General features: G+C 64.3%; 875 protein-coding genes, 15 tRNA genes, 11 pseudogenes and 3 riboswitches (2 of these 904 running past the window's edge). Of the genes and pseudogenes, 544 read left to right on the top strand and 357 right to left on the bottom strand.

Annotated elements, in window-relative coordinates:
* Window positions 1-85, bottom strand: partial view of an NYN domain-containing protein gene (locus ABG82_RS25325; RefSeq protein WP_407661894.1) — the 5' portion only. 593 nt of this gene lie to the left of the window's left edge; only the first 85 of its 678 coding nucleotides appear in the window; the start codon lies at window positions 83-85; its stop codon lies beyond the left edge, outside the window.
* 2 nt (window positions 86-87) lie between these two features.
* On the bottom strand, window positions 88-894 hold the full coding sequence (gene trmB, locus ABG82_RS28005; RefSeq protein WP_162269212.1) for a tRNA (guanosine(46)-N7)-methyltransferase TrmB: 807 nt from the start codon (window positions 892-894) through the stop codon (window positions 88-90).
* Window positions 895-1026: 132 nt separating this feature from the next.
* On the opposite strand from trmB, the gene ABG82_RS25315 reads away from it, so the two are divergent.
* The 6 genes from ABG82_RS25315 to ABG82_RS25290 all read left to right on the top strand — a co-directional run bounded on the left by ABG82_RS25315 (window position 1027) and on the right by ABG82_RS25290 (window position 6937).
* Complete coding sequence (locus ABG82_RS25315) at window positions 1027-2100, top strand: hypothetical protein (RefSeq protein WP_043076257.1); 1074 nt, start codon at window positions 1027-1029, stop codon at window positions 2098-2100.
* The gene (locus ABG82_RS25310) at window positions 2097-3542 is read left to right on the top strand and encodes a hypothetical protein (RefSeq protein ID WP_043076394.1); all 1446 of its coding nucleotides are present in this window, start codon (window positions 2097-2099) and stop codon (window positions 3540-3542) included. The genes ABG82_RS25315 and ABG82_RS25310 overlap by 4 nt, the downstream gene beginning before the upstream one ends.
* Window positions 3539-3889, top strand: coding sequence for a DUF6802 family protein (locus tag ABG82_RS25305; RefSeq protein WP_043076258.1), 351 nt, complete (start codon window positions 3539-3541; stop codon window positions 3887-3889). Before ABG82_RS25310 ends, ABG82_RS25305 begins: the two co-directional genes overlap by 4 nt.
* Before the next feature lie 3 nt (window positions 3890-3892).
* On the top strand, window positions 3893-4438 hold the full coding sequence (locus tag ABG82_RS25300; protein WP_043076259.1) for a DUF6199 family natural product biosynthesis protein: 546 nt from the start codon (window positions 3893-3895) through the stop codon (window positions 4436-4438).
* Window positions 4439-4559: 121 nt separating this feature from the next.
* Window positions 4560-6383, top strand: a complete 1824-nt coding sequence (locus tag ABG82_RS25295; RefSeq protein WP_043076395.1) for a phosphoenolpyruvate carboxykinase (GTP) — start codon at window positions 4560-4562, stop codon at window positions 6381-6383.
* 221 nt (window positions 6384-6604) lie between these two features.
* Window positions 6605-6937, top strand: coding sequence for a hypothetical protein (locus ABG82_RS25290; RefSeq protein ID WP_276049356.1), 333 nt, complete (start codon window positions 6605-6607; stop codon window positions 6935-6937).
* Here ABG82_RS25290 and ABG82_RS25285 read toward each other — a convergent pair.
* The gene (locus tag ABG82_RS25285; protein ID WP_043076260.1) at window positions 6934-8409 is read right to left on the bottom strand and encodes an MFS transporter; all 1476 of its coding nucleotides are present in this window, start codon (window positions 8407-8409) and stop codon (window positions 6934-6936) included. The two genes, ABG82_RS25290 and ABG82_RS25285, sit on opposite strands and share 4 nt — an antisense overlap.
* Window positions 8410-8838: 429 nt before the next feature.
* Here ABG82_RS25285 and ABG82_RS25280 point away from each other — a divergent pair, with 429 nt between their 5' ends.
* Window positions 8839-9177: a WhiB family transcriptional regulator gene (locus tag ABG82_RS25280; RefSeq protein WP_234707971.1), complete on the top strand. Its 339-nt coding sequence runs from the start codon at window positions 8839-8841 to the stop codon at window positions 9175-9177.
* A gap of 21 nt (window positions 9178-9198) precedes the next feature.
* On the opposite strand, the gene ABG82_RS25275 is transcribed toward ABG82_RS25280, so the two are convergent.
* Window positions 9199-10692 (bottom strand): ATP-binding protein, encoded by a 1494-nt coding sequence (locus tag ABG82_RS25275; protein ID WP_043076261.1) that lies wholly within the window; start codon window positions 10690-10692, stop codon window positions 9199-9201.
* A 157-nt stretch (window positions 10693-10849) separates the two neighbouring features.
* Between ABG82_RS25275 and ABG82_RS25270 the strand changes: the two genes are divergently transcribed.
* The gene (locus ABG82_RS25270) at window positions 10850-11503 is read left to right on the top strand and encodes a response regulator transcription factor (RefSeq protein ID WP_043076262.1); all 654 of its coding nucleotides are present in this window, start codon (window positions 10850-10852) and stop codon (window positions 11501-11503) included.
* Window positions 11504-11533: 30 nt separating this feature from the next.
* On the opposite strand, the gene ABG82_RS28000 is transcribed toward ABG82_RS25270, so the two are convergent.
* Complete coding sequence (locus ABG82_RS28000) at window positions 11534-11893, bottom strand: hypothetical protein (RefSeq protein WP_043076263.1); 360 nt, start codon at window positions 11891-11893, stop codon at window positions 11534-11536.
* A 78-nt stretch (window positions 11894-11971) separates the two neighbouring features.
* Here ABG82_RS28000 and ABG82_RS25265 point away from each other — a divergent pair, with 78 nt between their 5' ends.
* Window positions 11972-12805 (top strand): LLM class F420-dependent oxidoreductase, encoded by an 834-nt coding sequence (locus ABG82_RS25265; protein ID WP_043076264.1) that lies wholly within the window; start codon window positions 11972-11974, stop codon window positions 12803-12805.
* A 40-nt stretch (window positions 12806-12845) separates the two neighbouring features.
* On the opposite strand, the gene ABG82_RS25260 is transcribed toward ABG82_RS25265, so the two are convergent.
* Window positions 12846-13070, bottom strand: coding sequence for a hypothetical protein (locus tag ABG82_RS25260; protein ID WP_043076265.1), 225 nt, complete (start codon window positions 13068-13070; stop codon window positions 12846-12848).
* A gap of 154 nt (window positions 13071-13224) precedes the next feature.
* Here ABG82_RS25260 and ABG82_RS25255 point away from each other — a divergent pair, with 154 nt between their 5' ends.
* Window positions 13225-14193, top strand: coding sequence for a cytochrome c oxidase assembly protein (locus ABG82_RS25255; RefSeq protein ID WP_043076266.1), 969 nt, complete (start codon window positions 13225-13227; stop codon window positions 14191-14193).
* A 146-nt stretch (window positions 14194-14339) separates the two neighbouring features.
* Here the strand turns inward: ABG82_RS25255 and mmsB are convergent, their stop codons facing one another.
* From mmsB to ABG82_RS25225, 6 genes are all read right to left on the bottom strand, one after another.
* Window positions 14340-15251 (bottom strand): 3-hydroxyisobutyrate dehydrogenase, encoded by a 912-nt coding sequence (gene mmsB, locus ABG82_RS25250; protein ID WP_043076267.1) that lies wholly within the window; start codon window positions 15249-15251, stop codon window positions 14340-14342.
* A 77-nt stretch (window positions 15252-15328) separates the two neighbouring features.
* A complete protein-coding gene (locus ABG82_RS25245; protein ID WP_043076268.1) occupies window positions 15329-16648 on the bottom strand; it encodes an MFS transporter in 1320 nt (439 codons plus the stop codon).
* Window positions 16649-16724: 76 nt separating this feature from the next.
* Window positions 16725-18182: an aldehyde dehydrogenase gene (locus ABG82_RS25240; RefSeq protein WP_043076269.1), complete on the bottom strand. Its 1458-nt coding sequence runs from the start codon at window positions 18180-18182 to the stop codon at window positions 16725-16727.
* Window positions 18182-19297 carry a hypothetical protein gene (locus ABG82_RS25235; RefSeq protein ID WP_043076270.1) on the bottom strand — a complete coding sequence of 372 codons (1116 nt, stop codon included), beginning with the start codon at window positions 19295-19297 and terminating at the stop codon, window positions 18182-18184. The genes ABG82_RS25240 and ABG82_RS25235 overlap by 1 nt, the downstream gene beginning before the upstream one ends.
* Window positions 19294-20442, bottom strand: coding sequence for a phosphotransferase family protein (locus ABG82_RS25230; protein ID WP_043076271.1), 1149 nt, complete (start codon window positions 20440-20442; stop codon window positions 19294-19296). Before ABG82_RS25230 ends, ABG82_RS25235 begins: the two co-directional genes overlap by 4 nt.
* A gap of 95 nt (window positions 20443-20537) precedes the next feature.
* A complete protein-coding gene (locus ABG82_RS25225) occupies window positions 20538-21317 on the bottom strand; it encodes a class I SAM-dependent methyltransferase (protein WP_043076272.1) in 780 nt (259 codons plus the stop codon).
* Between the two features lie 81 nt (window positions 21318-21398).
* On the opposite strand from ABG82_RS25225, the gene ABG82_RS25220 reads away from it, so the two are divergent.
* Window positions 21399-22628: a glycosyltransferase family 4 protein gene (locus ABG82_RS25220; RefSeq protein WP_078343631.1), complete on the top strand. Its 1230-nt coding sequence runs from the start codon at window positions 21399-21401 to the stop codon at window positions 22626-22628.
* 6 nt (window positions 22629-22634) lie between these two features.
* Here ABG82_RS25220 and ABG82_RS25215 read toward each other — a convergent pair whose 3' ends face one another.
* Window positions 22635-23267: a TetR/AcrR family transcriptional regulator gene (locus tag ABG82_RS25215; RefSeq protein ID WP_043076274.1), complete on the bottom strand. Its 633-nt coding sequence runs from the start codon at window positions 23265-23267 to the stop codon at window positions 22635-22637.
* Window positions 23268-23365: 98 nt separating this feature from the next.
* On the opposite strand from ABG82_RS25215, the gene ABG82_RS25210 reads away from it, so the two are divergent.
* The 3 genes from ABG82_RS25210 to ABG82_RS25200 are packed head-to-tail and all read left to right on the top strand — an operon-like array spanning window position 23366 to window position 26611.
* Window positions 23366-24205: an SDR family NAD(P)-dependent oxidoreductase gene (locus ABG82_RS25210; RefSeq protein WP_043076398.1), complete on the top strand. Its 840-nt coding sequence runs from the start codon at window positions 23366-23368 to the stop codon at window positions 24203-24205.
* Between the two features lie 16 nt (window positions 24206-24221).
* Window positions 24222-25145, top strand: a complete 924-nt coding sequence (locus ABG82_RS25205) for a ferritin family protein (RefSeq protein WP_043076275.1) — start codon at window positions 24222-24224, stop codon at window positions 25143-25145.
* Window positions 25142-26611 (top strand): flavin-containing monooxygenase, encoded by a 1470-nt coding sequence (locus ABG82_RS25200; protein WP_043076276.1) that lies wholly within the window; start codon window positions 25142-25144, stop codon window positions 26609-26611. Before ABG82_RS25205 ends, ABG82_RS25200 begins: the two co-directional genes overlap by 4 nt.
* Window positions 26612-26633: 22 nt before the next feature.
* On the opposite strand, the gene ABG82_RS25195 is transcribed toward ABG82_RS25200, so the two are convergent.
* Together ABG82_RS25195 and ABG82_RS25190 are read right to left on the bottom strand one after the other, a co-directional pair.
* A complete protein-coding gene (locus tag ABG82_RS25195) occupies window positions 26634-28283 on the bottom strand; it encodes a hypothetical protein (RefSeq protein ID WP_043076399.1) in 1650 nt (549 codons plus the stop codon).
* A gap of 52 nt (window positions 28284-28335) precedes the next feature.
* Complete coding sequence (locus tag ABG82_RS25190) at window positions 28336-29517, bottom strand: DUF3068 domain-containing protein (RefSeq protein ID WP_043076277.1); 1182 nt, start codon at window positions 29515-29517, stop codon at window positions 28336-28338.
* Between the two features lie 191 nt (window positions 29518-29708).
* Here ABG82_RS25190 and ABG82_RS27995 point away from each other — a divergent pair, with 191 nt between their 5' ends.
* Complete coding sequence (locus ABG82_RS27995) at window positions 29709-30887, top strand: acyltransferase family protein (RefSeq protein WP_131676229.1); 1179 nt, start codon at window positions 29709-29711, stop codon at window positions 30885-30887.
* On the opposite strand, the gene ABG82_RS25180 is transcribed toward ABG82_RS27995, so the two are convergent.
* Entirely contained in the window at window positions 30770-35002 is a 4233-nt protein-coding gene (locus ABG82_RS25180) for a DUF3367 domain-containing protein (protein ID WP_043076278.1), read from the bottom strand. The genes ABG82_RS27995 and ABG82_RS25180 overlap by 118 nt on opposite strands.
* A gap of 43 nt (window positions 35003-35045) precedes the next feature.
* A complete protein-coding gene (locus ABG82_RS25175; RefSeq protein ID WP_005063958.1) occupies window positions 35046-35219 on the bottom strand; it encodes a DUF2613 domain-containing protein in 174 nt (57 codons plus the stop codon).
* A 241-nt stretch (window positions 35220-35460) separates the two neighbouring features.
* On the opposite strand from ABG82_RS25175, the gene ABG82_RS25170 reads away from it, so the two are divergent.
* Both ABG82_RS25170 and ABG82_RS25165 read left to right on the top strand, forming a co-directional pair.
* Window positions 35461-36528 carry an NADase-type glycan-binding domain-containing protein gene (locus ABG82_RS25170; protein ID WP_043076279.1) on the top strand — a complete coding sequence of 356 codons (1068 nt, stop codon included), beginning with the start codon at window positions 35461-35463 and terminating at the stop codon, window positions 36526-36528.
* A gap of 69 nt (window positions 36529-36597) precedes the next feature.
* Complete coding sequence (locus ABG82_RS25165; protein ID WP_043076280.1) at window positions 36598-38274, top strand: sulfatase-like hydrolase/transferase; 1677 nt, start codon at window positions 36598-36600, stop codon at window positions 38272-38274.
* A gap of 79 nt (window positions 38275-38353) precedes the next feature.
* Here the strand turns inward: ABG82_RS25165 and ABG82_RS25160 are convergent, their stop codons facing one another.
* Entirely contained in the window at window positions 38354-38686 is a 333-nt protein-coding gene (locus ABG82_RS25160; protein WP_043076281.1) for a TfoX/Sxy family protein, read from the bottom strand.
* Window positions 38687-38773: 87 nt separating this feature from the next.
* Between ABG82_RS25160 and ABG82_RS25155 the strand changes: the two genes are divergently transcribed.
* Together ABG82_RS25155 and ABG82_RS25150 are read left to right on the top strand one after the other, a co-directional pair.
* Window positions 38774-40000, top strand: a complete 1227-nt coding sequence (locus tag ABG82_RS25155) for an RNA polymerase sigma factor (RefSeq protein WP_043076282.1) — start codon at window positions 38774-38776, stop codon at window positions 39998-40000.
* A gap of 18 nt (window positions 40001-40018) precedes the next feature.
* Window positions 40019-41146: a glycoside hydrolase family 3 N-terminal domain-containing protein gene (locus ABG82_RS25150; protein WP_043076283.1), complete on the top strand. Its 1128-nt coding sequence runs from the start codon at window positions 40019-40021 to the stop codon at window positions 41144-41146.
* On the opposite strand, the gene ABG82_RS25145 is transcribed toward ABG82_RS25150, so the two are convergent.
* Window positions 41143-42429, bottom strand: coding sequence for a cytochrome P450 (locus ABG82_RS25145; protein WP_043076284.1), 1287 nt, complete (start codon window positions 42427-42429; stop codon window positions 41143-41145). The genes ABG82_RS25150 and ABG82_RS25145 overlap by 4 nt on opposite strands.
* 58 nt (window positions 42430-42487) lie before the next feature.
* A complete protein-coding gene (locus ABG82_RS25140) occupies window positions 42488-43828 on the bottom strand; it encodes a cytochrome P450 (protein ID WP_043076285.1) in 1341 nt (446 codons plus the stop codon).
* Window positions 43829-44180: 352 nt separating this feature from the next.
* Here ABG82_RS25140 and ABG82_RS25135 point away from each other — a divergent pair, with 352 nt between their 5' ends.
* From ABG82_RS25135 to ABG82_RS25125, 3 genes are all read left to right on the top strand, one after another.
* Window positions 44181-46016, top strand: a complete 1836-nt coding sequence (locus ABG82_RS25135) for a fatty acyl-AMP ligase (protein WP_043076286.1) — start codon at window positions 44181-44183, stop codon at window positions 46014-46016.
* A gap of 125 nt (window positions 46017-46141) precedes the next feature.
* Window positions 46142-46498 (top strand): YciI family protein, encoded by a 357-nt coding sequence (locus ABG82_RS25130; RefSeq protein ID WP_043076287.1) that lies wholly within the window; start codon window positions 46142-46144, stop codon window positions 46496-46498.
* Between the two features lies 1 nt (window position 46499).
* Window positions 46500-46862: a YciI family protein gene (locus ABG82_RS25125; RefSeq protein WP_043076288.1), complete on the top strand. Its 363-nt coding sequence runs from the start codon at window positions 46500-46502 to the stop codon at window positions 46860-46862.
* 1 nt (window position 46863) lies between these two features.
* On the opposite strand, the gene ABG82_RS25120 is transcribed toward ABG82_RS25125, so the two are convergent.
* Window positions 46864-47604, bottom strand: a complete 741-nt coding sequence (locus tag ABG82_RS25120) for a MerR family transcriptional regulator (protein ID WP_043076289.1) — start codon at window positions 47602-47604, stop codon at window positions 46864-46866.
* A gap of 79 nt (window positions 47605-47683) precedes the next feature.
* Between ABG82_RS25120 and ABG82_RS25115 the strand changes: the two genes are divergently transcribed.
* Together ABG82_RS25115 and ABG82_RS25110 are read left to right on the top strand one after the other, a co-directional pair.
* Window positions 47684-48574 carry a metal-dependent hydrolase gene (locus ABG82_RS25115; RefSeq protein WP_043076290.1) on the top strand — a complete coding sequence of 297 codons (891 nt, stop codon included), beginning with the start codon at window positions 47684-47686 and terminating at the stop codon, window positions 48572-48574.
* A complete protein-coding gene (locus tag ABG82_RS25110) occupies window positions 48571-49866 on the top strand; it encodes a cytochrome P450 (RefSeq protein WP_043076291.1) in 1296 nt (431 codons plus the stop codon). The genes ABG82_RS25115 and ABG82_RS25110 overlap by 4 nt, the downstream gene beginning before the upstream one ends.
* Here ABG82_RS25110 and ABG82_RS25105 read toward each other — a convergent pair.
* A complete protein-coding gene (locus tag ABG82_RS25105; protein WP_043076292.1) occupies window positions 49863-50756 on the bottom strand; it encodes a TerC family protein in 894 nt (297 codons plus the stop codon). The genes ABG82_RS25110 and ABG82_RS25105 overlap by 4 nt on opposite strands.
* A gap of 184 nt (window positions 50757-50940) precedes the next feature.
* On the opposite strand from ABG82_RS25105, the gene ABG82_RS25100 reads away from it, so the two are divergent.
* Window positions 50941-51558 (top strand): TetR/AcrR family transcriptional regulator, encoded by a 618-nt coding sequence (locus ABG82_RS25100; protein ID WP_043076293.1) that lies wholly within the window; start codon window positions 50941-50943, stop codon window positions 51556-51558.
* A gap of 4 nt (window positions 51559-51562) precedes the next feature.
* On the opposite strand, the gene ABG82_RS25095 is transcribed toward ABG82_RS25100, so the two are convergent.
* The 5 genes from ABG82_RS25095 to ABG82_RS25075 all read right to left on the bottom strand — a co-directional run bounded on the left by ABG82_RS25095 (window position 51563) and on the right by ABG82_RS25075 (window position 57469).
* On the bottom strand, window positions 51563-53335 hold the full coding sequence (locus ABG82_RS25095; RefSeq protein ID WP_043076294.1) for a SulP family inorganic anion transporter: 1773 nt from the start codon (window positions 53333-53335) through the stop codon (window positions 51563-51565).
* Window positions 53336-54454 carry a sulfate ABC transporter substrate-binding protein gene (locus tag ABG82_RS25090; protein ID WP_043076295.1) on the bottom strand — a complete coding sequence of 373 codons (1119 nt, stop codon included), beginning with the start codon at window positions 54452-54454 and terminating at the stop codon, window positions 53336-53338.
* A gap of 97 nt (window positions 54455-54551) precedes the next feature.
* Window positions 54552-55118 carry a TIGR03086 family metal-binding protein gene (locus ABG82_RS25085; protein WP_043076296.1) on the bottom strand — a complete coding sequence of 189 codons (567 nt, stop codon included), beginning with the start codon at window positions 55116-55118 and terminating at the stop codon, window positions 54552-54554.
* A gap of 148 nt (window positions 55119-55266) precedes the next feature.
* Window positions 55267-56109 (bottom strand): MaoC/PaaZ C-terminal domain-containing protein, encoded by an 843-nt coding sequence (locus ABG82_RS25080; protein ID WP_043076297.1) that lies wholly within the window; start codon window positions 56107-56109, stop codon window positions 55267-55269.
* Window position 56110: 1 nt separating this feature from the next.
* Window positions 56111-57469, bottom strand: coding sequence for a 3-oxoacyl-ACP reductase (locus ABG82_RS25075; RefSeq protein WP_043076298.1), 1359 nt, complete (start codon window positions 57467-57469; stop codon window positions 56111-56113).
* Between the two features lie 60 nt (window positions 57470-57529).
* Between ABG82_RS25075 and ABG82_RS25070 the strand changes: the two genes are divergently transcribed.
* Window positions 57530-58900 (top strand): acetyl-CoA C-acetyltransferase, encoded by a 1371-nt coding sequence (locus ABG82_RS25070; protein WP_174544345.1) that lies wholly within the window; start codon window positions 57530-57532, stop codon window positions 58898-58900.
* A 204-nt stretch (window positions 58901-59104) separates the two neighbouring features.
* On the opposite strand, the gene ABG82_RS25065 is transcribed toward ABG82_RS25070, so the two are convergent.
* A complete protein-coding gene (locus tag ABG82_RS25065; protein ID WP_043076300.1) occupies window positions 59105-60598 on the bottom strand; it encodes a molybdopterin-dependent oxidoreductase in 1494 nt (497 codons plus the stop codon).
* Window positions 60599-60664: 66 nt separating this feature from the next.
* On the opposite strand from ABG82_RS25065, the gene ABG82_RS25060 reads away from it, so the two are divergent.
* Entirely contained in the window at window positions 60665-61108 is a 444-nt protein-coding gene (locus tag ABG82_RS25060) for an AAA family ATPase (RefSeq protein WP_043076301.1), read from the top strand.
* Window positions 61109-61115: 7 nt separating this feature from the next.
* On the opposite strand, the gene ABG82_RS25055 is transcribed toward ABG82_RS25060, so the two are convergent.
* From ABG82_RS25055 to ABG82_RS25040, 4 genes and pseudogenes are all read right to left on the bottom strand, one after another.
* Window positions 61116-62006 carry an alpha/beta fold hydrolase gene (locus ABG82_RS25055; protein WP_109559289.1) on the bottom strand — a complete coding sequence of 297 codons (891 nt, stop codon included), beginning with the start codon at window positions 62004-62006 and terminating at the stop codon, window positions 61116-61118.
* Window positions 62003-63241, bottom strand: a complete 1239-nt coding sequence (locus ABG82_RS27990; protein WP_043080596.1) for an ISL3 family transposase — start codon at window positions 63239-63241, stop codon at window positions 62003-62005. Before ABG82_RS27990 ends, ABG82_RS25055 begins: the two co-directional genes overlap by 4 nt.
* A 121-nt stretch (window positions 63242-63362) precedes the next feature.
* Window positions 63363-63467, bottom strand: a pseudogene (locus tag ABG82_RS28380) (alpha/beta hydrolase); the annotation flags it as partial.
* A 95-nt stretch (window positions 63468-63562) separates the two neighbouring features.
* Entirely contained in the window at window positions 63563-65398 is a 1836-nt protein-coding gene (locus ABG82_RS25040) for an acyl-CoA dehydrogenase (protein WP_043076400.1), read from the bottom strand.
* Between the two features lie 249 nt (window positions 65399-65647).
* Here ABG82_RS25040 and ABG82_RS25035 point away from each other — a divergent pair, with 249 nt between their 5' ends.
* On the top strand, window positions 65648-66217 hold the full coding sequence (locus ABG82_RS25035; protein WP_043076303.1) for a DinB family protein: 570 nt from the start codon (window positions 65648-65650) through the stop codon (window positions 66215-66217).
* Here the strand turns inward: ABG82_RS25035 and ABG82_RS25030 are convergent.
* Window positions 66214-67992 (bottom strand): serine/threonine-protein kinase, encoded by a 1779-nt coding sequence (locus ABG82_RS25030; RefSeq protein WP_043076304.1) that lies wholly within the window; start codon window positions 67990-67992, stop codon window positions 66214-66216. The two genes, ABG82_RS25035 and ABG82_RS25030, sit on opposite strands and share 4 nt — an antisense overlap.
* A 108-nt stretch (window positions 67993-68100) precedes the next feature.
* Here ABG82_RS25030 and ABG82_RS25025 point away from each other — a divergent pair, with 108 nt between their 5' ends.
* Both ABG82_RS25025 and ABG82_RS25020 read left to right on the top strand, forming a co-directional pair.
* Window positions 68101-69069 (top strand): isopenicillin N synthase family dioxygenase, encoded by a 969-nt coding sequence (locus ABG82_RS25025; protein ID WP_043076305.1) that lies wholly within the window; start codon window positions 68101-68103, stop codon window positions 69067-69069.
* A gap of 88 nt (window positions 69070-69157) precedes the next feature.
* On the top strand, window positions 69158-69469 hold the full coding sequence (locus ABG82_RS25020; RefSeq protein WP_043076306.1) for a hypothetical protein: 312 nt from the start codon (window positions 69158-69160) through the stop codon (window positions 69467-69469).
* A 74-nt stretch (window positions 69470-69543) separates the two neighbouring features.
* Here the strand turns inward: ABG82_RS25020 and ABG82_RS25015 are convergent, their stop codons facing one another.
* The gene (locus tag ABG82_RS25015) at window positions 69544-70341 is read right to left on the bottom strand and encodes a crotonase/enoyl-CoA hydratase family protein (protein ID WP_043076307.1); all 798 of its coding nucleotides are present in this window, start codon (window positions 70339-70341) and stop codon (window positions 69544-69546) included.
* 28 nt (window positions 70342-70369) lie between these two features.
* On the opposite strand from ABG82_RS25015, the gene ABG82_RS25010 reads away from it, so the two are divergent.
* On the top strand, window positions 70370-70858 hold the full coding sequence (locus tag ABG82_RS25010) for a flavin reductase family protein (protein ID WP_043076308.1): 489 nt from the start codon (window positions 70370-70372) through the stop codon (window positions 70856-70858).
* Here ABG82_RS25010 and ABG82_RS25005 read toward each other — a convergent pair.
* Window positions 70855-71289: a tautomerase family protein gene (locus ABG82_RS25005; RefSeq protein WP_043076309.1), complete on the bottom strand. Its 435-nt coding sequence runs from the start codon at window positions 71287-71289 to the stop codon at window positions 70855-70857. The genes ABG82_RS25010 and ABG82_RS25005 overlap by 4 nt on opposite strands.
* A gap of 35 nt (window positions 71290-71324) precedes the next feature.
* Window positions 71325-72020 (bottom strand): SDR family oxidoreductase, encoded by a 696-nt coding sequence (locus ABG82_RS25000; protein WP_043076310.1) that lies wholly within the window; start codon window positions 72018-72020, stop codon window positions 71325-71327.
* A gap of 89 nt (window positions 72021-72109) precedes the next feature.
* On the opposite strand from ABG82_RS25000, the gene ABG82_RS24995 reads away from it, so the two are divergent.
* Window positions 72110-72577: a winged helix-turn-helix transcriptional regulator gene (locus ABG82_RS24995; protein ID WP_043076311.1), complete on the top strand. Its 468-nt coding sequence runs from the start codon at window positions 72110-72112 to the stop codon at window positions 72575-72577.
* 26 nt (window positions 72578-72603) lie between these two features.
* Here the strand turns inward: ABG82_RS24995 and ABG82_RS24990 are convergent, their stop codons facing one another.
* The 9 genes from ABG82_RS24990 to ABG82_RS24950 form a co-directional block, all read right to left on the bottom strand.
* Complete coding sequence (locus ABG82_RS24990) at window positions 72604-72870, bottom strand: ArsR/SmtB family transcription factor (protein WP_043076312.1); 267 nt, start codon at window positions 72868-72870, stop codon at window positions 72604-72606.
* A 79-nt stretch (window positions 72871-72949) separates the two neighbouring features.
* Window positions 72950-73105, bottom strand: a complete 156-nt coding sequence (locus ABG82_RS28700; protein WP_052510915.1) for a hypothetical protein — start codon at window positions 73103-73105, stop codon at window positions 72950-72952.
* Window positions 73106-73179: 74 nt separating this feature from the next.
* Window positions 73180-73788 (bottom strand): SRPBCC family protein, encoded by a 609-nt coding sequence (locus ABG82_RS24980; RefSeq protein WP_043076313.1) that lies wholly within the window; start codon window positions 73786-73788, stop codon window positions 73180-73182.
* A 24-nt stretch (window positions 73789-73812) separates the two neighbouring features.
* Window positions 73813-74559, bottom strand: coding sequence for a succinate dehydrogenase/fumarate reductase iron-sulfur subunit (locus ABG82_RS24975; RefSeq protein ID WP_043076314.1), 747 nt, complete (start codon window positions 74557-74559; stop codon window positions 73813-73815).
* Between the two features lies 1 nt (window position 74560).
* Complete coding sequence (locus tag ABG82_RS24970) at window positions 74561-76486, bottom strand: fumarate reductase/succinate dehydrogenase flavoprotein subunit (RefSeq protein ID WP_043076315.1); 1926 nt, start codon at window positions 76484-76486, stop codon at window positions 74561-74563.
* A 45-nt stretch (window positions 76487-76531) separates the two neighbouring features.
* Window positions 76532-77341: a hypothetical protein gene (locus ABG82_RS24965; protein WP_043076316.1), complete on the bottom strand. Its 810-nt coding sequence runs from the start codon at window positions 77339-77341 to the stop codon at window positions 76532-76534.
* 28 nt (window positions 77342-77369) lie between these two features.
* Window positions 77370-77642: a hypothetical protein gene (locus ABG82_RS24960; RefSeq protein WP_043076317.1), complete on the bottom strand. Its 273-nt coding sequence runs from the start codon at window positions 77640-77642 to the stop codon at window positions 77370-77372.
* A gap of 110 nt (window positions 77643-77752) precedes the next feature.
* On the bottom strand, window positions 77753-78805 hold the full coding sequence (locus ABG82_RS24955; RefSeq protein WP_043076318.1) for an isocitrate/isopropylmalate dehydrogenase family protein: 1053 nt from the start codon (window positions 78803-78805) through the stop codon (window positions 77753-77755).
* Window positions 78802-80217, bottom strand: a complete 1416-nt coding sequence (locus tag ABG82_RS24950) for an NAD-dependent succinate-semialdehyde dehydrogenase (RefSeq protein WP_043076401.1) — start codon at window positions 80215-80217, stop codon at window positions 78802-78804. Before ABG82_RS24950 ends, ABG82_RS24955 begins: the two co-directional genes overlap by 4 nt.
* A 110-nt stretch (window positions 80218-80327) precedes the next feature.
* Here ABG82_RS24950 and ABG82_RS24945 point away from each other — a divergent pair, with 110 nt between their 5' ends.
* Both ABG82_RS24945 and ABG82_RS24940 read left to right on the top strand, forming a co-directional pair.
* Window positions 80328-81605: an aspartate aminotransferase family protein gene (locus ABG82_RS24945; protein WP_043076319.1), complete on the top strand. Its 1278-nt coding sequence runs from the start codon at window positions 80328-80330 to the stop codon at window positions 81603-81605.
* Complete coding sequence (locus ABG82_RS24940; RefSeq protein ID WP_043076320.1) at window positions 81605-82099, top strand: DUF3830 family protein; 495 nt, start codon at window positions 81605-81607, stop codon at window positions 82097-82099. The genes ABG82_RS24945 and ABG82_RS24940 overlap by 1 nt, the downstream gene beginning before the upstream one ends.
* A 69-nt stretch (window positions 82100-82168) precedes the next feature.
* Here ABG82_RS24940 and ABG82_RS24935 read toward each other — a convergent pair whose 3' ends face one another.
* On the bottom strand, window positions 82169-83560 hold the full coding sequence (locus tag ABG82_RS24935; RefSeq protein ID WP_043076321.1) for an amidase: 1392 nt from the start codon (window positions 83558-83560) through the stop codon (window positions 82169-82171).
* Window positions 83553-84497: a D-2-hydroxyacid dehydrogenase gene (locus ABG82_RS24930; protein ID WP_043076322.1), complete on the bottom strand. Its 945-nt coding sequence runs from the start codon at window positions 84495-84497 to the stop codon at window positions 83553-83555. Before ABG82_RS24930 ends, ABG82_RS24935 begins: the two co-directional genes overlap by 8 nt.
* A 132-nt stretch (window positions 84498-84629) precedes the next feature.
* On the opposite strand from ABG82_RS24930, the gene ABG82_RS24925 reads away from it, so the two are divergent.
* From ABG82_RS24925 to ABG82_RS24910, 4 genes are read left to right on the top strand one after another with little or no spacing between them, the layout of a single operon-like run.
* Entirely contained in the window at window positions 84630-85385 is a 756-nt protein-coding gene (locus ABG82_RS24925; RefSeq protein WP_043076323.1) for a maleate cis-trans isomerase family protein, read from the top strand.
* Entirely contained in the window at window positions 85385-86119 is a 735-nt protein-coding gene (locus ABG82_RS24920) for a maleate cis-trans isomerase family protein (RefSeq protein WP_043076324.1), read from the top strand. Before ABG82_RS24925 ends, ABG82_RS24920 begins: the two co-directional genes overlap by 1 nt.
* A 28-nt stretch (window positions 86120-86147) precedes the next feature.
* Window positions 86148-86840, top strand: coding sequence for a GntR family transcriptional regulator (locus ABG82_RS24915; RefSeq protein WP_043076325.1), 693 nt, complete (start codon window positions 86148-86150; stop codon window positions 86838-86840).
* A 29-nt stretch (window positions 86841-86869) separates the two neighbouring features.
* Window positions 86870-87625: an isocitrate lyase/PEP mutase family protein gene (locus tag ABG82_RS24910; protein ID WP_043076326.1), complete on the top strand. Its 756-nt coding sequence runs from the start codon at window positions 86870-86872 to the stop codon at window positions 87623-87625.
* On the opposite strand, the gene ABG82_RS24905 is transcribed toward ABG82_RS24910, so the two are convergent.
* Window positions 87574-88560: a hydrogen peroxide-inducible genes activator gene (locus ABG82_RS24905; protein WP_043076327.1), complete on the bottom strand. Its 987-nt coding sequence runs from the start codon at window positions 88558-88560 to the stop codon at window positions 87574-87576. The genes ABG82_RS24910 and ABG82_RS24905 overlap by 52 nt on opposite strands.
* Window positions 88561-88656: 96 nt before the next feature.
* Between ABG82_RS24905 and ABG82_RS24900 the strand changes: the two genes are divergently transcribed.
* The gene (locus ABG82_RS24900) at window positions 88657-89244 is read left to right on the top strand and encodes a peroxiredoxin (RefSeq protein ID WP_043076328.1); all 588 of its coding nucleotides are present in this window, start codon (window positions 88657-88659) and stop codon (window positions 89242-89244) included.
* Between the two features lies 1 nt (window position 89245).
* Window positions 89246-89773, top strand: coding sequence for an alkyl hydroperoxide reductase (locus ABG82_RS24895; RefSeq protein ID WP_043076329.1), 528 nt, complete (start codon window positions 89246-89248; stop codon window positions 89771-89773).
* Between the two features lie 62 nt (window positions 89774-89835).
* Here ABG82_RS24895 and ABG82_RS24890 read toward each other — a convergent pair whose 3' ends face one another.
* The 3 genes from ABG82_RS24890 to ABG82_RS24880 all read right to left on the bottom strand — a co-directional run bounded on the left by ABG82_RS24890 (window position 89836) and on the right by ABG82_RS24880 (window position 94773).
* Window positions 89836-90567: an isochorismatase family protein gene (locus ABG82_RS24890; RefSeq protein WP_043076330.1), complete on the bottom strand. Its 732-nt coding sequence runs from the start codon at window positions 90565-90567 to the stop codon at window positions 89836-89838.
* Window positions 90568-90655: 88 nt separating this feature from the next.
* Entirely contained in the window at window positions 90656-93838 is a 3183-nt protein-coding gene (locus ABG82_RS24885; RefSeq protein ID WP_043076331.1) for a bifunctional cytochrome P450/NADPH--P450 reductase, read from the bottom strand.
* A gap of 194 nt (window positions 93839-94032) precedes the next feature.
* A complete protein-coding gene (locus ABG82_RS24880) occupies window positions 94033-94773 on the bottom strand; it encodes a cutinase family protein (protein ID WP_043076402.1) in 741 nt (246 codons plus the stop codon).
* A 364-nt stretch (window positions 94774-95137) separates the two neighbouring features.
* Between ABG82_RS24880 and ABG82_RS24875 the strand changes: the two genes are divergently transcribed.
* Window positions 95138-96106 (top strand): acyl-ACP desaturase, encoded by a 969-nt coding sequence (locus ABG82_RS24875; RefSeq protein WP_043076332.1) that lies wholly within the window; start codon window positions 95138-95140, stop codon window positions 96104-96106.
* A gap of 33 nt (window positions 96107-96139) precedes the next feature.
* Here ABG82_RS24875 and ABG82_RS24870 read toward each other — a convergent pair whose 3' ends face one another.
* Both ABG82_RS24870 and ABG82_RS24865 read right to left on the bottom strand, forming a co-directional pair.
* Window positions 96140-96568 carry an Hsp20/alpha crystallin family protein gene (locus tag ABG82_RS24870; protein ID WP_043076333.1) on the bottom strand — a complete coding sequence of 143 codons (429 nt, stop codon included), beginning with the start codon at window positions 96566-96568 and terminating at the stop codon, window positions 96140-96142.
* Window positions 96569-96677: 109 nt separating this feature from the next.
* Window positions 96678-97736: a YncE family protein gene (locus ABG82_RS24865; RefSeq protein WP_043076334.1), complete on the bottom strand. Its 1059-nt coding sequence runs from the start codon at window positions 97734-97736 to the stop codon at window positions 96678-96680.
* Window positions 97737-97849: 113 nt separating this feature from the next.
* Between ABG82_RS24865 and ABG82_RS24860 the strand changes: the two genes are divergently transcribed.
* The 4 genes and pseudogenes from ABG82_RS24860 to ABG82_RS29280 all read left to right on the top strand — a co-directional run.
* Window positions 97850-98737: a LysR family transcriptional regulator gene (locus tag ABG82_RS24860; protein WP_043076335.1), complete on the top strand. Its 888-nt coding sequence runs from the start codon at window positions 97850-97852 to the stop codon at window positions 98735-98737.
* A 67-nt stretch (window positions 98738-98804) separates the two neighbouring features.
* Window positions 98805-99464: a VC0807 family protein gene (locus tag ABG82_RS24855; protein WP_043076336.1), complete on the top strand. Its 660-nt coding sequence runs from the start codon at window positions 98805-98807 to the stop codon at window positions 99462-99464.
* 20 nt (window positions 99465-99484) lie between these two features.
* Window positions 99485-100153, top strand: a complete 669-nt coding sequence (locus ABG82_RS24850) for a VC0807 family protein (RefSeq protein WP_043076337.1) — start codon at window positions 99485-99487, stop codon at window positions 100151-100153.
* Between the two features lie 45 nt (window positions 100154-100198).
* A pseudogene (locus ABG82_RS29280) lies at window positions 100199-100762 on the top strand (VC0807 family protein); the annotation flags it as partial.
* 56 nt (window positions 100763-100818) lie between these two features.
* Here the strand turns inward: ABG82_RS29280 and ABG82_RS27985 are convergent.
* From ABG82_RS27985 to ABG82_RS24795, 10 genes are all read right to left on the bottom strand, one after another.
* Window positions 100819-101370, bottom strand: a complete 552-nt coding sequence (locus tag ABG82_RS27985) for a GNAT family N-acetyltransferase (RefSeq protein ID WP_065212799.1) — start codon at window positions 101368-101370, stop codon at window positions 100819-100821.
* 21 nt (window positions 101371-101391) lie between these two features.
* Window positions 101392-102267, bottom strand: a complete 876-nt coding sequence (locus tag ABG82_RS24835; protein ID WP_043076338.1) for a 5-oxoprolinase subunit C family protein — start codon at window positions 102265-102267, stop codon at window positions 101392-101394.
* Window positions 102264-102899, bottom strand: coding sequence for a 5-oxoprolinase subunit B family protein (locus ABG82_RS24830; RefSeq protein WP_043076339.1), 636 nt, complete (start codon window positions 102897-102899; stop codon window positions 102264-102266). The genes ABG82_RS24835 and ABG82_RS24830 overlap by 4 nt, the downstream gene beginning before the upstream one ends.
* 39 nt (window positions 102900-102938) lie before the next feature.
* Window positions 102939-103652 (bottom strand): queuosine precursor transporter, encoded by a 714-nt coding sequence (locus tag ABG82_RS24825; protein WP_043076340.1) that lies wholly within the window; start codon window positions 103650-103652, stop codon window positions 102939-102941.
* Window positions 103653-103662: 10 nt separating this feature from the next.
* On the bottom strand, window positions 103663-103998 hold the full coding sequence (locus ABG82_RS24820; protein WP_043076404.1) for a hypothetical protein: 336 nt from the start codon (window positions 103996-103998) through the stop codon (window positions 103663-103665).
* A gap of 56 nt (window positions 103999-104054) precedes the next feature.
* Window positions 104055-105035, bottom strand: a complete 981-nt coding sequence (locus tag ABG82_RS24815) for an ABC transporter substrate-binding protein (RefSeq protein ID WP_043076341.1) — start codon at window positions 105033-105035, stop codon at window positions 104055-104057.
* A 70-nt stretch (window positions 105036-105105) separates the two neighbouring features.
* A complete protein-coding gene (locus ABG82_RS24810) occupies window positions 105106-105651 on the bottom strand; it encodes a TetR family transcriptional regulator (protein ID WP_174544382.1) in 546 nt (181 codons plus the stop codon).
* A gap of 41 nt (window positions 105652-105692) precedes the next feature.
* Complete coding sequence (locus tag ABG82_RS24805) at window positions 105693-106760, bottom strand: NAD(P)-dependent alcohol dehydrogenase (protein ID WP_043076342.1); 1068 nt, start codon at window positions 106758-106760, stop codon at window positions 105693-105695.
* On the bottom strand, window positions 106757-107224 hold the full coding sequence (locus ABG82_RS24800) for a DUF4334 domain-containing protein (RefSeq protein WP_043076343.1): 468 nt from the start codon (window positions 107222-107224) through the stop codon (window positions 106757-106759). The genes ABG82_RS24805 and ABG82_RS24800 overlap by 4 nt, the downstream gene beginning before the upstream one ends.
* 74 nt (window positions 107225-107298) lie before the next feature.
* Window positions 107299-107895, bottom strand: coding sequence for a LysE/ArgO family amino acid transporter (locus ABG82_RS24795; protein WP_078343985.1), 597 nt, complete (start codon window positions 107893-107895; stop codon window positions 107299-107301).
* Window positions 107896-107972: 77 nt separating this feature from the next.
* On the opposite strand from ABG82_RS24795, the gene ABG82_RS24790 reads away from it, so the two are divergent.
* Entirely contained in the window at window positions 107973-108872 is a 900-nt protein-coding gene (locus ABG82_RS24790; protein WP_276049475.1) for a LysR family transcriptional regulator ArgP, read from the top strand.
* Between the two features lie 18 nt (window positions 108873-108890).
* Here the strand turns inward: ABG82_RS24790 and ABG82_RS24785 are convergent, their stop codons facing one another.
* The 7 genes from ABG82_RS24785 to ABG82_RS24750 form a co-directional block, all read right to left on the bottom strand.
* Entirely contained in the window at window positions 108891-109862 is a 972-nt protein-coding gene (locus ABG82_RS24785) for a Dyp-type peroxidase (protein WP_043076345.1), read from the bottom strand.
* A gap of 158 nt (window positions 109863-110020) precedes the next feature.
* Window positions 110021-111757, bottom strand: a complete 1737-nt coding sequence (locus tag ABG82_RS24780) for a GMC family oxidoreductase (protein WP_043076346.1) — start codon at window positions 111755-111757, stop codon at window positions 110021-110023.
* A gap of 264 nt (window positions 111758-112021) precedes the next feature.
* A complete protein-coding gene (locus ABG82_RS24775) occupies window positions 112022-113476 on the bottom strand; it encodes a catalase (protein WP_043076347.1) in 1455 nt (484 codons plus the stop codon).
* 74 nt (window positions 113477-113550) lie between these two features.
* Window positions 113551-114705: an NAD-dependent formate dehydrogenase gene (locus ABG82_RS24770; protein ID WP_043076348.1), complete on the bottom strand. Its 1155-nt coding sequence runs from the start codon at window positions 114703-114705 to the stop codon at window positions 113551-113553.
* Between the two features lie 186 nt (window positions 114706-114891).
* The gene (locus tag ABG82_RS24765; RefSeq protein WP_234714670.1) at window positions 114892-115356 is read right to left on the bottom strand and encodes a hypothetical protein; all 465 of its coding nucleotides are present in this window, start codon (window positions 115354-115356) and stop codon (window positions 114892-114894) included.
* A gap of 154 nt (window positions 115357-115510) precedes the next feature.
* The gene (locus tag ABG82_RS24755; protein WP_234707979.1) at window positions 115511-115711 is read right to left on the bottom strand and encodes a hypothetical protein; all 201 of its coding nucleotides are present in this window, start codon (window positions 115709-115711) and stop codon (window positions 115511-115513) included.
* A 302-nt stretch (window positions 115712-116013) separates the two neighbouring features.
* Window positions 116014-116952, bottom strand: coding sequence for a LysR family transcriptional regulator (locus ABG82_RS24750; RefSeq protein WP_043076408.1), 939 nt, complete (start codon window positions 116950-116952; stop codon window positions 116014-116016).
* Between the two features lie 424 nt (window positions 116953-117376).
* Between ABG82_RS24750 and ABG82_RS24740 the strand changes: the two genes are divergently transcribed.
* Window positions 117377-118606, top strand: a complete 1230-nt coding sequence (locus ABG82_RS24740; protein ID WP_234707974.1) for a PucR family transcriptional regulator — start codon at window positions 117377-117379, stop codon at window positions 118604-118606.
* Between the two features lie 715 nt (window positions 118607-119321).
* Here ABG82_RS24740 and ABG82_RS28375 read toward each other — a convergent pair.
* The 3 genes from ABG82_RS28375 to ABG82_RS24725 form a co-directional block, all read right to left on the bottom strand.
* On the bottom strand, window positions 119322-119573 hold the full coding sequence (locus ABG82_RS28375; RefSeq protein ID WP_043076350.1) for a hypothetical protein: 252 nt from the start codon (window positions 119571-119573) through the stop codon (window positions 119322-119324).
* A 50-nt stretch (window positions 119574-119623) separates the two neighbouring features.
* Window positions 119624-119890 carry a hypothetical protein gene (locus ABG82_RS28370; protein WP_155772778.1) on the bottom strand — a complete coding sequence of 89 codons (267 nt, stop codon included), beginning with the start codon at window positions 119888-119890 and terminating at the stop codon, window positions 119624-119626.
* Between the two features lie 190 nt (window positions 119891-120080).
* Window positions 120081-120839 carry an IclR family transcriptional regulator gene (locus tag ABG82_RS24725; RefSeq protein WP_043076352.1) on the bottom strand — a complete coding sequence of 253 codons (759 nt, stop codon included), beginning with the start codon at window positions 120837-120839 and terminating at the stop codon, window positions 120081-120083.
* 153 nt (window positions 120840-120992) lie between these two features.
* Between ABG82_RS24725 and ABG82_RS24720 the strand changes: the two genes are divergently transcribed.
* The 5 genes from ABG82_RS24720 to ABG82_RS24700 all read left to right on the top strand — a co-directional run bounded on the left by ABG82_RS24720 (window position 120993) and on the right by ABG82_RS24700 (window position 126469).
* The gene (locus ABG82_RS24720) at window positions 120993-121484 is read left to right on the top strand and encodes a MaoC family dehydratase (protein ID WP_043076410.1); all 492 of its coding nucleotides are present in this window, start codon (window positions 120993-120995) and stop codon (window positions 121482-121484) included.
* Window positions 121481-122308, top strand: a complete 828-nt coding sequence (locus ABG82_RS24715) for an HpcH/HpaI aldolase/citrate lyase family protein (RefSeq protein WP_043076353.1) — start codon at window positions 121481-121483, stop codon at window positions 122306-122308. The genes ABG82_RS24720 and ABG82_RS24715 overlap by 4 nt, the downstream gene beginning before the upstream one ends.
* A 124-nt stretch (window positions 122309-122432) precedes the next feature.
* Window positions 122433-124073 carry an AMP-binding protein gene (locus ABG82_RS24710; protein WP_043076354.1) on the top strand — a complete coding sequence of 547 codons (1641 nt, stop codon included), beginning with the start codon at window positions 122433-122435 and terminating at the stop codon, window positions 124071-124073.
* Window positions 124063-125946, top strand: coding sequence for an AMP-binding protein (locus ABG82_RS24705; RefSeq protein WP_043076355.1), 1884 nt, complete (start codon window positions 124063-124065; stop codon window positions 125944-125946). Before ABG82_RS24710 ends, ABG82_RS24705 begins: the two co-directional genes overlap by 11 nt.
* Window positions 125947-126073: 127 nt before the next feature.
* Entirely contained in the window at window positions 126074-126469 is a 396-nt protein-coding gene (locus ABG82_RS24700; RefSeq protein WP_043076356.1) for a hypothetical protein, read from the top strand.
* Here the strand turns inward: ABG82_RS24700 and ABG82_RS24695 are convergent.
* Window positions 126466-127662: a DNA polymerase domain-containing protein gene (locus tag ABG82_RS24695; protein WP_043076411.1), complete on the bottom strand. Its 1197-nt coding sequence runs from the start codon at window positions 127660-127662 to the stop codon at window positions 126466-126468. The two genes, ABG82_RS24700 and ABG82_RS24695, sit on opposite strands and share 4 nt — an antisense overlap.
* A gap of 121 nt (window positions 127663-127783) precedes the next feature.
* On the opposite strand from ABG82_RS24695, the gene fadD2 reads away from it, so the two are divergent.
* The 3 genes from fadD2 to ABG82_RS24680 are packed head-to-tail and all read left to right on the top strand — an operon-like array spanning window position 127784 to window position 131200.
* Window positions 127784-129454: a long-chain-fatty-acid--CoA ligase FadD2 gene (gene fadD2 / locus ABG82_RS24690; RefSeq protein WP_043076357.1), complete on the top strand. Its 1671-nt coding sequence runs from the start codon at window positions 127784-127786 to the stop codon at window positions 129452-129454.
* A gap of 3 nt (window positions 129455-129457) precedes the next feature.
* Window positions 129458-130705 carry a saccharopine dehydrogenase family protein gene (locus ABG82_RS24685; protein WP_043076358.1) on the top strand — a complete coding sequence of 416 codons (1248 nt, stop codon included), beginning with the start codon at window positions 129458-129460 and terminating at the stop codon, window positions 130703-130705.
* A 30-nt stretch (window positions 130706-130735) separates the two neighbouring features.
* Window positions 130736-131200: an SRPBCC family protein gene (locus ABG82_RS24680; RefSeq protein ID WP_043076359.1), complete on the top strand. Its 465-nt coding sequence runs from the start codon at window positions 130736-130738 to the stop codon at window positions 131198-131200.
* Here ABG82_RS24680 and ABG82_RS24675 read toward each other — a convergent pair.
* The 6 genes from ABG82_RS24675 to ABG82_RS24650 form a co-directional block, all read right to left on the bottom strand.
* Window positions 131197-132138: an alpha/beta fold hydrolase gene (locus ABG82_RS24675; RefSeq protein WP_043076360.1), complete on the bottom strand. Its 942-nt coding sequence runs from the start codon at window positions 132136-132138 to the stop codon at window positions 131197-131199. The two genes, ABG82_RS24680 and ABG82_RS24675, sit on opposite strands and share 4 nt — an antisense overlap.
* Window positions 132128-134311, bottom strand: coding sequence for an acyl-CoA dehydrogenase (locus ABG82_RS24670; RefSeq protein WP_043076361.1), 2184 nt, complete (start codon window positions 134309-134311; stop codon window positions 132128-132130). The genes ABG82_RS24675 and ABG82_RS24670 overlap by 11 nt, the downstream gene beginning before the upstream one ends.
* A 15-nt stretch (window positions 134312-134326) precedes the next feature.
* Window positions 134327-135178 carry an SDR family oxidoreductase gene (locus ABG82_RS24665; RefSeq protein WP_043076362.1) on the bottom strand — a complete coding sequence of 284 codons (852 nt, stop codon included), beginning with the start codon at window positions 135176-135178 and terminating at the stop codon, window positions 134327-134329.
* Between the two features lie 78 nt (window positions 135179-135256).
* A complete protein-coding gene (locus tag ABG82_RS24660) occupies window positions 135257-136219 on the bottom strand; it encodes a 2-hydroxyacid dehydrogenase (protein ID WP_043076363.1) in 963 nt (320 codons plus the stop codon).
* A 1-nt stretch (window position 136220) separates the two neighbouring features.
* A complete protein-coding gene (locus ABG82_RS24655; protein ID WP_043076364.1) occupies window positions 136221-137342 on the bottom strand; it encodes an alpha/beta hydrolase in 1122 nt (373 codons plus the stop codon).
* Window positions 137343-137954: a TetR/AcrR family transcriptional regulator gene (locus ABG82_RS24650; protein WP_078343987.1), complete on the bottom strand. Its 612-nt coding sequence runs from the start codon at window positions 137952-137954 to the stop codon at window positions 137343-137345.
* Between the two features lie 130 nt (window positions 137955-138084).
* Here ABG82_RS24650 and ABG82_RS24645 point away from each other — a divergent pair, with 130 nt between their 5' ends.
* Window positions 138085-138666 carry a VOC family protein gene (locus ABG82_RS24645; protein ID WP_043076412.1) on the top strand — a complete coding sequence of 194 codons (582 nt, stop codon included), beginning with the start codon at window positions 138085-138087 and terminating at the stop codon, window positions 138664-138666.
* Here ABG82_RS24645 and ABG82_RS24640 read toward each other — a convergent pair.
* Complete coding sequence (locus ABG82_RS24640) at window positions 138656-139258, bottom strand: TetR/AcrR family transcriptional regulator (RefSeq protein ID WP_043076366.1); 603 nt, start codon at window positions 139256-139258, stop codon at window positions 138656-138658. The genes ABG82_RS24645 and ABG82_RS24640 overlap by 11 nt on opposite strands.
* Before the next feature lie 68 nt (window positions 139259-139326).
* On the opposite strand from ABG82_RS24640, the gene ABG82_RS24635 reads away from it, so the two are divergent.
* From ABG82_RS24635 to ABG82_RS24625, 3 genes are all read left to right on the top strand, one after another.
* On the top strand, window positions 139327-140265 hold the full coding sequence (locus ABG82_RS24635; RefSeq protein ID WP_043076367.1) for an oxygenase MpaB family protein: 939 nt from the start codon (window positions 139327-139329) through the stop codon (window positions 140263-140265).
* A gap of 743 nt (window positions 140266-141008) precedes the next feature.
* Window positions 141009-142427, top strand: a complete 1419-nt coding sequence (locus tag ABG82_RS24630; RefSeq protein ID WP_234707975.1) for a sugar transferase — start codon at window positions 141009-141011, stop codon at window positions 142425-142427.
* Window positions 142428-142492: 65 nt separating this feature from the next.
* Entirely contained in the window at window positions 142493-143395 is a 903-nt protein-coding gene (locus ABG82_RS24625; protein WP_043076368.1) for a class I SAM-dependent methyltransferase, read from the top strand.
* Here the strand turns inward: ABG82_RS24625 and ABG82_RS24620 are convergent.
* Complete coding sequence (locus tag ABG82_RS24620) at window positions 143392-144576, bottom strand: alpha/beta hydrolase family protein (RefSeq protein WP_043076369.1); 1185 nt, start codon at window positions 144574-144576, stop codon at window positions 143392-143394. The two genes, ABG82_RS24625 and ABG82_RS24620, sit on opposite strands and share 4 nt — an antisense overlap.
* A 159-nt stretch (window positions 144577-144735) precedes the next feature.
* On the opposite strand from ABG82_RS24620, the gene ABG82_RS24615 reads away from it, so the two are divergent.
* From ABG82_RS24615 to ABG82_RS24605, 3 genes are all read left to right on the top strand, one after another.
* The gene (locus ABG82_RS24615; protein WP_043076370.1) at window positions 144736-147576 is read left to right on the top strand and encodes an aminotransferase class I/II-fold pyridoxal phosphate-dependent enzyme; all 2841 of its coding nucleotides are present in this window, start codon (window positions 144736-144738) and stop codon (window positions 147574-147576) included.
* Window positions 147577-147695: 119 nt separating this feature from the next.
* Window positions 147696-148106, top strand: a complete 411-nt coding sequence (locus ABG82_RS24610) for a DUF6188 family protein (RefSeq protein WP_043076371.1) — start codon at window positions 147696-147698, stop codon at window positions 148104-148106.
* 123 nt (window positions 148107-148229) lie between these two features.
* Complete coding sequence (locus ABG82_RS24605; RefSeq protein ID WP_078343980.1) at window positions 148230-149219, top strand: hypothetical protein; 990 nt, start codon at window positions 148230-148232, stop codon at window positions 149217-149219.
* Here ABG82_RS24605 and ABG82_RS24600 read toward each other — a convergent pair.
* The gene (locus ABG82_RS24600) at window positions 149216-149545 is read right to left on the bottom strand and encodes a hypothetical protein (RefSeq protein WP_043076372.1); all 330 of its coding nucleotides are present in this window, start codon (window positions 149543-149545) and stop codon (window positions 149216-149218) included. The two genes, ABG82_RS24605 and ABG82_RS24600, sit on opposite strands and share 4 nt — an antisense overlap.
* A gap of 77 nt (window positions 149546-149622) precedes the next feature.
* Here ABG82_RS24600 and ABG82_RS24595 point away from each other — a divergent pair, with 77 nt between their 5' ends.
* Window positions 149623-150681 (top strand): GNAT family N-acetyltransferase, encoded by a 1059-nt coding sequence (locus ABG82_RS24595; protein WP_043076373.1) that lies wholly within the window; start codon window positions 149623-149625, stop codon window positions 150679-150681.
* Here ABG82_RS24595 and ABG82_RS24590 read toward each other — a convergent pair.
* The 3 genes from ABG82_RS24590 to ABG82_RS24580 form a co-directional block, all read right to left on the bottom strand.
* Window positions 150668-152236 carry an APC family permease gene (locus ABG82_RS24590; protein WP_043076374.1) on the bottom strand — a complete coding sequence of 523 codons (1569 nt, stop codon included), beginning with the start codon at window positions 152234-152236 and terminating at the stop codon, window positions 150668-150670. The two genes, ABG82_RS24595 and ABG82_RS24590, sit on opposite strands and share 14 nt — an antisense overlap.
* Window positions 152233-153576 (bottom strand): NAD-dependent succinate-semialdehyde dehydrogenase, encoded by a 1344-nt coding sequence (locus ABG82_RS24585; protein WP_043076375.1) that lies wholly within the window; start codon window positions 153574-153576, stop codon window positions 152233-152235. The genes ABG82_RS24590 and ABG82_RS24585 overlap by 4 nt, the downstream gene beginning before the upstream one ends.
* A 70-nt stretch (window positions 153577-153646) precedes the next feature.
* Window positions 153647-155071 (bottom strand): flavin monoamine oxidase family protein, encoded by a 1425-nt coding sequence (locus ABG82_RS24580; RefSeq protein ID WP_043076376.1) that lies wholly within the window; start codon window positions 155069-155071, stop codon window positions 153647-153649.
* Window positions 155072-155360: 289 nt separating this feature from the next.
* Here ABG82_RS24580 and ABG82_RS24575 point away from each other — a divergent pair, with 289 nt between their 5' ends.
* Genes ABG82_RS24575 through ABG82_RS29105 form a run of 3 tightly spaced genes read left to right on the top strand, consistent with a single transcriptional unit; the run spans window position 155361 to window position 156812 of the window.
* Window positions 155361-156017, top strand: coding sequence for a TetR/AcrR family transcriptional regulator (locus ABG82_RS24575; protein WP_062826726.1), 657 nt, complete (start codon window positions 155361-155363; stop codon window positions 156015-156017).
* A 53-nt stretch (window positions 156018-156070) separates the two neighbouring features.
* Window positions 156071-156541, top strand: coding sequence for an HD domain-containing protein (locus ABG82_RS24570; RefSeq protein WP_043076377.1), 471 nt, complete (start codon window positions 156071-156073; stop codon window positions 156539-156541).
* A 46-nt stretch (window positions 156542-156587) separates the two neighbouring features.
* A complete protein-coding gene (locus ABG82_RS29105; RefSeq protein ID WP_078343982.1) occupies window positions 156588-156812 on the top strand; it encodes a hypothetical protein in 225 nt (74 codons plus the stop codon).
* Window positions 156813-156987: 175 nt separating this feature from the next.
* Here the strand turns inward: ABG82_RS29105 and ABG82_RS24565 are convergent, their stop codons facing one another.
* Window positions 156988-158226 carry an ISL3 family transposase gene (locus ABG82_RS24565; RefSeq protein ID WP_043080596.1) on the bottom strand — a complete coding sequence of 413 codons (1239 nt, stop codon included), beginning with the start codon at window positions 158224-158226 and terminating at the stop codon, window positions 156988-156990.
* A 146-nt stretch (window positions 158227-158372) separates the two neighbouring features.
* Here ABG82_RS24565 and ABG82_RS24560 point away from each other — a divergent pair, with 146 nt between their 5' ends.
* Window positions 158373-158591: a hypothetical protein gene (locus ABG82_RS24560; RefSeq protein WP_043080390.1), complete on the top strand. Its 219-nt coding sequence runs from the start codon at window positions 158373-158375 to the stop codon at window positions 158589-158591.
* Here ABG82_RS24560 and ABG82_RS24555 read toward each other — a convergent pair whose 3' ends face one another.
* A complete protein-coding gene (locus ABG82_RS24555; protein WP_043080391.1) occupies window positions 158592-159080 on the bottom strand; it encodes a hypothetical protein in 489 nt (162 codons plus the stop codon).
* Complete coding sequence (locus ABG82_RS24550) at window positions 159070-159453, bottom strand: hypothetical protein (RefSeq protein ID WP_043080392.1); 384 nt, start codon at window positions 159451-159453, stop codon at window positions 159070-159072. The genes ABG82_RS24555 and ABG82_RS24550 overlap by 11 nt, the downstream gene beginning before the upstream one ends.
* A 239-nt stretch (window positions 159454-159692) precedes the next feature.
* On the opposite strand from ABG82_RS24550, the gene ABG82_RS28365 reads away from it, so the two are divergent.
* Window positions 159693-160178 carry a hypothetical protein gene (locus ABG82_RS28365; RefSeq protein ID WP_054173213.1) on the top strand — a complete coding sequence of 162 codons (486 nt, stop codon included), beginning with the start codon at window positions 159693-159695 and terminating at the stop codon, window positions 160176-160178.
* Window positions 160179-160210: 32 nt separating this feature from the next.
* On the opposite strand, the gene ABG82_RS24540 is transcribed toward ABG82_RS28365, so the two are convergent.
* The 4 genes from ABG82_RS24540 to ABG82_RS24525 form a co-directional block, all read right to left on the bottom strand.
* The gene (locus tag ABG82_RS24540) at window positions 160211-160519 is read right to left on the bottom strand and encodes a WXG100 family type VII secretion target (protein ID WP_043080412.1); all 309 of its coding nucleotides are present in this window, start codon (window positions 160517-160519) and stop codon (window positions 160211-160213) included.
* 67 nt (window positions 160520-160586) lie between these two features.
* Window positions 160587-160847: a hypothetical protein gene (locus ABG82_RS24535; protein ID WP_043080394.1), complete on the bottom strand. Its 261-nt coding sequence runs from the start codon at window positions 160845-160847 to the stop codon at window positions 160587-160589.
* A gap of 167 nt (window positions 160848-161014) precedes the next feature.
* A tRNA-Gly gene (locus ABG82_RS24530) sits at window positions 161015-161088 on the bottom strand.
* Window positions 161089-161203: 115 nt separating this feature from the next.
* Window positions 161204-161872 (bottom strand): TetR family transcriptional regulator, encoded by a 669-nt coding sequence (locus ABG82_RS24525; protein ID WP_043080395.1) that lies wholly within the window; start codon window positions 161870-161872, stop codon window positions 161204-161206.
* Window positions 161873-162040: 168 nt separating this feature from the next.
* Here ABG82_RS24525 and ABG82_RS24520 point away from each other — a divergent pair, with 168 nt between their 5' ends.
* The 4 genes from ABG82_RS24520 to ABG82_RS24505 all read left to right on the top strand — a co-directional run bounded on the left by ABG82_RS24520 (window position 162041) and on the right by ABG82_RS24505 (window position 167325).
* The gene (locus ABG82_RS24520) at window positions 162041-162472 is read left to right on the top strand and encodes an MmpS family transport accessory protein (RefSeq protein WP_043080396.1); all 432 of its coding nucleotides are present in this window, start codon (window positions 162041-162043) and stop codon (window positions 162470-162472) included.
* A complete protein-coding gene (locus tag ABG82_RS24515) occupies window positions 162469-165372 on the top strand; it encodes an MMPL/RND family transporter (protein ID WP_078343689.1) in 2904 nt (967 codons plus the stop codon). The genes ABG82_RS24520 and ABG82_RS24515 overlap by 4 nt, the downstream gene beginning before the upstream one ends.
* Window positions 165373-165463: 91 nt before the next feature.
* Complete coding sequence (locus tag ABG82_RS24510; RefSeq protein WP_407661844.1) at window positions 165464-166960, top strand: S1C family serine protease; 1497 nt, start codon at window positions 165464-165466, stop codon at window positions 166958-166960.
* Between the two features lie 92 nt (window positions 166961-167052).
* On the top strand, window positions 167053-167325 hold the full coding sequence (locus ABG82_RS24505) for a DUF2218 domain-containing protein (RefSeq protein WP_043080397.1): 273 nt from the start codon (window positions 167053-167055) through the stop codon (window positions 167323-167325).
* Here ABG82_RS24505 and ABG82_RS24500 read toward each other — a convergent pair.
* The 6 genes from ABG82_RS24500 to ABG82_RS24475 all read right to left on the bottom strand — a co-directional run bounded on the left by ABG82_RS24500 (window position 167322) and on the right by ABG82_RS24475 (window position 175649).
* Window positions 167322-169829 (bottom strand): arylsulfatase, encoded by a 2508-nt coding sequence (locus ABG82_RS24500; protein ID WP_043080398.1) that lies wholly within the window; start codon window positions 169827-169829, stop codon window positions 167322-167324. The two genes, ABG82_RS24505 and ABG82_RS24500, sit on opposite strands and share 4 nt — an antisense overlap.
* A gap of 164 nt (window positions 169830-169993) precedes the next feature.
* Window positions 169994-170797 (bottom strand): transglutaminase-like domain-containing protein, encoded by an 804-nt coding sequence (locus ABG82_RS24495; protein ID WP_043080399.1) that lies wholly within the window; start codon window positions 170795-170797, stop codon window positions 169994-169996.
* Window positions 170798-170885: 88 nt separating this feature from the next.
* On the bottom strand, window positions 170886-171815 hold the full coding sequence (locus ABG82_RS24490; protein ID WP_043080400.1) for a formylglycine-generating enzyme family protein: 930 nt from the start codon (window positions 171813-171815) through the stop codon (window positions 170886-170888).
* 16 nt (window positions 171816-171831) lie between these two features.
* Window positions 171832-172875 carry an amidohydrolase family protein gene (locus tag ABG82_RS24485; protein WP_043080401.1) on the bottom strand — a complete coding sequence of 348 codons (1044 nt, stop codon included), beginning with the start codon at window positions 172873-172875 and terminating at the stop codon, window positions 171832-171834.
* A gap of 53 nt (window positions 172876-172928) precedes the next feature.
* Window positions 172929-174227 carry a glycoside hydrolase family 27 protein gene (locus tag ABG82_RS24480; RefSeq protein WP_043080402.1) on the bottom strand — a complete coding sequence of 433 codons (1299 nt, stop codon included), beginning with the start codon at window positions 174225-174227 and terminating at the stop codon, window positions 172929-172931.
* Window positions 174228-174287: 60 nt separating this feature from the next.
* Entirely contained in the window at window positions 174288-175649 is a 1362-nt protein-coding gene (locus tag ABG82_RS24475; protein ID WP_276049415.1) for a DoxX family protein, read from the bottom strand.
* 141 nt (window positions 175650-175790) lie between these two features.
* On the opposite strand from ABG82_RS24475, the gene ABG82_RS24470 reads away from it, so the two are divergent.
* Entirely contained in the window at window positions 175791-176204 is a 414-nt protein-coding gene (locus ABG82_RS24470) for an MmpS family transport accessory protein (protein WP_043080404.1), read from the top strand.
* Here the strand turns inward: ABG82_RS24470 and ABG82_RS24465 are convergent.
* Window positions 176194-177093, bottom strand: a complete 900-nt coding sequence (locus ABG82_RS24465; RefSeq protein ID WP_043080405.1) for an alpha/beta fold hydrolase — start codon at window positions 177091-177093, stop codon at window positions 176194-176196. The two genes, ABG82_RS24470 and ABG82_RS24465, sit on opposite strands and share 11 nt — an antisense overlap.
* A gap of 32 nt (window positions 177094-177125) precedes the next feature.
* Between ABG82_RS24465 and ABG82_RS24460 the strand changes: the two genes are divergently transcribed.
* From ABG82_RS24460 to ABG82_RS24440, 5 genes are all read left to right on the top strand, one after another.
* Complete coding sequence (locus ABG82_RS24460; RefSeq protein WP_162269278.1) at window positions 177126-177833, top strand: L,D-transpeptidase family protein; 708 nt, start codon at window positions 177126-177128, stop codon at window positions 177831-177833.
* Between the two features lie 43 nt (window positions 177834-177876).
* Complete coding sequence (locus tag ABG82_RS24455; protein WP_078343692.1) at window positions 177877-178557, top strand: L,D-transpeptidase family protein; 681 nt, start codon at window positions 177877-177879, stop codon at window positions 178555-178557.
* 52 nt (window positions 178558-178609) lie between these two features.
* Entirely contained in the window at window positions 178610-179179 is a 570-nt protein-coding gene (gene dcd / locus ABG82_RS24450) for a dCTP deaminase (protein WP_043080407.1), read from the top strand.
* 116 nt (window positions 179180-179295) lie between these two features.
* Window positions 179296-180999, top strand: a complete 1704-nt coding sequence (locus ABG82_RS24445; RefSeq protein ID WP_043080408.1) for a DUF7159 family protein — start codon at window positions 179296-179298, stop codon at window positions 180997-180999.
* 97 nt (window positions 181000-181096) lie between these two features.
* The gene (locus tag ABG82_RS24440; RefSeq protein ID WP_043080409.1) at window positions 181097-182437 is read left to right on the top strand and encodes a UDP-glucose dehydrogenase family protein; all 1341 of its coding nucleotides are present in this window, start codon (window positions 181097-181099) and stop codon (window positions 182435-182437) included.
* Between the two features lie 85 nt (window positions 182438-182522).
* Here ABG82_RS24440 and ABG82_RS24435 read toward each other — a convergent pair whose 3' ends face one another.
* From ABG82_RS24435 to ABG82_RS24420, 4 genes are all read right to left on the bottom strand, one after another.
* Window positions 182523-183833, bottom strand: coding sequence for a pyridoxal phosphate-dependent aminotransferase (locus tag ABG82_RS24435; RefSeq protein WP_043080410.1), 1311 nt, complete (start codon window positions 183831-183833; stop codon window positions 182523-182525).
* Between the two features lie 7 nt (window positions 183834-183840).
* Window positions 183841-186795 carry a (Fe-S)-binding protein gene (locus ABG82_RS24430; RefSeq protein ID WP_062826709.1) on the bottom strand — a complete coding sequence of 985 codons (2955 nt, stop codon included), beginning with the start codon at window positions 186793-186795 and terminating at the stop codon, window positions 183841-183843.
* A 161-nt stretch (window positions 186796-186956) separates the two neighbouring features.
* Window positions 186957-189344: an isoniazid response ATPase/transcriptional regulator IniR gene (gene iniR, locus ABG82_RS24425; RefSeq protein WP_264029960.1), complete on the bottom strand. Its 2388-nt coding sequence runs from the start codon at window positions 189342-189344 to the stop codon at window positions 186957-186959.
* 74 nt (window positions 189345-189418) lie between these two features.
* Window positions 189419-191242, bottom strand: a complete 1824-nt coding sequence (locus ABG82_RS24420; protein WP_062826708.1) for an Hsp70 family protein — start codon at window positions 191240-191242, stop codon at window positions 189419-189421.
* 181 nt (window positions 191243-191423) lie between these two features.
* Between ABG82_RS24420 and ABG82_RS24415 the strand changes: the two genes are divergently transcribed.
* The gene (locus tag ABG82_RS24415; protein WP_043080575.1) at window positions 191424-192059 is read left to right on the top strand and encodes an Rv0340 family IniB-related protein; all 636 of its coding nucleotides are present in this window, start codon (window positions 191424-191426) and stop codon (window positions 192057-192059) included.
* Window positions 192060-192075: 16 nt separating this feature from the next.
* On the opposite strand, the gene ABG82_RS24410 is transcribed toward ABG82_RS24415, so the two are convergent.
* Complete coding sequence (locus ABG82_RS24410) at window positions 192076-192465, bottom strand: DoxX family protein (protein WP_052511159.1); 390 nt, start codon at window positions 192463-192465, stop codon at window positions 192076-192078.
* A 367-nt stretch (window positions 192466-192832) separates the two neighbouring features.
* On the opposite strand from ABG82_RS24410, the pseudogene ABG82_RS24405 reads away from it, so the two are divergent.
* The 6 genes and pseudogenes from ABG82_RS24405 (at window position 192833) to ABG82_RS24380 (ending at window position 200120) form a co-directional block, all read left to right on the top strand.
* A pseudogene (locus ABG82_RS24405) lies at window positions 192833-194810 on the top strand (IniB N-terminal domain-containing protein).
* Between the two features lie 125 nt (window positions 194811-194935).
* Window positions 194936-196819: a dynamin family protein gene (locus ABG82_RS24400; RefSeq protein WP_043076850.1), complete on the top strand. Its 1884-nt coding sequence runs from the start codon at window positions 194936-194938 to the stop codon at window positions 196817-196819.
* Window positions 196816-198309 carry a dynamin family protein gene (locus ABG82_RS24395; RefSeq protein ID WP_043076849.1) on the top strand — a complete coding sequence of 498 codons (1494 nt, stop codon included), beginning with the start codon at window positions 196816-196818 and terminating at the stop codon, window positions 198307-198309. The genes ABG82_RS24400 and ABG82_RS24395 overlap by 4 nt, the downstream gene beginning before the upstream one ends.
* A gap of 4 nt (window positions 198310-198313) precedes the next feature.
* Window positions 198314-198982 (top strand): hypothetical protein, encoded by a 669-nt coding sequence (locus ABG82_RS24390; protein ID WP_043076848.1) that lies wholly within the window; start codon window positions 198314-198316, stop codon window positions 198980-198982.
* A 19-nt stretch (window positions 198983-199001) separates the two neighbouring features.
* A complete protein-coding gene (locus tag ABG82_RS24385; protein ID WP_043076847.1) occupies window positions 199002-199655 on the top strand; it encodes a hypothetical protein in 654 nt (217 codons plus the stop codon).
* A gap of 78 nt (window positions 199656-199733) precedes the next feature.
* Window positions 199734-200120, top strand: coding sequence for a hypothetical protein (locus tag ABG82_RS24380; protein WP_043076846.1), 387 nt, complete (start codon window positions 199734-199736; stop codon window positions 200118-200120).
* On the opposite strand, the gene ABG82_RS24375 is transcribed toward ABG82_RS24380, so the two are convergent.
* From ABG82_RS24375 to ABG82_RS24365, 3 genes are read right to left on the bottom strand one after another with little or no spacing between them, the layout of a single operon-like run.
* Window positions 200114-200596: a hypothetical protein gene (locus tag ABG82_RS24375; protein WP_043076845.1), complete on the bottom strand. Its 483-nt coding sequence runs from the start codon at window positions 200594-200596 to the stop codon at window positions 200114-200116. The genes ABG82_RS24380 and ABG82_RS24375 overlap by 7 nt on opposite strands.
* A gap of 57 nt (window positions 200597-200653) precedes the next feature.
* A complete protein-coding gene (locus ABG82_RS24370; RefSeq protein ID WP_052510941.1) occupies window positions 200654-201115 on the bottom strand; it encodes a hypothetical protein in 462 nt (153 codons plus the stop codon).
* Between the two features lie 26 nt (window positions 201116-201141).
* Window positions 201142-202077 carry an LLM class F420-dependent oxidoreductase gene (locus ABG82_RS24365; RefSeq protein ID WP_043076843.1) on the bottom strand — a complete coding sequence of 312 codons (936 nt, stop codon included), beginning with the start codon at window positions 202075-202077 and terminating at the stop codon, window positions 201142-201144.
* 140 nt (window positions 202078-202217) lie between these two features.
* Here ABG82_RS24365 and ABG82_RS24360 point away from each other — a divergent pair, with 140 nt between their 5' ends.
* From ABG82_RS24360 to ABG82_RS24330, 7 genes are all read left to right on the top strand, one after another.
* Window positions 202218-202697, top strand: coding sequence for a TlpA family protein disulfide reductase (locus ABG82_RS24360; RefSeq protein WP_043076842.1), 480 nt, complete (start codon window positions 202218-202220; stop codon window positions 202695-202697).
* Between the two features lie 15 nt (window positions 202698-202712).
* The gene (locus tag ABG82_RS24355) at window positions 202713-203561 is read left to right on the top strand and encodes a cytochrome c biogenesis CcdA family protein (RefSeq protein ID WP_043076841.1); all 849 of its coding nucleotides are present in this window, start codon (window positions 202713-202715) and stop codon (window positions 203559-203561) included.
* A gap of 62 nt (window positions 203562-203623) precedes the next feature.
* Window positions 203624-204313: a hypothetical protein gene (locus ABG82_RS24350; RefSeq protein WP_043076883.1), complete on the top strand. Its 690-nt coding sequence runs from the start codon at window positions 203624-203626 to the stop codon at window positions 204311-204313.
* 182 nt (window positions 204314-204495) lie between these two features.
* Window positions 204496-206364, top strand: coding sequence for a molecular chaperone DnaK (gene dnaK, locus ABG82_RS24345; protein ID WP_043076840.1), 1869 nt, complete (start codon window positions 204496-204498; stop codon window positions 206362-206364).
* Entirely contained in the window at window positions 206361-207020 is a 660-nt protein-coding gene (grpE, locus tag ABG82_RS24340) for a nucleotide exchange factor GrpE (RefSeq protein ID WP_043076839.1), read from the top strand. The genes dnaK and grpE overlap by 4 nt, the downstream gene beginning before the upstream one ends.
* A 45-nt stretch (window positions 207021-207065) precedes the next feature.
* A complete protein-coding gene (gene dnaJ / locus ABG82_RS24335; RefSeq protein ID WP_043076838.1) occupies window positions 207066-208250 on the top strand; it encodes a molecular chaperone DnaJ in 1185 nt (394 codons plus the stop codon).
* Window positions 208247-208666: a heat shock protein transcriptional repressor HspR gene (locus tag ABG82_RS24330; RefSeq protein WP_043076837.1), complete on the top strand. Its 420-nt coding sequence runs from the start codon at window positions 208247-208249 to the stop codon at window positions 208664-208666. Before dnaJ ends, ABG82_RS24330 begins: the two co-directional genes overlap by 4 nt.
* On the opposite strand, the gene ABG82_RS24325 is transcribed toward ABG82_RS24330, so the two are convergent.
* The gene (locus tag ABG82_RS24325) at window positions 208663-209817 is read right to left on the bottom strand and encodes an FAD-binding oxidoreductase (protein ID WP_043076836.1); all 1155 of its coding nucleotides are present in this window, start codon (window positions 209815-209817) and stop codon (window positions 208663-208665) included. The genes ABG82_RS24330 and ABG82_RS24325 overlap by 4 nt on opposite strands.
* 368 nt (window positions 209818-210185) lie before the next feature.
* On the opposite strand from ABG82_RS24325, the gene ABG82_RS24320 reads away from it, so the two are divergent.
* The 5 genes from ABG82_RS24320 to ttfA all read left to right on the top strand — a co-directional run bounded on the left by ABG82_RS24320 (window position 210186) and on the right by ttfA (window position 215816).
* Window positions 210186-210671, top strand: a complete 486-nt coding sequence (locus tag ABG82_RS24320; RefSeq protein ID WP_078343683.1) for an SRPBCC family protein — start codon at window positions 210186-210188, stop codon at window positions 210669-210671.
* Between the two features lie 51 nt (window positions 210672-210722).
* The gene (locus ABG82_RS24315) at window positions 210723-211259 is read left to right on the top strand and encodes an SRPBCC family protein (RefSeq protein ID WP_043076835.1); all 537 of its coding nucleotides are present in this window, start codon (window positions 210723-210725) and stop codon (window positions 211257-211259) included.
* A 39-nt stretch (window positions 211260-211298) separates the two neighbouring features.
* On the top strand, window positions 211299-212216 hold the full coding sequence (locus ABG82_RS24310; RefSeq protein WP_043076834.1) for an SRPBCC family protein: 918 nt from the start codon (window positions 211299-211301) through the stop codon (window positions 212214-212216).
* Window positions 212217-212378: 162 nt separating this feature from the next.
* Window positions 212379-214925 (top strand): ATP-dependent chaperone ClpB, encoded by a 2547-nt coding sequence (gene clpB / locus ABG82_RS24305; protein WP_043076833.1) that lies wholly within the window; start codon window positions 212379-212381, stop codon window positions 214923-214925.
* Between the two features lie 159 nt (window positions 214926-215084).
* Window positions 215085-215816: a trehalose monomycolate transport factor TtfA gene (gene ttfA / locus ABG82_RS24300; protein WP_043076832.1), complete on the top strand. Its 732-nt coding sequence runs from the start codon at window positions 215085-215087 to the stop codon at window positions 215814-215816.
* Here the strand turns inward: ttfA and ABG82_RS24295 are convergent.
* Both ABG82_RS24295 and ABG82_RS24290 read right to left on the bottom strand, forming a co-directional pair.
* Window positions 215813-218611 carry an MMPL/RND family transporter gene (locus ABG82_RS24295; RefSeq protein ID WP_043076831.1) on the bottom strand — a complete coding sequence of 933 codons (2799 nt, stop codon included), beginning with the start codon at window positions 218609-218611 and terminating at the stop codon, window positions 215813-215815. The two genes, ttfA and ABG82_RS24295, sit on opposite strands and share 4 nt — an antisense overlap.
* Window positions 218611-219078, bottom strand: coding sequence for an MmpS family transport accessory protein (locus tag ABG82_RS24290; protein WP_043076830.1), 468 nt, complete (start codon window positions 219076-219078; stop codon window positions 218611-218613). The genes ABG82_RS24295 and ABG82_RS24290 overlap by 1 nt, the downstream gene beginning before the upstream one ends.
* A 122-nt stretch (window positions 219079-219200) precedes the next feature.
* Here ABG82_RS24290 and ABG82_RS24285 point away from each other — a divergent pair, with 122 nt between their 5' ends.
* The 6 genes from ABG82_RS24285 to ABG82_RS24260 are packed head-to-tail and all read left to right on the top strand — an operon-like array spanning window position 219201 to window position 223666.
* The gene (locus ABG82_RS24285) at window positions 219201-219992 is read left to right on the top strand and encodes an SDR family NAD(P)-dependent oxidoreductase (RefSeq protein ID WP_043076829.1); all 792 of its coding nucleotides are present in this window, start codon (window positions 219201-219203) and stop codon (window positions 219990-219992) included.
* Window positions 219979-220551, top strand: a complete 573-nt coding sequence (pyrE, locus tag ABG82_RS24280) for an orotate phosphoribosyltransferase (protein WP_043076828.1) — start codon at window positions 219979-219981, stop codon at window positions 220549-220551. The genes ABG82_RS24285 and pyrE overlap by 14 nt, the downstream gene beginning before the upstream one ends.
* On the top strand, window positions 220548-221450 hold the full coding sequence (locus tag ABG82_RS24275; protein ID WP_043076827.1) for a hypothetical protein: 903 nt from the start codon (window positions 220548-220550) through the stop codon (window positions 221448-221450). Before pyrE ends, ABG82_RS24275 begins: the two co-directional genes overlap by 4 nt.
* Complete coding sequence (locus tag ABG82_RS24270; RefSeq protein ID WP_043076826.1) at window positions 221443-222117, top strand: TrmH family RNA methyltransferase; 675 nt, start codon at window positions 221443-221445, stop codon at window positions 222115-222117. Before ABG82_RS24275 ends, ABG82_RS24270 begins: the two co-directional genes overlap by 8 nt.
* Before the next feature lie 21 nt (window positions 222118-222138).
* Entirely contained in the window at window positions 222139-223236 is a 1098-nt protein-coding gene (locus tag ABG82_RS24265) for a glycoside hydrolase family 76 protein (protein WP_043076825.1), read from the top strand.
* A gap of 1 nt (window position 223237) precedes the next feature.
* A complete protein-coding gene (locus ABG82_RS24260) occupies window positions 223238-223666 on the top strand; it encodes an acyl-CoA thioesterase (RefSeq protein WP_043076824.1) in 429 nt (142 codons plus the stop codon).
* 82 nt (window positions 223667-223748) lie between these two features.
* Here the strand turns inward: ABG82_RS24260 and ABG82_RS24255 are convergent, their stop codons facing one another.
* Window positions 223749-224456: a DedA family protein gene (locus ABG82_RS24255; protein ID WP_078343667.1), complete on the bottom strand. Its 708-nt coding sequence runs from the start codon at window positions 224454-224456 to the stop codon at window positions 223749-223751.
* 110 nt (window positions 224457-224566) lie between these two features.
* Here ABG82_RS24255 and fbaA point away from each other — a divergent pair, with 110 nt between their 5' ends.
* The gene (fbaA, locus tag ABG82_RS24250; protein ID WP_043076880.1) at window positions 224567-225610 is read left to right on the top strand and encodes a class II fructose-bisphosphate aldolase; all 1044 of its coding nucleotides are present in this window, start codon (window positions 224567-224569) and stop codon (window positions 225608-225610) included.
* Window positions 225611-225659: 49 nt separating this feature from the next.
* Here the strand turns inward: fbaA and ABG82_RS24245 are convergent, their stop codons facing one another.
* The gene (locus tag ABG82_RS24245; RefSeq protein WP_043076823.1) at window positions 225660-226445 is read right to left on the bottom strand and encodes an Rv0361 family membrane protein; all 786 of its coding nucleotides are present in this window, start codon (window positions 226443-226445) and stop codon (window positions 225660-225662) included.
* 104 nt (window positions 226446-226549) lie between these two features.
* Here ABG82_RS24245 and ABG82_RS24240 point away from each other — a divergent pair, with 104 nt between their 5' ends.
* On the top strand, window positions 226550-226975 hold the full coding sequence (locus tag ABG82_RS24240) for a DUF3151 domain-containing protein (RefSeq protein WP_043076822.1): 426 nt from the start codon (window positions 226550-226552) through the stop codon (window positions 226973-226975).
* A gap of 46 nt (window positions 226976-227021) precedes the next feature.
* Here the strand turns inward: ABG82_RS24240 and ABG82_RS24235 are convergent, their stop codons facing one another.
* Window positions 227022-227786 carry a site-2 protease family protein gene (locus ABG82_RS24235; RefSeq protein WP_043076821.1) on the bottom strand — a complete coding sequence of 255 codons (765 nt, stop codon included), beginning with the start codon at window positions 227784-227786 and terminating at the stop codon, window positions 227022-227024.
* A gap of 9 nt (window positions 227787-227795) precedes the next feature.
* On the bottom strand, window positions 227796-228467 hold the full coding sequence (locus ABG82_RS24230) for a hypothetical protein (RefSeq protein WP_043076820.1): 672 nt from the start codon (window positions 228465-228467) through the stop codon (window positions 227796-227798).
* A 149-nt stretch (window positions 228468-228616) separates the two neighbouring features.
* On the opposite strand from ABG82_RS24230, the gene ABG82_RS24225 reads away from it, so the two are divergent.
* Together ABG82_RS24225 and ABG82_RS24220 are read left to right on the top strand one after the other, a co-directional pair.
* Entirely contained in the window at window positions 228617-229912 is a 1296-nt protein-coding gene (locus tag ABG82_RS24225; protein WP_043076819.1) for an adenylosuccinate synthase, read from the top strand.
* Window positions 229909-230571 (top strand): PaaI family thioesterase, encoded by a 663-nt coding sequence (locus tag ABG82_RS24220; RefSeq protein ID WP_043076818.1) that lies wholly within the window; start codon window positions 229909-229911, stop codon window positions 230569-230571. The genes ABG82_RS24225 and ABG82_RS24220 overlap by 4 nt, the downstream gene beginning before the upstream one ends.
* Before the next feature lie 17 nt (window positions 230572-230588).
* On the opposite strand, the gene ABG82_RS24215 is transcribed toward ABG82_RS24220, so the two are convergent.
* Genes ABG82_RS24215 through ABG82_RS24190 form a run of 6 tightly spaced genes read right to left on the bottom strand, consistent with a single transcriptional unit; the run spans window position 230589 to window position 235974 of the window.
* Entirely contained in the window at window positions 230589-231296 is a 708-nt protein-coding gene (locus ABG82_RS24215) for an anti-sigma factor (protein WP_043076817.1), read from the bottom strand.
* Window positions 231293-231838: a sigma-70 family RNA polymerase sigma factor gene (locus ABG82_RS24210; protein ID WP_043076816.1), complete on the bottom strand. Its 546-nt coding sequence runs from the start codon at window positions 231836-231838 to the stop codon at window positions 231293-231295. Before ABG82_RS24210 ends, ABG82_RS24215 begins: the two co-directional genes overlap by 4 nt.
* Before the next feature lie 32 nt (window positions 231839-231870).
* Entirely contained in the window at window positions 231871-232644 is a 774-nt protein-coding gene (locus ABG82_RS24205; RefSeq protein WP_078343680.1) for a DUF1295 domain-containing protein, read from the bottom strand.
* Window positions 232645-232652: 8 nt separating this feature from the next.
* Window positions 232653-233927 (bottom strand): class I SAM-dependent methyltransferase, encoded by a 1275-nt coding sequence (locus tag ABG82_RS24200; RefSeq protein ID WP_052510940.1) that lies wholly within the window; start codon window positions 233925-233927, stop codon window positions 232653-232655.
* Window positions 233924-234661, bottom strand: a complete 738-nt coding sequence (locus tag ABG82_RS24195) for a DUF1365 domain-containing protein (RefSeq protein ID WP_043076814.1) — start codon at window positions 234659-234661, stop codon at window positions 233924-233926. The genes ABG82_RS24200 and ABG82_RS24195 overlap by 4 nt, the downstream gene beginning before the upstream one ends.
* Window positions 234658-235974 (bottom strand): NAD(P)/FAD-dependent oxidoreductase, encoded by a 1317-nt coding sequence (locus tag ABG82_RS24190; protein ID WP_043076813.1) that lies wholly within the window; start codon window positions 235972-235974, stop codon window positions 234658-234660. Before ABG82_RS24190 ends, ABG82_RS24195 begins: the two co-directional genes overlap by 4 nt.
* Before the next feature lie 220 nt (window positions 235975-236194).
* Between ABG82_RS24190 and ABG82_RS24185 the strand changes: the two genes are divergently transcribed.
* The 4 genes and pseudogenes from ABG82_RS24185 to ABG82_RS24170 all read left to right on the top strand — a co-directional run bounded on the left by ABG82_RS24185 (window position 236195) and on the right by ABG82_RS24170 (window position 240527).
* Window positions 236195-237088, top strand: a complete 894-nt coding sequence (locus ABG82_RS24185) for a cyclopropane mycolic acid synthase family methyltransferase (RefSeq protein ID WP_043076812.1) — start codon at window positions 236195-236197, stop codon at window positions 237086-237088.
* A gap of 22 nt (window positions 237089-237110) precedes the next feature.
* Window positions 237111-237774, top strand: a pseudogene (locus tag ABG82_RS24180) (SOUL family heme-binding protein); the annotation flags it as partial.
* Between the two features lie 30 nt (window positions 237775-237804).
* On the top strand, window positions 237805-239163 hold the full coding sequence (locus ABG82_RS24175; protein WP_043076810.1) for a TIGR01777 family oxidoreductase: 1359 nt from the start codon (window positions 237805-237807) through the stop codon (window positions 239161-239163).
* Complete coding sequence (locus ABG82_RS24170; RefSeq protein ID WP_043076809.1) at window positions 239160-240527, top strand: cryptochrome/photolyase family protein; 1368 nt, start codon at window positions 239160-239162, stop codon at window positions 240525-240527. Before ABG82_RS24175 ends, ABG82_RS24170 begins: the two co-directional genes overlap by 4 nt.
* Here ABG82_RS24170 and ABG82_RS24165 read toward each other — a convergent pair.
* The 3 genes from ABG82_RS24165 to ABG82_RS24155 all read right to left on the bottom strand — a co-directional run bounded on the left by ABG82_RS24165 (window position 240524) and on the right by ABG82_RS24155 (window position 244066).
* Window positions 240524-241018, bottom strand: coding sequence for a TspO/MBR family protein (locus ABG82_RS24165; protein WP_043076878.1), 495 nt, complete (start codon window positions 241016-241018; stop codon window positions 240524-240526). The two genes, ABG82_RS24170 and ABG82_RS24165, sit on opposite strands and share 4 nt — an antisense overlap.
* A gap of 97 nt (window positions 241019-241115) precedes the next feature.
* Complete coding sequence (locus ABG82_RS24160; protein WP_043076808.1) at window positions 241116-242375, bottom strand: SLC13 family permease; 1260 nt, start codon at window positions 242373-242375, stop codon at window positions 241116-241118.
* Window positions 242376-242485: 110 nt separating this feature from the next.
* Complete coding sequence (locus ABG82_RS24155) at window positions 242486-244066, bottom strand: Na+/H+ antiporter (RefSeq protein ID WP_043076877.1); 1581 nt, start codon at window positions 244064-244066, stop codon at window positions 242486-242488.
* 59 nt (window positions 244067-244125) lie between these two features.
* Between ABG82_RS24155 and ABG82_RS27965 the strand changes: the two genes are divergently transcribed.
* The 7 genes from ABG82_RS27965 (at window position 244126) to ABG82_RS24125 (ending at window position 251651) form a co-directional block, all read left to right on the top strand.
* A complete protein-coding gene (locus ABG82_RS27965; protein ID WP_078343679.1) occupies window positions 244126-244443 on the top strand; it encodes a UBP-type zinc finger domain-containing protein in 318 nt (105 codons plus the stop codon).
* Between the two features lie 63 nt (window positions 244444-244506).
* Complete coding sequence (gene purT / locus ABG82_RS24150) at window positions 244507-245955, top strand: formate-dependent phosphoribosylglycinamide formyltransferase (protein ID WP_043076807.1); 1449 nt, start codon at window positions 244507-244509, stop codon at window positions 245953-245955.
* The gene (locus ABG82_RS24145) at window positions 245952-246410 is read left to right on the top strand and encodes an Rv0361 family membrane protein (protein ID WP_043076806.1); all 459 of its coding nucleotides are present in this window, start codon (window positions 245952-245954) and stop codon (window positions 246408-246410) included. Before purT ends, ABG82_RS24145 begins: the two co-directional genes overlap by 4 nt.
* A gap of 46 nt (window positions 246411-246456) precedes the next feature.
* The gene (locus tag ABG82_RS24140) at window positions 246457-246882 is read left to right on the top strand and encodes a rhodanese-like domain-containing protein (protein WP_043076805.1); all 426 of its coding nucleotides are present in this window, start codon (window positions 246457-246459) and stop codon (window positions 246880-246882) included.
* Window positions 246879-248111, top strand: coding sequence for an O-succinylhomoserine sulfhydrylase (locus tag ABG82_RS24135; RefSeq protein WP_043076804.1), 1233 nt, complete (start codon window positions 246879-246881; stop codon window positions 248109-248111). The genes ABG82_RS24140 and ABG82_RS24135 overlap by 4 nt, the downstream gene beginning before the upstream one ends.
* Before the next feature lie 62 nt (window positions 248112-248173).
* The gene (locus ABG82_RS24130; protein WP_043076803.1) at window positions 248174-248647 is read left to right on the top strand and encodes a hypothetical protein; all 474 of its coding nucleotides are present in this window, start codon (window positions 248174-248176) and stop codon (window positions 248645-248647) included.
* A gap of 10 nt (window positions 248648-248657) precedes the next feature.
* On the top strand, window positions 248658-251651 hold the full coding sequence (locus ABG82_RS24125; RefSeq protein ID WP_043076802.1) for an MMPL/RND family transporter: 2994 nt from the start codon (window positions 248658-248660) through the stop codon (window positions 251649-251651).
* On the opposite strand, the gene ABG82_RS24120 is transcribed toward ABG82_RS24125, so the two are convergent.
* A complete protein-coding gene (locus ABG82_RS24120) occupies window positions 251652-252047 on the bottom strand; it encodes a PPOX class F420-dependent oxidoreductase (RefSeq protein ID WP_043076801.1) in 396 nt (131 codons plus the stop codon). It abuts the gene before it with no gap.
* Between the two features lie 90 nt (window positions 252048-252137).
* Between ABG82_RS24120 and ABG82_RS24115 the strand changes: the two genes are divergently transcribed.
* From ABG82_RS24115 to ABG82_RS24075, 9 genes are all read left to right on the top strand, one after another.
* Window positions 252138-253019, top strand: coding sequence for an amino acid ABC transporter permease (locus ABG82_RS24115; RefSeq protein ID WP_043076800.1), 882 nt, complete (start codon window positions 252138-252140; stop codon window positions 253017-253019).
* On the top strand, window positions 253016-253777 hold the full coding sequence (locus tag ABG82_RS24110; protein ID WP_043076799.1) for an amino acid ABC transporter ATP-binding protein: 762 nt from the start codon (window positions 253016-253018) through the stop codon (window positions 253775-253777). The genes ABG82_RS24115 and ABG82_RS24110 overlap by 4 nt, the downstream gene beginning before the upstream one ends.
* Before the next feature lie 32 nt (window positions 253778-253809).
* On the top strand, window positions 253810-254706 hold the full coding sequence (locus tag ABG82_RS24105) for an ABC transporter substrate-binding protein (protein WP_276049435.1): 897 nt from the start codon (window positions 253810-253812) through the stop codon (window positions 254704-254706).
* Between the two features lies 1 nt (window position 254707).
* Complete coding sequence (locus ABG82_RS24100; protein ID WP_043076797.1) at window positions 254708-255196, top strand: GNAT family N-acetyltransferase; 489 nt, start codon at window positions 254708-254710, stop codon at window positions 255194-255196.
* A gap of 58 nt (window positions 255197-255254) precedes the next feature.
* The gene (locus ABG82_RS24095) at window positions 255255-256019 is read left to right on the top strand and encodes a DNA polymerase beta superfamily protein (protein ID WP_043076796.1); all 765 of its coding nucleotides are present in this window, start codon (window positions 255255-255257) and stop codon (window positions 256017-256019) included.
* A gap of 11 nt (window positions 256020-256030) precedes the next feature.
* Complete coding sequence (locus tag ABG82_RS24090) at window positions 256031-256225, top strand: hypothetical protein (RefSeq protein WP_043076876.1); 195 nt, start codon at window positions 256031-256033, stop codon at window positions 256223-256225.
* Between the two features lie 96 nt (window positions 256226-256321).
* Window positions 256322-257386 carry an LLM class flavin-dependent oxidoreductase gene (locus tag ABG82_RS24085; RefSeq protein ID WP_043076875.1) on the top strand — a complete coding sequence of 355 codons (1065 nt, stop codon included), beginning with the start codon at window positions 256322-256324 and terminating at the stop codon, window positions 257384-257386.
* Window positions 257383-258495 carry an LLM class flavin-dependent oxidoreductase gene (locus ABG82_RS24080; protein WP_043076795.1) on the top strand — a complete coding sequence of 371 codons (1113 nt, stop codon included), beginning with the start codon at window positions 257383-257385 and terminating at the stop codon, window positions 258493-258495. The genes ABG82_RS24085 and ABG82_RS24080 overlap by 4 nt, the downstream gene beginning before the upstream one ends.
* Window positions 258480-259856 (top strand): NtaA/DmoA family FMN-dependent monooxygenase, encoded by a 1377-nt coding sequence (locus tag ABG82_RS24075; RefSeq protein WP_407661843.1) that lies wholly within the window; start codon window positions 258480-258482, stop codon window positions 259854-259856. Before ABG82_RS24080 ends, ABG82_RS24075 begins: the two co-directional genes overlap by 16 nt.
* Here ABG82_RS24075 and ABG82_RS24070 read toward each other — a convergent pair.
* Window positions 259818-260549 (bottom strand): MBL fold metallo-hydrolase, encoded by a 732-nt coding sequence (locus tag ABG82_RS24070; RefSeq protein ID WP_043076794.1) that lies wholly within the window; start codon window positions 260547-260549, stop codon window positions 259818-259820. The two genes, ABG82_RS24075 and ABG82_RS24070, sit on opposite strands and share 39 nt — an antisense overlap.
* 86 nt (window positions 260550-260635) lie before the next feature.
* On the opposite strand from ABG82_RS24070, the gene fgd reads away from it, so the two are divergent.
* From fgd to ABG82_RS24040, 6 genes are read left to right on the top strand one after another with little or no spacing between them, the layout of a single operon-like run.
* Window positions 260636-261649, top strand: a complete 1014-nt coding sequence (fgd, locus tag ABG82_RS24065) for a glucose-6-phosphate dehydrogenase (coenzyme-F420) (protein ID WP_043076793.1) — start codon at window positions 260636-260638, stop codon at window positions 261647-261649.
* Window positions 261650-261677: 28 nt separating this feature from the next.
* Window positions 261678-262028 (top strand): PNPOx family protein, encoded by a 351-nt coding sequence (locus ABG82_RS24060; protein WP_043076792.1) that lies wholly within the window; start codon window positions 261678-261680, stop codon window positions 262026-262028.
* A 30-nt stretch (window positions 262029-262058) separates the two neighbouring features.
* Window positions 262059-263240: a serpin family protein gene (locus ABG82_RS28745; RefSeq protein ID WP_043076791.1), complete on the top strand. Its 1182-nt coding sequence runs from the start codon at window positions 262059-262061 to the stop codon at window positions 263238-263240.
* The gene (locus ABG82_RS24050) at window positions 263233-266226 is read left to right on the top strand and encodes an alpha-mannosidase (protein WP_043076790.1); all 2994 of its coding nucleotides are present in this window, start codon (window positions 263233-263235) and stop codon (window positions 266224-266226) included. Before ABG82_RS28745 ends, ABG82_RS24050 begins: the two co-directional genes overlap by 8 nt.
* Window positions 266223-268304, top strand: a complete 2082-nt coding sequence (pta, locus tag ABG82_RS24045) for a phosphate acetyltransferase (protein WP_043076789.1) — start codon at window positions 266223-266225, stop codon at window positions 268302-268304. The genes ABG82_RS24050 and pta overlap by 4 nt, the downstream gene beginning before the upstream one ends.
* Window positions 268301-269419 carry an acetate kinase gene (locus ABG82_RS24040; RefSeq protein WP_043076788.1) on the top strand — a complete coding sequence of 373 codons (1119 nt, stop codon included), beginning with the start codon at window positions 268301-268303 and terminating at the stop codon, window positions 269417-269419. Before pta ends, ABG82_RS24040 begins: the two co-directional genes overlap by 4 nt.
* Before the next feature lie 16 nt (window positions 269420-269435).
* Here ABG82_RS24040 and ABG82_RS24035 read toward each other — a convergent pair whose 3' ends face one another.
* From ABG82_RS24035 to ABG82_RS24025, 3 genes are read right to left on the bottom strand one after another with little or no spacing between them, the layout of a single operon-like run.
* Entirely contained in the window at window positions 269436-271721 is a 2286-nt protein-coding gene (locus ABG82_RS24035; protein ID WP_043076787.1) for a serine/threonine-protein kinase PknG, read from the bottom strand.
* On the bottom strand, window positions 271721-272701 hold the full coding sequence (locus ABG82_RS24030) for a glutamate ABC transporter substrate-binding protein (RefSeq protein WP_162269277.1): 981 nt from the start codon (window positions 272699-272701) through the stop codon (window positions 271721-271723). The genes ABG82_RS24035 and ABG82_RS24030 overlap by 1 nt, the downstream gene beginning before the upstream one ends.
* Window positions 272701-274029, bottom strand: a complete 1329-nt coding sequence (locus ABG82_RS24025; protein WP_043076785.1) for a hypothetical protein — start codon at window positions 274027-274029, stop codon at window positions 272701-272703. The genes ABG82_RS24030 and ABG82_RS24025 overlap by 1 nt, the downstream gene beginning before the upstream one ends.
* 78 nt (window positions 274030-274107) lie before the next feature.
* Between ABG82_RS24025 and ABG82_RS24020 the strand changes: the two genes are divergently transcribed.
* Both ABG82_RS24020 and ABG82_RS24015 read left to right on the top strand, forming a co-directional pair.
* Entirely contained in the window at window positions 274108-274656 is a 549-nt protein-coding gene (locus ABG82_RS24020) for an NUDIX domain-containing protein (protein WP_043076873.1), read from the top strand.
* A gap of 10 nt (window positions 274657-274666) precedes the next feature.
* On the top strand, window positions 274667-275098 hold the full coding sequence (locus ABG82_RS24015; protein WP_043076784.1) for a hypothetical protein: 432 nt from the start codon (window positions 274667-274669) through the stop codon (window positions 275096-275098).
* Between the two features lie 42 nt (window positions 275099-275140).
* Here ABG82_RS24015 and thiE read toward each other — a convergent pair whose 3' ends face one another.
* Window positions 275141-275827 (bottom strand): thiamine phosphate synthase, encoded by a 687-nt coding sequence (gene thiE / locus ABG82_RS24010; RefSeq protein ID WP_043076783.1) that lies wholly within the window; start codon window positions 275825-275827, stop codon window positions 275141-275143.
* Window positions 275828-275851: 24 nt separating this feature from the next.
* Window positions 275852-275967, top strand: a riboswitch (TPP riboswitch).
* Between thiE and thiO the strand changes: the two genes are divergently transcribed.
* The 8 genes from thiO (at window position 275967) to ABG82_RS23970 (ending at window position 283385) form a co-directional block, all read left to right on the top strand.
* Window positions 275967-277040, top strand: coding sequence for a glycine oxidase ThiO (thiO, locus tag ABG82_RS24005; protein ID WP_043076782.1), 1074 nt, complete (start codon window positions 275967-275969; stop codon window positions 277038-277040). It overlaps the preceding riboswitch by 1 nt.
* Window positions 277037-277234: a sulfur carrier protein ThiS gene (gene thiS, locus ABG82_RS24000; RefSeq protein WP_043076781.1), complete on the top strand. Its 198-nt coding sequence runs from the start codon at window positions 277037-277039 to the stop codon at window positions 277232-277234. Before thiO ends, thiS begins: the two co-directional genes overlap by 4 nt.
* A 62-nt stretch (window positions 277235-277296) precedes the next feature.
* Window positions 277297-278019, top strand: coding sequence for a thiazole synthase (gene thiG / locus ABG82_RS23995; protein WP_043076872.1), 723 nt, complete (start codon window positions 277297-277299; stop codon window positions 278017-278019).
* Between the two features lie 17 nt (window positions 278020-278036).
* Window positions 278037-279011: an ABC transporter ATP-binding protein gene (locus tag ABG82_RS23990; protein ID WP_043076780.1), complete on the top strand. Its 975-nt coding sequence runs from the start codon at window positions 278037-278039 to the stop codon at window positions 279009-279011.
* Window positions 279011-279763, top strand: a complete 753-nt coding sequence (locus ABG82_RS23985) for an ABC transporter permease (RefSeq protein ID WP_043076779.1) — start codon at window positions 279011-279013, stop codon at window positions 279761-279763. Before ABG82_RS23990 ends, ABG82_RS23985 begins: the two co-directional genes overlap by 1 nt.
* A gap of 20 nt (window positions 279764-279783) precedes the next feature.
* Window positions 279784-281283, top strand: a complete 1500-nt coding sequence (locus ABG82_RS23980; protein ID WP_043076778.1) for a M28 family metallopeptidase — start codon at window positions 279784-279786, stop codon at window positions 281281-281283.
* 165 nt (window positions 281284-281448) lie between these two features.
* On the top strand, window positions 281449-282951 hold the full coding sequence (locus tag ABG82_RS23975) for a M28 family metallopeptidase (RefSeq protein ID WP_043076777.1): 1503 nt from the start codon (window positions 281449-281451) through the stop codon (window positions 282949-282951).
* 38 nt (window positions 282952-282989) lie between these two features.
* Complete coding sequence (locus ABG82_RS23970) at window positions 282990-283385, top strand: hypothetical protein (protein WP_043076871.1); 396 nt, start codon at window positions 282990-282992, stop codon at window positions 283383-283385.
* A gap of 3 nt (window positions 283386-283388) precedes the next feature.
* Here ABG82_RS23970 and ABG82_RS23965 read toward each other — a convergent pair whose 3' ends face one another.
* Window positions 283389-284105: an NUDIX hydrolase gene (locus ABG82_RS23965; protein WP_043076776.1), complete on the bottom strand. Its 717-nt coding sequence runs from the start codon at window positions 284103-284105 to the stop codon at window positions 283389-283391.
* Between the two features lie 94 nt (window positions 284106-284199).
* On the opposite strand from ABG82_RS23965, the gene ABG82_RS23960 reads away from it, so the two are divergent.
* Window positions 284200-285150, top strand: a complete 951-nt coding sequence (locus ABG82_RS23960; RefSeq protein WP_043076775.1) for a TauD/TfdA dioxygenase family protein — start codon at window positions 284200-284202, stop codon at window positions 285148-285150.
* 2 nt (window positions 285151-285152) lie between these two features.
* On the opposite strand, the gene speB is transcribed toward ABG82_RS23960, so the two are convergent.
* From speB to ABG82_RS23940, 4 genes are all read right to left on the bottom strand, one after another.
* On the bottom strand, window positions 285153-286151 hold the full coding sequence (speB, locus tag ABG82_RS23955) for an agmatinase (protein WP_043076774.1): 999 nt from the start codon (window positions 286149-286151) through the stop codon (window positions 285153-285155).
* Window positions 286152-286229: 78 nt separating this feature from the next.
* Window positions 286230-287684: an NAD-dependent succinate-semialdehyde dehydrogenase gene (locus ABG82_RS23950; RefSeq protein ID WP_043076773.1), complete on the bottom strand. Its 1455-nt coding sequence runs from the start codon at window positions 287682-287684 to the stop codon at window positions 286230-286232.
* Window positions 287681-289030 (bottom strand): 4-aminobutyrate--2-oxoglutarate transaminase, encoded by a 1350-nt coding sequence (gene gabT, locus ABG82_RS23945; protein WP_043076772.1) that lies wholly within the window; start codon window positions 289028-289030, stop codon window positions 287681-287683. The genes ABG82_RS23950 and gabT overlap by 4 nt, the downstream gene beginning before the upstream one ends.
* Window positions 289031-289243: 213 nt before the next feature.
* A complete protein-coding gene (locus ABG82_RS23940) occupies window positions 289244-290182 on the bottom strand; it encodes an amidohydrolase family protein (protein WP_043076771.1) in 939 nt (312 codons plus the stop codon).
* A 142-nt stretch (window positions 290183-290324) separates the two neighbouring features.
* Here ABG82_RS23940 and ABG82_RS23935 point away from each other — a divergent pair, with 142 nt between their 5' ends.
* On the top strand, window positions 290325-291113 hold the full coding sequence (locus ABG82_RS23935; RefSeq protein ID WP_052510939.1) for a helix-turn-helix domain-containing protein: 789 nt from the start codon (window positions 290325-290327) through the stop codon (window positions 291111-291113).
* Window positions 291114-291118: 5 nt separating this feature from the next.
* On the opposite strand, the gene ABG82_RS23930 is transcribed toward ABG82_RS23935, so the two are convergent.
* The 4 genes from ABG82_RS23930 to ABG82_RS23915 are packed head-to-tail and all read right to left on the bottom strand — an operon-like array spanning window position 291119 to window position 296925.
* A complete protein-coding gene (locus ABG82_RS23930) occupies window positions 291119-292660 on the bottom strand; it encodes an APC family permease (RefSeq protein ID WP_043076770.1) in 1542 nt (513 codons plus the stop codon).
* Window positions 292653-293543, bottom strand: a complete 891-nt coding sequence (locus tag ABG82_RS23925; protein WP_043076769.1) for a universal stress protein — start codon at window positions 293541-293543, stop codon at window positions 292653-292655. The genes ABG82_RS23930 and ABG82_RS23925 overlap by 8 nt, the downstream gene beginning before the upstream one ends.
* Window positions 293544-293545: 2 nt before the next feature.
* The gene (locus ABG82_RS23920) at window positions 293546-295486 is read right to left on the bottom strand and encodes a primary-amine oxidase (RefSeq protein ID WP_043076768.1); all 1941 of its coding nucleotides are present in this window, start codon (window positions 295484-295486) and stop codon (window positions 293546-293548) included.
* Entirely contained in the window at window positions 295486-296925 is a 1440-nt protein-coding gene (locus ABG82_RS23915; RefSeq protein WP_043076767.1) for a gamma-aminobutyraldehyde dehydrogenase, read from the bottom strand. The genes ABG82_RS23920 and ABG82_RS23915 overlap by 1 nt, the downstream gene beginning before the upstream one ends.
* A gap of 146 nt (window positions 296926-297071) precedes the next feature.
* On the opposite strand from ABG82_RS23915, the gene ABG82_RS23910 reads away from it, so the two are divergent.
* Both ABG82_RS23910 and ABG82_RS23905 read left to right on the top strand, forming a co-directional pair.
* The gene (locus ABG82_RS23910) at window positions 297072-298589 is read left to right on the top strand and encodes a PucR family transcriptional regulator (RefSeq protein ID WP_078343674.1); all 1518 of its coding nucleotides are present in this window, start codon (window positions 297072-297074) and stop codon (window positions 298587-298589) included.
* 104 nt (window positions 298590-298693) lie between these two features.
* A complete protein-coding gene (locus ABG82_RS23905; RefSeq protein ID WP_043076765.1) occupies window positions 298694-299302 on the top strand; it encodes a TetR family transcriptional regulator in 609 nt (202 codons plus the stop codon).
* Window positions 299303-299313: 11 nt separating this feature from the next.
* Here ABG82_RS23905 and ABG82_RS23900 read toward each other — a convergent pair whose 3' ends face one another.
* Window positions 299314-299916: an alpha/beta hydrolase family protein gene (locus tag ABG82_RS23900; RefSeq protein ID WP_234707989.1), complete on the bottom strand. Its 603-nt coding sequence runs from the start codon at window positions 299914-299916 to the stop codon at window positions 299314-299316.
* On the opposite strand from ABG82_RS23900, the gene ABG82_RS29090 reads away from it, so the two are divergent.
* Window positions 299845-299994, top strand: coding sequence for a hypothetical protein (locus ABG82_RS29090; RefSeq protein WP_234707987.1), 150 nt, complete (start codon window positions 299845-299847; stop codon window positions 299992-299994). The genes ABG82_RS23900 and ABG82_RS29090 overlap by 72 nt on opposite strands.
* Here ABG82_RS29090 and thiD read toward each other — a convergent pair.
* Both thiD and thiC read right to left on the bottom strand, forming a co-directional pair.
* Window positions 299981-300811: a bifunctional hydroxymethylpyrimidine kinase/phosphomethylpyrimidine kinase gene (gene thiD / locus ABG82_RS23895; RefSeq protein ID WP_078343659.1), complete on the bottom strand. Its 831-nt coding sequence runs from the start codon at window positions 300809-300811 to the stop codon at window positions 299981-299983. The two genes, ABG82_RS29090 and thiD, sit on opposite strands and share 14 nt — an antisense overlap.
* Window positions 300808-302439, bottom strand: a complete 1632-nt coding sequence (thiC, locus tag ABG82_RS23890) for a phosphomethylpyrimidine synthase ThiC (RefSeq protein ID WP_043076763.1) — start codon at window positions 302437-302439, stop codon at window positions 300808-300810. Before thiC ends, thiD begins: the two co-directional genes overlap by 4 nt.
* Window positions 302433-302541: riboswitch (TPP riboswitch) on the bottom strand. Its footprint overlaps the gene before it by 7 nt.
* Window positions 302542-302814: 273 nt before the next feature.
* Between thiC and ABG82_RS23885 the strand changes: the two genes are divergently transcribed.
* Window positions 302815-304551, top strand: coding sequence for an MFS transporter (locus ABG82_RS23885; RefSeq protein WP_043076868.1), 1737 nt, complete (start codon window positions 302815-302817; stop codon window positions 304549-304551).
* Between the two features lie 32 nt (window positions 304552-304583).
* On the opposite strand, the gene ABG82_RS23880 is transcribed toward ABG82_RS23885, so the two are convergent.
* The 3 genes from ABG82_RS23880 to ABG82_RS23870 are packed head-to-tail and all read right to left on the bottom strand — an operon-like array spanning window position 304584 to window position 306897.
* Window positions 304584-305384, bottom strand: a complete 801-nt coding sequence (locus ABG82_RS23880) for an exodeoxyribonuclease III (RefSeq protein ID WP_043076762.1) — start codon at window positions 305382-305384, stop codon at window positions 304584-304586.
* Between the two features lie 9 nt (window positions 305385-305393).
* Window positions 305394-306293, bottom strand: a complete 900-nt coding sequence (locus tag ABG82_RS23875; RefSeq protein WP_043076761.1) for an N-acetylglutamate synthase, CG3035 family — start codon at window positions 306291-306293, stop codon at window positions 305394-305396.
* A gap of 10 nt (window positions 306294-306303) precedes the next feature.
* Window positions 306304-306897 (bottom strand): peptide deformylase, encoded by a 594-nt coding sequence (locus ABG82_RS23870; protein ID WP_043076760.1) that lies wholly within the window; start codon window positions 306895-306897, stop codon window positions 306304-306306.
* 163 nt (window positions 306898-307060) lie between these two features.
* On the opposite strand from ABG82_RS23870, the gene ABG82_RS23865 reads away from it, so the two are divergent.
* From ABG82_RS23865 to ABG82_RS23850, 4 genes are all read left to right on the top strand, one after another.
* Window positions 307061-307408: a DUF3263 domain-containing protein gene (locus tag ABG82_RS23865; RefSeq protein WP_043076759.1), complete on the top strand. Its 348-nt coding sequence runs from the start codon at window positions 307061-307063 to the stop codon at window positions 307406-307408.
* Window positions 307409-307481: 73 nt separating this feature from the next.
* The gene (locus ABG82_RS23860) at window positions 307482-307946 is read left to right on the top strand and encodes a LytR C-terminal domain-containing protein (RefSeq protein ID WP_043076758.1); all 465 of its coding nucleotides are present in this window, start codon (window positions 307482-307484) and stop codon (window positions 307944-307946) included.
* Window positions 307947-308009: 63 nt separating this feature from the next.
* Window positions 308010-308729 (top strand): superoxide dismutase[Cu-Zn], encoded by a 720-nt coding sequence (sodC, locus tag ABG82_RS23855; RefSeq protein WP_043076757.1) that lies wholly within the window; start codon window positions 308010-308012, stop codon window positions 308727-308729.
* Window positions 308730-308737: 8 nt separating this feature from the next.
* A complete protein-coding gene (locus ABG82_RS23850; RefSeq protein ID WP_043076756.1) occupies window positions 308738-309859 on the top strand; it encodes a glutamate--cysteine ligase in 1122 nt (373 codons plus the stop codon).
* Here the strand turns inward: ABG82_RS23850 and cysC are convergent.
* From cysC to ABG82_RS23835, 3 genes are all read right to left on the bottom strand, one after another.
* Entirely contained in the window at window positions 309856-311754 is a 1899-nt protein-coding gene (gene cysC, locus ABG82_RS23845; RefSeq protein WP_043076755.1) for an adenylyl-sulfate kinase, read from the bottom strand. The genes ABG82_RS23850 and cysC overlap by 4 nt on opposite strands.
* A complete protein-coding gene (gene cysD, locus ABG82_RS23840) occupies window positions 311754-312707 on the bottom strand; it encodes a sulfate adenylyltransferase subunit CysD (protein ID WP_043076754.1) in 954 nt (317 codons plus the stop codon). Before cysD ends, cysC begins: the two co-directional genes overlap by 1 nt.
* Before the next feature lie 177 nt (window positions 312708-312884).
* A complete protein-coding gene (locus ABG82_RS23835) occupies window positions 312885-313808 on the bottom strand; it encodes an IclR family transcriptional regulator (RefSeq protein ID WP_043076753.1) in 924 nt (307 codons plus the stop codon).
* 119 nt (window positions 313809-313927) lie between these two features.
* Here ABG82_RS23835 and ABG82_RS23830 point away from each other — a divergent pair, with 119 nt between their 5' ends.
* The 5 genes from ABG82_RS23830 to dtd are packed head-to-tail and all read left to right on the top strand — an operon-like array spanning window position 313928 to window position 318805.
* Window positions 313928-315100, top strand: coding sequence for a DUF1214 domain-containing protein (locus tag ABG82_RS23830; protein ID WP_043076752.1), 1173 nt, complete (start codon window positions 313928-313930; stop codon window positions 315098-315100).
* Window positions 315100-315885 carry an SDR family oxidoreductase gene (locus tag ABG82_RS23825; protein ID WP_043076751.1) on the top strand — a complete coding sequence of 262 codons (786 nt, stop codon included), beginning with the start codon at window positions 315100-315102 and terminating at the stop codon, window positions 315883-315885. Before ABG82_RS23830 ends, ABG82_RS23825 begins: the two co-directional genes overlap by 1 nt.
* A 16-nt stretch (window positions 315886-315901) precedes the next feature.
* Window positions 315902-317077, top strand: coding sequence for a sulfotransferase family protein (locus ABG82_RS23820; protein WP_043076750.1), 1176 nt, complete (start codon window positions 315902-315904; stop codon window positions 317075-317077).
* Complete coding sequence (locus tag ABG82_RS23815) at window positions 317074-318372, top strand: FAD/NAD(P)-binding protein (protein WP_043076749.1); 1299 nt, start codon at window positions 317074-317076, stop codon at window positions 318370-318372. Before ABG82_RS23820 ends, ABG82_RS23815 begins: the two co-directional genes overlap by 4 nt.
* A 1-nt stretch (window position 318373) precedes the next feature.
* Entirely contained in the window at window positions 318374-318805 is a 432-nt protein-coding gene (gene dtd, locus ABG82_RS23810) for a D-aminoacyl-tRNA deacylase (RefSeq protein WP_043076748.1), read from the top strand.
* A 1-nt stretch (window position 318806) separates the two neighbouring features.
* On the opposite strand, the gene ABG82_RS23805 is transcribed toward dtd, so the two are convergent.
* Both ABG82_RS23805 and ABG82_RS23800 read right to left on the bottom strand, forming a co-directional pair.
* Window positions 318807-319247: a hypothetical protein gene (locus ABG82_RS23805; RefSeq protein WP_043076747.1), complete on the bottom strand. Its 441-nt coding sequence runs from the start codon at window positions 319245-319247 to the stop codon at window positions 318807-318809.
* A gap of 52 nt (window positions 319248-319299) precedes the next feature.
* Entirely contained in the window at window positions 319300-320499 is a 1200-nt protein-coding gene (locus tag ABG82_RS23800; RefSeq protein WP_043076746.1) for a Rieske 2Fe-2S domain-containing protein, read from the bottom strand.
* A 150-nt stretch (window positions 320500-320649) separates the two neighbouring features.
* Between ABG82_RS23800 and ABG82_RS23795 the strand changes: the two genes are divergently transcribed.
* Window positions 320650-321171: a gamma carbonic anhydrase family protein gene (locus tag ABG82_RS23795; RefSeq protein ID WP_043076745.1), complete on the top strand. Its 522-nt coding sequence runs from the start codon at window positions 320650-320652 to the stop codon at window positions 321169-321171.
* Between the two features lie 5 nt (window positions 321172-321176).
* Here ABG82_RS23795 and ABG82_RS23790 read toward each other — a convergent pair whose 3' ends face one another.
* Entirely contained in the window at window positions 321177-321665 is a 489-nt protein-coding gene (locus tag ABG82_RS23790) for a nitroreductase family deazaflavin-dependent oxidoreductase (RefSeq protein WP_043076744.1), read from the bottom strand.
* Window positions 321666-321787: 122 nt separating this feature from the next.
* Here ABG82_RS23790 and ABG82_RS23785 point away from each other — a divergent pair, with 122 nt between their 5' ends.
* The 3 genes from ABG82_RS23785 to ABG82_RS23775 all read left to right on the top strand — a co-directional run bounded on the left by ABG82_RS23785 (window position 321788) and on the right by ABG82_RS23775 (window position 325413).
* Window positions 321788-323134 (top strand): FAD-dependent oxidoreductase, encoded by a 1347-nt coding sequence (locus ABG82_RS23785; protein WP_043076743.1) that lies wholly within the window; start codon window positions 321788-321790, stop codon window positions 323132-323134.
* Window positions 323135-323417: 283 nt separating this feature from the next.
* Window positions 323418-324788 carry a cytochrome P450 gene (locus tag ABG82_RS23780; protein ID WP_052510938.1) on the top strand — a complete coding sequence of 457 codons (1371 nt, stop codon included), beginning with the start codon at window positions 323418-323420 and terminating at the stop codon, window positions 324786-324788.
* A gap of 1 nt (window position 324789) precedes the next feature.
* Window positions 324790-325413, top strand: a complete 624-nt coding sequence (locus ABG82_RS23775; protein WP_043076742.1) for a class I SAM-dependent methyltransferase — start codon at window positions 324790-324792, stop codon at window positions 325411-325413.
* Here the strand turns inward: ABG82_RS23775 and ABG82_RS23770 are convergent.
* Genes ABG82_RS23770 through ABG82_RS23730 form a run of 9 tightly spaced genes read right to left on the bottom strand, consistent with a single transcriptional unit; the run spans window position 325393 to window position 334004 of the window.
* On the bottom strand, window positions 325393-327516 hold the full coding sequence (locus tag ABG82_RS23770) for an aminotransferase class III-fold pyridoxal phosphate-dependent enzyme (RefSeq protein ID WP_043076741.1): 2124 nt from the start codon (window positions 327514-327516) through the stop codon (window positions 325393-325395). The two genes, ABG82_RS23775 and ABG82_RS23770, sit on opposite strands and share 21 nt — an antisense overlap.
* 7 nt (window positions 327517-327523) lie before the next feature.
* Window positions 327524-327745, bottom strand: coding sequence for an acyl carrier protein (locus tag ABG82_RS23765; protein ID WP_043076740.1), 222 nt, complete (start codon window positions 327743-327745; stop codon window positions 327524-327526).
* Entirely contained in the window at window positions 327742-328593 is an 852-nt protein-coding gene (locus ABG82_RS23760) for a class-II aminoacyl-tRNA synthetase family protein (protein ID WP_052510937.1), read from the bottom strand. Before ABG82_RS23760 ends, ABG82_RS23765 begins: the two co-directional genes overlap by 4 nt.
* Window positions 328590-328829, bottom strand: a complete 240-nt coding sequence (locus tag ABG82_RS23755) for a phosphopantetheine-binding protein (RefSeq protein ID WP_043076739.1) — start codon at window positions 328827-328829, stop codon at window positions 328590-328592. The genes ABG82_RS23760 and ABG82_RS23755 overlap by 4 nt, the downstream gene beginning before the upstream one ends.
* Window positions 328826-329716, bottom strand: coding sequence for a diiron oxygenase (locus tag ABG82_RS23750; RefSeq protein WP_043076738.1), 891 nt, complete (start codon window positions 329714-329716; stop codon window positions 328826-328828). The genes ABG82_RS23755 and ABG82_RS23750 overlap by 4 nt, the downstream gene beginning before the upstream one ends.
* A complete protein-coding gene (locus tag ABG82_RS23745; protein WP_043076737.1) occupies window positions 329713-330759 on the bottom strand; it encodes a hypothetical protein in 1047 nt (348 codons plus the stop codon). Before ABG82_RS23745 ends, ABG82_RS23750 begins: the two co-directional genes overlap by 4 nt.
* A complete protein-coding gene (locus ABG82_RS23740; protein WP_043076736.1) occupies window positions 330756-331388 on the bottom strand; it encodes a hypothetical protein in 633 nt (210 codons plus the stop codon). The genes ABG82_RS23745 and ABG82_RS23740 overlap by 4 nt, the downstream gene beginning before the upstream one ends.
* On the bottom strand, window positions 331385-332647 hold the full coding sequence (locus ABG82_RS23735) for an FAD-dependent oxidoreductase (protein WP_264029918.1): 1263 nt from the start codon (window positions 332645-332647) through the stop codon (window positions 331385-331387). Before ABG82_RS23735 ends, ABG82_RS23740 begins: the two co-directional genes overlap by 4 nt.
* Complete coding sequence (locus ABG82_RS23730) at window positions 332634-334004, bottom strand: cytochrome P450 (protein WP_054429850.1); 1371 nt, start codon at window positions 334002-334004, stop codon at window positions 332634-332636. The genes ABG82_RS23735 and ABG82_RS23730 overlap by 14 nt, the downstream gene beginning before the upstream one ends.
* Before the next feature lie 152 nt (window positions 334005-334156).
* Here ABG82_RS23730 and ABG82_RS23725 point away from each other — a divergent pair, with 152 nt between their 5' ends.
* A complete protein-coding gene (locus ABG82_RS23725) occupies window positions 334157-335242 on the top strand; it encodes a DUF1214 domain-containing protein (protein ID WP_043076734.1) in 1086 nt (361 codons plus the stop codon).
* Window positions 335239-336417 carry a sulfotransferase family protein gene (locus tag ABG82_RS23720; protein ID WP_043076733.1) on the top strand — a complete coding sequence of 393 codons (1179 nt, stop codon included), beginning with the start codon at window positions 335239-335241 and terminating at the stop codon, window positions 336415-336417. The genes ABG82_RS23725 and ABG82_RS23720 overlap by 4 nt, the downstream gene beginning before the upstream one ends.
* A 19-nt stretch (window positions 336418-336436) precedes the next feature.
* Here the strand turns inward: ABG82_RS23720 and ABG82_RS23715 are convergent, their stop codons facing one another.
* The 4 genes from ABG82_RS23715 to ABG82_RS23700 are packed head-to-tail and all read right to left on the bottom strand — an operon-like array spanning window position 336437 to window position 340078.
* Complete coding sequence (locus ABG82_RS23715) at window positions 336437-336838, bottom strand: nuclear transport factor 2 family protein (RefSeq protein WP_043076732.1); 402 nt, start codon at window positions 336836-336838, stop codon at window positions 336437-336439.
* A complete protein-coding gene (locus ABG82_RS23710) occupies window positions 336835-338025 on the bottom strand; it encodes a thiolase domain-containing protein (RefSeq protein WP_043076731.1) in 1191 nt (396 codons plus the stop codon). The genes ABG82_RS23715 and ABG82_RS23710 overlap by 4 nt, the downstream gene beginning before the upstream one ends.
* A gap of 2 nt (window positions 338026-338027) precedes the next feature.
* Window positions 338028-339095 (bottom strand): thiolase domain-containing protein, encoded by a 1068-nt coding sequence (locus tag ABG82_RS23705; RefSeq protein ID WP_043076730.1) that lies wholly within the window; start codon window positions 339093-339095, stop codon window positions 338028-338030.
* Window positions 339095-340078 carry a Zn-ribbon domain-containing OB-fold protein gene (locus ABG82_RS23700; RefSeq protein WP_043076729.1) on the bottom strand — a complete coding sequence of 328 codons (984 nt, stop codon included), beginning with the start codon at window positions 340076-340078 and terminating at the stop codon, window positions 339095-339097. The genes ABG82_RS23705 and ABG82_RS23700 overlap by 1 nt, the downstream gene beginning before the upstream one ends.
* Window positions 340079-340155: 77 nt before the next feature.
* Between ABG82_RS23700 and ABG82_RS23695 the strand changes: the two genes are divergently transcribed.
* Window positions 340156-341187 carry an LLM class F420-dependent oxidoreductase gene (locus ABG82_RS23695; protein ID WP_043076728.1) on the top strand — a complete coding sequence of 344 codons (1032 nt, stop codon included), beginning with the start codon at window positions 340156-340158 and terminating at the stop codon, window positions 341185-341187.
* Here ABG82_RS23695 and ABG82_RS23690 read toward each other — a convergent pair.
* Window positions 341184-341810 (bottom strand): LON peptidase substrate-binding domain-containing protein, encoded by a 627-nt coding sequence (locus ABG82_RS23690; protein WP_043076727.1) that lies wholly within the window; start codon window positions 341808-341810, stop codon window positions 341184-341186. The two genes, ABG82_RS23695 and ABG82_RS23690, sit on opposite strands and share 4 nt — an antisense overlap.
* Window positions 341811-341889: 79 nt before the next feature.
* On the opposite strand from ABG82_RS23690, the gene ABG82_RS29275 reads away from it, so the two are divergent.
* Complete coding sequence (locus ABG82_RS29275; RefSeq protein ID WP_078343671.1) at window positions 341890-343968, top strand: serine/threonine-protein kinase; 2079 nt, start codon at window positions 341890-341892, stop codon at window positions 343966-343968.
* 10 nt (window positions 343969-343978) lie between these two features.
* Here the strand turns inward: ABG82_RS29275 and ABG82_RS23680 are convergent, their stop codons facing one another.
* Window positions 343979-344788 carry a crotonase/enoyl-CoA hydratase family protein gene (locus ABG82_RS23680; protein ID WP_043076726.1) on the bottom strand — a complete coding sequence of 270 codons (810 nt, stop codon included), beginning with the start codon at window positions 344786-344788 and terminating at the stop codon, window positions 343979-343981.
* A gap of 53 nt (window positions 344789-344841) precedes the next feature.
* On the opposite strand from ABG82_RS23680, the gene ABG82_RS23675 reads away from it, so the two are divergent.
* Together ABG82_RS23675 and ABG82_RS23670 are read left to right on the top strand one after the other, a co-directional pair.
* The gene (locus ABG82_RS23675) at window positions 344842-346494 is read left to right on the top strand and encodes an acyl-CoA synthetase (protein WP_162269209.1); all 1653 of its coding nucleotides are present in this window, start codon (window positions 344842-344844) and stop codon (window positions 346492-346494) included.
* 2 nt (window positions 346495-346496) lie between these two features.
* Window positions 346497-347612: an NAD(P)H-dependent flavin oxidoreductase gene (locus ABG82_RS23670; protein ID WP_043076725.1), complete on the top strand. Its 1116-nt coding sequence runs from the start codon at window positions 346497-346499 to the stop codon at window positions 347610-347612.
* Window positions 347613-347680: 68 nt separating this feature from the next.
* On the opposite strand, the gene ABG82_RS23665 is transcribed toward ABG82_RS23670, so the two are convergent.
* The 4 genes from ABG82_RS23665 to ABG82_RS23650 all read right to left on the bottom strand — a co-directional run bounded on the left by ABG82_RS23665 (window position 347681) and on the right by ABG82_RS23650 (window position 352438).
* Window positions 347681-348538: a DUF559 domain-containing protein gene (locus tag ABG82_RS23665; RefSeq protein ID WP_043076724.1), complete on the bottom strand. Its 858-nt coding sequence runs from the start codon at window positions 348536-348538 to the stop codon at window positions 347681-347683.
* 92 nt (window positions 348539-348630) lie between these two features.
* Window positions 348631-350136, bottom strand: coding sequence for a long-chain-fatty-acid--CoA ligase (locus tag ABG82_RS23660; RefSeq protein WP_043076723.1), 1506 nt, complete (start codon window positions 350134-350136; stop codon window positions 348631-348633).
* Window positions 350137-350145: 9 nt separating this feature from the next.
* Entirely contained in the window at window positions 350146-351243 is a 1098-nt protein-coding gene (locus ABG82_RS23655; protein ID WP_043076722.1) for an acyl-CoA dehydrogenase family protein, read from the bottom strand.
* 16 nt (window positions 351244-351259) lie between these two features.
* Complete coding sequence (locus tag ABG82_RS23650) at window positions 351260-352438, bottom strand: acyl-CoA dehydrogenase family protein (protein ID WP_043076721.1); 1179 nt, start codon at window positions 352436-352438, stop codon at window positions 351260-351262.
* A 228-nt stretch (window positions 352439-352666) separates the two neighbouring features.
* Between ABG82_RS23650 and ABG82_RS23645 the strand changes: the two genes are divergently transcribed.
* The 12 genes from ABG82_RS23645 (at window position 352667) to ABG82_RS23590 (ending at window position 364274) form a co-directional block, all read left to right on the top strand.
* Window positions 352667-352858, top strand: a complete 192-nt coding sequence (locus ABG82_RS23645) for a ferredoxin (protein ID WP_030096329.1) — start codon at window positions 352667-352669, stop codon at window positions 352856-352858.
* Window positions 352859-352952: 94 nt separating this feature from the next.
* A complete protein-coding gene (locus ABG82_RS23640; protein WP_043076720.1) occupies window positions 352953-353858 on the top strand; it encodes a 3-oxoacyl-ACP reductase in 906 nt (301 codons plus the stop codon).
* 237 nt (window positions 353859-354095) lie between these two features.
* A complete protein-coding gene (locus ABG82_RS23635) occupies window positions 354096-354863 on the top strand; it encodes an MlaE family ABC transporter permease (protein ID WP_005071300.1) in 768 nt (255 codons plus the stop codon).
* 53 nt (window positions 354864-354916) lie between these two features.
* Window positions 354917-355723 (top strand): MlaE family ABC transporter permease, encoded by an 807-nt coding sequence (locus ABG82_RS23630; protein WP_043076719.1) that lies wholly within the window; start codon window positions 354917-354919, stop codon window positions 355721-355723.
* 15 nt (window positions 355724-355738) lie between these two features.
* Entirely contained in the window at window positions 355739-356938 is a 1200-nt protein-coding gene (locus ABG82_RS23625; RefSeq protein WP_043076718.1) for an MCE family protein, read from the top strand.
* Entirely contained in the window at window positions 356938-357972 is a 1035-nt protein-coding gene (locus ABG82_RS23620; protein WP_043076717.1) for an MCE family protein, read from the top strand. The genes ABG82_RS23625 and ABG82_RS23620 overlap by 1 nt, the downstream gene beginning before the upstream one ends.
* Window positions 357965-359023 (top strand): MCE family protein, encoded by a 1059-nt coding sequence (locus tag ABG82_RS23615; RefSeq protein WP_043076716.1) that lies wholly within the window; start codon window positions 357965-357967, stop codon window positions 359021-359023. The genes ABG82_RS23620 and ABG82_RS23615 overlap by 8 nt, the downstream gene beginning before the upstream one ends.
* A gap of 5 nt (window positions 359024-359028) precedes the next feature.
* Window positions 359029-360417, top strand: a complete 1389-nt coding sequence (locus ABG82_RS23610; RefSeq protein ID WP_052510943.1) for an MCE family protein — start codon at window positions 359029-359031, stop codon at window positions 360415-360417.
* A complete protein-coding gene (locus ABG82_RS23605; protein ID WP_043076714.1) occupies window positions 360414-361589 on the top strand; it encodes an MCE family protein in 1176 nt (391 codons plus the stop codon). The genes ABG82_RS23610 and ABG82_RS23605 overlap by 4 nt, the downstream gene beginning before the upstream one ends.
* Window positions 361589-363118, top strand: a complete 1530-nt coding sequence (locus tag ABG82_RS23600; RefSeq protein WP_052510935.1) for an MCE family protein — start codon at window positions 361589-361591, stop codon at window positions 363116-363118. Before ABG82_RS23605 ends, ABG82_RS23600 begins: the two co-directional genes overlap by 1 nt.
* Complete coding sequence (locus ABG82_RS23595; protein ID WP_043076712.1) at window positions 363115-363792, top strand: hypothetical protein; 678 nt, start codon at window positions 363115-363117, stop codon at window positions 363790-363792. Before ABG82_RS23600 ends, ABG82_RS23595 begins: the two co-directional genes overlap by 4 nt.
* Window positions 363771-364274: a mammalian cell entry protein gene (locus ABG82_RS23590; RefSeq protein WP_162269208.1), complete on the top strand. Its 504-nt coding sequence runs from the start codon at window positions 363771-363773 to the stop codon at window positions 364272-364274. The genes ABG82_RS23595 and ABG82_RS23590 overlap by 22 nt, the downstream gene beginning before the upstream one ends.
* Here ABG82_RS23590 and ABG82_RS23585 read toward each other — a convergent pair.
* Together ABG82_RS23585 and ABG82_RS28685 are read right to left on the bottom strand one after the other, a co-directional pair.
* On the bottom strand, window positions 364271-365782 hold the full coding sequence (locus ABG82_RS23585) for an alpha,alpha-trehalose-phosphate synthase (UDP-forming) (RefSeq protein WP_043076710.1): 1512 nt from the start codon (window positions 365780-365782) through the stop codon (window positions 364271-364273). The genes ABG82_RS23590 and ABG82_RS23585 overlap by 4 nt on opposite strands.
* Before the next feature lie 30 nt (window positions 365783-365812).
* Entirely contained in the window at window positions 365813-365977 is a 165-nt protein-coding gene (locus tag ABG82_RS28685; protein WP_005062233.1) for a hypothetical protein, read from the bottom strand.
* Between the two features lie 76 nt (window positions 365978-366053).
* Here ABG82_RS28685 and ABG82_RS23575 point away from each other — a divergent pair, with 76 nt between their 5' ends.
* Window positions 366054-366410, top strand: coding sequence for a cupin domain-containing protein (locus tag ABG82_RS23575; protein ID WP_043076862.1), 357 nt, complete (start codon window positions 366054-366056; stop codon window positions 366408-366410).
* A 16-nt stretch (window positions 366411-366426) separates the two neighbouring features.
* A complete protein-coding gene (locus ABG82_RS23570) occupies window positions 366427-367374 on the top strand; it encodes a YHYH protein (protein ID WP_043076709.1) in 948 nt (315 codons plus the stop codon).
* Between the two features lie 81 nt (window positions 367375-367455).
* Here ABG82_RS23570 and ABG82_RS23565 read toward each other — a convergent pair whose 3' ends face one another.
* The 3 genes from ABG82_RS23565 to ABG82_RS23555 form a co-directional block, all read right to left on the bottom strand.
* Window positions 367456-369207 carry a PE-PPE domain-containing protein gene (locus tag ABG82_RS23565; RefSeq protein WP_052510934.1) on the bottom strand — a complete coding sequence of 584 codons (1752 nt, stop codon included), beginning with the start codon at window positions 369205-369207 and terminating at the stop codon, window positions 367456-367458.
* Between the two features lie 212 nt (window positions 369208-369419).
* Window positions 369420-369869: an SRPBCC family protein gene (locus ABG82_RS23560; RefSeq protein ID WP_043076860.1), complete on the bottom strand. Its 450-nt coding sequence runs from the start codon at window positions 369867-369869 to the stop codon at window positions 369420-369422.
* Window positions 369870-369927: 58 nt separating this feature from the next.
* Window positions 369928-370266, bottom strand: a complete 339-nt coding sequence (locus ABG82_RS23555; protein ID WP_043076708.1) for an ArsR/SmtB family transcription factor — start codon at window positions 370264-370266, stop codon at window positions 369928-369930.
* 197 nt (window positions 370267-370463) lie between these two features.
* Between ABG82_RS23555 and ABG82_RS23550 the strand changes: the two genes are divergently transcribed.
* From ABG82_RS23550 to ppk2, 4 genes are read left to right on the top strand one after another with little or no spacing between them, the layout of a single operon-like run.
* Complete coding sequence (locus ABG82_RS23550) at window positions 370464-371657, top strand: MFS transporter (protein ID WP_052510933.1); 1194 nt, start codon at window positions 370464-370466, stop codon at window positions 371655-371657.
* Complete coding sequence (locus ABG82_RS23545; protein WP_272937555.1) at window positions 371657-372181, top strand: mycothiol transferase; 525 nt, start codon at window positions 371657-371659, stop codon at window positions 372179-372181. Before ABG82_RS23550 ends, ABG82_RS23545 begins: the two co-directional genes overlap by 1 nt.
* Before the next feature lie 42 nt (window positions 372182-372223).
* On the top strand, window positions 372224-373744 hold the full coding sequence (locus tag ABG82_RS23540; RefSeq protein WP_043076705.1) for an aldehyde dehydrogenase family protein: 1521 nt from the start codon (window positions 372224-372226) through the stop codon (window positions 373742-373744).
* A gap of 58 nt (window positions 373745-373802) precedes the next feature.
* Complete coding sequence (ppk2, locus tag ABG82_RS23535) at window positions 373803-374669, top strand: polyphosphate kinase 2 (RefSeq protein WP_043076704.1); 867 nt, start codon at window positions 373803-373805, stop codon at window positions 374667-374669.
* On the opposite strand, the gene ABG82_RS23530 is transcribed toward ppk2, so the two are convergent.
* The gene (locus ABG82_RS23530; protein ID WP_234707988.1) at window positions 374659-375768 is read right to left on the bottom strand and encodes a lipase family protein; all 1110 of its coding nucleotides are present in this window, start codon (window positions 375766-375768) and stop codon (window positions 374659-374661) included. The genes ppk2 and ABG82_RS23530 overlap by 11 nt on opposite strands.
* Before the next feature lie 436 nt (window positions 375769-376204).
* Here ABG82_RS23530 and ABG82_RS23525 point away from each other — a divergent pair, with 436 nt between their 5' ends.
* On the top strand, window positions 376205-377041 hold the full coding sequence (locus tag ABG82_RS23525) for a hypothetical protein (RefSeq protein WP_043076703.1): 837 nt from the start codon (window positions 376205-376207) through the stop codon (window positions 377039-377041).
* Here ABG82_RS23525 and ABG82_RS23520 read toward each other — a convergent pair.
* From ABG82_RS23520 to ABG82_RS23510, 3 genes are all read right to left on the bottom strand, one after another.
* A complete protein-coding gene (locus ABG82_RS23520; RefSeq protein ID WP_043076702.1) occupies window positions 377038-377229 on the bottom strand; it encodes a hypothetical protein in 192 nt (63 codons plus the stop codon). The two genes, ABG82_RS23525 and ABG82_RS23520, sit on opposite strands and share 4 nt — an antisense overlap.
* Window positions 377230-377677: 448 nt before the next feature.
* Window positions 377678-378115 (bottom strand): PNPOx family protein, encoded by a 438-nt coding sequence (locus tag ABG82_RS23515; protein WP_043076701.1) that lies wholly within the window; start codon window positions 378113-378115, stop codon window positions 377678-377680.
* Window positions 378116-378174: 59 nt separating this feature from the next.
* Complete coding sequence (locus tag ABG82_RS23510; protein ID WP_043076700.1) at window positions 378175-380202, bottom strand: prolyl oligopeptidase family serine peptidase; 2028 nt, start codon at window positions 380200-380202, stop codon at window positions 378175-378177.
* Between the two features lie 79 nt (window positions 380203-380281).
* On the opposite strand from ABG82_RS23510, the gene ABG82_RS23505 reads away from it, so the two are divergent.
* The 4 genes from ABG82_RS23505 (at window position 380282) to ABG82_RS23490 (ending at window position 383448) form a co-directional block, all read left to right on the top strand.
* Window positions 380282-380560 (top strand): putative holin, encoded by a 279-nt coding sequence (locus tag ABG82_RS23505; protein ID WP_078343653.1) that lies wholly within the window; start codon window positions 380282-380284, stop codon window positions 380558-380560.
* Window positions 380553-381341, top strand: a complete 789-nt coding sequence (locus ABG82_RS23500; protein ID WP_043076698.1) for a hypothetical protein — start codon at window positions 380553-380555, stop codon at window positions 381339-381341. Before ABG82_RS23505 ends, ABG82_RS23500 begins: the two co-directional genes overlap by 8 nt.
* An 84-nt stretch (window positions 381342-381425) precedes the next feature.
* Window positions 381426-382823 carry a dihydrolipoyl dehydrogenase gene (gene lpdA / locus ABG82_RS23495; protein WP_043076858.1) on the top strand — a complete coding sequence of 466 codons (1398 nt, stop codon included), beginning with the start codon at window positions 381426-381428 and terminating at the stop codon, window positions 382821-382823.
* A 124-nt stretch (window positions 382824-382947) separates the two neighbouring features.
* On the top strand, window positions 382948-383448 hold the full coding sequence (locus ABG82_RS23490) for a beta-class carbonic anhydrase (RefSeq protein ID WP_043076697.1): 501 nt from the start codon (window positions 382948-382950) through the stop codon (window positions 383446-383448).
* Window positions 383449-383451: 3 nt separating this feature from the next.
* Here the strand turns inward: ABG82_RS23490 and ABG82_RS23485 are convergent, their stop codons facing one another.
* Genes ABG82_RS23485 through ABG82_RS23470 form a run of 4 tightly spaced genes read right to left on the bottom strand, consistent with a single transcriptional unit; the run spans window position 383452 to window position 388774 of the window.
* Complete coding sequence (locus tag ABG82_RS23485) at window positions 383452-384783, bottom strand: NtaA/DmoA family FMN-dependent monooxygenase (protein WP_043076696.1); 1332 nt, start codon at window positions 384781-384783, stop codon at window positions 383452-383454.
* Window positions 384784-384792: 9 nt separating this feature from the next.
* Window positions 384793-385974: a GNAT family N-acetyltransferase gene (locus tag ABG82_RS23480; RefSeq protein ID WP_043076695.1), complete on the bottom strand. Its 1182-nt coding sequence runs from the start codon at window positions 385972-385974 to the stop codon at window positions 384793-384795.
* Entirely contained in the window at window positions 385971-387239 is a 1269-nt protein-coding gene (locus tag ABG82_RS23475) for an acyl-CoA dehydrogenase family protein (RefSeq protein ID WP_043076694.1), read from the bottom strand. Before ABG82_RS23475 ends, ABG82_RS23480 begins: the two co-directional genes overlap by 4 nt.
* Window positions 387236-388774, bottom strand: coding sequence for an APC family permease (locus tag ABG82_RS23470; RefSeq protein WP_043076693.1), 1539 nt, complete (start codon window positions 388772-388774; stop codon window positions 387236-387238). Before ABG82_RS23470 ends, ABG82_RS23475 begins: the two co-directional genes overlap by 4 nt.
* 16 nt (window positions 388775-388790) lie before the next feature.
* On the opposite strand from ABG82_RS23470, the pseudogene ABG82_RS29270 reads away from it, so the two are divergent.
* The 3 genes and pseudogenes from ABG82_RS29270 (at window position 388791) to ABG82_RS23460 (ending at window position 390411) form a co-directional block, all read left to right on the top strand.
* Window positions 388791-388970: pseudogene (locus ABG82_RS29270) on the top strand (hypothetical protein).
* A 33-nt stretch (window positions 388971-389003) separates the two neighbouring features.
* Window positions 389004-389423 carry a MerR family transcriptional regulator gene (locus tag ABG82_RS23465; RefSeq protein WP_043076692.1) on the top strand — a complete coding sequence of 140 codons (420 nt, stop codon included), beginning with the start codon at window positions 389004-389006 and terminating at the stop codon, window positions 389421-389423.
* Between the two features lies 1 nt (window position 389424).
* A complete protein-coding gene (locus ABG82_RS23460; protein WP_043076691.1) occupies window positions 389425-390411 on the top strand; it encodes an aldo/keto reductase in 987 nt (328 codons plus the stop codon).
* A gap of 23 nt (window positions 390412-390434) precedes the next feature.
* Here ABG82_RS23460 and ABG82_RS23455 read toward each other — a convergent pair whose 3' ends face one another.
* Together ABG82_RS23455 and ramB are read right to left on the bottom strand one after the other, a co-directional pair.
* Window positions 390435-390968, bottom strand: coding sequence for a carboxymuconolactone decarboxylase family protein (locus tag ABG82_RS23455; RefSeq protein ID WP_043076690.1), 534 nt, complete (start codon window positions 390966-390968; stop codon window positions 390435-390437).
* A complete protein-coding gene (ramB, locus tag ABG82_RS23450; protein ID WP_043076689.1) occupies window positions 390965-392395 on the bottom strand; it encodes an acetate metabolism transcriptional regulator RamB in 1431 nt (476 codons plus the stop codon). Before ramB ends, ABG82_RS23455 begins: the two co-directional genes overlap by 4 nt.
* Before the next feature lie 534 nt (window positions 392396-392929).
* Between ramB and ABG82_RS23445 the strand changes: the two genes are divergently transcribed.
* Genes ABG82_RS23445 through ABG82_RS23435 form a run of 3 tightly spaced genes read left to right on the top strand, consistent with a single transcriptional unit; the run spans window position 392930 to window position 399194 of the window.
* A complete protein-coding gene (locus ABG82_RS23445; RefSeq protein WP_078343651.1) occupies window positions 392930-393346 on the top strand; it encodes an MmpS family protein in 417 nt (138 codons plus the stop codon).
* Complete coding sequence (locus tag ABG82_RS23440; RefSeq protein WP_043076687.1) at window positions 393343-396222, top strand: MMPL/RND family transporter; 2880 nt, start codon at window positions 393343-393345, stop codon at window positions 396220-396222. Before ABG82_RS23445 ends, ABG82_RS23440 begins: the two co-directional genes overlap by 4 nt.
* A gap of 11 nt (window positions 396223-396233) precedes the next feature.
* Window positions 396234-399194, top strand: coding sequence for an MMPL/RND family transporter (locus ABG82_RS23435; protein ID WP_174544343.1), 2961 nt, complete (start codon window positions 396234-396236; stop codon window positions 399192-399194).
* Window positions 399195-399314: 120 nt separating this feature from the next.
* Here the strand turns inward: ABG82_RS23435 and ABG82_RS23430 are convergent, their stop codons facing one another.
* Both ABG82_RS23430 and rfbA read right to left on the bottom strand, forming a co-directional pair.
* Window positions 399315-399662, bottom strand: a complete 348-nt coding sequence (locus ABG82_RS23430) for a hemophore-related protein (RefSeq protein WP_043076685.1) — start codon at window positions 399660-399662, stop codon at window positions 399315-399317.
* 134 nt (window positions 399663-399796) lie between these two features.
* Window positions 399797-400663, bottom strand: a complete 867-nt coding sequence (gene rfbA / locus ABG82_RS23425; protein WP_043076684.1) for a glucose-1-phosphate thymidylyltransferase RfbA — start codon at window positions 400661-400663, stop codon at window positions 399797-399799.
* Window positions 400664-401096: 433 nt separating this feature from the next.
* On the opposite strand from rfbA, the gene ABG82_RS23420 reads away from it, so the two are divergent.
* From ABG82_RS23420 to ABG82_RS23395, 6 genes are all read left to right on the top strand, one after another.
* Window positions 401097-402386 carry a glycosyltransferase gene (locus tag ABG82_RS23420; RefSeq protein WP_043076683.1) on the top strand — a complete coding sequence of 430 codons (1290 nt, stop codon included), beginning with the start codon at window positions 401097-401099 and terminating at the stop codon, window positions 402384-402386.
* Window positions 402387-402419: 33 nt separating this feature from the next.
* Entirely contained in the window at window positions 402420-403496 is a 1077-nt protein-coding gene (locus ABG82_RS23415; protein WP_043076682.1) for an NAD-dependent epimerase/dehydratase family protein, read from the top strand.
* A 98-nt stretch (window positions 403497-403594) separates the two neighbouring features.
* The gene (locus ABG82_RS23410) at window positions 403595-404722 is read left to right on the top strand and encodes an acyltransferase family protein (protein WP_043076681.1); all 1128 of its coding nucleotides are present in this window, start codon (window positions 403595-403597) and stop codon (window positions 404720-404722) included.
* Entirely contained in the window at window positions 404719-405987 is a 1269-nt protein-coding gene (locus ABG82_RS23405; protein ID WP_043076680.1) for a glycosyltransferase, read from the top strand. Before ABG82_RS23410 ends, ABG82_RS23405 begins: the two co-directional genes overlap by 4 nt.
* 44 nt (window positions 405988-406031) lie before the next feature.
* Window positions 406032-407177: an acyltransferase family protein gene (locus ABG82_RS23400; RefSeq protein WP_078343670.1), complete on the top strand. Its 1146-nt coding sequence runs from the start codon at window positions 406032-406034 to the stop codon at window positions 407175-407177.
* 107 nt (window positions 407178-407284) lie between these two features.
* The gene (locus ABG82_RS23395) at window positions 407285-408073 is read left to right on the top strand and encodes a TylF/MycF/NovP-related O-methyltransferase (protein WP_043076679.1); all 789 of its coding nucleotides are present in this window, start codon (window positions 407285-407287) and stop codon (window positions 408071-408073) included.
* Here the strand turns inward: ABG82_RS23395 and ABG82_RS23390 are convergent, their stop codons facing one another.
* Both ABG82_RS23390 and ABG82_RS23385 read right to left on the bottom strand, forming a co-directional pair.
* A complete protein-coding gene (locus ABG82_RS23390) occupies window positions 408074-409303 on the bottom strand; it encodes a class I SAM-dependent methyltransferase (protein WP_043076678.1) in 1230 nt (409 codons plus the stop codon).
* A gap of 179 nt (window positions 409304-409482) precedes the next feature.
* On the bottom strand, window positions 409483-410733 hold the full coding sequence (locus ABG82_RS23385) for a glycosyltransferase (RefSeq protein ID WP_043076677.1): 1251 nt from the start codon (window positions 410731-410733) through the stop codon (window positions 409483-409485).
* Window positions 410734-410985: 252 nt separating this feature from the next.
* Between ABG82_RS23385 and ABG82_RS23380 the strand changes: the two genes are divergently transcribed.
* The 5 genes from ABG82_RS23380 to ABG82_RS23360 all read left to right on the top strand — a co-directional run bounded on the left by ABG82_RS23380 (window position 410986) and on the right by ABG82_RS23360 (window position 431363).
* Window positions 410986-411231: a hypothetical protein gene (locus ABG82_RS23380; RefSeq protein ID WP_043076676.1), complete on the top strand. Its 246-nt coding sequence runs from the start codon at window positions 410986-410988 to the stop codon at window positions 411229-411231.
* A gap of 939 nt (window positions 411232-412170) precedes the next feature.
* Window positions 412171-412401: an MbtH family protein gene (locus tag ABG82_RS23375; RefSeq protein WP_005062145.1), complete on the top strand. Its 231-nt coding sequence runs from the start codon at window positions 412171-412173 to the stop codon at window positions 412399-412401.
* Between the two features lie 26 nt (window positions 412402-412427).
* On the top strand, window positions 412428-422777 hold the full coding sequence (locus tag ABG82_RS23370) for an amino acid adenylation domain-containing protein (protein ID WP_407661893.1): 10350 nt from the start codon (window positions 412428-412430) through the stop codon (window positions 422775-422777).
* The gene (locus tag ABG82_RS23365) at window positions 422774-430516 is read left to right on the top strand and encodes a non-ribosomal peptide synthetase (RefSeq protein WP_043076675.1); all 7743 of its coding nucleotides are present in this window, start codon (window positions 422774-422776) and stop codon (window positions 430514-430516) included. Before ABG82_RS23370 ends, ABG82_RS23365 begins: the two co-directional genes overlap by 4 nt.
* A 43-nt stretch (window positions 430517-430559) precedes the next feature.
* Window positions 430560-431363: a GAP family protein gene (locus ABG82_RS23360; protein WP_043076674.1), complete on the top strand. Its 804-nt coding sequence runs from the start codon at window positions 430560-430562 to the stop codon at window positions 431361-431363.
* Between the two features lie 9 nt (window positions 431364-431372).
* Here the strand turns inward: ABG82_RS23360 and ABG82_RS23355 are convergent, their stop codons facing one another.
* Window positions 431373-432320: a GlxA family transcriptional regulator gene (locus ABG82_RS23355; protein ID WP_109475861.1), complete on the bottom strand. Its 948-nt coding sequence runs from the start codon at window positions 432318-432320 to the stop codon at window positions 431373-431375.
* A 28-nt stretch (window positions 432321-432348) separates the two neighbouring features.
* On the opposite strand from ABG82_RS23355, the gene ABG82_RS23350 reads away from it, so the two are divergent.
* The gene (locus ABG82_RS23350) at window positions 432349-433758 is read left to right on the top strand and encodes an MFS transporter (RefSeq protein WP_078343649.1); all 1410 of its coding nucleotides are present in this window, start codon (window positions 432349-432351) and stop codon (window positions 433756-433758) included.
* Window positions 433759-433997: 239 nt separating this feature from the next.
* Here ABG82_RS23350 and ABG82_RS23345 read toward each other — a convergent pair whose 3' ends face one another.
* Window positions 433998-434450 carry a TROVE domain-containing protein gene (locus ABG82_RS23345; RefSeq protein ID WP_062826706.1) on the bottom strand — a complete coding sequence of 151 codons (453 nt, stop codon included), beginning with the start codon at window positions 434448-434450 and terminating at the stop codon, window positions 433998-434000.
* 644 nt (window positions 434451-435094) lie between these two features.
* Between ABG82_RS23345 and ABG82_RS23340 the strand changes: the two genes are divergently transcribed.
* The 5 genes from ABG82_RS23340 (at window position 435095) to ABG82_RS23320 (ending at window position 441220) form a co-directional block, all read left to right on the top strand.
* The gene (locus tag ABG82_RS23340; RefSeq protein WP_043076853.1) at window positions 435095-436690 is read left to right on the top strand and encodes a TROVE domain-containing protein; all 1596 of its coding nucleotides are present in this window, start codon (window positions 435095-435097) and stop codon (window positions 436688-436690) included.
* Between the two features lie 198 nt (window positions 436691-436888).
* The gene (locus ABG82_RS23335; RefSeq protein WP_043076852.1) at window positions 436889-437653 is read left to right on the top strand and encodes an acyl-[acyl-carrier-protein] thioesterase; all 765 of its coding nucleotides are present in this window, start codon (window positions 436889-436891) and stop codon (window positions 437651-437653) included.
* 283 nt (window positions 437654-437936) lie between these two features.
* Complete coding sequence (gene aceA / locus ABG82_RS23330) at window positions 437937-439229, top strand: isocitrate lyase (RefSeq protein ID WP_043076673.1); 1293 nt, start codon at window positions 437937-437939, stop codon at window positions 439227-439229.
* A gap of 238 nt (window positions 439230-439467) precedes the next feature.
* The gene (locus tag ABG82_RS23325; RefSeq protein WP_043076672.1) at window positions 439468-440337 is read left to right on the top strand and encodes a 3-hydroxybutyryl-CoA dehydrogenase; all 870 of its coding nucleotides are present in this window, start codon (window positions 439468-439470) and stop codon (window positions 440335-440337) included.
* Window positions 440338-440425: 88 nt separating this feature from the next.
* Window positions 440426-441220: an alpha/beta fold hydrolase gene (locus ABG82_RS23320; protein ID WP_043076671.1), complete on the top strand. Its 795-nt coding sequence runs from the start codon at window positions 440426-440428 to the stop codon at window positions 441218-441220.
* Here the strand turns inward: ABG82_RS23320 and ABG82_RS23315 are convergent.
* The 5 genes from ABG82_RS23315 to ABG82_RS23295 all read right to left on the bottom strand — a co-directional run bounded on the left by ABG82_RS23315 (window position 441195) and on the right by ABG82_RS23295 (window position 447019).
* Window positions 441195-441905, bottom strand: coding sequence for a helix-turn-helix domain-containing protein (locus ABG82_RS23315; RefSeq protein WP_165589746.1), 711 nt, complete (start codon window positions 441903-441905; stop codon window positions 441195-441197). The genes ABG82_RS23320 and ABG82_RS23315 overlap by 26 nt on opposite strands.
* Before the next feature lie 134 nt (window positions 441906-442039).
* Window positions 442040-444022: a 5-oxoprolinase/urea amidolyase family protein gene (locus ABG82_RS23310; protein ID WP_043076851.1), complete on the bottom strand. Its 1983-nt coding sequence runs from the start codon at window positions 444020-444022 to the stop codon at window positions 442040-442042.
* 8 nt (window positions 444023-444030) lie between these two features.
* Window positions 444031-444639, bottom strand: a complete 609-nt coding sequence (locus tag ABG82_RS23305) for an urea amidolyase associated protein UAAP2 (RefSeq protein ID WP_162269206.1) — start codon at window positions 444637-444639, stop codon at window positions 444031-444033.
* On the bottom strand, window positions 444636-445469 hold the full coding sequence (locus tag ABG82_RS23300) for an urea amidolyase associated protein UAAP1 (RefSeq protein WP_043076668.1): 834 nt from the start codon (window positions 445467-445469) through the stop codon (window positions 444636-444638). Before ABG82_RS23300 ends, ABG82_RS23305 begins: the two co-directional genes overlap by 4 nt.
* The gene (locus ABG82_RS23295; RefSeq protein ID WP_043076667.1) at window positions 445469-447019 is read right to left on the bottom strand and encodes an amino acid permease; all 1551 of its coding nucleotides are present in this window, start codon (window positions 447017-447019) and stop codon (window positions 445469-445471) included. Before ABG82_RS23295 ends, ABG82_RS23300 begins: the two co-directional genes overlap by 1 nt.
* A gap of 260 nt (window positions 447020-447279) precedes the next feature.
* Here ABG82_RS23295 and ABG82_RS23290 point away from each other — a divergent pair, with 260 nt between their 5' ends.
* Window positions 447280-447951, top strand: coding sequence for a helix-turn-helix domain-containing protein (locus tag ABG82_RS23290; protein ID WP_043076666.1), 672 nt, complete (start codon window positions 447280-447282; stop codon window positions 447949-447951).
* A 74-nt stretch (window positions 447952-448025) separates the two neighbouring features.
* Entirely contained in the window at window positions 448026-448895 is an 870-nt protein-coding gene (locus ABG82_RS23285; protein ID WP_043076665.1) for a cyclopropane mycolic acid synthase family methyltransferase, read from the top strand.
* A 25-nt stretch (window positions 448896-448920) separates the two neighbouring features.
* Here ABG82_RS23285 and ABG82_RS23280 read toward each other — a convergent pair.
* Window positions 448921-449289: pseudogene (locus tag ABG82_RS23280) on the bottom strand (polyphosphate kinase 2 family protein); the annotation flags it as partial.
* Window positions 449290-449514: 225 nt separating this feature from the next.
* Here ABG82_RS23280 and ABG82_RS29350 point away from each other — a divergent pair.
* A pseudogene (locus ABG82_RS29350) lies at window positions 449515-449760 on the top strand (transposase family protein); the annotation flags it as partial.
* Here the strand turns inward: ABG82_RS29350 and ABG82_RS29080 are convergent.
* Window positions 449671-450360 carry a helix-turn-helix domain-containing protein gene (locus tag ABG82_RS29080; RefSeq protein ID WP_062826705.1) on the bottom strand — a complete coding sequence of 230 codons (690 nt, stop codon included), beginning with the start codon at window positions 450358-450360 and terminating at the stop codon, window positions 449671-449673. The pseudogene ABG82_RS29350 and the gene ABG82_RS29080 sit on opposite strands and share 90 nt — an antisense overlap.
* On the opposite strand from ABG82_RS29080, the gene ABG82_RS27930 reads away from it, so the two are divergent.
* On the top strand, window positions 450329-450550 hold the full coding sequence (locus ABG82_RS27930) for a transposase (protein ID WP_081215221.1): 222 nt from the start codon (window positions 450329-450331) through the stop codon (window positions 450548-450550). The two genes, ABG82_RS29080 and ABG82_RS27930, sit on opposite strands and share 32 nt — an antisense overlap.
* A gap of 27 nt (window positions 450551-450577) precedes the next feature.
* Here ABG82_RS27930 and ABG82_RS23270 read toward each other — a convergent pair.
* Window positions 450578-451066 (bottom strand): annotated as a pseudogene (locus ABG82_RS23270) (polyphosphate kinase 2 family protein); the annotation flags it as partial.
* 25 nt (window positions 451067-451091) lie between these two features.
* Window positions 451092-451811 (bottom strand): TetR/AcrR family transcriptional regulator, encoded by a 720-nt coding sequence (locus ABG82_RS23265; RefSeq protein ID WP_043076885.1) that lies wholly within the window; start codon window positions 451809-451811, stop codon window positions 451092-451094.
* 76 nt (window positions 451812-451887) lie between these two features.
* Here ABG82_RS23265 and ABG82_RS23260 point away from each other — a divergent pair, with 76 nt between their 5' ends.
* The 6 genes from ABG82_RS23260 (at window position 451888) to ABG82_RS23235 (ending at window position 455934) form a co-directional block, all read left to right on the top strand.
* A complete protein-coding gene (locus ABG82_RS23260) occupies window positions 451888-453222 on the top strand; it encodes a DUF445 domain-containing protein (RefSeq protein ID WP_043076886.1) in 1335 nt (444 codons plus the stop codon).
* A 99-nt stretch (window positions 453223-453321) separates the two neighbouring features.
* On the top strand, window positions 453322-453738 hold the full coding sequence (locus ABG82_RS23255) for a helix-turn-helix domain-containing protein (RefSeq protein WP_043076887.1): 417 nt from the start codon (window positions 453322-453324) through the stop codon (window positions 453736-453738).
* A gap of 31 nt (window positions 453739-453769) precedes the next feature.
* The gene (locus ABG82_RS23250; RefSeq protein WP_043076888.1) at window positions 453770-454420 is read left to right on the top strand and encodes a hypothetical protein; all 651 of its coding nucleotides are present in this window, start codon (window positions 453770-453772) and stop codon (window positions 454418-454420) included.
* A gap of 47 nt (window positions 454421-454467) precedes the next feature.
* Window positions 454468-454746 carry a DUF2516 family protein gene (locus ABG82_RS23245; protein WP_043076889.1) on the top strand — a complete coding sequence of 93 codons (279 nt, stop codon included), beginning with the start codon at window positions 454468-454470 and terminating at the stop codon, window positions 454744-454746.
* Window positions 454747-454763: 17 nt separating this feature from the next.
* Window positions 454764-455129, top strand: coding sequence for a DUF2599 domain-containing protein (locus tag ABG82_RS23240; protein WP_174544381.1), 366 nt, complete (start codon window positions 454764-454766; stop codon window positions 455127-455129).
* A gap of 355 nt (window positions 455130-455484) precedes the next feature.
* On the top strand, window positions 455485-455934 hold the full coding sequence (locus ABG82_RS23235; protein ID WP_043076890.1) for a transglycosylase family protein: 450 nt from the start codon (window positions 455485-455487) through the stop codon (window positions 455932-455934).
* On the opposite strand, the gene ABG82_RS23230 is transcribed toward ABG82_RS23235, so the two are convergent.
* Window positions 455931-456755 (bottom strand): isocitrate lyase/PEP mutase family protein, encoded by an 825-nt coding sequence (locus tag ABG82_RS23230; protein ID WP_043076891.1) that lies wholly within the window; start codon window positions 456753-456755, stop codon window positions 455931-455933. The genes ABG82_RS23235 and ABG82_RS23230 overlap by 4 nt on opposite strands.
* Window positions 456756-456773: 18 nt before the next feature.
* Here ABG82_RS23230 and deoC point away from each other — a divergent pair, with 18 nt between their 5' ends.
* Window positions 456774-457490, top strand: coding sequence for a deoxyribose-phosphate aldolase (gene deoC, locus ABG82_RS23225; RefSeq protein WP_043076892.1), 717 nt, complete (start codon window positions 456774-456776; stop codon window positions 457488-457490).
* Between the two features lie 44 nt (window positions 457491-457534).
* Here the strand turns inward: deoC and ABG82_RS23220 are convergent, their stop codons facing one another.
* From ABG82_RS23220 to ABG82_RS23210, 3 genes are read right to left on the bottom strand one after another with little or no spacing between them, the layout of a single operon-like run.
* Window positions 457535-458473: an LmeA family phospholipid-binding protein gene (locus ABG82_RS23220; protein WP_043076893.1), complete on the bottom strand. Its 939-nt coding sequence runs from the start codon at window positions 458471-458473 to the stop codon at window positions 457535-457537.
* A 15-nt stretch (window positions 458474-458488) separates the two neighbouring features.
* A complete protein-coding gene (locus ABG82_RS23215; RefSeq protein ID WP_043076894.1) occupies window positions 458489-459277 on the bottom strand; it encodes a carbon-nitrogen hydrolase family protein in 789 nt (262 codons plus the stop codon).
* Between the two features lie 9 nt (window positions 459278-459286).
* The gene (locus tag ABG82_RS23210) at window positions 459287-460090 is read right to left on the bottom strand and encodes a hypothetical protein (RefSeq protein WP_043076895.1); all 804 of its coding nucleotides are present in this window, start codon (window positions 460088-460090) and stop codon (window positions 459287-459289) included.
* A 120-nt stretch (window positions 460091-460210) separates the two neighbouring features.
* Here ABG82_RS23210 and ABG82_RS23205 point away from each other — a divergent pair, with 120 nt between their 5' ends.
* Genes ABG82_RS23205 through ABG82_RS23195 form a run of 3 tightly spaced genes read left to right on the top strand, consistent with a single transcriptional unit; the run spans window position 460211 to window position 463604 of the window.
* Entirely contained in the window at window positions 460211-460672 is a 462-nt protein-coding gene (locus ABG82_RS23205) for a lipoprotein LpqH (RefSeq protein WP_043077080.1), read from the top strand.
* A gap of 56 nt (window positions 460673-460728) precedes the next feature.
* Window positions 460729-462414 carry a hypothetical protein gene (locus tag ABG82_RS23200; protein ID WP_043077081.1) on the top strand — a complete coding sequence of 562 codons (1686 nt, stop codon included), beginning with the start codon at window positions 460729-460731 and terminating at the stop codon, window positions 462412-462414.
* A complete protein-coding gene (locus ABG82_RS23195) occupies window positions 462411-463604 on the top strand; it encodes a CHAT domain-containing protein (RefSeq protein WP_078343832.1) in 1194 nt (397 codons plus the stop codon). The genes ABG82_RS23200 and ABG82_RS23195 overlap by 4 nt, the downstream gene beginning before the upstream one ends.
* 1 nt (window position 463605) lies before the next feature.
* On the opposite strand, the gene ABG82_RS23190 is transcribed toward ABG82_RS23195, so the two are convergent.
* Window positions 463606-464037 (bottom strand): hypothetical protein, encoded by a 432-nt coding sequence (locus ABG82_RS23190; RefSeq protein WP_043076897.1) that lies wholly within the window; start codon window positions 464035-464037, stop codon window positions 463606-463608.
* Window positions 464038-464111: 74 nt separating this feature from the next.
* Between ABG82_RS23190 and ABG82_RS23185 the strand changes: the two genes are divergently transcribed.
* Together ABG82_RS23185 and ABG82_RS23180 are read left to right on the top strand one after the other, a co-directional pair.
* Window positions 464112-465440, top strand: a complete 1329-nt coding sequence (locus tag ABG82_RS23185) for a hypothetical protein (RefSeq protein ID WP_043076898.1) — start codon at window positions 464112-464114, stop codon at window positions 465438-465440.
* The gene (locus ABG82_RS23180; protein ID WP_043076899.1) at window positions 465437-466516 is read left to right on the top strand and encodes a hypothetical protein; all 1080 of its coding nucleotides are present in this window, start codon (window positions 465437-465439) and stop codon (window positions 466514-466516) included. Before ABG82_RS23185 ends, ABG82_RS23180 begins: the two co-directional genes overlap by 4 nt.
* A 40-nt stretch (window positions 466517-466556) precedes the next feature.
* On the opposite strand, the gene ABG82_RS23175 is transcribed toward ABG82_RS23180, so the two are convergent.
* Both ABG82_RS23175 and ABG82_RS23170 read right to left on the bottom strand, forming a co-directional pair.
* On the bottom strand, window positions 466557-467072 hold the full coding sequence (locus tag ABG82_RS23175) for a DUF2505 domain-containing protein (protein ID WP_043076900.1): 516 nt from the start codon (window positions 467070-467072) through the stop codon (window positions 466557-466559).
* Window positions 467073-467081: 9 nt separating this feature from the next.
* Window positions 467082-467585 (bottom strand): DUF2505 domain-containing protein, encoded by a 504-nt coding sequence (locus ABG82_RS23170; RefSeq protein ID WP_043076901.1) that lies wholly within the window; start codon window positions 467583-467585, stop codon window positions 467082-467084.
* 65 nt (window positions 467586-467650) lie between these two features.
* Between ABG82_RS23170 and ABG82_RS23165 the strand changes: the two genes are divergently transcribed.
* Window positions 467651-468736: a UDP-N-acetylmuramate dehydrogenase gene (locus tag ABG82_RS23165; protein ID WP_043076902.1), complete on the top strand. Its 1086-nt coding sequence runs from the start codon at window positions 467651-467653 to the stop codon at window positions 468734-468736.
* On the opposite strand, the gene ABG82_RS23160 is transcribed toward ABG82_RS23165, so the two are convergent.
* Window positions 468641-469876, bottom strand: coding sequence for an MFS transporter (locus ABG82_RS23160; protein WP_043077082.1), 1236 nt, complete (start codon window positions 469874-469876; stop codon window positions 468641-468643). The two genes, ABG82_RS23165 and ABG82_RS23160, sit on opposite strands and share 96 nt — an antisense overlap.
* An 87-nt stretch (window positions 469877-469963) precedes the next feature.
* Here ABG82_RS23160 and ABG82_RS23155 point away from each other — a divergent pair, with 87 nt between their 5' ends.
* Window positions 469964-470398 carry a winged helix-turn-helix transcriptional regulator gene (locus ABG82_RS23155; RefSeq protein WP_043076903.1) on the top strand — a complete coding sequence of 145 codons (435 nt, stop codon included), beginning with the start codon at window positions 469964-469966 and terminating at the stop codon, window positions 470396-470398.
* Here ABG82_RS23155 and ABG82_RS23150 read toward each other — a convergent pair.
* Complete coding sequence (locus tag ABG82_RS23150) at window positions 470385-471617, bottom strand: serine hydrolase domain-containing protein (protein WP_043077083.1); 1233 nt, start codon at window positions 471615-471617, stop codon at window positions 470385-470387. The genes ABG82_RS23155 and ABG82_RS23150 overlap by 14 nt on opposite strands.
* A 101-nt stretch (window positions 471618-471718) precedes the next feature.
* Here ABG82_RS23150 and ABG82_RS23145 point away from each other — a divergent pair, with 101 nt between their 5' ends.
* The 13 genes from ABG82_RS23145 to ABG82_RS23085 all read left to right on the top strand — a co-directional run bounded on the left by ABG82_RS23145 (window position 471719) and on the right by ABG82_RS23085 (window position 475524).
* On the top strand, window positions 471719-472162 hold the full coding sequence (locus ABG82_RS23145) for a hypothetical protein (RefSeq protein ID WP_043077084.1): 444 nt from the start codon (window positions 471719-471721) through the stop codon (window positions 472160-472162).
* Window positions 472163-472261: 99 nt separating this feature from the next.
* Window positions 472262-473623: a L,D-transpeptidase gene (locus ABG82_RS23140; RefSeq protein ID WP_043076904.1), complete on the top strand. Its 1362-nt coding sequence runs from the start codon at window positions 472262-472264 to the stop codon at window positions 473621-473623.
* Between the two features lie 436 nt (window positions 473624-474059).
* Window positions 474060-474143 (top strand) — tRNA-Leu (locus ABG82_RS23135).
* A gap of 46 nt (window positions 474144-474189) precedes the next feature.
* Window positions 474190-474266, top strand: a tRNA-Trp gene (locus ABG82_RS23130).
* 61 nt (window positions 474267-474327) lie between these two features.
* Complete coding sequence (locus ABG82_RS23125) at window positions 474328-474810, top strand: HNH endonuclease (protein WP_043076905.1); 483 nt, start codon at window positions 474328-474330, stop codon at window positions 474808-474810.
* Window positions 474811-474826: 16 nt separating this feature from the next.
* A tRNA-Asn gene (locus tag ABG82_RS23120) sits at window positions 474827-474898 on the top strand.
* Window positions 474899-474911: 13 nt separating this feature from the next.
* Window positions 474912-475000, top strand: a tRNA-Tyr gene (locus ABG82_RS23115).
* Window positions 475001-475004: 4 nt separating this feature from the next.
* Window positions 475005-475076: transfer RNA gene (locus ABG82_RS23110), tRNA-Gln, on the top strand.
* Between the two features lie 13 nt (window positions 475077-475089).
* Window positions 475090-475177, top strand: a tRNA-Ser gene (locus tag ABG82_RS23105).
* A 2-nt stretch (window positions 475178-475179) separates the two neighbouring features.
* Window positions 475180-475253: transfer RNA gene (locus ABG82_RS23100), tRNA-His, on the top strand.
* A gap of 2 nt (window positions 475254-475255) precedes the next feature.
* Window positions 475256-475328 (top strand) — tRNA-Arg (locus tag ABG82_RS23095).
* A gap of 14 nt (window positions 475329-475342) precedes the next feature.
* Window positions 475343-475417 (top strand) — tRNA-Arg (locus ABG82_RS23090).
* Window positions 475418-475448: 31 nt separating this feature from the next.
* Window positions 475449-475524 (top strand) — tRNA-Arg (locus tag ABG82_RS23085).
* Window positions 475525-475559: 35 nt separating this feature from the next.
* Here ABG82_RS23085 and ABG82_RS23080 read toward each other — a convergent pair.
* Window positions 475560-476309, bottom strand: coding sequence for an SDR family oxidoreductase (locus ABG82_RS23080; protein WP_043076906.1), 750 nt, complete (start codon window positions 476307-476309; stop codon window positions 475560-475562).
* A 301-nt stretch (window positions 476310-476610) separates the two neighbouring features.
* Here ABG82_RS23080 and ABG82_RS23075 point away from each other — a divergent pair, with 301 nt between their 5' ends.
* From ABG82_RS23075 to ABG82_RS23045, 7 genes are all read left to right on the top strand, one after another.
* A complete protein-coding gene (locus ABG82_RS23075; protein WP_043076907.1) occupies window positions 476611-477849 on the top strand; it encodes an ROK family transcriptional regulator in 1239 nt (412 codons plus the stop codon).
* Window positions 477850-477943: 94 nt separating this feature from the next.
* A complete protein-coding gene (locus ABG82_RS23070) occupies window positions 477944-478405 on the top strand; it encodes an SRPBCC family protein (protein WP_043076908.1) in 462 nt (153 codons plus the stop codon).
* A gap of 64 nt (window positions 478406-478469) precedes the next feature.
* Window positions 478470-479801, top strand: a complete 1332-nt coding sequence (gene mshA / locus ABG82_RS23065) for a D-inositol-3-phosphate glycosyltransferase (protein ID WP_043076909.1) — start codon at window positions 478470-478472, stop codon at window positions 479799-479801.
* Window positions 479798-480301, top strand: a complete 504-nt coding sequence (locus tag ABG82_RS23060; RefSeq protein ID WP_043076910.1) for a type III secretion system chaperone family protein — start codon at window positions 479798-479800, stop codon at window positions 480299-480301. The genes mshA and ABG82_RS23060 overlap by 4 nt, the downstream gene beginning before the upstream one ends.
* 67 nt (window positions 480302-480368) lie before the next feature.
* Window positions 480369-481940 (top strand): AMP-binding protein, encoded by a 1572-nt coding sequence (locus ABG82_RS23055; protein WP_043076911.1) that lies wholly within the window; start codon window positions 480369-480371, stop codon window positions 481938-481940.
* A gap of 121 nt (window positions 481941-482061) precedes the next feature.
* The gene (locus ABG82_RS23050; RefSeq protein WP_043076912.1) at window positions 482062-482673 is read left to right on the top strand and encodes a TetR/AcrR family transcriptional regulator; all 612 of its coding nucleotides are present in this window, start codon (window positions 482062-482064) and stop codon (window positions 482671-482673) included.
* Window positions 482670-483278 carry a TetR/AcrR family transcriptional regulator gene (locus ABG82_RS23045; protein ID WP_043076913.1) on the top strand — a complete coding sequence of 203 codons (609 nt, stop codon included), beginning with the start codon at window positions 482670-482672 and terminating at the stop codon, window positions 483276-483278. The genes ABG82_RS23050 and ABG82_RS23045 overlap by 4 nt, the downstream gene beginning before the upstream one ends.
* Window positions 483279-483287: 9 nt before the next feature.
* Here the strand turns inward: ABG82_RS23045 and ABG82_RS23040 are convergent, their stop codons facing one another.
* The 3 genes from ABG82_RS23040 to ABG82_RS23030 are packed head-to-tail and all read right to left on the bottom strand — an operon-like array spanning window position 483288 to window position 484747.
* Window positions 483288-483569: a cytochrome C oxidase subunit IV family protein gene (locus tag ABG82_RS23040; protein WP_043076914.1), complete on the bottom strand. Its 282-nt coding sequence runs from the start codon at window positions 483567-483569 to the stop codon at window positions 483288-483290.
* A 15-nt stretch (window positions 483570-483584) separates the two neighbouring features.
* Window positions 483585-484124 carry a cytochrome c oxidase subunit 3 gene (locus ABG82_RS23035; RefSeq protein ID WP_052510957.1) on the bottom strand — a complete coding sequence of 180 codons (540 nt, stop codon included), beginning with the start codon at window positions 484122-484124 and terminating at the stop codon, window positions 483585-483587.
* A 53-nt stretch (window positions 484125-484177) separates the two neighbouring features.
* Window positions 484178-484747 (bottom strand): hypothetical protein, encoded by a 570-nt coding sequence (locus tag ABG82_RS23030; RefSeq protein WP_043077085.1) that lies wholly within the window; start codon window positions 484745-484747, stop codon window positions 484178-484180.
* A 420-nt stretch (window positions 484748-485167) separates the two neighbouring features.
* Between ABG82_RS23030 and ABG82_RS23025 the strand changes: the two genes are divergently transcribed.
* The 15 genes from ABG82_RS23025 (at window position 485168) to ABG82_RS22955 (ending at window position 502690) form a co-directional block, all read left to right on the top strand.
* Window positions 485168-485722: a pyridoxamine 5'-phosphate oxidase family protein gene (locus tag ABG82_RS23025; protein WP_043077086.1), complete on the top strand. Its 555-nt coding sequence runs from the start codon at window positions 485168-485170 to the stop codon at window positions 485720-485722.
* A gap of 123 nt (window positions 485723-485845) precedes the next feature.
* Complete coding sequence (locus ABG82_RS23020; protein ID WP_043076916.1) at window positions 485846-486730, top strand: SDR family NAD(P)-dependent oxidoreductase; 885 nt, start codon at window positions 485846-485848, stop codon at window positions 486728-486730.
* Window positions 486730-488754: an alpha/beta hydrolase fold domain-containing protein gene (locus ABG82_RS23015; RefSeq protein ID WP_043076917.1), complete on the top strand. Its 2025-nt coding sequence runs from the start codon at window positions 486730-486732 to the stop codon at window positions 488752-488754. The genes ABG82_RS23020 and ABG82_RS23015 overlap by 1 nt, the downstream gene beginning before the upstream one ends.
* Before the next feature lie 12 nt (window positions 488755-488766).
* The gene (locus tag ABG82_RS23010; protein ID WP_043077087.1) at window positions 488767-489696 is read left to right on the top strand and encodes a ferritin family protein; all 930 of its coding nucleotides are present in this window, start codon (window positions 488767-488769) and stop codon (window positions 489694-489696) included.
* On the top strand, window positions 489693-491267 hold the full coding sequence (locus ABG82_RS23005) for a flavin-containing monooxygenase (RefSeq protein WP_043076918.1): 1575 nt from the start codon (window positions 489693-489695) through the stop codon (window positions 491265-491267). The genes ABG82_RS23010 and ABG82_RS23005 overlap by 4 nt, the downstream gene beginning before the upstream one ends.
* A gap of 5 nt (window positions 491268-491272) precedes the next feature.
* Window positions 491273-492043 (top strand): phosphoglyceromutase, encoded by a 771-nt coding sequence (locus ABG82_RS23000; RefSeq protein WP_043076919.1) that lies wholly within the window; start codon window positions 491273-491275, stop codon window positions 492041-492043.
* Between the two features lie 150 nt (window positions 492044-492193).
* On the top strand, window positions 492194-493510 hold the full coding sequence (locus ABG82_RS22995) for a sensor histidine kinase (protein ID WP_043076920.1): 1317 nt from the start codon (window positions 492194-492196) through the stop codon (window positions 493508-493510).
* The gene (locus tag ABG82_RS22990) at window positions 493507-494193 is read left to right on the top strand and encodes a response regulator transcription factor (RefSeq protein ID WP_005062021.1); all 687 of its coding nucleotides are present in this window, start codon (window positions 493507-493509) and stop codon (window positions 494191-494193) included. The genes ABG82_RS22995 and ABG82_RS22990 overlap by 4 nt, the downstream gene beginning before the upstream one ends.
* 136 nt (window positions 494194-494329) lie before the next feature.
* Window positions 494330-495610 carry a TetR/AcrR family transcriptional regulator gene (locus ABG82_RS22985; protein ID WP_043076921.1) on the top strand — a complete coding sequence of 427 codons (1281 nt, stop codon included), beginning with the start codon at window positions 494330-494332 and terminating at the stop codon, window positions 495608-495610.
* Between the two features lie 73 nt (window positions 495611-495683).
* The gene (locus ABG82_RS22980) at window positions 495684-497033 is read left to right on the top strand and encodes an ABC1 kinase family protein (RefSeq protein ID WP_043076922.1); all 1350 of its coding nucleotides are present in this window, start codon (window positions 495684-495686) and stop codon (window positions 497031-497033) included.
* Between the two features lie 103 nt (window positions 497034-497136).
* Window positions 497137-498138, top strand: coding sequence for an alpha/beta hydrolase (locus tag ABG82_RS22975; RefSeq protein WP_043076923.1), 1002 nt, complete (start codon window positions 497137-497139; stop codon window positions 498136-498138).
* On the top strand, window positions 498135-498992 hold the full coding sequence (locus tag ABG82_RS22970; protein ID WP_043076924.1) for an SDR family NAD(P)-dependent oxidoreductase: 858 nt from the start codon (window positions 498135-498137) through the stop codon (window positions 498990-498992). The genes ABG82_RS22975 and ABG82_RS22970 overlap by 4 nt, the downstream gene beginning before the upstream one ends.
* Complete coding sequence (locus tag ABG82_RS22965; protein ID WP_043076925.1) at window positions 498989-500536, top strand: flavin-containing monooxygenase; 1548 nt, start codon at window positions 498989-498991, stop codon at window positions 500534-500536. The genes ABG82_RS22970 and ABG82_RS22965 overlap by 4 nt, the downstream gene beginning before the upstream one ends.
* A gap of 31 nt (window positions 500537-500567) precedes the next feature.
* A complete protein-coding gene (locus ABG82_RS22960) occupies window positions 500568-502139 on the top strand; it encodes a flavin-containing monooxygenase (RefSeq protein ID WP_043076926.1) in 1572 nt (523 codons plus the stop codon).
* Window positions 502140-502153: 14 nt separating this feature from the next.
* A complete protein-coding gene (locus ABG82_RS22955) occupies window positions 502154-502690 on the top strand; it encodes an SRPBCC family protein (RefSeq protein ID WP_043077088.1) in 537 nt (178 codons plus the stop codon).
* On the opposite strand, the gene ABG82_RS22950 is transcribed toward ABG82_RS22955, so the two are convergent.
* The 11 genes from ABG82_RS22950 to ABG82_RS22900 form a co-directional block, all read right to left on the bottom strand.
* On the bottom strand, window positions 502687-503496 hold the full coding sequence (locus ABG82_RS22950; RefSeq protein WP_043076927.1) for a hypothetical protein: 810 nt from the start codon (window positions 503494-503496) through the stop codon (window positions 502687-502689). The two genes, ABG82_RS22955 and ABG82_RS22950, sit on opposite strands and share 4 nt — an antisense overlap.
* 3 nt (window positions 503497-503499) lie before the next feature.
* A complete protein-coding gene (locus ABG82_RS22945) occupies window positions 503500-504318 on the bottom strand; it encodes a hypothetical protein (protein WP_043076928.1) in 819 nt (272 codons plus the stop codon).
* Window positions 504315-505379, bottom strand: a complete 1065-nt coding sequence (locus tag ABG82_RS22940) for an MlaD family protein (RefSeq protein ID WP_043076929.1) — start codon at window positions 505377-505379, stop codon at window positions 504315-504317. The genes ABG82_RS22945 and ABG82_RS22940 overlap by 4 nt, the downstream gene beginning before the upstream one ends.
* On the bottom strand, window positions 505376-506410 hold the full coding sequence (locus tag ABG82_RS22935) for an MlaD family protein (RefSeq protein WP_043076930.1): 1035 nt from the start codon (window positions 506408-506410) through the stop codon (window positions 505376-505378). Before ABG82_RS22935 ends, ABG82_RS22940 begins: the two co-directional genes overlap by 4 nt.
* Window positions 506407-507654 carry an MlaD family protein gene (locus tag ABG82_RS22930; RefSeq protein ID WP_043076931.1) on the bottom strand — a complete coding sequence of 416 codons (1248 nt, stop codon included), beginning with the start codon at window positions 507652-507654 and terminating at the stop codon, window positions 506407-506409. The genes ABG82_RS22935 and ABG82_RS22930 overlap by 4 nt, the downstream gene beginning before the upstream one ends.
* An 8-nt stretch (window positions 507655-507662) precedes the next feature.
* A complete protein-coding gene (locus ABG82_RS22925) occupies window positions 507663-508667 on the bottom strand; it encodes an MlaD family protein (RefSeq protein ID WP_078343835.1) in 1005 nt (334 codons plus the stop codon).
* Window positions 508668-508681: 14 nt separating this feature from the next.
* Window positions 508682-509695 carry an MlaD family protein gene (locus tag ABG82_RS22920; protein ID WP_043076933.1) on the bottom strand — a complete coding sequence of 338 codons (1014 nt, stop codon included), beginning with the start codon at window positions 509693-509695 and terminating at the stop codon, window positions 508682-508684.
* On the bottom strand, window positions 509692-510738 hold the full coding sequence (locus ABG82_RS22915) for an MlaD family protein (RefSeq protein ID WP_043076934.1): 1047 nt from the start codon (window positions 510736-510738) through the stop codon (window positions 509692-509694). Before ABG82_RS22915 ends, ABG82_RS22920 begins: the two co-directional genes overlap by 4 nt.
* Before the next feature lie 3 nt (window positions 510739-510741).
* Complete coding sequence (locus ABG82_RS22910; protein WP_043076935.1) at window positions 510742-511620, bottom strand: ABC transporter permease; 879 nt, start codon at window positions 511618-511620, stop codon at window positions 510742-510744.
* A 2-nt stretch (window positions 511621-511622) separates the two neighbouring features.
* Window positions 511623-512585 carry an MlaE family ABC transporter permease gene (locus tag ABG82_RS22905; protein ID WP_043076936.1) on the bottom strand — a complete coding sequence of 321 codons (963 nt, stop codon included), beginning with the start codon at window positions 512583-512585 and terminating at the stop codon, window positions 511623-511625.
* Window positions 512586-512933: 348 nt separating this feature from the next.
* Complete coding sequence (locus ABG82_RS22900; protein WP_043076937.1) at window positions 512934-513593, bottom strand: TetR/AcrR family transcriptional regulator; 660 nt, start codon at window positions 513591-513593, stop codon at window positions 512934-512936.
* A gap of 293 nt (window positions 513594-513886) precedes the next feature.
* Between ABG82_RS22900 and ABG82_RS22895 the strand changes: the two genes are divergently transcribed.
* The 5 genes from ABG82_RS22895 to ABG82_RS22875 all read left to right on the top strand — a co-directional run bounded on the left by ABG82_RS22895 (window position 513887) and on the right by ABG82_RS22875 (window position 520037).
* The gene (locus tag ABG82_RS22895) at window positions 513887-514582 is read left to right on the top strand and encodes a TetR/AcrR family transcriptional regulator (protein ID WP_043076938.1); all 696 of its coding nucleotides are present in this window, start codon (window positions 513887-513889) and stop codon (window positions 514580-514582) included.
* Between the two features lie 198 nt (window positions 514583-514780).
* A complete protein-coding gene (locus ABG82_RS22890; RefSeq protein WP_043076939.1) occupies window positions 514781-515635 on the top strand; it encodes a metal-dependent hydrolase in 855 nt (284 codons plus the stop codon).
* Between the two features lie 29 nt (window positions 515636-515664).
* A complete protein-coding gene (locus ABG82_RS22885; RefSeq protein ID WP_043076940.1) occupies window positions 515665-517236 on the top strand; it encodes a flavin-containing monooxygenase in 1572 nt (523 codons plus the stop codon).
* On the top strand, window positions 517233-518183 hold the full coding sequence (locus tag ABG82_RS22880) for an SDR family NAD(P)-dependent oxidoreductase (protein ID WP_043076941.1): 951 nt from the start codon (window positions 517233-517235) through the stop codon (window positions 518181-518183). The genes ABG82_RS22885 and ABG82_RS22880 overlap by 4 nt, the downstream gene beginning before the upstream one ends.
* A gap of 30 nt (window positions 518184-518213) precedes the next feature.
* Window positions 518214-520037, top strand: coding sequence for an SDR family oxidoreductase (locus tag ABG82_RS22875; protein ID WP_043076942.1), 1824 nt, complete (start codon window positions 518214-518216; stop codon window positions 520035-520037).
* 15 nt (window positions 520038-520052) lie between these two features.
* On the opposite strand, the gene ABG82_RS22870 is transcribed toward ABG82_RS22875, so the two are convergent.
* A complete protein-coding gene (locus tag ABG82_RS22870) occupies window positions 520053-520832 on the bottom strand; it encodes a class I SAM-dependent methyltransferase (RefSeq protein WP_043077089.1) in 780 nt (259 codons plus the stop codon).
* A gap of 259 nt (window positions 520833-521091) precedes the next feature.
* Here ABG82_RS22870 and ABG82_RS22865 point away from each other — a divergent pair, with 259 nt between their 5' ends.
* From ABG82_RS22865 to mca, 3 genes are read left to right on the top strand one after another with little or no spacing between them, the layout of a single operon-like run.
* On the top strand, window positions 521092-522660 hold the full coding sequence (locus ABG82_RS22865; protein ID WP_174544380.1) for a flavin-containing monooxygenase: 1569 nt from the start codon (window positions 521092-521094) through the stop codon (window positions 522658-522660).
* Window positions 522650-523195: an SRPBCC family protein gene (locus ABG82_RS22860; protein WP_043076943.1), complete on the top strand. Its 546-nt coding sequence runs from the start codon at window positions 522650-522652 to the stop codon at window positions 523193-523195. The genes ABG82_RS22865 and ABG82_RS22860 overlap by 11 nt, the downstream gene beginning before the upstream one ends.
* Window positions 523196-523246: 51 nt before the next feature.
* Window positions 523247-524119 (top strand): mycothiol conjugate amidase Mca, encoded by an 873-nt coding sequence (mca, locus tag ABG82_RS22855; RefSeq protein WP_043076944.1) that lies wholly within the window; start codon window positions 523247-523249, stop codon window positions 524117-524119.
* 38 nt (window positions 524120-524157) lie between these two features.
* On the opposite strand, the gene ABG82_RS22850 is transcribed toward mca, so the two are convergent.
* Entirely contained in the window at window positions 524158-524973 is an 816-nt protein-coding gene (locus ABG82_RS22850) for a hypothetical protein (protein WP_005077870.1), read from the bottom strand.
* Between the two features lie 34 nt (window positions 524974-525007).
* Here ABG82_RS22850 and ABG82_RS22845 point away from each other — a divergent pair, with 34 nt between their 5' ends.
* The 9 genes from ABG82_RS22845 to ABG82_RS22805 all read left to right on the top strand — a co-directional run bounded on the left by ABG82_RS22845 (window position 525008) and on the right by ABG82_RS22805 (window position 532235).
* Complete coding sequence (locus ABG82_RS22845) at window positions 525008-525955, top strand: Ppx/GppA phosphatase family protein (RefSeq protein WP_043076945.1); 948 nt, start codon at window positions 525008-525010, stop codon at window positions 525953-525955.
* Between the two features lie 57 nt (window positions 525956-526012).
* The gene (locus tag ABG82_RS22840) at window positions 526013-527293 is read left to right on the top strand and encodes a membrane protein (RefSeq protein WP_043076946.1); all 1281 of its coding nucleotides are present in this window, start codon (window positions 526013-526015) and stop codon (window positions 527291-527293) included.
* A gap of 16 nt (window positions 527294-527309) precedes the next feature.
* A complete protein-coding gene (locus ABG82_RS22835; protein ID WP_043076947.1) occupies window positions 527310-528155 on the top strand; it encodes a sugar phosphate isomerase/epimerase family protein in 846 nt (281 codons plus the stop codon).
* Window positions 528156-528160: 5 nt separating this feature from the next.
* On the top strand, window positions 528161-529000 hold the full coding sequence (locus tag ABG82_RS22830) for a thioesterase family protein (protein WP_078343802.1): 840 nt from the start codon (window positions 528161-528163) through the stop codon (window positions 528998-529000).
* A gap of 27 nt (window positions 529001-529027) precedes the next feature.
* Window positions 529028-529483 (top strand): nitroreductase/quinone reductase family protein, encoded by a 456-nt coding sequence (locus ABG82_RS22825; protein WP_043076949.1) that lies wholly within the window; start codon window positions 529028-529030, stop codon window positions 529481-529483.
* A 9-nt stretch (window positions 529484-529492) separates the two neighbouring features.
* Window positions 529493-529936, top strand: coding sequence for a nitroreductase/quinone reductase family protein (locus ABG82_RS22820; RefSeq protein WP_043076950.1), 444 nt, complete (start codon window positions 529493-529495; stop codon window positions 529934-529936).
* Between the two features lie 45 nt (window positions 529937-529981).
* Window positions 529982-530605, top strand: a complete 624-nt coding sequence (locus tag ABG82_RS22815) for a DJ-1/PfpI family protein (RefSeq protein ID WP_043076951.1) — start codon at window positions 529982-529984, stop codon at window positions 530603-530605.
* Window positions 530602-531111 carry a MarR family winged helix-turn-helix transcriptional regulator gene (locus tag ABG82_RS22810; RefSeq protein ID WP_308213258.1) on the top strand — a complete coding sequence of 170 codons (510 nt, stop codon included), beginning with the start codon at window positions 530602-530604 and terminating at the stop codon, window positions 531109-531111. Before ABG82_RS22815 ends, ABG82_RS22810 begins: the two co-directional genes overlap by 4 nt.
* 182 nt (window positions 531112-531293) lie before the next feature.
* On the top strand, window positions 531294-532235 hold the full coding sequence (locus ABG82_RS22805; RefSeq protein WP_043076952.1) for a R2-like ligand-binding oxidase: 942 nt from the start codon (window positions 531294-531296) through the stop codon (window positions 532233-532235).
* Here ABG82_RS22805 and ABG82_RS22800 read toward each other — a convergent pair.
* Window positions 532232-533476, bottom strand: a complete 1245-nt coding sequence (locus tag ABG82_RS22800) for a serine hydrolase domain-containing protein (RefSeq protein WP_043076953.1) — start codon at window positions 533474-533476, stop codon at window positions 532232-532234. The two genes, ABG82_RS22805 and ABG82_RS22800, sit on opposite strands and share 4 nt — an antisense overlap.
* 174 nt (window positions 533477-533650) lie before the next feature.
* Here ABG82_RS22800 and proC point away from each other — a divergent pair, with 174 nt between their 5' ends.
* From proC to ABG82_RS22780, 5 genes are all read left to right on the top strand, one after another.
* On the top strand, window positions 533651-534538 hold the full coding sequence (proC, locus tag ABG82_RS22795; RefSeq protein WP_174544341.1) for a pyrroline-5-carboxylate reductase: 888 nt from the start codon (window positions 533651-533653) through the stop codon (window positions 534536-534538).
* A 141-nt stretch (window positions 534539-534679) separates the two neighbouring features.
* Complete coding sequence (locus ABG82_RS22790; RefSeq protein ID WP_043076955.1) at window positions 534680-534940, top strand: helix-turn-helix domain-containing protein; 261 nt, start codon at window positions 534680-534682, stop codon at window positions 534938-534940.
* A 195-nt stretch (window positions 534941-535135) separates the two neighbouring features.
* Complete coding sequence (locus ABG82_RS27925; RefSeq protein ID WP_003402602.1) at window positions 535136-535237, top strand: 30S ribosomal protein bS22; 102 nt, start codon at window positions 535136-535138, stop codon at window positions 535235-535237.
* 63 nt (window positions 535238-535300) lie between these two features.
* The gene (locus ABG82_RS22785) at window positions 535301-536365 is read left to right on the top strand and encodes an SDR family oxidoreductase (RefSeq protein WP_043076956.1); all 1065 of its coding nucleotides are present in this window, start codon (window positions 535301-535303) and stop codon (window positions 536363-536365) included.
* Window positions 536366-536387: 22 nt separating this feature from the next.
* Window positions 536388-537461: a lysophospholipid acyltransferase family protein gene (locus ABG82_RS22780; RefSeq protein WP_043077092.1), complete on the top strand. Its 1074-nt coding sequence runs from the start codon at window positions 536388-536390 to the stop codon at window positions 537459-537461.
* Window positions 537462-537544: 83 nt separating this feature from the next.
* On the opposite strand, the gene ABG82_RS22775 is transcribed toward ABG82_RS22780, so the two are convergent.
* Both ABG82_RS22775 and ABG82_RS22770 read right to left on the bottom strand, forming a co-directional pair.
* Window positions 537545-538726 (bottom strand): acyl-CoA dehydrogenase family protein, encoded by a 1182-nt coding sequence (locus ABG82_RS22775; protein ID WP_043076957.1) that lies wholly within the window; start codon window positions 538724-538726, stop codon window positions 537545-537547.
* Window positions 538719-539882, bottom strand: coding sequence for an acyl-CoA dehydrogenase family protein (locus ABG82_RS22770; protein ID WP_078343804.1), 1164 nt, complete (start codon window positions 539880-539882; stop codon window positions 538719-538721). The genes ABG82_RS22775 and ABG82_RS22770 overlap by 8 nt, the downstream gene beginning before the upstream one ends.
* A gap of 419 nt (window positions 539883-540301) precedes the next feature.
* On the opposite strand from ABG82_RS22770, the gene ABG82_RS22765 reads away from it, so the two are divergent.
* Window positions 540302-540634, top strand: coding sequence for a putative quinol monooxygenase (locus ABG82_RS22765; protein ID WP_043076958.1), 333 nt, complete (start codon window positions 540302-540304; stop codon window positions 540632-540634).
* 202 nt (window positions 540635-540836) lie between these two features.
* Here ABG82_RS22765 and ABG82_RS22760 read toward each other — a convergent pair whose 3' ends face one another.
* Both ABG82_RS22760 and ABG82_RS22755 read right to left on the bottom strand, forming a co-directional pair.
* A complete protein-coding gene (locus tag ABG82_RS22760; protein ID WP_043076959.1) occupies window positions 540837-541604 on the bottom strand; it encodes an SDR family NAD(P)-dependent oxidoreductase in 768 nt (255 codons plus the stop codon).
* A 122-nt stretch (window positions 541605-541726) separates the two neighbouring features.
* Entirely contained in the window at window positions 541727-542062 is a 336-nt protein-coding gene (locus ABG82_RS22755; protein ID WP_052510945.1) for an NIPSNAP family protein, read from the bottom strand.
* Between the two features lie 129 nt (window positions 542063-542191).
* On the opposite strand from ABG82_RS22755, the gene ABG82_RS22750 reads away from it, so the two are divergent.
* Complete coding sequence (locus tag ABG82_RS22750; protein WP_043076960.1) at window positions 542192-542833, top strand: TetR/AcrR family transcriptional regulator; 642 nt, start codon at window positions 542192-542194, stop codon at window positions 542831-542833.
* Here ABG82_RS22750 and ABG82_RS22745 read toward each other — a convergent pair whose 3' ends face one another.
* Complete coding sequence (locus ABG82_RS22745; protein WP_109475872.1) at window positions 542834-543223, bottom strand: PPOX class F420-dependent oxidoreductase; 390 nt, start codon at window positions 543221-543223, stop codon at window positions 542834-542836.
* Between the two features lie 268 nt (window positions 543224-543491).
* Here ABG82_RS22745 and ABG82_RS28360 point away from each other — a divergent pair, with 268 nt between their 5' ends.
* The 7 genes from ABG82_RS28360 (at window position 543492) to ABG82_RS22710 (ending at window position 553152) form a co-directional block, all read left to right on the top strand.
* On the top strand, window positions 543492-544688 hold the full coding sequence (locus tag ABG82_RS28360) for an amidohydrolase family protein (RefSeq protein ID WP_052510946.1): 1197 nt from the start codon (window positions 543492-543494) through the stop codon (window positions 544686-544688).
* On the top strand, window positions 544673-545620 hold the full coding sequence (locus ABG82_RS22735) for a TIGR03620 family F420-dependent LLM class oxidoreductase (RefSeq protein WP_043076961.1): 948 nt from the start codon (window positions 544673-544675) through the stop codon (window positions 545618-545620). The genes ABG82_RS28360 and ABG82_RS22735 overlap by 16 nt, the downstream gene beginning before the upstream one ends.
* Window positions 545621-545653: 33 nt before the next feature.
* Window positions 545654-547348 (top strand): thiamine pyrophosphate-requiring protein, encoded by a 1695-nt coding sequence (locus tag ABG82_RS22730; RefSeq protein ID WP_043076962.1) that lies wholly within the window; start codon window positions 545654-545656, stop codon window positions 547346-547348.
* A gap of 84 nt (window positions 547349-547432) precedes the next feature.
* Window positions 547433-549103, top strand: coding sequence for an AMP-binding protein (locus ABG82_RS22725; protein ID WP_043076963.1), 1671 nt, complete (start codon window positions 547433-547435; stop codon window positions 549101-549103).
* The gene (locus ABG82_RS22720; RefSeq protein WP_043076964.1) at window positions 549100-550608 is read left to right on the top strand and encodes an aldehyde dehydrogenase family protein; all 1509 of its coding nucleotides are present in this window, start codon (window positions 549100-549102) and stop codon (window positions 550606-550608) included. Before ABG82_RS22725 ends, ABG82_RS22720 begins: the two co-directional genes overlap by 4 nt.
* A gap of 2 nt (window positions 550609-550610) precedes the next feature.
* A complete protein-coding gene (locus ABG82_RS22715) occupies window positions 550611-551483 on the top strand; it encodes an enoyl-CoA hydratase (protein ID WP_043077097.1) in 873 nt (290 codons plus the stop codon).
* Window positions 551484-551655: 172 nt separating this feature from the next.
* On the top strand, window positions 551656-553152 hold the full coding sequence (locus ABG82_RS22710) for an amidohydrolase family protein (protein WP_043076965.1): 1497 nt from the start codon (window positions 551656-551658) through the stop codon (window positions 553150-553152).
* A 60-nt stretch (window positions 553153-553212) separates the two neighbouring features.
* Here the strand turns inward: ABG82_RS22710 and ABG82_RS22705 are convergent, their stop codons facing one another.
* Window positions 553213-554040, bottom strand: coding sequence for a mycofactocin-coupled SDR family oxidoreductase (locus tag ABG82_RS22705; protein ID WP_043076966.1), 828 nt, complete (start codon window positions 554038-554040; stop codon window positions 553213-553215).
* 173 nt (window positions 554041-554213) lie between these two features.
* Here ABG82_RS22705 and ABG82_RS22700 point away from each other — a divergent pair, with 173 nt between their 5' ends.
* The 22 genes from ABG82_RS22700 to ABG82_RS22595 all read left to right on the top strand — a co-directional run bounded on the left by ABG82_RS22700 (window position 554214) and on the right by ABG82_RS22595 (window position 572358).
* A complete protein-coding gene (locus ABG82_RS22700; RefSeq protein WP_043077098.1) occupies window positions 554214-554573 on the top strand; it encodes a DoxX family protein in 360 nt (119 codons plus the stop codon).
* A gap of 57 nt (window positions 554574-554630) precedes the next feature.
* Window positions 554631-555257: a TetR/AcrR family transcriptional regulator gene (locus tag ABG82_RS22695; RefSeq protein ID WP_078343810.1), complete on the top strand. Its 627-nt coding sequence runs from the start codon at window positions 554631-554633 to the stop codon at window positions 555255-555257.
* Window positions 555258-555506: 249 nt separating this feature from the next.
* Window positions 555507-556046, top strand: a complete 540-nt coding sequence (locus ABG82_RS22690) for a VOC family protein (protein ID WP_052510949.1) — start codon at window positions 555507-555509, stop codon at window positions 556044-556046.
* A 120-nt stretch (window positions 556047-556166) separates the two neighbouring features.
* Window positions 556167-557048: an SDR family NAD(P)-dependent oxidoreductase gene (locus ABG82_RS22685; RefSeq protein ID WP_043076968.1), complete on the top strand. Its 882-nt coding sequence runs from the start codon at window positions 556167-556169 to the stop codon at window positions 557046-557048.
* Window positions 557049-557327: 279 nt separating this feature from the next.
* Complete coding sequence (locus ABG82_RS22680; protein ID WP_054491369.1) at window positions 557328-557672, top strand: hypothetical protein; 345 nt, start codon at window positions 557328-557330, stop codon at window positions 557670-557672.
* Window positions 557673-557686: 14 nt separating this feature from the next.
* Window positions 557687-558268, top strand: coding sequence for a hypothetical protein (locus ABG82_RS22675; protein ID WP_052510959.1), 582 nt, complete (start codon window positions 557687-557689; stop codon window positions 558266-558268).
* 31 nt (window positions 558269-558299) lie between these two features.
* Window positions 558300-558797, top strand: coding sequence for a hypothetical protein (locus tag ABG82_RS22670; protein ID WP_054173178.1), 498 nt, complete (start codon window positions 558300-558302; stop codon window positions 558795-558797).
* Window positions 558798-558842: 45 nt separating this feature from the next.
* Window positions 558843-559307, top strand: a complete 465-nt coding sequence (locus ABG82_RS22665) for a hypothetical protein (RefSeq protein ID WP_043076971.1) — start codon at window positions 558843-558845, stop codon at window positions 559305-559307.
* A gap of 402 nt (window positions 559308-559709) precedes the next feature.
* The gene (locus ABG82_RS22660; protein WP_078343812.1) at window positions 559710-560675 is read left to right on the top strand and encodes an MlaE family ABC transporter permease; all 966 of its coding nucleotides are present in this window, start codon (window positions 559710-559712) and stop codon (window positions 560673-560675) included.
* Between the two features lie 77 nt (window positions 560676-560752).
* Window positions 560753-561544, top strand: coding sequence for an ABC transporter permease (locus ABG82_RS22655; protein WP_043077102.1), 792 nt, complete (start codon window positions 560753-560755; stop codon window positions 561542-561544).
* A gap of 9 nt (window positions 561545-561553) precedes the next feature.
* On the top strand, window positions 561554-562696 hold the full coding sequence (locus ABG82_RS22650; protein ID WP_052510950.1) for an MlaD family protein: 1143 nt from the start codon (window positions 561554-561556) through the stop codon (window positions 562694-562696).
* Window positions 562693-563724, top strand: a complete 1032-nt coding sequence (locus ABG82_RS22645; RefSeq protein ID WP_043076972.1) for an MlaD family protein — start codon at window positions 562693-562695, stop codon at window positions 563722-563724. The genes ABG82_RS22650 and ABG82_RS22645 overlap by 4 nt, the downstream gene beginning before the upstream one ends.
* Window positions 563725-563756: 32 nt before the next feature.
* Complete coding sequence (locus ABG82_RS22640) at window positions 563757-564689, top strand: MlaD family protein (protein ID WP_078343813.1); 933 nt, start codon at window positions 563757-563759, stop codon at window positions 564687-564689.
* Window positions 564689-565828: an MlaD family protein gene (locus tag ABG82_RS22635; protein ID WP_043076974.1), complete on the top strand. Its 1140-nt coding sequence runs from the start codon at window positions 564689-564691 to the stop codon at window positions 565826-565828. Before ABG82_RS22640 ends, ABG82_RS22635 begins: the two co-directional genes overlap by 1 nt.
* Window positions 565825-566820 (top strand): MlaD family protein, encoded by a 996-nt coding sequence (locus tag ABG82_RS22630; protein ID WP_043076975.1) that lies wholly within the window; start codon window positions 565825-565827, stop codon window positions 566818-566820. The genes ABG82_RS22635 and ABG82_RS22630 overlap by 4 nt, the downstream gene beginning before the upstream one ends.
* Window positions 566817-567800 (top strand): MlaD family protein, encoded by a 984-nt coding sequence (locus tag ABG82_RS22625; RefSeq protein ID WP_234707991.1) that lies wholly within the window; start codon window positions 566817-566819, stop codon window positions 567798-567800. The genes ABG82_RS22630 and ABG82_RS22625 overlap by 4 nt, the downstream gene beginning before the upstream one ends.
* Before the next feature lie 55 nt (window positions 567801-567855).
* Entirely contained in the window at window positions 567856-568524 is a 669-nt protein-coding gene (locus tag ABG82_RS22620; RefSeq protein WP_043076977.1) for a hypothetical protein, read from the top strand.
* A 35-nt stretch (window positions 568525-568559) separates the two neighbouring features.
* On the top strand, window positions 568560-568895 hold the full coding sequence (locus tag ABG82_RS22615; protein WP_131676238.1) for a DUF732 domain-containing protein: 336 nt from the start codon (window positions 568560-568562) through the stop codon (window positions 568893-568895).
* A 47-nt stretch (window positions 568896-568942) separates the two neighbouring features.
* Window positions 568943-569911 (top strand): alpha/beta hydrolase fold domain-containing protein, encoded by a 969-nt coding sequence (locus ABG82_RS22610; RefSeq protein ID WP_043076979.1) that lies wholly within the window; start codon window positions 568943-568945, stop codon window positions 569909-569911.
* Window positions 569912-570177: 266 nt separating this feature from the next.
* A complete protein-coding gene (locus ABG82_RS22605; protein WP_043076980.1) occupies window positions 570178-570696 on the top strand; it encodes a hypothetical protein in 519 nt (172 codons plus the stop codon).
* A 132-nt stretch (window positions 570697-570828) separates the two neighbouring features.
* On the top strand, window positions 570829-571770 hold the full coding sequence (locus ABG82_RS22600) for an SDR family NAD(P)-dependent oxidoreductase (RefSeq protein WP_043076981.1): 942 nt from the start codon (window positions 570829-570831) through the stop codon (window positions 571768-571770).
* A gap of 51 nt (window positions 571771-571821) precedes the next feature.
* The gene (locus ABG82_RS22595; protein WP_043076982.1) at window positions 571822-572358 is read left to right on the top strand and encodes a flavin reductase family protein; all 537 of its coding nucleotides are present in this window, start codon (window positions 571822-571824) and stop codon (window positions 572356-572358) included.
* A gap of 106 nt (window positions 572359-572464) precedes the next feature.
* Here ABG82_RS22595 and ABG82_RS22590 read toward each other — a convergent pair whose 3' ends face one another.
* The 4 genes from ABG82_RS22590 to ABG82_RS22575 form a co-directional block, all read right to left on the bottom strand.
* A complete protein-coding gene (locus ABG82_RS22590; protein ID WP_043076983.1) occupies window positions 572465-572983 on the bottom strand; it encodes a VOC family protein in 519 nt (172 codons plus the stop codon).
* A 223-nt stretch (window positions 572984-573206) separates the two neighbouring features.
* Window positions 573207-573500 carry a putative quinol monooxygenase gene (locus ABG82_RS22585; protein WP_054173179.1) on the bottom strand — a complete coding sequence of 98 codons (294 nt, stop codon included), beginning with the start codon at window positions 573498-573500 and terminating at the stop codon, window positions 573207-573209.
* Between the two features lie 60 nt (window positions 573501-573560).
* Window positions 573561-573758 (bottom strand): hypothetical protein, encoded by a 198-nt coding sequence (locus ABG82_RS22580; RefSeq protein ID WP_054416772.1) that lies wholly within the window; start codon window positions 573756-573758, stop codon window positions 573561-573563.
* 131 nt (window positions 573759-573889) lie between these two features.
* Entirely contained in the window at window positions 573890-574882 is a 993-nt protein-coding gene (locus ABG82_RS22575; RefSeq protein WP_043076985.1) for an acrylyl-CoA reductase family protein, read from the bottom strand.
* A gap of 248 nt (window positions 574883-575130) precedes the next feature.
* Here ABG82_RS22575 and ABG82_RS22570 point away from each other — a divergent pair, with 248 nt between their 5' ends.
* From ABG82_RS22570 to ABG82_RS22560, 3 genes are all read left to right on the top strand, one after another.
* Window positions 575131-575886 carry an enoyl-CoA hydratase gene (locus tag ABG82_RS22570; protein ID WP_043077104.1) on the top strand — a complete coding sequence of 252 codons (756 nt, stop codon included), beginning with the start codon at window positions 575131-575133 and terminating at the stop codon, window positions 575884-575886.
* A 103-nt stretch (window positions 575887-575989) separates the two neighbouring features.
* Entirely contained in the window at window positions 575990-576745 is a 756-nt protein-coding gene (locus tag ABG82_RS22565) for a 3-hydroxyacyl-CoA dehydrogenase (RefSeq protein ID WP_043076986.1), read from the top strand.
* A 20-nt stretch (window positions 576746-576765) separates the two neighbouring features.
* Window positions 576766-577695: an NAD(P)H-dependent flavin oxidoreductase gene (locus ABG82_RS22560; protein WP_043076987.1), complete on the top strand. Its 930-nt coding sequence runs from the start codon at window positions 576766-576768 to the stop codon at window positions 577693-577695.
* Here the strand turns inward: ABG82_RS22560 and ABG82_RS22555 are convergent.
* The 3 genes from ABG82_RS22555 to ABG82_RS22545 are packed head-to-tail and all read right to left on the bottom strand — an operon-like array spanning window position 577692 to window position 579758.
* On the bottom strand, window positions 577692-577973 hold the full coding sequence (locus tag ABG82_RS22555) for a hypothetical protein (RefSeq protein ID WP_052510951.1): 282 nt from the start codon (window positions 577971-577973) through the stop codon (window positions 577692-577694). The two genes, ABG82_RS22560 and ABG82_RS22555, sit on opposite strands and share 4 nt — an antisense overlap.
* Window positions 577970-578314: a heme-binding protein gene (locus ABG82_RS22550; RefSeq protein ID WP_043077105.1), complete on the bottom strand. Its 345-nt coding sequence runs from the start codon at window positions 578312-578314 to the stop codon at window positions 577970-577972. Before ABG82_RS22550 ends, ABG82_RS22555 begins: the two co-directional genes overlap by 4 nt.
* 10 nt (window positions 578315-578324) lie before the next feature.
* Entirely contained in the window at window positions 578325-579758 is a 1434-nt protein-coding gene (locus ABG82_RS22545) for a DUF1254 domain-containing protein (RefSeq protein ID WP_043076988.1), read from the bottom strand.
* Between the two features lie 108 nt (window positions 579759-579866).
* Here ABG82_RS22545 and ABG82_RS22540 point away from each other — a divergent pair, with 108 nt between their 5' ends.
* Entirely contained in the window at window positions 579867-580871 is a 1005-nt protein-coding gene (locus ABG82_RS22540) for an AraC family transcriptional regulator (RefSeq protein WP_078343814.1), read from the top strand.
* Here the strand turns inward: ABG82_RS22540 and ABG82_RS22535 are convergent.
* Together ABG82_RS22535 and ABG82_RS22530 are read right to left on the bottom strand one after the other, a co-directional pair.
* Window positions 580868-581335: an FAS1-like dehydratase domain-containing protein gene (locus tag ABG82_RS22535; RefSeq protein ID WP_043076990.1), complete on the bottom strand. Its 468-nt coding sequence runs from the start codon at window positions 581333-581335 to the stop codon at window positions 580868-580870. The genes ABG82_RS22540 and ABG82_RS22535 overlap by 4 nt on opposite strands.
* Before the next feature lie 86 nt (window positions 581336-581421).
* The gene (locus ABG82_RS22530) at window positions 581422-582339 is read right to left on the bottom strand and encodes an HAD family hydrolase (RefSeq protein WP_043076991.1); all 918 of its coding nucleotides are present in this window, start codon (window positions 582337-582339) and stop codon (window positions 581422-581424) included.
* A gap of 97 nt (window positions 582340-582436) precedes the next feature.
* Here ABG82_RS22530 and ABG82_RS22525 point away from each other — a divergent pair, with 97 nt between their 5' ends.
* The 11 genes from ABG82_RS22525 to ABG82_RS22475 all read left to right on the top strand — a co-directional run bounded on the left by ABG82_RS22525 (window position 582437) and on the right by ABG82_RS22475 (window position 592480).
* A complete protein-coding gene (locus tag ABG82_RS22525) occupies window positions 582437-582691 on the top strand; it encodes a glutaredoxin family protein (protein ID WP_043076992.1) in 255 nt (84 codons plus the stop codon).
* Between the two features lie 144 nt (window positions 582692-582835).
* Window positions 582836-584167, top strand: a complete 1332-nt coding sequence (locus ABG82_RS22520; protein WP_043076993.1) for a glutamyl-tRNA reductase — start codon at window positions 582836-582838, stop codon at window positions 584165-584167.
* 71 nt (window positions 584168-584238) lie between these two features.
* Window positions 584239-585162: a hydroxymethylbilane synthase gene (hemC, locus tag ABG82_RS22515; protein ID WP_043076994.1), complete on the top strand. Its 924-nt coding sequence runs from the start codon at window positions 584239-584241 to the stop codon at window positions 585160-585162.
* A gap of 31 nt (window positions 585163-585193) precedes the next feature.
* Complete coding sequence (locus ABG82_RS22510) at window positions 585194-586843, top strand: bifunctional uroporphyrinogen-III C-methyltransferase/uroporphyrinogen-III synthase (protein WP_043076995.1); 1650 nt, start codon at window positions 585194-585196, stop codon at window positions 586841-586843.
* 26 nt (window positions 586844-586869) lie between these two features.
* A complete protein-coding gene (gene hemB / locus ABG82_RS22505; RefSeq protein ID WP_054416773.1) occupies window positions 586870-587853 on the top strand; it encodes a porphobilinogen synthase in 984 nt (327 codons plus the stop codon).
* 100 nt (window positions 587854-587953) lie between these two features.
* On the top strand, window positions 587954-588430 hold the full coding sequence (locus tag ABG82_RS22500) for a hypothetical protein (protein WP_043076996.1): 477 nt from the start codon (window positions 587954-587956) through the stop codon (window positions 588428-588430).
* Between the two features lie 37 nt (window positions 588431-588467).
* On the top strand, window positions 588468-588905 hold the full coding sequence (locus ABG82_RS22495; RefSeq protein ID WP_043076997.1) for a hypothetical protein: 438 nt from the start codon (window positions 588468-588470) through the stop codon (window positions 588903-588905).
* Window positions 588898-589416: a hypothetical protein gene (locus tag ABG82_RS22490; RefSeq protein ID WP_043076998.1), complete on the top strand. Its 519-nt coding sequence runs from the start codon at window positions 588898-588900 to the stop codon at window positions 589414-589416. Before ABG82_RS22495 ends, ABG82_RS22490 begins: the two co-directional genes overlap by 8 nt.
* A complete protein-coding gene (locus tag ABG82_RS22485; RefSeq protein ID WP_234707992.1) occupies window positions 589410-589709 on the top strand; it encodes a hypothetical protein in 300 nt (99 codons plus the stop codon). Before ABG82_RS22490 ends, ABG82_RS22485 begins: the two co-directional genes overlap by 7 nt.
* The gene (locus ABG82_RS22480; RefSeq protein WP_043076999.1) at window positions 589696-591852 is read left to right on the top strand and encodes a heavy metal translocating P-type ATPase; all 2157 of its coding nucleotides are present in this window, start codon (window positions 589696-589698) and stop codon (window positions 591850-591852) included. The genes ABG82_RS22485 and ABG82_RS22480 overlap by 14 nt, the downstream gene beginning before the upstream one ends.
* A 43-nt stretch (window positions 591853-591895) precedes the next feature.
* Entirely contained in the window at window positions 591896-592480 is a 585-nt protein-coding gene (locus ABG82_RS22475) for a hypothetical protein (protein ID WP_043077000.1), read from the top strand.
* 81 nt (window positions 592481-592561) lie between these two features.
* Here ABG82_RS22475 and ABG82_RS22470 read toward each other — a convergent pair whose 3' ends face one another.
* Window positions 592562-593341 carry a sulfite exporter TauE/SafE family protein gene (locus ABG82_RS22470; RefSeq protein WP_078343817.1) on the bottom strand — a complete coding sequence of 260 codons (780 nt, stop codon included), beginning with the start codon at window positions 593339-593341 and terminating at the stop codon, window positions 592562-592564.
* Between the two features lie 98 nt (window positions 593342-593439).
* On the opposite strand from ABG82_RS22470, the gene ABG82_RS22465 reads away from it, so the two are divergent.
* Window positions 593440-595524, top strand: a complete 2085-nt coding sequence (locus tag ABG82_RS22465; protein WP_043077109.1) for a M13 family metallopeptidase — start codon at window positions 593440-593442, stop codon at window positions 595522-595524.
* Between the two features lie 20 nt (window positions 595525-595544).
* Here ABG82_RS22465 and ABG82_RS22460 read toward each other — a convergent pair whose 3' ends face one another.
* On the bottom strand, window positions 595545-595916 hold the full coding sequence (locus ABG82_RS22460) for a nitroreductase family deazaflavin-dependent oxidoreductase (RefSeq protein WP_043077001.1): 372 nt from the start codon (window positions 595914-595916) through the stop codon (window positions 595545-595547).
* 21 nt (window positions 595917-595937) lie between these two features.
* Between ABG82_RS22460 and ABG82_RS22455 the strand changes: the two genes are divergently transcribed.
* The 8 genes from ABG82_RS22455 (at window position 595938) to ABG82_RS22420 (ending at window position 603893) form a co-directional block, all read left to right on the top strand.
* Entirely contained in the window at window positions 595938-596327 is a 390-nt protein-coding gene (locus tag ABG82_RS22455) for a nitroreductase/quinone reductase family protein (protein ID WP_043077002.1), read from the top strand.
* A gap of 52 nt (window positions 596328-596379) precedes the next feature.
* Window positions 596380-597684 carry a glutamate-1-semialdehyde 2,1-aminomutase gene (gene hemL, locus ABG82_RS22450; protein ID WP_043077110.1) on the top strand — a complete coding sequence of 435 codons (1305 nt, stop codon included), beginning with the start codon at window positions 596380-596382 and terminating at the stop codon, window positions 597682-597684.
* A 29-nt stretch (window positions 597685-597713) separates the two neighbouring features.
* Entirely contained in the window at window positions 597714-598292 is a 579-nt protein-coding gene (locus ABG82_RS22445) for a histidine phosphatase family protein (RefSeq protein WP_043077111.1), read from the top strand.
* Window positions 598293-598295: 3 nt separating this feature from the next.
* Window positions 598296-598895 (top strand): TlpA disulfide reductase family protein, encoded by a 600-nt coding sequence (locus ABG82_RS22440; RefSeq protein ID WP_043077003.1) that lies wholly within the window; start codon window positions 598296-598298, stop codon window positions 598893-598895.
* Window positions 598892-599683 carry a cytochrome c biogenesis CcdA family protein gene (locus ABG82_RS22435; RefSeq protein WP_043077004.1) on the top strand — a complete coding sequence of 264 codons (792 nt, stop codon included), beginning with the start codon at window positions 598892-598894 and terminating at the stop codon, window positions 599681-599683. The genes ABG82_RS22440 and ABG82_RS22435 overlap by 4 nt, the downstream gene beginning before the upstream one ends.
* Window positions 599683-601290: a cytochrome c biogenesis protein ResB gene (gene resB / locus ABG82_RS22430; RefSeq protein WP_043077005.1), complete on the top strand. Its 1608-nt coding sequence runs from the start codon at window positions 599683-599685 to the stop codon at window positions 601288-601290. Before ABG82_RS22435 ends, resB begins: the two co-directional genes overlap by 1 nt.
* Entirely contained in the window at window positions 601287-602258 is a 972-nt protein-coding gene (gene ccsB, locus ABG82_RS22425) for a c-type cytochrome biogenesis protein CcsB (RefSeq protein ID WP_043077006.1), read from the top strand. The genes resB and ccsB overlap by 4 nt, the downstream gene beginning before the upstream one ends.
* A 240-nt stretch (window positions 602259-602498) precedes the next feature.
* Window positions 602499-603893, top strand: a complete 1395-nt coding sequence (locus tag ABG82_RS22420) for a MinD/ParA family ATP-binding protein (protein WP_043077112.1) — start codon at window positions 602499-602501, stop codon at window positions 603891-603893.
* 30 nt (window positions 603894-603923) lie between these two features.
* Here the strand turns inward: ABG82_RS22420 and ABG82_RS28665 are convergent, their stop codons facing one another.
* On the bottom strand, window positions 603924-604085 hold the full coding sequence (locus ABG82_RS28665; RefSeq protein WP_052510952.1) for a hypothetical protein: 162 nt from the start codon (window positions 604083-604085) through the stop codon (window positions 603924-603926).
* Between the two features lie 78 nt (window positions 604086-604163).
* On the opposite strand from ABG82_RS28665, the gene ABG82_RS22410 reads away from it, so the two are divergent.
* The gene (locus ABG82_RS22410) at window positions 604164-604472 is read left to right on the top strand and encodes a DUF4229 domain-containing protein (protein ID WP_043077007.1); all 309 of its coding nucleotides are present in this window, start codon (window positions 604164-604166) and stop codon (window positions 604470-604472) included.
* Window positions 604473-604548: 76 nt separating this feature from the next.
* A pseudogene (locus ABG82_RS22405) lies at window positions 604549-604749 on the top strand (Clp protease N-terminal domain-containing protein); the annotation flags it as partial.
* Here the strand turns inward: ABG82_RS22405 and ABG82_RS22400 are convergent.
* Together ABG82_RS22400 and ABG82_RS22395 are read right to left on the bottom strand one after the other, a co-directional pair.
* Complete coding sequence (locus ABG82_RS22400; RefSeq protein ID WP_043077008.1) at window positions 604746-605618, bottom strand: 1,4-dihydroxy-2-naphthoate polyprenyltransferase; 873 nt, start codon at window positions 605616-605618, stop codon at window positions 604746-604748. The pseudogene ABG82_RS22405 and the gene ABG82_RS22400 overlap by 4 nt on opposite strands.
* Before the next feature lie 40 nt (window positions 605619-605658).
* On the bottom strand, window positions 605659-606276 hold the full coding sequence (locus ABG82_RS22395) for a superoxide dismutase (protein WP_043077114.1): 618 nt from the start codon (window positions 606274-606276) through the stop codon (window positions 605659-605661).
* A 321-nt stretch (window positions 606277-606597) separates the two neighbouring features.
* On the opposite strand from ABG82_RS22395, the gene ABG82_RS22390 reads away from it, so the two are divergent.
* Window positions 606598-607371 (top strand): S-methyl-5'-thioadenosine phosphorylase, encoded by a 774-nt coding sequence (locus tag ABG82_RS22390; protein WP_043077009.1) that lies wholly within the window; start codon window positions 606598-606600, stop codon window positions 607369-607371.
* Here the strand turns inward: ABG82_RS22390 and ABG82_RS22385 are convergent.
* Window positions 607368-607865 (bottom strand): pyridoxamine 5'-phosphate oxidase family protein, encoded by a 498-nt coding sequence (locus ABG82_RS22385; RefSeq protein ID WP_043077010.1) that lies wholly within the window; start codon window positions 607863-607865, stop codon window positions 607368-607370. The two genes, ABG82_RS22390 and ABG82_RS22385, sit on opposite strands and share 4 nt — an antisense overlap.
* A gap of 52 nt (window positions 607866-607917) precedes the next feature.
* On the opposite strand from ABG82_RS22385, the gene ABG82_RS22380 reads away from it, so the two are divergent.
* Complete coding sequence (locus tag ABG82_RS22380; RefSeq protein ID WP_043077115.1) at window positions 607918-608376, top strand: SRPBCC family protein; 459 nt, start codon at window positions 607918-607920, stop codon at window positions 608374-608376.
* On the opposite strand, the gene ABG82_RS22375 is transcribed toward ABG82_RS22380, so the two are convergent.
* Genes ABG82_RS22375 through ABG82_RS22365 form a run of 3 tightly spaced genes read right to left on the bottom strand, consistent with a single transcriptional unit; the run spans window position 608377 to window position 610416 of the window.
* Window positions 608377-608895, bottom strand: a complete 519-nt coding sequence (locus tag ABG82_RS22375; RefSeq protein WP_043077011.1) for a cupin domain-containing protein — start codon at window positions 608893-608895, stop codon at window positions 608377-608379. It lies immediately after the preceding gene.
* Between the two features lie 34 nt (window positions 608896-608929).
* Window positions 608930-610078 carry an o-succinylbenzoate--CoA ligase gene (gene menE, locus ABG82_RS22370; protein WP_078343821.1) on the bottom strand — a complete coding sequence of 383 codons (1149 nt, stop codon included), beginning with the start codon at window positions 610076-610078 and terminating at the stop codon, window positions 608930-608932.
* The gene (locus ABG82_RS22365) at window positions 610075-610416 is read right to left on the bottom strand and encodes a DUF3349 domain-containing protein (RefSeq protein ID WP_043077012.1); all 342 of its coding nucleotides are present in this window, start codon (window positions 610414-610416) and stop codon (window positions 610075-610077) included. The genes menE and ABG82_RS22365 overlap by 4 nt, the downstream gene beginning before the upstream one ends.
* Before the next feature lie 63 nt (window positions 610417-610479).
* On the opposite strand from ABG82_RS22365, the gene ABG82_RS27920 reads away from it, so the two are divergent.
* The 3 genes from ABG82_RS27920 to ABG82_RS22355 are packed head-to-tail and all read left to right on the top strand — an operon-like array spanning window position 610480 to window position 612279.
* Window positions 610480-610695: a hypothetical protein gene (locus ABG82_RS27920; protein WP_078343843.1), complete on the top strand. Its 216-nt coding sequence runs from the start codon at window positions 610480-610482 to the stop codon at window positions 610693-610695.
* A complete protein-coding gene (locus tag ABG82_RS22360) occupies window positions 610680-611969 on the top strand; it encodes an inorganic phosphate transporter (protein WP_043077013.1) in 1290 nt (429 codons plus the stop codon). The genes ABG82_RS27920 and ABG82_RS22360 overlap by 16 nt, the downstream gene beginning before the upstream one ends.
* Before the next feature lie 28 nt (window positions 611970-611997).
* On the top strand, window positions 611998-612279 hold the full coding sequence (locus ABG82_RS22355; RefSeq protein WP_043077014.1) for a hypothetical protein: 282 nt from the start codon (window positions 611998-612000) through the stop codon (window positions 612277-612279).
* A 30-nt stretch (window positions 612280-612309) separates the two neighbouring features.
* On the opposite strand, the gene ABG82_RS22350 is transcribed toward ABG82_RS22355, so the two are convergent.
* Window positions 612310-612696: a VOC family protein gene (locus tag ABG82_RS22350; protein WP_043077015.1), complete on the bottom strand. Its 387-nt coding sequence runs from the start codon at window positions 612694-612696 to the stop codon at window positions 612310-612312.
* Between the two features lie 27 nt (window positions 612697-612723).
* Complete coding sequence (locus tag ABG82_RS22345; protein ID WP_043077016.1) at window positions 612724-613611, bottom strand: SDR family oxidoreductase; 888 nt, start codon at window positions 613609-613611, stop codon at window positions 612724-612726.
* 132 nt (window positions 613612-613743) lie between these two features.
* Here ABG82_RS22345 and ABG82_RS22340 point away from each other — a divergent pair, with 132 nt between their 5' ends.
* The gene (locus ABG82_RS22340) at window positions 613744-614574 is read left to right on the top strand and encodes an SDR family oxidoreductase (RefSeq protein WP_043077017.1); all 831 of its coding nucleotides are present in this window, start codon (window positions 613744-613746) and stop codon (window positions 614572-614574) included.
* A 79-nt stretch (window positions 614575-614653) separates the two neighbouring features.
* Here the strand turns inward: ABG82_RS22340 and ABG82_RS22335 are convergent, their stop codons facing one another.
* The 4 genes and pseudogenes from ABG82_RS22335 to ABG82_RS22320 form a co-directional block, all read right to left on the bottom strand.
* Entirely contained in the window at window positions 614654-615586 is a 933-nt protein-coding gene (locus tag ABG82_RS22335) for a 1,4-dihydroxy-2-naphthoyl-CoA synthase (RefSeq protein WP_043077018.1), read from the bottom strand.
* Window positions 615587-615642: 56 nt separating this feature from the next.
* A complete protein-coding gene (locus ABG82_RS22330) occupies window positions 615643-616338 on the bottom strand; it encodes a hypothetical protein (protein ID WP_078343823.1) in 696 nt (231 codons plus the stop codon).
* Window positions 616339-616444: 106 nt separating this feature from the next.
* Window positions 616445-616902 (bottom strand): annotated as a pseudogene (locus ABG82_RS22325) (carboxymuconolactone decarboxylase family protein).
* Window positions 616899-617243 carry a GNAT family N-acetyltransferase gene (locus ABG82_RS22320; protein WP_043077019.1) on the bottom strand — a complete coding sequence of 115 codons (345 nt, stop codon included), beginning with the start codon at window positions 617241-617243 and terminating at the stop codon, window positions 616899-616901. The pseudogene ABG82_RS22325 and the gene ABG82_RS22320 overlap by 4 nt, the downstream one beginning before the upstream one ends.
* A 49-nt stretch (window positions 617244-617292) precedes the next feature.
* Between ABG82_RS22320 and ABG82_RS22315 the strand changes: the two genes are divergently transcribed.
* Both ABG82_RS22315 and ABG82_RS22310 read left to right on the top strand, forming a co-directional pair.
* Entirely contained in the window at window positions 617293-618309 is a 1017-nt protein-coding gene (locus ABG82_RS22315) for a pirin family protein (RefSeq protein ID WP_043077118.1), read from the top strand.
* Window positions 618306-619487, top strand: coding sequence for a GGDEF domain-containing protein (locus ABG82_RS22310; RefSeq protein WP_043077020.1), 1182 nt, complete (start codon window positions 618306-618308; stop codon window positions 619485-619487). The genes ABG82_RS22315 and ABG82_RS22310 overlap by 4 nt, the downstream gene beginning before the upstream one ends.
* Here the strand turns inward: ABG82_RS22310 and ABG82_RS22305 are convergent.
* The 4 genes and pseudogenes from ABG82_RS22305 to ABG82_RS22295 all read right to left on the bottom strand — a co-directional run bounded on the left by ABG82_RS22305 (window position 619484) and on the right by ABG82_RS22295 (window position 621454).
* Window positions 619484-619933, bottom strand: coding sequence for a nitroreductase/quinone reductase family protein (locus ABG82_RS22305; RefSeq protein ID WP_043077021.1), 450 nt, complete (start codon window positions 619931-619933; stop codon window positions 619484-619486). The two genes, ABG82_RS22310 and ABG82_RS22305, sit on opposite strands and share 4 nt — an antisense overlap.
* 78 nt (window positions 619934-620011) lie before the next feature.
* Complete coding sequence (locus ABG82_RS22300; protein WP_052510953.1) at window positions 620012-620809, bottom strand: DoxX family protein; 798 nt, start codon at window positions 620807-620809, stop codon at window positions 620012-620014.
* 201 nt (window positions 620810-621010) lie between these two features.
* Window positions 621011-621115: pseudogene (locus tag ABG82_RS28355) on the bottom strand (Clp protease N-terminal domain-containing protein); the annotation flags it as partial.
* Window positions 621116-621121: 6 nt separating this feature from the next.
* Window positions 621122-621454 carry a hypothetical protein gene (locus ABG82_RS22295; RefSeq protein WP_043077022.1) on the bottom strand — a complete coding sequence of 111 codons (333 nt, stop codon included), beginning with the start codon at window positions 621452-621454 and terminating at the stop codon, window positions 621122-621124.
* Between the two features lie 134 nt (window positions 621455-621588).
* Between ABG82_RS22295 and ABG82_RS22290 the strand changes: the two genes are divergently transcribed.
* The 7 genes from ABG82_RS22290 to ABG82_RS22260 all read left to right on the top strand — a co-directional run bounded on the left by ABG82_RS22290 (window position 621589) and on the right by ABG82_RS22260 (window position 629005).
* Window positions 621589-622557 carry an o-succinylbenzoate synthase gene (locus tag ABG82_RS22290; protein ID WP_043077023.1) on the top strand — a complete coding sequence of 323 codons (969 nt, stop codon included), beginning with the start codon at window positions 621589-621591 and terminating at the stop codon, window positions 622555-622557.
* Window positions 622558-622568: 11 nt separating this feature from the next.
* A complete protein-coding gene (locus tag ABG82_RS22285) occupies window positions 622569-623405 on the top strand; it encodes an alpha/beta fold hydrolase (protein WP_043077120.1) in 837 nt (278 codons plus the stop codon).
* Between the two features lie 12 nt (window positions 623406-623417).
* Window positions 623418-625040 (top strand): 2-succinyl-5-enolpyruvyl-6-hydroxy-3-cyclohexene-1-carboxylic-acid synthase, encoded by a 1623-nt coding sequence (menD, locus tag ABG82_RS22280; protein WP_043077024.1) that lies wholly within the window; start codon window positions 623418-623420, stop codon window positions 625038-625040.
* The gene (locus ABG82_RS22275; RefSeq protein ID WP_078343824.1) at window positions 625037-625477 is read left to right on the top strand and encodes a DUF3592 domain-containing protein; all 441 of its coding nucleotides are present in this window, start codon (window positions 625037-625039) and stop codon (window positions 625475-625477) included. The genes menD and ABG82_RS22275 overlap by 4 nt, the downstream gene beginning before the upstream one ends.
* A gap of 61 nt (window positions 625478-625538) precedes the next feature.
* Window positions 625539-626681 (top strand): glycosyltransferase family 4 protein, encoded by a 1143-nt coding sequence (locus ABG82_RS22270; protein ID WP_043077025.1) that lies wholly within the window; start codon window positions 625539-625541, stop codon window positions 626679-626681.
* Between the two features lie 426 nt (window positions 626682-627107).
* Window positions 627108-628226, top strand: coding sequence for a GGDEF domain-containing protein (locus tag ABG82_RS22265; protein WP_043077122.1), 1119 nt, complete (start codon window positions 627108-627110; stop codon window positions 628224-628226).
* 95 nt (window positions 628227-628321) lie between these two features.
* On the top strand, window positions 628322-629005 hold the full coding sequence (locus ABG82_RS22260) for a demethylmenaquinone methyltransferase (protein ID WP_043077026.1): 684 nt from the start codon (window positions 628322-628324) through the stop codon (window positions 629003-629005).
* Window positions 629006-629016: 11 nt separating this feature from the next.
* On the opposite strand, the gene menJ is transcribed toward ABG82_RS22260, so the two are convergent.
* The gene (gene menJ, locus ABG82_RS22255; RefSeq protein ID WP_043077027.1) at window positions 629017-630246 is read right to left on the bottom strand and encodes a menaquinone reductase; all 1230 of its coding nucleotides are present in this window, start codon (window positions 630244-630246) and stop codon (window positions 629017-629019) included.
* 38 nt (window positions 630247-630284) lie between these two features.
* On the opposite strand from menJ, the gene ABG82_RS22250 reads away from it, so the two are divergent.
* Both ABG82_RS22250 and htpX read left to right on the top strand, forming a co-directional pair.
* Window positions 630285-631271: a polyprenyl synthetase family protein gene (locus ABG82_RS22250; RefSeq protein WP_043077123.1), complete on the top strand. Its 987-nt coding sequence runs from the start codon at window positions 630285-630287 to the stop codon at window positions 631269-631271.
* A gap of 77 nt (window positions 631272-631348) precedes the next feature.
* A complete protein-coding gene (gene htpX / locus ABG82_RS22245; RefSeq protein WP_165589751.1) occupies window positions 631349-632215 on the top strand; it encodes a zinc metalloprotease HtpX in 867 nt (288 codons plus the stop codon).
* Between the two features lie 19 nt (window positions 632216-632234).
* Here the strand turns inward: htpX and ABG82_RS22240 are convergent, their stop codons facing one another.
* Both ABG82_RS22240 and ABG82_RS22235 read right to left on the bottom strand, forming a co-directional pair.
* Entirely contained in the window at window positions 632235-632795 is a 561-nt protein-coding gene (locus ABG82_RS22240) for a TIGR03086 family metal-binding protein (RefSeq protein WP_043077029.1), read from the bottom strand.
* Window positions 632795-633235, bottom strand: a complete 441-nt coding sequence (locus tag ABG82_RS22235; RefSeq protein WP_043077030.1) for a PaaI family thioesterase — start codon at window positions 633233-633235, stop codon at window positions 632795-632797. Before ABG82_RS22235 ends, ABG82_RS22240 begins: the two co-directional genes overlap by 1 nt.
* Window positions 633236-633284: 49 nt before the next feature.
* On the opposite strand from ABG82_RS22235, the gene ABG82_RS22230 reads away from it, so the two are divergent.
* Window positions 633285-633884 (top strand): TetR/AcrR family transcriptional regulator, encoded by a 600-nt coding sequence (locus ABG82_RS22230; RefSeq protein ID WP_043077031.1) that lies wholly within the window; start codon window positions 633285-633287, stop codon window positions 633882-633884.
* A gap of 12 nt (window positions 633885-633896) precedes the next feature.
* On the opposite strand, the gene ABG82_RS22225 is transcribed toward ABG82_RS22230, so the two are convergent.
* Window positions 633897-634262 carry a DUF4873 domain-containing protein gene (locus tag ABG82_RS22225; protein WP_043077032.1) on the bottom strand — a complete coding sequence of 122 codons (366 nt, stop codon included), beginning with the start codon at window positions 634260-634262 and terminating at the stop codon, window positions 633897-633899.
* A 135-nt stretch (window positions 634263-634397) separates the two neighbouring features.
* On the opposite strand from ABG82_RS22225, the gene ABG82_RS22220 reads away from it, so the two are divergent.
* The 7 genes from ABG82_RS22220 (at window position 634398) to ABG82_RS22190 (ending at window position 641482) form a co-directional block, all read left to right on the top strand.
* Window positions 634398-635381, top strand: a complete 984-nt coding sequence (locus ABG82_RS22220) for a diiron oxygenase (RefSeq protein ID WP_043077033.1) — start codon at window positions 634398-634400, stop codon at window positions 635379-635381.
* Window positions 635382-635477: 96 nt separating this feature from the next.
* On the top strand, window positions 635478-636461 hold the full coding sequence (locus ABG82_RS22215) for an AurF N-oxygenase family protein (protein WP_043077034.1): 984 nt from the start codon (window positions 635478-635480) through the stop codon (window positions 636459-636461).
* Between the two features lie 89 nt (window positions 636462-636550).
* On the top strand, window positions 636551-638155 hold the full coding sequence (locus ABG82_RS22210; RefSeq protein ID WP_043077035.1) for a flavin-containing monooxygenase: 1605 nt from the start codon (window positions 636551-636553) through the stop codon (window positions 638153-638155).
* 24 nt (window positions 638156-638179) lie between these two features.
* A complete protein-coding gene (locus ABG82_RS22205; protein WP_043077036.1) occupies window positions 638180-639043 on the top strand; it encodes an SDR family NAD(P)-dependent oxidoreductase in 864 nt (287 codons plus the stop codon).
* Between the two features lie 11 nt (window positions 639044-639054).
* Window positions 639055-640122 (top strand): ferredoxin--NADP reductase, encoded by a 1068-nt coding sequence (locus ABG82_RS22200; protein ID WP_043077037.1) that lies wholly within the window; start codon window positions 639055-639057, stop codon window positions 640120-640122.
* 37 nt (window positions 640123-640159) lie between these two features.
* Window positions 640160-640651, top strand: a complete 492-nt coding sequence (locus tag ABG82_RS22195) for a hypothetical protein (RefSeq protein ID WP_043077038.1) — start codon at window positions 640160-640162, stop codon at window positions 640649-640651.
* Between the two features lie 21 nt (window positions 640652-640672).
* Window positions 640673-641482 (top strand): RsiV family protein, encoded by an 810-nt coding sequence (locus tag ABG82_RS22190; protein ID WP_043077039.1) that lies wholly within the window; start codon window positions 640673-640675, stop codon window positions 641480-641482.
* Here ABG82_RS22190 and ABG82_RS22185 read toward each other — a convergent pair whose 3' ends face one another.
* The gene (locus tag ABG82_RS22185) at window positions 641483-642505 is read right to left on the bottom strand and encodes an NAD(P)H-dependent glycerol-3-phosphate dehydrogenase (RefSeq protein WP_043077040.1); all 1023 of its coding nucleotides are present in this window, start codon (window positions 642503-642505) and stop codon (window positions 641483-641485) included.
* Between the two features lie 34 nt (window positions 642506-642539).
* Between ABG82_RS22185 and ABG82_RS22180 the strand changes: the two genes are divergently transcribed.
* Entirely contained in the window at window positions 642540-643583 is a 1044-nt protein-coding gene (locus ABG82_RS22180) for a TIGR03617 family F420-dependent LLM class oxidoreductase (RefSeq protein ID WP_043077041.1), read from the top strand.
* A gap of 25 nt (window positions 643584-643608) precedes the next feature.
* Here the strand turns inward: ABG82_RS22180 and ABG82_RS22175 are convergent, their stop codons facing one another.
* Together ABG82_RS22175 and ABG82_RS22170 are read right to left on the bottom strand one after the other, a co-directional pair.
* Window positions 643609-644253 (bottom strand): LysE family translocator, encoded by a 645-nt coding sequence (locus ABG82_RS22175; protein WP_043077042.1) that lies wholly within the window; start codon window positions 644251-644253, stop codon window positions 643609-643611.
* A 12-nt stretch (window positions 644254-644265) separates the two neighbouring features.
* Complete coding sequence (locus ABG82_RS22170) at window positions 644266-644757, bottom strand: YajQ family cyclic di-GMP-binding protein (protein WP_043077043.1); 492 nt, start codon at window positions 644755-644757, stop codon at window positions 644266-644268.
* Window positions 644758-644849: 92 nt separating this feature from the next.
* On the opposite strand from ABG82_RS22170, the gene ABG82_RS22165 reads away from it, so the two are divergent.
* A tRNA-Tyr gene (locus ABG82_RS22165) sits at window positions 644850-644932 on the top strand.
* A 73-nt stretch (window positions 644933-645005) separates the two neighbouring features.
* Here ABG82_RS22165 and ABG82_RS22160 read toward each other — a convergent pair.
* From ABG82_RS22160 to ABG82_RS22135, 6 genes are all read right to left on the bottom strand, one after another.
* Complete coding sequence (locus ABG82_RS22160; RefSeq protein WP_043077124.1) at window positions 645006-645314, bottom strand: hypothetical protein; 309 nt, start codon at window positions 645312-645314, stop codon at window positions 645006-645008.
* Window positions 645315-645487: 173 nt separating this feature from the next.
* Complete coding sequence (locus ABG82_RS22155) at window positions 645488-645730, bottom strand: hypothetical protein (protein ID WP_054173181.1); 243 nt, start codon at window positions 645728-645730, stop codon at window positions 645488-645490.
* A 44-nt stretch (window positions 645731-645774) separates the two neighbouring features.
* Window positions 645775-646719: a trypsin-like serine peptidase gene (locus ABG82_RS22150; protein WP_043077045.1), complete on the bottom strand. Its 945-nt coding sequence runs from the start codon at window positions 646717-646719 to the stop codon at window positions 645775-645777.
* Window positions 646720-646835: 116 nt separating this feature from the next.
* Window positions 646836-648107, bottom strand: coding sequence for an alpha/beta hydrolase family protein (locus ABG82_RS22145; protein ID WP_043077046.1), 1272 nt, complete (start codon window positions 648105-648107; stop codon window positions 646836-646838).
* Window positions 648108-648124: 17 nt separating this feature from the next.
* A complete protein-coding gene (locus ABG82_RS22140) occupies window positions 648125-649651 on the bottom strand; it encodes a S8 family peptidase (RefSeq protein WP_043077047.1) in 1527 nt (508 codons plus the stop codon).
* Window positions 649652-649731: 80 nt separating this feature from the next.
* The gene (locus ABG82_RS22135; RefSeq protein ID WP_043077048.1) at window positions 649732-651540 is read right to left on the bottom strand and encodes a peroxidase family protein; all 1809 of its coding nucleotides are present in this window, start codon (window positions 651538-651540) and stop codon (window positions 649732-649734) included.
* Between the two features lie 216 nt (window positions 651541-651756).
* Here ABG82_RS22135 and ABG82_RS22130 point away from each other — a divergent pair, with 216 nt between their 5' ends.
* Window positions 651757-652881, top strand: a complete 1125-nt coding sequence (locus tag ABG82_RS22130; RefSeq protein ID WP_043077049.1) for a catalase family protein — start codon at window positions 651757-651759, stop codon at window positions 652879-652881.
* 103 nt (window positions 652882-652984) lie between these two features.
* A complete protein-coding gene (locus ABG82_RS22125; protein ID WP_043077125.1) occupies window positions 652985-655609 on the top strand; it encodes a LuxR C-terminal-related transcriptional regulator in 2625 nt (874 codons plus the stop codon).
* Window positions 655610-655627: 18 nt separating this feature from the next.
* On the opposite strand, the gene ABG82_RS22120 is transcribed toward ABG82_RS22125, so the two are convergent.
* The 6 genes from ABG82_RS22120 to ABG82_RS22095 all read right to left on the bottom strand — a co-directional run bounded on the left by ABG82_RS22120 (window position 655628) and on the right by ABG82_RS22095 (window position 660739).
* Window positions 655628-655873, bottom strand: coding sequence for a hypothetical protein (locus ABG82_RS22120; protein WP_054416775.1), 246 nt, complete (start codon window positions 655871-655873; stop codon window positions 655628-655630).
* Between the two features lie 108 nt (window positions 655874-655981).
* Entirely contained in the window at window positions 655982-656386 is a 405-nt protein-coding gene (locus ABG82_RS22115; RefSeq protein WP_043077127.1) for a MerR family transcriptional regulator, read from the bottom strand.
* 84 nt (window positions 656387-656470) lie between these two features.
* Entirely contained in the window at window positions 656471-657991 is a 1521-nt protein-coding gene (locus ABG82_RS22110; RefSeq protein WP_234707993.1) for a SulP family inorganic anion transporter, read from the bottom strand.
* Window positions 657992-658303: 312 nt separating this feature from the next.
* Window positions 658304-658735 carry a hypothetical protein gene (locus tag ABG82_RS22105; RefSeq protein ID WP_065212778.1) on the bottom strand — a complete coding sequence of 144 codons (432 nt, stop codon included), beginning with the start codon at window positions 658733-658735 and terminating at the stop codon, window positions 658304-658306.
* A gap of 144 nt (window positions 658736-658879) precedes the next feature.
* Window positions 658880-659737, bottom strand: a complete 858-nt coding sequence (locus ABG82_RS22100) for a universal stress protein (RefSeq protein WP_043077051.1) — start codon at window positions 659735-659737, stop codon at window positions 658880-658882.
* Between the two features lie 9 nt (window positions 659738-659746).
* On the bottom strand, window positions 659747-660739 hold the full coding sequence (locus ABG82_RS22095) for an Acg family FMN-binding oxidoreductase (RefSeq protein ID WP_043077052.1): 993 nt from the start codon (window positions 660737-660739) through the stop codon (window positions 659747-659749).
* Between the two features lie 174 nt (window positions 660740-660913).
* Between ABG82_RS22095 and ABG82_RS22090 the strand changes: the two genes are divergently transcribed.
* The 12 genes from ABG82_RS22090 to rplA all read left to right on the top strand — a co-directional run bounded on the left by ABG82_RS22090 (window position 660914) and on the right by rplA (window position 667217).
* Window positions 660914-662473, top strand: a complete 1560-nt coding sequence (locus tag ABG82_RS22090) for a bifunctional aminoglycoside phosphotransferase/ATP-binding protein (RefSeq protein ID WP_078343826.1) — start codon at window positions 660914-660916, stop codon at window positions 662471-662473.
* A gap of 50 nt (window positions 662474-662523) precedes the next feature.
* Window positions 662524-662596, top strand: a tRNA-Thr gene (locus ABG82_RS22085).
* A 38-nt stretch (window positions 662597-662634) separates the two neighbouring features.
* Window positions 662635-662711, top strand: a tRNA-Met gene (locus ABG82_RS22080).
* Between the two features lie 39 nt (window positions 662712-662750).
* Entirely contained in the window at window positions 662751-662918 is a 168-nt protein-coding gene (rpmG, locus tag ABG82_RS22075; RefSeq protein ID WP_043077053.1) for a 50S ribosomal protein L33, read from the top strand.
* 86 nt (window positions 662919-663004) lie between these two features.
* Window positions 663005-663475 carry a (3R)-hydroxyacyl-ACP dehydratase subunit HadA gene (hadA, locus tag ABG82_RS22070; RefSeq protein WP_043077054.1) on the top strand — a complete coding sequence of 157 codons (471 nt, stop codon included), beginning with the start codon at window positions 663005-663007 and terminating at the stop codon, window positions 663473-663475.
* Window positions 663475-663906, top strand: a complete 432-nt coding sequence (gene hadB / locus ABG82_RS22065; protein WP_043077055.1) for a (3R)-hydroxyacyl-ACP dehydratase subunit HadB — start codon at window positions 663475-663477, stop codon at window positions 663904-663906. The genes hadA and hadB overlap by 1 nt, the downstream gene beginning before the upstream one ends.
* Before the next feature lie 2 nt (window positions 663907-663908).
* Window positions 663909-664379 carry an FAS1-like dehydratase domain-containing protein gene (locus tag ABG82_RS22060; RefSeq protein WP_043077056.1) on the top strand — a complete coding sequence of 157 codons (471 nt, stop codon included), beginning with the start codon at window positions 663909-663911 and terminating at the stop codon, window positions 664377-664379.
* Window positions 664380-664549: 170 nt separating this feature from the next.
* Window positions 664550-664622: transfer RNA gene (locus ABG82_RS22055), tRNA-Trp, on the top strand.
* A 47-nt stretch (window positions 664623-664669) separates the two neighbouring features.
* Window positions 664670-665089, top strand: a complete 420-nt coding sequence (gene secE / locus ABG82_RS22050) for a preprotein translocase subunit SecE (RefSeq protein ID WP_043077057.1) — start codon at window positions 664670-664672, stop codon at window positions 665087-665089.
* Between the two features lie 38 nt (window positions 665090-665127).
* On the top strand, window positions 665128-665928 hold the full coding sequence (gene nusG, locus ABG82_RS22045; protein ID WP_043077058.1) for a transcription termination/antitermination protein NusG: 801 nt from the start codon (window positions 665128-665130) through the stop codon (window positions 665926-665928).
* Between the two features lie 82 nt (window positions 665929-666010).
* Window positions 666011-666442: a 50S ribosomal protein L11 gene (rplK, locus tag ABG82_RS22040; protein ID WP_043077059.1), complete on the top strand. Its 432-nt coding sequence runs from the start codon at window positions 666011-666013 to the stop codon at window positions 666440-666442.
* A gap of 67 nt (window positions 666443-666509) precedes the next feature.
* Window positions 666510-667217: a 50S ribosomal protein L1 gene (gene rplA / locus ABG82_RS22035; protein WP_043077060.1), complete on the top strand. Its 708-nt coding sequence runs from the start codon at window positions 666510-666512 to the stop codon at window positions 667215-667217.
* Between the two features lie 71 nt (window positions 667218-667288).
* Here rplA and ABG82_RS28350 read toward each other — a convergent pair whose 3' ends face one another.
* On the bottom strand, window positions 667289-667426 hold the full coding sequence (locus tag ABG82_RS28350; RefSeq protein WP_155772776.1) for a hypothetical protein: 138 nt from the start codon (window positions 667424-667426) through the stop codon (window positions 667289-667291).
* Here ABG82_RS28350 and ABG82_RS22030 point away from each other — a divergent pair.
* A complete protein-coding gene (locus ABG82_RS22030) occupies window positions 667425-668075 on the top strand; it encodes a response regulator transcription factor (protein ID WP_043077061.1) in 651 nt (216 codons plus the stop codon). The two genes, ABG82_RS28350 and ABG82_RS22030, sit on opposite strands and share 2 nt — an antisense overlap.
* A gap of 44 nt (window positions 668076-668119) precedes the next feature.
* Complete coding sequence (locus ABG82_RS22025; protein ID WP_043077062.1) at window positions 668120-669823, top strand: sensor histidine kinase; 1704 nt, start codon at window positions 668120-668122, stop codon at window positions 669821-669823.
* A gap of 21 nt (window positions 669824-669844) precedes the next feature.
* Here the strand turns inward: ABG82_RS22025 and ABG82_RS22020 are convergent, their stop codons facing one another.
* Window positions 669845-670840, bottom strand: coding sequence for a LysR family transcriptional regulator (locus ABG82_RS22020; protein WP_078343827.1), 996 nt, complete (start codon window positions 670838-670840; stop codon window positions 669845-669847).
* A 323-nt stretch (window positions 670841-671163) separates the two neighbouring features.
* Between ABG82_RS22020 and ABG82_RS22015 the strand changes: the two genes are divergently transcribed.
* Both ABG82_RS22015 and ABG82_RS22010 read left to right on the top strand, forming a co-directional pair.
* Window positions 671164-671565, top strand: coding sequence for a hypothetical protein (locus ABG82_RS22015; protein ID WP_052510955.1), 402 nt, complete (start codon window positions 671164-671166; stop codon window positions 671563-671565).
* A gap of 11 nt (window positions 671566-671576) precedes the next feature.
* Window positions 671577-672566 carry an alpha/beta fold hydrolase gene (locus ABG82_RS22010; RefSeq protein ID WP_157847524.1) on the top strand — a complete coding sequence of 330 codons (990 nt, stop codon included), beginning with the start codon at window positions 671577-671579 and terminating at the stop codon, window positions 672564-672566.
* A gap of 4 nt (window positions 672567-672570) precedes the next feature.
* Here the strand turns inward: ABG82_RS22010 and ABG82_RS22005 are convergent, their stop codons facing one another.
* From ABG82_RS22005 to ABG82_RS21995, 3 genes are all read right to left on the bottom strand, one after another.
* On the bottom strand, window positions 672571-673794 hold the full coding sequence (locus ABG82_RS22005; protein WP_043077064.1) for an RNA polymerase sigma factor: 1224 nt from the start codon (window positions 673792-673794) through the stop codon (window positions 672571-672573).
* A 6-nt stretch (window positions 673795-673800) separates the two neighbouring features.
* Complete coding sequence (locus tag ABG82_RS22000) at window positions 673801-674499, bottom strand: YciI family protein (RefSeq protein ID WP_043077065.1); 699 nt, start codon at window positions 674497-674499, stop codon at window positions 673801-673803.
* A gap of 98 nt (window positions 674500-674597) precedes the next feature.
* Window positions 674598-675260, bottom strand: coding sequence for a TetR/AcrR family transcriptional regulator (locus ABG82_RS21995; protein ID WP_043077066.1), 663 nt, complete (start codon window positions 675258-675260; stop codon window positions 674598-674600).
* Window positions 675261-675460: 200 nt separating this feature from the next.
* Here ABG82_RS21995 and ABG82_RS21990 point away from each other — a divergent pair, with 200 nt between their 5' ends.
* Window positions 675461-676405 (top strand): class I SAM-dependent methyltransferase, encoded by a 945-nt coding sequence (locus ABG82_RS21990; protein ID WP_043077067.1) that lies wholly within the window; start codon window positions 675461-675463, stop codon window positions 676403-676405.
* On the opposite strand, the gene ABG82_RS21985 is transcribed toward ABG82_RS21990, so the two are convergent.
* On the bottom strand, window positions 676402-677280 hold the full coding sequence (locus ABG82_RS21985; protein WP_078343845.1) for a diacylglycerol kinase: 879 nt from the start codon (window positions 677278-677280) through the stop codon (window positions 676402-676404). The two genes, ABG82_RS21990 and ABG82_RS21985, sit on opposite strands and share 4 nt — an antisense overlap.
* A 2-nt stretch (window positions 677281-677282) precedes the next feature.
* Complete coding sequence (locus tag ABG82_RS21980; RefSeq protein ID WP_043077069.1) at window positions 677283-678875, bottom strand: FAD-binding oxidoreductase; 1593 nt, start codon at window positions 678873-678875, stop codon at window positions 677283-677285.
* A gap of 70 nt (window positions 678876-678945) precedes the next feature.
* Here ABG82_RS21980 and ABG82_RS21975 point away from each other — a divergent pair, with 70 nt between their 5' ends.
* Both ABG82_RS21975 and ABG82_RS21970 read left to right on the top strand, forming a co-directional pair.
* Entirely contained in the window at window positions 678946-679545 is a 600-nt protein-coding gene (locus ABG82_RS21975) for a TetR/AcrR family transcriptional regulator (protein WP_043077070.1), read from the top strand.
* Between the two features lie 21 nt (window positions 679546-679566).
* Entirely contained in the window at window positions 679567-681012 is a 1446-nt protein-coding gene (locus ABG82_RS21970) for a glycerol-3-phosphate dehydrogenase/oxidase (RefSeq protein WP_043077071.1), read from the top strand.
* On the opposite strand, the gene ABG82_RS21965 is transcribed toward ABG82_RS21970, so the two are convergent.
* The 4 genes from ABG82_RS21965 to ABG82_RS21950 all read right to left on the bottom strand — a co-directional run bounded on the left by ABG82_RS21965 (window position 680991) and on the right by ABG82_RS21950 (window position 685326).
* The gene (locus ABG82_RS21965; protein WP_043077072.1) at window positions 680991-681851 is read right to left on the bottom strand and encodes a cyclopropane mycolic acid synthase family methyltransferase; all 861 of its coding nucleotides are present in this window, start codon (window positions 681849-681851) and stop codon (window positions 680991-680993) included. The genes ABG82_RS21970 and ABG82_RS21965 overlap by 22 nt on opposite strands.
* Before the next feature lie 180 nt (window positions 681852-682031).
* A complete protein-coding gene (locus tag ABG82_RS21960) occupies window positions 682032-682976 on the bottom strand; it encodes an alpha/beta fold hydrolase (protein WP_043077073.1) in 945 nt (314 codons plus the stop codon).
* Window position 682977: 1 nt separating this feature from the next.
* Window positions 682978-684282, bottom strand: a complete 1305-nt coding sequence (locus ABG82_RS21955; protein WP_234707994.1) for an ABC1 kinase family protein — start codon at window positions 684280-684282, stop codon at window positions 682978-682980.
* A 111-nt stretch (window positions 684283-684393) separates the two neighbouring features.
* Window positions 684394-685326 carry an alpha/beta fold hydrolase gene (locus ABG82_RS21950; protein WP_043077075.1) on the bottom strand — a complete coding sequence of 311 codons (933 nt, stop codon included), beginning with the start codon at window positions 685324-685326 and terminating at the stop codon, window positions 684394-684396.
* Between the two features lie 288 nt (window positions 685327-685614).
* Between ABG82_RS21950 and rplJ the strand changes: the two genes are divergently transcribed.
* Window positions 685615-686145, top strand: coding sequence for a 50S ribosomal protein L10 (rplJ, locus tag ABG82_RS21945; RefSeq protein WP_043077076.1), 531 nt, complete (start codon window positions 685615-685617; stop codon window positions 686143-686145).
* A 55-nt stretch (window positions 686146-686200) separates the two neighbouring features.
* Complete coding sequence (gene rplL, locus ABG82_RS21940; RefSeq protein WP_043077077.1) at window positions 686201-686587, top strand: 50S ribosomal protein L7/L12; 387 nt, start codon at window positions 686201-686203, stop codon at window positions 686585-686587.
* 92 nt (window positions 686588-686679) lie between these two features.
* On the opposite strand, the gene ABG82_RS21935 is transcribed toward rplL, so the two are convergent.
* Both ABG82_RS21935 and ABG82_RS21930 read right to left on the bottom strand, forming a co-directional pair.
* On the bottom strand, window positions 686680-687918 hold the full coding sequence (locus ABG82_RS21935) for an ISL3 family transposase (RefSeq protein WP_043080596.1): 1239 nt from the start codon (window positions 687916-687918) through the stop codon (window positions 686680-686682).
* A 210-nt stretch (window positions 687919-688128) separates the two neighbouring features.
* Entirely contained in the window at window positions 688129-688884 is a 756-nt protein-coding gene (locus ABG82_RS21930) for a TetR/AcrR family transcriptional regulator (RefSeq protein WP_162269203.1), read from the bottom strand.
* A gap of 47 nt (window positions 688885-688931) precedes the next feature.
* Here ABG82_RS21930 and ABG82_RS21925 point away from each other — a divergent pair, with 47 nt between their 5' ends.
* From ABG82_RS21925 to ABG82_RS21890, 8 genes are all read left to right on the top strand, one after another.
* Window positions 688932-690425 carry a carotenoid oxygenase family protein gene (locus ABG82_RS21925; protein WP_043076416.1) on the top strand — a complete coding sequence of 498 codons (1494 nt, stop codon included), beginning with the start codon at window positions 688932-688934 and terminating at the stop codon, window positions 690423-690425.
* A gap of 37 nt (window positions 690426-690462) precedes the next feature.
* Window positions 690463-691014, top strand: a complete 552-nt coding sequence (locus ABG82_RS21920) for a nitroreductase family deazaflavin-dependent oxidoreductase (protein ID WP_052510919.1) — start codon at window positions 690463-690465, stop codon at window positions 691012-691014.
* Window positions 691015-691061: 47 nt separating this feature from the next.
* On the top strand, window positions 691062-691658 hold the full coding sequence (locus ABG82_RS21915) for a DUF4126 domain-containing protein (RefSeq protein ID WP_043076417.1): 597 nt from the start codon (window positions 691062-691064) through the stop codon (window positions 691656-691658).
* An 80-nt stretch (window positions 691659-691738) separates the two neighbouring features.
* Window positions 691739-693118 carry an MFS transporter gene (locus tag ABG82_RS21910; protein ID WP_043076418.1) on the top strand — a complete coding sequence of 460 codons (1380 nt, stop codon included), beginning with the start codon at window positions 691739-691741 and terminating at the stop codon, window positions 693116-693118.
* A 163-nt stretch (window positions 693119-693281) separates the two neighbouring features.
* Window positions 693282-694409 carry an ABC transporter ATP-binding protein gene (locus ABG82_RS21905; RefSeq protein ID WP_043076619.1) on the top strand — a complete coding sequence of 376 codons (1128 nt, stop codon included), beginning with the start codon at window positions 693282-693284 and terminating at the stop codon, window positions 694407-694409.
* Window positions 694410-694868: 459 nt separating this feature from the next.
* Window positions 694869-698384 (top strand): DNA-directed RNA polymerase subunit beta, encoded by a 3516-nt coding sequence (gene rpoB / locus ABG82_RS21900; RefSeq protein ID WP_078343695.1) that lies wholly within the window; start codon window positions 694869-694871, stop codon window positions 698382-698384.
* Between the two features lie 35 nt (window positions 698385-698419).
* Window positions 698420-702367, top strand: a complete 3948-nt coding sequence (locus ABG82_RS21895; protein WP_043076419.1) for a DNA-directed RNA polymerase subunit beta' — start codon at window positions 698420-698422, stop codon at window positions 702365-702367.
* Between the two features lie 271 nt (window positions 702368-702638).
* Window positions 702639-704048 (top strand): amino acid permease, encoded by a 1410-nt coding sequence (locus tag ABG82_RS21890; RefSeq protein WP_043076420.1) that lies wholly within the window; start codon window positions 702639-702641, stop codon window positions 704046-704048.
* On the opposite strand, the gene ABG82_RS21885 is transcribed toward ABG82_RS21890, so the two are convergent.
* Together ABG82_RS21885 and ABG82_RS21880 are read right to left on the bottom strand one after the other, a co-directional pair.
* On the bottom strand, window positions 704045-704335 hold the full coding sequence (locus tag ABG82_RS21885; protein ID WP_043076421.1) for a DUF1905 domain-containing protein: 291 nt from the start codon (window positions 704333-704335) through the stop codon (window positions 704045-704047). The genes ABG82_RS21890 and ABG82_RS21885 overlap by 4 nt on opposite strands.
* Before the next feature lie 56 nt (window positions 704336-704391).
* Window positions 704392-705093 carry a hypothetical protein gene (locus ABG82_RS21880; protein ID WP_043076422.1) on the bottom strand — a complete coding sequence of 234 codons (702 nt, stop codon included), beginning with the start codon at window positions 705091-705093 and terminating at the stop codon, window positions 704392-704394.
* An 85-nt stretch (window positions 705094-705178) separates the two neighbouring features.
* Between ABG82_RS21880 and ABG82_RS21875 the strand changes: the two genes are divergently transcribed.
* From ABG82_RS21875 to ABG82_RS21850, 6 genes are all read left to right on the top strand, one after another.
* Window positions 705179-706813 carry an acyl-CoA dehydrogenase family protein gene (locus tag ABG82_RS21875; RefSeq protein ID WP_043076423.1) on the top strand — a complete coding sequence of 545 codons (1635 nt, stop codon included), beginning with the start codon at window positions 705179-705181 and terminating at the stop codon, window positions 706811-706813.
* 2 nt (window positions 706814-706815) lie between these two features.
* Window positions 706816-707721, top strand: coding sequence for a crotonase/enoyl-CoA hydratase family protein (locus ABG82_RS21870; protein ID WP_078343697.1), 906 nt, complete (start codon window positions 706816-706818; stop codon window positions 707719-707721).
* 2 nt (window positions 707722-707723) lie between these two features.
* On the top strand, window positions 707724-708467 hold the full coding sequence (locus ABG82_RS21865; RefSeq protein ID WP_043076424.1) for a PaaX family transcriptional regulator C-terminal domain-containing protein: 744 nt from the start codon (window positions 707724-707726) through the stop codon (window positions 708465-708467).
* Entirely contained in the window at window positions 708464-709240 is a 777-nt protein-coding gene (locus ABG82_RS21860) for a crotonase/enoyl-CoA hydratase family protein (RefSeq protein WP_043076425.1), read from the top strand. The genes ABG82_RS21865 and ABG82_RS21860 overlap by 4 nt, the downstream gene beginning before the upstream one ends.
* A 64-nt stretch (window positions 709241-709304) precedes the next feature.
* Window positions 709305-709871: a DUF3558 domain-containing protein gene (locus tag ABG82_RS21855; RefSeq protein ID WP_043076426.1), complete on the top strand. Its 567-nt coding sequence runs from the start codon at window positions 709305-709307 to the stop codon at window positions 709869-709871.
* On the top strand, window positions 709868-710410 hold the full coding sequence (locus ABG82_RS21850; RefSeq protein WP_043076427.1) for a DUF3558 domain-containing protein: 543 nt from the start codon (window positions 709868-709870) through the stop codon (window positions 710408-710410). The genes ABG82_RS21855 and ABG82_RS21850 overlap by 4 nt, the downstream gene beginning before the upstream one ends.
* A 21-nt stretch (window positions 710411-710431) precedes the next feature.
* Here ABG82_RS21850 and ABG82_RS21845 read toward each other — a convergent pair whose 3' ends face one another.
* Together ABG82_RS21845 and ABG82_RS21840 are read right to left on the bottom strand one after the other, a co-directional pair.
* Window positions 710432-710878 carry a DUF3060 domain-containing protein gene (locus ABG82_RS21845; protein ID WP_043076428.1) on the bottom strand — a complete coding sequence of 149 codons (447 nt, stop codon included), beginning with the start codon at window positions 710876-710878 and terminating at the stop codon, window positions 710432-710434.
* Between the two features lie 59 nt (window positions 710879-710937).
* Window positions 710938-711318, bottom strand: coding sequence for a DUF3060 domain-containing protein (locus ABG82_RS21840; protein ID WP_043076622.1), 381 nt, complete (start codon window positions 711316-711318; stop codon window positions 710938-710940).
* A gap of 207 nt (window positions 711319-711525) precedes the next feature.
* Between ABG82_RS21840 and ABG82_RS21835 the strand changes: the two genes are divergently transcribed.
* The 5 genes from ABG82_RS21835 to tuf all read left to right on the top strand — a co-directional run bounded on the left by ABG82_RS21835 (window position 711526) and on the right by tuf (window position 716755).
* A complete protein-coding gene (locus tag ABG82_RS21835) occupies window positions 711526-712134 on the top strand; it encodes a TetR/AcrR family transcriptional regulator (RefSeq protein ID WP_043076429.1) in 609 nt (202 codons plus the stop codon).
* A gap of 322 nt (window positions 712135-712456) precedes the next feature.
* A complete protein-coding gene (rpsL, locus tag ABG82_RS21830; RefSeq protein WP_003929602.1) occupies window positions 712457-712831 on the top strand; it encodes a 30S ribosomal protein S12 in 375 nt (124 codons plus the stop codon).
* Window positions 712831-713301, top strand: a complete 471-nt coding sequence (gene rpsG / locus ABG82_RS21825) for a 30S ribosomal protein S7 (RefSeq protein WP_043076430.1) — start codon at window positions 712831-712833, stop codon at window positions 713299-713301. The genes rpsL and rpsG overlap by 1 nt, the downstream gene beginning before the upstream one ends.
* Window positions 713302-713387: 86 nt before the next feature.
* Entirely contained in the window at window positions 713388-715493 is a 2106-nt protein-coding gene (gene fusA, locus ABG82_RS21820; RefSeq protein WP_043076431.1) for an elongation factor G, read from the top strand.
* Between the two features lie 68 nt (window positions 715494-715561).
* Window positions 715562-716755, top strand: coding sequence for an elongation factor Tu (gene tuf / locus ABG82_RS21815; protein WP_043076432.1), 1194 nt, complete (start codon window positions 715562-715564; stop codon window positions 716753-716755).
* Window positions 716756-716884: 129 nt separating this feature from the next.
* Here the strand turns inward: tuf and ABG82_RS21810 are convergent, their stop codons facing one another.
* Window positions 716885-718234, bottom strand: a complete 1350-nt coding sequence (locus ABG82_RS21810; protein ID WP_043076433.1) for an oxygenase MpaB family protein — start codon at window positions 718232-718234, stop codon at window positions 716885-716887.
* 111 nt (window positions 718235-718345) lie between these two features.
* The gene (locus ABG82_RS21805; RefSeq protein ID WP_052510920.1) at window positions 718346-720325 is read right to left on the bottom strand and encodes a PE-PPE domain-containing protein; all 1980 of its coding nucleotides are present in this window, start codon (window positions 720323-720325) and stop codon (window positions 718346-718348) included.
* A 159-nt stretch (window positions 720326-720484) separates the two neighbouring features.
* Here ABG82_RS21805 and ABG82_RS21800 point away from each other — a divergent pair, with 159 nt between their 5' ends.
* A complete protein-coding gene (locus tag ABG82_RS21800) occupies window positions 720485-721282 on the top strand; it encodes a membrane protein (protein WP_043076624.1) in 798 nt (265 codons plus the stop codon).
* A gap of 103 nt (window positions 721283-721385) precedes the next feature.
* Window positions 721386-722219, top strand: coding sequence for a mycofactocin-coupled SDR family oxidoreductase (locus ABG82_RS21795; protein WP_043076434.1), 834 nt, complete (start codon window positions 721386-721388; stop codon window positions 722217-722219).
* Window positions 722220-722230: 11 nt separating this feature from the next.
* Here the strand turns inward: ABG82_RS21795 and ABG82_RS21790 are convergent, their stop codons facing one another.
* Genes ABG82_RS21790 through ddaH form a run of 4 tightly spaced genes read right to left on the bottom strand, consistent with a single transcriptional unit; the run spans window position 722231 to window position 726708 of the window.
* On the bottom strand, window positions 722231-723112 hold the full coding sequence (locus ABG82_RS21790; RefSeq protein WP_043076435.1) for a universal stress protein: 882 nt from the start codon (window positions 723110-723112) through the stop codon (window positions 722231-722233).
* Window positions 723109-724584, bottom strand: coding sequence for an APC family permease (locus tag ABG82_RS21785; protein ID WP_043076436.1), 1476 nt, complete (start codon window positions 724582-724584; stop codon window positions 723109-723111). Before ABG82_RS21785 ends, ABG82_RS21790 begins: the two co-directional genes overlap by 4 nt.
* A gap of 25 nt (window positions 724585-724609) precedes the next feature.
* Entirely contained in the window at window positions 724610-725830 is a 1221-nt protein-coding gene (gene rocD / locus ABG82_RS21780) for an ornithine--oxo-acid transaminase (protein ID WP_043076625.1), read from the bottom strand.
* Window positions 725831-725850: 20 nt separating this feature from the next.
* Window positions 725851-726708, bottom strand: a complete 858-nt coding sequence (ddaH, locus tag ABG82_RS21775) for a dimethylargininase (RefSeq protein ID WP_078343700.1) — start codon at window positions 726706-726708, stop codon at window positions 725851-725853.
* 134 nt (window positions 726709-726842) lie between these two features.
* Here ddaH and ABG82_RS21770 point away from each other — a divergent pair, with 134 nt between their 5' ends.
* The gene (locus ABG82_RS21770; protein WP_043076437.1) at window positions 726843-727295 is read left to right on the top strand and encodes an Lrp/AsnC family transcriptional regulator; all 453 of its coding nucleotides are present in this window, start codon (window positions 726843-726845) and stop codon (window positions 727293-727295) included.
* Between the two features lie 78 nt (window positions 727296-727373).
* Window positions 727374-728543: an NAD(P)/FAD-dependent oxidoreductase gene (locus ABG82_RS21765; RefSeq protein WP_174544379.1), complete on the top strand. Its 1170-nt coding sequence runs from the start codon at window positions 727374-727376 to the stop codon at window positions 728541-728543.
* Window positions 728544-728554: 11 nt separating this feature from the next.
* Here ABG82_RS21765 and mftR read toward each other — a convergent pair whose 3' ends face one another.
* Window positions 728555-729151 (bottom strand): mycofactocin system transcriptional regulator, encoded by a 597-nt coding sequence (mftR, locus tag ABG82_RS21760; RefSeq protein ID WP_043076438.1) that lies wholly within the window; start codon window positions 729149-729151, stop codon window positions 728555-728557.
* Window positions 729152-729255: 104 nt separating this feature from the next.
* Here mftR and mftA point away from each other — a divergent pair, with 104 nt between their 5' ends.
* From mftA to ABG82_RS21710, 10 genes are all read left to right on the top strand, one after another.
* Window positions 729256-729360 (top strand): mycofactocin precursor MftA, encoded by a 105-nt coding sequence (gene mftA, locus ABG82_RS21755; RefSeq protein ID WP_109475893.1) that lies wholly within the window; start codon window positions 729256-729258, stop codon window positions 729358-729360.
* A gap of 14 nt (window positions 729361-729374) precedes the next feature.
* Window positions 729375-729680: a mycofactocin biosynthesis chaperone MftB gene (mftB, locus tag ABG82_RS21750; RefSeq protein ID WP_043076439.1), complete on the top strand. Its 306-nt coding sequence runs from the start codon at window positions 729375-729377 to the stop codon at window positions 729678-729680.
* Window positions 729677-730909: a mycofactocin radical SAM maturase gene (gene mftC / locus ABG82_RS21745; protein ID WP_043076440.1), complete on the top strand. Its 1233-nt coding sequence runs from the start codon at window positions 729677-729679 to the stop codon at window positions 730907-730909. The genes mftB and mftC overlap by 4 nt, the downstream gene beginning before the upstream one ends.
* Window positions 730910-732088 (top strand): pre-mycofactocin synthase MftD, encoded by a 1179-nt coding sequence (mftD, locus tag ABG82_RS21740; RefSeq protein WP_043076441.1) that lies wholly within the window; start codon window positions 730910-730912, stop codon window positions 732086-732088.
* Between the two features lie 158 nt (window positions 732089-732246).
* A complete protein-coding gene (gene mftE, locus ABG82_RS21735; protein ID WP_043076442.1) occupies window positions 732247-732993 on the top strand; it encodes a mycofactocin biosynthesis peptidyl-dipeptidase MftE in 747 nt (248 codons plus the stop codon).
* Complete coding sequence (mftF, locus tag ABG82_RS21730; RefSeq protein ID WP_043076443.1) at window positions 732990-734438, top strand: mycofactocin biosynthesis glycosyltransferase MftF; 1449 nt, start codon at window positions 732990-732992, stop codon at window positions 734436-734438. The genes mftE and mftF overlap by 4 nt, the downstream gene beginning before the upstream one ends.
* An 8-nt stretch (window positions 734439-734446) precedes the next feature.
* Window positions 734447-735862 (top strand): mycofactocin dehydrogenase MftG, encoded by a 1416-nt coding sequence (gene mftG / locus ABG82_RS21725; protein WP_043076444.1) that lies wholly within the window; start codon window positions 734447-734449, stop codon window positions 735860-735862.
* A gap of 166 nt (window positions 735863-736028) precedes the next feature.
* Window positions 736029-737432, top strand: a complete 1404-nt coding sequence (locus tag ABG82_RS21720) for an ethanolamine ammonia-lyase subunit EutB (protein WP_043076445.1) — start codon at window positions 736029-736031, stop codon at window positions 737430-737432.
* Window positions 737429-738214, top strand: a complete 786-nt coding sequence (gene eutC / locus ABG82_RS21715; RefSeq protein ID WP_043076446.1) for an ethanolamine ammonia-lyase subunit EutC — start codon at window positions 737429-737431, stop codon at window positions 738212-738214. The genes ABG82_RS21720 and eutC overlap by 4 nt, the downstream gene beginning before the upstream one ends.
* 47 nt (window positions 738215-738261) lie before the next feature.
* The gene (locus ABG82_RS21710) at window positions 738262-739764 is read left to right on the top strand and encodes an acetyl-CoA acetyltransferase (protein WP_043076447.1); all 1503 of its coding nucleotides are present in this window, start codon (window positions 738262-738264) and stop codon (window positions 739762-739764) included.
* Window positions 739765-739773: 9 nt separating this feature from the next.
* Here ABG82_RS21710 and ABG82_RS21705 read toward each other — a convergent pair whose 3' ends face one another.
* The 3 genes from ABG82_RS21705 to ABG82_RS21695 form a co-directional block, all read right to left on the bottom strand.
* The gene (locus tag ABG82_RS21705) at window positions 739774-741030 is read right to left on the bottom strand and encodes a cytochrome P450 (protein WP_043076448.1); all 1257 of its coding nucleotides are present in this window, start codon (window positions 741028-741030) and stop codon (window positions 739774-739776) included.
* Between the two features lie 66 nt (window positions 741031-741096).
* Complete coding sequence (locus ABG82_RS21700; RefSeq protein WP_043076629.1) at window positions 741097-741567, bottom strand: hotdog fold domain-containing protein; 471 nt, start codon at window positions 741565-741567, stop codon at window positions 741097-741099.
* Between the two features lie 56 nt (window positions 741568-741623).
* Window positions 741624-742292, bottom strand: a complete 669-nt coding sequence (locus ABG82_RS21695; RefSeq protein ID WP_043076449.1) for a pyridoxine/pyridoxamine 5'-phosphate oxidase — start codon at window positions 742290-742292, stop codon at window positions 741624-741626.
* 376 nt (window positions 742293-742668) lie between these two features.
* Between ABG82_RS21695 and rpsJ the strand changes: the two genes are divergently transcribed.
* From rpsJ to rpsQ, 11 genes are read left to right on the top strand one after another with little or no spacing between them, the layout of a single operon-like run.
* Window positions 742669-742974, top strand: a complete 306-nt coding sequence (gene rpsJ, locus ABG82_RS21690) for a 30S ribosomal protein S10 (RefSeq protein WP_003883485.1) — start codon at window positions 742669-742671, stop codon at window positions 742972-742974.
* 14 nt (window positions 742975-742988) lie between these two features.
* Window positions 742989-743642, top strand: coding sequence for a 50S ribosomal protein L3 (rplC, locus tag ABG82_RS21685; protein WP_043076450.1), 654 nt, complete (start codon window positions 742989-742991; stop codon window positions 743640-743642).
* A 5-nt stretch (window positions 743643-743647) separates the two neighbouring features.
* Window positions 743648-744289 carry a 50S ribosomal protein L4 gene (gene rplD / locus ABG82_RS21680; RefSeq protein WP_043076630.1) on the top strand — a complete coding sequence of 214 codons (642 nt, stop codon included), beginning with the start codon at window positions 743648-743650 and terminating at the stop codon, window positions 744287-744289.
* Complete coding sequence (rplW, locus tag ABG82_RS21675) at window positions 744289-744591, top strand: 50S ribosomal protein L23 (protein ID WP_005055645.1); 303 nt, start codon at window positions 744289-744291, stop codon at window positions 744589-744591. Before rplD ends, rplW begins: the two co-directional genes overlap by 1 nt.
* A 26-nt stretch (window positions 744592-744617) precedes the next feature.
* Window positions 744618-745454, top strand: coding sequence for a 50S ribosomal protein L2 (rplB, locus tag ABG82_RS21670; protein WP_005055646.1), 837 nt, complete (start codon window positions 744618-744620; stop codon window positions 745452-745454).
* Between the two features lie 9 nt (window positions 745455-745463).
* Window positions 745464-745745 (top strand): 30S ribosomal protein S19, encoded by a 282-nt coding sequence (gene rpsS, locus ABG82_RS21665; RefSeq protein ID WP_005055647.1) that lies wholly within the window; start codon window positions 745464-745466, stop codon window positions 745743-745745.
* Entirely contained in the window at window positions 745742-746209 is a 468-nt protein-coding gene (gene rplV, locus ABG82_RS21660) for a 50S ribosomal protein L22 (protein WP_043076451.1), read from the top strand. Before rpsS ends, rplV begins: the two co-directional genes overlap by 4 nt.
* Complete coding sequence (gene rpsC / locus ABG82_RS21655; RefSeq protein WP_043076452.1) at window positions 746209-747030, top strand: 30S ribosomal protein S3; 822 nt, start codon at window positions 746209-746211, stop codon at window positions 747028-747030. Before rplV ends, rpsC begins: the two co-directional genes overlap by 1 nt.
* A gap of 2 nt (window positions 747031-747032) precedes the next feature.
* A complete protein-coding gene (gene rplP / locus ABG82_RS21650) occupies window positions 747033-747449 on the top strand; it encodes a 50S ribosomal protein L16 (protein ID WP_005055656.1) in 417 nt (138 codons plus the stop codon).
* Complete coding sequence (gene rpmC, locus ABG82_RS21645; RefSeq protein WP_043076453.1) at window positions 747449-747685, top strand: 50S ribosomal protein L29; 237 nt, start codon at window positions 747449-747451, stop codon at window positions 747683-747685. The genes rplP and rpmC overlap by 1 nt, the downstream gene beginning before the upstream one ends.
* Window positions 747682-747987 (top strand): 30S ribosomal protein S17, encoded by a 306-nt coding sequence (gene rpsQ, locus ABG82_RS21640; RefSeq protein WP_005077598.1) that lies wholly within the window; start codon window positions 747682-747684, stop codon window positions 747985-747987. The genes rpmC and rpsQ overlap by 4 nt, the downstream gene beginning before the upstream one ends.
* A 135-nt stretch (window positions 747988-748122) precedes the next feature.
* Here rpsQ and ABG82_RS21635 read toward each other — a convergent pair whose 3' ends face one another.
* A complete protein-coding gene (locus ABG82_RS21635) occupies window positions 748123-748974 on the bottom strand; it encodes an alpha/beta fold hydrolase (protein ID WP_043076454.1) in 852 nt (283 codons plus the stop codon).
* A gap of 173 nt (window positions 748975-749147) precedes the next feature.
* Between ABG82_RS21635 and ABG82_RS21630 the strand changes: the two genes are divergently transcribed.
* The 17 genes from ABG82_RS21630 (at window position 749148) to rplO (ending at window position 762756) form a co-directional block, all read left to right on the top strand.
* A complete protein-coding gene (locus tag ABG82_RS21630) occupies window positions 749148-750164 on the top strand; it encodes a cutinase family protein (RefSeq protein WP_043076455.1) in 1017 nt (338 codons plus the stop codon).
* Window positions 750165-750170: 6 nt separating this feature from the next.
* Window positions 750171-751517: an MFS transporter gene (locus ABG82_RS21625; RefSeq protein WP_043076456.1), complete on the top strand. Its 1347-nt coding sequence runs from the start codon at window positions 750171-750173 to the stop codon at window positions 751515-751517.
* A gap of 217 nt (window positions 751518-751734) precedes the next feature.
* Window positions 751735-752103: a 50S ribosomal protein L14 gene (gene rplN / locus ABG82_RS21620; RefSeq protein WP_043076457.1), complete on the top strand. Its 369-nt coding sequence runs from the start codon at window positions 751735-751737 to the stop codon at window positions 752101-752103.
* Window positions 752104-752421, top strand: a complete 318-nt coding sequence (gene rplX, locus ABG82_RS21615; RefSeq protein ID WP_043076458.1) for a 50S ribosomal protein L24 — start codon at window positions 752104-752106, stop codon at window positions 752419-752421.
* Window positions 752421-753011 carry a 50S ribosomal protein L5 gene (rplE, locus tag ABG82_RS21610; protein ID WP_043076459.1) on the top strand — a complete coding sequence of 197 codons (591 nt, stop codon included), beginning with the start codon at window positions 752421-752423 and terminating at the stop codon, window positions 753009-753011. Before rplX ends, rplE begins: the two co-directional genes overlap by 1 nt.
* Complete coding sequence (locus ABG82_RS21605; RefSeq protein ID WP_043076460.1) at window positions 753012-753197, top strand: type Z 30S ribosomal protein S14; 186 nt, start codon at window positions 753012-753014, stop codon at window positions 753195-753197.
* A gap of 118 nt (window positions 753198-753315) precedes the next feature.
* A complete protein-coding gene (locus ABG82_RS21600) occupies window positions 753316-754836 on the top strand; it encodes a carboxylesterase/lipase family protein (protein WP_043076631.1) in 1521 nt (506 codons plus the stop codon).
* 45 nt (window positions 754837-754881) lie between these two features.
* The gene (locus tag ABG82_RS21595; protein WP_078343703.1) at window positions 754882-756906 is read left to right on the top strand and encodes an acyltransferase family protein; all 2025 of its coding nucleotides are present in this window, start codon (window positions 754882-754884) and stop codon (window positions 756904-756906) included.
* Between the two features lie 411 nt (window positions 756907-757317).
* Entirely contained in the window at window positions 757318-757845 is a 528-nt protein-coding gene (locus ABG82_RS21590) for a hypothetical protein (protein WP_043076633.1), read from the top strand.
* 56 nt (window positions 757846-757901) lie between these two features.
* Window positions 757902-759254 carry an NADP-specific glutamate dehydrogenase gene (gene gdhA / locus ABG82_RS21585; RefSeq protein WP_043076461.1) on the top strand — a complete coding sequence of 451 codons (1353 nt, stop codon included), beginning with the start codon at window positions 757902-757904 and terminating at the stop codon, window positions 759252-759254.
* Between the two features lie 71 nt (window positions 759255-759325).
* Entirely contained in the window at window positions 759326-759817 is a 492-nt protein-coding gene (locus tag ABG82_RS21580) for an MBOE_33420 family protein (protein WP_043076462.1), read from the top strand.
* A 267-nt stretch (window positions 759818-760084) separates the two neighbouring features.
* A complete protein-coding gene (gene rpsH, locus ABG82_RS21575; RefSeq protein WP_005055710.1) occupies window positions 760085-760483 on the top strand; it encodes a 30S ribosomal protein S8 in 399 nt (132 codons plus the stop codon).
* A gap of 14 nt (window positions 760484-760497) precedes the next feature.
* Complete coding sequence (gene rplF, locus ABG82_RS21570) at window positions 760498-761037, top strand: 50S ribosomal protein L6 (protein ID WP_043076463.1); 540 nt, start codon at window positions 760498-760500, stop codon at window positions 761035-761037.
* A gap of 2 nt (window positions 761038-761039) precedes the next feature.
* Window positions 761040-761447 carry a 50S ribosomal protein L18 gene (rplR, locus tag ABG82_RS21565; protein ID WP_043076464.1) on the top strand — a complete coding sequence of 136 codons (408 nt, stop codon included), beginning with the start codon at window positions 761040-761042 and terminating at the stop codon, window positions 761445-761447.
* Between the two features lie 28 nt (window positions 761448-761475).
* Window positions 761476-762141: a 30S ribosomal protein S5 gene (rpsE, locus tag ABG82_RS21560; RefSeq protein WP_043076465.1), complete on the top strand. Its 666-nt coding sequence runs from the start codon at window positions 761476-761478 to the stop codon at window positions 762139-762141.
* Complete coding sequence (gene rpmD / locus ABG82_RS21555; protein ID WP_005055719.1) at window positions 762134-762316, top strand: 50S ribosomal protein L30; 183 nt, start codon at window positions 762134-762136, stop codon at window positions 762314-762316. The genes rpsE and rpmD overlap by 8 nt, the downstream gene beginning before the upstream one ends.
* A complete protein-coding gene (gene rplO / locus ABG82_RS21550) occupies window positions 762316-762756 on the top strand; it encodes a 50S ribosomal protein L15 (protein ID WP_043076466.1) in 441 nt (146 codons plus the stop codon). Before rpmD ends, rplO begins: the two co-directional genes overlap by 1 nt.
* Window positions 762757-762871: 115 nt before the next feature.
* On the opposite strand, the gene ABG82_RS21545 is transcribed toward rplO, so the two are convergent.
* The 3 genes from ABG82_RS21545 to ABG82_RS21535 are packed head-to-tail and all read right to left on the bottom strand — an operon-like array spanning window position 762872 to window position 766212.
* Window positions 762872-763798 carry an LLM class flavin-dependent oxidoreductase gene (locus ABG82_RS21545; RefSeq protein WP_043076467.1) on the bottom strand — a complete coding sequence of 309 codons (927 nt, stop codon included), beginning with the start codon at window positions 763796-763798 and terminating at the stop codon, window positions 762872-762874.
* A gap of 19 nt (window positions 763799-763817) precedes the next feature.
* Entirely contained in the window at window positions 763818-764621 is an 804-nt protein-coding gene (locus ABG82_RS21540) for a hypothetical protein (protein WP_043076634.1), read from the bottom strand.
* Window positions 764622-764628: 7 nt separating this feature from the next.
* Entirely contained in the window at window positions 764629-766212 is a 1584-nt protein-coding gene (locus ABG82_RS21535; RefSeq protein WP_043076468.1) for a hypothetical protein, read from the bottom strand.
* A gap of 104 nt (window positions 766213-766316) precedes the next feature.
* Between ABG82_RS21535 and sppA the strand changes: the two genes are divergently transcribed.
* Both sppA and ABG82_RS21525 read left to right on the top strand, forming a co-directional pair.
* On the top strand, window positions 766317-768068 hold the full coding sequence (gene sppA, locus ABG82_RS21530; RefSeq protein WP_043076469.1) for a signal peptide peptidase SppA: 1752 nt from the start codon (window positions 766317-766319) through the stop codon (window positions 768066-768068).
* An 83-nt stretch (window positions 768069-768151) separates the two neighbouring features.
* Window positions 768152-769285: an AI-2E family transporter gene (locus ABG82_RS21525; protein WP_043076470.1), complete on the top strand. Its 1134-nt coding sequence runs from the start codon at window positions 768152-768154 to the stop codon at window positions 769283-769285.
* Window positions 769286-769289: 4 nt separating this feature from the next.
* Here the strand turns inward: ABG82_RS21525 and ABG82_RS21520 are convergent, their stop codons facing one another.
* Window positions 769290-770207, bottom strand: coding sequence for a class I SAM-dependent methyltransferase (locus ABG82_RS21520; protein WP_043076471.1), 918 nt, complete (start codon window positions 770205-770207; stop codon window positions 769290-769292).
* 220 nt (window positions 770208-770427) lie between these two features.
* Between ABG82_RS21520 and ABG82_RS21515 the strand changes: the two genes are divergently transcribed.
* The 5 genes from ABG82_RS21515 (at window position 770428) to map (ending at window position 775316) form a co-directional block, all read left to right on the top strand.
* Window positions 770428-771243, top strand: a complete 816-nt coding sequence (locus tag ABG82_RS21515; protein WP_276049621.1) for a hypothetical protein — start codon at window positions 770428-770430, stop codon at window positions 771241-771243.
* A complete protein-coding gene (locus ABG82_RS21510; protein WP_043076472.1) occupies window positions 771240-772508 on the top strand; it encodes an HAD family hydrolase in 1269 nt (422 codons plus the stop codon). Before ABG82_RS21515 ends, ABG82_RS21510 begins: the two co-directional genes overlap by 4 nt.
* Window positions 772509-772636: 128 nt before the next feature.
* A complete protein-coding gene (gene secY / locus ABG82_RS21505) occupies window positions 772637-773965 on the top strand; it encodes a preprotein translocase subunit SecY (protein WP_043076473.1) in 1329 nt (442 codons plus the stop codon).
* Complete coding sequence (locus tag ABG82_RS21500) at window positions 773962-774507, top strand: adenylate kinase (protein WP_043076474.1); 546 nt, start codon at window positions 773962-773964, stop codon at window positions 774505-774507. The genes secY and ABG82_RS21500 overlap by 4 nt, the downstream gene beginning before the upstream one ends.
* A gap of 14 nt (window positions 774508-774521) precedes the next feature.
* Entirely contained in the window at window positions 774522-775316 is a 795-nt protein-coding gene (gene map, locus ABG82_RS21495) for a type I methionyl aminopeptidase (RefSeq protein WP_043076475.1), read from the top strand.
* Here map and ABG82_RS21490 read toward each other — a convergent pair whose 3' ends face one another.
* Genes ABG82_RS21490 through ABG82_RS21465 form a run of 6 tightly spaced genes read right to left on the bottom strand, consistent with a single transcriptional unit; the run spans window position 775317 to window position 780852 of the window.
* On the bottom strand, window positions 775317-776195 hold the full coding sequence (locus tag ABG82_RS21490) for a DUF4190 domain-containing protein (protein WP_043076476.1): 879 nt from the start codon (window positions 776193-776195) through the stop codon (window positions 775317-775319).
* Window positions 776196-776240: 45 nt separating this feature from the next.
* Complete coding sequence (locus tag ABG82_RS21485; protein ID WP_043076477.1) at window positions 776241-776858, bottom strand: dTDP-4-dehydrorhamnose 3,5-epimerase family protein; 618 nt, start codon at window positions 776856-776858, stop codon at window positions 776241-776243.
* A 33-nt stretch (window positions 776859-776891) separates the two neighbouring features.
* A complete protein-coding gene (rfbB, locus tag ABG82_RS21480) occupies window positions 776892-777887 on the bottom strand; it encodes a dTDP-glucose 4,6-dehydratase (RefSeq protein WP_043076478.1) in 996 nt (331 codons plus the stop codon).
* 20 nt (window positions 777888-777907) lie between these two features.
* On the bottom strand, window positions 777908-778732 hold the full coding sequence (locus ABG82_RS21475) for an LLM class F420-dependent oxidoreductase (RefSeq protein ID WP_043076479.1): 825 nt from the start codon (window positions 778730-778732) through the stop codon (window positions 777908-777910).
* 29 nt (window positions 778733-778761) lie between these two features.
* Window positions 778762-780306: a flotillin family protein gene (locus ABG82_RS21470; RefSeq protein ID WP_043076480.1), complete on the bottom strand. Its 1545-nt coding sequence runs from the start codon at window positions 780304-780306 to the stop codon at window positions 778762-778764.
* A gap of 9 nt (window positions 780307-780315) precedes the next feature.
* On the bottom strand, window positions 780316-780852 hold the full coding sequence (locus ABG82_RS21465) for an NfeD family protein (protein ID WP_043076481.1): 537 nt from the start codon (window positions 780850-780852) through the stop codon (window positions 780316-780318).
* A 313-nt stretch (window positions 780853-781165) separates the two neighbouring features.
* Between ABG82_RS21465 and ABG82_RS21460 the strand changes: the two genes are divergently transcribed.
* From ABG82_RS21460 to ABG82_RS21425, 8 genes are all read left to right on the top strand, one after another.
* Window positions 781166-783988, top strand: a complete 2823-nt coding sequence (locus tag ABG82_RS21460) for an FAD-binding and (Fe-S)-binding domain-containing protein (RefSeq protein ID WP_043076482.1) — start codon at window positions 781166-781168, stop codon at window positions 783986-783988.
* 182 nt (window positions 783989-784170) lie between these two features.
* Window positions 784171-785646, top strand: coding sequence for a 2-oxoadipate dioxygenase/decarboxylase (gene hglS, locus ABG82_RS21455; RefSeq protein ID WP_043076636.1), 1476 nt, complete (start codon window positions 784171-784173; stop codon window positions 785644-785646).
* Window positions 785619-787166 (top strand): L-piperidine-6-carboxylate dehydrogenase, encoded by a 1548-nt coding sequence (gene amaB / locus ABG82_RS21450; protein ID WP_043076483.1) that lies wholly within the window; start codon window positions 785619-785621, stop codon window positions 787164-787166. The genes hglS and amaB overlap by 28 nt, the downstream gene beginning before the upstream one ends.
* 27 nt (window positions 787167-787193) lie before the next feature.
* Entirely contained in the window at window positions 787194-788330 is a 1137-nt protein-coding gene (locus tag ABG82_RS21445; RefSeq protein ID WP_043076484.1) for a Glu/Leu/Phe/Val family dehydrogenase, read from the top strand.
* Window positions 788331-788381: 51 nt separating this feature from the next.
* The gene (locus tag ABG82_RS21440; protein WP_043076485.1) at window positions 788382-789557 is read left to right on the top strand and encodes an acyl-CoA dehydrogenase family protein; all 1176 of its coding nucleotides are present in this window, start codon (window positions 788382-788384) and stop codon (window positions 789555-789557) included.
* A 29-nt stretch (window positions 789558-789586) separates the two neighbouring features.
* Entirely contained in the window at window positions 789587-791782 is a 2196-nt protein-coding gene (locus ABG82_RS21435; RefSeq protein ID WP_043076486.1) for a thiamine pyrophosphate-dependent enzyme, read from the top strand.
* A gap of 52 nt (window positions 791783-791834) precedes the next feature.
* On the top strand, window positions 791835-792761 hold the full coding sequence (locus tag ABG82_RS21430) for a LysR family transcriptional regulator (protein ID WP_234707981.1): 927 nt from the start codon (window positions 791835-791837) through the stop codon (window positions 792759-792761).
* A gap of 198 nt (window positions 792762-792959) precedes the next feature.
* Window positions 792960-796313 (top strand): serine hydrolase, encoded by a 3354-nt coding sequence (locus ABG82_RS21425; protein ID WP_043076488.1) that lies wholly within the window; start codon window positions 792960-792962, stop codon window positions 796311-796313.
* A 21-nt stretch (window positions 796314-796334) separates the two neighbouring features.
* Here the strand turns inward: ABG82_RS21425 and ABG82_RS21420 are convergent, their stop codons facing one another.
* Both ABG82_RS21420 and ABG82_RS21415 read right to left on the bottom strand, forming a co-directional pair.
* Entirely contained in the window at window positions 796335-797573 is a 1239-nt protein-coding gene (locus ABG82_RS21420) for an NAD(P)/FAD-dependent oxidoreductase (protein WP_043076489.1), read from the bottom strand.
* Window positions 797574-797714: 141 nt separating this feature from the next.
* A complete protein-coding gene (locus tag ABG82_RS21415) occupies window positions 797715-798950 on the bottom strand; it encodes a PucR family transcriptional regulator (protein WP_052510924.1) in 1236 nt (411 codons plus the stop codon).
* Window positions 798951-799183: 233 nt separating this feature from the next.
* On the opposite strand from ABG82_RS21415, the gene ABG82_RS28345 reads away from it, so the two are divergent.
* Complete coding sequence (locus ABG82_RS28345) at window positions 799184-799606, top strand: RidA family protein (RefSeq protein ID WP_054492962.1); 423 nt, start codon at window positions 799184-799186, stop codon at window positions 799604-799606.
* A gap of 58 nt (window positions 799607-799664) precedes the next feature.
* On the opposite strand, the gene ABG82_RS21405 is transcribed toward ABG82_RS28345, so the two are convergent.
* The 4 genes from ABG82_RS21405 to ABG82_RS28340 form a co-directional block, all read right to left on the bottom strand.
* Window positions 799665-800822 carry a serine hydrolase domain-containing protein gene (locus tag ABG82_RS21405; RefSeq protein WP_052510926.1) on the bottom strand — a complete coding sequence of 386 codons (1158 nt, stop codon included), beginning with the start codon at window positions 800820-800822 and terminating at the stop codon, window positions 799665-799667.
* 178 nt (window positions 800823-801000) lie between these two features.
* Window positions 801001-802086, bottom strand: coding sequence for a saccharopine dehydrogenase family protein (locus ABG82_RS21400; protein ID WP_043076490.1), 1086 nt, complete (start codon window positions 802084-802086; stop codon window positions 801001-801003).
* A 41-nt stretch (window positions 802087-802127) separates the two neighbouring features.
* Entirely contained in the window at window positions 802128-803249 is a 1122-nt protein-coding gene (gene menC / locus ABG82_RS21395; protein WP_043076491.1) for an o-succinylbenzoate synthase, read from the bottom strand.
* Window positions 803246-804151, bottom strand: coding sequence for a hypothetical protein (locus ABG82_RS28340; RefSeq protein WP_054416760.1), 906 nt, complete (start codon window positions 804149-804151; stop codon window positions 803246-803248). The genes menC and ABG82_RS28340 overlap by 4 nt, the downstream gene beginning before the upstream one ends.
* 105 nt (window positions 804152-804256) lie before the next feature.
* Here ABG82_RS28340 and ABG82_RS21385 point away from each other — a divergent pair, with 105 nt between their 5' ends.
* On the top strand, window positions 804257-805885 hold the full coding sequence (locus ABG82_RS21385) for a PucR family transcriptional regulator (RefSeq protein ID WP_043076492.1): 1629 nt from the start codon (window positions 804257-804259) through the stop codon (window positions 805883-805885).
* A gap of 2 nt (window positions 805886-805887) precedes the next feature.
* Here the strand turns inward: ABG82_RS21385 and dapE are convergent, their stop codons facing one another.
* Window positions 805888-807015 carry a succinyl-diaminopimelate desuccinylase gene (gene dapE / locus ABG82_RS21380; RefSeq protein ID WP_078343724.1) on the bottom strand — a complete coding sequence of 376 codons (1128 nt, stop codon included), beginning with the start codon at window positions 807013-807015 and terminating at the stop codon, window positions 805888-805890.
* Between the two features lie 343 nt (window positions 807016-807358).
* Between dapE and ABG82_RS21375 the strand changes: the two genes are divergently transcribed.
* From ABG82_RS21375 to ABG82_RS21290, 18 genes are all read left to right on the top strand, one after another.
* A complete protein-coding gene (locus tag ABG82_RS21375; protein WP_043076493.1) occupies window positions 807359-809266 on the top strand; it encodes an ABC transporter substrate-binding protein in 1908 nt (635 codons plus the stop codon).
* Window positions 809263-810330, top strand: a complete 1068-nt coding sequence (locus tag ABG82_RS21370) for an ABC transporter permease (protein WP_052510928.1) — start codon at window positions 809263-809265, stop codon at window positions 810328-810330. Before ABG82_RS21375 ends, ABG82_RS21370 begins: the two co-directional genes overlap by 4 nt.
* Complete coding sequence (locus ABG82_RS21365; protein WP_043076495.1) at window positions 810327-811241, top strand: ABC transporter permease; 915 nt, start codon at window positions 810327-810329, stop codon at window positions 811239-811241. The genes ABG82_RS21370 and ABG82_RS21365 overlap by 4 nt, the downstream gene beginning before the upstream one ends.
* Window positions 811238-812242, top strand: coding sequence for an ABC transporter ATP-binding protein (locus ABG82_RS21360; RefSeq protein WP_043076496.1), 1005 nt, complete (start codon window positions 811238-811240; stop codon window positions 812240-812242). The genes ABG82_RS21365 and ABG82_RS21360 overlap by 4 nt, the downstream gene beginning before the upstream one ends.
* A complete protein-coding gene (locus tag ABG82_RS21355; protein ID WP_052510929.1) occupies window positions 812239-813075 on the top strand; it encodes an ABC transporter ATP-binding protein in 837 nt (278 codons plus the stop codon). The genes ABG82_RS21360 and ABG82_RS21355 overlap by 4 nt, the downstream gene beginning before the upstream one ends.
* Before the next feature lie 48 nt (window positions 813076-813123).
* Window positions 813124-814659 (top strand): serine hydrolase domain-containing protein, encoded by a 1536-nt coding sequence (locus ABG82_RS21350; RefSeq protein WP_043076497.1) that lies wholly within the window; start codon window positions 813124-813126, stop codon window positions 814657-814659.
* Between the two features lie 54 nt (window positions 814660-814713).
* Complete coding sequence (gene pepN, locus ABG82_RS21345) at window positions 814714-817302, top strand: aminopeptidase N (protein ID WP_043076498.1); 2589 nt, start codon at window positions 814714-814716, stop codon at window positions 817300-817302.
* Window positions 817295-818863, top strand: a complete 1569-nt coding sequence (locus tag ABG82_RS21340) for an N-acyl-D-amino-acid deacylase family protein (protein WP_043076499.1) — start codon at window positions 817295-817297, stop codon at window positions 818861-818863. The genes pepN and ABG82_RS21340 overlap by 8 nt, the downstream gene beginning before the upstream one ends.
* 48 nt (window positions 818864-818911) lie before the next feature.
* Window positions 818912-820195 carry an FAD-dependent oxidoreductase gene (locus tag ABG82_RS21335; RefSeq protein WP_043076643.1) on the top strand — a complete coding sequence of 428 codons (1284 nt, stop codon included), beginning with the start codon at window positions 818912-818914 and terminating at the stop codon, window positions 820193-820195.
* 207 nt (window positions 820196-820402) lie between these two features.
* The gene (infA, locus tag ABG82_RS21330) at window positions 820403-820624 is read left to right on the top strand and encodes a translation initiation factor IF-1 (protein WP_003418601.1); all 222 of its coding nucleotides are present in this window, start codon (window positions 820403-820405) and stop codon (window positions 820622-820624) included.
* 21 nt (window positions 820625-820645) lie between these two features.
* Window positions 820646-820759, top strand: a complete 114-nt coding sequence (gene rpmJ, locus ABG82_RS21325; RefSeq protein ID WP_003886927.1) for a 50S ribosomal protein L36 — start codon at window positions 820646-820648, stop codon at window positions 820757-820759.
* 172 nt (window positions 820760-820931) lie between these two features.
* Window positions 820932-821306 carry a 30S ribosomal protein S13 gene (gene rpsM, locus ABG82_RS21320; RefSeq protein WP_030096736.1) on the top strand — a complete coding sequence of 125 codons (375 nt, stop codon included), beginning with the start codon at window positions 820932-820934 and terminating at the stop codon, window positions 821304-821306.
* Between the two features lie 6 nt (window positions 821307-821312).
* The gene (gene rpsK / locus ABG82_RS21315) at window positions 821313-821729 is read left to right on the top strand and encodes a 30S ribosomal protein S11 (protein ID WP_005055956.1); all 417 of its coding nucleotides are present in this window, start codon (window positions 821313-821315) and stop codon (window positions 821727-821729) included.
* Window positions 821730-821743: 14 nt separating this feature from the next.
* Window positions 821744-822349 (top strand): 30S ribosomal protein S4, encoded by a 606-nt coding sequence (gene rpsD, locus ABG82_RS21310; protein WP_005080548.1) that lies wholly within the window; start codon window positions 821744-821746, stop codon window positions 822347-822349.
* Window positions 822350-822424: 75 nt separating this feature from the next.
* Entirely contained in the window at window positions 822425-823477 is a 1053-nt protein-coding gene (locus tag ABG82_RS21305; protein ID WP_043076500.1) for a DNA-directed RNA polymerase subunit alpha, read from the top strand.
* Between the two features lie 59 nt (window positions 823478-823536).
* Window positions 823537-824100: a 50S ribosomal protein L17 gene (rplQ, locus tag ABG82_RS21300; protein ID WP_005077555.1), complete on the top strand. Its 564-nt coding sequence runs from the start codon at window positions 823537-823539 to the stop codon at window positions 824098-824100.
* Window positions 824101-824103: 3 nt separating this feature from the next.
* A complete protein-coding gene (gene truA, locus ABG82_RS21295; protein WP_043076501.1) occupies window positions 824104-824988 on the top strand; it encodes a tRNA pseudouridine(38-40) synthase TruA in 885 nt (294 codons plus the stop codon).
* A gap of 9 nt (window positions 824989-824997) precedes the next feature.
* The gene (locus ABG82_RS21290; protein WP_043076502.1) at window positions 824998-825702 is read left to right on the top strand and encodes a hypothetical protein; all 705 of its coding nucleotides are present in this window, start codon (window positions 824998-825000) and stop codon (window positions 825700-825702) included.
* 14 nt (window positions 825703-825716) lie between these two features.
* Here ABG82_RS21290 and ABG82_RS21285 read toward each other — a convergent pair whose 3' ends face one another.
* From ABG82_RS21285 to ABG82_RS21265, 5 genes are all read right to left on the bottom strand, one after another.
* Window positions 825717-826430: a cutinase family protein gene (locus ABG82_RS21285; protein ID WP_043076503.1), complete on the bottom strand. Its 714-nt coding sequence runs from the start codon at window positions 826428-826430 to the stop codon at window positions 825717-825719.
* Between the two features lie 41 nt (window positions 826431-826471).
* The gene (locus ABG82_RS21280) at window positions 826472-827023 is read right to left on the bottom strand and encodes a cutinase family protein (RefSeq protein ID WP_043076504.1); all 552 of its coding nucleotides are present in this window, start codon (window positions 827021-827023) and stop codon (window positions 826472-826474) included.
* A gap of 132 nt (window positions 827024-827155) precedes the next feature.
* Complete coding sequence (locus ABG82_RS21275) at window positions 827156-828145, bottom strand: alpha/beta fold hydrolase (RefSeq protein ID WP_043076505.1); 990 nt, start codon at window positions 828143-828145, stop codon at window positions 827156-827158.
* A 10-nt stretch (window positions 828146-828155) separates the two neighbouring features.
* Window positions 828156-828806, bottom strand: coding sequence for a cutinase family protein (locus ABG82_RS21270; protein ID WP_043076506.1), 651 nt, complete (start codon window positions 828804-828806; stop codon window positions 828156-828158).
* Between the two features lies 1 nt (window position 828807).
* Window positions 828808-829860: an EamA family transporter gene (locus ABG82_RS21265; protein WP_043076507.1), complete on the bottom strand. Its 1053-nt coding sequence runs from the start codon at window positions 829858-829860 to the stop codon at window positions 828808-828810.
* Window positions 829861-829932: 72 nt separating this feature from the next.
* On the opposite strand from ABG82_RS21265, the gene ABG82_RS21260 reads away from it, so the two are divergent.
* The gene (locus ABG82_RS21260; protein WP_043076508.1) at window positions 829933-830487 is read left to right on the top strand and encodes a CGNR zinc finger domain-containing protein; all 555 of its coding nucleotides are present in this window, start codon (window positions 829933-829935) and stop codon (window positions 830485-830487) included.
* Window positions 830488-830497: 10 nt separating this feature from the next.
* Here ABG82_RS21260 and eccE read toward each other — a convergent pair whose 3' ends face one another.
* The gene (gene eccE / locus ABG82_RS21255) at window positions 830498-832132 is read right to left on the bottom strand and encodes a type VII secretion protein EccE (RefSeq protein WP_043076509.1); all 1635 of its coding nucleotides are present in this window, start codon (window positions 832130-832132) and stop codon (window positions 830498-830500) included.
* 219 nt (window positions 832133-832351) lie between these two features.
* Between eccE and eccB the strand changes: the two genes are divergently transcribed.
* Window positions 832352-833833: a type VII secretion protein EccB gene (gene eccB, locus ABG82_RS21250; protein WP_043076510.1), complete on the top strand. Its 1482-nt coding sequence runs from the start codon at window positions 832352-832354 to the stop codon at window positions 833831-833833.
* 14 nt (window positions 833834-833847) lie between these two features.
* Here the strand turns inward: eccB and mycP are convergent, their stop codons facing one another.
* Window positions 833848-835287 (bottom strand): type VII secretion-associated serine protease mycosin, encoded by a 1440-nt coding sequence (gene mycP, locus ABG82_RS21245; protein WP_043076511.1) that lies wholly within the window; start codon window positions 835285-835287, stop codon window positions 833848-833850.
* A complete protein-coding gene (eccD, locus tag ABG82_RS21240) occupies window positions 835284-836819 on the bottom strand; it encodes a type VII secretion integral membrane protein EccD (protein WP_043076512.1) in 1536 nt (511 codons plus the stop codon). The genes mycP and eccD overlap by 4 nt, the downstream gene beginning before the upstream one ends.
* Before the next feature lie 268 nt (window positions 836820-837087).
* Here eccD and ABG82_RS21235 point away from each other — a divergent pair, with 268 nt between their 5' ends.
* The 7 genes from ABG82_RS21235 (at window position 837088) to glmM (ending at window position 845884) form a co-directional block, all read left to right on the top strand.
* Entirely contained in the window at window positions 837088-841074 is a 3987-nt protein-coding gene (locus ABG82_RS21235) for a type VII secretion protein EccC (protein ID WP_043076513.1), read from the top strand.
* Window positions 841071-842450: a type VII secretion-associated protein gene (locus tag ABG82_RS21230; RefSeq protein WP_043076514.1), complete on the top strand. Its 1380-nt coding sequence runs from the start codon at window positions 841071-841073 to the stop codon at window positions 842448-842450. Before ABG82_RS21235 ends, ABG82_RS21230 begins: the two co-directional genes overlap by 4 nt.
* Before the next feature lie 144 nt (window positions 842451-842594).
* Complete coding sequence (locus tag ABG82_RS21225) at window positions 842595-842894, top strand: WXG100 family type VII secretion target (protein ID WP_078343715.1); 300 nt, start codon at window positions 842595-842597, stop codon at window positions 842892-842894.
* A gap of 39 nt (window positions 842895-842933) precedes the next feature.
* Entirely contained in the window at window positions 842934-843224 is a 291-nt protein-coding gene (locus tag ABG82_RS21220; RefSeq protein WP_043076516.1) for a WXG100 family type VII secretion target, read from the top strand.
* 288 nt (window positions 843225-843512) lie between these two features.
* Window positions 843513-843956, top strand: coding sequence for a 50S ribosomal protein L13 (gene rplM / locus ABG82_RS21215; protein WP_043076517.1), 444 nt, complete (start codon window positions 843513-843515; stop codon window positions 843954-843956).
* Window positions 843953-844474, top strand: coding sequence for a 30S ribosomal protein S9 (gene rpsI / locus ABG82_RS21210; protein ID WP_052510930.1), 522 nt, complete (start codon window positions 843953-843955; stop codon window positions 844472-844474). The genes rplM and rpsI overlap by 4 nt, the downstream gene beginning before the upstream one ends.
* Window positions 844475-844567: 93 nt before the next feature.
* A complete protein-coding gene (gene glmM, locus ABG82_RS21205; RefSeq protein ID WP_043076518.1) occupies window positions 844568-845884 on the top strand; it encodes a phosphoglucosamine mutase in 1317 nt (438 codons plus the stop codon).
* Here the strand turns inward: glmM and ABG82_RS21200 are convergent.
* Both ABG82_RS21200 and ABG82_RS21195 read right to left on the bottom strand, forming a co-directional pair.
* Entirely contained in the window at window positions 845881-847395 is a 1515-nt protein-coding gene (locus ABG82_RS21200; protein WP_043076519.1) for an alkaline phosphatase D family protein, read from the bottom strand. The genes glmM and ABG82_RS21200 overlap by 4 nt on opposite strands.
* A 60-nt stretch (window positions 847396-847455) precedes the next feature.
* Window positions 847456-848493 (bottom strand): LLM class F420-dependent oxidoreductase, encoded by a 1038-nt coding sequence (locus tag ABG82_RS21195; protein ID WP_043076520.1) that lies wholly within the window; start codon window positions 848491-848493, stop codon window positions 847456-847458.
* Window positions 848494-848597: 104 nt separating this feature from the next.
* Between ABG82_RS21195 and ABG82_RS21190 the strand changes: the two genes are divergently transcribed.
* Genes ABG82_RS21190 through ABG82_RS21180 form a run of 3 tightly spaced genes read left to right on the top strand, consistent with a single transcriptional unit; the run spans window position 848598 to window position 850748 of the window.
* Window positions 848598-848903 (top strand): WXG100 family type VII secretion target, encoded by a 306-nt coding sequence (locus ABG82_RS21190; RefSeq protein ID WP_043076521.1) that lies wholly within the window; start codon window positions 848598-848600, stop codon window positions 848901-848903.
* Window positions 848896-850521 carry a hypothetical protein gene (locus ABG82_RS21185; RefSeq protein ID WP_043076522.1) on the top strand — a complete coding sequence of 542 codons (1626 nt, stop codon included), beginning with the start codon at window positions 848896-848898 and terminating at the stop codon, window positions 850519-850521. The genes ABG82_RS21190 and ABG82_RS21185 overlap by 8 nt, the downstream gene beginning before the upstream one ends.
* Entirely contained in the window at window positions 850518-850748 is a 231-nt protein-coding gene (locus tag ABG82_RS21180) for a hypothetical protein (RefSeq protein WP_043076523.1), read from the top strand. The genes ABG82_RS21185 and ABG82_RS21180 overlap by 4 nt, the downstream gene beginning before the upstream one ends.
* On the opposite strand, the gene ABG82_RS21175 is transcribed toward ABG82_RS21180, so the two are convergent.
* Complete coding sequence (locus ABG82_RS21175) at window positions 850749-851615, bottom strand: dienelactone hydrolase family protein (protein ID WP_043076524.1); 867 nt, start codon at window positions 851613-851615, stop codon at window positions 850749-850751. It abuts the gene before it with no gap.
* Window positions 851616-851714: 99 nt separating this feature from the next.
* Here ABG82_RS21175 and glmS point away from each other — a divergent pair, with 99 nt between their 5' ends.
* The 13 genes from glmS to ABG82_RS21110 all read left to right on the top strand — a co-directional run bounded on the left by glmS (window position 851715) and on the right by ABG82_RS21110 (window position 864515).
* Window positions 851715-853580 carry a glutamine--fructose-6-phosphate transaminase (isomerizing) gene (gene glmS, locus ABG82_RS21170; RefSeq protein ID WP_043076525.1) on the top strand — a complete coding sequence of 622 codons (1866 nt, stop codon included), beginning with the start codon at window positions 851715-851717 and terminating at the stop codon, window positions 853578-853580.
* 79 nt (window positions 853581-853659) lie between these two features.
* Window positions 853660-855093 carry a bifunctional ADP-dependent NAD(P)H-hydrate dehydratase/NAD(P)H-hydrate epimerase gene (locus tag ABG82_RS21165; protein WP_043076645.1) on the top strand — a complete coding sequence of 478 codons (1434 nt, stop codon included), beginning with the start codon at window positions 853660-853662 and terminating at the stop codon, window positions 855091-855093.
* A 10-nt stretch (window positions 855094-855103) separates the two neighbouring features.
* Window positions 855104-856522, top strand: a complete 1419-nt coding sequence (locus ABG82_RS21160; RefSeq protein ID WP_043076526.1) for a glutamate decarboxylase — start codon at window positions 855104-855106, stop codon at window positions 856520-856522.
* 15 nt (window positions 856523-856537) lie between these two features.
* Complete coding sequence (alr, locus tag ABG82_RS21155; protein WP_043076527.1) at window positions 856538-857755, top strand: alanine racemase; 1218 nt, start codon at window positions 856538-856540, stop codon at window positions 857753-857755.
* The gene (locus ABG82_RS21150; RefSeq protein ID WP_078343730.1) at window positions 857748-858839 is read left to right on the top strand and encodes an alpha/beta fold hydrolase; all 1092 of its coding nucleotides are present in this window, start codon (window positions 857748-857750) and stop codon (window positions 858837-858839) included. Before alr ends, ABG82_RS21150 begins: the two co-directional genes overlap by 8 nt.
* Window positions 858836-859303 carry a tRNA (adenosine(37)-N6)-threonylcarbamoyltransferase complex ATPase subunit type 1 TsaE gene (tsaE, locus tag ABG82_RS21145; protein ID WP_043076529.1) on the top strand — a complete coding sequence of 156 codons (468 nt, stop codon included), beginning with the start codon at window positions 858836-858838 and terminating at the stop codon, window positions 859301-859303. The genes ABG82_RS21150 and tsaE overlap by 4 nt, the downstream gene beginning before the upstream one ends.
* A complete protein-coding gene (tsaB, locus tag ABG82_RS21140) occupies window positions 859300-859923 on the top strand; it encodes a tRNA (adenosine(37)-N6)-threonylcarbamoyltransferase complex dimerization subunit type 1 TsaB (RefSeq protein WP_043076530.1) in 624 nt (207 codons plus the stop codon). Before tsaE ends, tsaB begins: the two co-directional genes overlap by 4 nt.
* A complete protein-coding gene (gene rimI / locus ABG82_RS21135) occupies window positions 859920-860387 on the top strand; it encodes a ribosomal protein S18-alanine N-acetyltransferase (RefSeq protein ID WP_043076531.1) in 468 nt (155 codons plus the stop codon). The genes tsaB and rimI overlap by 4 nt, the downstream gene beginning before the upstream one ends.
* 12 nt (window positions 860388-860399) lie before the next feature.
* On the top strand, window positions 860400-861434 hold the full coding sequence (gene tsaD / locus ABG82_RS21130; RefSeq protein WP_043076532.1) for a tRNA (adenosine(37)-N6)-threonylcarbamoyltransferase complex transferase subunit TsaD: 1035 nt from the start codon (window positions 860400-860402) through the stop codon (window positions 861432-861434).
* A complete protein-coding gene (locus ABG82_RS21125) occupies window positions 861431-861889 on the top strand; it encodes a nuclear transport factor 2 family protein (protein ID WP_165589749.1) in 459 nt (152 codons plus the stop codon). The genes tsaD and ABG82_RS21125 overlap by 4 nt, the downstream gene beginning before the upstream one ends.
* A gap of 183 nt (window positions 861890-862072) precedes the next feature.
* Window positions 862073-862372: a co-chaperone GroES gene (groES, locus tag ABG82_RS21120; RefSeq protein ID WP_005056050.1), complete on the top strand. Its 300-nt coding sequence runs from the start codon at window positions 862073-862075 to the stop codon at window positions 862370-862372.
* A 107-nt stretch (window positions 862373-862479) separates the two neighbouring features.
* Entirely contained in the window at window positions 862480-864099 is a 1620-nt protein-coding gene (gene groL, locus ABG82_RS21115) for a chaperonin GroEL (protein WP_043076533.1), read from the top strand.
* Between the two features lie 86 nt (window positions 864100-864185).
* Complete coding sequence (locus tag ABG82_RS21110) at window positions 864186-864515, top strand: DUF4333 domain-containing protein (RefSeq protein WP_043076647.1); 330 nt, start codon at window positions 864186-864188, stop codon at window positions 864513-864515.
* A 65-nt stretch (window positions 864516-864580) separates the two neighbouring features.
* Here ABG82_RS21110 and ABG82_RS21105 read toward each other — a convergent pair whose 3' ends face one another.
* On the bottom strand, window positions 864581-864871 hold the full coding sequence (locus tag ABG82_RS21105; protein WP_005056056.1) for a WhiB family transcriptional regulator: 291 nt from the start codon (window positions 864869-864871) through the stop codon (window positions 864581-864583).
* A gap of 361 nt (window positions 864872-865232) precedes the next feature.
* Between ABG82_RS21105 and ABG82_RS21100 the strand changes: the two genes are divergently transcribed.
* The 3 genes from ABG82_RS21100 (at window position 865233) to ABG82_RS21090 (ending at window position 868097) form a co-directional block, all read left to right on the top strand.
* Window positions 865233-866060, top strand: a complete 828-nt coding sequence (locus ABG82_RS21100; protein WP_043076534.1) for a hypothetical protein — start codon at window positions 865233-865235, stop codon at window positions 866058-866060.
* Window positions 866061-866149: 89 nt separating this feature from the next.
* Window positions 866150-866728 (top strand): sigma-70 family RNA polymerase sigma factor, encoded by a 579-nt coding sequence (locus ABG82_RS21095; protein WP_043076535.1) that lies wholly within the window; start codon window positions 866150-866152, stop codon window positions 866726-866728.
* A complete protein-coding gene (locus ABG82_RS21090; RefSeq protein ID WP_043076648.1) occupies window positions 866721-868097 on the top strand; it encodes an anti-sigma-D factor RsdA in 1377 nt (458 codons plus the stop codon). The genes ABG82_RS21095 and ABG82_RS21090 overlap by 8 nt, the downstream gene beginning before the upstream one ends.
* A 28-nt stretch (window positions 868098-868125) precedes the next feature.
* On the opposite strand, the gene ABG82_RS21085 is transcribed toward ABG82_RS21090, so the two are convergent.
* Window positions 868126-868530: a DUF5319 domain-containing protein gene (locus ABG82_RS21085; RefSeq protein ID WP_005056069.1), complete on the bottom strand. Its 405-nt coding sequence runs from the start codon at window positions 868528-868530 to the stop codon at window positions 868126-868128.
* A 175-nt stretch (window positions 868531-868705) separates the two neighbouring features.
* Here ABG82_RS21085 and guaB point away from each other — a divergent pair, with 175 nt between their 5' ends.
* The 4 genes from guaB to guaA all read left to right on the top strand — a co-directional run bounded on the left by guaB (window position 868706) and on the right by guaA (window position 874873).
* Complete coding sequence (gene guaB, locus ABG82_RS21080; protein WP_043076536.1) at window positions 868706-870229, top strand: IMP dehydrogenase; 1524 nt, start codon at window positions 868706-868708, stop codon at window positions 870227-870229.
* A 27-nt stretch (window positions 870230-870256) separates the two neighbouring features.
* Window positions 870257-871393: a GuaB3 family IMP dehydrogenase-related protein gene (locus ABG82_RS21075; RefSeq protein WP_043076537.1), complete on the top strand. Its 1137-nt coding sequence runs from the start codon at window positions 870257-870259 to the stop codon at window positions 871391-871393.
* Between the two features lie 93 nt (window positions 871394-871486).
* Window positions 871487-873259, top strand: a complete 1773-nt coding sequence (locus ABG82_RS21070; protein ID WP_043076538.1) for an FAD-dependent oxidoreductase — start codon at window positions 871487-871489, stop codon at window positions 873257-873259.
* Between the two features lie 45 nt (window positions 873260-873304).
* Window positions 873305-874873 (top strand): glutamine-hydrolyzing GMP synthase, encoded by a 1569-nt coding sequence (gene guaA / locus ABG82_RS21065; RefSeq protein ID WP_043076539.1) that lies wholly within the window; start codon window positions 873305-873307, stop codon window positions 874871-874873.
* A gap of 4 nt (window positions 874874-874877) precedes the next feature.
* Here guaA and ABG82_RS21060 read toward each other — a convergent pair whose 3' ends face one another.
* Window positions 874878-875171, bottom strand: coding sequence for a hypothetical protein (locus tag ABG82_RS21060; RefSeq protein WP_043076540.1), 294 nt, complete (start codon window positions 875169-875171; stop codon window positions 874878-874880).
* Complete coding sequence (locus ABG82_RS21055; RefSeq protein WP_043076541.1) at window positions 875164-876333, bottom strand: PspC domain-containing protein; 1170 nt, start codon at window positions 876331-876333, stop codon at window positions 875164-875166. The genes ABG82_RS21060 and ABG82_RS21055 overlap by 8 nt, the downstream gene beginning before the upstream one ends.
* Window positions 876334-876416: 83 nt before the next feature.
* Between ABG82_RS21055 and ABG82_RS21050 the strand changes: the two genes are divergently transcribed.
* From ABG82_RS21050 to ABG82_RS21035, 4 genes are all read left to right on the top strand, one after another.
* Window positions 876417-877694 carry an ATP-binding protein gene (locus ABG82_RS21050; protein WP_162269201.1) on the top strand — a complete coding sequence of 426 codons (1278 nt, stop codon included), beginning with the start codon at window positions 876417-876419 and terminating at the stop codon, window positions 877692-877694.
* On the top strand, window positions 877691-878338 hold the full coding sequence (locus ABG82_RS21045; protein WP_043076542.1) for a LuxR C-terminal-related transcriptional regulator: 648 nt from the start codon (window positions 877691-877693) through the stop codon (window positions 878336-878338). Before ABG82_RS21050 ends, ABG82_RS21045 begins: the two co-directional genes overlap by 4 nt.
* A 114-nt stretch (window positions 878339-878452) precedes the next feature.
* Window positions 878453-879145 (top strand): hypothetical protein, encoded by a 693-nt coding sequence (locus ABG82_RS21040; RefSeq protein ID WP_043076650.1) that lies wholly within the window; start codon window positions 878453-878455, stop codon window positions 879143-879145.
* Complete coding sequence (locus tag ABG82_RS21035; RefSeq protein WP_196770497.1) at window positions 879123-880733, top strand: DNA polymerase Y family protein; 1611 nt, start codon at window positions 879123-879125, stop codon at window positions 880731-880733. Before ABG82_RS21040 ends, ABG82_RS21035 begins: the two co-directional genes overlap by 23 nt.
* A gap of 10 nt (window positions 880734-880743) precedes the next feature.
* Here the strand turns inward: ABG82_RS21035 and ABG82_RS21030 are convergent, their stop codons facing one another.
* Complete coding sequence (locus ABG82_RS21030; protein ID WP_043076544.1) at window positions 880744-881775, bottom strand: nucleoside hydrolase; 1032 nt, start codon at window positions 881773-881775, stop codon at window positions 880744-880746.
* 139 nt (window positions 881776-881914) lie between these two features.
* Between ABG82_RS21030 and ABG82_RS21025 the strand changes: the two genes are divergently transcribed.
* Window positions 881915-883222: a flavin monoamine oxidase family protein gene (locus tag ABG82_RS21025; protein WP_043076545.1), complete on the top strand. Its 1308-nt coding sequence runs from the start codon at window positions 881915-881917 to the stop codon at window positions 883220-883222.
* Here the strand turns inward: ABG82_RS21025 and ABG82_RS21020 are convergent.
* Window positions 883200-885212 (bottom strand): SDR family oxidoreductase, encoded by a 2013-nt coding sequence (locus ABG82_RS21020; RefSeq protein WP_043076546.1) that lies wholly within the window; start codon window positions 885210-885212, stop codon window positions 883200-883202. The genes ABG82_RS21025 and ABG82_RS21020 overlap by 23 nt on opposite strands.
* Window positions 885213-885341: 129 nt before the next feature.
* Here ABG82_RS21020 and ABG82_RS21015 point away from each other — a divergent pair, with 129 nt between their 5' ends.
* Entirely contained in the window at window positions 885342-885800 is a 459-nt protein-coding gene (locus ABG82_RS21015) for a hypothetical protein (protein WP_043076547.1), read from the top strand.
* Window positions 885800-886327 carry a PH domain-containing protein gene (locus ABG82_RS21010; protein WP_407661891.1) on the top strand — a complete coding sequence of 176 codons (528 nt, stop codon included), beginning with the start codon at window positions 885800-885802 and terminating at the stop codon, window positions 886325-886327. Before ABG82_RS21015 ends, ABG82_RS21010 begins: the two co-directional genes overlap by 1 nt.
* 327 nt (window positions 886328-886654) lie before the next feature.
* Here ABG82_RS21010 and ABG82_RS21005 read toward each other — a convergent pair whose 3' ends face one another.
* The 3 genes from ABG82_RS21005 to ABG82_RS20995 all read right to left on the bottom strand — a co-directional run bounded on the left by ABG82_RS21005 (window position 886655) and on the right by ABG82_RS20995 (window position 889560).
* Window positions 886655-887632: an alpha/beta hydrolase gene (locus ABG82_RS21005; RefSeq protein ID WP_109475898.1), complete on the bottom strand. Its 978-nt coding sequence runs from the start codon at window positions 887630-887632 to the stop codon at window positions 886655-886657.
* Window positions 887633-887857: 225 nt separating this feature from the next.
* Window positions 887858-888430, bottom strand: a complete 573-nt coding sequence (locus ABG82_RS21000; protein WP_043076548.1) for a TetR family transcriptional regulator — start codon at window positions 888428-888430, stop codon at window positions 887858-887860.
* 104 nt (window positions 888431-888534) lie between these two features.
* Window positions 888535-889560, bottom strand: coding sequence for an alcohol dehydrogenase catalytic domain-containing protein (locus ABG82_RS20995; protein ID WP_043076549.1), 1026 nt, complete (start codon window positions 889558-889560; stop codon window positions 888535-888537).
* Between the two features lie 170 nt (window positions 889561-889730).
* On the opposite strand from ABG82_RS20995, the gene ABG82_RS20990 reads away from it, so the two are divergent.
* Complete coding sequence (locus ABG82_RS20990) at window positions 889731-893012, top strand: error-prone DNA polymerase (protein WP_043076550.1); 3282 nt, start codon at window positions 889731-889733, stop codon at window positions 893010-893012.
* On the opposite strand, the gene ABG82_RS20985 is transcribed toward ABG82_RS20990, so the two are convergent.
* Window positions 893009-893470, bottom strand: coding sequence for a tRNA (cytidine(34)-2'-O)-methyltransferase (locus ABG82_RS20985; RefSeq protein WP_043076551.1), 462 nt, complete (start codon window positions 893468-893470; stop codon window positions 893009-893011). The two genes, ABG82_RS20990 and ABG82_RS20985, sit on opposite strands and share 4 nt — an antisense overlap.
* 59 nt (window positions 893471-893529) lie before the next feature.
* Between ABG82_RS20985 and ABG82_RS20980 the strand changes: the two genes are divergently transcribed.
* Window positions 893530-893994: a GNAT family N-acetyltransferase gene (locus ABG82_RS20980; protein ID WP_043076552.1), complete on the top strand. Its 465-nt coding sequence runs from the start codon at window positions 893530-893532 to the stop codon at window positions 893992-893994.
* A 92-nt stretch (window positions 893995-894086) separates the two neighbouring features.
* Here ABG82_RS20980 and ABG82_RS20975 read toward each other — a convergent pair whose 3' ends face one another.
* Window positions 894087-894473 (bottom strand): hypothetical protein, encoded by a 387-nt coding sequence (locus ABG82_RS20975; RefSeq protein ID WP_131676234.1) that lies wholly within the window; start codon window positions 894471-894473, stop codon window positions 894087-894089.
* 107 nt (window positions 894474-894580) lie between these two features.
* Here ABG82_RS20975 and ABG82_RS20970 point away from each other — a divergent pair, with 107 nt between their 5' ends.
* From ABG82_RS20970 to ABG82_RS20960, 3 genes are read left to right on the top strand one after another with little or no spacing between them, the layout of a single operon-like run.
* Complete coding sequence (locus ABG82_RS20970; protein ID WP_234707982.1) at window positions 894581-895486, top strand: AraC family transcriptional regulator; 906 nt, start codon at window positions 894581-894583, stop codon at window positions 895484-895486.
* 40 nt (window positions 895487-895526) lie between these two features.
* A complete protein-coding gene (locus tag ABG82_RS20965) occupies window positions 895527-895877 on the top strand; it encodes a VOC family protein (protein WP_043076554.1) in 351 nt (116 codons plus the stop codon).
* 33 nt (window positions 895878-895910) lie between these two features.
* Window positions 895911-896465, top strand: a complete 555-nt coding sequence (locus ABG82_RS20960; RefSeq protein ID WP_043076654.1) for a pentapeptide repeat-containing protein — start codon at window positions 895911-895913, stop codon at window positions 896463-896465.
* Between the two features lie 85 nt (window positions 896466-896550).
* Here ABG82_RS20960 and ABG82_RS20955 read toward each other — a convergent pair whose 3' ends face one another.
* Both ABG82_RS20955 and ABG82_RS20950 read right to left on the bottom strand, forming a co-directional pair.
* Window positions 896551-899145: an ATP-binding cassette domain-containing protein gene (locus tag ABG82_RS20955; RefSeq protein WP_043076555.1), complete on the bottom strand. Its 2595-nt coding sequence runs from the start codon at window positions 899143-899145 to the stop codon at window positions 896551-896553.
* Between the two features lie 92 nt (window positions 899146-899237).
* Window positions 899238-899831: an NAD(P)-dependent oxidoreductase gene (locus ABG82_RS20950; protein ID WP_054173147.1), complete on the bottom strand. Its 594-nt coding sequence runs from the start codon at window positions 899829-899831 to the stop codon at window positions 899238-899240.
* Between the two features lie 87 nt (window positions 899832-899918).
* Here ABG82_RS20950 and ABG82_RS20945 point away from each other — a divergent pair, with 87 nt between their 5' ends.
* A complete protein-coding gene (locus ABG82_RS20945; protein ID WP_043076655.1) occupies window positions 899919-900329 on the top strand; it encodes a winged helix-turn-helix transcriptional regulator in 411 nt (136 codons plus the stop codon).
* Window positions 900330-900352: 23 nt separating this feature from the next.
* On the opposite strand, the gene ABG82_RS20940 is transcribed toward ABG82_RS20945, so the two are convergent.
* Both ABG82_RS20940 and ABG82_RS20935 read right to left on the bottom strand, forming a co-directional pair.
* Window positions 900353-900670, bottom strand: coding sequence for a hypothetical protein (locus ABG82_RS20940; protein WP_043076557.1), 318 nt, complete (start codon window positions 900668-900670; stop codon window positions 900353-900355).
* Between the two features lie 10 nt (window positions 900671-900680).
* Entirely contained in the window at window positions 900681-901859 is a 1179-nt protein-coding gene (locus ABG82_RS20935) for an NADH:flavin oxidoreductase (RefSeq protein ID WP_043076558.1), read from the bottom strand.
* Window positions 901860-901948: 89 nt separating this feature from the next.
* Here ABG82_RS20935 and ABG82_RS20930 point away from each other — a divergent pair, with 89 nt between their 5' ends.
* Genes ABG82_RS20930 through ABG82_RS20920 form a run of 3 tightly spaced genes read left to right on the top strand, consistent with a single transcriptional unit; the run spans window position 901949 to window position 903811 of the window.
* Window positions 901949-902599 (top strand): nitroreductase family protein, encoded by a 651-nt coding sequence (locus ABG82_RS20930; RefSeq protein ID WP_043076559.1) that lies wholly within the window; start codon window positions 901949-901951, stop codon window positions 902597-902599.
* Window positions 902600-902651: 52 nt separating this feature from the next.
* On the top strand, window positions 902652-903497 hold the full coding sequence (locus tag ABG82_RS20925; protein ID WP_043076560.1) for a bifunctional methylenetetrahydrofolate dehydrogenase/methenyltetrahydrofolate cyclohydrolase: 846 nt from the start codon (window positions 902652-902654) through the stop codon (window positions 903495-903497).
* A complete protein-coding gene (locus ABG82_RS20920) occupies window positions 903494-903811 on the top strand; it encodes a DUF3017 domain-containing protein (protein ID WP_078343716.1) in 318 nt (105 codons plus the stop codon). The genes ABG82_RS20925 and ABG82_RS20920 overlap by 4 nt, the downstream gene beginning before the upstream one ends.
* A 4-nt stretch (window positions 903812-903815) precedes the next feature.
* Here the strand turns inward: ABG82_RS20920 and ABG82_RS20915 are convergent, their stop codons facing one another.
* From ABG82_RS20915 to ABG82_RS20900, 4 genes are all read right to left on the bottom strand, one after another.
* On the bottom strand, window positions 903816-904484 hold the full coding sequence (locus ABG82_RS20915) for a hypothetical protein (RefSeq protein ID WP_043076561.1): 669 nt from the start codon (window positions 904482-904484) through the stop codon (window positions 903816-903818).
* Window positions 904485-904550: 66 nt separating this feature from the next.
* Complete coding sequence (locus ABG82_RS20910; RefSeq protein ID WP_043076562.1) at window positions 904551-905288, bottom strand: class I SAM-dependent methyltransferase; 738 nt, start codon at window positions 905286-905288, stop codon at window positions 904551-904553.
* 23 nt (window positions 905289-905311) lie between these two features.
* The gene (gene metX / locus ABG82_RS20905; protein WP_043076657.1) at window positions 905312-906448 is read right to left on the bottom strand and encodes a homoserine O-acetyltransferase MetX; all 1137 of its coding nucleotides are present in this window, start codon (window positions 906446-906448) and stop codon (window positions 905312-905314) included.
* 47 nt (window positions 906449-906495) lie between these two features.
* Window positions 906496-907824: a bifunctional o-acetylhomoserine/o-acetylserine sulfhydrylase gene (locus ABG82_RS20900; RefSeq protein ID WP_043076563.1), complete on the bottom strand. Its 1329-nt coding sequence runs from the start codon at window positions 907822-907824 to the stop codon at window positions 906496-906498.
* Between the two features lie 173 nt (window positions 907825-907997).
* A riboswitch (SAM riboswitch) is annotated at window positions 907998-908144 on the bottom strand.
* A 192-nt stretch (window positions 908145-908336) separates the two neighbouring features.
* Here ABG82_RS20900 and ABG82_RS20895 point away from each other — a divergent pair.
* Window positions 908337-910577 (top strand): NADP-dependent isocitrate dehydrogenase, encoded by a 2241-nt coding sequence (locus ABG82_RS20895; protein ID WP_043076658.1) that lies wholly within the window; start codon window positions 908337-908339, stop codon window positions 910575-910577.
* Between the two features lie 85 nt (window positions 910578-910662).
* Here the strand turns inward: ABG82_RS20895 and ABG82_RS20890 are convergent, their stop codons facing one another.
* Window positions 910663-911541 carry an alpha/beta fold hydrolase gene (locus tag ABG82_RS20890; RefSeq protein ID WP_043076564.1) on the bottom strand — a complete coding sequence of 293 codons (879 nt, stop codon included), beginning with the start codon at window positions 911539-911541 and terminating at the stop codon, window positions 910663-910665.
* Between the two features lie 129 nt (window positions 911542-911670).
* Between ABG82_RS20890 and ABG82_RS20885 the strand changes: the two genes are divergently transcribed.
* The 3 genes from ABG82_RS20885 (at window position 911671) to yhjD (ending at window position 914626) form a co-directional block, all read left to right on the top strand.
* Window positions 911671-912492 (top strand): exodeoxyribonuclease III, encoded by an 822-nt coding sequence (locus tag ABG82_RS20885; RefSeq protein ID WP_043076565.1) that lies wholly within the window; start codon window positions 911671-911673, stop codon window positions 912490-912492.
* A 63-nt stretch (window positions 912493-912555) separates the two neighbouring features.
* A complete protein-coding gene (trpS, locus tag ABG82_RS20880) occupies window positions 912556-913578 on the top strand; it encodes a tryptophan--tRNA ligase (protein ID WP_043076566.1) in 1023 nt (340 codons plus the stop codon).
* A gap of 19 nt (window positions 913579-913597) precedes the next feature.
* Complete coding sequence (gene yhjD, locus ABG82_RS20875; RefSeq protein WP_078343717.1) at window positions 913598-914626, top strand: inner membrane protein YhjD; 1029 nt, start codon at window positions 913598-913600, stop codon at window positions 914624-914626.
* Here yhjD and ABG82_RS20870 read toward each other — a convergent pair.
* Window positions 914623-914895: the final stretch of a D-alanyl-D-alanine carboxypeptidase family protein gene (locus ABG82_RS20870; RefSeq protein ID WP_043076567.1), read on the bottom strand. It continues 1014 nt past the right edge of the window; 273 of the gene's 1287 nt are visible here — the last part of the coding sequence; its start codon lies beyond the right edge, outside the window — the gene reads right to left on this strand; its stop codon occupies window positions 914623-914625. The genes yhjD and ABG82_RS20870 overlap by 4 nt on opposite strands.

The following is a 914895-nucleotide window of genomic DNA, read 5'->3' as shown; positions in this document are numbered from 1 at the left end:
CGTCCCAGACCAACAAAACCCGCAGCACCCGGCGCCGGCGGTTGGATTCATCCACCCTGTCCAGCTGCTGCAGATCCTCGGCCAGGCTCACAATCGCTCCCAGACGAAGTCGTTGATGGTGCTGCCGACGGTGTGCGCCTTACCTTCGAACTTGGTGGTGGGCCGATTCACCGAGACCGGGATACGCGGATCGTCCAGCTCGAGGCGGCGCAGCGTGGGTTCGTTGTCGCCGACCTCGGCGATGTGTTCGGCGTAGTTCGCGTGGTCGGTGGCCACGTGCAGGGTGCCACCGGGACGCAGGCGGTCGGAGAGCAGCGCCACGGTGCCGGCTTGCAGCAGCCGCCGCTTGTGGTGGCGGGATTTGGGCCAGGGGTCCGGGAAGAACACCCGGGCGGCGGTCAGCGAGCCCGACGGCAGCAGGTATTCGAGTACGTCCAGCGCGTCGCCGCGGATCAGCCGGATGTTCTCGATGCCCTCGCGATCGATCGCTGACAACAGCTGGGCCAGGCCCTTGCGGTAGACCTCGACCGCCAGTACGTCGAAATCGGGCTCCTGCAGTGCCATGGCAGCAGTGGATGTCCCTGTGCCACAACCAATTTCGAGAATCAGGGGGGCGCTGCGCCCGAACCAGGCGGTGGGGTCCAGCGCTGGGCGGGCGCCGTCGGCTTCGCGGGCGAGGCGGCCGTAGGTAGGCCATGACTTGTCCCAGGCCCGCTGCTGGCGCTCGGTCAGTGAGGAGCCGCGCGATCGGAAGCTGGAAACCCGGCGTGGATGGAGGTTCTGATCCTCTGCCGGGGTGGGGGAGTCGGCGCCGACGGTGCCCGGGAGCTGGTCGGTGGCTGGGCCGACGCTCCGCTCGTGGCCGTCACAACGCATATTCCCATGGTCACCCATAGGCGGCAGATCCCATAATCCCGGTGGGTATTGATACGCAACAGTTGCCTATCGGGGTGCAACCCTCCACCTGCTCAGGTGAGAATGTGAGCATTTGGCGCACGAGTCTCGAGATTGGGTCTGGAAACAACTATGACGCGGGGGTTTGAGGTCTTCCGGGCGACGCTCGACCGGTTCGCGACGCGTCCCGAGATTCGCCAGGTCCATGGTGGCCAGCGCATTCACGATGTGGTGGTGCGGGCCGGGGACCCGCTACGGGTCACCGTCCGGGGCCGTGCGGGGGTGGGAGTCACCACTGTGATCGGCGCGTTGGGGCGGACCTTGCCTGCCGAAGACGGGCCGGGGCACGCACTCATCGAAGTGCCGATCGTGGGCACGGACCCAGAACCAGTGGCAGCGGACGTGGACGTCGTGGTGTTCGCGGAGGCGCTCAAGCCCGAGGACCGCGCCGTGCTGGTGGCGTCTGCCGCACCCAAGGTGCTGATTCTCAATAAGGCGGACCTGACCGATCCGGGTGCTGCGCGGGGGCCCTGGACTGCGGCCGTGTCGCGCTGCGCCGAGTACCGTGCCGAGACCCGGGTCCCGACGCTGCCGTTGTCCGCGCATGTCCCGTTGGTGAGCCTCGATGACGGCATGGTCGAGGCACTCAAGCTGATGGTGGAGAGCCCGGCCGACACCAGTTCGGTCGATGCCTTCGTCACCTGCACCCACGAAGTGCCGGTCGCGATGCGGCAGCGCATTCTGCATGAACTGGACCTGTATCCGATGGGATGCGCGATCGGGGCACTGCGGCAGGTTCCCACCCTGGCGGCCCCGGGACTCAGCGCGCTGTTGCGTGATCTGTCCGGGATCGACGCGGTGGTCACCGCCATTCGTGCGGCCATCGCGCAGGGCTGGTATCGCCGGATGCGCACGGTGCTGTCCGAACTGCGCAAGATCGGCGTGACCGGTGTGCTGCCGGTACAGATCGATTCCTTCCTGAACAGCGACGACGTGGTGGTGGCGGCGATGCAGTGCGCGGTGGAGGCCGCCACGGCCGCGGGCATCCCGGTGGAGATCAGCGATCACCCGGAAGATCACCGGTATCGCGCCGAGCGTTGGCAGCGCTTCGCCGCCGGACCGGTCAACGCCACCTACGCCGCGATCGGCACCGACATCGTGCGTGGATCGCTGCGACTGTGGCGCCGGGCCGGAGGCCGCGCATGAACACCCCGGACGACAGACGGGTCGATGAGCTGGTGCTTGCGGTGGATCCGGCGCTCGGCCCGCTGGGTGTGGAACCGCAAGATGCCGTCATGGTGACCGGCAGCTGGTTGGCCGGTGCGAGCACCCTGGCCACCGAGCTGAAGTCGCGGATATCGGGGATGCGCATCGTCGAACCCGAGGATCTGCGCCATGGGCAGGCGCCGGCGGTGGTGGTTTTCGTGTGTAGCGGGACGGCGCCGCTGACACCCTCGGACTGCGGACTGATCCAGTTGGCCGCCGCCAATACCGACGCGCTGATCGCGGTGGTCTCCAAGATCGACGTGCACCAGTCCTGGCGTGAGGTGATGGAACGGAACCGGGAGATCTTGGCCCGGCACGATTCCCGCTTTCGGGGCATCACCTGGCTGGGTGTGTCGACGCGCGGTGCCGGGCCGGGGCTCGACGACCTCGCGCGGGAGGTGCGCGAGATACGCCGGGAGTCCAGCCTGGACGAGCGTAATCGGTTGCGCGCCTGGGCAACTCGCCTGCAGGGCATGCTCAACGTGCCTCCCGAGGCGGGTGAAGGGGCGCGTGCGGACGAGCTGCGTAATCAGCGGCAGGCGGCAGTGCGGCGCACGCGGTCGAGTAAGTCGGAACGAACCCTGGCGTTGCGTAATCGCATCGCCCAGGCCCGGATGACGCTGCTGTACTTCGCGCGTAAGCGAGTCGGCTCCGTCGGCGGTGAGCTCCGCGAGGACATCGCCGAACTGAAACGGCGAGACGTCGCGGGTTTCGGCGACCGGGTACGGCAGCGCGTGGCCGAGGTGGTCGCGGAGGTGGAGCAGGGCACCGAGGAGCATCTCGCCGAGATTTCCGCGGAGGTGACCGAGCGTTGGGTTGCGCCGCGGCCCAGCACCAACCGCCCGACACCACCGGAGGCCGGTGATCCTCCGGTGCGCTCGCGTCGTCTGGAGACCCGGATGATGGCGCTGTTCGGGATCTTTTTCGGCTTGGGTGCGGCGCTGACGGTGTCGCGGCTGGTGGCCTATGCGCGGCCGGGCCTGGCGCCGGTGGGTTTGGCGGTCGGATTGGTGGCCGGCGCCGTCATCGCGGTGTGGTTGGTGGCGGTGCGGGGTCTTTTGCACGACCGCGCGGTGCTGGAGCGCTGGTTGGCCGACACCATGGGGGAGTTGCGCGCCTACCTGGAGCAATGGGTGGGGGCGCGAGTGCTCGAGGTGGAGACCAGACTCAATGCCGATTTGGTGGAGATCGACGAACGTGAGAACGACAAGCTGGCCGCCAGGGTCGGGCAAATCGATTCCGAGCTGCGCGAAGCAGCCATGAATACCGCGCGGGCAACGGCGCTGCGTAACCGTGACCTGCCGTCCGTACACCAGGCGCTAACCAAAATCACCAACCGGCTGGACGTTCTGGCCGGAAGCGGCGAGAATATGACGTCATGATCGACGGTTTTGACCAGGGCCTACCTGGCGGCCTGGGGGAGGGTGTGCCCGAACCGGGACATGCCCTCAGCCCCGACGTGCACCTCGATCACCACATGTATCTGCCCACCGACGGCGGGCTGGTGGACCTGGGTACGAATCTCATCGACACCGACCACGACGGTATCGGTGACACCGTCGTCGTGCATCAGCCCGACGGGGGACTTGAGATCGTCTCCAGTAGCCACGAGGACGGTGTCGCCGACAAGGTGACCACGTTCGGTGCGGACGGCACCTACGAAACCTGGGTGCGGGGATCGGGTGCGCACTGGGAGCTCATCGAACACGGCCGCGTCGGCGGTAAGTAATACGTGATCCTTCTTGGGATTCTGTGCTTTCTGGGCGCGGCGATTTCCCTCTACTTCGCGTTCAAGCCGAAAGAGGCCTTCTACCTCGACGAGGGCTGGAAGTTCAAGGACAAGGTCGAACCCTCGGACGCGTACACCGGGATCAACGGGATCGGCAGGATCGTCGGCGCGGTGCTGTTGGTCGGTGTGGGCATCGGGGCCATCAGCATGCATGTGGACGAGAAAAGGACTGACGACGAGACGGCGGCCACCGCCACCTCCAAGGAGAAGTGCGAGAACGAGGTGCTGCCGCGCTTCAAGCAGACCGTCCGGTGGAACGGCACGGTAGTGGCCAACCCGGACGAGGTCAGGGCGCTGGGCAGAGAGCTGAATGTCGAGGTGCAGATCAACCGCGGCAAGGGTTGGTCGGTGCGGCAAGACGCATCTATCGAGTACGACGACATCCGGGTCTCGGATCCCAAGAAACCGGGAAACTCGCAGGTGATCTTTTCGCTATCCGGGCAGTATCTGCCCGACTCGCGGGGTTGGGGTTTGGACCGCTGCTACTAGGGCTATGACGGACTGTCCATGACCCCGTTTCACGCTGAACGACACCAGCGCTAACCTCATATATCTAGGTGCCGACCAGTGCCCGTGTGGCCCTGTGTACCCCACAGAGGAGATGCTCTCGATGACAGCAGCGACCATTCCCGGTCTTGACAACGCTCCGACGAAACACGCGGGCTTGCTCGCCTGGGTTCGCGAGGTCGCTGAGCTGACCCAACCTGACCGAGTCGTGTTTGCTGACGGTTCGGATGAGGAGTTCGCGCGAGTTTCTCAGCAGCTCGTGGAAGCGGGTACCTTCCAGCGCCTGAACCCCGAGCGGCACCCCAACTCGTTCCTGGCGCTGTCGGACCCGTCGGATGTCGCGCGCGTCGAATCGCGGACCTACATCTGCTCGGAGCGCGAAGAGGACGCCGGTCCCACCAACAACTGGGTGGACCCCGCCGAGATGCGCGCCACCATGACCGAGCTGTACCGCGGCAGCATGCGCGGACGCACCATGTGGGTGGTGCCGTTCTGCATGGGCCCGCTCGGTGCCGAGGACCCCAAGCTGGGTGTGGAGATCACCGACTCGGAGTACGTGGTTGCCTCCATGCGTGTGATGACCCGCATGGGTGCCGCCGCACTGGAGAAGCTGGGTGACGACGGATTCTTCGTCAAGGCCCTGCACTCGATCGGTGCACCGCTGGAGCCCGGCCAGGAAGATGTGCCGTGGCCCTGCAACGACACCAAGTACATCACCCACTTCCCGGAGACCCGTGAGATCTGGTCCTACGGTTCGGGTTACGGCGGTAATGCGCTGCTGGGCAAGAAGTGCTACTCGCTGCGTATCGCCTCGGCGATGGCCCATGACGAGGGCTGGCTCGCCGAGCACATGCTGATCCTCAAGCTCATCTCGCCGGAGAACAAGGCGTACTACGTGGCCGCGGCGTTCCCGTCGGCCTGCGGTAAGACGAACCTCGCCATGATCCAGCCGACCATTCCGGGTTGGCGGGCGGAGACCCTGGGCGACGACATCGCCTGGATGCGCTTCGGTAAGGACGGCCGTCTGTACGCCGTGAACCCGGAGTTCGGCTTCTTCGGCGTGGCGCCGGGCACCAACTGGAGCTCGAACCCGAACGCCATGAAGACGATCGAGGCCGGAAACACCGTCTTCACCAACGTCGCGCGTACCGACGACAACGATGTGTGGTGGGAAGGCCTGGAGGGTGAGCCGGAGCACCTGATCGACTGGAAGGGTCAGGACTGGATCCTGCGGGAGACCGAGACCAAAGCGGCACACCCGAATTCGCGTTACTGCACCCCGATGTCGCAGTGCCCCATCCTGGCTCCCGAGTGGGATGACCCGCAGGGTGTGCCGATCTCCGCGATCCTGTTCGGTGGTCGTCGCAAGACGACGGTGCCGCTGGTGACCGAGGCCCGGGACTGGCAGCACGGCGTGTTCATCGGAGGCACCCTGGGGTCGGAGCAGACCGCGGCCGCCGAGGGCAAGGTTGGCACCGTGCGCCGCGACCCGATGGCGATGTTGCCGTTCATGGGCTACCACGTCGGTGACTACCTGAACCACTGGATCAACGTGGGCAAGCAGGCCGACGAGTCCAAGCTGCCCAAGGTGTTCTTCGTCAACTGGTTCCGTCGCGGTGATGACGGCCGGTTCCTGTGGCCAGGATTCGGCGAGAACAGCCGCGTGCTGAAGTGGATCGTCGACCGGATCGAGCACCGTGGCAATGGTGTTTCCACCGCCATTGGCACCGTCCCGGGTGTCGAGGATCTGGACCTTTCGGGTCTGGACGTCGAGGCAGCGGACGTGGCCGAGGCGCTCGCGGTGAACACCGAAGAGTGGCAGGCGGAACTTCCGCTCATCGAAGAGTGGTTCGAGTTCATCGGCGACAAGCTGCCGACCGGTGTCAAGGACGAGTTCGAAGCTCTTAAGCAGCGTCTCAGCTCCTAAGCCAAAACTTCTCATCCACGTGGCCATGGTGGTTTTCCACCATGGCCACGTGGATGTTTGCATCGATGTTTCTGCCTCGAGCAGGCCGCACCATGGTGATGGCGCGTCAAGCGCCCGGCTTCGATGGGAGCCCGTGGTGCGATGAGAGGCAGTCAAAAGTGTTGCGAGCACACTCAATCCGTAGAGCGGTTGTTATCGGAGCTGTCGGTGCGACATTGGTGATGTTGCCGCCCGCGGCCGCGAACGCCGCACCCGTCGCGCCTACGCCCGGACCGGGAGACCATGTGGGTCAGTTGCTCGGAGGAGGCAACGCACCGTCCGAGGCGCAACAGCCCCGGGATGATGCCGGGGGCTGGGTGGAGCATCGGGGCGCTACCGGCGCGCAATGCATGGACCGGGGGGTCGTGTGCGATACCGGCATTTGGTACCCCGACAATCTGCAGCGGCAAGGCAGCCAGGACGAGGGCGGCCGCTCCGAATGGGTTCAGATGCCCGATCAGACAGGTGCCGAATGCGAGAACCCCGGTGTGATCTGTGGTAGCACCGCTTCCTAGTGGATTGTTGCGCAATAGCTTTCGGATAGATCCGGCTCCGTGGTCTTTGGCCGGGTGGGACTCACGATGAGCGCGATCGCCGCGGCGGCGAGGCAGCTTGCCGCGGACACCCAGAACGCCGCCGAGTAGCCGGCCGCGGCCGCTTGATCGCTTGACGCATGACGGGCGAGGAAGAACGTGGCCGTCGACGCGACGACGCTGCTCAGCAGGGCAGCTCCCATGGAACCGCCCACGTGATGCATCACGTTGACTGTGGCGGAGGCAATCCCGGACTCCTCGGGATGAATGCCGGAGGCCGCGCCATGGGTGGACGCACCGAAGATGAGGCCCTTGCCGAGTCCGCCGATGACTAGTCCCGGCAGTATTGCCGTGTAATAGTCTGCGTGCGAGTCGATATGGCTCAGTATCAGTAGTCCGAATGCGGCCGTGACTCCGCCGACGATGAGTACGGTGCGGGCGTTGAGGCGCGGCAGCATGAAGCTGTTGCCGAAGGTTGAGGCGACGACAACGGTCGCGGAGAAGGGCAGAAATGCCACCCCCGCCCACAACGGAGCCAGATGTAGGCACCGTTGCAGGTAGTACAGAAGTGACAGCACTACTCCGAAAAGTCCTGCGCTGGCGAAGAACATGGCCAGAAAGGCCGCTCCGCGAGTGCGATCGAAAACGACGTGCAAGGGCAGTAGCGGATTCTTGCTGTGGCGCTGATGGCGGACGAAGACGCCGATCAATATCAGCCCGATGGCGAAGGACGTCATCGTGATGCCCGCAGTCCATCCTCGAATCTCCGCGCGGGAGAAGCCGAACACGATGGCGAAGAGTCCCACGGTGACGGTGAGCGAGCCCAGGAGATCGAGTTGGCGACGTTGCCCGGCGGGGTACCTTCTGACGAATATCAGCGTTCCGGCCAGGGCGAGCATTGTCATGAGCACGCTGACATACATGACCCATCGCCAGGTGAGCAGTTGGGTGAGGACGCCACCCACCAATAGGCCGGCGGTGCTGGCCGCGCCGATCACCGCCCCGAAGATGCCGAACGCGTGCCGCTCTTCCGTGGTCTCACGGAAGCTGTTGACCACCAAAGACATGGCTGCGGGCGCGAGCAGGGCACCGAAGACACCCTGCGCGATTCGCGATGCCACCAGCTCGCCGAAGTTGGTGGCCGAGCCGCCGACGAAGGACGCGATGGCGAAGCCGGCGAGTCCGATGACAAGCGCGCGCCGCAACCCCACCATGTCGGCGACCCGACCGCCCAACAGCAGTAGGCCGCCCAGGGTCAGCACGTATGCCGTGATCAGCCATTGTCGATCGCTGTTGCTGAACCGTAGCGCGGCCTGAGTGGCGGGAAGCGCCGCCGCGACGATGCTGCTGTTGATCACCAGCAGCATCTCGACGAGGCAGGCAACGCTGAGCGCCAGCCAGCGATCCCGCTCGACACGAGATGGCAATGGCATGGTGTGCGGGCGAGGGAGCACGTCGTATGGCCTATCTGTCCTGCGCACGGGATCGCGCGATGATGTCTTGTGGTGCCGCGGAATTCGCCGGCGCAGCCAGAGCTCTACGTTGGATTGTTCTCGTACAAGGGTCGCGGAGCGCGGCGTTGTTGTCGTCGGGGTTGGTGCCCATCGCCGTTGGCGGTAAACCGCTACCGGCGGGACCGTTAAGGGCGGGCGGATAGCTGCCGGCGGCGTGGCGACGGGCAGCTGGAGGCTAGCCCCCATCTGCCCATGGCGGATTTCCGTGAGTGAGAATTGAAGGTAGCCGCAGTCTTTTATCACGTTGTCGGACAATGTAATTGGGTTTATCAATCGTTAACCATCGACAGGGTTGCCGTTAACCGTCGCCTGGATATCGTCCGCATCGGTTCCGGAGGAACCGATGCAATGTGATCGGAGGGCGACGTGATGATGGGTCGAGAATTTGTGCCGATCGCGGGACGCGAGATCGCAACGGCAGACGCCGGTGCGGTCGGCGACGTGGGCGAGTGGTGGAGCCAGGCTCGCTGCCGCGGTCTGCCGACGGAGATGTTCTTTGTCCCTGACGGCGATCGGGGGCGTTCACGACTGGTCCGTGAGACGCGCGCCAAACGGGTCTGCCAGTCCTGCCCAGTGCTGCGGCAGTGCGGCACCTACGCGGTGAGTGCGGGTGAGCGCCATGGGGTATGGGGCGCCTTGACGCCGATGGAGCGTGCTGAGCGCCGTGTTCTGCTCGGAATTGAGGAAGCGCTAGCGGCAGGTGCGTGACGAGGACCGCCGCAGCGCGAGCTATTCAGTCTGAAGCAGCGGAATGGTCACCGTCATTGACGTGCCACGGCCCGCGGCGCTATGGATGTCCAGACGACCCCCGAGGGCCGCGACCCGGTCGGTCAGCCCGATGAGTCCGGTGCCCTTGCGGGGTTTTGCCCCGCCGACGCCGTCGTCGCTGATGGTTATCTGGATCTGCTCGGAGGTCTCGTGCGCGTGGATCAGAATCTCGCTGGCCTGCGAGTGTTTGGCGGTATTGGCGAGAGCCTCGGCGACCACGTAGTACGCGGCGATCTCGATGGATTCGTGGTACTTGTGATCGAGTTCCAGCTCGGTTTGCACGGGGATGAGCGAACGCCGGGCCAGTGTGCGCAAGGCGGGAGCCAGACCCTTCGACAGGATGGCGGGATGCAGACCCCGTGAGAACTCTTGGAGCTCGCGCGTCACCGCCGTGAGATCTGCATCGAGGTTGTTGAGTTCCCGCGCGAGTTCGACATCCTCCAGTGGTACAGCGGATCTGACGATGCCTAGTTTCAGCCGTAGGTACGCCAGCCGCTGTTGGGCTCCGTCATGGAGGTCGCGTTCGAGCCTGCGGCGGGCCGTGTCCGCGGCGGATACGATGCGGGCGCGGGAGGCTGCGAGCTCCTGTCGGGTGGCGGCGTTGGCGATGGAGGTCGCCACCAAATCAGCGAAATCGCGCACCCCAGCGCGGATATCCGTGCCGGGCACCGTCGATGAGTCGGTACCGACGATGAGCGTTCCCCAGGGCTTTGCGTCGACAAGTATGGGAGCGGAGACGGCGGGGGTCAAGCGTAGTTCCCGTGCGACGTTGTTGGCATCGAGCAAGGGAAAACGCTTGCCGGGTATCGGTGTTCGGGGTCCTGTCCGGCCGTGACTCGCCACCACGATCCCCTCGTCACCGGGCATCAGTTGAATCAGCACCGCGGTTGGTGAGGTGAAACACAGTGCGGCTTCCTGGACTACCTTCGCGTAGAGCTCGGTGGGCGGGACATTGCTCGCAACCAAAGTGGCGGTATGTCGTAGTGCGGCCTGCTGTTGCGCGATGGCGGCGGTTTCGCGCCGGCGGCGGTCGGCCTCGATGGTGCCGGCGCGCGCGAGCGCAGAGAGCCCGCTAGCCGTCAGCGTCACTGCCAGGAAGCTCAGATGTGTGACGATGTTGTGGCTCTCCGTGGACAGCGGATGGGCCATGGGCCAGTTGCGGATGCAGTCGAAGACGACGGCACTGGCGATGGACATCGCGAGCGCCAGCCGGAGCCGCCAGATCACCGAGATGACAAGGATGCCCATCAGATAGATGGCTGCGAGGTGCTCGGCCGGTGCGATCGTGCGCAGGAAGATCGTGAGTACCGATTCGGCGACCAGGAGCACCACGCATGCCGCGATACCGGCATAGACCGAGGGTGGTGTAGATCCGAATAGTTGTGTGCGCCATCCGGAAACGTAGCGCCACCAGCCGGTATGAGAAGCCTCGTCCGGCTGCCATCTGCTCGGCATCAATTGACCCGCCCGCGGCAACGATGCCTGTGGTGCTTGTTGCATATGTATCTACGTCTACTCGCTGCCTGCGAACCGCCGTGCGGCTCGTTCACAAATCCATAGTATCGGCGGTGAGGACGATTACATGGCCGCGTGGCGGCGGTAGCCTGGCGAGATGTCCGCGATACGGGTTCTGGTGGCCGATGACGACACGTTGCTGCGGGAGGGCGTAGCGAGCGTCCTGGAGAAGGCGGGCTTTGAGGTAGTAGGTCGCGCGGGTGATGCCGCGGCGCTCTTGGAGCTGGTTCGAGCCGAGAATCCCGATCTCGTCGTCGTCGATATCCGGATGCCACCGACACACACCACCGAAGGGCTGGAGGCGGCGCAGAAGATCAGGGGCGAGTATCCGGGGATCGGCGTGCTGGTGCTCTCGGCGCACGTCGAGGTCGAGTACGCGGCTGAGTTGATCACCTCGGGCGACGGGGTGGGTTATCTGCTGAAGAGCCGGGTGGGGGATGTCAGAGAGTTCGCCGACGCCTGCACCCGCGTCGCAGGCGGTGGTTCCATCGTCGATCCGGAGTTGGTGCGAGAGTTGTTGTCCGCGCGACGCAAGGACGATCCGCTGTCAGCTCTGTCGCAGCGCGAGCTGGAGGTGCTGGAGCTGATGGCCCAGGGCTTGTCGAATTCGGGTATCGCGGGAAAGCTGTGGATCACCGAGAGCACGGTGGAGAAGCATGTCCACAGTGTCATGCGCAGATTGGACCTGGGGCACGCCGACGAATACCACCGCAGGGTCCTCGCGGTGTTGGCGTTCCTCACCCATCGATGATTCGAGCGTGAATAGCGCTAGCGCGCAGTGCTATTCACTGCTGTGTCCATGCGTACCCAGGTATCCACCGACTCCGAAGGGGTAGTACGGCGGATAGATCGAGGGCTGTGGTCCATCGTATATCGGTGTGGCACTGGTTATTTGGACATTGCCCGGTGATGAGCAGACGGTGTTGGCGTTGGGTACGGTGACACAGCTCTGCCCGCCGCCATTCGCGAAGGCGGGCGATGCGGTGGCCAATGCGCCCACCGCTCCGCTGATCAGCAGTCCGGAAACGAGGTAGCGCCTTTGCATGTTCGTCCTTCCTGTCCACGCCGGAATCGGCACAGCATTCCTCACCGTCAAGGGTCGCCTTCGGGAGCCGGGGTTGTCATCCATGCTGGCCGCCATTGCCATCGGGGGCGACCCCCATGGCCGGACCGAACTTCCTGGTCGACGCTCCAGGTGTGTGGCGCATAGGGTGAAGTAATGCGCTTCGCATTCAAGACATCCCCGCAGAACACCACCTGGGACGACATGCTGGCCATCTGGAAGGTGGCCGACGATATTGAGATCTTCGAGTCCGGCTGGACCTTCGACCACTTCTACCCGATCTTCTCGGATTCCACCGGGCCGTGCCTGGAGGGCTGGGTAACCCTGACAGCGCTGGCACAGGCCACCCAGCGGCTACGTGTCGGGGTGTTGGTGACCGGTATCCACTACCGGCATCCAGCGGTGCTGGCGAATATGGCCTCGGCACTGGACATCGTCTCCGGCGGGCGTCTGGAGCTCGGTATCGGTGCCGGCTGGAACGAGGAGGAATCGGGCGCCTACGGCATCGAGCTGGGCAGCATCAAGGAACGTTTTGATCGTTTCGAAGAGGCCTGCGAGGTGCTTACCGGGCTGCTGAGCCAGGAAACGACCAGCTTCGATGGAAAGTTTTACCAGCTCAAAGACGCCCGCAACGAGCCGAAGGGCCCGCAGCAGCCGCACCCGCCGATCTGCATCGGTGGCAGTGGTGAGAAGCGCACACTGCGGATCACCGCCAAGTACGCCCAGCACTGGAACTTCGTCGGCGGACCGCCCGAGGAATTCGCCCGCAAGCGTGATGTGCTCGCGGCGCACTGTGCGGACATCGGGCGCGATCCCCAGGAGATCACCCTCTCTGCCCACATTCGTCTCGGTGCGGATCGCGACTACGCCAAGGTGGTCGATGAAGCTGCCGCACTGGGAGCCGAGGGTCTCGATCTCGCGATCATCTACCTGCCGCCGCCGTACGCCCCGGCAGTACTGGAGCCACTGGCAGAGGCGCTGCGCGGCTGACGGCGGGAAGGCACCTGCGTAGATGCCTTCCCGGTCGGCGTTAACCCGTCTTGGACTCCAGCGCCGCGAGCGCCGCGGCGACCGCGATGTACTTGTTGGTGCCCAGTTCGCGGATGGTCGAGATGTTCAGGGCTTCCTTGAGGGCGGCATCGTGCTTCTCGGTCAGACCGGCGAGGGCCGAGGGCGGTGCGTCGAGGACGTCCTTGAGGTCTTTGTTTTCGTAGGCCTTGTCGAGGGCCTTCTCCAGATTCACTGATACGGCCATGGTTCCTCCTCCGGTTTGCCCCGCCCGTGCCGCACGCTAGTTGCTGAAACGGCAATGCAGAGCCCTTTGGCTAGCGGCGATCCAAATAGCGGGTGAACGCCTGGTTGGTGACCCCGGATGGCCCGTTCATTCAAATATGCGCATAATGCAATTAATGAACGAAGAGTTTCTCCAACGGTTAACCAGCATCCCGGCTGAGCCGCCGTCCGTGTGGTCACTGCTGGGGTGGGATCCGCCGACCATCCCGGTGCTGCCGGTTGTCGCGGTACTGCTCGCCGGGTGGTACCTGCTGGGAGTTGTGCGGCTGCGCCGGATGGGGCGCAGCTGGCCATGGTGGTCGACGGCATGTTTTCTGTCCGGATGTCTGATCTTGGGCGCGGTCATGGGGCTCTCGATCGAGCGTTACGGATTCCGATTGTTCAGCGCGTTCATGTTTCAGCAATTGACGCTATCGATCCTGGTGCCGCCGCTGTTGGTGCTGGGCTCGCCGGGGCGCTTGCTGTTGCGGTCCACCCCACATCGCGGTCTGGGTCGGTGGGTACTGGCCGGCGCATTGGCCGGGCTGCGCGGTAGGGCGGGCGCGCTCCTGTTACATCCGGCCGTCACCATTCCGTTGTTTTTGTTCAGTTACTACGGCCTCTATCTTTCGCAACTGTTCGACACCATTGCCGCGACATGGTTGGGCCACAACGCGTTAGAGGTGTTCTTTCTCATCACGGGCCTGCTGTTCGTGATTCCGATCTTGTCGACCGATCCCTTGCCGATACGGCAGACCAACCTGGGCCGGATGTTCGACATCTTTGTGGAGATGCCGCTACACGTGTTCATCGGCGTGGTCTTGATGATGGCGCCCAGGCCGCTGATCGGTATCTTCGCCAATCCACCCGCGCAGTGGGCTGTCGACCCGGTGAAGGACCAGGCGGTGGCGGGCGCGCTGGCGTGGTCGTACGGTGAGCCGATAGCGCTCGCCATCACGTTGATCTTCGCCGTCAGGTGGCGACGTGAGGAGCAAGCGGAGACGGCAGAACGCGAGGCCGACGATGCCCGTCAGGAAGACGAATTAGCCTCGTACAACCGGTTTTTGCGGCAACTCCACGGAGATGGGCCGGATCTGAACCCATAGAACCTGGGCGCTGCGGTTGAGCGGCGCTCGCGCTATTGGATTGGTGCTGCTGCCGAATCGTCACAGGATCCGGTACCGGGAGTACCGGCGCTCACCACGGTGCCCGGGTGCAGTGGGGAACGGCAGGCGTACGAACAGCTCCCCCGTCAGGGCGTGTAGCCGCGGGCGGATCCGTCGGGTGTCGCATATTTGACGATCAACGAGCAATCCTTGCCGCCGAGTCCTTCGTCGATGAGCTGCTGGAACTGTTCGGTGACCATGGTGGCAGCCGGCAGTTTCACGCCCGTGGCTTCTCCCGCGGCCAATGCCAGGCGGGCATCCTTATGTGCCAGGTCGACGGTGAAGGTGGCGTCGAAGTTGCGGTTGGCGGCAGCGGATTCGATGATGTCCGGCACCGGGTACCAGGTCTGCTGGGCCCAGGACCGGGCCGACGACACCGAGCAGATCTCCCAGAATACCTTGGGGTCCAGGCCGAGCTTTTCGGCCAGCTGCGAGCCTTCCGAATTGGCCATCATGTCGATGAAGAGCATCATGTTGTTGCAGATCTTGGCCGCGACCCCGGCCCCGCCGTCACCCGCGTGGATCACCCGACCGGCCATTGGCTTGATGTAATCGGTTGCCGCACCGACGCTTTCCAGGCCACCGCCGAGCATGAAGCACAGCGTGGCGGCATGCGCGCCGCTGATCCCGCCGGAGACCGGGGCGTCGACGAACTGGAATCCGCGGCGTGTCGATTCGGCGTGACAGTATCGCGAAGTCTCGATGTCGACGGTGGAGCTGTCGATCAGAAGTGTTGACGGGGAGGCGTTTTCCCATATTCCGTACGGGCCTTCAAACACGGAACGGACGTGCTCGCCCTTGGGCAGCATGGTGAAGACGACTTCGGCCCCGGCCAGCACTTCGGCGATCTCCTCCACCGCGGTCACGCCCTTGGCTTCCGCGGCCGCTAGCGCGTCGCCTGAGAGGTCGAAACCGCGCACCGTGTGCCCGGCCGCCACCAGATTGGCGGCCATCGGGCCGCCCATGTTCCCCAAACCGATCCAGCCATAGGTCGCCATCAGACCAACCTAGTGCGATTTGGGTGCAAAATCGTGCGCTGAGCGCACGAAAATGCACCGAAATCGCAGAAGGGCGGTCAAGCGCGCGCCCTGTCGGCGGCATCGAGCGCGTGCAGCGAGCTGCCCCTGGTCTCTGGCAGTGACCACACGGCGAACAGCGTGATAGGGGCGACGGCCGCCAGATAGATCGCCACCGGCACCCAGCTGTGGTATCTGCTGAGCAGCGCGGTGCCAATGACCGGTGCCAGTGATCCGGCGACGATCGAGGTCACCTGGTAGCCCAACGACACCCCGGAGTAACGCATGCGGGTGGGAAACATCTCGGCCATGATCGCGGGCTGCCCGGCGAACATCAGCGAGTGCACCAGCAGACCGATGACGATGGCGGCCAGGATCACCCACTGGTCGCGGGTATCGAACATCGGAAAGGCGATGAACCCCCAGCCCGCCGCGAGCAGTGCCCCCAGCGCGTAGGGCACCCGGCGCCCCACGATGTCGGTGTACCGGCCCACGATCGGTAGCGCGACCGCCTGAACAGCGTGAGCAATCAAGAGCAGCAACAAGATTCGTCGAGTATCCATGTGCAGCTGGGTCTTGAGGTAGGTGATGGAGAAGGTGACCACCATGTAATAGAGGATGTTCTCGGCCACCCGCAGGCCCATGGCGGTGAAGACCCCGCGCGGATACCGGCGGAACACCTCGACCACCCCGTAGGAACTGGCCCTGTTCTGCTCGATTTCCTTGCGCGCTTCGGTGAAGATCGGGGCATCCGATATCCGGGTGCGAATGTAGTACCCGATGGCGACGATGATGACTGAGAGCCAGAAGCCGACCCGCCAGCCCCAGGCGAGGAACGCCGCGTCGGACAGCGTGGATGACAATGTGAGTAGCACCAGGGTGGCCAGCAGATTGCCCAGTGGCACCGCTGCCTGCGGCCAGCTCGTCCAGAATCCGCGTTGCGCGTCGGGGGAGTGTTCGGCGACCAACAGCACGGCGCCGCCCCATTCACCGCCCACCGCGAAACCCTGCAGGAAACGCAGGATTACCAGCAGGATCGGTGCGGCATAGCCCACCTGGGTGAAGGTCGGTAGGCAGCCCATCAGAAAGGTGGCGATGCCGACCAGCACGATCGCGATCTGCAGGAGGTGCTTGCGTCCGTAGCGATCCCCGAAGTGCCCGAACACGATTCCACCGATGGGACGGGCGACAAACCCCACGGCGTAGGTGAGGAATGCCTTGATGATGTTGTCGAGGTCGTTGCCGGTGGCGGGGAAGAAGACCTTGTTGAAGACAAGTGTCGCGGCGGTGGCGTACAGAAAGAACTCGTACCACTCCACGACAGTGCCCGCCATCGACGCGGCCACCACCTTGCGCAGACCGGTCGTGGGGGAAGGCACTGCGCCAACTTAACGTCGAGTGGGAACCTCACGCGGCTTTCGGGCGAGATTTCCGCGTGAGGTTCCCACTCGACGGCTAGATGCTCTCGAGGGTGTAACCCATGGGCAGCAGTACGCTCTTGAGCTCGCAGTACTCCTCGATGCCCTCGGGCCCGTTCTCACGTCCGATGCCCGACTGCTTGTAACCGCCGAACGGGCAACTGGGGTCAAAGGCGTACCAGTTGATGCCGTAGGTGCCGGTGCGGATCTGTGCCGCTACCTCCAGGCCCTTCTGTACATCGGTGGTCCACACGCTGCCGGCCAGGCCGTAGTGGGAGTCGTTGGCGATCTTGACGGCCTCGTCCACCGAGTCGTAGGCGATGATCGAGAGGACCGGGCCGAAGATCTCCTCCTGCGCGATAGTCATCGAGTTGTCGACGTCGGCGAAAATCGTTGGCTGCACGAAGTATCCGCCCTCGAGGCCCTCGGGGCGCTTGCCGCCGAAGGCCAGTCGGGCGCCCTCCTCGATGCCCTTGGCGATGTAGCCCTCGACCCGGGTGCGCTGCTTTTCGGTGATCAGCGGACCGACCTGGGTGGCCGGATCGTCGGGCAGCCCGACGCCCATCAGCGAGACCATGCCGACGATGCCGTCGACCACCTCGTCGTACCGTGACCGCGGCGCCAGTACCCGGGTCTGGTTGACGCAGCCCTGCCCGGCGTTCATCAGTCCCGAGAACACCAGCATTGGCAGCGCCGCAGCCAAATCCGCGTCTTCCAGCACGATGGCCGCGGACTTACCGCCCAGCTCCAAGGTGACCTTTTTCAGGTTCTTGGCTGCTATCCCGGCGATCTCTTTACCGACGGCGGTGCTGCCGGTGAAGCTGAACACGTCGACGCCGGGGTTGTTGGTCAGTGCCCGGCCGGTTTCAGCGCCACCGGGCACCACCGACAGCACGCCCTCGGGCACGCCGGCCTCGGCGAACACGTCGGCCAGGATGAAACTCGACAGTGGGGTCTCGGCGGCGGGTTTGAGCACGACGGTGCAGCCGGCCAGGAACGCGGGGCCGATCTTGTTGAGTGCCAAGAACAACGGCACATTCCAGGCCGCGATCGCCGCCACCACACCGGCAGGCTCGCGGGTCACCAGTGTCTGGCCGTACGCGCCGTTGCGTAGCTCCTTCCACTGCACCGCATCCGCGGCGTTGGCGTAGTACTGAATGGCGCCGAAGCCACCCATCCACTGCAGCGTCTCGATAACCATGGGAGGAGCGCCGGTTTCGTCAGCAATGGCCTGGCATATCTCGTCCTTGCGGGCTTCTAGGCCGGCGACGGCCTTCTGCAGCACCGCCTGCCGCTCATGCGGGGTCAGCTTGGGCCACGGTCCGTCGTCGAAGGCCAGGCGGGCCGCGCTCACTGCCGCCTCGACGTCAGCCGGAGAGGCCAGCGGACATTGGCCCACCTTCTGTCCGGTGGCCGGCGAGATGACCTCGATCACCTGGTCGGTGGCCGGTTCGGTCCAGACGCCACCGATGAATAGCTTGTCGTAGTCGGTCATTACGCTCCTTGGTACGTATCAACGAGTCCGGTGAAGCCGGAGGGTTTGTGGGGGCCGATGGGGCCGAATTCGAACAGTCCACTGCCGTGTGTCTGTTCGCCGTTCTCGATCGCCGTGAAGGTGGCGACGTTGTCGACGGGGCACAGCAGCTTGAGTGTGGCGTCCAGTTCGGCGGTCTTGTACCGCTTGCCCTGCACGACGAGGTCGCCCTGCCACATGCCGTGGCGCCAGTCCGGATCCAGGCCGTACCCGGTGCCGAAGCCGAAGTAGTGCGGCAGCACGATATCGGCCTTGATGGTGATGTCGCCCAACGTGATTACCGCCGACTGCGCCTCGCGGGTGCCCGGCACCAGCGTGATGTCGTGTGTGATGGGACCGAGCTCCTCGATACCCTTCGCCGGATCGCGCCACACCCGGCGCGCACCGCTGACCACTTTGTTGCCGTGTTCGTCCTCTTGATTGATGAACACGATCGAATACTCCGGGAACGAGATCACGTTGTAGAGCCAGAAGAAGCCACCCGCCAGGGTGGCACGCCGTCCGGCGGGTTCGCCCTCGCCGACCGGGCGGATACCCCAGGAGCGGTCCCGGTTGCCCGACCAGTTGACACCGTCCAACTCGTGGGTGGTGCCGTCGACCGTCAATTGACCTGTCCAGGTGCCGGTTTGAGCGAATCGGGAGGTGTCGAACATGACCCGACCCAACTGGCGCTGGTAGTGGCCCGGCTCGAGTGACGCCGGTATCTCTCCGGTGTAGGTGATATCGAACGCGAGATCGTATTCGGAGCTGGGCTCTAAGATGACGCGCACCTTCTTGAGGCCCTCGATGACCTCGATGCGATACGGCCCGACATTGAGATCGGCGCGGTCGTCGCCCAGCGCGCGCGAGGCGCGGAACACCACGATGTCGTCGCCGTTGCGCACGGAAGCGAACGCGTCGGTGACGCCCAGATTCGGGTAAACGCCCAGTCCGGTGATCAGATAGGGCAGGTCGGCGCGCCCACCGTGGCAGCCAAAGTAATACCGGTCATAGAAGTTTCGGTCTGAGGTACCGACATGGCGGACCACATCGGCAATCTGATGGATCGGGTAGTCGTCGAAGGGGGAGAGGCTCATGCCGTGACTCCCGACCAGTAGGTCCCGTTCAGCATCTTCTCCAGCGTATGTCGGTGCAGGATCAGGTCGTCTGGGTCCGCCGGCATCTGTGCCTGACCGAATGCCATGGCGCGCATCTGGATTCGTACCATGATGACCGCATGTTGCAGGGCCGCATACGCGGTATAGAAATCCAGGTCGGCGGCGTGGTGTCCGGTAAGGGCGGCGTACTCGGCGGAGATGTCCTCGCGTTTACAGAAGTCGGGCAAGCCGGGCAGGGTGGCCACCTCCGCCAAATCCTGGAAGAACCTGTGCAGAAATATGATCCAGCCCAGATCCAGCTCGCGCGGCCCGATGGTTGCCATCTCCCAGTCCAGTAGCGCCACCGGTTCGAAATCGCGGTAGATGACATTGCCGGGACGCGAGTCACCCCAGCTGACAACGTCCTTGGCGCGAAGCGATTCCTTGGGCCAGTTCTGCTGTAGCCAGGCGAAGCCGCGATCGATCAGCGGGATCGTGGGTCCGTCGCCGCGCACCCATCCGTAGAACTCGTGGGTGCGGCGTACGTGGGCGTCCAGACCTGTCTCGCCATCACGGGTGTCGTCGAGAAACGCGAAGTTTTCCACCGGTGCGGCATGGATACGCGCCAGCTGATCGACGGTGAGCCGCTGCATCTTGCGGCGGTCGGCCTCGGAGGCCTCGGTGACCCAGGAGCCGAAGGTGTACGGCATTCGGTCCGGGGGCACTTCGCCGTCTACCCGGTCCATCACGAAGAACTCGCCGCCCAGCACCGCGGTGTCGTCGCAGTACCAGCGGACCGGCGGAACCACGGCCGAGGAGTGCCGGCCGAGGGTGTCCATGACGTCGAATTGGCGGCGCATGTCATAGGTCGGGAACACCGGACTGGAGTCGGGCTGTGGCGCGGTCCTGATGACCAGGCGGTGGGCCTCACGTCTGCCGTTCTCGGTCCATTGCGCGTCGGCCAGGATCGTCTCGCTGGACATGCCGTTGGCGCTCGGCAGCTCGGCATGGTCCACGCTGAGAGCGGCGTCGGCCGGTAACTGGCCGGATATCCAGTCGGCGAGCGCACCACGCAGGGTCTCTGGGTCCCGTTGAGATTCCGCGGGACGTGCAACGTCCTCGTGCGTCGCTGTCTGCTCGGTCAAGGTGTCGTGACTTCCGTTTCATGTCCGCCTCGTTGCGTGACGCACGCAACACTACCGGGCAGTCAGGGGAAGTGGAACCTGTTGCAATTCTGGATTCAGTGGGGGCGCAGGACAAGCACCAAATTGCTCACCAGAACCTCCCGTACAGCGGGAACTTTTGTGATCCGCCATGCCCATTTAGGGTGGTAGCGGGGAAATGCGGCCACCAGGGTGCCCGTGTCGCGGGCCCACTGCAGCCCGTCGCGCACTGATACCGGGAAAAGTGACGACCCGTAGTTGTTTTTCGGCGGGTGGCCGTGCTTGCGGGTGTACCAGCGGGCGGCGCGGGCACCACCGAAGTAATGGGTCAGGCCCATCTCATGGCCGCCGAACGGGCCGAGCCAGACGGTGTACGACAAGACCGCCAGCCCGCCGGGACGGGTGACCCGCAGCATCTCTTCGCCGAGGCGCCAGGGCTGTGGCACGTGCTCGGCGACGTTCGAGGACAGGCAGATGTCCACACTGTCGTCGGCCAGGGGCAGTGCCATCCCGGACGCGCGCAGGTACGCCGCACGAGGGTCCTGAATACCGTTGTGACCGTCAGGGGCGGCGTGCATTTCGCGGGGATCGGGCTCTACGCCGATGTACCGCGCCCCGGCATCGGCGAAGGCAGACGCGAAGTAGCCCGGTCCGCCGCCGACATCCAGCACCGTGCGGTTCTGCAATCCGGATCCAGTTGTCTGGCGCCACAAGTCTGTGATCAGGTGAACAGTGTCCTGGGCGAGCGTGCCGTAGAACCTCTCTGGCGCACTCTGCTCAAAGCGGAAAGATGCCAACAATCTCGTCGAACGTCGAAGTGTGGCACGTTGGGCAAACAGATCGGTGATTTCCGGCACGCGTTTTCGTCCTGGTCGGTTTCCTTGTGGTGGCGACAGAAATTTCTGGAGGCCCACCCTAACGGCCTAGGGTGCTTAACGATGTTTAGCGAACTGTCAGATCAGCCGGACCTCCCACGGGAGGTCCTCATGCTGTGCTGGCGCGATACCGCCCATCCGCAGGGTGGTGGCAGCGAGACATACCTGCAGCGTATTGGCGCCGAGCTGGCGGCATCCGGGGTGAAGGTGACCTTGCGATGTGCCGCTTACCCGGGAGCGCCCCGTCGCGAGGTGGTCGACGGGGTGCGTATCTCGCGTGCCGGTGGCCGCTTCACGGTGTACCCGCGCGCACTGTTGTCGTTGTTGGCCGGGCGTCTGGGCCTGGGTGCGCTGCGCGACGTACGCCCGGACGTTGTCATTGACACCCAGAACGGCATCCCTTTCTTCGCGACCACCGTTGCGTCCGCGCCGGTGGTGGTGCTGGTGCATCACTGTCATCGGGAACAGTGGCCGGTGGCCGGACCGCTCATCGGCAAGCTGGGGTGGTGGCTGGAATCGCGGTTGTCGCCACGGATGCACCGGCGCAACCAGTATCTGACCGTCTCGCAACCGTCCGCGTCGGATCTGATGGCCCTGGGTGTGGATTCCGGCCGGATAGCGGTGGTGCGTAACGGTGTCGACCAAGTCGGCATCCACCTCTGCGGCGGCGCGGTGGACCTGCGCAGCGAGACGCCACGCGCGGTGGTGCTCTCACGCTTGGTGCCGCACAAGCAGATCGAGCACGCGCTGACGACCTTGGCGCTGCTGCGTGACCATGTGCCCGACGTGCATCTCGATGTCGTCGGCGATGGTTGGTGGATGCAGCCCTTGGTGGAACATGCTGCCCGACTTGGCATTTCCGACGCGGTGACCTTTCACGGTTACCTTGACGAGGAAGCCAAGCATCGCGTGTTACAGCGTGCCTGGGTGCACTTGATGCCGTCCCGCAAGGAGGGTTGGGGGCTGGCAGTCACCGAGGCGGCGCAACACGGTGTGCCCACCATCGGCTACCGGTCTTCCGGCGGGCTCACGGATTCAGTCACGGACGGTATCACCGGCCTACTCGCCCACGACCAAGATCAGTTTGTGCGGCATACCGCGACTCTTTTGGCGGACAACAAGCTTCGTTATCGCATGGGAGAGGCGGCGCGGGCTCGCTGTGCCGATCTGTCGTGGCAGCGCAGCGCGGCCGGAGTCTCGGCTGTGCTCAAGGCGGCGGTCATGGGGGTGCCGGTCTCGGGCATCATTGGTGCCGAGCCCGTGGTGGCCCCGCAGGTTGAGATTCCCGCCTGAGATCGCTCAGGCGGCCGTGAGATACCGTGCCGCCAGCGTGGCCCCGATGCGGGCGCTGTGGTCAATAAGCTCCGTCGCGCTGACGTCGATAAGTCCGGAGCGCCACGCGTTGACCAATTCACTGAATCCGCCGATGCCCACCAGGGTGTCCATCCGGAATCCGGTGCGGTCGACGTCCTTCACCAGATAGGGCTCGGCGGCCGCCATCAGCACCGCGGTGGCTTGATGCAGTAGGTCGGTCCGTCGCTGCTCCAGTATCGCGCTGCCGACATGCCGGACGAAGATGATCTCCGCCCAGCCGGGATCGGCCGAAACCCGCTCGACGACAAGGGCGATCGTCTTACGCAGGGTCTCCAGCGCGGGACGGTCCGGGTCTTCGCCGGCGATATCTGAGATCCGTCCGATGATCTCGTCACGCATGCCGTCCCAGACCGCGGCCAGTAGATCGTCACGATCGGCGAAATCCTCGTAGAAGTATCTGTCGTTCAGCGAGGTTCGTGCGCAGACGCCGCGCATGGTGACCGCTGCCCAGCCCTGTTCGGCCCAAATCTCCTGAGCGGCGGTGACCAGCCGTTCCCGGCGCTCGGCGCGGCGCTCTGCCGCGGTACGTCCGCCCCATAAACCCGCTGATGCCGCCATCGCCCCATGTTGACAGCCGCGCACGCCGTAGGTCAAAGTGGTGGCATGTGCAGTCAGTTATGGCGGGTGCCACCAAAGTGTGCTGAGGGGAACTCGTGGTGAGCTTTCTGGGCTTCGGCAGCGGCGGGCGCCGCACGCGCGAGGTTGATGCCGTGGTCACGGGCGCGGCCAGCGGCATCGGCAGGGCATTCGCTCTGGAACTGGCTCGTCGGGGCGGACGAGTGGTGTGTGCCGACGTGGACCTGCCCGGCGCCAAGGAGACCGCGGCGCTGATCGGGGAACGTGCCGTCGAGGCGGCCTGCGATGTGTCGGTGTTCGACGAGGTCGAGACGCTGGCCGGCACCGCCGAGGAATGGTTCGGAAAGCCGGCAGATCTGGTGATCAACAACGCCGGTATCGGCGCCGGCGGACAGGTGGTGGGAGACGCCCCGCTCACCGATTGGCACAAGACGCTCGGGGTGAACCTGTGGGGCGTCATCCATGGCAGTCACGTGTTCGCACCGCGCCTGCGTGCGCTGGGACGCGGCGGCATCATCAACGTGGCCTCGGCGGCGAGCTTCGCGGCCGCGCCCCGCATGGGTGCCTACAACGTGAGCAAGGCAGGGGTGCTGGCGCTTTCGGAAACGCTGGCCGCCGAACTCAGTGGCACCGGGGTTGCCGTGACCGTGCTGTGCCCGACATTCGTCAAAACCAACATCGTCGATCGCGGCATCATCGAAGAATCCGCCGCACGGCTGGCCGCCACCGCCATGAAATGGACCGGTGTTTCCCCGGATTCGGTGGCGCGGCGCTGCCTTGACGCCCACGACCGCGGACAGCTCTACGTACTCCCACAGCTCGATGCCCGATTCATGTGGCAAGCCAAGCGTCTTACCCCCGACACCTACACGAAGGCGCTGGGCATCGCCGAACGATTCTCCCGCCAGCGCGGAAACTGACCAGGAAGGAAACACGATGGCAATCGCACTCGACAGCATCCTTGCGACCATCAAGGACAAGCAGTGGGCACTGGCCGATATCGATTGGGACGCACCAGGTGCCGACCAAGTCACCGATGAGCAGCGGCCCGCGCTCAAGGAATTCATGTCCGATCTGGTGTGGATCGAGAATGTGGGCGCACGGGGATTCGCCGCGCTGGCCAAAAAGGCGCCCGACGAGGACCTCAAGCAGATCTACACGTACTTCCATGCCGAGGAGCAGCGGCATGCCAACGCCGAACTGGCTCTGATGCACCGCTGGGGGATGATCGAAGAGGGCGAAATGCCGGTGCCCAACAAGAACATCCGGCTGGTCATCGAATGGCTCGATCGCTACAGCGACAGCCTATCGCTGGCCTCGCTGGGTACGGTGATCCCGTCGCTGGAGACCGCGCTGGACGGTGCCCTGGTCAAGTTCCTGCTCGACGAGGTCGACGATCCTGTGTGTCATGAGGTGTTCCGTCACATCAACAGCGATGAATCTCGCCATCTCGCTGTGGGTTTCCAGGTCCTGGACATGCTGGGTGCCAGCTCCATGCGCCAGCTCATCGTCGAAACCGTGGGTACCTTCGTCAAACCATCGGTGATGCTGGGACTGCTGGTCTACTCGCCCCTGCTCACCCGAATGGTCACCAACATCTCGGCGATGGGACTCTCCGAGGAGAAGCTGTACAACGCGATCAAGAGGTACGAGAACGTGGGCGAGCGTAGCGAGAACACCCGCCGATTGCCCGCGTATCACCTCATCAAATACCACGCTCGTATCGCCATCAACCAGACCCAGCCGTTCCAATTCGTCTCCGAATCCATGGGCAAGGCAATAGATCTGTTCCCGATCAAGGTGCTGGGCAAGACACCGACCTGGTCGCAGGAACTCACCTATGAGCCGGTGTCGCGATGACCGAGGTACTGATCGTCGGTGCGGGCTTCGCTGGTCTCGGTATCGCCATCCGCCTGCTGGAAAAGGGAATCGAGGATTTTGTCATCCTTGAGCGCGGTGACGATGTCGGCGGGACATGGCGCGACAACTCCTATCCCGGAGCCGCCTGCGATATCCCGTCGCTGCTGTACTCGTATTCCTTTGAGCAGAATCCGGAATGGTCCAGGGCATATTCAGGTGGTCCGGAGATTCTGGGTTACATCCAGCGCATGGTTGACAAGCACCAACTGCGGCGCTTCATCAAGTTCGGTGTCGACGTCACCGGGCTGACATTCGACGACAGCACCGGGACGTGGACCGCTGACACCGGCACTGGGGAAATCTTCACCGGCCGGTGCGCCGTGATGGCGGCCGGGCCGTTGGCCAACGCCAGCTGGCCCGATATCCGGGGGATCGACAGCTATGCCGGACACAAGATCCACAGCGCGCGGTGGGACCACGACTACGACATGGCTGGCAAGCATGTCGCGGTGATCGGCACCGGAGCCAGTGCCGTGCAGATCATTCCGGAGTTGGTCAAGACCGCGGCCCGGGTGAAGGTCTTTCAGCGGACGCCGGGGTGGGTGCTGCCGCGCCTGGACTTTCAGCATCCAGCTTGGGCGCAAAGGATCTTCGGCAACAACCCGGCGGTTCAGGACCTTGCCCGGCAGGCCTGGTATTGGACACACGAGGCCGCCGCGGTGGGCATGGTGTGGGATACCCCGGTGACCACGCTCATCCAGTGGATCGCCAAGGCGAACCTACGCCGGCAGATCAGCGATCCCTGGGTGCGCCGGCAGTTGACTCCCGATTTCCGTGCGGGATGCAAGCGGATGCTGATGACCAGTGACTACTACGCCGCGCTGGAGAAGGAGAACTGCAAGCTGATCACGTGGCCGATTGCCACGTTGTCGCCCAAGGGGATTCGTACTGCCGACGGTATCGAGCACGACGTGGATTGCATTGTCTTCGCCACTGGGTTCGACGTATGCAAGGCTGGCACGCCCTTCCCGATCGCGGGGCGTGACGGCAGGAAGCTCGCCGACGAGTGGTCCGAGGGTGCCTACGCGTACAAGAGTGTGAGCGTCTCGGGATATCCGAACTTGTTCTTCACATTCGGGCCCAACTCTGGGCCGGGCCACAACTCCGCGCTGGTCTACATGGAGGCGCAGATCGACTACATCGTGCAGGCGATCGACATCGTGCGCAGCAAGGACCTGTTGACGCTCGATGTACGCCAGGACCGCCAGGACCGGTTCAACGACGACATCCAGCAGCGGCTGGGCAAGACCACGTGGAATTCGGGCTGCCAGAGCTGGTATCTGACCGAGGACGGCAAGAACACCACGATGTTCCCGGGGTTCGCCACGCAATTCGCGAGGCAATTACGGACAGTTGAGCTGGATGATTACAGCTTCACCGCGGCGTCGGCGCGCACCCCTGTGTAGTCGCGGGTGAATGGGCTGTGGCTCAGCTGTCCGGCTCCGCCAGCCGTGTCCGGTAGCGGCGGGCGGCTGCGGCCACCGCACCCGCCGCGAGGAGTGCGACCCAGACCAGGTGTGCGGCAATGACTATGGCGCGACGGCCGGAGGATGCGCCGATGGAGAGCCAGGGCTCGGGCACTCGGTAGAGGGTGATATCGCCGTCGCGGTAGACGGTGTCGAGCCGGGCCAGCATCTTTGTTGGAACCTCTTGCTGGCCAGGGGTATTCGCCTGTACGACAACCCAGCCGATGCCCTGTGCCGCGAGCTCGCGAGGTGCCGCACCGGCGCGCAGTAGCTCCTCGACACGCCGGCCGCGGGTGCCGTCGCCACGCACATCTTGCCCGTCTACCCGGAGATCGCCGCTGCTCACAGTCTCTGCGCGGACCCATCGTGGAAATGGATCCAGCACCGGGGTGGCGGGCGGACCCCACGGGTATTGGCGCATGGTCTCCGGCGGCAGCACCGCCACCGGATGCGGATCGGCATTGATGTGGGCGGCGACGGCGGTCCATCCGGCCGGATAGTTCACCGGGGTGACCCGGCCACCTACCCCCCATGCCAGGTCGGGCAGAGTGAATATCAATGCCGCGCAAGCCAGCCCAGCCGCCAGATATCGCACGGAGCGTTCGCGTACCGCGGTGATGGCGGCCGCACCCGCCACCGCATACGCGGGCATCGCCAACGCAACCAACTTCTGGCCGTCACGCAGAATGCCCAGCCCGGGCACCTCGGTGATGAGCCAAGTGGTCAGGGTCAGCCCAGGACCCGTCGCCAGCAGCGCAGGAATGACCACGGACGCGACGGCGATACCGAGCAACCCGAGCGCCTTCCGGGCGCGCCACAGCGCCACAGTGCCCACGGCCACCACGGCGAGCAGCACTGCCGAGAAAACCAGCGCGAACAGCGTGGTGCGCGAGGCGGGCACCGCGGAGGCATTCCACATGCCGCCCAATGAGGCCAGACTGCCGAGCGTGCCCAAACCAGGCTCGGCCCGGGCGGCGAAGGCATGCACCCCCGCCTCGTCCCCGGCAGGAACCGCCGTTCCCAACCCCGAAGCCACCAGCCACGGCATCGCGGCGAGTACCGCAAGCGTCAGCACACCCAGCCTGGATCGCCGATCCGAGGCGGCCGCAAGGCCGACGATCGCGGCCAGCACCGTCCCGGTGGGCGTCAATCCGGCCACCGCGACCCAGAAGGCCAGCGGGCACCAGGCGGCGCTACCCGTGGTCGTGCGCAGCCGGATGACCGTCGACGCGACCCACGGCAGGCAGCCGTAGCCCACCAGCAGGCTCCAATGTCCCTGCAAGAGCCGCTCGGCCACATAGGGATTCCAGATGGCAACGGTGGCCGCTACCAGCTGTCCTGGAACGCCAGCCGCGGGAACCCATTGCGCGGCAAGGCGCGCCGCACCCCACCCGGCAAGCCATAGACCTGCCGCGAGAAGTGCCTTGACCAGAATCCCGCCGTCGACAACCGTCGTCATGACCGCGATGAAAAAGTCCTGTGGGACGGCCCGCGGGGCCGCCTCGCCGACCCCCAGCGCCGCATCGGTCAGGTACGACCGGGGCGTCGAGACGGCATCACGAATCAGTAGATAACCGGGGGCGGCCAGCGGCGCCGTGATGGCCGCCGCCAAGGCCAGCGCATAGAGCGGGGAGATTAGGCCTGTGCGGCGCAAGACGTCCCGGCTAGAGGTGGTTTCGAGGCGACGGGAACTTGTCGGTGTCGGCCTCGCTGGCGGGTGGTTTCTCCGGACCCCGGCGACCGAAGAAGCCATGATCGACGGTGTCCAGGCCGGGATCGATCAATGCCGACTCGGCGCGCAGGCTGAACGAACCCAGCAGGCCACCGCCGACCAGCGCCACGACGCCCAGGGCGGCGAAGGTGATCGGCAGGATGTTCGACCAGATGGACAGGCTGTCGCGGGTATCGCGCGCGGCCTTCACCTGCTTCTCGACGGTCTCATCGTTGGACTGCACGGTGTAGTCCACCATCGGGACCTCGGGCTTGAGCGCGTCACGCGAGTAGTAGTGCAGTGCATGCTCTTTGCTCTTCACGATGATGCCGCTGACCGGGTCGACCCAGAACTCCCGCTGCGCCGCGTAGTAGCGCGTCATGGTGATCTCTTCGTCCTCGCGCTCGGCCTCCACACCCCACTGCTGGGCGCGGGCCGTCACCTTGGAATCCTCGTCCTTGTCGTACAGCGAGGGGTATGCCACGGGTTCGACCAGCTTGCCGTTGGCGTCGTAGCCGACGTTCTGGGTGAAGTGATAGGCGGTAAGCCCGTTGACGTCCTCTTCGCCGGTGTAGTTGGCATCGAAGGCGCGCTGCGCGACGACATCGAAGTACTGGTAGGTCTTCTTCTCGGTGTCAAAGGGGAACCGGTAGGTCAACCCCTCGTGCTTGAGCGCGATCGTGGTCGGCGGCGTCTCGTCCTCGATGGCGCGCGGCTTCTGCACGCTGCCGCCCGGGTTGTCGTCGCTGGAGATGGCCTCGGCGGAATGCCGGTCCACGGTGACGGTGTCCACGGTGGCTAGGACGAGCCCGGCGTCACCCTGCTTGTCGGTCCGTCGCACCGTGATGCCCGCTTGCAGACCCACCTTGTTGGCGTCGGCAGGGCTGACGGTGGTGATCTGCTGCTGCAATGACACCGGCTTGTCCGGGTCCGCGATGAACTTCTGGCCGGACAGCGACGCTGAGTCCAGCGCGCGGCCCTTGCCCTCGCTCACCAAAGTGGCGTCCCAGTCGAGCGGAATCTTCGCAAGCCGGTTGCTGGTGTACGTGCTGAGCAACAGTGCAGCGATGATCAGCGCCGAACCGAGCCCCAGCAGCCCGCACGCTGCGATACGCATCATGACCCCGCGGTTCACTGTGGACGAACCCTCCTTAACGTGCGGTAGCCCTGGTTCCGGCGGTAGCCGGATGACACAGCATGCCCAGGGCAAATCTGTCTGACCCTAACAGTCGGTGCGGTTAGGTGGTCATTCGCGATCGTACGGATTCGCAGGTCCTGGTCCGGTCGAATGTCGTGGGATCGGCTTAGAACCGTACCCTCGGCGGGGTGACCACAGCTCCAGCATCGGCTCCGGCCGTCCATGCGCGGGGCTTTGTGCCGGCGCTGGAGGGCATGCGGGCCTGCGCCGCGATGGGGGTCGTGGTCACGCACACCGCCTTCCAGACGGGCCATAACGGTGGTGTCGACGGTCGCATCCTTGGCCGCTTCGACCTGGCGGTGGCGGTCTTCTTCGCGCTATCGGGATTTCTGTTGTGGCGGCCGCACGCACTGGCCGCACACGGCGGGCCCGCCCCGGCCCCGGCCGGGCGCTACTTCGCGTCGCGGTTCGTGCGCATCGTCCCGGCCTACCTGGCCGCCGTCTTCGTCGTGCTGTTGCTGCTTCCGGATGCCACGGGGGCCCGGGGGATCGTCTGGCTGGCCAACCTGACGCTCACACAGCTGTACATTCCGCTAACTCTCACCGCGGGTCTGACACAGATGTGGAGCCTGGCGGTGGAGGTGGCGTTCTACATCGCGCTGCCTGCCATCGCGCTTCTGATGCGCCGGGCGCCGGTCAGGTGGCGGGCCCCGCTGCTGCTGGCTGCCGGGGTGGCCAGCCTGGGCTGGTCATTCATCCCCTTCAACCCGCCCGTCGGCATCAACCCGCTCACGTGGCCGCCTGCCTTCTTCTCCTGGTTCGTCGCCGGGATGCTGTTGGCCGAATGGAGCGCCGAGCCACCCGCCTGGACGCTGCGGCTGGCCCGCCGTCGGGTGCTGCTGGCGGTGCTGGCCCTTATCGCGTTCGCCGTGGCGGCCTCACCACTTGCGGGCCCGGAGGGGCTGATCCAGGCACCGCCGCACCAGTACGCGGTCAAGATCGCGATGGGTGCGACGCTGGCCTGGGCCTTACTCATGCCGTTGACCCTGGACGCCCCAGGCACCCGGCATCGAGTGTTGGGCAGTTCACTCATGGTGACCTTGGGCCGCTGGTCATACGGCCTGTTCATCTGGCACTTGGCCGCGCTGAACATGGTCTTCACGGTCATCGGGCGGTTTCCGTTCAGCGGGCACTTTCCGTCGGTGCTGATCCTCACGCTGATCTTCGGCTTCGCCATGGCCGCGGTGAGCTATGCGCTGGTCGAATTCCCATCACGCGAGGCGTTGCGCCGTTTCCAGGCGCGCCGCGACGGCAGGCGTACTGAGGCCAAGGCCACCGTGGCCACCGAAATCAGCGCCAGCAGCTGAATCCACCACGCATGGCCGGTATAGCCGCCCACAGATCGCCACGGATGCCGGGAGAGAGCCGCACCGGCCAACAGCAGTGAGCTGCCCGCAAGGTATGCGCCGGTGGCGGTGACCACGCGCAGCGGCCAGCGGGTCCACACCTTGAACGCCAGTGCTGCCAGGCCCACGGCCGCTCCGGTGATACCGCTGATCGCGGTGAGTGCGGCCACGACGACGACACCTGTGACGGGCCCGGAACGCCAGGGAATCACGTGAGGCAGCGTGGACCTGCGTCGCGCCGGCAGCAGCGCCAGCAGCGCCAGCACCGGCAGCAGTGCTAGCCCGCCGAAGAGCGCCGCCCGGTACCAGGTGTTGAGGCCGAAGGTCAGCGTGATCTGTCCGCCGTCGCCGGCCGGAAGCAGCCAGCCCTGCTGCCAGCCGTTGACGCGTATTGGGGTGAGCAGGTGCCCCTGCGCGTCGTGTGCCACCCAGCCGGGGTTGATGCTCTCGGGCACCACGAGTGTCCGACCGCGCGTCGAAGGCTCGGCGGTGACCTCGCGCCGATCCGGACCCCAGCTGCCCTTGCGCGCGGCCGTGATGGCGGCGGAGGTGGGTGTCGCGTTGGGCGCGGTCAGTTGCACTCCGTCGACGATGAACTGCTGGCTCGGATTGACCGTTACGTCCTGCACGCCGGCCCCGGTGGCGATGGGGCTGCTGTCGCAGGGTGTCGCCTGAATAACATTGCCGTCCAACAGGTCACGCACCGTAGCGGTGACGGACATGGGCACGAAGCGCCCGGCCAGAGCGAGTATGGGCCCGCGATCGCACCCGATGGTGATCGAGCGCTTGCTGTTCGCCGCATCGTCGGCCGGGGCGATCGGCTGATGTCTTGCGTCCATCGCGACCACCTCGGCGATACCGGGCGGTTTGAGCTGATCGAATCCCAGGGCGGTGCGGTCGATGATGTCGGTCCAGTCGGTCACCGTGACGGTGATGGTGTCGGTGACGAACGGATGCAGAGTCAGCTCCGTGCTGTCGGCCTTGGGGTCGATGGTGCGTACCTGTGGGCCGTCTCCGAGATTGATAGCTACCTGCCGGGGATGCGCGGGTACCTCGGTGCGGCTGGGGCGCAACCGAATTCCGCCGACAGCCGTGGGTCTGGGCAGTTTGATGACGAGGGACGGCAGATGCTGGCGTTGCACGGAGTCCTGCGGCGCCGTCCAGACCGTGCCCGGATCTCCATCGGTAGCCGCGTACGACGAGCCCTGAGGATCGATCACGTCGGAGTCGCCGCTGGCGTAGGTGGCGCCGGGCTGTTGGATCAAATCGCGCAACTGCGGCCCCGGACGGGCGCGCACCCACAGTTTCGGAGTCAGTGAAACCGGTTGGGGCACCGTCAACGTCCGGATAAAGGTGCCGGGCTCTTCAGGAGCCAGGGACAGCGTGGCCGCACATCGCAGTCGCTGGGGGGACGGGGCGCAGCCCGACCGGCCTTCCAGCGGTGAGCCCAGGTCCCAGCCGAGCGGATTGTCACCCGGTGGGGGTGCGGGGACGACCGCGCTGTGGCGCAAATCGACGGAGTGGGCGAAGCCCGCGGCATCGTATTGGGTGAGGGACAGTTCGGTGACGCCGAACTGCACTCCGGCGGTGCCGTCCTCCGTGCCGGTGGCGGTCACCTTGATCCAGTTGGTTTCCCCTGGCCGCAGTGCGATGTCCAGGGGTTTACCCGGTTCGTCGAATCGCACCGACGTGGTGCCGTTGTCGGTCTCGACTTCCAGTCGGCGGACCTGCGCGCCGAGGGCGGTGGCGCTGGGTGTGACGGTAAGGATCGCGTTGGTGATGGGCCGGGTCAGGTCAATCCGAATCCATTGTCCAAGAGCGGCTTCCAGGGAGCTACTGACCCAACTTGTCGCGTTGTCACGATCGATGGCGGCCGCTGTACTGGTGCCAGGTGCCACGTTGGGTAGTGCGGTGGAATCCGATGCGGAGCTGGACGCGGTGATGGTTCCGCCCGTCCAACTTCCGTTGACGAGGGGTACTCCGGTGGCCGGGTAATCGGGGACCCGGTTGAAGGTGCGGCGTTTGTCGCCGGGCGCACGGATGGCCGAGGAATGGTCGTCGACGCGCCCGTAATCGGTCTCGCGGGCCAGCGGAGTGTCGGTGACCATGGCGGGCCCGGGCCGCAGATGGGCTTGCGCGGCATCGGTGGCCAGCAGGGTGGGACCCAGCGGTGGCTCGTTCAGCTGGCGTCGTCGCTCGCCCAGCCGCAGCAGTGCTTCGGGCCCGCCCGCCACTCGGGGCATCGTGTCGGTATCCGTGAAATACGGGTCGCCGTCATGCTCGTGCATGTTCACCGCATAGATCTCGACCGCCGGGTAGCGCGGTCGCAGATCGCTGTCCGCGACAAAGCCTTCCACCGCACCGGCGCCGACGGGATCGCCGAACTGGGCCACCTTGGTCAGGCCCGGAGAGCTTTCGATGGTGTGGTGCACCAGGATCGGGCGTGCGGACCGCGAGGTGTCGGGGTCCAGATCGTTACGCACCACCAGATACGAAATGCCCTGCTGCGCCAGGGTATCGGCCAAACCGTCCGAGGGCCTGCCCGCGGCGAACAATTGCTGCACCGAATCGATGGCCCGGATGGTTTCCGGAGGTGTCAGCGGTATGGAATCACGTACTCCCCAAGGGGTTTGGCCCAATGCCTGTAGCGGTTCGTCGCGGGTGAGTCCCCAGGTCTGGATGGCGAACGGGGCGCCCGGCACCACGAGTGCGCGCCCGCCGTTGTCATGATCGGCCAACCAGTGCGCCGTGTCGCTCCAATACCCGGGAATCGCGTCGAAGCCACCGCGCGGCACCAGCCGGCCCGTCCATGCCAGTGAGGTGCTGGCCGCAAGCCCCACCGACAGCGCGATCGCGAACGCAACCGCCCGATTGCGTTCGGGTCGCGACAATGCCGAGAGCCACTGTCGCACCGGCACGCTGGCGGGCAGAGGTACCCGCGATAACGCGTGTGCCAGGCCAAGAATCAAGGGCAGCCGGATCAACGGTTCTAGCTTGTGCACATTGCGCAGCGGTGTGCCGCCGTCGTCCAGGAAGAATTGAATCTGTTGGGCCACAGGCGATCCAAGGGCACCGGTGTATCCGGCGGTCAGCAACACCAGGCCAACCAGGAGTATGGCGACCAGTCGCCCGCGTGCCGGCATGCCGCGCATGGCGAGCCCCGCCATACCCGCGGCGGCGATCATCGTGGTGGCGATGACCATGGCCGATTGGGTGACCAGTGATGAGCCTGCGGTCGCGGTCGGCGCCACGAACGGGGTCCAACTATCGGTTCCGCGCAGCACCTCGGTCAGCGAGGTCCATTGCGTCGTGACGCCGGAGGACTCGATGAAGTCGAGGAACTTGGGACTGATCTTGCCGAAGATGAGCAGCGCGGCCATCCACCACGTGGTGGCCAGTGCCAGGCAGGGAATCCACCATGCGGTGAAACGCCACCACGTGCGGTTCGGCCGGTGCGCCAACCACCAGATGACGGCCACCCCACAGGCCAGCGCGGTGGCCACCGCATTGACCGCGCCCATCAGCGCAACCGACACGGCCGACAGCGCCGCGGCCCGGCGCGGCGAGACGCGGCCCTGGAACACCAGGATGATCGGCAGCAGCACCCACGGGGCCAGCATCATCGGCAGGGTTTCGGAGGAGATGGCGCCCAGCGTGGTCAGCACCCGGGGAGATAGGGCGAACGCGATGGCCGCGAAGATCCGCGCGCCGCGGGTGCCGATACCCAATGCCTCCGCGACGCGGATGATGCCCCAGAACCCGGCCACGATGAGCAGCGCCCACCACAGGCGCTGCGTCACCCAGGCCGGAACCCCCAGCAGGTGGCCCAGGGAAAAGAAGGTGCCGTGCGGGAAGAGGTATCCGTATGCCTGATTCTGGGCCTGCCCGAACGGCAGATCACTACTCCACAGGTTCAGTGCGCGCGCCGCGAACCGCAGCGGATTGATCGCCAGGTCCAACTTGGTATCGGGGGAGATCTGCCCGGGCGACTGCGCGAAGGTCAGCAGCAGGGCGAGCGCTGAGGCAACCGCAAGCCACCGCCGGGATAGCGGCGAAGAGTCAAGGCGGTACGTCACGGCTCAGGAAATGCGGCGCGGCGCGGTCGGGAGCCGCGAGATGTCAGCTCCGGTTGCCGTAGTCGGGCCGGTTCAGGATCGCCGTCGACGGATCGATCCCGGTGACCACCGGCTTCTTGTCCTGCTCGACCGACAGCGTCAGGCCGAAGACCGCGGCAGCGCCCAGCAGCAGCCCGATCAGCACGCTCGCGGCGGCCGGCACCACAAATCTGGTCATCGGAGCTCCTCTAGGTCATGCAGATACAGCGGCCAAACTAGCACGTCCGTAATCAGCAACAATTCTCCGGCGGACAAGCCGCCACGTTCCTGAGACCATCAGCGAGGCCCCCGGGCGAGGTTGGGGGTGGGCAGACGGCCAGTTCGAGTGACCGAGGAACATGGTGAACCGTGAATAGACCGGCATGGCGAGCGGCCACGGGTGGCTACTTGCTACCACCGGTGCGGAATAATGGCCGCCCATGACCGGTCCATACAACTACGGACCGGCGCCGGACTACGACGCGGAGTTCGCCGCCGCGCACAATCCGGCGCTACCGCAGGATCAGCTGCTGCGTCTGTGGCACACGCGTCCCGATCTGCGCCAGGCGCTGGCGCAGCTGCCCGCGTGCCCGCCCAGCCTGGCCGCCCAGGTGCAGTTCTCCGATCCATGGCGTGATCCCAATGCCCGTTCGCATCGCGGGATCATCATGGCTTTCGCGATGCTGGCCGGTGTACTGGTGATCGTCGGGCTCGGATATGTCGGGTACATGGCGGTACACGGCGACGGCACCACCCCGCAGACGCACGGCATGCTTCCCCCGAATGATCCGAAGGTAACCAGCAGCAGCGCCGCGGCGACCACGACCGCGCCCCCACCGGTGCCGTCGAGCCCCATCAAGCCGGTGGATGTGTCCACCAACTGCGTTCAGGCCGAGGACGGCACTGACAGCAACGGCATGAAGTACGTCTACGACCCCGCCAAGGCGTTCGACAACGACCCCCTCACCGCATGGCGCTGCCAGTGGAAGGAGCAGGACGGCCAGTCGATCACGGCGAAGTTCGATCATCCGATGCTCGTCACCTCGGTTGGCCTGATCCCCGGGTACGCCAAGACCGATATCGACGGCTCGGACCGTTTTGCGCAGAACCGCAAGATCACCCGGGTGCGTTGGGAATTCAGTGACGGCAGCTCGGTCAAGCAGCAGGTACCGGTGAGCCGTGCGCTGGCAAGTATCAAGGTGAACGTGGTGACTGATTCGGTGACCATGGTCATCGAGGCCACCGAGCCCGGCGTGTCGATCGTGAACAAGAGCGGGCAGCGTCAGGACGCCTTCAACGGCTTGGTGTCGGTCAGCGAGATCGAGATCATGGGCACCCAGCCCACCGCCTCCGAGGGTCCGGCGCCGGCAGCTGTCCCGTCACCCGCACCGCCGGTGGGCGCTCCGCCCCCGATGCCCGCACCGGGACAAACACCCCTTGCCCCGCCTCCCGGGGCGTCGCCCGTCCCTGCGGTGCCGCCGGCTCGCCCGGCACCGGCCGGGCCGTAGCGGCTCGTCTCTAAAACCTTTCAGGCTCTTCTCAGTTCATTCTCGCCGAATTGCGGTTACGTTGGATCCATGGCCGAGCTGAACCGCAGGACCGTGCTTACCACCGGGGCGATAGCGGCCGGTGCCGCCGCCGTCGGCTTCGGGGGATACGAATTCCTCCGCGGGCCGAGCGGCAACAATTCGTCGGCGCCGGATGGCAGTAAGCCGAACATCTTGGTGATCGTCGTGGATCAGATGAGGGCTCCGCAATGGTTCCCCGACATCCAGAAGCTCACCAGCATTCTGCCGAACCTCAGCCGCCTGCAAAGAGATAGCGTCACCTTCACGTCGCATTACACAGCGTCGAACATGTGCACCCCATCGCGGGGAGCCATGACGACCGGGCTGTACTCGCATCAGACCGGATGCCTATACACGGGGGAGGGGCCGAGCGAATCCAGCCTGGCTCCGCAGTTCCCCACCTGGGGCACCATGCTGCGTCAGCAGGGATACCGCACCTGGTGGTGGGGCAAGTGGCATCTGGGCGACTGGAGCGACACCAATCCCGAAGGTCTTGATGCCCACGGCTTCTCGGGCGGAACCTTCCCCTCGCCGAATGGCATGCCGAATCAGGGGCTGAAGAAAGACCCGGGCATCGTCGACCAATTCGCGGGATGGTTCGATACGGAGGCCGGTAAGGGGCCGTGGTGCACCACTGTCTCCCTGGTGAATCCGCACGACATCTGTTGGTGGCCGAAAAATCCTCTCCCGGAGGATGTTCCGCATTGGTTCGATGGGCTGCCCGTCAACTTCCAAACCCCCGATGAGCTGCGCCAGCATCGCAAGCCGCAACTGCAGATCGACTATGCCAATTTCATGTCGCCGATCATGACGGGCGCGGTCACCTACTCGGGTCCGGAGATGGCCCGCCAATGGGCCCGCTGCCTGGACATGTATCTGTGGCTTCAGCAGCAGGTGGACGCCCAGATCGGCCGGGTGCTCGACAAGCTGGCCTCTCGTCCCGAGATCGACGACAACACGGTCGTCATCTTCACCTCCGATCACGGTGAGTACGCGGGATCTCATGGGTTGCGCGGCAAGGGGGCGACGGCCTATGAGGAAGCCATCCGGGTTCCGCTCTTCATCCGCGATCCGCACGGTGTGTTGACCCCGAAGCCAGGTGACACGCGGAACCAGCTCACATCCAGCGTTGACCTCGCGCCGCTGCTGCTGACCATTGGATCGGGCGGTAACGGGTGGCGTTCAGATCCGCGCTTCTCCTATCTGGCGGCGCGCGCCGACATCGCTGGGATAGCGAAAAACAATGCGGCAGGGCGTAAATGGATCGCCCACGTCACCGATGACATGTCGGTGGAGGAGATGGCGACCTTGCTCAAGGATCCTCGTATTCGGGCGGTGATGGGAGAGAACACGCCCACCGAGATCCCCACCTCGGCGCCGAGCCACATCGTCGCGGTACGCACGGCCGAGGCCAAGCTGGCCAATTACTCGTACTGGAAACCCGGTGGCATGCAGATCGACACCTCGCGGCCCTCGGATCGTGAGTTCTACGACTATTCAACGCCTTCCGGGCAACAGGAATCTCAGAATCAGGCCGGCGACAGCGCCAAGCAGGCCGCACTGCAGGCGCTCATCGACAACGAGGTGCTGCCCGAGGTGCAGGCGCCACTGCCCACGTTCCTGGGGCAGGCCCAGGAGCAAGGGCTGGCTGATATGCAGAAGTTGATGGTGCTGCGCGGCGGCTAGCCGCCTGTCCCTTCGCCGAGCGTGAAGCTATTGCGCGGATTTGGCCCGTCTCCCGCAGTAACTTCACACTCGGCGTGCGTCACTTGGGTGGCAGCGCTCCGGCATAGGCCAGCGCGCGTTTGACCCACAGTTCCAGCTGTCGCTTGGTGCGCACGCCCTCGGCGTCGATGCTCAGCCAGCCATTCATCTCACGACCGCCCATCACCATCCGGCTGACATGGGCCTTGGCGATCAGGGCCTCGGTGTCATGGGGATCGCAGCGGGTCAGCAGCCCGTCACCACGTTTCGCGGCGACGGTCATGTGACCGTTGACCAGAAACGCCAGCCCGCCGAACATCCGTTTCTCGGTCACGCCCCTGGTCGTGGCGATCACCTCGCGGATGCGCTCAACCAGGTCCTCGTCATAGGCCATGGCTCAATTGTGGCGCGTTGTCGATTTCGGCATGGTCTGTTCGTGGTGTCCATAGAACCCACGACACCAGAGAGGCACCATTGACCTGTGGCGCACGACGAGATCGGCCGCATCTTCCGCGAGGAGCACGGCCGTACCGTGGCGACGTTGATTCGCTACTTCGGCAGCATCGACATCGCCGAAGAGGCGGTGCAGGAGGCGTTCGAGGTGGCCCTGGCCACATGGCCGCCGGACGGCATTCCGCCCAACCCGGGTGCGTGGATCACCACAACGGCGCGCAACCGCGGTATCGACAAGTTGCGTCGCGATCGGCGGCGCGACGAGTTATCGCGCGAAGCAAGCGCTTTCGCGGAACCGCAGCAGGAGCCGGAGGACGTGGGCCCGGTGCGCGATGATCGCCTGCGGCTCATCTTCACGTGCTGCCACCCGGCGCTGGCGCAGGAGGCGCAGGTGGCGCTCACGTTGCGCCTGCTCGGCGGCCTCACCACCGTCGAGATCGCCAACGCGTATCTGGTGTCCGAATCGACAATGGCCGCGCGCATCACCCGGGCCAAGAAGAAGATCACTTCGGCGGGCATTCCGTACCGGGTACCCGCGGACCACGATCTGCCGGACCGGCTCACTTCGGTGCTGGCCGCGCTCTACCTCATTTACAACGAGGGATATGCGGCGTCCTCGGGCACGGAGCTCACCCGCACCGATCTCGCCGCGGAGGCGATCAGGCTTGCGCGAGTGCTGGTGGATCTGATGCCCGATGAACCCGAAGTCTTGGGTCTGCTGGCGCTGGTGCTGCTGACCGAGGCGCGCCGTCCCGCCCGCACCGATGACGGCGGAGCGCTTGTCCTGCTCGCCGACCAGGACCGCACCCGGTGGAATCGGCCGATGATCGCCGAGGGACATGAGCTGGTGCGCCGTTGCCTGCGGCGCAACGCCCCGGGGCCTTATCAGATCCAGGCGGCTATCAACGCGGTTCATGACGACGCCCCGTCGGCGGCCGGCACCGATTGGGGCCAGATCGTCACCCTGTACGACCAGCTGATGCGGCACACGCCCACGACCGTGGTCGCCCTCAACCGTGCGGTGGCCGTCGCGGAACGCGACGGTGCCCAGGCCGGACTTGACGCCATCGAATCGCTGCGCGATGAGCTGGACGGTTATTACCCATTGCACGCGGCGCGGGCCGATCTGCTCAGCCGGCTTCATCGAGACTCCGACGCGGCCGACGCCTATCGAAAAGCCTTGGAACTCACCGATAACGAGGTGTTCCGCGGCTACCTCGGTGACCGGCTGGCCCGGGTCGAACCCGGCGCATGACACGATGGCCTCATGAGAATGCGTGCAGGCACAGTACTGACCGGTCTCGTCGTCGCGGCGCTTACCGCCTGCGGTGGCAACACCTCGGAGCCGTCCAAGGAATCGTCGCCGTCGTCTTCGGGGAAGGCCCCGGTCACGGCGGCGCCCGCCGCTGACCTGGCATGCCTGAGCACCCGCGACAGGCTGGCACAGCTGCTCATGGTGGGTGTCAAGGACGCCGACGACGCCCGTGTACTGGTGCGTGATCACCACGTCGGTGGCATTTTCGTGGGCAGCTGGACCAAAAAAGAGATGCTGACCGACGGCTCCCTGCATGAGGTCGTCACCGCAGGCCCCATTCCCGCCGCGGTGAGTATCGACGAGGAGGGCGGCCGGGTATCGCGCCTGAAGGACCTCATCGGCCCGGCGCCGTCAGCCCGTGAATTGGCGGCAACGCAGACCCCCGAGCAGGTGCAGGCGCTGAGCCAGGAACGCGCGCAGAAGATGAAGGATCTCGGCATCACCGTCGACTTCGCGCCGGACGCGGATGTGACCGATGGTGATCCCGACGGCGCCATCGGTGACCGTTCGTTCAGTGGCGATCCGCAGAAGGTCGCCGAGTACGCCGAGGCGGCGGTGCGCGGATACCAGGCCGGCGGTGTGCGCGCCGTGGTCAAGCACTTCCCCGGACATGGCCACGCCTCGGGTGATTCGCATACCAATGGTGTGGTGACTCCGCCGTTGGAGCAGCTGAAGGACAACGATTTGGTGCCGTATCGCTCGCTGGTCACCAGCGGGGCCGCGGTGATGATCGGCCACATGCAGGTGCCCGGACTCACCGGTGACGACCCTGCCAGCCTGAGTGCCGCCGCTGTTGACTTGCTGCGCAAGGGAACTGGATATGGTGCCCCGGCCTACGACGGCGTCATCTTCACCGACGACTTGTCTTCGATGGCAGCCATCACCGACCGGTTTCCGATCGAAGAGGCGGTGCTCAAGTCGATCAAGGCGGGAGTCGACTGGGCGCTCTGGGTGAGCACCGAGAAGGTGGGCTCGGTGCTGGATCGTCTGGAGTCGGCTTACAACGCAGGCGAATTGAACGCAGACGCCATCAACGCATCCGTGCGCCGGGTGCTGGCCTACAAGGGCGTCGCCGCCTGCGGCTAGCCCAGCGTGACGGGCAGGCGGCGCAGTCCGTGGATGCCCATCCCGTTCAGGTACTCGGGCTTACCGGCCCGCGCTAACCGGGGGAAACGCTCGAAGAGCGATTGCAGCGCCGTGTGCAGCTCGGCGCGTGCCAGCACCTGGCCCAGGCACACGTGAATCCCCGTGCCCAGCGTGATGTTTTCGCGCGCGTTGGGCCGGGTGATGTCGAAGACATCGGGATTCTCGAATGCCTCGGGGTCGCGGTTGGCGCCGCCGAGAAGCAGCAGCGCCGACTGGCCGGCCTCGATGGTGTGCCCCTCGATTTCTACCGTTTCGGTGGCGACGCGGGCCGACCACTGATTGGAGGTGTCGTAGCGCATGAGTTCTTCGACCGCGTTGGGCCACAAATTGGGATCGGCTTGTAGCGCCGCTAGCTGCTCGGGGTGCCGGAGCAGCGTGACGATTGCCTTGCCCATCAGGTGTGTGGTGGTGACGAATCCCGCGCCCAGGAATACCGCGAAGAACATCTTGAGTTCAAAGTGGCTCAGGTCACTTCCCAGAAGCGCTGTGGCCAGCTCGCTTTCAGTGCCTTCACGGCGCAGCCGGGCGACATGCTCCTCAAGATATTCGTCAATCTCACGTAAAGCCGCTGTGCCATCTTGGTACTCGCCCCATGATGGCGCGGTGGTTGCGATCAGCTGGATGGCGCGGTTCATCGCCGTGTACAACCGCGAGTAGTCCTGCGGTGGAACCGCAATCATCTCCCCGATCACAGCGATGGGGATCTTTGCGGTGAAATCGGTAATCAGATCTGGGCTTTGGCACTGCTGCAACACATCCAGGTGTCCGTCAGTCACCTCTTGAATGCGACCACGCAGGCTTTCGATCGCCCTCGGGGTGAACGGTGCGGCCACCAGTCGGCGCAGGCGGCCGTGGTCCGGCGGGTCGGTGATCAGGATCGACGGCGGTTCGGCGGGGTTGAGCAGCTGCGGATCGCTCCACGCCGCCAGCCGCTGAATGATCGGTGAACCGGAGCGGTGCTCGGGCTTGAAGGTGACGAACCGATTGTCACGGAAGATGGTTCGGACAATCTGCGCATCCGCGGTGATCCACCCGTTCCCGGCCCGGGACAGCCGTCCGCGCTCACGGATCCTGTCGATGATGCGGTAGATGTCCGGGGCCTGGGTGACGTCGATTCCCAGTTGTGCGATGGGTTCACCCCGGCGCGCAAGCACTTTCAGATAGGCGCGGCCGAGCCCATGCGTGACAGCCCAATGGGTGCGTTGTTTGATCCGGTCCTGCATCCGTCCGATCCCCGTGTCGGCTCACTCGATGCCAAGCGGACACCGAGCACCTTCGAGATTATCTGCTGGCCTGAACCCGGGCGCGGCCGAGGTTCACCGGCAGGCTTCCGAAGCCGTGCAGATTCACGTGCTTACCGGGGGTGGGGCTATCAGCCAGCGCGAGCTCCGGGAATCGCTCGAAGAGCGACTGCAAGGCCACCACCCCTTCCATCCGGGCCAGGCTGGCGCCGAGGCATACGTGGATACCGCTGCCGAACGCCACATGCTCACGTGCGTTGGCGCGGCACACATCGAAGACATCGGGCTGATCGAAAACCGCCGGATCGCGGTTGGCTCCGCCAAGAAGCAGGATGGCCATGGAGCCGGCCGGCAGTGTGTGGCCCCCGAATTCGCAGGTCTGGGTGGCAACTCGCCCGGTGATTTGCACGGGGGAGTCGTAGCGCAAGATCTCTTCGACGGCGTTGGGCCATCCTTCTGGGTTTTCGCGCAGGTAGCCGAGTTGTCCGGGGTGACGCAGCAGCGCCACGATCCCATTCCCGATCAGGTTGACCGTTGTCTCGAATCCGGCGCCCAGCAGCAGCGCCATGGTGGCCTTGAGCTCGCGGTCGTTCAGGTCGCCGTCGCGCACAATGCTCGCCAGGATGCCGTCGACGGTGGGATCCGCGGCGAGTTCGCGACGCAACCGCACCAGGTGATCGTCGAAGTAGCGATCTATCTCGACGAGGGCCTGCGTGGCGTCGCGATACGCCGACCAGGTCATGCCGATATCCAGCAGCGCGGCACCGTGATTGCCCCACTCCAGGAGGAACGGGGCATCGGCACGCGGCACGCCCAGCATCTCGGCGATGATCGCGACCGGCAATTGTGACGCGTAGTCGTCCAGCAGATCCGCGCGTTCCTTGCGTTCGAGATTGTCGAGCAGTTCGGCGGTCACCTCTCGAACCCGGTCTTCCAGCTTGCCCACCGCGCGCGGTGTAAACGCCTTGGACACCAGCTTGCGAAACCGGGTGTGCTCCGGCGGATCGACGGCGAGCATCGCCGGTGGCTCGACGGGGTTGGGCAGGCCGGGTTCGGTCTTCGCGTACACCCAGCGGCTGAAGGCCAGCGGCAGAATCGGTGACGGGATGTTGGTGGGCGCCATGGTGATGAAGCGGTTGTCCCGCAGGACTTCGCGCGTCAGTGCCAGGTCGGTGAATATCAGGCCGCCGGCCCGAGAAGGAGTGACAGGTCCCGACGCGCGAATTTGTTCGATGTATTGGTAGTGGTTCTGAGCGCGGTCGGGGCCGAGGAACAGGGCGGCCAGGGGCAGCTTGCGCACTTGCGTCAACAAGGCGGCGCGGCTGATGCCGTGCATGGTTGCCCATCGTGACCAGTACTTAAGCTGATCCCTGGTCCGCATATTCGCCTCCGACGCTGGATGCTATTTGTCACGAGTCTAATAGCGGCTCCCTGGGAAGGGAATGCCGAAAATGTCCGGCAGCTCGCGACCGGCCCGGTCCGCGGCGCCGGCGCACACGGGATGGGAAGCCGTCGTGCCGGTCACATCATTCCTATGGGGTGTTTAAGGGCACAGTGCATAATTTGCTCAAAAGCGCTTCTCGACAAGGCTTCCTAGTGGGACTTCGAGTACCGTTTGCAGCTGGTACGTCACGTACCATCTACGTTCGGTCGGGACCGTAGCAAAAGCGTGATGGCTTATTTATTGCTGCTTGTCAACCGACTGTCGTAGTTACGGCTATGCGGAGGTTGCAATGAGTTCGCTTGTGTCAGGTTTGCGCGTCGAGGAATACCTGGATGAGACAGGCGCCATCTCGCTGCCCGATGGCTATACCGTCAATCATTACCTGGAATGCGCTGTCGATGGACCGCAAGACACATTTGCCTACCGCTATGTCGATTTCAACAGCGACCCCAATGGCGTCCCGGACGACCTGAACTGGCCGCAACTTCGTGCGCGCACCCGCGCGGTGGCGGCCAGGCTCCAGCAGGTGACCGCACCGGGGGAGCGGGTCGCGATTCTGGCCCCGCAGAGCCTGGATTACGTCGTTGGTTTCTTCGCCGCCATCGAGGCCGGAAACATCGCGGTGCCCCTGTTCGCCCCGGAACTTCCCGGGCACACCGAGCGGCTCGATGCCGTCCTCGCCGATGCGCGCCCGACTGTCGTGTTGACCAATCAGGCTGCCGCGGAATCCGTCAACAACTTCATCCGCCGGCTCCCGCGTGATCGTCGTCCGCGGGTACTGGCCGTCGACAGCGTGCCGGATTCGGTGGGTGCCACGTATGCGCGGGTGACTCCCGATACCGATGACATCGCCTACCTGCAATACACATCGGGTTCCACGCGAGCGCCCGCCGGTGTCGAGATCACCCATCGCGCGGTGATGACCAACGTGCTGCAGATGATCATTTCGGTGGGCCTGGACGTGGATGTACGGGGAGCGAGTTGGTTGCCGCTGTACCACGACATGGGTCTGCTGATGCTGATGTTCCCGCTGTGCGGCGGCCGGATGACATTGATGTCCCCGCTGTCGTTCGTGCGCAGGCCCGGCCGCTGGATCAAGGAACTGGCCGCGGCGTCGCACGCGGGCCGGACCTTCGGCGCCGCACCGAATTTCGCGTTCGAGCTGGCCGCCGAGCGTGGACTTCCCAAGGAGGGCGAATCGCTCGATCTGAGCAATGTTGCCGGACTGATCAATGGATCCGAGCCGGTCAACATCACGTCGATCCGCAAATTCAACGCGGCTTTTGGTCCATATGGATTGCCGGACAACGCAATCAAGCCGTCCTACGGTATGGCGGAGGCGACGCTGTTTGTGTCCTCTATCGCCCCGGAGGCGGAACCATCGGTCATTTACGTGGATCGCGAACGGTTGGGCGCCGGGTACGCGACCCGCGTCGACGCCACTCACGAGAACGCGATGCCGCAGGTGTCCTGCGGCCAGGTCGCACGCAGCCAGTGGGCGGTCATCGTGAACCCCAACGCGGAGGCGGAACTGCCCGATGGGCAGATTGGCGAGATCTGGCTGCACGGCAACAACATCGGTCGCGGGTACTGGGGCCGCTCCGGGGAGACCGAGGTGTCGTTCCGGAACAAGCTGCAAGCCCGACTGGATGCGGACAGCCATGCCACGGGTACCGAGCCGGGCGCCCTCTGGTTCCGCACGGGAGACCTCGGCGTCTATCTTGACGGCGAGCTGTACATCACCGGCCGGGTCAAGGACCTGGTGATCGTGGACGGCCGTAATCACTACCCCCACGACATCGAGGCCACAGTCGAAGATGCCTCGCCCGTGGTGCGGCGCGGATTTGTGGCGGCCTTCTCGGTACCGGCTGACGAACTGCCCGCGGGTGTCGATGCCGGTGACGGCACCGGCGAGAGGTTGGTCATTGTCGCGGAACGGGCCGCGGGAGCTGGACGCGCGGAATCCGGCCCCATCGTCGATGCGCTCCGGGCCGCCGTCTCCCGCCGGCACGCGCTGTCCGTCGCAGATGTCCGGCTGGTGCAGGCCGGGGCGATACCCCGAACCACCAGTGGAAAGATCGCGCGCCGGGCTTGTCGTCAGCAGTACCTGAACAACGGATGGTGAGATCCCGCGCGATCTTGTGAAAACTTTTCGATGAGCTGTCGATTCTGGGCAGGTCTATTCGTGGTGAGGTTGAAGGGAAGCCGCTAGGGCGCCCGATCGCCAGATACGGATAGAAAAGGACGACCATGAAGCAGTACCTACTTTCGGTCCACAGTTATGCGGAGAACGCCGTCCAGTGGAGCGACGAGGATATGCAGCGGCTCTACGCCCAAACCGGGGCACTCAACGAGAAGATGAAACAAGCCGGCGTGTGGGTGTTCGCGAACGGTTTGACCGAGCCGTCGGATGCGACGGTGGTGCGCAGCGTGAACGGCAAGATCACCACCACCGACGGCCCCTACCTGGAGACCAAGGAACACCTCGGTGGTTTCTGGATCATCAACGCCCCCGACCTCGACGCGGCCTTGCGGTGGGCCGCCGAAGGATCGGCAGCCTGCGAAGAGCCTGTAGAAGTGCGCCCCTTCCAGGACCAGGAGGCGTGACATGAGCCGCTACATGTTGTCGATCGTCTACGCGCCCGGAGCGGTACAGCCCGACGAGGCCGCCCTGGAGACCATCGGGGCAGATGTGCAGGCTGTCACCCGCAACATGCAGGAGGCCGGGGTGTGGTTGTTCGCGGCCGGTCTGCAGCCTGCCGACACCGCCACCATGGTCACTGCCGGCGCGTCCGGCCACACGATTACCGATGGTCCCTACACCGAAACCAAGGAACAGCTGGGCGGGTTCAGCATCATCGATGTGCCGTCGCTGGCCGAGGCTCAGCGGTGGGCGGCCGAAGTGTCCCGCGCGGTGTGGTGCCCCATCGAGGTGCGCGGCCTGGATCGCGGCTGCGGCGAGATCGACTGATTCAGGCTGATGAGGCCGGGCGGTCGCGTTCCAACACCGCTTCGGCCTCGTTGGCCTGCTGCAACAGGATCGGGTCGACGGTGTCATCGAGGGCCCTCGCCAGCAGGCGTGAGGCCAGCGTGACGGTCAATTGCTTTGCCTGCGAGGCATTCTCGGCAATCTTGGCCCAATCCTCGGAGACGTAGCCGGACTCGACGAACGGTTGCCACACGTCGGCCACATACGCGCCCAGCAGCAGCTGCGCGATCTGCTGTTGCAACCGATACACCTCACGCAGTGTCTCGGTGATCCGGGTCAAGCTCATTCCGGAGCCCACCAGTAGTTCGATCGCGTCGAGTGTTTCGGAATCGCGGATTGAGACGGTCAGGGGGTCCACGTCGGAGACCAGAGCCACATCCGCGAGCGCGGAATCGGCTCCCGTTCCGATACGTTCGATCAGCTCGGCACGGCGCATCACAACCGGTTCACCGGTCGCGAAGGGGCTGAGGGCCTGGGTCACCATCTTACGGACGCTGTCCTCGGAGCCGCCACCGGAATCGATCACCCGGCGGATGACATCCAGCGGAAAACCCTGGGATTTCAGATTTTTGACGTGATTGATGATCGCGACGTGCTCATCGGAATAGATGCCGACGCGGCCTCGCTTCTCGGGCGGGGGTACCAGCCCGAGCGTCTGCCACTCGCGGATGTTGCGCGCCGTCATCGCCACCCGCTGCGCCAACTGATCGATTGTCAGCTCCATCAGGGAAAAGATTACCCCATTGTCCGTTACGGAAATTTCCGTTACGTTTATGTCTGGAACGTCAACGGAGAGGATTCTCATGACCGTCGCTGCCCAGGCGAGCTACCCGAAGACCCGGCGGATCGCCTTCCGCTTCGATGAGTCGGAGTCCGGTGACCGGTATTTCGCGAACAACGACATCGCGTTCAGCCACACGGTCGCGTTCTTGTCGGCCGTTTTCCCGCCCGGGGAGGACATCTTCGTCCGGTCGGTGCGCAGGTATCGCGACAAGATCGCCGATCCCGACCTCAAGAAGCGGGTAGCCGGTTTTATCGGTCAGGAGATGACCCACGGGTTGCATCACCGCGATCTGAACAAGCAACTTGCCGAGATGGGTTATCCGACAGCGTGGTTCGAGTACATCCTGAACAGCACCGAGCGCATGGAGAAGTTTCTTGATGAGCAGTTTCCAGACCCGGACCGCTGCCGGCGATTCCGGCACCTGCTGCTGGCTTTCACCGTCGGTGCCGAACACTTCACCGCGGTGCTGGCCGAGAACGTGCTGAGCCGCCCGGAGCTGCAGCACATGATGACGGACCCCGAGATCAAGAACCTGCTCAACTGGCACGCCATCGAGGAACTGGAGCACAAATCCGTTGCCTTCGATGTCTACCGAGCAATCGGAGGATCGGAAACGTTGCGTATCAACATGATGCGAGTGCTGGCCAACATCGTCATACCGGTTGGTGTGCTCTCGTCCTGGGTTTCGATCCTGACCACCGACCCCGTCGGCCGGAAGCAGCCGTGGCGGGTGTTGCGCGAAACCGTGGGCGTTGTGCGCGGTCCCTTGCTCCGCGGTTTCTACCGCGAGATGAAGCCATTCATGCGTAAGGGCTTCCATCCCGACGACATCGACACCAACGCGCTGCTCAACGAGTGGCAGGACAGGTTGTTCGGTGCCGAAGGGGAACTGGTCGGCCACTTGAAATGACGCTCAAACACGACGCCAGGCTGGTGCGCACCACCACCAAACCGGTGGTGCGGTCCCTGATCTCCAATGCCTCGGACGAGCTGCGGGCTAAGGTACGCCGCCGCACGTTCGCCGGTGTGCAGGAGACCGCGTTTGATCCCATGGACCCGCAGACGGCGGCCAATCCGCACGCGGGTTACCGGGAGCTGCTGGCCGGCGGCCGTGTGCATTACAACCGCAAACGCAACATTTTCATCTTGTGCCGGTATGAGGATGTGCGGGCGGCGGCACGCAACGACGCGCTGCTGTCCAACCGAGATGGTGTGGTGCGGGCCAGGTTCGAGGTTCCGGTCCTGCTGAACATGGACCGGCCCCGACATACCGAGCTGCGCCGCAAGGCGTTGCCCGGCTTTACGCGCGGTGCGCTGGACGGCTGGGCGCCCACGGTGGACCGTTTGGCGGCGGCACTGGTGACCGGGCTGCTGGACACCCCAGAGGCAGATGTCGTTGAACACCTGGCGGTTCCGTTGCCCATGCAGATGATCGCGCATATCCTCGGCATACCGCCGGAGGATGAGGCGTTCTTCCGGCACTGGTCCAACGAGTCGGTGCGCGTCGCCAACGTCGAATTCAGCGCCAAGGGCCTCATGCAGGTTCCGGGCACACTCAACGGGGTGCGGCATCTGCACGACTACTTCATGACTCAGCTCGGCAGGGGAAATCTGCTGGGGTCGGACACGATGCTGGGCAGACTGGTCGCCGACGCCGGAGAGGGGCAGATCAGCCACGACGAGCTGTTCTACTTCGCGTTGCTGCTCCTGCTGGCAGGCAATGAGACCACCACAAATCTGTTGAGCACCATGTTCTTGACCCTGTCGGAGAACCCGGAACAGTTCGAACTCATTCGGGCAGACCCCGCTCTTATCGCCGGAGCCGTCGAAGAGCAGCTGCGGTACTCCTCACCGATACAAAACTTCTATCGCACGGCCACAAAAGATTACGTAGTCGGCGGCGCGGTGATTCCGGCCGGATCACGCGTCGCGCTGCTATGGGGTGCGGCCAACCGGGACCCACGCGAGTTCGATGATCCGGATCGCTTTCTTGCCGCCCGACCGGTCAGCCAGCATGTGGCGTTCGGATCGGGTGTTCATCTCTGCTTGGGGGCTGGCCTGGCCCGCATGGAGGGGCAGGCGGTATTGCGCGAACTCGTAAACCGAGTGCAACGCATCGAGATCGCCGACACCCCTCGCTGGACCACCAACAGCTCATTGCGGGGGTTGGAGCGGCTCCGGGTGCGGCTGGTGGCTCGCTAACCAAGTCCTGCGCGCTCGTCACCGCCGGCACCGGCACCGGCAACGGGCTTGCGGGACAATCCGACCGACCCCGAATCGGGCCCCGCGGAGGTGGCTGCCGCAATCGCGACGGACTCGTCGATACCCGGATAGCTGGGCCGCAGCGCAATGGGCTGACGGACCATGTTGTCCTGCCGGGCTTTTCGCGCCGCTGCCAGCAGATTGAGTGCCTCGACGAGAATCGCGAACGCCATTGGGCCATAGATCATGGCCTTGTCGATCTTGATCCCGAAGCCGTCGGCGATCAGGAATACCCCGATAAGCAGCAGGAAAGACAGCGCAAGCATCTTGACGGTGGGGTGGCGGTTGACGAAGGCGAAGACGAAGCGGGAGGCGAACAGCATGATCCCGAAGGAGAGCACCACGACGGTGACAATGACGATCATGTTGCTGGTCATACCCACCGCGGTGATCACCGAATCCAGCGAGAACACCAGGTCCAGCAGCAGTATCTGCACCAGCACAGCCCTGAATGTGGTTTCTCCGCTGGATGATTCGCTGTCCTCGGGAGCGCCTTCGAGCTTCAAATGTATTTCGTGGACGGCCTTGTAGACCAGGAACAGCCCGCCCGCGATCAGGATGAAGTCCTTGATCGAGAAGCCGTGGCCGAATACCTCCAACACGTCTTCTTTGAGGGTGATGATCCACCCGGCCAGGAAGACCAGACCGACCCGCATGACCATTGCCAGTGTGAGCCCCAGATTGCGGGCGCGGGCCTGCTTTCCGTCGGGCAGCTTGCTGGCCAGTATCGAGATGAAGATGACGTTGTCGATTCCCAGCACCACCTCCAGCACGAACAGGGTGAGGAAGACGGCCACCAGATCAGGGGTTAGCGCCAGGGTGAAGTCCACGCGCGCATAGTACGGGGTGGGGGTATCCGGACAGTGACGTTTGCGCGCTACCCTAGAGAAGGAGTGAAAAACACTTCATTCGGGCCGACTCGGCCCGCATAAATGGGGCGTATGTCATAGTCGAACTTCCCAGTAGCTTACTCTGGAGTAAGTTCGCGTTCACGTCCGAAGCTCGGAGGCAGGCATGGCGGGTGGTACCAAGCGGCTGCCCCGTGCCGTTCGGGAGCAGCAGATGCTCGATGCCGCGGTGCAGGAGTTCGCGCTCAATGGCTTCCGGGATACCTCGATGGATGCCATCGCGGCGGCAGCCAAGATTTCCAAGCCGATGCTGTACCTGTACTACGGCTCCAAGGAAGATCTGTTTGTCGCCTGCCTGCGCCGTGAACTCGGCCGGTTTGTCGAGGCGGTGCGCGGCGATATCGATCTGACTCAATCGCCCCGAGATGTGTTGAGCACCACCGTCGTATCATTTCTCAACTACGTCGATACCCACCGGGCGTCGTGGATCGTGATCTATGGACAGGCCACCAGCACGCAGCTGTTCGCCAAGCAGGTGCGTGAGGGCCGCGACAGGATCATCGAATTGGTGGCGCGGCTGATCAAGGCCGCATCGCCGGAGATCGACCCGGACACCGATTACGACGCCATGGCCGTAGCGCTTGTCGGTGGCGGGGAGGCCGTCGCGTCGCGAGTGGCCACCGGCGATATCAAGGTCGAGAGTGCCAAGGACACATTGCTCAACCTGGGCTGGCGCGGTCTGCGCGGTCGTCCGCGCGATGAACCCGTGGCCAAGCGCGCCTAGGTCCTCACACCAGGTAGTACAGCTTCTCTTGGTTGGCTACCGGGCCGGAGGGCGTTTCCTCCAACCGGGTCTGCGCATACCGAACAGCGCGCAGCGTCGCGGAGAACTCCTTGTCCTCCTCCGGGAAGACCTGCTCGGCGGGTAACCAATCGGCAAAGCCGACATTCTCCAGCAGCGCAAGGGAATCCGGGCGCACCCCGGCCAGCAGGACGGTCACGCCGAGCTGCTGTTGTTCCCGGATGAAGTGTTCGAGACGTTCGATGCAGACCACGTCGGGGTGGCGTACCCGCTTGAGTCGCAGGATCACTACCTTCAGATTGTCGTCACGGATCCTGACTTGCAAGGCGTCGAGATAGCGGTCGAGTTCCGGTGCGGCACCGAAGAACAGCTCGCCCTCAAGGTCATAGATGACGGGCGCGCCGGCGCCGGTCGGTCTGTCCTGAGAGGTGCGTTCACGGATGACGCCCTCGTCCGTGACGACGAGTTCGGCCGCTTTGAGCTTGGCCGCGCGGGGCACGAACAGCAGGATCGAGAGCACCACGCCCACCAGCACGGCGGTGTCCAGGTTCACGGCCACGCCCACCAGCGCCGTGATGATGACCAGACCGGCGTCATAGCGTGACGCCTTCACCGCATAGGCGAGCCGCCGGAAGTCGACCAACCGCACCGCGGTCACCAACAGCAGGCCCGCCAGCGCCGCCTGGGGAATGAAACGCAATAACGGGGCGAAGAGCAGCAGTGCGATGGTTACCGTTGCGGCGCTGATTATTCCGGAGAACCTTGTCGCCGCACCTGACTGATAGTTGATCGCCGAACGTGACAGCGAGCCCGAACCGGGCAGGCTCTGGAAGAAGCCACCGGTGAGGTTGGCCAGGCCCTCGGCGAGGATCTGCCGGTTGTAGTCGATCTGCTGCCCGGTGTGGTGTGCGATGGCCTTGGCGATGGACAACGCCTCGATCAGGCCGATGAACGCGATGGCCAGCGCGCCATGTGACAACTCGCCGAGTGTGCTCACCTGTACGTCGGGAATGTGGAATTCCGGGAGGCTGGCCGGGATTTTGCCGGAGATCTTCACATCGGTGTGTCCCGTGCCGTCGGGCACCGACCAGCCGTACACGTAAGCGATTACGGCGGTGACGATCAGCACCAGCAGCATGTCGATCTGCGGCAGACCATAGCGCTGGACCACCCGGCGCAGGAGCACCGCCAGCACCACCGCGGAGACGCTCAGGAACAGCGCGCGGTAATTCACCGCATCGCCGTGGAACAGGGTGAGCCAGGCGCGCTGCAGCACCTGCATGTGGCCATCTCCCTTGTCCCGCACACCGATTGCGTTCGCCAGCTGGCCGATGGCGAGCAGCAGGGCGGCACTCGCCATGAATCCGATGACGACAGACTCCGAGATGTACCGGGTGAGGTCGCCGAGTTTGAAGACCGCGATGAGAATCTGGATAGCCCCGACCAGCACACCCAGCAGGAACAGCGCCTCGAACAGTCCGGTGCGGTTCTCGGGGTCCAGGAAGGCCAGCGAGCTGAAGACCAGCAGCGAGATCGCGCTGGTGGGCCCGTTGATGAGGTGCGATGACGAACCGAATATGGACGCGATGGTGGTGACCACGATCGCGGAGTAGACGCCGTATTTGGGATCGACCCCGGCGATCAGCGCGTAGGCCATGGCCTGGGGCAGCGATATCGCCGCCACCGTCAAACCGGCGATGATGTCGCGACGGGCCTTGGTCGCGTCGTAGTTCTGGAATGGTCCCAGTGCCGAAGACATCTAGCGTCCTTGTCTGTCGGAGGCGAAGGTGGTGGTGCCACGGTCGGTATTGCGCGGGATGGTTTCGTAAATCCCGTTGTCGGAGAAGAACTTCTGACGTGCGTCATCCCAGCTGGTCGCGATCGCGGTGATGGGGAACAGGGTGATCGTGGGCAGCGTATTGCTGTGCCGGGCAAGGATTTCGGGCTTGAACGGACGATAGCCGCGCTGGGCGGCGACCTCCTGCGCCTCATCGGTGAAGAGGTACTCCAGGTAGGCCTTGGCTATCGCGGCCCGCTTGGCATCACCCAGATTGGCATCCACCCAGGCGACCGCCGGTTCGGCGCGAATACTCACCGGCGGATAGACGATCTCGAGTTCGTTCTTGTTGGCGTCGACCTCGTTGATGGCCTCGTTCTCCCAGGTCAGGTGCACATCGCCGAGTCGCTGAACTGAGAACGTGTTGGTGGCGCCGCGCGCACCGCTGTCGAGGGCCGCGACGTTCCGGAAGAGAGCGGTGAGGTAGGCGCGCGCGTCGGCTTCGGTTCCGCCTCGTGTCACCACCGAGCCCCAGGCCGCGAGCACCGAAAGCTGTCCATTGCCGGAGGTACGCGGATTCGGCGTGATAACGGAGACGTTTTCCTTGACGAGATCCGGCCAGTCATGGATACCGCGCGGGTTGCCCTTGCGGACGACGAAGACGATGGTCGAGGTGTACGGGACCGAGTTGTTGGGTAACCGTTGGCGCCAGTTCGGCGCGATCAGGCCGCGCAGGCTGAGCGTGTCCACGTCGCTGACCGATGCCAGCGACACCACGTCCGCGCGCTGACTGCCGTCCAGCACGCTGCGGGCCTGCCGGGCCGAGCCACCGTTGGTGCGCTTGATCTCGATCGTCTTGCCGGTCTTGTCCTTGTACCGCTTGGTGAAGGTGCCGTCGAGAACGTTGTAGAGCTCACGCGTCGGGTCGTAGGAGACGTTGAGCAGCTGGTCGGTGCCGTGGTCGGGCAGGTTCTTAACCACCACCAGCGTCGCCGCCACCAGGACGGCGACCACGCCGAGGATGTTGAGCAGCGGCAGCTGGCGCAGCACTGCCCGCCAGTCGACGGGTGGCGCTTCTTGGTGATCCTCGTCCGCTGGCACGACGCACTCCTCGAATTTGCTGCATGAAATGACGAGCGATCGTAACGATCGGTTCGCCGAAGTACAGCCGTCGTGATCAGCGTGAGTATTACTCCGGTCAGCTTGCCGGTGACCATCCCGGGTTGCGGCCGGTGAAGGCGATGAGTTTCACCAAGCTCGGGGAGTCCTCGGGCACCGGTACCTCGTCGGCGAAGAAGTCCCCGTCGCGGCGCTCCGGCTGGATGATCATGCGCACCGATTCCAGGACACCGGTAGTGAGTTCATCCATCGGATCGAACTCCTGACCGGTGGCCACGGCGTAATCCCAGGCATGGACCAGGAACTCCGAACTCAGGATGCGGACGGCGACTTCGGCGGGGTACTCGCCGATCGGAAGGCGGACCGTCCCGTCGATGCCGCGGCGCTGCCAGCCGTCGACAACCGCCTGCGACTGGGGCAGCAGACGGTCGGCCACGGAACCTTCGGTGGTGAGGTCGATGTCGACACCCGCCGCTCCGCCAAGCAGTTTGATGGAGTTCTGCAGATGATCGGTGAGCTGAGCGACGGTGAACTTGGCGTTGGGTGTCGGCTTGTCGTTGTCTGCCTCGGTGAGTCTGCTGACGACCTCGTACAGTGCGGCGCGGGCGTTGGCGACGGTCTCCAGGGGGCTGAGTGCGGTGGTCATGATGGCTCCTGTCCAGAGGGGGTCTCTATCTCTATGACGAAGAGACCGCCACGGATCCGACAACTCATCGCGCAAAGGCGGCCGCGCTCTGGAACGCAGAAGGCCCGCGACCGGATTAACCTGTCGCGGGCCTTCGGAAGGTGCTTGATCAGAGCGGGGTGACGCTCCCGGTCACGTGCGGATCACCATTGCGCGGATTGCGCACGGCGATATCCCAGCCGTTCCCATCCTTCTCGATCCACACGCCCACCGCGGCGGGCAGCAGAACCGGCTTGCCGAACTTCACGTCGTAACGCACGGCATCAGGAATTTCTCCCTGGATGTTGCCGAGAACTGCTGCGGCCGTGAACATTCCGTGAGCGATTGCCTTCGGGAAGCCCAGTGCCTTGGCGCCGATCGAGGAGGTGTGGATCGGGTTATGGTCACCACCCACCGACGCATACCGGCGGATCTGCCCACCGCTGATCCGCAGCGTCGAGTTGGGCGGCGGCAGCTTGACGGCCTTGGGTGGCTCGGGCTTGGGGCCGCCCGAGAGGCTGGTGCGCTGCTGACGCAGGAACGTCATGGTCTGCTGCCACACCGTGTCGGTTCCGATGGTGATGTCGGTGAGGACGTCCACCAGCAGTCCCTTGCGGTGTTCGCGCAGGTTCTCCGCGCGCACCTCGATGTCGACGGTGTCGGTCGCGGTGATGGCGCGGTGCTGGGTGATGTGGTTCTCCAGGTGCACCGTGCCGATTGCCGGGAACGGGAAGTCCAGGCTCGCGACCAACGACATCACCGATGGGAACTGCAGGGTGAACGGATAGGTCACCGGCACCTTGTCGGAGAAGGTCAGCCCGGTCACCTGCGCGTAGGCGGCCACATTCGCGGGGTCGATCTTCACGCCGTGGGTGCGCACCACACGGGTGGGCAGCGTGGAGGGGCGCGGGATGAACGGCAGTGCACCCACTGCCGCCATCACCATGTTCTGAAGCCCGGACGGCTGAGCCATGTCAGGCCCCCAGCCACGACTGGCCGCAGACGCGAACCACGTTGCCGGTCACCGCGTTCGAAGCGGGGCTGGCGAAGTAGGCGATGGTCTCGGCCACATCCACGGGCTCGCCACCCTGGTTCAGCGAGTTGATGCGGCGACCCACCTCGCGGTTGGCCAGCGGGATGGCGGCAGTCATCTTGGTCTCGATGAAGCCCGGCGCGACGGCGTTGATGGTGATGCCCTTCTCGGCCAGCGACGGAGCGAGCGCCTGGGTGATGCCGATCATGCCGGCCTTGGTGGCGCCGTAGTTGGTCTGGCCGCGGTTACCGGCGATGCCTGCGATAGAGGCCAGGCCGATGACCCGCCCGCCCGTTCCGATGGTGCCGTTTTCGATGAGCCCCTCGGTAAGGCGCTGCGGGGCAAGCAGATTGACGGCGATCACCGAGTCCCAGCGGGCGTCGTCCATGTTCTTGAGCAGCTTGTCGCGGGTGATGCCGGCGTTGTTGACCAGGATGTCGGCCTTGCCGCCGTGGTGCTCCTTGAGGTGCGCGGTGATCTGGTCGATCGCGTCAGCCGCGGTGACGTCCAATGCCAGGGCGGTGCCGCCGACCTTCTGGGCGACGGCGGTCAGATCGTCCGACGGCATGTCGATCGCGACGACGGCCGCGCCGTCACGGGCGAACACCTCGGCGATGGTCTCACCGATACCGCGGGCGGCGCCGGTGACGATGGCGACCTTGCCGGCCAGCGGCTTGTCCCAGTCGGCGGGCGGGGTGGAATCGTCGGCACCAACGTAGAACACCTGGCCGTCCACATAGGTGGACTTGGCCGACAGGATGAAGCGGACGGTCGACTCCAGGCCGGTGGCACCGGTCTTGGCGTCGGGGTGCAGGTACACCAGCTGCACGGTGGCGCCGTTGCCGAACTCCTTGGCCAGCGAGCGGGTGAAGCCCTCCAGTGCGCGCTGGGCGATGCGCTCGTCGGTGGTGGCGGCCTTGTCCGGGGTGGTGCCGATGACGAGCAGGCGACCCGACGCGCCGACATTGCGCAGCAGCGGGGTGAAGAACTCGTGCAGGGCCTTGAGCTCTGCCGGGGTGGTGATACCGGTGGCATCGAAGACCAGGGCGCCGAACTTGTCGGCCCAACGGCCGCCGAGGTTGTTGGAAACCACCTCGTAGTCGTCGGCCAGGGCAGCGCGCAGCGGCTCGGCGAGGCGGCCCTCGCCACCGATCAGCACGGGCCCGGCCAGCGCGGGCTGACCCTTCTTGTAGCGGCGCAGCTTCTCGGGCTGCGGGATACCCAGGCGGCCGGCGAGCAGGTTTCCGGGCCCGGAGTTGACCAGCAGCGCGTAGAGGTCGTCAGTGAGCTTGGGGGACATGTGCCGTCCTTCGTAATTGGTCTAGGGTGAATTCGACAAAGAACTTACTCCAGAGTAAGAATGCTCGGTAATCCTGCCCCCTCAACAGTGGAGAGACAAGTGGCAACTAGCCCGGCTCGCAAGTCAGACGCTTCGCAAGGTCGCCGCCGCGTCGCGGTTCTCGGTGGTAACCGCATCCCCTTCGCACGCTCGGACGGCGCCTACGCGAATGCCTCCAACCAGGACATGTTGACCGCCGCCATCACCGGGGCGTCTGATCGTTTCAACCTCAAGGGCGAGCGCCTGGGCGCCGTCATCGCTGGCGCTGTGCTCAAGCTGAGCCGTGATTTCAATCTCACCCGCGAATCGGTGCTGGGCAGCCCGCTCTCGCCGTACACCCAGGCCTTTGATCTGCAGCAGGCCTGCGGCACGGGTCTGCAGGCGGCCATCGTGGGCGCCGACGGCATTGCACTGGGCCGGTACGAGTCGGTGCTGGCCGGTGGTGTGGACACCACCTCCGACGCGCCCATCAACTTCGGTGATGATCTTCGCCACACCTTGCTGGCGATCCGGCGCGCCAAGGACAACGTGACCCGCCTCAAGCTGCTCGGCAAGCTCCCTGCCGCCCTGGGTGTGGACATCCCGCAGAACGGTGAGCCCCGCACCGGGCTGTCCATGGGCGAGCACGCCGCCATCACCGCCAAGCAAATGGGCGTCAAGCGCACCGACCAGGACGCCCTGGCCGCCGCCAGCCACCAGAAGATGGCCGCCGCCTACGACCGCGGCTTCTTCGACGACCTGATCAGCCCGTTCCTGGGCCTGTACCGCGATGACAACCTGCGCCCGAATTCGAGCGTCGAGAAGCTGGCCACGTTGAAGCCGGTGTTCGGCGTGAAGCATGGCGACGCCACTATGACCGCGGGTAACTCCACCCCGCTGACCGATGGTGCCTCGGTGGCGCTGCTGTCCAGCGAGGAGTGGGCCGCCGAGCGCGGTCTGCCGGTGCTGGCCTACTTCGTCGACGGTGAGACCGCGGCCGTGGACTACATCAACGGCCCCGACGGTCTGCTGATGGCCCCGACCTACGCGGTGCCGCGTCTGCTGGCCCGTAACGGCTTGACCCTGCAGGACTTCGACTTCTACGAAATCCACGAGGCCTTCGCCTCGGTGGTGCTCGCGACGCTGCAGGCGTGGGAGTCGGCGGACTACTGCAAGGAGCGCCTCGGCCTGGACAAGCCGTTGGGTGCGATCGACCGCTCCAAACTCAACGTCAATGGTTCCTCACTGGCCGCCGGCCACCCATTCGCGGCCACCGGTGGGCGCATCGTGGCGCAGCTGGCCAAGCAACTCGCGGAGAAGAAGAAGGAAAACGGCGGGACCGGTACGTACCGCGGGCTCATCTCGGTGTGCGCCGCGGGCGGCCAGGGCGTGACCGCCATCCTGGAAGCCTGAGTCGTTTAGATCGCTAATCCAGGCCCCCGGTCGTCGGCATCAAGCCGATGACCGGGGGTTTTGGCATTCTCGGGGCGGCCCCAAAAAAAGTTTCAAGTTTTTTCCGGGGAGCTGTAACGCTCCTGGAGTGGGTGTCGATACATGGGTAGCCTCGCGCCACCGTCCGACCCCCCGACCCGACGGCGGCGCGGGGCTACCTAATTTTTAGGCCGCCACCGTCACAAGCCGTTTCGGATAGCCCGTTGCCCCGTCGGGAACCGGCGAGGCGATCTGATCGGTCTGCACCGCTCCGGTGCCATCGGTAGCCCGCGCGGTGATGATGTGCTCGCCCGGTGTCGCGTGCCAGCCGAACCACCACTGCCGCCAGGTGTCGACCGAATACTCCGGGGCCAGCCGGGCCGGCTGCCACGGGCCGTCGTCAATCCGCACTTCCACCCGGGTGATACCGCGGTGTTGTGCCCAGGCCGTTCCCGCCACGACCTGCGTGCCGGTGCCCAGGCGCTCGCCGGTCCGGGGCGTGTCGATGCGGCAGCCCGTCTTGATGGGCCCGCGCGCCGACCAGCCGCGGACGGTCCAGTACGCATCGGCCTTGTCGAAGCGTGTGATCTCCCAGTCGACAACCCATTTGGTCGCCGACACATACCCATACAATCCGGGCACCACCTGCCGGACGGGGTAGCCGTGCTCGACGGGCAACGGTGTGCCATTCATCGCGGTGGCGAGAATGGCGTCGCGGCCGTCGGTCAGCACCTGCAGCGGGGTACCGGCCGTCCAGCCGTCGGCGCTCTTCGACAACAGCATGTCCGCATCCGGGTGCACCCCAACCGATTCCAAAATCGGTTTGATGGGAAAGCCGGTCCAGATCGCGTTGCCGATGAGATCTCCGCCGATTTCGTTGGAGACACATGTGAGAGTGACGGCTCGTTGGGTCGCGGCCATGGCGTTCAGGTCGGCCCACGTCAGGGTGCGCGGACGGTCGACCATGCCGTGAATGTTGAGCTGCCACTCGGACGTGGTCACCTGAGGCACCCGCAACGCGGTGTCGATGCGGTAGAAGTCCGCATTGCTCGTGATGAACGGGGCCGCGCCCTTGACGTTGATGCCGTCGGGCAGGGGAGGGGCCGGCGCGACAGGTGCGGGCAATGCGGCGTCCCGGCGTTCCTCGGCGATGACGGCACCCTTGCTCCAGCGGCTGCCGAGCCAATAGACACCTGCTGATCCGATCGCGAAAACCGCTGCCGTTCCGAAGAATCTGCGGCGGTCCGGCGCTTCCTGGCCCTGCGTGCGGTTGACCAGTGCGCGCAGCACCAGCACTCCCGCCACGGCGGCGATCACCGAGGGCCAGATCCAGGTGAATCCCCCCGCCGGGCGAGTCGCCGCGGCGACGGCCCCGGCCGCTCCGAGCATGCCGATGAGAACGGAGCCGTAACGTCGTTCACCCTCGGCCAGGCCTGCGGCCGCGGCGAGCAGAGCGATGATCGCGGATAGACAGACAAACAGCACCGCCTTGTCGGAGGTGCCGAAGACGCCGATGACCCATTCGCGAACAGCCGCCGGGGTGTGATCCACGACCGTGTTCCCGACCGCGTAGAACGGTGCGGAATCGGGCGCGACGGCGGTGGCGGTCAGTTGTCCGGCAGCGAGCGCGGCCGCCGCGGCGACCAGTCCCGCGATGACCCGTCGTGCTGCTTGCTCCATCGTCGCCTCCCGTTGGCTCCACTCTTCTCCTGCTGTCAACGAGCCGCCACCGCATATGGTTCAGATGTGGCGCGGGTATTGGTGACGGGCATGTCGGGGACGGGCAAGACCACGCTGTTACAGGAGCTGGCACGGCGCGGTATGCGCACGGTGGACACCGACTACGACGGCTGGACTTTGGCCGACGGTAGGTGGGATGCGGGCCGGATGTCGGAGCTGCTGGATCAGCATGCCGAGGTTGTTGTTTCCGGCACCGTCGACAACCAGGTGGACTTTTATGACAGATTCGCCCACGTGGTGCTGCTCAGTGTGCCGTTGTCGGTGGCGATCGCGCGGGTCAGCTCACGCTCCGGTAATCCGTACGGGCGAACCAGGGCCGAGCAGGACGAGATAGCGCAGAACACCGAGGCGATAGAACCGCTGTTACGCGAGAGCGCCTCGATGGAATTGGATGGCCGGCTGCCCGTACCCGAACTGGCCGACCATGTTGCGGCGCTGGTGTATTCGTGACGTCGGCTCAGCCGGCCACCGCACGGATGAACCCGACGGCGGCATCTTCCAGTTGCTTGAGTCCCGGATCTTCCAGCGGATAGTGCCCGGCCCGTTCCAGGGGAACTACCGTCACCGGCACCTGGGTGATGGGCTCGAGCACCGGCTTACTGAACTCGTAGGGAGTCCACTGGTCCTCGTCGGGTTGCGTGAGCATGACCGGACACACGTCGAAGTCGGCCGGTTCGACGGCGGGGGCATAGCTCATGTACTCCGCCAGGAACTTCACACTGACCCAGTTGGCGGCCGATGTGCGGTCCTTCATGAAGACCTTCATCGCCGCGCGGTTGTTGGCAAGCGTGCTCATCTTCGCGGCCAGCCACATGGGGTAGCGCACCCGACGGGCCGGCGTCTTGGCCGCGAGCCGTAGGAACGGGACGCCCACACGCGCCGTCAACAGATCATGCGCGGTCCCGTCGGCCACCTCGCGCACCCGCTGATCCAGGAACGTCATGCCGATGATCCCGCGTACTGTGTCGCGTGGCGCCTTGGCGGCCACGTGGTAGGCGAGCATGCCGCCGGCACTGAGGCCGTACAGCACGATGGGGCGCACATCGCGGCGCCGCTCGTAGTCCAGGAAGTCGACCACCAGGTCCACCCAATCGCCGTATCCCGGCACCGTGCCGGGCGCCACATCGGTCAGGCCGTAGCCCAGGTTGTCGATCGCGACCGTCTCGTAGCCTCTGCGCGCCAACGGCGCACCAAGAATCAGTGACATCTGGCGGCCGTTGGTGCCTACCCCGTGCAGCAACACCACCTTGACCGGTGCCGCGGCATTGGTATACCGGTCGAGGTGCACCTGATTGCCGTGCCAATCCCAGAATTCCGGCTCTATTGCCATGAATGTGGATGACCTCATGTGTGGTATGGGAGTTCGAGGGTCACCGGTCCGCAGACGAGCATGATCATGGCGAGCGCGTTCTCGGCGTTGTGGAAGCCGTAGGCCCTGCGGATGATCAACCGGACCTTGTTGTTGAGCCCTTCGTGGCGGCCGTTGGCCAGTCCGCGCTCCACCGCGGCTTGGATGCCATCGAGGTGTTTGTTGATGGTTCGGCCGACCTTGACGAACTGCGGGATCCGGCACCGCTGCGCCCATGAGCACCATTTCCCGAGCATGTCGGTGACGGTGTCGGCGTCAAGATCCCCGGCGAACACCGCCCGCAGCGATTCCTTCAGTTCGTAGGCGCGGACCAGTGCGCCGCCCTCGCGTTTGAGCTGGGCGAGGGTGGCTTTCTGTGTGTCGGTGAGGGATTCGGGGTTCTTCAGCAGCGCCCAGCGGGCTCCCTTGTAGGTTTTGGCGATCTGCTTGTCCGACAGTTTGCGCGCGGACTGCCATACCTGACGGCGAACGTCGTCGAGGGCGTCGGTGGCTAGTTTGACGACATGGAACGGATCGAAGCAGATCACCGCCTGCGGGGCATGTGCGCGAACGGATTTCGCGAATGCCGGCCCGAGGTCCATCGACACGGCCTCGATCTTCTTCGCGCCATCGGCGGGTAGGGCCGCGGTGAAGAACGCGTCGAGAGTGGCTGCCTTCTTGCCCGGCGCACCCCACACGATTGTGCCGGTGTCGTGGTCGGACACCAAAGTCAAATACTTGTGGTGCTTGCGCCAGGAGATCTCATCGACGCCGATGTCGACCAGCCCGGCCAGCCGGTCGGGGTCCAGTTTCTCGGCCACGACGCGCGAACACATCGCCCCGACGGTGCGCCACGTGACGCGGCAGAACGTCGACACCGTCTTCTTGTCACACTTGGCGGCCAGCCAGACCGCAAGGTCCTCGAAGTCGCGGGTGAACCCCGATCCCGGCCGCGCGAACGGCACTGACTCGGCCAGGACACCGTGCTCGGGGCAGCGCAACCGACGTCGCCGCAGTTTGAGCACACATACCCGCCCACTGAGGTCCAGGTGCCGCCACGCCGAATCCACCATCCGTGTGTCGTAGCGGTGCCGGGTACGGAAATCGCAATGCGGACAGGACATCACCCGCTGTTGCGGGCGCACCCACACCGTCACCTTGTCGCCGCACTCGACGTCGCGGACCGTGGTCTTCGGCAGGTCGAGGACACGGTTGAGTAAAGTGGTCGCGCGCACGGGCAAGCTCCTTGGTACGAGGTGTAGGAGCTTTCGAACCTATGAGCTACCCGTGCGCCCAGACCACTCCGCCACGCGAGACATAGCACACCCCACCCGACCCACATTCATGGCAATAGAGCCAGAATTCCTCCTGCGGCGCCGTCGATTCGTCCAGGCGCAGCCGCTCGGGGAGGAACATCTGGAGGTCTTTCCACGCCTGCTGGTCGCGGTAGTAACGAGGCATACGGCAACCCTATGCGCGGTCTGACAACGGCGATACACCGGAATGCACGAAGCCCCCGTCTCCAGTGGAAACGGGGGCTTTCGCGACTGAATCGATCAGAAAGCGGCTTCGTCGAGCTCCATGATGTCGTTGTCGACGTTGTCCAGGATGGCGCGAGTCGAGGTCAGCACGGGCAGCATGTTCTTGGCGAAGAACGAGGCGGCCGCGATCTTGCCCTCGTAGAAGGCCTTGTCGGCACCGGTGGCGCCGGCGTCCAGCGCCTCGATGGCGACGGCAGCCTGACGCTGCAGCAGCCAGCCGATCAGCAGATCGCCGACGCTCATCAGGAAGCGCACAGAGGCCGTACCGACCTTGTAGACCTGGGTGATCTCCTGCTGTGCGGCCATCAGGTTGCCGGTCATGCCCGCCGCCATGGCCTGCACGTCCTCCAGCGCCGTAGCGAGCAGCGCACGCTCGGCCTTGAGGCGACCGTTGCCGGTCTCGCTCTTGACGAACTCCTCGATCTGGCCGGAAACGAAGGCCAGCGACTTGCCCTGGTCCTTGACGATCTTCCGGAAGAAGAAGTCCTGGGCCTGGATCGCGGTGGTGCCCTCATACAGCGAGTCGATCTTGGCGTCGCGGATGTACTGCTCAATCGGGTAGTCCTGCAGGAAGCCGGAGCCACCGAAGGTCTGCAGGCTCTCGGTGAGCTTCTCGTAGGCGCGCTCGGAGCCCACACCCTTGATGATCGGCAGCAGCAGGTCGTTGAGCTTGACCGCATCCGCAGCCTCGACGCCGTTGATGGCCTTGGCGGCCACGGCGTCCTGGAAGGTGGTGGCGTACAGGTACAGCGCACGCAGACCCTCGGCGTAAACCTTCTGGGTCATCAGCGAGCGGCGCACGTCCGGGTGGTGCGTGATGGTGACACGGGGAGCGGTCTTGTCGGTCAGCTGTGTCATGTCCGCACCCTGCACGCGGGTCTTGGCGTACTCCAGCGCGTTCAGGTAGCCGGTCGACAGGGTGGCAATGGCCTTGGTGCCCACCATCATGCGGGCCTGCTCGATGACATCGAACATCTGCGCGATGCCGTTGTGCACCTCGCCGACCAGCCAGCCCTTGGCGGGTACGCCGTGCTGACCGAAGCTCAGCTCACAGGTGGCCGAAACCTTCAGGCCCATCTTGTGTTCGACATTGGTGACAAAGGCACCGTTGCGCTCGCCCGGCTCGCCGGTCTCGAAGTTCGGGATGAACTTCGGCACGAAGAACAGCGACAGGCCCTTGGTGCCGGGGCCGGCGCCCTCGGGGCGGGCCAGCACCAGGTGCATGATGTTCTCGAACATGTCGTCCGAATCGGCCGAGGTGATGAAGCGCTTCACACCCTCGATGTGCCAGGAGCCGTCCTCCTGCTTGATGGCCTTGGTGCGTCCGGCGCCCACGTCCGAACCGGCGTCGGGCTCGGTGAGCACCATGGTGGCGCCCCAGCCGCGCTCGGCGGCGAATTCGGCCCACTTCTTCTGCTCATCGGTGGCGACGTTGTAGAAGATCTGCGCGAAACCGGCACCGCCGCTGTACATCCAGACGGCGGGGTTGGCGCCCAGGATCATCTCCTGAACGGCCCACATCAGCGAGCGGGGAACCGGGCTGCCGCCGAGCTCTTCGATCAGGCCGAGGCGATCCCAGCCGGCTTCGGTGATGGCCTTGACGGACTTCTTGAAGGGCTCGGGGATGGCGACCGAGTGGGTCTCCGGATCGAAGACCGGTGGGTTGCGGTCGCCCTCGGCGAACGAATCGGCCAGCGGTCCTTCGGCGAGGGTGCGCATTTCGGCAAGGAAGGTGCGAGCGGTGTCTTCGTCCAGCTCGGGGAATTCTTCGCCCCCGAATACCTGCTGGATCTTGAAGAGCTCGAAGAGGTTGAACTCCAGGTCGCGGACGTTCGACTTGTAGTGGCCCATGTGCGTCATTGCCTTTTCTCGTGGGGCTGTTCTGAGTATTCGGTTGGGTTCTTACTTCCGATTAAGTTACCCACCGGTAACAACTGAACTATACCGCCGCTCAGCGGATGACAAAAGTCCTGACCTTGTGTCTGTCATCACAATTCGATATCGCAGGTCAGGGGCTGTTTTTTGGCGCTTCGAAGAGTGATGTCGGACCCGTGGTGTTCGCTTATGCATGCCAGCTCACCGCCCATGAGAGGACCTTGTATGCCTGCCATGCCCCCACCCGTTCTGACCGAGTTGGACGGCCTGATCGAGTACATCGCGCAGCAGCAAGACGCTTTCCGGATCGTGGCTTTCGGCTTGACTGACGAGCAGGCTCGCCTGACTCCGACGGCGGGCACGCTATCCATTGGCGGGTTGATCAAGCATGTCACCCACATGCAGGCCGGCTGGACGGACCGGATCGTGTCGGCTCCCGGTCCCGGAACCGACCATCAGCGTGCCGATGACGAGTTCGCCTTGGGCGAGGACGAGACGCTCGCCGGGGCGTTGGCGGCATTCGGTGCGCAGAGCGCGGCGACGCTCGCCGCGGTCAAAGACAAGGGCCTGGACACTCCGGTACCGATCCCGTCCGCACCCTGGTTCCCCAAGGACATCGACGCCTGGAATGTGCGTTGGGTGGCGCTGCATATCGTTGAGGAACTGGCGCGCCATGCCGGCCATGCCGACATCATTCGCGAAACAATCGACGGCGCAACGATGTACGAGCTACTTGCCGCGGCCGAGGGCTGGGAGCCCACCGACTGGCTCAAGCCCTGGACGCCTAAGGCTTAGCGGCCGTAACGCAGGATCTTCATGGTGGTCGCGAAGCTCAGCGTGGTGGCGTTGAGGGACCCTGCCGCGTCGTTCCGGTTGGAGGCGCCGCTGGCCAGGATGTACACAAGTAGTCCGCGCACGATGTTGAAAGACACGTGTTGCCGAATGCCGTTGGCTCCCGAGGGGAACATAAAGCATGATTCCGTTGTGGTGAGCTCTTTTTGGCTGTTCTGAACAGGATTTGGCTCGTCGAATTCGAAGGAGCATCGCCAGGTGGTGGTGCCGCCGGGAATGATGTACGCGATCGCATCGCATCTCTTCAGCGTGTCTGAGCCGCCGTCGGCCGACAACGCGTCTGCCGCCGGAACCACCCGGATCAGGATTTCGCGCTCGGGGTTCTTCCGATCCCGTAGGTACAGCGTGGATGTCTCGCGACCCTTCGGGCGGAGTGCCCAGATGGGATCAATAGTGTTGCAGCCCACCGGGGTTCCCCCGATGTTGGTGGCCGATCCGGGCGGAACGGCAGGATTGAACTCGCCCGATTTGAAGGTCGGTGACGGATTCTTCTCCCACCCCTCGGGATAGTCGAACTGTCCGGGTAGCAAGCTGTCGAGGACGGCATTGGGTTGCCCGGCCAACGATTCACCGGGCCTTACGTTGGCCGCGCTGGGCGCGGATTCCGGCCGAGTATGAGTGCCATTGTGCTGGCGCGGCCAGATCAGGACCGCCACGACAGAGGATGCGACAACCAGCACAATGGCGCCGACGATGGCAACAATTCGCTTGTGTCTGACCATGGTTCGCTCAGTGTCGGCTGTGACTGGGGATGTGGTGGTCTGCACAAGATGTGGTGCCGGGGCTGGCGGAGGTGCCGGGGCGGGTACGGGCTGTGCCACCGTCTGGCGGTGCTGCGCCGGATCTGCCAGGATCTGCTGAGCGGCCGACGCGAACTCGCCGGCGCTCTGGTAACGGTCAGCGGGATTCTTGGCCATTGCCTTGGCAATCAGCCCGTCCATTGACTCGGGTACCGGCGCGAACTGGGAGATCCGGGGCGGGGGCGTCGAAAGGTGCGCATTGATGAGGGCGGGCAGGGAGTTGCCGGATCCGAATGGCGGTTGACCGGTGACCATGCGAAAGAGCGTGCAGCCCAAGGCATACACGTCGGCTCGGCCATCGACGGCCGCGCCGGACAGGACCTCCGGTGCGGCATACGCGATAGTGGCCGTCACATTACCTGCCGAGGTGACGCTGCTGCTGTCATCAAGTGCGCGGGCAACGCCGAAGTCGCCCAGCATGATTCGTCGGTCACCCTCGGATAGCAGGATGTTGGCCGGCTTCACGTCGCGGTGCACCAGACCGCGGGCGTGCAGATAGTCGAGCGCCTTGGCGACTTCGCTAACGATGTGAACGGCCCGGGTCAACGACACACGCCCGTTCACCGATTCCGAATGCGCATCGCTGCCCTGCACGTACTGCATCGCGATCCAGAGATCACCCTGTGGAGTCTCGCCGCGGTTGTGCACTGTGACGATGTTCGGGTGGTCCAGGGATGCGGCGAGCGATGCTTCCCGCATGAACCGCGCCCGGAAGGCGGGGTCGCGCGAGGCTTGGGCGCTGAGGATCTTCAGGGCCTCGGAACGTTGCAGATTCGGATTCGCGGCCAGATAGACGGTACCCATGCCGCCGCGGCCGAGGACGCGTTCAATCTGGTATCCGGATACGGTCGTCCCCGGTGCTAGGTCCCCGGCCTGCTGGCTACCCGCATCTGGTGGGGGTCTCTCCGATGACGTCATTCCCCTGTGCGTCCCTCTCGCCCGGCGGTTTGGCCATCGTACTTGTGATATTTCCTCACGGCGTTCAAGACGGTGGTCCCTTCCAGGTTTGCGGAGGAGCATGGACGCGTGGGTGAGCTTCCCGTAGTCGACCTGTCCGGCGATCCGAACCAGCTACGTGCGGCCCTGCGCGAGGTCACACACGACGTCGGTTTCTTTTACCTCACTGGGCACGGTGTTTCGCCGGGGCTGGTGGACCAGGTGCTGTCGGCCGCCGGCCGGCTTTTCGCTCTCCCAGAGCAGGATAAGGACGCCATCGCGATGGTCCGAAGCCCACATTTCCGCGGCTTCACCCGGCTGGGTGGCGAGCTGACCGGTGGGCGTACCGACTGGCGTGAGCAGATCGATGTGGGACCCGAGCGCGCCGCCAGTGAGACGGTACGAGACCGCGACTACATGTGGTTACAAGGACCCAATCAGTGGCCGGAGGCAGTCCCTGAGTTGAGAGCGGCGCTCGAGAGCTGGGATGTGGCGCTGGCGGAGGTGGGGCGAAAACTACTGAAGGAGTGGGCCATTGCCTTAGGGGCCGATGGTGACTTCTTCGACGAGGCATTTGGGGCCGAACCGGCGACGCTGATCAAGGTCATCCGGTATCCGGCGGTTGGGTCCAGCGACCAGGGCGTGGGTGCGCACCGGGATTCCGGTGTGCTGACCCTGCTGTTGGCCGAGCCCGATGTCGCAGGCCTGCAGGTTGAGGTGGACGGGACGTGGCTGGATGCCCCGGGGCGCTCGGGTGCGTTCATCGTCAACATCGGAGAGTTGCTTGAGCGCGCCAGTGGTGGATATCTGCGCGCTACTCGGCACCGGGTGATTCTCACCGGGGCGCCGCGCACGTCTGTCGCCTACTTCTTCAATCCGAGGCTGGATGCGCATATTCCGGCGCTGGAGCTGCCACGGGAGTTGCGGGACCGGGCGCGCGGTGTACGTGCTGATCCGGGCGATCCGATTCACGCCACCTATGGCGAGAACGCCTGGAAGAGCCGGCTGCGGGCCCATCCCGATGTGGCCGCCGCGCACGGGCACCTCAGCAGCAGGTAGCGACCCCGTAGATCTGGTCCGCGAACCGGTAGTGCGCGTATTACTCACCCTGTGGCAAACTACTGGCACAGAGTGAGGGAGGAGATCCATGCGAACGATCTGTTCGATGGCGGCGGGGTTCGGTTTGGCGTTGTCCATGTTCGCTGCGCCGATTGTGTCGGCAGCGCCAGGGAACGGCCCAGTCGCGGTCCAATGCCAGGTGTATGCCGATAACAACTTCGGCCCGCCTGGTTTTGGCCCGGGTGGCATGCCCGGAATGGGGTTTGGGATGAAGCAATGGGCGGGCACGGTGATCGGCCGCGGAAGTAACGAGGGCGAGGCGCGCCAAGACGCCGAGCGGCAGATGTGGGGCCCCTACGGGATGGCGCCCGAGCTGCGCGACTGCGTACCCGCGGCCTAGCGAGCGAAGCAAGATCCTTCAAGAGCTGGACGCACAAGCAATTCTACGGAGTGGGGCGTCGTGTTGCTCACGCGCTAGATGCTGCGGGCCTTGAACTGCGGCTCGGTCTTGTCGATCCCGGCCTTGCGTGCGATGGCGAAGTTGGGTCCGCGCATCAGCCGCAGCTGCAGGCGGCGTTCCAAGCCGAATGCCCGCCGCGGAACCATCGACCACGCCTTGTCGAACAGTGTCTTGGTGGCGGCCACCGAATCGGGGGAGCGTGACAGGATCTGATCGATGAGTTCGGAGGCGTCGGCCTCCGGGTCGGCGCTCACCTGAGTAACCAGCCCGATTTCCTTGGCATAGAAGCCGTCGAACATCTCACCGGTCATGGTGAGGCGCTTGGCGGTGTCGATTCCGATCAATTGACTCAGCGTGACGCTTCCGGACATATCGGGGATCAGACCCCATTTGGCTTCCAGGATCGAGAACTCGGCGTCGGGTGTGGTGAACCGGAAGTCGGCGGCCAGCGCCAGCTGCAGCCCCCCGCCGTAGCAACGCCCTTGGATGACCGCGATCACCGGCACGCGAAGCCGGCGCCACGCCCAGCATGCCTCCTGAAAACCGTTGGTACCCAGCCAGGGGAGCGGAATGAAGTTCGCGACGACGCGCGCCGGATCTTTCCCGGCGGCCGCGAAATCCAGGCCGGTAGAAAATGTGTCCCCCTCACCGGACAGCACTACCACCCGGATCGAGTTGTCCGAGGCAATATGACGGGCTGCGGCGGTCAACCCGTTCAGCATGTCGATAGTGAGTCCGTTGAGCTTCTCGGGCCGGGACAAGGTGACGCGAGCTACCTGTCCGTCGACGCGTAGGGTCACATGTGACGTCATGAAGCAAGACTAGAGGTGACATCCAGTTATGACGAGCGACACCACTTTGGACGCGGCGACGCTGCGGGAGGCGTTCGGGCACTTCCCGACCGGCGTAGTTGCGATTGCTGCCGAGATCGGCGGAACGCGAACCGGATTGGCAGCCAGCACGTTTGTGCCGGTGTCGCTGGATCCCCCGCTTGTGGCGTTTTGCGTGCAGAATTCCTCGAGCACATGGCCCAATCTGCGGGCGGCCCCACGGCTGGGTATCAGTGTGCTGGGCGAGTCGCACGACGATGCCGCGCGCACTCTGGCGGCCAAGACCGGTGATCGGTTCGCCGGCCTGGATACCTCGACCACCGAAACCGGTGCGGTGTTCATCGGCGGCACCACGGCCTGGATCGAGACTTCCATCCAGTCCGAGGTGCCCGCCGGTGATCACGCGATTGTCATCTTGAATATTCACGGGCTGACGGTGCATGCGTCGGTCGCACCGATCGTGTTCCACCGCAGCAAGTTCCGCAAGCTACTGGGCTAGGCCGGTGCGGCGTAGGGACTGGACTGATTGGTCCGGGCCCATTCACGTTCAGCCTCCGAGTTCATCGGCGGCGGTACCAGCCCGTTGATCATCCAGAGTTCCTCGCTGGTCTCGTCAACGTGGAACTCCCAGTGCAGGCCCGGCCGTTCCAGATACGGCCTGAGCACGCCGCCCAGCCGCAGGGCGCTGCGCTCGCGTGCGGCCTTGTCGGGCAGGGTGCGCGCAATGTGATCGACAACGATCCGCACGGCGGTGCCGGCCCGTTCACCGCCGACATACAAGTCGTCCGGTTCGATCTGTTTGAACACTGTGACGACGTAAAACCGGGGGAGGCCCACGGTGACGTACACGTCGGTGATGCTGTTTGCGAGATCGGATTTTTCCTTGTCGGAAAAGACGTTTGGCGTGTGATAGATCGTCCACAGCGGCATGTAAGACTCCTTGGGCTCAATGTATCGAGTAGGGGTCAGCGTCCGCTGCGGTAGGCGAGGTTCTCGACAGGCCCGGCCAGCTGGGACTTGATCTGCACGGTGAGGTCATCGGTGAGTACCTCGCTGTCGCCCTTTTCCAGCGCGTCGATGATGCGTGCCGCGATCACCGCGGGCGGTGTTTTAGGGACGGGCATTGCCGACACCATGTCGGTGTCGATGAAGCCGGCATGGACGCCGAGTACCTGCGTGCTCTGCGCTTCGAGCTCCAGGCGCAGCGAATTGGATAGCGACCAGATGGCCGCCTTCGATGCCCCGTAGGCGCCGGCACCGCCCAGCCACGAGAGCACCGAGTGGACATTCACGATCGCCCCGCCGCCGTTGGCCTTGAGGATCGGCGCGAATGCCCTGACGATCCGCAGCGGTCCGAAGACATTGGTCTGGAATGTCGCGTCGATGCTCTCGAAGTCTCCGGTGAGCAGCGAATCAGGATGTAGCACACCGGCGTTGTTGACCACGATCTCCACGTCCGTGAGGTCGCGGGCCAGTGCCGCCACCGAGGCCTCGGAGGTGACTTCGAGTTGTTTGGTGATGACCTGCGCACGCGGATCCTCGAATGGCTCGCGGGCGGTGCTGTACACCGTGCGCGCACCGCGGCTCAGTACCTCGTCGACGATGGCAGCGCCCAATCCGCGGCGGCCACCGGTGACCAGTACGACCTTGTTTTCGATCATTCCCATCTCCTAACTAACGAATACGTTAGTCAGAACGCTAGCCGCACTAGCTGGATAACGCAAGCGTTAGTTACAATGGGTCGATGACCATGGAGCTCGAGCGGCTGTTGCGGGATCGCTCTCGATGGAACACCGATGCGTGCTCGATTGGGAAGGCCCTGGATCTGCTCGGCACCAAGACGGCGTTCTTAATCGTGCGCGAATGCTTCTATGGCTCAACACGGTTCGACGAGTTCGCCGAGCGAATCGGCGTATCGGCACCCGCCGTGTCGCGTGCGCTCAGGCAGCTGGAGACGGCGGGTGTCGTGGAGAAGTCGCCGTACCGCGAACCGGGCCAGCGGGAGCGGGATGGGTATGTGCTGACCCGCATGGGCGAGGACCTGCTCCCGGTGCTGCTGTCCCTGCTCAAGTGGGGCGACGAGTATCTACAGGACGGGCACAAGCCGTTGGCGTTGATCGACAAGCAAACAGGCAGGGAAGTTGGGGTCGAAGTAACGTCGAGCCCGGGTCGGGCAGTGTCTGCCGATGGCATCGAGGTCCGTGCCGCGCGACGCTAGATGGCTATCGCCCGTGGCTCGCCCGCTTACCCATTCCAGAAATGCCGGTATGGCTCGATCCATTGGTCGATCTGGAGCAGGCCGTGGGGGCGCAGCGCGTAAACCCGGCGTTGTGCGTCTGGCCTAACGTCCACCAGTCCCACTTCGCGGAGCACCCTTAAGTGGCGCGAAACCGTGGGTTGTGTCAGGTCGGGCAGTGTCGCGACGAGGTCACCGGCGGCCCATTCGCCGCCCGCCAGCGCATCGAGCAGAATCCGCCGGCTTGGCTCGGCCACCGCCTCGAAGACGTCCATGAATAGAGTATTGCATTGCTTCTATATAGAAGCAATCAAATATATGAAGGCGTCACAAATTCTCCCAGGTCGGAGCGGTCTACGGACGCTTCGACAGCTCTTCTTGATAACCGCGCATGCGGTCGCGGAGTTCGCGTGCGTCGTCCTCGCGGCCTTCGCGCTCGGCGAGATCGGCACGTATAGAGAGTTCCTTGATCGCGGTACGGATGTCCGCGACGCTCACTGTGTCACCCATATTCCGATGTTGCCCGCATTGCCGGTGATGGGCATTGGCGACGAGTGACAAAGTCCTGGCTCGCTGGTTGGAGTTCAGCGGCGCCCGACAATAGGACGGAGCTTGCCCAGGTGCCATTTGATGAAGGGGCGGACGATGGGGGCGAAGGCCCGCAGCGGTAGCCAGCCCACCCAGCGGGGTGTTCCGCCGAGGTGCCAGATGAGCCGCGTCCCGCCCGATCCGTTATCCAGTACCTCAAAGACTTCGGCCGCCGAATCAAGAACTAGCGGAACAGAACACGCGGTGGCGGTGACGCCAAGCGCCCGGGCCGGTTCGCTGACAACGATCTGCTCGGCCAGCACGATGAAGGTGTTGATCAGCGCACGCTTGGTCCCGACCTCGCGCAGTGCGGTCCCCGCGTAGTCCACACCTTTGGTGAACGGGGTCCAGCTCAAGAATCGTTCGTCGAGTAACGCTTTGAACACCTGGTCGGGTGGGTTGAAGAAATCGCGTTGCACGGTGACGGCGAAGGACGCCTCGGAGTCCAGGTACTCGCGTAGCTGATCGGCGGCCACGGGGGTGAGGTTGAAACGGGCCGCGGAGATTCCGCCCGCGGCCAGGATCGCCAACAGAATCAAGCCGACAACAGCTGCGGCGGCCGCCAGGCACGCAACCGTGATGACGATGATCAGCCAGGTTTCCAAACGCTTCTCCTGTGCACAACCTGGCTAACGGCGAAATAGCTTGTTACCCAACCAGACGATTGGGTCGTACTTGCGATCGGCGACGCGTTCCTTCATGGGGATCAGGGCGTTGTCGGTGATGTGGATGCCCTCCGGGCACACCTCGGTGCAGCATTTGGTGATGTTGCAGTAGCCCAGGCCGAGCTCCTCCTGCGCCACCTCACGCCGGTCGGCGACATCGAGCGGGTGCATCTCAAGCTCGGCCACGCGCATCAGGTAGCGCGGGCCGGCGAAGGCCTTCTTGTTCTCTTCGTGGTCGCGCACCGCGTGGCATGTGTTTTGGCACAGGAAACATTCGATGCACTTGCGGAATTCTTGCGAGCGCTCCACGTCCTCCTGCTGCATCCGGTACTCGCCGGGCTTGAGGCCCTTGGGTGGGGTGAATGACTGGACTTCCCTGGCTTTTTGATAGTTGAACGACACATCGGTGACCAGGTCGCGGATCACCGGGAAGGCGCGCAACGGGGTCACGGTGACGGTCTCGGACTCGTCGAACGTCGACATCCGGGTCATGCACATCAGCCGGGGACGGCCGTTGATCTCGGCCGAGCACGATCCGCACTTGCCTGCCTTGCAGTTCCAGCGCACCGCCAGGTCTGAGGCCTGGGTGGCCTGGATGCGGTGGATGATGTCGAGCACCACCTCGCCCTCGCTGACCGGAACGGTGAAGTCGATGAGCTCTCCGCCGTCGTCGTCGCCTCGCCAGACCCGGAGGTGCGCGTCATAGCTCACGTCAGGACTTCCTTCCTGGGTGCTCTGCCAGTTCTTCGGGTGTGAAGTACTTCTCCAGCTCGCCGATCTCGAACAGTTCCAAGAGATCTGGGCGCATCGGGACCTGTGGTTCGGGTGTGACGAGCACATCGGGAACCGCCGGATCGCCACCGGTGGTGCTGCAGACCAGCAGCGTTTTGCGCCAGGTGGCATCCATGTTGGGGTGATCATCGCGGGTGTGCCCGCCACGGCTCTCGGTGCGCAGCAGTGCTGCCTTGGCCACGCATTCGCTGACGAGCAGCATGTTGCGCATGTCGATCGCCAGATGCCAGCCCGGGTTGAACTGCCGGTGCCCTTCCACCGCAACGTGTTTGAAACGCTCCTTGAGCTCGTTGAGCTTCACGAGGGCCTGCTCGACTTCTTCCTCCTTGCGGATGATTCCGACCAGGTCATTCATCGCCTGCTGCAAATCGGTGTGCAGGGTGTAGGGGTTTTCGGCACCTGCGGCTGCGGGGTCACCGAAGGGCGCCAGTGCCAGAGCAGCCGCCTTGTCGACGTCAGCCTCGGTGATCTGCGGGCGAGACGTCAGGCCCTTCACGTAGTCGGCGGCGCCCAGGCCCGCCCGCCGCCCGAATACCAGCAGATCGGAAAGTGAATTGCCGCCCAACCGGTTTGAACCGTGCATGCCGCCGGAGCACTCGCCCGCGGCGAACAGGCCCGGCACGGTGGCGGCACCACTGTCGGGGTCGACCTCGATGCCGCCCATCACGTAGTGACAGGTGGGTCCGACTTCCATGTCGTCCTTGGTGATGTCGACCTCGGCCAGCTCCTTGAACTGGTGGTACATCGACGGCAGCCGCTTCTTGATCTCCTCGGTGGGGATACGCGAGGCGATATCCAGGTACACGCCGCCGTGCGGAGTACCACGTCCTGCCTTGACTTCGGAGTTGATGGCACGGGCCACCTCGTCACGGGGCAGCAGGTCGGGGGTGCGCCGTGCCGAGTCGTTGTCCTTGAGCCACTGATCGGCTTCTTCCTCGGTCTCGGCGTATTGGCCCTTGAACACCGCAGGGATGTAGTCGAACATGAAGCGCTTGCCTTCGGAGTTCTTCAGCACGCCACCATCACCGCGCACGCCCTCGGTGACCAGGATGCCTTTGACCGAGGGCGGCCAGACCATGCCGGTGGGGTGGAACTGGATGAACTCCATGTTGATCAGCGTTCCGCCGGCACGCAGCGCCAGGGCATGCCCGTCGCCGGTGTACTCCCAGGAGTTCGACGAGACCTTGAACGACTTGCCGATTCCGCCCGTCGCCAAAACCACTGCGGGAGCTTCGAACAGAATGAAACGGCCACTTTCGCGCCAATACCCGAAGGCGCCGGAGATTCTGGAGACGCCGTCGGTGCTGTCCAGCAGCAGGTCGGTGATGGTGCATTCGGCGAAGATCTTGATACGCGCCTCGTAGTCGCCGGTCTCGGCGAAGTCCTCCTGTTGCAGCGACACGATCTTCTGCTGCATGGTGCGGATGATCTCCAGGCCGGTGCGGTCACCCACGTGCGCCAGCCGTGGGTAGGTGTGGCCGCCGAAGTTGCGCTGGCTGATCCGGCCGTCCTTGGTTCGGTCGAACAGCGCGCCGTACGTTTCCAGTTCCCAGACGCGGTCCGGTGCTTCTCGTGCGTGCAGCTCGGCCATACGCCAGTTGTTCAGGAACTTTCCGCCACGCATGGTGTCACCGAAATGAATCTGCCAGCTGTCCTTGTCGTTGGCATTTCCCATCGACGCCGCGCACCCGCCCTCGGCCATCACGGTGTGTGCCTTGCCGAACAGGGACTTGCACACCACCGCGACCTTGAAACCCTGTTCACGTGCCTCGATGACGGCGCGCAGGCCGGCGCCGCCGGCACCGATCACGACCACGTCGTATTGGTGCCGTTCGAGTTCAGCCATTAATTAACCCCAGTTTGTTTACGAGTATGGATGTGAGTTTGGCTGCTAACCAACGAATCTCGGGTCGGAGACGGTGCCGCTGGCCACCAGCATGATGTACAGGTCGGTGAGGATCAGCGTGCCCAGTGTGATCCAGGCGAAGAGCATGTGCCTGGTGTTGAGCTTGCTGACCTGTGTCCAAATCCAATATCGGACAGGGTGTTTGGAGAAGTGTTTGAGTCGCCCGCCGGTGACGTGCCGGCAGGAGTGGCAGGACAGCGTGTACACCCAGAGCAGCACCACGTTGGTCACCAGGATCACGTTGCCCAACCCGAATCCGAAGCCGCCGGTTTTTTCGGAATGGAAGGCGACGACGGCGTCATAGGTGTTGACGATCGAGATGAGCGCGGCGGCGTAGAAGAAGTACCGGTGCACGTTCTGCATGATCAACGGCAGTTTCGTCTCGCCGGAGTATTTCGCGTGAGGTTCGGCGACCGCGCATGCCGTCGGCGATTGCCAGACCGACCGGTAGTACGCCTTGCGGTAGTAGTAGCAGGTCAGCCGGAAGGCCAGCAGGAACGGCAGTGAGATGAAGGCCATGGGGATGAACCACGGCAGCTCGCCCACCCAATGACCGAAGTGGCTGGCTCCGGGCGCACAGGAGGTGCTGACGCACGGCGAATAGAACGGCGTCAGATAGTGGTACTGCGGCACCCAGTACGCGCTGCCCCAAAAGGCCCGCACGGTGGCGTAGATGACGAATGTCGCCAGGCCGAGGTTGGTGAGTAGCGGTGCGAGCCACCATTTGTCGGTGCGCAGGGTGCGCTCCGGAATTTGGGCACGCGAAGGCGAGAAGACCCCGGTGGCTTGACTCATCTGATTCCTTGCTCTTCGCGCAAGCGGCTCATCGATAGCCCCCCACGCCTTCGTCGTCGATATCGCCCCAGAACTCCCGGTCGTACTCGGTGTCGGGGATCTGGATCTTCTCGTTGCTGGCAAGGCGATGCTCGTGCGGCGCGAGGTCCAGGTCAGCGGCGTCGATATCCAGCCGCTCTACGTCGTTGACGATCCGGCGCACGGCCGGCAGGTCGCCATAACGCGACTGCAGAGAGTGGACGCAGCGGCGCAGGCTGCCAAGTGCTTGGTTGAGCTCGGTGAGCTCCGTCTTCGTCGACATCGGACTCCTTGGGCTGAAGGTGTCGTGGATCACAGGCTACGACAACCATCTTGCCAGTACAGCCGAACGGAAAGTGACACAAGTCACTGATGTCGTCAGTTAATTCAAGATCACCGAGCGGCTTCGGCGATTGCCGTACCGAGTTGTTCGGTGGTGGCGGTGCCGCCCAGATCGGGGGTCCGGACGCGACCTTCGCCCAACACCCGGTCGACGGCGAGCCGGATCTTGTTGGCCGTTTCGGGTTCGTTGAGGTGATCGAGAAGCATGGCCCCGGCAAGTATCTGCGCCACGGGATTGGCGATGCCCTGCCCGGCGATATCGGGAGCCGAGCCGTGTACCGACTCGAACATGGAGATGGCGGTGCGTTCCGGGTTGATGTTTCCCGACGCTGCCAGGCCGAGTCCGCCGGTGATGGCTGCCGCCAGGTCGGAAAGGATGTCGCCAAAGAGGTTGGAGGCCACGATGACGTCCAGGCTGGCCGGGTCGCTCACCATTCGCGCTGCCAGGGCGTCCACATGCATCGATACGGATGGGATCTGTGGATACTCGGCCGCGATCTGATGGAAGATGCTGTCCCAGTAAGGCATTGAATGAATAATGCCGTTCGACTTGGTGGCCGAGCAGACCCGGAAACCCGCCGAGGCGGCTAGCTCGAACGCGTACCGGATGATCCGCTCGCACCCGATTCGGGTGAAAACCGACTCCTGTAGCGCGAATTCGTTGTGGCTACCGTGATTGTGGACACCGCCGATCGGTGAATACTCACCCTCGGTGTTCTCGCGGACGATCACCATGGACAGGGCATCGGCCGGCACTCCGGCCAGGGGCGAGGAGATTCCGGGCAGTAGCCGTACCGGCCGCAGGTTCACATACTGGTTGAACGCGCGCCGCAGCGGGATCAGTAGGCCCCACAGTGATACGTCGTCGGGAACTCCGGGGTATCCCACGGCGCCGAGCAGAATCGCGTCGAACCCGGCGAGCGTCGCGGGCGCCTCGGGAGGCATCATCGCCCCGGTCTTGGCGTATCTCTCGCAGGAGTAATCGAATTCGGTCCATTCGATCCGGTCGCCGGTGGCGGCGTCCATCACCTTGACGGCTTCCCGGGTGACGTCGACACCGATGCCGTCGCCCGGGATGGTGGCTACCCGCATCCGGTCGCTCATACCGCCGCGCCGATGTACTTGGTCTCCATGAACTCCTCTATTCCCGCGAAACCGCCTTCGCGTCCGATGCCGGACTGTTTGACGCCACCGAATGGCGCGGCAGGTGTGGAGACGACGGGCCGGTTCAGGCCCACCATGCCCGTCTCCAGCTGTTCGGAAACGCGCCACCCCCGTCGGGTGTCATTGGTGTAAAGATATGCCACCAAACCGAATTCCGAATCGTTGGCACGCGCGACCACCTCTTCCTCGGACTCGAAGCTGGCGATCGCGGCAACCGGCGCGAAGATCTCGGTACGCATCATGTCGCTGTCGTCGGGCACGTCGGTCAGCACCGACGGTGGATAGAAGTAGCCGATACCCTCGGGCAGCTCTCCGCCCAGTCGCACTGTGGCGCCGCGCTTCCGGGCGTCCGCGACCAGCCGATCGGCCTTGGCCACGGCATCGGGGTCGATCAGCGGACCCACATCGACGCCAGGCTCGATGCCCGGCCCCATGCGCAGTGTGGCGAGTTTGTCGGTGAGCGCCTCGGTGAACGCCGCGGCGATACCGCGCTGCACGTAGATTCTGTTGGCGGCGGTGCAGGCCTGGCCGATGTTGCGCATCTTGGCAATCAGCGCACCGGCGGCGGCCTCGTCGGGGTCGGCATCGTCAAAGACGATGAACGGCGCGTTGCCGCCCAGTTCCATGGAGGTGCGTTTGACGGTGGGCGCGCACTGCGCGAGTAGGGAGCGTCCCACCTCGGTGGACCCGGTGAAGGAAAGCTTGCGGACACGGGGATCGGCGAGCAGTGGCGCCATGGTCGCGGCGGGATCGGCGGTGGTGATGACCGAGACCACGCCGTCGGGCACTCCCGCCTCGCGCAGGATGCCCAGCAGGGCAAGCATCGATAGTGGTGTCTGCTCGGCGGGTTTGACCAAGCACGTGCAGCCCGCGGCCAGCGCGGGGCCGATCTTGCGGGTTCCCATGGCCAGCGGGAAGTTCCAGGGGGTGATCAGTAGGCATGGTCCGACCGGACGGTGTGTCACGATCAACCGCGACTGGCCGTCCGGTGCCAGCATCACGCCGCCGTCCAGGCGGACAGCCTCGCCCGCGAACCAGCGGAAAAACTCTGCCGCATAGGCGACTTCACCCCGTGACTCGGCCAGGGGCTTGCCCATCTCCAGGGTCATGAGCAGGGCCAGGTCCTCGGTGCGCTGGATCATCAGGGTGTAGGCGCGCATCAGTACGTCGGAACGCTGCTGCGGTGTCGTTGCCGCCCAGGATCTTTGGGCGGCAACGGCATTGTCCAATGCCGTAAGTGCCGCGGTGCCGTTCACATCGGCAACCCCGGCCAGCACTTCCTCGGTGGCGGGGTTCACGACGGGAAAGGTGGGGCCGTGGCGGTCCTGGTGGATGAGGGCATTGGCGACCACCGAGGAGCTGGCGGACACGGGGGTAGACACTGTGCCGGGGTGCATGCCACCATGCTAGGGAGATTGTCAACAATCGACAATAGCTCTGCTGGATCAAGGGAAGGGATGCCGTGCCTGTCGGTCTTCGCGCAAGCGGCTCATCCGCAACCGCGCTATCGCCCGTCCTCAAGCAGGCCACCCCGGTGGTGGCGGTGCGAGGCCAGGGTTGCTATCTGTACGACGAAAGTAACCGCGAATACCTCGATTTCACCGCGGGAATCGGCGTAGTGAGCACCGGTCATTGCCATCCGCGTGTGGTCGAGGCCGCCCAACGGCAGGTGGCCACCCTCATCCATGGTCAATACACGACGGTCATGCACCGTCCGCTGCAAAATCTGGTGCGGCGCCTCGGCGAGGTATTGCCATCCAGCCTCGATTCTCTGTTCTTCGCCAATTCCGGCAGCGAGGCCATCGAGGCCGCCGTACGGCTGGCACGTCAGGCCACCGGACGCCCCAACATTGTTGTGTTCCAGGGCGGATTTCACGGCCGGACGCTGGCCGCCGCCACCATGACGACTTCGGGGCCGCGGTTCTCGTCGGGAATCGGTCCGCTGATGGCCGGGGTGTACAGCACCCCGTTCCCGACGGCCTATCGGTACGGCTGGAGTGAGGCCGAGGCGACCCGGTTCGCGCTGCAAGAGCTCGACTACCTGTTCGCGACAGCCACCGCCCCCAATCAGGTGGCGGCGATGGTCATCGAGCCGGTGCTCGGAGAGGGCGGATACATTCCCGCCAACACCGAGTTCCTCGCCGGTATCGCCGAGCGTGCGCGTCAGCACGGCATCCTGTTGGTGCTCGACGAGGTGCAGACCGGGTTCGGGCGCACCGGCGAGTATTTCGGGCACCAGCATTTCGGTGTCACCCCAGACATTCTGGTGATGGCCAAGGGAATCGCGAGTGGTTTCCCCATCTCGGGCATCGCCGCCCCGGCCGAGCTGATGGGCCGTGCCTGGCCCGGGTCTCAGGGCGGCACTTACGGCGCCAATGCCGTCGCATGTGCGGCCGCCCTGGCGACCCTGGATGTCATCGAGGAGGAACGGCTCGTCGAGAACGCCCGGGTGCGTGGCCACGAACTTCTCGATGGCGCGCGAAAGATTGCCGCCGACAGGGGAATCGACGGTGATGTGCGCGGGCTCGGACTGATGGTCGGTGTGGAGTTCAGCCAGGAGGGCCGGCCCGCGCCGCAACTGGCGGCACGGGCGCAGGCGGCGGCTGCCGAGAACGGTCTGCTGCTACTCATGTGCGGACCACACATGAATGTGGTGCGGATGATTCCGCCGCTGGTGGTGACGGCCGATCAGATATCCGATGCTCTCGGCATCTGGAGCAATGTGGTGGCGGGGCTGTGATGGACCGCTACATCTCCATCACCCTGACCAAGCGCGACGTCACCTGCCGTGCCCGGCTGCTGGACGCCGAAGCGCCGAGAACCTGTGACACGGTGTGGAATTCACTGCCGGTGCTAGGGCAGGCCTATCACGCGAAGTACGCGCGTAACGAGGTGTACACCCTGCTGCCGCCGCTACTGCCGGCACCCGGCCGCGAGAACCCGACCATCACCCCGATCCCCGGCGACGTGTGCTTCTTCGGTTTCGAACCGTGGGAAATCGGCAACCCCGCGTATGGATACGAGCCCGGCTCAGAGGCTCATTCGGCTCAGGGTGCCACCGATCTGGCGATCTTCTATGGCCGGAACAATCTGTTGATCAACGGTGATGCCGGCTGGGTGCCCGGAAACGTCTTTGCCACCATCGAAGAGGGTTTGGGCGACATCGCCGCGGCCTGCCAGGACCTGTGGCTCACCGGGGTTCAGGGCGAGCAGCTGGCCTTCGCACGGGCCTAGACACTGCGATTTCGGTGCAGAAAAGGGCGCTAAGCGCACCTTTCTGCACCGAAATCGCAAGTGGGCGTCCTAGCCCGCGAGTACCCGTTCGGCGAAGTGGCCCACGGCCAGCACCAAGTCGTCGCTGTGCCGTGGACCCACGATTTGCATGCCCACCGGCAGTCCCTGCGAGGTGTTGCCCACCGGGATGGACAGCGCAGGTTGTTGAGTCATGTTGAACGGATAGGTGAACGGGGTCCATTGCGCCCACCAGCGCATCCCGGAATCGGGTGGGACGTCGGCGCCCAGCGGGAACGCGGGGATCGGGACGGTCGGGGTGATGAGGACATTGTGCATCTCGTGGAACGCGCCCATGGTGACGCCCAGCTGCACACACGTATTGCGCGCCGCCAGATACTCGGTGGCCGAGGCTCCGGCGCCGGTGTCCCACATCTGCGCCAGCCCGGAGTCGATGTCCGCGCCCACGTCGGCTCGCGAACCGTAGTTGTTCAGACTGGCCGCTGCTCCTGCGGCCCAGAGGGTTTCGAATGAGTCGATCGGATCGCTGAAACCGGGGTCGGCATGGGTGACCGGTAACCCGGCATCGTTGAGCGCGTTCACGGCGTTTTCCACCAAGTCGTTGACCTCGGGGTCGACGTCGACATAGCCCAGCGTGGGGGAGTAGGCGATGTCCAACCCGGTCATATCGCGGTACACCTGTGAGCGGTAGGTGGTGAGGGTGGGCGATAGGGAGGTGGGATCGCGATGGTCCGGCAGGCTGATGATGTCCATAAGCAGCGCAGCGTCTTCCACCGTTCGGGTGATCGGGCCGCCATGCGCCAGCGGGCCGAATGGGCTGATCGGGTACATCGGGATGCGGCCGTGGGTTGGCTTGAATCCGACGACCCCGCAGAAACTGGCGGGTATGCGGACACTGCCCCCGCCGTCGGTACCGATGGACATCGGCGCCATGCCCGCGGCTACAGCTGCCGCACTGCCTCCCGAGGAGCCGCCCGCCGTGCGTCGCGGATCTGCCGGGTTGTGAGTGAACCCGCGCTGGCGGCTATCGGTCACTCCCTTCCACGCGAATTCGGGTGTGGTGGTCTTGCCGACCATGACCATGCCATCGGCGCGTATGCGTTGCACCGCAGGGCTGTCCACATCCCAGGGTCCGGCCGGGTCAATCAGTCCGGAGCCGCGCAGGGTGGGCCAATTCCGGGTGAGGAAGACATCCTTGATGGAGATCGGTACGCCGTCGAGCAGGCCACGGGTGTAGTGGCCGCGCCAGCGCTGCTCGGATTCGGTGGCTGCCGCCAGGGCCGCTTCCTCGTCCACAAGGCAGTACGCATTGATGGCGCTGTCGGTTTGGGCGATCCGGGATAGCACCGCCGCCGTTGCCTCCACCGGCGACAGCTCTCCCGAGGTGTATGCGGCCACCAGCTCCAGGGCCGTCATCTCGGTGGGATCGGTCGGCTTATGCATTGCGGTGCATCCTGTCCTTGTCGACGATGTTCAGAAGTTCTTCACCCCGGAGATAGCGCTCGAAATTGGCGGCGAACTGGTCCTGAAGCCGGTCGGACCAACCGTGCACATCACCGCTGTTGTGCGGGGTGATGTGCGTGTTCGGAGTGCGCCACAACGGATGTCCCACCGGCAGTGGCTCGGGGTCCGTGACGTCCAGTGCGGCGCCCGCGATGCGGCCACTGTTCAGGGCCGACACCAGATCCCAGGTGCCGACCAGCTCGCCCCGGCCCACGTTGATCAGCCGTGCTGTCGGCCGCATAGCCGAGAGCACGCGAGCGTTGACGATGCCATGTGTCTGCGCGGTGAGCGGCGCGGCCAGCACCAGGTACTCGAATTCGCCTACGCGCGCGGGTAGATCGGTGGATTCGGCACGGCCCAGTACCGTCACCCGCATGCCGGCGGCGATCAGTAACGCGGCGATGGCCTGCCCGATCGGTCCGGTGCCGAGCACACCCACGGGGACATCTTCGATGGACTCGGATTCGAAGTGACGCCAGCTCAGGGCCGCTTGTGCCCTGCTGGAACGGCGAATATCCTTGGCGAAGGCCAAGATTTGTGCGAGTACGTACTCGGCGATGGGGCGTTCGAATAGGCCACGGGAATTGGTGAGTACTACGTCACTGTGGACAAGCTCATCGAACAGCACCGGATCGACGCCGGTCGATGCGATGTGAACCCAGCGTAGCGAGTCTGCGGCAGACCATGTTTCGCGCAGCGCGGTAGAACGGAAGTCATACGCGAAGAGAATCTCGGCGCCCGGCAGGGCCGTCGCCAACCGCTCCGATTCCACCAGGCGCACGTCGGCGGCGGCGATCACCGGGGCAAGACGTTCGGGGATCGAGCCAGGGGCGTGCTGCACGGCTATCACTGGCCTTCGCGCAAGCTGCTCGCTCACGTTGACACCGTATGGAGATATCGTATGATTGTCAACAATCTGAGTTGCGATGAGCTGCGTGCGCGAAGAGCGCAGAAAATGACCAGGTCTGGCTCAGGCGTAGAGCGATGCTGCGAGTGTTAGGTCCTGCCGGTGGATTTCTCGTCTCTCCCCGACTTCGCCGAGTCGGCTGATCAGCGCGGTATCGGCATCATCGCGCCCTTCGATCTCGCATTGGAGCGCGAGTTGTGGCGCTGGATTCCCGCGGAGGTGTCATTGCATCTTGCCCGCACCCCCTACGAGCCGGTGCCGGTGAGCCGGGCGATGGCCGAGCTGGTGTCCAATACGTCCCACCTGCAGGCTGCCACTCGCGATGTGCTGCATGTGGAGCCGGAAGTCGTTGCCTACCTGTGTACTTCGGGGAGTTTCATCCGCGGTGTCGAGCACGAGCGGGAACTGGTCGAGGCCATCATGGCGGCGGGTGCCAAGTCCGCGGTCACCACCTCGGGGGCGCTGGCTGAGGCGGTGACGGCCCTGAACATCAACCGGATCAGCGTCATCACTCCATACGACGCCGAGCTGACCGAGCTGCTCGCCAAGTTTTTGGGCGAGTTGGGGGTCACGGTGGTGCGCACGGACCACCTGGGACTGGGCGGCGGCATCTGGAAGGTCAACTACCGCACCGTTGCCGAACGCATCCTGGCCGCCGATACCGCCGATGCCGAGGCAATCTTCGTCAGCTGTACCAATCTGCGCACATACGACGTGATCGACCCGCTGGAGCGGCTGCTGGGCAAGCCGGTATTGACCGCCAACCAACTGACCATCTGGGCCTGTCTGGACCGGATGAGTCTTCCCATGATGGGGCCCGGACGGTGGCTCCGCGACGTATTCGGAGGAGGTACCTGATGGTGTCCGAGGGACGGCGATTCGCGCCGACGGTGGGGTTCATTTATCCGGACCATGCCGCCGAGTCGGATTACCCGCTGGTGGCGCGGCAGTTGGACATGAACTTCCCCGTAGTACACATCTACGGCACCGATTTGCATGCGGTGCCCGAGCTACTCGATCTCGGCAGCCCCGAGAAACTGGCCGAGGGCGCTCGACTGTTGCGCCCGCACGCGCCAGGGGCCGTCGTGTGGGCCTGCACCTCGGGCAGTTTTGTCTATGGCCCGCGGGGAGCGGCAGAGCAGGTGGCGGGGCTGTCGGAGTGCAGCGGCACCCCGGCATCCAGCACGTCCTTTGCCTTCGTGAATGCCGCTGCCGCGCTCGGGGTCTCGAAAGTGGCGGTGGCCGCGAGCTACCCCCGGGATATCGCGGAGCTGTTCGTGGCATTTCTGGCCGCGCACGGTATCGAGGTTGTCTCGATGGGCGAAGCGGGCATTGATACCGCCGCCGAGGTGGGCCGGCTCACCGCCGACCAGGTCGACGAACTCGCCGGCGCCAACGACCATCCGGATGCGGAGGCGCTGCTGATCCCCGATACCGCCATGCACACCATCGCGCACGTGGAGCGGCTCGAATCACGGCTGGGCAAGGTGGTATTGACCGCGAACCAGGTGACAGTGTGGGAAGGTTTGCGATTAATCGACGAGGTGCCCGATGTTTCGGGTTTGGGGCGGCTTTTCAGGAGGCAGCAATGATGGTCTTCGCCCGAGTGGCTCACCTGCGATGACGACGCTGGTGCCTGAGGAGTTCGCTCCCCTGGAGAGGCAGTCGACGGCGGAGCTGATCGCCGAGCGGCTGCGGATCGCGATCATGCGGGGTGTGCTGGCGCCCGGTGCCCAACTGGGCGAGGCCTCGCTGGCGGCACAGTTCGCGGTGTCTCGCGGCCCCCTGCGCGAAGCGATGCAGCGCTTGGTATCCGAGGGACTGCTGCGCAGTGAACGCAATCGCGGGATCTTCGTCATCGAGCTGACCGACGACGACGTTCTGGACGTCTACCGATCGCGGGCCGCCATCGAGCGAGCCGCTTTGGAATGCATCATGTCCGGCGACACCGTCACCGCGTACCGGCGGCTGCTGGTGCCGGTGGCAGTGATGACCGAGGCCGCCGCACGCGGCGACATCGTTGCCGTCACCGACGCCGATCAGGATTTCCATGAGGTCTTGGTGGACTGCTCCGGGAGCCCGCGTCTGCGCCGTGCCATGCGCACGTTGTTGCTTGAGACGCGGATGCTGCTGGGTGAGCTGCAGGGCACGTACCCGGATCTCACTGAGCAGGTTCGTGAGCACGAGGTGCTCTGCGCGGCCGTCGGTGCCGGTGACGCGCCCGCCGCCTATCGACTCATTGACGAGCACATGCACGATGCGGTCGCACGCCTGATGGCTCGTCGTGGTTCGGCCGCCACATCGGTGGAGTAAATCCGCGCCGGACGCGGTTGGATGTAGGCATGTCGACCGACCTCGCCGCCAAGGCCTCGCTGCTCAAGTCATTGCATGTACCGGGCGATCCGGTGTTCCTGCCCACGGTGTGGGACGCGTGGTCGGCCACGCTGGCCGCGAATGCCGGATTCGCGGCATTGACGGTGGGCTCACATCCGCTTGCCGATTCCGTGGGCAAGCCCGATGCCGAGGGCATGTCGTTCGAGGATGTGGTGGCGCGCGTCGCGCAGATCACCGCAGCGGTGGATCTGCCGATTTCAGTGGATATCGAGTCCGGATACGCGCAGACGCCGCAACGGCTCATCGAAGGACTTATCGAAGCAGGTGCCGTCGGATTGAACATCGAAGACACCGTGCACAGTGAGGGCGGACGCCTCCGCGAGCCCCAGGAACACGCCGATCTTGTTGGTGCACTGCGTGCTGCGGCCGACCAGGCCGGTGTGCCGGTGGTGATCAACGCACGCACCGATGTGCTCTTGCGGCAGATCGGGGACGAGTCGGATCGGGTGGATCGGGCCATTGCTCGGCTGAAGCTGGCGGCCGAGGCGGGTGCCGACTCGCTCTACCCGGTGGGCCGCCACGAGCCGGATATCCAGCGCCGCTTGACATCTGAGCTTCCGCTTCCGGTAAACGCCATCGCGCTGCCCGACGTTGACGATCCGGCGTCGTTCGGCCCGTTGGGGGTTGGACGTATCAGCTTCGGCCCGTTCTTTCAGCGGGCGCTGTCGGCGCGGGCCGAGGAGATTCTCGGGCGCTGGCGGTAAGCGATGTCGGCAGTCACCGGATGCACGGCCGAGACCAATTGGGTGAGCAGTTCGGCCAATCGGCGGTAGGCGTCTTCGCGGGCGCTGATCGCGCGGTATACCAATCCGATTCGGCGTCCCGGCACCGGCTCGGCGAAGGTGGCAGTGGCCAAACCGCCGCTCGCGGTCTCGGCGGTGACGGCGGTGCCGGGAATGAGTGTGACACCGAGGCCGCCCTCAACGCACTGCACGGCGGTGGCCAGGGAGGCGGCCCGGGTGTGTCCCAGATCAGGGCGAACTCCGGCGAGCTGGCACACTTCCAGGGCCTGATCGCGTAGGCAATGACCCTCGTCCAGCAACAACAGCGGCATATCGGCCAGGTCGGCGGGCTCGATGTTGGTACTGCCGGCCAGCGGGTGCCCGGACGGCAGCGCGAGGACGAAGTCCTCCCGATACATGGGTATTTCTGCCATGCCTTGGGTTTGCACGGGTAATGCCATCACCGCTACGTCCAAGGTGCCCTCGGCGAGTGACCGGAGCAGCCGGTTGGTCTGGTCTTCGGTGACTCGCAGCGACATCTCCGGGAACTCGCGGGACAGGCCGCTGAGCACCATGGGCAGTACGTATGGGGCCACGGTGGGTATCAGGCCCAGCCGCAGTGTCTGGGCAAACGGATCGCGTACACCGCTTGCCGCGGAGGTGAATTCATCAACTGAGTTGAGCGCCGCGATGGCTTTTTCCAGCAGCGCCTCGCCCTCGGGGGTGAGCAGCACCTTGCGGGTGTTGCGTTCGACGAGCTTCACGCTCAGGCCTTCTTCCAGCATGGAGAGTGCCTGCGAAAGCGAGGGCTGGCTCACGCCAAGCTCGGCGGCCGCGCTGCCGAAATGGCGTTTACGTGCGATTGCCACAAATGCGCGCAGGCCGACAACTGTCGGCTGATAACTACGATCGGACATACCTATCAATATAGTGCGAACAATCACGTTTTGTTTTGGAAGATTTTCCGGCACGATGGTCTCAGTAAGCATTCAGCGAATACGTGAAGGAGAATCGTGACTCTGCGCACCATCGGCGATGAATTCCCGGCATACAACCTCACTGCGGTCATCGGCGGCGACCTGTCGAAGGTGAACGCACAGCAGCCGGACGACTACTTCACCACCGTCACCAGCGACGACCACCCCGGCAAGTGGCGCGTAATCTTCTTCTGGCCCAAGGACTTCACCTTCGTGTGCCCGACGGAGATCGCCGCGTTCGGCCGTCTGAACGACGAGTTCGCCGATCGCGACACCCAGGTGCTGGGCGCTTCGGTCGACAACGAGTTCGTGCACTTCCAGTGGCGCGCACAGCACGAGGATCTCAAGACCCTGCCGTTCCCGATGCTCAGCGACCTCAAGCGCGAGCTGGCCGAGGCCGCGGGCGTGCTGAACTCCGATGGTGTGGCGGATCGGGCGACCTTCATCGTGGACCCCGACAACATCATCCAGTTCGTTTCCGTCACCGCCGGTTCGGTGGGCCGCAATGTCGACGAGGTGCTGCGCGTACTCGACGCGCTGCAGTCCGACGAGCTGTGCGCCTGCAACTGGCGCAAGGGTGACCCGACCATCGACGCGGGCGAGCTGATGAGCGCGGGCGTCTGACATGAGCATCGACAACCTGAAGGAAGCACTGCCCGAGTACGCCAAGGATCTCAAGCTCAACCTGGGCTCGGTGGCGCGGGGCACCGTGCTGTCTCCGAGCCAGCTCTGGGGCACTTTGGTCGCCACGGCGGCTGCCACCCGTAACGAGCAGGTGTTCAAGGAGATTCGCGAGGAAGCTGCGGGCGTGCTATCGCCCGAGGCGCTGGATGCCGCGCTGGGCGCCGCGTCCATCATGGCGATGACCAACGTGTTCTACCGAGGTCGCGGCTTCCTGGATGGAGCCTATGACGATCTGCGCCCCGGACTGCGGATGAACATCATGGCCAACCCGGGCGTTGACAAGGCCGAGTTCGAACTGTGGTCCTTCGCGGTGTCCACCATCAACGGCTGCCACTTCTGTGTGGGGTCGCACGAGAAGGTGCTGCGTGAGGCCGGGCTGACCCGTGAGCAGATCTTGGAAGGTCTCAAGATTGCCGCGATCGTTGCCGGTGTCGCACAGGCGCTGGCCACGGTTCCCGCGCTGGTCTAAGTAACGTCACAAAGGCCGCCTGCATGAATGATGCAGGCGGCCTTTGTTGTATCGGCAGGTGATCAGGAATTGGCCAGTGCGCTCAGCGCAGACCGCGTGGTCAAGATTCTGGCTGTCCGTTCCGCGCACCAGGTCAGCGCCTGATTGTGGCCAGTGGCGGTGTAATCCGCCACTGCATCGGAGACGATGAAGGCCTGGATGTCGTTCTGAATCGCGTCGGTGGACGTAGCGGTGATCCCGGAGAAGGCGTAGACACCCACGATGATCAGCTGATCCCGGTTGGCGTTGCGCAGGATGTCCAGGAGATCGGAGCGGAAGAACTCGCTGTACTTCCATTTGGTGAGAACGGTATCTGCGGCCGTCGGCCCGAGCGGATCGACGATGGCCCGCTCGGCGTCGTCGTCGGGCATGCCGGGTCCGTAGAGCTGGCCGAAGAGCCCGCGTTGCGCTGTCGTCATGCCTCCGGGTTGTGCCGAGTAGTACACCGGTACCTGGTGCGCGTGCGCGGTATCGAGCAGGCTCTTGATGTTCTTGAGCACTGTCGCGATGGGATCAGACTGCGGCGCATAGGCCTTCACAAAGTAATGCTGCATATCGTGGACCAGCAGCACCGCGCGATCCGGTTCGAGCGTCCAGGGTGCGCTGGTGGCCGGCACGTGGATTGCGCTGAACGGGTATGTGATTGACCCGGTGGGCCGGACGTCGGCATGAGCCTCCGCGGGCATTGAGGTGAGACCCAGTGCCGCAGCAGGAACGGCTAGAGAGCTGGAACGAAGAAATGTGCGTCTACGCATCGGGCTACTCTCCCACTTGAACGCGGCTAGTGGGAATGGCGAGGAGGGCACGCCGGGGCGGGGCGGGGCTAGGAGACCGGCGTACGCCCTACTCTGTCCAGACATCCTCGACATAGCGATCGGCTTCGACGAGTTCGATGAGCCAGTCCCTGGCCTGGGGCTCGTCGGCGCCGGTGTGTTCCCGGTAGATGTGCAGGAACGCATCTCGGACAGCGGGGGCCATCTTGCCGCCATCTCCACAGACATATACATGTGTCTGCTTGGCCGGATCGCCCAGCAGATCCCAGATGTGGTCCGCGTCGGCGGCAATCCGGTCTTGCACGTACTTGACGCCGTTTTTGGATGCGCGGGAGAATGCCGGGCGCATCTGGACCACGCCGGACCGTTCCGCGGCCTCGAATTCCTCGCGGAAGAGGTAGTCCACCTCGGGGTGTCGAATGCCGAAGAAACAGAGAGCCGGCGCGAACGGCTCACCGGCGTCCAGCGCGGCCATCCGGTCACCGACAAAGCCACGGAATGGCGCGACTCCGGTGCCGGCGCTGACGAGGATGACATTCCGGGAAGGATCGGCCCCTGCCCGGAACGCCTGCCGGGCTTGGTCAACCCGGGCCCGGATCTGTTGCCCCGGTGTGACATTGGCCAGATAGTTAGAGGCCACCCCCTGGAAATCGCCGAATCCAGACCTGGCTGGGGCGTCGAGCACGCTGACGACCAGCTCGACGACTCTCGGGCTTTGCCGGTTTGAGGAAGCTATCGAATAGTGCCGTGGGCTCATCGGTTCGAACAGTTCAAGCAGTTCGGCCCGTGACAACTTGGTGGCGGGGAACTCCAGCAGACACCCTGCGATACCGAGCGAGCGAGTTTCCGGATGATCGGCGAGCGCCTCCAGCGCGGCCCGTTCCGGTGGGCAAGGGTTCGCCGCCGCCAGCCGAAGCAGTTGAGATCTCGTGGCCGGTTTGCGTAGCTCCAGGAAGTGGGTCAGTAGTTCCCGCACGCTCACCTCACGGTCCAGGGCGATCGCCCGGCGGGTGCTGCGCCGGGCATTGACCGATATGCGCCGGTCGAGTACGAGACCGAGCAGTTCCGCTGCCTTGTCCACTAACTCGGGCTGGTTGTCCGCGAGGACGGTGAGATGATCGCCTGTGCGGTAATCGATGTCGGCGGGCAGTTCGATACGTACCAGCCGCTTTGCCTGCCCCAGAGAATTGTCGGCGCTGACCAATTCGCGGTTGTCCAGGACGGTCATTGGCACCACCTCGAACCGGGCATCGATTGCCGCCGTCACGGGCCCGTCGATGGCGCGCAGTTCGTAGAGGGGCGCCTCGAGCGGGACGGTGGAGGCATCCGCACCGGTGACACCGCCCAACGAAATCCAGAGTGCTTGCGAAAATGCCTCGACGGTGCCCGCGAAATCGCCAGAGGTGTCTGCTTCACCTCGGGGGAGGATCGGGATGGCCCCGTAGGCGGCGAGACCTTCGTCGATTCTCCTGGGTATTGCTTGGTAGGTCTCGGCCCAGTTCCGGTCGCCGACTCCGAGCACCGCGTAGCGCAATCCGCTGTCCGGGTGAGGTTTTGCGCTATCGAGCCAGGTGAGAAACTGTCGGGCGTCGTCGGTCGGTTGACCGTTGTAGGACGCGGCGACCACGACCATCGCACCCTCGGTGGGTAGGGTTTCTACCGCGTTATCCAGGGGGGCGACGGTCGTCCGGTATCCAAGATCGGTGGCTTCCTCAGCCAGTTGGTGTGCCAGTGCCCGGCAGGTACCGAGATTTGAGCCATGGAAGACGGTCAGTGCCGATCCTGGCGCGGCCGTGGCCGTCGGTTGTCGCGTCTCGTGCGGTCCGGCGGTAGCGGCGGCTGGCTCATGTCGGCGGTCCTGGGAAGTGCGTCGCACCAAGCCAACTCGGAAGCCGACGGGTTTGCGAAGGAGATCGCTGTGGGTACGCAATTGATAGTGCTCGGAGTCGATGAAGCGGTATCGGTGTACCAGTGTGGCGATCGCCATGGTCGCCTCGTGCAGTGCGAACTGCCGTCCGATACAGGACCGGGCTCCGGTGCCAAAGGGCTTGAACAGGTTTACCGGCCGCCCCGCTGATCTTTCCGGTGAGAACCGGTCGGGATCGAACGTTTCCACGTTGTCACCCCATTGCGGCTGCCGGTGCAACGAGGTAGTGAGGACGGTGACAACCTCGCCCTGTCGCACCGGATAACGCCCCGCGAGCACGGTGTCTTCCGTGGCCATGCGGTCGAATTCGCGGACGGGTGGTGAGAGACGCAATGTCTCGTCCACGATTTGGCGGATGTAGCGAAGCTTGCCGATCTCGTCGAACGTGGGCGGGTGTTCGTCCTCTGGCCCGAACAGCGCGTCCACCTCTGCCTGCGCCCGGTGAAGCACGGCAGGGTTTTTGACCAGACTGTAGAGCGCGGTGGGCATCACCGTGGACGTGGTGTCCTGTCCGGCGATCAAGAACGTGAGGACCTGCGAGTGGACGCTGCTCAGTTCCAGTGCCGGTCCTGTCCCAGAACCGGGTGCGAGCATGAGCCCCAGCAGATTTTCATGCTCGGCAGCATCGTTGCCGTGCTGAGCGATGAGTGCGTCGATGAAGGTATGTAGTTTCTGCTGTTCCGCCGTGAACAGATCCTGGTCGCCGCCTCCCGGGGCCAGCATCTGTTGCAGCGCAAGGGCAAAGCTCAGCGGGACGGGCGCGAGCCCCTCTCGCTGATAGGAATCGAACCGTGTCCCGAACCCGGCCAGGCCGACGGTGTCCATGGCCAGTTTTGCCAGATCCTCGGCGACATCCACAAGCGGGCCGTCGGTGCTCGCGTCCCAGCGGGCAAGGAGCTGGCGGTTGATATCGAGCATGGCGGGGTGAGAGTTGCGCAGACCGCTGTAGCTGAAGCCGGGGAGCAGGACATCGTGGGCCTTTTGCCAATTCGGCTCGCCCGGGTAGGCGGTGAACAACCCGTCGCCCGCAAGGGGACGGAACCGATCCAATCGGTCGGTGATGCCCTTGATGAATCGGGTCTCGTCGCAGAGCTCCTCGACCAGATCTAGCGAACAGGCGTAGAGCCGCCGTGAAACCCCGAAGTCCGCGTAGAAGAGTGGTCCGAGCTCTTCGACAAGCAGATCTGCGGGCAGTGCGTACGGTCGGCCAGGCAGCGGGCCGGATGGCAGTGTTCGTCCGTCGGCGCAGGGAATCCCGTCGATTTCTGGAGGGAGCGCGGGTGATGTGTATTCGCCTGGTTTCACCACTCGAACATCGCGGCTCATGTGTGTCGACCCTTCGTTTCCGGCGGTGTAGTCAAATGTCTACATCATGCTTCGGCCATCACTGTACACATACGACTACAGCCCCGATGTGACGGGGAATTAGGGTGGTTCGATTGTCCTGCGCCTGGGCGTTCGCGCATGTGATACCGGTGAAATCTCCGGGCGGGAGTTACCGGGTTTCGTGAAACTGCCGGTTACGTGCTGGGGGAGCAGGGGACGGTGTTGTCGGCTGCTGAGGTGTCCGCACTCCCGCAGCGGTGTCCCAGTAGTGCGACCAGCCTTTGCACCACGGTATCGGCCGCGCCATCGGTGAGCTTGTCCTTGGCGTATGTGATGTGGGAGATGATGTCGCCACCCTGCGGGTCGCAGAAGAAGTCGCCCGGGTTACACACATCAACCACTTTGTGTAGCAGTTCATCTCGAATTGCCAGGTTGGCTTCCACGCCCGGCGGACGGATGTTCTTGGGATCCCCGAAGAGCACTATGGCGACGATGCGGTCCTCCAGCCCGGCGGGTAGCGGGTTGGTAAATGTGTAGGTGCCCGGCGGGGTATTGCCCAGCAGCACGTCTACCACCGCCGCCCCTTGGGCGTATCCGCCGACGACGAATTTCATCTTCGGGCAGTCGGCGGCCGTCTTCTGGATGTGCTTGCTCAGGTCATCGGATCCCTTACCGGCCTGGATGAAGTCGATGCTTGCCGGATAGTCCACTCCGTACGTGGAAATGCTCATGCCCTTGGCGCCCTTGAGCTGCTTCTGGACCGCATCGGTGAACGACTTGCCGACGTCGCCGAGTCCCGCCGGTTCGTTGGTGCCGCGGGCGAAGGACAGATCGATGTCGGCGCAGCTCGCTGCGCGCGCGGACGGTGGAGATTGCATGCCGTAGCCGCCGAGCAGCGCGAGGAATGCGGCGACAGCGGAGGCCGCGTAACACAGGGGTCGTCGCACTCCCTACACCTTTCGTGATGGTGGTCCGTGGGTAATCACCGACCGCTCACTCAACGTACCGAGCGTCCGAATGGGCCGCCCAGCGGATCAAATGTGTGACAGTCGCGACATGGCCGGATTAGTGATGTTGCTCTCATGCGGCTAGGGTGCTGCGAAGCCGGTTCGCATATCGGGTCTGTGTCGGGCTGTTGCCCAGTTGTGGGGGCCTAAACAGTCATGGTGGCCCGTCCGGCGGTGGGGTCGGGGTGGAAGTTGCCTGCTGGCGCATGTGGCGAATGTGCGCCTCGAAGGATTGCTCAGATAAGTTACCCTGTCCGAGGGCTCGGGGTTCCAACGCGAAAGACAAGGTGAAATGCCGAGAGAGCTGACCGATATCGAGATGCTCAGCGAGCTGGAGCCCATTGCTGAAGCCAACTTGAATCGGCATTTGGCGGTGGCCACGGAGTGGCATCCGCATGACTATGTTCCCTGGGACCGGGGCCGCAATTTCGCGAAGATGGGCGGCGATGATTGGGACCCGGAGCAGTCGCAGCTGAGTGAGGTCGCCAGAGCGGCGATGATCACGAATCTGCTCACCGAGGACAACCTGCCGTCCTATCACCGGCAGGCCGCCAAGTACTTCGGGCTCGACGGCGCCTGGGGCACGTGGGTGGGCCGGTGGACCGCCGAAGAGAACCGGCACGGCATCGTGATCCGCGATTACCTCGTGGTCACCCGCGGTGTCGATCCTGTCGCGCTGGAACGCGCCCGCATGGAGCACATGACCGCCGGCTTTGATGCGACCGACGAAGAAGAGTCGGTGCACAAGACCGATTTCTTGTTGTCGGTGGCGTACACCACGCTGCAGGAACTGGCGACCCGGGTGAGCCATCGCAATACCGGCAAGGTCTGTGACGACCCCGTCGCCGACCGCATGCTGCAGCGCATCGCCGCCGACGAGAACTTGCACATGATCTTCTATCGCAACATGTGCAGTGCCGCCCTGGATCTTGTGCCGGATCAGGCGCTCGAGGCGATCGGCGCGGTGATCGAGAACTTCCGGATGCCCGGGCAGGGCATGCCCAATTTCCGTCGCAACGGGGTGTTGATGGCCAAGCACGGCATCTACGATCCGCGCCAGCACCTCGAGGAGGTGGTGACGCCGAATCTGCGCAAGTGGCGGATATTCGATCGGAACGATTTCAGCGCGAAGGGCGAGGCTCGCCGTGACCAGCTGGCCGCGTATGTCGAAGATCTGAAGGGCCAGGTGGTCAAGTTCGAGGAGCAGCGCGACCGCATGCTGGCTCGCGAAGCCCAGAAGCGAGAAGCCCGCGCCGGATAGCGCGGGCCTCTCGTCGGTCGTGCACCTACTTACTTACTTGGTGATCTCGATCTTCTGCGCCTCGGCGTTGGCGTAGGCACCGGCGACCTTGACGGTCAGGATGCCTGCGTCGTAGCTCGCCGAAATCGCGTCACCTGTCACGTGGCTGGGCAAGGTGAAGCTGCGGCGGAACTTGCCGTAGCGGACCTCTCGTAGCGTGCGTCCCTCGGTCTGCTCGGCGCGCTCGTCACGACGTTCGCCCGACACCACCAACTTGCCGCGTTCCACCTCGACGGTGACGTCCTTGTCGACGTCGACGCCCGGTAGATCGATACGTACCAGGGCGTCGTCGCCGTCCTTGGTCACCTCGGCGGACGGGACGAATCCGGGGGTCGGCCAGTTGGCGGCCGGGCCGAAGGACTGGCGTACCAGGGCGTCGAACTCGGCGAACGGGCTGCGACGTGTCCAAACCAGATTGCTCATAGCTCTCTCCTCACTTGCGGGGCCGGATTCTGGGGCCGGCCGTCACTTCTACAAACTTGAGTGGGATGCGCTTAAGTTCCGTTTCGGGTACGCCCAGGGCGAACAGGCCCTACGTGGCCCGTGGAATGTAGGCCAGCCCGTGGGCTCCCGCTTCGCCCCGCTTGGCGATGTTGAGTGTGTTGAGCACGGTCCAGGTGTCGAGGTCGACGATGTCAACTTCTGACGAGGTGATTCCTGAGACGTAACCCAGCCGTCCATCGGGTGATGCGGTGATGGTGAGCGGGAACTTGCCCTTGAGTTCAACGGCGGCGACGAGTTCGCGGGTGGCGGTGGAGAACGCCCGCAGCACGCCGGGCTCGTGCCGGCCGAGGGTGGACGACGGATCCGGTGCCATCCGCAGTTCGCCGGCGAGCAGGATGCCGGTACTGGTCAAACACACGGGGAACACCACGTTCTCGGTATTCAGCACCTCAACCACCTTGGCGGCCTGGGTGTCGATGACCCGAATGCCGGTCTGCAACGAGGGGTCGGTCTCACCGGCCTTGAATGAGCCGTAGGGGGCGGCGACATACAGTTCGGACCCGTCGGCGGAGACGGCAAGCCCTTCGCTGCCGGGCACCTCGACGGTGGTGAAGGTGCCGGAGTCCAGATCCACGAACGAGACGAACGGCGCCTCCTTGTTGGTGGCGTAGCCCCTCTTGCCGGACGGATCGATGACGAACCAGTGTGGTCCGGGCGCTCCGGTATCGATGCGTCCCAGCGACTTTCGCGTCGCGGTATCGATCACGACGACACCGCCATCGCGTTCTTCGGATCCCTCGACACTGACGTACAGCAGGCCCCGCTCGGAATCGAGGGCCAGGCCGTGGGGGGCGTGTTCGGGGGCGAGGTCGACCACGTCGACGACGCGCCGGGTATCGGGATCAATGACCGTCAGCTGGGTGCGTCTGCCGGCGTTCGCGTGGTAGTAGCCGGTGTGATAGGTGTTCGTGCACCACAGCAGCCGCTGTGTGGGATCGAAGCACAGCTCATGGGGCTCGGCCAGCACATCGATCACGCCGAGCATCTCGTCGGTGGCGGCGTCGAAAAATGCGACAGTGGGGCCGGTCTGGCTGACGACGGCGAGCGCATCGCCCTCGCGACCCTCCCGTGCGGATGATGAAGTCATGGTTCCTCCTGGGTCTGTAGGACTTGTGCCTTCAGCCTGCACGCTGCATGATTGCGAAGGAATGCAAGTATTGATAAGCAATACTTACCTTCGAAGTTAAGAGTGCGGCTGCGATGGACTTGAATCTGCTGCGCGTTCTGGACGCGCTGTTGCAAGAGAGCAGTGTTACTGCGGCGGCCGAGCGATTGGCTACCTCGCCGCCCGCCGTGAGCCGCTCTTTGGGCAGACTGCGGCGTATCACCGGTGACGCGCTACTGGTGCGCGCCGGTCAAGGGCTGGTGCCCACTCCGCGCGCTGTCCAGATCCGTGATGAACTCAGCGGGCTCTTGCGTCAGGCCGACCAAATCCTGCGTCCTGGAGAGGAATTCGCTCCTGGAGAACTGCAGCAGACCTTTACCGTGCAGGCTGCCGAGCTTTTCCTGACGGCGCTTGCGGTGCCGCTTCTGCAGCGACTGCGGCGTGAGGCTCCGGGTGTCAACATCGTCTTCGCGCCGGAGGCGCGGGACGACACCGGGGCGCTGCGACGGGGAGATATCGACCTCGAAATCGGTTCGCTGGATCACCTCGATCCCGAAACACGCCACACCCCGGTCGCCACGTTGCCGATGGTGGGTGTGGCCGCGGCAGACCATCCGCTGTTCGACGGACCAATCCTCGCCAGGACATTCGCCGCATACGGGCACATCAGTGTTTCGCGGCGCGGCAAGCTGCGTGGGCCGATCGATGAGGCGCTTGCCCGGCTGGGTCTGCGCCGCCGAGTCCCGGTGGTGGTGCCCAGCCATACCAGCGCCATGCTGCTGGCGCGCTCGTCCGATTTGATCGCGCTGACTGTCGCCGGTTCGGTGGACACCGCGGGCTTGGGCATCCGGACATTCGACATCCCGCTCGAGTTACCCGCCGTCACGGTCGGCGTGGCCTGGCATCCCCGTAACGACGATGACGGGGCGCATAAGTGGTTGCGCGGCCTGATCATCGAATCATTTCGGGGACTACCGGCATAGTGGGTGATGCGCCGTCGGCACTGCGCGCCAGCCCGTGATTCCCAGTTTCGCCGGGTAACCTCGCCGCGTGCCCGAGCAGACCGCAGAGAATCAGAAGGCGTCAGCGCGCGTCGTGCTCCGGCACGCGCTCATCAGTGCCGGACCATCGCTGGGCACGTACTACCTATTGCGTGCGTTTGGGCAACCCGAGATCCACGCATTGATCGCTGCCACTGTGGTTTCCGGCCTTCAGGTGCTGGCGAAGGTGGTCAAGAACCGCAAGTTCGACGTGCTGTCGGGCTTCTTGATGTTCAACTTCGGGCTCAGTCTGGTCATCGCGCTTGTCACTTCCGACGCGCGCATGGCTCAGGTGTCCAACACCGTTCCCGGGATTCTGCTCTCGCTGTTCCTGATCGGCAGCGCACTGATCGGTAGGCCGCTCACCGAGTTGATGATCGCCAAGGCGCGGCCCGGGAGGATCGATGAGATCGCGGCCGAACATCATTGGACCGAGGACGACTTCACGTCCTATCACCGGATGCACGTACAGGTGACGTTCTGGTGCGGTGCGATCAGCCTGGTGTTGTCGGCCATCTCGATTGTCATCATCTATAGCTTCTCCGTCGATATCGCCCAGGCCGTCAATCAAGTCTTCTCCCTGGTGACCACGATTGGCCTGATCATCGGCATGATTGTGTTTATCCGGCGCTACCTGCAGCGGGTGACGTACGACTCGCCTGCGGCCTGACGAACGGATACAGTCGCGCGGTGTCCCTGACCACCGAGCGGCCCGATACCGAGGACGGGATCTCGCCCCGCCAGCTGTTGATCGAGGGGCTGCTCAATGTGGGACCCGCGTTGTGCGCCTACTTCGGGCTGCGCCTTATCGGGTTTTCCGAGCTGCACGCGCTCATGGCCGCGACCGCGGTATCGGCCACTCAGGGCGTGGTCAAAATGGCGTGGAAGCGTGCCCTCGACCCGGTTTCGCTCTTGGTGGTGCCCATCTTCGGGGTCAGCCTGATCATCGCGTGGCTCACCCGTGATCCGCGGCTGTCGCAGGTCACCAACGAGGTACCCGGCATGCTGCTGGGCACGTACTTTCTGGTCAGCGCGCTCATCGGCAAACCGCTGACCGAATTGCTGGTCGCCAAACTGTGGGCCGGCGGCGTCGAGAAGCTGGCGGGGGAGCAGGGCTGGACCGATGCCGACCACGGCTCGTACCACCGGCTGCACGTGCACGTCAGCTTCTGGTGCGGCATCTTCAGCCTGTTGTTCTCGGGTCTGATGGTGGTGATCATCTACAGCTTCTCCGTCGACGTGGTGCAGGCCGTCAACCCCGTGGTCTCCATGTTCACCACCGGCGGCCTCATCGTGGGTGTGGTCGTCGCGATCCGGATGTATCTGCGCCGCAAGGAACGTGCGCTCTCCGGCCAGTAGGCCGATTTTTCTCAGGCTCTCTCAGATTGCCTGGGTACCGTCACTGTGGTGAGTGGGTTGGGTAAGGGTGCAGGGAAATTCACACTTGGCCATGCGTTGGTCAGCGCGGCACTCGGCTTGGGAACGTATTACGGCATGCGGCTGCTGGGTGCGTCGGAGCTGCATGCGCTGATGGCCGCGGCAGTGGTGTCGGCATTGCGTGTGGTGTACACCGGGTTGCGGGACAAGCGTTTCGACATTGTTGCGGGATTCATCATGCTGATGCACGCCGCGACGCTTGTGGTCGCGTTGCTGACCAGCTCAGCGCAGCTGGCTCAGCTCACTCATGTGGTGCCGGTGGTGCTGTTCGGTTTGTTCTATGTCGGCAGCTGCCTGACCAAACGGCCGCTCACCGAACTGATCGTCGATGTGATTCGCCCGGGCTGGGTGGCTCGTCATCACTGGAGCGATGCGGACCTGCGCGCCTACCACCGGATGCACGTGCGGCTGTGCGTGATCGTCGGCTCGCTGGAACTGGTGCAGGCTGCCGCGATGGCGGGGATCATCCTGCGCTACCCGGTGGACATCGCGCAGGTGGTCAATGGGCTACTGGCGACGGTGGGCAGTGCCGCACGGCTGGCGTTCGTGATCGCGGTGATCTGGATCTTCCTGCGCCGCCGCGGCCATCACCAGCCATCGCCACCGCGCCAGTCACAGGTCAGCGAGCCGGAGAGATCTACCCCGGAACTCATCGGCAGCACGTGCACGCCCTCGTCCGTGGCGGGCACGATGCCGTCGGATGTCAGCACAGGGGTGGCACCCAGCCAGGGCACCCATCCGCGGGACCGATAGAACGGCGCGACGTCGTCACCGGCGCTCAACGCGCCCAGCTCATAGGCGCCACGCAGCACTTGCTCGGCCGCGTCCATGATCGCGGCGCCCAGTCCGTTGCCGCGCCAGTCGCTATCTACCGCAACACCTTCCACATATCCGGTGCGTAATGCACGACCCTGGTGCAGCAGCCGCCGCTGAACCACCGCGGCATGAGCGATGAGTACGCCGTGATACCAGATGAGCGCGTGCATCCCACCCAGGCAGTGTTCCCAGTCCTCCTCGGTAAAGTCCCCCTCGAATGCCTCGACGAGTAATTCGCGCGCCGCGCAGCGCGTTTCGCTATCCAGATCGGCAGTGTGAATCAGTCGCGCGGTGTGGGTCCGGATAACGGGGACGGTTGGCATAGTGGACACAGCCGACATCTCCTAATTTATGCGCGGTCTCGACCAAGAGAATCGAACGGTTTGTCCCGGCCGCACCTGAGCAACCAGATCGACGTCATGATCCGTGATCACCCCGATCACCGGGTAGCCTCCGGTCACCGGATGGTCAGGACCCAGAATAACGGGCTGGCCGCCCGCGGGCACCTGAATAGCGCCGCGCACCACCCCCTCGCTGGGCAGCTGTCGCGCCGGGTCCCGCAGCTCCAATGGCCTTCCGATCAATCGAGTGCCGACCCGATCGCTGCGGTCGGAGACGATCCAGTCGCCGTGAATGAGGGCATCGGGATCGGCGAACCAGTCATCCCGGGGGCCGGGGACCACCTTGAGTTCGACGATGTTGTCGGAGATGGTGGCCACGGGCGCCTGCTCGATCTCGGGGAAGGACGGGGAACGCGGTCCGATCGGCAGTCTGTCCCCGGCTTGCAACGGCTTGGGTCCGATGCCGGACATGATGTCGAAGCTGCGTGAACCCATCACCGGCGCCACGCTTACTCCGCCACGTACCGCCACATAGCTGCGCAGGCCGCTGCGCGGCGCGCCCAGAGATACCACATCCCCGTCCTGAACCTGAGCGATGCTGTTGGTGCCGAAGGGAATTCCATTGACGGATGGGTCGGTATCGGCGCCCGTGACGGCCACCACCACATCGCCGCCGGTCACCCGAAACGACATGCCACCCAGTGTCACCTCGATGGTGGCCAGGTTGTCGGGGTTGGCCACCAGGCGGTTGGCCAAGGAATGAGAACTGCGGTCCGCGGCTCCCGAGCGCCCGACGCCCATGGCCGCCTTGCCAACCCGCCCGAGGTCTTGCACCAGGGCCAAGGGGCCGGTGCGCATCACTTCCAGAGTGGGCCTCATGCCGTTACCTCCCGGAATTGGACCCGAGTGCCGGGGATGAGCAGAGCCGGCGGGTTGCGATCCAGATCCCAGATGACGGCGTCGGTGGTACCGATCAATTGCCAGCCGCCGGGTGATTCGCGGGGGTAGATGCCGCTGAACTCGCCGGCGAGTGCCACCGAACCGGCGGGCACCTTGGTGCGCGGATCGGCACGACGGGGGATGGCGAGGCGCGGATCTCCTCCGACGAGATACGCGAATCCCGGTGAGAATCCACAGAATCCGACAGTCCAGACAGTTCCGGTATGCGCCGCGATGACGCCATCAACGCCCAGCCCGGTGTGCTCGGCAACCTCTTCGAGATCGAGCCCGTCGTACCGGACCGAAATGGTCACCGGTGGTGAGGCGGTGCCGTCCACGATGCTCTCGGGCGCCGTGCGATGGGTCAGGCGGTGCCGCACCATGGCCTGGTCGGCTGGGCTGCGGAGCTTGAGCAGGACGGTGCGGGAGGCGGGGACAATATCGGTGACACCCTCGATAGGGTCGGCATTCAGGGCCGACGTCCATGCCAGCACCTCCTGCACGGACGTACATTCGAGCAACAGCGCCCGATCCCCGTGATCCCGCACCTTCAAATCCGTTGCGGTACTCATATTTCGACGGTACTCCCGTGGCCGCGCCTACGGGTGCAATTATCCCGCCTGTGTATAAGTGGGTTCGTTCTTCTTGATATAGGCGATCACTCGATAGGTAACGGGAAGCATCACGATCTCCACCACCGATTTGAAGACCCAGCCCAGGGCCGTATATGTGGCCAGCTGCCCGAAGGTGGTGATGCCGAGTGCGGTGGCGGCGATTGAGCAGAACACCAGCGAATCTGCGAACTCGCCCACGACGGTCGAACCCACGAGACGCGCCCACAGATGGCGCTCCTTGGACCGTTTCTTCATCCGCACTACAACCAGTGCGTTAAGTGTTTGTCCAACAAGGTATCCGGCGAGCCCCGCCACCATGAGGGTGGTGATGCTCTCGACGATGGTGGCGAATGCCTCCTGGTTGGGATAAAACTCGGCCGGCGGCAGTATCTTGGCCGTCCACAGCACCAGACAGGCCAGCGCCTCCATGACAAACCCGAGCAGGATCACTCGATTGGTGGCGCGATATCCGTAGACCTCGCTCAACACGTCCCCGATCACATAGCTAAGGGGGAACAGCACAAACGCGCCGTCGGTGATCAGCGACCAACTGCCGACGACGGGTCCGAAACCAATTGCCTTGGTGGCAGCCACGTTCGAGATAAGGACGACTCCCACGAAGACGGCGGACAGCAGCGGATAGTAGCTACGGCCCACCTGGGCGAAGACCACCGCATCCTGAGGACTTTCTTCGATCTCGCTTGTCGCCATTCCGCGAAGTCTAAGGTGCGTGCTTGCATTGGGGCGCGGGTGGATTTGTGGCACAGGGCGGCAGCCGGGTGGGCATGGTGGCGGCACAGTAGACCAGCAGTGCCACCGCGACGAAGTACACAAGGAAACCGATGGTCAGGGCGCGGAGTCGATGTCCCCGCGGAAACACCAGGGGTAGGGTGCCCGCTGCCAGCAGCCCAAAGGGGACGGAGAGCACCATCCCGAAGATCAGGCCGTAGCTGTGCGGATCGGCCAACGGATTCGACGAGAACCGCGACGACAACACCGCGAACGACGCGAGCCCGAAGACGCCGAGTCCGAGTGCGCCGGCGAGCCCACCGACCACCCGAATCACAATGTCGCCCCAATACGGCTCCCGCGGCCGGGCAGGGGGGTAGGGATTCACCCCAATATCCGGGCAAGCTGGGGAACCAGGTTGTCCACCACATAGGTCAGGCTCAGGGGCGAGCTGAAGTTGATCGCCCCGGCCAGCTCTTTGCTGGTAAAGATGCTGCGGTCCAGTAGCGAGGGCCCCAATTTGGTGAGCGCGGGGTCGGCCTTGAGTGCGGCGGTCTGCTCGTCGGATTCGGTGCCCCACAGCAGCACATCGGCCTGGGCGAGCACGGTGGCGAGTTGGTCGGACGGCAGCTGCGCGAGTTGGTCGCCCTTGGCGTAGGTCTCCAATTCGGTGGGGGTGAGGAGCCCGAGGCCGGAGAGGAACCCGGTGCGCGGTCCGGAGCGGTAGGCGATGGCCTGCCCGTCGAGCAGCTCACCCTGTAGATAGATGACCTTCTTGTCCTTGAATCCGGTGTGCGCGGAGGCGGCCGCGCTGAACTTATTGTCGACGGCTTGTACGACTGCGGCCATTTCCGTGGGTTTGAACACTGCCTGGCCGATGGCCTTGGCCTGGTCCTTCCAGGGCTCGAAGAACGCGTACCTGCCCGATTGCGCGATGGTCGGTGCGATCCCGGCCAGCTTGGAGTAGGTGTCCTGGTCCAGTCCGGCGTCGGCGGCCACGATGAGGTCGGGTTTCAGGGATGTGATTTTGTCGATCATCAGCCCGTCGGTGAGAGTGAGCACCTCGGGTGTGCCGCCACCGAGACGGTCGGTGGCCCAGGGCCAGGTCGCGAACGGGAAGCCGCCGTACCATTCGGTGACTGCCACCGGGACGATGCCCAGCGCCAGTAGGTAGTCCTGCCCGGTGTATCCGGCGCTGACGACGCGCTTCGGCGCAGCCTTGACCTCAGTGGTACCGAATGCGTGCTTGATGATGGCGGTACCGTCGCGCTCCGATGTGGGAGCAGACTCCCTTGAGCAGGCGGCCAGCGCAGTGCTCGCGGCGAGGCCGGCGCCCGCGGCAAGAAGTCCGCGGCGAGTGATCATCCCAGGTGGCACACATCGAGAGTAGCTGGCGCACGCAAACCAGGGGCGTGTGTGATGGGCGGCGGCGGCACTACGAGCAGCCCACCAGCCGCCGTGCGGCCTCGGCGGCGGCAGCCCTGCGATCGGCGAGAGTGTGGTCGCCGAGGGGCGCATCGACAATCCGGTCGATGCCGAATCCGCTCGCGGCCATCGAGTAGGCGATATCGATCAGCATCATGAGCAGACTCATGGGGTCCCATGCCGGGTCGATGAGTCCACACTGTTGCCCCCGGCGTACCTCGTCGAGTTTGGCCTGGAAGATGCGGCGCAGCAGATGGTTGTCGAACATCCCGTCGGGCGCCTCCAACTCGATCCAGCGCTGTAACCGTGCTCCCTGCGGATCGGCGACGATGTTGTCGAACAGGCCCGCGACATAGCCCGGTACGTCCTCGGCGCGCAGTGGCACCTTGTACGGCGCGTCGTTGATCCATTGCGTCACAACGGCTTCAAACAGTTGTTCCTTGCTGGCGAAGTAGCTGTACAGCCGTTCCTTGCTCGCGTTGGCGTTGGTGGCGATGCGGTTCAAACGTGCGCCGGCAAAGCCGTACTGGGTGAACTCGGCCTTGGCGGCGGCCATGATTCTGTCGTGTGTGGCCTGGCCCGCGGCCCTCATCGCGCTCACCAGAGCAGCACCGGTTTGATCGCGACGCCCGATCGCGCGTCGGTGACTGCCTGCTCGATCTCGGCGGCCGGATAGGTTCTGATCAGCGATTCGATGGGAAAGCGGCCCTGCGCGTGCATTCGCAGCAGTTCCGGGATGAACTCCTGCGGGTTCGCGTCTCCCTCGATGCACCCCCGGATCACCTTGCCGCCCAGCATTACATCGTTCAGGTCGATGGGGCCGGGCGATGCGCCCAGTCCCACCAGAACCAGGATTCCGCGCGGGCGCAGCAGCCCGAGTGCGGATGCGATGACCCCGGCGTTCGCGGTGGTGTCCAGGGCATGGGTGGCCCCGCGCGCCGCCGCGCTCACGTCCTCGGTCTTCGGGTCAACCGTCTGCGTTGCCCCCAGTTCGGTGGCCTTCTCGCGACGTGAGGCGACCGGGTCCACGGCGATGATGGTCTGGACGCCCAGCGCGCGAGCGGCCATGACGGCAGCCAGGCCGACTCCGCCCGCACCGAAGACGACCAGTCGCGAATCAGGCTCCGGTAAGAGGACATTGAGCACCGCGCCGGCGCCCGTCTGGAACCCACAGCCCAGCGGTGCGGCCACGGTGAGGTCAACGGAGGAGTCGACGACGACGGTGTTGTCCGCGCTGGTCAGCGCGTACTGGGCGAAGCTGGATTGCCCGAAGAAGGACCCGTAGACGGGAGTCCCATTGGCGGATAACGTCGGTGAGCCGTCGGCGCGTACGCCCGCGGAATTGAGCCGCAGCGAGCGTGAACAGTAGGCCCGCTGGCCCGCGGCACACGACCGGCAGCTGCCGCAGCTGCGATAACTGAGCACCACATGATCGCCGGGCGTGATGCCGTTCACCGCGCTACCGACCGCCTCGACGATCCCGGCACCCTCGTGACCGAGCACGGCAGGAATCGGGATCTGCGACTTGAAGGTCAGATCGGTATGGCACAGCCCGGTGGCGTGGATCTTGACCAGCACCTCGTCTGGTCTGGGGGCATCGAGCTCGAGTTCCTGCAGGGTGAAGGGATCTTTGGGTGAAGGGCTCAGCGCCGCAGTGATTTTCACCGATCTCGCTCGAGTAGGAAGTACAGGTAGCTGTCGCTTTCGCGTTGGCGCTTGCCGTTCATGATGCCCATCAGGGTGTCGGCGTCCACCCACTTGAAATGGTCGAAGATGGGCTGCCCGTTGTACACCATGGTCGCGGTGACCTCGCCGCGGAATTCGATCTGCCACAGGGTTGCGCCGCCGAGGCTCAGTTCGTTGTTGGAGAACAGCTTTCCGTCATCGTCGTAGCAGACGATGGGCTCGACATCGTTGACCGACGTGAAGATCTTGCCGTACCAGCGCGCGGCGGCCAGTTGGCCGTTCATCTTGTGTCCGGTGTGGAACTCGTCGCCTCTCCAGTTGCCCAGCATGTCCTCACTGTGGACGGTGTCCAGGGCTGCCCAGACTTCGTCGAGGTCGGCCGGGCTGACATCCCGCTGACCGCGAAGTTCTGCGAATCGAGTGCGTGCTTTCTCGGCGTCCATGATTCCTCCCAAGTCAGTTGGTTCGGAAAGGACGCTAACACCGGACCAAATGGTTCGGCAAGGGTGAACTTGGGCTAGCTGACCAGTAACGAGACGCCGAGCGCGAGCATGATCACCGCTATTCCGGCATCGAGCACCCGCCAGGTTCCCGGGCGCTGAAACACCCCGGCCAGGTATCGCGCGCCGTAGCCGAGACAGACAAACCAGGTGACGCTGGCGGCCAGGGCGCCCGCCCCGAATAGCCAGCGGGCGTCGCGATGGGCGTTGGCCAGCGAGCCCAACAGCACCACGGTGTCGAGGTAGACGTGCGGGTTCAGAAAGGTAATGGCCAACGCGGTCAACAACACTGCGCCGAGCCGTGCCGGATTGGATTCCGCCGGTATCAGCGTGCCGGGACGCAGAGCGCGGCGGGCGGCCATCAACCCGTAGCCGATCAGAAAGGCCGCACCGCCCAGCTTGGTCACCGTGAGCAGGCTCGGCGTGGCGGCGATCAGCCCACCGAGTCCGCCGATTCCCGCCGCGATGAGCAGGAAGTCGCCGGTGATGCACACGGCGATCACCGGCAGCACGTGCTCACTGCGGATGCCTTGGCGCAGTACGAACGCATTTTGGGCGCCGATGGCGGCAATCAGGGACATTCCGGTGAGAAAGCCGAGGAAGAGGACGGTCACCACGACGACGTTAGGGTGACACAAGGGTTCAGTACAGCTAATGATCCTTAGTCTGCATTAGAATTTCTAATGTGAGTCTGGACTCGCAGCGACTCGCTGCCTTGAGAACACGACTGGATAGCGGCCAACTGGCGGCCCTGGCCGCCGTCATCGAGTTCGGCAGTTTCGATACTGCTGCCAGCGAGCTCAAGTTGACGCCGTCTGCGGTGAGTCAGCGAATCAAGGCGCTTGAGCAACACGTAGGTCAGATCTTGGTTGTTCGTGAAAAGCCTTGTAAAGCAACAGCTGCTGGTATTCCACTGGTGCGTTTGGCGGCGCAGACGGCGATGCTGGAGTCCGAGGCATTATCCGAAGCGGGGGTCGAAATCTCGACAGAAAGGCGAGTGGCAATTGCCGTGAACGCAGATTCCATGGCGACGTGGTTTCCCACGGTGCTCAGTGCTGGGCTCGATGTCTTGTTCGACATTCGCATTGAGGACCAGGATCTTTCGTCGCGGTTGCTGCGTGAGGGTGTGGTGATGGGAGCGGTGACGACCGAGCGAGTGGCGGTGCCGGGGTGCCGAGTGCGCCGCCTCGGCGCAATGCGCTACATACCGGTGGCGTCCCCCGCATATTTTGCGCGCTACCTGGCAGGTGGGTTCACCGCAGCTGCCGTGGCGGCAGCGCCGTCACTCGCCTGGAGTCGTGACGATGGGCTCCAGGACCAACTCGTGCACAAGGCCTTTCGCCGTACCGTCGCCAGAAGAATTCACTACGTACCTTCGACCGAGGGATTCGCGACTGCGGTGAGTTCTGGGCTGGGCTGGGGTATGTATCCGGACCTGCTCGCTGAGCACGCTTTGGCCACGGGTGAGTTCGTCCGTGCAGCCGATATGTACCTCGACGTACCGTTGTTCTGGCAGTCCTGGAAGCTGGACAGCACAGTGGCCCGCAGCGTTTCGGATGCTGTAGTGGCAGCGGCTCAGGCGCTGGTGTAGCGATCGTTGATTCTCGTCCTACCGCGCGGCCTGGGCCGTTGGGGTAGATACCGCTGCCGGTAGCGGCGGTGGGTTGTCGATGAATTCTGCTGTAGGGCAAAAGAACATAGATCCCGTGACGGGCCTTGAAAAGTCAAGGATGCGGTCTGTGTTACCTGGTGGGTCACCCAGAAACATGTTCCGAAGCATCCGCTCGGTGATGGCGGGAGTGCGTGAGTACCCGATGAAGTAGGTGCCGTATTCACTCGTACCGACGGCTCCGAAGGGCATGTTGTGTCGAATGATTTTGAGTTCGTTGCCGTTGTCGTCGGTGATCGCGTTCAGCGCGATGTGGGCGTTGGGGGGTTTTGCGTCGTCGTCCATCTCGATGTTGTCCAGCTTGCTGCGCCCGATCGCACATTCTTGTTCTGCCACTGGCAGGGAGTTCCAGGAACTCATGTCGTGAACGTACTTTTGAACATGGACATAGCACGAACCGGCGAAGTCGGGATCTTCGTCGCCAATGGAGGTAGCGCTTAATGCCACTGCTCCGCTGGGGTTCTCGGTTCCGTCAACAAATCCAATCAGGTCCCGGTTGTCGAAGAACCGGAAGCCATGCACCTCATCAACAATGGTCACGGCGCCGCTCATTGACTGGACGATGCGATCCGCCAACTCGAAACATACGTCCAGCGACTCCGCACGGATATGGAACAAAAGGTCTCCCGGAGTCGATGGCGCGGTGTGGCGGGGGCCTTCCAGTGCGATGAACGGGTGTAGTTCGGCGGGGCGTGGGCCCGAGAACAGTCGGTCCCACGCGTCCGAACCGATCGCGGTGATCACGGAAAGATGTTTACTTGGGTCGCGAAATCCGACGGAACGCGTCAGACCGGAGAATTCCGAAAGTGCCTTGTGCACTGCGGCTTCGCCGCCATGACGGACTGTGGCCACCAGGAAGATCGCGGCGGGAGTAAGTGGGGCGACAATGGATTGCGGCGCAGCGATGGCCATGGTTATCGGACTCTCTCTTGACGTTGGATTTGTGTCGCGGCCCCGGCATACGGCGGAGCTGGGCCACACGTCATCTGCGTGAGATAGCGTGGCCCAGCTCCGGAGTACCTCAAGCGCCGTGCACCTAGACGGCTATGAATGCGCTGCTGGGCTGGTCACTACTTGTAGAGATCTGCGTGATCAGCCTTGATCAGGTCGGCGCCCTTCTCTCCGACCATGTAGACGGTGTTTTGGATACGGCAGTCAGGAATGATCGGGAAGACGGACGCATCGATGACGCGAAGCTTGTTCACCCCATGGACTTTCAGCTTGGGATCCACGACGCCCTGGTCGATGTTCTTGGACAACCGGTTGGTGCCGCACGGGTGGTACGAGGTCTGGACACGGTCCTGAATAGACGCTTGCATCAGCTCGTCGGATTCAAGAGGCATTTCCCAGGGGTACTGGTCGATGACGATGTCTTTGAAGCCGTCGCCCTTGGTCAAGATGTCGTAGGCGAACCTGACGCCTTCGCGCAGACCAATGATGTCGAGCTCGTTGGACAGGTAGTTCAGCTTGATGTTGGGTTGTTCAAGCGGATCAACGCTGTTGAGCGTCACGTTCCCGCCCTCGTAGGTCGGGCGGACGATATCGACCATCACGGTGACGTGGTCGCCCTCCGGTGGGGTCGGGTACTGCCACTGGAACGCACTTCCGAATGCGGGGACGAAATCGAGTTCGAAGTGCGGCTGTCCCTCGGGCGAGAAGGGGTCGACCCCACCATTGGCGGCCTTGGCCTCCCGATAAATCGGGTCCTTCTCCAGGTAGGAGTCGATGCGGGGGAAGCCAATCATCTCGAGGAAGCCCGAACCGAGCGGTCCCGAATGATCCTTCTGATAGGCGGCGATGGCTGCGTCCTTCTTGGGTCCATCGCGGAGCAGAGTGCTGTCCAGGGCGTATCCCTCCTTGATGCGGAGCACGAACGGGACGCCGGGGTGGTCGAGCAGGTGCTGGCCGACGTGCCGAGAATCGACGATCACCGGGATTCCATGTTTGGCCAGCTCTTTGGCCGGGCCAATGCCGCTGAGCATCAACAGCTTGGGGCTTTCGAAAACGCCCTGGGAGAGAATGACTTCCCGGGTGGCGTAAAAGTCATGCTCGTTGCCGAGTCCGTCGATGATTGTCACGCCCTTGGCCGTACGGGTGGCGTAGTCGATGATGAGGCGTTTGGAGCGCACCTCCGAGAGGATCGTGATGTTCGGCTTGCCCTTTACGAAGAGGTAACTGCCCGAGCGCACACCTTTGTAGATGCTGTTGACCGCGTGGGTAAGGCCGTTCATCTCGCCGTCGAAGATGTTGTCGGTAAGCGGCAAGCCCCGGGACGTCCAGGCCTGCGTGACCACGTCGCGGAAAGCCTTCAGTTCGGGAATCAGGTTGTGAGAAATGGGGAGAGGACCGTCAACGCCGATCTTGTGCAGGTCGGAAGGGAACGTTCCGTCGTCGTCGTGATATGTGGCGCTTTTGCGTAGGTAAGGAAGGAGAGGCTCCCAGGTCCATTCCTGGCCGCCATACTCGGCCCACCGATCGTAGGTCGGTTTGCAACCGGGGATCCAGCTGAAGTAGTTACCGGCGGAGCTACCACCGAGAGCCCTACCGCGAGTGCAGTTCTTGTCGGTGCGCCGCCAGACGCCGCGGTCCACGAACGTGGCGCTGTAGTCCCAGTCATTCTCGGTGTGGCGGATGTCCATCGCCAGCCCCGGGGTGCTGACCAACTCAACATCCCAGGGATTTCCGACGCCGGCTTCGACAATGAGGACTCTGACATTGGGGTTTTCGGCGAGTCGACTGGCGACGACATTGCCTGCCGTTCCACCGCCAACAACAATGAAGTCAAAGTGAGATCGATCGTAGGCCATGAGTTCCTCCTCTAAAGGTTGCGTGTAGCAGGGCCCGGGTCGTTCAACACCACCGGCCTCACGCGTGCGGCATCCCGACCCTCAAATTAGTTTTGTGCCAACAAAATTCGATGTCTATGGAGCACGCTCTGAGATAGTTGGAACCGTCTTGGCGTCCCGTACAACGGAATTCGGATAGGTCTGATAGCAGCCCATTTCGACGCTGAGCCGAATGCTAGGCGCATCCAGCTCAGCGTCGATCTACTGCCTGGGTTGGGGATGTTCCTACGTATTTGTCGCGGCGCGGACGCCGCGCTCGATCTTGTCGCCGGTGGCAGTATCGATGTTTCTCCAGTACTCGAAAACTCGGGAAAGGACCGGCTCTTTCACGCCATCGCTCACGTGTAAAACCACGTTGTGCACCAGGCGTTCCCGCTCTTCATCATTCATCACGTTCAGGAGTAGGTCTCGAGCCTGGCCCCAGTCGTCATCGTCGGGGCGCAGTGTCTGCGCAGCGCGCACCATGTGGCCATCGGCGGCCCAACGAACTTCGGCGGCCCGAGCGGGATCCGCCTGTGGTCCGCCGACGGAGTTGGGTACGTACACCGGATCGGTGCGGTTGTAGAAACGCATAGCGCCGTCCTTGGTGTAACTGCGAACCTCGACCTTTGGGGCATTGACCGGGATTTGATTGTGGTTGACTCCAACACGGTGCCGATGAGCGTCGGCATAGGCAAAGCTGCGCCCTAGCAGGAGCCTGTCCGGGCTCAGGCCGATTCCCGGCACCAGGCTGGCCGGCGTGAACGTTGCTTGCTCCACCTCGGTGTGGTGATCGGTGATGTTGCGGTCCAACGTCAGCGTGCCGACGTCGATCAGCGGGTAGTCGGCATGCGGCCACACCTTGGTTACATCAAATGGGTTGATACGGTAGGTCTTTGCGTCTTCGAACGGCATGATCTGGACCTTTAGCGACCAGCTCGGGTGTTCGCCCCGCGCGATGGCTTCGTGAAGGTCTCGCATGTTGCAGTCGGGGTCGGTGCCGGCCAGGCGATCGGCTTCCTCCTGCGTCAGGCTTTCCACGCCTTGGTCGGACTTGAAGTGGTACTTGACCCAAACTATCTCTCCGGCATCATTGACCCAGCTGAATGTGTGTAAGCCATAGCCATTCATGTGGCGAAATGTCTTGGGAATTCCTCGATCTCCCATTACCAATGTCACCAGGTGGGCGGATTCGGGGGACAACGTCCAAAAATCCCAGACCATGTTGTGATCATGGCAGTCGTTGTCGGCGCGACGCTTGGAAGCGCGGATCAGGTTGGGAAATTTGATCGCATCTCTGATGAAGAACATGGGAACGTTGTTGCCGACGATGTCGTAGTTGCCTTCGGAGGTATAGAACTTGACCGAAAATCCGCGGGTGTCGCGCAGCGTATCGGCGCTGCCGCGCTCGCTGGCATTGCCGGCTACCCGGACGAATGCCTCGGTGGTAGTGCCGGGCTGAAACACTGCCGCTCGGGTGTAGGCGCTGACATCATTGGTCACTTCGAAGCGGCCAAAGGCGCCGGCACCCTTGGCATGCGGCTGACGTTCGGCAACCCGTTCCCGGTTGAAGTCGGCGAGCGCCTCGATGAGGTAGAAGTCCTGCATCAACACCGGTCCGTCGGGTCCCAATGTCAAGGACAACTCATCGCTGGGAATCGGCCGACCGGCTCCAGTGGTGGTGAAGTTGTTGCTTGTCATATCGATATCTCCTCAGTATTTAAGTGCTTCTGGGCAATTGGGCTGACGTACATTTGCGGATAGGGCTTGTGCAGCTATTGCTGGTAGGACACCGCACCGGTCCCGGCGAACCTCCCGCCCTCCACGATCAAGTACTCCGAGCGGATGGGTCTACCGGCAAACCAGTCTTCGAGGATCTCCCTGGTTCCTGCGGCGTACCGCGCCTGCGCCGAGAGAGAGGTGCCCGAAACATGCGGAGTCATAGCGTTGTTGGGCATCGTCCGCCACGGATGATCCGGTGACGGGGGCTGTGGGTACCACACATCTCCGGCGTAGCCCGCAAGATGGCCGCTCTCGAGCGCCGCGACAATGGCTTTCTGGTCGGTTTCCTGAGCGCGGGCGGTATTGACGATGTATGAGCCCCTACGCATCGACTTGAGCAGCTTGTCGTTGAACATGTGGTGGGTCTGGGCGATCAGGGGCGAATGGATGGAAGCCACGTCCACTGAGGCTGCCAATGACTCCACGTCGGGGTGGTAGGTCACACCCAGGTCGCTTTCTACCTCCGCGGGCAGGCGATGAACATCGAAATAGTGCAGGCGGACACCGAATGGCCTCAACCGTTCCAGCACCGCGCGACCGATACGCCCAGCGGCGATCACCCCGACGTCCATGCCTTCGATGTCATATGCGCGCGCAACGCAATCGGCGATGTTCCACCCGCCCGTTGCGGCCCACCGGTGGGCAGGTACAAAGTTCCTTACCAACGCCAGAATCTGCATGACCGTGTGTTCGGCGACGCTGATGCTGTTGCTGTATGTTTCCTCGGCCACGGTGACACCGCGCGCTCGAGCTTCGTCCAGATCAACATGGTCCGATCCGATACCGGCAGTCAAAGCCAGCTTGAGCTTGGGTGCCCTGGCAAAACGATCTTTGGTGAGATACGCGGGCCAAAATGGTTGTGAAATAACGATATCCGCATCGGATAGATGATGTTCGAACTCCGAGTGAGGCCCTTCTTTGTCGGCTGTCACTACCAACTCATGCCCGCCGTCCGCAAAGAACTTTCGAAGTCCAAGTGCCCCGGAGACGCACCCCAGTAGCTCGCCAGGTCTGAAGTCGATCACGCTCGGGCTCGGGAGAGAGCTGCCGTCTGGGTAGCATTCGATCACCGGAATACTCTCGCGAGCATATTTCGGCGGATACCCATCGAGTGGATCCGGATACAGCACCATCACACATTTGGCCATAGGGGAATTCCTCCAGCGTCCACAATGAGCAGAGCAAGCGCCGCCTGGCTTGTGAAGCAAAGGCAGGTGGCCCGCTCTACTGAATCAGCCTTCTATGCAATAGGTTTCGGTGTCTATGGAGCAGCTTCCGAGATTGAGTGGACTGTGTTTGGTGAGCAATACAACGGTGCGACGTTGTGCCCTCGGCTAGAGCGGAAAGTACGGCGCAAAGATGTCGGCGTAGTAGTTGGCCGCAGACAAGCAGTCACCGTGCGGTCTGAAGCTCTCCCCATGCGGGCTTACGCGGGCAACCATCTGAACGCCGAACCGGCCGGTGGTCGCCGCGACATCAATTTCGCATGACTCCACGTCAGTCGCGCCGCTGTCAAGGATGGTGAACGCGATCGCTCGTCTGCCGCGCACCGTGAGGCCATTTGCGTCACTGATGCTGATTTCGGGGTGCCCGAACTTTTCATTGGAAACAACGATCCCGATGACGTGTCGTCGATCGACAGACCGGTGGAAGCAGATCCTTATCTCGTCCCCAGCAGCGGCCGAATGCGCAGCATTTCCCGCAACCATGGGATTGATGTCTTGCTTCGCAAACACGTCTGCTGGTATGGACTCGCAGGGATCTATGACGAGAAAAGGCCTGCCTGACGAGTTCGTCACGACCGGAGACATTTTGGGCCGGCCTTCGATCGGAGCCGTGCAGCCTGATATCGACACTGCGGTCACCAGGCCGGCGGTCGCGGCAATTATGTTGCGAGCACTTAACATCCCGTCTCCATGAGATCTGCAGAAGGTTGACGATGCGCGCTCGACGTCATCTGCCAGGAATGCCGATGACCTGCCACGGTGCTTCCGGCTCCTGTTCTTGCGGCATCATCGCCGGATCCGGTTGTGATTTGAGCTCGGCGTCATCTTCCACGGAGGCTGTACCAGGCTCGGGTGCCTGGCACATCGCAGGATCCGCACAGGGCGCCGCGCTCACAAAAGGTGCCGGCAAGATAGGAGCCAAGCCCATTGCGATCCAGGCCAATGCAGTAATTGTCGCGCGTTCAGTCAAATCTGCCATGATGGTGAAACTCCTTTAGCGCCGCATGTGGCAAGCAGTGGAAGTAGTATCTCAACGCCTTGCTGATACATCGTTGGGACAGCAATGGTTCGGTATACCTGGCGTGATTTCGGCAGTTAATTCTGCTTCCCGATCATGATAACGATCCAGAAAGTGGATGGCGATAGCAATTCAATCGTTTGTATTTATCGACATGATCGGAAAAAACGATAGATAAACGTATGGGCAGACGCGGCCACGGAAGCCCCCCGTCACGGATTGAAGACGTTTCCAAGCCGTTTCGCGAAGAAATCGTCAAGGGCAAGGTGTTTCGCGCTTTCGGCGAAAGCCTGGGCGATCGCCGGCACGTGTCCGCTTGATTTGGTGGCGACCGCAATCGGTGTTTTCACAACGGGATCGACCAACTCCAGGGCGCGAAGTTCCGCGTTGATGAGGGTGGTCCATAGCCAGTTGTGTGGCACGATGCAGGCTCTATCGCCGCTGGCTGCCTGGGCCAACAACGTGCTCACGGAGTCTGTTTCGACCTTCGGGCTCACGGTGATTCCGACGCCGGCGAATGCGGCGTCGATAATCTGGCGGACTCGCATGTCGTTCGTGAGTAGCGCTAAGGGGAGCCGCGCGGCGTCGGCCCACCGCAAGGTCGAGGCGGTTGCACTGGTTGTCGGCAACAGCGCAGCCGGAGAAATTATCGCGTAGCGCTCCTCATACAGCGGGGTGAAGTCCAAACCCTGTGTCTTGTCCTGCATTACGGGCAGGATCGCGGCATCGAGCTCGAAATCGTTGAGAGACTGGTACAACTCGGACGTTGCCAGCTGGGACCGTACTCGTACCTTCGCCATCGGGTGCTGCGAGCAGAACGCGGACAGTACCAGCGATGATGTGGTCGACGCCGTCGGAATCGTGCCCAGACGAAGAGTTCCCGCTATCCCGGATCGCATCGCGGAAAATTCTGCTTTCAGCGCCGCGTGTTCGCGAAGCATCTGCTTGGCCCACGTGAGCAACCGCTCTCCCTCTGGCGTGAGGCCAACAAAGCTATGGCCGCGCTCGATGAGCTTGACATCCAGTTCACGTTCCAGCTTGGCGATCGAGGCAGAGAGCGTCGGTTGAGAGACGTGACACTTCTGTGCTGCGCGACCGAAGTGCCGTTCTTCGGCGACTGAGATGAAGTATTCCAGCTGCCGGAACAGCACTGGCCCCTCCTTACGCATCATGCCCTTCCGGTCTGCTGTGCAAACAGGCCGAGATAGCGGATAAGTCTTGCACATTCATCAGGTCGAGAAGCACCCGTCTGGCTGCCTGAAATTGGCTCAGCCGATTGCCAAATTTGGGAACGCGACCGTTGCGGCGCGGATGCGCGGGATCGATCGTTGGACAGCGTATCTGACCGCGGGCACGCCCTTATCGACGATAGGTTTTTTCGATTGTGTTGATTGAAAACACGAATACTCTTCTCCAGGTGCGCCTTTCATGGGGAAATCGTGTATCAAAAGAGGGTGGTGTGTACAAAACAAGCCGGTGGCTCGCCAATGGCATTCACCAAGTCGGATCTCGTCAAAGCCAATTCGCGCGCTCAGAGAGTGCTGGCCGCCGCGGATTTTCTGCCGAACGAGTCAGATGAATTTCCCAGGGACTAACACCTGGTACAGCACGGACGAGGCCGTTGGCCGGCTTCGCCCGAGGAGCGGCGTTGGTGCGTTGCAGGTATCGCGCCGCGCTACCGCGGACGAAGTTGTATCGCTGTTGCTCAGCGATCAAGTTGCGCTTGCTCAACGGGTCCGCACCGCAGTGCAGGCTGAGATCCCGGTGTATCGGGAGATGGCATCGGAGACCCTGGATCTCGAGATCACTCGTGAGCTGGAGCCAGTGTTGCGATGTGACGGAGATACGCGGGCACTGACTGTCGACGAGCAGGCGACCCTCGGCGCGGTGGGGGAAGCGCGCGCGAGGCAGGGTGTGCCTGTTGGTGACCTGCTTCGCGCGTGGCGTCTCGGCATTGAAACATTGGTCGCGCATGCCCGCTGCTTAGGTAAAGATCGGGGTATCGCCGAGGGACAGGTGCTGGAGTTCGTCCAGTCAGTTCTGGCGCGGTCCGATCTGGTCATAACGACGATCACGGATGCTCACCGGCGAGCCGATCGCCTCGAGGCCCGAAGGGAAGACGACGGCCACGCGGACTTTGTTCGGGGTGCGTTGTTGGGCACGATCTCTCGTGCCGAATTACGAATTCAAGCCGAGATCTATGGGCTTGATCCGGCTGCCGACTATGTCGCGGTGCGCGCCCGTCGTCTCGGGGCAAACCTGACTCAGCGCGAGCTCGAGCGGACGCTGGGATTGGGCGAGTTGACTTCGGGTCGCTGCGGGCTGTGTGCGCTGGTCAATGGCAATGCCGCGGGCTTCCTGAGTCAGTTGCCCCCGAGGGATATCGAGGGAATCGTTGGGTATGGTCCGCCCAGACCGCTGGATCATCTTGCGGAATCATATCGATCAGCCGCACGTGCTTTGGTGACAGCCGAGGCTTGTGGACTGCAGGGGGCCTATGACATCGCGGCGCTGGGCCTGCGCTCCACCGTCGCGTTGGACCTCGAAGTAGGCGAGTTGCTCCGGCGACGTTACCTTGACCCGCTTTCGTTGGCGAGCTCTGCCGGTGAACTCATTGCGACGCTGCGCGCCTACTTGGCGTGTGGGCTCCATGTGGAGCGCACGGCGACAAGGCTCTTCGTGCACCAGAACACTGTGCGCTATCGGATCGCCCGTTTTGAAGAACTGACTGGGACGAGCCTGGGTGATACCGAGGTGCTACTTGAAGTGTGGTGGGCTCTTGAGTTGTCAGCGATGCACTTGTAGCGGACAGGCCGGACCGCGACCGAAGTACGGCCTGTCTGCATGTGGGTGGTGTTACACGGGTACGCGCTACCGCGCCATGGTGTGTGGAGGGTTCTCTAATTGGTCCTGATTGACGCATGCGCCAAGCGCGTTGATAGCCACACACGTATTTGTATTGCCGTCTTCGGAGGTTTTCGGTACGCAATTTCCGACGGTGTTTACCTTTTCGCAGGAGGCGTGTAAATTCGCACTGACCTCGGTGTTTCCGCTGGAAGTGTGAACAGAAAGCCCAATTACCACGGCCAGCGGTACCGATAGAGTGGTCAATGCAATACGTGCTACACGTCGAATGATCGACATTTCGATTCGCCTCTTCTCATGTTTCTAATAAGAAGCGTAGTCCGAAATCTGTGGCACGACACCCATGTCTCAATCGAATTAATTGATTGGCTAATATGCGCTGATTATCGTTGAAATGAATAACTCGGCGAATCTGCCAACTCGGCGGTGTCCTCGTGCTCTACGAGGCCCTCGGTGGCGAGCGACTTCAGCAGGCGACACACTCGTAGCAGACGGGCCGGATCCGCCACCGAAGTACGGCATGCCAACCAAACATGCGTGGCCCCAGCTCAGATGACTGAACTGGGGCCACGCATGTCTGCATGTGGGTGGAGCTACGACGTGATCATCGGTAGGCCGGAAACTGCTGTGCCGGTTGCCGTCTACCGGACTGTTTCTAAACCTCGTCGTTGTCGGACGTTAGAACTGTGTCTCCCTGCGGTGAGGCCGGCGCAGGACCGTTGTCTGAATCGGTGTCTTCGGGGCCGCTGATATCGGCATCAGGGCCTGGATCAGTGCCGGGATCGGCCGCCGCATGCGCCAGGTACGTCGATGCGCCGCCGGTTGGCGTGGTCTCGTTCAGAAAGATCCCCGAGCAGATTGCACCGGCAACAACGGCGCAACCAACAACAGTGCCGATACGGTACATATGTAATACCTTTCTTCGTTGTCTCATCAATGTCGTTGAACGGGTACGCGCTACCGCGCCATGGTGTGTGGGGGATCCTCTACTTGTTCCTGATTCTCGCAGGAGCCCAGCGCATTGATCTCCGCACAGCCACTTCTATTGTTATCTTCATCGGGTGTTTTGGATACGCAATCGCCCACGGCGCTGACCTCTTGGCAGGTGATGCGAATATCGGCGCTGACCTGGGCGATTCCGTGGGAAGTTTGACTGGTCAGCCCTAACACCGCAAGCATCGACGCTGCATATACGAATCGCCCCTTATGTTGAGGATTCGGCATAGTATCGGCCTCCTTTCATGACTAATTGCGAGTGTAGTCTGAAATTGCGGATATCACACTCGGTGTTCCAATCGAATTAATCTACTAACTCAATTTGTTTTGTCTATCAATGGCATGCGAAATTCGCCACTGATAGACGATGTGTTTCATGGCGGCGGACGATCCAAGGCGCGCCCCCGCGCCGCGCCGGTTAACGCCGGACGGTGCGGCTGAGTCGGTGTGCGTGCCGTAGTAGCAGTTGTCCGAGCACCGGCCGGCGTTCTGCGTTGAACCGGGCTTCGATTCCGGTCAAAGTCAGTGCGCCGATCGGGTTTTGGTTCGTGTCGAATACCGCGGCAGCCATGCCCCAGGAGCCTTCCACTACCTGGCCGGGATTGACGGCCCAACCGGTCTCTCGGGTCAGGGCGATGCGCTTCCAGACTTCATCGGTACGAAAGCCATTGCCCCACTGCGACGGAAGGTCTGCTCGCTCCAGGTACGCATGTATCGCCTCGTCAGGTAGATAGGCCAGCACCGCCATGCCCGACGAGACCACCCCGAGTGGAAAACGCGCGCCCTCGTACAGCACGTGCGATCGGATCGGGAAGTCGCCATCCTCGCCGAGTAGGACGACGGTGTGATCGCCCCGGCGCATAGAGAAGAACGCGCTCTCGCTGGTTTCCCGGGCCAGCGACGCCACGTCGGCGGCCGCCTTCTCGGTGATGTTGTATCGGGGCGCTGATGCGGCCCCCAATACGTAGATCTCTGGCCCCAGGAACCACTGGCCCGAGCGTGCGTCGCGCTCAACCAGTCCCTCGGTGGCGAGCGACTCCAGCAGGCGATGCGCGGTGGCTCGCGGAATATCGGTGCGGCGGGCGAGTTCTGTGGTGCTCACTCCTGTTCCGGTGTCCGCGGAAACCGCGCGCAAGAGCGCCGCGGTGCGGTGTACCACGCCGGGAGCCTCAGTCACCGGCCCTACGATACGCGTCCACTGAATGGACGTTTGCCTCGCAGAGTGCTCACCCGGCGGGAGTTTTGTGCATCATCCTTGCCCTGTATTGGGCTTTCATCCAAGGTAGCGATGCACCGTTAAGTGGACGCCCGAGTGGGCATGGAGGTGGTTGTGGGCGAGAGACGAACCGTCGAGCAGCGTGGCCTATGGTTCGAGGAGTTCGAGACCGATGTGCTGTATCTGCACCGGCCCGGACGCACCATTACCGAGGCCGACAACGTGCTGTTCACCACGTTGACCATGAATACCCAGGCATTACATCTCGACGCCGCGTTCTCGGACGCGCTACCGCCGTTCAATCAGCGTCTGGTCAATTCGATGTTCACCCTCTCGACCTTGGTGGGGCTGTCGGTCGCACAGCTGACGCAGGGCACCATCGTCGGCAATCTGGGATTCGGCGAGATCGCCTTCCCCAAGCCGCTGTTCCACGGAGACACCCTGTATGCGGAGTCCGAGGTGATTGACAAGCGCGAGTCCAAGAGCAGGCCGGGCGAGGGCATCGTCAGCTTTGCGCACACCGGGAGGAACCAGCACGGTGATGTGGTGGTCACCGCGTCGCGTAAGACCATGGTGCGCAAGCGTCCCTCGGAGGAGTCGGCATGACCGTCGCCGATGCGGGCCCTGGCTGGCTATTTTGCCCGGCTGATCGTCCAGAGCGATTCGAAAAGGCCGCTGCGGCAGCCGATGTGGTCATACTAGATCTTGAAGACGGGGTCGCTGCGGCGGATCGGGCGGCGGCGCGCGATGCGTTGATCAATACGCCGCTGGATCCCGGCCGGACGGTGGTTCGGCTCAACCCGGCATCCACCGCGGATCACTCGCTCGACCTGGCGGCCGTCGCGAAGACCGGATACACCACGGTGATGCTGGCGAAGAGCGAGCACGCCGACCAGGTAGCCAAGCTGGCCCCGCTGGACGTAGTGGTGCTGGTGGAGACCCCGATGGGCGCGCTCAATATCGTCGAACTGGCGCGTCCCGAGAACGTCGTCGCGGCGATGTGGGGAGCGGAAGACCTGTTCGCCGCCACATGGGGCACCAATAACCGGTGGCCCGACGGCAGCTACCGCGATGTGGCGCAGCATGTTCGCTCGCAAACTCTGTTAGCGGCCAAGGCATTCGGGCGACTTGCACTGGATTCGGTATACCTCGATATCAAGGGCCTCGACGGTCTGCGTGCCGAGGCGGATGACGCCGTGGCCGTAGGGTTTGACGCCAAGGTGGCCATCCACCCCACCCAGGTGAACGTCATCCGCGCGGCATACAAGCCGGCCGAGAAACAGGTGTGCTGGGCGCGTGGGGTGCTCGAGCTGGCGAGCCGGGAGCGGGGTGTCTTTCAGTTCGAGGGTGCGATGGTGGATGCTCCCGTGCTACGCCGCGCGGAACGAATCATCCAGCTGAACGCCTTGACCAGCGGGCGCCCCGGGTGAGAAATGTTCGGTTACCGCGCAGTGGAATTCACGGTACGTGCGCTGCCGAATCACTAGAGTTTTCCGTGATCCGTCCCGCTCATCGGTGTCCGGGACGCAGTAATGCAGGTGGTGAAACGAGACGATGAAGTCCTATGACTCCGGGTCGACGGTGCCCCCGATCATCGAGGAGACGATCGGGGAAAATTTCGAGCGGATAGCCCGGACCCACCCCGATGTCGACGCCCTGATCGATGTCTCGGGTGAGCGCCGATGGACATACCGCGAGCTCGACGCCGAGATCAATCGCGTTGCGCGCGGCCTCATGTCGTTGGGTGTTGTGGCGGGCGACCGGGTGGGAATCTGGGCGCCGAACTGCGCCGAATGGGTACTGGTGCAGTACGCCACGGCGAAGATCGGTGCGATACTTGTCAACATCAATCCGGCGTACCGGACCCATGAGCTGGCCTATGCGCTAAACCAGTCGGGTGTTCGCACGCTGATTTGTGCCACCGTATACAAGTCGTCCGATTACGTGACAATGGTGAGCCAGGTGCGTGCGGATGCTCCTGGCTTGCGGGATGTTGTGTTCATCGGCACCTCCGACTGGGCGCGCTTACTGGAATCAGCCGAAGAGGTTTCCGGCGCCGCGCTGCGCGCGAGGATGTCGCAGCTGTCCAACACCGATCCCATCAACATCCAATACACCTCGGGAACAACGGGTTATCCGAAGGGTGCGACGCTCTCGCACCGCAACGTGCTCAACAACGGCTACTTTGTGGCGGAGTCCCTGCACCTCGAAGCGGGCGATCGGTTATGCATCCCGGTGCCCTTCTACCACTGCTTCGGGATGGTCATGGGCAATCTCGGATGCACCACACACGGTGCCACCATCGTGATGCCGGCGCCGGGATTCGATCCCGCGCGCACCCTCGAGGCCATTGAACGTGAGCGGTGCGTCGGGGTGTACGGGGTGCCGACCATGTTCATCGCTATGCTCGCGGACCCCGATTTCGCGGGGCGCGACCTATCCTCGCTGCGGACGGGCATCATGGCGGGTTCGGTGTGCCCCGTGGAAGTGATGAGACGGTGCATCGACGAGATGCACATGGCGGGAGTCTCCATCGCGTACGGCATGACGGAGACCTCGCCGGTCTCCTGCCAGACGCTTTTCGACGACGATCTGGATCGGCGCACCGCGACTGTGGGACGTGTGCATCCACATATCGAAATCAAGATCGTCGACCCCGATACCGGAGAGACGGTGCCGCGCGGTCAATCCGGTGAGCTGTGTACGCGTGGCTACTCGGTGATGCTCGGCTACTGGAACGATGAGGAGCACACCCGCGAAGTACTCGGCACCGACGGCTGGATGCATACCGGCGACCTGGCGGTGATGCGAGAAGACGGCTACTGCACCATCGTTGGGCGCATCAAGGACTTGGTGATACGCGGTGGCGAGAACATCTATCCGCGGGAGATCGAGGAGTTCCTGCTCACCCATCCGGACATCGAGGACGTCCATGTTGTTGGGGTGCCCGACGAGAAGTACGGCGAGGAGTTGTGTGCCTGGGTGCGGATGAGGTCGGGCCGCGTGGTGCTCGACGCTGTTGCCGTTCGCACTTTCGCCTCGGGGCGGCTCGCCCACTACAAGATTCCACGTTATGTGCATGTCGTCGACAGCTTCCCGATGACTGTGACAGGAAAGGTGCGCAAGATCGACATGCGGGTGCAGGCCATGGAACTTCTGGGATTACGAGAGCCGGACCGGACGCATGGGCGGTAGCACCTACGAACGATTCGTCGAGCATGTGTCGCACCGGCATGCGGTGCCACGCGACCGCTACGACGATGTGTGGCGTTGGTCGGTTGAGTCTGTTCCTCAGTTTTGGCGTGCACTGTGGGAGTTCTTCGAGGTGCCCGGCCGGGGGTTGCGCAACGGTGATGAGGGCGTGCTGGCCAATGCGGTGATGCCTGGGGCGCAATGGTTTCCCGGCGTTGAGCTCAACTACGTGGCTCAGATACTGCGCCATGTGGACCGCGATGGCGTCGCGATCGTCGGCGTGGACGAGGCGGGGGAGCGCACCGAGATCGGCTGGCGGGAACTGGCCGGCCGGATCGGCGCCGTGGCTGGGGAGTTGCGCCGTCTCGGGGTGGGGCGTGGCGACTGTGTGGCCGCCTACCTACCGGATGTGCCCGACGCGATGGTGGCCTTCCTGGCCACCGCAGCTGTCGGCGCGGTGTGGGCGGGATGTGGCCAGGACTACGCCCCCGAGGGTGCCGCCGCGCGGCTGGCGCAGCTCAAGCCCAAGGTGCTCGTTTCCGGCCCCGGATACCAATACAACGGCCGCTGGGTCGACAAGAGCGCGGACACCGCTGAACTGCACCGCCTGCTGCCCGGAGATCCTGCGCTTATCGTTGAGTTACCCACGGGTAGTGCGGATCCCGTCGTGGAAATGGTGCCGTTCGATCATCCGATCTGGGTCCTGTTCAGCTCCGGCACCACGGGGAAGCCCAAGGGGATCGTGCACGGTCACGGTGGCATGCTGCTGGAGCATCTTAAGGGCGCGGGGCTGCACTGTGATCTGGGGCCGGGCGACGTGTTCTTCTGGCAGACGGCGCTGTCGTGGATGATGTGGAATTTTCGTCTGGCCGGGCTTCTCGTGGGGTCGACGGTGGTCTGTTACAGCGGACATCCGCTGTACCCCAATGCGGATCGACTGTGGGAGCTACTGGCAGCCGAGCGGGTCACCTACTTTGGTACCAGTCCCGGGCACCTGCAGGCGAGTAAGAAGGCAGGTTTGGAGCCGTCGTCCGGGCATGACCTGCGCGCGCTGAAAACCTTGGGCAGCAGCGGGTCTCCGCTGTCTTCCGACCTGTTCGAGTGGGCAGGAAGGTATGTCGGAGTCGCGGTATCGTCCCTGTCGGGAGGCACCGACGTCTGCACGGCCTTCGCCGGCGGTACTCCGGGAGTACCCGCACGCCCCGGTGAACTGCCTGCTCGCTACCTGGGGGTGGACCTGCGCAGCTGGTCGCCCGATCGCCGGTCGCTCATCGGGGAGGTGGGCGAAATGGTGATCCTGCAGCCGATGCCGTGCATGCCTGTCCGATTCTGGGACGATTCCGACGGATCGCGTTATCGGGCCGCCTATTTCGAGCACGAATGGTCCGATGGCCGCGCACCAGGAGTCTGGCGGCACGGCGACTGGGTGACCGTCACCGAACGGGGATCGCTGGTGATCCACGGGCGCAGCGATGCCACGTTGAATCGCAACGGAATCCGGATGGGCTCGGCGGACATCTACGAGGTCGTCGAATCGATGGAGCAGATCGCCGAGGGATTCGTGCTCGGTGTCGATGGCCCAGACGGTGCGTACTGGATGCCGCTGTTCGTCACCATGGCGCCGGGGCACACTTTCGATGAGGATCTGGGGGCCCGCATCGCGCGGGAGATCCGCGCCCGTCTATCGCCCCGTCATGTTCCCGATGAGGTGATCGAGGCGCCCGGGATTCCGCACACCCGGACTGGTAAGAAGCTTGAGGTCCCCATCTGTGGGGTGTTGGCCGGGCGTGCCGACGTGTCACTGGATCCGCGGTCGATCGACAATCCGGACCTTATTGACTGGTACCGCGAGCGGGGCCGGGAACACCGCTGGTAGCGATACCCGACAGATCTTGCGGGGCTGCTAACTTCGACCTAGTATACCAATCGGTATACTTCTGCTTGATGGGTTGATTGTCTTGTACGGCAGCGTCTTATCGGCAGGACTCAATGAGGAGGATTCGATGACGCTACGATTCGCGGAGTACCCGCTGCCCTTGAAACTCTTGATCGCGGGGCGCTCGCTTATTGCCTCGGGCAGTCTCCTCACGCCAAACGTATTCGCCCGTGTCTTTCGGATGGAGGCGGCTGGGACGCCGGCCATTCCGATGGGCCGTATGTTCGGCATCCGCAACGCGCTGCTGGCTCTGGGTTTGTCACGCCTGGGTGTATTCACCTCCCCAGGAACCTTCTTGAAACTGAACGTACTCACCGATGCGGTTGATGCCGCGGTGCTGGTTGCGGCCGGGCGCAGGGGAGAGCTCAGCAGGACCACTTCGGCCCTCGGTGCCGCCGTGGCATTGTCAGCGGTGGTAATGGGGGCGGCCTCGGTGGCTGCCCTGCCCGCGCGCGAGGCCTAGCCCCAGGGGGAATAGTCCGCGATCAACTCTTCCTGCGCGGGCCGCTGCGCCTCGGGGACATGCACCAGGTTGATACGCACCCGATACCAAACGGAGCTCGGCCCACGCATGCCGTCGATCAGAATATCCTGTGGCTCAAGGAGTTCAGCCACGCTCGAGTGGCTTTCTCGCCAGACGTCAAGTGCGGCTTGGGCTTCTGGCTTGGTCTTCGTCCTGGCGATTTCGATGAGGGGCATCGTTGACTGGCGGCGTCCGTCTCGAGAGGCGCCCTTGGGCGCCTTCTCCGCGGGCCCTAGCTCGGCGGCCAACTCCAGTAGTTGATCCAGTGCCCCGGTGGCATCGTCCATGCCCCGCCATGGATCACCGACGTCCGCGAAGCGTTCCCGCACCGTATGCAGGGTGAATGACTCGGGGCGGCACCCGGCGACCTCATCCCAGTGCAACGGCGTCGACACCCGGGCATCCGGCGTCGCCCGCACGGAGTAGGCCGACGCCACCGTGCGGTCCTTCGCGTTCTGGTTGAAGTCGACGAACACGCCGTGGCGTTCCTCCTTCCACCAGCGGCTGGTCGCGAGGTCCGGGGCGCGGCGCTCCACCTCGCGGGCCACCGTCTCGGCGGCCAACCGAAGCTCCCGGAAGGTCCACCGCGGGGCGACCGGCGCATAGATGTGGAAGCCGCGCGAACCGGAGGTCTTCGGCCAGGCGGTCAGCCCGTGATCCTCCAGCACTCCGCGAACAACAAACGCGACGTCCAGGATCTGGCCCCACGGCACCCCGGGGACCGGATCAAGATCGATGCGCAGTTCGTCGGGATGGTCTAGGTCATGTGCGCGCACGGGATGGGGATTGAGGTCAACACAGCCCAGGTTGACCACCCAGGCCAGCGATGCCGCGTCGGTGACAACAGCTTCCCGGGCGGAGGTGCCGCGCGCATAGTGCAGTTCGGCGGATGCGACCCAGTCTGGTCGCTTCTCAGGCACTCGCTTCTGGAACACCGCCTCGTTGGAGATGCCCTTGACGAACCGTTTGAGGATCATCGGCCGATCACGGACCCCGCGCAGCGCCCCATCGGCGACATCGAGGTAGTAGCGGACCAGATCGCCCTTGGTAATGCCCACTGTGTCGTCACCCGGGGGAAAGACCACTTTGCTGGGGTGCGTGATGGTGACCTCGCGCCCCGCGACCTGCAGCACAAGGTCTGCCATGGCGTCATCGTAGGGCTGTAGACCGACTTTCCTGGGCGTACTTGGTGACAGGCCCCCGACCGACCGGTTGGATGTGCCGCTGAGAGGGAGGTCACATAGGCTGTCGATCATGTCGATCACCGCCGAACGGCCGCTCTTCTCGAAGCTCCAGACTCTTGCGAAGCGCGGTGGCGCTGAGCTGCATTATCTCCGCAAGGTCATTGAGGCGGGGATGCTGAAATTGGACCCGCCGAACGTGCTGGCGGGCATCGTCAGGGACTTCTATCGGTTCGGAGAGATCGGCGCGGTACCCGCGTTCGGTGCGCACCGCAGCCCGTCGCGCACCGCCATCATCGACGATGAGGGCTCGCTGACCTACGCCGAACTGAACGACGCGGTGAACGCACTGGCGCACGGTCTGAATCGGCTCGGCATCAAGGGCGGCGACGGAGTCGCGATCCTGGCGCGCAACCACCGCTGGTTCATCATCGCCAACTACGCCGCCCACCGCGCCGGCGCCCGCGTGATCCTGCTCAACACCGACTTCTCGGGTCCGCAGACCAAGGAGGTCGCCGAGCGCGAAGGCGCCCGTGTCCTGATCTACGACGCCGAGTACGCCGAATTCCTGGACGGCTACAGCCCCGAGCTGGGCCGGATCATGGCCTTGCCGACCAACCCGGAGAATCCGGATCAACCGGCCTCCGACGACGAATCCATCGCCTCGGTGATCAAGCGCAACAGCACCTCGCCGGCGCCGCGCCCGTCGAAGTACTCGTCGTTGGTGATCCTCACCAGCGGCACGACGGGTACCCCGAAGGGGGCTCCGAGGAAGTTGGCGCTGACCCTGGCGCCGGTCGGCGGCATGTTCTCGCATGTGCCGTTCCGCTCGGGGGAGGTGACGTCGGTACCTGCCCCGATGTTCCACGCGCTGGGCTATCTGCACCAGAGCCTGGCGCTGACGCTGGGCTGCACGCTGATTCTGCACCGCAAGTTCAAGCCCGAGAACGTTCTGGCCGATGTCGAGAAGTTCAAGGTGACGGCCATCGTGGTGGTACCGGTGATGCTCAACCGCCTTCTCAATGCCCTTGATGAGGCACAGCACAAGCCCGACTTGTCCTCGCTGCGTATCGTTTTCGTGTCCGGATCGCAGCTGGGTGGCGAACTTGCCTCCCGGGCACTGGACGCGCTGGGGCCGGTGATCTACAACCTGTACGGATCCACCGAGGTCGCCTTCGCCACCATCGCGCGGCCGCAGGACCTGGCCATCAACCCGTCCACCGTAGGCCCCGTGGTCAAGGGTGCGACCGTGAAAATCCTTGATGACGAAGGAAAGCCGGTCTCACAGGGCACGGTCGGGCGCATCTTCGTCAGCAATGCCATCCCGTTCGACGGATACACCGGCGGTGGGCACAAGCAGATCATCGACGGCCTCATGTCCAGCGGCGACGTCGGCTACTTCGACGAGCACGGGTTGCTCTACGTCTCCGGCCGCGACGACGAGATGATCGTCTCGGGCGGCGAGAATGTATTCCCCGCCGAGGTTGAAGACTTGATCAGCGGACATCCCGAGGTCATCGAGGCCACCGCGCTGGGCGTTGACGACCCCGAGTGGGGAGCGCGGCTGCGGGCATTCGTGGTCCGTCACCCCGAGTCGACGGTGGACGCCGACGGTATCCGCGCCTATGTGCGCGAGAACTTGGCCAGGTACAAGGTGCCGCGCGATGTGATCTTCCTGGATATCTTGCCGCGCAATCCATCTGGAAAGATTCTCAAGCGTCAGCTACGTGAGCTGGAGGTGTAGGACGTGTCCCGTGAACACGACATCGTGCTGTACGGGGCGACGGGTTACGTCGGGAAGCTGACGGCGCAATACCTGGCCGGGCGGGTGGCGGACACCGGTGCGCGGATCGCGCTGGCCGGCCGCAATACCGAAAAGCTTGCCGCTGTGCGTGATGCCTGTGGCCCGGCGGCACGTGACTGGCCTTTGATCGAAGCCGACACCACACGGCCTGCCACGCTGGCGGCCATGGCGGCGTCCACGCAGGTGGTGCTGACCACGGTGGGGCCCTACACGAAATACGGATTGCCACTGGTGGCCGCCTGCGCCGAGGCAGGCACCGACTACGCGGACCTGACCGGCGAGGTCAACTTCGTCAGGGAGAGCATCGACGTCTATGGCAAGCAGGCCGCCGACACCGGAGCCCGCATCGTCCACTGTTGCGGATTCGATTCCATCCCATCAGATCTGAGTGTGTACGCGCTGTACCGACAGGCGCAGCAGGACGGCACCGGCGAGCTGCTCGATACGACCTATGTGTTGAGCAAGTTCCGTGGCGGGGTCAGCGGCGGCACCGCCGCTTCTATGGTCGAGGTGATGGAGGCCAGTGCTGAAGACCCTGAGGTGCGCCGCAACTCTCAGGACCCCTACTCCCTGAGCCCGGATCGCCCGGCCGAACCGGAGGTAGGGCGGCAGCGTGAATTCCAAACGCTACGCGGCGAATCCGTGGCGCCTGAGCTGGCAGGCACCTGGCTGGGAGCGTTCTTCATGGGTCCCGTCAACACCCGAATCGTGCGGCGTAGCAACGCGTTACTCGATTGGGCCTACGGTTCCCGGATGCGGTATCGCGAAGCGATGAGCTTGGGTAGCTCGGTGGTGGCGCCTGTCGCCGCGGCCGCGGTGACCGGTGCACTGGCGGTCGGCTTCGGACTGGGTACCCGCATCCCGATGCCGAAATTCATTGCCCAGCGCCTACTCCCGAAGCCCGGGACCGGGCCCAGCGAGCGTACTCGCGAACGTGGTCACTACCGGGTCGAGACGTATACCACCACAACACAGGGTGTGCGGTATCGCGCGATCATCGCCCAGGAAGGCGACCCCGGCTACAAGGCCACTGCGGTGCTGCTCGGGGAGAGCGGTTTGACACTGGCCCTCGACCGCGGTGAATTACCGGACCGGCTGGGGGTTTTGACGCCCGCGGCCGCGATGGGCGACCCGCTGCTGAGCCGGCTCCGCGCGGCCCGGGGCGTGATCGTCAAGGTGGAACGACTGTAAGACTCTTCGCCAAACGATGGGAGTGGATGTATGTCGGTATCAGCAGTAGACGCAGGGCCCCAGCAGGTCAGCCGCGCAGTCGAAGTGTCTGCCCCGGCAACGGAACTGTTCGCCATTGTCGCGGACCCGCGGCGTCACCATGAGCTGGACGGTTCGGGCACGGTTGGCCAGAACATCCGTACGCCTGAACATCTCGCGGTGGGCTCACGTTTCTCCACCGGGATGCGGATGTTCGGGCTCCCGTACCGCATCACCAGCACAGTCACCGAGTTCGACCCCGACAAAGTCATCGAGTGGCGCCATCCAATGGGTCACCGGTGGCGCTGGGAGTTCGTGGCGCTGTCGCCGACCAGTACCCGGGTCACCGAAACATTCGACTTCCGCAATGCCGGACCGGTCCAACTCCTGCTGAACTACAAGTTGCCGGGCTTCATCAAGGCCAATGCCGAGGGCGTTGAGGCCACCCTGCGGCGACTGCAGAACCGGTACAGCTAGCCCGTCGATTCCCGGGCCGCCGGGGTGGCGGGCTGTTGGGCCAGCGCGTCCAGCACCGTCACGATCTCGTTGATGACCTCGCCGGCGCGCTCGTTGGGCAGCATGTGGCCCGAGCCTGGGTACGTGCGCAGTTCATTGGTCTGCAGCGCCGCGGCGATGATGCGGGAATCGCCTGCCGGGGTGAGGAAGTCGCGTGCTCCCGCCAGTACCGCGGAGGGCATACCGCGATAGGCGCTCAAGCCCTCGGTCAGATCCTCATGGAGCACCATGCTCTCGGCGGCGTCCTTGTAGCTGCGCGGAGTGCCCGAGCGAATCTGGTCCCACACTCGGCTCACGTCGTACGGCCGGGGATCACGCCCAAACACCAGCGTGGAGATGATGGGCCGCATGAGGTAGCCCTGCTGGAGGAACCAACCCTGCGCCACGACACCCAGGACCACCGCCTTGACAACGGAGAACACCGGCGGCACCACGCGTAGCCGGTGCAGCAGCCGCCCGGCGGAGGTGGCCACGAAGACCGCGCCAGAAATCCGCTGAGCCACCAGGTCCTGGTGGTACTCGCCGAGGCCCATCATGGTCATGCCGCCCATCGAGTGACCGACGATCACGATCTGCCCGGTGGGGATCTCGGCGTTGATGAAGTCGGCAGCGTCCGTGGCCAGTTGACGAACATTCACCGAGCCGCCCGGCGCCGGATCTGACTTGCCGTGCCCGCGGTGATCGAGTGCGACGATGCGCAGCTCGGGATTGTGTTTGTGGAGCGGACCGGCCACGTCGTCCCAGGCCTCACGGTTCTGCGTCCAGCCGTGCAGGAACAGCACCGTGGTGGGTGCCGCGCGGTTCCGGGTGTCGGAGAATCCGATACGGGTGCCGTCCCCGGCGGTGAAGAAATCCTCGTGCTGGCGCCACGCAGTCTCGGTAGCGGTATTACGGGTCACGCGGCAGTCCTAACAGTCGCTCGGCAATGATGTTCAGCTGCACTTCGGAGGTGCCGCCGTAAATGGTGGTGGCGCGGCTAGCTAAAAGATAGTCCGCCCAGCGGCCCTGCTCCTGTTCGGAATCGCCGATGGCGCCATCTTGCCCGAAATGATTCACCACGAACTCGGCGTAGCCCTGTCCGGTGCGCATGCCCAAAAGCTTGGACACCGCGGCGGACGGCATCGGGTCACCACCGGCCAGAGTCAGCAGGGTCGAGCGTAGATTCAGCAGCTTCACCCCGTGCCCCTCGGCGATGAGCTGACCGGCCTGATCGCGGGCGACTTCGCCGAGCTCGTTGTTGCCGACGAATGCCACCAAGTCGTCCAGGCTGGCCAGGAACGGAAGATCGGAGCTGCCGATCGAAACACGTTCCGCCGTCAACGTATTGCGGCTCACCTCCCAGCCGCGATTGACCTCGCCGACCACCAGCTCGTCGGGTACGAATACGTCGTCGATGAAGACCTCGTTGAACAGCGCGCCGCCGGTCATCTCGCGCAACGGGCGCACCGTGACGCCCTCACTCTTCATATCGACGAGGAAATAGGTGATGCCATTGTGTTTCGGCGCGCTGGGATCCGTCCTGGCCAGGCAGGCACCCCAATCGGCGAACTGTGCCACCGAGGTCCAGATCTTCTGGCCGGTGAGGCGCCAGCCGCCGTCCACCTTGACCGCCTTGGTGGACAGTCCCGCCAGGTCCGACCCCGCACCGGGTTCGGAAAACAGCTGGCACCACATCATTTCGCCACGGAATGTGGGTGGCAGGAACCGCTGCTTCTGCTCCTCGGTGCCGTACGCGACGATGGACGGCACCAGCCAGGTCGCGATGCCGAGCTGGGGCCGGCGAACCCTGCCGGTGAGGAATTCCTGGGAGATGATCACCTGCTCGATGGGGGACGCGGCGCGGCCCCACGGCGTGGGCAGGTAGGGCAGCACCCATCCGCCCTCGGCGATGGCGGCGTTGCGTTTTCCGGACGGGATCTCTTTGAGAGCGGTCACCTCGGCGCGGATCTCGGCGCGCAGGGCCTCGGTTTCCGGTGCCAGATCGATATCCACCTTGCGCAGACCGTGTTCGACGGCGGTACGCACCACGGTGGCCGGTGCGCTGCCGTAACGGCCCAGGGCGGCGATGAGACCCAATGCCCGCCGGTAGTAGATATGTGCATCGTGTTCCCAGGTGTAGCCGATACCGCCGTGTACCTGGATGCAATCCTGTGTGCACTGCTGAGCCGCGGCAGGGGCCAATGTCGCGGCCACGGAGGCCGCGAACTCCACAACGCCCGCATGCTCATCGGCTTCGTCGAGTGCGCGCGCGGCGTCCCACACGGCTGCGGTGGCACGCTCGGTGACCGCGGCCATGGTTGCGCACTTGTGCTTGATGGCCTGGAACTGCCCGATGGGACGGCCGAATTGCTCACGCACCTTGGCATATTCGGATGCCGCGTCGGTGGCCCAGCGTGCGACGCCGACGGCCTCGGCGGATACGACCGTAGAGATGATGGCCGCCGCGCGGGCGTCAGCGAGGTTGCTCAACACACGATCGGCAGGAACCTGCGCGGCAGCCGCCGTGACATGGGCGACCGGGCGCAGCCGGTCCACACTCTGTTGTGGGTCCAGGGTGACGTCATCGGCGCTCAGCACCACCCATACCCGGTCTGAACCGACGGAGACCGGCGCCACCACGTAGCTCGCCGATGCTGCCGACAGCACCGAACGCGCTTGACCATCCACGGTCAGCCCGTCACCGGAAAGCGTTGCGGTGAAGGACGAAGAAGACGAGAAGGTGGCGATGGACGCACCGGAGGCAAGGTCGTTCAGCAGTGGATGATCGGGGTCGTGTGCGCTGATGAGCGCGCTCGCGATCACCGAGGGGACAAACGGGCCGGGCACGGCCCCACGCCCGAACTCGGCCACCACAATGGCAAGCTCCAATGCGCCAAAACCTTGTCCACCCACGGATTCAGCGAGGTGCACGGAGGTCAGGCCCTGATCTGCGGCACCCTTCCAGAACGGTGGCGGCCAGGGCAGCGGAGTCTCGAGGGTTTCGTGAAGCAGCTCGCTGGGCACAACGCGCTCGACGAACGCATGCGCCGAATCCGCAAGTGCTACATGCTCACTGTTGATGGCGATCGGCATCTTGTCGCTTCCTTACTATTCGGCGCTGGGCTCGCTGTGGCTGGCGCGGTCTTCGTAGGCCTTGCGGGCATCGGATCCGTGCGCGTTGAGCATGAAGTCCTGGATGCCGAGCTTGCGGGTCAAGAACTTGCCGGTACTGCGGGGCAGCACCGACATGGTCCGATACATTCCGCCGAACATCTTGGGAACGAAGACCGGGAAGGTGCCCTTGCGTACCGCGTTGACGACCGCATTGGCAATATCTTCTGGTTCAACGGTTTTCAGCAGCCAGTGGGTATCAAGGCCGGAGATCAGTTCGGTGTTGACCATGCCCGGCATCACGCACACCACCGAGATTCCGGAGGTTTCGTATTCCAGGCTCAAGCTCTCGCTGAGGCCCACCACGGCATGCTTGGTGGCGCAGTAGGTGGCAAGTCCCGGGAAACCCGCCTTACCCGCCGCCGAGGCGATGTTGACGATGGCGCCGCCGCCGCGGGGTTTCATCCGTTTGATGGCCAGCTGACTGCCCCACATGACGCCGCGCACATTGATATCGAGCTGGCGCTGGATGGATTCCAGGGACTCGTCGCCGAACGGGGTGATCGGCATGATGCCCGCGTTGTTGACGATCACGTCTACCGGGCCGAGGGTGGCCGCGATGGTGTCGAAAAAGGCCTCGAAGCTGCCGTGATCGGTGACATCGAGCGGAAGGCCGATGGTGCTGTTCCCGATCTCGGCGGCGGTGTTCTCACACAGCTTCTTGTCGATATCGCCGATCGCGACGCTGGCGCCTTCGGCGGCGAACGCCGTGGCGATGGCGCGACCGATTCCACGTGCTCCACCGGTTACGGCGACGACCTTGCCCGCGAGCTGTACGGCTGTTCTCATTCGTCCTCCCACGCCATTGTGGTATTCGTTGTGCGAATATTTACGAATTCTGCCTAGTGTAAATCTTCGGGCGCTAGCTTAGCGCACGCGGTCAGCTAGCGGTGACCCCTCATGTATACGCCGGCAGTTGTCGATCGCGTGGTCCAGATAGCGCGTCATGGTGTCCGCGGTGAACCAGGTGACATGCGGTGTGAGCACCACGTTTGGCAATGTCAGCAGTGGATTGTCCGATGAAACCGGCTCGTGGGCAAAGACATCAAGACCGGCGGCAGCCAGCGGGCCGTGCCGCAGCGCCTGGACCAGTGCCGGCTCGTCGATCACCGCCCCGCGTGAGGTGTTGATCAGGACCGATCCGGGCTTCATCCGCGCCAATGCCGAGGCGTCGAGCATGCCGGTGCTGGCCTCGGTGAGCGGTAGATGCAGCGAGACGATATCGCTGCATGTCAGCAGTTCATCCAGGCTGCGCCAGCCGTCGGTGCCGTCGTCGCGGGTGCTGGTGTGCAACACGGTGGCACCCATCGCCAGCAGGATGCGTTCGAGCGTCTTCGCGATGTTGCCGTATCCCACCAATCCGACTGTGCACGAGCCGATATCGCGAACCGTATCGCCGAGAGACTGATCGGTGGGCCAGCCGGTGCCGGCACGAGTTTCCCGATCCAGCCGCGGCAGCTGTCGCAGCGCCGCGAGCATCAGCAGCAGCGCGCCCTCGGCGACAGACGGGGCATTGGCGCCTGGCATGTTGGCGACAGCGATCCCCCGCCCGGCGGCCGCGTCCAGTGCGATGGTGTTCACCCCGGCGCCGAACTTGTGGATCAACCGCAGCCGTTCACCCCTGGCGATGTCGTCGGCCGAGAGCGGGCGCAGCACATGCCAGAGCACCTCGGCATGAGGAAGCTCGGAGTAGAAGGTGGCGTCGTCATCCTCGGCGCAGAAGTGAACATCGATCCAATCGGCGTGCGGTGCAATCTGTTCGAGGGTTCGCGGACCGGCCGGGAAGTGTGCGAGGACCCTGAGTCGATGATCGCCGGGCTGGCCGCTCATCTCACCACCGTGTGCTTGCCCACTCGGCAATGGTATCGGCCTGCTCCTGTCGGGCCCCAGGGTTCTGGAAGTAGTGGTCGGCGTCGATGGATGCCTGTTGCTTGTCCGTCGTGCCCAGCGCGTCGTAGATGCGCCGCGCATCCGACGGGAAGACTCCCGTGTCGCCGTCGGCGTTGATGACCAGTGCTGGGACCGTGACATCGGCCAGATGTGGCTCGGCGCGCGTCTGTGCGTGCGACAGGCTCCACATGCCGATCCAGTTCTTCAGCGTGGTGGCACAACCGATTCCGAAGGTAGAGCGGTTGGCCTTCACCGGCACTCCCGCATAGCACATGTTGGCGGGACGCTTGGTGGGCTCCAAGGTGGGATCGACCATCCGGGGGTCGGCCCAGGTGCGGTGCACGGTGAAGGCGCGGTCGCTGAACCCGGCCGCGCGCACGCGCGCGAGCTCCTCGAGCGCCCAGGCGGTGATCCGGTGATTGCGCGCGGCCTGGCCCTCTCGGTATGCGGCGACGAACTCGGGGGAGTAAGCCGGGCCGTTGGCCTCATTGAACAGATCGAGGGCGGGGTCGGTAGAGGCGGGATCGCTTTCCTCGAGCACCGAGGCGTCCATCCAGTCAGTGAGCACGTCGGGACGGCCCAGATGCGCGGCGGTCGCGACATAGCCCGCGGCGGTGGGCAGGCTGTCCAATCCCTGCGCCGGCCGCATACCCTCCAGTGGCGTCACCTTGGGGGCGGCCGCCTGAGACTGATAGGCCGCCATGAGTGAACCCCCACCGGAATTGCCCAGCAGCAGCACGGTTTCCACTCCTGCCTGTTCCTGCAGCCACCGCACGCCCACGCCGATGTCGACGAGGGCATGATCCAGCAGAAACTGGTTTTCGAACCCCCGGAAGCGGGTATTCCAGCCCAAGAATCCGTACCCGTGCCGGGCCAGATACTCGGCGATGTAATGCTCGGAGAAGTCGATCTGATAGTGGGTGGCGATAAAGGCGATCTTGGGTTGGGTGCCTGCCGCCCGGTGATAGAGGCCCTGGCATGGATGCCCGCCGGCGCCGCCTCGTCCCGCGGTGGGCGAGGGGAGTCCGATGAACTCGCGTTCGACGGTCACTTCGGTGGGCATTCAGCATACCTCCTTGGAATAGATTGCGCGGTAACAGATTCCGGCCAAGGTATCTATGCAGGCGGCGTCATCGACGTTGGCGGCGTTGCCCTGGCTGAGCTGGTTGTAGGCGAATTGATTCATCATCGACACAATCGCGGTGGCCATGAGGTGTGGATCGTTGCCCGGGCTGAACCCGTCGCGCTGCGCACGTTTGATAGTGGTGGTAAGGAAATCGATTGGTTCGGAACATATCTGGTTCCAGAACTCGGCGAACTCCGCGTTGATCATGGCCATTTGAGAGACGCTGATCATCTCGGCCAGCTGGTGGCGCCAGGTGAGCCAATGTGCCGTCGCGATATCGCGTGCACGCTGTTTGTTCTTCGGCGGCGGCGATTCTGCCATCAGGGAGGAAACGCGCTCTTGCGCCTCGGTGCGAAACCGCATGGCCCACTGGGCGACCATCGCTTCTTTGGAGTCGTAGTAGTTGTAGAAGGAGGCCGTCGAACGGCCGGCCTCGGTCGCGATATCGGCGACAGTGGTGGCCAGGATTCCCTTGCGCGCGATCACAGTTCGGGCGGCCTCGTCGATGGCGGCCTGTGTTTGCCGGCCTCGCACGGTGGGTTGGACCACGGTCGCCTCCCGCATGCTCGTGCTCATGTTGTCGAACGGTATTGACCCGTTTCTGAATCTGATGTTAGATTCAGATTAGCGTACAGCGCAAGGTAGTCATGCGGTCGGATCAAGGAGGCTCCCCATGACGATGATCAAACCGAACAACCCCAACTCCGAGTTCGAGTTCGGCGGTTTCAACCATGTGGCGCTTGTGTGTTCGGATATGGCCCGCACCGTGGACTTCTACTCCAACGTGCTGGGTATGCCGCTCATCAAGTCGCTCGATCTGCCGATGGGGCAGGGGCAGCACTTCTTTTTCGACGCCGGCGGCGGCGACAGCTTGGCGTTCTTCTGGTTCAAGGACGCGCCGGACGGTGTTCCGGGGATATCGGCTCCTGCCGCGATTCCGGGAATCGGGGACATCGTCAGCGCCGTCAGCTCCATGAATCACATCTCGCTGCACGTGCCCGCCGAGAAGTTCGACGAGTATCGCGTCAAGCTCAAGGCCAAGGGCGTTCGGGTGGGGCCCATCCTGAACCACGACGAGAGTGAGTTCCAGGTCTCCAAGGAGCTGCACCCGGGCGTGTACGTGCGCTCGTTCTATTTCCTGGACCCCGACGGCATCACTCTTGAATTTGCCTGTTGGACCAAGGAATTCACGGCTGCGGATGTGAGTGTGGCGCCGAAGACGGCGGCAGAGCGCACTCCTCGCGAAGTCGCTACCGCCTGACCGGTTCCAGCAGTTCGGTGAGTACCCGGACCAGTTCGGTGTTGGTGAGCTTGAGCTGGCCGGAGACCCAGGCGGCCAGCGTGTGTCCGACGCCGCCAACGGTGAAATAAGAAGCTGCCCGCAGGGTTTCGTCATTGGTGGCCTGGTAGGTCTTGTTCATGTGCTGCCCGGACAGGGCCGCGAATAGATCCCATGCGGCGTAGCGGCGCTCGGCGATCACCGAGTTGGCGGGATTGTTGCCGAACATCAGTGTTCCGATTCGCGGGTCTGCTTCGATGATGTGCACGAGGTTGGCGATGCCGGCAGCGGTCTTCTCGGGTAGCGGTGCGGCGTCCACGATCTGCTGGGTTGTCGAGGCGATGTGGCCGATGGCCCTGTCGAACACCTCCGCGCTGAGTTGGTCGAGGTCGGCGAAGTTCTCATAGAAGTACCGGGCGACCACGCCCGCCTGCTTGCACACCCCGCGGACCGTCAGCGTCGGTGCGGGACCGGAGGTGATCAGGTCCAGGCCCGCGTCCAGCAACCGGTTGCGGCGCTCGGCCTGGCGGTCGGGAGCCTCAACGCCCCCATATACCCGCGATGACGACACCACCCCATCTTGACAGGTGAGGCGGCGAGGACGATATTTGAGAACAAGCGTTCGCAGATATTGAGGGGTCAATGGTGACTATCGAACAGGTATCGGCAGCCGAAGTGCGGCTCGCAGGCGATGGGGGGCCGGGCACGCGAAGCCGCCGGAACGAGCCGGTGCCGCCCGCGGCACAGCTCTCGCCGTGGTGGTCCTGGCGGCGCCAGCCCACCGTGGCGGACAACTTCATGGGCCTGGCGCTGCTGGGCGGGCCGGCCAACATCATCATGCAGCTGGCGCGGCCCGGGGTGGGGTACGGCGTCGTCGACAGCAAGGTCGAGAGCGGGCGTGCCGATCTGCACCCCATCAAGCGTGCGCGGACAACTTTCACGTTTCTGTCGGTCGCGACACTGGGTACCCCCGAACAAAAGGCGGCCTTCCGCAAGGCGACCAATCGTGCGCACGCCCAGGTGCATTCGAAGCCGGGCGACAAGGTGCAGTACAACGCCTTTGATCCGGAGCTGCAGAAGTGGGTGGCGATCTGCCTCTACAAGGGTTTTGTCGATGTGTACGAGGCATTCGTCGGGCCGCTGACCGGTGAGATGGCTGAGCGGTGCCTACAGGAAGGCGCCGTCATGGGGACAACCTTGCAGATGCCGCTGGCGATGTGGCCCAAGTCCTGCGCGGAGTTCGAGGAGTACTGGGCGCAGTCCATGGAGCTGGTGCACATCGATGATCACGTACGCCCGTATCTGTATCGCATCGCGTCGGCGTCCATCGCGGTCCCCAAGTTCATTCGCCCTCCCGTGGGCGCGTTCTCGCGTTTCATCACCACCGGGTTCTTGCCGCAGCGGTTCCGGGACGAGATGGGCTTCCCGTGGAGCCCGGCCCGCGAGCGAATGTTCAGACGGCTTCTTGCCGCGCTGGGTCTGATGACCCGGATGCTGCCCAATGGGCTGCGGCGCTTCCCCTTCAACGCGTTGATGTTCGACCTCGACTGGCGCATCCGCACCGGACGCCCGCTCGTATGAACGCTATTTGGCTAACAATCGTATCCAGTTAGCGGTGTGGCGTGGGCCACAGTGCGTCGTTGACCATGCGGAACGCGATTGTGGGCAGATTTGTTGAAATCATCTTTCAGTTGTGAGCAAAAGCCGGCGGGCGACGATGGGGCCGCGTGATGGCCTGGCGACCGTTTGTAGTGCGATGCCACCGGGTTGTCCGGATGTTGCGCGCATGCCGCCGTGGGCTGCCGTCCGCATTGCTGATACGTCGAGTTACGACACATGTAGTGAGCTAACTTTGTACTCGATGAACTTTCTGTGACATGACAAAGTTTATTCTTTGCCCAGCTCAAAGCCGATCTACTGTATCCCTGTCGGCGCCGAGTTAAGAACAATCTGTACATTTTGAGCGCGCCTTCGTGAGGCCGGTCACAATTGCGGGCGACTTGAGTCCTCGTGTTGCCGGATGGCAATTCTCTCGATAGATTCCGTTTCGAACGAAACTGGGTAACGAGCGTTACATCTTTGGTCTCGCGACCGTGCCGAGGCGTTCACGCGATGGTTGTCATAGCCGGGTTGCGCGGAGTCTTCCGCATCCCGTCACTCCGTGACACGAGCTGTTCTGCATGTTTGCTGATGCTGTTGGTGATGGAGGACGTGTCGTGGTCGCGGTGGATGAGGGCTCCTCAACACCTACTCGGCTCAGGGGCCGCGTCGGCAGTATTCGTCGATCACGCCGAGCGCAGGCGGCGGCGAAACAGGCTTCGGCCATGCGCCGCGCCACGCACTGGGGCGATGTTTACGGTCGTTGGCTCCTGATCACCGATAGCGCCGTCGTGGCCGCCGCCGGTTGGGCCTGGATCGAACTGCGCAATGCCACCAACCCGATGACGCCGGCCGAGCTGTGGATCAGAGTCGGGTTCTTCGGCTATTGGGCGCTGCTACTGGGTGTCTATCGCAGCCGTGACCCGCACCTGATGGGCAGCGGCGGCGAGGAATACCAGCGGGTGCTGCGTGCGACATTCCACATGTTCGGCCTCTTCGCGATCGTGAGCGTGCTGTTCAAGTTCAACGTTTCGCGCTTCGCGCTGGGAATGTCGCTCATCCTCGGCATCGTGTTTCTGTTGCTCAACAGGAGGTTCAGCCGGCTATGGCTCAACAGGCAGCGCGCCCGCGGCAAGCAGATCTTCACGGTGGTGGTGCTCGGTGGTGACACCGCGGCGCTGAATCTGGCCGAGGCATTTGGGCGCGACACGGCGCTGGGGTATCGGGTTGTCGGTGTCTGTGTTCCCGGATATGTGGGCGAGCCCGGCCGAAACATCGAGGTGGTTGACCGTGTCATTCCGATCCTGGGCTCCGAGGACCGGATCGTCGCCGCAGTACTGGAGGCGGGCGCAGACACCGTGGCGGTCACCGCCACCGAACAACTCGGCCCCGAGAAGATGCGGGAACTGGCGTGGCATCTCAGTGAGATCGGGGTCGACCTGCTGGTCTCGCCCGGGGTGTTCGATGTCGACCAGCCGCGAGTTCGGGTGCGTCCCGCCGGGTCGATGCCGCTTATCCACCTGGCAGAACCTCAGTACGAGGGTGCGTCCCGGCTGCACAAGGTGCTGTTCGACCGGATCGGCGCCCTGCTGCTCATCCTCGGATTCAGCCCCGTCCTGTTGGCGTGCGCCCTGGCGGTGAAGCTGGAGACGCGCGGGCCGGTGTTCTACTCGGCCGAACGTATCGGCGTGCGATCCCGGCCCTTCCGCATGATCAAGTTCCGCTCCATGGTGGTGGGCGCAGATCAGATGGTGTCCACGCTGATGGACCAAAATGACGGGGCGGGACCGCTTTTCAAGATACGCCAGGATCCGCGCGTCACCGTGGTGGGCAGATTCCTGCGTCGTACCAGCCTGGATGAACTGCCTCAGCTGTTCAATGTGCTGCGCGGCGAGATGAGCTTGGTGGGCCCCCGGCCACCGCTGCGTCGCGAGGTGGATGAATACACCGATGTGATCAAGCGCCGGCTTTTGGTCAAGCCCGGGATGACCGGTCTGTGGCAGGTCAGCGGGCGGTCCGATCTGCCGTGGGATGAGGCAGTGCGCCTCGATCTGTCCTACGTCGAGAACTGGTCCATGGTGTCCGATGTGTCGATCCTGTGGCGCACCTTCCGCGCGGTGGCGCGCAGCGACGGCGCGTATTAGGCGCGCCATCCGGGCGCCAGTGCATGTCAACCTACTTGTCACAGTCGCGGAGTATTGTCGCGACCATGCGCACCGAACGGGACAACTGGGACATCAAGACAAGCGTCGGCTCCACCGCATTGTTCGTGGCGGCCAGCAGGGCGCTTGAGGCCACGAAACCCACACCCCTGGCGCAAGATCAGTACGCGGAGGTCTTCTGTCGCGCTGCGGGTGGGGAGTGGGCCGAGTTGGTGGCCGGCGGTGTGCCCGAGCATCCGTTGCGCTCGGAGGAGTTCGGGCAATATTTCGTGAGTTTCCAGGGCGCCCGCACCCGTTACTTCGATACGTACTTCGGCAGGGCGATCGAGGCTGGGGTGAAGCAGGTGGTCATCCTGGCCTCCGGGCTGGACTCGCGGGCGTACCGGCTGGACTGGGCCGCCGATACCACTGTTTTTGAGTTGGATCAGCCGCTGGTGCACCAGTTCAAGCGTGAGGTGCTGGACGAGCACGGGGCCGCGCCCAAGGCGGCCCGCGAGGAGATCTCTGTGGACCTGCGTGAAGATTGGGGGAAAGCATTACGGGACAAGGGATTCGATCCGTCACAGCCGTCGGCCTGGATTGTTGAGGGGCTGTTGATCTATCTGCCGGCGGATGCGCAGGAGCGCCTCTTCGAATCGATCGATCAGCTGGCGGCGCCGGGTAGTTTCGTGGGTATCGAGCAGATGACGACATATGCCGACGTGGTGTTCGCCATGCTGGTGGCAGGTGCCAACGAGAGCGGCGATCAGGCGAATTCGGACTTCTTCTCGCTGATCTACAACGAGCAGCGCAGCGAATCTGCCACCTGGTTCCGTTGTCACGGTTGGGATTCGGAACGTACCGAGCTGTTGGACTACCTGAATTTTTCGGGCCGTACCTTGCCTGAACCGAGCCAGCCGGCGTGGTACATGTTCAACTCGATCAGCCTGGTCTCGGCGGTCAAAGGTTAGTCGCGCAGGTACCGGTCCAAGAAGTCGGTCATGTGGTGCAGGTAGTCGCCCTGATTCACGTGCAAGATGTGATTTCCGGGGAACCAGTGCAATGCACAGCGGTCCCAGTGTTCCCACAGCATCTCGGCTTGCTCAGGCGGCGCCAGCCGATCGCCCAGTCCAGTGATGATCAGTCGGCGCTCCTTGGGCACCACTGGCTGATAGGTCAGCGGTGACGAGTAGGACAATGCGCCGTCCAGCTGAGATTGATCGAGATGCCCGAGCCGGGCGGCCAGCTTGATGGTGGATTCGGCCGGAACCCAGCTGTGTAGTAGCGATTTCACATCCACGACGGGAACATTAGGAATGGTGACATCGATCCGGTGCTCCACGGTGGAGATCAGTCCGGTGGTGTAACCGCCTAACGACAGACCCGTCAGGCCGATCCTCTCCACTCCGGTGCCGCGCAGATAGTTCACGAAGATCCGGAAGTCGTGCACGGCCTGGCACATTGCCTCGGAGAAGCCGGTGAATCCGTGGCTGAAGTATCCGGCCCCGCTGAACGGCGAGTACTTCTCGGCCCGCCGACCATGAAAAGGCAAGGTATACAACAAGATGTCGTAGCCATTGCGGAAGAACCAGGGCAGGGCGAAGAACACCCCATTCAACAGATACTGCGATCCGAAGAACCCGTGGATGACGCAGAGCGTGGGGCGAGGGCCGTCGTCGTGACGCCAGTGCTGGGCCCGTGCCACGCTGTTGTGCGGGAAGCTCGTCCAGTAGTCTTTGAAGGCGGGATTGCGTGCCTGATAAGGACTTTCGAAGTCCAGGTTCTCGACGGTGCCCTTGGCCAGTGCCTGCGCCAGAGAACTCGCGGGGCGTGAGAACACCACTGGGGTGGTTTCCGGTGCCGGGAAGGAAAGATCCGCGTCGCCCATCGCGGCCAGCTCGCCGTAGAAGGCCAGGTTGTCGCGTTCGCGAGCCACAAATTCCCGGTCCGCGATAAGGCTTGGCGCCACGACGCCCATGACCGACAAGGCGCCGACGGTGCGCAGCGCGATATCGGTGAGAGCGGAGGTCTCGACCATCGCGCGTTCCCGCAGGGTCAGGTCGCCGGGGCGCGGCAGCTGTGGACTTGCTGTGGGGGCGGGGCGCGGAGTGATCCGCGGCTGCTCGACGTCGTCCGATAGCTCCGCTGTCATGGGGTCCCTTTCGCCCGCGGTGCTAGCCACGCTGCTAGCTCCCAGCTAATGCTAGGGCAACAAGGCGGACGTCACCAGATGGACGCTCAGCATTCGTCCGCTGATCACCAGAGGGTTCGCCGTGCGCTGCAAGGCTTGTGCCCTACGAAAGGGGCGGCGATGAATGACAATTCACGCGCGTACAACAGCGTATGGCAGCTCCGTGGAGACTCCTGGTGCCGTCTTGAGGAAGCCGCCGACCGGCTGACCCGGACCACCACCACCGGTGCGCTCAAGGAGCAATACGCGGCCATCTGCAAAGACCTGCTGGATAAGCTGACACCCCTGGAACCGTATTGGGCATATCCGGGATCACTGCAATTCGCGAAGGTGCACCGGCTGTTCAGTAATGGCGCCTATGACAAGTTTGCGCAGGCTGTTTCCCGGATCAACCGGGCGCTGACCGCCGAGTCATATCGGACCGGGGATGTCGACCACGCCGGACTGGACGACACCGACATGTTCCCCGTGGATCCCCGCACGCTGGAGCAGCAGCCCGTCGGCAAGCGGGACCAGCTGTACTTCGAGGTTCTCGTGGTCGCCTCACTCACCGAGGCGCAGGAACGCGCGCTGCGTAATGAGGTACGCAGCTGGCGCCGTCCGGACGACGAGTTCGTGTACGAGCTGGTGGTGGTCTCCAGCGGGGATGAGGCGCTGATCGCTGCCCGGCTCAACGTCAACCTGCAGGCTGCCGTGGTACGACGCCGGTTCTCGCACCGCTCAGCCCGCGACCTGTCGTCCCTGTCGGAGTTCGTCGACACCCACATCTCCGGTGAGCTGGCCGATCACCAGTCACCCGACGAGCGTGCCCAGATTCTGGCCACCTCACTGGCCGATCTACGGCCCGAGATGGACCTCTACCTGATGACCGAGATCGAGGTCGAGGACATTGCAGGCCGCGTGGGCCTGTACTTCCGCCGGGTGTTCCATGCCCGTGAGGGTGTACTGGAACTGCACCTGTCGATCCTGCACGGCGTGGCCGCGCGCTATCGCACACCGTTCTTCAGCGCGCTCAAGCAGTACAGCCACCGGCCCACCGGTGTCTTCCATGCCCTACCCATCTCGCAGGGCAAGTCAATCGTCAACTCGCACTGGATCAAAGACATGGTCAGCTTTTACGGGCTGGATGTCTTCATGGCCGAGACGTCGGCGACCTGCGGTGGACTGGATTCGCTGCTGGAACCGACCGGTCCGCTGCGCGAGGCGCAGCAGCTGGCGGCGGAGGCCTATGGCTCCCGGCACAGCTTCTTCGTCACCAACGGCACTTCGACCGCCAACAAGATTGTCACGCAATCCTTGGTGGCACCCGGGGATATCGTGCTGCTGGACCGCAACTGCCACCAGTCGCATCACTACGGGATGATGATGGCCGGCGCTAATGTGATCTATCTTGAGGCCTATCCGCTCGTCGACTACTCGATGTATGGCGCGGTGCCGCTGCGCGAGATCAAGTCAAAATTGTTGGCGCTCAAGCGGGCCGGCAAGCTTGAGCGGGTCAAGATGATCTCCCTGACGAACTGCACCTTCGACGGCATCGTCTACGACGTACAGCGGGTGATGGAGGAATGCCTGGCCATCAAGCCGGATCTGGTGTTCCTATGGGACGAGGCGTGGTTCGCATTCGCCCGATTCCACCCCGTATACCGGAACCGCACCGCGATGGCATCGGCACGCAAACTTCGAGAGCACTTGCAGGACAAGGACTACGGCAAGCGATACGAGGAATACCTCAAGGCCGAGATCGCCACGCCGCCCACCGATGAGGATCTGCTGAACCGGCGGCTCATGGCGGACCCGGCCAAGGCCAGGGTGCGGGTGTACGCGACTCAGTCCACTCACAAGACGCTGACCTCGCTGCGGCAAGGGTCGATGATCCATGTGTACGACCAGGACTTCGATCAGAAAGTCTCCGAGGCATTCCACGAGGCGTACATGGCGCACACCTCGACGTCGCCGAACTATCAGATTCTGGCCTCGTTGGACCTGGGGCGGCGCCAGGTGGCGCTGGAGGGAGTCGAGTTGGTGCAGAGGCAGATTGAGAACGCCATGCAGCTGCGCGACGCCATCGACAACCACCCGCTGCTGAGCAAGTACATGTCCTGTCTGCGCACCTCCGACCTGATTCCCGGCGACTACCGGCCGTCGCACATTGAACAACCACTGCGTTCAGGCCTCAAGAACATGGAATCAGCCTGGGCTGCCGACGAATTCGTGTTGGACCCGTCGCGCATCACGCTGGCGATCGGGCATACCGGTTACGACGGCGACGAATTCAAGCGCGACCAACTGATGGACCGGCACGGGGTGCAGATCAACAAGACCTCGCGAAACACCGTGCTGTTCATGACGAACATCGGCACCACCCGCAGTTCGGTGGCCTTCCTGGTGGAGGTGCTGGTCAAGATCGCGCGCGAACTTGACGAGCGGATCGGGGAGATGGGGATCGAGGAGCGGGCCCGGTTCGAGCAACGGGTCCACCGGTTGACCGCCAAGAGTGCCGCCATGCCCAACTTCAGCGGATTCCACCCGGCGTTTCTGGATCACGGCGGTTCGGTACAGACCCCCGAAGGCGACGTGCGCAAGGCCTTTTACCTCTCGTACACCGACACCAATTGCGAGTATCTGAGCGATGCGGAGATCATGGAAAAGCTCGATGCCGGCGGCGATGTGGTGTCGGCGACCTTCGTCACGCCGTATCCGCCCGGATTCCCTGTACTGGTGCCTGGGCAGGTATTCAGCCGGGAGATCTTGAGCTTCATCAGAACGTTGGATACCCCGGAAATCCATGGCTACCAACCGGACTTCGGCTATCGCGTGTACACCGATAAGGCCATCGAGATGATCTCGCACCCGATTGTGGCCCCGAAAGCGGTAGCGGTACAGGCCGTCCCGCAAAAGTCGCCCAAGGCCGAAAAGGCGGCGGCAGAGCCTGGAAACGGTGTGAAAGCCAAGCAACACTGAGGGCTGCCCGCAGGAGTGTGGGCAGCACAAATAACGTTTACGTTTCGACTAGTTTTGACAATAAAACTTGTGCCGTCAACCCCTTGTGCTAGCTGAGGGGGCGGGTTCAGAGTGAAGATATGTCCGAAGCATGGATTGAGGGCTGTCCAGTCCAGCGGATCATGTTCCGTGACGGATTGGTAATCAGCCTGGGTGACTACAACGAGGTGGTTATCGCCGTGCCGATGTGGCTCACGCTTCCCCCCGCGGGGAGGTGGCCACGGGAAATCGTCTGCGTCGATCCGAAGGCCATTCTGGATGAGGAGCGTCCGCTCTTCAGCATCTCGGGTTCCACATGTACCGAGGCCAGGTGGAACGACAAAGGCGATCTGCACATGGAGTTCTCCGACGACCACGTGATCGACGTGCCGCATCACGACTTCGACACGGCGTGGGAGATCTATGGCAAGTACCACGGATACGTGGCCAGCCTGCCGCGCGGCAAGGTCCGCGTGGTGCGCCACGACGTGCCGGAGGAAGCCGGGGCCTAACCTGTCTTCGCCGCGATCGAACCCGATGGCGGGCTGGTTCGTGGTAAGTGCGTGAGACTTCTCGCGGCGGCATGTGCGACAGCAGTACTCGCGACTTCTGCTGGTGTGAATGCTCCGCCCGGCATGCCCGAGCGCAGTGCGGCGTTCGACGTGGGCTTGGCGGCGGCGGTGCAGCCCGCTCCGGGTGCGCTGATCACGCAGTTCCTGGCCAACCAGGTGCAGAACTGTTCGTTGATCTGTCCGTTCGTGGCGCAGGGCGCCGTGCAGATACCGGCTGCGGTGCTGTCGGTACCGGGAACATTCTTGACGCAACTGCAAGCGGGGCAGCCCCTGGTGCAGGCGCTGGGTTTGAGTGGCGCCACCGTGAGCGGCGCGGCCAACGATGTATGGACCGGGCTGATCGGCACCGACCTGGGCCAGGTGGTGCCCCGTACCGAATTCGGTACCGAGGTGATCGCGGTGGGGCTGGTGCAGATTGGCGAGGCGGCGCTCACTCAACCGGGCAGTTTGCCCGGAGTACTGGGGCAGGCGCGCACCGATCTGTTCGCGGCGTTGACCAACCCGCCGGGCCCCGAGCCCTTTCCGGCGGTGCATACGCCGTTGGAGGCGGCAGCGGTGCGGGTGACCGCGGTCTTCTGGGCAGTGGCTTTCCATGCGACAGAACAGCTCACGCTTATTGTGACCCGCGTGCCGAATGCCTTCCTGACGACGCTGGGCGCCACCGGGAATGTCGGCAAGGCGGTACAGGCGGCGGGGCAGGCGGTGTCTACCACGGTTTCGGAGTCGATCGCGCCGATCCGTGATGCACTGACCAAGCCGATTCCTATCACGCCGGCGGTCGTGGCCGATCCTGCTCCGAAGTCGGCCGTCAAGCCGGTGAAGGAACCAGCAGCACAGCCGAATACGACTTTGAAGCCAAAGCAGCAGACTTCCCGGATCTCCCCGCCGACGCTACCGGCCGTGCCGTCCGCACCCGTTCCGAGCGCGTCCCCCAGTCCTAAGCCGCCGAACCTGGTGAGCGGGCTGGGCGGGACCATCAAAAAGGTGCTCGGTGATATCGGGGTAAAGAAGCCGAGTACGCCCGACAAGCCGGTGAAGGCCGGACGGCATTAGCTGGATTGGGGCAGCGCTTCGACGACAACGCCGCCGAAGCGCGCTTCGTTGATGCCGCATGGGTGCCCGTCGATCCAGCAGCGATTGCTGCGGGTGACTTCGTCACACTCCTGTTGGGTGTCGGTGAACACCGCCTGGAACCCACCGCCCAAGGACGTGTTGTAACCGGTGATCGTGCGGCCTGTGCTGTCGGTGGCCCGTGCCGCGCAATCGGCGCAGACCGAACGCGGATAGCGATCCGTGTGGACTGTGGGGCTCTGGCATAGCGGGCAGGGATGAGTCCGTCGCCGCACCTCGTCGAACGTGAGGTCGCGGTGGTCGTCCATGCGGTAACTGTGGCATATACGGAAGAAGGCGGTTAATCCGTTGCGGCGAATTCGGCGGCGCAAATAGGGTTGAATTCATGACGTCCCACGAGGTGCTGAAGGCCCAGGCCCCGCTGAGCGAACGGGTTGATGCCCCGGATGTTGTGGAAATACCTTCGGCTGGAGCCGGTTTGACGTGGCGCGCGGCAACTAAGCAGGACATACCCGCCCTCTTCGAACTCTGGCGCGCCGCAGGTGCGGTCGATCACCCCACCAGCCTGGTGATGCTGGATGAGCTGGAGGAGGAGTTCGACGACGATGATTTCGATCCGGCGCTGGACTCGGTCATCGCCGTCGACTCATCGGGCCGAGTGGTGGCCTTCGGATCGGCGACCGTGAAATCCGGCCACGAAACAGTCGTGTGGGTGACGTTGGATGGCACCGTGCATCCCGAGCGGCGCGGCGAAGGAATTGGGTCCAGTGTGCTGCGGTGGCAGGAACAGCGGGGACTGCAGCACCTTGCGGAATCGGATGAATGCTTGCCCGGCTGGCTGGCTGGTAGCGCCGAGGAGCACGCTGTGTGGACAATTGAATTGTTCCACCGCAACGGCTATGAGTCGGTGAGGTGGTGGCATGAGCTGGAACGCGACCTGGCTCAACCTATCCCGGAAGTGACTGTGCCTGAAGGCGTACGGATCGAGACCTACGGTCCCGAATGGTCCGAGCCGACCCGTGACGCCCATAACGAGGCGTTCCGTGATCATTGGGGCAGCCAGCCAGAATCCCGCGAGGATTGGGAAGCGGCCCATAGGCTCAGTGCTTTTCGCGCTGATCTGTCGTTCGTGGCCGTGGCGCGCGATGCTGCGGGGCAGGACGTCGTCATCGCCTACCTGCTCAGCGATGTCAATGACGAGGAGTGGGAGGCGAACGGCTACTCGTTCGGGTTCATCGATCTGTTGGGTGTGCGGCGCGATTGGCGCGGGCGCAAACTCGCGCAAGCATTGTTGACGCATGCGATGCGCGCCTACCGGAGCGAAGGGCTGCAGCGGGCTGTTCTCGACGTGGACGCGGACAGTCCTACCGGTGCTGTGGCGCTGTACGCGGGTCTTGGATTTTCGGTGGTAAACCGCTCGATCAGCCTGATCAAGCAGTACTGAGGTCCTTGGTGGGCTCGGGGCATTCGGGTACCAGCGTTTCGGCGACTACCTTCTCCGATCCGGCGTGCCAGGTGTTCTCGGTGAAGAAACGGGGCGCGACGGCTCGTTGGATGAGCATCAGCACAGCTCCCAGCGCGAGAAATCCAAAACCCAGAAAGAAGACCAGGCCGATACCGCAGATTGACGACCCGCTGCCGTTGACGGGATCCATCGACTCGCGTATCGAGATGGCGAAAATGCCGATGAGCATCGCACCGCCGCATAGCGGGCACAGGAACCTGAACACGACGTTGCGCAGACTGTCGAAGAGCGTGCGGCGGAACTCCCAGATGCAGGCAAACGCCGTGATGCCGTAGTACCAGCAGATCATGATGCCTAGCGCGGCGATTGTGTCGGTGAGGGTGTGCTCCGACAGCACCGTCACCACGGTGTAGAACACCGCCGTCACCGCGCTGGACATGATGGTGGAAAAGCGGGGCACCAAAGACCGGGGGCTGATCTCCGCGAACTTGCCGGGGACCGCCCCGTAGGCGCCCATCGCGAGCATCACCCGCGCAAGAGGCAGGAAGGTGGTTTGCAGGCCCGCGACGGCGGAGGTGAGTACCGCGAGGGAAAGGAAAGGCCCGAAGTAGGTCCCCAGCACGGGATCGGCGAGAGCACCAAAGATGTTCTCTTCGTTGGCCGGATTACCCAGACCAAGACCGTCGGTGCCGACCCCGGCATACATGGTGAGTGCCACCGCAACAAGAAGATACGTCAGCAGGATGGAGGTCACCGACAGCAACCCCGCGCGCCCGGGCACCCGGTCGGGGTCTTTGCTTTCCTCGCCGAGGGTGAGGCACGTGTCCCAGCCCCAGAACGCGAACACCGAACCGGTAACGCCGACCACGAAGGCGCCGATGGTCAACCCGCTGAACGGGTTGAACCAGTCGATATCGAAGGACAGGTGCCCGGGCGCGGCACCGGTCCCGACCTTCCACAGTGCGGCCCCCGCGAAACCGAACAGCATCAGCATCTGGAAGCCCACGAGTGCGTACTGCACGCGCTCGCCGGTGGAGATACCGCGACACGCGACGTACGTCGCGACGAGCATGATCGCGAGCGTGGTGGCGATGTTCACGGGTTTGTTCGAGGCCAGCTCCGCGATCGCCGGGTGGCGTGAGATCTGCGCGAGGAACAGGTAGAAGAACTGCACTGCCACCGCCGCCAAATTCGACAGCACAATGATGCAGGCGACTACCTGCCCCCAGCCGGCCATCCACCCGACGTACGGCCCGAACGCGCGGCTGGACCACGTGAAAGACGCACCGGCATCGGGGTTTTTCGAGTTGAGTTCCCGGTAGGCGTATGCGGTGAGGAACATCGGGACAAATCCTGCGATCAGGATGGCAGGCATCTTCAAGCCCACGGCGGCCACGAGCAGCCCCACACTGGCCGACAAGGTATAGCCGGGGGCGACAGACGATATCCCCAGCACCGCACCGGAGAATGTGCCGATCTGGCCGCCCGCCAGGCCCTTGCCGCCGACACTCAAGGTGTCGCTTCGCTGGCTCACAGGGTGCGGATGAGTTTCTTGTTGACGAATTCCTCCATGCCGAACCGGCCCAGCTCACGGCCGAAGCCGGAGCGCTTGATACCGCCGAATGGCAGCTCGGCACCGTCGGCACCGACTCCGTTCACAAAAACCATCCCGGCTTCGATGCGGTTGGCCACCCGCTGCGCTTGTTCGGGGTCGGTAGTGAAGACGTAGGAGCCCAGACCAAAGGGGGTGTCGTTGGCGATGGCGACGGCCTGGTCCTCGCCGCTCGCCCGGTATACCGCCGCGACCGGACCGAACAGCTCCTGGTGGTAGGCCGGGTTGTCGGCGGTTAGCCCGGTGATCACCGCCGGTGGGTGGAAAGCCCCGCGGCGCTCACCGGCAGAGATGATTGTTGCCCCACCGGCTTTGGCGGCAGCGACCTGTGACTCCAGGGTTTGCGCGGCGCGCACCGAGCTGAGCGGAGCGATACCGTCGGCGGCGGCGAGCAGCGTGGCCGTGAACTTCTCCACGAACGCGTCATACAGTTCGTCCACGACGATGAATCGCTTGGCGGCGTTGCATGCCTGTCCGGTGTTGTCCAACCGGGCCGCGGCTGCCGCCGCCACGGTGGCGTCCAGATCGTTGGACGAGAGCACCACAAATGGATCAGAGCCGCCGAGTTCCAGGACGCACTTCTTCAGGTTCCGGCCTGCTATCTCGGCGACTGCGGCGCCGGCACGCTCGGAGCCCGTGAAGGAGACGCCGGCGACGCGAGGGTCTGCGATGAGGCCGGCGACCTGCTCGTTGGTGGCACGAATGTTCAGATATGCACCGGCCGGCAACCCTGCCTCGGCGAACAAAAGTGCGAGCGCCTCAGCGGATTCCGGACATTGAGGGGCGTGCTTGAGAATAATTGTGTTGCCCACCAACAGATTCGGACACGCGAACCGGGCCACTTGATAGTAGGGGAAGTTCCACGGCATGATGCCCAGCAGCACCCCGATCGGGAAGCGCTTGATCACCGCGGTGCCCTCGCCAGCGAGTAGCTCAATGTTCTCGTCGGCGAGGAACTTCTCCGCGTTGTCGGCGTAGTACTCGTAAATCGCGGCACAGAAGTCGATTTCCCCGAGTGCCTCATCGCGTGGCTTGCCCATCTCCCGCACGATGATGTCGGCGAGCATCTCCCGTTTTTCAGTGTGCAACTCTGCTACCCGACGCATTTGGGCTGCTCGGTCGGCGACGGTGGTGTCCGCGGGCCAGGTGCGCGAGTTTTCGGCCGCCGCGGTGAGTGCGGCATCCAGTTCGGCGTTGGTGTTGGTGGGGTAGGTGGCGACGACATCGCCGGTGGCAGGATCGGTTACGGCGTATTCGGTCACGAGGTTCTCCTTGTAAGGATGGGGTTTCGGTGCTGCTGGCGTGATGGACGCATTTCCTGGCGTCCCTTGTCTAGTTGATTGTGGGGGCCAGAAGTGCGGAGTTGATTCGGTTCGCGGTATCGGTACCGATCCGTACGCCGCCGTCGACATGCATGTAGCCGGTGCCCTGGATGTCGGAGCTTGCGAAGAAGAGCGGGCCGACCGGCCGGTTTTGTAGGTGACCCCAGCGGCTGAGGCCGCCGAGGCTCCAGCTGGCGCCGTAGGCGCCACGGGTGAATTCCTCTGTACCCCAATCGGAGAGGTAGACGGCGAGCGGTCGCTTGGCCTCGTCTCCGAAGTACGCGGCGAACGATTCCAGAATGGCTGCGCGGCGCTCGTCGTCGGGCAGTGCCCAGGTTTCCTCGGCCTTCGGGCCCACCACGAAGCCGACCAGGGTGCCGTGCGGGTGATCGGCGACGGTGTTGTCATAGACCTCGCAGATCCGCTCGTGGGAGGCGAAACCCGTTCCCGATAAACCGCGCTCGCGCCAAAAGGGCGTTTCGTACACGGCTTGGGCCTTGATCACCAGGCCCATCGACTGATGCTGGTGGCTGACCTGCTGGATGCGGGGCAGCGGTGGCTGGTAGTTGATGGTGTTGTAAAGGTTCGGCGGTATTGCCAGCACCGCGAATCGCGCCCGCACGGTGACCCTGTCGCTGACCGCCGTGACGGCGGAGGGCATCGCCTCGCCGGCGTCGGACCAGATCACCTGGAGCACTTGAGTCGACAGGTGCACCACGTCAGGACCAAGTTCGTCGGCGATCTGCTGCGATACCGACTGCATGCCGCCGACCACGCGCTCATCGAGCAGGATGCCCTCATCGATGAGGTGCTCGAACTTCCCCGCCGAGGCGATCATCAGCATGGCCTGCAGTACCGAGAATGAATGAGATGGCTTAGTGAACATGCCTGCCGCGATGTAGTGGCCCACGATTCGGCGGGCCTCCTCGTCGTCGCTGTTGGAGGCCAGCCAGGTGGCGAACGGGATGGCGTCGAGCTCGGCGGCGCGCGGGTGCTGCCACGGGGCGGCGGGATCGATCTCGGCAGCCAGCGCGTCCAGCGAGTGCACCAGTTGACTCACCTGCTGCAGGGTGGCGTCGGAAACCGGGAAATCCCCGGTGAACTCGCGCCGTTCGCCGTCCTGGCCGATGTAGACCGAGTTGCCCTCGCGGTAGCGGGAGAAAGTCGACTTGCCGAGCTCGGCCAGCAGATCTTTGAGCGCATCCTGGTCGGCGGAGATCCATTGGCCGCCGATCTCGAAGAACTCGCCGTCGATAATCTGCGACCAGGTACGTCCGCCGACCCGGTCCCGCGCCTCAAGCACCGCGACGGTGTGCCCGGCCTGCACGAGCCTGCGGGCAGTCATCAAGCCGGAGATTCCGGCGCCAATGACCACCACGTCACGGTCGATGGCTGGTCCGCTGTGGGGGGTCGCGGGTACGGCAAATTCGGTCACGGAATGTCCTCTCGAATTGACGCCGGAACGGACGGGACTACACCGTGGTGTACGTAATCCCCGATGGTGGCGTGAGTCACAATGCTAGGAACTTCGCCGCGGCGATCGAATAGCTCGGAAGCTAAATTTTCATTTTCCAGAGCTACTACCTGGGTAAATTAGTCATTGGTGACGGCTCGATAGTTAATTTTGGCGAGGCATGACGACTGGGAACGGATCAATCACGATGCAGAGGGACCGCGACGACGGCGATACCGCGAGCCGTGGACGGGGGCGGCCGTCTGTCGGGGTGCTGAACCGCGACCGCATTGTCGACGCGGCACTGGAGGAGCTGCGCGCCTCCGGCCTGCGCAAACTGACCATGCGAGCCGTCGCGGCCCGGTTGGGCGTGACCATCGCCGCGCTGTACAACCACGTCCCGTCCCGGGCCGGGCTGTTGGTGGCGGTGCAGGAGCGATTCACCGCGGGCCTGGATGTCTCCGGCTTCGGCGCCGTTCCGCTGCGTGAGGCACTGTCTCGGTGGGCGTGGAGCTACCTGGATCAGCTGCGCAGGCGGCCGGAACTGTTGCCGCTCATCGTGGAGGTTCCGCTGGCGCAGGCCCCGCTCACATCCGGTATGTACCAACGGGTTACCGCAGGCTTCGCCGCTGCGGGCTGGCCGGAGGAAAGCATCATCGCATCGATGAGCATCCTTGAGACCTTCATCTTCGGTGCCGCGGTGGATTCGCCAGGCCCGAACGACGTGTACGCACGCTATGACCCGGCCAGCGCGCCGCAGATGGGCCGCGTCTATGAGGCCTTCGCCCGCTCGGTGCGTGAGCGACAGACACGTGCGCACGATCTGGTCTTCACCATGGGGCTGGACGCAGCCCTCATTGGACTGCACCATATTTGGGGGACAGGACGCGGCTGGGCGGGGGTGCGGTTGCCGGCGCAGCGTCAGTGAGTACCTGGGGCTGGGGAATGGACCGAGTTGGACCGAGAGGGTGGGAATTGGCGATGCTAGATGTTTCGCACATTGCGGAGGTGGCTGAGCAGATCGCGCGTGAAGCGCATCACGGGCAGGTCGACAAGGCGGGTGAACCGTACATAGGACACGTTGGGCGAGTGGCTGCCGCTGTTGTGCCCGCTGAGCCTGTCTACATTGCTGCGGCCTGGTTACACGATATTGTGGAAGACACCGGCTCGACGTTGGATAGCCTTGTGGCGGAAGGTTTTCCGTCTGGGGTGGTGGAGGCCGTTGGACTATTGACGCGCCGAGATGAAGTTCCCGACGAGGTCTACTACGAGCGGATCTCGGCGAATCCGGTTGCGCTGGCGGTGAAGATCGCTGATATCTCCGACAACACCAACCCGGATCGCTTGGCCCGGCTGGACCAGGAGACGCGCGCGCGGCTGATTGGTAAGTACCGCAAGGCATTGCTGGCGTTGAAGCGTCCTGAGCTGGCGGCCGGGCTCGGGGCTTCCTGAGACCGTTTTCGTGGTATTGACCTTCGTACGCCGTAGCCTTGGTGTCATGGCCCCGCTACTAACGCTGCTCGGGTTGCTCATCTTCGGTGTGGGGATGTTCGTGATGTACAAGGGTCGAAATATCTCTCCAAATTGGAGATCCCCGTATGGGACCGGGTATCCAGACTCGCTAAACGCTGGACTACAGGCGGAGCGTGCGGTGCCTCGCCCGCCATGGCAGGTCGATGAAGATGGCAATCCCATCGAAGGTGACGAACGAAACCGCTCCTAGCTCGGCACGACTTACGACATCGATGTGCTAGTCCGCCGCACTTAGACGTGGTGGTGGTCAACATGGTCCTGTCATCGCGCTCGGCGACGACCAGCTCACCTACGATCCAGCATGTGCACGGTCACCAATGTCCTTGATAGAAAATCGGGCTCTATTGCCATGAATGTGGATGACCTCATGTGTGGTATGGGAGTTCGAGGGTCACCGGTCCGCAGACGAGCATGATCATGGCGAGCGCGTTCTCGGCGTTGTGGAAGCCGTAGGCCCTGCGGATGATCAACCGGACCTTGTTGTTGAGCCCTTCGTGGCGGCCGTTGGCCAGTCCGCGCTCCACCGCGGCTTGGATGCCATCGAGGTGTTTGTTGATGGTTCGGCCGACCTTGACGAACTGCGGGATCCGGCACCGCTGCGCCCATGAGCACCATTTCCCGAGCATGTCGGTGACGGTGTCGGCGTCAAGATCCCCGGCGAACACCGCCCGCAGCGATTCCTTCAGTTCGTAGGCGCGGACCAGTGCGCCGCCCTCGCGTTTGAGCTGGGCGAGGGTGGCTTTCTGTGTGTCGGTGAGGGATTCGGGGTTCTTCAGCAGCGCCCAGCGGGCTCCCTTGTAGGTTTTGGCGATCTGCTTGTCCGACAGTTTGCGCGCGGACTGCCATACCTGACGGCGAACGTCGTCGAGGGCGTCGGTGGCTAGTTTGACGACATGGAACGGATCGAAGCAGATCACCGCCTGCGGGGCATGTGCGCGAACGGATTTCGCGAATGCCGGCCCGAGGTCCATCGACACGGCCTCGATCTTCTTCGCGCCATCGGCGGGTAGGGCCGCGGTGAAGAACGCGTCGAGAGTGGCTGCCTTCTTGCCCGGCGCACCCCACACGATTGTGCCGGTGTCGTGGTCGGACACCAAAGTCAAATACTTGTGGTGCTTGCGCCAGGAGATCTCATCGACGCCGATGTCGACCAGCCCGGCCAGCCGGTCGGGGTCCAGTTTCTCGGCCACGACGCGCGAACACATCGCCCCGACGGTGCGCCACGTGACGCGGCAGAACGTCGACACCGTCTTCTTGTCACACTTGGCGGCCAGCCAGACCGCAAGGTCCTCGAAGTCGCGGGTGAACCCCGATCCCGGCCGCGCGAACGGCACTGACTCGGCCAGGACACCGTGCTCGGGGCAGCGCAACCGACGTCGCCGCAGTTTGAGCACACATACCCGCCCACTGAGGTCCAGGTGCCGCCACGCCGAATCCACCATCCGTGTGTCGTAGCGGTGCCGGGTACGGAAATCGCAATGCGGACAGGACATCACCCGCTGTTGCGGGCGCACCCACACCGTCACCTTGTCGCCGCACTCGACGTCGCGGACCGTGGTCTTCGGCAGGTCGAGGACACGGTTGAGTAAAGTGGTCGCGCGCACGGGCAAGCTCCTTGGTACGAGGTGTAGGAGCTTTCGAACCTATGAGCTACCCGTGCGCCCAGACCACTCCGCCACGCGAGACATAGCACACCCCACCCGACCCACATTCATGGCAATAGAGCCGAAAATCGGGTTACGGTGGTGCCATGGCTCTACTGCTGACGCTTGCCGTACTCCTCGTCGTGGGTGGGGCGATGTACGGGATGTACCGAGGGCCCAGCTCGTGGGGTTCAGCGTTGGGCGGCCTGGCCACTGGTGATCCCGACTCATTGAATCCCCGGTTGCAGGCCGAGCGTGCTGTACCGCGACCGCCCTGGCCGATTGACGCGGACGGGAACCCCATCGAGATAAACGAGCGGGGCTAGCTACAGCTTCGGATCTGACGAGGCGGCTGGGCAGGCTCGCAATAGTTCGTCTTTAGCCGATTTGAACTGCGCCGCGATCTTCTGGGCGGCCTCGTAGGCTTGCCGCTCCTCGAGGCTCGGTGGGCCACCTGCGGGGCCGAGGCCGATCGGGTTGTTGTACAGGTCGGTCTGCTTGTCCAGACTCTTGCGGTCGGCGTCTACTAAAGCCTGCGCTTTGTCCCTGATGGACGGATCTTGGATCTGATCTACGTACGTCTGCTCTTGGGCGACGGACGCCTTGTACTTCTCGAGCCTCTGCTGATCCTCACCCGCTTGCAGAAGGGATTCCTGCTCTTTGACTGCCGAAGCCTTGAACTCCACCAGCTCGTGGACGACATCACAATCCGGTTTAGGCTGCGCTGTGTCACGGTCCTGGTACCACCACACGCCACCGAAAACCAGCAGGGCGATGATGAGTACCGCTGGTATCCAGGTGCGTTTACCGCCCACTGCGCATCTCCGGGATGCCGTGCTGTGGGATGGGCACATTGGTGAACTTGCCGTGATCCAGCCTGATGTCCACGGGCGAGGCGTTCACTAGCTTGATCTGGTTGCCGCACGTGTCGGGCAGGAACAATGGACCGTCCGGGTGAGCAGCTGAGTACCCCATAATCTGTCCGTATGAAACGGGCTCCCATTTACCCGGCACCGTGAAACTACCTAGGCCGCCCATGTCATTTCCTCCGGTGAGCATCGGAGTGCGCTGCATGTCGTACGTGTAGTTCTGCCACTGGGCTTGGTACCACTTCCCGTCCACCTCAAACATTTTGGTCTGCCCGGTGAATTCCGTTCCCGATACACGGAATTTGAATTGCTCCCGCATCTGCGCGTAGGGCTCCTCCGTACCTTCGGCCCAATTCTTGCCAACGACAAGGGGGGGGCCGATTTGACACCCTCGGTGTACTTCGACTGGGGCATTTCCTGCGTGTAGTTACCCGGAGGCGGTGGGGGCGAGTCGGGAGAGGCCATCGGCTTAGTTTTGTCAATCTGCCAGTACCCGGTGCCGTCCAGTCTGCCCGCCGGTGGGGCCTCGAACACTTTCCGCGTGGCGGTGCCGTTTTCGTGAGCCAGGGCACTAACGGTGTCTTCGGACCCTCCCGTTCCGGCCACAAACGTTCGGGCGAATTCCAGGTCTGTTGCGTTGCCGGCCGCAACGATTCGCTCCACCTCGGCCTTGGTTTCGACGTACTTCTGCCACGCCCGATCGATAGCACCTTTGTTCATGTTGGTCATGTCAGCGGGTTTGACTTCATTGGTATGCAGATCGACGTGTACAGCCGGGTATTCGTCGGCTTTGTTCAGCATCGCCTGAATGTCCTGAGCATTCTTAGCGGCACTCTGCGAGGCGCTCTCGGCTCGTGCTGCGAACTCCTTATCACTGACGGTGGAATGCTCGAATGTCGAGACCGTGCGTCTGTTGGCGTCGTCAGCGGCATCTCCGCTGGCGCCTTCCCACTCGGAGAGCTTGCGTATCGAGTCGGCTTCCTCAGCTGCGTTAGCCGTACCGGCGGCACGGGTGCGGGCGGCGTGCGCAACCTCTTGGTATAGCTGTGGCGCCTTTAGCATTTGGTCCAGAGAGATCACGGGTTGCCTACAATCTTGCCGATGGCCTTGGCTTCGAGAGTGTCTGCCTCTACGAACGTATTGGCGATGCGGGTGTGGTTGTCGGCGTGGGTCGTTAGGTGTTGGTGGTGGGAGCGGGTCTCCTCTTCCCACTGTTCCAGCCTGGCTGCGAGTGCGGACCTTGCGTGCTCCCCGAACCCTGTCAGCAGGTCCGAGACAGCGCCGTGGGCGCGCTCGTGCTGATCCTTGAGGTTGCGCGCGATCTCGTGCAGCTTGGCGGCTGATTGGTGCATCTGCTCCGGTGGTACCCGCAGAACCCCCGACATATCGAACCTCCCCGACTCGGCGACTGTCCTCACCTCGTTTGCCAGCGAGCCTAACACTGCGCTCACATCAAGGGCTTTGGGTGTAGTTCTTTATCAATCCTGTGCGGACGAGGTTGCTACCACCCCGTCCAACAGATTTGGGATCTTCATCCATCACCTGTGAAGCGGTTTGGATGCGCTCGGCATACTTGGCGATGTCGTCGGCAGTGGCGTTCCGGCTTGTCAGTGCATCCTGGATGGCTTTTAGGTCGTCCTGCACCGACTCTCCGAACCCGCTGATGCACTCGATGGTGTGCCAATTGCTGTCATCGCGGCGCGGATTGGGCATTCAGGCACAAGCTTGACGCCGCAGGTCTACGCGCACACCCCGAACGATGCTTGAAGGCGGCAGGGGTTTCCTGGACTGACCGAACGCGAGTTCTGTCTGAGTTGTGACCTTTGGTGCCCCTAAGGGGCGCGGTCGGAGGGGATTAACAGCATCACCGTTGGTAATCGTGGAGCCGATGACGGGAATCGAACCCGCGTATTCAGCTTGGGAAGCTGATGTTCTGCCATTGAACTACATCGGCGGAGGCTGGTCCGCCCAGCAGAACCGGTAGGACCTCTCGGCGTGTGAGCTTACATGTGAGGGCAGCCGAGGGGCCGGGCCGTCACCGGTTTGGTACCTGGGAAGCGGGCGGGTGGTCAGGAACTGCGTTTGACCAGCGCGCCGGTGATGAGCCGGGCGAGCATGGTTTCCAAGTCGGTGTCGAAGTTCAGGTAGATGTCTGCCAGCTCGGGTTCGGCCTTGCTGGCGGCGATCGCGCTGGCCGACGGGCGTGCGTACATCCATAACGCGGCGCTGGTCACCACGGTAGAGAGGGACACGCTCTGGGCGTCGTCACCGAGCTCGGGGATGAAGTCTCTGATGGCCGCGGTGAACTGGGCGATGCTGGCGTGTGCCGACCTCCGGAAGCACAACAGGGTGTCGGCTGAGACGTTGTGTTCCAGCACGCCCGGCTGCGCAGTCATCAAGTCGCACAACACGGCATGCTGCTGCAGCGACCTGCTGAGCAGGGCCGCCAAGCGATCGACGCGCTCCTGCGCAGAGCCCGCGCGCGTGTCGCGGGAGAGCTCCGCCACAATCTCCGCCACCCAACAGCGCAGGGACGCGTCCAGCAGCTCTAGCAGCACCGCTTCCCGGGACTCGAAGTAGCGCACCATCGCCGACTTTGCCAAGCCGGTGCGGCGGCTGAGTTCATTGAGGCTGATCTGGCTGACTGGCATGTTGCTGAGCATCGACGATGCCGTCTCCAGGATGGCTTGCCGACGGATCTCGCGCTGCTCCTCGCTGCGCGCCCGCCGGAAGGTCATGGGGCCGATGTTAATGCGCCACCAACCATTCCATAGTGAACCGCCGGTCTATTACCGTGGTACGGTCTCAGCCGTAATAGACCGGCGGTACACAATGCCGTGTGACCGGTCGCCTCATCGGCAAGCACCTGTGTTTCTGGCAGGGAAGAGGCAGAAGGGGATGCACGGGTGTTCCGACTGTTGAAGCGGTTCTGGATTCCACTGCTGTTGGTGGTCGTCGTCGGGATCGGCGGATATGCGATCACGCAAATTCGCGGTTCCGCAGCCCCTCGCGCGCCGAAGGCCGGTGAGGGTTCGGGAATCACCGCGAACTTCAACCCCAAGCACATCACCTACGAAGTCGTCGGCTCCGGCGGTACCGCGAACCTCAACTACCTCGACGAGAACGGTCAGCCGCATCTCATCGAGAATGCCCCACTCCCTTGGTCATTCACGATCGTAACGACTTTGCCGTCGATGTCCGCCAACATCGTGGCCCAGGGTGATCGCAGCGTCACCGATCTTGGTTGCCGTGTGACGGTCGACGGCGAGATGCGCGACAACCGAACCAGCACAGACAAAGTCAAACCGTTCATCTACTGCTTGGTGAAATCCGTATGAGCAATTCGCACACGAAGCCGCACCGGCCGTTCCTGGGCCACCTGATTCGGATCCTGTCGGTGCCGATCATTCTGTTTTGGGTGGCGCTCGCGGTCATCCTGGGCACCTTGACCCCGTCACTCAATGACGTCGCGGCCTCCCGGTCGGTGCCGCTGAGCCCGCAGAATTCCGAGTCGTACCAAGGGATGTTGAACATCGGCAAGGTGTTTCAACAATACGATTCGGACTCCTCGGCGATGGTCGTGCTGGAAGGTGACGACAAGCTCGGCGATGCCGCGCACAAGTTCTACGACCAGATCGTCGCCAAGCTCAAGGCCGATCACGAGCACGTGCAGAACGTGCAGGACTTCTGGAGCGATCCGCTGACGGCCGCCGGGTCGCAGAGCGTGGACGGCAAGGCCGCCTACGTGCAGATCTTCCTCAACGGCGCGCAGGGCACCAGTGCCAGCCACGAGTCGGTGGCCGCGGTGCGCGAGATCGTCGGCTCCGTGCAAGCGCCGCCGGGCATCAAGGCGCATGTCGCCGGCAACACCGTGCTCAACGCCGATACCAGCGTGGCCGGCCATCAAAGCATGTCGACCATGGAATTGGTGTCGGTGGGCGTCATCATCGTGATGCTCCTGTTCATCTACCGCTCCCTTGTCACGGTGGTCATATCCATGGTCATCATTGGGCTGGAAATGTTTGCCGCGCAGGGCGTTACGGCTACCGCTGGGCATCTGAACATCATTGGTCTGACGCCCTATGCGGTGAGTATGGTGACGATGCTGGCGTTGGCCGCCGGTACCGACTACGTAATCTTCTTGTTCGGCCGCTACCACGAGGAAAGATCGAAGGGGCTGAGTCGAGAAGACGCGTATTACGTTGCTTATCACGGTGTCTCGCACGTTATTCTGGGTTCCGGCCTGACCATTGTCGGGGCCTGCCTGTGCCTGACCATGACCACTCTGCCGTACTTCCAGAGCATGGCCCTGCCCTGCGCCATCTCGGTCCTGGTGATCGTGGCCGCCGCGCTGACGCTGGCGCCCGCCATCTTGACCGTGGGTTCCAGATTCGGGCTGCTCGAACCCAAAGGAAAGATCTCCGCGCGCGGCTGGCGCAAGGTCGGCACCTCGGTGGTGCGCTGGCCCATTCCGATTATCGTGCTGACCAGCTTGATCGCGATCATCGGTTTCGCCAGTCTGACGACATACGTGCCGCAATACAACGATCAGAAGTTCACCCCCGCCGACATGCCGGCCAACCTCGCGATGGATGTGGCAGATCGCCACTTTTCCCAGGCCCGCATGAACCCGGAACTGTTGATGCTGGAGGCCGACCACGACCTGCGCACCCCTGCCGACATGCTGGTCATCGACAGGGTGGCCAAGGGCATCGTCCATATGCGCGGCATCGAACGGGTGCAGACCATCACCCGCCCGCTGGGGGCGCCGATTGAGCACAGCTCAATCCCGTTCCTCATGGGGGCGCAGAACGCGGGCACACTGCAGACCGCAAAGTTCAACAACGACAACTCCGCTCAGATGCTTGAGCAGGCTGATGAAATGAGCAAGACCGTAGCCAGCATGGAGCGGATGTACTCGATCATGCAGGAGCTAACCGCCACTACACACAGCATGGTGGGCCGTACCCACGACATGCTGGTCACCGTCGATCAGATGCGTGACACCCTTGCCGATTTCGACGACTTCTTCCGGCCGTTGCGCAACTACTTGTACTGGGAGAAGCACTGCTTCGATATCCCGATCTGCCAATCACTGCGGGCAATATTCGACACTCTTGACAGTGTCGATGTGCTGTCCGAACAGATGCGGGGTCTCACCACCGACCTCGATCACATGGATCAGCTGATGCCGCAGATGCTTCCAGTGCTGAGGTCGACCATCGATTCGATGAGCAAGATGCGCGACTTCATGATCTCGACCCACAGCGTGATGGCCGGTACTCAGGCTCAACAGCAGGAGATGGCCAAGGGCGCCACGGAGATTGGTCTCTACTTTGACCAGGCCAAGAACGACGACTTCTTCTATCTGCCGCCCGACGTGTTCACCAACCCCGACTTCAAGCGCGGGCTGAAGATGTTCGTATCGCCCGATGGTAAGGCCGTCCGGTTCATCATCACCCATCAGGGCGATCCGGCATCGGTCGAGGGCATCAACCATGTTCGTGACCTCAAAGGCGTTGTCGCCGATGCGGTTAAGGGCACCCCGCTATCCAACGCGAAGGTTTCCATCGCCGGTACCGCCTCGATGTACGCCGATATGCAGGACGGTGTGGTCGTTGACCTGGCCATCGCGATCATCGCGTCGATGATTCTGATCTTCGCGATCATGGTGCTGATCACGCGCAGCGTGGTGGCCGCCTTGGTGATCGTGGGAACCGTCGCGGCATCCCTGGGCACGGCCTGCGGCCTCTCGGTGCTGTTGTGGCAGGACATCCTCGGTCTTGGCGTGCAATGGATCGTGATCCCGTTGTCGATGGTGATCTTGCTGGCGGTGGGTTCGGACTACAACCTGCTGGTGGTCTCGCGGCTCAAGGAGGAAATCCACGCCGGCCTGCACACGGGCATGATCCGAGGCATGGGTGCCACCGGTCGGGTGGTCACGGCGGCGGGACTGGTGTTCGCGTTCACCATGATGTCGATGATCGTCAGTGATCTGCGAGTGGTGGGCCAGCTCGGCATGACCATCGGCATCGGCCTCATCGTCGACACGCTGATCGTTCGCGCCTTCATGACGCCGGCGATCGCCGCGGCCCTGGGCCGCTGGTTCTGGTGGCCCATCAACGTCTTCGAGATCGTCCGGCGTGACCGCGAGACGCACCCGCCGGACCCGACGACGGCACCGCTTCCGGTGGTGAATCCGGGGCCCGCATCGCCACCTGCTCCTAGTACCTCCTGAAAAGTCTTGGCCTGCAGCGAGGAAATTCTCAGCATGGCCTCAGCGGATGCAGGCACTGTGACAGTGCGCATCAACTGCGGCGTGTGCCCTGATGCATGTTGAGGAAGAAGGAACAGCAATGAACTATCGGTCCGGGCATCCGCCGTACACAGAAGATTTCCCGACGACACCGCACGGCTATCGGCTGGTGCATGGTCCGTCCGCGGCCACCCGGACACGTTATGCCTACGGCGAAACATTCCCGGAGCGCGCGAAGCTGGACTCGAATCCGCTGCGCCGGAAACGTCTACGCGTCGTCGGGCTCACCTTCGGCGGCGTCGCCGTCGCTGTCGTCGCGAGCGCCACCACTGCGTTCGCGGTGGTGAACCAGTCCGCGCATCCGGCCGCCGGCGGCCAGGTATCGAGCCCTGCTGCGATGGGAAAGTCCTCGCCGGGAACGGGTTCGACACTTGGAAAGCCCGCCGCCACGGCCCCGGCCGGCTCGGTCGAAGAGGTCTCGGCCAAGGTACTGCCCAGCGTGGTGCAACTGCAGATCCAAAGCGGCAGGCAGCAAGAGTCGGGGTCCGGCATAGTCCTGAGCGCCGACGGCTTGATTCTGACCAACAACCACGTGGTGGCTTCGGCTGTGCGCAGCGCGCAACCATCGGCTCCGGTCACCGCGCCCGACAGCCCGTTCGGTGGTCAGTTCGGCGGACTTCCGCCCGGCATCTTCCCGGGGGAACAGCAACCCGGCGGCTATCGGGACGGGCGTGACGGTCGGGACTCGGACGACTTCGATGGGCGCGGCGTCAGGCCCTCCGCCCATTCCGGCGACGGTGTCAAGGCAACCGTCACGCTGGCCGACGGGCGCTCGGTGCCGTTCACCGTGGTGGGCGCCGACCCCGACGACGACATCGCGGTGGTGCGCGCCCAGGGTGTCAATGACCTCACCCCCATCAGCATCGGCTCATCGAAAGATCTGAAGGTGGGGCAGAACGTTGTCGCCATCGGCTCACCGCTGGGGCTGCAGGGCACGGTGACCACCGGAATCGTGAGCGCGCTCAACCGTCCAGTCGCTACCGGAGACGACCAGAGCGGTCAGCGCTCGGTGATGAATGCCATCCAGACGGATGCGGCGATCAATCCCGGCAACTCCGGCGGCGCGCTGGTCGATATGAGCGGCAACCTCATTGGCGTGAACTCGGCGATAGCTTCGCTCTCCGGTGGGCAAGATTCGCAAGGCGGTGGGCAGGCCGGTTCGATCGGGCTGGGCTTCGCAATCCCGGTGGATCAGGCCAAACGCATTGCCGACGAGCTGGTTTCCACCGGCACCGTGCGACACGCGTCGTTGGGCGTCCAACTGGCGTCCAGTAAAGACATCCCCGGAGCGGTGGTCGCGGGAGTCGTCCGCGACAGCGCGGCGGCAACGGCGGGGCTCCCCAAGGGCTCGGTGATCACCAAGGTCGATGACCATGTCATTGACGGCCCCGATGCCTTGGTGGCGGCGGTGCGCGCCAAGGCTCCTGGGGACACCATGGCGCTGACCTACCAGGACCCCTCCGGCAACGCGCGCACCGTCCAGGTGACGCTGGGGCAGGCCGCGGCGTAAGAGCGCAGCGTCCCGCCCGGCCATCGCGGCGGGCGGGACGCCTACCGGTTCGACGGCTGACGCCGTCCAGGAGAACCTGGAAGACTGGCCAGATGGCCCCAGTTCATGGCGTAATCGTCACCGACCGCCCCCAGCGATACGCAAAACAACTTGCGCAGCACTGGGCAGCCAAGAGCACTGTGACCGGGTTGGAAGACGATGCCATCCAGATCGAGATGAGCCCCGACGCGGTCGCGGTGCTTCGGCCGAAGCCCGGCGAGCTGCACGTCGAGGCCAGCTCCGCGGAATTCGGTGACGTGGTGAAGCGGCACCTGGAACGGTTCGGCACACGTGACGAACTCACGCTGACGTGGCTCGCTGACTAGTCCCGCGCGAAGGCGGCCTGCGCTTCCTTCTCAAGGTCGATGTACGACTCATCGCTCACGTCCACGGCGACCACCTTGATGGTGCCGCCGGTGAACCTGCCGGGATTGGCGTACTGCGGGGATACGTTGTCGCCGCTGTCGTACCCCACACACAGCCCGTCCCCGGCAAGAGTGAAGGTGCCCACCTGAGTCCGCATGGGACCGGTAGCGGCGAGCTTTCCATCCACGTAAAGATTCGCCGTTCCCAACGATTCGCCGTACTGACCTTTGTCGCGGCGGACGAACTCCACGCCCAGTGTGCGACTACCCGGAATCAGGGGAGCCGAGATGAGCTCCTGTTCGGGTTTGATGCCCAAGAAGTTGTACACATAGTGCAGGCGGCCGTCCTTGATGAAGAGCGCATGTCCACCGAACCGCGATCCGTGCGCGAAAACGACGCCCTGCGCCTGCGCGCTGATATCGGTGTTGGCGACGATCTTGTAGGACTTGCCGCGGATGTTCACCGCCACGCCCTCCGGCACCGGAGACGCGTCCGGGTAGTACAGGTAGCGCTTGCGTCGTGGCTCGAACTGCGGACGCTCGATGGTGAGCAGCTCGGTGGGCAGACGGTCATCGAGGGGCAGGACGAAGTTCTTGTCCGCCTCCTCGAACCACGCGTCGACCAGTGCCTTCAGTTTATCGGGGTGTTGATCGGCGAGATCGGTTGATTCCGAACGATCTTCGTCGACGTGAAAGAGCTCCCACTTATCCTGGTCGAAGTGGCCCTTGCCGCTGATGGGCGCGTGCAGCGCGGAGGCCTTCCAGCCGTCCTCCCAGATGCCACGGGTACCCAGCATGGCGTAGTACTGCCGCTTCTTGGTGGTGGCCGCGTCCTTGTCGTCAAACGTGTATCGCATGGACACTCCGTTGACCGGAAACTGATCGACCCCGCGATACGTGTCCGGCATCGTCAGTCCTGCCACCTCCAGGACCGTCGGCACAATGTCGGTGACGTGATGGTATTGGTGGCGAACCTCGCCTTTGGCCTTGATTCCCTTGGGCCAGTGGATGATCAACGGATCGCAGGTGCCGCCGGAGAATTGCGAGTAGCGCTTGAACATCTGGAACGGGGTGGAGAACGCGACAGCCCACCCGGTGGGGTAGTGATTGTAGGTATCGGGAGTGCCGAGCCGGTCGATGTACTTCATGTTCTCGGCCAGGTCATCGGGGTATCCGTTGAAGAATTTGTTCTCGTTCACCGAGCCGTTCGGCGACCCTTCGCCGGAGGCGCCGTTGTCGGCGCAGTAGAAGACGATGGTGTTGTCCAGCTGCCCGGTCTGTTCCAGGTAGTCGATGACGCGTCCCACCTGGGCATCGGTGTATTCGGAGAACCCGGCGAAAACCTCTGCCATGCGCGAGAACAGACGTTTCTCGTCGGGGTTGAGCGTGTTCCAGGGCCGGACCGAGTCCGCTTCCACCGCAACGTCCTTGGGCAGCGGATTAATGGGGGTGAGCTTGGTTTCCCTGGGCAGGATGCCCTTGTCGATCATCCGGGCCAGTACCCATTCGCGGTACGCCTCGTAACCGTCGTCGAACTTGCCCCGGTACTTTTCGGCGTACTCGGCAGGGCTGTGGTGCGGCGCATGGTTGGCACCGGGGCAGAACCACATGTACCAGGGTTTGGAAGGGTTGGTGTTCCGCTGATCGCGCAGCATCCGAAGTGCCTGATCGGCAAGGTCTTTCGAGAGATGATAGCCCTGCTCCGGGCTGGCCGGCTGCTCGATGAAGCGATTGTCCTCGACGAGGTCGGGATACCAGTTGTTGGTCTCACCGCCGAGGAAGCCGTAGTACCGGTCGAAGCCCTTCTGCAAGGGCCACTCCGACTTGCTGCCGCCACAGGAGACGTCTTCCTGGGGGACGTTGTGGTTCTTGCCCACCCAGAATGTGCTGTACCCGTTGTCTTGCAGTACCTGTCCGATGGTGGCGCATTGTGCGGGTAGCCGCCCGGCCGCACCGGGATACCCGTCGGATCCCTCGGTGATCGAGGCGAACCGGTTCACATGGTGGTTGCGGCCGGTGAGCAGACACGAGCGTGTTGGTGAGCACAGCGCCGTGGTGTGCCATTGCGAATAGGTGAGCCCGTTGTCGGCGAGCTTCTGCAGGGTAGGCATGTTGACCCGCCCGCCGTACGGAGACCACGTGGCCATTCCGGTGTCATCGAACAGCACGACGAGCACGTTGGGTGCGCCGTCGGGCGCGTGCTTGAGCTCGTACGGCGTCCAGTCCGGCTTCGAATCACGGACGTCCAGTTCGATCTTCCCGTCAAAGCCCGCATTGGCCTCCTCGGCTGCCGAGTTCCGGCCCGCGCTCCTGCGGGAGTCGTCATCGCACCCCGCGACCAGGGACGACGCGGCCGCGACACCCATGCCCGCCGCCGCGATGCCGCCCAACATCGAACGACGGGTGAGTCTGCCGCGCTCGGCCTTCTGTTCCGGTTCGGGTGCGTCTTCTCCGGGGATTTGCATGCAATACAGTCTTCTCTTCAAGATCCGGCCCTGCGTCGTGAACACGAAGATCGATACGAACTCGTGAAGCTCCCTGGGAAGTTAAACGGCGACCGAAATACCGGCATCGCCCATTTCGGGTGGTCTTTTGACGGGATACGAAAGTGCGTCGCGCCGGCCAGAGGTCATCGCATCGAAACCAGGTGATCGATGTGGTCCTCGGGCAGTTCACCGTCGACCACGGCAGCGACGATGGATTCGTTCAACACGATCTGGCCACCATGGTTATCGAGGAAAGCGGTGTCGGCGGCATCGCGCCCGGTGGTGATGCGGACCATTGTTTGTCGCGGTGCCAGGCATGTTGCGTCCACCACTCGCCAACGGTCATCGACGACGGCCTCGGCAACAGCGTGAAAGTCCATGGGATCGCAGCCTGGCGCATAGACCGCGACAAGTCGGGCCGGCACTTTGACGGCACGAAGCAGCGCCACCACCAGGTGTGCGTAGTCGCGGCAGACTCCGGCCCCCGACAGCAGGGTGTCTACGGCGCCATCGATGGGGTCGCTGGACCCCGGCGAGTAGGTCAACCGGGCGCCGACCCAGGATGACACTTTCTCCAGCAGCACAGCGGGCTCGGTGTGTTCGCCGAATTCAGCTGCCGCGAAACCAAAAAACTTGTCGGCCTCGGCATAGCGGCTCGGGCGCAGGTACGTCGACAGGTCCGCGGCCTCGACGGGCACTTCGTCGGCTTGGCCAAGAATGGTTGCGGTGTAGGAGACTTTGAGGTTGCCGCGCTCGGCCGGCAAGCGGTGGATGCGGTTTCCGTGCTCGCCCGCGACCTCCTGGGCCTCGACCCGCCGTCCGTTCAGCTCCAGCGACAGCTCTTCCGACACTTGGGCGCCCGTTAGCGGCGACACAGCGACCTGAAACTCCAATGTGGATGGCTCCAAGATGTCCACATCGAGCTGGGCTCGAATATCACGTCTCATGCCGGTCCTCCCATAAACGACGATGCGCGTTGCCGCGGGGCGGGATAAGTCTGACATCGGAACCATCGGCCCGCTCGCTACCGCGTTACTACGCCAGGTTTTCCACGCACCGAAACCCGATATGAGTAGTCGCGCTGTCCTGGGACTGCGGTGAGCGCGCCGCGGGACGATAGCGGTGGCAGTACTCGGGTGCGCACAGATGCGATCCGCCCTTCAGCACCTGGATCACCGATGGATCCGGATTATCCGAAGGGCTGCAACACGATTTCGGAGATTGCGCTCCCCGCCCGAATCGCGTGGACGTCCACTCCCACACATTGCCGATCATGTCGAACAGCCCAAACCCGTTGGGCGCAAAAGTGCCGATGGGTGAGGTGCCGCGCCACCCCAGGGCGCCGTCATTGCGGTACGGGAACCTGCCCTGCCAGGTGTTGGCCATCAGCCGGCCCTCGGGTGCCACCTCGTCGCCCCAGGCGTAGACGGTGTCGCTGCCGGCGCGGGCCGCGTACTCCCATTCGGCCTCGCTGGGCAGTCGCCTTCCTGCCCAGCGGGCATACGCTGCAGCGTCGGTATAGGCGACTTGCACCACCGGATGTTCGGCCGCGCCGTCGATATCACTTCCCGGCCCGAATGGGCGCCGCCAGTGCGCACCCGGTACCCAATCCCACCATTGCTGCCAACCATGCAGGTTCACCGGGCCGGCCGTCGCCCGGAAGGCCATGGCACCGGGCACCAGATCGTCGGGAGAGGCACCCGGATACAGGGCCGGGTCGGGCACGCGTTCGGCGACGGTCACATAGCCGGTGTGTTCGACAAACTCCGCGAACTGCGCATTGGTGACCGGGTGCCGTTCGATGGCGAAGGCACTCACCGAGGCGGTGCGCTCAGGCACCTCCTCGGGATAGAAAATATTGCAGCCCATGGGAAATGACCCACCTGGTAGCTCCACCAGCTCGGTCAATGCCACCGCCGCCGCCTTCGTCGTCCGCCGTTTTCGGGTACGCGGCGAGTATTCCACCGCGTAAGCGGACCCGTCAGTCGGCCACCCGATACACGCGGCGTGCGTTGTCGTGCAGGAGACGCTGCGCGTCGAAACGGTCGCCCAGCACCTCCCGAAGAATCCAAATACTGTCCACCAGCGAGACGTTGGGTTTGTCGATGGGAAAGTTCGACGACCAGAAGGTTCTGTCCGGGCCGAATGTTTGATCCAGGTGCGTGATCAACGGTGCGACGCTGTCACGCAGTTGCTCCCGCGGCATGGGACCGGCCCCCAGGATCGGCATACCCAAACCTGAATGCTTGGCGACCACGTTCGGGAGCTCTGCCAGCGCCGAAATATCGTCGTACCACCGTCGCAGGATCTCCCGGCGCGCGGATTCGGTGCTACCGGTGTGCTTTCCGCGCGGACCCAGTACCCCGACGGGTGTTGCGTAGTGGTCGAGCACGAAGGTGGTGCCGGGATACTCGCGGGCCAACGTCAGCGCCTCCGGGATCTGGTGCGCATAGACCCAGATCTCGAAGCTGAGCTCGCGTTCAGCGATAGCGGAGAAACCGCGCAGAAAAGCCGGCTGGGTCAGCCAATGCGCTTGTGGCGCCCAGTTCATCACACCAGGGTCATCGCTGTACGAGGCCATGCATCTGATGCCGTGTACGAGCGGACTCGCGCGTAGGTGGGCATCGAGCAGCTCCGCGATTTCGGGCCGGGACGGATCGGCGTAGGCCACGATGGCGCCGAGGGCAGGAGCCCCGTTCAGGCCGAACGGCAGGGAACTGAGCCACTCAGTCTCACCGACCGGGCCCAGCGGACCCTTGCCGTGCCAGCCCGCCTCCACGTGCACGATGGTCGACACGTGCGCAGGTCCACCGTCGGTGAGATAGTCAACAGGCAGATACGGGCCCAGCAGATACTGCGGATCGCCGATGAATTCCCTGGTCGCAGCGGGGAAAACCCGGGGAAGTACCGGACGCAGGAACGGTGCCCGCCGCGCGGCCTTGGCCGGGCCTGATGCCTTGCGCGGTGTGGTGAATGGATTCCACTGATGGATGTGGGCATCGATTACCGATACTGACTCGCTCACAGTGCCATCTTGTTGAGTCGCGCGCCGGGCGTCCCCGGTTTCCGGAAAGTCGACTAGTGCTGGTCGTCGATTGCCCGCACCCGCAGCAGTACGGCGTCGTGCGCCGCGAGACTGGTCCGGTAGGTGAGTTTCTGCACGGACCGCGTTCCGGCGAACACGTCGAGGACATCGAACTGGCGGGTCTTGGGCAGTCCGAGCGCGCTGAATGCTGCCCTAAAAGGCTGGGCGGAATCGTCGCGGTTCACGATCACAATCGCGGTCGAACCGTCGGCAAGGGGCCGGGTCCAAATGGTTCCCGCACTGCCCGGCAGGGAAACGGCCGGCGCGCGCCGCAAATCCTGATCAATGGCAAGCAGTTCCCGATTGATCAACAACGCGCGCAGGCTATCGGGCATGCGCGCCAGATCATTGCCGGCGATCAGGGGCGACCCCCACACCGCCCACAGAGCAAGCTGGGAGCGGGACTCCGCCTCATTGAGGGGCGGAAGGTTGATGCCTGCCACCTGTGGTGCACCGGCGACAAGCATGTCGTAGTCACAGAAGAAGCCGGGCTGCGCGCTACACCGGAATTCCGGGCGTGCGGCGTTGGTCAACGCGTCTACCACGCCAAGGCTGGTGTCGTACGCGTCGATGGCGTCCCATGCCGGCACCAAGTCCTGGCTCACCCGGGTCATCGTGGCCACGCCGCGGAATCTCTCGTACTGGCCTGGCGGTACTACCGTGCCGCTGTTCGGATTGACGCTGTAGACGATGGGTCTGCCGGTGGCACGCAACGCATCCCGCATGATGGTGAAACTGTCGACCAATTCGTCAACATCGGCGGGTGGTCCGCACCAGTCGTATTTCAGATAATCCACGCCCCAACGGGCGAAGGTCTGCGCGTCCTGCGTCTCATGCCCGCGACTGCCGGTACGGCCCGGATATGAGCCGCCGTTCTGTGCGCAGGTGGCCTCGCCGGGGCTGGCATAGATGCCGAACAACAAGCCGCGGGCGTGTACGAAGTCGGCCACCGCTTTCATGCCGTGCGGGAAACGGGCGGGATTCGCGCGCAGCTCGCCCGACTCATCGCGCCGCGGATCAAACCAGCAGTCATCGATCACCACGTAGCGATACCCGGCATCGCGCATCCCCGTCGACACCATCGCCTCTGCCGCCTGCTCGATACGGCGCTCGTCGATATTGCAGCCGAACACATTCCACGAGTTCCAGCCCAGCGGGGGAGACGATGTCACGCCATCGATAGCAGGCCCAGCCGGTGCGTGGCGGCGGAACGCGTGCACGGACAGCACCGTCGCGGCGACACCGATCACCGCAAGCACAATCAGGATCAATGCGCTACGGCCACGGCTCACGGTTCATACGCTATGAGCAGTCGGCCGGTGATGCACGATCCCCAGCTGATTCACAGCAGATCAGCGGATGTAGGGCGTCTCCTGCACCCAATTGAAGCCGCGTTCCACGAGCGGGAAGGAAGTGGGATCCATTCGGGTGACCCGCAGATGGATCTTGTGCCCCGCATAGTCGTCGCCGTCGACAATCATCTGATCCGGCTGCCCGGGCCACCAATACGTGAGCCTGATCCGGATGGGGGTCTCCTGGTATGTGCCCAGCTCGATTCGATGACTCAGATCGATGAAGTGCTTCCGCGGGTCGATGGTGCCGCCGTAGACCTCGAACGAATCGTCCATCCGCTGTACGGTCACCATCACCGGGGCGGAGACGTGGAACGGCCTGTCGAATATCACTCTGCGCCAACGGATCTTGTCGGTCAGTAGCGGGTCTCGTGAATAGCCCTCGGCGGAGAACGTCTCCACCTGCCAGATGCCGTACAGATTGGGAGTGGGCTTGGTGAACTGCTGCCAGCCCTGCGCGCTGAATGCGACGAGTAACGCCGCACCCACGCACACCTGTGCGACGAGTGCGATCCGGTTGGCGCGGGGGCTTGTGAAGAGTTGCGCCGAGCGGGCCGCGGGCACCGCACGGTCGGTGAAGAACGCCGTCAACAGCCGTCGTGCATAGGGCGCCAACAAAAACAGGCTCAATAACAGCAACTGGGAGGACACCGTCTTGAGGCGGATGTCATAGGTCATGTTGAGCAGGAAGACCTGGGTCAGGTCCACAGCACACACCAACGCCCCGGCGGCGGCGGTGCGGGGGAGCAGCAGGAGCAGGCCGCCGAAGACCTCGGCCAGCCCCAGCACCATCTGATACGCCGGGGATATCCCGACCTGAGCCCACAGCACACCCGTGGGGCTGAAGTTCCCGTACGGCTCGACCAACCGGTTCAGCACAAAAGGCATCTGCGTCGGGATGACTTTCGCCATCCCGAAATAGAACATGGCCGCGGCCAGCACCAGCCGCAGGATCACCCACACCCAGGCCTGCAGACGGTCGTAGCGTCGGCGGCGGTCCCACGCCGTCCAGATAGCCGCCCCGATGACGGCAAGAAACGCGATACACAACAGTGCTGTCCACTGGAACGCACTGTCGCTGCCCACCTGAGTGCTCTGCACGCTCAGGCCCAGCAGATGTTCGCCAATCCAGGCGATCGGTGAGCGTACGGCGTGGAAAATCCCCCGGATGACCGACCACGGCCCGTCGATCCCGGCGCCCTTCAGGATGACCGGGATCAGACCGATCGCGACGACAAGTCCGAACACACCGAAATAGCAGGTCCCGAGGCGGAAAGCGATAAGTGTCGCGGTGCCCCAACCCGCCCTGGTGTCCTTGTCGCCGACCGGGTACCCCGGGCCGGCATCCCCCGCGCTGCTCATCACCCCATAGTCCGGGCGGATCGGGGTTTGCTCAAGTATCTGGGCGGAAGTGCTGTGGATGACGGGCTCAGCAGACGCCCAGAGAATCCCTGTAGCCTGCCTAACGATCTATAAGCCGCCCTGACATACCGAGGTGTTTTCATGACCGTCCGCCAACTATTCGTCGCGTCTGCCATGGCCTGTGCCTGCGCGCTCAGCTTCCCGGCGGCAGCGCACGCAGATGACAAGACGGTGACCTACGAGGTTGTCTCCACCACCGTCTCCACGGCGAACGTGCAGTACTGGGACGGCACCGAGATGCAGCCTGCCGACGGCGTCACCCTGCCGTGGAAGGTCGACGCGACCGTCGGCGATATTTCCCGCGGCGCCAAGACCCCCAATCACGCTGAGGTCAAGGCCAACTGGTCCGCTTCCGGTGACCCCGACGCCGCGGTGACGGTGCGCATCTACCTCAACGACAAGGTGGTGTGTCAGAGCGTCACCGGTACCGGCGAGACGGACTGCAACTACGCGACCTTCTCGACCTACCTGGACAGCGCCCCGCCTAAGTCGTGATTCGGTCGATGTGTTCGAGGAAGTGCGTGAGCACCGCCTCGGGTGCCTCGATCTGCGGCCAATGCCCGATGTTGTCGTCGAGCAGCACCACATCGGGCTCGTGAATGACCTCGAGATAGCGCTCGGCCATATGCAATCCCGAGTTGGGGTCGATCGGCCCGTCGATCATGCGCATGGGTACGGCGGTTTCGCGCATGGCCCGCACCCACCGGCTGCGGTTGTCGTAGCGGTCATTGATGAAGCGGCCCACCTGATGGGTGACGCGGGCGCCGTCGTTGTACTCCAGCACCTGCTGAAACAGCGACAGCAGTCGCGCCGACGGCTTGGTGTCCGGGCCGAACATCTCGCTCACCGCGGCGTCCATGATCCGGCGCGTCACTGGTGTGCCCTGGAACCGGCTTACCAAGTCGCCCAACGGTGTACGTGACATCAACGTCTGCGCGATACGCGGGCGGTAGGCCTCGATGAACAGGCCGCCATTGAGCCAGGTGACCGAATCGATGGGCACGCGGCCGCGCGACTGCTGCTCGAATTCAAAGCGCGCCAACATCTCCTGGCCCACCGAGTTCCCCAGATCATGGGTGAGCAGATGGAACCGCTCGATGCCCAGATACGACAACAGCGCCTCATGCATATCGGCGTGATCGAGCACCGAGTACCCGTATTGAACGGGCTTGTCGGAGAAGCCCATCCCGATCATGTCCGGTGCGATAACGGTGAACCGCTGCACCAGCGTGGGCCAGATGAGGGCCCAATCCCACGAGTTGAAGGGATACCCGTGGATGAGCAGCAACGGTGGCCCGCTGCCCTCGATCCGATAGAAAATGTCGAATCCCAGATAGTCGAAGTAATGCCCAGCGGCTTTCCACTCTTCGAGCTCAGCGTCCATGGCCGAAATATACCGATCAGTCCGTGGCATAACTGTGTCCCAACCTTGAAGGATTCGAGAACAACATCGGCAACGATGGAACCGTGTTCCGTCTTGTGACGCTGCCCTGCGCGGCCCTTCTCGCCCTGGCCACGGTGCTCCTCTGTACACCCGCCGCGGCGGAACCCTTCGTGCCCTGGTTCGCCCAGTCCGTCGGGAACGCCACGCAGGTGCTCGCGGTCAACGGTGCGGGCGGCTCCAACGCCAAGATCGATGTCTTCCAGCGCAACGGCAGCCAGTGGCAGGCGGTGTCCACCGGGATTCCTGCTCACGTGGGTTCCGCCGGATTCATCGACAAGGCCCGCGAGGGGGCCTCGGCCACCCCCAACGGCGTCTACTCGCTGGACTGGGCCTTCGGTACGGCGCCGCCACCACCCAGCGGGCTGCGCTACCTGCAGGTCGGCCCCAATGACTGGTGGGACGGCGACAGCAGCAGCCCCACCTACAACACCCACCAGCAGTGCGCCAAGGCCGAATGCCCGTTCAGCACCGCGCAGAGCGAAAATCTGCCGATCCCGCAGTACAAGCACGCCATCGTCATGGGTGTGAACAAGGACAGGGTCCCCGGCGGCGGCTCAGCCTTCTTCGTCCACTCCACCGATGGCGGCCCGACCGCGGGTTGCGTGTCCCTGGACGACGGCACACTCGTCAAATTGATCGGCTGGCTGCGCCCCGGTGCGGTTATTGCTATTAAAGGTTAGTTACTAACAGGCGTTTTCCAGCTTGAGCGATCACCATGGATGGGTGCACCCGATACGCCTGCTGCCGCTGAGCCTCATCCTCGTCGTCAGCGCCTGTGGGGCGACATCGGTACAGACCGCCGCTGCGGTACGTCCGGCGGCGATGTCGCCGTCCGCGCCCGCGCCGTGGTTCGCGGATTCGGTGGGTTCGGCACCGCAGGTCGTGTCCGTTCAGGGAATCGGCGGAACCAAGGCGACCATCGGAACCTGGCAGCGGACGGGCGACTCCTGGGAAGCTGTCGAGCGCAACATCCCGTCCGACGTCGGATCTGCCGGGTTCGCGAGCGTCGCCAGTGACGACAGTCCGGCGACCCCGACCGGCGTTTTCAGCCTCGATTACGCATTTGGCACCGAGCCTTCGGTGGCACATGGCCTGGACTACCTGCAGGTCGACGCCAACGACTGGTGGGACGGAGATCCCGCCAGCCCGAACTACAACACCCACCAGCGCTGCGCCGAATCGGCCTGTTCCTTCGACACCTCCCTCAGCGAGGAACTCGACGGATACCAGCGCGCGATCGTCATGGGCGTCAACAAATCGCGCAAACCCGGCGGTGGCTCGGCCTTCTTCGTGCACGCGACCGACGGCGGCCCCTCCGCCGGATGCGTGACGCTCGACGACACCGCGCTGGTGCGGCTCATCGGATGGTTGCAGCCCGGAGCCGTCATCGCCATCAAGGCCTAGCCACGTGTGCCCGAGCCTCTTGGCGTACGGGGCTCATCGGTAGGCTCGTCGCGTGCTGCTGTCCGATCGCGATATCCGCGCCGAGCTCGACGCCGGGCGCCTCGGCATCGAGCCCTTCGACGCCGCCCTCATCCAGCCGTCCAGCATCGACGTGCGGCTCGACAGCCTGTTCCGGGTGTTCAACAACACCCGTTACACGCATATCGACCCCAAACAACGCCAGGACGAGCTGACCAGTCTGGTTGAGCCGGGCGAGGGCGAACCGTTCGTGCTGCATCCCGGCGAATTCGTGCTGGGATCCACGCTCGAGGTCTGCTCACTTCCCGACGATCTGGCCGGACGGCTCGAAGGAAAGTCCTCGCTGGGACGCCTGGGCCTGTTGACCCACTCCACCGCGGGTTTCATCGACCCCGGTTTCTCCGGGCACATCACCCTGGAGCTTTCCAACGTCGCCAACCTGCCCATCACCCTGTGGCCGGGCATGAAGATCGGGCAGCTGTGCCTGCTGCGGCTGACATCGCCGGCTGAGCACCCCTATGGAAGCGCCGGGGTAGGGTCGAAGTACCAGGGGCAGCGCGGTCCGACCCCGTCGCGCTCCTACCAGAACTTCATCAACCCCTAGCTGGGGTAACGCGGAAGCGCGCCAGCCCGATACATAATCGGCAATGACTCGAACTTATTGACGGCCTTGGCGCGTTTGTTCGTGTGACCGTGTCGATATGTAGCGGAGGATCTGACGTGGACGTCGTACTTGGTGTCTCGATGACACCGACGACTGCCCGCCTGGTACTGGTCGAGGGCGCAGGTGCCGACGGCAGGATCGTCGACACTGACACCATTCTTGTCTCCGAGGGTGAGGGGACAACCTCGGAGCAAGTGCTGTCCGCGATCGTCGGCACCCGCGACGGAATGATCGACAGCGGGCACAACCTGATTTCCACCGGGGTGGTGTGGAGCGATCACGCCGAAGCCGCTGAACTGCGCGATTCCCTGGCCAGCCGGGGAATCGACGGCGTCGAATTCTTCTCGGCGCTGCACGCGGGCGGCGCCCTCGCCAAGGCTGCCAGCAGCGTCACCGGGTACGAAAAATCAGCGCTACTGGTCATTGAGCCGGAGAACGCGACGCTCGCCGTGGTCGATTCCGCCGACGGGTCGATCGTCGGCCTGGCCAGCGAACCGCTCATCACCGGCGTAACCCCGGGCGTGCTGGCCAATCTGGTCAACCCGCTCAAAGGCAAGGAGAACGCCCCGGACGGAGTGTTCTTGCTGGGACTGGGCTCCGACGTCTCCGACCTCGCCGAGTCGCTGGGCGATGTCATCTCGTTGCCGGTCAACGCCCCGGATCAGCCGGAGCTGGCATTGGCCCGCGGCGCCGCGCTGGCCTCGGCGCAGGAGCCCAATTTCGAGGCCAGCACCGCGCTGCTGGGACAGGCCTACTCGCTGGAGGGACCCACCGGCGCGGGCTTTGTGCATCCCGACGCCGTCACCGAAGGCGCCGAGGAAGCCAAGACCGAGCTACGCGAATTCGGTGACTTCGATGACCAGCCGGCCGAACGCAAGCCGTTCCTGCTGGTCGGTGCGCCGCTGCTGCTGGTTTTCGGCATCTGCTCGATAGCCCTGGCTGTCTCACTCACGGTGACCGTGCGCTCCACGGTGGATCAGGGGCCATCCTCGCCGGACCGCGCCGTGGTGCAGAACCCGGTGCAGAATCCACTGCCCGCCGAGGCACCCCAACAAGCCGCGCCGCCCGCAGCGCCCGCGGAGGCACCGGCCCCCGCGGCATCGCCCGCCCCGGTGCAACAAGTGGTGGCACCGCAGCACAACCCCGCCCCGGCGCCCAAGCAGATAGCCCCCGCACCGGTGCAGGCCGCCCCACAGGCGCCCGCGCCCGTACCGGAGGCACCCCCGCCGGCCCCTGCTGCGCCCGCTCCCGTGCCCGAAGAGCAGCCCGCGCCGGCAGCGCCGCCGCCCGCCGTCGTGCCGGTACCGATCCCGTTGTTCCCGCCGGTATGGGAGCAGCCGCGGCGCCAGGAGAATCCGTGGTGGCCGGACCGGGACCGTCCGGCGTACACGCAGCCCGCCCAGACGCAGCCGCCGATCATCTCCATCCCCGGTCTGCCTCCGATCGGGGGCGGCGACTCTGATCGCGGGTCCCATGGTGGATCGCGCGGTGGTTCGGGTCGCGGCGGCTGGGGCGACGACGGAGATTCGCGGGGCGGCTGGGGTGACGGCGGCAGCTCCCGCGGTGGTTGGGGTGATGGCGGCAGCTCGCGCGGTGGCTCTGATGGCGGGTCTCATGGTGGATCGCGTGGTGGCTCCGGTGGCGGTTGGGGTGACGGCGGCGGTTCCCGTGGTGGTTGGGGCGGTAACAGCGGCTCACACGGCGGTGGATCCGGCGGGGGCTCGAACTCGGGTTTCCCCTGGCCGTTTGGCGGGCGTTAATCCCTGATTCACAAGGGTTTTCGCCGTACACCCGGCGTTAGGACACCGATGGTGCGGTGTATCCAGGTTGCTAACCCTGGCGGCCTATATAGGCAGTATGAGATGCACTGTATTCGGAACCGGTTACCTCGGAGCCACCCATGCCGCCTGCATGGCCGAGCTGGGTCACGAGGTGCTGGGCGTCGATATCGACCCGGGGAAGGTCGCCAAGCTTTCCGGCGGTGACATCCCGTTCTACGAGCCGGGCCTGCGAAAGATCTTGCAGAGCAACATCGCAGCCGGGCGGTTGCGCTTCACCACGAGCTACGCCGAGGCCGCGGAATTCGCAGACGTGCACTTCCTGGGCGTGGGCACGCCGCAGAAGAAGGGCGAGTACGGCGCGGACCTGCGCTACGTCCACTCGGTGATCGACACCCTGGTCCCGCTGCTGTCGCGCTCGGCAGTGATCATCGGCAAGTCGACGGTGCCGGTGGGCACCGCACGTGAACTGGGCCAGCGGGCAGCAGGATTCGCGGCCGACGGCGTCGACGTCGAGGTGGCCTGGAACCCCGAGTTCCTGCGCGAAGGATATGCCGTCAAGGACACTCTGCACCCGGACCGCATTGTGCTGGGTGTGCAGCGGGATTCGGACCGTGCCGAGAAGCTGGTGCGCGAGTTGTACGGGCCGATCCTCGACGAGGAGGTGCCCTTCCTGGTGACCGACCTGGAAACCGCTGAGTTGGTGAAGGTGTCGGCCAACGCCTTCCTGGCGACCAAGATCTCGTTCATCAACGCCATCTCCGAGGTATGCGAGGCGGTGGGCGCCGACGTGACCACCCTGGCCGACGCCCTGGGCTACGACCCGCGCATCGGCAGGCGGTTCCTCAACGCGGGACTCGGTTTCGGCGGAGGCTGTCTGCCCAAGGACATTCGGGCGTTCATGGCGCGTGCGGGTGAGCTGGGAGCCAGCCACGCCCTGACCTTCCTGCGCGAGGTGGACAGCATCAACATGCGGCGGCGCACCCGGATGGTGGAGCTTGCCACCAAGGCGTGCGGCGGATCGCTGCTGGGCGCCAACGTCGCGGTGCTGGGCGCGGCGTTCAAGCCCGAGTCCGACGATGTCCGGGACTCGCCAGCGCTGAACGTGGCCGGCTTGCTGCAGCTCAACGGTGCGGCCGTCAACGTATATGACCCCAAGGCGCTGGAGAACTCACGCCGGTTGTTCCCGACGCTGAACTACGCCACCTCGGTATTGGAAGCAGCGGACCGTGCCGATGCGGTGCTGCTGCTCACCGAATGGCAGGAGTTCGTGGACTTCGACCCGGACGAGCTGGCCAAGGTTGTGCGCACCAAAGTCATTGTGGACGGCCGTAATTGCCTGGACGCCGCCAAATGGGTCAACGCCGGATGGCGGGTGTTCTGCCTGGGCAAGCGCGTGGAAGAGCTGGCTCACGCCTGACCCCTGGTACCGCGAACATGCCCAAATGTGCCGGAATTCGGCGAAATTCCGCACATTTGAGCATGCTCGCGCAGGATGACGAGGGTTACTGGCGGTAGCTCGCCAGGAAGTTGCCCAGCCGCTCGATGGCGACGGCCAGATCACGCGCCCACGGCAGCGTGACGATCCGAAGATGGTCGGGCTCAGGCCAATTGAAGCCGGTGCCCTGCGTGAGCAGGATCTTCTCATTGAGCAGCAGATCCAGCACAAGCTGATCGTCATCGTGGATCTGGTGCACCTCCGGGTCCAGGCGTGGGAACGCGTAGAGCGCGCCCCGCGGCTTGACGCAGGAGACACCGGGAATCTCGTTGAGCTTGGTCCACGCCACGTCGCGCTGCTCCAGCAGTCGCCCACCAGGAAGCACCAGGTCGTCGATGCTCTGGTGGCCGCCGAGCGCCACCTGAATCGCATGCTGGGCCGGAACATTCGGGCACAGTCGCATATTGGCCAACAGGTTTACGCCTTCAAGCAGGCTGGCCGCGTGATCCTTGGGGCCGGTGATGGCAAGCCACGCCGAACGGTAGCCGGCTACTCGGTATGCCTTGGACAGGCCATTGAAGGTGAAACACAACAGATCCGGGGCCAGTGACGCGACGCTGATGTGCTCGGCATCGTCATAGAGGATCTTGTCGTAGATCTCGTCGGCCAGCAGCAGCAGCTGATGCTTGCGCGCCAATTCGACCATCTTCGTGAGGATTTCGCGGCTGTATACCGCACCGGTCGGGTTGTTCGGGTTGATGATGACCAGGGCCTTGGTGCGCTCGGTGATCTTGGATTCCAGATCCTCGATATCCGGCATCCAGCCGTTGGTCTCGTCGCACAGGTAATGCACGGCGGTGCCGCCGGCCAGCGAGGTCGCGGCTGTCCACAGCGGATAGTCGGGCGCCGGGATGAGCACCTGGTCGCCGTTATCCAGCAGCGCCTGCGTGGTCATGGTGATGAGCTCGGACACCCCGTTACCCAGGTAGACGTCATCCACGTCCAGGTAGGGGAACCCGTCGACCAGCTCGTAGCGGGTGACCACCGCGCGCCGCGCCGGCAGGATGCCCTTGGAGTCGGAGTAGCCCTGCGCGTAGGGGAGCGCCTGGATGATGTCGCGCATGATGACATCGGGTGCCTCGAAACCGAAGGGTGCCGGGTTGCCGATGTTGAGCTTGAGGATGCGGTGCCCCTCGGCCTCAAGCCGGGCGGCCTGTGCGTGTACCGGACCCCTGATCTCGTACAGGACGTCTTGCAGCTTGGTGGACTGCGCAAAGACCCGTTGATGCTGCCGCGGCGAAAGACCGGGCACGCGCGGGGGCACGTCAGTCGGCAAGTTATCGGTACTCACGGTCTCAATGGTGGCATTGCTGTCCAGCCAATATCTAATTTCGGCGGCCTGGACGGCGTGCGCCCGGAGCGATACCCAGGCCCTTTACCGGAGGCTCGGGTGCTGCCGGTGCCTCGGCGGTCTCTTCCACAGCCTCTTCCGCAGGCTCGGCTTCGGCCGGTGCGACAGGTTCCGGCTTGGCCGCGGTCTGCTCAGGTTCTGCTGCGGGAGTAGCCGCGGCAGGGGCCGCTTTCTTGGCGCCGGGACGCCGTGCACCGGCGGCAATGCCGAGACCCTTGACAGGAGGCTCTGGAGCTGCGGGAGCTGCCGGTGTTGCGGGCGCGGAAGGTGCCTCTGCCTCAGCTTCAGGCTCGGGCGTGGGTGCGGGCGCAGACGCTGCTGGGGCAGCTGCGGGGGCCGCCTTCTTCGCGCCGGGACGCTTGGCCCCGGTCGCCATACCCAGACCCTTGACGGGCGGCACAGGGGTGGCGGGTGCCGCCTGTGCTGTTGCCTCCGGCTCGGAGGCCACCGGAGCCGTCTCGGCAGCAGGGGCCGGGGTCGCCTTTTTGGCGCCCGGACGTTTGGCGCCGGTTGCCATGCCCAGACCCTTGACCGGTGGTGCCGCCGCAGCGGGAGCTGCGGGTGCAGCCGGTGTTTCGGTAGCGGCTTCGGCGGCGGGAGCCGCGGCTTTCTTGGCTCCGGGGCGCTTGGCACCGCCCGCCATACCCAGACCCGTGATGGGCTTGGCGTCGGCTGCGGGCGCCGCGGTTGCGGCCTGCGCGGCCGGCGCTTCTTCTTCGGCGACAACAGGTTCGGGCTCTGCGGCCTGGGTGGCAGCCTTCTCGGCTGCCGCTGCTGCGGCAGTGCCCTTGGCGGGCAACGCCTTCCGGATGTCTTCGGTGCGGCCCACGGATTCGAGCAGCAGCTGTGCGACGTCGACGACCTCCACCGAGGCGGAATCGTCGCGGGCGGTCACCCCGTCGGTGAGCATCACGCGGCAGAACGGGCAGCCCGTCGCGATCTTGGAGGCCGGCGTAGCCAGGGCCTCGTCGACGCGATCGATGTTGATGCGCTTGCCCAGCTGCTCTTCCATCCACATGCGGGCACCGCCGGCACCACAGCACATGGAACGCTCGCCATGCCTGGGCATTTCGGTGAGTGCGGCACCGGAAGCGCCGATCAGCTCACGCGGCGCGGTGTACACCTTGTTGTGGCGGCCCAAGTAGCACGGGTCGTGATAGGTGACGTCTTGCGACACCGGAGCAACGGGGACCAGCTTCTTATCGCGCACCAGCCGGTTCAGCAGCTGCGTGTGGTGCACCACCTGGTAGTCGCCACCGACCTGCGGGTACTCGTTGCCGAGCGCGTTGAAGCAGTGTGCGCAGGTCACCACGATCTTGCGCTGCTTCTGCTCCACACCCTCGAACACCGAATTGAGCAGCTCGATGTTCTGCATGGCCAGCTGCTGGAACAGGAACTCATTGCCAGCGCGGCGCGCGGAGTCACCGGTGCAGGTCTCGTCGGCGCCCAGCACCAAGAACTTGGTACCGGCCAGCGCGAGCAGCTCGGCGACGGCCTTGGTGGTCTTCTTCGCACGGTCCTCGTAGGCACCCGCGCAACCCACCCAGAACAGGTACTCGAAGTCGGCGAAGCTGTCGACGTCCTGGCCGAACACCGGTACGTCGAAGTCGACCTCCTCGATCCAGTTGAGGCGGTCCTTGGAGTTCTGGCCCCACGGGTTGCCCTTGTTCTCGAGGTTCTTGAACAGGCCCGCGAGCTCGCCGGGGAACTCGGACTCAATGAGCACCTGGTAACGGCGCATATCGATGATGTGATCGACATGTTCGATATCGACGGGGCATTGCTCGACGCAGGCGCCGCAGGTGGTGCAGCTCCACAGCACCTCGTGATCGATCACGGCACCCTCGCCGCCGACCAGCTGACGCTCGCCCTCGGCGATCTGTGTCTCGCTCAGCTTCGACTTGTCCTCACCGGCAAGGAGGTATGGCGCCTTGGCGTAGGTGTGGTCGCGCAGCGAGGTGATGAGCAGCTTGGGGGACAGTGGCTTACCGGTGTTCCAGGCAGGGCACTGGCTCTGGCAGCGACCGCACTCGGTACAGGTCGTGATGTCCAGCAGGTCCTTCCAGCTGAAGTCCTCGACCTTGCCGGCGCCAAACGCGTCGACATCCGGGTCGGCGCTTTCCATCTCCAGCACCTTGCCGCCGGACATCATCGGCTTGGCCGCGCCCAGTGCGACGCTGCCGTCGGCGTTGCGCTTGAAGTAGATGTTGAAGAAGGCCGCGAAGCGGTGCCAGGCCACACCCCAGACCAGCTTGCGGCCGACCAGGAGCAGGAACAGGCCGCCGGACACCATCTTGATGAACGCGAAGATGGACACCATCAACGCGCTCTCGGGCAGCAGCTGAGCGACGTTCATCGTGAAGAAGTCCGATGACGGGTGTCCGCCGCCGAAGGTCGAGATCTTGCCGGACTTGACCAGCACCATGCCCAGGCCCTCGACCAGCACGATCGATTCGATGGTGTAGGCGGCGAAGAAGTTGGAGCCACCGAAGCGTGACAGCCGTTCCGGCTTTCGTGGGTGGTTGAGCTGCCGAATGATGATCAGGGTCACGATGCCGATGACCGTGCCGATACCCAGGATCTCGTCCCACAGGTGCCAGAGGAATGTGTCGCCGATGATCGGCCAGTGGAACTCGGGATTGAAGGTCTGCCCGTAGGACTCGAAGTACAGCGGGAAGCCGCCCAGGAAGCCGACCATCACCAGCCAGTGGGCCCAGCCCACCGTCCGGAACTTGTTCATCCGGGTGTGCGCGACCACCTCGACAATGACGGTCTTGACGCGCGGCACAATCGGGCGCCAGCGGGTGCGGTCGGGTTGGCCAGACAGCACGACCCGGATCATCTTGACGACGCCGCCTAAGAATGAGCCCCAGGCAACCAGGCTGAACGTGACGCCGATGATTCCGAGAATGATCGTCGCGGTACTCACGGTGGTGCTGACCTCCCGGTCCCGAGAAGTTACTCGTCAGTAACAAGTGTAATGTTACTCGCGGGTAACTTGTGTCAGATGCGAGGTCATCGTCGCATTGCCAGGGTCGAAAGTCCTAGTCAGGCTTACCTAACCCGCCCGGCAGGTGAGCTTTCTCGCACTTATGGGGCCAAGATTGCCCGCAACATCGAGAACATGTCGGACCGTGATTCGGCGCCCAGCCGACGGCGAATGCGCGCGACGTGATGCTCGACGGTCTTGGCCGAAATGAACAGCTGCGCACCGATATCGCGATAAGGAAGTCCCCGCAGCAGTAGTTCGGCAACTTCACGTTCGCGATCGGAGAGGCGCGTCGACGCCGGAGAATGCGCGGTGGCGGGCGCCGCGGACTCATTGTCGGTGGCGGCCGACGGTGCCCGCAGATCCCGGGCCAGTGCGAGCATCGCGGCGGCCACCTTGGGGTCGTTCGCGTGCAGCGCGGCTTGACTGGCCAGCCGGGTGGCATCCCAACCCAGGCCGGCATCTGCCAGCATCCGCGCGGCGCCATCCACCTCCGGGCCATCCACTTGGTTGGCGAGCACCCGCAGCCAGGTCCGCCCGGCTGTAGCCAAGGTGCGCGCGTAGTGACTGGATGCCGCCGCCGCGGCGAGTGCCTGCCCGTGGGGGGCGAGATTCTCCGGGGAATTGGTGAGTATCGCGGCGTGCACACCCGCCCACCGCAGCGGTGCGGACCAGGCGATCGGATCGCCGAGCTGTGCCAGGATCGCGAAGGCGCGATCGACGTGATGTGCCATGACGTCCAAGGCGCGCAACCGGGCCGCCGCCACCCAGAGCTCGCCGACCGGGAGCAATGCGTAGAGATCGATCGAATATGCCGACAAGGCGTCCATCGATGCCTGCCAATGCAGTCGCAGCGCGCCGCTATCGCCATGGCGCCGGGCGATGCCCGTGCGCAGCGACTCCGTGAACAAGCGGTCTCGGCGGGAAAGCTCAACCTCCGGTTCGGGCAGCCATTGGGTGGCCGTGGTCAGGTCTCCGGACAGCATCGCGATCCAGGCGGCGAGGAGCCGGTGCCGTACGCCGAACACGTCCTGGGGCCGTTCGGTGCGAATCGCGTCGGTCAGAATGCCGCGGGCCCGCGCCGTGTCGCCGCCGTGCAGCATGGTCAATGCGGCAATCCCGACGGTGCTGTCCGGGGCGAACGTGGCGGTGAACGGTTGTTGGGTGACCGCCTGCCCCAACAAGGACAGTGCCTCTTGTCCGTGTCCCTGCACGGATGCGATGACCCCCAGGGCGGCATTGCGCAACGCGGTGGCCGAGGTGGTGGGCGGAGCACCACCACTGTCGTCCAGACACTTTCGCCCGATTTCCAGCTGTCCCGTGCCAACGAAAACTGGTGCCGCCGAGAGTGCGGTCAGGCCATCCATATCGGCACCCAGCCAGCTGTACAACATGGCCGCTTGGCCGGAATCCCCGTTGTGGCATGCGATGGCCGCCGCGATGCGCACGGCCGCGGCCCGTTGCCCGGGGTCGGTACTGCTGAGCGCCTCATCGGCCTGTGCCGCCGCGGCGGCCAGATCGCCCGCGCGAGCCAGGGACTCAGCCAGTGGAGCCCGGATGGGTCCAGGCTCGGCGCCCGCGGTCAATGCGGCCCGATACAGGCGGGCGGCATTGAACGGATCGGATTCGGTTGCTGCCCACTGCGACAGCAGGTTCGCTATCTCCTGGTCGTGCAGTCCGTGCGCGACCAGTACCAAGGCCAAGTTGGTGGACACCGAACCAACGTCGAGTTGTGTACGCAGCAGTGTGCGTTCAAGGTCGTGGTGCCGGACCGCGCCGAGCAGGCGCGCGGCGCATCCATGCACCCTGGCCGCGAACGGGATTTGGCCGGGTCCGGGGACAAGCCCGCTGGCCAGCGCCTCGTCGACGATCGCTTCGGGATCTGAGAGTTCGAGTGCCACAGCAATATCCGAGGCACCGATACCGGCGTCCAACGACATCAGCAGCACGGCGGACTGGGCGGCGGGCGACAGGTGGCGTAGTTGTTCGTCGATACGCGAATCGATCGCGCGCAGCGCCGACTCAAGAGGGTCGGGATCGCCTACACGGTCAATCGCGGCCGCCGTCAAAGCGGTCGTGCCGCCGGTCGCGGCGACAATGTCCTCGGCGAAGGGCGCCGCACTCGGCAACAGGCGGCTGACATCACTAGCACTGACGGAACTCAAAGCGATCAAGGGCGATTCGCGTTCCAGGGCTTGAAAGAGAGCGCGCAGCACGGGATTGCGCCGCGGTGCTGCGGCCACTATGACGACAGCCGCCGGATCGTTCTCGACGACAGTGCGCAGTGTCTCCAATTGCCGGTCGGTCAGCGAGTCGGCATCGTCGATGACGAATGGGCCGGTATTGCCGGCACCCACGGTTTCTGGGACGTGATTGACCGCAGGCGACCCGGCCCTGCCCAACGCCTCGCGGACGCGGGTCAGCACGAATGTCTTTCCGCTACCGGCTGCGCCGCTGATCAGCACCTTCACGGCGCTGCCAGCGGACAGCGGCTGGGTGATAGCCGTTATCGCCGAGGCGATTCCATCGAATGCCCCGGGAAACTCGTTGTCGCGCGGGGTGCTCAGTTGCGCGGACCGATCGGGATCGGGGGCAGCCCAGGGATGGTGATAGCCGGGCGTGAGGTGGATGTGGGTTGCGTCGTCGTTGTAGTCGGTTGCGTGGTCGTCGTTGTCGTAGGCGGCGTCGTAGTCGTAGTCGTAGTCGTTGTTGTGGTCGTGGTGGTGGTCGTTGTTGTTGTCGGGGGTGTTGTGGTCGTGGTGGTCGTCGTGGGTGGTGGCGGCGGTGGCTCCGGCGACGGCGGCGGTGGTTGCACCGACTGCGTGACGGTGTGGGTCTGCGGTGGTGGCGGGGGCTCCTGCGACGGGGGTGGTTCGGCGGGGGCGTCGCCCGTGCTCGGCACCACGCCGACGCTCGGCGTAGTGGTGGCGGGAGCAGGGGATTCGCTGCCGGTCAGCGAGACCATCATTCCGGTGAACGCGATTCCGGCGACGGCGGCCGCCGCGATGAACCACACCAGGGGGCGGCGATACCACGGAAGCGGCGGATAGTCGTCGTATTCGTCGGTGGGCGTATAGGGGTCGTGCCGGAACTGAAGTTCAGGGCGGGCCGTGGTGGCTTCCGTGGGTCCCTGGTACTCGTCGTCGAGGTCGACGGTGTATCCGCTCTGATACCCAGTCTCCTGCAGGGGAGCCAGGTCTGGTGCTGAATCATCTTGAGACCAAGCCAATTCCGGCTCTTCGCTGGCGGCCGCGGCAACCGGCGCGGCGAATGTTCCGGTACCGGTCGGGGCCGGGCGCATCATGGTCGCGTCGGCGGGGGGCTGCTCGACCGGTCGCATCGCGGTAGCGTCCTGTGGGGGCAGGTCGGGGCGGGTCGCCAGTAGTGCTACTCCGCGTGCGGAAGCCAGCTGCGGCTCCGGTCCAGTGATGACCGGTACTCGCATCCGCTCGGAAAGTTGTTGAGTGACAAGGGGAATATTGGCTCCGCCGCCCACCGAGGCGACCGCAGTGATATGCGCGGGATGAATTCCGTTGCGTTCCACGGTGTCCTGAATGGCATCGATCAGGCTGGACAAGGGTGCCCGCAGGTGGTCTTCGAGTTCGGCGCGGGTGAGCCGGACATCCGTGGTGATCCCCGGCAGTTGCACCGGCACTGAGGTCGTGGTGTCACCGGACAGTCGCTCCTTGGCCAACCGGCACTGATCACGCAGCCGCGTCAGTGCACCCACCGAAGTGGTGCCCTCAGGGTCCTGATTCAGATCAGTCAGTACCTGGGTCAACAGCATCTGGTCGATCTGCTGGCCGGAGAAGTCGGCGAATCGGATGGTCTGTCCGATCTGCTGGAAGCCGCGCGCCGCATCGGCAAGTGTGATGCTGCTACCCGAGCCGCCGAGATCGCAGACCACCACCACGCCGCGATCGGGTGTGCCCGGACCCGCGGCTAGTGACTCCAGGGCTGCTCGTGCGTCCGGGATCAGTTTGAGCTGCCGACCGCCCGGAGCCAGGGCGGGCACGCGGTCGATCGCCTCGCGCAGGGTGGCGACGGTCTGTGGACTCCAATGGGCAGGGACAGTCGCCGACAGCACGGGTGGTGCGGTGAAGTTCGCGGTGGAGGCGGCATCGGCGATCAGCACCCGCATGGCCTCGGTCAGGGCCCATTCGGCGCGGTGAATCGAGCCGTCCGCCGCGACGATGCCGACCGGGTCACCGACCCTGCCGACAAAGCCGGTGAGTGTCAGGCCGGGCTGGGTGGGGACCCCAACCTCGGGTGGCGCATCGTCATGCAGTGTGAGGATCGAGCTGCGTACGACGGGTTGGCTGTGCGGATCGTCGGATATCGCAACCAGTTGAGTGGCGCCGATCGACAGTCCCAATGCGTTGGCCATACCTATCCGTTCGTTCTGCGGTGCTGTGGTGTTTCACCCCGCAGCCCAACACTAGGGGATGACGGCCGTCACACCCCCTAATGACATGACATCCCCTAATGCGCGTCCCCCAATGGGGTATTAGTGGGTCACGGGTGGCTCCCCGTAGCAGGGGGTGGGACTGCCTCCTACCATCGCAGATATGGGCAATAACCTGTTGGATTTCGTCATGGCGCTGGTCCGTGACCAGGACATGGCTGCCCAGTACGCGGCCAATCCGCAACAAGTTATTGCCGACGCTCATCTGGAGGGGGTCCAGCCCTCGGATGTTTCCGCGTTGATTCCGGTGGTCAGCGAGTCGATGCCCACCCTGGGCGCGCAAGCATCACAGCTTGCCGCGAATCCTGGGGGGACAGATCTGGCGCATGCGGTGCAGGGCGCAATTCCAGCCGACAACATCTGGACAAGTGGCGCGGCGAATCAAGCCTTCGCGGCGTTCGACTCGCCCTTTACGGCGCCGACACATGACCCCAGCCTGGATGCGGGGCTGCACGCGGCGACTAATGCCGTCTCGGATCTGGCCACTCGTCAGGATGCGATCACGGTTCCCGATCAGTTCAGTCCGTCGGCGGGCGGCGCGGTCGCCGCGATTGACCAGTTCCACACTCCGTTGCAGACCCCCGGTGCCGGGTTCGAGCCTCAGCATTTCGGGGCCGACGTGGGCGCGGTTGGTCCTGTCGACTCTGGCTTGCACGATCCGTTCTTCGATCAGGGAAATCTGGGACACGACGTCGCGACCGATCACGGTCACCACGACACCGGAATCGACCACTTCTAGGTCGCGGTCGCCGGCTTCAGTCGCCAGCGCGTTGCGCTCGTACCCTGTCTAGGGACAGCCGGGAGTCATCGGCCGCGAGCGCCAGCAGCAGTAACCCCCAGCAGAAGGTGGCTGCGAAGGCCCCGCCATTTTGCATGGGTTCCCAGTGCACCGGCAGATGCTCGAAGAAGTACGCGTAGGCCATCATCCCCGCCGCGAGTACCGCGCAGACCCGTGTCCAGAGTCCTACCATCAATAGGGTGCCGAGCGTCAGCTCGAACACGCCAGCCCACCAGTACGGCCAGTTGAGAAACGGCTCGGGATGTCCGGAACCCGTGGGTGACCCGCCCCACCAACCAAAGATTTTCTGAGTCCCTTCCAGCAGGAAGATGACCCCAAAAACCAGGCGGGCCCCCGTGGGAATCACCCACCGCAGGGTCTGGCCGGCTTTCTGGGCGTTCATACGCTTCGTCCCTCCTTCTGGGATGGGTCGGCGGTGCGGCTCCGGCGCAACACCGGCCGGGTGTCGATCTCCTGGCCATGACGTGCGGCGATATCGATCAAGCTGCCTGGTCTAGGCGCTCTGGCGAATCTAGTAAAGCCCACTCTGGACGCCTGCTCGAGACACCCCCTAGTGGCCCCCTAATCCCCTAACGGGGCTGGGCGCAAACCCCCGTGGGGGATCGGCGGGGAAGGGGAAGTTCTCCCGTTTTCAGGGCATCCGCAGGTTCGTAGGTTTGTATTCAGTTCGACCGGACAGACCCGGTTGACTCCGATCCTCAAAGGAGACCCCAGTGTCCATCATCGACTTCATCCTGAACCTCTTCCGCGACCCCGTGCAGGCCGCAAGCTACGTCGCCGATCCCCAGGCCTCCCTGGCCAGTGCCGGGCTGTCCGCGGTGACCGCCGCGCAGGTCGGCGCGGTGATGCCGGTGGTCGCCGAGTCGGTGGCCTCCAACTACGGCTACCAGTCGCAGTGGGTCAACACCGGTAACCCGATGCACGACCTGTCGGGCAACCTGCAGAACTACTACGGCGCACAGCCCGACGGTCCGAACATCCTGTCGCCGTCGTTGCTGAGCCCCCGGGACAACGATTTCATGAGCCACAACGACACCGACTTCGCGAGCCACAACCCGATCGCAAGCGGCAACCAGGTGATGAGCCCTAGCGGGAACGTCGACAGCTTCAACCGTGGTCCACTGCTGGACTTGAGCTTTGGTGACCTGCAGTTCGGTAACCGCGATACCACCGCGATCGGCGATGGTGCCGTGGCCGTGGGGGGCAGCAACTCTGGCCCCATCGCTTCGGGCAAGGGATCGACTGCGGTCAACGGCGATGTGCGCGATAGCAACATCATCAACGCAGACCATGGCAGCAGTGTCGGTGTGGACCAGAGCCAGACTCGGGTCGGTGGCGATTACACGAACGTCAGTGGGCACGGCGCTGCCAACATCGACAAGAGCGTGAACGTCGTTGACGATCATTCGCAGCGCAACACCACCAACATCAATGACTCGTTCAATACCGACCGCTCGACCAACATCGGCTCGGGTAACACCACGAACACTGAGATCGCCTCGCACAACCAGGCGAACATCAGCACCGCGACGAGCGGCGCAGGTTCGGCCGCCGTGGGCGGTAACGCTGGTTTGGCGGGCAATGCTGGTTTGGCGGGCAATGCTGGTTTGGCGGGTAACGCTGGTTTGGCGGGTAACGCTGGTTTGGCGGGTAACGCTGGGTTGGCGGGGAACGCTGGGTTGGCGGGTAACGCTGGTTTGGCGGGCAATGCTGGTTTGGCGGGTAACGCTGGTCTGGCCGCTAATGCTGGTTTGGCCGGTAGCGCCGCGGTCGCAGGCAACGCCGCAGTCGCGGGTAACGCCGCGGTCGGTGGTGGTGTGAACACCGGGATTGGTGGTGGTGTGAACACCGGTGTTGGTGGTGGCGTGGGTGCTGGTTCTCATGTTGGTGGTGCTGTTGGTGGGGGTTCGCATGTTGGTGGTGCGATTAGTGAGTCGTTGGGTGGCTCGGGTTCTGTTGGCGGCGGCACGGCGGTCGGTGGTGGTGTGAACACCGGTGTTGGTGGTGGCGTGGGTGCTGGTTCTCATGTTGGTGGTGCTGTTGGTGGGGGTTCGCATGTTGGTGGTGCGATTAGTGAGTCGTTGGGTGGCTCTGAGCATGTCCCTGAGCTTCGAATCCGGTGCCGGCCGCAGCATGTGAACCCATTGAGGAGTTCAGCGACTCGTTCATCGAGGAGCTGTGCGAGGCATTGAGCGAGCTGCTCATCGAGTCATTGATGGCACTGGCATGGGAGCCGCTGCCGACCGCTGTGCTGCCGCCCACCGAACCCGAACCGCTCAGCGCATCGTTGATGGCACTGGTGTGGGTGCCGCCGCTGACCGCTGTGCCGCCGCCAACAGAACCCGAGCCACCCAACGACTCACTAATCGCACCACCAACATGCGAACCCCCACCAACAGCACCACCAACATGAGAACCAGCACCCACACCAGTGCCATCAACGATGCGCTGAGCGGTTCGGGTTCGGTGGGCGGCAGCACAGCGGTCGGCAGCGGCTCCCATGCCAGTGCCATCAATGACTCGATGAGCAGCTCGCTCAATGCCTCGCACAGCTCCTCGATGAACGAGTCGCTGAACTCCTCAATGGGTTCACATGCTGCGGCCGGCACCGGATTCGAAGCTCAGGGACATGCTCAGAGCCACGTGGCGGCGACCGACCACACCGCCCTGCCGGGTACCGAGCACCACTGATTCTCGGATGGATGCCCCGCACCCAGAAATGGTGCGGGGCATCCGCATGGGGTGTTGCCCCGGCCGTGCCGACCTAGGGAAATGGCACAGTATGAGGAACTTCGAGCGAGAAGGGTTACGGGACCTTGTCTGACACTGCACAGGACAGCCAGCAGCAGCTTGCGCTCATCAACGAGCTGCTTGGGCATGTGCGCAAGATCGCCGGCGAGAACGATCGAGGCGATCTGATTGACCGCTTGAACCGTGTGGACCAACTTCTCGTGGACCGCCCCCTGCGCGTGGTGGTGGCCGGCCAGCTCAAGCAGGGCAAGAGTCAGCTGGTGAACTCATTACTCAACATGCCTGTCGCACGGGTGGGCGATGATGAAACCACTTCGGTGACAACCGTTATCAGTTACGGTGACCAGCCCTCAGCCGCATTGGTTGTTGCCCCCGCCGACCAGTATGACGGCGGCGGGCTCTCCGGGGAACCCGAGATCATTCCCATTCCGGTGGCAGACATCGGCAAGGATCTCAAGCGCGCGCCGCAGGCCCAGGGGCGCGAGGTACTGCGGGTAGAGGTCAAAGTGGCCAGCCCGATGCTCAAAAGCGGTCTATGCCTGGTGGATACACCCGGGGTCGGTGGGTTCGGTCAACCGCATCTGTCCAGCACGCTCGGTCTACTTCCCGATGCCGACGTCATGCTCATGGTGAGCGACCTGAGTTCCGAATTCACAGAACCTGAACTGGTTTTCATCCAGCAGGCACTGGATTTGTGTCCCGTCGCGGCGATCGTCAACACCAAAGTGGACCTGTACCCGCAGTGGCGTGCTGTAGTGGGCGCCAACTCTGCTCATCTGCAACGCGCCAATATCAGCGTCCCGGCCATAGCCGTTTCTTCGGCGTTGCGTACGCATGCGTTGCAGCTCAACGACAAGGAGCTCAACGCGGAATCGAACTTCCCCGCGCTGGTGACCTTCTTGAGTAACGCCATCGCCGATCAGCAGGCCACTTCGCGCCAGCAAGCGACCGCCGAGATCGGCTCGGCGTCTGAGCATCTCACTCTCACGCTGGATGCCGAGCTGAGTGCTCTGCAGGATCCGCAGAGTCGTGACGAACTCACCTCGGATCTGGAGCGGCGCAAGCGCGAAGCCGAGGAAGCACTAGCTCATACCGCGCTGTGGCAGCAGGTTTTGGGTGACGGCATCACCGATGTGTCTACCGATGTCGAGCATGATCTGCAATCACGATTCCGGCGCATCCTGCAGCGCACCGAGGAGGTCATAGACCGCACCGACCCCACCAAGAACTGGGCGGAGATCGGGGCAAAACTTGAACAGGCCGTGGCTAACTCGGTGGGAAACAACTTCGTGTGGGCGCACCAGCGGGCCATGCACCTGGCCGCCCAGGTGGCCGAGACCTTCGCGACCGACGGCATGGAATCTATCAAGATGCCGCGCCTGCGGGCCAGCGAGATGGGCGCCGACCTGAGCGACCTTAATTCGCTGTCGAAACTGGAGGCCAAGCCGATCAAGCTGGGGCACAAAGCAATCACCGGTCTGCGCGGGTCCTACGGTGGCGTCATCATGTTCGGCATGCTGACCTCCGTTGCTGGGCTCGGCATGTTCAATCTCATCTCCCTGGGTGCCGGCGCCATGCTCGGCAAGAAGACCTACAACGAGGACATGGAGAATCGGATGCTGCGCATCCGGGGCGAGGCCAAGACCAACGTGCGCCGGTTCCTTGACGACGTGTCCTTCGTCGTACTCAAGGAATCGCGCGACAGACTGCGGCTGGTGCAGCGGCAGTTGCGTGATCATTTTCGCGAGATCGCCAACCAGACCACCCGATCTCTCAATGAGTCGCTGCAGGCGGCCATCGCGTCGGCACGGTTAGAAGCCGAGGACCGCGATGCGCGCACCCGCGAGGTGGAGCGTCAGTTGCATATCCTTCGCCAGGTCAACACCCATGTCGAGGCGTTGCAGCCCGCCGATGAGCCCCTTGCGCGAAAAGTGGCACGGGACGCATGAGCGGCATCGATCAGGCCCGCCTCATCATTGGCAGCGCATTGCGCGCCTACCAGAGCGATTCGCGGTATCTGCGCGTCGCAGAGCCGCATGACGAATTGCGGCGTATCGCCGCCAGGCTCGACGAGCCCATCCGGGTCGCCATCGCCGGCACTCTTAACGCAGGAAAATCCACTTTGGTCAATGCGCTTGTCGGAGAAGATATTGCACCCACGGATGCCACCGAGGCCACGCGAATTGTGGCGTGGTTCCGGCATGGCGCCGCACCGCGGGTCACGGCCAATCTCTTCAGCGGTGTGCGCCAGGACATCCCCATCCGTCGCGAGGGAGGGCTTTCCTTCGAGCTTGACCGGCTAGACCCGGCGTCGGTAGCCGACCTCGATGTCAATTGGCCTGCTCCAGAATTGAACGAGATCACGCTCATCGACACCCCCGGTACCTCATCGTTGTCCACCGATGTCTCCGAACGCAGCCTGGCGCTGTTGGTACCGGAAGACGGCGTGCCACGGGTCGATGCGGTGATATTTCTGCTGCGCAGCCTGAATGCCGCCGATATCGGACTGCTCGCCCAGATCGGCAAGCTTGTCGGTGGGGAGCGTGGGGGTTCGGTGGGAGTGGTGGGCGTGGTGTCGCGTGCCGACGAGATCGGTGTCGGCAGGCTCGATGCGATGTTGTCCGCGCGGGAGGTGGCTGCCCGGTTCGCCGCGGAGATGGAGCGCACGGGCATCTGCCAGGCCGTTGTTCCCGTGGCCGGGCTGCTGGCGCTGACAGCGCGCACCCTGCGGCAGTCCGAGTTTGTCGCGCTGCAAAAACTCGCCGAATTGGACCCGCAGGTGCTGGCCAAGGCGCTGCTTTCGGTGGACCGTTTTGTGCGCGAAGATGATTCGCTGCCGGTCGATGCACAGACTCGGGCTGCGCTACTGCACCGATTCGGGATGTTCGGTATCCGGATCTCGGTGGCCGTCATCAGGGTTGGTGTTGCCGATGCCACTGGCTTGGCCGAGGAGCTGTTGGAGCGCAGCGGACTCGTGGAGCTGTACAACATCATCGCCAATCAGTTCGGTCAGCGCGCCGGCATCCTCAAATCGCACACCGCCCTGCTGTCGGCTCGGCAGGTACTGACCACATATCCGGTCCAGGGCGGGCGCCGGGTGATCGACGAAATTGACCCCCTGCTCGCCGATACCCACGCCTTCGACGAGCTGCGGCTGCTGGCGGAGCTGTCTTCGCGAAGCACCACACTCACCGAACACGAGACGGTGCTCATCCGCAGACTGTTGGGCGCATCAGGCACCGATGCCGCCGCGCGTCTGGGTTTGGACGACTCGCGTCCGGACCCGCGGCGTGCGGCCCTGGACGCGGTGGGGCGATGGCGGGCGCGAGCCGAGTACCCGCTCAACGATCCGTTCACCAGTCGGCTGTGTTTGGCGGCGGTCCGTAGTGCGGAAGGAATACTCACCCAATTGTCTGAGCACCAGCGCCCTGCATACTGAGCAGATGATGATGCGCCTGCTCGCCGCCAGCGTGGTCCTTGTGGCCGGCTTCGGCCAAGGATTCACCATGGCGACGGCCGCGGCCGAGCCCACCCCCAGCCCGGCGGGGCCCGCATCCAAGCCCGTTCCCGCCAGTGTGTGGATCAGCCCCGGCGAAATCCCGATGAGCGGTGATTACCACTGGTCAGCGGCCAACCCCACGGCCACCGGACGGGCATCCTTCCTGAGCATGCGCCTCTGTGGCAGCCCTTCGGCGGACGTGCTGCCGCCGGCATCGGCCATCGCGACCCAAGCCGCCTCGGGCACCCCGGCGTCCGTCGTGCAGGCCGCCGGGCAGTGGCCCGACGGAAACACCGACGGGGCCGCGGCCTTCCAGAGCGGTATTCGGTCCCAGCTCAATTACTGCCCGGGCGTCGGTGACGTGATCAGCGTCGACCTGCGCCCGGCTCCTTCGTGGTACGGATTCGCGGCGACGTTGTTGGTCGGCAAGGAGCGCGACAACCCCACCAGCGAAGTGCACATCTACAACGTGGTGCCGCCGGAGTCGGGCACCGTCTCGGAGCTCGCGGTCACCGTGCCCCGCACGGGACGCGAGCCGTCGCCGTGGAAGCCGGTCGACGACGCGACGGTCCTGCGTGCGCTGGCGCAGCCGCTGTGTAAGGGTTCTTGCTAACGAGGAATTTCCTGTGACGATGCGCGGATGGCTGCGGGCGGTCTCGGCGGCGGTCGTAATCGTTGGCCTGGGTACGGCGATTCCGGCTGTGGCAGAACCGAAGTCGCTACCGGATAGCGTGTGGGCGAATCCGCGAGACGTTCCCATGGACCATGCGTCGCATTGGGCTTCTTTGTCGCGCAACGCTGTTTCTGTGGATCGCCCCGCATTCTGGTCGGCCAATCTGTGTTTCTCGCTGGGCGAGAGCCTGCCGCAGTCGCCCGAGTCGGCATCAGCGACGGTCAGCTCGGATGAATCCGGTTGGACGGCAGTCGAAGTGATCGCGCATTGGCCCGGAGACACGTATGTGACCGATCAATACGCCTCGACGGTGTATCGATCGTTGCGTGCGCGATTGGACCGCTGCTTCAACGCCATTGGTGCTCAGGTCAGCGTGACCGATCTATCGAGTGGCCATGCGGCCACCGTGACGTTGCCCGCGCAGGGCAGCAAGCAACCCCAGTATCACCTGTACGTGGTGCAGCAGCCGGGCACCGGAACCGTGGCGGAATTGGCCGTGACGAACGCCGTCACCGGGGCCGTTGGTTCCTCGTGGGTAGAGGCCGACGACCATCAGGTTCTGCGGGGCGTGGCGACACCGATTTGCCGGACTGCCAAGAGCACTGCCTGCTGAGAATCGGCGTCCGATTTGTGCCGGTCCAGATGCCGAATCACCACCACCGCGTGCCCTTGACGGCGTAGCGTCCCAGGTATGCACGGACGTGGAGTCCTTTCAGGCGTATGCGGAATCGCGACGATCATTGCGATGGCCGTCTTGCTTACCCCGGTCTCGATTCAGGTAGGCACTGGCGACGCGGCACAGACGGTGACATGCGGCATGCCCGTCGGGCCCCGGTTGTCGCGGGCAGCGCAGCTGGATCAGATCAGCTCGGCGCAGAACCAGTCGACGAACTATCACGATCAGTGCGCGGCCAAGCTTGATACCCGGCGTATCTGGGCCATCCCGATCGGTGTGTTGTCCTTTGTGATCGCGCTATGCGCGGCGGGCCACCTGTGGAAGGAGAACACCCCTGGCGGCAGCCCAGCCCAGACGCATCATGGTCTGTCTGGGCCGCCCGGGATGCGCATGGCTCACTGACTTCCGACAGGCACCTGGATGTTGCCGCCGCCGGGAATCGGCACGACGACCGCTGGGCGGGTACTCGTGGTCGGCTGGGTTGTGGTGGTGGTCGGCTGAGTGGTTGTCGTCGTCTGGTCGGTTGTTGTCGTCGTAGTCGTTGTGGTGGTCGTGGGGTCAGTCGTCGTGGTGTCCTGACTGGTGGGCGACTGCGAAACCGTCTCAGTTTCGGTGACCGTCGTATTGCCGCCTCCACCGTGACCGCCGTGACCCTCGTGGCCGCCGCCGGAACTTGCTGGTGCTGAGCTGGTGGTCGAGGACACCGCTGAGGTGCTGCCCGCGGGGGCCGGCTTGTCGTCGCTGCGTGTGATGATCAAGGCGGCGATTACGGCCACCACGGCCACTCCGGCGCCGGCCAGCGCGATGAGCACCGCAGGCTGCTTGTACCAAGGATTGGGCTGGTCGGGTCCCTGGTCGTGGTACTGCTGGTTGAACATCGTTGGGTCTTCTGGCGGCTCCGGGTAGGACATGGTGCGGAGCGTAACCCAACTTTCTTAAAGCCCGGGGATTTGCGGGATCTGTGGAATTTGCGGGATTGGGGGTATCGGAGGGATCGGCGGAATAGGTGGCGGCGAAGGGATTGCGGGTATCCGATACCGATACGTCGGCGAGGTCGTTGTCTCGTAGTACGTGGGTTCGGATGTCTGAGCCGGCATCACCGGTTCCGTGGAAGGTTCGGCCGTGGTGGGGACGGTCGTCGACGGCTCCGAAACGGGTCCCCCCGTGGGGGTGGTGCTCTGCACCGAGGGCGTCGTCGTCAACGGTGTGTTGTCGCGGACGACGCGCTTATCCGTGGACAGCACGATGGTCATGAGCACCGCCACGATGGCGATGATCGCGGCGATGGTGCCCACGATTGCCGGCCCCGTGCGATACCAGGGCGTCGGCTTCTCACTCTCCTCGATCATCTCCGAGAAATAGCTCTCATCCTCGGGCGGACTGGGTGTCTGGCTCATCAGGGCAGGAGCCTAACCGAAGAAGGTCAACTGAATTGCGGTATCACGGTGGAGGCGAAGAACTCCAGATGATCCAGGTCATGCATGTCGAGTAGCTGGACGTACACACGCTGGACACCGGCCTGCACATAGACGTTCAGTTTTTCTGCCACCGCGTCGGGAGTTCCTGCGAGCGGGCTGTTTTCGGTGATCTCGTCCACCTCGCGACGGGCGTTCGCCGCGCGACGCGCGATATCGGCATCCGTGTCACCAATGCATGCGGCGAAGGCCGCCGAGTAGATCATCGAATCAGCAGGACGCCCGGCAGCTTCCACTGCTTGCGCCACGCGCGCATATCGGTCGGTGACGACATCGACCGGCTGGAACGGCAGGTTGAATTCGGCGGCGAAGCGCGCCGCCAGGGCCGGGGTGCGCTTGACACCGAGGCCCCCGATGACGATGGGCGGGTGCGGCTCCTGGACGGGTTTGGGTAGCGCGGGGGAGTCGGTCACCGTGTAGTGCGTGCCCGTATAGGAGTAGGTATCCCCGGTGGGCGTGGTCCACAGGCCGGTAAGGATGTCCAACTGTTCTTCGAGCCGGTCGAACCGTTCACCGAGCGGCGGGAACGGAATCGCATAGGCCTCATGCTCCTCGCTGAACCAGCCTGCGCCGATCCCAAAATCCACTCTGCCGCTGCTCATTTCGTCAACCTGTGCCACGGTTATGGCCAGTGGTCCCGGGTGACGGAAGGTGGCCGACGTGACCAGGGTGCCCAGCCGGATGGCGGTGGTTTCGCGGGCGATCGCCCCGAGGGTCACCCACGCGTCGGTGGGGCCGGGCAGCCCGTCGGCTCCGCCCATCGCCAGATAGTGATCGGACCGGAAGAATGCGGAGAATCCCAGTTCCTCCGCGGCCTGCGCCACGCGCAGCTGATCTGAGTAGGTGGCGCCCTGCTGCGGTTCAACGAATACCCGGAAGTCCATGACCGCCAGCGTACGTAAGGCCGAACACCCGGCCGCAGCTGACTTGCACAGCTGGTTACGGTGAGTGGACACAAATGTGCGTGAGTGACGGGTATGCGGCGAAACGAGGGAAAGTGAAATCACGCGTTGCGGTTTCGATCATGGCGGTATTGGCCCTGACTCTGGGCGTGGGGCTGTCCGGCTGCTCCGGAAGTGATCGGAGCGGCACTTCGTCCGAGCCCTCGTCGCGACTGCTGAATTTCACCGCACAGACCATCGATGGAGCCGACTTCGCAGGCAGCAGCCTTGCCGGTAAGAAGGCGGTGCTGTGGTTTTGGGCGCCGTGGTGCCCGACGTGTCAGAAGGAAGCCCCCGATCTGCAGAAGGCAGTCACCGCGCATCCTGATGTCACCTTTGTCGGAGTCGCCGCGCAGGATCAGGTACCCGCGATGCGTGACTTCGTGACCAAATACGGCCTGACCTTCACCCAGCTGGCCGACACCGACGCCAAGGTCTGGGCGCTCTATGACGTCACTCATCAGCCGGCCTTCGCCTTCCTTGGATCTGCGGGCAAAGCAGAGGTGATCAAGAGCCCGCTTTCCGGCCCGGAGCTCGACACGAAGATCGGGCAACTGCACTGACATTGCGGCATCGACGTGATTGACACTGCAGCACTCACTTTCGCGCTGGGCGCCGGACTTGTGGCCGCGCTCAACCCGTGTGGATTCGCCTTTCTCCCCGGTTATCTCGGGCTGGTGATCGCGGGAAGTGGCGGCACCACGTCGAGGCTGGCCGCCGTCGCGAGGGCCGCGACGGCGACGGTGGCAATGGCTGCCGGATTCCTCACGGTGTTCGGGATCTTCGGACTGGTCATCTCGCCCGTGGTCTCCTCGGCGGGCCGGTACATGCCCTTTGCGACCGTGGTGATCGGTGCGGCCCTTGTGGCGCTGTCGATCTGGCTGCTATCGGGGCGCGAACTCACCGTCGTGCTGCCCCGGCTGCCCGGAGGCGCACCGACCTCGTCGCTGTTGTCGATGTACGGCTACGGGCTCACGTATGCGGTGGCCTCGTTGTCCTGCACGGTCGGGCCGTTCCTGGCCGTCATCAGCACCACCTTCAAACAGGGCTCGGTCTTCTCGGGGATTCTGGCCTTCGTCGCCTACGGTGCGGGCATGGCGGTGACCGTCGGGGTGGCGGCACTCGCCGTTGCGCTGCTGGGCAATTCGGTGCAAGCGGGCATGCGCAAGGTGCTGCCGTACGTGGGGCGCATCGCCGGAGTGATCGTGCTGCTGACCGGTTTGTACGTCACGTACTACGGCTATTACGAGATCCGGTTGAACTTCGGCGACGGTAGCGCCGATGATCCGGTGATCAACGCCGCAGGCACGGTGCAGACGTGGCTGGTCGGCGTCGTGGATGCCATCGGTGTCTGGCCGCTGCTGGGCGGTATCGCCCTCATCGTGGCCATCGCGGTTCTGAGTTCATACGTTCGTAGAAGACGCTGAGCTACCCCTGCCTGGCCCGGTAGCCTCGGTGCTACCAGCCGACCGCGAGGGGGACGACGATGATGGCCAGGGTTTGGATCAAATCTGCGATGGCGCCCGCCCTGGCGCTGGCGGCGGCCGTGCTTGTGGGCTGTCAGAACGATCAGCCCATGCGCCGGATCTCCGCGGATGGCTCCTCGACATCGGCGGCCAGCAGCTCCTCGAGTGCGGCGACCTCGACCGCCCCGGCCAAACCCGTACGCACACCTGAGACGGACGTGGCCGCCATCGGCGCCCTGTTCGAACGTGAGCGACAGGCCAACGAGAACTACGACATAGATGCTCTCGTTGATGTCAGTTGTGCGCAGTACAAGGACGCGACGCGGGCCGCGATGATGAAGGCAGTTCAGCCGATGTCCTCATTGAAGAAGCCGGAGCCGCCCAACGATCCCGCGGCGGTCAAGCAGCTGGCGTCGCGGCTGCAGGAAATGCACCCGAAGATGTCGAGCCAAACGGCACAGGATTTGGCGGCGGCATGGGGCCGGCAGGATGAGGCCGCCTTTGACGCCGGTCAGCGCAAGATGCTCGCCGAGATCACTGTCGTCCAGGACTGGAAGGTGGACAACATCAAGGTCACCGGCGATACCGCCACTGCTGATGTGACTATGACGACCGTGTTTGACCAGTACCCACCCCAGACTCAGAACAATCACGTCCCGCTGTTGATCGAGAACGGCGAGTGGAAGGACTGCTTCCCGCCGCCGCAGGGCTAGGCAAAGTCCCTGATAGGACGGGGTTTGACCGCTCGGGAACAAATATCGGCAGCGGGCCGTTGAGCTGTATGTCGAACTTGAGTCACATCGACTCAACTATGGCTTGACGAAAAGGTCCGAACGAGGCAAACTTGAGCGGATCTCACTGAAGGCAATGAGGTAACCAACAGGAGGAATGAACTATGGCTCGTGCGGTCGGAATCGACCTCGGGACCACCAACTCCGTTGTCGCCGTCCTCGAAGGCGGCGACCCGGTAGTTGTCGCGAACTCGGAAGGCTCTCGCACCACCCCGTCGGTCGTTGCGTTCGCGCGCAATGGCGAGGTGCTGGTCGGGCAGCCCGCTAAGAACCAGGCGGTGACCAACGTCGACCGGACCATCCGTTCGGTCAAGCGTCATATGGGCACCGATTGGACCGTCGAAATCGACGGAAAGAACTACACCCCCCAGGAGATCAGCGCCCGCACGCTGCAGAAGCTGAAGCGCGACGCCGAGGCGTACCTGGGTGAGGACATCGCGGACGCCGTCATCACCGTGCCGGCGTACTTCAATGACGCCCAGCGTCAGGCGACCAAGGAGGCCGGCCAGATCGCCGGCCTGAACGTGCTGCGCATCGTCAACGAGCCGACCGCGGCCGCGCTGGCCTACGGTCTGGACAAGGGCGAGAAGGAACAAACCATCCTGGTCTTCGACCTCGGTGGCGGTACCTTCGACGTGTCGCTGCTGGAAATCGGCGACGGTGTCGTCGAGGTCCGTGCGACCTCCGGTGACAACCACCTCGGTGGTGACGACTGGGACGAGCGCATCGTGACCTGGCTCGTCGACAAGTTCAAGGCCAGCGCCGGTATCGACCTGACCAAGGACAAGATGGCCATGCAGCGTCTGCGTGAGGCCGCCGAGAAGGCCAAGATCGAGCTGTCCAGCTCGCAGAGCACCTCGATCAACCTGCCGTACATCACGGTGGACGCCGATAAGAACCCGTTGTTCCTCGACGAGCAGCTGACGCGTGCCGAATTCCAGAAGATCACTCAGGATCTGCTGGACCGCACCCGCAAGCCGTTCCAGTCGGTGATCAAGGACGCCGGTGTTTCCGTGGCCGACATCGACCACGTGGTGCTGGTGGGTGGTTCCACCCGTATGCCCGCCGTCACCGATCTGGTCAAGGAACTGACCGGTGGCAAGGAGCCCAACAAGGGCGTCAACCCGGACGAGGTTGTCGCCGTGGGTGCCGCGCTGCAGGCCGGTGTGCTCAAGGGTGAGGTGAAAGACGTTCTGCTGCTTGACGTCACCCCGCTGTCCCTCGGTATCGAGACCAAGGGTGGCGTGATGACCAAGCTCATCGAGCGCAACACCACCATCCCCACCAAGCGGTCGGAGACCTTCACCACGGCGGACGACAACCAGCCGTCGGTGCAGATCCAGGTGTACCAGGGCGAGCGCGAAATCGCTTCGCACAACAAGCTCCTGGGCTCCTTCGAGCTGACCGGCATTCCGCCGGCCCCGCGCGGTGTGCCGCAGATCGAGGTCACCTTCGACATCGATGCCAACGGCATCGTGCACGTGACCGCGAAGGACAAGGGCACCGGCAAGGAGAACACGATCAAGATCCAGGAAGGCTCCGGCCTGTCCAAGGAAGAGATCGACCGGATGATCAAGGACGCCGAGGCGCACGCCGACGAGGACAAGAAGCGTCGCGAAGAGGCCGATGTCCGCAACCAGGCCGAGTCGCTGGTCTACCAGACGGAGAAGTTCGTCAAGGAGCAGCGCGAGCCGGCCGAGGGTAGCGAGAAGGTCGTTTCCGACGAGACGCTGTCCAAGGTCGACGAGGCCATCGGTGAGGCCAAGAAGGCGCTGGAAGGCACCGACATCAGTGCCATCAAGGCGGCCATGGAGAAGCTCGGCGAGCAGTCGCAGGCGCTTGGTCAGGCCATCTACGAGGCCGCTGCCGCCAAGGCTCAGGCCGAGGGTGCCGGTGCTGAAGGTGGCGCTGGCTCGGCCGACAGCGATGTCGTTGACGCTGAGGTTGTCGACGAGGAGAAGGACAGCAAGTGACCTCGTCAGGTGGGCAAGATCGGGAAGAAGAACGCGAGCCGGTGACTGTCACCGATAAGCGCCGGATCGATCCCAACACCGGCGCGGTTCGCGAAGAGGCGAAGGCGGCTGACACCAAGGCTGCCGCAGCGGAACCGGGTGCTTCGGCACCCGGGGCCGCGGCCTCGGAGGGCGGCTCGGATGCGGACGCGAAGGTGGCCGAACTGACGGCAGATCTGCAGCGCGCGCACGCCGATTTCGCCAACTACCGCAAGCGGGTGGAACGGGACCGGCAGGCCGTCATCGACTCGGCCAAGGCGTCCGTGGTGACCCAGTTGCTGGGCGTGCTGGATGACCTCGACCGTGCGCGGGAGCACGGCGACCTGGAATCGGGTCCGCTGCGCAGTGTTTCGGACAAACTGACCGCGGCCCTCGAAGGGCTGGGGTTGGCCACGTTTGGAGCCGAGGGTGACGACTTCGATCCCTCGCTGCACGAGGCGGTTCAGCACGATGGCCAGGACGGTCATCCGGTGCTGGCAGCGGTGCTGCGCAAGGGTTACAAGTTGGGTGACCGGGTGCTTCGCCCCGCCATGGTCGTGGTCACCGATGGCGACACGGTTCAGCAGGAACCGGGAACCGCGGATGCCGAAACAAAATCCGAGACAGAATCAGAGTAAGAACTGCACAGTAAGACCCGATGGACGCGAAGGAGGTGATGTCGGGTGACGCAACGTGAATGGGTCGAGAAAGACTTCTACAAGGAGCTCGGCGTCTCCTCTACCGCGACCCAAGACGAAATCAAGAAGGCCGCGCGCAAGCTGCTGGCCGAGAATCACCCAGACCGAAACCCGGGGAACCAGGCCGCGGAGGACCGGTACAAGGCCGTCAGTGAAGCCAAGGACGTGCTGTCGGACCCGGCCAAGCGCAAGGAATACGACGAGACGCGTCGCCTCTTCGCCGGCGGCGGCTTCGGACGGCGCTACGGCGACAACGGATTCGGTGGCGGCGGCGGATTCAGCAGCGGCAGCAACAGCGCCGAGTTCAACCTGAACGATCTGTTCGGCAACGCCGACACCTCCGGCGGAGGTGGCATCGGCGATCTGTTCGGCGGCCTGTTCGGGCAGCGCGCTCAGCCCCGCGCCAGCCGTCCGCGTCGTGGCAACGACTTGGAGACCGAGACCCAGCTCGACTTCGTCGAGGCATGCAAGGGTGTCTCGGTTCCGCTGCGGCTCACCAGCCCCGCCCCATGCACCACCTGCCACGGCAGCGGCGCCCGCCCGGGCACCAGCCCCAAGGTCTGCGGGTCCTGCAATGGCAGCGGTGTCATCAATCGCAACCAGGGCGCGTTCGGGTTCTCCGAGCCGTGCGCGGATTGTCGTGGGACGGGCTCGATCATCGAGAACCCCTGCACCGACTGCCAGGGCACGGGTGTCACCACCCGGACCCGCACTATCACCGTGCGTATCCCGCCGGGAGTCGATGACGGACAACGCATTCGGCTGGCCGGACAGGGTGAGGCAGGTCTGCGCGGCGCGCCTTCCGGCGACCTGTACGTCACCGTGCACGTGCGGCCGGACAAGGTGTTCACCCGCGACGGCGATGATCTGACCCTCACCGTGCCGGTGAGCTTCACCGAATTGGCTTTGGGCGCTACGGTTTCCGTGCCGACCCTGGAAGGCCGTGTGGGAGTCAAGGTGCCCGCGGGTACCTCCGACGGACGCATCTTGCGAGTGCGCGGGCGCGGCATTCCCAAGCGTGCCGGCGGCAACGGCGATCTGTTGGTCACCGTCAAGGTCGCGGTGCCGTCGAAGCTGGAAGAGAGTGCGCTGGAGGCATTGCAGCGCTACCAGGTGGCCGAGAAGGCGAGCGGATTCGATCCGCGCGCGGGTTGGGCGGGTGCGCGATGACGTCCCCGCAGGGAGGCGGCGGCACCCCCCGGCGCCGCCAGCCTGAGCGGGGCGCTCGCACCTTCCTGATCTCGGTGGCCGCCGAGCTTGCCGGTATGCACGCGCAGACGTTGCGCACCTATGACCGGCTTGGGTTGGTCAGCCCCGAGCGCACCACTGGTGGCGGGCGCCGCTACTCCCAGCGTGACGTGGATCTGCTGCGCGAAGTGCAGCGCCTGTCACAGGACGAGGGCGTCAATCTCGCTGGCATAAAACGGGTTATCGAACTAACGAACCAAGTTGAGGCGTTGCAGGCCAAGCTTGCCGAGCTGACCGCCGAGGTGGCTCAGCTGCGCGCCGCGACAGCGGGCCGCGAGGTCGCGATCATTCCCAAGAGCACCGCGGTGGTCGTCTGGCAGCCGCGCCAGCAGCGCTAAAGCGGATCGTGCTGGATTCTGGAGGCGTCCGCCCCCTTTGAGACCAGCGCCTCCTTGGTGGCCTGGATCATCGGCGCCGAACCGCCCAGCAGGATCTGCCGATCGCCCCAGCCGCCGTACGTCGTCACTACCTCGGAGAGCAACCCTGTCTGGCGTACGTGAAGGCCGCGGGGCGGCGTTGGATCGTGGTAGTCGGCCGCCCAGTCCGGGTTCCGCGGGTACTCGGTGACGGGTGTGACCGACAGCCACGGATTTGTGGAGGCGATATGCCACAGCGTCCACAGGTCATAGAGTTCCTGCGGATAGCGTGCTCCGTAAAACAGGTGGACCCTTGGGTTTTCGGCCCACTGGGACAGCTCCATGATGAGACAGCGCAGCGGTGCGATACCGGTGCTGCCCGCGACCATCAGCACGTCTCCACCGTCGCGGTTCACCGACAGTGCGCCGAGAGGTGGGGAAATCCGCCAGGTGTCACCGACCTTGGTCTTGTTGACCATATCGCCGCTGACCAGCCCACCGGGTACCGCCTTGATATGAAACTCTAAGTAGCCCTCGGGATCCGGTGGTATCGCCAGGCTGAGGTAACGCCAATTTCGTGGGCTTTGCGGTACCTGCACGTGGACATACTGTCCGCAGTGATACGGCATGGGCGCGTTCAGCTTCAGCCGGATTAGCGCGAGATCCCTTGAGGTGCGGTGATATTCGATTACCTTCCCGTCCCACCAGGGTTGGCCGATGTCCGAGGCCGCGGCGCTGCGCATCACCTCGATCATCACCGTGTAGACCTCGGTGGCGGTGGCTTCCATCCGCTGATCCCAGATCGGCGCCAGTACCTCCCGAGTGGTGTCGAGCAGGGCTTGGCGCATGGTGTCGTACTGGCGGTCGGTGGCTCCGAACTTTCGATGGTCGCGGCCCAGCTGGGCCAGGAAGTTGACCAGGCCTTCGGTGCGGTAGGCCGCCATCTCCCAAAGCACAAACTGCAATGCCTGACGGAAATGCTCGCGCTGCGCCGACATGTCGGCAGGGAAGAGGTCGCCGACCGTGGGGTCTATCGCGAACCAGCGGCTGTAGAAGCTTCGGACAAGTTTGTGCCCCGATAGCTCGACCCCGCCGACCAAGTCATGCAGTGCTTCGACATCCTCAAGCCCCACGAGCGTCTGTTGCCTAACCTTTCCGGGGTTCTTCTACCGAGACGCCAGTTTAGGAGGGAAGTCCAAGAGGCGTCTGGGAGCGGCCGGGGCCAGATGTACTGGAGGCGCGCCGGCGGTGTGTGATGTGTGTGCTGAAGGTTTCCGTATCGAACTATTCTCCCACTAGACGGAGGATGTTCTGACTCCAGAGGGCATTGCTCAACTTCGATCGCGCCGACAACTCCGCGACACCATCGGGGCGCGTCGCGCTTTGAGGCGCATCGCACCCCGCACATTTGCTTAGTTAATCAATTCAATCACCTCAGTCGCCAGTTTCGCGGGGTACAAAGGGTGTCAACACCAACGATGGAGTGCGCACTGTGGGCGACATGAATGGCCCGGCGGATGTCGTCGCCGATTTCTTCTATCCGCATACTCCGGAGCGTGTGTGGAGGGTTTTGGTCGACCCCGACGTCATGGGTGACTGGTTCGTCGAGCAGGTCGGCTTTCGTCCGGAGGTAGGTATCCGGTATCGGCTGATGGATCTGCCGGTGCCGATTGCCAACTATTCGGGGAACATCGCATGCGAAGTTCTAGTGGCTACGCCAAACGAAGAGCTGGCGATTTCGTGGTGGGATACGAAGCTGGATGCCCCGGTTGCCTGGCGAACCACGTGGACTCTTTGTGCGGTGCCGGACGGGACCATGGTGACCCTGGGCCGGCCTGCGTTCGATAGCGATGACCCAGCTGTTCGCAGGATGGCCGCGCTTTCGGATCTGTTTTGGCCGACCGCGATGGCCAAGCTCGGGCGTCTCATTGATCGTGCAGCGACTATGCCGACAGGTGACGGTGATATCGAGCGTTCCTGCGGATGAGTTTGCTTGGCTAACAGATGAGAACACGGCGGTGACCCAGATTGATGGGGTATGAAAGATAACCCAACCAATCTGGAGAGTGCCGTGCCCGACGACGCGAACGACATCGCCACCATCGTTCTTGACCAGTTCTATCCGCATCCGCCTGCGCGAGTGTGGAGCGTGATGGTGTGTCCCGATGCCATGGAGGAATGGCTCATGGACCCGGTTGGATTTCGGCCTGAAGTAGGGACTCGCTTTCGTTTCATCGCCTTCCCGATACCCGTCGCCGACTTCTCCGGTGCGCTGTCTTGTGAAGTGCTCGCGGCTACCCCCAATGCGGTGCTGTCGATGCGCTGGTGGGACATGAAGTCGTCAAAGCAGACGGAATGGACCGTGACCTGGACTCTGCAGGAAGTTCCCGGAGGAACCATGGTCACCCTGCGTCACGAAGGGTTCGATCTCGACGATCCCGCCTCGCGGATCTACCGAACGCTCTCCGAGCGCGGCTGGCCCGGGACGATGGGCAGGCTCGGGCGATGTATTGACAGCGCACCGCGTGGCGGCGATCAACCGCCGCACTGTTTGGTCACTGATGTATCCGCCTGATCGCCCACACGCATCGCACAACTGCGGTATCCCAGGGGTATGACAGCGTCGCCGGATGACCTCACATCGGTGACCGTTGGGCAGTTCTTCCCGTATTCGGCGGAGCGGGTCTGGCATGCCATCACCTCGCCCGCCTCGATTTCGGACTGGACGACGGACATCGGCAGAGATTCGGTCGCCGCGGGGAAGACGTTTGGGTTCACCACCTTCCCGATGCCTGAGGTGAATTTCGGCGGCCATGGGGATTGCGAGTTCACCGATGTGGTGCCCAACGAACGCCTGGCCTATCGGTTCACCACCCCCGAGAGTTCCCTGGATCTGCAGGCCACCTGGACTTTGCACCCGGAGTCGGGTGGAACGCGATTATTGGTGGTACATAACGGATTTGACGTCGCGAATCCGATTCATGACCGGCTCAGGATTCTGGTGCGGGACCTCTGGACATTGGTGATGTCGCGCATCGGGGAACTGATGGCCGAGCCGCCCGATGATGCGGGGCCCCCGCCCGATGATGCGACGTCGTTCAGCCTGGCGGAGTTCTATCCCTACCCGCCGCAAACGGTCTGGCAGGTCGTCACGTCAAAGGAATTCGTGGGCGATCTGGTGAACGATCACGATCTGGGGCCGGTCCACACGGGTGAGCGGCTCAGCGTGACCACGTATCCCATTCCGATTGTCGGGTTCGGTGGTCGCGTGGACATGGAGTTTCTGGAGGTGCGCGAGCCCGAGCTCATCGTCTCCGCGTTCGAGATCCCCATCATGGGCGGGACCACCGCGCTCACCATGACCTGGCGGTTGCGGCCGCTCGATGGCGGGACGCAACTGTGGTTCACGTTGAGCGGTTTCGATCCGCAGTCCCCGCTCAATCGTCAGGTCCGGTCGGTTCTGCGGGGTGGGGCGATTCCGGTGCTGTCGCGGCTCGGTGAGTTGCTCGAGGGGCGCGGCCATCGGACGTGAGCGCCGGAATCGGGTCGGCAGGCACGATCCCATGCCGTAGGGACCTCAGGTGTGATGAGCTAGACACGGCACCCAGAAAAAACTCAAAGTTGAGCGGAACAGACTCAAGATTTTATGCGTTGGAACTACTGACCGACTTTTCTCTCAACCAATGGAGGTGTTGTGGACTCGTTTAATCCGACCACGAAGACTCAGGCCGCGCTGACCGCTGCCCTCCAGGCAGCGACCACCGCAGGCAACCCCGAAATCCGACCCGCCCACTTATTGGTGGCGCTACTGAGCCAGCCCGATGGCATCGCCGCGCCACTGCTGCAAGCCGTGGGCGTCGACGCCGCAGCCGTCCGTAATGAGGCGCAGGCCATCGCCGATCGGCTACCGCAGGTCAGCAACGCCAGTGCCAACCCGCAGCTATCGCGTGACTCGATTGCCGCCATCACCACGGCGCAGCACCTTGCCACCGAGCTCAACGACGACTACGTATCCACCGAGCACTTGCTTGTGGGTCTGGCCACTGGCGACTCCGATATCGCCAAGCTGCTCGTCAACCACGGCGCCACGCCACAGGCACTGCGTGATGCCTTTGTCCAGGTACGCGGCAGTGGCCGGATCACCAGCCCCGAGCCCGAGGCCACGTTCCAGGCGCTGGAGAAGTACTCCACCGACCTGACCGCCCGTGCCCGCGAGGGCAAGCTTGATCCGGTGATCGGGCGCGATACCGAGATTCGGCGTGTGGTCCAGGTTTTGAGCCGCCGCACCAAGAACAACCCGGTCCTGATCGGCGAGCCGGGTGTCGGCAAGACCGCGATCGTGGAAGGGCTGGCCCAGCGCATCGTCGCCGGCGACGTGCCCGAAAGCCTGCGCGGCAAGACCGTCATCTCGCTGGACCTGGGGTCCATGGTGGCGGGGGCCAAGTACCGCGGTGAGTTCGAGGAGCGGCTCAAGGCTGTCCTCGACGAGATCAAAAACTCTGCCGGACAGCTCATCACCTTCATCGACGAGCTGCACACCATCGTGGGCGCCGGTGCCACCGGCGACTCGGCGATGGACGCCGGCAACATGATCAAGCCCATGCTGGCTCGTGGTGAGCTGCGCCTGGTGGGCGCCACCACGCTGGATGAGTACCGCAAGTACATCGAGAAGGACGCCGCCCTGGAGCGTCGCTTCCAGCAGGTACTGGTCGGTGAGCCGTCCGTCGAGGACACCATCGGCATCCTGCGCGGTATCAAGGAGCGCTACGAGATCCACCACGGCGTCCGGATCACCGACTCGGCGCTGGTGGCTGCCGCCACACTGTCGGATCGGTACATCACCTCGCGCTTCCTGCCGGACAAGGCCATCGACCTGGTCGACGAGGCCGCGTCCCGGCTGCGCATGGAGATCGACTCGCGTCCCGTCGAAATCGACGAGGTGGAGCGGGTGGTCCGTCGTCTCGAGATCGAAGAGATGGCCCTGTCCAAGGAAGAGGACGAGGCCTCCAAGCAGCGGCTGGTCAAGCTGCGTGAGGAACTGGCCGACAAGAAGGAGCGGCTCGCGGAACTCACCGCGCGGTGGCAGAACGAGAAGAACGCCATCGACGCGGTTCGCGACCTCAAGGAGCAGCTGGAAGGACTCAAGGGTGAGGCCGATCGGGCCGAGCGCGACGGCGACCTGGGCAAGGCCGCCGAGCTGCGCTACGGCCGCATCCCCGAGCTGGAAAAGCAACTGGAACAAGCACTTCCAGGATTGGACCAGGACGGGAACGTCATGCTGAAGGAGGAGGTCAGCCCCGACGACGTCGCCGATGTGGTGTCGGCGTGGACCGGCATTCCCACCGGGCGTCTGCTGGAAGGCGAGACCGCCAAGCTGCTGCGCATGGAGGACGAGCTCGGCAAGCGCGTCGTCGGCCAGAAGAAGGCCGTCGAAGCCGTCTCCGATGCGGTGCGCCGGGCGCGAGCCGGTGTCGCCGACCCGAACCGGCCCACCGGATCGTTCCTGTTCCTCGGTCCCACCGGTGTGGGCAAGACCGAGCTGGCCAAGGCCCTCGCGGACTTCTTGTTCGACGACGAGCACGCCATGGTGCGCATCGACATGTCCGAGTACGGCGAAAAGCATTCGGTGGCACGGCTTGTCGGTGCTCCTCCTGGCTACGTCGGATATGACGCCGGTGGTCAGCTGACCGAGGCGGTGCGGCGGCGCCCGTACACGGTGGTGCTCTTCGACGAAGTTGAGAAGGCGCACCCGGACGTGTTCGACGTGCTGCTGCAGGTGCTCGACGAGGGACGGCTCACCGACGGTCAAGGCCGCACGGTGGACTTCCGGAACACCATCTTGATCCTCACCTCCAACCTGGGGGCCGGCGGCTCCGAGGAGCAGGTGATGGCCGCGGTGCGTGCCAAGTTCAAGCCGGAGTTCATCAACCGTCTCGACGACGTGCTCATCTTCGAAGGTCTGGACCCCGAGGAGCTGGTGCGGATCGTCGACATCCAGCTGGGGCAGCTGCAGAAGCGGCTCGCTCAGCGCCGGCTGACGCTGGAGGTGTCCGAACCGGCCAAGAAGTGGTTGGCGGCGCGTGGGTTCGACCCGATTTACGGGGCGCGTCCGCTGCGGCGGCTGGTGCAGCAGTCCATCGGTGACCAGCTGGCCAAGCAGCTGCTGGCGGGCGAGGTGCACGACGGTGACGTGGTGCCGGTGAACGTGAGCGCCGACGGCGAATCGCTCATCCTGGGATAAGTAGCTGTCGAGTGTCGACTTATCGTGCTGTCTACTCGGACTTTCGCGCGGTAAGTCGACATTCGGCGCTATCGAGAGCCCATTACGGACCGGTAACTCTGGGTCACGATCCGACCGCTCCGTGCAGCACATGGCCTGGCACCAGTTAGGCTGTCGCGGATGGCTCTACTTTGGTTCACGCTGTCCGCACTCTGCTTCGTCTGTGCGGGCGTGCTGCTGTATGTGGATATCGGTCGCCGCCGCAGTCGCGGACACCGGCGTAAGTCGTGGGCGCGATCCCACGGCTTCGACTACATGGCGCAGGACAAAGAGATCGTTAAGCGCTGGAACCGCGGCGTGATGTCCAGCGCCGGATCGGCCGCCGCCGCCAATGTGGTGCTCGGACAGATCCGTGGTGAGGCCGTCTACGTCTTCGATCTGGAGGATGTCGCGACGATCATCGCGTTGCATCGCAAGGTCGGCACGAACGTGATGGTGGACCTGCGGCTCAAGGTCATGCAGGAGCCCCGCGAATCCGATATCTGGCTGCTCGGCGCCATCGGCCCCCGCATGGTGTACTCCACCAACTTGGACGCCGCCCGTCGTGCCTGCGACCGGCGCATGGTCACCTTCGCGCATACCGCACCCGAGATCGCTGAGGTGCTGTGGAACGAACAGCACTGGACACTGGCCGCACTGCCCATCAACAGCAATCGCGAGCAGTGGGACGAAGGCCTCAAGGCCGTCCGGCAGTTCAACGATCTGCTACGGGTGCTGCCCCCGTCCGGTGAATCGGCACCGTCGCCCATCCAGGCCGCAGAACGCCCCAGCCGGCCCGTCGGCACTGCCGCAGCGCCCGCCGGCGACCGCCAGCCCGCCCCGGTGGGGCAGGGCCAGCCGCAGAGCCACTAGGAACGCCGCCAGAGCTGATTCATCGGCAACGGCCACCAGAACTTCTTGTCGAGGATTACCGCGAGCGTGGGCACCGTGAAGGTGCGCACGACGAACGTGTCGATGATCAAGCCCAGCCCGATCGTCGAGCCCATCTGAGCGACATTCACCAGACTCGAGCCCATCATCGCGAATTGCGTCATCGCGAACACCAGCCCCGCCGTCGTCACCACTCCGCCCGTGCCGGCGATGGCGCGGATGACACCCGTTCGGATACCGGCACTCATCTCTTCCTTGAAGCGTGACGCCACCAGCAGGTTGTAGTCGGCACCCACCGAGATAAGAATCGCGAACACCGCGACCGGCACCGACCAGTGCAGCTGGATGCCCAACACGTGCTGCCAGATCACCAATGCCAGCCCGAGGGTTGATGCGAACGACACCAGCACCGAGCCGATGACGATCAACGATGCCACCAAACCGCGCAGCAAGAGCAGCACCACGGTGAAGATCACCGTGAGGCAGCCGATCATGATCAGCTTTTCATCGCGGTCCAGCATCACCCGCATATCGCCGATAAGCGCCGCCGGACCGGCGATCTCGATCACACTGCCTTCCAGACGAGTGCCCTTGAGGGCGTATTTCATCTCGTGAGCCAGATCCCGCACGCGCTGGATGCCCTCGTCGCCGTAGCTGCTGCCATTGCCGATGACGATCATGCGGGTGGTGGTGCCGTCCTCGGAGAACATCATCTTCAGGTAAGGCTTGAATCGGGGGTCCGAGAGCAACTGGGCGGGAAAGTAGAAGTAGTCCCCGGTACCCGCGCTGCTGTGACCGAGGTCCTGCATCAGGGAGGTCATGGTGTCGATCTGCGACATCATCTGGCTCATCTGATCATTGGTCTCGGTCATCAGGTCCTGCATCGAGGACATGGAGTCGAGCATGCGCGGCATGGTCCGTGCGGCCTGGGTCAAACCTCCGGTCATGGATCCCGAAGTGCTGACCAGGCTGCGCATTTGGTCGGTGACGCTCGACATGTTCTCGAAATTCGACAGGGTGGATCGTGCGCCCGCACATAACGGGTCGGCGGCGCAGTTAGGTTGTGCTCGCACCGCCTCGCGGGCCGGCCCCATTACCGAATTAAGCTGTGATTTCAGTTGATTCAAGCTGCTTTGGATCGGCCCGGCCGCCGCGCTGAATTGGGCGGCGCTCTGCTGCGCGGTACGTAGGGTGCCCTGCAGCCCCTGCAGGGTGGACATCATCGAGTTCATGTTGTCGGTCATGGCGCGCATCCGCTGCTGCCGCTGTTCCATGACGATCTTGTTCTGCGACATCATGGTTCCGGCCATCCCCACGCTGTAGGTGAGGGAGGTTTGATCCATCGGCATACCCGTCGGCCGGGTGATCCACTGCACGGACGCGACACTGTCCAGTTTGGTGATCTGTTGTGCGGCCTTTTCCAGGAGTCCGATATTGGCCGAGGTGCGCAGGTCCTCCGGGGCGCGGATGAGGATCATGTCGGGATTCATCTGTCCCGCGGGAAAGTGCTCCTGAATCGCGTTCATACCGGCCGCACTGGGCATGTCCTTGGGGATGAACTGCAGTTCGTCGTAGTTGAAGGAGGCGGTGGGTATCACCATCATGAGCACGATCAATGTGGCAAAGGTGGTGATGAATATGGGTTTGGGCCAACGTGCCACCCGAATGCCGACCCTGCGCCACAACCGTGTGGACCGCATCGTGGATTTGGGCTCGAACCAGCCGAATCGGCGCGCACCGATCAATAGGGCGCCGGGAGTTACCGTCACCGCCGACAGCACGGTGAAGATCATGGTGATGGCGCCCGGTATGCCCATCGACCTCATCATGTCCAGTTGGGCAAATGTCATGCAGGACAACGCACCTGCGACTGTCAGGCCGGATGCGATCACCACGGGCGCCACCCCGCGGTACCCGGCGCGGAAGGCAGCCTCGACGCTGAGGCCCGCGCGCCGGCCCTCTTGATAGCGGCCGATGAAGAAGATGGAGTAATCGGTGCCGGCACCCAGCGCCAGCGCCCCCATCAAGGCATTGGTCATCATCGACGTCGGAATGAGCCCGGCCAGTGTCAGGAAGCTGGCGATCGGGGTCGCGATTCCGACGGCCACACCCACGGTGATCAGCGGCAGGAAGGCGACCACCAGGGAGCGGTAGACCAACAACAGCAGGCCGCCCACCAGCACCACCGACAATCCGCCGATGATCACGACATCGCGCATCATGGTGTTGATCTGATCGGCGGCGGCCTGACTCGTCCCGGTGGCGTAGATCGTGGTGCCCGGAGGCTTGGCAATGTCATCGATGATGTGCTGCACCGCTTTTGCCGACTCCATGGCCTTGGGGCCACCGATTTCCCCGGATAGCTGGACCTGAGCCAGGGCGACCATCTTGTCGGGGCTTTCGGATGCTGTCGCGAACTGCGGATCCGACCACATGTCCATACCGGGCTCCACATGGGCGGTATCGGCCCGTAGCTTCTTCATCAGTTCGGCCCGGAACTGACGGTCCTCTTCGGTGAAGGGCTTGTCCTTGACGACCACCACCGCGGCGGTGTTGTTCGACTCGGATTCGCCGAAGGCCTTGGCCATGTGTTTGAGCGCGGCCGCCGACTGCGTGTTGGTGGGCATCATCGGGCTGCCGTGCGTCAGTGCGAGCTCTTCCAGGTTGGGTGCCAATGCCATCAGGCCACCGGCCACCATCATGAGCAGTCCGATGATCGCGCCGGCGTGCCGACTGATGACACCGGCGAAGTGCCCGAATAGGGGATTGTCGTGCATCACCGACCACCTTGCGGGCCGAGCTTCTGGAATGCGACGAGGTTGCAGCTCACCGAGGGAGTGCGGCTGGTGTCGGTCTTCTCGTCGGCGACCTTGCCGTCGACGGTGATGCGACAGGTGACGGTGTCCGCCGAAATCGCGGTGACGCCGGCGGTGAATCCGAAGTCGCTGGTGGTCAGGCTGGCATGCCAGGGGGCGGTGCCGTTGTAGAGCTTGGATTGGCCCTTCTCGTCGAGGTAGGACACCGTGACAGGCTGCCCGCCGCTGGACACCTCATAGGTCACGGTTTTGGGTTGGCTGAGCGACATGGCGCTCACGGCCTGTGCGGTGGGGGCGACCTCAGCGGTCGGCAGTGCAACCTTTGGCGCGGTGGTTATGTAGGCGCCCGCGGCAGCCCACAAAGTGATGAGTACCGGGTAAATCCAGCGCTGACGCGCGATGAGCCACACCACTAGGCGGTCGAACATTTCGCGATGCTAGCAACGCTTCATCGGGCAAGCGGCAATTCCGAACAATTTGTACTAGTAACTATTAGTACCGGTTATATGGTGGGGTGGCGCATCCACTCGGCCGGGTACGCTGACCAACCATGGCTGCCACGAATTCGGTGCGCCCCGTGGCGCTGATCACCGGTCCCACCTCGGGTCTAGGTGGCGGTTTCGCTCGCAAGTACGCCTCGTTGGGATATGACGTGGTGCTTGTCGCCCGTGACGAACAGCGGCTGGTCGCGCTGGCCGACGAACTCACCTGCCGGTTCGGGGTCCACGCCGAGGCGCTGCCCGCCGATCTGGCAGAGGCCGCCGATCGGGCGCGGGTCGCCGAGCGCGTCGCGGCCGGGGTGTCGGTGTTGGTCAACAACGCCGGATTCGCGACGGCCGGCGAGTTCTGGACCGCGGCGCCCGAGCTGCTGCACGCGCAACTCGACGTCAACGTCACCGCCGTCATGGAGCTGACGCGCGCGGCCCTGCCCCCGATGGTCGAGGCGGGCGCCGGCACCGTGATCAATGTGGCAAGTGTGGCCGGGCTGGTGACCGGGCGCGGTTCGACGTACTCGGCATCCAAGGCCTGGGTGGTTTCCTTCACCGAGGGGCTGGCAAATGGACTGTTGGGCACCGGCGTTGGTATGCATGTGTTGTGTCCCGGATTCATTCGCACCGAGTTCCACGAGCGGGCCGGAATCGAGATGGACACCATTCCGGAGTTCATGTGGCTTCAGGTCGATGACGTGGTCAACGCCTGCCTGCACGATATTGCCGCCGGTAAGGTTCTCAGCGTTCCCGGGGCGCAGTACAAGGCGATCACATCGGTAACACAGGTAATACCAAGAGGTTTGGTACGGAAATTCAACAGCGTGGTAGGACGGGGTCGTGGCAGAACTTGATTTAGGACCGGATCTCAACGCGGCCGAGCGTGACGAGTTGGCGGCGTTGGTCCGCGATATCGCGGTGGTACACGGCAAGGTGACGTTGTCGTCGGGCAAGGAGGCCGACTACTACGTCGATCTGCGCCGTGCCACGCTGCATCACCGGGCCGGGGCGCTGATCGGGCGGCTGGTGCGCGAGCTGACCGGCGACTGGGACTACGCGGGAGTCGGTGGTCTGACCCTGGGGGCCGATCCGGTGGCCACCGCCGTCATGCACGCCCCCGGGCGGCCCATCGATGCGTTCGTGGTGCGCAAGTCCGTGAAAGAACATGGCATGCAACGGCTTATCGAGGGATTCGATGTGGCGGGGCAGAAGGTTCTGGTGGTCGAGGACACCAGTACCACCGGCGGTTCCGCGCTTACGGCGGTGCGTGCGGTGCGGGAGGCCGGGGGAGAGGTGATCGGGGTGGCGACAGTCGTCGACCGCGATACCGGTGCCGCCGAGGCCATTCGCGCCGAAGGTGTTCCTTATCGGTACGTGCTGGGACTGACGGATCTCGGCCTGGCCGGATCGTGACCTTCCGTAGGGCCCTGGCCGCGCTGCTCGCCGGGGCCCTCATTTTGGCTGGCTGCTCCAAAGACCCGGAGAAACAACTGGTTTACGGTGCTCAGTCGGCCAAGATCGGTGAGACGCAGAGTCTGCTGGGCTGGAACCTCAGCGTGGCCAATCTTCGATTCCAGAACGGGTACGTGCTGTTCGACGTCACCGGTGCGGCTGCCACCGCAGGGCAGAAACCCAGTGCCGCCGAGGATCTGCGCTTCGGGCTGTACGGGTCGCTGGCGCACCCGCTGGAAGCGCCGGCATTGAACGGCTGCGCGGGTTTGACCGATCTTTCGATACATCCCCTGGCCGCGCAGGCTCCGGATCGTCTCTCCGGCACGGTGTGCCTGGGCCCGATGCAGAATCAGAGTGCGGTGCGTGGCGTCTACGCGTACTCGGCCAAGGACCGGATAGCGGGAACCACCGTGGCCTATCCGGTGGCGTACCCGATGGGTCTGCTGCCCACTCCGCAGAACGACTCCGGTCTGGTGATCATCACCAAGAGCATGGAGGCGTGGCGCGCCAGCGGTCAGCAGATCAGTCAGGTGGATCTGGGCGATCCGAATGCGTTCACCGGCAACGGATACTCACTGCTGGGGCTGAATATTTCGGGGGTTGCGGCGCGCTATCGCGACGAGTCGGCTGCCCGTGGCGGTCCACTCATGGTGACGGTGACGCCGACACTGCCGGGCCCGGGCCTGCCGCGCAGCTGCGCGGTCTACGGCGCGTCGGTGCTGGTGCTCCCCGACGCTGCCCTCGACGCGGTGCAATTGCAGCCGTCGTTGTGCCTGCAGGGGGAGATCAATGCGGCCGTGCTCGCCGGGACGCTCTCGGTGATCGGCACGCACGCCGCCGTGTGGATGAATCATGGGTGAGGAGTCAATGGACGGCCCCGCTGAGCCGTCGCTGTGGGGAGCCACCGGCAACGGTGTGGGGCCGTGGGCGAGTGAGCGGGGTCTGCCGCTACCGGAAGACCCGCGCTACGATCCGGAGCTCCTGCGTGATGGTGATGCTCGCAATGTGGTTGACGCCTACCGCTATTGGCGACGTGACGCGATCGTGGCCGATATCGACACCCGGCGGCACCGGCTGCACATCGCCATCGAGAACTTCGAAAACGACGCCAACATCGGCACGGTGGTACGGACGGCCAACGCGTTCGCGGTGCACACCGTGCACATCGTCGGCCGGCGCCGCTGGAACCGGCGTGGGGCCATGGTCACCGATCGCTATCAGCATCTGATGCACCATGACAGCACCGACGAGCTGCTGGAGTACGCGGTGCGGGCGGGGCTGGCGGTGGTGGCCGTCGACAACGTGCCCGGCTCGGTGCCGTTGGAGACGGCGCGCCTGCCCCAGGACTGTTTGATGGTGTTCGGACAGGAAGGTCCTGGCGTCACCGACGCGTCGAAAGGCGGTGCGGTGATGACGGTTTCGATTGCGCAATTCGGGTCCACGCGCAGCATCAACGCCGGGGTGGCGGCGGGGGTCGCCATGCACGCCTGGATCCGTCAGCATGCCGACCTGAACAGGGCGTGGTGAGCCGCGCCTAGTATCGGGTGCATGGATGTGCTGTGGGCGAACCGTGCCAGTAGCGCCGAAGCCGCGATTACCGCACGGCACCTCTCGTCGCTGTGGCATCTGCCGGGGATGCGGCTGGGCATCGTCACCTGGCCGCCGGCGCCGGGTGCCACCTGGTTCAAGAATTGGCACTACTGGTGGCAGGCGCATCTGCAGGACTGTCTGATCGACGCGCAACTGCGTGACCCGCGCCCGGATCGGCTCAAGTACCTGGCGGATATGCAACGCGCACACCGCTTTCGCAATGTCTTCATGTGGACCAACCAGTACTACGACGACATGGCCTGGTTGGCGCTGGCCATGCAGCGGGCCTCCGAGCTGCTGGGTCTGGAGCGTCCTCGCGCGCTCAATCGCCTACGGCAGCAGTTCCTCGACGCGTGGATGCCGCAGTACGGCGGTGGCATCCCCTGGCGCAAGCAGGACAGGTTCTTCAACACTCCCGCCAACGGACCCGCGGCAATCGTGTTGGCGCGCACCGGAAGAGTGTGGCGGGCCGAGGTGATGTCCGACTGGATCGACAAGACTCTCGTCGATCCCGACTCGCATCTGGTGATCGACGGCATCCAGGAGGACGGCACCCTGGAACGGGCCACCTACACCTACTGTCAGGGTGTGGTTTTGGGGCTGGAGACCGAGCTGGCGGTGCGCACCGCGGAGCCGCGGCATGCCCAGCGGGTGCACCGTCTGGTCCACGCGGTCAAGGATCTGATGACCGACGACGGTGTGATCCGGGGCAGCGGCGGCGGAGACGGCGGGCTGTTCAACGGCATTCTGGCCCGCTATCTGGCGCTGGTGGTCACCACGCTGCCGGAGAACTCTGCGCAGGACACCGACGCGCGCACCACGGCCCGGGACATCCTGCTGGCCTCCGCCGAAGCAGCGTGGGACAACCGGCTGACGGTGGAGGATCTTCCGTTGTTCGGCGCGGACTGGACGCGCACTGCCGATCTGCCGACCGCACAGTCGGCGGCGTCGCAGTTCATCGCCGGTGCCGTCAATCCTTCGAAGGTGCCCGAGCGGGACTTGTCGGTGCAGCTGTCCGGATGGATGCTGCTCGAAGCCGCGCACGTGGTCGCCTGAGATGGCGCGCGAGGATTTCAGCTTCTTTCACCCGTTGCGCGTGCGGTGGGCCGAGGTGGACATGCAGGGTGTGGTCTTCAATGCCCACTATCTGGCGTACTTCGACGTCGCGCTCACCGAGTACTGGGAAGCCCTGACCGGTGCGCGCAACGCCCAGGGCGATGGGGTCTTCGAGCACATGTACGTGGTGAAGTCGGTGATCGACTATCACGCGTCGGCCCGTTTCGACGACGTCGTCGACATCGGGGTGCGCATTGCCCGGCTGGGACGCGCGAGCATGACCTGCCACTTCGAAATTCACCGGGGCGCTGAGCATCTCATCACCGGTGAGACCGTCTACGTGCATGCGCGCGGCGGTAAGTCGGCGTCGTTCCCGGATGGCTTCCGGGCCAAGGTGGCCGAGTTCGAGAAGACTCAGCCGAGCTCGTAGTGGATCGGGCCGCACGCCGAGATCTGCTTTTTGCACGGAAAGTGCGGGTAGATCTCTGCATTTCGTCGATCTCGACGAAAGCTCAGGCCCCGGTCGGTGTCTCGGATCCCTCGGCGGTCTTTCCTGCCTTGCGGCGGCGCATCCACTCGAAGAACATCGGTGCCACCGAGGCCAGCACGATCAGGATGAAGATCGGTTCCAGCAGCTTTTGGATGATCGGGAACTGGCCCAGCCAGTAGCCGAGCAGCGTGATGCCGACGCCCCAGACGATCGCGCCGAGGATGTTGTACAGCGCGAAAATCGGGTAGCTCATCCGGGCGGCGCCGGCGGTGATCGGGGCCAGGGTGCGCACGATGGGCACGAAGCGGGCGATCACGATCGCGAACGGGCCCCGCTTCTCGAAGAAGGCGTGTGCCTCCTCGAGGTAGCGCTGCTTGAGGAAGCGGGCGTCGGGTTTGAACATCGAGGTGCCGATGCCGCGCCCGATCCAGTAGCCGACCTGCCCGCCCAGGATGGCCGCGATGGGGATGAAGACCAACAGCTGCCAGAGCTGGAAGTTGGCCTGCGGGGCGCCGTCGGCGGCCGCGGCCGCCGCGCTACCGGCTGCCAGCATGCCCGCGACGAACAGCAGCGAGTCTCCCGGCAGCACCGGGAACAGCACGCCCGATTCCACGAAGATCACCACCAGTAACCCCAGCAGCGCCAGCGTCCCGAACTGTCCGAGCAGCTTGATGGGGTCAAGGAAGCTGGGCATGAGGGCAAGGGTGGTCGTCGACGAAGCCAGGATCACGGCGCCAACAGTACCGGCGCGATCTGATGGAAACCTGCCTGGCTTATGGTGAGGGGCGATTTCTCAGAGCCCAGAACCGACTGCTCAGAACCGACATGGAGGTCACCCAAGTGCCCATCGCGACGCCCGAGGTCTACACGGAGATGCTGAAGCGGGCCAAGGAGCATTCCTTCGCCTTCCCGGCCATCAACTGCACGTCCTCGGAAACCATCAACGCCGCCATCAAGGGATTCGCGGACGCCGGCAGTGACGGCATCATCCAATTCTCCACCGGTGGAGCCGAGTTCGGCTCGGGTCTGGGCGTCAAGGACATGGTGACCGGTGCCGTCGCACTCGCCGAGTTCGCGCACGTCGTGGCCGCCAAATACGACATCACGGTCGCACTGCACACCGACCACTGCCCCAAGGACAAGCTGGACACCTACGTCCGCCCGCTGCTGGCCATCTCGCAGGAGCGTGTCAACGCCGGCCAGGCCCCGCTGTTCCAGTCGCACATGTGGGACGGCTCCGCGGTGCCGATCGACGAGAACCTGACCATCGCCCAGGAGCTGTTGGCTGCCGCCCTCAAGGCCCACATCATCCTCGAGGTCGAGATCGGCGTCGTCGGCGGTGAAGAGGACGGTGTCGAGGCCGAGATCAACGAGAAGCTGTACACCACCCCCGAGGACTTCGAGAAGACCGTCGATGCGCTCGGCGCCGGCGACAAGGGCCACTACCTGCTGGCGGCCACCTTCGGCAACGTGCACGGCGTGTACAAGCCGGGCAACGTCAAGCTCAAGCCCGAGGTGCTGGCCGAGGGCCAGAAGGTGGCCTCGGCCAAGCTGGGTCTGCCCGAGGGCTCCAAGCCCTTCGATTTCGTCTTCCACGGTGGCTCGGGCTCGCTGAAGTCGGAGATCGAGGGCTCGCTGCGGTATGGCGTGGTGAAGATGAACGTCGACACCGATACGCAGTACGCCTTCACCCGCCCGATCGCCGGACACATGTTCAGCAACTACGACGGTGTACTCAAGATCGATGGCGAGGTCGGCGACAAGAAGACCTACGACCCGCGCAGCTACCTCAAGAAGGCTGAGGCCAACATGAGCTTGCGTGTGGTCGAGGCCTGCAACGACCTGAAGTCGGCAGGCCGGTCGGTTTCCGCCGGATTGGCCTAGCCCGCTGGCCCCGGGTGTGAGCGGTACCGCTTGCACCCGGGGGATGCGGCTAATCCGACTGGCAGATCTTCCACTGGTTGTCGCGGAACTGCAGATCGAAGCTCCGCGATGACCGGGTCTGCGGCGCGAACGCCATAAAGGACGTGACGTTGGCCTCGGCGTGCTCGCCGTTGACGACGACCTCGTCGATGCTGGCCACCACCGGGTACTGCTTGGCGGCCGCCACCTTCTGATACGTCTGCGACCACTCGCCGTCGGGGTAACGCACGTAGCCGTCGCGGGTCTCGCCGCAGGTGATCGTGCGCAGCGCGGGCAGGTTACCGGTCTGAATGGCGTTGTCGTAGTTCTGAATGCTGGTGCGCACCAATTCTTCTTGCGAGGCCTTCGGCGTGCTCGTGCGTGAGACGATGACCGCGGCCAGCACGATGACCGCCGCCAAGGCGGCCACCACCAGCGCCAGCGCGATGACCCAGCCCCAGCTGCGCTTCTCTTCCTTGCGCGGCGCGATGGTCTCGGGGGCCGCGACCTTGGGGCGTGCCTTGGTCGCCAGCGGCTGAATGAACTCGGTCTTCGGGTCTTCGCCGACCGGATCGATCATCTCGGTTTTGTTGGCATCGAAGCCCGGTGCCGTGTAGCGCGGCACGTCGGGTTTGGCCGGAGCCATCACGACGGTCTGGGCGTCATCGAGCGGTGGGACCGGGCCGGTATCGGCGGTGTCCGATATCTCCATCTCCGGGTTGCTCGTGGCGCCGTCCGGCTGCTCGGCGGAGTCCGTCGGCTCCTCGCCCCGTGCGTCGGGCGTGGCCTCGGAATTTCCACCGGTGGGGTTCGCCATGCGTTTCGTTCCTTATCCGTGCTTAGCGCTCTTTCGCGCAGGCGCGATCGACCGCGCCCACCCTATCGCGATCGCGGGAGGCGGTTCGCGTCAGAATGGTTTCCATGAGTCCAATGCATGATCTGCTGGGTCCCGAGCCGGTGCTACTGCCCGGCGATGACGATGCCGAATCGGCCCTGCTCAACGGTCAGGATCCGGCCGCGGTGGCGGCGGCGTACCCGTCGGCGTCGATCGCCTGGGCCGAGTTGGCCGAGAACGCGCTAGACGACGACGGGTCGATCGCCAGCATCGTGACGGCCTACGCGTTCGCCCGCACCGGGTACCACCGCGGCCTGGATCAGTTGCGGCGAAACGGGTGGAAGGGCTTCGGTCCGGTGCCGTATTCGCATGAGCCCAATCGTGGCTTCCTGCGGGCGGTGGCTGCCCTGGCGCGGGCCGCCAAGCTGATCGGTGAGGAGCACGAGTACGCACGCTGCTGCGATCTGCTCGACGACTGCGATCCGGCGGCCCGCCCCGCGCTGGGTCTGTAACCAACCCGCCGCCAGGCGGCGTGTCGGCGAGGTTGGGGCTCAGCGGTTAGAGCAGCTTGCTCCAGAAGCGGAACAGCCAGCCGCCGATCTGGGCCAGGCCTGGGTCGACGCCGAGAGAGGCCACGACCCAGTACACGGCGCCGAAGAATGCCCGGTTGATCGGCGGCGACATGAGCAGCGCAAACAGGATGAGGAACCCGAACGTCTTGGCGTTGCCGAGCGTGCGCTGGGTGCTCGGGCTCAGGTGGGGTTCGAGCGCGCCATAACCATCCAGGCCCGGTACCGGCAGCAGGTTGAGCACCACCGCGGTCACCTGAAGAAAACCGAGATAGGCCATGGCCGCCCAGAACACGATGTGATCGCGATCGGCGAAAAGTGCTGTCGTTCCGAGAATCAGCACCGCCAACACCGCATTCGCGCTGGGGCCGGCAAGGCTCACGACGGTGCGCTGCCGATTGCTCATGCCGGCCGTGTGCACATACACCGCACCCCCGGGCAGCCCGATGCCGCCTAGGGCGATGAACACCAGCGGCAACACCATGGACAGCACCGGATCGGTGTACTGCAGCGGGTTCAACGTCAGGTAGCCACGCGCCTGGGTATCGCCGTAGCGCCAGGCGGTGTAGGCATGCCCGAATTCGTGCAGACACAACGACACGATCCATCCGGCGAACACGAAGACGAACACCCCGCCGCGCGCCAGCGGCTCGGTCGTGTTGCCGCCCAGCCACGCGAACACCGCCCCCGCGATGGTGAGCGCGACGAGTGCCAGAAATACCGGGCTGGGGCGGACCGACTGCGTGACGTTCACGGCAAAAAGCTACCGGACGAGCAACCAGCTCTGTTGATGCCGATAGAACGTGGATCGGGTGACCGGACGCGGTCCCGCGACACCGTCTCTGACGACCAGGGCGCCCACGGTGCCCAGCTGCGCGGCACGTCCGGTGACCCAGCGGCGGGGCAGGAGCCGTGCCCGGCCGCGTACCGCGGCGCGCAGCCCCGGCATGGATTCGGTGGGTTCCACGTCGACCAGTGCGGCCCCGTCGAACAGCAGGGTGTCATCGACAGTTGCCTCGCCGGTGACCGGATTACCGTCGCTGCCCTGCCACGATGCGCGCCCGGCAACGGCGGTGCCGGTGTCGTCCCGGATGAGCGGCACCCGGTGCGCGCGGCCCTTGCGTGCCCGCCGCGCCGCGCCGAACCCGATCCGATAGATCCGGCGCGCATGGGAGGGCCGGTCCGGCACGAAACCCAGTTCCACATCCAGTCTTTCGGCGCGCATCAGACGGGTGAGCACCTGCCCGAGATCACTGTCCCCGCCGACGACGATGAGCCGGGCCGGACCGTCCGGGAGCGCTTCGATGAGCCCGCGCACCGCACCGGATTCGTTCACCCGGTCCACGGGCAGGCCGCGCAAAGCACGGGGCTGCCGGCGCGCGCCGAACAGCAAAACTCGCACCGACGCAGTTTCGGTGACGCCCGGGGTGCTCATGAAGGACTTCTCTCGTCAGTGCCGAATACGTACAAAGCCCGTGGCCTGCGATACAGTGGCTCACCGGCTGAACAACATTTTGCACGCGCAGCGCTGCGCCGCGATGGCCCGCGGTGGGGGCTGCCAACAGGGAAGCGCAGAGAACGCACATGCCGGCAATAGTCCTGATCGGCGCTCAATGGGGCGACGAAGGCAAAGGCAAGGCAACCGACCTGCTCGGTGGCTCGGTTCAATGGGTAGTCCGCTACCAGGGCGGTAACAACGCCGGACATACCGTCGTCTTACCCAACGGGGAGAATTTCGCCCTGCACCTCATCCCGTCGGGAATCCTCACTCCGGGGGTGACCAACGTCATCGGCAACGGTGTCGTCGTCGACCCCGGCGTGCTGCTGACCGAGCTCGCGGGCCTGGAGGAGCGGGGGATCGATACCTCGGGCCTCATCTTGTCCGCGGATGCGCATCTGTTGATGCCGTACCACGTCGCGATCGACAAGGTGACCGAAAGGTATCTGGGATCCAAGAAGATTGGCACCACCGGCCGCGGCATCGGCCCCTGCTATCAGGACAAGGTGGCACGCATCGGGATCCGGGTCGCCGACGTTCTCGACGAGGAATCTCTGCGCCAGAAGGTTCATGCCGCACTGGAATTCAAGAACCAGGTGCTGGTCAAGATCTACAACCGCAAGGCTCTGGATCCGGACCAGGTGGTGGACGGCGTGCTGGAGCAGGCCGAGGGATTCAAGCACCGCATCGCCGATGCCCGCCTGCAGCTCAACCAGGCGCTGGAGCGCGGCGAGACGGTGCTGCTGGAAGGGTCGCAGGGCACGCTGCTCGACGTCGATCACGGCACCTATCCGTTCGTGACGTCGTCAAACCCGACGGCCGGCGGTGCTTCCGTGGGATCCGGTATCGGCCCCACCCGGATCACCACCGTGCTGGGGATTCTCAAGGCGTACACCACGCGTGTTGGCTCGGGTCCGTTCCCCACCGAGTTGTTCGATGAGCACGGTGCCTACCTGGCCAAGACCGGCGGCGAGGTGGGCGTCACCACCGGCCGTGCCCGGCGCTGCGGCTGGTTCGACGCCGTCATCGCCCGATACGCCACCCGGGTCAACGGCATCACCGACTACTTCCTGACCAAACTGGACGTGCTGTCCAGCTTGCAGACGGTGCCGATCTGCGTCGGTTACGAGGTGGACGGCAAACGCACCAGCGAGATGCCGATGACCCAGAGTGAAATCTACCGCGCCACACCGGTTTACGAAGAGCTTCCGGGTTGGTGGGAGGACATCTCGGGTGCTCGCGAGTTCAGCGAGCTGCCCGCCAAGGCGCAGGACTATGTGCTGCGTTTGGAGGAGCTGTCCGGTGCGCCGATGTCATGCATCGGTGTCGGACCGGGCCGGGATCAGACGATTGTGCGGCGGGACATACTCTCGCGGTCATGACTGCCGATGGGGACAGACTCGCCGCGCTACATGAAGAGATGAATCGGGCGATCCGTGAAATCCGCGGCGGAGGCTTCCCGCAGTACTCGCCGTCGTCGGTAGGACCGGGCTTCGGGCGGTTCCTGACCGCCATGCGGCGGCTGCAGGATCTCGCGGTGTCCGCCGATATGGAGGACCCGCGCTGGGACGAGGCAGCCGACCTCACCGAGAAGCTCGTCGAGCTCATGGATCCCTTTGAGGCGCCCGAGGGCGTCGGCCCGGCCAACCGGGTTGCCGACGAGCCCGCCAACGGACATCTGCTGTTGCCGCCCTGGTTCATCGACAAGGCCGGCCCGGACGGTATCGAGGCCCACGGCGACTTCCCGCGGTTCTACCTCGGCGGTAACGGCGCCGTACACGGCGGCATCTTGCCGTTGCTGTTCGATCACCTCTTCGGGATGACGGTGATCATGGCGGGCCGCACCATCAGCCGCACCGCCTTCCTGCACGTCAACTACCGACAGGTGGTGCCGGTGGGCGTGCCGCTGACGGCGCGTAGCCGCATCGATGAGGTGGATCGGCGCAAGGCCTTCGTCTCGGCGGAGCTATACGACGCGCACGGCACCGTGTTGGCCGACGCCAACGGGCTGATGGTGCAGCTGCTGCCCGGCCAGCCCTAGCCTGGGTGGCTACCGCGCTAATAGTTCAGCGGCAGTTGTGCGATGAGCGTGCCGGTGGGCGTTGTCGAACCTTGGCCGTTCTCGACAGTGAATGCCAACGCGGTGGAGCCGTTGAGGCGGGATATGACCGCCGTGGTGGAGGGCGCGACGGCCTGAGCGTCCATTGTCCCCGCTGACTGTGGTCCGCGGTCGCCAATCAGCCACATTTGGTAAACGGTGCCGGGCTGCGGCGGTGCGACGTTGTTCATCACCAGTACCGCAGTGTTCTTCTGTCTCGAGTAGACCACGGTCGCGGTACCGCCGGTGGGAATGGCGCCGGTGACGGTCCGGACATCGGTTGCGGTGAAGACTTGCTGGGCCGTCGGAGTCGGAGGCCACATGATGGCGCCGATTCCGGCGGCAGCCAGCCCGATAGCGGTGGCGGCCGCGACGGCCACCAGAGGCGCCCTCCAGCGGGTGATACCCGTTGTTCTGATGTCTCTTTGCGCGTCCCGCACCACAATCTTGAGTAGCCGTGCGCGGAGCCGGGCGGGGGGCTCGGTTGCGGTGCTTGCCGCCAAGGCCGCCATGGTCTCTCGCGTCTGACGCACTTCCTGGGCAAAGGAGGAAGTTTGTTCGGTCGCGCCGGCTGACAACCACTGGTCGATCCGGTCTCGCTCGTCGTCGGACAACGCGTGCAGCGCGTACGGGGTGGCGGCGGTGATGAGCTCATTGGGTTCGGTCATGGTGTCCCCAGGCATCGGCGCAGCGCCTTGATCGCGTCGCGCATTCGAGATTTGATGGTTGCCAGATTGGCGGCAAGCCGTTGCGAGACTTGGCTATAAGTCAAACCGTCGTAGTAGGCAAGATGCAGGCATTCACGTTGCGTATCCGTAAGCGTTTGGAGGCATTCGGTGACTTGTCGCTGCTCGTCGTTGGCGATCACCGATTCAGTGACCCTGTCGGACGCTCGCTCGACAGTGGCGGCGCCATAGCGTGACTCGCGGTCGGCCGCAGATTGCTCTGATCGCACGCGGTCTATCGCGCGGCGATGCGCCAAGGTCATGATCCAGGCCAGGGGCGATCCGGCTGTCGGATCATAGCTTTGGGCAGAACGCCAGATCTGCAAGTAGATCTCTTGCGTCGTCTCCTCGCTATAGCCGGGGTCCCGTAACACACGCAAAACCAGCCCGTACACGCGTGAGCGGGTGTGGTCGTAAAGGGCGGCGAACGCTTCGGTATCGCGGTCGGCGACATTGCGCAACAGAGTATCCAGGTCGCCGGTCACGCCCGTGAGCCTAAACGCATCTCGGAGAACGTTCATGAAGATTCCCGCTTAGGGGGGCGAGGGAAGAAGAACGAGACTCGCCGCTGATAGTCGGTGAATCCTGGCCGCCCGGCCATTGCCTTTTCGGTACGGCGGCCACCAGTGGCGTAGACCAGGAAGTAGGTCATCAGCACCGGGTACGGCATCGTCGCCAACGATTGCCAACCGGTGATGGTGACCAACCACAACCCCCACCACACGCAGGCATCGCCAAAATAGTTCGGATGCCGAGTCCAGGCCCACAGTCCCTGCTCCATGATCTTGCCCTTGTTGGCTGGATCCTGCTTGAAACGGCGCAGCTGAAAATCACCCACCGCTTCGAAAAGCATTCCAAGCGTCCATAACCCGATGCCGACGGCCACCACGGGGCGCAACGACTCAGGGGTCGGCCCTTCGACAGCTGAGCGTTGAATGGGCATGGATACCAGCCACGTGGCAGCGGCCTGCACGACGAAAATCTTGCGCAATACGTGCGGCACCGAGAAGTCTCCGCTGAGCAGGTCGTGGTACCGCGGGTCTTCGCCTTTCCCGGCCGATTTCACCAACATGTGCCAGGACAGCCGGACTGCCCATATCGCGATGAGCACGAGTAGCAGAACTCGGCGCTGCCGGTCACCGACACCGATCGCGGCGCACACCGCCGCCACTGCGATGAACCCGAGACCCCATGCGACGTCGACCACGTTGTAGCGACCGATGCGGTAACCGATCAGGAAAGTCACGCTGTGCACCACTGCCACGGCACCCAGCGTGCACGCCATCACCATCAGAAAGCTCATTGTTGGCCTCGCTGGAAAATCCATTGGTGGACATCGAGATAACCGGAGCTGAACCCGGCTTCCGAGTAGGCCAGGTACAGCTGCCACATGCGATAGAACGCGTCATCGAAGCCCAGCGCCGACACGCTTTCACGCTGCGCCGCGAATTGCCGACTCCACAACCGCAGTGTTTCGGCATAGTGGGGCCGCAGGGATATTGTCTCGACGGTGCGCAGATGAGTCGTATCGGAGGTTGTTTCGGCGATTGCCCGCACCGAAGGAACCAATCCGCCGGGAAAAATGTACTTCTGTATCCAGGTGTGAGTACTGCGGCTGGCCAGCATTCGCTCGTGGGGCATGGTGATGGTTTGAAGGGCGAATCGGCCGCCGGGCTTAAGTAACGCGTCAATGGTCTGGAAATACGTTGTCCAGAAATCGAATCCAACTGCTTCGATCATCTCTACCGAGACGATGGCGTCGTATTGGCCTTGTATGTCTCGATAATCGCACAGCTCGACCTGTACTCGGTCGGATAGCCCGGCGGCTTCTACCCGCTGTAGAGCCAGTTTCTGTTGCTCGCTAGACAATGTGACTGACCGCACGTGTGCTCCGCGAGCAGCGGCCGATACGCACAATTGTCCCCAGCCCGTACCGATCTCGAGTACTCGGGTGCCGAGGCCTACCTGTGCGTGGTCCAGTAAGCGGTCGATCTTCCGTCGCTGGGCATCCGCGAGTCCCCCTGCTGTGCACGGAATGTGGTCGAACAGTGCGCACGAATACGTCATCGTATCGTCGAGGAACAGCGCGAAAAAGTCATTCGACAGGTCATAGTGATGCGCGACATTGCGCTGGGCCTGCGGTGGTTCGTTGCGCTGAGCTTGCGGGACGCGCGGCACGGCGAGATGCCGGAACCGTTGCAAGACAGGGGGAATCAACACCCCCATCGATGCTGCCCATGGGGTGAGGAAGCCCGCAAGATCATCGCAGTCCCAGTCTCCGTCCATGTAGGCCTCGCCGAATCCGATCAAGCCGGATCGCCCCAGGCGTCGTGCCAGTGCCGCCGGCCGCCGAACTCTCATGGTGGGCAGGGACGTATCTGCCGCTCCCACAACGGACCCGTCCGGGTACACCACCCGCACCGGGAGCCGCGCGGCCGCACGGCGCAGCAGCTTGTCGGCGACGATCGCACGTGCCGCCGCCAGCGGCCCGGAAGGAACCGGCGCGATATCCAGTTGGAGATGCGATCTGATATCACGCGCATCGGGGGCGGCGCTGTCGAGATGACCGTTCACGCTATCCTCTCCCTCTCGTGCGGAGGTGTGCGCTCCACCACTGGTAGCCCTTTCAGCCACAGTCTGATCCCTTCCGTGCGGATGGCCAGCGCACCCATTAGTGGGGCCAGGGGAGCGGTGGCCTGTAACCACAACAGTTCACTGACACCGGCCCGGCGCCGAATACCGCGCACTGCGGCGAAGAACGGCAGATGTCCGCCTCGCTGTAACCAGATACTGATGTTTAATGTGTCACCGGGGCGAGTAGCTCGAACTCGATATTGTCCGTCGTAGCCGTTAAACGGTGATACGTAAAGCTGTTTGTCCACTGTGGAATTTGTGGTCGGAGGCAGTAGATATGCATGCCGTCCGCCATAGGTGTTATGGACCTCGGCAATGATGTGGACGAGATCGCCGTGGCGATCATGGCACCAGTACAGGCTGAGTGGGTTGAAGACGTGACCCAACACCCGTGCCTGCAGCAGCGCGGTGACCGTACCCCCGCCCAGGTCGACCCCGTGCCCGGCGAGGAATTGATCCACACGTTGGCGCAGTGTGTCGTCGGAATCTCCCCGGAAATGGTCCCGTGCTTGGAAACTGGCGAAGGCGCCCAGGCCATGGGGCAGGCGAGGCGGCTTGTCGATGTCGATGTACCAGTAGTAGCCGCGATAGGTGAATCGGTGGGCCACCGGCGAACGCCGCACATGGATGATTCGGGTGCGGTAGAGGCAGGGAACCGCCGTCGCCGAGTTCATAGTGCCGCAACCCGGTGCTCGCGCTGACCGGCGGTACTGGCCGGCCAGCCCCGGCCCAGCGCTTGTGCTGCACGTAGGCCGGAGGCGGCACCGTCCTCGTGGAACCCCCACCCATGGTATGCACCTGCAAACGCGATGCGGCCGTCGTTGAGACTTGGCAGTCTGCGTTGGGCAGCAACAGATTGCGATGTGTAGACCGGGTGACGGTAGGTCATTTCGGTAAGCACCGCACCGGTGCGCACCAGGTGCTCACCGCCCAGGGTGACCAGAAATCTTCGTGGTCCAGACAAGCTCATCAACCGGGTGATGTCGTACGTCACCACGACATCCTGGGAGCCGCCCCTGCTCAGGTAATTCCACGACGCGCGGGCACGCGCATGGCGCGGCAACAGGGACTCATCGGTGTGCAGTTGCGCGGAATTACTCACGTAATCAATGGCTCCCAGCACTGCCCGTTCATCCTCGGTCGGCTGCGCCAGCAGACCGAGTGCCTGATCGGGATGCGTCGCAATGACGGCGGCATCGAACACGCGCGGCGCGTGCCCCGCAGCCGTTACGGTTACGCCCTCGCGGGCCCGTCTGATCTGGACGACCGGCGCATCGGTGAACGCCTCATGCAGGCCATCCACCACAGCATCGACATACGTGCGCGAACCCCCTGTGACTGTTTTCCACTGTGGTGACCCAAACACCGACAGCATGCCGTGATGGTCAAGGAACCTGAACAAGTACTGCGCCGGATACGCCATGGCCTGCCCCGGCGGACAGGACCACACGGCGGCCACCAGCGGTGTCAGGAAGTGGTCGACGAAGAACTGCGAAAAGCCCAACTGTCGAACAAAATCTCCGAGGCTTAGGGCGTCGGCGTCCGGGGCGGCGAGCAGTCGGCGGGCGCGGCGGTGAAACCGCTTGATTTCCGCCAACATCCGCAGATAGCGGGGGCTCGCGGCAGCGGGTGAGGCGAAGAGGCCGCGCAGACCCCGTGCGCCGGCGTACTCCAAGCCGATGCGGTCATCGCGTACCGACATCGACATATCGGTGTTCGTGGTATGGACATCAAGGTCGTTGAACAGTTGGCATAGCGTGGGGTAAGTCCGGTCGTTATGGACCAAGAACGCGGTGTCGACCGCCGTCGGCTCACCGTGGCCGTCATCAACGAACTGGGTATGAGCATGGCCGCCGAAACGCCCGTCGGCCTCGTACAACGTAACCCGGTCGTGGGCGGCGAGCACGTGTGCCGCGGTCAATCCGGCCACGCCACTCCCGATGACGGCGATGGTCCGTGGCCCGGCCGGACCAAATTTTGTACTCACATCCCTTATTCGGAGTAAACCGGCCCGCGGATGGGTATTGCCGCTTTGGGACGGCGTCCGGCGCGGGCTCTACTTTCGTTACAACCGACCCATCCGAACGACGTTCGGCTCCGAATTGACAACAGAGCCGCACAGACATGCCCGAATACGGCCGCTCGCATGCCCCGCAGAAGAAAGACCGGTAGGTAGACGTTCCCGCCCCAGGAAAGGTTCCGCCCAGATGTCAGACTCACCGCGCCTGCGCCCACATTTCGGCGACGTACAGGCCCATTACGACCTATCGGATGACTTCTTCCGGCTCTTTCTTGACCCGACCCAGACATACAGCTGCGCCTACTTCGAGCGCGACGAAATGACCCTCGAGGAGGCGCAGCTGGCCAAGATTGACTTGGCGCTGGGCAAGCTTCAGTTGGAGCCAGGAATGACGCTGTTGGATGTGGGGTGTGGCTGGGGCGCGACCATCAAACGCGCATTGGAGAACTACGACGTCAACGTCATCGGTCTGACTCTCAGTAAGAATCAGAAGGCGCACGTCGAGAAGCTTCTGGCGGAATCGTGGAGCACCCGGTCGAAGAGCGTCCAGCTGCACGGGTGGGAGGAATTCGACGGCAAGGTCGATCGGATTGTGTCGATCGGCGCGTTCGAACATTTCGGCTTTGACCGCTACGACGACTTTTTCAGGTTTGCTTACGCCGCGCTACCCGATGACGGCGTGATGCTGCTGCACACCATCGCCGGACTGCATCCCAACGAGGTTGTGGCCAAGGGCCTGCCATTGAATTTTGAGCTGGCGCGTTTCATCAAATTCATGGTCACCGAGATCTTCCCCGGCGGGCGGTTACCCTCCATCGAGATGGTGCGAGAGCATGCCGAGCGGGCGGGTTTCAGCTGCACGCGAGTACACCAACTGCAGCCGCATTACGCCAAGACTCTGGACCTGTGGGCGGCGGCACTGGAGGAACACAAGGATGAGGCCATCGCTATACAGGACGAGGTTGTGTACGAGCGTTACATGAAGTACCTCACCGGATGTGCGAACTACTTCCGCATCGGCTACATCGACGTCGCCCAATTCACCCTCCCCAAACTGCACCTCCCGTATCTCGAGAAGTAGCGATTGTCGAAAGGAGCAAGAGTTGAGTGTCATCATGCCGCCCTGGACCCTGGGGGTTGAACTGCTCAAAGCGGCAGGCAACATCGTCGGAATCCGTTCGGGAACCGAAGAACCGCGGTACTCGTCACGGCGACTGACTGCTTCGGTGCAGATCAGGCAGTACAGCAGCCGAGTCGCGGCAGAAACCACCGTTTTGGCCGATGACGAGCGTGCTCGCAGCGAGGGTTTTCGCCGTCTTGCCGGCTACATATTCGGCAAGAACCGCGGGCGGGCCAAGATCGCCATGACCGCACCGGTGGCGCAGCAAAACGACACCATCGCCATGACGGCCCCCGTGGGCCAATTGCCAAGTGTTACTGGCGGTTCGATAATCCGCTTCTACATGCCGGCGAAGTGGACACTGGCAAGCTTGCCTACCCCCGGCGATGAGAGCATCCGGCTCACCGAAGTGCCCGCCGAGACCCTCGCGGTGCTGCGCTTCAGCGGCGACCGATCGGCGGCGGCTGTCACCAGGCGCACCGACGAGTTGCTCAATACCCTGCACAACAACGGCATACAGACCTCAGGCGATCCCCAAGCCTGGTTCTACGACCCACCATGGACACTCTCGTGCGCACGGCGCAATGAGATCGCAGTGCCGATTCGCGTACAGGTGGACGATGCCTCACGAGGCGCCTAGAAAGCAGCGGGACCAGCCTCCCGATGATCGGAGATTAATGGGCATCAGTGATTCGGTGATTGTCGACGAACCCGTCGAGGATGTGTTCGCCTGGTATTCCAGGCCAGGGGCGTTCAGCCGCTTGGCGGCGCCATGGGCGCCGGTAGAGCTAAATACCGAAGCGCATTCGCTGTCTGACGGCACCGCCGTACTCGAATTGCCGGGAGGTCTTCGCTGGGTTGCCCGGCATGACAAGACAGCCTTCCTGCCGGGCCGACGATTCGTCGACGAGGCGGTCGCGACGGGACTGCGCTCGGCGGTCAGTGGTGTGTTGCCCTGGAGGCATATTCACGAGTTCGAGCCCGTAGGCGATCGCAGCACGCGGGTGCGCGACACGATCGAAACTCCCATTCCGGGACGGCTTCTCGCCGATCTCATGGCATATCGACACCGGCAACTCGGCGGTGATCTGGCCGCGCACCGCAGGGCCACCGACCACGGAATGAACGCCTCGACGGTGGCTGTTACCGGCGCGACCGGGCTAGTGGGCACCGCACTTACCGCGTTCCTCAGCACCGGTGGACACCGCGTGATTCGCCTAGTCCGCGGAGAGCCGAAGAGTCCTACGGAGCGAAATTGGGAGCCAGATAATCCCGACCCCGCCGTGTTGGAAGGCGTTGATGCCGTTATCCATCTGGCGGGTGCCAGCATCGCCGGACGCTTCACCCACCGGCACAAAGAACTGATCGCCTCAAGCCGAATCGAGCCCACGCGCCTCCTTTCCCGAGCCGCCGCGTCCGCAGGTGTGAGTACCTTCGTCAGCGCGTCAGCGGTGGGGTACTACGGGAAGAACCGAGGCGACGAAACGCTCACCGAGACAAGCCCACCCCCGCCGGCGGCGGACTTCCTTTCCGATGTGGTCGCTCGTTGGGAGCAGGCGGCGTTGGCAGGCGAGGGTGCCGGGACTCGCGCCGTCACCGTCCGCACCGGCATCGTTCAGTCGCCCCGCGGCGGAACGCTCAAGCTGCTGCTTCCGCTTTTCCGGGCCGGTCTGGGCGGGCCCCTGGGCTCCGGCACTCAGTGGTTGCCATGGATCGGCATTGACGACCTGGTAGACATCTATCACCGATGCCTGTGGGACCTTTCACTATCGGGCCCGGTTAACGCCGTGGCGCCCGGCGTGGTTCGCAACATCGACTACACACGGGCACTGGCCCGGGCCGTCCGTCGCCCGGCGGTCATACCAGTACCCGCCTTCGGCCCTGCGCTAGTACTTGGCCGAGAGGGTGCCGAAGAGCTCGCGATGGCGAGTCAGCGTGTTTCTCCCGTAACGCTATTGGATCGTCAGCATGTCTTCCGGGCTCAGGACATCGGTCCTGCCTTGGGTCATCTGTTGGGAAGTCGGATCCGCTCGTGAGTGTTATCTGGTGGGCCCGCCGCGACTTGCGGTTGGCCGACAATCCCGCGCTCCGCGCCGCGGCCGAGAGCGGCGATGTACTTGCCGTGTTCATCCTGGACCCGCAGCTGCTTGGCAGCGCACCACGTCCGCGGGATGCGTGGCTTGCCGCCAACGTCCTTGACCTCGATCGACAACTCGATGGACGACTCTGCCTGAAATCCGGTGCACCGGAACAGGTCCTGGTAGAGCTGGCCGAACGTGTCGGCGCAACTGAAGTGCATGTGGCCCGGGAGACGACTCCCTTCGGCCGGCGCCGGGATACATCGGTATCCGCCGAGCTGGCGAAGATCGGCGTGGACTGGATCGAGACGGGCTCGCCCTACGCCGTGACGCCGGGCCGGATCACCAAATCAGACGGGTCTACGTATCGGGTGTTCACCGCATTCGAACGCGCCTGGCGCGCGCACCACTGGCCCCGCCCCGCCCAGCTGCAAACCAGCCCTTCCTGGGCGAAACCCCCCGCATCCGCACAATCAAGCCCCGCCCGATCTTCACTCGCCGGGCTCGCTCAGCGCTGCGGCATCGCTCTGCCTCCCGCGGGCGAGGGCGCGGCTCGCGCACGGTGGGAACATTTCCTCGCACACGATCTGACGGGGTACGCCGCTGGTCGTGACCGCGCCGACGTGGATGCCACATCCAGGATCTCGCCCTACCTCAAAGTTGGGGCGATCCACCCCCGCACACTTCTCGCTGATCTGGCGGCCATCGCAGGCCAAGACGCCGCCAAGTTCATCTCGGAGCTGGCCTGGCGAGATTTCTACGCCGACGTGCTTTTTCACCAGCCGCATTCCGCGCACACCGACTTAACCGATGCCCTAGCGCATTTGACCTATGCCGAACCCGGCGGGGGCTTCAGGGCCTGGCAACGTGGAGAAACGGGATACCCACTGGTTGATGCCGGCATGCGGCAACTGCTTGCCGAAGGGTGGATGCATAACCGAGTTCGGATGGTCACCGCGAGCTTCTTGACCAAGGATCTCCATATTTGGTGGCCGCACGGAGCCAGGCACTTCATGAACCACCTCATCGACGCCGACAGCGCATCCAACACGCACGGCTGGCAGTGGGTCGCGGGAACGGGCACCGACGCGGCCCCGTACTTCCGAGTTTTCAACCCCACGGCTCAGGCACAAAAGTTCGACCCCAACGGCGACTACATCCGCAAGTACATCCCGGAACTGCGGCACCTATCCGGGGCCTCGGCTATTACGCCCTGGAAATACCCCGACGGCCATACGCGCGGATACCCGACCACCATCGTCGATCACGCAGAGGAAAGGAACATCGCACTGCACCGTTACCGGTCCAGGCAAGATCACTAGTTATTCAGCTGCCACACCGAGAAATTCAGCACCACCGCGAATGTGGTCCACGTCAGGTAGGGCAGCAGTAGTATTGCGGCCCAACGGCTTTGGTGCCAGAACAGTGCCACAGTCGCGGCGATGAACGCCCACAACACGAAGATCTCGATGAATGCCGTTCCCCGCCAACCAAGACCGAAGAACAGTGGTGTCCAGGCCATGTTCAGGACAAGTTGAACGCCGTACACCGCTAGTGGTACCCGATTTTCCCGTGCGGGGTGTGATCGCCATACCAGCCATGCTGATACCGCCATTGACGCGTACAGCACGGCCCACATGGGTCCAAAAAGTGAGGCCGGTGGGGCCCAGCCGGGTTGTTGCAGACGGCCATAACCTTCCGCAGTGCTGGTCGTGGTTGCCCTGCCGATTCCGGCGGCGACGGTTACCGCAATGACAGATACGGCAAGCCCAGCCCATTCCCTGGGCCATCGGCGCGAAATCCCTTGGGTCATATCGCCATAGTAGTCACGCAGTGTGACGCGCACGGTGGTGTTGGCCGACGCCAACGCGCTGGTGGTGCAGCTGCTGCGCGGCCAGCCCTAGCCCGGGTCAGGCGAGCGCGATAGGAACGATCGACAGCAGCCCGGGCACCACCAGCGCCAGGCTGCCCGCGAGGGCCAGCAGCCTGCGGAACAGATTGTCCTGCTCCTCGACCGCGCTGTTGCCGATGATCAGAGTGCCCGCCACGTGAATCGGATTCATCACCATCAGTGCCGCGGGCACGCAGACCGCGCACACCACCCAGAACATCTGGGCCGGCTCAGTGAAGGTGGAGAACACGACAGGCATCATCAGTCCGAGCACCCCGAGCGTCGAGCTTTCGATATTGCACAGCAGGGCAGTCAGATACGCCAGCACCAGGATCAGAACAGGGCCCGTCCCGAGGCGATGCAAGACGCTCGCGATCGAATCGATGGTGCCGATCTTCTGCATCAGCCCGAGATAGGTGAGCAGACCGCACAGCAGCAGGATGCTGGGCCAGGGAATCCTGGCCAGCAGTGACCGCTCCTGCGGGCGGAAGGCGATCTGCAGCAGCGCGGCGAGGGCTATCGCGGTCACCCCGACATCGGTTTTGGCGACCACCACGAGTAGCACGAAGGTCAGCAGTGCCAGGCCCGCGCACCAGGCGTACCGAATTGAAGGACATTCAGCCGCATCGGTTTCCGTGACCGCGGCGGGTGCCGGGGTGAGGTCGAAGCCCCCGCCGCGGCGGCGCCGAAACGCGTCGAGCAGCTGCAGGCACAGCACCACCAGGGCCGCGACCACCATGGAGACGGCCCACAGCGCCCATCCCGGATAGCTGACGTGAAATTTGGTGGCGGCGGCGCGCACGACCGCACCCGTCGGGTTCAGTGGGGAGAGGCCGGCGCTGTTGGCCCCGATCACCACGCCCAGCTCGCACAGATAGAAGCTGCTGCGGTACCGCACCGTCACGTGTGCCACCAGCGGCACCAGGAATGCGATGACAGCCGTCGAGAACGCGCCCACCGTGGACAACAGGGCGCCGACAAGAAAGCCCGCCCAGGGCAGCAAGGCGTGACGATCGCCCACCGCCCCGTATACCAATTCGACGAACCAACTCAGGGTGCCGCTGCGCTCCAGATGCGCGAACAGCAGTGAGACGCCGACGATCAGCGCGAAGATATCGCCGGGGAACGTCGTGTACATAGCCTTCGCGTCCAGCCCCGAGAGCGCGAGAACCGGCAACGCGGCGCCGAGGGCCAGCACACCGATGTTCATCCTGCGCCAGATCGCGGCCACCAGCACCAGGACCAGCATGACGATCGAAAGGGCTTGGGCAGCAGACACTTAGGCGACCTTTCGGGAGACGTGCGGGCGCGACCCTGCGACCGATAGCGGGACTTGGCTGCGATCTGTCACGGTACCCGCAACCCTCGGCATGGGAAGCGCGGCGGAACCTAGCGGTCGGCCTGGTTCATGGTGGCCTCTTCCAGGTCGAGGCCGCGTAGAACGGTGCGCAGCACCTCATCGTCGATGTTGCCGGCATCGCGTTCGGCGATGAACACCGCGCGTTCGACTTCCAGCATCTCCAGTCGCAGGTTCCGGAACGCCGCCATCGGGCTTTCACCGGCGTCTTCGTCGTCGCGTCCGAGGCGCTCCCATGCCGCGTTGCGGCGCCGGGTGTTCCAGTGCCGCAGGATTTCCGCGGCGCGGCTGCGCACATTGGTGTCCTCGATGCCGTCGTTGTCGTCGAGGAGTTCTTCCAAGCGGTCGGCGGCCGCGCGGGCGGCCTTGTCTTGGGCCGCTGCCTCGGCCAGGGCATCCTTACGTTCGTCGTCACTTTGCACGCCGAGCACGCGGATCACCCATGGCAGCGTAAGCCCGTGCAGTAAAAGGGTTCCCACCACGACAACAAAGGTGAGGAAGACGATGTGTGGGTGTCCGGGCAGCGGTTCACCGGTGACGGTGGTGAGGGGAACCGCGAAGGCCATGGCCAGGGACACCACGCCGCGCATCCCGGCCCAGGCCACCACGAAGACTCCGCGCGCCGAGGGGCGCTGGCCGGGTGGGCGCATATAGGCGAACGCGAAGACGAAGACGATGCGGACCGCTATCACCGTGGTCAGCACGGCGACGGAGGACAGCACGATGGTGTTGAAGGACAAGCCCCGCAGTCCCTGGATGACCTTGGGGAGCTGCAGTCCGATGAGCAGGAACGCGAAGGACTCGAGTAGCAGCTGCACGGCCCTCCACACCGCGTCGTCCTGGAGCCGGGTGGCGTACCCGGCGTGCACCGAGCGGTGTCCCAGCATCAGGCCCGCGACCACGACGGCGATCACACCGGAGCCGTGAATCTCCTCAGCCAGCAGATAGGCGAAGAACGGCACCACCAGCCCGATGGCGCTTTCCGAGAGCGGATCGTCGAGCTTGCACCGGATGATGTTGACCAACTTGCCGATGACAAACCCGACGAAGACACCACCGACGGCTGCGAGGGCGAAGATCTTGAAGCCGTCCGCCACGGTGGCGCCGAGCCCGATCGCCGCGGCGATCGCGACCCGATACGCGGTGAGCGCGGTAGCGTCGTTGAGCAGGCTTTCCCCGCCCAGCAGGGTCATGATGTTGCGTGGCAGGCCCAGGCGGCGGCCGATGGCGGTGGCGGAAACCGCATCCGGTGGGGCCACGATGGCACCGAGGACCATGGCACCGGCCAACGGCAGCTCGGGGACGGCGTAGAACGCCACAAAGCCCACGGCGATGGTGGTCACCAGGGGAAGCAGCACGGCAAGGCTGCCGACTGCCCTGGTGTTCTTACGCAGGTTGACGTACGAGCTCTCCAGCGCCGTCGTGTAGAGCAGCGGCGGCAGGATCACGAACAAGACCAGGTCCGGATCCATTTCGATGGACGGCATACCCGGGATGGTCGCGGCCGCCAAACCCGCCACGACCAGCACCAACGGGGTGGACAGGCCGAATCGCCGGGAAATCGCGGCCAGCACCAACGCGGCCGTGAGTACAGCCAACAGTGAAACGTTCACATTCGTATTCTGTGCGGAGAACGGTTCGGACATCCAAGTGGGCACGCGAGAGGACAGATATGAGGCGGCTGTTTCGGCGTGGATCATCCGCGCCCACGTCGACACCGGACCAAGGTCTCTGTCCGGAGCTGGCGGCTGCTGCCGGGCAAGACCCGCAGCCCCGTACACCCGGTGAATGCGAGGACTGTGCCGCGCTGGGCGAGCAGGTGTGGGCGCATTTGCGGATGTGCCTGGAATGCGGTCGGGTCAGCTGTTGTGATTCCAGCCCTCACCAGCACGCCACCGCGCATTTTCATGCCAGCGGGCATCCGGTGATGCGTTCACACGAGCCGGGTGAGAATTGGCGCTGGTGTTACGTTCACAGCACTCTCGGTTGAGGATATGTGGCAATCTGGCACGCTAGGCACGGCCCAAAGGGGCTTGCAGACCGACCGGAAGGCGTGAACGGCATCGTGGTGACGCAGGAGGGTTCGCCTCCCAGCGAGCAGGGGACGGCGGCGTCGACAGACATCGTCGAGCCCGTGCGCGCCGAGGCGGCACCAGTGACTGAAGACGCCGTCCGCGCCACCAATGGGGCCAAATCCGGCGTGAAGGCCGCCAAGGCTGTCAAGAGCGTGGAGCCCGTCGTCAAGACCACCGAAGCACCGGATACCGCGGCGGATGCGTCCGTGACGGCCGCGCCGGAAGCTCCGGAGCCCGAGGATCTGCCTGTCGAGGAAGCGGAACCGTCGGCCGGTAGTCGCACCACCGTGATGTTGCTCGGCTCGGGTGAGCTGGCCAAGGAACTGGCCATCTCGTTCCAGCGGCTGGGCGCCGAGGTGATTGTGGTGGATACCGCAACGGGCGGGCCGGCCCACGGTGTGGCGGATCGTTCCGTGCTCGCGCCGATCGGCGAGTCCGAACGCCTCTATGAGCTCATCGAGAAGGAACGGCCCCGGTTTGTGGTGCCGCTGGTCGAGTTGGCGTCGCGTGAGGCTCTGGACAAGCTCGCCGAGGACAAGATCACTGCCGTGATCCCGACGGCCAAGGCGGTCAGGCTCGCCGCCGACCGCGAAGGGATGCGGCGGATGGCCGCCGAGGAGCTTGGCCTGCCCACGCCCACCTATTGGTTCGCGAACTCGGTCGAGGAGTTGCGCGCGGTGCTGGAGACGTCGGGTTTCCCGGCGGTGGTGCGCCCGGTGGCGGCGGCGTACGGCCAGGGGCAATCGGTGGTGCTGCGCGACGGTGACCTCACGCCGGCCTGGGAACAGGCCATCGCGGCCAACATCGGCGGCGGCCGCCGGGTCATGGTGGAAACCGCGGTGGAGATCGATTACGAGATCACGCTGCTCACGGTGCGCACCGCCGGAGTAGGTGGCGCAACCAGGCTGTACTTCTGCGAGCCCATCGCGCACCGGCAGAGCGGCACCGACGCGATGCAGATGTGGCAGCCGCAGCCGCTGAGTCAGGCGGCGCTGGAGCTGGCGCGATCGATCGCCGCGCGCGCGGTCAATGCTCTTGGCGGACACGGTGTCTACGGTGTCGAACTGTTCGTCCGGGGCGACGAGGTGTACTTCTGCGATGTGAGCGCCCGGCCGTACGACTCGGGGCTGGTGACCGTGCGGTCACAGCGGCTATCGGAATACGACATGCACGCGCGCGCCGTCCTGGGCGCGCCGATCGACACCATCCTGGTGTCCCCGGCGGCGGCCGAGGTGGTCTACGGCGACGGGCACGGTCCGGCGCCAAGGCAACTCGATGAGGCGTTGCAGACCCCCGAGAGCGACCTGCGGGTGTTCGGGCATGCGGAAGCGCACCGCCGCCGCCGTGTCGCGGTGGCACTGGCGACCGCCCCCAACACCGCGCTGGCACTGAATCGTGCGCAGCAGGTCGCCAGGCATCTGCGGTGACTGGACGGGATGAGCCGGCGGGCGCGGATGACTCTGAGGATCGCGGCAGTATCGGCCCGTTCATAGCCGGTGCGGCGATCTTTGGAATCGTGGTGATCGGTATCGCGGTATCGACCTTCCTCCGGTCGGGTGACGGCCTCACCCCGGAAGGTCGCGTGGGCAGGGCTGTTGTCGCGCAGAACGACGCGTTGCAGCGCCGCGCCTACGCCGACTATCTGAAGGCGACGTGCCGCGCCGTCGTCGTACCGGAGCAGAATGTGATTGCCGCGCAGGACAAATCCGAGGCAGCGCATGGGAATCGCTTCATCGACGACGTCAAAGACATCAAGATCAGCGCAGACACCGCCACCGGGTCGGTGACCTATCACTACACAAAATCCGAGAACAACAAGCTCACCGCGGCCGTTTCCTTCGTCAATGAAGACGGCTCGTGGAGAGTGTGCAGTCAGTACTGACGGTCTTCGCGCAAGCGGCTCATCACAACCAATAGACTGGCTCTTCGTGGGCTACGCAGGAGATATCACCCCTGAGGCAGCGTGGGCGCTGCTCAAGGAAAACCCGGAAGCCGTGCTGGTCGATGTGCGCACGTCGGCGGAGTGGAAGTGGGTCGGCGTTCCCGATCTCACCGAGCTCGGGCGCGATGTCGTGTACATCGAGTGGGTGCGCTCCAACGGTGAACGCAACGGCGAGTTCCTCGCGGAGCTGGCGGCTGCGGGCGTGACCGGGCCGTCCCAAGGGGACGATCGCCCGGTGATATTCCTGTGCCGGTCCGGTAACCGGTCGATCGGCTCGGCCGAACTGGCCACCGAGGCGGGAATCGCGCCGTCTTACAACGTGCTTGACGGTTTTGAGGGCAATCTGGACGAGAACGGGCATCGGGGCAGCGTCGGTTGGCGCGCCATCGGCCTGCCGTGGCGGCAGTCATGAATCAGACTCCTGACGGCATCCCATCGGTGCGGATTCCGAAGGCACTTCCCGACGGCGTGAGCCAGGCGACCATTGGCGTGCGCGGGGGGTTGCTGCGCTCGGAGTTCGAAGAGACCGCCGAGGCGATGTACCTGACCTCCGGGTATGTCTACGAGAGCGCGGCCGCGGCCGAGCGAGCGTTCACCGGCGAGGTCGACCGGTACGTGTACTCGCGCTACGGCAACCCCACGATCTCCATGTTCGAGGAGCGGCTGCGGCTGATCGAGGGTGCCGAGGCCGCGTTCGCGACGGCAACCGGCATGTCGGCGGTCTTCACGGCGCTGGGCGCGCTGTTGGCCGCCGGTGACCGGCTGGTGGCCGCGCGCAGCCTGTTCGGGTCGTGTTTTGTGGTCTGCAACGAGATCTTGCCCCGCTGGGGTGTGGAGACCGTGTTCGTCGACGGCGAAGATCTCTCCCAGTGGGAAGAGGCGCTGTCGGTTCCCACGCAGGCAGTTTTCTTTGAAACCCCCTCCAACCCAATGCAATCGCTCGTCGATATCGAGGCGGTATGCAAGCTGGCCCATGCCGCGGGTGCAAAGGTGGTGTTGGACAACGTCTTCGCGACCCCGCTGCTGCAACAGGGCATCCCGTTGGGTGCCGACGTGGTGGTCTACTCGGGCACCAAGCACATCGATGGCCAGGGGCGGGTTCTCGGCGGCGCCATCCTGGGCGAGAGTGAGTACATCGAGGGGCCGGTCAAGACGCTGATGCGGCACACCGGACCGGCGCTCAGCCCGTTCAACGCCTGGACGCTGGTGAAAGGCCTTGAAACACTGGATCTTCGGGTGCGTCACGCAAACGAATCTGCCCACAAGATCGCTCAGTTCCTGGAGCAGCACCCGTCGGTGCGTTGGGTGCGTTATCCGTTCCTGGCGTCGCATCCGCAGTACGAGCTGGCCAAGCGGCAGATGCGTGGCGGCGGCACCGTGGTCACCTTCGAGCTCGAGGCCGACGGCGTGGCGGGCAAACAGCGCGCCTTCCAGGTCCTCGACGGGACGTCGCTCATCGACATCTCGAACAACCTGGGTGACTCCAAGTCGCTGATCACGCACCCGGCCACCACCACCCACCGGGCCATGGGCCCCGAGGGCCGCGCGGCGATCGGGCTGTCCGACGGAGTGGTCCGCTTGTCGGTCGGGCTGGAGTCCACCGATGACCTCATCGCGGACCTGGAACGGGCACTCGGCTAACTCGGGCTAGCTTTAGTTAGCAGGGGCTAGCACTCCGGGAAGTTCCTTTGTAGTATCCCGTCATGACGCAACGAAGCGTTCATGTCGCGGTGCTGGTGTTTGCCGCCGTGATGATGTCGCAGGCCCTGAGTGCTTGCTCGATGTCGGATTTCGTGGGCGGCGCCGTGGAGCGCACCACCTATCCGCCGATCACGCCCATCCCGCCGCCCCCGCCCGGCGCCAGCACGCTGCCGGCGGACTTTCCTCACGACATCCCTGTCGTCAAAGGCACCTACCGCCAAGACGGTCAGGGCGATTCTCGGACGCTGGCCGTCAGCGGTGTCGACGCGACGGCGGTACCCGCCGCCGGCAAGCTTTTGACCGATGCCGGATTTGAGCATCAAACCGTGCTGGGCCAGGACGCCTATCTCAACAACAAGTACACCGTGCTGGTCGTCGGCGACGACCTCGGCGGAACCTTCACGCTGCGCTACACCGTCATGCCGATGACCGGGGTACCTGCCATGCCGAGCGTCACCTTCCCGCCGTTGATCTGAGGAGCCGACAATGTCGCACCAATACAGTCCGGCGTTCGAGCGGGCGGGGCGCTTCGTGGCCAAGCGCGCAAAGCTGGTGATACTTGCCTGGATTGCCGTCGGGATCCTGGTCAACACCGCCTGGCCTCAGCTGGAGCGGGTGGCCAACGAGCATTCGGTGAGCCCGCTGCCGACGGGCGAGGTGAGCCCCGCGCTGGCGTCGATGAAGGAGATGGGGAAGGCCTTCGGCCGTCCCGGAATCGACAACGCCGTCATCGTTGTGATGCACAGCGACAAGGGATTCGACGCCGACGCGCAGGCGCGGTACACGGCGCTGATCGAGCGGTTGCGGGGCAACCGGGAGTACGTCACCTTTGTCCAGGATCAGCTGGGCGATCCCCGGATGCGCAACAACCCGGTGGCCCGCAGACAGGTTCTCAGTGCGGACGGCACCACGTGGTACACGTTGGCGGGTCTGGCCGGTGATCTCGGTACTCCGTTGGCGCAGAGGGCATATCGTTCTGTCGACGACTTGGTGCAGCAGACCTTTGCCGGTTCGGCCACCACGGCGAATATCACGGGGGCGGCGGGAACCGTCACCGACATGGGCAACGCCGCGCTGGGTGATCTGCCGAAAATCGGCGCGGTGACCGTGGTGGTCATCGGCCTGATCCTGCTGTTGGTGTTCCGTTCGTGGTTCACCGCGATGTTGCCGCTGTTGGTGATGGGGATGAGCCTGCTCATCGCGCGCGGCGTCATCGCCGGGCTGGCCGATCGTGGGCTGGTCCCGGTGTCGTCGGTGTCGGCGGGATTGATGATGGCCGTGCTGATGGGGGCCAGCGTCAACTACACGGTGTTCCTGGTCAGCCGATATCACGAACGGATCCGGGCGGGGGAGACGCCGCCGGATGCCTTGGCCCATGCCTGCGGTTCGATGACCAGGGTCATTCTGGCGACTGCGGCCACGGTGGCGATCGCGAACGTCGCTCAGCTGACCGCCAGGCTCGCCTTCCTGGCGGCGGCCGGGCCGGCGGTGTCGATGGGTGTCATCGTGGCGTTCTTCGTGGTCACCACCATGCTGCCCGCGACGCTGAGCCTGGCTGCCAAGCACGGGCTGGGCCTGCCGGGATCTGATCGGGCCGGCGCCTACTGGCACCGGATGGGCGTCACCATCGTGCGGCATCCGTGGCCGGTGTTCGGGATCGCGGCAGTGATTTTGTTGGCAGCCGCATCCTTTGTGCCGTTCATGCGGCCCAGTTTCGATATGTCGAGGGTGCTGCCGGAATCGGCGCAATCGAACCAGGGGATGCGCATGCTCAACGCCCATTTCCCGACGAATTCAACTATGCCGCAGTATCTTTTGATACAGGCCAACAGCGACTTGCGTACCCCGCGGGCATTGGCAGATCTGGACCAGTTGGCCGAGCGCGTTTCTCAGCTCGAGGGTGTGGGCAAGGTTGTCGGCATCACCCGGCCGGACGGGAACAAGCTCACCCAGGCGACGCTGGCATGGCAGATCGGTTACATGGGAACACAGATCGACAAGACCAGTGGTCAGGTCAATACCGACTTGCGGCCCCAGCTTGATCGGATGTCCAAGCTGGCCGATGTCATGTCAGCCATGACCAACGAGCTGGGCGACGGGGATCTGTCCCGGCTGCAGCAGATGATGCCGCAGATGTTGTCGATGGCCAAAGAGGTTGAGAGTCAGCTCGATCGATATCAGTCGTTGATATCGCAGATGGGCACAGTGGCCGGGATGGTGGATCAGCTGGCGAGGATGGGCCCCTCCGTCGAGGCGACGTTCTCCGCGCTCGATGCAGGGGCATCATTGAGCCAGACGCTGACCGAATCCCCTTTCTGTCCGGTGCAACCCGATTGTGTGAAGCTCCGCGATCAGCTTGTCGAGCTGCGCGACAAGGGACCGCTGTCTTCGGCGGAAAGCCTGCGCGAGTCGGTGCGAGCGGTCACCGGGGGTAAGACGGTCACTGCGCTGCTGGGCGATATGAACAATCAGTTCAAGCAGATTCGAGGATTGCTGGCGAAGCTGCCCGAGATGCAGCGAAAGTTTGAACGCATATCGGGCTACTTTCAGCAGCTGCGCGGGCTGGGGGTGGACATGGATTCCGTCAAGACCATGGGCACGCGAATTCGTGACTTGAACACTCAGCTCGAGGACACCGTACGGTCGATGGGTGAGGCGGCCGTCACCCTGCAGGGAATCAGTAAGAATTCCAGTTCTACTGCGGCATCAGGGTTTTCGGTACCAGGCGCAATGCTGCAGAACCCGGGATTCAAAGACCTGAGCGCGGCATTCTTGCAGGACGACGGGCGTACTGCCATGTACCTTATCCAGTCTCCGCTGAATCCCTATGGGCCCGAGGCCATGCGTCTGAGCCGCGATATGCAGCGGGTCGGCAATGAGGCCACCCCCAACACCGCGCTGGCCGGTGCCACGGTGTCGGTGGGCGGATTCCCCGCCATCAACGCGGACCTGAAGAAGGCATACGACAGCGATCTGCGCGAGATCATCGGGGTCACGTTGTTCATCATCTTCGTGGTGATGTGCCTGCTGCTGCGATCCGTCGTCGCGCCGCTGTACTTGCTGGGCACGGTGGTGCTCACCTATGTCGCGTCGCTGGGCGTCGGCGTGCTGGTGTTCCAGGTTCTCCTTGGGCAGCAGCTGGATTGGGCTGTGCCGGCGATGACCTTTGTGCTTGTGGTCGCGGTCGGTGCCGACTACAACATGCTGTTCATCTCACGCCTGCGGGAGGAGAGTGCCCGCAGCATGCGGGTCGGCATCATCCGTACCGTCCGCCAGACCGGCTCCGTGATCACCTCGGCGGGCCTGGTGTTCGCCGCCAGCCTGCTGGGAATGATGGTCGGCTCGGTCAACCAGATGGTGCAGATGGGATTCATCATCGGCGTGGGCATCTTGCTGGATACCTTCGTCGTACGAACCCTCATGGTGCCCACGCTGGCGCAGGCCTTCGGAAAGCTCAGCTGGTGGCCGTCGAAGGCCTGACTAGCCGTGGCTCACGAACTTGGTGGGCCGCAGGTAGAGGATGACCCGGTCGGCCTCGTCGCCGGTGCTCTTGCCGGCCCACGGTGCCTGGTACAGGTGGGCGAGCGCCTGGATGAACGATCCGGTGGGATCATCGTCGATCTGGTCGATGGTGCCCCGTACTTCCAGGTACCGGTAGGGGTTGGTGGGGTCCAGGATCGAGAACGCGACGCGCGGCTCGGCCTGAATGTTGCGAAACTTGGCCCGCTTGTTGGTGTGGGTGAACCGCACCCGCTCGCCATCCCATTCGAACCACATGGGGCTTGACTGCGCGGAGCCGTCGCCGGCGACCGTGGCGAGGTGGCCGTAGAGCCGTTGTTCCAGGAGATCTTCAAAGCCTGCGGGGATTTCTGGCATGACCTATTGGAACATGACGGATCGCCACCGTTCGATTCGCCGGGAGCCAAAGACTGTTGTCGACTGGTCGGTGTTTCTAGGTTCGATCGCATGACATCGGCACCTGCTGCGCCTGCGCGCGTCCGGGTGGCTGACGAATCTGCCGAGCCGCCATTGCGGGTGCGGCGGCGCCCACGCCCCGGGAACTGGATCCTGTCGGCGGTCGCGCTGGTATTTGTCGCCATGTTCGTGCACGGTTTGGTGCGTAACCCGGGCTGGGATTGGCCGACGTTCGCGCGCTACTTCACCGCCAAGTCGGTGCTGGCAGCGCTCTGGCTCACCCTGCGATTGACGTTTTACGGCACGGTGCTGGGCTTTGTTCTCGGGGTGGCGCTGGCGGCTGCGCGCTTGTCCAAAAACCCGGTTTTGCAGTCCATTTCGTGGACGTATGTATGGATTTTCCGCTCCATACCGCTGATCGTGCAGCTGTTGTTCTGGTTCAACATCGCCTACCTGTACGACACCATTAGCTTCGGTGTCCCCTTCGGCCCGGCGCTGATCACCATCGACACCAACGAACTGCTCAGCGGCCTGACCGCCGCGGTGATCGGGTTGACCCTGCATCAGGGCGCCTACTTCGCGGAGATCATCCGGGGCGGAATATTGTCCGTGGACGAGGGGCAGTTGGAAGCCGCTGCGGCCCTGGGTATTCCCCGCCGCCGCCAGTTCTTCAGGATCGTGCTGCCACAGGCCATGCGATCGGTCATGCCCAACGCCGCCAACGAGGTCATCAGCCTGGTGAAGGGTACGTCCATCGTGTCCACCGTGGCCATCGCCGATCTGTTCTATCAGGTCCAGGTCATCTTCGGGCGTAACGGACGGGTGGTGCCGCTGCTCATGGTGGCCACCGTCTGGTACATCGTCATCACCTCGGTGTTGACGGTGGTGCAGTACTACATCGAACGGTATTACGCCCGTGGTGCGCATCGATGAGCACCATCGAGGTGCGGGGTGTGCATAAGTCCTACGGTCAGGTCGCGGCCCTCCGCGATGTGAATCTGACTGTGCGGCAAGGAGAAGTGACGGTCATCATCGGGCCCTCCGGTTCGGGCAAGTCGACGCTGCTGCGCACCCTGAACCATCTGGAGAAGGTGGACGCCGGGACCGTACGCATCGACGGTGAGCTGATCGGGTACCGCCAGCGCGGCTCGGTGCTCTACGAGTTGCCGGAACGCGCGATCTTGCGACAGCGCTCGCAGGTCGGCTTCGTGTTCCAGAACTTCAATCTGTTCCCGCATCTGACGGTGCTGGAGAACATCATCGAAGCGCCGTTGGCAGCGCGGCGGGCATCGCGCGCCGATCTGGAGGCCGAGGCAACGCGGCTACTGGAGCGTGTGGGAGTCGCCGATAAGGCTGCCGAGTATCCGCGCCGGCTCTCCGGCGGCCAGCAGCAGCGCGTGGCCATCGCTCGCGCGTTGGCCTTGCGCCCCAAGGTGATCCTGTTCGACGAGCCCACCTCGGCTCTGGACCCCGAACTGGTCAACGAGGTGCTCGACGTCATTCGGCAGCTCGCGCGGGACGGCGCCACCCTGGTGATCGTCACACATGAGATCGGGCTTGCCCGGGAGATCGCCGACACCGTCGTGTTCATGGATCGCGGTGCCATCGTCGAGCAGGGGCCGCCTAAGGAGGTACTGGACAACCCGTCGCATGCGCGTACCGCCAGCTTCCTGTCCAAGGTGTTGTCGTGAAGCGCCTTGCCGCTCTCTGCTGCACGGCGCTGATGGTCCTCACCGGGTGTGCTGTCGGGGTGGAGCCCGAGATGTCGTCAGCATTCAATCTCGGCCCGGAACAAGACCGTATCCGGGCCGCCAAGGTGGACGCCATTGCCGCCGAGGTGCCTGACGCAATCCGCAAGCGTGGCACGCTCATCGTGGCCGGAGATACCGATACCGCGCCGCCATTGCGTTTCTACGCCACTGATGACAAGACGATAATCGGGATCGAGACGGATATCAGCTATCTGGTCGCCGATATCCTGGGGCTGCGTGTCGATCTGCGATCGGCGGACTGGGCGCAGAATTTCGTGAAGGTGGATTCGGGCGAGGTGGACGCGCTTATCTGCAATGTGACGGTGACCGAGGAGCGTAAGGAAAAGTTCGACTTCGCGACCTACCGCCGGGACAACGTCACCTTCGAGGCCCGGCGCTCGCTGGATTGGGAGGTCAAGGGTCCCAGGGATATCGCGGGCAAGACCATCGGCGTCGGGTCGGGCACCAACCAGGAGGAGCTCCTGGTGCGGTGGAACGAAGAGAACGTCGCGGCGGGCCTGCCCGCCGCCGAACTCAAGTATTTCCAGCAGGCCACCGGGTACTACCTGGCGCTGGCCTCCGGCCGCATCGATGCCTACGTGGGGCCCAATCCGTCAGCGGTTTTCCATTCGCAGGCCACCGGGCAGACCAAGCTGGTCGGTACTTTCTCGGGCGCGGGGGAGGCGCTACAGGGCGAGATCGCGGTGCTCACCAAGAAGGACAACGGGCTGGTGCGCGCCTTCGCCGACGCCATCAATCACGCGATTGCCGACGGCGCGTATCGTAAGGTGTTGCAGCGCTGGGGATTGGAAGACGAGGCAGTGGCCAAATCGGAGATCAATCCTCGCGGACTACCCAGGCAAGGATGACATGACGGCATGTGAGGATCTGCTGCAGTTCGTGACGGTGGAGCAGCAGGATCCGTTGGCGGCTCCGCTGCTTGCCGAGCTGGCGGTCGAGTACAGCACCCGATACGGCGGCACCCTCGATGAGCACCACGAGCTCCTGGTGAGTTATCCGGCCACCCATTTCTCCGCCCCGGACGGCGGGCTGCTGATCGGACTGCAGGGCGGCGCGGCCGTGACCGGCGGTGCGTTCCAGCGATACGACGCGGATACCGCTGAGCTCAAACGCATCTGGACCTCCAGTGCGCACCGCCGTCAGGGGCTGGCGGGACGCACCCTGGCCGCGCTGGAATCGGAGATCCGCAGCCGCGGGTACCGGCGGGTCTACCTGACCACCGGTCCGCGCCAGCCCGAGGCCAAGGCGCTGTATCTGTCGGCGGGGTATCGTCCGCTGTACGACCAAGATCTGTCCGCGGACGAGGTCGGTATTCACCCGTTCGAGAAGGACTTGTGAGCGGCGCCTGCCGCAAATTCCGTTGCCTACGTGGGCTATCCCTGGTGAAATCTGCCGCATGCAGTACTCAAGTGAGACGCCGCGACTGATAGCCGAAGGGAACACCGTCCTGCGCGGACAGGTGGGTTCCGGGCTGCACGGTGTCACCACGGGAGACGACGATCGCGATGAGATGGGTGTGTGCATCGAGCCCCCCGAATGCGTGATCGGCCTGCGGACCTTCGAGCAGTACATCTTCCGGACGCAACCCGAGGGCGTCAGATCAGGGCCGGGCGACCTGGACCTGGTCGTGTACTCGCTGCGCAAGTGGGCCCGGCTCGCGGCCGCGGGTAACCCGACGGTGCTGCTACTGCTGTTCATCCCCGATCGTGAGCTCACGATCAATACCGACGTGGGACGGGACATCCAACGGCACCCCGAACGGTTCCTGTCGCGCATGGCCGGCCGCAAGTTTCTGGGCTATCTCAACTCGCAACGCAGACGTCTGACGGGTGAGTTGACGCGCCCGGCTAACCGCCCCGAGCTGATCGAGCGGTATGGGTTTGATACCAAATTTGCTTATCACGCAGTACGTCTCGGCATCCAGGGGATCGAGCTGATGGAGCGCGGCAGGATCACCTTGCCCATGCCGCAGCCGTACCGCGGCCAGTTGGTCGACGTGCGCCAGGGTGCGTACACGTTGTCCGATGCGCTGGGCTGGCTGGATGAGGTGACGGCACGTCTGGAGTATCTGACGGAGACGGCCGATCTACCGGAAGAGCCGGACCGGGCGATCATCGACAACTGGCTGGTCCAGACGTACCGGCGGCATTGGGAGGCGTAGTGGATCCGGATATGAAGCTGCCCAGGCAGATTCGCAAGGCCATCGCCGATATCAAGGTGACACTGGACGCGATCGACAACGATCCGCATGCGGATAAGGCGCGCTACCAGCTGGATCTGTTATCGGAAATGATTTCGCAACGTCCGGAACGGTTTCAGCCGTGGAGTTACTACCGGCCCCGTGTCGACGAGGAGTTCGGCGGCTAGCTGGTGGGCGGCAGAGCCGCTGCCGTTCCTTTCCTTCAGGGTGAGATAAACGCCCTCATCGTCGTGCTTGTGGGCGTTGATCCAGCTGTGACGAATGTGCCTCCTCTTCGCACCGGCGGCTCCTCGGTGTTACTCGGTTTGGCCTTGGACGGACACGGCTGGCATCCGGACGCGGATAAGCGGGCTGGCAAGCCCTTGACCGGCAGGTACTGGACCCAACAGGTCCAGCTTGCCGAGCAAGGGCTGCTGGATTTCGTGACGTTCGAGGATTCGTTCGCTCCCACTCCCGGTGGCCGTCTCGACGCGGTGCTGACCGCTGCCCGGGTGGCCCCGGTGACCCACCACATCGGGCTCATTCCCACCGCGCCGGCCACTCACAACGAGCCGTTTCACATTTCGAAGTCGATCGCGACCCTGGACATCGTCTCCGGCGGCCGAGCCGGCTGGCAGGTGACCATCGCCGATACCGAGGAAGAGGCCGACGTCTTCGGGCGCACCAAGGTGTTGCCGCTGCAAGACCTGCTCGATGAGGCCGCCGATGCGGTGGAAGTGGTCAGACGGTTGTGGGACAGCTGGGAGGACGACGCCGAGATACGGGACCTGGCGACGGGACGTTTCATCGACAGGGACAAGCTGCACTACATCGATTTCGAGGGCAGGTTCTTCTCGGTCAAGGGGCCCTCCATCACCCCCAGGTCTCCGCAGGGGCAGTCGGTGGTGGCCGCACTGGCGCGTAGCCGGCCCGGGCAGGCCTTCGCCGCGAAGCATGCCGACGTCATCTTTGTCACCCCGCACGACGGGGCCTCAGCCGCCGAGATTCCGGCCCGCTTACACAACACGGCAGGCCATCGCACGATCAAGGTGCTCGCCGATCTGGTGGTCTCGTTTGGCCGTGAGAGCGAATTTCATTCCGATGCCGCGATATTCACGGGTAACGCGCCCGAGTTGGGCGAGCTCATCGCCCGCTGGCACGAGTGGGGGATCGATGGCGTGCGACTGCGCCCTGCCGTCAACGCGCTCGATATTCCGGTCATAGTTGACGAACTAGTGCCTCTTCTTCAGGCCCACCTGGGTTTCCGCGCCGAGTATGACAACAGAACCCTGCGCGAACGGCTGGGCCTACCCGCCGCCACCAACCGCTATGCAAGGAAGTCGGCATGAACGTTCCACTCTCGGTTCTTGACCTCTCACCGGTCAGCGAAGGATCCGATGCCGCTACGGCATTGCGTAATTCGATCGACCTGGCCCAGCATGCCGAACAGTGGGGGTATCGCCGCTACTGGTTCGCCGAGCACCACTTCGTCGCCGTGGCGAGTACGGTTCCCGCGTTGGTCATCGCGCATATCGCCGCGGCCACCCGCCGGATCCGGGTGGGTGCCGGCGCTGTGCAAATCGCCTCGACCACACCCGCCGCGGTGGTGGAGAGCTTCGGGATTCTCGACGCGCTGTACCCGGGGCGCATCGACCTGGGGCTCGGACGTACGGGTCATCGCCTCAGGGACCGGCTGGCCGGAAACGAGCAGAAACCCGAACCCGCACCGGCCCACGAGGTCGATGGGCTGTTCATTCCGCAGGCTCCCGCCGAATTCGGCATCAAGGACAACCCGAAGCTGCGGGCCACCGTCGCCACGCTGCAGCAGCCCGGCGCGCACGTCGCGGACTTCGACCAGCAGGTCGCCGATGTGCAGGCATTCCTCGACGGCAGCTATGTCAGCCCGGAAGGTGTTGCGCTGCACATCCGCCCGGGTGAGGGCGCCGATCTGCCGCTCTGGCTCTTCGGATCAAGCAAGGGCGAGTCCGCGCAGGTCGCCGCGCGTCGCGGACTGCCATTCGTGGCGAATTACCACGTCACCCCATGGTCGACGTTGGAGGCCGTGCAGGCCTATCGCGACGCGTTTCAGCCCTCGTCGGCGCTGGCCGAGCCGTACGTCATCGTCTCGGCGGACGCGGTAGCCGCCGACGACGAGGCCACCGCCCGCCATCTCACCAGCACCTTTGGCCGCTGGGTGCACTCGATCCGGTCCGGGAATGGCGCCATCCCGTACCCCAATCCCGATGGTGCACAACCGCTTACCGATGAGGAGCGGTTGTACTCGGAGGACAGGGTGCTCACCCAGTTCGTGGGTGACGCCGGACAGGTCGCCGAGCGGCTGGACACGCTGGCCCGGGTTGCCGGCGCCGACGAGCTGGTCATCACGTCCATCACCCACCGGCATGAGGATCGGCGCAGGTCCTACGAGCTGATCGCCAAGGAATGGGGGCTGATCTGATGAGCGATCAAACCAGCGCAATTCAGGTACGAGAAGGCAAGGACCGCAAGCCTGTTCACCTCGCGGCGCATTTTCCGGGGGTCAACAACACCACCGTGTGGTCCGATCCCGCCTCCGGCAGCCAGATCGACTTCGATTCCTTCGTACATCTGGCACGTAGCGCCGAGCGCGGGCTGTTCGACTTCTTCTTCCTGGCCGAGGGGCTACGCCTTCGTGAACACCGCGACCGGATCTACGATCTCGATGTCGTCGGGCGGCCCGACACCTTCACGGTGCTCGCGGCCCTCGGTGCCGTCACCGATCGGCTCGGGCTGGTGGGCACGATCAACACCACGTTCAACGAACCCTTCAATGTGGCACGGCAATTCGCCACCCTGGATCATCTGTCCGATGGGCGGTCCGGCTGGAACATGGTCACCTCCTCCGACGCGTTCACCGGCGAGAATTTCCGGCGTGGCGGATTTCTGGACCACGCCGACCGGTATCACCGTGCCGAGGAATTCATCACCGTGGCGCGCAAGTTCTGGGACAGCTGGGAGGTGGCGGGTGAACCACGTCTCGTCAGCCACCGGGGGCCGCAATTCACCGTCCGCGGCGTCGCGACGGCCCCGGCATCCCCGCAGCGCCATCCCGTTCTGCTGCAGGCAGGGGATTCCGCGGACGGACGCGACTTCGGCGCCAAGCACGCGGATGCCCTGTTCACCATCCATTCGTCGATTCCGGCGGGGCAGAAGTACTACGCGGATGTGAAGGCCCGAGCTGTCGCGCACGGGCGAAACCCTGACCAGCTCAAGGTCTTTCCGGGTGTCACCTATGTCCTCGGTGACACCGAACAGGAAGCGGTTGAGAAGGCGGCGTACATCCGGGATCAGCAGGTGGGGCCGCAAACCGCCATCGCCTATCTCGAGCAGGTCTGGGGTCGCGACCTTTCCGAATACGACCCGGATGGCCCGCTGCCGGATGTCGATCCCACGGGCGACGCCTCGATCACCCGGGGCAAGGCCCGGCACGGTGATCCCCGGGAGATCGCGGCGAAGTATCGGGCGATCGCCGAGGCCAAGAAGCTGTCGATCCGCGAGCTGATCAAGGAGGTCACCTCGCGCCAGCAGTTCATCGGCACTCCGTCGCAGGTGGCCACCGAGGTGGATCGGTACATCCAGGCCGATGCCTGCGATGGTTTCATCCTGGTACCGCATCTGACGCCGGCCGGGCTCGACGACTTCGTGGATTCCGTGGTGCCGTTGCTACAGGAGCGCGGCGCCTTCCGCACCGAATACGAGCACGAGACGCTGCGCGATCACCTGGGGCTCGACCCCATCAACTCACTCGCTCAGGGCGATGTCGACCGCGTCGCGCAGTGACCCGATCCATGCGGGGCCGTGGCCGGGGGCCAGCACGTCGGCGTCGACATCGGCGAGCGCCTCGGCGCTGCGGCGTGCCTGCTCCATGTCCTTGGTGAACGGAGTGGGCAGCAGTTGTGGCCCGGAACGCGTCGCGATCGGGTGACCGGTGATGATGGCATCGCCGACCACCAGCACATGGTCCGCGACCAGGAACGAACAATGCCCGCCGCTATGTCCGGGGGTGGGGATGGGGACAGGCGCACCCGGCAGATCGCCGAGTTCGGGACCGAGCGGGGCGGCCGTCGGAATCCCGTCACGCACCCCCGCGCCGAGACGCATGGCGTGGATGACCCATGGCAGCCACCCGGGCCGCCACAGATTGAGCACCACCTTGAGGGGCGCGGCCTGGTCCACGTAGTCGCGCCGGACGTTGCCCAACTCGGCGGTGTGGGCATACACCGGGACGCCGTGTTCGGCGGCCCACCAGATCGCGGTCCCCATGTGATCGATATGCCCGTGCGTAAGCACCACGGCGCGCACGTCTTGCGGCTTATGCCCCAGCGCGGCAATCGATTTCAGCACGTCGTCGCGATCGCCCGGGTAGCCGGAGTCGAAGAGGGTGATGCCCGAGTCGTCCGAGGCGATCACCCAATTGACGGCTTCTCCGTTGACCACGTGGACGGCGTCGCTGACCTGGGTGATCTCCACCATGGTCTCAACTTAATGCGATTTGGGTGCATTTGTGTGCGCTCAGCGCACCTAGATGCACCCAAATCGCAGGAAGTAGTGTGGTTGGCATGGCACGAGAACTGAAGCTGGGTTACAAGGCATCGGCGGAGCAGTTCGCGCCGCGTGAGCTCGTCGAGTTGGCGGTCGCCACCGAGTCACACGGTTTCGACAGCGCCACCGTGAGCGATCACTTTCAGCCCTGGCGGTACAACGGCGGCCATGCCCCGTTCTCGCTGGCCTGGATGACAGCCGTGGGTGAGCGCACCCAGCGTCTGCAGCTCGGCACCTCGGTGTTGACCCCGACGTTCCGCTACAACCCGGCCGTCACCGCCCAGGCCTTTGCCACCATGGGATGCCTGTACCCGGGCCGCATCTTCCTGGGTGTGGGCACCGGCGAGGCGCTCAACGAGATCGCCACCGGTTTCATCGGCGAATGGCCGGAGTTCAAGGAGCGTTTCGCGCGGCTGCGTGAGTCGGTTCGGCTCATGCGTGAGTTGTGGACCGGTGAGCGTGTCGACTTCGAGGGCGAGTACTACCGCACCCAGGGCGCCGCCATCTACGACGTGCCCGAGGGCGGGATTCCCGTCTACATCGCCGCCGGTGGCGCCGTCGTCGCCAAGTACGCCGGACGGGCCGGCGACGGATTCATCTGTACCTCCGGGAAGGGTGAGGAGCTGTACAAGGACAAGCTCATCCCCGCCGTGAAAGAGGGGGCAGCCGCCGCGGATCGTTCCTTCGACGACATCGACCGGATGATCGAGATCAAGATCTCCTACGACCCGGATCCGGAGAAGGCGCTGGAGAACACCCGCTTCTGGGCGCCGCTGTCACTGACCCCCGAGCAGAAGCACAGCATCCACGACCCGATCGAGATGGAGCGTGCCGCCGACGAGCTGCCCATCGAGCAGGTCGCCAAGCGCTGGATCGTCGCCTCCGACCCGGACGAGGCTGTCGCGAAGGTCGCCGACTACGTGGGCTGGGGCCTGAACCACCTGGTGTTCCACTCGCCCGGCCATGACCAGAAGCGTTTCCTCGAGCTGTTCAAGACAGACCTCGAGCCGCGTCTCCGAAAGCTCGGATGAGCGCCTGCGTCAAGTTCACTAGGCACCCATGAGCTCCCTACTTCGACGCTTCATCGACGCGGTGAACACCGTGCCGGTGGTGGCGTTGAACGTGCCAGGGTTGCGCAGCCTGGCGGGCCGATACTTCACGGTGGTCACGTACACGGGCCGTCGGTCGGGGCAGATCTTCAGCACGCCGGTCAACTACTGGCGCTCGGGAGACGACATCGTCATCTGGGTCGGCATCCCCGAGTCCAAGACCTGGTGGCGCAACTTCCTCGGTGAGGGCAGGCCGTTGCAGCTTCGGCTCAATGGGGTTGACGTGCCCGGATACGGAACCGCAAGAAAAGACGCCAACGGTCGCGTGACGGTGACGGTCCGTCTCGGCGAGAGTGTCTAGAGCGATTTAGTTAGCCGATAGAGTTCGGACATGCCAGGCATTGGTACAACGGCGTTGGTTTCCGCGTACGCTGCGCGGTTCAACCCGTCGTTGCTCCGTGCACATGGTGTGGCGTCCCCGTTGGGGTTGTGGCTGTTGCTGGCGCTGGTCGGCCCGGCGACTCAGGGCGCTCATCGTCAGGACCTCGAAACAGTGCTGGGGACCACTGTCGATGACGCGGCGGCGCGCGCGGCGGTATTGGTGCACGACCCACATCCAGCGGTATTGACTGCGGCAGCGGTGTGGGATCGCGAACTCGGAGCGGCATTCGACCGGTGGACCCAAACGCTGCCGGAATCGGTGCAGCGGGGGCCGATCCCGAGCAAGGCTGATGCGGACCGGTGGGCGTATGACCACACCCGCGGGTTGATCGGCGAATTTCCGGCGCGGATCGATCATTTGACGCGGCTGCTGCTTGTCTCGGCGCTGGCAACCGACATCAGTTGGACAACACCATTGGACGCGGATGAGCAGCTGGGCGGAGAGTTCGGCCAGAAGATCAAGCGGTCGCTGACGTTTCGTAGCGGATTCCATGGGGTGTTCGAGACGGATGCCGCCGGACAGGTGGCGGTGGCAGCGCCGGAAACCTCTTCGGCACTACAGGTTTTGAGTGTGATCGCGGCCCCCGGAGTGCCCGCGGACAGGGTGGATGTTGCCGCCCATCAAGTGGCGGCGGCGTTGGCCGGCGACGAGCAAGCGGCGCGGCCGCTACCGGAGGCCGAGCTGATCGACGGGCACGCCTGGACGGTGACCGAACGGCGCGAGCAGCGATCGGGTGGGCCGGAACGACTGCTCCAGTGGCAGTCGTATCTGCCCGCGTGGTCGGCGCGGAGCGATCACGATCTGGCCAATGCGCCCGGTGTCGAGCCCGTCCTGCAGGCGCTCGCTACCTTCGCCCGGCCCGACGACAGGCCGGTGAACTTCGCGGTGCGGCAGTCCGCAGTGGCCTCGTACACTCGGAGTGGCTTCAAGGCCGCTGCGGTGTCGGTGATCGGGATGCGTGCGGCGGGCATGCCGTCCTTCCGCGAGGTGTTGGTGCGGCGGATCGAATTGCGTTTCAACCGCCCCTACGTCGTGCTGGCCTGCGCCGCACGCGACGACGGACCACCGGCATGGCGTGGAATGCCTGTGTTCAGCGCGTGGATAACGGAGCCGGAGGAAGCCCATGCATGACGACCGGCGAATCGTTGAGGATCGCATTCGGCGCTTCGTCGACAAGCGGCTCAGCTGTGCCATCTACGTGGAGTCGGCGCCGCTGACGGTGACGGCCTGGGCGGTGCCCGGAGAACCGGTGCCGTTCGCCGAAGCGGTGACGCAGAACTTCGGCCCGATCACCCCGGGAACCCCATGGGGGCCGCCGTGGTCAACCCTGTGGCTGCATGTGACGGGCACCGTTCCGTCGCCGTGGCGCAGCCGCACCGAGGGTGTCCCCGAGATGCGGGTCGAGCTGGGCTTCACCGGTGGGCCGGGGTTCAACGCCGAGGGACTGGTGTACCGGCCTGACGGCACCGTGGTGAAGGGGATCGCGCCGCGTAACGCCTTCGTGCCCATCGACGACCCGGACTCGCCCGTCGACTTCTATATCGAGGCGGCCGCCAATCCGGATATCGGTAAGTACTTTTGGTCGCCGATGCCCTTGGGAGACAAGGACACCAGCGGAGCGGATCCGCTGTACCGGCTCGGCGGTATCGACCTCGCGCTGCGGGATCTGAACCTGTGGGGGCTGCAGCAGGACATTGCCACGCTGGACGGGCTGATGCATACCCTTCCCGAGGATCTGCCGCGCCGCCACGAGATCCTGCGCGCCCTGGAACGCATGCTGGACACGGTGGATCCGGACAACCTCGCGGGCACCGCGGCCGCGGGGCGTGACCAGCTTGCCGAGGTGCTGGCGCGTCCCGCCTATGCCAGTGCCCATCGGATCACCGCGGTCGGACACGCACACATCGACTCCGCGTGGCTGTGGCCGGTGCGCGAGACGGTCCGCAAGTGCGCGCGCACATTCTCCAACATGGTCGACCTGATGGACCGGAATCCGGACTTCCGGTTCGCCTGCTCCTCGGCGCAGCAGTACGCGTGGATCAAGGACGCGTACCCCGCTCTGTTCGCCCGCATCAAGGAGAAAGTCGCCGCCGGGCAGTTCATTCCGGTGGGCGGCATGTGGGTCGAGGCCGACACCAACATGCCGGGTGCCGAGGCGATGGCCCGACAGTTCGTGGCTGGCAAGCGATTCTTCCTGGACGAGTTCGGCATCGACACCCCGGAGGTGTGGCTGCCCGACTCGTTTGGCTATTCGGCGGCCATGCCGCAGATCGTCGCCGCGTCCGGATCGAAGTATTTTCTGACGCAAAAGATTTCATGGAATTCCGTCAACCGGATGCCGCATCACACCTTCATCTGGGAGGGCATCGATGGCACCGGGGTGTTCACGCATTTCCCGCCCGTCGACACCTACAACTCGGACCTGGGCGGCGGCGACCTTGCTCACGCGCAGCGCAACTATCGCGATTCCGGCGCGGGCACCATGTCGCTGGTGCCCTTTGGCTACGGTGACGGTGGCGGTGGCCCCACCCGCGAAATGCTGGCCTATGCCACACGAAAGCAATCTCTGGAAGGGTCGCCGACGGTCACCCTGGGCACGCCGGCGCAGTTCTTCGCCGCCGCCCAGGCCGAATACACCAATCCGCCTCGCTGGTCAGGCGAGCTCTACCTCGAACTGCACCGGGGCACCTACACCTCGCAAGCCAACACCAAACAGGGCAACCGGCGCAGCGAGCACCTGCTGCGCGAGGCTGAGCTGTGGGCGGCCACGGCCGCGGTGCGCACCGGCTTCGAGTATCCGTACGCCGAACTCGACGAGATCTGGAAGCTGGTGCTACTGCAGCAGTTCCACGACATCCTGCCCGGCAGCTCCATCGCCTGGGTGCACAAGGACGCCGAACGTAATTACGCGGCCATCGCCACCCGGCTTGCGGCCATCATCGAGGCCGCGACCCGCGCGCTGGCCGGTACCGGCGACCGGCGAGTGGTCTTCAACGCCGCACCACACGCCCGCGACGGGGTACCCGCGCTGGGCGCGGCCGTCGCCACGCAGCCACACCTGGTCACCCCCACGTCGGTGCCGGACGGCTTCCGGCTGGACAACGGGATTCTCGCGGCCACCTTCGATGCCGATGGCCTGCTGACATCTCTGGTCGAGACGGCCACCGGCCGCGAGGCCATGGGTGCGCCCGGCAATCTGTTGCAGCTTCACCGTGACACACCCAACCAATGGGACGCTTGGGATATCGACGGTTTCTACCGCAACACCGTCACCAATCTGACCTCGGCTGATTCGGTCACGATCACCGACGGCGCAGTGGTCATCGAACGATCTTTCGGGAAATCACGTGTTGTACAACGGATTACGTTGCAGCAAGATTCGCCGGTGCTCGACATCGATATCGACATCGACTGGCACGAGTCCGAGAAGCTGCTCAAGCTGGCCTTCCCGTTCGACGTACACGCCGATCGCAGTGCGTCGGAAACCCAGTTCGGCCACGTGTACCGGCCCACGCACGCCAACACCTCCTGGGATGAGGCCAAGTTCGAGATCTGCGCCCACCGCTGGGTGCATGTGGGTGAGTCCGGCTATGGGGTGGCGGTCGCCAACGACTCGACCTACGGGCATGACATCAGCCGGCACGGGTCCACCACCATGGTGCGGATGTCTCTGTTGCGCGCGCCGCTTTTCCCTGACCCCGAATGCGACCAGGGACGTCACCGGCTGAGGTTCTCGGTACGGCCCGGCGCCACCATCGGTGACGCGGTGCAGGAGGGGTACCGCCGCAACCTCGACCCGCGTGTGGTGGACGGTGCCGCAGACGCTGTCGAACCGCTGCTGATCCTGGACAACCCGGCCGTGGTCGTGGAATCGGTGAAGCTGGCACTGGACGGTTCGGGTGATGTTGTGGTGCGGCTCTACGAATCTCGCGGCGGGCGAGCCGAGACCACGGTGCGCACCAACTTTACTCACCGGCAGCCGATCGTCACCGACCTGCTGGAGCGTCCGATAGACGAATCCGGCACTGTTAGTTTCAACGGAGACGAGATTCACCTGGCACTACGACCGTTCAAGATCCTCACGCTGCGATTCCCCAGCGTAGAAAGGCGCGCATGACCCAGCCCAAGGCATCGAGTATCTACATTGCCTCGCCCGAAGGAGACACCGGAAAGTCCACGGTGGCCCTGGGCGTGATGCATCGGCTGGCCGCGTCGGTGGCGCGTGTGGGTGTGTTCCGTCCCATCGCGCGATCCGGGGAAGGCGTGGACTACATCCTGGAATTGCTGCTGGAGCAGAGCACCGCCGATATCGCGTACGAGGACTGTCTGGGCGTCTCGTACCACGACGTACACCAGGACCCGGATGCGGCGATCGCCCAGATCGTGGACAGGTATCACGCGGTCGCCGAGCGTTGCGATGCCGTGGTGATCGTCGGCAGTGACTACACCGATGTCGCCAGTCCCAGCGAGCTGAGCACCAATGCTCGCATCGCCGTCAACCTCGGCGCGCCGGTCCTGTTGACCATCAAGGGATTCGATAGGACCCCCGAGGAGGTGGCGGCGCTGGCCGAGGTCTGCCTCGGCGAACTCAAGGCGCAACGCGCGCACACCGCCGCCATCGTCGCCAACCGGTGCGACCCCGACCAGCTGGACGAGGTGCGTCAGGCGCTGTCGCGATTCGGCAAGCCGGCCTGGGTGCTACCCGAGGTGCCGCTGTTGGTCTCGCCATCGGTCGAAGAACTCATGAAGGCGGTCAAGGGTTCTTTGGTCAGCGGTGACGAGGCGCTGCTCTCGCGCGAGGCCACCAGCTTCATGGTGGCGGGCATGACGGCCGAACACTGCCTGGAGCGGCTGAAGGAGGGGCAGGCGGTCATCTTCCCGGCGGACCGCTCGGACGTGCTCCTGGCCGTGGCTAGCGCCCATGTGGCAGAGGGCTTTCCGTCGTTGTCCGCCATCATCTTGAACGGCGGACTCAAATTACATCCGCGGATCGCGGACCTGGTCGACGGCATCGGGTTGCGGCTGCCGATCATCGCGACCGACTCGGGCACGTTCGAGACCGCCAGCGCCGCGGCCCATGCTCGTGGACGGGTCACCGTTGCCTCGGCGCGCAAGATCGATACCGCGCTCGCGTTGATGGACAGATATGTGGATGGTGCGGATCTCATCGCCCAGCTTGCTATTCCGATACCTTCGGTCACCACACCGCAGATGTTCGAGTACCAGCTGTTGGACCGGGCGCGCGACAACCGCAAGCGGATCGTGTTGCCCGAGGGAGACGACGACAGAATCCTCAAGGCCGCCGGCCGACTGCTGCAACGGCAGGTGGCGGACCTCACCATCCTGGGTGAGGAGTCCGAGATTCGTTCTCGTGCTGCCGAACTCGGCGTCGACATCTCGAATGCAGTGGTGGTCAGCCCCAAGACCAGTGAACTCGCCGAGCAGTTCGCGGATCAGTATTTCGAGCTGCGTAAGAACAAGGGCATGACCCCGGATCGGGCGCGCGAGATCATGCGCAACGTCTCGTACTTCGGCACCATGCTGGTGTACAACGACATCGTCGACGGCATGGTCTCGGGCGCGGCGCACACGACTGCGCACACCGTGCGCCCGGCGTTCGAGATCATCAAGACCAATCCCGATGTTTCGACGGTGTCCAGCATCTTCCTGATGTGCCTGGCCGATCGGGTGCTGGCCTATGGGGACTGCGCCATCGTGCCCGACCCCACCTCCGAGCAGCTGGCCGATATCGCCATCTCCTCGGCGCGCACTGCCGCGCAGTTCGGCATCGATCCACGGGTGGCGATGCTGTCCTACTCCACCGGTTCCTCCGGTAGCGGCGCCGATGTGGAAAAGGTGCGTATCGCAACCGAATTGGTGCGTTCCCGGCAGCCCGAGCTGCTGGTCGAGGGCCCGATACAGTACGACGCGGCCGTCGAGCCGTCGGTGGCGGCCACCAAGATGCCCGATTCCCCGGTCGCGGGCCGTGCGACGGTGCTGATCTTCCCGGACCTCAACACCGGAAACAACACCTACAAGGCGGTGCAACGCAGCGCCGGTGCCATCGCCATCGGCCCCGTGCTGCAGGGGCTGCGCAAACCCATCAATGACCTCTCGCGTGGTGCGCTGGTGGAGGACATTGTGAATACCGTTGCCATCACGGCGATCCAGGCACAAGAAAGGGCACAAGCGTGAGCACCGGCGGGTCAGTATTGGTTCTCAATTGCGGTTCGTCCTCGGTGAAATATCAGCTCATCGAACCGGGCTCGGGTCGGGTGGACGCGCACGGGCTGGTGGAGCGCATCGGCGAGGAAGAGATCCCCAACCACGAAGAGGCGCTGCGGCTGGTTTTCGACTCCATCGACACCGACGATGTGGTGGTAGTGGGCCACCGCGTGGTGCACGGCGGACAGAAGTTCCACGAGCCGACGGTGCTCGACGATGAGGTGGTCGCGCAGATCGCTGAACTGTCTTCACTGGCGCCGCTGCACAATCCGGCCGGTGTGCAGGGCATCGAGGTGGCTCGCCGGCTCCTGCCCGACGTTCCGCAGGTGGCGGTCTTCGACACCGCGTTCTTCTACAGCCTGCCGCCCGCTGCGGCCATCTACGCGCTCGATCGTGACGTCGCCGAGCGATTTGGCATCCGGCGCTACGGATTCCACGGCACCTCGCACCAATATGTCTCACAGCAGGCCGCGGCATTCCTGGGGCGTGGGTATGCCGACATCAACCAGATCGTGCTGCATCTGGGCAACGGAGCGTCGGCGTCGGCGATTCTGCGCGGCCGGGCGGTAGAGACATCGATGGGTCTGACACCGCTGGAGGGCCTGGTGATGGGCACCCGCACCGGGGATATCGACGCAGGCATCGTCTTCCATCTCGCGCGCCACGGCATGAGCATCGATGAGATCGACACGGTGTTCAATCGGCGCTCCGGCATGCTTGGACTATGTGGTGCCAACGATTTTCGTGAGGTGCACCGGTTGATCGATGCCGGAGACGCCGCGGCGCAGCTCGCCTACGACGTCTACGTGCACCGGCTGCGCAAATATATCGGCGCCTACATCGCGACATTGGGTGGCGCTGACGTCATCTCGTTCACCGCCGGAGCGGGGGAGAACGACGCGCTGTTGCGGGCCGACGCCCTGGCGGGCCTGGAGGTGTTCGGCATCGAGCTCGACGCCGAACGAAACCAGGTGCGCTCCGGTGCGGCCCGGCGTATCTCCACCGATACGTCGCGGGTGACGGTACTGGTGGTGCCCACCAACGAGGAGCTGGCGATCGCGCGCGCCGCGGTGGAAGCCATCTGACCCCGGTGCGGAAGGGTCAGAGCAGAGAGGTCGGCCGCGTCGCGTTGGCCAGGTCGACCAGCGCGTAACGGTGCGCGCGTTCAGTGGCCCGGCGGGCCAGTGCCCGCAAGCACCGCTCAACTCCTTGGCGCAGTCCACGTTTGGTGAACGGCACCCCCAGAATGTGGTGTCCGGTGGAATGATTGGTCTTGATCCAGTCCAGCGCCGTGCCGAGCACCAGCGCCCTGATCTGCAGCACCCGCGGTTCCGTCTCGGGTAACGCCTCGACCCTACGCGCGGCCTCGCGAATATCGTCCTCGGTGACCTCAGAGAGCGTGCGGCCCGAGAGCAGGGTCACCGCACTGGTGAGACGCGCGGTGGTGAAATGGCGTGAGGTGGGTGGCACGTTGTCGAGCATGCGCACCGCCTCTGCCCGTTCTCCGCGTGCGGCGAGGGTGCGGGCGAGCCCGTAACCCGCCGAGATGACGCTGTTGTCGGTGGACCACACGGTGCGGTACAGGTCCAGGTTCTTTTCATCGCCGGCCAGTTCGGCGGTCGCGGCCAGCGCCATCTTGGGGGCGATCTCACCGGGCAGGAAGTCCAGGACAGCGGTGAAATGCTTTGTCGCTTGGTCGTAGTCGCCGTTGAGCAGTGCGGCCATGCCGCGATACCAGGTGAGCCGCCAGGGCGTGCCCACCCGGTCTTCGAGTTGGTCGAGCTTGCTGTTGGCCTTCGCGACATCGCCCAGATCCAGGAGTGCGCGCGCCTCCATCAGCGGCAGCTCGACGGATTCGGTCAGGTCTACGCCGTCGGCGTCGATGCGTCCCAGGCGCGCCGCCTTCAATGATTCCAGTGTCTGTATGGGCTGGCTCAACACGGTGGCCTGCAGGATCGCCGCACCCACATCGGTGGGATCCAGCAGCGGAACCTGAAGGGCGGTCACGATATCGGGGGCCGTCAGGCTTGGTGGGTGGGCCAGACCATCGACGTACACGTCGGTGTGTGCCACCAGCAGATCGACGCCGAACGTCGACCGGGACGGGCTGAACAGCGTGGACATACCGGGCCGGGGCGTGCCCGAATCCTGCGCCACCACTTCACGCAGCACACCCACCAGCTGCGTGGCCATCTCCTCGGCGCTGCGGAAGCGCGCGCTGGGATCGGGGTCGATGGCGCGGCGCAGAAAGCGGTGGTACGAGTCGTATTTGGCCAGCACCGGGTCTTCGCTGGGCAGCCCGTCCTTGTACCGGCCCTTACGCGTGGGCATGCGCAGGGTCAACACCGCGAGAGTGCGTCCCACGGTGTAGATGTCCGAGGCGACGGTGGGGCCGGTCTTGGAGATCTCGGGTGCCTGATAGCCGGGTGTTCCATACAGGTTGCCGTAGGCGTTGATCGAGGCGACCGCGCCCAGGTCGATGAGTTTGAGCTGTTCCTCGGTGACCATGATGTTCTCGGGCTTGAGGTCGTTGTAAGTGAGCCCTACCGAATGCAGAAAGCCCAGTGCGGGCAGGATTTCCAGCATGTAGGCGATGGCCTGCGCGACGGGAAGGGCGCTCCCCTTCGGCTGCTTGAGTGAGGTGCCACCGACATATTCCATCACGATGTATCCGACGGGATTGCCGTGCTGGTCCGGGTGTTCGACGAAGTTGAAGATCTTCACGATCGACGGATGCGCTACCTCGGCGAGGAAGCGCCGCTCGGCCATCGCGATGTTCTGCGCTTCGGCGTCACCGGAGTGCACCAGGCCCTTGAGCACCACCGGGCGATCGTTGACATTGCGATCCACCGCCAGGTAGATCCATCCCAATCCGCCATGGGCGATGCAGCCCTTGATGGCGTACTGCCCGGCGATCACGTCGCCCGGATTCAGTTGCGGCAGAAACGAGAAACTGGAGCCGCAGGCGGGGCAGGTGCCCTCGCTCTGTGCCGGCTGATCGTCGCCCGGTTGCTGGCCGGAACGTCCGACGGGCTTGCCGCAGTTCCAGCAGAACCGTTTGGATTCCTCGACGACCGGATTGGTCATCAACGCTGCCAGCGGGTCGATCTCCGGAACACGCGGGATCTCGACGAGACCACCGCCCAGGCGCCGGGTGGGGGAGAGCAGTACCCGCGTGGTGGTGGCGCGGACCTCGGGTTGGGTGGTGGGTTGCGTCGCGGGCTGGGTGGAGTCCGGCGGGCGGAACACCGCCCGGGTCGACATGGGCCGCATCGTCGAGGCGGAGTCGATGTCCAGGTCGGCCAGGGACGCGGGCTGGGTGCCCGGGCCCTCGTCCGCGGATACGGCGCCGGCCAGTTCGTCGGGTTCCTCGGGAGCTTCGCTCATCAGTCCCGGTACTTTGCGCTCGGCGGTGCGGGGGCGGGCCCCAGCACACTTAACCACTTGCGGTACAAAGCGTTCCACGTTCCATCGCGCCGGATGCGTTCGAGGGTGCGATTGACGTAGCGAACCAGATCGGTGTTCTCCAGCTTGATGCCGATGCCGTAGGGCTCGTCGCTCATGTTCGGCCCGATGATGTGCAGGTAGGGGTCCTGGGACATCAGGCCGGCGAGGATCGAGTCATCGGTACTGACCGCGTCGACCTGCCGCTGCTGCAGTGCCACCAGGCAATCGGCCCAGGTGACCACCGAGATGATCACCGGGGGTGGAGTTATCTGCGAGAGCCGATTCAGTGACGTGGTGCCCCGCGCGGCGCACACACGTCTGCCGGAAAGATCCTGCGCGTTGGTGATACCCGAGTCGCGGGACGTCAAGATCCGTTGGTAGTTCATCAAATACACCGACGAGAAGTTGACCTCCTTACGGCGTGCACAGGTGATGGTCATGGTTTTCACCACGATATCGACCGTGGAATTCTTCAGTGCGGCGATGCGATCCGCCGACGACAGAATCCGGTATTCCACCCGTTCGGGGGTGCCGAAGATGTCACGGGAGATCTCTCCGGCGATATCGACATCGAATCCGGTCAGCTCCCCGGTGATCGGGTCACGGAAGCTGAACAGGTTGCTTCCGATGTCCAATCCGACAACCAGCCGCCCGCGCTTGCGGATGGCCGCAACCGCCTCGTCGTTGGCGGCCTTGTCGTTGGTGGGGCGCAGGCTCGCCGTGGGGTCGCACGAGGTGTCGACCTTGTCCAGCACCGCGCGGTTGGGCTCTTGCTCCGTCATTTCCGCGGGTGTCGGCCGCGGCACCGTCAGCTGGGGCAGTGGCGTGGAGTTCTCGGGTGTCGAGCACCCGGCCAACAGCGCGGCGGCAAGCGCGAGGACCCCGAGCCTGCGCGCCGTACGCTGCGTCACCAATCGCATCATCGGTACTCACTCAGTCGCGGCCACAGACCGACGCCCACGCATATGGCGCCGCCCATCGTGAGAATCAGCGCACCCGCAGACGACAACGTCAGCGCGCGTTCGGCGTTGAGAACTCCCGAGCGGAGCTGGCGGCGACTGTCCTGAACGGCGTTGCGCAATGACGCGTCGAGACTGTCAAAGGCGGGCGTCGAATCCGAGTCACTGCTACCGAGTGCCACCTGGGTGGCGGCCTGGTAGTTGCCCACGCCGATATAGGCGTTGATCCGGTCATCGGCCTGCCGCCACCGGACGAGCAGCTGCTGTGCGTGCTCCAGGTCCGCGCGCGCGATGGCGTCCGGATTCGACAGGTACTCGCCTATCTTGCGATCCATGTCGTCGACGCGGTCGTAGTACGACTTCTTGCGGACGTTCTCATCGCCGCGGCGGATGAGTGCGAGCGTCTCGTCGGCGCGGGCCTGCTGGGCCGAGATGACCAGTTGGGTGATGGTTTTCAGCGAGTGGGCGCCACCATTGCGTGCCTCGGTGCCCAACGAGGCCGAGACGGCTAACGCGATACCCACCCAAACCACCATAAGCAGTAGGGCCAAACCGCCGGCCAGCATGCCGGGGTTGATCATGCGCCGCGTCTTCTTGGACAGCCAGCGATGCCCGAAGACTCCGCCGATGATGGTGCTCAGCACGATCAGGATCACGGGGAAAGGCACCCGCGTCGACGCGCTGGTCTCTTGGTCGACGCGATTCGAGGTTTCTTCGTACAGACGCTGCGCGTCGGGCAGGATCGTGCGCTGCATCAGTGCCGAGGCTTCGCTCAGATACGAGGCGCCCACCGGATTGCTTGCCCGGTTGTTGGTGCGGGCGGTCTCGATCAGTCCGGTGTAGACCGATAGCTCGGCATTGATTCTGCTGAGCAGCTCCTGCATCGGTCTGTCGGTGAGTCCGCTGGACGCCGCGACAAGCGCGGTAGAGGCGTCGGTGATTGCCTGCTCGTACCGTTCCCGCACACTTTGCGGCTCGGTGCCCGCTATGAAGGCGGTGGTCGCCGCGGCATCGGCAATCGACAGCGTGCTGTACAGCTGCCCGGCCGAGTAGGCGAGTGGTTCGGTGTGATTGAGCACGGTGCTGAGAGCCTGTTGCCGATCCTGCACGCTCGCCGAGGTCGCCACCGCGGACAGCACGCCGGCAGCGGCGAGGGCGATACCGAGCATCAGAATCTTGCCGGGTGTGGATTTGAGAAACCACCACCACGGATGAGCTGGCACGATCCTCGTCGTCGCGCCGACGGGCTCGGTCGACGGGTGCGCTAACCGCGTCGTCCCGACAGTCAACCTTCTACCCTTCCTCTCCCGGCCTTAACAGGAAGTCTAAGAGCATGTTTAGGTTTCGGTGGCTCTACTGTGGACTCTGTGCGTGGCGACGGTGACGGATGGGTTGTCGCTGACACCGGCGCGCGATTCTGGGGACGTTACGGCGCGGCCGGGTTGCTGCTGCGGGCGCCGCTACCGAATGGCCAACCCGCTGTGCTGCTGCAACATCGTGCGTGGTGGAGTCATCAGGGGGGCACCTGGGCGTTGCCGGGAGGTGCGCGCGACAGCCATGAGTCCGCCGAGGAGGCGGCGCTGCGCGAAGCGGCCGAAGAGGCGGGGATCGACCCCGGCGCGGCCACCGTCCGGTCCTCGGTGGTGACGAAACGCATTGATGGTCAGGCGCGTTGGACTTACACCACGGTGATCGCCGATGCCGCCGAATTGTTGCCGACGGCCGCCAACCAGGAGAGCACCGAACTGCGCTGGGTACCCGAGGAAAAAATCGAGGGAATGCGCCTACATCCCGGCTTCAAATCGTCTTGGCCGCTGCTACGAGTCGTCGAAACGTTGCCGGGGGCGCCGAACGGCTTCACCGGCGCGGGCACCGTCGAGCTCGAATCCGGCCGTTTTGCCTGGCAGCTGCCGTAGCGTTCTACCCATGCGTGGACTGCTTCTGGTGTTGGCAATGATCACCAGTGTGCTGCTGGGTGCCTGCGGCGCGGAGAGCTCCGAGAGTGGGCCGGGTGACCGGAACGAGGTGGTGGCGACGGCCCTCGCGCGTGTCGAGGCGCAACTGGGTAAACCGGTCAAGATCGATGTGCGGGTTTTCAACCGCGACGGCGACTGGGCATTCGTCGACGGCCAACTGCAGGACACCGACGGTCAGCCCATCGATTACAGCGGGACGCCGTTCGCCGAGGCGGCCGCCAACGGCGGTGCGTCGAAGCGTTATGACGCGCTGCTACGAAAGATCGGTCCCAAGTGGACGATCGTGGAGAGCGCGATCGGCCCCACCGATGTGCCGTGGGAGGGCTGGCGGGCCAAGTATCCGGATGTCCCGGCCCAGATCTTTGACGCGCCGATGCTCTGATCCGTCGCGCCGAGCGGGCCGGACGCGAGTGGTTTCGGTGATCTACCCGCGCGCGTTATGCGCTCGGCGCACCGGGTCGCGCAGCGAGGCCGCGGCCTCACGCGGGTCTGCCGCCGCGGTGATCGCCCGCACCACCACGATCCGCGAGGCCCCGGCTTCGAGCACCTCGGGCACCCGTGCCTGGTCGATTCCGCCGATCGCGAACCAGGGCTTGGTGGTCCCGAGGTCCGCCGCCGCCCGCACCAACCCGAGGCCGGGCGCGGTGCGGCCCGGCTTGGTGGGTGTTGGCCAGCACGGCCCGCAACAGAAGTAATCGATCTGGTCATCGCCGGCTGCTGCGGCGGCCTGTTCGGCGTCGTGCGTGGAGCGGCCGATCAGCACATCCGGTCCGACGATTTCCCTGGCCACCGCCAGGGGTAGGTCGTCCTGGCCCAAATGCAGGATGTCGGCGCCGGCCGCCCGGGCGATATCGGCGCGGTCGTTGACGGCGAACAGTGCGCCATGACGTGCGGCGGCTTCGCCCAGAATCGCCAGGTACTGGAGTTCTTCGGTCGGTTCGAGCCGGCCGAACTGCTTTTCACCGGCCGATCCCTTATCCCGCAGCTGCACGATGTCCACCCCTGCGGCCAGGGCAGCGTCCACGAACTCGGCGAGGTCGCCGCGCTCCCGGCGCGCATCGGTGCAGAGGTACAGGTGGGCGGACTCAAGCCGGGCCGAACGCGGGTGCATAGTCGAAGACGCTAGCGTTGTAGGGGTAAGTAACGCGGGAGCCCCGGGATGTCGGGGCTGAGAGTGGGCCAAGGATTCCGGCCCTGACCGTCGTACCTGATCCGGGTCATGCCGGCGAAGGGAGTTGGCTCCGATTGTGATGTCGTCTCAAAAAGGCTCGGTCGCCGTCATCGGCGGCGGGGTCATTGGGCTGTCCGTGGCACGAGAGGCTGCCCGGGGAGGTTGGCAGGTCATCATTTACGACGACGGGCGCAAGGGTCCGTCGTGGGTGGCCGGTGGCATGCTCGCGCCGTACAGCGAGGCATGGCCGGGTGAGGACGACCTGCTGGACCTGGGAATCGAGTCCCTGGGCATCTGGCGGGACGGGTTCATCGATGACCTGGAAAACCCAGTGATCACCGCGCGGGGTTCACTCACGGTGGCGGTGGATACCGCCGACGCCGGTGAGCTGCGCACCATGACGGAGTGGCTGGCCGGGCGCGGACACGCGATCACGGAGACCGCCCACGCCCGCGATATCGAGCCGATGCTGGCGCAGAACATCCGGCGCGGTTTCACCGCACCCGACGAACTCTCCGTCGACAACCGCAAGGTGCTACAGGTGCTCACCACCGAATGCCTGGCACTGGGTGTGGTTTGGGGCCCTCCGGTCGTCCATATCGGTGATGTCGATGCCGATCAGGTGGTGATCGCCAACGGGGTGCAGGCGGCCGCTCTGGCAGATCTGCCGGTTCGCCCGGTCAAGGGGGAAGTGCTGCGGCTGCGACGGCGACCCGGCGCGATGCCGCCGCCGGTGCATGTCATCCGGGCCCGGGTGCATGGACGGCACCTGTACCTGGTTCCCCGCGAAGACGGCGTCGTGGTCGGCGCCACACAGTATGAACACGGGCACGACACCGCGCCCGCCGTTGCCGGGGTGCGGGATCTGCTTGATGACGCGTGCACGTTGTTGCCGTGTCTGGGCGAATACGAATTCGCCGAATGTGCTGCGGGCCTGCGACCGATGACCGATGACAATCTGCCCATGGTGGGCAGGCTCGACGATCGTGTCATTACCGCCGCCGGGCATGGCCGTTCCGGTTTCCTGCTCGCGCCGTGGACGGCGAAGACGATCGGGACAGTCCTTGACGGTGGCGAGTCGCCGGCCGCCGTAGACCCCCGCCGGTTTGAAGAGGCGCACAGTGTGAGCAGAGCCAGTCAGGAGACCCGATGAATATTCAGATAAACGGTGATGCGCGCGAAGTCACCGACGGCGCGAACATCTGGCAGCTGCTTGAGCAGCTGGGCTTTCCCGAATCCGGGATCGCCGTGGCCATCAATCACACGGTGGTGCCCAAATCCGATTGGGACACCGTGGTTTCCGTTGGCGCGAACGTGGAAATCGTCACCGCGGTGCAAGGAGGATAAGCACAGTGGATAAGGGCGAGGCGCTCTGTATCGCGGGCCGGACTTTCGGGTCCCGGCTCATCATGGGCACCGGGGGTGCCGCCAATCTCTCCATCCTGGAGCGGGCCCTGGTGGCATCCGGCACCGAGCTGACCACTGTCGCGATCCGGCGTGTCGACGCCGCCGGCGGCACCGGTGTGCTGGATCTGCTCAAGCGGCTCGACATCGTGCCGTTGCCGAACACCGCCGGATGCCGCGGTGCGGCGGAGGCGGTGATGACGGCACAGCTGGCGCGCGAGGCACTGGAGACCAACTGGATCAAGCTGGAGGTCATCGCCGACGAGCGCACGCTGCTGCCGGACGCGGTTGAGTTGGTGCGGGCGGCCGAGCAGCTCGTCGACGACGGCTTCGTGGTACTGCCCTATACGACCGACGATCCGGTGCTGGCCCGCAGATTGGAAGACGTGGGGTGTGCCGCGGTGATGCCGCTAGGGGCACCCATCGGAACAGGGCTGGGCATCACCAACACACATAACATCGAGATGATTGTGGCTGCCGCGGGTGTTCCGGTGATTCTCGACGCGGGCATCGGGACCGCCAGTGATGCCGCGCTGGCGATGGAACTCGGCTGCGACGCCGTCCTGCTGGCGACCGCCGTGACCCGCGCCGCCGATCCAGAACGCATGGCCGCGGCGATGGCGGCGGCGGTGACCGCCGGACACCTCGCGCGTCATGCCGGTCGTATCCCGCGACGTTTCTGGGCCCAGGCCTCGAGCCCGGCGCCGGACCGTCGCGCTATGCCATAGCTGGCATAGTGGGCCGCATGATCGAACTGCGGTCGCTGACCAAGGTCTATGGCCAGACTCCGGTGGTCGACGGCCTCTCCGTCACCGTTGAGCCGGGCGTCGTGACCGGGTTCCTCGGACCCAATGGAGCGGGGAAGTCGACCACGTTGCGGATGATCGTCGGTCTGGCCCGCCCCACCTCGGGCACGGCGACGATCGGCGGCAAGCAGTATCACGAGATCGACCATCCGTTGCGGGAGGTCGGCGCACTGTTGGATCCCAAGCAGTTTCATCCCAATCGTTCGGCGCGCAACCATCTGCGGTGGATCGCCGCCGCCAACGACATCCCGTCCCAGCGGGTAGATGAGGTGCTGGAGATGGTCGGGCTGACCGACGTGGCCAACCGTCATGCCGGCACCTTCTCACTGGGCATGTCGCAGCGGTTGGGTATTGCTGTCGCATTGCTCGGCGATCCCAAGGTGTTGCTGTTCGACGAGCCGGTCAACGGTCTGGATCCCGAAGGCATCCACTGGATCCGCACGTTGATGCAGAGCCTGGCGGCGCAGGGGCGCACCGTGCTGGTCTCCAGTCACTTGCTCTCGGAAATGGCCAATACGGCAGATCAATTGGTGGTCATCGGTCGCGGGCGGCTCATCGCGGCGACCTCGATGCATGAGTTTGTGAGTCGTGCGGGCGCCGATGTGGTGCGGGTGCGCAGCCCACAGATCGACACCCTGCGGTCGGCGGCGCAGGAAAGTGGTTTCTCGGTGGTGGGTGCCGAACGCACAGGGGAGCAGGGCGTGCTGGAAATAAGTGGTGCTCTCATCGAGCAGATCGGCGAACTTGCCGCGCGTCTCGGCGTCACGTTGTACGAGCTTTCTCCGCAACGAGTTTCATTGGAAGACGCGTATCTGTCGTTGACCGAGGACGCGGTGCAGTACCGCAGCCAGCTCGACGAGCCGCCCGCGGGAAGAGCGACCGGTGCGCCGGCAGACGCGGAGGGCACGCGCTGATGGGTGTCGTCGCTGCTGAGCGGATCAAGGTATGCACGTCGCGGTCCGCGGTCTGGTGCAGCCTGCTGGCGCTGGCGCTGGGTGTGGGGCTGGCCGGCCTGCAGGGTGGATCGGCCTCGATCTATTCACCCATCTCTCCCGGCGATGCCGCCGGTGGGGCGACGCTGGTGGGGGTGCCCCTGCTCATGGTGTTGGCCGCGATGACGGTGACCAATGAGAACCGAACCGCCATGGTGCGGACGACCTTTCAGGCCACGCCCAACAGATTGCGAGTGATCGGCGCCAAGGCGCTGGTGGCGGGATGCTGGGTGGCGGTGGTCACCGCGGTCACCGCGTTTGTCTCGATCGCCTTGGTGGGGGCGATGGCTGGACCCGTGGCCGGGGCGAATCTGGCGCTGGATGGCACCGGCGTGTGGAACACGATCGGCGCCGTGACCGTGTACGCGTTTTTGTGCGCCGTGCTGGCGGTGGCCGTAGGTGTGTTGCTGAGGCACACCGCGGGCGCTGTTGCGGTACTTCTGTTGTGGCCGACGGTCCTTGAACTGATGCTGGGCTGGCTCACTGATGCCGGAAAGGCGTTGCAGCCCTTCCTTCCTTTCGCAAATGGCATCCGGTTTACCGGGGTGCCCTGGTACACCTCGGATGGCGTCCGCTTCGTCTGGGACGCCACTGGATCGCTCATCTACTTTGCTACCGTGGTTGTCATCACGCTCGTCACAGCGCTGGTTGTGGTGCAGCGACGTGACGTTTAGGTCGGGACAAGGGAGAGCAGATGGCGACCAATCGGGTTCTGTATGCGGTCGCGGTGTCCGCGGCATGCGCGTTGGCGACGGTGACGGCGTGCGACCGGGATGGCGCGGAGGTGCCTCGTTCGGCGCCCCAGGCCGGATCTCAAGAAGCCATCGGTTTCGCGCATTCGCTGCATGAAAAGGTGACCGTCGACAATGTCGTGAAACACCTCTCGGCCCTGCAGGAGATCGCCGACAAAAACGGCAATACCAGGGCGGCGGGCACACCCGGATTCGATCAGAGCGTGGACTACGTGGTGAAGGCCTTGAAAGACAAGGGATTCGACGTACAGACTCCGGAATTCAGTTTCAAGGATTTCCAGGCCAAGTCCCTTGATCTGACGGTCGGAGCCAAGAAGGTGGACGCCGGGGTGCTGTCGTACTCACCGGGTGGCCGGGTCGAGGGACGGCTTGTGCCGGCCCGGGCAGAGGAATCGCCCGGTTGCACGGTCGAGGACTACGACGGGCTCGATATCAAGGGCGCGGTGGTCCTGGTGGACCGCGGATCGTGCCCGTTCGCCGATAAGGAGAGAGTCGCCGCCGAGCGTGGTGCGGCCGCCGTGATCATCGCGGACAACGTCGACGAGAACAAGGCAAGCGGCACCCTGGGTGAGGACTCCAGTCCGAAGATCCCGGTGGTGAGCGTCACGAAATCCGTCGGTGCCGACTTGCGTGAGCACCCGGACAAGGTCGTCCTGAACGTGGATGCCGAGACCAAGGACGTCAAGGCGCGCAATGTGATTGCCCAGACCAAGACGGGTGCCACAACGGATGTCGTGATGGTCGGGGCGCATCTGGACAGCGTCCCCGAGGGGCCGGGTATCAACGACAACGGCTCGGGTACCGCGGCCGTGCTGGAGACCGCCTTGCAGCTAGGGCCAAGCCCGGAGGTCAAGAACGCTGTCAGATTCGCGTTCTGGGGCGCGGAAGAAGAGGGACTGATCGGCTCCACCGACTACGTCAAGTCGCTCGATGTGGATGCGCTGAAAAATATTGCCCTGTATCTGAATTACGACATGCTCGGTTCGCCGAACGCCGCGTACCTCACCTATGACGGCGATCAGTCCGATGAGCCGGACCCGAACGAGGTTCCGGTGCGCATCCCCGAAGGATCGGCAGGTATCGAGCGGACAGAGGTCGCCTACCTGGCGGAGCAAGGCAAGAAGGCGCATGACACCGGCTACGACGGCCGCTCTGATTACGACGCGTTCAGCCGGGCGGGCATTCCGACGGGCGGCATTTTCTCCGGGGCCGAAGACAAGATGTCGGCAGAGGAAGCCAAGGACTGGGGCGGCAAGGCCGGCGAGCCGTTCGACCCGAACTACCACCAGGCTGGCGATACTTTAGCCAATGTGAACAAGGACGCCCTCAAGATCAACGCGGGCGGCGTCGCGTACACCATCGGGCTGTACGCGCAGAGCATCGACGGACGCAATGGCGTTCCGGTTCACGAGGATCGCACTCGCCACAAACTGAAGAGCTAACGACTCCGGGCGGCGCCTGGCCGCGCTCGGCCGAAGCTGGGGTAACAGGTTCGTTGCAACGCTTTCCAAAGACCTTGGGAATCAACGCTGGTGCGGTAGCGTGTGCGATTGCTCGATTCGCACACGTCCACTGGTCACCAAAGAGGTTCCGTTGAGGTTTATTTGATGGCGTTGTTTCGCGCCCGGGGGCTAGCGCGCGGTTGCGCCCTACTCGCGATTGCGGCGGTCGCGAGCTGCTGTGCGCACCCGGCGACGCCGGGTGCCGGTGCGCCGCCTGCGCCCAACCCGAATCTCGCGGCCGATCTTGCGCGTTCGGTAACGGTGGACGCGATGATGGTTCACCTGCAGCAGCTGCAGCAGGTGGCCGACGCGAATGGCGGAAATCGGGCCGAGGGCACACCGGGTTACGACGCCAGCGCCGACTATGTGACAAAGGCATTGAAAGACCGGGGGTTCGAGGTTCAGACACCTGAGCTCTCCAGACTCAAGGTGCTCAGCGAGGGCAAGCCGCTGGTCGATATCGGCGGCCGTCCCTACGCGTTGGATCAGGCATCGTATTTCGCGCAGACGCCCAAAGGCGGCCTCAAGGCCAACATCATTCGCCCGTCGGGCAAGGCCAGTGGCTGTGCCGCGTCCGACTACGGCACGCTCAAGGTGGATGGCCAGATTGCGGTCGTTGACGGCACCGGGTGCTCGGTGGTCGACAAGCACAATGTTGCGAAGGAAAAGGGTGCCACGGCGGTGCTGGTGGCCATGCAGGCCGGCGCGGGCGAGGGTCTGTTCACCCCCAATTACTATGAGCAGCTGAACATCCCGGTGGGAATCATCGACTCGGGGGTCGACACCCTGCTGCGCCGCAATTCGTCACCGGTAACTCTGGTGCTGGATATGAACGTCGCGAAGGTGCGCTCGCGCAGCGTCATCGCGCAGACCGCGACGGGTGATCCCGCCAATGTGGTGCTCGCCGGAGCTCATCTGGACAGCGTGTTGAAGGGACCCGGCATCAACGACAACGGCACCGGAGTGGCGGCGGTCTTGGAGACCGCGCTGCAGCTTGGGCCGAAGCCGGTGGTCAACAACGCCGTCAGATTCGCGTTCTGGACCGCCGAGGAGGATGGGCTCGCGGGATCGCTCGACTACACCAAGAATCGCAGCCCCGAAGAACTCAACGACATCGCGTTGTATCTGAACTTCGACATGCTCGGTTCCCCCAACGCCGGGTACTTCGTGCTCGATGGTGACCAGTCGGCCGCTAAACCGGACGCGAGCCGGCCGCCGCTGGACGTCCCCGAGGGGTCCGCCGGCATTGAACGCACTTTCGCCGGATATCTCAACCTGGCGGGCAAGCGCCCCGCCGCCGAGGAGTTCAGCGGCAGATCCGATTACGGGCCGTTCATGGCCGCGGGTATCCCCGTCGGTGGACTCAGCTCAGGTGCGCTGGACAGGATGAGCGGTCCGGAAGCCAAGACGTGGCAAGGGCGCGCGGGTCAGCCGTTCGACCCCAACTACCACGGTCCCAAGGACACCCTCGCCAATGTGGGTAAGACGGCGCTGGGGATCAACGGCCCGGCAGCGGCCTTTGCGGTAGGTACCTACGCCTTGTCCACGAGCGGGCCGAACGGGGTGCCGGACCGCAAAGTTCGGCGACACTCTCCGCTGGAGCGTTAGGGCAGCTAGCATGCCAGCGCATGAGAAGAATTCTCGCTTTGCTGGTGGGACTGGTGTCGGGTGCCGTCATCGGGTTGCCCGCTGCCCCGATGGTGTCCGCCGATCCCGGAGTGAAGTTGACGTACCGGGTGACCTTGCAGGATCCCGGAACCAATCGCCAAGTGACGATCTCGTACCGCAACGGTAAGGGGGAGAAGGCGGTCAAGCAGACCTGGCTGGACCCGTTCGTGCCGTGGCAGCATGACGTCACGATGACCGCCCGCGAGGCGGCGGTGAGCCTGTTCAGCGACCCGGGCGGCAACTACCTCGGCGAGATCCTGCGCGACGGCAACGTGATCGCGTCCAACACGGTGTATCTGGAACCGGGCTGGGTGGCCGAGCAGAGCGCGACCTATGGGACCCCGACATTGCTGGCGCGTGCCGACGTACCGTAGACCTCACCTCCACGCGAAGACCGGCTGCTCCAGATCGTCGACAGGGTCGCCGTTGCCTTCCAGGCACAGCCATCTCACCTGTAGTAGGACCGCTCCCGTCGGGGCGTGGATCAGATCATTGCCCAACGGGATCTGCACCACCGGGCGCGGGCTCTCCGGAATCGTGATGTAGCGCGGTGAATCCTCGCGTTGCAGCTGGTGCAACCCGACGCGATAGGTGGCGACCACCTCATCGGGGGAGGGGCTCAGCTCCAGCCGGCCTCCGCCCCACACCACCACCGGCGTGATCACGTACCCCGAACGTGTCGGATAGTCGTCGAGCAATCCGAGGACCGTGGAATCGGGTAGCGCGACGCCCAGTTCTTCGTCCAACTCGCGCAGCGCGGCCTCGATGGCATCCTCGCCCGGATCCAATCGCCCGCCGGGTAGCGCCCATTGTGCGGCGTGCGAGTTGAGCCGAGAGGCCCTGCGGCACAGCAGGAATGCTGCGCCACCCGATACGTCGACCATTCTGCCGTCAAGTCCGTGCCCGGGAATCTCGCGGCCGCCGATCCAGTCTTCCAGTGGCGCCGGATCGATGCGGTCTTCGCCTAGGTCCGAATCGACCAGTACGACGGCCACCGCGGCGCGGCGCTTCTCCGGGTCATCGACGGTCCTGCGTGCGTGACCCGCCAGGCGCTCGCCGATACGGTCTCGCAGTTCTTCGTCGTACGCGATCACCGTTCGACCATATCTGCCGCCGCGCGCGGCGCTCTTTCGGATCGAGGTGGCTCTATACCTGGGCATACGGCGCAGGGATTGTTGTGATGCGGGAATGGGCGACGACCAGACACGACGTATCTATCGGGAAGCCGGCATCACCGTGGAAAAGCTCGGTGAACACATTGGCGCCCGAGTCGATGGGGTTGAGCTGCGCGCCGACGTTCCCGCCGAACGGGTGGAGGCGATCCGCGTCGCGCTGGCCGTCAACAAGGTGCTGGTGTTCACCGGGCAGCATCACCTCGACGATGCCGCACAGTACGGGTTCGCCGCGCTGCTAGGGGAGCCGACACTGCCGCATCCGACGGTGCGGTCCCACGGCACCGAGCTGCTGAATCTGGAGGGGGCCGCGAACGGTTGGCATACCGATGTCACCTTCGTCGACCGCATCCCGAAGGCATCGGTACTGCGGCCGGTGACGCTGCCGTCCTATGGGGGTGCCACCACGTGGGCGTCGACCGTCGCCGCGTACGAACAACTGCCCACGCCGTTGCGTTCTCTCGTCGAGGATCTGTGGGCCACGCACACCAACCTGTATGACTACGCGTCGTCGGGGGCATCGGGCGGGGTGAGCGCTGAGCGCCGGGCCGCCTGTTACAGCGAGTTCACCAGTTCCCGTTACGAAACCCTGCATCCGGTGGTGCGTGTGCACCCGGAGACCGGTGAGCGCAGCCTGCTGCTCGGGCAGTTCGTGAAGAGCTTCCAGGATTTACAGAGCGCCGAGTTCGCGGCGTTGTTCCAGCTATTGCAATCGCGTATTACCAAGCTGGAGAACACCTTCCGCTGGAATTGGCGGCTAGGCGACGTGGCCATCTGGGATAACCGGGCCACCCAGCACTACGGCATCGCCGATTTCGGTGAGCAACAGCGCGAGCTGCATCGCGTCACGCTGGCAGGGGACGTGCCGGTGGATGTTCGTGGCCGGCGAAGCCAGATCCTGCTCGGGGACGCCAGCCACTACTCGGGTATCGAGACGCCGCAGCGTTTGGAGCTTTTCGCCGCCTGAGGTCAGCGTGCCTGCGGCGACGGTGGCCCGGCGCTGGCGCCCGCCGCGTCCCGCCGCCGCGCCGCCATTCCGGACAAGGCCTCGAAGACCACCCGGTGCGCGGCGTTGACGGTGAGTTCGGCGTGGTCATAGGCCGGCGCCACCTCCACCACATCCACGGCGGCGACATCGTGTTCGTAACAGAGTTGGCGCACCATACGGAGGAGGTCGGCGCTGGTGATGCCGCCGGGTTCTGGGGTGCCGGTGCCCGGAGCGTGCGCCGGATCCAGCACATCGATATCCACCGACAGATATAGCTTCTCGGCCTTGTTCAGGGCCTCGCCGACGGCGTCGACCATCACGTTCTTGAAGCCGCGATCCCAGATTTCCTGCATGGTGTGCCAGACCATGCCCTGTTCCTTCATCCATTCGAAGGTGTCCTGCGGCGGCCAGTATCCGCGCAAACCAACCTGGACGAAGTGAGTTCCGGGCACCGCGCCGGACTCGATGAGCCGCCGCATCGGGGTGCCGTGGCTCGCGAGATTTCCCTCGATCTCCTCCGCGGTATCGGCGTGCGCGTCGAAGTGCACGATGCCGACGTTGCCGTAGCCGTGCACGTCGGCGACGGCCGTGGCCGAGGGCCAGGTGATGGAATGGTCGCCGCCCAGCACGACCGGCACGATGCCGCGGGAGGCGATGGCGTGCACGCGTTCACGGATGTTGGCGTGCGACACCTCGGTTTGGCCGTGCGGGCAGTACGCGTCACCGAAGTCGACGACCTCGAGCCAGTCGAAGATCTCCAGACCTAGATCCAGGTGGTAGGTACCGGGTTCGTAGGCGGTGGAGCGGATCGCGCGCGGGCCGAACCGCGCACCCGGGCGGTTGGTTGTCCCGATGTCGAAGGGTGCCCCGACAATCGCGACATCCGGTTGCCACTTTTCCAGCTGCTCGATGTCTGTCAGGAATGGCCGCTGCCCGAACGACACCATCCCGGAATAGGGGATGTCGAGTTGCTCCTGCATTCCTTCGGACAGCTCGCGACCGGGCCGAGACTCGTGTGAGTGATTCCCGTGTGAGTGGCCCATTGCGAGATCCTAGGTCTAGGGCAGTGCGATGTATTTCGTTTCGAGGTATTCCTCGATGCCCTCGCTGCCGGCTTCCCGGCCGATGCCCGATTCCTTGATACCGCCGAACGGCGCGGCCACATCGGAGATGACGCCGCGGTTCACGCCAACCATGCCCGATTCCACGGACTCCGAAACCCGCAGCGCACGATCAAGATTGGCGGTGTAGATGTACGCGGCCAGGCCGAACTCGGTGTCATTGGCGGCGGCTATGCCCGCCTCTTCACCGTCGAACCCGGTGATCGCGGCGACGGGCCCGAAGACCTCTTCACGCAGAATCCTTGCGTCCGTGGGCACATCGGTGAGCACCGTCGGCGGGTAGAAGTAGCCCTCGCCGTCGGCGATGGCGCCACCGGTGGTGATGACGGCGCCCTTGCTGACGGCGTCCCGCACCAACTCGTCCACCGATGCCCGCTGCTTGGCGGTGATCAGCGGCCCCACCTGCACGCCACTCTCGTCGCCGGCGCCAATGGTGAGCGCACTCATCCGGGCGGTGAGCTTCTCGGTGAACTCGGCGCGCACCGCGTTGTCGACATGGAAGCGATTGGCCGCGGTACAGGCCTCACCGATGTTGCGCATCTTGGCCGCCATCGCACCGTCGACGGCGGCATCCACGTCGGCGTCGTCGAACACCACGAACGGCGCGTTGCCACCGAGCTCCATCGAGGAGCGCAAGACCCTGGTGGCGCACTGGGACAGCAGGATCTTGCCGACCCCGGTGGAGCCGGTGAAGGTCAGCTTGCGCAGTCGGGCGTCATCGATCAGCGGACCGGTCAAGGCCGAGGCGCTGGTGGTGGGCAGGATCGAGAGCACACCCGCGGGCAGCCCGGCGTCGGCGAACACCTGGCCCAGCAGCAGCATGGTGAGCGGTGTTTCGGCGGCGGGTTTGACGATCATGGTGCACCCGGCGGCTAGCGCCGGGCCGATCTTGCGGGTGCCCATCGCCAGCGGAAAGTTCCATGGGGTGATGGCCAGTGTCGGGCCGATGGGCTGCTTGGTGACCAGGATCCGGCCGGCACCGGTCGGTGACGAGGTGTACCGGCCGTTGATGCGCACGGCCTCCTCGGCGAACCAGCGCAGGAACTCGCCGCCGTAGGCCACCTCGCCCTGGCTCTCCGCCAGCGGCTTGCCCATTTCCAGCGTCATCGCCAGCGCGAAATCGTCGCGCCGCGCCATCACCAATTCCCAGGCCCGCCGCAGGATTTCGGCTCGTTCACGGGGCGCGGTGGCGGCCCAGGACTGCTGCACGGCGTAAGCCTCATCGAGCGCGGTGGCACCGTCGGCGGGCGCGGCGTCTGCCACTGTCGTCAGGACGGCGCCGGTGGCGGGGTTGTGCACCGAGAACCGGGCTCCCGTCGACGACGGGACCTGCTTGCCCCCGATCCACAGCTCGGTGGGAATGGCATCGATCAGCGTGGAGTGGTCGGTCACTGGCGGCTCGCCTTCTCGCGAATGATGTCGGCGAGGACGGTGATGCCCTCGTCCAGTAGATCGTCCCCGATGACCAGCGGGGGCAGCAAGCGGATGACATTCCCGAAGGTTCCGCAGGTGAGGATCAGCACACCCTGGGAGAGTGCCTCGGCGGCAATGGCTTTGGTCAGAGCCGCGTCGGGTTCGAGAGTGCCGGGTTTGACGATCTCGATGGCCAGCATGGCGCCGCGTCCGCGCACCTCGCCGATGACGTCCACCTCGTCGGCGAGTGTGCGCAGCCGGGACACCACCGAGGTCTCGATGACGCGTGCGCGGCCCGGAAGGTCGAGCTCACGCATGACGCCCAGCGCGGCGATGGCGGCCGCGCAGGTGACGGGGTTGCCGCCATAGGTGCCACCCAGGCCGCCGGTGTACACCGCGTCCATCAGCTCGGCGCGTCCGGTGACGGCGGACAACGGCATGCCGCCCGCGATGCCCTTGGCCATGGTGACGATGTCGGGAACGATGTCGTCGTGCTCGGAGGCGAACCAGGCCCCGGTGCGCGCGAACCCCGTTTGCACCTCATCGGCGATGAAGACAACACCGTTGTCCTTGGCCCATGCGGTGAGTGTGGAGAGGAATCCGGGCGCGGGCACGATGAAGCCGCCCTCGCCCTGGATGGGTTCGATGATGATCGCGGCCAGTGACTGGGCGCCGATCTGGGTCTCGATGCGGGAGATCGCGCGCCGTGCGGCTTCCTCGCCGGTCAAGCCCGCCTCGTCACGCAACGGATAGGAGGCAGGCATCCGGTAGACCTCGGGCGCGAAGGGCCCGAACTGCGACTTGTAGGGCATCGACTTGGCGGTCAGCGCCATGGTCAGGTTGGTGCGGCCGTGGTAGGCGTTGTCGAAGGCGACGACGGCGGGGCGGCCCGTGGCCAGCCGTGCCACCTTGATGGCGTTCTCCACGGCCTCGGCGCCGGAGTTGAACAGTGCGGTGCGCTTCTCGTGATCGCCCGGGGTGAGGGCGTTGAGGAGTTCGGCGACCTGCACGTACCCCGCATAGGGCGTCACCATGAAACAGGTATGGGTGAAATGCGTTGCCTGGTCCGCGATTGCGGCCGCAACGGCGGGGTGGGAGGCGCCGACCGTGGTGACCGCGATGCCCGCCCCCAGGTCGATGAAGGAGTTGCCGTCGGCGTCGACGATCACACCGCCGTCGGCGTCGACCGCGTAGACCGGCGCGGTGGAGCCGACGCCCGCCGATACCGCGGCGCGGCGTCGCTCGGCCAGGGCACTGGACCGGGGCCCCGGCAGGGGCGTCACGATGTTGCGCTTCTGGGGGAGGCGATAGGTGATGTCGGTCATGGCGCTTCCTGTCGTCGATCCGGCGATCTCAGTGTGCCGCTGTGCGGCGTCCCTGGGAATGGCCGGTTTGTCTATCGACGGGCCCCGGTTGTGCCGTTTTGGCACGCACTCACCGAAGCGCCGACACGCCGTGTTTGACGCGCGGTTCTCCCGCTTTGCGTACAAACACGGCGTGTCGGCGATCGGTCAGAAGGACGTCAGGAGGGCGGGGTGTCACCCAAGACGCGCAAAGAGCTTCTTGGCGTTGATGTTGTTGAAAGCGGCCTTCTGCGAATCGCTCAAACCCGTTTCATTGTCCAGTATCTGGGTGAACCGTGCGGCCACCGGTGGGGCGGCGTAAGGGAAGTCGCTGCCGAACAGGATGCGTTCGGAATCGGCGAGTTCCAGGAAGCTTGAAAACGCGTACTTGCCCGAGGACAGCGCGGTGTCCCAGTAGAACAGCTTGAACTTGGCCAGCAGTTGCTCGGCGTTGGGGCCGTCCGGCGCCAGAGAGGGCTGTAGTTCGCAGAACCGCAGCACGGTGTAGGGGACGAACCCACCCGCGTGCGACAGGATGATCTTCACATTCGGATAGTTGTCCAGCACCCCGTTGAACACCATGTGTACGGCATTGCGTGTGGTGTCGAACGGGTAGTCCACCAACGGCCCCGGCACATCGGGTAGCAGCGGGATCTGCGGGTGGCCGGGGTGAATGAAGACGACCGCCGAGCGCTTATCGAGGGCCTTCCACAGCGGTGCGAAGCGTGGGTCACCGAGGTAGGCACCGTCGTAGTTGCTCAACAACACGATGCCGTCGGCGCCGATGCTGTCCAACGCGTACTCGGCCTCGGTGACGGCGGCCCCGACGTCCGGTAGCGGCACCGTCGCGAAGTTGCCAAATCGGCTGGGATACTTGGCAACCAAGTCGGCGACGTACTCGTTGACCTTGCGGGCCAGATCAATCCGCTGCTGGCCGTGCCAACCGGTGACGCTGGGGGCCGTCAAGGACAGGACGCTGGTGGCGATCTGGTTCTCATCCATGAACTTCAGATGTGCGTCGGCGCTCCACCCGGGAATCGCCCACCCCGATGGGTCTCCGCCGTGGTTCAGCAATGCCTCGCCCCAGAACGGGGGCACCACATGTGTATGAACGTCAATACGATCCGCGGCCATGCTGACTCTCTCCTGTCTCTTGGTGCGATTCCGCCATCCTGAACCGCGATTCCGGCTCAGTTGGACACTATGACCGGGCCAGGGGTTGCGGGAGGGGGAGAAATTTGCCCACCCCCATACGTGAGCAATTAGTCTGCGAGATATGGCAGCCCGACGTGATCCGCGGCTGGTGGAGCTGGGGTCCTTGCTACGGACCCGCCGAAGCGCGATTCACCCCGACGCGGTGGGGCTTCCCACGCCGGACGCGCGCAGACAGGTGGCGGGGCTGCGTCGCGAAGAAGTAGCCGATATGGCCTTCACCAGTCTGGAGCACTACACCCGTATTGAGCAGGGCCGCGTTCCGCCCAGCAGGGATGTACTGGACCGCCTCTCCTCGGTCCTGCGGCTCACCGAAGACGAGTGCCGCTATGCCCGCCAGCTGCTGGCCGGCTCCGGCCTCCGCCCCTCCCCGATAGCCGCACTGCCCCAGGTCAGTGGGCCGATATTGCACCTACTGCAACGGCTTACCGATATCCCCGCGATCTTGATCGGACCCCAAACCGCGATTCTTGCGTGGAACGACGCAGCGGCACGGCTGTTCCTGGACTTCGGGCAGATACCCGTCGCCGAACGAACCTTCGTCGAGCTGCTGTTCACGCACGAGAGCTTCCAAAGCAGATTCGGTGACTTGCCCGCCATGCGTCGCGTCGCCGTAGGCATCCTTCGCTCCACGTCCGCCGACGAACTGTCCAATGGTGAGTACTCGGCCCACCTCCAGAAAATCTCGGAGGCCAGTGCCGATTTCCATGCCATGTGGCACCAATTCGACGTCGCACAGCCACGCGGAATACCGGCGCTGCCTTTGCACCACCCCGAAACCGGCGAGATCGTCGTCGACGTGGTCACCCTGTTGTTTGACGACCCCTCGCAGCGACTGTTGCTTTTTGTGTGACACCGTTATTCGGACAACGGTGCGGTGTCCCGGGTGAGGGTGCGTCCCCGAAAGAAGTCAGGGCTGGTGAAGCGCATGATCAGCATGAGCACCGCGCCGAACGCCAGGATTCCGAAGCCGAGATAGAACACCAGGCCGATACCACCGATCGCGGCACCGCTGCCGGTCTTCTCGGGGTCCATGCTCTCGCGTACGGAGATCACGAACACCGCCCCCAGCATCAGACCGCCCAGGAGCGGAAACAGGAATTTGTACACCACGTTGTGAGCGCTGGCGAACAGCTCTGTGCGGAAGTACCACACGCAGGCGAAGGCGGTGATGCCGTAATACCAGCAGATCATGATGCCCAGGGCGGCAATGGTATCCAGCAGGGTGCGATCGGAGAGCAGGCTGACAATCGTGTAGAAGGCCGCGGTGACGGCGCCGGCCACCACGGTGCTGAATGTGGGTGTGAGGAATCGCGGGCTGACACTGGCGAACCGCTTCGGGAACGCGCCGTAGGTCCCCATGGCCAGCATGGTGCGCGCGGCGGGCAGCGAGGTGGTCTGCAGGCTGGCCACCGCGGAGGCGAATATCGCCAACAGCAGCAGCGGGCCGAGCCAACTGCCCAGCACCGGGTTGGCCAGGGAGCCAAAGACATTGTCCTTGTTCGCCTCGTTCGCCAGACCCAGATCGGTGTCGCCGACGCCCGCGAACATCATGACCGCGACCGCCACTAGGAGATAGGTCAACAGGATGGACAGCACGCAGAGCAGACCGGCCCGCCCGGGTACTTTGGTGGGGTCCTTGCATTCCTCGCCGAGCGTCAGGCAGGTGTCCCAGCCCCAGAACGCGAAGATCGAGCCGATAAGCCCAATGACGAAGGCGCTCAGGGTTAGTCCGGTGAGTGGGTTGAACCAATCGAGGTCGAAGTCGAGGTGTCCGGCCGCGCTGGGGGCCTTCGCGATGGCGACGACGGCGAAGAGCACCAGCACGATCATCTGAAAGCCGACCAGAACGTACTGCACCTTTTCGCTGGTGGTGATGCCGCGGCTGGAGATGTAGGTGGCGATGGCCAAAAGCGCCACAGTGGAGATGATGTTGACGGCCTTGTTGTTGGCGAGCTCGGCGACCGTTTGATTGTGAAAGACCGCGCCGAGGAACTGGTATCCGTATTGCACACCGATCGAGGCCAGATTGGACAGCACGATGATGGTGGCAATCACCATGCCCCACCCGCACATCCAGCCGACGTAGGGTCCGAATGCCTTGGTGGACCAGGTGAATGAGGCTCCGCAGTCCGGTGCTCGCGAATTCAGTTCGCGGTAGGCGTACGCGGTGAGGAACATCGGGATGAATCCGGCGATGAGGATGGCGGGCATCTTCAGGCCGACCGCCGCCACGATCAGTCCGATGCTGGCGGTGAGCGTGTATCCAGGTGCCACCGTGGAGATTCCGAGGACCGCGCCGGTGAAGGTGCCGATCCGTCCGGCGGCCAGGCCTTTTGAGACAAGTCCTTCGGACTGCTCGGCATGTTCCAGTTCAGCGCGAGCGACGTCCTCAGTCACTATCGCCCCCTTCTTCCTTCGGGATGACGACCATGGGAACCTGCAGCACCCGGAGCATCTTGGCTGCCGTCGACCCGAGGAAGAGTCGTCGCGGCTGCGCGAGACGGCTGGAACCCACCATGATGATGTCGCCCTCGCGCCAGTCCAGTTTGTTCACCGCCGCTTCCACGGTGGGTCCCTCGGCGACCATTGAGGTAACCGGGAAGTCCGGTGGAAGAACCAATTTGGCGGTTTCGAGGGATTGCTGCGCGTGGATGGTGGCCCGCTCACGCGCCGACTGGTCGTCGTCTCCGCCGGGAATCGGATCGATGGAGACCAGGGACACCAGCCGCAGCGGGGTGTCCGCGCGCTTGCAGATCCGCAGTGCGGCGTCCAGCAGCACCCGCGCGCCGGGCCGGGTGCCCATGGCGCAGGTGACCTCACGGATGCGCAGGTTTTTCTGGTAACGCGCGCCGCGCGGTGAGATGACCAGCGGAATCGGCGAGGAATGCACGAGTTCGTTGACTACCGATCCCAGTGACAGGCTGCCCACCAGTCCACCCCCGGAGCCGCCCACCACGATGGCCGCGGCGCCCACGGCCTCGCATTGCGCGATGAGCCCCTCCGCTATCGATTCGTGGAAGCTGATATGCGTCTGTACCGACAGGTCGTCGGGGATGGTCGCCTCGGCATGTTTGAGCCAATGCGTGGCGTTTTGGGACAAGATGTCCTGACGTTCCTGCTGGGGTAGGGGAGCCAGGATCGGGCGGTCCAGGGGCAGCACCATGCACAGATCCAGATGCGCGCCCAACGAGCGCGCGATCTGTGCGCCGACGGCTAGCGCGTCATCGCCGCCCGGGGTGGCCAGATATGCAACAGCAATCCTCGTGGCGGCGGTGTTCACGGCTAGTCCTCCTGGTGTCCGGACGTGTGACAGCTCTTCGGCGGGGTGGGTGCTACGTCAAGAGAGGGGTTCCGGTCGAAGAATCCGACCGGCTTGAGCCAGAAGTTCACCGTGTCGACGGGCATGATCGGCCAGTCTTCGGGCCGGGTGATGTGATGGATACCGAACACGTACCACAGCACCACATCGGTGTTCTCGATCGACCGGTTGCGTTCGGTCCAGGCCGGCAGCCCGTGGTCTTCCTTGCTTTGCGTGACGAATTCTCCTGCGGGCCAGCGTTCTTCGGGCGAGTTGGGGGTAACCCAGAGAGTGTGTTCGATGGCGCGGCAGCGCGCCAGCACCGGTGAGGACGGGTCGAACATGGCTGGGATGGCCGCGCCAGGCACCAGCTTGTAGGCCGGCGCCGTGCCAATGCCGTTGCGGGTGTTGTCGTTGACGACCTTCCAGGCGCGCTGAGTCTCCCAGCAGAAGTCTTGTTTGCCTTCCGATTCGGTGCGCAGCGGGGTGTTGCGTTGCCGCAGGGAGAGCCCGTAGGGGTTACGGGGTCCGACCGGCTCGATCTCGGTTTCGGTGGCGTAGACCGTGTTCTCGGTGCCGTCGACGTCCAGGTCCAGCCTCGCGACCAGGAAATGCTGGTGGTACGGCGCATAGGTGCGGTTGTCGACGAGGGTTCCGTGCGGATGCGCGGCGCCCTCCTCGAAATTGCTCACCACCATGATTCCCGTGGCGCGAACCTCGCACTCGATGTTTCCGTCTTGGTAGAACCGCCAGTAGGTGAGGTATTCGTAGTTGGCGACGGTGACGTGGAACGACACGGTGAGCCGCCGCATCCGGCGCACCTCCGCGCCGTGGTCGTGGTCGACGTGCTTCCACAGGACGGCGTTGTCCTCTTCGTGGATGCAGATCGCGTTCTTGATGGTGTATGGCTCGCCCTTGCTGTTGTGCAGCACGGCGTCCAGGTACCGGATCTCACCGAGGCAGTCGCAGCCCAGCTCCAGAGAGGTGGTCATGAACCCGATGCCCCACTCGCCGATATCGAAAGCTGTTCTGCGGTAGTGATCTTCGCAGTGATCTCGGTAGGGCACCATCATCTCGGCGAAGGACATCCGGTTGGCGACGGACCGTACCCGGCCGTTGTCGTTGTAGGTCACCGCGTGCAGGGTCATGCCCTCGCGGTAGTTGAAGCCGACTCGTAGTGACCAGTTCTGCCACTGGAGCTTGTTGCCCTCGATGGTGAAGGACGTCCCATCGGGCTGGGTTATGTGCAATGGCTGCAGGGACTCGCGGGTGCTCTGCCGGCGCAGTCGCTCCGGGACGTGGCGTGGCACGTATTCGCCCATCATCTCCGGTCGCTCGACGGTGAACGTGTCCTCGATGTCCAACAGCTCCATGCTGTTCATGTCGATGATGCAGTGAAACCCGTTGACAGGACCCGCGTACGGATTGGCGCCCGCGGCGGCACGCACCCAGGTATCCGACCAGCCGAGGCGTCTGCCCTGGTATTTCTCGGGCATGACGGCCTCGCCGTAGGTCCAAGTGTCCATGAACACCAGGTCCATATCGGTGATGCCACGTTTGGCCAGGGCGGCGATCACGTCGGGGTGGCTGCGCAGGACCGCGTCGGCCTCTTCCCACTCATCGACGGTGAAGTTGGGCTGCACGCCGGGAATGTGATCCCAGGACAGCACCGTGCCGGAGTCCAGCGAGATGACGGCCTTGTAGGTGGCGTTCGCGAGGGTGTCCAGGCAGGTCGCCAGCGCGCGGCGATCGGGCCGGGTGCCGTTGGCGTCGAAGGCGGCGATCTCGGCCTTGGCGGGCTCGATGAGTTCGATGGAGGTGTATCGCCAGTTCTTCCCGACGTTGTGTGTCTGCGCCAGAATCTCGGCGACGGTGGTGAATTCCTGCGCGGTCAGGGGATCCAGAGGATGGAACGTGTCACTCATCACGCGTGCGCACTCATCACGTGCTTGATGCGGGTGTAGTCCTCGACGCTGTAGGCCGACAGATCCTTGCCGTACCCGGAGTATTTGAACCCGCCGTGTGGCATCTCGGCGACCAACGGGATGTGACAGTTGACCCACACGCACCCGAAATCCAGCTCGCGAGTGAATTTTTCAGCTGTGGCATGGTCCTTGGTCCAGACGCTGGAGGCAAGGGCGTAGCGCACGCCGTTGGCCAGCCGAACGGCTTCGTCGGCGTCCGAGAAGGGTTGGACCGTCAGGATGGGGCCGAACGTCTCTTCCTGCACTATCGCGTCATCTTGCCGCACGCCGGTGACGATGGTGGGTTCGATGAAGTACCCCTTGTCGCCCCAGCGCTTTCCGCCGGTCACCACCGTGGCATGTGCGGGCAGGTTGTCCAGTTTCTTGGTCACCACGGTGAAGTGGTTGATGTTGTTCATGGGCCCGTAGAAGCTGTCGGGATCATCGGGTAGGCCGGGCCGCAGCGTCTGTGCCGCCGAGTTGAGGGCGTTGACGAAGTCGTCGTGAATCGATTCATGCACGATGACGCGGGTGGCAGCCGTACAGTCCTGCCCGGCGTTGAAGAAGGCGGCCTGCGCGATACCCAGCGCGGCCTTGTCGACATCGACATCGCCGAACACCACGGCAGGGGCCTTGCCCCCGAGCTCGAGGTGGCTGCGCTTGAGTTGCTCGGCGGCGGAGGCAGCCACGGCGATACCGGCGCGTACCGACCCGGTGATCGAAACCAGGCCGATAGCAGGGTGACTCACCAATTCCGAACCGGTGGCCGCCGTGCCCAGCACCACGTTGAAGACGCCATCGGGCAGGATGCCCTTCGTCAGGCGCGCCAGCACCAGAGTGCTTTCCGGGGTGGTGTCGCTGGGCTTGAGGACAATGGTGTTTCCGGCCGCCAGCGCGGGCCCGATCTTCCAGATCGCCATCATGAACGGGTAGTTCCACGGGGTTACCTGTCCGACAATCCCGATGGGCTCGCGTCGCACGTAGGAGGTGAACCCGTCCATGTACTCGCCCGCCGATTTGCCTTCCACGATGCGCGCGGCGCCGGCGAAGAACCGGATTTGGTCGGCGCTCACGGCGACCTCTTCGGCGGCGATGATCGCCTTGGGCTGACCGGTGTTACGGCATTGGGCAGCGACGATCTCGTCCGAATGCTCTTCGATGGCATCGGCGAGTTTGAGCAGTGCCTGCTGACGGATGCTCGGGGTGGATCTGCCCCAAGTCTGAAAGGCCCGCTCCGCGGCGGCGACGGCGGCGTTCACATCGTCGGCATTGGAGACCGGGGAGCGCCCCACCACCGACTCATCGACCGGATTGATCAGGTCGATAGGCTCGGATGATTTCAGGGATAGAGCATCGACGAACTGGCCATCGATGTAGTTCTGGAGTACCGAATCTGGCATATCGCACGTCCATCCGTCGAGACAATCCCGTATAAGTACGCAGAGAACCAGTGTGCGTTAAGGCACATCTTTGATCATCTGACAATTCCGGGAATCTTCGCGGTGTTTTTCACCATTCTGTACAGTCCTGAGAAATGACCGTTCCAGTGCGCTGGGTACTGGACCAGCCAGACCTCAAACTCACCCTCAAGGGCGGTGCCGCGGGCGCTGGCCGCGAGATCAATATGGCACTGACCACTGAACTCGCCGATCCCGCACAGTGGCTCTCCGGTGGTGAACTGGTGCTCACCACCGGCATCGGTCTGCCCAAGAATCCCCGAGACCGGCGGCGTTACCTGTGTGCGCTCAACGAAAATAATGTTGCGGCATTGGGATTCGGCACTGGACTGACATTCGACGAGGTGCCGCCAGAGCTGGTGGCCGCGGCCGACGAGCTGGGTATGCCACTGCTGGAGATTCCGTTACGCACCCCGTTCGCGGCCGTGGTCAAGACCGTGAGCACGCGCATCGCCGAGTTGGAATACGACGCGGTGTTGCGAGCATCGCGGGCCCAGCCCAGGATCACCCGGGCGATTGTGAATGGCGGTGTACAGGCGGTCACCGCCGAACTCGGACGGTCACTGCGGGCCAACGTCGTGGTGTTGGACCCCGGCGGCACGGTGATCGCAAGTCATCCGCGCAATCTGGACGTCGCCACGGTGAATCTCATCCGGGGTGCGGTGACACCGGGCGCGTCGGCGGGTGCGCAGCAGCTCGATCCGGGAATCACCGTCTCGCAACAGGCGATCGGAGTGGGCCCGGCGTCATACGGAGTGTTGGCCGTGGTCAGCAAGACGCCGTTGACCTTTGTGGATCAGGTGCTGCTTGGGCACGCAAACTCCTTGCTGGCCTTGGATTTTGATAAGCCATCGCGTCTACAGGAGGCGCAACGGCGCTTGAACGGCCAGGCCTTGGGTCTGTTGCTCGCAGATGAGCTGAACCTGGATCCGATCTGGGCGCAGTTGGGGCAGGTCGCCGACGGGCGTGGGCGCATCCGGGTACTGGCGGTGGATGCCGAATCCCAGGCGATTCTGGGCAAGGCGCTCTCGGCAATCAGCCGGGCGATCGAGTCGGCCGGTTACCCGGTATTCGCGCATGCCGGTGCAAGCCAGCTGATCGTCGTGTTGCCCGGGGCGGAGACCGCCGACTTTGCCCGTCGCCTCTTCGGGGAGGCGGACGGCCGCACCAAGAAGGGGCTACGGGCCGGGTTGAGTGGAGCGCACCCGGTGGTGCGGCTCGCCGACGCGGTACAGAACGCGAGGCTCGCCGCGTCGGTGGCCGAGCGCGGTGGGACGCCGCTGGAATTCACCTCCCTGGCGGGCAGCGCACTGCTGTCCTTCGGCGCGAGCCGTGAGGTGTTGGTGGCCGTCGCCAACGCGACATTGGCCCCCATCGCCGAGTACGACACCGCGCACGGCAGCGAATTGATGGCCTCATTGCGGGCATATCTGGAAGCCAACGGCCATTGGGAATCGGCGGCCACGGCCATGGGTGTGCACCGCCATACGCTGCGGAAACGGATCGAAACGGCGCAATCTCTGTTGGCCTGTGACCTCGATATCGCGCGGGTGCGCGCCGAGCTGCTGCTGGCGATGCTGGCCGGGACGCCCGGCTCGGGGAACTGAATCTGTCTTCGAATTCGCAGTGCGCGGGGTCTTGGTAGTGCTACCTTATTAGAACAGGTTCCAGTTTCGGGGTTATTTATGCAGGTGAAAAGATCGTGAGCGCCATGGTTGAAGCATCACCGGTGCGGCCAGCCGCCATGCCGTCGACCAGGCGCCAACATGAGCAGTACAAGCGCATGCTCGATGCGGCCGAAGAACTCGCCATGACACGCGAGCTCGACCACGTTCAGATGCACGATGTCGCCAAGCACGCCAACGTTGCCATCGGCACGCTGTACCGGTACTTCCCGACCAAGCGCCATCTGTTCGTCTCGGCGCTGGTGCGTGAGTCCGAGCGGCTTGTCGGTCGAATTCCGGCACTGCCCGAACAAAACCCGTCCGACCGGGTGGGTGAAGCGTTGGTGCGGGCGCTGCGCGGGTTGACGCGGCGGCGCATGCTGGCCATCGCGATGATCCGGTCCTCGAATTCGGCCTCACTGGCCGAGGTGCCCGATCTGATGCAGATCGAGAAACGCTTTCATGAGCTGATATCCGAGGTGGCCGGGCTGTCCGATCCCACCGAAGACGATGAGGCAGTGATCAGGCTGCTGGTGCATCAGTGGTTCGGCTGTATTCAGGTGTGCCTCAACGGAGGTCTCACCGTCGCACAGGCCGAGGACGATCTGCGCCGGGCGTCGCGGCTATTGATGCGCGACTGGCACGCACTGGGCTGAGCCCGGATCCGCTAGCGCGATTCCAGTGCCGCCAGCGCGGCGTCGATGGCGAGGGCGGGCACGTCGATGGTCTTGGCGCCCAGATCGTGGCGCGCGCCGGCGATTTCCACGATGGTCGCGCCGCCCGGAATCAGCACTGCGGCCTCTTTGAGTTCGGCGATGGTGCCGAAGGCATCCGAGGTGCCGTGGGTGAACACGGTCGGAACCTGGATATCGGGGAGATGTTCCACGCGCAGCCGGTCGGGCTTCCCGGGTGGGTGCAACGGGTAGGAGAACAGGGTCAGGACATCGACGATCGGCCCTTTTTCCGCGACCAGCATCGAGGTTTGCCGTCCACCGTAGGAATGGCCGCCCGCCAGCAGCGGCCCATCCACCATGGCGCGAGCCTTGTTGATCACCTCGGCGATCCCCGCGCGGTCCTTGTCGGCCGCGGAGGCCGACGGTGGGCCGCTGGGCCGGTTACGTCGGAAGGGCATATCGAAACGTATTGCCAGCCAACCGCGCTCTGCCCATGCCGTGCACAGCAGACGCAGCATGGGGGAGTGGCAGCTACCGCCGGCCCCGTGGGTGAGCACCACGGCACCGCGAGGATGCCCGTCGGGATGGTGGGCGATTCCGGCGATATCCGGAAGTTCCTAGGTGCTCACGCGTTCAGCCTAAGGTTCTTCGCGCGGGCGCTCATCGCAGCCTGAACAGCGCCGATACCGGGCCGTGCCCGTGGCCCAGCGGATAGGCGGCCTTCAGGCACTCGGTGATCCATCGTTTCCCGAACGCGACGGCCTCGGTGACGGGAAACCCATGTGCCAGGGCGCAACTGATGGATGCCGCGAGGGTGTCCCCGGCGCCGTGATCGTGTCCGGTGTTCACACGTTCGACGGGGTAGTAGTGGAACTCGGTGCCGTCGAACAGCAGGTCGGTGCTGGTGTCACTGGATCGCAGATGCCCACCCTTCACCAGGGCCCAGCGTGGGCCAAGGGCGTGCAGCTTGCGTGCTGCCTCTTTTTGGGATTCCTCGTCGACAACGTCGACGTCCACCAGCAGCCGGACCTCGTCGAGGTTGGGGGTGACCAGTGTTGCCAACGGAAACAGTTGCGTGCGTAGGGCATCGAGCGCACTCGGGTGCAGTAGCGGGTCGCCATGCATGGAGGCGCAGACGGGATCGACCACCAATGGGACGTCCGGGGCCACCTTGGTCCATGATTCCGCGATGGCACCGATGATCGGGGCGGAGGCCAGCATGCCGGTCTTGGCGGCCTGGATGCCGATATCGGTGATGACCACCTCCATCTGCGCGGCCACCACCGGCGGCGGGATCTCATGGAAATCCTTGACACCCAGCGAGTTCTGCACGGTTACGGCAGTCACGGCCACACAGCCGTGCACCCCGAGTAGTGCCATGGTGCGCATGTCGGCTTGAATACCCGCCCCGCCCCCGGAGTCGGACCCGGCGATGGTCATGGCCCGCACCGGGGTGGTGCCCGGCTCCGGGAGGGGAAGGAACGTGCTCATGAGATGGGCAGGTACACCCGGTTGCCGTGTTCGGCGAACTCCACGGACTTCTCCTCCATACCGCGCGCCAGCATCGCGTCGATGTCCTCCTGGGTCTCCAAGCCGTTCTCGGCGGCGAATTCCCGGATATCGGCGGTGATGCGCATCGAGCAGAACTTCGGTCCGCACATTGAGCAGAAATGTGCCGTCTTGGCCGGCTCGGCGGGCAGCGTCTCGTCGTGGAATTCGCGGGCGGTGTCCGGATCCAGCGACAGGTTGAACTGGTCCTCCCAACGGAACTCGAAGCGCGCCTTGGACAATGCGTTGTCACGCAGCTGTGCGCGGGGGTGTCCCTTGGCCAGGTCGGCGGAGTGGGCGGCGATCCGGTAGGCGATCACGCCGTCCTTGACGTCCTTGCGGTCGGGCAGGCCCAGGTGTTCCTTGGGCGTGACGTAGCACAGCATCGCGGTGCCGGCCTGGGCGATGATGGCTGCCCCGATTGCCGAGGTGATGTGATCGTAGGCCGGAGCGATATCGGTGGCCAGCGGTCCGAGGGTGTAGAACGGAGCCTCCTCGCACCATTCCTCTTCCAGTTTCACGTTCTCGACGATCTTGTGCATCGGCACGTGGCCCGGGCCCTCGATCATCACCTGCACGCCATGGGATTTCGCGATCTTGGTCAGCTCACCGAGGGTGCGCAGCTCGGCGAACTGGGCCTCGTCGTTGGCGTCGGCGATGGAGCCGGGACGCAGTCCGTCGCCCAGGGAGAACGTCACGTCGTAGCGCGCGAGGATTTCGCACAGCTCCTCGAAGTGGGTGTACAGGAACGACTCCTGGTGGTGTGCCAGGCACCACGCGGCCATGATCGAGCCACCGCGCGAGACGATGCCGGTGACGCGCTTGGCGGTCAGCGGCACGTAGCGCAGCAGCACGCCGGCGTGCACGGTCATGTAGTCCACACCCTGCTCGGCCTGCTCGATCACGGTGTCGCGGTACAGCTCCCAGGTGAGTGCGGCCGGGTCGCCATTGGTCTTCTCCAGCGCCTGGTAGATCGGCACGGTGCCGACGGGAACGGGGGAGTTGCGCAGGATCCATTCGCGGGTCTGGTGGATGTCCTTGCCGGTGGACAGGTCCATGATGTTGTCGGCGCCCCACCGGATGGCCCACACCATCTTCTCGACTTCCTCGGCGATCGAGGAGGTGACGGCCGAGTTGCCGATGTTGGCGTTGATCTTCACGCCGAAGGCCTTGCCGATGATCATCGGCTCGATCTCCGGGTGCTTGTGATTGGCGGGGATGACGGCCCGGCCCGCGGCGACCTCGGTGCGCACCAACTCGGCAGGCACGCCCTCGCGCACGGCGATGAACTCCATCTCGGCGGTGATCTCGCCGTTGCGCGCACGCTGCAGCTGGGTGCCGCGGTCGGTGACGATGCCGGGCCGCGGCGGCAGCCCCTTCTGCAGATCGATTACGGCGTTGGTGTCGGTGTACGGACCCGAGGTGTCGTACAGGTCCAGGTGCTCGCCGTTGGTGAGGTTGACGCGGCGTTGTGGCACCCGCAGGCCGTTGGGCAGATCCTGGTAGATCTTCTCGCTGCCCTGGATGGGTCCCGTGGTGACGGACTCCGGAGTGCGTGATTGATCAGGCATGAATTTCTCCTCCCTACGCCGGCATTACCCGGTCAGGTTCATACGGTCGACGGCCCTAGCCGTCCTCTCAGCGCACTGGTGCGCGCTCCCGTGTTTGTGTTGTGGGGCTGTTCGTTGACGAACAATGGCCACGCTACCCGGTGGGTCCCCGATTTCTCCGCCGAGTGCGCGACTGGCGCGGAATTGCGGCCAGATTTCCGCGTGCGGCTCGCAGTGGCGCCGGGTGTTGTGCGCCTGCCCCGGGATCGATCTGACAGATCGGGGAAACATGACTTTAGGAATATAGTTTCTCTTGCTAAAGTTACTAGCGGTGGTAACCAGTGACGGCCGGTCGGTGCTGCCCGCGTCGGGGAGAAGCGCGCAACGAGGGTGACGATGACTGACTTGATTACACGGACCGATGAGACACCTGCGGATATCGAGACCGCACGGCGCCGGATCCGGGTCGATCGCGACCATCCGCACTACAAGTGGGTGGCACTGTCGAACACGACGCTGGGAGTGCTGCTCGCGACCATCAACTCGTCCATTGTTTTGATCTCGCTGCCCGCGATCTTCCGTGGCATCGGGCTCAACCCGCTCGCGCCCGGGAACGTGAGCTATCTGCTGTGGATGCTGATGGGGTACCTGCTGGCCTCTGCGGTTCTGGTGGTGCTGTTCGGCCGCCTCGGCGATATGTATGGACGAGTCCGCATCTACAACATGGGGTTCGTCGTCTTCACCGTTGCCGCGGTGGTGCTGTCCTTCGACCCATTTCACTATGGCGGCGGCGCGGTGTGGCTCATCGCCTGGCGTGTGGTGCAAGGAGTCGGCGGCGCCATGTTGATGGCCAACTCGTCGGCCATCCTCACCGATGCCTTCCCGTCCACTCAGCGCGGCTTCGCACTGGGCATCAACCAGGTGGCTGCGGTGGCCGGATCGTTCCTCGGACTGTTGATCGGAGGCGTGCTCTCCGAATGGGATTGGCGGGCGATCTTCTGGGTGGGCGTGCCGGTGGGCCTGCTGGGCACGGTGTGGTCGTACCGCTCCCTGGTCGAGATCGACCAGCCGACTCCCGGAAAACTGGACTGGGCGGGCACCGTCGCGGTGGCGCTCGGCCTGACCGTGCTGCTCACCGGAATCACGTATGGCATTCAGCCCTATGGCAATTCGAGTACCGGTTGGGGTAATCCGCTGGTGTACGGCGCGCTGATCGTGGGTACCGCGCTGCTCGTGCTGTTCTGCGTGATCGAGGCCCGGGTGGCCGACCCGATGCTCGATATCCGGTTGTTCAAGAACCGGGCCTTCGGTCTGGGGAACCTGGCCAACCTGCTCGCCTCGGTGGGCCGCGGCGGCCTGCAGTTCATGCTCATCATCTGGCTGCAGGGCATCTGGTTGCCGCTGCGCGGATACAGCTACGAGTCGACGCCGCTGTGGGCGGGAATCTTCCTGCTGCCCATGACACTTGGATTTCTGGTGGCAGGTCCGGTCGCCGGCCTGCTATCTGATCGATATGGAGCCCGGCCCTTCGCCACCGGCGGCATGGTGCTCTCGGCGGTGACCTTCCTGGCATTGATCGCCATTCCGGTCAACTTCAATTACTGGGTCTTCGCGGCACTGATCTTCCTCAACGGTCTGGGCTCGGCGATCTTCACCGCGCCCAATACCGCCGCCATCATGTCCAGTGTCCCAGCACATCAGCGCGGCGCGGCCTCGGGCGTGCGCGGCACCTTCTTCAACGCGGGAAGCTCGCTGTCCATCGGAATCTTCTTCTCGCTCATGATCATCGGGCTATCAGCGACCTTGCCGGGAGCCATGCAATCCGGTCTCACCGCCCAAGGCGTGCCCGCGTCCACTGCGACCCAAGTGTCCAGCCTGCCCCCGGTGGGCAGCCTTTTCGCGGCCTTCCTGGGCTATAACCCGGTCAGTGAATTGCTCGCTCCGTCAGGTGTTCTGGAGCAGCCCGGGGTCAACGCGGCGGAGCTGACCGGGCAGTCGTTCTTCCCGAATCTCATCACCGAGCCATTCCACGCCGGTCTTGTCGTGGTGTTCGGCGCCGCGGCGCTGATGATGGCGGTCGCGGCGCTGGCCTCGCTGGGCGCCGGCGGTAAGTACGCACACGCCGACGACTGAGCTCAACGCGGCCCGCCGGGGACCGGGCTGGCTCAGTCCAGGTCGACGACGACGGGAGCGTGGTCGCTGGCGCCCTTGCCCTTGCGTTCTTCGCGGTCGATGTGGGCATCACCCACGCGCTTGGCGAATTCCGGTGAGCCAAGCACGAAGTCGATGCGCATGCCGCGCTTCTTCGGGAAGCTCAGCTGGGTGTAGTCCCAGTAGGTGTACACCCCGGGGCCGGGCGTGAAGGACCGCGTCACATCGGCGAACCCGGCGTCGTTCATCGCGGTGAAGGCGCTGCGTTCCGGCTCGGAGACGTGGGTGCTGCCCTGGAAGAACTCGACACTCCAGATGTCCTCGTCAGTGGGCGCGATATTCCAGTCACCCACCAGCGCCACCTGCTGTTCGGAATCGGCGGCAAGCCACCCCGCAGCGGTATCGCGCAGCGCGGACAGCCAGCGCAGCTTGTACTGATAGTGCGGATCCTCCAGGGTCCGGCCATTCGGGACGTACAGGCTCCACACCCGCACCCCGTTACAGGTGGCACCCAGCGCGCGCGCTTCGGTGGTCTCTTCCATGTCTTCGCCGGACGCCCAGCCGGGCTGCCCGTCGAACCCCACCGTCACGTCGTCAAGCCCGACCCGCGACGCGATGGCCACGCCGTTCCATTGGCTGTAGCCGACGTGCGCGACCTCGTACCCCGCGTCGGTAAAGGCCTGCATGGGGAACTGCTTGTCGGAACACTTGGTTTCCTGCATGGCGAGCACGTCCGTTCCGGACCGCTCCAGCCAGGAGATGACCCTGTCGGCACGGGCGCGGATCGAATTCACATTCCAGGTGGCCAATCGCATGACGCCACCCTACTTTTCGCGGCCGACAGCACATATTTGCGCATAGCGATACCGGTGCTGCTCGGTGAAACCCATGGTGGGGTACAGGGCAAGGGTCGCGTCGTTTTCGGCACGCACCTGGACATATGCCCGGCGCGCGCCATGCGCGGCGCCCCAGCCCAGCAGGATCTCGCACACTTGGCGGGCCAATCCGCGCCGTCGATGGGCCTCTGCCACCCGCACCGCCGAGATGCCCAGCCAGCCCTCCGTCACGGCGCCCCGGGCGATGGCTGCCGTGTCGCCCGCCACGCTGATGGAGGCGAATCCCAACATTCCGTCCACCACCGCGGTCAACACCGGCGTGACCAGCGGATGGTCGTCACCGTGCAGGGCAAGCCAATCCGCTGAGGGCGCGGCAGGCAGCGTGTGCGCATCCGGCCCGTGCACATCCCGCACCATCACCACGGTTTCATCGCTCGTCATCAAATCCTCGGGCGGGTGCACCAACCGGTCGGGCAGACAGAGCAGGGTGGGCAGCCCGCGCCCGGAATACCAGGCATCCATCTCGCCGAGGGAGCGAGGAGAGGCCGAATGTTCCAGGGGCACCGCAGAATTAGCGCGCCGCGTGTATCCGTCCGCTGCCCTGACGAACCATCCGTCCAGCCATTGGTGCTCCAGGCCGGGCCACGCGAAGGCTGCGGCCCGCTGCATCGATCTGATGTCACGGTTCAGTACCGGGACGGGCGGCAATTCACGCACCGAAACGATGTCATCGGCCGAAATGTCCACCACCGCACCGGACTTATGCAGTACTTGCACGGTTGGAGCGACCGCCACCAGCTCGCCGACGGTATCGGTGAACGGCGGCACCGAACCGGGTGGCCGCCGACTACGGATGGCTACCCGTGTTCCGAGCTCGGGTAAGCGCACTGTGCCGTTCTCAGTGCCCGAACGGATCGGCCACTTGCCCGGGTGTCCAGCTCAGGCCGGGCACGCCCCAGCCGTTGGACTTGACGGCGCGCTTCGCCGCGCGGGTGTTGCGCCCCACCAGCTTGTCTATATAGAGGAATCCATCGAGGTGTCCGGTTTCGTGCTGCAGCATGCGCGCGAACAGGTCGTTGCCCTCGAGGGTCACTTCCTTGCCTTCGGCGTCCAGGCCGGTGACCCGGGCCCAGTTTGCGCGCCCGGTGGGGAAGGACTCGCCGGGCACCGAGAGGCACCCTTCCTCGTCGTCATCGGGGTCGGGCATCGTCTCCGGGATTTCGGAGGTCTCCAGCACCGGGTTGATCACGACGCCGCGATGGCGGGGCCCGCCGCCCCGGGTCTCGGCGCAGTCGTAGACGAAGAGTCGCAGGGGCACGCCGATCTGATTGGCGGCCAGCCCGACGCCGTTGGCGGCGTCCATGGTCTCGTACATATTGGCGATCAGCTCGGGCAGATCGTCGGGTAGCGAACCGTCTGGACCGACCGGGACGGGCTGGGTGGGCGTGTGCAGCACCGGGTCGCCAACAATGCGGATGGGAACAATAGCCACGGAAGGCAAGCTATCGGCTCGGTATTGAGGGCCGACGCGCGGGGTTGGCTAGCCGCAGTTGCGGTTTGAGCGTGGTTAAATATCGCCGAACCACAGTGTTGTAGTTATCGCATCGACTTAACAATGTACGAGTGAACGCCCCCGGTTGGGTCTAGGAGCTTTTATGGACGGCGCCCAGGCGCGAGCTGAGCAGTCGAAGGCTGCGAATGCTGGTCAGGATTCGCCTGCCGTCGGCTCGGACGGAGTCGAGATTGCCGCTGGCCTGAGCCGGCGTGAACACGACATCCTGGCCTTCGAACGGCAGTGGTGGAAGTACGCGGGCTCCAAGGAAGACGCCATCAAGGAGCTGTTCGGCATGTCGGCTACCCGCTACTACCAGGTGCTCAATGCCCTGGTAGATCGGCAGGAAGCCCTGGCCGCGGACCCGATGCTGGTCAAGCGGCTGCGCAGAATGCGGGCGAGCCGTCAGAAAGCCCGGGCCGCCCGCCGGCTGGGTTTTGAGGTCACGTAGCCGTCGCGGAGAGATCGCGGTGCGGCCCCGCTAAATAGGTGTTGGCGCCCGCGGACCGTACAGTGGATTCACAATGAACGAACGCGTACCCGATTCTCATGGCCTCCCGCTGCGTGCCATGGTGATGGTGCTGCTGTTTCTCGGAGTGATCTTCCTGCTTGTCGGGTTCAACGCACTCGGATCCGACAAGTCGGCGTCCTCCGACTCGACGTCCTCATCGGTCAGCGCCACCGCAGCCCCCAAGTCGACGACACCGCCTCCGGCCCCCAAGCCCGAGGTACGTGTCTACAACACCACCTCGGTGCCCGATTTGGCGCGAGGTGCTGCCGACCAGGTCACCGCCGCCGGGTGGAAGGTCGCCGAGGTAGGCAACCTGCCCATGCCCGAGGTCAACGTGACGACGGTCTTCTTCGGCAAGACCGCCGGCGAAGAGGAAGCCGCGCACGAAATCGCCAAGGTGCTCGGCGTGCAGGCCGCGCCACGCGCGCCCGAGCTGCTGGAGCAGCCGCCGGGTGTCGTCGTCGCCGTCGCCATCTGATCGATCTGACGGATCAGCACTTCCGGTCTACCACTGGGTGCTACGCGCTGTCGGAGAGGTGGCATGATGATGCCCATGGTTAAGCCCGCCGTTCTTGCCTCCGGAACCCTTGCTGCCGTTGCCTTGTCCCTGAGCGGATGCTCCCCGGATCAGCAGGCCAGCACCACGCCGGGTACCACGCCTCCGGTGTGGACAGGTTCCACCGCGCCCGCGACCGCGGGCGAGCATGGCGGCCACGGCGGCGGCGAGCAGCCGGTGCCCGCGGGCGAGAAGCTCAACGCCACACTCAAGCTGGCGGACGGCACCCCGGTGGCCACCGCGCAGTTCGTATTTCAGGACGGATTTGCCCGGATCACCGTCCAGACCACCCAGAACGGCAAGCTGACTCCTGGCTTCCACGGTCTGCACATCCACTCGTTCAAGAAGTGCGAGGCCAATTCCGTGGCGCCGGCAGGCGGCGCTCCCGGCGATTTCCTGTCGGCGGGCGGACATTTCAATGTCCCCGGATACAGCGGCCACCCCTCCAGTGGTGACCTGGTGTCCCTGAACATCCTCAAGGACGGGTCGGGCGAGCTGGTTACCACGGCGGACTCGTTCACCAAGGAAGATCTGCTGGCCGGTAACGGCACCGCGATCATCATTCACGAGAAGTCGGACAACTTCGCCAACATCCCGGCGGAGCGGTACACCCAGGCCAACGGCGCCGCAGGCCCCGACGACACCACGAAGTCGACGGGTGACGCGGGCAAGCGTGTCGCCTGCGGTCTCATCGACGCGGGCTAGCCGCCAGAGTGGCCCGTCCGATTGAATTTCGCGGGTCACCGCGACCGACGCTGGGGGTTGAGTGGGAATTCGCGCTCGTCGACGCCCAGACCAGGGACCTCACCAATGAGGCGTCCGCGGTACTTGCGGCGATCGGTGAGACTCCGCACGTGCACAAGGAACTGCTCCGTAACACCATCGAGGTGGTGACGGGTATCTGCGGGACCGTCGACGAGGCGATGCAAGATCTGCAGACCACCTTGGCCACTGTGCGGCCCACCGTGCAGTCCATGGGGATGGAGTTGTTCTGCGCCGGTACCCACCCCTTCGCCCGCTGGTCCGCGCAGCAGCTCACCGACGCGCCGCGCTACGACGAACTCATCGCCCGGACACAATGGTGGGGACGGCAGATGCTGATCTGGGGTGTGCACGTGCACGTGGGCATCTCCTCCAAACACAAGGTGATGCCCATCGTCACCTCGATGCTCAACTACTACCCACACCTGCTGGCGCTTTCCGCCTCCTCACCGATGTGGGAAGGCCAGGACACCGGGTATGCCAGTAACCGGGCCATGATGTTCCAGCAGCTGCCCACGGCGGGTCTGCCATTCCATTTCCAGACCTGGGAGCAGTTCGAGGGTTTCGTCGATGACCAGATGAAGACCGGAATCATCGACCAGCTCAACGAAATTCGTTGGGACATCAGGCCGTCACCGGCGCTTGGCACGGTCGAGGTCCGCATCTTCGACGGTATCTCCAATGTCGCAGAGCTTGAAGCGCTGGTCGCGCTCACCCACTGCCTGGTGGTCGACCTGGATCGCAAGCTGGAGGCCGGGGAATCGCTGCCCACCATGCCGCCCTGGCACGTGCAGGAAAACAAGTGGCGCAGCGCACGTTACGGACTCGACGCCGTCATCATCCTGGATGAGGACAGCAACGAACGATTGGTGACCGAGGACCTCGACGACCTGCTGACCCGGCTACAGCCCGTCGCCAGGCTGCTGGAATGCGAGAGGGAACTGGCCGCGGTGGAAGAGATCTACCGGCACGGTGGGTCCTATCAACGTCAACGCCGGGTGGCTGAAGAGCATGACGGCGATCTGGGCGCCGTGGTGGACGCGGTGGTCAACGAACTAGAACCCGTCCGCTAGATCGACAACCAGTAGTCCAGGATCGCGGCCGCCTGCTGCTCGGGATCTCCTTCCTGAGGGCGCAGCACCAGTTCGGCTCCCTCGGGAGCCTCGTACGGAGCGTTGACTCCGGTGAAGTCACTGATCTCGCCGGCCCGGGCCTTGGCATACATGCCCTTGGGGTCGCGTTGCTCGCAGATTTCCACCGGGGTGTCCACGAACACCTCGACGAACGGTAACCCGGCTTTTTCGTGCTGAGCGCGGATCTTGTCGCGATCGGCACGATAGGGGCTGATGAGTGCCGCCACCGCGACCACACCCGAATCGGACAGGATCTGTGCGACAGCACCGACGCGGCGTACGTTCTCCGCACGGTCCGCCGCCGAGAATCCGAGGTCGGCATTGAGGCCGTGCCGCAGGTTGTCGCCGTCGAGCCGGTAAGCCGGGATACCCCTGGCCACCAGCCGCCGTTCCAATTCCACGGCCACGGTGGACTTTCCGGAAGCCGAGAGCCCGGTGATCCAGATGGTGCCACCCTTGGTGGAACGCTCGTCGCGAGAAACCGCCGACGAGTGCCAGACCACCTTGGACTGGTGCAGCGTGGGGCCGGAGATCATGCCCGCCGCGACCGTGTTGTTGGTGGCCTCGTCGATCAGGATGAAGCTGCCGGTGGTTCGGTTGCGCCGGTAGGGGTCGAACATGATCGGGCGCTGCAACCGCAGCTGAACGCGCCCTATCTCGTTGAGCTTGAGCTCTTTTGCCTCTTGATCGCGGTGCAGGCTGTTGACGTCGAGGCGGTAGTCGAGTCCGGCGATGGCGGCCTTGACGGTCGAGTTCGCGTGTTGCATCACAAAGCGCGATCCCTCGGCCAGCGTCGACACATCGGTGAACCAACACACCATGGCGTCGATCTGCGCGCCGACCAGGGGCCGGTTGTTGGGGCGGCAGAGCATATCGCCGCGGCCCAGGTCCAACTGGTCGGTGAGCTGCACGCTCACCGCGCTGCCCGCGAATGCCTCGTCCACCACCGCACCGCCCGGTCCCCAGATGGCCGAGACAGTTGAGGTGAAACCGGAAGGCAGTGCGACGATTTCGTCGCCGGGCTTGAACACGCCGCTGGCGACGGTTCCGGCTACCGCACGGAAGTCGTGCAAATCGGTGATCTGCTCGGCGCCGGGTGCTGCCGCGCCGCCCTGAGGACGGATCACGTACTGGATGGGGAAACGCGCGTCGATCAGGTTGCGGTCCGACGAAATGTGGACCTGCTCAATATGATGCAGCAGCGACGGTCCCTCGTACCACGGAGTGTTCACGGATCGGGTGACAATGTTGTCGCCGAGTAGGGCCGATACCGGAATGACGGTGAGGTCGTGCAGCTCCAGCTTGGTGGCGAATCGCCGGAATTCTTCCTTGATTTCGTCGAACCGCTGGGGCGACCAATCGACCAGGTCCATCTTGTTGATGCACAACACCACATGTTCGACGCCGAGCAGCGAGGTGATGAACGCATGCCGGCGGGTTTGTTGGGTCAGCCCGTTGCGGGCATCGACGAGGATGATCGCCAAGTCGGCGGTGGAGGCTCCGGTGACCATGTTTCGGGTGTACTGCTCGTGCCCCGGGGTGTCGGCGATGATGAATTTGCGCACGGGAGTGGAGAAATAGCGGTGTGCGACGTCGATGGTGATGCCCTGCTCACGTTCGGCGCGCAAGCCATCGGTGAGCAGCGCCAAGTTGGTCTGCGTTTCACCCTTTGCCTTGCTGCTGGCTTCCACTGCGGCGAGCTGATCGGCGAAGATCGATTTCGAGTCGTAGAGCAAGCGGCCGATCAGAGTGGATTTGCCGTCGTCGACGCTGCCCGCGGTGGCGATGCGGATGAGTTCCTGGGCCGGTTCGGCGGTCTCGATCACCGTGCTCATCAGAAATACCCCTCTTTCTTACGGTCTTCCATGCCGGCTTCGGAGATCCGGTCGTCGGCGCGGGTGGCCCCACGCTCGGTAATACGGGTGGCGGCAACCTCTTCCACCACGGCGCTGGGTGTGGCCGCGATGGATTCGACGGCGCCGGTGCAGGTCGCGTCACCGATGGTCCTGAAACGCACAGACCGCTCGATCAACTCCTCACCGGGCTGTAGGGTCAGGAATCGGGTATCCGCCAACAGCATTCCGTCGCGCTCCACGACGTTGCGCTTGTGTGCGTAGTACAGCGGCGGCAGCGCGATGTCTTCCGATTCGATGTACTGCCAGATGTCCAGTTCGGTCCAGTTGGATAGTGGGAACACCCGGATGTGCTCACCCTTGCGGTGCCGCCCGTTGTAGATGTTCCAGAGTTCGGGGCGCTGCGCGCGTGGATCCCACTGGCCGAACTCATCGCGGAAACTGAACACCCGCTCCTTGGCGCGCGCCTTCTCCTCGTCGCGGCGCGCACCCCCGAATACCGCGTCGAAGCGGTGCTCGTTGATGCTGCGCAAGAGGGTCGCGGTCTGCAGGCGATTGCGGGTGGCGCCGGGTCCGGTCTCTTCGACCACGGCGCCCGAGTCGATGTCGTCCTGCACGCTGCCGACTTCCAGTCGTAGGTTGTAGCGGCCGACCGTCTCATCGCGGAAGGCGATGACCTCGTCGAAGTTGTGTCCGGTATCGATATGCATGACGGGGAATGGCAGCGGCGACGGCCAGAACGCCTTGGCCGCGACATGCAACATGACCACGGAATCCTTGCCGCCCGAGAACAGCAGCACGGGCCTTTCAAAGGTCGCCGCTACCTCACGAAAGATATAGACGGCCTCGGCTTCCAGGGCGTTCAAGTGCGATAACTCGTAGGACTCGGCGGCTGATGAGCCTCGTGAGCGAAGAACATCGGGTGATGTCGGCATTTCCACAACTCCATTCATTCCAAATATGTACCGTATCGGTTCGTATTCGGTCCAGCTCAGAGTAGAACGCGTTCTCGTTGGGTGTCAACGGTGTGCGTGCGCCGAGTGTGAGCGCCAGTGCGCAAAAACCGCCGAGTGTGAGCAGTGGCGCTCACACTCGGCGGAGTGGGGGTGACGCTAGGCGGGCTTCACGCCGCCGATGTGTTCGGTGATTCCGTCCGCGGTACGCACGAGCGCCCTGGCGCGGGTGGTGATCTCCGCATCGGTGAGGTCGTCGGCGATGTAGAGGCTGGCGACCATGGCCTGCTTGCCGTTGTGGTCGTATACCGGTGCCGAGATGACGTTCACCCGGTGCCGCACCTTCGCGCCGGAGCCGACGGTGTAGTTCTCGCTGCGCAGGTAGACCCGCTCGCCGATGCCCGAGACGATCTCGCCGAGTAGTGCGCGTAGCTCGTTGGGGATATCGCCGGGCACCCCGGCCATCAGTGAGTACAGCTGACGGCCGGCGGGGGTCAGCAGTTCCACCAGGTAGCCGTCGGTACGGCATTCCTCGATCACCTTGCGCAGGCGGTCATCTGCGGTCCGGCCGGGTGCGGTCGGGTCTTTGGCCAGCCAGGCGGCAATGGTCTCGTCGGTGTCCCAGAGTACGAACATCAGGCCGACGGGAGGGGTGAAGGGATAGCTCTGGCCCACCTCGACCCGCACCGGGTGATCGGGGTCGCTGACCACCTCCAGCACGGTCACTCGATCGCTCACCACCGCGGAGAGCGCCGCCGTATGTCCGAATTCCCGAGTGAGTGTTAACAATTGATCGCGACTGGCGGGCTTGGCACGCAGCGATTCCTGGGCGGCTCTGCCGATGCGGATCAGTGCCGGGCCCAGGCTGTAGGTCTTGTCGCGATCGTCGCGGATGAGAAATCCGGATTCGGCCAGTGTGGTCACGATGCCCAGGCAGGTGGGCTTGCTCAGGCCCAGTCGCCGCGCCAGCTCGGACAGGCCGAAGCGTTCGGTGCGGTGCCGCGCCAGAAAGTCGAGCACGGCCATCACGCGTTCGGTAGGAGGAGACGTTCTGCCTGCCGTGCTCTCGCGGTCCTCGACCACCGTGAAACCTCCTGTGTCCCTGCGCGAATCTCGCCATTCTTGACGAACCCGGCGAGGGCGCTCTAGTGTCGGGATGGATTCTACCACTTCGGTACAAATCTGTACCAGTCAGGAGTGACATGTACAGCCAGGCATTCACCGCCGCGATCGCGGAGGCGGAGGAGCTGATCGTCGCGGCGCCCCACATCGAAACCGAAGCCGACCTGCTCGAGGGGCTTCAGTATCTGGCACAGGGGATAGCGGCGTGTACGCACATGGCATTTCATACCGACCGTGATCATCCGTTCCTGCTCTCCGGTACGGGACCGTTCACCAAAATGGGGCTGGACAACCCCGACACCCTCTACTTCGGCGCTCGCGTCAACGGTGAATACGAGTATGTGGTCACCGGAAGGCGGGGTACCACTGCGGATTTGAGCTTCCAGGTGTTGGGCGGCGGTGACTACACCGACAAAAACGTACCGGGCAGTGCCATTGCTTTTGACGATCGCGAGATCCATATCGAGAGTGACGGCAGCTTCGAGGTACGTTTCGGGCCCGCGCCTGCCGATGACTCCCGGCCCAACTACTTCACGTTGGGGCCGGGGCCGGCGCAGCTGGTCATGCGTGAGGTGTACAGCGATTGGCGCGAGCAGCGCGGCAGCCTTGCCATCGCGCGGGTAGACACCGCGGGCACCGCGCCGGCTCCGCTGACCACAGAGCAGATCGAAAAGCGTTATGCCAGTGCGGGCAAGCAGCTGGTAAATCGAGTGAAGACATGGCTGCAGTTTCCCAAGTGGTTCTACGACACGCTGCCCGTCAACACCATGACCGAGCCGCGGCTCACACCCGGCGGGTTGGCCACACAGTTCTCGTCGGTAGGGCACTATGACCTCGCCGACGACCAGGCGATGATCATCACTGTCCCCAAATCCGATGCGCCGTACCAGGGTTTCCAGCTCGGCAGCCTCTGGTACATCTCGCTCGACTACATCAACCACCAGACATCGCTGAACTCCAGTCAGGCTCAGGTTGATCCGGACGGGAATATCCGGCTGGTGGTGAGTAACGCCAATCCCGGCGTCACCAACTGGATCGAAACGCTGGGGCATCGTCGTGCGTATCTGCAGTTCCGCTGGCAACGGGCCGACCGGCAGCTGACCGCCGCCGACGGCCCGACGGTGGAGGTGGTCGCACTCGGCGACGTCCCGGCCAAACTGCCGTATTACCCGCAGAATCGGATCAGTGCGGAGGGGTGGCGCAGTCGTATCGCGGAGCGTCAGACTGCAATCGGGGCAAGGATGTTGGGCTGATGAGTCTTCTCAATTTCGACGGCAAGGTTGTCGTTGTATCCGGTATCGGCCCCGGCCTCGGCGCCAGTCTGGCCACCAAGTTCGCCGCTGCGGGTGCCGACGTCGTGCTCGCGGCGCGCACGCAGTCGCGTCTTGACGAGGTCGCTGAACAGGTCACCGCCGCCGGGCGTAAGGCCCTCGCCGTGGCCACAGACATCACCGATGAGTCCAGTGTCGCGAATCTGGTCGCGCGCGCCACCGACACCTTCGGCGGTATCGACGTTCTGGTCAACAACGCCTTCAGCATTCCATCGATGAAATCCCTGGAGAGGACGGACTATCAGCACATTCGCGATAGTGTCGAGCTCACCGTGGTGGGCACACTGCGTCTGACGCAACAGTTGGCGGCCGCTCTTGCTCAATCCAACGGCGCGGTGGTCAATATCAATTCGATGGTGATTCGGCATTCGCAGCTGCGCTACGGCAGCTACAAGATCGCCAAGGCCGCGCTGCTGGCCATGTCTCAGTCGTTGGCCACGGAGCTAGGCCCGCAGGGCATCCGTGTGAATTCGGTTGTCCCCGGATATATGTGGGGTGAAAACCTCAAGGGCTACTTCGAACATCAGGCCAAGAAATACGGAGGGACCGTCGAGCAGATCTACGAGTACACGGCGGCCAATTCCGACCTCAAGCGATTGCCGACCACCGATGAGGTCGCCCATGCCGTGCTGTTCCTCGCATCCGACCTGGCAAGCGGGATTACCGGCCAGGCCCTCGATGTCAACTGCGGCGAGTTCCACGCCTAGCCACAAGGAGATCACCATGAGTATTGACGAGAAGCCTGGATCAAGTACCGAACGCACCGGTGTCGGTACGGTCGACGACCTGCACGAGTCGGCCTCGCGGCTGATCGGCCTGGACGACTTCGGGGACGGGTCCGTCGACAACTACCGCGAAGCGCTCGGTGTCCTGCTGGACTCCTACCAGCGCGAGGCCGGGTTGACACCCTTGGGCTCCAAGATGTCTCGGGTCTTCCTGCGTGGTGCGCTGGGTGCGCGGTTGCTCAGTGAGGCCGCCTTCAAGGCGCATCCCGACCATGCTCAGGTTGCCATCGATCGGCCCATCTTCGTCACCGGCCTGCCGCGCACCGGCACCACCGCGCTGCACCGGCTCCTCAACGCCGATCCCATGCATCAGGGTCTGGAGATGTGGCTGGCCGATTTCCCCCAGCCACGTCCCCCACGCGACACCTGGGATGCCAATCCGGTGTACCAGCAGCTGGAGGGCCAGTTTTCGAAGCATCACGTGGAGAACCCGGAATTCATGGGTCTGCACTACATGTCGGCCAGCGAGGTCGAGGAATGTTGGCAGCTGCTGCGGCAATCGGTGCATTCGGTGTCCTATGAGTGTCTTGCTCATGTGCCGTCCTACGCGCAGTGGCTGGCGGGCCAGGACTGGACGCCGGCGTATCGGCGTTACAAGGCCAATCTGCAGCTGATCGGCCTCAACGACATCGAAAAGCGCTGGGTGCTCAAGAATCCGAGTCATCTCTTCGCGCTCGACGCACTCATGGAGGTGTATCCGGACGCGTTGGTCATTCAGACGCATCGCCCCGCCGAGACCATCATCGCCTCGGTCTGTTCGCTCAACGAGCATGCGACGGCGGGTTGGTCGGACACCTTCGTCGGCGCCACCCTGGGTGCCGATCAGCTCGACACCTGGGCGCGCGGGCTGGAGTCATTCAAGACGGCACGCACCAAGTACGACGAATCTCAGTTCTGCGATGTCGACTACTTCGACTTCATCTCCGACCCCATCGGGACCGTCGAATCCATATACCGGCACTTCGGGATCGAGCTCTCGGCATCGGCCTTGGTCGAGATGCAGAAGATGAACGATGAGAGCCAAAAGGGCCCGCGCGCGCCGAAGCACGTGTACTCACTCGCCGATTACGGGCTGAGTAAGGAAGCGGTGATGGAGCGCTTCGCCGGACTGTGACCCGCGTCGCCGTGGTGGGCGCCGGCGCGGCGGGAACGCTTGTCGCCCTGCATCTACTGCGGCGCGAGGCCTCCGGGGCGCTACATCTGACGGTGATCGACCCCGATCGGGGTACTGGGCCCGGAGTGCCGTACCGCACCACAGATCCGCGTCATCTCCTGAACGTGCCGGCCGGAAAGCTCGGTGTCGACTCCGCGGAACCGCTCGATTTCGTGGCCTGGCTGCGCGGTAACGGCCGGCCGGGAACCGGCCCCGAGGATTTCGTCTCGCGCGGGCTGTTCGGACGCTACCTTTCCGGCACGTTCGAACGGGCACGCGGCGATCGGGTGAGTCGTGTCCACCGCCGAGCGGTCGCGGTGACCAGCCGGGGCGACGGGCTTTCTGTCGTGCTGGACGACGGTGACATCACCCATGCGGACACCGTGATTCTGGCAGCGGGTCCGAACACTCCCGGAACGTCCTGGGCACCTGCTCATTTACGTGACAGCGGACGGTTCATCCGGGATCCGTGGCGCCCGGGCGCCCTTGAGGACATTCCCGAGGGCGGCGATGTACTCCTGGTGGGAACCGGTCTGACGATGGCAGACCTCGCTCGCTCGCTGCGCGGGTCCGGTCGCACCCTGCACGCGATATCCCGTAGCGGCCTGCTGCCCAGGGCACACGGATCGTATTCCGCGGTACCGGTGCCCACCTTCGCGATGGATCACGGCCAGGTATTGGAGCGTTCCGTGCGCTATGTCCAAGATGTGATGGCGCAGGGCGGCGACGCCTGTGCGGCAGTGGACGCGCTACGCCCGCATGTGGGCGCGCTGTGGTCGGCGATGACTGCCGGTGAGCGCGAGGTGTTTCTGCGAAAATACCGCAGACTCTGGGACATTCACCGGCACCGGCTGGCGCCACAGTCCGCCGCGCAGCTTGAACGCGACATCACCGATGGCGTGCTGCGCATTCATCGTGCGGAGCTGGTGGAGAGCCTGACATCGGGCTCGCAGATCAAAGCGACGTTATCCACGGGGCAGGTCCTCGATGTATGCGCGGTGGTCAATTGCACGGGTCCGCAGTACGACATCACCAGCAGTGCCGATCCGCTGTGGAACCAGCTGCTGGCCGACGGGCTGGTGCGGCCCGGGCCGCTGAGCCTCGGGCTGGATACGGACTCGTCGGGCCGGCTTCGCCCTGGGGACTTGCCGATATGGACCTTGGGGCCGCTGCGGCGCGGGAATCTTTGGGAAACAACGGCATTCGCTGAGATCAGGGCACAGGCGGAAGGTCTCGCGGCGCTGATAGGGTCCTAGCGTGCGGGTTCTGGTGCAACGGGTGGCCTCGGCGGCCGTGTCCGTCGAGGGCGAAGTGGTCGGTGCTATTCACCCCGAAGGTCAGGGATTACTGGCCCTGGTGGGCGTCACGCATGACGACGATGCGGACAAAGCGGCGCAGCTCGCCGAGAAGTTGTGGCAGCTGCGCATCCTCGACGAGGAGAAGTCCGCCGCGGACGTGAGGGCCCCGATCTTGGTGGTCAGCCAATTCACCTTGTATGCCAATACCAAGAAGGGACGCCGGCCGGCCTGGAACGCGGCGGCACCCGGCGGCGTCGCAGAACCCATCGTGCAGGCCTTCGCTGATGCCCTGCGCAATCTCGGTGCGCATGTCGAGGCCGGAGTGTTCGGCGCGCACATGCGGGTCGAACTGATCAACGACGGTCCGGTTACCCTGCTGCTGGAGCTTTAGCTCAGCCGTCTCCGGGCGGGGGAGCCGTGCAGATCGGATCGAGGCAGCCCTCGGCTACGGCGTGCGCGATGCTGTCGGACAGGCGCGGACAGCCGCGTATCCGGGCGGTGTTGGTGCCCTCCTCGCGTAGCTGCGCAAAGTAGGCGCACCGCCCGGCAGCGGCGGTATTCCATTGCACAGCAGTGTGATTGATGCCCAGTTTTTTGACCATCACCGAGCCATGGCAGAACCTGCAGTCGACCTCCTGCAGGCCGGAGGTCAGATACCGCTGCTTGTCGTTCTCGGTCGCCTCATGCAGCAGCGCGGCCTGCTCCGGGTTGTGTTCGAATGCGGGAGCCTTCGACCACTGGCCGTTCGGCCTGCCTGATCCAGCGGAACCGTGAGCCTCGTCTTCCCCGTGGGCGCCATGCAAAGCCAGCATCGACTGAGCCAGCTCCTCCACGGAAGGTGGGGTGGTGTTGGCCTCAGTCGATGCTGAAACTTCAGTCATAGCACTAGCTTTGCGTCGCCTCGGCGGGAGCTTCTGCCTCGGCTTGAGCTTCTGCGGAAGCCTTCTCGTCCGCTTGGCGTTTCAGGTTCTCGTCGACCTCGCCGTGCCAGAACTCGTTGGCCTTGGTGGTGTCGATCTCCAGCTCGAAGCGATCGGTCATCTCGGCGGTGACATCGGCCTTGTCGACGTAGAACTGCGAGTACCAACGGCGCATTTGGTAGACGGCGCCGTCCTCCTCGACCAGCAGCGGGTTGTCGATGCGGGTCTTGTTCTTCCAGATCTCGACATCCTGCAGGAAGCCCTGCCCGACACCCTTGGTCATGGCGCGCGAGAGCTTTCCGGTCATCTTCTCGTCCATGCCCTCGGGCTTCTGGACGATGACGCCGTATTGCAGCACAAAGGAATTCTGGTCGATGGGGTAGTGGCAGTTGATCAGAATCGACTCGGCCTTGTACCCGCCATAGTTGTTGTGTAGCCAGTTGATCATGAAGGAAGGCCCGAAGTACGAGGCCTCCGAATCCAGGATCTGCTCGCCGGTGTACTGCGAGGAACCGCCCAGCTGCACATCGGGACGACCGACGGTACGCAGGTACTGCGAGGCGATATGGCCCTCGAAGACGTTCTTGAAGTACGTCGGGAATCCGAAGTGGATGTAGTAGAAGTGCGCCATATCGGTGACGTTGTCCACGATTTCGCGGCAGTTGGAACCCTCGATGACGATGGTGTTCCAGTCCCAGGTGGTCCAGCCGTCATCGGCGAATTCCGGAACCTCTGGAATCTCGACATCATCCGTCGGACCGTTGCCTTCGGCGTCATGCCAGACGAAGAGCAGACCGCTTTTCACATCGGTGGTCCAGCTGCGGGTGCGGGCCAGCTTGGGAGTGCGCTTGGCGTACGGAACGAGCTTGCACTTGCCGTCGCCGCCCCAGCGCCAATCGTGGAACGGGCAGGCGACATTGTCGCCCTTGATGGAGCCCTGGGACAGATCGCCACCCATGTGGCGGCAATAGCCGTCCAGCACCTTGATATCGCCGTGGCTGTCGGCGAATACGACCAGTTTGGTGCCGAACGCGTCGATGGCGTGCGGCTCCCCGTCCCTGAACGATTCCGCGACGCCCAGGCAGTGCCAACCGCGTGCGTAACGCGTGGGGAGCTCGCCGACGTCGATCTCGCGAACGCCGATTCCTGCGGTGTCTGTGCTCATGGCGGGGCTGCCTCCAGTGTTTCGATGCTGGTCGCTGTGGCGACCACCTTCAACTAGAACATGTTACAGTTTTGGTCGCCGGAAGCGCAAGAAATGTGCCTGCCACAAGCGGAAATAAGATCCTTTGGCAGGGGTCGCTAGGGTATTTCGATGCCCTTGTACTCACTCGACGGAAAAAGCCCGAGCGTCCACCCGGAGGCGTTCGTCGCGCCGACCGCCTGTCTTATCGGAGATGTCACGGTGGAAGCCGGCGCCTCGATCTGGTTCAACACCGTCATTCGCGCCGATTACGCCCCGATTGTCATCAGGGCGGGTGCCAACATTCAGGACGGGTCGGTGCTGCACAGCGACCCGGGTATGCCGGTTGATATCGGTGAGGGAGCCACGGTGGCACACATGTGTCTGGTGCACAGCTGCACGGTGGGCGATGGCGCCCTGATCGGCAATCATGCGACGGTGCTCGACGGCGCCTCCATCGGCTCGCGCAGCATGGTGGCCGCGGGCTCGCTGGTGCTGGGTGGCACCCAAATTCCCGAGGACGTCCTGGTCATGGGCTCGCCCGCCAAGGTCAAGGGGCCGGTCGCGGGTACCCCGGCGGAGTTCCTCACCAAGGGCGTTCCCGCTGCCTACCAGGCGTTGGGCAAGCGCTATCTGACCGGTTTGGACACCTAGCGGCGTTACGCCCGCTCCTGTTCCCGTGTCAGTCGTAGGCACTCGGGGACGTTGAACAGCCGCATCATTCGCTGCTCCTTGGCGGGCAGCTGTGTGCGGACCTCGGCGGTGGGGACCACCCGCGGATGGGACAGCCTGAGCTGTTCGCCCGCCCGAAGCAATTCGGCGCCGCCCTGGGCCGTCACGTTGCGCACCCAGTCGGCCGACTGTCCGTAGGGCAGCAGGATCAGCACCGTGCCGTCCGGCGCGTTGAAGGCCTCGACCGGGGTCTCATAGGCGTGGCCGCTGCGTCTTCCGATGTGCCGAATGACGGCCGTGGAGGTGGCGTCCGTTCCGGCGGTGGACATGATCCTCGGATTGGTGACGGCCCGATTGAACCGACGGATGGCGTTGAGAATGGGGCGATTCTGCAGGCGTATGCCCGCCACGACCAGTGAGAACAGTGTCAGTGGCACGGCGGCGATGACACCGATGACGACGAGGGCGACAACCACGCGATCAGGCTACTGGGGTCCGATCGGGGTGTGACCGGGATCTCTGGACGTGCGTCCCACTTCTGCCGGAATTCTTTTTAGGCTTGCCTTACCTAATAGATTCCAAATCGCAAGGGGATGGCATGAGGAAGATTCGAGTCGCGGTCATCGGCGCAGGTCCGGCCGGTATATATGCCGCCGACATCCTCACCAAGGAGTACGAGCAGGCGCAGGTTGACGTCTTCGATCGGCTGCCCGCGCCGTACGGCCTGGTGCGCTACGGCGTGGCGCCGGACCATCCGCGCATCAAGGAGATCATCAAGGCCCTACGCCGGGTGCTTTCCCGCGATGAGATCAGATTCATCGGCAATGTCCATTACGGCACCGATATCAAGCTCTCGGACCTACGCCGCTTCTATGACGCGGTGATCTTCTCCACCGGCGCCCGCGCCGATCGCGAACTCGATATCCCGGGCATCGATCTGCCGGAAAGCTACGGTGCCGCAGATTTCGTGTCCTGGTACGACGGTCATCCCGATGTCCCCAGGGACTGGCCGCTGACCGCCACGAGCGTTGCGGTCCTGGGCGCGGGAAATGTGGCGCTCGATATCGCCCGGATGCTGGCCAAACCCGCCGATGAACAACTCGGCACCGAGATCCCCGCCAACGTCTACCAGGGGCTGGCGCTCAACCAGGCCACCGATGTGCACGTCTTCGCGCGGCGCGGACCGGCCCAGATCAAGTTCAGCCCCATGGAATTTCGTGAACTGTCGCACTCGCCGAGCGTGGATGTCATTGTGCATCCGGAGGGATTCGAGATCGACGAGGGCAGCCAGCAGGCCATCAACTCGAGCAAGGCCACCAAGCTGGTCGTCGACACCATGATGAAGTACCTGGATCAAGAGCCCACCGGGGCGCCGCACCGTATTCATATCCATCTGTGCCAGTCGCCGGCGGCCGTGCTCGGCACCGGCCGGGTGGAGGGCTTGCGCACCGAGCGGACAGAGCTCATCGGCGACGGAACCGTCAGGGGAACAGGCGAATTCACCGATTGGCCGGTGCAGGCCGTTTATCGCGCGGTTGGTTACATTTCCTCGCATCTGGCCGACCTCCCGTTCGATCACCACGCTGGTGTCGTCCCTCATGACGCGGGCCGGGTGCTCGATATCGACGGGATTCCCGTCGAGTCCACCTACGTCACGGGGTGGGTCAAGCGCGGGCCCGTCGGATTGATCGGGCACACCAAATCTGACGCCGCCGAAACGATCGCGAGCCTGCTCGCAGACCTCCCGGGTATCCAACCCGCCGAAATCTCGGACCCCGATGCGATATTCGCGCATCTGCGGGGAAGCGGGATTGACTACACCACCTGGGAGGAGTGGGAGCGGCTCGACGCTCACGAGGTGGCACTCGGCGAAGAGCAGGGCCGCGAACGCATCAAAGTGGTACCGCGCGAGGAGATGATCAGCGCCGGGCGCCAGGCCTCTTAGCGTGAAGACACAAAGGCCCCCGACGCCTGAGCGCGGGGGTCTTTGTGTGCGTCTCCGGTGGCCCGCGGCCTGGCGGCGCGTAATGAGGAGGTGCTGTCGCCGCCCGGTACCGAGTTCTGTTGTGCAGACGCATTATTAGACGCAGTGTCCAGCTCTATCGGGTGTAGGAGGCTGGTCACGTAGCGTTGGTGTAAATGTCGCCCAATCAACGTCGTATCCACGTGCCCCGGGATAACGTGTTCTAGTTCCTGCAAGGTTGGAATGCAGACACGGGGAGTGATGCATGCGCGGAGGGCTCGGGGAGATCCCAGTAGCGGCGGGAACGCCGCTGATTGGGAACACCATGTCCATGTTCAACGACATGCCACGATTCTTCACAGAATGTTTTGAACGTTACGGACCCGTTTTCCGGGTTCGCGCGCTGAACCGCAGGTTCACCGTGCTGGCAGGTACGGAAGCGTCAATGCTGCCAGGTACGGCAGAAGGGCGGGACTGTCTGTATTCGATGCCCTCTTGGGAGGGTGTGTATGGCGCCTTCGGCGCCGAGAACGCGGTGATCGGCAATGATGGAGAGTCGCATGCGCGGTTCAGAGACATTATGCGACACGGCTATTCGAGACACGCATTGGATGGACGATATGACCAGATCATCGCGGTAATCGATGACTGGCTTGACCGTTACTGTCCGGTGGGGCAGTTGATACCGGCGGTCACCACGATTCAACGACTGAGCGTTGCGGAAGTCGGCGTGGCGGTGGCCGGTGCACCGTTTTTCGATGATGTCGATGATCTGCGAACGCACATCCATTGGATAACCAACGTCCATCTACTCAAGCGTTGGCCCGGCTGGATGCTGAAGCTTCCGAAGTTCTTGAAAGCCAAGGCAATAATGGAGAAGAACGCGGCCGAGACATTGGCCTTCTTTAGGGCCCGGCCGCCCATGGCCGATGATGACTTCGGCCGCCGCCTGCTCGACGACTTGGTCGCGGCGAATCGGGAGGACCCCGATTTCATGGCGGATCGTGAACTCCCTTTCAATCTCTTCATTCCGTTCATGGCAGGACTGGACACGACATCCAATACCATTGCCGCTGTTCTTTATATGCTCTGGCGCAGGCCAGATATCTATCGCGAGGTGCTGGCTGAGGCCGACCGATTGTTCGCACTCGATAGCATTGACGAGCCGTCATTGTTCGAGTCCATCCCGGTCCTGGACGGATGTGTCAAGGAAACGATGCGGATGTTTCCTTCGGTTCCGGTCTTGATGCGACACGCGCGCCGCGACTTCACCTTCGCGGGCTATCGCATCGAAGCCGAGGAGCCCATCATGATCGCGACATGTGTCCCGCACTTCCTCGAAGAATTGTTTGTTTCTCCACATGATTTCGATCCTTGGCGGTTCCTTGGAGATCGGAAGGAACATCTACAGCCGGGTGCGTACTCGCCGTTTGGGCGCGGGCCTCACTTGTGCCTCGGCAAGCGGATCGCCGAGGTGATAATTCCGCTTTCCGTTGCCAGGCTGATACACCAACGTGAATTCGCGCCGTCGAAGGCTGACTATCAGCCCACCGGAAGGCACAGCTACGGGACGGAATTGGCGCTGAATATGCGGCTTGACGTTGGGGCCAGAAGGCCATTACGAGCAGAGGTTTGATATGGCACGACAATTTGTCACCCGATTCTTCGACCGAGTGTCCGGGATCTATGACGCTCCCGCGTTGCAGCGTAGCGTCTACCGGCCGAATCATGACGCGGTGGTCGCCGTCCTGCAGCAGATGAGGCCCACCAGTGTGGCTGATATTGGCTGTGGCACAGGGGTTCTCACTGCAAGAATTGCCGACGAATTTGGTGTAACAGTACATGGATGTGATCCCAGCCCGGGGTTGTTGGCGAAAGGCATCGCACGGTCGTCCAAGGTGTCGTGGCATGAGGCTTCTGCGGAACGCTTGCCATTGGAAAACGCTTCGGTGGACGCGGTGACTAGCACCGAGGCCTTCCATTTCTTCGACCAGCCCGCCGCGCTGGCAGAGTTTCGCCGGGTCCTGCGGCCTAGTGGATTCATCGTGATCGCATCGTTCAATCTGTATCCGTGGATTGCTCGGTTGACGGGACGTGACCACCCCGATGCGCCGCTGACCACCGCGAAAGTACTCAGCGAGCGTATTACTCGTTGCGGTTACACGGTATTGGGCCAGTGGCCGGTCAAACGATTCACCCGGATATGGGTGCCCACCACCCTGACACTCGCGCGCCCCAATTCACCCGCGGGATCGGCGTAGACGCTGTAATCCCATGTGGACGAACAGCTTCACGACATTGACTGCGGTGCCGCGGTAGACGGTTATCGGACTGACGTCCGCGAGTCGCTGCATGCGCCGCATAGTTTCCTCCAGATCGTGTGCCTGAGGGAATATCGGAAAGAGGAATCTTCCCCGGCTGAGGATGACACCGCATCGTTGTAGCACGAGGTTTTCGAAAGATGATTCGGTCATCTCGGCCGCGAAAGATCCTGACTTAAAAGGAAAGTACTTTCGCGAGGGAATCAGTCGCAGCTGTGCGCCACCGCCGGTAACCCCTTCGTAGAGTGAGGACTTTTTGACCAGTTGTTCAAGGCCCTCGGCGAGAATCTCGCGGGCTTTTCGGCGTTCGGCGTGAGCTCCTGGGGTATCTACTTTAGCCAGGGCATGTGTGGCGATATGAGCGCCCAAGTTGTTGCGGTACTGGGTCTGTAGCTGATCCACTGCGGCGCTGTCCGTGCGGCGCGCAGCGTCGACCACCTGTCGAGTGGTCAACGCTGCTGCCATCGGAATAGTCATGTCCGAAAGTGGCTTTGAAATGGCGACTAGATCCGCCGACGGCAGATTCCGCGCATGGTAGAGAAACTCTTCGCCTGCGCGCCACGCGCCGGTGAGTATCTCGTCGACCCCTATCAGGTAACCGCCGGCGGGTTTGAGATCTTCGATGATCTTCAGCAGGTGTTGGGGTATCGGTAAACACGAGCTGCCCTGGATGAGCTCGCACCACACCAAGCCGACGGAGGGATCGGACAGTGCATGCGTGAGTTGCTTCGCGGCGTCGGTAGAGAACGGGTCCACGAAGACCACCCCCGGGCAGTAGGGCGCGAATGCATCGGGAATAGAGGAAGGCAGTGGGGGACCGTAGCGGCTGACACTGATGGGGGCGAGCGATCTGCCGGAGAAGTTTCCGGTGAACGAGACGATCTTGGGCCGCAGTGGCCGCGCCAGTCGCGCCAGTGCCAAGGCATTCTCCACGGCGGTGGTTCCACTGACCGCAGTGAACATCTCGGGGAATCCGCTCAGCCTGTGCAAGGTATCGGCGAGTTGCGTGGAATAGTCCACACTTTCGTCGTGGTCGGTGAAGACATCTCGGACGTTGTCCGGCGGATTGTGACCACGCAAGTTGGATCCCATACCTCCTGTGCAATCGCACAGACTGCGCCCGTCGGAAAGCTCCATGGTCATACCTGCGGCATGGCGAAACTCGAAATCCAAACCGAACGATTCCAGGAGAGTCACCGCGTGCGGATTGACGTATCGACCGAAGTACTCATTGCGGACCTTGCGATCTGCCCCGATCTGGCGCAGCACCGCTTCATCCTGATGGCGTAGGAGTTCTCTACGGCGCAAGGTGTCGATGGCGATGGTGAGTACACCGGTGCTGGACGAGAACGTGGATCCCTGCGACATCCCGTCCAAGGGGTTGTCCCAGACGCGGTACGCATGGGGAGTCATCAAAAGGCACCCGAAGGGTACCTGGTCGTCGACCAGGTGTTCTCCGTAGATGTACATGTCGGCTGCAGTCGCGGCGGCGCCAAAGCCGGTGTCGCTGAGGGTGGCGGCCAACGGGCGGGTGTCATAGACACCGCTCAGCAGTCCCCGTGCACGTGCGACCTCATTGAGGGTGCGGAGGGACATGTTGTCAGCACCCTCGCCGAGCACGCTCAGTACGGCCGAGAATGCTTCCGAGGACAGAAGTTCCGCTGCCGTGCGCACCGAGGGTTCAAACCGAATTCCGGGTACCAGTGCCGTGTCAATTGGCTCATCGAGTGGATTGAAGTACGTCTTCAGCGCAGGTGGTGCTCCGACGATCAGTACCGAATTGCCATTCTTAGCATTGATGTTTCCGCTGTGGCGGGCGATTCTCACCGCCGCGGAGATGGCCTCTTCCGGCGAATTCTTAAGCAGCAAAAAGTGATTGGTACTGGGATCGTGGAGTCGACTCAGGAGGTACCCCAATTGCGCTGCTTCGGGCGTGATGGCCAAGCCTGCGAACAATAGGTTCGGACGGCCGTCGCGGTTGAGGTCGGCCAGCGTGTTGAGCGTGGCTGCGGTGGGCGTGCTGTACCTCCCGTTATGCACCATGGCTCGCCTACGACTGCTCAAGGAATTGGCTGATCGCGGCGTACGAGGTCAGGGTGGGGGCAAGGTCGGGTGGGACGGTCACACCATACTCGGACTCGATGGACATCATCAGCATGGTGTGCCGCAACGAGTCCCAATTCTTGACATTGTCGATATCAGGTTCGTCGGGCAGGTCCGCGATGTCGCGTTTGAACACCTTGGCCATCAGCTCGCGTAGCGCAACACTCATTGCGTGATGACTCCGTTCAATCGTGTAACCGCTTCCTCGCCAAACTGTTCGCTCAGCACCGATACCCATCGCTCCAGCCCGAAGGCCACGCATCCGGAGTAGGCGGCAGACTCGTCGGGGAGCTGGATACCGCACCGCTCGCCGAAAAAGTTGCGGTGAAAATTGACCGAGCCGATCGCCAGCGGCTCGCGTTTGCCGTGGTAGACGAACTCTTGCTTTACCGGGAAGAGTTGTGCCATCAGTGCGCGCGCTCCACCGGATTCGAAGAAGGGGTCAGTGGAGTTCTCCAGTGCGAGTGGAAGACCAAGGTGCTCTGCGAATGCTGTAACAACCTTCTTCAGATCGGCGAGGTTGTCCAACACTTGCTCGCGTTCGCCAAGGAAGACGATCTCGCGCATGGTGAAGGCCAGCAGACGACGATCGTGATACTCGTCCTCGCGCCGGAAACAGGTGGCAGACGTGGTGATGGTGTGCTGGGCAGTAAGAAGCTCTCCACGCAGTGACAGATAGACGTTGAAGCATGCCGCCGATGGCAATGCATAGTGCACAGTATCGACATCCGCCGTGCCGATGTGATCGGTGGGAGATTCTTGAGACGCGTACTGCTTCTGTGCTGCGGGGTTCAATCCGGTCGCGAGGACCGCCAGCTGCGGGAAGTTGCGGAAATAGTCGAGCTGCGCAAGTCCCTCTACGTCGACGAGAGGTGGATAGTGCATCGGCCTCGCTCCCGCTTGCCGCGCCCAGGAGAGAAAGACCTCATCAAGGCTTGTGCGCAGCGCGGATGTGGACTCATCGAATGTGACCAGCCCCGCGGCGGCGGTCATCCCTTGCCGGTAGTCGTTGCTCATGAGAAGAACCGTGCCTCTATCTGATTGATGGTCCGAAAGTCGTCGGGGACAACATCTTCTAGATTTATCTCTTGCCCTGTCTTCTCCTCGAGTCGATACAGAAATTCCACGAACATCATCGAGCTGATGATGCGGGATTCGATGAGGTCCAGGTTCGGATCGAGAGGGCCGATGTCGGGTCGCCGCTCGCGGAGGAAGTCCATGACGAACTGGTGGCCGACTCCGCTGCTGGTCATGTGTTTGCCCCGGATTCCAGGCAGCCGATTCTGGTCAAGTACTCAGTGGGACGTTTGAGCATGTTTCCTTTGTGTTCCTTCCACCCGTCGGATGCCAAGACGTTGCGGCGCAGCGCATATGGTTCCGGAAGTCCGGTATCGCGATAGGCCGCCGGACTGACCGTGGACTGTGCGGAGACATCCATGTATGTGCTTAGGTGATCGCCGATCTCGCGGAGTCTTTCCGTGGTGAGTTCTTCTCTGAGCCTGGTCCAGAGGTGCCCGACGATTTGACGACCGAACGCGATGTGGCGAGACTCGTCCCGATGATGAATCGCGTTGACTTGGCGCACAGTGGTATGTAACCGCTTGTCGGTAGCCATCTTTGCGTTGTAATAGTCCACGATTTCCTCGAAGATCCACAGCCTCGCGAAGACCAGGAAATCGGCGGCGTCGGGGTCCCCGGAATTGTTGAAACGCATCTGCTTGTCGTCGTAGATCTTTTGGCCGTAGTTCGTGCAGAACCTTGCGAAGAACCACATGTGCTCGTTCTCCTCGCCGAGGATGTGGTGTAGATACTCCGAGGCGGGCTCGAATCCTCTGGTGTGGATACGGGCGGCGATCTCGATGAGCAGTTCGCGGATCCCATGCACGTTTAGGCTGTAGAAATTGATGCTTTCCCAACGACTCAGCGCTAAAAGCTGTGCGTCGGACAACTGGCCCTCATAGACGGTGTTATGCACCGACAACAGTTCTGGACTCATCCAGTACTCGTCCAGTGGCAGCTCCGCCGGCCAGTCGAAGGTGCGATACGGATTGTAGTAATCCCGCTCGGACATCTCAGACAGTCGGTCCAGAAGGCGCATCAGATCGGTGTCATCATCAGTGATCGCAGCGTGTTTCGTCATATCGGTACTCCGTTGGGGGACTGTGCTTCCGGGAGGGGAACCGGTGCGATTCGTAGACGAGTTTTCGGTGCGGATTCTTCCCCGCCGCAACGGTGGCGCGCAATCGGCTGCGCTGCGCTGCGGCCAGTGGGCAGTACGCGGTTGGACCGAATGCTCATGTTTGGGTCAGATAGCAATGGGTTTGCGTTGGGCAGCATTGCCGAGAAGAGCCCGAAGATCGGATCGATCACGCGCACGGTGCCGTCGCTGTCGAGTACTTCGACCCATGCGTGCACGAGATCAAGCATCCCCAACACCCATCCCCGGCGGGTGCGCACATTCAAACCGGCCCTTCGCAACTCGCGTTCCAGATACAAGCTCGCACTGACACATGTCGCCACCCCGTGCGCTTCGAGTAAATCGACCTCGATGTGTAGTTCGGGTGGCAGTTTGACCCAGCGAGGACGGTTGTCGAGAAAGGCTGAATAGATCTCGCGGATCTCCGGCGACAGTATCGCTGCGTGATCACCGCCGAGCCTCAGCGATGCCTGTAGCGATAACGCCCCGTCGTCTGTGACGCTGTGCAGCAGTCCGTCGGAATCTACTACGGGCGATGCCCCCTCGTTCGGCTCCACGGCGATCGATCCCCCGTACAACTCGGGAATAGGCACGGCAAACGTAGATTCCGCGTTACCCCCGCAGGTATCGGGTTGTGGGCAAGAGATATCCGCGCGAAAGGACCAGCTGCGCCGCACTAGTAGATCGTCAAGCGGTGACGACATCCATCGCAAGGCAAATCGAAAGGACATCTCCGGCGGTGTAGCACCGGATCCGCTGTAGAGCGCGAGGTTGAAAAGATCGCATTGGTCGTACCAAGTCTCCCCATCGAGTATTCGATGGGGCAGCCCCTGGGCGGTCAATTCGTCGAGAGTGGCGGTGCCACAGCCGAGTAATTGCTCTGCGACGGCCGCGGACGTATCGGGTGACCAGTATTCACACGGCACCGGGAACAGCGTTTCAAGCGCGTTGAGCAACGGGCTGGGATCTGCCGAAGACTGTGTCATAAGCGATCTTTCACCCCGGGACGCCACATCGTGATCAGTGCCTCTCCGGTGGGGAGGACGTATTCCTGTTGCTCCTCAAAGCCTAGGAGTCCGTACAGCTCGAGTAGATGAGGGCCCGCTGCCTCCAGAAACGCGTTCCGGTGCTCGGGATCGACATGTTCGGTGAGAACCTTGCGCAGCAACATGACGCCAATTCCGCGGGTATCGCTGGCGGCGCCGACCGTCCAGAAATGTACGTACGGTTCGGTCGGTCGCATGTCCTCGATGTCGTTCAGAATCTTGGCTCCCCGCATCATCGTTCGTGGGCCTGCCAGCAGTAGCGAGGGCACGGCGGCAGGTAATCGGACCAGCCACGACCACCACGGAAAGTCGGTTCCGTTCGGGTAGGCGATCACGACGCCGCTCAGCCGCCCATCGGTATAGGCGCCGTACACGTAGGCCCGTCGCCCGAAGGCGATGACCAGTTCGGCGAGGTTGAAACAGCGCAAGGTGAATCGCCGGCTGGATTCCGCCTTCGGACTAACCGCCAGACATAGCGGGTCGTCGATGAACGCTGCGGCCAATAATTTTGAGGCAGACAGGACTTCACGCTTGGGCAGTCGGCGTACGGTGACTTGCGGCGCGGTCATGGTGCGACCTCATTTCGTATATCAGGTATGGGACGGGCGAATTCGGGTGCATGTTCTGGCATTAATCCGATTGCCATCGCGTAACCGGCAGACCGGCACAGCGCTGGGAATCGCTGCATCAAGACGGCCCCCAAAGGGGTGCGATGGTTGTCGATCTGCGGTGCCTGTCCGGGTACGTGGCGCTGAATCCGGCGATGGGCCATGCGTTGAAAGAGCTGGTAGACCACCGTGGGAATCCAGCGTCTGCGCTGCACTCGCCGCAGATCCCTGGTTGTCACGCAATGCGCGAGGAGAGGGTTAGCGAGTAGTCGCGCCGCGGCGGCTGCGTCCGCGACAGCCAAGTTCACGCCAACACCCCCCAGCGGTGACATGGCGTGTGCGGCGTCGCCGATGAACAGCGCGCCATCTACGTACCAGCGGCGAAGCCGGTTCAATCGCACGTCGAGAAGCTTGATGTCGTCCCAGCTTCGAAGTGACCTCACGCGATCGGCGAAATGCGGTACTAGCTCGGCAATCGCATGTGTCAGGGTGGACAGGTCGCCCTCTCGCGCCGCTTGATCGGCGCCTTTGCCGATGAGGAAGCCGCACTGGTAGTAGTCACCACGGTCGAGCATGAGCATCAGCCGTCGCGAACTCACCCGTGCGCGCAGGCCCACAGGATCATCCGGGTGCTTCGGAAGCTGGAACCACCACACGTCGATCGATGAACCGAAGGGCCGTGGGCGGAGGCCCACGGCGTCTCTGAGCGCGGAGTTGCGCCCATCGCATCCGACAATCAGATGCGCTGCCAAAGTCTGCTTCCGGCCATCGATGTCACGGTATTGAACGGCGGTGACCCTGCCGGCTTGCGACTTCACCACGCCGGTGACTTCGCAGCTACGCATCAAGCGAAAGTTCGGTAGCTGTTCGGCCGCGTGCGCCAGCATCTCCAGGAATTCCGCCTGCGGCGCCATCGCGATGTGCTTGTGTGCGCCCGGCAGACCTGTCATATCGGCCATGACAAAGGTGCCGCTGTCGAGTTGGACCCCGATCTTCTCGACGACCTGATGGTCTATTTCCTTGAAGGCGGGCCCGAGGCCCAGTTCGTCGAGCATCGCGAGGGTGCTGGCGTGAACCGTGTCACCGCGGAAATCACGGAGAAAATCGGCGTGTTTCTCGAGCACAGTGACGGTGAGTCCGGCCCTGCTCAGCATGAGGCCGAGGACCATTCCGGCGGGTCCACCGCCCACAATGGCGCACTCGACGTCACGCGGAGGCACGGCGATTCCCCACAACTCTCACGGCGAAATTCTCCGCCGGACCCGTCGATGCCAACCGCTTTTTCAATTCATAGATGGGTGGATCGAGAATGATCTCTGTCCGGAATAGTAGCCGCGCCATGATGATCATCATGAGTTCTTCCGCTACGCCTTTGCCTATGCACATGTGTTCGCCCCGTCCAAATGGCGAATAGGCGCCGGGCTGTCGGTGTTGGGCGGCACGTGCGGAATATCGATGTACATCGAATTCTTCCGGATTTTCGTAACAATCGTTCAGGAAATGCGATACGGAAGTCGCTGCCAGTATCCTGCTTCCTTTGCGGACGCGATATCCGTGGAATTCAAAATCCTTCTTCGCGAATCGCACCAAAGTGGCGGCTACGGGATGAAGGCGCATCGTTTCATTGATAGCACCGTGAAGGGTGGGGGCACCACGGAAAAGTGACTCATGTTCGACGTTGTCACCGGCGAACAACTGATCGAGCTCCTGCCGTATTGCATCCAGTACAGAAGGGTTGCTAAGAATCATGTACAAAGCCAGTGAAGTGGTTGATGCCGTTGTCTCGATACCTGCGAAGAAGGGTAGGAGCGCATTGATCACGGTGTTGTCCTGCAACTCCCCGCCAGACTCGGGTTGGTAGGTGTCCAGAATGTCGTCGATCAGGGTTGGCTTGCTGCCGCGCGTACCGTTGCCGCGCCGCTCGGCGGCGATTCGCAGGGTGTCGGATGCGAACTCGATGACGCGTTGTCGCTCGACAAGATAGCGGCCGCGGCGCAACATGAACTTGGGAATTTGTTGTACTGGAACAACTTTCAGAATACGATCCGAAACATAGCTGATGGAGTCAACGATTTCATCCGAGGGTAGTGAGCCCGACATCAGGGTGCCCAGCAGCCGAATCACCAAAGACTGCATGGCAGTGACGACCGGTACGCTGCTGCCCTGTTGCCACGTGCTGTCGACACTGCCATCGATGATTCGGACGGCCTCGTCGTAGCGGCCCGTGATGGCGTCTCGGGAATAGCCGCGTTGAAGTGCTCCGCGTATCTCCTTGTGTTCCTGTCCATCTGTGGTGACCAGCGTCGCGGTTGCTGAGAATTCCTCTTCTATGAATTTCCAGGCATTGCCAACGGTGAGGCATTCGCGTCCATCACGGCTGCTGACAAAGGCTGCGGCTTCCATCCCGCTCAGCACGATGTAGGTTTGATATAGCGTCTTCAGCTCGGACACGGGGCCATACTTGAGGTGTTTGTAAAGCAAAAACTGTGTGGGATCGAGCATCATGCCGGCGGTATCGCCTAATCGGGGAATGACTTCCAGTCTTTGCATGAGGTGGAGCTTGGTATCTGCAAGCACGGCGTCATGCTACAGATTTGGTGATGCCCGTCTGGGGAATCTTGAAGAATTCACTTCTCGCCGCTGCGGCTTCCATACAATCGGCTTGGCACCGGCGAGGTGGTGTCAAAATCTGCAATTCGTGTCCGATTTCTCTCCTGAGAGTGCTGGCTATGGCGAATGAGTGGGGTCCCCATACAGTCGAGAGTTGGGGTTTTGTGCAGCGAACGCTGCAAGATTTGAACACGACGTTAAGAAATGGCGCGATTGATGAATCCGAGCAATTGGAGGCGGCGCGGTTTCTTGCCAGGGTGATGACATTGTCGACGGAGATGACGCTCGACGCGGACCCGGACAACCCCTGGTTTCTGGACATGTGTACCGCGGGACGGATGGTGGGTGGGCCCAACCCCGACGGCAACTATTACCTGGCGATGGTCGGTGGCGGACGCACGTATCGACTCACGGGCCATCGCGGCACGTCGGTTTACTTGGGTATTCAGATCCTCGCTGGCATCGGGATGGAGCCGCGGCGGATGGCGGCATTCGTCAGCGACACCGATCTGGTGCTCGACAAGGCCGGCGCCTTCGACCTTGTGCTGTCAAGCGTGAGACCTGCGGACGATGTGCTCGCCGGGGCGCAATGGGTGCAGACCCCGCCGGATGTGTCGAGCTTCGTGGTGCGCGAATACATTGCCGACGCCACCGAGGAGGTTCCAGCGACATTGGAGATCGAAGTCCTAGACCCGGGGCCTCCCACCCGCATCACCGACGAGGAACTCGCCGAGCGGTTCACCTCGATGGCGTGGGCGATGATCAAGCTTTCGACCCTGCACCTCACGATCAAGCCAGAGCTTTTGGAGCAGCCCAATGTGTTCGTGACGGCGTCTGCTCAGGTAGTGGGAGTCGCCGACGCTAACCCGGACAACCTGTACATGATCGGCACATTCGTTCTCGCACCGGATGAGACTCTCACATTGGAATTCGCGCCACCTGCCGTCAGATATTGGAATGTGACCCTGGAGAACATCTTTCATGAACTCCTCGAACCGCGGCGTCGGCACAGCTCGGTATCGAACAAGGGGGTTCGGCCGGACGCTGATGGGTTGGTGCGAATCGCGATCGGCGCCTCCGATCAGGGGCTCGGGCACTGGCTCGATACCGGCGGACGCAGGCGAGGTTTTGTCATCGTGCGGTGGTTGGACAATCCCGAGGCGCCCGCCGTCAAGGTGGCGGTGCGGTCCGAGGGGGACCGTTGACGTCCGCGGTCGAACGGCTTCGACTGGAGCGCCTTGTCGATGAGGCTTGTACGGCGGCCGGCTCCGATGATTTCGGTGAGGAAGACGGCTGGCGGGACGGGCTCGCGCGTGTGGTGGACGCGATGATCCACGAAGCACAGCTGAGTCCTCTGGGTGTGGAGTTCGGCGCGTCAGAATTAGTGCTTGCGATGCGCAACCGTCTCTATGTGTCCTCGTGGCGTGCCGAACATCCGGATGTCGTCCACGAGAAGGTTGAGCGACCAATTTTCATTGTGGGACAACCCCGTACCGGCACGACGATCCTTTACGACATGCTGGCGCAGGATCCCCAGTTGCGTTCCCCGCTGACCTGGGAAGTGGATAACCCTTACCCGGCACCGACAGCCGCGACGTACCGGACCGATCCGCGGATCGAACAGACGCAATCGCAGTACGACATGGTGGAGTCCATGATGCCGGGATTCCAGAAGATTCATCCGATGGGTGCGCTGCTCGGCCAAGAATGCGTCCGAATTTGGACGGGACAGTTCCGGAGTATGGTTTTTTCGTCGTCCTATCGAATCCCGTCGTACTATCGATGGTTGCTCTACGAGCCCGACTATGGCCCCGCATACAGGTACCATCGCCGGTACCTTCAGCATTTGCAGTCTGGTGTGCCGGGTCGTTGGCTGCTGAAATCACCCGCACATATCTGGTCGCTTGACGCATTGTTCGGTGAGTATCCCGACGCATTCATCGTCCAGACGCATCGTGATCCATTGAAGGTTCTCGCGTCGGTCAGCGCGACCATTCACCATCTGCGAAAAATCGGCTCGGACGGAAGCAAACTTGCAGATGTCGCCGAGCAATGGCACGAGGAAATCGGTGTCGGGCTTAAGCGAGAGATGCACTTCCGCGACGAGGGTGCGGTGCCCGTCGACAGAATTTTCGACGTCCGGTTTGCGGATTTCATCGCCCGCCCGTTCATGGTGGTCAGGCAGATCTATAACCGCCTGGATCTGGAACTGCGACCCGAGGTGGAGGAACGGATGCGGGAGTTCTTACGTGCGAACCCCAAAGAGAATGCTGGTGCCTGGTACTCCTGGCACGACACCGGACTGGACTTCGACACCGTTCGCAACGAGGTCGCCGAATACCAGGAGCGCTACGACGTTCCCTCGGAACCGCTTCGCTGATGTGGCGCGTCCGGTGTAGCTAGACCTTCTTCGCGGTTCCGGCGACCTTGTCGAACTCCCAGTAGGCCCGGAGCACGACGAGCTTGCCGTCCTCGTTGGCCTCGTAGGTGAACACCCCCTCGGCCGTCATCTGATAGCCGTTCATGGTGGTGATGATTCGTCCCACGTTGGCTTGATGAGTACCGCAGTCGTAGGTGGTGTCGAAGATGAAATCGAGTTTCTCGGTGGGTGCGATGATGTTGTCCCAGAAGGCCTCAATGGCCTCCTTGCCGCGATGCCCCTTGCCGTCGGGATTGAACGGCGACGGGCCGACCGGGTCCTGCACCACGGCGTCCTCGGCGAAGTTATCGACCCAGGCCTGCTTGTCGCGGGCCTCCACGGCCGCGCGCGAACGCTTACCCGCGTCATCTGCCAGGCTCATGCTGTCTGTACCTCCGGCTTCTCGGATCCGACAACCCACATCGAGTAGTACTGCGAGCCACCGCCGTATGCGTGGCCCAGGGCCTTCTTAGCACCGGGAACCTGATGATCGCCTCCCTTGCCCATCACCTGAATGGCGGCCTCGGCGAACCGGATAAGACCCGAGGCACCGATCGGATTCGAGGAGAGCACGCCGCCCGAGGCGTTGACCGGGATTCTGCCGCCGATAGCGGTCTCGCCGGCCTGGGTCAGCTTCCAGCCCTCGCCCTCGGCCGCGAAGCCCAGGTTCTCCAGCCACATCGGCTCGAACCACGAGAACGGCACGTAGATCTCCGCGGCGTCGATCTCGTCGATCGGGCTGGTGATGCCGGCGTCTTTCCACAGTGCGGCGGCGGCATCCCGTCCGGCCTGCGGGTTTACCCGATCACGCCCGGTGTAGTCGAGGGGTTCGGTGCGTAGCGCGGTGGCATGCACCCAGGCGACCGTGTGGCCCTCGGCGATACGGCGATCCGCTGTCGCTTCGTCTCCCACCACAATCGCGCAGGCACCGTCCGAGGACGGGCACGTCTCGTCGAACCGGATCGGATCCCACAGCATGGGGGAGGCCATCACCTTCTCGACGGTGATATCGGGTTGATGCAGGTGAGCCAGCGGATTCTTGGCGGCATTGAGCCGGTCCTTCACCGCGACGATGGCGCCGGTGTCCAAGGGTGCCTTGGAGCGCTCGATGTAGGCGCGCACATGCGGGGCGAAGTAGCCTCCCGCACCCGCGCCCACCGGCACCGAGAAGGGGACGGGAATCGACAATGCCCACATGGCATTCGATTCCGACTGCTTCTCCCATGCCAGCGCGAGTACCCGGCGGTACTTGCCCGACTGCACCAGGCTGGCCGCGACCACGCCGGTGGACCCGCCGACCGATCCGGCGGTGTGCACCCGGATCATCGGCTTTCCGGTCGCACCGATGGCGTCTGCCATGAACAGCTCCGGCATCATGACACCCTCGAAGAAGTCGGGGGCCTTCCCCACGACGACGGCGTCGATATCGTCCCAGCCCACGCCGGCATCGGCCATGGCACGGTCAATCGCTTCGCGCACCAGGCCGTTCATGGAGACGTCGTGGCGTTTGGCTACGTACTTGGTCTGCCCGGTGCCCAGAACGGCAGCGAGATTCTTTGATACACCCACGATTACTTGCCCTCCAGCACCGCGACGAGGTTCTGCTGTAACACCGGCCCGCTGGTTGCGTGAGCCAGCACCCTTCCCGCCGAACCATTCCAGATATGTTGTGCGGCAAAGCCGATCCGCTCGAGTCCGGCCGAGAACATCGGGTTGGCGGCCAGCGCGCCACCCGACGGATTGATGGTGGCGGAGTCCTTGAGCCCGATAGCCTCGGCGAGTATCAGCTGCTGGTGGCTGAAGGGGGCGTACAGCTCGGCCACTTCGATCGAGCCGGTATCACCGCCGGTCGCGACGGCCGCCGCGGCGGCCGTCGACGGGGAGACCGTCAGGTCGCGGGCGCCGAGGATCGGCGTCTCGATGCGATGCTCGAATCCGGTGATCCAGGCCGGGTTCTCACGTAGCTCCCGAGCGCGGTCGGCCGAGGCGAGCACCATGATCGAGGCGCCATCGGAGATCGGTGCGATGTCGTGCTTGTGCAGAGGATCGGCAAAGAAGTCGCGTCCCAGCAGCTCGTCGACACTGGATGCCGGAGCCTCGGAGTCCACCCGTTGCGCGCGACCGAAGGCGTCGAGGGCAACCTGGGCCATCTGTTCCTTGGTCCACTTGCCCGCGTCCAGGCCAATCCGTGCCTGCAGCGCGGCCATCGATACCGAGTCGGGCCATAGTGGCGCGACCGTGTACGGATCAGTCTGCAGCGCAAGAACCCTGCGCAGCATGCCCGCGGAGGACTTGCCGAACCCGTAGACCAGAGCGGTCTCGACCTGCCCGGTCAGAATCTTGATGTAGGCCTCATACAGCGCCCACGCGGCATCCATTTCTACGTGAGATTCGTTGATCGGCGGTACCGCGCCGATCGAATCGATCGCCGAGATGAACGAGAAGGCGCGTCCAGCCAGATAGTCGGACGAGCCGGAGCACCAGAAACCTATGTCGGACTTGGTGATTCCCAACTCGCTGTAGATCTCACGGAAGCAGGGGACCAGCATCTCGACACCGTTGGTGGTGCCTTGGGTGCTGCGCACATGCGGGGAGTGGGCGAAGCCCACAATGGCTACCGAGGGGGCGACTGAACTCATCAGATCCGGTCCTTGTAGGTCTCGTAGTCGGCGTCGGGCTCACCCGTCGGGCGGAAGTACTGGATGTTGTCGATCCCGTATCCCCACTCGTCCTTGGGCTTCCATACAGCCTCGACCCGCATCCCCATGCGGACATCCGCCGGGTCGATGTCGTAGACCAGGTGCAGGAACGGAATATCTGCGCCGTCGAGCAGCACGTACGCCGCGACGTACGGCGGCTTGATGCGCTGTCCGGGGAACGGGATGTTGATGATCGCGAAGGTGGTGACGACTCCCTTGTCGGCGACCTGTACCAGATCGGAGGTCGGTTCACCGGTCAGGGGATCGGCGCCACGGGCCGGGAAGTACACCCGCCCACCCGCGCCGGTGCGGCCACCGAGCAGCTTGCCCTCGGCCAGCGCCCGCAGATAGGCGCTCTCTTCGGGGGACGTGATGTGCTGGACTTCAAGTCGGCTCGGTGCCACCTGCATGGTCACCGGCTCCTGATCCGGGGCAGGAGCCGGGATGGCTTGCGGCTTGTCCCCGAGAGCGAAATAGGCGATATCCGTGATCGCGCCGACGGTCTCGTCCGTCCAGACCGCATGAACCCGGGCGCCCGTTTTGATGGCGCCGGCCTCTCCGGCGTCGACCGCGTGCAGCAGCGAGGTGTCGGCGCCGTCGAGCTTGATCAGCGCCCAGGCGAATGGTTTGGCCAGCGGCTGTCCTTCGAGCGGCTGGGGCTGCCACGACCACGACTCGACGGTGCCCACGCTCGACACCGCGACCACTTCGGTCAGCGGCTCGTAGGTCACCGGGTCGTACTCGGCGGCAGGCACGTACACCTTGCCATCGCTGCCGCGCGTGCCGACGATCTGCCGGTCCCGCAGCGCGGTGAAGAACTTCGACAGGGTGGGGCCGACCGAACGGGTGTAATCAAAAGACAGTTCGAGGGGTGCCGTCAGAAGCGGCAAAGGCCCGGTTGTGCTGCTTTGGGTGGCTGTCACACATCCGAGTAGAACAAGTTCTAGTTTTTTTCGCAAGGGCGGTGGTCATGGCATATCTCGTCAGGTAGAACTGACCCATGAAATTCGGATTGCAGCTGGGGTACTGGTCGGCCTCGCCGCCGGACAACGCCGGTGAACTGGTGGCCGCCGCCGAAGAGGGTGGATTCGACGCCGTCTTCACGGCCGAAGCCTGGGGTTCGGACGCGTACACCCCGCTGGCCTGGTGGGGATCGGATACCAGTCGTATCAGGTTGGGTACCTCGGTGATTCAGCTTTCGGCGCGGACGCCGACGGCTTGCGCCATGGCGGCCCTGACGCTGGATCACCTTTCCGGCGGCCGCCACATCCTGGGGTTGGGTGTATCGGGACCGCAGGTGGTGGAGGGCTGGTACGGGCAGCCGTTCCCCAAACCGCTCGCGCGCACTCGCGAGTACATCGACATCATCAGGCAGGTGCTGGCCCGTGAGGCGCCGGTGCGCAGCGACGGCCCGCACTATCCGCTGCCGCTGACCAGCGATAAGGCCACTGGGCTGGGTAAACCGCTCAAGCCGATCGTGCATCCTTTGAGGGCCGATCTGCCCATTTTCCTCGGGGCTGAGGGGCCCAAGAATGTCGCGCTCACGGCGGAGATCGCCGACGGCTGGCTGCCCATGTTCTACGCGCCGCGGCTTGCGGACATGTACAACGAATGGCTCGACGAGGGCTTCGCGCGTCCCGGTGCGCGGCGCACCCGCGAGAATTTTGAGATCGCGGCCACCGCGCAGGTGATCGTGACCGAGGATCGTCGTTCGGTGCTCGATCAGCTGAAGCCGTTCTCCGCCTTGTACATCGGCGGCATGGGTGCCGTCGAGCTGAACTTCCACGCCGAGGTGTATCGGCGCATGGGTTACGGCGAGGTGGTAGACGAGGTCACCGAACTGTTCCGCACCAACCGCAAGGACAAAGCGGCCGAAGTGATTCCGGACGAGCTGGTGCTCGACACCACGATCGTCGGAACCGAGGCGCAGGTGCGCGAGCAGATCAAGGCGTGGGAGGCCGCAGGAGTCACCATGCTGGTGGTCGGCTGCCGCAGTGTTGAGCATGTCAAGCAGCTATCGGCGCTGACCTAGCGTTCGGTCTCCCGGAAGTCCAGCATCGCCTCGACGGTATCGATGGCCTCATTCAACGCGGCGGCACGCATCTCGAGTGTCGGTGCCGCCAGTACCGCATAGCGGTCGGCCTGTCCCATCGGAACGCGAGATGCCAATGCCCACAGGCGCTTTTCAGCGCCCGTGGGTAGTCCGGCGGCTACCGACCAGCGTCGGGGCAGCCGTACTTGCCGTGCGGCCGCAACCCGACGCAGCAGGTTCTCGATGCGCATCTGCACCTCATTGAGGGCGCTCAACGGGAGTACGCGTTCATCGGGTTCATCGGGCCACGGCTGCACCTCGGCACGCGGATAGGGATCGTCATCAAGCCAATGGGTGATCCGGATGCGGTGTGCGCCCTCGCAGCTCAAGGCGAAGCGATCCGCGCCCAGCGACTCGCAGTCGAGAACGCGGGCCGCGGTCCCTACGTCATTGCGGACATCGCCGCCGCCCACCTCGCGGCCGCGGGCGATCAGCACGACGCCGAAAGTGCGATCGGCGGCCATCACGTCGCGGACCAGAGCGACGTAACGCGGCTCGAATATGCGCAGCGGGAGGGGCTCACCGGGGAGCAGTACCGACTGCAGCGGGAACATCGGCGTCATCGTCCCATCTAACGGCACTGTGCCCGGCGGGTAAATCAATGCACTTACCGACGCGGTGGGCGCACTATACGATCTTGAAATGTCGTTGGGGGCTGGGGAAGTTTTTGCGGGTTTCACCATCGTCCGGATGCTGGGCTCGGGAGGGATGGGCGAGGTGTACCTCGCCGACCATCCGCGATTGCCACGCCAGGATGCGCTGAAGATTCTTCGCGCGCAGACCTCGGCAGATGATGAGTACCGTGCGCGGTTCAACCGCGAGGCTGAGCTTGCCTCGGGTCTGTGGCATCCGCATATCGTCGGTGTGCACGACCGGGGCGAGGCCGACGGCCGGTTGTGGATCGCGATGGATTACGTGGACGGGTCCGACGCGGCGCGTCTGCTGCGCGAGCGGTACGCGAAGGGCTTCCCCGAAGCCGATGCCTATGCGATTGTCTCGGCGGTGGCGGATGCGCTGGACTATGCCCATCAGCGGGGCTTGCTGCACCGAGACGTCAAGCCGGCGAACATCCTGATATCGAACTCGGAAAGCGGGCGGCGGATTCTGCTGGCCGACTTCGGGATCGTGCGCCAGATTTCAGATCCTGGTCAGCTCACCGGCACAAACTTCACTGTCGGGACGGTCGCATACGCGGCGCCGGAACAGCTGCTGGGTACTGAACTGGATGGCCGTGCCGACCAATATGCGCTGGCGGCCACGGCATTTCATTTGCTGTGCGGCAATCCTCCGTTCGAGGATTCCAATCCGGTGGCGGTCATCAGCCAGCATCTGAAGTCGGCGGCTCCGGCACTCAGCGAACGTCGCCCGGATCTCGCGCGGCTGGATCCGGTGTTCGCGAAGGCATTGGCGAAGGAGCCCGGTGCCCGTTTCGATAGGTGTCGCGATTTCGCGGACGCCCTGAGGGCCGCGATGGGTGAGTGGCCCGGCAGCCCTCAGGAAACCCGATTGCACTTGTCGGGGAGTGCGTCTCAGGCCCCGGCCGCCGCCCAGTACGGCCAGCCGGCGGTGCACCAGCCGTCCAAGAAACAGGATCCGAGGCGTCGCCGCGTGATGGCGGTGGCGGTGGTGGCTGCGGTCGTATTGGCCGCATTCGGTGTCGGTGGATATCTGTTGCAGCGCAACCGAAACGCTGTTTCCGCCGCCGCGGTCACGCCGCAACCTCCGGTGGCGGAGCTGGACGGGATGTACCGGATCGATATCGCGAACACCGAGATGAAGATCAACGGTTCGGCACCGGCGAATCAAGCCCCGGATTCCACGTCACCGACCGCCTTTTGGTCGTTTCGTTCGGAGTGCGTGGCGACCGGCTGTGCTGCCACCGGAACGCGTCTGGACAACGCCAACCCGAATGTTGCGCTGTCCCAGGCTGCGTCTGCCGAACTCCGCTTCACACAAGGCCGTTGGCAACGGCTGCCGTCCCCGCATCGTCAGCCCCAACCGCAATGTCCGCCCGCGGATACGCAATTCGACGGCGCCAACACCCAGATCACCATGTGGTCGCTGACGCCGCAGACCGACGGCACCTTGCGCGGCGAATCCACCGTGACGATGGTGACGAGCGAATGCGGCTTGCAGGGCACCGTGATGCAGGTACCGATCGTGGCGGCTCGTATCGGCGATGCCCCTGCCGGGGTGCTGGTCGCTAGCCCCGCGACGGTACCGCCCGCTGCCCCTGCGCCGCATGTGCCGGGGCCGACGCTGGATGGAACCTTCCGGATGGATTTCGAGCCCAACTCCACCCTGAACGGTTCCAAGGTCCCCACCCAGCTGCCGGCGATGAGCGCGTGGAAGGCCTTTCACTCGGTATGCACGGCGACCGGATGTGCGGCCTCCGCGGCGATGTTGGACCTCACCAATCACCGCGAAGCGATCAACGCGAACATCGCGCATTTCATGGATGACAGATGGCAACTCGAACCGCTGAAAACCGAGTTGCCGTGCAACCCGAGTCAGCAGCGCGGCCCCAGCGTCATCGTCACCGAATCCTCGGAGTGGACGCCGCAACCCGACGGCACATTCACCGGCGAACTCATCAAATCGGCCCCGGGGGCCAGTTGCCTCCCCGGCAACATGGAACTGCGGGTCCCGTTCGTGGCGACACGGATTGGCGATGTGCCGGTGGGCGTGGTGCTCGCCGACCCCGAGTTGTTCGTGCCGTGAGGCCCCGGATTTAGGTACCGGTGAAGTTGGGGGCGCGCTTCTCGGCGAAGGCCCGGGGGCCTTCCTTGGCGTCGTTACTGGTGAAGACGCCGATGCCCACCTTGGTGTCGGCCTTAAAGGCCTCGTTCTCGTGCAGGCCTTCCGAATCGCGGATGGTCTTGAGGACCGCTTGTACCGCTAGGGGCCCGTTCGCGGCGATCATGTTCGCGAGCTCCAGGGCCTTGTCCAGGGCCTGGCCGTCGGGGACGACGTGGCCGATGAGCCCGATTTCCTTGGCCTCCGGGGCCTTGAGGTGCCGGCCGGTGAGCAGGATGTCGCAGGCGACCGTGTACGGGATCTGCCGGGGGAGGCGCACGGCCGACCCGCCCATCGGGTACAGGCTCCACTTCACCTCGGAGACACCGAATTTGGCGCTCTCACCCGCGACGCGGATATCGGTGGCCTGCAGGATTTCGGTGCCGCCGGCGATCGCGGGACCCTCGACGGCCGCGATCAGCGGCTTGGTCAGGCGCCGGCCCTTGAGCAGACCGGGGATGACGGACGGGTCGTAGCTGCCGTCGGAGAACTGGTCGCCCGGGGCGCGCTTGTTCATGGCCTTGAGGTCGGCGCCAGCGCAGAAGTACCCGCCCGCGCCGGTCAGGATGCAGACGCGAACGTTGGGATCGTTGTCGACGCGGTCCCAGGCCTGCGTCATGATCTCCAGCATTTCCCCGGACAGGGCGTTGCGTGCGTGCGGACGATTCATCGTCACGATGAGGACGTGATCGCGGAGTTCCACCAGGGCGTGCGGGGCGTCCTGTTCGGTCACTGTGTCCGTCATGAGGCTCCTTCATTGGGCCGGGGCTTGTCTAAAAATGTAACACGTTCTAATTTATGGACATGGCCCTTAACATTGCCGACCTCATTGAGCATGCGATCGACACTATGCCCGATCGTGTTGCCATCATTTCCGGTGACCGAAAGCTGACATACGCAGAGCTTGAGGAGCAGTCCAACCGGCTGGGGCACTATCTGCAGAGCCGGGGCGTGGGCCCGGGCGACAAGGTGGGTCTGTACTGCCGGAACGGCATCGAGATCGTCGTGGCGCTGACGGCCATCGTCAAGATCCGTGCCATCTCGGTCAACGTGAACTACCGGTACGTCGAGGCCGAGCTGCACTACCTGTTCGAGAACTCCGATATGGCGGCCCTGGTGCATGAGCGTCGGTATGCGGACAAGGTCGCGAACGTCTTGCCGAGCACCCCGAACGTCAAGACCGCGATCGTGGTGGAAGATGGCGCGGACGGGTCGTTTGACTCGTACGGCGGCGTCGCGTTCGCAGATGCGCTGGCGCAGGGATCTCCGGAACGTGATTTCGCCGAGCGCAGCCCCGACGACATCTTCCTGATCTACACCGGCGGCACCACCGGCTTCCCCAAGGGTGTGATGTGGCGGCACGAGGACATCTATCGCTCGCTGTTCGGCGGGATCAACTACGTCACCGGCGAGTACATCGAGGGTGAGTGGGACCTGGCAAAGCAGGGAGCCGAGGCCGCTCCATTCATCGGTTTCCCGATCCCACCGATGATCCACGGCGCCACCCAGGCCGCGACCTTCATGGCCCTGTTCCAGGGGCGCACCACGGTGCTCGCGCCCGAGTTCAACCCCGAAGAGGTGTGGGAACTCATCGAGAAGCACAAGATCAACATGCTGTTCTTCGCCGGCGACGCGATCGGGCGACCGCTGATCGACGCGTTGGACACCGAGGTGGGCCGCGCCCGCGATCTGTCCTCGCTGTGGGTGTTGGCCAGCAGTGCCGCGCTGTTCTCGCAGACGGTCAAGGAGCGGTACCTGGAATTGCTGCCCAACCGGGTGATCACCGACGCGATCGGCGCCTCCGAGACCGGCACCGGCGGACTGTCCACCGTTACCAAGGGGCAGATGCACCCGGGTGGCCCGACCGTCAAGATCAGTTCCACCACAACGGTTCTGGATGAGGAAGGCAACCCGATCCAGCCCGGTTCCGGGGTGCGCGGGCTCATCGCCAAGAGCGGTCATATCCCGGTCGGATACTTCAAGGACGAGAAGAAGACCGCCGAGACCTTCAAGACGTTCAACGGTGTGCGGTACGCGATCCCCGGTGACTGGGCGACCGTCGAAGCGGATGGCACCGTGACGATGCTCGGGCGCGGATCGGTATCGATCAACACCGGCGGCGAGAAGGTGTTCCCCGAAGAGGTCGAGAGTGTCCTGAAGGGGCACCCGGCGGTGTTCGACGCGGTTGTCGTCGGCGTGCCCGATGAGAAGTGGGGCCAGCATGTGGGTGCCGTCATCGCGGTGCGTGAGGGCGTGGAGCTCACCTTTGAGGACCTGGATATCCACGCGCGCAAGGAGATCGCTGGATACAAGGTGCCGCGCAGCGTCTGGATCGTGGAGTCCGTCAAGCGCAACCCCGCGGGTAAGGCCGACTACCGCTGGGCCAAGGAGATCTCCGAAACCGAGAAGGTGGACCTGGTGAACTCCAAGCACGTCAACACGGGAGCCTGACCATGCATACCGACCTGTGTGAGCGGTTCGGAATCCGTTATCCGATATTCGGTTTCACGCCGTCGGAAAAGGTCGCCGCGGCCATCACCCGCGCGGGCGGCATGGGTGTGCTGGGGTGTGTCCGCTTCAACGATCCCGACGAGTTGGACGCCGTTCTGAATTGGATGGATGAGAACACCGACGGCAAGCCCTATGGTGTCGACATCGTGATGCCGGCCAAGGTGCCCACCGAGGGCACCGCGGTGGACATCGACAAACTGATCCCGCAGGGGCACAAGGACTTCGTCGAGAAGACTCTTGCCGACCTGGGCGTGCCCCCACTGCCGGGCGAACGTGAGTCGGCGGGGGTGTTGGGCTGGCTGCATTCGGTGGCCCGCTCGCATGTGGAAGTCGCGCTCAAGCATCCGATCAAGCTGATCGCCAATGCGCTCGGCTCTCCGCCGAAGGACGTGATCGACCAGGCGCACGAGCATGGCGTGCCGGTGGCCGCACTCGCGGGTAAGGCCGAACACGCCAAACGGCACGTCGAAAACGGCGTCGATATCGTGGTGGCCCAAGGCTATGAGGCCGGTGGACATACCGGCGATGTGGCATCCATGGTGCTCTGGCCCGAGATTGTGGATGCCCTCGACGGCAGCGCCCCGGTGCTGGCGGCCGGCGGTATCGGCAGCGGCAGGCAGGCGGCGGCAGCCCTGGCACTCGGTGCTTCGGGTGTGTGGACCGGCTCCATCTGGCTGACCGCCGCCGAGTACGACCTCGGAACCGTCACCGCCGGTGGCGATTCCGTGGTGCAGCAGGCGCTGCTGAAGGCCACCTCCAGCGACACCGTGCGTACCCGCATCTACACCGGGAAACCGGCGCGGCTGCTGAAGACCAAATGGACGCAGGCCTGGGATGCCGAGGACGCGCCGACGCCGCTGCCGATGCCTCTGCAGAACATTCTGGTCAGCGGGGCACACGAGCGGATGAATCGCGCGCATGACCCCGAGACTGTCTGCTTCCCCGCGGGGCAGATCGTGGGACGGATGAACGAGATTCGGCCCACCGCTGAGATTGTGGCCGACCTGGTGGCCGGATTCGAGAGCACCGTCGACCGGCTGAACGAGATCCGCGGCTAGCTTCACCCGCCGAGCGTGCGGATTGTGTCGATTTCTGCCGGGATTTCGACCGGATTCGCACGCTCGATCTACGCGGCCAGCGCAGTGAATGCTTCCGCGACCCTGGCGACGATCGTTCCCGCACGATGGCGCACCATGTCGGAGCTCACCCGAATGATGCGCCACCCCTCGTCGGCGAGCTCGGTGGCGCGGTCGATGTCCCGGGTCCGTTGATGCGCGCTCGTCCAATGCTGCGCACCGTCGAATTCGATGCCCACCTTGCGGTCTTCCCACCCCATGTCCAGGCGGGCGATAAAGTCGCCGAAACGATTCCGGACAACGAGTTGAGTCTGTGGGGTGGGGAATCCGGCCCGGACAACGATGAGGCGGGTGCGTGTCTCCCATGGTGATTCGGCGCCGCCATCGACCAGATCGAGTACCTGGATGAGGCGATTGAGCCCCCGTGCGCCGCGATGGTCCGCCACTATGGTCACGATGTCGGCGACGGAAAGCCCCGTGGCATTCATCAGTGCGTCCAGACGTTCTACTGCCAGATCGACGGAGGTTCGTCGTCCGATGTCGTATGCGGTTCGTGCGGGTGTGGTGACAGGTAGCCCGTCGACCACCGTCTGCTCGCCGCTCGGCAGATGGTCACTCCATAGCGAGATTCCGCGTGGAGCGCGGCGATTGGTGTGGATGAGTTCAGCGGGACCATCCTGTGGTAGCCATTTGGCGCCATGCAATGCGGCAGCGGATATGCCGGCCACGATTCCGTGGCGTTTGGACCATAGCCACGCCGCTTCCGCTCGCTTGCGCGGTGTGAGCTCCGCGTCCGCGGGCACGTAAACGCCGGGGTACAGCGCGGTGAGTTGTCGCAGGGCGTACCCGGTGACGACACGGTTCGCGAGTGCCTCGGCCCTGATGACCGGCCACGGTACGTCCGCCATGGGCGCAGCCTGGCACGGACCACCGACAGTCACCCGAGTGTGCGGATAGTGTCGAATATTGGCGAGATTTCGACCGGATCCGCACACTGGTGTCAGGGTTGAATGTAGGTGGTCCCGGAGAGCCGCCACAGCGGGTCGGTGGTGTCCAGTGCCTCCGCCGCGAGCTGCCGCTTGACCACCTTGAACGTCGCGGTTCGCGGGAGGTCGGTACCGACGCGGACGAATGTCGGCCACTGTTTGGGCCCGAGATCCTCCTGCGCGGATAGGAACTCGACCAGCGCCGATGCCTCGAAACCGTCGCGTACCACCAGCGCCGCCATCACCCGGTCGCCGACGGTGGGATCGGGAATGCCGTAGACGGCGGCTTCGGTGATATCCGGATGGCGCAGCAGCACCCGTTCGATCGGAGCGGTGCCCAGGTTCTCGCCGTCGACGCGCAGCCAGTCGCCCAGGCGTCCGGAGAAGTACACATACCCGTTCGCGTCGGCGTAAGCGAGGTCGCCGCTGTGGTACTTGCCGTCGACCATACGTTCGGCGTCGGCTTCGGGATTCTTGTAGTAGCCGGTGAACCGGCCGGGGCCGGTCACGTTCACCAGCTCGCCGGTGGCCTCTGCGGCGTTGACCACCTTGCCGCTGTGATCGAAAATCGCCGGAGGACAGGGCTTCCCGGTCTGGATGTCGAGAATCTGGACGTCGGGAGTGAGCGGACCGATGGCGCCCGGCGGCGTCCCCGGCGCCCAGCCCAGCGCTACGCCGCCCTCAGTCGACCCGAACCCGTCGACCACGAAGGCGCCGAATCGCTTGGCGAACCTGTCGGTATCGCCGACCGCCGCCTCGTTGCCGTACATGAACTTCAGCGGGTTCTCGGCGTCGTCGGACCGCTCCGGTGTCGCCAACACATAGGACATGGGCTTGCCGACGTAGTTGGCGTACGTCGCCCCGTAGGCGCGGACATCGTCGAGGAAACCGGACGCGGAGAACTTGCGTCGCAGCGCAATCGAGGCACCCGCCGCGAGTGCCACCGACCAGCCCGCGAGCACCGCATTGGAATGGAACATGGGCATCGACAGATAGCAGGTGTCGCTGGGGCCAAGACCGAACCGCGATGACAGCATGATGCCGGCGGAGGCCACCTTGGCGTGAGTGATCTGGACGGCCTTGGGATCGCCGCTGGTACCCGAGGTGAAGATGAGCATGAACAGGTTGTCCGGCCGCACATCCGCGATCTCGATCAGCGGATGTTGGAGGCCAGCAACGGTATCGGACTCATCAGTGATCACGAACTGACAGTCGGCGAGCTCGACATCACGCTGCAATGCCGATCCGCGCCGCGTTGAGTTCAGGCCCACCAGCACCAGGCCACCTAATGCGGCAGCGGAAAGCAGGCGTGCGAACCCGGGTGTGTTTTCCAGGATCACGCCGATATGCGGTGGCTTCGACGAATCCAGACGCGCGCGCAATGCCGAAGCCAGACGGCGGCTTTCGGCCACGTGATCGCGCCAGGACGTGAATGAGCCCTCGAAATGCAGCCCCCGGTCCTCGACATCGGCCAGGTTGGCCAGCAGCTGCGTAACCGTTGCGTCCTGCGGCGTGCTCACAACCCGATACTAGGCAGGCGTATCGGCGAGCTCGCGGCCGATCCGGCGCAGCTGCTCCGTTGCACTGCCCGAGGCGAACTCGCCCCGCTTGGCGGCCAGGAAGTAGCGGTGCACCGGATGGTCCTCGTCGATACCCACACCGCCGTGCACGTGAACGGCGGTGTGTGCGACGCGGTGCCCGGCATCTGCGGCCCAGAACTTGGCCGTGGCGACGTCGACGTCGGCGGGGAGATCCTCCGAAACCCGCCACGCGGCTTGCCACAAGGTCAGGCGCAGACCCTTGACGTCGATGTATCCGTCGGCCAGCCGCTGTGCGACCGCCTGGAAGCCGCCGATCGGCTTACCGAACTGCTCGCGGGTCCGCGCGTAGTCGGCAGTCAGCTCCAGCGCCCGTTCCAGCACACCCAGTTGGTACGCGCTGTGGCCCAACGATTCCCGCAGCCGAAGCCATTCCACAATCTCCACGCCGCCGACCTTGCGGTCGGCCGCGACCGGGACCTCGGACAGGATCAGCTCGGCGGAGCTGTCCTTGCCGGTGGTGTGCAGAGCCTCCTGGGTGACGCCGGTGTCCTGGGCGGACACCAGGAAAACGGCGGTACCAGTCTCGGTCTCGGCGGGCACCAGGTACGCGTCGGCTTCGACACCGAACGGCACCAGGACGCGGTTGCCGGTCAGCACATAGCCCGCACCCTCGGTGCGCGCGGCCACCGGCCCTTCGCCGGGCTCGCCATCGAGAGCGATGGTCAGGACCTTCTTACCCGCGACAGCCGGTGCGGCCCAATCGTTCCGCAGAGCTTCGGAGCCGAAGGTGGCGAGTGCTCCGGCTGCCAACACCACCGATTCCAGGTAGGGAACGGCGGCCAGTTCGCGGCCCAGTTCCACGAGAATCGACGACTGCTCCAGCACGCCGAATCCGCCGCCGCCCACCGATTCGGGAGCGGCGGTGGACAATATGTCGGCCTCGACCAGCTTGGTCCACAGCTGCCAATCGAACCGGCTGTCCTGCTTGTCGAGTTCCTTCTGGCGCTCCGGCGTGCTGATCGCCGATGCGATGGTGCGGGTCAGGCCGGCGAGGTCGGTCTGCGCCTCGGTAAGGGAGAAATCCATTGCAGTGCAGTCCCTTCTAGCGGCTTGCCGCGGGTTGGCCAAGAGCGGTCATCGCGATGATGTCGCGTTGCACCTCGTTGGTGCCGCCGCCGAAGGTGAGGATCAAGCACGCCCGGTGCATCCGCTCGACGCGGCCACGCAGCTGCGCGCCGGGGGAGTCCTGACGGAGCGTCGCGGCCGTGCCGAGAACCTCCATGAGAAGGCGGTAGGCCTCGGTGGCCAGCTCGGTGCCGAAGACCTTGGTGGCAGAGGCGTCGGCAGGGGAGGGAGCCGCGTCGGTGGTGGAGGCCAGCTCCCAGTTGATCAGCTTGAGGTACTCGACCTTGGCATGGACGCGCGCCAGGTTCAGCTGCACCCATTCGGAATCGATGATCCGGCCCTCCGGCCCCTTGGTGTTCTGGGCCCACTCGCGCACCTCGCGCAGCGCGGTGATGATCGGCGCCGACGAGACCAGGGCCACCCGCTCGTGATTGAGCTGATTGGTCACCAGCTTCCAGCCCGCGTTCTCTTCGCCCACCCGGCTGGTGACCGGCACACGCACATCTTGGTAATACGTGGCGCTGGTGCCGGGCCCGGCCATGGTGCGGACCTTGGTGTACGAGAAGCCCTCGGCGGTGGTGGGCACGATGAGCATGGAAATACCGCGATGCTTCTTGACCTCGGTGTTGGTGCGCACCGCCAGCCAGATGTAGTCGGCGTACTCGATGAGGCTTGTCCACATCTTCTGGCCGTTGATGACGTAGTCATCGCCATCGCGGACCGCCGAGGTACGCAGCGAGGCGAGGTCGGTGCCGGCGCCGGGCTCGGAGTAGCCGATGGAGAAGTGCAGCTTGCCCGCGGCGATCTTCGGCAGGAAGAACTTCTTCTGTTCATCGGTACCGAAGTGCATGATCGTGGGCGCGACGCTGTTGATCGTCAAGAACGGCACCGGGGCGCCGGCGATGGCAGCCTCATCGGTGAAGATCAACTGATCCATCACCGACCGGTCCTGGCCACCGAATTCCTTGGGCCAGCCCAGCGCGAGCCAGCCGTCGGCACCCATCTGTTCGACGGTCTCGCGATAGACGTTGCCGCTGCCGTACTCACCCTGGTTGGACGCCAGGGCTTCCCGCCGCTCCGGGGTCAGCAGTTTGTCGAAGTACGCGCGTAGCTCGCGGCGCAGCTCTTCCTGCTCGGGCGTGTAGGCGATATGCATGTGTGACCTCCGCTGCTGTGGACCTCAAGTGTGACCCACATTGACACATGAGTTGTAACACGTTCTAGTCTAAGGAGTCCAGACGCGGCGATGCCGCACGAACTCGGCCCAGCGATCCTGGCTTTACCGGGGTTGTGTCGGCGATCACGTGTCGTAGTCTGGCGATACAGCCCAATTAGACGATGACGTCGGTGCGCTGATTCACGCAGCGCCGGAAAGAGGTTTCCAATGCGTGTCGGTGTAATTCCTGACCGTTGTGAAGGCAACTTGGTATGTCTCGGGATCGCTCCAGAGGTGTTCGACGTCGATGACGACGACTATGTCGTCATCCTGCAGGAGGAAGTACCGGCCGATCAGGAGGATCTGGTCGAGCAGGCGATCGCGGAGTGCCCGCGTGCCGCATTGATTCGCAAAGACTAGAGGCATTCGTAAATCGCCGGTCTGCTCGCGCTCGATGATGCGGCGCCGGTGCGATGGAGTGTGTCGAAGACACGGGACTGAAGGGAAATTTTGTATGAGCGCGATTGCTGATGCCGATCTGGGTGGCCGGGTAGCCATCGTCACCGGTGCCGCGGCGGGACTGGGCCGGGCCGAGGCGATTGGTCTGGCGCGGTCCGGGGCGACTGTGGTTGTCAACGACATCGCTTCCGCGTTGGAGAAGAGCGATGTGCTCGATGAGATCGCCGCGGTGGGATCCAAGGGGGTCACTGTCGCTGGTGACATCGGCGAGCGCGCGACCGCCGACGAGCTGATCTCCACCGCCGAGTCCCTCGGTGGCCTGCATATCGTGGTCAACAACGCGGGTATCACTCGCGACCGGATGCTCTTCAACATGTCGGACGAGGAGTTCGACGCTGTTATCCATGTGCACCTACGCGGCCATTTCCTGCTGACCCGCAATGCGGCGACCTACTGGCGTGGTGCGTCCAAGGCGGCGGGCGCCCCCGTCTACGGACGCCTTATTAATACGTCCTCCGAAGCGGGCCTGCTGGGGCCGGAGGGTCAGGCGAACTACGGAGCCGCCAAGGCGGGTATCACCGCGTTGACGCTGTCGGCCGCGCGCGCTCTCGGCCGGTACGGAGTGCGGGCGAATGCCATCGCTCCGCGCGCCCGCACCGCGATGACAGCCGATGTCTTCGGTGACGCGCCCGAGGACTCGGTGGATCCGCTTTCCCCTGAACATGTGGTGACGTTGGTGCGCTATCTGGCCTCGCCGGCGGCCGAGGCCGTTAACGGGCAATTGTTCATCGTGTACGGACCCACCGTGACTTTGTTGGCAGCGCCTACTGTGGAGGCGAAGTTCTCCGCGGATTCGGACGCGTGGGATCCGTCAGCACTGAATTCAACCCTGGCTGATTTCTTTGCTGGACACGATCCCAAGCGCACTTTTTCCGCGACCGCGCTGATGGTCGAAGATTAAGGAACGACGAGGGTGGCGATGCGATATTAACTAGAACGAGTTCTAGTTATCGCATCAAACCCGCAGGACAAAGTGGACGTGGCGTGCGATTTGCCCGGCTGCGAATGAATTGACACTAAGAATTTTTTCTCGTTAGTATGGTGCGCCTCACAGCGTGGTAGGTACACGTCGATCGTTAACCGGGGCATAGGGGCGAGACGTCGGCAGTACCGGAATGTGTGAGACAAGGAGCGAAGGTTGAAGCAGCAGCTCGCGGCGCCCGCGCGCGCCGTCGGCGGCTTCGTCTCCATGTCGCTGGCCACGTTCCGCAACATCTTCCGCCGTCCGTTCCAGGGGCAGGAGTTCCTGGATCAGACGTGGTTCATCGCGCGGGTCTCGTTGTTGCCGACACTCTTGGTCGCCATCCCGTTCACCGTGTTGGTGGCGTTCACCCTCAACATCCTGCTGCGCGAGATCGGTGCGGCAGATCTGTCCGGCGCGGCGACGGCCTTCGGCACGGTGACGCAGCTGGGCCCGGTGGTCACCGTGCTCGTGGTCGCGGGTGCGGGTGCCACCGCGATCTGCGCTGACCTGGGCGCCCGCACCATCCGCGAGGAGATCGACGCGATGCAGGTGCTCGGTATCGACCCGATTCAGCGGCTCGTGGTGCCCCGGGTACTGGCGTCGACCTTTGTGGCTCTGCTGCTGAACGGGCTGGTGTGCGCCATCGGCATGGTCGGTGGCTACGTGTTCTCGGTGTTTCTGCAGGGGGTCAACCCCGGGGCCTTCATCAACGGCCTGACGGTGCTGACCGGCCTCGGCGAGTTGATGATCTCGGAGGTCAAGGCCTTCCTGTTCGGCATTTTCGCCGGTCTTGTCGGTTGTTACCGCGGACTTACCGTCAAGGGCGGGCCCAAGGGCGTCGGCGATGCGGTCAATGAGACCGTCGTCTACGCCTTCATTTGTTTGTTCGTCATCAACGTGGTCATGACGGCCATCGGGGTGCGGGTCCTGGTGAAGCACTAGTGACCGGACCGTATCTTTCGACGCACACAGTCACCTCCTATACCGTTCGGTATATGCGCGGATTGGGACGCTCGTTCGACAAATTCGGGGAGCAAGCCCTCTTCTATGCACAATCCCTGAGCTATATCCCTGCGGCGCTGACCAAATACCGCAAGGAAACGATCCGGGTGCTCGCCGAGATCACCATGGGCACCGGCGCCCTGGTGATGATCGGCGGCACCGTCGGCGTGGCGGTGTTCCTGACGCTGGCCTCCGGTGGCGTCATCGCGGTCCAGGGTTACTCGTCGCTGGGCAATATCGGTATCGAGGCGCTCACCGGGTTCCTCTCCGCATTCCTCAATGTGCGCATCGTCGCTCCGGTGGTGGCGGGTATTGCGATGGCGGCCACGATTGGGGCCGGGACCACCGCGCAGCTGGGCGCCATGCGGGTCGCCGAAGAGATCGACGCACTGGAAACCATGGCGGTGCATGCCGTTTCGTACCTGGTATCGACGCGCTTGGTGGCGGGGCTCATCGCGATCATCCCGCTGTATTCGCTCTCGGTGTTGGCGGCGTTCTTCGCGTCGCGCGCGACCACGGTCATGATCAACGGCCAGTCCCCGGGCGTGTACGACCACTACTTCAACACCTTCCTGGTGCCCACCGACCTGCTGTGGTCGTTCCTGCAGGCGATCGTGATGTCGGTGGTCGTCATGCTCGTGCACACCAGCTACGGATTCAACGCCTCGGGCGGACCGGTGGGCGTGGGCGTCGCCGTCGGCCAGGCGGTGCGTACCTCCCTCATCGTGGTTGTGCTTGTCACCCTGTTCATCTCGCTCGCCGTCTACGGCGGGTCCGGCAACTTCAATCTCTCGGGCTAGGGGATAGGGAAGGAGATGTCCGATACGTCTGAGCGCCGGTCTGTCCGGCTTGCCGGCACGGTGCTCGCCACCATATTGGTGGCGCTGACTGTGCTGACCTACCTGGCGTACAACGACGCCTTCGCGGACACCAAGCCCGTGACCGTCCTCTCGCCCCGCGCCGGCCTGGTGATGGAGGAGGGCGGCAAGGTCAAGTTCCACGGGTTGCAGATAGGCAAGGTCAAGTCGATCTCCTATGCCAACGACCAGGCCAAGCTGGAGTTGGCGGTCAATGCCAAGGATCTGCGCCTGATCCCGTCGAACGCCACCGTCCGTATCGCCGGCACCACCGTCTTCGGTGCGAAATCGGTGGAATTCCTTGCACCGCAAAAGCCTTCGAATTCATCGCTACGGCCGGGCGCAACGGTCACCGCCGAGGCCGTCGCTCTCGAAGTCAACACCGTCTTCGAGAACCTGACCCGGTTGCTCGGCAAGATCGATCCCGTCAACCTCAACGCCACCCTCACCGCTGTGGGGGAAGGGCTACGCGGCAACGGTGACAATTTCGGGCAGGGCCTTGTCGAGCTCGATCAGTACCTGGACCAGTTGAATCCCAAACTTCCCACCCTGCAACAGGACTTCCAGAAGGCAGGACAAGTGGGGCAGATATATGGCGACGCCGCGCCGGACATCGTGCGCATCCTGGATAACCTGCCCCCGCTGAGCCGCACCGTCGTCGCCCAACAGCAGGATCTCAAGGCAACACTGCTCGCGGCGATAGGTCTGGGCAACAACGGATACGAGACACTGGCGCCCGCCGAGAAGGACCTGACCGCGGCGCTCCAACGGCTGCGCGCCCCCGCCACGCTGCTGGGCCGGTACTCGCCGGAGATTCCCTGCACGCTGCAAGCGATCTCCAAGGCGCTGGTGACCTTCACTCCGCTCATCGGTGGGGTGCGGCCCGGCCTGTTCCTGTCGAACAGCTTTCCGCTCGGTGCGCCGGTCTACACCTATCCGGATAGCCTGCCCATCGTGAACGCCTCAGGCGGCCCCAATTGCCGTGGCCTGCCCAATATCCCGACCAAGACCCAGAACGGGTCATGGTTCCGGTCGCCCTTCTTGGTGACCGACAACGCGTACATCCCGTACAAGCCGTTGGAGGAGCTGCAGGTCAACGCTCCCGACACCCTGCAGTATCTGTACAACGGTGCCTTCGCGAAGCGAAGTGAGTTCTGATGAAGCGCGCCACACAAATCAAAGTCATCGTCTTCACCGTGGTGATGCTGCTGGTCGCGGCCGGACTGATCATCACCTTCGGCGAGTTCCGATTTGGCTCCGGCAAGCGATATCACGCGATCTTCAGCACGGCCTCGGACCTGCGGTCCGGGCAGAAGGTACGTATCGCCGGAGTGCCGGTGGGGCGTGTCAAGGACGTGTCCCTGAATCGGGACAACAGTGTCGAGGTGACCTTCGACGTTGACTCGAAGTACCAGCTCTACAGCTCCAGCAGGGCGATCATCAGGTACGAGAACCTGGTAGGCGATCGCTATCTGGAGATCACCTCGGGCCCAGGCGAGCTGCGCAAGCTCCCCGACGGGGGAACGCTCGACAAAGAACACACGCAGCCCGCGCTCGATCTGGACGCGCTGCTCGGTGGATTGCGGCCGGTCCTCAAAGGATTCGACGCCGCGAAGGTCAACGAGATCAGCAACGCGTTCATCCAGATTCTTCAGGGCCAGGGTGGCACGCTGTCCCAACTGCTCGGTGACACATCGTCGTTCACCTCAGGATTGGCAGAGCGTGATCAGCTGATCGGTGATGTGATCAACCACCTGAATGAGGTGCTGGCCACCGTCGATTCGAAGAGCAGCCAGTTTTCTTCGAGTGTGGACCAGCTGCAGCAGCTCGTCTCCGGGCTGGCGCAGCAGCGCGATGTGGTTGCCGGTGCGCTGCCGCCGCTCGCGTCCACGGCGTCGTCGCTGGAATCGGTGCTCAAGGACACCCGCCCGTACGTCAAGGGCACCATTGAGCAAGCTCGCCAGCTGGCCACACGAGTGGACGAGCGCAAGGCCGATGTCAACGTCGTCGTGGAGAACCTGGCCGAGAACTATTTGCGGCTCAACGCCCTTGGCGCATATGGATCGTTCTTCAACATCTACTACTGCTCCATCCGGATCAAGGTCAACGGGCCCGTCGGCACCGACTGGCTGATCCCATTCGGTGGACCGCCGGACCCCTCGAAGGGCAGGTGTGCCTTCAAAAATGAGTGATATTCAGGAGAAGGATCCGGTACGGACCGGCATTTTCGGAATCGCCGTGGTGACCATGCTGGTGCTGGTCGCGTTCGGCTACACCGGACTACCGTTCTGGCCGCAGGGCCGGAATTACACGGGGTATTTCGCCGACTCGGGCGGGCTCGAGCCGGGCGGCAATGTCTTCGTGTCGGGCATCAAGGTTGGCCGGATCAAGGATGTGTCCTTGGCCGGCAACAAGGTTCGGGTGGACTTCACTGTGGACCGATCCATCCGCCTGGGCGATCAGTCGCTCGCGGCGATCAGGACCACCACTGTGCTGGGTGAGAAGTCGCTCTCGGTGACACCGGCAGGAGCCGGCCGTATCACCGAGATTCCGATCGGTCGCACCACCACCCCCTACACACTCAACAGCGCGCTGAGCGATTTGGGCGCGTCGGCCGGCGGGATCGACAAGGCGCAGCTGGACCAGTCACTGCAAGTCATCACCGAGGCGATGCGGGATGCCACCCCGCAGCTGCGTGGGGCGCTGGACGGTGTCGCCTCGCTCTCGCGCACGCTCAACGCCCGTGACGCCGCGCTCGAGCAGCTCTTGACGCACGCCAAATCGGTGAGCGGGATTCTTGCCGAGCGCGCCGGGCAGGTGAACAAGCTTGTGACGGACGGCAATCAGCTGTTCGCGGCACTCGATGAGCGGCGGCTGGCGATCAGTGAGCTGATCAACCGCATTCAGGGACTGTCGCAGCAGATCAGCGGATTTGTGGCCGACAACCGCCAGGAGTTCCGTCCTGCCATGGAGAAGCTGAGTCTTGTGCTCGATGATCTGCTGGACCGTAAGGCGCACATCAGCGAGGCGCTCAAGCGCCTGCCCGGATATGCCACGGCGCTCGGTGAGGTGGTGTCCTCCGGACCCGGCTTCCATGTCAATGTCTACGGTTTCCCGCCCGCCACGCTGACCGCTGTCGCGTTCGACGCCTACTTCCAGCCCGGCAAGCTGCCGGCCAGTTTGTCGGACTATTTGAACGGCCTGATCGGCGAGCGCCAACTCATGAGGCCGAAATCGCCATGACAGCTATCTCGAAATCGCGGACCTGGCTCAAACGAGGCGCCTTCGCGATGCTCTCCGTGGCACTCGTGGGTGGCCTTCTGTACTGGGTGTGGCCCAGTCGCGGAACCTACAAGATCGTCGGTCATTTCGCGTCGGCGGTGGGCTTGTACCCGGGTGACGATGTGCGGATTCTTGGGGTGAAGGCTGGACGGATCACTGCGGTCGAGCCGCGCGAGGGTGATGTCAAGGTCACCATGGAGATGCCGGACAAATTCAAGGTGCCCGAGGGTGCTCAGGCGATCATCATGGCTCCAAACCTGGTGACCGCCAGGTTTGTCCAGCTGACCCCGGCATACACCGAGGGGCACGCTCTCGCCGACGGGGCCTCGCTGGGTTTGGACAAGACCGCCGTTCCGATCGAATGGGACGAGGTCAAGACCGAGCTGGCCAAGCTCAGTGACAGCCTGGGGCCGCAGGGGCAATCCAAGGGCCCGGTAAGCGATTTCATCAATCAGGCGGCCACCACCTTCGACGGCAATGGTGATTCCTTCCGTAATGCGGTGCGCGAGCTCTCGCAGGCGGCAGGCCGCCTCGGTGATTCGCGTACAGATCTGTTCGGTACCATCAAGAACCTGCAGACATTGGTGGACGCGCTTGCGAATTCCAATGAGCAGATAGTGCAGTTCAGTACCCATCTGGCCTCGGTGTCCAAGGTGCTGGCGGCCAGCACGGAGAACCTCGGCGCCACCCTGGGTGCACTGAACCAGGCGCTCACCGATGTGCGAGGTTTCCTGGGGGACACCAACTCTGCGCTGATCGATCAGGTGAACAAGCTGAATGATTTCGTGAAGATCTTCTCGGATCAGAGCGACGACCTGGAACAGATTCTGCATGTGGCGCCCAATGGTCTGGCCAACTTCTACAACATCTACAACCCGGCGGCCGGCACCTTGAATGGCATGCTCTCGATTCCGAACCTGGCCAACCCGGTGCAGTTCATCTGCGGCGGTGTATTCGAAACAGGTACCAAGACCGAGTATTTGAAGCGAGCCGAGATCTGCCGCGAACGTATGGGACCCGTGCTGCGCCGGGCAACCTTCAATTACGCGCCGATCTTGCTGCACCCGATCAACCAGATCTCGGCGTACAAGGGGCAGATCATCTACGACACCCCTGAGACCGAGGCGAAGTCGGAGGCGCCCCGTGAGGATCTGGTGTGGGTCCGGCCCAACGGCGCACCACCGCCGCCGAAGCCGTCGCCGCAGGATCTGAGCGCGTTGATGCTCGGGCCCGATGAAGTCAACGCACCGCCGCCCCCGGGCACGGAGCTGCGCCCCGCCGAGCCGGGTCCGGTGCCGCCGGGCTTCCCGGCGGATGACACCGCACCGCCGGCGATCCCAGGAGCACCGCGATGAGCCGGAACGCACTACGCGGTATCGCCATGGGCGCCGGTGTCGCCGTCGTCGTCAGCGGGTGTCAGTTCAATGGACTGAACTCGCTGAATTTGCCGGGTACGGCAGGGCACGGATCGGGGTCCTACACCGTCACCGTGGAACTGCCGGACGTCACCACGCTGCCGCAGAACTCGCCCGTCATGGTCGACGACGTCACCGTGGGCAGTGTGTCTGGTATCGACGCCTTCCAAAAACCCGATGGCTCTTGGTATGCCGGCGTGAAGGTTTCTCTGAGGCCCGAGGTGCACCTGCCGGCTAATGCCATCGCGAAGGTCGCGCAGACGAGTCTGCTCGGCTCGCAGCACATCGAGCTGGCAGCTCCCGTGGGCGAGCCAGCGGTGGGCAAGTTGACCGGGGGAGCCACCATTCCGCTGAGCCGTACCGGCAAATACCCCAGCACCGAAGAGGTATTGTCCGCTTTGTCGGTGGTGGTCAACAAGGGAAATCTCGGTGCGCTACAAGACATCACCGATGAGACCTACAACCTGTTCAAGGGGCGTACCGGGAACCTGACTCAGGTACTGCCCAAGCTCGCGACGCTCATCTCCTCACTGAACTCGCAGCGGGCCGACATCATTTCGGCCATCGAGGGCATCGACAAGTTCTCACGTGTCCTCGCCGAGCACAAGGAAAGCCTTGGGCGGGCTATCGATTCGATCGAACCGGCGCTGAAGGTGCTCAACGAGAACCGCGCCAACATCATCGAGGCCTTCCGCTCGGTGGGGAACCTTGCGAAGATCACCGATCGGGTGCTGCGGACCACCAAGGAAGACATCGTGGCCGATCTCAAGGGCCTGTACCCGGTGGTTCGGGCGCTGGCCGAGAACCGGGATGTGTTGATCGACAGCCTCGACCTGCTGCCCACCTTCCCGTTCAGCACCAAATACCTGCGCAACGCGGTGCGCGGGGACTATCTGAACGTGTTCGTCACCTTCGACCTGACAGCGCGGCGTTTGGGTGAAACACTTTTCACCACATCGTTCTTCGACCCGAACATGCAGCACTTCAACGATGTGGTGAACCCGCCGGAGTGGCTCATCGGATCGATGGCCAACTTGAACGGCAAGGAGAGCAATCCGTTTGATCTGCCCGCGCCCGCGACACCTGCCGCGCCGCAGGGAGGTGGGCGCTGATGGAAAAGCTGATCAAGATACAGCTGGCGATCTTCGCGGCCGTCACCGTCATCAGCGTCGCGTTGATGGCGATCTTCTACCTGCGGGTGCCCACGGCACTCGGCATCGGGAAACACGATGTGAAGGCGCAATTCGTCGCCTCGGGCGGTCTGTACCAAAACGCGAATGTCACGTTCCGTGGTGTTCAGATCGGCCGCGTCACCGATGTTGAGCTGACTCCCGAGGGTGTCACCGCGAACATGCGGCTCAACGACAACGTGAAGGTGCCCGGCAATGTGCTGGCGGCGGTCAAGAGTGTCTCCGCCATCGGCGAGCAGTATGTGGATCTGACGCCCCCGCCAACGGGTGCGGCCGGAGTCCTGCGCCAAGGCGATGTCATCGGAAGCGATCGCACATCAATTCCCACGGATGTCTCTACCCTGCTGCGCCAGGCCGACGGCCTGGTGAACACCGTCGCGGACACCCGGCTGCGGGAAGTGCTGGCCGAGGCGTTCAAGGCGTTCAACGGGTCGGGCCAGGAGCTGTCCCGGCTGATCGATTCGTCTCGGCTGCTGATCCAGGAAGCCAACACCGACTACGACAGCACCACCAAACTGATCGATCAGGTGGGGCCGCTGCTGGATGCCCAGATTCGTAGCGGTGACAACATCCGCGGATCCGTGTCCAGCTTGGGAGCGTTGACCGAACATTTCGCCAAGGCCGACCCGCAGCTGCGACAGTTCCTCACGGTGGCACCGGGTGCTGCCGAGGCGGCCTCGCAGCTGTTCGCGGGCATTCGCCCGTCGTTCCCGGTGCTGGCGGCGAGCCTGGCTAACCTGGGGCGTGTCGGAGTCATCTACAACAAGTCCATCGAGCAGTCGCTGGTGCTGCTACCCGCGTTGTTCGCGGCCATCCTGACGGTTGCCGGCGGTGAGCCGATGGACGAGGGCGCCAAGCTGGACTTTCGTTTGAACCTCGGCGATCCGCCGCCTTGCCTGACCGGTTTCGTGCCGGCACCGTTGATGCGTACCCCGGCCGATGAAACGCTGCGTGAGCTACCCCGGGACATGTACTGCAAGACCGCGCAGAACGATCCCAGCGCGGTACGCGGCGCCCGCAACTACCCGTGCCAGGAGTTCCCCGGCAAGCGGGCGCCGACCATCCAGCTGTGCCGCGACCCGCGTGGATACGTGCCGATCGGCAGCAACCCGTGGCGTGGCCCCCCGGCCCCGTACGACACGCCGGTGGAAGACCCGCGCAACATCTTGCCGCCCAACAAGTTCCCGAACATCCCGCCGGGTGTTGAGCCGGACCCGGGCACTCCGACACTGCCCCCGCCGCCTTCGCCGGTTCCGGAAGCACCGCCCGTGGGTGCGGGTGCGATGCCGGTAGCAGCGAAATCAGGGCAGCCGGCGACCCGTGCCTATGATCCGAAGAATGGTGTGTTTCTTGATGCCAACAATCAGCCGAGCGTGTACGCGCCCGCGCTGGACCGTGGCAGTGAGGCAGAGACATGGTCGGATCTGATGCTGGGACCGAAACCGGTATGACCGAAGAAGAAAAGAGCGTTTCGCTCAGCCCGCGGCGGCGTGCGGCGCGGCCGGCGGGCCCGACGGGCGAGGTTAGCGCCGAGCCGATCAGCGTGTCACTGGGCCGCACCGAGGGTCGGCCGAAACCGGAGCCCACTGTTGATGATTCGCGTAGGCCGGGCAACACGCGCGGCGTAATGCGGGCGGCCACGGTGCTGGTGGTGGTACTCATCGTAGCGTTGGGAGTGGCGCTGGCACTGATGGGGCGCGCCCAGCATCGTGATGATCTCCGCGCCGCACGCGATCAGCGCTTTGTGGACACCGCCGTGCAGACGGTGACGAACATGATGACCTACGGCCCGGATAGCATCGACAAGAACGTCGACCAGTTCGTCAACAGCACCAGCGGCCCGCTGCGGGGCACGTTCAACCCGGACAACACCGCCAATCTCAAGGCGCTGTATCACCAAACCGGAACCAGCTCGGAGGTGGTGATCAAGAAAGCGAGTCTGGAGAGCATCGACGAAGTCAGCAAGAAGGCGTCGATCCTCATCTCGGCACGGGTGACGCTGACCAACGCGGATTCGGGAGTCAACGAGCCCTCGAAGTCGTACCGCATGCGGATGATCGTCGCCGAGGACCAGCAGGGCAATATGACCGCATACGACCTGCGTTGGCCGGATGGACAGAGCTGATGCGCTGGTTGACAAGGATTTTCATAGCATTGGTAGTGCTGACCGTCGTCGGGTTGTCGGCGGTGGCGGGCGGCTTGTACTGGCACCGGGCCGATACGGTGGCCAGCCGGGCCGCGGGCGAGACGCTCATCAAGCAGGCCGGCAAGCAGGTCGGCAGCATCTTCGGGTACGACTATCAGACCGTGGAGCGCAGCCTCGACGAGCAATACCCGGGGCTGACCCCGGAGTACCGGCGAGAGTTCGAAGACAAGGCCAACCGGGAGATCATTCCGCAGGCCAAGCAGCGCAAGATCGTCAGCCAGACCAGCATTGTGGGAACCGGAATCATTGCCGCGCATAGGGACTCGGCGCAGGTGGTGGTGTACATGAACCGCACTATCACCGACCAGTCGCGTACACCGGTGTACGACTCATCGTCGATTCAGGTGGATTACACGCGGGTAGGAGACAAGTGGCTCATCTCCTACATCACACCGCTCTAGAGAGGCTCGCCGCCCAGTACCGCGGGCTGCTCGGGTGCGATTGAGTCGCCGGTGGCCGGGGTCGATAGCGCCTCCAGGAAAGCGCGTGCCCACCGATCCACATCGTGTGCCAGCACCTGGCGGCGCAACGCACGCATCCGGCGCCGCCCCTCTTCGGGACTCTGGTTCAGTGCCGACTCGATACCGTCTTTGACGCCGTCGATGTCGTGCGGGTTGACCAGATAGGCTTGGCGTAATTCTGCTGCGGCGCCGGTGAATTCGGAGAGCACGAGTGAGCCGCCCAAATCGCTACGGCAAGCGACGTACTCCTTGGCCACCAGATTCATACCGTCGCGCAGGGGCGTCACCAACATGACATCGGCGGCGACGAAAAAGGCGATGAGATCTTCGCGCGGGACCGGCCGATGGAGATAGTGCACCACCGGGTGCCCGACTTCGCCGAACTCGCCATTGATGTGGCCAACCTGCTGTTCCACGTCGCCACGCATCTTCTTGTAGCTGTCGACACGTTCGCGGCTCGGTGTGGCGAGCTGGACGAAAACAGTGTCGGAGCGGCTGGCGCGGCCCTCGGCGAGCAGTTCCTCGTAGGCATGCAATCTGATGTCGATGCCCTTGGTGTAGTCCAGTCGGTCCACTCCCAGCAGGATCTTGCGGGGGCCGCCGAGTTCGGCGCGAATTTCCTTGGCGCGCTGGCGAATCTGCCTGCTGCGCGAAACGCCATCGAGCTGCGTCGAGTCGATCGAGATGGGGAACGCGCCCACCTTGACGGTGCGGAAGCCCACTCGGATCTCGCCGAATCGAGAACGTACACCGATGGATGCACGAGATGTACTGGCGCCGACCAATCTTCGCGCCAAATACATGAAGTTCTGGGCGCCCCCGGCCAGATGGAAGCCGATCAGATCGGCGCCCAGTAGGCCATCGACGATCTCGGTGCGCCAGGGCATCTGCATGAACAGCTCGACCGGCGGGAATGGAATGTGTAGGAAGAAACCGATCGTCAGATCGGGGCGCAGCATGCGGAGCATCTTGGGCACCAGCTGCAGCTGGTAGTCCTGTACCCATACCGTGGCGCCCTCCGCCGCGACCGCAGCCGTCGCCTCCGCGAACTTGCGGTTCACGTCGACGTACGCCTGCCACCATTCGCGGTGATACTCGGGTTTGACGATCACATCGTGGTACAGCGGCCACAGGGTGGCGTTGGAGAAACCCTCGTAATACTCGGCGACTTCCTGAGTGGAAAGGCGGACCGAGTAGAGGACCATGTCGTCCTCGGAGACCGGTTCGACGTCCGTGTCGGGGACACCCGGCCAGCCGACCCAGGCGCCGCGGCGCTTGCGCAGCAGCGGTTCCATCGCGGTGACGAGTCCGCCAGGGCTGCGCTTCCAGGTGGTCTTGCCGTCGGGCAGCTTCACCAGGTCGATGGGGAGCCGGTTAGCGACGACGACGAAGTCAGAGGTGCCGGTGGCAGGCGTCACGGACGATCGCTGATCCGACTGGGGCGCCATGTTTGTTTCTCAGAAGGGAAACGTATCGAGTTACGCGTCGACCTTGGTTGGCCCGATGCCCAGCATCGCGAGCAGCATGCGGCACTCGTCGGCATCGTTCGCGTAGGCGGCGACGACGCGCTGAGCCTGATGGGCAGTCTCGTCCGTCAGCGGCTCGAGGTCGTCGATAGCGGCTGGGTCGGTCTTGGCTGGCATTCACCCATTCTAGGCGACGCCACGTCGGCGGCCCACACGAGGAATGCCCTGGGCGTCAAATCGGGTTGATCTGGTGGTGACAATTGCCCAGGGTGATCCCGCGCAGTTCGGCCCCAACGCGCCGGGATATGCGTGGAAATCGGCTGCCGACGTCGAACCCATCGAGCTTTTTCCGGGAGTCACCTTCCAGCCGCTCTGGGAGGACGACAATGGTGCGAAAGCCCTGATCACAACCATCGCGCCGGGAGCGGTGTGGGTGGGGGAGGACCATCATCGACCCGGGCCGGAAGAGGTGTATGTGGTGTCCGGTGTGCTCAATGACGGGGTGAATGACTATCCGGCGGGCACATTTCTGCACGCGCCGGCGCAGTCCTGGCACATTCCCCAGTCCGAGCAGGGTTGCGTGCTTTTTCTGTTCTACCCGGAAGGGTGATGTTTGACTTGTCCCCGTGCGGTGCGCGGGGGTTGTGATCTGGCTGATCTGTGTCGCGGCTATCAGTGGTTGCTCCGCGTCAACCCATGAGGATCAGGCGCCGGTCACGCTCGATCTTGGCCGTAACTATGGCGACGTATTCGCCGACGGCAGGCTGCCCGTGGGGGACGGAAAAGTAGTGACCGAAGCCCCGCGCCGGGGATATGTGTATGCCTGTCCGCGCTACGCGGAGAGTTTCGCCGCGGGCGCGGCCATCGGCGCGCACGCGCGTGGACCCTGGTTTTCCGAGGACGGTCAGTGGTACTACCCGGACAGGAAGGAGCACGTCCACGGGCACGTGCAGCACCACGGCGAGTTCTCCGAGACCACGTCCGACGCTGTCCGGGTCATCAAGACCAACGACCTGCCCCGCAACCACACCACAGGGCGGTTCCCGGTCGCCACCGATGACACCGCCTATCAGTACGACCGCAATCCGAATGCCATCACGGCGCAAGAGCTCACCTATGTGCTGGCTTCCGAGCCCACCTACGGGGCCCCACAGTGCGTCGGGCACGAAGTGGGAGTGATGCTCTCGGGCGTGGTGCTGTTCAGTGCGCTGGATGCCGGCGGGCGCGATGCGGGAGCGTGGGAGGTGCAAGACGATTGTGCCGGGCACCCGGAGGTGACGGGGACCTACCACTACCACACACCCAGCCCCTGTCTGGCGAAAGCGGGTGTCGCCGAGGTTGTGGGCTACGCGCTGGACGGGTTTCCCATCACGGGCGCTCGGATAGGTGACGGAAACATCCTCACCACAAGGGATCTCGACGAATGTCACGGCATCAGTAGTCGCGTGCAGATCGACGGACGCGATGTGCAGACCTATCACTACGTGATGACGCAGGACTATCCCTACTCGGTCAACTGCTTTCGGGGTCGGCCCACCACGGTGCAGCCGCCGGGAGTGCCCCCGGGCCGCTGAGGCGCCTTAGTCGAGTGCGAGTCTGCCTCACGCGACGGTTTTCGGGCCAAAAATGTCGTGAGACGCAGACTCGGTACGGTTTCAGGCCGCGTTGCCGCTTGAGTGCCCGCTCGAGCTGGAGTGGTCGCCGGAACCCGAGTGCTCACTGGACTTGGTGTGATCGGGCTTGGTGTGATCGGGCTTGGTGTGATCTGCCGAAGTGGCGTTGCCGGTCTTGGAGGTGCTGCTGGTTCCGGTATCGCCAGTTGTCTTGCTGGAGCTCGTCTCGGTACCGGCGCTGTTGTTTCCGGTGCCGGTTTCGGTACCACCGCCGGTGGGTGCGGTGGTGGGCGACTTGGTGATGCCTACGCCCGGAACCGACTTCAGGCTGTCTCGGATCGAGGGCAGCTTGGGTGTTTTGGGAGTTGATCCCGGTTGTGCGGCAGGAATTTTGGGCTGGTGCAGGGTTGGCTTGGTGGTGTCGTTGGATTTGTCGACAGTCGGCGCCTGCTTCTCATCGGGCTTGGATTCCTGAGTCTTGTTCTCCTGGGTCTTGGTTTCCACCTTCGTGGCGGGCTGTCCTGCCGGGGTGGAAGTGGTGTCCGCGGTGGAAGTCGCCGGGGTGACGTTCGGCGTCGCGGGCGTGGCTGGAACCGCAGGAGGAGAGGCCGGCGTTGCCGTGGTGACTGCTCCGACCGTCACGGTGATGGGCTCGGGCGCCGTGGTGGGCGCGGTGGGCGTCACCGGTTGGGGCGTAGTGAGAGTCAGGATCTGGTCGGGTGTCTTGGGGGTTGTGACGGGTTTTTCTTCGGTCTTCGTCTTGGTATCTGACGGCGCCGCAGGGGTTTTCGCAGGATCTGCGGCCGGAGCCGGTTGCTTCGGCGCGATGCCGGACAGCCCGTTCTCGAAGTTGTGGGCGCCCTCTTGAATGGCGCCGGGCAACTTGTTCAGGGCATCGACGATGTTCTTGATCGGTGTGAACAAGCCGAATGGTGTCTGCTGACCCGGGCTGGTCTGGCGGTCGTAGGCCATATCGATGAACACCCGCAGCGTGGGCTCGATGGCGTCGAGCACAAAGGACGCGCCGAACTGATCGGTGAAGTCGCGAATCGGTTGCAGCAGTGGGAGATGCTTGCTGGGCACCAGGTAGTACTTCGTCTTGGTGATCGGATCTTCAATCGGCGTCAGTTTTGAGATGTCGACATCGTCGTAGTACTTGTCCGGGTGTGCGTACTGAATCCCCATGAGCGAATTCGCCAGTGCCAGTGGGTTGAAGTAGGCGGGGAAGTCACCGTACGTGTCGTATTCGTTGGTGACGTCGATGGTCTTGAACCCATCCTTGGGGTCGATGGGGGCTTGTGAGGAGATGCCGATGGGCAGGAACAGGCCCGGGAATCGGGCCAGGATGCCGCCGTTGGGCTTGTAGGCGTTAGCGATTAGGTAGAACTGGATGTCCCGGCCATCTTTGGCTGCCTGCTCGCCGTGCTCCTTGCGCCAACTATTCACCGCCACCGCGCCGAGTGAGTACCCGACGATCGTCGTCGGTTCATTCGTATCGAGATTGTTCAATGCGGTATTGAGGTTTTTCGAACCGAGGGCCACCGACTGGTCCAGGGTGGGGGCGGTAAGGCCACTGACGGGCCACACCGCGGCCGGATAGTTGATCCCTGTGTATTTATCGGCGCCCTGCAGGAAAGAGCCGCCAATTTTGTTTTTCAACAGCGTGCTGGTGCCGTCCTTCAGGCCACCGACACCGATCACGGTCGACGTCAACGTGACGGCAATGGTCTTTTCCTGGGCTATCACCGGAGCCAGGACAGCGCAGGTCGCCGCGATGGCGGCAGTGGCCGCCACACCCTTTCGGGCCGAAATCTTCCGGTGTGAGGAGCGCCGGGCACGGTCCTTTTTTGCCATTCGCGCCCGACGACTGACAGCTTTTTCAGAATGGCGTCCAGCCATGATCCCCTCCATATGCATGGCCCCTCGGTAGAGCTCCCCCGGGGCTGTCGATACGAAGATTAATACGCCGAATCTTGAAGTGGAATACCGGAATTCGCTGTCGTCTGTTAGTTGATTGTGAGTATCTCCGTATACCCGTCATTGAGGCTTTGCCAGTCGTATTTCATCGCGTCCATACCGACGACGCGGCCGCGAGGCGTCCCATCGACGGCCAGGGTGAGAGTGTCCAGGCAGATGTGCCAACCGCCCGCGTTTCCGGAGGCGTTGCCGCGATCGGTCATCGAGTGTTCGAGGGTGAGCCGGCAGCCGTTGTCGGTCGGCTCGATTCGCCAGCGCAGTGTGTCGTCTGGGCCCCATCGCTGAATCAGCTCGCGCGGTGGGTCAACGGCGAGCACTTCGCCGTCGAGCACGGGGTCGGCCTTGGTCTCCTGAACCTGTGCGTCCCCGACCGAATCCAGCGGGCGATTGGGTATGGCGGGGGACCATTGGCGCAGCCTGTCCGGATCGATGAGCCAGGGCCACACTTTGTCCGGAGGATGGTTCAGATCGCGAGACATGGTCAGGACCCACCGGCCCTCGTGGTCCTCGCACGGGGCGAGGGTGGCATCCAGGGGATTAGTCACGAGTGTCTTCCTTCTTGTTGTCGTGGATGTCGGCGTTGTCATCGAGGAGCGTTGTCAGGCGGTCGAGGGCGCTCGCCCACGTGCGGTGATACGGAGTCACCCAGGCCAGCACGGCGGGCAGGGGGTCATCGGCCAGGTGATAGACGCGGCGCTTACCGGCGACCTCTACGCGAACAGTGCCGGCATCCCGGAGAACGCCGAGATGCTTGGACACCAGCGACTGTGAAAGGTCTAGCTGTTCGATCAAGGTGGTGACATCGGCCGAGCCGCCGCGGAGAGTGTCGATGATCCGGCGCCGGGTCGGGTCTGCGATCACCATGAAGGCGTCCATGCCCTCATATCACTATATGATCATATGAATGTCAAGGGATATTTGCTGCCCCGAAGTGGCGCTGCGGCCGCACCCAGGCATGGTCAGTACTGTGGTCAGGAGGTACCGGTGAGTGCTGCTCGCCAAGGTCGTGGTGGGCCTCACGATCACTGGCACAACGCCGAGGTGAGGACTATTTCTTGACGAAACCGCTGCGTATGCGGGTTGCCGTTATCGGCGTATTCGCGTCCTTCGGGCTCGTGGTGGCGACCTGGGCTGTGCACCTGTCGACCATGAAGCAGGCCACCGGCATGTCGTCGACCATTCTCGGCTTCGTGGTGCTGGGACTGGGCCTCGGCGCACTGGCGGGTATGCAGCTCAGCGGCCTACTTGTCGATCGATTCGGCAGTGGACCCATCGCCGTCGCCGGGGGCGCCGCCATGGCGCTCGGGGTCAACATTCCGTTGTCGGCCCATTCGGTTGCCGTGGCTGCTATCGGCGCGTTTCTGTGCGGGGTGGCGGTCGGTGTCACCGATGTCGCCATGAATGCCGCTGCGGTCGATGTCGAACGCTTCTATGGACGGCCGATCATGGCCTCGTTCCATGGGGTTTTCTCTGTGGGCAACGTGGTGGGGGCGGCCATCGGATCGGCCGCGTTCGCGCTGCACATCCAGGTGTGGGCGACGGTTATCGGCGTCACCGTCCTGTGTCTGGCGCTGCTCAGCTGCTCGGCTACCGTGCTGCTCCGGAACAAGCTGCGGGCGGGCGAAGTGGAAGCTCCGGACACGGTGCCGTACACGATGTGTCCTCCGATGAAGTACCGACGTGGGCAGGTCTTGGTGCTCGGTTTCCTCGCCTTCCTGCTCATGCTTTCGGAGGGGTCGGCGACCGACTGGAGCAGTCTGCACGCCCAGGAGCACCTCGGCGCCTCTCATTCCGAGGGCGCCTTCGCCTTCGGAGTGTTCATGCTCGCGATGACCGTGGGCCGGTTCACCGTCGACAAACTCGTAGAACGCGTCGGACGTGTGCTGGTGGTGCGCTGGGGTTGTGCGCTCGCCGCCGCCGGCTTGTTCATCGTCATCTTGTCGCCGGTGCTGCCGCTCACGATGGCGGGTTGGGCGGCCGTGGGCCTCGGGCTGGCGGGTGGCGTTCCGCAGGTTTTCACAGTGGCAGGCAACATCGACGAACACCACGAGGGCCGGGTGCTGTCTCGAGTGGTCGGAACCGGGTACATCGCGGTGTTGGGTGGGCCTGCGCTCATCGGATGGCTGGCCGACGCGTTTTCGCTCAACACCGCACTGGTGTTGCCGGTGTTGGCCGTTCTCTTCTGCGCCTGCGGTGCTGGTGCCCTCGCGATGTCCAAACCGACAGATAACCCGGCACCCAGGACACGGCGTACCGTCAATCCATGATGGATTTCGAAGCGGCAGCGTCGGCGCGGGAACTGTTGCGTGACAGCTTTACTCGGATCATTGAGCACGTCGGTGAGGTGACCGGTGGTCTGCCCGATCCGGCCCTGACCTATCGGCCCACGCCTGATGCGAACAGCATCGCCTGGCTGATCTGGCATTCGGCACGGTGTCAGGACGTGCAGATCTGTGCCATGACCGGTGCCGAGCCGGTGTGGACCGCGCAGGCTTGGGAGCCGCGGTTCGGTCTTGATCTGCCTGCCGATTCCAACGGCTACGGACACACGCCCGAGGATGTCGCCAAGGTGGTGGCGACGGCGGATCAGCTGAACGGCTATTACCAAGACGTGCACGACATGACGCTGCGGTACGTAAACACCCTGACGGACTCCGAACTCGCGCGCGTCGTCGACAGGCATTGGGATCCACCGGTTACCGCGAGCGTCCGGTTGGTCAGCATTGTCGACGACTGTGCGCAGCATCTGGGCCAGGCCGCGTACTTACGCGGGATCATTCCAACCAACTAGTGGGTATGGCCACGCGGGTCATCTCGTGCCTAGACTCGACTAATGACAACGACGTCTGAAAACCTTGCCAGCGATACCGCCCATGACGTGCGCAATCCCGCCAATGGGCAAGTCGTCGGCCGGGTGAACTGGACCGATCCGGGGGACATCCCGGGAATTGTCGCGCAGTTGGCGAAGGCGCAGCCGTCGTGGGAGCGACTCGGCCCGGAGGGACGCGGGCAAGTTCTGGCCCGATTCGCCCAGTGGCTGATCGACAACACCCCGCGCATCGAAGCCCAGCTGATCGCCGAGACCGGCAAGTCCAAGATCGACGGTGGCATCGAGATCCCGTCGATTCTGGCCATCATCGCGTACTACGCGCCCCGGGCCGCAGAGTTTCTGGCTCCGGAGACGCGGCCCGCGTCATCGATCGCGATGAACACCAAGAAGATCACCGTGCACCAACGCCCCCGCAAGGTCGTAGGCGTCGTCTCGCCGTGGAATTACCCTGTGGCACTCGGCTATTGGGATGTGGTCCCGGCGCTGCTGGCCGGCTGCTCGGTACTGTTGAAGCCCTCTGAGCGCACCCCGCTTTCCGATGAACTCATCGCCAACGGCTGGGCAGAGATCGGTGGGCCCCCGGTTTTCGAGGTGGTGCACGGTGCACGCGAGGTGGGCGAGGCGCTGGTGGACAACGTGGACTTCATCCAGTTCACCGGGTCAACGGCCACCGGCAAGAAGATCATGGAACGCGCCGCACGGCGCCTTACCCCGGTCAGCCTGGAGCTCGGCGGTAAGGATCCGATGCTGGTGCTGCCCGACGCCGACGTCAAGCGCGCCGCGCATGCCGCGGTGTGGGGCAGCATGTTCAACGCGGGGCAGACCTGCGTATCCGTCGAGCGGGTGTATGTGCACGACTCGATCTACGAGCAGTTCGTCGATCTGGTGGTCGAGGAGGTACGCGGCCTGGAAATCGGCGCGGGCCTGGATCACAGCGTGGGCGCGATGATCGACGAGAACCAGCTTGAAGTTGTGGACAGGCATGTGCGTCAGGCAGTTTCGTCCGGCGCGCGGGCGCTGACCGGTGGTGCGCGCATCCCGGGCCATGGCACGTTTTATGCGCCGACCGTGTTGGTGGACGTCGACCATTCCATGGACTGCATGCGGGAAGAGACCTTCGGCCCGACACTGCCGATCATGCGGTACTCGGAGGAATCCGAGGCCATCGCCCTGGCCAATGACAGCGAGTACGGGCTTTCGGCGAGTGTGTGGTCCAAGGATCGACGGCGTGCTGAACGTGTTGCGCTGCAACTTGATTGCGGCACCGTCAACATCAACGACGTGATCATGAATCTGTCCTGCCTGACCGCTCCGCATGGCGGTTGGAAGGGATCGGGGCTCGGGTCACGCTTCGGTGGCGCGGACGGACTGCGCAAGTACTGCCGTACCGAGGCCATCGTCGACACGAGAGTCACGCTGCCCAGCGAGCCGCTGTGGTACAGCGGCCCGAGCTGGTTGGCGCCGGTCGCGCTCAAGAGTCTGACCAAGCTCTCCAACAAAGCGCTGCGCCCGTTCCGTCGCTGACACCGGCCGTTTACTCACTGTCCATCCGAAAGACGATTGCCGGGGTTAGTTTTCGCCGGTGACCGACACCATTACCGCCGCTGCGGAGGGCTACACCGTCGATGACGACGATGACGACGACCCGGTACTGATTGCGCCCGACGGTGTCGCGGTAGACACCTGGCGGGAGAACTACCCGTACGACGAGCGGATGAGCCGTCACCAGTACGAGCTGGAGAAGCGGCTGCTGCAAATCGAGCTGCTCAAGCTTCAGAACTGGAGCAAGCGCACCGGCGCCCGGCACGTCATCCTCTTCGAGGGACGCGACGCCGCGGGCAAGGGTGGCACCATCAAGCGGTTCATGGAGCACCTCAACCCGCGCGGCGCCCGCGTGGTCGCGTTGGAGAAGCCCACCGAGCGGGAACGTACCCAGTGGTACTTCCAGCGGTACGTTCCGCACCTGCCCGCTGCCGGAGAGATGGTGTTCTTCGACCGGTCTTGGTATAACCGCGCCGGTGTCGAGCGGGTCATGGGATTTTGCACCGACGAGCAGCACTCCGAATTCATCCACCAGGCACCGCTTTTCGAGCAGATGCTGGTCAACGACGGCCTGAGCCTGACCAAGCTGTGGTTCTCGGTGTCGGCTGCCGAGCAGCGCACCCGCTTCGCCATTCGGCAGGTTGACCCCGTGCGTCAGTGGAAACTCTCCCCGATGGACCTGGCGTCCTTGGATAAGTGGGATGCCTACACCAAGGCCAAGGAAGAGATGTTCTCGCTCACCGACACCGATCACGCACCGTGGATCGTGGTGAAGAGCAACGACAAGAAGCGCGCTCGTGTGAACGCGATGCGCCATGTGCTGAGCAAGTTCGACTACGACGACAAGGATGTCGATGTTGTCGGTCAGGCCGATCCGCTGATCCTGGGGCGCGCGCTCACGGATTAGACCTTGATGTGTAGGCGGGGCCCAGGGGCCGTGCCATTACGATCTTCAGCATAGTAACGAGCATGCTGAAGTAGCCGCGGATGGCCTTGGTGGACAGTGCTATTGAGAAGACCGCAACATTCTGTCCGGTTTCAGAGACGGTGCCCAGAAACCGGTTTTTCAACCAATTCAGCGCGAGCGGTGCAGACAGCAGCATCAGGGTGATGTGTTCGCTGCAACCGTCGCGTACATAGTTGATTTGTCCGTCGGCTGCTCGATAACGCTCAACTTGAGCATCGACGTCGCGTACGTCGATGATCTGGTCATGTTGGGGGTGGAGGACGAGCGTCGGACACGCGGGTACGTGTTGACCCAACCGCACATCGTTGAAAACCTCCGCGATCTCGGGTTGAGTCATGAACTCTTCAAGGGGGATGTCGCAGTGCTTGTCGAAGTTCTGGTTGGCAAACCGGGCTCCCGCACGAATAGTGTCCAGTTGGCCAGCTGCGGTCAAGATTCGCTGCCCGGCGGTATTGATATGGGCGGCAATGCGCGAGTCCAATCCGGTGTAACAGCGCCGCAGGCTGGCGATACCGATTGCGGTCAGCCCGGAGTATTTGGTTCCGTTCAGTCGTAGTGACAGCTCGCCTGGGTCGCTGACCGGTGCGCCCAGTACTGCTCCGACCACTCCGAGTTCCGGCGCGTAGGTCGGCGCCATCTCGGCTGCCCACGAGCTGGCCATACCCCCGCCTGAATAGCCCCAAATGCCCACCGGTGAACTCCGGTTCAAACCCAGGGGCGCAAAGCTCAGTGCCGCGCGTGCTCCGTCCAGAACGCGGTAGCCAGGCTCCCGTGGTGCTACGAAGCGTCCATCTTGTCCCTCATGGTCGGAAATAGATACCACCCATCCTTGAGCAACTGCGTTGGCGATCAGGGGCCACTCGAACTGAGGTACCGCACCCAGCGCGCGAGAACGATGCCTCAGCGCATAGGAGGGGAAACACCGGTCGGCCACTGCGTCGATTGCGCATTGATAGGCCAGCAAGGGGTGCGGTGCCTGTGCATGAGTGCGGGCCGGCAGCACCACGGTGGTGACGGCGGCCTCTGGCCGCAAGTCCATGTTGTTGGTGCGGTAGAGCAACTGCCAGGCGTCCACGCGTTGCCTGATCTTGCCGAAAAGGGCCAAATCTACTCGGCGCCAACGTAGTACCGTGCCCTCCCGGACGCTCTGAAACCCTGTAGGCGGCCGATAGAACGGATCGTGACTCGGCAGCATGGGGGTTTGATCGCACGTTTCCCAGATCTGCCCTAGTGGCCTCGTTTGGCCGGACTCGCTTGCGTCGGTCGCGCCTGTAATCACCAAAGCCCCCTCGATATGGCTGCACACCTGCCAACACGCCTACACATACTGGTAGAGACGCCTCAAATGTAAGACAATAACTAGTAAATGTCGCACATACTAGGTGCTGACCCTGTCGCGTTATGTCTGTCGATACGCGGCCGTGTGAGCGCTTGCGCATCGCCTGCCTGGTGTCGACTCGACTAACCTGGGCTCGATGCGATTCTTGTTCGCGGTCCTGCTGTGGCTGCTGACCACCGCCGCGCTGGCCGTGACCATCACGGCTGCCTGGACTCAGTCCCGGATTGTCGATGAGAACGGCTACGTGGCACTCACGGCCCCGGCCGCCGCCGATCCTAGGGTGCAGCAGGCGATCGCGGAGGAGCTCACCACCGAGATCGTGTCGCTGAGCAAGAAGCAGGGATCACGGGTCAACGAGACTCAGGTGGCAGAACTGACGGCCTCGTACACCAGCGGGCCGCAGTTCCCGGCCGACTTCGCGTCGGTGAATCGGATGGCGCATCAGTGGTTGTTCACCAACTCAAGCTCGGCGCAGCGTGATTCGCAGGGTGGCTGGCAGATCGATGTGGCCCCGATGATCAAGAGCGTGGTGCCGCAAGGTCTTTCCGTCAAGGCGCCCGAGACGTTGAAGGTCTCAGTCACCGAGGACAAGTTGGCGGGTCTGACGCCGGGCCGGCTGGTTCCGGTGGCCCGTTTCGGCCAACTAGCGGTGTGGATTGCCTTCGGGCTCACGCTCATTTTGGCCGGCCTGACCCAGCTGGCAGTACGTAGCCGCGCAAAGGGCCTTGCCGGACTGGGTATTTCGGCCCTGCTGGTGGGTGCGGCGGGCTGGGCAGGGCTGGAGATCGGTCGGCGTTATCTGGAACGGCCACTGAGCCGCGTCACCGGCGATCTACGGGAGGTGGCCGACGGCGTGGTCACCGCGGCGGTGAGCAACGCGCACCACTGGCTGAGCCTCACGATGGCCGTGGGCGGGTTGGTGATCGTGATCGGTGTGGTGTCTGGATTGGTGGGCGGCCTGCTGCGTCGTTAGGCCGCGTGTGCGTCGCGGATGCGCTGCACGTCGTGCTCCACGCATCCGATACGTTCGGCGGCGTCCGTCACGGACAGCCGACGATCCAACAGGATGTCCAGCTCGGACGGCGAGAACTCTGGTTCGGCGTCCCACGGGGCGTGGTCCCATCCGTTCTCGCTCAACCCGATGAATAGGTTGTTTGTCATCGTGCACCTCACGGCATTGGGGCTCTCACTACCGGTCATCCGGAAATGCAGCTGAGCACTTCCGGAGCTGAAGGCCAGTACCTTCGCCAGCCAGGCAACTTTGCCGCGGCCAATAATTCAGTTAGTTATCACGCTAGCTCAGCTCACTTGATGGCAACAACCCGCGACGGTAACGGCTAGGTCTCGATTTCGGTAACAGGGCCCGACGCAAAAGGGCTTGCATGTCGACAACTGCATGTCTCTGAACTGGATGGATAGCTGACGCTATGCAGAGTGCTAGCTACAGTTAGCACCTTTGAGCTGCGGTTTTTGGTTGGCCAACCCCGGGTGCCCGCTGGCCGAAAAGGCGGCTGAGCAAACTGCAGGCGGGTCAGTGTGCCGCTACGTCGCGATTGGCTGGATTGGCAACGTGATGTACGAGACCGGCCTGGTCGGCACGTGGTGCGCATCACGTCAGGTGCACGGTCACCATGCTTTCACCGGCGGCGGCCCGGTCGATATCCGACTGGTTCAGGCTGCCGTCCGCGTTGCGGCGCACATCGTGGTACTTGGCATCACGCGGCACCCGGCGCAACAGTTCGGCCAGCGGCCCCGCGATCTGCGGCCCGGTGGACAGTTCCGCGGTGCCTTCCAGCCGCTTGCCGCGCACCAGTGCGGTGACCGGTCGGCCGCCGCGCAGATTCTTGGCCCAGGCCCGATCGGTGAAAACGGTGAGCACGTTGCCGTCGCGAACGTAGGTGGCGGCGACGTTGTACTCCTTGCCGCTCTTGCGCCCCGTGAAGGTGAACAGTGCGATATTGCCACTGAGCACGGGGTGTAGCGGACTGCGCAGGAGGCCCCTGACGATCTTGTTGACCCATGGTGGAACGGTGTTGGATTCGCTCATGCGGCAATCCTCCGCCGCCGAAGGCTCGACGGCATCGGGGATCGCCCTGAGATTTGGGCTCAGGGTGCCAGCTGACGCCAGAGAAATTCGATGGCCAGCGCCGCCTTGAACGCGGACTGCTCGTTGTTGGCCGCGCCGCCGTGCCCACCTTCGATGTTCTCGTAGTACCAGACCGGTTGCCCCGCCTCTTGCAGGGCCGCGGTCATCTTGCGTGCGTGCCCTGGGTGTACCCGATCGTCGCGGGTAGAGGTGGTCACCAGCACCGGGGGGTACTGCCGGGTGGTGGAAATATTCTGGTAGGGAGAATATTTCGAGATGAACTCCCAGTCTTCTGGGGCGTCGGGATCGCCGTACTCGGCAACCCAGGAGGCTCCGGCCAGCAGCAGGTGATAGCGCCGCATGTCCAGCAGCGGCACCTGACACACCAGGGCGCCGAACAGCTCGGGATAGGCCGTGAGCATGACGCCCATCAGCAGGCCCCCGTTGCTTCCGCCCTGGGCGCCCAGCTGCGCTGCGGTGGTGATGCCGCGCGCCACCAGGTCCCGTGCCACGGCGGCGAAATCCTCGTACACGAGGTGGCGGCCTTCGCGCATCGCTTGGGTGTGCCAGGCCGGCCCGTACTCGCCGCCGCCGCGAATGTTGGCCAGTACATATGTGCCGCCCCGGGAGAGCCACAGCCTGCCCAGAACGCCGTCGTACCCGGGCGTCCGGGCGACCTCAAAGCCGCCGTATCCACCGAGCAAGGTGGGTCCGGCTACGTCAGATCCTTTGGCGCGCACCACGAAATAGGGAATCGCCGTGCCGTCGTCGGATCGTGCGAAGTGTTGCGCCACCGCGAAGGAGTCGTCGTCGAAGAAAGATGGCGCCGATTTGATGGGTGCCACCGAGGCGCTGGTGGCACTTACTTGGCCGCGCAGCAGCGTTGACGGCTGCGTGAAACCCGAAGTGTCGAGGAATATCTCGTCGCCCAGGTCATCGATGGCGACGATCTGGGTGGTGGCATTGTCCGGAACGCCGGGCAGCGGCGCCCAGTGCCAGCTACCCGGGGTGAACACCACGATCTCACTGGCCACATCACGCAGGATCGCGACAGTGAGCCGGTCCCGGGTCCACGCGTAGTGGTGCAGACTCGCGTGCTCGTCGGGAACGAACACCGGGGTGAGAACACGGTCACCGGAAACGAAATCCTGGTACCGCGCGGCCAGCAACGTGCCCGCCGAGTATTCGGCGCCGCCAACTTCCCAGGGCGACTTGAGCTCGATGAGTAGCCACTCGCGGTGTACCGACGGGGAAGCGTCGGTGGGGATGTCGATGCGCCGTAGCTCGCCGTCGGCGGTCAACTCGTGCAGTTCGGAATTGAAGAAGTCGGTGGCGCGGCTGATCAGGGTGCGTTCGAACCCGGGGGTGTCGTCAAAGCTGGCACCCACCGTCACGTCCGAGGATTCGCCGCTGAACACCAGCTCGGCCTCATCGAGCGATTGCCCGCGCTTCCAGCGTTTGACCAGGCGGGGATATCCCGAATCGGTGAGGCTGTCCGGCCCGAAGTCGGTGCCCACGAACACCGTGTCCGCGTCGATCCACCCGATTTGTGTCTTGGCCTCGGGCAGATCGAATCCATCGGCGACGAACTGCCTTGTTTCCAGATCGAATTCGCGGACAACCACCGCGTCCGACCCGCCACGCGACAGGCTCACCAGCGCGCGGCGGAATTCGGGGCGCAGCACGGTGGCCCCGGCCCAGACCCAGTTCTCGTCTTCCGCGGCTGCCAGCGCGTCGACGTCGATGACGACATCCCACTCCGGTTCGTCCTGGAGGTATCGATCCAAAGTGGTTCGCCGCCAAAGACCGCGAGCGTTGTTGGCGTCGCGCCAGAAGTTGTAGAGGTACTGGCCCCGGCGGCGCACATACGGGATCTGCGCATCGGTGTCGAGGATCGCCAGCGCCTCGTCGCGCATCGCGTCGAAACGTGTGCCGGAAAACTCGCTGGTGGTGGTCGCGTTGTGACCGCGCACCCAGCTCAGCGGCTCGTCGCCGCCGATATCTTCAAGCCAGAGATATGGGTCAGGGGAGCGGCGCGCCGACGTCATTTGAGCAAGTGTGCCAGTGATCGCAGTATGGTCGAAGGTGGCCCGGGGGCGATCTAAAAGACCGAGCAGGAGCTTTCTCGTGATACCACTGCCACGCGCGCAAATTGTCGCTAGCGCGATGCTGCTGGGGATAGCAGTTGGATTAGGCGCCGGAATGTCGAGCGTCCTGGTCGCGCACGAGTCCGTACGGCCGGATCTGGTCATTGGCCTGATCGTGGCGGTGCCGAGCCTGATCGGGTTTCTGATCTTGATCGCGTCCACTCGCAAATGGATGACCGCGGTGGCGGCATTCATTTTGGCGATCGCTCCGGGGTGGTTTGGGATTCTGGCGGCGATACAGGTGATTCACGGTGTCTGACAAGAACGCGGAAAACACAGTCGAGAAGACGGGCGCAGAAGCAGAAGGCGTCACCACAGAGTTGGTGGACGATGTGGACCAGCCGAGCGTCGTCGAGGGTGACCTCGCCGATCCGTTGGCCGTGCCCATCGATGACGGCAAGGCCAGGGATGGCCTGGATACGGCCACGTTCACCGCGTTCTCTGCCTTCCGGGACGACGACGATCTTGTCCCTACCGGTCGTATCGACACCGATGCGCTGCCGCTGACCGAAGCGTTCGACGTCGGCAACGACCGCACCGGCGCGATACCGGCGGCCGTCGGCCGCTCACGAGCTGAAGCCATGACGCCCGACCCGTACACCGGTGCGGTACCTGTGCTTGGCGAGGAGTCGGCCAAGCCGATCCGGGTGCGCGCCGAGCGCGAGCCCGCCTTCTTGAAGCGCTGGGTGCTGTTGCTGATACTGCTGGGAACCTGGATTCCCGCCGGTGCGGTCGGATTGCTGCTCTATCAGAACTGGTTCGCGACGCTGCTGCCGCATGACCGGATCGTGGCGGTCGAGTACGTGTTGGCCTGGGTGTTCGCCTGCGTACTGGTCGCGCTGCTGCTGGCCATGTTCGAGCCCCGCCCGCTGATTGTCGCGTTGGCATTCGCGGTCTTGACGGCGCCCGCCATCTCGGTGGCTGCCGCGGGAGTCAAGTACGGCTACGTGGCGTGCACGGCCCCCTCGGTGCCCGGCGTCAAGTCGTTGTGTCCTGAGCCGCTGCGCAGTTGGGGCATCCAGTACCGAGACCGGGCGTAGTTTTCGCCCGCTTGGTTTTCATCCGCGCCCGGGGAGAGGGAGTTCACTCTCCCGTGCAATCTCCGCCCTACTAGTGTGGAGTTCGTGACTGCACACTATGACGTCGTCGTTCTCGGAGCCGGTCCCGGTGGTTATGTCGCGGCCATTCGCGCTGCCCAGCTGGGCTTGAAGACAGCCATCGTCGAGGAGAAGTATTGGGGCGGCGTGTGCCTCAATGTCGGGTGTATTCCCTCCAAGGCGCTGCTGCGAAACGCGGAGCTGGCCCACATCTTCACCAAGGAAGCCAAGACCTTCGGCATCAGCGGTGAGGCCACCTTTGATTTCGGTGCGGCATTCGATCGCAGCCGCAAGGTCGCCGAGGGTCGCGTGGCTGGTGTGCACTTCCTGATGAAGAAGAACAAGATCACCGAGTACGAGGGCGTCGGTACTTTCACCGACGCCAGCACCCTGACGGTCACGAAGGCCGACGGCGCCACCGAGACGTTGACCTTCACGAACGTGATCATTGCCACCGGCAGCAGTGTGCGGCTGGTACCGGGGACCTCGCTATCGGAGAACGTGGTCACCTACGAGAAGCAGATCCTCAGCCGTGAGCTGCCCGGCTCGATCATCATCGCCGGCGCGGGCGCCATTGGTATGGAGTTCGCCTACGTGCTCAAGAACTACGGCGTCGACGTCACCATCGTGGAGTTCCTGCCACGGGCCCTGCCCAACGAGGACGCCGAGGTGTCCAAGGAGATCGAGAAGCAGTACAAGAAGCTGGGCGTCAAAATCCTCACCGGTACCAAGGTCGAGTCGATTACCGATAGCGGTTCACAGGTGACGGTCAAGGTGAGCAAGGACGGGCAGGAAACCGAGCTCGTCGCGGATAAGGTGTTGCAGGCCATCGGGTTCGCGCCGAACGTCGAGGGCTTCGGTTTGGAGAACACCGGGGTGGCGCTGACCGACCGTGGGGCGATCGCCATCGACGAGCGGATGCGCACCAATGTGCCGCACATCTACGCGATTGGCGATGTGACCTCCAAGCTGCAACTGGCGCACGTCGCCGAGGCGCAGGCCGTGGTTGCCGCAGAAACCATCGCCGGTGCAGAGACTTTGGAACTTGGCGACTACCGGATGATGCCCCGGGCCACGTTCTGCCAGCCGCAGGTGGCCAGCTTCGGGCTCACCGAGGAACAGGCCCGTGCCGAGGGATACGACGTCAAGGTCGCCAAGTTCCCCTTCACCGCGAACGGAAAGGCGCACGGTCTCGCCGATCCGACCGGTTTCGTCAAGCTGATCGCGGACGCCAAGTACGGCGAGCTGATCGGCGGACATCTGATCGGCCCCGATGTCTCCGAGCTGTTGCCTGAGCTCACGCTGGCACAGAAGTGGGATCTGACCGTCAACGAATTGACCCGCAACGTGCACACGCACCCCACGTTGTCCGAGGCGCTGCAGGAAGCGTTCCACGGCCTCGCGGGCCACATGATCAACTTCTAGTTGTTGGCCCCAGACACGTAGTGCCTACCCCGCCATGGTGCGTGCACTACGTGTCTGCCGGTGGGCTGAGATCAGATCGCTTGTAACCGTTGACCGGATGCGTGTCTGCGCATAGCTTCGCGCCATGTCCACCACAGACGAACTGCTGAAGAATGCGCAGGCCTACGCGGCCAGCTTCGACAAGGGCGCGCTGCCGCTGCCTCCGGGCCGCAAGGTGGCCGTCGTCGCGTGCATGGACGCTCGGCTGAATCCGTATGGGCTGCTGGGCCTTACCGAGGGCGACGCGCATGTCATCCGCAACGCGGGCGGAGTGATCACCGAGGACGAGATCCGGTCGCTGGCCATCTCGCAGCGGCTGTTGGGTACCGAGGAGATCATCCTCATCCACCACACCGATTGCGGAATGCTGACCTTCACCGACGACGGGTTCAAGCGGGCGATTCAGGACGAGATCGGCATCAAGCCCGCCTGGTCTGCGGAAGCCTTCACCGATCTGGACGAAGATGTGCGGCAATCCCTCGCGCGGATCACGGCTGACCCGTTCATACCGCGCAAGAGCAGCGTGCGCGGCTTTGTGTACGACGTCACCGACGGAACATTGCGTGAGGTCACGGCGGCACCGTAGCGCTCAGGCGAGCAGGGCGGGTGTGCGCACCGGCGCGGGCCACGGCAAGCCCAGATGCTCGCGCAGGGTCGACCCCGTGTACTCCGCGCGGAAAAGCCCGCGGCGCACCAGGATGGGTACCACATGCTCGGTGAACAGTTCGAACTGTCCGGGCAATCCGGAGGTGCTCAGAATGAAGCCGTCGGCCGCTTCCTCGGTGAACCACGACTCGATCTGATCGGCTACCTGGTCAGCGGAACCGACAAACCGGGTGCCGAAGGCGTTCAGCGTGCGGTAGAGGAACTCGCGGACTGTCGGGTTACCCACGGTGGCAAGGTGTTTGTACCCAGCCAGGGCTGTCTGGTGGGTTTCGGTGCTATCCGGGAACGCCGCTGCGGGCACCGGTCCGTCCAGGTCGGCCCCGACGACGTCGACGTCAACTTCGAGTAGCCACCCGGCTTGATACTCGGGGATGAAGTGTTCATAGACGGTGCTTTCCGCGGCAAGTGCCTCGGCCTCGGTGGATCCGACGACCACGCCGAGTGAGGGAGTGATCAGAGGACCGAAGGCTCGTCCGGCGGTGCGGGCCTCGCGACCGAGCTGCCGGTAGAAGTTCTTGGCGCGGTCGATATCGGTTTGTCCGGTAAAGACCACCTCGGCGTGTTTGGCGGCGAAGCCCCTACCCGTGGTTGAGGACCCCGCCTGAAAGATCACCGGCTGGCCTTGGCGAGACGGTGTGACGCCGAGCGGCCCCTTGACCTTGTGGAACTCTCCGTCGTGGTTGGTGACGTGAATTTTGTTGACATCGCTGTAGATTCCCGTCTCGCGATCCTCAACGACGGTGTCCGGGTCCAGGGAATGCCACAGCGCCTTCACCACCTGTAGGGTTTCCTCGGCCAGTCGATAGCGTTCGTCGTGCGGAAGAAAGCCCCGCTCGCCGAAGTTGGCGGCGGCGGCCTGCGCGAAGCTGGTCACCAGGTTCCATCCGGCGCGCCCAGCGCTCAGATGGTCGAGCGATAACAGTTGGCGGGCCAGATGATACGGCGGCTGAAAGGTTGACGAGCCGGTGACCACCAACCCCAGCCGGTCGGTGACCGCGGCCAGATATGAGGTGGCCGTGAGCGGTTCGAAGTCTTCTGTGGATTTGTGCGCCCAGGTTGCCTCCGGGCCAAAGTTGAGGCCGTCGGCGAAGAAGATGGCGTCGAACTTGGCCGCTTCGGCCGCCTTCGCGGTGGCGACCAAGGTGTTCAGCTGGTTGGCCGGGCCGTTCCGCACCCCGGGTAGTCGCCAGGCGCCGCCCGCGCGCACGTTACCGAAGGCAAGTAGGTGAAGTTGGCGATCGCTCGTCGATGGCACTGCGGACTCCTAGAAGTTTGTACCGGCGAATGGCTTTGTGCTGGTGGAAAAGAGCGCGTCGGCGGCATCGATCGCGCCCGGCGACTGCGCGGTTACCAGGCCAGCGCGCCGTAGCCCGGTCCAGGTGTTGCCCCCCAGATAGATCGATCCGAGAGCGGCGACATCCACCGACAGGTCAGGAGTGTGCTGGGTGCGCCGCACCTTGTCGGAGCTGACGGAGAACCGCGCGGCGTTGTGCGGGAGCAAGGTGTCGTGTACCTCGATCACCACGGGCGCACTGTCCGCGTAGGTACGGGCCGCCAACGCGGCCTCGACATCAACCAGCCGCAGCCACGTCTCGTCCCGGATACCGGAGACCGTCACCGCACGGGGGTCGGCCACGAGCTGGGGAAGCGGGTCGTCGATGGGGCGTGGGCCGAATTCGATGATGTCCACCAGGTCCAGGTCGAGTAGATGTCCGACCAGTGCCCGATATGCGTGATCACTATGTGCGACAAGATCATCGACGAATATGGTGCGCGCGCTGCTGGCAAACCATTCGTCCGTGTCCTGCGGGCGGTACGTTACGTAACCATCCGGGTGTGTGACGACGTAAGGCTTGCCGGGGTGCGCGGCATCGAACAGCTCATGAAACCGCCACCACTGCGGCGGGCGTGCGACCGCTCCGGTCCACGCGGCCCTTTCATAGATCGAGGCGAGTTGTTGGGGCGATGCCCCCGCATCGAGCAGGGTGACATCTCCGGAGTCGACGGGGTTCAGTGGCGCCGCGCGCCGCCGCTGAACGCGGTAGGTGGCAGTGCTGGTGGCTATCCCGTAGCCGAAGCGGCGGTAGATCACCGCTTCGGATGCCCGCAGGCTGGCGACAATCTCGCCGCGCCCGGCGATATCGGTGAGCTGCCGGGTGATCAGTGAGGTGAGGATGCCACGCCGGGTATGTGTAGGTAGCACCCCGATATGCGTGACCGCCGCGTGTGGAACCCGCGTTCCGCCGGGAACCGTGAGCCAGCTGGTGTACGAGTCCGCGCCGCCGACCAGTTCTGCGCGCTCAAACGCGCCCACATATCGCCCGGCTTCCAACAATTCGTCCACCGGGACATCGCCCAGCGGCGGCAATCCGACCATGGCGCGCCAGAACACCGTGAAGGCCCGCTCGCGCTCCGCGTCGGTCTGCAGGGAACGGATATCTGTCACGGCTTCTTGCCCTGTGTCGTGTCGGCGAGACGCCCCAGGCCGTTGAGGCTGCGCGGTGAGGGCCATTCGTCGGTCAGCAGGTGCCGTCCGATCTCGCGCTGACGGTACGGCAGCGGGTCATGCGTGGTGTGCGTGCGCGCATTGCGCCAATAGATGTCCAAACCAACGGAGTTGGCGGTCGACCGGGCGCCGGTGGCCTGATAGATGTTGTGCGTCACGTCCAGGGACACCTCGGTGGCGACGGATTTGGCTTGATCCACCCGGATTGCCAGCGCACCCCATTGGGCCTCGGTCGGCGCGTGGCCCCATGCCAGTGCTTCTTCGAATTCCCTTGTGACGGAATCGGCCAGGGCGATGCCCGCGGCGACTCCTGCCGATAGGCGGCCCAGCAGCTGCTGATGGTACGGGTCGTCCGTCACGTCGGTGGAGTGTGCCTCTGGCCAGGGCCGGCCCTTGTCTCGTATATAGGCCACGCCTGCGGCGAGCGCGCCATCGGCGATGCCCAGGTACAGATGCACGAAGATCAGTTGGCTGAACAATGCGCGCAGGCCGTCGCGACGTTCGCGCGATCCGTCGGCTCCCGAGTACTCATCCAGGCCGGTCAGCACCTCGTCGTGGCGCAGCAGAACGTTATCGAATTCCACACTGCCGCTTGCGGTAAGCCGCTGTCCCAGATTGTCCCAGTCATCGTTGAATCGCAATCCGTCCCGGTCGCCGGGGATGATCGCGTTGATGGGCTCCGTCTCATAGAGCAGGACCGTGATCAGGTCGGCAATCGCGACCCCGGTGGCGAAGGTCCGTTTGCCGTTGACCCGGTAGCCTTCGTCGGTCCGGGTCACTGTGATGCCCGGGTCACGTGGATTGCTGACACTGCCCTGGAACCATCCGTGCTCGCCCACGCCACGTGCGATGTATTCGCGCTGTGCGGCTGACCCGAGAATGTAGGTCCATACTCCGTTGGAGTAGTGATAGACCAATAGCTGCCCGATCGATCCGTCGGCCGCCGCGATGATGCGGCTCAGTTGCAGCGCCTGCGTCAGACTCCCTCCAGCGCCGCCGAATTCGCGCGCGGTGGTGAAGGAAAGCAGGCCGTTGCGGCGCAGCAGCTCAATCTCGGCCAGGGGGTTCTGGTTGGCGCGGTCGCGGATCAGCGCGGTGGCCGCCAGGTCGTCGGCGACGCGTTGGGCGACTTCTTTCCACGCGGAGAACTCGGTGTCGCTGACTGTCTGATAGGCAAGAACGGGCGAGGTGGTGGCGGCAGTCATTTGACGAGAGCTCCTGTGTCAGCGGGATCGGGTACGGGTTCGGATGAGGGTTCTTCGTGGAGGACTTCGAGAATGCCGAGTTCGGCCAGCCGCTCTTTTTCTGATTCGGAAAGCGTTTGGATGGAGCCGATCCGGGCTGCGACTTCGGGATGCCGGGCGCGCAGGTACCAGTAGCGCAGCAGTCCGGCGAGCAGAATCGCGCCGAAGATGAGCGGCAGGATGTTGAACGGGAACTCGGGGACCGGATAGAAATTACTGAAGATCACGTACCCGATGGCCAGGGTGGCCGCGGTCGATACTGCCAGCCGGGCCGGGGTGAGTGCCTTGATGCGGTACAACCAGATGGGTGTGGCTACCACGACGAGCAGATAGCTGATCAGAAATCCCCAGTTGGCCACGTAGTTTCCGTAGACATCGAATACCAGGCGGCCGACCGAGCTGAGTGTGGCGGTGACGGAGAATGCCGTCGCGATGATCCCGATGAGGAAGATCCCGGCGACAGGGGTCTTGTAGGACGGGTGCACCCGAGTGAGTGCTGCCGGCAGTGCGCCCTCGTGGGCCAGCGTGAACAGGCCCCGGGCGGCCGAGTTGATCACCGCGGTGACGAACACGATGAATGCGATGGTCACCGCGAGGCTTATTGGGTAGATGGCCCATGCGACACCGGAGTTCGTGGCGACCTGCGGCAGGATTGCGCTGTCGCCGTCGATGTTTCGGAATTGCAGAATCTGTGGGTAGGTGGCCAGGATGTACAGCACGCCGATGATCAGGACGACACGCAACAGTGACCGGGCGATCGTGCGGTGCGCGTCCCGGGACTCGGCACCAAGGGACGCCACGCTCTCGAATCCCGCGTAGGCGCCCACCGCGGTGACGGCCGCGATGAAGGTGGTGCTGTTGCCCAGGTTGCTCAGTGCCCACTGCTCGGTATCGATGCGCCAGCCGTAGCTGATGTATGAGGCCACGATGATGATGAGAATCAGTGCGGTGGCGATGATTTCGAAGATGAGCTCGTACTTGGCCGAGATGGATACCCCGCGATAGGGGAGGTACACGGCTAGCGCGACCACCGCCGCGACCAAGATGAGCTTGAACCATGTTGCCTCGGAATGGATGCCGAGGGATTCAAGGAATGATTCGAAATACAGCACGCCGCCCAGCGTTCCGGTGGTGGCGAATCCGATGTACCCGATGAGCAGGCTGAGGCCCGCCGCGTACGCGGCGCCTGGGCCCAGTCCGTTGCCGGCGTATGTGCCCAGCGAGCCCGATGAAACCGTCCGCTTGGCCTGAAAGCTGATGGTGGTGGCGATCAACACGACCGCTACCAGGCCGATCACCGCCGACCAGGCCGCGCCTTTCCCGGCGGCCACGAACAGGGAAAACGGCACCGTCGCGACCGCGACACTGGGGGCTGCCGCCGCGAGGCCCTGCGCGAAGACTCCCCAAGAACCGACGGCGTCGCGTTGGAGCCCATGGGAGTCGGCAGTCTGCAGAGAGCGGCCGTTGACGGTGAGATTTCGGGTTGGAGCGGACATGCGGCGATACCTTCACTTGGCGGGGTGGGCTGAAACCGGCAGCGCGCAAAGGAAATTGCGCGCCTACCTACAGTCCTGGGCCAAGCGCATGGACTGATGGTGCGGTGGCATCAAGAACGTGTCAACGGCACAACTGGTGGCGTGGTCGGTACCTGCGACGACTTTGGTGGCGTCCTGCGCCGAATCTGTCACTTGACCTGGAGTTGACTCCAGGTTCTACCGTGGCTCTGTGAGCACCAGTGAGCCGCAGAACGGCTTCCCCATCTCGCACGTCGCCCAACAAACCGGACTGTCGATCGACGCGCTGCGCTGGTTCGAACGCGAGGGCCTGTTTCCGCGGGTGCCGCGTGACGGAGGTGGCCGACGTCGATTCAGTGACGGCGACATCGAACGCGTTCAGCTGATGTTGCGGTTGCGCCGTACCGGCATGCCCGTACGCGATATGCGGCGGTTCATCGAGCTGCTGGCGGGCGGCGAGGAAACGCATGCCGAACGCTTGGAGCTGCTTTTCGCCCAGCGCGTCCGGATTCTGGCCGCCATGGAGCGGCTCACCGAAGATCTCAGCGTGGTCGATTTCAAGGTCGCGCACTACACGGAGTCGGTCAACGGTGCCTCGGCTCAACCCGCCGGCGGAAAGAAGAAGAACTGATATGAAATACACGCGGCTCGGCGAGTTGTCGGTGTCACGGATCGGCCTGGGTGCCATGTCCATGTCGGCGTATTACCGTGCGATCGGTACCGACAGTGGGCCGGACGAAACGACCTCGATCCACACACTCCAGCGTGCGTTGGATCGGGGCATCAGCTTGATCGATACCGCCGAGATCTACGGCCCCTTCGTCAATGAAGAGCTCGTCGGTAAGGCCATCGCGGGCCGGCGTGACGAGGTCGTCCTCGCCACCAAATTCGGATTGGTATCCCATGGCAAGGGCGGGCCGCAAGTCCTCGACAGCACCCCTGCCAACATCACGACGGCCGTCGAAGGATCGCTGCGGCGACTCGGCGTCGACCACGTCGATTTGTACTACCAGCACCGTGTCGACCCGAACGTTCCCGTCGAGGACACCATCGGAGCGGTGGCCGAGTTGGTGCGGCAAGGGAAGGTTCGGTACATCGGGCTGTCGGAGGCTTCGGCCGGGACGGTTCGCCGGGCGCATGCTGTTCATCCGATCACTGCGCTGCAGAGCGAGTATTCGTTGTGGACCCGCGATATCGAGGACGAGATCTTGCCGACTGTCCGGGAGCTGGGCATCGGCCTGGTCGCGTACTCGCCGCTTGGCCGCGGCTTTCTCACCGGTGCCATCGGTTCGCGAGACCAACTGGCCGAGGATGATTTCCGTAAAGAACAGCCACGGTTCAGCGCAGAGAACTTCGACGCGAATCTGGCGCTGGTCGCAGAGGTTCGCGCGGTGGCCTCCTCGATCGGGGCGACCAGCGCACAGGTAGCGCTGGCATGGCTGCTCGCTCGTGGTGACGACGTTGTGCCGATACCGGGGACCACGAAGGCCTCGCGTGTCGACGAGAACGCCGACGCGGTGGATATCGAATTGCTACCGGAGCACCTGGCGCGTCTGGAGAGTCTTACGCCGGCGACGGGGGAGCGGTACAGCGCCGAACATCTCGCCCGCCTGGACTGAGCTGGCGAGGGTTGGTTCGATGACTAGTGATCCAGCGGGATCCGCAGCGATGACATGGTGGCGGCCAGTCCGTCGTACTGAGTGGTCAGCAGGCAGAATCCGATCAGCTGGCGGCGGTCCAGGAACTTCGACAGCCCCTCCCACGCCTCATCGGAAAGTGTTCTGGTGTTAAGGATCTCGTCGACACCCGTGATGAGGGCCCGTTCCTTGTCGGAGAGTCCCTCGGCGTTGGCACCGGCGAAAATCCGCTCTTGATGCGCCGGCTCGATACCGGCCGACTTGGCGATGCGGGTGTGGTGCTGCAGTTCGTATTCACACTCGCGTACGTGGGCCACGCGCAGGATGACCACCTCGGTGTCGCGGGTGGAGAGTTTGGTGCCCCGCAGGATGGCACCGGAGTAGGCGAGCCACGGCCAGAACCTGGGACCCGTCTGCCCGAGCGTGGTCGCCAGATGCATCTCCGGGGCGTTTACCGCCCGTGCCATGCCCTTGGCGATCACCCAGTTGATCGGTCCGAGTTCGCGCAGACCACCTGACGGAATACGGCCACTGCTCACGGGTGAGCTCCTTCCTGCAGAACGAGGTATGGCGACACCGTACTGCGATGCTCGTCCAGGTCGAGCGCCCGGCCGAGCGCGGGGAAGGCGCGCTGGGGACAGTTGTCCCGCTCGCAGACGCGGCAACCCACGCCGATCGGCGTCGTCGCACCCTCTGAGGACAGGTCCAGGCCCTGCGAATAGACCAGCCGGTGCGCATGCCGCAGCTCGCAACCCAGCCCGATCGCGAATGTCTTACCGGGCTGGCCGTAGCGCGACGCACGCCGCTCGACGGTGCGCGCGACCCAGAGATAGTTGCGCCCGTCGGGCATCTGCGCCACCTGAACCAGGATCTTGCCCGGATTGCCGAAGGTCTCGTACACGTTCCACAGGGGGCAGGTGCCGCCGCTGGAGGAAAAATGAAAACCAGTCGCCGACTGCCGTTTTGACATGTTCCCGGCGCGATCTACCCGGACGAACGAGAAGGGGACGCCGCGCATCGACGGGCGCTGAAGCGTCGAGAGCCGGTGACAGATGGTCTCGTAGCTCACCGAATAGAAGGCCGAGAGCCGTTCGATGTCGTACTGGAAGTCCTCGGCCACGCCGTGGAACTGGCGGTAGGGAAGGACCGTGGCGGCGGCGAAGTAGTTGGCCAGGCCCAGCCGCGCCAGCTTGCGCGATTCCTCCGAGGTGAACTTGCCGTCATCGACCATGGTGTCGATGAGATCGCCGTACTCCAGGTAGGCCAGCTCGGCGGCCAGCTTGAAAACCTGTTGGCCACCGGACAGGTGATTACTGATTTCCAGCGTTTTGGTCGTCGGATCGTACTTGTGCAAGACGCTGTCGCCCAGGTCGATGCGGCGGGCGATCTGTATGCCGTGCACCTCGGTGAGCCGGCCGGCGATCTCGCGGGCGAGGTCGGCCCGGTGCATGCGCATACGAACAGTCAGGTCTTCGGCGGCGGTGTCGAGCTCATGGAGATAGTTGTGGCGTTGATAGAAGTAGTCGCGTACCTCTTCATGCGGCATCGTGATGGAGCCGCTGCCGCTGCCATCGGTGTAGCGATCCTCGGTCGCTGCCGCCAATTGCGTCGTCGTGATTCGATAGCGCCGGTGCAGGTTGACCATGGCACGGGCCAGCGCGGGATGTCCGGCCACCACATCGGCGATCTCGGCCGGGTCCACGTCGATATCGAGGTCTTTGTCCTGGACTACCTCGCGTAGCTCGGCGATGAGGCGGCTGTCGTCCTGGGAAGAGAAGAACGTGGCGTCCACACCGAAGACCTCGGTGATGCGCAGGAGTACGGCAACGGTCAGCGGTCGGACGTCATGTTCGATCTGATTGAGATAACTCGGCGAGATCTCCAGCATCTGGGCCAGCGCGGCCTGGCTGAACCCGCGCTCACTCCGGAGTTGACGAAGGCGCCCTCCAACGTACGTTTTGGACACCTGGTCAGCGTACGCGCCTTGCGAACTGCATCTTCGCAGTCTTGGCAAGGAGAAGATCTGCCCAGGATCATCCGCGTTGTTACCGAGGGTGGGCCGGATGTCACCGAGCGATCAAGCTGGTTTGCTTTCTGGCGGCACCGGGGATGGGCCAACCGGCGAACACGTTTGGCTCGGCGGCTTCTCGCTATGACCGGCGTCACTCGGATGGCTTCTGGGGCCGCGAGGTCATAAAGAGGCGTCCCAGCTGCTGATTAGCCATCCGTTCACCCATTCTTGGGAAATAGGAAATCAGCCCGCGAGCGTTGCTCGCGTTTCTGTGCAGTAAATCTGTACACGCTTGTATCCCAAATAGCGTGCTAATCAATGAATATCGGGTCTGCAACGGGTACATACGCGACTCTCATGCATGGTCTAATCTTTAACGGCCGGGGAGCACCGCAGAGGTGCTCCACGTTTTGCAATTGGGATGTACATGTCCGAGCATGGTGCCGGATGCAGAGATAGACGAGGAGGCTTACGATTCTTCGGCTTTTGATGCGTCTGTGGATTCCGCTGCTGGTACTTGCGGTAATTGGCATCGGTGGATTTACGGTGTCGCGGCTGCATGGCGTATTCGGTAACGAGAACCGCCCTTCGTACGCGGATACGAATGTGAGCGACGCGCAATCGTTTAACCCCAAGAAGATGTCTTACGAAGTGTTTGGGGCGCCGGGAACCGTGGCAGATATCAGCTATTTCGATGTGAACGGTGAACCGCTGTACATACAGAAAGTCACATTGCCGTGGTCGGTGAAATTCGATATCACCAAGACCAGCGCGGTGGGAAGCATCATGGCGCAGGGAGATAGTCACAGCATCGGTTGCCGCATCATCGTGGACGATGAGGTCAAATCCGAGAAGGTGACAAACCAGACCAACGCCTTTACTTCTTGCCTGCTGAAGGCCGCATGAGCGCGGAAAGTGGCAAAATCGGTTCGCACCGGCCGGTAATGGCGACCATTATCCGCCGGGGTGCGGTGTTCATTATCTTGGGCTGGCTCGCAATCACGGTCTTGCTGACTGTCAAGGTGCCGCCGCTGGAGATCGTCGAAAGAGAACATTCGGTCTCGCTCAGCCCGCCGGATGCGCCCTCCGTCAAGGCGATGACCCAGATGGGCAAGGTCTTCCAGGAATCCAATTCCGAGAGCGTCGCGGTGGTGGTTCTCGAGGGAGAACAACCCCTGAACGACGATGCGCATAAGTACTACGACGCTGTCATTCGCCAATTAAAAGGCGACACGAAGCATGTGCAGCACATTCAGGACTTCTGGGGCGACCCGCTGACCGCGGGTGCCGCTCAGAGTGCCGACGGAAAAGCCGCGTATGTGCAATTAAATCTGACCGGTCGTTTTGGTCAGGCCGATGCGAATGAATCGGTCGAGGCCGTCAAAAAGGTCGTCAAGGAGACACCCGGTCTGCCACCGGGCGTGAAGGTATACGTCACCGGCCCGGCGGCCATCGTCTCGGACATGTCCGAGAGTGGAAACCGTACGGTTCTCTTGATCACCGCGGTGAGCGTCGGCGTCATCTTCCTGATGTTGCTGCTGCTCTACCGGTCCTTCATCACGGTCATCATCCTGCTGTTCACGGTGGGTATCGAGCTGCAGGTCGCGCGGGGTCTCGTCGCGTTCCTGGGCCTGCACGGGATAGTCGGCCTGACCACCTTCGTGGTCAACCTGTTGGTATCGGTGGGTATCGCGGCCGGTACGGACTACGGAATCTTCTTCACCGGGCGGTATCAAGAGGCGCGCCAGGCCGGCGAGGATCGCGAAACCGCCTATTACACCGCCTATCGCGGGGTGGCCAAGGTGGTGCTGGCCTCCGGTGTGACCATCGCCGGCGCGATCGCCTGCTTGCACTTCACCCGACTGCCCTACTTCAAGCCGCTGGGTATCCCCGGCGCGGTGGGCATCCTGGTCGCCGTCGCGGTCGCCCTGACCCTCGTGCCGGCGTGCATCGCGGCGGGCAGCCGGTTCGGGCTGTTCGATCCGAAGCGGCTGGTGACCACGCGTCGCTGGCGGCGGATCGGTACTGCCATCGTGCGGTGGCCCGGCCCGATTCTCGCCGCGACGATCGCGATCGCGCTGATCGGTCTGCTGACGCTGCCGGGCTACAACCCGAGTTACACCGACGCCAAGTACATTCCGCAGGACATCCCCGCGAATCAGGGATTCATCGCGGCCTCACGACACTTCCCTGAATCGAAAATGGCCACGCCTGACATCTTGCTGATCGAGGCCAATCACGATATGCGCAATCCGGCCGATCTCCTGGTGCTGAACAGGTTGGCCAAGGCGGTATTCGCGGTGCCGGGCATTGCCAACGTGCAGTCCATCACCCGGCCTGAGGGAACTCAGATCGATCACTCATCGGTGCCGTTCATGCTCAGCATGTCGAATGCGAGCCAGCGTTTGAGCCTGCCGTTCCAAAAGGCGCGCATGGACGACATGCTGAAGCAGGCCGACGAAATGGCCAAGACGATCGCGCTTATGCAACGCATGGCCGATCTGATGAAGCAAATGGTGGACACCACCCACCGCATGGTCACCACCACTCATGATCTGCAACAGGACATGTCCACGCTGCGGGATCACATCGAGGACTTCGAGGATTTCTGGCGGCCCATCCGTAACTACTTCTATTGGGATAAACACTGCTTCGACATCCCCATCTGCTGGTCGATCAGAGCCATCTTCGACGCGCTCGACGGTGTTGATCAGGTGACCGACAAGATGCAGACCCTGGTCGGCGATCTTGACGAGCTCGACAAGCTGATGCCGCAGATGCTCGAGCAGTTCCCCGTGATGATCGAGACGATGAAGAGCACCCGCGAATCGATGCTGACGATGCACAGCACGATGTCCGGCATCTTCGCCCAGATGGACGAGTCGACCGAGAATTCGACGGCCATGGGCAAGGCATTCGACGCCGCGAAGAACGATGACTCTTTCTATCTGCCGCCAGAGGTCCTGAAGAACAAGGATTTCCAGCGGGTCATGAAGATCTTCATGTCGCCCGACGGCAAGTCCTCGCGCATGCTGATCTCGCAGCGCGGTGATCCGGCCACCACCGAGGGCATTTCGCGGGTGGAGCCGATCAAGACCGCGGCCGAGGAAGCGCTCAAGGGAACTCCGCTGGAGCACGCCAAGCTCTCGCTCGCCGGTACGGCTGCGGGTGTCAAGGAGCTGGTCGACGGATCCAAGTACGACCTGTTGATCGCCGGTGTCGCGGCGCTGTGCCTCATTTTCATCATCATGCTGTTGATGACCAGAAGCCTGGTTGCGGCGTTGGTGATCGTGGGCACGGTCGCGCTCTCGCTGGGAGCCTCATTCGGCTTGTCAGTTCTTGTCTGGCAACACATTTGCGGAATCCAGATCAACTGGGTGGTGTTGGCCATGTCGGTCATCGTGCTGCTCGCGGTGGGATCGGACTACAACCTGCTGCTTGTCTCGCGAATGAAAGAGGAGCTGGCCGCCGGCCTCAATACGGGCATCATCCGCGCGATGGGTGGCACCGGCAAGGTCGTGACGGCGGCGGGCCTGGTGTTCGCGGCCACGATGGGTTCGATGATCGTGAGCGACCTGCTCACCATTGGGCAGGTGGGAACGACGATCGGTTTGGGTCTGCTGTTTGACACCTTGATCGTGCGTGCGTTCATGACACCGTCCATCGCAGCGCTCTTGGGCCGGTGGTTCTGGTGGCCGCTGCAAGTGCGTCCCCGGCCGCTCGGCGCGGTGCACGGGTGGAGGGGACCGCGCCTCGTTCGCTCTGTGCTGCAGAGGAACTAATGAGAGCGGACATGAGTGCTGACTCAGATTCGGCACACTCGCGGCCGTTCATCGCGCGCACAATACGAACGCTGTCGCCTCTGATCATCTTGGGTTGGCTGGTGCTGATCCTGGGAACGACGCTGTCATCGGTCAATTGGGACTGGACGAAGGCGATTCCGGCTCTGGAAAAGGTCGGTGAGGAACGTTCTGTATCGCTGATGCCGCAGGACGCGCCTGCTGTCAAGGGCATCCTGCGCATCGGTCAGGACTTCCACGAGTCCAACTCGGACAGCTCGGCAATGATTGTGTTGGAGGGGCAAGAGCCACTCGGCGAAGATGCGCACAATTACTATGCGGAGTTGGTTCGTCAGCTGCGCAACGATCCTCAGCACGTGGAGCACGTGCAGGATCTGTGGGGCGACCGCCTGACCTCGTCCAGCGTGCAGAGCCCCGACGAGAAGGCCGCCTATGTGCAGCTCAATCTCGTTGGCAATCAAGGTACTGCGCAGGGTGACGCATCGGTCGCCGCGGTCCGCGAGATCGTCAACCGGACGTCGCCGTCGGCCCCGTCCTACGTCAAGGTCTACGTCACCGGTGCCGCGCCGTTGGCCTCCGATATGCAGCATGCGGGTAACAAGTCGATCCTGAAGATCACCGCGGTCACCGTCGTCATCATCTTTACGCTGCTGCTCATCCTCTATCGCTCGGTCATCACGGTGATCTTGCTGCTGACGATGGTGGGTATCGAGTTGGCGGCGGCTCGGGGCGTGGTGGCGTTCCTCGGCCACAATGACGTGTTCGTGCTCTCGACTTTCGCGGTCAACATGCTGGTCTTCCTCAGCATCGCGGCCGGCACCGACTACGGGATCTTCTTCTTCGGCCGGTACCAGGAGGCGCGGCAGGCCGGCGAGGACCGGGAAACCGCCTACTACACCACGTATCGCAGTGTCGCTCCGGTGGTACTGGCCTCCGGATTGACCATCGCCGGCGCGATTCTGTGCCTGCACTTCACGCGGCTGCCCTATTTCCAGACCATGGGTATCCCATGCGCCATCGGCATGCTTGCGGCGGTGGCGGTCGCGGTGACGCTGGTCCCCGCCGGCATCGTGGTCGCCAGCCGGTTCGGGCTCCTCGAACCCAAACGTAAGCTGCGCGTGCAGCGCTGGCGCGGTGTGGGTACCGCGGTCGTACGCTGGCCGGCTCCCATCCTGGTCGCCTCGCTGGCCGTCGCTTTGGTCGGGTTGTCCACGCTTCCGGGATACAAGACGAGCTACAACGACCGCCTGTACATCACCGGCGATATTCCGGCCAATCAGGGGTTTGCCGCCGCGCAACGCCACTTCACCGAGTCGCGCCTCAATCCTGATGTGCTGTTGATCGAGGCCAACCATGACCTACGGAATCCCTCGGACTTCCTGGTCTTGAACAAGCTGGCGAAGGCCGTCTTCAAGGTGCGCGGTATCTCACGGGTGCAGGGAATCACCCGCCCCGAGGGCACGCCGATCGCGAACACTTCGGTGCCTTTCCTGTTGAGCCTGCAGAGTGCCGGCCAGGTGCAGGCAACGCGATTCCAGAAGAAGCGCATCGCGGACATGCAGAAGCAGGCCGATGATCTGGGCAAGATGATCGCGACGATGCAGCGCACGTACGAAGTGATGAAGAAGATGTCCGAGACCACACATCGGATGACCGCCGATACGCACGAGGTGCAGCAGATCACCGACGACCTGCGCGGCAGCATCGCGCTCTTCGACGACTTCCTGCGCCCGATCCGTAACTACTTCTATTGGGACAAGCACTGTTTCGACATCCCCATCTGCTGGTCGATCAGATCGATCTTCGACGCGCTGGATGGTGCCGATGCCCTTGATGACGGGCTGATCATCCTCGTCAAGGACATGGACAAACTCGACGCGATCATGCCGCAGCTGATGATGCAGTTCCCGCAGATGATCGAGGTCACCAAGACCATGCGGACCATGACGCTGACGATGTACGCCACCATGTCGGGCCAGTTCGCCCAGATGGACGAGACCACCGACGATGTCATGGCGATGGGGCAGGCGTTCGACGCTTCGAAGAACGATGATTCGTTCTTCCTGCCCCCGGAGGTCTTCAAGAACCCGGATTTCCAGCGCGCGATGAATTCGTTCATCTCGCCCGACGGAAAATCGGTGCGGTTCATCATTTCCCACAACGGTGACCCCATGACGTCCGAGGGAATTAGCCGGATCGAACAGATCCGGAACGCGACGGAAGAAGCGCTCAAGGGGACGCCGCTGGTGGGTAGCAAGGTCTACCTCGCCGGTGCCGCGTCAACTGCCAAGGACTGGAAAGACGGCTCGACATATGACCTGTTGATCGCTGGTATCGCGGCGATCTGCCTGGTCTTCATCATCATGCTCGTCACCACCAGAAGCTTCATCGCGGCCTTGGTGATCGTTGGCACCGTGGCTCTTTCGCTGGGCGCGTCCTTCGGTATGTCGGTGCTGCTGTGGCAATACATCCTGGGCATCAATCTGCACTGGATGGTGCTGGCGATGTCCGTGATCATCCTGTTGGCAGTCGGTTCCGACTACAACCTGCTGCTGGTCTCCCGTATGAAGGAGGAGATGGGTGCCGGCTTGAACACCGGCATCATCCGCGCGATGGGTGGTACCGGAAAGGTGGTGACGTCCGCGGGATTGGTGTTCGCGGCGACCATGGCCTCGATGGTGGTCAGCGATCTGCAGATCATCGGACAGATCGGTACCACCATCGGTTTGGGTCTGCTGTTCGACACCCTGATCGTGCGCTCCTTCATGACCCCGTCGATCGCGGCGCTGCTGGGCCGGTGGTTCTGGTGGCCGCAGCGCGTGCGGCAACGGCCGCCGAGCGCTCTACTGGAGCCCGTCGGGGCGCATGCGGCCGCAGCGCCCGCGTCACCACGGCCGCACTCGAACGATGACGATGAGGGTCCGACCACGGAGTTTCCGCGGCTCTCTGAGTAGTTCAGTTGCCGTTCAACTGGTTTCGTATCGGCACACGAAACAGATTTCTCTAATCAAGCACGAAGGGCCGGGCGCGAGAGGATTCTCGCGCCCGGCCCTTCGGGTCTGTCTAGCCGGCCTTTAGTACTTGTGGCAGTTACGCAGCATCTGCTGGAAGATCGGCAGCACGGTGTCGACACCGGGGTTGTTCCTGCCATCATTCAGCAGCTGCACACGCTTCGCCCGCGGGGAGCTCAGGAAGATCCGCAGGAACTCCTGATTGGGGGGCGACTCGTCGAAGTATGTCGCCGCCATGGGGTTTTCCGTATGTAGTGCGGTATTCGCCTGGTCGTATGTGCAGGTCGTAGCGACCAGCTCATCAATGATCGGCTGTAGCGGGTCGGCAGACGCAACCCCAGCCCCAGCAGTCAATGCCAGTGCCAGGCCTCCGGCGGTCACCGCAATTTTCGTCAGTGAAAGATTGATCATTTTCTTCAGTCGCCTCCTAGTACCGACCTCATCAACTCTAACCATTCGGCTAAGACATGGCCTTTCGTGCACCAAGTCCCATATCTGCTATCTGTTCGATATTCCGTTGTGTTACAGCGCTTTGAAGCTTTCTCCTATTTCCGCTTCAAAATCTCCAACAGGTAACTGCCGTATCCAGACTTGAGCAGCTCGTTCGCGCGGGCTGCGAGCTGGTCGTCATCGATGAATCCGGCACGCCATGCAATTTCTTCGGGAACGCCGATTTTCAGGCCTTGGCGGCGTTCTATGGTGCGCACATAGTCACTCGCGTCCAGGAGTGAGTCGAAGGTACCGGTGTCCAGCCATGCGGTTCCTCGTGGCAGCACCTCGACCGACAGCCGTCCCTGATCCAGGTAGGTCTGGTTGACCTCGGTGATCTCGTACTCGCCGCGGGCCGATTTTCGCAGTGATCGTGCGATCTCAACCACGTCGTTGTCGTAGAAATAGAGTCCGGGCACCGCGTAGTGCGACTTCGGTTCGACCGGCTTCTCTTCCAGGGACAGCGGGGTTCCGACGGCGTCGAACTCGACCACGCCGTAGGCCGACGGGTTGGCGACCCAATAGGCGAAGATGGCGCCGCCCTCGATGTTCTCAAATCTGCGCAGACTGGTGCCCAGACCGGGGCCGTAGAAGACGTTGTCGCCCAGCGCCAGCATGACGGTGTCGGAGCCAATGTGCTCGGCGCCGAGCACAAATGCCTGTGCGAGTCCCTCCGGTTGCGGCTGCGGCTGGTAGCTGAGGTTGATGCCGAATGCTGAGCCGTCGCCCAAGAGCCGCTGGAACGCCGGAGCATCGGCGGGGGTGGTGATGATCAAGATGTCACGCACGCCGGCCATGATCAGGGTGGACAGCGGGTAGTAGACGAGCGGCTTGTCGTACACCGGGAGCAGCTGCTTGCTGACGCCCATCGTGATGGGGTGCAGGCGAGTGCCCGAACCGCCGGCCAGGATAATTCCGCGCATATGTTTCCCCTAGCGGACGAACTTGACGGATTCGCTGAGTTCACGGAGGGAGACGGTTTCCGCCGTGAACTCGTGGCCAAACACGACATCACCCTATCGCGACTTTTTGACCGCGGCCGTCGATGCCGACAAATCGGCCGATCGAGCGCAGCGCCGGTTCACGTAAGGCCTTAATCATCAAGAATCTTTCTTGATACCGAATTTGACGACGGATATCGCTCGAGGACGCCTGGTCCTGGGGCATTGCGTACGCGTTTGCAAGGTCTGGTGACGTATGTATGCACAATTGGGCGAGTCTGTCGGTGGCACCGGAAATCGGTAATAATGGCGACGCCCCAGAGGTTAAGGTACGAATGCCTACTAAATTGCCAAGCCAAACTGCGTGATCCCATTTCTCTCTGAGCCGGTGCGACTGGAAAGGCTAGGTTCCACGATGAAACTCGTGCTAGCTGCCTACGGAACTCGCGGGGACATCGAGCCCTCCGTAGCGGTGGGTCGAGAGCTGCAGCGCAGGGGGCATGACGTGTGTATCGCGGTGCCGCCGGACCTGGTTGGTTTTGCCGAGGGGGCGGGACTGCATACCGTGCCGTATGGACTCGAGACGCAGAGTTGGCTCAGTGTCTATCGCGATCTGTGGCGGTGTTTCTTCCATGAAGTCTGGAATGTCCGAAAGCTGCGCAGGCTGTGGCACGAAATGTGGCGGCTCAGCGACAGGGCCTGGAGCGAGATGAGTGCGGCACTGGCGGGCGTGGCGGCACATGCTGATGTGCTGCTGGCCGGCCAGAGCTACCAGGAACCGGCGGCCAATATCGCCGAATACCACGACATTCCGTTTGCCACATTGCATAACACCCCGGTGCGGGTAAACAGCGCGTTGTTCTCGAATCTGCCATCTCCACTGGCCGTCACGGCGATGCGGCTCTATGACTGGTTCGGTTGGCGGTTGAACAAAAAGGTGGAAGACGCGCAGCGGCGTGAGCTTGGTCTGCCCCGGGCGACGACATCGGTATCCCGCCGGATCGTCGAACGGGGGGCGCTGGAGATCCAGGCGTACGACGAGGTGTGCTTTCCGGGACTGGCGGCCGAGTGGGGAGAATGGGCCGATGAGCGCCCGTTCGTGGGCACCTTGACGATGGAGCTGTCCACCGACGCCGATCAGGATGTCGCGTCGTGGGCCGCGGCGGGTTCGCCACCAATTTGCTTTGGCTTTGGCAGCATGCCCGTCGAATCTCCTTCGGAGACAATCGAGATGATCGCATCGGCGTGTGCGGAGCTGGGGGAGCGGGCGCTGGTGTGCTCCGGCTGGAGTGACTACAGTGACGTTCCGCGGTTCGAACACGTCAAGGTGGTGGGGCCGGTCAACTACGCGGCGGTGTTCTCTGTGTGCCGTGCCGCCGTACACCACGGTGGAGCCGGGACTCTGGCCGCTAGTCTGCGGGCCGGGATTCCCACTTTGGTGCTCTGGATAGATGGTGCGCAACCGGTCTGGGCCTCGCGGGTAAAACTCTTGAAAGTTGGTGCAGTAAATAGTTTTTCGGGAACGACCAGGGAATCGTTGATCGCGGACCTGCGTCGTGTGCTGGCACCGGAGTGCGCGGAACGCGCTCGTGAAATCGCGGGCCGGATGACCCCGGCGGCACAAAGCGTGACCAGGGCGGCCGATCTTGTGGAGGGGTTCGCGCTTTCGCAACGATCCGTCCGCTCTGTAACGAAATCCATCTAGTCGCATCGCAGAAGAAACGGGGGCTTTCGGCTCATGTCAAAATCCGTACTCATCTCAGGCGGCGCGGGATTCCTTGGTTCCGCGCTCTCGTCGCGTCTTGTCGAAGCAGGATGGGATGTAGCGGTGATGGATGTCCTGCATCCGCAGGTGCATTCCGAACGTGGCGAGATCACCCTGCCGGCCGCGGTTCGGCTGTTCACCGGCGATGTCACCCACGCACCGGACTGGGATGCGGTGTTCCGGTTGTTCCGGCCAACCCAGGTGGTGCATTTGGCGGCCGAGACGGGTACTGGACAGTCGCTGTCGCAGTCGACCCGCCACGGCTCGGTCAATGTCGTTGGTACGACCCAGCTTCTGGACGCGATGAGCCGCGCCGAGCTGGTGCCCGAGCAGCTGGTGGTGGCGTCATCGCGCGCGGTCTACGGCGAAGGAGCTTGGCGGTATCAAGACTCCGAAGGCGAGCGGATCTTCTACCCGCGCCCGCGCAGCCATGCGCAGCTTGCCGCGGGCAGCTGGGATCCGCAAGGGCCCGGCGGAGAGGCGGCCGAACCGCTGCCCAACCGCGCCGGTAGTACCGAGCCGCGCCCCGCCAACATCTATGCGGCGACCAAGTTGGCGCAGGAGCATTTGTTGACTGCCTGGGCCGCCGGACATGACACCAACTTGAGCATCTTGCGGCTCCAGAATGCCTATGGCCCTGGTCAATCGTTGACGAACTCGTATACCGGGATCGTGGCGCTCTTCGCACGCCTAGCGCGCGCGAAACAGCAGTTGGAGGTGTACGAGGACGGAAGGATCATCCGCGATTTCGTCTTCGTCGACGACGTGATCGACGGGCTTTTCGCCGCGGTGCAAACCCCCGCTACGGTCCAGCGCTGCGTCGACATCGGTTCGGGTACCGCGACAACCATTCATGAGCTGGCGCGCACGCTCGCGCAGATGTGCGGCGCCCCGGAACCGGTTGTCGTGGGCAAGTTCCGTGACGGCGACGTGCGGGCCGCCAGTAGCGATGTCGAGCCCACCAAAGAACAACTCGCTTGGTCGCCCAAGTGGTCACTCGAAGATGGATTGCGGGTTCTGCTGGAGTGGATCGGCGCGAAAGGGTTTTGACCGGATCCTGCTGAATAAATGGGCACTGCAACAGGTTCCGATGCCTAGTTGAGAGGTGGCGACACGATGACTCGCCTGGCAAGAGGTCTTGGCGACTGATGAAGCTTGGGTCCGCATTCGAGCCGCGTAACAACGCGCTGAATGCGTGGCGGCTTCTACTGGCGACCGAGGTCATCCTCTTTCACTCTTTTCAGCTTACGGACCGTTTGCCATCGAGAGCGGTTCTCCAATTGCTGTTTTCGGTCGGGGTGGATGGATTCTTCGCACTGTCGGGCTTTCTCATCACCGCGAGTTGGCTGCGGAACCCACACATCAGGGATTACCTACTGGCGCGGGCACTGCGAATCCTGCCGGGCTACTACATCGTTCTGATCGTCACCGCATTCGTCTTCGCTCCGCTGAGCGTCGTCATCCAGGGCCGCTCGCCGCTCGACATACTCGGATCGTTTGCCCCGGTCGACTACGTACTGAAGAACATTGCGCTGCTACAACTTCAGTTCGATGTCGCCGGCACACCTCTGGACGTTCTGTATCCGGGGCGATGGAACGGATCGCTCTGGTCGCTCATCTTCGAGGTGGCCTGTTATCTTGCCGTCGCGGCGCTGGGCATGCTCGGACTCGCGCATCGTCGCTGGGTGTCCCCGGTTATCCTGGTGTTGGCCACTTTCGGGGCGCTCGCGTTGCCCCCGCTCACAGTTCCCGGCCTATGGACGCTCCCACAGCTTGCCGTGCGTACTGCGATCATGTTTGCCGCCGGCGCGGTGCTTTACCACTGGCGCGACGTCATCCCAGCCAAGTGGTCGCTCGTCGCGGTGAGCGTGGCGGTTGTGCTTGCGTCGAGCATGCTGCCCGACTATCGGGTGGTCGCCGCGCTTCCGTTGGCATATGCCGTTGTCGTCTCCGGCGTATTGATCAAGAACGAGCGACTAAATCTCAAGACGGATCTGTCCTACGGCGTTTACGTATATGCCTTCCCCATCCAGCAGTTGTTGGCAGTGGCAGGCCTGGCACGTTTAAATCCCGTGGCATTCTTTGTGATTTCGACCGTCGTGACGCTGGTGCCCGCTTTACTGAGTTGGTTCCTTGTTGAGAAGCGCGCGTTGGCACTGAAGACTCGTCTCAAACGTAGGAACAATCAACCGGCCGCATCGTCGCGGTCTAGAAGGGGTGGGCCTGGGATGAACTGGACTGGACAGGCACAGCTGAGAGGGCGTTATCTGCCATGAAAATTGTGTTGGCAAGCTACGGAACCCGGGGCGATGTCGAGCCTTCTCTGGTGGTCGCGCGTGAATTGCAGCGCCGTGGGCACGACGTCGTGATGGCCGTGCCGCCCGATTTGATGGGTTTCACTCAGGACGCGGGGGTGAAGACGGTGTCGTACGGATTGGACACCAAGACATGGCTTGACGTGTACCGCAACTTCTTCACTTTCCTGTTCCGCACCTTCTGGAAGGTCAGGGAGATCCGGAAGATGTGGCGCCACATGTGGGACATCAGCGACAGGTGTTGGGCACAGATGAACAGCACGCTGATGGCCGAGGCCAAGGACGCGGACGTGTTGTTCGCCGGCCAGAGCTATCAGGAGCCCGCGGCCAATGTTGCCGAGTACTACGACATCCCATTGGTCACCCTGCATCACATTCCGATGCGGCCCAACGGTCAGCTGGTCTCGATCTTGCCTGCGCGTTTGGGGCGCTTGGCAATGGCGTTCTTCGATTGGTTCGGCTGGCGCCTGAACAAGCGCGTCGAAGACGCGCAGCGGCGTGAGCTTGGATTGCCCAAGGCATCGGGGCCCTCGCCGCGGCGGATCGCTGAACGCGGCTCGCTGGAGGTCCAGGGCTATGACGACGCGTGCTTTCCCGGATTGGCCCAGGAGTGGACGAAATGGGATGGTGCGCGGCCGTTTGTCGGCTCCTTGACCATGGAGATGTCTGCCGATGCTGATGCCGACGTTGCTTCTTGGATCGCGGCCGGAACACCCCCGATCTTCTTCGGGTTCGGCAGTATGCCGGTCGAATCGCCCGCAGCTGCCCTGGAAATGATCGCCTCGGCCTGCGCGGAGTTGGGGGAGCGCGCATTGATCGGTGCCGGGTGGAGCGACTTCGGCGATAGGCGAATCCCCGACCACGTCAAGGTGGTAGGGGCTGTCAATTTCGGCACCGTCTTTCCTGCCTGCCGGGCAGTGGTGCACCACGGTGGTTCGGGAACTACCGCGGCCAGCATGCGTGCCGGCGTGCCGACTCTTGTTTTGTCGATGGATGCTAATCAAACGCTGTGGGGTGGGCAGGTCAAGCGTTTGAAGGTAGGGACTACCCGGCGATTTTCCACCACGACCCGCGATTCCCTGGTGACAGACCTGCGGCGAATCCTGTCTGCCGAGTGTCGCGGGCGCGCCCGTGAGCTTGCCGGGGAGATGACCAAGCCCAGCGAAAGCGCCACCGCCGCTGCCGATGTCATCGAGGAATTTGCACGGTCAAGGTGTGCGGCATGAGTGATGCCGATGACGACGCAGGAGATGCCAAGCGCCGGATCCTGATGCGTGGCGCATCACTCGGGCAGGCATTCGATCCACGAAACAACGCGCTCAATGCCTGGCGGCTGGTGTTGGCGATCAGCGTGATTCTGTGGCATTCCTGGCCGCTCACCGGTCGCTTCATCACCTTCAAACCGCTGGAACAGTTCATGGAGCAGGTCGGGGTGGACGGCTTCTTCGCGGTGTCGGGCTTCCTGATCACATCGAGCTGGTTGCGCAACCCTCGCCTGCGCGAGTTCGCGGTGGCACGTGCCCTGCGTATCTTCCCGGGGCTGTGGGTGTGCGTGGCCATCACGGCGTTTGTGCTGGCGCCGGTCAGCGTGCTTATTCAGCACGGTTCGGTGTCGAACCTGCTGTCCTCGTCCAAGCCGTACGAATACGCCCTGAGTAACGCCCTGCTGTACCCGTTCTACGTCGGTATCGACGGGACGCCGCGCGATATTCCATGGCCCGGGGTGTGGAACGGGTCCCTGTGGACCCTCATCTTCGAGATGGGCTGCTACATCGCGGTGGCGGCGCTGGGTCTGACCGGTCTTTTGAACCGACGATGGTTCGTCCCTGCTGCGTTTGTACTGACCGTATGTGCGACAGCGTATTTCTCGTATCCGACCGCTGCCATGCAGACCATTCCGCAGATGGTGTTCCGGTTCGCTGTCATGTTCGCGGCCGGCGCGCTGGTCTATCATTTTCGCGAGGTCATTCCCGCGCGCTGGTCGCTCGTCGGGGTAAGCGTCGTCATCGTCGCGGCTTCTTGCCTGCTGGCCAACTACCGGGTGATCGGTGCGCTTCCCCTGGCGTACGCGGTCATCGCCTCCGGTGCGCTGGTACGGGACAGACGATTGAACCTGCGTAACGATCTTTCGTATGGCGTGTACATCTATGCGTTCCCGATGCAACAGATGCTGGCCGTGCTGGGCGCCGCCGTGTTGAATACCTTTGCGTTCTTCGTCGTTGCCACCACTGTCACGCTGGCACCCGCGGCGCTGAGTTGGTTCCTGATAGAGAAGCGAGCGATCGCATTGAAATCGCGCTTCCTGCGCCGGCGCGCCCCGGTGAGCGATGCCGAACAGCCGGTACCACCTCCTGCGGAAGAGCGGTTCGACACCATTGGCGGAGGCGTTGCGGAGCCGAGAGAAGGCGCACCGTAGAGTGCATGATTTCGTTTCCCAGATTTTCCTGGGAGACACGATGATTCGCAAAAATCGAGGTGCTTGTTTCTAGGCTTTGCCCCGATTGCGGATGCTATTGTTGCGCCGTGAAAAGTGGGTTGTCGCGACGTGCTCGTATTTGGCTGTGGGCGGTACGTAAAGAGTATGCGCTCGTGCGCGCGATCCTCCCCGATGTTTATGCCAACGATGCGCTGGTCACCTTCAACAGCCATGCGTTCCTTGAGGATCCGGCATTTCAACGGGCATATCAACGTGGCGTCCGGGCGATCGGCGGCAAGGACTGGTATCCGTGGGAATGGCGGGTACACGTCGGGTTGTGGGCGGCCGCCAGCGCCAGCAAGCTCGAGGGAGATTTCGTCGAGTGCGGTGTGAGCTATGGGTTTTTGAGCAGCGCGATCATGGAGCACCTCGACTGGGACCGGCTGGGCAAGACTTTCTACCTGTTGGATACTTTCGGTGGATTGGACCCTCGCTTCGTCAGTTCGGATGAACGCGATTCCGGCGCGCTGGAGAAGAGCGAGGAGCTGGTGCGCAGCGGCGTGTATGGGAGCTCGGTGGACAGTGTGCGGGCAAACTTCGCGCAGTGGAAAAATCAGCGCATTGTGGCAGGCTCGGTTCCGGACACTCTTGACGAGGTCGAGTCCACCGCTGTGGCATATCTGCACATCGATATGAACTGTGCCCCTCCGGAAATCGCTACACTGCGGTACTTCTGGCCCCGCTTGACGCCGGGTGCCTTCGTGCTCCTGGACGATTACGCGAACCGTGGTCGTGACGAGCAGCGCATCGCCATGGATGAACTCGCGAGCGAACTAGGTGTGCAGGTGGTCGCCCTACCGACGGGCCAGGGTTTGATCATTCGTCCGCCGCACTGATCAGACGAGGTGCACCTCCGGTACGTACACAATCCACTGTCCGCCGCTCTCCTGGAACTGTCGTTCCTTGGCCATGATCTCTTCGGCGTGGTTCCACGCGAACAGCAAGGCGTAGTCGGGATACGGATCGGAAAAGGCCGCGGGTGAGCACACCGGTATCTTCGATCCCGGCGTGACGCGACCCTGTTTCTCCGGGGTCGAATCACACAGCAGCGGAAGTAGATCCGTGCCAATGCCGCAATAGTTCAGTACGGTAGCGCTTCTGGAGGTGGCGCCGTAGCCGACGACCCGGCGTCCCCGGGAGTGGATGTCGCGCAGGAGGGCGACGAGGTCGTTCTTGATGCGGTCGACGTCATTGGCGAACCGGACGAAGGCCGTTTCCTCGTTTTCGGCCAAGCCGTCTGCTTTCTCTTGTGCGAGAAGCGCTGCCACGCCCGCCGTGGGTTGCCGGGTACCCCGCCGGGCGACGGTGTAGCGGATCGATCCGCCGTGATAGGGGAGGTGTTCGGCGTCAACCAGTTCGAAGCCGAAGTGCGCGGCCATCGCCTTGACCGAGCTCACCGAGAACAGATAGATGTGTTCGTCATAGATTTGGTCGAAGTAGTTGTGCCGCAAGATGTCGGCCAGTGAACGATCCTCGAACACGAACAGCCCATCCGGTGCCAGCAAGGTGTCGACACCCTTGAATATCGAATCCAGGTAGGAGATGTGGCTGAACGTGTTGGCCGAAAAGATGAGATTGGCGTGCCCCTTTTCGGCGTAGATCTCGGCGGCTGTCTCCGCGTTGAAGAAGTCGGTCCGGACGTTCACTCCGTGCGACCGCGCGACGTCGTCGGCCCCGGCGGCAGGATCGACACCGAGGTGGCGCATGCCTGCCTTGGCAAGCGTGGTCAACATGACACCGTCATTACTGCCGATCTCGACGACGAATCCATCACGACCGCCCGGGCAGGTGTCGATGATGTGATTGGCCACGTCTTCGAAATGCTTGCGCATCAACAAAGACCCGGATGCCCGATAGGGATAGTCCGCTCGATACATGGCATCGGGCGGGACGGTCTCCAGTTGCTGCACCATCGTGCACGAGGTACATGCGCCGACTGCTAGACGGAAGAACGGCACCTTGTCGGCGTCTTCCAGCCGAACGAACGCGTTCGATACGGGTTGGCGGCCGAGATCGAAGACTTTGTGAAGATCACCGCCGCATATGCGGCATCGCTGACCGGTCATGTGTGGACCCCATTTCTCACGCGTGAACTGGCTATATCAGGGGCCCTGACGCGCTGTGGAGAGTGCGAACGCGTTTTGGGTGAGCACAGCGTAGAGCTTTCACCTAGGTCGTAAAGGCGTTTGAGTAAACGTATTTGGGAATCTTTGTTACCAGACTTTTATACGGTCCGACCTCCGCTTTAGCGATTCCGACGGACGGCTTCCTCGTAGAGATCCGCGGCCTTGGCCACGCTTTGCTCGGGCGTGGTCATGCGGCTGCCCAGCTCCCGGGCATTGGCGGCGACCTCGGGTGTGAGGATCCTGCGTAGATCGGCCACCAGGGTCTTTTGGGTCGTTGCCGAAAAACGGCGAGCCGCACCGACTTTCAGTCGGCCAAGCTGATTGCCCCAGTACGGTTGATCGCCGGTGCTCCACAGGATCAGGGTGGGAATGCCGGCGCGCAGGCTTGCCGCCGTGGTGCCCGACCCACCGTGATGAACGATGGCCCGGCTGGCCGCGAAGACCTGGGCATAGTTGACGGCGCCGACGACCTTGACATGGTCGGGAAGGGTGACGCCGCCGAAGTCGGTACCGCCGGCGCAGATCAATGCTCTTTCGCCGAGCTCTGCACACGCATTGCCGATCATTTCCACTGTGCCCGAAGGGGACTCGACCGGAATACTGCCCGTGGCAAAACAGACCGGCGGCGTGCCCGCGGCGATCCAGCCGGCGACGTCTTGATCGGCTTCGGTACTGAGCTCCATCGTGAGGGTTCCCACGAAGGGGCGTTGGCCATTCCACTTCTTCCATTCGGCGGCCAGGCCCGGGACGCATATGTCGTCGTAGGCCTGGACTTCCAGGCCGCCGCTCGCGGAGATCCGGCGCGCGGACGTGGTGGTGGCCTTGGGTAAGCCCAGTTCTTGGCGCTGTGCGTCCTCGGCGGCTTTCGTCGAGCGCCACAGCATCCACTCCGACAGTGCCCCGCCGGATCTGACGATCGGCGGGGGCAGTTTCGGTATCAGCCTGCCGTTGGGCCGCATCGGGAAGTGATGCAGCGAGATGAACGGAATGTTGTAGTACTCCGCGATGTTCGCGGCGGACTGCTCGAAGTTGAGGCCCGAGGAAACGAGGTCGGCACCGTCCGCGAGCGAGGTCAAGGTGGTGCTTGTCTGCGCCCAATGCCGGGCCAACGGCGCCCAGAGGTCGCGCAGGGTGCGGATTGGATTGCGCGCCCATTGCGCCCAGAAATTCCGGAGGAACTCTTCCTGGAGGAACTCATTGAGCGCCGGGCCGTAGGCGACCGTCGAAAGCCCGGCGTTCTCGGCGAAATCGACAAGGTCCGGTGGAACGGCCGCACGAACATCGTGACCCCTGCGTAGCAGCTCACGCCCGACACTGACGGACGGTTCGACATCGCCGCGAGTGCCGTAGCACGACAGCACAAACTTCATCCGTCTTGGGCCTTTCGGTTGTGCGCGCAGTGAGCCTGGCGGGAGTACTGGGTAATTATGTCGAGTCTTCAAACTGTCGCAAGACATTCGGCGCCGGAGAGCGCTTACTGTCAATGCCGGCGGTAAACCGGTCGGTCTGAAACTCTGCTGAGCAGCGCCGTTACTCGGGTGTTTGAACAGTGTTGTCATACAAGAGAAATCACGTGCCGAGATCGCCCGCCCGCGCGCGCCTGGCGCGGGTATAGTCGAGCCATGAACGTCGTCGAGTCAATTGAGCGCGGCTTGGATTGGCTGTCGACGCCGAAACGCCTGCCAGGACGTCTGGAGATGGAGACTCGGCGGGGGAGACGTTTGGAGCTGGAAGTCGTCTCAGTAGCGATCCGGCTTCCTATTATTACCGGCGCGATGCTGCGTCTTCCCGTGTTTGTCATGCTGATGCCGGCTGGATCGTCTCCCATCGAGGGGACCCATGCTCGTGCTGATCAGCCGGATGACTGACCTATTTCCGTAACAGCGCGCCACGATTTTCGGATTTGATGGGCGTAGCCTTCTTTTAGCGTCGTCTTGAGTGTTCCAGCAGCCTTCGGAAGCGTTGATCGGGCACCGTTCCGCACACTTCCGGGGATGCGCGACAAACGCGTGCCACCGCCTGGTCCTGCGTCATGTTTATGGATACGGGTATCGACGATCTCCGCAGTACTCGGTACGTTATCGGGGCATACTCATAACAACGTTTTCGGCGTAATTCCTTGTGGCGCCGACGGTAGACACTCATGTGCCCAAACGGTTGTGGAAATCGGCGGTATTTCTTATAGATGAGAACTTAATTCGTAGCGCATTGTCACCACATTTACTTCCGAGTGCTCTTCGTTCTGCGGGGACCTGTTGCTAGTCCAGCATGCGGCGCCCCGATTTCAGTCTGAATCAGAATTCAGGTCGCCTTGAGTTCATTTGGTGCGCACCTGGCGGTAACACATGCCGCCTGATGCGCAATTAATTGCCTGAGTGAAAATCCATGGCTGAACTCGGAAAATGCCTGAATACTTCCCCGTCGGCTACTTCTTCAAGCTACTTGACCAAGATCCACAGCAAGCTTTGATATTAGGTAACGCCCGTATCCAGTTCTAGTGTCATACTTTGCTGTCGGTCGGGGCGATCCCGCTAAAGTCGGTTGCTCAAGTTCGTCGGCGGAAGCTCGACTTACGCGACGGGTGCGGACTTGGTATACTTCTTTGTACGATCTTCGCAACAGATTGAAACCTATGTGACCATATTTGACCTGGGTAAACACGTCAATGATGATGTTTTGGCTAATTAGTTGCGGCAGCGAACGGGAATGTGTCAAAGTTACGAAGATTAGAACTTTGTGAAACCCCGTACAACGCTCTAAATTCAGCCGTATGTTTGCGATGTCCACCGAAGCAACCTGGAGAAAGCGTGAGCATCAATCCATTCGATGATGACAAGGGAAGCTTTTTCGTCTTGGTCAACGACGAGGAGCAGCACAGCCTATGGCCGGCTTTCGCCGATGTGCCCGACGGCTGGCGGGTGGTATTCGGTGAAGCGGACCGCGCTGCCTGCCTGGAGTACATCGAACAAAACTGGACCGATATCCGGCCGAAGAGCCTGCGAGAGAGATTGGCGCAGGGTGGGGGTCTTGGGCGCTGAACCTTCGGAGAGGGGGTAGGCGAATGATGGAGTCTGAGGACGGGGCATTACCGCTTTCCCGCGGACAATTGGATATCTGGCTTTCACAGGAAAGCGGTCTGGTTGGTGCTGAGTGGCAGCTAGGGCTTTTGGTCCGGATCGAAGGAAAAGTAGAACGAGTTCTACTTGAGCAAGCCATCCGGCAGGCCGTGACGGAGGCCGAACCCGCGCGGGCCGCCTTCTTCGAAGTAAATGGACAGATCGTGCAGCGGCCGATTGACCATTCGGATCTGGTGCTCGCCTTCGAGGATCTACGGGATTCGGATGATCCGGTCCATCGTGCCCGGGAAAAGGCCACCGATATTCAGCGCACGCTGATGCCTTTGACCGGACAGCTGCTGAAGTTCGCGCTGTACCGCACCGGTGACGACGAGTTCTACCTCTTCGGCTTGTGCCATCACATCAACCTGGATGGCTTGGGTATGGCGGTGGTGAGCCGCCGCGTCGCGTCCATCTACACGGCATTGGTCGCGGGCGAGCCTGTGCCGCCCGCCTACTTCGGCACGTTGCAAGACCTGGTCGAGTGGGAGACCGATTACGTTTCCTCCGACGAGTACGCCGCGGATCGGGAGTACTGGAGCCAAAATCGCCCCCCGGATAGTGGACTGGACTACCGGATGCCACACGCGTCCGAGGATTCGGACGGCTACCACCCGTCTGATTCCGTTCAGATGGACGACATCACGGTCGGCGAGATCAAGGATCTGACAAAGGTTCTGCGGATTCGCCGCTACTCGGTCATCACCGCCGCCTGCGCACTGCTGGTGCGAGGCTGGTCCACGACAGGTTCGGAAGTGGCGCTGGATTTCCCGGTCAGCCGTCGCGTGCACCCGGATTCCCGGACGTTGCCCGGCATGATGGCCGGCGTCGTGCCGCTGGTACTCAACGCCCCGCCACAGGCGACCGTGGCCGAATTCTGCCGCCACGTCGACACGCGCATTCGCGAACTGCTGCAACACCAACGTTTCCCCGTGCATACCCTTGAGGACGAAGAATTCGGGCTCCGGGGAGTACGTCACGCCGGTAACCGCGTCGCGGTCAACTTCATCCCGGCCAGGCTCACCCTGGACCTCGCTGGTGCGCCCGCAACCGCGTCGTACACCAACCACGGCCCCATGGGGCATTTCGGGCTTTTCTTCATCGGCGCGAGTGACCAGTTGGTCCTGAGCTCGTCGGGCGACGGAGAGCCGTTCGCCAAGTTCGGGGTGCCAAATCTGGCGATCCGATTACAACGTCTCCTCTCGGAGATGGCCGCCGATCCCGATCGGCGGCTTTCTTCACTGGACTCCCTTGTCAATGACGAGCCCGCGAGTCTGGCGCAGCTGGGCAACAGCGCTGTTCTGACCGCAGCGGCCGCGCGACGTGTGTCCATTCCGGATCTGTTCGCGACGCGAGTGGCGGCCGATCCCGATGCCGCGGCACTGACATTCGCCGACAGCACGTTGACGTATCGCGAACTGGATGAGGCCGCCGATCGTTTGGCGGATCAGCTCGTGCGCGAGGGCGTGGGTCCGGGCGAGCGGGTGATCCTGTTCTCAGACCGGTCGGCCCGGGCTGTCATCGGGATCCTGGCGGTGCTCAAGACCGGGGCGGCATATCTGCCGATCGACCCCGCGGTGCCTGCCTCACGCCTGGAATTCATCGTTGGTGACGCGGCTCCGGTCGCGGCTATCACCACAGCCGAGCTCAGATCGCGGTTGGACGTCTTTGACCTCGCGGTCATCGATCTGGACGATCCGGCGCAAACCCACGCCACGGCCCACCCTGTGCGGGTGTCGGCTCCCACGCCGGACGACATCGCTTATGTCATCTACACCTCGGGTACCACCGGAGCGCCCAAGGGCGTCGCCGTCACCCACCACAACGTCACCCAGCTGATGTCGTCGCTGGATGCCGGCCTGCCCAACCCCGGCGTGTGGCCGCTCTGCCACTCCTTGGCCTTCGATGTTTCGGTATGGGAGATCTGGGGTGCGCTGCTGCGTGGCGGCAGGCTGGTCGTGGTATCTGAATCAATCACGGCCTCGCCCGCGGATTTCCACGATGTGTTGGTCTCCGAGCAGGTCACCGTGCTCACACAGACACCGTCTGCGGTGGCAATGCTGTCACCCGAAGGCCTGGATGCCACCGCACTCGCGGTGGTGGGCGAGGCGTGCCCCGCAGCTGTTGTCGAGAAGTGGGCACCCGGTCGGGTGATGATCAATGCCTACGGGCCGACAGAGACCACCATGTGCGTGGCGATCAGCGCGCCGCTCACTGCCGAGTTGCCCGACGCGGTGGTTCCCATCGGCTCGCCGGTGCCCGGTGCGGCGCTGTTTGTACTCGATACCTGGCTGCAACCGGTGCCGCCCGGAGTGGTCGGCGAACTGTATGTCGCCGGTGACGGTGTCGCATGCGGATATGTCGGCCGTTCAGATCTGACGGCCTCGCGTTTTGTGGCTTGCCCGTTCGGCGAACCCGGCGCCCGGATGTACCGCACCGGCGACCTGGTGCTGTGGGGCGACGACGGCCAACTGCAGTACCTGGGCCGTGCCGACGAGCAGGTCAAGATTCGCGGATACCGCATCGAACTCGGTGAGGTCCAGGCCGCGTTGGCCGCACTCGACGGTGTGGATCACGCGGCCGCGATCGTTCGCGAAGACCGCCCTGGAGACAAACGCCTCGTCGGCTATGTCACCGGAACCGCGGATCCCGCCGAAGTGCGCAGCATCTTGTCCAAGCGCCTTCCGCCCTACATGGTTCCGGCCGCGGTGGTGGTGCTCGAGGCGCTGCCGCTGACGTCCAACAACAAACTGGACACCCGTGCACTGCCTGCTCCCGAGTACGGCGGTTTGGGGGCGGAATACCGGGCGCCCGGTAACGCGGTGGAGGAGATTCTCGCCGGTGTGTACGCCCAGGTGCTCGGTGTCGAGCGCGTGGGCATCGACGACTCGTTCTTCGACCTGGGCGGGGACAGCATCCTGTCGATGCAGGTGGTTGCCCGGGCTCGTGCGGCGGGAGTGCTGTGCCGGCCGCGTGACGTATTCATTGAACAGACGGTGTCGCGACTGGCCGCGGTGGCCGAAATCTCCGGTGGTGAGGCGTATGTGGCCGACGAGGGTCTTGGCCCCGTCGCGGCCACTCCCATCATGGGGTGGCTGGCCGAGGTTGACGGCCCGATTACCGAGTTCAATCAGACGCTGGTCATTCAGGCGCCGTCCGGTGTGACCGAGGACGATGTGGTCGTCGTCTTGCAGGCGCTGCTGGACAGGCATGCGACTCTGCGTCTTCGTGCGCAGCACACCGATGGACAGTGGTCACTGCTCGTTCCCGAGGTGGGTGCGGTGGCTGCCCGCGACCGCCTGCGCGTTGTCGACGCGTTGTCGGACGAGGTGCTGGTGGCCGCCCGCGCGGAACTTGATCCGGTGTCCGGGGTGATGCTCAGTGCGGTATGGGCGCCCGGCACGGCGCAACTGGCACTGGTGATTCACCATCTCGCCGTCGACGGGGTTTCGTGGCGAATTCTGTTGGAAGACTTGAACATTTCCTGGGCCCAGTATCACAGTGGCGCGGAAATTGAATTGCCTTCCGGCGGAACATCGTTCGCTCGATGGACCGCATTGCTGGCGGAACACGCGCTGGCCGCGGACGTGGTGCGGCAGGCCGACGCATGGCGGCAGATCCTGACCACGCCGGCCCGTGTGCCGGCGGTTGAGCCGGCGGTCGACACCTACGCCACCGCCGGACGATTGTCGGTGTCATTGGACGCCGAGACCACCAGGCAACTGCTGGGTGCGGTGCCTGCGGCGTTTCATGCTGGGGTGCAAGACATTTTGCTGATCGCCTTTGGGCTGGCGTGGAATGAATTCCTTGGCACCCGGGGGGCGGCCATTGCCTTCGACGTAGAAGGACACGGCCGCCAGGAAGAGATTGGCGAAGCCGCCCATCGTCGTATCGACCTGTCGCGCACCGTCGGCTGGTTCACCACCAAGTATCCGGCCTCGCTTGCGGTGGGGGAGCTGACCTGGGCGCAGGTGGTCGCGGGCGAGGCTGCCCTCGGTCAGGTGATCAAGACGGCCAAGGAACAGTTGCGTGCGTTGCCCGACGGCTTGACCTACGGATTGCTGCGCTATCTGAATCCTGATGTCGACGTGACCGGATCCGAGCCGACAATCGGATTCAACTACCTCGGGCGGTTGGGTGCGGGAGCGGCCGACCTCTCCGAGGGCTTCTGGCGGATAAGCGATGACAGCTTGTCGATGACCGATGTTGCCGCGGCGATTTCGATGCCGTTGGCCCATTCGGTGGAGCTCAATGCCGGCACCATGGATGCCGCGGCCGGTCCGGAACTGCGCGCCAACTGGACCTGGGCGCAGTCGGCGCTGGACGGCGCTCAGGCCGACCGCCTGAGCCAGTTGTGGTTCGAGGCTCTGGCCGGCATCTGCACCCACGTACGTTCTGGCGGAGGCGGATTGACGCCTTCCGATTTGGCGCCGGCCCGACTGACCCAGCAACAAATCGACGCGTTGGTGCAGCAGTACGAGATCGCCGACGTGCTGCCGTTGACACCCCTGCAACAGGGGCTGCTATTCCAGGCCGGATTCGCCGAGGCCACTGGCGATTCCGCCGAAGACGACGTGTACGCGGTGCAATTGACACTCACCGTGACCGGTGCCCTCGATCCCGTCCGTCTCCACGACGCTGTGTACGCGGTCGTCAAGCGCCATCCGAACCTGGCTCCCCGCTTTAGCGAGGAATACGGTGAGCCCGTACAGATCATTTCGGCGGAACCCGTAATCGGTTGGCAGCATGTCGAATTGACCGATAGCGTGGATGAGCGGGTAGCGCAGCTGTGCGCTGCTGAGCGTGCCGCCGTCTGCCGGCTGTTCACGGAACCGGTCTTCCGGGCGACCCTGATCTCGGGGCTCGGCGACGGTACGGAGAATCAGCATCGTCTGGTGTTGACAGCGCACCACATCGTGATCGATGGCTGGTCTCTGCCGATCTTGCTGCAGGAGATCTTCAGCGTCTACTACGGACACCGCCTGCCGACGCCCGCGCCGTACCGCAACTTCGTGACGTGGCTGGCTGGGCAGGATCGGGTTGCGGCGCAATCGGTATGGGGCAAGGCCCTCGATGGCTTCGAGGCTCCTACCTTGGTGGGATCGCTTGCTACCGCGGGCCGCAGGGGAGTGGAGTCCTACCGCATCTCCGAGAACATCACGCGGTCGCTGGCCGAACTTGCCCGTACACAGCGCACCACCGTCAACACGGTGCTGCAGGCCGCGTGGGCCCAGGTGCTGACCTGGCTGACCGGACAGCATGATGTCGCGTTTGGCACGGCGGTATCGGGACGCCCCGCGGATTTGGCCGGAGCCGACTCGATGGTCGGTCTGCTCATCAACACGGTGCCGGTGCGTGCGAACATCACCGCCGCCACCACCGTCGCAGATCTGCTGGATCAGTTGCAGCGCGCACACAATGAGACCGTCGAGCACGAGCACTTGGCGCTCAACGAGATTCATCACGCGATCGGCCTCGACCGGCTCTTCGACACGTTGTTTGTGTACGAGAACTACCCGATCGACGCCGATGCGCTGCTGGGCGCCAAAGACTTGGGTATCACCGATTTCAGTAGCCGCGAATACAACCACTACCCGTTGTCGGTCGTGGCCATGCCGGGCAATGAGCTGGGACTGCGCGTCGAGTTCGATAGCGACGTGTTCCAGCCGGCTGATATCGACACCGTCGTCGACAAGTTACGGCAGGTATTGGCGGCCATGACCGCCGATCCGGCCACCCGGTTGTCGTCGATCGACTTGCTCGACGCCGGTGAACACGACCGGCTGGACAAGTGGGGTAACCGAGCGGTACTGACCCGCCCGGAGCCCGCGCTGACGTCGATTCCGGAGCTGTTCGCCGCACAGGTCGCACGCGCGCCTGAGGCCGTCGCGATCACCTGCGGTGAACGGTCTTGGAGCTACGGCGAATTGGATGCCACGGCCAACCGGTTGGCGAACCATTTGGTGACCCGCGGCGCCCGCCCGGGTGAGCGGGTGGCGCTGCTGCTTCCCCGCACCGGTGAGGCGATCGCCGCCATCCTGGCGGTGCTGAAGACCGGGGCGGCGTATCTGCCGATCGACCCTGCGCACCCGGATTCGCGTGTCGAGTTCGTGTTGGGTGATGCCGCGCCGATCGCCGCGGTCACCACGGCGGAGCTACTGCCGCGGCTGGCCGCATCCGGTGTGTCCGCGATCGATATCGACGATCCGGCGGTAAGTCAGCAGAGCGCCGCCGCGCTCCCTGTTCCGGCAGTGGATGACATCGCGTACATCATCTATACGTCGGGGACCACAGGTGCGCCCAAGGGCGTTGCGGTAACGCACCGCAACGTCGCGCAGCTGCTGGAGTCGCTGGACGCGGAATTGGCGTTGGGACAGGTCTGGACGCAATGCCATTCGCTGGCGTTCGACTACTCGGTGTGGGAAATCTGGGGCGCGCTGTTGTACGGCGGCCGGTTGCTCGTCGTGCCCGACGCGGTCGTGCGGTCGCCAGAGGACCTGCATGCCTTGCTCGTCAGCGAAGAAGTCAGCGTGCTGAGTCAGACCCCCTCGGCCTTCTACGCATTGCAGACCGCCGACGCGCTACAGCCCGAGGTGGGGCAGCAGCTCAAGCTGCAGACCGTGGTATTCGGTGGAGAAGCGCTTGAACCGCAGCGGCTTTCGTCATGGTTCGACAGTCATCCGGGGTTGCCGCGGATGATCAACATGTATGGCATCACCGAAACGACAGTGCACGCCTCCTTCCGGGAAATCGGTGACGGGGACGTGGACAGCAACAGCAGCCCGATCGGCGTGCCCCTGGAGCATCTGGCCTTCTTCGTGCTGGACGGCTGGCTCCGGAAGGTGCCGGTGGGTGTCGTCGGTGAGTTGTATGTGGCAGGTGCCGGACAAGCGAGTGGATACCTGGGCCGTTCGGATCTGACGACTACCCGTTTCGTCGCCTGCCCATTCGGGGCACCCGGATCGCGGATGTATCGCACCGGCGACCTGGTGCAGTGGGGCGAGGACGGGCAGCTCCGCTATGTCGGACGTGCCGACAAGCAGGTCAAGATCCGTGGCTACCGCATTGAACTCGGTGAGGTCCATGCGGCACTGGCCCGGGTGGAGGGCGTGGATCAGGCGGCGGTGATCGCTCGCGAGGATCGCCCGGGCGACAAGCGACTTGTCGGCTACATCACCGAATCCACCGCAGGCACTTTGGATCCCGCGGTTGTGCGAGCCACGCTCGCGGAGCGGTTGCCGGCCTATATGGTCCCCGCCGCGGTGGTGGTGCTGGATACGTTGCCGTTGACCGTCAACGGCAAGCTCGACACGCGCGCGCTCCCAGCGCCCGAGTTTCAGGACGCCGACCACTATCGAGCACCCGAGGACGCAGTCGAAGAGATCCTGGCGGGCATCTACGCCCAGGTGCTCGGGGTCGAGCAGATCGGCGTGGACGACTCCTTCTTCGACCTGGGCGGAGACAGTATCTCGTCCATGCAGGTAGTGGCCCGCGCCCGGGCCGCCGGATTGCTGCTGCGGCCGCGTGACATCTTCGTCGAGCAGACCGTCTCACGGTTGGCCCAGGTCGCCGTGTTCGCCGACGGCGAGGCCGGGGTGGCCGACGCGGGTACCGGAGCGGTGGTCGCTACGCCGATCATCCGCTGGCTGCACGGACTTGGCGGCAACGTCGACGAGTTCAACCAGACTGTCGTGTTGCAGGCTCCCGCCGGAGTCTCCGAGGACGATGTGGTGACTGTGCTGCAGGCGCTGTTGGATCGGCATGCCACGCTGCGGCTGCGGGCCGAGGACAACGCCGGCGACTGGTCGCTGCTGATTCCGGAGGCGGGAACGATCGAGGCCCGCGAGTGCCTTCTTGTCGTGGAGACGCTTTCGGACGAGGCACTGAGCCAAGCCCGGTCGCGGCTTAATCCCGCCACCGGGGCGATGCTGAGCGCGCTCTGGGAAAGCGGCAAGAACCGGTTGGTGCTGATCATTCACCACTTGGCGGTGGACGCGGTGTCGTGGCGGATCCTGTTGGAAGACATCAACATCGCCTGGGCGCAGCATCACGGTGGACAGCCCGTGGAACTTCCTTCGGGCGGAACGTCGTTTGCGCGCTGGGCGACGCTGCTCGACCAGCACGCGCGCGACGCCGATGTGGTGGCGCTGGCCGACACCTGGCACCAGGTGGAGCAGATCCCGGCGGCGTTGCCTGCCGTGCACCCCACGATGGACACCTATGCCAGTGCGGGACAGCTGTCGGTATCGCTTGATGCCGACCTCACTCGTGAACTCTTGGGCGAGGTGCCCACCGCGTACCACGCCGGAGTTCAGGACGTGCTGCTGATCGCATTCGCCTTGGCGTGGAACGAGTTCCTGGGTTCGGCCGGAGCGCCGATCGGATTCGATGTCGAGGGCCACGGTCGTCAGGAAGAGTTCGCCGGCGACGCCGATCTCTCGCGCACGGTGGGCTGGTTCACCAGTAAGTACCCGGTGTCGCTGGCGGTCGGTGAGCTGTCCTGGGCACAGGTGGTGGCCGGTGATCCCGCGCTGGCGCCGGTCATCAAGGCGACCAAGGAGCAGCTGCGCGCATTGCCGGACGGCCTCACCTACGGTCTGTTGCGCTACCTGAACCCGGATGTGGAGGTCGCCGGGCCGGATCCGTCGATCGGTTTCAACTACTTGGGTCGTTTGGGTGCGGGCGGCGCCGACCTGTCGGACGACCTGTGGCGCATCGACCACGACGGGGTAGCGATCACCGCTGCCGCGACGTCGGTCCCCACACCCTTGGGGCACACCGTCGAACTCAACGCCGGTGTGATGGAGGACGCCGAGGCCGGGCCGCAATTGCACGCGACCTGGACATGGGCGCTATCGGCGTTGAGTCACCACCAGATTGACCGGATCAGCAGACTCTGGTTCGACTCATTGGCGGGGATCTGTGCGCATGTCCGCGCCGGTGGAGGCGGACTGACTCCGTCGGATGTCGTACCGGCGCAGCTGACTCAGCAGCAGATTGATCAGCTGCACGATCAGTACGAGATTGCCGACGTACTGCCGCTGACGCCGTTGCAGCAGGGGTTGTTGTTCCACTCGAACCTGGCCCCGGAGGCCATGGAGGGCAGCGACGACCTCTATGCCGTGCAGCTCGATGTGGCCCTGAGTGGACCGCTCGATCCGAAGCGGTTGCAGGAGGCCGTGCATACCGCGATCAGGCGGCGGCCGAATGTGGTGGCCACGTTCTTCGAAGAGTTCGGTGAACCGGTACAGCTCATCCCGGCAGACCCCGAGTTGGCTTGGCAATACGTCGAGCTGGACGGCGAGGGCGATGCTGAGGTGCAGGTCGATCGGCTTGCTGCCGCGGAACGGGCTGCGGTCTGCGACCTGGCCGGCCAACCGGCCTTCCGGGCCGCGCTGGCCCGGACGGGGACAGACCAGTACCGGTTCCTGGTCACCAACCATCACATCGTGCTCGATGGATGGTCGAAGCCGATCCTGCTGCAGGAGATCTTCGCGAGCTACTTCGGGGAGCGCCTACCGGCTCCGGTGGCGTACCGCAGGTTTGTCACGTGGCTCTCGGGGCAGGACAACAGCACCGCACGATCGGCGTGGGGCAAGGTCTTCGAAGGCTTCGAGACTCCGACACTGGTTGGGCCGCCGGGCCGCATGGTGCTGGGCCGGCGCGGCGTTGAGTCGTTCGAGGTGTCTGCCGAGACCACTCAGGCGCTCGGTGAGCTCGCGCGCTCCTGCCGCACCACCGTCAGTACGGTGCTGCAGGCGGCATGGGCACAGCTGCTGATGTGGCTGACCGGGCAGACCGACGTGGCCTTCGGCACCGCGGTGTCGGGCCGTCCGACGGACCTTGTGGGCGCGGAATCGATGGTGGGCCTGCTGATCAACACGGTGCCGGTCCGCGCGACCATCACCTCCGACACCACGATTGCCGGCCTGCTGACCCAGTTGCAGGGGGCCTACGGAGAGACGTTGGAGCACCAGCACCTGGCGCTCAACGAGATTCACCACGCCGTCGGACACGACCAGTTGTTCGACACGATGTTCGTGTACGAGAACTACCCCATCGACACGGCCGCGCTGTCCCGTGTGCATGAGCTGTCCATCACCGGGTTCAGTAATCGTGAGTACAACCACTATCCGCTTGCGGTCCAGGCAACACCGGGCCATGAGCTGGCACTCCGCGTCGAATTTGACACCGATGTCTTCAACGCCGTTCGAATTGGCAAGTTGGTCAAGAGGTTCCAGCGGGTGCTGGAGGCCATGACATCTGATGTTAAAGGGAAGAAGAAGGAGCCAACATGAGCGCCGATCCCACCCGGACTTTGTTGTCGATGGATCTTCTCGACGACGATGATCACGACCGGCTCGACGAATGGGGTAACCGCGCGGTGCTCACCGAGCCCGTCGCCGAACCCGTTTCGATCCCGGTGGTGTTCGCAGTCCAGGTGGAGCGCGCGCCGGAGACCGTCGCGCTGGTGTGCAGGGACAGGTCCTGGACCTACCGCGAGCTGGATCAGATCACCAACCGCATCGCCCACCTGTTGGCGGGCAACGGCGCCGGCCCGGGCGAGGTTGTCGGGCTGCTGGTTCCACGCTCGGGTGAGGCCATCATCGGACTGCTGGCCATCCTCAAGACCGGGGCGGCATACCTGCCGATCGACCCGGCTCATCCCGACGAGCGCATCAAGTTCATGGTGTCGGACGCCGGGCCGGTGGCAGTGCTCACCACGGCAGACCTGAGTTCACGATTCGACGGGCTCGACGTGGGCGTCATCGAAATCGACGATCCGCTGATCGATGGGCAGCCGAGCTCTGCGCTGACCGCGCCGGAGCCCGACGATCTGGCGTACATGACCTACACCTCGGGAACTACTGGTGTGCCCAAAGCGGTTGCGGTTACGCACCATAACGTGACTCAGCTGGTGGACGCAGTCCGTACGGATCTGCCCGCCCGTCCGGGCGAGGTGTGGTCGCAGTGGCATTCGCTGGTCTTCGACGTCTCGGTGTGGGAGATCTGGGGCGCGCTGCTGCACGGCGGGCGCCTAGTGGTGGTGCCCGAGTCTGTGGCGTCCTCGCCGGATGACCTGCATGAGCTGTTGATCAGCGAAAAGGTCAGTGTGCTTTGCCAAACGCCCTCCGCGGCAGGGATGTTGTCACCGGAACGGCTGGAGTCGACGACGCTCATCGTCGCCGGTGAAGCCTGCCCGACCGAACTGGTGGATCGGTGGGCGGCCAGCGGGCGCACGATGATCAATGCCTACGGCCCGACCGAGGCCACCATCTACGCGGCAATGAGCGGACCGTTGACACCCGGCTCGGGTGTGGCGCCGATCGGCTCGCCGGTGCCCGGTGCGGCCTTGTTCGTGTTGGACAAGTGGCTGCGGCCGGCACCCGAAGGCGTGGTGGGTGAGCTGTATGTGGCGGGCAACGGAGTGGCGCCCGGATACGCGCACCGGTCCGGTCTGACCGCATCTCGCTTCCTCGCTTGCCCATTCGGTGGGCCCGGTTCGCGGATGTATCGCACCGGAGATCTGGTGCAGTGGGGCGAAGACGGGCAGCTGCAATATCTGGGCCGTGCGGATGAGCAGGTCAAGATCCGTGGTTACCGGATCGAGCTGGGTGAGATCCAGGCCGCACTGGCACGGCTGGCCGGCGTGGAGCAGGCAGTGGTGATCGCTCGTGAAGATCGTCCTGGCGACAAGCGACTTGTCGGTTACATCATGGGGACCGCCGATCCGGTCGAGGCGCGCACCGCGCTGGCCGAGAGGCTGCCCGCATACATGGTTCCGGCCGCGGTGGTGGTACTGGACGCTCTCCCGTTGACGGTGAACGGCAAGCTGGACAAGCGTGCTTTGCCCGCGCCCGAATACCGCAGCGTCGGAACCGATTACCGGGCGCCGTCCGGGCCGGTGGAAAAGATCCTGGCGGATATCTACGCCCAGGTCCTCGGGGTTGACCGGGTAGGCGTGGACGAGTCGTTCTTCGATCTCGGTGGCGACAGCATCCTGTCGATGCAGGTGGTGTCGCGGGCGCGGGCGGCCGGGGTGCTGTGCCGGCCACGCGACATCTTCGTCGAGCAGACCGTAAGCGGAGTGGCGGCGGTGGCCACCCTCTCCGACGGCCAGGCTGATGTCATCGACGAGGGCATCGGTCCGGTACTGCCTACCCCGATCATTCACTGGCTGCACGAGGTGAAAGGTCCTGTCGACCAGTTCAATCAGACCATCGTCCTGCAGGCACCGGCCGGTGTCACCGAGGACGATGTGGTCGTCGTGCTGCAGGCGCTGTTGGACCGCCACGCCACGTTGCGGCTGCGTGCGGAGCCCGACGGCGCTGCCGGCGTGTGGTCGCTGCTGGTCCCGGAGACGGGCGCGGTGGACGCGCGCGAATGCCTGCGGGTCGCGGCGAGTTTGTCCGACGCGGAGTTGGTCGCGGCTCGTTCGCGCCTCAACCCGGCTGCCGGTGCCGAGCTCAGCGCGGTGTGGGTTCCCGAAACCCGCCAGCTTGCCCTCATGATCCACCACCTGGCCGTCGATGGTGTGTCGTGGCGAATTCTGTTGGAGGATTTGAACATCGCCTGGGTCCAGCATCACAGCGGGCAGCCGGTGGAGCTGCCCGCGGGCGGGACCTCATTCGCCCGTTGGGCCACCCTTCTGGACGAGCACGCACGCTCCGCGCAGGTGGTGGCGACGGCCGACGCATGGCGCGAGGTGACCGCGGTGCCCTCGGCATTGCCCGCCGTACTGCCCGAGCTGGATACCTACGCCACGGCCAAGACCTTGTCGGTGTCGCTCGACGCCGAGACCACTCGTGAGCTGCTCAGTGAGGTGCCCGCCGCGTTTCACGCTGGCGTGCAGGACATTCTGCTGATCGCGTTTGGACTGGCCTGGAACGAATTCCTGGACTCCGGTGTCGAGTCGATTGGTATCGGTGTCGAAGGACATGGGCGTCATGAAGAGCTGGCAGATGATGTAGACCTGTCGCGCACCGTCGGCTGGTTCACCACCAAGTACCCCGTCGCCCTGAGCGTCGGGGGGCTCGCCTGGCAGGACATCGTCGGCGGATCCGCGGCGTTGGGTCCAATCGTCAAGGGCGCGAAGGAACAACTGCGGGCACTTCCCGACCCGCTGACCTACGGGCTGCTGCGCTACCTGAATTCGGACGTCGACCTCACCGGTCCGGAACCGGCCATCGGGTTCAACTACCTCGGGCGGCTCGGCGCCGGCGCCGGCGATCTCACCGAAGAGCTGTGGCGCATCAATGAAGACAGTCTTTCTTCGGCGAGCGTGGCCTCCACCGTGTCCATGCCACTGATGTACACGGTGGATCTCAACGCCGGAATCGTGGAGGGTGGTCTGGGCGAAGAGTCCGGCGCACATCTGCGGGCCGGTTGGACGTGGGCGCCCTCGTCGGTCACCGAGCCCCAGGTACAGCGGCTGAGCCAGCTGTGGTTCGAGGCGCTGGCCGGCATCTGCGCGTATGTGCGCGCCGGTGGTGGTGGGTTGACCCCGTCCGATATCGCTCCCGCTCAACTGACCCAGCAACAGATCGACGAGCTGCACGAACAGCACGAGATCGTTGACGTACTGCCGCTGACGCCTGTCCAGCAGGGGCTGCTCTTCCACGCGACGCTGGCGCGGGGTGCCGGTGAGCTGGCCGAAGCGGTATCCAGTGACGTGTACGCGGTGCAGCTCGATATCACCATGGCGGGCGTCGTCGACCAGCTGCGGCTGCGCGATGCGGTGCACACCGTGGTCGGGCGTCACCCCAACCTGGCCGCCCGCTTCTGCACCCAATTCGGGGAACCGGTACAGGTGCTTTCCGCAGAGCCCGCGATCGCGTGGCGGTACCTGGACCTGCGCGGCGACGATCTGACACCCGACGACGAGGTTGAGCGGCTGTGCGCCGCTGAGCGAGCCGCCGTGTGCGATCTCATCGAGCGGCCGACGTTCCGCGCGGCGCTGATTCGCACCGAGGGCAACCAGCATCGCTTCGTACTGACCTTCCACCACATCGTGATCGACGGTTGGTCATTGCCGATCCTGCTGCAGGAAATCTTGGCAAGCTACTTCGGCCAGCGGCTGCCCGCCCCGGCGTCCTACCGGAACTTCGTGGGCTGGCTAGCGGATCAGGATCTCGATGCCGCCCGCCTGGCGTGGGGCCAGGTGCTGGAGGACGTCGAGTCCCCGACACTTGTCGCTCCGCCGGCACCTCCCGGACCGCGCGGGGTGCAGACCCGCCGGCTGTCCACCGAGATCACGCAGGCGGCGGGCAAGCTGGCGCGCACACAGCACACCACCCTCAGCACGGTGCTGCAGGCCACCTGGGCACAGATGCTGATGGCGCTGACGGGCCAGCATGACGTCACCTTCGGCACCGCGGTGTCGGGACGGCCGGCCGAACTTGCCGGCTCCGATTCGATCGTGGGTCTGTTGATCAACACGGTGCCCGTGCGTGCACGCGCAGGCGCGGACACCACAGTCGCCGATCTACTGGATCAGATGCAGCGCCTACACAACGACACCCTTGAGCATGAGCACTTGGCGCTCAACGAGATCCACCACATCGCCGGCCACGAGCTGCTGTTCGACACGCTGTTCCTCTACGAGAGCTACCCGATTGACACCAGTGCCTTCGGGGGCGCGCAGGAACTGGCGATCACCGGATTCTCCAACCGCGAGCACAATCACTACCCGCTGTCGGTGATGGCGCTGCCTGGCCATCAGCTGGGGCTGCACATCGAATACGACTCCGCACTGTTCGATGTGGAAACCATTCAGGGCCTGATCGATCGGTTCCAGCGGGTGCTGGAGTCCATGATCGCCGACCCGGCCCGGCGGCTGGCATCGGTGGCCGTCCTCGATGACACCGATCAGGAGCGGCTCGACGACTGGGGTAACCGTTCGGTGCTGACGCACCTGCCGGAGAAGGTGCTCTCGATTCCGGAGGTGTTCGCCCAACATGTGAAGCGCGCACCGGAGGCGGTCGCGCTGCGGTTCGAGGGCCGCTCGACAACCTATGGAGAGCTGGACGAGGCCGCCAACCGCTTGGCGAATCTGCTGGCCATCTACGGAGCCGGTCCCGGCGAGTCGGTGGCGCTGCTGATGCCGCGGTCGGACGATGCGGTCGTGGCGATCCTCGCCGTCCTCAAGACGGGAGCGTCGTACCTACCGATGGACCCGGCGGCTCCCGATAACCGCCTGGAGTTCATGCTTTCCGACGCGGCACCGGTGGCGGTGGTCACCACGGGTGAGCTGCGGGGTCGGCTGGACGGGTGGAGTGTGCCCATCGTCGAATTCGACGATGCCGAAGACGATCCCACCGGCGCCATCTACGGCAATGCGCCCTTGCTCACTCCCGCTCCCGATGACATCGCGTACACGATCTACACCTCGGGCACCACAGGTGTTCCCAAGGGCGTGGCCATCACGCACGGCAATCTCACGCAGACCCTGAAGTTTCCGCTCTCAAACCTGCCCATGGGGCCGGAAGAGACATGGGCACATACGGGTTCGCTGATCTTTGACATCACCGTGTGGGAAATCTGGGGCGCGTTGCTGCACGGTGGCCGCCTGGTCATCGTGCCGGATTCGGTGGTGCGCTCGCCGGGTGACCTACACGCCCTGCTGGTCGCCGAGAAGGTCAGCGCCGTATTCCAAACTCCTTCGGCGGCAGGCCTGTTGTCACCCGAGGGGCTGGAGCACACCACCCTGGCGGTCGGCGGTGAGGCCTGCCCGACGGATCTGGTGGATCGGTGGACGGCCAACGGACGTTCGATGATCAACGCGTACGGCCCAACGGAGACAACGATCTACGCCACCTTCGCGGAGTTGACGGCGGGAACGTCTGTGGTCCCGATTGGTTCGCCGGTGCCCGATGCTGCCCTGTTCGTCTTGGACACCTGGCTGCGTCAGGTACCCGAGGGCGTGGTCGGGGAGCTGTATGTGGCCGGGCACGGCGTGGGCGTGGGCTACGTGAACCGTTCCGGGCTGACCGCCTCGCGGTTCGTGGCATGCCCGTTCGGGGAGCCCGGCGCGCGCATGTACCGCACCGGTGACCTGGTGCGGTTAGGCGCGGACGGGCACCTGGAGTACTTGGGCCGCGCCGATGAGCAGGTCAAGATTCGTGGTTTCCGTATCGAGCTTGGCGAGATTCAGGCGGCGCTGGCAGAGCTGGACGGGGTCGATCAGGCGGTGATGGTCGTGCGGGAGGATCGTCCCGGCGACAAGCGCCTTGTCGGCTACGTCACCGAAGCTGTTGCCGGGAGCATTGATCCGGCCGAGCTGCGCGGTGCGCTGGCCAAGAAGCTGCCTACCTACATGGTGCCGGCAGCGGTGGTGAAGCTCGAGGCGCTGCCGTTGACGGTCAACGGCAAGCTGGACCGTCGGGCGCTGCCCGTACCCGAGTACGAGGCCGCCGCGCACTACCGTGCCCCGGTCACCGCGACCGAAGAGACAGTCGTCGGCATTTATGCCCAGGTGCTCGGCATCGAGCGGGTGGGTACCGACGACTCGTTCTTCGATCTGGGTGGTGACTCGATCTCGGCCATGCGGGTTGTCGCGGCCGTCAACACCGCACTGGACACCGAACTCTCGGTACGCACCATGTTCGAGTCTCCGACGGCCCGCGGCCTGAGCGTGCACCTGGACACCATGCGTGCTTCCGGAACCACCGGGCCCAGCTACGCGACTGTGCACGGGGCCGGTGCCACCGAGGTACGGGCCAGTGATCTCACGCTGGATAAGTTCTTCGACGTTTCGGCACTGAATACCGCTCCGGTCGAATCGCTTTCGAGCACGGCGGCGCGGACGGTGCTGCTGACCGGGGCGACCGGTTTCCTGGGCCGGTATCTGGTGCTGCAGTGGCTCAAAGAATTGGAGGAGGTGGACGGCACCCTGGTCTGCCTGGTGCGAGCCGCTTCCGATGAAGAAGCCCGCGCTCGTCTGGACAAGACGTTCGACAGCGGTGACGAGGAACTGCTGCACTACTACGAGAACCTGGCCGACGGACGTCTGCAGGTGATCGCCGGTGACAAGGCCGAGCCGAACATGGGCCTGGACCACGACACCTGGCAGCGGCTGGCCGAATCCGTGGATCTGATCGTCGATTCCGCGGCGATGGTCAACAGCGTGCTGCCGTACAACGAGTTGTTCGGCCCGAATGTGGTGGGTACAGCTGAACTGATCCGGTTCGCGCTGACCGCCAAACTCAAGCCGTACACCTATGTCTCCACCGCGGATGTGGGCCGGGAGATCGAGAAGTCGGTGTTCCTGGAGGACGCCGACATCCGGATCATCAGTGCTACCAGGCCTTCCGATGGCAGTTATGCCAACGGTTACGCCAACAGCAAGTGGGCGGGCGAGGTGCTGCTGCGCGAGGCGCACGACCACTTCGGGCTGCCGGTGGCGGTGTTCCGCTCGGGCATGATCATGGTCGATACCAGCCATGCGGGGCAGCTGAACGCCTCCGACACGGTAAGCCGAATGGTGCTGAGCATTCTGGCCACTGGCGTGGCGCCTCATTCCGTCTACGAGCTGGACGCCGACGGCAATCGACAGCGTGCCCATTTCGACGGGCTCCCTGTGGAGTTCGTCGCGGAGGCCATCACCACGCTGGGTGGCGGCACGGTGGGTCAGGGTGAATCCGCGCATTCTCCTGCGGGATTCGAGACGTATCACGTGATGAACCCGCATGACGATGGCATCGGTATCGATCAGTACGTCGACTGGCTGATCCAGGCCGGTCACCCGATCGAGCGCATCAGCGACTTCGGCGAGTGGGTTGCTCGATTCGAGGCCGGGCTGCTTGCCTTGCCCGATCGGCAGCGCCAGGGCTCGGTACTCCAGATGCTGCGGATACTGCAGCAGCACGGCTGGGACGGAAAGCCTCCGGAGCCGTCCACTGGACCCATGGCGCCTGCCGATCGGTTCCACGCCGCGGTACGGCAGGCGAAGATCGGTGCCGACCACGACATCCCGCAGGTATCTGCGCCGATCATCGCCAAATACGCCACGGACCTGCAACTGCTCGGATACCTCTGAGTCATGCTCGTCGAGCTGGAACGAATGGGATAGGGCCGCGGATATGTGGGGCGAGCTTTTAGGGCTGGCATTTATGGTGTCGCTCAACCCGATGCTGCTGGGCCTGGTCCTGGTGGTGATTTCCCGGCCCCGGCCGGTGCAGAACCTGCTCGCGTTCTGGGTGGGTGCGCTGATCGTGAACGTGCCCGCCTTCGTGATCTCGCTGTTCGCGCTGCATCTGGTGCCCAGCTTCGCGTCGTTCGCCAAGAACCTGACGACGGCCGACCCGGGCAGCTCGGTCAAGCCGTTGCAATTCGGCACGGGCGTGCTCGCGCTGGCGGTCGCGGTATGGATCGCGGTGCGGCTGCGGGCACGTAAGCGTGAGCCGCAGCCTGTCGCGAGCGGTAGCGGTGGCGAGGCATCGGTGCTGGTGCTGGAGGACGAAGAGCCCTCTGCCGCATCGCGGCCCGCCGGTCCCATCCGGCGTGTGATCAAGGATCTCGGCGGCAGGATTCAACGGCTTCTGGGCCGGGGAAAGAATGCGTGGGAGAACGGATCACTCTGGGTCGCACTGGTACTCGGCATCGGGTACATGCCGCCGCCGCCGCTGGTGCTCTTGGTCGATACGCTTGTGGTCGGTTCGGGGGCCGCGATGGGCACACAGGTCATCGCGGTGCTGGTGTTCATCTTCGTGGAATTGATTCTGTTCGAGATCGCGTTGTTCAGCTACGTTCTCGCGCCGGCGAAAACCCAGGCGGTGCTGGAACCGGTGCACAGATGGGCCGAGGCCCGGCGCTCGGAGATTCTGCTCGTCATCTTTGCGGTACTCGGCCTTTGGCAGCTGCTCATCGGCCTGGGCGTGGTGTAGCCGCCGGATCTAACTGCCCCGGAAGGTCTTCCGGTAGTGGGTGGGGCTCATCCCGAACCCGCGCCGTAGGTGATGCCGCAGATTCGCGGCCGAACCGAGGCCGGAGCGGCGTGCTACCTCGTCCACCGCGAGATCGTGTGACTCCAACAGCGCCCTGGCACATTCGACGCGCTGTTGCCGCACCCAGTCGCCCGGAGAGAGGCCGGTCTCGTCGCGGAAGCGGCGGTTGAAGGTCCGCACGCTCATGCGTGAACGATCGGCCAGCTGCTGCACCGTCAACGGCTCGGTCAGATTTGCCAACGCCCAATCGCGGGCGGGCGCCGTTGAATCCCCGGTGCATTCGGGCAGCGGGCGGTCGATGAATTGTGCCTGTCCACCCTCCCGCCACGGCGGCACCAGGCAGTATCTGGCCACATCGTTGGCCGCCGCGGTGCCGTGATCCTGCCGAACGATGTGCAGGCACAAGTCGATTCCCGAGGCAAGACCCGCGGACGTGAGAACATTGCCGTCATCGACGAATAGAACCGTATCGTCCAGCAGCACACGCGGATACAGTGCGCGGAAGTCGCCGGCCTTATGCCAATGTGTGGTCGCCCGGCGCCCGTCGAGGAGGCCCGCGGCCCCCAGCACGAAGGCCCCGGTGCAGATGGACACCATGCGGGTTCCGGGGCGGATGGTGTTGAAGGCGGCGTGTAGATCCTCGGCCAGTTCACCCCGAACCCGCGACGGCGGATACTGAGTACCCGGAACAATCACGGTGTCCGCAAGGGCCAGCGCCGCCGGCCCCTCTTGCGGGGTGATGGCGTATCCCGAGGTGGTCTGAACCGGTGCCGCGGTCAGCCCGCAGGTGATGACGCGATAACGCTCCGCGCCGGCCTGGCCGAGTATCAGCGACGGGATGGTCGCGTCGAAACCGATCAGTGGCTCGAGCATCAGCACCACCACGGTGTGCACCATGGCACGATCTTTACACCTATTGGCATTTATGCCAATTGTGAGAGCCGTCGGCATCGGTCAGCCTTGGCGGGTGACGCAGTATCTGCCCGGGACTTCCCGCCGCCACCTTCATCCCGCCTGGATCATCGCCGGGGTCGCCTTCGTCGCGGTGCTGGCCGCCGCCGGATTCCGTTCGGTCCCCGGTGTTCTGATGGACCCGCTGCACGCCGAGTTCGGGTGGTCGCACGCGACGATCGGGTTGGCCATGTCGGTCAACATGACCTTGTTCGGCCTCACCGCCCCGTTCGCCGCCGCGTTGATGGACAAACTCGGGATACGTCCGGTGCTGGCGGCAGCGCTCACCCTCATCGCGGTGGGCACCTTCCTCGGGATCTTCATGACGGCCTCGTGGCAGCTATTGGTGCTCTGGGGTGTGCTGGTGGGCGTGGGAACCGGGTCGATCTCGATGGGTTTCGTGGCGACCGTTGCGACCAGGTGGTTCGTCGCGCGGCGTGGATTGGTCACCGGCGTCTTGACGGCCGCCAGTGCCACCGGGCAGCTCATCTTCTTGCCTTTGGTGGCTGTGGTGACCGGTGCTTATGGCTGGCGCTGGGCATCGGTGATCGTTGCGGCAGCCGCGCTTGCCGTGGTGCCCCTTGTCGCACTTTTTATGCGAAACCGGCCTGCGGACAAGGGCGTTGGCCCCTACGGTGCCGATGCTGACGAGCCGGCGGCATTGTCGGGTGGATTCGGTGCGGCCTGGCAGGGGCTGGCGATAGGCGCCCGGCGGCCGGTGTTTTGGCTGTTGGCGGGAAGCTTTGCGATCTGCGGGATGACCACCAACGGGCTGATCGGCACCCATTTCATTCCGGCCGCGCATGACCATGGCATGCCTGCCACGATCGCGGCGGGCCTGCTCGCGCTCATCGGTGTCTTCGACGTGGCCGGGACGGTGTTCTCGGGATGGCTCACCGATCGTGTCGATGCTCGCATTCTGTTGGGCATCTACTACTTTGGCCGCGGTATCTCGCTGATGTTGTTGCCCGCGCTGCTTTCTCCCCGGGCGGAGCCGTCCACCTGGGTGTTCATCATTTTTTATGGATTGGACTGGGTGGCCACCGTGCCGCCGACCATCGCGTTGTGCCGCGTCTACTTTGGTGAGCACACACCCGTGGTGTTCGGGTGGGTGTTCGCCTCGCACCAGCTCGGAGCGGCGGTGGCGGCGGCAGGTGCGGGATGGCTACGCGATCAACAGGGCAACTACGACACGGCCTTCCGGCTGGCCGCCGGGCTATGTGTGGTCGCGGCGGTGATGTGCCTTTCGGTGCGGGATCGGCCGTCAGGTGATCAGCAGGTCGCGATAGATCAAGTTGACGGCGACGTAAATGACGATCGTTGCGAGGTCCTCCGCGAGCAGGCCGACCGCGGGCGCGCGGAGTTTGCCGAAGAAGTCAAATAATCCCTTGGACAGTAGGCGAAATATCCGTACAGTTTCTCACGAACAACAGCACACGGGTGGTGCGGGCCGGATGTGGATCGGTTAACTGTTAATTCATAGGTCGCGGGTTCGAATCCCGTCAGGGTCTCAGGGATCCTGTAGCTCAGCTTGGTAGAGCAATGACTTCGGTCGGCAGCTCACATGCTCGCGCCACCCGTACAACTGAATGCTTGCAGGTGGCGCGGGCCGGAATGGATCGGTTACCTCAGGAGCGGGAAGCCCGGGTTGGAATCCCGGCGGGTCATTCGCATGGGCCCGTGGTGTAGCTGCCAGAGCACGCCCGCCATCGTGTCGGTGCATGCGCACATGCCCGCGCCACAGTGCAATCGGTGCATGCGCACATGCCCGCGCCACAGTGCCGGGTTCGGCTTGGGCGCACAGCCCGCCTCGGAGATCTCGACGATCCGCCGCACCAGGCCGATCGGATCCGTTGCGGCAGCGCGGAAGACCACATCGGCGGCCTCACGAGTAAGCGCCTCCGCCGAGGTGTAGTACGTCCCGCCCGATGTCCCGAGAGTGAGAAACCGGTGCAGCTGGGCATCCTCGGCCGTGGCATACGTGTATCCGCCGGCCGAGTTGGCGATCTGCCGTCCATCGGCAGGCCGGGACTGCGGCGTGCGCCGCCTACTGATCCTGCGCAGTACATCCATCATGGTGTTCTCTCTCCTTCCTCGGGTGGGGTGCGGGCGTGTAGGTAGTCACCGGATCTTGATCAGTGGGAGTGATAACCGGCGACTTCCGGCTCGCACCGTCGACCAGCAGGTGATGTGGGCATGTGAAGTTGCCGACCGGATTCGGGATTCGAACCCAATAGCCAGTTGATAACCGGCCGACGTCCGGCCCACATCCCCCGCTGATCATGAAAATCGTTTGGCCGCTTGCACTGTGGCGCGGGCATGTGCGCATGCACCGATTGCACTGTGGCGCGGGCATGTGCGCATGCACCGACACGATGGCGGGCGTGCTCTGGCAGCTACACCACGGGCCCATGCGAATGACCCGCCGGGATTCCAACCCGGGCTTCCCGCTCCTGAGGTAACCGATCCATTCCGGCCCGCGCCACGTGCAAGCGGCCAAACGATTTTCATGATCAGCGGGGGATGTGGGCCGGACGTCGGCCGGTTATCAACTGGCTATTGGGTTCGAATCCCGAATCCGGTCGGCAACTTCACATGCCCACATCACCTGCTGGTCGACGGTGCGAGCCGGAAGTCGCCGGTTATCACTCCCACTGATCAAGATCCGGTGACTACCTACACGCCCGCACCCCACCCGAGGAAGGAGAGAGAACACCATGATGGATGTACTGCGCAGGATCAGTAGGCGGCGCACGCCGCAGTCCCGGCCTGCCGATGGACGGCAGATCGCCAACTCGGCCGGCGGATACACGTATGCCACGGCCGAGGATGCCCAGCTGCACCGGTTTCTCACTCTCGGGACATCGGGCGGGACGTACTACACCTCGGCGGAGGCGCTTACTCGTGAGGCCGCCGATGTGGTCTTCCGCGCTGCCGCAACGGATCCGATCGGCCTGGTGCGGCGGATCGTCGAGATCTCCGAGGCGGGCTGTGCGCCCAAGCCGAACCCGGCACTGTTCGCGCTGGCCATCGCGGCGTCCTGCGAGGACGTCGACGGCCGTCGCGCGGCATGCGCCGCCCTGCCCAGGGTGGCGCGTACCGGGACGCACCTGTTCCAGTTCGCGAACTATGTCGAGCAGTTCCGCGGCTGGGGTCCGGCGCTGAGGCGGTCGGTCGGCAGCTGGTACCTGGACAAGCCGGTCGATCAACTGGGTTACCAAGTGGTCAAGTATCGGCAGCGGGATGGATGGACGCACCGCGACCTGTTGCGCTTGGCTCACCCCAAGGCCACGGCGGCCGATCGGCGGGCGTTGTTCGAGTTCGTGGTCCGGGGCACCGGCGCGGCCGAGTTGCCCGCCGTCGTGCAGGACTTCCTGGACGCGCAGTCGGCCACCACACCCGGGCAATGGGCGCAGATCGTCGGGCGTGGTAACGGGCTGTCCTGGGAGATGCTGCCCGATGCCGCGCTCAACGTCGCGGAGGTTTGGGAGGCCTTGCTGGACAAGGGTGTTCCGCAGACGGCGCTCATGCGTCAGCTGCCGCGCCTGACCCGGCTGGGTCTGTTGTCGGGTTCTGCCGGTGCGGCAGTGGGCGCGCAGCTGCAGGATGGCGCCCGGCTGCGTAAGGGCCGGGTGCACCCGGTGAACGTCCTGCTGGCCGCACGCACCTATGCCTCGGGGCGTTCGGACCGCGGTGCGAGCACCTGGACTCCGGAGCCCCGGATCATCGATGCGCTGGACGCGGCGTTCTACGCCGCATACGGTGCGGTCGAGCCGTCCGGTGGACGTGTGCTGCTGGCACTGGACATCTCGGGGTCGATGGACTGCCGGATCTCGGGGCTGCCGCTGAGCTGCCGGGAGGCGTCGGCGGCCCTGGCGCTGGTGTCCGCGAGCATCGAAAGCGATTATCAGGCAATCGGTTTCACCGCAGGTGCGGATTGGCGCAAGCCGGCCGTCCAGCGGCTCGACATCACTGCACGGCGCCGGCTCGACGATGTCTGCCGGTACACGGCCGCGCTGCCGATGGGTGGCACCGACTGCGCGCTGCCGATGGTGTGGGCGCTGAAGAACCGCCTGGAGTTCGACGCGATTCACATCTACACAGATAACGAGACCTGGTACGGCGACATTCATCCGCACCAGGCGCTCGCCGAGTATCGGCAGCGGATGGGGCTCGATACCCGTCTGGTGGTCGTCGCGATGACGGGCGCTCGTAACACGATCGCGGACCCGGCAGATCCGCGGCAGTTGGATGTGTCCGGGTTCGATTCGGCTGTGCCGCAGCTGTTGTCGGACTTCACCGCCGGACGGCTGTAGTGGCGGCGGCGGGGGGGGGGGGGGGTGGCCCCCCCCCCCCCTTGGCCCGGGGGGGGGGGGGGGGGGGGGGGGGGGGGGGGGGGTGGGGGGGGCTTGCCCCCCCCCGCCGTTTCGGCATGAGCGGTCAGGTGGGGTAGCCGGTGGGTATGTGATGATCGGGGCGTGAGCACCGAACCGAGCACCGGCCTCGACAAGGACATGATGCCCGTGCCCCACGCGCATCCCCACGTCTACGAGGGCCGGTGGCCGGTGCGGATGGCCGATGTCGATTCCGGTGGGCGGCTGCGGCTGGACGGGGCTGCCCGGCACATCCAGGACATCGGCCAGGATCACCTGCGCGGAGTTGAGGCGGAGGAGACCCACCCGTTGTGGATCGTGCGCCGCACCATGATCGACGTCATCAAGCCGATCGATTTCAAGGAGGGACTGTGGTTGCGCCGGTGGTGTTCGGCAACCTCCAATCGGTGGTGCCAGATGCGGGTGCGACTGGACGGCCGGGACGGCGGGCTCGTCGAATCCGAGGCGTTCTGGCTTCACGTCAGCCGCGAGACGCAGGGTCCGGCGCGCATCGACGACGACTTCCTTGCCACCGTCGCGTCGACGACCGACGTCGATCGGCTGCGGTGGAAGCCCTATAACAAGCCCGGGAGCCGCGAGACCGCGACAGATATCCGGGAGTTCCCGGTGCGCTATACCGATATGGATCTGTTCGATCACATGAACAACTCCGTGTACTGGAGCATCGTGGAGGATCACCTCTCCCGGGAGCCCGAGAGCCGGACCGCGCCATTCCGGGTAAGCCTTGAGCATGACTCCGCGGTTTCGCTGGGGGACAAGCTCGAGATCATCACGAACGTCTATGAGGACGGAACCGAGTTAGGCGTCTCCGGCCGCAGTGTAACGACGCTCACATATGTCGTTGGCAACGAAGTGAAGGCCCTCGCCTCGATCTTCGCTCGATAACTAGACACGGTGTCGGTCGTTTAACAGTATGAGCGTTCTGAACAGGGGATTGTTGGTTACCGGCCGGTAGCAACAGTACGGGCGTACGATTAGCCGCTTCGCAAGGTTCGCAAAAGACTGTCAATGCCTAGCGAAAATTGGCAGCGGGAACGGGTGGACCTGCGCATATGGTCTGTGACATCGTCGTAACAGTCAACGCAGTGAACGTGCCTGAGCGTTAACAATCTGTCCGTGGCAGAAAATCGGACAGCCAAACGTCAGGGCAAGTAACAGAGGAGCACCAATGTCGAATGTCGGCAAGCCGCGCACAGCGGCCGAAATCCAGCAGGACTGGGACACCAACCCCCGCTGGAAGGGCATCACCCGCGACTACACCGCCGCCCAGGTCGAGGAGCTGCAGGGTAGCGTCGTCGAGGCCAACACCCTGGCCACCCGCGGCGCCGAGATCTTGTGGGACGCCGTCACCAAGGGTGACGACTCGTACATCAACGCGCTGGGCGCCCTGACCGGCAACATGGCCGTTCAGCAGGTTCGCGCCGGCCTCAAGGCCATCTACCTGTCCGGTTGGCAGGTTGCCGGTGACGCCAACCTCTCCGGCCACACCTACCCGGACCAGAGCCTGTACCCGGCCAACTCGGTGCCGGCCGTGGTTCGCCGCATCAACAACGCCCTGCTGCGCGCCGACGAGATCGCTCGCGTCGAGGGTGACACCAGCGTCGACAACTGGCTCGTGCCGATCGTCGCCGACGGTGAGGCCGGCTTCGGTGGCGCGCTGAACGTCTACGAGCTGCAGAAGGCCATGATCGCCGCGGGTGCCGCCGGCACCCACTGGGAGGACCAGCTGGCCTCGGAGAAGAAGTGCGGCCACCTCGGTGGCAAGGTGCTGATCCCCACCCAGCAGCACATCCGCACCCTGACCTCCGCTCGCCTGGCCGCGGACGTCGCCAACACCCCGACGGTCGTCATCGCCCGCACCGACGCCGAGGCCGCCACCCTCATCACCTCCGATGTGGACGAGCGCGACAAGCCGTTCGTCACCGGCGAGCGCACCTCCGAGGGCTTCTACAACGTGCAGAAGGGCATCGAGCCCTGTATCGCGCGTGCCAAGGCCTACGCTCCCTACGCCGACCTCATCTGGATGGAGACCGGTGTGCCGGATCTCGAGGTTGCCCGCAAGTTCGCCGAGGCCGTCAAGGCTGACTTCCCGGACCAGCTGCTGTCCTACAACTGCAGCCCGTCCTTCAACTGGAAGCAGCACCTGGACGACTCGACCATCGCCAAGTTCCAGAAGGAACTGGGTGCCATGGGCTTCAAGTTCCAGTTCATCACCCTGGCCGGCTTCCACGCCCTGAACTACTCGATGTTCGATCTGGCCTACGGCTACGCCCGCGAGGGCATGACGGCCTACGTCGACCTGCAGGAGCGCGAGTTCGCTTCCGAGGCCCGTGGTTACACCGCCACCAAGCACCAGCGCGAGGTTGGCGCCGGTTACTTCGACAAGATCGCCACCACGGTCGACCCGAACACCTCGACCGCAGCGCTCAAGGGCTCGACCGAAGAGGGCCAGTTCCACTAAGCCCGCTGGTTCCCTTGCCGAGTAGACGTAAATGCACCCGACACACCCGGGAGACACGAGCTTTTACGTCTACTCGCCGGAAAGAAATGACTCTCGGTGTGACCCACTGAGTTGACAGCACAGGCCCCGCCCACGTATCCCGTTGGGCGGGGCCTGTGTGCTGGATGGATGAGCCGCTTGCGCGAAGACCATCAGATACGACCAAAACTAACAACGATGTTCAGGGAGTTGCACGAAGATGACGGATGGAATCACGCGCGTAGGAGTCATCGGCGCGGGGCAGATGGGCGCCGGTATCGCCGAGGTGTCGGCACGCGCCGGTGTCGACGTGCTGGTGTTCGAGACTACCGAGGCGCTCACCACCGCGGGGCGCGACCGGATCACCAAGTCGCTGGATCGCGGTGTGTCAGCCGGCAAGATCACCGAGCGTGAGCGCGATGCTGCCGTCGCGAACTTGAAGTTCACCACCGATCTGGCCGACTTCTCCGATCGTCAGCTGGTCATCGAGGCCGTCATCGAGGATGAGGCCATCAAATCCTCGATTTTCGCCAAGCTCGACGAGGTGATCACGGATCCCGACGCGGTGCTGGCGTCGAACACCTCCAGCATCCCGATCATGAAAATCGCTGCGGCGACTAAGAATCCGGGCCGGGTGCTCGGCCTGCACTTCTTCAACCCGGTACCGGTACTGCCGCTCGTCGAGCTGATCTCGACGCTGGTGACCACCCCAGAAGCGGCCGCGCGCACCGAGACCTTCGCGAGCGAGGTGCTGGGCAAGCAGGTTGTGCGCGCCGCCGACCGCTCAGGCTTCGTGGTCAACTTCTTGCTGGTGCCGTACCTACTTGCCGCCATTCGGATGGCCGAATCCGGTTTCGCCACAGTCGAAGATATCGACAAGGCCGTGGTGGCGGGGCTGTCGCACCCGATGGGACCGCTGCGTCTATCCGATCTGGTCGGCCTGGACACCCTGAAGCTCATCGCCGACTCGATGTACGACGAGTACAAGGAGCCGCTGTACGCGGCGCCGCCACTGCTGCTCCGCATGGTTGAGGCCGGGCGTCTCGGCAAGAAGACCGGCGCCGGGTTCTACGAGTACAAGGCCAAGTAGCCACCCCACCGTGCGAGGGCATACCGCACGCACCGATCCCAGCCCGATTGTGTGCGTACGGTATGCCCTCGGGCGGTAGCGTCGGCGTATGCCTTCGGTATCGGTGAACGGCCAGTCCTTTCATTACACCGACAGCGGCGGTGACGGACCGCCGATCTTGCTGTCTCACCCGATGTTCCTCGACGCCGTGCACATGATCCCGCTGGCGAATGTGCTTGCGGCAGATGGCTACCGCGTAGTGGCCTTCGACCAGCGGTGCCACGGTGACACGAGGTTCGATGGCAGGCCGTTCGCGCTCACCGAGTGCGCCAAGGACGCGTTGGCTTTGGCGTCGGCGCTGGGAATCGAGCGAGCCATCTTCGCCGGTGAGTTGCTCAGTGCCACCATCGCTATGCATGCGGCATTGCTGGAACCGGAGCGGGTGGTGGGTCTACTGCTTATCGGTGCGACCGCATACCCCACCGACCCTGGCGAGATCGCCTCGCTGAGTGTCGGTTTAGCGCAATGGAAGGAGTCCGGGCCGCAGGCTTCCGAGTTTGCGCGCATCGCTCAGGCCGCGACCGGATCATCGCAGGCCGCCGCGGATTTGATGGATAGATGGCGCGGCACCGATTGGCAACAGGTGCAGGTGATGGCAGATGCCTGGCTCGGCCGTCCGGGCGTCACCGAGAACCTGGGCGGCGTTACCTGCCCGGCGGTGGTTGTCCACGGCAGCAGCGAGTTCTACATACCGCTCGCGCACGGACACAACGTCTACGAAAACCTGGGTGGCCCCAAACGTTTTGGCACTGTCGAGCGGCAGTTTCAGGCGCTGAGCATCGTGCAGGATCCCCAAACCCTGGATCTGGTACGGGGACTCATGCGGGAGTTACTGCCCGTATAGCGCCGAGCAGCATGATGCCGGAGGACAGCCCGGCCCGCCAGACCCGCATGTCGATGCTCAATGTCGTGGCGTTGTCGATGTCGTACACCGTCCATTGACAGGCGGAAGGATCCGGCGGGATCACGTTGTTCTCCCATTGATGGACGAAGGTGTCGATCTTCAACAGCTTCTCGATCGACTCGATGAGGTCCGGATCGTCTGGGGTGATTGCCATGTTCAGGCGGAGCCACGCGATCAGCCAGTCCGATGAGGACTGCCAGTCGAGCACGATCTCGGGGGTTCGGCGCCCGATGTAATGCCAGTACAGAAAATTCGGTGAAATCCACAGTCCCTTGAAGAGCCTCAGGAACTCCGAATTGGCATTGATGATCGTCCATGCCGGCGTGAGAAAAGCTGCCGGGTTCGGGTTGACGGACTCGAGGTAGTCGGAGATATCTGCCGGAGGGGCGCTCATGATGGGGACCGGTGGTGGCTTGTGCACGAGCAGATGCAAGTATCCGCTTTCCCACTGTGACAGCTGTAGTGCTTCCGCCAGCGACCGCAGCCCACGGGCGCTTGGCGGTACACCCGATTCCACACCCTGTATCCACCTCAGGCTGAAACCCGTGGCATGCGCGAGACCCAGCTGGGTCATGTCATGCCGCTCTCGCGCCGACTTGATGAAGGCGCCAAATTCATTAGGCAAAGTCATTACCTTTGGTTGCGCAAAAAGACTGCGTATCTAAGTGTATTGACCCTGGTAGCCGTGGGATGATTAATTCGGACAGCAAAGTGACACGCCCCGGGATTCGTGCACGAGGGGTTCGGGGCGCTCACTTGCTACACCCGGGCGAATTCGTCCGCAGTGCTCCATGCTTCGCGTTCGGCCGCGTATGCCGCGCGTTGATGATTGCGGAAGTCGGCTATTGACGTCGCATTTTGGGCAAGGAATGTGGAGTACTGCGCCATCGAGAACTCACCCTCGGTGATCGTGACGCCGCCGCTGCCACGCCCGGTGGCAAGCTCATCCCGCAGCTCGAGGAGCTCTGCCGCGCTGACCGGATACCAGCTGATCTGATCGAAGAAGCGCAGCAGCCAGGGTGTACCGGGTTCGAATGCGCCCGCATTAGCGGGATGCCGGTGGTTCCAGATCTGCACCGTGCGGCCCACCAACTGGTACCCACCCGGACCTTCCATGCCGTAGACGCATAGATACGCCCCGCCGATCCCGACCGCGTTCTCCGGTGTCCAGGTGCGGGCCGGGTTGTATTTGGTGGTGACGAGCCGGTGCCGCGGATCGACGGGGGTCGCGACAGGAGCGCCCAAATAGACATCACCCAGTCCGAGCACCAGATATGAGGCGTCGTAGACAGTGCGATAGACGTCGTCAACGGTGTCCAAACCATTGATACGCCTGATGAATTCGATGTTCCATGGCATCCACGGGGCGTCCGCGCGCACACCGAGCCGGTAGCGCTCCATGGCATCGCGGACCGAGGGATCGTCCCAGGACAACGGCATGGCCACCCGGCGGCTCGGTACCACCAGCTGATCGGATGCGGGCAGATGCTCATCGATATCGTCGAGCAGCCCCAGCACCTTGCCCATCGGCAGCCGGTCGGGATCGAAGTGCACCTGAAGCGACCGAATGCCGGGCGTCAGATCCACGATTCCCTTGGTGTGCGTGTCCTCCAGTCTCTGATGCAACGCATGTACGCGTGCACGTAGCGCCAAATCCAGTGTGATGTCGCCGTATTCGACCAAGATGTTGTCGTCGCCGCTACGGCGGTATGTCATGTCGGGTGCGTCGTCGCGAGCCGGGCGATAGGCCAACACGCCGTCATCGCCGTCTCCCCGGGTGGAGAACACCGACGGCCAGTGCCCCCGACGATCGATACCGATCGAGCGCAGCGAAGCGCTACGCGAGGCTTCGATCTTGACGAAGCGCAGAGTGTCGCCCGCCCGCAATTGCCCCAGCTTCCACCGATCGGCCGAGACCACCGTGACGGGGCAGACAAACCCGCCCAAGCTGGGGCCGTCGGGGCCCAGCAGAATCGGGGTGTCCCCGGTGAAGTCGAGAGCCCCGATGGAGTACGCGTTGTCGTGGATGTTCGACGGATGCAGGCCGGCCTCGCCGCCGTCTGTGCGCGCCCATTGCGGCTTGGGGCCGATGAGCCGCACTCCGGTGCGATCGGAGTTGAAGTGCACCTCGTAATCGGTCGACAACAGTTCGTCGATGTCGCTACGGGTGAAGAAGTCGGGGGCGCCGTGCGGTCCCTCGGTAACGGCGAGCTCCCAGTGGTGGCCGATCGCCGGTTGGGCGGTGCCCGGAATGCACTGCGGTTCAGCGTCGACGGAGTCACCCAAGGTCAGGACGTCGCCGGCGGCCAGCGCACGGCCCGCCGGGCCGCCGAATCCGCCGAGGGTGAAGGTAGCGGAGCTACCCAGGAACCGGGGGACCTCGATGCCGCCGGCGATGAGTATGTAGATGCGCATCCCGGTGTCGGCTGCGGCGCCCACGGCGAGAGTGCCGTCTGCGGGGACGGTGACGGCGCGCCACTGGGGGACCGGGCGGCCGTTCACGGTCACCAGTGCCGGTGCCCCGGTGACGCAGACCAGGGTCGCGTCGGTGAAATGCACAGTGGGGCCGGCAAGTGTGGCCTCCAATCCTGGCGCCCCTTCGGAGTTTCCGACGGCACGGTTGCCCAAACGGAACGAGAGATCGTCCATCGGGCCGGACGGGGGCACTCCCACTTGCCAGTACCCGGTGCGTCCCGGCCAATCCTGGACTGTGGTGAGCATGCCGGGTGCCGTGACCTTCATGGTGCCGCTCATAGGCTTTCCACCACCATCCGCACCGGGGTGGGATCGAAGCCATTGCACGGGTTGTTGATCTGCGGGCAATTCGATACCAGCACCAAGGTGTCCACCTCGGCACGCAGCTTGATCTTCTTGCCCGGTGCCGAGAGTCCGTCGACGATGCCCAGCGTCCCGTCGTCATCTACCGGGACATTCATGTAGAAGTTGATGTTGGACACCAAGTCTCGTTTACCAAGGCCCCACTTGGCGCCTTCCAGCAGGAAGTTCTCCACGCAGGCGTGCTGATGTTTGGTGTGGTGTCCATAGCGCAAGGTGTTCGACTCCTGGGAGCACGCGCCGCCGATGGTGTCATGGCTGCCCACCTCGTCCTCGACGATGGTCATCAGCGGACTGCCGTCCTCGGCGCGCAGCACAGTTCCTGTGCGCAGGAACAGGTTTGACTGTGCGGCGATGGTCGCCTGTGCCGAGTAGCGCACCGAGGTATCCGCTGCCGAGTACAGCAGAGTGTCCACTGCCTGGTTACCCTTCAGATCGATGATGGTGAGTACATCACCGGCGCAGACCACGGTGCTCCACGGTGCACGGGCCGGGACCACCTCATCGAGAACCGTACGTGTCACAGTGCCTCTCCATTCTGTGCTGCGGCCCACGCGTCTTCGGTATTGAGCACAGCGCGTTGATATTCCGGTTCGGTGTTGGGCAGCTCGACCAGTTCGTCGAGCGCGGGCCAGGCCAGCACCTGCACGGGACCGGTATCGAAGGTGTCCGATGGATCCAGGGGGTGCGCGGTGTTGACCAGCAGAGCGATGACGGGCAGGTGGATCAGAAGGTCCACGGTGGCCCCGGGGCCGGCGGTGCCGCTGCTGAGCAACGTGCCGTCGGCCGCAACGCGGACCCCGTGGAAGAACGACACCGATGGGCCGACATCGCGCGGGGACAGCCCGTGTTTGGCGGCGGCCAGCGTGAACAGCTCACGACCGGCTGGGCTCGCGGAATAGAGTTCACCTGCACCGTATTTGGCGGTGTTCGCCGTCAGTGTGGTGGTTCCGCAGAAGGTGTCGTGGTGCCCGGAACTGTCGGCGACGATGGTGGCCAGTATCCGGGCCTGATCCGAGAGCAGCGGATGCCCGCTGCCGAGATAGGCCTGCCACGGAACCTTGACGGTGTCGGCGACGTTGAGCCGCTCCCATGGGGCGTCCGCTCGCAACAGGACCATGCTCACGCAGCCGGATCCGGTGACGTCGGTCAGCCGCAACCGGGTACCACGGCCCAGCACCTTGGTGGCGTATCGCCCGCCGGGGATGGTCTCGGCCCAGGTGAGCGTCAGCGGGTCGACATCGTGGGGAGCCCACGGCCAGTCGGAGGCTGGCAGCACGGGCATCGAATCGGTGATCTGGCCCGCCTGCGCGCGGGCATGGTCCCGGGCGCCCTTGGTGGTTGCGGTCGTCATCAGGAGATCTCCTCGGTGGTTGAAGCGGCATGCCGCGGGTAGGCAACAAGCCCGGCGATGAGCACCGCGACAATGCAGATCGGGGCCATCCACACCAGGTATGGGTGTTCCCCGGTGGGATCGAAGACGGCCGCGCGCGGCCAGGAGAGATTGAGAATCATGAACGCGCCATAGCCGACGGCGAGGATGTTGATCGGGAGCCCGAATTTCCCGAGCGAAAAGAGCTTTCGCCCGTCGGCGTCGGTCTGGCCCTTGTTACCGTCCCACTTGCTACCGCCGATCCCCAAGCGGCGCAACAGCAATGGTGTGGTGACCATCAGGTAGGCCAGGTAGATCAGGGCGATGCAGACGCTGCACAAGCTGGTGAACAGTGCGGCGTTGCCGAAGTTGACCACCAGAATCAGCACACAGCAGACACCGACGACCACCGCGGGCGCGATCGGTGTACCCGTGCGTGGGTTCACGTGTGACAGCACAGAGGAGAAGGGCAGCTTGCCGTCGCGGGCCATCGAGAACATCAGCCGGGAGGCGGCGGTCTGAATGGCGAGCGTGCAGACGAACACCGCGATCGCGACATCGATGAGCAGCAGGGTGCCGAACGGGGAAGCCAGCTTGCTGTCCAATACATAAGGAAGGCCGCCGGTGGCGAGCTGGCCGTCGGTCAGGCTGGGTGCCGCCATGAGCGCGCCCAGAATCATCAGCGCACCGCCGATCGCCGACACCACGATCGCCGAGAGGATGGTGCGCGGTGCGACCCGGCGCGGGTTGCGAGTCTCCTCGGCCAGCTCGCTGGCCGACCCGAATCCGACCAGTACGTACGCGGCCATCAATCCCGCGGCCAGGAACGCCCACGGGTATCCGCTGCCCGCGTCACCGGTGTGCAGCACCACGCTCGGGCCGCGCTCGGCGTGCCAGAACAGCATGCCTACCACCGCGACCACGCCGACGATCTCGCAGGTGACGCCGATGGAGTTGATCCGGGACATCCAATTGACGCCGACCGCGTTGATGGCGGTGGTCGCCACCAACAGCAGTGATCCCAGCAGCACGGCGTTCGACGCGCCGCTCACACTCGTCAATGACGAGTCCGTGCCGATGAGCTGAAATCCGCTCCAGACCGTTGGCAGCACTACCTGCAGTGCGATGGCCGCGGCCGACGCGGTGACGATCTGGGCGATGATCATGAACCAGCCGGCGAACCAGCCCACCACGGCACCGCCGAGGCGGCGGGCCCATTGGTAGATGGCACCCGAGATCGGATAGCGCGCGGCGAGCTCGGCGAAGTTCAGCGCCACCATGTACTGCCCGGCGAAGACGATGGGCCAGGTCCAGAAAAAGGCAGGACCCCCGAAGCTGAACCCGAACGCGAACAGCTGGAAGATCGTCGTCAGGATCGAGACGAACGAGAAGCCCGCCGCGAAGGAAGCGAATTTGCCAAGGCTGCGATGCAGCTGCGGTTTGTAGCCAAACGCAGCAAGGTCATCGGAGTCCGAGGCGGCGCTGATCGACGCGGACCGCGCCGTTGCTTCGGCAGCCGTTGTAGCGTTCATGGGCACTCCCGGGTCGGTCGTCGGGCAACGCTTTTCGCGCCCTACACATCGTCAAAAACCACATCTATGTGGGAAGAAATATCTGTCAGGTGACAGGTAAATAAGTCTGACGGGTGACCGGTACGCATGGGTGACAGTGCCGTTTCGGGACGGGTATGCGGTGTAACATTGCTGTTGCGCAGATGTCGGAGCGATGACAAAACGCTCACCAGGTAGTGGCATCGTGACGTTGCCGAGAAATACATGGAAGGGTCGGCACAATGTCAGGGCGACCGCGGCGTATCAGTCCCATTCGTGAGGGCAACAGCACTCGCGACGAGATCCTCGACGCCGCCGCCGAGCTGTTCACCACCGATGGGTTCGCGGCAACCACGACCCGTCGCATCGCCGAGTCGGTGGGTATTCAGCAGGCCTCCCTCTACTACCACTTCAAGACCAAGGACGACATCCTCGATGCGCTGCTGGCGATGACGATCGACCAGCCGCTGCACTATGCGGCCCTGCTCGCGGAGCGCCCGGAGCCGCCGGTGGTGCGTCTGTACGCGCTCGCGCTGGCCGATGCCGCACAGCTCGCCGCGAGCCGGTGGAATCTGGGTGCTCTCTATCTATTGCCCGATCTGCGCGCAGATCGATTTCTGGTGTTCCGTCGCAAGCGTGACCAGCTGCGCACCCACTATCAGGACTTGGCGGCGCAGGCCTGCGGCGCGGAGAGGGTCCGTGGCGGGGTGGAGCGCCTGCCCTTCCGGCTCGTGGAGTCGGTGATCATGCTGCGTGCGGACGGGGATTCGATAAGCCCGGACCGTCTGCCCTCCCTGCTGGCCGACGCGACCTTGCGCGTGCTGGGGGTCACAGAGGATGCTGAAGGCATCGAGGGGGCGGCCAGAGTGCTGTTGGGGCAGCTTGACTGGCCGGTGGCCGTTCCTAAGAGGTAGGCACAGTCGACCGTGCTAGGGTGCCGTCCAGTACAAAGTAGCCAAAATGTGATGGGAATTAGGTGCTGCAGTAAATGTCCGATCTCAAGCCGTACTACGAGGAATCTCAGTCCATCTACGACATTTCGGACGAATTCTATGGCCTTTTCCTTGACGAAGAAACGATGGGCTACACCTGTGCGTACTTCGAACGTGACGATCTGACCCTTGCTGAGGCGCAGCTGGCCAAGTTCGACCTGGCGCTCGGCAAGCTCAACCTTGAGCCCGGGATGACCCTGCTGGACATCGGCTGTGGCTGGGGTGCTTGCCTTGAGCGCGCCATGCGGAAATTCGACGTCAACGTCGTCGGCATCACGCTCAGTAAGAATCAAAGTGAGTACAGCCGGGCGCGTCTGGCGAAGGTGGCCGAGGAGACCGGCCGCACCGCGGAAATTCGCATGCAAGGTTGGGAAGAATTCAACGACAAAGTTGATCGAATTGTCACGATCGGCGCATTCGAGGCTTTTAAACAAGAGCGCTACCCGATCTTTTTTGAACGGGCATACGACATTCTTCCGAATGACGGCCGCATGCTGCTGCACACAATTCTTGCGCACACTCAACAGTTCTTCCGTGAGAATGGAATCGCTATTACCATTAGCGACCTGAAATTCATGAAGTTCATCGGCGAGGAGATCTTCCCGGGCGGTCAGTTGCCGGCGGTTGAGGACATCGAGAAGCTTGCTGCGGATTCCGGGTTCACGCTGGAGCGCGTGCATTTGCTGCAGCCGCACTACGCGAAGACCCTGGACATCTGGGCCCGCAATCTTGAGCAGCGCCGCGAGGAAGCGATCGCGATTCAGTCGCAAGAGGTTTATGACCGCTTCATGAGGTACCTGACCGGCTGCGCGGATTTCTTCCGTCGCGGTGTCACCAACGTCGGGCAGTTCACGCTCGTCAAATAGCGAGACTTAACAGGGCGACGCCGTCTCACGCTTGCGTGAGGCGGCGTTTCTGTTCCTCGATATCGAAATCGGCCGGTGGCCACTGTAAGGACAGCCCCGCCAGTTTCTCGTCGAGAAGCGCGGTGACAGCGAGTCTGCTGTACCACTTGCGATCGCACGGGATGACATACCAGGGCGCGTACTCGGTGCTCGTTTTCTCCAACACCGCCTGATACGCCTCTTGGTAGGCGGGCCAGAAGCCGCGCTCGTCGATGTCGTTGGGATTGAACTTCCAGTACTTGTCGGGCCGGTCCAGCCGCTCGGCGAGGCGCTGTTTCTGCTCGTCGAGCGACACCACCAGCGCCACCTTGAGGATGGTGGTCCCGGCATCGGTCAGCTCTTTTTCGGCTCTATTGCCATGAATGTGGGTCGGGTGGGGTGTGCTATGTCTCGCGTGGCGGAGTGGTCTGGGCGCACGGGTAGCTCATAGGTTCGAAAGCTCCTACACCTCGTACCAAGGAGCTTGCCCGTGCGCGCGACCACTTTACTCAACCGTGTCCTCGACCTGCCGAAGACCACGGTCCGCGACGTCGAGTGCGGCGACAAGGTGACGGTGTGGGTGCGCCCGCAACAGCGGGTGATGTCCTGTCCGCATTGCGATTTCCGTACCCGGCACCGCTACGACACACGGATGGTGGATTCGGCGTGGCGGCACCTGGACCTCAGTGGGCGGGTATGTGTGCTCAAACTGCGGCGACGTCGGTTGCGCTGCCCCGAGCACGGTGTCCTGGCCGAGTCAGTGCCGTTCGCGCGGCCGGGATCGGGGTTCACCCGCGACTTCGAGGACCTTGCGGTCTGGCTGGCCGCCAAGTGTGACAAGAAGACGGTGTCGACGTTCTGCCGCGTCACGTGGCGCACCGTCGGGGCGATGTGTTCGCGCGTCGTGGCCGAGAAACTGGACCCCGACCGGCTGGCCGGGCTGGTCGACATCGGCGGGTAGGGCCGCGGTGAAGAACGCGTCGAGAGTGGCTGCCTTCTTGCCCGGCGCACCCCACACGATTGTGCCGGTGTCGTGGTCGGACACCAAAGTCAAATACTTGTGGTGCTTGCGCCAGGAGATCTCATCGACGCCGATGTCGACCAGCCCGGCCAGCCGGTCGGGGTCCAGTTTCTCGGCCACGACGCGCGAACACATCGCCCCGACGGTGCGCCACGTGACGCGGCAGAACGTCGACACCGTCTTCTTGTCACACTTGGCGGCCAGCCAGACCGCAAGGTCCTCGAAGTCGCGGGTGAACCCCGATCCCGGCCGCGCGAACGGCACTGACTCGGCCAGGACACCGTGCTCGGGGCAGCGCAACCGACGTCGCCGCAGTTTGAGCACACATACCCGCCCACTGAGGTCCAGGTGCCGCCACGCCGAATCCACCATCCGTGTGTCGTAGCGGTGCCGGATCCCGCAGTTCGTCAAGGTCGGCCGAACCATCAACAAACACCTCGATGGCATCCAAGCCGCGGTGGAGCGCGGACTGGCCAACGGCCGCCACGAAGGGCTCAACAACAAGGTCCGGTTGATCATCCGCAGGGCCTACGGCTTCCACAACGCCGAGAACGCGCTCGCCATGATCATGCTCGTCTGCGGACCGGTGACCCTCGAACTCCCATACCACACATGAGGTCATCCACATTCATGGCAATAGAGCCTCTTTTTCGAAGGCGTTGATCTCCTCGTAGCGCGTGCTCCAGACTTCCGGCGCCACCAGGTTGTGCACTCGCACCACCAGTACATCCTCATAGTGCGATCGGTCGAAGACGCCCAGCTGCCCGCCGGACGGCAGCGCGTTGCGAATCCGCCACAGGTAGTGGTGCTTGCGCTCCTCCTCGGTGGGGACACCAAAGCTCGCGTGTTCGATTCCCTGTGGATCTACTTGCCCCACAACATGTTTGACGATTCCACCCTTACCTGAGGTGTCCATGCCCTGCAAGACCAGTAGTACCGAACGGTGGTCGCCGCTGCGGCCGTTGGCGTAGAGCATCTCCTGCAGCAGGCCCAAACGCTCGGACAGCTCGGCTTGCAGCGCTTCGCCCTCCTCGCGTGATCCGTCGAATCCTGGGGTGGCTCGGGTATCGACATCGGCGAACTTCAGGCCGTCGCGGTAGCGCAGTGCGGACGTATCGATCCTCTGGGTCATGCCCAGTGACCCTAGCGAGGTCGGGTCAGGCCGAGTGGGTTTGACGCGTTTGTAGCGCGGGGGGAACCGGCGATGGGTGCGGCATTCCGACGAACATCTCGCGTGAGCCGCCCACGCCCACGATGCCGAGCACCGCGTTCCACGAGATCATCGTCAGGTAGTCGATGAGTTCATCGGAACTCATCCGTGGGTGCGACATCCACGAGTGGGTGGCCAGCTGGACACCGCCCACGGTCATGTATGCCCATGGCTCCACCCCGCGGGTGTCCATGGACGCTTCGGACATCTGGCGCCGCAGCGACAGTGCGAGCATGCGAGCGATGATCCGCTCGGAGTCGGCGATGGCCTTGCTGCGGCTGGTAGAGCTGTTGGCCATGACGAACGGATAGATCTCCGGTTCTGCGGCGACCGTCTCAACATAGACCTTGATCGCCGTGCGGGTGAGGTCGTAGCCGTCGAGGCGGGCGGACAGCGCGGCGGCCATCTTGGGGATCAGCGTGGTCTGCGCGAAGCGCGTCATGACAGCGGTAGTGAGGTCGTTCTTGTCGACGAAGTACCGGTAGAGCACGGTCTTGGAGACGCCGATATCGGAGGCGATCTCATCCATGCTGATATCGCGTCCTCGATGCCTGATGGCATCGAGGGTGCCGTCGACGAGTTCGGTTCGTCGTTCGACCTTGTGCTTATGCCAGCGGCGCTTGCGACCATCAGTCTTGATAGCCGCAGGCTGCGTTTTACTTGCCACGGTTATCGCCACATTCCCTTAGTTATCTGTAACCGATACTACTGGACGGGGCCCGTGGGGATGCGTATTGCGTGCGATGACGGATGATGGAGACGTGGCAGGCAAGCACAGCGATCAGCCGGGCACGCGTAAAGCCTCGGGTGGCGTCTTCGCGATGGGTAATTCGGCCGTCGACGAGCAGCGCCGGAAGCAACTTCGCCGCATGAAAGCTGTGGCCACGGGGTTCCTGGTCGGAGCCACCGTGCTGTTTCTGGCATGCCGTTGGTGGCAGTCGGCCGGCGCGCCGGGCTGGGTGGGTTATGTCGGAGCAGCCGCCGAGGCGGGCATGGTCGGCGCGCTTGCAGACTGGTTTGCTGTTACCGCGCTCTTCCGACACCCGCTTGGGCTAAAGATTCCGCACACCGCGATCATCAAGCGCAAGAAGGATCAGCTGGGCGAGGGCCTGGGGAACTTCGTCCGGGAGAACTTCATGTCTCCCGCCGTCATCACCGCCAAAGTGCGGGATGCGCAGATCGCGGGCCGGCTGGGTAAGTGGATGAGCGATCGGTCGCATGCCGAGCGGGTCGCGGCCGAGGCCTCCACGGTGCTGCGGGTCGGCGCCCAGATGATGCGCGACGAGGACGTGCAACAGGCCATAGACAGCGTGATTGTGCGCAGGATTGCCGAGCCTAAATGGGGGCCACCGGTGGGCCGGGTGCTCTCTACCGTTCTGAAGGAGGACCGGCATGCGCCGGTGATCCAGCTGCTGTGCGACCGGGCCTTCGAGTGGGCGCTGGGTGCCAGCGACACCATCGACCGCGTGGTGGTGCGCGACTCGCCCAGCTGGACACCCAAGTTCGTCGACCATTTCGTAGGTGATCGCATCTACCGCGAGTTGGTGGACTTCACCGATAAGGTGCGTCGCAACCCCGATCACGACCTGCGGCAATCCGTGAACAGGCTGCTCTACGAGTTCGCCGATGATCTGCAGCATGACGATTTGACCATCGCCAAGGCCGAGGCCGTCAAGGCACGGTTGATGGCGCGTGAGGAAGTTCAGAACGCGGCTGCCACGGCCTGGTCGGCCGCCAAGAAGATGATCACCGAGTCGGTGGACGACCCCTCGAGCGAGCTGCGCACGCGGATCGCCGATACCGTGGTGCGGATCGGCGAGACGCTGCGCGATGACGCCGCCGTCCGGGACAAAGTGGACGGTTGGGTGGAGCGCGCGGCGCGCCACCTCGTCGATCAGTACGGAGCCGAGATCACCGCGGTCATCACCGAGACGATCGAGCGCTGGGACGCCGACGAGGCTAGTCGCCGGATCGAGTTGCATGTTGGCCGTGACCTGCAGTTCATCCGTATCAACGGCACCGTGGTGGGTTCGCTGGCCGGTTTGGTGATCTACTCGGTGGCCCAGCTCCTCTTCTAATTAGGCCCTGACCCGCGTATTCCCGCGCGGAAGTGACGTGCGACACATTGCTAACAGCAGTGCTTGCAATAGCTAGCACTGCAGCTTACGGTGGTTCGTATGTCGCAGGAATCAGACCTCGCCACCGCTGTGAGCAACGCCGCTTCCGATATTGGAGGCTTCATCCGCGCGCAGCGTGAGGCCGCGCAGGTCTCCGTGCGTCAGCTGGCCGAGAAGGCCGGCGTGAGCAACCCGTACCTCAGTCAGATCGAACGCGGACTGCGCCGTCCGTCGGCCGAGGTGCTCAATCAAATCGCAAAGGCGCTAAGGGTTTCGGCGGAGGTGTTATACGTGCGTGCCGGCATTTTGGATCGTAGTGATGCCAGCCCGGTACGGGACGCCATCATTGCCGATACCTTCATCACCGAGCGGCAGAAGCAGGTGTTGTTGGACGTCTACAGCTCATTCGTCCAGCAAAATGCCGAAGCCCAGTCGGATGAGGCCGAATCCGACCCTGAATCTCCTGGCGACAACTGAATAACTTTCCCATCCCCGAAAGGAATCTGGCATGACCAAGAAGAACACCTCGTTCGACGACCTCAAGACCCCGTTCTACGTGGCCGTCGGCGCCGGTGACCTGGCGCTGGCCGCTGTCGCCGATGTCGTCGTGAAGCTGCGCGAGCGCGCCGAAGAGGCCGCTTCCGAGGCTGGTGCCCGGGTGGACGAGACCCGCGACCGCCTGCGCGAGCTGTCGGCCGAGCTGCCCACCGACGTCAACGAGCTGCGCGATCGGTTCACCCCGGAGGAACTACGCAAGGTGGCCGAGGCTTACCTTCAGGTGGCCACCGACATCTACAACAATCTTGCCGAGCGCGGTGAAGAGGCCATTGAGCGTCTGCGCAGCACCCCCGGTATTGAAGAGAACGTGACGCGCGCCGAGGGCCTGGTCGGCAATTACGCCGAGCTGACCGAGCAGGCGCTGGGCACTGTCGCAAGCCAGACTCGCGCCGTCGGTGAGCGCGCCGCCAAGCTGGTCGGTATCGACCTGTCGAGCAAGGCGGCTCCGGCCAAGGCCGCTCCGGCGAAGAAGGCTCCGGCGAAGAAGGCCGCTCCCGCCAAGAAGGCCGCTGCCCCGGCCAAGGCTGCTGCCAAGAAGGCCGCTCCCGCCAAGAAGGCTCCGGCGAAGAAGGCCACGCCCCGGACCATCACTCAGAAGTAGACAGTTCAGCTTCAACGGCCACCCGATCAGCCACGTAGGCTGATCGGGTGGCTTTTTCCTTTCAAATCTTCGCGCTGATCTCGCTGATCACTTTGATTGCGGCGATCGTTGCGCTGGTTCATGCCGCGATTCAGCCGGCAGATGCGTTTGTGGCGGCGGAGAAACAGACCAAGACCACGTGGATAGTGATCCTCGCCGGGGCGGCCGTACTCACCCTTATCCCGGGGCTGGAGCTGTTGACCGCCGGAATCGCCGCGGTGGCGGCCGGGGTGTACTTCGTCGATGTCCGTCCGCGCGTGCTCGAGGTGCAGGGCAAGTCGCGGTAGTGCGACGCGTTGCGGCGCTGGCGGTACTGATGACCGTACTGCTGCTAGTGGTGAACACGGTGCCCGCGGCGGCGGACGGGCCCGTTCTCATCGATCATGTGTCTTGGGGTACAACATCTTTGGGTCGGACCTTGCGCATCTATCCAACGCCGCTCGGGCGCACCTATGACGCGCCCGACGGGCCGGACGTCGCATGGGCACAAGTGATCGCGCTGGCCCCGGACGCCCAGACGCCGGGTATGCGGATGCAGTTCGACTGCCATTGGTACGGGCGGGTTTTCATTCCGAACAAGCCCAGCTGGAACCTGGAACCGTGGCGACCTCAGGTGGACGAGGGGCTCATGGCGGCCGCACGGTGCAACCCGGGTGGGCCCGAGGTCTAGGGGTGGATCTGCCCGGCTTCGGGCGGCAAATCCTCGCCGGGGTGCGTCCGGCGATAACGCATTTGAGGGAGCAGGCAAATTGTGTTGTGATGCGAATCAATTCTTCGGGATAATGACAAGCGTGTAATTCTCCCGAGACCGTGGGTTTATCTGCGTGTTATTAGTGGAAGTAAGAAATCACTAAAGCCTCAGACAGCTCAACGGCAACTTTTCTTACCATTCTCCGCTTGCGTAACGCACACCTCGTGAGTAACGATTACAACAGTGATCACAATCTGATCACGACCGGCGTGGCAGGTGGTTCCTTGCGCACCACACGATCTCGCCGGGGGATAGAGGATCGGGGTGCAGTGACATGAAGGTCGTCATGGACCGGGCACGATGGGTGCGCGATAGGCGCGCGGTGTGTCTGATCTTCACCGTGCTGTGCATGATGTCGCTGTCCATGACTGCGAGCATCGCGTCGGCCGACTCCATGAATTGGGACGCGGTCGCCGAATGCGAGTCCGGCGGAAACTGGTCGGCAAATACCGGAAACGGCTTCTACGGCGGCCTGCAATTCAAGCCGTCCACCTGGGCTGCCCACGGTGGAACGGGAAATCCCGCTGAAGCTAGCCGCGAACAACAGATTGCGGTCGCCGAAGATGTGCTCAGAACCCAAGGCCCCGGTGCGTGGCCCAAATGTGGCGGCGGTGGTGGCGCAGGGGCCGGATGCCAGTTCGTTCCCGGCGGCAGCATCTTCGGAATCGTCAACTTCCGTCAGATGTGTAGCGGAGTCCTCGGCCTGATCCCGCCGGCGGGCTAGCCGGGCGGAAACAAGGCGTTCGCCTCTCGATACGGGATGGCATGCGTGGCGAACCCGAATGTGCCGCACTGCGCCAGTTCCCGCGCGCCGGCAACGAGTGCTCCCAGGGCAGTGCGCGCCATCGCGGAACCGAGGCTGATGCGTCGCACACCCCACTGCGCGATCTCCTCGACAGAATGATTCAGCACGAACCCGGCGGCGAGCAGATTGACGGGGCGATCGACGGCGGCACAGACCGTGCGCACAGCCTCCGCGTCGGGCAGGCCCGGGGCGTACACGACGTCGGCACCGGCTTCCGCGTACGCGTTGAGCCGGGTGATGGTGTCCCGCAGGTCGGCTCTGCCGTAGAGATAGTTCTCGGCACGTGCCGTCACCGTGAACGGGAACGGCAGATCACGCGCGGCGTGCACCGCGGCGGTGATGCGCTCAACTGCCTCGGCCAGCGAGAAGATCGGCGCCCCGGGTAGCCCGGTGGCATCTTCGATCGAACCGCCGACAAGCCCCGACGCGGCCGCCTCCCGGATGGTCATGGCGATGTCCGCGACGGCGGGACCGCCGTTCTCCAGATCGGCCGACACCGGTAGGTGGGTGGCTGCCGCGATCTGCGCGGCGTTGGCCAGCGTCTCGGTCCGGCTGACCAGATTGGCACCGTCCTGTCGCCCCAGTGCGAAGGCCAGACCGGCGCTGGTAGTGGCCAGTGCCGGGAAGCCGTAGGCGGTGAGAATCCGGGCGGTTCCAGCATCCCACGGGTTGGGGACCACAAACGTCCCGGACTGATGAAGAGTCGCGAACGCGACCGCGCGCTCATGCTGGGAGGTCATGTGTGCGACGCTAGCCCCATGACGGAGCCCAGTACGGATTCGGTAGGCACACCGGCGGTTTGGCCCACACGCGCAGAGGTCGCCGCACGCATCGACCACACGCTGCTCAAGCCCGAAGCGACAGCACAGGACGTACAGGCACTCGTCGCCGAAGCAGTGGATCTCGGGGTGCTCGCGGTCTGCGTATCGCCGTCGATGCTGCCCGTGCGGCTACCGCCCTCCGCAGACGGACTCGTCATCGCGGCGGTGGTGGGATTTCCCTCGGGCAAGCATCTTTCGTCCATCAAAGCGCATGAGGCCGCCCTGGCGGTTTCGGCGGGTGCGGCGGAAATCGACATGGTGATCGATGTGGGCGCCGCAGTAGCGGGCGATTTCGCGGCGGTGCAGGCAGATATCGAAGCCGTTCGGAGCGCGGCCCCCGGGGCGATCCTCAAGGTCATCATCGAGTCGGCGGCACTCATGGAGCATTCCGGTGCCGGCGCGGTCCGTGCGGCGTGCCGTGCCAGCGAGGCCGCCGGAGCCGATTTCGTCAAGACCTCCACCGGATTTCACCCCGCGGGGGGAGCGACGGTGGAGGCGGTGCGGATCATGGCCGAGACCGTCGGGAACCGCCTCGAGGTCAAGGCGAGCGGCGGAATCCGGACCGCCCAGGATGCCGCCGCCATGCTCGGCGCCGGCGCGACCCGGCTGGGTCTATCGAGCAGCAGGACCGTCCTGGACGGCTTCTCCAACTAGAACGAGAGGTTCTGCAGGAACGGATTCTCGACCGGCTTCTCCAACTAGAACGAGAGGTTCTGTAGGCAGGGGTTCTCGACCGGCTTCATCGGCTGATTGGTGCTCGACAGTTTTACCGTGATGCCGTCGTTGGTGACCTTCACCTCTTGGGCCTTGAGTCCCATCGGGTACTGGCCGCCGACGAGGCCCTTGGAGAAGGTGTCTAGTGCCGGCTGGATGATCTCGCGCGGCAGGCCGATGAACGCGGACACGTTCTCGGACTGCAGTGTCACCATGCCGTCCTTGATGACGGGCTTGGTGGTGATCTGTGCCAGGCCTCCGGCCGCGCTCAGCGTCACCTCGCCGGTGGATTCGTTGGTGGTGGCGTCACCGACCAACGAGCCGAGCATCCCTGGCACCAGGGCGCGGGCGCTCTCGGTGATGCCGGCGGTCGGCCAGCTCACCTCGACGTCGAGCTGGCCGATCGTGCCCAGTGAGTCGGATGTCTTGTTCAGCGACACGTCGCGCACGGTGATGGCGACGGTCATCTTCTTGGCCTGCGCGATCTGGTTGCCGGCGGTCTTGATCGTGAGTTTGTCGATGTGATTGCCCAGGTACTGCAAGACCAGTGGCATCGGGCCGAAGGAGGCGGTCGCGCCATCCTGCACCAGGCATGAGGTGGCAGCGTTGACCTCGCTGCTGGTCCGCTGGCGGGCATACAGCTCGATGCCGAGTACGGCAGCCAAGGCCACCGCGACGACGATGACCGCGATGAGCACCAGCGACTTGTAGTCGCGGCCCTTTGCCGGCGAGACGGGTTCCGGCGCCACGGCGGGCTCGCCGGGTGGCGGTGGTTCCACCGGGGGCGGTGTCACCGGGGTCTGCAAGGTTGGCGCCTGCTCCTGCGCGGGCGGCGGTACCTGCTGTGCGGGCGGCTGCCAGGGGGAAGGCTCGGGAGGTGTCGATCCGAGTGGGCCGGGCGGCGGCTGAGGCGGTGTCGTCACCCGCGCGATTGTGCCCTACTCGGCTGAGGACGGGTTAAGGACCGGCAAGATCTTGCGGGTGTCAGCCACCGCCTCGAGATTCAGATCCGCCACGATGAGCTCGGGTTCGGGACCGGCCTGAGCGATGAGCTCGCCGGTCGGTGAGGCCAGCAGGCTGCCGCCGATTCCGGTGGGTGAACCGTGGGCCGGTGCCTCCAGCGTGGGTAAGGCCTGGTCGGCCGCCGCCACAAAGCATGTCGAATCCGCCGCCCGCGCCCGCGCCAGCAGGGTCCATTGATCCCATTTCCCGGTCCCCGCAGCCCACGACGCGCTGACCGTGATCACCTGTGCGCCGCGCTGCGCCAGCTCGGTGTACAGGGCCGGAAAACGGATGTCATAGCACGTGGTCAGTCCGACACTCACCCCATCGACGGTGATGAGTACCGGTTCGGACCCGGGGGCGACGGTCGCCGATTCGCGGAAGCCGAACGCGTCATACAGGTGGATCTTGTTGTAGTGCGTATCCACGCCGGGGCCGGTGGCCAGCAGCGTGTTGTGCACCCGGCCGTCGACGGCGGGCGTGAACATACCGACAACGACGGTCAGGTTCGCTTCCTGGGCGATCGCGCGGACCTCGTCGGCCCAGCGGCCGTTGACCGGCTGAGCTACCGGACCCAGCGGCACCCCGAACCGGCACATGGTGGCTTCGGGGAAGACGACCAGGGTGGCCCCCTGTGCGGCGGCATCGCGCACCGTGGCTGCCACGGTGGTCAGGTTCTCGGTGGGATCGGCACCGCTGGTGATCTGCGCCAACACAATCCGCATAGGGTCAGCCTAGCGCGATGAGCCAGTCACCGGCGCCACCGCCGACCATGGTGTCGTCAAGATGCAGTCGCGTACTTGGCGGCGTTGCTGTTCAACGGGAAATCCGTTGTCGCGTAGTGATTTCAACATCATGCGCCAGCGCACCCGGGGGCCAAATACTCCGTGCGGGGCGGCGGCAGCCCAGTGCCGGTCGGCGGCGGTGAGCAGATCGTGGATGGGCTGGCCCGGAACATTGTGGTGGATAAGGGCTTTCGGCAGCCGCTCGGCCAAATCGGATGGTCTTTCGATGTCGAAGGGATCGCAGGCCAGGGTGAGGGTCAACGGGCCGGTCGCGTCGAGGAGCAGCCATGCGCACCGGCGCCCGATTTCATCGCAGGTGCCCTCGATGATGAGTCCGCCGGGGGCCAGCTGGGCCGTCATGGTGGCCCAGGATTGCGCTACGTCTGATTCCGGGTACTGACGCAACACATTGAATGCGCGCACCAGAACGGGTGTCAGACCGGCCAACTCGAATCCGCCGAGTCCGAAGTGCACTCCGTCGCGCGCGGGCACCACGCGCTGCGGGTCGATCTCCAGCCCGACCACCCGGAGATCGGAGCGCACCGACCGTAGCCGTGCGGCCAGCTCCAGGGTGGTGTTGGGCATGGCGCCGTACCCCAGGTCGACTACCAGGGGATCGGGGGCGCCGGCCAACGCCGCCCGCACACCGGGGTGGTGAACGAGCCAGCGGTCGCTGCGGCGCAGCCGGTTGATCCCGGTGGTGCCGCGGGTGATCGTGCCGTGCGGGCGGGCAGAAGAAGCCACGGAGTCCATGGTGCCTGGAAGCGTGCTGCCTGCGGTAATCGGGATTTCTTGGGATCGGTAGCGGAGCTGCCCGCCTTCACTTGAGTCATCACGGAGCCATCGGGGCAACGGACGACGAAGGGACGAATGATGAATCGAATAATCGTGGGTGCCATGGGACTTCTTGCCGCCGGCGCGGTGGTGGTTGGCTGCTCGACCGACAAGCCAAGCGGAGGTTCGCAGGTCAGCTCCGGCAGCAATGCCGAGGTGAAGGTGGACGGCAAAGACTTGGCCGGTCTGGACCTGAAGTCGGTGACCTGCGTGAAGCAAGGCGGCAACATCAACGTGGCCAGCGCCGCCATCAACGGCCAGCAGGGCCTGGGTGTGGTCATGACCGATGAGGCAACCCCCAAGGTGACGTCGCTGGGGTTGGTGTACGACGGCGCCGCGCTGGCAGTCAGCGAGGGGATGGGTGCGAAGGTGGGATCCGCCGACGTCAAGGTCGACGGAAAGACCTACACCATCACCGGGGAGGCTTCGGGTGCCGATATGAAGAACCCGATGGCCGGGATGATCACCAAGCCTTTCACCATCAAGGTGAGCTGCGGCTGACATCTCGACAGGCGGCGGGCGTGCAGGGTGCGCCCGCCGCTTTTTACTATTCGGGGGTGACGATCATCGCCGATCTGGAGCGCGCCCGTCACTTGGCGCTGGCGGCCCAGGAGGAGGCCGCCAAAGAGATCCTGCTGTCGTCGCTGGCGCAGGCCGAGAAGGCCGATCGGGACGATCTCGCGTGTGAGGTGCTGGCGCAACTCGCCGAGATCTATCTGGTGCGCACGGCGTACGACGGCGTGGTGGAGGGAGTGCGGCGCATCCGTGAGTGTCTGGATGCCTATGCGGCAATCCGCGCGGGGCGGCGGCCCGATCTTGCCGACCGGGTCACCCTGTCGGAGGGCGAAGTCGATCACCTGATCTGCCGGTACGGTCGGCGCGCGGCGTTCCTGGCCGCCGGGCTGGCCGCGGCGAACGGTGATCACACCGGTGCCGCCGCGCATCTGCGGACACTCGTTGAGATTGCCGGGGACTTCGAGGATCTGGTGGCCGAGCACCGCCGCCTCATCTGTTACGCCAAGATTCTGATCGCCCGGGGTTTGTGCGACGACGATATGTACGCCGACTCGGTGCCGGTGTGGGCCGACCTGCTGGACCGGCTTGAGGAGTACGCGCGCCAGGGCGACCTCGAAGCCGATTATCTGTTTGTCAACGGCGCCCTGGCCTATGGTCGATTCTGCGTCGATACCGGCAGGCTGGAGGAGGCCCAGCCGTGGTTGCGGCGTGCCGAGGCACGTGCCGGGGCCCGGGACTGGCGGCTGGCCTGTGCGCGGGCGCAATTGGAACGTGCCGCCGCCCGATGGACGGACGGCGATATCGCCGATACCCAGACACTGGTCCACCGGGCGTATCCGGCGATCGCCGAGCATGTCCGGGCGCACGATGTGTCCCGTAGCTGGCTGTACTTCGGGCTCATCCGATTCCGGATGGGCGCACTCGACGAGGCAGACGAATGTTGGGGTCACGCCGAGCGGCACTGGCGAGAGATCGAAAAGCCGCTGCACATTCATCGAATTCTATTGCAGCGCAGTTGGATCGCGATCATGCGCGGTGATTTCGCGACCGCGACCGAGCAGGTGGCGCAGGCGCGCGAGCTGCTGGACTCCTACCCGCGGCACAGCTGGCTGCAATACGCGCGCCTGGACGATCAGCTGGGCAATATCTGGCGTGCCGACGCGCTGGCCGACCTGGGATTGGACCTGGGTACCGGCAGGGTGGCCGTCGACTCCGACAGTCCGGGATACCGGGGGGCCATGGCGAAGCTTCGACAGGCCGCGGACCTCAAGGTACCGGCGGCACTGGCGGTCGACGCCGTGCGCTACGCCATTCCGGAGGCGGGCGCGCGGATGCGCTGGGCCCGGTGCGTTTCGGCGCCGTTGTTGGCGGGGGCCTTCGCGGTGGCGAAGGATTGGGGGAACGCCGCACTGCTCAGTGAATTGATCGAATACCACAGTGCCCGAGGTGCGTTCACCACCGAATTGGGGGACGACCGGCAGGGCTCGGCGGTCGGTGCATGGTCGTCGATCGCCACCGCGGCGGTGCCCGTGGAGGGTGACCTGGCGCTGGTGGCGGCAGCGCCCCCGGTGCAGGCGGACGGTGGGCTTACCCGCCTCGGACCGCTGCCGCCGTTGCGGATGGATCCGGTCGGGGAGCAGATCATGAGCGGTTATCGAGAGTTGGCACGGCAGCGATACGGCCGTGAGGTGACCGCTGTCGACGACGAATGGTCGACGTGGCCATGACCGATACCTTGGTGCTGCGATTCGCCGACGTCGGCATTGCCACCTACGCCAGCCTGCGCGTGGTGGGGATGCCGTCGCGAACGGTCACGTGGGCCATCGAACAGCAGCCGCTGGAAACGGCCTGCGAAGCACTCGATTCCGCGTTACCGGAGCCGGTGGGATCCGAGACATCGCTGATGGCCATCGAACGTGCGTTGACCACAGGCGCGTTCGCGAGCCCGGAAGCGGAAGGGGAACTCGCCCGGACGCTGGGATCGGAACTGATCGCCGCCGAGGGCTGGAAGCTGTTGTCCGAGTGCGTGTCATCGCCGCGTGCCGTGCTGTTCGTGACTCCCAGCCCCAAACTGGCCCGCGTGCCGTGGGGGCAGCTGGCCGTGCCAGGGCTGGACGGTTCGCGGCTGATGGAGCTGGTTGACGTCCTGATGGCGGTGCCGCCGAACATCGTGCATGCTCCGCGCCGTCCGGTGAGATGGCGCGATCGTCAGGGCGGTCCCGCCGTGCTGCTGCTGGACCCGCGGATTCCCGGGCAGCGGCCGGATTCGGCATTGGGTTCGGTGCTGGGGCGCCCGTCCGTGCTGGGCGCGCTCACCTGCCATTTCGGCGAGCTGGTGGCCGACCATCCGGTGCTGCCCGCCGTGGAGGCGCCGGTAGAACTGTTTCGCAGAAGCGACCTAGACCGCGGGTGGCTTGCCGCGGCCTGCGCGCAGGATCCCTCCCGGCTGTTCTATGTCGGGCATGCCAGCGCGGCGGAGGGCGCCGTCGGTCACGCCGAGCGGGCCGCCCTGCATCTGGCGGAGAACCGCCCGTTGACCGCGGCCGACATGATGGCCGCACAGTTTCCGATTCCGCCGCGCGTGGCGTTATTGGCATGCTCGTCCGGAGGCGACTACCGCTTCGACGAAGCGACGGGGCTGGCTGCCGCGATGATCCTGGGCGGTGCTGAGCTGGTGACCGCGACGCTGTGGTCGCTGCCGACCACCGCGGCATACGACCAATTCGGCGCGCACACATCCGATCCGATGGCAGATACGGTCGCCGAGATTGACCGTGCGCATCGAGGCGAGGACGCGGGGCGTGCGGTGAACCGCTGGCAGCGCGCGAGGTTGCGGAGTTGGCGCGACGGTGATCGTGCGGTCAGCCCGCTGCATTGGGCAGCCGTCGTGAGTTTTGCCGTCGATGGCGTCCGCTAGCTCAGCCGCCGCGTACCCGGACCGCGATGATGCTGTGGTCCCCGGGCCGGTAGTAAGCATCGATGATGCTGCCCGGTGCCATTTTTGGCAGCGCGGACGCCGGTATCACCGCGGTTTCGCGCGCGGGGAACTGGCCACCGTCTGGCCTGCTGACCATGAGGTCCAGGTACACCTCGCGGCCCGCGCCGGTGGCACTCACGCCGGTGACTATGCCGTGGGATCGGGTGCCGCGCTCGATGATGGCGCGCTGCGCCGCGGTCAACAGTCGTTTGCGGATCAGCAGCTGATCGAATTCGGCGGCGAATTCCTCGACGGTGACGAGGCGCTCATCGGCCTCCTCATCCGGACGGGCGGAGGTAATCCGGCGGCCGGAGAACATAGTGGCGCATCCACCGAAGGCTTTCGCGATCGTGGGAAACAGTCCTGTGGTCATGGCGTAAGCGTCGCCCCTGCCGACTGCTACCGAACCCAACTTCTGTACGGCCGGCGGCGATTACCCTTGTCACGGTGAGTATCGGGTCGGCAACCTCCGAGGACACCGTCACGGTGCAATCGGCGCTGCCGCGGCGCGCCGTGATCGACAAGGCCTGGCGTGCCATCGGATCGGGTGTCGAGGTGCTCAGCACCGATGACGGCGGGCCGCTGCGCCGGACCGTGAAACGGATCATCGACCCGCTGGTGCTGCGGCTCCGCAGCAATACCGCATTCTCGGCTCCGGTGCTGGCTCCCGGGGTGGCCGCCGCCATGCACACGCTGATCGTGGAGCACGGTCCGCAGTTGCGTGCCGCGGCCGACTGGTTTGTGATGCTCAAGGCCGAGCGGCGCAGTCAGCGCATCACCACGGGCAACGCCCAAGAGCTCTATTTCCCGGTGTGTTTCGAGCTGGCCGTCACCAAGGGCGTGCCAACTGGCGGAGATCGGCAGACCGCGGCCGAGGTGCTGCACGACTTGCACCGAGGGCGGGACCGCACGGCGATCGAGGTGCTCAACCGGCATGTCGAGGACCCGGATGTACTGGTCCGACTGGCCAAACTGCGGGATCGAAGCTGGCGTGATGTGCGGCCCGACGGCACCATCAGCGGGCCCTTTTTCACCGGCTTGGTCACCGTGCTGGGTGCCGCCGGCAACCATCGGGAAGTTACTGCGCGCCAACGCGTTTGGACGGCAATGATTGCCGATGCGACGCCGTACAACCTGGGCGCGAGCGCCCATGGCGCGACCGCCGCGACGCCCTGGTCAATAGTCGATATCGGATTGAGTTCGGTTGAACCGCAACGGCCTCCGGTGATCGATGGTGACACCGAAGGGGACCGGCCCATGGATCGCAGCGTGGTGGATCGGGTGCGGGCCACGCTGCGGCGCGCACTGGATCGTGACGAGTTGCCGGACGTTCCGATGCTGTGCGCCGAGGAAGTGGATAGGGCCTGCGCGCCATGGGGTCTGATGAGCGAGGACAAGCAGGCCGCGCTGGTGGCCGGGGTCGAGGTAGCGACGGACCTACGACCGCTGGGTGATTCGGTACCCACACGTTACGAACTGTCCGCGCGGGTACAGGCTCGGCTGGTGAAAGAGGCCTACGTCATGCACGCCCGGCGCTATCTCGCGGCGGGGGAAGCCATCCACCCCCGGCAGCGCCAGGTCGTCGACGATCTGGCGGCGTTCGCGCGGCCGTATCTGAGCCGGTTGTGGGCCCGGTTGCACGGCCGTGATGTCTGGCAAGAATCCTGCGGCGACGTCGACGAGGTGCGGTCGCTGCTGGAGGGCGCGGCTCGTTCGGTGAGTCTGGATCATCGGCAGCGCATCAAGGCCATGTTGGAATTGCAGGTCGCCGGATGAGGCTTGTCAACAAATCAGGTTTGTGGACAACGGGAGTCGACCCGGCGCCGATTCCGGCGGTGGCAGTACTCGAGGTGAGCGGCGCGGTGTTGTCGTGGCCGGTTGACGATCCGGCGTGGCCTCCGGTGGTGAGCTTCACCGATGCGGACAGGGCCGACTGGATGTGGCGAGTGTTTGGCGAGACGGGGCATGTCGCTGTCGTCGAAGCATTGCGCGATGCTGATTCCGTAGACGTCATCGAGCTGCCGTCGGTGGCCGTGTTGCCCGGCTCCACGGACTGCCTGCGGCGGTTGGCGCTGGGCCATTGGCTCAGGCGATGGTGGCCGGCCAGCGCGCGCGACGGCATCAGCGCGCTGGACCGGGCGGTGCTGGACGCCGAGGTGGCGGTGTTGACCGCGGCGGCCCAGGACTATTTCACCGACGACACCCTTGACGCCGACGTGAGCGGGCTGTTGGCACGCCATGGTGGGGCGCTGCTCTCTCATCGCGACGCGCGAGTGGGTGCGCTGGCGACACGGTGCCAAGACCTGGCCGACGAGCTGGGGCTCGAGTGGGATACGCGCGACGTCGGCACCGCGCGGCGCGAGGATTACGCGCTGGCCGCGGGCGGTGGCAACGAATCCGGGCCGGCTGACACGTTCGCCGATGGCGAGGTGACCATCCCGTGGTCCGCTGTGCCGCCCGGGATCTTCGATGCTGCCGAAGACAACCTGGGCTGGGCGGTGTTCTGTGCCGGCTCGATCGTCAGCGTGCGGTTGCGCGCGGCCCTATGCGGTCCGGATTCAGCAGTGGGACTTCCGGTCTCGTTGCACTGCGGTACGTTTCACGCGACTGGTGTGCTCGATGCCGAGGGCCGAGGGATATTTCCGGTATTCGACGCTGGTGGGCAGCCCGCCGATGAGGCGAAGGCCTGGGATACCGACTGGTCTGCGACGAAGGTCAGCGTGGGCGCCGACCGGGCGGACGAGTCCAGGGAGCTGCGCGATCGGATGCGGGCATTCGCGCGAACCCGGCTCGGCAGCCCCGCCGATGACGCATTCCTTGCCGAGTTGTTGGCCGCCGAATCGGACTACTGACGTCCCTTTTCCGCGCGAGATCTCCACGCGAGCATGGAGGTCAGTGGTGCTTGGAAACCCAGTCGGAGATGAAACCTTCTTCCACCCGGAACAGATCGTTGAGGTGATACAGGATCAGATCTTCGAGCTTGCCTCCGAGAAAGGGGATGTACACCTTGCAGGTGCTGGAGAGCCTCAGCTGAGAACCTTGATCGGTGTCGGACAGCTTGCAGATTCCGGTAAAGGAACCCGGCCCGGCCGGCACTGAGGCGCCGTAGCTGCCTATCGCCGATCCTTTGCTCTGGTCGAACGGGGCGAAATGCTGCACCCGGGTGATGATCATGTCGGCGAGCATCACCTTCTGTGCGATCGGCGGCAGATACACGCGAGGTAGGTGCTGTTTGAGGACCACGTCGATGCCGCCGTCGGTGACCGCGAAGGTGTGAATCTCGGAAACCGGCGTGAGCCATCCGTACGCCGACATCAGGGTCTCCCAGTAGTCCCGGCTCGCGAAGTCCTGGTAGATCTTCTCGGCCGGAGCCGGGAAGTTCACCGTGAACATCGAACGTCTGGACATCGACCCAGGCTAGCCGTGGTTCGTGATCCACTCGGAGGTAAATCGCTGCTCGGCCGAGAGCAGGTCCATCAGCTTTCCGCCGACGAAGCCCTCGATTTTCCCACCTACCAGGGGAATCTTGACTTCGACGCTGACCGTCAGGTCCAGCCGGGCGCCCTTGGCGCCCGCATGTAGCCGGGAGGTGCCGGACAGGGTGACGGGTGCGCCCGGTATCGAGCCCAGCACAGTGCCCTCGGATGCGTCCCCGGAGATGGCGCTCCACTTCTCGGTACGGACAATCCGCAGATCACCCCGGTGAAACTGCGACACGATGCCCGGTAGTCGATCACTGCGCAGCACCTGGGTGGTCACGATCTCCAGGGCTCCGCCGTCGGATTTCAGGGAATCGAGCGTGGCCGTGTCGGCCCCCGAGCCCGCCAGCCGTTCCTCCCAGTAGGTCTCATCGGCGAAGGCCGCGTGGACTTGCTCGACACTCGCCGAATACTCCACTGACAGGTCAAATGAGCGCGCCATGGGTGGCAAGGCTACCGTTAGCGCCCGTGAGCTTGGATGAGCCGCTTGCGCGAAGCCCGAAAAGGTTGGCATCAACAACGCGCGCGAAGATCGAGGATCTGGGCGCTGTGGTGAGCGATGATGCTCCGCTGGCCCCGCTGACGACGCTGCGACTGGGGCCGGTGGCCGCCACGCTCATTCGGTGCGAGAGCCCCTCGCAGGTGACGGGTGCACTGGCCGCGCTCGAGGGTCATCCGTTCTTACTTCTCGCGGGTGGCTCCAACATGGTGTTGGCCGATGACCTGCCGGACCTGACGGTGGTGCACATCGCCTCGGCCGGTGTCACGGTGGATGGGCCACTGCTGCGGGCGGATGCGGGCACCAACTGGGACGAGTTGGTCGCGGTGTCGCTGCAGGCAGGTCTTGGTGGGCTGGAATGCCTTTCAGGGATTCCGGGCACCGCGGGTGCCACCCCGGTGCAGAACGTGGGAGCGTACGGCGTCGAGGTCGCCTCCCTGCTGCGGCGAGTCCGGGTGCTCGACCGTGCGAGCGGTCAGGTGCGCTGGTACGAGCCCGCCGAATTGGGATTCGGTTACCGCACCAGCATTCTCAAGGGCTCGGATGCCCGCGTGGTGCTGGAGGTCGAGTTCGGACTGTCCACGGACGGGCTCAGTTCGCCCATCCGTTATCCGGAGCTGGCCAAGGAGCTCGGTGTGGCGCAAGGAGAGCGCACGGAGGCGCTGGCTGTGCGGGAGGCGGTGCTTGCGCTACGCCGGCGCAAGGGCATGGTGCTCGACGCCGATGATCACGATTCCTGGAGCGTGGGTTCTTTTTTCACTAATCCTGTTGTCGCCGAAGATGATTTGGGTGGTGTGCAGGGACGTGTGCGCGATCACCTCGGTCCCGATGCCGCGCTGCCGCAGTATCCGGCCCCGGACGGGGTGAAACTGTCGGCGGGCTGGCTGGTGGAACGGGCGGGCTTCGTCAAGGGGTACCCGGGGGAGCGGTCGGCGGTGCGAGTATCCACGAAACATGCACTGGCACTGACTCATCGCGGCGGAGGTAGTACCGCAGAGCTACTGGCGCTGGCCCGCACCGTCCGCGACGGGGTCCTGCAGACATTCGGAGTCCGGTTGGTTCCCGAGCCGGTGCTGGTGGGCTGTTCGCTGTAAGACGGCCCAGTAAGTAAGTGCGCCAAGGCTGATCACGGCTCCGAGTAGGCATACTCCGATCCACCCATACATCGAGTACACCCATGTGGACACGGCGGCGCCGACGGCACTGCCGATGGAGTAGAAGATCATGTAGGCGGCGGTGAGGCGTCCGTGCAGCTCGGAGTCCAGCCGATAGATGAGGCTCTGGTTGGCCACATGCACCGACTGCAGGCCGAAGTCGATGATCACCACCGCGACCGCGAGCCCGAGCAGTGTCCAACGCAGAGTCGCCGCCAAGGTCCATGCTGCCAGCATCAAGGTCAGCCCGGCGCCGGTCACCCGATTGGCCCAGCCTCTGTCGCACCACGAGCCTGCTTTGAAGGCGCCCAGCGCTCCTGCCGCTCCGGCCAGGCCGAACAGCCCGACTTGCGTGTGCGACAAGCGATATGGCGTGGAGGTCAGCGGCAGCACCATGGGCGTCAGTAGGACGGTGATGGCAGCGAAAACAAGCATCGCGATGATGGCCCGCGAGCGCAGAACGGGCTCGTCGTGCACCAGCCGCAGCGTGGAGAGCAGCAGCCGGCCATAGGGCACCTTTGTGAGCGTGCGCGCGGATCGCGGCAGGGCGTACAACAGGATTCCGGCGGTCACGACGGCGGCGATGGCCGCCACCACATAGACCGATCGCCAGCCGAGGAGATCGGATAAAGCTCCAGATACTGTGCGCGCCAAGAGAATGCCGCTGATGATTCCACCGGTGACCACGCCGACGGCCCACCCTTGTCGCTCGGGCTCGGCATGTACTGCGGTGTAGGTGACCATCACCTGGGTCACTACGGCGAGTGCGCCCAGCGCGGTGATGCTCACCAGGAATGTCCACGCGTTGGGGGACCATGCCGTGGCCAGCAGCGATACCGCCAGCAGCGCGGTCTGGCCGACGATGAGCCGTCGTTGATCGACGATATCGCCCAGGGGCACGATCAGGAGCAGCCCGATCGCATAGCCGATCTGGGTGAGCGTGAGGACAACGCCTACCTGTGCTGTGGGCATGGAGAATTGCGCGCCAATGGTGTCCAACAGCGGCTGTGAGAAGTAGATGGTTGCCACCGCGAGTCCGCAGGCAAACGAGAACAACACAATGACGGGTCTGTTCAGCACGAGCACCCCTGGGTAGAGTTGGTTTCACTTCGCAACCGTTTGAGCATCGCACGAACGGTTTCATATTGCAACCAAAGGAGTGGGCCGATGGTGGGACGGGCAAGTCACGCGGAATCGAGCTGCACCCTTGCCCGCCCGTTGGGCGAGGTCGGGGACGGCTGGTCGCTGTTGATCGTTCGTGATGCGTTCGACGGGTTGCGCAGATTTGGGGAATTTCAGAAAAGCCTGGGGCTCGCGAAGAACATCCTGGCCTCGCGCTTGGCGGCGTTGGTGGACAACGGCATTCTCGAGATCGTTCCGGTGGGCGCGCGGCACGAGTATCAGCTGACGGACAAGGGCCGGGGGCTGTTTCCCGTGCTGGTCGCGCTGCGGCAGTGGAGCGATGAGTTCTGTTTCGCCCCAGGCGAACCGCGCGTTTCCCTGGTGGATCGCACGGCCTCTCGCCCGGTGCGCAGGTTCGAGCTGCGGGCGGCCGATGGGCGTCTGTTGACGCCCGAAGACACAGTGGTTAGTTCGGGTTGAGCCAGAATCCACCACAGTCCTGGTATCCCAAGCCGCGGTACACGGCGTCGATCAAGGACTGCGCCCGAGAATCGACCACAATGCCGGTGCCTTGCTTGGTCATCGTGTAACCGAAGGACATTCGTGCGCTTGGGTCGGCGAACCCTGCCGAGCCGCCCATGCCGCAATGTCCGAACGCGCCGGGCGCCAGGATGAGACTGCTGCCTTCACCCAGCGCCCGATTGTCGATACCTGTATGAAACCCCAGGGTCCAGCGGGTTGGGGCCCCGATGGTCGCATCGATCGCTGACGCCGAGCTCACCTGTGTCATGTGCACGATCTGAGCCTTGTCGACCAGGCGGGTGCCGTTGGCGCTCCCGTCGAGCGCCAACGGGCGATACATCGTGGCCAGGCCGCGCCCATTCGACACACCGTTGACGGCGGGGATCTCAGCCGCGTGAAACTCCCGGGTGTTGATCTGACGTTCCGCGGTGAGGGCAGGAAGGAGGAACCCGCCCGAGTTGAGCACGATCAACCCGGGTATCGACGCGGGATCGCTGAGTGCGGTGCGGAAGAAGGCGGGCAGCCGCTTCAGGTCGTCCGGGAGATCGGCGGCGATTGACTGTGCGACACGATGTTCTTCGCTAGCGGGCACACCGATCCAGAAGTCGGCTCCCAGCGGTTCCGCGATCTCATCCCGGAAAAATCGGCCCACGGTGCGTCCGGTAATTCGGCGGATGACCTCGCCGACAAGATGTCCGAAGGTCAGCGCGTGATAACCCGACCGCGTTCCCGGTTCCCACAGCGGCTCCTGCGCCGCGAGCAGGCCGGTGATCAAGTCCCAGTCCGCATAGCCCTTGTCGGGCAGAGTTTCTCGTATCGCAGCCAGGCCCGCCTGATGGTTGAGCAGCATCCGTACCGGAATCTGGTCCTTTCCGTTCTGGGCGAATTCGGGCCAGTAACGGGCCACTGGGGCGTCGAAGTCCAGTTGTCCGCGGGCAGCCAACATGTGGGCGCAGACGGCTGTCGCACCTTTGGTGCAGGAATAGACGGGCACAATGGTGTCGGGCGACCACGGGTTGCCGTCCTCGTTGGCCGATCCACCCCACAGGTCCACGACAGTCTCGCCGTCGACCATCACACAGACCGCGGCTCCCAGCTCGCCTCGCTCCGCGAAATTGCGCTCGAACTCCTCGCGTACCTGGCCAAACCGTGCCTCGCACGATCCGTTTACCGTCATGAAATGACGGTAGGGGAAACCCATATCGCGTGGGCTTGTCTTCCGCGATACCGGCTCAGCGGTCGTCTACGGTTCGGATGTCCTGGAACGAAGGAGTGTCCATGCGGATCGCGATCCTCACGCTTGTGCTGTGGCTGGGCCTGCTCGGGGTGCCCCTGGCGACAGCTGATCCCGGCGCCCTATCGGTGGATCCTTCCTCTGCGGAAGGTGCCGTCGTCCTGGCGCCCGCCGTCGCGGACGTGGCGGCCCAGCTGGGCAAGCCGGTCCGGCTGGATGTGCGCAGCCTCAAGGCAGCCGACGGTTGGGCGTTTCTCTGGTCCGCCATGCAGGAGCCCGACGGCAACCCCGTGGACTATGCAGGTTCTCCCTTTGCCGAGGCGGCGGCCAACGGCGGCATGTCGAAGAAATACGTGGCACTGCTCCATCGGGACGATCAGGGCTGGGGCCTCGTAGACAGACGTGTAGGGCCGAGCGATATCCCGTGGGCCGGCTGGAGTGCCCAGTACGGCGCGCCTGCGGCGATCTTCGATATCCCCGTCTACTAGCCGATTCGCGGGGCAAAACCGCATGTCCCGCGCGATCTGAGGTGTGATCCTGGTCGGGCTGGGCGAAGCTGTCCGCGGCTGCCCGTATCGTGGGGTGTCGTGACGGACCCCAGACCAAATTTCGGTGATGCGCTGACGCGGCGACGCGCGCTCACGATTTTGGGTCTGACGGTGCCCGCTGTTGCTGCGGCGTGCACGACCGTGGGGTCGAATCAGCCCCAGGAGGCCCCCTCGCCGGGTGCATCCCTGACTTTTCTTCCCGACGACAAGGCCAAGGACGTCAACCCGACCGCACCTGTCAGTGTGACGGTGACCAATGGCTGGTTCCAGGACGTGAAGCTGGTCAACGCGGACGGCAAGGTTGTCGCCGGTGTGCTCAGCCGCGACCAGACCAGGTTCCGCACCACCGAGCCACTCGGGTTCGATGTGAAGTACACCTGGAAGGGTTCGGCGGTGGGCCTGGACGGCAAGGCCGTCGCGGTGGCCGGTACGTTCACCACCTTGGTGCCGACGGCGAAGGTCAACGGCCAGTTCCAGCTCGCCGATGGCCAGACGGTGGGTATCGCGGCTCCCGTCATCATTCAGTTCGACGCCCATATCGCCGACAAGGCCGCGGTGGAGCGGTCATTGAGCATCACCTGCGACCCGCCCACCGAGGGCGGTTGGGCGTGGTTGCCCGATGAGGCGCAGGGCTCACGGGTGCACTGGCGTTCACGCGAATATTTCAAGGCTGGCACCAAGGTGGACGTGAAGGCCAACCTCTATGGGGTTCCCTTCGGCGACGGGGCTTTCGGTAACGAAGACATGTCGCTGGATTTCAGTGTGGGGCGCCGTCAAGTTGTCTATGCCGACGCGCAGAGTCACCGAATCCGGGTGACCACCGATGAGGGCACCATTCTGGACCTGCCGTGCAGCTACGGCGAGGGAGACCTGCCCCGTAACGTCACGCGCAGCGGTATTCACGTTGTCACTGAGAAGTACCAGGACTTCTGGATGTCCAACCCGGCGGCCGGGTACTCCAACGTCCATGAGCGCTTCGCCGTCCGGATTTCCAACAATGGTGAGTTCATTCACGCCAACCCCAATACCATTGGGCAGCAAGGAAACACCAACGTCACCAACGGATGTATCAATTTGTCGCTAGGCGATGCGGAGTCCTATTTCCGCACCGCTATGTACGGCGATCCTGTCGAGGTGACCGGCACCTCGATCGAGCTGTCGTACGCCGATGGTGATCTGTGGGACTGGGTGGTGGACTGGCCGACCTGGCAGTCGATGTCGGCGCTTCCCCCGAACCCAAAGGAACGAACCGCCACGTCGTCGCCGACGACATCGTCGATCCCGACCACCGTTCCGCTGACCCCGTCGGGGGCACCGACGCTTTCGGGCACTCCGACGTCGACCCCGTCGACCACAACGGGTGCGCCGTCACTGTCGGCTACGCCGACGACAACCCGCTGATAGCCCGGCGCTCAGAAAAACCCTGTCGTTCAGCCAATGACGGCTGGTACCGTCACGCTTATGTCCGCACAGTTCCACGACAAGCAGATAGCCGGGATGCGTCTAGCGTCACCGGTTGTCTCGTCGTGGCTGCGGCGACTTGCCACCCGGCAGTCGCACGGTAGATCCAGCACCGAGCGACAGCTGGCCAACGATTCTCATGAATATCTCAACCTTTCTGTTTGCGCTGCTAGGAATATCGCTCGACATTCCTAGAGTTTAGTGCGCACAAAACTGCTGAAATAAAATGTATTAACCCAAATTAATGGGGTTTACATCGGTCTATCGCCGATGCACCATTGTTTGCGGCGTGGCCGAGAGGTTGCGTGGATCGCACAGCCATCCTGGAAAGCGATTGTGCTGCAGGTTATTTGAAAATTCCATAATGGTGGCATATGCGTCCGTGGCGAAACTGGGATACGCGCTGGACTCAGACTCCAGTGCCCTGACGGGCATGCAGGTTCGACTCCTGCCGGACGTACGTAAATGTTTTGGACATCAGCGAAATGCGCTGTTGCCCAATGTGTGCGGGTGTAGCTCAACCGGAAAGAGCGGCGGGTTCCAAGTCCGTCAGATGAGGGTTCGAATCCTTCCGTCCGTGCCAGTTGTGCGGTGGTAAACCGCAGCCGACGGCCGATCGAGAAAAGGAAAGGAGGTGCGCGGCGATGTCGACTTTGACGCCCAACCAAACTGTGCAGTTCTGTAACGCCGACTACCGCGTACTGCAACAGATTCCGTGGCAACACGCGATCAAGCTGATCCTCAAGGGAGTCGTGTATTCCATCGACACCCATTATCCCGCCGTGCACGTGCGTAGCGCGTCGCTGGTCATCGAGTTGCCCGTCTCGATCGCGCTGCGTGAGTACGTGTACGTCCCGTACACCCCGCGAAATCGCGTTACCCGTGTGGGCGTGCTACGCCGCGATGGCTATACGTGTGTGTACTGCGGGGCGGGTGCCGACACCTGGGACCACGTGCTGCCCCGTTCGCGTGGGGGAGTGGACTCGTGGCTCAACACGGTGGCGGCGTGCCGTGACTGCAACGGGTTCAAGGGTGACCGGACTCCGCAGGAGGCCGGGATGACCTTCATGCGTGAGCCTTTCGAGCCGAAGGAACGTGACAGGTTCACCTATGCCCTGGCTCCGTAGGTGCCCGAAAGCGCTTTCCCCGGTCGGTTAATCGGTAAACCAGCGGATTGTTAATCCGTGACTGCAGGTTCGAATCCTGCTCGGGGAGCGCGGGGCGCCATGCGTGCGAGGCGAATACGGCTGGTCGCGGTTGCCTGTAAAGCAAGAGCCCTTCGGTGCGCAGGGGGTTCGAATCCCTCCGCACGTACCAACAGTGCCTTGTGGGGTAATCGGTAGCCCACCGGACTTTGAATCCGGGTGTTCAGGTTCGAGTCCTGGCGAGGCAGCGAACCGGAGATTGGAGGTGTGGCAGAACGGTATTGCAGCTCGTTGCTAGCGAGCCGCCGCCCGCACGCGGTTGGGGGTTCGAATCCCTCCACCTCCGCCATGGCGTCCGTGGTGTAACGGAAACACAGCGGTCTGTGACTCCGCAGTCGAGGGTTCAACTCCCTTCGGTCGCCCCAATGCCCCTGTAGCGCAACGGATAGCGCACCGGTTTCCGGGACCGGAGGTTGTGGGTTCGAATCCCGCCGGGGGCGCCGAACGGCGCTATACCCTCGTAGCTCAACGGACAGAGTGACGGCCTACGAAGCCGTGGATGGAAGTTCGATTCTTCCCGGGGGTGCCACATTCCTTTGCCTTCCTCCGCCATGTGGAATGCCTCCGTAGCTCAACGGACAGAGCGGCGAGTTTCTACCTCGCGCGGTGCGGGTTCGACTCCTGCCGGAGGCTCCACGTGGCAATGGTGTGGTCCTGGATAGCCCGGGACCCTACTGGCGGGTGGCTTTGCGGGTGGACGACGCCTGATCGCGAGGTTTGACGACGATCTGGTCCAGGTTGACGTGCGGCGGCCGCGATGCGACGAACGCGATGATCTCGGCGACGTCCTCCGCCACCAGCGGCGTGATGCCTCGGTACACCGCATCGGCGCGGTCCTGGTCGCCGTCGAAGCGCACCACCGAGAACTCCGTTTCCACCGCGCCCGGCGCGACCTCGGTGAGTCGCACCGGCTTTCCGAGAAGTTCGCCGCGCAGCGTGCGGTGCAGCGCGGCCTGCGCGTGCTTGGCGGAGGTGTAGCCGCTGCCGCCGTCGTAGACATCGAGGGCGGCAATGGAGGTGATGGTGACAATGAGCCCGTCACCGGAGGAAATCAGCTTGGGTAGCAGGGCCCGGGTTACCTGCAGGGTGCCCACCACATTGGTCTCCCACATCCAGCGCCAGTGCTCCAGATCTGCTTCCAGCACCGGTTCCAGGCCCCATGCGCCGCCGGCGTTGTTGATCAGCACATCCACCCGATTCAGGCTCTGCGCAAGGGCCGCAACCGAATCGGCGTCGGTGACGTCGAGCACAACCGCGGTGCCCCCGATTTCGTCGGCCAGGGCTTCGATCCGGTCTTCCCGGCGGGCCGCAACTACGACATGAAACCCAAGGGCAGCAAGGGATTTAGCGGTGGCTGCGCCGATTCCGGAACTGGCGCCGGTGACGACTGCGACCCGGCCGTCGAAGGTGGGATTGGTCATGCTCGCCACTGTAGTCAGAACACCCACTAGGACATCGGCTCGTAGGGATGCTAAATTTCGCCTGTGTCCAACATGCGTGCCGCCGAACCCCGGGTCACTTTCGTGATCGCGGGTATTGGTTCTCGGCTGCCGCTGGCTCGCGAGCTGTGTTGTCGCTGCGTCTGTCGCTGCGCCTAATTTCTGCACGTCTTTCTTGACGTCTCGGGCGTGGTATCGCCCCAGTTCACAACACCAAAAGCCACCAGTAGCCCGCGCTTCAGCGTTCGCCTGAATCCGGCCTTTTCGCCAAAGGACCCATCCCATGACTGCACCGGTTCGCCGACCCGTTTCTCGCCACCAGATCCACCCGCCCGCCCTGTACATCGGCGATAGCGCCGCGTCCTCTGTGTTCCGTGCCGCACGTGTCCGCGGGCCCGTGGCCCGTGACGCGATTGCCCAGGTCACAGGCCTTTCCATTGCCACCGTCAATCGGCAGGTGACGGCCCTGCTGGACGCCGGGCTGCTGCGTGAACGCGCCGACCTGGCGGTCTCGGGCGCCATCGGCCGTCCCCGGGTGCCGGTTGAGCTCAACCATGAGCCGTTCCTGACCCTGGGCATCCACATCGGAGCCCGGGCCACCAGCATCGTGGCGACCGACCTGTTCGGACGGACCCTGGACGTGGTGGAGACTCCCACGCCAAACGGCCCGCAGGGTGCGGCGCTGGCTTCGCTGGCCGGTAGCGCCCAGCGCTATCTGGCCCGCTGGCACCGCAGGCGGCCCCTGTGGGTGGGTGTTGCCACCGGTGGTGTGGTCGACGGCCCCGCCGGAACAGTGGATCACCCCCGCTTGGGCTGGACAGAGGCCCCTGTGGGGCGCGTCTTCGCCGACACATTGGGTCTGCCGGTTTCGGTGGCCTCGCACGTGGACGCCATGGCAGGTGCCGAACTGCTGCTGGGATTGCGCCGCTTCGCGGCCCGATCTCTGACGAGCTTGTACGTATACGCCCGTGAGACAGTCGGTTTCGCGCTTGCCATCGATGGGCGGGTGCACAGCCCGTCTAGCGGACCGGGGACCATTGCGGCGCTGCCCGTTGATTCCGAATTGCTCGGTGGCACCGGCAAGTTGGAGACCACGGTAAGCGACGAGGCGGTGCTGGCCGCGGCGCGCAAGCTGCGGATCGTGCCCGCCGGCGAAGGTGTCTCGGTGAGCGCGGTGTACAAGGCCGCACGTAGTGGCAATGAGTCTGCGCGCGAACTACTTTCCGAGCGCGGACGCGTGCTGGGTCAGTCGGTGGCGCTGCTGCGGGACATCCTCAACCCCGACGAGGTGATCGTCGGTGGACAGGCCTTCACCGAATACCCCGAAGTGATGAACGACGTCGAGACCGCCTTCCTGGATCGATCGACTTTGTCCAAGCGCGATATTCGCGTGACGGCCTTCGGTAATCGCGTGCAAGAAGCCGGCGCCGGTGTGGTGTCCCTGGGTGGGCTGTTCGCCGACCCGTTGGGTGCCATGCGACGGGCATCGGCCCGCCGCAGCGAGGCCTCCGCGCTGGCCTAGGTCGTCGCACGCCGAGTGTGACGCCACAGCGGGTTTCCGCGATTTTCTCCATGGCTGCGCACTCGGCGAACGCGAAAGTGATAGGTATGTGCACATGACGCATATCCATCACGTGTCCTCCGCGAAGGTGCCCATGGCTTACGCCTTCGACTACGTCAGTGATGCGCACAACCTGGCCGATTGGATGTTCGGGATCGAGCACGTTCATTTCGTCAACGACGTGCCACGTGGGCTCGGTGCCAAGTACGACATCGCCATCAACCTCGGCGCCACCTTGCGGTCGACGATCGAGGTGACGGGATGGGACCCGGACACCCTGTTCAGCACCGAGTCGCGGTCGGGAATCGAGAATCACATCGAATGTCGCTTCCGGCCCATCTCCGACGGCGAAACCGAGCTGGAGATCAACATCGACTACCGGCTGCCCGGCGGGCTGGCCGGGCGTGCACTCGGCAAGATCATTTCGCCGTTCATCTCGCTGGCCATCACGCATTCGGACGAGAAGCTGCGCAAGATCCTCGAACAGGGTTATCGCCAGGATGTCGCGTCGCGCTGAGGCTCAAAGCGCTGGTAGTAGTGCTGCGCGCCGACGGCTTGTGCATAAGTGACAAGATGGCTGTGTGCTTAGAGGCGATGAGTTCGCGCGCCGGGCGGTTGCGGCGCTGAAGCCGCGCCGCATCGCCGTCCTATCCGTTCACACCTCACCGCTGGCTCAACCGGGCACCGGCGATGCCGGCGGCATGAATGTCTACGTGCTGCAATCAGCCCTTCAGTTGGCCCGGCGGGGTGTTGCCGTCGATATCTTCACCCGCGCCACCGCGTCCTCCGACGAGCCCGTGGTGGCGGTCGCGGACGGGGTGACGGTGCGCAACATCGTCGCGGGCCCCTTCGAGGGGCTGGACAAGTACGACCTGCCCACCCAGCTGTGCGCGTTCACCGCAGGGGTACTGCGAGCCGAGGCGATCCACGAACCGGGCTATTACAACCTGGTTCACTCCCACTACTGGCTGTCCGGGCAGGCGGGCTGGCTGGCCCGCGATCGCTGGGGCGTTCCGCTGGTGCACACGGCGCACACCCTCGCCGCCGTCAAGAACCTCACTCTCGCCGAGGGCGACCGTCCGGAGCCCGCGCTGCGCGCGGTGGGTGAGCAGCAGGTGGTCGATGAGGCCGACCGGCTCATCGTCAACACCAAAGACGAAGCCAATCAATTGGTTTCGATGCACAACGCGGAACCTGGGCGCATCGACATTGTTCATCCCGGCGTGGATCTGGACGTGTTCACACCCGGCGACCAGGCTGCCGCCCGTGCCGAATTCGGTCTACGGGCCGATGAGCAGGTGGTTGCCTTCGTCGGGCGTATCCAGCCGTTGAAAGCCCCCGATCTATTGGTCCGTGCTGCCGAGCGGCTCCCCGGAGTGCGCGTTCTGATTGTCGGCGGACCGTCCGGCAGCGGTCTGGACGAGCCGACGGCACTGCACGACCTTGCCGAGGAACTTGGCATCGCCGACCGGGTGACCTTCCTGCCTCCGCAGACGCGCGAGAGGCTCGCGCAGGTGTACCGGGCGGCCGATATCGTTGCGGTGCCCAGCTACTCGGAGTCCTTCGGGCTGGTGGCCATTGAGGCGCAGGCCTGCGGGACCCCGGTGGTAGCGGCCGCGGTGGGTGGCCTACCGGTGGCGGTCTCCGATCAACGCTCCGGCTTGCTGGTTCCCACGCATCGCACGCAGGACTGGGCGGAGGCCATCGGGAACCTGTTGACGCGTACGGGACCCGAGTTCAGCCATGCGGCAGTGGAGCACGCCGCGGATTTCTCCTGGGCCAGCACGGCTGACGCACTGCTGTCGAGTTACAGCCGCGCCATCGCCGATTACCGCGCACCACAAAGGCCCTCGGCGCAGCGAGCACCGCGTGCACGTTTCCGGGCGCGCCGGTTGTCGGGTCTGCGGCGATGACCACCGCCGAGCAGGCGTACGCCGTCATCGTGCGCACCCTGGTGGACCGGGAGGTCACCTTCAGCGAGCATCACGGGCCCGATGGCAAGCCCGCGCTGGTGGTAGAGCTTCCCGGTGAGCGCAAGCAGAAGATCACGACGATGCTCACTCCGGGCGAGCACGCCGTGCGCGTCGAGGTGTTCGTATGCCGTCGTCCCGACGAGAACACCGAAGGCGTGTACCGGTACCTCCTCAAACGCAACCGGCGTCTGTATGCCGTCGCGTACACGATCGACAACATGGGCGACATCTATCTGGTGGGCCGGCTGCCGCTGCCCGCGATCACCCCCGATGAGATCGACCGATTGCTCGGGCAGGTACTGGAAGCCGTGGACGGCGACTTCAACGTCCTGCTGGAGTTGGGGTTCAAGACGTCCATCCAGAAGGAATGGGCCTGGCGGACCTCGCGCGGTGAGTCGCTGAAGAATCTTGAGGCCTTCGAGCACCTCATCGAGGATTGACCGCTGCGGATGTCCAGAGGCACGGACGCTGAGCAGGGACTAGACGCGGCGTGCAAGACTGTCGGACGTGACCTTCCGAAGCCCGCTTCCCGACGTCTCGATTCCCGACTGCTCTGTCTACGAGTACGTATTCGGTGATACCGGCGACGACAGTCGTGTCGCTCTCATCGATGGCCTCTCCGGCGCACAGACGAGCTTCGGTGAGCTGCGCACCCAGGTCGACGCGACTGCGGCAGGTCTGGCCGACCGCGGATTCGGGTTGGGCGACGTCGCCGCGGTCTTCCTGCCCAACTGCTCGACATTCGCAGTGGTATTGCATGGCATCCTGCGCGCGGGTGGCACCGCGAGCACTGTCAACGTGCTGTACACCGCCGAGGAGTTGGCCAAGCAGCTGATCGATTCCAAGGCGCAGCTCATCTTCACGGTCTCGCCGCTGCTGCCGCGCGCCCTTGAGGCCGCCGAGATCGCGGGACTCGATGCCGCCGGCGTGATCACCATCGACGCCGTGGAAGGACGCCTGTCGCTGGCCGACATCGCGCGGCCCGACCTCGCGCCGCCGACGGTGACCTTCGACCCGGCAACGCATTTGGCGGTGCTGCCGTACTCGTCGGGAACCACGGGTAAAGCCAAGGGTGTCATGCTCACCCATCGCAACCTGGTCGCCAACATCGCCCAGGCCAAGCACCTGTACGGGGTGGAGCGAGGCGACCGGGTATTGGCCGTCCTCCCGTTCTTCCACATCTATGGCCTGGTCGTGCTGCTCAACGTCCAGCTGAAGCTGGGCGCCGAGCTGATCATCCTGCCGCGCTTTGAGCTGGACACCTTCCTGGGCACCATCGCCAACTACCGGGTGGATCACGTTTTCGTGGCACCGCCGGTGGCCGTGGTGCTGGCCAAGCACCCGGAGATCGACAAGTACGACGTGTCCTGCCTGCGGTCGGTGTTCTCGGGTGCCGCGCCGTTGGACGAGCAGCTGGGCAATGCGGTTGCCGCACGCCTCAATTGCCGCGTCACCCAGGGCTACGGCATGACCGAGCTGAGTCCTGTCAGCCACCTCATTCCGCCGAACCGTCCCGATATCCCACTGAACTCGGTGGGCATCCCGGTGCCGAACTCCGAGAACAAGCTCATCGACACCGAGACCGGCGCCGAGATCGAGATCCCGGCAGAAGGGGAGAGCGCACCCGGGGAGCTGCTGGTGCGTGGCCCCAATGTGATGGCCGGATACCTCGGCAACGAGGAGGCCACCGCGGCGACGATCGAACCCGACGGGTTCCTGCACACCGGGGATATCGCCGTGGTGCGGGCCGACGGCGTGGTGACGATTGTCGATCGACTCAAGGAACTCATCAAGTACAAGGGCTATCAGGTGCCGCCGGCAGAGCTGGAGGCGTTGTTGCTGACGCACCCGGGTATCGGCGATGCCGCCGTCATCGGTGTACCCGACCCGTCCAGCGGTGAGATCCCCAAGGCCTTCGTGGTGCGTACCGATGCGGACCTCACCGATGAGGCAGTCATGACCTTCATCGAAGAGAAGGTGGCTCCGCACAAGCGGATTCGGCAGGTGGAGTTCATCGACGCGATCCCGAAGAGCGCCGCGGGCAAGATTCTGCGCAAGGACTTGCGCGCCCGCGTCTAGGCGCGGGCGCTAGCTACCTGCTGGGGTCGGGCGAGCATCCGATCTCCCGGTGCCCAGAAGGTAGACATTGGTAAATTACTCCCCAGGTTGCTTTGGTCAATTCGGTGGAGGCGCGGGGTAAATGGGCACGGCAGGGACGAAAGGTGTCCCGCGCGCCGATCGTGAGAGCCAGATACTCGATATCGCGGGTCGGCAGATCGAGCAGGTCGGCTATGCGGGCATGTCACCGGCACTGGTCGCCGAAGCCGCGGGGGTATCAAAACCCATGGTTTATCACTACTTCGGCAGTAAAGATGGCCTGTACGTCGCGTGCGTCGAACAGGCCGCGGAGGTGGTGTGCGGTGCCATCGAGACGGTCTTTGACCGCCCCGCGCAATGGGAGATGATCGAGCGCACCCTTGAAGCGATCTTTCGCGCCTTGGCGGGGCGTCAGTTCCATTGGAACGTCCTGCTCGACGCGACTCACCCGGCCGAGGGGCCCGCGGCCACGGCCGCGTGGGTGGCACGTTCACGGCTGGCGGGGCAGGCCGCGCGCGGTGCCGAGGCAACGCTCGGATCCCGAGGCATGCATGATCCGGTGGATTTGTCGGCGTTCACCGAGGTCTGGATGGCAGCCGTGGCCGCGTTGGTTAATTGGTGGGTGCGTCATCCCGACGAGACCGCCGAAGCGATGATTGCGCGTAGCCATCGGCTTTTCGCGGTGCTCTTCTTGGGCAGCGGGACCAAGCGGTGAGCACAAAGTCGGGGTCGAAAGGAGTTCCGCGATCAGAGCGCGAGGCCCAGATTCTGGATGCGGCCGCGATCGAGTTTGGTGACCGTGGCTATCTCGCGACGACGACGGCAGCGGTTGCGCAACGCGCGGGAATATCGAAAACTCTCGTACACAAATACTTTCAATCCAAGGAAGACCTCTATTGCGCGTGTGCGCGTCGTGCCGGCGAAACGCTGACGCGAGGCATTGCGGAGGCGATGGCGCTGCCGGAACGCCCAGGATTGCAGCGGGCGTCGGATGTAGTGGCGGCGATATTCCGGGCCCTCGAACAGCGCCCCCACGATTGGAAGATCCTGCACGACAGGAGTGTGCCGAGGGGCGGTCTTGCCGAGGTCACCGCGCGCGACTATCGCCGGAGTCTGGCCGAACAGGCCGCGGCCGGTGTTTCGGGATCCTACGGCGGCGTTCTGAACGAGCCCAGCGACCTGTCCGCACTGGCTCAGGTGTGGCGGGAAACCGTTACAGCCCTTGTTAATTGGTGGCTGCGAAATCCAGAACACACGGTGGACGAGATGATCGCCCGTGCTACCAGGATGTTCGCTGTACTGGACGATTCCGCGCAGTAGTGTGACCCCTCAGCAGGGCAGGGCACACAGGAGGTACGTGAGCATGGCGAATACCACCGCCACCCATGTCGCGCAGACCGCCTGCAGCCACCGTGGCGCATGGCTGATCTCCATGTAGGAGGCGATGATCAGTACCGTCTTGATCGCGGTGAGCGACAGCACCACCAGCACTACCGGGGTGGCGGGGCGGCCCGACGAACTCTCGGCCCAGGAAAGCACTGTGCAGCCGGCCAACACGACCCATGTCAGCATGGTGCGATTCGCGAAACTCCGAATGGATGATGTGATCATGCGTTGCCCCACAATCTAAATCAGATAGATCAACGAGAAGAGGACGACCCACAACACGTCCACCATGTGCCAGTAGACGCCGACGCCTTCCAGGAACGCCACGCTGGCACCGCGGGAATCCGGTCGCATCGATCGAGTAGCGATGCTCAGGCCCAGTATCCCGACCAGGACGTGCAGGAGGTGGATGCCGGTGAAGACGAAGTAGTACATGAAGAATTCGCCGAGTGCCGGGTTGGAGGCCTCATGCAGGTGGCGACTGTATTCGACGATCTTCAGCACCACGAACACCGCACCGAATCCGATGGCGGCGAGATAGAGCCTGAAGGCCCGGCGTGTCTCTTTCCATCGAGCGGAGTTGAGCGCGGCGACCACGGCGGCGGAACTACTGATGAGCGTGAGAGTTTCGGCCAATCCAATGGGTTGGGACATGGTAGACCGGCCGAGCTCGAACATCCCAGGATTTTGGGTGTAGTTCCATCCCCAGATTGCGAAAAATATCCCGAACACGGTGAGATCTCCCATGATGAAGATCCACAGTTCGGCCTCGCCCGGGATGTGCCCCGTGCGGCCGCGCGGGTATGCGCGCGGCCGCGAGTCTGTCTCGGTGTTCATGAAAGCGGTTCCGTGACACGGCTATTTGTGATGGCCGGCGCGGAGAACATCTTGCGGACCACGGGCACCAGGATGATCGGAGATGCCGCGAAGTAGACGAGAAAGAGGACGGCGGGAATCCAGAACCCCACGATGCCGTTCCAGGCGAACGGTCCGGTGTGAAAGAAGAATACCAATAGTTCGGGTAGGTAGAGGATGGCACACCAGAGGTTCAGATACCCGAACCAGCGCGGTACCAACGGATCTCGACGTGGGCTAAGCACCAGGATCGCGTAGGCGCTGAGCACCCATACCAGTAAGAACATGGGGATACCGCCCATGAACTGAAGGAACCCGTTGTCGCTTGCGTACTGGACAATCGCCGGATCACGGTCCGGCCGAAACGCGGCCATCGAGAATGAGAACGGCACGTAGAAGTTGAATACCAGTGATGTTGCCGCGGTCAGAGCCATCATTATCGTGACAATCCCCGCTGACCCCTCGATCTTGCGCGCGATCATCACCAGCAGCGAAAACACCGGGAACAGAACGAATGTCGAGCACATCATGATTACTGCGGCGAGCATCAGCCAGCCATGGCGCTCCTGGAACTGAGCTGCCACGGCGGCCGGTCCGGCAGCGGGCGGGATTGGCGGCATGAAGTGGGCGATCGCCAGCCAACCGGTGCCGAACACCAACAAATAGGCAAGGCCGCACCAGGCACTCGCACGCTCCAATAGACGGTCCTGCATATTCCGAAACTCCTTGTGACGTAGCCCTATACGGAAGATGACCCGGTCATTGCCACGCGCCACACGGTAGGCCTCATCGCATCAACCGGTTGTGGATTGCCGCCGTCCGGCGACGGAAGTAACCGATGGGTAATATAAGGCGGCCTCGAGTGCTCCGTCAATACCCGGCCTCGGGCTGCGCGGCACCGCAAGATCTTCGGTGAGCGATGAGAAATGCTTGGCGGATTACCGGGCGTCGGTGGCACCCTGGAACTCATGGGTCAGGTGTATGCGGAGATCGACGACAAGCTGGCACGCTGGCTGACCGAGCAGCCGGTGTTCTTCGTGGGTACCGCGCCGAGCGGCTCCGAGGGGCACGTGAACGTTTCGCCCAAAGGCATGGCCGGAACCTTCGCGGTGCTGGGGCCCCGTCAGGTGGGCTACCTGGACTACTTCGGCAGCGGCGCGGAGACCATCGCGCATGTACGCGACAACGCGCGCATTGTGCTGATGTTCTGCTCCTTCGACAAGCGGTGCCGCATCATTCGGCTGCACGGCCGGGCGCGAGTGGTGCAGTTCAACGAGCCCGAGTACCCGCGGTTGCGCTCCAGTTTTTCCAATGACCTCGAAAAGGGTGTTCGCTCAATCATTTTGGTTGACGTCATGCGGGTGGCCGACTCGTGCGGGTACTCGGTTCCGTTGATGGATTTCGTGGGTCATCGTGATGTGTACGAGAAGCATGTGGAGAAGCTGCCCGCGGAGAAGCTCACCTACGAGAGTGCGCTGGAGTCCAACGGCAGCTCGATCGATGGACTGACCGCGTTTCGGTAGCCGTCACGCGGGACGACTAACCCGACATTGATCTCGCCGCACCCTTGACAAGTAGCCGGGCGTGTCACACCCTTGGTTTACGTTTTCGCGTCATGCGTAAGCGACAAGCGAAGGGTGATGCCAATGACGGCACCCGACGCGGGAGCCTACCCGCGCCGACGTCCGAAGGTCAGCTACGGAGCGAGTGCGGTGGTGACCGGTGCGGGCAGCGGTATCGGCCGCGCTTTCGCCCAGATGCTCGCCGCTCGTGGCGGCCGTGTGGTCTGCGCCGATATCGATATGGGCCGCGCTCAGGAGACCGTCGACATCATCGGGGGCGGTAAGGCCCATGCGGTGTCCTGTGACGTCACCTCGTACGACCAGGTCAGCGAGCTGGCGAGGGCGTCCGAAGGCTGGCTGCGGCAGCCCGCGGACCTGGTGATCAACAACGCCGGAATCGGCACCGGCGGTCGGCCCGTCGGTGCCATGTCGATGTCTGACTGGGAGAGCACCCTGGCGATCAACCTGTGGGGCGTCATCTACGGCTGCCAGGTATTCACTCCGTTGCTGCGTGAGCAACGATTCGGGGGCATCATCAATGTCGCCTCAGCCGCAAGCTTCGCTGCCGCACCGCTCATGGCTGCGTACAACGTGAGTAAGGCGGGTGTGCTGGCGTTATCGGAGACGCTGTCCGCCGAGCTGAGTGGTGCTGGCGTCAAGGTCACGGTGCTGTGCCCGACGTTCGTCAAGACCAACATCGTCAACGACGGCCGCATTAGCGGTTCGGTCAGTGGCCTGGCCGCCTCGGTGATGAAGTACACCGGCGTTTCGCCGGAACGGATCGCGCGGGCAACACTCGACGCCCACGATCGTGGGCGTTTCTATGTGGTGCCGCAGCTCGATGCCAAGTTGGTGTGGCACCTCAAAAGACACACCCCGAACCCGTATCGCTGGGGTGCCGGTCTGATCGGCCGGATGATGCCCGCGCCCGTCGACGCCAAAGAACTACTCGGAGCGGACGTGCGGTGATGACCATGCATACGGATGTCGCAATCATCGGAGCGGGATTCAGTGGGCTGAGCGTGGCTGCCGGACTGAAGCGTTCAGGTATCCACAATTTTGTGCTGCTGGATCGCGATGCGGCGCAGGATGATACGTGGCGTGACGACACCATTCGGCTGTTCGGTCTGGGCAAGCACATGCGGTTCGGCCACCAGGTGACCGCTCTTGTCTACGACGAGAACGACGGGCGCTGGGATGTTGAAATCTCCGGGGGAGAAGACCTGTCGGTGAGATCGGTGGTGCTCGCCATCGGTTCACGACGAGAAGCGGACCCGACGGTCCCTGGTATCGAGGCCTATACCGGGACGGTCGTGCGAGGCCAGGAATTCAGGGACGTTGTCCTGGCCGGTAAGCGGGTAGCTGTGGTTGGCAACGGCGCCGCCGCAGCTACCCTGCTTCCCGATATCGTGCGAGAAGCCGCCGCGGTCAAGCTTTTCCAAAGCTCGCCCGACTGGATACTGCCTCGGCCGACATCGCGTGTGGCCCGGTTCCTGAGAGATGTCCCCGTTGTCCGGAACGCCGCCCGGCAGGCATGGTTCGCGGGACGTCGACCGCAACGCGTGGGACTGCTGGAGCTGCTGGCGCAGAACAATCTTCGCCAACACATTGACGACCCGTGGACGCGTCGCCAGCTGACGCCGTTGCCCCTCACGGGGCGCCCCAATGTGGTGATCGCCGACGAGTTCTACACGGCGCTGCGCGACCCCAAGTGCAAGCTGATCACGTGGCCCATTGCCCGCTTCAGCGCTGCCGGCATCCGGAGCGTGGAAGGTATTGAACACCACTGCGATGTCATCGTTTTCGTGTCAGCACCCGGGGAGTCGGAGCCTACCCAGATCCCGGTGCACGGGGTGGCGGGGCGCGAGCTGCCGGAGTCGGACGATGTTTCGATCGCCGGGTTCCCGAATCTCTTTCAGGCTGATCCTCCTCGGCGGCAACCCGGTAGAGATGCCGTCCAGCGCGTGCACAGCCGGGTGGACAGGGTGACCGCGCGGGTCAAGGGTGCGCTACGTCCCGACATGAGTGGCGGCGTGCGGTCTGCCTCCCGGCGCACCTGGGCCACTGCGGCTGTGGCCGGGGTGGCGCTGAGACCGGTGTTCAACCGGGTGCGGCTCAACAGGTTCGGGGTCGCGGCGGCCCGCGGTGTGGTCGCCGGGACGATGGCAGTTGGCAGTCCGATGCCTGACGATGTCCGGATTTCGCGAGTCAGGGAGCGTGGGCTGCGGGGCGAGTGGGTGCACACCGCCAACACCGATCCCGATGGCCAGGTTCTTTTCTACCTTCACGGCAGTGGATATGTGGTGTGCTCGCCGCGGACTCATCGCCGGCTGGTGGCCCGATTGTCCCAGGCGACCGGACTACCGGCCTTCAGCCTCGACTACCGGCTGGCCCCGGAACATCCCTTCCCGGCAGCAGCCGACGATGTGCGGGTCGGATATCAATGGCTTCTTGACAAGGGGTATGCCGCCAAAGACATTGTCATCGCCGGTGACTCGGCCGGCGGGCACCTCGCGGTGGATCTCATCGCCGAGAACCATCGGCTCGGCGTACCGCAACCGGGAGCCATGGTGCTGTTCTCGCCGCTGATGGATCTCACGCTCGGAATGTCTGCGGAGCGAGAGCGCGACGCACCTGATCCGGTCATTTCCGCGGCTGCTGCCCGGCGCCTCGTCGATATGTACACACAGGGGCAGCACGAGGGCGATTCCCGGTTGCGGCTCTCGTTGGCGCCGGGAACCGCGCTGCCGCCCACGTTGATTCAGGTTGGTGGCCGGGAAATGATGGTCGCCGATTCCGAGCATCTCGCACTCATGATGACCCGTGCCGGCGGGCAGTGCGAACTGCAGGTGTGGCCGGGGCAGATCCACGTGTTTCAGGCGCTGCCCAGATTTAGCGCGGAGGCCGGCGCGGCCGTACGCGAGGCGGGGCGGTTCATCACGCAGACCCTGACACAACAGATCGAGATCACGAGCACAGTGCAGTCCGCATAAGGAGGAATGACAATGGCCGTCGTATTGGAAGACATGCTGCAGACCATCAAGGACAAGCAGTGGGCCCTGGCCGACGTCGACTGGGAAGCGCCCGGCGCGGACACCATCAGTGCTGAATTATGGCCAAAGCTTAAGGATTTCATGGCCGATCTGGTGTGGATCGAGAACATCGGTGCGCGTGGGTTCGCCGCGCTGGCCAAGAAGGCCCCTGACCCCACTCTCGCCGAGATCTATCGCTACTTTCATGCCGAAGAGCAGAAGCATGCGAACGCGGAACTCGCGCTCATGCGGCGCTGGGGGATGCTCAGGGAAGACGAGATTCCCGAACCGAATATCAACGTGCGCTTGGCCATCGAATGGTTGGACAAGTATGCGGACGGTCTGTCGCTGACCGTCCTCGGCACGGTGATTCCGCTGCTGGAGGTGGCCCTGGACGGCGCTCTGCTGAAGTTCCTGCTGGAGGAGGTGCGAGATCCCGTCTGCCACGACGCTTTCCGGCATATCAATTCCGACGAGTCACGCCACCTCGCCGTCGATTTCCATGTCCTGGACATGATGGGGCAGGGCCCGATCCGGCGGGCTGTCATCGAGAACGTCGGCACCCTGGTCAACCCGTCTTTCTTGGTGGCCGGGCTGGTGGGTCTGGGTGCCGGGATTCCACTCATCAACCGGATCCGCAACAACATCGTCGCGATGGGGCTTAGTGAACAGCGGTTGTATGACGCCATGAACCGTTTCTCCAACGTGGGAGACCGCGGCAAGGGCACGCGGCTGTTCATCTATCGATTCCTGAAAAAGGGTTCCAAGTGGGTCATCAACCCCGAGCACCCCTACCACTATCTGGCCAATTCCATGGTCAAGGCCTCGGACCACATCCCACGCAGATGGCTTCCGGCGCAACCGTCCTGGTCCAAGGAGCTCACCTATGAGGCCACGGCATGAGTGCGCGCCGCCGCAGGACGAAAGGGTCCGACCGCGGCGTCGATCACGAAGTCGTCATCATCGGTGCCGGGTTGTCCGGTATCGGCGTCGCCCGCGACCTGCTGCGCGCCGGTGTCACCGGTGTCACCATCTTCGAGCGCGCCACGGCTGTCGGCGGCACCTGGCGCGACAACGTGTACCCCGGTATCGGCGTGGATGTTCCGGCGCAGGCATATCAGTTCCGGGAGGCATGCAACCCGGACTGGTCCCGGTTCTACGCCAAGGGCCCTGAGGTACTGGCATATGTGGAACGGTTGACCGACGACTTCGGTGTACGCGGACTGATCCAGTTCAACAGCGAAGTAGGGGAGCGCCATTGGGACGACGACGCCGATCTGTGGCGCCTGAAGGTGAACGGCAAGAACGTGACAGCGCGATTCGTCATCGTGGCGGCGGGGCCGTTCCCGGAGCCCAAACCAGCGGAGTTGCCGGGCCTCGACGATTTCGCGGGCACCATCGTGAAGTCGGCATCCTGGGATCAAAGCATCGACCTGGCAGGCAAGCGTGTCGCCATCATCGGCACCGGAGCCAGTGCCGTGCAGATCATTCCCGAGATCGCGCGCGAGGTCGGTCACCTCGATGTCTACCAGCGCACCCCGATCTGGATCTTCCCCAAGTTCGATCCGACCACGCCCGGGGCCGTCAAGACCTTCTTTCGCCGCGTGCCTTTCGCTCAGCGGCTGCTGCAGGAAGGACTGGAACTGGTCTACGCCGGGGTGCTGGTCTACGGCGTCATGTATTACGCGAACGTCAAGGTCATCCCGAAGGCGGTATCGGGCTTCCTGCGCAACGTGACCTATCGGATGGCGGTACCGGACAAGGACCTGCGCGCCAGGCTCACCCCGGACTACGACTTCGGGTGTAAGCGGCCCGCGGTATCCAGCTCCTATCTGCAGACCTTCAATCGGGACAACGTCGAGCTGATCACCGATCCGATCGAGACCATCACCCCGGTGGGTATCCGTACCCGCGGCGGGCGCGAACGCCCCGTCGACGTACTGGTCCTGGCCACCGGATTCCGGTTGTTCTACGACCCGCAGATCTACCGGGACACCCCTGTCACCGGGCGCGACGGGTTTGACCTCGGCGACTTCTACGCACATCAACTGCCGGAGAGCTATCACGGCATCTCGATTCCCGGCCTGCCCAATTACTTCCAGGTGTTCGGGCACTACGGGTGGACCGGAGGGACCTGGCACAGCGTGGTGGACACGGCGGGAGCCCACATCAGCCGGGTGATCGCCGAGGCCCAGCGTCTGGGCGCCACCGACGTCGAAGTGCGCAGGCAGGCGGCCGCGGAGTGGACCGAACAGGTTCGTGGGCGCTACGCCACCTCGCTGTTCCAGGTCGGCAACTGTGCCACCGCCAACAGCTACTACTTCGACCACAACGGTGAGTCCGCCTACATCCGGCCGATGTCCACCCAGGCCGCCCGCCGCTCGTCACGTACCTTTCCGCTCCATGACTATGCGTTTGAGGGGCAGACCGAGCCGGTGCGGGCAGTGACGATGGCGAATGGCGGGATAAGGTAACGCTCATGAGCGGCGAGACCTCCAGCCAGACAAACGGGGCCACCCTGATCCTGCTGCGCCATGGCGAGAGCCAGTGGAACGCCAAGAACCTGTTCACCGGCTGGGTCGATGTCGACCTGACGGAAAAGGGCAGGTCCGAGGCGCAGCGCGGTGGCGAGTTACTCGCTCAGCAGGGGCTGCTGCCGGACATTCTGTTCACCTCGCTGCTGCGCCGTGCGATCAACACGGCACACCTGGCTCTCGACACGGCGGACCGGCTGTGGATACCGGTGGTGCGGGACTGGCGCCTCAACGAGCGGCACTACGGCGCACTGCAGGGGCTGGACAAGGCGGAAACCAAGGCCAAGTACGGCGAGGAGCAGTTCATGGCCTGGCGCCGCAGCTACGACACCCCGCCGCCGCCCATCGAGCGTGGCAGCCACTACAGCCAGGACCAAGACCCCCGCTACGCCGATATCGACGGTGGACCGCTCACCGAATGTCTGGCCGACGTGGTGACGCGGTTCGTGCCCTACTACGAGGATTCCATTGTTCCCGAGCTCCGCACGGGTAAGACCGTTCTCGTTGCTGCCCACGGTAATTCGCTGCGTGCTCTGGTGAAGTATCTCGACGGCATCTCCGACGAGGAGATCGTCGGTCTGAACATCCCGACGGGCATTCCGTTGCGGTACGACCTCGACGAGAACCTCAAACCGATCACTCCGGGCGGGGTCTACCTGGATCCGGAGGCCGCGGCCGCCGGCGCCGCCGCGGTAGCCAACCAGGGCGCGAAATAACCTCACCGCGAGTCTGGCCCCACCAGAAGATCGCCAATCGGCGAATACTCGGTGAACGCACGCCTAACACCTGTGCCGGAATATGTGACTTGCTCGGCTTTTAGCCGCACGCTGCTGGGGTGACGTTCACCGAATGCGTACGCTTTTCGCGTGACCGCCGCATCGGCCCTTCTTGTTGCGACCGCTGCGCTCGCGGCGCTTGCTGTGGGCGCGGCGCTGGGCGCGTGGTACTCGCGTCGCTCTTCGTCCCACCGCAAGGCTTCCGACGTAGCCCAGACCGGCCTGACGGTCTCTCAGATGCTCGAGCGCATCGTCGCCATCTCGCCGACCGGAGTCGTCGTCGTCGACAAGCATCAGGACGTGGTCCTGGTCAATGCCCGCGCACGGGAGTTGGGGCTGGTGCGCGACCGTCAGCTCGACGAACAGGCATGGAACGCCGCGCAGCGGACGCTGGCCACCGGTGAGGCCGTCGAAGTGGACCTGACCACCAAGCCGAGGGCGCCGGGCCGTGCGGGATTCTCACTACGCGGTCACGTGCGCAGGTTGTCCGACGCCGACACCCGCTGGGTGGTCATCTACGTCGACGACGACTCCGAGCATGTCCGCATGGAAGCCACCCGCAGAGATTTCGTGGCCAACGTCAGCCACGAGCTCAAGACGCCCGTCGGCGCGATGGGGGTGCTCGCCGAGGCGCTGCTGTCATCCTCCGATGACCCCGAGACGGTGCGACATTTCGGCGAGCAGGTGCTCGCGGAGTCCCACCGCCTGGGCAACATGGTCACCGAGCTCATCGCGCTCTCGCGGCTGCAGGGGGCCGAAAAACTGCCCGACCTGGAGGTCGTCGATGTGGACTTCGTGGTGTCCGAGGCGCTGAGCCGCTCCAAGGTGGTCGCCGAGAACGCCGATATCGCGGTCACCACCGACGCGCCCAGCGGCTTTGAGGTGCGCGGTGATCCCACCCTGCTCATCACCGCGATCAGCAACTTGGTGGCCAACGCCATCGCCTACTCGCCGCAGGGGTCGCCGGTGTCGATCAGCCGCCGCCGCCGCGGCGACAAGATCGAGATCGCGGTCACCGACCGTGGCATCGGCATCGCCAAGGAACATCAAGAGCGCGTCTTCGAACGGTTCTTCCGGGTCGACAAGGCGCGCTCCCGCGATACCGGAGGCACCGGGCTGGGTCTGGCGATCGTCAAGCATGTCGCCGCCAACCACAACGGCGCCATCAAGCTCTGGAGCCAGCCGGGCACGGGATCGACCTTCACCCTGTCGCTGCCGGTGTACGAAGACGATGTTGACGACCCCGAGACAGATACGCAGTCCGACGAAACCGCACCTCGCAAAGACGCGACCAACCACACCCAGCGATCCAACGGTCTTGCGGCCGGCGGATCATCCCCAGTACCCCCCAGCCGCTTACGCGAAGAGCACAAGGCGACTACACGAGAGGAACACGTACGTCGATGACCAGTGTCTTGATTGTTGAGGACGAAGACTCGCTGGCCGATCCACTGGCCTTCCTGCTGCGCAAGGAGGGTTTCGAGGCGACCATCGTGAATGACGGTCCCTCCGCGCTCGCCGAATTCGAGCGTGCCGGTGCCGATATCGTGCTGCTGGATCTGATGCTGCCCGGTATGAGCGGCACCGATGTCTGCAAGCAGCTGCGCGCCAAGTCCAGCGTGCCGGTGATCATGGTGACCGCGCGGGACAGCGAGATCGACAAGGTCGTCGGGTTGGAGCTGGGCGCCGACGATTACGTCACCAAGCCCTATTCGGCGCGCGAACTGATTGCCCGCATTCGCGCGGTGCTGCGTCGCGGCTCGGATTCCGAAGAGACCGCTTCCGGTGACGGGGTATTGGAAGCCGGCCCGGTGCGGATGGATGTCGACCGGCACACCGTGTCTGTGAACGGTGAAGCGATCACTCTGCCGCTCAAGGAATTCGACCTTCTTGAATATCTGATTCGCAACAGCGGCCGGGTGCTGACCCGCGGTCAGCTCATCGACCGTGTATGGGGTGCGGACTATGTGGGCGACACCAAGACCCTCGATGTCCACGTCAAGCGGTTGCGTTCCAAAATCGAGGCTGACCCGGCCAATCCGGTGCACTTGGTGACGGTGCGCGGCCTCGGTTACAAGCTCGAAGGCTGAGTCGGCTGAGCCTTATCCGGTAGGCGTTTACACTCGGACGGCAGCACGGCACGCAGGTGCGCGCGCCCCGGTCAGGTCGGAAACGTCGATGGAGCAGCTAGTGGCGCAGGAGCCCCCTCGCCGAGGACGGCCCCCCGTGTCCGGACTTGCCGACAAACGGCGTCAGCAGATCGTCGACGCCGCCTTCGCCGCGTTCACTGAAAACGGCTACGAGCAGACCAGCATGTCCGATATCGCAACCCGCGCGGGTATGGGGCAGGGCACCGTCTACCGGTATGTCGATAGCAAGCGTGAGGTCCTGGACCTGGTTTTCGACTACGGCGTGGAGCGGCTCGTCGATACCCTGGCGCTCGACGACTTTCTCGATGTGGTCGGTGGAACGGCGGGCATCGAGGAACGAAACGACATCATTATGGAGGGCGGCCGTCGGCTCTATGCGCTGGTCGATCAGGAGCCTGCGCTGCTGAAGCTCCTGACGGTGCAGTCCGCCGCGGCCGACAAGGAACTCAAACAGCGCGTCCTCGGTATCCAGGCGATGCTCGACTCGTATGTTCAGCGGGGCCTGGAGTCCGGCAGGCGCGCCGGCTGGCTACCCGAGGACGCCCACGATCACGCCGTGCTGGCCCGGCTGTTGCCGGCATTGGTGCTGCCCGGCTTCCTGCTTGCCCAAAGTCGGCATGACAATCCCGGCACGCGCGAACGTTTCGTGAGTACCGCGTCGCTGATCGCGGAGCGCGGAATCCTGCGCGAGGGTGTCATCCTGGAGCCGGGTGACGGTGATGTGGCGGCGGAAATCGTTGAAGCCGTGCATATTCCGGTGCCCGCGGCAGCAGATCGGCGCAACGAACTTCTCGATGCCGCTCTCGAATGCTTCCTATCCGAGGGCTATCACGCGGTGGGCGTGAATGAGATCGTGGAGAAGCTGGGCGTCAGCCACGGCACGTTCTACAACTACTATCAAAACAAGCGTGACTTGCTCGATGCGCTGATGGTGCGCGAGTTTTCGGCGATGGAACCCGTGCTGTCACGCCCGGTGGCCCGGCTGGACGCGCGCCGGGACATCGAACACGCTCTTGCGCAAGGATTTAGGAACGCGCTGGAGGCGGTGGCGGGGCGGTTGCCCGCGTTGATCTTCGTGTGCACCGAAGCCGCGGGGGTGGACCCGGAAGCGCTTCAGTCCATGATCCAGTTCTTCCGCTTCGCGTCGGTGCGCAGTGAGCAGTCCGTCTTCTCAATGATCGGCGCGGACCGGATCAGTCCGGAGATGGACACCGAGTTCCTGGGACAGGCCTTCGTGTCCTTACTGGTCGGCGCGGTCACCCTGATTGTCGATGACGAGGGGCGCACAGACCATATTGCCGAGTATGCGCAAGCCATCGCCGGGTTTTTGCTCTATGGTCTGAACCCAGCGCCCTAGCGGGGCGCGGGAACGAAGGAGCACTCCCATCGGCGAACCGGTTGACAACGAGGTCAACGTAACTCGGGCCGGTGTGCCGTTGCGCGCGAAGAGAGCGGCGGCACTGGGCAAAGTCGTTGCCGGCCAAGCCGTTCGTTCGGCGATCACGACGGCGATTAAGCCGATCTCGGCGGACGTGGCTGCCAGGCGGGACGCGGATATCCTGCGGTTCGCCGATGATCTGGCGGCCGTTGCGGGCTCGATGAAAGGCGCCGCGCAGAAGCTGGGCCAGCTGCTTTCGGTGGTGGATGTGGGCATCACTTCGGCGTCGGTCCGGGATGAGTTCACGGCCCGGCTCGCGCCGTTGTTCGACAACGCGCCACGAGTTCCCGATGCGGCGATGCACACGGCGCTGGAGCGTGAGCTGGGTGAGTCGCGCAGCCGGATCGAGAGTATCGATGCGAGCGCCATCGCTTCGGCGTCGATCGGACAGGTGTACCGCGGCCGCCTCGACGACGGACGGATGGTCGCGGTCAAGATCCAGTACCCGGATATCGCGTCCAAGGTCCGCGCGGATCTGAAGAATCTGCAGCTGGTCGTCAAGCTGGCGGCGAAGAAGATGCCGGCGAGCAACACCCAGGCCATCGTCGCGGAGGTACAGCGGCAGATGATGAAGGAAGTGGATTACCGGGCCGAGCTAGCCCACCATCAGCGGATTTTCGATGCGTTCCAGGGGCATCCGGCATGGCGCATCCCTGAACCGATCGCGCAACTGTGCACCGAGCACGTCCTGGTGACCGAGTACCTCGACGGTATGCCCTTCGACGGCCTTGCCGAACAGGATCAGTCGGTACGGAACCAGGTGGGGGAGGCGATCTATCGTTTCTACTGCGGCGAGATGTACCGAACCGGATTCTTCTGCGCCGACCCGCATCCCGGGAACATCATGCTGCTTCCCGACGGGCGGGTCGGATTCGTGGATTTCGGACTGTGCATGGATATGGATTACGAGGACGCCGAGGTGCAGCGCAAGGTGTTTCGGGCCCTGCTTTCCGGAGATGATGACCAGGCGTTCGAGCTTGCGGTGGCTGCGGGATTCCTGGCCGACCCGGAGGCCATGGACCGCGGCGCCGCCATCGAGTACATCCGCTCGATCAGTAGCTGGCATCTGGTGGACGGGCAGCTGAGGATGTCCCCTGAGATCGCGCGGCGCTCGGTTGCCGATGCGGTGCTGCCTTCGTCCAAGTTCTACGACGGCATCCGCAATCAGCGGTTGGTGGAAACGCACGCGATGGCTCGTCGCACCGAGATGTGTGTCGCCGCCCTGCTCGGGAAGCTCGGCGCCGAGGCGCCCTGGTCGGAGATCGCTCGCGAGTATCTCGGCATGGGTGCGGTTGCCACCGCCATGGGCGCTGGCATAGAAAACTGGTCTCAACAGCGATAACAGCCATCCTGGCGTACGTGGAGATGCCGTCTTGTATTTTTATGAATGGCATGTCAGTCTGTTAAAGACCTGTTCGCGTTCAAGAGATCACCGAGGAGCCCCGATGACGGCCAATGTCGTGCCGCTGCATCAGGAGCGCGTGGAGCCTGTGCGCTCTGAGCGAGGTTCGCTGACTGTTCTGCTGCGCTTGGGGCGGGTGGCGATTCGCGCCGTCGGATATCCCGTGATCGCGCTGTGGGCGCGGTTCCCCCATTTGCCCTGGCCGTACCGGGTCGTGGACCTGGCGGCCGTCGTGCTGCGGCCCGTGCGGGGAGTGCGCCGCACCCGGGTCCGGCTGGCCAACTGCGACGCCGAACTCATGCACCGTGGTGACTGCCCGCCGCACGGCGCGATGCTCTACCTGCACGGTGGCGCCTTTGTCGTCGGGGGTCTGAATTCGCATCGCCGGCTGATCTCGCGCATTGTCGCCGCAGCCGGGGTCACGTCTCTGGCCGTCAACTACCGCAAGCTCCCGGCGCATCCTGTCTCGGCGGCAGTGGAGGATGCGCTGGACGGGTTCCGCGCGCTCACCGAGATGGGTTATCAGCCCTCGGAGATCGTCATCGCGGGGGATTCCGCGGGTGGCTTCCTGGCGTTGGTCACAAGTCTGATCGCGCAGCGCCGCGGGTACGGTTCACCGGCCGCGCTGGTGTGCATCTCGCCACTGGTGCAACGTGATCCGGCAGGCAAGCTGGTATTGGCGTCGCAATCCAATGATCCGTTGTTCCCGGCGGCGGCACTGATCGCCATGGAACGTCTCATGCTCTCCGCGGAGAAGACCGCCGCGGGCTTCGAGGTGTTGGACAGCTTCGTCGAAGGTTGTGTCCCCACATTGGCGTGCCTGCCGCCCACGCTTTTTCAGGTGGGTAGCGACGAGATTCTGCGCCCTGACACCGAATTCGCTGCCGCGCGGCTGGCCGAGGCCGGTGTGCCCGTAGAACTGCAGATATGGAGGAACCAGGTGCACGTATTCCAGATCGCCGCCGACGTACTCGTCGACGCGAAGGCCGCCGTGGGGGAGATCTCGGCCTTTGTCGCCGCGCATGCGGGACGGCGCGCGGCATGAAGTTCACGGAGATTCGCACAGAAGGTGCCGTCGCCTTGGTCACCGGTGGTGCGCGCGGTATCGGGTTGGCTATCGCCCATCGGCTGGCGGGTATGGGCGCACGAGTAGTCATCGCCGACCTGGACGGAGCTGCCGCCGTTGAGGCGGCATGCGACGTTGGCTCCGGTGCACGAGGTTTCGCGCTGGACGTGACAGAATTCGATGAGTATCTGCGGGTGGTCTCCGAGGTCGAAGAAACCATCGGGCCCATCGACATCGTGGTGAACAACGCGGGGATCATGCCGGTGGGCCCACTGCTGGCAGAGTCCCGTGGCGTAGCCGAGGCGACCATGCGCGTCAATTTCTGGAGTCACTACATCTCCTACCAGGTTTTGGCGCCACGGATGATCGACCGGGGCAGAGGACATTTCATCAATGTGACGTCGGCGGCGGGTGCGATCCATTCACCGGGCCTGGCCAGCTATGTCGCTTCGAAGCACGCGGCCACCGGCTTCGCGCGCAGCGCCCGGGAAGAGCTTGTCGGCACCGGCGTCACGATCTCGACCGTGATGCCCTCGGCGGTTCGTACCCAACTCGTCGATGGCATCCCCTTCCGATGGTGGGAGAAGCTGGGCATCATTCCGCCCGGATGGGTGGCACGCGATGCGGTCAGCACACTGCGCCGGCGGCCGGCGGTGGTGGGTTCTCCCCGGGGCACGGTCCTGGCACTTCGGCTGCAGCACCTGGTCCCGGAGTCGCTATGGCTGCTCGCCAGGCGGGTCGTAAACGCCGACAGGACAGTTGGGCCCGTGGATCGGCGTGCCCGCAGCGAGTACGACGGCCGTATCGAGCGGCAGGTCGAGGCGGCCCGATGAATGCTCCCCATTACGAAACCGCGATTATCGGCGCCGGCATCGGCGGGCTCGGCGCTGCCATAGGTCTGAAGCGTGCCGGACTTACCGACTTCGTCATCCTCGAGCGTTCCGCGGGAATCGGCGGTACCTGGTACAACAACCACTATCCCGATGTCGCCGTGGATGTTCCCGGGATTGTGTACCAGTTCTCATTCGCGAAGAATCCCAATTGGTCGCGCACGTTCCCGAAGGGCCGCGAGGTACAGCAATACATCGCGGGCCTGGTGGATCAGTACTGCCTGAATGACCACCTGCGGTTGGGGCATGAGGTCATGAAGCGAGAATGGGACGAAGACAACCACCTCTGGCATCTCACCCTGGCCGACGGGCGTGTGATCACCTCGCGGTTCGTCATCACTGCCGTCGGGGCCTTCGTCGAGCCGAAGATCCCGGATATCCCAGGTCTGGAGTCTTTCGGCGGCAAGGTTATCCAGACCCAGAATTGGGATCATGACTATGCTCTGGCGGGCAAGCGAATCGCCGTGATCGGAACGGGTGCCACCTCGGTGCAGCTGATTCCCCAAATGGCGCGGGTGGCATCGCATCTGGACGTCTACCAGCGCCGCGCTATCTGGGTCTTCGCCAAACCTGACTTCCCGATACCGCGCGCCGCCCGCTGGGCACTGAAGTACGTTCCAGGCCTACAGTCATTGATTCGGGGGGTCGCGGCGGCCGCGGTAGAGGTCGGGTTGGTGGCGATCACGGTGTACGGCAAGCAGATAGCACCGATAACACTCATTCCGAATTGGGCGTGCCGTGCCTTTCTTTTCACGCAGGTACGCGACCGGAAGCTGCGCAAGAGACTGACCCCGGAGTATGGCTTCGGATGTAAGCGTCCCAGCGTCTCAAACATCTACTATCGGACCTTCACCCAACCGCATGTGGATCTGATAACCGACCCGATCGCCGAGATCACCCCGACGGGAATTGTCACCAAGGACGGGGTACGCCGCGATGTCGACGTGCTGGTTCTGGCGACAGGGTTTGAAATGTCGCAGAGCCCCGAGGTGTATCGGGCCCGCCCGGTGAAGGGACGCAATGGATTCGACCTCGCGGACTACTACGAGAACAACCGTGCCCGTGCGTATGAGGGTGTCACGATGCCCCAGCTGCCCAATACCTTCATGGTCTTCGGTCCGTTCGCCTGGAGTGGCAGCTCGTGGCATGTCATGGTGGAGAACGCCACCCGTATCGCGGTGCGGGTGATCACCGAGGCGCGCACACGCGGCGCCACGGCCTTCGCGGTGACGGAGGATGCCAACAACAGGTTCTTCGAGTTCATCGCGCCCAAGGCTGAGTCGACGCTCATGCATGGTCGTGCCTGCGTCAACGCTAACTCTTACTACATCGACCGTCACGGCGACTTCTCCTTCCTACGGCCCACCACGGCATATCAGTCGACACGGGCCAGTAAGAATTTCCCGTTAGACGACTTCCGCTTTGAACACTTATCGAAGACAGGCGGCAGGTCGATGGCGGAATCCGTTGCCAAAAAGTCGAATTAGAAAAATCCCAGCTTCGAGCAAGGAGGCTCATATGTCCGTGTCAACTCCAGACCACCATGTCGTTGTCATTGGCGCGGGTATCGGCGGCCTATGCGCCGGAGTGCGCCTACAGCAGTCGGGAATCAAGGATTTCGTCATCGTCGATCGGGCCGGCGACCTAGGCGGGACATGGCGTGACAACGTGTACCCGGGGATCGCGGTCGACATCCCATCGGTGATCTATCAATTCCCGTTCGCGCGTAACCCAAAGTGGTCCCGCGTCTTTGCTCCAGGATCTGAAGTGCAGGCCTACCATCAGCGGGTTGCCGAAGAATTCAATCTGCGGCCGCATTTCCGTTTCGGTGTCGATGTCCTCAACGAGGAGTGGGACGAAGAGAACCACTGGTGGCGAATGAATCTCGCGGATGGCTCGGTGATCACTGCGCGGTTTGTGATTTCGGCGATCGGTCCCTTCTTTGACCCTAAGCAGCCCGGTATCAAGGGGCTCGAGAACTTCTCCGGTACCCGCGTGACGCCCGTGAAGTGGCTGCCGGAGCACGACGTGCGCGGCAAGCGCGTGGCCGTGATAGGCACCGGAGCCACCGGCGTCCAATTGTGCGGTGCGATAGCGGACGACACCCAGACACTTACCGTGTTCCAGCGCACTCCCGTGTACTGCATACCTAAACCCGATTTCCGGATACCGGCGATAGCGCAATGGGCTCTGCGTATTCCGGGATTGTTCTCGGCGATTGAATGGGGTGCGCTGGCGGGCGGTAGTGCCGGGTTGTGGTTCATGATCCACACGCCGGGTGCGATCATGCGTCCGTTGATGCGGGCCTTCGATCGCGCGGGACGTGCGCTGTACGGGGCCTACCTACGTGCGGTGGTGCGGGACCCGGACGTGGCACGCGTACTGCTGCCGTCCTTTGGGCCCTTCGGTAATCGGCCCACCCTGAACTCCGACTTCCCGCGGGTGTTCAACAAGCCACATTGCTCGCTGGTCACCACGGCCATCGACGAGGTCGTGCCCGAGGGTGTGCGAACCATTGACGGGACGGTTCACGAGGCGGATTTCCTGATCACCGCAACAGGTTTCGATCTCTTCTCTGAGCCCGCGTCGTACAAGCGGGGACGGGTAACCGGCGCACAAGGGCGTGACCTGGGCGATTTCTTCAACACACACGGTATGCAGGCATACGAGAGTGTTTCGATCACGGGATTTCCGAATCGCTGGATCATCGTGGGGCCGTACTCATGGACCGGCAATGGGGGCTGGCACGGGCTTGCTGACACGGCGGTCACGCACATCGTGCGTGCCATCTCGCTGGCCGACGAACGCCAGGCCACCCGCATGGAGGTGCGGCAGGAGGCGCTGGACCGTTTCCATCAGAGCATGTTGCGCAACGGCAGAAATTTGAAGTACTACTTCACCGAGCTGAATCGTGGCGTGCGGTCCTACTGGAAGAACGCCGATGACGATGTACCACTGTTGCGTCCGACGACCACCTGGCAAGCGCGGCGCGCGGCGAGGAGCTTTCCGGCCGGGGATTACGCGTACGAACGGGGGCCGGCGAGCGCTGACGTGGCCGCACCGGTGCATCATTCGCAGGCTACGGTCTGACAGTGAGCTGGCCCATGCTCGCACCCGGATACCGGGTTCCCCTGGCCGACGATTCCGCCTTCGAATCAGCGGCCATTGTGCTGCGCACTACGCACACCTTTCCGGTGCCGATAGGCCAGGTGTGGGCGGCACTGGACAGCGACCACGCCTGGTCCTGGCTGCCGTTCGGTTGCGGTGTGCGCTATGACGAACCGGGCCGGCACGTCGGCATGGAACGGGAGATGGGCACGGTGTCAGCGCCGTGGCGGTTTCTGTGGATCCAGCGCGAAAGATTCTGGCGGTATGAGCCACCACACCGCATCACCTACTCGGCAGTAGCGGGCACCTGGCCGCTGCTTCGACTCTGGGCAGAGGACTACGTGCTCACTAGCATTCCCGATGGCTGCACTCTGGACTGGACCGTCGCGATAACTCCGCGCTTTGTTTCGTGGCTGCCGCTGCGGTGGCTGCAGCCGCTGTTGCGTACCGTCTTCACCTGGGGTCTACGGCCTGGCTTGCGGTCGCTCATCGAGCTGTTAGATATTCCGAACCGCACGGCTGCGGCGCGCTAGCGCCCCTGGACGCGGCGGTTGGTCTCCACCCGCTGAGCATCTGGCCAGATTGCCTTGGCGGCAGGTGAATCGCAGAAGACCGGGGAATCCTCCCAGTCCATGTCGATCGCGCCCAGGCCGGCTTGTTTGTGCACCATGCAGCTCGCCGTGAGTACCTTACGGGTGTTGAGGTCGACCTCTTCGGTGGTCATCGTCAGGGTGACGATGTGGGTGTAACCCGCCGCCGTGGGTAGGTAGAAGTCGAGATCGCGGCTGGAGAATGCTCCGCTGTTGACCACTATGTAGCCGTCGCCACTGGGGTAGACGGCCTGGCCGAACATCTGAACTCGCTCGAAGTGGGTGGTCTGCTTCTCAGCTCGCCACACCGAAAAACGGGTATTCACCGCACCATTCATGACGCGCGTGGACATGGGAATGACCATTTCGTCGCGGCCATCTCCGTCGATATCCAGTAGGCCAACGGGGGAGGGGCTGGACGGTTCCAGCAGTTCGGTGGCTTCTTGCAACGTTCTTCCGCCGGCATCCTTGATGGTGACCCGCACGGACAGCGGCGGATAGCTCGGCGCGTCGTTGTTGTCGGGCAGCGGGCGCCAGTACACGACATCGAAGGTGATTCCGGTACCGTCCGCTGCGGTGAGGCGGCAATCCGTGTGTGCCATCGGGGTTTCCGGGACAATCATGGTGGCTCTGGTGGCGCACGGTGGCAGTGCCGCCCGTGCCACCGCAGCCGGATGAATCACCTGTGCGGAAACCAGCAGGGCCGTCGCGGCGACGCCGGCGCCCCGGCCATATCTACGGCGAGACATGACCTACTTCTGACCGGGAATGACAGGCAGCGGTGGGAGGTTGGGGACAGGTGCCTTGCCGGTCCCCTGCGCGGGTGCCAGGGGACCTTCGGGAATCAGTTTCTGATCGCCCGGGTGCATGATGGTGCCGGTGGAGCTGGCGTTCTTTGGGCCGATGTCGGTGATCTGCCACCCGTTGCCGTCCTTCTTGACGGTGATCTGCAGGACCAACGTGGTCGCCCGTGGCTCCGGGTTCTGCACATTGCGGGTGGTCTGCCTGGTGGTGACCACCACCTGGTAGATACCGTTCTGCTGGGCGACGGCGTCCGCGGCGATGATCTCGCCCTTGGAGGTCACCTGTGCCTGCAGCATGATGGCCTTGAGTAGCTTCTCGGCATCGCTGTACTTGTTCTTGAGCGGTTCTGCCGCATCTTCTTTGACGTTCTTGAAGAAACCGTCGGGGTCTTCGTAACTGTAAGTGAGCGACTTCATCGCGTAGGCGGATGCCGCGTCTATGGCTGCGGTGCGCTCGGTGTCCGCCGCGCGCACGGCGGACACCGTGTCGGACAGACTCTGGTAGCGCCAGACTCCGAAAACCGTGCCCGCGATTCCGAACGCGAGCAGTCCGATTGCGATCCACTTCCAGATGTTTGGCCTGCTGTCGAGCGTGGCTGTTTCGGTTTCCGATTTGGAGGCAACGGCTTTGGCCCGCTTCGCGGGTTTGTCCTTCGTATCCTTGGCGGGGGTCTCGCCTGATCCGGCGGCTGATTTCTCCGCCAGATCTGCGAGCTCCTCGGGATCCGCGTCATCCAGAGTGAGCGTGCGCTCGTCGATGTCGGTCATGATCCGGGCCTTCCTGCTGTTGCCGATTGTGGTGCTGGTGCGTTTTTGGCCGACGGTTGCGGCGACTGGTTACCCGGCGTGGACCGGGATGTGTCGGGCTGTGGCCACTCGGGCACGCCCAGGTGGATCCGTAGGCCGCCCTGGTTGTTGAAAGTTGAATCCCAGAAGTCAAGCCAGTGCCCGGCGTCCAGCTTGACGTCACGCAGCGGAGCGACGATGGGCTCGAGAACCGTTGTGAATTCCGAGAGTGGTTCGGACAAGGCGTTGATGTAGTCGAACAGTTTGTCCACCAGATCGGTCAGTGGCTTGCCGTCACCCATGCCGGCCTCGACCAGCGGTTCGAGCTTTTCGATGACCTTCACCAGACTGCCCAGTCCGTCGATGCTGCTGGGAATGGTCTTGGCGGACTGCTTCAAGATATCGCCCGCGTGGATGTCGCCGAGCCCGTTGGTCAGGGTCGACATGTTGCCGATCACCTCGGCCAGGTAGTGCTTGTCGTCCTTGACCATTTGGGCGAATAGACGTGCGGTGGTGGCCAACTCGTCGATGGTTTTGGTGTTGTCCACAAATCCGGCGGCCACATTGTTGAGTGTTGTTTCCAGATCGTCGGCGTTCATGGCCTGCATGAGCGCATTGCCCTTCTGGAGCAGGTCGCTGACGGTGTAGACGGGGGCGGCCTTCGACGCGGGAATCACGGCGCCGTCGCTGTAATACGGCGGTTCGATACGTGTGGGTTTGAACTCCACGTACTGCTCGCCGGCTGCCGACAGATTCTGGACACTCACCTGGCTGTCAACCGGGATGGGGTAGCTGCTGTCCAGTGCTATTGATACCGCCAAACCCGATGCGGTGGCCTGAATATTCGTGACCCTGCCTATCTTGATTCCGCGCAGGGTTACTTGTGAGGTGGACATCAGCCCGCCCGAACTGTTCAGCATAAGGGTCATGCGATTGGTCTTGCTGGTGGAAGCGATATCGAGGACGCCGAAGGCCATGTAGACCGCACCGAAGAGTGAGATAACCGAGAGCACCGCAAGAGTCAGCAGAACTTTGAGCCTCATCGCACCAGTCCCATCGTCTGCATGTTTCGGATGGCCGAATCGGCGCGCTCTCCCGGGCTTATGCCCAATGTGCCGTCCGGGGTTTCGATGTCGGTGACGGTGTACTTCGGGCCGCCGTCTTTGAAGAACGGGATGATCCGGTCGCGGATGGTCCGTACCATCTTGTCGCCGAGCACGGGGATGGTGGTGTCGGCCGTCGAGGCACTGTGAATGAATGGGGTGAGGTAGGACAGGATCTGCATAAGGTTGGGGTAGTCCAGGATCTCCGCGATCTGTCGTCCGAACTCGGCACCATTGATGATCAAATCACTCAGGCTCAGTACCACTTTGGCAAGCGAAGGCAACTTGCTAGGGCCCTCGTTGAGCAGCCTCAGGTACGTACCCTTGTTGGCCCGGAAGCTTTCACTGACGTTTTGCATGTTGGTCAGGATCTTGTTGAGGGTGTCCTGATTCGTCGACAGGTCGTGAATTATCCCGGCCAGCGCTCGATGGATTCGATCGAGTTCCTCCGGTGGAGGGAAGGCACTGTTCATGTTTGCGACGGTGGTCTGCATGGTGTTCAGACTCCCGCCGCCAATCAGATTGGACATCGACCGCATGAGGTCTTCCACATTCGCGGCGGGAACGGTGTTGGCCAGGGTGATGGTGTCGCCATCCTTGAGACGGGCGGGCGCGGGTTCCTTGGGAGAGATCATGGCGATGTAGATATCCCCGAGCACGGTGGCCTGCCGGAGCTCGGCCCTGACGTTTTCCGGGAACGTGGCGTTGCCGTCGACGTCGACGTATGCCACCGGTGTGGTGCCCTTGAGCTCGACGCGGTCGAGCAGGCCGACCTGCACGCCGCCCGCGTCCACTTTCGCTCGTCCGGGCAGATTCAGCACGCTGGAGAATTCGATCTTGAGGCGATACGTGTTCTTCGGGATATAGGCCCCGGGCATGGGCATCTTGGTGGGGTCCAGCGCCTCCGACGAGCATGCGGGTACGGCGGCGAATGCCGCGGCAAAGAGGATGATCAGGACGCGTCGAATCATGACAGCGCAGCCCCCATGATCAGGTTGGTGAGCCCGAGTGTCACTGGATCCGAGGCGGTTCCGGGCGCACACGCCGCCTGGGAGCCGGGCGTGTTGCGGTCGCGCAGATTCTGGCAGATGGCACTGGCTTGCTCGGGTGAAATGGCCACGCGCGGAGGAATATAGGTGACGCCATGGGTCTTTGTGTTCGGTAGATAGATATCGTCGGCCAGCCAATTGATCACCGGTGGCAAGGTATTGAAGAAGGTGAGGATATGCGGTGTGTAGGCGTTGAGGATGTCCCGTATCCAGGGCACCAGCTTGTCGAAGACATTCTTGTAGAGCCGTCCTGCGGCGCGCTGCACCATGCCGTTCAACGTGGGAAGAATGGTTGTCAGGTAGTCGAGTCCGACCGAGAAGTTCTCCGAGATACCCGCGATCAACCGGGCGGTATCGGGCAGCGAGACGACTACGCCCGCGAATTCGTTCCAGTACTGCAACCAGTTGGAGGTGACGATCGCACTGTTCTCGAAGAGCTGGCGGTAATCGGCATCGGCTTTGTAGGGGTCACCCACCATCTTGGTGAGACTGTTCAGCATCTCCTTGAAGCCGGGTCCCACCCCGTCGAGCGATCTGGCCGCCCCTTTGAGGGTTTTGTTGAGTGCCTGCACCCCCGGCGAGTTCGCGGGATCTTGCCCGGGTGCTGCCTGCATCAAGGTGTCCGCGAGTTCACCGATCGCTGAGAACGATTCGGTGACGGTCACCGGCGTTCTGGTGTTCTCGATCGAGATGCACTGATTACCGATGAATTTGGGGCCTTCGCTCCATGACCTGGTCAGTTCGATACTGCGGTTGGTGATCACCGACTGCGAGTAGCTTGCCGCACCGACGTCGGCGGGTAGGTCCATATCGTTGGGGATCTCGAAATCGACCTCAACGTGATCAGGTTTGTTGGTTACCGCGGTCACCGTCCCGATCTCGACGCCGAGCAACAGCACCTTGTTGCCCTTGTACAACCCGGAACCGTCACGGAAGTCCGCGCAGAGGGACCTGGTGTTGTCCAGGAACGGGATATGGGCATTGCCCAGGTACGGCATCACCATGTTCTTCACGGCGGGAAAGACTGTGCGGGCACCAAAAATTCCCGCGATGGCGAGTACCGCGGCCAGCACCAGTGCGGCAGCGGTTACCAGACCTGCGCGTGCGGCCGGGCGCATGCCCGCCAGGCGGGTCAGGATCTTGTCTACGAATACGGGCTGTGTCATCAAGGGCCTCAACAGAACCTGAAGAAGTGCGGTAGGCAGACGTCTTGTCCGGGTATCACGCGGTCGTTCTCATTGATGGTGATGCCATTGCCGCTGAGCATGGGTAGGACGATTCCGACGAGCTGGCCCCACTGTTCGGCGGCCTTACCGAGTTTCTCGGGGTACTTGGTGAGCGTGTCGACGATATCGTCGAGGCCGTTGAGCATCGGTTCGTAATCGCGCGCGTAGGCCTTGAAGAATCGGTCGAAAAGCCGGATGAGATCGCGCAACAGTACGAAGACCTCGATCAGATCGGTGGTGGACTTGCTGTATTTGGCACCGAGTTTGGACATCGTGGTGACGATCTTGGCGAGTTGCTCCTTGCCTGTTTTGAAGGCGCGGAGGTACTCGTTGGCGTAGTTCAGGGTGGCGTGGAAGTCCTCGGTGGTGGGCGCCAATGCGCTGATGAGCGACTGGGAAGACTGAAAGAAGTCACGTAAACCGTTGGGGTACTTGTCGACTGCGTTTGCGACTTCCATCAGACTGTCGTGGATTACCTTGGCATCCACCTTCTTCACCACGGGGGTGAACTTCTGGAACAACTCGTTGATCTCGAAGGGTACGGTGGTGCGCTCGGGCGGGATGGGCGTGCTGCCGAGCGGAATGGAACCTTCCGGGTACAGGGCTACGTAGTGGCCGCCCAGCGGGGTAAGCATACGGATGTCGGCACGGGACTCAGACCCGACCGGTACCGCATGGTCGACGGTGAAGGTGGCCTCTACCAAGGATTTATCGATACGCACGGTCGATACCTTGCCCACCGAAATACCGGCGATCCGAACGTCGTCGCCCGCACGTAACCCGCCCGAGGCGCGCAGGTGCAGCGCGTAGGTATTCATACCGCTGGTGTTGACGAATGCCACACCGGTGGCGGCGAGCACCGAGGCGATCACGAGGACACCGATGAGGCCGTTGCGGCGATTACGTTGAGCGGCCGCGTGTTCGTCGAGTATCGGCCGGTTTCTGGCGAAGATCCGCGTGAGGGCGTTCACTTGCACACCACCAGATCCTGGTTAGCGAAGGACACCTCGCCGATGCCGGGCATTTTGACAATGCCGTTCTTGCACTCGTAGGCGGTGGGCGGTGCCGTCTTCTCCTCGATGAGTGCGTCGCGCATCCCCTGTACAAGATCGGGAATCAGGGAGAGCCCGGCCATGATGGTGGGTGTTCCCGGGGTGGTTCGGCTCGCGACGTCGTACAAGGGCAGCTGCGCGCCGTCGACCGTGTTCTCGATGTAGCGCAGCATGCTCACCGATCTACGCAGTACCGGCAACGCATCGGCACCTGCTCTGTTGAACTCATCGGCTTGTTTCTCGAAGGGCGCCAGTACGTCGTTGAGGTCGTTGATCAGATAGAACAGCTGATCGGAGGTGCCGCCCAAATCCTTGGAGATATCACCGAGATTCGTGACGATGGTTTGCAGCGCCGCCTGGCGATCGACAGAGAGTTTGAGAACCGCGTCGATATCGCGCAAGATCGGTCCGATTCCGCGTTGATCCCCCTGGATGAGCTGCAGGATGTTCTCTGTCAGCCTGTTGAACTGCGCAGGGTCCAGCGTCTCGAATATGGGGCGAAAACCATTGAACAACTTGGCAATATCGAATGATGGAATGGTCTGCCCGAGCGGTATGGTGGCACCGGCCGCCAGGGGAGCGCTAGGGGTCGGAGCTTGGGCGATCTCTACATACCGCTGGCCGACCAGCGACTGGTATCGGATCGCGATGGTGGTGTTCTGATAGAGCGGATGGTCGGTCAGCACGTTGAAAGTGACGCGCGCGTTCTTGCCGTCCAGGTGAATCTTTTCGACCTTGCCCACCTGAACACCGGAGATGCGGACGTCGTTGCCAACGATCAGCCCCGAGGCGTCGGTGAACAGAGCGTCGAAGCGCCGCACCGGGCCGTTGACCGGCGTGCGCAACGCGTTCACGATGATGAGGGTCAACACCACCGCGACCGCGAGGACGGCAGTCAGGCCGACCATCAGCAAGGCAATCCGTTTCATCGTTGCCCTCCAGCGGCTTGGCCGTCGGGTGTCATGGGTAGTGCCGCACCCAGGCCCGGGGCGGTGTCCATGATCAGCTGAACATTGAGGCGCACCTTGCCGTTATCTACGGGGAAGGCGGCGGTGGTGCGATCCAGCAGCCCGTTGAGCCTGTCGTACGCCGGCGCGAGGCTGCCCAGGAAGTAGGTGTACGGCACCGCCAGATCCATAACCGACCGGATCAGGGGTACCAGCCAATCGTTGTTCGCACGCAGGCCATCGCCGGCCGACTTCAGCAGGTCTGACAGTGAACCGAGTGCGGCGGAAGCCCTTTCGGTGTTTCCCGGGCCGACCATGAAGTCGAGGCTGTCCAGCAGTTTGTTGGTGGACCCGATGACCGGGACGAAATCGTTGGTGCCCTCGATCAGCGAGGCCATGACGTCCAAAGTCTTTGAGAATGGCACCTTCTGCGTATCGGCGATCATCGCGAACAGGTCCCAGAAAGATTTCACGACGGGGCCGGTCAGGTCGGCGTGCCGCTCGAACGTGGCGATGATGGCGTTGAATTGTGGGGTGTCCAGAATCGCGCCCAGCCGCTGACCCATGCGGAGGAACCCGGTGATGGATGCTGCCTGGACGTCACTGCTGATCTCCAGCACACCACCGGATTTCAGTGGCTCACCGATACCGCTGCTGACCAGCTCGACGGCTGCCGTGCCGAAGATGTTCGACGAAGTGAACTGGGCCTTGGTATCGGAGGTGAGCGCCCTGGCCTGCCTGCCGTCCAGGATCACCGTCATGCGCTGCTTGTTGTACCCGGTGGTCTGTAGGGATTTGACCTGCCCGATGTTGTAGCCGCGATACTTGACCTCACCGCCCGGGCCCATGCCTTCACCGATGGTGTTGGTGATCAGGGTAAGTTCGAAAGGCTCACCGTAGCTGCCGATTCCGGATTGATAGAGGGAGTAGCCGCTGGCGGCGACTACCGCGGCAAGCGCTACCCCGCGGAGCTTGAGAGCAACCGGTCCCGCGGACCGTCCACTCGGGTCTTTATAGATGGCCACCCGTTACCCCGATATCTGAATTCCAGGATTGTTGCCCCAGAAGAGCAACGTGAGGAGCATGTCGAAGAGCACGACCGCCACCAGCGAGGCCCGGATCGCGCGGCCCGAGGCCATCCCTACGCCCTCGGGCCCGCCGCCCGCGTAATAGCCCTGATAGCACTGGATGGCGATGATGATGACGACGAACACCACGGCCTTGATCACCGAATAGAGCACGTCCACCGGGTGAACGAAGGAGTCGAAGTAGTGCTTGTACACACCCTGTGACTGGTTATGGACGAAGAACACCATGAAGGCGCATGAACCGTAGGCCAGCAGCAGGGTCAGGACATACAGCGGAACGATGATGATGATTCCCGCGATCACCCGGGTGGTGACCACGAAGGGGATGGAGCGGATGCCTTGGGCTTCCAGTGCGTCGATCTCCTCGGAGATCCGCATGGCTCCGATCTCTGCTGTCATGCGGCATCCGGCCTGCGCCGCGAACCCGATGGCGGCGATCATCGGCGCCATTTCCCGGGTGTTCACGTAGGCCGAGATGAATCCGGTGAGCGACCCCATTCCAACCATGTCCAGCGTCGAAAAGCCGACGATGCCAACGGAAGCCCCGACCGCGATGCCCATGAAGACCAACACGCCGATGACGCCGCCGCCGACGATGATCGAGCCGTTGCCCCACGTCATATCGACCAGCAGGATCCCGGTCTGCCGCCGGTAGCGCTTGAGGGTCTGGGGTATCGCGGCGAGCACCAGGCCGACGAAAGTGATTTGGTGGCCCAGATATTCGGCGGAACCACCGGCTCCCTTGGTGAAGTTCCAGATGGACCGCGCGGCCGCGGGAAGCTCGTCGGGGAAGTATCGCGACGGACGGGATGTGGCCACGCTCAGCCCACCTTCGAGGGCATGAACATCGCGACGATCTGAGTGATGACGGTGTTGAGCACCATGACAGTGACCACTCCGATGACCACCGTGGCATTGACCGCGTCGGCGACGCCACGGGCACCGCCCTTGGCTTCCAGGCCGCGCTGGCAGGCCACCAGAATGACCACCACACCGAACAGCCACGTCTTGAGTACTGCCACAGTCACGTCATTCACGTTTGCGAACGCCGCGAATGAGGAAAGGTAGCTGCCTGGGGTGCCGCCCTGAAAGCCCACATTGACGAGGTATCCGGCGAAGATGCCGACGAAGATGATGAAGATGCAGAGCAGCGGTGATACGAAAAGGATCGCGGCCAGTCGAGGTGTCACCAACCGCTGAACCGGGTTGACGCCCATCACGCGCATGGCGTCTACCTCTTCGCGGATGCTTCTGGCGCCCAGGTCGGTGGCGACAGCCGAACCCGCGGCACCACCGAGCAGCAGCGCGGCGACGATGGGTGCTCCCTGCTGAATGACACCCAGACCGCCGGCGGCTCCGGAAATGGATGAGGCGCCGACCTGCGAGATGATGCTGCCGGCCTGCACGGCCACGATCACCCCGAATGGAATCGACACCAGAATCGCCGGGACGACGGTGACGGTCAGGATGAACCAGGACTGAATGACCGTGTCTTGCCAGGGGTGGCGCAGCCGCACGATATCGCTCACCAGAAACGCGAAGGATTGCACGACCAGATCGACGTAACGGCCCAGCGTCTTGAGCATCGAATCGGTTTGAGAGGCCGTGTACTCGAAGGGGCGCCTGAGCATGCGTGGGGCTCGATCGAGTAGCTGGGTGAAGGCTCCCGGCGCCGGATCTGCTGTGCCATCTCCCGGGGATTTGCTGTCAGATTCAACATCCGGCAGGCCGGCCCAATCTCCCACGGCGGGCTCTGCGCACGCATCGGCCGCTACGTGACTCATTGCTGAGCTCAAGAGCGGCTCCTCTGGCGTCAAATATGGGGCTGAAATGGGTTAACAGATCCAGTGTTTCCAATTACGTAACAGTGGATAACTAGTACCCTGTATCACATATGGTGGCCCAGTGTGGTGTAGGTCATTCCCTGTGTCAAGCGTGGTGTTGCCACGCTTGGGGTTAGCAGCTGTGTGCCACGCGTGTACGCATGCGTCATCTCGCCCCGGTTGAGGCTTTGTCGCAGCGAGGCCGCCGGAGGTCCCCCGACCCTGGCCTCAGCAATTCACTGACTTGGTAGTCAGATTATTGGCTAGGGCCGAGGCTAGCGGAGGCCGATGATCTTGGGACGCGAATTGTCAAGATTTTGCGCTGGGTGCAGAACTCGTCGTCGCCGTCCGCACGAGCTGGATGAATGAGCCGATGTAGGCCTCGCGCGCGGCGCCTTCCAATTCACCCCGGATGGCTTTGAGGGTGGCCGCCATCGAGAGTCCGGTGATGGCGTGAGCCAGGAACGGGATATCGACTGCCGCGGTGATGGCGCCGTCGATGACGGCCTGTTCGATGATGGTGACGTTGATGGCTTCGATGAGGTCGAGGATGCCGAACATCCGCTTGGTCATCGCGGTGTCGAGGAGGCCCTCGCGCAGGATGACCTGCATGATCTCCGGGCTGTTGTCCAGCATGTCGAACAGCCGGGTGAATACCGTGCGCAGGTGCAGCTCGAAATCGCCGGCGTTTCCGAGCAGGTCGCTGGTGTCGTTGACCGCCGCGACCGTTCTCTGGAAGTAGGTGTCGATCACGGCGTCCAGGGCGTCCCGTTTGGTGTCGAAGTACAGGTGGAACGTGCCCCGGCCGACGCCCGCGCGCTGAGTGATGTCGGTGATGCTCGCCTTGTGATAACCCTTCTCGGCGAACTCCAGCGCGGCTGCTTCGGTCAGTGCCCGCTGACGTTCGCGCGCACGCTCCGGATTGGGCGGACGGCCCGGCCCACGCCGGCCACTGTCGGTGCTGGCCACGCGACCACATTAACCACTGCTGGCAAATATGTTGGAAAAAGCACGAACTCACAACGGCGTCGTTCGGGCGCAATCACAACCCATTTCATTAGCTGAACAGTGCGTCGAGTAAATATGGTGAGGTCGGGGCTGGGCAGTAGGCGCCCCGTGTCGAGGGGCCCGGTATCGTGAAATCTTGGGTATTTGTTTGCTGGTGGTCAGGCATCGGGGGGCTGCCGCGGGCGGCTTCGTGGATTTCCGACACCTGTACCTGGTGATATGCGCGCCAACGAGTCAGATAGTCGGTCTACGATGTGGGCGTGTCAACGCAGGTGTACCCGGAGCGCGGCCTTCCTGAGCTGACCGGTGACGCGCGCGTTGACCGGTGGCGGGAGCATCGCGCGAAAGTTCGCGCGGAATTGGTCGAAGCCACTCTGAACGCGATCGATGAGCTCGGCCCTGATCTGTCGATCGATGATGTTCTCAAGTCCGCCGGTATCTCGCGGCCCAAGCTCTACCGCTTCTTCACCGACAAGGAAGCGCTCTTCGCCGCGGTCGCGATGCGCGTACAAGAGCTGGTTGTTGAGCGGGTGGTGTCGAACATCGACCTGTCCGTGTCCTTGCTGGAACTCTTCCGCACGGGGATGGCCGGATACGTCGACCTTGTCGACGAGCGCCCCAACCTGGTGCGTTTTCTGCTGAGCGTTCAGTACGCGAATGCGACATCGCTGATCGAGAGTGGGCGCCCGCTCTCCGACGCCATCGCGCAACTGGTGGGTTCGGTTTTCAGCTCGCGTGGTGGCAACGCCGACCACATTGAGTACGTGATCGACGCGATGCTGGCTTCCACCGGTATTGCCGTACTGCGCTGGTTCGACGAGCCGGTGATCAGCAAGGAGACCCTGGTCGACGAGCTGGTGGTCTACGTATGGGGCGGTCTGGCGGCATCTGCCAAGGCGCGCGGTATCGAGCTGAACCCGGACGATCCGGTTCTGCTGCCCGCCGACTAGTTTTTCCATCGCCCGGTACGGGGTCCCTCATTCCGTTTTAGCCCCTTCCGCGCCTGGCCGGCCATCTTCCGGGCCGGATGATTCTTGAATCGATGTCATCCCACGTGGTGTATTGCGCCCCGCGCTGCCACGGTCTTATGGTGTACTTCGAGTAGTACTTGAAGTACTAGTAACTTCTCGTCACAAGGGAGTGATGACATGGCCAGTCCAGCTGCGGTGTATCCCAAGACCCGGCGGATTCGTTTCCGCTTCGGTGACGACGGCAATGCCCATAAGTACTTCGTAGAGAACGACATCGTCTACAGCCATTTCGTGGCCGGTTTGTCTGGCGGCTTCCCGCCCGGGGAGGAGGGATTCATCCGCTCGGTGCGCAAGTTTTCCGATCAGATCACCGATCCAGTGCTCAAGAAGCGTGTTGCCGGATTCATCGGACAGGAGTCGGTGCACGGCCAGGAGCACCGCCGGGTCAACGAGAAGCTGATCGAGATGGGTTATCCCATCGCGTGGTGGGATTCGAAGAGGCAGGTCGATCGATTGATTCGATTCGAGAACATGCTTCCGCCGCGGGCGCACCTGGCCTTCACCGCGATGGCCGAACACATGACCGCGATCCTGGCCGAGCGGACTCTTGGCAGTGAGGAAGTGCAAGCCATTCCGGGAGACCCGGAGGTGTGGCACCTGCTCAACTGGCATGCCCTGGAAGAACTCGAACACAAGTCGGTGGCCTTCGACGTATACCGCGCGGTGGGCGGTACCGAGGCGATGCGAATCGGTCTCATGCTGGTGGCGATGACCGTCGTCCCGCCGCTGACCCTCGGCATCCTCGCGGGATCGCTGCTGTCGGACCCGGTGGCGCGGCGTCAGCCGCGTCGGCTGCTCAGGGAAGCGCGGGGTTTGTTTGGTGGGCCACTTTTCAGGGGAATTGTCGGTGATGTCCGCAAGTACCTGCGGCCCGGGTTCCATCCCGACGACATCAACACCGAGGAACTGCTGAACCGTTGGCAGCGAGAACTTTTCGGTAGCAAGGGCATTCTCGTAGATCACCTCAAATAGGCCGCGACACGTCAAAGGAGACGCGCACCGTGAGCAGTGCCGCACGGCATGCAACAACGACCGAACTGGAACAGCCGGATCACGAAGTGGCGGTGATCGGAGCTGGATTCGGCGGAATTGGAACCGGTATCTCTCTGCAAAGCAAAGGGATACACGATTTCATCATCATTGATAAGTGGGATCAGGTGGGTGGCACCTGGCATGCGAACACCTATCCAGGCGTGGCGGTAGACATCCCATCGGTGGTGTACAGCTTCTCCTATGAGCAGCGTGGTGATTGGTCGCGCCTGTTCGCGCCGGGAACCGAGTTGCAGCAGTATGCCGATTCCATGGTGGACAAGTATGGTCTGCGCGACAAACTGCGGTTGGGAACGAGCATTACCCGCGCCGTATTCGATGAACGAAATATCCTGTGGCGATTGACCACTGACGGCGGCAAGGAAATCACGGCGAGGCACTGCGTGATGGCGGTCGGTGGGCTGGAGCGTCCGAAGATGCCCGACATCCCGGGCGTGCAGGACTTCGGCGGGACACTCATGCATACCGCGTTGTGGGATCACGATGTGGCGCTTACGGGTAGACGCGTAGCCGTGATCGGCACAGGGGCGACCTCGCTGCAACTGGTTCCCGCCATCGTCGATGAGGCGAGTCATCTCGCGGTGTTTCAGCGCACCCCGATCTGGGTAGGGCCGAAGCTCGATCTGGAGATCGGGCAGCTGGGCCGGACGATATTGGGGAACAGTAAAATTCGCTCGGCCATCCGATCGGTGGCGACGGTAGGCATCGAGTTGGCGATGAGCGGCCAGGTGGCCGGGCCCACCTGGCTGATCAACGCGGTCAGGCGCGCCGGTGAGGCGCCGATGCGCCGATGGATGCGTAAACAGGTCGACGACCCGGTGATCCGTGAGAAATTGATTCCACAGTATGGGCTGGGCTGTAAACGCCCGTCGATGTCGAACGATTACCTCAAGACCTTCAATCGGGACGACGTCAGTCTGATCACCGAGTCGATCGAATGCGTCACGCCCAACGGAGTACGCACGGTCGACGGTGTCGAGCATGAGGTCGATGTGCTGATCTGTGCGACGGGATTCAAACTGTGGGACAAGGGCTCGGTGCCGCCCTTTCCCGTTCTCGGCCGTGGCGGTCAGGACCTGGGCGAGTTCTGGGACAGGCACCGTTTCCAGTCCTATCAAGGAGTTTCGGTACCCGGATATCCCAACATGTTCTCCATCACCGGACCGTACGGATTTGTTCTCGGGTCCTACCTCTGGATGATCGAGGCCACGTCGGCGCACTTGGCTCGGGCCATCGCGGAGACAAAGCGCCGTGGGGCCAGCATGTGTGAGATCCGCCAGGAAGCCCATGACGAGTACTTCCGCAAGTGCCTGAAACGGCAGGAGAAGAACTTCTTGTTCACCGACGTGTGTTCCGGATCCAACACGTACTACTTGGACCACAATGGCGACTCGCCGTTCCGGCCGACCACGCACGGCGAGATGTATTGGCAAAACCGCCACTTCAACCTCGACGTGTATCGCTACTCAACCGGATCGGCGGTACCCGAGACCGTCGCATCGACCGCAGGGGAGAGAGTATGAGAGTCAACTCGTTGGAGCCTCGCGTGGTCGTGGTGACCGGAGCGGGTAGTGGCATCGGCCGGGCCACGGCCATCAGATTCGCCAAACGTGGAGCCCACGTGGTGGTCTCCGACAGGGATCTCGATGCCGCGCAAGCCACCACGGCCATGATCCGGGCCAACGGAGACGCCGCGTCGGCGGCGCAGCTGGATGTGACCGATCCCGACCAGTGGGAGACGTTCGCGCGCGATGTGCTCGCCGACCACGGTGTTGCCGACGTGCTGGTAAACAACGCCGGAATCGCCTTGGGCGGAGCATTTTTGAAACTCACGCCAGCCGACTGGGATCGATTGCTTTCGGTGAACCTCATGGGGGTCGTGCATGGGTGCCGGGTATTCGGAGAGCAGATGGTCGAACGTGGCAGTGGGCATATCGTGAACATCGCTTCGGCAGCCGCCTTCACCCCGACTCCGGTAATGGCCCCGTATTCGGTGTCGAAGGCGGGCGTCAAGATGCTCACCGAATGCCTACGGTTGGAGTTTGGGCCCAAAGGTGTGGGAGTCAGCGCCATCTGCCCAGGATTTATCAACACCAATATCGGGCTCAACGGGATAACGGTTGGCGTGGACCAGGAAATGGTCGAGCGTGGCAAGGAAATCATGCGGCGGGTACAGGATTTCGTGGCCGGCCTGCCGTTCTCTCCGATGAGTCCGGATTTGGTGGCACGCGCGGTCACCCGTGCGGTGCGGTATGACCTTGCGGTGGTACCGGTGCGTACCGAGGCCTGGCTCGGATATGTCCTTGGCAGGGTCGCGCCGGGCATCAATCGACGTACCACACAAGCATTCTCGATTGAACGTGCCGAGCGATGGGGTGCTTGGGCCCTCGGCAAGCTCGATGAACGGAAGCTGCTCCCGCGCCAAGCCGGTGTCGAGGAGGGGCGAAAGCCCACGGCGGCACGGCGGTAGCCAGATGCTCCTCTGCGAACGGAGAAAAATATGACTCTCACTACTGAGCGTACGGACGACATGACCGGTAGCGGTGTCGCTGAACATGTGGTGCGCAACGGGGATATCGACGTCGCGTACTTCATTCAGGGCAATCCGGAGGGTGAGACGATCCTGTTGGTGCATGGGTGGCCCGACTCCCATCACCTATGGGATGGTGTCGCGCCACTGCTGCGCGACCGTTTCCGGCTGGTCGCGATTGATAATCGGGGGGCGGGAAAGAGCACCAATCCCAAGAGTTTTCGCGACTTCCGGCTCACCGAGATGGCTAGCGACTATATCGCCGTCGCCAATGCGGTCAGCCCCGATGCGCCTGTGCACGTGCTGGGGCATGATTGGGGCAGCGTGGCGATGTGGGAGGCCATCTGTAACCCGGAGCTGGAACACCGATTCTCTTCCTTTACCTCGGTGTCGGGGCCCTCGGCCCATCACATGAGCAAGTGGGTGCGCTCACGGCTCAGCAACCCGACGCCGAGGAATCTGGCGTTGGCACTGGGCCAGATCGGTTCGTTGCTCTACATGTTCGGGTCCATGACCCCTGTCATCCCGAATGTCCTGCTGAAGCTGACGATGAGCGAAAGACGCTGGCGCACTGGATTATCTCTCGCCGAGGGGGCGGCCGTGGAGGATATCCACCTGGGCCCGACTTTCATGAGCGATATCACCAGGACATTGCGGGTGTACCGCGCCAACGCGCTACCCGCCATGCTGCATCCGCAGGACCGGCACACCCGGGTGCCCGTCCAGGTCGTCGTCGGTACCCGGGACCCCGCGGTGCGCCAATCCAACTATGACGATGAGCTCAAGTGGAACCAACACACGTGGCGTCGCGTGGTCGATGGGGGCCATTGGTTGCCCTTCTCGCACCCGCAGGTGCTCGCGGCGGCGGCCACCGAACTCATCGACGCGGTATCGGGCAAGCAGCCCGGCCGCGCACTACGAAGGGCAGAAATGGGCAAGAGCCGCAAACCGTTCGAGGATCAGCTGGTGGTAATCACCGGAGGGGGCAGCGGTATCGGCAGGGAAACCGCGCTCGAGTTCGCCCGGCAGGGCGCCGAGGTGGTGCTCTCCGACGTCAACCTGGACGGAGCCCATGAAACCGTCGCACTCATCGAGCAGGAGGGTGGCGTGGCGCATGCGTACCGCCTCAATGTCGCGGATGAGGAGGCGGTCAACGCGCATGCCGAGGAGGTCGTGAAGCGCCACGGTGTGCCTGACGTTCTGGTGAACAACGCCGGCGTCGGCGCGGCCGGCGCGTTCTTGGATACCCCGTCGGAGGAGTTCCGGCGCATCATCGAGATCAATCTATTCGGGGTGGTCAACGGCAGTAGGGCATTTGGCGCCAAGATGGCCGAACGCGGGCTCGGTGGGCATATCGTGAATCTGTCCAGCATGGCGGCGTACAGCCCGCAGAAAGCGTTCACCGCGTACTCGACAAGCAAGTCCGCGGTCTTCATGTTCTCGGACTGTCTGCGCGCTGATCTCGCCGCACACAATATTGGCGTGACCACCATCTGCCCCGGCGTGGTACACACCAACATCGTTGCCACTACTAAGATTTCGGGGGTCAGTGCGGAGGAGGAGTCGCGGATGCAGCTGGCGGGCGACAAGGCCTACGCGATGCGTCGCTACGGCCCCGAGAAGGTGGCCCGCCAGATCGTCACCGCGGTGCGCAAGAACAAGCAGGTGGTGCCGGTGACACCCGAAGCGCGGCTGCAGTATCTGAACAACCGATTGGCGCCCGGACTTACCCGCTACTTCGCCGCCAAAGCGGGGATGACCGACCTCATCAAGCTGGTGCCGTCCAAGAAGTAGAAGGCGTGCTCGCCGTTAGGTGGCCATCCGAAGAGCGGCCTCGCGCCGAGCACGAATGAATTGCCCTTGTCCGGTGAGTGTTTGGTCGATGTTCGTCCATCCCTGGGCGCGCAACCAGCCGGTTATTTCATCGCGCCCGAACGCGCGGAACCCGCCGGCGCGCATGGCCCTGGTGACACCGGGTAGTGACGCCGCCGGTGTGCGCAAGGACGTGAAGATCACGATCTGGCCGTCTGCTCCCGCGACGCGGCACAGTTCCCGAACGGCTTGCTCGGGGTTGGGGATGAGGTACAGCGCGGCCAGGCATACCACGGTGTCGAATGACGCGTCGGCGAAGGGCAGCGCATGTGCACTGCCACGTATGTAGTCGACATATTCGGCAGAGTTGTCGCGGACTGCTCTGCGCAGCATCGGGCCGGACAGGTCCAGCCCGATGCACACACCGTCGGTACCGAGCTGTGCCGCGAGCTCGCGGGTGTAGAGGCCGGGGCCGCATGCGACATCGAGAATCTTGTGGTCTCCGCGACCAGCGATCTCGTCCATCAGGGTGGTGTGGGTCCTGAGGGTGCTCTTGCCGCCGTAGCTGAATCCGCGGGTGAACATCGGGCGCCAGGCGCGCTCGTAGATAGCGGCCAACAACGGGCTCTGCATGAACCGGTTGGCCAGGGAGAGTGGTTCGTCATTCTCGGGCTTCTCGGGTCCCAGGACATCGAGATACCCATGATGACGCCGTGGCGGGTGAGCGATCCGGGTGAGATCAACCAGCGATTCGGCCAGTTTCGGATCCTGCAGCATGCTCACGGTGCCTCCCGGTTCCACGTTGATCGAGCAAGTTAGTGGAACGGATGGTACTGGATACTACCGATCACGCATAGGGGCAATCTGGGGGAGTTTCCCCAGCGTGGGCCGCCGCGACAGTCTTGATATTTAGTGAATGGCATGTCAGTCTATTAAATATCCGCGCCCGGCACGGTGGGGGAGCCTCGCGGGTGGCCGGCCGGGCGGCCTGTCGAGATATGCCGTGCGAAATGGAAGGAACGCCGTGAGACGAACCATGGAAGCAGCCATGGAATTGCATGACGAACCCGATTTCGAGGTGGCCATCATCGGCGCCGGATTGGGGGGCATCTGCGCGGCCATCAAATTGCTCGAGATCGGTATCGAGGACTTCGTCATCATCGACCGAGACGAAGACTTCGGCGGCACCTGGTTGCGCAACACCTATCCGGGGGTCGGCGCTGACATCCCGGTGGTGGCGTACCAATTCACCTTCGCCCCCAAGGGTGACTGGAAGCGGTTTTTCGCGACGGGAGCCGAAATACAGCAGTACGCACTGGATCTGGTGGCTCGACACGGACTGCGCGACCATGCGCTGTTCGGGACCTGCGTCGAACGTGAGGTGTTCGACGCAGACAACCACCTCTGGCAGGTCCACACCACCGGTGGCGAGGTCATCTCGGCGCGGTTCGTGATCAGCGCGATCGGCGCCTACATCAATCCGCGTACTGCGCCGGACATTCCAGGTCTGGACAGCTTCGCGGGGCCGATCCAGGTGCCGTCACGGTGGCAACACGATATCGACATGCGCGGTAAGCGGGTCGGAATTGTCGGTGTCGGTAGTTCCACCGTGCAGATCGCTCCGGCCATCGCCGGTGAGGTGGAACATCTGGACGTGTATCAGCGGACGCCGCAATGGTACTTTCCGAAACCTGATTTCCGGTTGCCGAGGCTGTTGCAGCGGCTGTTGTCCGGACGCAGGTTCGCCAACGGTGTGAACGGAATCGGTTTGGCCGGAGTCGAACTCGGCCTGCGTGTATTGATCTATACGCCAAAACCGTTGTTCCGGGTCGGTGGGGCGATATTCGACCGGGTGGCACTGTGGGCATACCGAGGCTGGTTGCGGTACAAGGTGGATAGTCCAGCGGTTCGGGAGCAGCTGCGCCCACGGTTCGGTGCGGGATGCACGCGGGGGACTCTCGGCGCCGACTACCTGCCCACGTTCAACCGGCCGAATGTGACGCTGGTGTCGAACGGTATAGACCGGATCACCCCGACAGGCATCGTGGACAAGGCGGGCGTCGAGCGCCCCATCGACGTCCTGGTACTGGCCACCGGCTATGAGATGTTTTCCGATGCCGAGACCTATCGGGTGGGAACTGTTTTGGGTACCGAGGGATTCGACCTGGCTGAGTTCTATCGCGATAACGGGTTGCAGGCCTACCAGAGCACCTCGGTGCCGGGGCTGCCCAACAGGTTCATGCTCGTCGGCCCCTACTCGTGGACCGGCACCAGCTTCCACTACATCCTGGAGAACTCGATGCGCCACATCGGCGCTGTCATGACACGAGCCCGGGCCAGGGGAGCCACCTGGGTCGAGGTGACGCGGGAGGCGCTGGATGATTTCCAGGGCAACATTTCCCGCAGTGGCGCCAACCTGAACCGGTACTTCACGGTGAACTGCGCCGGCTCGAACAGCTATTTCATCAACTCGCAGGGCCATACGCCCTACGTGCGGCCCTGGACGGTCCTGCAGTCTTACCGGCGCAGCGTCCAATTTCCCTCAACCGCATACGAATTCAAGCGGATAAACAGCCCGGCAAAGGAGATCGAACATGCGGTTTGACGCGGTACCCATCGCGGCCGACGGAGTCGAGGACTTCTTCGCGACAGCGCCGTTCGTGACCCGAGTGCGCCGCACCTTCGACGCGCCGCCCGAGGAAGTCTGGCGGGTGGTGTCCGGGGACCGGATGTGGTCCTGGTTGCCGTCGGTGTGGGGCTGTCGCTACCCGCTGGACATCACACCAACCCCGGGCACTGTCCGGGACTTCCAGATGTACATCCACTCCTGGATGGTGTTCGCCCAGCATGAGCAGATCATTCATTTCGACGCGCCCCACGTGATGCGATACACGGCGCTCGATGCCACCTTGCCGGTGTTCGGGTCCTGGTGCGAGGAATACCGGGTGGTGCCGGAACCCGAACCCGGCAAGGCCACCGTCGACTGGACGCTCGCCTGCGCGCCGCGATATCTGACGAACCTCCCTGGTTCGCGATTCCTGATCCGTCCGGTCGCCGCCATCCTGCAACCTGTCTTCTGGTTTGGCCTCGGCGGGTTGGCCCGCGAGCTGCCGGTACGCGGGCCGCAGCGCACCGGCTGACGGTGTCCGGCCGGGCGATTTGCGCACGGTGATCTGTGTTCCACTGAGATCATGCGGTTGATGGCGGTGCACGCCCACCCCGACGACGAGTCGAGCCGCGGCGCGGCGACCCTGGCCAAGTACGCGGCCGAGGGACATGAGGTGCTCGTCGTCACGGCCACCGGGGGTGAGCGTGGTGACGTCCTCAACCCGGCGATGGACCTGCCGGGTGTTCACGAGAATCTCTCACATGTGCGCCGTGCGGAAATGGCGCTTGCTGCCAAAACTCTTGGCGTCGAGCATCATTGGTTGGGATTTACCGACTCGGGCCTGCATCTGGATCCCGGCATGGTGCCACGGGACGGTTTCGCACGGGTGCCGCTGGCCGAATCTGTGGCACGCCTTGTCGAGGTGATCGAGCATTTCCGGCCGCAGGTGATGATCACCTATAACGAATGCGGCGGCTACCCGCACCCCGATCACATCCGCTGTCATCAGATGGCCGTGGCGGCCTACGAGGCGTGCACCAGCGTGGCCAAGCTCTATTACCTTCACGAAGTCGTCCGGATAACACCGGCGATGGTGAGGTTCGCGGGCCGGGCCGAGCGGCTGGTCAGCCGTATCCCGCGCCGTAACTCCGGCGCGACAACACCCGCGGACCCGCGTCTGGGCGATGTGGCGGTACCCGGCTGGGTGCGGGCTTCTGGCGTGCTGACGCGGCGGGTGCGGGGCCGCCGCGCGACGACCCATATCGCGTGCGGTGATTACTACCGCGTACGAGACCGGGCACTGCGCGCACACGCGTCGCAGGTCGATCCCAACGGGCCGTTCTTCCTGGTGCCATGGACCTGGCGCCAGCACCTGTGGCCCACGGAAAAGTTCGAGCTCGCGCGCAGTCGTGTCGCCGCTACCGCCCCGGAGACCGACCTCTTCGCCGGCCTCTAGCCGCCCGCGCAGAGCGGTGAGTGGGGGCGCGCAGGGCGCTAGTGGGGTGCCGCGGCGACCGTCGCCGGATGCACCGCGATCAGCCCCAGGCCCTTGCGGCGCTTGCACATGGCGGCGAGTTCCGCGTAGGCCTTCTCGCCCAGGAGCTCGGTGAGTTCCGGCGCGTACGACTGCCACACCTGCTTCTTGCCGACATGTGCCGCGGGGTCTCCCGTGCAGTACCAATGCAGGTCTGCCCCGCCCTCACCCCAGCCGCGCCGGTCGTACTCGGTAATCGTCGTCTTGAGAATCTGCGAACCGTCCGGGCGGTCCACCCAGGCCTGCGTCCGCCGGATCGGCAGCTGCCAGCACACCTCGGGCTTCATGGTCAGCGGCTCAACGCCCAGCTTGAGCGCCTTCGAATGCAGGGCGCAGCCGATGCCGCCGGCGAAGCCGGGGCGGTTCAAGAAGATGCACGCACCCTTGTACTTACGTGTGCGCCACTGCTTTTCCCCGTCGAGCTCGTCCTTCTCCAGGTAGCCCTTGCGGCCCAGCCCCTTCTCGCGGAATTGCCAGTCGGCATCGGTGAGCTTTTTCACCGAATCGTCCAGATTCGCCCGGTCATCGGCATCCGACAAAAAGGCCCCATGTGAGCAGCAACCGTCGTCAGGACGCCCAGCAACGGTTCCCTGGCAGGCCGGTGTGCCGAACACGCAGGTCCAATGCGACAGCAGCCAGGTCATGTCCGCCTTGATCAGATGTTCGGGATTTTCCGGGTCGTAGAACTCCACCCACTCGCGGGCGAAGTCGAGCTCCACCTCCTGGCCGTCGAGGGAGGCGTCACGTCCAAAGGGCTGTTTTGGCAGCGTCGTCACAGATGTAAACGGTAGACCCACTAACCTGTCCAGCGTGCGATTAGGCGTGCTGGATGTCGGCAGCAACACGGTGCACCTGTTGGTGGTTGATGCCCGACGGGGTGGTCACCCCACTCCCATGAGTTCCACCAAGGCGGCACTGCGTCTGGCAGAGGCCATCGATGAGTCCGGCAAGCTCACCCGCAAGGGGGCAGACAGCCTGGTTCACACCATTCAGGAGTTCTCCAAGATTGCCCGCAGCTCGGGCTGCTCGGAGATCATGGCGTTCGCCACCTCGGCGGTGCGCGATGCCACCAACTCCGATGAGGTGCTGGCCCGCGTCAAGAAGGAAACCGGCGTGGATCTGGCGGTCCTTTCCGGCGTCAACGAGTCGAGGCTGACCTTCCTGGCGGTACGGCGCTGGTACGGCTGGAGCGCGGGACGCATCATCAACCTCGATATCGGCGGCGGCTCCCTGGAGATGTCGTGCGGAGTCGACGAGGAACCCGATATCGCGTTATCCCTGCCCCTGGGTGCCGGCCGGCTGACCCGGGAGTGGTTGGCCGAAGATCCGCCGGGACGCCGCCGCGTCGCTATGCTGCGTGACTGGCTGGAATCGGAACTGGTCGACGCCGCCAAACAGGTGTCGGCGGCCGGCGTCCCGGATCTGGCCGTAGCGTCCTCGAAAACGTTCCGGTCGCTCGCGCGACTCACCGGTGCTGCGCCTTCCGGCGCAGGACCACGAGTTAAGAGGACACTTACAGCAAGCGGACTGCGCCAGTTGATCGCGTTCATCTCGCGAATGACGACCGCAGACCGTGCGGAGTTGGAGGGAGTCAGTGTCGACAGGGCGCCGCAGATCGTGGCAGGAGCACTGGTTGCGGAGGCAAGCATGCGTGCTCTGTCGTTAGAGGCGGTCGACATCTGTCCTTGGGCTCTGCGCGAAGGGCTAATTCTGCGCAAGCTGGATAGCGAAGCAGATGGCACTGCATTCGTTGACTAAAACCCGTCCCCGGAGTCGCAGGGCCGGCGACATCAGCCTCGGACGGTAGGAGAGGACATGACCGAGTCAGACGACACGCAGCGGCCGGTATCGGTTGCCGAGCTGCTGGCGCGCAATGGTGCCGCCGAAGGCAAGATCAGCGGACACCGCCGCCGGATGCGCGGCAATGCCGATGCGATCCCGGTGGCCGAGCTGACCGGTGAGATCCCCGTCATCCGCGATAAGAAGGGCGGCCGGGCACGGCCCAACCCGGCTCCCTCCCCGGCTGCTGAAACCGCGGCGCCCGATGCTCCCAAGGCGCCCGAGGGGGCGGCAGCCTCACCGGAGACCCGCTCCTATCTGCGCTCCAACGAGGACGCGTTGTTCGGTGGTGACAGCATGGCCGACGAGGCCGCGCGCCGTGGACCCAGCGCGCCGTCGACGCCGGTGCAGCCGTCCTCGATGGCGTCTTCGCTGCGAAGCATTTTCCCGCCGACGCCTACGCCCGATGTGCGGCCGGGGGAGCCGCGCAAGTCGATCGATTTCAACGATGCCACCGGTGTGATTTCTCCTGTCACCGGCGGGCCCAAAGCCGAGCCCGAATCCGAGCCGACGCCTGCGCCGAAGCCCGAGGCGGCCAAGCCCGCCCCCGCCGTGCCGGTCGCGCCCGTCGCGCCTGTAGTGCCCCCGCCGCCGGCGCCGGTGGCTCGTCCCGCCGAGCCGGAGCCCGAGCCTGACCCCGTGCCGGAGCCCGAGGCCGTCGTACAGCCGGAAGCCGAGCCCGATCCCGTGGCCCATGAGGAGGCCCACGAGGACGAGTACGAGGACTACGCGGAGTACGAGGACGAGTACGGCGAGTACGGGCGCTCCACGCCGGTCGAGTGGACCTCACACGACGCCGAACACGACGTCAAGGGCGAAGAGAACGACTACGACGAGAACGATTACCAACTGGAGCACGAGCTCCAGGAACTCGTCAGCGAGCACGGGAGCCCGGGCGAGGCCCCGGTCAGTCAGCTCGCGGACGTCGAGGCGGGCAAGAAGTCCGAATCCGACACAGCCGAGGCCAAGGCCGACCGCAAGGAGAAGATCAAGACCTACCTGCAAGGCAGCTGGATCGCCGCGCAGTACCTGTTGGCCGCGGCCGCTGGTGCCGGCCTGTTCTTCGGATTCCGGGAGCTGTGGAGCTGGAATCAGGGCATCGCCTTGGTGCTGGGTGTGTTGTTCATCGCAATTCTGGTGGCTTCGCTCTGGGTGATTCGCAAGACGGTGGACCTGATCAGCATCCTCATCGCGATTGTGGTGGGAGCCCTGATCGCGTTCGGTCCACTCGTACTCATGCTGCAAGCGGTTGATTAGGTAGCGTTACTCAACCGTGCGCCCTGCGATCAAGGTTGGTCTGTCGACGGCCTCGGTGTATCCGCTCAAAACCGAAGCGGCCTTCGAGTACGCGGCCCGGCTCGGATATGACGGTGTCGAGCTGATGGTGTGGGCCGAGGCGGTGAGCCAGGATGTCGGCGCCGTCGCGAAACTCTCCCGCAAGTACGACATGCCGGTGCTGTCCGTGCATGCGCCGTGCCTGCTTGTGTCGCAGCGTGTCTGGGGCGCCAACCCGATCCCCAAGCTGGAGCGCAGCGTTCGCGCCGCTGAGAAATTGGGCGCACAAACCGTTGTCGTGCACCCCCCGTTTCGGTGGCAGCGCCGGTACGCCGAGGGATTTGCCGAACAGGTTGCCTCGCTGGAGGATTCGAGTGATGTCCAGGTGGCGGTAGAGAACATGTTCCCGCTGCGGGCCGACCGCTTGTTTGGCGCCGGGCAGACGTCGGTGGAACGCATGAAGCGCCGCGGCGGCAGACCCGGAATCGGTGTGTCCGCCTTCTCGCCGTCATTCGACCCCACCGACGCCAATCATGCGCATTACACCCTTGACCTGTCGCATACCGCGACCGCCGGTACCGACGCCCTGGACATGATGCGCCGCATGGGATCGGGGTTGACACACCTGCATCTCACGGACGGCACCGGCGCGTCGGTGGATGAACATTTGGTGCCGGGCAAGGGAACTCAGCCCGTCGCACAGGTATGCCGGGAGCTAGCTGCCGGTGACTTCACCGGGCAGGTGGTGCTGGAGGTGCACACCTCGGCCGCTCGCACCGAGGACCAGCGTGAGGCCATTCTGAGGGAGTCGCTGGAGTTCGCCAGAACTCATCTGGTGCGATAGACGGCGTGGTTAATGCCCCCTTCGCGCAAGCAATGTCTCTCACCCCCGCCGGTGAAGGGCTGTTTGACGCGCACCTCAGTGACATCTGGACCATCGGACCCAAGCTGCACGGCGGCGTCATGCTCGCGCTGCTCGCCGGTGCGGCGCGCGAGGCGCTGACCGAAGATCTTCTCGCCAGCGGCTCACCCGCGGGCGAAAGTGAGCCCATCGCCGTCAGCGCGAGTTACCTGTTCGCCCCGTCCCCGGGTGACATGCAAGTACGCACCTCGGTGCGCAAACGGGGCAGGCAGATTTCGCTCGTCGATGCCGAGCTCATCCAGGGGGGCCGGACCGCAGTGCACACCGTCGTCACGCTGGGCACTCCCGAGCAGCATGTGGGCCCGCTGCTGACGGCACTGCCGCCCGCTCTGACGCAGCTGCCCGCCGAGCCGCCGCCCGCCGTGGCCCCCATCTCCGAGGACCATCCGATGGGACAGATCTTTCACCTGTTCGGCGGATTCGATGTTCGGCCGTCACTGCGCTCGATGAGTGACCTGAGTGAGCGTGGCAAGCCCGAGATCGTGCTGTGGGCCCGGCCGCGCGATATGGCGCCCGACGGGCTGTTCGCGCTGGTGTGCGGGGACATCTCGGTGCCCGTGACGTTCCCGCTCGGGCGCTTTGGCTGGGCACCTACCGTGCAGCTGACCACGTATTTGCGTACGCTGCCGGCCGACGGTTGGTTGCGGGTGCTGTGCAGCACCAACCAGATTGGCCAACATTGGTTCGATTCGGAGCACACGGTCATCGACTCCGAAGGCGCGTTGGTGGTGCAGTCTCGCCAGCTCGCCATGGTGCCGGTAAACTGATCGGGCTACCTGACGAGGGAGACGGGCATGGGCGACAAGCAGAAGACGCCTGACTGGATCGCCGAGCGCGGCGCCTGGGTGCTGGAGAACGGGCATCGCGCGCTGTTGAAGCTGACCGGCGGACGCTGGCCGCACAAGCTCGGTTTCATGCCGACGCTGGAGTTGCACACCATTGGCCGAAAGTCCGGTGAGCGGCGCTCATCGTTGTTGAGCTCGCCCATCTTCACGCACGAGCGGATCGTCGTGATCGCCTCACTGGGCGGTGCCTCGCACCATCCCGCGTGGTACCTGAACCTCGTCGCCAACCCGAATGTCGAGATCACGGTGCGCGGCGAGACCAAGCCGTACCTCGCACGCACCGCGTCGGCGCAGGAGAAGGCCGAATTATGGCCGGAGATCACCCGGGGATTCGGCAACCCCTACGCGGGATACCAGCGCAGCACCACCCGGGATATCCCCGTCGTCATCTGTGAACCGGTTTAAGGAGATTTTGTGAGCAAGCAACCTGATTGGGCCATTCGGATCGGCGCCTGGTTCTTGGAGAACGGTCACCGGGCGCTGCTCGCGCTCACCGGTGGGCGCTATCCCAAGAAGGTGCTGGGGATGCAGCCGGTGGAGTTGTACACCATCGGCAGCAAGACCGGGCAGCGCCGCGGCACGCTGTTGACCGCCCCGATCTACGAGCCCGACAAGGTGGTGCTGGTGGCGTCCTACGGCGGCGGCACCGAGAACCCGGCCTGGTACAAGAATCTCGTGAAGAACCCGGCCGTCGAGATCGCCGTCGACGACGTGGCGCGTCCGTTCACGGCACACACCGCCTCCGCCGAGGAGAAGGCCGCGCTGTGGCCGGCGATCGTGAAGGTCAACCCGGGCTACGCGGGCTACCAGAAGAACACCGATCGGGACATCCCGGTCATCATCTGCGTGCCTGCCTAGCTCTCATCATTGACAACATGCTGTCGTGTTGACAGCATGTTGTCAATGGCATCGCGTATTGCTCATGTGGCCGTCTACAACGGTCTGGCCGAATCTGAGATCGGGCACCTGCTTGTCGAACTGAGGAGTGGCCGGTTCACTCGCTCGGAAATGCGCGTCGTGACCGTGGCGGTGTCGCGCATGCCCGTGACCACGATGGGAGGCCTGCGGCTGCTTCCCGATCTGGCCCTGTCGGAGCTCGACGCCGCCGCCAGTGATCTCTTGATTCTTGGTGGTGCGCAGATGTGGGATAGCGGGGGTGGCGACGAATTTATCTCTGCCGCAAGGTGTTTCCTGGAGCAGGGGGTGCCGGTGGCGGCTATCTGCGGTGCCACCGCAGGCATGGCGCGGGGCGGCTTGCTCGACGAGCGCGATCACACGAGTGCCGCGCCGGACTATCTTGCGGCGACCGGCTACCGCGGTGGCGCGCACTACCTCGACGAGCGTGCCGTGCTGGACGGCGACCTCATCACCGCGGGCCCGCAATCGCCGGTTCAGTTTGCATCTGCCGTGCTGAGGCGCCTGGGGTTGGCGTCGGAGGCCACCCTGGCTGCCTACGAGGCTTTGTTCGATCGCGCGGAGTTGGCGGCCTTCGCGACCCTCGCTGGGATGCGACCGGAGGCGCGGTGAAGGCCGAGGCTCGTGAGCATCCAGATGACGGACCGCCGCGGCAGGACTGGCCCGAGCTGCCCGCGCGCACATCTGGAGGGGACCTGCTGAGCGAAATTGTCTTGGCGACCTTTCGGCTCAACGCCCGATTCCTTGATGCCGCTCAACAGCTCGCCGCGAACGGTGGCATTACTGCCGCATGGTGGCAGGTGCTGGGGGGCATCCTCGATGGTCCGCGCGCTGTGCCCGACATTGCCCGGCGAATGGGGATGACCCGGCAGGGGGTGCTCCGGGTGGCGGATTTGCTCGTTGAGAAGGGGCTTGCCGAGTACCGGACGAATCCGGATCACCGCCGAGCTAAGGTGCTGGCCTGCACCCAAGCCGGCTACTGGGCTGTGCACCGGATCGCCCTGGTGCAACACCCCTGGGCTGACCGTATCGCCGAGGCGATCGATGATCACCAGCTTGCCGATGCACTGACGACCCTGCGACGGTTGATAGAGCGCATCGAAGCGAGTGCGTTGTGACGACACGCGTTTCCGCGAAGCCATATCCGCGTATTAATCATCGTGCAGTTCTTGCCTTTTGCTGCCTGGCGCAGCCGTTCATGAGATGCGGGCTTGGGCGGTCGTTCGATGTTCACCCTTGATTGTGAGCTGACTCACATCCAGGATGGTTACTAGGTCAATGTCGACACTAGGAGGCCCTCATGACGCGCACACATTACGGATCGCTGCGAGCGGGAGGGCTCAACTGGGATTCGTTGCCGCTCAAACTGTTCGTGGGCGGCAACGCGAAATTCTGGGATCCGGCCGATATCGATTTCTCGCGTGATCGGGCGGACTGGGAATCACTCACCGAACGCGAACGCGACTACGCCACCCGGTTGTGCGCGCAGTTCATCGCGGGTGAGGAATCGGTGACTCAGGATATCCAGCCGTTCATGTCGGCCATGCGTGCCGAGGGGCGGCTCGGCGACGAAATGTACTTGACGCAGTTTGCCTTTGAAGAAGCCAAGCACACCCAGGTATTTCGGATCTGGCTTGACGCCGTCGGGGTCAGCGATGATCTGCACGGCTATCTCGACGATCTTCCGGCATACCGCGAGATCTTCTTCGAGCAGCTGCCCGATGCTCTCGGAACACTCGCCTCCGACCCGTCACCGGCGGCGCAGGTTCGCGCCTCGGTCACCTACAACCATGTTGTTGAGGGCATGCTCGCGCTGACGGGATATTTTGCGTGGCACAAGATTTGCGTGGATCGGGGCATACTTCCGGGCATGCAGGAGCTGGTGCGCCGGATCGGCGACGACGAGCGGCGTCACATGGCCTGGGGCACCTTCACCTGCCGCCGTCACGTCGCGGCCGACGATGCGAACTGGTCGGTGTTCGAGGCCCGCATGAACGAGCTCATCCCGATCGCCTTGCGGCTCACCGAGGAAGGGTTCGGACTCTACGGCGAGGACACCCCATTCGGGCTTTCTCTCGACGAGTTCATGCAGTACTCCGCCGACAAGGGGATGCGGCGGTTCGGAACAATCAGCAGTGCCCGTGGCCGACCGCTGGGGGAGATCGACCTCGACTATTCGCCGCTGCAACTGGAAGATACTTTCGCCGCCGAAGATCGTCAGGCGCTCGCCGCCACGGTCTAGCGTGCGCTCCGCAGGGTCGCGGCCCATAGCCGGGGGAAGGCCACATTGTGCATCGGGTTGGGCAGTATCAGGTGATTGTGTGCGAGTCCAACGGCGATGTGGCGCTTAGGGTCTGCCCATCCGGTGGAGCCGCCCGCGCCCATGTGGCCGAACCCGCCCAGCAGCCCGGGGGCGGGGAAGCAGTGGTAGCCAAGGTCCCAGATATCGCGGGTGAGGAGCAGGTTGGGCTTGATCCCGCGCCCGCGAGTCAGTTCGGCGGTCTTCTCGACTGACAGCAGCCTGCGGCCGTCGACGCTTCCCTCATTGCTCAGCGCGGCGTAAAGCTTGGCCAACGCCGGCGCGGTACAGATGGCGTTGCCCGCACCCATCTGGGTGTCGTACAGCGGTGCGCTGGTGTGCCCGTTGTCGGCCACAATGCGTTCGGCCCCCGGCACGTGGATCGCGCCGGTGGCTCCGCGGGCGGCCGGAATGATGTCGATGAGCCGCGCACCGAGGGACAGGCCACGCGATAGGAAGGGTGTGTTCACCGCCTTGTCGAGCTGCGCGTAGATCCCGGCGGGGATGGTCGGTGAATCAGCAGGTGGACGGCCGAGGTGGATGCCGTCGACCCCCAGGGGTTCGGCGACTTCGGTGCGATACAAGGCCCGCATGTCGTTCCCGGTGATCGCGCGCCCGAGCCCGGCCAGCAGCCAGCCGTAGCTCATGGCGTGATAAGCGGCCTTTCCGTAGAAGCGCCCAACGGGCGCGGCGGCGAGCCGTTCCTCCATGAGCTCGTGATCGAGCAGTTCCTCGGGAGTGGACGCCAGCGGCGCCAATGCGGCGAGCCCTGACTTATGCGCCAGCACGTCGCGGACCGTGATCGATTCCTTGCCGTTGGCCGCGAACTCCGGCCAGTACCGGGCGACCGGGGCGTCGTAGGCGAGCAGCCCACGGTCGGCCAGCCGGTGAATCACGGTGGCGGTCACGCCCTTGGAGGCCGAGTACACGATGGGCGCGGTGTCGTGCGTCCACGGCACACCGGGCCGCGCTGCGCCGGCCCAGATATCGAGCACCGGTTCGCCGTCGACGTACACACAGAGCGCACCGCCCCCGACGCGGTTCACATACATCGACGCGAACTTGCGCACCACCCGACCGAACTCGGGTTGGGCCCAGCCGTGTACCCCGTCGGGCAAATCGGTGCGGACGGGAACCGGCGCGAAAACAGGTGCGGTCTGCACGCGACGCTGCGGTTGTGACATATGTAACTTGTAGTCCGGGTTTCGGTCTGCGCGCTACTACCCCAGGTCAGGTCTGCGAATAGTCACAAACCGGGGCGAATGTGCGTATTGGGGACACACATACTGCTCATGGTCTGCGGGCATGCCCGGAAAGCCGTTTCCGGCGGTACTCCTGGGTCTGCCATGCTGGTCGGCATGTCCAGAATCGCAATTATCGGTGGCGGCAATATCGGCGAAGCTCTCATTTCCGGGCTGCTGAGGGCCGGACGGCAGGCCAAGGACATCGTCGTCTCGGAGAAGGTTCCCGCCCGGGCCAAGGCTCTGGCGGAGGCATACGCCATCCGGATCAGTGAGGTGGCCGACGCCGTAGAGGGCGCCGATTTCATCGTGGTGGCGGTCAAACCGTCGGACGTGGAGAGTGCGACGACAGAAATCGCCGCGGCGCTGGCGAAACTGGATGCCGAGGGCAATGAGCGTGAAACCGAGCAGGTTCTGGTTTCGGTGGCCGCGGGGGTGTCCACCGGCTTCTTCGAATCCAAGCTGGCTGCCGGAGCACCGGTGGTGCGGGTGATGCCCAACGCGCCGATGCTCGTCGGCGCCGGAGTCAGCGCCCTGGCCAAGGGGCGGTTCGCCAATGACGAGCAGCTCAGTGCCGTGGCCGAGCTGCTCGAATCCGTCGGCAGCGTCATCACCGTGGCCGAATCGCAGATGGACACCGTGACCGCGTTGTCTGGATCGGGCCCGGCCTACTTCTTTTTGCTTGTCGAGGCCTTGGTCGACGCGGGGGTGGCATCGGGCCTCACCCGCCCCGTCGCCACCGATCTGGTCATCCAAACCATGGCCGGATCCGCTGCCATGCTCCTGGAACGGGCCGAATCGGACGAGAATCGTGCCCCCGGGCTACAGACCCGTACCGAGGTGGATACCACTGCCGCCGAGCTACGCGCGACGATTACCTCGCCGGGTGGTACTACCGCCGCTGCGCTGCGCGAACTGGAACGTGGAGGTTTGCGGGCAAGCGTCTACGCGGCCGTGGATGCCGCAAAAACACGCTCCGAGCAGCTCGGAATCACATCAGAGTAATTTAACCAAATCTTGATCAATTAGCCCACACGGGTATCAGTAACCCCACTGGTCCCGCTATTCTCCTTCTAGCACGTGCGTGTCCGTACCGCCGATGGGGAAGATCGGCGGCACGACATGTGCCGAGGGAATGGGTATGCGATGACGTCAATGAACGGGCCATCCGCACGCGACGGGGCCGGCGCCAAGCCGGGCCGGGAAGCGTCGGCTACTGGCCAATCCGGGAAGGCTCAGTTCCTTACAGTCGCCGAGGTCGCCGCGCTGATGCGCGTCAGCAAGATGACTGTCTACCGGCTGGTGCACAACGGAGAGCTGCCCGCGGTGCGGGTCGGCCGGTCGTTCCGTGTGCACGCCAAGGCGGTAAACGATCTGCTGCAGGCCTCCTACTTCGACGCCGGTTAATCCGAACGGCGAGTAGGAACTGGCAGTAACGCCCTTCGAGATTTGGCCGGTTTCCTGACGAGGGGCCGTAACGGGTAGAGTCGTGCGGCACCCTGGTTTCAAGCCTTGAGGGGTTAGGGCGCTCGTGTACGGCTGGCGTCAGCCGCTGTGCACCGCCCACGGTAAAGACGATTTCACAGTAGTTAGCAGGAGTTCATGGGTTCAGTCATCAAGAAGCGGCGTAAGCGTATGTCCAAGAAGAAGCACCGCAAGCTGCTTCGTCGCACTCGCGTCCAGCGCAGAAAACTCGGCAAGTAAACCTTGTGTTAGTGGGCATCCGCTCCGGATGCCTACTGCTGCCCTGATGGATAAACTGCGTCCGTGAGTGCCGGCGAGACCAATCTGCATTATCCGAGGGTCGTGCTGGTCACCGGGGCCAGCAGATTCCTCGGGGGTTACCTGGCTACACGCCTGGTCCAGAATCCGATGATCAATCGTGTGATCGCGGTCGACGCAGTAGCTCCTAGCAAGGATCTGCTGCGTCGCATGGGCCGGGCGGAGTTTGTTCGGGCCGACATCCGCAATCCGTTCATCGCGAAGGTGATTCGCAACGGCGAGGTCGACACGGTGGTGCACACCGCCTCGGCGTCGTACTCGCCGCGTTCCGGCGGGCGCGCTGCGCTCAAGGAACTGAACGTGATGGGCGCAATGCAGCTGTTCGCGGCCTGCCAGAAGGCGCCCACCGTGCAACGCGTTGTCGTCAAGTCCACGGCACAGGTGTACGGGGCCAGCGCTCGCGACCCGGTGATGTTCACCGAAGAGATGAGCGCACGCCGCCCACCGGCTGACGGGTTCGCCCGGGACAGCATCGACATCGAGAGCTATGCACGTGGCTTGGGTCGGCGGCGTCCCGATGTCGCGGTGACGATCCTGCGATTGGCCAACCTGATCGGCCCCGGTATGGATACCGCGCTGGCCCGATACTTGGCGGGCCCGGTCGTCCCCACCATGCTCGGACGCGATGCCCGCCTGCAGTTACTGCACGAGCAGGATGCGCTGGGCGCGCTCGAACGCGCCACCATGGCCGGTAAGGCCGGCACCTTCAACATCGCGGCCGACGGCATGATGATGATGTCGCAGGCGGTGCGCCGCTCCGGGCAACTCGGCATCCCCGTCCCATCGTTTGCGGTTGCGGCGATCGCCTCCTTCACCAAGGGCACCCGGTACACCGAGCTGAGTTCCGAGCAGCGCGATTGGCTGGCATATGGGCGTGCCATGGACATCACCCGGATGAAGACCGAGCTGGGATACCAGCCCAAGTGGACGACGATCGGGGCGTTCGGGGATTACGTAAGGGGTCGCGGGATCACTCCAGTTATCGAGCCGGAGTGGGTACGCTCATTGGGAGATCGCGCGGTGGCCTTCGCGCAGCAGATCAGTTCGTGAAAACAGGGTGGAGGTGAAAAGCATGGCTGGTGAAACCAAGGCGAAAGTTATTCAATTACAGGCTAATTCGGAACGCCATGCTGCACGCGCTCGCCGCGCCGAGGCGCGTGCTGACGCCGGAAGGCGGCACCCGTCATCGTTGACCAGCGATGCGCCGGCCCATGATTCCGCGGAGACCGCCGCGGTGATCCATGACCTCAACGAGATTCGCGCGGCGCAGGGCAACGCGCACGTGGGCGACGAGGAGTCGCTGACGGCGCTCGCGGCCAACATCGCCGCCGTCGCTGAGTTCATTCGCCGCCGCGTCGGTGGCGACTACAGCGTCGATGATTTCGGGTTCGATGAACATCTCAACGAATCGCTGTTACTTCCTTTGCTGAGGCCATTGTTCAACCGATGGTTCAGAGTGGACGTGACCGGGGTGGAGAACATTCCGGCGAGCGGCGGAGCCCTGGTCGTGGCTAACCATGCAGGTGTGCTGCCGCTTGATGGGCTGATGCTCTCGGTGGCCGTGCACGACCGGTGCCCCGGCAACCGGACACTGCGCAACCTGGCCGCCGATATGGTGTTCGACGCACCGTTCCTGGGGCAGTTGGCGCGAAAAGCCGGTCATACGCTGGCCTGCACCGCCGACGCACACCGGCTACTGTCTGCCGGCGAGCTGACCGCCGTGTTCCCCGAGGGCTACAAGGGACTGGGTAAGCCGTTCAAGGACCGTTACAAGCTGCAGCGATTCGGCCGGGGTGGATTCGTGGCCGCGGCTATCCGCACCGGGGCGCCGATCATTCCGTGCTCGATCGTCGGATCCGAGGAGATCTACCCGATGATCGCCGACTTGAAGGTGATCGCCCGCCTATTCGGGCTGCCGTACTTCCCGGTGACGCCGCTGTTCCCGGCCGCCGGTCCGCTCGGTCTGGTCCCGTTGCCGTCCAAGTGGCATATCGAGTTCGGCACCCCGATCCCGACGGACGGGTACGACGAAGCCGCCGCCGACGACCCGATGGTGACCTTCGAGGTCACCGATCAGGTCCGCGAGACCATTCAGCAGACGCTGTACCGCCTGCTCGCGGGCCGGCGCAACATGTTCTTCGGCTGAGCCTCACTCGGGCCGAGACGCCGTGTCGTGGCGGATTTGTGCTGCGTGCAGTCGTCACCAGACGGCGTATCGAGGTGTGCGTGTCAGCCGGTCGCCGCGGTGATCGGCTGTGCCGGTGTGGCGGTGTCGAGTACAAGCTCGGCGATTCGGTTTCGGTGTTCCTCCGCACTGCCCAGCAGGGCCGCGTCGGTGAAGGCGCGCTTGAAGTAGAGATGTATCTGGTGCTCCCAGGTGAAGCCGATGCCACCGTGCACCTGCACGCTGTCTGCCGCGATGCGTGTGAAGGCCGCCGAGCAGGTTGCCTGTGCGATCGATGCGGCGAGTGCCGGATCGTCGGTGTTGTCCTGCAAGGCCCACGCGCCGTAGTACGCCGCGGAACGGGCGTGTTCCTGTTCGACGAGCATGTCCGCGAGTCGGTGTTTGACGGCCTGGAATGATCCGATCGGTCGGCCAAACTGTCTGCGCTCCTTGGCGTACGCGACGCTCAGGTCGAGCAGATGTTGGGCACCGCCGACCTGCTCGGCGGCCAACAGTACGGCGGCAACGTGCAGCGCACGCTGACAGATCTGGACTGCCTTGTCTGAATCAGCGAGCAGCCGTGCCTTGGCGTAGGCGAACCGGACCGTCGCCTGCGGCCGGGTGAGATCCAGCGTCGATAGCGGCGTGCGTTCCACCCCCGCTCCGGTGGCATCGACTACAAACAGTGCCCGTTGATTTCCCACTGTCGCGGCGACGATCAGGTCGTCGGCCGCTCCGGAGTCCGGGACCCGGTCCACTGTCCCGGAGACGAACCAGGTATCGCTTGTACCGGTGGCCTGCACCGTGACGTTCGCACCGGAAAACTCTCCGGACTGATGCGGCACGGCGAAGGCCGCGGTCCGCGTACCCTCCACCAGCGGCGCCAGGGTCTCGTTGCGCACCGGTGAATCGGGAGCCGCGACCAGCGCGGGGATTGACAACGCGAGGGTGCCGAGGATGGGCCCACAGAACAGTGCGGCGCCCAGTTCTTCTATCGCGATCGCGGCATCGACAATGCCTCCGCCCGAGCCACCCAGGTCCTCCGGGACGCCGAGTCCAAGCACGCCCAGTTCGGAACCGAGTCGGCCCCAGGCCTTTTGATCGAAGGGCGGCGTTGCCTCCATCAGTTGCCGGACGGCTAGCTCGTCGGAGTGCTCGGAGCTGAATCCGCGCACCGCCGCGCGTAGCGCGACCTGCTCTGGGGTGAAGGAGAATTGGTCATTTGGAGTCGAATTCTGTTCAGCCACGGGGCACCTCACGCCAGGGTCGTCCGGAGTCGGCGCGCAGGTCGCCGGGGAGCCCCAGGATCCGTTCGCCGAGGATGTTGCGCAGCACCTCGGAGGTGCCGCCTTCGATGGTGTTGGCGCGTGAGCGCAGGAAGCGCTGTTGCACCGGTCCTTGGTCGTCATCGAGGCCGACGTCGCGCATCGTGTAGTCGCCGTAGAGGACCCCCTCTGGTCCGAGCAGATCCATGCAGAACTCGTAGACGCGCTGATTCAGCTCGGCACCGACGAGCTTGCTGATCGACCCCTCTGGGCCGGGCCCCTTGGCGGTGGCCGTCGCGCGGGACCGCTCCGAGGTGAGGCGCTGCGCTTCCGAGCGCAGCCAGAGTTGTGCGAGGTGATCGCGCCGTACCGCGGTGTGAAGGTCGGGACGTTGAGCCCACAGTGAGACGGCATCCGCGATCGTGCCGTCGCCACGCCGGGCACCACTGGCTCCGATAGAGTTGCGTTCACTCATCAGGGTGGTCATCGCGACCTGCCAGCCCGCACCGACCGCGCCGAGCCGGTGTGCGTCAGGAATGCGGACGTCACTGAGGTAGACCTCGTTGAATTCGGCCTGCCCGGTCATTTGCCGCAGTGGCCGCGTCTCGACTCCCGGCGCCCGCATATCGACGGCGAAGTAGGTGAGGCCCTTGTGTTTCGGGGCATCCGGATCGGTCCGGGCGAGTAGCAGCGCCCAGCTGGCACGGTGAGCCATGGTGGTCCACACCTTTTGTCCGTTCACCACCCATTCGTCACCGTCGAGGACGGCCATGGTGGCCAGCCCGGCCAGATCGGATCCGGCGCCGGGCTCGGAGAAGAGCTGACACCAAATCTCCTCGGCGGTCGCAAGCGGGCGCAGCCACCGAAGTTTGAGCTCGTCGGTCTGGGCGTGCTCAACGATGGTCGGCGCGGCCATGCCGTATCCGATGAAATTGAGGAGGTGTGGTTGAGGGGCGCCCGCCTCGTCGAGGATCGCATCCGCCGTGGCCTGTAGTCCGCGTGAGATGCCCTGCCCGCCGAGCCCTGGTGGGAAATGCACCCAGGACAGGCCGGCGTCGAACCACGCTCCGAGAAACTCCACCAAAGTCCCGGAAGTGGGGTCGTGTCGCTGGACAACCCGGTGGGCAATATCCGTCATACGGGGGGATTCGACCTCAGTGCTCACTGTCGGCTCCAGAGATCGCGGCACACGTGCGAGGAAATCGCATGGGACTCCTTGTCGTCGAAATACATTTCTGCCGTGAGTGATTCATCAAGATGGATCGCTTGGCCACCGGCGGCGGCCGGGCAGCCCGCGTCAAGTGAGCATATAAATAGAGCGATCTAGTTTCAAGTCCCTTGTTCGCTCGCCGCCGTGGCGCGGCGTGGCGGGTCCATCCCGCCAGTTCCTTTGGGGCTCCGGCGATATTGGGGTACATGGGCTTGTCGGCGGAGGTGTGTCTTCGGGGTGTTGACGCGCTCGATCGCGTGCGATTAGATCTGTGTAGATCAATCTATAAATAGCGGCGCCCGGTGCGGCCCCGCTTTGCCTCAATACCCGCAGCGTAAGGAGACTCAATGAACCAGCCTGCCCCTGTGATTGTCATGGCGATCTTGCTGCCTCGGCCGGGATCTGAGGACCGGGTCGAATCGGCCCTGCTCAAGGCGGTCGAGGCCACGCACGCGCAGGATGATGGGTGCGAGTTGTATGCCGCGCACCGTCGCATCAAGGGCAAGCCCGGTTTTGTGGTCATCGAGAAATGGTCGTCCGGGGCGCTACTGGGTGCCCATGCGTCCGGGCCGGCTTTCGCCGCGCTCACCTCAGACCTTGTTGATCTGTTGGTTGAACCCATGGAGGTTTCCGTGCTGCAACCACTCCCGGCCGGCGATGAAAAGCTTGGGCAGCTATGAGATTTGCGATTCTGCGATAGGGGATATCCGGGGGAGGGCCTGATTTACGGGTTGGGGATTGCTTGAGTATGGGGTGGCGAGCGACTGAGGGGTGGCAGGAGCGGGGAGAGTGCCGCGCTCCTGCCTGGCTTGGCCATTGCCCGATGTCGAATACCGGCCAATTCTCGGTTTTCAAACAAAACCCGTTGTATACAAGAGGTTTTCAGAAGACGGTATATCCGCCATCGATCACGATTTCGTCTCCGGTCTGAAAACCGCCGACGCCACTGGCCAGGTACACGGCGATCCGGGCGAAGTCATCCGGGTTGCCCCAGCGGCGATGCGGCATCCGCTTCATGACGTTCTGTTGGAAGACTTCGTCCTGCATTTCCCGAGATATCAGGGGCGTTTCGGTCCAGCCGACGATGAGTGAGTGTGCGTTGATTCCGTACCGCGCCAGTTCCACGGCGCATCCCCGAATGATTCCATTCAGCCCCGCTTTGCTGGCGGCGTATGCCTGGCCGCGGGGAGTGCCGTGCAGTGCGGAGACGCTCGAGGTGCCCACTAGTACACCCCCGCCGCCGCGTTCGACCATGTGCTTGGAGGCGGCGCGCAGGGTGAGGAATGCGCCTTCGAGGTTCACCCGGGTGACACCCCGGAAATCCGCGAGAGTTGCGTCGATGAAACGGATCTCGGGGGCATGCGTACCCGCGTTCGCGAAGCAGGAATCGACCCGTCCGAAGTGCTCCAGTGTTTCCGTGAAGCTGGCGGTCACGGCGTCCTCGTCGCCCACGTCGCAGCGGATCGCGTGCACGCGAGTTCCGTGTCGTGCAAGCTGTTGAGCGGCCTCGTGATTGCGCTCGGCGTTGGTACCCCAGATACAGACGTCTGCACCGCTCTGCGCGAGGCCGTGCGCCATGCCGAGACCGATCCCGGAATTTCCCCCGGTGATCAGTGCGACGTGTCCGGTCAGGTCGAAGAGCAAGGTCATGGTTGTCCTCTGAATCGTCCCGGTGAGCCGGGGTGGGGTGTTGTTGTCCTATCGCGCCAACAACCCGCCGAGGCCTGTATGGCCGCGGCGGGTTCGGGTTTTGGCTGTCGTGCCGGTGTCCTTCAGTTCAGGGCGGAGAACGCTGTCGGGCTGAGGAACTTTGTCGTCGCGCTGGCGGTGACTTGCTCTCCCTCCCTGGCCGCGGTCCACTCCGGATCCGCCCAGAACGCCTCCCATGACTTCTGAGCGGCTTCGCGGCTGGCGTGGGCTACCAGGTAGACCAGGGTCTCTGTGGGCTTACCGGCATCGTCGTTTTCCACCCAGAAACCGATGTTGGTCATTCCGTGTTTCTCGAAGAGGGCGGCGGCATGATCGCGGAATCGGGTGAGGAGCGCGTCAATTTTCCCGGGGACGGCCTCGTATGTGCGGAGTTCGAAGATGCGGGTGTCCTGAGTCACTAGATCAATCTATCACCAGACATTTATCGTGTCTCGCGATTGCCGACGGGCGAAGGGGATGCGGACGCGCGTGCCGACTGGGAGCGAGGTCACCAGGACAGATCGATCTAGAACAGATATCCTGGGTAAATGTCCCCCTCCTCCGCAACCGTCGGAAAACCGCCCGAAACGCGTGCTCGTCTCGTCGAGTCCGCGGCGGACTTGTTCAGTAAGCAGGGTTTTGGGGCGACGGGTATCAAGGCTATCCTCGCGGCCGCGGCCGCTCCGTACGGATCGCTTTACCACTTTTTCCCGGGTGGTAAGCAGGAGCTGGGCGCCGCCGCGCTCACTCACGGCGGCGAGCGCTACCGCGAGTTATTGGAGTCGGTGTATCCGCCGGAGGCCGATGTCGTTGAGGCGACCGCGGATTCATTCGTCCAAGCGGCCAAGCTACTTGAGGGCACTGACTATGGTTATGCCTGCCCCATCGCCACGATCGCGCTGGAGGTTGCCAACAATGACGAGCTCATGCGGTCAGCGGCGGCAGCTGCTTTTGAATCGTGGCTGGAGGTGTTGGGCCAGCGATTCACCGCGGCGGGCATGACCGATGAGCGTGCTCGCGATGTGGCGGTCGAGGTCTTCTGCCTGATCGAAGGCGCGGTTCTGTTGTCGCGCACCACGCGATCATCGGTGCCCATGCATACAGCCGGCCGCGCGGCGACGAATGCCGTGGCCGCCGGGATCGCGGCTAGCCACACCGATAGAACGAATCGGAGAAAAGGCAAGAGCTGATCAGCCTTGGCTCACAACATGTGTGGGCGTCAATGAGATGACTACGCGCCCCTCATGGATTGCGGGAGCGGTGGCGGGGTCTTGTCCGTAGTGCCGGAAGACCTTCGCGAAGAGCTCTAGGTCGGGGTCTTTGCGGACCGTTACCGTCCCCCGGATCTCGAGCGTCCGGAACGGGTTCTTGGGGTCGACAACGAACAGTGTCGCCCGTGGGTGCGCGACGACGTTCTTGAACTTCTGCCGGGTGGCGATTACCGAAACATGGACGGTGTGTCCTTCGGCCACGAACCAGATTGCCGTCACTTGCGGTGACCCGTCGGGCCCGACTGTGGAGAGCGACGCGATGAGCGGCCCGTCGATTAGGTCGCGGTGGGACTCGGGAATGGCTGACACATCGGATCCTTTCCATCGAAATCGCCTCTGAAAAGGCGCTATTGAGACTTCAGTGCGTGCGGGCATTGCCGTAGCCGGATCGCGCGGCGGCCAGCATCCCGCCGTTGTCTCCAGGGTTGACGGGTGTGCGAAGTGTGTCTAGGCTAACACTCGGTTAGAACAATCTATCTAGTCCACGCGATCCCGATGTTTCCGACGGGCACAGGCCGTCCGTGGGGCGGCGGATATGGATCCGATGGTCGCGAGACCACAAGCCAGAGAGGTTGCAATGAAGCTCCTTGCACATGACGTTGACAGTCACGAGATGATCCCCAGCCATCTGCTTGAGGATGTTTTGGGTCGGCCCGGCCGGATCATGGGACGGGTTTTCGAATCCGCTGATCGGCTCCGGCCGGACCCCACCGCGACCAACATGCACCAGACGGACATCGTGGGAGACACGAAAGAGATTGATCCCGAGGATATTTGGGCGATCAAGGGCCCGTCCGCCCCGAGTGCGATTGATCTAGGTCGCCGCGTCGAGGTACTGGATGTCATGGGCATCGACAAGCAACTCGTGTTTCCGACCACCGCCATCGCCGCGATGATCATCGGCGAAATGAACGACATGGCATACGAAATGCGTTTCGGTGGTGACCTGTCTGTGTTCGAAGGCCTGTCGCGTCCTGACTTCGCGAAGGACTTCGTGGCGGCCTACAACGAATGGGTCGTCGCCAATGCGGTGTTGGCCGACGGCCGGATTCGTATGGTGGGTATCGTCACCACTCAGCCCGACGTGAACGACATGATCGCCATGGCCCGGAAGCTGATCGACGCGGGTGTCCGCGCGGTCTACCTGCAGGCCGATGTGCCCCCCGGTGGAGTCTCGCCCGCGCACTCCCTGCTTGACCCGTTGTGGCGGCTCTTCGAGGAAAACGATATTGCCGTGACCCTGCACATCGGCACCGAGTTCGCCTTCTTGGACCCGGGCTGGATGATCGCCGAGACGTTCCTGGACCTGTTTCAGTCGCCGGAAATTCCGAACACCAACATTCAGTTGTTCTCGACGGTCCACATGGCGATCGACAACTATCTGTCCGCGATGGTGTTGGGTGGCGTGTTCGAGCGATTCCCGCGGCTCCGGCTGGGTCTGTTCGAGGTTGGTGCGCACTGGGTTGGATGCGCCGCACGGCGGATGGACATGTATATCAAGGTATTTCCGGGTGCGGCCGCGGCCAAGTTCTCACTGAAGCCTTCCGAATACATCGCCCGAAATGTGCGGGTATCGCCCTTCAACTTCGAGCCGGTCGACCGCTACTTCCAGGACGATCCGAACCTGGCCGACGTGTTTTGTTACTCCACCGACTACCCGCATGTCGAGGGCACGAAGGATTCGATGAAGAACATGCTGGCGAAGGTCGAGCCGCTGGGCGACGAGATCACCAAGAAGTTCTTCCGGACGAATGCCGAGTGGCTCCTGCCGTGACGGGTGCCGACGACGCGTCCATCCCAGACCTGGGTCCACTCGGAATCTGGTCGTTCCATCTCGACGTGCAGCCGATGGCTCGCGCGCGGGAAGCGGCCGCCGAGCTGGATGAACTTGGATTCGGGTCGCTGTGGGTGCCGGAAGCGGTGGCGCGTGAGCCATTCGCCAACGCTGCGCTGCTGCTCGGGGCCACCGCTCGCATGACGGTGGCCACGGGCATCGCCAGCCTGCACGCCCGCAGCGCGATGACGATGAACGCGGGCTGGCACACGCTGAGCGAGGCCTTCCCGGGGAGGTTCCTGCTGGGTGTCGGCGTGAGTCATCAGACGCTGGTCGAAGGCGTGCATCAAGGTCAGTACAGCGAGAAGCCCTACAGCGCGATGGCCGCCTATCTGGATCGGATGGATGCGGGTGTCTTCATGGGGGCGTCTCCCGCGGGCGCACCTACGCGCGTGCTGGCAGCCCTGGGGCCGCGCATGCTGCGGTTGGCCGCCGAACGTGGTGTCGGCGCTCATACATACTTCGTTCCGGTCGAACACACCGCCGTGGCGCGCGCGGCACTCGGCAATACCGCACTGCTTGTCCCCGCGATCACCGCAGTGTTCGAGACGGACCCCGGTGTGGCGCGCCGCACCGCCCGCGCGTTCATGGCGCGGTACCTGGAATTGCCGAATTACACCAACAATCTCCGTCGATTGGGCTGGGGTGAGGAAGATTTGAGCGCAGGGGGGAGCGACCGGCTTGTGGACGCGATTGTCGCGTGGGGTTCGCTCGAACAGATCGCGGCCCGGGTTCAGGGGCACCTCGATGCCGGCGCTGACCACGTGTGTGTACAGGTGCATAACACGGATACGCGGCACCTGCCGCTGGACGAGTGGCGCCAACTCGCATCGATCGCTTCCTCGCTGCGCACCAGCTCAGTCGCTATATGAAATCCGCCCAAAGTACCGAATAGAAAGCGCACCATGTCTGAGACCGCTGCCACCCGCTATCTTGCCGCGCTTGTCGAGCACGGCGTGGAGTATTTCTTCGTCAATGCGGGAACCGACTTCGCACCGATTGTTGAGGCCTACGCCGTCAACAAGAACGACGAAGGCCCCACGCTGCCAACGCCCGTTCTGTGCGCTCACGAGAATCTCGCCGGAGGCATGGCCCACGGCGCCGCCCTGGTGACCGGGCGGCCCCAGGCGTTGATGCTTCATGTCAACGTGGGCACCGCGAACGCGGCGTGCTCGGTCGCCAACGCCGCGCGCGATCGCGTCCCGCTGTTGGTGACCGCCGGCCGTTCCCCGATCCTTGAGGGCGGGGTCACCGGTGCACGTGACCTGCCGATCCACTGGTCCCAGGAGATGTTCGATCAGGCGAGCTTGGTGCGTGAATTCGTCAAGTGGGACTACGAGTTACGTGATCCGCGTCAGGTCGAGACCGTGGTGGACCGCGCTCTGAGCATTGCCGATGCGCACCCGCGCGGGCCGGTGTACCTGTCCCTGCCGCGTGAGGTCCTCGCTGAGCCGGCGGACGCGCCGGCAGTCGAGGTGTCGCGTACGCCGGTTCCTGCCGGTGTGCATCCTGATCCGGAAGCCGTTGCGACACTCGCTGATCGGCTTGTTGCCGCGAAGTTCCCGGTCATCGTCGCGACGGCCGCCGGCGCCGAGCCGCAAGCGTTCGACCTGCTTGCCGACTGCTGCACTCGATTCGGTATCGGTGTCGCCGACCCGTGGGCGCGCTACCTCAATGTTCCTTACGACCATCCGCATCGTGTCTCGGTGGATGTCACGGAAGTGTTCGAGCGCGCCGATGTCGTGGTGTTCCTGGAATGCGACGTTCCGTGGATCCAGGCCCGCACGGAGCCTCCCGCCGACTGCTACATCGCCCAGGTCGGCGTTGACCCGCTGTACGCCACATATCCGATCCGGTCGCATCGTTCCGACCTCAACGTCAGTGCCAGCCCGGCTGCCTTCCTGACACAGCTGATCGCGGCCCTCGCGGAGCGTGCTGGGGGTATCGACCGGGCGCGGACCACGAGCATCCGCGCGGTTGCCGCGGCCCGTCAGGCCGCCATCGACAACCAGCGGCGGGAAGAGACCGAGCGTGACGTCGATGCGCCGATCACCGCCGCAGCCATCTCGGCGGCGCTCGGTGAGCTGCTCGAAGACGATGACATCGTGTTCAACGAGTATGTGTCGACGGCGTGCTTGCTGAACCGGACAAAGCCCGGCACCTACTACTTCCTGCCCGCCTCGGGTGGGCTCGGGTGGGGACTTCCTGCCGCGCTCGGCGCCCAATACGCGGCACCGGATCGGACGGTGATCGCCACCCTGGGCGATGGTGCCTACATGTTCTCCAACCCGGCGGCATGCCATCACGCGGCGGCTAAGCACAACCTGCCGGTGCTGGTGATCCTTGCCAACAACAGCAATTGGTGGGCTGTCGACATGGCCACCCAGCTCGTCTATCCCGACGGGGAGGCGGTCGCCAGCGCCGAGGGCCGCTTCTCAGATCTGGCGCCCTCACCGGAATTCGCGGACTACTGCACCGCATCGGGTGGCTACGGCGTGACCGTCCGTCATCGCAGCGAGCTCGTCGGTGCGCTCAAGGAGGCACTGCGCGTGGTGCGCGACGAGCGACGGCAGGCGCTCGTCGACGTCCGCTGCATGTAACCACCCCTAAGCCGAGTCGCAGGCCCCGGTGCCCACCCGTCTCCGGGGCCTGCGACTCTTCCACGTTCACCCGATGGAGATGTGATGCGATACAACCACGCTGAGTTGTTTGCGGGAGTCGCCGCAGAGACACCCGAGCGCGACTGCCTCGTGTTCCGGAACCGCCGGCTCACCTATCGTGAGGTCGCGGACCGAGTAAATCGGTTGGCGAATATTCTTCTTTCGCACGGGATTACCGCTAGACGGCCGCGAGCCGAGTTGCGGCCGTGGGAATCCGGACAAGACCATGTAGCGCTGTATCTGCTCAACGGCAATGAGTACATGGAGGGGATGCTGGGGGTCGCTTCCGCGCGGGCGGCGGCGGTGAACGTCAACTATCGGTATGTCGAGGCCGAGCTGACGTACCTCCTCAACGATGCCGCGGCACGCGCGATCATCTACCACGCGCGTTTCGCGCCAACGCTCGCGGCAGTCCTCGATTCGCTGCACCAGCCACCGGTGCTATTGCTTCAGGTAGCGGATGAATCCAGAAATGCTTTGCTTCCAGGGGCATTGGACTATGAGTCCGCCTTAGCCACGGCCAGTGGCCAGGCACCGAAGACGGAGCCGGAGGCCGACGATCTGTACCTGCTCTATACCGGCGGCACCACGGGTATGCCTAAGGGCACGATGTGGGCGCAGGCGGACATCTTGGAGGCCGCCATCGCCGCGTTTCTCCCGGAAGGCATGTTCGAGGCGTCATCTCTTGCCGAGGGAGTCGCGCTTGCCGCGGCCAGTGAGCGGCACGTGGTGTTGCCGCTGCCACCGCTCATGCACGGCTCGGCCCAGTGGATTGCGCTGTCCGGCATCCTCACCGGGGACACTCTCGTCTTTCCCGACGTCGTCGATCGGCTTGATCCGGAATCGGTGTGGGAATTGATCGACCGGGAGGGCGTGCAGTTCATGAACCTGGTGGGCAACTCTTTCGCCACTCCCTTGTGCGACGAGTACGAACGCGGCGGGCACGACGGAAGTTCTCTGCAACTTGTCGGAGTCGGTGGCGCGGTAACCAGCGCCGCGGTCAAAGACCGTGTCCTGCGGCTGCTGCCACGCGTCGCTATCGCGGATGTCGCGGGTTCATCGGAGACGGGTTCACAACTGTCGAACGTGAGCACGAGCGGAGCCGCGGCGACGTCCGGTGTCTTCACCGCGGCAACCGGAACCTGTGTGGTGGACGCGGATAGGCGCCGGATCCTCAAGCCAGGGGAGCCCGAGACGGGTTGGCTTGCCCGACATGGCGCCATACCGTTCGGGTATCTCGGTGACCGTGAGAAGACGGAGCGCACATTCCCCATCATCGATGGCTACCGGATGGCGCTGCCCGGCGATAGGGCCAGGCAGCTGGTGGACGGCACCATCGAATTGCTGGGACGCGACTCGGTCACCATCAACTCCGGCGGGGAGAAGATCTTCGCCGAGGAGGTCGAGGACGCGATGAGCAGCCATCCGGCGATCAGCGACGTCATCGTCGTGGGACGGCCGAGCGAGCGGTGGGGCAACGAGGTAGTAGCCGTGGTCCAGCTGGCCGCCGGTCACGATCCAACCGACAAGGAGCTACTTGCCGACGCCGAGCAGCGACTTGCCCGCTACAAGTTGCCGAAAGCCATTGTCCGCGTGGGCGCAGTGCTCCGGGGTCCCGCTGGAAAGGCCGACTACCGGTGGGCCACAGAGATTGCCGCGCAGGGTTCGCCCGTACAGAAGGAGCTGAGCACATGACCACCAGAATCGAACCGACCACTGACTCCACCGCAGAAGTCTCAAGTGGGGAGCTGCAGCGTCTCCTGGACGCCCAGCGGACGGCCCAGGCCGCCGATCCCATTCCCGACGCGGCGACCCGGCGCGATCGCATAGACCGCTTCGTGGCCGCCGTCCTGGAACACAGCACCGAACTCGCTGAGGCTCTCGATGCCGACTTCGGTTCCAGGCCGGCGACCGTCTCGTTGGAGATCGACATCCTCGGCAGCTTGGGGACCATTGCCTACGCTCGGGAGAATCTCGAGGCGTGGATGGCTCCGACCGAGGTGCAGGCGGGACTGAGCGGGGTCATCCCTACCTTCGTCCAGAATCGGCCCAAGGGTGTGGTCGGGGTCATCGGCCCATGGAACTTCCCGGTCGCGCTCGTGTTTGTTCCCACGGTGGAAGCGCTCGCGGCGGGTAATCGGGTGATGATCAAGTTCTCGGACATGACCCCGCGCACGGGTGAGGTGTTCGCGCGCGCGGTGGCCTCCAGGATGAGCCCCGAAGAAGTCATCGTGATCAATGGTGGATTACAAACGGCCACAGCATTTTCCGAACTGCGTTTGGATCACCTCTTCTTTACCGGCTCCCCGAAGGTCGGACGACTTGTCGCCGTCGCCGCGGGCAGGAATCTGGTTCCGGTGACTCTGGAACTTGGCGGAAAGAACCCTGCGATTGTTGCTCCCGATGCCGACATCGCGGAGGCGGCCGCGCGAATCGCGGCTGCCAGGCTCTTCAACAACGGCCAGGTGTGCCTATCCCCGGACTATGCATTCGTCCCGGAATCCGGCAGGGCCACATTCGTCGACGCATTTCGCAATGCAGTGCTTACTCACTTCCCGACGTTCATCGAGAATCCTGACGTGGTGTCGATCGTCAACGACGCGAACTACGCACGAATCACCGGGCTTGTTGAGGATGCCAAATCCAAGGGCGCTACAGAGATAGTGATCGTGCCTCCGGAGGAGAAGGATCGGGTACCCGACGCGGGGGCCCGACGGCTACCCCCCACGCTGTTGCTCAATACAACGGCGAATGCGGAGATCAACTCCGAGGAGATTTTTGGGCCGGTGCTGGTGCTACATACCTATTCCGATATCAATGAGGCCATCGCCTATGTTGCCGCCGGTGAGCATCCGTTGTCGGCGTACTGGTACGGCGCGGACACCGACGACTTCCAGCGGTTCCTGCTGAAGACCACATCGGGTGGTGTCTCGCGCAACGACTTTGGCTTGGCATATGGCAACGACGCCGCACCATTCGGCGGTGTTGGGATGAGTGGTTCCGGTGCTTATCACGGCAAGGCCGGATTCGATACCTTCTCACACCAGCGCCCCGTCGCCCAGAGCGATCTGCCGATGGGCCTCGCGGGAGCGCTTGTTCCACCGCTGACACCAGAGCGTATCGAGACAGTCGCCGCTACCGCCGCCGCCGCGGCGGCCGACACCGTGGCCCGGTTGAGTGGCACAGGCGGGGAGGGATGACGGTGAGTGAGTTCGAGAACATCATCTACGAGCGGCCGGCCGATAAGGTCGCCCGAATTGTGCTCGACCGTCCGGATGCGCGGAATGCGCAGAGTATGCAGCTACTGTACGAGCTCAATGACGCGTTTGACATTGCTGCCCAGGATGATTCGGTGAGCGTCATTATTCTAGCGGCTAACGGGCCACACTTTTCTGCCGGACACGACTTACGTGAGCCCGCAGGCCCGCAGGTAGTGGCCGACCATCGGCGGATCGGCACCTGGTGCGGCATCGGTTGTGCCGGAGCCGAGTCGCAGATGGCGATCGAGAAGGAGATGTACATCGGACTCTCCGAGCGGTGGCGCAACATTCCGAAACCGACAATCGCCGCAGTGCAGGGAAAGGTCATCGCCGGCGGGCTGATGCTGGTGTGGCCCTGCGATTTGATCGTTGCCGCCGACAACGCGCTGTTCCAGGACAACACGGTGTCGATGGGAGTGGCCGGTGTTGAATTCTTCAACCATCCTTTCGAGGTCGGCGTGCGGAAGGCGAAGGAGATGTTGTTCACCTCCGACTTCCTTACGGCCGCAGAGGCCCATCGACTCCACATGGTGAATCATGTGGTGCCGATCGACGAGCTGGAATCGTTTGCGCTGGCATTGGCGTCCCGCATCGCCGAGAAGCCCCTCTTCGCACTGAAATTGGCGAAGGAAGCAGTCAATGTGGCGCAGGACAACCAGGGTCGCCTCAACGCGATGCAGACATCATTCGCGTACCACCAGTTGTGTCACAGCCACAATCAGCAGCTGCACGGGATGTTGATCGATCCGGCATTCATGGAGCGAACGTTCAAGACCGCATCAGTCGCTGAGGAGCAGACGGTCTCCGATCGGTAGAACCACGAAGTCGCACAACCGATCTGAGATCAATACGCCGATTTGGCCGCGCTGATCGATGCTGGCCGAAAAATCTGCGCGATTCCTTGACGAAAACCGGCGCCCGGGGTTTAACTGACATTACGAAATGTCAGATATATCACATACGGAACATACGGAGAGGTACTCAACGATGCGAACCAGATTCGATGTGCGCGAAGCAGACGCGGACACGTTGTCTAGCCCGGAGCTGCGGCCGCTCACGATGGTGTCGGCGGACTCCCACGTGTCACTGCCGCCGAAGATGTACAAGCACTACGTGGAGTCGAAATACCACGATTCGTGGAGCGGTTACCTCGACGATGTGGCCATTATCAACAAGGTTGTGGAGCTGACCGGCTACCCCGCTCCCGAGGACGCCCTCGAGGTTTATGACAAGAGGGGAGTGGTCTCCGGGGCAGGGGAGGTCGGATATTTCGACCCAGTGTGGCGGCTCCGTCACGTGGAGGCCGAGGGAATCGCCGCCGAATTCTTACATCCGTTCGGGCCGATTGGTTTCGTCCCGTTTGTCGATGTACAGAATTCGGTACGGTCGCATGAGCTGCGGGTTGCGGGGGCGCACGCCCATAACCGATTCTTGGCGGATTTCTGTTCGGAGGCTCCTGGCCGCTTGTTGGGAGTGCCGCTGATCTACCCATGGCCGGACTGGGAAGCCGGAGTAGCCGATATTGTGCGTGCTCGCGAGTCGGGATTCCGTGCGATCTTCCCGCCGATGATGCCCGGCACGGCGCCCGGCGATCTGCCTGCGCTCTATGACGGGTGGTGGGACCCGATGTGGGCGGCATGTCAGGACCTGGGCATGGTGGTGCACATTCATGCCGGGTTCGGTAACCCCCAGGGTGGCGTTGTCGAGATGGTACGGAACGTATTTGGCCGCAAGGAAAATCTGGACGATCCGGGCAACACGGGTAAAACGGGGCTGTCGGTGATCGACCCGAGCATGTTGCCCAAGTTCGACCCGGACGCTGATCCGGAAACGGCCGGCACGAACTCGTTCCTGAGTGAATTGTTCGAGACGTTCGGCGAGCGCCGGCCGTTGTGGCAGTTGATGTGGGGCGGGGTTTTCGACCGCTTCCCGGGGCTCAAGGTCGCGTTCCAGGAGATTCACGCCGATTGGGTACCGGTCACGCTGGAGTACCTGGAGCGCGCACACGTGGCCAACCCGGGTTCGATGAAGCTCACCCCCAAGGAGTACTGGGCTCGTCATTGTGCCTGTGGTACCTCCCTCATGCGCTACGGAGACGTGGCGGTGCGTCATGAGGTCGGCTTGGACAAGCTGATGTTTGGTAGCGATTTTCCGCATTTTGAAGGGACGTGGCCGAACACGCACGACTGGATTCGTACCACGTTGGGATCGGTGCCGGAGGCGGAAGCGCGTGCCATTCTGGGGGAGAATGCCATTGAGTTCTATGGCCTTGACAGGGCGCTGTTGGAGCGGACCGCCAAGCGCGTTGGTCCGCTGTACCGCGAGCTGTTCAACCAAGAACCCGTGGATCCGAAGTTGATCCGGCACTTCGAGTTCCGGGCCGGGATCAACAAACCGGTCAACTTCAAGGTCGACCAGATGGACCAGGCGTTCGCGGAGGATCGGGCTGGGGCGACCAGGGCGCTGGCGGCCACCCGACCTTGATGACGTGGGAAACGGTCACCGCGAACGACCCTGACCCGCGGTGACCGTTATCCATGGGTGTTACAGCAGACCTGCGCTGACGACGTGGGTGGTGCCGGTGACGTAGCGGCCGTCATCCGAGACCAGATAGAGGATGGCATTCGAGATATCGACCGATTCGATTGCACTGGTGGGCATTCCGGTGAGGGTGCGTGCCACCTCCTCGAAATCCTCCTGGGTGGGGTGCTCGAGATCGGGCCGGAAGAGGCGGAAGGTCGGCTCGTTGAGAACCATATCGGTCAGAACGGTGCCGGGGTGCACGGTGTTCACCCGGATTCCCTTCGGTGCCAATTCTTTCGAAAGAACGTTGGACAGCTGAATCAGACCGCCCTTCGCCGCCGCATAGTGCGCGATGTTCGGCTGGACGACAATTGCTGCCAGGGAGCTGGTGATTACCACCGAGCCACCCCGACCGCCTGCGAGAATATGCGGAACCGATGCCTTGAGAGTCTTCCAGACCCCGGTGAGGTTGATATCGATCATTGTCTGCCACTGTTCTTCGCTCATCTCGAGTGTGGGGGCGGGGGCGACGATGCCCGCATTCGCCAGCACAATGTCGAGGCGCCCCAGCTCCGCCACGCCCGCGTCGACCGCGGACCGCAGGCCGTCGAAATCTCGTACATCGGCCTCGGCGGCAACGAAACGGCGTCCGAGCGCTTCCACCTGACGCACCGTCTCGGCCAGGTCCTCGGTGGTTCCCGGTTCATAGGGAAGGCCCGGGATATGCCGCGGTACATCGACGCCGATGATGTCGGCACCTTCTTGGGCTAGGCGTACCGCGTGAGAGCGTCCCTGCCCGCGTGCCGCGCCGGTGATGAATGCGACTTTGCCTTCAAGCTTTCCCGTCATGTGCAGTTCCCGCTCTCTGATGCCGTTGCCAGAAAAGGCGATTGATATGGAATGGGGCAGTCGTACTCCATGAGCACCCCGTAGCCCTTTATCTGACATTAGACTATGTCAGATAAGGGGGCTGCGGGGTGGCGGCGATACCGCAATGCGGACACACGGATGAAGGAGGCCAGATGCGGGTAGGGGCAGTTGTGGTCTCGATCGCGCTGGCAATGTTTTTCGGCGCAGCGGGCGTCGTGAACGCCTTCTATCTGGCGGCTGCTCGCAAGGAGGGGCAGCACTTGCGGATTTCATCAGGGCTGACCCGATTCGTCGGTATGTGCCAGCTCGCTGGCGCGGTCGGGTTGTTGGGCGGCTTGTATTGGCGTCCATTGGGCACCGCCGCGGCGTCGGGATTAATGCTCTTGATGGCTGGGGCGGTGATCTCGCATCGACGGGTGCGCGATTCGGTGCAGGCAACGGCGCCGGCCCTCGCGGTGTTTGGGTTGGCTGGACTGGTTGTTGGCGTCCAGCTCGCCCTGCTTTCGGGCTGACATCGAGATGTCCACCTATGCTGAGGGCTGACCACGGATCTGGCAGGAGCGGAGAAGGTGTCGGTTTCAAGCGAAAGCCGTGTGTACGGCGGGGCTACTGGTGAGGAGCGCGTCGCCGAACGGCGCCGGAAGTTGATTGAGGCGGGTATGAACCTGTTTGGTTCTCCCGGTTCGGAATCGGTGCGTGTCAAAGATGTGGTGCTCGAGGCCGGGCTCACGGATCGTTACTTCTACGAGAGCTTCAGTGATCTGGGGGCCTTGTTCGAGGAGATACTCGACCTGACTATCAAGGCGATGGAATCTGAGGTGAATGCCGCGGTGCTGGAGGCGCCCGATGATCCCGTCGCGAGGGTCTCCGTCGCCATGCGGACGACGGTCGATACCTTGACTGCCGATCCCCGTATGATCCGGATCTTCTTCGTCGAGGCGCTTGGCAGGGGCGGTCGCGTCGGCGCGCGGCGAAACGAGATCCTGACCCACGCTGCTGAGAACTTTTTCAAGTGGTCGGGAACCGATACGGGACCCTTTGACAGTGGCCCCGTCGAATCGCGTATGCGGGCATATGCGGCTTCGGGTGCTGCGTCCGAGCTGTTGATCTCGTGGGCAGAGGGACTCTTGGATATCACCTCCGACCAACTCGCGGAATACCTGGTCGGTCTGTACTGGCGTATCAACCTTCCCTAACGCCCACGCGGCCGCGGGGGCGCCTCCGGTCCGGTGTCTTTCTCTCATGTCCGTGCTGAGGCAGGAGAGATTCTCAATCTGACATAGAAGATTGTCTGATAGGTGTAGGGTCGGCCCAGCGTGTGGTTCATTTCGGTGTTGACACTGAATATCTCACGTGCAGTGGATTTTTGGGTCGCTTGAGAGTGCGGACACGGCGAGTACCGTCCGACGATTCCGCACCGCAGGCATTCGGAGGAAGGTGAGGACGTGTTGGTCGCGAAGCAGTACTGTCAGATTGCCTGGGTGGTGGACGACCTTGACAAGGCAGTCCAACAATGGCAACAGACCGCCCGGATAGGGCCCTTCTTCATGGGCGCCCATGTTGGCGCGATGATCGGTGGTGCTGTCCATCGTGGCCACGCTGTCGACGTCGATATCAGTTGCGCGATTGCCCAGGCGGGCACGGTTCAGATCGAACTCATCAAGCAGCATGGCAGCGGACCGTCTCCGTACCGAGATGTCTTCCGGGAGGGGGAAAATGGCTTGCACCATATCTGTAGCTTCGTCGACGATGTCGAGGCCGAGTGTCGCAACTACCAAGACCATGGCTTCGAGGTGGTGATGACGGCGTCCGTTGGAGGTCTAACGCCGGTCGCCTACATCGATACGCGACCGATGCTTGGTTGTATGACCGAGTTGATGGGACGGGGAGGCCCGGTAGAGGCGATGTATGGCGCCGTCGCGAAAGCGGCTGCCGAATGGGATGGCACCGATCCGGTTCGTGAGTTCGCGGCGCTGTTGTCCTGAGAGCTTCCGATATGGATGTGCGGCCCACATGAATGTTTCATGAGGACAGCACCTTTGGTGGCGGAGGAGATGTGCGCATATCTGACACTGATCATAGTCAGATGATGTACCGTGGGCGGTATGACAAATGATTGGCCGACAGGGCAAGCAGCGTTCGTCACCGGGGCTGCATCAGGTATTGGACTCGGCATCGCCCGAGCACTCGTTGCGGCTGGAGCAAAGGTGGCTCTGGCCGATATCGACGCCGCGCGGCTTGTCGATGTGACGCAAGAGTTGACCGATGCCGGTGGGACTGTGCTGGCGGTACCGCTGGACATCAGCGATCCCGAGCAGTGGTCGGCTGCCGCGGATAGGGCCGAGGAAGCTCTCGGCCCTATCTCCATCTTGTGCAATAACGCGGGCGTGAATGGCGGTGGATTGATTGACGAAACGCCGCTTGACGTTTGGCGCTGGGTCTTCAAGATCAACACCGAGGCGCAATTCATCGGGGTCTCGACCTTCCTGCCGCGTTTCAAGAGTCGTGGCGGTCGTGCGCACATCATGAACACCGCCTCAATGGCCGGAATCGTGCCAATGGCCCGCGTCGGCGCCTATTGTGCGTCGAAATTCGCCAGTTTCGGCTTTTCGATGGTGCTGCGCGACGAGCTGCAGGGCACGGATGTCGGAGTCTCGGTGTTGTGCCCAGGGACGGTCGCCACGCGCCTCAATGTGACGGCCGGTGAGGCCGAGGCCAAGGTGCGCGGGGAGGGGGTCAACACCGCGGCGGTCGAGGGAAACGGTGCGCTACTGGCGGCCGGGGCAGATCCGGACCGCGTCGGAGAACAGGTGGTTGAGGCCATCCGGCAGCGCGACTTCCTGATCATCACCCACCGCGATTGGGAGCCCCTCGTCACTGCTGTGCACGCCGAAATCGGGCGCACTTTCGGCGAGTACGAAAACCGGTACGGCGCGGATCCGACTGTTCCCTTCCTGATTCAAGGTGCGAACCCGATAACGACCTAACCTAAACCGGCCCAACGGGTTGACAGTTTGCCGATGGCCCCCGCTGCGTATTGCACGCCGCGGGGGCCACTCGCTATCGGGGTGCGGTTCGAATCGTCCGCTGACGTGTTGGCACTCTCAACTTCTTGACAGAGTGACATGGCACACATAATCTGACATGGATGCATGTCAGATCTGAATAGATGGCTTGCAGGTCGGCGGATCCGGCGCGCGCACGCCGCGCCTATGCCCTTTGTGCAGGAGGCCGGGTTCCCGCGACTAGGAGGAAGTGAGCAAGTCATGCCGAAACCCCAGTGCCTCACTGGTTCGCGCTTGGTGGACGGATCATTTGTCTCGGCCACCCTTGGTGGTAGCCGTGGCTGCCCCGCCCGGTCCGACTTCATCGAGCTGTTTTTCGTGACGGGGGAGAGTTCCTGGACATGGTGCTTTCCGGAGCCGCCCGAGCAGAGTGCGGGCGGCACCGCCGGCACGATCGCGCTGGCCGTCGGTCCTTATGGAGCCCAAGCGCGTTCCGTTGACGAAGGCGTTTTGGGGCTCGTGCTGCCCACGTCGGAGGCCTTGCCGATGATCCTTGGCGGGTGTCAGATCTACGTGGCCCGGAAGCTGGTTGAGCGCGGGTGGTGAAAAACCTGGTATCCATGCTGATCTCCTCTCTGGTGACGGTGACGGTGACGGCCGTGTGTATTGCGGCAGGGGCCCCGGCGAGTGCCGATCCGTCGGATGCGCCTCCTCCGCTACTGCCCGAGTTCGTACCGACTGCCGGGAACTTCACGCCCCAGTTCCCTTATCCCTATGACCAAACACGTGCCAGCGTGACTCCCGCGGATATCACCGCGGAGCGAGAGATGTGCCAGTGGTTCAATGCGCGATACCGTGACCTGCGGAATCAGATGGATCAGTTCGGGTTCAATCTGTTGCAGGCCAGTAACGACTGGACCCTCGGGACAATCCAGGCGCAGGCCGACAATGTAGCCGCGAATGTGGAACAGGCCGTCGCGTTCCTCGCTCCACGTGCGGAATCCCTAACGCAAACGCAGGATTTTGCGGGCGACAACTACTTTCCTCTCTACCAAGGAGAGAGCTTCTATCGACTGTGGCAGCACCTGTCCAATACTGGCGTCGGCATCAGGGCCCGAAACACCGCGTGGGTCAATGGGCCGTCGCTGCAGCGAGTCAAGCACTGGGCCAGCAGAATTGAGCGTTCACGTGTCTGCGTGTAGCGGGAGTGTTCATAGTGGGAAAGTCAAGAGGATGCGGCGTATAGCCGGTCGGCTCGCCGCGGTTACCGGCCTTCTTGCGGTGTATATGATGGCGGCGGTTGCCTTCGGCGCGATCCGCGCGGACGCCAATGTGGGTGAATTAGGCCCGCCCCCAGGTGAATCCGAGATCAAGCAGACCCTGACTGACTTCTACAACACAGGACGTCCGCCGGACTACGCAATCGATGTTCAATTTGACGGCCCCATTTTGGTTGGCACGCCGACCGTACATGCGAATCCGCCGCCACAACCGTGGTGCGTCCGGTGTGGTTACCCGGATCAGGGAACGAGCTTGATGTACCCCGTGCTGGCGATCGTTTCTGTGATGACCACTCAGGGCTTGGATTCTAGTGCGTTGCCGCCCAATAGTTTTGTGCACACCACCAATACGGCATACAACGGCACGCCCTGTCCCGGTGCGACTGTTGCGCAATACTGCCCCGCGTACTTTTTCTATCGGGACGGCCAGGGCAATTGGCAGATTGCTTGACGTGGCTGGAAGTATCACGAGGAGTGGACGCTTGAGGGAATCAAGATGACACCGCTGCGGATCGTCGCGGGTGCCACGATGGCTATCTGTGTGGCGACTGTGCTGGCACCACCGGCTGGAGCGGACGAGACCGCGGATTTGAGGTCGGCGGTATCGGCGCGACGCGGTAATTGTGCTGCACTGCAACCTGATCCGGTGCTGGACCAGGTCGCGCAGGTCGCCAATCATCAGACACAGAAGTACATCAATCACGCCTCCAGGTTCGAACCGATGGAGGATCCGATGCCGATGCTGCGTCAATTGTCCTATCCGGCAGGCAAGGCCAAGTTGCTCTTCGGCTACGCAGACGTTCACAAGTTCGCAGACGCCCCGCAGAAAGCCATCTACGGAGCGGCGTTGTTCGGTTCCGAGGTCATTCCGGATTGCACCTATACGCGTTACGGTGCCGATGTCCTGACGGACCCAAACACGGGTAAGACCACCACCGCCATCGTCTTGGCCGGCGACTGAGAGCCATCGACTGCGTTCATTCGCAGCAAATAAGGTGAGTGAAGCTGGCCGGTGGGGCGGTAAGCCCTGTCGCTAGGCCTGAGGCGCGATCGGTGTCATCGGAATCGATTCACTCGCCATACCACCGATCTTGCCGCAGGTGGTGTGTACATCCCTGGGCTGGTTGTGAGCTGGCCCGTGGCAACATATTAATAGGCGTTGAAATGCTCATTGTAATGGCGATTTATTCGTATTGAATCGTGTCAGCATACGTGAAGTTAGATATTGACAATCTGACAATGCCGTCCTGTAAGATTCACGGATGATTGAGATGGTCATCACAGTGACCCGGGCTCAGTGCGGATGAACACATCATCGACGACATCCGCGACAGCACACGATAGGGAACGAGCCAGCTAACGTATGTCACTGACAGAAACGGATGAGCCGAGCCTCACCGCAGACGCACGCGACGAGGGGCGCAACGGGACTGCATCGCTACCTGAGCGTGGCGCGCTCCCGGTGGCTGCGGTCAAAGGGTTGCATCGGACGGCATCCGGGGCGAGCCTGCTTATCGGTCCCGTGGCCACAGTTGCACGGCGGTTGACGCGGGTTCCGGTGGCAAGCGCCAAAACCATCGGTCGTGCGGTACTGATGGCGGCGTCGGTGGTTCGGTACGTTGTTCAAGACATCGTGTCTCTTCGGTTGCCAGTCGGCGAGACTATCCATCAATGTTGGTCCCTGTACAAGGTGACCGCGTTGCCCGCCCTTCTGATGGCGGTGCCTTTCGGTGGCATGGTGGCCGTTCAGACCTCCGGTCTGATCAATCAGGTTGGGGCAGCGTCGATTGTCGGTGCGGCGAGTGGCGTCGGTGTGGTTAGGCAGGGGGCGCCGCTTACCGCAGGACTGTTGATGGGTGGTGCCGCTGCCTCGGCGATCGCTTCAGATCTGGGGGCACGGGCGATCCGGGAGGAACTCGACGCATTTCGTGTTATGGGGGTGGACCCGGTTCGGAGCCTAGTCGTGCCGCGGTTTCTCGCCTTGATAATTCTGGCGCCCGTGTTGATGGCTGTCATTATCGCCTCGGCGGTGATCGCCTCGTTTGTCCTCGCGATCACGGTCAGTGATGTGACGAGCGGCAGTTTCTGGGCCTCGTTCGGTGCTTTCGCCAAGATGGTCGATGTCTGGTTCGCGATCGGTAAGGCGGTGGTGTTCGCGGCGATAGTGGGCATCGTGTCATCGCTGAAAGGTGTTGAGGCCAAGGGTGGTCCGCGCGGTGTTGCCGATGCGGTGAACGCGGCGGTCGTTGCCAACGTGGTGGGAATCGTCCTCGCGAATCTGGTGATCACTCAGGTGCAAACCATGTTCTTCCCGATGGCGGTGGCCTGATGGGCGGAAAGGTGATGACGCCGTCTCGGTACCTGCACCGGTTCCGCTTGGTTGAACGGCTGCTCGCGGTGCTGAGGATGCCATTGCACACGTTGGGCGGAGCGCTCCTCTTCGTCGGTCAGGTGATCTACCTTTCGCCGATCACGATCAGGCAGTACCGCAAAGAGATATTGGCCCGCATGATCAGCCTCTCCTTCGGTCGTGGCTCCCTGGTGGTTGACGGCGGTGTGATCAGCGTCTTGATGATTCTCGGTATCGCGATTGGCGCTTCCATTGCCATTGAGGCGTGGGCTACGTTGAATCTGCTGGGTTTTGGCGCGCTTTCGGGAATCGTCGGTGGTCTGGCCAACGTCCGGGAGATGGCTCCGCTGGTCGCCGGCATTGCCTTCGCGGCGCAGGCTGGATGTCGAATGACGGCCGAGATTGGCGCAATGCGCATCGCCGAGGAGATAGACGCCACGGAGGCGATGGGATTACGTGCCCTTCCTTATGTGGTGGGTGCACGCGTTATCGGCGCATTGCTGATTGTCATACCGGGATTTGCGCTGACGCTGTTGGTGAGCTTCTTCGTGTCCAATGCCATGATCACCGCGTTCTACGGGGCGCCGACGGGGACCTACCAGCATTATTTTGTCCAGTACCTCTCGCCGACCGATCTGGTGTATTCGACGCTGAAGGCGGCGGTATTCTGCGCGGCGGTAACGGTAATCCACTGTTATTACGGCTATTTCGCTTCTGGTGGCCCCGTGGGTGTCGGCATGGCGTCCGGGCGCGCAGTGCGTGCGAGTTTGGTGGCGATCATGGTGCTGGACTTCGTTCTCACCGTCGCATTGTGGGGCCTTCAGCCGACGTACGTGTTTACCGGTTAGGGGCTGATCATGACGACACTACTGCGGGTGAACGAGCAACGGCACGAACGCATCCTGACATTGATCGGTACGGGGTTCGTGTCAGTACTGTTGGTCGTTGCGCTGACGTACGCCTTCGTGATCAATGCTCCTGGGCGTCCGGTCGCCGATGCGATCTCGGTCGCCATCGAGACACCGTACGTGGGGCAGGGTGTAGACAGCGGAACCGCTGTCATCTTGCACGGTGTCAAGGTAGGCGAGGTCAAGGGCGTGTCCAAGCTGGGCGTCGGTCGGGTTCGGGTGGAGGTCGAGCTACAAAGCGACCCGACCCGAGGGTTGACCGATGCCGTCGGTATTGACTTCCGGCCGGCCAACTACTTCGGTGTCACGGGAATCAATTTGACACCTGTTGACCATGGACAATCCCTGCGAAATGGTGCTTCTATCAGCGTTACCCCCAGCGGAAATTTCACTCTTCAGACGCTGCTGTATCGGCTCGGTGAGCTGTCGCATGATGTGGTGACGCCACAACTCATCAGCGTCATGGACCGCGCGACTCGTTACACCGATGCGTTGAATCCGTTGTTCGAAACCATGATTCGGGTGTCGACGACCCTCACCGATGTGCAGAAGGTCAGCACCGAACAGCTGTTGCGAAACGCCGCCGCGATCAGTGTCGGTCTGCCCAGCTTCATGGACTCCGCGATCAGTGCCGGCAACAACTATCTGATGAACTACGTCGGGGTGGGATTCGACCCAGACAAAGATCGCGAGTTAAATCCGTATCTGCGTTACTACGACGACAAGCAGTTGGCCAACTACAACGAGGCATCACATGTCTTGGCCACCGACCCGGACAAGTTCGCGTACGGTCGGCTTCGAGAGTACTTCGTCGGCGCCCGTTTGGATCTCTTCTCCAAAATCGGCGATCTGGAGAAGTCGCATGTCTACGACTTGTATCCACTGTTGGACCAGGTGCGTGTCCTGGCCGATGTGGTACCGGGAATCCTGAAACCGGTTGAACTGGCGGACAAACTGGGCGAGCTGCGCTCGCGTCTGGAACGTATGTATGTCGGGTCCGGGGATCAGCGCGCGCTACAAGTGAAACTTGTTCTTGATCAACTCCCAGGGGTCGCGGCACCACTAGGCCTGATGTTGGGCGGCGCACAGTGAGGAAACACCTTGGTGCACTGCTGAAATTTAGCATAGCGGTGGCGATCAGTGCGCTGCTGCTCATCGTGATCTCGAATGTGATCAGACAACCGGTCGACGGTGAGACCCAAACCATCAGTGCGGAATTCACTGATGTAGCCGGATTACATGAGGGTGCAGACGTGCGGGTACGTGGAGTGCGTGTCGGCAAGGTGCAATCACTGGAGCTTAAAAGGTCCGAGGGGCGCACCGTTGCGACCGTTGAATTCACCATGGAGCGTCGTTACAGCATCGTGCCCGCGAGCCGGTTGGCAGTAAAGTTCCAGGCTCTTACCGGATTACGGTATGTGGATGTGGCCGGGGCCGCTCCGGGCGGAGCCCCCGATGAGATGGCCAGCGTCCCCGCTTCAATGACCATCCCCTCTTTCGACGTCACGGTCCTGTTCAATGGGTTGCAGCCGGTTCTGGCGACCCTCAACCCCAGCGAAATCAACACCTTCACCGAGAACGTCGCCACCTTCCTTGCCGGCGACGGAGATGGCCTCGGTCCGATGCTCGACAGCATCAACCGTCTCACGGCATTGGTATCGGATCGCGAAGCGGTAATCGCCACTATCATGCGTAATCTGCAGCGGGTCGCTGTCGGGGTGCGCGGGAAATCCGACGCACTGCCGAAGATTCTGGACCAGGTCCGGATTGTCGCGGACTCCGCGATGACAGTCTTGGACGAGTTCCGGAAATCAGAGGTCTATGGCCCGGACTACACGGGTGAACTGAACCGGCTACTTGGAGCGTTGGGGCTCAACTCAGGATCGTGGGTGGTCGACAATTATAAGCCGGGGTGGGATCCGGAGAAGGCCTTCGATAAGGCAATCACCAACGTCTACAACGAGATAGACGGAGTGAAGCGCATCCCGGTGGTCTGGCAGAACATACCCGAACCTCCGGCTGCGGGCACGCCCGCGGCGTGTTCCAAAGGTCCTGCTGCACTGCCTCTTCCGATGGACGTGCTCCTCAACGGACGCAAGGTGGTCATATGCAACCAGTGACGAGACTTATCCGTAATCCATTGTTTCTGGGGGTGACAACGATTTCTCTGGCCCTGGTGGTGGCCCTCGTGGTTGGCTGGGTGTATATCACGCCGCCGCACCGACAGCTCGTAACGTTCTATACCGACGATGTGGCGTCGGTGAGGTCGGGCGATTCGGTCCGGGTAGCGGGCATCGACGTGGGAACCGTCAAAAGGATCTCGCTCGAACCCCATCAGGTTCGGGTGCAGATTTCGATGAAGGACGAGGTGTTTGTCGGCGACCAGACACAGGTCGAGGTCCGGATGCTTACCGTCGTGGGCGGGTACTTTGTCACGCTGATACCACTCGGCGATCGTGCTCTCGGGCAACAGACCATCCCGACCGAGCGAGTCACGATGCCGTACAGCCTTATCAGGACACTGTCTGATGCGACAAAGATCACCGACCAGGTGGCTGCCCGGCCGCTCAACGAGTCGCTGAACCAGATTCAGCAGGGCCTGGCGGGCAACAACACCGACATTCTGGCGAAGATTCTCGACGCCGGTAACAGCGTCAGCGAGGTGTTGGAGCGCCAACGCGGTCAGCTCACCAGCATTCTCGACATGTCCAATGAGTACATCAGCCGCCTAAACGGCAATCGAAAGCTGCTGGAATACCTGATTTCTCGTGTCGCCATCCTTGAGGAAACGCTTGTGCTCTATGGCTCGGGATTCGCGTCGTCGATCGAGGGTTTGGGGAAGGTCGTGGATGACATCTATCCACTGGTTCCTTTTTACTTCACTCACCGACAGGACTTCATCAACCGAGTTCGGGGGGTGCTCTCGGAGTTTCAGACGGTCGCCGATCGCAACGGTGCTTTGGTCGGATGGTTGCGCCGGGTCCGCGAGCGGATGCAAACGACCCTCGACGCCCAAAATGCGGGCACACCACCAGAACTCCTAGCGACCGACCTGTGCTTTCCGGTCGAAGGGAGGCGCTGCTGATGCCGTGTCCATCCGCTGCGACCCGGTTGTTCGCGATGGTGATATTGGCGGGCTTGTCCGTCTTCGGTGCCACCTCGTGTGGGATTTCCTCGGCCATGGCGCCGGAACCGATGGCGAACCAATTCTGCGCCTTCATGTCCGACAGCGTGGGACTTTATGTGGGAAACCATGTCACGCAGATGGGATACCCGATAGGTGAGGTGCTTGGGATCGAACCGGCGGCCGCGCAGGTCAAAGTCGTGTTCTCTCTCGATACAGAGCGGCCGGTGCCCGCAGGGGTACGAGCTGTCACGCGTTCTCCCTCGATCCTTGCGGATCGCTCTCTGGAGCTGGTCGGGAACTATGCGGGTGGACCAAAACTCCAACCGTCCGAATGCATCCCGCTGAATCAGACGGCCACGCCACTGAGTATCGCCCGGATCATCGGTTCGGCTACCGACTTCGTCAACGCTATCAATCCGGACGGTTCGACGAATCTCGCCGATGCCCTCCGTGGGATCGATAAGGCAATGGCGGGCCAGGGCGAGCGCGCAAATCAGTTGCTGACCCGATCCTCGAAGCTACTGGACAACCCCGACCAGGCCATTTCGCAAATGGGTCAGATCACCAGGAACATCGCCGAACTGACCTCGATGCTGCGAGCCAACCGTGCGCCGCTCAAGCAGATTGTCACGGACCTCCCCGAGATAGTTCCGCATGCGTTCGAGGCCGAGCACGGAGCCCTTGAGTTCGCGGGGGCAATGACCGAGATCATGACGATAGTCAACGACATCGAGCTGGAAATGGGGCCCGAGGTACAGACCGCGCTGGATGCGACCGGCGAGTTGATCCGCATGGCGAGCCCACATTACAAAGGTGTCGTCGACATGTTGAATCCGCTGCCGCGGTTCATCAGTGGTATCAACGGTGAGCCCCCCGGAGCGACGGATGGTGGGCTTGCCAAGCGTCTGAACAACCATCTGTTCCCGGTGCTGACCTGGCGCCCGCCGCTGTTCCGGATACCTACTCCCAATGGGCTTTTGGCATGTGGGGCGATGAATTCGTCGGCCCCCGGAAGCTGTGCGGACGTCGGTGGTCGGCCGTATGTGGTTGACGTCGCCCTGCTGCAGTACGTCCTCACGGAGGCCCAGCGACGATGACTACTCGAGTGCGACTTCTGATTTGTGCGGTGATCGGCGCGATGAGCATCACCGGCTGCTCGTCGCTATCGGTCGATGCCATCCCGATGCCGGGGCACTCCTATCGCGACGGCTACGACATCATCGCCGAGTTCGCCAATGTCCTCAATCTGCCGGACAGGGCCAAAGTAGTCCTGGATGGCACGAAGGTGGGAGAGGTCAGCAAGGTGGCCGAGGTCGGTACCCATGTCGATGTCACGGCACGTATTCAGGGTGGTGTTCAGGTACCGTCCAATGTGACGGCGGTGCTGCAGCAAGCCACTGTGCTCGGGGATATCTACTTGGCGCTGGAGCCTGTGACCGGTGGTGCCGAACCCGCACCGGTGTTACGGGCCGGCGGACGAATTCCCCTGCAACAAACCGTATCTCCGCCGCAGATAGAGGACACCATTGCCAGTCTGGCAAACTTCATCGGTAGCGGATCCATTCAGCGCTCGCAGAACACCCTGGTACGGCTGAACCGGATCACGCCGCCGAAAGAAGAAGTGCACAGGGTGGTTTCGCAGGTCACCACCGATCTGAATCAGGTCTCCGACAACATCGACACCGTCGACGTCATGATCAAGAGCCTGGAACAGACATCGAATGTGGCTGCTTCGTGGGCCCCGCAGATGAGCTTCTGGTTTACCCCGCAAGGCGTACGCGGGTTCCAGCGATCCACCGTCATCGCGAGGGAATTCGGCAATCTGCTGCCCTCCATCGGAACGATTTACAGCAGTGGATACTGGCTGGTTCCCGCGTTCGCGTCGCTGGGCAACGCGATGACTGCGGTACAGGGAACGAAACAAGTTGTGGAAGGGGAGTACCCGCGTTGGCGCAAGTTCATGAACGAGTACTTCTTGCCTCAGGATAAGTATCCGGCGATCAACATCACGTCCATCGTCGGGCCCGACGGGCGTGAACTGTCGGGCAATGTCGAGCAGGTACTGCGGATGTTGGGAGCTGTTCCGTGACATTGAGAGCAACAGCGGTTTTCGTAGCATTCGCGGTGATGGTCGCCGCGTGCCTGACGTACATCGCGCGCCTGGGGGTACACGTCGGTGTACCCGATAACCGGACGAACCTGTCGATGGATGTCGCGGATGTGAACAATCTGGTGATCGGCTCCAACGTGCTACTCCGTGGCGTACCGGTAGGCAAGATCGACAATATCGAGACGTCGACTGCCAACGCCACCATTCACTTCTATATCGACAACCGATTCGCAGTGCCCGCCGACAGTGTTGTCCGGCTGGAAAACCTGTCCGCGCTCGGCGAGTCATATCTCGAACTGGAGCCGAAGACTGCCGGTGGGCAGGTATTCAGAGATGGACAGCGCGTTGCGCCGGCGGCGATTGTCGCGCCAAAGTCGATCTCGGAACTGGGTTCGAGTGTGGTACGGGTGCTGAACCAGCTCGACCCCGAACAGCTTCAGCATGTCGTCGGCCAGGCCGATGCCGCGCTGCCTGACCCCTATTCCGTACTGCCCAACCTGGAACGCGCGAGCCAGGTTCTCAACAACACCACCATCGGTCTCGATGGAAGAGGCAGACAAGCTTTGGAGAATCTTCAGAGCCTTTTGGAGAATGCGGGATTCGTTGGTTCATTGCTTGCGCAGTCGGCGCCGAGTATCAAGGCGGCAGGGGAATATCTGGTCAAGCTATGGCGGGGCGGGGCTAATAATGCCTTGCGGAATGACATGCCCGGATCGGTCTACATCTTCGGCAGATTCATGCAACGCATCCAACAGTTCCTAGACGACAGAGGTGCTGATCTTCGGGTGCTCACCGAACCTCTTACCCCCAATATCCAGGCTATTGCCAGCGCGCTGGGCAATATCGACAGTAGCCAGATCTTGACCAATCTCTTGGCGGCGACGCCGCCAGATGGCGCGATCGAACTGCACGTCGCTCTGCCGCGGACCGGTCAAACACTTCCTACGGCCGGTGGCTGATGTACCGGGGCCGCCGAAAAGGTAGTTACACAACAACCCGAAAGTTGGTGCGGATATGAGTACTACCGCTGCAGAGGACAACAAGCTGTTGGTCGATGATGATTCTGCTGAGGATGACGCCGAGGATCGGGCCTCCGGTGAGCAAGGCGCTGAAGATCGGGAAACGGTTGTCACGCAGACAGAGTCGGCCGTGCGTCAGGAGCGCAGGATCTCACTTTCCGTGCGGGGCTTGGCGTTGGGGGCGATCATCACAGCACTTGTTGTGGCGCTGGCCGCAATGAGCTGGATGTATGTCGGTGCCGATCGAGACCTCGACACCCAGGCGCAGCAAGCACGTGATAGTGAGCACGCCGAGCAAGTCGCACTCGACTACGCCGTGCGGGCCGCGATCATGAGCTACAAGGACTTGGCGCCGTGGAAACGTGCGCTGGTTGAAGGGACGACCCCCGAGCTCACCAAGAAACTCACGGACGCCGCCAACGCGATGGAACAGCTCCTGCTTCCGCTGCAATGGACGTCGACGGCGAAGCCCATTGCCGCCAGGGTGAGATCGCATGAGAAGGGCGTCTACATTGTGGATTCGTTCGTCAGTGTGCGAACGAAGACCGTGCAGGCGCCCGACAATCTGCAGTCGACGGCCACGTATGCCGTGACAATCGATCCCGCGAATGACTGGAAGATCACCGACGTCGGCGGTATCGGTCAGGTGGTCGGGGACAAGTGACGTACCGGCGCGGGTGTCCATCGACTGTTCTGAGCGTGGTGGCCCTCTGGGCAATGTTGACCGGCCTGTCCGCCACCGTGAGTGTTGGTACGGCATGGGCAGACGGCAAGTCGTATCTGCAGAAACTGCACGATGCTGGAATCAACACTCCGCGTGGCGAGTACGAGCTCAAAGAATGGGGACATGAAATATGTGCGCTCAGGACCAGGGGTAAGCCGCCGCGGCAGTGGGTTGAGCAGACTGTCTATCAGTCGGCCCTGCACCCACCGTACGGACTGACCGAAGAGCAAGCCAACACGATCGTCGACATCGCGGTGAACGAGCTGTGTGACGACCGCGATGGGCCGCCGCCGTACGAACCCCAGCCGTAGAAGATCGGCCAAAGTTCTTTTATCCCTTCACCTTATTAGGAGCGTTGATGTGCAGTTCAGCGGTATGCCCGCCATTCGATCCCGAGTTGGAAGCGATCCTGGCCGCGGTGGCCGATCAGATACCCGCGGTCACGGCGGAGACGATCGGGGAGCTACGGCAGGCCCCCTTACCCGGAGTCGCTACCGATGATGACCTGGCGGCGGCCGGCCTGATCCGGAGTGAGGTGACCATCCCGGGGTATGAAGGCGCCGAGCTTGTCGCCTCGGTAATCCGGCGAGCGGACAAATCCAGTGTGGGGCCAGGCATTTACCATGTGCATGGCGGAGGCATGATCGCCGGAAATCCGATGGTCGGTATTGCCCAGATCATGCCGTGGATCGTGGAACACGATGCCGTCGCGGTGACCCTGGAATACCGGCTGGCGCCGGAATTCCCAGACCCCTATCCGGTCGAGGACTGCTACGCCGGGCTGCTCTGGACCGCTGAACAGGCTGCTCAACTCGGGATAGATAGGGATCGACTGATCATTGTCGGTGCCAGCGCGGGTGGAGGTCTCGCGGCCGGTTGCGCGTTGATGGCACGCGATCGCAGCGGTCCCGGCCTGGCCGGGCAGGTACTGATCTGTCCGATGCTCGACGACCGTGATCAGACCGCTTCGACTGTCCAATACGAGAACGCCGGCCTGTGGATCCGCTCAAGTAACGTGGTGGGCTGGGACGCGCTGCTCGGCGACCGGCGTGCCACCGACAACGTGTCTATCTACGCCGCGCCGGCCCGTGCGAGGGATCTTGCCGGGCTGCCGCCCACCTTCATCGACTGTGGTTCGGCGGAGGTCTTTCGCGACGAGGACGTCGAATACGCGACACGTTTGTGGTGCGCGGGCGTACAGGCTGAGTTGCATGTGTGGCCCGGTGGATTCCACGGATTCGATATGGTCGCTCCGCATACCGCGTTGGCTCAGACGGCGACCGCGACGAGAAACGACTGGATTGCAAGGCTTTTCGCACACGCATGACCAGCTAGACCGTGATATCGAACGTGATATGCCACGCGAGATAGTCCTCGCGGCGCTCCCGATTGTCCGTTCTTTGTCACCGGCCTTCGAAGTGTTCTTGATACGCAATTACTTTCGGGAAGAAAGAGGGGACAAGACTCATCTGACATGATAAATTGTCAGATAGGTCACGGCACTGGCGCGAGCGCTAGGCGCGAACAAGACGACGCAGGTTGGCGCTAGACCTGATCTCAGCCCATCAACGGTTCAAAGGAGACCCGCAGGCCATGGAAGAAATGTCCAAGAAAGAAATGGAAGCAGTTCTGCTCGCCCATGAGAAGGGTGAGCTAGAGGAGGACCTGGACGCCACCATGGCGACATTGGTCGACAATCCCCACTACGAGCTTCCTACGCTGGGGTTCGCGTTCGACGGCTACGACGCCGTTCGCGAGGCATACAGCCGGATCATGCCGGGTACGCGTGAGCGGAATGTCGCCGCTCAGATGCGCGTACATGCCATCTCGCACAACACGCTGGTTCGCGAGGCACACGTGTCCTTCACGAAATCCAACGGCGAGCGGGTCACCGGCGGATACATCGTTGTCATGTCCTTCGATCCGGAGCAGAAGCTGATTTCTGGCGAGCGGATGTACATGGACGGCCACTTCGCGGAGATGATGAGTGAAAACCTGGGCCCGGATTTCGCCGACGTTCCAGGCGTCACGAAGCTGGCCGATGCGGCCCCCATGATCGATAGGCATGATGCGTACGAGGTGGCTGCGCGTCACGGAATCACCATTAACTAAGCCACCGTATCTCGCCGAAACATTCAGTAACGGTGGGGTATCGGAGTATTGAGCCACGCACTCGCGGAGGCCTACCGGCGGTGAGTCGCCGCGAGTGCGCTGGGTATTGAGAACACAGAGCGAGGACAGTCGATGCTGAGTTTTGCGGGTCAGGTCGCAATCGTCACGGGTTCCGGACGCGGCATTGGCCGCGCGACGGCCTTGGCGTTGGGCAAGCGTGGCGCGAAGGTCCTGGTCAACGACTACGGTGGTGGATTCGACACGCTGACACCCGGTACGAACGAGGTGGCGCAGTCGGTTGTCGACGAGATTGTGGCTGCCGGCGGTGAGGCGGTCGCGGACGGGACGGCGGTCGGAACCGGGGAGAGTGCGCGGGTAATCGTTGAATCTGCGATGAAGTCCTTTGGGCGTGTTGACATTCTCGTCAACAATGCGGGCGGCAGTCGGCCGTTCCACAACGTGGATGAGGATGCCGACGAAAATTTGGAAGGCGTGATTCGCAGCAACTTGATTGGGTCGCTGATGCTGATGCGCCGTGTCTGGCCCATCATGCGCGATCAGAATTACGGCCGGATCGTCAATACATCGTCGAATACTGTTCTGGGGCAACAGGGAATGCTGGCGTATGTGGCTGCGAAAGGTGGCATCATCGGTATCTCGGGTTCCGCCGCGATCGAGGGTGGCCCCCTCGGCATTCTCGTGAATACTATTTTTCCCCAGGCCTATACGCGAAGCGTCGACGACACTGCCGAGCCCGGAACCATGGACTGGTTTAAGTCGCACACACCCGAGCTGGTGGCCGAGGGTGTTGCCTTTCTGTGCAGCAGGGAATGCAATGTTTCGGGTGAACTGTTCCGTATCGGCGGTGGCCGTTTCAGCCGATACGGGATATACGGCAACAAGGGTGTCGCCGACGCCGAATTGACCGCCGAGTTCGTCGCCGAACGGTTTGATCAGAGCCGCGATATGGCGGATGCGGAAATCGTGCCCGATGCCGCTTATGACATGGCCCGCTTCAACTCCGCGCTGGCCTCTGATTGGCAGTCGGAGCTGAAGTCCGACTGGCGGAAGTAGTTTCGTACATCCAATCTCGCGGCGGAAGCCGGAGAACACGACGGGAAGCCCATGATCACCATCGAATCGATCGACACCGATCCTGGTCTCTTGCGCCGCGCGTTCGGTTGCTTTCCATCGGGGGTGACCGCGGTATGCGCGAAGGTTGATGGCGAACCGATCGGCATGGCTGCCAGCTCGTTTACGTCTGTTTCCCTGGCGCCCCCGCTGGTATCGCTGTGCTTTCAGACATCTTCGGGTACTTGGCAAGCGCTGCGCGAACAACCCCGGATGGGGATCAGCATCCTTGCGCAGGGGCAAGATGGGATCTGCATGGATCTCGCCCGCAAGAAGGCGGGCCGATTCGCCGATATCGCCTGGGATCACTCGGCCGGGGACGCGGTGTTCGTTCGTGGTGCCACCGCGTGGCTGGAGTGTTCCCTGCATGCCGAGGTTCCGGCCGGTGATCATGTCATGGCGTTGCTTGAGATCCATGGCCTGCACGCCAATCCGGCAGCCCCGCCACTTGTTTTCCACGGCAGCCAGTTCCGCCGACTCATGGCGATCACCTTCGGAATCGATGTAGCCGACTTCGTCGGCGAAACATAGTGGGTGGCGGAGCGGCCATACGCGAATTGGCCCGGATCCGTCGGCTGCTTTCACGGGTAGGTGAGGCGCGCCGCATGTGGATCCGGGCCAATGGCATTGCGGAAGATCAGGATTGGGCGGCGGCTGCCTCGGCCATTTCCTGCTGAGCCTTGATCAGTGAGTCCATCAACGACGGCTGGTCGGTGGCAAAGGCCAGCTTTTCCATCCCGCCATACGGATTCTCAAAACTTGCGACCTCTTCCGGCGAGTTGTCCGCATAGACTTCGAGCTCGTTGCCGTCGGGGTCGTAGAAGTAGATGCTCTTGGTCACGCCATGGTTGACGGTGTAAGCGATTTGGACTTTCTCGTGTAGCAGAGTCTCGTAGGCCTCGATGAGGTCATCCTCGTTGCGGAGCTTGAATGCGAAGTGTTCCATGCCGATTTGGTAGAACTTTCCATTGGGTGCCTCGTCGCCGAGCTGAGCTATGCCGAGTTCGTGGTGATCGCGACCGGTCGACAGAAAGACGACTGCCGGGTCGATGGTGCCCATCACCTTCAGCCCAAGGATCCGGGTGTAGAAGTCAAGCGACTTCTCCAGGCTGCGGACCTTGATGACGACGTGCGCCACCCGCTCGATCTTGATCATTTGCCTAACCTTTCCAATTTTGGATTCCACATGATGCGGGGATGACCCGGAGCTCCGGCCAGCGCGGTCAGCTCTGGGGACGCTGCGCGCTATGTGCGCTACCTGGCTGCTGGGGCCGCGATATCACGGTACTAGATCAATCTATACAATGGCAAGGGGTGGCAAGGGTCGTACGGCGCCTTGGCGCACTTCTTTCGTGTCAGATGCGTTGCGGGGCGAGTGTCTACAGCCCTATCGGGTCGAAGAATTGCAGTTTCGGTTGATCTTCGATCATCTCCGCGATCTCGTTCATGAGGCCCGACTCCATTCGCCAGGAGAGGTACCTTTCGTAGTCCTGGCGGCCGTTCCACTTCTCCATGACGAGCAGATGTGCCGGATTATCCTGATTGCGAACGAGTTCGATACATACGCAGCCCTTGTAGGACCGGGAGTGCGGCAGGATCTTCACCATGAACTCCCGGAAGTCGGCGTGGCGGTTCTCCTTGACGGTCAGTTCCATGATCACTTGGACGGTCATTCGATTCCTTACGTCGGGCGTGGTAGGGCTGGGCGCACGAAATCCTGGGCGGCTGTCAGATTAATTGTGTTGTGGTCCAAGGGCTTGGCGAGCTTCGCGAACCGCCTCTTGGCCGTCCGCGGCCCATCCGGCGGTCGGAAATTCATAGTGTGGGTTGGGAACTACCGTGCCCATGGTCGCCTCGATATCCTGCGCGAGCTCACAGATTTCGTGTTCAGCGAGGATTGCTTCCATCTCTTCGATAGTAAGTTCGGCCATCTCGGTCGTTCCATTCTGGAAGGAGTCTTGCCGGCGGAATCCGTTTTATGCGGAAGCTGGGTAGTTGATGGGCCGCTGCGCCCACCGAGGTTTCGGGTCGCCGGTGGGCGCAGCAGCGGTCGGGGTCGGCTCTAGAGCCGCACGATGGTTCGGCCCTTGACGCCGCCGCCAAGGATGCTTGCGGTCACCGACGGAATTTCTTCCAGGCCGACCTCATGGGAAATGCTGTCCGCCAAGTTCTTTGGTTTGAGATCGGCGCCGAGGCGCTTCCAGACCACCGCGCGCACATCTTCGGGGCACTGCACGGAGTCGATGCCGAGCAGATTCACACCGCGCAAGATGAAGGGCAGCACGGTGGTATTCACCGCGAAACCGCCGGTGAGCCCGCAGGTCGCGACCGACCCGCCGTAGCGTGTGGTCCGCAACAGGTACGCAGTAGTGTCGGCGCCCACCGGATCCACGGCACCTGCCCAGAGCTCGCCCTCCAGTGGGCTGTCGCTGTGTGCGGAGACCTCTTCGCGGCTGAGGATCTTGGTGGCACCGAGCTCCTGGAGATACTCGTGCTCGGTGGACTTACCGGTGCTGGCGGCGACCTCGTGACCAAGGCCGGCGAGCATGTTGACGGCCGTGCTGCCGACGCCGCCAGTGGCGCCGGTGACCAGTACGGGGCCGTCGCCCGGCCGTAGACCGTTCTCCTCGAGCCGCTGGATCGCGAGTGCCGCCGTGAACCCCGCGGTGCCAAGGGCCATCGCTTCTTTCAGCGTGAGGCCGGGGGGCAGGGGTTCCAGCCAATCGCTGGACAGGCGAGCGTATTCGGCATAGCCGCCGAACTGTGCGGTGCCCAGTGCGCGGCCGATAGCAAGCACCTCGTCGCCGGCTGTGAAGCGGGGGTCGCTCGATTCGACGACGGTGCCTGCGAGATCGATGCCTGGGACCATCGGGTACGAGGTGACCACGGGGCTTTCGGGAAGGCAGGCGAGGCCGTCCTTGTAGTTGACACTCGAATACTGGACTCGCACGGTGACGTCACCCGCGGGCAGGTCCTCAAGTGTGAGTTGTTGTACGCCAGCACTGAATCCGCTGTCGTTCTTGTTCACCACGAATGCGTTAAAAGAATCGGACATGACACCTTCCTTGTAGGACGTCCCGCGGTTAAGCTGCGGCCACCGAACTGTGACGAGATGCGTTCGTGGGCAACCTGTCCCGACTGATTCCAGCATCTGGGTCGGCGACGGGTCGGGAAACCCTAGCGGTAGATAGATTGATCTAGCAGTGCTAGCGTAGGTGCGTGATACCGCCTCGTCAACAGTCGGAGGGCAGCTATGCGACAGCCGGAGTGCACGACGGCACCAGGCCGGCCGCTGTGACCGATATGGGTGCGCCTGTTCTGCTCGTCGAGACCGTCGACCGTATGCGCACCCTGACGTTGAATCGACCGCAGGCCCGCAATGCGTTGTCGGCCGAGCTGCGCGGCCTCTTCTTCGCGGCACTACGGGCCGCCGAAGCCGACGACGGCGTCGATGTGGTGATCGTGACGGGCGCCGATCCGGTGTTCTGCGCCGGACTGGATCTCAAGGAGTTCGGCCGCAACACCGATCTGCCGGATATCTCTCCGCAGTGGCCGGATATGCGAAAACCTGTGATCGGAGCCATCAACGGACCCGCTGTCACCGGTGGCCTGGAGATCGCGCTCTACTGCGATGTGCTGATCGCCTCCGAGCACGCGCGATTCGCCGACACCCATGCCCGGGTGGGCCTACTGCCTTCTTGGGGTCTGAGTGTGCGGCTGCCCCAGAAGGTAGGTGTGGGCGTGGCCCGCCGTATGAGTTTGACCGGCGACTACCTCTCAGCCGAGGACGCGCGGCTTGCCGGTCTGATCACCGAGGTGGTTCCGCACGGTGAGCTGATGTCGACCGCACACCGGATAGCTTCGTCGATAGTCGGTAACAACCAGAACGCCGTCCGCGCGTTGCTGGATTCGTACCACCGCATCGACCTGAGTCAGACCCAGACGGGATTGTGGATCGAAGCCGAGTCCGCCCGCGCCTGGATGGCTGCGACCAGCGGCGACGATATCGCCGCCAGACGGACGGCGGTACTTGCACGGGGACGTGCACAGGTGCATTAGCGGACGGCTCAGATTCCCAGGGCGTCAATCACATTCATTCGACTACGGGTTCGTCGGAAACCGGGTTGTGTGCGGAGAACCGCACTGAAGGGAGTTATCGCACGTGGAGATCAAGGACGCGGTGGCGGTCGTTACCGGCGGGGCGTCAGGCCTGGGTCTGGCGACCACCAAACGGCTGCTGGACGCCGGGGCCTCGGTGGTCGTCATCGACCTCAAGGGGGAGGAAGTGGTGGCCGCGCTGGGCGACCGTGCCAGATTCGTCGCCACGGATGTCGTCGACGAGGAGGGTGTCGACAAGGCGCTCGATGTGGCCGAGTCGATGGGGCCGCTGCGTATCAACATCAATTGCGCGGGCATCGGCAACGCGATCAAGACCCTCGGCAAGGAGGGGCCGTTCCCGCTCGCGGACTTCCGGAAGGTGGTCGAGGTCAACCTGATCGGTACCTTCAACGTGTTGCGGTTGGCCGCCCAGCGCATCGCCGCGACCGAACCGCTCAAGGGCGAGGAGCGCGGCGTCATCATCAATACGGCGTCGGTCGCCGCGTTCGAGGGTCAGGTCGGTCAGGCCGCCTACACCGCGTCCAAGTCGGGCGTGGCCGGGATGACCATACCGGTGGCACGCGACCTGGCGCGCAGTCTGATTCGGGTCTGCACGATAGCACCGGGGCTCTTCAAGACGCCGCTACTCGCCTCGTTGCCGGAGCCGGCTCAGCAGTCCCTCGGACAACAGGTACCGCATCCCGCGCGGCTGGGTGATCCTGACGAGTACGGCGCGCTGGCCGTGCACATCGTGGAGAACCCCATGCTCAACGGTGAAGTCATCCGGCTCGATGGCGCCATCCGGATGGCGCCCCGGTGACGGCGGCGTAGGTTCGACACGTGATTACGAATCGGGTAACCGAGCTGCTGGGTATCGAGCGTCCCATCGTGCAGGCTCCCATGGGCTGGATTGCGCGCGCGCAGCTGGCGAGCGCCGTATGCGACGCCGGCGGGTTGGGCATTATCGAGACCAGTTCTGGCGAGCTCGACATCATCAAGGGTGAGATTCGGGCCATGCGTGAGCTCACCGATAAGCCCTTCGGTGTCAACATCGCGCAGGCCTTCGTGCGCGACCCGTCCACCGCGCAGTTCGTCGTCGATCAGGGCGTGAAGTTCGTGACGACCAGTGCCGGCGACCCCAACAAATACACGCGCTTCCTGAAAGACCATGGGCTCACCGTTTTTCACGTGGTTCCGACGCTGGCTGCGGCACTCAAGGCGGTGGCGGCGGGAGTCGACGGGCTGGTAGTGGAAGGCGTCGAGGGTGGTGGTTTCAAGGATCCGAAGGGTGCGTCCACCATGGTGCTGCTGCCGTTGGTGCGTTCACAGGTCGACGTCCCGATCATCGCCGCGGGCGGGATCTGCGATGGTGCGTCGATGGCTGCCGCATTTGCGCTGGGCGCCGAGGGAGTGCAGATGGGTACGCGGATGATGTCTGCCGCCGAATCTCCGATCCACGGCAACTGGAAGGCCGCGGTGGTCGCCGCTCGCGAGACCGACACCGTGCTGCTCAACCGGTTGACCAAGCCTGGGCTTCGTGCGCTACGGAGCGAGCGTACCGAGGAGATGGAACGCAGGGATGTCGTGACGCTTCCGGAGACCGGGAATCCGTTGGACCTCTATTTCGGGGGCGACATGAACACCTTCATACCGATGACCGGTCAAGTCGCCGGGCGCATCGGTGGCGTCGAGTCGGTCAAGGACATTCTCGACGCCACCATGGGCGAGTTCGCCGCGGTGATCGGTAGGCTCGCCGCCCAATACGGTTAGGGATTACAACCGCTCGCGCTGACCCACCGGCCGTTGTACCCCACGCACGCATGAACATTCGGTGCGGGTGGGGGAGGCGGAGGGTCGTCCGGCAGGGGTGCGTAGTCCTCGGGCGGGGGCGCGTAACGCTGCACCGTATCGGCGATGTTGGCGCAGCCACTCACCGAAATCCGTCGGCCGCCACCGACGCAGACGTCGGCATTGGCTGTCGGTTGCATAACTGGCAGCAGGCCGGCGAAGGCCACGGCGACGGTTAGCGCTGCCGTCACCCGCCTCACGGCTGGCGCTCCTGCGGCAGCTGGCACCGCTCACGGAAGTCGACGACGGGCTGACGGATGGCGCGTAGATCGTTCTCGGCATCCGGATTGGTGCTGAAGTAGGCCCGTACCGCGCTCTGTACCTCACTATGCGGCTTGCCCGCCTGGCTTGTGAAGAAGTCGTTCACGTCCGGATGGGTGAACAGATAGCTCGACGTGGAGGCGGCCACACCTGCCGAGACCCCGGCCAAATCGGCCGCCGTGCAGTTGGGTGGCCGCTCCGGATCAGCGTTGGCGGCTGCCGCGGTGACGAGCGCCGCAGCACCCAGGGCCGTAAATAGGCCTGTGGCAATCAGTTTCATGAACGGCTCCTTACGGGATTCGTTGGACAGCGGGCGGTTTCCAGGTGCCATCGATGATCGACGGCGGGGTCTCCTTAGGCCAGTAGAGGCGAAGCATGAGATTGAACTTCCCGGTGGGTGCCGGGAGCCAGTTTGCTTCCTTGCCGGGGCCCGGATTCTCGTGTTGCAGATACAGATCGACCGAACCGTCGGGGTTGGCGGTAAAGGTATTGCGCTGGCTCAGGGTGTAGCGGCCCAGCGGATTATCGACGAAGAACATTCCGGCGTCGTACATGGTCAATGACCAGAAACCCTCGGCTGGCGGGAACTGTCCTTTGCCGAAATGCAGGACGTACTTGTTGGCTCCGTCGTACGGCTTGCCGGTGCTGTCGACCTCGGAGGTGGGATAGACGGCATCTTGGGGTCGGTTGGCCCCCAAGCCGATAGCTGTGATCATCGCTCGCTGTAGATAGTCCGTGCCGTACAAACCGGTCTTCGTGGTGAACACCCATCCGTTGATGTTCTCGCCGGCATCCTTGAAGTGCGCCATGATCTTGTCGAATGCTTCCTTGGGCACCGACTGCAGGGCACTGACGGTATCGGCGCCGAGTTTGTCTATTTCGAAGGGCTTTCCGGCCTCGATGCCGATCGTGGCCATCTTCTCCAGCATCGGCTTGTCGGCCTCGGTGGGCGGATTGTCCTTCAATAGGGTGGCCAGCAGGTTGAAGTAATCCTTGACGCTCAGGTTGTTAACCTGTTCGCGGACAGGTGTTTTCATATTGACAGTGGGATCGACCGTCCCGGCCGGTGGGCTGTAGGGCTTGCCGTACGAGCTCAGCGGCACCAAGGAAATAGCATCCTGCAGCTTGTGCACGGCGGCGTAATCCTCCGGGGTGCCGGTGCAGTAGATGCGACCCAGTAGCCATACCAGTGCCGTTGGCGACTTGTACTCGGTGACACCTTGGGGCAGTGTTCCTTTCCAGCCAGGGCCGGTGATGGCGTAGGTCTGTGGGCCGGTGCCGGTGGTGCGTTTTCCGGGAACCTCGAAGACATTGGTGAACCCGTCCAGCATGGGAAAGAGGTAATACCGGCCATCCGCCTCCGGCAGACTGAGAATCCACGGTTCCTTGCCGACATCGACGAACCCGTTGGTGTACAGGGTGTCTGCGTTAGGGGCGGTGACGTCACGGAAAGCGGCGTTGGGGTACTCCCGCATGCGCATCAGCTGCCCCATGGGGGCCCGCGGGGCCTCGGGCTTCTCCACGTTGGTCATCACGCGGCGAGTCATTTCCATGGTAATGAGGGCGTAGCCGTAGACGTAGGCATCCATCGCGATGGACTTCGCTTCATCGGTGGAAAGCTTCTGTGAGTCAGAATCTTTCGAGCAGCCGGTAAGTCCGGTTGCCAGCGCGACGGTGCTCATCACGACCAATAATTTGGTCCACTGTGTACGCCGAATTCCCACGGCTCGCCCTCTCCTGTTATGGCGATCTTGGTCGCCGAACGTTGATCGTGCAGCACGTTCGACCTACTTGTCTTGACAATGGAAGACAAATATTTGACAGTTCGGGACATGGCCGTCATCCGGGGCTCGGCGCTCACCAACTACCACCAGTTGGTGGCCGAGCTCGGAGGCGACGGCAGCAGACTGCTTGCTGGGGCCAGGATTTCGCCCGCCGACGCGGGCGCGTACGAGAGGTTTATCTCGCTACCCAACGGGGCCCGCGCCTTGGAGGACACCGCGACCGCGCTCAACGCGCCGGACTTCGGTCGCCAGCTGGCCCGGCGGCAGGGCATCGAGATCCTAGGCCCGGTCGGTTTGGCGGCGCGTACGGCCGCCACGGTCGCCGACGCTTTCGCCATTCTCGAAAAATTCATGGGCGCCTACTGTCCGGTCATCAGCGCCCGCATGACGGAGCATCCCAATCCCGAGCTGTGCCGGTTCGAATTCGAATACCTGCTGAATCCTGCTCCTCCCCAGGCGCAGGCCGTCGAGCTATCCCTTGGCGTCACGCTGCGGGTATTGCACCACTTCCTGGGCGCCGGGTACCGGCCGGTGTCGGTACATCTGCCGCATCAGGCGCTCACCGCCACCTCGGGGTATCAGCGCTATTTCGGGTGTCCACCGTTCTTCTGCGAACCCGTCGGCGGATTCACGTTGCGTGTCACCGACATGCAGAAGTCGCTGCCCAAGGACCATCTCGCTCATCAGACCGCCGTCGACTACCTGACGGGTACTCACGCGAACCGCACACCCGACTCCAGTCAGTTAGCCCGGATGCTCATCCGGCAGCTGCTGCCGACGGGGGCGATCGGGTTGGGAGACATCGCGTTACATCTCGGAGTCCATCCCAAGACATTGCAGCGACGACTCGGAGTCGAGGGCACGACCTTCGCCGAACTCGTCGACCAGACGCGCCGGGAAGCGGCAGAGAGGCTGTTGTCGGACACCGATCTGAGCTTGGATCATCTGAGCAGGCAACTCGGCTATGCCGAGCAGAGCGTGTTCACCCGGAGTTGTCGACGCTGGTTCGGCACCACCCCGAGTGCATACCGGCTGAGCCGCAGGCGCGTCTAGTTCTTGCGATGTGAGGCGATGTTCGCGGCCATGGCAGCCGCGTCGGTCTCGTGCCCCTCGGCCTCGCCGATCATCGTCACAATGCTGGTGGCGACGGGCTCACCGTTCTCGTCGGTGACCTCGGCACGCACTTCGGCGGTCACCATGCCGTGGGACTCCAGCACGCTGTCCAGGTAGCTGTCGAAGTACAACCGGTCGCCGACCCTGATCGGCCGGTGGAACTTGAGCTTCTGGTCGCGGTGCAGCACCCGCGCCACATTGATGGGCAGGTCCATCTCGGTGAAGATCTTGTGCTGCACACGCCGCCCCGCGACGGCCAGGAAGGTGATGGGTGCGACGACGCCGGAGTTGACCTCGCACTCGTCTTTGATGGCCGCCGCGAATTCACGCATCTTCTCGCGACCCACCTCGAAGTAATCGGGGTAGCGGTAGTGCGTTCCGACGATGTCTTGGCGGATGGCCATGCATTAACCCATTTCGCTGCAGGTCAGTGACGAATCTTGGACAGTTCGAGCGGCGCTGAGCCTATCAGCAGCGGTAATGCTGAAGGTCACTTCTCTCGGCGGGCCAATGCGGCCGCCAACGCGCCGCCCGCGGCGCCCAGCAGCACCGCCGACGGCACACCGATGCGGGCGGCCTTGCGGGCGGTACGGAAGTCGCGTACCTCCCAGCCTCTGCGCCGTGCGACATCGCGTAGCTCGGCGTCCGGATTGATGGCCACCGCGGTACCCACCAGGGACAACATCGGCACATCGTTGACGCTGTCGCTGTAAGCGGTGCAACGCTTGAGGTTCAGCCCATTACGGATGGCCAGGTTGCGGACGGCGCGTGCCTTGCCCGGACCGTGCAGGATGTCGCCGACCAGACGCCCGGTGAAGACGCCGTCCACCGATTCGGCGACGGTGCCCAGCGCTCCGGTGAGGCCCAGCCGGCGAGCGATGGTCTCGGCCAGCTCCTTGGGTGTGGCCGTGACGAGCCATACCTGTTGGCCGGCATCGAGGTGCATCTGTGTCAGCGCCCGGGTGCCGGGCCAGATCTTGTCGGCGATGGTCTCGTCGTAGATCTCCTCGCTGAGCGCGACGAGCTCGTCGACGCTGCGCCCTTCGATGAACGAGAGCGCCTTCTGCCGGCCCGCCGCGACATCATCGGAGTTCTCGCGGCCGGTCAGCCGGAACTTCGCCTGTGCCCAGACGAACTGCAGCATGTCCGAGTACTGGAAGTAATCGCGCTGCGCCAGGCCGCGACCGAAATGGACCAGCGAGGAACCATGCACCAGCGTGTTGTCGACATCGAAAAACGCGGCCGCGGTCAGATCTGCGGGAGGAGGTCCCGGCGGCGGTTCGTCGGCCGCGTCGGCGTCGGCGAAGGAGGCGGCACGCGCGACGTCTTCGGCGAACGCCTCGGCAAGCAGCTGCTCCTCGCGTGAGTCCTCGGCAGGGGGTTCACCGTTGATCTGGGGGCTGGTCATGACTGGTTACCCGCCCTTCCTGTGCGCCGCGTGCGAATGCCGTTCAACCCTACTGAGGGTGGCGAGTACTCGGGGGACCCGGTGGCAGAATTGGCATATGACATCGCTAACGCTGCTCACGCGGGCGGGATGCTCTGCCTGTGAACGTGCTCAGGGCGAATTGGCGGCCCTGGCCGACGAGTTCGGGGTCACACTCACCGTCACCGATGTTGATGAGGCCGCCGTCACAGATTCCACGCTGCGTGCCGAGTTCGGCGACCGGCTTCCCGTGGTTCTGCTCGACGGTCAGGAGCACAGCTACTGGGAAGTGGACGAGCCCCGGCTCCGGGCGGACCTGAAACGTGACCGATAACAGGCTGTTTGGATTTTGCCCAGTGGCCATGTTCGGGCTACCGTGCATGGAGTTCGAGCCTCACCAAAAGCAAGGGAGCTGGACAGTGATGAGCCGCTTGCGCGAAGAGCGTCAGGCCCTGACATGTCAGGACAGTGACCTGCGGTGAGCGTCTTGCTGTTCGGAGCCTCGCACCGTAGCGCGCCTGTGCCGGTGCTGGAGAAGCTGGCGATTGGCGAGGCCGATCAGCCCAAGATCATCGAACATATTCTGCAATCACCCCTGGTCACCGAGGTAATGGTGCTCTCGACCTGCAATCGGGTCGAGGTCTATGCGGTGGTCGAAGCCTTCCACGGCGGTCTGACCATCATCGGCGAGGCCATTGCCCGGCATGCCGGCATGGGCATGAACGAACTCACCAAATACGCCTACGTCCGCTACAGCGAGGCGGCCGTCGAGCATCTGTTCGCGGTGGCCAGTGGCCTGGATTCCATGGTGATCGGCGAGCAGCAGGTGCTGGGTCAGGTGCGCAACGCCTACGCCACCGCCGAATCGCATCAAGCCGTGGGCCGGGTGCTGCACGAGCTGTCGCAGAGCGCGCTGCGGGTGGGCAAGCGGGTGCATTCGGAGACCGGAATCGACGCGGCGGGCGCCTCCGTGGTGTCGGTGGCGCTGGACCTGGCCGACAAGAAGCTCGATGGTCTGCCGGGGCGTACCGCGGCCGTTGTGGGTGCCGGGTCGATGGGCTCGCTGGCCACCGCGCAGCTGATCCGGGCGGGTATCGACAACCTCTGGGTGGTGAACCGCAGCGCCGAACGCGCGCGGCGCCTCGCCGCGACGGCCCGCGAGGCCGGCGTGAATGCTCAGGCGATCACCCTGGACAACCTGGATCAGGCGCTGGCCCAGGCCGATGTCGTGGTGTCCTGCACCGGGGCCGTCCGTCCGGTGATCTCGCTGGCCGATGTACACCATGCGCTGGAGGGCGGCCGTCAACTGGTCTTCTGCGACCTGGGTATGCCCCGCGATGTCGATCCGACCGTGGCCGGCTTGCCCGGCGTGGTCGTGGTGGACATGGAACGCATCCAGCGCGAACCCACCGCGCGGGCCGCGGCCAACGATGCGGGCGCGGCCCGGCAGATCGTCAACGACGAGGTCGCCCGATACCTGACCGGCGAGCGGATGGCGGAGGTGACCCCGACGGTCACCGCGTTGCGCCAGCGCGCCGCCGAGGTCGTGGAGGCTGAACTACTGCGCCTGGATGGCCGCCTGCCGGGTCTGGCCGGGGCCGAACGGGACGAGGTTGCCAAGACCGTGCGCCGGGTCGTCGACAAGCTGCTGCACGCCCCTACCGTGCGGGTGAAGCAGCTGGCATCGGCTCCCGGCGGCGACAGCTATGCCGAGGCGTTGCGCGAGCTGTTCGAACTCGATCCGCACACCGTTGAGGCGGTCGCGACGGCCGGTGAACTACCGCTGGCAGCAAAGGAATTGCACGAATAGCGCGTCGTGGTTGATGTTCCACGCCGAGAGGCTCGCCCAACCGTGACCGTCATCGCCCGAGAGGCTCATCCATGATCCGAATTGGTACCCGCGGCAGCCTGTTGGCGACGACTCAAGCCGGGGTCATTCGGGACGCGCTGCGCGCCAAGGGGCACGAGGCCGAGCTGGTAATCGTGACCACCGCCGGAGACCAGTCGGCCGCGCCCGTGGAGCAAATCGGTGTGGGGGTTTTCACGGCCGCTCTGCGCGAGGCCATGGCCGGCGATGTGGTCGATGTTGCCGTGCACTCCTACAAAGATTTGCCGACGGCTGCCGATCCGCGCTTCGTGATACCCGCGATTCCGCCGCGTGAGGACTATCGCGATGCCTTGGTGGCGCGGGACGGATTGGTGCTGGGGGAGTTGCCCGCTGGATCTGTCATCGGTACCTCGTCTCCGCGGCGGGCCGCGCAGCTTAGAGCACTGGGTCTCGGTTTGGAAATTCGCCCCCTAAGAGGCAACCTGGATACCAGGTTGAGCAGGGTCTCCAATGGTGATCTTGATGGTGTGGTAGTCGCCCGGGCGGGTTTGGCCCGAATCGGACGTCTGGACCACATCACCGAGACACTGGAACCGGTGCAGGTGTTGCCCGCGCCGGCTCAAGGAGCGCTGGCGGTGGAGTGCCGCAGTGAGGCCACCGATCTGGTGGCTGTGCTGGCGGAACTCGATCACGCCGACACGCGCGCCGCGGTGACCGCTGAAAGGGCTCTGCTTGCCGAGCTGGAGGCGGGCTGTACCGCACCAGTCGGCGCGATCGCCGAGGTGGTCGAGTCGATTGATGAGGAAGGCCGCGTCTTCGACGAACTGTCGTTGCGCGGATGTGCGGCGGCGCTGGACGGATCTGACGTGATTCGGGCCTCCGGGATTGGTACCCCCGATCGGGCCGCCGAGCTTGGGCTCGCGGTCGCGAGGGAACTGCTCGATCTCGGTGCGCGAGCACTGATGACAGCTGAATAGGCGGCGCAAACCGCCGATATGGGAGGCAGTAGTGACCCGAGGGCGTAAGAAGCCAGGGCGCATTCTGTTCGTTGGTTCCGGACCTGGAGACCCCGGTCTGTTGACCGTCCGGGCGCGCGCGGTGCTTACAGGCGCCACGGTCGCGTTCACCGATCCCGACGTACCGCAGGCGGTACTCGATCTCGTCGGGTCGGCGGTCGAACTTCCTGAACCCGCGCCCGTCAAACCCGCGACGGCCGGAGACGAGGCGCCCGCCGCGGCCGACAACGAGGCCGCCGCCGAGCCCCCGCTCACCATCGACATTCGCCCTGCCCTGGGTGATCCCGCCGATGTCGCCAAGACGCTCGTCGCCGAGGCCAAGAACGGGATGGACGTGGTGCGGCTGGTCGCCGGCGACCCACTCTCCATCGATTCGGTGCTCGCCGAGGTGCACGCGGTCACGCGGACCCAGGTGGCATTCGAAATCCTGCCCGGCCTGTCGTCGAGCACCGCGGTCCCCGCCTACGCGGGTCTGCCCCCGGGTTCGGCCCACACCGTCGCCGACGTGCGCGGCGATGTGGATTGGGCGGCGCTGGCCGCTGCCCCCGGCCCGCTGATTCTGCACGCCACCCCGACGCATGTACCCGATGCCGCCAAGTCGCTCATCGAGCACGGACTGGCCGACCAGACTCTGGTCGCCGTCACCGCGCAGGGCACCACCTGCGCGCAGCGCACCGTGGAGACCACGCTGGGCTCGCTGATCGACGGAGTCCCGGTGGACGCCAATGACCCGCACGGACCGATGACAGGCGCCCTGGTGCTGACAATCGGCCGCGTGGTCGGCGGACGCTCCAAGCTCAATTGGTGGGAGAGTCGTGCCCTGTACGGCTGGACCGTGCTGGTGCCGCGCACCAAGGATCAGGCCGGCGAGATGAGCGAGAAGCTGGTCGGTTACGGCGCGCTGCCCGTCGAGGTACCCACCATCGCTGTCGAGCCGCCGCGCAGCCCCGCGCAAATGGAAAGGGCCGTCAAGGGCTTGGTCGATGGCCGATACCAGTGGGTGGTGTTCACCTCCACCAACGCGGTGCGTGCCGTGTGGGAGAAGTTCGCGGAGTTCGGTCTGGACGCGCGCGCGTTCTCCGGCGTGAAGATCGCATGTGTGGGCCAGGCCACCGCCGAGAAGGTGCGCGCCTTCGGGATCAACCCCGAGTTGGTGCCCGCCGGTGAGCAGTCCTCGCTGGGCCTGCTCGACGAATTCCCGCCCTACGACGACGTTTTCGACCCGGTGAACCGGGTGCTGTTGCCGCGCGCCGACATTGCCACCGAGACCCTCGCCGAAGGTCTGCGGGAGCGCGGCTGGGAGATCGATGACGTGACCGCCTACCGCACCGTGCGTGCGGCACCGCCCGCGGCGCAAACCCGCGAGATGATCAAGACCGGTGGATTCGACGCCGTCTGCTTCACCTCGAGCTCTACGGTGCGCAACCTGGTGGGCATCGCCGGCAAGCCGCATGCTCGCACCATCGTGGCGTGCATCGGGCCCAAGACGGCCGAGACCGCCATCGAATTCGGGCTGCGGGTGGACGTGCAGCCGGAGACCGCGGCCGTTGGTCCGCTGGTCGAGGCTCTTGCCGAGCACGCCGCCCGGCTGCGTACCGAGGGTGCGTTGCCGCCGCCGCGTAAGAAGAGCCGGCGGAGATAAGCGGAAAGCTAGCGGAGGCCGTTACCTTGCCCTTTCCCTACCAGCGGCCTCGCCGCCTGCGGGCCACCCCGGCCATCCGCCGGTTGGTGGCCGAGACCACGCTGGCGCCACGGCAATTGGTGCTGCCGATGTTCGTGGCCGACGGACTCTCCGAGCCCAAGGCGATCTCGTCGCTGCCGGGTGTGGTGCAGCACAGCACCGAATCGCTGCGCCGGGCCGCCGAAGATGCCGTCAAGGCCGGTGTCGGCGGGCTGATGCTGTTCGGGGTGCCGCAAGAGAAGGACAAAGATGCCACCGGCAGCGCCGGTTTGGCCGCCGACGGCATCCTGAACCGGGCGTTGTCGGTGTTGTCGGCGGACCTGGGTGATTCCACCGTCTTGATGGCCGATACCTGTCTCGATGAGTTCACCGATCACGGACACTGCGGGGTGCTGGATGCCTCCGGCCTGGTGGATAACGACGCGACGCTCGCGCAATACGTGGACATGGCTGTGGCGCAAGCAAATTCGGGTGCACGCGTGGTGGGTCCCAGCGGCATGATGGACGGCCAGGTGGCCGCCATTCGTGAAGGTCTGGATGCCGCCGGACACACCAGCGTGATCATCATGGCCTACACCGCCAAATACGCGTCAGCATTCTTCGGTCCGTTCCGGGAGGCCGTGGGCTCGTCGCTGCGCGGAGATCGGCGCAGCTATCAGCAGGACGTGGCCAACGGCCGTGAAGCCCTGCGCGAGCTCGAACTCGATGTCCAGGAGGGCGCCGACATCGTCATGGTGAAACCGGCGATGTCCTATCTCGATGTGCTGCGCCAGGTGGCCGATGCCTCACCCGTGCCGGTGGCCGCGTATCAGGTATCGGGCGAGTACGCGATGATCTGTGCTGCCGCGCAAAACAATTGGATCGACCTGCAGGCCATGGCGCTGGAGACACTGACCTCCATCCGGCGCGCGGGAGCCGATATTGTGCTGACCTATTGGGCGGCAGATGTCGCCGGATGGCTTTCCGGCTAGCGCCGCCACGGCTCCTTCCTGCGATGTTCACCACTAGATCCCTCGCCGATCAGTTTGCCAAGGGCGGTGCCCCTGGCCTCTCCATTACCGTGGGTGGGTGATGTATCCCGATCCGCACCATCGGAGCGGATTGGCCGGGCAACCCTCAACAGGTCCGGCCAAGCCGCGACCTGACGATATCGATACCGGCTGTTGGCTCTGGCTGGCCGCGCTCCCGCTGATGATCGTGAGTTACTTCGCCGCGAACGTCGGGCAATGGGAGCAGGACCCTGAGGTGCACAAGGTGGCCCCGCTGTGGACGGTCTATGCCTTCAACGGCTTCATCGTGGTCGTGGTGGGTGCCCTGGTCGTCACGGGCGTCTTCCTGATGCGCGCGGGTTACCGGCTGGCCCGCACCTTCCTGACCGGCGGCGCCGTCGGCTCGGTGGTATTCACCGCGACGCGTCTGATCGATCTGCAGGGTGTGCCGGCGATTGTGCAGGCGCTTACCGGCATCACCGCATCCGTCCTGATCTGCGGCGGACTGTTCCTGCTGCATCGGGAGGACTCCACCGCGTACCTGACGAGGCAGCGCTAGCACCCCGATACGCTGCCCGAATGACAAAGGGCCCCGAATGACTCCCAAACAGCCGCGTCCCCGCAGTGTCGACGTGGCGTTCTGGTTTTGGGTGGTTTCGGCGGCGGCACTTTTCCTCAACGGGCTCGCCGGGGTGACCCAGCGCTATGACGCGGTGCGGGCCGCCGCGAAACCCGAACTCACCGACGAGGACGTGCACAATCTGGTGACCTATTTCCGGGCCTGGGGAGTGCTGTGCATCGTGTTGGCCGCGGCCATCGCCTTCCTGGCCGGCCGCACCCGGCAGGGGGACAAGCGCTATCGCCGGGCGTTGATCGCGCTGTCCCTGGTGTCGGTGCTGGGCGCCATCGCCATGGCGAGTTCGGGCTCGGTGGGTCCGCTGCTGCTGATTGCCGCGCTGGCGCTGATCGTCGCCAATGTGCTGATCATCAGGCCGGTCGCGCAGGAGTGGTTCGACGGAGACGATCATGGCTGAGGAGCCGGACGGCGAGCCGCGCCTGTTCTATGAGCCGGGTGGCCGCTGGTTGTGGTTGTTGCTGGGCCCGCTCGCCGGGTTGATCATGTTCGGCCTGCAGGTGTGGGGCAACGGGGGCCTCAGTCCTGTCATGCCGTTGATCGCCGCGGCGCTGGTGGCCTTCTTCGTCTCGCTGCAGATCTACGCCGTGCGCGTACACGCGACCGTGGAACTCACGCCCACCGAGCTGCGGCAGGGCGGCGAAACCTTGGCGGTCAGCCAGATCAAGTGGCTGTATCCCGATGACGACCGGCATATCTGGGAGGAATCCCGTCCGCTGGGGGAACTGACGGGCGTGCCCAAGGGGCGTAAACCGGTAGGTCTGCGCCTGACCGGGGGCCGTCGTGCACAGGCCTGGGCCAAGAAGCATGAGGAGCTGCGGGCGGCGCTCACCACACTGGTGCCCGCGCCACCGGCAGGCATGGATCTGGGTGATGACCCAGAGATCGATATCGAGAGTGAGCAGTGGTGAAGATTGGCGCGCGGGTAGCGGTAGATCTGGTGCTGGCAGCGGTGGCGATAGCGCTCGCCGCATGGGCGGGGGCGGCGGCCCGCGTCCCCACGGAGGTCGCACCGGTGGCGAAGGGCGAGCCGACGCTGTATTTCACGGCACTGGATGGTGCGGGGGTGGCGCGGGCGCTCGCGCTCACCGCTGTCGCCGGAATATTCCTGGTCATGGCGATATCGCGGGGTGTTCGTGATCACCGTGCAGCCGCTTGCATCGGTACCCCCCAGGGGTATGATTACGGTCATGGAGACCACTGATCTACAGCTGCACGGGATGACCTGCGCCTCATGCGCCTCCCGTGTGGAAAAGGGACTTAACAAGATCACCGGTGTGAACGCTCGTGTGAACCTGGCGCTGGAAAGCGCCCGTGTCGAACACGACGACTCGGTCTCCGGTGAGGATCTGGTCAAGGCTGTCGAGTCCGTGGGCTACAAGGCCCGTGTGGTCGGCGGCTCGGCGCACGCCGCCCATCACGATGGGCATGAGCACGAGGGGCATGATCCGCAGGACCACATGAATCACGATGTGCCGGACGATCAGCTCAAGCCGCGGCTCATCGGCTCGCTGATCCTGGCCATTCCTGTGGTGGCCATCTCGATGGTGATGCCCTGGCACTTCTCCGGGTGGGAGATCGTGGTTGCGGCGTTGACCACGCCCATCCTGCTGTGGGGCGGCTACCCCTTCCACCGCGCGGCCTTCGTCAACGCGCGCCACGGCGCCTCGACGATGGACACTCTGGTGTCGCTGGGCACGATCGCGGCCTATGTGTGGTCGCTGTGGGTGCTGTTCACCAGCGCCGGACATACCCACGGCGAAACCCACGTCTACTTCGAGGTGGTCGCGGCGGTCACGGTGTTCCTGCTCGCGGGCCGGTTCGCCGAATCGCGCGCCAAGCGCTCGGCGGGCTCGGCCCTGCGCGCCCTGCTGTCCCTGGGGGCCAAGGATGTCGCGGTGCTGCGGGGCGGGCACGAGACGCGCATCCCCGTCGAGCAACTCGTGGTGGGCGACGAGTTCGTGGTGCGCCCGGGTGAGCGCGTCGCCACCGACGGTGTGGTGGTCGAAGGCCACTCGGCCCTGGACACCTCCACCATGACGGGCGAATCGGTGCCCGTTGAGGTGACTGCGGGCGGCTCGGTACTGGGCGGCTACGTGAACACCCACGGACGGATCGTGGTGCGCGCCACCAAGGTGGGCGCCGACACCCAGCTGGCCCTGATGGCCCAGCTGGTGTCCGATGCGCAGACCGGTAAGGCGCAGGTGCAGCGGCTCGCCGATCGGGTGTCGGCGGTATTCGTGCCGGCGGTGCTCATCATCGCGGCGTTCACGTTTGTGGCCTGGACAGCGCAGGGTTATCCGCTGGCCTCGGCGTTCACGGCGGCGGTGGCAGTGCTGATCATCGCGTGCCCATGCGCGCTCGGGCTGGCCACACCCACGGCGATTCTGGTGGGCACCGGCCGGGGAGCGCAGCTCGGCGTGCTGATCAAGGGCCCCGAGGTACTGGAGAACGTCAAGGACATCGACACCGTGGTGCTCGACAAGACCGGGACCGTGACCACCGGTGCGATGAGTGTGGTGGCGGTGCGGCGCAGCGTCGGATCGGGTGTGGCCGATGCCGACGAAGTGCTGCGGATCGCCGCCTCCGTGGAGGCTGCCTCTGAACACCCGGTCGCCAAGGCCATCGTTGCGGCCGCGGCATCGGCTCGACTTTCCTTGTCGCCCGTCACCGGCTTCCGCAACGAGCCGGGTATCGGGGTCAGCGGTGTCGTCGACGGCCATGAGGTTTCGATTGAGGCCATGCCGGGGCAGAACACCACGGCCGCGGTCAGCTGGGGCGGATTGCGCCGCGGCGAGATCGAGGTGGCCGACACGGTGAAGCCCTCCAGCCGTCAGGCCATCGACGAACTCAAGGCCATGGGCATCACGCCGGTGTTGCTTACCGGAGACAACGCGGAAGTGGCCGCACGCGTCGCCGCGGAAGTCGGTATCGCCCCCGGCGATGTCATCGCCGGGGTCAAGCCCACCGAGAAGGCCGACGTCGTCAAGCGGCTGCAAGCCGAGGGCAAGAAGGTTGCCATGGTCGGCGACGGGGTCAACGACTCCGCGGCTCTGGCCACCGCCGATATCGGCATGGCCATGGGTACCGGAACCGACGCCGCGATCGAGGCCAGCGACCTGACACTGGTGCGGGGCGACCTCACCACGGTGCCGACGGCACTGCGTCTGTCCCGCAAGACACTCGGCACCATCAAGGCAAACCTGTTCTGGGCGTTCGCCTACAACACCGCCGCGATTCCGTTGGCAGCGCTGGGTTTGCTCAACCCGATGATCGCGGGTGCGGCGATGGCGATGTCATCTGTCTTCGTGGTACTGAACAGCCTGAGGCTGAGAACCTTCCGCTAGGTTCCTTACCGAATGCTGTGAAGTCCAACAGGAGGAGTTGTCGGTGTATACGCGGGTAATCGCGCTGGGTGTGGCCTTGAGTATGTCGGTGGTCGGATGTTCGGACGTGCGCCGAAAGGCAACGGACGCGCTGGAATCGGCCGCGTCGCAGGCTGCCGGCGCCCCGAGCAATGACATCGGCCGGTGGAACGCCGACGCGCTGGGCAAGGCCTTCAACACAGTCAACGAGAAGATCGGCGCGAACCCGGCCGACTATCTCAGCATCTCTATTGCCGGGCCGTCCATGGCGGTGCGGGCCATCGACCCGAAGAAGCGCGAGAACGTCGACGAGTACCGGTACGACGGCGCCAGCGTGAAGTCGACGCCCGTCGACGTCAGTGACAACGAGCCGGGCATCGTCGAGGAGAGCTCGTTCAAGAGCGACACCGTCGACCCCGCGGTGTTGGCGACGGTATTGAACTCGGCCGTCAAGGATTCCGGCATCGAGGACGGCAAGGTGACGCACCTGTCCGTCGACAAGTTCTTCGCCAACGAGCCCGAGCCGAAGATTCAGGTGTCCGTCTCCAGCCCGCGGGCCAACAAGAATGTCCGCTACACACTGGCCGGGGCGTTCACCCAGGTCGTCTAGTTCCTCACCGCCGACACGCCGCGTTGTGCGCGAGTTACTCGCACGATGGATCACAACGCGGCGTGTCGAACGGGGGAGTAGTCAGAAGAGCAGGCGCCACAGGCCGATGAGGCCGACGGCGACGATGACCGCACGCAGCGCGCCTGGGGAGAGTCTGCGCCCCCAGCGGGCGCCGGCGAGACCGCCCACAAATGAGCCCGCCGCGATGATGCCCGCCGCCGTCCAGCTCACCCGGTCGAACGCGACGATGGTGTAAGCAAGGGCGGCAACGATATTGGTGATCATGGCGAGCACGTTTTTGGCCGCGTTCATCCGTTGCATGGATTCGGGCAGCAGCGCGCCCATCACCGCGATCTGCATGATGCCCTGGGCGGCGGTGAAGTACCCGCCGTAGATGCCGACGAGGAAGTTTCCTCCGGTGAGTGCCGCCATCCGGCCGGGCGGCACGTGGTCGGCGTCCAGGCCCTGCGCTTCCGAACGCCGTCGTGCCCAGGCCTGGATCTTGGGGCCGACCACCACGAGCGCCAGTGCCAGGATCAGCAGAATCGGCACCACGGTGACGAATGTCTTCTCGGGCAGATGCAACAGCAGGAACGATCCGATGAGCGCACCGAGCAGTACCGCGGGAATCTGCCACTTGAGCCGGGGCCATTGCCCCGAGAGTTCCCGGCGGTACCCCCACACGCCCGTCATGCTGCCGACGGTCAGTCCGATGGCGTTCGACATCGTGGCCACCACGGGTGGGTAGCCAAAGGCGATGAGGGTGGGGAAGGTGATGAGGGTGCCTGACCCGGCAACCACGTTGATCGCACCAGCGCCGAATGCCGCGAGCGCCACCAGGATCATCTCTTGCACCGGCACTCGTGCCAGCGTACGACCGTTAGCCAGTCGAACCAATTCCCGCTGTCAGTGAAACCCGCCACAGGGTGCGGCTCGACCCGGCGGCATGGATGGGCAAAATGGTGGGCATGCGTCTGAGTCGATCCGCCGGAGTGGCGGCGCTTGTGCTGACCGTTTCCCTCTCCGGCTGTACCCGTGACCAGCCCACCAGCCAGGTGGCGGCCGACACGCCGATTCCGACATTCGAGAACACCCAATTGAGCATGCGTTTTGCCGCGTGCACCGACCTCAATGGGTTTGTGAATGCCAAGTGGATCGACCAGGCCACCATCCCGGCGGACAAATCCAGCTACGGCAGCTTCGACATGCTGAGCGATGAGTCCCGCAAGGTTCAGCACGAGATCGTCGACGGTGCGGTGTCGGGGCTGGGTACCGCCGATCATCAGTCGGTCAATTACCAGGTGGGTCTGCTGTACCGGGCCGCCACCGACGACGCGAAGCTGGACGCGGCCGGATACGACCCCATCCGGCCGACGCTCGCCGCGATCGATCAGATCAAGACACCCGAGGAACTCGTCGCCTTCTTGGCCGCCGACGCCGCCACCGGACAACATCTGGTGTTCGGGTTCGAGGCCGGCGCCGACTACGCCAACGCCACCGAGCAGATCGGCTATGCCCGAGCCGATGCGTTGGGCATGCCCACCAAGGACTATTACACCGATCCGAAGTACGCGGCGGTGTTCGAGGCCTACCGCACCTACATCGCGTCGACATTCGGCCTGATCGGTGACGACCAAGAACTCGCCAAGGCGCGCACCGAGCAGGTGGCCACTCTCGAATCCGCCTTGGCGGCAGCGTCACTGAGTCCGGTACAGGAACGCGATCCGGCCAACCAGTACAAGTTGGTCACGGTAGCGCAGGCCGATGCGGTGACACCGCACTTCGAGTGGGGTGCCTATCTGAGGGCGCAGGGCGCTCCGGCGGACCGGCCGTTCTCGCTTGCCGAAACCGAGTTCTTCACGACGTTCGATCGGCTGCTCACCGCCACCGATCTGGACACCTGGAAGTCGTACCTGACCTTCCATGCGGTACGCCGATCGGCGGATGCGTTGTCGAAGGCGTTCCGCGACAACGCCTTCACCTACAAGTCGGTACTCACCGGCACGACGGCGCAGAAGCAACGCTGGGAACAGGGCCTGGAGAGCGTCAACAAGCTGATCGGTCCGGCACTGGGACAGCTGTACGTCGGCCGGATGTTCAGCGACCGTGACAAGCAAGCGGCAACCGAGGTGGTGGGCAACGTCAAGGAGGCGCTGCGCAAGCGCATCGAAGCCGTCGACTGGATGAGCCCACAGACCAAACTCGCCGCAAAGGGCAAGTGGGACAAGCTACTTCTCAAGGTGGGCTTTCCCGACAAGAATCGTGACTTCTCCCAGCTGAAGCTGACCGGCGACAACTTCTACACCGACCGGGCCGCCGCGCTGAAGTTCAACTACGACTTCGAGATGGCCAAGATCGGGCGCCCCACCGACCGGTCGCTGTGGGGGATGACGCCACAGACGGTCAACGCGCAGTACGACCCCACCGAGAACAGCATCACCATTCCCGCGGCGATCCTGCAGGCGCCGTTCTACGACGCAAAGGGTGATCCGGCCTTCAACTACGGCGGAATCGGCGCGGTGATCGGCCACGAATTCACCCACGCGTTCGACGACGAAGGCAGCCAGTTCGATGGCGAGGGCAATCGGGTCAATTGGTGGACGCCGAACGATCGCGAGGAGTTCGACAAACGCGCCAACCGGCTGGTGGAGCAGTTCAACGCCTACGCGCCGATTCCGGGCCGTCCCGACCTGCACGTCGACGGCAAACTGACCCTGGGTGAGAACATCGCCGATCTGGGCGGTGTGAACACGGCCTACGACGCGCTGGTGGCCGAGCTGGCCAAGAACAAGGACGCCGAGAAGGCGCAGGGCATCGTCGGCTTCAACGAGAAGCAGCGGTTCTTCCTGAACTACGCACGGATCTGGCGGGACAAGCAGCGTCCCGAGGCTGCCATCACCCAGCTGGCCAGCGACCCGCATTCCCCGCCCGCGCTGCGGATCAATGGCGTGATACCCAACGTCGCACCGTTTGCCGCCGAATTCGGTTGTCTGGCAGGCGATGCCATGGTGAACCCGCCGGACAAGTTCGTGAAGATCTGGTAGTCACGTACGGCGGAGGAAACCTAGGCGTAGGTCAGCAGCACGGCCTGCTCGAACGGCAGCCGCCCGAAGGCGCGGCTCTTCACCAGGGCCGCGGCCTCGTCACGGCTGACCACCCGGGGGTTGATCACGTCGTGTGTCTTGCCCAGGCGCACCACCCGCCCGCCACCGGCGGCCTGCAGGTTCTTGAGCCAGTCCCGATCAGGACCGTAGGTCAGCAGGATGGCGACGCCGTCGGGAGTCTTGAACGCGGTGACCGGAGTCCGGAACTCCTTGCCGGACTTGCGGCCCTTATGTTCGATGATGGCGAAGCTCGGAGCCCAGCCCGCCCAGAGGCGCTGAACCGGGTTGGTGACGTACTTGTTGAAGCGCGCGACCGATTGCGGTATCTGCATACCACCATCAAACTGTGATCCATGGCATACCTCAAGCCCCCGTGGTTTGTGCGCAAGGTCTTCAACCGGGTCGCGATGGCCGCCAATATCGGCGAGACCCTCACCATCACCAAACGGGTCAGCGGCGAGCCGCAGCAGATCCCGGTGGCCACCGTGGACGTCGACGGCGTGAAGTACCTGGTGTCCACCCGTGGGGAGAGCCAATGGGTCAAGAACATCAGGGCCAACCCGCAGGTGACGCTGACCGTGAAGGGGGTCAGCACCGTGTACGCGGCCACCGAGGTCCCGGTGGCCGACCGCGCTCCCATCATCGCCGCCTACAAGCCCAAGGCCGGGAAGGTTGTCGACGGCTACTTCGCCCAGCTGCCCGACGACGCCGATCACCCCACTTTTGCGCTGAGACCTGCCTGATCCACTACACCCTGTAGTGGACGATTTGGCATCAGCTGAGACACTGGATGCCGTGTCTGATGAGACTCCCAACTCCGCACGTCTGTTCGCCGACGCTTCGGCCGTCATCCCAGGTGGAGTGAACTCGCCGGTGCGCGCGTTCGCCGCGGTCGGCGGAGTCCCGCGGTTCATCAAGTCGGGTGCCGGATGCTGGCTCACCGATGTCGACGACAACCGGTACGTCGACCTGGTCTGCTCCTGGGGGCCGCTGATCCTCGGTCACGCGCATCCCGCGGTGGTGGAGGCCGTCCGTGACGCCGCGCAGGCGGGGTTGTCCTATGGTGCGCCGGTTGAGGCCGAGATCGAGCTGGCCCGCGAAATCATCGACCGTGTTCAGCCGGTGGAGAAGGTGCGTCTGGTCAACTCGGGCACCGAGGCCACCATGAGCGCGGTGCGTCTGGCCCGCGGATTCACCGGTCGCCCCAAGATCGTCAAGTTCGCCGGCTGTTACCACGGGCACGCCGACGCGCTGCTGGCCGAGGCCGGGTCCGGCCTGGCCACCTTCGGGCTGCCCTCCTCGCCCGGTGTCACCGGCGCTTCTGCGGCCGACACTATCGTGTTGCCGTACAACGACATTGGCGCGGTGGCCCGCGTCTTCGCCGAACAGGGCGATCAGATCGCGGCCGTCATCACCGAGGCCGCCGCCGGGAACATGGGCACCGTGGCACCGGGGCCGGACTTCAACGCCGGACTGCGGCGCATCACCGAAAACCATGGCGCACTGCTCATCATGGACGAGGTCATGACGGGTTTCCGGGTCAGCCGTTCGGGCTGGTACGGCATCGATCAGGTGGCCGGCGATCTGGTCACGTTCGGCAAGGTGATGAGCGGCGGCATGCCCGCCGCGGCGTTCGGCGGTCGCGCCGACATCATGGACCGGCTGGCCCCGTTGGGCCCGGTGTATCAGGCGGGCACGCTGTCGGGTAACCCGGTGGCGGTCGCGGCCGGGCTCGCGTCGCTGCGCGCTGCCGACGCGAAAGCCTATGAGACACTTGACCGCAACGCCGATGCGATCGTCGCGCTGCTCACCGCCGCGCTGGATGCCGAGGGGGTGACGCACCAGATCGGCCGCGCCGGCAACATGTTCAGTGTGTTCTTCGGTGCCGAGCCGGTGCAGGACTTCCAGAGTGCCAAGGCCACCGAAACCTGGCGCTACCCCGCGTTCTTCCATGCGCTGCTGAGCCGTGGCGTGTACCCGCCGGCGAGCGCGTTCGAGACCTGGTTCGTGTCCACCGCTCTCGATGACGAGGCGTTCGACCGTATCGCCGACGCGTTGCCCGCCGCTGCCCGCGCCGCAGCCGCTGCCGAGGAGAACTGACTGTGACCGCCCGCACCATCGTTCATTTGATGCGCCATGGCGAGGTACTCAACCCCGAGGGCATCCTGTACGGCCGGCTGCCGAATTTCCGGCTCTCGGACAAGGGGCAGGAACAGGCCGCCAAGGTGGCGAAGTCGCTGGTGGGCAATAAGATCGTCACAGTGGTGGCCTCGCCGCTGCTACGGGCGCAGCAGACGGCTACCCCCATCGCCGAAGCTCACGGACTGACCATCGTCACCGATGACGACCTCATCGAGGCGGGCAACTCGTTCGAGGGCATGAAGGTGTCGGTGGGGGACGGCGCGCTGCGTGACCCCCGCAATTGGTGGAAGCTGCGCGATCCGTTCACACCGTCGTGGGGCGAGCCCTACCGCGATATCGCATCCCGGATGACGGCGGCGATCGACCGGGCCCGGGTCGGTGCCCAAGGCGCCGAGGCGGTGTGTGTCAGCCACCAGCTGCCGGTCTGGACCGCCCGCCAGTACCTGCTGGGCAAGAAGCTATGGCACGACCCGCGTAAGCGTCAGTGCAATGTCGCATCGCTCACCTCCCTGGTGTTCGACGGCGAACAGCTCGCCGATGTCGTCTACTCCGAACCGGCGGGATAGCGAGTGCGACGTGTGGTCGCGGCGATGGCCGCGCTGACCCTGCTCATCACCGGGTGTTCCACCGGTGATGATGCGGTGGCGCGCGGTGGACAGTTCCAATTCGTCTCACCCGGCGGCAAGACCGATATCTTCTACGACCCGCCCGAATCCCGTCAGACCACCGGGCCCATCACGGGGCCGAGCCTGCTGGACCCCACCAAGACACTGTCGCTGGGCGACTTCCCCGGCAAGGTTGTCGTCATCAATGTGTGGGGGCAGTGGTGCGGTCCCTGCCGCTCGGAGTTCTCGGCGCTACAAGACGTGTACAACTCAACCCACGCCCAAGGGGTGGATTTCCTCGGTATCAACGTGCGGGACAACGAGATCACCAAGGCGCAAGACTTCGTGACCGACCGCAAGGTGCCGTATCCGTCCATCTACGACCCGTCCATGCGCACGCTCATCGCGTTCGGCAAGAAGTTCCCGACGGGAGCCATTCCCGCGACGCTGGTGCTGGACCGTCACCATCGGGTGGCCGCGGTGTTTCTGCGCGAGCTGCTGACCCAAGATCTGCTGCCGGTAGTTCAGCGCCTGGCGAAAGAGCCTGCGGGGGACGTGAAGTGATTCTTGCCGACGCCGGTTCTGCGTTTCAGCACGCGGCGACCAGCGGACCGCTGTTGCTGGCCCTGGGGGCGTGCGCGCTCGCCGGGCTGGTGTCCTTCGCGTCGCCGTGCGTGATCCCGCTGGTGCCGGGGTACCTGTCCTATCTGGCCGCGGTGGTGGGCGCCGACGATAGGCCGGCGGACGGAGCGAGCGCGAGATATGACCGGTTGCGCGTCACCGGGTCGGCGCTGCTGTTCGTGGCGGGATTCACCGCGGTGTTCCTGTTGGGCACCGTCGCGGTGATGGGTATGACGACCACGCTGATCACCAATCAGGTGCTGCTGCAACGCATCGGGGGAGTGGTCACCATCGCGATGGGCCTGGTGTTCATCGGTCTGGTGCCGGCCTTGCAGCGCGATATCCGCTTCACGCCGCGTCGTGTGTCGACGGTGGCCGGTGCGCCGCTGCTGGGCGCGGTATTCGCGCTCGGCTGGACCCCGTGCCTGGGGCCCACGCTGACCGGTGTCGTCGCGGTGGCCTCGGCCACCGAGGGCGCCGACGTGGCGCGCGGGATCGCGCTGGTGATCGCCTACTGCCTGGGGCTGGGCATCCCGTTCCTGCTGCTGGCCTTCGGTTCGGCGCGCGCGGTGCGCGGTATGGACTGGTTGCGGCGGCACACCCGGACCATCCAGATCATCGGGGGCATCGCGCTGCTGGCCGTCGGGGTAGCGCTGGTGACCGGCGTTTGGGCTGATTTCGTTGCCTGGGTGCGGGATTCATTCGTTTCGGACGCGAGGTTGCCCATCTGATGACCATCGCGAAGCGTCTTCTTGCGTATGCGCGCAACACCTGGCGTGGACTGACCTCGATGGGTACCGCGCTGGCCTTGCTGGTGTTGCTGGCGCTGGGTGCGATCCCCGGCGCGATGCTGCCGCAACGCGCGCTCAACCAGGCCAAGGTCGACGAGTATCTGACCGAACACTCGACCATCGGTCCCTGGCTGGACCGGGTACAGGCCTTCGACGTGTTCTCCAGCTTCTGGTTCACCGCGATCTACGTGCTGCTGTTCATCTCGCTGGTGGGATGCATCATTCCCCGGACCGTCGAGCACGCCAAGGCCCTTCGTACGCAGCCGGTCCCGGTGCCGCGCAACCTGGGACGGCTGCCCAAACACGCCGAACAAACGGTGACCGCGGATCAGGAGCAGCTGGCCGAGACGATTTCCACCCGGCTGCGTGGCTGGCGCCGAAGCACCCGGGTAAACGGCGAGATCACTGAGATCTCCGCGGAGAAGGGTTATCTGCGCGAGTTCGGGAACCTGGTCTTCCACCTGTCCCTGGTGGGGCTGCTGGTGTCATTCGCGGTCGGCAAGCTCTTCGGATACGAGGGCAATGTCATCGTCATCGCCAACGGCGGCCCGGGATTCTGTTCGTCATCACCGGCGGCCTTCGATTCGTTCCGGGCCGGAAACACCGTGGACGGCACCAATCTGGACCCGGTATGCGTCAAGGTCAAGGACTTCAAGGCCACGTATCTTGCCTCCGGACAGGCGCATTCATTCGAATCGAATATCGAGTACCAGGCCGGCGACGACATCCAGAACAACGGGTGGCGGCCGGATCGGCTGGCCATGAACCATCCGCTGCGCGTCAATGGCAACCGCGTGTACCTGCTCGGGTACGGCTATGCGCCCACGTTCACGGTCACCTTCCCCGACGGACGTAAACGCAGCGAGACCATCCAATGGCGACCCGACGACCCGACCACACTGCTGTCGTCGGGAGCCGTGCGCATCGATCCGCCTGCCGGGACCTACCCGGACCCCAATGTGCGCCGCAAGAATCAGATCGCCATCCAGGGATTGTTCGCGCCCACCGAACAGCTGCACGGGACGCTGCTCTCTTCGAGCTTCCCGGAGATGCGTAAGCCCGCGGTGGCCATCAATATCTACCGCGGCGACACCGGGCTGGACTCCGGCCGGGCGCAGTCGATATTCGACCTCGACCCCCGCATGATCGAGCAGAAGCGCCTCAATCAGGTGGCGCGGGCCAACCTGCTGCCCGGGCAATCGGTCAAGCTCAACGACGGCACGATCGTCAGGTTCGACGGCGCCGTCAACTTCGTCAATTTGCAGGTGTCGCGCGACCCCGCTCAACTGTGGGTGCTGATCTTCGCCCTGACCATGATGGCGGGCCTGGTGGTCTCATTGGTCATCAAGCGCCGCCGGGTGTGGGCGCGGCTGACCCCGGGCGCCACCGCGGGTACGGTAAACGTCGAGCTGGGAGGGCTGGCGCGTACCGACAGCTCCGGGTGGGGCGACGAGTTTGAGCGGTTGTGCGACCGCTGCCTTGAGGGTCTGCCCCGGCTGGGCACAGCCGGGGCCGCGACCGGCCACAAAGATGAGGATGCCGAATGAATTCGACCAATATCGATGTGAATCTGGCCAAGTTCTCCGACTACGCCTTCACCTCGGCGATCGTGGTGATGGTCGGCGCGCTGGTGCTATTGGCCATCGAGCTGGCCTACCAGCAGAGCAATAAGGCCGCCGAGCGGGAGCTGGTCAGCGCCGGTGGTGAGGTGGTATCCGCCGACGAGAACCAGCCGGGCCTGGTGGTGCCGCAGGGCAAGCGTCCCCCGGTCGAGCGGATCGGCGGCGCCGGACAGGCCCTTGTGTACCTGGGTATCGGGCTGCTGCTGCTGTGCATCGTGCTGCGTGGAGCGGCCACCACCCGCGTGCCCTGGGGCAACATGTATGAGTTCATCAACCTCACCTGTGCGTGCGGTCTGGTGACGGCGGCGATAGTGCTGCGCCCACGCGGCAACGCGGAAGGGCGACGGGCGCTCTGGGTCTTCGTGTTGATCCCGGTGCTCATCCTGCTCGCGGTGTCCGGCCGTTACCTCTACACCTATGCCGCCCCGGTGATGCCGGCTCTGCAGTCGTACTGGCTGCCCATCCACGTCTCGGTGGTGAGCCTGGGATCGGGTGTTTTCCTGGTGGCCGGGGTGGCAAGCATCTTGTTCCTGGCCAAGATGTACCTGCCCGACAACTCATTCGTGCAGCGGCTGCCCGATGCCCAGGCCCTCGACCGGCTGGCCTATCGGACCACCATCTTCGGCTTTCCCATCTTCGGATTCGGCGTGATCTTCGGTGCCATCTGGGCCGAGGAGGCGTGGGGAAGGTTCTGGGCGTGGGACCCCAAGGAAACCGTCTCGTTCGTTGCCTGGGTTATCTATGCCGCCTACCTGCACGCGCGATCCACCGCCGGGTGGCGGGACAAGAAGGCCGCGTGGATCAATGTGGCCGGATTCGTAGCCATGGTGTTCAACCTGTTCTTCGTCAACCTGGTGACTGTCGGTCTTCACTCGTACGCTGGTGTGAGCTAGCGAACTGTTCCGCCGGATCGGTTCATGGCACCTGCGATAGGGTGCGATGCTGAGTCGTTCTGAACGGCCGTTCCGAACTCTCCGTGTCCGAACTGCACATCCAACCAATGCATTGGGGGACCGATGTCTGACTATCCCGCGCACCGCGCGCCGGATGGACCGTCGCCATACGCCGCCGACGAGGCGCAGGGTGGACCAACGGCCCCGCCATGGGCAGCTCAGGAGCCTGCGCAGCCGGTCATGTACGGCCAGAGGACGCCACAGCAGCCGCATGAGATGACCCAGCAATTCCAGGCCGTCCCGTTCCAGGACCCGTTCGCGCCGCAGCAGGACATCGCAGGTCTGGGGCACGATCCGGCGGTACCTTCGCTGAACAGCCTGGGTGGCTCGTTCGCGCCGCTGGATTTCACACCGTCGGGTGGCCAGGAGACCGCCGACCCCACCGCGATCGGTGCGGCAGGATCGTCCGGCGGGCCGGGTGGCTTCCGGGCCGACAACCGGTTCAGCGATTCCGCTGACCAACCCGCACAGCCGACGCCGTTCACGGCCGACCGCTGGGCCAGCGACACTCCCGCATCGGGTATCCCGCAGCAGGCCCAGCAGCCTGCGCCCGGCGCCTCCCGCTACTACACCCCGGTCGGTGGTCAACAGACCGGCATCGGTGGGCAGGTGCGGCCCGAGCTGCCGCCGTCCTCACGCGACCTGTCGACGTCCGCGTTGTTGCGCCCGCACAAGCCGGCGCCGTCCGCCGGGTGGCGCAAGACGGTCTACCGCGCGTCGTTCGGGACGGTCAACCTTGGCGAGGGCACCAAGAAGACCGAGGAAAACGACCTCGTCGCACAGGTGAACCAGCCGCTGCAGGGCTGCTACAAGATCGCGCTGCTCAGCCTCAAGGGTGGCGTGGGCAAGACCACCGTCACCGCCACGTTGGGTGCCACCTTCGCGTCCATCCGCGGTGACCGTGTCATCGCCGTCGACGCCAACCCGGACCGCGGCACGCTGAGTCAGAAGGTGCCGCTGGAGACCCCGGCAACGGTGCGTCACCTGTTGCGGGATGCCAACTCGATCCAGCGCTACAGCGATGTGCGTAGCTACACCTCGCAGGGACCCAGCCGTCTCGAGGTGCTCGCTTCGGAAAGCGACCCGGCGGTATCCGAGGCATTCAGTGCCGAGGACTACTCGCGCACCCTGGAGATCCTCGAGCGTTTCTACAGCGTGGTACTCACCGACTGCGGTACCGGACTCATGCACTCGGCCATGTCGTCGGTGCTGGAGCAGGCCGACACGTTGGTGGTCATTAGCTCCGGTTCGGTCGACGGCGCGCGCAGTGCGTCAGCCACCCTGGACTGGCTCGACGCCCACGGACATCGGGAGCTGGTGCGCCGTTCGGTCGCCGTCATCAACGCGGTGCGGCCGCGTTCGGGCAAGGTCGATATGCAGAAGGTCGTCGATCACTTCTCGCGGCGGTGCCGCGCGGTGCGTTTGGTGCCGTTCGATCCGCACCTGGAAGAGGGCGCCGAGATCAGCCTGGACCGGCTGCGACCGCAGACACGGCGCGCGCTCATCGAGCTTGCCGCCGTCGTGGCGCAGGGCTTCACCGGTACTCAGCGCCAGCAGCAGACGTTCCAGGGCTAGCCGGTGCCGCGGCCGCTGGGCCGCACACCGTCAGTGCCCGGACGGGTTGTCCTTGCCGATGCGCCAGAGGAACTCGGGATCGTCGTCGGGGCCGGTCACGCGAGTTTGCGGACGGGCCGGGATCGACTGGCTGATGCGCCACCCGGCGTAGAGCAGCGCACCGAGCACGATCGCGATGAACACGTAATACACAACAAACCCTCCTGAACAACTAACTCCGAATATACGCGCGGCGACGGCGGAAATTCGGTGCAGCGATAGGGTGGTGACGTGGCTGAACGGTCGCCGGGGAGCCGGCTCGCTATCGACATCGCGTTGTACACAGTGGCGCGGCTGGGTCTCGCGGTCGTCTTGACGCTTGTCATCTTCTGGGTGGCTCGGCTCATCGGATACGAGGACTTTCCGTTGGCCATCGCGATCTTGTTCGCTCTGATCATCGCGCTGCCGCTGGGCATGGCGGTGTTCGCGCCGCTGCGCCGCCGGGTGACCGCGAGCATCGCGGTTGTCGACGAGCGGCGCCGGGCCGAGCGTGCCGATCTGCAGGCGCGGCTGCGCGGCGAAAAGCCCAAGGACTCCTAACTCACCTTCCGTCGACACGCCGCTTTCTGACGTGATTTCCGAGTAACTCTTGCAATACACGGCGTGTCGACGCATGTTCAACTCATCGGCCAAGAAGTGCCTGGAGCTGGCGCTGCGCGAGGCCATTGCCCACAAGGACAACTGGATCGGATGCGAGCACGTGGTGCTCGGTATCTTGCGTGGCGGTGACCCGGTCGCACTGGCCGTCATCACCGAGCGGGTACCCGCCGATGAACTACGGCACGCCGTGGTGGGCCTGCTCGATCAGGCCGCCTAGCTGAGCCAGATGAGGGCCGAGGCGGTCAGAATCGCCCAGCCGAGCATCGCCAGTCCGGTATCGCGCAGCGTCGGGATCAAGGCTGGCCCTTGCGCTTTGGTGACCACCGGGCGTGCGGCCTTGACCATCAGGGGCAGCATCACAAGTCCCAACAGGCGCCAGGGGTGCCCGAAGCCCAGCCCAATGCTGACCAGAACCGGAACGGTGAGCAGTGCCGGGAACAGGACCCGGGTGCGCGCATCGCCCAGCCGGACCGCCAGGGTGATCTTCCCGGATTCACGGTCGGTGGGGATATCGCGCAGATTGTTGGCGACCAGCACCGCGCTGGAGAAGCTGCCGATGGCTACCGCCAGCGCGACGCCGATGGGGCTGATGGCCAAGATCTGGACGTACTCGGTACCCAGCACCGCGACCAGGCCGAAAAACACGAATACGGCGATTTCACCGAAACCGCTGTATCCGTATGGTTTCGACCCGCCGGTGTAGAACCAGGCCCCGGCGACACAGGCCGCTCCGACCGCCACCAGCCACCACGCGGTGGCGATGGCCAGGGCTAGTCCGGCCGCCGCGCCCAGCGCCAGGAATCCGACGGCGACGGCCTTGACCGCGGCAGGTGACGCCACCCGCGATCCCACCAGCCGCAGCGGGCCCACTCTGTCGTCATCGGTCCCGCGGATGCCGTCGGAGTAGTCGTTGGCGAAATTGACGCCGATGATCATGCAGACCGATACGGCCAACGCGAGAATTGCTTTCCACCAGATGGGCGAGCTTGCCGCCGCCGCGGCGCCGGTACCCGCGATGACGGGGGCCACCGCATTGGGCCACGTGCGGGGGCGGGAACCTTCGATCCACTGCGCGATGCTGGCCATGGGCAAATCCTGCCATGGCGTGAACCGGGCGTCCCGGACGCTACGGAAAGATGAGACCCGGTGTCTTGGACACCGCCGCGGCGAAACGCGCCTGAACATCGGGCCAATTGACCACGTTCCAGAATGCCTTGATGTAGTCAGCTTTCACGTTCTTGTATTGCAGGTAGTAGGCGTGCTCGAAAACATCGAGGCCGAGGAGCGGAATCGTTCCGAACGGCACATTGGATTGTTGGTCGTACATCTGGAACGTCAGCAGCTTCTTGCCCAGCGTGTCGTATCCCAGCCACGCCCAGCCCGAGCCCTGCACTCCGTTGGCCGCCGCGGAGAATTGGTCACGGAATTTATCGAACCCGCCGAATTGCTCGTCGATGGCACTCGCGAGCTCGCCTACGGGTTTGTCGCCGCCATGTGGTGACAGGTTCTTCCACCAAATCGAATGGTTCGCGTGCCCACCAAGATTGAAGGCGAGATTCTTCTCCAGCAGCACGATGGCCGCGTTGTCGCCCTTCTCGCGCGCCTGGGCGAGCTGCTCCACTGCCTCGTTGGCGCCCTTGACGTAGGCGGCATGGTGTTTGTCGTGGTGTAGTTGATTGATCTCACCGGAGATATGCGGCTCGAGGGCCGCATAATCCCAGTCAAGATTCGGTAATTGATACACGCCGTTCTCCTTGGAGGGGGCTGCTTGCTCGTGGGGCTGGTCGGTGCACGACGCGAGCGCGAGGGCGCCCGCCGATACCGCGGCCGCTATCAAAAACTGTCTTCGATGTAGTTGATACTCAATCGAATTCACGTCTCCACGGTAATCGCGGTAGCCGATTCGTCAAGGCTTGCCGGATAAATCTGTCGAATTCGAGTAATTGCCGATTTCTCTGAATTCCTGCGGGAACCTTCGCGCCCGCCGGGACGACTAATACATTGCGGAGCTCGTACTTTCACCCCCAGATGGATTGGGGCTCAGGCGATAAACGACAATAGCGGGATGCTCGCGGTGATAGGTGGAAGCGGTTTCTATTCGTTCTTCGACAAACCGGTGCGGACAGTCACCCCGGCGACGCCGTACGGTCAGCCCAGCGCGCCCATCACGGTCGGCCTGGTGGGGGAGCGGGAGGTGGCTTTCTTGCCGCGGCATGGCAGCCGTCATGAATTCTCACCGCACACCGTGCCCTACCGCGCCAACATGTGGGCCTTGCGGGCACTGGGTGTACGGCGGGTTTTCGCGCCGTGTGCGGTGGGCAGCCTCACCGCGGACCTGGGACCCGGCGCCATCGTGGTACCCGATCAGCTGGTGGATCGCACCAGCGGACGAGAGCAGACCTACTTCGACAGCGGCGGCATTCACGTGGAGTTCGCCGACCCGTACTGCCCGGGGCTGCGCGCGGTTTCGCTGCAGCCCGGTACGGTCGACGGCGGCACCATGGTGGTGGTGCAGGGGCCGAGGTTCTCGACCCGCGCCGAGAGCCGGTGGTATGCCTCGCAGGGATTCACGCTGGTCAACATGACCGGCTATCCCGAGGCCGTCCTGGCTCGCGAACTCGAAATCTGCTACGCCGCAATCGCCTTGGTCACTGACCTGGATGCCGGTGTCGAACATGGCCAGGGTGTCCGGGCGGTGGATGTGTTCGCGGAATTCGAACGGAACATCGGCGGGTTCAAGGAGCTGGTGCGCACCGCGGTCACCGCCACCGAATCCGTCGACACGTGTGCGCACTGCCGTGCGCATGACGGTGTCAAACTCCCCATCGAGCTGCCCTAGCGGGTGTAGCGCGTTTGGCCGTGCGGGTTCTTGGTGAAGGAGAGCACCTTGGACGGCACCACCCGGTACACCACCGCGAACTGGTCACCTGTGCCGAATCCGCCCTCGCTCGGGGTGAATCTCCAGTCCTCGCCATACTTTTGGAAGTAGGCGTCCGCGAGGTGTGCCAGTGCGGCCGGGTCGGTCACGCGTTCTGCGGTCCCTTCGACGACGACATCGTGCCCGTCGTTCCAGGTAGCGGCGCCGGTCGTGATTGCCACCGCCTTGTTGGACTCGAGGTTGCGGGCCTTCTGTTCGGTGGGGCCGGTACAGAAAGCGAAGGATTCCCGCTGCCATATTCCTACGAGCGGGGTCACATGCGGGCTGCCGTCGGTCCGCACCGTGGTGATCCAGTACGACTGTGCGGTGGCCAGCAGCGCCGACACCTCGCTCCATGCCGGTGCGCTGGCGCCTGGCTCACTGAACCGCTGATCAAGGTGAGAGGTAAGGGTCATGCGGATACAGACCCGGCCGGGCATCCGGATTCATCGCGAGTACCGTAACGCCATGCGTGATTCGGTCACGGTGCACATCGCCGCTCCCGCCGAGAAAATCTGGGGGCTGGTCAGCGATATCACCAATACAGGCAAGTTCAGTCCGGAGACCTTTGAGGCCGAGTGGCTCGACGGTGCTACCGAGCCCGCTGTGGGAGTGCGCTTTCGCGGGCATGTGAAACGCAATCAGAAGGGGCCCGTCTACTGGACGGTGTGCCGGATCGTCGAATGCGATCGGGATCGCTCCTTTGCCTTCGCCGTGCTCTTGCCGAACGGAAAGACCGTCAACACCTGGCGCTATCAGTTTGAGCCTGCCGGTGACGGTACCGATGTCACGGAATCCTTCGCACTGACACCGTCATTGCCGGTGCGGATCTACTGGGCATTACTCGGCTGGGCGCGCGGGCGCACCAACCGAAACGGTATGCGCGAGACTCTGAATCGGATCAAGGCAGTTGCCGAGGCCGGGTGATCACACGGCATCCAGCGCCGATAGCCCGCGCCCCTCGGCCCACACCGGGCTCTTCGTGAAGTGATTGTCGTATACCTCTGGTGTTGCCTCTAACTCGCTGATATCGGCCTGGCCGTGCACGATTCGGTCCAGCAACCGAAAGTAGTCGAAGCGCTGCACGCCGGGGGAAAGCACCGTGAAGATATTGGCATCGCTGTCGCCGGTGGCCCCGAATGCGTGTGGCATCAGCCGCGGAACCAGCAAGGTGTCACCCTGCTCGAGTACCTCGATGCGATCGCCCACCAACACCTCGAGGCGTCCGGATACGAGGTAGAACAGTTCGGTGGAGCGGGTATGGAAATGTGGGGCAGCACCGTCCGCGCCCTGCGGTAGGTAGATGCTGAGCACACTGACCGCGCCGCCTGTCGCGTTGGAGTCCATCACCAGCCCGGTCTTGTTTCCGGTTGCGGTACTGACGATTTCGCGTTCTCCGTCGCGGACCAACGGCGCCGAGCCCAACGCAAACTGTTCAAGTGTCATGGCGCCAACGGTATGGGCTCAAGTGAACTTGAGGTCAAGAGAAGCGTTTGACGAGTGCCCGGCGGTCCAGTTTTCCGATGCCACGGCGGGGTAGTTCGTCGAGCAGGTGCAGTTCGCGCGGTGCCGCGGTGCCGTCGAGCGTGGCGGTCACGTGCTCGCGCAATTCGTCCAGTGTGGGCGCACCCGCCGCCGAGGGCACTATCGCGGCGGCCACGCGCTGGCCGAGCCGGTCGTCGGGCACGCCGAAGACGGCGCATTCGGCCACCAACGGATGCGCGCCGAGGGCGGCCTCCACCAGCTGCGGCACCACGGTGAGCCCGCCGGTGCTGATGGCCTCGTCCAGGCGTCCCAGTACCCGTAGGCGCCCCTCCTCGAACTCGCCGAAGTCATCGGTGTGAAACCAGCCATTCTCGGCAAAAGCCTTGTGTTCTGGCATGTTTCGATAGCCCGCCGCCACGGTGGCGCCCCCCAGGCTGATTCGCCCCTCCGGGCCGATCCGCACCTGGACTCCGTCGAGAGCGACGCCGTCGTACACGCATCCGCCGCAGGTCTCGCTCATGCCGTACGTTCGGACCACGGGGATGCGCGCCTGGGCCGCCTTGATGGCCACGATGGCGGGTAGCGGACCGCCACCCAACAGCACCGCGTCGAATGCGGCGAGCGTTTCTGAGGCTGCGGGGTCATCCAGCGCTTTGACCAATTGTGTTGCCACCAAAGAGATATACCGCCGACTCGCGGTCATCTCGGAGGCGGCTCGCACAAAGTCAGGGAGGCAGAACCCTGCCGAAACGTCGAGCACCACGGGATCGGTGCCGGCCTGGATGCTGCGCAGCAGCACCTGCATCCCGGCAATGTGGTGTGGCGGCAGAGCCAGCAGCCATTGGCCGGCGCCGCCCAGGCGGGTGTGTGTCGCCGCACCGCTGGCGGCCAATGCCGATCCGGTAAGCATGGCGCCCTTGGGCTTTCCGGTGGTTCCGGAGGTCGAGACCACTACGGCCACATCGTCGGCGATGGGCTCGTCGGCGGAAAGTTCGGCGGCCAGGAAATGTGCGTGTTCGGCGTCGTCGGCGGGTACGGGTAGTACCGCGTCACCGCGGCCGTCCAATAGCTCAGCCAGGCGGGGCAGCAGGCCGAGCATGGTCTGCCCGCTGGGCACGGGCAACGCGCGTAGTAGCCGCGTCACGCGGAATGGTCAGAGGCCTGACCGGAGCCCGGCTCGTCGCCGTGGTCCGCGGGCTCGCGTGGATCATCAAGGGGCCAGCCCTTTTTCGCCAGTCGCTCGCGGATACGCTCGATGTCGTCGCCGGTGGGCAGCTCGTCGGTGATCTGGGTGATGAGCACCCCGATGTCGATGTTGTCGAAGTCGCCCCGGGCCATGAGCTCGCGGGCCACGGTCTTGACCTCGTCATTGGAGAGGCGGCGCCCCAGCAGTGCCAGTAGCGGGACATAGTCGGGTGGCGGGACACCCTCGGGGTACCCCGCCCGAAGCCAGGTGACGATCTTGTTCAGAAATGCGTTCACGGCCTCTAACTCCTGTAGGGACGGGCGGCCGTCCTGGATCTTGTCGACTGTCTAGCGATGGTAGTGCTGTTGATGCCCGTTGTCGCCAGCCAAAACCTAGCGGTACCGGGTGCCGAAACGCGCGAGCAGCCCGAACAGTCCGCACCTAAAAGGTTAACGGAATGTGAACTCCTTGCGGGAAATATCAAACTGGCCGGTCAGCGCCCAAACTTGGTCGGTCATCAGCTGGTCAAAGTCAAGTCCTTTGCCCCAGAATTAGCGCCATGGACGCAACCATGATCATTCTGGTGCTGCTGATCGCAACAGCGCTGGCCTTCGACTTCACCAACGGGTTCCATGACACCGGTAACGCCATGGCCACGTCCATCGCAACGGGCGCTCTCAAGCCCAAGACCGCGGTCCTGTTGGCGGGCGTTCTGAACCTGGTCGGCGCCTTCCTCTCCGTTGAGGTCGCCGTCACCGTGACCACGTCGGTCATCAAGGTGCAGGACAGCAAGACGGGGCACCTGCTGCCCAACATCACCCCGTCCATGGGTCTGACAATCATCTTCGCGGGCCTCATCGGCGGCATCCTGTGGAACCTGCTGACCTGGCTGTTCGGCATCCCGTCCAGCTCGTCGCACGCGCTCTTCGGTGGTCTCATCGGTGCCGCGCTCGCCGCGATCGGAACCGCGGGCGTCAAGTGGGACGGCATCCTGCAGAAGGTGATCATCCCGGCCGTCGCCGCTCCGCTCATCGCGGGTCTGGTCGCCGCCGCGGGCACCTGGCTGGTCTACCGCATCACCCGCAACGTGGTGAAGAAGCGCCGCGAGGAAGGCTTCCGCTGGGGTCAGATTGCGACTGCGTCCCTCGTCGCACTGTCCCACGGCACCAACGACGCGCAGAAGACCATGGGTGTCATCGCCTTGGCGCTCATCACCACCGGCCACCTGACCGGCAACGTCAAGGAGACCGGCCTGCCGTTCTGGATCATCGCCAGCTGCGCGCTTGCTATCGGCCTGGGCACCTACCTCGGTGGGTGGCGGGTCATCCGCACCCTGGGCAAGGGCCTTGTTGAGATCGAGTCCCCGCAGGGTCTGGCTGCCGAAGCGTCCTCGGCAGCGATCATCCTGAGCTCGAGCGCCGCCGGTATGGCACTGTCCACCACCCACGTTGCGACCGGTTCGATTCTCGGTACCGGCGTTGGTAAGCCGGGTGCCGAGGTGCGCTGGGCCGTGGCCGGCCGCATGGTGCTGGCCTGGCTGGTCACCCTGCCCGCTGCGGGCGTCGTCGGCGCACTGTCCTACTGGTTGTCGCATTTCATCGGCAACCTCACCACCCCGATGGTCGGCGACCTGATCATCTTCGCCCTGCTGGTGGTGCTCTCCGGCTACATGTGGTGGCGTGCGCAGCAGGAGAAGGTCGACTCCAGCAATGTCAACGCCGATTGGGACGAATCCACCAACTCGGTGGTCCCCGCCGATGTTCGTGAGGTCGAGCTCGAAGCGTCCGACGAGGTGTCGGTCAAGGATGCTCCGAAGAAGGACTCCGCCAACGACACGGCTTCGGTCTAGCCACCCCAGCGAAGAGAAGGAATCCTCGATGAACTACTTGGAAGCCATCGGCAAGGTGCTCGTGGTTGGGCTGATTCTCGGTGCGGGTCTGCCTGCCGTCTTCGCGGCGGGTCTGGTCGCCTACTCGTCGGGTGCCGGTGGCACCAATGACGACGGCACCGTGGTCGCCCCGAACCCGGCCGTGAAGTTCCTGGGACTGGCGCTGTTCACCCTGGTTGGTGCGGTCGTCGTCCTCGCGCTGCTCTGGATCACCCGGACGACGATCATTCACCACACCGGCGTTGACTTCTTCCCGTTCCTGAAGAAGTAGCCAAGACCCATAAAAGACACCCGGCAGGAGTTACTGCCGGGTGTCTTTGCGTAGCGGGTGGTCCGGGGGGATCTGCACGAAGATCAGCGTGATGCCGTCGGGCGCCGCGACATGCATCTCATGCAGACCCCACGGCTCTTGTCGCGCGACGCGAGATATCGACGCCCCGCGGCTTTCCAGCTCGGTCTGGGTCGCGTAGACGTCACGCACCTGGAGCCAGAGCGCACCCGGAAACGGCGGCGGGGGACTGTCCGGGCGGCCGTGCCCGGCGATCTCGATGAGCGACTGTCCGGCGAAGAACACCATGCCCGCCCCGTAGTCACGGGCGACGGCCAGCCCCAGCGTGTCCCGGTAGAAGGCCAACGTCGCGTCATAATCCTTAGGACGCAACAGTATTCGGCTGGACAATATCTCCATGAGCCGTGTCTACCACGGCGCACGGTCCTAGCCCAGGGTTTCGGGCCCCGAGCGCGCCATCCGCGTCACCAGCTCGGGTGCCACCGCGTTCACCGTCGCGGCGAACACCGAGAAGCGCGGGGCGATGCGGGCCGGCCGCACCCGGGCGGCCAGCACCATCCATTCGGCTGCCTCGGCCGAGGTCAGCGCCGGGGCGTCGGTGAAGGCCTCGGTGGGCGCGATCATCGGGGTGCGCACCAAGGGGAAGTAGAGCGTGCTGGTGTGCACGTTGTACTTGCCGTACTCGACGTCCACGGTGCGGCTCAGGGTCGACAGCGCCGCCTTGGAGGCGTTGTACACCGCGAACTTTGGCACCACATCGTTGAGCACGCCCCAGGTGGCCACGTTGATGATGTGGCCGCTGCGCCGCTCCACCATGCCGGGAGCGAAGCCGCGGATCAGCCGTAGCGGTGAGAAGTAGTTGAGCTGCATGGTCCGCTCGGCGTCGTGCCAGCGGTCCAGGGACTCGTAGGTGGCGCGCCGGATGGAACGGCCGGCGTTGTTGATCAGAATGTCGAGACCGCCGTGGCGCTCGTTCACCGTCTCGACGAGTTTGTCGATGGCGTCCAGGTCGGAGAGGTCGCATGCGATGGCGTCGGCCTCGCCGCCGTCGGCGGTGATGCGCGCCGCGACCTCGTTCAACAGGTCCTCGCGCCGGGCCACCACGATGACCTTGGCGCCGAGCTTGCCGAACCGATAAGCGGCGTCTTCACCGATGCCGGAGGAGGCTCCGGTGATGAGCACACGCTTGCCCTTGAGAGAGACCCCGTAGTTGGGATCAAACTTCGCCCGCAGCAGTGCGGGGCTGGGATATGGCTGCATGACCGCGCGGGCGAGGGCTGTGCTCACACGGCTGCTGACCGAGTTCTTACTCACGAGTAAGAACTGTATGCCTCTTTCGATGCACGCGAAATGCCGGGTCCCGGTGACCTATGTCTCGCCCGGTTTCGCGTATCGGCGGTGTCCTACGCTGACCTCACTCACCCTATGACGACAAGGACGTGGCTTATGGGATCACTGGCGGGTAAGACCATCATCATGTCGGGAGGCAGCCGCGGTATCGGGCTGGCCATCGCGCTTCGTGCGGCGCAGGACGGCGCGAACGTGGCAATCATGGCCAAGACCGCCGAGCCGCACCCCAAGCTCCCCGGCACCATCTACACCGCCGCAGAGGAAATCGAGGCCGCCGGAGGTCATGCCCTGCCGCTGCTGGGAGACGTCCGTGACGACGAGGTAGTCGCCTCGGCGGTCGCCCAGACCGTCGAGAAGTTCGGTGGGATCGACATCGTGGTCAACAACGCCAGCGCGCTCAATCTGGCTCCTTCGGAATCCATTTCGATGAAGGCCTACGACCTGATGCAGGACATCAACGCGCGCGGCTCGTTCTCGTTGTCCACGTCGGCCATCGGGGCACTCAAGGAGGCCGACAATCCGCACATCCTGACCTTGTCGCCGCCAATCACCTTGGCGCCTAAGTGGTTCGAGCGGACCACCACTGCCTACACCATCTCGAAGTTCTCCATGAGCCTGGTGGCCATCGGGCTGGCCGCCGAGCTGCGCGAGTACGGTATCGCCTCGAATGCGCTGTGGCCGCGCACCACCATCGACACCGCCGCCATCCGCAACATCCTGGGCGCCGAGCTGGTTGCCCGCTGCCGCTCGGCGCAGATCATGGCCGATGCCGCGTACGAAATTTTGACCAAGCCCAGCCGTGAGGTCACCGGGAACTGCTTCATCGATGACGAGGTGCTCGCCGGGGCGGGCGTCACCGATTTCTCGAAGTATCGCGAGTGCGCCGAAGAGGACCTGGAGCTCGACTTCTGGATGGAGCGCGCCTAACTTCTCTTGGCGAGCATGCTGAAATATGCCTCAATACACCCGAATTTGGCGCATTTGGGCATGCTCGCCGACGGGGGGGCTAGTAATGCCAGGGGTAGGGCGACCAGTCCGGCTCCCGCTTCTCCAGGAATGAGTCGCGGCCCTCGACGGCCTCATCGGTCATGTAGGCCAATCGTGTTGCCTCCCCGGCGAACAGCTGTTGTCCCACCAGTCCGTCATCGGTGAGGTTGAACGCGTACTTCAGCATGCGTTGCGCCTGCGGCGACTTCCCGTTGATGGCGGCGGCCCATTCGAGTGCGACGTTCTCCAGCTCGGCATGGTCGAGAACCTCATTGACCGCGCCCATGTGATGCATCTGCTCGGCGGTGTATGGCCGGCCCAGGAAGAAGATCTCGCGCGCGAACTTCTGCCCGACCATCTTGGCCAGATACGCGCTGCCATACCCGCCGTCGAAGCTGCCCACATCGGCGTCGGTCTGCTTGAAACGTGCGTGTTCGCGGCTGGCCAGCGTCAGATCGCACACCACGTGCAGGCTGTGCCCGCCGCCGGCCGCCCAGCCGTTCACCAAGGCGATCACCACCTTGGGCATGAAGCGGATGAGGCGCTGCACTTCCAGGATGTGCAAACGGCCCGCGCGTCCCGGATCCACGGTCTCGGCGGTCTCGCCCCCGGCGTACTGATACCCGGTGCGTCCCCTGATGCGCTGGTCTCCGCCGGAGCAGAACGCCCAGCCTCCATCTTTGGGGCTGGGACCGTTTCCGGTGAGCAGCACCGCCCCCACATCGGACGTCATCCGCGCGTGATCCAGGGTGCGGTACAGCTCGTCGACGGTGTGCGGGCGGAATGCGTTGCGCACTTCGGGACGGTTGAACGCGATCCGGACGGTCCCCTTGGTGACGCCCTGCTCGACGTTCCGGTGATAGGTGATGTCGGTCAGATCCTCGAACCCCGGCACCGGCTGCCACCGCGTCGGGTCAAAGGGATTGGCGGTCTGTCCCTGGTCTTGCGTCATGGCTCCGACTCTAGAGGCCGACCGGTACGCGGTCGGCCGACGCTACCCGCGAACGATTACGCCGAGGTCTGCGCGCTCGCGGGGCTGGTCCACTGGGTGAACAGGCCCGGCGGCGGCTGCTGGCACCATGCCCACTTGCCGTCTTCCTTGCGGAATTGGTTCGGCTTCGTTTGGGTTTGGGTGCCGGAGCCGCCGAAGCTGTAGGTCGCGGTGATATCCCCGGTGGCGCTGTCGCCGACGATTTTGATGTTGTCGATCGCGAACTTCCCGACGGCGGTGGATTCGCGCAGGATTTGTAGGACGCCGGTGGAGTACGAGAACTGGTCGCGGTTGACGATCGCCCTGACAAGGGAGGCCCGCTCACCGCTGCCCGCGCTGGGGAACTGTTGCGCCACATCGCTGGCCAGGGTCGAGGTATCGCCGTACATGAGCGCGTCCTGGGTGCCCTTCCAGGAATTGATCGACGGGACCAGCTTGGAGTCGGCGGTGCGGCTCGACACCTGGTAGCGCGGACAGGTCAGCGCGTTACCGGCATCCAAGTCGAGACCGGCCAGGGCCTTGCCCATTTCGGCCGTCACCTGACGGATCTGCTCCTGGTCGCTGACGGTGGGCGCGACGGTGGTTTGAGGAACCTCGGTGGGCTTGGTGAGCGTCTGATAGACGGTGCACCCGGACAGTGTGGTGGCAAGTGCGGCCGTCACCACGACCGAGCGCGCTGTCTTGCGGAAATGTGTGGCACGCACCTGAGGCATCGTCGAATACCTTCCCCGTGAGATATGTCCTTGACCAGATAATTACTCTCGCTCAAGAAACCTAACCCATGACGGTGGGGGTGTATTCCCGGACCGAGCCCGCCGGTCAGCGGGGCTTGATCGGGTGGCGGCTCAGAATCGAGATCCGGTTGAACGTGTTGATCATGATCGCCGACCAGACCAGCGCCGATACCTGATCGTCCGTCAGGTGTGCGCGTACGGCGGTGTATTGCTCGTCGGAGAGGTGATGCTCGGTGACTTCCGTCACGGCCTCGGCAATGGTCAGGGCGGCACGCTCCACATCGCTGAACAGCTCGGCCTCCTGCCACACCGGAAGCACGGCGATCCGCTGAGGCGACTCGCCCTCTTCCAGGGCGATGCGGGTGTGCAGGTCAAGGCAAAAGAGGCAGCGGTTGAGCTGGGATACCCTATGTTGACCAGTTCCAGCGTTGTTCGCGAGAGCCCTGCGTCGGCGGCGCGCGCGCGAAGTTCGGCGGCGGCCTTGGTCAGCCCCTGATAGACGGAGGGGGACTGTTTGTCGATGTAGACGCGATGCTCGCTCATCCCTGGCGTGCCTCGACCGCCGCGAGTGCCTCCCGGGTCACGGGGCTGAGGATGTCGTCGAACTCGTGATTCTTGCCGACGAACTTCCTGACGTAGGGGCACACCGGGACGATCATGCGGCCCGTGGACCGCGAGGTGGTCAGGGCGGACCGCACCAAGGTCCCGGCCAGGCCACGCCCACCGAATTTCTCATCGATCTCGGTGTGGAAGAAGATCCGTACCGCGGTGCCGTCCAGGGAGGTATCCAGGTACTCGGTGAAACCGGCGAGCTCGCCGTCTGCGGTTATCTCGAATCGATGGTTGGCGGGCGCATCGGTGACCGTGGCTTCGGATTCGTCCATGGTGACCAACTATGCCGCACATGCCGCGAATTCGGCCGATGATGAAGGCATGAGCAACACCGAGACCACACCCACGGAGACTCGATGCGAGGGTGGCCCGTGCCCACGTGACGGCGCCGGACGTCCCGTCGTTGAAATACTCACGCCCCGAGAGGTTCCGCTCGGCGGGCCGCGTGCCATGACGGTGCTGCGCACGCTGCCGCAGGCTCAGCGGTCGCTGATCGGCGCGTGGTGCTTCGCCGACCATTACGGACCTGACGACATCACCCAGACCGGCGGCATGGATGTGGCCCCGCACCCGCACACCGGGTTACAGACGGTGAGCTGGCTGTTCACCGGTGAAATCGAGCACCGCGATAGCAATGGGGTGCATGCGATGGTGCGTCCGGGGGAGCTGAACCTGATGACGGGCGGGCACGGCATCTGTCACTCGGAGGTGTCGACGGCCCAGACCACCGTGCTGCACGGCGTGCAGCTATGGGTCGCGCTGCCCGACGAATCCCGCGATGCGGCACGCGAATTCCAGCATTACGCGCCCGAGGCCGTCACCGCCGGCGGGGTGAGCCTGCGAGTTTTTCTGGGAACATTGGCGGGGCAGGTCTCGCCGGTGCGCACCGCCACCGCGCTACTCGGTGCGGAGTTGCTGCTGGAGCCGCACAGCACGGTGCGCTTCGATGTCGACACCGGTTTCGAACACGGGCTGCTGGTCGATACCGAGACCATTGAGTTTTCCGGCACCCTGCTTTCGCGCGGCGAGCTGGGCTACGTGGGTACCGGGGTGGGGCAACTCACCATGACCAATCCGACGAACGACACAGCACGGGCGATTCTGTTGGGCGGCAGGCCGTTCGGCGAGCAGATCGTGATGTGGTGGAATTTCGTGGGCCGCGACCATGATGAAATCGCGGAGTTCCGCGAGGAATGGCGGGCCGAGTCCGAACGCTTCGGCCGGGTGGATGGCTACCAGGGAGCGGTGTCCCGCCTACCCGCCCCGCCGCTGCCGAAGGTGCGGATGGTGCCGCGGCGAAACGCCCCGACTGCCAACCCTGGTAACGCGGCGCCGTGATCCTTACCTACGTCCGCTCCACCGCCTGGATGGGCTTTCTGCGCCAATGGTGGACCGAACCGGTGCCGACGGGGTGGCTGCGGGGGTTCCTCCACGCACGCAAGCTCGATCGGACCGTGCGCAACCTGATCGGTGGGTATGCGCTGATTTTCGCCGCGATCTGCGTCGCTGTGCAGTTCAGCGACACCGGGCCGCGCAGCACGGTGGGCCGGGTGATTGTCGGCATCTGTGCGCTCGGCTCACTCGGGTGGGCGCTGCGCTGGGTGGTTGGGCCGTGGCCGTCGCTGCGCGAAGCCGTAGCGTTCGTCGCCTTCGCCGATATCGGCATCGCGGTCGCTTGTTGGCAGGACTCCGATCCGCTCGCGGGCCTGGTGGGGACGGTGCTGTTCACCCCCGTCGGGGCGTACGTCAGCTTCTTCCTGGCGAACCGGCTGTTGGTGGCCCATATCGCCTGGTGCGCTCCGATGATCGTCGCGTTGTCGTCCCGGCTGTTCGCCGAGGGCACGGTCGGCGCGGCGATGACGGCGCTGGTGAAGGTGACCAGCATGCTGCTGGTGGTGGTGCTGATTCCGGCGGTCATTCAATTCGGGATCGCCGTGGTGCGTCTGGATGCGCTTGCCGCGCAGCGTGACCCGCTGACCGGGCTGCTCAACCGGCGCGGCATCTACGCTGCCTGGCAGGGCCTCTACAACGGGCTGCGGCGTGAGCATTCGTTGGAGGGCGATCAGGTGATCGCCGCTGCCATTGTCGATATCGACAGATTCAAGTCGATCAACGATCGGTACGGCCATGGCACGGGGGACCGGGTGCTCGTCGACCTGGCCACCGCGCTCACGTCCGGGTCCATCGGGGCAGCTGTGGTCGGCCGCTCGGGAGGTGAGGAATTCCTGGTGGTGACGGTCTGCCCGGCGCAGGCCGTCGCCGAGTTCGCCGCCCGGCTCCGGGAGGCCGTCACGGCTTCGATGCCGGCGGGTATCGCCGTCACGGCGAGTGTGGGTGTTGCGGCGCAAGCCATCTCGGGCGTGGTGTCGACCACGTCGCAGGATGCGATCGACATCCTGACCGCCTGCGCCGATCGCGCGATGTACGAGGCGAAACGCGACGGAGGAGATCAATCCCGGATCTTGTATCCGGGCCACGACTCCGAGGTTCGGTATGTGTGGCGTTCGGGCGCCTAGCTTCCCACCGGATCGAACCGGAATACGGCGGCGATCCCGGCCAATGCCTCGAACTCGTCCGGTGTGCCCTCCTTGACCAGCCCGGCGTTTCTGATGAAGCCGACCCCGGTGGGCACCTCGATGGGGAAGGCGCGCAGCACCGGACGGGCATCCTCGGCAGACAGCTCGACGATACGGACCCGCTGGGTGTGCCGCCCCTGGGTCAGGGTGCCCTCTTTGGCCTTACGCGCGTTGGCAATCCAGGCCGATCCCGGTACGCCGCCGACGGCGTAGCGCTGGCCTTCCAGTGTGAACGGGGTGATGGGGGTCGAGCGCGGTTTGCCGGATTTGGCGCCCGGAACTGTCAGGACCACCATCGGCAATTTGAGGCCCACCTTATGCCCGCCGATGACAACCTTGTTGAAGTACTTGAGCCATTTGGGAACGGGTTTTATGTCAACTGACATGACATCACGGTACTCCTGCGATGTGCCGTTTGGCTAGAGGTTTGGCGCCAGGAATGGATCAGGGTTGGTGCGGTGGAGCTAGCTACGCGTCGCGGCGTCTTTCAGTTCTGACCGCAGGTGTGCGGCATGGTCGGCGATCTTACGGCCACGCTGCGACGCGGCGTCGGCAAGCGTGTTGCCTTGCTCTTGCGCGACCTTCGCGAGCTGGTTGCCCTTGTCGCGGGCGTAATCGGCCAATATGGGCGCCTTGTGGCGGGCGATCTCGCTCAGTGTGGAAGCGCCCTCGCCTATGGTTTCGGACACCTCATCCCAGCGTTCGCTCGCCCTCTCTGCCAATGACCTTGTGGCGTCGCCAAATTCATTTATTTTGTCGGTAAGGGACGGTGCCGTGTCATTTGTTGTGGGAACGACAGAGGCCACCACTGCGGCCGCGTGGCGGGTGGCCCGCCGGGCGCGCCATGACAGTCCCGGACGGCCCTCGGTGTCTATTCCCGCGATGATCAGGCCGCCCAGTATGGACGTGTTCTTCCAGAAATGAGCGCGTTGTTGCGCACGCGCCGCGGGGTCGGACTCCTGCCAGAATTGGTTTTCGGCCACTGTGGTTGGCACCAGAGTGCCCGCGAGTACCAGTGCGGAGATCCGTGGCAGCTTTCCGCTGGCCAACGCCAATCCGCCAATCAGCTGCAGTGCCTTGTTGACCCGCGCATACACCTGAGGATCATCCGGCAAGTATCGAGTGACACCCTGGGGCAACATGTTTCGGGCTCCGGGCACCACAGGCTCGGCGGCAGGTGCCGCCGCCTCGCGCCAACCATTCAAACCCGCAGCGATGAAGTACGAGCCGAGCAGCGGGCGGGCAATGCGCCGAACCAACATGAAAACCTCCAACGCGATTGTGCGGATGACCTTTTGGGGCGGACGTCATGCGGCGACGCCCGCCGAAGAAGGTCGACGGGCGCCACCATCGCCAGGCAGTTCTCGCCGCCACATACGGCGTGCACGCGCCCGATTACCCACTCTAGTTTACGTTGTACACCAGATGCTGACAAGGTCGCGGGTTTTGGATTTTCAGCCGGGTCAGTGAGTTTTGCCCCGCAGAATGTCGCCGAGCCGGCGGGTCACCTGCTCCTCGGCCACGACGGCGTTGAGTCCCAGCTCGGCGAGCTTGCGCGAGATGGCGGTGGTGGGCTAGTTACGGCGCGGCCGTGCCCGGAATCTCCGGCGGGCCGCGTGAATCGCGCCAACCGAGCGGCCCAGTCGCGTCGCGACCTGCGCGGCCGTCGACGACGAATCGAGCACGGTGTTGATCTCGTCCTTGGTCCACGGCTTCTGCCAGTTCAGCGGATGATCGGACGCGTCGGCGAAGTAGTGCTGAGACCGCCGGGTGGCACGTTGATTGATGGGCTCCCAGCGTTCCCGTTCCAGCTCGCCGATTTCCCGCAGCCGTCGTGACTCGGCCGAGGAACAGCCCCCGCACCGGCAACCAGCTTGAAATCCCGCGACTCCGTGAGCCGTTGTCATGCCCTCTCCTTCGCACTCTTCGCGCCAATCTGCCCCGAGGGCAGATTGGCAGCCGATACGGGGACGCACTAGATCCGAAAGTCACTTCGGGCCGGTGGGGCGGTCGCTCCACGTCGCGTGCGACGATCGCGGATGTGGAGCTGCCCGCGTTGGAGGATGTGCTCGACCGGCTGCATGTGGTCGCCCTGCCCATGCGGGTGCGATTTCGCGGCATCACGACTCGTGAGGTCGCGCTGATCGACGGCCCGGCGGGGTGGGGCGAGTTCGGTGCCTTCCCCGAGTACGAACCGCCCGAGGCCTCCGCGTGGCTGGCCGCGGCCATCGAGGCCGCATATCGCGAGCTTCCCGCGCCGCGCCGCGACCGCATCCCGGTCAACGCGACGGTGCCCGCGGTGCCCGCCGCCGACGTACCCGCGGTATTGGCACGCTTCCCGGGTGCGCGGACCGCCAAGGTCAAGGTGGCAGAGCCGGGCCAGACGCTCGCCGACGATATCGCCCGCGTGGAAGCGGTGCGCGCCCACATCAGCACGGTGCGGGTGGACGCGAATGGTGGTTGGACCGTTGAACAGGCCATCCGGGCGTTGACCGCGCTGACTCGCGACGGTGCTCTGGAATACGCCGAGCAACCCTGCGTCAGCGTGGAAGAGCTGGCCGAACTGCGCCGCAGGCTGCCGGGTGTACCGATTGCGGCGGACGAAAGCATCAGGCGGGCAAGCGATCCGCTCCGTGTCGCGCAGGCGCGAGCGGCCGATATCGCGGTGCTCAAGGTGGCGCCCCTCGGCGGGGTGAGCGCCCTGCTGGGCATCGCCGAACGCATCGGCATGCCGGTGGTGATCTCCAGTGCGCTGGATAGCGCGGTGGGCATTGGCATCGGTCTGCGGGCGGCGGCGGCGCTGCCGGTGCTGGGGCACGCGTGTGGATTGGGTACCGGGGGATTCTTCGTGGACGACGTAGCGGATGTACCGCCGTTGGTGGATGGCCACCTTCCGGCCGCATTGGTCGCTCCCGACCCGGCCCGGTTGACCGCGCTCGCGGCACCCGTTGACCGGCGTGATTGGTGGCGGCGCAGAGTGGCCGAGTGCTACGCGCTGCTGAACCGGTAGGTTCAATCAACGTGCCTCTCGCGAACATCAACGGCATCCAGATCAGTTACGACGATCGTGGGCCCCTGGCGCTCGGCGCCTCAGGTGATCCCGTCGTCTTCATCTCCGGGCGCGGTGGCGCGGGCCGCAGTTGGCATCTGCACCAGGTGCCGGCCTTTCGCGCCGCCGGTTATCGCACCATCACGTTCAACAACCGGGGCATACCTCCGACCACAGAGTCCGCTGACGGGTTCACCCTGCAGGACATGGTGGACGACACCGCGGCGCTCATCGAAGACCTCGGCGCCGCCCCGGCACGGCTGGTGGGCTTCTCCATGGGAGCGCTCGTCGCCCAGGAGCTCACGCTCACCCGTCCTGATCTGGTGACCGCGGCGGTCTTCATGGGGACGCGGGGGCGCGAGGACGCGACGCGGTCGTTCTTCCGCAAGGCCGAGCTCGAGCTGTCCGCCTCCGGTGTCGAGGTGCCGGCGGCATACCAGGCAGCGATGCGGTTGATGCTGAACTTCTCCCCGAAGACCCTGAACAACGATGCGGCCATCAAAGACTGGATCGACATGTTCACGCTGTGGCCGGAACCGGCATCGGGCGGCATTGATCATCAGCGCAGCGCCATACCGGCCCCCGACAGGCCGGGCGCCTACGCCGGAATCAAGGTCCCGTCGCTGGTGATCGGATTCACCGACGACATGACCCTGCCTCCCTATCTGGGCAAGGAGGTGGCCGACGCGATCCCCGGCGGTAAGTATGTCGAGATCTCCGACGCGGGGCACCTGGGCTTCATCGAGCGTCCCGACGAGGTCAATCGCGTGATCCTGGAGTTCTTTGCGAGCACCGCTCGGACGGTATGACACCCTGATGGCATGAACCCGTCGACCGCACAGGCCCATGCCGTAGTCGACGAGCTGATCCGCGGTGGCGTCCGCGACGTGGTGCTGTGCCCTGGTTCGCGGAACGCCCCGCTGGCCTTCGCGCTGCACGACGCGGATAAGGCCGGCAGGCTACGTCTGCACGTGCGCATCGATGAGCGCACCGCCGGCTTCCTGGCCGTAGGGCTTGCCGCGTCCAGCGGTGCACCGGTGCCGGTGGCGATGACGTCCGGAACGGCGGTGGCGAACCTGGGTCCGGCGGTTGTGGAAGCGAACTACGCCCGGGTGCCTTTGATCGTCTTGTCGGCCAATCGTCCGTACGAACTGCTGGGCACCGGAGCCAACCAGACCATGGAGCAGCTCGGGTACTTCGGTACCCAGGTGCGCGCGGCGATCAGTATCGGTCTGGCCGAAGAAGGCTCGGAGAAGATCGAGGCACAGAACCCGCATTGGCGCTCGGCTACCTGCCGAGTTCTGGCTGCCGCCAAGGGATCCCGTACCGCGAATGCTGGACCCGTGCAGTTCGACATCCCGCTGCGGGAACCGCTCGTACCGGACCGCGATGGCGGCCCGGTGCCGGAGGGACGCCCAGGCGGTGTGCCGTGGACGTACACGCCGGACGTGACGTTCGACGAACCTGTCGACATCGATCTGACGCTCGATACCGTGGTGATCGCCGGGCATGGTGCGGGTACCCACCCGAATCTCTCGATGCTGCCCACGGTGGCTGAACCGACTGCGCCGCAACCAGATAACCCGCTTCATCCGCTGGCGCTCACCTTGCTGCATCCACAGCAGGTGATCATGCTGGGGCGGCCGACGCTGCATCGGCAAGTGTCGGCGTTGTTGGCCGACAGCCGGATTCCGGTGTACGCGTTGACCACCGGCCCACGCTGGCCCGATGTGTCCGGCAACTCACAAGCCACCGGGACCAGGGCCGTCGCATCCGGAAACCCCGACGCGGCATGGCTGCAGCGGTGTACTCATGCGCATCAGAAGGCGCTCGGCGCGGTCCGTGGCCAACTGAGCACACACCCCCTCACCACGGGTTTACATGTGGCGGCACAGGTCTGCGGGTCACTGCGTGACGGCGACCAGCTGGTTCTCGGCGCGTCCAACCCGGTCCGCGACGCCGCGCTGGTTCCGTGGGGCGCCAAAGACGTGCGCGTGCGCTCCAACCGAGGAGTGGCCGGTATCGACGGCACGATTTCGACCGCCATCGGTGCCGCGTTGGCGCACAAGGGCGGCCGTACGGTGGCGTTGATCGGCGACCTGACGTTTGTGCATGACAGCTCGGGCCTGTTGATCGGCCCGACCGAGCCGCAGCCCGAGAATCTGACCATCGTGGTCTCAAATGATAACGGCGGCGGCATTTTCGAGCTGTTGGAGCAGGGTGACCCGCGATTCCACGATGTATCGTCGCGCATCTTCGGTACCCCGCATGATGTCGACATCGCGGCGCTGTGCCGGGCCTATCATGTGGATTCGCAATCCATCTCGGTGGAGGAGCTGGGGCCCGCCCTGGACGAACCGGCCCGGGGCATCAGGGTTCTGGAGGTCAAGGCCGATCGCTCGACCCTGCGCGAGCTGCATGCCGCGATCAGGGCCGCGCTGTGAACCGGCGCTCCCGCGTCATCAAGAGATTCCGCATCGGGGTGCTGATCCTGGCGGGCCTGATGACACTGCAGTCGCTGCTGTTGGTCGCCGGTGCCTGGCGTAACGACAAAGCCATCGAACGCGATATGGGCGTCGCGTTGGCCGAGGTGCTCAGCGCGGGGCCGCGGCGGTCCACCATCGAGTTCGTCACGCCCGAACGAGTCACGTACCGGCCGGAATTGGGCGTTCTCTATCCGTCGGAGCTCAGTCCGGGCATGCGCATCTATGTCGAGTACGACAAGTCCAACCCGGATCTGGTTCGCGTGCAAGGACGTAACGCATCGCTGTCGATCATTCCGGCTGGTTCCATCATCGTGGTGGTGTGGACGGTTGCCGGGACGATACTGCTGGGGCTTGCCTGGATGCGGCGCCGCGGTCCGGCGCCCGTTCATGTGTAAGTTTGCGTGACGTATGCCTGGGGGCAACCTAACTGCCAGTTGATCCTGACATGCTGTCGATGTGCGCATCGCGATCGTCGCCGAGTCGTTCTTGCCGAACGTCAACGGAGTCTCCAACTCGGTGCTGCGGGTGCTGGAGCACTTCCGCCGCACCGGGCATGAGGCCATCGTCATCGCGCCGGATACCCCGCGTGGACAGGCACCCGCCGGGACCGAGCACAACGGCGTTCCCGTGCACCGGGTGCCCGCCATCATGTTCCCCAAGGTGAGCACTCTGCCGCTGGGCGTCCCGCAACCGCGCATGGTCCGGATTTTCCGGGAGTTTGCCCCCGACGTGGTGCATCTGGCTTCGCCGTTCGTGCTGGGATACGGCGGACTGCGCGCCGCGCAGCATCTCGACATCCCGGTCGTGGCTGTCTATCAGACCGACGTGGCGGGATTCGCGGACAGCTACGGTGCCGGATTCGCCGCGCGTGCCGCCTGGCGCTGGACAAGGCATCTACACGGACGCGCCGACCGTACCCTGGCTCCCTCGTCGTCCGCGATGGAAGACCTTGCTGCGCACGGAATTCCGAGAGTGTTCCGGTGGTCCCGCGGTGTCGATATCGAACGCTTCGCCCCCTCGGCGCGTGACGAGGAGCTGCGCCGATCCTGGTCGCCCGAGGGCAAGCCGATTGTCGGGTTTGTTGGGCGGCTTGCGCCTGAAAAGCATGTCGAGCGTCTGGCGGTGCTGGCGGCGCGCGACGATGTGCAGCTGGTCATCGTGGGTGGCGGCGTCGAGCGGGATGCGCTCGAAAAGCTGATGCCCGCAGCGATATTCACCGGCGAACTGACCGGATCGGCGTTGTCGCGGGCGTATGCCAGCCTCGATGTCTTCATCCATCCGGGCGAGCACGAGACGTTCTGTCAGGCGGTGCAGGAGGCATTGGCCAGTGGGGTGCCGTCCATCGCGCCGGATGCCGGTGGGCCGAGGGACTTGGTGATCCCCGGCCGCAACGGCATGCTGCTGCCGGTGGCCGACTTCGAGGCGCGGTTGAGCATGGCGGTTGATCATTTGGTGCAACCGGCCACCCGCAGCCGATTCTCGGCGGCCGCGCGCCGGGGAGTGCTCGCACGCACTTGGCCCGCCATCTGTGATGAGCTGCTGGAGCACTATGCCGCCGCGGCGGGCACCACGCTGGGCCGCGGCATCATGACTGCCTGACTTTTGCTCCGGGAGGTCGCCCAGACCGGCCCGAAGTCGGGGGGAATGATTCTGCCGGCCACCGGAGGTAGGCCGAACAATGGCCGCCACGCGATTACTGGAAACTGGTAACGGTCATGGCCACACTGGTACGGTGGCCGTTACAAGAATGCAGAGAGAATTGATCGTGCCGGTGATTATGTCACAGTCGGGGCGATGCCTTTCCTTATGAGTTGGTGACGGCAACTACTGAGGTGGATTGGTGATGAATCATGGAGTATCGAGCTATAGATCGGTTTTATTGTCAAGATCACAATGGCATTTTGAGGAAACGGGTTTCGCTGGTCAGCGGCGAATTTTGGCCGTCAAAGGCCATTTTTACTGCCTGAGCTGTCAATAATGAACGGGACGGCACCGCGCAACGCAATGCGGCGTGAGACCGACAAAATGATAATCGAATCACGCCCCGTATTGAACGGTCGGCGGTATGGCGTGTCCTATCGATTTCTCACCACTGCCCTGGAAACGACGAGAAACACCGCGCGGTTAAAGATCGCCATCGGGGTGCTGTGTATTTCGATGACCGTGCTGGCGGTGATCGCGCAGTTCAACCCGCTGGGCCCACAGGGGCTCTGGCCGCGGGTAGTGCATGGCATCGCGGCTGGTTCGGCGTTGCTGGTAGGGGTGGCATGGATTGTGCGTCCCTGGCCCAGCCGGCCCTGGGCCATCGCATTCGTCTTCTGGGCCGACACTGCGACCGCCGTCGGCGCCAGCATGTGTTCTCAGCCCGCGTCGCAGCTCGGTGCCACCAATCACCTGGCTCTGATCGGGATCTTCGCGGCGTTCCTGCTGGGATGGCGGGTGCTGGCCGCGCACTGTCTCTTCGCTACCGCGGTGATCACCGCGCTCACACTGGGGAATCTGCACGCCGGTGCCGCGACCCTGTCCGAACTGTACATCTACAACGCGCCGGCGTACTCGAATGTGGTGTTCTTGCCCATCGTCATTCAGGCGGTCATTGAGGGAATGCGTAAGTCCATCTATAGAAACGCCATTGCCGCCCACCATGATCCGCTGACAGGCCTGCTCAACCGGCGCGGTGTGCAATCAGCCATGCGGGCCCGGCTGCGCGGCGAACCGCCACCTGCCATCGTGGCGGTGTTCGTGATCGACATCGACCGTTTCAAGGAGGTCAATGACACCTACGGCCATGACGTCGGCGACTCCACCTTGAAGTATGTCGCCGACACCCTCGCCGGCGGCATCCGCAACCGCGATTTCGCTGCTCGCATCGGCGGAGACGAGTTCATGATCGTGGCCTTCCTGGACCGTTCCGAGGACGTCGATACGGTGCGTGCCCGGATCTGCGACTCCTCGTTGAACACGGCCGAGGCCACGGTGTCGATCAGCGTCGGCTCGGCCTGGCAGTACACGCATGATGAAGACTTCACATTCGAATCACTCTCGCGAGAAGCTGATTTCAGCCTTTATGAGGCCAAGCGCACCCGCAAGAATCAGCGTGTGCCCCGGTCGTGCACGTGCTATCCGAGTTATCCCGGGGCATAGGGGCTGGAAGTAGGTGGCACGCGGAGTCTTGGTGCGGCCCTGATCGCGCCGACAGTGTGTCGGCGTCCGAACGCCCTGCCCTGTACCGTCACGGTATGAACCGCGCCACCCTGGAAAAGGATCCGCACGAGGTAGCGTCGATGTTTGACGCGGTGGCCAAGCGATACGACATCACCAATACCGTGCTCTCGTTTGGGCAGGACCGATTCTGGCGCCGGGCTACCCGGGCGGCGCTGAAGTTGAAGCCCGGCGACAAGGTGCTCGATATCGCCGCGGGCACGGCTGTCTCGACCGCGGAGCTCACCCAATCCGGGGCGTGGTGCGTGGCGGCAGACTTTTCTGTCGGCATGCTCAAGGCGGGCGCTCAGCGCGACGTGCCGAAAGTGGCCGGAGACGCGACGCGGCTGCCGTTCGCGGACCATTCGTTCGATGCGGTGACCATCAGTTTCGGGCTACGCAACGTCGTCGATCACGTCGAGGGATTGCGGGAAATGGCCCGCGTCACCAAACCTGGTGGCCGCCTTGCGGTATGCGAGTTCTCAACTCCGGTAAACCGGGCGTTCCGCACGCTGTACATGGAGTACCTGATGAAGACGCTGCCTGAGGTGGCGCGCGCCGTCAGTAGCAACCCGGATGCCTACGTGTACCTGGCCGAGTCGATCCGGGCGTGGCCGGATCAGGAGGCGCTGGCCCACCGCATCGAGTCGGCGGGGTGGTCGAATGTGCGGTGGCGCAATCTCACCGGCGGCATCGTCGCCCTGCATGTCGCCACCCTCTAACCGCGGGCAAATCAGCTGAACGGCGGGCGCGAATCCAGACGCCGGGAGCCGCCGCCGGCAATCCGCCAGGCGCGTGCGATCACATCGTGATCCTCGTCGGTCACCAGATTCCCCATGAGCCGCACGGCAATTCGCATCAACACCGCCGAGCGCATGCCGACCGGCCCCATCACAGGCAGGAATCGCGGCAACGTGAGCAGCGCGGCAAGCCGGCGCGCGATGGAGAACGAGCGGCCATAGCGGTCCCGCAACAGCTCCGGCCACAGCTGCGCGTAATCGTCGGCGTCCAGCACCTCGGCGGCCAGGTGACCGGTCTCCAGCCCATAGTCGATACCCTCGCCGTTGAGCGGATTGACACATGCTGCCGCGTCGCCGATCAACATCCAATTGGGTCCCGCGACACCGGATACCGCACCGCCCATCGGCAACAGCGCCGACGCGATCGATTGCAGCCGCCCGCTGAGGCCGAAGTCCTCACGCCGCAGCTCGGTGTAGTACTCGATAAGCGGACGTAGCGCCGCGTCGGCGGGCCGTTTGGAGGTGGCCAGGGCGCCCACACCGATGTTGATCTGTCCGCCCCCCAGCGGGAAGATCCAGCCATATCCGGGTAACACGTCCCCCTCGGGGGACCGCAGTTCCAGATGTGAGGTCATCCATTCCTCGTCGCCGCGCGCCGACTCGATGTACGCGCGGCCCGCGACGGCGTACACGGTGTCCTTGTGCCACTCACGGCCCAGGACTTTCCCGAGGGGGGAGCGCACCCCGTCGGCGACGATGACGGCCTTGCACGCGATGTCCCTGGGGCCGCTGTCATCGAGCACCCGCACCGAGGTGATCCGGCCCGCCGAGTCACGCTCCGCGTCAACGGCCTTGGTCGCCGCGGCCATCGTGGCGCCCGAGTCGACGGCCACCTGCCGGATCTTGTCGTCCAACTCGGTGCGGCGCACCGCACTGCCGGTTCCTCCGAAAGACGGCCCGGGCCAAGGGACTTCGATACTTCCGCCAAATCCGTGCAGGCGCAGGCCCCGGTACTGGATGTGCTCATCGAGCCATGAGCGCAGGCCCAGCAACTCGAGTTGTTCGACCGCGCGTGGGGTCAATCCGTCGCCACAGGTCTTGTCTCGGGGGAACACCGCCGAATCGACCAAGACCACTTCGCGCCCGGAGCGGGCCGCCCATGCCGCGGCTGCCGATCCGGCTGGGCCGGCACCGACGACGACCAGGTCCGCTGAGGTCTGCACCTTCCCAGTATGTTGGACCGGTGAGTAACTCGACCACGGTGGCCGGAGTTGACCTCGGTGATCCCGTATTCGCCGCAAAGGTGCGCGACCATTTGGCCGCCATCGAAACCCTCATCGTGACCGAGCTGGGGCAGTCCGACCCGTTGTTGACCGAGTCTGTGCTGCACCTTTTCCACGCCGGGGGTAAGCGGTTCCGCCCGCTGTTCACGGTGCTGGCGGCCCAGACCGGTCCCGATCCGGACAACGACGAGGTGATTCTCGCCGGCGCGGTGTGCGAGCTCATCCACCTGGCGACGCTGTATCACGACGACGTCATGGACGAGGCGCAGAAGCGGCGCGGGGTGCCCAGTGCCAACGCCCGCTGGGGTAACAACGTGGCCATCCTCGCGGGTGACTACCTGCTGGCCACGGCCTCGGGGCTGGTGTCCCGGCTGGGTCCCACGGCCGTGCGGATCGTCGCCGAGACCTTCGGCGAGCTGGTCACCGGGCAGATGCGGGAAACCGTCGGGGTGCCCGAGGGCGGCGACGAGACCGAGCACTACCTCAAGGTGATCCACGAGAAGACCGGATCACTGATCGCGGCGGCGGGCCGGTTCGGCGCCATGACCTCGCGCTGCGACGACGAGCAGATCGAACGGCTGAGCCGTCTGGGCGCCATCGTGGGCACCGCCTTCCAGATCTCCGATGACATCATCGACATCGAGAGCCTCACCGACGAGTCGGGCAAGACTCCCGGCACTGACCTTCGTGAGGGTGTGCACACCCTTCCGATGTTGTACGCCCTGCGCGATACCGGGCCCGACGCCGACCGGTTGCGCGTCCTGCTGGCGGCGCCGATCACCGACGATGCCGAAGTGGAAGAGGCGCTCACCCTGCTGCGTGCCTCGAACGGGCTTGTGCAGGCCAAGTCCGTCGTCATCGACTACGCCGACCGCGCCAAGGCGGAGCTGGTGGAGCTGCCACCGGGTGATGCTCGTGACGCGCTGGGCGTGCTCATCGAGTACACCGTGCGCCGCCACGGGTAGCGCGCCGCGGAACCCTGCTAGATCTTTCTTCGTTAGCTTGAGTGACACCTGGTAACACCCGTCGAGCGAACGAGAGGATAGCGATGCACGGCCACGCCAACGGACTCAAGACAGTGCTGCTGCTGGGCGGCATGTCGGCGATGATCGTGTTCATCGGCTCGCTGTTCCACAGCAAGAGCATCTTGCTGCTGGCCATCGTGTTCGCCGTCGGCATGAACGCGTACGTGTACTTCAAGAGCGATACCCTGGCGCTGCGCGCCATGCACGCCCAGCCGGTCACCGAGTTGCAGCAGCCGGCCATGTACCGGATCGTGCGGGAGCTGGCTACCGTCGCCCGTCAACCCATGCCGCGGCTCTACATCAGCGATACCAATGCGCCCAATGCGTTCGCCACGGGCCGCAATCCGCGCAACGCCGCGGTGTGTTGCACGACCGGCATCCTGGACTTGCTCAGTGAGCGTGAACTGCGCGCGGTGCTGGGGCACGAGCTCTCGCACGTGTACAACCGCGACATCCTGATCTCCAGCGTCGCCGGTGCCCTCGCAGCCGTCATCTCGGGCCTGGCCAATATGGCGATGTTCCTGAATTTCTTCGGCGGCGGTGACGAGAACCGGCCCAACCCCTTTGCGCTTTTCCTGGTGTCGATGCTGGGGCCCATAGCCGCCACGGTGGTGAAAATGGCGGTGTCGCGTTCCCGGGAGTATCAGGCCGACCAATCCGGCGCCGAGCTCACCGGTGATCCGCTGGCGCTTGCCTCGGCGCTGCGCAAGATCTCCGGTGGGGTGCAGGCCGCGCCGTTGCCGCCCGAGCCGCAGCTGGCCAGCCAGTCGCATCTGATGATCGCCAACCCGTTCCGGGCCAGCGATCGGGTGGCGTCGCTGTTCTCGACGCATCCACCGATGGCCGATCGTATTGCGCGCCTCGAGGATATGGCCCGCTTCTGAGTAGCCGCTCGGTGGAGAGCTAGACCACCCGGCCGCTCAACGCAGCCAGCCTGTCGAGTACCGGAGCATCCGGGGCGACGGGCTGCGGGGCGCCGAACTTTCCTGATCGCGCGAACGCCCCGGCGAGTTTCTCCACGAAACCCAACGCGTCCTCGACCAAGTCGGCGGGCAGATCGGCGGGAACTCCGCTGGCTTGCGCCAGGTCCCAGCCGTGCGTCAGCAGATCGGCCATGCGGACCTGCAGTTGCCGGTCGCCGGTGGTGTGCGCGAACGGGCCGGGATAGGTCTGATCCAGCACGCCAGGCAACGTCAGCGCGTCACGCAACGCCTGTGCGGACAGCCGATACGCGGCCGCCGGCTCATCGGCGGCACCGCTGCTGATTCCGCCGAAGCGCCCGGAAAGCGAGTAGTTCACCTCGACGAGATGGTCGACCAGCTGTCGCAGATTCCACTCCGTGCACGGCGTCGCGGTATCCCATTGATCGGGACGCACCGCCGCGATTATCGCCTCGATGGCTGTCGAGGCGCGCGTGAAGTCCTCCGCGCTCATCTGTGCCCGATCTTCTTCGCTCGCGCTCATCAGCGGTACACCATGACGGTGGTTGTGCCGTGCGCCACCAGCCTGCCCTGGGAGTCGACGACCTTGCCCTCGGCCGTCGCGACCCGGCGGCCTGGGTGCAGCACCGTGCCCGTCGCGATCAGTCGCTCGCCGTCGACCGGGACGGTGCGCACGTAGTTCACCTTGAGTTCCAATGTCCCATAACCGATTCCGGGCTCCAGTGTGGAGTGCACCGCACAGCCCAGCACCGAGTCCAGCAGCGTGGCGCAGATGCCGCCGTGCAAGGTGCCCAGCGGATTGGCGAACTCGGGCCGGGTGACCACGCTGAACGACACCGTCCCGAACTCGATGTCCTCCAGCCGCATGCCGAGCAGACGGGCGATGGGAGGCATCCCGTCTACCGTCCCGCCCATGCTGCGGAGCAGCTCCAGCCCGGACAGGCTCTCGATTTCCGTGGTCATGGCCACCCTTCCGCGTAGACTGATTGGTCCATACCGACGGTAGCAGGGCATAGACCAATTGGTCCATATGAGTGAGGAGGGTGAGGTGGCGCCCGGTCCACGGCAGCGGTTGATCGACAGTGCGATCGCCATGATGCGCGAGCGCGGTGTGCACGCCACCGGCCTTGCCGACCTACTCAAACGCAGTGGCACCGCACGTAACTCCATCTATCAGCACTTCCCGGAGGGCAAGGCCGAACTCATCGCCGCGGCCGAGCGGGAGGCCTCCGGACTGGCCAACGGTTTCCTCGATGCGCTGCGCGCTCGTGGTGATGCCGAATACCTGCTCACCAAGTTCATCGGATGGTGGGTCAATCAGCTGCAGACGCACGACTTCGACACCGGTTGCCCGCACGCCGCGGCCGCGCTCGCCGGTCCGGGGGAGGCCCAGATCCGGGCCGCCGCCCACGACGCCTTCGTGGGAATGCGCGTTCGGCTCGCGGAGTCTTTTCGGGATTCCGGGGTGCGTGAGGGGGTTGACAGCCTGGCTTCACTGGCCGTCAGTGCGATCGAGGGCGCACTGTTGCAAGCGCAGGCCGCGCACTCGGTGCAGCCCTTGCGTGAGGTGGAAGCTGAGCTGATCGCCCTCATCCGCGCGCGGACGGACTGACGGCGAAAGTCTTTACTGCGCTTCGACTTCCGAGAGGTTAGTGGGCACATGGAACGGCGGGGTGCTCTTGCCGATCACCCGGTACCGATTCCAGGGGTCGGGATCGCCGATGAACGCGTCCCGGGCGCTGTGTGAGGTGCGGATGGTGGCCTTGACGCGAGCCTCGTCACCGACGATCTCGGTCAGCCGCGCGTTCGGCCTGATGCGGCCGATCCAGCGAAAGACGCCGTCGATCGGCTCGCTATAGCCCTTGAGTTCCAGCTGCACGGGGATATCGACACCACGAACGGTGACCGTCGCGTCGCCGATGTAGTCCGAATCGTCATGCGGGCTGTGGGTGAAGACGCTATTGGCGTCGTCCTGGCGGGAAAGGCTCATGACGCTCCGTCCGGCTTGGTTGCCTCTTGACAATCGGGACGCCGTCCCGACAGACTCGCTCACATAGTCGTAACAGACAGTACCCCATACTTTTGGATACGGATACTTAATCTTGGCTGATCAGAAGGCAGTGACGTGACGTCCAGCAGCTACAAAGACATCAACTACGCCGACTATGAGTTCACCCCGGCCATCACCGTGGACGGTCGAGTGCCTAGCCGCCGCCGGAAGGTGGGAGACCGGCTGCACACCGCCCGCCGATTGCTTTTCGAGGCAACCGAACTCAGCTATGACCCTGAGCTGGATATCGACTGGGATGCGCCGCTGGACTCGGGGAAACATTGGCTGGCTGCTCATCGGGTGTCGATCTACGGGACCCCGGAATGGGACACGCTCTCGGACGCGCGGCAGGGTGAATTGGCGCGCCGGGAACTGGTCAGCCTGCTCAGTTTCGTGATGGATGCGCAGGGGGCACTGGCCTCGTTGATGTTCCGCGACGTCATCGAGGGCAACACGCTCGCCGATGACTACACGCGGTTTCTGTTGGCCAGTGTCCGCGACATCAGCCGTAACGCCACCATGGTGGGCCGGCTGATCAACAAAACGGGGTTGGAACTGCAGCCCGCTCCGATGGCCGTGCAGCGCCTGCAGCGATTCTGTGTGCCGCTCATACCGCACGGTCCGCTGGGTCGCGGCTTCATTCTGTTGTTACACAGTCTGATTCATCAGTTGATGGTGGAGTTGGAGGCCGACGAGCTGGCCCAGCCTGTGGTTCGCCAGGTCGCGAAGATCTGTGTCCTGGTGAGTCATCGTCAGCTGGAATTCGCCGAGGATGAGCTGTACCGGGCCGTGCAGTCGCGCAGGTATCTGCCGGCGGCGGGGGCCGATGCGTCGCTGGCGATGTTGACGGTGCTGACGACGTCGTTGATCGTCCGGCCGCAGGTCTACCCCGGCGTGGGCCTGACTTCGCGAACGGGGCGTCGTGCGGCCGCGCGCAGCCACAACATTCGTCACCGCAACGCGGTATTGCTGAGTCGATACTTCGACGTCGCCGAGGACGCGGGCATGTTCAGAACCGGCACCGCCAGGGCAATTCTCGGAGGTCACGGCCTCCTCTGACGGGCATTGACAAACCGGCGTGCCAGGCCGAGACTCAGATTAGCGGTATAGCAAGTAACGGATACTTAAAGTAATGCACAACTGGAGGGCGGGACAATGACGACCATCGACCAGCCGAGGGCTCTGCACGAGGCCGGCGCCTCGTCGGTGCGGGGCAAGTCCGTGGGGGAGCGGGAAAAGACTGCGCAGCGGCTATTGCGTTCGGCGGCTGACCGGGCATACGACGGTGAGGTTGACATCGACTGGGATGCCCCGCCGGTGCCCGGCCTTTACTGGGCCACCCCGCACCGCACCTCCCTATATGGAACCAAGCTGTGGGACAAGCTGACTCAGGAACAACGTATCGAGCTGACCCGTCACGAGCTCGGTTCGGTCTTGAGTTTCGGCATATACGTCGAGACCGGGCTCAGCGCCATGCTGTGGCGGCAGGTGGTTGAACAGAACGGGGGAGCGACCGACCATGGCCGGTACGCGCTGACCGAGGTCAGTGAGGAAGCCCGCCATTCCACGATGTTCGGACGCCCGGTGAACAAGATGGGCATCGAGCCGTACACCTACCCCAAATTTGCGACACGCGTCATCAGGCTGCTCGGGTTGGTGCCGTTGGGACCCTCGGGGCTGGGGAACCTGCTGCTGGTCGAGGAAGTGCTGGACCGTGCGCAGCGGGAAACGATGATGGATGAGACGGTGCAGCCGCATGCGCGCCAGCTCATGAAGATCCACGTGTTGGAAGAGGCGCGGCATATCACCTATGCGCGTGAGGAACTGGTGCGGCAGATCGCCGAGCGGGGACCGGTCTCCAACGCGATTCACCGGGCGATCTTCGCGCTATCGGTGATCGGTGTTTATCCGGTGCTCTTCAACCCGAAGGCCTATCGATCGGTGGGCATCCACCCGCTGCGGGGATTCTTCGCGTTCCTGACCTCGCCGCACTATCGCGAGAACGCGACCTGGGTTTCGGAGCCGCTGATGCGCTTCATGCATGAGATCGGATTCCTGGATGGCAAGCTCACCGGCCGGCTGTTGCGGATGTCGCGCGCGATGCCGGAAGACATTCTGGCCGAGATCAAGGCGCGGTAAACGGACGCGCGAACTGGCTCATTGCCGGCGCAATGGGCCGGTTCAGCCATGTCAAGGTCCCTCAGCGAAATAGAAAGAGATTGCGCCACATGACTGTTACCGAGACCTCGTACGAAGGACAGCGGCCCGATACCGTGAGCGAGAGCGGTTCATCGGCGCCCATCCGGATACGTGCACTGATTGTCGGGACGGGCTTCTCCGGAATCGGGGCGGCCATCGCCCTGCAGAAGATGGCGGTGCCGTTCCACATCCTCGAAAAGGCCGGGGAGATGGGCGGAACCTGGCGCGATAACACCTATCCCGGTGCGGCCTGCGATGTCCCGACACACCTGTACTCATTCTCGTTCGAGCCGCGATCCCATTGGGACCAGCTGTTCTCCCGGCAGCCCGAAATTTTCGACTACCTCAAGGAAGTGGCCACCACCTACGATCTCTACCGGCACGCCACCTTCAACACGAGGGTCACCCGCGGCTATTGGGACGAGGACGAATACCGCTGGCATGTCTTCACCGAGGGCGGGCAGGAGTACATCTGCCAGTTCCTCATCTCCGGTGTCGGCGCACTGCACATCCCGAGCATCCCGGAGATCGACGGCCTGGACCGCTTCCAGGGTCCCGTCTTTCACTCCGCGCAGTGGAACCACGACTATGACCTGACCGGCAAGAGGGTTGCCGTTATCGGGACGGGTGCCAGCGCGATTCAGTTCGTCCCCGAGATTGTCGGGAAGGTCGGGGAGCTCAAACTTTTTCAGCGCACACCGCCGTGGGTGCTACCGCGCACCAATATCGAGTTCAGTCCACTGGTCAAACGCGCGTTCGCCCGCGTTCCGGGATTGCGTGCGCTGTTCCGCAGCGGCATGTACTTCGGCGCGGAAGCGGGCGCGTATGCGATGAACCGGCGCCCGGCCCTGCTGAAAGGTGTTGAGCTGCTGGGCCGTGCGTACATCAAGAGTCAGATCTCCGATCCCGGGGTACGCCGTAAGGTCACCCCCGACTACCGGGCCGGATGTAAACGTCTGCTCGGATCGGCCACTTACTACAAGGCCATCGACAATCCGAAGACCGAATTGGTCACCGAGTCCATCGCGCGGGTGACCGCCGACGGCGTCGTCACCGGTGACGGAGTCGAGCGCAAGGTCGATGCCATCATCTTCGGCACCGGATTCCACGTCACCGACTCGTACAAGTACCTGGACCTCAAGGGGCAGGGCGGCGAGGACCTCGGCGATCGATGGTCGACGGAAGGCGTCACCGCACATCGCGGCATCACCATCGCCGGCATGCCCAACCTGTTCTTCCTGCTGGGGCCCAACACCGGCCTGGGCCACAACTCGATCGTGTTCATGATCGAGTCGCAGATCCACTACGTCACCGAGGCGATCAAACAGGTCGATGAGGCCTACGCTCAGGCGATCGTGCCCACCCGGGAAGCGCAGGATCGGTTCAACGCCGAGGTTCAGCGCAAGCTACAGGGATCGGTGTGGAACAGCGGCGGCTGCCAGAGCTGGTATCTGGACGAGCACGGCCAGAACCGGACGCTGTGGTCCGGATTCACGTTCGAATACTGGTCGCAGACAAGGAAAGTCGATCCCACCGAATACGAGTTCGCGGGAGCGGTGCGTCCTGCCGTACGCAAGACCATCCCGCTCGCGAACGGTCCCCGGCAGACCTCGCCAAGCATGGCCGCACAGTAGTCCGCCCAAGAGAAGCGAGAAACGATGAAGAACTTCGATAACAAGGTCGCTGTAATCACCGGTGCGGGTTCGGGTATCGGCCGCAGCCTGGCGCTGGCACTGGCGCAGCGCGGTGCGCGATTGGCGCTCTCGGACATCGACACCGCCGGAGTGGCCGACACCGCCGGCCGCTGCGAGAAAGCGGGCGCGACGGCCATCCCGTTTGAACTCGACGTGGCCGACCGGGCTGCCGTCTACGCCCATGCCGTCGACGTCAAGAACGAGTTCGGACAGGTGAACCTGGTGTTCAACAACGCCGGGGTGGCACTCTCGGCCGACGTCAAGGACATGGAATGGGATGACTTCGACTGGCTGATGAACATCAACTTCTGGGGTGTGGCGCACGGCACCAAGGCGTTTCTGCCGCACCTGATCGAATCGGGTGACGGCCACCTCGTCAACGTGTCATCGGTATTCGGGCTGATGGGCATACCGTCCCAAAGTGCATACAACGCGGCCAAATTCGCGGTGCGTGGCTTCACCGAATCGCTGCGCCAGGAGATCCGGGCGGCAAAATATCCGGTCGGGGTCACCTGTGTGCATCCCGGAGGCATCAAGACCAACATCGCCTCGAACGCGCGTGGCATACCCGACGGCGTGGACCGGGAGACCGTCCGAAAAGGATTCCAGCTCATGGCGATCACCCGGCCTGATTCGGCGGCCCGGATCATTTTGCGGGGGGTCGAGAAGGACCGCCCGCGCGTTCTGATCGGTCCGGACGCGCGCGTGTTCGATGCCATTCCGCGCATCATCGGGCCGCGTTACGAGGACCTGATGGCGCCCTTCTACGGAATGGGCAAATACGGTGTGGGCAAGAAGATCGCGGCCCGCTTCGGCATCGAATTGTAGGGGCATCGCCGATGACAGACACAGTCGTGCCCGATACGCCCAAGGTGACCGGAAACCCTCATGTGCACGCGCTGGAGGTCGTCGAGATCATCAGGGAGACAGGAGATGCCGTCTCCCTGGTGTTCGAGGTGCCGGACGCGCTCGCCGACGCGTTCCGCTACCGGCCGGGCCAGTTCCTCACCCTGAAAATCCCGAGCGAACAGACGGGCTCGGTGGCGCGCTGCTACTCGCTGTCCAGTTCTCCCCATCTCGACGACGACCTGGTGGTGACGGTCAAGCGCACGCCCGGCGGATACGCGTCGAACTGGTTGTGCGACAACGTCGGTGTGGGTGATCGCCTCACCGTACTCACACCGTCCGGGGTGTTCGTTCCGCGCTCGCTGGACAGCGACTTCTTGCTGATCGCCGCGGGCAGCGGCATCACCCCGATGCTGTCCATCGCCAAGTCGGTGCTGCTCGGTGGCGTCGGAACCGTGTATCTCTTCTACGCGAACCGCGACGCACCGAGCGTGATCTTCGGCGCCGAGATCGACGACATCATGGTGGAGTTCCCGGACCGGTTGCGGGTCGTGCACTGGCTGGAAGCCGATCGCGGCCTGCCCACCCGTGACGCCATGTCCGAACTCTTCGCCGCCTACACGCGGTACAGCACCTACATCTGCGGTCCGGCGGCCTTCATGGACGAGGCGCGCGCCGCGCTGTCGGCGGTCGGCATGCCCGCCAATCACATTCATCTCGAGCTCTACCAATCACTGACCGGTGATCCGTTCGCCGACATCGTGATTCCGCAAAGCGGCGGCGACGCGGCCCAAGCGACCGTGGAACTCGATGGTGCGCGGGTCACCGTCGAGTGGCCCCGAAACACTCCGTTGCTCGACGTGCTGCTCGCGCGGGGCATCGATGCGCCGTACTCGTGCCGGGAGGGCGCGTGTAGCGCCTGCGCCTGCACCGTGCGCGGCGGCGAGGTGCGGATGCTGCGCAACGACACCCTCGTCGACGCCGACCTCGCCATGGGGTTGACCCTGGCCTGCCAGGCCGTGCCGGTCACGGACCGCGTCGATATCGCCTTTGACCAGTAGACGCGAGATTGCGCGCGAACTTGGATAGGGTCACGGGATGCGAATCCTGCCCATCCTTGGCGCTGTGACCAGCGCCGTCGCCGCCGTGATGTTGGCGGGCGCGGCTTCCGCCGACCCGGACACCCCGAACCCGCTGGATCCGTCCGGGCTGCCGAACGTCAACGGGCTCACCCCGGTGTCACCGCTGGAGTACAGCACGCTGGCCGATACCGCCTACGGCTTCACCATTCCCGGCGGAATCTCGTGCCTGATCAAACGCGCCGACGCCAGCTATGGCTGCAGCGGTCCGCTGCCAGGTGCCCCGAATGGCGCGAACCTGGTCAGCGGCAGCAACGCACCCGGTTTCGCCAGCACGGACCGGCCGATCTACGGCATGGGCGGGGAGCCGTTCAAGCCGCTGCCGCCGGGCTCACGGCTGAGCTACCGGGAGGTCAGCTGCGGTCTGGACGGCGGGGGCACCCTGACCTGCGTCAACAATCGCTGGCAGAACGGATTCGTGGTCGGACCGGGTGGCAGCTACACCACCTAGCGGCCGGTTAGATTGGTCTGCATGCGTCTCGGGTACCTGCTGATCGCCGTCGTGTGCGGTGTCGTCCTCGTTGGCTGCGATCGGGGAGAAACCCCGCGGGAAACCGCTTCCCCGGAATCGGCCGCGGCGACGACGACCACGTCGGCGTCCGCGGCCATCGCCGATCCGGGTGCCGAGGCTGTCTGTCCCAAACATGGCGGGCGCTGGGATCCGGCACAGGGTTGCGTCATCGACGAGGCCACGCCGCAGGCGACCCAGCACTTGGTGGTCCCCGTGCAGTGGGACTCGTCGTTCCCGGAGCTGCAGCAGGCGGTCGACGACACGGTGGCGAACATTCGCGCCGGCTTCCGCAAGTCGGCCGAACGTGCCGGGGCGCCACCCGACGGCAAGCCCTGGGCGCTTCAGGTCAGCTTTGAGGCGTATCAGGGCAAGGGGGCGCACCCCTCCGACAGCGTGCGGTTCTCGATCAGTGAGTCTCTGGGCGGCTACCACCCCGGATTCGCGTTTCGCACCCTCGCCTTCGATCGCACCACCAAACAGGCCATCACCCTGGACACGCTATTGATCGATCCCGCGGCGGCACTACCCAAGATCGCCGCGCTGGTGCGCAGCGATCTGCGCGCACAGCTTGGCGGCGTCGGCACCGAATTCGTCGACACCGGAACGGCTCCCGAGCCGGGGAATTTTCAATACTTCACGCTGGACGGCGACGCGCTGCTGTTCTCCTTCGAGCCCTACCGAGTGGCGGCATATGCCGAAGGGCCGATGCAGAGCCGGATAGCGCTCTCCGAGCTGCACGATGTGGTGAAACCCGAGTACCTGCCGTCCTGATCAGAAACCGGTGCCGTGCACCTCATGGCCGGGTGTCTCGGCCATGAGGCCCCGGTAGGCCTGCTCCACGGTGGAGCCCTGATTGATCACGCCGTCGACCTCCCGGGCGATCGGCATCTGGATGCCGTACTCGTCGGCAAGGGTCATCACCACCGAGGAGGCCTTCACGCCCTCGGCCACCTGGTTCATCGATTTGATGATCTCGTCGATGGTCTTGCCCTTGCCGATCTCCTCACCCACATGCCGGTTGCGGCTGCTGGAGCTCGTGCAGGTGACGATGAGATCACCCAAACCTGCCAGGCCGGGGAAGGTTTCGGGATTGCCGCCCATCGCCACACCGAGTTTGGTCATCTCCCGCAGGGCCCGCGCGATCACCATGGCACGGGTGTTCTCGCCGATGCCGATCGCGTAGCCCATGCCGCTGGCGATGGCGAAGACGTTCTTGAGCGCGCCCGCCATCTCGACACCCACCACGTCGTTGGTGCTGTACACGCGGAAACGGGAGGTGCGGAAGAGCTCACCCAGGCGGGCGGCCTGGTGCTGGTCGGGCATCGCGACCACACCGGCGGCCGCATATCCACGGGCCACCTCCTTGGCGATATTGGGACCGGCCAGGATGCCCGCCGGGTGCCCGGGCAGGACCTCCTCGATGATCTGCGACATCCGCATCCGTGAGCCCTGCTCAAGGCCCTTGACCAGCGAGACGATGGGCACCCACGGGCGTAGCGATTGCCCGATCTCGGTGAGCACCTCGCGGAAGCTGTGCGAGGGAACCCCCATGATCACCACGTCGGCCTGCTCGATGGCCTCATGCAGATCCGAGGTGGCACGCAGACTCTCGGTCAGCTCCACCTCGTCGCTCAGGTATCGCGAATTACGGTGCCGTTCATTGATATCGGCGACGGTCTCCGGCGACCGGGCCCACTGCAGCGTAGGGCTGCGCCGCGCCACAATCGAGGCCACCGTGGTGCCCCAGGATCCGCCACCGAGGACGACGACTTGCGGTTCGCGAAGTGCTGCCATGGTCGCCAGGGTATGGGCCAGATGCGCCGCGAATATGCACTTCGGCAATATGAGTGGGGTGTTGATTGATGTGACGCTCACAACGGGGTTGAGCAGCATGGCCGCCGATGCCGCCGGGGCCGAGGAATCAGGTTATGCCGGCATCTGGACCTTCGAGGGTGCACACGACCCGTTCCTGCCGGTACTGCTGGCCGCCGAGCACACCAAGAACGTCACGCTGGGCACCTCGATCGCCGTCGCTTTTGCGCGAAACCCGATGCTGCTGGCGAATATTGGTTGGGACCTGCAGGCGTATTCGGGTGGCCGGTTCATCCTGGGGCTCGGTACGCAGATCAAGCCGCACATCACCCGCCGGTTCGGAATGCCGTGGAGCCGCCCGGCCGCCCGCATGCGGGACATGGTGCTCGCGGTGCGGGCCATCTGGCAGTCGTGGCAGAAGCGTGGGCCGTTGGACTATCGCGGTGAGTTCTATCAGAACACCCTCATGACACCGATGTTCATGCCCGATCCGGCCGAGGTGAGTGCCTTTGGCCCGCCGCCGATCTGGCTGGCGGGCGTCGGCAGCGGGATGACAGAAGTGGCGGGGGAGGTGGCCGACGGGTTCATGTCACATCCGTTCTGCACACCCGACTACCTTGCCCAGGTTACCCGTCCCACCCTGGCCCGCGGCGCGCTGAAATCGGGAAAGATGCTTGCCGACATTCAGATTCATCACTCGCCGATGCTCGTCATCGGGCGCGACGACACCGAGCTGGCCGGTGCGCGCGCCGCCGTACGCAAGCAGCTGGCGTTTTACGGGTCCACACCGGCCTATTGGCCCATCCTGGAACTGCATGGCAGGGCAGAGGTTGGCCCGAAGCTGAAAGAGCTTTCCAAGCGGGGCGAATGGGATGCCATGGCCGCTCTGATCGATGACGAGTTTGTCGACACGGCGACCGTCACTGTTACCGACCCGGGCCAAGGTGCGCGCGAATTGCAGGACCGCTACGGCGATCTGGTGCACCGGCTGGGCTTCAACACCCCGTACCAGCCGGACCGCGCGCTGTTGGCAGAGCTGCTGGCTGCCTGCCGCTCCTGAGGTGCACGCCAATGTCATCTCGGCGCTAGGCGGAGCTGACCGCGACCCCGGCGCCCAGCCCGGCGATCATGAGACCGCCCGCGCCGCCAACCGCCTCAAGGCGCTTGGGCGAGCGGGCGAACCAGTCGCGGGCACCGGCGGCCAGCAGTGCCCAGCAACTATCGGACACCATGGCCATCGCGACGAACATCAGGCCGAACACAAAAATCTGTGCCGTTACCGAGCCCGCGGCCGGGTCGGCGAACTGTGGCAACACCGCGGCGAAGAACAGCGCGGTCTTCGGGTTGGTGATACCGACGAGGAATCCTTGCCGGAACACCCGTTGGCGGCCGACGACGGCCGGCTGGCGGGCGTGGAGCGCCTCCGCGAGCGACTTGCGGTCTCGAAATGCTTGCACGCCAAGATAAATCAGGTACGCCGCGCCGGCCAGTTTTACCGCCGTGAGCGCCCACGAGGAGGCGGCCAGTAGTGCGCCCAACCCGGCTGTGGTCAGCACCAGGAACACCGCGGTACCGGCGGTGTTCCCCAACACGCTCATCAGACCGGATCGACGGCCCAAACTGAGCGAGCGGCCCACCGTGAACAGCACGCTGGGGCCGGGGATCACGATGAGCGCATACGCCACCACCGCAAACCCGATCAGATGCGTTGGCGAGACGGCGGGAATCATCGATCGATTCTGCTACCGGTAGTTCACGAACTGCAACGCGATATCCAGATCGGAGCCCTTCAGCAGCGCGATGATCGCCTGCAGATCATCGCGCTTCTTGCTCGATACCCGGATCTCTTCACCCTGGACCTGCGACTTGACGCCCTTGGGACCTTCGTCGCGAATGATCTTGTTGATCTTCTTGGCGTTGTCGGTGTCGATGCCCTGCTTGAGCGTGCCGGTGAGCCGGTAGGTCTTGCCGCTGGGCTGCGGATCACCGGCATCGAAGGCCTTCATGCTGATGTCGCGGCGCACCAGCTTCTCCTTGAAGACGTCGACGGCCGCCTTCAGGCGTTCCTCGGTGGAGCTGACGAGCTCGATGGCCTCGTCGCCCTTCCAGGCGATGGTGGTGTCGGTGCCACGGAAGTCGAAGCGGGTGGCCAGCTCCTTGGCGGCCTGGTTCAGCGCGTTGTCGACCTCCTGGCGGTCGATCTTGCTCACGATGTCGAATGATGAATCAGCCATGACTGCTCCCTCTTTTCCGGTCTTCGCATGTTCCGTATCCAGTCGGTTTGCGTTAGCCCGACCCTATCGTTGTATCCTGCATCGTCTGATAAGGCGGGTTGCCCGAGCGGCCAATGGGAGCGGACTGTAAATCCGTCGGCTTACGCCTACGCAGGTTCGAATCCTGCACCCGCCACAGTGGTCAGGCCCCCTCTCGAGGGGGCCTGACCTATTCCATCGGGCGGTAGGTTCCGCGCGACGGCGACTGGTCAGGCCACCGAATCCAGATACGCCGATGTCACGCCGGGCAGCGTGCGCAGCCGTTCGGCGAAGTCACTGAACTCCGGGCTGGCGGGCGCGGTGACCACAAAGATCGACCGGAGTTCCGGCGGAACGGTGTCCGGATTGGTGTAGAGCGGCACGATGCGGTGTCCCGCGGACGCGACGGCCTGCACGATCGGCGTCGCGGAGTTGCGGCCGCCGGGGTGTTCCCTCAGGTCATGCGCGGGTCCGGGCTCGACCAGCAAGATCAGATCGACGTCGGGGCCCGCCGTGCCGGCGGGTGCCTGAATTGTCATGGTCATCACCTCCCTGAATCGACGTGCACTCTTTATGCACGATCAAAACGGCGCTCAGGTTCACAGTGTGGTGCCGTGAGTGGACGGGCGGGTGGCACCATCGCTGCACGGGCCTACGGCTCGCTGAGCGTGACGATGGCCCCGGCCTTGAGCGCCGCGCTGTCCGGGACGGCCTAGCTGGCGGTGACCGTGAGCTGATCTTGTCCCTCGGCGATATGTGCGGTGGCATGAAAGGTCTTCCCGGTGTGCGACACGAGGAATCGATAGTCACCGGCGACCGGCGCGGAGATGACCACCTCACCCCAGTCGTCGGCCACCATGGCAATATCGTGGACCTCGCCGGGCGCCGCGTCGATGCTGATCACAGCACCGGCCATCGGACGCCCGGCGGAGTCGCGAAATGAGACGCCGACCACGTATCCTCCTGTGTCCGGATTCTCTGATTACCTGAAATGCCTTGTCACATACCGTTGTTCTTCCACGTCGACATGTTGTTGAAGACGGCGCTGTTGATCCGGGTGGCCGAGTTGCCTGAATTGGCACCATTGGTGTGAATGCCTACGCCATAGCGGTTGCCGTTCTGCAATACCCACACCGGTGAGCCGCTCTGGCCGCCCGTGGTGTCGATGTCGTAGGTGATGACGCGGTCGGAGACCGACTTGGTGCGTTGCGCCATGAACCACTGCTCACCATTCTTCTCGCCGGGGTACCCGGACAGGTTCAGTGCGGAGGCCTTCAGGAAATCGTCATTGCGGGTAGCGAAACCGAAGTACCCCGTCTGATCGCCGGGACGCGACGACGCCGGCAGGATGATCGCGCCATAGTCGTTGTCGCGATTCTGATTCTGGGTCCAGCCGGTGACGCTGCGGAAGGCGGCGCCCACGTGAGTGCCGAATGGGCGGGTCCCGGCATTGCGCCCTGGAATCACCTGGATCGAGCGCACCCATCCGCCATCGGCATGCATGTAGACGCAGTGCCCCGCCGTCACCACGGTGCGGGGCGCGATCAGCCAGCCCGTTCCGACATAGGTGCGGTTGTTGGCGGAGGTGATGATCAGGTGGCAGATCGCACGCCAGGGGAACGTGGTGGTGTTGGTGACCCGAACACGATCATCGGTACCGATGATGATCTCGGCGCGGTTGGCCAACTCGGGGTAACTCCCCAGAATGGCGTCCAATGGCGCAAGCTCCGACTCGTCGGTGCTCACTGCGTCGGGGGAGCCCAGTTCACTGATTGTGGATTCACCATGGGCTTGGGTTGCGGCGTTGGTGGTCTCGGTATCGGCGTCGCTTGCTTGCGCCGAAGGTAGTTCGTGTTCGGTGACAGCGGCCGCGCCGGCGGACCCAGAAATTTCGTACTCGGTCTCGGACGGCTTGTGATTCGTCGACTTGACTGCGGTGGCCATTTTGTCTCCTGCGTAAGGTGAGTTCGAGCTAGGACGTGTTCATCCTGTTCGGCATCGCAGCCTGATTCACGCGTAGTGCGGTACTCGATCTCACACTGCGGGAGCAGTTTTCGTGTTCAGTTCTGGGTTGCGCGCGCGGCCGAGACGATTGCCCACGCCACTTCCGGGTGCCTGATATCGCTGTGTGCACCGCTGAACGCGGATTGGCTGGCGTCGGCGATGATTCTGTTGGCGTCAAGCCGGTAGAACCGCCCGCGCTGGAAGTCGTACGGCTTTCCGGCGTCCGCGAGCTCGAGTGTCGTCGCGGCCGGGTCTTGCTGGTACCCGTCGTGACCCATTGCCCCCCAGCGGAACCAAGGGTCTTGTCCGGCCTGGGCGTCCTGCCGCGCAAGCATGCTGGCCGCCGGATACCACCAGCCGACCGCGCGGTCGGCGGCGGTGAATGTCGACAGCAGCGGCCCGTCCACGCGCTCTTCGAGCCCGGCGAGACCGCCGGGCCCGCGGCCCGGATCGAAGAGCAGCTGACGATTGAAGGTGAAATGCGAGAAGGCGCCCTGGATCAGGGTGAGCGACTTGACGGGGCTGGTGCCGGCCTCCGGAAGCCCTGCCAGCGCGTAGGAGACCAGCCGCGCCCCGAAACTGTGTCCGATCAGGTGTATGCGGGGCGGGCCGCCCGGTCCCGACAGTGTGCCCAGCAGCGGACCAAGGCCGTGCTGGCCGATGACTCCCGCACGGTTCTTCATCTCGTAATAGCTCATCGTGCGCAGGATCTCGCGCGCCCCCGACCACAGCGCGGCGAAGGGATTGCCAAGTCCCTGTGCGGCACCCGTCGACTTCGGTGCCATGGCGGCAGCTTGCCCGAACACCGCGAGCGGATCGCCCTTCACGATGTCCGACTCGCCGCTGTCCTCCGGTGACTGCGCGGCAGTGGTGACGAGTCCGGCGGCCAAGGTGTGAAACTCGATGAGCTTGGCGGACTGCTGCGGTTTCTCATCGAGCAGCTCGCCCATCTTTTTCAGCTGCGCGTCCTGGCCGGGGAAACCCGGTGCCAGCGCCGCGGCGAGCTCGGCGCCCGTGGACGGTACGGGTGGCGCGCTATCCGGGCTGTCGTCGGGCAGCAGCACCGATGGCCAGTTGATTCCCGCGACGGCCACACCGGCGGTATCTGCGCCGAGCTGATCGGCGATCAGCGAGAACATCGCGGTGTAGAGCTGGCGCGCGGAGGCCACACTGTTGTTCCATCCGTGCGACATCAGGAACAGATCGGTGATGCTTCCGTTCGCGACGGCGGCCGGCAATCCGCCGTCGCCGTCACCGGTGGCGTCGTTGAGCGAGCCGTCGGCGTTGAAATCCGGTTCGTAGTAGGGCAATCCTTTGATGGTTGTCATGATGTACTCGCTCGTCTTCAGGTGTTGGATAGTGCGCGCATCAGGTCGACAAGACCGGCGCCCTGAAAGAACTCGTGGCGCCCCAAGTCGACGGCCGACTTCAGGAAGATGTCCTTGACCTCTTGTGGTTTACCCACGAACTCCGTGCGAGCCGACAAGAACGCGGCGATCGCACCCGACACATGCGCGGCGGCCATCGAGGTGCCGCTGTCTTCGATGTAGTTGGCGGCCCCCTCGGTGCCGTCGTCCTTCAACACGTCAATGCCCTTGGCCATGAGACCGGTTGCCGCGGAAGTTATTCGCTCACCGGGGGCCACCAGGTCGGGTTTGCGCCGGCCATCGAGAGTCGGCCCCTTTGAGGAGTCGAAGGTGACCCCGCTGGTGTGCGGCCGGTACCGGTGGACCGAGCCGACGGTGATCGCGGTGGCGGCATTCCCGGGGTCGGTGATGGTAGAGAGCTGACCGTAGACATCGGTCGCTGTTCCCATGATCGCGGCGCCCACACCGGCCGCCGCGGTGCCGGCCCCGAGGTTTCCGGCGCTCACGACACAGACCACCCCGGACCCGGTGAGCAGATCGAGTTCGCGGCACAGCGGGCTTTGGCCCGCCGCGTAGTCCCTTGGCATCCAGCCGCATCCCAGAGACAGATTCACGCCGTGGATCTGTAAGTCATTGCCGTAGCTGTTGATCTCGCGCACGTAGTTGAGGGCGTCGATGAGCACGCTCGACAGGGTCTTGCCGTCGTCGTCGAGCACCTTGAGGCTCACCAGGTTGGCGTGTGGAGCCACCCCGGACAGCCGCGACCCCTGCGCCAGTACCCGCGGTACCCATTCCGGTAGCCCCTCGGCAGTCGGTTGAGTGGATGCGATCCGGATGAGTTTCGGATCGGTGGGGGATTCGCCCGCGATGATGCCGGCCACATGGGTGCCGTGTCCGTAGACGTCGACAAGCGGCCCCTTCGAAACACCTGGGGTAAGCGTGAAGTCCTTGTGCAGCGGTCTGACACAGTCAGCGGTGAGGGTGCCGTTGGCCGCGAAATGCGGGTGCTCGGCATCGATTCCCGAATCCAGCACCGCCCAGACGACACCGGTTCCACCGGAGCCATAGGTGCGGATCGCCGCATCGGCCTTGATCGTGGTGAGTGAGCGGTCCAGGTGTGCCTCAACCACCAGGTCGGGCCACACCCGCCAGATCAATTGCAGTGCTTGTTGTGCGCTTTTTGCGGTCGGGGACTTGGCGCCCCCGCGAACCAGACGCTGGATTTCATCAGGGGTGAGCATGCACCGCACATAGTGGCGCCCGACGGGCGTCGGTGTGGGTGGCTCGTCACGCAGTACTCGATGGAACATGTGCAGGAACTGATCGCGCACGTGCTTGGGGTCGATGCCGGTACCGACGAGAAGCTCGATCAGCACCATCCTGCGATCGTCATCGTCGGTGACCAAGGCGTTGGCCTCGGCGGGCGGTGCCGTCTGCGGGTCGGCCAGGACCATCGGGCTGATGACCGATGGCCGCTTGGGACCACGGGGCACGGGGCTAGTCATCGCACACCGAAGACATGAATCCGGTGGGGCTCATCTGATGATTGTGAACCCAAACGCCGTTGTCGGTCATGAGTATTCGCCTACTCGGTCGATCTGCCGGCCCATGTCGGTGTCCACGGTGCGAAAGGATTCGTGACGCCGTCCAGGGCGGCGGCCAGGGACGGGAAGTGCCGGAGCAGCACCGAACGCATCGAGTTGTTTCTCACCCATGCGAGGCCTTCCGGGGTGTAGATCTCGGGCCGGAAATCGGACGTGAAGAATCTGTCGCTTTCCAGCCGCCGGGACGCCATCAATACGAAGATTCGAAAGGCTGTGTCGCTGAAGCCAAATCCCTTCGGTTTGGGCTCCGCGTACAGTCCGATCATCAGATCCACCCGCTCCACATCGTCGCCGTATATCGCCGCGAGCTCCTTGGCCACCACCGGGTCGTCGGTGAGCTCGCCGAAAGACGACACCGGCCGCAGCCGCAGCATCCGGCGGAACTCGTTGTAGCGGGGGACGCCCCGCTCACGGACGCGAAGCACATCGATGGCTGCGAGGTCCAAAATGGACCCGTCCGGCCGCTCCAGACGCTGTAGATGGCGTGGGAAGTTATGCAGAGTCAGTGCGCCCGGGTGGGCGCGGCCGAACGAATAGATGATGTTCTCCAGTGGTGTCTCGCTGAAGCGGGCGCGCACGTATTGAACGGCGAGATCTGGCAATTCATGCTCGGCGAGCACGGAATCGTCAGACGCCGACCGCAGCACGAAACGGTCGGGAATGAGCGGGTGCATCCGGTACACCGCGACAAATTCTTCGGTCAGCGAATATGGCACGTTGTGCAGACTTGTCGGGGAGCCGGGTATGCCGCGTAGGAGAGCGTTATGCGGCTGACGCTGAAACAGGTTGTTCAGGCGCTCGCCGAGAATGCCGGACCAGTTGGTGTGCATCGCGAATACCGTGGTGGGGTGCCCGATTATCGCGGGAGTCCAGTCGATCGTGTGGATCTTCGCCATGAGCGCGGTGTTGACCAGACGGGCCTTGTCGTACAGCTCCTGATCGGACATTTCCGGATGGCAGGCAGCCAGATGCTCGCAGATCGCGTTGTGTTCCCGCATGAACAGCGAATGCAGGACGGCCAGACCGACCCAAAAGTTCGCGGCCGTCTCCGATGTGCTGGCCAGCGCCTCGACATCGGCAGGCGGCAGGCCCTGCCCGTCCATCCGCAGTGTGCCCCCGCTTCCGGAACGCAGTGCCTCGGCGACCTCGCGAGTGCCGCCGTAGACCTGCGATCCGTCCCACCAATGGGTGTCCTGCGTGACGAACGTCGGGGGGCCTGACGCGTCGGGGCACGGGTCGGGTGCGGTGCGGCGTATTTGCATCGGGCGTTGTGGCCACGGATCGCTGCCGTCGAGCGGCACGGACCATGGTTTGGTCTCGACGGTGTTGTGGCTGAACCAGTCGTGGACCTCGAACTGGATCCAGGCGGCGGCCAGTACGTTCAGCGTCGTCGCCGGAATGAACTCGTCGCGGGTCAGCAGCCTGCGACTGATCAGCCGCGGATTCGGGTCCAGGAGTTGTTCGGGGGGCTCGGGGAAAGTCTGGGCAAGGGGTGCGTTGCGCCCGAAGCGGCTGCCGACCGATCCCATCAGTGGGTGTTCAAGGTTGTTGTAGGTGCCGTCGACGGTCCGGGCGTTGCGGTAGTCGGTGTTCTCAGGCGGCGGTGATCCGCCAGGCGCCCGTCCCGTGTCGAACAGGTTGTCGGCTCGCAGCGCGTTGCGCAGCCCGATGAGTACCGCGATGCCGAATGCCGTGGGAAGCCGGGACCACCCGATCGACCGATCGATTCGTGTTGCGAGCCACGACGCCAGTGTGGTGGCCGATTTGGCGGCGTCATTCTTTTTCGCCATACCGGTAATGCTGACAAATTCCGGCGGGCCGGAACATGAGTATTGGGCTACTCGATCCTCGTGGAATTCGGGTTCCCGATAGCGCCGGGAATACCTCGCCGTTTCGCCTACATCGGCGTCAGCCGCGGCGCAGGATTGAGTAGTCGTGTACTCATGCGCGCACCTCCGGCATTCACGACACTGAGCGCATCACCAATACGGGAGGACTGGGCCGCGATGAGCACAACGGATGAATCGCTCGACCCCACGCGTACCTACCTCCCGTACAGCGAGGAGATGGACGCGACGCCTCCCGGTGAGGACGAAGCCATCGACAAGATCGTCAAAGTACTGCATACCAACAACGAACGCGCCTTCCGGAAGTACCGGCATGCTGTCCGGGATGCGCACGCGAAGAGTCATGGCATCTTGCGTGGCGAGCTGATCGTGTACCCGGATCTACCGCCGCACCTACGCCAGGGAATGTTCTCGACTGCTGGTGCGTACCCGGTCATCTGCAGGTTGTCCACCACGTCCGGCCTGCTGCGCAGCGACCGGATTCGGGGCGTGCGGGGCCTGGGTATCAAGGTTCTGGGTGTGAGTGGTCCGCGGACGCTCCCGGACGATGAGGCCACCACCCAGGATTTTGTGCTGGTTACGCACCGCGAGTTCCTGTTCGCGGACGCCAAGGCGTATCTGCGGCGGGGAATGCCGACGGCCTGGTTGCTGGCGCGCCTGCCGGACACCGCGCTGAGGTTGGGCAGCAACCTTCTGGGCGGGGTGGCGAAAATTCTTCCACGCGTGGGACTCTCACTCCCGGAATCGGTGGCGGTGTTCGTCCGTCCCAACACGCATATCCTGGGCGATACCTTCTACTCCTCGGCACCGCTGCGGTACGGGGAGTATGTGGCCAAACTCAGTTACGTACCCCTGTCGAAGTCCGTGCGGGACCTTGAGGGAGTGCTGCTGCCGGACGATATCGCTGACGACGAGTTCCGCCATCTGGTCTCAGAGTTCTTTCAGCACAACAGCGCTGAGTATGAATTGCGGGCCCAACTGTGCACCGATGCCAAGACGATGCCGCTCGAGGATGCCACCGTCGCGTGGCCCGAAACGGATTCCCCGCACCGGGGTATCGCCAAAATCATCTTCCCCGTGCAGGATTCATATGGCACCGCGCGGCAGGTTTTCGGTGACGATGTGCTGTCCTTCAATTCGTGGCGCGCTCTGGCCGCGCATCGGCCGCTGGGATCGATCAATCGATTGAAACTCAAGGTTTATGAGGCATCCAGCAACTTCAGGCATGAAAAGAACGGGGTGTCGCGGATGGAGCCGGCGGGGGTCCAGGATCTACCGGACTGAGAAGGTTGCGATGACAGTTTCGATCACCAAAATCGCCGGGCAGCAGAAGCCCTCCCACGGACCGGCTTACGCAAACCGCCATCGCGATCTAGACTCTTTTCCCATGTCGGGGAGCTGGCAGTTGCTCGACCGCCCAACCGAATTCGACGCCGTTCGCTCGACGCTGACGGACAGTGTGTCGTGCGGCGTGGTGTTGGTCGGCTCCGCCGGAGTCGGCAAGACGACCCTCGCGCGTACCGTCACCGACTCGTTGGGATGTCAGGTTCGCTGGGTGGCATGTACCGAATCGTCGCGGAGTATTCCATTGGGAGTATTCGCCCATTGGATACAGGCGACCGGATCGCGTGATCCGGCCGCGCTCATTGCCGCGGCACGGGAATCCATTGTCGCGTCGCCACATCCGATCATCGGAGTCGACGATGCCCATCTGCTGGACGACCTCTCCGCGACCTTGCTGCATCAGATAGCTGTCGGGCATGCCAGCCGGTTGGTCGCCACGGTGCGTAGCGGCGAGCCTGTTCCGGACGCGGTCACCGCGTTGTGGAAGGACGACTATCTACGCCGGTTCGAACTCGAGGCGTTCACCAAGGAGCAGAGTGTCGCACTGGTCGAATCGGTGCTCGGCGGTGCGCTCGAAGGGCTGAGCGCAGACGTGATGTGGGAGTCATCCGGTGGAAACCCGCTGTTCCTGCGCCACCTGGTGGAGGGCGCCGTTGAGGCCGGATCCCTCACCGCCGTCAACGGGGTGTGGCAGCTGCGCGGCAACACCGTCGTCCCCTCGGGCTTGGCCGCGCTGCTGGGAGATCGTCTCGAACAGTTGGACGGCGATGTACTCAACGTGCTCAAACTGCTGTCCCTGTGCGAACCGCTCAACCTCGACACGTTGTGCGAGATTGCCGGCGGTGACGCGCTGGACGGCGCGGAGCTCACCGGCTTTGTCCGTGTCGAAGCCGACGGCCGTCGTATCAACGTGCGGTTCAGCCATCCGATGCTGGGTGAGGTGATTCGGCGCAGGGTGGGCACCGCATCGGCCCGGCGCCTGCGTGGTCAGCTGGTACGGGCACTCCGGGAACGCGATATCGACTCGGCGGCCAAACGCATTCGGCTCGCGCAACTGTCCGTCGAAAGTGATGAAGTCACCGATCCGGCCCTGTTGGTCTCCGCCGCGAAGGACGCCGTATACCTGTCCAACCTTCCTGTCGGGGAACACTTGGCGCGGTGCGCGGTCGAACGCGATGGGGGTCTGCGCGCGGCCGAAGTGCTCTCGCGCGCGCTGCTGTGGCAGGGCCGGCCCGAGGAAGCCGAGCAGGCGCTCGCCGAGTTCGATCCGGACCAGCTCGATGAGCTTTCCCTGGTTCTCTGGGGCCTTCCGCTCGTCTCCATCGCGTTCTGGTCGATGGGCGATGTCCGGCGTGCGCACGAGCTGATGGCACTGCTGCGTGAACGGGTGCGGCATCCTGCCTTGAAACTCGTCGTCGACGCGACGGGCGCGGCTTTGGCCGTGCACGAGAACCAGTTCGATGACGGGCTTGCCGCCGCGACCGTCGTGCTGTCCGACCCGGAGGCTCCCCGGCAGGCCGTGGAATTCGCGGCATTCGGTATCGGGCTCGCGCTGCCTGTCGCCGGGCGTGGTGACGAGTTCGAGCCGATCGCGGCGAGATGTCGCGCACAGAAACGGTCCACCGACGGCATGATCGCGGTGATGGTGCGTTACTGCGACGTACTGGCACTCGTCTACACCGGGCAGCTCCAGCTGGCCGACCGCCGCGTTACCGAGTACACCGAGTTCTCCTCCGCTGGACAGTTTCTCGCGTGGGCGATAGCACGAATCATGGCGGGTCTGGTCGCCGTGCACCGTGGTGTATTCCCTACGGCGATCTCCTCCATCGAACAGGCGCTGGCGGCGCTCAACGCCGAGCGGCCGTTGCCGTGGCAGCTGCCCGCGCGACTACTGCTGGCGCGTGCCTACGCGGCGCTCGGGAAGGTCGAAGACGCGGAGCGTGTGCTGACCGAATCGGGCGAGCACGCGGGGCAGTTCGTCGCGCTGCATGACCCACAGCTGTTGATCGCGAAGTCGTGGCTGGCCGCCGCCCGCGGCGCGGACCGGTCGGCGGTGGATATCGCCCGTCGTGCGGCCGATGCCGCACACACCGCCGGGCAATACGCGGTGGAGGCCGAAGCGCTGCACCACTCGGCGCGGTTCGGTGACCGGACGGTGGCTCGCCGCCTGGAATCACTTGCCCCGCGGGTGCATGGTCCGCTGGTGGGGCTGTACGCGCGGCATGCGCTCGCCGTCGGCGCATCCGATTCCGCGGCGCTGGTTCAGATCAGCATCGAATTCGAGAATGCGGGCCTGCTGCTCTCGGCGGCCGATGCCGCTGCGCAGGCGGTAGCGCTGCTGAGTCGCAGTGGGGATCGAAGCAAGAGCGCCGAGTCCGCGGCGCGTGCGCTGCGGATCGCCGGCCAGTGTGGTGGTGCGGCCACGCCAGCCATCCGGGCCGCCGCGCGTCCGCTGCCGGTCACCGCGCGCGAGCGTGAGATCGCGGCCCTGATCGGTGAAGGCTTGTGCAACCGTGAGATCGCCGAGCGGCTCACTCTCTCGGTGCGCACCATTGAGGGGCACATCTACCGCGCCTGCATCAAACTCGATGTCGTGGATCGCGATCAGCTTGCCAAGATCGTGTGGAGCGACCTGGCCGACCCGCAGGAGCAGGCACACCGCCCGTAGTCCGGCGGGTCCGGCGGGTCAATTCTCATCCCTGGCTCGCGGTGCCGGCCGCTGCACAACGGTGCGTTCATGCACCAGGTAGCCGCAGGCCGCCGAGAAGAGCACGGTGATGGCGGAGCCGACGTCTCCCGGTATTTGGATGTCGAACTTACCGAGAACGAAGACCAGCAGAACCGAGATCGCACCGGCGGTCCCGCTGGCTGCCACTTTGGTTGTGGGCGTGTGTGATGGTTGCCGGATTGCTTGGCGTTCAAGCGTTGTCATGATCGGCTCCTCGGGGTGGTGGGTCTTCCCGAACCGTAGGACCGGTGAACAGGAGCCCGCACGAGTAGCGGACTACTTCCTTCGTGTGGGCGTGAGGCCCGACCCGGTCTAGACCGGCTTCCTTGCGCGTGTGGTGAGGATGCGGTCGAGTTCTTCGGCGTAGGCGAGGTGTTTGCGTAGCCGATTGATGGCGTCGTGGGTTCGGGTTTGGCATTGCTGCAGGTAATCGGCGGCAGCGGTTCGTTGAGCTGCTGTGGCGTTAGGTGTGTTCAGGGTGTCGATAGCTTCCAGCAAGTCCCTCATTTCATTGAGGGTGAAGTCGAGGGGCTTCATCCGCCGGATGACCAGGAGCCGTTCGACGTCGGCTTCGGTGTAGAGGCGAAACCCTCCTGCGCTGCGGGCCGAGGGGGTGATCAGGCCGACGTCGTCGTAGTGGCGGATGGTGCGGATCGACAGTTCGGTGCGGGCGGCGACTTGCCCGATCTGCAACTTCGCGGTGTCTGTGTCAGTCAACGTGCGACGCACCTCCGATCTTGTGTACGTGCTTGTTTCATGTGCTGCTCAACTGTAGCCAGCATCCGAAGCGGCCAAGTGCAGTTAGTGGCTGCCGCCGAGTTGTCCGGTGAGGCGGTCGTGCCGGGTAGCTGAGTCTTGGTTGAGGCCAATGATTTCCACGTGTTTGCCGCGGGCACGGTATTTGGTGGTGATGGCGTCCAGGGCTGCGACGGTGGAGGCATCCCAGATGTGTGAGTCGGTCATATCGATGAGGATGTGTCCGGGGTCGCCGGTGTAGTCGAATTGGTAGACCAGGTCGTTGCTGGAGGCGAAGAACAGTTCCCCGGTGACCCGGTACACCACCGTGCCGGTGTTTGGGTCTTGTTGGGGTTGTTGAGTTTTGGCGACGGTGACCATGTGGGCGACGCGGCGCGCGAACAGCACCATAGCGGTGATTACCCCGATGATGACGCCGTAGGCCAGGTTGTGGCTGGCCACGGTCACGATCACGGTGGCGGCCATGACTAGGGTCTCGCTGAGGGGCATGCGGCGCAGGGTGGCCGGGTTGATGCTGTGCCAGTCCATGGTGCCTACGGACACCATGATCATCACCGCGACCAGGGCGGCCATGGGGATGCGGCCGACGATATCGCCCAGTCCGACAACTAATCCCAAAAGAAGGGCGCCGGCCAAGAATGTGGAGATGCGGGTGCGGGCGCCGGAGACTTTCACGTTGATCATGGTCTGGCCGATCATGGCGCAGCCGCCCATGCCGCCGAAAAACCCGGTGACGACGTTGGCGATGCCTTGGCCCCAGCCCTCTCGGGTTTTGTTGGAGTGGGTATCGGTGATGTCATCGACGAGTTTGGCGGTCATCAGCGATTCGAGCAGCCCGACCAGTGCCATCGCTAACGCATAGGGGGCGACGAGCTCCAGAGTGTGCATGGTCCAGGGCACGTGTGGAATGAATACCGTGGGAAGACTTGAGGGCAGGGTGCCTTCATCGCTGACGCTGGGCAGGTCAACGGAGAACACGATCGCCGCGGCGGTCAGGGCCACGATGGCCACCAGTGGCCCCGGTATCGCGGTGGTGAGTTTGGGTAGGAAGGCCATGATCAGCAGCCCAACTCCGACGAACGGATACACCAGTCCGGGCACATTGATCAGGTGCGGCAGCTGGGCGGTGAAGATCAAGATGGCCAGTGCGTTGACGAAACCGACCATGACGCTGCGCGGAATGAACCGCATCAGCCGCGCCACCCCCAGCACGCTGAGCGTGACCTGGATGACCCCAGCCAGGATGACCGTGGCGATCAGATAGTCCATGCCGTACTGGCGGGCTACCGGGGCGATCACCAATGCCACCGCGCCGGTGGCCGCTGAAATCATCGCCGGGCGCCCGCCGGTGATCGCGATGGTGACCGCCATCGTGAACGACGCGAACAACCCGACCCGGGGATCGACCCCGGCGATCACCGAGAACGAGATCGCCTCGGGAATCAGCGCCAGCGCCACCACCAGCCCGGCCAGCACCTCGGTCCGCATCCGCGGCCAGGACCGCAGCGCCAGCCACACCGACGTGCTGGGATCTGCTGAGGTGACGGGTATCTGTCCAGAAATCATGGTCGGCTCCATTCGTGGTGCAGCACAACAACACCCACCTGCGGCGGGGGCGTGCGAGATCTACGGAAAGTGCGGCGCTGCACGGCAGTCGGAGTACTGGCAGCCGCGTCGCGGTACCAGCTACTGGATCACAACTCTACCCTTACGGAAGGGTAGAGTTGAAATGCCGGAGACATGCCCAAGGCGCTTCTCATGGCCGACATATCCGCTCCGGATGAAGGGCTGGTCCTCGGCGCGTTCGGGCACTAAGACAAAGGCCGCCGGCCGTATCGACCTGGCCGACCGCGTGTCGATCTCTACTCCTCGTGTGTACTAGCCGGCCAGCCTGCGCGCGCCGAGACTTCCGATGCCGCATTGGGTGACATGGCGGACCGATGCCCGGCGCTGCGCACCGATCGATACCGGGATGGTGCTGACGCTGCTTGGTGCCGGGCAGGCGTCATCACATTCCAGGTAGGTCGCGGCAACACCGGGGAGGGCCCGCAGATGTTCGGCGAGCCGCTCGAACTCCGGGCAGGCGGGCGCGGTGACGACGAAGATGGATCGCAGCTCGGTTGGTACGCTCGCGGCGTTGGCATGAAGGGGCGCGACCGTGTGCCCGGCCGCTCGAATGGCCTCGAAAATCGGTGTCGCTGAATTGATTGCGCCGGGATGCTCGCGAAGGTCGTGGGCAGGACCGGCCTCAACCAGGATGAGCAGGCTGACGTCCGGCGAGACGCTGTATGGGGCGATTCGTGTGATCATTTCGACTCCTCCCGGCACAGGTGTGTGGCTCGGTTCCGTTGTGTAAAAGCGATACACAACGATCCTGATCCGGCGTGGTCTCGATGACGCGAGTAGCGAGGTACCCCAAATGAAAGCGTGGTGGGTACCGCCCGGGGGTGAGGCCTACAGCAGCCGCTGGCGCGCCGTGATCAACACCGAGCAGTGTGTTCTGCCCAGGACGCCGCATCCGTTAGGGCCGACCAATTCCCGCACATGGGCGGCGTCGCCGGCCCCGACGACCACCAATTGCACGGCGTGCCCGTGGCGTTCCAGGTAGTCGAGGGTGCCGCCCACCGGATCCAGGGCACGGATGTCCAGGTCGGGGTGCCGCATTCGCAGCGGTGCCAGGCGCCGTTCCAAGTGGACCGCGGCCACGCCGCGGTCCACGCGGGTCAAAGTGGCTATCCGCTGACCGGAGTGGGCGATCGGGCGATGCCGCAGCAGTACCCGCAGCGGCGCCGCGCGCAGCCGCGCCTCGTGGGCGGCCAACTCCAGACAGGCCGCCGACTCATGGGTCTCGTCGATCTCGACGACTACCGCGGAAGCCGCCCCGGGTGGCGGGTGATCGCCGCGAATCACCGCGACCGGGCACCGTGCCGACCCGAGAATCTCGGATGCGGTGGACCCGACCTTGCGGGTATCCGAGCCGCTGATGCCGATGGCTCCCACACAGAGCATCACCGCATTGCGTGCGGCCTCCAACAGCAGGTCGGCCACCCGGCCATGGCGGATCTCGGCCTCCACCTTCACGGGTTTACCGGTGGCCCCGATCTGCCGGAACGCGTGCCGCACAGCCGTTCCGGCGGGACTGCGTTCGTCGCTGAACTCGGGGAACTCGGGCTGGGGCGTCACATGCACCAGACGCAATGGCAGCTCGCGGTGCATTGCCTCGTCGACCGCCCAGAGCGCGGCACGGACCGCGGATCGTGACCCATCAATGCCAACAACCACTGCGGGGCCGGGCATACGGACTTCATTCATGGTTGCGTCCTAACCGCGAATCTCGAATACGTCGGCGAGCGACCGGCGCGGCGTCGGCGGAGGAATGCGGCCAAACGTGGGGGCCGTCCCCACCCTTATCAATGCCTGCGGATGTGACCTGCCGATAGCGGCACCGACGACCTCACGGCTCGCGGTCAGCTCCAGCATGTGGGTGATGGTGCAGGTCGCCATGCCCGCGAGTGTCGCCTCCAGCAGTACTTCCGAGAGCAGCTCACCGCAGCGCAGGAGATGTTTAGGGGTGTCTCGGGCGGTGGACAACGCGAGCACCTTTGCTTGGTCCTCCTGTGGGGCGGGGTGTGAGGTCCTTTCCGCGACAACCGGGAAGGCACGGCCGATATCGACCCGATCGCTCTCGGCGGCCGATACCAGTGCGCTCCGGGGAACCCCGTCCTCGAGCGTGAACGATGCTGTCCACCAATCGAGTTCGGTTTGGTACGCGGAGTCGTAGATACGCAAGGCGTCACTGAGCGCCGACGCGTCCGCCAACTTGGGCCGCGTGACGTCGTCGATCACATCGAGAATCACCGCCCGGTCGGCGATCACCGTGTTCAGCATGCGAGCGAACTGCGACCAGTTCGATGGGGCTTCGAACGGCAGCCGGTCGGTGCGGCGCTGCAGAATCGCATCCGCGCGGCGTCGATCAGCCACCACCACAAGACCCCTGGGGGAGAAGGTGATGCTCGCCAGATGGTCTGGATTATCGGGGTCGGGGATGCGTTCCACGCGTGCTGTCCAGCCGGCCGAGGCCATCGCTACCCGGAAATGATCCAGTGCCGACCCGCAGCTGATGATGGCCTCGCGCCCCGCGCCGTCGGTCCGGGTGACGCATCGGCTGCGGTCCAGATGCAGGTGCAGATCGCCCGGTCCCGAGCCAAGGTCGACAATCCAGCGCCACGGTTGGGTGTTGTGCAAAGACGGTGCGCGGCAGGCAAGTTGAATCGCGGTCTGGATGACGTCGATGTGAACCATTGTCTTGGGCATGTCGGCTCCCGCTCGGCTGGTGGTGCCCTCGACTCTTGGTGACCGCCGCACCCGCCGACAGAGCCCTTGGTCACCGGTCAGATGCCCGAAGTCCCCGCAGTGGTGAAGCGAAGGACGTCCAACGCGCCCCGGGTGGGCCGAACTGGTGACTTCCGGCCCACGAATTGGGGGCCCATGGCCGGATGTCCGCGGCGTGCGTCCGGCAACGATGAGGTCATGCGCTCACTACGGTCGACCATAAGCCCTACCTCCGTTGGTGCCGAGATACGCGAAACGCACACGGGCATTGTGATTTTGGTCGGAGGGATGGCCTACAAGATCAAGAAGCCCGTCGTCACGAACTGCCTGGACTTCAGCACACCCGAGCTTCGTGAGAGAGCCTGCGCCCGCGAGGTGGCGCTCAACAGCCGCATCTCGCACGACAGCTATATCGGCGTATCGCATCTCACCGCCCCCGATGGCGGGTCGGGTGAGCCGGTCGTGGTGATGCGGCGTTACCCGGATACCGCGCGGCTGTCGGCGATGGCCAAGGCCAAGCGGGTCACCAAGGCGCACCTGGACGCGATCGCCGAGGTGCTGGCGGGATTTCACAAACGTGCCGATCGCAGTCCGTCGATCGACGAGGCCGGATCCCTGGACACCATCGTCGACCGGTGGGACGACACCTTGGCCACCCTGGAGAAATACGCGGGAACAGTGCTCGCGGCCGACGATGTGCGCCTGATCCGCACGCTCGCCACCCAGTTCATCTCAGGTCGCGCGGTGCTTTTCGCGCAGCGCGTGGCCGATGGGAGAATCATTGACGGGCACGGAGATCTGCTGGCCAGCGACATCTTTTGCCTGCCCAACGGTCCGGTGCTGCTCGACTGCCTGGAGTTCGACGACCAGCTACGTCACGTGGACGGGCTCGACGACGCGGCCTTCCTGGCGATGGATCTGGAGTTTCTGGGGCGCCCGGACCTGGGCGAGTACTTCATGAATCGCTATGTGGAGTTGTCCGCCGACACCGCGCCGGAACCCTTGCGGCACTTTTACATCGCGTATCGCGCGTTGGTGCGGGCCAAGGTGGACTGCAGCCGGTTCACCCAGGGGCAGCGGTCGGCCCTGGGGCGGGCCACCAAGCATGTGGCGATGGCGTTGAGTCATCTGGGGGCGGCCACGGTACGGCTGGTTCTCGTCGGTGGCGGCCCGGGCGCCGGTAAGAGCACATTGGCCCGCCGGATATCGGAAGATATTGGTGCTCAGGTAATTTCGACAGACGAAGTACGTCACCAGCTACACCGGCTCGGCGTCATATCCGGCGGAAAGGGTGTGCTGGACGGCGGGCTGTACACCGCGGAGAACGTGAACGCGGTCTATGACGCGGTACTGAGGCGCGCGCGGCTGTCGCTGGCCAGCGGTCACACCGTGATCCTGGACGGGACATGGCGCAGCCCGCGGCACCGGCTGCGTGCGCATCAGCTTGCCTATGAGGCGGGTGCGCCGATGGTGGAATTTCTGTGCATGGCGCCGCTGGTCACCGCGCAGCATCGAGTCGCCACCCGTCATGACGGAATCTCGGATGCTGCCGGTGACATCGCCGCCGCACTGGGCGCCGAGTTCGTGAGTCCGGACCGGGGGTGGGGTGAGGCTCACGTGATCGATACCCGCCAGCCGCTGGACCGGTCCACCGCGGAGGCCGAGGAATTATGCAGGCAGGCGCTGTACGCACCGGTGCCCTGCCGCCTCCGATAAGCCGTTTTGGTTCCACAGACGTCAGCGGGTACCCTCGTGAGGGCTTTAATGCCCCCTTAGCTCAGTCGGCAGAGCGTTTCCATGGTAAGGAAAAGGTCAACGGTTCGATTCCGTTAGGGGGCTCGGTAGACGGCAGGCGGAAACGCCGGCCCTGTCTGCGGGGCGGTGTAGCTCAGCTGGTTAGAGCGCACGACTCATAATCGTGAGGTCGGGAGATCGAGCCTCCCCACCGCTACCACCCGAACATAGAGACAACGAACGAAAGAGGGCAACTGCAGTGGCCTCCAGCACCGACGTCCGGCCCAAGATCACCTTGGCATGTGAGACGTGCAAGCACCGTAACTACATCACCAAGAAGAACCGGCGTAACGACCCAGACCGGCTGGAACTGAAGAAGTTCTGCCCGAACTGCGGATCGCACCAGCCGCACAAGGAATCCCGCTAGCCAATAGGCACTTGGGTCGTCGCGAGGCGACACGAGTAGGCAAGCCTTACTTGGTACCGATCAACGTCAGTAGGTAAATTCCGGCCGTGGCTTTATCGCAAGATCTCGTCGGAACGCACTACCGATACCCGGACCACTATGTGGTTGGGCGAGAGAAGATTCGCGAGCACGCCGAGGCAGTCAAATGCCTTAACCAGGCTCATCACGACGAGGCCGGGGCAGCGGAGCTTGGACATGGAGCGCTGGTAGCGCCTCCGACTTTTCTGGCCGTTTTCGGGTACACGGCACAGTCGGCATTCTTTGAAGACGCGAATATCGGCATCAAGGACGAGAAGATCGTTCAGGTTGATCAGGCGTTCAAGTACTTCCGCCCGGTAAGGGCCGGAGACACGCTGTACTGCGATGTTTACGTGGACTCGATCCGCCGATCGTTCGGTACCGACATCATCGTCATCAAGAACATCATCACCAATGACAAGGGCGAGTTCGTCACGGAGTCGTACACCACTCTGGCCGGACGTGCCGAAGGCGACGGAGAAGAAGGCGGGTTCAACTGATGGCACTGCGCGAGTTCAGTTCGGTCAACGTGGGAGACCAGCTGCCGGAGAAGACGATTCAGCTCACCCGGCAGGATCTTGTCAATTACGCAGGGGTCTCCGGTGACCTCAACCCGATCCACTGGGACGACGAGACCGCCAAGCTGGTCGGCCTCGAAGACGGCGCCATCGCGCACGGCATGCTCACCATGGGTCTTGGCGGCGGCTACATCACCGATTGGGTCGGCGACCCGGCGGCGGTGACCGAGTACAACGTGCGTTTCACCAGCTTCGTCACCGTTCCCAATGACGGTGTCGGTGCCGAGATCCTGTTCACCGGCCGCGTCAAGTCGGTTGATGCCGATGCCAAGTCGGTGACCATCGCGCTGACCGCCACCACCAACGGCAAGAAAATCTTCGGACGAGCCGTTGCGTCTGCGACGCTGGCGTAATCATGGCGCTGAGTCTCGACGTCGTCGGAATGACGCATAAGTACTCCCAGACCTATGTGGTGGGCCGCGAGAAGATCCGCGAGTTCGCCAAGTCCATCAAATCCGAGTCGCCCGCCAGCCACGATGTCGCGGCGGCCGCGGAGCTGGGCCACAAGGGTCTTGTCGCCTCGGTTACCTTTCCGGCGGTGATGGCGCTGCTGGTGCAGAAGGAATTCTTCCGGACCTATGACGTCGGCATGGAAACCATGCAGATCGTCCAGACCGATCAAAAGTTTGTTTTCCACAAGCCGCTGGCCGAAGGGGACGAGCTGTCCTGCGACTTCGAGGTGCTCTCGCACAAGGAGTCCTTCGGGGTGGACATCGTCACCACCCGGAACGTCGTCCGCGACCAGCACGGTGAGGTTGTACTCGAGGCATTCACCACGCTGATGGGCCGTGATTCGGACCGAATGGCCGATATCAAGCTGATCTGAGCAACGGCGCCCGCTGGTCTGCACCTAGATCGGTGGGCAATTTCAGTCTGGAGCTGGCCTCGGGGTACACTCGAGATTCGGGGTTTTCCCACCACAACGCGCCTGTCGGCTACTCGGGAGGCGCGTGTGTTGTGTGAGGCCCCCGGCCACCGGGCTGGCGTGCCAGCCTTAGGGGTGTAGCTCAACTGGCAGAGCAGCGGTCTCCAAAACCGCAGGTTGCAGGTTCAAGTCCTGTCACCCCTGCAACACCCTGGAGTAAGCACTAGGGAAACAGAGAGGTACGGAAGGGAATGAGCGACGAGCTAGACGAGCCCGACACCGGCACTGCCGAGAGCGACCGGGCCGTCACCTCGACCAAGCCGCTTCGCCCGACGGGTAAGCGGACCCGCCGTGCTGACGCCTCGACCGTGGCTACGGAACTCACCGAATCCGGTGCGTCCGAGACCGGTGAGGTGAAGAAGAAGGCTGGGAAGAAGAGCCGTAAACCGGCCAATAAGAAGGACAAGTCGGGTCCGTCGCGTAACCCGTTCGTCCAGCTTTGGGTGTTCCTCCAGCAGGTTGTCGCTGAGCTGCGCAAGGTCATTTGGCCGAACCGCAAGCAGATGGTCAGCTACACCTCGGTGGTGCTGGTCTTCCTGGTGTTCATGGTCACCCTGATCGGTGTGATTGACCTGGGCTTGGCCCGGCTGATCATGCTGGTGTTCGGGTAGTAGACCGACGAGACGCAAGAAACAAGAGAGGACAAACGGTGACGACCTTCGACGGCGACGCTGCGAGCGAGCCAGAAGACACCGCTGATACGGCTGCGTCGGTTGACGTAATCGACGAGTCCGACAGCGCTGCGCCTGAGTCGACTGAGTCGACTGAGTCGTCTTCGGAAGAGCCGGGCGCCGAGGTAGAGACTGACGAGGATGCCGACCCTGCCGCCACGCTGAAGGCTCAGCTGCGTCGCGAGCCCGGCGAGTGGTATGTCATTCACTCGTACGCCGGATACGAGAACAAGGTCAAGGCCAACCTGCAGACCCGTGTGCAGAACCTGGACGTGGGCGATTACATCTTCCAGATCGAGGTGCCCACCGAAGAGGTCACCGAGATCAAGAACGGTCAGCGCAAGCAGGTCAACCGCAAGGTGCTGCCCGGCTACATCCTGGTCCGGATGGAACTGAACGACGAGTCCTGGGGCGCGGTGCGCAACACCCCGGGCGTCACCGGGTTTGTCGGCGCGACCTCGCGTCCGTCGCCGCTGTCGCTCGATGATGTGGTGAAGTTCCTGCTCCCGCAGACCCCCGCCAAGAAGCCGGCCAAGGGCGGAACCGCCACGGACACCGCGACGGCGTCGTCCGCCGAAGCCGGTGCCCTGGAGCGCCCGGCCATCGAGGTGGACTTCGAGGTCGGCGAGTCGGTCACCGTCACCGACGGTCCGTTCGCGACGCTGCCCGCCAGCATCAGCGAGGTCAACGCCGAACAGCAGCGCCTCAAGGTGCTGGTGTCCATCTTCGGTCGCGAGACCCCGGTCGAGCTCAACTTCACCCAGGTGGAGAAGCTCTAACAAGACTTCGGACCGTGTCGCGGTCCGCAGAACTCCGGTCGAATAACGGCCGGAACACGGAAGGAAAGTAAGGAAACACCCAATGGCCCCGAAGAAGAAAAAGGTCGTCGGGCTGATCAAGCTTCAGATCAAGGCCGGCGAAGCCAACCCCGCGCCTCCGGTCGGTCCCGCGCTCGGTCAGCACGGCGTCAACATCATGGAGTTCTGCAAGGCGTACAACGCCGCGACGGAGTCGCAGCGCGGAAACGTCATCCCCGTGGAGATCAGTGTCTACGAGGACCGCAGCTTCACCTTCGCACTCAAGACCCCTCCCGCCGCCAAGCTGCTGTTGAAGGCCGCCGGTGTGCCCAAGGGTTCCGGTGAGCCGCACAAGACCAAGGTCGCCAAGGTGAGCTGGGATCAGGTGCGCGAGATCGCAGAGACGAAGAAGGAAGACCTCAACGCGAACGACATCGACGCCGCCGCCAAGATCATTGCCGGCACCGCGCGTTCGATGGGCATCACCGTCGAATAGCTGAACACCCAGTGGTAAGGCCCGCTTCGGCCTGTACGACCACGACCCAACAATTGATTGGATACCAATGAGCAAGAACAGCAAGGCATATCGCGAGGCCGCCGAAAAGGTGGACCGCGAGAAGCTGTACAGCCCTCTGGAGGCCACCAAGCTGGCCAAGGAGACCTCGTCGAAGAAGTACGACGCCACTGTTGAGGTCGCGATGCGCCTCGGTGTCGACCCCCGTAAGGCTGACCAGATGGTCCGCGGCACCGTGAACCTTCCGCACGGTACCGGTAAGACCGCTCGCGTCATCGTCTTCGCGGTGGGCGACAAGGCCGAAGCGGCCACGGCCGCCGGCGCCGATGTTGTCGGTAGTGACGACCTGATCGAGAAGATCCAGGGCGGGTGGCTGGAGTTCGACGCCGCCATCGCCACCCCGGATCAGATGGCCAAGGTCGGCCGCATCGCCCGTGTCCTGGGCCCGCGCGGTCTGATGCCGAACCCCAAGACCGGCACCGTGACCCCCGACGTGGCCAAGGCCGTCACCGACATCAAGGGCGGAAAGATCAACTTCCGCGTCGACAAGCACTCCAACCTTCACCTGATCATCGGCAAGGCGTCGTTCGACGCCGAGAAGCTGACGGAGAACTACGGAGCGGTGCTCGACGAGATCCTGCGTGCCAAGCCGTCCTCGGCCAAGGGACGCTACCTGAAGAAGGTCGTCGTCAGCACCACCACCGGCCCGGGCATCCAGGTCGACCCGGGCGTGACCCGGAACTTCCTGGAGGCCTAAGAGCCTTCGTACGTACAACGCAAAAGCCCCCATCTTCGAAGATGGGGGCTTTTGCGGTTTTCGCGGCGGTTCTAGGGACCAAAGACCGTAGCTGCCACGATCCTTCCCGGCTTACCGTGGAACCAGCGGGGTACGACGGGAAGGAATGCCATGTCGGTGCGTTCTGCCGGTGCCACACTGGGGGCGGCAGGTGGAAGGGAAACGGGCATGATCACAGTGTTCCTGGTCGATGACCACGAGGTAGTCCGGCGCGGTCTGGCCGATCTACTGGAAGAGGAAGAGGATTTCTCGGTGATCGGGCAGGCGTCCTCGGTCGCCGAGGCGATGGCGCGTATCCCTGCGCTGCAACCCGATATCGCGGTGCTGGATATTCGGCTGCCCGACGGCAACGGGGTTGAGCTATGCCGTGAACTGCGTTCCAAGCTGCCGAACCTCAACTGTCTGATGCTCACATCATTCACCGACGAACACGCCATGCTCGACGCGATCATGGCCGGTGCCGGTGGCTATGTGATCAAGGACATCAAGGGCATGGAGCTCATCTCCGCGGTCCGCACCGTCGGGGCGGGGCGCTCACTGCTGGATAACCGGGCGGCAGCGGCGTTGATGAACAAACTGCGTGCCGCGGCAGACAATCCGTCGCCGTTGGCCGGACTGACCGCCCAGGAACGCACACTGCTGGAGCTGATCGGGGAGGGGCTGACCAACCGTCAGATTGCGGAGCGAATGTTCTTGGCGGAGAAGACAGTCAAGAACTACGTCTCGCGGCTGCTCACCAAACTGGATCTCGAGCGCCGCACCCAGGTTGCCGTGCTGGCCACCAAACTCGCGCGCGAGAATCAGGGACTGCACGGCTGACGGGTTGGTGTACGCCCCAGGGCGCGGTGTGCGAAAGTTGAATTGTGGTCGAGGACGTTGGTGCGCAACCCAATCGGGTGACAGCCGAGCTGGCTCATTTGCAGTTGCGTGAGCTACTCGCGGAGGTGCAGGGCCGGATCGAGCAGATTGTCGACGGCACCCGTGGGCGGATGGATGCCCTGCTGGACGCCGTCATGGCGGTCAGCTCCGGACTGGAACTGGATGCGACCCTGCGCGAGATCGTCTGTGCGGCATCGGAGCTCGTGAGTGCTCGATACGGTGCGCTGGGCGTGGTGGGATCGGACGAGAAGCTGGCGGAGTTCGTCTACGAGGGCATCGACGAGGCCACCCGTGACATGATCGGCCCGCTGCCCACCGGCCACGGTGTACTCGGCGTGGTGATCGACGAGGCCAAGCCGCTGCGGCTGCGGGATATCGCTGCGCACCCGGCGTCGGTCGGATTCCCCGCGAATCACCCGCCCATGCGGACGTTTCTGGGTGTGCCCGTGCAGGTGCGCGGCGAGGTGTTCGGTCGCCTGTACCTCACCGAGAAGCTCGACGGTGGGGAATTCACCGAGGACGACGAGGTGGTGGTGCGGGCGCTGGCGGGTGCGGCCGGTATCGCGGTGGAGAACGCCCGCCTGTATCAGCATGCGCGCCGCCGTGAGCAATGGCAGCGCGCCACCGCCGATATCACCGCCGAACTGCTCGGGGGCGTTGACCCGGGTAAGGCGCTACACCTGGTGGCGTCGAGTGCGGCGCTGCTGGCGGAGGCGGACTTCGCGTTCATCGCGCTGCCCGCCGGCGATGAGGAGGACACCGCCGAGCTGGTGGTGGCGGTGTGCGAGGGCAAGGGCGCGGACGTGCTCGCCGACAAACTGATCCCCATCGATGGCTCAACTTCGGGAAGCACTTTCGTCGATCACGAGCCCCGGAATGTGGGGCGGCTCGCGGTGAATCTGGCCGAGGGAACGGACCTGGCTTTTGGGCCTGCCCTGGTGCTGCCGCTCGGGGGCGGGGAGTCGACGGCAGGTGTGCTGATCCTGCTTCGGACCGTCGGCGCGGTCGCGTTCGACGAGGAGCAGCTCGATATGGCGGCTTCTTTCGCGGGGCAGGCGGCGTTGGCGCTGGAGCAGGCCGAGGTCCGTTTGGCCAAACACGAATTGGATGTGCTGGCCGATCGTGATCGCATTGCCCGCGACCTACACGACCACGTCATTCAGCGGCTGTTCGCCGTGGGGCTGGCGATGCAGAGCACCCACCGCCGGTCGGCGGACCCGATGGTGGCGGCCCGGCTCGCCGATCACATCGACCAGCTGCACGAGGTGATCCAGGAGATCCGGACCGCCATCTTCGATTTGCACACCAACGACGAATCCCTGCGTGCCACATTGCGATCCACCATCAACGAGCTCACCGCCGAGACAGGGCTGCGGGTGTCCGTGCGGATGAGCGGGCCCCTGGATGTGGTGCCTGCCAGCACCTCGGGCGACGCGGAGGCGGTGGTGCGCGAGGCCGTGAGCAATGTGGTCCGGCATGCCCGCGCCAGAGAATTGTCGGTGACGGTGTCGGTGGACGACGAATTGGTCATCGAGGTCGTCGACGACGGTATCGGCATACCGGAAGTGGTGGCGCGCAGCGGATTGAGCGGTCTCGCGAACCGGGCCGCCGAGTCGGGCGGCACGTTCAGTGTCTCGGCGATGGACACCGGAGGCACCCGGCTGGTGTGGTCGGCTCCACTGCCGTAGGGCTTCGGCCGGCGCCGGTGTCTACGCGGAGTCGGCTCGCTGCTGGGCGGCGGGTCTGCGCAAGAGGGCGACGGCGGTATCGATGATTTCGCGGACCTCGTGGTCTTGTTCGGCGAGCTGTGCCTGCCACACCAAGCAGGTGACCAGGGTGAGGTCCAGATCATTGATCGGTACGCAGATGTCCTCGGCGAGGTTGTACATCCGGGCGCCACTGACGGGGGCAAGCGGTGCGATGGCGAATCCGTCGCCCACGCTGATGACGTCGGCAGCACCCACATAGTCGCCGGGGTCGACGTTTTGCCGCCGGGGCACACCCGCGGATTCCAGGGCGCTATCCACCTGCTGGCGGTATTCGGTATCGGTGTCCCGCCGGGCGGTCACGTAGTTCAAAGTGGCGAGTTCGGAGATCGATATCGATGATCTGGTTCCGTACTTGTTTTTGGAAAGCACTGCGCCCAAAGGTTCTTCGTGCACCACGGTTCTGACCAACCCCACCGAATCGAACGGTGGACGGGCCAGCCCGAAGGCGATCTCGCCGCGCTGCAGCGCCGCGATGATGTCCGCACTGCCGCGTGGCCACTTACTCAAGGTGAAGCGGCTCGCGTGCACCTTCTCTAGATCTGCCATGGCCGCACGCAGGTCGGGGTGCAGCCAGGGCGGTGCGCCGTAAGCGATGGGCCGGGTCGATGTGGACGGTTCCGGAGACACGATGGACGGCAACTCATCGAACTGCGCGAGTATGCGCCGCGCGGCGGGAAGCAGCCGGGCACCCTCGGCGGTCAAGGTGACCCGACGGGTGTCGCGGAGAAACAGTTTTACGTCCAACAGCCGCTCCATGTCACGGATTCGGCGGCTAAGTGGAGGTGCGGACACATGAAGGTCGCGGGCGGCCTGCGTGAAATTCAGTGTTGTTGCCACAGCGACAAAGCACCGAAGGTCGTATACATCAAGACTCTGGAGACCCACGGCCGTATCATATCGGGCAGAACCGGAGCGATTATCGATCGGGGACGCCATTATTTCGCGGTGCGCAATACAGCGTGCCTAATTTAGCAATACTGCCGCGAAGTCCACTGAATGCGGCTCCCGTCGTCTTGCTGTCGCGACTGCTTGTGGCGCTATAGGCACTTCAGCGAATTGCCTACCGCCTCTGTGGTATTGCCGGGTGCGGTCTCGGTAGGCATGGACTTTCGCGGTGAGCGTAAATCTTGATCAGCAATCGGCCGGGTGCGGATGCCGGGTTTTCGGGGGTGTGCAAATCTTTGTATGACGGAAATGCGGAGCCGGCATTCACCGTATTTCGAATGGCGTGTAATTCCCTGAGAGCAAGGAGTCTGGCCATGAGTGCAGATCGGTTCGCGCATATCGTCGAGCGGGCCCGGGCGGCCGAGCGCAACGCCCAGGAGGCATGGAGCAAGACGGCGGACCAGCTGCAGGACGACGTCGATCGGGCAACAACGCGCCGTGAAGAGCTCGAGACCAAAGCCGATAAGGCGGCGGCCAAGGCCAGCGCCTCGTGGTCCGAATTGAGTGTCAGCTGGAAGGCTCAGATCGTGAAGATCAAGACCGCCCTTGGCCAGAAGGAACGCAATATCGATGCGAAGTTGGCGGCGCGGGAGGCCGATGCCGCCGAATCCGATGCGGCCTACGCCGTGGACATCGCGATCTCGGCCATCGAAGAGGCGGAAGACACGGTGCTCTACGCGATTTACGCCCGCAGGTACGCCGAAGAAATCGCCTGAGGTGGATGATCATGACTGAGAACCTGTCCGCGATCGACACGAACCTCGTTGGTGGGCCAGCCTTTTCCACGTTCACCTCCGGGGTGGATGAGATGGTGATCTGGTACCGCACGTGGCAGCCGCCATGCGGCATCGAGCCGCGCGCCGCCGTCCAGATCACCCATGGCATTGCCGAATACAGCGCCCGATACGACCGGCTCGCACGGTTCCTGGCCGCACGCGGGTGCGTGGTGTACGCCCTGGACCTGCGCGGGCATGGCCAGACGGCCGGTGCTGGGGGATTGGGGCTGCTCGGGGTGACGGCCTGGGACGATATGACCGCCGACATCAAGCAGCTCGCCGATATCGCGCGTGCCGACAATCCCGGGCTGCCCGTGATCGCGTTTGGGCACAGCATGGGGTCGGCATTGACGCAGTCCCATATCGAGAATCACGGCGACCTGCTGGCGGGCGCGGTACTGTGCGGCACTCTCGGTGCGGTGCCGGGACTCACCGAAGAGGCCTATCGCGAGGCCATCGGCCGGTTGCAGACAGCGGCGACCGGCGAGGGCGCCATGGTGCCCAGTGAGTTCTTCGGCGCGCTCCTGGCCCAGTTCAACGCGCCGTTTGTGCCGGCCGGCGCCACACCCACCGGCTCGGAGTGGCAAACCTGCGATGCTGGCGAGATCCGGGCCTTCCAGTCAGATCCCCTGTGCGGCAAGCCGTTTTCCAACGCGATGACATACTCGGTCATCAAGGGATTCCACTCGTTGTGGGAACCGGGCAATGAGTCGAAGATCCCATCGGATCTGCCGATCCTCGTTGTCGCCGGGGCCGAGGACCCGGTGGGCGGCAGAACCGAGACCATCCAGGGCCTCATCACCCGATACATGGCCCAAGGTCACCGGCGCCTGGCATACCGCTTCTACCCTGGTGGGCGTCATGAAATCCTCAACGAACCGGAGAAGGATCAGGTCCACCGAGACATCGGTCACTGGCTGGACGGGGTGCTGGCGCCGTGATTTTTCACAACAGTTCTTCACATTCGGCGATACGGCGTCGCAGGAATTCCCGGCCGGGATCGGAGCCATTGGCGGACAGTGCCGTTCGATACCAGTCGATCGCCTCACCGTGACGCCCGGCGCGCCGGAGCAGATCGGCGCGAACGGTGGCCGGCAGATTGGACCTGCTCAGCCGGGGATCGTGGGCGACCTTTTCCAGGGCGGTCAATCCCGCCTCGGGGGTGTCGCGCAAACCGATGGCCAACGCCCGATTTACCAGCACCACCGGGGAATCCGTCATGGTCACCAGCCGGTCGTACGCCAGGCAGATGGCCCGCCAATCGGTGTCCTCCCAGGACGGTGCGGTGGCATGCAGCGCGGCGATGATCGCCTGCGGCAGATACGGACCGGTTGATCCGGCCGCACGCCGCAGCTGGCTCAGGCCGCGGGAAATACGCTCAGCATCCCATCGAGTCCGGTCTTGTTCCTCCAGGGGAACCAGGGCGCCGGTGCTGTCCATCCGCTCCAGTCGTCTCGAATCATGAAGCAGCACAAGTGCGGCCAGCGCATTGGCTTCCCGTTCCTGCGGCATGAGGATGGCCAGCTCTCCGGCCAGCCGCACACCCTCGTCGCAGAGTTCGTCACGAATCGCCGACGGTCCGGCCGTCGACCAGTACCCCTCGGTGAAGACCGAATAGATGCAGCTGAGTACGTGCGGTGTGCGCTCGGGCAGCAGCGCGGCCGGCGGCACCCGCAGCGGAATGTTGGCGGTACGAATCTTGGCCTTGGCGCGGGTGATCCGCTGGCCGATAGCCGCCTCGCTGTGCAGCAGTGCCCGGGCGATCTCGGCCACCGTCAGGCCCGATACCAGCCGCAGTGTGAGAGCGAGCTGCGATACCCGCTCGAGCGCGGGATGGGCGCACGTGAACATCATCCGCAGCTCGTCGTCGCGCACCGGATGCGGATCGGAGACGTCGGTGCGGGCGGTGATGTCGTCGACCACAGCGGCTAACTCCTTTCCCGGACGCAGGGTTTCGCGTCGCAGCCGGTCGCGTGCCCGATTCCGGGCGGCCGTCAACAGCCAGCCGCCGGGGTTATCGGGCACTCCGTCGCGCGGCCAGCTCCGCAGGGCATCGGCACATGCCTCCTGGACGGCGTCCTCGGCGACGGTGAGATCACCGGACCACCGGGCGATGGCGGCGACGGTGGGCCCCCACTCCCGCCGAAAGACGCCGTCCAGTTCGGTCATTCGCTACTAAAAGCCCGAGACGCCGGTGAGTTGTCGCAGCTGCACGATCGAAGCGGGTATCTGGGCGGCCAACTGGATGGCGCTGTCGCGGTCATCGGTCGCCAGTACGTAGAAGCCATTCGCGATCTCGGTTCCCTCGATGTACGGGCCGTCGGTGAGAACTGTCTCTCCGTCACGCACCCGGACCGTGGTGGCCGTCGACGGCGGATGCAGCGGTCCGGCGATCTTGATGTGCCCGCTCGCCTTCTCGCCAAACACCCCATGCCGGGCGGCCACGGCCTCCCATTCCGGGCTGCCCGGCACATACGCGCGTTCGCCCGGCTCCAGCAGCAGCGCGAGCCAACTCGTGGACCCCTGCCCGCCGAATTCCTGCGCGCAGTCGACCAGCGGCCACACCTCGACGGCTCCGCGCTTGGCCTCCGGAATATCCCGGGCCAGCGCAAGGGCGTCATCGAGGTTGTCGGCCTCCAACACGTAGTAGCCGTTCGCGATTTCGGCGCCCTCGGCGAACGGGCCGTCGGTGATGACGGGCGCATCCGGCCCACCGGTGATCCGGACGCTGTCGGCCTCGGGGTACAGGGCGTCGCCGGCGCGGATGGCCGATGCGGCCTTGGCCTGAAAGTTGAGGTAGTCCGTCAGTTCCTGCGCGGCCTCGTCGGGTGTGCGCTCCTGCTGGGGACCGATGAGTAGTGCGAGGTAATACATGGTGGAGTCCTCCGTCTGTATTCGGTGAGCGGAACTCTGCGATCCACTCTCTACCTGTCCGACGAACGGCGCACCATCGATCCGACATCTGCTACCGATTACGAGAAAACCTGTTGTGGTGGCGGCGGCGTCTGCAGCAGCGCGGGAAGCACGAAGGTACGCACGTACCGGCGTACCTGATCGGGGTCATCGCAGCCCGGTATGGAGCCGGACAGCAGGCTCATGACGACCGACAGCACGTAGCGGGAGGCATCGTGCGCGCTGAGACCTTCGCGTAGCGGTGCCAGTCCGCTGTTGAACATCGACTCGTACAACGAGGTGAGCATCTTGCTGAGCCCCGGCGAGCCGAAGATCAGGCTCGCGGCGGTGCTGTGGCTGCCGTCGGGATCTACCAGAGCGCCGAGTAGCGGGTCCTGCGTGGTTTCTGTCGCGACGATCACCATGGACTCGACGACCATGTCGGACCAGCTGCCCAGGGCCATCAACCGGGGTGTGGTTTCCGCGATGCTGGTGGTGGCCCTGCGCACCACGAGGGCGTCGAGAACCTCGTCACGGTTGTCGAAGTAGCGGTACACGACACCCCGGCTGTACCCGGCTTCGCGGGCGACGGCCCCCATGCTGAGTGAGGTCACGCCTACCCGGGCCAGCACCCGTTCGGTGGCGTCGAGCAGCTTCGACCGTACTTCTTCGGATGTCTTGCCATCCTTGATGGGCCGTCCTCGGCCCCGTCCTGCCTCGGAGGCGCCGGCGTGATCCGTCACCGTGTGTTCCGATCCCTAGAATTACTAGACAAATATATCGACCTGTTCTATAAATAGTGCGAGCTTGTCGTCCGTGGCTCTTCCGGACGCGTCTTGCTGAGGTGTAGTGGGTGGGATGTGCGGTTTGAGGGGTCCGCGCTGCCACCCATGGTGCATCCGTGCCACCAGGGCGCCATGCGGACTGGCGTACAAAGGAACTCATGGCGCGCAGTGACGGAGACAGCTGGGAAATCACCGAGAGTGTCGGCTCCACCGCGTTGGGAGTGGCCAGCGCCAGGGATGCGGAAACCCGCAGCGCCAATCCGTTGATCAGTGACCCGTATGCCGGTCACTTTCTCACCGCCGCGGGCGAAGGTGTCTGGAACGTGTACCGCTTCGACGGAGAACCGTCCGCCGCTCTGCTGGAGGCCGAGCCCCGGCTGATCGAGCGTGTTGCCGCGATGCGGTCCTATGTCGCATGCCGCACCAAATTCTTTGACGATTTCTTCCGCGATGCGAGTGCGGCAGGCCTTCGTCAGGCGGTGATCCTGGCGGCCGGGCTCGACGCCCGTGCCTGGCGGCTCGACTGGCCGCGCGACGCGACGTTGTTCGAGCTGGATCTGCCCAAGGTCTTGGCCTTCAAGATCGGCACCTTGGACGCGCAGGGCGCCACCCAGGGAGTCCGTCACGTTCCGGTGGCTGTGGACCTGCGTGACGATTGGCCCGCGGCGTTGCGGGCCGGCGGATTCGATGCCGGAGAACCATCGGCCTGGATTGCCGAAGGGCTGTTGCCGTATCTGCCGCCCGCGGCGCAAGATCTGCTGTTCGAGCGGGTTGACGCGCTGAGCGTCCCGGGCAGCCGCATCGCGGTGGAGGGCTTCGGTGAGGACTTCTTCAATCCGGAAACCCTTGCCCGGCAACGTGAACGCGGGCAGGCGTTGCGGCGTGCCGCCGAAGAGATGCAGGGCCAGGAGATTCCCGACGTGGCCGACCTGTGGTACCTGGAGAAACGCGCCGATGTCGGAGAATTCCTCACCGGCCTCGGCTGGCAGGTGACCAGCGAGACGGCGCAAGCGCTGCTGGCGCGGCACGGTCGCTATATACCGGCCGACCTGCCCGATGCGACCCCGCACTCGGCGTTCCTGTTCGCGCAAAAGGCAGGTTAGGCGAAGACACTCAGGGCGCCGGGTACCACGTCGATATCGACAGGCAGCGGCGCGACCGGGTCGCCGTCGGCGTAGGCGGTGATCTCGGCGGCGGACAGCCGGACCCGCCGCGAGCGATAGGTGCTCACTTCCGGCAGCTCGACGTGGGTGCCCTTGTAGACGGTAGGGGACAAGCGCAACAAGCGCAGCCGCCCACCGGCCGCCACCACCGTCACATCTAGCAGCCCGTCGTCCAGTACGGCTCCCGGGCAGATGCGCATGCCGCCGCCGTACGAGGTTCCGTTTCCCACCGCGACGAGGGTGACATCGGTCTCGATGACCTGGTCGTCCAGCTCGATGCGGAAGGGTAGCGGCCGCAGTTTGGCGGCCTCCAGAGCCATCGCGATGTCATAGCGGCGCCGACCGCGCGGCCAGCTCATCCGGTTGGCTCGATCGTTGACCAGGGAGTCGAATCCGGACGCCACCACAGTGGCGAACCACGTTGTGTTTCCGTCATATTGGATACGGCCGGCATCGATGGCGCGGATATTGCCGCCGGCAATCACATCGGCGGCGGCAACCGGGTCACCCAGTGGGATATCCAGCATGCGGGCGCAGTCGTTTCCGGTGCCGATCGGGATCACGCCGAGCGCTATCGGGGTGGCGGCCACCGCCTGCAGTGCGATGCTCACCAGACCGTCGCCGCCCGCGGCGACGATTCCGCGGGCACCGGTACGGGCGGCCTCCTGCGCGAGCGCGTGTGATTCCGCAGCCGACGAAGCGGCATGGTGGGTCACCGTCAGCCCGCGGGCGCGCAGATGCTCGATAGCGGCCTCGGCCGCCTGTGCCGCGGCGTGCCCGGCGGTCGGGTTGGTGAGAACGGTCAGGTGGGTCACCATTACCCCTGTGTGGGAATCAGCTTGCCGGGGTTGAGGATTCCCCGAGGATCGACGGTGCGCTTGACCGCTTGCAGGATCTCGATACCGAGCTCACCGACCTCGTCGGCGAGCCACGGCTGATGGTCGCGCCCCACGGCGTGATGGTGGGTGATGGTGCCGCCGGTGGCGACGATGGCGTCGCCCGCGGCCTTCTTCGCCTTGCCCCACTGGACCAGTGGATCTTCGGCGGCCGCACACACCACGGTGAAGTAAAGCGATGCCCCGGTGCGGTAGGTGTGCGAGATATGGCACAACACAAGCGGCGGGGTGCCCTGGGCGCCAAGGGCTTCGGCGAGCGCCGTGGTGACGGCGGTGCGCAGTGCGCCCAGGTTCTGCCACGACGTCGCGGTCTCCAGTGTTTCCACCACCGCGCCGGCGTCGATGAGCGCGTCGCGCAGGTACGGCGCGTCGAAACGCCCGTGATCCCAGGCCTTGCCGGGTTCGTCGCCGAGGGCGGTGCCGCCCGCCGCGGCGAGAACGGCGGCCACCTCGGCCGACTTGGCCGCGACATGACCGTGAGTACCTTCCACGGTGGTGATCGCGAGCACGCCTGCGGCGGGGTTCTTGCCGCCGATATCCTTGGCCAGGGCCAGATTCAGCCCACTTTCGGCCTCGTCGGAAAGCCGCAGCACAGTGGGTGCCGCATCGGATTGCACGAGGGTGCGCAGTGCCTGCGCGCCGGCATCGAAGGAGGGGAAGGACCAACCCTGGTACCAGGTCTCCTCGGGCAGCCGATGCACACGCACCGTTACCTCGGTGATGATGCCCAGCGCGCCTTCGGATCCCAGGAAGAGTTGGCGCAGGTCCGGTCCGGCCGCCGAGGCGGGCGCCCTGCCCAGGTTGAGGTCGCCGCGCGGGGTGGCGATGCGGATCGCGTCCACCATCGCGTCGAAGCGCCCATATCCGCTGGAGGCCTGCCCGGAAGAGCGGGTGGCGGCGAATCCGCCGATGCTCGCGAACCGGAAGCTCTGTGGGAAGTGCCCGAGTGAAAAGCCTTTGGCGCCAAGGAGTTCTTCGGCTTCTGGGCCCGTCGTCCCGGGCAGTAGTACGGCGGTGCCCGATACCTCGTCCAGGGAAACCAGGCCCGACATGCGTCGCAGATCGACCGCGATGACCGCGGTGAATCCCGCGCGTTCGGGATCCAGCCCGCCCACCACACTGGTACCGCCACCGAACGGCACCACCGCGATGCCCTGCTCGCCGCAGAGCGTCAAGAGGGCGGACACCTCGTCATGCGATGCCGGGTAGACGATGGCGTCGGGCGCGTCCTGAACGCCGGTGGAGCGGCGGCGCAGCAGATCCGGGGTGCTTTTGCCGCCGGCATGCCGCAACCGTGCGCCGTGCTCGGTGCTGACGTTTTCCGCGCCGAGCAGTTCGGCGAGCGCGGCGTGCTGATCTGCGGTCAGGGAGCTGGGAGCCAGGGCGACCGCCGACTCGTCTCGAGTAACGGGCCCTCGCTCGGGAATGCCCAGCGCGGACGCCAAAAGCGCCTTCACCTGGGGTGAGAGGGTTTGTCGTTTCTCGGCTACGCCCCAGGCGTCCCACTCCATCATGCGTTACAGTATTACATACGATGGCAAGTTGTAACGCAGATTTCTCGGCGGGCAGGCGTAGGGAGGTGGCATGACGGTTGACATCACAGACGCGGAGACCGTGTCAGATCCGGTGGCCGATCCGGTGTCCGAACGCATCCTCGATGCCGCGTTGTCGTGCGTCACCGAATTCGGGGTGCGCCGCACCACGCTGGTGGAAGTGGCCAAGCGTGCCGGAGTCAGCCGCCCCTCGGTGTATCGGCGCTGGCCGGACGTGCGCACCCTGGTTGCCGAGCTACTCACGCGGGAGATGGGCTCGATTTTGCCCGTGACCGGACAGGGATGCGCCCGCGATCGGCTGGTCCGCTCGGTGAGCGCCCTGGTGACGCAGGTGCGTGAACACTCGATATTCGCCGCGATCCTGCGCTCCGATCCCGAACTGTTGCTGACGTACATCGTGCAGCGGTTGGGCACCAGCCAGCGCGCTCTCATCGGCTGGACGTCCATGCTTATCGCCGACGGGCAGGCCGATGGATCGATACGTCCGGGTGCCCCGGAGCAGATGGCGGCGATGGTGCTGCTGATCGGTCAGTCGGTGCTGCAGTCGGCGCGCATCGTCGCCGACATCCTCTCGCCGGATGAGCTGGTGAACGAGTTGGCCACCGCCATCGACGGATATCTCAAGGCCTGATCCGCCCCTTTAGGAGAAGTGATGACAACGCAGCTCAACAGCACGCGCCGCCGCGCCGACCTGGACGCGCTGGCCGGTGGTGCCCCGGTCGACGTCCTGGTGATCGGCGGCGGCATCACCGGAGTCGGGGTGGCGCTCGACGCGGCGAGCCGCGGATTGCGGGTAGCCCTGGTGGAGAAGCACGATTTAGCTTTTGGGACAAGCCGATTCAGCTCGAAGCTGGTACACGGCGGATTGCGTTACCTGGCTTCGGGGCAGGTGGGTGTGGCCCGGGAAAGCGCGGTGGAGCGCCATATCTTGATGACCCGTACCGCCCCGCACCTGATTCATCCGCTGGCCCAGGTGGTTCCGTTGCATCCGGCGGTGAGCATGTTCAGCCGCACGCTGGTACGAGTGGGGTTCATCGCAGGCGATGGACTGCGCAAGCTCGCACACACCTCGGCCGAGGTGCTGCCGCGTTCCCGCGCCATCGATGCCGGTGAGGTCATTCGCCGCGCCCCGACAGTGCGCCGCAGCGGGCTGCGCGGCGGGCTGATGGCGTTCGACGGACAGCTGGTCGACGACGCACGATTGGTGGTGTCGATCGCGCGCACGGCCGCCGGGCTGGGCGCCCGGATCCTCACCCGGGTGTCGGCCGAGCAGGTGACCGGCGATGGTGCGGTGCTTCGTGACGAGCTGACCGGTAACACCATCGCAGTGCGGGCGGGCCTGGTCATCAACGCCGCCGGCGTATGGGCCGGACAGGTTGACCGCGATATCAAGCTGCGTCCCAGCCGCGGAACGCACCTGGTGTTTCGGGCCGAGAGCTTCGGCGCCCTGACGGCGGCGCTGACGGTCCCGGTGCCCGGCACCATCAACCGGTTCGTGTTCGCATTGCCTGCCATCCACAATCGCGTGTATCTCGGGCTCACCGACGAGCCGGCTCCCGGGCCGATACCGGATGTCGCCGAACCTTCTGCGGCAGAAGAGCAATTCCTTCTCGACACGGTCAACACGGTGTTGCAGACGTCGTTGTCCGGGGCGGATGTGGTGGGGCGTTTCGCAGGACTGCGCCCGCTGCTCGACGGCGACGATTCGGCGACCGCGGATCTCTCCCGTAAGCATGCGGTGCGAGTGTCGGAATCTGGGGTCGTCAGTGTGGTGGGCGGCAAGCTGACCACATATCGAAAGATGGCCCAGGACGCGCTGGATGCCGGGCTAGAGCGGCGCCCACTACGGGCCGCTGAGTGCGTGACAGAAAACTTGGCGGTGGTGGACGACTGGCCGGGTGTCGCAGGTACCCGGCTGGTTGAAGGTGTCGCGATCACTCGTGAGCAGGCCGAATTCGCGCTTACTCATGAAGGGGCCCTGGACGCCGACGACATTCTGGATCGGCGTACCCGCATCGGGCTGGTGCCCACCGACAGGAGCGCGGCGATCCCGTCGGTACAGGGCCTTGTCGACTCCTACTTCTCGCAGGTGAACTGAACGATATCGATCCATCCCTCGCGGAATCCGTCGGCGCACCCGGTCAGATACTTGATGTACCGGTCGTAAACCTCTTGGGACTGGATCGCAATGGCCTCATCCTTGTGTGCGGCCAGATTCTCGGCCCAGCAGTCCAGAGTTCTGGCGTAGTGGGGTTGCAGCGAGTGATGGCGAGTGATGTGGAAGCCCGCCAGTGCCGCGTGTTTGTCCACCATGGGGACGGAAGGTAAACGCCCGCCAGGGAATATCTCGGTGCCGATGAAGTAGATGAACCGGACCCGGGACATCAGCAGCGGGATTCCCATGCGCTTCCACTCGTCGGGATGGTGACTGACGATGGTGTGTAACAACATCTTTCCGTCCGAAGGCAGCACCCGGTGCGCCATCGAGAAGAAACTGTCATACCGTTCGTGGCCGAAATGTTCGAAGGCGCCGATACTGACGATGCGATCGACGGTGCCCTCGAATTCTTCCCACCCGGCCAGCCGGACCTCGTAGTTGCGCGAACTTTCTGCGGAGCGCAACAGCGTGTCGACATACGCGAACTGGTTCTTGCTGAGAGTCAGGCCGATGACGTTCACGTCGTACTGCTCAAGCGCGCGTTTCATGGTGGAGCCCCACCCGCAGCCCACGTCCAGCAGTGTCATTCCGGGTTCCAAATCCAGTTTCCCGAGGGCAAGGTCGATCTTGGCTTGTTGTGCTTGCGCCAGCGTCAGGGTCTCCGGCTCGAAGTACGCACAGCTATAAGTCCTGCTGGTATCGAGAAACAATGCGAAGAATTCGTCGGACAGGTCGTAATGGGCCTGTACATCCGAGAACTTCGGAGTCAATTTGGACATGCGGCGGCCTCTCAGGAGAGATGGCGCGGTGCCCCGAACGGCGCGCGAACGATTGATCGGATCTGGTGGTGGCTGTGTGTCCCGTGCCGAGGCTAGGGCACGATTACCGCACCGACAAGGGTTCCGCGCAGAATTAACAAGCAGTTTGAGCTTGTGAAAATCGTTCCCTAGGGGAGCTAATTAGCGGCCCGCCGCCTCGGCTTCCGGCGCGTCCTCCGCGGACTCGGATCGGGCGAAGTTCTCGGTGAGTTTGGTGATGATGCGGCCCCAGAGCGGCTCGGGTAGGTCATGGCCCATTCCATCGATCAGCGCCAGGCGCGATCCCGGCGTGGCCCGGGCGATGGCACGGGCACCGGAAGGACGCATCAACTTGTCGGCCTTGCCATGCAAAACCAGTGCGGGGGCGGTGATCCGATTGTCGAAGGGCGCCAAGCTGCCGGTCCCCATGATCGCGGCGAATTGCCGGGCGAATCCCCTGGGGTAGTAGCTGCGATCATAGTACTCGGCGGCATGCAGATACGACTTCGATTCTGACTGACGGTATTTCGGGCTGCCGATGATCCGGCCGACCTGCACGCTGTTGGCGATGATCTGCTCGCGGCTGGCGCCCTCGGGCGGCGGCTTCAGCAGTGCCATCAGTTGGCGGGGGCCGGGCGGAGGCAGGAACGGCTGATTGTTGCTCGACATGATGATGGTGACCGTTGCGGTCCGCTCGGGATGCTCGGCGGCGAATACCTGCGCGATCATGCCGCCCATCGACGCGCCCACAATGTGGGCTTGTTCGATGCCGAGGTGATCGAGCAAGCCCGCGGCGTCGCCGGCCATGTCCACCAATGTATAGGCGGTGCCGGTGATCTTTACTCCGGCAAGGAATTTCGCCATGCTTGGAACCAGCGAGCCACCACCGGCGCGCACCCCGTCCAATTTGGTCGACAGACCGCAGTCCCGGTTGTCGAATCGGATGACGCGGTACCCCTGGTCGGCGAGCTGTTGGCAGAATTCGGGGCGCCAGAACACCATTTGCGCGCCGATGCCCATGATGAGCAACACCGCAGGGTCGGCCGGATTGCCGAATTCCTCGTAGCACAACTCGATATCGCCAACCTTGGCGGTGCTGGCCGTCATCTCAGATATCTCCCTCGCGGTTGTGCTCACGGCTGATGTCGACGATGAAATTGCCGAAGTAGCCCTTGAGTTCCGGGTCGTCCATCATCTGCCAGCGCGGTGCCAGCAGCTTCATGTAGCGCTCGACGTACAGGAATTGCTTGCCGATGAGCACCAGCTCACGCGGCAATTTGACGTCATATTGCTCGGCGAGCGTGGACAGCTGCTTGCCGATATCCGAATACGACATATCCCCAAGCGATTTCATGGTCAGGGGAGTGGCAAACGCCTGGATATCCTGGGTGCCCTTGTCGGCGTCCCCGGGGTTGCCGACCGCGCCCAGTAGTACCACGATCTTTCCCGCGGCGCGATGATCCTTCTTGACCAGCAGTGCGTGGATCAATTCGCGCAGTAGCCAGCGCGTCCTGGGATCGATGAAGCCGACGATGCCGAAGTCCAGGAACACAATTCGGCCTTCGTCGTCGACCAGCAGATTGCCCGCGTGTAGGTCGCCGTGAAACAGGCCCTGACGCAGGCCGGATTCGAACACCGAGAACAACAGCGACTTCACCAACTCGGTGCCGTCGAAACCCGCTTTACGGATGGCTGGCGCGTCGTCGATGCGGATGCCGTGCACCCGTTCCATGGTGAGCACCTTGGATGTCGTGTAGTGCCAATGCACATCCGGCACCCGGATGTTCTTGCCGAGCGAGGAGGTGTGCAGGTGTTCCACCCAGGTTTGCATGGCCTGCCCCTCGGCGAGGAAATCGAGTTCCTCGGAGAGATTTCCAGAGAAGTCGTCCACCACATCGCGGGCCGAGAGCATCCGGCCCACCTTGCCGAACTCCAGCAGCACCGCGCCACGTTTGAGGATCTGCAGATCCGCCGCCACCCGTCTGCGAATCCCGGGACGCTGGATCTTGACCACCACATCCTCGCCGGAATGCAGTGTCGCGTAGTGCACCTGGGCGATGGAGGCGGAGGCGAACGGTTCGGTGTCGAAGGAGGCGAACAGTTTCTCCGGTTCGGATCCCAGCTCGGCGATGATGAGCTCGCGGACCTCGGTTGGGTCGGCGGGCGGGACGCGGTCCAGCAAGCCGCGGAACTCCCGGGAGAGCGGCTCGCCGAACGCGCCAGGGCTGGACGCGATGATCTGCCCGAGCTTGACGTACGTGGGGCCTAGATCGGAGAAGGTCTGGGGGAGCTCGGCGATGAACTTCTGTTCCAGGCTGCCCTTCTTGGTGAGCTTGCCCAGCACGCGTCCGGCGGTGCGGGCGACCTGCCAGCCGGTGGTGCCCAGCCGCGCGGCCTCGGAGATCAGGGCCACGCGCCCGAGCGGTGTCACCTGACGCCCACGGCCCTCACTCACGCTCCGGCCGGACCGATCTTGCGCAGTCATGAAATGCAAGTGTGCCGCATCATGCCCCTACGGCCCTAGTCAGTCCTGCACGCAGCTGTCAAAAGTTGCCAACAACTCATCGGTGACGGGTTTCCACACGGGTTCGGGCAGATCGTGGCCCATGCCGTCGATGAGTGCGAAACGTGCGTTGCGGATGTTCTTGGCCACCACCCGTCCGTTCTGATACGGCACCAGCGGGTCGTTGCGGCCGTGAATCACGACGGCCGGTGCGGTGATGGCGCGGGTGAAGCGCAGCAGGCTCCCGGTGCCCAGGATGGCGTCGAATTGGCGCACGGTGCCGATTTTGTAGTCGCTGCGGGCGCGGTGATCGAGGATGCGGTTGCGTAGCTCCTCGCGGGAGGGCAGGTTGTCGGGTCCGTTGTAGACGATTCCGTTGTTCACCTCGAACTCAAGCCATTCCTCGGGGCTGGCGTTCTTGCCGGGAGCGTTGATGGCTGTCCTGATCAACTGCCAGGACGGTAGCCGCGAGAACGGGCGCCCGGTCGCCGAATAGATGATGCCCACCGAGTTGACGCGCTCGGGATAGGTGCCGGCGAAGACCTGCACGATCATGCCGCCCATCGAGGCGCCCGCGATATGCACCGCGTCCAGGCCGAGGTGGTCCACCAGACAGCGGACGTCCTCGGCCATGTCGATCAGGGTGTACGGCACCTCGCTGCCCATGCCGAAGGCGTAGCGCACCACCCGGCGCTGCACCGATCCCGGTGCTTTCTGCCCGTCCAGCTTTGTGGACAGACCGCAGTCGCGGTTGTCGAAGCGGATCACCCGATAGCCGCGGTTGAGCAGTTGTTGGCAGAACCCGTCCGGCCACATGGGAAGCTGGGCCGCTACTCCCATCACCAGGATCACGGCGGGATCGTCGGGGTTGCCCAGGTCTTCGTAGAAGAGTTCGATATCGCCGTTGCGTGCAACGCCCGATCGGGTCGGAACTTCGGAGGACAGCGGCACCATTCCTGGATACCACGGGAGTTCGGGGCCGTTTTGGATGATTGCCCTCATCTGCGGTAACCTGATCCAGCTCCACCGAAGACCGTCGGTCACCTCGTCAGAGGTTGAAGGTTCAGGACTCGTCCTGGCGGCCCACGCAGGAGGACGAGGTTAGACCCGCGGGCCCAAGGCCTGTGGATTCTCACGCCCCGACCTGTCTGCGTCGGGGCGTTCGTCGTTTTAGATGCCTTCTCGATCGTCAGACCGTCTTGTCCGAGGTGTAGCGACCGAAACGAGATGAGGAGGCAATACATGGCCAAGACTGACAAGGTCACCGCCGTTGCCGAGATCACTGAGCAGTTCAAGGATTCGACTGCGACCGTGATCACCGAGTACCGCGGCTTGTCGGTGACCGCTCTGGCCACCCTCCGCCGCTCCCTCGGAGCTTCCGCCACCTACGCCGTTGCCAAGAACACGCTGGTCAAGCGTGCGGCTGCGGACGCCGGTGTGGAGGGCCTGGACGAGCTGTTCGCCGGCCCAACGGCAATCGCGTTCATCAAGGGTGAGCCCGTGGACGCTGCGAAGGCCATCAAGACCTTCGCGAAGGACAACAAGGCACTGATCATCAAGGGCGGCTACATGGATGGCCGCGCTCTGTCAGTCGCCGAGGTTGAGCGCATCGCGGATCTGGAAACGCGCGAGGTGCTGCTGGCCAAGCTGGCTGGCGCGATGAAGGGCAACCTGCACAAGGCTGCCGGGCTGTTCGTGGCTCCGGCGTCTCAGGTTGCACGCCTGGCCGCGGCCCTTCAGGAGAAGAAGGCCGGCGAAGAGAGCGCCGCGTAAGCGTCCGCTCAACTCAAACCCAAACCTGTTGTAAATCAAGGAAGGAACCAAAATTATGGCAAAGCTGAGCACCGAAGAACTGCTTGACGCGTTCGCCGAGCTGACCCTGCTCGAGCTGTCCGAGTTCGTCAAGGCGTTCGAGGAGAAGTTCGAAGTTACCGCTGCCGCTCCGGTCGCCGTTGCCGCCGTTGGCGCTGCCCCGGCCGCCGCTGACGCTGCTGAAGAGCAGAGCGAGTTCGACGTCATCCTGGAGAGCGCCGGCGACAAGAAGATCGGCGTCATCAAGGTTGTGCGCGAGATCGTCTCCGGCCTGGGCCTGAAGGAAGCCAAGGACCTGGTCGACGGCGCCCCCAAGCCGCTGCTGGAGAAGGTCGCCAAGGAGGCCGCCGACGACGCCAAGGCCAAGCTCGAGTCCGCTGGCGCGACGGTCACCGTCAAGTAGTTCGCAGTACCTTTCACACTGGCCCCGGAAGTCTTCGGACTTCCGGGGCCAGTGTCTTTTTTGAGGCTCTATTGCCATGAATGTGGATGACCTCATGTGTGGTATGGGAGTTCGAGGGTCACCGGTCCGCAGACGAGCATGATCATGGCGAGCGCGTTCTCGGCGTTGTGGAAGCCGTAGGCCCTGCGGATGATCAACCGGACCTTGTTGTTGAGCCCTTCGTGGCGGCCGTTGGCCAGTCCGCGCTCCACCGCGGCTTGGATGCCATCGAGGTGTTTGTTGATGGTTCGGCCGACCTTGACGAACTGCGGGATCCGGCACCGCTGCGCCCATGAGCACCATTTCCCGAGCATGTCGGTGACGGTGTCGGCGTCAAGATCCCCGGCGAACACCGCCCGCAGCGATTCCTTCAGTTCGTAGGCGCGGACCAGTGCGCCGCCCTCGCGTTTGAGCTGGGCGAGGGTGGCTTTCTGTGTGTCGGTGAGGGATTCGGGGTTCTTCAGCAGCGCCCAGCGGGCTCCCTTGTAGGTTTTGGCGATCTGCTTGTCCGACAGTTTGCGCGCGGACTGCCATACCTGACGGCGAACGTCGTCGAGGGCGTCGGTGGCTAGTTTGACGACATGGAACGGATCGAAGCAGATCACCGCCTGCGGGGCATGTGCGCGAACGGATTTCGCGAATGCCGGCCCGAGGTCCATCGACACGGCCTCGATCTTCTTCGCGCCATCGGCGGGTAGGGCCGCGGTGAAGAACGCGTCGAGAGTGGCTGCCTTCTTGCCCGGCGCACCCCACACGATTGTGCCGGTGTCGTGGTCGGACACCAAAGTCAAATACTTGTGGTGCTTGCGCCAGGAGATCTCATCGACGCCGATGTCGACCAGCCCGGCCAGCCGGTCGGGGTCCAGTTTCTCGGCCACGACGCGCGAACACATCGCCCCGACGGTGCGCCACGTGACGCGGCAGAACGTCGACACCGTCTTCTTGTCACACTTGGCGGCCAGCCAGACCGCAAGGTCCTCGAAGTCGCGGGTGAACCCCGATCCCGGCCGCGCGAACGGCACTGACTCGGCCAGGACACCGTGCTCGGGGCAGCGCAACCGACGTCGCCGCAGTTTGAGCACACATACCCGCCCACTGAGGTCCAGGTGCCGCCACGCCGAATCCACCATCCGTGTGTCGTAGCGGTGCCGGGTACGGAAATCGCAATGCGGACAGGACATCACCCGCTGTTGCGGGCGCACCCACACCGTCACCTTGTCGCCGCACTCGACGTCGCGGACCGTGGTCTTCGGCAGGTCGAGGACACGGTTGAGTAAAGTGGTCGCGCGCACGGGCAAGCTCCTTGGTACGAGGTGTAGGAGCTTTCGAACCTATGAGCTACCCGTGCGCCCAGACCACTCCGCCACGCGAGACATAGCACACCCCACCCGACCCACATTCATGGCAATAGAGCCTTTTTTGAGATCCCCGAGTGTGCGGATCCGGTCGAGATTCCGCGGAAAATCGACACGATCCGCACACTCATCGAAGTGCCGGGCGCCCTAAATGGATGCCGCGATCCGGGCCGCGGCGGCGGCCGCTGAACCGCTGACCCGCTCGGGGGTATCGCCCAGGGCGATAAGAAGATCCGTCGTCATCGAGCCCAGCACCGGGCCCACGGCGGCGCCGTCGTCGCCCCAAAATCCGGCCAGCTCCAGCATGACGAACCCGTGCATCACGGTCCAGAACTTGGCGGCCGTCGCGGCGACCTTCGCGGCATCATCGGGGGAGCCGTCGATCCGGCCGGCGGCCATGGCGCGCTGCACGGATCGGAACAGATAGGCCGCGCTGGGGTGCTCGGGGGTCAGGTGCGAGGTGTCGAACATGTTCTTACGGGGAGCGTTGACGCCATGCGCACTGGTTGTTCCGAACATCAATCGGTACATGTGCGGGTAGTCAATCGCGAACTGGCGGTAGGCCATACCCGTCAACATGAAGTCGGCGATCACGTCGTCGGTCTGCGCGACAGCGGCCTGGGCGTCGGCGAACTGGCGCAGCCCTTCCTCGGCCACTTCGGCGATCAGCTCTCGCATGCCGCCGAAATAGGTGTAGACGGCCATGGTGGAGGTGCCCGCCGCGGCGGCTATCTTGCGCGTCTGCAACGCGTCGGGGCCCTGCTCGTTGAGAAGTCGCACGGCCGCGGAGACGAGATCAACCCGGGGGTTACGGGTCACCGCCCGATCTGCACCCTCACTTTTTCGTCGGACAGATGAACTCATGGTCTTGCCATGTTCGCACAACGGGAGTACGTTCACCATAACGTCGTAATAACAGCGTTATGCCAGCCAGCCCCTTGGAGGACGCGATGACCGCCACAGCTCAGCCGCTCGCCACCGAAAGCCCGTATCTGACCGGAGTGTGGGAGCCGGTTCAGCAGGAAATGACCAGCACCGATTTGAAAGTCACCGGCACCCTTCCGGACTATCTGGACGGGCGTTACCTGCGCAACGGACCCAACCCTGCTGCCGAGGTGGACCCCGCGACGTATCACCTCTTCAGCGGGGACGCGATGGTGCACGGCCTGTCGCTGCGCGACGGCACGGCGCAGTGGTACCGCAATCGCTGGGTACGCACCGGGTCGGTGCGCAAGGCGCTCGGCGAACCGGTGCCGCCCGTGGGCAGTTCGGCAGGGACGTCGCTGATCGGGCCCAACACCAATGCGCTCAGTCACGCGGGCCGCACGTTGGCGTTGGTCGAGGGCGGTATCGCCAACTACGAACTCACTGACGAGTTGGATACCGTCGGCCCCTGCGACTTCCGCGGGACGCTGCCGGGCGGGTACACGGCCCACCCCAAGATCGATCCTGACACCGGCGAAATGCACGCCGTGTCATATTCTTTCGCGCGCGGAAACACGGTCCAATATTCGGTCATCGACACCTCCGGCAGGGCCCGCCGCACCGTAGACATCAAGGTGCACGGTTCGCCGATGATGCATGACTTCACCCTCACCGAAAAGTACGTCGTCCTGTACGACCTGCCGGTGACGCTTGATACCAACATGATCACCAAATCGGTTCCGATGCCGCCGATTCTGCGCAAACCCGCTCAATTGGTGATGCAATCCCTGATTGGCAAGATCAAGATTCCCGGCCCCATCGCGGCGAGGGCGACTCAGCTCTCGGGCAAGTCTCCCTCCATTCCGTATTCCTGGAACCCGGCCTACCCGGCCAGGATCGGCGTCATGCCGCGTGAGGGCCGCAATGCCGATGTGCGATGGTTCGAGATCGAGCCGTGCTACGTATTCCATCCGCTGAACGGATATTCCGAGGTCCGTGACGGCCAGGAAGTCATCGTGATTGATCTGGTGCGGTACGACTCGATGTTCTCCGCCGATGTGCTCGGTCCTAGTGATGCGCGCGGTCTGCTGGACCGCTGGGTCATCAACCTTGCCAAGGGCACCGTTGCCATGGAACGCCGCGATGACCGTCACCTCGAATTCCCCCGGATCAACGAGGAGCTGACCGGTAAGAAGCACCGGTACGGATATCTACCCTGTATCGCCGGAGCGTTCGAGTCCGACGGCAACGTAGATGGCAGCCTCGTCAAATTCGACTACGAGACGGGTACCGACACTCGAACCACGCTCGATTCACTGGCGGTGGGAGAGATGTCCTTTGTGGCGAACCCATCCGGAACTGCTGAAGACGACGGTGTGCTGGTGGGGTTCGGTCTCAGCGCGGGGACATCGGAGGGCAAGTTCGTCGTCCTGGACGCACAAACACTGGATCTGATGGCGACGGTGGATCTGCCGCAGCGCGTTCCGGCGGGATTCCACGGCAACTGGGCCCCGCGTTGAGACCATGGCCGGAGGTATTCGCGCACGCGGTTCGTCCATGAACGGGGCGCTGCCAGATTCCCTGCGTTATACCGACGGGCAGTACGTCTTTGAGCGCATGCCCGGATGGGACACGACCACGGCTGCGCTGGCGGAGCGACGCCGGTTTGCCAACGCGCTGCACGCGGTACACCGGCCGTGGTTCGCGATCCGGGTGCCACGCGGCGTCGGGGTGCTGACCACCATCGGAAGAAAGTCGGGAAGTCCACGCGTCACCTATGTCAAGGCCGTGCGTGACGGGAACAGGGTGTACCTGGCGGCGATCACTGGCCGGCACACTCTGTGGGTCAAGAACATTCAGGCCGATCCGCACGTGCGGATTCGGCTGACCGGCGGAACGTACGCGGGGAAGGCCCGGCCGATCGGCCCGGACGACCCGATGTATGAGGCCGCTCGCGAGCGGTTCTGTGGTGTCGTTCATCCCTTCGACTACGTCGAGAACATGTTTCACCGCAAGGGGTTGCCGTCGAGGCGCAAGATCGCCGAATTGCATCGTGCGTGGTTCGAAGGCGGGATTCCGTTGGTCGTGGAACTCGCCACTGGAGCGTGACACGGCAAATCGTCGCTGAAACGCGCTGACGGCGTCACACTCGTGGCATGGAGATCACGTCGGCCATCAGCGCGGTCCTCGGGGCGTTCGGGCTTTCGGGCGCAGCCGGTCTGAATGCCTGGCTGCCGTTGCTTGCGGTGGGCGCGGCCGATCGTCTGGGCTGGATCGAGCTCGGACCCTCCTATGGCTGGTTGTCCTCTACGCCGGCGCTGATCGTGCTCGCGATCATCTTTGTGCTCGACCTGATCGGCGACAAGATTCCGGCGCTCGATTCCGTTTTGCATGCGGTCGGCACGTTCATCGCACCCGCGTCGGGAGCCATTCTGTTCACCGCGGAGACAAGTCTTTCGTCGAATCTGCCGCCCGCGGTGGCCGCGATCCTCGGCGCCATCACGGCGGGCGGTGTACACGCCGGCCGGATGGTGGCGCGCCCCTTCGTGACCGGGACCACTGCCGGCGTGGGTAATCCGATGGTTTCCAGTGCCGAGGACGGCACTTCGCTGGTGCTGACGATTCTCGCGCTGGCGGTGCCGATTCTGGCTTTTCTCGTGGTGCTGGCGCTTTTGGTGGGTCTGGGATGGCTGGCATACCGGGCTATCCGATGGGCGCGGGGCAGACGAAAAACCGACGCTACCGGGCAGTAGGTTGCCCCGACGATCACCGCTATCGCAAGACGAATGTGGCTGCGGCCCATAGAGTGACCTGACGAGAGGGTGAAGGTGACATGAATCTGGCCGTACGGCACGTCGTAATCGCGTGCGCTGCATTGTTCGTGGCAAGGCTGACCATGCTGGACCACGGTCTGGCGGCGGTGTGGGGAGTGGACCGGGGTGAGGATGCCCTCGGCTCCATCGAATGGGCGACCGTCGCCGGCGACATAGTCGCCGTGGTGACCTTGCTCGTGTTCGCCCGGCTGGGCAACCACTTCCGCCCCACCACATTCCTGGCCACCGGTCTGGTGATTCTGGCACTGTCCACGGCCGGGTCGTTGATACCGGGATCGGCGACACTGCTGGCCTGGGTGATGTTGTTCTCGGCGCTGGGCGCCGGACTGACCATGGTGGCGTCGATGCTGATCGTCCTGCATTCGACACCCCGGCAGGGGCGGGGCTTCTCGCTGGGATTCTGGGTGGCGATGTACCCGTTGGCGATGCTGGCGGGTCAGGTGCTGGACATCAATTCGCCGCAGAACTGGCGCTCGATCACCTACGGAATCCTGGCTGCGACCGTTGTCGTGCTGGTGGTCGTGCTTACCCAGCCGCACCGCGAGTTCGTCGGCACCTTCGATACGTTCGACCTGGTCGGTGCGTTGCTGTGGCTGATCGGCGTATCTGCGCTGTCCTGGCTGCTGGTCGACGACTCCTCCCCGGTGCGGGCGGTAATCCTCGGGATCATCGCGTTGGGTGCCTTCGGTGGTCTGTTCGCGCAGACCCGCCGCAGGGGCTCGGCGGCGTTGATCGCCGCGGACGCCCTTACGCGTCCGGTTGTGCTGGCGGCGCTGCTGGCGATCACCGTGCTGACCTTCTTGGTGCGGTTCGCGGACTTCGACCATGCGGCGATGTGGTGGTCCATTGACCGTGAGCTGGCACCTTCCGATACGCCGCCGCTGGCGCTTTTTACCGCCGGACTGGTGCTCGCCCCGCTCGCCGGATACCTGATCGACGCGGGAAAACGCACGCTTGTCGCATTGTTGGGCACCCTGCTGCTGGTGGCCGGCGTGACGGTGACCGTGATCGAACTACACGCCGCAACCACCGAGGGCGCCCTAATCTGGGGATTGCTGCTTTCCGGGGCCGGCATCTCGACGCTGGCCGTCTACCTTTTCTATGCGGTGTTTCACGGAGTGTCGCCGGCACAGCTGACGGTGGTGGGTGGCCTGGCGGTGACCGCTTCCGCGCTGGGCGTCGTCCTGGGACAGTTCGTCCGCCAGCGCGCGCAGGTGGATCTGCTGACCGGCTACGGCCTTGGCCATCCCAGTGTCTTCGCCGATGTCGTCGCGATGATCGTCGTGCTCATCGCGCTGCTGGCTGGGGCGTTGCTCGTCGTGGAGCGCCGGCGGGGCAGCTCTACCGCTGCCGTATCCGCCGAATCCCCGTCGGACTGAGGGCTCGCACTAGAGACGTAGTGGCTGGTTATCACAGTTAGCCAGTCCCCGGACTCGGTCTGGACACAAACGCGATGCAGTTCTGGGGCATACGCTAAAGTGATCCGAACCACAGCCTGGCCGGGTTCGTGGTGAAGTGTGCGTGTTGCGGAAGGAACGCCTGGTGGGTGCAGAAGTCTCCGTCGAGGGTTTGACCAAGTCCTTTGGTTCACAACGAATCTGGGAGAACGTCACCCTGTCCCTGCCCCCGGGTGAAGTCAGCGTGCTGTTGGGTCCGTCCGGTACCGGTAAGTCGGTGTTCCTCAAGTCGCTGATCGGCCTGTTGCGACCGGAGCAGGGAGCCATCTACATCGACGGCACCAACATCATGGAGTGCTCGTCCAAGGAGCTCTACGAGATCCGCAAGCTGTTCGGCGTCATGTTCCAGGACGGCGCGCTGTTCGGCTCGATGAACCTCTACGACAACACCGCCTTCCCCTTGCGTGAGCACACCAAGAAGAAGGAATCCGAGATCCGCGACATCGTCATGCAGAAGCTTGACGTGGTGGGTCTTACCGGCCATGAGACCAAGTTCCCCGGTGAGATCTCCGGCGGTATGCGCAAGCGCGCCGGTCTGGCCCGCTCGCTGGTGCTGGACCCCCAGATCATCCTTTGTGACGAGCCGGACTCCGGTCTGGACCCGGTGCGTACCGCGTACCTCAGCCAGCTGCTCATCGACATCAACGCGCAGATCGACGCCACCATCCTGATCGTGACGCACAACATCAACATCGCTCGTACCGTGCCGGACAACATGGGCATGCTGTACCGCCGCAACCTGGTCATGTTCGGTCCGCGCGAGGTGCTGTTGACCAGCGACGAGCCGGTGATCAAGCAGTTCCTCAACGGCCGCCGTATCGGTCCGATCGGTATGTCCGAGGAAAAGGACGAGGCCACCATGGCCGAGGAGCAGGCGCACCTGGACGCCGGCCACCACGACGGTGGTGTCGAGGAGATCGAGGGTGTGCCCCCGCAGATTCAGGCCACCCCGGGTATGCCGGAGCGCAAGGCGGTGGGCCGCCGGCAGGCGCGCGTCCGCGAGATCATGCATCAGCTGCCTCCCGACGCGCAGGCCGCGATCCAGGACAGTTTCGCGGGCACCCACCAGTACCGGGTGCACGATTTCGGCGACGAGCCCACCGGGGTCACCACGGCGACGCTGGCTCCGCCGCACGCCGAGCAGCCCACCCAGACCATCAACACGAGTGACGACGACGCACCGACAGGTCAGATCCCGCCCGTAAAGGGGTAGCGCTCACTGGGTTGGTTTGTCGCGTAAGGCGATGGGACGGGCGCCCGCGCCAGCGAGGTGTGACACCCCACACAGGTGGCGAAGATGTCGTGTGTGTGACGGGTGTGGGGGAGGTATGTCCAGGTTGCCGAGGACATATCGCATGCAGGTCATCGTGGCTCTTTGCCTGCGCCCGGTATGCGCTCGACATCACAGAGAAAGAAACACCGAAAATACTGGCGCTATCTCTTGACGGAGGGCGTGCGAGGCGTCAATCTGTTTGGCAGCACGGACGCATGCGATTTCAGCGAGGCCGCCAGCCAGCGCTGATCCGCTGAATTGACCGGGCAGTTGAAGGCTGCGCGATAGTACGCTATTGTTAGACGTTGCGCTGGCTGCCTCCTGCCCACCTTCCCTCGCCGATGACGGTGTGGTCTTTGTTGTGTGTGTTTGGTCGTTTGCTTGCGCAAAACATCGCAGATGCGCGGCAACACTGGAGGACCGATCTTGGCAGTCTCTCGCCAGACTAAGACCGATAACGCAACTACTAACTCCGTACCTGGGGCACCCAACCGACTTTCCTTCGCCAAGCTGCGTGAACCGCTCGCGGTTCCCGGCCTGCTTGATGTGCAGACGGATTCCTTTGAATGGTTGGTCGGCTCGCCCCGTTGGCGCGAGGTTGCGACCGCACGCGGTGAGGTGAACCCGACCGGCGGCCTTGAGGAGATCCTCACGGAGCTGTCGCCGATCGAAGACTTCTCCGGCTCGATGTCGCTGTCCTTCAGCGACCCGCGCTTCGACGAGGTCAAGGCGCCCGTCGACGAGTGCAAAGACAAGGACATGACGTACGCGGCCCCGCTGTTCGTCACGGCCGAGTTCATCAACAACAACACTGGTGAGATCAAGAGCCAGACGGTCTTCATGGGTGACTTCCCGATGATGACCGACATGGGCACCTTCATCATCAACGGCACCGAGCGCGTGGTCGTCTCGCAGCTCGTCCGTTCGCCGGGTGTGTACTTCGACGAGAACATCGACAAGTCGACCGAGAAGACCCTGCACAGCGTCAAGGTCATCCCCGGCCGCGGTGCATGGCTCGAGTTCGACGTGGACAAGCGCGACACCGTCGGTGTGCGCATCGACCGCAAGCGCCGCCAGCCCGTCACCGTCCTGCTGAAGGCGCTCGGCTGGACCAACGAGCAGATCGTCGAGCGCTTCGGGTTCTCCGAGATCATGATGGGGACCCTGGAGAAGGACAACATCGCCGGACCCGACGAGGCGCTGCTGGACATCTACCGCAAGCTGCGCCCGGGCGAGCCGCCGACCAAGGAGTCCGCGCAGGCCCTGCTGGAGAACCTGTTCTTCAAGGAGAAGCGCTACGACCTGGCCCGGGTGGGCCGGTACAAGGTGAACAAGAAGCTGGGTCTGGGCGGAACCAACCCGGCGCAGGTGACCACCACCACCCTCACCGAGGAAGACGTCGTCGCCACCATCGAGTACCTGGTGCGCCTGCACGAGGGCCAGACCACGATGACCGCCCCCGGCGGCGTCGAGGTGCCGGTGGATGTGGACGACATCGACCACTTCGGTAACCGTCGTCTGCGTACCGTCGGCGAGCTGATCCAGAACCAGATCCGGGTCGGCCTGTCCCGCATGGAGCGCGTTGTGCGTGAGCGCATGACCACGCAGGACGTCGAGGCGATCACCCCGCAGACCCTGATCAACATCCGTCCCGTCGTGGCGGCGATCAAGGAGTTCTTCGGAACCAGCCAGCTGTCGCAGTTCATGGACCAGAACAACCCGCTGTCGGGCCTGACCCACAAGCGTCGTCTGTCGGCGCTGGGCCCCGGTGGTCTGACCCGTGACCGCGCCGGCCTTGAGGTCCGCGACGTGCACCCCTCGCACTACGGCCGCATGTGCCCGATCGAGACCCCGGAAGGCCCGAACATCGGCCTGATCGGCTCGCTGTCGGTGTACGCGCGGGTCAACCCGTTCGGCTTCATCGAGACGCCTTATCGGAAGGTGTCGGATGGTGTGGTTACTGACGAGATCCACTACCTGACGGCTGACGAAGAGGACCGCCACGTGGTGGCGCAGGCCAACTCGCCTGTGGACGCCAACGGTCGCTTCACCGAGGAGAAGATCCTGGTCCGCCGCAAGGGCGGCGAGGTCGAGTTCGTCTCGGCGACCGAGGTCGACTACATGGACGTTTCGCCGCGCCAGATGGTGTCGGTCGCCACGGCCATGATTCCGTTCCTCGAGCACGACGACGCCAACCGTGCCCTGATGGGTGCCAACATGCAGCGCCAGGCGGTTCCGCTGGTGCGTAGCGAGGCCCCGCTGGTCGGTACCGGCATGGAACTGCGTGCTGCCATCGACGCCGGCGACGTCGTCGTCGCGGAGAAGGCCGGTGTCATCGAAGAGGTGTCCGCCGACTACGTCACCGTGATGGCGGACGACGGCACCCGGCAGAGCTACCGGTTGCGCAAGTTCGCTCGCTCGAACCACGGCACCTGCGCCAACCAGAAGCCCATCGTTGACGAGGGTCAGCGGGTCGAGGTCGGTCAGGTTCTCGCAGACGGTCCTTGCACCGAGAACGGCGAAATGGCTCTCGGTAAGAACCTGCTCGTGGCAGTCATGCCGTGGGAAGGCCACAACTACGAGGACGCCATCATCCTGTCCAACCGTCTGGTGGAAGAGGACGTGCTCACCTCGATTCACATCGAAGAGCACGAAATCGATGCGCGCGACACCAAGCTGGGCGCCGAGGAGATCACCCGGGACATCCCGAACGTCTCCGACGAGGTGCTGGCTGACCTCGACGAGCGCGGCATCGTCCGCATCGGCGCCGAGGTCCGTGACGGCGACATCCTCGTCGGCAAGGTCACCCCGAAGGGTGAAACCGAGCTGACCCCCGAGGAGCGCCTGCTGCGTGCCATCTTCGGTGAGAAGGCCCGCGAGGTTCGCGACACCTCTCTGAAGGTGCCGCACGGTGAGTCCGGAAAGGTCATCGGCATCCGCGTCTTCTCGCGTGATGACGACGACGACCTGCCCGCCGGCGTGAACGAGCTGGTTCGCGTGTACGTCGCGCAGAAGCGCAAGATCTCCGACGGTGACAAGCTGGCCGGACGCCACGGCAACAAGGGCGTCATCGGCAAGATCCTGCCCGTCGAGGACATGCCGTTCCTGCCCGATGGCACCCCGGTGGACATCATCCTGAACACCCACGGTGTGCCGCGTCGTATGAACATCGGCCAGATCTTGGAAACCCACCTCGGGTGGATCGCCAAGACCGGCTGGAACATCGAGGGCGATCCCGAGTGGGCGCAGAACCTCCCCGAGGACCTGCAGTCGGCGCCCGCCGACACCCGCACGGCCACCCCGGTGTTCGACGGTGCCCGCGAGGAGGAGCTGACCGGACTGCTGTCCTCGACGCTGCCCAACCGGGACGGCGAGGTCATGGTGGACGGTGACGGCAAGGCGCGGCTGTTCGACGGCCGTAGCGGCGAGCCGTTCCCGTACCCGGTGACCGTCGGCTACATGTACATCTTGAAGCTGCACCACTTGGTCGACGACAAGATCCACGCGCGTTCGACCGGCCCGTACTCGATGATCACCCAGCAGCCGCTCGGTGGTAAGGCGCAGTTCGGTGGCCAGCGGTTCGGTGAGATGGAGTGCTGGGCCATGCAGGCCTACGGTGCGGCGTACACGCTGCAGGAGCTGTTGACCATCAAGTCCGACGACACCGTCGGTCGCGTGAAGGTCTACGAGGCGATCGTCAAGGGCGAGAACATCCCGGAGCCGGGTATCCCCGAGTCGTTCAAGGTTCTGCTCAAGGAACTCCAGTCGCTGTGCCTCAACGTGGAGGTGCTGTCCAAGGACGGCGCTGCCATCGAGATGCGCGACGGCGACGACGAGGACCTGGAGCGCGCTGCCGCGAACCTGGGAATCAACCTGTCCCGCAACGAATCTGCGTCCATTGAGGACTTCGCCTAACCGATTTCTATCCCGCAAGGGGAAAGGGAGTTTACGTGCTGGACGTCAACTTCTTCGATGAACTCCGTATCGGCCTCGCGTCGGCGGATGACATCCGTAACTGGTCCTTCGGCGAAGTCAAGAAGCCGGAGACCATCAACTACCGCACGCTCAAGCCCGAGAAGGACGGCCTGTTCTGCGAGAAGATCTTCGGACCTACTCGCGACTGGGAGTGCTACTGCGGCAAGTACAAGCGCGTGCGCTTCAAGGGCATCATCTGTGAGCGCTGCGGCGTCGAGGTGACTCGCGCCAAGGTGCGCCGTGAGCGGATGGGCCACATCGAACTGGCCGCCCCGGTCACGCACATCTGGTACTTCAAGGGTGTTCCGTCGCGCCTTGGCTACCTGCTGGACCTGGCGCCGAAGGATCTCGAGAAGATCATCTACTTCGCCGCCTACGTCATCACCTCGGTCGACGACGAGCTCCGCCACAACGAGCTCTCGACGCTTGAGGCCGAGATGGAGGTCGAGAAGAAGGCCGTCGCCGATCAGCGTGACGCCGACCTGGAGGCCCGTGCCCAGAAGCTCGAGGCCGACCTGGCCGAGCTGGAGGCCGAGGGTGCCAAGTCCGACGTGCGCCGCAAGGTGCGTGACGGTGGCGAGCGCGAGATGCGTCAGCTCCGCGATCGGTCGCAGCGTGAGCTGGACCGGCTCGACGAGATCTGGACCACCTTCACCAAGCTGGCTACCAAGCAGCTGATCGTCGATGAGGTGCTCTACCGCGAGCTGGTGGATCGCTACGGCGAGTACTTCACCGGCGCCATGGGTGCCGAGGCCGTGCAGAAGCTGATCCAGACCTTCGATCTCGACGCCGAGGCCGAGAACCTGCGCGAGACCATCCGCAGCGGCAAGGGACAGAAGAAGCTGCGCGCCCTCAAGCGCCTGAAGGTGGTGGCGGCGTTCCAGAACTCCACCAACTCACCCGGTGGCATGGTGCTGGACGCGGTGCCGGTGATCCCGCCGGAGCTGCGCCCGATGGTTCAGCTCGACGGTGGCCGCTTCGCGACCTCCGATCTCAACGACCTGTACCGCCGCGTCATCAACCGCAACAACCGCCTCAAGCGACTGATCGATCTGGGCGCGCCCGAGATCATCGTCAACAACGAGAAGCGGATGCTGCAGGAGTCCGTGGACGCGCTGTTCGACAACGGCCGTCGTGGACGTCCGGTCACCGGACCGGGTAACCGTCCGCTGAAGTCGCTGTCCGATCTGCTCAAGGGCAAGCAGGGCCGCTTCCGTCAGAACCTGCTCGGTAAGCGCGTCGACTACTCGGGCCGTTCGGTCATCGTGGTCGGCCCGCAGCTCAAGCTGCACCAGTGCGGTCTGCCCAAGCTGATGGCTCTCGAGCTGTTCAAGCCGTTCGTGATGAAGCGTCTGGTCGACCTGAACCACGCGCAGAACATCAAGAGCGCCAAGCGCATGGTGGAGCGTCAGCGCGCCCAGGTGTGGGATGTCCTCGAAGAGGTCATCGCCGAGCACCCGGTGCTGCTGAACCGTGCACCTACGCTGCACCGCCTGGGTATCCAGGCCTTCGAGCCGCAGCTGGTGGAAGGCAAGGCAATTCAGCTGCACCCGCTCGTGTGTGAGGCGTTCAACGCCGACTTCGACGGTGACCAGATGGCCGTGCACCTGCCGCTGTCGGCGGAGGCGCAGGCCGAGGCTCGCATCCTGATGCTGTCCTCGAACAACATCCTGTCGCCCGCGTCGGGTCGCCCGCTGGCCATGCCCCGTCTGGACATGGTGACCGGTCTGTACTTCCTGACCACCGAGATCCCCGGCGACACCGGTGCACACGTGCCCGCCGCCAAGGATCAGCCGGAGGAGGGCGTGTACAGCTCGCCCGCCGAGGCCATCATGGCGATGGACCGCGGTGCGCTGAGTGTCCGGGCACCTATCCGGGTGCGGCTGACGCAGCAGCGTCCGCCGGCCGAGGTTGAGGCCGAGCTGTTTGAAAACGGTTGGCAGCCAGGTGATGCCTGGGTCGCCGAGACCACGCTCGGCCGCGTGCTGTTCAACGAACTGCTGCCCCACGGGTACCCGTTCGTGAACAAGCAGATGCACAAGAAGGTGCAGTCGGCGATCATCAACGATCTCGCCGAGCGGTTCCCGATGATCGTGGTCGCGCAGACCGTCGACAAGCTCAAGGACGCCGGTTTCCACTGGGCCACGCGTTCGGGAGTCACGGTCTCCATGGCCGACGTGCTGGTGCCGCCGCAGAAGGCGGAGATCCTCGACCGCTACGAGAAGGAAGCGGAGCGGATCGAAAAGCAGTACCAGCGTGGTGCTTTGAACCAGCAGGAGCGTCGCGACGCGCTGGTCAAGATCTGGCAGGAAGCCACCGACGAGGTCGGTAAGGCGCTGGAGGAGCACTACCCGGCCGACAACCCGATCACCTTGCTGCCCAAGTCCGGCGCGACCGGAAACATGACCCAGGTGCGCAACCTGGCGGGCATGAAGGGTCTGGTGACCAACCCGAAGGGTGAGTACATCCCGCGTCCGATCAAGTCCTCGTTCCGTGAGGGCCTGACCGTTCTCGAGTACTTCATCAACACGCACGGCGCTCGTAAGGGTCTCGCCGATACCGCGCTCCGTACCGCTGACTCGGGTTACCTGACCCGTCGTCTGGTGGACGTCTCGCAGGACGTCATCGTCCGCGAGCACGACTGCGGCACCGAGCGTGGCATCAACGTGACCATCGCCGAGAAGCAGGCCGACGGCACGCTGATCCGCGATGCGCACATCGAAACCTCCGCCTACGCACGGACTCTCGCCGCCGACGCGGTGGATGCCGATGGCAACGTGCTGGTGGAGCGTGGACACGACCTGGGTGACCCGGCGATCGAGAAGCTGCTCGCCGCGGGTGTCACCACGGTCAAGGTCCGGTCGGTGCTCACCTGCACCACCGGCACCGGGGTCTGCGCGATGTGCTACGGCCGCTCGATGGCGACCGGCAAGCTTGTCGACATCGGCGAGGCGGCGGGCATCGTGGCCGCCCAGTCGATCGGTGAGCCCGGTACCCAGCTGACCATGCGTACGTTCCACCAGGGTGGCGTCGGTGACGACATCACCGGTGGTCTGCCGCGTGTCACCGAGCTGTTCGAGGCGCGAGTTCCCAAGGGCAAGGCGCCGATTGCCGACGTCACCGGACGGGTGCGCCTGGAAGAGGGCGAGCGCTTCTACAAGATCACCATCGTCCCGGACGATGGCGGCGAGGAAGTCGTCTACGACAAGCTCTCCAAGCGTCAGCGTCTGCGCGTCTTCAAGCACGAAGACGGCTCCGAGCGTCCGCTGGCCGACGGCGACCACGTCGAGGTCGGACAGCAGCTGATGGAAGGTGCGGCCGATCCGCACGAGGTGCTCCGCGTGATGGGTCCGCGTCAGGTGCAGGTGCACCTGGTCAACGAGGTTCAGGAGGTGTACCGCAGCCAGGGTGTGTCGATCCACGACAAGCACATCGAGGTCATCGTGCGCCAGATGCTGCGCCGCGTGACGATCATCGACTCGGGCGCAACGGAATTCCTGCCCGGCTCGCTCACCGAGCGTGGCGAGTTCGAGTCGGAGAACCGTCGCGTGGTGGCCGAGGGCGGCGAGCCCGCGGCCGGCCGTCCGGTGCTGATGGGTATCACCAAGGCATCGCTGGCCACCGACTCGTGGCTGTCGGCGGCGTCCTTCCAGGAGACCACTCGCGTGCTGACCGATGCGGCCATCAACTGCCGCAGCGACAGACTGAATGGTCTGAAGGAGAACGTCATCATCGGTAAGTTGATCCCGGCCGGTACCGGTATCAACCGCTACCGCAACATCTCGGTGCAGCCGACCGAAGAGGCGCGGGCCGCGGCGTACACGATCCCGTCGTACGAGGATCAGTACTACAGCCCCGATTTCGGTTCCAACACCGGTGCTGCGGTGCCGCTGGACGACTACGGATACAGCGACTACCGCTAGTTCAGACGAAAAAGGGCCCTGGGATAACCCCGGGGCCCTTTTTCGTTGTGCTGCTGGTCCATCAGTGTCGTGCTGTCTCGCGAGATCGACTTTTTGCAGCGAAAGATCGAGTCCGGCCCTGCATTTCGTCGATCTCGACGGCTTTGGTTGTCCCGGTGTTCACGTGATATCGAAACGCACTCACCAGTGCTACCGGTGCGATAAGCCGCTCGGGGCGGGGCTGTCCGGGGTTTCCTGTGCAATAACTGTCTACTCACGCAATGATGTCCGGATGACCGTTGCCAATTCCGAATCCGAGACGCCTGACGCCGGATACTCACGTGGCCTGTCCGCCCGCACGGTGCAGATGATCGCAATCGGCGGTGCCATCGGCACGGGCCTGTTCTACGGCGCCGGAGGTGCGATAGAGAAAGCCGGCCCGGGCCTCATCTTGGCCTATCTCGTCGCAGGCCTGGCCATATTCGTGATCATGCGCGCGCTCGGTGAACTGCTGGTCTACCGGCCGGTCTCGGGCAGTATCTCCGAATACGCCGAGGAATTCATGGGACGTTTCGCCGGCTTCGCCAATGGCTGGACGTACTGGGCCGTGTGGGCCACCACCTGTATGGCGGAGATAACCGTGGCCGGCGTCTACATCCAGCGATGGTGGCCAGGTGTCCCGCAATGGGTCACCGCGCTGGTGGTTCTGCTGATTCTGTTCGGGGCCAACCTGATATCGGTCAAGATCTTTGGCGAGGCCGAGTTCTGGTTCTCGATGATCAAGGTGACGGCCATCCTCGGCATGATCATCATCGGTATCGGTGTACTGCTACCCATTTCGGGGCTGGGGCCGGAGACAGGTCCCAGCGTCGCCAATCTGTGGAACGACGGCGGCTTCTTCCCGACCGGATTCAGTCAGGCGCTGTTGAGTCTGCAGATCGTCGTGTTCGCCTATGTCGGCGTGGAGTTGGTCGGCGTGACGGCCGGGGAAGCTCAGAACCCAAAAGTAACTCTGCGCAAGGCGATCAACACCTTGCCGTTCCGCATCGGATTGTTCTATGTGGGTGCGCTGATCGTCATTCTGTCGATCCAGGGCTGGCGCAACTATCACAAGGGGGAGAGCCCCTTCGTCGCCGTGTTCGAGTACCTCAACATTCCGCAGGCCGCCAATATCGTGAACTTCATCCTGCTGACGGCCGCGCTTTCGTCGTGCAATTCGGGCATCTACTCGACGGGACGCATGGTCCGCAGCCTGGCTCAGCGCGGCGATGCCCCGGTGGGGTTGCAGGCTCTGAGTTCGCGGCACGTCCCGATGCTGGCCATCTGCTTCTCGGCGCTCGCCATGGGTATCGGTGTGTTCGTCAACTGGCTCTCGCCCGATAAGGCGTTCGCGTACATCACGTCGGTGTCGACTATCGGCATTATCTTCGTGTGGGGCTCAATCCTGGTTTCCCACATGATTTATCGCAAGAGGGTTGCTGCCGGAGCGCTGCCTGCCTCGGACTACCGGTTGCCCGGTGCTCCGGTGACGAATCTGTTGGCGCTGGGGTTCCTGGCCCTGGTGGTGGTGCTGCTGTTCTTCACCGAGGACGGCCGCACCGCGATCCTGGTGGGTGTGGTGTGGTTCATCATCGTGGTGCTCGGCTACTTCGTGCATCACGGCGAGCCGGTGCACCACGCCGAGCAAGACCAAGACGCCTAGGTGCGGTCGGTATCCAGCCTGATCTCTACGGTCACTCGGTCGCCCGGCCCCTTGCCCAGCAGTTTCTGGATATCCTTGCGCACGCCAAGAAGGTGCTTGCCGCCGTACGGAGCCAACGATCCCGTGTAGGCCACCGATCCGTCGAATAGGGCATGTACCGGCACCCGGGTCCTGACGCCGAAGGTGTCCAGCGCCGAGTGGGGAAACTCGACGTAGGCGCCGGGCCCCTCGGGCTTCTCGATGATTGCCGCAAACGTGATGGCGCCGGGATCGCGGTATTGCACCATGACCTGAGCGTAGAGGTCGCCGACACGGGCGTCGGGGCAATTTGTGCCCGATGCTTCTAGAACGGTCGGATCACGTCGTATCTGCTGGTTGCGACGGTGTCGATATTGGTATGAGCACCAAAGGTTTTGACGCTTTCGAGCATGGCAGTGACGCGCTCGGTCAGCTGTTGTTGATCCGTGGCGCCGTACCAGGCCAGCGGGTCGGTCAGGGCAGAGGCCGGAAATTGTTCGAACACGATGGCGGAGATCGCGGGTGCGCCGGACGATGTGGGCCGGACGACCAGGTTCTGTTCGTATCGGATCGTCGACTGCAGATCGAGTGCGTTCTGTGTGTGCACGCCTTGCCACTGGTGGCGCCATTCCTCGAACGGCATCCCGGCAGGTCTGCGCAGCAGTGCGATGTTGGTGAAGCCTGTCGACCGTTCCCCGTGTTCGGCGCTAGGAGAGGGGAGCGGCACCGATTCGGTGACCAGATAGCCGTGCGCCGCGGCCGAGATCCTGCTCAGGATTGCCTCGATCTCGCGCGTCTGCGGCCCGTACGACTGCTGAACCCACACGCTGATCGCTGCGGTGAAAGGCGGGTCCAGGGTTGTCAGGCGCAGGTTCGCCGCGCGCACGTCGGCGTCATGCACACACACGGTCAGCCCGTGCACGCCCGCCGCGCGGATCTTGTCGACGGCGCCGGTGCGCAGCTGTTCTGCCCACTCGTCGGTGGCGGCATCGGATGGTTGGCGCAGCACGAAGACGACCTTCTCCACGTCTTCATTTCTAGTGCACCGGAAGCCTCGAAAGGCCGGGTGAACAGATCTTGTGCGGTTGTCGAAGAAATGTAACACTGGGTCCATGGCCGATACGCATGTCGTCACCAACCAGGTCCCCGAGCTCCGCGACTACAACGCCGCGACCAGTCCGGTGTTGATGGAAGCGCTCATTCGCGAGGGCGGTCAGTGGGGCGTCGAGGAGGTGCTGGAGGTCGGGGCCTTGAACGGCACCGACCGCATGCAGCGGGCTGGCGAGCTGGCGAACCGCAACCGCCCGGTGCTGCATACACACGACAGGTGGGGGCATCGTGTCGACGAAGTCGAATTCGACCCGGCCTACCACGAGCTCATGCGAGAGGCAGTCGCTCATGGGTTGCATGGTGCGCCCTGGGCCGATGACCGGCCGGGTGCGCATGTGGTGCGTGCCGCGAAGACTGGGGTGTGGACGGCCGATCCCGGACATATGTGCCCAATCTCCATGACCTACGCCGTGATTCCGGCGCTGCGTGCCAACCCCGAGCTCGCTGCCGTCTATGAGCCGCTGCTGTCCAGCCGGGTGTATGACCCGGCCCTGGCGGTGCCCTCCGCCAAGGCGGGGCTGACCGCAGGCATGTCGATGACCGAGAAGCAGGGTGGCTCGGATGTGCGCGCGGGCACCACTACCGCCACACTCAACGCCGACGGCAGCTACACGCTGGTCGGGCACAAGTGGTTCACCTCGGCGCCGATGTGCGATGTGTTCCTGGTGCTGGCCCAGGCCCCCGGCGGCCTGTCATGTTTCTTCCTGCCGCGGGTGCTACCCGACGGCACCCGCAACCGGATGCGATTGCAGCGCTTGAAGGACAAGCTCGGTAACCACTCGAACGCGTCCTCCGAGGTCGAGTACGACGACGCCATCGCGTGGCTGGTCGGCGAGGAGGGCAAGGGCGTCAAGACCATCATCGAGATGGTCAACATGACGCGATTGGACTGCACACTGGGATCGGCTACCAGCATGCGCACGGGTGTCGCACTGGCCATGCATCACGCCCAGCACCGTAAGGCTTTCGGCGAGTATCTGATTGATCAGCCATTGATGCGTAACGTGCTCGCGGATCTCGCGATCGAGGCCGAGGCGGCCACCATGGTCGCGATGCGGATGGCGGGTGCCACCGACCGGGCCACGCGCGGGGATGAGACCGAGTCCTTGCTGCGTCGTATCGGGTTGGCCGCCAGTAAGTACTGGGTGTGTAAGCGTGCCACCCCGCACGCCGGCGAGGCGATGGAATGCCTGGGCGGCAACGGTTACGTCGAGGATTCGGGCCTGCCGCGCCTTTATCGCGAGGCGCCGCTGATGGGGATCTGGGAAGGCTCCGGCAACGTGAGTGCCCTGGACACGTTGCGCGCCATGGCCACTAAGCCCGAATGTGTCGAGGTGCTGTTCAAGGAGCTTGCCCTGGCCCAAGGGCAGGACGAGCGTCTGGATCGCCACATCAACGGATTGCAGGCGCAGCTCGGTGATCTGGAGTCGGTGACCTATCGCGCTCGCAAGGTCGCCGAAGATATCTGCCTGGCGCTGCAGGGTGCGCTGTTGGTCCGGCATGGCCATCCGGCGGTTGCCCAGGCCTTCCTGGCGACCCGGCTGGCCGGTGACTGGGGCGGGGCATTCGGAACTCTGCCAACAGGATTGGACCTTTCGCCGATCCTGGAGCGGGCGACCGTGAAGTCGGGCAACTGACGGTGGACACCTTGAAGACGATGACCTATGAGGTCACCGATCGGATTGCGCGCATCACCTTCAACCGACCCGAGCAGGGCAATGCCATCATCGCCGAGACTCCGCTGGAACTGGCGGCACTGGTGGAACGCGCCGACCTGGACCCGCAGGTGCATGTGATTCTGGTATCCGGCAGGGGTGATGGGTTTTGCGGCGGCTTCGATCTGAGTGCCTACGCCGAGGCCAATGACGAAGGCTCGGCGCGATATTCGGGCACCGCCCTGGACGGTCAGGTGCAGTTGCGCAACCACCTGCCGAACATCAACTGGGATCCGATGCTCGACTACCAGATGATGAGCCGGTTCACCCGCGGCTTCTCCTCGCTCTTGCACGCCAACAAGCCGACCGTGGTGAAGGTGCACGGATATTGCGTGGCGGGCGGCACCGATATCGCATTGCACGCCGACCAGTTGATCATCGCCGCCGATGCCAAGATCGGATACCCGCCCACCCGGGTGTGGGGCGTGCCGGCCACCGGGCTCTGGGCGCACAAACTGGGCGACCAGCGTGCGAAACGTCTTCTGCTGACCGGTGATTGCCTATCGGGCCAACAGGCCTACGACTGGGGCCTGGCGGTCGAGGCGCCTGATCCCGATGAGCTGGATGAGCGCACCGAACGGCTTGTCGAGCGCATCGCGGCCATGCCGCTGAATCAGCTGATGATGGTCAAGCTGGCCTGCAACTCGGTGCTCATCAATCAAGGAATCGCTAACAGTGCCATGGTGGGCACCGTTTTCGACGGTATCTCGCGGCACACTCCGGAGGCCCACGCATTCACCGCCGATGCCATCGCGAACGGCTACCGGCAAGCGGTCCGGCATCGAGATGAGCCATTCGGTGATTACGGCCGTAAGCCCACCGAACTGTAGCGATGGACAACCCGGTCGATCATCACCCGCTGACCGCGCGCTCGGTCATCTTGAGTCTGCTGCTCGGTGCGCATCCCGCTGAGTTGTCGGTACGCGAAATCCGGGCATTGACCACCCTGTTCGGAATCAGTGACACCACGGTTCGAGTGGCGCTGACCCGTATGGTCGCCGCCGGGGACCTGCTCAGAACCGACGCCGGGTATCGGCTTGCCGAACGCCTGCAGGCTCGTCAGCTCCGGCAGGACGAGGCATGCGATCCGCATCGGGGCTCGTGGGACGGCACCTGGAGGCAGCTGGTCATCACCAGCGTGGGCCGCGATGCCCGTGACCGTAACGACCTGCGAACTACACTGCGGCAGAGCCGCTTCGGAGAGCTCCGGGAAGGTGTGTGGCTGCGTCCGGAGAACCTTGAGGTCGACCTGCCGCCGTCGGTGACCGACCACGTGTGGGTCTTGCGCACCAGGACGGACCACCCCGAATCGCTCGCCGCGCAACTGTGGGATCTATCCGGGTGGTCGCTGTACGCAACGGCACTATTGCAGTGGTGGGACCGGGCCGAAGCGGTTCCGGCCCGATTCGTGTTGGCCGCCGCAATGGTGCGGCATCTGCTGGCCGACCCGGTGCTGCCGGACGAACTTTTGCCGAAAGACTGGCCTGCCGACGAAATACGTTCCCGTTATCGGGAATTCAAAGAAGAGCTGGTGACGCTGCGGGACACCGCCGAGATGGAGGAAGCCTCTCTATGAGTGACGACAAGGAATCGGCAGTCCGGGTTGAGAAGGTGGGGCCGGTGACGACGGTCATCCTCAATCGGCCCCACGCCCGTAACGCCGTCGACGGTCCCACCGCGGCGGCATTACTGGCGGCGTTCACCGAATTCGACGCTGATCCCGAGGCTTCGGTGGCCGTGCTCTGGGGCGATAACGGAACATTCTGTGCCGGGGCCGATCTCAAGGCGATGGGTACAGACCGCGGAAACGAACTGCACCCGCACGGCCCCGGTCCCATGGGCCCCTCGCGGCTGCGGCTGTCCAAACCGGTGATCGCGGCGATCTCGGGGCACGCGGTCGCCGGCGGGATCGAGCTGGCGCTGTGGTGCGACCTGCGGGTGGTCGAAGAGGACGCCGTGCTGGGCGTGTTCTGCAGGCGCTGGGGTGTCCCGCTCATCGACGGCGGCACGATCAGGCTGCCGCGGCTGATCGGGCACTCGCGTGCCATGGATCTCATCCTCACCGGGCGCCCCGTCGCGGCGAGTGAGGCGCTGGACATCGGGCTTGCCAACAGAGTGGTGCCGCGTGGTCAGGCCCGGGTAGCGGCCGAGGCGCTGGCCGCCGAGATCGCGGCCTTCCCGCAACTCTGCGTGCGCGCCGACCGTGATTCGGCCATCGCACAGTGGGGGATGAGCGAGGAAGCCGCCCTGGACAACGAGTTTGGCAGTATCGAGCGTGTCGCCGCCGAGGCGATGGAAGGTGCGGGCAGGTTCGCAGCCGGTGCGGGCCGGCACGGCGCCGGAGTCTGACACGCGGCGCCGCGAGCGCCGACACACTGGGAGTTATCGGAGTCCCACGACATGCGGACGTACTGTGGACACCGTGAGTGCGCGGATTGTCCCGGTGTCGGCCCTGGTCATTGCCGCCGCGATGCTGGCGGGATGTTCACCTAAACCGCCCGCGGATGGCGACAGCGACAGCGGCGGGTCGCCCGATGTTCAGGTGAGCACGGTGCCCGAGGTGAACAACGGGCCCGGCAAGGGTTTCAAACTGGGTGACTGCGGCGGCATGAGCGATGCGGAAGTCGTTGCGGCGGTGGGTGTCCCGGGCCTCAAGCGCGATGTCGACAGTCTGCTGGGCTGCCGGTGGTCCACGGGGCCCGGAACGCAAGACACGTCCATCTCGCTGTACTGGTACCGGGGCAGTTCGGCGCAGAAGGAGGCGTCAGTGGCCCGGAACCTCGGGCACACGGTGGAATCGGTGACCACCAAGTCCTACCCGGGGTATCGAGTCAGCAATGTCGGGCTGTGCGAGCTATCCGCGGGATCGGGACCGGACTTTCTGCACTGGTCCCTGCAATCGCCTGTCGCCAAGAATGATCCGTGCAAGGCCGTCGATACCCTGATGGATTCGCTGTTGGGCAAGGTGGGCAAGGAATGAAGAAGATTGCCAGCGCCCTGGCTGTCGTGGCGCTACTACTTGCCGGACCGACCGGGTGTGCGCGCACCGTGGACGGCATCGCCGTCGCGCCCGGTGATGGTCTGCATGCCGACGACAAGGGGGAGAACGACAAGCTGGATCCGTACGGATTCGCCAACGGTCAATGTGGTCCCCTCGATGAGAAGACGATTGTCGAAGCGGTCAAGGCCGCCCAGATTTACCAGAACTTCTTTGGGGCACTGTGCTATTGGGTAGCCGCCGACGATGCCGGAAACCTCATCGACCTGCTCTACGCGTATTACGAGGGCGGGGATGTCGATCGCGACCGCAGGTCCGCGGACGGGATGGGCAAGAAGACCGCCGACATCACGATCAATGGCCGTAAAGGGTTCACCAGCAGTGGTCCCGGCGGGGGCTGCGGCGTGACCGTTCCGGCCGGCACAGGTTCGCTGACCTGGTGGGTTCAGTACCGAAAAGGCGGCGACAGCTGCGCTGCCGCGCGCCAGCTGGTGGAGAACATCGTGCAGACGGTGCTGTGACCGCGGCCTGGGTCAGTACGACTAGGAAGCCTTCTGGATGGTGTTGTTGCTCCCGTAGTTGTTGACCTTGGGCTCGCCCGTCTTATAGGTGAGCTTGTTCCCGTAGCCGGTGACCGTGACTTCGGTCTTGAGCTCATCGAATGTGACGGTGTTCGAGAAACCCGAGACGGTGACCTTGTCGCAGGGCCCGGTGATGGTGAGGGTGTTGTTGGCGCCGGTGATGTTCAGGCCCTTGCCCGCTTCGCAGGCCGCCGTGGTGGTCTGGTTGAAGTAGCCGATGACAGTCTCGTCACCGATGTTGACTCGCGCCGATGTCGGAGTGCTGGCGCTTGAGGTGGTGGCACTGCTAGACGGGGGCGTCCAGGTGCCGGGTGTCGGATTGCTCGAACCCGGTTTGATGGTGCCGCAGCCGGCCAGTCCGAGGGTGGCGATGGCGAGGGTGGCACAGACCAGGCGAGTGCGGGACATGTCCTCAAGTATCCCGGCCCAGCCATGTTCGCGGGGGACTCGCGGGGAAAGGGGAGCGGTCAGCCAGGAATGCGGTCGATGAAATTCATCATGCCCAGCTCGCGGCCGCGATCGATGACCGCCGGTTCGCCAGACTTGTAGAGCACCTTCTGATTGAAGCCGTAGACGGTGATGTCGTTGACCACGTTGTCGGCGATGATCGTGTTGGACGATCCCTGCACCGAGATCGCGTAGCAGCTGCCGAGCGCGGTGATGACGTTCTGCGATCCGTTCACGAAAACAGTGGAGTCGCCGCAGTCGATGGTGGTGACCAGGCCGTACTGGGTGATGTGGGTATCGCCGTTCTTGGCCAGCCGGATGTTGTCGGCAAGGTGCGAGCCACCGCTGCGTGAACTCATCAACGCGGCGATACCGGCGGTCACCAGGATGCCGACCAGCATGCGCTGCGCGACAGAAACTAGAACGTGTTTCATTTCAGCGTCCCGATCACTCGATGAGAATAAGCCACGGCACGCCACGACAGGTTCGATGGGCAGACAAACACAAAGGTGACGGTGGGGGAGATAGGGTCATAGCAGGCCATCTGCCCAGGAGGCCGCGTTTGTCAGCCCAGAACTAGAACGACTCATCCTCGAAGGCGGCCCCACGTGACGACCGAGCCCGCAACCGCGCACCGCAGAACCCCTGCGCGGGCGACCAGGCTCAACCGCGAAACCGTCGTCAATGCCGCGCTGTCCTTTCTGGATCGGGCGGGATGGGATGCGCTGACCATCAACGCGCTGGCCGTCGAGCTCGGCACCAAGGGGCCCTCGCTCTACAACCATGTGGATAGCCTCGACGATCTGCGTCACGAGGTACGCGACCGGGTGCTGGTCGAGATCGTCGGCATGCTGCACACCGTGAGTTCGGGTCGTACCAGCGAGGACGCGATCCTGGCAATGGCGGGTGCGTACCGCAGTTATGCGCATCACCATCCCGGCAGATATGCCGCGCTGACCCGGATGCCGTTCCTGGACGCGGTGGATCGGCCGACCATCGACGCACGCGAGTTGGCCAAGCCCGCGACCGAGGTCATCGGGGTCTACGGGCTCAACGAAGACACCGCCTTCCACGCCGGCGTCGAGCTGTGGGCCGCCATGCACGGCTTCGTCATGCTGGAAATGACCGGTTTCATGGCAGGTATCGAGATGGATCCCGATGCCGCGTTCGCCGAGATGGTGCACCGCTTCGCCTCGGGTCTTGCCGAACGTAAGTAGCCATGTTGCTCCGGTGTTGGTGAGCCGCCGCCTACCAGCACTTTGTCCCTGGTAGGCGAGTTTGTCTCACTGTGATCAGCCCTGGTATGGTAGGGCGCTGTGCCTGGCCAATGGCCACCACTGGTAGCACCGGTGGGGGCCAAATAAGGCGCCAGGTCAATTCGCATGCCCAGAGGGTGAAGGAGTTTTTCTTCGCGGCCGCGGTGCGTGCGACACGCCCGGCCTCGGGATACCGAACTGGGCGAAAAACGCAGGACAACAGGGCCTTTAGATGGGCTCACAGTGCTAGAGCCCAGTAGTAGCTAGAGAAGAAAGCCGGTACATGCCAACCATCAACCAGCTGGTCCGTAAGGGTCGCCGGGACAAGATCGCCAAGGTGAAGACCGCGGCCCTCAAGGGCAGCCCGCAGCGCCGTGGCGTGTGCACCCGCGTCTACACCACCACCCCGAAGAAGCCGAACTCGGCGCTGCGGAAGGTGGCCCGTGTGCGGCTGACCAGCGCGGTAGAGGTCACCGCTTACATCCCGGGTGAAGGCCACAACCTGCAGGAGCACTCGATGGTGCTCGTGCGCGGTGGTCGTGTGAAGGACCTCCCCGGTGTGCGCTACAAGATCATCCGCGGCTCGCTGGACACCCAGGGAGTCAAGAACCGCAAGCAGGCTCGCAGCCGCTACGGCGCCAAGAAGGAGAAGAGCTAATGCCACGTAAGGGACCCGCGCCCTCACGTCCCCTGGTCAACGACCCGGTGTACGGTTCGCAGCTGGTAACCCAGCTGGTCAACAAGGTGCTGCTCGATGGCAAGAAGTCCATCGCCGAGCGCATCGTGTACGGCGCCCTGGAGCAGGCTCGCGACAAGACCGGCACCGATCCGGTCGTCACGCTCAAGCGCGCCATGGACAACGTCAAGCCCGCCCTCGAGGTGCGTAGCCGCCGCGTCGGTGGTGCCACCTACCAGGTGCCGGTCGAGGTCCGCCCCGATCGCTCCACCACTCTGGCCCTGCGCTGGCTGGTGAGCTTCTCGCGCGCTCGTCGTGAGAAGACCATGGTCGAGCGTCTCGCCAACGAGATCCTGGACGCCAGCAATGGTCTGGGCGCCTCGGTGAAGCGTCGCGAGGACACCCACAAGATGGCCGAGGCCAACCGGGCGTTCGCGCACTACCGCTGGTGATCTTGACGGGCCTCATCCTTGGTGGGGCCCGTTCGGCTCGTCCAGCGCACCCGTCCTAAATTCGAAGCGAAAGAGCGGAAACTTCTGTGGCACAGGAAGTGCTGACTGACCTGAACAAGGTCCGCAACTTCGGCATCATGGCTCACATCGATGCCGGCAAGACCACCACGACCGAACGCATCCTCTTCTACACCGGTATCACCTACAAGATCGGTGAAGTTCACGATGGCGCAGCCACCATGGACTGGATGGAGCAGGAGCAGGAGCGCGGCATCACCATCACGTCCGCCGCGACGACCGCGTACTGGAAAGAAAACCAGCTCAACATCATCGACACCCCGGGACACGTCGACTTCACCGTCGAGGTGGAGCGCAACCTGCGCGTCCTGGATGGAGCCGTAGCGGTCTTTGATGGCAAGGAAGGCGTGGAGCCGCAGTCCGAGCAGGTATGGCGTCAGGCCGACCGCTACGACGTTCCGCGTATCTGCTTCGTCAACAAGATGGACAAGCTGGGCGCCGACTTCTACTTCACCGTGAAGACCATCGAGGACCGTCTCGGTGCGCGCGCGCTGCCCATCCAGCTGCCGATCGGTGCTGAGAACGACTTCGAGGGCATCATCGATCTGGTCGAGATGAACGCCAAGGTGTGGCGTGGCGAGACCAAGATGGGCGAGAGCTACGAGACCGTCGAGATCCCGGCCGAGCTCAAGGACAAGGCCGACGAGTACCGGGCGGCACTGCTCGAGGCCGTCGCCGAGACCGATGAAGAGCTGCTGGAGAAGTACCTGGGTGGCGAGGAGCTGTCCATCGAGGAGATCAAGGCTGCGATCCGCAAGCTGACCATCACCTCCGAGGCATACCCGGTGCTGTGTGGCAGTGCGTTCAAGAACAAGGGCGTGCAGCCCATGCTCGACGCGGTCATCGACTACCTGCCGTCCCCGCTGGATGTCGGTGCCACCACCGGCCACGTGCCCGGCAAGGAAGAGGAGCTCATCACCCGTGAGCCCAACACCTCGGAGCCGTTCAGCGCGCTGGCGTTCAAGGTTGCCACGCACCCGTTCTTCGGCAAGCTGATCTACATCCGCGTGTACTCGGGCAAGGTCGATTCCGGTGCGCAGGTCGTCAACTCCACCAAGGGCAAGAAGGAGCGTCTGGGCAAGCTGTTCCAGATGCACTCCAACAAGGAGAACCCGGTCGAGTCGGCCGCTGCGGGCCACATCTACGCGGTGATCGGACTCAAGGACACCACCACCGGTGACACCTTGTGCGATCCGCAGAACCAGATCGTCCTGGAGTCCATGACCTTCCCGGATCCGGTTATCGAGGTGGCGATCGAGCCCAAGACCAAGAGTGACCAGGAGAAGCTGGGCACCGCGATCCAGAAGCTCGCCGAAGAGGACCCCACCTTCAAGGTGAAGCTGGACCAGGAGACCGGCCAGACCGTCATCGGCGGCATGGGCGAGCTGCACCTGGACATCCTGGTGGACCGCATGCGCCGCGAGTTCAAGGTTGAGGCCAACGTCGGTAAGCCGCAGGTGGCCTACCGCGAGACCATCCGCAAGCTCGTCGACAACGTCGAGTTCACCCACAAGAAGCAGACGGGTGGCTCCGGCCAGTTCGCGAAGGTCATCATCAAGGTCGAGCCGTTGGTCGACGCCGAGGACGGCGCCACCTACGAGTTCGAGAACAAGGTCACCGGTGGCCGCGTGCCGCGCGAGTACATCCCGTCGGTGGACGCCGGTGCGCAGGACGCCATGCAGTACGGCATCCTGGCCGGCTACCCGCTGGTGAACATCAAGGTGACCCTGCTCGATGGCGCCTACCACGACGTCGACTCGTCGGAAATGGCGTTCAAGATCGCGGGCTCGCAGGCACTGAAGAAGGCCGCGCAGGCCGCTCAGCCGGTCATCCTTGAGCCCATCATGGCTGTCGAGGTCACCACACCCGAGGACTACATGGGTGACGTGATCGGCGACCTGAACTCCCGCCGTGGCCAGATCCAGGCTATGGAGGAGCGCAGCGGTGCTCGTGTCGTCAAGGCGCAGGTTCCGCTGTCGGAGATGTTCGGCTACGTCGGCGACCTTCGGTCGAAGACCCAGGGCCGGGCTAACTACTCCATGGTGTTTGACTCGTACGCCGAAGTTCCGGCGAACGTGTCGAAGGAGATCATCGCGAAGGCAACGGGCGAATAGTCCGCCGGAGCACCGCGCCCCTGGCGCAACACTGTAAGTAACAACAACAAGAGTCCAGGAGGACACAAGTGGCGAAGGCGAAGTTCGAGCGGACGAAGCCGCACGTCAACATCGGGACCATCGGTCACGTTGACCACGGCAAGACCACTCTCACTGCAGCTATCACCAAGGTGCTGCATGACAAGTACCCCGATTTGAACGAGGCGTCGGCCTTCGACCAGATCGACAACGCTCCCGAAGAGAAGGCTCGTGGTATCACGATCAACATCTCGCACGTGGAGTACCAGACCGAGAAGCGTCACTACGCACACGTCGACGCCCCCGGTCACGCTGACTACATCAAGAACATGATCACCGGTGCCGCCCAGATGGACGGCGCGATCCTGGTGGTCGCCGCGACTGACGGCCCCATGCCGCAGACCCGCGAGCACGTGCTGCTCGCCCGTCAGGTGGGTGTGCCTTACATCCTCGTCGCGCTGAACAAGTCCGACATGGTGGACGACGAGGAGCTCCTGGAGCTCGTCGAGATGGAGGTCCGGGAACTGCTGAGCAGCCAGGACTTCGACGGCGACAACGCTCCCGTCGTGCGTGTCTCGGCGCTGAAGGCGCTCGAGGGCGACGCCGAGTGGGGCAAGACCGTTGCCGACCTGATGGACGCGGTTGACGAGTCGATCCCGGACCCGGTTCGCGAGACCGAGAAGCCGTTCCTGATGCCCGTCGAGGACGTGTTCACCATCACCGGTCGTGGCACCGTGGTGACCGGTCGCGTCGAGCGTGGCGTGATCAACGTGAACGAGGATGTCGAGATCGTCGGCATCAAGGACACCACCACCAAGACCACGGTCACCGGTGTGGAGATGTTCCGCAAGCTGCTCGACCAGGGCCAGGCTGGCGACAACGTCGGTCTGCTGGTTCGTGGTGTGAAGCGTGAGGACGTCGAGCGTGGCCAGGTTGTGGTCAAGCCCGGCACCACCACCCCGCACACCGAGTTCGAGGGCAGCGTCTACATCCTGTCCAAGGACGAAGGCGGCCGCCACACGCCGTTCTTCAACAACTACCGTCCGCAGTTCTACTTCCGCACCACCGACGTGACCGGTGTTGTGACGCTGCCGGAAGGCACCGAGATGGTTATGCCCGGTGACAACACCGACATCTCCGTCAAGCTGATCCAGCCGGTCGCCATGGACGAGGGCCTGCGTTTCGCGATCCGTGAAGGTGGCCGTACCGTCGGCGCCGGTCGCGTGACCAAGATCCTCAAGTGATCTAAAGACGCCAAGAAAGCGGCGCTCACCCTTCGGGGTGGGCGCCGTTTTCGTTGTCTGTCCCTGGCCGAGTGGGAATCTCGCGAGGGAATCGGTCCGATTTACCTCGCGAGATTCCCACTCGGCGGATCAGGAGGCGAAGTTATGCCCTGAGGTGTTGTTGTCGTGCATGGTGTACGTCGAGCTCACCTTGGCGCGCTTCTCGATCAATTCGGACAAAAGATTGTTCACCACACTGGGATTCGGGTTGAAGGCGTCCAGCTGCCGGCGCACCATCCCGATGCCGGGCAGCCGGTCCACGACGGCGCTCGCGTTCGCGTTGACCGCGGCGGCTCTGCTGAACAGCCAGCCGGAGAGCCGGTGGTTGACGCCCTGAAATGTGGTGTCCCGGAAGAATTCATCCATCGCCGACGGCCCCATCAACATGGAGCCGGGTCCGGCGATCACCTCGGCGAAGAGGCGGCGGACCGGGCCCGTGCGTGCGCCGGACATGCCCGTGGCCAGCGCCTCGATGAGCTCGACGCGCCAGCGCGAGGCGTCCCCGGAGCGCGCCAATAGGTAGTCGAGGTTGCGCATGGCATCGATTCCGGTGCGGGGCAGCAAGTCCTCGGTGACACCGAACATCAGTGCCCAGCGCAACAGGTAATGCCAGACATCGTCGATTTCCCTCAGCGTGCAAGATCTTCCGAGCCGATAGTCGACGAGTAGGGCCCCGAGCATCGCCTCGATGAACCCGCACATGGACGCGTTCGAGATCGGTGCGCCGAACTGGGCGAAATTGTCCTCGCCCCAGGCGCTGCGCAGACCCCGCCGGGCCAGCGAGTGCACCAGCCGCACCCGCATGGTCAGCTTGATCTGCTCGGAGCCCGGCACCAGGCCGTCGCGATCGAAGATCATCGAGAAGAACCGGTTGGTCTCGGCCAGTCGCTGAGCGCTCTGATAGCGGAACCGGCCGGTGGCCCCGGTCGCCGCCGACACATCGGAGTTCATCACGGTGTCGAACACCGCGAACGTCGCCATGACGGCGGTGGTCGCCGTGGTCACCTGCCGTGCTCGCTGCCGGCCCCGCTCGGCCTTCTCCGCGTCCCACCACTGCGGGACGCGGTAGGCGTCTGCGAACAGTGCGCGCAGTGCCTCGGGAGGATCGTCCAGGCTATCGATGCCGTGCTCGACGGCCTGCTCGAACAAGGCGCGCGCTTGGGCGGAACCCAGTTCGTGAAAAAGCTCCACCACTGCGTCCATCGGCTCGTCGCCCTGCCACATGTGGTCATCGAACATGCGCGTCGCGGGGGTGGGGGTCACCTCGTCTTCGACGTCGAACCACGGATCAAACAGATAGTGCCGGCAGTGGCTCCATATCCACCCGAACTCGTTCTTGCCCTCGGGGATTGGGCGTAGGTCCATTCCCGGGCGGTAGTAGTAGTCGAACGGGTGCGGGTCGCCTGTCTGTGGTTCGTCGACCACGGTGAGCTTGGGCATCCGGGCGCCTCCTGAGGTTCGATGCCGACGTCATTGACAACATCCATTGCCAATATAAGGCGGGTGGACCCGCTTTGTCACCCGGTGAGTTCGCAGTGGCGTGCGTTCCCGTTACGACGCCGACTTCTCGGTGTGCTTGGCCGAGGATGATTCCTTCGACGCCGAGGATTCCTTGGCGGAGCCGGAGTGAGATCCGGATACCGAGGAAGGCTTGCTTTCGTTAGGGGAGGACTTGTTCTCGCCGGCTGTCGACGCCGATGTGCCGGACTTTTCCGACGTGGTACCGGCGGTGGTCGGCGACGGCGTGGACTTGTCGGATTGCTTGGTGCCGGTGACGGTGCTTGTGGTCGTTGTCTTTTCGGACGGCGACGCTGTGTCGGTCTTGGCGGTACCTGGTGTCGAGCCGGCCGCGGAGGCTGGCTCGGACTTCGGCGCCGGCACTGCGCCGTGGTCGGCCTGAGTGCTTGGAGCCGCCGTGGCGGGCTTCGGTGATGTCAGCGTCTTGGTCTTCGGAGAAGTCGTCGAGACCCGGACGGGCGCTGCCGCGGGCACCTTGTCCGTCTTGTCGGTCGCGCCATCGGCCGACTTGTCGGAGTCGCTCGGAGTTGATGGGGCCGTCTTGTCGGCGGGTGTGACGGGGTGCGTATCGGTAGGTTGGGACGGGGCCGCATTCTCGCCGGACTCGGTGCTGGTGCGTTTTCCGGTGGTGGCATCGTCGGTTGTCGTCGCGGAGACCTGCTTGCCGATGGCTTTGGATTCGGTCGTCTGCTCGCTGAGGGCCGGTGTCGATGGCTTTGCGCTGGGTGTCGCGGAGGCATCGATCTTGAGACCTGTTGTGGTCTCATCTTTTTCGCCAGCAGTGAGGGTGCCTGTGCTGTCAGTGGCGGCGGGCGATTGCTTATCGGTCGTTGACGTCTCCGGAGAAACGATCGGTTTGGGCAATGTCGGTGTGTATTTTCCGGTTTTGAGGATGTCCAAGCTCTGTGCGATTGCCGCGGGCAGCTTGCTCAGTGCCTCGGTCACCTTGCTGAGGGGCGTGAAGAGCTGAAGCTGTTGCGTCTTACTGGGATCGGCGGTGCGGTCGTAGCCCATTTCGACAAATACCCTGAGTACGGGTTCGAGGAAGTCAACAAAGCGCTCCGCGCCGATCAACGAGAGGGGAATGCGAAATGGCGCCAGCAGCGGCAGTGTCTTGGGGAACGTCACGTACGTGGTGTTGCCCACGGTGGTTTCCACACGATTCGGATCGTTGGGATCGCCGGCGAAGTAACCCGGAAACCCGTGCTGGATCACTATGCCCGCCAACGCATTCACGATCGCCAGTGGATTGGCATACTTCGGGAAGTCGGCGAACCCATCGTACTGATTCGCGTAATCGGTTGTCTTGAAAGGACTATCGGCAGGCCCTGGGCGTTCGAACGGGATACCCAGAATCGCGGACAGCGGTGAGAGGAAAGCGAACCTGGTCAGCAGGCCCCCGTCTGGGCGGTAGGGATTGCCGATCATCTTGAACTCGGGGTTGGGCACGTTCTGCTCGCCGTTGGCTAGTCTGCGCGCCAGCTCTGCCCTGACCCGCTCGGCGGCCATGGTGCCCTGCGAAATGCTGACAATGGTGACCTTTTCGCCCGCGGGAACATCTTGCAGCGCCTTCAGCATGTTTTCTGCGCCGGTCTCCACGGAGTCGGCGAGGGAGTAGCCCGCACCCCGGAACAGCGCGTCGAGGAACGGGACTACCGCGGGGTACTCGACCGCCTTGAATGTGTCGCCGTCCGGAACGACGGAATGGGCGGGCGGTTTGTAGCCGAGGTTCGGAAGGACACCCACCACCTGCAGCATGGTGAAGGCTGCTTCGACCAATCCTTCTGGAGTGGGCGCGTAGCCAAAATTGTAGGGAAGAGTGTGGGCCTGACCGTCGCCTGTGCCGCCCAGGCCCAGGGTGACTCCGGTCAGATCGACACCGGCGCTGATCCTTCTGAGTTGTTGAGTCACGGCGGTTGTTCCGCCGTAGAGAAGCCCGGTGAAAACCAGCGTGGCCACGATGAATGTTGCCGTGATTCCGCGCACCAATCGCAGATAGATCCGCCCCGACATTTGCCCGACCCCGTCTCCCCGAAAGCTCTGGCTGCTGGCGCCAGTAGATGGGCTAGAGGTTACTACCGGGCGATGGGTGCTACCGCGAGAACGGTGGTGTCCAGTTGTGCTTCGTCGGTTCTTGATGATGGGGAGAGCGGGAAGAGGATGATGATGCCCATGAACGTGGTGGCACGCTTCCTCAAAATCCTGGCTTTTTCGCTGCTCTGCGGGATCGTCGGGCCGATTTTCATCGTGATGTATTACGTGATCGACGAACCCGCGACCAGCTGGATGTTGTACAGCGGTGTCGGCATCACCATCGGGATCGTTGTCCTGGCTTTCGTGCTGACATTGGCATTCACCAAGAACGAGGATGCGCGCAAGCTGTTGGAGGCCAACGGAGTTCTGGCACTCGCCGATGTGGTGGCGGCCAACGAGACCGGCATGACCGTCAACGATCGTCCGGTCATCAAGCTGACGCTGCAGATACATGGGGAAGGGATCACCCCATTCCGTGCGGAGACACGGGCCCGGGTGTCCGTACTGCAGATACCTGCCCTCAGCCGGGGCAAGCTGGTGGTGCTGGTTGTTCCCGGTACTGAGCAATTCCAGATCGATTGGCAGCGCAGCGCGCTACTCAACGGGCAGGTGCCGGCCAAGTTCACCAGCTCGTCCCAGGGGCGCGAATACGACCTCACCGGGCAGGCCGGACCGCTTTTCGAAATCATGAGGGTGCTCAAGGCCAACGGCATCGGTACCGACGGCGTGGTAGACATCCGATCCAATCCGGTTGTCCGTCAACAGATTGATGCGATTCTGCGCAAGACAGAGCCGGCTGAACCCGCGGGTGCCGATGCCGGCGCCGGTGGCTCGGTGGCCGACCGGCTGGCGGAGCTCGATCGACTCAAGTTGGCTTCGTTGGTGTCCGAGGCCGAGTACAACGACAAGCGTGCGGAGATCCTGCGCGATCTCTAGACCGGCCGTGCGGTTTGGCAAGGTGTCCGCTGAGCGGTACTCGATCTGGAACACGTTCTAGAAATACTGCTAGCCTGGTTCCGATTGCAAAGGAGCAAAACACATGGCGGATCAGTCGGCCCATCAGATCTTGTCCGGAAAAGTGGCCTTCGTAACCGGTGCGGCCCGCGGACAGGGGCGTCAGCACGCCGTGCGGCTGGCTCAAGCCGGAGCGGACATCGTCGCGATCGACGCCTGTGCCCCGGTGTCGGAGTACGCGGGATACGACGCCGCCACGCCCGAAGACCTCAAGGAAACCGTCAGGCTCGTGGAGGCCGCGGGTCGCACGATCATCGCCGAGCAGGCCGATGTTCGCAACGGCGCCGCGCTGCAGAGCGTGGTTGAAGAGGCGGTCGCGCAGTTCGGGCACATCGACATCGTGATCGCCAACGCGGGGGTGCTGAGCTGGGGCCGGTTGTGGGAGATGCCTGACCAGCAATGGGAAGACGTCATCGATACCAACCTCACGGGCACCTGGAAGACAATCAAAGCTGTTGTGCCGACCATGATTGAGGCTGGAAACGGCGGTTCGATCGTGATCGTGAGTTCGGTGTCCGGCCTGAAGGGCACTCCGGGTAACGGTGCTTACGTCGCCTCGAAGTTCGGTCTGACCGGTCTCACCAAGTCATTGACAATCGAACTGGCCGAGTACGGGATTCGGGTCAATTCGATCCATCCGTATGGCGTGACCACGCCGATGATCACCGGCGATGCCATGATGAAGATTCTCGCCGACCACCCCAACTATCTGCCCAGCATCGCGCCAATGCCATTGTCGCCCACCAAGATGCTCGAACCAGATGAAATCTCCGATGTGGTGCTGTGGTTGGCCAGTGACGCGTCGGGCACCCTGGCCGGCGCTCAGGTGCCGGTAGACAAGGGGCATCTGACCTACTGACCGGCCCGGAACTAGCCCGGCATCACCACGACGGGGACCGGGCTGTGCCTGACGATCTTCGTCGCGCGTGACCCGAGGAACACCCGGGCCACGGTGCTGTGCGGGCGGCTGCCGAGCACCAGCAGCTCGCCGTCGTTCCACTCGGCGTTGTCCAACGCGTCGTCCCAGGTATCGCCGGTGACGACCTTCAGCTCGACATCGGTTGTCACGACGCCGCTGTGGCGCAGCCCTTCCAGGGCCTCTTCGGATTGGGCGACCCAGCTGGCAAGCACCGCGTCCTCGGCTTCCGGTCCGACACCCGCGGTGAGCATGGTCCGGCCGCGTACGGCGAAGGTGACCACACGCAGCGGCGCGTGCAGCCGCTGCGTCAGCCGAACGGCTTGTTGCACAACGTCGACCGCATCTTCCGTGCCGGGATAGCCGCACGTCACCCGGCTGACCGTGCCCTCCTTCGAGCCGCGGTAGCCGCGTGGGCTGATGGCCAGCGGCACCGGGGAGGAATGCAGCAATCTATCGCCCGTCGAGCCCAAAACCACTTGTCCGAGTCGCCCTTCCGAGGCGGATCCGACCACCAGGACGTCGGCGTCGGATGCCTCGACGGCTTCCAACAGTCCTCCGGACACCGAACGATGCGCCACATTGTGGAATGTCACATCGATTCCGGTGCCGATCTTCTCGAGGTAAGCGGCGGCCTCGGACCTGGAATCGTCGGAAAGCTTCTGCGCCCATTGCGCGTATTCGGCGTCGATCTTGGCCTTCGACAGCGTGGTCCACGGCTTCGGCACCACGGTCGTGACGGTGAGTGAGGTTTCCAGGACACGGGCAGATTCGACGGCCAGGTGCAGGGCACCCTTGCCGCCCTTGCCCGAAAGGTATCCGACGACGACGGTCATACCGGTTCCTTCTCCGGTAATTCGGCTGGGTCGCTGGGTAAGTCGTTGAGTGCGCTGTGGTGTCGGCCCCACAGCAGATAGAACACCAGCACCACCGCAACCCAGGAACCAAAGGCGATCCAGGTGACCGGGGGCAGGCTGAACAGGATGTAGCCGCAGGCTATGACGGACAGGACAGGTGTCACCGGGTAGCCGGGAACGCGGAAGGCGCGCGGCAACTCTGGCTCCCGTATCCGCAGGATGATGACGCCGATCGATACCACGATGAATGCGGTGAGTGTTCCGATCGACACCATGTTCGCGAGGCTGTCCAGGGGCACGAAGGCGGCCATGAGACCGACGACCACGGCGACGATGATGGTGTTGTTCACCGGGGTCAGCGTGCGAGGGTTGACTTGCGCGAAGATCGAGGGCAGCAGGCCGTCGCGACCGATGGCGAACAGGATGCGCGTCTGGCCGTACATCGACACCAGCGTGATGGAGAAGATCGAGATCACCGCCCCCGCCGCGAGGAACGTACTGGCGGAGGTGCTTCCGGTGACCTTGTCCAGAATCAGGGCCAGGCCGGCGGACTGCCCCTCGAACTCCTTCCAAGGTTGTGCACCCAGCGCGGCCAGCGCGACGACCAGGTAGAAAGCGGTGACGATGAGCAGCGCGGCGATCAGTGCGCGCGGCATGGTCCGCTGGGGATCCTTCACCTCTTCGCCTGCGGTGGACACCGTGTCGAGCCCGACGTAGGTGAAGAAGATCGTCCCGGCCGCGGCGCCGATGCCGCTGACGCCGAACGGTGCGAAGTCGGAGAAGTTACCGGCCTGGAAGGCGGTGAACGCGATGATCGCAAAGACTGTCAGGACCGCCAGCTTCAGCAACACCATGACGGTGTTCACCAGCGCGGACTCACTTGTCCCTCGGATCAGCAGGATTGCGCACATGACGATGAGCAGGACCGCGGGAAGATTGAGCCAGGGATGCGGGGCCGCGGGGTCGGCGCTATCCCAGGGGGCGGCGCTGATCGCATGCGGCAGATGCCATCCGAAGAGGTTGACCAAGAGTTTGTCGAGATACTGGCTCCAGCCCACGGCCACCGCCGCGGCCGACACTCCGTATTCCAAGAGCAGACAGGCGGCCACCACCATCGCGGCCAGCTCACCCATGGTCGTGTACGCGTAGGAGAACGAGGAGCCCGATACCGGTACCGCCGAGGACAATTCGGCATAACAGAGCGCGGCCAGCCCGGCGGCGAGGCCCGCGACCAGGAACGAGGCCATCACCGCTGGACCTGCCTTCGGCACGGATTCCGACAGGATGAAGAAGATACCGGTGCCCACGGTGGCGCCGACGCCGATCATGGTGAGCTGGAAGGTACCCATCGACTGCTTGAGGTGTCCGCCGGCTCCGTGGGCGGTGGGCGCTCCCGTGGTCGGGCGCCGTCGCAGCAATTGTTGGGCAAGACTGGGTGACGAGGGTGCCATGGTGCCTCCTGTGGCCGGGCGAAACCTATCGGAAGCTGGCCAGCGCGTCAGCGAACTGGTCTACCACCCAATCGATTTCGCCCTCGGTGATGACAAGGGGTGGTGCGAACCGGAGCGTCGCGCCGTGCGTGTCCTTCACTAAGACGCCAAACTCTGCCATGCGCAGGCTGATTTGTCTTCCCGTTGCCAGATTCGGGTCGATGTCGACTCCGGCCCATAGCCCCAGCGAACGCACCTCAGTGACGCCTTGGCCGATCAGAGCGTCGAGCCGGGTTCGCAGGTGTCGTCCCAGAACGGCTGCCCGGTGCTGGAATTCGCCGCGCTCCAGGATTGCCACCACGGTGGATCCGACGGCCGCGGCCAACGGATTTCCGCCAAAGGTGGAGCCGTGTTCACCGGGATGCAGTACGCCGAGCACGTCGGTATCGGCCACCACGGCCGAGACAGGCACCACGCCGCCGCCCAGCGCCTTTCCCAACAGATAGACGTCGGGGACCACGTTCCAGTGGTCGCAGGCAAACATCCGGCCGGTGCGCGCGAGCCCGGCCTGGATCTCATCGGCGATGAACAGAACATTGTTGTGGGTACATATCGCGCGCACGGCGGGCAGATAGTCATCGGGCGGAATGATGATGCCGGCCTCGCCCTGAATGGGCTCGAGGAGTACGGCGACGGTGTTGTCGTCGATGGCGCGTTCCAGTGCGGCGGCATCGCCGAACGGGACAACACGGAACCCCGGCGTGAACGGGCCGAACCCGTTGCGCGCCGTCTCGTCGGAGGAGAAACTCACTATGCTGATGGTGCGGCCGTGGAAGTTGTTGTGCGCCACCACGATATTCGCCTGATCCGCGGGCACTCCCTTGACGTCGGTGCCCCACTTACGCGCGACTTTGATGCCGCTCTCGACGGCCTCGGCCCCGGTGTTCATCGGCAACACCATGCCCTTGCCGCAGAGCTGGGCCAGATCGCGGCAGAACCTGCCGAGGCGATCAGAGTGGAAAGCCCGGCTCACCAGCGTCACCGTGTCGAGCTGCGCGTGTGCCGTCGCGAGGATCTCCGGGTTTCCGTGGCCGAAATTGACCGCGGAGTAGGCGGCCAGACAGTCCAGGTACCGCTTGCCGTCCACATCTTCGATCCATGCGCCCTCGGCGCGGTGGGCCACCACGGGTAGCGGCGCGTAGTTATGTGCGCCGTACTGCTGGGCCAGCTCGATGTATTCGGCGCTCTTGTATGAGTCGGGTGACATGCCGGGGGCCTCCGTGACGGTCACGAGTGCAGCTCCAGTGTGCAACATTTCACCGATCCGCCACCCTTGAGTAGCTCGGAAAGATCGATGCCGATCGGTTCGAACCCGGCCGCGCGCAGCTGCGCGGCGAATCCGGTCGCCGCGGCGGGCAGCATGACGTGCCGGCCGTCGGAGACGGCGTTCATACCGAGTACATAGGCATCGGTGGAGCCGGCGATGATCGCGTCGGGGTACATGGACCGCAGTCGCGCCTGCGAGTCCTCACTGAATGCCGGCGGGTAGTAGGCCACCGTGTGCGAATCCAGCACCGCCAGCGCGGTGTCCAGGTGATAGAACCGGGGATCCACGAGCTCCAGCGTCACCACCTCGATGTCGAGCATCTGTCCAATCTCGGAGTGTGATCTGACATCGGTGCGGAAGCCCGTGCCCGCCAACATGACGTCGCCGGCCAGTAGGAAGTCGCCCTGCCCTTCATTGGTGTAGTGCGAGTGCCTCGGCTGCAATCCGTGCTGACGCATCCACGTGGCGTGTGCTTCGGACTCACCCGCACGTTCGGCATGTTTGAACTGCGCGACAACGGCGTTGCCACGCAGAACGATTCCGCCATTGGCGGCGTAGACCATGTCCGGCAGGCCCGCGACGGGAGGCAGGATGTCCACCGTGTGCCCGAGCCGTTCATAGGTGGCGCGCAACGCTTCCCATTGGGAGGTGGCCAGCGCCGGATCAACAGGATTGGATATGTCCATCCAGGGGTTGATGGCGTATTCGACGGTGTAGTGCGTCGGCGGCACCATCACGTAGTGACGGGTCGTCGGCGTCCGTTCTGGTTGTGTCATCGGCGAGTCGGCCGGGTGTCCACCCTCGTGTACAACGGTCATGCACCGAGCGTATGAGGACCGTCTACCGCAATCAATCTTTATCCATTGCGCAGCAGGGCGCGATTCATTGCGCCAAGATCCCGGTTTTGGCAGTCTATTGCAGGAACGGACCGAATCGTGGAGGAGGCAGGTCAATGGCGGAGCTGGACGCCACCGATGAGCGAATCGTGACCTTGTTGATGCGCAACGCCCGGGCGACATTCGCCGAGATCGGTGAGGAGGTCAACCTTTCGGCACCCGCCGTGAAACGCCGGGTCGACCGGTTGGTGGCCACCGGGGTCATCAAGGGCTTCACCACGGTGGTCGATCGCGCCGCCGTCGGCTGGAACACCGAGGCCTACGTCCAGATCTACTGTCAGGGCACTATTACACCGGAAGCCTTGCGGCGCGCCTGGATCGATATCCCCGAGGTGGTCAGCGCCGCGACGGTGACCGGAACATCGGACGCGATGCTGCGGGTCCTGGCGCGCGATATCCAGCACCTTGAGCGAGCACTGGAGCGCATCCGGGCCAGCGCGGATATCGACCGCACCGAGAGCATTGTGGTGCTGTCCAACCTGGTGGACCGAGCCCAAGTCCAGGGCTGAGGGGCGACGGCCGGTAGGCCTGACATCGCGCGTGTCCAGTCGTGTATGAAGAAACCCATGACCGACGCGGAACGTGGAGTGCTGATCATCGGTGGTGGGCTGGGTGCGGTGCGAACAGCCGAGCAGTTGCGCCGTGCCGAGTTCTCCGGGCCGATCACCATCGTGAGCCGAGAGACTCACCTGCCCTACGATCGTCCGCCGCTGTCCAAGGACGTCTTGGGTGACACGGAGAAGACGATCGATGCTGTGGTACTCAAGCCACGAGAGTTCTATGACGAGAAGCAGATTGAGCTGCGTCTCGATACCGAGGTGACCACCCTGGATCCTGCTGCGCGCACCGTCACCCTCAGCGACGGCAGCACGCTCGAGTACGGCGAGGTCATCATCGCGACCGGTCTGGTGCCCCGCCGGATTCCCTCGTTCCCCGACCTGGCCGGCATCCATGTGTTGCGTACCGCCGACGACAGCTTCGCGCTGCGTGCCGACGCCGCCAGTGCGCGGCGTGCGGTGATCGTCGGGGCCGGGTTCATCGGCTGCGAAGTGGCGGCGACCTTGCGGGCCAACGGTGTTGAGGTGGTTTTGGTGGAACCTCAGCCGGCGCCGCTGTTGGCGGCCATCGGCCAGCAGCTCGGGGACCTGGTGGCCCGGTTACACCGTCATGAGGGTGTGGACGTACGGGTGGGTGTCGGCGTGCAAGGCGTGGAGGGGGAGGGGCGAGTCACCGCGGTCACCCTGTCGGATGGGACGCGGCTGGACGCCGACCTGGTGGTGCTGGGTATCGGCAGTCGGCCCGCGACCGATTGGTTGGACGGGTCGGGTGTGGCCGTGGACAACGGCGTGCTGTGCGATGCGGTGGGCCGTACCGGCACCCCGCACGTGTGGGCGCTGGGAGATGTGGCGGCCTGGGCCGATGCCGAGGGGCGCCCGAACCGCGTGGAGCACTGGAGCAATGTCGCGGATCAGGTTCGCGCGCTGGTACCGGCGCTATTGGGGCAGGATCAGGCCGCGAATACGGTTGCGGTGCCTTATTTTTGGAGTGACCAGTACGACGTCAAGATTCAGTCGCTCGGTCACCTCGGGAGTTCGGACACCGTGCACCTGATCTCCGATGATGGTCGGAAGTTCCTGGCTTACCTGGAGCGCGACGGTGTGCTGACCGGCGTCGTGGGCTGTGGCATGGCTGGTCCGGTGATGAAGATGCGGGCCAAGATCGCGGCGGGAACACCCATCGCCGAGGTGCTGGAGTAGCGACAGCGCGGTCAGCCCAGCACGCGCAGGCCCGCCTCGGCGGCGTCGAAGCCCCTGCCGAGCAGAGTGGTGAGCCGTGACGACTCGTCGGCGAGCCACTGTTCGTACGCCGCGAGCGCGACCCCCAGCAGAGTCCAGGCCACGGTCTGCGGCAACAGCGAGTTCGCATCTGTGCCGCTGCGTTTGGCCACGAACTGCGCGATCACATCGCGCCATCCCGTGTACATCAACATCGAATACGCCTGCAACGCTGGGATTTCCAGGATCATCCGCATCCGCATGCGATGACGCGGCGTTTCGTCCATTGGAAAGTCGTTGAACGTCAAGACCGCCTGCCGCAACGCTTTACTGGTATCGACGGTGTCCGGAGTCTCCTCCAGCAGCGTGCGCATCACGCCGAGGTGGGAATCGAAGTCTCCCCACACGATTGCGTTCTTGGAGCTGTAGTACCGAAAGACCGTGCGCCGGGCGATGCCGGCGGCCGCGGCGATGTCATCGACACTCACCCCGTCGAAGCCGTGCTGCGCGAAAAGCGCCATCGCCACCGCGGTGATCTCATCCCGGGTTGTCGAAGGGCGTCGTCCCACGCGCGACGGCTGCGCACTCATGCCCAGAACTCTGCCATTTCTCGGCACCCTCTTTCTTTTCTGCACTCGATGCCATTATTATCGTGACCGTCGCCACAGTCCAGACTCACAAGGGAGTGAACAAGATGGCCGAGCCCACCACTGTCGCCGGACAGCGCAACGACACCGAACTGGTGCAGGAATCACTGGTTGAAGAGGTGTCGATCGACGGGATGTGCGGCGTCTACTGAGACGCCCCATCTCGATGAGCGCCATGGTTGACGAGGCGCCCGCAGGTTTCGACTGGACACGGCCCTGGCAGTTGCATCCCCAGGTGTCGCTGCGTCCGGAACCGTTCGGGGCGCTGCTCTATCACTTTGGGACCCGCAAGCTGTCATTCCTGAAGAACCGCACTCTGCTGCAGATCGTGCAGTCCCTCGCTGATCACCACAGTGCCGAGAGCGCCTGGCAGGCCGCCGGTGTCGCGGACGGTCAGGCCACCGCTTATCAGCAGGCCCTGACGGTGTTGGCGGATTCCAAGATGATCGTGACCCGAGAGGACGCCTCATGAGCGCTCCCGCAGTACCCCGCCTCAACGTCGCCGCCGTTGCGGCTCCGAAACTGGTCGATCAGTTCGAGCAGGGACTGGATGCTCCCATCTGCCTTACCTGGGAGCTGACCTACGCCTGCAACCTGTCCTGCGTCCACTGCCTGTCCTCGTCGGGCAAGCGTGACCCGCGCGAGTTGTCGACGCGACAGTGCAAGGACATCATCGACGAACTCGAGCGCATGCAGGTGTTCTACGTAAACATCGGTGGCGGGGAACCCACTGTGCGATCCGACTTTTGGGAGCTTGTCGACTACGCGACCGAGCACCATGTCGGGGTGAAATTCTCCACCAACGGCGTGCGTATCACCGAGGAGGTCGCGGCGCGGTTGGCTGCGAGCGACTACGTCGACGTACAGATCTCGCTGGACGGTGCGACCGCAGAGGTGAACGACGCGGTGCGCGGCGCGGGCTCGTTCGACATGGCGGTACGTGCACTGGAGAATCTGGCCGCCGCCGGATTCAAGGACGCGAAGATTTCGGTGGTGGTTACCCGCCACAACGTGGACCAGCTCGACGAATTCGCCGCGCTGGCAGCCAGATACGGAGCGACGCTACGGATCACGCGGCTGCGCCCGTCGGGCCGCGGTGCCGATGTGTGGGACGAGTTGCATCCCACGTCGGCGCAGCAGCGACAGTTGTACGACTGGCTGGTGCGCAACGGTGAGCGGGTTCTCACGGGAGATTCTTTCTTCCACCTTTCGGCGTATGGGGATGGGTCCGGTGGTTTGCCGGGACTCAACATGTGCGGCGCGGGCCGGGTGGTATGCCTGATCGATCCGGTCGGCGATGTCTATGCTTGCCCATTCGCTATCCACGACCGCTTCCGTGCCGGAAACGTGGTGTCCGACGGTGGATTTGACCAGGTATGGAAGCATTCGCAGCTGTTCAATGAGCTGCGTGAGCCGCAGTCGGCGGGCGCCTGCGGTAGCTGTGGACACTATGACAGCTGCCGGGGCGGTTGCATGGCGGCCAAGTTCTTCACCGGGCTCCCGATGGACGGCCCCGACCCGGAATGCGTGCAGGGCTTCGGCGAGGCGGCCCTGGCCGCCGATCGTGTTGTACCCAAACCCAGTGGCGACCATTCGCGTTCGGCGAGCAAGCGCGCTCCGGTCGCGCTGACCCTGACACGGCGCCCACCCTCTCGCGCGTGCGACGAGAACCCCCTTTCCAATTTACGAGCAGGACGGTAGATGGCCCGCAACACCTGGTTCGAGACGGTCGCGATTGCTCAGCAGCGGGCCAAGAAACGACTGCCCAAGTCCGTCTACAGCTCGCTGATTTCGGCCAGTGAAAAGGGGCTGACCGTCAGTGACAATGTCGAGGCGTTTGGGGAGTTGGGATTCGAGCCGCACGTCGTCGGCATCCAGCCGGACCGCGAGTTGTCGACAACTGTTCTGGGGCAGGAAATTTCGCTACCGGTGATGATATCGCCCACCGGGGTGCAGGCCGTCGACCCCGACGGTGAGGTCGCCGTCGCACGGGCGGCAGCGGCGCGCGGCACGGCAATGGGGCTGTCGTCGTTTGCCAGTAAGCCCATCGAAGATGTGGTGGCGGCGAACCCGAAGACGCACTTCCAGATCTACTGGCTGGGTGGTCGTGACGACGTCGCGCAGCGTATCCAGCGCGCCAAAGATGCTGGTGCGGTTGGTCTTATCGCGACACTCGACTGGAGCTTCTCGCATGGGCGTGACTGGGGAAGTCCCGCCATCCCCGAGAAGATGAACCTGCGCTCGATGATCCGCTTGGCCCCTGAAGTGGTCACCAAGCCCGGCTGGCTGTGGTCGTTCGGCAAAGGAATGAACATCCCGGACCTGCGGGTGCCGAACCAGGCGGTGCGGGGCGAGGCCGGCCCGCCGTTCTTCGATGCCTATGGGCAGTGGATGGGAACCCCGGCGCCCACGTGGGACGATGTGCGCTGGATGCGCGAGCAGTGGGACGGTCCGTTCATGCTCAAGGGTGTAATGCGCATAGATGACGCCAAACGCGCTGTGGATTGCGGTGTTTCGGCCATTTCGGTCTCGAACCATGGGGGCAACAACCTGGACGGCACGCCGGCGTCCATTCGCGCGCTGCCGGGCATTGCCCAGGCGGTCGGAAACGAGATCGAGGTGCTGCTGGACGGCGGCATCCGACGGGGCAGCGATGTGGTCAAGGCACTGGCGCTCGGTGCCCGTGCGGTCATGATCGGGCGGGCGTATCTGTGGGGCCTGGCGGCCTCCGGCCAAGCGGGTGTCGAGAACGTTCTGGACATCATGCGTGGCGGTATCGACTCGGCGCTGATGGGGCTCGGAAAGAAATCTGTGCACGAGCTGTCCCCAGATGATCTTTTGATCCCCGAAGGGTTTGCCCGGGGCCTCGGGCGGCACTAGTTCGGCGCATCGCGAATTGAACAGGGTGTCGGGCACACTCGGTGTGGCGGCAGGGGCTGGCGTGACAATCGGGGCGAAATAGCTCCCCCCGCATAGGCCGACGGCCAGCAAGGATGTAAAGACCTTGGTCAGGTGCGCCAACTTTGGATGCATTTGAAGTGAATTCGGCCTACCATCGGCGGGTGGCTGTTCCGACTGTCTTGAGCACCGCCATCTCCCCGGAGCTCTCCGACGAGGCCACCACTCTGTTCACTCCGCTTGGCTCCACGGAGCAGCACGGTCCGCACTTGCCGTTGGATACCGATACCCGGATTGCCGGTGCCGTGGCAACCGCTGCGATCGGGGAGCTGGCAGCGGACTCGGGGGCGGGGCCCATCGCACTCGCCCCGGCCATCGCGTACGGAGCGAGCGGGGAACACCAGTCCTTTGCGGGAACAATCTCGATCGGCACCGAGGTGCTCAGCCGGCTTCTGGTGGAGTACGGGCGATCGGCTACGCAGTGGTGCCGGCGGATCGTCTTCGTCAACGGTCATGGCGGAAACATCGAGGCGGCGGTCTCGGCGGTTCGGCTACTGCGTTCGGAGGGGCGTGATGTGGCGTGGTGGGCGTGCGCGGTCCAGGGCGGTGACGCTCATGCCGGACATGTGGAAACGTCTCTGCTGCTGCATATTTCGCCAGATGTAGTGCGCCGTGAGGAAGTCTTGGCCGGAAACCTGGCGCCGCTGCGTGAGCTGATCGGTCCGATGCGGGCAGGTGGTGTGGCCGCGGTCAGTGCCATCGGTGTCCTTGGGGATCCGACCACCGCCAGCAGTCAGGACGGTGCGCGGATGCTCGAGGCGATGTCTCGAGGATGTGCCGAGGCGGTGCGGCGATGGACACCCGATGCCGACGGGCGGCTGGTATGACCACGAGTGACGAGCAGGCGCAGCCCATGCCTACGTCTCAGGAGCGCCTGCCCGATGGATTTGCGGTGCAGGTTGACCGCCGAGTTCGCGTTCTCGATGAGGGGTCGGCGCTGCTCGGCGGTTCCCCGACGCGGCTGCTGCGCTTGGCGCCCGCTGCCCGATCATTGCTTTCCGGCGGGCGGCTCGAGGTCCGCGATGCCACCAGTGCCCAGTTGGCGCGGACGCTCCTCGATGCCACCGTTGCGCATCCCCGGCCGGTCGGTGGGCCTGGCTATCGCGATGTCACCGTCGTTATTCCCTGTCGTGACAATGGATTCGGACTGCGTCGACTGCTCCGTGCGCTGCGCGGAATGCGGGTGATCGTCGTTGACGATGGGTCCACCATCCCGATCGTGGAGAGCGATCTGGAGGGCTTGCATTGTCACGTGGAGGTAGTGCGTCACGACGAGAGTCAGGGCCCGGCGGCGGCTCGCAACACAGGCCTGCGCCTCGCGACCACTGACTTCGTCGCGTTCCTGGATTCCGATGTGGTGCCCAGACGCGGTTGGCTTGAGGCGCTCCTGGGGCACTTCAGTGACCCGGCGGTAGCCCTTGTCGCACCGAGGATCGTGGGATTGGTGTTGAGTGACAACGCTATTGCCCGATACGAGGCGGTACGGTCCTCGCTCGACCTCGGCCTACGGGAGGCGCCCGTCGTGCCGTACGGGCCGGTGTCGTATGTGCCCAGTGCGGCCATAGTGGTGCGCCGGACCGCGATCGACGAGATCGGCGGATTCGATGAATCGCTGCAGTGCGGTGAGGATGTGGACCTGTGTTGGCGGCTGATCGAGGCGGGGTCTCGGCTGCGCTACGAGCCGGTGTCCCATGTGGCTCACGATCATCGACTCACTCTGCGGGAATGGTTTGCGCGCAAGGCATTCTACGGAAAGAGCGCGGCGCCGCTGTCGACCCGGCACCCCGACAAGGTGGCGCCTATGGTCATCTCCCGATGGACGCTGTTGGTCTGGGTGCTCGCCGCGGTGGGTTCGGGCATGGGCTATCTGGCTGCCGTCGGCATGGCGGCGCTGGCGGCCGGGCGGGTGGCACGCACCTTGCGGGGAGTGGACACTCCGCCGCGCGATGTGGTTCGGGTGGCCGCGCAAGGGGTTGGTGGAGCCGCGCTGCAGATCGCATCCGCACTGTGCCGTCACTACTGGCCGTTGGCGTTGGTGGCGGCCGCGCTCTCACGCCGCAGCCGTCAGGTTCTCCTGGTGGCCGCCATCGTCGACGGCGTGGTGGATTGGATGAAGCGCAACGACAGTTCGGCCTCGCCCGATGACCGCATCGGTTTGATCGAGTACGTACTTCTGAAGCGCCTGGACGACATCGCCTATGGGATAGGGCTGTGGTCTGGGATGGTGCAGGAGCGTGATCTCGGTGCGCTCCGACCGGAACTACGGCCCTGAGCAGGCCGATCCACGCCGATGCCCTCATCGTAGGTGCAGGCAGCGCGGGTTCGATTCTGGCAGGGCGCCTTTCCGAGGATCCATCGTTTCGCGTGGTACTTGTCGAGGCGGGACCGGCGTCATCGGCCGATGAGGATGGCGTTCGTGATGGATACCGGCTGCCGATCGGCCCGGACAGCCAGATCGCCAGCTACTACTGGGCGACACTGACCTCCACGGGGGATCAGGCCGAGCTGGTGCGTGGGTCTGTGGTGGGTGGTTCGGGCGCGATCAACGGCGGCTACTTCGTGCGTGGCCGACCCGCGGACTTCGATGGATGGTCAGTTTCGGGCTGGTCCTGGGCCGATGTGCGCGAAGACTTCCGGGCGATCGAGACCGACCGGGACTTCCGTGACGATCCATTGCATGGGTCTTCGGGGCCCATACCTGTCGGACGCAGGCACGAACAGAGCGCCGCCGGAAGAGAATTGATGGATCACGCGGTCAAACGCGGATATCCGGTGGTGGCCGATCTCAATGGCTCGGCCGGTGTCGGGGTGGGATTGGTCCCGCTCAACATCGACAGCGGAATGCGGGTCGGACCTGCGCGCGCCTACCTGGAAAGCGCAGGCTGGCGTCCCAACCTCGCGGTGTATTCCGGTACCCGGGTGTTGCGGGTGCTGAGCGGTGGCGGGCGGGTGACCGGAGTGCAGGTGACGGTGGGGAGTTCGGTGAGGACCCTGACCGCTGATCGAATCATTCTGAGCGCTGGGGCGATTGAGAGCGCCAAGCTGCTACTGCTGTCCGGACTCGGCCCCGCGGACGATTTACGGGCGGTGGGGGTACAACCCGTTGTGGATCTGCCCGGGGTGGGTACCCGCATCATGGACCATGCGGAATGGGTGCTGGATACCGGTGACGCTGGCCAACAGGGCTACCCGGTGCTGGACACCGTGCTCCATACCGATCGGCAGTCCGGCATTGAGATACGGCCCTATACAACCGGATTCGCCGCGATGGCGGGGGTTAGGGCCGCTGGTGTGGATGCCCGGCAGATCGGTGTGGCGTTGATGACGCCGCAGAGTCGCGGCCGGCTCGAATTGCGATCGGCCGACCCGGCGGCGCCGGTGTACATCGACCTCAGGTACGACAGCGAGACCGCCGATATGGATCGACTGCGCAACGGGGTGCGTTTGGTGTCGGAGCTGTACGGTCGCCGTTTTGGCGGCCCACGGTGGTCCACCTCGCAGCATTTGTGCGGGACGGCTCCGATAGGGAATGACGACGATAAGTATGCCGTTGTCGACAAATACTGTCGTGTCAGGGGAATTGACGGGCTCTTTGTCATCGACGGGTCGATCCTGCCTGCCATTCCGAGCCGAGGGCCGGCTGCCACCATCGCGATGATCGGGCATCGGGCCGCGAGGTTTGTTGCCTGGTCGTAACACGGCAGGAATCTCGGCGCCCGACCCTGTGTTCGCTGCATCTGATGTGTTCGTGCTGTTTATGGCGTATTTTGGGTTGTACAGCCGTCGCCATTGGTTGCGAACTCGCCAGACGAAGAGTTCGCGGCGCTCACCGAAGCCGAGAACGAACTGAAATAGGCACATTATGAGCACTTTTCGTCACATCGCCGGACCGGTCACCTACCAGTTCGGGTCGCTCGCTGAAGTTCTCGCCAAGGCCTCGCCACCGCGGTCCGGTGACGAGCTGGCGGGCTGCGCGGCGCAATCGGATGCTGAGCGTGCGGCGGCGCGCTGGGTGCTCGCCGAGGTGCCGTTGGCGATGTTCCTGAATGAGGAGATCGTCCCGTACGACACCGACGAGGTCACCAGGCTCATCATCGACAGTCATGACGCCGCGGCCTTCGCCGTCATCGCACATCTGACCGTTGGCGATTTTCGGGACTGGCTGTTGGAAACCATCACCAAACCCCATGGAGCACAGTCTCTCAAAGAGGTATCGCCCGGGCTCACGCCCGAGATGGTCGCGGCGGTGAGCAAGCTGATGCGCAATCAAGACCTGATCGCGGTCGGTGCGGCGGTGCGCAATCACAGTGCTTTCCGCACCACCATCGGGCTGCCCGGCACACTCGCGACCCGGTTGCAACCCAACCATCCCACCGACGACGTGCGGGGCATCGCGGCGGCCACTCTCGATGGCCTGCTGTTGGGGTGTGGTGATGCCGTCATCGGGATCAACCCGGCGACCGATTCCCCACATGCCGCAGGAGATCTGCTGCGCCTCATCGACGACATCCGTGTGCGATTCGATATCCCCACCCAGTCGTCCGTGCTCGCACACGTCACCACCACGATCGAGCTGATCGAGCGAAACCTCCCGGTGGACTTGGTGTTCCAGTCGATCGCCGGCACCGAAGGCGCCAACGAAAGCTTCGGGGTCAACCTGGCGCTGCTGCGGGAGGCCAATGAAGCCGGGCGCTCGCTGGCACGCGGCACCGTGGGTAACAACGTCATGTACCTGGAAACGGGGCAGGGGTCGGCGCTATCGGCGGGAGCGCATCTCGGAGTGGGCGGCGTCGCGGTTGATCAGCAGACCCTGGAGGCCCGGGCCTACGCCGTCGCACGTGAGGTACAGCCGCTCCTGGTCAATACCGTCGTGGGATTCATTGGGCCGGAATATCTTTACGATGGAAAACAGATCATCAGGGCCGGCCTGGAAGATCACTTCTGTGGCAAGTTACTCGGACTGCCCATGGGCGTGGATGTCTGCTACACCAATCACGCCGAAGCTGATTCCGATGACATGGATGTGCTGCTCACCGTGCTGACCGCGGCGGGGGTCGCGTTTGTCATCGCCGTCCCCGGCGCCGACGACGTCATGCTGGGGTATCAGAGCCTGTCCTTCCACGACGCGCTCTTCGCCCGCCGCACCTTCGGGCTGCGACCTGCCCCGGAGTTCAACGACTGGCTCGAGCGCATGGGCATGCTGGACCGCGACGGCGGACTGCGGGAGATTCCGGTCAGCGACTCCCCGTTGCGGGCGCTGATATGAGCGATATCGCCAACAACGGAGCCGCGCAGAATATCTGGGACACCTTGCGGCGATCTACGCAATCCCGGATCGGTTTGGGGCGCAGTGGCGATGCGCTGCCCACCACCCGAGTGCTGGAGTTCGGTACCGCGCATGCCGCCGCCCGCGACGCGGTACACACGCCCCTGGACGCACCCGCGCTGGCGGGCCGGATCGACGGCCTCGGGCTTGGCGTGCCGCTACTGGTGACCAGCCGCGCGGCAGATCGGTCCGAATATCTGCGCCGGCCCGACCTGGGGCGAGCCCCTGCCGACGGCGCACTTGACGTGCTGCCTGGATCCGGCGGCGATATCGGGATCGTGCTGGCGGACGGACTCTCGCCGCGCGCTCTCGACGACCACGGGGTACCGCTGTTGCAGGCACTGCACCAGCGGCTTCGCGGGTATTCGCTTGCCCCGTTGGTCATCGCGACCCAGGCGCGGGTGGCCCTGGGCGATCACATCGGCGCGGCCCTCGGCGTCGACACCGTGCTGGTGCTCATCGGGGAACGTCCGGGTCTATCGGTCGCGGACAGTGTCGGGATCTATCTCACGCACAATCCCGTCGTCGGATGTACTGATGCGCAACGTAATTGCGTTTCCAACATTCATCCCCCCGAAGGGCTCGGCTATGACCAGGCCGCACAGGTGGTCGCCGCCCTGGTGGCGGGAGCGCGGCAGATCGGCAGGTCCGGCGTCGACCTCAAGGACATGAGCGGGGCCGGCAATCAGATCGAAGGAGCTGGGCCCGAGCTGCCCACCTAACGGGACGACCTGCCGGGGTCAACCGGGTGGTTGGTTACCATCGGGAAATGGCCCTCGACCCTCGCACGCCGGTCCTCGTCGGAACCGGACAGGTCAACCAGCGGACAGACGCCGACACCCCGTTCTCGGAGATCCCGGAGCCCATCGATCTCATGGAGCAGGCCGCACGTCTGGCGGCGGAGGACGCGGGTACGGCCGAGCTGCTTGCCGCGATCGACACGATATCGGTGGCGAACATCTTCTCCTGGAAGTACCGCGACCCGGGCGCGCTGCTCGGTGAGCGACTGGGGGCGGTGCCCAAGCGCACCTTCTACACCGGGGCCAGCGGCAACTCACCGCAGCTGCTGGTCAACAACGCGGCCGCCGATATTCGCGCCGGGGACGCCGACGTGGTTCTCATCGGTGGTGCGGAGATGTGGCGTTCGCGCAACAAAATGATGGCCACCGGCGTACAGCCCACCTGGACCAGCCAGGACGAATCCGTACCCGAGGCAACAGTTCTCGGCGGTCGCATGGATCAGGTCGGTGGCGCCGAAACCGCGATCGGGCTGATCTCTCCCGGTCACGTCTATCCGCTGTTCGAGCAGGCCATCCGCGTCGCCAACGGTGCTTCCATCGCAGAGCACCGCGCCGCGATTTCGCAGCTGTGGCAACGCTTCAACGCGGTGGCGGTGAACAACCCGCACGCCTGGTCCAACGACGCCTACACCGCCGAGGAGATTGCCACTCCCGGCCCCGACAATCGATGGATCAGCTCTCCGTACACCAAGCTGATGAACTCCAACAACATGGTGGAGCAAGGCGCGGTAGTGCTGCTTACCTCACTGGAAACAGCGCAGCGGCTACGAATTCCGAAGGACCGCTGGATATTTCCGCTCGCTGGCGCTCAGGCCAACGACACCTTCGCACTCAGCGAGCGCCTCGAGCTGCACCGTTCACCGGCCATCCGGCTGGCGGGTAGGCGCGCGTTCGAGATCGCCGGGCTGGGTACCGACGATGTGGAGTTGATCGATATCTATTCTTGCTTCCCGTCGGCGGTACAGGTCGCGGCCACCGAGCTGGGGCTGGCGCTCGATGATCCGGCGCGGCCGCTGACGGTCACCGGTGGTCTCACCTTCGCGGGTGGCCCCTGGTGCAACTACGTGACCCACTCCATCGCCACCATGGCCCAGCGGTTGCGTGCCCGTCCAGGTGCGAAGGGTCTGATCACCGCCAACGGCGGGTACCTCACCAAACATGCGTTCGGAATCTACGGAACCGAGCCGCCCGCCTCCGGTTTCCGGTTCGAGGATGTGCAGGCCGAGGTGGATCAAGAACCCCGGACCGAGGCCGCCGACGGCTACGCGGGCACGGCAACCGTCGAAGCGTGGACCGTCAACTACGGACGGGACGGATCGCCGTTCCAGGCATTCGTGAGCGTGCGCACGCCCTCGGGAGCACGTACCTTCGCCAAGATCGACGACCGCGATGCCTCCGCGCAGTTCGCGGATGCCGACATCGCCGGTGCCTCAATCGAAGTCGCGGCGGATGGGTCGGCGCGGCTCAACTAGCGTGGACCGCTAGCGCAGGGTGTAGCGGATCGGCAGGTGTTTGATGCCGCCGACAAAGATGGTGGATGTCCGCTCGATGTTCCCGTCGATCTCGATGGACTCAAGGCGGGGCAACAACGCCGAGAAGAAGCTGTTGACCTCCATCCGCGCCAGCGCAGCTCCCAGACAGAAGTGCACACCGAAACCGAATGCCAGATGCTTGTTGGGGTCTCGTGCGATGTCGAAGGTGAACGGATCGGTGAAGGTGTCCTCGTCGCGGTTGCCCGAGGGATAAGACAACAGCACCGATTCACCCTCGGCGATCGGCACACCGCGAATCTCGGTGTCGGCGGTCGCTGTTCGCATGAATTCCTTGACCGGTGTGACCCAACGGATCATCTCGTCGACCGCCAGCGGCATCAGATTCGGATGCTCGCGCAGCCGCGCCAGCTGGTCGGGATGCTCCAGGAGCGCCTCGAGTCCTCCGGCGATGGTGGCGCTGGTGGTGTCATGTCCGGCGGTGGCGATGATCGTGTAGTAGGACGCGGTATCGACGTCGCTCAACAGCTCGCCGTCGACCTTCGCGTTGGCGATCGTCGATGCCAGGTCATCGGTGGGGTTCTCGCGGCGGGATGCGGTCAGACCGCTGAAGTATCCGAAAAAATCCAGTAGGGCCAGCAGCTGCTCCTCAGGAGTGGCGCCGCGCTGGAATTCGGTGTCGTCGCCGCCGAAGAGTTCCTGGGTGAGTTTGAGCATCCGGTCGAAGTCCGATTCGGGAATGCCGAGCAGCGACATGATGACGTACAGGGGGAAGTGCACCGCGACATCCTGTGCGAAATCGCAGGTACCGCCGGCCTCCAGCAGTTTGTTCACATATCGGGCGGCGAGTTCATCGGTGCGGAGTTTCATGTCCCGCATGGCCTTCGGCCGGAACCAGTCGGCGCCGATGGCGCGCAGCACGCGATGCTTGGGGTCGTCGATGTGCACAAGCGTCTTGAGCTCGATCCCCATGGCGGCCTGCTTATCCAGCTCGGCTTCCTGCTCAAGGTTCATCAGCAGCGGACGCGGCTCATTGATCCACAGCGCGTTGTTGCGTTCGATGTCCATGATGTCGTCGTGTTTGGTGATCGCCCAGAACGGTCGGTAATTGTCAGCGATCACCTTCGCGACGGGTTGTTCGCGCCGCAGCAGCGTCATCGCGGCATGCAGCCGGGGCTCGTCGGCGTAGGCGGTGGGATCGGCCAAGACTCGGCCGGCTTCTTCGATGTCAGACAATGCGGTGGCCATAGCCGGAGTGTGCGCGCGTCACACCATAGATTTGTCTATAACGGCCGAATTGGCCGACAGGGCGTGCTACGCGGGCGTCACCCAGGTGGTGATCTCTGCTTTGACCACTTCTTTGCCGTCACGATCGGTGATGCTGATCGGCACGACGACGTCGGTGCCTTCGGTGATGGAGGCGAAGTCGACGCCCTCCAGCTTGGCGATGGCACGCAGCGAGGTGGTGGCCTTGCCGAGGTACTGGACGTTCATCGCCTTGGGAATCCAACGATGCGTAGACGGGGTGGTCGCTTCCATCAGCATGCCCATCGCGACTTCGGCCAGGTTGCACGCGGCGATCGCGTGGAAGGTCTTGATGTGGTTGTAGACGAAGTACCACTTAGGGGCGGTCACCTCGCAGTAGCCCGGTTCCATCCGGTGCACGTGCGGCACCACCGAGGCGAAGTATGGGACACGGGCCATCATGGCGGCGGAGAACAGGGCGGAACCGCCGGGCTTGTTATGCAGACGCTGCCAGATCTTGTAGGTCGGAGATGCGCTCACGGTGCGTACCTTACTCGAAAGTAAGATCAGTGCGAACCCCACTGACTACTCGTCGCCTATGGCCAGAGCTGCGTGCGCTCCCAGTCGTCCCCGGCTCGCTGATAACTAAGTCTCAGGTGCTTGCGGTCGGGAGAGCCCTGCCAAAACTCGATCTGCGTCGGCCGCACGGCGTAGGACACCCATTCGGCCGGGACGAGCTCGGGGTCGTCGGTCAGCTTCCGGTGCGCCTTCGCTATCTCGGCGTCGATTTCCGCCGGATCCGCCAGCGGCTGGCTCTGTCGCAGTGTCAACGCCATCGCCCGCGAACCGATGGGCCTGCCGAGGAAGTCGGCGGCACTTGCCTGCGCGCCGTCGTCCACCACGGTGCCCACCACCCGCACCTGTCGCACCACCTCGGGCCAATGGAAGGTCAGCGCGGCGGCGGGATGAGCGGACAAGTCGCGGCCCTTCTGGCTCGCCGAGCTCGCGGCGAAATGCCAGCCGTCCTTGTCGATGGCTTTGAGAATCAGCACCCGTGCGCGCGGTGCACCCAGGGCGTCGACAGTGGAGATCGTCATCGCCTGCGGTTCCGGCACGCCCGCCTGCGCGGCCTGCTCGATCCATTCGATGAACAAGGGGAGCGGTTCGGCGGGCGCAGACCCGATATCGAAGGGCGGCGCACTGCCGGCCAGTACGGGTAGCGCCCGTAGGAATGAACGCCCTCCGTCGGCATCGAGCCAGCGCACCTCACAACCTCCTCGAGTGGAACTTGTACTACCGTTCCACATGCCCCCGGAACCGCAGGTCACCGGGTTCCAATCGCCGCCCCGAGGGTGTTACCGCGGGGATTTGGCCGCAGCCGCCGGATAAGGCATACTGTTCGGGTTGCCGTGAACCGGTTGCGACGCCTTTTTGTGGCGCGTGAACGGGGACGGCGAACCACTAGCGCCCTTACGGGCGCGTCGGCCCAGTCCAAGCGACGAGAATTTTCGACGCGGACGACTGCGCGTGAGGGCGACACGCCCGACCGCGGGGGTCGGTGAACTACGACAGGTAAACAGCGGCGGTATCGGGTTGCGCGCTTCGGCGTGCTCCGGACCAGTGACAGTAGAGGTAGGAAGCGTGGCGGGACAGAAGATCCGCATCAGGCTTAAGGCCTACGACCATGAGGCGATTGACGCCTCGGCGCGCAAGATTGTTGAGACGGTGACCCGTACCGGCGCGAGTGTCGTTGGACCTGTGCCGCTGCCGACCGAGAAGAACGTGTACTGCGTTATCCGGTCGCCGCACAAGTACAAGGATTCGCGCGAGCATTTCGAGATGCGCACCCACAAGCGGCTCATCGACATCCTCGACCCGACGCCGAAGACGGTTGACGCGCTCATGCGCATCGACCTGCCGGCCAGCGTCGACGTGAACATCCAGTAGGAGAACCAGAAACCATGGCAAGAAAAGGAATTCTGGGCACCAAGCTGGGTATGACACAGGTGTTCGACGACAACAACCGGGTTGTTCCGGTGACCGTCGTCAAGGCCGGACCCAATGTGGTGACCCGCATCCGCACCACCGAGCAGGACGGCTACAGCGCCGTGCAGCTCGCGTATGGCGAGATCAGCCCCCGCAAGGTGACCAAGCCGGTCACCGGTCAGTTCGCCGCCGCGGGCATAAACCCGCGTCGTCACCTGGCCGAGCTGCGCCTGGACGATGAGGCCGCCGTCGCCGAGTACGAGGTTGGCCAGGAGCTGACCGCCGAGATCTTCAGTGACGGCGCGTACGTCGACGTCACCGGGACCTCGAAGGGTAAGGGCTTCGCCGGAACTATGAAGCGTCACGGCTTCAGTGGTCAGGGCGCCAGCCACGGTGCGCAGGCCGTACACCGTCGTCCCGGTTCGATCGGTGGCTGCGCCACCCCGGGTCGTGTCTTCAAGGGCACCCGGATGTCCGGACGTATGGGTAGCGATCGCGTCACCACGCAGAACCTGGTGGTGCACAAGGTTGATGCCGAGAACGGCGTACTGCTGATCAAGGGTGCCATCCCCGGACGTAAGGGTGGCCTGGTTGTGGTCCGCACCGCTGTCAAGCGAGGTGAGAAGTGAGCACTTTGAAGATTGACGTCAAGGCTCCGGGTGGCAAGACGGACGGCTCCATCGAGCTGCCGGCCGAATTGTTCGACGCCCCAGCCAATATCGCGCTGCTGCACCAGGTGGTGACCGCTCAGCTGGCCGCCGGCCGTCAGGGCACCCACGCCACCAAGACGCGTGGCCTGGTGTCCGGTGGTGGCAAGAAGCCGTACCGGCAGAAGGGAACCGGCCGTGCCCGTCAGGGTTCGACCCGCGCCCCGCAGTTCACCGGTGGTGGCATCGTCCACGGCCCGCAGCCGCGTGACTACAGCCAGCGGACCCCCAAGAAGATGATCGCCGCCGCCCTGCGCGGTGCGTTGTCGGACCGGGCCCGCAACGGCCGGATCCATGCCATCACCGAACTGGTTGCCGGACAGGAACCCTCGACCAAGAGCGCCAAGTCGTTCCTGGCCGAGATCACCGACCGCAAGCAGCTGCTGGTGGTGCTGGGCCGCGACGACTTGGCTTCGGTCAAGAGCGTCCGGAACCTGCCGAACGTGCATGTGCTGGCCTACGACCAGCTCAACACCTATGACGTGTTGAAGGCCGATGACGTTGTGTTCAGCGTCGAGGCACTCAACGGCTTCATCAACGCCAAGAAGAAAGAGGAGGTGTCGGCCTGATGGCAACCATCGCTGACCCCCGCGACATCATCCTGGCCCCGGTGATCTCGGAGAAGTCGTACTCGTTGATCGAAGACAACGTGTACACCTTCATCGTCCACCCGGACTCGAACAAGACGCAGATCAAGATCGCCATTGAGCAGATCTTCAGCGTCAAGGTCTCCTCGGTGAACACCGCAAACCGTCAGGGCAAGCGCAAGCGCACCCGCACCGGTTTCGGACAGCGCAAGAGCACCAAGCGCGCCATCGTCACCCTGGCACCGGGCAGCAAGCCGATCGACCTGTTTGGAGCCCCCGCGTAGTCGGGGAGTAGAGGACTAGAGAAGACATGGCTATTCGCAAGTACAAGCCGACGACCCCCGGTCGCCGCGGCTCGAGCGTCGCCGATTTCTCGGAGATCACTCGCTCGACTCCCGAGAAGTCGCTGATCCGCCCGCTGCACGGCACCGGTGGACGTAACGCCCACGGCCGCATCACCACTCGCCACAAGGGTGGTGGCCACAAGCGTGCCTACCGGCTGATTGATTTCCGTCGCCACGACAAGGACGGCGTCAACGCCAAGGTCGCGCACATCGAGTACGACCCCAACCGCACCGCACGCATCGCGCTGCTGCACTTCCTGGATGGCGAGAAGCGTTACATCATCGCGCCGGTCGGGCTGTCGCAGGGTGATGTGGTGGAGTCGGGCGCCAACGCCGACATCAAGCCGGGCAACAACCTGCCGCTGCGCAACATCCCGACGGGTACCACGGTGCACGCCGTGGAGCTGCGTCCGGGCGGTGGCGCCAAGCTGGCTCGCTCCGCCGGTTCCGGTATCCAGCTGCTGGGTAAGGAAGGCGCCTACGCCTCCCTGCGCATGCCCAGCGGTGAGATCCGTCGTGTCGACGTGCGCTGCCGCGCCACCGTCGGCGAGGTCGGTAACGCCGAGCAGGCCAACATCAACTGGGGTAAGGCCGGCCGTATGCGGTGGAAGGGCAAGCGCCCCACCGTCCGTGGTGTCGTGATGAACCCGGTCGACCACCCGCACGGTGGTGGTGAAGGTAAGACCTCTGGTGGTCGTCACCCGGTGAGCCCGTGGGGCAAGCCGGAAGGCCGCACCCGCAAGCCGAACAAGGCGAGCGACAAGCTCATCGTCCGTCGCCGGCGCACCGGCAAGAAGCGCTAGGAGTAAGCGATGCCACGCAGCCTCAAGAAGGGCCCGTTCATCGACGACCATCTGCTCAAGAAGGTCGACGTGCAGAACGAGAAGAACACCAAGCAGGTCATCAAGACCTGGTCGCGTCGGTCGACCATCATCCCCGACTTCATTGGCCACACCTTCGCGGTGCACGACGGGCGTAAGCACGTCCCCGTCTTCGTCACCGAGTCGATGGTCGGTCACAAGCTGGGCGAGTTCGCCCCGACGCGCACCTTCAAGGGTCACATCAAGGACGACCGAAAGAGCAAGCGGCGATGACCACTACTACCGAATTTCCTTCGGCGACAGCCAAGGCCCGCTTCGTGCGGGTCTCGCCGACCAAGGCACGCCGGGTCATCGACCTGGTGCGCGGCAAGTCGGTGAACGACGCGATCGACATCCTGCGGTGGGCGCCGCAGGCGGCCAGCGAGCCGGTGGCCAAGGTCATCGCCAGCGCTGCTGCCAACGCGCAGAACAACGACGGCCTGGATCCCTCCACCCTCGTGGTGTCGGAGATCTTCGCCGACGAGGGCCCGACCGCCAAGCGCATCCGTCCCCGCGCGCAGGGTCGTGCGTTCCGGATCCGCAAGCGCACCAGCCACATCACTGTGGTGGTGGAGAGCCGTCCCAAGACCGACAAGGGCGGTAAGGCCGGAGCCTCCGCTGCCGGCTCTCGCGCCCGCCGGGCCGAGGGCTCGAAGGCTGCCGCCAAGAAGACTGAGTCAAAGGGAGGCACCAGCTAGTGGGCCAGAAGATCAATCCGCACGGTTTCCGGCTCGGTATCACCACCGACTGGAAGTCCCGCTGGTACGCCGACAAGCAGTACGCGGACTATGTCAAGGAAGACGTGGCGATCCGCCGTCTGCTGGCCACTGGCCTGGAGCGTGCCGGTATCGCCAAGGTGGAGATCGAGCGCACCCGTGACCGGGTTCGCGTCGACATCCACACCGCGCGTCCCGGCATCGTCATCGGCCGTCGTGGCACCGAGGCCGACCGCATCCGCGCCGACCTGGAGAAGCTGACCGGCAAGCAGGTGCAGCTGAACATCCTCGAGGTGAAGAACCCCGAGGCCGAGGCGCAGCTGGTTGCCCAGGGTGTCGCCGAGCAGCTCTCGAATCGTGTGGCATTCCGCCGCGCAATGCGCAAGGCCATCCAGTCGGCCATGCGTCAGCCGAACGTCAAGGGCATCCGGGTGCAGTGCTCCGGCCGCCTGGGCGGTGCTGAGATGAGCCGTTCGGAGTTCTACCGCGAAGGTCGGGTGCCGCTGCACACGCTGCGTGCCGATATCGACTACGGCCTGTACGAGGCCAAGACCACCTTCGGCCGCATCGGTGTGAAGGTCTGGATCTACAAGGGCGACATCGTCGGTGGCAAGCGCGAGCTCGCCGCCTCGGTGGCCGCGCCCGCCGGTGACCGTCCGCGCCGTGAGCGTCCGGCCGGTGCCCGTCCGCGTCGTAGCGGCGCCTCGGGTACCACCGCGACGAGCACTGAGGCCGGCCGTGCCGCCGTGGAAAACACCGCGACCCCGGACGCATCTGCGGCCGAGACAAGCACGGAGAGCTAAACATGCTGATTCCCCGTAAGGTCAAGCACCGCAAGCAGCATCACCCGAAGAAGAAGGGCACCGCCTCGGGCGGTACCACCGTCGCCTTCGGTGACTACGGCATCCAGGCGCTGGGCCACGCATACATCACGAACCGGCAGATCGAGTCCGCTCGTATCGCCATCAACCGGCACATCAAGCGTGGCGGCAAGGTGTGGATCAACATCTTCCCGGACCGCCCGCTGACCAAGAAGCCCGCCGAAACCCGCATGGGTTCCGGTAAGGGTTCGCCGGAGTGGTGGGTTGCGAACGTCAAGCCCGGTCGTGTGCTGTTCGAGTTGAGCTACCCGAACGAAGAGACCGCGCGCCAGGCGTTGACGCGCGCGATCCACAAGCTGCCGATCAAGGCGCGCATCATCACACGAGAGGAGCAGTTCTGATGGCAGTGGGAATTTCCGCTGGCGAACTGCGGGAAAGCACCGAGGAAGAGCTGGTTACCAAGCTGCGTGAGTCCAAGGAAGAGCTGTTCAACCTGCGCTTCCAGATGGCCACCGGTCAGCTCGCCAACAACCGTCGGCTGCGTGCGGTGCGCCAGGAGATCGCGCGCATCTACACGGTGATGCGTGAGCGCGAGCTCGGATTGGCCGCAGGACCCGATAGCGAGGACAGCAAGTGAGCGACACCAAGAAGGCCGCAGGGCCCAAGCACACCCCGGCCACCGAGCAGCCGCGCGGGCGTCGTAAGACCGCCATCGGCTATGTCGTTTCGGACAAGATGCAGAAGACCATCGTGGTCGAGCTCGAGTCCCGTAACCGGCACTCGCTGTACGGCAAGATCATCCGCACCACGTCGAAGGTCAAGGCCCACGACGAGAACGGTGACGCCGGTGTCGGCGACCGCGTCTCGCTGATGGAGACCCGCCCGACGTCGGCCACCAAGCGGTGGCGCCTGGTCGAGGTTCTCGAGAAGGCCAAGTAGTCAGCTACGTGTAAAGCGCGCCGTTCCCGTGAGGGGCGGCGCGCTTTTGCGTCGGGGGAGTGAGGTCCTGTGTCGAGCGCGTACCGCACGCAGGCGATCCCGATAATCGGTCCGCGTGCGGTATGCGCTCGATGACTAGCGTCGCAGGAAGTCCACCACCGTCTGCTCGAAGGCCGCCTTGGCCTCGATCATCACCCAGTGACCGCTGTTCGGGAAGATGTGCAACTCGGCGTTGGGGATGAGCCGCATCGGCACGATCGCCATATCGGGCGGGCTGACCCTGTCATCGCGGCCCCAGGTGAGCAGCGTCGGGCACTTGATCTTGTGCATCATCGCCCAGTACGGCGGGATGTCGGCGTTGGCCAGGAACTGCTGTTGCATCGCAAAGGCCTTGGAGCCGTACATCAGCTGCGCGGTCTTGTGCGCGTCCGGATTGATCGCTGCTTCCCAGCGTTCCTCGATGAGTTCGTCGGTGACGACGGCGGGATCCCACACCATGGAGTTGAGCCAGCGCACCAGCTTGTCGCGGTCGGGGTTGTCGGTGAACTCCTGCAGTAGGCGTAGACCCTCGCTGGGGCTAGGGCTGAAGATGTTCGGTCCGACGCCGCCGATGGTGACGAGCTTGGTGATGCGATCCGGGTGCTTGATCGCCAAATTGACGCCGACAACACCGCCCATCGAGTTCCCCACGATGGCGGCGGAGGAGATGCCGAGACCGTCCATGAACCTGATCACCGAGGCACCGGCCGTCAGGACGGGGTGTCCCTGCACGGCGTCGCTGACGCCGAAGCCGGGGAACTCCAAGACGTAGGTGTGGAAGTGCTCGGCGAAAACCGCGAGGTTCCCGCGGTAGTTGCGCCATCCCGTGACGCCGGGACCGGAGCCGTGCAGCAGGATCAGCGGCTCGCCCTCGCCGGCCTCGTGATAGCGCAGCACACCCTCGTCGGTGGCCAGTTCTTTCTTGGTGCCCTCGTATGTCACGTCCACCAGACAAGAGTAGAACGTGTTTCAGTTTCGGGCGACGGCGGTGTCCGCTGAGTGGGTAGGGCACAGGCCGGTTCCGGGCCTGCCGATGAGGTGCGAGTAAGGACCCGGTAAGAGTCGTTTTGGGATCGGTCCAAGACTGTGAATGTGAAGGCCGACCTGTCTACGCTGGACCAATGAACCGATACGTCAGGCGTGGATCGGTCGGGGTTTCCATCTTCTCGGTATCGGCGGCGGCCGCCGCGATACTGGCCACCCACAACGACAACTGGCCCACCGCCAACGCCGCGGGCTGCCCGGACGTCGATGTGTCCTTCGCCCGCGGCACCAATGACTCGCCGGGGCTGGGCGATGTGGGCCAGGCGTTCACCGATGAGCTCACCGGCCGCCTCGCGGGCAAGGCCGTGGACGTTTACGCGGTGAACTATCCAGCCAGCTTCGACTGGGTGCGCGCCGGTGACGGTGCCAACGACATGAGCTACCACGTTCAGGAAGTGGCCCGGAACTGCCCGAACACGCAATTCGTGCTGGGCGGATTCTCGCAGGGCGCGGCCGTGGTGGACGTGCTGTTCGGCAAGAACGGAACCGGGCTCACCTTCAACAACCCGCTGCCGGCAGATCTCGAAAAGCGCGTCGCCGCAATCGTATTGATCGGGAACCCGAAGAACTGGCAGGTCGCCGGGATGAACCTGGACCTGACGATCAGAGACGACCAGCGCAGCAAGATCATCGACATCTGCAATCCAGGCGACGGCATCTGCGATCCGAACGGCGGCGGGCTGGGCCCGCATATGCAGTACAAATCCGACGGATCGGCCGACAAGGCGGCCGACTTCGTCGTCAACCGGCTGGCAGCCGTCGCCGCCAGCAGCAGTGCCGCCGCCGCCTCCAGCAGTACATCCACCAGCGCGTCCGGTGCCCCGGCGTCCACGTCCAAGAGCGCCAATCCGTTGAGCGCCACCACGACGCCCGCCACAACGCCGGCACCCACCTCGTCCGGCGCGTCACCGGCGCCCGCGGCGACCTCGTCGTCCACGCCCAAACCGGTGGCCGCCCCGACCTCCCGAAGGGTGCCCGCGTGGATGTTGCCGGCGACCGACGCTCCGGAGGCCGATGTGCCCGCGGCGGTGACCAGCACCCTCCCCGCGCCCGACCCGGCACGGCACGGTCCGCCGCCAGGTCCGGGTCAGTAAGCCTGCATGACTGTTTCTGCTGCTGAAACCCCAACCCCCTCGGATCGGGCGCAGACCCGTCGCGCAATCTGGAACACCATCAGAGGGTCGTCCGGCAACCTCGTCGAATGGTACGACGTCTACGTCTACACCGTCTTCGCGATGTATTTCGAGAAGCAATTCTTCGACGAATCCGATCAGAACTCGACGGTCTACGTGTACGCGATCTTCGCGGTCACCTTCATCACGCGGCCGCTGGGATCGTGGTTCTTCGGTCGCTTCGCCGACCGAAATGGCCGTCGTGCCGCGCTGACCCTCAGCGTCACCCTGATGGCGGCCTGCTCGATGGTCATCGCCCTGGTGCCCTCACGCACCAGCATCGGCATGGCCGCACCGATCGTGTTGATCCTGTGCCGTCTCGTTCAGGGCTTCGCGACGGGCGGCGAATACGGCACCTCGGCCACCTACATGTCCGAGGCGGCCACCCGGGAGCGGCGAGGATTCTTCTCGTCGTTTCAATACGTGACTCTGGTGGGTGGGCACGTGCTCGCCCAATTCACGCTGCTGATCATCCTGACGGTGCTCGACCCCGAGCAGGTTCACGAATTCGGTTGGCGCATAGCCTTCGCCGTCGGCGGTGTGGCAGCGATCGTCGTGTACTGGTTGCGGCGCACCATGGACGAATCCCTCAGCGAGGAGCAGTTGGCCGCCATCAAGGCAGGCGATGACACCAGCTCGGGATCCATGCGCGTGCTGCTCACCCGGTATTGGAAACCGCTACTGCTGTGCTTCCTCATCACCATGGGCGGCACCCTGGCGTTCTACACCTACAGCGTCAACGCGCCGGCCATCGTCAAGACCGCCTACAAGGACCAGGCGATGACGGCCACCTGGATCAACCTGGCAGGGCTCATCCTGCTGATGCTGCTGCAGCCTATTGGCGGCATCATCAGCGACAAGGTGGGCCGCAAGCCGCTGCTGCTCTGGTTCGGTTTCGGCGGCGTCTTCTATACCTATGTGCTCATCACGTACCTGCCGCAGACGCATTCACCGATCGCGTCATTTCTGCTGGTTGCCGTCTCCTACGTGATCTTGACGGGCTACACCTCGATCAACGCGCTGGTGAAGTCCGAGCTGTTTCCGTCGCACGTGCGCGCGTTGGGCGTGGGTGTGGGCTATGCGCTGGCCAACTCGGTGTTCGGCGGTACCGCGCCGCTGATCTATCAGGCGCTCAAGGAGCACGGTCAGGTTCCGCTGTTCATCGGGTATGTGACGGTGTGTATCGCGATCTCGCTGGTGGTCTACCTGTTCTTCCTCAAGAACAAGTCGGACACGTACCTGGACCGCGAGCAAGGCGCGGCCTTCAACCGATAGCCCGGCACCGAAACTACGGTTTCTGATGCATCGTGCGAGTGGGTGACGCACAACGCGGCGTGTCGGCGGGGAGGGTGGCGACGATTTGGGTTTCACCTGCGTGTTCGCCTACACTGGGCCGGTTGTCTGCGGTGGCTAGCCACCGGAGGCAATATGACCGCGTGTGTCGGGTCGGAATCCGCCACACATCCACTTCCAGGTCACGTAGGAGAGACCAGTGATTCAGCAGGAGTCACGGCTGAAGGTCGCCGACAACACCGGTGCCAAGGAGATCTTGTGCATCCGCGTGCTCGGTGGCTCGTCGCGACGCTACGCCGGGATCGGGGACATCATTGTGGCGACCGTCAAGGACGCCGTCCCCGGAGGCACCGTCAAGCGTGGAGACGTAGTTAAAGCCGTCGTAGTCCGTACCGTCAAAGAGCGTCGCCGCCCGGATGGCAGCTACATCAAGTTCGATGAGAACGCCGCCGTCATCATCAAGGCCGACAACGACCCGCGTGGCACCCGTATCTTCGGGCCCGTCGGTCGCGAGCTGCGCGACAAGAAGTTCATGAAGATCGTTTCGCTCGCCCCGGAGGTGCTGTAAATGAAGGTGCACAAGGGCGACACCGTTCTCGTCATCGCCGGTAAGGACAAGGGCGCCAAGGGCAAGGTCATCGCGGCCTACCCCGAGCGCAACCGGGTCCTCGTCGAGGGCGTCAACCGGATCAAGAAGCACACCCCCCAGTCGGCAAATGAGCGCGGCGCATCCTCCGGCGGCATTGTCACGCAGGAGGCCGCCATCCACGTCTCGAACGTGATGGTGATCGACTCCGACGGCAAGCCGACCCGCATTGGCTACCGCATCGACGAAGAGACCGGCAAGAAGGTCCGTATCTCCCGCCGCAACGGGAAGGACATCTGATGACCACCACCGAGAACACCGTGAATACGCCTCCGCGTCTGAAGACGCGCTACCGCGAAGAGATCAAGACCGCGCTGAACGACGAGTTCAACTACGCCAACGTGATGCAGATCCCGGGCGTGGTGAAGGTCATCGTCAACATGGGTGTCGGCGACGCAGCACGTGACGCCAAGCTCATCAACGGCGCCGTCGCCGACCTGGCCCTGATCACCGGCCAGAAGCCGGAGATCCGCAAGGCCCGTAAGTCCATCGCGCAGTTCAAGCTGCGTGAGGGCATGCCGATCGGCGCGCGCGTCACGCTGCGCGGCGACCGCATGTGGGAATTCCTGGACCGCCTCGTGTCCATCGCGCTGCCGCGTATCAGGGACTTCCGCGGCCTGTCGCCCAAGCAGTTCGACGGCAAGGGCAACTACACCTTCGGTCTCACCGAGCAGTCGATGTTCCACGAGATCGACGTGGACTCCATCGACCGCCCGCGGGGCATGGACATCACCGTCGTCACCTCGGCGACCACCGACGACGAGGGGCGGGCGCTGCTGCGGCAACTCGGTTTCCCCTTCAAAGAACTTGAGCAGGGAGCGAAGAAGTAGATGGCGAAGACTGCGCTGGTCAATAAGGCCAACAAGAAGCCTAAGTTCGCGGTGCGCGCGTACACCCGGTGCAACCGGTGTGGACGTCCGCATGCGGTGTTCCGCAAGTTCGGCCTGTGCCGAATCTGCCTGCGGGAGATGGCACACGCGGGCGAGCTGCCAGGCATCCGCAAGAGCAGCTGGTAAGCGACTGAACAATAGGCCGGGACAGGCAGCTGTCCCGGCCTATTGTCGTCTCTGCGCTCGATTGCGTCTGCGGGGTCCCGGGGCCATTACGCTTGCGCCCGTGCCCGAGAAGTGGAACGTGATGCGGCTGCTGTTGGCGGCGGTGGTTGTTCTGACGGCGGTTGTTTCGTGCAGCCCCACCCAGGCGGCGGATCCGGCGATCGTCAATACCCGTGCGGGTGCGCTGCGCGGGCATGTCGATGACGAGGTCCGTGTGTTCACCGGAATTCCGTACGCGGCACCGCCGGTGGGCGCGCGGCGATTCACCGAGCCCGGTCCGGTCGCACCGTGGTCGGGTACCCGCGATGCGACGGGCCCGGGTGTCGAATGCCCGCAACCGGGTCACGAAAGCGATCTGCCGCAGACCGAGGACTGTCTGCTGCTTACCGTGACCATGCCCCGGCACACCGAGGGGAAGGTGCCGGTGCTGGTGTGGATACATGGTGGTGCGTTCATCGCGGGAAACGGCGCCGGCTATGACGCGCGCAAACTGGCCGCCCAGGGCGGGATTGCGGTGGTGACCTTCAATTACCGGTTGGGCACGCTGGGATTTTTGGCCGCCCACGGTCTCTCTGACGTGATCGGCAACTACGGACTGCTAGATCAGGAAGCGGCACTGCGCTGGGTGCGAGACAACATTGCCGAATTCGGGGGCGATCCCGGTCAGGTGACCATTGCCGGCCAATCGGCGGGTGCGGTAGCGGTATGCGATCTGATGGTGTCGCCCAAGGCGACCGGTCTGTTTCGGTCCGCGATCATGGAGAGCGCCCCATGCCAGGCCCAGGCCGCCGTCTCCTCGGCGGTCCGCGATAGCACGGCCTATGCCGCGGGGGTTGGTTGTGCTGCCGGTCCCACCCTGGCGGATTGCTTGCGCGCGCTGTCGGTCGACGCGCTGCGTGACTCCCCGCAGTTCACCGGCATTGGCCTGCCGGTGAGCCCCGTCACGGGCACCCCGGAGCTGCCCGCGCCGCCTCTCGATGCCTTCACCAGTGGTTTCTCGCTGTCTCCCGTGCCCGTTCTCATCGGCAGTAATGCCAACGAGGCCACAGTGTTTGAGGCCCAGCAATACCAGGGTAAGCCGGTGCCGAGCCGCGTCGACGAGTATCAGAGTGCACTGGAAAGCAAGTACGGGGACCGGGCAACCGAGCTGGGACGGCGGTATCCGCTGCCGGCCTTTGGCGGCAATGTGCTCGCCGCCCTCGCGGCCATCGACACCGACAACAGCTACGCGTGTCCGACGTTCGCGATGGCCGAGGCGCTGGGCCGCAAGATGCCGGTGTATGCCTACGAATTCGCCGACCCCGCCGCCCCGGTGGAAGCGCAGTATCGCGATGCGCCGTTGCCGCTGGGCGCCTCGCACGGCTCGGAACTGGGGTATCTGTTCGACCTGTCCAAGCCCATGAATCGGGAATCCGCCGCCTTGTCCGCGCAGATGATCGCGTACTGGACTCAGTTTGTGAAGACGGGAAACCCCAACGTAGGAGGCCAGCCTGACTGGCCCAAGTACGTACCCGGGGGAGCGTTCCAGCGTCTGGCGCCACCGGCGCCCGCATCCGAGAAGGGTTTCGCGGACAATCATCAGTGCGGTTACTGGCGGTAGCTAGCCAAGATTAATCTGGGAACGCTCGTCATCTAGACTCGGCCGGTGATTGACCGCCGGAGGGATATCCAGGGCTTACGTGCGGTAGCCGTCCTTCTTGTTGTCGCCTATCACAGCGGTTTACCTGTTTCCGGTGGATTCGTGGGCGTCGATGTCTTCTTCGTCATCTCCGGATTTGTCATCACCCGGTTGCTCCTACGCGAGACCGAGCGGGCGGGGCGCATCGATTTGCGTCGCTTTTACGCGCGCCGGGTACGACGACTACTGCCCGCGCTTGCCCTGCTGATCGTGGCCGTGCTGCCGGTGGCCGCCGTCATTCAAAGCCCATTGGGCTCAATGCAGGTTGCGGCCCGGACGGCTGCCGCCGCAGCCTTGTTCGTTTCTAACGCCGTGCTTTTTCTGGAGCCCTCGGGATATTTCGCCGCGCCGGCGGCGATGAACCCGTTCCTGCACACCTGGTCGCTGGCCGTCGAAGAGCAGTTCTATCTCATTTTTCCGGGTGTGATGGTGCTGGCCGCGTGCGTCGCGGCGCGGTGGCGGGCCAGCCGCCCAGCGGTCACCTTCTGGCTGCTGCTGGTGCTGTCCCTGCTGTCGTTCCTGCTCGCGATGTACCTCACGGCGAGCGGCGGGTTCCCATTCCATGCGCACAACGCGGCCTTCTCGTTCTACAGCTCGCCCACGCGCGCATGGGAATTCGGCATGGGTGCGCTGATCGCGCTGGGCGAGCATCGGATACGGCGCTGGAGCCCGCGGGCGGTGGTCCCGACGGCGGCACTGGGGGCAGCCGGTATCGCCTGGGGCGCGCTCGCGATCTCGGCGGCCGACCCCTTCCCGGGCCTGCTCGCACTCATCCCCGTGCTGGGTTCGGGATTGTTGATCGTCGCCGGATCCATCTCGACACGACAGCCGGTCGGCTGGGCGCTCTCGACGCCGCCGATGCAATGGATCGGTGATCTGTCCTACAGCTGGTACCTCTGGCATTGGCCGGTGATTGTCTTCGTCAACATTCTGGCGAGCGTCCAGCATCGCTGGTGGATGGTGCCCCTTGCCGGTGCGCTGTCACTGCTGCCCGCCTGGCTGTCCAAGCGGTATGTCGAGGATCCGATTCGTACCGGACGCCGGCTCGGTGATCTGCGCGCACCGCGACTGGTGGCGGCATCAGTGGGATTGGCCGTGTTCGTTTCGGCGGCGGCTTTCGGTGCGGCCCAGATAGCCACACCGGAGATCCGCGATGCACGTGCGCAACGGGTCGCGCACTGGGATGTGGACAAAGGTTGCATTGGCAACATGCCCGACGACGAAAAGACCCGACTGAGTTGCCTATGGCCGCAGGGCGGAGAAGTCGGCTCGCGGTCGGTGGTTCTGGTCGGTGATTCGAACGCCGGACAGTTCGCCGAGGCGCTCATCCCCGCCGCGACGCAGCAAAACCGGACGGCGATTCTGGCGACGAATGCCGCCTGCCCCTTCGTCGCGCTGGTTCTCGATCCTTCCCCGCCTGGCTGCCTCGACTTCGTGCAGCGCTGGACACGTGCCCTTGCAGAGGAGATGCGTCCGGGTCTGGTGGTGATCGCGTCCGCGTCGAGCGATTACTTTCTGGCCGATCAACACGTCAGATTCCGCGAGCCCAGCAGCGGGGAGTGGGTCGTCGACGACGTGGGCAAGGCCGAATTGTGGGAACGGGGTCTGCGGACCGTGCTGCAGAGGCTCGCTGCCGCCGGGGTTCCGGTCCTTGTCGTGCACACTCTGCCGCATTTCGTGAACTGGGACCTGTACAAGTGCCCGGGGTATCAGGTGTGGATGTCGCCGTCGGGCCGCTGTGGCCGATCGGTGCCGCTGGCGGATATTCAGCGTCAACAACAACCTGTCGCGGCAGCCGAACAGCGGGCTGCCGACGGCCTACCCGGGGTGTCCACCACCGAGCTGGGTCCGTTGATGTGCCCGGAGCAGATGTGTCGCACCAATATCGGCTGGCGGTGGGTGGCGCGCGACGGTGGGCACATCACCGTGGGCGAATCTCAACGGCTGCAGCCGGAATTCGCGCGCCTCATCGCTGAGCACGCCCGCCCGTGAGGTCGGCGGGCGCCCGTGGGGGCAGCGCGCCGGGTCTCGCCGGGCCCACCGGGTGGCTATCATCCAGCAACCTTCAATGCTGTGCCAGAGGTGTCCGGTAGCGCCCTGCGCGGACCCGCAACGATGCGCGCCGCCGCGTGTAGATACTTTGCTATCTATTCAGCAACTTGAGCACCTCGCACGGCCAGGAAAGTTCCAGGGGTGTTGTCTGTGCTGGAGTTGGCTGCGCACTGTTATGCGATGCACAACAGTGCGCTGAGTTAGCGGCAGCCGTGCCGCTGGTATACCTTTGTGATGCCGCATTGCTGATAACCCGGCAGTGGCTCGACAAACTCGCTGATCTGGAGCGTTAGGTGACGGGGGGTGTCGAAGAATTCATGTCTGAGCAAATCTTGACGAATGGACACACCGATGCAGATCTCGCAGGGTCGACGAGAAATCAGCAAGGCGCGGTTGCGCGCAACCGGCGTAGCGGCGCTCGCGGCGCTGGCCCTGGTGGCACTTCCCGGTGTGGCCAGCGCTGACCCCGAGGTGCTGCAGTCCAACGACCAGCTCGGCCTGCGCTTCGAGAAGAGCAGCACGCCGCAGCCGGAAGGGGCCACCACCACCATCACGGTGCGCACCGCCGACGGCAAGGTTGTGCAGACGATCTCCGAGCCGTTCAAGGGCTGGCTGGGCGGCGCTGCCGTCGAGTTGCTCGATATCGATCAGGACGGGCGTGATGATCTGCTGGTCCAGGTCGACGCGCGCGTGAAGGATGGCAAATGGGCCATCTGGCACGCGGTGGGCACCAACCCCAAGCTGTCACGTGTCGGCGTGGTCGACGGCCATCCCGAGAGCGCCGGACCAGGCCTGATCAAGGCCGACACCGAGCAGGGCACCGTCTTCTACGTCATCAAGGGCAACGCGCTGGCTCCCGCGCCGGCTCCCGCTGCCTAGCTGCGGGTCTGATGCCGGGTCGTTAGCCAAATGTGCTGTGGTGCACTCTGTTAGGTATGCCAGAGGCCTTGCATCCCGTCTTCCAGCCGCGCTTCGAGACCGTCCTCGCACGTAACCCGGGGGAGGCCGAATTTCATCAGGCCGTCCTCGAGGTGATGGCCAGTCTGACCCCTTTGGTGGGTAAGACGCCGGACTATGACCGGTGGTCGATCCTGGAACGGATTTGTGAGCCCGAGCGGCAGATCATCTTCCGTGTCCCCTGGATCAGGGACGACGGTGCCGTCGAGATCAATCGCGGCTATCGGGTGGAATTCAATTCCGCGCTCGGACCGTACAAGGGGGGCCTGCGTTTTCATCCGAGCGTGAGCCTGTCGATCGTCAAATTCCTTGGCTTTGAGCAGATGTTCAAGAACGCGCTCACCGGACTCCCGATCGGCGGCGGCAAGGGCGGATCCGACTTTGATCCCAAGGGCCGCTCGGATGCCGAGATCATGCGCTTCTGTCAGTCCTTCATGACCGAGTTGTACCGGCACGTCGGCGAATACACCGACGTGCCGGCCGGTGATATCGGCGTGGGCCAGCGCGAGATCGGATACCTCTTCGGGCAGTACAAGCGCATCACCAATCGCTATGAATCCGGGGTGCTCACGGGCAAGGGGTTGCCCTGGGGCGGATCCCAGGTGCGCACCGAGGCCACCGGGTACGGCGTGGTGCTCTTCGCTCAGGAGATGCTCGCCACCCGCGCGCAGTCACTGGACGGCAAGACGGTGGTGGTGTCCGGCGCGGGCAACGTCGCGATCTACGCCGTCGAGAAGGCGCAGCAGCTGGGTGCGAAGGTGATCGCCTGTTCGGACAGCGACGGCTACATCGTTGACGAACGCGGCCTGAACCTTGAGCTCCTCAAGGAGATCAAGGAAGTCCGCCGTGGCCGGCTGTCGGAGTATGTCGAGGAGCATGGCGGGGGAGCGCGCCAGGTTACCGACGGCACCATCTGGAAGGTGCCGTGCCAGGTCGCGTTGCCGTGCGCCACTCAGAACGAGCTCGACGGCAAGGATGCCCGCACGCTCATCGAGAACGGTGTGCAGCTGGTCGCCGAGGGTGCCAACATGCCGTGTACGCCCGAGGCCGTGAAGTACCTCCAGGAGGCAGGGGTGTTGTACGCGCCGGGTAAGGCGTCCAATGCCGGGGGCGTGGCGACCAGCGCGCTGGAGATGCAACAGAACGCCAGCCGTGATTCATGGTCCTTTGAGCAGACCGAGACACGTCTGCGGGCGATCATGCGATCGATCCACACCACCTGCATCGAGACCGCCGACCACTACGGCGACCCGGGGAACTACGTGACCGGCGCCAATCTCGCCGGATACACCCGGGTTGCTGATGCGATGGTCGCCCTCGGCGTGATCTGAGAATTCCGAGTCCGGGTGTGCTCCGGCTGTGTTAGAGTCCGGGTGTGCTCCGGCTGTGTTATCAGTGACGTATGCGCGGGTGCGGCGCGTTGGTGCTGGCGGCGATCATGGCATTGACCGGTGCTGTTGCCGCGCGGGCCGACAGGCCCGAGCCGGTTCCGCTGTACGGCAGCTACGCCACCTATCTGGATCATTCGCGGCAGACATTTGAGGGCAGGCCGGATCCCTCGGACCCGTCGACGCAGCCGGCCAGCTTCACCACCACCTGCACCGCCCAGGGATGTGTCGCGCGGTGGCTGCGGGAGGTCGAGCTGGCCGACAACCCCCATGCCCCCGCGCTGTTCGACTACCGGTGGGACGGTGATCGGTGGGAATCGTCGGCGAACTATCCGTTCCACTGCGATGGGGGCGGCACGGTGATGGCGGCCAGGTCCGATTTCCTGATCCCGAACGGGGACGGCAGCTTCTCAGGAGAGCGGACGTTCACGGTGGGTGCACCGGGCTGCCCGGGTGATGGTCCGGGCACCTACTGGCTGCCGTTCACGCTGACGCCGACGGGTTGAGACGGTTCTTCGCCGATTTGGTCCGTACGTCCAGGTCACCTACACTTGACCGGTTGCTTGGGCTTGTCATGCCCACGGCCGGTCGGTATGTGCTTCCAGATTGATCTGATCGCACTGCTGATGCACGACCCCTGACCGAACCCGGTCAGATACGGAAGATCACTTCGCAGTAGGCCCACCGTGCGATGTGCCAGGCCCCATTTTTTTGGGAACCAGTGCAAGCATGCTGCATGGGAACCGCGGCGAGAAAGGTTGATGGACTCTGTCATGACCATGACTGATCCGATCGCAGACTTTCTGACACGTCTGCGCAATGCCAATTCGGCATACCACGATGAGGTGACCCTTCCGCACTCGAAGATCAAGGCCAACATCGCCGAGATCCTCAAGCGCGAGGGCTACATCACCGATTACCGCACCGAGGACGCCCGCGTGGGCAAGAACCTGGTTGTCTCGCTCAAGTACGGCCCCAGCCGTGAGCGCAGCATCGCCGGTCTGCGTCGCGTGTCGAAGCCCGGTCTGCGTGTGTACGCAAAATCCACCAATCTGCCCAAGGTTCTCGGTGGCCTCGGCGTGGCGATCATCTCCACGTCCACTGGCCTGCTCACCGACCGCCAGGCAGCCCGACAGGGCGTGGGCGGCGAAGTCCTCGCGTACGTCTGGTAGGGGAGGACTAAAACATGTCGCGTATTGGTAAGCAGCCGGTGCCGGTTCCCGCCGGAGTGGACGTCAACATCGACGGCCAGAACATCTCCGTGAAGGGCTCCAAGGGCACCCTTGAGCTGATAGTGAGCGAGCCGATCTCGGTGTCGCGCAACGACGATGGCGCCATCGTGGTGACCCGTCCGGACGACGAGCGGCGCAACCGCTCGCTGCACGGCTTGTCCCGCACCCTGATCGCCAACCTGGTGACCGGTGTGACCCAGGGTTACACCACCAAGATGGAGATCTTCGGCGTCGGTTACCGCGTGGTGGCCAAGGGCTCGAACCTGGAGTTCGCGCTTGGTTACAGCCACCCGGTGCTGATCGAAGCGCCCGAGGGCATCACGTTCGCGGTCGAGACCCCCACCAAGTTCTCGGTCAGCGGAATCGACAAGCAGAAGGTTGGCCAGATCTCGGCCAACATCCGCCGCCTGCGTCGCCCGGACCCCTACAAGGGCAAGGGCATTCGCTACGAGGGTGAGCAGATCCGCCGCAAGGTCGGAAAGACAGGTAAGTGACCATGGCTCAAACCAAGACAGAATCGAAGCAGCACGAGCCCGTCGGCAAGAGCGTCTCGGAGGTGCGTCGCGCCTCGCGTCTGCGTCGTCACGCACGTCTGCGCAAGAAGGTGTCCGGCACGGACGCGCGGCCGCGTCTGGTCGTCAACCGTTCGGCCCGCCACATTCATGTGCAGCTGGTCAACGATCTCACCGGCACCACCCTGGCCGCGGCCTCGTCCATCGAGGCCGATGTGCAGGCAGTGGATGGCGACAAGAAGGCGCGCAGCGCTCGGGTCGGTCAGCTGATCGCCGAGCGTGCGAAGGCTGCCGGCGTGGACACCGTGGTGTTCGACCGCGGTGGCTACACCTACGGTGGCCGGATTGCCGCACTTGCCGACGCCGCCCGCGAGAACGGGCTGGTGTTCTGATGTTCGTGACTTTCAACGGAAGGAATGCATGATGGCGCAGCGCAATTCGGGCGCTCCCGACAATGCAGGCGGCTCCAACGACGGTCGCGAGGGCGGCCGTGGACGCCGTGACAACCGCGACGACCGTCGTGGTGGGCGTGACAACGCCGAGAAGAGCAACTACCTGGAGCGCGTGGTCACCATCAACCGCGTCTCCAAGGTCGTCAAGGGTGGTCGCCGGTTCAGCTTCACCGCGCTGGTGATCGTCGGAGACGGCAACGGTCTGGTGGGCGTCGGCTACGGCAAGGCCAAGGAAGTTCCGGCCGCCATCGCCAAGGGTGTGGACGAGGCTCGCAAGAACTTCTTCCGTGTTCCGCTTATCGGCGGCACCATCACCCACCCGGTTCAGGGCGAGGATTCCGCCGGTGTCGTCATGCTGCGTCCGGCCTCGGCCGGTACCGGTGTGATCGCCGGTGGTGCTGCCCGCGCGGTGCTGGAATGCGCTGGCGTGCATGACATCCTGGCCAAGTCGCTGGGTAGCGACAACGCCATCAACGTGGTTCACGCAACCGTCGCGGCGCTCAAGCAGCTGCAGCGCCCCGAAGAGGTTGCGGCCCGGCGTGGTCTGCCCATCGAGGACGTGGCACCGGCCGGCATGCTCCGGGCCCGCGCCGAGTTCGCAGCTGCGGCAGCACAGGGAGGCAGCCATGGCTGATGTGAAGATCACCCAGGTGCGCAGCACCATCGGAGCCCGATGGAAGCAGCGTGAAAGTCTGAAGACACTGGGTCTGCGCAAGATTCGTCAGACCGTTGTCCGTGAGGACAACGCGCAGACCCGCGGCCTGCTCCAGGTGGTCCGCCATCTGGTCACCGTCGAGGATGTGAAGTAATGACCATCAAATTGCATCACCTACGCCCGGCCCCGGGCTCCAAGACCGAGCGCACCCGCGTCGGTCGTGGTGAAGGGTCCAAGGGTAAGACCGCGGGTCGCGGTACCAAGGGCACCAAGGCACGCAAGAACGTGCCGGTGACCTTCGAGGGTGGGCAGATGCCCATCCACATGCGGCTCCCGAAGCTCAAGGGCTTCAAGAACCGCTTCCGCACTGAGTACCAGGTTGTGAACGTGGCCGACATCGAGCGGCTGTTCCCCGAGGGTGGCGACGTCACCATCGAGGCCCTGGTTGCCAAGGGTGCGGTCCGCAAGAACGAGCTGGTCAAGGTGCTCGGCAACGGCGACCTCAAGGTCAAGGTGTCGGTCACGGCCAACAAGTTCAGCGACTCGGCCCGCGAGAAGATCACCGCCGCAGGCGGATCGATCAACGAGGTCTAGCTCTCGCTTTTCGGAAAAGGGCGTCCACCTACGGGTGGGCGCCCTTTCTGTTTCGCCGAGTGTGAAGCCATGGCGACAATTCGGGCTTTTTCCCGCCGTATCTTCACTCTCGGCGTCAGCTCAGTTGCGGGATGACCTCGGCGGCGAGGCGTTCCATCTGTTCGCGGTCCTCGGCGATATTCTCGCCGACGGGGTTGAGCAGGATCATCTGCGCGCCGGCGTCGGCCACCGCGCGCAGGCCCGCCGCCACCTCGCCCGGCGGACCCCAGACCGGTACCGCGTCGATGCCCTTCATCTCGCCGTAGATCCGGCGCAGCCCCGCTTGAACGCGCGCCCGGCCACGGTCGCGGTCATCGTCGATCATCAGATACACGCGCTTGCCGACGGTGAATCCGGCCGCGTCCTTGCCCTGGATTCCCAACTCGCGGCGAATGATCGTGACTTCTTCTGCGAAGGCCGCTGTCGTGGAGGATCCGGCGCCCAGGAACGCGTCGCCGTGGCGTACCGCGCGGGCCAGCGCGGCCGGTGCGTGCCCGCCGAACCAGATGGGCGGATGCGGGCGCTGTACGGGTTTGGGCTGGATCGCCAGGTCGTCCACGTCGCGGAAACGCCCGTGAAAGGTGATGCGCTGGTTGTCCGACCAGGCGAGCTTCATCAGCTCGAGCCCCTCGGTGAAGCTCGCGATGAAGGTCTGCTTATCCACACCGAACGCCGCGAAATTACGGAATCCGCCGCCCGGGGCCACACCGATGTCCAAACGGCCGTGGCTGAGGCGATCGACGGCGGTGACGGCGGACGCCAACTGCAGCGGATCATGTTGGGAGGCAACAAGTACCGCGACTCCCAGGCGCAGGCGGGTGGTGCACGCCGCCGCGTAGGCAAGTAGCTCCAGCGGCGCGATGATCGGCGCAGAGCCGATGGTCTGTTCCAGCGTCCAGCCACCGGTGAAGCCAAGCTCCTCGGCGCGTATCAGATATGCGCGGATGCCCTCCGCGTCGAAGCTGCCGGTGTCGAACTGGGGGATGGAGATCGAGAACCGCATGCCACCACGGTACGGGCGGCTAGCGTTTCCGGTAGACGTCGGCGACCCAGGACTGCTTGCAGAATCGGTCCTGCGCGGTCGCGGGATCGATGCCTGCGTCGGTCAGCGCCTGATTACGGGCGGCCGCGCGCCCCGGCGGATTGTCGTCATTGTTGAAAGAGCACAGCGTGTTCCCGTTTGTGTACCAGGTGCGGGCGGGATCGGGTGGATCGGGCCAGTCCGCGGCCTGCACGAAGAGCGAACCGACCTCCACCACCTTGTCGTTGACGAATCGGTAGATGGATACCCGGCCTGATCCGGCGCCGGTACCGGCGTACAACGCGGTGAAGCGCTCATCGGTGATCCGGAAGTCGGGGTACCCGAACATCTGGCCGGCCGGGGTGAACTTGCCCGAATCCTTGTGCGCTCGCCAGATATCGAGTGTGTCACCGCCCGATCCGACGTCACTGACGACGATCAGTTCGTCACGACCGTCCCGATCGAGGTCGGCGATCAGGGGCGGAGTCCGCTCCGGCTTGTTGACCGGGACGGTAAAGGTTTGACTCAGCGTGCCCGTGGGCTCGTACACCTTGATGGTGATGGGTGGTGTGCCCAGCGCCTCGAAGGTCAGTTTCGCCGAATCATTGGACCGCAGTACACAGTCCAGCTTTGGGTCCGGGTCGGGCTCGGTGGCCTGCGGCTTGATCGAGAAGCAGGACGGCAACGAGTCCAGCCGGCTGGGTGCCGGGCTGGTGGAGGTGGCGGCTCGGTGAATACCGCCGTGCGTACAGGCGGTGATAGCCAGACCAACCGCGAAAAGTACAGCGGTGTGGCGCTTTTTCATCGGCACATCACCGGTTGCCTTGCCGGTACAAGCCGGCCACCCACGGTTGCAGGCAGAAGTGTTCCTCGGCGGTGGCCGGGTCGACGCCCGCCGCGCGCAACGCGTCCATACGCGCTCCTAGCGCGCCCGGCGGATCGTCGGACAGATTCATCGCACACTTGACGTTGGCGTTAAGACGCCATTTTGGATCGAGAGGTTTGTTGTCGACCCGTCTTTCGGTGTCCAGCAGTGCCAGCACCGCCAGCTTGTTGTCCACGAACCGAAAAAGTGCTGCCACCCCGGCGTCGTTGCCGTTGCGTGCGAACAGCCCGATGAATCGATCGGAGGTCATCCAGAATCGAGGGACGCCGAAAATCGTTCCGGTCATCTCGAATTGATCGGAGTTGGGCCGCGAGCGCCACACATCCATCACGTCGCCCGCGGGGTCGCCGGTCGCCCTCACGATCAGCAACTCCTCCCGCTTGTCTTGGTCCAGATCGTGCACGAAGGGGAGGCGCTGCCCGAAGATCGGGTCGGGCACGCGAATCGACTGCAGCTGAGCGCCACTGCCATTGAAAACACGGATGGTCCCGGCCGGTGTGCCGAGTACCTCGAAGACCACGCCGCTGCCGTCCGAGGTGCGAATCGTGCAGTCCAGCGCCGGATCCGGTTGCGCGTTGCCGGCTGGGGGCGCAGCGGTGTCGCAGGTGGGCAGCCCGGCCAGGCGTGCCGCGTTCTGGTCCGGCGGGGGCGGCGCATGTTTGGCATTGGCGATGGTGGTGGCCATCAGCTGGTCCAGCAGGCCGGCGTCCGCTTGATCGGTGCCGGCCACCTCGAACACGACAGAGCGCACCCGGGCCAGCACAATGCGCTGCCCGCGAACTCCCGAGGGCTGTTTGTCCGCGGAGGCGTCATCGAGGTCGGTGGTGGCGCTGGTGTACACGTAGGTCGGCACGCCGTCGACGACTGGGCCGGCGGCAAAGGTATCGGTGATGTGCCGGTTGCGCACCTCCGGTTTCGCGAAGGTCGGAAATGCCTTGTCGTACTGGCCGCACTTCTTGATCCAGTCGGTGGTCAACGCGAACACGTCGGCGTTCTCGCGCTCACGGTTCACCGTGACGATGACGTGGTTACCGGCGGGGTCGGACTCGTGATACGTCGAGGCCACGTAGTACAGGTTCCAGTCGGAACCATCGGGTGTTCTCGAAAACGATTTGGCGAAAGGGGCGTACAGGCATTCCGGCGGACGTGTCTCGCCATCGGTTTGGCCATGCATGCCGAGGCCGGAACCGTCTTCGGAGGCGATATTGGGTGCGCGAGTCGTTCCCGGGCCGGGGAAGTCGGCCGCCACCGGCAGCAGGCTCGCGAGTTCAGCGTTGTTTCGCCCACCCAGATCCGTGTGGTTGGGATGGAATTTGCCGCGATACTCGCCGGGCAGCCCGGAGTAGCTACGAGTCGGCGCGGACGCCGCCGCCGACGTCGATTGCGATGGGGTCAGCTCGCGCGAACCGGATGTGTCCAGACATCCCGATACACCGGGTGCCACGGCCACCGCGAGCAGTGCGGCCAGGTGGGCCGCTCTCCGGATCGTCGTCTTGTGTGCACGTGTCATCGTTGCCCCTCCGCCAGCGAATGCCCCGACCCTACGCGCCGGGTGGTGCCGGAGCACGGATTTGTGGTCGGCAGGATCACCGCATTCGTCGGTACGCTCAAGACATGTTCGCTTTCACCACGCCCACGGACGTCCACGACCTGCTTGCCAAGGTCGACACCGCGCGTCACCGGGGAGTGCCGAAGGACTGCATTCTGGAGCTCGACCTGCTTGAAGTCCCGCCGGAATCGGTCAACATCGATCCACTGGGTCTGGTGCTGTCGGGCGGCAGCAGGCCGCTGTCGCTGCGGCACACCATCACCGCCATTCACCGGGCCATCGACGATCCACGGGTGGCCGGTCTCATCGCCCGGGTGCAGATCCCGCCGGCGTCGGCCGGAGCGGTACAGGAACTGCGGGCCGCCATCGAGGCATTCAGCGCCGTCAAGCCGAGTCTGGCGTGGTCGGAGACCTATCCCAGCACACTTGCCTACTACCTGGCCTCGGCATTCGGTGAGGTCTGGATGCAGCCCTCCGGATCGGTCGGGCTCATCGGGTTCGCGGCGAAGGGGACCTTCCTGCGCGGTGCACTCGACAAAGCCGGGGTGGAAGCACAGTTCCTCACCCGCGGCCAATACAAGTCGGCGGCAAACCTTTTCACCGAAGACGGCTACACCGACGCGCAGCGGGAAGCCGACGGGCGATTACTGGAGAGTCTGTCAGAACAAGTTCGTGACGCGGTAGCGGCATCGCGCAAGCTTGATCCCGCCGAGGTGGGCGCCCTGGCGGATCGCGCGCCGCTGCGCCGGACCGACGCGGTGGCCGGTGGGCTGGTGGATCGCATCGGTTACCGCGACGAGGCATATGCGCGTATCGGGGAGCTCACCGGCGTGCCGGCAGACAAAGAGCCTCCACTGCTGTACTTCGCGCGTTACGCGCGTGCCGGCAAGTCACAGGTGCCCGGTCTGCCCTCGCTGCCGGGGCGCGCATCGCGGCAGGCCATCGGCGTGGTCACGCTGGCGGGTGCGATTGTGAGCGGGCGCAGCGGACCGCGCCTGGTTCCGCCGGGACCGGCCAGTGGGGGTGACGTGATCGCCGAGGCGCTGCGCGACGCCGTCGCCGACGACTCGGTGGCTGCGATCGTGTTGCGGGTGGACAGTCCGGGAGGTTCGGTGAACGGATCGGAAACCATTTGGCGAGAAGTGATTCGGGCGCGCGAGGCGGGCAAGCCGGTCGTGGTGTCCATGGGTTCGGTGGCGGGCTCCGGTGGCTACTACGTGGCCATGTCCGCCGATGCCATCTTCGCCAATCCGGGCACCGTCACCGGGTCGATCGGCGTGTTGACCGGAAAGTTCATCACCAAGGGGCTCAAGGAGAAGATCGGCGTCGGGTCGGACACCTTGCGCACCAACGCCAATGCCGACGCGTGGTCCAGTAACGAACCGTTCACCGACGAACAACGCGATCTCGTCGAGGCCGAGATCGACATGCACTACGAGGACTTCGTACAGCGGGTGGCGGACGGCCGTAATCTCACCGTCGACGCGGTGAAAGCGGTTGCCCAGGGGCGGATCTGGTCTGGCAAGGACGCTTTGGAGCACGGCCTGGTCGATGAGCTCGGCGGCTTCCGGGAGGCGGTGGCCAAGGCAAAGGAGCTCGCGGGTATCGGCGCTGACGACGATGTCCGGATCGCCAACTTCCCCAGCTCGCAGCTGGCATCGCTGCTGCGGCAGCGGTCGTCGTCGCAGCCCGCCGCGGCGGCAGTCACCGACGCGGTGCTGGGCCGGGTGGCGCAGTTGGCCGTGGAGACGTTGCAGCGGGCACAGCGGTCGATCGGTAGCGCTCAGGCGATGATGTTGGGCGACTACCGCTTCTAGCCACCCCCGGGCGAGCGCGTTTCGCCGGAACCGGCCCCCGCAGCGGCTAACGTGTCGTGTGCAGGCGGCGGAAGGGGAGTGGTGTGAACACCGAACTGACCGTGTTTCAGCGGCGGGTGCTCGCAGTCCTGACAGCTGTGGGCATTGCCTTCGGTATCTACTTCCTGCGCGGCTACCTGATGCTGATTGTGGTCGCCGCGGTGGCCGCGTACCTGTTCAGCCCGCTGTACCGGCGGCTGGGCCGACAGTTCGGAGCGGGTGTCTCCGCCACGCTAACCCTGCTGTGTGCGCTGGCTCTGGTGGTGATTCCGATCGGCGCGCTGGTATATGTCGCGACCCTTCAGATCACCCGCATGGTCGACAGTGTCTCGACCTGGGTGGGCGACACCGATATGACCGCCCTCGGGCAGAAGGCGTTCGCGCTGGTCAACGGGGTGTTGGCGCGGATCCCGTTCGTGCACGTGCAGCTGACGCCGGATACGTTGCGGCATTCGATCGCCTCGTTGACAGAGAACGTGGGACATGGGCTGCTGCAGGTGCTGCAGAGCACTGTGGGCAGTGTCGCGGCGGCGGTGGCCGCGTGCATCATCTTCCTGTATGTCTTTGTCTCTCTTCTGGTCAAGCAAGACAAAGTGCTCGCCCTCTTGCGCCAGCTCAACCCACTGGGTGAGGAGATCACCGACCTGTATCTGGACAAGATCGGCGCGATGGTGCGCGGAACGGTCAAGGGGCAGTTCGTGATCGCGATGGCACAGGGCGTCGCGGGTGCGGCGTCCGTCTACGTTGCCGGGTTCCGGCAGGGTTTCTTCTTCTTCGCGATACTGCTGACCGCCTTGTCGATCATCCCGCTCGGCGGCGGTATCGTGACGATCCCGTTCGGTATCGGCATGATTCTCTTCGGTCACCCGGTCGGCGGACTGTTCGTCATCGCCTGGCACCTGCTGGTGGTGTCCAATATTGATAACGTGTTGCGCCCCTTCCTTGTACCCCGGGGCGCACGCCTGGACCCAGCGCTGATGCTGCTTGCTGTTTTCTCCGGAATCGCGGCCTTCGGTTTCTGGGGAATCATGTTGGGTCCGGTGCTGATGATCGTCATTGTCACCACGATCGACATGTACCTGGCCGTCTACAAAGGGATTCCGCTGGAAGTCGGGGACCCTGAGGTAACCGAAGCGCCCGGACGGCCTTGGTGGAGGCGGTTGCGCGCCCGGGCGTGACCGGCTAGTTCAAGATGGCGTCGACGTACACGATGTTGGGGAATATGGTCCGCAACAATGGGTTTGGCGGCTCAAGATCGAGCCGGGCGTACAGCGCGTCGTTCTCCTCGGTGATCACCGTCCAGCCATTTTCGGCCAGCCAGTCCGCGGCCATCTGGCGTTCTTCGGCGTAGACAAGCGACTCCATATCCAAATCCAATGTGTCTCCCGCGAATTGCCGGGTGAGCTCGCGCGCCTTGGAAAAGTCGGCAGTCTCCAACCCGGGAACCTGCTCGCACACGATGCGGCTGCCGGGCGCGCTCAGCTCGGTGATCGACGCGAACAGCCGGTCCTGCGCCTCTGGCGGCAGGTAGATGAGCAGTCCCTCCGCGGACCAGACTGTCGGCTGACCGGGGTCGAAACCGGCCGCCTTTAACGCGGCAGGCCAATCCTCGCGCAGGTCGATCGCGACGGTGCGGCGCTCAGCGCTCGGCGCGGCCCCCAGTTCGGCCAGGGTGTCGGTCTTGAAGGCGATCACCTCGGGCTGGTCGATCTCGTACACCGTGGTGCCCGCCGGCCACGTGAGGCGGTAGGCGCGGGTGTCCAGGCCCGAGGCGAGAATGACCACTTGGCGTACACCGGCGGCCGTGGACGACTCGAACGCGGTGTCGTAGTACCAGGTGCGGCTTGCCATTCCGTTGGCCATGCCGTCCGCGGTGATGCCCAGCTGCACCAAGCCCGCCATCTGCTCGGGGTCGAAATCGCCCGAGGCCAACTTGGTGAAGTACTCGATGCCGACGGCCCGCACCAGCGGCTCCGCGTACGGATCATTGATCAGGGGATTGGGCACGTGGCTGGCCAGTGCGCGCTGCGCGGCCACCATCGTCGCCGTAGCCCCGACGCTTGAGGCCAGATCCCAGCTGTCGTCATCGGTCCGCGCCATTCCAGGCTCCTTAGTTGTAGCGGGTCACCAGTGCCCCGACCATAGTGCGCCGCCGTTCACGATTGCGCACCCTTGTGCCCGTGGCCTGCGCAAATTCGGTTGCGCGCGACCTGGATCGAGGTGTTTGCTTTTCCGGCACAGTGGGTGGCCGAGATATCAGGAGGTGAATGTGGCCGAGGCAGCTGCGCGGCCACGTACGGCCGCAACCGCAGGCAGTCTGATGAAGCTGCACCGGCACGCTGTCATGCTCGACGCAAGGCCGTACACCGTCATCACGCTACGAGCCGATGCTGATGTGCGCTTCTCCACCAACCGGTTTCATGAAACCTGGCACGTCATCTCCGATGAAGCCGGCGCGAAAACGCTCGCGCGGCTGCTGTGGGGTCTGGCGTACCAGCGGCACGAAGGCACTCTGGTGCTGATCGACGGCCGTCATTTGGACCCCAATCCGTTCGACGCCGAACCCGCGGACCCGATCGTGCTGCTGCCCTCGCACCTGTCGGTCCTCACCCGGCAAGCCGCCCGGGCGTTGCGCCGGCTGTCCTGGACCAAACCCGACGGGACCGTGCGCTGGCACACCCACGGCCTGGACACCCGCACCGCCGAATTTCACCAGTGGCGGGAAACGCCTTATGGCCAACGCGAATACCCATTCATCCCGGCACCCACCGGCTGGGAGGCTGTCGAACGCGTCGGTGGGCTGTTGGTCTTGGCGGGCGGTCCCCAGACGCTGCGGCAGTGGGCCGTCTACGCCGAACTGATGCGAATCGTCGAGCCCTGGCACACCGACTACGAATATCTTGCCGACAGGGAAGGCGAGATCCAGATTTTCCGGAACTATCACCGCGACGTAGGCATTGCCCGGCAGGCGCGCGCCGAGATTCTCGGCACGGCTCACCCGTCCGACAGTCAGCAACTGCGGGAAGCCATTTGGGCACGAGCCGGGCAGATCCGCGGCCAACAGATTGAAGCCGGCGCCCAAGGGTCGCTGATGGGTCCCGAATCACGGACGCGCGGTGGTACTTTCGGGCGGTGAAGGCAACGGGCTGGCTTGTCATCGTACTTTCTCTGGCGCTGGTACCGGTGGCCTGGAACGCCGGTGCCGCGTCGGCGGCGCCGCAATGCCGTCAGCTGGACCCCGCACTGCCCTGGTACGGCGATGTTCGCGAGCGACTGCAGGCCGCCATCGACCAAAACAGCACCTGCACCGGTTCCTGGAAGCGGTCCACCCGGGCGGTGGCACTGTTCGACTGGGACAACACCGAAGTCAAGAACGACATCTCCGATGCCACCCTGGCGTGGATGCTGCGGCAGGACAAGATTCGTCAGCCCGCCGACTGGCACGCCACCAGCCGGCACATCACCGAGGCCGCCGCGACGGCATTGCGTACGGCATGTGGCGCCGCCACGCCCGCCGGGCAGCCGCTGCCCACCTCGACCAACGCCGCGTGCGCCGACGAGATCCTGGCCATCCGTGAGGGCAAGACGCACGACGAGCAGGAAGCGTTCACCGGATACAACCAGCGCTGGAGCAATGGCGCCTATGTGTGGACCGTCGCGCTGACCACCGGCTACACCGCCGATGAGGTCGCCGAATTCGCGCGGGCCGCCAAGCGTGAGAACCTCGCCGCACCCGTCGGCGCCGTCCAGACGATCGGCAGCACCACGGTGCCCGGCTATGTGCGGATCTACCCCCAGATCAAGGATCTGATCGGCACCCTGCAGGCCCACGGCGTGAGCACCTGGGTCATCTCGGCCTCCTCGGAGGTCATCGCCAAGGTGTGGTCACCGGAAATCGGGATCCCGCCCGCTCAGGTCATCGGCGTGCGCAGCGTCTACGACGCCAGCGGAAGGCAGACCCCGCACGTGCGGGGCTGCGGCGGACAGCCCGACGGCGCCGACACCGTCATCACCTATGTCGACGGCAAACGATGCTGGGCCAATCAGGTGGTCTTCGGGGTGCAAGGGCCCGCCGCGTTCGAACCGTACGACGTGAACAAACGGCAGATTCTCGCCGCAGGGGACTCGACCACCGACGTAACCTTCGTCGACGATGCCACCGTGGCGCACCTCGCCATCAACCGCAACAAGACCGAACTCATGTGCCGGGCCTACGACAATGCCGACGGCAAATGGCTGATCAACCCGATGTTCATCGACCCGGACCCGCAACAACTGGATCCATACCCTTGTGCGGCCGACGGCCGGACCAACCCCGATGGCAGCAGCGGGCCGCTGCTACGTTCCGACGGTACCGTCGTCCCCGACCAGAAGGACACCGTCTTTTCCACGGGTATGTAGCGAACTGTTAGTCTCGTACGCGGCCCGGGCGTGCCCTGACGGCCGCCGAAACGGTTACCCAGCGCTGGGATCACCAGCTGATTCATCTAGCAGATCTTGAGCTGCCTAGATGTCCGCCAGGAGGATGTGTGCTTTCCGCTTTTGTCTCTGCTCTCAGGACAGCTGACCTGAGGCGGAAGATCCTCTTCACGATCGGGATTGTGGTCCTGTATCGAGTCGGTGCCACCCTGCCGTCTCCCGGTGTGAACTACGCCAACGTGAAGTACTGCGTCGAGCAGGTCAGCAGCGGTGATTCCGCACAGATCTACTCCCTGATCAACCTGTTCTCCGGTGGCGCGTTGCTGCAGCTGTCGGTGTTCGCGGTCGGCGTGATGCCGTATATCACCGCCAGCATCATCGTTCAGCTGCTCACTGTGGTCATCCCACGGTTCGAGCAGCTGCGTAAGGAAGGCCAGTCGGGCCAGGCGAAAATGACGCAGTACACGCGCTACCTGTCGGTGGCGCTGGCACTGCTGCAGTCGACCTCGATCGTCGCCCTGGGCGCCAGCGGAAACCTGCTGCAGGGCTGCGACCGCAAGGACGAGATCGTGGCCGACCAGTCGATCTTCGCCCTGTCGGTGATGGTCCTGGTGATGACCGCCGGATCCACCCTGGTGATGTGGCTCGGTGAGATGGTGACCGAGCGCGGCATCGGAAACGGCATGTCGCTGCTGATCTTCGCCGGTATCGCCGCCCGCATCCCAGCCGAGGGCAAGACCATCCTGGACAGCCGTGGCGGCGTCACCTTCGCCGCGGTCTGTGTGGCCGCGCTACTGATCGTCGTCGGTGTGGTGTTCGTGGAGCAGGGCCAGCGGCGTATCCCCGTCCAGTACGCCAAGCGCATGGTGGGCCGGAGGATGTACGGCGGTACGTCTACCTACCTGCCGCTGAAGGTCAACCAGGCCGGTGTTATCCCGGTCATCTTCGCCTCGTCCCTGCTGTACATCCCGGGCCTGATCACCCAGCTGGTGCGCAGCGGCGGTAAGGACAAGACGGGCTGGTGGGATCGATTCGTCAGCACCTACCTGACCGACCCCAGCAACTACTGGTACATCGCCATCTACTTCACGCTCATCGTGTTCTTCACGTTCTTCTATGTGTCGATCACCTTCAACCCCGATGAGCGCGCCGACGAGATGAACAAGTTCGGTGGCTTCATTCCCGGTATCCGTCCCGGACGCGCCACCGCCGACTACCTGCGCTACGTGCTGAACCGCATCACGTGGCCGGGCTCGATCTACCTGGGCATCATCGCCATCCTGCCGAACCTGTTCCTGCAGATCGGCAACTCCGGGGGTGCGCAGAACCTGCCGTTCGGTGGCACTGCGGTACTCATCATGATCGGCGTGGGTCTGGATACCGTTAAGCAGATTGAAAGCCAGTTGATGCAGCGTAACTACGAAGGGTTCCTGAAGTGAGAGTGGTGTTACTCGGCCCGCCCGGGGCAGGCAAAGGTACGCAGGCACAACTGATTTCGGAGAAGTTCGGCATTCCGCAGATCTCCACCGGTGACCTGTTCCGCTCGAACATCAGCGAGGGCACCGAGCTGGGCGTGCAGGCCAAGCAGTACCTGGACGCCGGCGACCTGGTGCCCAGCGAGGTCACCAACAAGATGGTCGAGGCGCGCCTCGATGAGGCGGACGCGGCGGCCGGATTCATCCTCGACGGCTTCCCGCGCACGGTGGACCAGGCCGACGCGCTGGCCGCCATGGAAGAGGCTCGTGGCGTCAAGATCGATGCCGTGCTGGAGTTCCGGGTGCCGGTAGAGGAGCTGGTGCAGCGGCTCTTGGGTCGCGGCCGCGCCGATGACACCGAGGACATCATCCGTAACCGGCTCAACGTCTACCGCGACGAGACCGCCCCGCTGCTCGAGTACTACCGGGACGTGCTGCAGACCATCGATGCCGTGGGCACCGTGGACGAGGTGTTCGCGCGCACGTCGCAGGCCCTGGGCCGGTAGCAGGCGAGTCGTTAGTGGGTCTCTTCGGCCGCAAGAAGACGGTGGAGCAGCGCACCCCCGGTGAGCTCGAAGCCATGGCCGCCGCGGGTTCCATCGTGGGTGCCGCGCTGGTCGCGGTGCGCGATGCCGCCAAGGCCGGTGTATCGACGCTGGATTTGGATCAGGTTGCCGAGGCTGTGATCCGTGATGCGGGCGCGGTGCCGTCGTTCCTGGGCTACCACGGCTTCCCGGCCTCCATCTGTTCTTCGGTCAACGATCAGGTGGTTCACGGAATACCTTCGGCAACAGCGGTTCTGGCCGATGGTGATCTTGTCTCCATCGATTGCGGCGCGATCCTGGACGGTTGGCACGGAGATTCCGCGTGGACGTTCGCGGTGGGCACCGTGATCCCCATTGACGAGGCGCTGTCGGAGGCGACTCGTCTGTCCATGGAAGCCGGTATCGCGGCGATGGTCCCGGGCAACCGGCTCACCGACGTGTCGCACGCCATCGAGCTGGGCACCCGCGCCGCCGAAAAGCAGTTCGACCGGGCATTCGGAATCGTGGACGGCTACGGCGGCCACGGTATCGGCCGCTCGATGCATCTGGACCCGTTCCTGCCCAACGAGGGTGCGCCCGGCAAGGGCCCGCTGCTGGCGGTGGGGTCGGTGCTCGCCATCGAACCGATGCTCACCCTCGGCACCACCCAGACCCGGGTGCTTGCCGACGATTGGACCGTAGTCACCACGGACGGATCCCGGGCCGCGCACTGGGAGCACACGGTGGCCGTCACCGAGGACGGCCCCCGCATCCTCACCCTGCGTCCCTAGTTACTTGCCCTTGATCGAGGCCGTGCGCGCGGTGGTGAAGGTGGCCACGCATGCGATCGCGTGATCGCCTTGAGCCCACGAACGTTTCGTCGGATACAGGTACGTGATCTGCACGCTGTCGTCGTCGAATGCGCTCGGTGCGTAGCTCTCAAGCTCGGCGCCGCATTCCTCGTTGCCCTTCTCGTCCAGCACCGTTTGTGACGGCAGCGAGCTACCCGAGAGCGGTACCACCGCATAGACCTCGGCCTTGTGCGACTGTGCGCACGGAATGGCCTTGGTAGTGGTGTAGTAGCTCTTCTCGCCGAGATCGGCGATGCAGTCACCCACCCGCAACTTGGTGACGTCCATATCGCCGGATTGGGACACATGGCCCGACTCGTCGCGTTTGGCGGACTGGCCGGCGCCCACCGCGACGATGATCGCGATGACGATCATCCAGATGAACCCGAGCACGATGCCCGCGATCGCCAAACCGCGGCCGTTCTGGCCGGTTCGTTTGATCTGGCTCAGGCTGATGAACCCGAAGATGACACCGAAGATGCCGGCGCAGATCGGCAGAATGCCCAGAATCAGCGACGCTATCGCGAATCCGTTGGTGCCTCGCGCGCTTTCCACCGGGGGATAGGCGCCGGGCGCTGGATACCCGTACGGCGATGCCGGCGGGGGATATCCCGGTGGTGCCGGGTAGCCCATCGGGTTGGCCTGCGGATAGGGCGGATACGGTTCGCCGCCGACGGGACCGGCCGGCGGGATGGGCGGATAGCCGCCCGCCGGGGGCGGCTCGACCGGTGGGTACCCGGTGCCGCCCGGCGTCGGGTACGGCGGAAACTCCGGTTGCCCGGGATCCGGCGGCGGGGGCCCGGCAGGCGGTTGCGTCATGTAGGGACTTTAGCAATCACGGGTTGGCGTTCGTGTGTTCGTTCATCAGTCGGCGAGACCAGCCAAGTACTCCTGCACCTCGCCGGCGGCGGGAAGCAGGCCCGAATCCCTGGCGTCCAGCAATGACGGTGCGGCACCGTCTTTTTCAGAAATCAGCAATGACAACTCGGTGCCGTCGGGTCTACGGGTGGGCCACTGAATCCCGACCGTCGAGTCGAGGGGGTCGATACCGTGTTCGCGGCCCGGTGCGTATCCGGCCGAGCAAAGGTAGACCACTGTCGAGTCATCCTCGAGCGCGAGGAAGCCGTGGCCCACCCCCTCGGGCACGTAGACGGCGCGACGGTCTTGCGGATCGAGAAGCACCGCGTCCCATGCGCCGAACGTCGGTGAGCCGACGCGGATATCGACGACCACGTCGTACACGGAGCCCGTCAGACAGGTCACGTACTTGGCCTGGCCTGGTGGCACATCGGCGAAGTGGATGCCGCGTAGCGAGCCCGCGGCCGAGACCGAGCAATTGGCCTGCTGCAGATCGAACGGGTGCCCGATGGCCTCGGCAAGCGCTGGGCCTTTGAACAGTTCGAGAAAAACTCCCCGGCTGTCGTGGTGCTGGACTGGAGTGATCTCAAAGGAACCGGGTACCGCGAGTTCGCGGATCTTCACGTCAGTGCCCTCTGTTCTTCGCGTAAACGCTCATCATTGCCCTCTCGCGGCGTATCGGGATTCCACATCGTCCTTGATGGGTCGCCACCAATCTTCGTTGTGTCGATACCAGTCGATGGTGGCGGCCAGGCCGCCGGTGAAATCGCTATGCGTTGGCTTCCATCCCAATTCGTCGCGCAGCGGAGTGGGATCAATGGCGTAGCGTAGGTCGTGGCCGGCGCGGTCGGTCACATGGTCGAAGTCGTCCGCCGCCTTGCCCATGAGATCGAGAATGGTGCGCAATACCGACAGGTTGTCCCGTTCTCCGTCTGCGCCAATGAGATACGTACGCCCGATGGTTCCGGCCTCGATGATGCTCCACACCGCACTGTTGTGGTCGTCGACGTGAATCCAGTCCCGGACGTTGGCGCCGGCTCCGTACAGACGGGGACGACGGCCCGTCAGGATGTTCGTGATCTGGCGGGGAATGAACTTCTCCACATGCTGATACGGGCCGTAGTTGTTGGAGCAGTTCGAGATGGTGGCACGAATTCCGAACGACCGGATCCACGCACGCACCAGCAAGTCGGCCGAGGCCTTGGTGGCCGAGTACGGGCTGGACGGGTTGTACGGGGTGGTCTCGGTGAACCGGTTCGGGTCATCGAGTTCGAGGTCGCCGAACACCTCGTCGGTGGAGATGTGGTGCAGCCGCACCTCGTGACGGCGCACCGCCTCCAGCAGCGTGTAGGTACCAATGATGTTGCTGCGCAGGAACGGTGACGGGTCGGCCAGCGAGTTGTCATTATGTGTCTCGGCCGCGAAGTGCACCACCACATCGCTTTCGGCGACCAGCCGATCCACGGTGTCGGCATCGCAGATATCGCCCTGCACCAGCTTCACCGCCCCGGCGACGGGCGCCAGCGACTCCCGGCTGCCCGCATAGGTCAGCGCGTCGAGAACCGTCACCGAGACGTCGGGGCGCTCACGGACGGTCGCGTGTACGAAGTTGGCTCCGATGAAACCGGCGCCGCCGGTCACCAAGACTCGCATGCCCTAACCCTAGTGGGCGACTACCGAAGGGTGTCCGCCAACGAGGTCAATGTGTCGACCAGGCCCTTGTCGCCGAGTACCTGAATCAACACCTGGTCGGCGCCGGCGTCGAGGTGCTCGTGCAGGCGGGCGGCGATTTCGGTGGCGGTGCCGTGCGCCACCACCGCGTCGATGAAGGCGTCGCTGCCGGGCGAGGTAACGTCCTCGTCGCTGAAACCGAGCCTCTTCCAGTTGTTTACGTAGTTGCTGAGCTTCAGATAGAAGTCGACGGTGCGCCGGCCGATCTTGCGCGCACTCTCGGCATCGGTGCTGAGCACCACCTTGTGTTCGGGGACGAGCAGTGCGTCGGGACCGATGATCTCGCGGGCCTGCCGGGTGTGCTCGGGCGTCGTCAGATACGGGTGCGCACCGGCGGTGCGATCCGCGGCGAGCTTGAGCACCTTGGGGCCCAGTGCGGCCAGCGCGCGACGCTCCTTGGGAACGCCTGCCTCGTCGAGCTCGTCCAGATACTCGACGAGGGCGTCGTAGGGCTTGCGGTACTCGGCGGAGGCCTCGGGATGCCCGGCGCCCACACCGAGCAGGAAGCGTCCCGGATAGGCCGCCTCGATGCGATGGAACGCGGCAGCTATCTCATCGACGGGGGAGGTCCAGATGTTGACGATGCCGCTGGCAACCGTCAGGTGCTCCGTTGCTTCCAGCAGCGGCTCCACGTACGCGAGATCGGAGGTGAACACTCCGCCGATCCACACCGAGGCATAGCCGAGATCCTCGATGGCCTTGGCCTGATCCGGGGTGACCGGGCCGCCGTTCCACACTCCATACCGATTCAGCTTCGATTCGCTCATGCCGCGTCCCAACTTCGCAGGAGGTGTCGCTATTCCTCCACAGATCCTTCCGGATGGGCGGCGGGTGCGGGAGCGCGGGGCGCGGGTTCGTTGGGTTGTTGGGCGCGCCGCAGGAGATCGGGCACGTCGATCCCCGAGACCCGGAGACTCTCAATGACTTTCGCCACTGCCTGCGGACTTACCCCGAAGAGGGTGCCCAACGCGTCCTGGGTATCGCCCGCGCCGCCGATGATGGACAGATTTTCGATCTCGCCGATCGGTTTCGACGCGGCTTCGGTGGCCTGCACCACCGAGTTGAGGATGTCCGGGAGGGTGAGGAGCCGGGCGGCCTCCGGTGTGTAGGCGTTGAGGGCGGCGGCGACCTCCTTCTTACCGTCGGCCTCGGCCAGCAGCTTGGCCTTGATGCCCTCGGCGTCGGCGAGCAGTTTGGCCTTCGTGCCGTCGGCTTCGGCGAGCAGCTTGGCCTTGGCGCCTTCGGCCGCGGCCTGCTGTTCCACCCGGAACGCATCGGCGGCCGCCTTACGCGCGTCGGCCTCGGCCGCGCCCTTCTGCCGCTCGGCCTCGGCGTCGGACTGCGCCTTGAGGATGGCGGCCTGCCGGGCCCCCTCGGCGATCGCGATATCGGCCTGGCGCCGGGCCTCGGCGGGTGCGATCACATCGGCCTGCAGCGCGGCCTGCGCCTGCTCGGTGCGGCGTTGTTCCACCTCGGTGCGGGCCTGCACGCGCGCCGCCTCCGCTTGTTCGCGGGCGATACCGACATCCTTTTCGGCACGTGCCTGGGCGAGGGGACCGGCCTGGTCGGCCTGAGCGTTCTCGGCCTCCGTCTGCGCGCGCAGCCGGGCCAGCTCGACGTCACGTTTCTGGGTGGCGGTGGCGATGGCTGTATCGGCCTCGGCCTGCGCGATGGCCCCGGCCTGACGGGCCTGTGCGGACTGGATCTGCGCGTCACGTTCGGCCTCGGCGGTGCCGACCGTGGCATCCCGGCGTACCTCGGCGATGCGGCGCTGGCCGAGTGACTCCAGGTACCCGTTGCGGTCGGAGATACCGGCGATCTTGAGGACGTCGACCTCCATGCCGATACGCGCGAGGTCGCCGCCGGCCTCTTCGACCACGCTGCGTGCCAGCGAGTCGCGGTTGGAGTTCAGGTCCTCGACGGTCATGGTGGCGGTGATGCCGCGCAGGCTGCCCGCCAGGATTTCGTTGATCTGCCGTTGCAACTCGGAGAGGTCGGAGGTGAGGAAGCGTTGCACGGCTGTCTGCACGGCCTCGTCGTTGGAGCCGATGCGCACTAGTCCGACAGCCTCGACGTTGACCGGAACACCGTTGTTGGACAGGGCATTCTGCAGGTTGATGTTCACGTTGAACGGTTCCAGGGACATGATGTCCACGCGCTCGATACCCGGCATCTTGAACCGGGCACCGCCACGCACCACCTTCGGCTGACCGCGTCCCGTGAACACCGCGACTTCGTTCGGCGGCACCTTGACGTAGTTGCGCACGTAGATGAGCGGTAGCGCCACGAACAGCACCAGCGCCGCGATGGCGATGATGACGACGATGAGAAGCGGGCTCATGCGGATTCCTTACGGGTTGGGCGGGGAAGGCGCATCCGGCGATGCGTCGGGAATGCTGACAACGTGCAGGTATTCGGAGTCCACATCGGCGATGTAGACGGCGGCGTTCTTGGCCAGCCCCTCGGGTTCGGCGGTGATCGCCCGCGCACGCACCCGGTTGCCGTCGGCATCGGTGAACGCGACCTCGCCCCAACCGCCCGCGGCGGGCAGCTCGAGGGTTACCGTGCCGAGCCTGCCGATGTAGGACGCGCGCCCCGAGTGAGAGTTCGCTTGCTGGCCCCGCAGATACTTCAAGAAAAGTTGCAGGCCAGACACCAGCGCAACGGCGCAGACAGCAGCGATGATTGCCGTCGGCAGTGCGGCGACGCCCAGGGCGGAAGCGGCGAACCCGCCGGCACCGGCGCCGGTCAGGGCGGCAGAAAGGGAGGTCAGGCTAAGAAACGGCATTCCGTCGCCATGTCCGATGTCGGTGAGCAGAAGGGCCGACAGCACCGCGATCCCGCCGACCGCGAAGGCCGCCAGATATCCGACTGTTAGACCGTTCACTGGACCCCTCCCCGTTGCCAACGACGATATTCGCCATCACCGACATAGGTACCACGAATCGGTTCCGCTGGCTATGTGCCCATCGCGCGGTGATGCACTCCGGCTATTCAACCAGTTACATTTCGTGACTGATTTCCTTTAGCAACTATAGCCATTATGGTAGATCTTGGCTGCATAGTTGTAGCGATTCGCCGAAAATCCTTATTTGACAGTCTAATTCGAGATGGCGCCGCCAATCTGACGGTCGGCGATACGGTCCCGAATCGGTTCTTTCCGCAACGAGTTAGGGCGCGACAGGCCCTAGCATCGGCTGATGCCCGCTGCCCGCTTCGCCACCGCGCTTCGCCAAGCAGGTGTGCATGACGTCCTCGACGATGACACCAGCCGCGCAGCCTATTCCTCGGACGCTTCCCTGTATCGGGTACGGCCACTAGTGGTGATACGGCCGCACGATGACGAGGAAGTCCGCGTCGCGATGGAGGTATGCCGCGCCGAGGGCGTGCCCATCACCGCGCGCGGCGGCGGAACGTCTGTTGCCGGCAATGCGATCGGTACCGGGGCGGTCATCGACTTCAGCCGCCACATGACGCGTATCCGCGCGATCGACGCTGAACAGCGCACGGCGATCGTCGAGCCCGGGGTGGTGCAGTCCAGCCTGCAGCATGCCGCCGCGGCCGTCGGACTTCGATTCGGCCCGGATCCCTCGACAATGACCCGCTGCACGATCGGCGGGATGATCGGCAACAACGCATGTGGTTCTAGGACACTGGGTTACGGTCGCACCGTAGACAACGTCAGAGGTCTGCGTGGTTACTTCGGCAACGGCGAGCCGATGCTGTTGACGGCCGAGGCGACGAGTGGAACGGGCTCGTCGACCGCGGCGGACCTGCGGAAGATCGCCTCCGCGTATTTGGCCACCATTCGCACGGAATTCGGCTCGTTCGGCCGTCAGGTGTCCGGCTATGCGCTTGAGCATCTGGCGCCGGAACGCGGCCTGGACGTCCGCCGCATGTTGGTGGGCTCGGAAGGCTCGCTGGCGGTCGTCACCGAGGCGACCGTGCAGCTGGTGCGCGACCCGGCGCACACGATCCTGGTGGTTCTCGGGTTCGCTGATATGGCGGCCGCTGGTGACGCCACCCCACATCTGCTGGGATTCGGGCCGACCGCCTGTGAGGGCATCGATTCCCGGATCGTCGACGTCGTGCGGCGGCGTCGCGGGCCGAGCGCGGTGCCCGATCTGCCGGGCGGGCGAGCGTGGCTGTTCGTCGAGATCGCAGGTGACGACGCCGGTGAGGTGGCCGAGCGGGCCCGTCACCTGGCTGGCGATAGCGGCGCCGACGATACGTTGCTTGTGACAGGCGCCGCCGCCATGTCCGCGTTGTGGCGTATCCGGGCCGACGGCGCGGGATTGTCGGGGCGCAGCGCCAAAGGCCTACCGGCGCATGCCGGGTGGGAGGACGCGGCCGTGCCGCCGCAACGCCTGGGCGCCTACCTGCGTGACTTTGAGGCTCTGATGGCCGAGTTCGGGGTCGACGGATTGCCCTACGGGCATTTCGGTGATGGATGCATCCATATCCGGATCGACTGGCCACTGGATAAATCAGGTGGCCGCACCGTGTTTCGGAACTTCCTGACCGAGGCAGCCAGCCTGGTTGGACGCTACGGAGGATCGTTGTCCGGCGAGCACGGCGACGGTCGCGCCCGCAGTGAATTGCTACCGCAGATGTATTCGCCGGCGGCACTGGCGGCCTTCGCTGCCGTTAAGCACGCCTGCGATCCGGGCAACATGCTCAATCCGGGCATCGTGGTGGATCCGCGGCCGGTCGACGCCGACGTGCGGGTGGCCGAGGCGCCCATTCTGCGGCGCCATCTCGGTTTTGCCTACCGCCACGACGGAGGTGACTTCACTCAGGCCGTGCACCGGTGCACCGGAGTAGGTAAGTGCCGTGCCGACAACGGCGCCGCCGGGGGCGTCATGTGCCCGTCATATCTGGCCACTCGGGAGGAGCGCGACTCCACCCGGGGGCGAGCGCGGGTGCTGCAGGAGATGATCAATGGTTCGGCGGTCACCGGCGGTTGGGGCTCGCCGGAGGTGCACGAGGCGCTGGAACTGTGCCTGTCGTGCAAGGGCTGTACCTCGGACTGTCCCACCGGGATCGATATGCCTGCCTTCAAATCTGAAGTGCTGTATCAAACGTATCGGCGCAAGCTGCGGCCGATCAGTCACTACAGCCTGGGCTGGTTGCCCCGGTGGGCGCGCATGGCCAGCTCCGCGCCGCGCTTGGTCAATGCGGCCATGGCCCTTCCCGGTGTCGGGCGACTCGCGCTCGCCGGCGCCGGCGTCGATCACCGGCGCACCCTGCCGCAGTTCGCGCGCCAGACCTTTCGTGATTGGTTCGAACGGGTCCACGCACCCAACGCCGGTCACGGTGACCCGGTCGTGCTGTTCGTGGACTCGTTTACCAACTACTTCACTCCGGAAGTAGGCCAAGCGATGGTAAAAGTATTGGAAGCGGCGGGATTCCAGCCTGAGCTGTCCGCGTCTTCCACCTGCTGCGCGCTGACGTGGATCACCACTGGGCAGCTCGACGCGGCCAAGAGAATCCTGGGACGCACCGTTGATTCCTTGACCGCGGCCGCGGATCGCGGCACGCCGATCGTGGGCATGGAGCCCTCATGTACCGCGGTCTTACGCTCGGACGCGCTGGAGCTGATCGGCTCGCGCGCCGAGGCCGTTGCGGGCGGCACCACGACGTTGGCCGAGCTGCTCACCGCGCGCGGCTGGACACCACCTTCCCTGCGCGGCACCGTCGTGGTGGCACAGCCGCATTGCCACCACCACGCCGTGATGACCTGGGATGCCGACGCGGCACTGCTGGCCGGCGCCGACGCCGATGTGCACAGACTCGGTGGCTGCTGCGGGCTGGCAGGTAATTTCGGCGTCGAGAAGGGCCACTACGACGTCTCGGTTGCCGTTGCCGAACAGCAGCTGCTACCGGCGTTGCGCAACGCCGCGCCGAATACCGTCGCACTCGCCGACGGCTATTCGTGCCGCACGCAACTCGCGGATCTGGCCCATGTCGAGGGCCGGCACCTGGCGCAGTTGCTCGCGGAGCACTTGCCCAAGGGCGGATAAACGCTCCAGCGCGAGGCACTTTGGCTGTGCCGCACCGGTTGGTGATAGGCCACAGCGTAACAACATAGAAATTCTGAATGATTTAGCTAAGTATCCATCGCTTGTCTTGATTGATCCGCGTTGCGACGATGGCTACAGATCCGAAATCGCGCGCTGCCCCACACGTTAGGAGTCTCATGCGTATGGTCATCGTGCAGCCGCACCGGCTGCGCGCGGAGTTCGCCAAGCGACTTTCGGATATGTACGCCGAAGAGGTGCCCGCCTACCGCACATTGTTGTCGGTCACCCGGGAGGTCAATCGCCAAGTACGGGCCGAGCGGGGTGCCGATGCCGAACGGTTCGGTGCGATCGGGCGAGTCGGCGTCGAGCGACACGGCGCCATCCGGCTGGGCTCCCCGCGCGAGATGGCGGACGCCGCCAGGATTTTCGCGGCCATGGGAATGTACCCGGTGGGCTTCTACGATTTGCGTGACGCCGCCACCGCGGTTCCGGTGGTGTCCACCGCTTTTCGCCCGATTGACCAGGATGAGCTGGCCCGCAATCCGTTTCGTGTCTTTGCGTCGATGCTGGTGCCCACCGATCGCCGATTCTTCAACGCGGACCTGCAACGACGGCTCATCAACTTCCTCAACGCGCGAACGCTATTCGACGACGAGCTGCTGCATTTGGCTGACCGGGCGGTCGAGCGATACGGCTTGCCGGTTGATGAGGCGGAACAGTTTCTGTCCCGCGCGACAGCGGTGTTCAGGCTCTCCCGCGAACCTGTTGATCGCGGTTGGTACGAGGAATTGCACGCCGTATCACCGGTAGCCGCCGATATCGGCGGCGTGCCGAGCACGCACATCAATCATCTCACGCCGCGTGTGCTCGATATCGATGTCCTCCATCATCGGCTGGCGGCCGGTGGTATCGCCATGATCGATGCCATCCAGGGGCCTCCGCGCTGGTGCGGGCCCGACCTGCTCTTGCGACAGACGTCATTTCGCGCACTCGCGGAGATGCGTACGTTCCGGGAGGCCGATGGCAGCCACTCCGAAGGAGACGTACGTGTGCGCTTCGGCGAGGTCGAGGCACGTGGCATTGCGGTCACTCCGGCGGGCCGCAAACTCTACGACGACCTGACAGTGGAGGTCGAGCGGCTGATAGGGCTGTGCAGCCCCACGGTCACGATGAATAGGTATCAGCGCAGTGAATTCGAGGCCGAGATCTGGACCAAATCGGTGCCGCTGACCGAAACCGAGTTGGCCCTTGACGATCTGGCCTACTTCACGTTTCACGTGGATGAGACTCGCCGGCCACGAGGCCAGGAGCCGCCCCGCACCTTACGCAAGTTGATCGAGGATCGTTGGGTGTCGCTCGATCCGATTGTCTACGAGGACTTTCTGCCGAAATCGGCGGCTGGAATCTTCCAATCGAACCTGACCTCGGACACGGTCATGGACTGTGGCCAGCGGGCCACGACCATCGACGCGGCCTGGATGGAGGGCGTGCTCGGCACGGAGCTCCACGACCCGTACCACCTCTATGACCAGATTCGGCACTGCTCATTGACCGCCGTGGCGCACGAGCTGTCCATCGACGGCGGCCTTGAATTTCCGCAACTGACACAACGATCCGGAGGACGCACCGCATGCTCAGCCCCGCGCTATGTGAACTGACCACTACCGACGACCTACGCGCGCTGGCGCGCGCCAGCCTGACGCGGTGCGGGGTCGATATCGACGCGCTCGCGGGTGCGGGCTCTTCGACGATCACCGCGCGTACCCCGATCACCGGCGAGGATCTGTTCGACTTTCCTGCCGCCGATGCTGCCGATGTTGAACGAGCTGTCGACGCCGCGCATGAGGCATACCTGCGGTGGCGTACTGTTCCGGCGCCCGTTCGTGGCGGGCTCATCAAGCGCCTCGGTGAGTTACTGGCCGAGCACAAGGCCGATGTCGCACATCTGATCGGCATCGAGGTCGGCAAGATCAGCGCCGAGGCCCTCGGTGAAGTGCAGGAGATGATCGACATCTGCGACTTCGCGGTGGGCCTGTCACGTCAGCTCGGCGGGCGCACCATGCCCTCCGAACGGCCGGGGCACCGGCTGATGGAGACCTGGCATCCGATGGGGGTGGTCGGTGTCATCTCGGCGTTCAACTTCCCTGCAGCGGTATGGTCCTGGAACCTCGCGATCGCGATCGTGTGCGGCGATACGGTGGTGTGGAAGCCTTCTCAGCTGACCACCCTGACCGCAGCGGCCTGTTCGGCGCTGTTCGACCGCGCGGCCCGCGAAGTCGGTGCGCCGGAGAACCTCAACATCACCGTGCCGGCATCGGGTGCCGACAGTCAGGCGTTGATCGACAGCCGCAAGGTGCCGTTGATCAGTGCCACCGGATCGGAACGTATGGGTGCCGAGGTCGCCCCGCGTATCGCGGCGCGGTTCGGCCGGGCCATCCTTGAACTGGGCGGCAACAACGCGGCCATCGTCGCGCCGTCGGCCGACCTGGATCTGGCCACCCGCGGCATTGTCTTCTCGGCGGCCGGCACCGCCGGGCAGCGCTGCACGACGCTGCGACGGGTGATTGTGCACGAGGATATCGCCGAGGAGCTGATCAGCCGTATCCTCAAGGCATACAGTGGGTTACCGATCGGCGACCCGATGTCTGAATCCACCTTGGTGGGCCCGCTCATCAATGCGGGCGCTTTTGCGGACATGTCGGCAGCCCTGGAGCAGGCGCGTGCCGAAGGCGGCACGGTGTTGATCGGCGGCCAGCGTCGCGAAGGGCCGGCCGGGGCCTTCTATGCCGAACCGGCGGTGGTGCGGATGCCTAGGCAAAGCGACATCGTCAGAGCCGAGACGTTTGCGCCGATTCTGTATGTGATGACCTACGCCACCTTGGCCGAGGCCATCGAGATTCATAACGATGTCCCACAAGGCCTCTCGTCGGCAATCTTCACGCTGGACCAGCGCGAGGCCGAACAATTCATCGCCGCCGATGGCTCGGATTGCGGACTGGCCAACGTCAATATCGGCACTTCCGGAGCCGAGATCGGCGGTGCGTTCGGCGGCGAGAAGACGACCGGAGGCGGCCGTGAATCGGGGTCCGACTCGTGGAAGGCCTACATGCGCCGCGCCACCAACACCATCAACTACTCGGCGGAACTCCCGCTGGCCCAAGGCGTCAGCTTCTCCTGATAGCCCGCGTGAGGAAAGGAATCGACAATGCTCGACAGCATCGATGAATGGGGACCCGAGAAGGTCGTCTGCGTCTCAGACCGCCGCACCGGCATGCGCGGAGTGTTGGTGATCGACAACACTGCGCGCGGAATGGGCAAGGGCGGCACCCGGATGTCGCCCACGGTGAGCACCACCGAGGTGATGCGCCTGGCGCGCAACATGACGTGGAAGTGGGCGGGTGTGGACCTGTTCTACGGCGGCGCCAAGGCGGGCATCCGTGCGGACCCGCACGCCTCCGATAAGGAACAGGTATTGCGCGCCTTCGCTCGCGCCCTGCACAACGAGGTCCCCAAAGAGTACGTCTTCGGCCTCGACGTCGGATTGACCGAAGACGACGCCGCGATATTGGAGGACGAGATCGGGGGCCGTGGGGGCGCGGTGGGAACCCCCTATGCGCTAGGCGGTCTGCCCTACGACCAACTCGGTGTCACCGGGTACGGAGTAGCCGAAACAGTCGATGCCGCAGCCCAATACATCGGGCGCGACACCGCGTCACTGACGGTGAGCATCCAGGGTTTCGGGGCAGTGGGAGCGGCTACCGCGCGGCGACTGGCGGATCTCGGTGCGACCATCGTGGCCATCTCGACATCGCAGGGTGGGCTGCACAATCCTGACGGCCTGGATGTTGAACAGCTACTCAAAGAGCGCGACCGTCATGGCGATGCACTGGTCAACCACTACAGCGCAGCCAAGCCGATTGCCTGCGGCGAGGAGATCACGGTTCCCGCTGACGTCCTGGTGCCCGCGGCGCTGCAGGATGTCATCGACGATCACATGGCGCGGGCGCTGCCCGCCGCGATCGTTGTCGAGGGCGCCAATCTTCCCAGCAGCCCATCGGCGCAAGAGATTCTGCGCGAGCGGGGCGTGCTGGTCGTGCCCGACTTCATCGCCAACGCCGGCGGCGTCGTGGCCGCCGCGGTCGCGATGGACTCCCGGACCTCGGGAATGCGGCCGGACACGGCCTCGGTGTTCACCAACATCTCCACCAAACTGCGCGCGGGAACCCACGATGCTTTGGAGATGTCGGCTCGCGACGGCGTGACCACCCATCAGGCCGCGCGGCATGCCGCGCAGCTGAGAGTCGCCGAGGCGATGGCGCTGCGCGGGCGTCTGCCGCGATGACCGAAGCCCCGCAATTCACCTGCCGCAATTCACCTTAGGAGTGAACCACCGATGATCGATGTGCCCGTGAGTCCCGATGTGCTGTTCGGGATCGAGGAATTGCTGTCGGACGAAGAGAAAAGCATCCGCAGCAGCGTGCGTACCTTGATGACACGCAGCATCACCCCGCACATCGCGCGGTGGTATCAAGACGGCGCGCTGCCCGTCCGGGAACTCGCCGCCGAGCTGGGCTCCGTCGGCCTGTTCGGTATGCACCTGAAGGGGTACGGATGCGCCGGAACCTCGGCGGTGGCGTACGGATTGGCGTGCCTGGAGCTGGAGGCCGCCGATTCCGGGCTGCGGTCGCTGGTCAGCGTTCAGGGCTCGCTGGCGATGTTCGCCATCCACCGGTTCGGCAGCGAGGAGCTCAAGGAGCGCTGGCTGCCCGCCATGGCGGCGGGGCGGGCCATCGGCTGCTTCGGGTTGACCGAACCCGACTTCGGGTCCAACCCATCGGGTATGCGGACCAACGCGCGGCGCGACGGCAGCGACTGGATCATCAACGGCACCAAGATGTGGATCACCAATGGATCCATTGCCGATGTCGCCGTCGTGTGGGCCCGTACCGAGGACGGAATCCGCGGTTTCGCGGTGCCCACAGACACGCCGGGCTTCAGTGCGCGCAGCATCGAGTCGAAGATGTCGCTGCGGGCGTCGGTCACCAGTGAACTGGTGCTTGAGGACGTGCGGGTGCCCGATGCGTGTCTGCTGCCGGAGGCGCGCGGGTTGTCCGGCCCGCTCTCGTGCCTCAACGAGGCCCGGTTCGGCATCCTATTCGGTGCCATGGGCGCCGCCCGCGACTGCCTGTACACCGCTATCGAATACGCGCAGAACCGTTCTCAGTTCGGCAAGCCGATCTCGGCGTTCCAGCTGACCCAGGAGAAACTCTCGACAATGAGCCTGGAGTACGGCAAGGGCATATTGCTGGCATTACATCTGGGCCGTATCAAGGACGGCATTGGACTGGCGCCGTACCAGGTGAGCCTGGGCAAGCTGAACAACGTACGCGAAGCGCTGAGCATTGCGCGCACCGCTCGAACCATTTTGGGGGCCAATGGGATCTCTGCCGAATATCCGGTGATGCGGCACGCATGCAATCTCGAATCGGTGTTGACTTATGAAGGCACCAGCGAGATGCATTTGCTGATGATCGGGCAGGCGCTGACCGGTCACGCGGCATTTGCGTGACCGGTAGTTGAGGGGAAGGGAGTTATCTGATGTCCGATGCCGTAGACGATCACTTCATTGCCGCGCTGCAAGCCTGTAGCGCGGTGACATCCGCACCGGGGCGTGACGACAACGCGCCGGTGCGGCCCGGGGCATCGCTGACAGTCACGGATGCGCTGCACATTTTTGACTCCCAGATCGGCAGCCGTCATCTCGACCTGGCCGCACGTGCCTTGCGCGCCGACGGCCAGGGCTTCTACACCATCGGGTCGGCAGGGCACGAAGCCAACGCCACCGTGGCGGCGGCCCTGCGCCCGACGGATCCCGCACTGCTGCACTACCGTTCGGGCGGGTTCTTTTTGCAGCGCGCCCGCCAGTGTGGCGGCGGACGCGACGCGTTGCGCGATGTGCTGCTGGGCATCGTGTCGGCCACCGAGGAACCGATGTCCGGTGGCCGGCACAAGGTGTTCGGCCGCCACGACCTCAACATCGTTCCGCAGACCTCGACGATCGCCTCGCATCTGCCGCGGGCATTCGGCACGGCATTCCTGCTTGGGCAGGCGAGCGCCGGGGGCAGCTGCCCGTGGCCGCGGGACTCTGTCGTGGTCTGCAGTTTCGGTGACGCCTCGGCCAATCATTCGACCGCCGTCGGTGCCATCAACGCCGCGCTGAACGCGACCTACCGCGGCCTGGACGTGCCGCTGCTGTTCGTGTGTGAGGACAACGGCATCGGCATCAGCACCAAGACGCCGCAGGGGTGGATCGCCAATGTCTACGCGCACCGGCCGGGCCTCACCTACTTCGCCGCCAACGGTGCCGATGTCGCGGAAACCTTCGCCGCGGCGTCTGCGGCCGCGGACTACGTCCGGCATTACCGGCGCCCCGCCTTCCTGCATCTGAGCACCGTGCGGTTGATGGGCCACGCCGGCTCGGACTTCGAACCGGGGTATCGCAGCCCGCGCGAGATCTCCGATGACTACGCACGCGACCCTGTCCTGGGTACCGCGCGCATGCTCGTCGAACAGGGGCATCGCAGTGCCGGCGAGCTGCTCGACATCTATGAGCACAAGCGCGCCACCGTGATGCGACTGGCCACCGAGGTGTGCCAGCTGCCGCAGCTGGATTCGCCGGCTGCGGTCATGGAACCGCTCAGGGGCACGTTGCGCGCCTCGGTGCGGGCCTCGCGCACGGTGCGCTGCGAGCCGTTCGAAGGCAAAATGACTCTGGCACAGTCGATTAACGCTGCGCTACAGGACATTCTCTGCGAGTACCCGCAGGCGCTGGTGTTCGGTGAGGACGTGGCCCGCAAGGGTGGCGTGTACGGACTGACCCGCGGCCTGCAGAAGAATTTCGGGGGCGCCCGCGTCTTCGACACCATCCTCGATGAGCAGACGATTCTTGGTCTGGCGCTCGGTGCCGGACTCAACGGTCTGCTGGCCATCCCGGAGATTCAGTACCTGGCCTATGTGCACAACGCGCTGGATCAGATCCGCGGGGAGGCCGCGACGCTGCAGTTCTTTTCCAACGGTCAGTACCGCAATCCCGCGGTGATCCGCATCGCGGGCTACGGCTTCCAAAAGGGTTTCGGCGGGCACTTCCATAACGATGACTCGGTGGCCGCGTTACTGGATATTCCGGGCATCATCGTGGCCTCGCCCTCGCACCCCGACGACGCGTCAATCATGTTGCGGGCCTGCGCGCGTGCCGCCGTGGAGGCTGGCGCGGTGTGCGTCTATCTGGAACCGATTGCGCTGTACCACACTCGCGATCTGCACAGTGAGGGCGACGGCGGGTGGCTGACGGGCTCGCACGAGCTGCTGGACGCCACCATCGGTACCGCTCGCACCTACGGCGACGGAGAGCACCTGTCCATCGTGACGTTCGGCAACGGCGTCCCGATGAGCCTGCGCGTGGCCGAGTCGCTGCGTCGTACTCACGGGATCCGTTGCCGGGTCACGGATTTACGGTGGCTATCCCCGTTACCGATCAAGGACGTGCTGCGCGACGCGGCCGCCACCGGGCATGTGCTGATTGTCGACGAGACCCGGCGCAGCGGGGGAGTGGGCCAGCAGGTTCTCGCCGAGCTCATCGACAACGGCTACAGCGGCGCGTTGGCTCGCGTATGCAGCTATGACAGCTTCATTCCGCTCGGAGACGCTGCTCTGCAGGTTCTGGTCAGCGAAGAAGCGATCGCGCACGCCGCGATATCCCTCGTTGGCAGCACCCACGGGCAGCCCGCCAAATAATCAGTAAATCTATGTATTACCAACGCCTTCTAATTAGGATTAGTCGATGGTAATGAGTTTGACGCACCTGGCCACGCTGCGCGCGCTGGACCGGTTGGGCACCATGGTGTCGGTGGCTCAAGCTCTCGGATACACCCCGGGTGCGGTATCCCAGCAAATCTCGGCCCTGGAAACGGCGGTGGGTGCACCGTTGGTCGCCCGCGCGGGGCGAAACGTCATCCTCACCGATGCCGGCCGCGTCCTTGCGTTACATGCCGACCGGATCCTGGTGGCAGAACAGGACGCGTTGGAGGCGTTGCGATCGGTCAATGAAGAACTGTCGGCCCCGTTCGTCCTCGGGGTGTTCGGCAGTACGGCCGCGGCACTGCTGCCCGCCGTGATGGCGGAAGCGCAACGACGTTATCCGCGGCTGGAACTCACCAGCCGCGAACTGAGTGTCGACGTGGTGGTCGATGCGGTCCGTCGGGGCACCGTCGATGCCGCGATCGGTTTGGACTACCCGATTGCGCCCATGCCGCGTAGTGGCGATGCCGAGATCACCATGCTGCGCCGGGAATCATTCGGATTGGCGATGTCTCGCGATTTCAGCCGGACCGTCGATGCCGAAGCGGTGCACCTCCGGGAACTGGCCGATTGGGCTTTTGTCATCCCACCGGGACATACCCCGTTCGGCGCGGCCGTGCGCGCGGTGTGCCGCCAGAGCGGATTCGAACCCAATGTCCATCACGAGATCATGGACTCGGCGGTAACGCTCGCGTTGGTGGCGCGCGGCCTGGGCGTCGCGTTCGTGACCGACACCATGATTGCGCTCAACCCCGCGGCGCCCATCGTCCGGCTACGTATTGCCGATGACTTCAGCCGTGAGATCGTGCTCGTCCGCCCCGTCGCCTCTGTGGCGCGCCGCACGGTGCGAGCCGTCACCGCAGTCGTGCGGGCCGTGGTGAACGACGATTTACAGGGGGCGATCGGATCGCCGTGACGACACAACGAGGCGCACTTCGGCGAAGCGGGCCAGTGCCCGTGGCCTCGGCGTTGGGTCGCCACGACGAAAGAGCGACGTGCGCATGGTGCCCCACGCACTACCCAGACGGTGACAGGTGCTGCCACCGTTCCGGGGAGACGTATTCGAACGTTGACGTCACTCCCTGTCCCAGGCCCGGAGCGAAAGAGGACCCGTATGACTCGCGCGATGCGCATCGAAGATCTGCTCGACGTGGAGATCCCCGCGGAGGCTACCGTTACCCCGGACGGGCAGCAGATCATCTACACGTTGCAACGCAACGACGGCGACTTGGACCGCACTACAACGTGTTTGTGGGCCGTCTGCCCGGGCGGTGAGGCGCGCGCGGTCACCGCCGGGCCCGCCGATGCGTGCCCCGTGATCTCCCCGGACGGTCGTACCGTCGCGTTTCTGCGCGACGGCCAGCCGTGGTCGATTCCGGTGGCCGGGGGCCAACCCGTGCAGATTACCGAGTTATCGCTTGGCGCTTCTGCTTTGAGATGGAGCCCGGATGGGCGAAGCCTCGCGGCCCTGGCCGACGTCGACCTCGGGGCGCCCAACACATCGGCGGAGAAAACGGCCGATGAGAGCCTCCCGATCGTGGTGAACACGCTCGACGCGCAGCTCGACGGCGTGGGCTACCGGCGTGGCATTCGCACCCATCTGCACGTCATCGATGTCACGCACGGCAGCGTGCGGCGCCTCACCGACGGCGAGGGCGACGTTCAGGACTTCGGATGGAGTCCCGACTCAAGGCAACTCGCGTACACGGCGCGCCCGAAGGGCAGCACCGAACTCGACCTGCACTCGGCGGTGCATGTCATCGCCGCCGACGGCACCGGATACCCGCGGCTGCTGGCCTTCGCCGAGGGCATGGCCCAGACCGTCAGCTACACACCCGACGGCACGCGCCTGGTTGTGCTTGGCCGCCAAGATGTTTCGGGCGGACATGCGGGCGTCTTCGTCGTCGACGGTGGCACCGGCGAGGTGGTGCGGGTCGCTCCGGAACTTGACCGCAACGCACGTGCCGGAAGCTCGAGCTACCCGGGGGCGCGGCCCGCCGCCGTATCGAACGGCGACGTGGTGTTCGCGGCTCTCGACGGCGGGTATGCGCGGCTCTACACCGCGCCCCTGGACGGCGGCCCCGCGCAAGAACTGGGTGATTCCGCCGAGTGCGAGATCAGCGGCTTCGCCTGCGGAGGCGGCAAAGCGGTCACCATCCTGGCGACCCCCGAGTCTTTCGGTGAGGTCGCCGTGATCGACCTGGCGAGTGGCGCGTGCGAGCCGATCACCGCGCACGGCGCGGCGTGCGCCGGGATCCGGATGCGACGCCGCGAGCGCCGCTGGTTCCAGATCACCGACGGCTCATCCGTCGAGGGCTGGATTCTGCGAAACGAGGACTGCACCGAGCCGGGGCCGCTGCTGCTCGATGTCCACGGTGGCCCGCACAACGCCTGGAACGGGCTGGCCGACGCGTGGCACCTGCAGCACCAGGAACTCGTGGAGTGCGGCTGGACGATTCTGATGGTGAACCCGCGCGGCAGCGACGGCTACGGCGAGGCGTTCTACACCGGCGTGAACGGTGCCTGGGGCGAGGCGGACCGCAACGACTTTCTCGAACCGGTTGACACCCTGGTCGCCGAGGGGCTGGTGGACCCGGCGCGCATCGTCGTCACCGGCTACAGCTACGGCGGCTACATCGCGTGTGACCTGCCGAGCCGCGACAACCGCTTTGTCGCCGCCATCGCGGGCGGCATCATGTGCGACCTGGTGAGCGGCGGCGGCACCGCCGATGACAGCGCAGAGGTCAACCCGCTCGAACTTGGGTTGTTCCCGTGGCGGCCGGCCGACCACCGACGGTTATGGGAGCTGTCCCCGCTGTCGCGTGCGCAACAGGTGCAGACGCCGACGTTGATCCTGCACGGCGCGGCCGACCTGCGTTGCCCCATCGGCCAGGCCCAGCAATGGTTCTCGGCCCTGCGGGAACGTCAGGTGCGGACCCAGCTCGTGGTCTATCCCGGTGCCTCCCACGAGTTCCCGGCGGCGGGACGGCTGAGTCATCGCATCGATTACGCCCGCCGGGTCGCCGAATGGGCGCAGCGCTATGCGGGAGACGTGAGCGGGGCACGGCCGGCGCCGTTGCCGAGCGCGCGTTGGCAGCGGCGGCTCACCGAGCTGGCGGACAAGTATGGCGTACCGGGCGCCCAGCTCGGCGTGCTGAGACTTGGCGCCGGGCACCCGGAGTCGCGTGTCGAACTCGCCACGGGCACCTTGAATCTGGCGTTCGGCGACCGGGCGCCGGTGACGCTTGACTCCGTGTTTCAGATCGGCTCGATCACCAAGGTGTGGACCACCACCGCCGCGATCCGGCTCATCGAGCAAGGGAAATTCGGTCTCGACACACCCGTACTGGAGCTGCTGCCTGAGCTGCACCCGTCGTCGGCCTTGTACGAGGGCGTCACCGTGCGGCACCTGATGAACCACACCAGCGGCCTCGACGGCGACGTCTTTACCGACACCGGCCGCGGCGACGACTGCGTGGCGCGTTATGTGGAGCAGCTCGGCGAGTTGAAACGTGTGTTCCCGGTGGGTGCCTCGTGGGCGTACTGCAACTCCGGATTCGTGCTGCTCGGTCGCATCATCGAGCGCGCGACCGGCAAGGTGTGGGACCAGGCGATGCGCGAACTACTCTGCGAACCAATGGGATTACGCAACACCGTGACATTGCCCGAGGAGGCGGTGCTCCGCGCCGCCGCCGTCGGGCACGAGAAATCCGACGGCGTGCTCGCACCCGCATCGGTGTGGGTGCTGCCCCGCGCCATGGGGCCGGCCGGGCTCATCTCGTGCACGGTGGGCGATCTGCTGTCCTTCGCCGCGCTGCATCTGCGCGACGGTGTCGCGGCGGACGGCACCCGACTGATGACGCAAGAACATGTCGCCGCGATGCGGGCGCATGAGGTAGACGTGCCCGCGACCGATCGGCTCATCGGATCCTGGGGGCTGGGCTGGATTCGCTTCACCTGGGGTGACGGTAATCAGTTTGGGCATGACGGTGCCACGATCGGACAATTCGCTTATTTGGTGCTCGATGCGCGAAACAACATCGCGTTCGCGCTGCTGACGAACGGTGGCGACACCGACGGGCTCTACGAGGACCTCGCGGGCGAGGTTTTCGGGGAGCTTGCCGGTATTGCCCTGCCGGAGCGGGTACAGCCCATTGCCGGTGACGCAGAACGTTGGCGTGGCGCGGTGGCCGAGCACCTCGGCACCTACGAGGCGGCGGAGGCGCGCGTTGAGGTCTTCACCAGCGAGGATGGGTTGCGGATCCGACAGACCTACACCGGTCCGCTTGTCGAGGCCGAACCGGTCATCGAACAGCGGGCGTTGCCTGCGGGGGCCGACCGCCTCCTGACCCGCCTTCAGGGTGACGACGGTCCCTGGGAGGCAGTCACATTCAGTGTGCTGCCATCGGGTGAGCGGATCATCCATATCGGCGTGCGCGCGATGCAGCGCGTCGCCGGGACTGTCTAGGCCTGTCGTGTCCGGCCGTTCTCAGCGGACCGGTGAGAACGCCTCCAGCTGAGGCGGTACCACGCCGGTGATGATCTGCCGCGCCAAGAGTTGGCCGGTGATGGGGCCCTGCAGGATTCCCCACATGCCGTGACCACCCGCGGCGTACACGCCGGGGAGCTTGGTGGCACCGACGAGTGGAAGGTTGTCGTGGCTCATGGGCCGGGGTCCCACCCAGACATCTTGAACATCCCAATCGCGCACGCGCAGCATCGGAGCCGCGGCACGGATCATCGCGTCAACGCGGTTCGAGTCCAGGGGCGCGTTGGAGCCGCGGAACTCCATTGTCCCGGCCACCCGAAGCCGGCCCTGGTACGGAGTGCACGCGATCCGGGACGCGGGCAGGTATAGCGGGGCGGCCACCGATCCGGTGTCCACGGAGAAGGAGTAGCCGCGTCCCGCCTGCACCCTGACGCGAATGCCGAGATCACGCGCGAACCGTGAAATCCAGGCGCCGTTGGCCACCACGACGGCATCGGCACGCAGCGGTGCGGTCGAGCAAGTGTCGACGAATACCGGGCCGGACCCGTGGCGGATGCCCCGAACGTCAACGCCTTCACGGATGTCGCCCCCACGTGCCCGAATCGACTGCGCCAGCGTTTGTAGGAACGGTTCGGGCTCCAGAAAGCGTTGGCCGGTGAGCTCCCACACCGAGGTGATCGCATCGCTGAACTGCGCGGGCCGGCGATCGGCGCCGGCCCGATGTGCGGCGATCTCGACGCCGGACCGCGCCAGGGCATCGACCTCCCGCAGCAGCGGGGCACTTTGTTCGGCGCGCTCGTAACCGACGAAAATCGACGATTCACGAGGCGCGCAGTCGACGCCTCCCGCCACCAGCGCGTCGAACGCGCCCAGGGCGCCGGTGTTCAGGCTGGCAAGGCGGTCCACACCCTGCTGCCATGCTCGATGGGTGCATCGCGCCGCGAAGTGGGCAAGGAAGCCGAGCGTATGCAGGGACGGCATCAGCGGAATGCTCAATGCCGCATCGCGTTTCCCGAGGCTGCCGATGCCGTATCGCAGCGTTGACGGTTCGGCAAGAGGAGCGGCGAGCCCCGGGGTCAAGAAGCCCGCGTTGCCCCATGAGGCGCCCGCCGCCACACCATTGCGGTCGACGACGGTGACCTCCACCCCGTGGTCCTGTAGGAACCAGGCAGTCGCCAGGCCCACCATTCCGGCCCCGACCACCACTACTCGCTTTGGCGCTGAGCCAGCTGACTTCATCACGTTTCCATCCGCCTTTTCAGTCGTTTGCTGAAGATGAACCGTTAGTCTCGGCTGCGGTGGCGGGTCGTCACATCGTCGTCGTGTGAGAAGCGAAAGGCACAATGTTGTCCTGCGGCACCAGGGGTGCCCCCAGGGCGGCTATTGGCTCCGGTGGTTCGGTGGTGTGCTGTCGATGATGCGGCTTAGCCGCAGCTGCACCATCAACCGGAAGCGCGCCTCGGGGTCGTCGAGATCGGCGTCGACCAGTTGGCGTACCCGACGTAGCCGGTACCGAAATGTGTTGGGGTGTACGTGCAGTGCCGCCGATGCCGTGGGGACATCACCGAAGGCGTCCAGCCACGCCTCGAGTGTCTCGACAAAGTAGGCGCCCTGTTCGGCGACCGATCGAATGGCCTGAAGGGGGTCGAGCCCGTCGGCCGTCGCCGCGCCGGCGAGCTGGATCAACAGCGAATCGACGTAGACGTCCTGGAAGTGAGCGACCCGGTCCGGAACACGGCCGGACCGCAGCACCTCCAGCGCTCGCTCGGCGTCCTGACGCGATCGTGCGATCGGCGCCGGTGGCGTGATCACACGGCCGATCCCGATGATGGCGTCGGCTCTGGGACCGATTCTGTCGAGGAAATCCACCGACACCCGGAGTATCCCGGCCGCCGGACTCTGATTGTGGTCCAGTGGATCTGGACCGGAGGGGGCGGCTAGTACGGCATATCCGACGCCGTTGACCAGTGCGGTCGCCGATCGTGGATACATGGCGTCCAGATGGATCGCCAGCGCGTCGGTCAGCCTGCCAAGGTCGGTGTCGCCTTTGGTACTAGGCGGGCGGCGCAAGCCCAACGCCAGGACGGCGGCGGGTCCCGATCCCAGGCCCAACCGGGTCATGGCATAGTCGGCGCCGTCGGTTCCCCGCAGCACTGCGGCCACCAGATTGGTGTGATGTCGGCGTTGCGGGTCGGCGTCAGCGCGGTGCCGCAACATATAGTGCGCGGCGAGTTTCGCCGACTCGCGTAGCGCGCTTTCACGTTTGGGTGAGAGCGGCTCGGCCAAAGCGGCCCACAACGAACCCAGGTATTCGCCGCCTGCCCGCACCGCGATGGCGCTACGTCCCAGCGTCATATCGGGTGCTTCGGCCGGTATCCATACTGGCTCGTCGGTACGCAGCAGATGTTCGAAAACGCCCAACTGTTCCATGCGTTCGCGATAGCGGGCGGGAACCTGCCGATTGAGTACCGTCGCTACTCTGGGCTGGTCGGTTTCGTCCTGTCGGCCGGAGAACGCCAGCACGCGAGAATCGCTGTCCTCGATCGTGATCGGTGCATCGACTAACACGCCGATGGCTTCGGCGAAGGAGAACAGGTCGTCGGTGGGTTCCCTCATCAATGTGGGTACCGCATAACCATCGATGCCGCTCTCACCTGGGCGCAACTCCTTACACCTCAAATCTCTTGAGCCTGCTTATGTTGGTCACCATTCAGCGGTGGGCGACACCCGGCGTTAGTCGCCGTCGTCAGCGGCAAGCCTGTCGTTTCGTGCGCGCGGACAAGCGGCGCTGCCGTGTCGTCGGTGATCATCGACCAGGCCCATCGGAGCATGTGAACGGAGATATGAATATGACCAACGACAGTAGGCGCCCGATGCCCACACCAGGGACCGGTTCCACGGAGCATCCCGCGTTCATCAATGTTGCCGGGCTCATGCCGGTCGCGGCGCTGAGCCACGTTGTGGCGCACGGTCAGATGGTGTTCGTCTCGGGTGTGCTCGGGACCGACGCGGCGGGCACCCTGATCGGAGACACGGTCGAGGAGCAGACGGCGCGGGCCTTCGCCAACCTCCGCCTGGCATTGGCCGCCGTGGAAGCCGACCTGATCAATGTGGTGCAGGTTCGGGTGTTTCTGGCCGACTGCGCCGACTTGGCGGAGATGAATCATGCCTACGTGTCGGCTTTCGGCAAGCACCGGCCGGCCAGGACTACGGTCGGCGGGCAGCTGGCGCTCGGTGCCAAAATCGAAATCGATTGCATCGCAATACGATAGATCTGGTGGTGTCGCCGGTGGCTCTGTCACATTCGAGCCACCGGCGACACCGCGCTGTCTAGTTCCAAATCTGCCAGAGCTGTTGCATGACTTCACCGAGCGCGGCGTTATCTGAGTTGCAGATCATGGCCACGGATGTCTGGCGATCCTTACTAACACGGAAGTCGGAGTTGAAACCGGCCCAGCCGCCCGTGTGTTCCAGGGATCCGTCGTTCAACACTTCAATTCCCGCGGCGTAGGCGGCCCCTGGTTCTTCGGGGTCGACGACGGGATCGGCCAGCTGTGCGGTGAGAAGTTCTTGCCCGCCGACGCGTCCGGTGCGGTAGTTGTCGGCCCAGCGTACGAGTTGTGAAGGTGTGGTTTGGATTGCGCCGTCACCGACTGGCTCCCAGAGTGAGTCGGCGATCGTGAATCCCGAGGGCCCGGCTTCGTAGGAAATGGCTTTTGCGGGGATCTTGGCCACCGGGTCCATCACCATCGCCAGGCCAAGCGGCTGGAACACTTGCTCATTCAGGAATTGCGGCAGTGGTGTTCCCGATACCTTGTTGACGATCTCGGCGAGTAACAGGTAGTTCGAATTCGAGTATTCGAATGTGCTGCCGGGCGTGAAGGTTAGGGCGGGCACTTTATCGAGTCTGCGGACGGCCTGCTCCTGGGTGACGTGGGCGTTCATGTTGACGCCATCGGCGGTGAGCAGATCGGTGTAATCGGCGATGCCGCTTTGGTGGTGGATCAGTTGGCTGATCGTCACGGAATCGGCCCATGCTGGTAGGCCTGGTACGTACCTGGATACGGGATCTGACAGGCGTAGTTTGTGTTGGTCGGCCAGTAGCAGAATGGCAGTAGCGGTGAATTGCTTTGACGTCGAAGCGATGTCCATCACGGTATCCGGCGTGATCGGTGCGCCGGTCTGAAGATTCGCTACGCCGCGAGCGCCTGCCCATACGACGGTGCCGTTTCGTCCGACAGCTGCGGTGCATCCGGGCTGGTCCGATTTGAGGAGTTTGGCGAGCAGGCTGTCGCTGCGTGCTATCCGATCGGCGTTGCCCGATGTCGGCGCGGCGCTCGTGGTGTCCGGTCCGGGATTCGACGGGGAAGCGGGTTGTGCGTGATCTGCGCATCCGGGCGCCAGCATCGTGAGCGCGGCCAGCGGGAGTGCCAGTAGCGCGGTGCGCGATGTACGGCGGCGCGTCGATGAAGCGGTGGTCGACGTCATCTTGGTGTGCTCCTAAATTCCACTGCTACAACAATTAATGATCCATGTTTCCTGATGTGCGCCGCCACGGTAATCGGCGCCATCGACGTAGTGGCGATCTCATCGGGTGGATCTATCCCGCTCGGACGGAGCCATTGGGCCCCGGGCGAGCGGAATAGATCCAGCCACAACGCGTCAATCAGCCAATGTTGCCTTCGTAGGCGAACCTGCCACCGGCCTTGGTGTCACACAGGTCCGCGAAGTTAATGTCTTCCTGGCGTACGAACCCGCTCTGCGGGATGCGACCGTCAGCGACGAGCTCGACCACGGCTACCGCGGAGGCTGCGGTGGTCCACGAGATCGCGCGCCAGCGCTGACCGGCGATATCGATCGGGCGGTATCCGCGCACATAGTTCTCGCGGAATGGCTTGCCCTCCTTGACACCCTCGACGGCGGCATGCAGATAGACGATGTCGTCGTTGACGGGTGGCTTGCTGCTCACGATCATCTTGCCTACCAGTTCGCGCTGCTCGCGCAGGTTGAGTTCGTCTAGCAGAAAACGCATTTGGTCGAAGTGGCCGGGGTAGCGCATGGTCTTGTAGTCCAACCGCTGAACTCGCCCTTCGTAGGTCTGGCACATGGTGCCCAACCCGCCGGAGGTGAGGGAGGCCTCGAGTTCAATCCCACCCAGCACAACGCGTTCCGTTTCGGTCATGGCGGGCACCATTTGGCGCCTGCCACCGCGGAGCACCTCGGCGTCGTTGATGTACTCGTTGACGACGCCCTCGGCCGACCAGGTGACGGCGTATCCGAGCAGTCCTGTCGGGTTTTGGGGCAGGGCCCCGACCTTGAGTTCGATTGACCGGACGCTGTCGAACTGCTTGGCAAGAGACGCGCCGATGATGCCGATCAGTCCTGGGGCCAGACCACATTGCGGCACGAACGCCGTATCGGTGCGACGCTCGGCCAAGCTCAGCACATGGTTGGTGGTCGGCACGTCCTCGGTGAGGTCGAAGTAGTGCACACCGGTATCGCCGGCCGCCTCGGCGATGGCGATGTTGAGGTGGAACGGCAGGCAGGAGAAGACAGCGTCGACCGAGGTGAGTGCCGCGCGCACGGCGTCACCGTCGGTGACATCGGTTTGATGAGTCTCGAACTCGGTCGCCGCGCGGGCTCCCTGGTCGTGGCCGACCACGGTGAAACCGGAGTCGACGAGTATGCCGGCGACAAGTTCACCGACCTTGCCGAGGCCGAAAACCGCGACCCGGCTGATAGCGCGTCCCATGGATTGGTTCCTTCTGTAGATGTGATGGTGTGCTTCGTGCGTCATCGTGACTTGTTGAAATCTAGATAGGTTGTGCGCGTGGTGAACTGCGCCAGCACCTCCGGAATCGGCACCACGCCGATGCCCGGGCCCTCGGGTACCCGGACGGTGCCCTGCTCCAGTTCGAACGGTTCGGTGATGTCTTGGTCGAAGTACCGCCGCGAAGCCGAAACATCGCCGGGAAGAACGAAGTTCGGCAACGAGGCCAACGCCAGGTTCGCGGCGCGCCCGACTCCGGTCTCTAACATGCCGCCGCACCAGACGGGTATTCCGTGTGCGGCGCAGACATCGTGGATGCGGCGCGCCTCGTAGTAGCCCCCAACGCGCGCGGGTTTGATGTTGATGACATCGCATGCCCGCAGGGCGATGGCCGTGGCGGCGTCGCGTGCGGAGCGTATCGACTCGTCGAGGCAGATGGGCGTGCGGACACGGCGTGCCAGCTCGGCATGGCCCCGAACGTCGTCCTCCGGGAGGGGCTGTTCGATCAGCAGCAGATCGAAGTCGTCGAGGGCCGCCAACGCCGAGACGTCGCTGAGGCGGTAGGCCGCGTTGGCGTCGACCTGCAGCGTCAGCTCGTCCCCGAACTTCTCGCGGACCGCACGCACCGCCTCGATATCCCAACCGGGTTCGATCTTGAGCTTGATCCGGACGTAGCCCTCGGCCACGTACTCCTCAACGCGGTCGAGCAGCTCGGGGATGCTGTCCATGATCCCCACCGAAACCCCCGCCGGGATTTGGGTGCGCTGACCACCGAGGTGGCGGCGCAATGACACGTTGTGGGCGCGTAGTTCGGCGTCGAGAAGGGCGGTCTCCGCAACGTGTTTGGCCATCTGGTGTCCCGTGATCGACTCAAGCGTCGAGTGCACGTCGGACGCTCCGAGGTCGGGGCCGAACTCCACCAGGCGGGGTAATAGATGCTCGGTCAGCACGATCTCGGCGCCGGCAAGGAATTCACTGCTGTAGTAAGGCTCCGGGTCGGCCGCGCACTCGGCCCAGCCTTCGGCTTCGGTGGTGATCAGGCGCAGCAGGAATGTGTCTTTGAAGTTCGCGGTGCCGAACGACGTTCTGAACGCTCCCACCAGAGGGATCTGGAGGTGATGCAATTCTGCGGCTTCAATTTTCATTGCGCATCCTTCATGATTTGGTCGAGTTCGTACCAGCCGTCGCGCGAAAAACCCACTGCGGTAAACCCTTCGGCGAAGGCTTCGACAAAAATGGCGCGCACTGTCAGCCGCCATTGCTGAGCCAGTTCCGGCTGTTGGCGCCGGATGGCGACGATGTCTTCAGGCACCCGGCACCACCTGCGGATGCCATCGGTTATCAACTGCGGTTGGTTGTCAGGACCGAGAGATAGGACCGTCGCGTTCTCCGGGCGTGCCGAATCCGGTGTGGGCCGGCCGTCGGCGGCGAGGATCGCGCGTGTGGTGTCCAGGCTCCATACCGCCGCCAGCCGATCCGAATGGTCATTGGCGTTGATCTCGTCGAACATGAAGCCGTAGAAGTCTTGTTCGTAGATGGTTGCCAGCGCACCGAGCCTGCTCAAGTTGAACCGGGCATTCCGGCTGACCAGGGGGTCGAAGGTCCATTCGATGCGCCGCCAGCCGCGCGCGAGGGACCACGCACGTTGATGCAGCTTCAGGGCGCGACCCAGCCCACGGCTGGTTTGATGGGGCGAGGTCGCGGCAATCAGCGAATAGGCGCCCTCGGCCGCGGGCGCGAGGACGGCGGCACCGACCAATGCGCGGTGGCGGTCACGTGCAGTCGTGATGCAGCCGCCCGCGTGGACGAGGCTGCGCATCACATCGGACGGTATCGGCGCCCCCTCGTTAGTGCGTCCCCATACCGACTCAAGCAAAGCCGAGACATCCCGAAGGGTGTCGCTGTCCTCGGTCTCTTCGACAAGCACATTGCATTCGCGCGCCGCCGCCTCGGCCGCGCGTACGGCTTCTGCCGCGAGCGCGTCGCCGATGGCATCACACGCGTTGACCGTGTTGACGGTGTTGGCTGTGGTGGTGAAGCGAGTCACATCACCACTGTTACAGGCACCGGGCACACAGTCATTGGCCTCCGGTCATTGCCAAGATGTCAATTATTGTGCACTGATCACAAACATCCGGCTAGGCTGCTGGCCGTGGAAGTCGCCGAACTATCAATGCGTTTGGGTGGGCGGTGTCGAGTCCGTGACCTGTTGACGGCGCTGAGCGGGGCGAGCCTCACCCTGGTCACTGATGGTGATGGGCTGGATCTAACCGTTAGCCGAACACTGTTGTTCGACCCGGTGGAAGCGGTGCGCGCCGCACCCGAATGCGTTCTACTCGGTGTCGGCGTGGACCGGAGGTTCGTCGATCCGTTCACCGTCGTGGCACAGGCCTCGGCGGCGCAGATCACGGCGCTGGTGATCAAGGCTTCGGCCCTGCGAGAAAGCCCCGAGTTGGTCGCCGCAGCAAACGAATGTGGGCTGGCGTTGTTGACGGTCGACGACATGATCGACTGGTTGACGGTGGACACCCACATTCGCAGTGCGCTGTACGCCACCACACACGCCGGTGGTTCGTTGCAATCGGTGCCCTCGGGTGATCTGTTCTCTCTCGCCGAGGCGATCGCCGACACAGTAGGCGGCGCCGCCGCGATCGAGGATATGAACCTGCGGGTGTTGGCCTATTCCTCCGGACAGCATCCCATCGACGAGGATCGCCGCAGTGGCATCCTGGGTCGCCGCGTTCCTACGGCCCCCGAGCATCCCGGCCAATACCGCGAGGTCTATCAGTCGCGTTCGGTATGCCGAATTCCCGGCGCGCCAGGTGGTTTGGAGCGATTAGCTGTCGCCGTGCGGGCCGGCACCGAGATCATAGGTTCCATCTGGGTGGTCATACCCACGGATGGGCTGCGCGAGGGCGCGGAGCGGCAACTGGCCGACGTCGCACCGGTCGCCGCGCTTCATCTTTTGCGGGCCCGTCATGCCGAGGATCTGGTGCGGCAGCAGCGGACGGAGGCGGCCGAAGCTCTTGTCGCGGGCAGCGGGGATCTGCGAAATGCGATCCTGGTGCTGGGTTTTAACCCCGACGATGCGGTCGCGGTGATGACCATCGCGCTCACGTCGCCGGTCGATCGCCGTACCGCCCGCCACGATCGCTTGGTGTCCTTGGTGACGATGAACTGCGAATCGCGCAGGTTGTCGGTCGGTGTCGCGGGTGCCGGTGACCTGCTCCACGTCGTGTGCTCGGCGCGACATATCGAGTCGGCCGACGACATTCTCTCGGTGGCTGAGGCCATCAGGCGTGCGGCGCACGGGTCGCTCGATCTTGACGCGGTGATCGGCATCGGACCGGTGGTATCGGCGGCGCACCGTATTGGTCATTCGGCAGAATGCGCGGCCAAGGTTGCCACATTGCTGCGGCGGGTAGCGGAACTTCCGCGGATCGCCACCTATCGTCAAATGGCCGACCGCACAAGCTTTGTCGATCTCGCAGCTGCGGCAATCGATGACCCGCGGATCATCTCCGATCGGGTGGTGGAGGTGCTCAAACACGATGCGGAGCGCAGTACCGCCTATGCCAAACTGCTGCGTACCTACCTACGCAGCTGGCGCGATGCCACCCGTACCGCAACGGTTTTGGAGATCCACCCGAACACGGTGCGATACCGACTCAACCGCCTCAGCGAGACGTTCGGGATTGATCTTGATGACCCCGACCAACTGCTGCCGATCTGGGTGGGGCTTGAAGTGCAAGGCCTGACGGGCGCCGTGGCGGCGGGCTGACATCAGGCTGATAGCCACTGGCGCAGCGTTTCCTCGCAGGCGTGCAGCTGCGCGATGGGTACGTGCTCGTGTTGAGTATGGGCCAACAGTGGGTCGCCGGGGCCGAAGTTCAATGCCGGTACCCCCAGTTGCGTGAAGCGGGCTACATCGGTCCAGCCGAGTTTCGGTTGAGCGGGCGCGCCCACCGCGTCGGCGAATGACTTCGCGGTTCCTGTCAGCCCAGGGGCGGCGGCCGGTGCGCAGTCCACGATGGTGACATCGTGACCGTCGAAGTAGCTGTGTACGAAGGTAATTGCCTCTTGCGCGGTGCGGTCGGGCGCGAAACGAAAGTTGACGCTGATGCGGCATTCATCCGGGATGACATTGCGCGCGATGCCGCCGTGGATGGCCACCGCGTTGAGCCCTTCGCGGTAGGTCAATCCGTCGACGACCGGGGTGCGGGGACGGAAGCTGTCCAACTTCGCCAGTACCGGTGCGGCCGCCTCAACGGCGTTGGTTCCCTGCCACGACCGGGCCGAGTGCGCCCGTTTGCCGGTCAATGTGATGTCGAAGTCGATGACTCCCTGGCAGCCCGCCTCGACCCGAGCGTTACTGGGTTCCATCAGAATCGCCAGATCGGCCCGCAGGAGTTCCGGCTGCTGGTTGGCGAGTTTGGCCAATCCGTTGGCGGCAGACTCGACCTCCTCGCATTCGTAGAACACGAACGTGAGGTCACTGAGTATGTCGGCGCAACTGCCTGCGAGCCGCAAGGCGACGGCAACGCCTCCCTTCATGTCGCAGGAGCCGAGTCCGTACAGCATTTCACCGTCGTTGCGGGCGGGCAGATTGGCGTTGCGGGGGACCGTGTCCAAGTGTCCGGCGATGACGACGCGGCGCTGCCGCCCAGCCGACGTGCGGGCGACCACCGTGTTCCCGGACCGGGACACCGTGAGGTGCTCACACCGGAGTAGCGCGTGCTCCACCGCATCGGCGAGCGCCCGTTCGTTGTAGCTCACCGATTCCATATTGACCAGGGCCTCGGCGATGGACACCACGTCATTGTCGAGGTCGATCACAGCCCGGGTGGTGGGGGCGGGGATGCCGTCCGTTGGCCGCGCGCGCTGAACTTCGGGAGTGCCTTGGATCGTCATGAAAATCATCATGAAGTTGCGCTCCGCCACGCGCACTGTGATCGGCTCACAATATATGGTCCGCTATTGCAGCTCGCAGGCCAATGACTGTGAGGCAGATCGCTGTGAAAGTTGCTATGTGTTCCAGGTCGCCGGCGGATTCGACGGCAGTCCCTCGTCGGGGCGTCTATCCCGTTGTCGCGGAACGCAATGCGTGTGCGCCACCCACGTGGGCGTGCGCCGCGGTAGTCAGGCGGGATTCGGTGGTGCATGCTGATGCGCTGCCATGAGGACTCGGATTCCTGTGCCGGATGCAGCGTGACCGTTGTCTGTAAATGCATTGGTGGGCAAGGAGGCTCAATATATGTCGTTAGCGGATCAGTCCAGACACACGCTGGACGCCGGCGCGAAGCGGTCTCCGCATCGCTGGCGCTCCGCGGCGCGCAGGGTGGCCGTGCTGACAGCCATGGTGATCGGAATCGCCAGCCTGCCCGGACTTCAGCCCCTGGCACACCCGGTGCCGGGCGGTGGGGTGAGCGCTAGCCGGGGCCACGGCGAGCCGGTGGTCTTCACGGTGGGCACGATCGAGGAAATCGACTCCCTCAACCCCATGCTGGCCATCATGTCGGCCGGAATCCTGTTCAGCACCTTCCTGTACGACACCATCACGACCGTTTCCCCGGTCGATTTCTCGGCGGCACCCGGGCTTGCACAGTCGTGGAAGCCTTCGGACGGGAACTTGACGTGGACCTACCGCATCCGCACCGGGCTTCATTGGTCCGACGGGCACCCGCTGACCGCCGAGGATCCCGCGTACACGCTGAGTCGGATCCTCGCGGGCGGCCCGGGACGGGGGACCTGGGGTAACTACCTCACCTCGGTGCGCAGCGTCGACGCGCCGGACGCGGCCACGCTGGTGTTACATCTCAAGGAACCGAACGCGCTGCTGCCGAGCCTGCCGATTCCGATCCTGCCGAAGCATGTGTTCGAGAAGTACTCCGACGACAAACTCGCCGACTTTCCGGTCACCCCGGGAAAACTGGTCAGCTCGGGGCCGTTCCGGCTGATCGAAGGATCACCCGGCGGCTCGCTGTATCGATTCGAGAACAACCCGGACAATTGGCGTGGACCAGCCGCCTTCGACGCCTTGACATTCCGAATCTTCAAGTCGCAGGACACCATTGTGCAGGCTCTGGTCAAGGGGGAGATCGACTACACGAGCAGCCTCAGCCTGCTGCAGACCGATGTGCTGATGAAACGGCGTGGTATCAGCGCTCGCCTCTTCGACAAGGTCGGCTCGTTCCGTGAGCTTGCCTTTAACACCGGCTCGGTCGATACCGAGACGGGTAAGCCCATCGGCGACCCGAATCCGGCGGTCCTGGACCCGAAGTTCCGCTACGCGCTGACGACGGCGATCGATCGAAAGGCCATCGCGGCGAAGGCATTCCAGGGCGGTGCCACGCCGCTTGCGACCACAATTGCACCCCCCTTCGACCGTTTTCGTTGGGATCCGCCTGCCGAGGAAGCCGCGGTCTATGACCCGGAACGTGCGGCCCGCCTGCTCGACGCGGCCGGGTATCGTCGCGGGCCGAACGGGACTCGGACCCTGCCGAATGGCACCGAGATGCGGCCGCTGCGGTTGATCGGCCGCTCCACCGAGCAGACGTCGTTGGGCACGGTTCAGCTTGTTCGCGAGTGGTTCGAGAACCTCGGCATTCCGACGAAGGTCACCGCCATGGAGGAAAACAGGCTGCAGGACGTCATAAGCACCGGAAACTACGACCTCTTCGAATGGGGCTGGAACTACGACGAGGATCCCGACTCGATTCTCATGTACTTCGCCTGCGATCAGCGTGGTTTGTTTTCGGACTCCTGGTACTGCTCCGATAAGTACGACGCGCTTTACACCTCGCAGAAGCGGCGCATCGACCCCGCGGACCGCATTGCGGATATTCGCAAGATGCAAGAGCTGCTTTACCGCGACACCCCCTACATCATCACCGTCTCGGAGAAGGGGGCGGAGGCATACCGCAGCGACAGATTCCATGGTCTGCCCGCGGGTAAGGACCCCGAACTTCAGTACGACGTCGACTCGATTTTCAAGGTGCAGCCCGGGCCGGCCCAGGCAAGTGACGGGGCCGGCGGCACCAGTGCCGCGGCCGGTGATCCCAAGCTGATCGTCGGTGGTGGTGCCGGAACCATCGCGCTCGTCGCTATCTCATGGTTATTAGTGCGCCGTCGGCGGCAGGCAACAGCGGAGGACCGAGCATGACATCAACACTGGCACCGACAACTACCCACGCCCAATCCGGTGCCGCCCACAAGCCGCCCGCGGGAAAGATGGGTGTTTGGCGGCGGTTCAGCTGGCCATTTGTGCGGCGCAATCTGCTGGGATCCGTGGCGACGCTGCTGTTCATTCTGGTGGTGAACTTCTTTCTCTTTCGGGTGATCAATCCGCACCCGGAGCGGACCCTGGGTAGGGGGCGCGCGGCCACTGCCGAGCAACTCGCCGAGATCTCGCACCGGCTCGGCCTCGACCAGCCGTTGCACGTTCAATTCATCACCTATTTGAAGAACGTCTTCACGGGGGACCTAGGGGTTTCGTTCAAATACAACCAGCCGGTCAGCGATCTCATCTTTGAGCGTCTTGGTCCCACTCTCGCGCTGGTGGGTACCTCGACAGTGCTGTCCGTCATGATCGGCCTGTGGATCGGCAGCCGGGCGGCCTGGCGCCGGGGCGGGCGCTTTGACCGGTCCACCTCGATCATCACCGTCGTCGTTTACTCCATGCCCGAGTGGTGGCTGGGCCTGCTGCTCTTCATGGTGTTCGCCGCGGGGATTGGTCCGATCACCGGAATCTTCCCGATCGGCGGGCTGCATTCGCAGGGCCTGGACTGGTGGTCGTTCAACGGACTCGTCGACAGCATCTGGCACCTCGTGCTGCCGGTGACCACGCTGACCCTCGCCTACGTGGCCGAATACTCCATCATCATGCGCTCGTCGATGCTCGATGTGATGGGGCAGGACTATCTGCAGACCGCGCGCGCCAAGGGCCTCACCGAGGATCAGGTGCTGCGTCGGCACGCCATACCCAACGCGATGCTGCCGGTGACCACGCTCGTCTCGCTCGATCTTGCGTTCGCTGTCGGCGGGGCAATCACCGTTGAGACGGTGTTCTCCATTCCGGGACTCGGGCTGCTCACCACCGAGGCGCTCAGGATTCCCGACATCCCACTGCTGCAGGGTTCGTTCCTCGTGTTCTCCGCGGCCGTGGTGCTGGCGAACCTCGTGGCCAACTTCCTCTACGCGTTTCAGGATCCGAGGGTGAAATCATGACGACTGCCTCCACGTCAACAATCGGCCCCCGCGCACTGCGCTGGCAGCTGCGCCGCAACGCGGCGGTCCGTACCTGGAGCAGATTCCAGGCGAACCGCCGTGGCTTGGCGGGGCTCATCGTTCTGCTGTTGTTCGGCGCCATCGCGCTCGCGGCGCCGCTCCTCGCCGATGCGAACGAGCTGCGCGCCAGCCAGGCCGTCGGCCCGATTCTGGGGCCGCCGAGCGCCGAATACCCGCTCGGCACCGACGATCTGGGCCGGTCCGTGCTCACCGTGCTGATCTATGGTTCGCAGGTACCGCTGGTGGTCGGTACCACGGCGACTGTCATCTCGATGGTCATCGGCACCCTTGTCGGTATCGCCTCCGGTCTGTTGTACGGGTGGTTCGGGGCACTGCTGTTCCGGCTGACCGAGTGGTTTTTGGTCCTTCCTTTCCTGCCTCTTGCCTTGGTGCTGGCGACGCTCCTCGGGGGCTCGCTGGCCTCGTTGATCATCGTCATCGGGGTAACCGGATGGGCGAGTACCGCATTGTTGATCAGGGCCCAGACCCTGTCGGTGCGGGAGCGCCCGTTCATCGAGCGCGCTCGGGTGCTCGGCGCGGGGCGCTGGCACCTGATGATCAGGCATGTCTTCCCGAACGTGCTACCGCTCGTGTTTGCCAACACCACGCTGACGGTCGCCGGCTCCGTGCTCGCGGAGACGACCCTGGCGTTCCTCGGATTCGGCGACCCCACGAAGGTCTCGTGGGGCACCATGCTCAACGCCGCCTTCGACAACGGCGCGGTCACCCTGGGCGCCTGGTGGTTCCTCATCCCGCCCGGAATCTGCGTGGTCGTGGTCGTGCTGGCTTTCACCCTCGTCGGGCAGGCGCTCGAGGACATCGTCAACCCGAGGCTCAAGGAGACCGAATGACCCCGCTGCTTGAAATCGAGAACCTCTCGGTCACCTACCGTGCGTCGCGCGGCAATGTTGTTGCCGTACACGATGTTTCGTTGGCCCTCGAAGCCGGCAAGACCATCGGGATCGCCGGCGAGTCCGGCAGCGGTAAGTCGACGGTGGCTTCGGCGGTGCTGCGTCTGCACCCGAAGAGCACCACGGTCACCGGGCGGGTGACTGTGGCCGGCAACGATGTCAACGCGCTCAGCTGGGGTGCGCTGCGTCGCATGCGTTGGACCGATGCCGCCATGGTTTTCCAGGGTGCGATGCATTCACTCAACCCTATCGACAGCATCGGCAAACAGGTCGCCGAACCCGTGTTTATCCACGCGCCGAGCACCACCAAGGCTGCGGCGAATACGCGGGTCGCCGAACTGCTGGAGATGGTGGGCCTTGCCCCCGAGCACGCGTACAGCTACCCGCATCAGCTCTCGGGCGGGCAGAAGCAGCGCGTGATGATCGCCATGGCGTTGGCCTGCAACCCGAAACTGCTCATCGCCGACGAACCCACCACGGCACTCGACGTCAAAGTGCAGGCACAGATCCTGGAGGTGCTCGCTTCGCTGTCCGCAGAGCTGGGTCTGGGTCTGATGCTTATCAGCCATGACCTGTCCGTGCTCGCGAGCGTGTGCGATCAGGTGCTGGTCATGTACGGCGGGCGGGTCATCGAGCAAGGGCCCGGAGCGGACATCTTCGAGAACCCCCGCCACCCCTACACCCGGGCACTGGCCTCGGCATTCCCCACCATTGGCGACCCGGAGTCCCGCTATCGGCCGCAAGGAGTGGCGGACGGGGTTGCTTCCGGTATCGATTCCGCCGCAGCCGAATTGGCGTTTGTCGAGCGCTGCCGACTCGCGGATGGAAACTGTCTGGTGCATCGCCCGGAGTTCGCGCGGTTTGTCGGTGACAACGACGCTGAGTGCCTGGGCGCCGATGACCTCGGCACCAGCCGACTGGAAATGGAGGCAGCCCGATGACCCGCAACGTGTTGAGCGCGAAAGATCTACGTGTCACGTTCTCCTCGTTGAATGCTCGTGGCGAGGTGCACGCGGTCGACGGCGTTACCTTGGATCTACACGAGGGAGAAATCCTGGCTCTTGTCGGAGCCTCGGGGTCGGGCAAGACCACCCTGTCGCGCACCCTGCTGGGGCTCGAGCAGCCGACCAGCGGCGAGGTGACGGCACTCGGTGAGCCGCTGCCGACGCGCGGCAAGGCGCTGCGCGCGTATCGACGGCACACCCAGCTGGTGATGCAGGACCCCTCGGGCGCGCTCAACCCGAAGCACTCGGTGTATGAATCGGTGGCCGAGGGTATTCGCTTGCACCGCATCGTCAAGAAGGCCAGCGAGCGCGGTGAGGACGTCACCGAGACAGAGCTCGTGTCCCAAGCCCTTTTGCGTGCCGGCATGAGGCGGCCGGAACAGTACTTCCTGAGCTACCCGCATGAGCTTTCTGGCGGTCAACGCCAACGCGTGCTCATCGCCGGTGCGCTGGCCGTCGAGCCGAAGGTGCTCATCGCCGACGAGCCGGTATCGAGCCTTGACGCGTCGATCCGGGGCGAGATTCTGGCGCTGTTCCTTTCGCTGCGCAACGAACTCGGTCTGAGCCTGCTCGTCGTCACCCACGACCTCGGGCTGGCCTGGAACATCGCCGATCGCGTCGCCGTCATGAGCAAGGGGCAGATCGTGGAGTGCGGCACCACCGAAGACGTGCTGCTGCGGCCCACTCACGAGTACACGCGTGGCTTGCTGGCCGCGCTGCCGGGAGAGCAGCGTCCCGACACTGCCAGCGTGACCGCCACGGTCCGATGAGCTGACCGACGTGAAATACCAACGAACATAAGGACTAGGAGGACACCCATGCCGCTCGTGACCGAGGACCTCAGCGCGCTGCTGCATCGCGAACTACTCGCAGACCGTGTCGGCGCCCAGGAGCCGGGCGCGGTGATCGCCGCCTACCGCGACGGGCAACTCGCCGCAACGGCCTGCGCCGGTCTCGCCGAACTCGAAACCGGCGAACCGCTCACCGAGAACACGCTGATGAACATTGCGTCTGTGAGTAAGCAAATGGTGGCCACGACCATCTTGCTGGCTGCCGAACGCGGCCAGCTGGATATCGACGAAGACATCCGTGCGCTGATCCCCGAACTGTCTCTGCCGGGCATCACCGTGCGGCACTGCCTGCAGCACACCGCAGGCCTGCCCGACTACATGAATGTCGGGGACATCATCGGTATCGCAACGCTGGAGATGGCGGGCCTCGATGTGTTTCTGGCCTGGCTCAGTTCCGTCGAGCGTGCCGATTTCGCGCCGGGCCACGGCGCCTCGTACTCCAACACCGGGTATGTGATCGCCGCGCTCGCGGCCGAGCGGGCCACCGGGACCTTGTTCCCGGAGCTCATTGCCGAGCTGGTGTTCCGCCCACTTGGCATGGACCGCAGTCTGATCACCACCTGGATCGGGCAAGCCGTCCCGGGAATGTCGATCAGCTACACCCTCAACGCGGGCGCCGCCCCCACCCGGCACGGCATGGGCATCGGTGAGGTCGAAGAAAGGACGGTGCGCGGCGTTAACGGCGACGGCGAGGTGAACACCTCGCTGGTCGAGTTCGCCGCATGGCACGGATTCCTACTCGACGGACGGATCCTGGGTGCCCAGATCCGTCAGCAGCTGCTCACCCGGGCCGTGCTCGCCGACGGCTCCGTGTCGACCTACGGACTGGGCATCGAGCACGAACATCGCGGTGGAACAGGCGTTTACGCCCACAGCGGGTCCATGTGGTCGTACACCTCCTATTCGCTCTGCGACCCGATCACCGGAATCGGCGTCGCCGTGTTCGCGAACCGTCACGACCTCGACACCGCTGAGACCGCCTGGCGCGCCTACCGACTCATCGCCGGTGAGGGCGACGTCGCGGGCCGCTGGTTCTCGGAACAGGGGTTCTTCGGGCTGCGGCTACGGGTGCTCGGCGACGGCGCGCTAGAGGTACACAACGGCCAGGACGCGACACGCCTTGTCGCGGCAGGAGCCGGTCGCTGGACCGGGGACGGCGACCTGAGCCTGGTGCAGGTTACCGATGAAAAATTAAGCATTGCAGTCGAATTCGGCTTGACGCAGGATTTTGAGCGGCTGGCTCCGGCCGAGCCTTATCCGGCGTGCGTGCTCGGTGAATACCGGGAGTCGTACCGGGGTGCCGGCTACCGCCTCGAGGAGCGCGACGGCGAACTCTGGGTGCTCCCGCCGAGCGGCGAGGCTACGCGTGTGGTGCCCTACGGAGTCCGGGACGGGCAGTGGATCGGCAGGTGCGGGTTGGGCTGGCTGGTCATCGGCACGGGATCGGCGGATTTCGTTCGGTTCGGCTCGGGCCCCACCGCAATCGATTTGCAGCGCAGCTGACGGTCGCGCGCAAGGCGTGCGGCAAGCAATACCGGAACCAGCGAGGAGACATACATGCCGGGAGAGAACCTGACTCGAGCCGAGGCGGGGGAGCGGGCACGGCTCGTCAGTGTCGAAAGCTATGACGTGGCCCTGGATCTCACCACGGGCCCGGAAACCTTCGCGGTGGTCACCACCGTCCGGTTCGCGGCGCGAGAAGGCGCGTCGACGTTCCTGGATCTGATCGCGGAATCCGTGGAGCACATCGAGCTCAATGGCGAGTTATTAAGCTCTGCTTCGGCTTTCGCTGATTCACGGGTGCAATTGCCCGCGCTGGCGGCGCGTAACACCGTCCGGATTGCCTCGACGCAGCGGTACACCAACAGCGGCGAGGGCCTACATCGCTTCGTGGACCCCGCCGACGGTGAGGTCTATCTGTACTCCCAGTTCGAGGTGCCCGATTCGCGGCGCATGTTCGCGGTATTCGAACAGCCCGACCTCAAGGCGACGTTCCGATTCACCGTCACAGCCCCCGCACACTGGGAGGTGGTGAGCACCCAGCCGACACCGGCCCGCGTTGCCGCAGGCGAGAAAGACGGCGAGGCGATCGCAATCTGGTCGTTTGAGCCCACTCAGGTGCTTTCGAGCTACATCACGGCGCTGGTCGCGGGCCCCTACAGCGTGGTGCGCAGCGAGCTGACCAGCAGTGACGGCCGGACCATTCCGCTGGGGGTCTTCTGTCGTAAGTCGCTGCGCGAGCACCTCGATGCCGACTACATCTTCGAGACCACCCGCAGGGGCTTCGCGTTCTTCGAGGAGCTGTTCGGCTATCCGTATCCCTTCGACAAATACGACCAGCTCTTCGTCCCCGAGCACAGCGCCGGGGCCATGGAGAACGTAGGCGCCGTGACGTTCATCGAGGAGTTCGTGTTCCGCGGCCGTGTCACCGACGCCAAACGTGAGGGACGTGTCGCGACCATCCTGCATGAACTGGCGCATATGTGGTTCGGGAATCTCGTCACGATGCGGTGGTGGAATGATCTGTGGCTCAACGAGTCATTTGCCGACTACGTCGCCACCCTCGCGACCGTTGAGGCGACAGAATGGACGCAGTGCTGGGCCACCTCCGCGTCGTCCGATAAGGCGTGGGCCTACCGGCAGGACCAGCTGCCCTCCACACACCCGATCGCCGCGGAAGTGCGAGATCTTGAGGACGCGCTGACCAATTTCGACGGCATCACCTACGCCAAGGGGGCGTCGGTGCTCAAGCAGCTCGTCGCCTGGGTGGGCCGCGAACCGTTCATGCGCGGCTTGCATGACTACTTCACCAAGCATCACCATGCCAATACCGAACTCACCGACTTCCTGGCTGAGCTCGAAGCGCAGAGCGGCCGCGACCTGACGGAATGGTCGGCGCTGTGGCTGGAAACAGCCGGCGTGAACACGTTGCGGCCCGTCTTCGAGCTCGACGCCTCCGGTCGGTACACCTCGTTCGCGATCGAGCAGACCGCGACGTCCGAACATCCCACCCTCCGTCCGCACCGCATAGCCATTGGTCTGTATGCGCGCCAAGGGGATATGGTCCGCCGGATCCATCGGATCGAACGGGATATCAGCGCGGCGCACACGCCCGTACCCGAACTCATCGGCACGGTTCAGCCGGATCTACTGCTCGTGAACGACGACGACCTCAGCTTCGCCAAGATCCGGCTGGATGATCGTTCGTTGCGCACCGCGGCGAACCATCTCGGCGATATCGAAGACCCCCTGGCCCGCGCCTTGATCTGGGGCACGCTGTGGGACGCGACCCGTGACGCGGAGCTTCGCGCCTCCCACTTCATTGACATTCTGCTCACTCACGCGGGAAGTGAGACGAACTCGACCACCTTGCGCACCGTGCTTCGCCAACTCGGCGACGCGGTCGCCACCTATATACCTCCTCGAGGGCGCGCCACGACCAGGGCCCACGCCGCGCACGCGCTCTGGCAGCTCGCCAATGGCGCAGGCGAAGGATCTGACAGCCAGTTCCAGTTCGTCACTGCCTTCGCTCAATTCGCTGTCAGCTCTGGGCAACTCGATTTGGTGCAGGGACTCCTCGATGGCACGAAAGTTCTGGCTGGACTCACGATCGATACCGATCTGGGCTGGATGTTGCTCACCGCCCTCGCCGCCGGAGGCCGCGCCACCGAGGCGCAGATCGCGGCGCGCCTTGCCGAAGACCGCACCGCCGCCGGCGAACACGCGGCGGCCCGAGCGCGTGCGGCGCTTGCCACCCCCGAGGCGAAGGCCCGCGCCTGGGCCACGGTCTTCGAGCGCGGCGACGTGTCGAACCACACGATCGAAGCCATTGGCGCGGGCTTCTTGCAGGTGCACGATGTCACGTTGCTAGAGCCCTACATTGAACCTTTCCTCAACGCGCTGTTGCCGGTGTGGGAGTCACGCACCTACGTGATCGTCGAGCAGATTGTGGAGGGTTTCTATCCGTCTCCGCTCGCCAACGTCGAGTTGGCCCGCGCTACTCGCACGTGGCTCGACGCACATCAGGATGCCCCAGAACCGCTGCGCCGCATGGTTTCCGAACATCTCTCCGATACTGAACGCGCGCTGGAGGCGCAAGCGCGCGAACGTCAACACACGACTTCGAAGGTGGAAGTAGATGCATGACCTCATCATCCTGGGCGGCACCGTCTATGACGGGTTCGGCGGCCCGGGCATCACCGCCGACGTCGCCATCGCCGATGGGCGAGTCGCCGCGATCGGCGCGGATCTGGGTCCTGCTCGCCAGCGCATCGACGCTGACGGCCTCGCGGTGACGCCCGGCTTCGTCGACCCGCATTCGCACTCCGACGCCGTCCCGTTCATGTCGGATCCGCAGTCATTCAAACTGCTGCAGGGAGTAACGACCGAGATCGTCGGAAACTGCGGATACACCTGTGCGCCCACGTATCCGGAGCATGCTTCGACGGTGAAAGCCGAGATGGGACATGCCTTCCCGCGGTTCGCCGACTACCTGGATGCCGTCGATGACGCCGGAACGACCAACCATCTGGCACCGCTGGTAGGGCATAACACGCTGCGCATCGCGGTGGCCGGGTTCGAACAGAAGCTGCCACCCGGTGGACTGGAGCAGATGTGCGCGCTCGCCGACGAAGCGTTCGCCGCCGGTGCCGTCGGCTGGTCTTCGGGGCTGGAGTACGTGCCGGGCGCCTACGCCGGACGCGAGGAACTCATCGCGCTCGGGCGGGTCGCGCGCCGCTGGAACGCAAGCTATGCCACACATATGCGCAACGAGGGTGAGGGACTGCTCGATGCCGTCGACGAGGCGATTGCCGTCGCCCGTGCCGCCGGGATTCGGCTTCAGATATCGCATTGCAAGGTCTCCGGACATGTCGCGCACGGGACCGCGCCCCGGCTACTCGCGCGCATCATCCAGGCGCGCTTGTCCGGGGTGGACGTGCTGGGCGACATGTATCCCTACGAGGCCTGCAGCACCGGACTCGTCGCGGTGCTGCCGACCGTCGCCTCCGAAGGCGGTGAGGGCAGGTTGCGGGAAAGACTGGCCGATCCCCAGGAACGGCTGCGACTACGCCGGATCGCCGAGGACCCCGTTGATTTTGCGGGAGCGGGAATCTGGCGCGAGATCCGACCCGGCGACCTGACAGTCAGCAGGCACGCCGAGCCGGCCGTTGCCGGTCGCACCCTGGCCGACATCACGGGTGACCGCGACGCGTGGGACACCCTGTGCGATTTGATTCTCGCGGACCCCGGCGCCGACACCGTCCTGCATGTGATGCGGGCCGACGATGTTCAGGCATTCATGCAGAGCCCGCTTGTCTCGATCGGTTCGGACAACGACGTCCCGGCGGGCCTTGTCCATCCACGCACATATGGAACCTTCCCGCGCTTCCTTGGCGCCTACGTCCGTGATCAGAAGGTGCTGCCGCTCGGCGAGGCCGTGCGCAAGATGACATCGGCGTCCGCAGCACAATTCGGACTCTCGGACCGGGGCTGGTTGGGGCGCGGTGCTGCGGCCGACATATGTGTCTTCGACCCCAAGGTCATCGACCACGCCGGTACTTACCGCAGTCCCGAAACGCCGCCCGTCGGCATGCGGTGGGTGCTGCTGGAGGGGACCCCGGTGATCCGGGACGGACAGTTCTCCGGGGAGCGCCGAGGGCGACTGCTGCGGGCCGGCAGGCGTGAGTTAGCCAGTTCGCTGCGCTGACCCGACTACCGCGCGCGCCCGATGGGCCGCGCGCGGTACCGTCATGGGGTGGCTCACCTCGCGGCAGTTTCGGCAGATGCGCGCCGGGACATCACCGACGACGCTGTCGTGATTGTCGGCGGCGGGCCCGTGGGGTTGCTTGCCGCTACGGTGCTTGCCCGCCGGGGAATTCGCGTGGTGGTGCTGGAGGCCGCCGGTTCGAAGGAACGCCAGCGGCACCGGAACTGTGCGACCTTCGTGGGACATTCGACGTTGCGGCGTTACGACCGGGTGGCGCCAGAGCTGGGTACACGGCTGCGTGCCTCGGCGCTTGCCGTGCACGGCGTGCAGACCTTTTATCAGGGCCGGCCGGTGTTCGTCATGTCCTCTTACGCGCCGTCACGCATGCCCGGCCCGTGGAACCCGGCGGCTTGGGGAATGAGCTTGTCGCAGCGCACCATTGAGGACGAGACGCTGGCGGAGGCGCTGGAGCTGGGGGTGGAGTACCACCCCGGAACCGCGGTTACCGACATCAGCACCGATCACACCGGTGCGCGGCTCACGCTTGCCAGCGGTGACCGGGTGCGCGCCAGTTATGTCATTGCCGCCGACGGCACCAAGTCGGCCATTCGTCAGGCGCTACACATCGGCATGTCGGAGCGGCCGCCGTCCCCGTCCTGCGTGGTCATCGACGTGGAACCGCACCCGGACGGTGCCACGGTGGATCTGCCCGTGCAGATCCAGTACCACCACCCCGATCTCGGCGGACGGCACGCCATCCGGCTGCCATACCCGGACGGGCTGCGCCTGGACGTCCAACTCTTACCCAAGGATGAGACGGCACCGTCCGACGAACAGGTGCGGTCCTGGGTGACGGCACTTACCCGCGACGAGTGGTACGCCGACCACATCAGGTCGGTGGAGGTGCATCAGACGGTGCAGGGCGTGGCCGCCAGCTACACCGATGTGAACCGCCGGGTGCTGTTGGCGGGCGAAGCCGCCCATCAGTTCGCTCCACTGGGTGGACGCAGTCTCAACTCGGGCGTGGCGGACGCGATCGTGGCCGCCGAGGCCATCGCGGAGGCGTTGAGCGAGCCCGGCGATCTGGCGGCGGCATGGCTGGCGATCAATCGCAGCGCCCGGGAACGGCGCCGCTCGGGAGTGCGCAACCGAATGCTGTCCGCCCGGGCCCAGCGGGTGCTCGACGGATCGGACGTGTCGATGCGAGCCCGAAGGACCATGGCGGCCAAATCCGCACCCCATATCTGGATCGCGGGTGCCTGGCTGACGGCGGGCCTGGTGCGTCCGACGGCGATCCCGCATATCAGCAGGTCGGGAGTCACCTGGTCCTGAGGCGGCCGGGGGAGTGGCGGCTCCCTTCGCCGGTTTGGTTTGGGGGCGCTACGCGGGTATCCTTGACCAACGGTGCGGCTTTCCGTGCCGACTATCTGCGTGCCCAGTCCTGGAATTTCCTGTCACCGGCTCACGTTCGAGGGTCGGTAACGTTTGCCGTGTCCAAGCCGGCGATAGCCGGAGCAGGCAATCAGAATCGCGGAGGATATGGCTAAGAAAGACGGAGCCATCGAGGTCGAGGGTCGGGTGGTCGAACCCCTGCCCAATGCGATGTTTCGCATTGAGCTGGAGAACGGACACAAGGTACTCGCTCACATCAGCGGCAAGATGCGGCAGCACTACATCCGCATCCTGCCCGAGGACAGAGTGGTAGTGGAGTTGTCTCCCTACGACCTGTCCCGCGGTCGGATCGTTTACCGGTACAAGTAACAGAAGAACAGGATTGGGAACGTGAAGGTCAACCCGAGCGTCAAGCCGATCTGCGACAAGTGCCGCGTCATTCGCCGGCACGGGCGGGTCATGGTGATCTGCCAGGACCCCCGCCACAAGCAGCGGCAGGGCTAACAAGCCGTCAGGCCAAGCCCGCTACATAACTGAATGATGACCTCCCAGATCCAATGGCCGGACACGCCGGCTACCGAGAAATCGGACCACCCCCGGAACGGAGGCCGGGGCCCCAACCTAGAGGGGGCGGACTGGGAACAGACCTTCGTTGAATTGAAAGAGGAACTGCCGCATGGCACGTCTCGTAGGCGTTGACCTACCGCGCGATAAGCGTATGGAAATCGCGCTCACTTATATCTATGGCATTGGCCGGACCCGCTCCAAGGAGATCCTGGCCGCCACGGGCATCAGCCCCGAGCAGCGCAGCAAGGACCTGACCGATGATCAGGTGACGCAGCTGCGTGAATACATCGAAGCCTCTCTCAAGGTGGAGGGTGACCTGCGCCGCGAGGTTCAGGCCGACATCCGCCGCAAGATCGAGATCGGCTGCTACCAGGGCCTGCGGCACCGTCGCGGCCTGCCGGTGCGCGGTCAGCGGACCAAGACCAACGCGCGTACCCGCAAGGGCCCGAAGCGCACCATCGCCGGCAAGAAGAAGGCCAGGTAACCCCCAATGGCACCGAAGAAACCAGGGGCCGCAGGGCCCAAGAAGGCACAGAAGACCCGTCGCCGGGAAAAGAAGAACGTCCCGCACGGCGCCGCTCACATCAAGAGCACCTTCAACAACACGATCGTCTCGATCACCGACCCTCAGGGCAACGTGATCTCCTGGGCGTCCTCCGGTCACGTCGGCTTCAAGGGTTCGCGCAAGTCGACCCCGTTCGCCGCGCAGCTGGCCGCCGAGAACGCTGCCCGCAAGGCGCAGGAGCACGGCGTCAAGAAGGTCGACGTGTTCGTCAAGGGTCCCGGCTCCGGCCGCGAGACCGCCATCCGCTCCCTGCAGGCCGCCGGCCTCGAGGTGGGCGCGATTTCCGATGTCACTCCGCAGCCGCACAACGGTTGCCGTCCGCCCAAGCGGCGCCGGGTCTAGGGAGGATCTAGAAAATGGCTCGTTATACCGGACCCGTCACTCGCAAGTCCCGTCGTCTGGGCGTCGACCTGGTCGGTGGCTCCAGCGCGTACGAGAAGCGTCCTTACCCTCCCGGCCAGCACGGCCGCGCGCGGATCAAGGAGAGCGAATACCGTCAGCAGCTGCAGGAGAAGCAGAAGGCCCGCTTCACCTACGGCGTCATGGAGAAGCAGTTCCGCCGCTACTACGCCGAGGCCGTGCGTTCCTCGGGTAAGACCGGTGAGCAGCTGCTGCAGATCCTGGAAAGCCGTCTCGACAACGTGGTGTACCGCGCCGGTCTGGCACGTACCCGCCGGATGGCCCGCCAGCTCGTCAGCCACGGCCACTTCACCGTCAACAACGTGAAGGTCGACGTGCCCAGCTACCGGGTGTCGCAGTACGACATCATCGACATCAAGCCGAAGTCGCTGAACACCCTGCCGTTCGAGGTCGCACGCGAGACCGCGGGCGAGCGCCCCATCCCGGGCTGGCTGCAGGTCGTCGGCGAGCGTCAGCGCATCCTGGTGCACCAGCTCCCCGAGCGTGCCCAGATCGACGTGCCGCTGGCAGAGCAGCTGATCGTCGAGTTCTACTCGAAGTAATCGTCTGTAGCGATCCTGCTACAGGTCCACTGACCGGCATCAAATAGCGGGTGCCGAGAAGGAGATAAGAAAAGAATGCTGATTTCTCAGCGACCCACCCTGTCCGAGGACACGCTGGCCGAGAACCGGTCGCGCTTCGTCATCGAGCCCCTGGAGCCGGGATTCGGCTACACCCTGGGTAACTCGCTGCGGCGCACCCTGCTGTCGTCCATCCCGGGCGCAGCCGTCACCAGCATCCGGATCGACGGTGTGCTGCACGAGTTCACCACCGTTCCCGGGGTGAAGGAAGACGTCACCGACATCATCCTGAACCTCAAGAGCCTCGTGGTGTCCTCGGAAGAGGACGAGCCGGTCACCATGTACCTGCGCAAGCAGGGACCGGGCGCCGTCACCGCCGGTGACATCGTGCCGCCCGCCGGTGTGACCGTGCACAACCCCGACATGCACATCGCGACGCTGAACGACAAGGGCAAGCTGGAAATCGAGCTCGTCGTCGAGCGTGGCCGTGGTTACGTCCCGGCCGTGCAGAACAAGGCCTCGGGTGCTGAGATCGGTCGTATCCCGGTCGATTCCATCTACTCGCCGGTGCTCAAGGTGACCTACAACGTCGAGGCCACCCGCGTCGAGCAGCGCACCGACTTCGACAAGCTGGTGCTGGACGTCGAGACCAAGAACTCGATCAGCCCGCGCGACGCACTGGCTTCGGCCGGCAAGACGCTGGTTGAATTGTTTGGGCTCGCACGTGAATTGAACGTGGAGGCCGAAGGGATCGAGATCGGGCCGTCGCCGGCCGAGGCAGACCACATCGCCTCGTTCGCGCTGCCCATCGAGGACCTGGACCTGACCGTCCGTTCGTACAACTGCCTCAAGCGCGAGGGTGTGCACACCGTCGGCGAGTTGGTTGCGCGCACCGAGTCGGACCTGCTGGACATCCGCAACTTCGGCCAGAAGTCCATCGACGAGGTGAAGATCAAGCTGCACCAGCTGGGTCTGTCGCTCAAGGACAGCCCGACCAGCTTCGATCCGTCCGAGGTCGCCGGATACGACGTCGCCACCGGCACCTGGTCGGACACCGGCTCGTACGACTTCGATGGCGATCAAGACTTCGCCGAAACCGAACAGCTCTAACACAATCCGTCCCGGCCCTACCTGATACGGGGGCCGGCCCCGAATAGGAGATAGTCGCAATGCCCAAGCCCACAAAGGGTGCCCGCCTCGGTGGGTCGTCTTCGCACCAGAAGGCGATCCTGGCCAACCTGGCCACCGCGCTCTTCGAGCACGGCCGGATCAAGACCACCGAGACCAAGGCCCGCGTATTGCGGCCCTACGCCGAGAAGCTGATCACCCACGCCAAGAAGGGCGATCTGCACAACCGGCGCGAGGTGCTCAAGAAGATCCGTGACAAGGACGTCGTGCACGCCCTGTTCGAGGAGATCGGTCCGTTCTACGCCGATCGCAACGGTGGCTACACCCGCATCATCAAGGTCGAGAACCGCAAGGGCGACAACGCGCCCATGGCGATCATCGAGCTGGTGAAGGAGAAGACGGTCACCTCCGAGGCCGACCGGGCTCGCCGGGTTGCCTCGACCAAGAAGGCCGAAGCTCCCGCGGAAGAGGCCAAGGCTGACGAGGCCGTCGAGGTTGAGACCGACACCGCCGATGACGCGGCCGCAGAGGTCGAAGGTGCGGCCGACGCCGCGACTGACTCGGCCGAGGCGCCTGCTGCTGAGGACGCAGACAAGAAGGACTGACCTTTGGTCACATCTCACGACCAGCCCGCCATCTCTGATGGCGGGCTGGTTCGTTTGCGGCTCGATATCGCCTATGACGGAACCGCTTTCGCAGGCTGGGCGACGCAGGTAAACCAGCGCACGGTGGCCGGGGTGCTGGCTGAGGCGTTCACGACCATCGTGGGCGAGCCGGTGTCGCTGTATGCCGCCGGACGTACCGATGCGGGTGTGCATGCGACCGGTCAGGTGGCCCACCTCGATGTCCCCGCGGCCTGCCTGCCCGGTTTGCGCGGTCGGTATCGCCCGGATGGTGCACCGGAATTCGACAGGCTGATTCGGCGGCTGTCACGCTTTCTGCCCAACGATGTACGCGTGCTCGATATCGCGCGTGCCCCGGCACATTTCGATGCGCGCTTCTCGGCGCTGCGGCGCCACTACGAGTACCGGCTGTCGAGGGCCCCCTTTGGAGTGCTGCCGCTGGCGCGTCACGATGTCGTCGGCTGGCACCGGCCGCTGGACGTGGATGCGATGAACGCGGCATCGCAGGAGTTGTTGGGGCTGCGCGATTTCGCCGCCTTCTGCCGCCACCGTGAGGGCGCTACCACCATCCGTGAGTTACAGCGGTTCGACTGGGGCGTGGACGGTCATCAGCTGACCGCGCGCGTGAGCGCCGACGCCTTCTGCTGGTCCATGGTGCGCTCGTTGGTGGGCGCGGTGCTGGCAGTGGGGGAGGGCCGGCGACCGGTGCAGTGGTGCGCCGATCTGTTGAAGAAGGAAAGGCGTTCCAGCGATTTCGCGGCAGCACCGGCGCGTGGACTGACGCTGGTCGGGGTCGATTACCCGCCGGACGACGAGATGGCGGCGCGAGTGATGATCACCCGCGATGTACGGATCAGACCGTCCGGCTAGCCTTTCGGCATGACGAACGTGCGTAGGCTCGGGGTGGCCGCGGTGGCGGGCATGATGTGTGTCGCGGGGTGTGGGGGCGGATCGAAGACCGATGTTCCACCCAGCACCATCAGTTCAACCGAACAGCGGGCAGCCGCACCCTCAAGGGCCGCAAAGGATTTGGTACTCACCGCCGCCGAGCTGCCGCCGGGGTTTACGGCGATGGATTCCGACGACCAGATGACGCGCAGTATCGTCGAGCAACTGACTGGGCAAGGCTGGGATGGTGTGACGTTCTCCCCGGCGGAATGCCGTCCGGTGTCGATGTTCGGCGCCTCGGCGCCGGCGGACATTTCCCGCTTCGGGGTGATCGTCGGACAAGACGGCAAGGGTGAGTACTTCAACGAGGCTGTCGTAGCGCAGCGCCCGGATATCGGCGGATTGGCTGACTACTTCCGAAAGTGCCGGTCTGTGCAGATGAACGACGGGAAAATGCCGATGGAGACGACCTACACGGGTGTAGAAGGTCCGCAGACTCGGGCGGACGAGCTGGTGGTGGTTGAAGAGAAGACAACGAGCAGCGTGCTGAACCAAGATGCTTACCTGGCCTACGCGCGTGTGGGCGAACATGCCGTGTGGACGCGGATACGTGCGCCGCGGGCCGCCGCCGCAAATCGTGCGGTACTCGATCAGCTACTGACCGCTGCGATCAACAAGGTCGCCGACGCGAGTTAGGCACGGCCCGAGAACTATTCGGCTTCGCTTTCACCGTGCCGGTTGAGTTTCGAGGCGACGAAGGCGGCTGCCTCGGCGGGTAATCCGGTGCGTTCATAGGACGTGTGAGCGTCCCAGCTGTTGTTCGGCCCGGCCATGCAGATCGGATCTCCCTGGTTGCACAGATCGATTGCCCGCGAACCGTATACGCCCGCGATGCCACTCAGTGGGCCGCCGGTTCGGTGGGTGGCGTTGCCGAATGTCGCGATCGCGAATATACGGTCGCCTACGGCGGGCGGCAGTGGCCGGTTGAAGCCGATGCCCACATTCGGGACACCGATGATCGTGTCGATCACCTCCGCGCCCATCGAGTATCCGCCGATGACGAACTTGGTCCGCGGGCAGTTCGCCGCGACAGATTGCAGGTGATTGCTCAGGTCGTTGGCCCCGCCGCCGGCCGAGAAGATGCCTGCGTCGTAATTGACGGGGTAGACGTTCATGGATGCGCCGGTGGCCTGGATGCGTGGCGTGAGGGAGTCGACGAATTCGTCGCCGACCCGGCCCAGACCGACTGGCTCCTTGCGCCCGCGCGCAAACGAGACATCGACATCCGAACACGGATCCGCCGATGCGTGAGGTGCCGCATAGACAAGTCCGACAACATTCACCGCGGACAGTGCGAGCACCGTCAGGGCAACAAAGTAACTCAGGACAACGCCGACCCTCGTGCCCCGCTGATGCGTGGTCACGCCATGATGCTACGGGTCAACGCGTTCCCGTGTGCGCTTTCTTAGAGTTTGCCCGCCACGAATGACGCTGACTGTGTGGGCAGGTTGGTCTGCTCGTACGTCGTGTGTGCGGTCCACGAGCGGCCGCCGCTGTCACAGACTGGGTCACCGGGGTTGCACTGGTCGATCCACCGCCCGGCCAGCGGGCCCGTCATGCCGCCACCACGGCGATCGATGTTCCCGAATGTTGCGATGCCCCTGATCCGGCCCGCGACCTCGGGCGGCGGGCTGCCCGCGACATCGTCCACCACGGTGGCGCCCATCGAGTAGCCACCGATCACGAACTTGGTGTTGGGGCATGAATTTGCGACATCGACCAGGTGGCCGCGCAAGTCATCTGCGCCTTCCCCGGTGGACAGTAGGCCCGCGCTGTAGTTCACGGGGTAGACGTTCATGTTGCTGACCCGGTTTTGGAGGGCACCGACGAAGGCGTCGCCCACCCGGCCGAGGCCGACCGGTTCGTCGCGCCCCCGGGCAAAGGAGACGTCGACAGCGGCACACGGATCGGCGGCCGCGTAGCTCGGCTGCGATACGACCGTTAGGCCCAGGAACATGAGCAGGGTGGCTGCCAGATATCCCCACCGGCGAAGGTCCGGACTCGCGGGCGAAACAGCACAGTACGTCAGCACAGGCAAATGCTACGGGTACGTCAACCTAGTTGTCATATCGGTGCGGTATGGCCCTTCTCACCCGCGCGCGAGGGAATCGAGGAACTCGACCATCGCGCGGTTGACGACGTCGGGGCGTTCCATCTGCACAAAATGCCCGGCTCCCTGCACGATCTGGGTCGATCGCAGGCCCGGCACGAGGTCTGCCATGGCGGCCATCGGGTCGCGGCCGAGTATCTCCAGCACCGGGTCGGCCGATCCGGCGAGGAAGGCCACCGGGACCTCGATGGGCTTGTCGTGCAGGTCCTTGTTCTGGGACCACACCAGATCCTCTGCCCGATACCAGTTCAGGCCGCCGGTGAATCCCGTTCGCGCGAATTCGGCCGCGTAGTAGTCGAGATCGTGTCCGGAAAGCCAATTCCACGGCAGGGGAGGGGGGCTCGGCAGAACGTCCAGATATCCATTGCGCTTACCCTCCACCCGCGCGGGATGGTTCCAGCAGTCCAGGTAGCGATTGGCTCCGCTCAAAGCATGGAACAGCGTGGCCAGGAACATCTTTGGCTGCGCGTCCAGTTCGGATTCGGCCAGGCCGGGTTCCTGGAAGTACTCCAGATGTGTGAAGTGCTGAGAGGCAAGGTAGTTGAAGCCGACACTCGGTGTCACCGGAAGGCGACGGGCCCGCGGCACCGACAGCTGGAACAGTGCGCGAACCCTGTCCCCGGCCCAGGCGGGCATGTCCCACACCAGATGTGCCCCGAAATCATGCCCGCAGAACACCGCGTCCCGCAGATCCAGGGCATCCAGCAGGCCGACCAGATCACCGACGGTGGAGGCACGGTCGTACGCGGTGATATCGCGTGGTGCGGTCGTATGTCCGTAGCCGCGCATATCCGGCGCGATGGCCCGGTATCCGGCCGCGGACAGGGCGGCCAGTTGGTGTCGCCATGTGTACCAGAGGCCGGGAAAGCCGTGGCACAGCACCACTGCCGGACCCTGACCCTGCTCGGCCACGTGCATGTCGATTCCATTGACCGACAGCTGACGATGGGTGATCTGAGGGGCAGTCACCCGGGCGAGGCTAGTTGACTCTGGCGGCCGCGAAGTCGGCGGCCTGATTGATCAGCGCGGCCGGGTACGAGGTGTGGGACTTCCAGGTGTCCTGGTTGCCGTCCATGCATACCGGGTCGCCGTCGTTGCACAGATCCAATACCCGGTCGCCGTACGCACCGGCCAGACTCTGAACGGGGGCAAAGCGATTCACGATGTTGCCGAACGTCACGATCGCGCGGATGTGGTCACCCACCTCCGGCGGTACCGGGTTGTCGAAGGAGAAGAGGTTGCCGATCTGTACCGGTCCGGGCACTCCCAGCGCGGTGTCGACAACGCCCGCGCCCAACGAGTAGCCGCCGACGACGAGCTTGGTATCGGGACAGTTGTTGGCGGTCTCCTGCAGGTGTGCGCTCAGGTCATTGGCGCCCCCGCCGACATCGGTGTTGGCGTCATAGCGCACCGCGTAGACACTGAGGTTCTTCACCCGATTGCGCAGTGCGCTGACGAATGCGTCGCCGATGTTGCCCAGGCCGGGCGGTTGGCTCCGGCCACGTGCGAAGGAAACCTCGACGTTGGGGCAGGCCGCCGACGCGGTGGCGGGGATGACGACAGCCAGCCCCGTGGTCAGCATGATGGCCGCAACCGAAACAACCGCCGCGCGGGCGGCGGCGGTGAGCAACTTACTGGCTGGGCGTGGATTCGGTTGTAGCGTCACACACTGAGATTACGGATAATTCGCTGTCATCGCCATGTGATTTCAATCCTGCAGGTAGAGAAGCTGTGAATCCAGTTGTGCTGGATTCGGGCTCCGCGGGGGAGCCCGCGCCCCGATGCGCGAGTACCAGTCCCGCGAGAATGACTGCGGCCCCGGCGTACTGGATGGGTGCGATGGTTTCGCCGAGTAGTACCCAGCCCGCGATGACCGCGCACAGCACTTCGGTGAGGGCGATCAACGACGCGTAACTCGGCTTGAGCCGGGCGATGGCGGCGATACCGGTGATGTAGGCGATCGCGGTGGTGATCACTCCGAGAACCAGGATGGGGACATAAACCGGTGCGTTCCACCCCGCTACATGCACGTTGTGGGTAGAGAAGGTCATCGGCATGATCCCGGTAAGCCCGAAGCCCACTACGGTGGCCGTCGCTACCAGAAGCCCGCTGGTGGTCAGTGTGATGGGTCGCAGCTCTTCGGTCTTGCTGCCCGCCCGGTGCGAGGAGATGAAGTAGTACGCGGCGCATACTGCTGCGCCCAGGCCCCAGGCGATCCCGGCGGGCTCTACGCGCGCTCCGCTGAAGATGTTGAGCACCAACAGCATTCCCAACAAGGCCAGGGTTGCCCCGGCGAGTACCCGGGTGTGCGGGCGTTGCCGCGTGATCAGCCACGTCCAGGCGATCACCAGGATGGGGCTCAGGAACTCCAGCAGCATCGCCACTCCGACTGACATGTGCTGGACCGCGCCGAAGTAGCAGAACTGGGCACCGGCGATGGGAATGATTCCGTAGAGGACAACGACTTTGGCGTGGCGCCGGGCCTCGGAGAACCATCCGGGTGCCACGATGCAGGCGGACACGACCATGACCACGGCGCCGGTCGCCAGGCGTGCGGTGACCACGGCCGTCAGTGACCAGCCCGCCGCCATCAGCGACTTGGCGAAGGGGCCGGAAAATCCGAAGGCCGCAGCGGAGACGAGGGCGAGGATCACGCCTGCCCGGAAATTGGCCCTGTCGTTCACCGCACCTCCCGCGTGTCATGAGTAAAATCAAATACGGTCATGACGGTATAGGCGAAGGATGACAGGTGTCAAATGCTTTTTACTCATGACACGGAGCAGGGCTTGCGGTCGGCGGCCGCGCTGATCAACACCGGCCGCAATGGCCGGGAGCTACTCCCGGACGCGTCGGCGCTGCCGGTACTGCTGGATCAATACGGCTGGACGGGCAGGCGCGACGGTGACGACGCCGAGCTGGCGGCCGTCAAGGCGCTGCGGGTGCGCCTGGGCGATATCTGGGCGCATATCAACGACGAGGAGTACGTGGTCCGGCAGGTCAATGCCTTGCTGGCGGATACCCATGCCTCTCCATGGCTGACCCGTCATGTCGAGGAGCCCGATTGGCACCTGCATATGGCCCCCAGCGATGCGCCGCTGGCGGACCGTTTGGGTGCCGAGACGGCCATGGTGTTCGCGGATCTGGTGCGCACCGGGGAGCAGCGGCGGCTGAAGACCTGCGCCGCACCGGACTGCGATGCCGTCCTGATTGATCTGTCCCGCAACCGATCTCGCATATTCTGCGATACCGGAAACTGCGGCAACAGGCAGCATGTCGCCGCCTATCGGGAGCGTCTGCGCGACGAGCCGTAGCGCGAAAGTGCTACTGCGAGAAGGCCTGTATGGGCCGGCCCAGGTAGGCCAGCTCATCGCTCACGGTGACCAGGCGGACCTGGATGGTCTCGCCGCCGGCGGTCAGCAGAATGTGATCGCCGTATCCGTTGGGCTGATCGATGATGACGTCGGGCCGCGCCGGCAACGCGTCATACTCACTGCTGATGATGTGCAGTGCCGTGCAGTTACTGGGCAGCGCGGTCGGCTGCATCCCGTCCACCACCGCCAGGGTGCATCGGGGATCGATGAAGCCAGGGCCACTGGCGAATTGGATGCGATTGGCATCGCCGATCGAGGTCACCATGACATCCCACATGTGGGGCCGGTCGGTGTAGACGACGACGAGGGCGCCGATCGCGACCGACCGCAGCACCACCTGCTGGCACACATACAGTTCGGCGCGCACCACCACGGTGTGCACACCTTGCCCGGACAGTCGGGTCGCGATGGCGCGGCCGGACATGTCAGATCCGATCAACTGGCCACAGCCCGATGTGGGTAGGTGAATGCCGTCGAGCTCCTCGTTGCTCATTTCGATGCTTCGGGTCAGGTACTCCAACCCGATGGCACCCACCGGCAGTCCAGCGAAGAACGCGTCGCGCTGACTGCCGTTGAGCGAGGTCATGCCGGTGGAACGGCGCACCGGGAGCTGCTCGTCGGTGGCCCACCGCACCAGCGCGCCCACCGATGTGCGGCCCTTGGTGGCCGGGCGCAGACGGACGGTAACGCTGGTTTCCAGCGTGGGCCGGGCCCACAATCCGGTCAGGGTGGCGTCGGTGATGTACCAGGGATCGATGCCCATGGCCACGTTGTAGGAGTCGATCAGCGTGAGTCCGCTCCAGTCCTCATGCATGGGCGCACCCGCGTACTGGCGCAGCATTTCGGCGCTGATGCGGTGGATCTGGCCGGCCTGCAGGATGGTGCTGCCGCAGTGGGCGGTCGCCAGGGCGCGCCGCACACGTGCCGTGGCGATGACGGCGCATCGTTCCGCGCCGCGCCTGCCGCCGCCACGGCGGAACACGGCGTCGACGTTTGCGCCCGGGTCGAATCTGAGCACCACCCAGACCGTGCGGATCGCGACGGCGGGCAGGGGACCCACCAGCCGGTCGTAGCCGCCCCGCAATACGGTGCCCTGCGAGGTGCGCTGACCGTTGCTGATGACATCGATACTTTCCAGCTCGATGTCGTTCTGGTGCATGCACTCCCGGAGCACGCGCAGTGGCACCAACGAGTCGGTGGCGCAGTGATCGGGGGTGATGACCGACGGATGAAGCTGGGTCGCGCTGATCTCCAGGACGGTGATGAGTTTGCCGTTCTCCCAACGGGTGCCCGTCCAGCTGTCCTGGCCGCTGGCGGTGTCGGCGATGCTGCCCGAGCTGCGATAGGTACGGCCCGTCAGATACTTGAATCCGGTAACTGCCCAATGCCTGACGGTTTGGCCGCCCCACCTGCCGAGCACGAGCGCCAGTGACACGATCGCGATCAAGAGCGCAGCCCACCATGGCCAGCCGAACAGCAAGGAAACCAGCACCGCGGCAAGCACCAGCAACTGCGAGATCACCATGATCTGGATCGGCATCGTCGCCCGACGTACCTGTTCCGGAGCCGCCCCGCTCGAGGTCACCTTTCCCCCTTCTGTGCCGCCGTAACAGCGGTGGATATCGCCGCACGACCTGTCCGGTCATTTCGGCCGTCACCCGCAACCTATCGTGGTTGCCCAGTATTGCAATAGGCTGCATGGCCGTGTGGCCGGTACGTAGGATCTAACAAGATCTGGGGGCCGGCCTAGAGGCATCGCTAGGTCATAGATTCACGTTTCGCAGTATTTCCTGGAGGGGGGACGATGGCGCGACAACCGACAACCCGGCTGCAGGTCAGCGGGTACCGGTTCCTGGTGCGGCGTATGGAGCACGCACTGGTTCGCCGCGACGTCCGGATGATCCACGACCCGATGCGGTCGCAGTCCAGCTCACTGGTGGTCGGCATTGTGCTGGCAACGGTCGTGGTCGCCGGGTGCGCGATCCTGGCGTTCTTCCGGCCCAACATGCCGCTGGGTGATCAGCCCATCGTCATGGGCAAGGACACCGGTGCGGTCTACGTCCGGATCCAGGACACGCTGCATCCGGCGCTCAATCTGGCCTCGGCGCGGTTGATCTCCGGGAACAACGAGAACCCCAAGCCGGTCAAGGACTCGGAGCTGGCCAAGGCGCGCCGTGGGCCGCTGGTCGGCATTCCGGGCGCCCCGGCCTCGATTCCCGGCGCCTTGACTGGTGACGACACCGTCTGGACGGTGTGCGATGTCGCGACACCCCCGCCCAGCTCCACCGTCACCACCACCGTGATCGCAGGCAAGGTGACCTTGGAGAACGGCAACGAGGAGATGCCGAAGGACCGCTACGCCCTGGTGACCGTGAACAGCCAGATGTACCTGCTGTATGACGGCAAGCGGGCGGCGGTCGACATGACGAATCCCGCGGTCACCCGCGCGCTGCGGCTGGAGGGCGTCACGGCCCGGCCGATTTCGATGAATGTGCTCAACGCCATCCCCGAGGTGCCGGCCATTGCGCCGCCGCCCATCCCGGACGCCGGTGCGGCCTCGCCCATCACCACCGCGGGCGTTCGTGTCGGGTCCGTCATCAAGATGAGCCGGGCGGACTCCGCCGAGTACTACGTGGTGCTCGCGGGCGGCGTGCAACGCATCAACGAGGTCACCGCCGACCTGATCCGATTCTCCGATTCCCAGGGTGCCCAGGACATCGTCACCGTGGCGCCAGATGTGATCGCGGGGCATCCCAGCCTCAATCTGCTTGCGGTCCAGACCTTCCCGGACCGTGCCGGAAAGATCGTGGACGTGCCGGAGAAGTCGGTGCTGTGCAGCAGCTGGAAGCCGGGCCAGGAGAAGACGCAGGAGCACGCCGCCACCAAGTTGTTGATAGGTAGCTCGCTGCCCTTGAAGACCGATCAGGTGCCGGTGGTGCTGGCGCAGGCCGATAAGGAAGGCCCCAACGTCGACTCGGCGTACATCCCGCCGGCCCGCAGTGCCTTCGTGCGGTCCACCGGTCTGGGTGGCGATACCGGTCGCGCGGAGTCGCTGTACCTCATTCTCGACACCGGCGTGCGCTTCGGCATTGGTGGTCTGGAGGCTGCAAAAGCCTTGGGGCTCAACGTCGAACCCGTGCCGGCTCCCTGGCCGATCATCGGGCTGCTGCCCCCTGGGCCGCGGCTGAGTAAGGAAGACGCACTGGTCGTCCATGACGGAATGCCGCCGGACAAGACCGGTTTGGCAATCAACCCGTCGACATCGGCCACCCAAGCCCCGTCCTGACGGACGGGCCGGCGTTATTCGTCGGGGTGTTCCCGGCTCTGCCGGAGCCTGCGGACCGGCGCCAACATCGCCAGCGCGGCGGCGAGAAACATTGCGCAGACCGCTATCCCGATGAGTGCTACACGGCGCGGCCGCGGATCGGGCGGCGGGGGAGCGGGCGGCAGCACGAGTTTCTTGGCGGCATTGGCCCGCGAGAGATCACTGGTGGTGCCCAGGTCATCGCTGACCGCGGCGAGCGCGTCCACCACGCCGAAACCCAGATACGGGTCCCAGCCGCCGGGCGGGCGATGCGCCGTGTTCTTGATGCGGCTCATCACCTCACGCGCACTCAGCTGGGGGAATCGTGAACGCACCAGCGCGACAACACCACTGACCACCGGAGCCGAGAAGCTGGTGCCCTGGATGGGCACCGGGCCCTGGTCGCCCATGTAGGCGTTGGTCAGCGCGTCGCGGTTGGGGTCCAGGGAGATGATGTCCTCTCCGGGCGCGGAGACATCGACCCAGGGGCCGCCGAGGCTGAACTTGGAGGGTTGCCCGTCCGGCCCGATCGAACCGACGGTGAGAACCAGATCGTTGTACCAGGCCGGACTCACGGTCTCCAGCACGGAATCCCAATCCGGGGTGTTGGGCCGGGCCGGATCGGGCGGAGGATTCTGGCTCTTGCACTGCCCGTCGCCGACGTTTCCGGCGGCCACCACCACGACGACGTTCTTGACGTCCACGGCGTACTGCAGTGCGGCACCCAGCGGCCGATCATCCAGGAACTGCTTGGCCGAGGCGCAGGCCACCTCGGAGATGTTGATGACGGTCGCACCCATGTCCGCGGCGGTACGTACCGCCATCGCCAGGGTGTCCACGTTTCCGACGCCGCTGATCTTGGAGGGGTCGTCGCGGTCATTGCCGCCCTTGTTCTTCACCGCGAACTTCGCGCTGGACTGCCGAATGGTGATCAGGCTGACGTCTGGCGCGATACCGCTGAAAGCGCTGGCCCCGGTGGGATCCGGTGCCGCCGCGATGATTCCGGCGACGATCGTGCCGTGCGCGTCGCAGTCCTGGGTGCCGTTGCCGCCCTCGAAGACGTAGTCACCGCCCGGGATGAGCGGTGGCAGCCGGGGACTGCGTGCGACGCCGGTGTCGATCACCGCGACGGTCTGGCCGGCACCACGGGACAGCTGCCAGACCAGCGGCAGATCGAGCCCGCGCTGCTGCGTGGGGACCTTGTTGAGGTCGCGCTTGGGATCAATGCCGGGGAATCGGCACAGTTCCTTCTGCTCGGTCGGCTCGATCGGGGCGGGCGGACGCGGGCCGGGCAGCATGCTCGGGTCGACGGGCAGCGGCGCGAAGGCGCGCGCTGTCGCCAGCACATGCGTCGAGCCCGTCGCCAGCTGCGACGACATCGCCAACATCACAACGACTGCAGCGGTGGCGATACGGCGGGCCACGCCCAGGCTCATGGCAGGTTCAATCCCCGCACGGCGCTGTACACGCCGCACACCCAGACGGCGACCGGAACGATCAGGGACAGCGCGATGTATTCGATGATCTCCACCGTGCGCCGTGCCACGGGTGAGTACTTTCGCGCCGATACCAAGAAGCCCAATGCGATGGCCGACCCCGCGGCGATGGCGGTCAACACAGTGGTGAAGACCGCTGCCGTCGGGTACGCGATAGCGACGAACGCGAATACGGCCACCGGAATGGCTATGCCGCCGAGGTTGATCGCCACCGTCTGCGCCAGGTCGGCATGCGACCGCGCCCGCAGCATCATCGCCAGCGCGATCAAGGCCGCCAGCACCACTCCGCTGAACCGATGTGCGCCGGTGGGGTGATGTGCGCCCGCCCCGGAGAAGGACAGCGCCGCGAGCACGGCGCCCACCGCGGTGACCGCGGAGGTTCCGCACACCAATCCGGTTAGCACGGCATGTGCCCGCAGCGCCTTCTCGCGAAGGTCGGGGAGTGGGGGTAGTGCCGTGGCGTCCTCGACGTCGTCGCCCTCGGTATCAAGCCCGTCCAGGCCCTCGATGGCTTCGATCGGCGCGGTGGAATGTTCGGGACGAGATGGGGCGCCCTGGGTGGGCACCGGAGGCAGCGGGAGCCGGGCCAAGACCATCGCCACACGCGGCGACAGCGCCACCGCGCAGATTCCCACCGAGCCCAGCACTGCCCCCAAGCTGTAAATCGGCGGCTCGAACAGCACGTAACCCAGTGCCGCGGCGAACCCCAGGAATGATGCCGAGGCGACCGCCACCAGCGATGTGGTGCCGGTGCCGGTGGCTCGCATGGCGAGAATCGCCACCACCATCGCCACCATGAGCGCCAGCATGGCGTGGGGAGCGCCGTACTTTCCGGGCACGAAAAGAGCTCCCGCCACAGCGGAAAAGCCGACCGCGCAGTGACTGAGCATCACCGAGGCGAGCGAATCGTCGTAGACCCTGTTCGCGAACACCGCGGCGGTCATCGCCACCAGCGCTATCGCCACCGCAATGATAGGAAGCAGCAGACCGGGGTTGGTGGCGCCGGCGCGCAGCAGCGCGGTGGCACCCAGTAATGCGGACAGCCCGCAGACCGAGGCACCGAGGATGCGGGCCGCGTTCCGGCTCCACGGATGGGCCGAGACGGTACGGAAGGTCGACACCGCCAGAAAGACGTCGTCGAACAGCGGATCCGGTGCCGCGACATCGGATCGGGTGAGAATCAGCTGGTCGCCATCGCGAATCTCAAGCTCCCCGAGGGTGCTGGACATCTGCAGCGGTGGCTGACCGGGCCGGGACAGACGCCAATGCGTTTCCACGGCGTCCTCCGGGCTGGTCAGCTCGGGGACACCGACATGCTGGTTGATGATGTCGACGATCGATCCGACCAAGAGAGCCAGCGGAACACTCGTCGGCAGCGCCAGGTCGACCTGGGTTCGCTCAGCCTGAACGGAAACGCGGCACAGTTCGAGTACCGCCGAACGTTGCTCGGCGCCCGACTGCGCATGTGTCATGCTGTGCCCCCTACCTGCCCCCACGGTCATTGATCTTTGCGCATGCACACTAGCCGAACGCGACTGAAGGTCGCCAGCGGTTCGGCGCATCCGCGCGATCGTCGCACGGATGAACAGCGGTAGCAGCGATCTTATGAGCGAATTCGTTGCGGCACCGGATATAACGACCCTATCCTGTAGCCCGCCGTGGGCTGGGCGGTAGCGTGGATGACTCAGATAGCCACGAGATGCGACGCGGGGGAACCGGAGGGCCAGGGGTGAGCACCGAGTGAACACCACAATCTTTATTCGGCGGCCTCGGCTTGCCGTGCCGCGCGTGCCGGGTGGCGAGGTCAATGTGCAGCCACCGCCGGAGATCCCGCGGCCGGTGCCCTCACCGATCATCGCCAAGATCATGCCGCTGGTCATGGTGGTGGCGATGGTCGGCATGATCGCCTTCTTCGTCACCTCGGGCAGTTTCGGTAGCGGCGGTGCGGGCGGCGGCATGATGCGCAGCCCGATGTTCATGCTCTTCCCGATCATGATGATGGTCTCGATGGTCAGCATGGTGTCCAACAGCGGGGGCAAGGGCGCCAAGACCAGTGAGATCAACGAGGACCGCAAGGATTACCTGCGGTACCTGGAAGTGGTGCGCAAGAACGTCACCGATACCGGTGCGGCTCAGCGCAAGGCGCTGCTGTGGAACAACCCGGACCCCGCCGCGCTGTGGACCCTGGCGGGCGGGCGCCGCATGTGGGAGCGGCGTCCCGGCGATAGCGACTATTGCCACGTGCGCGTCGGCACCGGCGATCAGCGGCTTGCCGCGCAGTTGGTGGCGCCCGAGATCGGGCCGGTCGAGGAGTTGGAGCCGGTTGCCTCCGTGGCGCTGCGCCGATTCGTACGTACCCACTCGCTGGTTCCGGAGTTGCCGATCGCACTGAATCTGAGGGGTTTTGCCGCCGTCACCATCGACGGTTCCCCGGAGGTGGCGCGCGGAATGTTGCGCGCCATGATCTGTCAGCTGGCCATGTTCCACGGGCCCGACCAATTCCTGGTCGCGGCGGTGGTCAACCGCCATGCGGCACCGCATTGGGACTGGCTCAAATGGCTTCCGCACGCACAGCACCCGAGCTCATTCGACGGCGTCGGTACGTCTCGGCTGGTGTATCACTCGCTGGGCGAGGTCGAGGAGTCGTTGGCCTCGCTGATCACCGAGCGTGAACGGTTCTCCCGGACCGCGCAGCCCTCGCCAGACAGGCCGCAGATCCTCATCGTGGTCGACAGCGGCACGTTGATCGGTTCCGAGCGCCTGATCGTCGATCACGGCATCGACTCGGTGACCCTTGTCGAGATCGGCACCAGGGTGGATCCGCTGGCGGCCCGGCGCGGCATGCAATTGGAGCTCACCGAACGCGGACTGGGCGCCAAGGGCAACGTGGGGTCCGAGGTCTTCGCCCACCCCGATCACCTCACCATCACCGAGGCGATGGCCTGCGCGCGCCGGCTGGCGCCCTACCGGGTGCTGACCGGCAGCGGCGATGAGGTCCAGATCCAGACCGAGGTCAGTACGCGCTGGTCCGACATCGTGGGAATCGGCGATCCCGGGCTACTCAACCCGGAAGTGGTGTGGCGCAACAGAGTTGGTCGTGACCGGCTGCGAGTGCCGATCGGTATCGCGGTCGACGGCACGCCGATGGAGCTGGACATCAAGGAAGCCGCCGAAAACGGCATGGGTCCGCACGGGCTCTGCATCGGAGCGACCGGCTCGGGTAAGTCGGAGTTCCTGCGCACGTTGACGCTCGGCATGATCGCGACCCATTCGCCGGATGCGCTCAACCTGGTGCTCGTCGACTTCAAGGGTGGTGCCACGTTCCTCGGCCTGGACCGGGCGCAGCACGTCGCGGCCATCATCACCAACCTCGCCGAAGAGGCAAACCTGGTGTCCCGCATGAAGGACGCGCTCGCAGGCGAGATGAACCGGCGCCAGGAGCTGCTGCGCGCCGCGGGCAACTTCGCCAATGTCACCGAGTATGAGCGTGCCCGTGCCGCGGGTGCGTCTCTGGCCCCGCTGCCCGCACTCTTCATCATCGTCGACGAGTTCTCCGAATTGCTCAGCCAGCACCCGGATTTCGCGGAACTGTTCGTAGCCATCGGCCGTCTGGGCCGGTCGCTGCACGTGCATCTGCTGCTGGCCTCGCAGCGTCTGGACGAAGGCCGCCTGCGCGGTCTGGAGTCGCACCTGTCTTATCGACTCTGCTTGAAGACCTTCTCCGCCAACGAATCCCGCGCCGCGATCGGCGTTCCGGATGCCTACCACCTGCCCAACACCCCGGGGTCCTGCTACCTCAAGGATGACTCGGGCGAGTTGACGCGATTCCAAACCTCATATGTGTCCGGGGCCTACGTGCCCTATGGGCCGGCGCGGCGCGCCGTCTCCTCCGGGGGTGGGGGCGCTGCTCCACGCCTCTTCACCGCATCGCCGGTGGCGCTGCAGATGCGTCCCGCGGAAGTGGTGGAGGACGATTCGCCGGCTGTGGCCGAGGCCACCGGACGGTCGGTCATCGACACGATCCTCGATCGTGTTGAGGGACACGGTAATCCGGCGCACGAGGTGTGGCTGCCGCCATTGGATGATTCGCCTACGCTCGGCGACCTGATTCCCCGGCACGGTCGCGCCGGTTTCGACGCGGTCGGTAGTTTGACCGTCCCGATCGGCATCGTGGACCGGCCTTACGAGCAGCGGCGCGACCCGTACATCGTGGATCTGTCCGCCGCCGCGGGCAACGTCGCCATCGTGGGCGCACCGCAGTCCGGTAAGTCGATGACCGTGCGCACCCTGGTCACGTCGCTCGCGGTGACACACAGTCCGGCTCAGGTGCAGTTCTACTGCCTGGACTTCGGCGGTGGCACGCTCACGTCGCTGGCTCAGCTGCCACATGTCGGTTCGGTGGCCAGCCGACTGGAATCGGATCTGATCCGGCGCACATTCGCCGAGATGTTGACGATCGTCAGGTCGCGTGAGAACGCCTTCCGTGCCTACGGCATCGACTCGATGGCCGAGTACCGGCGGCGCAAGGGTGCCGGCGACCCGCAGCTGGCCAGTGATCCGTTTGGTGACGTGTTCTTCATCATCGACGGCTGGTCCACCGTCCGCCAGGAATTCGAGGTGCTGGAGCCGCAGGTCACCGCGCTGGCGGCGCAGGGTCTCGGTTTCGGCGTGCACACGGTGGTCACGGCGTCACGCTGGGCGGAAATCCGGCCGGCCCTGAAGGACCAGATCGGTACCCGCGTCGAGCTTCGCCTGGGTGACCCGCTGGATTCGGACTTCGATCGCAAGCTGGCGCAGCTTGTCCCGGACGGCAGGCCGGGCCGGGGCATCACCCGCGACCGCAGGCACATGCTCATCGGATTGCCCCGTGTCGACAGCGTCTCGTCGAATCAGGACCTCGGTGAGGCCATCGCCGCGGCGGCCGCGAGCATGCGGCAGCGCAGCTCGGCGGAGGCGCCGCAGGTGCGCATGCTGCCGCACAAGATCGATTACGCGGCGCTGGTGCCGCAGGCACCGCAGAACGATCAGCCGAACCTGCGGATCCTGGTGGGTATCAACGAGTCCGAGTTGGCGCCGATGTTCCTGGAATTCGGCGAGCAGCCGCACATGATGATCTTCGGCGACAGCGAGTGCGGCAAGACCGGTCTGTTGCGCACCATCTGCCGCGAGATTGTCCGCACCACCACCCCGCAGCAGGTGCAACTGTTCATCGTCGACTACCGCCGCACCTTGCTCGGTGTCGTCGAGACCGAGCACCTTGCCAAATACGCGATGTCGAGCAACACGCTGGTCGACGAGGTGCCGGCGCTCATCGAGCTACTCAAGTCGCGCATGCCGGGACCCGATGTCACGCAACAGGAATTGCGTGACAGGTCCTGGTGGTCGGGTCCGGAGATCTACATCTTGGTCGACGATTACGACTTGGTGGCATTGGCGAGCGGTAACCCGCTGCTGCCGTTGGCGGAATACCTACCGCACTCGAAAGACATCGGTCTGCATGTCGTTATCGCGCGGCGTACCAGCGGTGCCTCGCGGGCGATGTTCGAGCCGATGATGGCGCGCATGAAGGACCTCTCCTGCATCGGTCTGCAGATGAGCGGTAGTAAGGACGAGGGCGTGCTGATCGGTACGGTGCGGCCGAGTGAGCAACCGGCGGGCCGAGGCACCCTGGTCATGCGTTCGGGCGGTCAACAGCTGATCCAGGTCGCTTGGAGCGACCCGCAGTGATTCTCGATCGCGACCCGCAGACAGGGGCGCGGGTGGCGATCGAAGTGACCGAAACGGTAGTTCGGGCGCGAACCGACGACGGACTCCGGGAAGCCGGGCGCGCCGATGTTCGGTCGGCGGTCGCCGCGCTCGACGACGATATGGCGCTGCTGCCCGGTCGGGTGGTCCCGTCCCGCGCGCTGTGGGCGGCACTGTTCGAATCACTGCTCACCGACCGGAACGCGCCGGTCCGCCTCGACTCGATGGTGCTGATCCATCCGACCGCGTGGAGTCCGGCGCGCCGCACCCTGCTGTCTGGTGCCGCGCGGATGATGGCGGCGACGCTGACCGTGCGGTCGCGGGCCTTCGCGCTGGCCGAGCGCGGGGTGCGTACCGACATATCCGGCCGCTCATTGGTGGTGGTCGAGGTATCGCCCAGTGAGGTGGCCGTCACCGTCGTCGGACCCGGCTCCGACGGTGAGCCGGCGTCGACGGTTCGTCACCTCGAAGACCGGTCCTGGGAGACCGCGAGCGCGGCCGAGGTCGCGCGGGCCGTGGCACGTGCCGTCGAGCAGGTGGTCCGCGATGAACGCCCTGGAATCGCTGCGATTCTCGTTGATTCGGCCGATAGGTACCTGGGTGAGGCGATTGTCGATGCGATTGACCGGATAGGTCTGACACCCGGGGTTTCGCAGGTCGCCGCGGATTTCGTGTTCCGCGACATGGGCCAGGCGCCACGTGCGTCGGCCTTTCTCGAGCAGGCCGCCGACGAGCCCGCAGTGGCCAGGACATCCGAATGGACGCCGGCGGCACCCGCCAGGTCCGCACCCCGGCTGCCCCGGTGGTGGCCGGCCGTCGCGATCGGTGTGGCGGCGGCGATCGTGGTGACGGGTGTCGTGCTCACCGTGGCATCCACGCGGGCGCGGCAGCCCGCACCGGCGGCACCCGAGATGGTTACCTCGCTGCTGGTCGAGGGGAGAGTGCAGTTCATGGTCCCCGCCGAGTGGGCGGTGCGGCGCATACCCGCCGGCGGGGCCGGGTCCGCTCGGGTCGAGGTGATATCGCCGGAGGATCCCGAAGCGGTCGTGCACATGACTCAGGTGCGGGTGAAGCCGACGGAGACCCTGGCAGCCACGGCCGAGACGCTGCGCGCCGCGATGGAGAAGGAACCGCCGGGATCGTTCACCGACTTCAAGGCCGATGACCAGAAGATGGAGCGGCCGGCGGTCACCTACACCGAGGTCCGGGAGGGCCATGACATCGCCTGGGCGGTACTTTTGGATGGCGATCTACGGATAGGAATTGGCTGCCAGTTCAAGAAAGGTAGCTATGACGACGTTCTTCAGGCCTGTGAACTTGCAATTCATACGGTTCACGCGGTAAAGTCGAGTAGCTAGCCAGATTGCTGAAAAAAACTTTGAAAAAGATGGAACCGATCTGACGGTAGGGCCATCGTATGTAGTTGTAAGGACAAAACCGGCCAGAAACCGGACGTCACACCCGTGACTGGCCGGGCCTGGGGAGAACAGGGAGGTTATCGAATGACAATGGAGCAAGATCTCGGGGCGATCGTTAAGGCCGAGTCAGATATCAATGGTCGGCATGATGAACTTTCGACGCTGACGACGCGGCTTCAGAATGAGTGCGAGAGCGTGCCGCACTCGGTATGGCAGGGTGGCGCGCGGCAGTCCTTCGACCAGGCGGTAGCCCGGCTGCACGACGAGATGCGCAAGACCAACCAGTCGCTTGCGCAGATTGCCGAAGTGATGCAGGGCAACCGGAAGCACGTCGAGGAGGAAATTGCCAACCAGCAGCAGTCCATCGGCGGAATTGCGAACTAAGCGCCAATACATCCACGTAGGTAATGGGAGGAAATAGCTATGAGTGACGTAATTACATATGACCATGCTCAGATCAACGCCTTGGTCGACCAGCTGAAGAACATCGCCAACAACTACTCGCAGACCCTTGCTGATCTTCAGCACGATGTTGCGCCGTTGGCCCACAACCTGGGTGACGACGCCGGGGCGTACCAAGAGGTTCAGAAGGCTTGGCACCAGCAGGCGGACACGGTTCATCAGATCCAGAGTCAGCTGAACTCCGTTGTGGATCAGGCCAACTCGGACATGCACCAGACGGACAAGTCCAACGCGGGCCGCTGGGGCCACTAGTTCGGACTAGCGAAATGCCTCTGTGGGGCCTTGGTGGAGGAGAGCCACCAAGGCCCCACAGTTTTTTTCTGTCCGCATGCTGGACCAGTTCTCCAGCGCCGGTGCTCGACCGCGTTTTGACCTGCGGCGACGTGTCCCGGTAAGCTTCTCCGCTGGTGTGCGGTACGTCATGTACACGAGGCTCGGGTCACCACTGGTCGCCGAGATCAACCTCCGCCGCGCGCTACGACCAGCGCCCCGAACGGCTGACACCGTCTGGGGATCCACCCGAGTAGACAAGGAAAGATTGTGCCTACCTACACCCCGAAGGCGGGTGACATCACCACAAGCTGGTATGTCATCGACGCCACGGATGTGGTGCTCGGCCGTCTTGCCGTCCAAGCAGCCACCCTGCTGCGCGGCAAGCACAAGCCGACCTACGCCCCCCATGCCGATGGTGGCGACTTCGTCGTCATCATCAACGCGGAGAAGATTGCCCTCAGCGGCAACAAGCTCACCGATAAGTTCGCCTACCGTCACTCGGGTTTCCCGGGCGGTCTGCGCAAGCGCAGCGTCGGCGAGCAGCTGGAGAAATTCCCCACTCGCACGGTGGAGAAGGCAATCATCGGCATGCTGCCCAAGAACAAGCTCGGCCGTCAGATCGAGCGCAAGCTGAAGGTGTACGCAGGTCCCGAGCACCCGCACGCCGCGCAGCAGCCGATCCCGTTCGAGATTAAGCAGGTGGCTCAGTGACCGATATCGCCGAAGAGCAGACCCCCGAAGAGAACATCGTGGACAACGGTGGCCAGGAGGTCGTCGAGGTCGTGGTTGAGGAGTCCGCCGACGACACCGTCAAGGCCGCTCCTCGTGGACCTGTCATCATCGACAAGCCCATCCAGACCGTCGGCCGCCGCAAGGAAGCCGTTGTTCGCGTCCGTCTCGTTCCCGGCACCGGCAAGTTCCACCTGGACGGCCGCAGCCTGGAGGAGTACTTCCCGAACAAGGTGCACCAGCAGCTCATCAAGGCCCCGCTGGTCTCGGTGAACCGCGCGGACAGCGTGGACATCTACGCCCACCTGACCGGTGGAGGCCCCTCGGGACAGGCCGGCGCGCTGCGTCTGGCCATCGCCCGTGCCTTGATCATCGTGGAGCCCGAGGACCGTCCGGTGCTGAAGAAGGCCGGCTTCCTGACTCGTGACCCGCGTGCGATCGAGCGCAAGAAGTACGGTCTCAAGAAGGCCCGTAAGGCGCCTCAGTACTCGAAGCGCTGATCGATTCTGTTCGTCCGCGTATTGCGCCGGCACACACCTGTGTGTCGGCGCAATCGCGTTATTGGGCCCAGTTGGGTGTGAGAGGTTAAGTGCATGGGTTTGTTTGGCACTGACGGCGTGCGGGGTGTCGCGAATTCCGATCTGACTGCGGAGCTCGCGATGTCCCTCGGCGCCGCCGCGGCACGATCCCTCGGACGCGCGCACGCCGTTGCCGTGGTGGGCCGCGATCCGCGTGCCAGCGGTGAGATGTTGGAGGCGGCCGTTGTCGCGGGTATCGCGGCAGAAGGTGTCGACGTGCTTCGCGTCGGTGTGCTACCCACCCCAGCGGTGGCGTATCTGACGGGCGCATACGGCGCGGCCTTCGGCGTGATGATCTCGGCCTCGCATAACCCCATGCCTGACAATGGAATCAAGATTTTCGGCGCGGGCGGCCACAAGCTCGACGATGACGCCGAGGCGGCCATCGAGGGGCAGCTGGAAGCCCTTTCCATCCGCCCGACCGGCGGCGGTATCGGTCGGGTGCGCGACGCCGTGGACGCCCTCGATCGATACCTGCATCATGTCGAGAACGCCGGCACCCACCCACTGAGCGGCGTCACCGTTGTGGTCGATTGCGCGCACGGGGCGGCCTCCGATGCCGCGCCGCTGGCCTACCGGGCGGCAGGTGCGCACGTGGTCGATATCAACGCCGACCCCGACGGTCTCAACATCAACGAGGGCTGTGGGTCAACGCATCTCGGTCCGCTACAGGAGGCGGTCCGCACCCACGGCGCGCATCTGGGGCTCGCCCACGACGGCGACGCGGATCGATGCCTCGCGGTGGATGCCGACGGGAACGTCATCGACGGCGACGCCATCATGGTGGTGCTGGCCGCGGCGATGGCCGAAGCCGGTGAGCTGACCGCCAATACGCTGGTCACCACGGTGATGAGTAATCAGGGCCTGCACATCGCCATGCGTGCCGCGGGCATCGACGTCAAGGTCACCGGTGTCGGCGACCGGTATGTGCTGGAGGAGTTGCGCGCGGGGCAATTCGCCTTGGGCGGTGAGCAATCCGGTCACATCGTGCTGCCCTCGCTGGCCACCACCGGCGATGGCATCGTCACCGGCCTGCGGCTCATGTCGCGCATGGCGCAGACGGGTAAGTCGTTGGCCGAGCTCGCATCCGCCATGCGCAGCCTGCCGCAAACGCTCATCAATGTGCCTGTCTCGAACAAGCACACCGTGGCGCAGGCGCCCGAGGTGCTGGCCGCGGTCGCCGCTGTGGAATCCGAGCTTGCCGGTAATGGCCGAATCCTGTTGCGCCCATCCGGAACTGAACAGCTGGTTCGTGTCATGGTGGAGGCCGACGAGCAGTCGACCGCCCAGCGACTCGCGGAGCGGGTGGCCCAGGTGGTCGGCGCGGTCTAAACGCGTGCCAGGGTGCGCGTGTACAGCGCCGCGCCTGCCGCGTCGCATAGCGTGACCGTCAGATCGCCGCTGCCCCCGTCGATGTCGATCTGGCCGAAGTGCTGATAGCCGTCCAGCGGCGATTGCTTGTCCGGCGGCGCCGCATGGACGAAATCGGCTTGCGGACCGAAGGTTTTGTCGAGGGGTGACTCTTTCCCCGCGCCCGCGTTGAGCGGGCCGGAGACGAACTCCCAGAACGGATCGAAGTCGGTGAAGGCGGCACGTGCCGGTGAGTACTCGTGGGCCGCGGTGTAGTGCACGTCGGCGGTCAACCACACTACGTTGCGTACCTTTCGGGCTTTGAGTTGCGAGAGGATGTGCGCCAGTTCGGTTTCCCGCCCGAGAGGTGGTCCATTGTCTGCGTTGGCGACGGCCTCGAAGTCGGTCTTGCCGTCGGGAACCACGAGCGCCAGCGGCAGGTCATTGGCCACGACCTTCCACACGGCGGTGGAGGCGGCCATCGCGTCGATGAGCCATTCGGTCTGGCGGGCGCCCAGGATGGTGCCGTGCTGCTGCCGGTTGGGGGAGTTGGGGTCTTTGTAACTGCGCATGTCGAGGATGAATACGTCCAGCAGGGGTCCGTACGAGACTCTTTGGTATACACGGCCGTCCACGGCCTCAAGGGGTTCCAGGGGCTGCCATTCATGGAATGCCCGGTGGCCACGCTGGGCGAGGACATCAACCCGTTTTTCGGTGTACTTGTCGTTGTCGAGGACCTCGCCCGGGTACCAGTTGTTGAGTACCTCGTGGTCGTCCCACTGCACCAACTGCGGCACGCGCGCGTTGAAGTATCGGTAGTTGGCATCGGTGAGGTTGTATGCGTGCTGGCCCCGGTACTGATCGAGGGTCTGCGCGACAGCGCTTTTCGCTTCGGATACCTCGTTGCGCCAGATCCGTCCGTCGGGCAGGGTCAGGGTCTGCGGAATCGGCACGTCTGCGTACACCGTGTCCCCGCTGTGCAGGAAGAAGTCGGGGTTCCGGTCGGCCATGGTGCGGAAGACCCGCATTCCGCCGAGGTCGGGGTTGATGCCGAACCCCTGCCCGGCCACGTCACCGGACCAGATCAGCCGCACGTTCCGCGCCGCTGCCGGCGCGGTCCGGAAGACGCCGGTCAAGGGCTCGCTCAGGGATCCGTCCGAGTCCAGGGTCACCCGATAGTGCACCTCCGCGTCTGCGGGCAGGCCCGTCAGACGCAGCCGGCCGGTGCCGTCGGTGTCCGGGGTGAGGATGGGGCCCTTGAAGCGCCGAACATCCGAAAAGCTCTCTGTGGCAGCTGTTTCGACGATCATGGTGGCAGGCCGGTCCGAGCGCGCCCAGATCACCGCACCGTCGGTGCGCGGAAATCCGCTAGCAACGCCGTGTGTGAGCTTCGGGCGCGTTGTCACCAACGCCGGTCCGCAGGCGGCCACCGGGGCCGCCGCGAGCCCAAACAGAGCTGTGCGCAGCACCGTGCGGCGCGGGATGGCTGTCATCCCACCACCTTCGGGGCAGCAGGCGAACACACGCCGAACGCTAAGCGAACGGCGCGGGAATCAGAGCAGCTCGCGCAGCGCCTCGACATGCTTGATCCGCCCTGCCGCGTCGGCCGCGAGCGGGGCCACGTTGAGTGTTGTCACCCCGGCCTCCTTGAACGCGGCGACCCGTTCGGCGACAAAGCTCTTCGGCCCGATGAGGGAGATGTTCTTCACTAGCTCGTCGGGCACCGCCTCGGTGGCCTCGGCCTTCTTGCCGGCCAGGTAGAGCTCCTGGATGGTGTCGGCTTCCTTGCCGAACCCGTAGGCGGTCGCAAGGTTGTGATAGAAGTTCTTGCCCTTGGCGCCCATACCGCCGATGTACAGCGCGAGGCTCGGCTTCACGAATCCGTACAGCGCCTCCACGTCGTCACCGATCGCGAGTGCGGGCCCGGCGTACACCTCGAGCTCGCCCAAGGACGGGTCGCGCTTGGCCTTGCCCTCGGCCAGGGCCGTACCCCAGACGTCATTGGCCTTCTCGGGCAGGAAGAAGATGGGCTGCCAGCCCTCGGCGATCTCGGCGGTGAGGGCCACGTTCTTGGGGCCGAGCGCGGCGATGAGTACCGGGATGCGGTCGCGCACCGGGTGGTTGATGAGCTTGAGCGCCTTGCCGAGACCGGTGCCCTGCTCAGGGGGAAGCGGCACCGTGAAGTACTTGCCCTCGAACTCGAGGCGCTCGCGGCGCCACACCTTGCGACAGATCTCAACGGTCTCGCGGGTGCGGCCCAGTGGCGCGTCGTACTTCACGCCGTGGAATCCCTCGATCACCTGGGGGCCTGAGGCGCCGATACCGAGAACGAACCGGCCGCCCGAGACGTAGTCCAGACCGGCCGCCGTCATGGCCAGCAGGGTGGGGGTGCGCGTGTACAGCTGGAAGATGCCCGACGCGAGCTTTACGGTAGAAGTCTTGGCAGCGAGATAGCCGAGCTGGCTCGCCGCGTCGTACGAGTAGGCCTCGGCGACGAAAGCGATGTCGAGACCGACTTTCTCCAGCTCAGCGAGCTCGTCGACCACTTCGGTGAATCCGCCGGCGTAGCTCAGCGTGGTTCCAATGCGCATGCGGCGACCCTACCCGACCAAGTAGTTGAACGGGAAGATGCTGTGATCCACAGATCCGGGAAAAAAGATGGAACCGGAATCGGTACCCACCCGTCGTAGTCAATATGGGAAAAACCAGGATCGATGTCGCTGGTGTCCAGGGGGTCGCCGGAGAGTTCGACAGCATTGCCGGTGAGTTGCAGAAGGCAATAGAGCAGCTGCGAGGATTGTCGTTCGGCGGGGCATCGGCCGGCCGGTGGCACACCGCCAAGGGCGACGCCGTCATGAGCGGACTGCGCGAAGTGGTGACCCACCTCGAGGACTGGTACCGGACCAATGCCGTGATCGCCGAACAACTGCGCGCGACCGCGCAACGGTATGCCGAAACTGAGGCCAAGTCGACAGAGCAGGTGACCCGCGTTTATGGCTAACCAGTGGGATATCGAGGCGCTCCGCGGCGAGGGGCTGCAGGCGTTGGCGAACTCGCAGAACTACGTCACCGCCGCGATCCATGGCAACGGCAAGTCGCCCGTCACCATCACCAATCCGGATCTCACCGCCAACGAGCGTCAGCTGTTCGATTGGTATGACATGGATGCCGGGATGGACTTGAACAGGCTGAGTGCGGACCTTGAGCTGTTCAAGGGTGCGGCGGCCACCATGAAGGCCGCTGCCGAACGCCAGCGCGGACAGCTGCAGCAGCTAGCCGGGTTATGGGACGGCAAGGGCTCCGAAGTGGCGAATGATTTTCTGAAGACTCACAATTCGACTGCCGATGCGGTGGCCGATGAATTCGGGAAAGTCTCGACAGGGCTTGAAGGTCTGCGGAAGACGCTGTGGCACATCACTGATCTGAAGACGCAGGCGACGACCATGGTCGATGGACTGGTGACCGACCGAACGCATTTCGACAGTGCGGTCGCGACCTACAAGACCGGTACGGGTGATAGGTCCAAAGCCGACGAGACCAACGCGACCATGATCGGTCCGCACGTCCAGAAAAATATTGAGGGCCAGCTCTTGCCTGCCTTCAAAAATGCGTGGTCCTCAGGCGGCGCAGCGTACGACGTCCTGATCAACGGGCTGACGAAGAACGTGCCCGCCGCGTTCAAACCGCCACCCGGTGTATTCCCCGATGACGGCACCGATGACTCGACGGACACATCCGACGACAAGGACAAACACAAGAAGCACGTCAAGAAGGGCCAGTCCGCCGACGTCGGTTCCGGTGCGAGTGGCGGGGCCGCCGGCGACACCGCGGCCGGTGGCATGCAGGGCACGGCCACGCCGGCCGCCGCGATGAGCGGTCCGAGTGGCCAGATGTCCAACGCCGGGCAGCAGGGCGCCGGTCAAGGGCAGGGTCAGCAAGGCATGGACCCGAGTCAAATGGTCAGCGGCGTCACCGGCGCCCTGACCGGCGCGCTGAGTTCCATCGGCCAGGCGGCGAGCGGAATAGTCAGCGCGATCACAGAGGGCATCTCCAACATTCCGTTCGACCAGATGGGGCAGGGCGATCACGGCGCCGACAAGCTGGACGGCACGGCGGCGGAGGCCGCCGACAAGAAGGACGATGCCCCTACCGATGGCAAGAAGGACCCGGACGCCAAGATGGCCGCGGCCAAGGACGCTGCCATCCAGGAGGCACGGGCCGACGCCGGGGCCACATTCGCGACGGATGGTAAGGCGGCGCCGGGCATTCAACTCGCCGGCGCCGGCGGACCCGAAGCCGCGCCAAGCGGCGTTCCGGGACAGACCACGCCGGGAACCCCCCTGGGCACCACGCCGCTGGGCGCGATTCCGCCTGCGGCCGGTGGTCCTTCGGCCGCACAACCCGCGGGTGTCACGGCTCCGGTGACTCCGCACCCGGTGCAGGCTCAGCAACCGGTTCCGGCACAGCAGTCCGAACCACAGCCCGCGGCGCAACAGCCCTCACCTTTGCCGTCGGTGGGGCCGACCAACGTTGCAGCCCAGCCCCGCGCCGCGAAGGCTGAGGCAGGGGAGACGCCGTGCGAGATCGCCGCTGACGAATTGCCCAAGGCCGGGCGATGATCGATATCACCGATGCGCTGGCGGGCATCGTCGCGGATTTCGAGAGCACGCTTGATCAGTTGCGAGACGACGCGGACGCGGCGCGCGAGGAGCCGGTGCCCGAGGCGCCGGAAGCGGCGGCGATCGCGAAGTCCGTCAATGAATTCCGCATGCCCTCGCAGACGTACATGAGTGAGTCGGACTTCGACGAGGACGATATCTATCGCTGGCAGCGGTGGCGGCGCTGACTACTTCAGCAGCGATTGCACGCGGTCGAGCTGGCTGATCTCGCGCTCGGTGGCCTCCGGCCGTGAGGTGTTGGGCAGCTCGGCTGCCGCGTCGGCGAAATCACGGTAGCGCTTGTCGCCCACCAACTGGAACAGCAGATAGCCGGTCAACAGGGCCCGGGTGTTGCGTTGTGTGGCCCGGTTCGATCCGCCAAGGCCGATGAACCTGCGAACCCAGCTGTGCTCGGGCAATCCGCCGGATTTCGCCTTGGTGAGGTAGCGCAACTCGGCGCCCGGCCACGCCTGCGCCAGAGCTGTCGCGTTGGAGCGCAGCGACTGCGCGTCTTCGGTGCTCGTCACCACCAGCCCGGGGATGGTCAGTCCGGCCGCGCTGGCCTCAACCGGCGGCTGCGTCGTACTGGGAAACAGCGTCACCACCGTCTTGGCACCGACCGGACGATTCTTCTTGTCCACCAGTGCCGGAGTCCGGGTTGCCGCGAAGACAGCCGCAGAGGCGCCCAGGCCGTGGCCGGCGAGTGCCAGTTTGGTGGGGTGCACGCTGATCTTGCCGTCGCCGAGGCGCACCCGAGTCACGATCTCGAGTGTTGTGGCCAAGTCGGCGGCCAAATTGAGGTGTGACGGGACCAACCCCTTCTCGGTGTCGGGGGCGGCGGCGACGATGCCCCAGGACGCGAGGTGTTCGAGGGTGGCGCGATATTTGTCGGTACCGGTCAGCCAGTCGTGCCCAAACGCCACTGCGGGCAGGTTGAAGCCCGCATCCGGTGTGTAGACGACGCCGGTGACCCCCGCGAAGGCCAGGTCGCCGCGCAGAACCTTGTGCGGACCACGGCGGGTCAGGGCTTTGAAGAGCGTGCTGGTGCTAGCCATGGGATGAGCCGCTCGCTCGAAGACCGACAACCATGGCATGACCGTAGCTGATCGCCGGTATTGCGGACCGCAGTGGGAACTGAACTACCCTGGTGGGCTATGTGCGGAATTGTCGGGTACGTCGGCCACCGGGACGCTCTTGGTGTCGTCCTTGAGGCGCTGCGGCGGCTCGAATACCGCGGCTACGATTCCGCCGGGGTTGCGCTTGCCGACGGCAGCGGCGCGTTGTTGGTGCAGCGCAAGGCGGGCCGGCTGGCGAACCTGGAGGCGGCGATCGCCGAATCGGGTGAATCTTTCGCCGCGACGACCGGAATGGGCCACACCCGTTGGGCCACCCACGGTGCCCCCACGGACCGCAACGCGCATCCGCATCGGGATGCCAGCGGCAAGGTCGCGGTGGTGCACAACGGCATCATCGAGAACTTCGCGGTGCTGCGCGCCGAGCTGGAAGCCGCCGGCGTCGAGTTCGCCAGTGACACCGACTCAGAGGTGGCCGTGCACCTGGTGTCGCGTCAGTACGAGTCCGGGGATACCGCGGGTGACTTCGTCGCGTCGGTGCAGGCCGTGGTGCGACGGCTGGAGGGGCACTTCACCCTCGTCTTCTCTCACGCCGACGATCCGGGCACCATTGTGGCCGCGCGCCGGTCCACCCCGCTGGTTGTCGGTATCGGTGACGGTGAGATGTTCCTCGGCTCCGATGTGGCCGCGTTCATCGAATACACCAGGGATGCCGTCGAATTGGGGCAGGACCAGGTTGTCGTGATTACCGCGGACGGGTACCGCATCACCGACTTCGACGGTAACGACGATTCCGGCAACGCCCGGGTGTTCAAGATCGATTGGGATCTGTCGGCCGCTGAAAAGGGCGGATACGAGTACTTCATGCTCAAGGAGATCGCCGAGCAGCCGGCCGCGGTGTCCGACACGCTGCTGGGGCACTTCGACCTCGGCCGGATAGTGCTCGATGAGCAGCGGCTCTCCGATCAGGAGCTGCGCGATATCGACAAGGTGTTCGTGGTGGCCTGTGGCACCGCGTTCCACTCCGGATTGCTGGCCAAGTACGCCATCGAGCACTGGACGCGGCTGCCCGTGGAGATCGAGCTGGCCAGCGAATTCCGGTACCGTGATCCGGTTTTGGATCGCAGCACACTGGTGGTCGCCATCTCGCAGTCCGGCGAGACCGCCGACACCCTGGAAGCGGTGCGGCACGCCAAGGAACAGAAGGCCAAGGTGCTGGCCGTCTGCAACACCAATGGTTCGCAGATTCCCCGTGAGTGCGACGCCGTGCTGTACACCCGCGCCGGGCCGGAGATAGGTGTCGCCGCCACCAAGACCTTCCTGGCCCAGGTGACCGCCAATTACCTTGTCGGACTTGCCTTGGCGCAGGCCCGAGGTACTAAGTACCCCGATGAAGTGGCCCGTGAGTACCACGAGCTGGAGGCCATGCCGGAGCTGATCGAACGGGTCATCTCCGCGATGGATCCGGTCGCCGATCTTGCCCGGCAGTACGCACAGTCCTCCAGCATCTTGTTCCTGGGGCGTCATGTCGGTTACCCCGTGGCACTCGAAGGCGCCCTCAAGCTCAAGGAATTGGCGTACATGCACGCCGAGGGCTTTGCGGCAGGCGAGCTCAAGCACGGCCCCATCGCGTTGATCGAAGAGGGATTGCCAGTCATCGTGGTGATGCCGTCGCCCAAGGGCATGGGACTGCTGCACTCCAAGCTGCTCAGCAACATCCGGGAGATCCAGGCCCGGGGTGCGCGAACCATCGTCATCGCCGAAGAGGGTGATGAGACGATCCGGCCCTACGCGGACCATCTCATCGAGATTCCCGCGGTGTCGACGTTGTACCAGCCGTTGCTGTCCACGATTCCGATGCAGGTTTTCGCCGCGGCGGTGGCACAGGCCCGTGGATATGACGTGGATAAGCCGCGCAACCTAGCCAAATCGGTCACCGTCGAATAGCTCCCAGAGCGAGACGACACGTCGTGCACAAAGGTCCCCGGAGCGGCGTGCGGTGCGTGTGTTCGGCGAAGATAGCGTGATGCGGCACTACTACAGCGCCCAAGAGATCAGAGACGCCGAGGCGCCGCTGCTGGCCGCGCTGCCAGACGGCGCGTTGATGCGGCGCGCCGCCTACGGACTGGCCACCGTGGTCGCGGAGGAGCTGTCGCGGCGCGCGGGTGTGGTGGCCGGGCGCAGTGTCTGCGCCCTGGTGGGTTCTGGCGACAACGGGGGAGACGCCCTGTGGGCGTTGACGTTCCTGCGGCGGCGTGGCGTTGCGGTCAGCGCCATACTGCTCAACCCCGAACGAGTGCATCACGCGGGTCTGACGGCCTTGCGCAAGGTTGGCGGCCGGGTGGTATCCGCCGTGCCCGCCGACACCGACCTCGTCCTCGACGGTGTGGTGGGTATTTCCGGTACTGGCCCATTGCGACCGGGAGCCGCCGAGATCGCCGAGCAGATCAGCGCCGAAGGCATACCGGTGATCGCGGTGGACATCCCCAGCGGCGTCGATGTACACACCGGAGCGGTGGACGGCCCGGCGTTTCGGGCCGCGGTCACCGTGACGTTCGGCGGGTACAAACCCGTTCACGCTCTGGGCGATTGCGGTGAGGTCCGACTCATCGACATCGGACTGGACCTGCCCGCCTCGACATTGCGGGAACTGGACGCCCATGACGTGGCCGTCGCGTGGCCCATCCCAGGACCGTCCGACGACAAGTACACCCAGGGCGTCACGGGAGTGCTGGCCGGATCGAGCACGTATCCCGGGGCAGCGGTGTTGTGCACCGGCGCGGCGGTGGCCGCGACATCCGGGATGGTTCGCTACGCGGGAACGGCTGCCGCCGAAGTGGTTTCGCACTGGCCGGAAGCGATCGCCACCCAGACGGAGGAGGCCTCGGGCCGGGTGCAGGCCTGGGTGATCGGTCCCGGATACGGCACCGCCGAACGCCAGACGCGAACCCTGCGCCGTGTCCTTTCCGGCGGTCTGCCCGTTCTTGTCGACGCCGATGCGCTGACGATCCTGGCCGAGCACCCCGACCTGACCGAGCTGGTGGCATCGCGTACTGCCGCCACCGTCCTTACCCCGCATGCCGGTGAGTTCGCCCGGCTGGCGGGTGCACCGCCCGGGCCCGACCGGGTCGGTGCCGCGCGGTCGCTGGCGGCCCGGCTCAACGCCACGGTTCTACTCAAGGGCAATGTCACCGTCATCGCCCAGCCCGACGGGACCGCGTATCTGAACCGCGCACATGGATCGTGGGCGGCGACCGCGGGCTCGGGTGACGTACTGGCCGGCGTGATCGGCGCACTGCTGGCGGCCGGCATTCCGGCGGATCGAGCCGCCGCGATGGGCGCGTACGTGCACGCCCGCGCCGCTGCCGCTGCCGCCGCTGACCCGGGGCCGGGTAAAGCTCCCATTTCGGCTTCCCGTCTTCTTGGACATCTCCGGTGGGCGATCGCCGAAATAGGGTGAGAATCGGGTTATGTCGAATTCTCGCGATCAGTTCCGTCTCTCGGCGCACGCCGGAAAGATCAACGCCTCCTCGTTCAGCCCCGCCTATACCGGCCGGCTGTCCACGGCGCCCATCCCGGCGCTGCGGCTGCCCGACGAGCCGATGGATCCGCAGGCTGCCTACCGGTTCATCCACGACGAGCTGATGCTCGACGGCAGCTCCCGCTTGAACTTGGCGACCTTCGTCACGACGTGGATGGACCCCGAGGCCGAAAAGCTGATGGCTGAGACGTTCGACAAGAACATGATCGACAAGGACGAGTACCCGGCGACCGCCGCGATCGAGTCGCGGTGTGTGGCCATGGTGGCCGATTTGTTCCATGCCGACGACTTGTCGCCCGAGGACCCGTCCTCGGCGGTGGGCGTGTCAACCATCGGATCCAGCGAAGCGGTCATGCTGGCCGGTCTGGCCCTCAAGTGGCGCTGGCGCGCCAAGGTGGGTGACGACTGGAAGGGGCGCACCCCCAACCTGGTGATGGGTTCCAACGTGCAAGTGGTGTGGGAGAAGTTCTGCCGGTATTTCGATGTGGAACCGCGGTATCTGCCGATGGCCAAGGACCGATACGTCATCACTCCCGAGCAGGTGCTCGACGCGGTCGATGAGGACACCATCGGCGTCGTCGGAATCCTGGGCACCACGTTCACCGGTGAGCTGGAGCCGATCGCCGAGATTTGCGCGGCGCTGGACAAACTCGCCGCCACTCCCGGCAAACCCGATGTGCCGGTGCATGTCGACGCCGCCAGCGGCGGTTTCGTGGTGCCCTTCCTGCATCCCGAACTGCACTGGGACTTCCGGCTACCGCGGGTGGTGTCGATCAACGTCAGCGGACACAAATACGGGCTCACCTATCCCGGGATCGGTTTCGTGGTGTGGCGCGGCAAGGAACACCTCCCGGAGGACCTGGTGTTCCGGGTCAACTACCTGGGTGGCGACATGCCGACCTTCACCCTGAACTTCTCGCGGCCGGGTAATCAGGTGGTGGGGCAGTACTACAACTTCCTGCGGCTGGGCCGAGCCGGGTATGCCCAGGTGATGCGCTGCCTGTCGGAGACGGCTCGCTGGTTCGGTGACGAGCTGAACAAGAGTGAGCATTTCGAGGTGATCACCGATGGCTCGGCCATCCCGGTGGTGTCGTTCCGGCTGAAGGGCAATCGCCCGTATACCGAGTTCGACATCTCGCATTCGTTGCGGGCTTTCGGCTGGCAGGTACCGGCGTACACCATGCCCGATGACGTCACCGATATCGCCGTGCTGCGCGTGGTGGTGCGCGAGGGCTTCTCGGGTGACCTGGCCAGGGCGCTGCGCGACGACCTCATCACTGTGCTCAAGGGACTGGACGAGCTGAAGCCGAACGGGCACTTCGACGAGGTGCAGCCGTTCGCCCATTAGCGTGCGGATGGGACAATGGGGCCGGTGAGCACGACTTCGACGACAACGGACGGCCCCCCGCCGAACACGGGTGAGGCGACCGCGCAGGCGGTCGTCGACCTCGGTGCCATCGCCCACAACGTCCGGTTGCTGCGTGAGTACGCCGGATCGGCGCGTCTCATGGCGGTGGTCAAGGCCGACGGCTATGGGCACGGCGCGGTGCGGGTGGCGCGTGCCGCGCTCGGCGCCGGTGCCGACGAGCTCGGAGTGACCACCGTTACCGAGGCGCTGCGGATTCGTGCCGCGGGTATCGACGCGCCGCTGCTGGCTTGGCTGCACGCACCGGGCGCCGACTATGCCGGCGCGCTGAACGCCGATGTCGAGGTGGCGATTTCGTCGCTGGGTCAGCTCGGCGAGCTGCTCAAGGCGGCGCGATCCACCGGGCGGCAGGCGATCACGTCGGTCAAGGTGGATACCGGGCTCAATCGCAACGGGGTGCCCGCCGAGTACACCCGTGACCTCTTCGAGGCGTTGGCCAAGGCGCAGGCCGAGGAGGCGATTCGGGTGCGCGGCATCATGTCTCACTTCGCGTATGCCGATGAGCCGGGCAATCCCACCATTGACATGCAGATCGGCCGGTTCAACGAGGCGCTCCAGGTGGCGCGCGGCGTCGGCGTGCGTTACGAGCTGGCGCATCTGTCGAATTCGGCGGCCACCTTGACGCGTCCGGACGCGCGGTACGACATGGTGCGCCCGGGTATCGCGGTGTACGGCATCAACCCGCTTGGAGCCGCGGAGTCGGCGACATCCAACCGCGGCCGAACTTCCGTTGACCTGATCCCGGCGATGTCGTTGACGTGCGCGGTGTCCTCGGTCAAGCCGGTACGGGCCGGTGAGGGCGTGTCCTACGGGCATGTGTGGACGGCTCCGCGCGACACCAACGCGGCGCTCATCGGGCTCGGCTATGCCGACGGCGTGGTGAGGGGACTGGGCAACCGCTTCGAGGTCGCCATCGGCGGGCGCCGGTATCCGAACATCGGCCGGGTGTGCATGGACCAGTTCGTGGTCGACCTGGGTGACAATGGGGCCGGGGTCCAAGCAGGCGATGTGGCAACCCTTTTCGGGCCCGGCACCGGCGGCGAGCCGACGGCACAAGACTGGGCGGATCTGCTCGACACCATTGCCTACGAAGTGGTTACCGGCCCGCGGGGCAGGGTGGTGCGGACGTACCGGGATGTCAGGGCCGTTGAGTAGCAAGTCGAACGCCTGGTTGGCCGGCGTCGCGGGTCTGGGGGCGGTGGTGACGGTAGCCGGTGTCGGCACCGCCCGCTCCCTCGGTAGGCGCGGCTTCGATGACCCCTACCGCGACGAGGACTTCGACCTGCTGGAGACCGATCGCGGCAGCATCGTGATGACCGATGACGGTGTCCCGCTTGCGGTTCGCGAGGTGGGCCCATCCAGCGCGCCGCTGACCGTCGTGTTCGTGCACGGTTTCTGCCTGCAGATGGCGTCGTTTCATTTTCAGCGCCGCGAGCTTGCCGCCCGGTGGGGCGACAACGTGCGGATGGTCTTCTACGACCAGCGTGGACATGGCCGTTCGGGCGCGCCCGCGCCCGCCTCGTGCACCATCAGACAGCTCGGCGATGACTTGGAAACGGTGCTGCGCGTGCTGGTGCCGAAAGGTAACGCCGTCTTGGTGGGGCACTCGATGGGCGGCATGACCATCCTCGCGCACGCCGGGCGCCATCCTGAGCAGTATGGCCGCCGGATCGTCGGGGTGGGCCTGATCGCCAGTGCGGCCGAAGGTCTTTCGCATACCGCGATCGGTGAGGGACTGCGCAATCCGGCACTGCGCGTGCTGCGCACGGCGGTGCATTACGCGCCCCGTCCGGCCCACCACGGGCGCGGCGCGGTGAAATCACTGGTAGGTCCGGTGCTGCAGGCGGCGTCGTACGGCGGCCAGCGGGTAAGTCCCACGCTGGTGAAGTTCAGTGCGCGGATGATTCACCAGACGCCCGTCACCACCATTGTGGATTTCCTGCGGGCACTGGAGGAGCATGACGAGACCGCGGCGCTGCCGATCATCGCGCCACTGCCCAGCCTGGTGGTATGCGGGGATACCGACATGTTGACCCCGCATACCCAATCGGAGTCCATGGCAGCGCAATTGGGGGCCAGCGGCCACACCGAGCTGATCCTGGTGCGTGAATCGGGGCATCTGGTGCAGCTGGAACATCCGGGAATCGTCAATGACGGTATAGACCGGCTGGTCAGACGTTCAACGCCAACACTTTTCGCCGCGATCAAGCAGCGACTGCGGGATCGGACCGGGCTGTGATCGATGAATCGGGAAGCGCGGCGCTGCCGACGCTGCAGGACACCCTGGAGTTCGGGGAAAAGATCGGGCGCGGGCTCACCGCCGGCGACGTCGTGGTGCTCAGCGGGCCGCTGGGGGCCGGAAAGACCGCACTGGCCAAGGGAATCGCGCAAGGCATGGATGTCGACGGGCCGATCACCTCGCCGTCGTACGTGCTGGCACGGGTTCATGAGGCGCGGCGGCCCGGAGCCCCGGCGCTGGTACATGTGGACGTCTACCGGCTGCTGGAACATCGCGATGCCGACCTACTCGGTGAACTCGACTCCCTGGACCTGGACACCGATCTGGATGACTCGGTGGTCGTCGTTGAATGGGGAGAGGGGCTGGCCGAGCGGCTCTCGGCGCATCACTTGGATATTCGGCTGGAACGTGCCCCCGGTTCCGATGAACGCACCGCGACCTGGCATTGGAGCCGCGAACCGTGACCGTAGTACTTGCCCTCGACACCGCCACCCCCGCCATCACGGCGGGGCTCGTCCGGCGCGCGCCGGACGGATCGGTGCGACCGTTGTCCGAGCGAATCACCATGGGCGCCAAGGGACATGCCGAGGCACTCACGCCGAACATCGGGGCGGCCTGCGCCGATGCCGGTGTCGCGGTCGGTGAGTTGGGCGCGATCGTGGTGGGCTGCGGACCCGGTCCGTTCACCGGGCTGCGCGTCGGCATGGCGACAGCGGCGGCCATGGGTCTGGCTCTGGATGTTCCGGTGTACCCGGTGTGCACCCTGGACGCCATCGGCTATGACACCGCCGGCAGCGTTCTCGTCGTCACCGACGCGCGCCGGCGTGAGGTGTACTGGGCGGGATATCGCGACGGCACCCGCGTCAGCGGCCCGGCCGTCGACGCACCCGCGGACGTGTCCTTGAACGGTTACACCCAGATCGCCGGATCACCCGATCACGCAGCGCTTTTCGATCTTCCGGTGCTGGATCGTCAGTATCCGTCGCCGTCCCGGCTGGTGCAGGTGGCGGACTGGGACCGGCCTCCTGGTGCGCTGACTCCGCTGTATCTGCGTCGCCCCGACGCCAAAGAACCTCGTCGATGAGCATCGAGCTCAAGCCGCTGCGCCGCCGCGACGCCCGGCGGTGTGCGGCACTGGAGGCGGTCCTGTTCGAGGGCGACGACCCCTGGCCGGAGTCTGCCTTCCTCGCCGAGCTCGCGTCGGCGCACATCTTCTATCTGGCGGCACGGGACGGACACACGCTGGTGGGGTACGGCGGGATCTCCCGGTTGGGACGTAATGAGCCCGAGTATGAGATTCACACCATCGGCGTGGATCCGGCCTATCAGAAACAGGGCCTGGGACGGCGCCTGTTGGATGCGCTGCTCGCACACGCAGACAGTGATCCGGGGCCGGTGTTCCTGGAGGTCCGCACCGATAACGAGGCCGCGATCGCGTTGTACCAGGGCGCCGGTTTCGAGACCGTCGGCTTGCGCAAGCGGTATTACCCCGGTAGCGGAGCAGACGCCTTCACCATGAAACGCCCTGCCCACGGCGAGGTGAAATAGGCTGATGCTGCCATGACAGTCATCCTCGCCATCGAAAGCTCCTGCGACGAAACCGGAGTGGGTATCGCCGAACTGACCCCCGACGGGTCGGTCGTGCTGCTGGCTGACGAGGTGGCCTCCAGCGTCGACGAGCACGCACGTTTCGGTGGAGTGGTGCCCGAGATCGCTTCCCGTGCACATCTGGAGGCACTCGGCGTCACCGCCCGGCGCGCGCTGGATATCGCGGGTGTACAGAAGCCGGATGTGGTCGCCGCGACCATCGGTCCCGGGCTGGCAGGTGCGCTTCTGGTCGGGGTATCGGCCGCCAAAGGGCTGGCGCTGGCCTGGGGGGTGCCGTTCTACGGAGTGAACCATCTCGGCGGACATATCGCCGCCGACGTCTATGAAAACGGGCCGCTGCCCGAATGCGTGGCGCTGCTGGTTTCCGGCGGGCACACCAGCTTGTTGCACGTGCGGTCACTGGCCGAGCCCATTGAAGAGCTCGGCGCCACCGTCGACGATGCGGCCGGCGAGGCCTACGACAAGGTGGCCCGACTACTCGGGCTGGGCTATCCCGGCGGCCGGGTGCTTGACGAGCTTGCGCAACAAGGTGATTCGTCAGCGGTTCCGTTTCCGCGGGGTATGACGGGTCCGCGTGATGCCAGGCACAGTTTCAGCTTCTCCGGACTCAAGACCGCGGTGGCGCGCTACGTGGAAAAACATGGCGCGGAAGCCGATTTTTCCCGGGCCGATGTGGCCGCGGGGTTCCAGGAGTCGGTGGCCGATGTACTGACCATGAAGGCGGTGCGCGCGGCGACGGACCTGGGCGTCTCCACCCTGCTGATCGCCGGTGGCGTGGCCGCCAACTCGCGGGTGCGGGCGCTGGCCGAGCAGCGGTGCGCCGAGGCCGGCCTGACGCTGCGGGTGCCGCCGCCGCGACTGTGCACCGACAACGGCGCGATGATCGCCTCGTTCGCGGCGCACCTGGTGGCCGCGGGCGCCGAGCCGTCCTCGCTGCAGGCCGCCGCGGATCCCGGGCTACCGGTGGTGAAGGGACAGGTGCGGTGAGTGATATCGCGGACCGGCTGGCCATCACAGACCTGCTGTACCGCTACGCCGAGCTGATGGACGCGGGGGATTTCGACGGGGTCGGCCAGCTGCTGGGCCGCGGTTCCTTCGGTGGGGAACAGGGCAGTGTGTCGGGGGCCTCGGCCATCACCAAGCTCTTTTTCACGACGACCCGCCGCTACCGGGAAACCGGCGGCACACCGCGTACCAGGCACCTGGTGCTCAACCCGATCGTCGAGGTCACCGGGGACGGAGCTGCCTCGGCCCGATCGACGTTCTGCGTGGTCCAAGCCACCCAGCAGCTGCCGTTGCAGCCGATCGCGGTGGGCCGATACCGCGACACCTTCGGCCACGACGGGCAGGGTTGGTATTTCAGCTCGCGGCGGGTGGATGTCGAGATGGTCGGCGACGTCTCGGCTCATCTGCTGATGGATCCCGGCGCGTTGAGCGGTTAGGGAGCAGCCCACCCTTGAGCGCTAGCACTCTCATGTATAGAGTGCTAGATGGCGATCGGTTGACGTCGTGTCGGCACCCGCGACGACGACGCGACACTCATCCGGCCGCCGAAACATCTATTGACAATCCAGGCTCATGGGCACCAGGCCCACCGAGCCACCCTGAGAGGGAAAGGGATCACTGTGGCCGTGAACATCAAGCCACTCGAGGACAAGATCCTCGTGCAGGCCAATGAGGCCGAGACCACGACCGCTTCCGGTCTGGTTATCCCGGACACTGCCAAGGAGAAGCCGCAAGAAGGCACCGTCGTCGCAGTTGGCCCCGGCCGCTGGGATGAGGATGGCGAGAAGCGGATCCCCCTGGACGTGTCCGAGGGCGACGTCGTCATCTACAGCAAGTACGGCGGCACCGAGATCAAGTACAACGGCGAGGAGTACCTGATCCTGTCGGCTCGCGACGTGCTGGCTGTCGTTAGCAAGTAACACCATGTGACCGCCCCGGAAATGACCTGCGATGCAGGCTATTTCCGGGGCGGTACGCGTTTTACCCATTCCTGTCCGGTGCTGAGAAAGCCGACTAGAGAGAACACATGAGCAAGCTGATCGAATTCAACGAGACCGCGCGCCGCGCCCTGGAAGCCGGGGTCAACAAGCTGGCCGACGCGGTCAAGGTCACGCTCGGTCCCCGTGGACGGCACGTGGTGCTGGCCAAGGCATTCGGCGGCCCCGCCGTGACCAACGACGGTGTCACCATCGCTCGCGACATCGACCTGGAAGACCCGTTCGAGAACCTGGGCGCCCAGCTGGTCAAGTCGGTGGCGACCAAGACCAACGACGTTGCCGGCGACGGCACCACCACCGCAACCGTGCTGGCGCAGGCGCTGGTCAAGGCCGGTCTGCGCAATGTGGCCGCGGGCGCCAACCCCATCGCGCTCGGTGCCGGTATCTCCCGCGCCGCGGACGCGGTGTCCGAGCGGCTGCTGACCGTGGCCGCGCCGGTGTCCGGCGAGCACGCCATCGCCCAGGTGGCCACCGTGTCCTCGCGCGATCCCGAGATCGGCGAGCTGGTCGGCGAGGCCATGACCAAGGTCGGTGGCGACGGTGTCGTCAGCGTCGAGGAGTCCTCGACCATCAACACCGAGCTGGTCATCACCGACGGTGTGCAGTTCGACAAGGGCTACCTGTCGCAGTATTTCGTGACCGACTTCGACGAGCAGAAGGCGATCCTGGACGACGCGCTGGTGCTGCTGCACCGCGACAAGATCAGCTCGCTGCCGGACCTGCTGCCGCTGCTGGAGCTGGTGGCCAAGGAAGGCAAGCCGCTGCTGATCGTGGCCGAGGACGTGGAGGGCGAGCCGCTGTCCACCCTGGTGGTCAACGCGATCCGCAAGACCCTCAAGGCCGTCGCGGTCAAGGCGCCGTTCTTCGGTGACCGCCGCAAGGCGTTCCTGGAGGATCTGGCCATCGTCACCAACGCACAGGTGGTCAACCCCGATGTGGGTCTGTCGCTGCGCGAGGTCGGTATCGAGGTGCTGGGCACCGCCCGCCGCATCGTGGTGAGCAAGGACGAGACGGTCATCGTCGATGGTGGCGGTTCCGAGGAGGCCATCAAGGCACGTGTCGCCCAACTGAAGGCGGAGATCGAATCCACCGACTCGGACTGGGACCGCGAGAAGCTGCAGGAGCGCCTGGCCAAGCTGGCCGGCGGTGTTGCGGTGATCAAGGTCGGCGCCGCCACCGACACCGCCCTCAAGGAGCGCAAGCACCGCGTCGAGGACGCCGTCGCGGCAGCGAAGGCTGCCGTGGAGGAGGGGATTGTCGCCGGTGGCGGTAGCGCCCTGGTGCAGGCCCGGTCGGCGCTGGACGGCCTGCGTGTCGAGCTCAAGGGTGACGAAGCCAAGGGCGTCGACGTGTTCGAGGCCGCGCTGTCCGCGCCGCTGTTCTGGATCGCCGCCAACGCCGGGCTGGACGGGGCCGTCGTGGTGAGCAAGGTCGCCGAGCTGGATGCCGGACACGGCTTCAACGCGGCAACGCTGGAGTACGGCGACCTGATCGCCGATGGCGTCATCGATCCGGTGAAGGTGACCCGCTCGGCCGTCATCAACGCGGCGTCGGCGGCTCGCATGATCCTGACGACCGAAACCAGCATTGTGGACAAGCCGGCCGTGGAGGCCGACCACGGGCACGGTCACCACGGGCACGCGCACTAGTTCTGTTCAACGAAAGCACCCCCGGACCTACAGGACCGGGGGTGCTTTCGTTTCTGCGGGGGTTTACTTGACTGATGGCTATTCAGATGTCGCGATGGGCGGCGCTTGCCCTGACCGGGCTGCTGCTCTCGGGTTGCGAGGCGCATTTCAGTCTGGGTTCGTCGTCTCCCGAACTCGCCAAGGCGAAGTTGGAGGCCGGGCTCAAGGACGCGATCACGGAGAAGACAGGTGTCGCGCTCACCAACGTGCGCTGTGACGGGCCGCTGAAGGGTGAGAAGGGCGCTACCCAACGCTGCGCTGTCGTCGATGGCGAAGGTAAGACGATCGGCGTCACCGTGACGGCCACCGGTGTCGAGGGGACGAAGATCTCGTTCAACTGGAAGGTCGACGACCCGGCGCCCGGCGCCGCCACATAAAGCCCCGCAAACGTCGGGCCCCCGTCACCAGGTGGGTGCGGGGGCCCGACGCATCGCGCTGCGTATCAGGCGGTGCGGCGTACTCCGCGGCGCAGAATCAGTTCACGCTCGGACTCGGAAAGCCCGCCCCAGATTCCGTACGGCTCAGCAACGGCCAGCGCGTGTGCGCGGCACTGCACCAGCACCGGGCAGGCCCGGCACATCTCTTTGGCCTTCATCTCGCGCTGTGCGCGAGCGCGGCCGCGTTCTCCGTCGGGATGGAAGAACACCGACGAATCGACTCCTCGGCAAACACCCTTCATCTGCCAATCCCAAATATCTGCGTTGGGCCCAGGCAATTGCTGTGGCTGCGGCATGTGGTTAACCCTCTCGCTGCGCGCGCAGTCGACCTGCGCGTGAGTGAAGTAGCACCAGACGTGTCGCCAATGACAAGCGGTGTAAACAACGTAGGTGCGCGGTAGAAATCCAGTCAATAGGCGATGATCATGGCAACATCACACCATTAGGTCCAGAATTAACATCACGTTCATCGTCTTTGCTCATGCCTGGTACGTAAGGGTCGCTCACCTGCGTGGTCAGCCGGTTTTGGCCGTGGGTTTTCCGTTTCCTTAACGCTGCGTTCGCGAAGTGTTCACAGCTCCAGTTGATGTCGATTTAACATCTGCTGCATCAACTGTTAACGCCATATTTGGCGGAATTGGTACGGTGGCCGCTCCCATGGTGACTTCTCCGACCTCCGCGACGGCAGTACTTCTCGATGCTGCCTTCGGTGCCGGTCCAGCTACTTGGCCTCTGCCCAGGGCCTCGACTCCAGATGATGCCTGGTTGCGCGCCATCGCGCTCGGTGGAGCGGGAAGGTATGCCGCCGCGCACGCCGAATTGAGTGCCATCCCGGCATCGCGGCCCGGCAGGCTGGCCTCTCAGGCCCTGAGCGCCCGCGCATCACTGCTGCGTCAGCTCGCCTGGCATGCGCACGCTCGTGGGCTCGATGGGCGGGCGCTGGCGCTGGCCGGCACCAATGCCGAGGCGCGCTCCGACGCGCTTGTCGGGTTGGCCGCGGATGCGCTGGGTCTGGCGCGTTTTCCGCTTGCTCACGCATTACTGGAACAGGCCGCGCCGCTCGCCGGGGATGGTGACGTTCGTTGGCCGTGGCGTCTGCCGCTGCGGCTGGCCTGGGTACGGGCCGAGCTGGCCATGGTGTCCGGTGACGGGGCGCGCTCACTGCGGCACGCCCGCATCGCCGAAGAGCTCGCGCAGGAGGTGCCGTCGGTAAGGCACCAGGTCAAGACGGTGATGGTGCTGGCCGCTGCGCTCAGCAGCGTCGGCGATCTGGAAGAAGCCGCCGCGGTAGCCGCCCGCGGGTTACAGGCGGCCACCGTCCACAAGCTGGTACCGCTGCGGTGGGCACTGGCGGCAATGCTGGCCGGACTGCCGACGTGTGATGAGACGGGGCAAGGTGACGTAGACCTCGTTGCTGTTCGCCGCGAATGCGCCGCCTGGATTGCCCGCGCGGGCGGTCGTTGGCGCCTTGAGGTGGTGGACTAAATGTGCTGCCTGTTGGCGCCCACCGCTATTGTCCTAGGTAACAGCACCACAACGGTGCACCACACGTAACACTGGGGAATGCGCAGTCGATGACAAGTACGGAGAGCGGGCTCGACGATGTCGTTGCTGCTGCCGTCAATGGCGATCGCGACGCGCTTTCCGAGGTACTTAGTGCCATCCGGCCCGTCGTGGTGCGATATTGCCGCGCGCGTGTCGGAACGGCGGAAAGAAGTGGTCTCTCCGCAGACGATGTAGCGCAGGAGGTGTGTCTCGCGGTGATCGCAGCGCTGCCTCGCTACCAAGATCAGGGACGCCCGTTCCTGGCGTTTGTGTACGGGATCGCCGCACACAAGGTAGCCGACGCGCATCGTGCGATGGCGCGGGACAAATCCGATCCCGCCGAGAACCTGCCCGAGCAGTTCGACCGCCATGCCGGCCCCGAGCAGGAGGCACTGAACTCCGAATCATCGCGGCGCATGCAAGCGCTGCTGGAAGTGCTGCCCGAGAAGCAACGCGAAATCCTGATCCTGCGCGTCGTTGTCGGCTTGTCCGCGGAAGAGACTGCCGACGCGGTCGGCAGTAGTGCGGGTGCGGTGCGGGTGGCGCAGCACCGCGCATTACAGAAACTCAAGGCCGAGATGACTCGGGCGGGTGATCACCGTGGCTGATGGACGCGGATGGTTCCCGGGCCAGGGTGGCTGGCAAGAGAACGAGGGGCCGGAGGATCTCGCTGCGCTGCGGCGTACCAACCGGATGATCGACGCCATCGCGGCCGATCTGCCGGTGGCCACCTCCGACTCGGACGAGTACGCCGTGGCGATGATGCTGGCGGCGTGGCGCGAGGACGTCGGGCGCGAGCCGATGCCCGCCAAACCCACACTCGGTCAGGCGCGTAACGCGTTGCGCGACCGTGGCGGACGCTCGCGACTGCTGGCCACGACGGTCGGTTCGGCGGCCGCGGTGACGCTGCTGTTCGGCGGATTCGGTGCGGCGGTCTACCAATCACATCCCGGTGACGCCCTGTACGGGTTGCGCACCTCGTTGTTCGGGGCGCCTCCGGCAGTGCGCACCGATCCGGTGGTGCTGTCGGCGCAAACCGAACTCGCTCAGGTGGAAAAGCTTATTTCCCAAGGAGATTGGGAAGGAGCCCAGCAGCAGCTTGGAGTGGCCGCCGCGCGCGTCAACGAGGTCGGTGACGCTCAGCAGAAGGCCGCGCTGGCCAGCCGCGTGCAGCAGGCCGAAGTCAGGATCGACGCCAAGGACCCGCAGGCCACCGTGCCGCCGGAGATGGTGACAGAGACGCCGCGAATCATGTTGTCGCCGCCGTCGATCGCACCCGTCACCAGCACAACCAGTGACACGACCTCGACCACCGCGACGACCTCGGTGACGTCGACATCGGTCACCACGTCCGACACCACATCCACGTCGGCCCCCACCTCGACCGCCACGTCGACGCCGACGACGGAGACAAGCGGCTCGACCTCGGCGAGTACCTCCGCCGCCACCTCGACGAGCGTGACATCCGTGCCGACTTCCACGTCCACGTCGGTCACACTCACCACGACGCCGCCGAGTTCGGCGTCCGCGGTCACCTCGACTCCGTCCAGCGCGCCGCAAACGACGACGGTGCCCACGGTCACGCCCACGTCGGTGCCGGGCGTGACGCCGAGCGCTACGGCGCCGTCCACAGCGCCCATCGTGACCGTGCCCACGACGCCGGAAGGGGTGACCATCGTCACCACCCGGCCTGGTGTTGTGGACACTCCCGCGATCACCGCGCCGACGACGATCGAGGCGCCGACACCGATTACCCGCGTGCCGGATGCCGCGGTGCCGAACTATCAGGCACCCGTCAACAGCCCGGGGTCGGGCAACCTTCACGGGTCTCCGGGGTTCGGCGGGAACGCGGGTTCGGGCTCGGACGGACCGTCGCGGCACATGCCTGCGATGACGTCGATCCCGGCCGCACCGGCCAATCCGGGTGGTGGATCAGCGAATCAGGGGAGTGGATCGGGCACGCACGGGGGCGAGTAGGTCCATGGGGCCGAAATCACCCGAACGGTCAGCGGAACCCGTCGCGGTCCGTGGCCGCCTCGTTGAGCGAGGCATCGGCGTATCCACGGCAATAGTCCCAGGTCACGTAGGCTTCAGGCTCGGGGTCGAAGGCCGGTTCATGTGGGCGGACGGTGCCGTCAACCAGTAGCTGGAGCAGGTTGGCACGCAGCATGTCCCAGTCGTGGTAATGATCCTGCTGACATTCATCGCAGCAAACTACGAGGCCACGGATTCCCTTATGGGCCAACAATGCCTCGTAGACCGCGAGGTCGGCAAGATCCTCTTCCACCGCGATCCGCTCCTGCGGGTCGAGCGGCTGACCCGGCTCGATCGCATCGAGCGCGGCCGATGGATCGTGGGGGTCATCGGCGAACGGGTCCGGTGGCAATCCTGGCGGAAAGTGGTCGCGCACACTCTTAGAGTACGCAGTTCGCCGGTTCGCGCGCCAGCTCACGTGGGGCATGTCCGAGCACATATCCGCCGAGATCGGAACCCGGGCGAGCCGATAGGATGGGTGCACTCCTTCCTCGTTGCGCGCCCATCGCGCAACGGGATGTATACGACGGCTATCTGGCATGGAGGCGTGAATGACCATTGCGGCAGGGTCCGTCCACACCGGCGGTGACGATCCGCACAAGGTCGCCATGCTCGGGCTGACCTTTGATGACGTGTTGTTGCTGCCGGCGGCATCGGACGTGCTTCCGGCGGGTGCGAATACCTCGTCCCAGCTGACCAAGCGGATCAGACTGAACGTCCCGCTGGTCAGTTCGGCGATGGACACGGTGACCGAGGCACGGATGGCCATTGCCATGGCCCGTGCCGGGGGCATGGGCGTATTGCACCGCAATCTTTCGGTGGAGGACCAGGCCGGTCAGGTGGAGACGGTGAAGCGGTCCGAAGCCGGGATGGTGACCAACCCGGTGACGTGTTCTCCCGCGAACACTCTGGCCGAGGTCGACGCACTGTGTGCGCGGTTCCGCATCTCGGGTCTGCCCGTTGTCGACAAGGGCGGGGCGCTGGTCGGCATCATCACCAATCGCGATATGCGGTTCGAGGCCGATCTGTCCAAGCCCGTCGCCGAGGTGATGACCAAGCCGCCGCTGATCACCGCGCGCCAGGGAGTGACTGCCGATGCCGCGCTGGGACTGTTGCGGCGCAACAAGATCGAGAAGCTGCCCATCGTCGATGGAGACGGCCGGCTGACCGGCCTCATCACCGTCAAGGATTTCGCGAAGACCGAGCAGCACCCCAACGCCACCAAGGACAGCGACGGACGGCTGCTGGTCGGCGCGGCTGTCGGTGTGGGCGATGACGCGTGGACGCGGGCCATGGCGCTCGTGGACGCGGGTGTTGACGTACTGATCGTGGACACCGCGCACGCGCACAACCGCAAGGTGCTGGACATGGTCGGCAAGCTCAAGGCCGAGGTGGGCGAGCGCGTCGACGTGGTCGGCGGCAATGTCGCGACCCGGTCGGGTGCCGCGGCGCTCATTGAGGCGGGCGCCGACGCGGTGAAGGTGGGCGTGGGCCCGGGCTCCATCTGCACCACGCGTGTGGTGGCCGGTGTGGGTGCCCCGCAGATCACCGCCATCCTGGAGGCGGCGGCCGTGTGTCATCCGGCCGGTGTTCCGGTGATCGCCGACGGCGGCATGCAGTACTCGGGCGATATCGCCAAGGCGCTTGCCGCGGGTGCGTCCACGACGATGCTGGGGTCGCTGCTGGCGGGCACGGCCGAGTCGCCCGGTGAGCTGATCTTCGTCAACGGCAAGCAGTTCAAGAGCTACCGCGGCATGGGGTCCATGGGCGCCATGCAGGGGCGTGGTGCGACCAAGTCCTACTCGAAGGACCGTTACTTCCAGGACGATGTGTTGTCCGAGGACAAGCTGGTGCCCGAGGGCATCGAAGGCCGGGTGCCGTTCCGGGGTCCGCTGTCGACCGTTATGCATCAGCTGACGGGTGGCCTGCGCGCCGCCATGGGTTACGCGGGGGCCTCGAGCATCGAGGAGCTGCAGCGCGCCCAGTTCGTACAGATCACCGCGGCGGGGCTCAAGGAGAGCCATCCGCATGACATCACCATGACGGCCGAAGCGCCGAACTACTACGTGCGTTAACACCTCGGCGCGGTAAAGGAAATCAACATGCGTGACCTGGTCGAAATCGGCATGGGCAGAACCGCCCGCCGCACCTATGAACTCGATGACGTGAACATCGTCCCGTCGCGCCGCACCCGTTCCTCGCAGGACGTGTCGACAACGTGGCAGCTCGACGCCTACCGTTTCGAGATTCCGGTGGTGGCGCATCCGACCGATGCACTGGTGTCACCGCGCTTCGCCATCGAGCTGGGTAAGGCCGGTGGGCTCGGGGTCATCAACGGTGAGGGGTTGTGGGGCCGGCACGCCGATGTCGAGGCCCGCATTGCCGAGGTGATCGAGGTCGCGCAGAAGGAACCTGAGCCCTCCGCCGCGATTCGCTTGCTGCAGCAATTGCATTCGGCGCCAATCGATCCCGAGCTGCTGGCGGCGGCCATCGCCGAGGTGCGCGGGGCCGGTGTCACCACCGCGGTGCGGGTAAGCCCGCAGAACGCGCAGCTGCTCACGCCGCATCTGATCGCCGCGGGCATCGACCTGCTGGTCATCCACGGCACCATCGTGTCGGCCGAGCGGGTGGCCCGCGACGGCGAGCCGCTAAACCTGAAAACCTTTATCTCCGAACTGGATATCCCTGTCGTAGCCGGTGGCGTGATCGACCATCGCACCGCTCTGCATCTGATGCGGACCGGAGCGGCGGGCGTCATCGTCGGGTACGGGCAGACCGCGGGCGCGACCACCAGCGGTGAGGTGCTGGGTGTCAGCGTGGCGATGGCGACCGCCATCGCCGATGCCGCCGCCGCGCGCCGCGAGTATCTCGATGAGACCGGTGGCCGGTACGTGCACGTCTTGGCCGACGGCGACATCCACACCTCAGGAGACCTGGCCAAGGCCATCGCCTGTGGTGCCGATGCCGTCGTGCTCGGGACCCCGCTGGCCGCGGCGCAGGAAGCCGCAGGCGAGGGATGGTTCTGGCCGAATGCCGCCGCGCATCCGTCGCTGCCCCGTGGCGCGCTGCTGCAGGTGGCGGTGGGGGAGCGGCCGCCGTTGAGCGAGGTTCTTGCCGGGCCGTCCGACGACCCGTTCGGCACTTTGAATCTTGTTGGTGGGCTCCGCCGTTCGATGGCCAAGTCCGGGTACTGCGATCTCAAGGAATTCCAGAAGGTCGGCCTGACCGTCAACTCTTAGACATGTGTCTACTTAGGGTGACCTAATTTACATTACCCCCCTCGTTGTATTCCATACTGGTCGGTAACGTGACCATGCGGAGGTAGGCCAACGATGTCATCACCGGTAGCAGTCCCTGTATCACCCGAAGCCGATACCGACTTTGACGTGCTCATCGTCGGGTCCGGATTCGGCGGGAGCGTCACTGCCATGCGATTGACCGAAAAGGGTTATCGCGTCGGCGTCCTGGAAGCGGGCCGGCGGTTCGCGGACGAGGAATTCGCCGAGACCTCATGGGATCTGCGCAAGTTCCTGTGGGCGCCGATGTTCAAGTGCTTCGGTATCCAGCGCATCCACCTGCTGAGCAACTGCATGATCCTGGCCGGAGCCGGGGTCGGCGGCGGCTCGCTGAACTACGCCAACACGCTCTACGTGCCGCCGGACCCGTTCTTCAACGATCCGCAGTGGAAGGGCATCACCGACTGGCGCGCCGAACTCTCGCCGCACTATGAGCAGGCCCAGCGGATGCTCGGTGTGGTGAAGAACCCCACCTTCACCGACGCCGACCGGCTCATCAAAGAGGTCGCCGACGACATGGGTGCCGGCGACACCTTCGTCGCGACACCCGTGGGTGTGTACTTCGGACCGTCTCACGATCAGACGGTGGGCACCAAGGAACCCGGCGTCAAGGTGCCCGACCCCTACTTCGGTGGTGCCGGGCCCGACCGGGTGGGCTGCACCGAGTGTGGTTCCTGCATGACCGGATGCCGGGTCGGCGCCAAGAACACCCTCGTCAAGAACTACCTGGGATTGGCTGAATCCAATGGCGCCCAGGTCATTCCGCTCACCACCGTCACCGCGGTGCAACAGGGCGCCGACGGCGTGTGGCGGGTCTCCACCAAGTCGACCGGTCGCTGGGTGCGCAAGCAGCGCAAGACCTACACGGCCAAGTACGTGGTGTTGGCCGCCGGCACCTGGGGCACGCAGAACCTGCTGTTCAAGATGAAGGACAAGGGCCTGCTGCCCAAGCTGTCGCAGCGCCTCGGCGTACTCACCCGCACCAACTCCGAATCCATCGTCGGTGCGGGCCGGTTGGAGTACAAGGACGACCTGGACCTCACCCACGGTGTGGCCATCACGTCCTCCTTCCACCCGACCGGGGACACGCATATCGAGCCGGTCCGTTACGGCAAGGGCTCCAACGCGATGGGTCTGCTGCAGACCCTGATGACCGACGGCGACGGGCCGAAGTCGAGGTGGCGCCAGCTGATTGAAAACGCGCGGGCCGACATGCGGGGCACGTTCCGGATGTTCAACGTGACGCAGTGGAGCGAGCGCACCGTCATCGCGCTGGTGATGCAGCACCTGGACAACTCGATCACCACGTTCACCAAGAAGACGCTGTTCTGGCGGCGCCTGGACAGCAAGCAGGGCCACGGTGAGCCCAACCCCACCTGGATTCCGGCGGGTAACGAAGCGACGCGCCGCCTGGCGGCCAAGATCGACGGGGTCGCGGGCGGTACCTGGGGTGAGCTGTTCAACATTCCGCTCACCGCGCACTTCTTGGGTGGCGCCGTCATCGGCACCGGCCCGGAGAATGGGGTCATCGACCCCTACCACCGGGTGTACGGCTACCCGTCCATGTATGTGGTGGATGGTGCGGCGATCTCGGCGAACCTGGGTGTCAACCCGTCGCTGAGCATCACCGCGCAGGCCGAGCGCGCCGCGTCGTTGTGGCCCAACAAGGGCGAGACGGATCTGCGGCCAGAGCAAGGTCTGCCGTATCAGCGGATGGCGCCGGTGCCCCCGTCGCACCCGGTGGTGCCGGCAGGTGCGCCCGGCGCGCTGCGGCATCTGCCGATCGAACCGGTGCGGTCGGTCAGCTAGTCCCCCGCAAGCGGGGCGCACCTCCATCGCCACTAAACTAAGCCAGTGGCGCAAACGGAGCAGCATGGCGACCGACCGGTACTGGTCATCGATTTCGGGGCACAGTACGCGCAGTTGATCGCGCGTCGCGTGCGTGAGGCGCGGGTCTTCTCTGAGGTGATCCCGCACTCGGCGAGCATCGACGAGATCAAGGAACGCAACCCCCGGGCCATCGTGCTGTCCGGTGGACCGTCGAGCGTCTATGAAGAGGGCGCGCCCCGGCTCGATCCCGGCGTATTCGATTTGGACGTTCCTGTTTTCGGGATCTGCTACGGCTTTCAGGCCATGGCACAGGCGCTCGGCGGGACCGTCGCGCACACCGGAACCAGCGAGTACGGCCGCACCGAGCTGACGGTTGCCGGGGGCGATCTGCACGAGGGCCTGCCCGGAGTGCAGCCGGTGTGGATGAGCCATGGTGACGCGGTTACCGAAGCGCCACAGGGTTTCACCGTGGTCGCCAGCAGCGAAGGCGCGCCAGTGGCGGCGTTTGAGAACCGGGAGCGGCGCCTGGCCGGGGTGCAATATCACCCCGAGGTGCTGCACTCGCCGCACGGCCAGCAGGTGCTGAGCCGCTTTTTGCACGAGTTCGCGGGCATCGAATCGGCCTGGACGGCAGCCAATATCGCCGAGACACTCATCGAGCAGGTGCGCGCGCAGATCGGCGACGGCCGCGCGCTGTGCGCGCTGTCCGGCGGGGTGGATTCCGCGGTGGCGGCGGCCCTGGTGCAACGTGCCATCGGCGACAGGCTGACCTGTGTGTTTGTCGACCACGGTCTGCTGCGCAGCGGTGAGCGGGCGCAGGTCGAGCATGATTTCGTGGCGGCGACAGGCGCCAAGCTGGTGACCGTCGACGCCTCGGAGACCTTCCTGGGCGAACTGGCCGGGGTCACCGACCCAGAGACCAAGCGCAAAATCATTGGCCGCGAATTTATTCGGTCATTCGAGGGCGCGGTCTCCGATGTCGTCGGCAATTCCGACGAGGGCATCCAGTTCCTGGTGCAGGGCACGCTGTATCCGGATGTCGTCGAGTCCGGCGGTGGTAGTGGCACGGCCAACATCAAGAGTCACCACAACGTGGGCGGATTGCCCGAGGATCTGACCTTCACCCTGGTGGAGCCGCTGCGGCTGCTGTTCAAGGACGAGGTCCGCGCGGTGGGGCGCGAACTGGGCTTGCCCGAGGAAATCGTTGGCCGCCAGCCCTTCCCGGGGCCGGGTCTGGCCATCAGGATCGTCGGCGAGGTCACGCCCGACCGGCTGGATATGCTGCGCCGCGCCGATGCCATTGCGCGCGAGGAACTTACCGCCGCGGGGCAGGACCGCAACATCTGGCAGTGCCCGGTGGTGCTGCTGGCCGATGTGCGCTCGGTCGGAGTGCAGGGCGACGGACGCACCTATGGACATCCCATCGTGCTGCGGCCGGTGTCCAGCGAGGACGCGATGACCGCGGACTGGACGCGGCTGCCCTACGAGGTGCTGGAGCGCATCTCGACACGGATCACCAACGAGGTTCCCGAGGTGAACCGAGTGGTGCTGGACATCACCAGCAAGCCACCCGGCACCATCGAATGGGAATGATCCGCTAACCGCGGTTGCGCCGGGTCGGAACCGCAACCAGCGCAACGCCGATGGCGATGGCGATGGCAATGGCGAGCCAGCCGAGCAGGTCGCTGTGGATCAGCTCGACGAAGTCCTCGCCGGTGAGAGCCCACCCTCCGATGAGCACCGCGACCAGTCCGGACAGGGCAAGAATGATGGAGGGCCGGGCCTTCTCCTTGCCGGTGGCGTCAGGTGCGGGTTCCGCCTGAGCTGCCACTTCCGTGTTGCTCGCGGCGATATCGGTATCGGCCGCCGGTTCATTGGTATTTTCAGGCACGTCGCACCTCGATACTTCCTACGTTGGCTGTGGCATTGATGGTCAATACCGGCCCGGTGCCGGTCGGCGAGGGCAGGCAGTCGAAGCTGCCCACGCTTACCTCGCATCTGGTGTGCACGTTCATGGACGGCGGAATCAGCACCTCGATATCGCCCATCCCGGCATCGATGTTCACGGTCCTGTCGCCGGTGAGTGTGACCTCGGTCAGGTCGAGGGTGATGGTGCCGATGCCGATCTCGTAGTAGTCGTCGATCTCGGAAGCCTCTGTGGGGCGGTAGCTTTGGTCGCCGACGTTGAGGGAAACCTCCAGCGGTCCTATCGAGGATGCCACCACGACGAAGCCGGCTAGCGGGATCGCTAGGAAGAGCAATGAGTAGCCGCTGCGCAGCCAGGCGCCCACCAGCATGCCCGCACCCACGATCACCAGCGCTGTCGCGGTGACTACCACCGGTGTCACCCAGCTGCCGCCGAGCAGCCCGATGGCCACGAGCACGGCGCTGACGATGAGCATCGCGCCGATGGTCACCGGGGCCACGCGGGACTTGGGCTTGGCAGGCGGTGCGGGTAGGGGAGTCGGGTCGGGTAGATCCCAGGTGAAGGGTGACATCCCGGGCGGATCCCAGGTGGGCGGAGGCGGTGGCAGCGGTGCTGACAACGGGTCGGCCTCCGTCTTGTGTACGTCCACCGGAGCCGTCACGGGGTCCGGCTGAGCACCGGCGGTGGGTGGCTGGTCGGTAGCGGACAGCGGAGCCGCCAGCGGCTCGCTTTGGCGCTGGTAGAGCAGATACCAGCCGCCGAGGAGCACCGCGGCGCTGACGAATCCCCAGGGGTCGCGATCGGGGCCGATGAACGGTCCGCCGATGAGCAGCAGAACGATGATCCAGAAGACCATCTTGAGCTTGGATTCGTGATACGGGGTGGTGTACCGGGCGGTGGGCATGAGGAGCCAGCACGCCACATACATGATGGCGCCCGCACCCCCGAAAATCGTTGTGACCACGAAAATTACACGGACCAATAGCGGATCCACGTTGTAGCGGTAGCCGATTCCTGCGGCAACACCGGCTAGCTTGCCGTGGCCGGGCAGCCGCAACGGACGAGTCCGCCACATGTCTGTCAGTGTGGAGGACGGTGTCCGTTTGGTGGTGGTATCCGTGTCCATGACAGCTATGGTGCCCAGTCACGCGCATGTCCGCCATCAGGATTCACCCTGATCTTTGAAATAGCGCTTCAGGGATGAGCCCGATGTCATCGGGGCTTTGCCATGGCAGTATCGCAGAGGTGAGTCCCAGGTTCCGGAATGCCTTCTCCGGCGGAAATCGGCTGACCGCCGCTCCGCCGTTGCGTCGGCGTACCGGTGGTCGGGTGGTGGCCGGAGTGGCCGGAGGACTTGCCGATCACCTCGACGTCCCGGTGTTCCGGGTGCGGTTGGCCTTCGCGGTGCTGGGAGCCGCCAGCGGGATGGGCATCGTGGCGTACGGACTGTTGTGGATGCTGATGCCGCCGGGCGACGACATCGCCGCGGTCAGCCCCACCGACCGCAGGCGGGCCACCGGGCTGTTGCTGTTAAGCCTTGCCGCGCTGATCATCCTGATGTCGACGATCAGCGGTTCGACGGCATCGTTGGTTTTCCCCATTGTGTTGGCGTTGACCGGTCTCGCGGTAGTGTGGCGCGAATTCGACGCGCAGGGACCAAGTTTGGCGGTTCTGGGTGCCCCTGGCCGGCCGTCGATACTGACTTTGGTTCGGGTGATCGCCGGTGCGGCGCTGGTTTTCAGCGGCATCGCGGTGGTGGTCCTGCGCAATGTGGACCTGTCCTCGTTGCGTGATTCGTTGGTGGCCATCGCGGCCACGTTGGTGGGCGCGGTGCTGTTGACCGTGCCGCTGTGGTTGCGGTTGTGGCGTGCGCTCGGCATCGAGCGGGCCGCGCGCATCCGCACCGAGGAGCGTGACGAGATCGCTTCGCATCTGCACGATTCGGTGCTTCAGACGCTGGCGCTGATCCAGAAACGCACCGACAACCCCAGCGAGGTGTTGCGCCTGGCCCGCAGCCAGGAACGGGAGCTGCGCAGCTGGCTGTTCTCCTCGGGGGCCTCGTCGGATTCGTCGTTGGCTCAGGAATTGCGCGCCGTGGCAGGAGAGGTGGAGGACACGCACACCGTGGCGGTCAGTCCGGTGATAGTCGGCGATGCTGATCTGGCGCTGGAGCCCGAGACCGGCCGGGCGCTGGTCGGGGCCACCCGTGAGGCATTGGTCAACGCGGCCAAACATTCCGGGCAATCGGATATCAACCTGTACGCCGAGGTGGAACCCGGCCAGATCAGTGTTTTCGTCAGGGACCGGGGTAAGGGGTTCGATCCCGAGGAGGTACCGCAGGACCGGCAGGGCATCGCGCGCTCCATCAAGGCCAGAGTGCTGCGCCGGGGCGGGCAGGTGCAGATCAAGTCGGAGATCGGCAAGGGTACCGAGGTGCGAATTACCATGCCGTACAAGACCAATGACGTCGACGGGAAGGAAGAATGATGTTGCGGGTATTCCTGGTCGACGATCACGGAGTGTTCCGGTCCGGGGTGCGGGCGGAGCTGGCCGGTGAAGCGGATATCGAGATTGTGGGCGAGGCAGGGTCGGTAGGTGAGGCGGTCGCCGGAATTCGCGCCAGTGCACCGGATGTGGTGCTGCTCGATGTGCACATGCCTTCCGGTGGCGGAGTTGCCGTCATCAACGGAACATTGGGACCGGTGTGCCCTGTTTTCCTGGCGCTCAGTGTGTCCGATGCCGCCGAGGATGTTATCGCGGTGATCAGGGCGGGGGCCAGAGGCTATGTCACCAAGACGATTTCGGGGAGCGAGCTCGCCGATGCGGTGCGCCGGGTGGCCGGTGGTGATGCGGTGTTTAGCCCGCGGCTGGCCGGGTTCGTGCTCGACTCCTTCACTGGGCGATCGAATGCCCCGGAGCCGGCGCTGGACCCGGAGCTGGATTCGTTGACTCCGCGTGAGCTCGAGGTGCTGCGGCTCCTCGCCCGGGGGTACACCTACCGGGAGATCGCCGAGGATTTGGTGATCTCGGTCAAGACAGTGGAGACGCACGCCTCCAATGTGTTGCGCAAGACTCAGCAGTCCAATCGCAACGCGTTGACGCGCTGGGCGCATACTCGTCAGCTCGACTGACGCTCGGCAGATAGCTCTCGCGCCTACCTGCCTGCCTTGACGGTTGTCGGTGGCGAGGTGTTTACTCCAGACATCGAACATATGTTCTAGTCGAGTGTGTCTGGAGGTGCGGTTGTGACGGCAGTGGCGGCCGCTGACGAAACGCTGGTAAACCGTGCTGACCAGCTACAAAAGCTCCGGCAGCAGATGGCGGCGATATCGGGAAAGGTTGGCGGTGACCGGTCCGCGGCGGGGCGCTTTCAGGAGGTGCTGCCGGATGCGCAGTCTTTGCTGCCGGGCTCCGAAGCGCTGGCCAGATCGATAGGTCATGTGTTGCGGCGCGGCACGGTCGCGGTGGCCGGTGGGGCCCGGTCGTTGCCCTTGGATGTGGTGGCTTCGGTGACGGCCGCAGGCGGTTATGCCGCGATTGTGGGCCTGCCGGACGTGAGCGTGTTGGCCGCGGTGGAGCGGGGGGCAGACCTGAGCCGCCTGGCGTTGATTCCCCGCCCGGGCCTGAGTGCGGTCGAGGTGGCCTCGGTGCTTATGGATGGGATGGATCTGGTGGTGCTGGGCCTGGGCGGGCGCAGAGTGACTTCGACGTCGGCTCGCGCGATAGTGGCCCGGGCGCACAGCAATGGGTGCACGCTGCTGGCCGTCGATGGGGACTGGGAAGGCGCCTCGATGCGGTTGCAGGCGCAGGTGACGGGATACGACGGGGTGTCGGCCTGCGGTCTGGGGCGGATTCGTGGGGTGCGGACGGCGGTGCGGGTGCGAGGCCGGAGCGGTCGGGAGGTGTGTGGCAGCCGTGGCGCGATCAGATCTGCCTGACAAGCCGGAGAAGAGGCGGCGCAAAGCGCCACGGGTGCTGGCGATTTGGTGCCCGGACTGGCCTGCGGTGGCCGCTGCGGCCATGGCAGATCTGCCTGCCACCCGGCCCGTGGCGGTGACGCTGGCCAACAGGGTGACGGCATGTACCGCCGCCGCGCGGGCGCTGGGAGTGCGCCGGGGTATGCGACGGCGCGAGTCTCAAGCGCGTTGTCCACTACTGCATGTCGCGGTGGCCGATGCCGATCGTGACGCGCGGTTCTTCGAACCGATGATCGCGGCGGTGGACGATTTGGTGCCGGGGGCTGAGATTCTGCGTCCCGGGCTGCTGGCACTGCCGGTGACCGGCGCCGCGCGGTATTTCGGCAGCGAGCAGACGGCGGCGGAACGGCTGGCCGATGCGGTCTCGGTGGCCGGGGCCGAATGCCAGGTGGGCATTGCCGATCAAATGTCCACGGCGGTATATGCCGCGCGGCATGCGGCGCTGGTACCGCCGGGTGGCGATGCGCAGTTCCTGGCCCCATTGTCGGTCAAGGAGTTGGCCGCTGAACCCAGCCTGTGTCACCCGCAGCGTGAAGACTTGGTGGATTTGTTGTGGCGCATGGGTATTCGTACCATCGGAGCTTTTGCCGAACTGGCGCGGGCGGATGTTGCCTCGCGGTTCGATGATGACGCGGTGCAGGCACACCGTCATGCGCGAGCCGAACCGCAGCGTCCGCCCTCGGGGCATGCCGTCCCGGCGGAGTTGGGGGTTGAGCTGTCCTGTGATCCGCCGATCGATCGGGTGGATGCGGCGGCTTTCGCGGGGCGAACGTTGGCGGTGAATCTGCACGAGAGGCTGTCCTCGGCCGGGGTGGCCTGTTCCCGGTTGGCCATCCACGCCATCACGGTGGACGGGCAAGAGCTGTCCCGGGTGTGGCGGTGTGCCGAACCGCTCACCGAGGAAGCGACCGCGGACAGGGTGCGCTGGCAGCTGGACGGTTGGCTTGCCCGGCGCCGGTCCCTGGATGGGCCGGTGGCGATGCTGCGGCTGGAACCGGTCGAGGTGGTGACCGCCGAGGCATTGCAGCTGACGTTGTGGGGAGCGGTGGGCGCCGAGGAGCGGCAGCGGGCACGCCGCGCGTTGACACGGGTTCAGGATCTGTTGGGAGAGGAGTCGGTGCAGGTGGGAGTGATCAGTGGCGGGCGTGGCCCGTCCGAACGAATTACCTTGGTGCCCTTAGGGGATGAACTGAGGCCGCGAGCCGACCCCCATGCTCCATGGCCGGGTAGGCTGCCCGATCCGGCTCCGGTGGTGTTATCCGATGAACCGGTGGAGTTGTTGGATATCGACGGGGTACCGGTGACCGTGACCGGGCGGGGGATGTTCTCGGGGGAACCGGCCAGGGTCCGGCGCGGCAATGGGCGCTGGGAGTTGAGTTGGTGGGCGGGACCGTGGCCTATCGACGAAAGGTGGTGGGAGGAGCGGGAGCCGGTTTCTGTATCGGTGGCCGCACGGGCCCAGGTACTGCTCGAAGGTAAGGGCGGTGGCCAGGCGCTACTGCTGCATTTCCGCAAGCAACGTTGGTATGTGGAGGGTGTGTATGAATGACGGAAGGGTGTCAGCCGGTTTCATCGACTTTTCGGGCGAAGGCGCTCACTCGCTCGATGAACAGCTGGAAGAACACTTCGGGATCGGTCTCCACCGCGATCTGCGCGTTGGGTTTCTGGCCCCACTGGCCCTTCCAGTCCGCGATGGTCATCGCACGCGTCAGGTCTCCGGTCAGCTCGACATCGACCGTTGCGGAACGGGTTTGGACGAGTGATGGGTCCAGTGCCACCGCGGCGGCGAAGGGATCGTGCATATGTGCCAGGAACCCTTCGTCCTGCTTCATGTGGAATTCGAAATAGAAATGCGCGGCATCCTCGATGAAACGCAGCACCGAATTGCTTGCCCCTGATCGGCTTGACGGAGAGTCGAGCACGGTCAGCGGAGTGGTGGTGGCGCCCGCGGCATCGGCCAGCTTGACCAGATGCTCTGGTGTCATGGCGATCGTCTCGGTGAGATTCAGGCCGCACACGATCGGAAGTTCTTGCACGCCGGCGGCTCCCCAGGCGGCGTATACCTCCGCCGTGGCACCCGGATCCACCACGACGTTCCATTCCGCCACCGGTGTGGTGTTGCCCGGGTAGTCGAACGAGCCGCCCATGATCACGAGCCGTTTGAGGAGTTTGGGCAACTCTGGTTCGGTGCGCAGGGCCAGTGCCAGGTTGGTAAGCGGGCCGGTCGCCAGGCCCACCAATTCACCGGGGTACGCGCGGGCTGCTTTTACCCAGGCCTCGGCCGAGTCGTACTCGGTGAGTGTGCGGGTGGTATCCGGCAGTGCCGCGTATCCGAGTCCGGTGGGGCCGTGCGTGTCTTCGGCGGTGCGCAGTGCCGCACTCAACGGCTCGGCGACACCCTTGGATACCGGAATCTGAGGGGCCTTGCATAGCTCCAGTAGGCCCAGATTGTTCGCGCAAACATGGTCCACCGAGACATTGCCCGCAGTAGAGGCGATACCGACAATATCTACCTCCTCGCTAGCGAGGAGGTAGATCAATCCCAGTGCGTCGTCCACTCCGGTATCGACGTCGGCAAAAACGGGAACCATGGGCGTCAACCTACCGCCAGTTAGCTCCGTCCACGGTTTCGACAAGCGGTAGAGCGCCTCACTAAGAGAAAGTCATACGACTGACTGAATCTAGGTTAGTATGGGTCACAGACGCCGATTGCCCGGAAGGGAGCATGGGATGGGCCAGGACGAGGGGCCGCGGGAATTGGCCACCGTGGCAGTGGTAGGTGCCGGGCTGTCAGGTCTGACGGCGGCCCGCGCGCTGCACCGGCAAGGGATCGATGTGATCGTGCTGGAGGCGGCCGAGCGCCTCGGCGGGCGAGTGCTGGGCGAGACCACCGCGCTGGGTTCGCGGTTGGACTTGGGCGGGCAGTGGATCGGCCATGATCACCATCGCGTCATGGAGCTCGCCGCTGAACTCGGCCTCACCCAGTACCCGATGCACACGGGCCCGCTGCCCGCGGTGATCGATGGTCCCCGCCGTGTGAAGCTGCCGTCTCTGCTGCCGACGGTATTCATTCTTGCCGGTCTAGAGGTGTTCTCGCGTCTGGCGACGCCGGAACGTCGGAACACGACCAGCGTGGCGGATTGGCTGCGTAAGGTGCCAAGCCGCACGGCGCGACGGCTGCTGGAGGTGCTTGCCGAAATCTCGTGGACGGCCGATGTGGAGCGGATGTCGGTCTCCACGATGACGTCGATGATCCGCCATCAAGGTGGCCTGCGGACCATGTTGTCGACCAAGGGCGGTGCCCAGGACTCCTTGCTTGTTGAGGGGGCGGGCGCGCTCGTGGAAGGTTTGGCCGCAGAGCTGGGCTCGAGGATCAGGCTGGGCCGGCGCGTCGTCTCGGTCAGCCAGGATGAGCAGGGAGTCACCCTCGAAACAACCTCGGGCCGAGTGCATGCCACGAAGGTCATCCTCACGGTGCCGCCGCCGATGGCGGCGCGGATAGCGTTCCAACCACAGCTTCCTCCCGAGCGCGTCGACGTCCAGCAGCACACGTATATGGGATCGGTGTACAAGGCGATCGCGGTGTACGAGAAGCCCTTCTGGAGGCAGCGATGCGGCGGTGAGTTCCTGGTTCTCGACGGCCCGGGCCGGGCGGTCTTCGACACCACCGCGCCGGGTGGCCCGGGACATCTGTGCGTACTTGTCGGCGGTCCCGAAGCGCGTGAAATGGATCGGCTGGACGCGGCCGGCCGGCGCCGCGCGGTATTGGGCTCGCTGGCGCAGCATGTCGGACCAGAGGTTCTGGAGCCGGCCGACTGGCACGAGAAGTCTTGGCATCTAGACGAATATGCCGGCGGTGGATATATGGCCTTACCCGATATCGATGCCACCGTGCAGCTGCCGGTATCGTCGGCGCCCCTGGCCGATATCCATTGGGCGGGTACCGAAACGGCGCATGATCACCCGGGCTACCTCGATGGAGCCATCGAATCGGGCACCCGGGCGGCCGGGGAGGTCACCAATGCACTCCGGGGATGAGGCGCAGCGCCTTCATCACCGGGCCTGGAACGCGTAGCCGCGACACGGCCGCGACGCGTTTGGCTGCCCGGGGACGGCGCCGTGAGGTCGACAGATCCCGGCGATCATCGACGGGTTCGAGTCCGCGGGCGGCCTTGGAATCCGGGTATGCCAGATACATCTGATGTAAAACCCGTCGGCTCAATTTGGGGGTGAGGTACTGCCCGATATCGGCGACGGTGCCCATCGGATGGTCGATGCGCGTCGGCTTCTCGACGAGTCCGCGCACCACCATCGCGGCCGCGTGTTCGGGGGTGAGACCGCGCACCACATTCAGCTTGTGGGAGGGCGTGATCATCGGTGTTTTCACCAGTGGCATATGAATATTGGTGAACGTGATGTGATCGGACACCGTCTCGGTGGCCACCACATCGGCGAACGCGTCCAGTGCCGCCTTGGTCGGAATGTAGGACGCGTACTTGGGGTTACGGGTCTGCACGCCCGCCGTCGATACGTTGACGACATGGCCGAATTTCCTTTCCCGCCAATGGGGAAGAAGTGCCAGCACCAGCCGGACCGCGCCGAAGTAGTTGATCGCCATGACTCGCTCGTAGTCATGGAATCGATCCACGGTATTGACCACCGAACGGCGAATTGAGCGCCCCGCGTTGTTGACCAGGTAGTCCACGTGGCCGAACTGACCGAGAATGCTCTTCACGGTGTCGTCGACGGCGGCGTAGTCGGTGAGATCGCAGGGGAACGCGTGGGCCTTACCGCCGTCCTCCCGGATCTCCGTGACCAGTTGATCGAGTGCCTCCCCGTCGCGTGCGACGGCGAATACCGTGCCACCGCGCTTGGCGACGGCGATGGCCGCGGCGCGCCCGATACCGCTGGATGCGCCGGTGATGATGACGTGCCGTCCCACCAGTGGCCCGGCGGGGTCATCGCGGCGGTACCGCTCGGGGTCTAGGTTTCTGCGCCAGTACTGATACAGCCTGCCCGCGTAGCTGCCGAACGGGGGAACCTTGATGCCGCTGGGGCGCAATGCTTCTTGCGTCGCGTCGGAGATGAAGGTGGGCATGATCTCGGTGATGTCGACTACCTCGGGCGGGATGCCGAGCTGGGTGACCAGCATGTTGCGCCAGACCTTGACGGTGCCGCGCGCCCGCAGGAACGGGGTGGCCACGGCGTGCGGAAGCGAGCCACGTACGGGTGGCAATCCGGCGGCGGCGGCAATGCCGGAGTAGATATCGCGAAGGTAGGTCACCTCGGGGTTGGTCAGGTGGAAGGCTTGCCCATCGCGCCCCTCCTGGTGCATCAACTCGACGGTGGCGTCGACGACGTAATCGACGGGAACGATGTTGGAGCGCCCGGCCTTGGGCAGCATCATCGGTGTGAACCGGGGCAGACGCGCGAGCTTGGCCAGAATTCCGAAGAAGTAGTACGGACCGTCGATCTTGTCCATCTCGCCGGTCTTGGAATCGCCGACGACGACGGCGGGCCGGTAAATCCGATAGCGCAGACCGGGTTCCGAGCGCACCAGCAGCTCGGCCTCGAATTTGGTTTGGTGATAGGGCGTCGGCAGGTCCTGGTTGACGTCAAAGTCTTCTTCGGTGAATTCGCCTTCGTAACTGCCCGCGACCGCGATGGAGGAGATGTGGTGCAGGGTGGCGCCCGTGCGCTTGGCCAGCGCGATCACCGATCGGGTGCCCTCGACGTTCGCGGCACGCTGTGCCTGGTCGTCCACGGTGACGTCGTAGATCGCGGCACAGTGCACGATGTGATCGGCGGCGATCGGGTCTCCTTCGGTGGGCAGGCCGAGATCGGGCTGGGTGAGATCACCGACCAGTGGCTGTACCCGGTCATCCCATTGTCCGGCGAGCTTTTCGAAACGTGACAGGGATTCGCGACGTACCAGGACGCCGACTTCGGCGCCCGGTTGGGTCTCGAGGATTCGGGTCACGATCCGTCGTCCGATGAAGCCGGTGCCGCCGGTGACGATGTATTTCACGCGCTACCCCTGAGACTGTTAGACCGCTTATCGGCCCGTTTGGAGCCATCGTTGCCGTTTTGGGGTGTTTCGTCAACGATGTGTGACAAGTTCGTCATCGCCGAGTTAGCCATAGGGAATACTCCAGGAATGTCGCGCACCCAGGTGTTCACCGCCGCTCGCGGCGCGGGCAACGTTGCCTGGTGGGTATTTGTGGTTGCCGCCTTGGTGAACCGGGGCTTGGGCCCACGGGGCTGGGATTGCGGGTGGACCGCATACACCCCGCTCACCGACGGTCAGCCACGCCGCTATGCCGACTATGTGCCGTTTGACCCCACCGTGCAGCTGGTGGGCGTGGTGGCCTGGGTCGCCTTCTGCGTGGTGGTGATCACGGCCGTCGTCGAGTTGGCCATTGTCCGGCGGTGGATTGCCGTGTGGACGGTGGTGATTCCGTTCGCCTCGTTGGGTCTGATCGCCTATGCGCTCGGTGAGCTCGACCGTACGATCGTCTGGTCGCCGGTCGTGGTGCTGTTTTTCGTGCTGGTGGCCGTCGCGATACGGCAGGTATGGATGCGTCGGTTTGCTCCGGCGGTGAGGGAACAGCGGTGATCGATACGGTGTCAACGGAGCGTACGGCGCCGATCGCGCCGGTCGAACTCGGTGCCAGCAGATCGGCACCGGTTCTCTGGGCCGTCCAATACGCACTGGCCTGTATTCCGCTGGTTCTGGTCGTCGCGGCGGTGTGGGCAGTTACGGCGTTGCCCGCCCATGCGACGACCCCGCTACAACACGTTATTGGCGCACTGGGGTTGCTGTGCGTGTCATGTGCGGTCGCGTGGGTGGTGCTTCGCCCGCTGCAGCGTTATCGGACGTATCGGTGGGGCGTCCTGGACGACAGCTTGGTATACATCGCTTCGAAGAGGTTGTGGCTCAAATCTTTTTGGGTTATTCCTCTTTCCTTGGTGCGGACCGTGGAGCTGCGTCAGGACCGACTGCAGCGGTCGTTGGGGTTGGCGGCGGTGGTGGTCCGGGCGGACCAGGGCGAACTGCGGATCGTGGGCCTGGATGCCGAGACCGCGCAAGACGTCGTCGAGAAGCTGTTCAGGCTGGTGGACGGGGCCTCGCTGTATCAATGAGGTGACGTTGTTCTCTGCCACGGCAGTGCCTTGAGTGTTAGCATCGCTGCACTGCGATGGACTAATTATGTTCTCCGACAATGATTCTGGTGTCGACGTCCATGGTGCCCGCGGTATCCACCCGCTCGGGCATCGTTTTCCTCAACGGCTACACCTGCTTTTCAACAGTGTTGGCGGCCCGTTCCGCGCGAAGATCGCTGGCTAGTCGCGGTTTTCGTCAAGTGTGTACGTCAGACAATCCGGCACGGTCGAGCGGAGCGGGCCTGTGGCCCGCCGCGCTCACTACCGTCGTGAATCTCATATACGACTTCCGGTCCGCAGAACTGTTCAGGCTCCGTGTTCGCGGAACCAGTCGGCAGCAGCGCCTGCAGTGCGGTCGACCACGTAAGGGGTGTCGTAGTACTCCGAGTGGAACACGTCGTTGTCCCAGACCAGCTTCTTGTCTGCGGTAGGGATCGACTCAAAGTGCCGCTTGGCGGAAATGGGGCTCAAGCAGTAGTCACCGTGGAAGACGATCGCAGGCTTCTGGAGTTTCGCGATGCCGGGAACGGTGGAATATCCGAAGTGGTCCAGGTCGCTCATGATGGCGTAGCGGTTCTCGAAGCCCTTCAGCGTCCACGGCCCATACCAAGCCCACACCGCCGGGCCCGGCAATCCCGCTCGTGAGCCCACCGTGGGGTCGGCGAGATCAGGGGAGACCAGCGGCTGGTAGACGACTTCCCCGGTCGTCTCGTAGAGCTCCTTGGCCTCACGTGCCCGCTGCAAACGCTCCGACAGCAGCGTCTCTAGCTGTTCCCGCGATGGCAGAGAAGCCTCGTCGAATGGGTTGGTTACGACCCCCGCGGTGACAGGGAACAGGTCGGCATCCGCGTCACGGAAGTAGCCGGTCACGCAGGCGACTGCCTTGATCCGGTCGTCATAGGACGCCACATCGAGCAGCTCGGGACCACCCTGGCAGATGCCAAGCGCGAAGACGCGCGATGCGTCCACATCTGATCTGCCCACCAGGTAGCTGAGTGCCGAGACCACGTCCTCGTTCTTCATTACCGGGTTCTCGAGCCTACGGGGCTGACCGCTGGACTCGCCGACCGTACGCGGGTCGAAAGCGAGTGCGACGAACCCCTCGTCGGCTAGCCGGGTCGAATATTGCGTGGGGGCCTGTTCCTTTTCGAACGAGTAGGGCCCGAGTGTCACGACCGCCGGGAACGGGCCGTCGCCCTTCGGTCGGTACACGTCTCCCACCAGGGTTTCCCCGTGCGAGGGAAAGGTGACCTTTTCGACTGTGTAGTTGCCATGCTGAGCCACTTGGTGTTCCTCCATTTGAATGTTGCGGACCATGGTGAGTGATAGCTGGTAGATGGATACTATCTAGTTAGTTACCTAGATGCGACCGACAGCCTAGCTTTGGACGTGTAGGTAACCAGTGCCCCCGGTCGGGTGTGTGAGCCCGATTTAGGATCTTGCTGGGCGAGGGTGTTGTGGCACGCTATCGGGCGATGTGGAGTGCTTCAGCTGTGGCGACAGAGCCGGTCATCGTCCCGCGATGGCGATGAGGGCCTCGACCGCCGCGATGAGTGCGGTCCGGTGTGCGGCCAGGCGCTCCGGGCTGAAGGGCTCGGCTGCGGTCAGGCCGCGCAGGGCCGGCGAGGCACCGAGCCAGGCGGTGGTCAGTCCGAGCACGAGCGCCAAGATGTCGGCCGGCTCGGCATCACCTGTAGGTGGCCGTGTTTCGGTGATCGCAGCGACCTTTGACGCGTAGGCCGCAGTTTCGGCAGGGCCTGCGACGGGCCGTTCCAACTGGGCCCAGGTGGCCAGCCGCAGGTGCTCGGGATGCTTGATGAGGTGGTCGAACAACGCGCCCGCGTAGCCGGGCAGATCCTGCGGAGTGAACGGGACCGCATCCGACATGCGCTGGATGGAATGCGCGACGACGGTGTCGAACAACGTCTCCTTGTTGGTGTAGTAGACGTAGAGCAACCGCTTGTTGGCTTCCGCGGCGGCGCCGATCCGGTCGACGCGCGCACCGGCCAGCCCGTGCTCGGCGAACTCCGCGAACGCGGCGTCGAGCAGCCGCTTCTTGGTCGCAGAGGCATCGGGCGGCATGTCCCTGAGCCTAGAGCCAAGCGACCGCATGATGAGCCAACCGTCACCGGCCGGGTGGATTCCCGGCCGGTGACGACCCCCGACCCCGCATTGTGGTGCGAGTTTTAGCCGGCCGTGGATGGGGTGAACACTCCACGGAAGCGCACCTGGCCGGATACGAGGCGGTCATACGCCTCGGTGGCCTGATCCAGGGAGTAGGTCTGCACGATGGGCTTCACCCGTCCCTTGGCGGCGTAGTCGAGCACTTCGGCAAGTCGCTGAAGGCCGCCGTGCGTTGAACCGATCACCTTCTGTCGCATCATGTGAAAGGGCACGCCTTCGGACGAGATCGAGAATGGATGGTTGAAATCCAGGCCGCTGAGCGCCACACGGCCGTCCGGTCGCAGTCCTGCCATTGCCTCTTGAGCGGCGGAGAACGCATTTGTTGTCACCATGAGGACGTCGGCGCCACCCAGTTCAAGCAGCTCTTTCCCGCTTGCGACGACATGATCGGCCCCGAGTTGCAGGGCCAGATCCCGTTTGTCGGGGGAGTGCGTGATCGCGATGGTCTCGAATCCGCTCGCCTTGGACAGCTGCACCGCGACATGTCCAAGGCCACCGATACCTACCACGGCCACCCGTTCGTGTGGCTGTGGTGCGGCGTCCCGGAAGCTGCTCCAGGTGGTGTATCCGGCGCACATCATCGGTGCGGCCAGCTCGTAGGGGAGCCCGTCCGGCAAGAGCACCGTGCCCTCGGCGGCGAGCGCGACGTACTCGGCGTGACCGCCTTGTGCGGAGAATCCTGAGGTGCGCGGATTCGCGCAGTTCATGGCGGTCTGGCCGGTCAGGGGGCGGTTTTCCCGACAGTAGGCGCAGCGCCCGCAGGCGGATTGCACCCAGGTGGCGCCCACTCTGTCTCCTACCTGGCGAGTGTGTACGCCGGCGCCCACCTCGACGACCTCACCGACGATTTCGTGGCCGGGAGTTTGTGGGTAGATGTCGCCGCCGAAGCCCTGGGTTGCCCAGGCGTCGGTGTAGCACATGCCGGAGGCATGGACCTTGACCAGAACCTGGCCAGGTTCTGCGGTGGGGGTGGGCACCTCCTGTACTTGCCAGGGTTGGTTGGCGCCTGTCATGACAATGGCTTTCATAACGATCTCTCCTTGGCTGAGTATGTGCCGCAGGGTTATCTGCCCCGTTGTTGTGAAGGCTAGCGAACGTATTCTCAAATATCAATAACTAGATAGTTACTTAGCTGGGATAAATGATGGAAGCCGATCCCGCATGGACGTATCGAACATATGTTCGATATACTGTGAGGGTGGGCTGGTCGCAGGGTCCGCCGACCTGGGCGGAAATGGAACGGGTGCTCGACGGGCGCCTCAATCCCCATGCCCCACCGGGTGATGGTGGGGACGGTCCCGCATGGAGCCGAAAGCGTCCGCCCTACAAGCCGCCGCCGCAGGAGCGTGGGCGCTCGGGGGTGCCGTATGCGGAGCTGCACGCGCACTCGGCATTCAGCTTTCTCGACGGTGCCAGCCTGCCGGAGGAGATGGCGCAGGAGGCCGCGCGCCTGGATCTCAAGGCGCTGGCCATCACCGATCACGACGGTTTCTATGGGGTCGTCCGTTTCGCGGAAGCCGCCAAGGAACTCGGCCTGCCCACAGTGTTCGGCGCGGAACTATCCCTGGGTGGGCAGGGCAATACGGAGGATTCGGTACATCTGCTGGTGCTGGCCCGCGGACAGGAGGGGTACCGGCGGTTGTCGCGGCAGATGGCCGCCGCGCACTTATCGGGCGGAACACCTAAAGATCGAAAGGGTAAGCCGTGCTATGACCTTGACGCGCTCACCGAGGCCGCCGCAGGGCATTGGCACATTCTGACCGGGTGTCGCAAGGGGCATGTACGCCGGGCTCTGGCCGCCGGCGGTCCCGCTGCCGCCGAGAAGGCGCTGGCCGATCTGGTGGATCGATTCGGTGCCGATCGGGTCAGCATCGAACTCAGCAGGCATGGCCACCCGGACGACGATGAACGCAACGCCGAGCTGGCCGCGCTGGCCCCGGGCTTGGGTGTCGGCGTCATCGCCACCACGGCAGCACATTTCGCCACACCCAAGAGTGGGCGGCTGGCCATGGCGATGGCGGCGGTGCGGGCGCGCAAGAGCCTCGATGACGCGGCAGGCTGGCTGGATCCAGTGGGTGGGGCGCATCTGCGTTCCGGGGATGAGATGGCGCGGCTGTTTTCGCACTGCCCGGAGGTGGTGACGGCAGCCGCCGAGCTGGGGGAGGCGTGCGCCTTCGACCTGCGGCTCATCGCCCCGCAGTTGCCGCCGTTCGACGTCCCGTCCGGTCACACCGAGGACAGCTGGCTGCGGCATCTGGCCCTGGAAGGTGCCGAGCGTCGATACGGCCCCCGGCCCGGCGCGCAGAAGGCCTACGCTCAAATCGAGCGTGAGCTGGAAATCATTGCGCAGCTGAATTTTCCGGGCTATTTCCTGGTGGTGCACGACATCACCCAGTTCTGCCGTCGCAGCAATATTTTGTGCCAAGGTCGTGGTTCGGCGGCCAATTCGGCGGTCTGCTACGCCCTCGGGGTTACCAATGTCGATCCGGTGGCCAATGGTCTGCTATTTGAGCGGTTCCTGTCGCCGGCCCGTGATGGGCCGCCGGACATCGATATCGATATCGAATCGGACGAACGGGAACAGGCCATCCAGTACGTCTACAACAAGTACGGTCGCGAGTACGCGGCGCAGGTGGCCAATGTGATCACCTATCGTGGTCGGATGGCCGTGCGGGACATGGCCAAAGCGCTCGGCTTCGCGCAGGGGCAGCAGGATGCCTGGAGCAAGCAGATGGGGCATTGGGGCGGTCTGGCCGATGCGGCGGAGGTCGACGGCATACCGGCGCAGGTGATCCAACTGGCTCAGCAGATCAAGAATTTCCCCCGCCACATGGGCATCCACTCCGGCGGCATGGTCATCTGCGATCGGCCGCTGGCCGATGTGGTGCCTGTCGAATGGGCGCGCATGGAAAATCGCAGTGTGTTGCAGTGGGATAAAGATGATTGTGCGGCAGTGGGTTTGGTGAAGTTTGATCTCCTGGGGCTGGGCATGCTCTCGGCGCTGCACTATTGCATCGACCTGGTCCGTGAGCACAAGGGCATCGATGTCGACTTGGCTCATATCGATCTGAAGGAGCGGGCGGTCTACGAGATGCTGGCCCGCGCCGATTCGGTGGGGGTGTTTCAGGTGGAGTCGCGTGCTCAGATGGCCACGCTGCCCCGGCTGAAACCCAAGTGTTTCTACGACCTGGTGGTGGAGGTGGCCTTGATCCGTCCCGGGCCCATCCAGGGGGGCTCGGTGCATCCATATATCCGGCGGTACAACAAGATCGACAAAAATTGGCAGCACGACCATCCCTCCATGGCGGCCGCACTCGACAAGACGCTGGGGGTGCCGCTGTTTCAGGAACAGCTGATGCAGCTGGCCGTCGATGTCGCTGGGTTCAGCCCCGCCGAATCAGACCAGCTGCGCCGGGCCATGGGCTCCAAACGGTCGCCGGAACGGATGGAACGGTTGCGCAGCAGGTTCTACGAGGGCATGCGGAACCTGCACGGCATCACCGGCGAGCTGGCGGACCGGATCTACGAAAAGCTCTACGCCTTTGCCAATTTCGGCTTTCCGGAAAGCCATGCGCAAAGCTTCGCCTCGCTGGTGTTCTATTCGTCCTGGTTCAAGCTGCATCACCCCGCCGCGTTCTGTGCGGCGCTGCTGCGCGCGCAGCCCATGGGCTTCTACTCGCCGCAATCCTTGGTGGCCGATGCGCGTCGGCACGGTGTCACCGTGCACGGGCCCGACGTGAATGCCAGCCTGTCCTACGCGACGTTGGAGAATGCGGGCCTGGAGGTGCGGATCGGCCTGGGCGCCGTCCGCCATATTGGCGACGAGCTAGCGCAGGTCATTGTCGAGGAGCGAAAAGCGCACGGCTCATTTGCCTCTCTGCTCGACCTGACCGGCCGCATCCAGCTGACCACGGCGCAGGTCGAGGCGCTGGCGACGGCGGGTGCGTTGGGTTGCTTCGACATGTCCCGGCGTGAGGCGCTGTGGGTGGCGGGCGCTGCCGCCGCCCAGCGACCCGACCGATTGCCCGGTGTCGGAGTGTCGTCGCGTATCCCAGTGCTTCCGGCGATGGGGGAGGTGACGCAGGCTGCCGCCGATGTGTGGGCCACCGGAGTCTCACCGGACAGCTACCCCACCCAATTCCTGCGCAAGCACCTCGACGAGTTGGGGGTCATTCCGGCCAAGGGGCTCCTCGATGTGCCCGATGGGTCACGAGTGTTGGTGGCGGGAGCGGTCACTCATCGGCAACGGCCGGCCACGGCGGCCGGGGTGACGTTCATCAACTTGGAAGACGAGACGGGCATGGTGAACGTGGTGTGCTCGGTGGGGCTGTGGTCGCGCCATCGCAAGCTGGCGGTGACCGCGCAGGCGCTGATCATCCGTGGTCAGGTGCAAAACGCCAGTGGCGCTGTTTCCGTGGTGGCCGATCAGCTGCGACCGCTGGATCTTCAGGTCCGCTCCACCTCGAGAGACTTTCGTTAGACACTGCCCACGAAGCCGTGCTGACGCCAGGCCTCGTACGCGGCGATGGCGGCGGCATTGGACAGGTTCAACGACCTGCGCCCTGGCAACAGCGGGATGCGTACCTTTTCGGTGACATGCGGGTCGGCGAGCACCTCGGCGTCCAGGCCGGTGGGTTCCGGACCGAACAACAGCACATCGCCCGGCTGGTAGGCGATATCGGTGTAGGTGACGCTGGCATGCGCGGTGAAGGCATACACCCGTTGGGGTTTCAGGGATTCCCAGGCGGCGGACAGACTCTCGTGAACCGTCACCGACGCCATGTCGTGATAGTCCAGGCCGGCGCGGCGCACCTTGGCTTCGGACAGATCGAACAGTGGCCGCACCAGATGCAACTCGCACCCGGTGCCTGCCACCATCCGGATCGCGTTCCCGGTGTTGGGAGCGATCCGGGGCTCGTGGAAAAGCACGGAGAACATCTCACCATTATGGTTTAGAGGCGATGAGGTCTATCCGCGGAAGCGATGGAGAACAGTTTGTGGCGCTTGTGATCACCCCGGCAGATTTCCAGAATGCCGCGCTACTGGCGTTCTTGCAGGCTCACTTGGACGACATGGCGCCGACAGCACCCCCAGAGAGTCGGCATGCCTTGGACGCTGCGGGTCTCCAGAAACCTGGAATCAGAATGTGGGTTGCCTCCGAAGAACAAAACCTCGTCGGAACCGTTGCGCTAGCAAGAATCTCGGTGTGGCATGAAGAACTCAAGAGCATGCGCACAGATCCGCGGCGCCGAGGCTTGGGTGTCGCCTCGACGCTGCTCACGCACGCCCTCGATGACGCGAAGAGTCGGGGAGTGCGCAGAATTTCATTGGAGACCGGAAGCATGGAATTTTTCGCCCCCGCGCGGGATCTCTACCGTAAACACGGGTTCGTTGCGTGTGGCCCCTTCGGCAGCTATGCCGAAGACCCGCACAGCACCTTCATGACACTGGACATCCAGTAGCGCAGGATTGCCCGGAGCGGCACAGAGTCGTGACGTGTTCAGCGGAATATGTTCGCCGGCTAATGAATTCAGAACTCTGAACATGGATCAGGCTAGCTGTAGGGGCATGCGGTGACGATCTTCCCGTCCGTCAAACCCTTCGCGTTCATCGTTTCGAGCATCCCGGGTAGGGCGCCATCTCCCTTTCCCGAGAACAGTGCCCAGGTCTCGCCCTGCAGATGGCTTTGGCTCAATGCCGTACCCACGTCGCAGCTTGCCTTTCGTTTGGCGGTGGTATCGCCATTGACCGCCTGAAATTGCCACGTATGCGCCCTCTCCTGATACGAGCACAGCAGAAAATCGAGTGCGGGTACGCAGCTGAATCCGTTCGATGCCAGCCATGTACCGAGGTCGCTGTTGCTGGAGAACTTGACGGGATCGGCATAACTGACTGGGGCGCAGCCTATGAGCGTGGCCAGCATAACCAGGAAAGCTCGCACAGTTCCCTCCTCAATCCCGACGCGATGAGCGCACTGTACTTCGGGGAACAGGATTCGAAAGACGAACCACAGTATCCGTGCTCGCGGCGATGAGGCACGATGGAGCTATGGGCAGCCCGGCCGCATACGAGTGCGGGACCCCCGGCGACGCGGCGTGGGAGTCGGTGAGCCGACCGCCCGACGCGGCGTTGGCCGGGATTGCGCATGGATACACGGAGTTTCGCGAGTATTCCGACAAACCCGTCGACCGCCGCGAGGTCGCCGGTGTCGACCCGGTGCTCATCGTGGAATTCGGTGATCCACTGCTTGTTACCGATGCCGCGGACACGCGGTCCACACGGATGTGGCAGTCGTTCGGCGCCGGCGCGTGTCAGGGACCCACCGCTACCCTGCATCAGGGCATGCAGCACTGCCTTGAGGTGCGGTTGACGCCGCTGGGGATGTACCGGATCACCGGGCTGCCGATGAATGACATCAGTAATCGCGCGGTTGGCCTGGACGACTTGTTTGGCAACGAGGGTCGCCACCTGGCCGAACGCCTTGCCGCTGAGCCCGATTGGGCCCGTCGATTCGACCTGTTGGATGCGATGTTGGTACGCGCGGCGGGAAATGGCCCAGAGCCCGACCCCGAGGTGGCCTGGGCGTGGCGCCTGCTGAGTCAAACCCACGGGACCGCCTCTGTGGGTGAGATTGTGGCCGAGACCGGTTGGAGTCGTGCTCGATTGGCGAGTCGCTTCCGTAGCCAGGTCGGCCTGACTCCCAAGTCCGCCGCACGTGTGCTTCGCTTTGGCAGGGCGATGGCGCTGCTGACCGCACCGGGGCACCGATCGCTCGCCTCAATCGCTGTGGCGTGTGGCTACTTCGATCAAGCGCATTTCAATCGGGATTTCAGGATGTTCGCGGGGTGCGCGCCGGGAGAGTTGACCGCGCTGCGATACGAGGACCTGCCCGGCATACACGATCCGGGCATTCGCGGAACATTTGTACAAGACGAGGGGGAATCGCGGGCCTAGCGTCGCTGCCGTCACGTTAAACGGCGGAGAGGAATTCACGATGACTGGCCAACCGACTTTTTTTGAGATCGGCGTGCCCGATGCGGTACGCGCACAGAAGTTCTATCAGGGACTGCTGGGCTGGACGCCCCATGCGATGGGCGAGAGTGGGCAGGCCTGGCTCGAGACGGGCGGCATCAACGGCGGACTGCACAATGACGATGAAGACCGCCGGATAGACATATTCTTCGGCGTCGCGGACATCGAAGCAGCCGTCCGGACCGTTCGCGAACTCGGCGGTGCGGCGGAGGATCCTGGACCGGAGGAACCGGGCTTTGGGCGCTTCGCTTTCTGCACCGACGATCAAGGCGTGCGATTTGGGCTGCATCAGCCCTCGAGCAGCTTCGTCTAAGCGGTGTCACTCGTCGCGGAGATAATGGCAGTCATGGCCGAGCATTGGACAGACCGCGAAATCACCGCAGAGACCTTCTACGACGAGGACTTTCGTGAACTGCGTACCGAGCGCGTGGTTTTCACCGAATGTGATTTCAGCGGTGCCAACCTCACCGAGTCGCTGCACATCGGCTCGGCCTTCCGGAACTGCACCTTCCGCCGCACCTCCCTGTGGCATTCGGAGTTCCGGCAGTGCAGCCTGCTCGGCTCCACCTTCACCGACTGCCGGGTGCGTCCGTCGAAGTTCACCGAATCCGATTTCACGCTGTCCTCGCTCGCGGGGCTCGATCTGCGTGAGATGGATCTGTCGGACTGTCGTTTTCGCGAGGCCAACCTGGTGGGCACCGATATGCGTAAGGCCAATCTGCATGGTGCCGACTTCACCGGCGCCCGCACCCAGAACCTCAAACTCGATGGGGCCGACCTGCGTGGTGCGCGCATCGACCCGACGTTGTGGACCACCGCCACCCTGGTCGGCGCCAAAGTCGATCTGCCCCAGGCCGTCGCCTATGCGGCCGCGCACGGGTTGGACGTGCACGGGGGCTAAACCTCGCGTCGAGTGTGAGGGGTAGGGCGCGATTTCCGCCGAGTGTGCGCACTAGCGCTCACACTCGGCGGGAAGGCGGGGAGGGTCAGGCCTTCAGGCGGATGCGCCAGCGCACGAACCCGGCCATCACCAGCGAGAGCAGCGCCAGGATGCCCATGTCGAACAGCCAGGTGCCGGCATCGTGGTTCCACAACTCGTCCTGCGGCCCCACCGGCACCAGCTTGCGCAGATCGCAGGTCGCGGCGGTGGCCGCAAAACCCCAGCGCGACGGGAAGAGGAACGAAAGCTGTTCGAGCCCGGCACGACCCGTCACCGGGATGAGACCACCGCTGAACACGATCTGGGTCATGGTGGCGATCACCAGCATCGGCATCACCTGCTCGGCCGAGGTGGCCAGCGACGACAGCACCAGGCCCAACACCGTGGCCGCGCACGCGGTTGCCGCGACGGCCACCCAGAGCTCAAAGTTCGCGCTGCCCAGTAGCACCGCACCCTGGGTGGGTCCGCCGCGCACGATCACGATGACGGCCGTCATGATCGCCGATTGCACGATGGCAGCACCGCAGTAGGTGATGATCTTGGCGAGCAGATAGGCAGTGGCCGACAGACCCACCGCCTGCTCACGCCGGAAGATCACCCGCTCACCGATCAGGTCGCGGATGGTCAGCGCCAGACCCAGGAAGCTCGCACCGAGGTTCGTCAGCGCCAGCAACAGCCCCGGTTCGTTCGGGTTGTCGGGCAAAGCCACGTTGAAACCGGCACTACCAGGCACCGACAACACCAGGCCCGCAAGGACAAACGGCAGTAGCGCCAAGAAGATGAAGTACCCGCGGTCGGCAAGAATCAGCCGTCCCTGGCGGCGCGCCACCGTGGAGACCTGCCGCAGCAGGCTGGTCTTGGGGGGCTTGCCCAGATCGCCGGGCTTGCTTGCCGCCGTGACCGGTTTGTTCGCGGCGGGGTGCCGCGACAGATAGGCCTGATGCACCCCGTCGGGATCGGCGGCGGCATTGGCGAAGATGTCGGCCCAGTCGGTGGTGCCCATCTCCTGGCCGATGCCACGGGGCGGCCCGCAGTAGGCGGTCTTGCCGCCGGGCGCCAACAGCAGCACCTGGTCGCAGTAGCTCAGGTAGGTCAGTGAGTGGGTAACCACCACGACCACGCGGCCCGCATCGGCGAGCTGGCGCATCAGGCTCATCACCTGACGGTCCAGCGCCGGGTCCAGACCGGAGGTGGGCTCGTCCAGGATCAGCAGCGACGGGCCGGTCAGCAGCTCCATGGCCACCGAGGCCCGCTTGCGCTGCCCACCGGAGAGCTTGTCAACGCGCGTCTCGGCGTGCTTGGTCATCTCGAGTTCCTCGAGAACCCGGGACACCACCTGCTCACGATCTTCCTTGGTGGTATCCGGCGGCAGGCGCAGCTCGGCGGCGTAATGCAGCGCCTGGCTGACGGTCAGCTGCGGGTGCACCACATCGTCCTGCGGCACCATGCCGATGCGGTTTCGCATCACGGCATATTCGGCGTGCACCCCGTGCCCCTCGAAGGACACCTTGCCCGCCGACGGTTGGGTGTTGCCGACGATGAGCCGGGCCAGGGTGGACTTGCCGGCGCCGGAGGGTCCGATCACCGCGGTCAGCGAGCCGGGACCCGCCGAGAAGCTGATGTCGTCGAGCAGCTTCTTGCCGCCCTCGACGACGAAGTCGATGCCTTGCACCTCAAGGCCGCCGACCCGGGTGGCCATCGTCGGCTTGACCAGCGTGCCGTCCTGGACGACCAGGTCGACGTTACCGATGGTGACGGTGTCGCCTTCGCGCAGCGACGACTGCTCCACCTGGACGCCGTTGACGAAGGTGCCGTTGATGGTGTGCAGGTCCTGGATCTCCAGGCCGCCCGCTGTCGGAAGCAACAAGGCGTGGTGGCGCGAGGCCAGCACATCGTTGACGACGATGGTGTTGTCGGGAGCGCGGCCGACGGTGATGGCGCCGGGTGTCGGCTTGGGCGCGCCGCCGATGCCCAGTGCGCGCATCGCCCGTGTCCCGAAGGGCTCAACCGGCTCGCTGGAATAGGAGGCAGGCGCCGGGATGGGTTCCGACGGGTATTGCTGGCGCGGCCGGGTGGGGCCCGAGGTGCTGGGTGTCCCGTAGGTATGGGCGGCCGACGGCGGGGCTCCGTACGGATGCTGCTGACTGGGCGGCTGGCCGTATGCCTGCGGGGCGGACTGGTACCCGCCGGTGGGGTAGTGCTGCTGGGCACTTGAGTACGGCTGGCCGGTGGTGCCGGGCTGCTGAGCGCCGGTGTAGGGCGTCTGCTGTTGGGTGCCCGAGACATACCCGCGCATGGTCGGGGGAGCGATGCCCAGCTGTGTCTCGCTGCCCAGGCCTCCGAGCGCGAAGGTCAGCCGTGGGCCGCCCGGATCGCCCAGGTTGATCACGGTGTCATCGCGCACCTCGACCCAACCGACCTGACGGCCGTTGACGAACATGCCGTTGAGACTGCGTTGGTCCTCGGCGATCCATTTGCCGTCGACAAACCTGATTATCAGGTGGATACGCGACACCAACGGGTGTGTGATGCGTACATCGGCGTGGATATCGCGGCCGATATGAATATCGTGCCCGGGTGCGAACTTTCGCTCGTCACCGTCGAATGCCACCGTGAGAGTGGGTGCTTCCCGACCAGTCATCGCTACCGACTGTATCGGTTCACAGCCAGTGGTCAGTCTTCCCGCGCCGGATGCTCACGGGCGCGGGAAGACCGGTGCGCTCGTGCGCAGCGTCAATTGGCGACCGTAAATCGCTCGCGCCGGTGTGCCGGGTGTTCGAGTTCGTCGGCTACCGCGACCGCGAAATCTTCGGCCGAGATGCGCTGGCCCGCCGGGGAGTCACCTGCGACGCGGTAGGAACCCGTGCGCTCTCCCGGCTCGATAAGCGGCGCCGGGGAGAGGTACACCCAGTCCACGTCTTGTCCGGTCCGCTCGAGTATCTCCAGCGCGGCACCCTGAGTCAGCGCCTCGGCGCGGTATGCCTCCGGGAACTCCGGGGAGTCGACCAGGCGTATTCCGTTGACGCGGAGCGTTCCCGCGCCGCCGACGACGAACAGCCGGGTGCCGCGCAGGTTTGCGGCGGCTGTGCTGATCGCGTCGATGAATTCGCTGTGTGGTTCACCGGAACGGCTTGGTCCGATCGCGGAGACAACAGCGTCATGCTCGGCGGCGGCTGTCGCCACGAGAGTGCTGTCGGAGAGTGTCCCGGGTTGGGCGTCGTCACTACCGCGGCGGCTGTATCCGGTCACCTCGTGTCCGCGTCCGCGTAGCTCGGCGGCGATGCGCGAGCCGACCATTCCGGTTGCGCCGAATATTGCGATCTTCATGGGGCTAGTCCCTTCTTCGATTCGTGCGAACGCCCCGACGGTATCCAGTGGTAACTTGGTACCTCAAAGTAACTAATGGAGTTTTCGATGTCTGCCTCGTCACAGCCCATGGATGACTGGTTGGGAAATCTGTTCGACACGGAATGCCCCACCCGGATCGTGTTGGACAGAGTCGGGGACAAGTGGACAGTCCTGGTGGTCGCGGCCCTTGCCGACGGACCCTTGCGGTTCACTGTCCTGCGCGATCGCGTCGGCGGCGTAACCGGCAAGGTGCTCACGTCCACGCTGCGCTCGATGCTCCGCGACGGCTTGGTGACGCGGATGGCTTATGCCACCGTCCCGCCGACAGTGGAATACCAGCTGACCGAGTTGGGCGTTTCGCTTCGCGAGCCCATCGACCACCTGCGGGCGTGGGCTGAGCGCAATGTGGCGCGCATCGTGCGCAACCGGGAAGCCCATGATGGAGCCTTGTCGTCGACGGACGTAACCATCGGGTGACTACGCCCTGGTGCGCGTGAAGTTCAGAGGTTGTGCAATAAGACGAGCGTCCTGATGAGGACGAGCGCGCACAGCGCCGGCCAGTACCAAATGTGCCAGTGACACAAGTGCCCGATGCCCATCGCAACGGCCGCGGCCACGCACGTGACCGCGGTCAGTAACGACCAGACGAATAACGCGGCGGCGGCATCGGCCTGATCGGGGACGGCGCCACTGAATGCCAGCGGAAAGATCGCGGTGAACGTGACGATTCCTGCCGCCACGCTGACCAGCAGCCAGAGCAGCCAGCTGGCGATGGACTCCGCGGTCCCCGGTTTCCGGCCCGCGGCCGCTGTCGTCATGACAGCGATGCTAGGTGAGCACGCAATGAGTTTTGCTGAAAATTGTTGCCATGCATTGATTGCAGTGGGTGCACCGCGAATGCGTCTGCCGGTCGGCCGCCACCCGATTCACCAGATCCGGATCGGCGAGCAACGCGCGGCCCATGGCCACAAAATCGAAGCCCTCGGCCATGGCCAGGTCCATCGACTCGCCGCCGGCGATGCCGCCCAAGAGAATCAGCGGCATGTCCAGCTCGGCGCGGAATCGGCGGGCATCGTCCAGCAGAAAGGCGTCGCGGTAGGGATAGGACCGGAAGAACTTCTTTCCCGTCAGCCGTACGCCCCACCCCATGGGCTTGGGGAAGCCCTGGGCGAGCTCGCGGATTGGAACGTCGCCGCGGAACAAGTACATGGGATTGACCAGGGAGCTGCCCGCGGTCAGCTCCAGGGCATCGAGCCCACCGTCCTCTTGCAGCCATTTGGCCGTCTGCAGGGATTCCTCGATGGGAATGCCGCCGCGGATGCCGTCGGTCATGGTCAGCTTCGCGGTGACGGCCAGCCGCCCGCCGGCGACCTTGCGTACCGCCTGCACCACGGCACGGGCCACCTTGGCACGGTTGGCCAGTGAGCCGCCGTACTCGTCGCCGCGCCGATTGAACAGCGGGCTCAGGAATGAGCTCACGAAATATCCGTGACCCAAATGGATTTCGACGGCATCGAAACCTGCCTCGATGGCCAGCCGGGCCGCGTTCGCGTGCGCGGCGATCACACCGTCGATGTCCGAGGCGCTGGCCCGGCGGGCGAATTTCATGCCCAACGGGTTGAAGAACCGGATCGGCGACAGCGCCGGGAATCCGTTGGATCGTGCGTTGGCGACCGGGCCGGCGTGGCCGATCTGTGCCGATACGGCGGCACCGGTGTCGTGGATCGCACTGGTGAGGCGGCGCAGCCCGGGGATGGCTTCTTCGCGCATCCAGACCTGGCCGTATTCGGTGCGTCCCTCGGGGGCGACGGCGCAATACGCGACCGTGGTCATGCCGACCCCGCCGAGTGCGGGTTTGCGGTGATATTCGATGAGATCGTCGGTCACGAAGGCGTCGGGGGAGGCGGCCTCGAACGTGGCGGCCTTGATTGTCCGGTTGCGCAGGGTGATGGGGCCGAGTCGCGCGGGCGCCAACACGTCGGGAACTCCAGCGGCGTCACTGCCCATGGGCGGGACATTACGCCGCGACGACGGGCGACAGATTCTGGATGTGGACTCCTACTTTTCGGCACGCGCGGTGGATGTACGTTCGTCGTATGACCTCCCTGAATTTGTCGGCCGACGAAGTTCTGACCACCACCCGTTCGGTGCGCAAGCGCCTGGATTTCGACAAGCCCGTCGAGCGCGCGGTTGTCGAGGAATGCCTGAATATCGCGCTGCAGGCACCGACCGGTTCCAACCATCAGGGCTGGCACTGGGTGATCGTGGAGGACGCCGGCAAGAAGAAGGCGATCGCCGACATCTACCGCGAGGGCTGGAACAAGTACGCCAAGGGCGCGGGCGCCACCTACGCCGAAGGTGATTCTCGGGCAGAGCGCAAGGCAAAGGTCGTGGATTCGGCCGGCTACCTCGCCGAGAACTTCGAGCGCTCGCCGCTGTTCCTCATTCCCTGCATCGAGGGACGCCTCGACAATCTGCCGGTGGTGGGTGCGGCATCGTCGTGGGGATCGCTGCTCCCCGCGGTGTGGAGCTTCATGCTTGCCGCGCGTAACCGCGGTCTGGGGTCGGCCTGGACGACATTGCACCTGATGGACGACGGTGAGAAGCGCACCGCGGACATCCTGGGTATCCCGTTCGACAAGATCACCCAGGGTGGGCTGTTCCCCATCGCGTACACCGTCGGCACCGACTTCCAGCTCGCCAAGCGTCAGCCGCTCGCCGACGTCCTGCACTGGGACACGTGGTGAGGGGCGATGAGCCGCTTGCGCGAAGAGCTGTAGGCCCAGGAATACTGGGCGTGTGACGGCGACTCGACTTGACGGCAAGGCCACCCGCGATGAGATTTTTGTGGAGCTGGCCACCCGCGCCGCGGCGCTGAAGGCGGCGGGCAAGACACCGGGGCTGGGCACCATCCTGGTGGGTGACGACCCGGGCTCGCACGCCTATGTGCGTGGCAAGCACGCGGACTGCGCCAAGGTGGGCCTCAACTCGATCCGCCGCGATCTGCCCGCCGATATCGACCAGGCCACGCTGTGCGCCACCATCGACGAGCTGAACGCCAACCCGGATTGCACGGGCTACATCGTGCAGCTGCCGTTGCCCAAGCATCTCGACGAGAACGAGGCGCTGGAGCGCATCGATCCCGACAAGGACGCCGACGGGCTGCACCCGACGAACCTGGGGCGGCTGGTACTGGGCAAGGAAGCGCCGCTTCCGTGCACGCCGCGGGGCATCGTCTATCTGCTGCGTCGCTACGACGTCGCACTCGACGGCGCACATGTGGTGGTGATCGGCCGTGGCGTCACGGTGGGGCGTCCCCTGGGGCTGCTGCTCACCCGGCGCTCGGAGAATGCGACAGTCACCCTGTGCCACACCGGAACCCGTGACCTGGCCGCGCTGACCCGGCAGGCCGACATCATCGTGGCCGCCGCCGGCGTGCCGCACATGGTGACCGCCGACATGGTCAAGCCGGGCGCCGCGGTGATCGACGTGGGCGTGAGCCGGGTCGACGACAAGTTGACCGGCGACGTGGCCGAGGATGTCTGGGATGTCGCCGGGTACGTCTCGCCCAACCCCGGTGGGGTCGGGCCGCTGACCCGAGCCTTCTTGCTCACCAACGTGATCGAGCGAGCGGAGCGTTCGTGACCACTACCCGGGACCTGTTCGGCGACGCGTTGGATGCCGTCCGCCGATTTGCCCGTGAACAGTGGCCGATTCTGGTGGTGTCAGCGGTTTTTCTGGTGGCGTTGGGTTTGGTGATCGCCGACCGCTGGCGGCGCGGTGCGTTGGTGGTCGGCATCGCCGTCGGTATCGCGGCGGCGATGCGCCTGGTGCTTACCGACGAGACCGCGGGCCTACTTGCGGTGCGCAGCAAGACCTTTGATGTGGGGGCTCTCGGTGCCGTCGCGGCGGCGATGGTCTACCTTGCGTTGACCATCGATCCGCTGGGTACCGGCTAGGGCGCTACTTGAGCAGCTGCACCGACCGCGCGATGGAGTCGGCCTGCTCGCCCAGGAACTGCTCGGACGGTTCGCTGTTGGCGCCGACCACATTGGTGGTGGCGATCTGCCAACGCTGATCGCCTTGCCCCACGAAGGCCACGTAGATCTTTGGCGTGGCGGCTACCGGTGGCTTGCCCTCGGCGGCCGGTGGCTTCTCCAGCTCCAGGCTGGCCGAGGCGCCGGGCAGATTGGGGCCATCCCATGAGTCTCGTTTGTCCGCAGTGACTTTCGACTTGCGGGTCTTGACGAAGTCGCTCACCGCGTCGGCGTTGGATGCGGCCAGCCAGCCCTTCACCTCGGGGGCGTCATCGGACGGTGCCAGCTTGCGGATCCGCACGTACTGGGCCAGCTCCGATGATTCCCACTTCGGCCGGACCTGGTAGGTGACCAGTCCCTTGTTGTTGTGCACCCCGTCGGCGAAGGACACCCAGTCATTGGGTGTGCTGATGTAGATGCCCAGGTCGGGGATGAACTGGCGGGTATGCCGCTCGGCAGGCGCACTGCTCGAGGTGGGCTCGGACGCACTCGGAGCCTCGGAGGGTGACCCGTTGGAGCCACAGCTGGCGAGTGCCGGGGTCAGGAGCGTGGTGGTGACAAAGAGGGCTGCCAGCAGGCGGCGATCCGTATGCACGGGTACACCGTAGCGGCACCGGGGCGCGCGCGTCTTGGGAAGAACCCTGTGAATTGAGGCACCCGTTCAGTGATTCAGGGTCGCCCGGATGCTCACCGTCACGTAGGGCAGCGCAAGACCCGTCGACTGTGCCAGCGCGGGATGGGTGGCAAGCAGCTCGCGAACCTGCTGCAGGGTCTTCTTCCGGGCGGCCTCGGGGGCGGTGATGCAGTAGCTGCGTGAGGCCACCATATCTAGAAGTGCTTGCGGGGTAAGGTAACTCGTCCACTCCACCTGGTGGCGCTCTTGCGCTGTGAACGGTGCGGGAAGCTCCTGGATGTCGGCCGAGTCCGACGCGTTCTCATGGCCGATGATGTGCCCCAGGTCCGACACCCAGCCCAGGCGTTCGTCGCGCACATTCCACACCAGGCCCAGTCGCCCGCCCGGGCGGAGTACTCGTGCCACCTCGGGGATGGCGCGCTCGGGGTCCACCCAATGCCAGGCCTGCGCCACCAGCACGGCATCCACGCTGTTGTCGGGCAGTGGAATCTCTTCGGCGGTGCCCAGTAGCGCGGGGGTATCGGGCAGCGAATTGCTCAGCACCTCAAGCATTTCGGCGAGGGGATCGACCGCGACGACATTGAGTCCGCGCTCCACCAGGCGGGTGGTCAGCTTGCCGGTGCCTGCGCCCAGATCCAGGACATCGTGCGCTCCGGGCGGCAGCAGCCAATCGATTGCCTCGGGTGGATACGAGGGCCGGCCTCGTTCGTAGGCGGCTGCCTGCGAACCGAACGACAGCGATGGTTCTGCTTGTGCGTCCGGCATTCGCGCTCCCTCTGGTCCGGTGTTTACGAAGCCTGTGTTGCCTTGGCCAGTGCGAGCGTCTCCCGCACCAGCTCGCTCACCGCATCGAACTCGATGAGGAACGCGTCATGGCCGTGCACAGACTCAACCACCCGCAAGCCGGTACAACCCGGCAGCAGGTCCGCTAATTCCTCCTGCAGTCGCAACGGGTACAGCCGATCGGAGGTGATGCCGCCGACCACGACGGGGACCGGGCAGCTCTTCAACGCCTTCTCGACGCCTCCACGGCCGCGGCCCACATCGTGGCGGTTGAGCGATTCGGTCAGGATGACGTAGCTGCCCGCGTCGAAGCGCCGAATGAACTTGTTGCCCTGATGTTCCAGGTAGCTCTGCACCGCGTACCGGCCGTCCGCCCAGGGGTCCTCGGGTCCGTCCGGGCCGACCTGCGGGCTGTTGCCGAACCGGGTGTCCAGCTCGACCTCGCCGCGATAGGTCAGGTGTGCGATGCGCCGGGCCAGATTCAGGCCGTTAACGGGGCTGCGTCCACTGCCGTGATAGTCACCGCCCTGCCAGTCCGGGTCGGCCTGGATCGCGGCGATCTGCGTGCTCTGCGTGCCGATCTGGTCGCCGGTTGCCCTCGCGCCGACCGCCAGCACCAGCGCCGCACGTACCGAATCCGGGTGCGTCACGGCCCATTCCAGTGCGCGTGCGCCACCCATCGATCCACCGACGACGGCGGCCACCTCGGTGATACCCAGTTGCGCAAGTGCGGCGACATCGGCGTGCACCTGGTCGCGCACCGATACCTCGGGGAATCGTGAACCCCACGGCTTGCCGTCAGCGGCGAGTGACGTGGGGCCGGTGGTGCCCCGGCAACCGCCCAGGACGTTGGTGGCGACGGCACACCAATGGTTGGTGTCGATGGCCGCGCCCGGGCCGATGATGCCCTCCCACCACCCGCCGGTGATGTGCTCGGGTCCGGCGGGCCCCACCACGTGAGAATCGGCGGTGAGCGCATGGCAGACGAAGACCACGTTGTCGCGGCGGGGCGAGAGCTCTCCCCAGCTCTGCACCGCGACGGTCACGTCGTCGATCACGGCACCGCTTTCCAGCGTCACCGAACCGATTGGCACATAGGCGATCTCATCGCCCTGGGGCAGGGCAATGCCGGGCGCCGGCAGCTGCTGGCCGGCGGATGAGCCGCTTGCGCGAAGATCGTCGGTCAAGGTCACGATGATGCCACCGCCGCGGGTTGTTTGAGCCGGCGCACGGCCGCGAATCCGGACTCCAGGTCGGCCAGGATGTCGTCGATGCCCTCGATGCCGACGGCCAACCGGACCAGTCCCGGTGTGACGCCCGAGGCCGCCTGCTCGGTGGGCGAAAGCTGTCCGTGCGTGGTGGTGGCGGGGTGGATGACCAGGGAGCGCACATCGCCGATGTTGGCCACCTGGCTGTGCAGGGTCAGCGAATCGATGAAGGTGGTCGCCGCCTCGACGCCGCCGTCCAGTTCGAAAGCGAGCACGGCACCGGCACCCTTGGGGGCCAGGGCCTGCGCGCGCTCGTACCAGGGCGACGTGGGCAGCCCGGCGTAGTTGACGCGGGTGACTTCCGGCTGGCTGACCAGGAACTCGGCCACCCGCTGTGCGTTCGCGACGTGCCGCTCCACGCGCAGGCTCAATGTTTCCAGGCCCTGGGCGATGAGGAAGGCGTTGAACGGTGAGATGGCCGGACCGAGATCGCGCAGTAGCTGCACACGTGCCTTGAGGGCATAGGCGGGCGCGCCCAGGTCGGCGAACACCACCCCGTGGTAGCTCGGATCCGGGGTGGTGAACCCGGGATGACGCCCCTGGGTCCAGTCGAACGTGCCGCCGTCGATGATCACGCCACCGATGGCATTGCCGTGTCCGCCAAGGTATTTGGTGGCCGAGTGCACCACTACGTCGGCCCCGTGCGCCAGCGGCTGAATCAGGTACGGCGTGGCGACGGTGTTGTCGACGATCAGGGGGATACCTGCCGCGTGCGCGATCTCGGACAGGCCCGCGATATCGAGAATGTCGTTCTGCGGGTTGGAGATCGACTCGGCGAACAGCGCCTTGGTGTCCGGGGTGATGGCCTTGCGCCACGACTCCAGATCGTCGGGGTCGTCGACGAAGGTGGTCGAGATGCCCAGGCGCGGCAGGGTGTAGTGCAGCAGGTTGTAGGTGCCGCCGTACAGCCGGGGGCTGGACACGATGTTGTCGCCGGCCTGCGCGATGTTCACGATCGCCAGGGTCGCCGCGGCCTGCCCGGATGCCAGCAGCAGCGCCGCCACCCCGCCTTCCAGGGCGGCGATGCGCTGCTCGACAACGTCCTGGGTGGGGTTGCCGATGCGGGTGTAGATGTTGCCTTCTTCGGACAATCCGAAGAGCGCGGCGGCGTGCGCGGTGTCATTGAAGACGTAAGAGGTGGTCTGGTAGATCGGCAGGGCCCGGGCGTTGGTCGCCGTGTCGGCGGACTGGCCCGCGTGGATCTGCTTGGTCTCGAAGGTCCACTGGGCGGTGCGGTCGATATCGGTCATGGAGCTCTCCTGGGAGTGGTCGGGTAGGGAGGTCAGGGCTGGGGGCAACAGTGACAGTGCTGATGAGCCGCTGGCGCGAAGAACAACCGGAACCGACAACAGGAACGCAGGGACCTACCCCCGGGTGACAAATACTCCATCGGGCCAACCTGTCTTCTCGGGGCCCGCCATCGGACCCGCGCTTGCCGTGTGGCCGACCGTTCCGTCATCAACCTCTGACAGCCAGTCGGCTACTCAACCTGGTCATCACCCGGGGCACCCCACCGCGGTTGGAGGGTTGCCGACCAGCGAGCCGGGGCTTGACGCTGGTACTCATGACCGATTAGCAGCGTATCTCAATTCACCGAATGGTTGCCACCAGGTAGTCCAAGCACGTATGGGAGCGCGATCACAGGCCGTCCGCCCGCCTAGGCTCGGAGCCGACGTGATACTGAATAGGAGCCCGTGTGACCCACGGGGTACCTGAGATTTTGACCGACCAACAAGTCCGATCAACGATGCCGGGAGTGACCATGAGTGCGCAGCAGCCGACCATCATCTACACGCTGACAGACGAGGCGCCGCTGCTCGCGACGTACTCCTTCTTGCCGATCATCCGGGCATTCGCCGGACCGGCCGGTATCGATGTCCAAACCAGTGACATCTCGGTCGCGGCGCGCATCCTCGCCGAGTTCGCCGAATACCTCCCCGAAGACCAGCAGGTTCCGGACAACCTGGCCGAGTTGGGCCGGCTGACGCAGCTGCCCGAGACCAACATCATCAAGCTGCCCAACATCAGCGCATCGGTGCCGCAACTGCTCGCCGCCATCAAGGAACTGCAGGGCAAGGGCTACAAGCTGCCCGACTACCCCGGTGACCCCAAGAACGACGAAGAGCAGGCGATCAAGGCCCGTTACACCAAGTGTCTCGGCAGTGCCGTGAATCCTGTTCTGCGCGAAGGAAACTCGGATCGGCGCGCGCCGAAGGCCGTCAAGGAATACGCCCGCAAGCACCCGCACAGCATGGGGAAGTGGTCGCAGGCCTCGCGTACTCACGTCGCCACCATGAAGGAGGGCGATTTCTACCACGGTGAGAAGTCGCTGACGCTGGACCGCGACCGCAAGGTCAAGATGGTGCTGACCACCAAGAGCGGCGAGACCGTCGTGCTCAAGCCCGAGGTCAAGCTGGGCGAGGGCGACATCATCGACAGCATGTTCATGAGCAAGAAGGCGCTCTGCGACTTCTACGAGGAGCAGATCGAGGACGCCTACAAGACCGGCGTGATGCTGTCCCTGCACGTCAAGGCCACCATGATGCGGGTCAGCCACCCGATCGTGTTCGGCCACGCGGTCAAGATCTTCTACAAGGACGCCTTCGCCAAGCATCAGGAGCTGTTCGACGAGCTGGGCGTCAACGTCAACAACGGCATGTCCGACCTGTACAGCAAGATCGAGGCGCTGCCCGCGTCGCAGCACGAGGAGATCATCCGCGACCTGCACGCCTGCCATGAGCACCGTCCCGAGCTGGCGATGGTGGACTCGGCCAAGGGCATCTCGAACTTCCACTCGCCCAGCGACGTGATCGTCGACGCCTCGATGCCCGCCATGATCCGCGCAGGCGGCAAGATGTACGGCGCCGACGGCAAGCTCAAGGACACCAAGGCCGTCAACCCGGAGTCGACCTTCTCCCGGATTTACCAGGAGATGATCAATTTCGTGAAGACCCACGGCCAGTTCGATCCCCGGACTATGGGCACCGTGCCCAACGTCGGCCTGATGGCGCAGAAGGCCGAGGAGTACGGCAGCCACGACAAGACCTTCGAGATCACCGAGGCGGGTGTCGCCGACGTCGTCGACATCGAGACCGGTGAGGTGCTGCTGACCCAGAACGTCGAAGAGGGCGACATCTGGCGCATGCCGGTCGTTCGCGACGCGGCGATCAAGGACTGGGTGAAGCTGGCCGTCACGCGTGCCCGCGAGTCGGGGATGACCGTGGTGTTCTGGCTGGACACCGAGCGCCCGCACGAGAACGAGCTGCGCAAGAAGGTCAAGGCCTACCTCAAGGACCACGACACCGAGGGCCTGGAGATCCAGATCATGCCGCAGGTATGGGCGATCCGGTACACCATGGAGCGGGTCATCCGCGGGCTCGACACCATCTCGGCGACCGGCAACATCCTGCGTGACTACCTGACCGACCTTTTCCCGATCCTGGAGCTGGGCACCAGCGCCAAGATGCTGTCCATCGTGCCGCTGATGGCCGGCGGTGGACTGTACGAGACGGGTGCCGGCGGTTCGGCACCTAAGCACGTCAGCCAGCTGGTCGAGGAGAACCACCTGCGGTGGGATTCGCTCGGTGAGTTCCTGGCGCTGGCGGTCAGCCTCGAAGACCTGGGCATCAAGACCGGAAACGCCCGGGCCAAGATCCTGGCCACCACGCTGGATGCCGCGACCGGGAAGCTGCTGGAGAACGACAAGAGCCCGTCACGCAAGGCCGGCGAGCTGGACAACCGCGGCAGCCAGTTCTACCTGGCGTTGTACTGGGCGGCCGAGCTGGCCGCGCAGACCGAGGACGTGGAGCTGGCCGAGCTGTTCGCGCCGCTGGCCAAGCAGCTGGTCGAGAACGAGGACGAGATCGTCGCCGAGCTCGCGGCCGTGCAGGGCAGCCCCGCCGATATCGGCGGCTACTACGCGCCGGACCCCGAGAAGACCGCCGCGGTGATGCGCCCGAGTGCGACCTTCAACAGCGTCCTGGCATCCGTCGTCGAAGCCTAAGTCCTTACAGCGCCGACAGGCCGCGTTCTGACGCGTTTCCCGAGAGGGATGCGCAGAACGCGGCGTGTCGGCGTTTACGGGGTGACTAGCCGGCGTCGGAGGCCGCACCGCGCTTGGCGGCGACGAGCGGATCGATCAGGTCGGTGATCACTTCGGTGACCTGACCCGGCGCCTCGAGCATGGGCACATGTCCCATGCCCGCCAAGGTGATCCGCCGGGCGCCGGAGGGCAGCCCCTGACCGATCAGCGTGCCGAAGCGGCCGGGAGGCACGATCTCGTCCTTCTCGCAGAGCACCAGCTGCGCGGGCACCGAAATGGTGTTCAGGTTCTGCAGGCCCGGTGCGGGCAGGATCGATGTCAGCGACGCGAAATATGCCGGGCAGTGGGTGATGTCCTCGAAGATGCTGTGGAAGTCCGGCAGGCTCAGCGCCTCGGTCTCCCCGCATAGGGCGCGCGCGGTGGCGAATTTGACGAACGGCAGGCCCGCCGCGCGGCGGCCCAGCAGCCGTGAGAACGCCAGCCAGGGCAGCATGGCCGCGAACTTCACCACGATCTCCGCCTTCAGCGCCGAGTACTTGGTCCAACCGCCGGCGGGAGCGATGGCGGTGACGCTGCGGGCGCGACCACGCTGCGCCAGGCCCAGGGCGATCCAGCCGCCCAGCGAGTTGCCGACCAGATGTGCTGTTTCCCAGCCCTTTTGATCCATGATCTGCTCGAGTTGGTCCAGATAGACATCGACCGACCGCTGTGAGAACGGAGGTAGCTTGGGCATCGGGCCGCCGCCGTTGTGCCCGGGATAGGTCGGGGCGAACACCTCATACCCGGCGTCGGCGAGCTGCTCGGCGACCGTCTCCCAGACCGACTGCGACAGCATGAACGGGTGTAGCAGCAGCACCGGCTCGCCCGCGCCCATCTCGATGGGTGCACGCCGGTTCGACGGCTTCGACAAGATGGCTTCCAGCATGCGGTCCTCCTAGTGCGCCAACCTCTGCGTTGACATTACTGTCTGTTGCGTCAATTTACAGGCCCCTATTTCCGCGCTCGCTCAGGCTCACTCGGGACTGTCACACCACTCGACTATCGTCGGCGACCGATGAGCGCCAAGAAGATCACCGTCACCACCATCAACGTCAACGGCATCCGAGCCGCCGTCAAGGAACGGTCCGCGGAGAACCGTGGACTGCTGCCCTGGCTGGAGCAGACGAGCGCCGACATCGTGTGTCTGCAGGAGGTGCGCGCCGAGGAGGAGCAGCTGCTGGAGGCGCTGGCCCCGGCCCTGGCGGCCGGGTGGCAGGTGGTCAGCGCCGCGTCCAGTGTGAAGGGGCGCAGCGGTGTGGGGATTCTGAGCCGCGTTCCGGCGACCGCGACCAGGGTGGCTTTGGACGCCGACGGCGGCGAATTCGATGAGTCGGGCCGGTATCTGGAGGCCGAGATCGGCGACCTCACCGTGGCGAGCATCTACCTGCCCACCGGTGAGGCGGGCACCGAACGCCAGGAAGAGAAGGAGCGCTTCATGGCGGCGGTGGGTGCCAGGATGGGGAAGTTGGCCGCCAGCGGCCGTGACGCGGTGATCTGTGGCGATTGGAACATCGGCCATACCGAGCGAGATATCAAGGCGTGGAAGGCGAACCAGAAGAAGGCGGGCTTCCTGCCGGAGGAGCGGGCATGGGTGGGCTCGTTGCTGGAAGCCGGCTGGGTCGACAGTTTCCGGCTACTGCATCCGGATGTGGACGGGCCGTACAGCTGGTGGTCGTGGCGCGGCAAGGCCTTCGACAACGATGCCGGATGGCGCATCGACTATCACCTGGCCACCCCCGATCTGGGTCGGCGTGCGCATTCGGCGCGAGTCGAGCGGGCGGAGGCCTACGCACTGCGCTGGTCCGACCATGCGCCGGTGACGGTGGAGTACCGCTAGGTATCCCGCACACCGAGCGGCAGCCAAAATCGCTTTGACCGGGCATGCCAGGATGGACGCACTATGACTGCCGAAACCGCCGCCCGGGGACGCCTGTTCTCCGGCATTCAACCCACCGCCGATTCCCTTCATCTCGGAAATGTGCTGGGTGCGGTGCAGCAGTGGGTGCGGTTGCAGCACGAGTACGAGGCGCTGTTCTGCGTCGTGGACCTGCACGCCATCACCGTCGCGCAGGACCCCGAGGAACTGCGGCGGCGCACCCGCGCGGTGGTCGCGCAGTACGTAGCGCTCGGCGTCGACCCGGCCGTGAGCGCCATCTTCGTACAAAGCCATGTGCCGGCACATGCCGAATTGGCTTGGGTACTGGGCTGTTTGACCGGCTATGGGGAAGCCGCCCGGATGACCCAGTTCAAGGACAAGTCGGCCAAGCAGGGTAACGACGCCACCACGGTGGGCCTGTTCACCTACCCGGTGCTGATGGCCGCCGATATCTTGCTGTACCAGACCAATGTGGTGCCGGTCGGAGACGACCAGCGTCAGCACCTCGAACTGACTCGCGATGTGGCGCAGCGATTCAACGGTCGATACGGCCAGACCTTTGTGCTGCCGGAGACGTTCGTGCCGAAGAACGCGGCCCGCATCTACGACTTGCAAGACCCGACGGTCAAGATGAGCAAGTCGGCCTCTACCCCCGCCGGCCTGATCAATCTGCTCGATGAACCGGCGGCCTCGGCCAAGAAGGTCAAGTCGGCGCAGACCGACAGCGACCGGGAGATCCGGTTCGATCGGGAGGCCAAGCCGGGTGTCTCGAACTTGCTGAGCATTCAGTCCGCCCTCACCGGTGCCGATATCGACGGCCTCGTCGACGGGTACGCCGGGCGCGGCTACGGGGACCTGAAGAAGGACACCGCCGAGGCGCTGGTCGAGTTCGTCACGCCGGTCCGGGATCGGACGAATGAGCTGCTCACCGACACCGCGGCCCTGGACGACATCCTGGCGTCCGGCGCGGCGCGCGCCCAGGAGCTGGCGGAGAAGACTCTCACCGAGGTCTACGACCGGATAGGGTTTGTCCGGCCCGCGAGGTAGCGAACAGCAGAGGCGGTGAGTGGTGGCCGGAGACGATAAGCCTGGGATTCTTGACCGCTATCGCGCACGATTTCCCTGGTTCGACCACATCATGCGCATGCAAGAGCGGTACGGAAAGGTAAACGGCAACTTCTTCGCCGCGGGAATCACCTATTTCACGGTCTTTGCGCTGTTTCCGCTCATGATGGTCGCGTTCGCGGCCATGGGGTTTGTGTTGTCCCGCCGCCCGGACACGATTGCGGAGCTACGCGGCCGCATTAGTGGGGCCATCTCCGGTGAGGTGGGCAACCAGCTAATCAATTTGATGGATACGGCGATTGCTTCGCGCACGAGCCTGGGTATCGCAGGTCTGGCGACCGCGGCCTGGGCCGGGCTGGGCTGGATGGCCAACGTGCGGGCGGCGCTCAGTGCCATGTGGGAGCAGCCCAACGACTCGGAGAACTTCGTCAAGGGCAAGCTGTCGGACCTGCTCGCGCTCGGCTCCACATTCGTGGCGCTCGCACTCACCATCGCGGTGACCGCCGTCGGCGACGAGAAGACGATCCTGCGCGTACTCGGCTGGCTGGGGTTGCATGACGTCACCATCCCGTCGGTGCTGCTCAAAGTGGTGACCATCGGGATAGCGACCGTGTTGTCCTGGGCGTTGTTCACCTGGATGATCGCGCGGCTGCCCAGGGAGCGGCTGCCGTTCTCAAGTTCGGTGCGGGCGGGGCTCATCGCGGCGATCGGTTTCGAGTTGTTCAAGCAGGTTGCCTCGATCTACCTGAGCGTGATCATGCACGGTCCGGCGGGTTCCACGTTCGGGCCGGTGCTCGGCATCATGGTGTTCGCGTACATCACCGCGCGTCTGCTGCTCTACGCCACCGCGTGGGCGGCCACGTCCGACGAGAACCGGCCATATGCCTATGTGCCACCGCCCGAACCCGTGGTCATCACCACGCGGGTCGAGACCGTGGAGCGCCCGTCCAAGCTGGGAGTGATTGCCGCGTTTGGAGCCGGAGTTCTTGGTGCGATCGGTATTTCGTGGCTGGGCCGCGGCGGCGACTAGGCCTGACGGCGATTGAGTGAGCGGGCCGCCAGGATGAGGCCGAACACGATCATCGCGCCGATGATGGTCACACCCACCCGCACCGGAACGCTGTTGACCGCCTCGGCGGGCAGACCCGCGGCCTGTGCCACGGGTGTGTCGTCGGCATGCGGTTTGGTCAACAGCGACGGGTCCGGATCGACAAGCTTGCCGATAGAAGCATCACGCGGCGTGGAGAACCCGTAGTCCAGCAGATGAGCCGCCTGCTCCCAGGGGGCGATCGGCAGGCG

This window comes from Mycobacteroides immunogenum (genome assembly GCF_001605725.1).
GTDB lineage: Bacteria > Actinomycetota > Actinomycetes > Mycobacteriales > Mycobacteriaceae > Mycobacterium > Mycobacterium immunogenum.
The sequence above is the reverse complement of the archived record's forward strand: the minus strand, read 5'-3'. Positions and strand labels throughout refer to the sequence as shown.

What these genes read in the sequence shown, in the direction of transcription:
- trmB (WP_162269212.1), bottom strand. Translation starts at nt 894, where the DNA reads ATGGGTGACCATGGGAATATGCGTTGTGACGGCCACGAGCGGAGCGTC.
- ABG82_RS25315 (WP_043076257.1), top strand. Translation starts at nt 1,027, where the DNA reads ATGACGCGGGGGTTTGAGGTCTTCCGGGCGACGCTCGACCGGTTCGCG.
- ABG82_RS25310 (WP_043076394.1), top strand. Translation starts at nt 2,097, where the DNA reads ATGAACACCCCGGACGACAGACGGGTCGATGAGCTGGTGCTTGCGGTG.
- ABG82_RS25305 (WP_043076258.1), top strand. Translation starts at nt 3,539, where the DNA reads ATGATCGACGGTTTTGACCAGGGCCTACCTGGCGGCCTGGGGGAGGGT.
- ABG82_RS25295 (WP_043076395.1), top strand. Translation starts at nt 4,560, where the DNA reads ATGACAGCAGCGACCATTCCCGGTCTTGACAACGCTCCGACGAAACAC.
- ABG82_RS25290 (WP_276049356.1), top strand. Translation starts at nt 6,605, where the DNA reads ATGTTGCCGCCCGCGGCCGCGAACGCCGCACCCGTCGCGCCTACGCCC.
- ABG82_RS25280 (WP_234707971.1), top strand. Translation starts at nt 8,839, where the DNA reads ATGATGGGTCGAGAATTTGTGCCGATCGCGGGACGCGAGATCGCAACG.
- ABG82_RS25275 (WP_043076261.1), bottom strand. Translation starts at nt 10,692, where the DNA reads ATGCCGAGCAGATGGCAGCCGGACGAGGCTTCTCATACCGGCTGGTGG.
- ABG82_RS25270 (WP_043076262.1), top strand. Translation starts at nt 10,850, where the DNA reads ATGTCCGCGATACGGGTTCTGGTGGCCGATGACGACACGTTGCTGCGG.
- ABG82_RS28000 (WP_043076263.1), bottom strand. Translation starts at nt 11,893, where the DNA reads ATGGCGGCCAGCATGGATGACAACCCCGGCTCCCGAAGGCGACCCTTG.
- ABG82_RS25265 (WP_043076264.1), top strand. Translation starts at nt 11,972, where the DNA reads ATGCGCTTCGCATTCAAGACATCCCCGCAGAACACCACCTGGGACGAC.
- ABG82_RS25260 (WP_043076265.1), bottom strand. Translation starts at nt 13,070, where the DNA reads ATGGCCGTATCAGTGAATCTGGAGAAGGCCCTCGACAAGGCCTACGAA.
- ABG82_RS25255 (WP_043076266.1), top strand. Translation starts at nt 13,225, where the DNA reads ATGAACGAAGAGTTTCTCCAACGGTTAACCAGCATCCCGGCTGAGCCG.
- mmsB (WP_043076267.1), bottom strand. Translation starts at nt 15,251, where the DNA reads ATGGCGACCTATGGCTGGATCGGTTTGGGGAACATGGGCGGCCCGATG.
- ABG82_RS25240 (WP_043076269.1), bottom strand. Translation starts at nt 18,182, where the DNA reads ATGACCGACTACGACAAGCTATTCATCGGTGGCGTCTGGACCGAACCG.
- ABG82_RS25235 (WP_043076270.1), bottom strand. Translation starts at nt 19,297, where the DNA reads ATGAGCCTCTCCCCCTTCGACGACTACCCGATCCATCAGATTGCCGAT.
- ABG82_RS25220 (WP_078343631.1), top strand. Translation starts at nt 21,399, where the DNA reads ATGTTTAGCGAACTGTCAGATCAGCCGGACCTCCCACGGGAGGTCCTC.
- ABG82_RS25215 (WP_043076274.1), bottom strand. Translation starts at nt 23,267, where the DNA reads ATGGCGGCATCAGCGGGTTTATGGGGCGGACGTACCGCGGCAGAGCGC.
- ABG82_RS25205 (WP_043076275.1), top strand. Translation starts at nt 24,222, where the DNA reads ATGGCAATCGCACTCGACAGCATCCTTGCGACCATCAAGGACAAGCAG.
- ABG82_RS25200 (WP_043076276.1), top strand. Translation starts at nt 25,142, where the DNA reads ATGACCGAGGTACTGATCGTCGGTGCGGGCTTCGCTGGTCTCGGTATC.
- ABG82_RS25175 (WP_005063958.1), bottom strand. Translation starts at nt 35,219, where the DNA reads ATGACCAGATTTGTGGTGCCGGCCGCCGCGAGCGTGCTGATCGGGCTG.
- ABG82_RS25170 (WP_043076279.1), top strand. Translation starts at nt 35,461, where the DNA reads ATGACCGGTCCATACAACTACGGACCGGCGCCGGACTACGACGCGGAG.
- ABG82_RS25165 (WP_043076280.1), top strand. Translation starts at nt 36,598, where the DNA reads ATGGCCGAGCTGAACCGCAGGACCGTGCTTACCACCGGGGCGATAGCG.
- ABG82_RS25160 (WP_043076281.1), bottom strand. Translation starts at nt 38,686, where the DNA reads ATGGCCTATGACGAGGACCTGGTTGAGCGCATCCGCGAGGTGATCGCC.
- ABG82_RS25150 (WP_043076283.1), top strand. Translation starts at nt 40,019, where the DNA reads ATGCGTGCAGGCACAGTACTGACCGGTCTCGTCGTCGCGGCGCTTACC.
- ABG82_RS25145 (WP_043076284.1), bottom strand. Translation starts at nt 42,429, where the DNA reads ATGCAGGACCGGATCAAACAACGCACCCATTGGGCTGTCACGCATGGG.
- ABG82_RS25140 (WP_043076285.1), bottom strand. Translation starts at nt 43,828, where the DNA reads ATGCGGACCAGGGATCAGCTTAAGTACTGGTCACGATGGGCAACCATG.
- ABG82_RS25135 (WP_043076286.1), top strand. Translation starts at nt 44,181, where the DNA reads ATGAGTTCGCTTGTGTCAGGTTTGCGCGTCGAGGAATACCTGGATGAG.
- ABG82_RS25130 (WP_043076287.1), top strand. Translation starts at nt 46,142, where the DNA reads ATGAAGCAGTACCTACTTTCGGTCCACAGTTATGCGGAGAACGCCGTC.
- ABG82_RS25125 (WP_043076288.1), top strand. Translation starts at nt 46,500, where the DNA reads ATGAGCCGCTACATGTTGTCGATCGTCTACGCGCCCGGAGCGGTACAG.
- ABG82_RS25120 (WP_043076289.1), bottom strand. Translation starts at nt 47,604, where the DNA reads ATGGAGCTGACAATCGATCAGTTGGCGCAGCGGGTGGCGATGACGGCG.
- ABG82_RS25115 (WP_043076290.1), top strand. Translation starts at nt 47,684, where the DNA reads ATGACCGTCGCTGCCCAGGCGAGCTACCCGAAGACCCGGCGGATCGCC.
- ABG82_RS25110 (WP_043076291.1), top strand. Translation starts at nt 48,571, where the DNA reads ATGACGCTCAAACACGACGCCAGGCTGGTGCGCACCACCACCAAACCG.
- ABG82_RS25100 (WP_043076293.1), top strand. Translation starts at nt 50,941, where the DNA reads ATGGCGGGTGGTACCAAGCGGCTGCCCCGTGCCGTTCGGGAGCAGCAG.
- ABG82_RS25095 (WP_043076294.1), bottom strand. Translation starts at nt 53,335, where the DNA reads ATGTCTTCGGCACTGGGACCATTCCAGAACTACGACGCGACCAAGGCC.
- ABG82_RS25085 (WP_043076296.1), bottom strand. Translation starts at nt 55,118, where the DNA reads ATGACCACCGCACTCAGCCCCCTGGAGACCGTCGCCAACGCCCGCGCC.
- ABG82_RS25080 (WP_043076297.1), bottom strand. Translation starts at nt 56,109, where the DNA reads ATGGCTCAGCCGTCCGGGCTTCAGAACATGGTGATGGCGGCAGTGGGT.
- ABG82_RS25075 (WP_043076298.1), bottom strand. Translation starts at nt 57,469, where the DNA reads ATGTCCCCCAAGCTCACTGACGACCTCTACGCGCTGCTGGTCAACTCC.
- ABG82_RS25070 (WP_174544345.1), top strand. Translation starts at nt 57,530, where the DNA reads ATGCTCGGTAATCCTGCCCCCTCAACAGTGGAGAGACAAGTGGCAACT.
- ABG82_RS25065 (WP_043076300.1), bottom strand. Translation starts at nt 60,598, where the DNA reads ATGGAGCAAGCAGCACGACGGGTCATCGCGGGACTGGTCGCCGCGGCG.
- ABG82_RS25055 (WP_109559289.1), bottom strand. Translation starts at nt 62,006, where the DNA reads ATGAGGTCATCCACATTCATGGCAATAGAGCCGGAATTCTGGGATTGG.
- ABG82_RS25040 (WP_043076400.1), bottom strand. Translation starts at nt 65,398, where the DNA reads ATGGGCCACTACAAGTCGAACGTCCGCGACCTGGAGTTCAACCTCTTC.
- ABG82_RS25035 (WP_043076303.1), top strand. Translation starts at nt 65,648, where the DNA reads ATGCCTGCCATGCCCCCACCCGTTCTGACCGAGTTGGACGGCCTGATC.
- ABG82_RS25030 (WP_043076304.1), bottom strand. Translation starts at nt 67,992, where the DNA reads ATGACGTCATCGGAGAGACCCCCACCAGATGCGGGTAGCCAGCAGGCC.
- ABG82_RS25020 (WP_043076306.1), top strand. Translation starts at nt 69,158, where the DNA reads ATGCGAACGATCTGTTCGATGGCGGCGGGGTTCGGTTTGGCGTTGTCC.
- ABG82_RS25015 (WP_043076307.1), bottom strand. Translation starts at nt 70,341, where the DNA reads ATGACGTCACATGTGACCCTACGCGTCGACGGACAGGTAGCTCGCGTC.
- ABG82_RS25010 (WP_043076308.1), top strand. Translation starts at nt 70,370, where the DNA reads ATGACGAGCGACACCACTTTGGACGCGGCGACGCTGCGGGAGGCGTTC.
- ABG82_RS25005 (WP_043076309.1), bottom strand. Translation starts at nt 71,289, where the DNA reads ATGCCGCTGTGGACGATCTATCACACGCCAAACGTCTTTTCCGACAAG.
- ABG82_RS25000 (WP_043076310.1), bottom strand. Translation starts at nt 72,020, where the DNA reads ATGATCGAAAACAAGGTCGTACTGGTCACCGGTGGCCGCCGCGGATTG.
- ABG82_RS24995 (WP_043076311.1), top strand. Translation starts at nt 72,110, where the DNA reads ATGGAGCTCGAGCGGCTGTTGCGGGATCGCTCTCGATGGAACACCGAT.
- ABG82_RS24990 (WP_043076312.1), bottom strand. Translation starts at nt 72,870, where the DNA reads ATGGACGTCTTCGAGGCGGTGGCCGAGCCAAGCCGGCGGATTCTGCTC.
- ABG82_RS28700 (WP_052510915.1), bottom strand. Translation starts at nt 73,105, where the DNA reads ATGGGTGACACAGTGAGCGTCGCGGACATCCGTACCGCGATCAAGGAA.
- ABG82_RS24970 (WP_043076315.1), bottom strand. Translation starts at nt 76,486, where the DNA reads ATGGCTGAACTCGAACGGCACCAATACGACGTGGTCGTGATCGGTGCC.
- ABG82_RS24965 (WP_043076316.1), bottom strand. Translation starts at nt 77,341, where the DNA reads ATGAGTCAAGCCACCGGGGTCTTCTCGCCTTCGCGTGCCCAAATTCCG.
- ABG82_RS24960 (WP_043076317.1), bottom strand. Translation starts at nt 77,642, where the DNA reads ATGTCGACGAAGACGGAGCTCACCGAGCTCAACCAAGCACTTGGCAGC.
- ABG82_RS24955 (WP_043076318.1), bottom strand. Translation starts at nt 78,805, where the DNA reads ATGAGCGACCGGATGCGGGTAGCCACCATCCCGGGCGACGGCATCGGT.
- ABG82_RS24940 (WP_043076320.1), top strand. Translation starts at nt 81,605, where the DNA reads ATGGACCGCTACATCTCCATCACCCTGACCAAGCGCGACGTCACCTGC.
- ABG82_RS24935 (WP_043076321.1), bottom strand. Translation starts at nt 83,560, where the DNA reads ATGCATAAGCCGACCGATCCCACCGAGATGACGGCCCTGGAGCTGGTG.
- ABG82_RS24920 (WP_043076324.1), top strand. Translation starts at nt 85,385, where the DNA reads ATGGTGTCCGAGGGACGGCGATTCGCGCCGACGGTGGGGTTCATTTAT.
- ABG82_RS24915 (WP_043076325.1), top strand. Translation starts at nt 86,148, where the DNA reads ATGACGACGCTGGTGCCTGAGGAGTTCGCTCCCCTGGAGAGGCAGTCG.
- ABG82_RS24910 (WP_043076326.1), top strand. Translation starts at nt 86,870, where the DNA reads ATGTCGACCGACCTCGCCGCCAAGGCCTCGCTGCTCAAGTCATTGCAT.
- ABG82_RS24905 (WP_043076327.1), bottom strand. Translation starts at nt 88,560, where the DNA reads ATGTCCGATCGTAGTTATCAGCCGACAGTTGTCGGCCTGCGCGCATTT.
- ABG82_RS24895 (WP_043076329.1), top strand. Translation starts at nt 89,246, where the DNA reads ATGAGCATCGACAACCTGAAGGAAGCACTGCCCGAGTACGCCAAGGAT.
- ABG82_RS24890 (WP_043076330.1), bottom strand. Translation starts at nt 90,567, where the DNA reads ATGCGTAGACGCACATTTCTTCGTTCCAGCTCTCTAGCCGTTCCTGCT.
- ABG82_RS24885 (WP_043076331.1), bottom strand. Translation starts at nt 93,838, where the DNA reads ATGAGCCGCGATGTTCGAGTGGTGAAACCAGGCGAATACACATCACCC.
- ABG82_RS24875 (WP_043076332.1), top strand. Translation starts at nt 95,138, where the DNA reads ATGCCGAGAGAGCTGACCGATATCGAGATGCTCAGCGAGCTGGAGCCC.
- ABG82_RS24870 (WP_043076333.1), bottom strand. Translation starts at nt 96,568, where the DNA reads ATGAGCAATCTGGTTTGGACACGTCGCAGCCCGTTCGCCGAGTTCGAC.
- ABG82_RS24865 (WP_043076334.1), bottom strand. Translation starts at nt 97,736, where the DNA reads ATGACTTCATCATCCGCACGGGAGGGTCGCGAGGGCGATGCGCTCGCC.
- ABG82_RS24860 (WP_043076335.1), top strand. Translation starts at nt 97,850, where the DNA reads ATGGACTTGAATCTGCTGCGCGTTCTGGACGCGCTGTTGCAAGAGAGC.
- ABG82_RS27985 (WP_065212799.1), bottom strand. Translation starts at nt 101,370, where the DNA reads ATGCCAACCGTCCCCGTTATCCGGACCCACACCGCGCGACTGATTCAC.
- ABG82_RS24835 (WP_043076338.1), bottom strand. Translation starts at nt 102,267, where the DNA reads ATGAGGCCCACTCTGGAAGTGATGCGCACCGGCCCCTTGGCCCTGGTG.
- ABG82_RS24830 (WP_043076339.1), bottom strand. Translation starts at nt 102,899, where the DNA reads ATGAGTACCGCAACGGATTTGAAGGTGCGGGATCACGGGGATCGGGCG.
- ABG82_RS24825 (WP_043076340.1), bottom strand. Translation starts at nt 103,652, where the DNA reads ATGGCGACAAGCGAGATCGAAGAAAGTCCTCAGGATGCGGTGGTCTTC.
- ABG82_RS24815 (WP_043076341.1), bottom strand. Translation starts at nt 105,035, where the DNA reads ATGATCACTCGCCGCGGACTTCTTGCCGCGGGCGCCGGCCTCGCCGCG.
- ABG82_RS24810 (WP_174544382.1), bottom strand. Translation starts at nt 105,651, where the DNA reads ATGGCCGCCGCCAAGGCCGAGTTCACCCAGTACGGCTTTGCCGGCGCA.
- ABG82_RS24800 (WP_043076343.1), bottom strand. Translation starts at nt 107,224, where the DNA reads ATGGACGCCGAGAAAGCACGCACTCGATTCGCAGAACTTCGCGGTCAG.
- ABG82_RS24785 (WP_043076345.1), bottom strand. Translation starts at nt 109,862, where the DNA reads ATGGCCATCGCTGCGCCGCAATCCATTGTCGCCCCACTTACTCCCGCC.
- ABG82_RS24780 (WP_043076346.1), bottom strand. Translation starts at nt 111,757, where the DNA reads ATGGCCTACGATCGATCTCACTTTGACTTCATTGTTGTTGGCGGTGGA.
- ABG82_RS24775 (WP_043076347.1), bottom strand. Translation starts at nt 113,476, where the DNA reads ATGACAAGCAACAACTTCACCACCACTGGAGCCGGTCGGCCGATTCCC.
- ABG82_RS24770 (WP_043076348.1), bottom strand. Translation starts at nt 114,705, where the DNA reads ATGGCCAAATGTGTGATGGTGCTGTATCCGGATCCACTCGATGGGTAT.
- ABG82_RS24755 (WP_234707979.1), bottom strand. Translation starts at nt 115,711, where the DNA reads ATGGGCTTGGCTCCTATCTTGCCGGCACCTTTTGTGAGCGCGGCGCCC.
- ABG82_RS24740 (WP_234707974.1), top strand. Translation starts at nt 117,377, where the DNA reads ATGAATTTCCCAGGGACTAACACCTGGTACAGCACGGACGAGGCCGTT.
- ABG82_RS28375 (WP_043076350.1), bottom strand. Translation starts at nt 119,573, where the DNA reads ATGTACCGTATCGGCACTGTTGTTGGTTGCGCCGTTGTTGCCGGTGCA.
- ABG82_RS28370 (WP_155772778.1), bottom strand. Translation starts at nt 119,890, where the DNA reads ATGCCGAATCCTCAACATAAGGGGCGATTCGTATATGCAGCGTCGATG.
- ABG82_RS24715 (WP_043076353.1), top strand. Translation starts at nt 121,481, where the DNA reads ATGACCGTCGCCGATGCGGGCCCTGGCTGGCTATTTTGCCCGGCTGAT.
- ABG82_RS24710 (WP_043076354.1), top strand. Translation starts at nt 122,433, where the DNA reads ATGAAGTCCTATGACTCCGGGTCGACGGTGCCCCCGATCATCGAGGAG.
- ABG82_RS24705 (WP_043076355.1), top strand. Translation starts at nt 124,063, where the DNA reads ATGGGCGGTAGCACCTACGAACGATTCGTCGAGCATGTGTCGCACCGG.
- ABG82_RS24700 (WP_043076356.1), top strand. Translation starts at nt 126,074, where the DNA reads ATGACGCTACGATTCGCGGAGTACCCGCTGCCCTTGAAACTCTTGATC.
- fadD2 (WP_043076357.1), top strand. Translation starts at nt 127,784, where the DNA reads ATGTCGATCACCGCCGAACGGCCGCTCTTCTCGAAGCTCCAGACTCTT.
- ABG82_RS24680 (WP_043076359.1), top strand. Translation starts at nt 130,736, where the DNA reads ATGTCGGTATCAGCAGTAGACGCAGGGCCCCAGCAGGTCAGCCGCGCA.
- ABG82_RS24670 (WP_043076361.1), bottom strand. Translation starts at nt 134,311, where the DNA reads ATGCCGATCGCCATCAACAGTGAGCATGTAGCACTTGCGGATTCGGCG.
- ABG82_RS24665 (WP_043076362.1), bottom strand. Translation starts at nt 135,178, where the DNA reads ATGAGAACAGCCGTACAGCTCGCGGGCAAGGTCGTCGCCGTAACCGGT.
- ABG82_RS24660 (WP_043076363.1), bottom strand. Translation starts at nt 136,219, where the DNA reads ATGAGCGGCCAGCCCGGCGATCATCGACTCAGGGTCCTCGCACACTTC.
- ABG82_RS24655 (WP_043076364.1), bottom strand. Translation starts at nt 137,342, where the DNA reads ATGCCCACCGAAGTGACCGTCGAACGCGAGTTCATCGGACTCCCCTCG.
- ABG82_RS24645 (WP_043076412.1), top strand. Translation starts at nt 138,085, where the DNA reads ATGATCAAACCGAACAACCCCAACTCCGAGTTCGAGTTCGGCGGTTTC.
- ABG82_RS24635 (WP_043076367.1), top strand. Translation starts at nt 139,327, where the DNA reads ATGGTGACTATCGAACAGGTATCGGCAGCCGAAGTGCGGCTCGCAGGC.
- ABG82_RS24630 (WP_234707975.1), top strand. Translation starts at nt 141,009, where the DNA reads ATGCGCCGCGCCACGCACTGGGGCGATGTTTACGGTCGTTGGCTCCTG.
- ABG82_RS24625 (WP_043076368.1), top strand. Translation starts at nt 142,493, where the DNA reads ATGCGCACCGAACGGGACAACTGGGACATCAAGACAAGCGTCGGCTCC.
- ABG82_RS24620 (WP_043076369.1), bottom strand. Translation starts at nt 144,576, where the DNA reads ATGACAGCGGAGCTATCGGACGACGTCGAGCAGCCGCGGATCACTCCG.
- ABG82_RS24615 (WP_043076370.1), top strand. Translation starts at nt 144,736, where the DNA reads ATGAATGACAATTCACGCGCGTACAACAGCGTATGGCAGCTCCGTGGA.
- ABG82_RS24610 (WP_043076371.1), top strand. Translation starts at nt 147,696, where the DNA reads ATGTCCGAAGCATGGATTGAGGGCTGTCCAGTCCAGCGGATCATGTTC.
- ABG82_RS24605 (WP_078343980.1), top strand. Translation starts at nt 148,230, where the DNA reads ATGCCCGAGCGCAGTGCGGCGTTCGACGTGGGCTTGGCGGCGGCGGTG.
- ABG82_RS24600 (WP_043076372.1), bottom strand. Translation starts at nt 149,545, where the DNA reads ATGGACGACCACCGCGACCTCACGTTCGACGAGGTGCGGCGACGGACT.
- ABG82_RS24595 (WP_043076373.1), top strand. Translation starts at nt 149,623, where the DNA reads ATGACGTCCCACGAGGTGCTGAAGGCCCAGGCCCCGCTGAGCGAACGG.
- ABG82_RS24570 (WP_043076377.1), top strand. Translation starts at nt 156,071, where the DNA reads ATGCTAGATGTTTCGCACATTGCGGAGGTGGCTGAGCAGATCGCGCGT.
- ABG82_RS29105 (WP_078343982.1), top strand. Translation starts at nt 156,588, where the DNA reads ATGGCCCCGCTACTAACGCTGCTCGGGTTGCTCATCTTCGGTGTGGGG.
- ABG82_RS24560 (WP_043080390.1), top strand. Translation starts at nt 158,373, where the DNA reads ATGGCTCTACTGCTGACGCTTGCCGTACTCCTCGTCGTGGGTGGGGCG.
- ABG82_RS24550 (WP_043080392.1), bottom strand. Translation starts at nt 159,453, where the DNA reads ATGCGGGAGCAATTCAAATTCCGTGTATCGGGAACGGAATTCACCGGG.
- ABG82_RS24540 (WP_043080412.1), bottom strand. Translation starts at nt 160,519, where the DNA reads ATGTCGGGGGTTCTGCGGGTACCACCGGAGCAGATGCACCAATCAGCC.
- ABG82_RS24535 (WP_043080394.1), bottom strand. Translation starts at nt 160,847, where the DNA reads ATGCCCAATCCGCGCCGCGATGACAGCAATTGGCACACCATCGAGTGC.
- ABG82_RS24525 (WP_043080395.1), bottom strand. Translation starts at nt 161,872, where the DNA reads ATGACCTTCCGGCGGGCGCGCAGCGAGGAGCAGCGCGAGATCCGTCGG.
- ABG82_RS24515 (WP_078343689.1), top strand. Translation starts at nt 162,469, where the DNA reads ATGAGCAATTCGCACACGAAGCCGCACCGGCCGTTCCTGGGCCACCTG.
- ABG82_RS24510 (WP_407661844.1), top strand. Translation starts at nt 165,464, where the DNA reads ATGCATGTTGAGGAAGAAGGAACAGCAATGAACTATCGGTCCGGGCAT.
- ABG82_RS24505 (WP_043080397.1), top strand. Translation starts at nt 167,053, where the DNA reads ATGGCCCCAGTTCATGGCGTAATCGTCACCGACCGCCCCCAGCGATAC.
- ABG82_RS24500 (WP_043080398.1), bottom strand. Translation starts at nt 169,829, where the DNA reads ATGCAAATCCCCGGAGAAGACGCACCCGAACCGGAACAGAAGGCCGAG.
- ABG82_RS24495 (WP_043080399.1), bottom strand. Translation starts at nt 170,797, where the DNA reads ATGAGACGTGATATTCGAGCCCAGCTCGATGTGGACATCTTGGAGCCA.
- ABG82_RS24475 (WP_276049415.1), bottom strand. Translation starts at nt 175,649, where the DNA reads ATGAGCAGCGCGGGGGATGCCGGCCCGGGGTACCCGGTCGGCGACAAG.
- ABG82_RS24470 (WP_043080404.1), top strand. Translation starts at nt 175,791, where the DNA reads ATGACCGTCCGCCAACTATTCGTCGCGTCTGCCATGGCCTGTGCCTGC.
- ABG82_RS24465 (WP_043080405.1), bottom strand. Translation starts at nt 177,093, where the DNA reads ATGGACGCTGAGCTCGAAGAGTGGAAAGCCGCTGGGCATTACTTCGAC.
- ABG82_RS24440 (WP_043080409.1), top strand. Translation starts at nt 181,097, where the DNA reads ATGAGATGCACTGTATTCGGAACCGGTTACCTCGGAGCCACCCATGCC.
- ABG82_RS24420 (WP_062826708.1), bottom strand. Translation starts at nt 191,242, where the DNA reads ATGGCCAACGCATTGGGACTGTCGATCGGCGCCACTCAACTGGTTGCG.
- ABG82_RS24415 (WP_043080575.1), top strand. Translation starts at nt 191,424, where the DNA reads ATGGGCAATAACCTGTTGGATTTCGTCATGGCGCTGGTCCGTGACCAG.
- ABG82_RS24395 (WP_043076849.1), top strand. Translation starts at nt 196,816, where the DNA reads ATGAGCGGCATCGATCAGGCCCGCCTCATCATTGGCAGCGCATTGCGC.
- ABG82_RS24390 (WP_043076848.1), top strand. Translation starts at nt 198,314, where the DNA reads ATGATGATGCGCCTGCTCGCCGCCAGCGTGGTCCTTGTGGCCGGCTTC.
- ABG82_RS24385 (WP_043076847.1), top strand. Translation starts at nt 199,002, where the DNA reads ATGCGCGGATGGCTGCGGGCGGTCTCGGCGGCGGTCGTAATCGTTGGC.
- ABG82_RS24380 (WP_043076846.1), top strand. Translation starts at nt 199,734, where the DNA reads ATGCACGGACGTGGAGTCCTTTCAGGCGTATGCGGAATCGCGACGATC.
- ABG82_RS24375 (WP_043076845.1), bottom strand. Translation starts at nt 200,596, where the DNA reads ATGTTCAACCAGCAGTACCACGACCAGGGACCCGACCAGCCCAATCCT.
- ABG82_RS24370 (WP_052510941.1), bottom strand. Translation starts at nt 201,115, where the DNA reads ATGAGCCAGACACCCAGTCCGCCCGAGGATGAGAGCTATTTCTCGGAG.
- ABG82_RS24365 (WP_043076843.1), bottom strand. Translation starts at nt 202,077, where the DNA reads ATGGACTTCCGGGTATTCGTTGAACCGCAGCAGGGCGCCACCTACTCA.
- ABG82_RS24360 (WP_043076842.1), top strand. Translation starts at nt 202,218, where the DNA reads ATGGCGGTATTGGCCCTGACTCTGGGCGTGGGGCTGTCCGGCTGCTCC.
- ABG82_RS24350 (WP_043076883.1), top strand. Translation starts at nt 203,624, where the DNA reads ATGGCCAGGGTTTGGATCAAATCTGCGATGGCGCCCGCCCTGGCGCTG.
- dnaK (WP_043076840.1), top strand. Translation starts at nt 204,496, where the DNA reads ATGGCTCGTGCGGTCGGAATCGACCTCGGGACCACCAACTCCGTTGTC.
- ABG82_RS24330 (WP_043076837.1), top strand. Translation starts at nt 208,247, where the DNA reads ATGACGTCCCCGCAGGGAGGCGGCGGCACCCCCCGGCGCCGCCAGCCT.
- ABG82_RS24320 (WP_078343683.1), top strand. Translation starts at nt 210,186, where the DNA reads ATGAATGGCCCGGCGGATGTCGTCGCCGATTTCTTCTATCCGCATACT.
- ABG82_RS24315 (WP_043076835.1), top strand. Translation starts at nt 210,723, where the DNA reads ATGAAAGATAACCCAACCAATCTGGAGAGTGCCGTGCCCGACGACGCG.
- ABG82_RS24310 (WP_043076834.1), top strand. Translation starts at nt 211,299, where the DNA reads ATGACAGCGTCGCCGGATGACCTCACATCGGTGACCGTTGGGCAGTTC.
- ttfA (WP_043076832.1), top strand. Translation starts at nt 215,085, where the DNA reads ATGGCTCTACTTTGGTTCACGCTGTCCGCACTCTGCTTCGTCTGTGCG.
- ABG82_RS24295 (WP_043076831.1), bottom strand. Translation starts at nt 218,611, where the DNA reads ATGCACGACAATCCCCTATTCGGGCACTTCGCCGGTGTCATCAGTCGG.
- ABG82_RS24290 (WP_043076830.1), bottom strand. Translation starts at nt 219,078, where the DNA reads ATGTTCGACCGCCTAGTGGTGTGGCTCATCGCGCGTCAGCGCTGGATT.
- ABG82_RS24285 (WP_043076829.1), top strand. Translation starts at nt 219,201, where the DNA reads ATGGCTGCCACGAATTCGGTGCGCCCCGTGGCGCTGATCACCGGTCCC.
- ABG82_RS24270 (WP_043076826.1), top strand. Translation starts at nt 221,443, where the DNA reads ATGGGTGAGGAGTCAATGGACGGCCCCGCTGAGCCGTCGCTGTGGGGA.
- ABG82_RS24265 (WP_043076825.1), top strand. Translation starts at nt 222,139, where the DNA reads ATGGATGTGCTGTGGGCGAACCGTGCCAGTAGCGCCGAAGCCGCGATT.
- ABG82_RS24260 (WP_043076824.1), top strand. Translation starts at nt 223,238, where the DNA reads ATGGCGCGCGAGGATTTCAGCTTCTTTCACCCGTTGCGCGTGCGGTGG.
- ABG82_RS24245 (WP_043076823.1), bottom strand. Translation starts at nt 226,445, where the DNA reads ATGGCGAACCCCACCGGTGGAAATTCCGAGGCCACGCCCGACGCACGG.
- ABG82_RS24240 (WP_043076822.1), top strand. Translation starts at nt 226,550, where the DNA reads ATGAGTCCAATGCATGATCTGCTGGGTCCCGAGCCGGTGCTACTGCCC.
- ABG82_RS24230 (WP_043076820.1), bottom strand. Translation starts at nt 228,467, where the DNA reads ATGAGCACCCCGGGCGTCACCGAAACTGCGTCGGTGCGAGTTTTGCTG.
- ABG82_RS24225 (WP_043076819.1), top strand. Translation starts at nt 228,617, where the DNA reads ATGCCGGCAATAGTCCTGATCGGCGCTCAATGGGGCGACGAAGGCAAA.
- ABG82_RS24220 (WP_043076818.1), top strand. Translation starts at nt 229,909, where the DNA reads ATGACTGCCGATGGGGACAGACTCGCCGCGCTACATGAAGAGATGAAT.
- ABG82_RS24215 (WP_043076817.1), bottom strand. Translation starts at nt 231,296, where the DNA reads ATGACCGAACCCAATGAGCTCATCACCGCCGCCACCCCGTACGCGCTG.
- ABG82_RS24205 (WP_078343680.1), bottom strand. Translation starts at nt 232,644, where the DNA reads ATGGTGATGGCGTGCACGCTGGGTGCCGTGGCAGTGGTGCACAGCGTG.
- ABG82_RS24195 (WP_043076814.1), bottom strand. Translation starts at nt 234,661, where the DNA reads ATGAACTCGGCGACGGCGGTTCCCTGCCTCTACCGCACCCGAATCATC.
- ABG82_RS24185 (WP_043076812.1), top strand. Translation starts at nt 236,195, where the DNA reads ATGTCAGACTCACCGCGCCTGCGCCCACATTTCGGCGACGTACAGGCC.
- ABG82_RS24175 (WP_043076810.1), top strand. Translation starts at nt 237,805, where the DNA reads ATGGGCATCAGTGATTCGGTGATTGTCGACGAACCCGTCGAGGATGTG.
- ABG82_RS24165 (WP_043076878.1), bottom strand. Translation starts at nt 241,018, where the DNA reads ATGACCCAAGGGATTTCGCGCCGATGGCCCAGGGAATGGGCTGGGCTT.
- ABG82_RS27965 (WP_078343679.1), top strand. Translation starts at nt 244,126, where the DNA reads ATGAGGCGGCTGTTTCGGCGTGGATCATCCGCGCCCACGTCGACACCG.
- ABG82_RS24135 (WP_043076804.1), top strand. Translation starts at nt 246,879, where the DNA reads ATGAATCAGACTCCTGACGGCATCCCATCGGTGCGGATTCCGAAGGCA.
- ABG82_RS24130 (WP_043076803.1), top strand. Translation starts at nt 248,174, where the DNA reads ATGACGCAACGAAGCGTTCATGTCGCGGTGCTGGTGTTTGCCGCCGTG.
- ABG82_RS24125 (WP_043076802.1), top strand. Translation starts at nt 248,658, where the DNA reads ATGTCGCACCAATACAGTCCGGCGTTCGAGCGGGCGGGGCGCTTCGTG.
- ABG82_RS24120 (WP_043076801.1), bottom strand. Translation starts at nt 252,047, where the DNA reads ATGCCAGAAATCCCCGCAGGCTTTGAAGATCTCCTGGAACAACGGCTC.
- ABG82_RS24115 (WP_043076800.1), top strand. Translation starts at nt 252,138, where the DNA reads ATGACATCGGCACCTGCTGCGCCTGCGCGCGTCCGGGTGGCTGACGAA.
- ABG82_RS24110 (WP_043076799.1), top strand. Translation starts at nt 253,016, where the DNA reads ATGAGCACCATCGAGGTGCGGGGTGTGCATAAGTCCTACGGTCAGGTC.
- ABG82_RS24105 (WP_276049435.1), top strand. Translation starts at nt 253,810, where the DNA reads ATGGTCCTCACCGGGTGTGCTGTCGGGGTGGAGCCCGAGATGTCGTCA.
- ABG82_RS24100 (WP_043076797.1), top strand. Translation starts at nt 254,708, where the DNA reads ATGACGGCATGTGAGGATCTGCTGCAGTTCGTGACGGTGGAGCAGCAG.
- ABG82_RS24095 (WP_043076796.1), top strand. Translation starts at nt 255,255, where the DNA reads ATGCAGTACTCAAGTGAGACGCCGCGACTGATAGCCGAAGGGAACACC.
- ABG82_RS24090 (WP_043076876.1), top strand. Translation starts at nt 256,031, where the DNA reads ATGAAGCTGCCCAGGCAGATTCGCAAGGCCATCGCCGATATCAAGGTG.
- ABG82_RS24080 (WP_043076795.1), top strand. Translation starts at nt 257,383, where the DNA reads ATGAACGTTCCACTCTCGGTTCTTGACCTCTCACCGGTCAGCGAAGGA.
- ABG82_RS24075 (WP_407661843.1), top strand. Translation starts at nt 258,480, where the DNA reads ATGGGGGCTGATCTGATGAGCGATCAAACCAGCGCAATTCAGGTACGA.
- ABG82_RS24070 (WP_043076794.1), bottom strand. Translation starts at nt 260,549, where the DNA reads ATGGTGGAGATCACCCAGGTCAGCGACGCCGTCCACGTGGTCAACGGA.
- fgd (WP_043076793.1), top strand. Translation starts at nt 260,636, where the DNA reads ATGGCACGAGAACTGAAGCTGGGTTACAAGGCATCGGCGGAGCAGTTC.
- ABG82_RS24060 (WP_043076792.1), top strand. Translation starts at nt 261,678, where the DNA reads ATGAGCTCCCTACTTCGACGCTTCATCGACGCGGTGAACACCGTGCCG.
- ABG82_RS28745 (WP_043076791.1), top strand. Translation starts at nt 262,059, where the DNA reads ATGCCAGGCATTGGTACAACGGCGTTGGTTTCCGCGTACGCTGCGCGG.
- ABG82_RS24050 (WP_043076790.1), top strand. Translation starts at nt 263,233, where the DNA reads ATGCATGACGACCGGCGAATCGTTGAGGATCGCATTCGGCGCTTCGTC.
- pta (WP_043076789.1), top strand. Translation starts at nt 266,223, where the DNA reads ATGACCCAGCCCAAGGCATCGAGTATCTACATTGCCTCGCCCGAAGGA.
- ABG82_RS24035 (WP_043076787.1), bottom strand. Translation starts at nt 271,721, where the DNA reads ATGAGCGAAGCTCCCGAGGAACCCGACGAACTGGCCGGCGCCGTATCC.
- ABG82_RS24030 (WP_162269277.1), bottom strand. Translation starts at nt 272,701, where the DNA reads ATGCGATTGGTGACGCAGCGTACGGCGCGCAGGCTCGGGGTCCTCGCG.
- ABG82_RS24015 (WP_043076784.1), top strand. Translation starts at nt 274,667, where the DNA reads ATGCGTGGACTGCTTCTGGTGTTGGCAATGATCACCAGTGTGCTGCTG.
- thiE (WP_043076783.1), bottom strand. Translation starts at nt 275,827, where the DNA reads ATGCACCCGCGTTCGGCCCGGCTTGAGTCCGCCCACCTGTACCTCTGC.
- thiO (WP_043076782.1), top strand. Translation starts at nt 275,967, where the DNA reads ATGTCGTCTCAAAAAGGCTCGGTCGCCGTCATCGGCGGCGGGGTCATT.
- thiS (WP_043076781.1), top strand. Translation starts at nt 277,037, where the DNA reads ATGAATATTCAGATAAACGGTGATGCGCGCGAAGTCACCGACGGCGCG.
- thiG (WP_043076872.1), top strand. Translation starts at nt 277,297, where the DNA reads ATGGGCACCGGGGGTGCCGCCAATCTCTCCATCCTGGAGCGGGCCCTG.
- ABG82_RS23990 (WP_043076780.1), top strand. Translation starts at nt 278,037, where the DNA reads ATGATCGAACTGCGGTCGCTGACCAAGGTCTATGGCCAGACTCCGGTG.
- ABG82_RS23985 (WP_043076779.1), top strand. Translation starts at nt 279,011, where the DNA reads ATGGGTGTCGTCGCTGCTGAGCGGATCAAGGTATGCACGTCGCGGTCC.
- ABG82_RS23980 (WP_043076778.1), top strand. Translation starts at nt 279,784, where the DNA reads ATGGCGACCAATCGGGTTCTGTATGCGGTCGCGGTGTCCGCGGCATGC.
- ABG82_RS23975 (WP_043076777.1), top strand. Translation starts at nt 281,449, where the DNA reads ATGGCGTTGTTTCGCGCCCGGGGGCTAGCGCGCGGTTGCGCCCTACTC.
- ABG82_RS23960 (WP_043076775.1), top strand. Translation starts at nt 284,200, where the DNA reads ATGGGCGACGACCAGACACGACGTATCTATCGGGAAGCCGGCATCACC.
- speB (WP_043076774.1), bottom strand. Translation starts at nt 286,151, where the DNA reads ATGCAGGAGCAACTCGACATCCCCTATTCCGGGATGGTGTCGTTCGGG.
- gabT (WP_043076772.1), bottom strand. Translation starts at nt 289,030, where the DNA reads ATGACCGACATCACCTATCGCCTCCCCCAGAAGCGCAACATCGTGACG.
- ABG82_RS23940 (WP_043076771.1), bottom strand. Translation starts at nt 290,182, where the DNA reads ATGGCCGCGGATCGTATTGACGTTCATACACATGTGGTGCCCCCGTTC.
- ABG82_RS23935 (WP_052510939.1), top strand. Translation starts at nt 290,325, where the DNA reads ATGGCAGCCCGACGTGATCCGCGGCTGGTGGAGCTGGGGTCCTTGCTA.
- ABG82_RS23920 (WP_043076768.1), bottom strand. Translation starts at nt 295,486, where the DNA reads ATGAGTGACACGTTCCATCCTCTGGATCCCCTGACCGCGCAGGAATTC.
- ABG82_RS23915 (WP_043076767.1), bottom strand. Translation starts at nt 296,925, where the DNA reads ATGCCAGATTCGGTACTCCAGAACTACATCGATGGCCAGTTCGTCGAT.
- ABG82_RS23905 (WP_043076765.1), top strand. Translation starts at nt 298,694, where the DNA reads ATGGTTGAAGCATCACCGGTGCGGCCAGCCGCCATGCCGTCGACCAGG.
- thiD (WP_078343659.1), bottom strand. Translation starts at nt 300,811, where the DNA reads ATGAGCACGTTCCTTCCCCTCCCGGAGCCGGGCACCACCCCGGTGCGG.
- thiC (WP_043076763.1), bottom strand. Translation starts at nt 302,439, where the DNA reads ATGCCTGATCAATCACGCACTCCGGAGTCCGTCACCACGGGACCCATC.
- ABG82_RS23885 (WP_043076868.1), top strand. Translation starts at nt 302,815, where the DNA reads ATGACTGACTTGATTACACGGACCGATGAGACACCTGCGGATATCGAG.
- ABG82_RS23880 (WP_043076762.1), bottom strand. Translation starts at nt 305,384, where the DNA reads ATGCGATTGGCCACCTGGAATGTGAATTCGATCCGCGCCCGTGCCGAC.
- ABG82_RS23865 (WP_043076759.1), top strand. Translation starts at nt 307,061, where the DNA reads ATGGACGGCGCCCAGGCGCGAGCTGAGCAGTCGAAGGCTGCGAATGCT.
- ABG82_RS23860 (WP_043076758.1), top strand. Translation starts at nt 307,482, where the DNA reads ATGAACGAACGCGTACCCGATTCTCATGGCCTCCCGCTGCGTGCCATG.
- sodC (WP_043076757.1), top strand. Translation starts at nt 308,010, where the DNA reads ATGATGATGCCCATGGTTAAGCCCGCCGTTCTTGCCTCCGGAACCCTT.
- cysC (WP_043076755.1), bottom strand. Translation starts at nt 311,754, where the DNA reads ATGAGCACGGTGATCGAGACCGCCGAACCGGCCCAGGAACTCATCCGC.
- cysD (WP_043076754.1), bottom strand. Translation starts at nt 312,707, where the DNA reads ATGCCGACATCACCCGATGTTCTTCGCTCACGAGGCTCATCAGCCGCC.
- ABG82_RS23830 (WP_043076752.1), top strand. Translation starts at nt 313,928, where the DNA reads ATGTACAGCCAGGCATTCACCGCCGCGATCGCGGAGGCGGAGGAGCTG.
- ABG82_RS23825 (WP_043076751.1), top strand. Translation starts at nt 315,100, where the DNA reads ATGAGTCTTCTCAATTTCGACGGCAAGGTTGTCGTTGTATCCGGTATC.
- ABG82_RS23820 (WP_043076750.1), top strand. Translation starts at nt 315,902, where the DNA reads ATGAGTATTGACGAGAAGCCTGGATCAAGTACCGAACGCACCGGTGTC.
- ABG82_RS23800 (WP_043076746.1), bottom strand. Translation starts at nt 320,499, where the DNA reads ATGAGCACAGACACCGCAGGAATCGGCGTTCGCGAGATCGACGTCGGC.
- ABG82_RS23795 (WP_043076745.1), top strand. Translation starts at nt 320,650, where the DNA reads ATGCCCTTGTACTCACTCGACGGAAAAAGCCCGAGCGTCCACCCGGAG.
- ABG82_RS23785 (WP_043076743.1), top strand. Translation starts at nt 321,788, where the DNA reads ATGAGGAAGATTCGAGTCGCGGTCATCGGCGCAGGTCCGGCCGGTATA.
- ABG82_RS23780 (WP_052510938.1), top strand. Translation starts at nt 323,418, where the DNA reads ATGCGCGGAGGGCTCGGGGAGATCCCAGTAGCGGCGGGAACGCCGCTG.
- ABG82_RS23775 (WP_043076742.1), top strand. Translation starts at nt 324,790, where the DNA reads ATGGCACGACAATTTGTCACCCGATTCTTCGACCGAGTGTCCGGGATC.
- ABG82_RS23770 (WP_043076741.1), bottom strand. Translation starts at nt 327,516, where the DNA reads ATGGTGCATAACGGGAGGTACAGCACGCCCACCGCAGCCACGCTCAAC.
- ABG82_RS23765 (WP_043076740.1), bottom strand. Translation starts at nt 327,745, where the DNA reads ATGAGTGTTGCGCTACGCGAGCTGATGGCCAAGGTGTTCAAACGCGAC.
- ABG82_RS23760 (WP_052510937.1), bottom strand. Translation starts at nt 328,593, where the DNA reads ATGAGCAACGACTACCGGCAAGGGATGACCGCCGCCGCGGGGCTGGTC.
- ABG82_RS23755 (WP_043076739.1), bottom strand. Translation starts at nt 328,829, where the DNA reads ATGACCAGCAGCGGAGTCGGCCACCAGTTCGTCATGGACTTCCTCCGC.
- ABG82_RS23750 (WP_043076738.1), bottom strand. Translation starts at nt 329,716, where the DNA reads ATGACGAAACACGCTGCGATCACTGATGATGACACCGATCTGATGCGC.
- ABG82_RS23745 (WP_043076737.1), bottom strand. Translation starts at nt 330,759, where the DNA reads ATGACACAGTCTTCGGCAGATCCCAGCCCGTTGCTCAACGCGCTTGAA.
- ABG82_RS23740 (WP_043076736.1), bottom strand. Translation starts at nt 331,388, where the DNA reads ATGACCGCGCCGCAAGTCACCGTACGCCGACTGCCCAAGCGTGAAGTC.
- ABG82_RS23725 (WP_043076734.1), top strand. Translation starts at nt 334,157, where the DNA reads ATGGCGAATGAGTGGGGTCCCCATACAGTCGAGAGTTGGGGTTTTGTG.
- ABG82_RS23715 (WP_043076732.1), bottom strand. Translation starts at nt 336,838, where the DNA reads ATGAGCCTGGCAGATGACGCGGGTAAGCGTTCGCGCGCGGCCGTGGAG.
- ABG82_RS23705 (WP_043076730.1), bottom strand. Translation starts at nt 339,095, where the DNA reads ATGAGTTCAGTCGCCCCCTCGGTAGCCATTGTGGGCTTCGCCCACTCC.
- ABG82_RS23695 (WP_043076728.1), top strand. Translation starts at nt 340,156, where the DNA reads ATGAAATTCGGATTGCAGCTGGGGTACTGGTCGGCCTCGCCGCCGGAC.
- ABG82_RS23690 (WP_043076727.1), bottom strand. Translation starts at nt 341,810, where the DNA reads ATGACGCCGATGTTCCCGCTGCAGTCGGTACTGCTCCCCGGTGAGCCC.
- ABG82_RS29275 (WP_078343671.1), top strand. Translation starts at nt 341,890, where the DNA reads ATGTCGTTGGGGGCTGGGGAAGTTTTTGCGGGTTTCACCATCGTCCGG.
- ABG82_RS23680 (WP_043076726.1), bottom strand. Translation starts at nt 344,788, where the DNA reads ATGACGGACACAGTGACCGAACAGGACGCCCCGCACGCCCTGGTGGAA.
- ABG82_RS23675 (WP_162269209.1), top strand. Translation starts at nt 344,842, where the DNA reads ATGGACATGGCCCTTAACATTGCCGACCTCATTGAGCATGCGATCGAC.
- ABG82_RS23670 (WP_043076725.1), top strand. Translation starts at nt 346,497, where the DNA reads ATGCATACCGACCTGTGTGAGCGGTTCGGAATCCGTTATCCGATATTC.
- ABG82_RS23665 (WP_043076724.1), bottom strand. Translation starts at nt 348,538, where the DNA reads ATGGCGGACGTACCGTGGCCGGTCATCAGGGCCGAGGCACTCGCGAAC.
- ABG82_RS23655 (WP_043076722.1), bottom strand. Translation starts at nt 351,243, where the DNA reads ATGGATTTCTCCCTTACCGAGGCGCAGACCGACCTCGCCGGCCTGACC.
- ABG82_RS23650 (WP_043076721.1), bottom strand. Translation starts at nt 352,438, where the DNA reads ATGCATATCGCCTACACGCCCGAGCAGGAAGAGCTGCGCCGCGAGCTA.
- ABG82_RS23645 (WP_030096329.1), top strand. Translation starts at nt 352,667, where the DNA reads ATGCGTGTCGGTGTAATTCCTGACCGTTGTGAAGGCAACTTGGTATGT.
- ABG82_RS23640 (WP_043076720.1), top strand. Translation starts at nt 352,953, where the DNA reads ATGAGCGCGATTGCTGATGCCGATCTGGGTGGCCGGGTAGCCATCGTC.
- ABG82_RS23630 (WP_043076719.1), top strand. Translation starts at nt 354,917, where the DNA reads ATGCGCGGATTGGGACGCTCGTTCGACAAATTCGGGGAGCAAGCCCTC.
- ABG82_RS23625 (WP_043076718.1), top strand. Translation starts at nt 355,739, where the DNA reads ATGTCCGATACGTCTGAGCGCCGGTCTGTCCGGCTTGCCGGCACGGTG.
- ABG82_RS23620 (WP_043076717.1), top strand. Translation starts at nt 356,938, where the DNA reads ATGAAGCGCGCCACACAAATCAAAGTCATCGTCTTCACCGTGGTGATG.
- ABG82_RS23615 (WP_043076716.1), top strand. Translation starts at nt 357,965, where the DNA reads ATGAGTGATATTCAGGAGAAGGATCCGGTACGGACCGGCATTTTCGGA.
- ABG82_RS23605 (WP_043076714.1), top strand. Translation starts at nt 360,414, where the DNA reads ATGAGCCGGAACGCACTACGCGGTATCGCCATGGGCGCCGGTGTCGCC.
- ABG82_RS23600 (WP_052510935.1), top strand. Translation starts at nt 361,589, where the DNA reads ATGGAAAAGCTGATCAAGATACAGCTGGCGATCTTCGCGGCCGTCACC.
- ABG82_RS23595 (WP_043076712.1), top strand. Translation starts at nt 363,115, where the DNA reads ATGACCGAAGAAGAAAAGAGCGTTTCGCTCAGCCCGCGGCGGCGTGCG.
- ABG82_RS23585 (WP_043076710.1), bottom strand. Translation starts at nt 365,782, where the DNA reads ATGGCGCCCCAGTCGGATCAGCGATCGTCCGTGACGCCTGCCACCGGC.
- ABG82_RS28685 (WP_005062233.1), bottom strand. Translation starts at nt 365,977, where the DNA reads ATGCCAGCCAAGACCGACCCAGCCGCTATCGACGACCTCGAGCCGCTG.
- ABG82_RS23560 (WP_043076860.1), bottom strand. Translation starts at nt 369,869, where the DNA reads ATGTCTCGCGATCTGAACCATCCTCCGGACAAAGTGTGGCCCTGGCTC.
- ABG82_RS23555 (WP_043076708.1), bottom strand. Translation starts at nt 370,266, where the DNA reads ATGGACGCCTTCATGGTGATCGCAGACCCGACCCGGCGCCGGATCATC.
- ABG82_RS23550 (WP_052510933.1), top strand. Translation starts at nt 370,464, where the DNA reads ATGCGGGTTGCCGTTATCGGCGTATTCGCGTCCTTCGGGCTCGTGGTG.
- ABG82_RS23545 (WP_272937555.1), top strand. Translation starts at nt 371,657, where the DNA reads ATGGATTTCGAAGCGGCAGCGTCGGCGCGGGAACTGTTGCGTGACAGC.
- ABG82_RS23540 (WP_043076705.1), top strand. Translation starts at nt 372,224, where the DNA reads ATGACAACGACGTCTGAAAACCTTGCCAGCGATACCGCCCATGACGTG.
- ABG82_RS23530 (WP_234707988.1), bottom strand. Translation starts at nt 375,768, where the DNA reads ATGGACTTGCGGCCAGAGGCCGCCGTCACCACCGTGGTGCTGCCGGCC.
- ABG82_RS23525 (WP_043076703.1), top strand. Translation starts at nt 376,205, where the DNA reads ATGCGATTCTTGTTCGCGGTCCTGCTGTGGCTGCTGACCACCGCCGCG.
- ABG82_RS23520 (WP_043076702.1), bottom strand. Translation starts at nt 377,229, where the DNA reads ATGACAAACAACCTATTCATCGGGTTGAGCGAGAACGGATGGGACCAC.
- ABG82_RS23515 (WP_043076701.1), bottom strand. Translation starts at nt 378,115, where the DNA reads ATGAGCGAATCCAACACCGTTCCACCATGGGTCAACAAGATCGTCAGG.
- ABG82_RS23510 (WP_043076700.1), bottom strand. Translation starts at nt 380,202, where the DNA reads ATGACGTCGGCGCGCCGCTCCCCTGACCCATATCTCTGGCTTGAAGAT.
- ABG82_RS23490 (WP_043076697.1), top strand. Translation starts at nt 382,948, where the DNA reads ATGTCCACCACAGACGAACTGCTGAAGAATGCGCAGGCCTACGCGGCC.
- ABG82_RS23475 (WP_043076694.1), bottom strand. Translation starts at nt 387,239, where the DNA reads ATGACTGCCGCCACCACCTCGCCCGTTCTTGCCTATCAGACAGTCAGC.
- ABG82_RS23470 (WP_043076693.1), bottom strand. Translation starts at nt 388,774, where the DNA reads ATGTCCGCTCCAACCCGAAATCTCACCGTCAACGGCCGCTCTCTGCAG.
- ABG82_RS23460 (WP_043076691.1), top strand. Translation starts at nt 389,425, where the DNA reads ATGAAATACACGCGGCTCGGCGAGTTGTCGGTGTCACGGATCGGCCTG.
- ABG82_RS23445 (WP_078343651.1), top strand. Translation starts at nt 392,930, where the DNA reads ATGCGTCTGTGGATTCCGCTGCTGGTACTTGCGGTAATTGGCATCGGT.
- ABG82_RS23440 (WP_043076687.1), top strand. Translation starts at nt 393,343, where the DNA reads ATGAGCGCGGAAAGTGGCAAAATCGGTTCGCACCGGCCGGTAATGGCG.
- ABG82_RS23435 (WP_174544343.1), top strand. Translation starts at nt 396,234, where the DNA reads ATGAGTGCTGACTCAGATTCGGCACACTCGCGGCCGTTCATCGCGCGC.
- ABG82_RS23430 (WP_043076685.1), bottom strand. Translation starts at nt 399,662, where the DNA reads ATGATCAATCTTTCACTGACGAAAATTGCGGTGACCGCCGGAGGCCTG.
- rfbA (WP_043076684.1), bottom strand. Translation starts at nt 400,663, where the DNA reads ATGCGCGGAATTATCCTGGCCGGCGGTTCGGGCACTCGCCTGCACCCC.
- ABG82_RS23420 (WP_043076683.1), top strand. Translation starts at nt 401,097, where the DNA reads ATGAAACTCGTGCTAGCTGCCTACGGAACTCGCGGGGACATCGAGCCC.
- ABG82_RS23415 (WP_043076682.1), top strand. Translation starts at nt 402,420, where the DNA reads ATGTCAAAATCCGTACTCATCTCAGGCGGCGCGGGATTCCTTGGTTCC.
- ABG82_RS23410 (WP_043076681.1), top strand. Translation starts at nt 403,595, where the DNA reads ATGAAGCTTGGGTCCGCATTCGAGCCGCGTAACAACGCGCTGAATGCG.
- ABG82_RS23405 (WP_043076680.1), top strand. Translation starts at nt 404,719, where the DNA reads ATGAAAATTGTGTTGGCAAGCTACGGAACCCGGGGCGATGTCGAGCCT.
- ABG82_RS23400 (WP_078343670.1), top strand. Translation starts at nt 406,032, where the DNA reads ATGCGTGGCGCATCACTCGGGCAGGCATTCGATCCACGAAACAACGCG.
- ABG82_RS23390 (WP_043076678.1), bottom strand. Translation starts at nt 409,303, where the DNA reads ATGACCGGTCAGCGATGCCGCATATGCGGCGGTGATCTTCACAAAGTC.
- ABG82_RS23385 (WP_043076677.1), bottom strand. Translation starts at nt 410,733, where the DNA reads ATGAAGTTTGTGCTGTCGTGCTACGGCACTCGCGGCGATGTCGAACCG.
- ABG82_RS23380 (WP_043076676.1), top strand. Translation starts at nt 410,986, where the DNA reads ATGAACGTCGTCGAGTCAATTGAGCGCGGCTTGGATTGGCTGTCGACG.
- ABG82_RS23370 (WP_407661893.1), top strand. Translation starts at nt 412,428, where the DNA reads ATGGAGTCTGAGGACGGGGCATTACCGCTTTCCCGCGGACAATTGGAT.
- ABG82_RS23365 (WP_043076675.1), top strand. Translation starts at nt 422,774, where the DNA reads ATGAGCGCCGATCCCACCCGGACTTTGTTGTCGATGGATCTTCTCGAC.
- ABG82_RS23360 (WP_043076674.1), top strand. Translation starts at nt 430,560, where the DNA reads ATGTGGGGCGAGCTTTTAGGGCTGGCATTTATGGTGTCGCTCAACCCG.
- ABG82_RS23355 (WP_109475861.1), bottom strand. Translation starts at nt 432,320, where the DNA reads ATGGTGCACACCGTGGTGGTGCTGATGCTCGAGCCACTGATCGGTTTC.
- ABG82_RS23350 (WP_078343649.1), top strand. Translation starts at nt 432,349, where the DNA reads ATGCCAATTGTGAGAGCCGTCGGCATCGGTCAGCCTTGGCGGGTGACG.
- ABG82_RS23345 (WP_062826706.1), bottom strand. Translation starts at nt 434,450, where the DNA reads ATGATGGATGTACTGCGCAGGATCAGTAGGCGGCGCACGCCGCAGTCC.
- ABG82_RS23340 (WP_043076853.1), top strand. Translation starts at nt 435,095, where the DNA reads ATGGATGTACTGCGCAGGATCAGTAGGCGGCGCACGCCGCAGTCCCGG.
- ABG82_RS23335 (WP_043076852.1), top strand. Translation starts at nt 436,889, where the DNA reads ATGATGCCCGTGCCCCACGCGCATCCCCACGTCTACGAGGGCCGGTGG.
- aceA (WP_043076673.1), top strand. Translation starts at nt 437,937, where the DNA reads ATGTCGAATGTCGGCAAGCCGCGCACAGCGGCCGAAATCCAGCAGGAC.
- ABG82_RS23325 (WP_043076672.1), top strand. Translation starts at nt 439,468, where the DNA reads ATGACGGATGGAATCACGCGCGTAGGAGTCATCGGCGCGGGGCAGATG.
- ABG82_RS23320 (WP_043076671.1), top strand. Translation starts at nt 440,426, where the DNA reads ATGCCTTCGGTATCGGTGAACGGCCAGTCCTTTCATTACACCGACAGC.
- ABG82_RS23310 (WP_043076851.1), bottom strand. Translation starts at nt 444,022, where the DNA reads ATGAAGGTCACGGCACCCGGCATGCTCACCACAGTCCAGGATTGGCCG.
- ABG82_RS23300 (WP_043076668.1), bottom strand. Translation starts at nt 445,469, where the DNA reads ATGACGACCGCAACCACCAAGGGCGCCCGGGACCATGCCCGCGCGCAG.
- ABG82_RS23295 (WP_043076667.1), bottom strand. Translation starts at nt 447,019, where the DNA reads ATGAACGCTACAACGGCTGCCGAAGCAACGGCGCGGTCCGCGTCGATC.
- ABG82_RS23290 (WP_043076666.1), top strand. Translation starts at nt 447,280, where the DNA reads ATGTCAGGGCGACCGCGGCGTATCAGTCCCATTCGTGAGGGCAACAGC.
- ABG82_RS23285 (WP_043076665.1), top strand. Translation starts at nt 448,026, where the DNA reads ATGTCCGATCTCAAGCCGTACTACGAGGAATCTCAGTCCATCTACGAC.
- ABG82_RS29080 (WP_062826705.1), bottom strand. Translation starts at nt 450,360, where the DNA reads ATGGTTCGGCCGACCTTGACGAACTGCGGGATCCGGCACCGCTACGAC.
- ABG82_RS23260 (WP_043076886.1), top strand. Translation starts at nt 451,888, where the DNA reads ATGACGGATGATGGAGACGTGGCAGGCAAGCACAGCGATCAGCCGGGC.
- ABG82_RS23255 (WP_043076887.1), top strand. Translation starts at nt 453,322, where the DNA reads ATGTCGCAGGAATCAGACCTCGCCACCGCTGTGAGCAACGCCGCTTCC.
- ABG82_RS23250 (WP_043076888.1), top strand. Translation starts at nt 453,770, where the DNA reads ATGACCAAGAAGAACACCTCGTTCGACGACCTCAAGACCCCGTTCTAC.
- ABG82_RS23235 (WP_043076890.1), top strand. Translation starts at nt 455,485, where the DNA reads ATGAAGGTCGTCATGGACCGGGCACGATGGGTGCGCGATAGGCGCGCG.
- ABG82_RS23230 (WP_043076891.1), bottom strand. Translation starts at nt 456,755, where the DNA reads ATGACCTCCCAGCATGAGCGCGCGGTCGCGTTCGCGACTCTTCATCAG.
- deoC (WP_043076892.1), top strand. Translation starts at nt 456,774, where the DNA reads ATGACGGAGCCCAGTACGGATTCGGTAGGCACACCGGCGGTTTGGCCC.
- ABG82_RS23215 (WP_043076894.1), bottom strand. Translation starts at nt 459,277, where the DNA reads ATGCGGATTGTGTTGGCGCAGATCACCAGCGGTGCCGATCCCACCGAG.
- ABG82_RS23210 (WP_043076895.1), bottom strand. Translation starts at nt 460,090, where the DNA reads ATGGACTCCGTGGCTTCTTCTGCCCGCCCGCACGGCACGATCACCCGC.
- ABG82_RS23205 (WP_043077080.1), top strand. Translation starts at nt 460,211, where the DNA reads ATGAATCGAATAATCGTGGGTGCCATGGGACTTCTTGCCGCCGGCGCG.
- ABG82_RS23195 (WP_078343832.1), top strand. Translation starts at nt 462,411, where the DNA reads ATGACCGATACCTTGGTGCTGCGATTCGCCGACGTCGGCATTGCCACC.
- ABG82_RS23190 (WP_043076897.1), bottom strand. Translation starts at nt 464,037, where the DNA reads ATGACCACAGGACTGTTTCCCACGATCGCGAAAGCCTTCGGTGGATGC.
- ABG82_RS23180 (WP_043076899.1), top strand. Translation starts at nt 465,437, where the DNA reads ATGAGGCTTGTCAACAAATCAGGTTTGTGGACAACGGGAGTCGACCCG.
- ABG82_RS23175 (WP_043076900.1), bottom strand. Translation starts at nt 467,072, where the DNA reads ATGTCCAGACGTTCGATGTTCACGGTGAACTTCCCGGCTCCGGCCGAG.
- ABG82_RS23170 (WP_043076901.1), bottom strand. Translation starts at nt 467,585, where the DNA reads ATGGCGCGCTCATTTGACCTGTCAGTGGAGTATTCGGCGAGTGTCGAG.
- ABG82_RS23155 (WP_043076903.1), top strand. Translation starts at nt 469,964, where the DNA reads ATGGTGGGACGGGCAAGTCACGCGGAATCGAGCTGCACCCTTGCCCGC.
- ABG82_RS23150 (WP_043077083.1), bottom strand. Translation starts at nt 471,617, where the DNA reads ATGACGGTAAACGGATCGTGCGAGGCACGGTTTGGCCAGGTACGCGAG.
- ABG82_RS23145 (WP_043077084.1), top strand. Translation starts at nt 471,719, where the DNA reads ATGCGGATCGCGATCCTCACGCTTGTGCTGTGGCTGGGCCTGCTCGGG.
- ABG82_RS23125 (WP_043076905.1), top strand. Translation starts at nt 474,328, where the DNA reads ATGTCGACTTTGACGCCCAACCAAACTGTGCAGTTCTGTAACGCCGAC.
- ABG82_RS23080 (WP_043076906.1), bottom strand. Translation starts at nt 476,309, where the DNA reads ATGACCAATCCCACCTTCGACGGCCGGGTCGCAGTCGTCACCGGCGCC.
- ABG82_RS23075 (WP_043076907.1), top strand. Translation starts at nt 476,611, where the DNA reads ATGACTGCACCGGTTCGCCGACCCGTTTCTCGCCACCAGATCCACCCG.
- ABG82_RS23070 (WP_043076908.1), top strand. Translation starts at nt 477,944, where the DNA reads ATGACGCATATCCATCACGTGTCCTCCGCGAAGGTGCCCATGGCTTAC.
- ABG82_RS23060 (WP_043076910.1), top strand. Translation starts at nt 479,798, where the DNA reads ATGACCACCGCCGAGCAGGCGTACGCCGTCATCGTGCGCACCCTGGTG.
- ABG82_RS23050 (WP_043076912.1), top strand. Translation starts at nt 482,062, where the DNA reads ATGGGCACGGCAGGGACGAAAGGTGTCCCGCGCGCCGATCGTGAGAGC.
- ABG82_RS23040 (WP_043076914.1), bottom strand. Translation starts at nt 483,569, where the DNA reads ATGATCACATCATCCATTCGGAGTTTCGCGAATCGCACCATGCTGACA.
- ABG82_RS23030 (WP_043077085.1), bottom strand. Translation starts at nt 484,747, where the DNA reads ATGCTCGCCGCAGTAATCATGATGTGCTCGACATTCGTTCTGTTCCCG.
- ABG82_RS23025 (WP_043077086.1), top strand. Translation starts at nt 485,168, where the DNA reads ATGGGTCAGGTGTATGCGGAGATCGACGACAAGCTGGCACGCTGGCTG.
- ABG82_RS23020 (WP_043076916.1), top strand. Translation starts at nt 485,846, where the DNA reads ATGACGGCACCCGACGCGGGAGCCTACCCGCGCCGACGTCCGAAGGTC.
- ABG82_RS23015 (WP_043076917.1), top strand. Translation starts at nt 486,730, where the DNA reads ATGACCATGCATACGGATGTCGCAATCATCGGAGCGGGATTCAGTGGG.
- ABG82_RS23010 (WP_043077087.1), top strand. Translation starts at nt 488,767, where the DNA reads ATGGCCGTCGTATTGGAAGACATGCTGCAGACCATCAAGGACAAGCAG.
- ABG82_RS23005 (WP_043076918.1), top strand. Translation starts at nt 489,693, where the DNA reads ATGAGTGCGCGCCGCCGCAGGACGAAAGGGTCCGACCGCGGCGTCGAT.
- ABG82_RS23000 (WP_043076919.1), top strand. Translation starts at nt 491,273, where the DNA reads ATGAGCGGCGAGACCTCCAGCCAGACAAACGGGGCCACCCTGATCCTG.
- ABG82_RS22990 (WP_005062021.1), top strand. Translation starts at nt 493,507, where the DNA reads ATGACCAGTGTCTTGATTGTTGAGGACGAAGACTCGCTGGCCGATCCA.
- ABG82_RS22975 (WP_043076923.1), top strand. Translation starts at nt 497,137, where the DNA reads ATGACGGCCAATGTCGTGCCGCTGCATCAGGAGCGCGTGGAGCCTGTG.
- ABG82_RS22970 (WP_043076924.1), top strand. Translation starts at nt 498,135, where the DNA reads ATGAAGTTCACGGAGATTCGCACAGAAGGTGCCGTCGCCTTGGTCACC.
- ABG82_RS22965 (WP_043076925.1), top strand. Translation starts at nt 498,989, where the DNA reads ATGAATGCTCCCCATTACGAAACCGCGATTATCGGCGCCGGCATCGGC.
- ABG82_RS22960 (WP_043076926.1), top strand. Translation starts at nt 500,568, where the DNA reads ATGTCCGTGTCAACTCCAGACCACCATGTCGTTGTCATTGGCGCGGGT.
- ABG82_RS22955 (WP_043077088.1), top strand. Translation starts at nt 502,154, where the DNA reads ATGCTCGCACCCGGATACCGGGTTCCCCTGGCCGACGATTCCGCCTTC.
- ABG82_RS22950 (WP_043076927.1), bottom strand. Translation starts at nt 503,496, where the DNA reads ATGTCTCGCCGTAGATATGGCCGGGGCGCCGGCGTCGCCGCGACGGCC.
- ABG82_RS22945 (WP_043076928.1), bottom strand. Translation starts at nt 504,318, where the DNA reads ATGACCGACATCGACGAGCGCACGCTCACTCTGGATGACGCGGATCCC.
- ABG82_RS22940 (WP_043076929.1), bottom strand. Translation starts at nt 505,379, where the DNA reads ATGAGGCTCAAAGTTCTGCTGACTCTTGCGGTGCTCTCGGTTATCTCA.
- ABG82_RS22935 (WP_043076930.1), bottom strand. Translation starts at nt 506,410, where the DNA reads ATGATTCGACGCGTCCTGATCATCCTCTTTGCCGCGGCATTCGCCGCC.
- ABG82_RS22930 (WP_043076931.1), bottom strand. Translation starts at nt 507,654, where the DNA reads ATGACACAGCCCGTATTCGTAGACAAGATCCTGACCCGCCTGGCGGGC.
- ABG82_RS22920 (WP_043076933.1), bottom strand. Translation starts at nt 509,695, where the DNA reads ATGAAACGGATTGCCTTGCTGATGGTCGGCCTGACTGCCGTCCTCGCG.
- ABG82_RS22905 (WP_043076936.1), bottom strand. Translation starts at nt 512,585, where the DNA reads ATGAGTCACGTAGCGGCCGATGCGTGCGCAGAGCCCGCCGTGGGAGAT.
- ABG82_RS22890 (WP_043076939.1), top strand. Translation starts at nt 514,781, where the DNA reads ATGGCCAGTCCAGCTGCGGTGTATCCCAAGACCCGGCGGATTCGTTTC.
- ABG82_RS22880 (WP_043076941.1), top strand. Translation starts at nt 517,233, where the DNA reads ATGAGAGTCAACTCGTTGGAGCCTCGCGTGGTCGTGGTGACCGGAGCG.
- ABG82_RS22875 (WP_043076942.1), top strand. Translation starts at nt 518,214, where the DNA reads ATGACTCTCACTACTGAGCGTACGGACGACATGACCGGTAGCGGTGTC.
- ABG82_RS22870 (WP_043077089.1), bottom strand. Translation starts at nt 520,832, where the DNA reads ATGCTGCAGGATCCGAAACTGGCCGAATCGCTGGTTGATCTCACCCGG.
- ABG82_RS22865 (WP_174544380.1), top strand. Translation starts at nt 521,092, where the DNA reads ATGGAAGCAGCCATGGAATTGCATGACGAACCCGATTTCGAGGTGGCC.
- ABG82_RS22860 (WP_043076943.1), top strand. Translation starts at nt 522,650, where the DNA reads ATGCGGTTTGACGCGGTACCCATCGCGGCCGACGGAGTCGAGGACTTC.
- mca (WP_043076944.1), top strand. Translation starts at nt 523,247, where the DNA reads ATGCGGTTGATGGCGGTGCACGCCCACCCCGACGACGAGTCGAGCCGC.
- ABG82_RS22840 (WP_043076946.1), top strand. Translation starts at nt 526,013, where the DNA reads ATGACCGAGTCAGACGACACGCAGCGGCCGGTATCGGTTGCCGAGCTG.
- ABG82_RS22825 (WP_043076949.1), top strand. Translation starts at nt 529,028, where the DNA reads ATGGGCGACAAGCAGAAGACGCCTGACTGGATCGCCGAGCGCGGCGCC.
- ABG82_RS22815 (WP_043076951.1), top strand. Translation starts at nt 529,982, where the DNA reads ATGGCATCGCGTATTGCTCATGTGGCCGTCTACAACGGTCTGGCCGAA.
- ABG82_RS22805 (WP_043076952.1), top strand. Translation starts at nt 531,294, where the DNA reads ATGACGCGCACACATTACGGATCGCTGCGAGCGGGAGGGCTCAACTGG.
- ABG82_RS22800 (WP_043076953.1), bottom strand. Translation starts at nt 533,476, where the DNA reads ATGTCACAACCGCAGCGTCGCGTGCAGACCGCACCTGTTTTCGCGCCG.
- proC (WP_174544341.1), top strand. Translation starts at nt 533,651, where the DNA reads ATGTCCAGAATCGCAATTATCGGTGGCGGCAATATCGGCGAAGCTCTC.
- ABG82_RS22790 (WP_043076955.1), top strand. Translation starts at nt 534,680, where the DNA reads ATGACGTCAATGAACGGGCCATCCGCACGCGACGGGGCCGGCGCCAAG.
- ABG82_RS27925 (WP_003402602.1), top strand. Translation starts at nt 535,136, where the DNA reads ATGGGTTCAGTCATCAAGAAGCGGCGTAAGCGTATGTCCAAGAAGAAG.
- ABG82_RS22780 (WP_043077092.1), top strand. Translation starts at nt 536,388, where the DNA reads ATGGCTGGTGAAACCAAGGCGAAAGTTATTCAATTACAGGCTAATTCG.
- ABG82_RS22770 (WP_078343804.1), bottom strand. Translation starts at nt 539,882, where the DNA reads ATGACGGATATTGCCCACCGGGTTGTCCAGCGACACGACCCCACTTCC.
- ABG82_RS22765 (WP_043076958.1), top strand. Translation starts at nt 540,302, where the DNA reads ATGAACCAGCCTGCCCCTGTGATTGTCATGGCGATCTTGCTGCCTCGG.
- ABG82_RS22760 (WP_043076959.1), bottom strand. Translation starts at nt 541,604, where the DNA reads ATGACCTTGCTCTTCGACCTGACCGGACACGTCGCACTGATCACCGGG.
- ABG82_RS22750 (WP_043076960.1), top strand. Translation starts at nt 542,192, where the DNA reads ATGTCCCCCTCCTCCGCAACCGTCGGAAAACCGCCCGAAACGCGTGCT.
- ABG82_RS28360 (WP_052510946.1), top strand. Translation starts at nt 543,492, where the DNA reads ATGAAGCTCCTTGCACATGACGTTGACAGTCACGAGATGATCCCCAGC.
- ABG82_RS22730 (WP_043076962.1), top strand. Translation starts at nt 545,654, where the DNA reads ATGTCTGAGACCGCTGCCACCCGCTATCTTGCCGCGCTTGTCGAGCAC.
- ABG82_RS22725 (WP_043076963.1), top strand. Translation starts at nt 547,433, where the DNA reads ATGCGATACAACCACGCTGAGTTGTTTGCGGGAGTCGCCGCAGAGACA.
- ABG82_RS22720 (WP_043076964.1), top strand. Translation starts at nt 549,100, where the DNA reads ATGACCACCAGAATCGAACCGACCACTGACTCCACCGCAGAAGTCTCA.
- ABG82_RS22710 (WP_043076965.1), top strand. Translation starts at nt 551,656, where the DNA reads ATGCGAACCAGATTCGATGTGCGCGAAGCAGACGCGGACACGTTGTCT.
- ABG82_RS22705 (WP_043076966.1), bottom strand. Translation starts at nt 554,040, where the DNA reads ATGACGGGAAAGCTTGAAGGCAAAGTCGCATTCATCACCGGCGCGGCA.
- ABG82_RS22700 (WP_043077098.1), top strand. Translation starts at nt 554,214, where the DNA reads ATGCGGGTAGGGGCAGTTGTGGTCTCGATCGCGCTGGCAATGTTTTTC.
- ABG82_RS22685 (WP_043076968.1), top strand. Translation starts at nt 556,167, where the DNA reads ATGACAAATGATTGGCCGACAGGGCAAGCAGCGTTCGTCACCGGGGCT.
- ABG82_RS22680 (WP_054491369.1), top strand. Translation starts at nt 557,328, where the DNA reads ATGCCGAAACCCCAGTGCCTCACTGGTTCGCGCTTGGTGGACGGATCA.
- ABG82_RS22675 (WP_052510959.1), top strand. Translation starts at nt 557,687, where the DNA reads ATGCTGATCTCCTCTCTGGTGACGGTGACGGTGACGGCCGTGTGTATT.
- ABG82_RS22670 (WP_054173178.1), top strand. Translation starts at nt 558,300, where the DNA reads ATGCGGCGTATAGCCGGTCGGCTCGCCGCGGTTACCGGCCTTCTTGCG.
- ABG82_RS22665 (WP_043076971.1), top strand. Translation starts at nt 558,843, where the DNA reads ATGACACCGCTGCGGATCGTCGCGGGTGCCACGATGGCTATCTGTGTG.
- ABG82_RS22660 (WP_078343812.1), top strand. Translation starts at nt 559,710, where the DNA reads ATGTCACTGACAGAAACGGATGAGCCGAGCCTCACCGCAGACGCACGC.
- ABG82_RS22655 (WP_043077102.1), top strand. Translation starts at nt 560,753, where the DNA reads ATGCCATTGCACACGTTGGGCGGAGCGCTCCTCTTCGTCGGTCAGGTG.
- ABG82_RS22650 (WP_052510950.1), top strand. Translation starts at nt 561,554, where the DNA reads ATGACGACACTACTGCGGGTGAACGAGCAACGGCACGAACGCATCCTG.
- ABG82_RS22635 (WP_043076974.1), top strand. Translation starts at nt 564,689, where the DNA reads ATGCCGTGTCCATCCGCTGCGACCCGGTTGTTCGCGATGGTGATATTG.
- ABG82_RS22630 (WP_043076975.1), top strand. Translation starts at nt 565,825, where the DNA reads ATGACTACTCGAGTGCGACTTCTGATTTGTGCGGTGATCGGCGCGATG.
- ABG82_RS22620 (WP_043076977.1), top strand. Translation starts at nt 567,856, where the DNA reads ATGAGTACTACCGCTGCAGAGGACAACAAGCTGTTGGTCGATGATGAT.
- ABG82_RS22610 (WP_043076979.1), top strand. Translation starts at nt 568,943, where the DNA reads ATGTGCAGTTCAGCGGTATGCCCGCCATTCGATCCCGAGTTGGAAGCG.
- ABG82_RS22605 (WP_043076980.1), top strand. Translation starts at nt 570,178, where the DNA reads ATGGAAGAAATGTCCAAGAAAGAAATGGAAGCAGTTCTGCTCGCCCAT.
- ABG82_RS22600 (WP_043076981.1), top strand. Translation starts at nt 570,829, where the DNA reads ATGCTGAGTTTTGCGGGTCAGGTCGCAATCGTCACGGGTTCCGGACGC.
- ABG82_RS22595 (WP_043076982.1), top strand. Translation starts at nt 571,822, where the DNA reads ATGATCACCATCGAATCGATCGACACCGATCCTGGTCTCTTGCGCCGC.
- ABG82_RS22590 (WP_043076983.1), bottom strand. Translation starts at nt 572,983, where the DNA reads ATGATCAAGATCGAGCGGGTGGCGCACGTCGTCATCAAGGTCCGCAGC.
- ABG82_RS22585 (WP_054173179.1), bottom strand. Translation starts at nt 573,500, where the DNA reads ATGACCGTCCAAGTGATCATGGAACTGACCGTCAAGGAGAACCGCCAC.
- ABG82_RS22580 (WP_054416772.1), bottom strand. Translation starts at nt 573,758, where the DNA reads ATGGCCGAACTTACTATCGAAGAGATGGAAGCAATCCTCGCTGAACAC.
- ABG82_RS22575 (WP_043076985.1), bottom strand. Translation starts at nt 574,882, where the DNA reads ATGTCCGATTCTTTTAACGCATTCGTGGTGAACAAGAACGACAGCGGA.
- ABG82_RS22570 (WP_043077104.1), top strand. Translation starts at nt 575,131, where the DNA reads ATGGGTGCGCCTGTTCTGCTCGTCGAGACCGTCGACCGTATGCGCACC.
- ABG82_RS22550 (WP_043077105.1), bottom strand. Translation starts at nt 578,314, where the DNA reads ATGAAACTGATTGCCACAGGCCTATTTACGGCCCTGGGTGCTGCGGCG.
- ABG82_RS22540 (WP_078343814.1), top strand. Translation starts at nt 579,867, where the DNA reads ATGGCCGTCATCCGGGGCTCGGCGCTCACCAACTACCACCAGTTGGTG.
- ABG82_RS22535 (WP_043076990.1), bottom strand. Translation starts at nt 581,335, where the DNA reads ATGGCCATCCGCCAAGACATCGTCGGAACGCACTACCGCTACCCCGAT.
- ABG82_RS22530 (WP_043076991.1), bottom strand. Translation starts at nt 582,339, where the DNA reads ATGACCAGCCCCCAGATCAACGGTGAACCCCCTGCCGAGGACTCACGC.
- ABG82_RS22525 (WP_043076992.1), top strand. Translation starts at nt 582,437, where the DNA reads ATGACATCGCTAACGCTGCTCACGCGGGCGGGATGCTCTGCCTGTGAA.
- hemC (WP_043076994.1), top strand. Translation starts at nt 584,239, where the DNA reads ATGATCCGAATTGGTACCCGCGGCAGCCTGTTGGCGACGACTCAAGCC.
- ABG82_RS22500 (WP_043076996.1), top strand. Translation starts at nt 587,954, where the DNA reads ATGTATCCCGATCCGCACCATCGGAGCGGATTGGCCGGGCAACCCTCA.
- ABG82_RS22495 (WP_043076997.1), top strand. Translation starts at nt 588,468, where the DNA reads ATGACTCCCAAACAGCCGCGTCCCCGCAGTGTCGACGTGGCGTTCTGG.
- ABG82_RS22490 (WP_043076998.1), top strand. Translation starts at nt 588,898, where the DNA reads ATGGCTGAGGAGCCGGACGGCGAGCCGCGCCTGTTCTATGAGCCGGGT.
- ABG82_RS22480 (WP_043076999.1), top strand. Translation starts at nt 589,696, where the DNA reads ATGGAGACCACTGATCTACAGCTGCACGGGATGACCTGCGCCTCATGC.
- ABG82_RS22465 (WP_043077109.1), top strand. Translation starts at nt 593,440, where the DNA reads ATGGTGGGCATGCGTCTGAGTCGATCCGCCGGAGTGGCGGCGCTTGTG.
- ABG82_RS22460 (WP_043077001.1), bottom strand. Translation starts at nt 595,916, where the DNA reads ATGCAGATACCGCAATCGGTCGCGCGCTTCAACAAGTACGTCACCAAC.
- ABG82_RS22455 (WP_043077002.1), top strand. Translation starts at nt 595,938, where the DNA reads ATGGCATACCTCAAGCCCCCGTGGTTTGTGCGCAAGGTCTTCAACCGG.
- ABG82_RS22445 (WP_043077111.1), top strand. Translation starts at nt 597,714, where the DNA reads ATGCGCCATGGCGAGGTACTCAACCCCGAGGGCATCCTGTACGGCCGG.
- resB (WP_043077005.1), top strand. Translation starts at nt 599,683, where the DNA reads ATGACCATCGCGAAGCGTCTTCTTGCGTATGCGCGCAACACCTGGCGT.
- ccsB (WP_043077006.1), top strand. Translation starts at nt 601,287, where the DNA reads ATGAATTCGACCAATATCGATGTGAATCTGGCCAAGTTCTCCGACTAC.
- ABG82_RS22420 (WP_043077112.1), top strand. Translation starts at nt 602,499, where the DNA reads ATGTACGGCCAGAGGACGCCACAGCAGCCGCATGAGATGACCCAGCAA.
- ABG82_RS22400 (WP_043077008.1), bottom strand. Translation starts at nt 605,618, where the DNA reads ATGGCCAGCATCGCGCAGTGGATCGAAGGTTCCCGCCCCCGCACGTGG.
- ABG82_RS22390 (WP_043077009.1), top strand. Translation starts at nt 606,598, where the DNA reads ATGCTCGCGGTGATAGGTGGAAGCGGTTTCTATTCGTTCTTCGACAAA.
- ABG82_RS22385 (WP_043077010.1), bottom strand. Translation starts at nt 607,865, where the DNA reads ATGACCCTTACCTCTCACCTTGATCAGCGGTTCAGTGAGCCAGGCGCC.
- ABG82_RS22380 (WP_043077115.1), top strand. Translation starts at nt 607,918, where the DNA reads ATGCGTGATTCGGTCACGGTGCACATCGCCGCTCCCGCCGAGAAAATC.
- ABG82_RS22375 (WP_043077011.1), bottom strand. Translation starts at nt 608,895, where the DNA reads ATGACACTTGAACAGTTTGCGTTGGGCTCGGCGCCGTTGGTCCGCGAC.
- ABG82_RS22360 (WP_043077013.1), top strand. Translation starts at nt 610,680, where the DNA reads ATGGACGCAACCATGATCATTCTGGTGCTGCTGATCGCAACAGCGCTG.
- ABG82_RS22355 (WP_043077014.1), top strand. Translation starts at nt 611,998, where the DNA reads ATGAACTACTTGGAAGCCATCGGCAAGGTGCTCGTGGTTGGGCTGATT.
- ABG82_RS22350 (WP_043077015.1), bottom strand. Translation starts at nt 612,696, where the DNA reads ATGGAGATATTGTCCAGCCGAATACTGTTGCGTCCTAAGGATTATGAC.
- ABG82_RS22340 (WP_043077017.1), top strand. Translation starts at nt 613,744, where the DNA reads ATGGGATCACTGGCGGGTAAGACCATCATCATGTCGGGAGGCAGCCGC.
- ABG82_RS22335 (WP_043077018.1), bottom strand. Translation starts at nt 615,586, where the DNA reads ATGACGCAAGACCAGGGACAGACCGCCAATCCCTTTGACCCGACGCGG.
- ABG82_RS22330 (WP_078343823.1), bottom strand. Translation starts at nt 616,338, where the DNA reads ATGCCTCAGGTGCGTGCCACACATTTCCGCAAGACAGCGCGCTCGGTC.
- ABG82_RS22320 (WP_043077019.1), bottom strand. Translation starts at nt 617,243, where the DNA reads ATGGACGAATCCGAAGCCACGGTCACCGATGCGCCCGCCAACCATCGA.
- ABG82_RS22315 (WP_043077118.1), top strand. Translation starts at nt 617,293, where the DNA reads ATGAGCAACACCGAGACCACACCCACGGAGACTCGATGCGAGGGTGGC.
- ABG82_RS22305 (WP_043077021.1), bottom strand. Translation starts at nt 619,933, where the DNA reads ATGTCAGTTGACATAAAACCCGTTCCCAAATGGCTCAAGTACTTCAAC.
- ABG82_RS22300 (WP_052510953.1), bottom strand. Translation starts at nt 620,809, where the DNA reads ATGTTGGTTCGGCGCATTGCCCGCCCGCTGCTCGGCTCGTACTTCATC.
- ABG82_RS22295 (WP_043077022.1), bottom strand. Translation starts at nt 621,454, where the DNA reads ATGACAACGGCTCACGGAGTCGCGGGATTTCAAGCTGGTTGCCGGTGC.
- menD (WP_043077024.1), top strand. Translation starts at nt 623,418, where the DNA reads ATGAACCCGTCGACCGCACAGGCCCATGCCGTAGTCGACGAGCTGATC.
- ABG82_RS22265 (WP_043077122.1), top strand. Translation starts at nt 627,108, where the DNA reads ATGATAATCGAATCACGCCCCGTATTGAACGGTCGGCGGTATGGCGTG.
- ABG82_RS22260 (WP_043077026.1), top strand. Translation starts at nt 628,322, where the DNA reads ATGAACCGCGCCACCCTGGAAAAGGATCCGCACGAGGTAGCGTCGATG.
- ABG82_RS22240 (WP_043077029.1), bottom strand. Translation starts at nt 632,795, where the DNA reads ATGAGCGCGAGCGAAGAAGATCGGGCACAGATGAGCGCGGAGGACTTC.
- ABG82_RS22235 (WP_043077030.1), bottom strand. Translation starts at nt 633,235, where the DNA reads ATGACCACGGAAATCGAGAGCCTGTCCGGGCTGGAGCTGCTCCGCAGC.
- ABG82_RS22225 (WP_043077032.1), bottom strand. Translation starts at nt 634,262, where the DNA reads ATGAGCCTTTCCCGCCAGGACGACGCCAATAGCGTCTTCACCCACAGC.
- ABG82_RS22215 (WP_043077034.1), top strand. Translation starts at nt 635,478, where the DNA reads ATGACGACCATCGACCAGCCGAGGGCTCTGCACGAGGCCGGCGCCTCG.
- ABG82_RS22210 (WP_043077035.1), top strand. Translation starts at nt 636,551, where the DNA reads ATGACTGTTACCGAGACCTCGTACGAAGGACAGCGGCCCGATACCGTG.
- ABG82_RS22205 (WP_043077036.1), top strand. Translation starts at nt 638,180, where the DNA reads ATGAAGAACTTCGATAACAAGGTCGCTGTAATCACCGGTGCGGGTTCG.
- ABG82_RS22200 (WP_043077037.1), top strand. Translation starts at nt 639,055, where the DNA reads ATGACAGACACAGTCGTGCCCGATACGCCCAAGGTGACCGGAAACCCT.
- ABG82_RS22195 (WP_043077038.1), top strand. Translation starts at nt 640,160, where the DNA reads ATGCGAATCCTGCCCATCCTTGGCGCTGTGACCAGCGCCGTCGCCGCC.
- ABG82_RS22190 (WP_043077039.1), top strand. Translation starts at nt 640,673, where the DNA reads ATGCGTCTCGGGTACCTGCTGATCGCCGTCGTGTGCGGTGTCGTCCTC.
- ABG82_RS22185 (WP_043077040.1), bottom strand. Translation starts at nt 642,505, where the DNA reads ATGGCAGCACTTCGCGAACCGCAAGTCGTCGTCCTCGGTGGCGGATCC.
- ABG82_RS22180 (WP_043077041.1), top strand. Translation starts at nt 642,540, where the DNA reads ATGCACTTCGGCAATATGAGTGGGGTGTTGATTGATGTGACGCTCACA.
- ABG82_RS22175 (WP_043077042.1), bottom strand. Translation starts at nt 644,253, where the DNA reads ATGATTCCCGCCGTCTCGCCAACGCATCTGATCGGGTTTGCGGTGGTG.
- ABG82_RS22170 (WP_043077043.1), bottom strand. Translation starts at nt 644,757, where the DNA reads ATGGCTGATTCATCATTCGACATCGTGAGCAAGATCGACCGCCAGGAG.
- ABG82_RS22160 (WP_043077124.1), bottom strand. Translation starts at nt 645,314, where the DNA reads ATGACAATTCAGGCACCCGCCGGCACGGCGGGCCCCGACGTCGATCTG.
- ABG82_RS22150 (WP_043077045.1), bottom strand. Translation starts at nt 646,719, where the DNA reads ATGGCCACCGCAGTCAAGTCGACGAATCACAAGCCGTCCGAGACCGAG.
- ABG82_RS22145 (WP_043077046.1), bottom strand. Translation starts at nt 648,107, where the DNA reads ATGACAACCATCAAAGGATTGCCCTACTACGAACCGGATTTCAACGCC.
- ABG82_RS22140 (WP_043077047.1), bottom strand. Translation starts at nt 649,651, where the DNA reads ATGACTAGCCCCGTGCCCCGTGGTCCCAAGCGGCCATCGGTCATCAGC.
- ABG82_RS22135 (WP_043077048.1), bottom strand. Translation starts at nt 651,540, where the DNA reads ATGGCGAAAAAGAATGACGCCGCCAAATCGGCCACCACACTGGCGTCG.
- ABG82_RS22130 (WP_043077049.1), top strand. Translation starts at nt 651,757, where the DNA reads ATGAGCACAACGGATGAATCGCTCGACCCCACGCGTACCTACCTCCCG.
- ABG82_RS22125 (WP_043077125.1), top strand. Translation starts at nt 652,985, where the DNA reads ATGTCGGGGAGCTGGCAGTTGCTCGACCGCCCAACCGAATTCGACGCC.
- ABG82_RS22120 (WP_054416775.1), bottom strand. Translation starts at nt 655,873, where the DNA reads ATGACAACGCTTGAACGCCAAGCAATCCGGCAACCATCACACACGCCC.
- ABG82_RS22110 (WP_234707993.1), bottom strand. Translation starts at nt 657,991, where the DNA reads ATGATTTCTGGACAGATACCCGTCACCTCAGCAGATCCCAGCACGTCG.
- ABG82_RS22105 (WP_065212778.1), bottom strand. Translation starts at nt 658,735, where the DNA reads ATGATCACACGAATCGCCCCATACAGCGTCTCGCCGGACGTCAGCCTG.
- ABG82_RS22100 (WP_043077051.1), bottom strand. Translation starts at nt 659,737, where the DNA reads ATGAATGAAGTCCGTATGCCCGGCCCCGCAGTGGTTGTTGGCATTGAT.
- ABG82_RS22095 (WP_043077052.1), bottom strand. Translation starts at nt 660,739, where the DNA reads ATGCCCAAGACAATGGTTCACATCGACGTCATCCAGACCGCGATTCAA.
- ABG82_RS22090 (WP_078343826.1), top strand. Translation starts at nt 660,914, where the DNA reads ATGGCCGGATGTCCGCGGCGTGCGTCCGGCAACGATGAGGTCATGCGC.
- hadB (WP_043077055.1), top strand. Translation starts at nt 663,475, where the DNA reads ATGGCACTGCGCGAGTTCAGTTCGGTCAACGTGGGAGACCAGCTGCCG.
- ABG82_RS22060 (WP_043077056.1), top strand. Translation starts at nt 663,909, where the DNA reads ATGGCGCTGAGTCTCGACGTCGTCGGAATGACGCATAAGTACTCCCAG.
- secE (WP_043077057.1), top strand. Translation starts at nt 664,670, where the DNA reads ATGAGCGACGAGCTAGACGAGCCCGACACCGGCACTGCCGAGAGCGAC.
- rplK (WP_043077059.1), top strand. Translation starts at nt 666,011, where the DNA reads ATGGCCCCGAAGAAGAAAAAGGTCGTCGGGCTGATCAAGCTTCAGATC.
- rplA (WP_043077060.1), top strand. Translation starts at nt 666,510, where the DNA reads ATGAGCAAGAACAGCAAGGCATATCGCGAGGCCGCCGAAAAGGTGGAC.
- ABG82_RS22030 (WP_043077061.1), top strand. Translation starts at nt 667,425, where the DNA reads ATGATCACAGTGTTCCTGGTCGATGACCACGAGGTAGTCCGGCGCGGT.
- ABG82_RS28350 (WP_155772776.1), bottom strand. Translation starts at nt 667,426, where the DNA reads ATGCCCGTTTCCCTTCCACCTGCCGCCCCCAGTGTGGCACCGGCAGAA.
- ABG82_RS22020 (WP_078343827.1), bottom strand. Translation starts at nt 670,840, where the DNA reads ATGGCGTCCCCGATCGATAATCGCTCCGGTTCTGCCCGATATGATACG.
- ABG82_RS22015 (WP_052510955.1), top strand. Translation starts at nt 671,164, where the DNA reads ATGAGTGCAGATCGGTTCGCGCATATCGTCGAGCGGGCCCGGGCGGCC.
- ABG82_RS22010 (WP_157847524.1), top strand. Translation starts at nt 671,577, where the DNA reads ATGACTGAGAACCTGTCCGCGATCGACACGAACCTCGTTGGTGGGCCA.
- ABG82_RS22005 (WP_043077064.1), bottom strand. Translation starts at nt 673,794, where the DNA reads ATGACCGAACTGGACGGCGTCTTTCGGCGGGAGTGGGGGCCCACCGTC.
- ABG82_RS22000 (WP_043077065.1), bottom strand. Translation starts at nt 674,499, where the DNA reads ATGTATTACCTCGCACTACTCATCGGTCCCCAGCAGGAGCGCACACCC.
- ABG82_RS21990 (WP_043077067.1), top strand. Translation starts at nt 675,461, where the DNA reads ATGGCGCGCAGTGACGGAGACAGCTGGGAAATCACCGAGAGTGTCGGC.
- ABG82_RS21980 (WP_043077069.1), bottom strand. Translation starts at nt 678,875, where the DNA reads ATGATGGAGTGGGACGCCTGGGGCGTAGCCGAGAAACGACAAACCCTC.
- ABG82_RS21975 (WP_043077070.1), top strand. Translation starts at nt 678,946, where the DNA reads ATGACGGTTGACATCACAGACGCGGAGACCGTGTCAGATCCGGTGGCC.
- ABG82_RS21970 (WP_043077071.1), top strand. Translation starts at nt 679,567, where the DNA reads ATGACAACGCAGCTCAACAGCACGCGCCGCCGCGCCGACCTGGACGCG.
- ABG82_RS21965 (WP_043077072.1), bottom strand. Translation starts at nt 681,851, where the DNA reads ATGTCCAAATTGACTCCGAAGTTCTCGGATGTACAGGCCCATTACGAC.
- ABG82_RS21960 (WP_043077073.1), bottom strand. Translation starts at nt 682,976, where the DNA reads ATGACGGCCAGCACCGCCAAGGTTGGCGATATCGAGTTGTGCTACGAG.
- ABG82_RS21950 (WP_043077075.1), bottom strand. Translation starts at nt 685,326, where the DNA reads ATGGTGCCGCTGTCCTCCGAAGTTCCGACCCGATCGGGCGTTGCACGC.
- rplJ (WP_043077076.1), top strand. Translation starts at nt 685,615, where the DNA reads ATGGCCAAGACTGACAAGGTCACCGCCGTTGCCGAGATCACTGAGCAG.
- rplL (WP_043077077.1), top strand. Translation starts at nt 686,201, where the DNA reads ATGGCAAAGCTGAGCACCGAAGAACTGCTTGACGCGTTCGCCGAGCTG.
- ABG82_RS21930 (WP_162269203.1), bottom strand. Translation starts at nt 688,884, where the DNA reads ATGGTGAACGTACTCCCGTTGTGCGAACATGGCAAGACCATGAGTTCA.
- ABG82_RS21925 (WP_043076416.1), top strand. Translation starts at nt 688,932, where the DNA reads ATGACCGCCACAGCTCAGCCGCTCGCCACCGAAAGCCCGTATCTGACC.
- ABG82_RS21920 (WP_052510919.1), top strand. Translation starts at nt 690,463, where the DNA reads ATGAACGGGGCGCTGCCAGATTCCCTGCGTTATACCGACGGGCAGTAC.
- ABG82_RS21915 (WP_043076417.1), top strand. Translation starts at nt 691,062, where the DNA reads ATGGAGATCACGTCGGCCATCAGCGCGGTCCTCGGGGCGTTCGGGCTT.
- ABG82_RS21910 (WP_043076418.1), top strand. Translation starts at nt 691,739, where the DNA reads ATGAATCTGGCCGTACGGCACGTCGTAATCGCGTGCGCTGCATTGTTC.
- rpoB (WP_078343695.1), top strand. Translation starts at nt 694,869, where the DNA reads ATGCGCGGCAACACTGGAGGACCGATCTTGGCAGTCTCTCGCCAGACT.
- ABG82_RS21890 (WP_043076420.1), top strand. Translation starts at nt 702,639, where the DNA reads ATGACCGTTGCCAATTCCGAATCCGAGACGCCTGACGCCGGATACTCA.
- ABG82_RS21885 (WP_043076421.1), bottom strand. Translation starts at nt 704,335, where the DNA reads ATGGTGCAATACCGCGATCCCGGCGCCATCACGTTTGCGGCAATCATC.
- ABG82_RS21875 (WP_043076423.1), top strand. Translation starts at nt 705,179, where the DNA reads ATGGCCGATACGCATGTCGTCACCAACCAGGTCCCCGAGCTCCGCGAC.
- ABG82_RS21865 (WP_043076424.1), top strand. Translation starts at nt 707,724, where the DNA reads ATGGACAACCCGGTCGATCATCACCCGCTGACCGCGCGCTCGGTCATC.
- ABG82_RS21860 (WP_043076425.1), top strand. Translation starts at nt 708,464, where the DNA reads ATGAGTGACGACAAGGAATCGGCAGTCCGGGTTGAGAAGGTGGGGCCG.
- ABG82_RS21850 (WP_043076427.1), top strand. Translation starts at nt 709,868, where the DNA reads ATGAAGAAGATTGCCAGCGCCCTGGCTGTCGTGGCGCTACTACTTGCC.
- ABG82_RS21845 (WP_043076428.1), bottom strand. Translation starts at nt 710,878, where the DNA reads ATGTCCCGCACTCGCCTGGTCTGTGCCACCCTCGCCATCGCCACCCTC.
- ABG82_RS21840 (WP_043076622.1), bottom strand. Translation starts at nt 711,318, where the DNA reads ATGCTGGTCGGCATCCTGGTGACCGCCGGTATCGCCGCGTTGATGAGT.
- rpsL (WP_003929602.1), top strand. Translation starts at nt 712,457, where the DNA reads ATGCCAACCATCAACCAGCTGGTCCGTAAGGGTCGCCGGGACAAGATC.
- rpsG (WP_043076430.1), top strand. Translation starts at nt 712,831, where the DNA reads ATGCCACGTAAGGGACCCGCGCCCTCACGTCCCCTGGTCAACGACCCG.
- ABG82_RS21810 (WP_043076433.1), bottom strand. Translation starts at nt 718,234, where the DNA reads ATGCCCAAGCTCACCGTGGTCGACGAACCACAGACAGGCGACCCGCAC.
- ABG82_RS21805 (WP_052510920.1), bottom strand. Translation starts at nt 720,325, where the DNA reads ATGTCGGGGCGGATCTATCTGCGATTGGTGCGCGGAATCACGGCAACA.
- ABG82_RS21800 (WP_043076624.1), top strand. Translation starts at nt 720,485, where the DNA reads ATGAACGTGGTGGCACGCTTCCTCAAAATCCTGGCTTTTTCGCTGCTC.
- ABG82_RS21795 (WP_043076434.1), top strand. Translation starts at nt 721,386, where the DNA reads ATGGCGGATCAGTCGGCCCATCAGATCTTGTCCGGAAAAGTGGCCTTC.
- ABG82_RS21790 (WP_043076435.1), bottom strand. Translation starts at nt 723,112, where the DNA reads ATGACCGTCGTCGTCGGATACCTTTCGGGCAAGGGCGGCAAGGGTGCC.
- ABG82_RS21785 (WP_043076436.1), bottom strand. Translation starts at nt 724,584, where the DNA reads ATGGCACCCTCGTCACCCAGTCTTGCCCAACAATTGCTGCGACGGCGC.
- rocD (WP_043076625.1), bottom strand. Translation starts at nt 725,830, where the DNA reads ATGTCACCCGACTCATACAAGAGCGCCGAATACATCGAGCTGGCCCAG.
- ddaH (WP_078343700.1), bottom strand. Translation starts at nt 726,708, where the DNA reads ATGACCGTTGTACACGAGGGTGGACACCCGGCCGACTCGCCGATGACA.
- ABG82_RS21770 (WP_043076437.1), top strand. Translation starts at nt 726,843, where the DNA reads ATGGCGGAGCTGGACGCCACCGATGAGCGAATCGTGACCTTGTTGATG.
- mftR (WP_043076438.1), bottom strand. Translation starts at nt 729,151, where the DNA reads ATGAGTGCGCAGCCGTCGCGCGTGGGACGACGCCCTTCGACAACCCGG.
- mftA (WP_109475893.1), top strand. Translation starts at nt 729,256, where the DNA reads ATGGCCGAGCCCACCACTGTCGCCGGACAGCGCAACGACACCGAACTG.
- mftB (WP_043076439.1), top strand. Translation starts at nt 729,375, where the DNA reads ATGAGCGCCATGGTTGACGAGGCGCCCGCAGGTTTCGACTGGACACGG.
- mftC (WP_043076440.1), top strand. Translation starts at nt 729,677, where the DNA reads ATGAGCGCTCCCGCAGTACCCCGCCTCAACGTCGCCGCCGTTGCGGCT.
- mftD (WP_043076441.1), top strand. Translation starts at nt 730,910, where the DNA reads ATGGCCCGCAACACCTGGTTCGAGACGGTCGCGATTGCTCAGCAGCGG.
- mftF (WP_043076443.1), top strand. Translation starts at nt 732,990, where the DNA reads ATGACCACGAGTGACGAGCAGGCGCAGCCCATGCCTACGTCTCAGGAG.
- ABG82_RS21720 (WP_043076445.1), top strand. Translation starts at nt 736,029, where the DNA reads ATGAGCACTTTTCGTCACATCGCCGGACCGGTCACCTACCAGTTCGGG.
- eutC (WP_043076446.1), top strand. Translation starts at nt 737,429, where the DNA reads ATGAGCGATATCGCCAACAACGGAGCCGCGCAGAATATCTGGGACACC.
- ABG82_RS21710 (WP_043076447.1), top strand. Translation starts at nt 738,262, where the DNA reads ATGGCCCTCGACCCTCGCACGCCGGTCCTCGTCGGAACCGGACAGGTC.
- ABG82_RS21705 (WP_043076448.1), bottom strand. Translation starts at nt 741,030, where the DNA reads ATGGCCACCGCATTGTCTGACATCGAAGAAGCCGGCCGAGTCTTGGCC.
- rplC (WP_043076450.1), top strand. Translation starts at nt 742,989, where the DNA reads ATGGCAAGAAAAGGAATTCTGGGCACCAAGCTGGGTATGACACAGGTG.
- rplW (WP_005055645.1), top strand. Translation starts at nt 744,289, where the DNA reads ATGGCAACCATCGCTGACCCCCGCGACATCATCCTGGCCCCGGTGATC.
- rplB (WP_005055646.1), top strand. Translation starts at nt 744,618, where the DNA reads ATGGCTATTCGCAAGTACAAGCCGACGACCCCCGGTCGCCGCGGCTCG.
- rpsS (WP_005055647.1), top strand. Translation starts at nt 745,464, where the DNA reads ATGCCACGCAGCCTCAAGAAGGGCCCGTTCATCGACGACCATCTGCTC.
- rplV (WP_043076451.1), top strand. Translation starts at nt 745,742, where the DNA reads ATGACCACTACTACCGAATTTCCTTCGGCGACAGCCAAGGCCCGCTTC.
- rplP (WP_005055656.1), top strand. Translation starts at nt 747,033, where the DNA reads ATGCTGATTCCCCGTAAGGTCAAGCACCGCAAGCAGCATCACCCGAAG.
- rpmC (WP_043076453.1), top strand. Translation starts at nt 747,449, where the DNA reads ATGGCAGTGGGAATTTCCGCTGGCGAACTGCGGGAAAGCACCGAGGAA.
- ABG82_RS21630 (WP_043076455.1), top strand. Translation starts at nt 749,148, where the DNA reads ATGAACCGATACGTCAGGCGTGGATCGGTCGGGGTTTCCATCTTCTCG.
- ABG82_RS21625 (WP_043076456.1), top strand. Translation starts at nt 750,171, where the DNA reads ATGACTGTTTCTGCTGCTGAAACCCCAACCCCCTCGGATCGGGCGCAG.
- rplX (WP_043076458.1), top strand. Translation starts at nt 752,104, where the DNA reads ATGAAGGTGCACAAGGGCGACACCGTTCTCGTCATCGCCGGTAAGGAC.
- rplE (WP_043076459.1), top strand. Translation starts at nt 752,421, where the DNA reads ATGACCACCACCGAGAACACCGTGAATACGCCTCCGCGTCTGAAGACG.
- ABG82_RS21605 (WP_043076460.1), top strand. Translation starts at nt 753,012, where the DNA reads ATGGCGAAGACTGCGCTGGTCAATAAGGCCAACAAGAAGCCTAAGTTC.
- ABG82_RS21590 (WP_043076633.1), top strand. Translation starts at nt 757,318, where the DNA reads ATGCAGATCTCGCAGGGTCGACGAGAAATCAGCAAGGCGCGGTTGCGC.
- gdhA (WP_043076461.1), top strand. Translation starts at nt 757,902, where the DNA reads ATGCCAGAGGCCTTGCATCCCGTCTTCCAGCCGCGCTTCGAGACCGTC.
- ABG82_RS21580 (WP_043076462.1), top strand. Translation starts at nt 759,326, where the DNA reads ATGCGCGGGTGCGGCGCGTTGGTGCTGGCGGCGATCATGGCATTGACC.
- rpsH (WP_005055710.1), top strand. Translation starts at nt 760,085, where the DNA reads ATGACCATGACTGATCCGATCGCAGACTTTCTGACACGTCTGCGCAAT.
- rplF (WP_043076463.1), top strand. Translation starts at nt 760,498, where the DNA reads ATGTCGCGTATTGGTAAGCAGCCGGTGCCGGTTCCCGCCGGAGTGGAC.
- rplR (WP_043076464.1), top strand. Translation starts at nt 761,040, where the DNA reads ATGGCTCAAACCAAGACAGAATCGAAGCAGCACGAGCCCGTCGGCAAG.
- rpsE (WP_043076465.1), top strand. Translation starts at nt 761,476, where the DNA reads ATGATGGCGCAGCGCAATTCGGGCGCTCCCGACAATGCAGGCGGCTCC.
- rpmD (WP_005055719.1), top strand. Translation starts at nt 762,134, where the DNA reads ATGGCTGATGTGAAGATCACCCAGGTGCGCAGCACCATCGGAGCCCGA.
- rplO (WP_043076466.1), top strand. Translation starts at nt 762,316, where the DNA reads ATGACCATCAAATTGCATCACCTACGCCCGGCCCCGGGCTCCAAGACC.
- ABG82_RS21545 (WP_043076467.1), bottom strand. Translation starts at nt 763,798, where the DNA reads ATGCGGTTCTCGATCTCCATCCCCCAGTTCGACACCGGCAGCTTCGAC.
- ABG82_RS21540 (WP_043076634.1), bottom strand. Translation starts at nt 764,621, where the DNA reads ATGAAAAAGCGCCACACCGCTGTACTTTTCGCGGTTGGTCTGGCTATC.
- ABG82_RS21535 (WP_043076468.1), bottom strand. Translation starts at nt 766,212, where the DNA reads ATGACACGTGCACACAAGACGACGATCCGGAGAGCGGCCCACCTGGCC.
- sppA (WP_043076469.1), top strand. Translation starts at nt 766,317, where the DNA reads ATGTTCGCTTTCACCACGCCCACGGACGTCCACGACCTGCTTGCCAAG.
- ABG82_RS21520 (WP_043076471.1), bottom strand. Translation starts at nt 770,207, where the DNA reads ATGGCGCGGACCGATGACGACAGCTGGGATCTGGCCTCAAGCGTCGGG.
- ABG82_RS21515 (WP_276049621.1), top strand. Translation starts at nt 770,428, where the DNA reads ATGAAGCTGCACCGGCACGCTGTCATGCTCGACGCAAGGCCGTACACC.
- ABG82_RS21490 (WP_043076476.1), bottom strand. Translation starts at nt 776,195, where the DNA reads ATGACGCAACCGCCTGCCGGGCCCCCGCCGCCGGATCCCGGGCAACCG.
- rfbB (WP_043076478.1), bottom strand. Translation starts at nt 777,887, where the DNA reads ATGCGAGTCTTGGTGACCGGCGGCGCCGGTTTCATCGGAGCCAACTTC.
- ABG82_RS21475 (WP_043076479.1), bottom strand. Translation starts at nt 778,732, where the DNA reads ATGAGCGAATCGAAGCTGAATCGGTATGGAGTGTGGAACGGCGGCCCG.
- ABG82_RS21470 (WP_043076480.1), bottom strand. Translation starts at nt 780,306, where the DNA reads ATGAGCCCGCTTCTCATCGTCGTCATCATCGCCATCGCGGCGCTGGTG.
- ABG82_RS21460 (WP_043076482.1), top strand. Translation starts at nt 781,166, where the DNA reads ATGCCCGCTGCCCGCTTCGCCACCGCGCTTCGCCAAGCAGGTGTGCAT.
- hglS (WP_043076636.1), top strand. Translation starts at nt 784,171, where the DNA reads ATGGTCATCGTGCAGCCGCACCGGCTGCGCGCGGAGTTCGCCAAGCGA.
- amaB (WP_043076483.1), top strand. Translation starts at nt 785,619, where the DNA reads ATGCTCAGCCCCGCGCTATGTGAACTGACCACTACCGACGACCTACGC.
- ABG82_RS21445 (WP_043076484.1), top strand. Translation starts at nt 787,194, where the DNA reads ATGCTCGACAGCATCGATGAATGGGGACCCGAGAAGGTCGTCTGCGTC.
- ABG82_RS21440 (WP_043076485.1), top strand. Translation starts at nt 788,382, where the DNA reads ATGATCGATGTGCCCGTGAGTCCCGATGTGCTGTTCGGGATCGAGGAA.
- ABG82_RS21435 (WP_043076486.1), top strand. Translation starts at nt 789,587, where the DNA reads ATGTCCGATGCCGTAGACGATCACTTCATTGCCGCGCTGCAAGCCTGT.
- ABG82_RS21430 (WP_234707981.1), top strand. Translation starts at nt 791,835, where the DNA reads ATGAGTTTGACGCACCTGGCCACGCTGCGCGCGCTGGACCGGTTGGGC.
- ABG82_RS21425 (WP_043076488.1), top strand. Translation starts at nt 792,960, where the DNA reads ATGACTCGCGCGATGCGCATCGAAGATCTGCTCGACGTGGAGATCCCC.
- ABG82_RS21420 (WP_043076489.1), bottom strand. Translation starts at nt 797,573, where the DNA reads ATGAAGTCAGCTGGCTCAGCGCCAAAGCGAGTAGTGGTGGTCGGGGCC.
- ABG82_RS21415 (WP_052510924.1), bottom strand. Translation starts at nt 798,950, where the DNA reads ATGAGGGAACCCACCGACGACCTGTTCTCCTTCGCCGAAGCCATCGGC.
- ABG82_RS28345 (WP_054492962.1), top strand. Translation starts at nt 799,184, where the DNA reads ATGACCAACGACAGTAGGCGCCCGATGCCCACACCAGGGACCGGTTCC.
- ABG82_RS21405 (WP_052510926.1), bottom strand. Translation starts at nt 800,822, where the DNA reads ATGACGTCGACCACCGCTTCATCGACGCGCCGCCGTACATCGCGCACC.
- ABG82_RS21400 (WP_043076490.1), bottom strand. Translation starts at nt 802,086, where the DNA reads ATGGGACGCGCTATCAGCCGGGTCGCGGTTTTCGGCCTCGGCAAGGTC.
- menC (WP_043076491.1), bottom strand. Translation starts at nt 803,249, where the DNA reads ATGAAAATTGAAGCCGCAGAATTGCATCACCTCCAGATCCCTCTGGTG.
- dapE (WP_078343724.1), bottom strand. Translation starts at nt 807,015, where the DNA reads ATGACGATCCAAGGCACTCCCGAAGTTCAGCGCGCGCGGCCAACGGAC.
- ABG82_RS21375 (WP_043076493.1), top strand. Translation starts at nt 807,359, where the DNA reads ATGTCGTTAGCGGATCAGTCCAGACACACGCTGGACGCCGGCGCGAAG.
- ABG82_RS21370 (WP_052510928.1), top strand. Translation starts at nt 809,263, where the DNA reads ATGACATCAACACTGGCACCGACAACTACCCACGCCCAATCCGGTGCC.
- ABG82_RS21365 (WP_043076495.1), top strand. Translation starts at nt 810,327, where the DNA reads ATGACGACTGCCTCCACGTCAACAATCGGCCCCCGCGCACTGCGCTGG.
- ABG82_RS21360 (WP_043076496.1), top strand. Translation starts at nt 811,238, where the DNA reads ATGACCCCGCTGCTTGAAATCGAGAACCTCTCGGTCACCTACCGTGCG.
- ABG82_RS21355 (WP_052510929.1), top strand. Translation starts at nt 812,239, where the DNA reads ATGACCCGCAACGTGTTGAGCGCGAAAGATCTACGTGTCACGTTCTCC.
- ABG82_RS21350 (WP_043076497.1), top strand. Translation starts at nt 813,124, where the DNA reads ATGCCGCTCGTGACCGAGGACCTCAGCGCGCTGCTGCATCGCGAACTA.
- pepN (WP_043076498.1), top strand. Translation starts at nt 814,714, where the DNA reads ATGCCGGGAGAGAACCTGACTCGAGCCGAGGCGGGGGAGCGGGCACGG.
- ABG82_RS21340 (WP_043076499.1), top strand. Translation starts at nt 817,295, where the DNA reads ATGCATGACCTCATCATCCTGGGCGGCACCGTCTATGACGGGTTCGGC.
- infA (WP_003418601.1), top strand. Translation starts at nt 820,403, where the DNA reads ATGGCTAAGAAAGACGGAGCCATCGAGGTCGAGGGTCGGGTGGTCGAA.
- rpsM (WP_030096736.1), top strand. Translation starts at nt 820,932, where the DNA reads ATGGCACGTCTCGTAGGCGTTGACCTACCGCGCGATAAGCGTATGGAA.
- rpsK (WP_005055956.1), top strand. Translation starts at nt 821,313, where the DNA reads ATGGCACCGAAGAAACCAGGGGCCGCAGGGCCCAAGAAGGCACAGAAG.
- rpsD (WP_005080548.1), top strand. Translation starts at nt 821,744, where the DNA reads ATGGCTCGTTATACCGGACCCGTCACTCGCAAGTCCCGTCGTCTGGGC.
- ABG82_RS21305 (WP_043076500.1), top strand. Translation starts at nt 822,425, where the DNA reads ATGCTGATTTCTCAGCGACCCACCCTGTCCGAGGACACGCTGGCCGAG.
- rplQ (WP_005077555.1), top strand. Translation starts at nt 823,537, where the DNA reads ATGCCCAAGCCCACAAAGGGTGCCCGCCTCGGTGGGTCGTCTTCGCAC.
- ABG82_RS21290 (WP_043076502.1), top strand. Translation starts at nt 824,998, where the DNA reads ATGACGAACGTGCGTAGGCTCGGGGTGGCCGCGGTGGCGGGCATGATG.
- ABG82_RS21280 (WP_043076504.1), bottom strand. Translation starts at nt 827,023, where the DNA reads ATGTTCCTGGGCCTAACGGTCGTATCGCAGCCGAGCTACGCGGCCGCC.
- ABG82_RS21260 (WP_043076508.1), top strand. Translation starts at nt 829,933, where the DNA reads ATGCTTTTTACTCATGACACGGAGCAGGGCTTGCGGTCGGCGGCCGCG.
- eccB (WP_043076510.1), top strand. Translation starts at nt 832,352, where the DNA reads ATGGCGCGACAACCGACAACCCGGCTGCAGGTCAGCGGGTACCGGTTC.
- mycP (WP_043076511.1), bottom strand. Translation starts at nt 835,287, where the DNA reads ATGAGCCTGGGCGTGGCCCGCCGTATCGCCACCGCTGCAGTCGTTGTG.
- eccD (WP_043076512.1), bottom strand. Translation starts at nt 836,819, where the DNA reads ATGACACATGCGCAGTCGGGCGCCGAGCAACGTTCGGCGGTACTCGAA.
- ABG82_RS21225 (WP_078343715.1), top strand. Translation starts at nt 842,595, where the DNA reads ATGACAATGGAGCAAGATCTCGGGGCGATCGTTAAGGCCGAGTCAGAT.
- ABG82_RS21220 (WP_043076516.1), top strand. Translation starts at nt 842,934, where the DNA reads ATGAGTGACGTAATTACATATGACCATGCTCAGATCAACGCCTTGGTC.
- glmM (WP_043076518.1), top strand. Translation starts at nt 844,568, where the DNA reads ATGGGTTTGTTTGGCACTGACGGCGTGCGGGGTGTCGCGAATTCCGAT.
- ABG82_RS21200 (WP_043076519.1), bottom strand. Translation starts at nt 847,395, where the DNA reads ATGACAGCCATCCCGCGCCGCACGGTGCTGCGCACAGCTCTGTTTGGG.
- ABG82_RS21195 (WP_043076520.1), bottom strand. Translation starts at nt 848,493, where the DNA reads ATGCGCATTGGAACCACGCTGAGCTACGCCGGCGGATTCACCGAAGTG.
- ABG82_RS21190 (WP_043076521.1), top strand. Translation starts at nt 848,598, where the DNA reads ATGGGAAAAACCAGGATCGATGTCGCTGGTGTCCAGGGGGTCGCCGGA.
- ABG82_RS21185 (WP_043076522.1), top strand. Translation starts at nt 848,896, where the DNA reads ATGGCTAACCAGTGGGATATCGAGGCGCTCCGCGGCGAGGGGCTGCAG.
- ABG82_RS21180 (WP_043076523.1), top strand. Translation starts at nt 850,518, where the DNA reads ATGATCGATATCACCGATGCGCTGGCGGGCATCGTCGCGGATTTCGAG.
- ABG82_RS21175 (WP_043076524.1), bottom strand. Translation starts at nt 851,615, where the DNA reads ATGGCTAGCACCAGCACGCTCTTCAAAGCCCTGACCCGCCGTGGTCCG.
- glmS (WP_043076525.1), top strand. Translation starts at nt 851,715, where the DNA reads ATGTGCGGAATTGTCGGGTACGTCGGCCACCGGGACGCTCTTGGTGTC.
- ABG82_RS21165 (WP_043076645.1), top strand. Translation starts at nt 853,660, where the DNA reads ATGCGGCACTACTACAGCGCCCAAGAGATCAGAGACGCCGAGGCGCCG.
- ABG82_RS21160 (WP_043076526.1), top strand. Translation starts at nt 855,104, where the DNA reads ATGTCGAATTCTCGCGATCAGTTCCGTCTCTCGGCGCACGCCGGAAAG.
- alr (WP_043076527.1), top strand. Translation starts at nt 856,538, where the DNA reads ATGGGGCCGGTGAGCACGACTTCGACGACAACGGACGGCCCCCCGCCG.
- rimI (WP_043076531.1), top strand. Translation starts at nt 859,920, where the DNA reads ATGAGCATCGAGCTCAAGCCGCTGCGCCGCCGCGACGCCCGGCGGTGT.
- tsaD (WP_043076532.1), top strand. Translation starts at nt 860,400, where the DNA reads ATGACAGTCATCCTCGCCATCGAAAGCTCCTGCGACGAAACCGGAGTG.
- groL (WP_043076533.1), top strand. Translation starts at nt 862,480, where the DNA reads ATGAGCAAGCTGATCGAATTCAACGAGACCGCGCGCCGCGCCCTGGAA.
- ABG82_RS21110 (WP_043076647.1), top strand. Translation starts at nt 864,186, where the DNA reads ATGTCGCGATGGGCGGCGCTTGCCCTGACCGGGCTGCTGCTCTCGGGT.
- ABG82_RS21105 (WP_005056056.1), bottom strand. Translation starts at nt 864,871, where the DNA reads ATGCCGCAGCCACAGCAATTGCCTGGGCCCAACGCAGATATTTGGGAT.
- ABG82_RS21100 (WP_043076534.1), top strand. Translation starts at nt 865,233, where the DNA reads ATGGTGACTTCTCCGACCTCCGCGACGGCAGTACTTCTCGATGCTGCC.
- ABG82_RS21095 (WP_043076535.1), top strand. Translation starts at nt 866,150, where the DNA reads ATGACAAGTACGGAGAGCGGGCTCGACGATGTCGTTGCTGCTGCCGTC.
- guaB (WP_043076536.1), top strand. Translation starts at nt 868,706, where the DNA reads ATGACCATTGCGGCAGGGTCCGTCCACACCGGCGGTGACGATCCGCAC.
- ABG82_RS21075 (WP_043076537.1), top strand. Translation starts at nt 870,257, where the DNA reads ATGCGTGACCTGGTCGAAATCGGCATGGGCAGAACCGCCCGCCGCACC.
- ABG82_RS21070 (WP_043076538.1), top strand. Translation starts at nt 871,487, where the DNA reads ATGTCATCACCGGTAGCAGTCCCTGTATCACCCGAAGCCGATACCGAC.
- ABG82_RS21055 (WP_043076541.1), bottom strand. Translation starts at nt 876,333, where the DNA reads ATGGACACGGATACCACCACCAAACGGACACCGTCCTCCACACTGACA.
- ABG82_RS21050 (WP_162269201.1), top strand. Translation starts at nt 876,417, where the DNA reads ATGTCATCGGGGCTTTGCCATGGCAGTATCGCAGAGGTGAGTCCCAGG.
- ABG82_RS21045 (WP_043076542.1), top strand. Translation starts at nt 877,691, where the DNA reads ATGATGTTGCGGGTATTCCTGGTCGACGATCACGGAGTGTTCCGGTCC.
- ABG82_RS21030 (WP_043076544.1), bottom strand. Translation starts at nt 881,775, where the DNA reads ATGGTTCCCGTTTTTGCCGACGTCGATACCGGAGTGGACGACGCACTG.
- ABG82_RS21025 (WP_043076545.1), top strand. Translation starts at nt 881,915, where the DNA reads ATGGGCCAGGACGAGGGGCCGCGGGAATTGGCCACCGTGGCAGTGGTA.
- ABG82_RS21015 (WP_043076547.1), top strand. Translation starts at nt 885,342, where the DNA reads ATGTCGCGCACCCAGGTGTTCACCGCCGCTCGCGGCGCGGGCAACGTT.
- ABG82_RS21000 (WP_043076548.1), bottom strand. Translation starts at nt 888,430, where the DNA reads ATGCCGCCCGATGCCTCTGCGACCAAGAAGCGGCTGCTCGACGCCGCG.
- ABG82_RS20995 (WP_043076549.1), bottom strand. Translation starts at nt 889,560, where the DNA reads ATGAAAGCCATTGTCATGACAGGCGCCAACCAACCCTGGCAAGTACAG.
- ABG82_RS20985 (WP_043076551.1), bottom strand. Translation starts at nt 893,470, where the DNA reads ATGTTCTCCGTGCTTTTCCACGAGCCCCGGATCGCTCCCAACACCGGG.
- ABG82_RS20970 (WP_234707982.1), top strand. Translation starts at nt 894,581, where the DNA reads ATGGGCAGCCCGGCCGCATACGAGTGCGGGACCCCCGGCGACGCGGCG.
- ABG82_RS20965 (WP_043076554.1), top strand. Translation starts at nt 895,527, where the DNA reads ATGACTGGCCAACCGACTTTTTTTGAGATCGGCGTGCCCGATGCGGTA.
- ABG82_RS20960 (WP_043076654.1), top strand. Translation starts at nt 895,911, where the DNA reads ATGGCCGAGCATTGGACAGACCGCGAAATCACCGCAGAGACCTTCTAC.
- ABG82_RS20955 (WP_043076555.1), bottom strand. Translation starts at nt 899,145, where the DNA reads ATGACTGGTCGGGAAGCACCCACTCTCACGGTGGCATTCGACGGTGAC.
- ABG82_RS20950 (WP_054173147.1), bottom strand. Translation starts at nt 899,831, where the DNA reads ATGAAGATCGCAATATTCGGCGCAACCGGAATGGTCGGCTCGCGCATC.
- ABG82_RS20945 (WP_043076655.1), top strand. Translation starts at nt 899,919, where the DNA reads ATGTCTGCCTCGTCACAGCCCATGGATGACTGGTTGGGAAATCTGTTC.
- ABG82_RS20940 (WP_043076557.1), bottom strand. Translation starts at nt 900,670, where the DNA reads ATGACGACAGCGGCCGCGGGCCGGAAACCGGGGACCGCGGAGTCCATC.
- ABG82_RS20935 (WP_043076558.1), bottom strand. Translation starts at nt 901,859, where the DNA reads ATGGGCAGTGACGCCGCTGGAGTTCCCGACGTGTTGGCGCCCGCGCGA.
- ABG82_RS20930 (WP_043076559.1), top strand. Translation starts at nt 901,949, where the DNA reads ATGACCTCCCTGAATTTGTCGGCCGACGAAGTTCTGACCACCACCCGT.
- ABG82_RS20910 (WP_043076562.1), bottom strand. Translation starts at nt 905,288, where the DNA reads ATGCCGGACGCACAAGCAGAACCATCGCTGTCGTTCGGTTCGCAGGCA.
- ABG82_RS20900 (WP_043076563.1), bottom strand. Translation starts at nt 907,824, where the DNA reads ATGACCGATATCGACCGCACCGCCCAGTGGACCTTCGAGACCAAGCAG.
- ABG82_RS20895 (WP_043076658.1), top strand. Translation starts at nt 908,337, where the DNA reads ATGAGTGCGCAGCAGCCGACCATCATCTACACGCTGACAGACGAGGCG.
- ABG82_RS20890 (WP_043076564.1), bottom strand. Translation starts at nt 911,541, where the DNA reads ATGCTGGAAGCCATCTTGTCGAAGCCGTCGAACCGGCGTGCACCCATC.
- ABG82_RS20885 (WP_043076565.1), top strand. Translation starts at nt 911,671, where the DNA reads ATGAGCGCCAAGAAGATCACCGTCACCACCATCAACGTCAACGGCATC.
- trpS (WP_043076566.1), top strand. Translation starts at nt 912,556, where the DNA reads ATGACTGCCGAAACCGCCGCCCGGGGACGCCTGTTCTCCGGCATTCAA.